The organism is Natronococcus occultus SP4 (genome assembly GCF_000328685.1).
Lineage (GTDB): Archaea > Halobacteriota > Halobacteria > Halobacteriales > Natrialbaceae > Natronococcus > Natronococcus occultus.
The window spans coordinates 1,651,533-2,540,617 of record NC_019974.1; the positions used below are offsets into that span (position 1 = coordinate 1,651,533).

The following is an 889,085-nucleotide window of genomic DNA, read 5'->3' on the forward strand; positions in this document are numbered from 1 at the left end:
GACCCGATACCGTAATACACGAAGAGAACAGTCGCAGCACGCCAAAATGGATGATCAACAGTTTGGAGGGGGCGACGTGCCCCGGATGGGGTAAGCAAAAGCTGGTATGAGTTCGTGTTTTGTAGCGCCGCAGGCTCGTTTTGGATTCGTTTGCCTTCGGATTTCGTATGACACTCCTTGCATAGCGTTACCAAATTGGAGAGTTCGTTCGATCCACCAACCGAGAGGGGGACGATATGGTGAACTTCTAGCCGCTGTTCCGAACTGCAGTTCATACACTGATGACCGTCTCGTTCTAGGACTTCCTCTCGAAGTGTTTCCAGGCTGACCAACTGAGTCGACTCGGTTTTGGGGAATATGGTTCTGCATCTGAACTCGTGGATTGCTGGTCCACAGGAGGATTTCGTTCCATGTTTTCGGTTGTTTTGAGACGCGTTCTAATCTATTCCAGTTAGAAATACCTGGTGGATATATACAATAGCTTGCTCGAACCGCATCAGATGAATCGAATAGCGCTATATCAATTTGAGTCGATATCTCGGTCAGAGAGCGCGGCGCTGCTGGTACCAGAATCCGAGGACGGAATCGGCCTATTGGTCGACGTCCTCCGAGTTACCGGGAGGAGTATCGGAGTTGGATTCGAGGGCGTACGCCGATTCGTCCTGATCACCGAACCACTCCCCGACCGTCCGCTCTCGTTTTCGGGCGCGAAGCCGTTCCTGCAGTCGCTCCTCGATCGTGTCTTGCATCTCGAGGCCCTCGGCGGCGTCGACGTCGTAGGCGGTCGCCGCCCGGCCCAGCAGCGACGCCGAGGACGCGGTGTCGGCCGTGACGTTCGCGAGTCGACGGCGACGCTGGAAGATCGACTGAGTGTGAACGACGGCCTGGACGCGATAGTAGGGGACGACCTTCGTCGTTCGCCTCCAGAAGCCGGTTCGGGCGAGGTAGTAGCGATCGCCGAGCTGGTGGCCCCGACTGCGCCATTTTAGATGGGCCGCGACGGGAACCAGGACGAGCAGGACGGCCGGGAGGTACCATCGCTCGAGGACGGTGGCCGTCGTGACAAGGTAGCCGGCGCCGACGAGGGCCCCGACGACCAGCAGGTACCGGACGCCGTACCGCTCTCGGGCTCGCTTGGGCGGGTCCTGGAGAGTGACCTCGCCGAAGGGCTCGATCGAACGGGCCAGTCCGAGGACGCGATCGAATCTCGCGAGCGGGATCGCCGACTCCGTTCCCCGAGAGCCCTGGCCGGGCGCGTAACCCGCGGTTTCGACCGCCAGCGCGCCGTAGCCGAACCATCGGAACGGCACTCGTTCGGTGATCGTCAGAGTCTGGACCTTCCCGAGCGGGATCGTCCCGCTGTAGCGCTGGACGAGGCCGCGCTCGTAGTAGAGTTCGTCGTCGACGCGGGTGAGTCGGAACCCGTAGTAGCGGTTGAACGTGAGGACGGCGCTGACGACCCAGGCTGCAAGCAGGAACAGGACGACGAGCCACGCGAGCGCGACGAGTCCGCCCTCGGCGCCGGGCAGCCCCTCGACGAGGTCGGCGGGGATCAGCGTCGTCGGGTCGAACCCGCTGAGAAACGACAGCGCGATTCCGCCCAGCAGGCTGGCCCCGGGGTCGATCGTGAACACGCTGAGGATCGCCAGCTCCCGTGGCTGGATCTCGAAGAGCAGCTCCTCCTCCCTCTCGTCCGACGCTCGTCGATCGGACGTTTCGGATCCCTCTTTTTGCCCGTCCTCGGCCTGGGCTCCGCGGCGGAGCTGCCGTCTGAGACGACGGGCTTCGTCCTCCTCGATGTACTGCAGGGAGACCTCGGTCTGGCCGCCGCCTGCGGTCTCGATGTGGACGGCTGCGAGCCCGAGGACTCTGGCGAGGACGGGCTGTCTGACGTCGACGTTCTGGATCCGGCGAAGCGGAACCTCGCGGTCGCGCCTGGCGAGGACGCCGGAGGCCACGTCGAAAGTGTCGCCCGTGAGTTCGTAGCGGAACCGCTCGTAGTAGGCGACCTCGTAGCCGATCGCGAGGACGATCCCCAACAGGAGCATCCCCCCGACGGAGACGAGCGTCCCCCCGGCGCCGCCCGGCGAGGCGAAGACCCCGGCGATAAAAAAGAGGAGGCCGACGTTGACGCTGCGCGAGATCGATCTGACCGCGATCGAGAGCGGGTGGAGTTTCCTCATACCGCGTCCTCACCCTCGCTCTCGATCGCGAGCCGGCGCAGGTCCTCGCGGAGCCGTTCGGCCCGCTCCGGGGTCAGCCCGGGGATCGCGACGTCGGCGCTTCGGGAGCCGGCCGTGTAGACGACGACGGTCGCCAACCCGGTCGTCCGCTCGATCGGCGATCGCCGCGAGTCGACGTGTTGGACGCGGACGTAGGGGACGACCGTCTTGATCCGAGTGAACACGCCCCGTTCGATGTAGAGCCCGTCGTCCTGTACCTCGAAGCGCCAGACGGCGTAGCGCCGCCAGGCGACGACGACCCGAACGAGCCCGAGGACGACCGCGAGACCGATCGCGCCCGGGACGAGCAGGTCGGGTGGGTTCGTCCACAGCCCGGTTTCGGAGAGTACCAGCGCGGCGCCGACGAGAAATCCGCCGACGATCCCGGCCCGGAACACCGCCAAGAGTAGCCAGACGACGCGGACCCGGGGAGTGAGTCGCTCCATGATGAGCTGAAGGGAGGGGGTACGAATAAAAAGCCGGATCGCGGAGTCGAACGACAGCGAGGAGACGAAATCAGAAGAGAACGGAACGGAACGGAACGCCGGAGCTCAGTGTGTCGCCGCCCGGACGTCGTCGATCTGGTAGAGGTCCTCGCGGAGCCCCTCACCGGCGCAGTCTTCGCTCGGACACTCGTAGTGCCATCCGTCCTCGGTTGCGTCCCGTTCTCGGAATCGGTCGCCGCATACCTGACAGAACAGTTGGGCTTTCTCGCAGGTATCCCGGTGGAGTTCGAGGGCGAGCTCGGTCTGGAACGACTGGTTGCAGTTACGACAGGTGTGCATATTTCGTCTGACGCGAGCATTCGTAAAAACTGCTTGGGTTCTTTTCTTACGGGAGAATCCCACTTGATACGGCTTCTTGCTGCCGATTTAGATTCGACCGACCCACAAGAAAGAACGATCAGCGACGGAGAGTACTCGACGCCGTGTCCTTCGGTTCGTGAGAGATCGCCGGTTTGTGACCACGGGAAGATATGTCGTGTTACTCCGTGACAGTGTTGTGATACGACGGCGAAAAACGAAATCGAACGGCGGCCGAGAGTTACTCTTCCTGGCCCAGGATCCCCCGTTCGGTCATCTTCCGGGGGTCAAGCACCTCGTCGGCTTCGTCCTCGTCGAGGTAGCCCTTCTCGAGGACGACCTCCCGGACCGTCTTCTCTTCCTTGAGCGCCGTTTTGGCGACCTCGCTGGCCTTGTCGTAGCCGATGTGGACGTTCAGCGAGGTGGCCATCGCCATCGACTGCTCGACCCGGTCCCGGCAGTACTCCTCGTTGGCCTCGAGCGGATCGACGAACCGCTCGGCGAAGATCTGGCTCGAGTTCGAGATCAATTCGGCGGACTGCAGGAAGTTGTGGGCCAGCACGGGCTTGTAGAGGTTGAGATCGATCTGACCCTCGGCAGCGCCCGCGGAGACGGCAGCATCGTTGCCGACGACCTGCTTGTGAACCTGGTTGACCGCCTCGGCGACGACGGGGTTGATCTTGCCCGGCATGATCGAGGAGCCGGGCTGGTTCTCTGGCTGTTCGATCTCGCCGAGGCCGTTGCGCGGACCGGAGGCCAGGAGTCGAAGATCGTTGGCGATCTTGTTCAGCGAGCCCGCCACCACTCGGAGAGCGCCGTGGGCCTCGCTCATGGCGTCGTGGGCGGCCTGGGCCTCGAAGTGGTTGTCGGCCTCGCGGAACTGGACGCCGGTCTCTTTCGTGATGTACTCGGCGGCGCGACCGGGGAACTCCTCGTGGGTGTTCAGCCCCGTTCCGGTAGCGGTGCCACCGAGCGCGAGCTCGGCGAGGTGGTTACGGACCTTGTCGACGCGGTCGAGGCCCTTTTCGACCTGGGTGCGGTAGCCGGAGAACTCCTGGCCCAGCGTGACGGGTGTCGCGTCCTGGAGATGGGTCCGACCCGTTTTGACGACGTCGTCGAACTCCGCTTCCTTCTCCTCGAGGGACTCCCGGAGCGTATCCAGTGCGGGAATGACGTCTTTCTCGACGGCCTCGAGGGAAGCGACGTGCATCGCGGTCGGGATCACGTCGTTGCTCGACTGGCCGTAGTTGACGTGGTCGTTGGGGTGGACGACGCGGTCGCCGATTTCGGCGCCCATGATCTCGGCGGCGCGGTTGGCGATGACCTCGTTGGCGTTCATGTTCGAGGACGTCCCCGACCCGGTCTGGAAGACGTCGACGGGGAACTGGTCGTCGTGCTCGCCGGCGATGACCTCGTCGGCGGCCTCGACGATCGCCTCGGCGACGTCGTCCTCGATGAGATCGAGGTCGCGGTTGGCCTGTGCGGCGGCCTTCTTGACGACGCCGAGCCCGCGGACGAACCGTCGTCCGAAGCTGATCCCCGAGATCGGGAAGTTCCCGATCGCACGCTGGGTCTGGGCGCCCCAGTAGGCGTCGGCCGGCACCTGCATCTCGCCGAGACTGTCCTCCTCGATGCGGAACTTGTCGTCGCGTGTCATACCCGACACCTCGAGAGCGGTTAGGTAAAATCCACCGAAAAGCCGGCGTCGTCGGTACGAGCCCGTTCTCGCAGGGCCGACTGGAGACGGGTCCGTCCGGTTCGGTGGACGCCACGGGCGTCCTCGAGGTCGACGTCGTAGATCGTCGGCGTGTCCCAGAACAGCGTCCGGGAGCTTGCGGTGTCGACGACGAGCGAGGCGATCCCGAGCCGGCGCTGGAAGATCGACCGTCGGGTGGAGACGGTCTGGATCCGGAAGTACGGAATGACGGTCGTCCGGCGGCGCCAGAACCCGCGCCGGATCACCAGGTGGTCCTCGCCGACGTAGTACCCCAGGTGGACGTACCGCAGGTGGGCCGCGGGCGGGACCGTCGCGAAGACGACCGCGGCGAAGTACCACCGCTCGATCGGCGTTACCTGTGCGAGCCCGAAGACGGCCGCGACGACGGCGGCGGCGATCAGCGAGTACCGAACGAGGTACCGACGGCGGGCGATCGGCGGCGGGCTCTCGAAGGCGGGCGTCTCGACGTGTGTGAGGTTCTCGGTGAACCGGTGGACGTGATCGGCGCGGGCCATGGGAACCGCCGACTGGCTGCCCCCGCTGCTGTCGGGGCCGTAGCCGGCCGTCTCGACCCACAGCCCGGCGTAGTCGATCAGCCGCTGGAGCGGGTTGTCCGTGACCGTGACCGACTGGACTTTCTCGGCGGGAATCGACCCGCTGTAGCGCTGGAGGAGCCCTCGTTCGTAGACGAAGTCCTCGTCGACCCGCCCCAGCCGGAAGTCGTAGTACGTCGCGAACGTGTAGGCGACGCTGACGAGGTAGGTGATGATAACACCGTTTATCACCGAGACGACGGTCAACACGCCGTAGCTCTGTGTGTCACCGTTCTGGAGATCTTCGGGGCCGCCGAGCGGCTGAGCGATGCTCACGAGCAGGTCGAGGATCGTATCGGTTGCGAACAGAAACAGGAACCCGATAGCGGCGATTGCGGCGGGCCGTACCGTCGTCAGCGAGTACAACAGGAGCTCGCGGGACTCGAGGGCGAACAGTCGCTGTCGGCTGGACTCGCGTCGGTCGGCGGTCGGTCGGGAGTCGGTCTCGACCGAGGACGGGCGCTCGTCGCTCCGGTCTGTCTCGTCCGGTCGGTCGGTCGCCGGGGCGTCCTCGGACGGATGTTCGGCCGACGGGTCGTCCTCGGCCGACTCCGCGCTGTCGTCTTGGTCGACGGCGGCAGTTCGACGGCGGATCTGATGCTGGAGACGGTCGGCCTCGGACTTGCTCACGACGTTCAACGCGGCCTCGCTGGTGCCACCGCCGGCGGTCTCGATAGTGACGATCGCGAGCCCGAGGACGCGCTGGAAGACCCCTTGCCGAACGTCGACGTTCTGGATCCGCCGGTAGGGGATCTCCCGGGAGCGACGGGCGATGACTCCCGATGCGACGTCGAACGTGTCGGGCGTGATCCCGTACTCGAACCGGTAGTAGTAGACGATCCCGTACCCGGCGCCGAAGAGGAAGCCGAGCGCGGTGACCACCGGGAGCCACGCGATACTGACAACCGCCACCGTTCCGGCCAGGAGGCTGACGAGGATGAACGGCAGCCACATCCACAGCAGGCCGTACCGGAGCGCGTAGACGACCGCGCTGAAGGGGTGGAGCCGGTTCATACTGCGTCGTCGGCCTCGCTCTCGACGGCGAGGTCACGGAGCGTGTCCTGTAGTTCCCGGGCGCGGTCGGGCGTCAGCCCGGGGATGCGGACGTCGGCGTTGCGCGAGCCGGCCGTGTAGACGACGACACTCGAGAGCCCGAGCAGCCGTTCAACGGGTCCAAACTGGGTGTCGACGTGCTGGACCCGGACGAACGGGACGGCGGTCTCGACGAACGTGATGACACCCCGTTCCAGATAGAGCGCGTCGTCTTGTAGTTCGAACTGCCAGATCTGGTAGAGCCGAACGGCGTAGGCGATACCGAGGACGGCTGCGACGGCGACGATCCCCGCCAGTGCGGCCGTCGGGACGGGGGTGATCCACCGGTCGACGGCGGCGAGGACGGCGCCGAACACGGCCGCCAGGATCGCCGTCTGTGCGATCCACAGCAGCCTGATCCGCGGGTGAAGTGACTCCATACTGACGTTCTCGCGAGCGAACAGGAGTATCCTGCGGTTCGATCCGCTCCGGAAGCGGTGCGGGCGGAACGGACAGCCACGAGTCCGGTCGCGGGAGGGCGCTCGAGCCCCGCGCGGACTACTCGTCGTACTCCTCGGGCGTGTACGTCGAGAGCTCGAGGGCGTGGATGTCGGTCGTCATGTGGTCGTCGAGCGCGTCGTACACCTGCTGGTGTTGCTGGACCAGCGACTGGCCCTCGAAGCTCGGCGAGACGACCGTCGCCGCGAGGTGGTCGTCGTCGTGTTTGTCTCGGGCGTGCGTGACCGTCGCCTCGGCGTCCTCGAGTTCGGATTCGATCACTGCCTCGACGTCCTCGGGTTTCATATCCGACTCGAGGAGCGCTCGCGGCAAAAACGCCGCGGTCGAGGGCTACCGGGACGGGATCACGAGGCTTATCCCTCCCCGGTTGTGTGTGACAGCTACAGCTATGTCGCTCGCGAGCGAAACGCGCCGAGCCGTCGACGAGAACCCGTTTCTCGTCGCCGCACTGCGGGCCGGAATCGTCAACTACACCGCGGCAGCTCGGTATCTCGACGTCGACGGCGAGACCGACGCGGTCGCAACGGCGATCCGCCGGTACGCCGAGGAGCTCCCCGCCTACGAGACCACCGACCGGGACGTCCGCGTCAGGATGGAACGGGGGATCACGCCGGCGCCGATCGACGGCACCAAGCACGAAACGGCGCTGCTGGCCGTCGGCGGGACGTCGTTCAGATCCGACGGAGGAGAGCTGACCGCCATCGCGGCCACAGGCGAGATCGACGCGACCGCCCTCGGAACCGCGCTCGGGCGACTCGGAAACGCGGAAATCGAGGTGATCGCGGCCGGCGTCGGCGAGGGGACCGCGATGGTGGTCGTCGACGACCGCGACGGCGTCGACGCCCTGCGAACCGTCGAAGCGGCCTTCGAGGCGGTTCCGGAGTAGCGCCGGCGGACTCCCGGCCAAAGACATATTTTAACTGCTGGCCGCGGATACACCCCTGTAATGACCCTGCACGTGACGAACACGTTGACGGGCGAGACCGAGCCGTTCGAGCCGCAGGATCCCGAGGACGTCCTTCTCTACTACTGCGGTCTGACGGTGTCGGATCCGCCCCACCTGGGCCACGCCCGCTCGTGGGTCCACGTCGACGTCATGCACCGCTGGCTCGAACAGCTCGGGTACGGCGTGCGCCACGTCGAAAACTTCACCGACGTCAACGAGAAGATCGTCGCCCGCGTCGGCGAGGACGGGACCGACGAGGCCGACGTCGCCGAGAACTACATCGAGCGCACTCTCGCGGACATGCGCTCGCTGAACCTCCTGCGGGCGGAGGTCTACCCGCGGGTCTCCGAGCACGTCCCCGAGATCGTCGACCTCGTCGAGACCCTGATCGAGAAGGGGTACGCCTACGAGTCCAACGGCTCGGTCTACTTCGACGTCACCAGCTTCGAGGAGTACGGCAAGCTCTCGAACCAGGCCCTCGAGGAGATCGAGTCCCAGGGCGACCCCGACGAGCGCTCGGAGAAGCGCCACCCCGCGGACTTCGCGCTCTGGAAGGCCGACGGCGTCGACGCCGACGCGATCGCGGAACACCGCCACGAGGACGCCGCACCGGCCGAGGAGGCCTGCGAGACCGCGCTGACCTGGGACTCGCCGTGGGGCGAGGGCCGACCGGGGTGGCACATCGAGTGCTCGGCGATGAGCACGACCCACCTCGGGGACACGCTCGACATCCACGTCGGCGGCCGCGACCTGGTCTTTCCCCACCACGAAAACGAGATCGCCCAGTCCGAAGCCGCGACCGACCAGCAGTTCGCGAACTACTGGCTCCACTGCGAGCTGTTCCAGATGGACGAGGAGAAGATGTCCTCGAGTCTGGGGAACTTCGTCACCGTCGACGAGGCCGTCGACCGCTGGGGGACCAACGTCGTGCGAACCTTCCTCACGGCGGGCTCGTACAACAGCCAACAGCTGTACTCCGACGAGACGATCGCGGAGGCCGAGGAACGGTGGGATCGTCTCGAGCGGGCCCACGAGGCGGCGACCGCGGCGATCGACTCCCCGAGCGCAGGCACCAAAGCCGAGGACGGTGAGCTTCGCGAGACGGTCGAGGCGGCTCGCGAGGCCTTTACCGAGGCGATGAACGACGACTTCAACACCCGCGAGGCCCAGTCGGCGCTGCTCGAGATCGCAGCGGCGATCAACCGCCACCTCGAAGCCGAGGACGACGCCGCGGACTACCGCGGGCTGCGCCGGGCCGTCGAGACCCTCGAGGAGCTGGGTGGCGTCCTCGGACTCTCCTTTACCGGCAAGACCAACGGGAGCGCGGAGCTGGCCGGCGACGTCGTCGAGCTGGTTCTCGGCGTGCGCGAGCGCGAGCGCGAGGACGGGAACTACGAGCGGGCCGACGAGCTGCGTGACGAGCTCGAGGCGATCGGCGTCGAGGTCCAGGACACTGACGAGGGACCGAGCTACCGGCTCCCCGGCGAGTAGAGCCGATTCGCGCTCTCGCCGACGGGCGATCACGAGTTTGTGGCGCCGTTCTGCGGGAACCCGATCCGTTCGGGAGCCGTCCGTGACGCGTCGTGTACACTGCGTTTCGATATACTAATAGCTCGCTCCCGACGGAGTCGCTCGACGAACCTGGCCGGCTTGAGCCGGCCGCGCCACTTATTGTCGCGAGGACGAACTATCGAGACAGGATGCATCGACGACAGTTCGTCGCCGCGGGCGCGGTCGGGGGAGTCGGTCTGTCGGCCGGCTGTCTCGACGACTTCCTCGACGACGCGACGACGTTTTCAGCCTCGCCGGCGATCGTCGCCGAGAGCGCGACCGACGAGACCGGCTACGAGTACGAGGGAACCGAGGAGATCATCTCTACCGAGTCGGTCGCCGGCCAGGAGGTCGAGGTGACCAGCTACGGCTCCGAGTACGTTCGAACGATCGATCTCCCGCTCGATATCTTCGGCGATGGCGTCGAAGCGGGGGTCTTCACCGTCATCACCACACCTCAGGTCAGTGTCGCCGGCGAGGAGTTCAACCCGATCGGCGAGATGGACAACGAAGAACTGCTCCGGGAGATGCAAGACCAGTACGAGGAGCTGACGATCGAGGACGCGGTCGGCGAGCGTTCGGTCGCCGCGCTCGAGGACACCCTCGTCCTCGAGACCTTCGAGGGTGAGGCCGAACTCCACGGCGAGTACGGGATCGACGTCCTGCTGGATATCGCCCAGCACGAGTCCGGCGACGACTATCTCGTGGTCGTCGGCGTCTACCCCGACCTCGAGGATCTGCCGATCGACTCCGAGCGCGATCGGATCGATCAGATGGTCCAGGGGCTCGAACACGGCGAGGACGTCGACGCGGAGATCGTCGAGAGCCGCGAGGACGACGACCCGCTGGCCGACTAAAGTCCGAGCGCGGTCGCGATCGGCACGCCGCTCGCGAGCGCGCCGAGCAGGTAGCCCCCGATCGCACCGCCGTTGAGCAGCGGCAGGCCAGCGTGGGGTCGTCCCTTCAGCACCATCCCCATCAGGACGACCAGCCCGGCGAGCGTGCCGACGATCGCGCCCAGCGCCGGCAGGTTCAGCGCGATCCAGGGGACCTCGAGGGTTCCGGCCTCGATGAAGTAGGCCGCGCTCGCGACCAGGATCGTCGGGATGATCGCGTCGCCGAGACCGATAAAGAGCGCGTCGCGGCTGCCGTCGGCGGGGGGCTCGTCCGCGTCCGCGGTCGGGCTCGCCCCGTCGTCGCCGTTCAGTTGCTCGGTCTCCGATTCGGGGGCCGCCTCCGACTCGGCGTCTACGTCGTCCTCGAGGTAGGAGTACGACAGCGTCGTCGGGACGACCAGCACGACGGGAATCTTGAGGTCCATCACCCCCGCGGCGAGATCGAGCATGTGTTCGGTCCGGTAGACGCTGATGGCGTCGTAGATCGCGAGCGCCGTCAACAGGAGCAACGCGGGCAGGAGCCCGAAGCTGATCCCGAACAGCGCCGCGGCGCCCGCGCCCATCAACACTCCCGTGAGATCGAGGACGTACCACTCGGGGTAGAGGACAAGCGCCGCGCCGATACCGAGGGCGGCGCCGACGGCGAGGACGTTGACCGAACCCGCCGTCAGAACCGGGGGCACGAACTCGGTGAAGACGAACCAGGCGAGCATCACGCTCACGCCGACGACCAGCGCCCTGATGATCCACTCGAGGTCGTACCGGAACGTCGCGAGCATGAGCCCGGTCGCGACGAGGATGACCGCGAAGTAGACGAGGCTGTTGGTCGGGTTCTCGGGATCCTCGACGGCCTGGCGGTCGGCGTCGTGGAACGGCTCGATCAGCGCCAGGGCGCCGAGCTGGACGGCAAGAAAGAGCAACGCCGTCGTTCCGACGGCCGCGAGCACCCGGGTCCGGTGGTCCATGCCGCGGCGTTTGCACCCGCTCCTCTTGGTGCTTTTCGTTGGGCGTCTCTCGGTTAGCGCGCGTACAGCGTCGTCCCGACCAGCGTCGGGAGGTGGACGTCGTCGTCGGGCGTCACTGCCAGGTAGGGGCCGTCGACGGGCCCGAAGACGTCGACGACGCGGCCGACGGACTCGAGGGAGTCGTCGAGCACCATGGTCCCGATCTCCTCGCGGAGGCGGTCGTCGTCGGTGTCCGGGTTCGCTCGCAGGATGGCGAGCCCCTGGGCAGTACGGACGACCTGGCCGACCCGGCGCATCACTCCCGCATCGCGACGACGTACGCCGCGACGGCCTGGACGAGGTCGTTCTTCGAGTCGTCGGACCCCCGAACGACGACCCGGCCCCGGTCGGCCCAGTGCTCCCGCGAGTAGGACTTCTCACGTTCGATCGTGGCGTCGTAGCCGATCTGCTGGACAGCTTTCGCGATCTCGTCGACCGTCGGCTCCTCGACCGCCAGCTCCTCGGCGACGCGTCGGCCCTCGGCCCGGGAGAGCTCCGCATCGAGATAGGCGGGCCAGATGACGTTCTCGACCATACCGTCGTCTCCGGAGGCCTCCCGGTAAACACTTTTCAAAAACGGTCGGTTCGCACTCGAGGACTCGCCGCGAGCGCGGACGGTTCGGTCGTCGGCGACGATCGGATCGACGTTACCGACGGCGAGCGAGGACGGCGAGGACGGCGACCAGCGCGGCGACCACGGCGGGAACGCCGAAGCCGGGGATCGAGTCGTCCTCGGCGTCGTCTGCGGGTTCGTTGGCGTCGTCGGCCGCCGTATCGTCAGCGTCCGCCTCGTCGGCATCGTCCGTCTCGTCCTCGGTCTCGTCGACTGCCTCGGCGTACGCCTCGGGGTGGACCTCGGCGACGATCTCCTCGATCGCCTCGACGACGAGCGGACCGGGCTGGCTCATGAACTGGTCGTTGACTGCGACGAACTGTTCGTTCTGGTAGGCGGTCGTCCCCATCACGGCCTCGCTAACCGGTGGTTCGTCGCCCCAGGACTCGCCGTAGATGATCCATTCGGGGTCCTCCTCGACGACGACCTCCTCGCTGATCTCGGCCCAGCCCTCGATGCCGGCCTCTGCGCCCAGGTTATCGACGCCGGCGGTGGTGATCAGTTCGTCCTGGAAGGTTCCCTCGCCGGCGGTGAAGCCGTCACCCATCTCGTAGTACGCGAGCGGCTGCTCCTCGTCCTCGACGGTCGCTTCGATGGTTTCGAGACGCTCCTCGAACTCCTCGAGGGCGTCCTCGGCGCCGTCGCACTCGCCGACGATCTCGCCAGTCAGGCGGACGTTCTCGGCGACGCCGTCGAGCGAGTCCTCGGTCGGGAAGACGTAGACGTCGAGTCCGGCGTCCCGGAGCTGGTCGATCAGGTCGTCGCCCTCGAGGGCGTTTGCCGCGAGGACGACGTCAGGATCACGGTCGATAACCTCCTCGGTGACGGGCGTGACGCCGTCGTCCTCGGTGATGTCGAGCTCCTCGTCGGCGCCGAGATAGTCGGTGTACTCGCCGACGGGCATCCCGTCGAGCTTCTCCTCGGCCCCGATCTCGTGCATTACTTGCGCGTCACTCGGCTGGAGGGCGACGACCGAGTCGGGTTCTTCCTCGACAGTCACCGTCTCCCCGGTCGCGTCCTCTCCCTCGAAGGGAAACTCGCAGGTCGGCTCCTCCTGTGTGACGTCCGCCATCCCCCCTCCCGCGGCGGCGGGAGCGAACGCGGCGAGCGCCGTAAACATCGCGACGAAAACGATCAGTGATTTTCGCATCGATCGAACCGTGGAACGCACTCCAACAAATATTTGTCTAATGCAAGCGAGATTTCAGGCGTGTTCCGTCCGGGCCGTCTCGTCTCGTGGTCGGTCGCGCTCTCGGCGCTGCTTGTCGGCGTCGTCGTCGCGAGCGCGGCGCTCGGCCCGGTGCGAATCGATCCCCTGACGGTTTCGCGGGTCATCGCCGATCTCGCGGGAATCGGCACCCACGAGGTGCCGGCGACCCATCGGACGATCGTCGCAGACGTCCGTCTGCCACGCATTCTGCTGGCCGCGACGGTCGGGTTCGCGCTGGCGGCCGCGGGAACGGTCATGCAGGGATTTTTCAGGAATCCGCTCGCGGATCCGTCGATCATCGGCGTCTCCTCGGGCGCCGCAGTCGGGGCCGTCGCGGCGATCGCGTTTCCGGCGCTGGTGCCGATCGGGAGCGTCCACCTGCCCGCCTTCGTCGGCGCCCTGGTCACCGCCTTCCTCGTCTACGCCATCGCGACCGAGGGCGGACGAACGCCGGTCGCAACCCTGCTGCTGGCGGGGGTCGCGATCCAGGCGTTTCTCGGCGCGGTGATCTCGTTTATGGTCGTCCACAGCGGCGAGAACCTCCGGGAGGCCGTCATCTGGATGATGGGCCACCTCCACCGCAGCAGCTGGGGTGACGTCGGGTTCGCGCTACCCGTCACCGTCGTCGGCGTCCTCGTGCTTGGCGCCTACACCCGCGAGATGAACGTCCTCTTGCTCGGCGAGGAGGACGCCCAGCATCTCGGCGTCGACGTCGAGCGAACCAAGCTCCTCCTGCTCGCGCTGGCGAGTCTCGTCACCGCCGCGGGGGTCGCCGTCGCCGGCATCATCGGCTTCGTCGGCCTCGTCGTCCCCCACATGATGCGCCTGGTCGTCGGCCCCGACCACCGGATCCTGCTGCCGACCAGCGCGCTCGCGGGGGCCTCCTTCCTCGTGATCGCGGACACCGTCGCCCGCGTCGGCGCCTTCGGCCTGCCGATCGTCCCCGTCGGGATCGTCACCGCGACCGTCGGGGCACCCTTCTTCCTCTACCTGCTGACAAACCGGGAGGTGCACGCGCTGTGACCGACGGCGACCAGCTGTCGAGGGTGAGAGAGGGCGCCCGGATCGACCTCGAGGACGTCGCGGTTTCGTTCGGCGAGACGGACGTCCTCGCGGACGTCTCCCTGGCGGTCGAGCCCGGTGAGTTCGTCGGGCTGGTCGGACCCAACGGCGCGGGCAAGACGACGCTGTTGCGGGCGATGAGCGGCGCCCTCGAGCCCGACCGTGGGCTCGTCGACGTCGACGGCGCCCCGCTACACGAGCGGTCCTCGAAGGCCGCGAGCCGGCTGGTCGCGGTCGTCCCCCAGAACACCCACCTCTCGTTTTCGTTCGACGTCCGAACCGTCGTGGAGATGGGACGATACCCCCACCGATCGCGCTTTTCGCCGCCCGACGAGGACGATCGGACGGCCGTCGATCGCGCCCTCGAGCGCACGCGAACCGCACGGTTCGCCGACCGACCGATCGACGAGATAAGCGGCGGGGAGCGCCAGCGGGTCGTCCTCGCGCGGGCGATCGCCCAGCAGACGCCCGCCCTCCTGCTCGACGAGCCGACGGCGAGTCTCGACGTCAACCACCAGATCGAGACCCTCGAACTCGTTCGCGAACTCGTCGAAGAGGGCCGTACCGCCGTCGCCGCGATCCACGACCTGGATCTGGCCGCGCGGTACTGCGATCGGCTCGTCGTCCTCTCCGATGGGACCGTCCTCGAGTCGGGACCGCCGGAGACGGTACTGGATCGGGACGTCCTCGCCGCGGCGTTCGACGCGAACGCCGTCGTGACCGAGAGCCCGGTGACGAGGACGCCGACGGTGACCGCCCTGCGGAACGATCCCGAACGGGGCGTTCCCGATCGAGTTCACGTCGTCGGAGGCGGGGCGACCGCCGCGGGCGTCCTCGCCGAGCTCGCCGCGGCCGACTGTACGTGTACGGTCGGCCCGGTCGCGAGCGGTGACGCGGCCGCGGAGCTGGCCCGCGGGCAGGGGTTCGAAGTGGTCACCGTCGAGCCGTTCGCCCCGCTTGCCGCCGACGAGCTGGAGCGAACACGGACCGCGATGGCGGACGCCGACGCGACGGTCGTCGCCGACCTCGAGGTCGGAGCCGGGAACCAGCTGCTGCTCGAGGCGCTCGCAGACCGGGCGTCGCTCGCGGTTCTCGAGGATCGCCCGTTCGCCGAGCGAAACCACGCGGGCGAGCGGGCGCGGGCGCTGTACGAACGGTGCCGGGAGCGGGGGGTCGTCGCGTCGCCGGCCGACGTCCTCGGGGCGGTCGCCGAGGCGGTGGCCCGCACGGAACCGACGGGACGAGCGCTCGAGGCCGACGACGACTGAGATCGCGAGGACGAACGGGCCGACGGAGACGAGCGGACGAACCGTTCCCGTCCGCGAGCCGGACTGAACGGTTTTTTACCCCCGCGCGCCCGAGTGGAGCGCAATGACCGAGTACGACTACGACGAGCTCGGACTCGTCGCCGGGCTGGAGATCCACCAGCAACTCGATACGGCGACGAAGCTGTTCTGCCAGTGTCCGACCGAACTGCGCGAGCCCGAGGAATCGACGCGGCGGTTCACCCGGTATCTCCACCCCACGCGGAGCGAACTGGGAGAGATCGACGACGCCGCCTTAGAGGAGAGCAAGGTCGACCGCGAGTTCGAGTATCTCGCGTACGACTCGACCTGTCTCGTCGAGGAGGACGACGAGCCGCCCCACGAGCTCGATCGGGAGGCCCTCGAGACGACCCTCGAGATCGCCCAGTTGATGAACATGAAGCCGGTCGATCAGGCCCACGTCATGCGAAAGATCGTCGTCGACGGCTCGAACACGTCGGGCTTCCAGCGCTCGTCGCTGATCGCCACCGACGGCGAGATCGAAACAAGCGAGGGTGCGGTCGGGATCGAGGACCTCCTGCTCGAGGAGGAAAGCGCCCAGCGCGTCGCAGAGACCGACGACGGGGTTCGATACAGCCTCGACCGGCTCGGCATCCCGCTGGTCGAGATCGGCACCAGTCCCGATATCTCGACACCCGAGCAGGCGCTGGAAGCCGCCGAGCGGATCGGCATGCTGCTTCGCTCGACGGGGAAGGTAAAGCGTGGCCTGGGGACGATCCGCCAGGACGTCAACGTCTCGATCGCCGAGGGGGCCCGCGTCGAGATCAAGGGCGTCCAGAGTCTCGACGACATCGACGACATCGTCCGCAACGAGGTCGCCCGCCAGGTCGAGCTCGTCGAGATCGCGGCCGAACTCGCCGAACGTGAGGCCGCCGTCGGCGACCGGCAGGACGTGACCGACGTCTTCGAGAACACCGACAGCGGCGTCATCGGCGGCGCCCTGAGCTCCGGGGGGTCCGTGATGGCCGTCCGCCTCGAGGGGTTCGACGGCCTCGTGGGCCGCGAGATCGCCCCCGACCGCCGTCTGGGGACGGAGCTGTCGGATCACGCCAAGCGCCACGGCGCGGGTGGGATCTTCCACACCGACGAGCTCCCCGCCTACGGCGTCACCGAGGAGGAAGTCGCGGACCTGCGGGAGGCCGTCGGCGCCGACCCCGAGGACGCCGTCGCCATCGTCGCCGACGACACCGACACCGCCGAGTCGGCGATCGAGGCGGTCGCCGAGCGGGCACGGACGGCCCTCGAGGGCGTCCCCGAAGAGACCCGCGGCGCGAACGACGACGGGACGACCCGCTACCTGCGCCCGCTGCCTGGCGCGGCGCGGATGTACCCCGAGACGGACGTCCCGCCGGTCGAACCGGATCCGAGCGAGGTGCCCGAACCCGAGCTCCTGACCGAGAAGGTCGAGCGCTACCAGGCCGAGTACGACCTCGGCGCCGGGCTGGCCGAGCAGGTCGCCTACGGGACCCACATGCCGCTGTTCGAGGACGTCGTCGCCGACGGCGTCGACCCGACGCTCGCGGCCTCGACCCTCGAGTCGACGCTGACCGAACTGCGACGGGACGACGTCCCCGTCGAGAGCCTCGAGCGCGAGCACCTCGAGGACGTCCTCGGGATGGTCGAGGACGGCGACCTTCCCAACGAGGGCGTGGGCGACCTGCTCGCGGTGCTCGCCGAGGAGCCCGATCGGACGGCCGAGGAAGCGGCCGAAGCGGAGGGGCTCGGCGGCGCCGACGAGAGCGAGGTTCGCGAGGCCGTCGTCGAGGTCGTCGAGCGAAACGAAGGGCAGGTCGAGGAGGAGGGGATGCAAGCCTTCTCCGGACTCATGGGCGAGTGTATGGGTGCACTTCGGGGCAAGGCCGACGGCGACCTCGTCAGCCGGCTGCTGCGCGAGGAGATCCAGAAGCGGGCCTGAGCCCGAGTTCGCGTTCGGGTTCACCGTCGAGATCGAGGCGACGTTCTCGAGCGATCGGCGTTACTGGTAGGCCTCGAACTCCTGACCGAAGATCGCGAAGTAGACGACGCCGATCATGCCGATGATCGTCGCGATCGTAAAGGAGAGTTCGGGATCGACGAACTGCCAGAGGAACCCGCCAAGCGCGCCGCTGGGGATCACGATCGCGCCGCGGATCAGGTAGTACGATCCCGTCACGCGGCCGCCAGCCCCCTTCTCAGCGGGGCCGACCACGAGCGCCTTGTGAGCGGGCAGGCCGGCGAATCGAAGTCCCGAAAAGGCAAAGAGCGCGATCAGGAGCCACGTTTCGTCGAGTCCACCGACGTACTGGGGGCCGAAGATCAGCAGTACCGGGAAGATCGCGTAGACGAAGAATCCGAGCCCGACGACCGGTTTGAGCCCAACGTACTCGGCGACCTTGGCCGTCGGGGCCATCGTCAACAGCGCGACCAGCATCTCGACACCCAGGAGGACGCCGAAGAAGGCCGCAGGCGAGAGATCGATCGTACCGACGACGGGAAGGGTCGTGGTCAGTCCGATCTCGAGCAGCTGGGTGATCACGAGGATAAAGAAGGCGTAGACCATCCCGTTGGCGAACCGGACGAACGTGTCGGCGACCAGCAGCGGTCGCAGCGGATCCGGGAGCGCCCGCAGGTCGTCGACGATCTGGCCGACGCCCTCGAACTCCTTGCCGACCGAGTCGGCGTCGGGGTCGTACAGCAGGTGCTGGACGATCGTCCCGAGGACGGCGAAGACGATCGCGATCACGAGCACCCAGAGAAAGCCGGGCATTAGCTCGTCGGCGACGAGGACGGCGACGATCAGCGGGGCGATCAGGAACGCCGTCCGCCGAAACGTCTCCGTGCTGGCGAACCCACGGGCCAGCCGGCTCGGTTCGGTGGCCTGCTTGACGATCGCGTAGTGACCGCCGATGCCGAACGATTTCCAGCACTGGGCCAGCAGGAGGCCGACGAACACCCACACCCACGGCTCGAGGACGACGACGCCGAGGTCGATCGCAGGGACGTAGGCGGACCCCAGCCAGACCGCGAAGCCGAACGTCGAGAGAAAGCCGAAGACGGTCAGGGCGTACCGCGACCCGACGCGGTCGGAGACGACCCCGCCGTAGTAGGGGTAGACCGCGCCGATCACGTTGCCCAGCGTGGCGAACAGCCCGACGACGAACCCGCCCGCGCCCAGGTAGACCAGATAATCCGGAAGGAACCGGTTTGTCATCTGGAACCCGAGACTGAACGTGAACATCGCCAGCGAGAGCACCAGGACGTCCCGCTGGAGCGAGAAGAACTGCCGAAACGCGTCGATCGGGCCGGCGACCTCGGCTTGTTCCTGTGCCATGGGAGAACTGCAGTCAGGCTCGACGTAAAAATTCCCGTGGAGCGGGCGGTTCAAGCGTCCGTCACGGCACGAGGAGCGGCGATTCGGGTCGACCGCGGCGCGGTTCTCAGCGCGGAGGGAGATCGTTCCAAGTGCGACCGGACGAACGGTGCCACTTGACGGCACCGGGTTCCGATTCGGCGGTCGGGTGGCTCGCGGGTCGAGGAGCAAACGACTCCGATTCCGGCGTTACTCGACGAGTTCCTCGAGCAGCGTCTCGAGTTCGTAGCTCTGCAGGGCCTCTCGCTCTTCGATCGCCGAGATGACGAACGTCGAGTCGGTGCGGTCGACGCCCTCGAGCTGTTCGAACTCGGCGATCAGCCGCTCGACCATCCCGCTCTCGCTGAGTCGGGCGACGACGATGAAGTCGGTCTCGCCCATCGTGAAGTAGACGTTCGTCACCCCCTCGACGGTTAACAGGCGGTCCGCGAACTCCTCGTAGGAGCCCTTGTAGTCGGCGTGAACCTCGATGATGACCGTGACGTCGAGGCCGAGCTCCTCGAGGTCGATCTCGTAGCGGTCGTTCGCGATGATCCCCTCCTCCCGGAGATTGTTCAGTCGGTAGTGGATCGTCGATACCGGGATCCCTGTGGCCTCGTGGAGCGCCTCGGGACTGCCGGTTTCCCGCTCGGCGATCGCCTTCAGCAGACGCACGTCGCGTTCGTCCATACCCCGAGTTCGGACGATAATGTGATCGGTGTTTCGACTCGTACCCACAGTGTTGGACCTTTCTTCAATAGCTACCCCTCTTTCCAGGGGCTTCTTCGGATCGAATTCATATGTGTGGTTCTGCATCCGATCTCGAGACTACTGTTGTAGAAGGGTCTAAGTACGACGACCGTTTTCGAACAGTTCATGATTCGACGCGCGCTCTTTCGGTCTAAGTACGGAGATCTGGTGTTGTTCTCGATCCTCGCGCTCTGCTGGGGGACCTCCTTCGTCGCGATCGAGATCGGCCTCGAGTATGTGCCGCCGCTGCTGTTCGCCGGCCTCCGGTACGGGGTTGCGGGCCTGATCGTTCTCGGTTACGCCGCCGTCGTGACCGATCGGTTCCGTCCGATCGATCGGGCCGAGTGGCTCTCGGTCGGCGTCGCCGGAATCTTCCTTATCGCCATCTACCACGCGCTGTTGTATCTCGGCGAGCTGTACGTCTCGGGTGCGATCGCGGCGACGGTCGCCAGCACCGCTCCGATCCTCACCGCTGCGTTCGCTGGCGCCGTCCTCCCACGGGAGCAACTCTCACTCGCGGGCGTCGTCGGGCTCGTCCTCGGGCTGCTCGGGGTCGTCGCCGTCGTCCGACCCTCGCCGACGGGACTCGAGACCGAGCTCCTGCTCGGCGCTGGGCTCGTCTTCGGCGCCGCGATCGCCTTCGCGGTCGGAACTGTTCTCACGCGACCGCTCGACGCCGGTCTCCCCCTCGAGACGCTGCAGGCCTGGGCGATGCTCATCGGCGCGGCAGTGTTGCTGGTCGGTGCCCCGCTTCGGGGCGAGCGACTCGCCGCAATCGACGTAACCTCGACTGCACTGCTATCGTTCACCTACCTGACGCTCGTCTCGAGCGTGTTCGCCTTCCTGCTGTACTTCCAGCTGCTCGACCGCGCCGGCCCGACCCAGGTCGCACTGGTGGGGTACGCCGAGCCCGCGGTCGCGATCGGCGTGAGCTGGGTCCTGCTAGGGTACGTCGTCGACTCTCTGACGATACTGGGGCTGTTGACGATCCTCGCCGGGTTCGCCGCGATCAAGCGACGTCACCTCGCTCGGGTCGTAGACACGCTGTTCGAGGAAGAGAGCGATCAACGACCGAGCGTCGGTTCTCGGCTCCCGCAGGAACCGAGCGAAGCCAGAACCGACGGCGGGACGCCCCAGGAAGCCGACGCAGTCGGAGCGGAACGGAGCGCCGACTAGGGGCCGTCGAAACGGCTACAACGTGGCGCGGCTCTTGGTAGCAAATCTCTCGTCAACAACTCTCACAAAGGTTTATACGAAATACCGTTGGCTAGCTCACACGACGGAGGGGGTTCAGTATGAATGCACAATCGCAGACACTGACGGTGGTTTGTCACGTGCGGGCGCCGTTGCTCCTTGAACCGGTCGACAGCCAGGTCGAGAGCCTACGCGCCTGCGAGGACGAAGGACGGATCGACGACCTGCTGGTGCGAAGCTGGCCGAAGGAGGTCAGCCGCTCCGGGGAGAGTCCCTACCAGGAGGTCCTCGAAACCCACGAGCGACTGCAGCGATGGGCCGACCGACACGAGGTGTCGCTCAGCCCGCCGTTCAGGACGCGCACGACGACATCACAGATCACCGACGAGACCGAGGACGTCCTCGTGACGCCGTTGCTGTGCCTCGAGTACTACCGCGGCGACGAGCTGGTCGGCGTCTACCCACACACGACCGGCGAGGAGACGATCACGACCGAGGACGTGATCGCCCGGATCCGCTGTGGCGACGACTCCGCCTCGGCGGCCGAAGCGCTCGCAAAGCTGACGCCCGATTCGGCCGGTTCGCCGGGAACGAATCAGACGGTCGTGACCGGGAACGGTGCTACCGAGGGCCTCGAGACGGAGTCCCCGACGCGGTCCGGGACGTGTCCCGACTGCGAGGGTGACGTGGTCGACGGCCAGGGACTGGTGGCCTGTATGGACTGTGGATGGATCGGAACGCTCGCCGAGAACGGCGGGTATGGGTCGACCATCCTGGAACGGACACAACACGGGACAACCGATACCGAGCCCGAGTCCGTTCGTTCGGTTCCGTCTCGGTAGCTCCGGCGGTGTGTCGTCGCTGAGTTGCCGGTTCGGTCCTCGCTGGCGGGCTAGCGTGTTCAGCCGTCGGCGGCGAACGGTCCGGTTCAGTCCTCGGCGGGGCGTTCGGTCGCCCGTCGGAGGATTCCCAGCAGTGTATTTGCTTCGCGCTCGGTCAGGTCGGCCCGCCCGAACACCCGACGGAGCATCCGCATCGTCTTGTCACGTTTCTCGTCGGGGTGGTTGAGTTCCGCAAGCAAGGCACCCCACTGATCGTAGAGCCGATCGAGCGTCGGCTCCGGCGCTCGGGTGCGCTCGAGTTCCGGCAGCTGGGTTTCCGTCAGTGTGAGCGTTCGGAGTTCGTACAGCGTCACCGTCGCGGCCTGTCCGAGGTTCAACACGGGGTACTCCGCGCTGGCGGGGATCGAACAGATCTCGTCGATCCGTGCCAGCTCCTCGTTGGTGAGTCCGACCCGCTCGCGGCCGAAGACCAGCGCCGTCGGCGCCTCGACGGTCGGCAGCCGTTCCGCGAGTTCGGCGGGCGTCGAATAGGGGTAACGCACGTGGCTGCGGTCGTCCTCGTTCGTGACCGCTGTGCAACCGATCGTGTGGTAGTTCTTCGCGAGCTCGTCGAAGGAGAGCTCGGTCGCGTCCGGGAGGACGTCCTCCCGGGCGTGACCCGCGTAGCCATAGGCTTCGCCGTCGGGATCGAGCTCCGGCGGATCGACGAGCAGCAAGTCCTCGAATCCGAAGTTCTTCATCGCGCGGGCGATAGTGCCGACGTTGCCGGGCGTTTCGGCGTCGACGACCGCGACCGCGGGCGGCGTTCGGTCGCTCGTCACACCCGAGTCGGGGTCGTCCGTGTCGTCGCGGTCCGACGTCTCACTCATGATTCGACGGCGTGTTCGGACGGCTTCTCGTGGGCGCTTCTCGAGGACGGACTGGCGAACCGAGAGTCACAAAGACGATTCGGTGCGTGCATACCGCTGCTAACGACCGTGATCGCAAAAGCCGACTGATACGGGGTCGAGTGGAGAGACGGCGGCGACGGTCGACAGACTGGGTGGAGTGAAGGAGCGACGGTCGGTGAGGACGTCCCCGTCCGCCGGGTCGTGTTGATCGAGGCGGACGTCCTCGGTCTGTCGTTGGGTCCGTGCTCGTCTCGATGGACCGGTTCGGAATCGAGATTCGACGGCGTGTTCGAGCGGATTTGTCGGGGACTATTACAGAGTCAGTTAGAGTGGGTAGAGAGAACTAGTAGTGTAGAATAGGTATAATATATAAAATAAATATGATAGGAAGAATAGGTACGATTAGTGCGATAGGTATGGTAGGCAAGCTAGTAGAGTTGGTAGGATAGCTAGAATAGTTGTTGCTAGAGTAGTCTCGGAGTAGCTTCGGTATCGGACGGCTGTTCGTTGCTTCTGCCGTCGCTTGCGGGTCGTCAGTCAGCCGTCTCGTTCTCATCGGTCTCGCGGATTCGAGGACACACACCCCCCTCGCGTTTGTAACGCCGTACACGTGTGGGGGGTCTGTTCGGCAACACACCTCCGTCGCGGTTGTAAACCAGGGGGTTCAGGGCAAATCGGGGGCGAATTTCGGCTCTCAGCTCGACCCCACCCACCCGTTCGCCGTTACATCCGCGAGGGGGGTGTGTGTCCCCCGACGGATCGTTTGACACGTTCGAAATTCCACGCTCTACTGCTTCCCGACCGCCTAATCCGCCGGTTTGGAATACGAGAGGTACTGCTCGATCACTACCCGATCGTCGATTCGGCGCAGTTCCCACGGTACGCGTCCTCGGCCGCCGTTACATCCGCGAGGGGGGTCCCCGTCGACAGTTCCCACGTTCGCGAACTCTGCTCACAAGCGCGAGGGCGGCGATAGTTCGCCTCTCGACTGACTGGTGGGAAGAGTGGCGCTTCGGGCCTCTCGGGCGGATCTTACATCCGCGACCGATCTCCATACATTTATTTCAGCTCGGTGGGAAGGGACGGGGTACTGCAATGTCCGCGAACGACGACCGTGATCCGCTCTTCCGATACGACGATCCGATCTTTGCCGACGAGCGGCTGCTCGAGATCACGCACCTGCCCGGTCCGGACCGGATCGTCGGCCGCGACGAGCAGATGCAGCGGGTAGCCGACGCGTTGAATCCGGCTATCTTCGGGAGCGAGCCCAACCACCTCTTTATTTTCGGTAAGACCGGAACCGGCAAATCGCTGATCTCCCGGTCGGTCACAAAGCGGGTGATCTCGGAGGCCAAGCGAGACGACGTCACGGTCAACTACGCGTTTATCGACTGTGGTGAACAGAACACCGAGGCCTCGATCGTCAAGACGATCGCCCAGCTGGTCAACGACCCGGAGCAAAGCGGGATCACCGTCCCCGACCGCGGACTGGGAACGGGCGACTACTACAAGCGACTCTGGCAGGCCGTCGATCGCTGTACCGACGTCACGATCGTTATTCTCGACGAGATCGACATGCTCGAGGACGACGAGGTGCTCCGAAAACTCTCGCGGGCGGGGGAGAACCGGCGAATCTCGGACTCGAGTATCGGCATTATCGGCATCTCGAACAAGATCGACTTCCCCGATCACCTCTCCGAACGGGTCAAGTCAAGTCTCTCCCGGGACGAACTCGTCTTCTCGCCGTACGACGCCAACCAGCTCGTCGAGATTCTCGAGAAGCGCCGGGACGCCTTCCACGACGAGGTGCTCTCGGGCGACGTTATCCCGCTGACGGCAGCACTGGCCGCCCAGGAACACGGCGACGCGCGCAAGGCGATCGACATCCTCCGGAACGCGGGCCGAATCGCGAAGAAACAGAACGCCGACCGCGTCACCGCCGACCACGTCCGGGACGCCAAGGAAAAGACCGAGGCCGACCGCTTCAACGAGCTGATCGAGGGCTCGCCCCAGCAGGCGAAGGCGATCCTTTACTCGCTGACGATCCTCACCGAGAACAGTTCGGAGAAGGAGTTCCCGACGAAGATCATCTACAACCAGTACAAGGAGGTCGCCCGGCGGCTCGACTTCGACGTCCTCTCGGAACGACGGGTGCAGGAGATCCTCCAGGAGCAGAACTTCCTGAACGTCATCCAGTCCGAGCGCGAGGGCCGAGGACGCGGGCGGGGCGCCCACGCGAAACACCGGCTGCTCGAGAACCCATCGATCGTCAAGAAAGTCCTGTTGCGGGATTCCCGGCTCGCACCGCTGGAAGCGGACGCGTAGCCGTCGCCCGTCTCCGGGCGGCGTTTCGGAACCGTCGACTCCCGCGTCCTCGTCGTTCGCCGGGATCGCGGTACCTTTCTACCTCGGTTCCTCAGGGGCGGTATGGACAGCGTCGACGCGGCCGGGCTCGGGATCGGCGACGGCTATCCGACCCGGATCATGGGCGTGCTGAACGTCAGCGAGGAGTCGCCGTACGATCCGAGCGTCTACGACGACCCCGGCGAGGCGGCCCGTTACGTGGACGAGGAGCTGATCGGCGAGGGTGCCGACATCGTCGACGTCGGCCTCGAGTCGGCGAACAAGCGCTTCGAGGTGCTGTCGGCCGAGGAGGAGCTCGAACGGCTCCACGTCGCCTGCGAGACGATCGACCGTGTCGAGGGCGAGGCGATCTTCTCGATCGAGACCCGATACCACGAGGTCGCCGACGCGGCCCTCGAGCAGGGGTTCGACATGGTCAACGATATCTGTGGGTTCGCTGATCCGCGGATGCCCGCGGTCTGTGAGTCCCACGCCGCCGCCGTCGTGAAGATGGCGAGTCCGTCGGATCTCGAACGCCCCGGCGCAGTCGAGGAAACCGACTGGGCCGCCCGGCGGTCGCCCGCCTGGGCCGAACGGGCCGACTACGTCGACCAGGTGTACGAGGCGCTGAAACAGAACGGGCTCACCGACAGGACGATCGTCGATCCCGCCTTCGGCGGGTGGAGCGAGACCCAGACCGTCGCGGACGATCGAGAGACGTTCCGCCGGCTCCAGGAGTTCCGGGACCTCGGACGGCCGATTCTGGTCTCGATCAACCGGAAGAACTTCCTCGGGGAACTCGTCGACCGGGAGACCGAGGACCGACTCCCCGCGAGCCTGGCAGCGACCGCGATGGCGATCGAGCGCGGCGCGGACGTCGTCCGGACCCACGACGTCGCGGAGACCAGGGACGCGGCCGTGATCGCGGATGCGTTCGGCGAGCGGAGCGGATAGCACGGAACCGATCGAACGCGCCACTACCGGGCCACGATATCGTCGATCGCGACTCAATCGTTTTCACCCGATTTCGGCGAGCAGACCGCCCGTTTATCGCCTCCAAACTCGTTATTCCCATCTGGTAAGTCAAGAGAAAGCTTATGTTGGAGGCTCCGAAAGGACGTGATGGACGCCGGGCGGTCTCCCGGGTAGGGGTACTTTGGAGGCGACGCCCGGCCCACAACACGGCATTATTGTGGCGTTGCATCGACCAGCTGCGGCGCCGTCAGAAGGACCGACACGCTTCCCGAACGTCAGCCGACGCTCTCACCTGTCGAGAGATCGCCGTATCGAACGCGCCGTCCCGGCCTCGGCGAACGCACAGACACATACCTCGTCGGTACGGAGAGGACGTATGGAGTTCGACGAGTGGGAACCGGTCTACGACGCGATCAGACGGGAGTTCGGCTACGATCGCCACGGCGACGAGCGCGCCCGGGACGTCCTCGCCGAACTTACGGACCCGTTCGACCTCCGGCGCCTCGACGCCGCCAGCGGTGCGACCGTCGCGGTCGTCGGCGCCGGCCCGACGCTGTCGGACGAGCTCGCCGTCGCTCGCGAGGCCGACGTCGTCTTCGCGGCCTCGACGGCCGCCGATACGCTCCTCGAAGCGGATATCGACGTCGACTGTATGGTCACGGACCTCGACAAGAACCCCGACACCGTCCGTCGACTAACCCGGCAGGAAACTCCGGTCGCCGTTCACGCCCACGGGGACAACATCTCACAGCTCCGGGCGGTCGTTCCCAACTGCCGCGACGACTGGCTCCTGCCGACAACGCAGGTCGCGCCTCGCGGTCCGGTTCGGAACGTCGGCGGCTTTACCGACGGCGACCGAGCGGCGTTTCTCGCGGACCGCCTCGGCGCCGGGGAACTCCGATTTGTCGGCTGGCTGTTCGACGACCCATCGGTCGATCCCACGAAAGCCCGGAAGCTCGTGTGGGCCGAGCGACTGTTGTACTGGCTCGAAACCCGTCGTGACGAGCGGTTCGACGTCCTCGACGGCCGTCGGTCGACGATCGAGACGGTCTCGCTGCCCGTCGACTGAGAGAGACCGTCGACGGCAGTTGTCCCTGCGAGGAACACGGTCCGGATCGGGATCACCTCCGCTGGTTTCGGTCCTCACGGGAACAGGTCCGTCGTCCGAGCGAACCCCGAATATCAGAAATTCTTATTATAACGCGTGAACAACGTTCGCCCGAAACACCGCTTTCGTGTCGAGACGGCCGACGCGAGACCTGGTGACGACGGATGGTTCCGTCAGATCGTTCGTCGCTTCCTCTTTCATTTTAACTACCGTTTTATCGACAAGAAAGCTTATGCCGGGATGCTCAACTTATGGAATTATGTCATCCGACACTTCGGTGCAGAACGACACCTCCGGTGGCCAGCCCGATCGGCTTCCGAATCTGGTGACGATCGTCGGCCGCGGAGTGCCGTCGAACTTCGAAATTGCGGTCGACGGCAAGATAGAAATGATCGCGGACGATCCCGTCGCGGAAGGAACGGTCGTCTCCGGCGGCGTTGCAGAAGGAGCGATCGAGGTCGGCGTTCAGCGGTTTCGGTTCTCCGGCCAGATGGCAAACGTCCACGTCGTCGACTGGAACGGCGTCGAGATGCCCGACTCCGCACACACACCCGAGGTGCACGTGGATTACGGTGTCTCAAACCGCTGATGGGAGCCACCGGCCGACGTTCGCTCTCGATCGCCTCTGCATCGAGGGGTTCAGTAGTTCGATTTCGACTTGCTATCCTTCTCAGACTCGTCTGTTCTCCGTTCGATCGGAGCGGCGACCCCAATCGGACTCATCGCTCCGGCGCGAGCGCCTCGATCGTCGCGTCGATCTCGTCACGGTCGGCACCGCGCGGGAATCCGATCGCGACGTCATCGACGCCGTCGATACGTTCGAACTTCCGCAGCTCCTTGCGGGCCCGCTCGGGCGTGCCAGCGGCGCCGAGATCGTCGAGCATCGCGTCCGGAATCCGCTCGACGGCGCGGTCGTGCTCGCCGTTTGCCCACGCGGCGGCGATCTCGGTTGCCGCCTCCTCGTAGCCCTGACGGGCGAGTGACTTTCGGTAGTAGGTCCCCATCGCGCCGACGTAAAACGCCAGATGCTGGCGAGCGAGCCGACGTGCACGAGCACCGTTCTCGAGGGCACACGCGGTCACCGAAAGCGTAACCCGAACGTCCTCGGGAGCGCGATCACCGAGCTCCGCACCGCGTCGGAGGTCCTCGAGACGGTTCTCGAGCCCCTCCGGAGTGAACACGATCGCGTGCCAGCCGTCGGCGAACCGGCCTGCGAGCTCGACCGACTTCGGTCCCATCCCTGCGGCGTCGATCGGGACCGGCTCCGACGGCGGGTCACACCGAAGACGGAACCCCGACAGCGAGAAGATATCCCCGTCGTAGTTGACCGTCTCGCCGCTCATTACTGCACGCATGATCTCGAGATACTCGCGCGTTCGTCGGAGTGGACGCTCGAACTCGACGCCGTGCCATCCCTCGATGACGGCGGGGCCGCTCGGCGCGATCCCCGCCCGGAGCCGTCCGTCGGCGACCTCCTGGAGGGTCGTCATCGTCTGTCCGAGCAGTGCTGGCGACCGAGAGTAGACGTTGACGATGCTAGATCCGAGGCCGATCTCGTCGGTTTCGCGAGCGATCGCCGTCAGGACGGTCACCGCGTCCCGACCCCAGGTTTCGGGTAGCCAGGCGTACTCGTAACCGTAGCGCTCCCCGAGCGCTGCGAGTTCGACGAACGAATCGACCGACGGCTGTGCTGCGACCGGAAGGTGTAGGCTTCTGACAGTCATCTGGATCACCGGGCGGCCTCGCGTGGCTAGGAGCTCCCGTCGACACCAGACCGCCTCGACCGCTCGGACGGTCCGAACCGGGAGAGACGTTCTATCGTACACGATCAACTGTTTTAATGTTTCTCCCCACGATCCTCACGAGACGATCACGGCAAAACCACCGGAAACCCGCCCGAAAACCGGTATTCGACCGCTCGGATCGGGAGTAAGTCCTATACGCGACGGCGCCGTACCGGGACGCATATGGACGACGTCGGTTCTCCGACGACGCGTCGGGGGATACTCGCGGGAACGGCTACCGGTATCGCCGGCTCGCTCGCCGGCTGTACGGAGCGACTCTGGTCCAGAGCCGAGAACCCGGGACCGGAACAGGTCTCGCTGACGATCAAGGCCGTTCCCGCGGACGACGATATCGTCGCCGCGAAGATTGCGAGCCAGCTTCGGGAAAACCTCGAGGCCGCCGGGATCGACGCGACGTTCGAGCCGATCGCCAAGGCCGAGCTGTACCGTGATATTCTTCTCGAGGACGAGTACGACGTCTTCGTCGCCAGACATTCCGGGCTCGACGAGTACGACGCGCTTCGTGGACTGTTGCACTCGCGGTACGCCAACGAACGGGGGTGGCAGAACCCGTTTCAGTTTTCGAACGTAACCGTCGACGACCTGCTCGAGACGCAACTCACCGCCACCGGCGAGGACCGCGAGCGAGCGCTCGCAGAGCTGTTCGAGCATCTCACCGAGACTGTTCCGTACACGACTGTCGCGTTCCCGTCGCGGATCGGTGCCGCCCGAGAGCCGCTCTCGGAGTCGATCTCCGGTCCCCCGTACCGGCCGCTCGACTACCTCGAGATCCTCTCGCAGGAGTCCGAGGACGGCCCGCGGGAGCGACCGCTCGAGGTCGGTGTCTTCGGCGAAGGACTCACCGACCGGCTGAACCCGCTCGTCGTCGACTCCAACCGGGTCCCCGCGTTGCTGGAGCTGCTCTACGAGCCGCTGGCGTACCGGACCGACGACGGACTGATCGGCTGGCTCGCCGAGGACGTCGAGTGGAGCGAGGGAGCGTTGCTCGAGGCGACGGTGACCCTGCGTGCCGATCACTCCTGGCACGACGGGCGCTCGCTGGACGCCGACGACGTCGCCTTCACGTATCGATTTCTCCGGGACACGTCCCTCGGTGAGGCCGAGGGTGGCGTGCCGGCGCCGCGATACCGGGGCCGACAGCGCCTCGTCGAGAGCGTCGAGGCAGTCGACTCCCGGACCGTCGAGTTCTCCTTTCGGACGACGAACCGGGAGACGGCACTCCGGGCGTTTCGAATTCCGGTGTTACCGGCCCACATCTGGGAGCCGCGTTCGGCCGTCGTCGGTGACCGCCAGACCGAGGCGCTCGTCGACGACAACGAGGAACCGATCGGATCGGGACTGTTCGAGCTCGCAGCCGTCACCGACGACACCGAGGTCGAACTCGAGCTCTTTACCGATCACGTCTTCTACGACGACGATCGACCCTCGCTTCTGGAGGGGTTTCCACAGTACGAGGGGATCAGGTTCGCCGTCGCACCGAACTCGGGAGCTGTCGTCGACCTGCTCGAGGACGAGGAGATCGATCTGACTGGCACTCCGCTACCGGCGGACGAGACGGCTCTGATCAGTGACCTCTCGGGTCGGACCGTGCTAACCGAACGGACCGACGAGTTCTACATGATCGGCTACAACAGTCACCACGAGCAGCTGGGTAACCCACACTTCCGGCGGCTCCTCTCGCGGCTCCTCGACCGGGAGCACGCCGTCGACGAGCTGTTCGCCGGCTTCGCGGAGCCGGCCCGAACGGTGAGTTCGCTGTTCGGACTCCGCGACAGCGAACTGGCCGTCGAGGAGTCCGAGATCACCGCGTTTCCCGGCTCCGACGGAGCGATCGATTCCGAACGGGTGCGATCGCTCTTCGAGGACGAGAACTACCGGTACGAGGACGGAGCCTTGCTCGAGTGACGCCGTCCAGATGGATGACCGGGCGCTATTAATGTCTCCCGTGTCGTACCGTCTTGCATGACGCTGCTCGAGGTCGTCCTCGAACTCGCGCTCGTCGTCGTGACGATGCTCGTGACGGCGACGCTTGTGTTCGTGGGCCCGCGGCGGATCGCGGCCGCGATCCGGGGGTACCGGTGGCGGCTCGAGGCCTGCCTGCTCCCGGTCGTCGCGCTTGCGGTCGTGCTCGCGTTGCGGTGGTCGACCCGGGATATCGTCCTGCGGATCGAGCGTCGCGTGATCGGGCTCAATATTACTCACGACCTGTTCGCGCTCGAGCAGCAGCTGTTCGGCGAGACGCCGGTGGTGCTTCTCCAGGCGATCCAGACCGAGTTCCTGACCGAATTTTTCGTCTTCGTCTACATCTACGGCTATGCGTTCCTGCTGTTGTTCCCGATCGTCGCCTACTTCGCGCTCGAAGAGATGGACGACCTCTCGACGCTGCTGCTCGCGTTTACGGCCAACTACGGGATCGGGCTGCTCTGTTATATCGTCTTTATCGCGTACGGACCGCGGAACTTCGATCCGCTCGTGTTCGAGCCGCTGTTGTACGACGCCTTCCCACAGTCCCGGACGCTGACAAACCAGGTCAACCAGAACACGAACGTCTTCCCCTCGCTGCATACGTCGCTGTCGATGACGGTGTTTTTCCTCGCATGGGTGACCCGAAAGCGGTACCCGCTGTGGCTCCCGCTGTCGGGCTTTCTGGCGATTAGCGTCGCGCTCTCGACGATGTATCTAGGAATCCACTGGTTCCTCGACGTCGTCGCGGGGACCGTGCTGGCCCTGATCAGCGTCTACATCGGCGTCAACTACACCGTCGAGGGACTCCTCGAGACCGGACGCCGGTACCTCGGACGACGGTTCGAGCGGTTCGGGAACCCGGGTGGCGAGTAGGGCGAGCAGCTTTTATCGCGGCGGCCGTCGGAACGGCCGTGATCCTTCACTGGCATCGCAGCGATCTGCGAGCGGTCGACAACCGGGGTCTCGCTCGCGCCGCTCGTGACGACCGGGTGCTTCCCCTGTACGTTCTCGATCCGACCGTCCTCGAGCACGCCTCACCCGTCCGGGTCGCCTGTCTCCTGGAGGCGCTCGGGGCGCTTCGATCGTGGTACCGGGATCGGGGTGGCGACGTCCTCGTCGTTCGCGGCGATGCGAGCGAGGTTCTCCCGGCCGTGGCGACCGACCGCGACGCCGCGCGGGTCGTCTGGAACGAGGACGTCGGCGGGCTCGCCCAGCGGCGCGACAGCGCAGTCCGGACGGCCCTCGAGGACGTGGGTGTCGACCACGAGTCGGTCGTCGACGGGCTCCATCACGAGCCCGGCTCGATCTCGCCGAACGAGGGCGAGCACTACTCGGTGTTTTCGTACTTCTGGAAGAAGTGGCGCGACAGGGAGAAAGCCGATCCGGCTGCGGCGCCGACCGGGGAGGACCTCGCGGGCTTCGAGGGCGAGCGCGGGTCGCTTCCGTCGGTCGCCGACCTCGGGTTCGAGGACCCTGAAGCGGATCCACAACCGGTGACTCGAACGGCGGCCCGGGAGCGCCTCGAGGCGTTCTGCTCGGGACCGATCTATCGGTACGCGGACGATCGAGACGTCCCCGCGGCGGCTGGGACATCGCGGCTCTCGGTACATTTCAAGTGGGGGACGATCGGCCCGCGGGAGGTGTACGCCGCGACCGAACGAGCCCGCGAGGACGCCGAAAGCGAGGCCGAACGGGAGAGCGTCACCGCGTTCCGACGGCAGCTTGCGTTCCGCGAGTTCTACGCCCACGTGCTGGCGTTCAATCCCGAGAGCGTCACGGAGAACCTCAAGACCGGCGAGAACGCAATCGAGTGGCGAAACGACCCCGACGAGCTCGCGGCCTGGACGACCGGAGAGACCGGGTATCCGATCGTCGACGCCGGGATGCGCCAGCTCCGGACGGACGGGTGGGTCCACAACCGCGTCCGGATGCTGGCTGCCTCGTTTCTCACGAAAGATCTGCTGATCGACTGGCGGAAGGGGTACGACTGGTACCGTCGCCACCTGGCCGACCACGAGACCGCGAGCGACGTCGCGGGCTGGCAGTGGGCGGCCTCGACGGGCGCGGACGCCCAGCCGTACTTCCGGGTGTTCAACCCGATGAAGCAGGGCCGGGAGTACGATCCCGACGCCGAGTACATCCGCGAGCACGTCCCGGAGCTCGCGGACGTCCCCGCCGAGCGGATCCACGAGTGGGATGAGCTCGTCCCCGCGGACCGGGCCGAGCTGGCGCCGGCGTACCCCGAACCGATCGTCGACCACTCGAGCAGGCGCTCGGCGGCGATCGAGGCGTTCGAACGAGCGTCCGGCGGGAAGTAGCCGACCCGTACGGCCGTTGTCAGAAACCGACACGGAACAGCATTCTTATCGACGGCTGGCTGGTAGCGTCCGTATGGCCGCCCCGAGCAAGAGGTCGCCGGATCCGGACGGGGACCGTCCGTCGAAGGCGATTATCGCGGCGATCGCCTGTCACGAGGGCGTCGACGTAACGGCAGTCGAGCCCCCGGCGTACGATCCCCTGTACAGCGTCGTGGACCCCGGCGCGCTCGACGAGATCTTTCGGGAACACGCCTCACCCACGACGCGGGTTACGCTCACGTACGCCGGCTACGAGGTTATCGTCTTCGGCGACGGCCGGGTCGAGGTCACCGATCCGCCCACCGGCGAGACGGTCGCACGCCGGTTTCGTGACTGAGACGCCTACTCCTCGCCGATCGTGACCGTGCCGCCGGTCTCGCTCGAACGGTAGATTCCGTCGATCACCCGCTGGACTGCCAGGGCCTGCTGGACGCTGTCGCTGACGTCGTCGTCGCCGCCCGCGATCGCGTCGAAGAACGCCCGCTGTTCCTCGGTGTGGGTGTCGTTCTGTCGAGTCTCGATCGAGGTGTCCTCGAGGTGATCCGGTCCGGCCGTGCTCGCCGAGTGAACCGAGAGATCGCCGTCGAGGAGGTCGAACACCGCGGCCGATTCGGTCCCGCGGACGACGAACTCGTTGTTCTCCGGGCGGTTGGTCGCCCAGGCGACCTCCAGTGAGATCGTGCGATCGTCCTCGGTCCGGATGAACGCGCTCGCGGAGTCGTCGACGTCGAAGCCGGCCGGCCCGGCGTCGTCGCCCCACATCTCGAGGTAGGCGTACTCCTCCTGGGTGCCGAACTCGCCGCGGGTGACGCCGTTTACCTCCGTGACCGTCGGATATCCGAGCAAGTACAGCGAGAGATCGATCGCGTGAACGCCCAGATCGATGAGCGCGCCGCCGCCGGCGATCTGGCGGCGGGTGAACCACGACCCTCGCCCGGGGATCCCCCGCCGACGGACGTAGTTCGCCTCGACGTGGGTAACGTCTCCGAGCTCGCCGCGGTCGATCCGGTTTCTGACGATCCGAACCGTGTTCGCGAACCGGTTGTTGAACCCGATCATCCCGAGCCCGTCGCTGTCGGCCGCGGCGGTCGCGATCCGATCGGCGCTTTCCAGGGAGTGAGCGAGCGGTTTCTCGAGAAGCACGTGGCGGTTCCGATCAAAGGCGTCGACCGCGTACTCCTCGTGGTACTTGTTCGGCGTCGTGATGATTACGGCGTCGACGTCGTCGTACAGCTCCTGGTGGTCGTCGTAGACGTCGACGTCGTATCGTCTGGCGAACCGGGTCCGAGCGTCTGCCGCAACGTCCATCCCGCCGACCAGGGGGACGTCGAGGTCGAGGAGCCGCTCGGCGTGGTAGCGGCCGATGTTCCCGAGGCCAACGATACCGGTTCTGATATCGCCTCGTGCTGTCGTCATGTCGTCGTCCGTCGTTGTGAGTGGTGGTTCGGCATGGTGGTTCGAGTTCGGGACACTCGTGCGGACGTTTGCAGTCAGTTTCCTTTGTTCCGTCGTTCGTTCACCGGTGCGATTCGTTACACGAGCGGTTTTGCTGTGTCTACTGATAGCTATTCTCAATGTAGGTGAAACTATCGGCCCACAGCCGTCGCCGGATCCCGAGCGGTCGTCTCGAGGACGGAACGTGATCGACGACGCCTCAGTCCTCGGCCTCGGTCGGGGTCGTTCCCGGCTCCGATCCCGAGCGGTCGGCGATTCCGTGGACGAGCGCCTCCCCGCTCGACGTATCGAAAAGATGAATTTTCGAACCGTCGAAGACGACTTCGACGGCTTCCCCCTCCCTGAGATCGGTGTCCGGCGAGACGCTCATCAACAGCTGATCGGACGACGTCATCGGATCCTCCTCCATCGACTGCTCCGCCCCTTCATCGAGCAGGAGGTAGACGAAGATCTCGTCGCCCATCGGCTCGAGGACGTCCGTCGTCACCTCGATCGCTCCCGTCGAGTGGGCCAAATCGTCGGCCCCGCGCACGAGATGAACGTCCTCGGGTCGAACGCCGAGCGTGACGTCGTCGCCGACGCCGACGTCGGAGACCGTCGCGGGATCGAACTCGAGATCGAAGTTCTCCGTCTCGAGGCCGTCGGCGACGACCGTTCCCTCGGCGAAGTTCATCGAAGGGGAGCCGATGAAGCCGGCGACGAACAGGTTGGCGGGCTGGTTGTAACAGACCAGCGGCGGGTCGATCTGCTGGAGCTGGCCCGCGTTGATGACGGCGATCCGATCGGACATCGTCATCGCCTCGGCCTGGTCGTGGGTGACGTAGATGATCGTCGTATCCAGCTGCTTGTGCAGGCGCTGGAGTTCGGTCCGCATGTGGACCCGGAGCTTCGCGTCCAGGTTCGCCAGCGGCTCGTCCATCAGGAAGACGTCCGGATTGCGCACGATCGCGCGGGCGATCGCGACGCGCTGGCGCTGGCCGCCGGACATCTCGTCGGGCATCCGATCGAGCATCCCCTCGAGCTGGACGATCTCGGCGGCCGTCTCGACGCGGCGTTCGATCTCTTCGTCCTCGAACGTCCGCAGCCGGAGGCCAAACGAGATGTTGTCGAAGACGTCCATGTGGGGAAACAGCGCGATGTTCTGGAAGACCATCGCGACGCCCCGGTCCTTCGGTGCGAGGTTCGTGACGTCCGTTTCGCCGATACGGACCGTCCCCTCGCTGGGCCGGGTCAATCCCGCGATGGTCTCCATCGTCGTCGACTTGCCACAGCCCGAGGGGCCGACGAGACAGACGAACTCTCCGTCTTTGATCTCGAGGTTCATGTCGTCGACCGCGACAACGTCCTCGTACCGTTTCGTAACGTGTTCGAGTTGTACTCGTGCCATAGTTTACTCCTTGAGTGCGCCCGCGGTGAGCCCGCTGACGATCTTCTCCTGGGCCACGATCACCAGGATCGCGACCGGGAGAACACCGATGATACTCGAGGCGGCCATCAGGTTGAACAGAATCTCGTACTGCCCCTGATAGCCCAGAATCCCCTCGAGGATCGGCGCCCAGTTCTCCGGCTGACCGTCGGTCATCAGGAACGAGAAGAAGAACTCGTTGTATACCGCGATGAACGTCAACACGCCGGCGGTCGCGACCCCGGGTGCTGACAGCGGGATGATGACCCGGAACAGCGCGCCCAGGCGGGTCGTCCCCTCGACCCGGGCCGCGTCCTCGAGGCCGTCGGGGATCTGTGCGTAGAAGGTTGTGAGGATGAAGATCGCCAGCGGCATGAAGATCGCCGAGATCGGCATCACCATCGCCCCCGGCGTGTTGTACAGCGTCCCGTCGCTCATGACCGGCTCGAGGACGGAGACCGGCGTGTTGAACAGATCGTTCAGCGGGATGAAAAACGCCGCCGGCGGGAAAAACGAGACGAGCAGGACGAGCAACATCATCGGCGTCTTCCCCGGAAACTCGAGGCGACCGAAGGCGTAGCCAGCGAGGCTGGCGACGACCAGCACCAGCACCGTGGAGGCCGTCGCGATGACGAAGCTGTTGAACATGTACCAGTGGAACGGCAGGGTCTGGAAGACCTCGACGAACGCGCCCGGGTTGAATCCGTTCGGCGTAAAGACGATGTCTTGGAGTTGGCCCTCGGGGGTCAATGCGACCATCAGCAACCAGTAGAAGGGAAACAGCGTCGTAAACAGGAAGAAAATCGCCGCGACGTAGAACATCGCCCTGTAGACGCGCTGGGGGTTCTGGATCGACCGGTCGACCCACCGGGAGAACGGCCCGCGTTCGATCTCGGCGTCCTCGGCGCGGCCAAGTGCCGTGCCGCCGTCCGCGAGTCGGCTTCGTGGACCGCCGTCCGGCCGGTAGCGACCGGATCCATCGCGGTCGGCTCCGTCGTCGGTCGGCTCGTGATCGTTCGGGCTCATCAGTAGAATCCCGCCTCCGTATCCCGGAACAGGACGATGTACACCGAGATGAACAGGCCGATGACCAGCGCCGTCAGGAAGGCCACGGCAGCGGCCGTCCCGAAGATGCGGGTACCGCCGAACATCGCCTCGACGACCATGCAGGTCAGCGACGGAACGGTCGTACAGCCGACGCTCGACTCGATCAGCCCGTACACGCGCATCGCGTCCATCGTTCGGAACAGCATCGCGACCAGCAGCGCCGGCAGGATCAACGGCAGCGTGATCAGTTTGAACCGCTTCCAGGGCGAGGCGCCCGCGACCTTGGCGACGTCGTAGAGGCTCCGATCGACGCTCTGGAGCCCGGCGAGGATCAACAGCGCCATGAACGCCGTCGACTTCCAGATGTCGGCGACCAGCACGATGACGAACGCGTCCTGGCTGTCCGCGAGCGGGTTCGGACCGAACAGGCCGAGCCACTGCATCAGGTCGGTCCCGAAGCCGACCTCCGGCTGGAACAGCAGGAAGAAGATCATCCCCTGGATGACGATCGGGACGGCCCACGGGAGGATGATCGCGACTCTGACCCAGCGCCGGCCGCGGAACTCCTGGTCGAGGATCAGCGCCTGTCCGAAGCCGAAGACCGTCTCGAAGAAGACGCTGATGACCGCGAAGCCGAGGGTGACGAACAGCGCCTGCTGGAGGAGTGGCACGCCGAACTCGACGAACGGGAACGCCCCCGACAGCGACACGTCCATGAACTGCTGGGCCAGCCTGACGTCGCCAGTGAGCACGTCGACGTAGTTCTCGACGCCGACGAAACCACCCAGCGTCTCCCCGCCCCGGGTCCGGTCCTCCTGGAGTGACATGACGAACGTCATGAGCAGCGGGTAGAAGGCGATGAAGGCGAGCAACAGGAACGAGGGGATCAACAGGAGGTAGGCGTAGGCCGCCTCGCTCAGTCCCTCCATCCAGTTGACGACGGCGTTCCCCGTGCGTTCGCGTTCGGGGGTCTCGCCGCCGATCGCCGCGTCGGTATCACTGGACATCCTGTTCACCTACGTCGGCCTCACTGGCCTCGAGTCGGTCCGCCAGGTCGGCCATCGCCTCCTCGGGCGACTTCACGCCCCGATAGGCTGCGTTCACCTCCTGATAGATGTGGGCCGACTGCTCCGGCCAGATGTCGGTTACGGGCCGCGGAACGGCGTTCTCGCCCGCGATCTCGATGGTCTCGGCGTACTCCGCGACGGGACCGATCTCCTCGGGGTCGACGTCCTCGAGCAGTTCGACGATCGGCGGGATCCAGCCCTGGACCTCGAATACCGTAAGCATCACCTCCTCGGTCGCGAACGCCTCCAACACCTGGGTCGCCTCCTCCTGGTTTTCGCTCGCGGGGTTCAGCGTCAGGTGCCAGCCGCCGAGCGCGGCGGCGGTCCCTCCGAGACCGTCGTAGGCGGCCTCGTCCTCCTCGACGCCGTAGGGCATCGGCATCATCCCGACCTGATCGCCCATTCCGTCGTCGTGAGCGATCGCGATCGAGTACGGCCAGTTGCGGTGCATCACGACGTTGCCGCCCGCGAAGGGACCGCGAGCGTCTTCCTCGGTGTACTGGACGATCGCGGTCGGAGCGATCTGTTCGTACCCCTCGAGGGCGTGCTCGTCGTCTTGACCCCGAACGAACGTCCGCATCATCCGGATGGCGTCGAGGACGGGTTCCTCGTCGACCGTGACCTCGCGGCCGCCCGCCTCGAACAGTTCGTCGAGACCGCCGAAGTACGCGCCGCCCCAGGTGCTTATCACCTCGTTGAACGTACAGCAGGCCAACCCCTCGTAGGCGGCCGCCTGCGTAGTGAATCCGAAGTCGACGCCGGAGTCGGCGCGGACGTCGGCCGCGACCTCCGAGAACTCCTGCCAGGACATCGGCTCGGTCCCCCAGTCCTCGGTGTCGTACCCCGCGTCCTCGGCGAGGTCTTCCCGGTACTGCATCGTCCCGAAGTCGGGAAACAGCGGGAGTGCGTGCAACTCGCCCGTCTCAGGGTGGCGAGCGGTTTCGACCGCCGCCTCGAGGTACTCGTTCTCGATCAGGCCGAGCGTCTCGTTCGAGAGCCGATCCTCGAGGTTGACCGTCTGCTCGCGCAGGATAAACGGGATCGTCCACCCGCTGTCCATCATGAAGAGATCCGGCTGGGACCGTTCCGCCTGGAGCGCGGACTGTGCGGCGGATCTGCGCTGTTCGGTCTCGTCCGGTCCGGTGCGGACCGACACGGTGATATCCTCGTCGAGGCCGGCGTCCCAGAGGGCCTGATGTAACTCACCCTCCGGATCCATGATGTCCTGAAAGTCCGTATCGCCGTAGGCGACGACCGCCCCTTCCTCGGCGCCACGACCGAGACACCCCGCTATCCCGCCGGCGCCGACCGCTGAGGCCGCCGCGACGAACGACCGGCGCGAGACCCCAAGGGATGTTGTCCGTTCACATCTGTCTGGCACCATCCCTGTTTGAGACCACTTTCAGAACCTTAATTGTTGGCGTATAAAGGTCACAATGCGGTGAAAATCTCTACAAATAGAGCGTATAATCCGACGATACCGTTACGATCGGAAGTTTTGGATCGCCGAGTGTGTCCCGCGAGGCCGCTACTCCTCCGGCTCGGGGGGTTTGTGCCGACCGATGTGGATCTCGTGGGCCTCGACGTCCTCGAGCGCGGCGACCCGGCCGCCGACGGTTACCTCCGCCCCGTCCTCGTTCTCGAGAGTGATCGCGGCGACCTCCTCGCTGACCTCGAAGGAGACGTCGATGATCTGCCCTCGAACGACCCGCTGGCCGCCGACCTCGACGTCCCGGCCGACGATCGTCGCGTAGAACTCCCCGCCCTCCTCGATAATGTCTTTCACGCAGCGCCGGATCGAGGCGTACTTTCGCGGGTAACTGCGCGGGTCCTCGTCCTCGCCCAGCGTCTCCTCGGCGGTCGTCCAGAGGACGGTGCCGAAAAAGCCCGAGACCAGAAAGCCAAGCGCCGATCGGTTGAAGATGACCCCGTACCGGTCCTTGTCATCCCGCAGCGCGTCCTGTGTCGCGTAAATCGAGTAGTTACCGTCGGCGACGGCGAGCACCGGCGTCGTGATCCCGCGGCGGGCGCGCGTCGTCGTCGCGATCGCGGTGTAGTCGAAGTCGCCCGGCGCGGGCGCCTCCGTGGCCGGCGTCACGATCAGGTCGATACTGACGCCGCGTTCGAGCGCGCCCGCGAGTTCGTCCTCGAAACGGGTGAGCAGATCCGGCGTCAGCGACAGCGAGAGTTCGTATTCGGCGTCGGTGATGATCTCCTCGAGGTATCGAAGGATCGTCGAACGGGATTTCACCAGCGAGACGGCCTCCGTGTCGCGGGCGGGTGCCGTGTAGCGGGCCTCGAGTTCGTCGATCATCTGCTCGAGGGAGTGTTGGACCTCGTCGAAGGCGTCGGCCGGATCGATCGCGACCACCTTCATCGGTCGGGACTCGCGCAGCTCGACCAGCCCCCGATCGCTCAGACTCCGGACGGTGTCGTAGACGCGGGGCTGGGGTATTTCGGTGCGGTCCGCGATTTCGCTCGCGGTCAGCTGTCCCTGCTCGAGGACGGTCAGGTAGGCGTCGATCTCGTACTCGCCGAGGTTAAACCGCTCTCCGACTCGCTCGACGGTCGAGCGAAGCTCGTCTGGTGCCATACTCGGTCGCAGGATTCGAACGGATAAATGATTTATTACAACGCGAGTACTACCGCGTTCGAAAATCGAGTCCACGATCGACGGCGACGCCGGTCAGAACCCTTAACCACGCCGGCCATGACTGTGTTGGCATGCTGGAGGTCGCGCCGATTCCGGAGGAAGAGGAGGTCCTCGAGCGGACCAACGAGGTGCTTCCCGAGACGGTCCCCGGAATCGTCGGTCAGCTCCTCCTCGCTGTGGCCGTCCTCGTCGTCGGCTGGTATCTCTCGAAGCTCGTCGTCCGACTGACGGGCCGGACCGTCGCCCGGCGGATCGAGCGACCCAGCGTCACGCGAACGGTCCTGCGGGGCGTCAGATCCTTCGTTCTCCTGGTGACGCTGATCGTTGTCGCCGGCATCCTCGGCGTCGGCGACACCCAGATCCTCCTCTCGGTGACCGTCATCTCCGCCATCGTCGCGGTCGTGCTCGCGCCGCTGGTCGGTAGCTTCGTCAACGGGCTGTTCGTCCTCGGCGATCGGCCGTACGAGATCGGCGACATGATCGAGATCGTCGACGAGGGCCACACCGGGTTCGTCGAGGACATCACGATCAGGTACACGAAGGTCTTCACCCTTCAGAACACGTTCATCGTGATCCCGAACTCCGAGATCCAGCAGCGGGACGTGATCAACTACTCGGCGGAGGACGAACGAACCCGACTCTCGCTGGAGTTCGAGATCACCTACGAGAGCGACCTCGAGGCTGCGCGCAACCTCGCCGAACGAGGGGCTCGATCCGTCGACGTCGTCATCACCGGCGGGCCGGATATTCGGATCGGAAGCGCGCGCTACGCGGCCGCCCCGCTTTGTAACGTCCGCGAGTACGCCGACAGCGGCATCGTGCTGGAGCTGTACTTCTGGGTGCAACACCCATACAAGCAGTCCGTCGCTCGGTCGGCGGTCCGAACGGCGATCCGTGAGCGGTTCGTCGACGCGGACGTCGAGTTCGCGTACCCACATCGACACCACGTCTTCGACGGCGACAGCGGCACCGCGAGGGTGGCCGTCGACGGCTCCCGGTCGGCGCGTCCGGACGCCGATCCGCCTATCGACGCGGACGGCAACGGCGTCGATCCCGATGGGTAGCCGTCACTTCGCCGGCGCGCCCTCGACGGTGATGACCTCGCAGTCGAGGTGTTCCCGAAGGTAGTCGTCGATGTCCGGATTGTTGGTAAACCGACGGAACAGTCGGCGCAGTCGGCTCGCCTGTTTGGTCCCGATGACGACGGCGTCGGCGTCCTCGGCAGCGACCTCGTCGAGAATGCTCTCCTCGACGAGAAACCCCGTCCGGACGACGTACCGTGCGTTCTCGATCCGGCCGAATGCCGACTCGACGGCCTCCTTGAGGTCGATACGGGTGACTTTCTTCCCGTTCTGGTAGAGATCGACGTGCAGGACCGTCAGCGCGGCGTCGCGCTCTCGGGCGACCTCGATCGCCCGCTCGAGGGTCCGCTTTGAGTGTTTCGTGAGGGGGTATCGGACGGGGACCACAACCAGCGTCATCAACGAGAGAAACGATATCCGCCCGGGTAAACCTTTCAGTTGGGACAGTTCCAATTGTGAACTAATCACGTGGCAGAAACACCCACTCACGGATCGGAGAGACAGTCCTTTACTCCGAGCGCTACTACCGACGAGTATGGAAACGAGGTCGACCGCCGACGGCGACACCGTCTACGTCTCGAAGACGGACGGCGACAGGGGCTCGAAGGGGCCGTTTCTGATCGCCTACGAGTCGCCCGAGGCACAGCGACGGTACGGCTGGTTCTGTACCAACTGCGAGAGCTTCGACAACGCGATGGATTCGATGGGACGGATCCAGTGTAACCGATGTGGGAACTTCCGCAAGCCCACAGAGTGGGACGCCGCTCACGAGTAACCCGAGACCGCCCCAATCACGGATTACTGTCACCGGTACCGACGGTTGGTTTGCACTCGTTGTCCGATCCCCGAAATCCGTTCAGGGTTGTTCTCTTTCGATACGGATGTGTATGCCAGACCAAGGTTTATGAGGGTAGATATCGTACTATGTGTTGAATGGGACCTGTTAACATGCGTCTCGTCGAACAGGCCAAGTCGATTTTCGCCGAGCTCGGGTACACAGTCGAAGGTACCGGCCCCGTGTTCCGCGCCGAACGAAAGTGGAAGGTCGTCCACGTCAACCCCGTCCTCGAACCCGAGGAGCTTCCGTCGGCCACCGGTCAGTTCCACTGTTTCGTCGCCCGTCCGGACGACGCCGACGTGCTCGAACGAGAACTCGAACGGACAAACCCGAACTACGAGTGGGCTATTATCGTCGTCGATGGCGACGACTATCAGGTCGAACGCGTCCCGCCGGGACCGCGCGCCTCCGCCTGACTCGCTCTCCTCACTCCAGTGTGTTCCGTGCCGCCGTCACGCCCGCACCGGGATCGACGTCGGCACCCATCGATTCGAGGACGTCCCCCAGTGCCGTCACCGTGTAGATGACGTTTTGCGGCCGCGCCGAGTACCCCATACAGCCGATCCGGAAGATCTCGCCGTCCAGATCGCCGAGCCCGCTTGCGACCTCGAGATCGTAGCGCTCGAGCAGCTCCGCACAGACCGCGCCGTCGTCGACGTCCTCGGGGACCCGGACGGCGTTCAGGCTCGGTAGCCAGTACTCTTCGGGGGCGTTCATCTCCAGTCCCATCCCCTCGACGCCGGCTTTCAACGCCCCGGCTAACCGCTCGTGGCGCTCCCAGCGTTGCTCGATCCCCTCCTCGGCGACGAGCCGCAGCGCTTCCCGGAGCGCGTAAACGTTCGTGACGGGTGCGGTGTGGTGGTACGCGCGCTCGTCGCCCCAGTACCCCTCCAGCAGGGAGAGATCGAGATACCAGGATCGGGGCTCGTCCTCGCGGCCGAGTACCTTCTCCATCGCGGTATCCGACAGCGTCAGCGGGCTCGCGCCGGGCGGACAGGAGAGACACTTCTGGGGCCCCGAGTAAGCGACGTCGATCCCCCATTCGTCGACCCGAAGCTCCACGCCGCCCAGCGAGGTGACGGTGTCGGCGATCACCAGGGCGTCGTGGTCGTGGGCCGCCGCGGTGAGTTCGGGGACGTCGGGCTGGAGGACGCCCGTGCTCGTCTCGGCGTGGACGAACCCGAAGACGTCCGGATCGTGCTCGGCGAGCGCGTCGGCGACGTCGTTGGGATCCAGCGGTTCGCCCCACGGCGCCGATACCTCGGCGACCTCGCCGCCGGCACGGCGGGCCATCGAGGCCATCCGTCCGCCGAAGTAGCCGTTGGTCGGCACCAACATCGTGTCGCCGGGCTCGACGACGTTGCCGATCGCAGCCTCCATCGCGGCCGATCCGGTACCCGAAACGGGGAGCGTCCACTGGTTGTCGGTCCGGAACGTGTACCGCAACAGCTCCTGGACCTCGTTCATGATCTCGACGAACGAGGGGTCGAGGTGACCGACCAGCGGCGTGCTCATCGCCCGCAGTACGCGAGAGTGGACGTCGCTGGGACCCGGCCCCATCAGCGTTCGATCCGGCGGCGTCAGTTCGCCGATCTCGGTGACGTCGATCGAATTGTCGGACTCACTCATATGTCGTACTGGCGTGGGGGGTCCCAAAAGCGTTGCCGGACCGATCGCACCCCGAATCTTGCTATTCCCGACCATACATTGAATATCCGAACCGACGTACCTCCACGGGCGATGGTATTCAAAAAGATCACGCTGATCGGCACGAGCACGGAGAGCTTCGACGACGCCGCTGACGAGGCGATCGACCGCGCGGAGAACACGCTCCAGAACGTCTACTGGGTCGAAGTCGACGAACTCGGCGTCGAGATCGCAAGCGCCGAAAACCGCGAGTATCAGGCCGAAGTAACCGTCGCGTTCGAACTCGAGGAGTAGCTACGTCCGGAACGACTCGCCACAGCCACACTCGCTGACGACGTTCGGGTTCTCGACGTGGAACCCTTCGGCCTGCAGCCCGGTCTCGTAGTCGAGGACGCTTCCCTCGATGTACTTCAGACTCGCCGGATCGACGAACACCCGTAGCTCGTGGTGTTCGTAGATCGTGTCGTCCTCGTCGGGTGCGTCGTCGAATCGCATTCCGTACGACAGCCCCGCACAGCCACCCTGCTGGACGAACAGCCGAAGCCCGGCCTCGTTGTCGTCGAGCCCCTCGCTCTCGAGCAGTGAGAGCGCCTGGTCTGCTGCCGACTCGGTCACTTCGATCTCGGGACGCGCGTCCGCGGTTGCGCCGTCCACGCTGTCGGTGCTCATACTCACTCTTTCCCGCGCGACGGTGTTAACATTGACGCTACAATCGGTCCCGGCCGCAGTCGAACCGCACGGCTCCTGGCTCCGTCGGCAGTCGTCGATACCCCGTCCCGCTATACGCGCGAGCGCTGCTGAACCGACCGATAGTACGTCCCGAACAGCCGTTCGTCGTTCGCCGAGAGCTCGACGTCGTTCTCCGCGAGTAGCTCGATCATCCGTTCGAGCTCACACTCGTACCACATCGAGAGTAGCCGAGCGTTCTTCTGTGCGTAGTCGTAGTTTCGTTCGAGGACGCGTGCATCGGTCGGATCGACCTGACACGGCTCCATCTCCTCTGGTACTGTGTCCCGCAGCTACGTAAAACCAATTATAGATTGGTGACGTGTAACGCGGCTCCCTACCGAGAGTAGGGACGGAATACAGTCGGCGACTCGCCGTTCAGTCCCGGTTCAGCCGCCGTCGAACGCTTTCGGCGTGGGCATCGAGCCCCTCCGCGTCGGCAAGGGTCGTAATCGTCTCCCCGAGGTCGGCCAACCCCTCCGAAGAGAGCCGCTGGACGGTCGTCGATCGCAGGAACGTCTCGACCGAGAGCCCGCCGGTGACACGCGCGCCACCGTTTGTCGGCAGGACGTGGTTCGTCCCGCTCGCGTAGTCGCCCGCCGCGACCGGCGTCTCCGGACCGAGGAAGACACTGCCGGCACTGTCGATCCGCTCGAGGAGCGACTCGTCGTCAGCGGCGAGAATCGAGAGGTGCTCGGGTGCGTACGACTCGGTAAAGAGGATCGCCTCGCTCATCGAGCGGGCGAGCAACACGCCGCTGGCGTCGTTCGCGAGCGCCTCGCGGATCACGTCCTCGCGCTCGCGAGCGCTCGCCTGCTCGTCGACGGCGTCGACGATGTCCGCTGCGGTCGTCGCGTCGTCGGTAACTGCCACCACCGAGGCGTTCGGATCGTGCTCGGCCTGGGCGACGAGCTCCGCCGCGACGAGCTCCGGCTCGGCGGTCTCGTCGGCAAGGACGACGACCTCGCTTGGCCCGGCGAGGAAGTCGATCTCAACGTCACCCCGAACCTCGGCCTTGGCCGCTGTCACCCACTTGTTCCCGGGACCGACGATCTTCTGGACCCTAGTGATCGTCTCGGTTCCGTACGCCAGTCCCGCGACCGCCTGGGCGCCGCCGACGCTGAACACCTCGTCCGCGCCCGCAACGTCGATCGCCGCCAGCGTCGCTGGATTCAGTTCCTCGGCGGGCGGTGTCACGACGGCGACGTGGTCGACCCCCGCGACGACCGCGGGCACGACGCCCATGATCGCACTCGAGGGATAGGCCGCCGAGCCGCCGGGCACGTAGACACCGACGCGCTCGAGGGGGCGAAAGCGTCGCCCGAGCTCCCGGCCGTCGCCGAACGACTCGCGCCAGTCTTCGGGCAGCTGGGCCTCGTGGAACTCCCGGACGTTCGCCACGGCGGCCTCGATGGCCTCGAGCAGGTCGTCGTCGACGTCCTCGACGGCCCGCTCGCAGTCGTCGGTGATTTCGAGGTTCCCGACCTCGACACCGTCGAACTCGCTCGTGAACTCTCGGACCGCGACGTCGCCCTCCTCGTGAACCCGGTCGACGATCTCCCGAACGTCTCCCCTGACCCCTTCGATACCGGCGTCGCGTTCGAAGTAGGCGACCCGGTCGTCCGGTCCGAGGTCGGCGAGCTCCCGCATCTCGACTGTCATACTCCGTTCTTGGCGTGGCGGTCGAAAAACCGTTTTCATCACGACTCCGCGTCCTCGATCCGCCAGAGTCCGACGGCGTCGAGGGTCGCCCTGACGAACAGATAAACCAACAGCGCGAACCCGACGACGGCCAGCGGCGCCTGAAGCAGGTCCGCGACGCCGCGGCCGAATAGCAGCTGGCTGAAGCCCCGAACAAAAAAGCTCGCCACAACGAGCCCGATCGCGACCAGCGCGAGTTTGACGAAGCCAGAGCGATCCATACGCGATCGTACTGCCTAGCTCCGCTAAATCGTATCGGTCGGCGCCGGTGCCGTCGGTTTCAGCAGCGGACCTCTTCGACACCGAACTGCCGTCCGTCTACCGAATCCGAGTCCTCGGGCGGCCCCTCCTTTGCCGTCGACTCGACCGTCCATCGATTCCTGTGATTCGCCCTCCCGAGACCCACTAACACGCCTCACGCTCCGACCGAGACGACGGCCTTATGTATGGACCGGGTCCTCGTCATTAATGCGAACGACGTGGCGCACTCGTCACGTCCCCTTCGGCCGATTTCGGCGCGAAGGCAGGTGCTCCATCCGACGTCCTCATCGGTCAACCGATCTCCGTACTCGTGGGCCGCGGTCGATCCGACGGCCTTAAGTACATACGAGGATTCGGATGGAACGCAATCGAGAACCCGACAGCGCCGTTCTGCGGCCCCGTCGGTTCGGGCGATTTGGCTTCGAAGGGGTTAAGTACCCCTCGACGCTTATGAATACGTCCGAAGGAAATGAGGATCCTACCCCTGCGGTCCGCCGTACAGATGGGATCTGATGTGAGCCTTGGTAGTTCGGTGACGCCCGATCGGTCTGCGATCGCGGCCGATCCGAACGTGGACCCATTCAAGTGAGTGTGATTCGATTCATACTCCGCCAACCTCCCCCACTTTGGGGGAAAGAGCACTCCGGTTGATCCTGCCGGAGGCCATTGCTATTGGAGTCCGATTTAGCCATGCTAGTTGCACGAGTTCAGACTCGTAGCAGATAGCTCAGTAACACGTGGCCAAACTACCCTCTGGAGGGGACCAACCTCGGGAAACTGAGGCTAATTCCCCATACCGCTCGACGCCTGGAACTGGCGCGAGCCCGAAACGCTCCGGCGCCAGAGGATGTGGCTGCGGCCGATTAGGTAGACGGTGGGGTAACGGCCCACCGTGCCAGTAATCGGTACGGGTTGTGAGAGCAAGAGCCCGGAGACGGTATCTGAGACAAGATACCGGGCCCTACGGGGCGCAGCAGGCGCGAACCTTTACACTGCACGCCAGTGCGATAAGGGGACTCCAAGTGCGAGGGCATAGAGCCCTCGCTTTTCTGCACCGTAAGGTGGTGCAGGAACAAGTGCTGGGCAAGACCGGTGCCAGCCGCCGCGGTAATACCGGCAGCACGAGTGATGGCCGCTCTTATTGGGCCTAAAGCGTCCGTAGCTGGCCAGGCAAGTCCATCGGGAAATCTCCCCGCCTAACGGGGAGGCGTCCGGTGGAAACTGCCTGGCTTGGGACCGGAAGATCCAGAGGGTACGTCCGGGGTAGGAGTGAAATCCCGTAATCCTGGACGGACCGCCGGTGGCGAAAGCGCTCTGGAAAGACGGATCCGACGGTGAGGGACGAAAGCTCGGGTCACGAACCGGATTAGATACCCGGGTAGTCCGAGCTGTAAACGATGTCTGCTAGGTGTGCCACAGGCTACGAGCCTGTGGTGTGCCGCAGGGAAGCCGTGAAGCAGACCGCCTGGGAAGTACGTCCGCAAGGATGAAACTTAAAGGAATTGGCGGGGGAGCACTACAACCGGAGGAGCCTGCGGTTTAATTGGACTCAACGCCGGACATCTCACCAGCATCGACAGTAGGAGTGACGGTCAGTGTGATGAGCTTACCAGACCTACTGAGAGGAGGTGCATGGCCGCCGTCAGCTCGTACCGTGAGGCGTCCTGTTAAGTCAGGCAACGAGCGAGACCCGCACTCCTAATTGCCAGCAACACCCTTGTGGTGGTTGGGTACATTAGGAGGACTGCCAGTGCCAAACTGGAGGAAGGAACGGGCAACGGTAGGTCAGTATGCCCCGAATGTGCTGGGCAACACGCGGGCTACAATGGTCGAGACAGTGGGATGCAACCCCGAAAGGGGGCGCTAATCTCCGAAACTCGATCGTAGTTCGGATTGCGGACTGAAACTCGTCCGCATGAAGCTGGATTCGGTAGTAATCGCCGTTCAGAAGACGGCGGTGAATACGTCCCTGCTCCTTGCACACACCGCCCGTCAAAGCACCCGAGTGAGGTCCGGATGAGGCCCCTTCTGGGGGTCGAATCTGGGCTTCGCAAGGGGGCTTAAGTCGTAACAAGGTAGCCGTAGGGGAATCTGCGGCTGGATCACCTCCACAGACCGGGACCACCCCGACGGGGTGGCCCACCAAACTCGTGGCGCGTTGCGCCACGCAGTCCACGTTCGGTTCGCGCCCATCACGGGCCGACCGGGCACCCTTGAACTACCGAGGCTCACACTATCTACGCTCTCTACGGGCCACATCCGGCCTGTAGAGAGTGGGCCCATAGCTCAGTGGGAGAGTGCCTCCTTTGCAAGGAGGATGCCCAGGGTTCGAATCCCTGTGGGTCCATGATTGCGGAAGCGATCGAAGATCGTGTCCCTTAAGTGGGGCAGGAACTTTCGATCAAATCCGCAGACGAAACCGATGCACCAGCCCGCGCAAGTGTGGCTGGGAAGGGTTAATGCAGGCCGGCCGTCTACCGGCGTGCAGATGAGACCGTGTGTACGTGTAGTCCAGGCGTCCACTGGACCCGTTCCCGGGTCACTACACGGTTGCTTTGCAACCCTGATCCGACGAACGTGGCTACTGTGCCAGCTGGTGGATCGCTCGGCTTGAGAGCTGAAGACGGACGTGCCAAGCTGCGATAAGCCCAAGGGACCCGCACGGAGGGGAAGAACTTGGGATCTCCGAATGGGAATCCCCTCGCAATTGCTTCGCGCAATGGGGAACGCCGGGAATTGAAACATCTTAGTACCGGCAGGAAAAGAAAACGCAACGTGATATCGTTAGTACTGGCGAAGGAACGCGACACCAGTCCAAACCGAAGCCCCTACGGGCAATGTGGTGTTCGGACTGACGATCACTTCCCGACACTCGACACGAAGTCTCCTGGAACGGAGCACGAAACAGGGTGACAGTCCCGTACTGTCGAGCAGTAAGGAACGAGTCAGCTCCAGAGTATCGGGGGTTGGATATCCCTCGAGAATCTCGCAGGCATCGACTGCGAAGACTAAACACTCCTCAAGACCGATAGCGAACAAGTAGCGTGAGCGAACGCTGAAAAGCACCCCGAGAAGGGAGGTGCAATAGGGCGTGAAATCAGTTGGCGATCGAGCGACGGGGCTTAGAAGGTCCTCTGCAAAACGAACGTAGCGCGAGCTACAAGTAGGACGCAGCGGAAGCCGAAGTTCCGTCGTACGTTTTGAAAAACGAACCAGGGAGTGTGCCTGTTTGACGAGTCTAACCTGATCATCAGGGAAGGCGTAGGGAAACCGACAGGGCCGCAGCGCTTTGCGTGAGGGCCGCCGTGTTCAAGCGCGGGGAGTCAAACGGGCACGACCCGAAACCGGATGATCTAGACGTGGGCAAGATGAAGCGTGCCGAAAGGCACGTGGAAGTCTGTTAGAGTTGGTGTCCTACAATACCCTCTCGTGACCTACGTCTAGGGGTGAAAGGCCCATCGAATCCGGACACAGCTGGTTCCGACCGAAAGATGTCGAAGCATCACCTCCGCCGAGATAGTTCGTGAGGTAGAGCGACGGATTGGGGGACCGCACTCCGAGAGGAGTGCGCCCCCCTGTCCAACTCCAAACTTACGAACGTCGTCGACGCGGGGAGATCGGTGCGCGGGGTAAGCCTGTGTACCGTAAGGGAGACAACCCAGCGCCGGGTTAAGGTCCCCAAGTGTGGATTAAGTGCGATCGAAGGTGGTCTCAAGCCCTAGACAGCCGGGAGGTGAGCTTAGAAGCAGCTACCCTCTAAGAAAAGCGTAACAGCTTACCGGCCGAGGTTTGAGGCGCCCAAAATGATCGGGGCTCAAATCCACCACCGAGACCTGGCCGCGCCCCCCACTAGGGGCGATCGCGTAGGTCGGCGTTCTGTTCGGGTGGAGGCACGGTCGAGAGATCGTGTGGACCGTTCAGTAACGATAATCCTGGTCATAGTAGCAGCGTTAGTCGGGTTGAACCCCCGACGGCCGAACGAGTAAGGGTTCCTCAGCAATGCTGATCAGCTGAGGGTTAGTCGGTCCTAAGTCTCACCGTAACTCGAACGAGACAACAGGGAAACAGGTTAATATTCCTGTACCAGTGTGAACTCAAAGCTGACGCTTTGGGGCCGCCGCTGCCGGGCCTTCGCCCGGTCGAACAGTCGAAATTCGTGGAAGCCGTAATGGCACGAAGCGAACGAATGACTGGATAGCGCAAGAGCGGTCAACCCAGAGCCCGTGAAAAGGCGATCACACTGTCCGTACCGAGATCCGACACAGGTACTCATGGCGGCGAAAGCCAAGGTCTGTCGGGAGTAACCGACGTTAGGGAATTCGGCAAGTTAGTCCCGTACCTTCGGAAGAAGGGATGCCTGCCCCGCAAGTGGGGCAGGTCGCAGTGACTCGGGCGCTCCGACTGTCTAGTAACAACATAGGTGACCGCAAATCCGCAAGGACTCGTACGGTCACTGAATCCTGCCCAGTGCGGGTATCTGAACACCCCTTACAAGGGGACGAAGGACCCGTTAACGGCGGGGGTAACTATGACCCTCTTAAGGTAGCGTAGTACCTTGCCGCTTCAGTAGCGGCTTGCATGAATGGATCAACGAGAGCGCCACTGTCCCAACGTTGGGCCCGGTGAACTGTACGTTCCAGTGCGGAGTCTGGAGACCCCCAAGGGGAAGCGAAGACCCTATAGAGCTTTACTGCAGGCTGTCACTGAGACGTGGTCGCCATTGTGCAGCATAGGTAGGAGGCGTTACACAGGTAGCCGCGCTAGCGGCCCACCGAGCCAGCATTGAAATACTACCCGATGGTGACTGCGACTCTCACTCCTGGCGGAGGACACTGGTAGCCGGGCAGTTTGACTGGGGCGGTACGCGCTTGAAAAGATATCGAGCGCGCCCCAAGGTTTCCTCACCCGCGTCGGAGACGCGGGAAAGAGCGCAAGAGCAAACGGAAGCCTGACAGTGTCCGGCACAACGACGGACGCTGACGCGAAAGCGTGGTCTAGCGAACCAATCATCCTGCTTGATGCGGGAGATTGCTGACAAAAAAGCTACCTTAGGGATAACAGAGTCGTCACTCGCAAGAGCACATATCGACCGAGTGGCTTGCTACCTCGATGTCGGTTCCCTCCATCCTGCCCGTGCAGAAGCGGGCAAGGGTGAGGTTGTTCGCCTATTAAAGGAGGTCGTGAGCTGGGTTTAGACCGTCGTGAGACAGGTCGGCTGCTATCTATTGGGGGTGTAATGGTTCCTGACGGGAACGTTCGTATAGTACGAGAGGAACTACGAATGGGTGCCACTGGTGTACCGGCTGTTCGAAAGAGCACGTGCCGGGCAGCCACGCACCACGGGGTAAGAGCTGAACGCATCTAAGCTCGAAACCCACCTGGAAAAGAGGAACCGTCGAGATCGCTCGTAGAAGACGAGTTCGATAGACTCGGGGTGTACGCGCCAAGGCAACGAGGCGTTGAGCCCGCGAGCACTAACTGATCGAGCCACACATTCATATTCGCATTCGGATCACAGTGCCCGGAAACGGGTCCGGACGCAAACTGGACTACACGTACATTACGGTCGTTGACCGATTAGGGTTTGACGACGGTTCGACTCCGTCGATCGGCATTACGGCGGCCACAGCGGCGAGGTGCCTCCCGTACCCATCCCGAACACGGAAGATAAGCTCGCCTGCGTTTCGGTCAGTACTGGAGTGGGAGACCCTCTGGGAAATCCGATTCGCCGCCACCACTCATATCGACGACCGACAGTGGTCTTGCGGCGGTTCGATTCCGCCGGTCGGCATTACAGCGGCCATAGCGGCGAGGTGCCTCCCGTACCCATCCCGAACACGGAAGATAAGCTCGCCTGCGTTTCGGTCAGTACTGGAGTGGGAGACCCTCTGGGAAATCCGATTCGCCGCTTCCACTCATACTTTCGTTCTTCGATAGTCACTACACCGCCGTCTGTGCAGTAACACGACTTCGAGGACGCGGTACCGCGATCGGAACGGCCGACACGCGCCGGGTTCGAATACTGCGAGCGAGCGCTTGCTCGATGGGTCGAACGAAACGTGGGTCAGCGGTGCCGCCGGCTACTCGCCTTCGAGGGGTGTTCCACGGCGGTCGATCCGTGTGGCCGGAAGCCCCGCCCGATCGGCGTGCTCCCGGATCGCCGCCGTATCCTCGGCCTGGTAGTGGCAGTACGTGCCGGTAATTTGTCCTTCGTCGTTCGTCAGTACCTCCGATTCGACCCAGCGGATGCCGACGCCCTCGTCGCGCAACGCCTCGAGGACGTCGCCCGACTGTTCGGCGGCGGCTTCGAGGTCGGCTTCGCTGATCGGATCGTCGAGCGCACGGAGGATGAGGTAGTCCTCCAGATCGTCGTTCGTCATGGTCCATGTTACCCCTCAACGTCATCTGGGATAAACGTTCGTCGTCGCCGACTGTCTCGAGCGCTGCCGGGTCACGCGGTGTTCGGAACGCCGCCGCGATCCAAACGTTCTTGCACTCGTGCGTGACACGGTACCAAAAGACGAGACTAGCAATGAAACTCACCGTCAAGCCGCTCGTTTCGAACCGGTCGGAACGGTCCGTCGCCGCCCTCGAGCGAGAGACGATAGCTGAGCTTGGTATCGAGTCCGGCGAGTACGTTTCTCTCGAGGGACCAACGGGCGAATCGGCCGTCGTCGAGGTGACGTCGCGACCGACCGAGGACGTCGACGACCGGACGATCCGTCTCGAGGACGCGCTCGCGGATCGCCTCGGCGTCGAGGTCGGGGGGACCGTCCGCGCGGAACCGGTCGACGTTCGGTCCGCCGAGCGAGTCGAGGTCGCGCTCCCCGAGGACGTCTCCTCGAAGGCAGCCCTCGAGTTCGCACAGCGGGACACATTGGTCGGCCGAGTGCTTTCGGACGCGGAGACGGTGACGGTGTCGCTGGCCGCCGAGTCGGGCGCCGGGAGCCGGAGTGTCCCGATCGAGGTCGTCGACCTCGAGCCGACGCCTCCGGTCGTCGTCGAGGACTGGACGTCGGTCGTGCTCTCGCCGGAGGCGGCGTCGATCGACGACACGGAGCGCGATCAACCGACGCCTGCCGTGACGTACGACGACGTCGGCGGTCTCGCCGAGGAACTCGACCGGGTGCGGGAGGTCGTCGAGCTGCCGATGCGGTATCCGGACGTCTTCGATCGGCTCGGGATCGAGCCGCCGAAGGGCGTCTTACTGTACGGTCCGCCGGGAACCGGGAAGACGCTCATCGCCCGCGCGATGGCCAACGAGGTCGGGGCACACTTTCAGACGCTTCGGGGACCGGAGATCGTCTCGAAGTACTACGGCGAGAGCGAGGAACGGCTCCGGGAGGTGTTCGCGGAGGCCGAGGAGAACGCGCCGGCAATCGTCTTCGTCGACGAGATCGACGCGATCGCGCCGAAACGAGAGGACGTCGGCGACGCCGAGCGTCGGATCGTCGCCCAGCTGTTGTCCCTGCTCGACGGCGGCGACAGCCGGGGCCAGGTCGTCGTGATGGGGACGACGAACCGGGTCGATTCGGTCGATCCGGCCCTGCGTCGTCCCGGACGGTTCGACCGGGAGATCGAGATCGGCGTGCCGGACGCGGACGAACGGGCGGAGATCCTCGACATCCACGCGGCCGACGTCTCCCTGAGCGAGGACGTCGACCTCGAGCGCTACGCCGAGCGAACCCACGGGTTCGTCGGGGCGGATCTCGAGAACCTGATCAGGGAGAGCGCGATGTGTGCGCTGCGACGGCTGCGCGAGGACTCGCCCGGTGGACGATCCGAGCTCTCGATCGACGGCCCGATCGAGATCGGCGAGCCGGACGTCGAAGCGGCGCTTCGCGAGATCGAACCCTCGGCGATGCGCGAGGTGTTCGTCGAGGTTCCGGACGCGGGCTGGACGGATATCGGCGGGCTCGAGGACGCGAAACGGACGCTCCGGGAGGCCATCCAGTGGCCCCTCGAGTACGCCGACGCTTTCGATCGGGTGTCGCTGCGGCCGGCGACGGGCGTCCTGCTGTACGGGCCCCCAGGGACCGGGAAGACGTTGCTGGCGCGGGCCGTCGCAAACGAGGCCCAGTCGAACTTCATCTCGATCAAGGGTCCCGAACTCGTCGACAAGTACGTCGGCGAGTCCGAACGCGGGATCCGGAACGTCTTCAGCAAGGCTCGAGAGAACGCACCGACCGTGCTCGTCTTCGACGAGATCGACGCCATCGCCGGCACTCGCAACGAGTCGGGCGAGACGGCCGTCGGGGAACGGGTCGTCTCGCAGCTGTTGACCGAACTCGACGGGCTCGAGGACCTCGAGGACGTCGTCGTCCTCGCGACGACGAACCGTCCTGACCGGATCGACGACGCGTTACTCCGGGCCGGGCGGTTCGAACGACACGTCCGCGTCGGAGAGCCAGACCGTGGGGCTAGACGGGAGATCTTCGAGGTCCACCTCCGCGATCGTCCGCTCGCTGACGACGTCGACCTCGAGACGCTCGCGGAACGGACCGAGGGCACAGTCGGCGCCGCCATCGAGGGGATCTGTCGAACGGCGGCGATGAACGCCGTCCGCGACTACGTCGAGGACGCGCCGAACGCGGGCTCGCCGCCAGATCTCGAGACGCTCGTCCTGACTGCCGAGCACTTCGAGCGGGCACTCGAACGGACGGACGGGGAGTCGGCCGACGAGTTCGGTCGGTCGGCGGACGGGTTCGACGCGCTCCTCGACGGCGAGTGAACCGCTCGAGCTGGTGACCACGGATGCTAAGTAGGAGCACGGCTAGTGGTTGTGTATGTCACCCAACCTTCCCCACGTCCGGCTCGGCGAGGACGCCGCGGAACGGGGCGACAGCGAGGCCGACGAGGGTCCCGTCCGAACCGTCGAGTACCTCGACTACGAGGTCCTGAGCGAGCGGGGGTGGGATATCGAGGACGACGACCTCTTCGAGAAAGCGGCCGAAGCCGACCTCGACGACACCGATCACGGTCGGATCGAGGTCACCGGCCGGCGGTACATCCTCGACGCCGCCGAGGATCAGGGGTTCGAGTGGCCCTACGAGTGTCGGGCCGCGTCGTGTGCCAACTGTGCCGGGATCGTCTACGAGGGCGACGTCGAGATGGATATGGATCTCATCCTCACCGAGGAGGAAGTCGAGGAACGACAGATTACTCTCACCTGCCAGTCGATCCCGAAAAGCGACGAGGTAAAACTCGTCTACAACGCGATGTATCTCGACTACCTGCAGGATCGCGTCATCGGCGTCCGAGAGGTGTAGCCCCTCCTGGCGGAATCAGGAGAGCGCCGTTCCGATCAGGACTCGAGGTTCTCGATGGCGTCCTCAAGTCGCTGGGAGGGCGACTGCTCGGTGACGATCTGTTCTTGCTGGTAGGCGCGGATCGGTTCGGTGTCGATGTCGACGTCGGCGTCGGCCAGCGCGTCCAGTGCCGTCGCGAGGACGACGGTCTGGAACTCGAGGCGGGATTCGAGGTTGTTGACCTGCTCGAGGGCCCGTTCGGAGAGTTCGGTCAGCGACTGGGAGAACTCCGAGAGGTTCGCCTCGGCCTGGTCGAGTCGTCGCTCGCCGAGACTGATCGTCGCGAAGTTCTCGAGTTCGTCGATGTCGTCGGACAACTGCTCGAGGTCGTCCTCGAGCGTCTCGAGTCGATCATCGACGACGCGCTCGACCTGCTGGTCGATCGTCCCTCCTGCCTCCGCTTCGGTTCCGGGGTTCGACTCGGACGCGCGCGCTCGCGGACCGCTCGCGCCTTCCGGGCCGCTTTGGGCGTCGCTCTCCTCGATCGGTTCGTCCGCCGGAACGGCGCCGTTTTCGTTCGCACACGTCAGTACGTGGCTCTTGTACGGGCCCGGTGCCGGATACTCCTCGCCGCAGTGGGCACACTCTGGCATACGGGCACAATCAACACAGTTGTGTAAATACCTTTAGCAAATGTTTCATCTATAGGCGGTTGAAAAGAATGCTAGCGGGAGACCGGCCTCGACCCGTCAGTCCGACCCGTCGGACTGGTCGGTCGCCTGCAGGATGAAGGCTCGCTCCGGCGGGGGCGCGGCGTACAGTTCGACGTCGTTAACGAGTCGGTAGTACTTCCGGTTCCCGCGCCGGTAGTGATCGACGAGCCCCGCCTCCTCGAGGACCGAGAGGTGATGCACCGCCGACTTTCCGTTCATTCCGACAGCTTCGGCGAGTTCGGACACGTACTTCGGCTCCCGAGAGAGCTCCCGGATGATCTTCAGCCGTCGAGCGTTTCCCAGCGCCTCGAGCAGCGTCATGAACTACCGTACACACACCTGATAGTTGAGTGTTACCGTCTACCCAACAGTTGTCACGCACATTTATGTATCGATGACGTGGTATTCGATACCATGACGAACAACGTCGAGTTTCCCGACGACGAGCGACCCGACCGCAGGGTCATCACGGATGGGTTCTTCGAGCAGGAGATCTACCTCTCGCGGACCGAAACGGCGAGTTTCCTCCGGGAGATCGCCGACGCCCTCGAGGACGACGCGTCGCTGACGATCTCGGGAAGTAGCTGGGAGATCCCCTTCGAGTACCGCGAACCCATCGAGGTCGAGATCGAGTTCTCCGGCCAGCGTACGTCGGAGCTCGAGATCGAACTCGAGTTCGAGCAGGCCAGAGACGGGAGTGACCTCCGCGTCGAGTGACCGACGCGTGATCGGACCGCGATACTACTTCGGGATCTACCACTGGCGGCGGCGGCTCCGTTCGATCGCGACCGCGGCGGTCGTGATCGTGGCTGCGGCCGTCGCCGGACGCCGAACGCGATCCCGCAGCCGTCGGCTCGTCGCGGCCGCGGTCGGGGTGGTCGCGGCCGTCCGTATCGGGCGGACGCTCCGCCGACTGGGATCGCCGCCCCCGTGGGCCCTCGAGCGCGCGAAGTACGACGCGCTCGCGAGCCGGCTCCCGTTCGATCGGGCACAGCGAGTTCTCGACGTCGGCTGCGGGACGGGTCGGTCGCTCGTGGGGCTGGCACCCCACGTTCCCGACGGCGTCGCGGTGCTCGGCCTCGACGTCTTCGACGACCGCGTCATCCACGGCAACGGACCGCAGCTGGCACGTCGAAACGCCGCCCGCGCCGGACTCGACGCCGAGCCGGTCGCTGCGGACGCGGCGACGCTCCCGCTCGAGACCGATTCGGTCGACGTCGCGACCGCGTGTCGGGTTCTCCACGATCTGCCGGCCGAGGACGCCGCGGCCGCGCTCGCCGAGCTCCGGCGGGTCTGTGGTCCCGAAGGGACCGTCGGCGTCCTCGAGTTACCGCTCGTCCCCGACGATGTCGAGGACGATCCGGACCCGGAGTCGTACTGGTCGGATCGGATCGTCGAGGCCGGGTTCGAGATCGAGGCGCTCGAGCGCCTCGAACTGGCTGGGCGAGCGGAGCCGTACATCGTCGTCGTGGCGCGGCCGAACACTGATCGCTAAGCGGTCGACAAACCGAAAAAACCGACTGCAGCGAGGTCGCTACTCAGACAGCGAGAAGACCGCCAGACGGGTGTCACGGCCGCCGGCGCCGCGCCGGAGCCAGCCGCTGCCGCCGACCTGGATCGCGACGTACTGCTTCTCGGTCTCGGGGTCGTACCAGCTCATCGGGCTGCCGGCGATCGACGCCTCGCCGAGGTCGTACTCCCAAAGCCGGTCGCCGCTCTCGCCGTCGTAGGCGATGAAGTCGCCGTTCTGGGTGCCGGTGAAGACGACGCCGGTCTCGGTCGTCACCATGCCGCCCCAGATGTAGGCGTCGCTCTCGATCCAGTCGCGCCAGACCCGCTCGCCCGTTTCGGGGTTGATCGCGACGATGGCGCTGATCTTCCCGTTGTACTCGTCGGGGACGGCTTCGGTCTCGTCCTCTAAGATTCCGCCCCAGTACTTCTTGCCTTCCTCGTACTCCTCGAAGCGCCACCAGGCTTCCTGGGGCGAGTTGTTCATCTTCGTGTACATGAGTCCGGTTTCGGGGTTGTAGGCTGGCGGCTGCCAGTCGTTGCCCCCCATCGCGCCGGGCATGAACGGCATCCGGCGTCCCTCGTCGATGTGCGGGATCATCCGGTACATGTTCAGCTGCTGGACGCCGGGCTCGCTGCGCTCGATGAGCTCGCCTGTCTCGGTGTCCATCGTGTAGAGCCAGGCAGTCTTGCCGGCGGAGACGACGACGTCTTTGGTCGTGTTTCGGTGTTCGATCTCCATGTCCCGGATGAGGACTCGCGGCGCAGCCGAGTCGTAGTCCCAGACGTCGTGAGCGACTTCCTGGTGAGTCCACAGTCGCTCGCCGGTGTCCATATCGAGCGCGAGCGTTCCGCAGCTGTTTCGGTTCGGTCCCGGTCGGACGGAGCCGTCGAAGTCCGGCCCGGGGTTGCCGATCGGGAGGTAGAGCCGGCGCTGTTCGACGTCGACCGTCGCGTTCATCCAGTTGGTTGCACAGGACTGGTTGATGCTGTCGCCGACCCACTCGGTCTCGGGTGAGGTCCAAGTGTGCCACAGCTCGTCGCCGGTTTCGGCGTCCAGCGCCTTGTGGAACCCGCGAACGCCGTACTCGCCGCCCGCGCTGCCGGTGAAGATCATCCCGTCGTACGCGATCGGCGCCCAGGTCGCCGAGTACCCTTCCTCGTGGTCCGCCGTCGAGGTGTGCCAGACTTCCTCGCCGGTGTACCGGTCGAGCGCGACGACCCCGGAGTCCAACGTCGTCATAAAGACCTTGTCGCCGTAGGCAGCGACGCCGCGGTTGTTGTCGTCACAACAGAGAACGACGTCCGAGGGCACGGCATACGTATAGCTCCAGAGGATATCGCCCTCGCGAGCGTCGATGGCCTTGACGTGGTTCGGCCCGTTGGACTGATACATGATCGGCGGGTCGCCCGGAACGATCAGCGGCGTCCCCTCCATGCTCGAGCCGGCACCGACGTCGAGGATGTACTCGACCTCGAGGTCGGCGACGTTGTCGGGCGTGATGACGTCGGCGGTCGTACGACGGTGTTGTTCGTAGTTCCCGCCGTAGGTGAGCCAGGCCTCCGGATTATCGCCGGACTCCTGGATCATCTCGTTGGTGACGTCGAACTCCTCGATCCGATCGACGTCGTGTTGGTGCGTGACCGATTTGTCGGGCGATCCCAGTACGCGGAACCCCTGGTCAGTCTCTCTAACAACCGTATCCTTTGCGGCCTGTACGGCCCTGTCTTCTTCGAGTGACATGTATGATTACCTCGCTTCTGATGGTGCGCGCATCTCTTCAGTGATCCAGAACACGTTCTTGCAGATCTCTTCCTGGTTGACGATCGTGATCGCTGCTCCGGCCGTGATTGCGGCGGTGAGCTGCGAGTCGGTCAGCCCCTCCTCGCGACCGATCTCGAGGGCTGCCTGCGCCAGCAGGTAGAACCCGCCCAGCAGCGCCTTGACGTCCCAGGAGGCGTCGTCGAGTATCTCGTCGGTGACGAGGACGCGGTTCTGCCAGAGGTGGACGTCCAGCGAGTCGATCCACAACAGTGTGCCGCCCGCGGCCCGCTGGTGGAGCGGCGGGACGTGTTCGACGCCGAACTCGACGTCGGCGGGAATCTCCTTCGTCGGAACCCACCGGGCGAGCCGATCGTTGTTGTTCGTGACGTCCATGACGAGCGCGATCCGCTCCTGCTCGTCGAATCCGAGCGCCTCGAGTTCGGCCGTCAGCTCGTCCGAGCCAATCAGTTCGTGGGCCGTCCCCTCGATGTGTTCGGGCGTGAACCGCGGCAGGTTCGCCTCCAGGCTCTCGAAGAAATCGATCTCGAGGAGGTGTTCGTAGATCTCCCAGCCGGGATCGGCGAGCTCGCGGTACAGCGACTCCGGTTCGCGATCGCCTTCCGGGATCCCCCGTTCTCGAACTTCCGGAAGGCGCTCGAACTGGTCCGAGAGCTCCTCGAGCTGTTCGTCGAGTAACTCAGTGTCTACCTTTCCGGAGAGATCGCTCCGGATCGCCTCACCCATCGAGGCGAACTCGGGGTCTTCCTCCCGCTTTACTTCCTCCCGGAGCCGTTCGATGGTCAGCCGGTCGCCATCCACAACCTGCTCGACGTCGAACGTTCGGGCGAGTTGCCGTTGTGCCTCGTCGGTGATCTGTGCCGTCGTCATACCTCGTACTCCCAGTGATACCTGTCGTGTCCCTTGGTTTCAACTACCATGCAGTGTGTGTAGCCAACCTACACGATCTTAGACCTTATTATAATAAATATATAATTAACGGGTGGAATTATGTGTCTTGGACTGTCGCTGTCGTCTTTTCGATAACACAGCTGGTTTCGATACCGTTACCCTCCTCGCTCCTGTCCCGTGGAACCCTTCGGCCATGATAGAAATCCGCCATTACCGGGCCGGCGCCAGCGTTCGAACGGGAGCCGGGACAGATGCGGACTCGGGATCGCTACCGATGCGGTCAGCATCTACTTAAACGTTAACCCAAATGATTTATTAGCTCCTTCGTCGACAGTCGGATACGGTAAGAGTGTGAATAACATGCAAAATACGCGACGCGGCGTCCTCGCGCTCGGCGGCGGGCTCGTCCTCTCAGGGTGTGCCGGCCGGCTCGGCGGGAGCGAGGACGGGGGGACGTCCTCGAACGACGGGGTCGACGTGGAGTCGGTCTCGCTGTTGTTGAACTGGAACCTGGGCGGTCTCCACGCGCCCTACGTCGCCGCCCGGGAGGAAGGGTTCTACGCGGACGAGGGGTTCGCCGACATCGAGATCGAGAGCGGGGACGGTTCGGACTTCGCGGCGAACCAGGCCGGGCTCGGCAACACGGAGTTCGCCGTCTCCAGCGGCGACCAGATCCTGACGGTCAACAGCAACGAGCTGTCGCCCCGCGCGGTCGGGATCGTCATGCAGCGGAACCCGAACGTCGTCTTCGCCGACCGCGAGGAGTTCGGGGAGCTCACCGATCCGGAACAGCTCGAGGACGTGACGGTCGGGAGCGGTCCGGGAATGGTTCGAACGATGACAGAGGCGTATCTCGATCACCACGGGCTCCTCGACACCGTCGAGTACGTCGATGCCGGCTTCGACACCGTCCAGCAGCTGCTGGCCGGCGAAATCGACGTCGCCGGCGGCGTCTTCAGCGACGTCGTCGACGCGCGCCACCAGGGCAGGGAGATCGACGTCCTCGAGACCGACGAGGCCGTCGCCTCCTACGGCCACCTGATCGCGACCGACGAGTCGTTCGCCGAGGACCACCCCGAGACCGTCGAGGCGTTCCTCCGGGCGACCGCCAGAGGAGCCGTCTGGGCGGCTCGAAACCCCGACGCGGCGATCGATCACCTCGTCGACGTCCAGCCCGAACTCGCTGAGACCCGGGAGAACCAGTACGACAAGTGGGAACAGATGTACACCGAGTACATGCTCTCGGAGACGGTCGAGCGCGAGGGATGGGGAGCGAGCGCACCCGACCCCTGGCGGGAAACCCACGAGGTGCTGGCCGACGGCGACGTCCTCGAGAACGAGGTCGATCCGGACGCCGTCTGGACCAACGACTACCTCGACGCCGAGGACGAATACGTCTCGGCATTCGCCGATCGAATCGATGGCTAACCGTCCCGGCCGCAGCCAGGACCGCAAGCGCACTCCGCGATGATCGACGGACGAACCGAGCGACGCGACGCTCGTCGGCTCGAGGACGTCCCGGAGCGCCGAGGTGGACTCGCAGCCGGACGGCGACTCGCCCGGAAAGCGGGTGCGCGGCTCCTCCCACCGGCGGTCGTCCTCGCGGCGCTGCTCGCCGCGTGGCACGTGGTCGTCGTCCACTACGACGTGCCTGCAGTCGTGCTCCCGTCTCCAATCGAGGTCGGAGCGACGCTCGCCGAGACGTATCCGACGCTGCTTTCCGACGCCGCCGTCACGGCGGCGACCGCCGGGATCGGGCTGTTCGCGGGTACCGTCGTCGGCGCCGGACTCGCCTTCGCGATGCTCGGCTCGCGGCGGGCCGCGAGTACGCTCCTGCCGTACGTCGTCGCGCTCCGGATCGCGCCGGTGATCGCGATCGCGCCGCTGCTGTTTCTCTGGTTCGGCCGCGGGATCCCCGCCCGCTCGCTGGTTGTCACGACGCTGACGGTGTTCCCGATCACGATCGCGACCCTCGACGGCCTCCGTGGCACTCCCGAGTCGTACCTCGATCTGGCCCGGACCGTCGACGCCTCCCCGACCGCGGCGTTCGTCCGCGTTCGGGTTCCCGCAGCCGCACCGAGCGTTTTCGCTGGGCTCAAGATCGCCGCGACGCTTTCGGTCATCGGCGCGATCGTCGCCGAGTTCGTTACGCTCAACGCCGGACTGGGCTACCGGGTGTTCGAGACGGCGGCCTATCTCCGGACGGCCGAGACGTACGCCGCCCTCGTCGTCCTCTCGACGCTCGGTATCGCCTTCTACCTCGTCCCGGTCGGCCTCGAGCGCGCGCTCTGGCACTGATTCAGGCGACGTCCTCGAGCCCGAGGCGGGCGTGGACACGCCGCTGGACGAGGACGACCAGCCCGTACAGCGCCAGCCCGACGACCAGCAGAACGGCGAGTGCCGCGAGCATGACGTCGGGCCGAACGTTCTCGGATCCCATTAAGATTAGAAACCCCAGACCGCTGTCGGCGACGACCCACTCCGCGACGACGGCGCCGACGACCGCGAGCGTGACCGACTGTTTCAGCCCGGCGAAGACGTCGGGAATCGCGTAGGGGACGTCGACGTACACCAGCCGCGCTATCGGGCCGGCTCGAACCGACCGCAGCAGGTCGTGGTGGGTCGACGGCGTGCGATCGAGCCCGGCGGCGGTGTTCAACACGAGCGGGAAGAACGTGATGAGCGCGACGAAGACGATCGCTGTCGCCGTTCCGGTCCCCAGGTAGATGAGCAACAGCGGCGCGATCGCGAGCTTCGGCAGGACCCGGACGGTCACGAGGTAGGGGTAGACGGCTCGCCGGAACCAGGGGACGGAGGCGACGAAGACCGCGAGGACGATCCCCGCGGCGATCCCGATCGCGCCGCCGTAGACGACCTTCTCGAGAGTGTGGAGGGCGTTGACCAGATACAGCTCCGGGTTCCCCGCCAGCCGGGCGAGGACGGCGTCCGGCGTCGGGAGGAGAAACGACGGGATCTCGGCGAGGACGGCGAGCCCCCACCAGAGCGCGACGCCGACACAGAGCGCGGCCGCCGGGTAGGCGACGTCTCCGCCCGCGAGCCGGAGGGTGCGTTCACTCATAGCTCTCGTGGAGGGTGCGCCGGACGGCTGCGACCTGTTCCTGGAACGCCCGCGAGCCAAGCGACTCCGTGTCCCGCGGACTCGGCAGGTCGATGTCGAACGTCGCCTCGATCCGCCCCGGCCGGTCGCGCATTACGACACACCGATCCCCGAGAAACACCGCCTCGGGAACGCTGTGGGTGACGAAGACGACCGTCTTTCGCTCGCGGCGCCAGAGCGACCGGATCTCGACGCCGAGCTCGTCGCGGGTGATCTCGTCGAGCTCCCCGAACGGCTCGTCCATCAACAGCACGTCGGCGCCGAGGTGCAGCGCCCGGGCGATGGCCACGCGCTGTTTCATCCCGCCCGAGAGCGCGTCGGGGCGGGCGTCCTCGAACCCCTCGAGCCCCATCGTCTCCAGCAGGGCGCGAGCGCCCTCGCGGTCGGGCGGTTCGTCGGCCATCGTCCGGAGGAAGACGACGTTTTCGAGCGCGCTCTTCCAGGGCAACAGGGTGTGTTGCTGGAAGACGAACCCGACGTCCCCCGCAGCCTGTGCCGCCGACGGCGGGCGGTTGTCGATGGCGACCGCGCCCTCGGTCGGCTCCTGGAGCCCGCCGATCGCACGCAACAGCGTCGTCTTCCCACAGCCCGAGGGGCCGACGACGGTGACGAACTCGCCGTCCTCGATCCGGAGGTCGACGTCCGCGACCGCGGTGAAGTCGTCGAACGTCACCGAGAGGCTCTCGACGTCGATCATGGGTCGGTCGCGAGCAACTCACCCTGTTCGAGCGCCGTCCGCAGCCGGTTCCAGGTTTGCTCGCGCTGCCAGCCCCAGCCCCGTTCGCGGCTATCGTCGCTATGGCCGAACTCCTCGACCGCTCGTTCGAACGTCTCCCGGACGCGATCGGGCTCGTCGTCCCCTCGGTCGGCGATCCGTTCCGCGGCTCGATCGGCGTCGTCAGTCGCCTCGATCCATCCGCCGACGGTGCCCGCCAGAAACGACGCGAGCGCCGACCGTCGCTCCCGTAACGCCGACTCCCGGGCGACGATCGTCGGGCCGTAGATCGGGAAATGGTCGGTGGGAAACAGCGTATCGACGGTCTCACCCTGTCGCTCGAGCTGTCGCGGATCGGTGATCGACCCGGTGACGACGTCGGCCTCGCCGGACAAAAGCGCCGCCCGCTCCTCACCGGCCGTCGCCGTGATCTCCAGGTCATCCCCGAGGGCGGCCTGGGAGACGAACAGGCGACCGAGGACGCCCGTTTCGGAACGGGCGGGCATCCCGATCCGTCGCCCCCGGAGCTGGTCGACGCTGCGAAGCTCCGTCCCGAAGGCCTCGCGGGTGGAGTACAACACCGCCATCGCGCGCTGGTAGAGGACTGCGATCGGAACGACGGGAACCCCCGCCGCCCTGGCCCGGAGCACGGTCGCGGCCCCGGCGACCCCGACGTCGGCGTCCCCGGCGTCGACCGCGTCGACGGCGCGTCGGGACCCCGCGCGGTGGTCGAGCTCGACCTCGATCCCGTACTCGTCGTACCAGCCCGTCTCGACGGCCGCGTAGAAGGGAACGTGGAGCCCGTTCGGGTGCCAGTTCAACGCGACCGCGAGCTCCGACCCGGATCGTTCGTCTCCCGTCGCGGAGTCGGTATCCGAGCAGCGCCCGAAGATCGCCTCCGCTCGCTCGAGCAACGTCTCCGCGTGGCAGTCGTAGACGCGACGACGACTCGTGTCGAGGTCCGTCGCCGGCGTCCACGCCGACGGAGGCCGTCCCGTCGCGTCGGTGTCGACGGTGGAGCGTTCGACCAGCTCGTCGTCTTCGAGCCGGGCGACCGCGTCGCTGATCGGCGATCGACTCAGCTCGGTTCCGACCTGCAGCTGGATCGTTCTCGCGGGATCGTCCTCACGCTCGGCCCGCAACAGCAGGTACGCGAGGACTCGCGCGGGCGTCCGCCCCAGCCCGACGGCGAGGTCGTCGACGACTGCTTCGTCCTCGTCGTCGAGCACCCAGAACGTTCGCGAGCGCATTCGTCGTAACAGATCATGTGGGACCGCATAAGGATACCCCCGGTTTCGGCGACTGCCGGGAGCGACGGATCCTGTCGGTCGGCGCGTCTCGTCGTTACTGGTGTTTCGTCGCCGTGTGGTCGACCCGCGAGGGGTTGACCTTGCCGTGTTGCTCGAGCTCGTGGGCGTTGAGCCGCCGCTGGAGGTCCGAGATCGACGTTACGGCGAAGTACGTTTCACACACTGGACATTTGTCGACGAGTAGATCGTTCGAACTCATAGTAGTAGTCGAGTAGGCTGTTCGTCGAAGCGTTCGACATCTGAACAAGGGACTTACGAGAGATGACGAACGTCGTTGCGTTCGCCGGTCCCTTTTCACCGGTCGCGAGTGTACAGAATGCCGCGATATGCGCACTCACGACGGATGTTAGCGGGAATATTGGTGTTTGCTACCTCTCCATAAATAGGGACGGCCGGTGCGAGGATTCTTTACTATGGCAGGCAATAACTAACGTATGGATCCCTACGCGGACGATCTGCGACTCCCGAGAGCCACTATCGAACCGACGGAGCGGGCGACCGTGCGCTGTCGCGACTGCCAGGCGAACTTCCGGCGGCGCGACGCCGAGATTCCGAAGAAGGGGACGCTTCGCTGTCCGAACTGCCAGTCGGCGGCGATCGGCGACGTCGACTGACCGCCGACTTCCGCTTCGGAGACCAACGTTTTTGCCACGGTGAGTGGTACCTCGGGGCAGACGAATGCGACTCATCACTGCGGCTTTCGATGCTGTCCGTCAGCCTGCGTACACCGGTGAGAACCGATGCCTGCCGTGTACTGTCGTGAACGTCGCGATCGCGATCGTTCTGGCCGTCGCTCTGGGGATCGCCGCAACCCCACCGATCGGGGCAGTTGCGCTCGCGGTCTCTCTCGCGACGATCGTCCTCCGTGGCTACCTCGTTCCCGGAACCCCCGAACTGACGAAGCGTTACCTCCCGGCCCCGGTTCTGGAACTGTTCGGAAAGGAACCGATCGAAACCTCCTCGCTCGAGGACGTCGACCCGGACGAGCCACGGGACGTCCTCGTCGCTGCCGGCGTCGCCGAGCGAACCGCCGACGGTGCGCTCTCACTGACCGACCGATTCCGGTCGGCGTTCCGCGACGCGGCCGAGTCGACGGCGCCGGACGCCACTGACGTCGCGATCCTCGTCGGCGCCGACGAGGCCGTCGAACGCGGGCCGCGGGCGTACTCGATCGACGGGAGTCGTCTCCTTCGGTGGGAGTCCGACGCCGCGCTGGTCGCCGACGTTGCGGCCGCGTCGGTCCTCCGGGCGACCGTCGACGACTGGGACTCTATCGACCGCGACCGGCGTCTGGACCTTCTTCGACGGCTCCGCCTGCTTCTCGAGCGGTGTCCGGACTGCGGAGGGTCGGTCGTCCGGCGCCGCGAGCGCGTCGATCCCTGCTGCCAGCCGCCCCACGTCTCGGTCTGGTCGACCTGTCGGGACTGCGAGGCCGTCCTCGGAGACGTCACCGTCCCCGAGGCCGACGGCGAGGACTGGCTCGACGCGCTCGAGACGGAAGACCCGCCGATCGCACCCGATTGACGGCAGACGCTCCGATCGATCCGCGACGCACGGGGACTCGTCAATCCACTTCGTCGATCCGACGTTCGCATCTTCTAACCAACCCACAGTTCGAACGAATTATAATTTAAACAGAAAGTATATATAAACTTACTTTATTGATAGTATGCATGAAGCGGCGTACGTTTCTCGCGCGGGCCGGAACCGTCGCCGGCGGAGCGATCGCACTCGACCAGGGGGTGCGTCGCGTTCGGGCGCCGAGGACGATCACCGTCGCCGTCTACCAGACCGACGAGCTCACTGACCGGTTCGCCGAGACCGGACAGCGTCGAGAGACCGGCCAGCGACTCGCCGAGGACGCGGTCAGAGAGATCCTCGAACCCCACTTCGCACACTCGTTCGAGCTGCACGCGGAGGTGGTGACCGTCCCACAGCAGGTGTCGTCGCTCCCGCCGACGCTGTCGACGTTCGGCGACGAGCTGCCGGCGGCACAGCGATCGCTGCTCGACTGGATCGACCACGATCGGTCGCGGTCCGACGTCGACAGTCACGTCCTCCTCGCACACCATCCCGAACTCGGCTCGGGAAACGGGGTCGCGTCCCCAGCCGTTCTCCCGACCTGTTGCGAGCCGATCGATCGGTACGGGATCGTCTGGATGGCCGCCGAGCGATCCGCCCGCTCGGAGGCGGGCGTCGCGGAGACGGTCGCCCACGAGATCGGCCACACGATCGGGCTCCAGCACTTCCACGGGACGAACGTCGGGGACGCGATCTCGGTGATGCTGACGAGTTCCTACGCGGAACGCGTCGGCCGAAACCGCTTCGGAGAGCGCGTTCGCCCGGCGGGACGTCGGGTCTCGGAGCTCAACGACGACATTACCGATCACCACCTTCGGGTGTGACATCCGCCGGTACAGCTACGGCTATCCGGAATCGAACCACGGATATGACGAGCGATTCCACGCGGACGGCCTCGATCGTTCGAACCCTCTGTACCGCCGAAGGACGCGACGTGGTCTTTCGGTTCGGCGATCCGATCAGTGCTCCCGTCGAAAAGTACGACGGACGGTCGTACCGGAGCGACACGCTCCCGAAAGCGACGCTGCACGCGACGATACAGCGCGCGGACATCGAACATCTCGAAGGGGTTCTCGTGTGTCTCGCGAAGATCGACGTGTGCGAACTCGAACGCGTCGGGATAGACCCCGCGGTCGTGTACACGGAGCCGACCGACGGACTGTCGGAGCATTGTATCGTCGACGTGCGGGCCTCGCGGGAGTGGGTCGAAACGGAGTCCGAACTCTCGAGGAAGGAGGGAGAGCGCGCGGTCGAAGCGGGCCGCGAGGACGACGTCCTACCACCGTGGGACGGTCTTCCGACGGTCGTCGTCGACGTTGAGCGAACCGAAGAGTGTCTCGAACGGGCGTATCACTCCGATTTCGATCTGCAGTACAGTCCGCCGACCCACGAGATAGGCGACGTGATCGACGTTCGGATCACGTAATCGACGGCTACGTTACGCCCCACTGTAGCGGGCTACCTCGACGGCAGAAAGTGGAGTGCTCCGACAGGGATTCGAACCACACGAAACGCTCGCTGCGCTCACGTCTCTCCTTCGAATCCCGTGATTGATTTCACGGCTCACGAGGTGACTCACACACGCTCTGCGGTGCTCGTCGTCGAGTGGTTCGCCGTAGAAGTGCTCCGACAGGGATTCGAACCCTGGTCATTGCCGTGAGAGGGCAATATGATTGGCCGGACTACACCATCGGAGCGGGCGTCGTCTTCTGCCTGCACTCTTTCGTAACGCGGTGTAATGTTTAAGGGTTCCGTTTCGATCCGCCTCTGGCGTACCGTAACACGGCTCTCGGTGCCGAACGCGTCTCTGTTCGTCGGATACTGATCTCGAAGCAACGATACCTTTCGAGCGGTCGTGGGACCTGAAGCCGAACGCGTTCTTACTCGTCGAACGGCGACTTCGCCGCCTCGGGTTCATACCCCTCGAGGCTGATGATGTTCTCACGACCGACGCGGAGCTTGCTGATGCTGCCCTCCCGTTCCATCTCCGAGAGGAGCATGCTCACCTTCGATTTCGACCAGCCGGTCTCCTCGACGATATTGACCTGTTTCATCCGGCCGCCGTTCTCCCGAATGAGTCGAATCACCCGGTCCTCGTCGGTCAGGAGTTCGTCCTCGGTGAGCGCTTCGGAGGGCGCGTCCGTTTCCGCCTCCGAGTCGGTCGAATCCGCGTCCTCGGACGCCGGCTGCGGGCCGATCGGTTCGCTCGCCTCCGTCGGCGCCGTCTCCGCCGAGGACGTCCCATCCTGCTCTCGGTACCAGACGAGGGCGATCGCTGCGCCGAGGACGACCACGGTCGCGCCGACCAACACGGGCCAGGAGAACAGCGCGTTTCCGGTCGACCAGCCGGTCGTTCCCGCGGTATCGCCGCTTCCGACGTCGTCGGCGTCCCGGAGCACGGCGCTCGGGTAGCCGTCGACGAACTCCCGTTCACCGCTCCAGGTCATCGAACTGGCGTTTTCCATCGTCGTCCCCGCGTACTCACCTGCGGGTTCGGCGGCGGTGAACACGAGATCGCCGCCGGGCTCGATCACGAGCGACTGATCGTCGCTCAGATAGAGATTCTGGAAGACGTCACCGACGACGAGTCGGTCCTCCTGGTGTTCAGCGAACCCCTCCCAGACGAACGACATCTCGATGACGCCGATCGCACCGGGGCGGTACTCGGTCGTCGCCGAGCGGTTGAACGCGGTCGCCTCCATCTCCCGGTCGGTCGCCTCGGCTCTGGTGTCGGTCAGCGCCTCGGCCTGCTCGGTAAACCGCTCGTAGAGCCCGGTCTCCTCGGCCTCGAACTCCTCGGCGAAAGCCTCGAAGTTCGTCTCGTCATCGTCGTCCTCGAGCCGCTGCTCGTGGCGGAACGTCCAGGTCGCGCTCCCGTTCTCGTGGACGGTGATCTCGAAGGTGGTGCTGTCGAAGTCCTGTGAATCGTACTCCTCGACGGCGTGGGCCGTCGACGCGTGTTCGTTGCCCGCGGGCGCCTGCTGGCTCCCGCCGACCGCGCCAGCCATCGCTACGGGGAGACTGATCCCGGCGAGCACGACAACAATGACGAGGATCCCGACCCCGACGGGGATCGACCGACTCATTCGTCTCCTACTACGTGCCGGAGCTAAAAATGGTTGTGAATATTCGAGCGCCGCGCTTTTGCGCGCTCGGCTCCTCGAAGTCAGGTCGACACGCACAAGCCCCCCGACCCTGTACGGTCCGCCATGGTCACGAATCTCGCCCAGGGCGTCCAGGCGTTTACGAGCAACGTCTACCTCGTTCCCGGCGAGCGGACGGTACTGATCGATCCCGGCGCGAACTTCGACGTCGTCGACCGCCTCGAGTCGCGGGTCGACGACCTCGACGCGGTCGTGCTCACCCACACCCACCCCGACCACGTCGGCAACCTCGAGGACGTCACGTCGGCGTTCGACGTCGAGGTCTGGGGGTACGATCCGTCGATCGACGGCGTCGACCACGGGATCGCCGACGGTGAGACGGTGCAGCTTGGCGACCACGAGTACGTCGCCGTCCACACGCCGGGCCACAAGGACGACCACCTCTGTTTCTACTCGGCCGACGCGGGGATCCTCTTTGCGGGCGATCTCGTCTTCCAGAACGGTAGCTTCGGCCGTACCGACCTCGAGGAGGGTGACCGGGAGACGCTGATCGAGAGCATCGATCGCGTCCTCGAACGGATCTCCCCGGAGCTCGCGGAACTACATACGGGCCACGGGCCGAGCGTGACGACGAACCCCTACGATCACGTCGAGCTCTCCTCGCAGATGGCCCGTCAGGCCTAGACGCGGCCAGCGGCCTCGAGCAAGGCGTCGTAGGCGTCGGCGTAGGCCGCGGCGACCCGTTTCGAGTCCTCGCGTTCCTCGCTTTCAAGCGGCGGTAGCCGAACCCGCTCGAGGGGATCGAGGTAGTCGAGGACGCTCCCCACCCGTTTCTCGAGGCTTCCGTCTTTCGGGCTCGAACTGGCGACCTCGCAGGCCCGGCAGTACCGATCGCCGGGATAGATTCGGGCCCGACCCGGCTCGACGGCCGCGACTGCGGCGATCGACGCGGGGTCGATGGCGGGTAGCGGTCGGGCGATGTCGCCGTAGGATTCGACGACCGCGACGTCGGTCGCCTCGAGATCTGTCGCCAGTGCCTCGAACGCCGGCACGTACCGCTCGGCCGTGACGTCGTTGAGTTCTGCGACGGAGTCGACGGGGACGGCGTCCTCGAGGGGCAGCGCCGTGGCGACCCGATCGGGGACGTCGACGGTGGCGTTGCGAACGTACGTCGGCTCGCCGGGCGCCTCCGGGTCGTTGATCCTATCGACGACGAACTCCCGGTTGCTCTGGCCGAGCAGTCCCGTTCCGCCACCGGGACTGGGCCGCCACAGGCGGTGGACGGGGTTGAGCCGTTCCGGCGCGCGGCCGCGGGCCTCCGCGGTCGCGAGCCGCGTCGCGTCCTTGCCGTACAGTCGACCGTCGGCGAGCGCGCGTCGACAGTCGTCGTGGTCGAACCAGTAGTCGTTGCCGGCCCGGGGTTTGGCGCCGACCGCGCCGGTTCGCTCGAGCAGACCCGTCGAGAACGTCGTCTTGCCGGCGTCGACGCGATCCGACCCGACCACGAGGAGTATCATTCGTCTTTCAGTCCGTAGAACCCGGGCTCCTCTTCGTCTCGCGGCTCCGCGACCACGAGCTCGTCGGCGTTTACCATCACCCACGGGATCGCCCAGTCGAGCAGGATATCCTCGGTCTGGCGGTCGATGTCCGCGTCGGGCTCGAGCCCCTGGAGCAGGCGCGCGATCTCGTAGACGGTGTACATCTGATCGTCCTCGAGCAGCTCCGCGGGCGTGTAGAAGTCACAGGGCGGGAGCTGATCGAACTCGTCTTTCGGGACTGGCATGGGCGTTGCTATCGTCGCGGCGCCACAAGACCGCACCGATCTCTCCCGTCGTAGACGCCGCTTTCGACGGTCGGTCGCGGTAAAAAACGTCGGGATGAACCTAGTCGTCGCTTACTCGAAGTGGTCGAGGCACTTCTCGTACTCTTCTGCGGCCTTGTCCCAGTTGACGACGTCGAAGAAGCCGTCGATGAACTCGCCGCGGTCCGGGCCGTAGTCGTAGTAGTACGAGTGCTCCCAGACGTCACAGGCGAGGATGGGGTGGGCACCCCACAGCGCGTGAAGGTCGTGACGGTCGACCTTCAGGTTGCGCAGCTGCTTGGCGACGGGATCGTAGACGAGCAGTGCCCAGCCACCGGCGCCGCTCGCGGCGGCCTCGAATTCGCCCTTCCAGGCCTCGTAGGAGCCGAAGTCCTCCTCGATGCGGTCGGCGAGGTCGCCCTCGGGTTCGCCGCCGCCGTCGGGGGACATGTTCTCCCAGAACAGCGTGTGGAGATAGTGGCCACTGCCGTTGTGGGTGACGTTTTCCATCGCAGCGCCGGACGAGCTGAAGTCGCCGCTCTCGCGGTTCTCCTCGAGGGTCTTCTCGGCGCTGTTCAGGCCGTCGACGTACCCCTGGTGGTGCGTGTCGTGATGCCAGGTGACGACCTGTTCGGAGATCGCCGGCTCGAGTGCGTCGTAGTCGTACGGAAGTTCCGGAAGTTCGTGATCAGTCATAAGGACACCTCTATGATTCGTATCGATAGCTCGCCTGTTAAGCTTTGAGGATGGGAATGCTACCACCCAACAGGGGATCGGACCGGGAGACGTCCTCGCCCCCAGGTCTGACCACCCCGAGTTCGGCTCCGGCGATGACGGGACGTCGCGAGCTACAGCTCCTTGTGTTTCGCATGCTCGAGCCACTCCTCGAGTGAGGGCTGGCTCCAGTAGCGGACGGTGTCGCTGCGCGGATCGTGTTCGAGGAGACTGGTGTCGGCGAGCTTTGGGAGATGCGAGTGTTGAAGCTCGGCCCGGACGGCTCGCCGGTGTTGGGCGGCGTCGGTCTCGCCGTGGCCCGTCTCGTTCTCGAGCCGAACGATCCCGTCGGCCAGTTCGTCGACGCCGGCGACGCCATCGGTCCGTTCGGAGAGATAGTACAGCGCGTACCGCCGCCGTCGGCTCGAGAGCAAGTCGAAGATCAGATCGAGCGACGGCGGCGTCGCCGTCGAGACCGGCTTCGATCCCTGTCCTCGCTTACGCATTCACGAACCACCTACCGTGAGTTACCATTCGAAACCACCGGTCTCGACTACTACAGCCGATACATTAGATGTTCCGTCTATGTAAGACGGCAATATGGATAATTCAACGTCTGTGTTTCTATAGAAATAGCTCGGAACGACGACTCCGAGTCGTTACTCGTAGAGCCAGGCGGCGTCGTGCTGATCGTAGTCGATCAGTTCGTCCTCATCGAAGTGCAGCGAGATCTCGCGTTCGTTGGCTCCCTCGTCCTCGTGGTCGGCGGCGTGGACGACGTTCCGACCGAGGTCGAGCGCGTAGTCGCCCCGGATCGTTCCGGGCTCGGCCTCGAGCGGGTCGGTCTCGCCGATCATCTGGCGGACCTGACGCGTCGCGTCCTGGCCCTCCCAGACCATCGGGACGACCGGACCCGAGGTGATGAACTCGACGAGATCGTCGTAGAACGGCTTGTCCTCGTGCTCGCCGTAGTGTTCCTCGGCTCGCTCGCGGGGCATGTTCTCGATCTTGATGCCGACGAGCTTCAGCCCGCGGTCCTCGAGTCGTGAGACGACCTCGCCGACCAGGCCGCGCGCGAAGGCGTCGGGCTTGATCATCACGAAGGTCCGCTCGGCCTCACTCATCAAGCCTCACTCTCCTCGAGATCCTCGGTCTCGTCGCCCGCGGGTTCGTCTTCGGTCTCGTCCTCGGCGGCTTCGGTCTCGGCCTCGAGGTCCTCGTCCTCGGCGGCTTCGGCGACCTCGTCCTGATCGGCGTCCTCGCTGGCGGCAGTCTCGGCCTCGGCCGGCCCCTTGCCGGCGCGGCCGGCCTCGGTCCACTCGAGATCGCGAGGTTCGCGACCGAGCTTGTAGTTTTTCTCCGCCTTCGAGTCGACGAAGTGAAGCACGGTGCCGTCGTTCTGGACGTACATGATTCCCGTCCCGGGCTCGATCTCTTCGCCCGTGTAGTCACAGGTTCGTTTCTCGACCATTATTGTCCTCCGATGGAGTCCGCCTCGCGGGCGGTCTCGCGAAGCTGGAGTACGTCTCCTTCGCGGACCGGCCCGAGGCAGTTTCGGGTGATGATTCGACCCTGGTTTTCGCCCTCCTGGATGCGGCACTTGACCTGCATGGCTTCGCCGTGCATGCCGGTCTTGCCGACGACCTCGATGACCTCGGCGGGCGTGGATCCGCTTTCGTTCTCTTCAGCACTCATCTCAGGTCACCTCAGTCGAGATCCTCGACCTTGTTGGCGATCTCTTCGACGTCGTCGGACGCCTCGCCGGCGTCGACGATCGCAGCGGCGGCCGAGCCGACCTCGAGGCCGGCAGCGTGGCCGACGTCGTCCTGGGTCTCGACGAAAACGACGGAGATGCCCTTCTCGTTGGCGAGCTCGGGCAGGTGCATGACGATCTCCTCGGGGGAGACGTCCTCGGCGACGTAGACGAGTTCGGCGTTGCCGCGCTCGATCGCTTTGGTGGTTTCGTTGGTTCCTTTCTTTACTCGTCCGGTGTCTCGTGCGACCTCGAGGGCCTCGAGGGCGTCCTCGGCGAGGTCGGCTGGGATGTCCGTTGTAACGTAGACTGACATTGGTTGTTCACCTCTCCTACGCGTGGGCTCGCGCTCCCCTGCCATCCGGGCTGGGTCCCGGGCCGGCACAATGCCGGCGGAAGTCCTGTGAGGCTAGGAGCATCATCAACCCCGCGTAGGGTGTACTACCGGATAGCGGTGCCCACCTTAAAAGCGTGTCCAAACGCTCGAAGGGGTGGGATCGGTCCGCACGGCCGGTAGCGTCGGTTTCGGATCGAAACTCGTCGCGGGGCGCGACCGCGAGACCGTGGCCTCTTACCCGCGAGTCGACGACTCGAGGACATGATCGCGGACGACGCCGTCGTCGACCTCGCCCGGTCGCTCCGGGCGGAGGCCGCGCGGACGAACGAGCGACGGGCGCTGGTGCTCGCCGGCGACCGGGAGCAAGGGTACGACGCGCTCGAGGACGTCCTCGACGCGCTCGCGGTTCCGATCACCCGGACGACGCTGGTCGGCCCCGAGGATCGGCTCCGCTGTGAGCAGCTCCCACAGAGTCACGCGGGAGAGCTGCTGGGGACGACCCGGGACGTTGTCGTCCTCGACGCCCATGGAGAGCTCCGGCCCGACGCCCTGGGAAAGCTGGTCGGAACGGTCGACGGCGGCGGACTCCTGCTCTTGCTGACGCCGTCCCTCGAGGACTGGCCCGATCGGCGAGACGGGTTCGACGACTCTCTGGCAGTGCCGCCGTTCTCGCTGTCGGACGTCACCGGACGGTTCAGACGGCGGCTCGCCGAGACCCTTCGTGACCACCGCGGGATCGGCATCGTCGACCTCGAGGACGGCGTCGTCGACGACGGGCTGACCGAGCCCGCTCCGAGACGCGACGCCGAGGACGAAGCGCCCGACCCGCCACCGAGTCGTCGGTTTCCGACCGTGGCCTACGAGGCCTGTCTCACCGCCGATCAGGCCGACGCCGTCGCCGCGTTCGAGGCGCTGTTCGACGCTCCGGCGGCCGTCGTCCTCGAGGCCGACCGCGGCCGCGGCAAGTCGAGTGCGGCGGGGTTGGCAGCCGGGGCGTTCGCCGCCGAGGGCGAGGACGTGCTGGTGACCGCGCCCGCCGCGCGCAACGCGCGGGAGGCGTTCGACCGGGCGGGGGAGCTCTGTGAAACGCTTGATTGCGCCGACGTCGTTGAGCCGCGCCGTATCGAGACGACTACTGGCGGGCGCATGCGCTACCGAGAGCCGACGGCCGCGATCGAGCGGCTTGCGGACGCCGACGTCGTGATCGTCGACGAGGCCGCCGCGCTCCCGGTGTCGGTACTGCAGGATCTGCTCGCGGCCGAGCGGATCGCCTTCGCCACGACGGTCCACGGCTACGAGGGTGCGGGACGCGGGTTCTCGGTTCGGTTCCGTGATCGCCTCGCCGAGAGCGACCACGCGGTGACCGAACGGGTGCTGGCGGAGCCGATCCGCTACGCGGCGGGCGACCCTCTCGAGGTCTGGGCCTTCCGCGCCCTGTTACTCGACGCCCGCCCGCCCGTCACGCAGCTGGTCGCCGACGCCGACCCCGACTCCGTCGCGTACCGACGGCTCGAGCCCGAGGCCCTGCTCGCCGACGAGCACCTCCTGCGGGAAGCGTTCGGCCTGCTCGTGCTCGCACACTACCGCACCGAGCCCAGCGACCTCGCCCGGCTGCTCGACGCGCCGAACCTCGAGGCCCGTGCGCTCACACACGGGGGACGGATCGTCAGCGTCGCCCTGCTGGCCCACGAGGGGGACCTCCCTCCGGCACAGCGGGCGATGATGTACGAGGGCGGTCGCATCCGCGGGAACATGCTCCCCGACGTTCTCACGAGCCAGCTGCGGGACGAACGGGCGGGCGAACCCGCGGGAATCCGCGTGGTCCGCATCGCGACCCACCACGCCGTTCGCTCGCGAGGACTCGGCTCGCGACTGCTCGAGGAAATCCGCGAGGAGTACGGCGACGACGTCGACTGGCTCGGCACCGGGTTCGGCGCGACCCCCGGTCTCCTGGAGTTCTGGCGGGCGAACGGCTACTCGGCGGTCCACGTCTCGACGACCAGAAACGACGCCAGCGGCGAGTACTCCTCGCTCCTGCTCTCGCCGACGAGCGAGGACGGCCGAGAGCTGCACGACCGCCACGCCGCCCGGCTCGTGCGCCGGTTCGCCGCACTCTGTACGGACGTCCTCGACGACCTCGAGCCCGACGTCGCCCGCGCGGTCATGCGAAGCGTTCCCGACGACGCCGCCCCCGTCCTCGGGCTGACCGACCACGAGTGGCGGATCGTCGCCGGCGCCGCGTACGGGCCGGGGCTGTTCGACGTCGACCCCGGCCCCTTCCGCGAGCTGGTCGTCCGCTCCCTCGTCGAGCACCCCGAGGACGTCGCGCTGACCGACCGGGAGGAGCGCCTGCTCGTCGCGCGGGTCCTCCAGGGCCACGACTGGGAGGCCGTCGCCGACCGGTTCGGGTATCCCTCCACCGGCCAGTGCATGCGGGCGCTGGGCGACGCGCTCGTCCCGCTGGTCGACCGCTACGGGAGCGAGACGGCCCGCAAGGATCGGGAGCGGTTCACGGACGACTGACCCGGAACGTCCCGGCTAGGAGAGAACCCGCCGCAGGATCGCGTTCGGCACGAGATCGAAGATCCACGCGACGAGGCGCCACCGACGGGTGACGTAGACGTGCGTTCGCTCCCTGTGGATCGCCCGCGCGATCTGTTCGGCTGCGGTCTCCGGCGAACACTTCCAGAACGAGCCGTAGGCCAGCTCGGTGTCGACGAACCCCGGCTCGACGGTCGTCACGGTCACGTCCAGGTCGCGCCCGCGAGCCCGGGTACGCAACCCCTCGAGGTAGGTCGTGACGAACGCCTTCGAGGCGTTGTACGCCGGGACGCCGCCGTTGGCGAAGTGGGCCGCCACCGAGGAGATCCCGACGAGGTGGCCGTCGACGTTCCGGTCCTCGAAGCGGGTGACGGCCGCGGTCGCGATCGCCGCGAACCCGCGGACGTTGACGTCGATCGTCTTCCGCTCGCGGTCCCACTCCAGCTCGCGGTTCAGGGCTGCGGTGCCGGCGCTGACGATGACGAGCTCGACGGTCGGCATCGCGTCGGCGAGCGCGTCGAACCGCTCGCGGGCGTCCTCGGCGTCGGTAACGTCCATCGTCGCGACGTACGATCGGGTCGGAAGCTCCTCGCCGACCTCCCGCAGTCGGTCGGTGCGTCTGGCCGCCAGTCCCACCTCGTAGCCGTCGGCGGCGAGTTCGCGAGCCAACGCCGCGCCGATCCCCGAGGACGCGCCGACGACGATCGCACCGCGCGTTCGATCCATGGCGGTCGGTTTCTCGTCTCGCTCCTAACCGGTTCCGGAGGCGGTACGTCTTTGCCGCCGTCCCGCCTGGTATCGGCTATGGTCGACGTGGTCGCACTCCTGGCGATCGCTCTGCTCGTCGGCGGCGTCATCGGAACGGTCGTTCCTCTCGTTCCCGGCGGGCTGCTCTCGGTGTCGGGACTCCTGTTGTACTGGTGGAACTCCGGGTTCGCCGAACCCGGAACGGTATCGCTCGTCGTGTTGACGTCCCTCGGCGTGCTCACCCTGCTCGTCGAGTTCTTCGGCGGCTCGATCGCGGCTCGGGCCGGCGGGGCCTCCTGGGCCACGACCGGCGCCGCGGCCGTCGTCGGCATCGCGCTGATGATTCTCACCGGCCCGATCGGGCTGGTGGTCGGCCTGTTCGGTACCGTCTTCGTCCTCGAGTACGCTCGCGGCGGCGACGTCGACGGCAGCACCCGCTCGGCGTTTTACGCCACGGTCGGCGTGCTGGCCTCGACGGCGGTCCAGGTCCTGCTGACGCTGTCGATCCTGCTCGGGTTCCTCGTCGCCGTCTTCGTACTGTGAGCCCGACCCGACTATTGAGGTTCCTGGCACCGTAGATGGCGTATGCCCTGCGCCGAGGACGGCTGTGACCGCCCCGCCTGCGTCGAACTCCACATCCCATGGGACGAGAACAGACGCGTCTGTGCGGCCCACGCTCGCGTCCTCGGGCGTCAGGATGGGATCGTCGCGGATCCCGATCCCGACGGGGCCGACGAGCTGCTCGATGACGGGTAGCGACGAGCTACTCGAGGACGGATACCCGAGTGGATAACCGAAGAGATTTTACTAGTTATCAACTAATATGTCCGGTGTGTTTTAGATTTTCACTACCATCGTAGATTTGGTTTAAATCCGTTGGGACGCATAGGTGTGCGTATGGGGGACAACGACCACACCACCAGGCGAAGCGTACTCAAGCTTACCGGAGCCGTCGGCGCGACGGCGTTCATCGCCGGCTGTAACGGAGAGGAAGAAGACGACGATCCGGCCGAGGAGCCGGACGACGAGGACGAACCGGACGACGACGAGGACGTAGAGAACGGCGAGGTGATCGAACCGGGTACCACGATCGAGTTCGACGCCCAGACCGCGGGCTGGATCGGTATCGAACCCGAGGAGATCGCCGACGAAGAGAACCCGACGCTCGTACTCGAGGAGGGCGAGGAGTACGAGATCGGCTGGGAGGAAGGCGACGGTTCGGCGCACAACATCGAACTCGTCGACGAGGACGACGAGATCGTCGACGACTACGAGACCGACGAGGAGAGCGAGGGCGGCGAGGATCAGTTCATCGAGTTCGAGGCGACCGACGAGATCGCCGAGTACGTCTGTCGACCCCACGAAACGACGATGCGCGGCGAGATCGAGATCGAAGCGAACGGGAACGACGAAGACGACGAAGAAGAGGTCGACGATGACGAAGACGACGAGGAAGTCGATGACGAGGAAGAAGATGATGAGGAGGTCGACGACGAAGAAGTCGATGACGAAGAGGAGGATGACGATGAGATGGATGACGACGAGGAAGAAGCCGACGACGACAACGAAGACGATTAACCAACCCGACCCGGATCGGTCGGACCGAGAACCAGCGCGCCGGCCCGTTCGATCGGTCCCAACTGGGGTTGCTGACTGCTTCACGAGCGGCGGGTCTGCACTTCCTCCGACCGGTCAGGGGTGAGCGTAGTAGGCGACCGTTTCGTCGCCGTCCGTGCCGTCGATCCGGACGAAGCCGACGCGCTCGAACTGCACCAGCTCGTCGGTCGCGAGGTCGGCGACGCCGGGCTCGGCATGGCCGGTGACGTCGCCGTCCATCGTCCGCATCCGAACGGGAACGCTCCCCTCGGCGGGCACCCAGTGGACGACGTCGACCTCGCCCTCGCGGACGACGTCGATATCCTCGCCCGTGTACTGGAGCGTATCGCGGGTATACTGGAAACAGCCCAGCCCCTTGAGCCAGATCCGTTCCTCGCGCTGCGGGAGGTCCGCTGGCTCGAGCAGGACGGCGTCGCCGGCGGGGATCTCGCGGACGCCGCGGTCTTCGTGGTTGGGGTGTAGCGGCGGGTTCGCCTCATCGGGCGGACTCCCGCCCAGCGGGACCTCGATGCCATCTCGAACGAGGAACCGACGATCGGTGTCCTCGTCGATCAGGTCGCGGTTGTTGGCGTAGATCGAACTCATCGCGAGGTCGACGTCGCTGGTCGACGTGCCGAGCCCGACCATCGCGTCGACGATGGCTTCGCCACGGATCCCCCGCCGCCGAAGGCTCTTCAGCGTCGGGACGCGGGGATCGTCCCAGCCGTCGAGTCTCCCCTCGTCGATCAGCTCGGCGATCGTCGAGGTGCTCATCTTCACGTCGTAGGCGTCGATCTGGACGTGACCCCAGTGGACGACCTCGGGGTACTCCCAGCCGAAGTAGTCGTACAGAAAGCCCTGGCGCTTCGCCGAATCCTGCAGGTCGATCCCGCGGATGATGTGAGTGATGCCGATCACGTGGTCGTCGATCGCGGACTGGAAATCGAGCATCGGCCAACACCGGTACTCCGCGGCCTCCTCGCGGGGGTGTGGCGTGTCGATCATCCGGAACCCGACCCAGTCTCGCAGCGCCGGGTTCTTGTGCTCGATGTCGGTTTTCACCCGCAACACCATCTCGCCGCTGTCGTAGACGCCCGCGATCATGTCCTCGAACTCCTCGAGGACGGTCTCGACGTCCTTCTCGCGGTGGGGGCAGGCCTCGCCGCTGTTTTTCAGCTCGGAGAACTCCTCGCCCGAACACGAGCAGGTGTAGGCCCCGCCCATATCGATCAGCTTCCGAGCGTGGTCGTAGTAGATATCGAGGCGGTCGCTGGCTTTGAACGTCGCGTCGGGATCGAAGCCCAGATAGTCCAGATCCTCGAGGATCGCGTCGTAGGCCTCGAGATCTGGCCGTTTGGTCTCGGGGTCGGTGTCGTCGAAGCGAACGCAGAACCAGCCGTCGTAGCGGTCCTTGTAGGTGCCGATCACCGCGGGCATCCGCGCGTGACCGACGTGCCACGGCCCGTTGGGGTTCGGTGCACACCGCATCCGGACCTCGTCGTACTCCTCAGCGCGGGGGAGGTCGGGCAGGTCGTGGTCGTCGCCCTCGTCCTCGGCCTCGATTTCGGCGAGCTCCTCCGGGGCCAGCTCCTCGAGGCGCTCCCGCTTCTCGGCGTACTCGAGGTCGTTGACCCGTCCGACGACGCCGCCGACGACCCCCGGGATCTCGTCGCCGTGCTCGCGGAACTCGGGGTTGTCGCCCATCAGCGGCCCCATGATCGCGCCGACGTCGGCGTCGCTCTCGTGTTTCACCGCGTTCAACAGCGCGTGTTTCTCCGCCTCGCGTTCGACCCGTTCGCGCAAGTCGTCGTCCATTACCGTGGGGTATTCGCCGCCCGCTCAAAACCGCAGCGGTGTAGAGCTGATCGCGGTGTCGGCCAAGGATGGACTCTTCTCGACGAGGTCGTACTCGAGTTCGGCCCGCCCGTTCCGTTACAGCGGTTCGAGGAGAAAGCCCACGACTGAACTCGTGGAAGTCAGTCTTCGCTCCAGTTTTCAGTGAACGCGCGGAGTGTCTCGTCTGCGATCCCTGTCCGGGAGAAGAGCGTGGCAACGTCTCCCGGTCGAATGACCGTGTTCCCGTCGGGAGTGACCGCTTGGTCCCTGTCTTCGCGGTCGATCGAAACGACCAGCAAATCCTCCGTGATGAACCCCTCGCCGGTGGCTGCCTGCAGCGTTTTTCCGGCGATCGGAGCGTCGTCGGCGACGGGAATCTCGACCACGTCCGCGTCGTCGCTGAGATCCGCGATACCGGTAACCAGCGGCGTCCGATCCGGTTCGTCGGGACCGAATGGCGTGTAGGGCTGGATCCGTTCCCGGTGGAACAACCCCTCGTCGTCGATGTCTATCCCGAGCGCTGCCATTTCCTGTGCGATGCGTCTGATATCGCCGGTGTTCGATCCGACTACCGTCACGTGGAGGTTCTGTCCACCCGTCATTACCTCCCGGACACCGACGACGCCCGTAATGTCGAGTATCCGTTGTGCGAATCGTTTGCGATCGGTTGCCACTGCCGTACAGAGAAACAGATTGGTCAACCGTCCGTCGAGCTTCTCGTAGTCGATCTGCGCGTGGTATCCCTCGATAACGCCCGCCTCCTCGAGACGACGAATTCGGTTTCGGACCGTCGGCGGCGAAACGTCGACCTCTTCGGCGATGTCCGGTGCTGACGTGTGGCGAGCGTCCTCCGTCAATCGGTAGATGATCCGTTCGTCTATCTCATCGATTCGGATTCCCATGTATATATTACTCGATTGAATCGTAAATACAGTCGGGTCAAATTTGGCTTCTGATTAGGATCGGGGACTGTTTCGGTGAGATAGCCATCGGCATCTTCAGCCGCCTCCCGGAATCTCCCGTCCTCTACCGCTCTACCAAACACCGAACGGTTGAAAAGTAAAACTGATACTGATTATCGATGACAAAGAAATACGCAATATTATTTTTCTTCCGGAAACAACGTGACGTATGAGCAACGGAAACCGGGAGTTGCTGGCACGGGTCCTTCTGCCGGTCGCCAACGAGGAGGACGCTCGCGCCACGGCTCGCACGCTCGAACCGTACCGCCCGGAGCGGGTAACGGTGCTGCACGTGATCGAAAAGGGAGAGGGCGTTCCGGACAAAACGCCCGTCGAACAATCAGAGGGAGTGGCCGCCGAGTCGTTCGCGGCTGTCAGAGAGGTGTTTCCCGACGCCGACGAGCGGAAAGCGTATGGGCGAAATATCGTCGATCGCGTTCTCGAGGTCGCCGACGACGTCGACGCGAGCGCGATCGCCGTTCGTCCGCGTGGGGGGAATCGACTCACGATGCTTCTCACGGGAGATCGTGCGCTCAAGCTGATGACGCAGGCTGATCGGCCGGTCATCGCACTACCTCGACGGGACGACACATGAGCGGTGACGACGAGGAACTCGCCAAGGACCTTGGGCTCGTCTCGGCGATGACGATCGGGATCGGGACGATGATCGGCGCGGGTATCTTCGTGCTCCCGGGTGTCGCAGCCCAGGAAGCCGGACCGATCGTCGTCCTCTCGTTTATCATCGGCGGCATGATCGCGATGGTGAACGCGTTGTCGGTGTCGGAACTGGGAACGGCGATGCCGAAAGCCGGCGGTGCGTACTACTACGTCAACCGCGCGCTCGGTCCGGTGTTCGGCTCGATATCCGGGCTCGGCGACTGGCTGGGGCTCGCGTTCGCTTCTGCGTTCTACACGATCGGTTTCGGACAGTACTTGGGTGAACTGCTTGAGCTGCCGTCGGTGCTCTTTCTCAACAGCGTTCAGGTCGGCGCGATCGTCGCCGGTGTGCTCTTCGTCGGGATCAACTATATCGGCGCGAAAGAGACCGGGAGCATTCAGACGGTGATCGTGACGATTCTGCTCGGGATTCTCGGCATCTTCGCAATCGTCGGCTGGTTCTCCTTCGATTGGACGACCGTGACGGGATCGGGCGGATGGACGCCGTTAGGAACGGCCGAGATTCTGCCCGCTACCGGTCTCGTGTTCGTCTCGTTTCTGGGATACGCGAAGATCGCGACCGTCGGCGAGGAGATGAAAAACCCCGGCCGAAACCTGCCGATCGCCATCGTCGGGAGCGTCGCTATCGTCACCGTTCTGTACGGGATCCTCGTGACGATCATGATCGGGATCGTCCCGTGGCCGGACCTCGATCTCGAAGCCCCCGTCGCCCAGGCGGCTGAACTGTCGTTCCCTGGCGGCCTTGCCGGTATTGCCGCGACGGTCATGACGCTTGGTGCACTGCTGGCGACGGCGTCGTCGGCGAACGCCTCGATTCTGGCGTCGGCCCGCATCAACTTCGCGATGGGGCGTGACAAGATCGTCACCGGCTGGCTCAACGAGATCCATCCCCGTTTTGCGACGCCGTACCGATCCATCGCCGTTACCGGCGTCTTGATCGTCGGCTTCGTCGTCCTGCTGGGGAGGGATATCGAGATCCTCGCGGAGGCCGCGAGCGTACTCCATCTCATCGTGTACGCGCTGCTGAACGCCGCGCTGATCGTCTTCCGCGAGACCGACCACCCCGGCTACGATCCCGACTTCCGAGTGCCGCTGTATCCGATCCTCCCGATTCTCGGGATCGTCCTCTCGCTGGGGCTCATTTACTTCATGAACCCGGGTGCACAGGCGCTCGCCGTGCTGTTCGTCGTCGTTGCCGTCGTGTGGTACGCTCTCTACGCACGACAGAAGACGCCGATCGAGGGTGCTCTGGGCAAGTACGTTCGCGAGCGATCCGACGAGATGCCCGACATTGCCGTCTCCGCTGCGGAAGCAGCTTCTCCCGACACGACGGCGTACAACGTCATGGTTCCCATCTCGAACCCCCGGACGGAGACCGAACTGATCGCCCTCGGGAGCACGATGGCGAAACAGAACGACGGCGTCGTTCACGCAGTTCACGTTGTCCAGGTTCCCGACCAGACCTCGCTCGAGCACGTCTCGGATCAGCTAGATCGGATCGATCCGAACTCGGAGCAACTGATGGCGAGCGCTCGAGAGACGGCCGAAGAATACGGCGCAGAGATCGAAACCCACACCGTCGTCTCTCACCGCTCCTTCGAGGAGATTTTCGACGCTGCCGACCGTCTGAACGCCGACAACGTAATCCTCGGCTGGGGTCCAGACCGGTCGTGGTCCAGCGGCCGAACCGGCGGTGCGTTGGACGAGTTGACGATGAACCTCCCCTGTGATTTCCTCGTCTTCAAGGATCGGGGCTTCGATCCCTCGCGCATCCTCCTTCCGACTGCCGGCGGTCCCGACTCGGACCTGAGCGCGGAAGTCGCCAAGGCGTTTCGCGACGTTCACGGGTCCGAAATATCCGTGCTTCACGTCGTCGACGAACAGACTCAGCGGGCGAAAGGGATGAGCTTCCTCGGTGAGTGGGCCGACGATCACGGCCTCGGCGACGCGAACCTGCTCGTCGGAACCGACGGCGATGTACAGGGGAATATCGCCGACGCGGCTGACGATCACACGCTCGTCCTGATCGGTGCAACCGGGCGCGGACTGCTCTCGCGGCTGCTCGGTGACTCGCTCGTTTTCGAGGTCGTCGACGAACTCGAATGTTCCGTGTTGCTGTCGGAGCGTCCCAGAAAGCGCTCCCTCCGTGAACGCCTGGTCGGCCGTACCGAGACCGACCGGGCCGACGAGCAGGTCGAACCTCCGGAACAGTAGCCGCCAGCGTCCGGGCGAATCGAACGGAGCGTTCCGTCGATTCATCGCCTCTCGGGTGACGATTCGATCCAAAATTCCACCCGGAGCGTGGTCGGTAGCCGCGTTCGATCAGGGAGTCCGTAACGGCAATCAGCATCCGTTCAAAACCGCAGCGGCGTCGGCTTACGGCCTCGTCAGGCCGGGGCGGGCGGCTGTTTCGCCGTGTCGATCCAGAACTGCTCGATCGCCTCCGCCATCGATGCGAACTCCGGCATCGCGTCGGGCTTCGTAAGGTAGGCGTTCGCGTCGGCAGCGTAGCTCTCGGCGATGTCCTCCTCGGCGGCCGAACTCGAGAGCACGAGTACCGGTGGTGGGTAGTCGAGTTCCTCCTCGAGCACCTCGAGGACGTCGAACCCGTCCTTCCGGGGGAGGTTCAGATCGAGCAACACCAGGTCCGGACAGGGGGTCGCGTCCTCGGGCTGTCGGAAGTATCTCGCCGCTTCCTCGCCGTCACGGAGGATCCGAAACGAGATCTCGCTGTCGGTCGCACGGAACGCTTCCTGCGTGAGGCGGACGTCGCCCGGATTGTCCTCGATCAGGAGCACGTCGACCGGTTCGTCGGGCGTGTAGTCGTTCATACACCCTGTTCGGGACTGCGGTGCCTAAGCGCGGTCCCTACACAATTGGTACTCGATCCCCCTCGAGAACGGGGAGTTTCAGGGGCCAACACGGCCTGTTCTTTCTCGCCGTTCGGGACCGATTTTCCGAGTGAGTGGTCGGAGGGATCATTTATGTATCTCTACCTGGTTCATCTACTATGGGTGGACCGAAGCATGTGGGAGAAATACTTTTAGCCGAGGACAACCCGGGGGACGTCCGACTCACGAAGGAGATGTTCGAGAACGCGGGGGTGGACGGGACCTACCACGTCGTCGGCGACGGCGTCGAGGCGCTCGATTTCCTCTACCGACGGGGCGGGTACGAGAACGCACCCAGACCGGACCTGATCCTGCTCGACTGGCACTTTCCGAAAAAGAGCGGCGCGGAGGTGCTGGCCGAGATCAAATCGGACGCCGAACTCCGGGACGTCCCGGTGGCCGTGTTGACCGGAACAGAGCCGGAACTCGAGAAGATCCGTTCGGAATCGCCAGCGGCGGATGCCTACGTCCTGAAACCGCCCGAACCGGCGGAGTGTTGTCGGCTCGTCGACGGGCTCTGTCCGGACTGAGGCGGGGCGCCGGTTCCGACCCGAAACCGATCACGATCGAGCGGTCAGTAGCCGCGCTCGATCAGGTAGTCACCGATGTCACACAGCAACTCGCGGGCCTCGTTGTCCGGAAGTACCTCGAGTCGATCCTTGCCCTGCTCAACGAGCTCGCGGGCGCGGTCGTTGGCGTACTCGATCGAGCCGACGCGCTCGAGTTCTGCGACGGCGTCGTCGATCTCGCTTTCGGTGACGCGTTCGACGTCCTCGGTGTCGACCAGGTCCTCGAGTTCGATCCCCTGATCGCGGGCGTGGACGGTGATCAGCGTCTGTTTCTCCTCGACGAGGTCGCTTCCCCGCTGCTTGCCCAGTTCCTCGCTTGGCACGGTCAGATCGAGGACGTCGTCGTGGATCTGGAAGGCACGCCCGATGTCGAGACCGTAGCCGTACAGCGCGTCGATGGTCTCCTGGTCCGCCCCCTGCAAGATCGCCGGAAGACACGCCGACGCGGCGTAGAGGACGGCGGTCTTCTGTTCGACCATGTCGAGATACTCCTCGGGGGAGACGTCCTCGCGTTGCTCGAAGTCGACGTCGAGCGCCTGTCCCTCGCAGATCTTCGTGCAGGTCGTCGCCAGCACGTCGAGGGCGTCGACCGCTCGGTCGGACGTCGTACCGGTCTCGAGCATGATCTCGAAGGCCTTCGAGTAGAGCGTGTCGCCGGCTAGAATGGCCGTCTCGAGGTCGTACTCGCGGTGGACGGCCGGAACCCCCCGTCGAAGGTCGTCGTCGTCCATGATGTCGTCGTGGATCAGCGTGAACGACTGAATGACCTCGACGCTGACGGCAGCGGCCATCGCGTCGATCGTCTCCGGCGTCTGGTCGGCCCCGTCGTCCGCGGCCGGTGAGTTCGAGCGTCCGTCGAGGGTGGGAAACTCCCGGTAGTCCGTCGACAGCGGCTCGACGTCGGCGAGTGCTTCCGCGGTTGTCAGCAACACCGTCGGTCGGAGCCGCTTGCCGCCTGCGTCCAGCAGGTACCGCGAGGCCTCGTAAAGCCGTTCTGGCCGCTGGATCGGAAGCGCTTCGGGGATCGCCTCGTTGACCAGCTTGCGGCGCTGGTTGACGGCCTCGAGCACCGCTTCCTCGCGTGCCTCGGGAGTCGTCATATCAGTCGACAAGCTGGATGAGGTTCCCGTTGCGCGTCACGTGCAGGTCTCGTCCCATCTGGTACCCCTCGCTCTCGCAGAGGTTAACGTAGCTGGAGAACCCGCTCAGATCCTGATGGGCCGGGATGATGTGCTGGGGCTGGAGGGCATCCAGCATCTCGTAGTGGCCCTCCTGATTGAGGTGCCCCGAGACGTGGATGTCGTCGTAGACACGAGCGCCCTGCATGCCCAGCAGCTTCTCGGCCTGGTAACGCTGGCCCTCGTTGGTCGGCTCCGGGATGACCCGTGCCGAGAAGACAACCTTGTCGCCGTCGTCCAGCTCGTAGGGGGTCTCGCCGCGAGCCATCCGGGTAAGCATCGCACGGGGCTCACCCTGGTGGCCGGTGACGACCGGCAGGAAGTTCTCCTTGCCCTCGTTCATGATCCGCTTGAACGTGCGGTCGACGGACTTGCGGTGGCCGAACATCCCCAGATCGTCGGGGAAGTCGACGAAGTCGAGTCGCTCGGCGGTGCCGGAGTACTTCTCCATCGAGCGCCCGAGCAGGACCGGCTGCCGACCGATATCCTTCGCGAACTCGACGAGGCTCGTCACCCGCGAGATGTGACTCGAGAACGTCGTCGCGACGATCCCGCCGTCGTAGTCCTCCATACTGTAGAGGACGTCCCGGAGGTGTTCGCGGGCGACGTTCTCGCTGGGGGTACGGCCCTTCTTGCTCGCGTTGGTACAGTCCTCGATGTAACACAGCACGCCGTTGCCCTCGCGGCCGATCTCGCGGAACCGCTCCATGTCGATCGGGTCGCCGATGACCGGCGTGTGATCCATCCGCTTGTCGAGCCCGTAGACGACCGCACCCTCGGGGGTGTGGAGCACGGGGTTGATCGCGTCGATGATCGAGTGGGTGACGTTGACGAATTCGAGATCGACCTTGCCGGAGTCGCCGATCGACATCGTCTCGCCGGCCTCCATCTTCACGAGGTCGTTCTCGACGCCGAACTTCTGTTCGCCCTCGATCTGCTGTTTGACCAGTTCGATCGTAAACGGTGTGGCAACGATCGGTGCGTCGTACCGGTGGGCCAGCTTCGAGATGGCACCGATGTGGTCGAGGTGACCGTGGGTCGGGACGATCGCCTGGACGTCGCCCTCGAGGTCGCTCATGATCCGATCGTCCGGAATCGCGCCCATGTCGATCAGATCGAGACTGTGCATCCGCTCGGTTTCGACGTTGTCGTGGATCAGAACCTGCGAGAGGTTCAGCCCCATGTCGAAGATGACGACGTCGTCGCCGGCGCGAACGGCAGTCATCTGCCGTCCGACTTCCTCGTAACCGCCAATCGTTGCAATTTCGATTTCCATAGTTGCTAGCACTGAAAGCCGCGTGTGGACTCTCACTGAAACGGTCCGCGGACTCCCGGTTATGCGGCCCCGGCGTCTTACAGCGCGTCGGCCATCCCGCTATGCGCTCGCGGCGGTGTACCCCGCCAACCGGACCACAGGAACGCTGTGGGCCGCGAACGCACTTGCCCGCGGGTACGTTGGCCCTACCTACACGCTCGGGTGTTAAAAACGCAGTGGGTTGGGTCCCGGCGAGCGCGCCGAGCCGCCGATCGGATCTCGAACCGCCCGATCGTTTGCTTTCGACTGCGGGTGATTGATGCGTATCGAACGTGGTGGCGGTGGCTGCGCAATCGGTTCCGAAACACCAACGTTTCTTATCGCTCGCGGAAAACCACCGTCCGATGACGAAGGATCTCGAGCGCGACCTGGGGCTGTTTGCCGTAATCGCGATCAGCATGGGCGCGATGATCGGCAGCGGAATCTTCATCCTGCCCGGGATCGCGATGGCCGAAGCTGGCCCCGCCGTGATTCTCGCGTTCGTGATCGCGGCGATCCTGGTCGTTCCCGCCGCGCTCAGCATCGCCGAACTGGGGACGGCGATGCCGGAAGCTGGTGGGGACTACGTCTTCATCGAGCGGGGGATGGGTCCCGCGATGGGGACGATCGCCGGGCTCGGGACCTGGCTCATGCTGATGTTGAAGGGCGCGCTCGCGCTCGTCGGCGGCATGTTCTACCTTGAGGCCGTGATGGCGCTGCCGAGCGTCGAGGCGGTGGCGGTGACGTTCGCAGTCGTTCTCATCGCTATCAACCTGATCGGGGTCAAACAGACCGGCGGACTGCAACTGATCATGGTCGTCGTCATGCTGGTGATTCTCTCGGTGTTCGTCGCCGGATCGATTATCCGGGTCGACGGCGCGAACTACGATCCGTTCTTCACCGAGGGAATGGGCGGCGTGTTCACCGCGACCGCGACCGTGCTCGTCTCCTACGCCGGCGTCACGAAGGTCGCGGCCGTCGCCGAGGAGATCGAGGACCCGGGCCGAAACCTCCCGCTTGGACTCCTCGTCTCGCTGGTCGCGACCTCGATCCTCTATGCCCTGTTAGTGTTCGTCCTCGTCGGCGTCATCGAGGGCGAAGCGCTGGCCGGGGAGGAGGCGCCGATGGCCGAAGCGGTCGACCTGCTGTTTGGCGAACTGTTTCTGTACGCGATCGTCCTCGCCGCACTGCTGGCCCTGATAAGTACCGCCAACGCGGGCATCCTGACGGCCTCACGGTACCCGCTCGCGTTGAGTCGCGACGATCTCTTTCTGGACGTCTTCGAGTATATCCACCCGCGGTTCGCGACCCCGGTCGTCGCGATCCTCTCTACCGGCGGGATCATGGTTCTCGCGATCCTCACGCTCGACGTCGAACAGATCGCCAAATCCGCCGGCGCCTTCCAGATCCTCGTCTACATCCTGGTCTGTGGCGCCCTCATCGCCTTTCGCGAACGCGATCTGGAGTGGTACGACCCCGAGTTCTCCACGCCCGGCTACCCGTGGGTCCAGCTGTTCGGCATCGCTTCCGGCGTGTTCATCATCTCGCGAATGGAGTTGCTCCCGATCGTCGGCTCGATCGCGATCGTCATCGGCGGGTTCGTCTGGTACAGGCTGTACGCCAAGGAGCGCGTCGAGCGCGAGGGCGTCGCGAAAGGCCTCGCACGCCGGGAAGCCGGACGACAGTTCGTCCGCGACACGGAGGCCCAGTTCGAACGATCCGACCAGTACGAAGTCCTCATCCCGATCCGGCGGGACGTCACCCGCGAGCAAGAGGACGCCCTGATCCAGATGGCGGCACCGATCGTTCGCCGCCGTGGCGGGCGGATCCGCGTCGTCCGGTTCGACGAGGTACCCGACCAGGTTCCCCTCGACACCGCCGCCGACGAGCTCACCTCCGAGGACGTCGAGTTCGAGACCCGGACCGACCACCTGGTTCGGTATCTCGAGGTGCCCGTCGAGGTCGGCGAGATCGTCAGCCACGACAGCCGCCACGCGGTCGTCAACTTCGCGGAGCGGACCGGGGCGGACCTCGTGTTGGCTCGCCAGCGGCCGACGAGCCGGCTCGAGACCCTGTTCGGCCGGGACGCCGACTGGATCATGGAACACGCCCCCTGCGACGTCGTCTTCGTCCAGCACGAGCAACGCGGCGAGATCGACGAGATCGCGGTCGTCACCGACCGCAGTCCGTTCAACGACCCGCTCAAGGTCGAGCTCGCGGACGCGATAGCCGACACGCTGGGGGCGTCGGTCAGGTTCCTCTTTCCGGTCTCGGCGGACGCACCGGAGGAACTGCTCGAGACGATCGAGGCGTACCACGACGATCTCGACGATCTCTGTACCGTCCCCGTCGAGTCGACGATCGTCCGCACCGACGACGAGGTTGAGGGGCTCTCCGAAGCGCTCGCAGCGGCCGATCTGGTGATGCTGAGTACTGTCACCCACCGTCGGCTACCGGACCTGTTCGTCGAACGGCGGTCGGATCGACTCGCCGCCGCGATCGAACAGCCCGTACTGTTGGTCCACTCGAAGAAGACACGCCGGGGATCGTTCCTGCGACCGATTCTGAACCGGGTGCTGTTCGACTGACAGCCCCAGCTCCGCCTGGGCCGAAGCTCGTGTTAGCTGTAATGGAGGGCGCTAAGCCCCCTTCCTCAACGCCGAGCAACGTGAGGGCGTAGGGAGGGGATACAGCGCCCGCCAGTCCGGCCAACACGTTTAACAGCTGTCACCTCGTGCCACGAATGTACGTCGCATGGACTTCAGCCCGCGCTTCCGCCTCTACCCGACCACGCCACAACGAGAGGCGTTGGGCTGGCAACTCGACACCGTGCGACAAGTATACAATGACGGCCTCAAACGATACAACGACCTTCCACCAGCGGAAGAAGACGACCGCACCGTGAAACAACGCGTGCGACACGTCCGCGACCAACTCCCGGTATTGAAAAACTGGTGGGAAGAGTTGAACCTCGTCTGGTCCACCGTGTTGCAAGAAGCCGTCGAACGCATCCAGACAAACATCACCAACCTCGGCAAATTGAAAGCCGCGGGGTACGATGTCGGCTCGCTGAACTGGAAATCTCCGCGAGAGTATCAATCGTTTACGTACCGCCAGTCCGGCTTCGAACTCGACAAGAAGAGTGGCCGCTCTGGCCGTGGACGATTGATCTTAAAGAAAGTCAACGGGGAGACGTTGGAAATCCCGATCCGCTTACACCGTGACATCGACCCCGACAACATCAAAAATGTCACGGTAAAACGCGAATCCTCGGGCGCATGGTACGCCTCGTTCGACATCGAAGCAGAAACGCCCGAGAAACCCGATGTCGAAGACATCGATCCTGAGGACACCGTGGGTCTCGACCTTGGGATTGTGAACTTCGTGTTCGACTCGGACGGACGTGCCATCAACCGCCTTGATCTCTCAGACGCCCGCGAACGACTCGAACGCGAACAACGTCCGTTGTCGCGGAAACACTACGAGTCACGGAACTGGGAGAAACAACGCGAGGCAGTCGCCGCGGTTCACGAGTCGATACGCGACAAGAAACGCGACTACCACCACAAACTCGCACACTTCTACACGACGCAGTACGACGCCGTGTTCGTCGAAGACTTCACCATCCGCGAGTTGTTCGAAGGCCCTGACAACGCGCGGAACAAGGTGGAAGTGGGCTGGGGCAACTTCAAGCAAATTCTCGACTCTCACGGTGAGAAACACGCGTGCCACGTGATGGAAGTCCCCGCGTACAACACGACAACGGAGTGCTACTCGTGCGGTGTCGAGGTGGAGAAGGAATTGTGGGTGCGTGAGCACGCGTGTCCCTCGTGTGGATTCGAAACGGATCGGGATTACAATGCGGCGTTGAACGTGAAACGCCGCGGTTTACGCTTCGATCTCTACGTCCTCGAACCGTTCGGGCTCGAGCGGGCGGGCCTCGCTCCTGTAGGTCGCGTAAACCGAGTCCGCCCACTCACGGGCCGCCGGGGCGTCCGTGTCGACTAACACGGTCACGCCCCCGCTGTCGGAATCGTAGCCGCTGACGACGACCCGGTCGTCGAGCCGGCTGATCCCGTAGGGCGGGAGCTCGTCGTGGACCATCGCGGTCAGGTTCCCGCTCTCGAGGAGCCTGGCACAGCGCTCGGGATAGGTCGAGAGCATGTACGCGGCGACGTCGGGCGAGTCGATCAGCTCCGCGTCCATCCCGTCGAGGACGCGTCGACCGAACACGTCCGTACAGGGATCGTAGAGCCCGACGTCGAACCCGACGAACCGGAACCGGTCGGCCTCGAGAAGCAGCGACCGGAACCGGTTCACCGGGCGGTACGGGGCGTCGTGTTCGGCGACGGTAACGGTCGTCGTTCCGGGCCGCTCGAGGGCCAGCTCGAGGGCTGCCTCCGGAAGCTCCTCCCAGACGCCCCGTAACGTTCGCTCGGTTTCGATCAGCACGAGCAGCGTCTCCATCCCGCTCGCGACGGCCGCTCCGAGCGCGGTCGCCTCGTACTGGTGCCCGTCGCGGCGAACCCAGCTGCGCTGCTCGAAGGCCCTGAGTGTTCGCCGAATCGTCGACGGCGACGCCCCCGTCAGCTCGCGGAGTTCGGCCCGGGTCCGCGGGCGAGCCGCCATCGCGACCAGCGCCGGAACGCGGTGTTCCGACCGGGAGAGGTAGGCAACGTCGTCGATCGCGGACTCCCGCGGCGTCGCTGGTGTGCCATTGATTGACATAGTACGAGTACAGCCCATCCCACGATAATCATTTTCTCACTGACAGGCGACCGTTCGACGCCGCCGAACGTTGCCTGCTACTCGATCGTCGTTCCCGCCGTCTCGCCCGCGAGAAAGTCCTCGAGCGCCGCGAGTCCGAATATCGAGGCGTTGGCCTCGAGCTCGAGCAACGCCCGTACCTTCGCGGCCATCCCTCCGGTGACGTCCGTCGACTCGCTTTCGCCCAGGACGTCCGCGACGGTCTCGTAGGAGTCGATCCGCTCGACGACCCGGTCGTCGGCGTCGAGGACGCCCGGGACGGTCGAGCAGAGCCCGACCCGGTCGGCCCCGAGGGTCCGCGCCAGTTCGGCGACGAGTTCGTCGCCGCTGACGATCGTCGCGCCGGTGCCCGCGTGGGCGATCACGTCGCCGTGGAGGACGGGGACGAACCCCTCCTCGAGCAGCGTCGCGATCTGTCCCGTCGGCAGGTGGAGCTCGCCGTCGGCGTCGCGATGGCCCGCCGAGAAGGGATGTACCGGAACCGCGGGGACGTCCCGTTCGAGCAGCCGCGAGCGAACGAACGCGTTCAGCGTCGTCATCGCGCCGTGGATCTCCTGGACCGCCGTCGGGTCGCGGGTCCCTGCGGTCGTGCTGACGCCGTGCTCGCTGGCGTTGTGGTGGCCGAAGCTCCCCCCGCCGTGGACGACGACGAGTCCCTCGGCGAGCGACCCCTCGGGATCCGCGAGCGCCTCGGCGACGGCGTCGGCCGCCCGGTCGAGCGCCTCGCCGTCGAGGGTCTCGGCGCGGTCCTTGTCGGTGATCACGCTGCCACCGAGTTTCAGGACGATCATTCGAGGCGCTTCACCCCCTCGTCGGCGAGTTCGGCGCGAAACGTCTCCTCGCAGCCGGGCGTATACGAGAGGGCGGTCTCGGTCTCGTCGGTGGGATCGAGCGCGACGATACACCCCCCGCCGCCGGCTCCGGTCAGCTTCGCGCCGTAGGCGCCGGCGTTGCGGGCCGCCCAGACCATCGAGTCCAGCGAGCGCGAGGACACCCCCAGCGCCGACAGCAGGCCGTGGTTGAAGTTCATCAGTCGACCGAGCTCCTCGAGGTCGCCCGCCTCGAGGACGTCCTCGCCGTTGCGGACGACGTCACCGATCGCCCCGACGGTGTCCGCAGCGAAGGGGTACTCCTCGCGGAGCCGCCGGACGCCCGCGACGAGCTCGCCCGTATCGCCCGCGCCGCCGTCGAACCCGATCACGAGCGGGAGATCGGGTGCCTCGATCGAGCCACAGTCCTCGCCCTCGACGCGGACCGCCCCGCCCGTCGCCGAGCAGAAGGTGTCCGCGCGGGAGGCCTGACCGTCCTGGACCTCGTACTCCGTCCGGAAGGCGCGGTCGGCGATCTCGGTCGGCTCGAGGGTGACGCCGAGCTCCCGGGTCGCGGCGTCGATGGCAGCGACGACGACCGCCGCGGAGGAGCCCAGTCCCGCGCCGAGCGGGATGTCGCTCTCGATCGTGACGTCGAAGCCGACCTCCTCCTCGCCGGTGACCTCCCGCACCTGTTCGATCGCGCCGTCGACGTACCCCATCGCCGCCGAGACGAGCGACTCGGCGACGTCGACGTCGGGCTGTCCGTCCGCGCCGCCGCCGTACTCGACGGTAAAGCCGTCCAAGCTGAGATCCTCGGCATGAACGCGGAGCTTCCCGTCCTCGCGCCGCTGTACGCCGACGCGAGCCCGCCGTTCGATCGCACACGGCACCGCGGGCTCGCCGTAGACGACCGCATGCTCCCCGAAGAGATAGACCTTGCCGGGGGCGCTCGAGCGTGTCATACCCGGCCGTTCGAACGACGGCGGTTAATAGTTGACTGTGTCCGGATGCGACACTCGTCCAGCCGATCGAACTACAGCACGAGAACCGAAACGAGCCGGTAGACGATACCGATCGCGAACATCGCGATCAGGCCGATCGTCGACAGGACGACGGGAAGGGGCATCTTCCGTTCCTCGAACCCGAAGATATGCTCGAGCATACCGTTCAGTTCAGGCGGACGGCTCCTAATACTATCGTTCCGAAACGGCGACCGTCGAGAAAAGCGAACGGTTCCCGATCAGACCATGCTCTCGAAGTCCTCGAGCGCGTAGGACGGCTCGGCGCCGCGGCGGTCGAGAACTTCGTTGGCGAGCAGCCAGTAGACCACGGAAAGGGCCTTGCGACCCTTGTTGTTGGTCGGGACGACCAGGTCGACGTTGCTGACCTGGTTGTTCGAGTCACACATCGCGATGACCGGGATCCCCACGGTGATCGCCTCCTTGACGGCCTGGGCGTCGCCGATCGGGTCCGTGACGACGACGACGTCGGGTTCGATGTAGCCGTCGTACTTGGGGTTGGTCAGCGTGCCGGGGATGAAGCGACCGGTGCGGGCGCGGGCGCCCACGGCCTCGGCGAACTTCTCGGCCGGGAACCGACCGTACTGGCGGCTCGAGGTGACCAGGATCTGCTCTGGGTCGTAGTTCGAGAGGAAGTCCGCGGCCGTGCGGATACGGCCGTCGGTCTTCGAGACGTCCAGCACGTAGAGCCCGTCGGTTCGGACGCGGTGGATGAACCGCTCCATGTCCTTGGTCTTCTGCTGGGTCCCGATGTGGACACCGGCGCCCAGGTAGTCCTCGACGGGGATCAGCAGGTCGGCCTCCTCGTCGCTCATGACGTCGTCGTCGAGCGAGGGACCCGCGTCCTCTTCTTCGGCCTCGGCCTCCTCGGCGTCGGCGGACTGTTCGGCTGCTGGCTCGACGTCCTCGTCGAGGTCGGCGGCGGGGCCGGGCCCTTCGGCCGGCTCCTCGTCGATCTCCTCGTCGGCGGCGTCGAGCCCTTCTTGGGTTGCGTTGTCGTCTGTCATGTCGCGTCGTCTGCGATTCTGATGAGCTCGTTGAGCTTCGCGGTTCGCTCGCCGCCGACGGCGCCCGTCTTGATAAACGGCGCGTCGGTCGCAACGGCGAGGTGTGTAATCGTCGCGTCCTCGGTCTCGCCCGACCGATGGGAGACGACCGAGTCGTAGCCGTGCTCGGTCGCGAGTTCGATCGCGTCGAAGGCGTCAGTTAGCGTCCCGATCTGGTTTGGCTTGATCAGGATGCTGTTTGCCGCGTCGCGATCGATACCCTCCTGCAGTCGGTCGGTGTTGGTGACGAACAGGTCGTCGCCACAGACCAGCGTCCGGTCGCCGACCTCGTCGGTGAGTTCGGCGAAGGCGTCGTAGTCGGTCTCGTCGAGGGGGTCCTCGACGTAGACGAGATCGTACTCCTCGACCAGCTCGGCGACGTACTCGATCTGTTCGTCGGTGTCGCGGCTGACGCCGGCCGACTCGTACTCGTAGCTGTCCGACTCGTCGTCGTACATCTCCGCGGCCGCGACGTCGAGTCCGAAGCGGATCTCGAAGCCGACCTCGTCTTCGACCGTCGAGACGGCCTCGTCGACGATCTCGAAGGCCTCCTCGTCGTCGATCGAGGGCGCCCACGCGCCCTCGTCGCCTTTCCCGGAGGGAACGTCGCGCTCCTCGAGCAGGTCGGCGACCGCGGCGTGGACGGCCGCGTTTGCGAAGACGGCGTCCGCAACGCTCGGCGCGCCGACGGGCGCGGCGAGGAACTCCTGGATATCGGTCGCGTCGGCGGCGTGTTCGCCCCCGCCCACGACGTTGCCAAGCGGGATCGGGAAGTTCTGCCCGCGGAAGGTGCCACCGAGGTGCTGGAACAGCGGCGCGCCCAGCACGTCGGCACCAGCCTTCGCGGCGGCCATCGAGATCGCGACCGCGCTGTTGGCGCCGATCTTCGAGAAGTCGTCGGTGCCGTCGGCGGCCCGCAGCGCCGCGTCGATCTCGCGCTGGTTGCCCGCGTAGGTCTCGCCGACGAGCCGCGGCACGGCGTGTTCGCGGGCCGCGGCGATCGCCTCGCTTGCGGGCAGCTCGATCGCCTCGTACTCGCCGGTGCTCGCGCCGCTCGGTGCCGCGGCGCGGCCGAAGCCGCCGCTCTCGGTGAGGACGTCGGCCTCGACCGTCGGGTTGCCCCGCGAATCGAGGACCCGGCGGAGCCGGATGTCGGTAACCAGCGTCACTGTTTGGCACCCCGTCGGACCGTAAACGGCAGGGCGCCGGCGTCGTACTCCTCGGCGGCGATCAGGATCGGCTCGCTCTGGTCGGTCTCGACCAGCACCGGCGCGCCGTAGGAGATCTGCAGCGCTCGTGCGCCCAGGATGCGTGCCTTCTCGTATCGGTTGTGGCGTTCCTGTTGCATGATTACTGGTAGGGTGAGACTACGTCGACGAGGTCAGTGTGACTGACGAGCATCCGCCGACAGCAGTAGCGGTCGACGCCCAGCTCGTCGAGGACCTCTTGGGGGTCCTCGTCGCCCTGGTTCGCTCGCTCGTCGAACTCCTCCCAGTGCTCGCCGACGACGTTGCCACAGGTGAAACACCGGACCGGTACCATCATACCTGAATCACCTCAGCGGTAGGACTTCTGGTAGCGAGCCCGAGCGCCCGGGCCGCCCCACTTCTTCGGTTCGGACTGGCGAACGTCGTTGACCAGTAGCGAGCGGTCGAACTCCATGTAGGCGTCGCGGAGCTCGGCGTCGTTCGTGTGCTGGACGATCCCGCGGGCGATGGCGGTGCGGACGGCGTCTGCCTGTCCGCTGATGCCGCCACCCTCGACGTGGACCTCGATGTCCATCTCGTCGCGGAGCTCGTCGCCGGCGATGCGGAACGGCTCGAGCATCTTGAGCCGCGACATCTCCGGCTCGACCAGTTCGACCGGTTTCGAGTTGATACGGACGCGGCCTTCGCCCTCGCGAACGGTCGCGCGAGCGACGGCGGTCTTTTTCTTTCCACTCGTGTTCGTTACCATGTGACGTTAGCACCTAACTGTTCGCTGACCTCGTGCAGGTGCACGAAGCGGATGTTCGAGAGTCGATCCAGCGACGTATCCTCGAGGATCTCGGCCTCGTGGTCGTCGTCGTCCTCGTAGGGGTTGCCGACGTAGACACGAACGTTGTCGAGCGCTTCGCGACCGCGTGGCTTCTTGTACGGCAGCATGCCACGGATCGAGCGCTTGAAGATCATGTCCGGTCGCTTCGGGTGGTACGGACCGCTGTCGGAGCCAAGCTCCAGTCGCTTGCGGTAGGTCCCGAAGACGTCTTCCTCGTCGCCGGTGATGACGGCGTCCTCGGCGTTGACGACGGCGACGCGCTCGCCATCGAGGGAACGCTGGGCGACCTGGCTGGCGACGCGACCGAGGATACAGTCGCGGGCGTCGACGACGACGTCCGCGTCGAACTCTGCTAGACTCATCGAATCACCCGTACGTTGGATCCATCGGGGTTGTCCTCGAGCACCTGCTCGAGGGGGACGGTGTCACCGACCTGTTCGATCTTCGTCTCCGCGGACGACGAGAAGTCGACGGCGGCGACGGTGACGTTTTTCTGTAGCGCGCCGGATCCCAGCACCTTGCCGGGAACGACGACGGTCTCTTCCTCGCGTGCGTATCGCTCGATACGGCCCAGGTTGACCTCGGCGTGAGTACGCCGGGGCTTCTCGAGTCGATCCGCAACGTCTTGCCAGACGTCGGCGTCCCGCTCACGGGACGTCGACTTCAGCTCGGCGATGAGATCGTTGAGCCTCGGATTCGTTTTACTACTCATTGGTTTCCTCCAAATACTGCGAGATCGACGGACTCGGAGGTGTCGTCGATCGTGAAATCGGTTGATGATACGGTCGGACAGAACCACTGTGAGAGTTCGCCACTCCAGTCCGGCGAACTCTCCTCAGTGATTTCTGTCCGACAGTATGAGAAGTGCTGCAGGGATCCGAACCGTCGGGAGACGATACTCGACTCCCGTAGCTCAGATCTGTCCGTTCCATTTTTGCGGCTCTTCCGTTCGGTCGAGCCGAAAAATGCAGGGAGCAGGATTTGAACCTGCGGACTCCTACGAGACAGCGCCCTGAACGCTGCGCCGTTGGCCTGACTTGGCTATCCCTGCTCGCACTTCCGTGTACCCGTCGCCCCTTCAAACCCCTTTCGATTCCGACTGCCGACGGCTCGCCAGTCTCGTTGGCAGCGGCGCTGGCGAGAGGTGTGTCGGCGACGTGGGGTCGGGGGCGTCGGATCATGCTCTATAGCTGTACTGCTTCTTCGAGTTCGGTTGCGCGCGCTTCCAGGCTGTCGGTGGCCCGCGTGACCAGCTCCTCGACGCTGAACGAGCCGTCCGTCTCCACGTGGAAGACGAAGGCGTTTGGAACGTCCTCGAGCCGGACCTCTTTGCCCGGATGTCGCGTCGAGAGATCGTGGTCGAACTCGCTTGTCGGCACGAGTTCGCCGTTCTCCTCGACGACGCCCCGGACGATCCGGGACTCCGGTTCCTGGAACTCCGGCAGATCGTCGACGACCTCGACGCGCTGGAGATGTCGGTAGCCGACCGCGACCCCGCCCTGGTGTTTGGCGTGGTCCTTCCCGCGCTCGAGACGGGCGTCGGCCTCGGCCTCGAGGCGCTGGCCCTCCTTGAGCTCGATGATCGGCACGTTCTCGTCTGCCGGCTCCACGAGGGAGTCACTGGAGACGAGATCGCCCGAGTAGGCGGTGGCTGGTCCTTCGACGTCGATCGAGAGCGTGACGGTGTCGTCCTCGACGAACTCGCCTTCCGGCGGGGTCGTCAACGGGACGAGCCCGAGTCGCAGGGCGAGCTGTTCGTCGAACATCACCGACGAGTTCTCGATGAACCGAACGGTGTCGATCGCCATCGTCGGCACGTCGGCGACCATCGCGCGACGGATTCCGTTGGCGAACCCGGGAGAGATCCCGCGGACGAGGAATCGTGCCTCTCGATCCCCGCGTTCGACGAACTCGACGTCGTACTCCTCACTCATGGTCTAGTAGCCGCCCTTTCCTTTCGGTGCGCGCGATCCGTCGTGCGGGATCGGCGTGACGTCCTCGATGCGCCCGATCTCGATGCCCGAGCGGGCCAGCGCGCGGATCGTCGCCTGCGCGCCGGGACCGGGGGATTTCTGGAGGTTGCCGCCGGGACCGCGCACGCGAACGTGCAGTCCCGTGATGCCGGCAGCCTTGATCTCCTCGGCGATCGACTCGGCCATCTGCATCGCCGCGTACGGCGAGGCCTCGTCGCGGTTCTGCTTGACCGCGGTCCCGCCCGAGGACTTGGCGATCGTCTCCGACCCGGTGAGGTCGGTGACGGTCATGATCGTGTTGTTGAACGATGCGTGCACGTGGGCTACGCCCCACTTCTCGTCGTCCTGGCTCATGTTATTGCTCCTCCGCGCGTTCGGGGTGCAGGTCGTCCGCGAGCGGACTGTTCTCCTCGAAGTCGACGAGATCCTCCTCGTCGACGTCGACGACGTAGGAGGGGACCCGGTGTCGCTGGCCGTCGACCACGATGTGGCCGTGCGTGATGAACTGTCGGGCCTGCTGGGTCGTGTTCGCCAGCCCCTTCCGGTAGACGACCGTCTGAAGGCGACGCTCGAGGACGTCCTCGACCTCGAGCGAGAGCACGTCACCCAGCTCGTCGGCCTCGTCGAGGACGCCGACGCGTTTGAGCCGTCCGAGGAACTCCTCGGAGCGGCGCATTACGGTCTCGTCGTCCTGGGCCTGGCCGAGCAGGTCTCGGGCCTCGCGGCGGTAGGAGCGAAGCTGGGACTGGGCCCGCCAGAGCTCCTCTTTGTTCGAGAGCCCGTAGCGTTCGACCAGCGAGTGTTCGTCGGCGATGCGCTCGCCCTGGTAAGGGTGGTTCGGCGTCTCGTACTGCTTGGTGTCGGTTCCGAGCGGCATTATTCGTCACCCTCCTCGGCGGCTTCCTCTTCCTGTTCCTCGCGGATCTCCTCGACGTTGACGCCGATGGTGCCCTCCGTACGACCGGTGGACTTGGTGCGCTGCCCGCGGACCTTCTGGCCGCGCTTGTGGCGCACGCCCTTGTAGGAGTCGATCATCTTCATCCGGTTGATGTCGTGCTGGCGGGTCAGCTGGAGATCGTTGCCGATCTCGTGGGTTGTCTCGCCGGTGTAGAAGTCGTGCTGGCGGTTGTTGAGCCAGTCCGGTACTTCCGCGGCGTAGTTCTCTACGAGTTCGACGACCTCGTCGATGACGTCTTCGTCGAGTCGGCCGAACGTCGCCGTTCGGTCGACGCCCGCTTTCTCGGCGATGAGTCGGGCGGTTCGACGACCGATCCCGTTCATCTCCGAGAGCGAGCGCTCGACGGATTTCGTCCCGTCGAGGTCGGTTTGACCGATGCGGACGAAGTACTGAAGGTCTTCGTCCTCTTGCTCTTGAGGTTCTTCCTCGCTCATGTGTGGTGAATGTGTGTCTGGTCTGCGCGCGTTGCAAAGCCGATCGACTGGGCGTCGATCGGGTAAGCCGACGTCGTGGCGGGGATTTGAACCCCGGAGGCTTGACGCCACATGGTTAGCAACCATGCGCCTTGGGCCGCTTGGCTACCACGACACGGTCTGTCTATCGTCGCCCGTACGGACTCGGGGACTGCGTCCCCTGCACGTATTGCACTCTCATCTATCGCCGATGGGTACTTAAGCGCAACGAATGTCGACGCTCAGGCCGTGAACGGTTACCAATCGAGAAGGACTCGTACTTATTATCGTCGCCTTCCTACCGCCACGAAACGAGTGTCACGAAACGAACTCCTCGTTCGACTCGTCGCGGCCGTCGCGGCGATCGTCGCGATCGGGCTCGCCGCGGCGACCGTTCGCTCACCGCTCGAGACCGGCGGCTCTGGCGGCGCTGGAACCGGGGAGGGCGAGGGGACCGGAGTCGGACAGCCTCCCGAGACACCCCCCGAATCGGGCGCCGATCTGCCGCCGTTTCTCGAGTACCTGCTGTACGCGGTCGTCCTCGTGGCCGCAGTCGCGCTGGTCTGGTATCTCCTCGCGAACCGTCGAGACGCGGTCCGACTGATCGCGATCGCGCTCGTGGCCGCTCTCCTCGCGATCGGCCTGGCCTACGCGCTGGCCGCGCTCGGAACGGTCCCGATCGGGGGCGAAGAGCCGACCGAGGACGTCCCCGACGAACCCGGCCTCGGCGAGGAGGGTGGGGAGCCGGGCGAGGGTGAGGGCGATCGATCGGTGCCAACTGGGCCGCTGGTGGGCGTCCTCGTCGTCCTCGCTGCGGTCTTCGTCGGCGGCGTGTTACTGACCCGAAACCGCGACGATCCGGCCCCGTCGGCCCCCGAAGCTGACGCGATCGGGGACGGACCGAGATCGACCGACGCCGCCGCGGTCGGCTCGGCTGCGGGCCGCGCCGCGGATCGGATCGACGAGGGGACGGCCGTCGACAACGAGGTGTACCGCGCCTGGCGGGAGATGACGGACCGCCTCGACGTTGATCGACCCGCCTCGAGCACGCCCCGGGAGTTCGCCGACGCCGCGGTCGCGGCCGGCCTCGAGCGTGACCACGTCGACGAGCTCACGCGGCTGTTCGAGGACGTCAGGTACGGCGATACCGAGACGACGCCGGCGATGGAGCGCCAGGCGGTGGCGACGCTCCGAAAGATCGAGGCCGCGTACGCGGACGGCGACTCGTCGCTCGAACGCGACGACGGAACCGACGGAGGCGAGCGGCGATGAACGGACGGCGTCTCGCGCTGGCGCTCGGACTAGCGGCGTTCGTCGCCGCGGTGGCGGTTCTGATCGGCGTCCTCGATGTCGGGTTCTCCCGGACGGCGCTGGTCGTCGTCGGTCTCGTCGCGATCGCGATCGGGCTCCGGGCGCTGTTCGCCCGCGAGCCGCCGCGGAGCGTCGACACCCCCGATCCCGAGCGCTCGACGGTCGTACCGACGCCCGGCGCGACGCTACACGGTGCGATCGACGCCTTTCGGACGTCTGAGACCCGCTACTCGGTGACTGGACGGCGAACCGTCGAGGGGCTTCGGGCGGCGACGATCGCGGTCCTCTCGCGGTTCGACGGGAACGACGAGGAGACCGCCCGACGGCGGCTCGAGACCGGGGAGTGGACCGACGACGAGGTCGCGGCCGCCTTCCTCTCGGAGTCGCTGGAGGTGCCGCGCTCGGCTCGGGACTGGGTCGCCGATACGGTCCGTGGCACCTCGCGGTTCCGAACTGGCGTTCGCCGCGCCGTCGCGGCCATCGAGGACATCGCCGATGGTGGCGACGGCGGCGACGGCTCGCTGCCGCGGTACGACCCCCGCGAGGGGGCGTCCGCTGTCGACGGCGACCGACGGCACCGGACCGCCACGAGCGCGGTCGAGGGTACCGAGCGACGATGCGAGCGCGCGACCGGCTACTGGCGCGGGGTCGGCGTCCTCGCGCTGGTCGCCGTCGGCGTCGGGGTCGTCGCCGAATCGCCCGCGGTCGTCCTCGCGGGCGTCGTCGGGGTCGGCTACGCCGGCTTCTCCCGGGCGTTCGATCCGCCAGAGCCCGAGCTCTCGATCGAGCGCGAGCTGAGCGACCCCGATCCCGCACCCGGCGACGAGATCGAGGTTTCGGTGACGATCGCAAACGAGTCCGACGGGTTCGTCCCCGATCTGCGGATCGTCGACGGCGTCCCCGCGGGGATGGCGGTCACCGAGGGGGCGAGCCGGCTCGGGACCGCCCTGCGTCCCGGCGAGGACGTCGTCCTCGAGTACACGGTCTCGGTCGGGCGGGGGAGCCACGAGTTCGATCCCGTCCTCGCGATCGTCGGCGACCTCTCGCGGTCGACCGAGCGGGAGTACCTGATCGGTGCGCCGACGACGGTCGTCTGCGAGCCCGAGCTGCGTCCGATCGCGGCGCCGGTTCCGCTGCGGACCGCGGGCACCAGCTTCTCGGGTCGGCTGCAGACCAGCGACGGCGGGGCGGGGACGACGTTTCACTCGGTCCGGGAGTACCGCAAGGGCGACGCCCTCTCGCGGGTCGACTGGAACCGACGGGCCAAGACCGGCGAGCTGACGACGCTGCAGTTCCACGAGGAGCGGGCGGCCCGGGTCGTCGTGTTGGTCGACGCCCGGCGGGACGCCTACCTGGCGCCCGACCCCGACGCCGTCCACGCCGTCGACCGGTCGGTCGTCGGGGCCGGACGGATCGCCGCTACGCTGCTCGCCGACGGCGACACGGTCGGGCTGGCAGGGATCGGCGCGATCCCGGGAGCCGAGGACGCGGAGCCGTGCTGGCTCCCCCCGGCCTCGGGTCGCCACCACGAGGTCCGGTTCGCGGAGCTGCTGGCGACCCACCCGCAGTTCTCGGCGAACCCACCCACGGGTGAGGGACGGTGGCTCTGGCAGCTCAGAGGACTCAGACGACGGCTCTCGACGGGCACCCAGATCGTGATGCTCACGCCGCTCTGTGACTACGTCTCGGCCGAGATCGCGCGACGGCTCGACGCCCGGGGCTACCCCGTCACCGTCGTCAGTCCGGATCCGACCGCCGACGAGACTGCCGGCCAGCGCCTGGCGCGGGTCGGTCGAGCGGTCAGGCGGTTCGACCTCCAGCGAGCGGGGATCCCGGTCGTCGACTGGCCGGCCGCGGAGGCGATCGACGCGGTCTTCGCCCGGCGAGCCGCGGGTGATCGACGGTGAGCGAGATCACACGACGGCCGACGATCGCCTCGAGCGTCGCCGCCGCCGTCGCCGTCCTGGTCGCCGTCCTCGCGGCCGGGAGCCAGGCGGCCAGCGCACTCGGGTTCGCCGCGGTCGGCGGGCTCGTCTTCGTGGTCGGGTTAGCGCTCGGCCGTCACCGGGCCGTCGACGTCGGCGCGCTCGTCGTCCTCTTCGGGGTCGTCGCGGGCGGGCTCGAGGCGACGGCGGTCGAGCCGACGATCGTCGCCGCGGTCGCGACCGTCGTCGCCTGGGACCTCGCCCACGGAGCGATCGCGCTCGGCGACCAGCTCGGACGGGGGGCCGAGACGCGCCGGCTCGAGGCGGTCCGTGTGTCCTCGAGCCTGCTTGTCGGGCTGGCGTCGGGAACGGTCGGCTACGCGGTGTACGTCTTCGGGGGAAGCGGCCAGCCGGTCGCCGCCGTCACCCTCCTGCTCGTCGCGGCGGTACTGATCGTCGTCGGATTCGGCGGCGGACGAACGGGATCGACCCGTCGGCGGCGAACCCGTCCCTGAGCCGGACGGCGGCGGAACATGTCGGCCAAAATAATTTTGTGTGCTAACAGAAACGATCGGTATGGAGCGACGCGCGTTCCTCGCGACGGCGGCGATCGGGGGGGTCGCCGCCACCGCGGGCTGTCTCGAACGGCTGCCGGGCGTTGGCTTCGACGCCTCGCTGGAGACGACCGATCCGGAGCTTCGACCCCAGGACCCGCCCGACGTGACCGTCGACGGCGAGGAGGTCACCGTTCGCGGCACGATCCGGTACGGCTCGAGCAGCTGTGGCGGGGTCGAGCTCGCACACGCCGACTACGAGGACTCCCAGGCTCGACTCGACGTCCTCGTCGTCGCGGCTGACGACTCGGGCTGGACGTCGGCGTGTACGGACGACCTCGTGGCGGAAGGCTACCGCGTCGAGGCGACCGTCAGTGAGAGGTTGCGGCGGGTCGCCGCGACCGAACACCACGTCTACGGGGAGACGTCTTCGACGACGGTCGACGGACTGAATTAAACCTCGGCGTAGTCCTCGATGTAGTCGTCGTTTATCTCCCACTCGTCGTCGTCGTTTTTGACCATGTACTCGCCGTAGTAGGGGACTCGGTTCGCGACGACCTCGCGGTAGGCCTCACGGATCTCGGGTTTGGTCATCTCGCCCATCGGTCGCAGGTCGTCGCTGCGGTTGAGACAGCCCTTCAGGTACCCTTCGTGGGTGACCCGCACGCGGTGACAGTTCGCACAGAAGGTCGGGTTCTCGACGGGGTCGACGATCTCGACCATGCCCAGGTCGGACTCGTCCAACGCGGACCGCGACTCGTCGTCCTCGCTCCCGCCTACCCAGTAGCGCTTGCGGTCGTGCATCTCCCGGTGTTCGATCTCGACGGCTCGCTCGGCGAGCCAGTCGTGGACCCGTTGGATGTCGATGTTCCACTCCGGTCGTCCCGTCAGCTCGGGCATGTACTCGATCAGCTGGAGCTGGAGCCCGTCGTTCTCGGCGACGTGATCGACCATCTCCGGAACGTATCCCGCAGTGTGTTCGAAAACGACCATGTTGAGTTTGACCGGGTCCAGCCCAGCGTCGACCGCCGCCTGCACGCCCTCGAGGACCTTCTCGTAGGCGCCGCTCTGCGTGACCGCCGCGAAGTCCTCGGGATCGAGCGCGTCCTGAGAGACGTTGACTCGCTCCAGACCCGCGTCGACGAGGTCCTCGGCTCGACCGGGGAGGAAGGTCCCGTTGGTCGTCAGCGAGACCTCCATCGAGTCGGGCGTCCGCTCGATGATCTCCTCGAGGTCCTGGCGGAGCATCGGCTCTCCGCCCGTGAACTTCACCGAATCGACGCCGAACTCCTCGACGACCTCGAGGAAGCGGACGACGTCGTCGGCGCTCATCTCGTCGTCCTGGGGATCCATCGGCCCCCGCGTGTCTCCCAGCCCCTCGTTGTGACAGTAGACACAGTCGAAGTTACACCGATCGGTGAGCGAGATCCGAACCCCCGTGACCTCGCGCCCGAAGTCGTCGGTTAGCATACCTTCCAGTTCCGGTCGAAACCGCTTAAATTCGCCGGAGAAGATTACCTCTCGTAACCGATTTCGGTTTCGTTTTCGGACGTCGCGACGCGTATACTCTTGCGGCCGGCCGTTGTGACCATCCGTATGAGTACGATCGCCGAGTTCGCCATCCCCGCCGAGTCGTTCGCGCTCGGACACACGCTCGATCGCGCGCCGGCGCTCGGAGTCGAGATCGAACCCGTCATCGCGGCCGATCCCGAGGCGGTGATGCCCTGCGTGCGCTTTTTCGGCGACGAGGATACCCTCGAGGACGCCGACGACGCCCTCGTTGCGGATCCGACCGTCGAGGCGGCGACTCCGATCCTCGATCTCGATGGGGAACGGTGGTACCGGGTGCGGTGGGGCGAGACGGTCGTCGACCTCGTCGAGTTGCTGACTCGGGAGGAGGCGACGGTGTTTGAGACCGAACTCGAGGACGATCGATGGCAGTTTCGCGTGGTCTTCCCGCGGCGGGAGGCGCTGGCCCGGAGCTACGAGTACGCCACCGACCGGGGCGTTCCGATCGACCTCCGGAAGATCAACCGCCTCGAGGAGACCCGCTACGAGCGGTTCGGGCTGACCGACGCCCAACACGAGACCCTCGTCGCGGCCCTCGAGTACGGCTACTACGACATCCCCCGCGGAATCGACATGGAGACGCTGTCGGACGAACTGGGGATCTCACACCAGGCGCTCTCCGAGCGGCTGCGGCGGGCCCACCTGACCCTCGTCGAGGAGGCCGTCGGCGCGGACGACGCGACGTGAGCGTGCCGGCGGAACGCCTACCACGGTCGGCACGCAAGGAGTCGGCATGGATCGAGAGATGCTCGCGGATCAGCAGCAACTCGCCGAACTCGTCGAGGCGGAAGGATGGGAGGTTACCGACCTCGAGCTCTCGGCCTACGACAGCCCGTGGGCCGACGAGGACGATCCGGAGGCGACGGTAACGATCACCGCCCGGAAACCCTACGAGAGCGAGGACGACGGCAACGGCGCGGACCGCGACGACGAGGACGACGAGAACCCGTTCCGACTGAAGTGACCGGCGCGGGCCAGCCCCGTCGCGCTCGTAGTCGGTGACGGTCCCGACGACGCCCTTCGACGATCGTCTCCCGAATCGTCCCATCACCCGCTGCGGAACACCTATTGTCGCTCCGATAACTAGTGTGTGCGTATATGTCCGACCATCGGTCCGAGCTGTCGGTCGCTCGCCGGCGCCTCGAGCCGGTACTGGCCGTCGTCGTTCTCGCGTGGACGGCCGTCTGGATCGTCGAACCCGCCGTCGTCGGAACGGCTGAGGCAGTCTCGAGTCTCGTGGTCCTCGTCGCGGTGCTCGCGCCCGGACTGCTCGCGCTCTCGGTGCTCGCGGGCGCGCTGGCTCGCGGCGCTCGGCTCGTCGCGACGCGTCTCGGCTCCGACGACCGGACTCGGGCGGGTGACGGCTCCCCCGTCGGCGTCCTCGCGTCGGTCGCCCTCGGCGCCGTCGCCGTCCTCACGCTGTGGTGGGCCGTCGGCGGATTGTACGTCGCCTTCCTCGCGGACGCGGGCGGCGTCGTTCTCGCGCCGCTTGCCGCGCTGGTCGCCGGGAGCGTCCTCGGCGTCCTCGTTCTGGCTCGGACCCTGCTGGATCGGCTGGGTTCCCCGATCCGTCCTCGCAAGCCGATCGTCGACTGAACCACTCACTCAACCCTTGATGTTACAGACGGGGAACGTCCGCGCAACCTTGTCGCCGATACCGAGTTCGTCGGAGACGCGAACGACCTCGTCGACGTCCTTGTAGACGCCCGGCGCCTCCTCGGCGACGGTCGCGCCCGACTGGGCCTTGACGTAGATCTGTTGCTGGTCTTCGAGTTCCTGCTGGACGTCCCCGCCCCAGTACTCGTTTTTCGCCTGGGTGCGGCTCATCAGCCGGCCGGCGCCGTGGGCGGTCGAGCCGAAGGTCAGATCCATCGAGTTCTCGCCACCCCGCAGGACGAAGTTCCCCGCACCCATGCTGCCGGGGATGATGACCGGCTGGCCAACGTCGCGATAGGCCTTCGGCACCTCCGGGTGGCCCGCGGGGAAGGCTCTGGTCGCGCCCTTGCGGTGGACGTAGAGCTCGCGTTCTTCGTCCCCGACCGTGTGCGTCTCTTTCTTTGCGATGTTGTGGGCGACGTCGTACAGCAGCTCCATCTCCATCTCCTCCCAGGTGCGGTCGAACACGCGCTCGAAGACCTGGCGAGTGCGGTGCATGATCAGCTGGCGGTTGACCCACGCGAAGTTGATCGCCGCGTTCATCGCCGCGTAGTAGTCCTCGGCGAGCTGCGATCCTGCAGGTGCCGCAGCCAGCTCCTTGTCTGGCAGCCGATCGAGCAGTCCCTTGTGCTGTTGCTCGATCTTGCGCAGGTAGTCGTTACAGGTCTGGTGGCCCAGGCCCCGGGAGCCGCAGTGAATGAGGACGACGATCCGGTCCTCCTCGAGGCCGAACGCCGCGCCGACCTCGTCGTCGAAGACGTCCGTGACCCGCTGGACCTCGAGGAAGTGGTTCCCCGAGCCCAGCGAGCCGATCTGGTTTTTCCCGCGGTCCTTTGCCTTCTGGCTCACCTTGTCGGGATCCGCGCCTTCGCGCATCCCCTCGTCCTCGCAGTGCAGGAGGTCGTCCTCGACGGCGTGGCCGTGCTCGAGGGCCCAGTCGACACCGCGAGCGAGGATCTCCTCGACGGTGTCGATGTCGGCCTCGACGATCCCTCCACCGCCGAGTCCCGAAGGGATGTTGGCAAAGAGGGAGTCGACGAGTTCCTCCTCGCGTCCCTGGAGCTCGTCGTACGTGAGGTTCGTCCGCATCATTCTCACACCGCAATTGATGTCGTAACCAACCGCCCCGGGCGAGATACAGCCGTTCTCGGCGTCGATCGCGCCAACTCCGCCGACGGGGAAACCGTAGCCCTGGTGGCCGTCGGGCATACAGATCGCGTTGGTCGTAATCCCCGGCAGGTGGGTCGTGTTCGTGAGCTGCTGGAGGGTCTTGTCCTCGCTGATCTCCTCGAGCAGGGCCTCGCTGGCCAGCACCCGCGCGGGAACGTTCATCTCGCCCTCCTGGGGGATCTCCCAGACGTAGTCGCGCACCTTCTCGAGCGTGATGCCGTCGGCATCGAACGTAGTCATACGCGACACTCCGACCGCGACGATGAAAGAACGTTCGCCTCGGGTGTGGAACTCGGCCGGTTGCGCCGCCTCCCTCAGACGTCGAAGACGACGTACGACTCCCAGCCGTCGCCGACGTCCTCGAGGCGCATCTCCGAGTAGGTGACGGCCTTGATCTCGCGGGCGTCGATCGCGTCGAGCGGGATCCCGCGGGCGCTGCCCTCGAGGCGCCACTCGTCGTCGGCTCGGTCGATCCGTTCGACACGGTGATCGACGGGGAGCTCTGCCCGGACGTCCCGCAGGTAGATCAGCTCGTCCAGGTAGTCGAACAGCAGCGCCTCCCGGCTCTCGGCCGCGACGGCGACCGAAAAGCGCTCGCCGTTCTCCGCCGGAATCGCGTCACAGGAGGCCGCCGCGAGGCCGTCGGCGACCGCAGCGAAGACGTCCTCGAGGTCGTCTCCGGTCGCCGCCACGCCGACGTCGGCGGTGTGGTCGCGAAGCTCGAAACTCATACTCGACGTTCACGAGCCGACGAGGTATGTCCGTCGCTTCGCGTCACGCCGGCTATCGTCGCGGTGGCGAGGACGTCGCCCCAGCGCACGACCGGATCGTGTCCGACGGATGGCCGCGCTGCCGGTGGAATTATATTGGCGAGTCTGCTATACCGTGGTAGTGAGCGTCAACATCGACAGTCGCGTCGTCGCTCCCGGCAGCGACGAGTTCGTCGAGGACGCCTGGCAGCTCAAGGAACGCATCAACAGCCAGGAAGGCGTCCTCAAACAGCGATACGAGTTCTTTACCGACGCCTATCGGCGCTCGACGGTTCACTGTTATCTGCAGGACGACGAGCTCGTCGGCTTCGCGGCCGTTCGCCGGGACGGCTACATTCTCTTTCTGGCGGTTTCGACGGAGTTTCGCGGCCAGGGGATCGGCAAGCGCCTCGTCGCGCGGGTCGCCGAAGACCACGACTCGGTCACCTGCCACGCCCGGACGAGCAACGAGAACGCCCTCGAGTTCTACGAGCATCTCGGCTTTGAGACCAAGCGCCGGATAAACGGCTACTACGAGGACGGCGGCGACGCCTACTACCTCAAACTCGGCGATGACTCCGGAATCGCGGATCGGATCTCGGAGTTCGTTCGCCGGTAGCGCTCGTCGCTTCCCACCCGCCACGCCGTCTGGAGCGACCGCTCGGCACGGTCCCCCACGGGCCCGGGCTTTCGGCAGGATTATACTACCCCGACGACGAGTACACGAGGCGCATGGAGGAGCGAACGAGGGCCTATCTTCGGGGTCGATTCCGCGATCACTACCGCCGCACGGAGCTGACGCTCCCGCCCGCGGCAAACGAACGCGAGTGGGGATTCATCCCCTGGACCGAAGGGCCCGACACGACGATGGTTCGTCACCGTTCGCTGCTCGAACTCGGCGACCTCGAGGAGTTTCTCGTCCGCAAACGGCCCCGCCACGTCTACTTTTCTGCGGGGCGGTTTCGCGACCCCGGTGCGAGTTCGATGCACGAGAAGGAGTGGCAGTCCGCGGATCTCGTCTTCGACCTCGACGCCGACCACCTCCCGAACGTGACTCTCGGCGAGGACTCCTACGCCGAGATGCTCGCGACGTGCAAGGACGCCCTGCTCCGTCTGCTCGATTTCCTCGAGAACGACTTCGCGTTCGAGGAGCTGGAGATCGTTTTCTCGGGCGGGCGGGGGTATCACGTCCACGTCCGCGACGAGTCGGTCCGCCACCTCGACCGGGAACATCGGCGCGAGATCGTCGACTACGTCCGCGGGATCGGCATGGAGTTCGAGGAGCTGATCGAAACCGAGACCGTCGCCGGACTCGGCCGGAAGACGCCGACCGAGCGCCACACCTTACGGACAGAGGGCGGCTGGGGCGCCCGGACTCACGACCGGTTCATGTCGTTTCTCGACGAGCTGCTCGCCCTCGAAGAGGACGCGGCCCTCGAGCGACTGCAGGCGTTCGACGGGATCGGCGAGGGGAAGGCGACGGCGACGTTAAACGCCGCCCGGAACAACCGCGACCAGCTCGAGGCCGGCAACGTCACCGTCCACACCGCCGTTTCCCAGCTGGCCGAGCGGTTCGCCCACCGGGCGGTCGAGGCCGACAACGCCCCGATCGACGAGCCCGTGACGACCGACACGAACCGACTCATTCGCCTTCCGGGCAGCCTCCACGGGGGCAGCGGGCTCGAGACCGTTCGCCTCGATCGCGACGAGATCGACGCCTTCGAGCCGCTTACCGACGCCGTCCCGGAGACGTTTACGGGCCACGAGATCCGGGTCGACGTCACCGACGGCGGCGAAGTCGAGCTGGGTGGAGATAGCTTTACAGTCACGGAGGGCGATCAGTCGCTGCCGGAGTACGTCGCCGTGTTCCTCATGGCCCGGGGCCGAGCCGAGAAGGAGAAAGAATGAACTTAGACGAGCTACGATCCGTCCAGAGCAAGGAGCGCCAGAAGGACAGTCTCCAGAACCTGCGCCCCTCGTTCTACCAGGAGGTCGGCGAGTACATCGCCGAACTCGAGGACGAACGCGACCGCGCGGCCGAGCAGGCCGACGACCCCTTCTCCTCGCCCGAGGTGAGCCGGCTCACTGACGAGATCGAAACCGCCAAGGACGTCGTCGAGGCGATCTACGAGCGCCGAATGGGCAAGCTCGTCAAGCAGGCCAGCCTCGCGGCCGCGGGGATGGCCGCCAACGACGACGGCCTCACCGCCGAGGAGGCCGACCTCTTCGACGACCTCGTCGACCGCATCGACGCGAACAAGACCCGCGTCCTCGACGTCCTCGAGGGCGTCGAGGCCGAAAGCGAAGGTGTGTCCGAGACCGACGACGCGCTCGGAGCCGACGCCGGGACGACGACAGAATCTGACCCGGCGCCCGACGCGCCGAACGAGGACTCGGACCCGGACTCGATCGCGAAAACCGGAACGCCCGACGCGCCGCCGATGGAGCCGGATCCGACCGCCGAGACCGCGGACCGAAGCGACGAGGCCGACGTCGATCCGACGACGCTCGAGCCCGACGACGATCCCCGAGCGTCGGACGCCAGTGAGGTCACGGCGGCCGACGTCATGGGCGGCGATCCACCCACCGACCCCGACGAGGACACACTGGACCCCGACGCGGCGACGTCCTCGCAGACGGACGGTCCAGAAAACGAGACCGAGTCGGCACCGGGCGAGGACGTCGATTCCGCGGTCGACGAGCCGGACGACGCCGAGGCTACTGCAGCGTCCGGGGACGACCTCGATCGGATCACGGTCCGGATGACCCGCGACGTCGGCTCGATCCTCGGCGTCGACGACCGCGAGTACACCCTCTCGGCCGACGACGTCATCACCCTGCCGGAGCAGAACGCCTCGCCCCTGCTCGAGCGCGACGCCGCGGAACGGCTCGACTGACTCCGGGCCGGCTCGCGCAACCGGAAGGCATACGACGACTCCCTCGAAGGGACGGTATGCTCGAAATCGGCGACGACGCACCCGAGTTCGTACTGCAAAATCAACACGGCGAGAGGGTTCGCCGCTCGGCGTTCGACGGTCACCTCGTCGTCTACTTCTACCCGCGGGCCGGCACCGACGGCTGTACGACCGAGGCCCGCGAGTTCGAGGACGCTCGCGAGGATTTCGAGGACCGCGGCGTCGGAATCGTCGGAATCAGCGACGACCCGGTTGCGGATCTCGAATCGTTCGCCGCCGACCACGAGCTGGGGTTCGATCTGCTCTCGGATCCCGAGGGTGAGGTCGCGACGCTGTACGACGCCTACGGCGAGAAGCGCATGTTCGGCAACACCTTCGACGGCGTCTTCCGGACCACGTACGTCGTCGGCCCCGACGGCACGATCGAGGCGGCCTACGACGACGTCTCGCTCGACGGCCACGCCGACGACGTCCTCGAGGACCTCGGCGAGGGACGGACCGGGAAAGCCGCTCCGGAGCGGTAGCGTTTCGCGGACCGATTTCGGGGCCAGCAACCGCGCACCGAAGCGAGTCGGTCGACGGACCCGCCCTGGAACCGATCCCGATACTCCGGCACAAGGAGTTTTACTTCGACGAGAGAACGTATCGGTATGGAGCTGCGACAGCTAGCTGACGTGCTCGAGGGCGGCGATCTGACCGGTCGGCAGGCTGCGACCATCGTCGCCCGCTGGATGGCGCTCACGGCTGCCTTCGGGATCGTCGTCTTCGTCGCCGTCTTCGTCTTCTAAAAAATTCGTCTTTCGACCTGTCCAGCGCCGAACCGCGCGAGCAAGGACGCTGCCGTTACTGGGACGCTCCCGTCACTGGAAGGTGCGGCCGAGCTGGTCCTCGCTTTCCGGTTCGGCGGTCTGGAACTCCTGTTCGATCTCCTCGTAGCGCTCGCGGGTCTCGGGAGTCACGCTCGGCTGGACCTCCTCGAGAGCGCGCTCGAAGTGTTCCTTGCTGATGCGGACGTTCTCGATGGTGTCGGGCATATCGTCGGGGTCGACCGAGTTGATGAACTCGCGGCTGGCGGCCATCGAGGCCTCGCGACAGACGGCCTCGATGTCGGCGCCGACGTAGCCCTCGGTCTCGCCCGCGAGCCAGTCGAGATCGACCGCGTCGGCCAGAGGCTTGTCGCGGGTGTGGACCTCGAAGATCTTCCTGCGGCCCTCCTCGTCGGGAACCGGCACGTGGACGTGGCGATCGAGCCGGCCCGGACGGAGCAGCGCCGAGTCGATCAGATCCGGGCGGTTGGTCGTCGCGATCACGACGACGTCCTCGAGTTCCTCGAGGCCGTCGAGCTCGGTCAGCAGCTGGCTGACGACGCGTTCACCGACGCCCGAATCGCCCTGTCGCTGCCCGCGTTCGCCCGCGATCGAGTCGATCTCGTCGAAGAAGATCACGGTCGGGGCGTTCGAGCGGGCCTTCTCGAAGACCTCCCGAACTCCCTTCTCGGACTCACCGACGTACTTGTTCAAGAGTTCGGGCCCCTTGATCGAGATGAAGTTCGACTGGGACTCGTTCGCGACGGCTTTGGCCAGCAGCGTCTTCCCGGTGCCGGGCGGGCCGTACATGAGGACGCCCTTGGCGGCCTGCATGTCCATCTGCTCGAAGACCTCGGGGTAGTCAAGCGGCCACTGGATCGTCTCGCGCAGGCGCTCTTTGGTGTCGCCAAGCCCGCCGACATCCTCCCAGGTGATGTCGGGAACCTCGACGAAGACCTCCCGCATCGCCGAGGGCTGGATCCCCTTGAGCGCCTCCTTGACGTCGCCCTCGGTCACCTCGAGGGACTCGAGGATCTCGGCGTCGATCTCGTCGGATTCCAGGTCGAGATCGGGACGGATCCGGCGCAGGGCGTTCATCGCGCCCTCGCGGGCGAGACTCTCGAGGTCGGCGCCGACGAAGCCGTGGGTGTTCTCGGCGTAGTGCTCGAGGTCGACGTCCTCGGACAGGGGCATCCCGCGGGTGTGGACCTGCAGGATCTCCTTGCGGCCGCCCTTGTCGGGGACGCCGATCTCGATCTCGCGGTCGAAGCGCCCGCCCCGTCGCAGCGCGGGGTCGATCGCGTCGACGCGGTTGGTCGCGGCGATGACGGTGACCCGGCCCCGTTCCTCGAGGCCGTCCATCAGGCTGAGCAGTTGCGCGACCACGCGGCGTTCGACGTCGCCGCCGGCCTCCTCGCGTTTGGCGGCGATGGAGTCGAGCTCGTCGATGAAGATGATCGCGGGCGCGTTCTCCTCGGCGTCCTCGAACACCTCGCGGAGCTGCTCTTCGCTCTCGCCGTAGTACTTCGACATGATCTCCGGGCCGGAGATCGTCTCGAAGTGGGCGTCGATCTCGTTGGCGACAGCCTTGGCCATCAGGGTCTTTCCGGTGCCCGGCGGGCCGTGCAGGAGCACGCCCTTGGGCGGTTCGATGCCGAGCTGCTGGAACAGCTCGGGGTGGCGCATCGGCAGCTCGATCATCTCGCGAACCTGATCGAGCTCGTCGTCCAGACCGCCGATGTCCTCGTAGGTGATGTTTGGCACGCCCTCGGGCGAGCCGTCGGCGTCGGTGCTAACCTGCTCGGCCGGCGTCTCGGAGATCTCGATGTTCGTCGAGTCCGTGATGACGACCGTTCCGGACGGATCGGCGCTCGCGATCTTCAGTGGCACCGACTGCCCCGAGCTTGCCATCGGACCGAACGAGAGCGAGAACGGCACCGTCTGCCCCTCGGTGACCGCCTGGCCGGACAGCTTGTCGCGCACAAGCGGGCCGATGTCGCCGCGAATGCGGAGGTTCTGCGGGAGCGCGACCGTAACCGAGTTCGCGGGCTGGACGTCGGCCGGCTCGATATCGACGCTGTCGTCGATCCCGACGTCGGCCTCCTGGCGCAGACGGCCGTCGATCCGAACGATGCCGCGGCCCTCGTCCTCCGGGTAGCCGGGCCAGACGCGCGCGACGGCCTGGCTATCGCCCTTGCCCTCGATGACGATGTAGTCGCCGTTCTCGAGGTCGAGCTCGCGCATCGAGACGCGGTCGATCGCGGCGAGCCCGCGGCCCGCGTCCTTCTGTTTCAGGGGTTTGACGGTGAGTTTCATTGGTTGCCCTCCAGTTCGACAGTGAGCACGCCGTTTCTGATAAACGTGTGCGCGTCAGCTGCACCGTCGGGCAGCTCGAACTCGTACTGGTCGTCGCCGTCGACGACGATGACCGTTCCGTCGACGACGTCCACGTCGGCGTCGGTACTCGCCGTACCGAAGTCGACGGCCAGCACCGATCCGTCCTCGTACTCGTAGCGACGAGCAATCTGCTCGTCTCCACGGGTGAATTGATCGAGTGTCATTTTGATACTAACCACGGGTAAGCGCTACTAGTATATAAGTATTACTCAGAGCGGGTACGTGACGGCGGCCGAATTCGAGAGAGAAGCTTGTTCGCAGTTCACCCTTCGTCTCCGATGAGTACAGTAGTAACGGATCCGTCCGTTCCTGCCGGTTGTGCCGACGGCGGCTCGTGTCTTTATCACGGTCCATCGCGTCGGGAAACGTATGGAAACGGTTCGACACCACGGCCGCGAGACGGCCTACGACGTTGCCGAACGAGGGGGGACGGGACCGACGATCTGTTTCGTTCACGGCAGCGGCGGCTCGCGGGCGGCCTGGAAGGCCCAACACCGACTCGCCGACCGATACCCGATCGTCGCCGTCGACCTCAGCGGACACGGCGACTCCGAGGACGTCGACGCCGACCCCGGCTACACGACGCTGTCGGCCTACGCCGACGACGTCGCGGCCGTCCTCGAGGCAACTGACGCCGACGTCCTCGCGGGTAACTCCCTGGGGGGCGCCGTCGTCATGCACCTCTTGCTCGAACGCGAACCCGACGTCGAGGCCGCCGTGCTGACCGGAACCGGGGCGAAGCTGGGCGTCCTGCAGGACCTGCTCGAGTGGCTCGCCGATGACTTCGATCGGGCCGTCGAGTTCCTGCACGTCGACGACCGGCTCTTCCACGATCCAAGCCCCGAGCTCCGCGAGGAGTCGATCGAGGAGATGTACGACTGCGGCCGCGCCGTCACCGAACGGGACTTCCTGACCTGTCACCGGTTCGACGTCCGCGACGACCTCTACGGGATCGACGTTCCGACGCTCGTGGTCTACGGCGAACACGACCAGTTAACGCCGCCCCAGTACCACGAGTACCTCGCTAACGAGATCGACGACGCCGAACTCGTCGAGCTCGCGGACGCGGCCCACCTGACGATGCTCGAGCAACCCGCGGCGTTCAACGACGCGGTCGCCGACTTCCTGGACGGGCTCGAGTAGCGCCGCCGGACGACTCCCTTCGGATAGCCCGGACAGCATCGGCTGTGGATTCAGGGAATCTTATGATAGTCCGGAAACAATAGTTCGAGCATGACCGAGTCCGGCGACCGATCGACCGACGAGGACGTCCTCGAGCCAGTTGGCAGCGACGCGTCCCCCGCAGTCTCCGGCGCCGTCAGGGACGCGCTGTTCGACACGGTCGGAACCCTCCTCCTGCTCGCGCTCGCGCTCCTGTGTCTGGCGGTCGGCGTCCAGCTACTGCTTACCGGCTCCGCCGGGGCCGCGTTCGTCCTCGCCGGGGGCGTCCTCGGAATCGGCTGCGTTCTCGTCGCTGCGGCGTTCGATCTCGTTCCCTCGTTTCACGAGCGGTTCGTCGACTGAGCCGGCGTCTACGGTCCAGTGAACGCCGAACGGACACCGCCGCGATACTGAGGGCGGCACGCCCGGTCACTCGAGCTCGACCCACTCGCCGCGCTCGTCGCTGTCCTCGATCGCCGCGAGGACGCGCTGGGCGGCCAGCCCGTCCTCGAAGCTGGGCTCGAACTCCTCGCCGCTTTCGACGGCGGAAAGCAGTTCGTAGTTCTCGTGGACGAACGTGTGCTCCCAGCCGATGACGTGGCCCGGCGGCCACCAGTGGTCGACGTAGGGGTCGTCCGCGTCGGTCACGAGGATCGTCTCGTAGCCGCGGTTCTCGCCCCGGCGCAGCACCTCGAGCTCGTTCAGGCGCTCGAGGGAGAACCGGAGACTGCCCTCGCTGCCCTGGATCTCGATCGTATGGTCGTTCTTGTGGCCCGTCGCGTACCGGGTAGCCTCGAGGGTCCCCATCGCGCCGTTGGCGAACTCGAGCTGGGCCGAGTAGGCGTCGTCGACGGTTACGGGACGCGTCTCGACGGCTTCGCCGTCTCCTCGAGACTCCTCCGGAGTCTCGCCGACGGGACGCTCGTCGACGAACGTCCGCAGGTGGCCGCTGAGCCGCTCGATATCGCCCGCGTGCTGGTCGTCGCCGACCAGGAATCGGACGAGGTCGACCGTGTGGGCGCCCAGATCGCCCAGCACGCCCGAGCCCGCCATCTCCTCGTCGAGACGCCAGGCCCACGGCGCCTCGGGATCGACCAGCCAGTCCTGGAGATATCGGCCCCGGACGTGGCGGATCTCGCCGATCTCGCCGTCGTCGATCAGTCGCTTGGCGTACCGGATCGCCGGCACGAACCGGTAGTTGAAGGCACAGCCGTTGGGAACGCCAGCGTCGCGTGCGGCGTCGGCCATCTTCTCGGCCTCTTCGAGGGTCGGCGCCAGCGGCTTCTCGCAGAAGACCGGCGTCCCGGCCTCGAGGGCGGCGATCGACGGCTCGGCGTGGACGTGGTTCGGCCCGAGATTGTAGAAGACGTCGACGTCGTCGACGACGTCGCGCCAGTCGGTCGCCGTCTCCGCGAACCCAAGCTGATCCGCGGCCTCCGAGAGCGCCTCCTCGTCGCGGCCGACGAGGACCTTGCGCTCGACGTCCGGGGCGTCCGGGAAGAACATCGGCAGCCGCGCCAGTGCGTTCGCGTGGGCTTTCCCCATGAACCGGTAGCCGAGTACGCCGACTTCGAGGGTCATGCGCGATCGTTCACCACAGATGTAGTTAGAAGTTTCCGTCTCGCAGCGGTTTTCCGGCGCTCGGCTCGCTCGCGCACCCGTTGCGAGCACAGGCCGCGCCCTTACCCGAACGGTCAGCATGACTGTGCCCGTAATGCAAGCACTCCGCTGGCACGGCGAACAGGACGTCCGTGTCGACGACGTCCCCAAGCCCGAGATCGAGGAACCGACGGACGCGATCGTCGAGATCACCGCGACGGCGATCTGTGGCTCCGATCTGCACCTCTACAACGACTTCATGCCGGGGATGCAGGAGGGAGACATCTTAGGCCACGAGCCGATGGGCGAGGTCGTCGAGGTCGGCGAGGAGGTCGACAACCTCCGCGAGGGCGACCGCGTCGTTATCCCGTTCACGATCAGCTGTGGCTCCTGTTGGTTCTGCGGGAACGACATGTACTCGCTGTGTGACGAGACCAACCCCAACGCCGAGATGGCCGCTGAGTCGATGGGGCACTCCCCGGCCGGCCTCTTCGGCTTCTCGCACACGCTGGGCGGCTACGACGGCGGACAGGCCGAGTATCTGCGAGTGCCCCACGCCGACGTCGGCCCGATCAAGATCGACTCGAACCTCTCGGACGAGGACGTCCTGTTCCTCTCCGACATCTACCCGACGGGGTACATGGCCGCCGAGAACGCCGAGATCGAGGAGAACGACACGGTCGCGGTCTGGGGCTGTGGCCCCGTCGGCCAGTTCGCCATCCAGAGCGCCTGGATGATGGGCGCCGACCAGGTGATCGCCATCGACCGGATTCCCGAGCGGCTGGACATGGCCCAGGGTCACGCCGACACCCAGGTGATCGACTACTCCGAGGAGGACGTCTACGATCGCCTGATGGACGCGACCGACGGCTACGGGCCCGACCGGTGTATCGACGCCGTCGGCTCGGAAGCCCACTCGACCTGCGTCGACACCGTTCCCGACGAGCCCGACCGTCCCTACGTGATCCAACAGGCCGCAAAGTCCTGTCGCAAGGGCGGCACACTCTCGATCCCGGGCGTCTACATCGACGGGATGGACGACGCGCCGATGGGTCCGATCATGAACAAGGCCCTGACGATAAACACCGGCCAGACCCACGTCCAGGCCTACCTCGACGAACTGCTCGAGACGATCGAGGACGGCCAGATCGACCCCGCCGAGATCATCACCCACACGGGCGATCTCGACGACGGTCCCGAGATGTACGAGAAATTCAACGGGAAGGAGGACGACTGCGTCAAGGTCGTCCTCGAGCCCTAGCGCGGGCGTCCGTCACGTCGCTACGCGTCGAACGGGCGATCGGCACCGTCCTTCTCCCCGTTCGATCGCCCTCGACTCGCCCGTAGCTGGGCGAGAACCGCGCCCGCGAAGGCGTAACCGGCGATCGGGAGCGCGACCCGTACCGTCAGGGAGACGACCTCGAGGACGCGCACGAAGACACTGGGATCGCCGAACGAACGGGCTCCCTACAGCAGCTGTGCTCCCGTCCCGACGAGGACGGCTCCCGCAGCACTGCCCACCGCAACCGCGACGACGAATCGACGGTACCCCCGAACCAGGTCGATCCGCCGACCGAGGACGTAGCCGACCCCGATCGCGATCGCGGCGAGGAGCAGCTGGCCGAGGATACCGACCGCCGCTCCGTACGCGGCGACCATCTCTTCGCGGGTGCCAAGCGTCGGCAGTACGCCCGGATCCTCGCCGCGCTGGACGAGGCCGCCGAGGATCTCGGTCGCCCGAGAGAGGAGGACGACCAGCGCGGCCACGAGGGCGGCGACGCGTCCCTGACTACTCGAGGTCGCTCTCGACGACCGCGACGTCCTCGAGCTCCCCCAGCGACTCGAGGACGCCCCGGAGGTGCTGCGGGCCGCTCCCCTCGAGCCCGACGGTCACGGGAACGCGGTTCGGATGATCGTCGGGCCCGCGACGGGTGCGCTCGAGGACCTCCAGCGCCGCGCCCTCGGACCCGACGGTCTCGACGAGGTCGCCGACGGTCGTCGGCCAGCCCGCGACCGCCAGCCGGGCCTCGGCGTAGCGGCCGAGCTCCCCGAGCCCGGTGCGGGTCAGCTCGGCGTGCTCGGAGAGGTTGACGTTGCCCCCGGAGACGACGACGGCGACGTGCTCGTCCCCGAGGTCGGTTTCTTCGGAGAGTGCGGCGGCCAGCGGGGCCGCGCCCGCGGTCTCGGCGACCGTCTTCGCCCGCTCGGCGAGCAGGGTGACCGCGGTCGCGAGCTCGCGGTCCGTGACGCCGACGACGCCGTCGACGACCTCGCGGGCGTTCGCAAAGGTGGTCTCGAGCATCCGCGTGTCGGCGATCCCCTCCGCGACGGTGTCGACGTCCGCGAGTTCGTGGATACGGTCGTTCTCGAGGGTGGGTTTGGCGTGGAGCGCCCCTTCGGGCTGGACGCCGATCACGCGAACGTCGGGGTCGGCGGCCTTCAGGACGGTGCCGATCCCCGAGATCAGCCCGCCCCCGCCGATAGCGACGAGGACGGTATCGAGCTCGGGGTACTGCTCGAGCAGCTCGAGGCCGACGGTTCCCTGGCCCGCGATGATCGCCTCGTCGTCGAAGGGGTGGACGAACGTCTTGCCCGTCTCCTCGGCCCGCTCGAGGGCGTACTCGTAGGACCGTTCGTAGATCTCGCCCTCGACGATCACCTCGGCGCCGTAGCCGCGGGTGGCCTCGATCTTCGCCGCGGGGGTGACCTCGGGGACGACGATGGTCGTCTCGATCCCCAGGAGGTCGCCCGCCAGCGCGACGCCCTGGGCGTGGTTGCCCGCGCTCGAGGCGATCACGCCCGCCTCTCGTTCGCGCTCGGAGAGCTGGGCCATCCGGTTGTACGCCCCCCGGATCTTGAACGAGCCCGTCCGCTGGACGTTCTCGAGCTTGAGCCCGACCGACGCGGCCCCGCTCAGCTCGGCGAACGTCCGCGAGGTGTCGAGCGGCGTGCGGTGGACGACGTCGCCGATCCGATCGCGGGCGGCCTCGACGTCATCACGGGAGATCCGGCGATCGCTCACCGCCTCCCCTCCGTCGCCGGTGACGACCGCGATCCCGCTCGAGGCCCTCGATCCTCGAGCGCTCGGATCGTCTCGACGAGGACGGCGGCGCCGTGCTCGAGGCTGCGCTCGTCGACGTCGAAGTGGGGCGTGTGGTGGCTATCGGGGTGATCGGTGCCGACGATCAGATAGGTTGCGAGTCCGCCGTCCTCCTGGACCCGCTCCATCAGGAAGGTCGCGTCCTCGCTCGCGCCGAAGTCGGCCTGCTCGACGACGCGGTCGATCCCGTCGACGCCGCGGGCGACGTCGGCGACCACGGCGGCGAGTTCGGGATCGCTGTCGGCCCGCGGGGACCTGCTGACGACGTCGACCTCGGCCTCGCAGTCGTGTAGTTTCGCCGCCGAGCGGACGACCCGCTCGAACCGCGATTCGACGTACTCCATCAGCTCGGTCGTCTCGCCGCGTGCCTCGGCCTCCATGCGGGCCTTCTCGGCGATAACGTTGCTCGCGCTGCCGGCCTCGGCGTAGCCGACGTTGACGCGGGTCATCCCGTCGCTGTGGCGCGGGATCGCGTAGGCGTTCTCGATCGCGGTCCCCATCGCGTGCATGGCGTTGGCCCCCTCCTCGGGCGCCTTGCCCGCGTGGGCCGACTCCCCCTCGATGTGGACGTCGAGGTGACACATCGCGAGCGGTTTCTCGATCCCGGCGACGACCTCGCCCGTCGGGTGATCGAGGCCGACGTGGGCCGCGATCAGGTAGTCCAGATCGTCGGCGAAGCGGCTCTTTGCCATCGGACACCCCCCGCCGCTGACCTCCTCGGCGGGCTGGAAGAAGACGACGAGTTTGCCCGAAAAGTCGCTCTCCGTGATCGCTTCCAGCGCCGCGAGCCCCCAGGTCATGTGGACGTCGTGGCCGCAGGCGTGCATCGCGCCGTCGATCCTCGAGCGAAAGCCCTCGGCGGCTGGACGGTGTGCACCGTCGTCCGCCTCTTCGATGAACAGCCCGTCGATGTCGACGCGCAGGCCGATCGACGGCCCCTCGCCGCGGTCGAGCACCGCGACGGCGCCGGTGTTCCCGTCGGCCATACACTCGAGGACGTCCTCGTCGGCGCCCCACTCGCGAGCGCGGGTGAGCCAGTCCTCGAGCCGCTCGTCGGCGGGAACGGCCATCCGGTCGGCCGGATCGTAGGCGTCGGCGCCGACGGCCAGCTCGTCGACGCCGATGCGCTCGAGCTCCTCGACGAGGCGGTACGTGGTGTAGAACTCCCGCCAGGCGGGCTCCGGGTGACGGTGGAAGTCCCGGCGAACGGCGGAGAGTCGGTTCCGGATCGGTTCGCTCATGGGAGTCGATGACGCCCCCCACGAACTTAATTGTACACAATTGTCGTTAACGTCGGCTACACAAAAAGGATAAGGTAGATGGTGACAATCGTACGCCAACGCGTCGCTCAGGCGTGAACTATCATGAGCAAGCCAGATATCGTCGTCCTCCGCGAGGGGACGGAAGGACTCTCGATGGAATCGTACGCCGAAACGCTGCGCGAGCGCCTCCCCGAGGCGACCGTCGAACTCGCCCGCACGCCGAAGGAAGAACGGGAGCTCGTCCCGCAGGCCCGGATCGTAACGGGGGTCACGATCGAGGAGGAGCTGCTCGAGGACGCGGATCGCCTCGAGCTGTTCGCGTGTACGTTCGCCGGCACCGACCACGTGCCGATGGACGCGCTGGCCGAACACGGCGTGGTCGTCACGAACGCGAGCGGAATCCACGCGCCGGGCATCGCCGAGCAGTCGATCGCGAACATGCTCGTCTTCGCGCGGAACCTCCACGAGGGGTGGCGGCGCAAATCGAACGGCGAGTGGCGCCACTTCCAGTCCCGCGAGTTCACCGACAGCACCGTCACCGTCGTCGGTCTCGGCTCGATCGGCCAGGAGATCGTCCAGCGACTCGAGGGCTTTTCCGTAGAGACGATCGGCATCCGCTACACCCCCGAGAAGGGCGGACCCACCGACGAGATCCTGAGTTTCGAGGAGGACGACGTCCACGAGGCGTTCTCGCGCAGCGAGTACGTCGTGCTCGCCTGCCCGCTGAACGACCTCACTCGCAACCTCGTCGACGAGGACGCGCTGGCGACGCTGCCGCCCGAGGCCGTGATCGTCAACGCGGCACGGGGCGGCATTATCGACACCGACGCGCTCGTCTCGGCGCTACAGTTCAACGGGATCCGGGGCGCCGCCCTCGACGTCACCGACCCCGAACCGCTCCCCAACGACCACGAGCTCTGGGGCCTCGAGAACTGCCTGATCACGCCCCACACGGGCGGCCACACGCCGAAACACTGGGATCGGCTGGCCGACATCGTCGCGACGAACGTCGACGCGCTCGAGGACGGGCGCGGATTCGAAAACGTCGTGTTCCGTCCGGACTCGAGTTGAGTTCATGGCCAGCGACGACACCCGGTCGGCAACCGACCACGGTGACCGGACGACGACCGATCACAGCGATCAGACCGCGGCCCCCGAGGACGTGCAGTTGGGGCCGCCCGACGATCCGCGAGCCGAGGATCCCGCCGCCGACTCGAGGGCCGACTACGACTACGTCGGCGGTGGGATCGACCGCCCGAAACTCGTCTCCGACCTCCGGCGACGGATCGACGGCGAGGTCCGCTTCGACGAGTACAGCCGCCAGCTGTACGCGACCGACGCCAGCGCCTACGAGATGACGCCGATCGGCGTCGTCCTCCCCCGATCGACCGAGGACGTCGCCAGCGTCGTCGCCTACTGCGCCGACCGGGAGATTCCGGTGTTGCCGCGGGGCGGGGGAACGAGCCTCGCGGGCCAGGCGGTCAACGAGGCCGTCGTCCTCGATTTTACCACGCATATGGGCGACCTCCTCGAGATCGATCCCGACGGACAGCGGGCGACCGCGCAGGCGGGGGCCGTTCTCGCCGAACTCAACGACGAGCTCGAGCCCCACGGGCTGAAGTTCGCGCCCGACCCCGCCGCGGGGAACCGCAGCGCGGTCGGCGGCGCCGTCGGCAACAACTCCACGGGCGCCCACTCGCTGCAGTACGGCAAAACCGACGCCTACGTCGAATCCTGCGAGGTCGTCCTCGCGGACGGCTCCGTCGAACGGTTCGGCGAGGTCACGGTTGCGACGCTGCGCGAGCGGGCCGGTCCCGATGGATCCCTGTTCGAGCGCATTCACGAGGCACTCAGACGGGTGATCGACGAGGAGAGCGAGGCGATCGCCGAGGCGTACCCGCAACTGAAACGCAACGTCTCGGGGTACAACCTCGATCGGCTCGTCGCGGAGGCCTACGGCCGTCCCGACGCCTTCGACGAGAACAGCGGCGACTCCGTCGACATCGACGGCGAACCCGACCCCGACGCGACGGTCAACCTCGCGCGGGTCTTCGCGGGCAGCGAGGGGACGCTGGGCGTGCTCACAGAGGTCGAGGTCTCCCTCGAGCCGATCCCCGAGACGACGTCGGTCGCACTGCTGACCTACGAGGACCTGCTCGAGGCGATGGCCGACGTCGACACCATCGTGCGGAACCACGACCCCGCGGCGATCGAGGCGATCGACGACGTGTTGATCGACCTCGCCGAGCGAACCGAGGAGTTCGCCGACGTCGTCGCGAAGCTGCCTGCGGGCACCGAGACCGCACTGCTCGTGGAGTTCTACGCCGAGGACGACGACCACGGCCGCGAGCAGGTCGCGGAGCTGCTGGCCGATCGGCTGCCCGACGATACCGTCCCGGATCCGACCGCGGACGAGGACGACACGGACGCCGCGGGGAACGCGACCGCCTCCGGCGACCCCGTCCGCGCTTTCGACGCGCTCGAGGCCCACGCGCCCGACGAGCGCGCCGAGCTCTGGAAGCTCCGCAAGAGCGCGGCGCCGATCCTCCTCTCGCGCACGTCGGACGCAAAACACATCTCCTTCATCGAGGACACCGCGGTCCCGACCGAGAACCTCGCGGACTACGTCGCCGACTTCAAGGAAGTGCTCGCCGATCACGACACGTTCGCGAGCTTCTACGCCCACGCGGGACCGGGCTGTATGCACATGCGACCGCTGGTCGACACGAAAAGCGAGGCCGGACTCGAGGAGTTCGAATCCCTCGCCGACGCGGTAACGGATCTGGTCGTCGAGTACGGCGGCTCGGTGTCGGGCGAGCACGGCGACGGCCACGCCCGCACCCAGTGGAACCGCAAGCTGTACGGCGAGGACGTCTGGGAGCGCTTCCGTGATCTGAAGTCGGCGTTCGACCCCGACTGGCTGCTGAACCCGGGCACGGTCTGTGGCGATCATCGGATGACCGAGCACCTGCGGTTCGACCCCGACTACGAGTTCGAGGCCGGCTTCGAGCCCGCCCTGCGCTGGGAGAACGAGAACGGCTTCCAGGGGATGGCCGAACTCTGTCACGGCTGCGGGGGCTGTCGCAGCGACCAGGAGACCACCGGCGGCGTCATGTGTCCGACCTACCGCGCGGCCGAGGAGGAGAGTCTCAGTACGCGGGGCCGAGCGAACATGCTCCGCCAGGCGATGAGCGGCGACCTCGAGGCCGAGGCCACCGACACGGAGTTCCTCGCCGAGATTATGGATCTCTGTATCGGCTGCAAGGGCTGTGCGCGGGACTGTCCGAGCGAGGTCGACATGGCCAAGCTCAAAGCCGAGGTCGAACACGCCGCCCACCAGGAAGGCGGCGTCGGGCTCCGCGAGCGCCTGTTCGCGAACGTCGATCGGCTCAACGCCGTCGGCTCCGCGCTGGCGCCTGTCTCGAACTGGGCCGCGTCGCTGCCCGGGTCCGGGCTCGTCGCCGAGACGGTCCTCGGGATCGCTCGCGAGCGGGACCTCCCGTCGTTCGCCGACGAGAGCCTGGCGGACTGGTTCGACGCTCGAGGGTCGCGAGTCGATCCCGCAGAAGCCGACCGCAAGGTCCTGCTCGTCCCCGACGCCTACACCAACTACAACCACCCGCGGGCCGGGAAGGCGACGGTACAGGTCCTCGAGACCGCAGGCGTCCACGTCCGGATCCCCGAGGACGTGACGGCGACCGGCCGTCCAGCCCACTCGAAGGGCTTTCTCGACGTCTCTCGCGAGCGCGCTCGGACGAACGTCGAGGCGCTCGCTCCCTCCGTCGAGGACGGCTGGGAGGTCGTCGTCGTCGAGCCCTCCGACGCCGTCATGCTCCAGTCGGACTACCTCGACCTGCTCGCGGGCCCCGACGTCGAGGCCGTCGCCGAGAGCACCTACGGTGTCATGGAGTATCTCGAGCGGTTCGATCTGGTCGATCGGCTCCCGACCGCAGCGCCCGGCGAGGCGCTGACCTACCACGGCCACTGCCACCAGAAGGCGACGAAGAAGGACGGCCACGCGGCGAGCGTCCTCGAGACCGTCGGCTACGAGGTCGACGCGCTCGACTCGGGCTGTTGTGGGATGGCCGGCTCCTTCGGCTACGAGGCCGAACACTACTCGCTCAGCCGGAAGATCGGCGACGTTCTCCTCGAACAGATCGACGGCAGCGACGGCGAGACGGTCGTCGCCCCCGGCGCGTCCTGCCGGAGCCAGATCGCGGGCTACGACAACCACGAGGAGCCACCCCACCCGATTGAGAAGGTCTCCGAGGCGCTGTCGCGTAATCCGGATCGCTAAACTCACCACAAGCAATTCTATTCTCTTGATCGTCACCGTGAACGGACAGCTGTCGCACGTCGAGTGGAATACACACATACAAGAATACATTTATACTCATGGTCCGGTTATCTCGGGTAGAGGGATCGACCGTGCCGATCAGCATCGACGAGTTCGACGAGTACGAATCACGAGACCAACACGACACGAACGCGCGACGAGTCGTTCGGTTCCTCGCCGAAAATCACGAGCAGGCGTTCAAAGCGACCGAGATCGCCGAGGCGACCGAAGTGAACGAAAACTCGATCCAACCCGTACTCAACCGCCTCCGTTCGCGTGGGCTGGTTCGTCACAAGCAGCCGTACTGGGCGATCGGTGACCTCGAGCGCGTTCGAAACGCGTTCGTCTTCCGCTCGACAACCGAGTTCCTCGACGAGAAACTCGGTACGGAGAGCCGCGAAGACTGGCTGACCGCCGCGAAAGCCGACGACGAATGACCGATCGGCAGCCGACGTTCGACGACCTCGAGCGTGGACACGTTGTTCTTGCGCCGGATCCGTTCACGGAGACGGAAGACGCAACGAGACCCTGGGTCGTTATCAACAACGAGACACACCCGTTCGACTCGGAGCAGTACGTCGTCATGGGACTGACCACGCGAACCTGGTACGACGCTCGTATCCCGCTCGAGGAGGACGATTATTGCCACCGGCGTGCACCTTGAAATAGCTCGATCGTTCCGCATGCGGTCGCGTCAGTCCAACCGACGTTGATCGCGGACTACGTCTGTCGAATCCGTTCTGATCCGCTCGATGTGGCGGTTGAAATGTTGCTCGCGTATCTCCGGTGATCACGTTTCTCGATCGAGCCCTGCGTACGGAGAATTAGTATGATCGGACCGAAGAGCTGTGTATGCATCAACTAGCCGTGGGCGATAGACTGTGAACCTCACCGGGATCGACCACGTCGTGCTCACCGTCGAGGACGTCGACCGAACCTGCGCGTTCTACGAGGCGCTCGGTGCCGAGGTGGTCACCTTCGACGACGGACGGACGGGCGAGCGGCGGGCGCTACGGTTCGGCGACCAGAAGATCAACCTCCACCCCGTCGACACGGACGTCGAGCACGTCGCCGCGGCGCCGACCCCCGGTGCGGGCGATTGCTGTCTGCTGACCGAGACGCCGATCGCCGAGGTCGAGGCACGCCTCCGCGAGTGCGACGTCGAGATCGTCGAGGGGCCGGTCGAACGAACCGGTGCCGTCGGCCGACTCGAGTCGGTGTACGTCAGGGATCCGGACGGCAATCTGGTCGAGATCGGGCGGTACGAGGACGACTGATCCGACGTTCGGGCGCACAGCGCCACTGTGCAACGCTTCCCACATCTATTTTCACAGAGATATCTGAGAAAGTATTTATGCAGCTCCACCGGAGCGCACGTATGAAACGCCGTGCGGTCCTCGGGATGATCGGCGTGGGCGTCGTCTCGTCCGGGGTGTTGGGCGATCCGGCCGAACACACCGACCGAGAGTCGCTGGCGGAGCGGTTCGAGTGTGAGGCGCCGTCGCGGCCAGCGTGCAACCCCGGGAGCACCGATGTCGACCGAACCGACGACGGTACCGGCCCGGAACCGTACCCCGACCCGCCAGCCGCCGTCGACGACGTCCTCGCGTTCGTCCGCGACCACGAGCGAGCGTACGCCAAAAACGAGGTTCGCTGTTCCCGGGAGCGACCCGAACGGCTTGGCGACTACCGGATCGAGTTCGACGACGTCGAACGGTTCGACTGGTACGACGGAATCCACGTCGTCCGCGTTCGGTACGCGGAGACAGTAGGCAGCGCGGACGACGGGGTGCCGTGGGCGACGACCGACGGCTACGGCGGCGCCGTCTACGGCGTCGACGAGACGGCTGCGGTCAGAACCGGCCTCTCGCTGGGACCGTCGGGAACCCTCCCGAGCGAGGCGGGAACTCCCGACCCCGTAGCGTCGGGGACGCTCGTCGACTGCTTCTGAGCGTCAGGGCCAGAGCCCGCGGGTTGCCTTCGCCTCTGCGATCCGTGAGAGCGCGACGACGTAGGCGGCGTCGCGCCAGCTCAGGTCCTTCTCCTCGACTTCCGTCCGGACGTCGTTCCAGGCGTCGAGCATCTTCGACTCGAGTTCCTCGTTGACCTCCTCTAAGCTCCACTTGCGGCGGTTGATGTCCTGGAGCCACTCGAAGTAACTCACCGTCACGCCGCCCGCGTTCGCGAGGATGTCCGGAACCACGGGGACGCCGCGCTCCTCGAGGATCGTGTCCGCGGCGAACGTCGTCGGTCCGTTCGCACCCTCGATGACGACGTCGGCAGCGATGTCGTCGGCGTTGTCAGCGGTGATGACGTTGCCGATCGCCGCGGGGATCAACACGTCGACGTCGAGTTCGAGGATCTCCTCGTTCGAAAGCGTCTCGGGAGCGTCCTGCTCGAGGACGGCCTCCGGCTCCTCCTCGTGGGTCGGGATCGACTCGATGTCGAGCCCGTCGGGGTCGTAGATCGCCCCGTTGACGTCGCTGACGGCGACGACGTCGGCACCCCACGACTCGAGCAGGCGTGCGGCGTTGGCGCCGACGCTGCCGAACCCCTGGACCGCGACCGTCACGTCCTCGAGCTCTTTCTCGTAGTAGTCGACGGCCTCGCGGGCGATGATCGCCGTCGAGCGACCGGGCGCCTCCTCGCGGCCGTAGCTGCCGCCGATAACCGGCGGTTTCCCCGTGACGACGCCGGGGATCGTCTCGCCCTGTTGCATCGAGTAGGCGTCCATGAACCAGGCCATCGTCTGGGCGTCGGTGCCCATGTCCGGCGCCGGCACGTCCGTCGTCGGGCCGATGACGTACCGCAGCTCCTCGGCGAACCGGCGGGTGAGCCGTTCCTTTTCGTCGTTGCTCAGGGACTTTGGATCGACGGAGATCCCACCCTTTCCGCCGCCGAAGGGGAGATCCATCACGGCACACTTCCAAGTCATCCACATCGAGAGGCCGGTACACTCGTCGGCGTTGACCTCGGGGTGGTACCGCAGTCCGCCCTTGTAGGGGCCGCGGACGTCGTCGTGCTGGGCGCGATACCCCGTGAAGACCTCCACCGAGCCGTCGTCGCGCTCGAGCGGGACCGACACCTGCTCGACGCGCGTGGGGTGTTTGAGACGTTCGATGACGCCGTCGTCGACGTCGATGTGTGTCGCGGCGCGTTCGAGCTGGCGGCGAGCCGTAACCAGCGCCGAGTCGAGCTGTTCCTCCGGTTCGGTGTCCTCCGGTTGCTGTGTACTCATCTTACGCTGTGAACAATTTTTGCGGGAACTCCGCAAGTGTTTCGACTCCGTTTTCCGTGACGACGAACGTCTCGCTGATCTCCATCCCGACCGCCTCGGTCCAGATGCCCGGGATCATGTGAAACGTCATCTTCTCCTCCAGGACGGTCTCGTCGCCCGGACGGATGCTCGCGGTGTGTTCGCCCCAGTCCGGCGGGTAGCCCAGTCCCATCGAGTAGCCGATCCGATCCTCCTTCTCGATGCCGTGCCGGGCGATCGTTTCGCGCCAGGCTTCCTCGACGGCCTCGCAGGTGACGCCGGGCTCGGCGACCTCGAGGGCGGCCTCGATCCCCTCGACGACGACGTCGGCCGCCTCCTCGAGTTCGGCTGGCGGGTCGCCGACGAACGTCGTCCGGGCCAGCGGCGAGTGATACCGATGGCGACAGCCCGAGAGCTCGATGATCACGGGGTCGCCGTCCTCGAACTCGCGGTCGGTCCAGGTGAGGTGAGGCGTGTCGGTGTGATCGCCTGCTGGCATCAGCGGGACGATCGAGGGGTAGTCCCCGCCGAACTCGTCGGTCCCACGAATGAGGGCGTCGTAGATTTCGGCAGCGACCTCGTACTCGGGCACGCCCTCGCCGATCGCGTCGATCCCCGCCTGCATCGCGTTCTCCGAAATTCGGGCGGCTTGACGCATGTACTCGAGTTCCTGCTCGGATTTCTTGATGCGGACCCAGCCCACGAGCAAGGTCGCGTCCTCGAACGTCGCCTCGGGGAGGTTCTCCTGGAGGCGCGTGTACGACTTCGCGGTGAAGTAGGCGGCGTCCATCTCGAGGCCGATCCGCCCGTCGGCGACGTCTAACTCCTCGAGGACGCCCGCGATGTAATCCATCGGGTGTAGGTCGTGGGGCGAGTGGACGTGGTCGTCGCTGTAGGATCGGATGTGCTCCTCCGAGAGCCACGTCGTCGCCCGCGCGCCGCCCGCGTCCATCTCGCGGCCGACCCAGACCGGTTCTTCGCGCTCGGTCGTCACGACAACGGCCTGGTGGACGTAAAACGACCAGCCGTCGTACCCTGCGAGATAGTTCATGTTCGCCGGGTCGGAGACGACGATCGCGTCGAGATCCTCCTCGCGGAGCCGTTCTTTGGTCCGTGACAGCCGTCGTTCGTACTCCGCTTCGTCGAAAATTGCCTGGGACATGTGGGCTCTACCGGGGAGGTCGTTCAGCGACGATAAAAAATTTGTGTATAATGATTACAGTAACTGTGTACGATTCGGCTCGTAGCCGAACAGCCGTGCCGATCAGTTACATGGGTCGGGAGCCCATAGGTCTGGGTATGACAGAGTCCCAACTCGCGGATAGGGAGTGTACCGCCTGCACCGGCGACGAGGACCCTCTCGAGGGCACGGAGCTGATCGAGTTCTTCGAGGAACTCGATCGAGACGTCTGGGAGGTCGTCGACGAACACCATCTCGAGGGCACCTACGCGTTCGAGGACTTCCGGGACGCACTGGAGTTCACGAAGGAGGTCGGCGAACTCGCAGAAGAGGAGTTTCACCACCCCGACATCCACCTCTCGTGGGGGGAAGTGGTGATTGAGCTGTGGACTCACAAGATCGACGGCCTCCGGGAGACGGATTTCGTTATGGCCGCCCGAATGGACCGGTTCTACGAGGAGTACGACGATCCGGAGTAGCGCGGTTGGGAGCGAGCGCGGTTGGGAGCGAGCGCGGTTGGGAGCGAGCGCGGTTGGGAGCGAGCGCGGTTGGGAGCGAGCGCGGTTCGGAGCGAACGAAGTGAGTGAGAACCGCGGCTGCGAGCGGGGAACGAACGTGACCCGCGAGCGAACGAAGTGAGTGAGAACCGCGGCTGCGAGCGGGGAACGAACGTGACCCGCGAGCGAACGAAGTGAGTGAGAACCGCGGCTGCGAGCGGGGAACGAACGTGACCCGCGAGCGAACGAAGTGAGTGAGAACCGCGGCTGCGAGCGGGCGCTTGACGCCCGTGAGCAGACGGGGAGTCCGGTGACCCGCCAGCGTGGAGCAGAGCGAACGAGGTCTCCCGCACCACCTGAGCAGGAGTGCGATCCGCAGCCTCCGCTCGAGCCGAGGACTCCCGGAAACGGTTAGGGAGCGCGCGTCGTGGTCCGAACATGGGCATCGATGACACGCTCTCAGCGCTCCCGGACCCCGGGGGCCACAGCTTCCCGGACTACTCGCTTCCCAAGGGGGATCCGGTGTTGCCGATCGCGGTCACCCGCGAGGAGCTACAGACCGTGCTCGAGCTGTACGACACCTTCGCCGCCGTCGATCCCACCGGGCTCGACTCGAACCCGTTTCTCAGATCGACCACCCGATTTCTCGAACAGACGTTCGGCACGCCGGTGTACCGTCCCGACGAACAGCTCGTCGACGACATCGCGGCGATGCTCAACGATTTCTCCGACGACCTCGCGGGCGAGGCCATCGGGGTCGTCGACGCGACGCCGAAACACCACAAGACGCTGTACTTCTTCCTGACGTCCTGTCGTGCCTACCACACCGCGCCACACATCCAGTTTCGGCCCGCCGAGGACGTGATCGACACCCTCTACGAGATCTACGAGCGCGTCCTCGACCAGGAGATGTACCTCAAGCGTCCCCAGACAGTCCTCGAGTAGTCAGAGCCACCCGTCCTCGACCGCACCGACGAGCGCCGAGTCGGCGTCCCGCCACGCGTCGCCGGCCCGATCGAACAGGTCGGTTGCGCGGTCGTTCGCCCTTTCGAGGATCGCCCCCTCGTCCGCAGTCTGCAGATCGCCGCCCTCGAGGACGCTCTCGCCCTCGACCAGCACGGTGTCGACGACGCCCCCGTTCGCCCCGTAGACGACGTTCGGAATCGCCGTGTGCAGCGGCTCGGTCACTGTCGGTGCCGTCGAGGGATGCTCGAGATCCAGCAACACGATATCGGCTCGTTTCCCCTCCTCGAGCGAGCCGACCCGGTCCTCGATCCCCAGCGCGCGAGCGCCCTCGATCGTCGCGACCCGAAGCGCTTCCCAGGCCGGAAACGCCGTCGGGTCCGTCCGTTTGGTCTTTGCAAGCAGCGCCGTCGTCCGTAACTCACGGAGGAAGTCGTGACCCCCGGGACCCGGCGCCTGGTCGGTGCCGATACCCGCGACGCCGCCGTGCTCGCGGTATTCGACGATCGGTGGCGTGATCCCGTCGATCGCCGCGATCGAACTCGGGTTCGCCGCCATTCGGACCCCCGCGTCGGCCAGGCGGGCGCGTTCCTCGGTGGTCGCGCCGTGGAGGTGAGCCGCGAGGACGCGATCGGAGACGAGCCCGAGCTCTTCGAGGACGCTCACGGTCGTCTCGCCGGCGCCGTACCGGGCCTCGATCTGGCGCTGCTCGCGCTCGCCCTGGGCGACGTGCATGTGGATCCCCCGATCTCGGGTCTCGGCGCGCTCGCGGAGCTCCTCGAGCAGTTCCCGGGGAACCATATCCAGCGCCTGCGGCCCGTACAGCGCCGAGACGCGCTCGCGGTCGGCGCAGGCGTCGAACAGGTCCTCGTTGCGCTCGAGCGCACTCCAGCCCTGCTCCTCGTCGAAGGGGTAGGGCTCGTCCGGTCCCAGATCGTCGGTCGGGCCGTCGACGGCGTTGATCGTCTCCGCCGCGACGACGCGGGCGCCCATCGGTTCGTGGGCCTCGCCGACGAGCCGTTCGACGTTCGCGGCGTACTCGCCGACGGTCGTGACGCCCGAGCGAAGCGCCTCGAGGACGCCCAGCCGGGCGCCCGCGACGCGATCCGCCGGTTCCATCGCAGCCGACAGCGGCCCGAGCGCGCGGTTCATCCACTCGATCTCGGGGACATCCTGCGCACCACCCCGAAGCAGCGTCAGGTCGGTGTGGGCGTGGACGTTCACCAGCCCGGGCATCGCGACGCGTCCGTCGCCGTCGATCGTGCGCTCTGCCCCGGCGTCGACCGCGTCGCTCGGGCCGACCGCGGCGATCCGTCCGCCGTCGATTCCGATCGTCGCGTCCTCGAGGATTCCCAGCCGATCGTCGCCCATCGTGATCGCGAGGACGTTCGTGATCGCGAGGTCCATACCTCGACGACGGATGGCACCGTCAAAAGTGGGATCGACGCGGAACTCCGCGTCGGGACCAGACCGTTTATTTCGGTGGGACGCGCCCCTTCTCGCAATGACCAACCAGGATCTCATCGACGCCCTGCGCGCGGCCGACGCCGTCCAGTTCGGCGAGTTCGAACTCTCCCACGGCGGCACGAGCGAGTACTACGTCGACAAGTACCTCTTCGAGACCGACCCCGACTGTCTGGAGGCCATCGCGGCGGCCTTCGCCGAGCGACTCGAGCCCGACGACAAGCTCGGCGGCGTCGCCCTCGGCGCGGTTCCCCTGGCCGCGGCCACGAGCGTCGCGGCGGACGCCCCCTACGTCATCGTTCGCAAGCAGCGCAAGGAGTACGGCACGTCCAACCTGGTCGAGGGCCGCCTCGAGGAGGGCGAGGAGGTCGTCGTCCTCGAGGACATCGTCACCACCGGGACGAGCCTCGTCGAGGCCGTCGAGGCGCTGCGCGAGGCGGGCGCGACCGTCGAGCGCGCGCTGGTCGTCGTCGATCGCCAGGAAGGAGGCCGCGAGACCGTCGAGGACGCGGGACTCGAGATGGAGGCACTGGTCACGGCCGAGGAACTACTGGCGGACGCGGAGCGGGACTAATCCCGTCTCCGTTCGGACTCGATTTCGAACACACTGTGACGACCGTCGACGTTCCGCCATCCGTTCCGCGAGAGCGACAGACGATCCGACTCCCGCCCGCGAAAGTGGACTCGTTCCGAGAGTGGATCGTCGAGGGAACCGGACTGACGGCCGCCGCCCGCGTTACCGACTCCGAGGGACGGATCGTCCTCGTCCGGAATCGCTGGTCCGACGGCTGGATCGTCCCCGGCGGCGCGGTCGAACCGGACGAAGCGCTCGCCGACGCCGCGCGACGCGAGGTGCGCGAGGAGACGGGACTCGAGGCGACAATCGACGACCCGTTGCTCGTCGTCGAGCAGACGTACGTCTCCAAAGTTGTATCCGACACGACTGTTCGACTTTCCGCGCAGTTCGTCGTCTTCGACGCCCGAGCAGACGGATCGATCCCCGATACCGAGCAGCTGGGCGCCGAACCCGGCGAGATCGAGGCGGCGCGGTGGTTCGAAACGCTTCCTCCTGAGCTCCACGAGGACGACCTGTTTCGACCGTACCTTCGAGGATAGCGACGGGCTGGTGCTGTTCCCCGTGCTCTTACTGGCCGTACGATTCGAACTTCTCGAGGACGGTCTCCAGCTGGTCGTCGGAGAGCCGTCGCGGCTCGAGGCCCGCCGACCGCGTCTCGAGGTACAGGCGAGCGAGGCTCTCGACGTGGTGGGTGTTCTCGAGGGCGGTCTCGAGGTCGGGCGCCGTCACTACGAGCCCGTGGTTCTCGATAAACGAGGCCGTCGAGCCCGCCTCGTCCATCGCCGCGACGATGTTCGCGGCCAGCTGATCGGAGCCGTAAGGGGCGTACTCGGCGACGGGAACCTCCTTGCCGACCGCGACGATCATGTAGTGGATCGGCGGCAGCGGCTGGTGGGCGACTGCAAGCGCCGTCGACCACGGCGAGTGGGTGTGGACGATGGCGCCGACGTCCTCGCGGCGGTAGATCGCGCTGTGCATCGGCACCTCGCTGCTGGGGGCCATCTCGCCCTCGCGCTGCTCGCCGTCGACGCCGACGACGGGCGTCTCGGCGACGTCGAAGCTGTCGTAGGGAACGCCGGTCGGCGTGATGGCGAACGCGTCTCCCTCGCGGACGCTCAGGTTCCCCGTCCGCGCGGGGGTCAGTTCGGCCAGCTCGGCGGCGTGTGCGACGACCTGTCGGCGCTCGGACTCGAGGATCACAGTACCAGCTCCGTTAGCTCCCCGAAGGCATCTATCCTGTGGTCGGGTCGTCGCCGTCCCTCGAGCGGCTCGTCGGGATCGGCGTTCCAGAGCACCGTCTCGAGCCCCACGGCGTTGGCCCCAACGACGTCGGCGCCGACGTTGTCCCCGACCATCACCGCCTCCGAGACGCGCCGATCCAGCCGCGCCAGCGGCAGGGTGAACATGACCGAGCCCGGCTTCTCCCGGCCCGTCTCCTCGGAAGTGACGAGGACGTCGATGTGGTCTTCGAGCCCGAGTTGCTCGACCTTCGCCAGCTGGATGCGGGTCGTCAGGTTGGTCGTGATCGCGACGGCGACGTCCTCGGCTCGCAGCGTCTCGAAGGTCTCCTCGACGTCCGGAAAGAGCTCCATCTCCTCGAGGTACCCCTCCCAGAACGCCTCGCCGAGCGCCAGGGCGTCGCCCGCTCTGGGCTCGCCGGTGTGTTCCTCTACGGCGCGCTTGAAGTAGATGAACCGTTCGTGGGTGGCTGCGGTGCCGGAGAGCTCGCGCTTGACCTCCCGGCGGCCGGTCTGGTAGAACTCGTCGAACGCGGTCGCGTCGAAGTCGTATCCCAGTTCGCGGGCGGTTTCGCGCGCGGCTTCGAGCGCCGCGTCCCGACACGGCGCGTACGGGTAGAGTGTGTCGTCCAGATCGAAGAGGACGGCGGTGGCTGCCATACGCTACCCGTTACGATCGACCGGGAAACGAGTACCGATCCGGACGGTCTCGAGGGGACTACCCCCGATCCTCGTCCGGAGCCGATTCGTAACACTCCTCGAAGAAGGCGACCTCGAGGTCGACGGTCCGGCGGAACAGCTCCTCGACTCGCCGCTGGCGTCGCGGCGAACAGTCGGCGCCGACCGCGTCCAGCTGGCCGCGGAGCTCGTCGACGAACGCGACGAACGACGGCACCGCATGGAGGTCGATCCACTCGGCGTAGTAGAAGGGAAGGTCGGCTCCGTCGCTCGGCGGCTCGGTATCCGGATTGCCGTACTCCGTCGCGACCGCGGTGGCCCACTCCCGGTAGATCCACTCCGCGGGAACGAGGACGGCCAGCGTCTCGGCGTACCCGCCCTCCCGAGCCGCGCGCCCCAGTAGGTCGACCAGCGCGGCCGCGGTCGGCGACCGGTCGGGGTCGTCCCGTCGCGATTCGGGGACGTCCAGCGCGTCGAACGACCGCCGGAAGTAGTCGTTCTCCTCGCCGGTGATCGTCCCGAGGAACTCGATCAGCGGGCGCTTCGCCTCGATCCCCGGCGCCTGGCCGACCGCGAACCCGAAGGCGCCGACCAGCGCCTCGAGGAAGGCATAATCCTGCACGAGGTAGGTCGCGTAGGCGTCCTCGTCGAGCGTGCCCGCACCCAGCTCCCGCGTGAAGCGGTGCGTGATCGCGTCGGTCCAGGCGGGCTCCGAGCGCTCGCGGAGCCAGTCGGTGAAGCGTGGGTCGGCGACGGTCTCCGCGTACTCGTCGTAGCTGGCGGGGACGTCGCTCACAGCTCCCACCCCTCCCGCGTGTAGGCCATCTCCCAGAACCGGTACTCGAGTTTGGCGCTCGTCAGGAACGCCTCGCGCATCGCCTCGTGCTCGCCGGGATAGCGTTCCCCGCAGCGGTCGACGAACTCCCGGCACCAGTCGGTCGCCTCCCGGAACTCGTCGCTCGTGTACATCTCGATGAACGGCGTGTAGCGGTGCTCTTCGGACGCGATTTCGTCCATATGCTCGGCGACGTCGAGGTAGCCCTGCATGCAGGGGTACAGCGCCCCGGCGATCTCGGCGATCGACCCCTCGTGGGCCGTTCGCACGAGGAAGCTCGTGTACGCGACGCAGGTCGGGGCCTTCTCGACGCGCTCGAGCTCCTCGACCGAGATCCCGTAGTCGGCGGCGAACTCCCGGTGAAGCTCCATCTCGTGGTCTAGCACCTGGTGGGCGACGCCCAGCAGGTGGGTCATCGTCGCCTCGTCGCGGGCCTTCCCGCCCGCGATCGAGAACAGCCGCGCGTAGTCCAGCAGGTACCGGTAGTCCTGTTTCACCCAGTGTTCGAACGCGTCCTCGTCGAGTGTTCCCTCGGCGAGTTCGACCACGAACGGGTGATCGAGCTGTGCCTCCCAGACGTGACTGCCGTGTTCGAGAAGGTCGTCGCTGAATGCCATCGCCGATACTTCGATCCGAGCGGAGATATAACTAGTGAATACTACCCGATAATACGAAGTGGATCACGCGCCCGAGGACTCCGGAACGGCATCCACTGCAGTTGCTGGCGCCAGCTGCGGGGGTCCACAGACCATCACAACGCTTTTATCCCGCTCGAGACAACTCGTAGCCACGATGGTAGGTGTCCGCTTTACAGGGGCTCTCGCCCGCTTCTAACCACCACCTACCGTTCGCTGTGTCGGACGCGATCCGCCAGCGAGCGGCGTGCGCGGACGCCCGTCCGAACTTCTCACCGAAGTTCCCAAACCGATTACAGCCATGTCAGAATCAGATTCACAGGAACGGATAGCGGTCGTACTGCCAGACGGATCGGAGCTCGAGGTCGAGTCCGACGCGACGGTCGAGGACTGCGCCTACGAGATCGGTCCCGGACTCGGAAGCGACACCGCCGCCGGCAAGCTCGATGGCGAACTCGTCGCCAAGGAAGCAGCCGTCTACGACGGTGCCGAACTCGAGATCGTCACGGACCAGTCCGAGGAGTACCTGCGCGTGATGCGCCACTCGGCCTCGCACTGTCTCGCTCAGGCCGTCGAGCGACTGTACGACCCCGAGAAGGTCAAGCTCGCGATCGGCCCGCCGACCGACGAGGGCTTCTATTATGACTTCGATAACCTCGACGTCGACGAGGACGACCTCGCGGAGCTCGAGCGCGAGATCGAGGAGATCGTCGCCGAAGACTACGAGATCGAGCGCGAGGACGTCTCGATCGAGGAGGCCGAACGGCGCCTCGAGGACGAGCCCTACAAGCTCGAGCTGCTCGAGGAGTTCGCCGACGAGAACGACCAGGTGTCGTTCTACAGGCAGGGTGAGTGGGAGGACCTCTGTGCGGGTCCCCACGTCGACTCGACGGGCGAGATCGGCGTCGTCAAGCTCCTCGAGATCGCGGGCGCCTACTGGCGCGGCGACGAGGAGAACCCGATGCAGACCCGGATCTACGGCACCGCCTTCGAGAGCGAGAGCGACCTCGAGGAGTTCCTCGAGCGCAAGGAGGAAGCCGAGAAACGGGACCACCGCCGGATCGGCTCGGAGATGAACCTCTTCTCGATCCAGGACGTCACCGGCCCCGGACTGCCGCTGTATCACCCCGCCGGGAAGACGGTTCTGAAGGAACTCGAGGACTTCGTCGAGCAGCTTAACCGGGACGCGGGCTACGACTACGTCGAGACGCCCCACGTGTTCAAGACGGATCTCTGGCACCGCTCGGGCCACTACGAGAACTACGCCGACGACATGTTCATCTTCGACGTCGGCGACGACGAGTTCGGGCTGAAGCCGATGAACTGTCCGGGCCACGCCGCCATCTTCCAGGACCAGTCCTGGTCGTACCGCGATCTGCCGATCCGCTACGCGGAGAACGGCAAAGTGTACCGCAAAGAACAGCGCGGCGAGCTGTCGGGACTGTCGCGAGTCTGGGCGTTTACGATCGACGACGGCCACCTCTTCATCCGCCCCGACCAGATCCGCAGCGAGGTCGAGGAGATCATGGACATGATCACGGAAGTCCTCGAGACGTTCGACCTCGACTACGAGATGGCGCTGGCGACGAAACCCGAGAAGTCCGTCGGCAGCGACGAGATCTGGGAGCGCGCCGAGAGCCAGCTCGAGGACGTCCTCGAGGCCCGCGCCCACGAGTACGAGATCGAGGAGGGTGACGGCGCCTTCTACGGGCCGAAGATCGACTTCGCGTTCGAGGACGCGATCGGGCGCTCCTGGGACGGCCCGACGGTCCAGCTCGATTTCAACATGCCCGAGCGGTTCGATCTGGACTACGTCGGCGAGGACAACGAACAGCACCAGCCGGTGATGATCCACCGGGCGCTGTACGGCAGCTACGAACGGTTCTTCATGATGCTCATCGAGCATTTCGAGGGCCGGTTCCCGCTGTGGCTCGCGCCCGAGCAGGTCCGCGTGCTGCCGATCTCCGACGACAACCTGGGGTACGCCCACCGAGTCGCAAACGAGTTCGACGGCTTCCGCGTCGAGGTCGACGACCGCGACTCCACCCTGGAGCGGAAGATCCGCGCGGCCCACGACGATCGGGTTCCGTACCAGATCATCGTCGGCGACGACGAGGAAGAAAACGAGAACATCTCGGTGCGGGATCGCTTCGAGGACCAGGAGTACGACGTCGAGATCGACGCCTTCCGCGACCACCTCGAGGCCGAGCGCGCGGAGAAGCGTTCCGAACCGGACTTCCTGCAGGGCTGAGCCGAGAGCCCGGTCAGTTCGACGCGAACGCTCGTACGGCTTCTACGCCGACGAACCCGGTCAGTTCGACGCGAACGCTCGTACGGCTTCTACGCCGACGAACCGGGGTACTCGCTCGGCGTCGCGGTCGTACTCCTCGAGTACGGCGTCGCGGCTACTGCAGAAGGCCCAGGCTCGAGTGATGCAGCAGCTGGGACAGTGATACGGCCGACTCGCGGCGCAGCTGGTGAACGATCATCTCCGTTCTCGAAACCCATGTTCGTGATGGACACACACGGCCGGAGAGATCGAAATACCCATACTTGCAGCATCGTGCATATCTGTATGAACCGCGCCGAGAAGGCCGCCCTGCAGCTCCGGGCGGTCGACGTTCTGCGGATGTTGAAGGAGACGCGAACCTACGACGAACTCGCCGCCGAGACGGGGCTTCCAGCCGGCGACCTCAATCGGTACGTCAACGGCCACGTCCTGCCCGGTACCGAACGCGCCCGCGAGGTCGTCGACGAACTCGGTCGCGAGGCGCTGGCCGACGAGCTCGACGCCCGAATCAGCGTCGACGACGAGGGGTACGTCGATAACACGGCGACGGTGTTCGACCAGCCGTTTCTCGATCTCGCCGCGCCCGTCGTTGCCAACGCCTTCGAGTTCGACCGTCCCGACGTCGTCCTGACCGCCGCGACCGACGGGATCACGCTCGCCAGCGCGCTGGCGAGCTACTACGGCACCCGCTGTGCCTACGCGAAAAAGACCAAAGAAACCGCCGTCGAGGAGTTCATCGAGGCCCGCGAGCGGCTCCAGTCGGGGATCGAGCTCACCTACTATCTGCCGGCCGCGGCGATCGACGAGGGCGAGTCGGTGCTGGTCGTCGACGACCTCATCCGGTCGGGCGAGACCCAGGAGCTGCTGCTCGATATCGTTGAAACCGCCGACGCCGACGTCGCCGGCGTCTTCGCGCTCATCGCGGCCGGCGACGACGGGATCGAGCGCGCCCGCGATCGGACCGATGCGCCGATCGGCTCGCTGGTTTCCGTCTAATACTCGTTTCGCTCGGCCTCCAACTCGTCGAACAGTGCCTCGACGCGTTCCCGGACGTTCTCGCGGATCTTGCGGACCCGCTCGAGCTCCTGCCCGTGTGGATCCTCGAGATTCCAGTCGCGAACGTCCGTGTCGGCGTCGAGTTCGAGGGTCGAACACCCCATCGTTGCGACGTAGTCACTGCCCTCGAGCTCCGAGTCGGAGATCGCTCTGGGCGTCCGGTCCGAGAGGTCGACCCCCTTCTCGGCCATTGCCTCCACGACGACGTTGTGAACCGAGGACGCGGGATGGGTCCCACCCGAGACGATCTCGACGGCGTCCTCGAGCTCGCGGGCCTCGCGTTCGCGCTCGGCGAAGGCCGTCGCCATCTGGCTCCGGCCGGCGTTTTGGACACAGACCATCGCGATGCGGGTCGGGTCGCGTTCCATACCTACGACCGGCGGTCGCGGCACCTAACGGTTCGTCCGTCGGCTCGTGTGAGAACTGTAGCCGTACGGCGTCGTGGTGGCTGGTCCCGAACACCGCGTGTCTCAGCGGACGATCGTCACCGGAACCGGGGAGCGTCTGGCGATGGTCTCGGCGACGCTGCCCAGAAGAATGCGACTGGCACCGGTCCGCCCGTGGCTTCCGACGACGATCTGGTCGAAGTCGTTGTCCTCGGCGTAGTCGACGATCGATCGGGAGATCCCGCCGACGATCTTGTCGGTTTCGATGGTGGCGCCGAGCTGGCTCGCGTGTTCGGCCGCGTCCTCGAGGATGTTCTCGGCTCGGGTCTCGTGGTGGTCCTGAATCTCGTCGTAGTTGGCCATCGCCCCGCCCTCGATCCCTGTCGCCGCGTAGAAGTCGCCCGGATCGAGGACGTGGAGTGCCGTCACCGACGCTTCGGGATGTTCCTCGAGTGCGAACTCGAGTGCCTGCGTCGAGCGGTCCGAGTCGTCGATCGGGACGAGAATTCGCTTCGCCATGCACCGGGATACGGTATCATCCCAGTTAAGTACACCCCACGAACGATCACGCCGGAGAGCGGTTTCGACCTCGAGCAGTCGGGCGATCTCGTCGCCCCCGGAGCTGCAGCTATCGGAGTTGCGAATCGAAGAAATCGGGATCGTGACGTCGTTACTTCGCGCGGCCCCGGCCGCCCGTGTTGGACGGTCGGACCTTCTCGGCGCCCTTGCCGCGGTTGTTCAGCCCGCGGTTGTCCTTGCCGGCGTTCGTGAGACCACGGAACGCACGGTTCGTGTGGGCGTCGTCACAGATCCAGTTGAGATCGTCGTCGTTCTCGATCGCGGGGTGGTTCGGATCCACGAGGATCACTTCGAACCACTTCTGGGAGCCGTCCTCGCCGACCCAGTAGCTGTTGAGCACCCGCAGGTTGGGGTACTTTCGGGAGACGCGCTCCTCGCCGATGCGCTGGATGTTTTTCCGCCGGCCGATCCGGTTGACACCCTGGCGCTTGGTACGGCGGCCAGCCTTGTGTCGCTGTTTTCGGGCCGTCCCCTTACGAACGGAGACGCGAGTAACGACAATGCCCTGCTTGGCCTTGTAACCGAGCTCTCGGGCCTTGTCGAGGCGGGTGGGGCGCTCGATCCGCTCGATCGCGCCCTGGTTGCGCCACTCCTGTTTGCGCTGCCACTGCAGTTCACCGAGCTTGCCGTCGTCGGGGTCTTTCCACGCGTCCTTGATGTGCGAGTAGAAACTCTTTGCCATCGTGATCACTGCGGGCGTTTCCTGGTTCAACCCAGCGGGTCGGTCCCGCGGATCACATCCCGACCTGTGGGCGTCGATGCCGTACAGGTGCCCGCCGGCGCCCGCGACCCAGCGAGTCGTCCCTATCTACCCAGCTACCGAGTATAAACGCTTCGAACCGCGACGACGCTGACGCTCGAGCGGTCGCTCTCGGTACCGCGGCGGCTCCGCGTGTGATCGTCGGCTCCCCGCGGTCTCGGGCCGTCAGGCCGGCTCGAGCAGCTCGTACTCCTGTGAGAGGTCGTCCCAGAGCCGATCGACCGACTGCATCGATTCGAGCGACTCGACCCGATTCCGCAGCTGCTCGGCCTCGTCCTCCGACGTCATCCCCTCGCTGACCGCCTCGTCGACGACGGTCTCGAGTACGTCCCGTTGATACTCGAGTGGTGTCTCGCTCATGCCAACTGGACACATACCTTCGATCCAGTTAGTTATGAGACCCACTATCACTGTTTCACTGTGGCAATGGTTGTCTATCGCGACGTTCGGTCGAAAGGGACTGCGCTTCCGGAGCACCGTGGACCGTTCGCCTCGGGTATCGCGTTCGTCCGGAGCGATCCGCAGATCGACGACCGGCGGCTGGTTTTTGTTGTGCAACGTTCCCTCTGGGCCGCGGCCCCGCTGTTCAGGCGTTGTCAGGAGGGGAGCCGGATCCCGGACAAACTGGACGGCCGTTCGGAAAAATAAACAGCTAGTAACTGATGAAAGGTTTCTACCGCGGAACGACCGCCCGAAGTGAATCGGGTGCTCGCCGCCGAAACGACGGGAACTCGACCAGCCCTGAGAAGGCGAAACGCGTCTCGGCCGCGGACCCGTCGAACGACGCCTACAGCTCCGCGAGGACGGCGGCTCCGCGTTCGAGCGAGGCGGCGGGATCGCTCGGATCGTCGTGTTCGTAGACGAGCCATTCCGTGCCGGCGTCCGCGGCGGCCTCGGCGCAGGCCCGCACGTCGACGTCGCCCTCGCCGATTTCGGCGAACTCGGGCTCGCCGTCGACGCGCATCCCCTTCAGGTGGACCGTCCGGATCCGCCCCTCGAGCCCGCGCAGGCGTTCGGCGGGATCGTCGCCGGCCGCGAGCACCCAGCCGACGTCGAGCTCGATCCCGACGTCGCTCTCCGCGAGGAGGCGCTCGAACGCCGTCTCCTCGCCGAGATCGGCGTACTCGTGGTCGTGGTTGTGGTAGTACAGCTCCCAGTCGTCCTCGGCGAGGACGTCGGCCAGCTCGTCGAGCCGCGCCGCGGTCTCGGCGACGGCCGTCGCGGATTCGAACTGGTCGGGATCGAGCCAGGGGACGACGACGCCGTCGATTCCGAGCGGCGCGTAGGCCTCGCGGACGGCGTCGCGGTCGCCCTCGAGACGTTCGATCCCGACGTGGGGCGGTGCGACCTCGAGACCGCGTCGCTCGAGGGTCTCGGCGATTGCGTCGGGGTCGTCGGACAGCGGTGAGTAGCCGCCGGCGAACTGGACGCCGTCGTAGCCGGCGTCGGCGACCCGATCGAGGACCTCCGTCGTCGAGTCCTCGAGGTCGCGAACGCTGTAGAGGTTGATCGCGGTCTTTGGCATGGGTTATCTCACTTGCTACCGAAATAATGAACTGTCGGTCCGGAACGAATTCGGCGCCGGGCTACCACTCGGCGACGCTGCCGTCGTCGTGGCGCCAGACCGGGTTGTGCCAGTCGACGTCGCCGGCCCGCTCGCGGACGACGTCCTTGTCGATCTCGATCCCCAGGCCCGGGCCGTCGGGGAGCTCGACGTAGCCGTCGCGGTACTCGAAAACCGATGGATCGGCCAGATAGTCCAGCACGTCTGCGGTCTCGTTGTAGTGGATGTCGAGGCTCTGTTCCTGGATCAGGGCGTTCGGCGAGCAGGCGTCGATCTGGAGACACGAGGCCAGCGCGATCGGTCCCAGCGGACAGTGCGGGGCCAGCGAGACGTCGTACGCTTCGGCCATCGACGCGATCTTGTTCACCTCGGTGATCCCGCCCGCATGGGAGAGGTCGGGCTGGATCACGTCGACCGCGTTCGACTCGAAGACCTCCTTGAAGTCCCACCGGGAGTACAGCCGCTCGCCCGTCGCGATCGGCGTCGTCGTCGCGGCGCGGATGTCCGGCAGTGCGTCGTTGTGTTCGGGCAACACGGGCTCCTCGATGAACATCGGATCGTACGGCTCCAGCGCCTTCGCGAGCCGACGGGCCATCGGCTTCGAGACCCGGCCGTGGAAGTCGACACCGATGTCGACCTCGCTGCCGACGGCCTCCCGGACCGCGGCGATCCGATCGACCGCGTCCTCGACGGCCCGCGGGTTGTCGACCGAGCGGAACTCGGCGGTGGCGTTCATCTTGAGCGCGGTGAACCCCGCCTCGGCCTTCTCGCGGGCCGCGTCGCCGACGTCCCGCGGGCGGTCGCCGCCGATCCACTGGTAGACCCGCACACGATCGCGAGCCTTCCCGCCGAGCAGTTCGTACACCGGAGCGTCGAACCGTTTGCCCTTGATGTCCCACAGCGCCTGGTCGACGCCCGCGATAGCCGACATGAGCACCGGCCCGCCCCGGTAGAACCCCCCGCGGTACATCGCCTGCCAGTGGTCCTCGATCGCGCTCGGGTCCTCGCCGAGCAGGTAGTTTTCGAGCAGTTCCTCGACCGCTGTTCGAACCGTCTTCGCGCGACCTTCGACGACCGGTTCCCCCCAGCCGACGGTGCCGTCGCTCGTCGTGAGCTTGAGAAAGAGCCACCGCGGCGGGACGTCGAACAGTTCGTAGTCGGTGATTCGCACGGTTGACTGACCGTTCCGGCTACAGTCACGTCAGTTTTCGTTCCGACGCGGGACGGACGGCGCGGCCGTCACCGCGCGGCCGATCGGATGCCGCGGTTCGACGATCAGACACCGTCGGTACGAGGGAGTCGGACGGGCTATCGGTCGGAGATTGGAACCCGCCCGCGGATCACGTCGGGGGCGATACCGTTGATCGTCGCGAAGACCGCCCCGAGGACGAGCCCGTAGACGAGGTGGCCGATCGCGAACAGTAACGCCGCGAACAGCTCCGCCGCCATCCCCGGCATCGGCAGAAACGGCAGGGGAAACGCGCCGATTCCGGCTCGCGTCATCGCGATCGGGAAGATGAGCCCGCCCGCGACGATTCCGAGCACCGTTCCGAAGACGATCCCCGCGATGAGGTACTCCCGGAACGTCTCGACGACGTCCTGGATCCGCGGCCTCGAAATAACCGCGGCGAAAGTCAGCCCGAACAGGACGCTGAGCAGCAGGTGCATCGTCCAGCCGGCACCGACGTCCGCGGCCGGAAGGGGTGCGAGTCCGCCGAGCAGTTCGATCTGGTTTCCGCCGAGGTGAAGCACCAGCCCCATCGCGATGCCGCCGGCCAGGCCGCCGGTGAACCCGCCACCCCAGCGGCCGACGCCGTCGATTATTTGTTTGTCATTCTCTCCCATGACAGTATACCACTACGCGCCTCCGACAAAATAAGGCTGTGATCGTGTCGCTCGCGTGAATTTCTGCAGCAACGCCAGGCGTCGGCTCCGGTCCGAAGGACGCTCGACCGAATCAGTATATCGAGATATGCTTTACGAGGGGGAGGGACACGTCTCCAGGTCGCTGTCGCTACTTCCCCGTAGGCGAGAACCGTTGCCTACGCGCGAATCGAATCGAAGGAGCCGTCGGCGATCGATTCGGCTAGCTCGTTGCTCGCAAGCTCGTCGGGGACCTGCTGGGGGTACTTGCGCCGGAAGTAGCCGATCAGGTTCTTGAGGTCACGCTCCAGGAACTCCTCGGCGTTCGCGTGGTCGGTCGGGACCGCCTGGGGCCAGTCGAAGATTTTCACGCCGTCCTCGTTGACGAAGACGTTGTACTCGCTCATGTCCGCGTGAACGTACCCCGCCTCGTAGGCGCCGGCGACCTCACCGACCAGCAGATCGAGGACGCCCACCACCTGTCCGGGCTCGAGTTTCGTCTGGGAGAGCTCGACACCGTCCATCTTCTCCATCACGATCGCGTGCCGGTTCTGATCGATCGGACGGGGGACGGCGACGTCCGGGTAGAGCTCCTCGAGGATCCCGTGTTCGCGCTCGGCGGCCTTTCGAGCGGTGTACATCCAGGAGACGTGGTCCTTGTCGGCGGTGTAGTCCCGTTCTTTGTGGACCGCTCGGAAGTTCGTGTACCCCTCGCGGTGGTACTTCAGCGCCAGGGGTTTGTAGGAGCGAACCTCGTAGACGTCGCTTTCCTTGCCGACTCCCAGCGGCGAGCCGAACTCGCTGATCGTCTCCCGCTCGACGAGCGCCCGCAACGCGAGCGCGTCGTACCCCTCGAACTGGAGGGTGTACCCCTCGTACTGGATCGTCTTCTTCTCGACGAGCCCGCGCTTGAGACAGCGCTCGAGGCGGTAGTCGACCTCCTCCTCGGTCAGATTGGCGAACTTCGGGAGCTTCTCGCGTTGAACCCACTCCGAGAAGCGCATTCCCTGCTCCACGCCCGAGAGGAGATAGAAGTCCTCTTCCTCGAGCTCCGGCAGTAACTCGGCGACGTTCCGCACCATGGCCCGGACTACCCGTTCGGCACGTAAAAACGTCGTGACAGCGGTTACGAGGGCCGATCCGGACACTATCCGTGCCGACAGGACGTTATCGTCGTTTCCAGTAAACCGCTGTGGACGATACGAAACCGCTGCTCCGTCGGAATCGCTTTCCGGCTTGCCGTCCTGCGTTCGTGCATGACTGCGCTTGCCGACCACGACTGGCGGCTGATCGACGACGAACCCCGCGCCGGGGCGACACAGATGGCTCTCGAGGAGATCGCCGGACGAACGGCGATCGAGGACGACCTCCGGACCGTTCGGGTCTACTCCTGGGAGCCGGGCACGCTCTCGCTGGGCTACCGGCAGGACGCCGATTCGGTAAACTGGGAGTACTGCGAACGCGCGGGGATCGACGTCACCCGCCGACAGACCGGCGGCGGCGGGATCTACCACGATCGCTATGCCGACATCTCTTATACGATCGTCGCGCCCGCCGAGGAGGTACCCGGGGATCTGATGGACTGTTACGCGCTGTTTTGCGAGCCGATCCTCGAGGCGTTCGACCGTATGGGGATCGACGCCGACTTCGCGGGCGCCGAACAGGCGTCGATCTACTACCCCTCCTGTTACCTGCGCGATATCAACCCGGCCCACGACGTGGTCGCGCCGGCCAGCGCGGGCGCGGACGCGAAAAAACTCAGCGGTAACGCCCAGTACCGCCAGCGCGACGTCGTGATCCAGCACGGGTCGCTGTCGTACGACCTCGAGCCCAACCACCACGTCGACGTCTTCGACAGCGACGTCACCGCCGATACGTTCGTCGATCGTGTGACCAGTATCCGCGAGCAGACGAGCCTCGACCGCGAGACCGCCGTCGAGACCGTCGCCGACTCGCTGCGGGAGTGGTGTGGAGCGACCGACGGCGAGTGGCGCGACGCGGAACTCGAGGCCGCCCGCGATCTCGCCGATCGGAAGTACGGCGCGGACGCCTGGGTTCGCGATCGGGACGTCCTCGAGGCCGACGGGCAGTAGGACGGTTCCATTCACAAACCGAAAGACCGGAATCTCCATTATTCTCTCTATCTGACTCTTCAGTATGCGTCTGACGTCGCCGGTCGGACTCGGGATACGGGCGCTTCTCAGCGCCGGCGTAACCGGTGCCGTGCTGGTGGCGAGCGCGGTCGTCGTAGCGGTCTCCGGGGCAGCGCCGTTGCTCGCCGTTCCGGTACTCGTCGCGCCGGACGGCTGGCTCGAGGGGCGGCTCCTGTGGGGTGTCGCCGTCAGCGCGGTTCTCGCGTTCCCAGCGTTCGCGATCGTCGTCGGGTACCTCGTTCGATACGAGCGGCGACTGTTACTCGAGGGGACGGCTCCCGTGACGGCGATCGACGCCGAAGAGACGCGGGCCCTGGATGGCGACGCCACGCGGCTCGCGCCCCAGTTCGGCGTTCCGAAACCCCAGGTCAGAGTACACCCGGCGTCGGCGCCGTTCGCGTACACGACCTCTCGACCGAGCGATCCGCTCGTCGGCGTTCGACGGACGGAATCTCCCGTCATCGTCGTCTCGAAGGGACTCGTCCGGACGCTGCCGCGAGACGAGGTCGTGGCCGTCCTGGCCCACGAGTTCGCCCACCTCGCCAACGACGATCTGCGACTGACCTCCTGGCTGCTCGTTCCGCTGGTCGCCGCCGAGTTCCTCCACGACGGCGGCGAAGCGCCGACGGACGGACGGGAGCCCCTCGAGTGGCTGCTCGCGACCGTCGCGCTGATCGGCGTCGGCGTCTTCTCGCGGGGTCGCGAGATCGCCGCCGACCGCGCGGCCGTCGCGGCGACCGGCGATCCGGGCTCGCTCGCGAGTGCACTCGAACGGCTGGGCGACCGCCGCAGTTCCCGACCGACGACCGACCTGCGCGCACACGCTCGATCGACGAACGCGATCAGCGTCCTCCCGACGTTCGGCGACGAGGACGTCGGCGGGCTCCGAGCGACGCATCCATCCCTCGAAACCCGACTCGAGGCGCTTCGCTCGCTGAGTCGCGAGCGCCGAACCCCGTAGCGTCGGTCCGTTACCCCTATCACGAACCGGGACCGACTGCCGAGCATGAAAGTCGGCGCACACGTCTCGATCTCCGGCTCGCGCGTCTCCTCCGACGACGAAACGCCCCCCTACGACGACGTCCGCAACGCGGTCCACCGCCAGCGCGCCTTCGGCGGCAACTGCGGGCAGATCTTCACGACCTCGCCGCAGGTCTGGGCCCAGCCCGAGATCAGCGACGAGGCCGCCACGGGCTTTCGCGAGGAGAGCGACGAACTGCTCGAGGGGCCGTGGGTGATCCACTCCTCGTACCTGGTCAACCTCTGTACGCCCAAGGAGGACCTGCGCCGGAAGTCCAAAGAGAGCATGCAGGCCGAACTCGACGCGGCAGAGAAGCTGGGTGTTCCGTACGTAAACGTCCATCTGGGCGCGCATACGGGAGCGGGCGTCGAGGGCGGGCTCGACAACGCCGCGGGCGTCATCGACGACCTCGACGTCCCCGAGGACGTCCAGATCCTCATCGAGTCCGACGCGGGTAGCGGGACGAAACTGGGCGGCGAGTTCGAACATCTCGCGGGGATCATCGATCGCACCGAGGCCGAGATCGGGATCTGTATCGACACCGCCCACACGCTGGTCGCGGGCAACGACCTCACCACCCCCGAGGCCGTCGACGAGACCGTCTCCCGGTTCGACGACGAGGTCGGCCTCGAACACCTCGAGTACATCCACCTCAACGACTCGAAACACGACGTCGGCACCCACAAGGACGAACACGCCCTCATCGGCGAGGGGTACATCGGCGAGGACGGCATCCGCGCAATCGTCAACCACCCCGACCTGCGGGAGCTCCCCTTCGCCCTCGAGACGCCCACCGAGGACGGGAAGGGGTTCGCCTGGAACATCGAGAAGACGAAGGAACTGCGCGACGAGGCGTAAACGCTCGACTCGACGCCGCTCGGAACCGACCTGCTTTTCCTTTCGCTGGCACTACGAGAGACCGTGCGCGAGTTCTCCGAAGCCTACCTCGAGCGGACCCGCGAGGGGATGTGGGACGACTCTCGGCAGGCGTTGGCCCCTCTCGCCCTCGACTCCCGCGAGCGCGTCCTCGACGTCGGCTGTGGCACCGGCGAGCTGAGCCGCGTCCTCGTGGCGGAGTCAGCCGGCGAGGTCGTCGGCTGTGACGCCGACCGCGAACTCCTCGAGTTCGCCGGCGAGCACGTTCCGGTCATCGCTGGCGACGCCCTCCGGCTTCCCTTCCCCGACGACAGCTTCGATCTCGTCGTCTGCCAGGCGCTGCTGATCAACCTCCCCGACCCCGCGGCCGCGCTCGCGGAGTTCGCCCGCGTCTCAACCGACCTCGTCGCCGCCGTCGAACCCGACAACGGTGCCGTCGAGGTCGACTCGAGCGTTCCGACGGAGGAGCGCCTCGAATCCCGGGCGCGGCGGGCCTACCTGGAGGGGATCGGAACGGACGTCACGCTCGGGGCCGACGCCCGCGAGGCGTTTTCCGAGGCGGGGCTTGACGTCCTCGAGACGCGCCGGTACGACCACGAGCGGACGATCGAGCCGCCCTACGGCGAGGCGGCGCTGACGATCGCCCAGCGGAAGGCGACGGGTGCGGGGCTGGCCGACGACCGGGAGACGATGCTCGAGGGCGCGATGGACGACGAGGAGTACGACGCCCTCCGCAGCGAGTGGCGAGCGATGGGCCGGGACGTGATCGAACAGATGGAGGACCGGCGCTACCGTCGGAGCGAGGAGATCCCGTTTTTCGTGACGGTCGGCCGGGTGAACGGACCGCAGTAGTCGACGGTGGAGAGGGAGCGTGTACACCGAGGACGAGGGAGTAACTGACTGTTGCGCCGAAATAGACATTTGCCGTGAAATTCAATTCGAAGAATTTAACCAAAATGGTTGGCTGTCATACAGTATGATCCCTCCAGGAACAGACACACATCCGTACGAACTACTCGTACTCGCACTTTCCACTGGAGGTGCCTTGTTCATGCTCGGATTTGAACTCGGTGTCGTATTCGCGCTGCTCGTCGTTCTATTCGTTTTGGCCCTACTGTACCGACTGGTCGTAGCCGTCGAACGAATCGCCGAGCGAGTCTGATCGGAGAGAGTAGCGCCGCTGCGAGAACGACGGGCTTCTGCCGTCTACTCCAATCAGATAGTCGCGCCTGTCGAACGGTTCACAGCGCCAGTTTCGACTCCGTTGGTTCGCGGCCCCTCGTCAGTCCGACTCCTCACCCCGGCCGAGCAGCGAGACGTAGATCCCGATCAGTCCGACACAGACCACGACGATCCCGGTCCAGAGGTCGAGAACGTTCACCAGTGCCAGCACCGATCCCGTAAGCACGAGCGCGACGTTCGCGAACACCGCGAGACGGGCGGTGTCGAGGCCGAAGGACGACGCGTTCATACCGAATCCCTCCGATGGAGGCGGCAAAAGCGTTTGTATGACGGCGTTCAGACGACGTCGCCCCGCACCGTCACGCCCTCCTGTTGCTCGCGCCAGGCGTGAACCTCCCGGGCGGCCTCGCTGGCCTCCGTTTCTTCCATTCCGAGCATCTCGAGAGCGGCCGACAGCGTCGGCAGGGCGAGGTCGCTCTCCCGGAGCTTGCGAAACGCCTCCTCGCTTTTCGTGCCGTCGACCCAGAGACACACTCCGCGGGGATCCAGCAGCTGGGTGTAGTCCTCCCGGAGTTTCGCGCCGCGGAGCCGCTGGGTGACGTTGTCCTCGAAGCCGGCGTTACAGACCTCGAGGTGGATCGGTTCGTCCTCGCCCAGCAGCTGGGCGGCCAGACACTTCTCGGGGGCGGCGTGGCCGTTCGCGTTTGCGCGCAGATACTCGGGATACTCGGCGGCCCAGTCGGCCCGGACCGACTGGCCGACCCCGTCGATCCCGTACTCCTCGTCGACGTCCGTCGACTGACTGTCGTCGCGCATCAACACGTCTTTCGTCAGGTAGACGTCGAGCCGTTCGACGGGATCGAGCCCGAGCGCGATGTCGCCGAACGCCCAGATCTCCCGGACCGGGACGGGCGTGCGCTCGCGCTCGACGGTCTCGACCAGCGTCTCCAGCCGGTCGACCGCGTCCTCGCGGGAAAACTCGCTCATAGCTCGCAGTGGGTTCTCGAGTCGCAAAACGGTTTCTCAGTTCGGGGCCGAAGCGGTCCCGGCTCCGATTCGGCGTCTCAGGCCGCCTTCGCCTCGTCGGTCGTCACGTACACCGTATTCCGAACCGTCGCGTGAACGATCCCCTCGCTGTCGACGAGGTCGACGGTGTAGTGGCGGTCGACCGACTTCGTCCCCTCGGTCGCCAGCTCGGCCTCGATCGCCGCGATCTCCTCGTCGGTGATCGCACACCGCGCGTACAGCGTCTCCCGTCCGGGTTTCTTGAACCGAATCTCGGCCTCCTTGTCCCAGACGACGTACTCGTCGCCGAGGTTTTTCAGCAGCATCATCATGTAGAACGGATCAACCGCGGCGTACATGCTACCGCCGAAGGTCGTCCCGACGTAGTTCCTCGTGCGCCAGGAAAGCGGCAGTTTCACGCGCACCTCCTGCCAGTCGGGGGCGATGTACGTGACTCGACCACCCGTCCGACGGTAGGCCGGAAAGAGGTTGAATCCGAGTCGGTAGAGTCGCGAGCGAAGCGCGTCGAGCATACCACCGCTTCGAGGACGCCGGGTGAAAACCGCTAGCAAACGCGCGTCCCGTGTTCGGTCGTTGTCGCCGCCACGCAACTGGTCGACCGGCGCTCGCGCTGGTCGAGGCCGGGGTCGTGTCAAGAGCGCAGATTTTTGTCGGTGTCCGACGAACGGATCCGTATGCGACACCGCGTCTTCAACGAGGACGGCGACGAGGAGCTCGTCTTCGTCATGGGCTGGGGCAACCGCTGGACCCACGAGAACGTCAGCTGGCTCATCGGGAAGCTGACCGACGCCGGCTACCGGGTCCACGCCTTCGAGCTGCCGACGAACATCGACGATTTCAAAGCTGACTGGCTCGAGCCGATCGCGGAGTACGTCCTCGATCTCGAGGAGTACCAGCTGCTCGGTCACAGCGCGGGCGCACTCATCGGCCAGGCTCTGGACGGCGCGGACAACCACGTCTACCTGAGCCCGTTCTGGGGGTACGGCGAGCGCTCCCCGGAGTCGCTACTGGAGGTCGCCGCCCAGGTGCCGACGACGTTCCCCTGTCTCCCTGCCGGCGAGTTCAACCGGAACTCCCTCGGCGAGAAGGCGACCGACCACCAGCTCGCGACGATCCCGCAGTGGGTCTCGCCCGCGTTCGTCCGCGAGATCCGTCACGCTCAGGACGAGCTGCTGACGATCGATCACGACGCCGTCGTCTTCTGTTCGCTGACCGACCCCGTCATCAGCCTCCGGCCGATCGGCGAGCGGGTCCCCGCCGAGCACGTCGTGCTGTACAACGGCGGCCACGAGCTGTTCTCCTCGCCGGGCCGCGAACGCTACGTCGAGCTGTTGCTCGAGGCCCTCGAGGACGGCGCCGCGGCGGTCGAAGCCAGGGAGACGGTCCCGGCCTGACGTGTCTCGGGCGGTGCGGACGACGCGGAGGCGAAACCGACATACGCCCGCGTCGGTAACTGCCGCCGATGGATTGTAACCGGTGTGACGAGGAGGCGATCATGCATGCCGCCTACTCGGGGGCACACCTCTGTCAACACCACTTCCGGGAGTCGGTCGAGAAGCGGGTGCGCCGACGAGTGCGCCGGGACGACCTCGTTCCGCAGGACGCGACGCCCGAGGACCCGCTGACCTGGGTGATCGGGCTCTCGGGCGGGAAAGACAGCGTCGTCCTCACGCGGATCCTCCACGACACGTTCGCCGAGGACCCTCGTATCGAGCTCGTCGGGCTGACGATCCACGAGGGGATCGAGGGCTACCGGGACGAGTCGGTTGAGGCCTGCGTCGAACTCGCCGACGAGCTCGGGATCCGCCACGAGCTGGTCAGCTACGAGGAGGAGTTCGGGATCCGGATGGACGACGTCGTCGAGGACGATCCCGAGAACATGGCCGCCTGTGCCTACTGTGGTGTCTTCCGGCGCGATCTGCTCTCGACGTACGCCGAGGAGCTCGATGCGGATCTGCTGCTAACGGGCCACAATCTCGACGACGAGGCCCAGACCGCGCTGATGAACTTCCTCGAGGGTGACGTCGCCCAGATGGCCAAACACTTCGACGCGAGCCTGGGGCCGCTGTCGGAACGGGGCGAGCAGGAGGAGTTCGTCCCGCGGGCGAAACCGCTGCGGGACGTCCCCGAGAAGGAGGTCGCGCTGTACGCCCACGTCGAGGACTTGCCCGCCCACATCACGGAGTGTCCCCACGCCAGCGAGGCCTACCGCGGCGAGATCCAGCAGCTGCTGTACGACCTGGAGGAGAACCACCCCGGAACCCGTCACTCGATCCTCTCGGGGTACGAAGAGCTGGCCGGCGTCGTCGCCGACGACCGCGAGGACGACGCCGAAGGCGGCCCCGAACTGCGGGAGTGTGCCGAGTGTGGTTCGACCACTACTCGCGAGGTCTGTCGGAAGTGTTCGCTGCTCGAGTCGCTGGCCTGAGGAGTCCGGCGGCTGACTCCCGTCCTGGGTAAGACGGTCCTCGATCGGGTTCCGAAAACGGACTCACCGCAGTCAGTTACGTCCTCGAACCGATTCCGTCGGGTCCACGATTGGTGTCGCCACTCGGGTTCTGTACTGTTCGGAAAACCGTACCCGGGACCGGCAGGTGTGGTGTGTCGGGCCGGCCCTGGGTTCGCGGTCGTGTCAATCGTCGCGGTGGTGTGTCGTCGCGGCCACCGCATCGCGTCGACCGTCCCTGCGACCGCACCGGGGTGTGTCAGACCGATGCGATCACGCGTCGCCGCGTCGTCCGGCTGTGGTGTGTCGGACTACCGGATGACGTCGACGCCGTTCTCGCGCTCGAGTTCGTTTCGGCCGCCGTCGCTTTTCGCGCCGTGTTTGACGTTGTTGCTCGCGTCGAAGTCGCCGTCGCTGGCGCCCTCGATGCTGGCGCGGGAACGATCGGCCTGCTTCTGTGTCGACGGGCCCAGCACCTGAGCGCTCTGAACTCCGGTCATGATCGCCATGACTCGGACCTTCCCCTTGTAGTTCTCCTGGATCCGGGCGCCCCAGATGACGTTCGCCGAGGCCTCGAGGCGCTCGGTGATGTTGTCGGCGATCCCCTCGGCCTCCTTCAGCGTGAGGTCGGGGCCGCCGGTGATGTGGACCAGCCCGCCGGAGGCGCCGCGGTAGTCGACGTCCAGCAGCGGGTGGTTCATCGCGTCCTTGACGACCTCGTCGGTCTTGTTCTTGTCCTGGGTCTCCCCGACGAGCATCACCGCGACGCCGCCCTGGTTCATGATCGTGGACATGTCCGCGTAGTCCAGATTGATCAGCGACGGCTGGGTGATTGTCTCCGAGATCCCTTTGACGGTTTCGGCGATGATCTGGTCCATTACCGAGAACGCCTTGCCGATCGGGAGGTTCGGGACGTAGTCGAGCAGGCGGTTGTTGTCCAGCACGATGATCGAGTCGGCCTCGTTGCGAAGCTTCTCGAGGCCCTCCTCGGCTTTCACCGTGCGGGCGCGCTCGACGTTAAACGGCGTCGAGACCATGCCGACGACGATCGCGCCCTGCTCTTTGGCGATCTTCGAGACGACGGGTGCGGCACCGGTCCCGGTCCCGCCGCCCATGCCGGCGGTCACGAACACGAGGTCCGCGTCGCCGAGCACTTCCTTGATCGTGCCCTGGGCCATCTCGGTCGCGCGTTCGCCCATCGACGGATCGCCACCGGCACCAAGCCCGTTGGTAAGCGACTTGCCTACCAGGATCTTGGTGTCAGCCTCGATCATCTTCAGGTGCTGTTTGTCCGTGTTGATCGCGACGGTCTCGGCGCCATCGACGCCGATGTTGTAGAGCCGGTTGATGGTGTTGTTACCGGCACCGCCACAGCCGACGATGACGATTCGGGGCTCCCCGAACTCGTCGCCGTCCATGTCGGCTTCCATCTCGCGGGCCTCCTCTTCGGCGTTGTCGAGGGCGTCCTGAACGATATCCTGCATCGTTACACCTTGGCCCAGTTGCGTTTGCTGTTCTGTTCGGTCCGGCCGTCGGACTGTTCGTTGACCATCTCACGGACGGCCGACCGAATCGCCTCGCTTCGGTTCGGGAACTCGCCCGAGTCGACCAGTCGTTCGACCTCCTCGATCTGCTGTTTCGGAATTCGCAGTGTCACACGCTCCATTGTTGTATTCCCCGTTGGGGGTAAGACGGTGTGCGCCCCTGTCAGACGCACGATGTCTTACACCAGAGCCGCCCGACATCGGGCGATTTCCGGCGTTCGCCGGCCGGTGTAAGACAACCGTCTTACGCGACTAATAGCGAGACTGTCGAACATATTAAAACTTTCGTCCGACACGAGCGTCTGTGTATTACACAAATCCTTATGACGATTCGAGGACGTCGGCCGCTGGCGTCCGACGGCCACAGCTCGGACAGAACGACCAGTCCGAGCGGAGTTCGTCCCCGCAGTCACAGAACAGCCGTCGAGCGGTCTTCTCGCCGCAGTTCGGGCAGTAGACGTGATCGGGATCGACGTCCTCGCCACACTGGGCACAGCTGTGATCGGACCCACGTTCCGCGGTCGGCTCGTTGTCGGACACCGGCGGTGTGTGCGTGTCGGTACCGCGCGGGGCGTCCTCGAGCGAGATCGTCACGTTGAGATCCTGCCCGCGCTCCGCGGGCGTCCGACGCTCGGCGAGCCGTTCCGTGAGGAGGTCGTCGACGCGCTCGCGAACGAGGTCGTCGATCGCCGTCTCGCCGGTCCGTTCCGGCGCGTTGGGACGAGCCTCGTCCTTGAGGTACGCCCGCAGGGCCTCGCGCATGACCTCGCTCTTCGAGGCCTCGAGCTCCTCGAGTCGGGCGACGAGGTCGTCGTCCGCACGGAACGTGATCTTGCTCATCCTCTCGGGTACTCCGTTGTTATCCCACCTATATCAATTATCTGGTGGAGGAACCGCCAACCGGCACCCCGATCGCTTCGAATGATAACCCTTATGTTGTCCTCGGGAACTACGTTGAGGTACGCCCGCCCTTAGCTCAGACTGGTAGAGCAGTCGACTGTAGATCGACTTGCCCCCCGTTCAAATCGGGGAGGGCGGATTTGTTTTACAAATCCGATCGACACGATTTGAGCTTGTGAGTCGCGCACAGCGCAGCGAGCACGTCTCACAGCGTTCAAATCGGGGAGGGCGGACTTTTACTGCGAACAACGTAAGCAGGCAAACGTTCAATCGAGCCGATTCGTAGTCGGCTGTAGAGCGACTTGTCCCCCGTCCTCGTCAGCGAAGCAGATCTGGACTCGAACGTCGGGACCGAAACGGTTCGTCCTCGCATGCGGGTGATCCGCTTCGCCGTTCGTCGCTGCTGGCGTTCGTCGTACTCGCTCGGCTGGCTAACTTCTCGGAGCAGTGATTGATAGACAGACTGATGGGTCGACGCCGAAGCGAGCGGGCAGCCGACCGACTGCAGGAGGCGACGGTGGGATTCCTGGAGCCGAACTGTTTATGTGGATCGCTTATCTGTCGAGCCGTCGGACTATCGTCGGGGTAGGTGGTGGTCACGGTCTCGCGACCGGAACGCCGATCTCGAACGGGGGTGGTGTCCACCCGTTCCGGACCCGCCCTCGCCGGCCGACCGCTTTTGGTCGGCCTCGTTCTACGGACGGCTATGAGCGAGGACGGACCGAGTCGCGACCGCGCACAGGACCGAGCTGAGCAACGAAAGTCCGAGCGGGCCGACGGCCCCGAGGCGATCCTCGAGGAGGTCGAGCGGGATCTGGGCTCGCTCGAGTACCCCGTTTCGAGCGAGGATCTGGCGACCGAGTACGCCACCGAGCCGATCGACATGCCGAACGAAACCGAATCGCTCGGGAGCGTCTTCGATCGGCTGGCCGGCGAGGAGTACGACTCGCCCGAAGAGGTCCGAGAGGCCGTCTACGGCGAAGTGACGGGCGAGGCCGGCGGTGTCGAGGAGGCAAATCCCGAGCGCGATCTGGAGGGGCTCGACGAGCAGGGTCAAGGGTCGGTCAGCGAAAGCGGCGGCGACGCGCTCTGAGGACGGCGTTTCTCGGCGCGCCCCCGAGAGCAGAACCGATTTACGTCAGCGTCGTCTGGACTCGAGTATGGATTACGAGTCGAGTCTCGACCGAGCGATGGACGAGGTCCCGGATATCGGCGGCGACGAGAGCCGTCTCGAGATCCCGGACCCGAACGCCCAGAAGGACGGCGCGTTTACGCGGTTTACGAACCTCGGCGATATCGCCGACGTCCTCTCGCGCGAGGACGAACACCTCCACCGATTCATCCAGCGCGAGCTGGGGACAAGCGGCAAGTTCGAGAGCGGCCGCGCCCGGTACAACGGGACCTTCTCCACGCAGGACTTCAGCGCGGCCGTCGACGCCTACGTCGACGAGTACGTGCTGTGTTCGGAGTGTGGCCTGCCCGACACCCGCCTGGTCCGGGAGAACCGCACCCCGATGTTGCGCTGTGACGCCTGCGGTGCGTTCCGTCCCGTGACCAAGCGCTCGGCCAGCAGCCAGCAACAACAGCAACAAGACGCCGTCGAGGAGGGCCAGACCTACACCGTCGAGATCACCGGAACGGGCCGGAAAGGCGACGGCGTCGCGGAGCGAGGCAACTACACGATCTTCGTCCCCGGGGCCGAGGAGGGCGACGTCGTCGACATCTACATCAAGAACATCTCCGGCAACCTGGCGTTCGCTCGACTCGACTGAGGCGGGCTGTCGTCCCCGATCCCGGTCACCCGTCCGGGACCGGGCCGACGTCTGGCAGTCGTCCGATACGTTTTGCCTGAACGTTTTTGTCGTCGCTCCCGCCTTGGTGTAGTATGCACGTTCCTCCCGAGGAGTTCGAGCGACGGCTGGCCGAGATCCGCACCCGGCTGTCGGAGACCGACGCCGACGCGGGCCTCTGGTTCGGCGCGACGAGTATCGAGTACCTGACCGGGTTCGACCACATCCAGACCGAACGCCCGGTCGCGCTCGCGGTGACCGACGAGCGGATCGCGATCACCGTCCCGCGACTCGAGGTCGAGCGCGTCGAGGAGAACCCGCGGATCGATCGGATCGCTCACTATCGGGACTACCCCGGCGGCCGCCCGATCAAGACCGTCGTTGAAACGCTCGAGGAGCTGGGGGTCGACCGGGTCGCGGCCGACGCCGACGGCGCGCCGGGGACGATGGGGTACCAGGGTCCCGCCTTGAGCGAGTTCTTCGAGGTCGACAGCCAGCACTGGGTGTCACGGCTACGCTGGGAGAAATCCGACGCGGAGATCGAGCTGATCCGGGAGTCCGCGCGGTGGGCGAACCTCGGCCATCGCTACCTCGCGGACTACACCGAGCCCGGCGCCCATCCCGCGACCGTGAGCCAGCGAGCAACGACAGACGCCTCACGGGCGATGCTCGATACGCTCGGTGACCGGTACGTCCCCCGAACCCGCGGCTCCGGCCCCGTTACGGCGGGCTACATCACCGGCGAGCAGAGCCGACTTCCACACGGCCACACGGCGAACCGACGGCTGGAGGACGGTGACGTCCTCGTGACGGGTGCGACGGCGAACGTCGACGGCTACCACGCCGAACTCGAGCGGACGATGTTCGTCGGCGAGCCAGGCGACGAACAGGTCCACTACTTCGAGCTCATGAAAGAGGCCCAGGAGATCGCAATCGACGCGCTCGGTCCCAGGGTTCCGATCGCCGACGTCGACCGCGCCGTCGAGGAGTACTTCCGGGAACAGGGAGTCGCCGACCTCGCACAGCACCACGTCGGCCACAACATCGGCCTCGCGGGCCACGAACCGCCCTACATCGACGAGGGGTGGGACGACCACTGCGAAAGCGAGCACACGAGCTACGACGACGAGGACGCGGTGATGCGACCGGGCCACGTCTGGACGATCGAGCCCGGGCTCTACACCGACACGTACGGCTACCGCCACTCGGACACGATCGCCGTCACTGACGAGGGAATCGAGTGGCTCACCTACTATCCGCGGGACCTCGAGTCGAACATCGTCGGACTCGAGTAGCCGTCCGCCGACCGCGAGAGTAAAGTCAGCTTGTGCTAGTTACGCGAACGTGGCAGTCTCGTTCGACCTCTTCGGCACGCTCGTCGACGTCGATCAGCCCGCGACGCCAGCGGAGGCCGTCGCCGACGAACTCGAGTCCCGCGGCGTCGACGTCCCCGCCGACTGGGCCGACGCCTACGCGAGCCCGCACGTCGATCCCCCCGAGCACGCGGAGGTACCGCTTCCGGCCCACGTCAGCCGCGCGCTCGCGAGCCGCGGCGTCGAGTTCGAGAACAACGTCGTCAGACGCGCGGTCGTCGCGGCGTTCGACCCCGCGGTCCAGACCCGCGAGGGAGCGCGCGAGGCCGTCGCGGCCGCACGCAACCGCGGTCCCGTGGCGATCTGCTCGAACTGTAGCGTGCCCGAGCTCGTCGCCCGGACGCTCATCCGGGCCGACCTCGACCGGGACGGGTTCGACGCGACTGTGACCAGTGTCGCCTGCGGCTGGCGCAAGCCCGCACCGGAGATCTTCGAACTAACGGCCGACGAGCTCGGGGTCTCGCCGACGGAGCTGGTCCACGTCGGCGACGACCCCCAAACCGACGGCGGGATCGAGGACGTCGGCGGCACCGCGATCCTGCTCGAGGACGTCGCCCTCCCCGATGTCCCCGAAAAGCTGGCGACCCTCGAGGGAGGTGCGGAGCCGTGACCGCGAACACGAACGTGAACGACAACGACGCACGAACGCCCCCGCCCGTATGACGCTGACGACGGCCGCGCTGGTCGGGCTCGCCCTCGGACTGGACCGCGTAGTCGGGGAGCCGCCGAACGCGGCCCACCCGGTCGCCTGGCTCGGTCGGCTCGTCGGCGCGCTCGATCGTCCCTGGAGCGACGACGACCGCGTCCAGCGGCTGCTGGGCGTCCCGATCGCGCTCGTCGTCCCGCTGGTTCCCGCCGTCGCCGCGGGCGGGGCCGTCCTCGCCGCGGCGGCCGTCCACCCCCTCGCGGGCGCGGGCGTCGCCGGACTCGTCCTCTACCTTTCGACCAGCCTGCGGATGCTGCTCGCGCTCACGAGCGAGGTCGTCGCGGCGACCGCGGACGACCCCGAGACGGCCCGCGACCGCATTCGGGGACTCGTCGGCCGCGACACCGAGCCCCTCTCGCCCGCCGAACTCCGCAGCGCGGCCGTCGAGAGCGCGGCCGAGAACCTCGCGGACGGGCTGGTGGCGGCCCTGCTGCCCTTCGTCGTCCTCGCCCCGTTCTCGCTGCCCGCCGCGGCAGCCGTGGCGGCCTGGATCAAAGGCGTCAACACGCTAGACTCGATGCTCGGCTACCCCTCGAAACCCCTCGGAACGGCGAGCGCGCGCCTCGACGATCTCGTGATGTGGCTCCCTGCTAGGCTGAGCGCCGTCGCGATCGCCGTCGCCGCGGCCGACCCCGGGGCGCTCGTCCGAGCCCGGGAGTGGGCCCGGACGCCCCCGTCGCCGAACTCGGGGTGGCCGATGGCGACACTCGCCTGCGCGCTCTCGGTTCGGCTCCACAAGCCGGACGGCTACGACCTGAACCCCGACGCCGCGCTCCCGACGCTCGCGGACGGCGAGCGGGCGGTCGCGCTCGTCTTTCGCGCGGCGCTGGTCGCGGCCGTCCTTGCGGTCGCGCTTGGCGCCGCGCTCGAGGCGCTCCTGTCGACCGCGGGGGTGGTCGCGTGAGGACGTGGCTCGGCGCCTGTCGGGGCGCGCTCGCGTTCCTCACCCGGCTCCCCGTCGGCCACCGCGAGGACGACTGGGACGCGTTCCGCTCGCGGCCGGCGACGCTCCCGTTCGTCGGGCTCGTCGCCGGCTCGCTGGCCGCGATCCCGCTGTTGGCTGCCGACGTCCTCGGGGCGCCGACGGTCGCGCTGGGGTACCTGCTCGCCGTCTACGCCGTCGTGGGGATCCACAACCTCGACGGCGTCGCGGACCTGGGCGACGCGCTGGTCGTCCACGGCGACCGCGATCGCCGACAGGAGGTGCTGAAGGACACGACCACCGGAGTGGGCGCGCTCCTGGCCGTTTCGCTGACCGTTGCGGGGCTCGCGCTCGGCGCCCTCGGCGTCGCCGAGCTCCCGCCAGCGACGGCCGTCGTCGTCGCGATCGCCGCGGAGGTCGGCGCCAGGCTCGGGCTGGCCGCGATGGCCTGCTTCGGGACCGCGAGCCACGAGGGGATGGGGAGCCAGCTGACCGAGGCGACGGCCCCGGGTCAATTCCTCGCGCCCGCAGGCGTCGTCCTCGGAGCCGCAGTCCTCCTCTGGCCCCACCCCGCAGCGGTCGCCGTCCCGGGAACCCTCGTCGGGGTCGCGCTCCCCTGGCACTGGGCACGGCGAAACCTCGGTGGGGTCAGTGGCGACGTCTTCGGCGCGGCAACCGAGATCGGTCGCGTCCTCGGACTACATGCGGGGGTGATCGCGTGGACGCTCTCCTGATGTGCGGCGGGAGGGGGACGCGCCTCGAGAGCGCCCGCGAGAAGCCCCTGTATCCGATCGCCGGGACGCCGATGGTCGACCGCGTGCTAGCAGGCCTCGAGGCGAGCCGGATCGAGACGGTGTTCGCGGTCGTCTCGCCGAACGCCCCCGAGACGGCCGCTCGACTCGAGCGAACCGAGGACGTCCGGACGATCGAAACCGAGGGAGAGGGGTACGTGACCGACCTGCTCACGGCCCTCGAGGATCCCGCGGTTGAGCCGCCCGTGCTGTCGGTCGCGGCCGACCTCCCGCTGCTCGAGGACGCGGCCGTCGATCGCGTTCTCGGGCTCTACGGGGAACGCGAGGCCTCGCGGACCGTCTGTGTCCCCGCAGCGCTGAAGCGCCGTCTGGGGGTCGGCGTCGACACCAGACTCGAGGACGCCCCCCACCTCGCGCCGACCGGGGTCAACGTCGTCGGCACGACGGAGGAATCCATGACACAGGTGAGCTACGACCCGCGACTGGCGGTGAACGTGAACCGACTCGAAGACGCCCGCATCGCGGAGGACCGATGCGAGTAGTCCTGGCTGCCGGGACGACCGAGACGGCGCTGATCGACGGGATCAGCGCTGCGGGCGCCGCGCCGGAGCTGATGGCCCACACCCCCGCGGCCGACGCCGAAATCCTCGCATACGGCGAGCCAACCGAGGCGCCCGTCGTCCCGGTGAGTCCGACGGGCTGCCCGACACCCGCAGCGGTGACCCGCGCGGTTCGGGAGGCCGTCGGCTTCGAGCTGGCGGTCGTCGACGCAGGCCTCGCCGAGCCGGCCGCGGTGCGGACGGTCGACCTCGAGGCCGAGCCCGGAGCCGACGTCCGCGAGCCCGTCGCCGTTTCCGGGGCCGAACGGCTCTTCGAACGCGCGCGGGAGTACGGCCGCGACCTCCCCGACGACGAACTCCTGCTCGGCGAGACGATCCCGGGTGGGACGACGACCGCCCTCGGCGCGCTGACCGCGCTTGGCGAGCCCGTCGAGGTGTCCTCGTCGCTGCCCGAGAACCCCCTCGAGCGAAAGCGCCGCGTCGTCGAGCACGGCCTCGAGGAGAGCGGGCTCGAACCGGGCGACTGCGAGGACGCTCCCCTGCAAGCGATCCGGGCCGTCGGCGACCCCGTCCAGGCTGTCGTCGCCGGGATCGCCGCGGGCGCACTCGAGGACGGCACCGACGTCGTCCTCGCCGGGGGGACCCAGATGGTCGCGGTCGCGGCCCTCCTCCGGCACGCGGGAGTCGACGAGTCGATCCGGATCGCGACGACCTCATTCGTCGCGGACGAGCGAGGCGAGACGCTCTCCGAAGCGTGCGCCCGCCTCGACTGTGAGCTGACCGTCACCGACCCCGGCTTCGACGGGCGCGACCACGTCGCGATGGCCCGTTACTGTGCGGGTGAGGCCAAGGAGGGCGTCGCGATGGGTGGTGCGCTCTCGCTCGTCCCCGACGACAGGATGGGGGCGGTCAGGGACCGCTTCGAGGACGTTTGCCAGCGGCTCGGGATCGACGACGAGCGCGACGGATCGACCGACGAGCGCGACGGATCGACCGACGAAGGGGTCGAACGCCCGGAGAGACGGCATGGATCCTGACGCGATCCGTACCGCCGAGCGGGTGCCCCACGGTGGCGAGCCCGACCGCGAGATCCTGGACTTCTCGGCGAACACGAACCCCGAGACGCCCGAGGGCGCGGAGGCGGTCTATCGGGACGCCTTCGAGGCGAGTCGCCGCTACCCCGACGACGCCTCCCCCGACTACCGGGCGGCCGCGGCGCGGTTCGTCGGCTGCGATCCCGAGCGCGTGATCCCGACCCCCGGCGGGCTGGCTGCGATCCGCCTGGCGATGGAGCGGGCGCTGGAACCGGGCGACAGTGCACTCGTCTCCTACCCCAGCTTCGGCGAGTACGCCCGCGAGGTTCGGCTGCAGGGCGCGACGCCCGTCTTCGTCCGCGTCGACGACATACTCGACATCGGGACCGACGCGCTCGCGGACTGCGCGCTGGCGGTCGTCTGTACGCCGAACAACCCCACGGGAGAGGCGGCCGACCCCGACGCGCTCGCGGCGTTCGCCACCCGTTGTGGCGAGGCTGGAACGACCCTGCTGGTCGACGAGGCGTTCCTCGGGTTTACCGACGTTCCCTCGGCCGCGGGGCTCGACCGCGAGAACGTCGTCGTCGCGCGCTCGCTCACGAAACTGTTCGGCCTTCCGGGGCTGCGGGCGGGATTCGCGGTCGCGAGCGGCGACCTGCGGGCGGATCTCGAGACGGCCCGCCGGACCTGGTCGCTGGGAACGCCCGCCGCGCGGGTCGGCGCCCACTGTCTGCGCCAGGACGAGTTCGTCCAGGAAACCCGGGCTCGGGTCGCCCGCGAGCGCGAGCGGATACGGGAGGCGCTTTCGGTCCGCTTCGAGGTCGCCCCCTCGGACGCACCCTACCTCCTGTGTGACGTCGGCGATCGGTGCGTGTCGGACGTCCTCGAGCGCGCCCGCGACAGCGGGGTCGCGATCCGGGACGCGACGACGTTCCGGGGGCTGGATTCCCACGTTCGGGTGGCGATCAAAGACCGGGCGGCGAACGACCGGCTTCTCGAGGCGCTGGGGCGTCCGCCGTGAGCCCCGAGATCCGCAGACGGGACGGCGTCATACGGCTCGCCCGTCCGGGCACGGAGTGGCTCTCGACGGGGTGGAACGGCGGCCGTCGGTCGGCCGACTCCGCGTACAACGTCTCGGTGCCCGAGGGGTGGGCCCGAACCGACCTGGCGGCGTACGCCGACGAGCGCCTCGAACGGGCCGGCTTCGAGGACGCTGGACCCGTCCTGTTCACCGGCGTCGACGCCGACCACGCCCGCGGCGCCCGCTGTGGCCCGGTGACGGCCTGCGCGACGGCGGGGATCTCGAACCCCGCGGCGCTGCCGATGTCGCCCGCGGGTGGGACGCTCCCGGAGCCGTCCTCCGTCGAGGACTCGCCCACGGGGACGGTCAACGTCCTCGTGACCGCGGATCGGCGCCTCGCCGACGGCGCGCTGGCGAACCTCGTCGCGGTCGCCGCCGAGGCGAAGGCGGCGACGCTGCTCGTCGAGACGGGGTTTCCCGGGACGACGACCGACGCGGTCGTCGTCGGCCACGACCCCGACGGCGAGCCCGCGGCGTTTTCGGGGAGCGCGACGCCCGTCGGCGCGGCGACCCGAGCCTGCGTCCGCGAGGCCGTACAGGCGTCGCTGCGGGCCCGCTACGAGGATGACACTGATCGTCCGGAGTCTCTCGCGGACGCGACCTACGGCGTCTCGACCGACGTGCAGGCGCGGGTGTTCGAGCCGAGTGACGGAAACGATCGGTGAACGACTGACGGCAACCGTCCGTTTCCCGCCCACCGTCGGCGTTCACTACTGGATCCAGAGGTTTTCGATCGTCTAATTTATAACCATAACCTGAAAAGCCATCCAAAATATATACGCCTATCTCGTCTTCTGTCCCCTTCAGATTCAATTATTTTCTTAGTACCAAGATTTTATCCGTGTCTTATTGATCAATGACGCTGTAGCTATGGATCAGGCAGACGGAAACGTGGGGGACGGGGAGCACTCTTCCCCTCGTGAATCGAGTCGACGAAACGTGTTACGTGCCGGCGGCGCGGTGCTCGGCGCGTCGATACTCGCGGGGTACGGTGCCGATTCCGTCAGCGGCGGTGACGAGGACTGCGAGTTCGATCCGATCGAGGCGTCCGCGCGTTCGCTGCGATCGGACTACGAACGCGGCAACATAACGGCCGAGTCGGTCGTCAAAACGTATCTGGACCGTATCGAGGCGTACGACGACGAGCTCGACTCGATCCTGGCGATCAACCCGAACGTCCTCGAGCGAGCGAAGGAACTCGACAGAAAAGTGACAGAGACCGGTGAGCTCGCCGGTCCCCTACACGGGATCCCCGTGACGGTGAAAGACAACATCGAAACCGACGACATGGCCACGACCGGGGGCGCCGTCGTGATGGACGACTACGTTCCGGACGAGGACGCGACGCTCGTCGAGCGAATTCGAGAGGCTGGCGGGATCGTCCTCGCGAAGACGAACCTCGACGAGTTCGCGTTCGGCTACGACGGGGTGAGTTCGATCGGGGGAGCGACGAAGAACCCGTACGATCGGGAGCGCTTCGCGGGCGGCTCCAGCGGCGGGTCGGGTGCCGCGACGGCCGCGAACCTGACCATGCTTTCGGTCGGAACGGACACCGGCGGCTCGGTGCGCGTTCCGGCGTCGGCTTGCAGTCTCGTCGGTCTCCGTCCAACGACCGGCCTCGTCAGCCGGGAGGGGATCATCCCGCTCGCGCTAAACGACGATACCGCAGGGCCGATGACTCGAACGGTCGAGGACGCCGCACTGTTGTTGGACGCGATGGTCGGCTACGACCCCGCCGACGATCGCACCGTCAAAAGCGACGGCGAGCTCCCGCACGACGGCGGGAAACGATACGTCGACTCCCTCGACGAAGACGGTTTGCACGGCGCGGGAATCGGCGTCTATCGGGCGTTCGTCGGGCCGGGCCCGCTGGGAGCGGAGGCCGACGAGCCGGACGACAAGGAACTCGCCGCGGACATGCAGGAGGTGACCGACCTGTTCGACGCGGCGCTCGAGGAGATGGCGGCGGCAGGCGCGACGGTCGTCGATCCCGTCGACCCGCCGTCGGCCGATCGTATCGGCGAGGTGAACACCGACACCGAATCGGAGTACAGCCGCGACAAGGGCGACTACCTCGACGGGATCGAAGCGGACGGTGCGCCGTCGGACATCGAGGAGATACTCGAGTCGGGGGAGTACTCGCCGGGGAACTGTCCGACGCTCGAACGCCGCGCGGAGGTGGACGGAGACGCCACCGACGAGGACCTCGAGTACCGATACGCGCTCAGCGAGGAACCCGCACTCCGGCGGGAAGTGCTGAAACCGATGGTCGAGAACGATCTCGACGCGCTCGTGTTCCCGACGCTCATCCAGAGCCCGCCGCGGATCGACGCCGAGGAGGGGTGGGGCGCGAACGCGCAGTTTACGCCACCGCTCGACTTCCCGTCGATGACGGTTCCGATCGGGTTTACGGACCGTACCGGGATGCCCGCCGGAATCGAAATCGTCGTGCCGCGGTTCGAGGAAGCGCGGCTGTTCGAGCTCGCCTACGCCTACGAGCAGGCGACGGAACACCGGTCGCCGCCGTCGGGTTACGGACCCGTCGACGACGCGGACACCGGCTGGTCGAGAGCGGCGATCGAAGCGTGGAACGAGGCCCAACCGGTCGAGGAAACGGTCGCCGTCTTGGGTTGTGACGCCCCGGCGGACCCGGACGGGCAGTAGTCCTGCTCGCGGACGCGAGCGTCGGCGCCTCGGCCGACGCCCGGGGCGCTGCGTTCCTCCACTGCGGTGGCGGCCAGCGAGACAGGTAGGCGACGATCGCTCAGTGCTGGCCCTGCAGCACGGGTCGACTCCGGGCGGGTTGTCGTGCGGGCGGCTCGATCGGGTCGAGCGCGGCGACGAGGGTCGCCAGCTGGTATCGCTGATGCGGGCGATGCCCGCTTCCGTCCCAGGCGATCCGCTGGAGCTCCTCCGCCGAGAAGTGGCGACCGAGCCCGTTGGCGTCGGCGATGGCCTCGGCGAGCAGCTGCCGGGAGTGGATTCCGCCCTCGCCGCTCTGTGACCCAAGCAGGGAGCGGACGCGTTCTTTTAACGCCGGGCGCGCGCCGAGCCAGCCGTAGGCGAACTTCTTGGCCCTGTACTCGACGGAGGTGATCGGGACGCCGAAGTCGACGTACTCGATTTCGGTGAGCTCCCTCGAGAGCAGGGAGAGAAACTCGCGGTACAGCTCGGTCCCCGCCTTCTGTTCGGGCGGGCAGGCCATCGCCGCTGCGAACAGGTCCGGCGCGTAGAACGGCGTCGTCGTCCAGAGGTGGTGGCGAGTCCGGTCCTCGCCGTGGTTGAGCATGTTGATGCCTCGTTCGCGAATCAGGAAGTGAGTGTGGGCGCCCTCGAGCGTCGCCTCGGGATAGGCGTCGATCCGCTCGGCGACGGAGTCGACGAGGCGATCCGCGTCGAGGCCGATCAGGTCCTCGATCTCCGCCGGTGTAAACTGCTGGTTCGTTCGGACGAGCGTCTCGACGAGCTCCGTCCTCGAATCGACCGCCGTCGGCGGGGTGAGGTCGGGGAAGATCTTGTCCCCACCGTCGCCGGTTACCAGGGTCGCCCCCGGGTGGTCGGCAGCGAGCTGCTCGGCGAAATCGAGACCCAGCGACATGCCGACGGTGTTCATCCCCTGGGTCATCTCCAAGAGGGCCTCCCGGTGGCGCTCGGTCCTGTCGACGAAGTACGACGACCACGGCACGCCGAGCGTGTGGGCGACCTCGCGGGCGACGTTCGCCTCGTCGGTGTTGGCGCCGTCCTCTCGTACCGACGTCGCGGCGAGCAGCGTCCCCTTGGACGTGTCGCCCAGTACCGCGTCGTAGCCGGCGATAGCCGCACGCGAGTCGAGCCCGCCGCTCAGCGAGACGATCGAGGTCTCGGTCGTTCCAGCGCGTCGGCGACACGCCTCGACGAAACGGTCCGTCAGCGCGCGAGCGTTCTCGGTGACGCTCCGATCGTCGTTCTCGTAGCGGTCGAACCGGAACTCGTGGAGCGACGTGACCTCGTTGCGCTCGACCTCGAGCAGCGAGCCCGGCGGCAGCTGTCGAACGCCGTCGAACGGCGTCCGGGTTCCGAGCGGGTAACCGAACAGCAGCATCTGTCCGAGACCGAGCCGGTCGACGCCGACGGGTCGTCCCTCGAGGACGGCCGCGAGTCGCCGGGCGACTTTGAGTTCGCGGGTGACGATCGTCGTGTCTCCGACCGTGGCCCGGTAGGTCGGGAGCCGTCCGAAAACGTCGTTGACGACCCAGGTACTCCCGCTCGTGCGGTCGACGACAGTGATGAGAAAGTCGCCGTCACGCGTCGCCACCCACTCCGCCAGGCGCTCGGCGTTCCCCCCGTCGATCCATGTCGCCACGTTCCGGAGCGCGGCTTCGGTATCACGGCGATCGTAGATCCGTCCCTCCAGCAGGATCGTCCACTCGTCGGTTTCGACGACCTCGGTCGGGTACGAGTCGTACCCGGTGGACGCGACCGTTCCCCCTGCGTTCCGGACCACCGTTTCGCGCTCGTAGGATTCGGTAAAGCAAACGGAATCGAGGACGCGATCGACTCTCCCCTGATCGTGAACGTTCCCCCCGCAACACCTGACAATAGTCGTTCCAGGCATCCGTTAGCTATCTTCGCCACCCCACCATCAATTCAATGGATTGTCAACTAATCCAGGTGATAGATTTTATTTACTATTATCAAATATTCTTATATTATTGACTGATTTTTCAGCTCCGTGTAACTCGAACGTTGCCGAACGGTCGTGTCACGAGGGGTCTCTACGTTCTCGCCGACTCGATCGGCTCGCGGATCCACGGCCCGCTCGACGGTATCCGACATCGACTCCGTCGGTTTCGACTCACCGTCGTACGACCGGGTCACGACGTCGGGGCGGTGCCCCCGCAGCCCTCGACGCCGACCCCCATCACTACGTGAGCCGGAGGAACCGACGGTCGTCCTCGCGCTCCTCGGTCGCGGGGTACATGATCACGAAGTTGCCCTCCGTGAGCCGGGAGACGCGCTTGGGAAGCGTCTGTAGCTCGGGGTGCCAGCCGGGGTCGTTCCGACGGGCACTCACACAGACGACGAGGTCTGGGCCCCGCACCTCGCGCAGCCGCGAGCGAAGCGCCGTCCAGTCGGCCACCGACTCGATCGTCTCGGGGACGTCCGGCTCGACGGTCGCGAAGGCGTCCTCGAGCCCTTCGGCGTCGCCCTCGACCGCGAGGACGCGGATCGGTGCACCGGTTCGCTCGGCGACCAGCTTCGCCGTGCGCAGCGCTTCGGGGAAGCCGTCGTTACGATCGATCCCCGGCGGGAGGACCAGGACGATTCGACGGGTCGTGTTGAGCGGTTCGCGGACGCGCCCGACCAGCGTCAGCTGTGTGGTTCGGCGCAGCACCTGATCGATGGTGTGGCCGAACACCCGTTGCTCCCGGGAGCGGGCGCCGTCCCAGCCGATGACGAGCGTCGAGATCCGGTTCTCGAGTGCTGAGCGGACGACCCCCGAGGCGACGTTGTGGTCGATCCGCGCGTGGCCCTCGATCGGTACCTCCGCGCCCGCGGCGTACTCCTCGAGGTCGGCGAGGGCGTCCTCGGCCGCGGCGACCCGGGAGCGGGTTCGTGTGACCGACTCCGGAGGGACGACCGAGACCGTATGCACCGGCTCTCCGACGCGCACGTCCCGGATCGCGAAGGCGAGGTCCAGCAGGGACTCGGCGTATCGCGACTCGCTGGAGACCGGGACGAGGATCCGCTGTGGCGTCTCGTCGGGGTCCGTAGGGTCGCTGCTCGCGGTTCCGGGCGAGGACGCCGCCGGAGCGTTCGACGACGGCGGGGCTGACGATGGCGACGACAAGGATCATCAGTACGACCGCGTTGAGCATCTCGAGTCCGAACCCGGGGACGCCGGCGTCGAAGCCGATCTGGACGATCGCGAGTGCGGCCGCGGCCTGGCCGACCGAGAGTCCGAACATGCTCCGGACCTCGTCGCGATCGTAGCCGTAGAGCTTCCCGGTCGCCCACGCCGCGGCGTACTTCGTCGTGAAGACCATGACGATCAGCGAGCCGGCGATGACCAGCGTGTCGGCGCCCGCCAGAAGGACGCGGACGTCGACGAGCATCCCGACGGACAGCAGGAAGAAGGGGATAAAGAGGGCGTTGCCGACGAACTCGATGCGGTTCATCAGTGGTCCGGTTTCGGGAATCAGCCGGTTGAGCGCGAGTCCGGCGAGGAAGGCGCCGATGATATGCTCGACGCCGGCGAGTTCGGCCAGGAACGCACAGAGAAAGAGGACGGCCATGACGAACAGAAACTCGAAGTAGCTCTCCTCGGCGCGGCCGCGGAAGAACCACCGTCCGAGCCGAGGGACGAGCAGCCAGACACCGACGAAAAAGACGGTCAGCCCGACCCCGAGCTGGAGCCAGAACGCGGCGTCGAGCGCCCCGTCGATGGAGGCGATCACGACCGCGAGCACGAGCAAGGCGAGAGTGTCGGTCAGGATCGTCCCGCCGATCGTCGCGGTCACCGCCTCGTTGGTCGCGATTCCCAGACGGTTGACGACGGGATACGCGAGCAGTGTATGTGAGGCGAAGATGGCGGCGAACAGCGACGCGGCCGCAACGGTCAGATCGAGAACGTAAACGCCAACGACGGTGCCGACCGCCTGCGGGACGAGAAAGGAGAGCAGCCCGAAGACGACGCTGCGATCCCTGTACTCGACGAACTGGCCGAGGTTGATCTCGAGGCCCGCGACGAACATCAGGTAGACGAGTCCGACCTCACCGAGCAGCTGGATCGTCGCGTCGCGCTCGAGCAGGTGAAGGCCGTTGGGGCCGATCGCGGCGCCGACGAGGATGATCCCGACGATTCCGGGAAGTCGGTACCGCTCGAGCGCCAGCGGTGCGACCAGAAAGATCACCATCGCGAGCCCGAAGATCAGGATCGGATCGTCGAACGGAACCGCGAGTGACTCCTCGATAGCACCAGCAGCGGTCGTGGCCGGCACGGTGGTACCCGACTGAGACGGCATCGTCCCGACTGTCGATCTCCTGACCCATCAAGGACTAGCTACTCTATTGCCGGGTCGGGATCGACGGAGCCGACGGCCAGTGCGTCGCCGACGTTAACACGGAGGCAGCCGTACGACGGCGCGATGACAGCCGATGGGGACCCGTCGTCGATCCGTTCGATCGCCGTCTCCGCGACGGACGTCGTTGACGCCTACGTCTACGGTCGGGAGAATCCCGGCACCGCCGTTCTTCGAGCGACGCCGCCGTTTCACGGCCGAATGCGGGCCAGAATTCACGTCTACCACGAGGACGACGCTCGCGTGACCGGTGCAGTTCACGTCTCGCCCGACGCGCTCCTCGAGGACGACGCGGTCGCGAACTACCCCACGCTCGAGGACAAACGCGCGGACGCGTCGGCCGAAGAGACCGATCGGATCCGGAAACGCCACGCCGAGGCGGTCGACGACTGGCGCGAGCGGGCCCGGGGTGCGATCGTCGACGCGACGACCCTGGAGACCGACGACGGACCGCACGCGGTCGACGTCAAGACGCTCGACATCGGATAGGCTCGGTGTCGCCGTTGTAGCCTGCACTTTCACTTTCACCCCGGACGGATCGGATTCACGGTCCGTCCGGTCGATTTCGAACTATGTCCCAGACCGTGGTGCGGATCGACGCCCGGAGCCAGCGAACCGAACTCGCCGACGCCGTCGCGGCGCGTCGACCGCCGCGGCGGCGGGTCGACGTCTCCTCGCTGCACCTCGAGGAGATCGAGACCTACGTCGAGGTGAACCTCGAGACAGACCGCGTCTCCCTCGAACGTCGGGGTGCCCGAACCTACCTCGTGGTCGAGCGCTGAACGGAGCCGCGGCTTCGAGACCGCGGCCAGTCTCGGAGAAACGCGGCCGACGGTGAAACGCGACGACGCCCCTCGAACCACGCGGGACGTCGAGCGGTCTATATCGGAAGCGGCACCCAGCCCGACGTCGGGAAGACGCCGACGAGCGCGAGGACGGCGATGACGAACGTCGTCGCGACGATGCTGGTCGCGGGCGGGTCCCAGTGGGTGTCGCCGTGCATGTAGAAGATCCGCTGGGAGAGTTCGCCGAACAGCGCGCCGAGAACGCCGAAGATCGCCCCGAGGACGATCGCCTCGGCCAGCAGGAGCTCCGCCTGGGCTGCGCTCGGCGTCGCGTCGGCCAGCGTCAACCCGGCGTAAGCCATCGGCGCCGTCGCCGCCGGGAGCGTGATGTGGTGTGTGACGGGCACCGGTACCTGAAAGGTGGCGAAGTCGTCGGTAATGCCGAGATTGAGAAAGATCAGGCTGGCCGCGCTGATCCCGAACGCGAGGTACGGACTGCCGGTCGCCCAGAACGTGAGTCCGCCGAGGACGCCGAACGCGAACCCGATGATGGTGACGCCGGACCACTGATAGTACCACGGCAGCCAGGGCTCGACGTCGAGTCGAGGATCCGGCTCGCCGGCTTCGCCCGCGGTCGCGTGGTCGTCCTCGCGTTCGAACGGCGAGACGTCAAGGAGGCCGTCGGCACGAACGTCGCCGATCGCGCCGTACCCCAGCGCGAGTCGGTGCGCGAGCGCCGAGATCACGACGCCCATCGCGATCGGATCCCACGGCAGGCCGAGGCCGTCGGAGACGAAAAACACTAGGAAGCCAAGGACGCCGAACGCACCGCCGACGAGCAACACGTCGTCGTGCTTGCCGGCGAACGCGATCAGGATGTTCTTCCCGTCGTGATACCCCCAGTTCCCGCCGAACCCGGGCTCCATGTACCCCTGCTTCGCGGCGTACGCGGTCGCGGCGGCACCCGCCGCGAAGGCGATATGCGGGCCGAAGAAGGCACCGAAGGCGATCTCGGCGGTGACGCCCCCCGCGGGATCTCCGAGCCCGAACCCGTCCTCGAGGGAGACCATTCCGGCGATTCGAGCCATCTCACCCGCGATCACCATGAACCCGGTAAACACGAACGCGGGAAGCGCCCCGAGCGCCGCGCCGAGGACGCCGCCGGCGAACGCGGCGACGAGCATCGCGAGCAACAGCTCGATCGGCCAGCCCAGCACCTGGAGAACAACGACGTCCGCCCCCAGCGTCTCAACCGACACGGGTGGTCACCTCCAGTTTCGACCGACGCTGTCTCGGAGCGGGAGTCCCGTGCTTCGAGCCGGATTGGCGTCCACCGTTCACACGTGCCCGTCTCGGACTGACTGCGTCGTGTATTCGTGCTGCGGATCGAGTGGCGGTACTGATCGAAGCATCACCCATCATGGTAACCACTCACCCCGGACGTTGGCCCGAGTTGAGTCGTGTGATGACATCACAACCAATCAGTAATAGTTTCCTCACGGATCGGGGAACGTTCCGAACGAGTGAATTATTACGGACAAGCGTCAGCTCGATCGAATCCACTCGATCAGGGCCGCCGGAAGCGCGTCGCGGGTCTCCGGTGTCACCGCGAAGATCGCGACGTCCTCGCGAGACCGAACCGACTCGAGAAACGGGTCCGACTCGCGGACGGCGATCGACGCGAGGACCGGTGTCCGTGAGTCGAGCACGCGCCGCGTGGCCGTAACGAACTGATCGCTCTCGAGTTGCATCGGCGCGAGTTCGTCGATAACGACGCAGTCGCAGTCGTCGACGGCCGTCGAAAGCGCCGACCGGGAGAGCCGACCGACCGCGGCGACGTCGACCCCGTACCTGCTAACGGCGGGACCGTCGACGTCGACGTGTGCCATCACCGCTCGTTCACCGGTCGCCAGATCGACGATCTCGAACCCGACGCGGTCGCCGTCCTCGCGGAGTTCGGGACAGACGAGCCCGCCCACGGCCTTCCCGTCGTCCCGAAGCACAGCAACGGTTCGCTCGAGTGCGGTCGTCTTCCCGCTTCGCGGCGGACCAGTGACGAGGGCGTTTCGTGGCATCGGTCGCGTCGTTCGTCTCGTGGCGGCGTAGCGGTACCGGCTCGAGGCCGACGCTCTCGAAAGAGTCCCCGCCACGACCCCCGAGCGTTTTCACGCCGCTCGTCGGACGACCCCCATGACGCCTGCTCGAGACGGCGATCGATCGACTTCCGACCGCGGATCCGCGCGGCGTCGCGTCCTCGAAGGAGCCGCCGGCGTCGTCGCTGCCGGGGCGATCGGAACGACGGGATCGGTCGGCGCAAGGACGAACGACCCGAACGGCGAAACGGACGAGCGAACCGCCGCTTCGCGGAACACCGACGAGTTACCGCTGTTCGACGGACACGTTCACCTGATTCCCGAGGAGACGCTCGGCAGGGTGCCACTCGGTGCGAATCAGCTGATCGCGTGGATGGACGAGAACGGGATCGACCGCGCCGTCGTGCTGGCGCTTGACTCCCCGGAGAGCTACCCGGTACCGGCCTCGAGTCCGTGGGTCCTCGATCAGGTCGACGCCTACCCCGAGCGCCTGCTCCCGTTCTGTACGATCGATCCGCGGACGCTCGTCTACGGCGAGGACGCCGCCGAGAATCTGCTCGAGCGATACGTCGAACGGGGCGCCCGCGGGTTCGGCGAGCTGAAGGCCGGCGTACCGATCGACGACCCCCGCGTCGAGCGGCTCTACGAGCTGTGTGCCGAGCACGAGCTCCCGATCCTCTTTCACACCGACGAGAAGGCGATGACCGACGACGTCGGCCTCCCGGGCCTCGAGGACGTTGTCGCCTCCTTTCCGGAGGTGGACTTCCTCGCGCACGCCCACGGCTGGTGGGCCCACGTCGCGGCCGACGTCGAGGAAGCCGACCTCGGAGAGTACCCCGACGGCGAGATCGACGAGCCCGGACGCGTCCCGGAGCTTCTCGGGCGGTACGACAACCTCTACGGCGACCTCTCGGGGATCTCGGGCTGGAACGCGCTCACCCGCGATCCCGCGTTCGGGCAAGCCTTCCTCGAGACCCACGCCGACCAGCTGGTGTTTGGCACCGACTTTCTCCACCCCGAACAGGCGATCCCGCAGCTCGAGCTGTTCGAGCGGTTCGACCTCGATCGCTCGGCGCGGGCCGCGATCCGCTACGAGAACCTGGCGTCCGTTCTCGCCTAGATCGCCGGCCTCGAGCCTGCCACTTCGCCGCCAACCTATATACGTCAGCCCGGTGCCAATACGCGTATGGCTGAAACGACGGACCACGAGGAGGACGTCTCGCGCGACGAAGCGGCCGACCTGTTGCAGGACCTCGCCCGGGAGATCCGCGGCGAAGGTCCGGTCGACGTCCACGTCGGCAACAAGACCCTGGCGCTGACGCCGTCCTCGACGCTCGAGTACGGGATCGAGGTCGAGGAACGATCGCCGATGCTTGGGGGCGACCGCGAGGAGATCACCGTCACGCTCGAATGGGAGATCGAGGACGAACCGACCGAGTAGCCACCGCTCTCCGCACTCGCCGACTCGCTGAGTCGCAGAAAGCGGTCTCACGGGCGTCCACAGCCCCGCCGTCCGTCAGTCGCAAGTAGCGGTTTCCGAGGACGGCGACGTCCTCGTTCGAATTCGGGAAAACGTTCTCACGTCGTCGACGCACGCGCTGTTCTTGGTAACAGACACGCAGCATTCAATTCGTATCATATTCGATGAATCGAACGTGAACTGTGATATCAAACTCCGTTTGCTCGTTGATGCGTTCGTTTAACGCTGCCGGCAACTCCGGATTCGAGTCACCAACTGGTTGTTCAACCGTGATAACGACACGTTCGGGTCGTTCGAGCCCGATCCCGCTTTCGAGCAACACCTCCGTTTCGAGGGGGATACCTTCTTCGAGGAACAGTTCAACGCCGAGTAGATGGACGTCCTCGTACTCTGATGACTCGAGGACGGCTTCCGATTCCGTCTCGATGGTGCTTTCGAGAGCATTCGTCTTTAGCTAAGACTGCTGGTTATACTCCGTGGCGGAATTATGCTTAACGGTATTAGTCGAACGAATCTAGCGGCTGAACCGCTGATGCGGCTGAGAGTCAACAGTACAGATAATGCAGAGACTGCTTTTTCGTCCCGCAGCGGTCGTATGCTGACGAAATCTACCTCCAAAACGGTGTTATTCGGTATTACTCTGAGTATTAGCTAAAGACGGATGCTTTCGAGAGTAGTATGTTCGTACGATGCCCAGGTGACCCCAATCAAGAACGTCGACAGAACAAGGATCGCAACCGAGAAGACGATGATATGTCGTCGAACTTGCTCCCGTGCGACTCCCGTTTCTCCCCAGACATGTGGTCGGTAGCCCATAACCCATAGCGTCAGGAGTCCGGTGATATTGATAGCGAGTAGATTGACAAAAACGAGGATGATCGATCCGACCGCAGCGTTAGGGGTCCCCCATGCAATCGCGATTCCAGCCGCTGCGGCAGGCGGAATTAACGCTGCAGCGATCATGACACCGACCAGTGCGGCCGAGATCCCAGTTGCGAGGCTCAGCACGCCCGCAATTCCTGCTCCGAGCGCAACGAACAGCGAGAGGAGATCCGGAAGGAGTCGTTCACTGACTTCGTCGATCTCGACGATATCGATGCCCGGTGGGACGAGAACCATCGATCTCGCGACCCATGCGAACGCCGCGGCACTGACGATTGCGACGATGACACCCAGTGCTTGATACTTGAGTCCGTTCCAGAAGAGGTCATTTTCGTTGAGAACGGTTCCAACGCTGGCTGCGAGCGCCGGCCCGATCAACGGTGCAATGACCATCGAACCGACCACGACAGCGGCCGAATCGAGTAACAGGCCGGCCGTAGCGACGACTGCACTGAGCAGCGTCATCGTCACGTAGATCGGTATCGTCGAAATGAGACTGTTCGACTCAACAGATAATTCGTGGCGACCAAGACGCTCATCGCCCAAGATCTCGCTTGCGTATCGCCGCTTGAGTGCACCGAACTGACGCGAGATGATCGTGTCTGCGGTGACGACGACCGTGTGATCCTCCTCATCAAGCCCTGCGTCCCGCAAGTCATCCAAGACGGTCTCGACTGCATTCGTCGGGAGTGTAAACGAGACGAGGACGGCGTACTCACCGTCGTCGGTCGGAACGACGGTATAGTCGATAGCTTTCGAGTCGAGTTCCTCCAGAACCGGTTCACGCGTCTGCGCTCGGAGTGAAATTTCAATGTGGCGCATAGGGAATCAGTCACCAGAAAACGTCATTAAGCACGGGTAGACATGATCTCTCGCTACAAGTTACGTACAGCTCGCTAAAGGCGGCGAGCCAAACCGAAACACCCTCCCTGGCCCGAGGACGCGGTCGCTTCGGTCAGCCGTCTTCGTCCTCGTCTTTCTCGCGGGTCACGTTCGTTCCCCGCTCGCTTTTTCGAGGACGCTTCCCTCACTCCGTTCAGTCGCGTCCTCGCCTTTCTCGCGGGTCACGTTCGTTCCCCGCTCGCTTTTTCGAGGGTTCGTTCGCTGCACTCACTCACCCTCGCCCTTCTCTATCGGCGCTCGAATCAAATTCCCCCACTCGGTCCAGGAACCGTCGTAGTTGTGGACGTCCTCGTAGTCCAGCAGCTCGTGGAGCGCGAACCAGGCGATCGCCGAGCGCTCGCCGACCCGGCAGTAGGTGACGACCGTTTCCTCGCCGTCGATCCCCTGGTCGCCGTACAGCTCCTCGAGTTCGTCGGGCCCCTTGAATCGGCCGTCCTCGCGCAGGTTCGTCTTCACCGGGACGTTCGAGGCACCGGGGATGTGACCGCCCCGCTGGGCGGTTTCGCGGAGCCCCTCCGGGGCGATGATTTCGCCCGTGAACTCCTCGGGCGAGCGGACGTCGACCATCGGGATGTCCGCCTCGCGGGCCTTGTCGACGTCGTCCTTGTAGGCACGGATGCTCTCGAAGGGCCCCTTCGCGGTGTACTCGACGGGATCGAACTCCGGCTCCTCGTCGGTCAGCGGGTAGTCCTCGTTAACCCAGTAGTCCTTCCCGCCATCCAAGACCCGGGCGTCCTCGTGGCCGTAGTATTTGAACTCCCAGTAGGCAAAGAGCGCGAACCAGTTGGGGATCCAGCCGTTCCCGTAAAAGACGACCGTCGAGTCCTCGCTGATCCCGTGCTCGCCGACGGTCTCCTCGAACTCCGCTTTCTTGAGGATGTCCCGCTGGTCCTGATCGGAGAGGTCCTCGTCCCACTGCAGTCCGATCGCGCCCGGAACGTGGCCCTCGTCGTACCGGGAGGGGAAGTCGCCCTCCTCGGGCGACTCGGGGCTGTTGACTTCCACGAGACGGTAGTCGGGCTCGTCCGCCTGGAACTCCTCAAGGTGGTCTTCGACCCAGTCGGCCGAGACCAGCACGTCGGTGTCGTACTCGGTCATGCGAAGCGTGCTCCGACGAGCAGCGGGAAAAGCGTAACACGGGCCGAGCCGACACGTCCGAAATCGGATCGGTACACATACGCCGCTGGACTGACGACCACCGCTAATGCGACTCGCGAGAATCGAAACGAGCGACGGACCGGTAACCGGACAGTACGAAGACGGCGTCGTCCACACGGACGGCGCCGAGTACGAGGTCGGCGTCGACGGCGACCTCCTTCCGCCCTGCGAGCCATCCGCGATGTACTGCGTCGGACGCAACTACGCCGAGACGCTCGACCAGATGGAGTACGAGCGCCCCGAGGAGCCCGATTTCTTCATCAAGCCGCCGGCGTCGCTGTTGGCCCACGAGGAGCCTGTCGAGTACCCCGCGTTCACCGAGGAGCTGACCTACGCCGGCGAGCTCGCGGCGGTGATCGACGAGCGCTGTCACGACGTTTCCGAGGACGAGGTGCCCGACGTCGTTCGCGGCTACACGATCATGAACGACGTCGACGCGCTCGACCAGCAGGGACGCACGGCACGGAAGGCCTTCGACGGCTCCGGCCCGCTCGGACCATGGCTCGAGACCGACCTCGATCCGCGAGGGATCGACATGCACACCGACATCGGCGACGAGCGCCGCCAGGACGCGAACACGGAGCTCATGCTGTTCGATCCCTACGAGATCGTCTCGTACCTCTCGAAGCGGTTCACGTTCCGTCCCGGCGACGTCGTCGCGTTCGGCAGCCCCGCGAACCCGGGGTTGGTCGAACCGGGCGACACCGTCGAGATCACCTACGAGGGCGTCGGCACGCTGCGTAACGAGATCGTCGAGACGGGCGAGTAGCTGCTCGCAGCTCCGTGGGAACCGCTTCTCGGCGACGTTAGTCGATGTCCTCGCCGTCGAGCAGCGCCGCGGAGATCAGGTTCCGCATCCCGCGACGGAGCCGACCGCTCATCGCGGTCGAGGAGAGTCCGATCTCGTCGGCGACGTCGCTCAGCGCCATCTCGCGGGGCTCGCTGAAGTAGCCACACTCGTAGGCGACCGTCAGCGCCTCCACCTGCTGTTCGGTCAGCCCGTAGGCGACGTTCGTCTCGTTTCGCGGGCGGCCGTACACCTCGACGATCTCGAAGCTCACGCCGTACTCCTCGGCGTACTCCCAGATCGTCGTCAGCGCCTCCCGGTCCGGAAGCTGGAGCTGCAGGAACCAGCCCCGGCGTTTCGTCTCGGCCCAGGACATGAACCCGTTTACCTGGGTGACGACCGGGCTCAGGAGCTTCGTCCGCTCGGCGTGCTCGATGTAGTAGATGTGGGTGTCCTCGCCCTCGTCGACGAGTTCGTAGTCGTCGACGGTCGGATCGTCCTCGAGGAACCGTTCGAGTTTGTCGACGTCCTCGTACTCGAACCAGAACGGAAAGAGGTGTGATCCGGGGTCGGTGTTGGCCTGCGTGAGAACCGTGATCTGAAGGTCGTCGGCGCGACGCAGCGTCGGAACCAGAGCGAGGCGCTCGTGTTCGGCGTAGGCTTTGACTGTGATCGCCATCTCTTACCGCTCGGCTCGGTCGTGGGGTCCTTGGCGATCAGCGGTCCGTCCGGCCTTCGATCTGCCGGTCTTGTTGGGTGATGTGGTCATGTATCACACTGGTCAGGGGAGTCCCATAAGCGTACTGTCGAGCGATCGGCCGCGGCGGAGTCCCCGGTCCGGACGGTTACCGATCGTTCGTCGCCCGAACCGTCCGAATCGCGGCGTCGTTCGCGCCGACGTCGTGGACCCGAACGACGTCGGCGCCGCGCGCGGCCGCGAGCGTCGTCACCGCGATCGTCGGCGGGAGGCGATCGCCGGGCTCGCAGCCGACGCGGTCGAACATCGATTTCCGGGAGTGGCCGACCATGAGCGGACAGCCAAGCGCCCGGAACTCCCCGAGCCGATCGAGCAGTGCGAAACAGTCCGCGGGTTCCTTGCCGAACCCGAACCCCGGATCGACGACGATCCGATCGCGATCGATCCCGGCGCGCTCGGCCCGGAGCACCGTCTCTTGGAGATCATAGAGGACGTCCTCGACGACGTCGTCGTAGGCGACGCTGCGGTCGGGGTCGACGGGCGTCTCCAAGCTGTGGGTAACCACGAGCGAGGCGTCGTGATCGGCGACGACGAACCGCATCTCGGGGTCCTCGAGCCCGGAGACGTCGTTGACGATGTCGGCGCCCGTCTCGAGGGCCGCGTCGGCGACCGCGGCCTTCCGGGTGTCGACCGAGATCGGCACCTCGAGATCCTCGAGCTGGCGGAGTACCGGAACGACGCGGTCGATCTCCTCGGCGGCCGAGACGGGATCGGCGCCGGGCCGCGTCGACTCGCCGCCGACGTCGACGACGTCGGCGCCGGCCTCGACCATCGCCTCCGCGCGGGCGACGGCGTCCTCGAGGACGTCGTACTCGCCGCCGTCGTGGAAGCTGTCGGGGGTGACGTTCAACACACCCATCACCGCCGTCTCCCGGTCCCAGGGGAGCCGGTCGGCGTCGGCTCCACCCTCGGCGTTCTCGAGGGCTGCCCGGAGCTGATTCGCGACGTGAGCCAGCCCGAGCTCGTCGGCTGCGAGCTCGTCGATCAGCTCGCGGAACTGGGCGTCGGTCCCCGAGAGCACCGTCGTCACCCGGCGGGTGGAGGTCTCTGTCCGCGAGAGCGTACAGCTCCCGCCGATCGCCGCGAACGCCGTCCGGATCCGGTCGGCCTGGGGTCCGCGCAGGTGGGTCTTTACCGTCCGTCCGACGCTTCGCTCGGCGGTCGTTTCGACGGTCGAGGACTCGAGTCCCAGCCCCTCGAGGACGTCGCGGGCCTCCCGCTCGGTCGCCGTCCGCTTGGGAATCTGGAGCCGCGACCAGCGGTCGCGGGCCTCCGCGACCGCGTACAGCGAGCCGGCGACGAGGACGCAGTCGTCCTGGTCGGCCCGCGAGAGGGCGCGTTCGGTCGCCTCGAGGACCGACCCCGAGCGATCGATCCGTCCCGCGCGATCGTCGAAGGCGTCGGCGAGGACGTCGAGGTCGGCGGCCCGCGGGACGTTCGGCTGACAGAGATACACCGCGTCAGGTGCGGGAAGCGCCGCGGCCATTCCCGCGTGGTCTTTCTCGGTCATCGCGCCGAAGACGAGGTGGAGCTCGTCGAACGCGTAGCGCTCGAGGAGATTGGCCAGCGTTCCGCAGGCACCTGGGTTGTGCGCGCCGTCTAACACCGCCAGCGGCGCCGTCGAGACGACCTCGAACCGACCGGGCCAGTGGGCCTTGCGGAGCCCGCGTGCGATCGCGTCGGGATCGACGCTCGCGAGCTGGTCGGCCAGGGCCGCCGCAACCCCGGCGTTGGTCGCCTGGTGGGGACCTGGGAGGGGGACGTTCGTCTCGATCGACCACTCCGGCGTCGCGATCGAGACGGCGCTCTCGATGGGCGACGCCAGTCCGTCCTCGGTCGCGATCACCTCGGCCTCGTCCGGGCCGACCGAGATCACGTCCGTCTCCGTTCGGATCGCCTCGAGGGCCGCTCCGGAGGCGCCTGTCACCAGCGGCGCGTCGGCGGGAGCGACCTGGGCCTTGTCCCGGGCGATCTCCTCGATCGTCTCGCCGAGCAGCCCCGTATGCTCCAGGCTGACGCTGGTTACCGCGCTCGCGACCGGATCGACCGCGCTCGTCGCGTCGTAGCGTCCGCCGATCCCGACCTCGAGGACGGCGACGTCGACCGACTCGGCCGCGAAGTGTGAGAGTGCAAGCGCGGTCAACACCTCGAAGTACGTCGGGGTGTCCCCGTCCTCGCGGAGGCGGTCGACGGCGTCCTCGAGTTCCGCGACGAGGTCACAGACCCGGGCCTTCGGGATCTTGCGACCGTCGACGCGGATCCGCTCGCGCACGTCGTCGAGGTCCGGCGAGGTGTAGAGGCCGACGTCGTACCCCGCCTCCCGGAGAACCCGCTCGAGCATCCGCGCCGTGCTCCCCTTTCCGTTCGAGCCCGCGATCTGAACGCAGGCGACGTCCTCGTGAGGACGGCCGAGCTCCGCGAGTAGCGCCGCGGTCGTCTCAGTCCCGAGTTTCGGTCGTCGGCGTTGTAACGACTCGAGGGAGGCGATCGCATCGTGGTATTCCATATCAATCGTGGTCTCGGCCCGAACATGAAAGTATTGACAGTACGTCCTGTCCCGGACGGTTTATATTGGTCACCGAGGCGAATACCCCGACCCACCGTGGTCGGGGATGAAGCCGACAACTCGTGACACAATCCATTAAGTAAACATATCTCTACCCAACAGACAGCGATGGAATACAGTCACCGCTACCGCGCCTACCCGACACAAGAGGTAGCGGAGCGACTGGAACACCATCTCGACGTTCATCGCCAACTCTACAACCACGTCCGCTGGGACTACCAGAACAGCCCAGAGGACGACAAACCGAGTGAATACGACCAGAACAACAAGCTTCCCGAGTGGAAGCAAAAGTGGTCACTATTCGGTGAACTACACTCGAAGGCCGCGCAAGCCACCGTCGCACGCTTCCACCACAACCTCACCGTCCTCAGCGAACTCAAAGAGAAGGGATACACCGTCAGTCGGCTCAAGCGGCAAGCACCCAGCGAGTACCGAAGCGTGACGTACAACCAGTCTGGTTTCGACCTCGATGAAAAGAGGGGCCACGACAACTACGCTTACGTCCGCTTCAGCAAAATCGGGTGGGTGAAAATCCGGTATTCCCGTCCGATTCCCGACCACGCCATCATCAAAGAAGTCTCGTTCAAAAAGGAGACGACCGGTGAGTGGTTCGTCTCGTTCGGGTTGGAAACCGACGAAGCTGGCCTACCGGAGAAACCCGACGGTGACTCGCTGGACGCGAGTAACAGCGTGGGCATCGACCTCGGCATCCAGAACTACATCCACACCAGTGATGGCAAGACCGTAGATTGGCTCGATCTTGAAGACGACTACGAACGATTGCGCCGCGAACAACGCAAGTTGTCTCGCAAGGAGAGGGGGTCAAACAACTACGAGAAGCACCGCCGGGAAGTGGCGAAGATCAAGCGCCACATCAAGCGGAAGGTGCTGGACTACCAGCACAAGAGTACGACGTGGCTCGTCAAAGAGTACGATGCCGTGTTCGTGGAAGACCTCAACGTCGCTGGAATGCTTCAAGAGGATGGGAACGCTCGGAACAAGCAGGACGCGGCGTGGCGACAGTTCATTACCCTCCTTGACTACAAGGCCGACCTGTACGGGACGCACGTCGTAGAGGTCGAAGCACGAGGCACCACCAAAGAATGTGCATCGTGCGGTGTGGAGACAGCGAAGCCCATCTGGGTACGGGAACACTCCTGTCCGAGTTGTGGATTCGAGACGGACAGGGACGCGAACGCGGCGATGAACGTCCTCAAGCGCGGCTTTGCTGAGTTAGGGTTGGGATGGCCCGAAGAAACGCCTGTGGAGACTGTGACCGCTACGGACGCCGATGACTTTCGAGAGGTCTCTGCAAGTCACGTCATCGAAACAGGAAGCCTGCCCTCGTGAGAGCAGGATTCCCCGCGCCACCGTGCGCGGAGTAACATTCAAACCGGACTGCCACCATACTGGTGACGATGACACCGGATGCCACGGGGAGCCGCGCGGCCGCGGAACCCACCGTGACCGAGTTCGAGACGCGGGTTCGGTCCGTCGACGGTACCGACGTCAGACTCGAGGATACCTACTTCTACCCCGAAGGGGGCGGTCAGCCCGCCGATCGGGGAACGATCGACGGGGTCGAGGTCGTCGACGTCCAGACGCGGGAGAGCGGGGTCGTCCACGAGCTAGCGTCGACCCCCGCGTTCGAGGCGGGCGAGACCGTCGGGGGCTCGATCGACGAGACGTTCCGTACCTACTGTATGCGCGCACACACCGCCAGTCACCTGCTGTACGGCGCCGGGAGACGGCTGCTCGAGGACCACGGCTACGGCGGGTTCGACATCGGAACCGAGAAGTGTCGGATCGATTTCGAGACGAGCGATCCCGACGCGCTCGACATCCTCTCGCTCGAGCGCCTGCTCGCGGAGGCCGTCTGGGACTCCCGGCAGGTCACCTGGCGGGAGATGGACATCGAGCGGGCCAGAGCCGACGACGAGATCGTCTTCAACCTCACCGAGGAGGCCCAGCGGGCCGACACCGTCCGAATCGTCGAAATCGACGGCTGGGACATTGCGGCCTGTGGCGGTACTCACGTCCGGAACACGATCGAGATCGGCCCGATCGCGGTACTGGATATCTCGAACCCCGGTGCCGACCTCGTCCGCGTCGAGTACGCGGTCGGTCCGACCGCGATCCGGACCCGAACCGATCGGGCACGGGCGACCAGACGGGCCGCGCGAGCCCTCGAGACTGGGCTCGAGGAGCTGCCCGAGCGGGCGAGCGCCGTCGCCGAGCGCAACGCCGAACTCGAGGACGAACTCGTCGGGCTCCGGAGCCGACTGCTCGAGAGCCGACTCGAGGCCCTGGACGAGGACGCGACGGAGCGAGACGGCCAGCGGTGGGTCGTCGGCGAACTCGACGTCGACGGCGTCGGCCCGAACGACGCGGCCGATCGAGCCCGGGAGCGCGCTGGCGAGCTCGGTGACGTCGTCGTGCTAACCGGCGTCGACGGGAGTGCGTTCGTAGTAGCGGCGACGACGGGTGAGACCGACGCGAGCGGGATCGTCGAGGACGTCACTGCGGAGTTCGGCGGCGGTGGCGGCGGCGGCGAGACGCTCGCCCAGGGCGGCGGCCTCGACGCCGAGCCCGCCGCGGTTGTCGACTACCTCCGCGGGGAGCAGTAGGGTCCTTCGCTCGTCGGCGTCCGTCGACTCGGACGTCGAAGGGGAGACGTAGCAACCACGACACGTCACTGAGTTTTTAGGTGTTGTTTCGTCGCCGCGAGCGGGGGCGCGCTTCGGGTCGTTCGCAGCCGTTGCTCTCGAACTCGTGACGGCATTCGGCGAGAAAAGCTTCGAGTCGTCGTTACTCGACCGTCGCGATCGCTTCGACCTCGAGGGCCGCACCCTTCGGTACCTCGCCGACTTCGAGGGCGCTCCGGGCCGGGGGCTCCTCGTCGAAGAACTCGCTGTAGGCCTCGTTGAACTCGTCGAAGTCGTCAATATCGTTCAGGAAGACGGTCATCTTGAGGACGTCCGCCATGGAGGCGTCCTCGGCCTCGAGGATGGCTTCGACGTTCTCGAGACACCGTCTGGTCTGGTCGGCGACGGACGCGTCGTCGAGCAGCTCTCCGTCGGCGGTCAGCGGGAGCTGTCCCGCCGTAAAGAGGACGTCTCCGTTCGTCGTCGCCTGGCTGTACGCGCCGACGGCTTCGGGCGCGTCGTCGGTATGGATCGTTCGTTTCACACCTCCGTATACCGCCGGGGTGGTCTTAAAGTTCGGTTCCGGGCCGCGACCAAAGCTACAAGCCGCGGGGCTGACTCCATCGGGTATGAAACACGAGCACGTCACCCACACGGTGACGGAGCGAACGCTCGCCCGGCTCCCGTCGGGGACCGACGTCTCGGTGACCACCCACCGGTACGAGGGCGGGGACGGGCCGACGGCGTACCTCCAGGCTGCACAGCACGGGATCGAGCTGAACGGCACCGCGGCGCTGCGCCGACTCCACGACTCCCTGCTCGGAGCCGAGCTTGCGGGGACCGTGATCGCCGTCCCGGTAGTCAACAGCCTCGCGTTCGATCACGGCTCCTACGTGACCCCGCAAGCTGTTGACGCGGTCAACCCGAACTTCAACAGGGTGTGGCCCGGCGACGAGGACGGCACCCTCCAGGAGCGGACGGTCGCGAGCCTCTGGGAGCTGATCGCGGCCGCCGACGTCGTCGTCGACCTCCACAGCGGCACCGCCGACATGCTCGAGCACGTCCGGTTTCAGGGCGGCGAGCGCGAATCGCGCCGACTCGCGTCGGTGTTCGGTGCCGACTACCTCATGACCGACCCCGAACCGGATCGCTCCCTCGAGGAGTACACGGGGACGCTGCGGGGGGCTGCACGGCTGGCCGGAACGACGGCGATCGTTCCGGAGCTCTCGAACAGCCGACAGGTCGACCGCGAGGCGGCCCGGCGGGGCGCCGACGGAATCCGGAACGTGCTCGGCGACCTCGGGATGCTTCGTACGGAGCCGCCCGATCCCCCCTCCCAGACAGTGCTGTACGACGACGGGGGCCGCGTCGGCGCCGACCACTCGGGGCTGTTCGAACCCGCAGCCGACGTGGCCGTCGGCGACCGCGTCGCCGAGGGCGACGAGCTGGGCACGCTGTACTGTCCCGCCACGTACGAACGTCGCCAGTCGGTCACCGCGACCACCTCGGGCGTGCTCTACTCGCTGACCCGCGAATCCGCGGTCACCGCCGGCGAGAAACTGGCCGGGATCGCCGCCCTCGAGTGAGGGCGACGTCCTCGGGGGAGATCGTTACGTAGGCGAGCGTATTGACCGCTGGGATTCCTAACAGTCAGCGCACCTATTCAAAAAGTCGTGACGTAATACACAGCGCGAACGTGGCACGAACTGAGTACCGACCTGTGAAGAAGAGTGGTCGGTCAGTACAGGTGGATAATGTAAAATCCGTGTACATCCATTATGGATATTTATATTATAATATATTTACCCACTCTCAGTAGCCGACATCATCGTCTTCAGCCTCCTCCTCTTCTACGTCTGGGCGTTCAATATCGCAGACAAGAATTGTGCCGATCATCTCTTCATCTTCGTGTGGTTCGCATACGTATTCGTACCAGCCTTCGATATCGAAGGTATGAGTATGCATGTGTCCAGCGTCTTGCACTTCCTCTTCGCCGTCCCAGTCTGCGTCGTCGGGCTGATAGGTGACAGCAAGATTATGACCGTCACCCTCCCACTCGAATTCGACTGTTTCCCCCGTCGAAAGGGGGAGCTGTGCGGGTTCAAACGCCAGTTCGTCGTCAGCACCAACCGCGACCACGACGTCTGGTTCATCCTCTACATCGTTATCTTCAGGATCGGTTTCGTCAGCACTGGCAACGCCTGCGAACATCCCCACTCCGGCTGCTCCTACGACTTGTAAGAATCGTCGCCGCCCATTGCTGTATGGTACCATACCTCAACTTTGCGTCCCGGTGGTATATAACTAACAGTTATGTCCTGTTAACGTAAGGATAGTCGTAATATACGTAGCTGTCTAGTTCACAGCTACTCAGTGGTAAGAAGGGGGTCACACAATATTTGCAGAACTACTGAAGAGCGGCCATCTAGCGGTGAATTGAGACAGATTATGAACGTACAAGAAGCAAGTTCTCTTCCGGGTGGTTCATTTCCGATAGGACGAAGTAAAGGAGGCCGTTAGCTTCCGTCAGTCCTCGTTCGCCTCGGCTTCCCTGCGGGCGCCGAGCTTGGCCTGTTCGCGGGCGCTGGGGTTGACCGACTCCTTGAACGGCACCTCGGCGACGGTCGCGAACACCGGTTCACCAGCTTCCTCGGCGTACTCGTCGGGCAGGTGCACTCGGAACTCCAGATCCAGGTCCTCGTTGTAGATCCGGTCGTCGAGCGGCGTGTCGGTCGCCTCCTGGAGCGTTTCGGCCGGCACGAACCCGAGGCCGATGTTCGTCTCGAGGTCGGGGTTGTACCACGGCGACGTGAGGTAGCCACAGAGCTCCTCGGTGTCGGGGTCCGAGACGAGCCAGAAGTCCGGCGCGTAATCCCGAACGGGCTCGCCGGCGAACTTCAGCCCCATCAGCTTGTACGCGAAGGGGTACTCGCCGTTCTCGATCCGCTCCCGCTGGCGCTCGAGTGCCTCCTTCCCGATGTAGTCACCTTCCTTGTCGTCGGGTACCTGGTAGCCGAGGTTGACCTGGAACGGCGACGTCTCGTGGTCCATGTCTTGCCCCCACGAGAGGATGCCCGCAGCGATCCGTCGGTGGTGTCCGGGGGCGATCTGGCGACCGCCGTGATCCTTGACCGTCTCGAGGACGGGATCCCAGACGGCCTCGGCGTTCTCGGTCGCGCCCCGGACGTAGATCTCGAACCCCTTCTCGCCGGAGAACCCCGTCTGGCTCACCAGCACGTTACAGCCGTTGATCTCGGCCTCCATCAGCCCGTAGTAGGGGATGTCACTGACCGACTCACCGACGACGTCGATCATCACGTCCTCGGAGCGTGGCCCCTGGATCTGCATCGGCGCGACGTCGATCTCGTCGATTTCGACGTCGAACTCCATTCCCACGTTGACCCCCTGGAGCCACTGCATCAGCGTCGAATCGGAGATCGAGAACCAGAACTCGTCCTCGGCGACGCGCAACAGGACGGGATCGTTCAGGATGCCGCCGTCCTCGTTACAGAGGATGACGTACTTGCCGTGCATCGGCTCGATCCCGGTCGCGTCCCGCGTGATAACGTAATCGGTCAGCGCCTCGGCGTCGGGCCCCTTCACGCGGATCTGTCGTTCCACCGCGACGTCCCAGAGGGTGACGGCCTCGGTCAGCGCCTCGTACTCGGCCATCGCGCCGCCGTCCTCGGGTTCGACGAGTCCTCGGGGGTGATAGATCCGATTGTACACCGTCGCGCGCCAGGCGCCCTCTTCGTTGAACGACTTGTGGAAGAACGGCGACTTCCGAACGCGCGTCGAGACCAGCATCTCGATACCGGGGTCGCCGGTCTGGCGGAGGTTCCGCGGAACCGTCCGATCGGGCTGATCGAGATCCGGAAATCCAGTTTGGTCATTGGTACCAGACATACTCCTAGAGGAGGCGAGATTACATCATAAAAGACGATGTTAATTACTCCCCGGATTTATACTGTGGCGTCTCTCGCTGCTTCACGTCCCCGGAAGTATCGACCGGTTCGAGGCCAGGGACGTCCGTCTCGCTCGCCGATCGATCACGGCGTCCTCGTAACAGACTCGTTGGGTGTTCGTCGTGAGTGCACAACCACCATAGGATCATCGAGAGGTCGGCCGTCACTGTCTACGTATGACGCTCAACCGATCCGAAACGATAGACAGACGGCGCGTGATCCGGGCGATCGGTGCGGGAGGAGTAGTCGCACTCGCCGGCTGTGCTGGAGACGAGGACGCTGACGACGATAGTGAGGAGATCGACGACGAGATGGACGACGCGGACGAGGAGCCAGAAGAAGAGCTCGCGAGTCTCGAGGAGACGCCGACGGGCGAGTCCCTCTCGGATGAGGACATCCAGGCGCTCGTCGACGCCTTCGACGACGACCCGATGAACGAGGCCCAACAGGAGGTCGAGGGCGACGAGCGCAGCTACACGCCCCGGCACGTCTGGAAGTGGGTCAGCGACGAGAACCTGATCGGCCTTCACTTCGACGAGCCGAACCCGGAGGAGGCAACGGAGCTCGACTACATCACGATCGGGCAGAAGGGACTGTTCACCGAGGAGAGCCAGCCCGACGAGGAGTTCACGCACTTCCATCAGCACACGGCGGACAGCTGGGAGGGCGGCCACGGCGGCGAAACCGGCGACGAGGGCTACTGGCTCACCCACATCGCGGTTCGGGAGATCGAGTACCCGTTCCACGACGAGCCCATCGAACCACAGGTCGACTACGGGTTCATGCCGACCCCGCCCGAGGAGGGCAGCGAGGGCCACGACGTCGACTGGGAGGCCCCCGACGGCGGCGAGGGCGACCTCGATGACGAGGATCGCAACGAACTCATCGAGATCTTCGACGACGAGTGGACCAACGAGGACCAGCAGGAGGCCGACGGTCGGACGCCCAGCCACGTCTGGAAGTGGGTCAGCGAGGATACGGGGCTGTTCCTCCACTGGGACGAGCCGAACGTCGAGGAAGCTGAGAACCTGATCTACTTCGGGATGGGCGAGCGCGGCCAGTTCACGTCCGACGATATCCCCGCCGGCCAGGCCGAGGACTTCACGCATTTCCACAAACACGAAGCTGACAGCTGGGAGGCCGGTCACGGCGCCCAGGACCCCGAGCAGTGGGGCTACTGGCTCATCCACCACGCGACCCGCGACCACGAGATGCCCTGGGGCGACGTCGAAGTCGGTATCGACCGCGAGTTCATGCCCACGCCCGTCGAGGAGTAGCGATCGATGGACGACCGAACACCGAGTCGTCGCCGGGTGTTGGTCGGCGCGGCGAGCGCCGGCACGGTCGGGCTCGCCTCCCTCGCCGGCTGCGTCGGTGACGAAGAGGAAGCCGACGATGTCGACGACGCGGATACCGATGATCCGGACGCCGATGACGACGAGGACGTCGTCGAGATCGAGACCCGCGAGGGCGAGGATGGCGAGCCCGAGTTCGTCTTCGATCCGGTAATCGCGGACGTCGAGCCTGGCGATACCGTCCGGTGGGTCAACACCGACGGCGTCTTCCATACGGTCACCGCGACGGACTCCCTCGAGGCCCGAATCGAGAGCGGCGAGTTCAACGGGGAACTCTCGGCAGAGGGAGACACCGTCGAGTGGACTCCGGAAGAGGAGGGGATCCAGCACTACTACTGCGAACCTCACGTCGGCTTCATGATCGGTACGCTGGCCGTCGGCGACGTCGACGGCGCGGAGCTCGAGGACGCCGAGGAGATCCACGAAGAGCCGGAAAGTATCGGCGAGGACGCTGACGACGCGGATGCCGACGACGAGGACGAAGCCGTCGACGAGGAGTTCGTCGACGTGACCGGCGAGGACGTCGTGACGGTCGAGACCCGTGCGGGCGAGGGCGACGAGCCCGAGTTCGTCTTCGACCCCGCCTTCGTCACGGTTGACGAGGGGACGACGATCGAGTGGCTCAACACCGACGGCGTCTTCCACACGGTCACGTCGACGAACGACATCGAGGTCCGAAGCGGCGGCGGCGACGAGTTCGACGCGATCCTCTCGAGCGAGGGGGCGACCGTCGAGTGGGGGGCCAACGCTCCGGGCACGCAGGCGTACTACTGCTCGCCCCACGCAGGCTTTATGTACGGCGCGATCGGGATCGAGTGAGGAAGACAACACACTTCCGCGCCCGACTCCTTCCCGCTGACGTGAGCGCCGACGCTCCCCCCCGCGTCGAGGTCTACCCCGGCCGCGAGGTCGTCGTCGAGTTCGACCCCGAGCTGACCTTCGAGTGCGTCGAGGACTGCACCTGGTGCTGTCAACACGGCGTCTTGCTGTACGGCGACGACCTCCTCGAGCTCGCCCAGCGAGCGAACCTCGCCGAGACGACCACGGACTTTCGGGGCGAGAAGTTCGTCACCCGCGAGGAGAAAGACCGCGAGGACCACGTCGCCGACGACGGCTGTGCCTGTGCCTTCCTCCGCGAGGACGGCCTCTGTTCGCTGCACCTCGAGGAGGACTGGAAGCCGACCCGGTGTTCGGTGTTCCCGCTCGGGGTCTGGCGGGAAAATGGCGACCTCCACGTCGACATCCGCGAGTCGGCCCACGACCACTGCGAGGGGCTGAACGTCAGCGATCGGGTCGTGATCGACAACCTCGATTCCTTTCTCCCGGAGCTGCTCTGGGAGCTCGAGAACCCCGACTCCGAGCGAGAGCTGTGAGACCGGGTGTCACGATACCACGTCTCTCCAATCATTTAAACGTGTAGACGTCGTAGTCTGACTGTGACAGAAAACTCCGGGCGACGGAACCTCCGTATGCCCAACAGCGATGAAGTATTCGCCGTCGTAACCGAACACCTCGGGGGCAACCACGTCCAGCTCCAGTGTGCGGACGGCGAGGAACGGCTCGGCCGCATTCCGGGACGGATGAAGTACCGGACCTGGATCGAGCAAGACGACGTCGTCGTCGCCGAGCCCTGGGACTGGCAGGACGAGAAGGCCACGATCGAGTGGCGCTACACCAGCCAGGACGCCGATCAGCTCCGCCGCGAAGGCCACATCGACTGAGTTTTACTGCGGGTCTCTCGACGCCGACCGACGAGCGGTTGCCAGTTCGTTTCCCGACTTGCCTGTGCAGTGAAAACTTTTGGCACGGCCGGCGAGAAACGGGAAGATATGTACATCAGAGACGGGAGCGCCCGGGCGAAGTTCGACGAGCACAGCGAGGACGACGTCGAGTACGTCGGCGCGACGAGCGAGGGGACGCCGATGTTTTTCAACACGGCGAGTCGCTCGATCTTCGAGGGCGAGTACGACGGCAAGGAGACCGTCGTCGACCGACCGGGAACCGAGCGCGAGCTCGAGGACCGGGCGAGCGTCGGCGAGATGATCGAGAACCTCGGCGACGAACTCGGCTGGGAGTCGCTGTCCGAGTTCGGGCGCGAGCACGCCGACGACGAGCGAGCGTAGCTCACCGCGTCGCCCGCTTCCACTCCCGAAGCCCGAGGACGGCCCCGTCGACGTCCTCGGCCGGCGCGTCGGTCACGGCCCAGACGAACATCGGTGCGACGTCGTCGGGCTCCCGACCGTCTCCACCCGAGAGCCGGGTCGCGACCTGGCCCGGGTCGAGACAGCCCACGACGTGCTCCGTATCGGTGGCGAACCCGCGCGCGACGGCCTCCGCGGTCGCCTTCGAGATCGCGTAGGAGCCGTAGCCGGGTTTCCCGTCCCGCGCGATCGGCCCGGTCGGCACGAGGACGCGGGCCTCCTCGTTTAGGTGCGGCAGCGCCTCCCGGATCGTCGCGAACACGCCCCGCCCGTTGATCCGCCAGTGGTCGTCGAACGCCGAGTACGACTCCCGGTCGGTCGGCGTCTCGCCGGCCGCGCCGTGGTAGACGCCGGCTGCGGCGACGATCGCGTCGATCCCGCTCTCCGGCCCCGTCCGGGAGGCCGTCTCGACCAGCCGCTCGACGTCGAACTCGTCGCGGACGTCCGTTCGGACGCCAGCGGCGGTCGCGCCCGCGTCCTCGAGTTCGTCGACCGTCTCTGCGACCGCGTCGGCGTCCCGAGCGCCGACGACGACGGTCGCTCCCTCCGTTGCGAACGCCCCGGCGACGGCGCGGCCGACCCCGCGAGTCCCGCCCGTCACGACGACTGTCAGTTCGTCCATAGATGGCGTACGGACCCGGACCACAGGAACCCATCGACGGCAGATGTCCGGAAATCCACGCGGGGAGAACGTACGTTTATCATCGCGCCGACGTTCAGGGAACGTATGCAATCGCTTGACGGAGAGTCGATCGTCGTGATCGGCGCCGGAGTCGGCGGGCTCTCGACGGCCTGCTATCTGGCCGACGCGGGCGCCGACGTGCGGGTCATCGAGAAAAACGAGCAGCTCGGTGGCCGCGCGAGCCGGCTCGAGCGCGACGGGTTCCGGTTCGACATGGGCCCCTCGTGGTACCTGATGCCCGACGTCTTCGAGCGGTTTTTCGACCACTTCGACCGGACGCCGAGCGATTACTACGGGCTGACCCATCTCGATCCCCACTACCGAATTTTCTTCAAGGACGGGGACGAGGTCGACGTCACGCCCGACCTCGAGCGCACCAAGCGGGTCTTCGAGAGCTACGAGGACGGCGCCGGCGAGGCTCTCGAGCGCTACCTCGAGAAGTCACGGGAGAACTACGAGGTCGGGATGGAGCACTTCGTCTACGAGGACCGCTCGAAGCTCCGGGACTACCTGGATCTCGACGTCGCCAGGCAGGCCCGGGGGCTCTCGCTTCTGGGGTCGATGCAGGGCCACGTCGAGGACTACTTCGACCACCCCAAGCTGCAACAGATCATGCAGTACACGCTGGTCTTTCTCGGCGGGTCGCCGAAGAACACGCCCGCGCTGTACAACCTGATGAGCCACGTCGATTTCAACCTCGGCGTCTGGTACCCCGAGGACGGGATCGGCGGCGTCATCGACGGGATCGCCGAGCTGGGCCGGGAGCTCGGCGTCGAGTACGAGACGAACCGTCCCGCGACCGGAGTCAAGGGCCGGGAGGGGGCGTTCCTCGTCGAGACCCCGGAAGGGCCGCTGCGGCCTGATCTGGTCGTCAGCAACGCCGACTACCATCACACCGACCAGGAGCTGCTGCCGGACGAGCGCCAGGGGTACGACGCCGACTACTGGGAGTCGCGCACGTACGCCCCCTCCGCGTTCCTGCTGTACCTGGGCGTCGAGGGCGACGTCGACGAGCTGGCCCACCACACCCTCGTCCTTCCGACCGACTGGGAGGAACACTTCGAACAGATCTTTGAGGACCCTGCCTGGCCCGAGGATCCCGCCTACTACTGTTGTGTCCCCTCCGAGACCGACGACGACGTCGCCCCCGACGGCCACAGCGCCCTGTTCGTGCTCGTTCCGATCGCGCCCGGACTCGAGGACACCCCCGAACGGCGGGAACAGTACCGCGACCTGGTCCTCGACGACCTCGCCGACCACGCCGACACTGACCTCCGGGACCGGATCGTCCTCGAGGAGCGCTTCTGTATCGAGGACTTCGCGGACCGGTACAACAGCTACGAGGGGACGGCCCTGGGGCTGGCCCACACGCTCCGCCAGACCGCCCTCTTTCGGCCGCCCCACCGCGCCAAGCGGGTCGAGGGACTCTATATGGTGGGCGGGGATACGACCCCGGGGATCGGCGTCCCGATGTGTCTCATCAGCGGCGAGCTGACCGCCGAGGCGGTACTCGAGGATCACGGGTGAGCCGAATGCGAGACGTCGACCGAGGGGCGCTTCAGTGATGACCGACGACTCGAACCCCGCCAGGAGCGAGCGTGCCGTCGACGAGCTATCGTACCTGCTCGTCCTCTCGCGACCCCGGTTCTGGCTCTACCTTGCCGGCCCCGTGCTGGTCGGGGTCGCCTACGGCGCGTCGTCGGTCGGGGAGCTGTTCGACCCGGGCGCGGTCGCGCTGTTCGCGTACTTCCTGCTCCCGGCGAACGTCTTCCTCTACGGCGTCAACGATATCTTCGACCGCGAGATCGACGCCGCGAACCCCAAGAAGGACGATCGGGAGGCCCGCTACCGGGGCCAGCGGACGGTCCCCCCGGCGGTTGTCGTCACTGGCGCCCTCGGGCTCGCGTTGTTCCCGTTCGTGCCGCGGGAAGCCTGGCCCTGGATCGCGGGCTTTCTCGTCCTCGGGGCGGCCTACAGCGCTCCGCCGCTGCGGTTCAAGACGACGCCGCTGCTAGACTCCGTTTCGAACGGGCTCTACATCATGCCCGGTGCGGCAGCGTACGCCGCCGTCGCCGGGACACAGCCGCCCGTCCTCGCCGTCGTCGGCGGCTGGCTGTGGGCGATGGGAATGCACACCTTTTCGGCGATCCCCGACATCGAGCCGGACCGGGAGACCGGGATTCGGACGACAGCGACGGTCCTCGGCGAGCGCCGTACCTACGCCTACTGCGGCGCGTGCTGGCTCGCGAGCGCGGTCGCCTTCGGCGCGCTCGATCCCCGCCTCGGCGCGGCGATGGCCGTCTACCCGTTGCTGGCCGTCGCGATCGCGTCCTCGAGCGTGGCCGTCGATCGGGCCTACTGGTGGTTCCCGGCGATCAACACGGTCGTCGGTGCAGCGCTGACGATGGGCGGACTCTGGGTGATCCTGTATGGATGAGCTAACGACGGGCCGACCGACCGAGTGGAACCGAGCCACCCTCCAGCAACGGCTTGAGGACGTCGTTCGCGAGAACCGGTTTACGATCGCGGTGGTGTTCCCGGCGATCGGCGCACTCACGCTGATCGCCAGTGCCGAGGGGCTGTTGCCCGAGCCGCTGGCGTACAACCCGCTGTTGATCCTCTTCGGGACGGCAGTGATGCGCTCGCCGCTGCTCGTCGGGCTCCTGCCGCGGATCGGCTGGTGGGCCGCGGGCTGTCTCGGCGTTCTGACGGCCTACACCTACGCGATCGAGATCGTCGGCGTGCGGACCGACTGGCCCTACGGCGCCTTCGAGTACACGATCCAGCTGGGGCCGATGCTGCTCGGCGAGGTGCCCCTGGCGCTGCCGCTGTTTTTCATCCCACTGGTGCTCAACGCCTATCTGCTGACGATGCTCGTACTCGGCGGGCGGGCCGACAGCGCCCTCGTCCGGATTCCCGCGGCAATCGCCGCCGTCGTCGCGATCGACCTCGTGCTCGATCCCGCGGCCGTCGCGATCGGCTTCTGGGCGTTCGAGTCGGGCGCGTACTACGGCGTCCCCGTCTCGAACTACGTCGGCTGGGTGATTTCGGGCACCGTCGCCGTCGTCCTCGTCGATCTGGCGTTCGATCGGGCGGCGCTGCTCGAGCGCGTTCGCTCCTGCGTGTTCATCCTCGACGATCTGGTCAGCTTCGTGTTGCTGTGGGGGACGATCAACCTCCTCTACGGCAACTGGATCGCCGCGGGGGTCGCGGGACTGTTCTGTCTGGGGCTGTTCCGAACCGACCGGTACGACCTCGAGATGGTCAAGACGGCGCTCCCGAGCGGGAGCTGAACGGATCGGCGCGAGAACGGCGTTCGGTTTCGGACCGGCTCAGACGAAGATGGCGCTGATCGCCGGTCCGAACAGGAGCAGTACGACGATCGCGAGGACCGTCAGGGCGAGCCAGACGGCCAGTCCGGTCGCGGCGAAGCGGGCGTTCTCCTGGTCGAACTCGAGTGGGTCGTGTTGCGTGCTCATGGCTTATCATTTGAGGTTGTGGACAACGAAATCGTAGCCCCGATATCGGGGGCGTTTAACTCTTCCAGGCTAAGTCCCCGTCCTCACGGAGCAACGCAGACCGAATGTCGAGTAGCGTGAACGAGAGCAAAGCTCTCGTTCGCACATCAGAACGCTTCGCGTTCTGAGGACGCAGTAGGGCGGGGATACAGCCGTCACCCAGCCGACTCAAAACGTTCAACTCTAGACACGACTAACCCGCTGGTAGTGGTCGAGGAAGCGTTCAAATACGCTGCCGAGCCCGAGGACACCACTACTGCCAAGAGTGCGTGGAGCGCGATTCAAACCTGTCGTGAAGTATACAACCACGCGCTCACACAAGAGTACAAACCCGCTCCAGACTACGACAAGCCATCGTACACCGCAATGCAGAACAAACTGCCACAGTGGAAGCGCGAGTGGTCTGAATGGAGCAGTGTGTACTCGAAATGCCTGCAAATGGCAGTGAGACGCATCAAGCACTCGGAGACCATCCTCGGCAAACTGAAGGAACGTGGATTCGACGTTGGTGAACTCAAGTGGAAAAGCCCGCGAGACTATCGTAGCATCACGTACAACCAGTTTGACTTTGACGTGGATAGTAACACGGGTCGGACTAACCACGCTACGGTCGAACTCTCCAAGATAGGCACGTTCCATTTGACGTTTCACCGACCACTCCCAGACGACGCCGACATCAAGGAAGTCATCCTGAAAAAGCAGAAAACAGGTGACTGGACGGTTAGCATCATGGTCGAATACGATGCTGACTATCCAGAGAACCCTACTGTCGAAGACATCGACGTTGAAGACACCGTGGGTATTGACCTCGGCATCACCACGTTCATTCACGACTCGGACGGACGAGCGTTCAAACCGTTAGACGAAGAAGATGACCGTGAACGCATCGAGAAACGTCACCAAGCCGTTTCTCGCAAAGAACACGAGTCGAACAACTGGAACAAGGCCCGCCAACGCTTAGCGCGAGCATACGAGCGGTTGTCGAACAAGCGCAAAGCGTACCGCGAGGCGCTCGCCAATGCGTATACGAAACGATACGACGCCGTGTTCCTCGAAGACCTGAACGTTGGCAGTATGATGCAGCAGAACGGGAACAGTCGGAACATCGCGTCGATGTCGTGGTATGAGACACTGCAAACGTTCCAACGGTTGGGTGAGAAGAACGGCTGTCACGTTGTACTTGTTCCACCAGAGGGAACGACGAAGCGGTGCGTGCAGTGTGGTTGTGAGTCGGGGAAACCGTTGTGGGTGCGAGAGCACTCGTGCCCGTCGTGCGGGTTCACGACTGACCGTGACCAGAACGCTGCGCTGGAGGTACAGCGTCTTGGATTGCTTGAACTGGGAGAGGTGGAAGATGAATCGGGAGTAGGTCAGGAACTGGCCGAATCAACGCCTGCTGAGACTGGCACCGCTGCGGGGTCACGCTCTAGCTCGTTTAGAGACGTGATTCCTGCAAGTGCCGTCGTTGACACAGGAAGCCCCACCCTCAAGGAACGAGCGGCGGTAGCCGCGAGTGAGTAGGGTGGGGTAGTTCACGGTATCGGTAACTGTTGAGACGGATTTCGGAGGAGGGCGTGGATTCCATATTCAGTACAGGCGGACCAGATATCATCGCCAACATCCGCGAGCAAAGCGAGGGGTTCTCCGCCGAAGCGGACGAAGCCCGCGGAGGCGGCTTTTTAGCGTAGATTTTTGGAGGAGTGGTGAGCGACCCTCGCGAACGAACCCGACGAGAAAAAGGTACGTGGGCATATGTAGTTATCATCCCGCTGATTTTCTGGAGCGGCTCTGAATGCTGAAACCCGACTGCTATCGCGTCGGAACGCCGTCGCCGTGCTCCGGACTGTGCCGGTCCGGTTCGATAGAGGGAACCGCCGACACACGATCGAACACCGCCTCGGGGTCGCGGTTCCAGTGCCAGTGCCAGCGGGTCTTCGCGAGACACGTGAGTTTGCGCGCCGTCGACAGCGACGGCTCCGCCGAGAGGACGTCGTACTCCTGTTTGCGGATGACCGCGTGGTGTTCGGCGTACAGCACCGCCGCGAGCAACACCGGAAGCTGGCAGTCTTCGGGCAGGTAGCGGATGCCGGCGACCCCCTCCCGGTAGAGGTTCTCGGTTCGGCGCATCTCCTCGGCCATCGCGTCCCGGAACGACTCCGAGTACTCGAGGGTCTCGATCTCGGCCTCCGAGACGTCGTGGGCCCGCAGCGTCTCCTGGGGGAGGTAGATCCGATCGCGCTCGAGGACGTCCTCGCGGACGTCACGCAGGAAGTTCGTCATCTGGAACGCCTCGCCGAGCGTGACGGCGTGGGGCAGGGCGGTCTCGGGGTTCTCGGGCTCCATGATCGCGGTCATCATCACGCCGACGGAGGCCGCGGAGCCCCGCATGTACGCCTCGAGGTCGGCGTAGGTCTCGTACCGGTCGGTGTCGATGTCGGACTCCATCGCGTCGAGGAAGGTGACGATCTCCTCGTCCGCGATCCCGTAGCGGTCACAAAGTTCGCGAAACGCCTCGAGCACCGGGTCCTCGGGTTCGGCCTGACCCAGCGCCTGCCGGCGAAGCGACGCGAGCTCTGCGCGCTGCTCGGACGGTGGCACGTCCGCGGCGTCGTCGACGACCTCGTCCGCGATCCGGAAGAACGCGTACAGGACGTGTGTCGCGTTGCGAACCCGCTTGGGGAGAAACCGCGTCGCGAGATAGAACGTCTTTCCGGTCCGTTTCTGGATCGCCTTGCCCGCATCGATATGGTCCTGTTGCATTTGCGACTCCGGCTGTCCGACGGTCACTGCCCCTGTGACGGCGTCTGACAGCGATCGGGAATAGCCTATACCACAGATACGTATAAAACAACTAGCCCTCACAACGACGGCTTTTCCACTGATACCCACCGAAACGGAACCGAAAGCAGGCAACGTTGCCGGATCGGGCGGGCTACTTCTCGTAGCTCTCCTCGAGGAGTTCGTCAGCAAGCATGGGGATGAACGCCCCGATGTCGGTGACCATCCCGATCGCCTGGGCGCTGCCCCGATCCAGCAGCTGGGTGACCGTCGCGGGGTTGATGTCGACGCAGACGGTCTTCGTCGTCGAGGGGAGGCAGTTGCCGACCGCCACGGAGTGAAGCAGCGTCGAGAGCATGAGCACGAGATCCGCCTCCTGGGCCTGCTCGCGGATCGCGTTCTGGGCCTCGATCGAGTCGGTGATCGTGTCGGGCAGCGGGCCGTCGTCCCGGATCGAGCCCGCCAGCACGTAGGGGACGTCGTTCTGAACGCACTCGTACATCACGCCCTCGTCGACGACGCCCTCCTCGACGGCCGCCTCGATCCCGCCGAGACGGGCGATTTCGCTGATCGTGTAGATGTGGTGTTTGTGGCCCTTCCGTGGGTGTTCGAGGCTCTCGGTGTCGACACCGAGCGAGGTGCCGTACAGGTCCCGCTCCAGGTCGTGGACGGCGAAGCCGTTGCCCGCGCTGATCGCGTCGACGTAGCCCGCCCGGACGATATCGGCCAGCGCGTCCCGCCCGCCGGCGTGGACGATCGCCGGTCCGCACACTGCGAGGACGGAACCGTCCTCGGCGTTGACCTGGCGCATCTCGTCGGCGATCTCCTCGATGAGCGACGCGGAGGGCCGTTCGCTCGAGACCCCGCCCTGCATGAACCCGAACGAGCCGCTGCCGCCGTTCCGAGGACGCTCGGGGGGATCGACCCGAATCCCGGTCTCGCCGGTGACGACGAGATCGCCCTCCTCGATCGCGTTCAACACCTTCGTGTAAACGTGGACCCCGTCCTCGCGCTCGACGACGAGCGCACAGTCCATCTCGACGTCCTCGACGTCGTGCCACTCGCCGTCGACGCGGACGGCCGTCGGATGGTTGGTCGTCGAGTAGAAATCGACCGGGACGACCCCGTCGTTGGGTGCGGCCTCGAGGGTCGCGTCCCGGGGGTCGGCCACGGTCGCACCCTGCTGGTTGAGTTCGTGGAGGATCGCCCGCAGCTCCTCCTCGGTGTCGGCCATCACCCGCATCCGACAGTAGGTCTCGGCGTGTTTGTGTCGGCCGACCTCGAACTCCTCGACCTCGAACTCGCCGCCCATATCCATCACGGCGCCAAAACAGGCCCCCATCGTCCCCGAGTCGATGATGTGTCCCTCCAGTTCAACGGTTCGCGCGACAGTCATTGTCGCCCAGTTGGCTGTCGGGGACCGTCAATCTGTGCGTCTTGGCTCGGAGCGGAGTCCGCGGACCAAGCTATATACTTCTCTATCACGTACGATACCGTATGGCATCCACACTCGGTAAATCGCGGTGTCGGAGCTGCGGGTTCGAGGCCCCAGGCGGTGACGACGCCTGGGTCCGACTCGACGTTCCGAAGCTCGGTCGGATGACCCAGTGTCCGGACTGTGGCAGCACGGACGTCATGACCCACCGGTAGGGAGACAGACTCTTGGTCGTCAGCCTCCTATCGGGCGCTATGAGCAACGAGTCCGAGTCGCCGACCGACGACCAGAAGCTCACCGACGAGCAGTACCGCATCCTTCGAGAGGCCGGTACCGAGGCGCCGTTCAGCGGCGAGTACGTCGACCACAAGGCCGACGGCAGCTACGCCTGCGTGGGCTGTGGCGCCACCCTCTTCGACTCGGAGACGAAGTTCGACTCCGGCTGTGGCTGGCCGAGCTTCTCGGACGTCGAGGACGACCGCGTCGAGACCCGTCCCGACAACAGCCACGGGATGCGCCGCACCGAGGTCCTGTGTGCCAACTGCGGGGGCCACCTCGGTCACGTCTTCGACGACGGCCCCGAGCCGACGGGCAAGCGCTACTGTATCAACTCCGCCGTCCTCGAGTTCGAGGACGGCTGATCCGACGGCGCTACAGCTCGGCCGACGGAGCGAGGCGCATGCAGGCACTACCCTTTTCGAACGCACGCACCCATCGTCGTCTATGTCGAGCGAACGACCGACCGCCGAGGAGCTGCGCCAGGGACTGACCGTCGAGATCGTACAGGAAGACCAGGACGTCCACTCCGAGGACACCGAGCCGCTGATCGGCGAGGTCGGCACCGTCTACGAGGACACCCCCGACGGACCGCGGGTCGAGCTGAAAAACGGCGTCGTCGGCCACGTTCAGTCGGTCGTCCACGACGAGTAGTTCCCGATGGGTTTTAGGGAGCCGATAGATGCTGCCTGAAGAGAAGATGAGAGAGTCACGTTGGTTCGAGGTCGCCCGTTGTGTCGCCGCCGTCGCCAGGCAGCGACAGATCAGCGTCAAGTCGGCGGGGCTGGCCTACCACGCGTTCAACACGCTGGTGCCGCTGGTGATCCTCGTCCTCGTCGGCGCGACGCTGGTCGACGCGCTCGAGCCGATCCTCGTCGGCGTCGCCGAAACGTTCGGTCTCGAGGACGTGCTGGCCGACGCCGAGATCGAGGAGATCGCCGGCGGGCGCGGCGACCGGATCCGGGCAGCACTGCTCGCGCTCGCGATCTTGTTGTGGAGCGCGGCCCGTTCGTTCCAGGCGATAAACAGCGCGTTTACCGGCATCTACGGCTCGCGAGAGCACCAGTCGTACGTGGGAAGCATCACGACCGTGACCGCCGTAACTGCGCTCAACACCCTGTTGGCGACGGTTACGATCGCACTTGGGGTCGTCCTCGTCGGGATCGTCGGGATCAGCCTCCCGATCCAGGCGGGCGGGCTGCTCGCGGCAGTCGCCAGCGCGGCCGGACTCCTCGTCGCGCTCCCGCTGGTCTTTCTCCCGATGTACTACCTCTTCCCCCAGACCGACGTCTCGGTTCGTGAGGTCGTCCCGGGAACGATGTTCGCCGCGCTCACCTGGGCGGCGCTCGCGGTCGGCTTCCGGATCTACATCGCGACCTCCGAGAGCGTTGTCCTGTTCGGGATCGCCGGCGCCGTCCTGTTGATCCTGACCTGGGTCTACCTCGGCGCGCTCTGTCTGCTCGTCGGTGCCGTCCTCAACGCGGTGCTGGCCGACCGCGTCGAGGTCGACGAGGACTGGCTGCCGCCAGCAGAGCTCGAGCTCCCCGATCGCTGAACCGGACCGCCGAGGTCGGCACAGCTCCGGTCGCGTCCTCACTCCCGTACCGAGAGCGTGCCGCACTCGCGACGGTCGCCGACGTCGACCGTCCACTCGTGGTCGCCCGCGCCGAGACTGTCGCCGGCGTAGCTCGCGTACGCGTCGGCGTCCTCGGAGGGGGCCAGCTCCAGGGGCTCGAACTCGTCGGTGACCCCGCCGATCTCGAGGGCGAGCGAGACCGATACCGCCTCGTCCCCGCAGTTTCGGACCGTCAGCAGGAACTCGGCGCGTCCGTCGGTCGCCGAAACCGACTCCGGGGCAGAGACAGACAGCTCGAGGGTCGACCTCGCGGCAGCGGAGTCGGCGCCGTCCTCGGCGTCGGACCGAACGGACGTCTCCTCCTCGCTGCCGATTCTCGTGGTGGTTCCGTCGTCTCTCTCCGCGGTCGTCGCCTCTGTCCCGTCGTCCTCGTTGGGACCGATTGCGGCGACTGAGCCGCCGCCCAGTAGCGTGAGGCCGCCCACGATCGCGGTCCGTCGGTGGAGGGCAGTCATGGTCGGTTCCTCTCGACGATGGTACGTCACTATCTACTTGATACAACTAGTTCGTAATGATGGAACAATTCACAGAGAGGTGTTACCAATGAGGGGAACGGTTTCGGCCCATCGAACCGAGTGAAACGTCGCGAACGGAATGAAACGTCGCGAATCGACCGTCCGGTTACCGATCGGCGGCGCGTATCGCCTCGTATACCGCCCGCGCTCGTCGCTCGCCGATTCCCTCGATCGCCTCGAGATCGGCGACGCTCGCCTCGAGCAACTCCGCCATCGACGGGTAGGCGTCGTACAGCGTCGCCGCGAGCTCGGGACCGATCCCCTCGATACAGCCGTACATCCGCTTTGTGGTCGGCTCGCTGCGGCTCGGCACCGACCCCACAGGGAGGGGACGGCTCGAGGGGGCTTCCGTGTGTTTTCGGCCGAGCCGAACCGCGAAGTCGACGAGCCGTCGGCGATCGGTACAGGGAATCACCGGCACCCCGTAGCGGGCCGTAATCGAGGCCATCGAACCCCGGATCGCCGTCGGGTCGACGCTCGTCCGCAGCGAGTCGAAGGCCGAGACGTCCCCCTCGAGGAGGACGTAGGCGTGATCGTAGCACTCGGCCAGGCGCTCGAGCTGGTCGTACAGATCCGGGCCCGAACGGCTCATGACGCCGTTGACGTAGTCTCGCGGAGTCTTCCGTTCGAGACCGACCGGACCGACGACGAGATCGCCCGCGGGAAGGCGTTCGACGGTCGTTTCGGTCACGTCGGTGTGGCCGCGAACGGTCTCGGCGACGCCGGCGGGCTCCCGGTCGTCGACGGTAACCGCGACGTGCATGGGCGTTCGTATGGGGTCGATCGATGAACGGGTGTCGGTTCGTCGCGACGACCGATACGTTCTCACGGGACGAGGACGAAGAGACAGCGAATGGCTCCCGCAGGAATCCGCAGCGATCGGCGACTGCTCGTCGTCGAGGGAGACGCCGCGAGCCGGCTCGCGAACCGCGTCGGCGAGCTCGAGACGGACGACGTTCGCACGGCCGCGAGCGTCGACGCTGCAGTCGAGGCGCTTTCCGGGGACGGGGTCGACTGCCTTGTCACCGCCCGCAGGCTCGAGGACGGAACCGGCCTCGAGCTGCTCGAGTGCGTTCGGGAGCACGAGCCGACGCTGCCGGTCGTGTTCGCCCCGGAGTCGGGCGACGAGGCGCTCGCGAGCGACGCGGTCGCCGCGGGCACGACCGAGTACCTCCCCGACGGGCGGCTGGACGAACTCGGCGAGGCGATCGAGCGCGCGCTCGCGACGGGGGACGCCGAACGAACCGAGCGGGAGCGCGCCCGACAGTTCGAGTCGATCTTCGCGGACCCCGACGCCTACTCGTGGATCCTCGAGCCCAACGGCCGGATCTGCCGATCCAACCCGGTCGCGCGCGAGGCGCTCGGGACGACCGCGGCCGAACTCGAGGGGCGCCCGTTCCCGACGCTTTCCTGGTGGGACGGGGCCGACGCCGAACCGATCCGCGAGGCGGTCGACCGGGCCGCGGCGGGAACGATCGCCCATCGGGAGCTCGAGGTGATCATCGACGCGGAGCGCGATTCGAAGCCGCGAACGCTCGACGTGACGGTCCGACCCGTCCGGGACGCCGACGGCGCCGTCGGCTCGCTGCTGGCCCGCGCGGTCGACGTCACCGAGCGGGTTCGCCTCGAGACCGAGCTCCGCGAGTCCGAGCAGCTCCACCGGGTGACGCTCAACCACATGACCGACACCGTCCTCATCACCGACGACGAGGGCGCGTTCACCTACGTCTGTCCGAACGTCCACTTCATCTTCGGCTACACCGACGCCGAGATCCGCGAGATGGGAACGATCGACGAGCTGTTGGGACCGGGGCTGTTCGACCGCGAGGAGCTCGCCGCCGAGGGCGTGCTGACCAACATCGAGTGTACGGCAACCGACAAGGCCGGACGGGAACACACCCTGCTGGTCAACGTCCGCGAGGTGTCGATCCAGGACGGGACCGTCCTCTACAGCTGCCGGGACGTCACCACGCGCAAGCGCCGCGAGGAGGCGCTGACGGCGCTGCACGGCACCGCCCGCGAGCTACTGTACGCCGAGACCGACCACGAGATCGCCGACCGCATCGTCACGGACGCGACCGACGTCCTCGATCTGGAGGCCAGCGCGGCCCTGCGGTTCGACACCGACGAGAACGTGTTGCGACCCGTTGCGTCCTCGCCCGGAATGGATCGACTGCACGGACCGCTTCCGGCCAGACGGGCAAACGACGACAGCATCTCCGGACAGGTCTTTCTCGAGGGGGAACCGCGCTTTTTCGCCGACGTTCGCGAGTCGCCGCTGCTGTCGGATCCGACCACGGAGCTGCGGACCGTCGGCTTCGTGCCGCTGGGCGATCACGGCGTCTTTCTCGTCGGCTCGCCCGAGGTCGACGCCGCCGACGAGGTGACCCGGGAGCTGACCGAGCTGCTCGGGGCGACCGCCGAGGCCGCGCTCGATCGGGTCGAGCGCGAACGGCGCCTGCGGGACCGCGACCGCGAACTCAAACGCCGGAACCGCCAGCTCACGCGTCTCAATCAGATGAACGAGATCATCCGCGAGATCGACGCCGCCCTGGTCCGGGCCGAGACCCGCGAAGAGATCGAGCGGGCGGTCTGTGAGCGACTCACCGCGGCCGAGCGGTTCGCGTTCGCCTGGATCGGCACCGTCGACGCCGCCGGCGACGTCCTCGAGTCGGTCGCCCACGACGGGAGCGCGCGAGGACGGGAGTACCTCGACAGCGTCTCGCTGTCGCTTGCGGACGCGGCCGAGCCCGCGGCGCGGACGGCGTCGACCCGCGAGGTGACGGTCGTCCCGAACGTCGTCGACGACCTTCACGACGAGCCCTGGCGGCGGGCCGCGCTCTCGCGGGACTACCAGTCGGTGGTCGCGGTGCCGCTGGCCTACGACGAGTTTACCTACGGCGTGTTGACCGTCTACGCCGACCGTCCCGACGCGTTCGACAACACGACCCGTGCGGTGCTTGCGGAGCTCGGCGAGACGATCGCCTCCGCGATCGCCGCGGTCGAGCGCAAGCGCGCGCTGCTGTCGGACTCGCGGAGCCGCCTCGAGTTCGACGTCGCCGACGAGGAGTTCGTCTTCGCGCGGCTCGCTCGCCGGCTCGACTGCGTGCTCTCGTTCGACGGCGGCGTCCGCCAGCACGAGGGGACGGTCGCGGTGTTCGTCACCGTCGACGGCGCTCCCGCAGCCGACGTCGTGGCTGCTGCGACCGAACTCGTCGCGGTCGAGAGCGCTCAACTCGTCGGCGACGAGGACGGTTCGACGGTGTTGCTCGAGTTCTCGCGACCGTTCCTGGCGCTGCGGCTCGCCGACCACGGGATGGTCCTGCACCGGCTCGAGGCCACCCCCGAAACCACCCGGCTGGTCGTCGACGTTCCCAGTAGCGTCGACCCTGCCGCAGGGACCGACGTCGTCTCGAGCGCCTTCGCGGACGTCGAACTGCGCTCGAAGCGCAGCGTCGAGCGGACGGCGCCCCGGGACCTGCGAGCCGGCCTGCTCGAGCGACTGACCGACCGCCAGCTCGAGGTCGTCCAGATGGCCTACTACAGCGGGTACTTCGAGTCACCCCGCGAGCGTTCCGGCGAGCAGATCGCCGACACGCTGGGAATCTCGCCGGCAGCGTTCTACCGCCACGTGCGACGCGTCCAGCGGACGGTCTTCGCGGTGATCCTCGACGAGGTCGGGCTCCCGTCGGCGCCGCGGGTTGAATAGTGAACCCTCCTTCGGAGGTGGGGCTAGGTATCTGACGGACACGTTGACCTAGTATCCCTAATATTGTTCATACACGGCGACAGCTCGACCGAACCGCTCGTCGTCCCCACCATGAAAGACGTCAAACTCGACCCGAGCGAGGAATCGACATACGAGTGTTTCGACTGCGGGACCGTCGTCGTCAGCGCGACGGCACCCGGACGCTGTCCCAGCTGCGGCGCGGACATGCGGAATCGCGCCACGCCTCTCGAGTAGGTCGATCGCGTTTTCGGTGCGCGTTCAGCCCGTAGCGGCTGCGCTTCCCATCGACCGTCCGGTTACGACGCGCCGTCCTCGAGATACGAGATCGCCTCCTCGTCGGTGACCTGTCCGAACTCCCGATAGAACTGTCCGACCGCCCGGAAGCTCTCGGGGGTGATCAGCGCGATCACCGTGTCGGCCTCGGACTCGAGGGCGGCGATCGTGTCCGGCGGACCGACCGGCACCGCGAGGACGACCCGTTCGGCGTCGGCCTCGCGAACCTGCCGGAGACAGGCGATCGCGGTCGCCCCGGTCGCGACCCCGTCGTCGACGACGACGACCCGTTCGTCCGCGAGTTCGGGCAGGGTGTCGGTTCCCCGGTACCGGTCGGCCTTCTGGCGGGCGTTCGCCGCTTCCCGCTCGCGGACGTCCTCGAGGTACGACTCCGAGACGCCAAGTCGATCGACGAGGTCGTCGTTCAGCCAGACGCTGCCGTCGCTGGCGACCGCGCCGATCGCCAGTTCGGGGTTCGACGGCGCGCCGAGCTTCCGGGCGACGACGACGTCCAGGTCTGTCCCGAGGACGTCCGCGACGGGCCGTGCCACAGGTAACGCGCCGCGGGGAATCCCGAGAACGACGTCGGCCTCGACGCCCCGGTCTTCGAGTTCAGCTGCGAGCCGGTCGCCTGCGTCGGATCGGTTCGCGAACATACGGATCGTACGCCGTCCACGTACTATGTCTTGTTGTCACACGGACTGACGGGACGACCGGAAAGCGCCTGCCGAACGGCTACCCCCTAGCCGGCCGAGGAGTGTGTATGGGACGACTCCAGCGAACGCTTTCGAACATCACCGAGGAAACTGGGGCGGACAACGGCTGCATCGGCGTCGTCGGCGGCAGCGTCGACTACCCGAACCAGCCCGCACTTACCGCCAGAGCTGCACTCCGTACGGGCTCCGATCACGTCAGGGCCGTCGTCAGCGAGGAGATCTACGACATCGTCGCGAGCCACGATCCGAACCTGCTCGCCAGCAAGTACGAGGGCGAACGGTTCGACGCGGTCGCCGTCGAGCGCGTCGTCGAGGTAAGCGAGTGGGCCGACGCGATGGTGATCGGCCCCGGATTCGCCGACGCCGAGCCCGACGCGGTACGGGAAGCGATCGATCGGATCGACGTTCCGATCGTCGTCGACGCGATCGCGATCGAACCCTCCCTCGACGCGGACCTCTCGAAGGCGATACTGACACCCAACGAGTCCGAGGAGGACGCGATCACCGAATCCTACAACTCTCTCGAGGCGTTCACCAGAGAAACCAACGCCGTTCTCACGTTCACCGGTGACACCGACGAAATCATCGCTCACGGCGAGCGAATGCAAAACGAAACGGGAACGTCGGCGCTGACCGTCGCCGGCACGGGCGACACGTTGGCGGGGATCACCGCCTCGCTACTGGGACAGGGCTCCGACCGCGAGGAGGCCGCCGAACTCGGCGCGTGGATCCTCGGGAAAAGCGGCGAGCTCGCGACCGCGGAGAAGGGTCCCGGCGTCCTCGCGACCGACGTCATCGGGAAGATTCCGGATACGATCCGCTGAACGGCGTCGTCCGGAACCAGGCTTTTGCCGTCCCGCGTTCGAGTCGGGGACGCTATGCTCGACCGGAGCCGTCCGCAGGAGTCCGAGGAGATCGCCCACCCGTTCGTCGCGGCCGTCTACGATACCGTCGTTCCCGACCGGCTACTGTTCAGGACCCACCGGGAGTATCTGACCGCGGAGCTTTCGGGTCGCGTCCTCGACATCGGGGCGGGTACCGGAGCGAACTTCCCGTACCTCGACGACGGGGTCGATTACCACGCGATCGAGCCCGACCCACACATGCGCCGCCAGGCCGCCGAGAAGGCCCGCGAGGTCGGCTGCGAGGTTACCCTGCGGGACGCGCGGGCCGAGTCGCTGCCCGACTCCGACGACAGCGCCGACGTCGTCCTCTCGAGTCTCGTCTTCTGTACGATCGCCGACCCCGACCGCGCCCTCGAGGAGGTCGCCCGCGTGCTGAAGCCGGGCGGCGAGTTGCGCTTCCTCGAGCACGTCCGGGCCGACGGCTGGCGGGCGACGGGCCAGGAGCTGCTGAACCCCCTCTGGAGCCGCGCCGCGGGCGGCTGCCAGCTCACCCGGGACACCGTCGAACGGTTCGTCTGTCACGACGCCTTCGCCGTCGAGGACGTCGAGCGCGCCGAGGTCGGGATCTTTCCCGCGACGCCGATCGTCCGTGGCACGCTTCGGCGGCGCCGCGGGAGCGCCCTCTCGTGATCCGCTCGGATCAGTTTTATTGCGACAGGACTCGGCCGTAAAGCCATGACCGACGACAGGCTGCGGATGACGCCGGGACCCACCGAGGTTCCCGAGTCCGTCCGGCAGGCGATGGGGAAGCCGACGCCGAACCCCGATCTCGAGCCCGAGTTCTTCGAGCGCTACCGGTCGCTGACCGACAAGCTCGAGCGGGTCTACCGGGCGGGCGACGAAACGGGGGGCGACGACCGGGACGTCGTCGTTCTCGGCGGCGAGGGGATCCTCGGGCTCGAGGCCGCCATCGCCTCGCTGGTCGGTCCCGGCGACCGCGTGCTCTGTCTCTCGAACGGGCTCTACGGCGACGGGTTCAGCGACTTCGTCGAGAACTACGGCGGCGAGGCCGAGATTAGCGAGGTCCCCTGGCGCGAGCCGCTGGACGGCAACGTCGTCGCAGACGTTCTCGACAGACACGGCGAGTTCGACGTCGCGACGATGGTCCACTGCGAGACGCCGACCGGGTCGCTCAACGAGCTGGAGGGGATCCTCGACGTTCTGGCGGACCACGACGTGCTCTCGATCGTCGACGCGGTGTCCTCGCTTGGCGGGACCCCGGTGCCGACCGGGAAGATCGACGTCTGCATCGGCGCGAGCCAGAAGTGTCTCAGCGCACCGCCGGGGCTGGCCACCTGCGCCGTCAGCGACCGGGCCTGGGAACGGATGGAAGCCGTCGACAACCCGTCGCTGTACGCCGACCTCGAGCCCTGGCGAACGGCCGCCGACGAGGAGTGGTTCCCTTACACGCACCTCTCCTCGAACCTGTACGGCCTCGACGCCGCGGTCGATCTGCTGCTCGAGGAGGGACTCGAGGACGTCTTCGCGCGCCACGAGGACGCCGCGAAGCGATGTCGCGAGCGTGCCACAGAGCTGGGTCTGGAGCCGTACCCGACCGACGAGACCGCCTGCTCGCCGACCGTCACCGCCCTCTCGGTCGAGGGCCGGGCGACGGAGCTCCAGCAGGCGGTTCTCGAGGACCACGACATCCTGCTGGCGACGGGACTCGGCGAACTCGAGGACGACATCCTCCGGATCGGCCACATGGGTCACAACGCCCGGGTCGAGCGCGTCGAACGGACGATGGACGCGATCGCGGACGTGCTGGGCTGACGGGGTCTCGAGTGGCAAATTTCCCGGGCGTCCTCGCCAGACCCGGAGCCTGCAGGTGGAACCGTTTCCTAGGAACCGCCGCTATACGTACGTATGGACGAACCCGACAAGGAGCCGACGGAGAAACCGACCGAGGACAGGGAAGAAGCCGAGCAGGAGGGACAGTGGATGGCCCGCAACTGGCTGGGGATCGCGGTCGTCTCGATTCTCTTCTTGCTCCTGCTTGCGCTCGGGATGATGCAGGCGACCGGACTCGTGGACGTCTTCGCCCCGATCGCCGACTCCGAAACCGGACAGTGGGCCGCCTTCGGCGTCCTCGCGCTCGCCGTCCTCGCGCTGGCCGGCTGGAGCTGGCGCGCGGTCGTGAGCTAACGGCGTCGGTTTTCGGCCCGGCCGCGGGCCGACTGTGACTGTTCGTGGCACGCTGGCGCCGGAAAGAAACCCGTTTAGGCGTCGCCGTGCCAGACCGCACAATGAGTTACCGGATCGGGCTGGTCGGCAAACCGTCGGTCGGCAAATCCAGTTTTTTCAACGCAGCGACGATGAACGACGTTCCCGAGGGCGCCTACCCGTTCACGACCATCGACCCCAGCGTCGGCGAGGCCTACGTCCGCGTCGAGTGTGCAGCCCCCGAGTTCGACGAGGAGTGTACGCCGTCGGTCGGCTACTGCGACGACGGAACCCGGTTCGTCCCGACGAAGCTCGTCGACGTCGCCGGACTGATCCCCGGTGCTCACGAGGGCAACGGGCTGGGCAACCAGTTTCTGACCGACCTCAACGAGACCGACGTGCTGGTCCACGTCGTCGACTTCTCCGGCGAGACCGACCTCGAGGGCGAACCCACCGAGGGCCACGACCCCCGCGACGACATCGACTTCCTCGAGGAGGAGCTCGACCAGTGGTATCTGGGAATCCTCGAGAAGGGTATCGAGCGCTACGAGTCGGGTTACACGACCGAGGACGACGCCATCGAAGAGGAGCTCGCCGAGCAGATGAGCGCGTTCAAAACGAACGAGGACGAGATCAAGCGACTGATCCGACGGGTCGGAATCGGCTTCGACCCCGCCGAGTGGGACGCCGACGACAGGCTCGAACTCGCCCGCGAGATCCGCACCGCGACCAAACCGATGCTGATCGCGGCGAACAAGATGGATACACCGGAAGCGCAGGCGAACTACGACGAGATTACGAGCGATCCCGACTACGACCACCTGACGATCGTCCCCTGTAGCGCCCACGCCGAGAAGGCCCTCAAATCAGCCGACAAGGCCGGCGTCGTCGACTACAGACCCGGCGACGACGAGTTCGAGATCGTCGGCGACGTCTCGAGCGAGCAGGAACAGGGCCTCGAGGAGATCCGCGACTTTCTCTCCGAGTACGGCGCGACGGGCGTCCAGGCCGCACTCGAGTCGGCGCTGTTCGACGTCCTCGGGGTCGTTCCGGTGTTCCCGGGTGGCGCCAACGGGCTCGGTAACGAGCGCGGCGAAGTCTTGCCCGACTGTTATCTGATCCCGCCCGAATCGACCGCCGAGGAGTTCGCCTACAGCCTGCACTCGGATATCGGCGACGGCTTCCTCCACGCGATCGACTGTCGGTCGAACCGCCAGCTCGGCAAGGAGTACACGGTCGAGCCCCGGGACGTCCTCGAGGTCATCACGACGAACTGACGCGATCAGCGGCTCTCGGACGTCGCCGAAGCAACCAGCTACCCGCCGTCATGGAGTTTTCACGCACAGAAGCCACATCTCCGCTGGCTGCAGTGAAACCGAATCGGCGTTCGAAGATCTCTTTGAGGACGTGAAGCGGAAAAAATGTCGATTGGACGTGCCCGAAACGCTCACACGTAGGCTCGACGTCCGAGCCGCTCCGTTAGCAGATCGTCAGCGTCCCAGTTGTTTTTTCATCTTCCGTAGTCGTCCAGACCTTCCAGCTGTGTGTCCCCGCAGAGAGCTCGCTGTGGGAGACACTGAACCGCTTGGTTTGGCAGCCTCCAGCACCGACCTGGATCGTCCCGGACCGCGTAACCCCTCCGACATCGAGACAGAGAGTGGGGTTTGCTGACTCGCCACCGTGGTTTCGCACAGTCACGCGGAACTTCGCGTCCCCGTCCCGGTCGCTGGGTGCGGAGACGGAGACATCGATGTCCAGGTCGGCTTTCTCCGGTTCCTCGTCGGTATCGTCCGTTTCCTCTTCGTCAGGATCCTCGTCGACGTCGTCCTCTTCTTCGTGTTCGTCTTCCGGCGTTTCCTCGTCGGCGTCTGCATCTTCGTCTTCGTCATCCTCGGGCTCATAGTCCTCCGGTTCCTCGTGGGGTTCGCCTACATATGGAGCCCATGCACGGATCGACGCGTGATCCGGATCGAAATCGTTGGGACACTCGATCACTTCCAAGTGGAGCTCACTCGTTTCTCCTGCTTCGATCGAAGTGGACGACTCGTACGTCGGTCTGTCGCCAAGACGTCCCGAAATATAATAATGGATGTCCTCGTCGTCGGTTAGGTTCTCAACCTCTCCTGTGATATAACAGTAGTTGTAGTCACGGTTGGGCATCTCACGGATGTAGGCCTCACCGTTGCGGAGTTCGAGGCGCTGTTCGAGATACTTGTCGTCCCACTGCTCGAGGTCATACTGGTACTCGAACTTGATGTCCAGACGTTCGTCTTCAGGTTCTTTCTCGTCCTCGTCGTCTGCTTCCTCGACCTCTTCGATACGAGTCACTGACGCATGGACGTGACCTTCGCCCCCATCTGCTTCGATACACTCGGGGAATCTTAGGCCTGCAGATAGGGTCTCTCCTGGCTCAGGAACGACGATATCTTCATACGAATACTCTGTCTCTCCATCCTCACTCGTCACGCTACCGGCGAGGTATACCGTCATCTCCTCAGTGTCGGTCAGATTCTCGAGGTCGAAGTCGATGTAGCAGGAGTCCTGGAACTCATCGCTCTCCTCGTAGTAAAACTCAGCCGACGATAGCTCGAGCCTGTCGTCGAGCTCGCTGTCATCTCCCCCTTCGTATGTATAGCGGTACTCGAATTCGACGTCCTGACGAACCGGTTCCTCATCGACATCGTCTTCGGGCTCCTCGTCGTACTCATTGGCGTCGTAGGCTGGGTCGTCAGCGACCGTGTCGTCGGTTTCGGCGACGATCTCCCCACCCGGTGTGCGAAGTCCCAGCGTGTTGGGTTCGTCCGCGTTGATTCGTCCCCAGTCGTGATCGCCGACCACGACGTCGGCCTCGATGGAGTCGACCCGTTCGGACTCGAAGCCCGTCCAGACCGATAGCTGCCCGCCGGCACCGATCGTCGTTCCATCCGGGATCGGATCCGTCTGATCCTCGTCGACGTCGATCCCCCAATCCATCTGGTAGCCGGAGAGGTCGACAGTCTCGTCGCCCGTGTTCTCGAGGATCACGACGTCCTCGACCGGATACACGTTCACGATCTCGACCGGAATCGAGTCATCTGCGCCTGCTGTTGAGCTCAGGCCAGCGACTGCTACTGTCGAGCCCGCCCCCACTACGAAGTTACGTCGATTCAGCTTCATGTCCGCTCCTAAGGCTATCGCCATTGGTTATATGATTTGTGGAGAGAATATACATTATGAGTGAATAATTAAGTAAGGAATACAACGTAGAAATTACATTCTTGCTTTTCTATCTGTAGATAATCAGTAGTGAGTTCTAATTCTAGACAAACTCCGATGGAGAATTCTAGTAGAACTGACGGGCAGTGGACACCGATCACCGGACGCTCTTCTGATCGAGATGTGAATCGTTCCAGTTGCGGCTAGCTCTCGAAATACTAGGATGGCGTAAAGTTCAATGGGGCAACCATACAAGTCTGATTCGGATTGCTTCACATATCCATCACTGCGGAGAAAATAGACCGTTTCTCACTCTATCGGCGACCCCAGGCGAGCCGATCGCCGAGCGCGCCGATCCGCTCGGCGACCCCCGAGAGCCAGGCGCCCGGTGAGAGGCGACGGAGTTCGTCCTCGTCGACTTCGATGCGCGCCTCGCCGTACGGGTCGTGCCCGGCCCGTTCCTCGTCGTCGCGGTCGGCGTCGGCGGCCTCGACCGCGACCGAGACCCCGCAGCGACCGCAGGACTCGCGTTCTTTCGCCATGCGTGAGAGACGTTCGCCAGCGACTAAAGCGTACTCGCCGCCGCGTGCCGACGAGTTTTTGGCTTCGCCGTGGTATCTCCAGCCATGGACGTCGACAGCCCGCCGGAGTCCGACCCCGAGGAGCCGTCGGGCGACGGCCCCGCGGACGTTCCCGACTGGGACGACGAGTACGTCGATCGGGTGAGCGATCGGCTGTTGCACAACTACGACCTCGAGAAGGAGTACCGGGTCGACGGCGAGCGCTTCGCGCTGTACGGCCGGATGGAGCTGCGGAGCCAGAAACACTTCCTCCACCCGTCGATCTCGATCGGGGAACACGGCTCGACCGAACACCTGTTCGTACAACGGGTCGACCGCGTCGACGAGCGAACGCTCGATCGGTTCGTCGAGGTAGGCGAAGGGCTCGCCGACGAGTGGATCGAGACCGGCGAGGATCACTTCTCGACGGACTTCACGTTCGTCGCCGTCGCCCCGTCGATCCCGGAGTCGGTCCGCGAGCGCGTCGCCAGCTTCGACGGGCGAACGCTGCTGAAGTACGGCTACAACGGACACTACGAGATCAACCTCGTCATCGTCACCCCCGACGAGGAGGAGCTGGTCGCCAGCGAGAACGCTGACGTCGCGACCGCCTTCCGGCTCTGGGAACCGATTGAGCGCGAGGAGCCGGGCGTCCTCGACCTGCTCGCGAGGCGGCTGCAGCTGTAGTCGTCGCCGTCAGTGCGGTCGATACTCTCACATCACCGTCTCCCGAGCGACGCCGCTGGTCGATCGCGAAACGAAAAAACGCGGCCCGTGCGATCAGTCGTCGTCGGCGCCGACGTCGGCCGCGACGCCGTCGTCGGCGTCCTCGATCGCCTGCAGGTTGTCGTAGCCGATCTTGAACAGTGACACCGCGAGCCAGATGAGGACGGCGATGATGACCAGCTGGGCGACGGCCGACACCTGGCCGAGTAGCTGGGTCTCCGCCTCAGCGGTGATGCCCAGCAGGCGTCCGGCGAGGATCTGGTAGAGGCCGACCCAGAGGAGGCCGATCGTCGTGATGACTCCCATCAGCGCCATCGGACCGCCCGTCGAGAGGAGCTGCTTGGAGCGGTCCCAGTTCGCGAGCCAGATGGTCCCGGTGAGCAGCGCCAGCGACGCCAGCAGCTGGTTCGCACCGCCAAACAGCGTCCAGAGGTCCTCCCACCGACCGCTACCGAGCAGGAAAAAGGCGACGACGGCGATGACCGTCGTATTGACATAGCGGTTCGCCGCGTAGGACTCGGCCTGCGTCTCGGGCGTTCCGACGAGCTCCTCGACCATATACCGGCCCAGCCGAACGGCCGTGTCCATGCTCGTCAGGAGGAAGCTCGCGAGGACGAGCGCCATAAAGGGCGCAGCGTACTCGAAGGGGATGCCGAAGGCGGTGAGGATCGCCCCGCCGCCGGTCGCGAAGTTCGGCAGAGCGAGGCCGATCCCGCCGTCCGCTGCCGGGATCGCGATGATCGTCACGGCACAGAGCGCGACCGCCGCCAGCAGTCCCTCCGCGAGCATGCCGCCGTAGCCGATGAGCTTGGCGTCGCTCTCCTTGTTCAGCTGCTTCGAGGTCGTTCCCGAGGAGACCAGCGAGTGGAAGCCGCTGATGGTTCCACACGCAATCGTCAGGAACAACAGCGGGAACAGCGGCATCAGTGGAATGAGCCCCTCCGCAGCAAGGGGGCCGCCCTCGCCGAAGAAGCCGTACCAGGCGCCGATCGCGATATCGAGGTCCAGTTGCGCGCCCGTCTCGGGATGGACCGCGTCGGTCCCCATTCCCGTCATGAGAGTGCCGACGATGACCGCCAGCAGCCCCCCGCCGACTCCCGTGTACAGCAGGAACGACGAGAGGTAGTCGCGGGGCTGGAGCAACATCCACACCGGAAGAATACTCGCGGCCGCGCCGTAGACGAGCATCACGAGCACCCAGGCGCCGATGTTAGTGCTTTCGAGCAACGCCGGGATAACCGCCGGCGCGGAGTCGAGCAGGACGATCGTCCCCTCGGGGTAGGCGCCGGCCTCCGCGGGCGGGACGAGCGCCAGCGGGTACTGGATACCGATCCAGACCGACGCGAAGACGCCCCCGACGAAGACGACCGTTCCAACCGAGAACGGCAGCCCGAGCTGGTAGAGCCAGACCCCGAACAGGAGCGCGAGCGTAATGTAGATGATGCTCGCGGTCGCAGCCTGCGGGTAGGCGTCCAGCACAACCCCGATGACGAGTGCGAACACCGCCACGACGAGGATCGTCAACAGGAACGCGAACCACAGCAGCATGTTCTTCCCGCGCTCGCCGACGTACTGGCCGATGATGTAGCCGATCGACTTCCCCTCGTGACGCAGACTGCTCGACAGCGAGACGAAGTCGTGAACTGCGCCCATCAGCGGGTTCCCGATTGCGACCCACAGCACGGCCGGAACCCAGCCCCAGATCAACGCGGCCGTGATCGGTCCGACCACGGGCGCACCGCCTGCAATACTCGAGTAGTGATGCCCCAACAGCACCGGCTTCTTCGCCGGCACGTACTCTTGCCCGTCTCGATACTTGTGTGCTGGCGTCTCCCGACTGTCGTCGAGCCCCACGAACTGCGACAGATACCGCCCGTACACGAGGTACGAGACGGTAAACGTCGCGAGCACCAGCGCCACGATCCAAATTACACCTACCATGGTATCCTTTCTCGAGCAGGTGGTTGCGCGGCGGCACTATAAATATAATTCATTGAGTTCGGATCGGGCAGCTCGGCGACAAGTTTCGACACGTTCGTCGAGTATTTTTGCCGAAGCAGGTGAGAAATCCGACAGGTTGGCGCCGAATCGGCCCCGCATCCTGGCTGTGACGAGGACTCAGTCGCCGCTCGCGCCCTCGCCCGCGCCTGCTGCGATTCCGAACCCGAGCTCGCCCGCGACGTCCTCGAGCAGACTCCCCCGAACCTCCTCGATCCGAGTCTCGATGGTCGCTACCACCGGCGCGTCGAGGTCGTCCTCGATTCGTTCGAGGCGGTCGCGCTCCGTCGCCACCCGCTGGCGCAGGTAGCGGGCGCCCCGTCCGTCCTCGTGGGAGTCGGGCTCGGGCGTCAGCCGATTGACCACGAGCCCGTGAACCGGAAGGGCGGCGTCCTCGAGGGTCTCGAGCGAGCGTTCGGTCTCTCTGATCGAGAGCTCGTCGGGGTTCATCACCAGATAAAAGGCGGCTTCGTCTCGCAACACCTCCCCTGCGAACTCGAAGCGCTCCTTGCGCTCCCGGAGTCGGGCGAGGATCGGATCGCCGTCCATCACTCGCCGGGGTTCCTGATTGCCGATCGCGGCCTTCTCGTAGAGGTCGATGCTGCGCTCGCGTTTGTCCATCAGTCGCTCGATCCAGTTCTCGAGCAGCTCCGGGAGGGCCAGCAGCCGCAGCGTCGATCCCGTCGGCGAGGTGTCGAAGACGACCCGGTCGTACGGTTCGGCCGACCGCATCACGTCGACGAACCGGTCGAACAGCGCGGCCTCGTAGGCGCCCGGCGTCTGGTGGGCCATCTCGAGTTGCACGTCAACCTCGTTGACCATCGTCGCCGACAGCTGTGCGTTCAGCTGGCGTTTTAGTCCCTGGAGGTGGTCCTGGACCTCCCGCTCGGGATCGATCTCGAGCGCCGAGAGCCCGTCGTACCCCTCGACGGGCTGGGGCTCGTCGCCGAACTCCTGATCGAAGACGTCGGCCGTGCTGTGGGCCGGATCCGTCGAAACCACGAGCGTCTCGAGCCCCGCGTCGACGCAGTTCAGCGCGTACGCACTCGAGACGGTCGTCTTGCCGACCCCGCCCTTCCCGCCGAAGAAGACGAACTCGGTCATCAGAAGTGGTACTGGTGGCCCTTCCGTTCGATCACCGACCCCCGGTCCCAGAGCCGTCGCTGCCAGGCCTCGTACTCGTCCTCGAGGTAGGGAAGCAGCTCGGCCGTATAGTACGACACCGGACTCGGGATCCCGAAGGCGTCGGGGAAACACGCCAGCATGAACGCGTCCTCCTGGTCCTCGGCCTCGGCCTCGATCTTCTCGTAGGCCGGATGAGTGATCATCCCGTGGTAGAGCCCGCGGAGCCACTCCTCGAGGGTTTCTCGGAACCGCGCGATTCGATCGGCGAGCGTCATTGTCGATGATCCTCGGGGCTCGAGGCTAAAAGGTGTCGTGCTCCCGTCCTCGAGCCGACGCGAGAACGGGATCGGTCGGAACAGGCTCGCGGCATGGTTTTCAGGAATCCGTTGACCCCGAACGGAACAGGACTACTCGAGGTCGCGCGGATCGATATGATCCACTTCGGCGATATTCGGGTAGAGCGTATCCGTCGAGACGATCGGTTCCTCGAGCACTCGCGCTGTTCCCAGGTGAACCGCATCGAAAACGTTGAGCGAATCGTACTGTCGACGTAGCTGACCCGCAGCATCCATCATCTCGACGGAGAGTGGAACGAGTTCGATCCCCTCGGCAGCGATCGTTCGATGAGCTTCCGAGAGTTCGTCTCGATTCCAACTGTCCTCCATCACGTACTGGACTTCGATCGCGGTCGCAACCGACGTTTTCGGCGTGTCGATCGCTTCGAGGTCGACTTCGCTCGAGAGCCAATCGTCATCTTTCAGCACCGCGAGGACTGGATCCGTATCAAGATACACGCTTTCGCTCCAGGCGCTCGCGGACGTCGTCTCGGGCTTCATCGTCGGTTCGCTCGTGGAGACGAATCTGGCGTTCCTCACGAACGATGAGACGAGCGCCGTATCGAAGCGCCTCGGATCTGGAGCTGAATACACCTTCGTCGACGAGCGCATCGAGTTCGTTCACAAGCTCCGGCGGCAACGACACCGGAACGGACTGTCTATCGGTCCCCATGTCTATACGAATACTATACAACCGTATAAAGAGTGCGGCGGGACGACACCGACGCGAACCGACCTCACAACGCTGAAACGGAAAGGCCAGCCCGACTCGGACCACAGTAGTTCAGTAGTTCGAGTCACGAGTAGAGCCGTATGTCAGCGATTCCCGTCACCGTCCTCTCGGGCGGCCTCGGCGCCGGCAAGACGACGCTGCTCAACCACCTGCTTCGCAACGCCGGCGACCGCGAGCTCGCGGTCCTGGTCAACGACATGGGTGAGGTCAACGTCGACGCCGAGCTCGTCGCCGACGGGTCGGATCTCGACGCCGGCGGCGTCGCCGAGCTCTCGAACGGCTGTATCTGCTGTGAGCTGCAGGACGACCTCGAGACGGCGGTCGTCCGTCTGGCCCGCGAACGCTCGTTCGGCCACCTGGTCGTCGAGTCCTCGGGAATCTCCGAGCCCGAGCCCGTCGCCCGGCTGTTTACGACCAGTTCGCGGGTCGCGGCCCGCTACGAGCTCGACGCGCTCGTGACGGTGCTCGACACTCGACGCTTCCTCGATACCTTCGCGGGCGAGGACGTCCCCGAACGGCGCACCGACGCCGACGAGGACGACCGACCGCTCTCGGACCTGCTGATCGAGCAGCTCGAGGTCGCGAACCTCGTCGTGCTCAACAAGGCCGATCTCTGCCAGCCCGCGGAGCTCGAGGAGGCCGAGTCGCTGGTCCGGGCGCTCCGGCCCGACGCCGAACTGCACAGAACGGAGTTCAGCGCCGTCGATCCCGACGAGCTCCTCGGCGTCGACCTGTTCGACCCCGGGCAGCTGGGGGAGGGAGCGGGGTGGCAGCGGGCGCTGGCGGAAGAGAGCGAGACGGCGGGCGTCGAAGCCGTCGACGGCCACGGTCACGACGACCACGACCACCGCCACCCCGACGAGGTCTACGGCGTCGACCCGATCACCGTCCGGGAGCGTCGCCCGGTTCATCCGGAACGTTTCGCCGCGTTCCTCCGGGAGCTCCCCCCGAACGTCGTCCGATCGAAGGGCGTCGCGTGGCTCCCCGGTCGGGACGCGAAGGTCGATATCTCCCAGGCTGGCCCGTCCGTTCGGGCGACGAGCGAGAGTCCCTGGATCGCCGCGCTCCCGGCGGTGCAACGCGATCTCTACCGGTCGAACCGTCCCGACCTCGAGTGGCACGACGAGTTCGGCGATCGTCGGACCGAACTCGTGTTCATCGGAACCGACCTCGAGGACGACTCGCTGCGCTCGCAGTTTCGAGACTGTCTGGTCACCGACGAGGAGTGGGAGCGATCTGCAGGGCTCGAGAACCCGTTCCCCGACGCGGACGACGAGGCCGTCGTCCTCCGGGAACCCTAGAAGGTGTCGGCCATCGCCTCGAGCGCCCGTTCGAGCTCTCCCTTTCGCTTCCAGGCGGCGATCCGATCGCCGAACGGCAGCGGGGCCGCGAGCGAGACCGACGACCGAAACCGGACCTCGGTGCCGTCCTCGCGCTCGTCGAACTCGAGCCACGTCTCCATCTGGTCGAACGGTCCCTGCTCGCCCTCCTGGGTGTAGTAGAGTGCGTCCTCGCGGTACTCGAACCGGAGCGGGAGTTGCATTCCGGGCCCGCTGGCGACGACGATCGTCGCGTCGCCCTCGTCCCGGACGTCCGCGACGGTGAAGCTCCCCTCCGCCTCGACGATCGCGGGCGGATCGAACCGCGAGGAGAGTTCGACCGCCGTCGCGTCGACCCGCCGAGAGACCGTGACTTCCCGCATATCCTGCCGTTCTCGGGCAGCAGGATAAATACCGGTGACGGCGGTCGACGGAAACGGCTAAGTGAGCCACGTTCGCGTACTCGGGTATGGCCGACCCCGACGCCGACCCGGAGGGGTTCCGCGAGGGACTCGAGTCCTCCCGGGGCGATCCGCGCGTGCTGCTCGTTCTCAACGCGGTGTTATCGCTGCTGTTCGGCTGGATGATCGTCGCGGGCGCGGCGGTCGTCGGGCTGGTCGAGGTCAGTTTCACGACCGTCGTCGCGGCCGCAGCCGTGCTGTTCGTCCTCGCGCTCGTGATGACGCGTCCGTAGGCGGGCCCGATCACGGCGGCGACGAGCCGACAGGTACTCACGAACCCGACGACACTGTGGGAACAACGAATGCGGAACGCCCTCCCCGATTACCGGCCCACGAAGCCCGAGCTCGCCGTCTTCGTCTCGGGGATCACCAGCATGGGCCTCGAGATCCTCGCGGTACGGATCGTCGCGCCGCAGTTCGGCAGCCACATCTACACCGTCGGCGGGATCCTGACGGTGTTGCTCGCCGCGCTGAGCCTCGGCTACTGGCAGGGCGGCAAACGGGCGTCGCTCGCGACGCTCCGCGAGATGTCCTGGCTCATGCTCGCGACGGCGGTGTACGTCGCGGTGGTGATCTACGCCAGCGACTTCCTGCTCGCGTACACGTCGACGCTGGCGATCCCACCCCGGTACGCCTCGCTACCGGCCGTCATCATCCTCTTCGGCCCGCCGACGTACCTGTTGGGGTTTATCAGCCCCTACGCCGCTGAGCTGTCCCGAAAACGCGGCATCGGCGAGGCCTCCGGCCACGTCTACGCGCTCGGCACGATCGGGAGCATCCTCGGCTCCGGCGCGACGACGTTCGTCCTCATCCCCTACCTGAGCATCGCCCAGATCGGACTGCTGTTCGGGATCGTGCTGGTCGCGACCGCGCTCGCGCTCGAGTTGCCCTCGCTCCCGCGGAATCCGACGATCGCGAGCGTCGTCGTCGTCCTGTTGCTCGTCACCGCCGCAGGCGGGGGTCCCGTCGACTTCGACCACCGCGGCGACGTCATCCACGAGAGCCAGACCCCCCACCAGCACCTCGAGGTCGTCGATGACGACGAGATCCGGACGATGTACCTGGACGGCGCTCGCCACAGCGCGATGGACCTCGAGGACCCCGACCGCCACGTCTTCGCCTACACGAAGTACTTCCACCTGCCGATGCTCACGGTTGATGACCACGAGGACGTCGACGACGTCCTCTTTATCGGCGGAGGCGGGTACACCGGGCCCCAGGACTTCGAGGAGCGGTACGACGTCGACGTCGACGTCGTCGAGATCGATCCCGAAGTCACCGAGGCCGCCGAGGAGTACTTCGGTCTCGAGCACGGCGAGGAGATGACCAGCTACGCCACGGACGGACGGCAGTTCCTCCAGAACGCCGACGAGGAGTACGACGTGATCGTCCTCGACGCCTACAAGCAAGACCAGGTGCCGTTTCATATGACGACCGCGGAGTTCATGGAGCTGACCGCCGACCGCTTGAGCGACGACGGCGTCTTGCTCGCGAACGTCGTCTCGGCGCCCAGCGGCTCGGCCTCGGAGTTCTACCGCGCGGAGTACGCGACGATGGAGGAGGCGTTCCCGGAGGTCTACAGCTTCCGCACGTCGGACGAGGACTCGGTCCAGAACATCCAGCTGGTCGCGACCACGGACAGCGAGACGCTCTCGCAGGGCGATCTCGAGCAACGAAACGAGGAGCGCGAGCTGGGGGTCGACCTGAGCGACGAGGTCGATCACTACATGGCCGACCCCGAGACCGACGACGTCCCCGTCCTGCGGGACGACCGGGCACCTGTCGACAGCCTGCTCGACCCGATGCTGGGCCAGCGCTACGTCATCGAGGAGACCGAGAGTTCGGAACCGACGACGGCGAACCCGGCTATTGCGCCGGTCTCCACGTAGGAGACCGATCCGAAGCTCCGGTCCGAGAGTGGTTCGATACCCAAAGTGTCTTGTAGTACTGATTGAAATATATGAAAGAATGAAGCGCCGACAGATCATCGCCGGAGCGGGGACGGTCGGGCTCGCGAGTCTCGCGGGCTGTCTCGGGACCGTCGGACTCGACAGCCACGAGGCGACGCCCGCCGGGATCGAGCCGGAGATTCGCGAGGACGCCGGCTACGAACGGACCGCCGTCGACGAGCTTCGCCTCGAGGAGACCGTCGACGTCTCGGTGCTGTCCGAGGAGATCGTGCTGGTCAACGCACTCACCGAGTACGAGAAGACGCTCGATCTGGGGCTGCTGGGCGAACACCAGGGTGCGGAGTTCGTCGCGTTCTCGAGCCCGCAGGTCGAGCTCCTCGGTCGGGGACTCAACCCGATCGGCGAGCGATCGACGGCCGAGCTCGTCGATCTGGTCGTCACGAACTACGGCGGGATCGGGGACGTCGACCACAAAACCGACGAGGACGTGACCGTCCTCGGGCAGTCGACGACGCTGTCGACGTTCACCGGCGAGGCGGAACTGGGCGGTCGGACCGTCGACGTCGACGTCCTCGTCACCGAGACCGTCGCGGCCGGCGACGATCTGGTCGCCACCCTCGGCGTCTATCCGACCACCTTCGAGAACGAGGGCGAACACGTCCGCTCGCTGATAGGCGGCGTCCTCGAGGAGCTGCCCGACTAACTAGCGTCCGGCACCCGTCGGGGCGTCGGGCAGGTCGTATTTCTCGCTGTCGATGCCCAGCTCCTCGAGGGCCGCCTCGAGGTGGCGCTCCTCGGCGAAGTCGGCGCCGTCCTCCACCCGGAGCCGCTGGGCGGTCGCCAGCACCTCGCCGCGGCGGTCGTCGGGCACGTCGAACTTGTCGGTCGCGAGCTCGATCGTCAGCCCGTTGTGATCGCGGGTGTACAGCGAGTGGAAGATCCCCCGATCGAACTCGTTGTACCCTCGACCTGCGTCCTCGAGGGCCCCCTTGGTCTCGACGAACCGCTCGGGCTCGACGGAAAAGGAGAGGTGGTGTACCGAACCGACCTGGTGGCGAAGCGGCTGTTCGTTCGACTGGCGGTCGTCGTTCACGAAGAAGGTGAGGATCCGCCCGTCTCCCGTGTCGAAAAAGAGGTGGGTCGACTCGGGGTCGTCGAGGTTGGGCTGTCTGAGCACCAGCGGCATCCCCAGCAGGTCCCGGTAGAACTCGATCGTGTCGTCCTCGTTGCTGCCGATAAGCGTGATGTGGTCGGTGCCGGCGAGGCGAATCGGGCTGTCGGGTCGGTCGGCCGTGATCTCAGGATCGTTCGTCATCAGCTTCCGATAGGGTCCCGAAGACCGTAAACGGTGCCCAGGATCGGGCGAGCGAAACGGACGTGATCGATCCGGGCGACGGCGGCTCCCGCCCCGACGCCGGGGCCCGAACGATTATAGGCGGGGTCGGGTACGTATACGCCATGCAAACGGCAGTCGTCGTCGACGCGGTTCGGACTCCGTTCGGCAAGCGAGGCGGCTCGTTCAGGGACACCCACCCCCAGGATCTCGCGGCCGCGCCGCTTGCGGCCCTCGAGGAGCGCAACGGGTTCGACCCGGAGACGATCGAGGACGTAATCTACGGCTGCGTCACTCCCGTCGACGAGCAGGGGCTCAACATCGGCCGCATCGCGCCGATGGTCGCGGGCTGGGGCGACGCCGTTCCGGGCGTCCAGCTCAACCGGATGTGCGGCTCGGGTCAGCAGGCGGTCAACTTCGCCGCGACGAACGTGATGGCGGGCCAACACGACGTGGTGGTCGCCGGCGGCGTCGAGCACATGACCCGCGTGCCGCTGGGCTCGGACGGCGTCGACGGCGTCGCCGGGGAGAGCGCCGTCACCGACACCTACTTCGAGCACTTCGACGAGCTGACCCACCAGGGCGAGGGCGCCGAGCGGATCGCCGAGAACTACGGCTTTACGCGCGAGGAACTCGACGAGCTCGCGGTCGACTCCCAGCGCCGCTGGGGCGAGGCCTGGGACGACGGTCGGTACGACGAGCAGATCGTTCCCGTGGAAACCGAACTCGACGGGGAAACGAACGACTCGAACGGTCGAGCGGGGGACGAAGCGAGCCGCGAGACCGTCGTCGTCGAGCGGGACGAACACCCCCGTCCCGAGACCGATCGCGAGACGCTCGCCGAGCTCCCGCTGTCCTTTCGCGAGGACGGCGCGGGCGTCCACCACCCGGGCAACTCCTCGGGGATCGTCGACGGCGCGTCGGCCCTGCTGATCGCGAGCGAGGACGCCGCCGACGCTCACGGCTGGGAGCCGATGGCCCGAATTCGACAGACGGCGGTCGTCGGCGTCGACCCCGTGACGATGCTGACGGGACCGATCCCGGCGACCGAGCGCGTCCTCGAGCAGTCGGCCTACGAGCTCTCCGATATCGACCGCTTCGAGGTCAACGAGGCGTTCGCGTCGGTCGTCGCCGCCTGGCTCGAGGAGACGGGCGCCCCCTGGGAGCGAACCAACGTCAACGGCGGGGCGATCGCCCACGGCCACCCGCTGGGAGCGACTGGCGCGGCCCTGCTGACGAAGCTGGTCCACGAACTCGAGCGGACGGGCGAGGACGTCGGGCTCTCGACGATGTGTATCGGGTTCGGCCAGGGGATCGCGACGATCGTCGAGCGGCTGTAAGCAGGGGACGGATCGACGACACGGCGGGGATCAAGGTAAAGTATCGCTGTCGCGACCGTTCGGGTATGCGACTCGACGGCGTTCGAATCCTCGATCTCTCGCGGCTGTTGCCGGGCCCGTACGCGACCCAGCTGTTGGCGGACTCCGGGGCCGAAGTGGTGAAAGTCGAAGACACTGACGCGGGCGACTACGCGCGCGCGATGGAGCCGCTCACCGATCGGGACACCGGCGCGATCTTCGAGATGGTGAATCGGGGGAAGCGAAGCGTCGCGCTCGACCTCAAAAGCGAGGACGGCCGGGCGGCGTTCTACCGGCTCGTCGAGGAGAGCGACGTCGTCCTCGAGAGTTTTCGTCCGGGCGTCGTCGACCGACTGGGGATCGACTACGAGACGCTACTCGAGCACAACGAGGAGCTGATCTACTGTTCGCTCACAGGGTACGGCCAGAACGGTCCCTGGGCCGATCGCGCGGGCCACGACCTCAACTACGTCTCGGTCGCGGGACTGCTCGACATGACCCGCGAGTCGCCCGACGCGAAACCCCAGACGCCGGGCTACCCCATCGGCGACATGGCCGGCGGGCTGTTCGCGGCGTTCGCGATCGTCGAGGCCGTCCTCGCACGGGAACTCGGCAACGCGGACGGCGAGTACGTCGATATCGCGCTGGCCGACGTCGTCGCCTCCTTCTCCCAGGCGGTCGCCTACCAGTCGCTCACCGGCGACCCTGCCGAGCCCAGACCGAGCGAGACGCCGCTGACGGGTGCGCTACCGTGGTACGACAGCTACGAGACCGCCGACGGGCGGTGGCTGGTCCTGGCGGCCCTCGAGCCGAAGTTCTGGCGAGCGTTCTGCGAGGCCGTCGGTCGGGAGGACCTCGTCGACGAGCACGGAACGGACGATCCGGACGTGCGGGCGGCCCTGCGGGCCGAACTCGAGGACGTCTTCCGCGAGCGAACCCGCGAGGAGTGGGAGACGGCGCTGGCGGACGTCGACGCCGCCGTCACCGGAGTCTACGCGCCTGCGGAGCTGGCTGCGCACCCGCAGTTCCGGGCCCGCGGGCTCGTCGAACGTTCCGAGAACGCACCCCCGAGGATCGGGTTTCCGGCTCGGCACCGCGAGACGTCGACGGAGACGACCGAGTCCGTGCCCGGCCACGGCGAGCACACCCGTCGGTACCTCGCCGAGGTCGGGTACGACGAGGCGGCGATCGACCGACTGCTCGAGTCGGACGCGGTTCGCTGAGACGACGGCAACGTGGCGCTACTCGAACAGGTCGCCGTGACGTCGGGCCAGATCCGTGTACGCTCCCGAGGAGAACTCCTCGAAGATCTCCTCGGGGTCGATCCCCGTCTCCGCGAGCGGCGTGACCTCGGCGGGGACGCCGCGGACGAACGACTCCGGTGGGATCTCGTACTCGTCGGGGATCACGGTCCCCGCGGCGACGATGCTGCCAGCCCCGACCGTCGCGTCGGTATTCAGTGTCGCGTTGAATCCGACCAGCGCGCCCGTCTCGACGACCGCCTCGTTGAGGACGGCGCCGTGTCCGACCATCACCCGCTCCTCGAGGGTCGCCGCGTGCAGCGTCGCGTTGTCGCCGACGTGGGTCCCTTGCCCGACCCGAACGGGACCGACGTCGCCCCGGAGGACGACCCCCGGCCAGACGCTCGCTTCGGCCGCGACTTCGACGTCGCCGACGAGGATCGCGTCCCCGCTCACGCTGGCTTCGTCGTCGATCGACGGGCTAGTACCCTCGAACTCGTAGGTTCGGCTGTCGACCATAATCGGTCGACCACGACCGGGATCTTAAGAGTCGTCGTCGGAGTGCCGACTATCACAGTTCCGTATGAATTGCGTGGCGAGCCCGCATATCCTCTCGGCCCCGTGCGAGTCCTCTCTGTGCAAGCTCGGTCTTTATTACGAGCGGTGGTGGAGCCAGGTGGGAAACGCATGAGCCAGTCAGATTCACCGATTCGAGCGATGTTCGATCTGCAGCGAGCCACGATCGAGGGAAGCCAGCAGCTCGTCGAGCGGAGCTTCGCGACCCGCGGGACCGTCAGTCGAATGATGCTCACCGGAGTCAAGAGTCAGGAGTCACTCCAGCGCCAGCAACTCGAGCTCGCACAGGCGATGACCCACGGGACGATCGGGACGATGACCGCGATGGTTCCGGGCGGGAACCAGGAGCCGATCCTGGGAGGGGTCGACGAGAGCTTCGACCAGTTGAAAACCACCCACGCGGAGTTCTACGACGCCCTCGAGCGGGAACTCGAGCGGGACGTCGAGAGCGTCGACGAGCTCTCCGCGGAGTTTACCGACGCGATGGAGACGAGCACCGAACGGCTGCTCGAGTCCTCACACGAGATCGAGGACCGGACCGTCGAGAACGTCGACGAGCTCTCCGCGCAGCTTCGCGAACAGCTCGAGCGGACCCGGGAGCTACAGGACGAACTCGAGAGCCAGCTCGAGGACCGGACCGAGGACGTCGAGAAGCTCCTCGAGACCCAGGCCGAGCAGATCGACGCCATCCAGGAGCAACTCGAGCAGCAAGCCGAACAGGCTCGAGAGGCCGGTGGAACGTCGATTCCGATCGGCTCCGACCGCACGATCGAGGAGATCGACGGTATCGGAACGATGACCAGCGACCGACTATCCGAAGCGGGGATCACGACCGTCGACGACCTGACGGGGTCCGATCCGGAGACAATCGCCGAGGCCGCGGAGGTCTCGACCGCACGGGCACGGGAGTGGATCGACCGGGCCGAAGCCTGATCACTCGAGTTCCGGAAGGACCTCCTCGCCGAAGTCCTCGACGAACCGCTCCTGCTCGCGGGTGACGTTGTGCAACAACAGTTTGTCGACATCGAGCGAGCGGTCCTCGCGGAGCCACTCGACGTGGTCCTCGGGGTCGGCCGAGATCCGAACGCTCTCTTCGACCTGCTCGCGGGTGACCTGCTCGCCCAGTGCGTCGAACTCCTCGGGGGTGCGCAGCTTCTGGGTGACCGAGCCGGGCGCGCAGTTGGTGCGCCACTGGTCGTAGGCGCCCTCGAGGGCCGCGTCGTCGTCCTCGGCGTAGGCGAGCTGGACCTTGAGGGCGATCGGTTTCTCCGGGGCGTTCTCGCGGAACGCCTCGATCCGACTCTCGAGCCCTTCGTGGTCGGGCGTCGCGATCGTGATCAGTCCCTCGACCCACTCGCAGGTGCCGAGCCAGCGGGCGGTCTCCTCGGAGAGCGCGGCGCCAAACAGCGGCGGCGGCGACTCGGGTCGGGTGTACAGCGTCGCCTGCTCGACGTCCACCCGCCCGTGGTGGGTCACTTCCTCGCCGTCCCACAGCCGGTGCATGATCTCGGCGCACTCCTCGAGGCGGGCGTTGCGCTCGTCCTTGAGCGGCCAGTCGACGCCCGCGATCCCCTCGTTCATCAGCTGTCCGCTGCCGACGGCGAACCAGAACCGCTCGGGGTACATCTCCCGGAGCGTCGCGGCCGCCTGCGCGATAACTGCGGGATGATAGCGGTAGCCCGGCGCGTTGACCGTGCCGAACGACAGGGAGGTCCGCTCCATCGCCGAACCGAGCCAGGACCAGACGAACCCCGACTCGTCCTGGCGCTCGCTCCAGGGGTGGAAATGATCGGAGGCCAACACCGCGTCGAAGCCGTACTCGTCGGCGAGTTCGGCATACTCGAGCAGGTCGCTGGGCGCGAACTGTTCGTGGGAGGCGTGAAAGCCGATTTCGACCACGGCTCACACCTCAGTTTCGCGGTCGTCGTCGGTTCGGTCCGCGAGGACGCCGGCCGACGGCGCCTGCGACGGACGGGTGGCGACGAGCCAGTTCCCGTCCGCGAGGCGACTCGTCCGCAGCTCGCCGTGCCGACGGTCCTCCCATCGCTCTCGGTCTCCGGGTGACTCGATCTCGCGTCGATCGGACTCGCTCATACCTACCGCTGCACCGTCGATCGCCTAAACCCCGCTCCCTGAATGTGCTTCCCGTCGCCGACCTTACTTCCGACTCCGGCACCTTCGGTCTGGCATGCTCGTCCTCGGCGACGCCCACACCTCCGACCCGGACCGACGGGAAGCCTTCCTCGATCACTACCGACGGCTCGAACCCGATGCCGTCTTGCAGGTCGGCGACCTCGAGTGCTACGAGCTGCCGGCCCCGACGTGGTTCATCGCCGGCAACAACGAGGACTTCGATACCGTCGAAGCCCTGCGGGCTGGCGAGACGGCGGGGACCCGGAACGTCCACCTGCTGGCGAGTACGCTGGCGACGGTCGACGGCGTCCGCGTGGCGGGGCTCTCGGGCAACTACGCGCCGACGAAGTACGACCTGCCCCGGGACGAGCTCTCCGGGGAGCGTCGGCGACATTTCACCCACGAGGACGTCGAGCAGGCGGCCGAGCTCCCGGACGTTGACGTGTTGCTCGTCCACGAGGCGCCCACCGGGGTGCTATCGTACGGCTACGATCCTGGCTGCGAGCGCGTCGACGAGCTGCTCGCGGCGCTCTCGCCGGAGCTCTGTCTTGTCGGCCACCACCACCGCCACCGGGAGGCCGAGATCGAGGGAACCCGCGTCGTGAGCCTCGCGCCGGCCTGGGAGCGCTACTACGCGCTCGACCCGGAGACGCTGGCGCTCGAGAGCCACGGGATCGACTCGACCGAGTGACTACTGCCGGGGCACGACGCGCTGGCGCACGAAGTTCCGGAGTCGCGCGTTGTACGCCTCCGGTCGGTGGAGGTTACAGATGTGGCCGACGTCCGCGAACACCTCGATGCGAGCGTCCTGTGCGGCCGCCGCGTGTTTCCGCTCGCCGCGGCGCATGATCTTGTCGTTCTCGCCGTTGATGATCACCGTCGGCCCGGGGTACGTCGAGAGCTTCTCCCGGAAGTTCACGCCCGCGATGTCCGGCCCGGCGTCGCCGAACTGCTTGGGGTAAAAGCCCGCCTCGATGATCGCCTGCTCGACGTCCGGCTCCAGATCGCGGTTCCGGACCCACCGCGTCGCCAGCCAGTCGACGGCGCGTTTGCCGAGGTCGGGACGGGTAGCCAGGCGGGCGAGGACGCCGTTGGCCCGGGTCACCAGCTCCATGCCGCGAACGGGGTTCGCACTGGATCCCGTCAGCACGAGCCCGTCGACGTCCTCGGGGTGGCGGGAGGCGTACTCGGTCGCCACGTAGCCGCCCAGCGAGAGCCCGACCAGCACCGCGCTGCCGTCGGTCGCGGTCTCGATCGTCTCCGCGAGGCGGTCGATCGCTGGCTCCATCCGGAAGCTCTCGTCGGCGTACGCCCCGTGACCGGGGAGATCGAACGCGGCGACCCGGTACTCGTCGGCCAGCGCCCGACGCTGGGGGAGCCACATCGTTCGGGTGAACATCGCACCGTGGACGAACACGATCGCCTGTGCGTCCGCCGGTCCGTCGACGTCGATACTCTCTCGCTCGTGCCCGTCGCCAGATAACAACATCGTCGACGCTCGTACGACGAGAAGCAACTTAGTTCGCGGCCCGGCAGCGGCTCTCGAACGTCGTCGGTCCGACCGGTCGCCGCAGCCACACCCCCCTTCGTAAATCAATTACTGCGATATAAAATCGGAGCGGGCCAGTGGCTACCGGACCGATCGGAAGGAACACCGCCCGTGAACGGTCGTCCGGCCTTCGACGGCGCGGCGTCGATCGTCAGGAGGTCTCGGGATCCTCCGGATCGACCCGCGGCTCCGGATCGCTGTCGGCGACCGCGGTCGGCTCCGCGTCGACGCCGCGGCACTGCGAGCCGACGTCCTCGAGGGTCTCGGCGGCGTCCTCGCTCGACGTCGCTCGACCGGGACCGTTGGCCGACGACGACTCGAACTCGATCGATCGACCGTCCTCGAGGACGAGCCGTTCGGCCGCGCGTTCGCGAACGGCCGACGGTTCGAGCGTCCGCGTCTCGTCGGGGCCGGTTGCCATCGCGGGGGTCGCGGAGTCGCGATGGTCGGTCGCCGGCACGGGGCTCACGCGGGCGACGCTACCGTCGACGACGGCGACGACGCCGACCGTCTCGCCGTCGGCGGTTTCGACACGGTTCCCGACGTCGGCCTCCGTGAACGTCTCGCACATACGGCGACGGTATCGACGACCGAGAGAAGTGGCTGGTGCTTGCGACGGCTGGCTGGCGAGTGGTGGGTCGGACCTCGGGAGGCGGTTCGAACCTCGAGCGACGAAAAGTAAGCGTCGAAGACGGGACCGAAGCTATCGACGGGGCGACGTCAGTCGACTCGCCGCCACGACGGCGCCGTCTCGAGGGTCGCCACGGCGGCCTCGAGATCCAGCTCCGCGGCGCCGTAGAACCGCTCTCTCCCGACGGGCGTCCGGACTTTGAGCACGACAGTCGCGTCCGTCGCGCGAAAGATCGACAGTTTCCAGGGCGTTTCGGTGTCCTCCCACGTGCTCTGGAGCCGCGCCGCCTCGTCCTCGAGGACTCGAGATCCGAGCTCCCAGCTCAGCCGCGTCAGTCGCGGCACGTCCAGCGGAATCGCGGGCGGAAGTTCGACGGCGGCGTCGTCGACACTCGGGGAGTTACGGGTTGCCATACCTCACGAATTGAAGCTATTGATTAAAAAAGTAGCTATTCGCCGCTCGGAGGCAGGCTCGTCACAGTCCGAAGGAGAAAGTGTGCCGGCTGGCGGGTTCGAAGGGAGCAGCGAAAACGGGCTCTCGATCCGAGACTTACTCGGTGGCGGCCGAGACGTCGTCGGCCTCGCCGTCGGTTTCGGGCGTCGGCTCGCCGGTCGGTCGGACGAACTCGCGCTCGAGGTGGACGCGTCGATCGTTGATCTCACGAACGTCGTCGGCCTCGACGACGAAGGGCTCGCCGACCTCCGCGCGGCCGAGTCGGACCAGAATCTGATCCAGCGCGTCCGGATTCGGTTCGACGCGAGCCCGATCGCCGCCGACCGACGCGACCGTGCCGATCACCTTTCCGTCGGCCCGCTCGACGAGTTTGCCCAGCTCGTCGTTCGTGAACGGCCCCTCCGCGACGTCGGCGCCGGAGACGTCGTCCGACGCGTCCGCAGCGTCAGCGGTATCCGCGGTGTCGGCAGCGCCCGCTGTGGCCGCTTCCGACGAGGACGCGGTCGCCTCGTCGGCCGACGCCGTCTCCTCACCCTCGACGACGGTCTCGGCTTCGGGCGTGTCGTCCGCTGACGCGTCGTCGGCCGCGTCCGCGTCGTCCTCGGGAACCGCCGGCGCGGCGACGTCCGATCCGAACTCCTCACCCCACTTCGAGGAGACGACCGGCGCGACGGCGAAAAAGACCATCGCGAGCATAAACAGCGCCAGCATGGCTGTCGCGGCGACCGTGACGCCGTAGGTAGCGTCGAACGGCAGGATGCTCGGAGCGATACTCGCTGCGATACCGCCGGTGGTGACGAGACTCATTGACGTTGGTCCAGATGTTTCGCCCCGGCTCCTATGAGGATTTCTCTTCGCGATCGCGAGTCACTCGATCGGGAACCGAAGGATCGCGCCGATCCCGTCGAAGGCGTCGGCGAACCGGTCGCCGTCCGGAAAGTCGTCGGGAACGAGCAGCGTCTCGCCGCCCTGGTTTTCGGCCCGCTCGCCCAGCTCCTGGAGTACCGTCCCCTCGAGGGTCGTCGAGAGCAACAGCGTGTCGACGGCCTCGTATTCGAGAGCCTCCTCGACGTCGCGTTCCCCGTAGGCGACCTCGTCGGAGCCGACCTCGTCGAGGAACTCGTCGAGGGCCTCCTGAACGTCCTCGCGATCGCGTTCCGCGATCGCCTCCTGGCCCTTCTCGGCGAGCTGTTCGAGGCCCTGCAGCGTGGCGTACTCGACGGCGAACTCGCCGGCGATCAGGTCCTCGAGCTCGTGATCGAGTTCGGCCTCCTCCCGAAACCGCTCGACAGTCCCCGTGGTACCGCCCAGCAACAGGCCGTCGATCGCGTCGTCCTCGAGGAACGTGACGGCGGCCCGGTCGGCGACCTCGTCGAAGAACTCGCGTTTCTGTCGCTCGCGGTCGCGCTCGAAGCGTTCGGCCGACTGGCCGCCGGCGCTCGATTTGTCGGGCACGTCGCTGTCGAGGACGTCGATCTCCTCGACGCCGTCGTCGTCGAGTCGGCCCAGCGCCGCGCCGTCCCGTTCGACGACGAGCAGGCCGTAGGTCGCCGAGGATTCGGTGACGGATTCGAACGGGGAGAGGTCGAACTCGGTGCCGTGCTCGTAGATCGAGTCCTCGATCTCGACGGGGAGGTCGTCGAACGTCGCCGTGAGCAGGTCGCCGTCGGGGACGCCGGCGTAGACGACGAGCCCGGTCTCGGGCACCTCGTCGTAGTCACTCAGCCGATCGCGGACCGCCTCGAGGGCGTCGACGAGTGGTTTCGGAGACGACTGCTCGTCGAGCTGATCGGCCTCGGCGTAGTCGGTCTCGATGGGCTGGCGGGCCTCGCCGATCGATTCGTCCGGAGGAACCGCCAGCGAGATCAGGATATCCCGGCCGGCGGAGACGTTCGAGAGTCGATCGAGTCGTTCGTGGAGGTCGTAGTTCGAGAGTGACATAGGCTCGAAGATCGTCCGAAGCGTCGTGGAGCGTCGGCCCCGAATCGGAACTACCGACCCCTACGCGTGGCGAGCGATTAGGAATCGGGCCGGCGCTCTCAAGCACGTCCGCTCAGTCCGACCGGGAGGGTCGGGAGTCGTTCGGTACCGACGACCGATCGGTCGATTCCACGCCGTTCGCCCGCGAGCGCTCGAATGGAAGCCGCGAGCGGACGTCGACCGACTCGCTGCCAAGCACCGCAAAGCCCGCGAAGATCGTCAGGAAGCCGACGACTGCGAGCGGTGCGATCTGTTCGCCCAGGATCGCCCATCCGCCCAGCGTCGAGACGACGGGGACGACGTAAAAGACCAGGTTCGCCCGGATCGCCCCCGTCTCGTCGAGCAGGGCGAAGTACGCGAGGTAGGCGAGGACGCCGGCAAAGACGCTGACGTACGCGAGCGCGGCGATCGACGCGGCGTTCCAGGTGATCGCCGCCGCCGACTCGCCGGCGGCAAGCGACAGCGCGTGCGAAAGCGCCGCGGCGAGGGGGAGTCCCCAGGCGATCCGGACCGAACTCGAGAGGGTCGCGTCGACCCGCCGGATGAGCACGGCCCCGAGGGCGGCGCTGGCCGCCCCGGCAAACAGGATCGCGCGCCCGAGGGCGTCACCGCCGACCAACATCGCGGGGTCGGGGCTGACGACGAGCGCGACGCCGACGAGCCCGAGCCCCATTCCGACCGTTCCGCGAGCCGAGAGGCGCTCGGTCGAGAGGAGCGCGGCGGCGAACACGGGCGTCAGGATCGGGTTGAGGCTGAAGACGATCGCGCCGACGGCGCTGGTCGCGTACTGCTGGCCGACGAACAAAAGCGAGTTCGCCAGCCCGATAACCAGCCCCCCGGTCGCGAGGATCCCGATGACGTCGCCGGCGGTCGTCGGCGTCAGCTCCGTCCGCGAGAACCGAAGCGTCGCGTACGCGACCATGATAACGGCCGCGATATCGAACCGCAGCGCCACGAACAACAGCGGCGGGAAGTACTCGAGGCCGGCCTTCGCGGCGACGAACGTGCCACCGAAAAAGAGGCTCGCGAGCGCGAACAGGACGATCGTTCGTCTGTCGGTCACCGAGTGGACACCTCCGCGGTATCGAGCGTAGATAGTGTAGGTTCGAGAACTTCCATCTTGTTCTCGAGTACGAACGCGACGCATATAGGTTCGCTCGTAAAAGATTTCATATCGGGAAAGGCGCGATTCCCGCGCGGGGATTTCATAGTGTGAAATGCTTTCATGGTACGAAAGTGATTTCCTCCCGGAGGACCCAGCGGGCGTATGGAATCGACGCTCGAGGAGATCGAGTTTCTCGCGCTGTCTGCCAATCGCGTCGACGTCCTCGGGCTGCTCGCCGACGGGCGTCGAACCCGGAGCGAACTGGCCGAGGCGACAGGCGCCTCCCAGGCGACGCTTGGACGCATCCTGAGCGACTTCGAGGACCGGTCCTGGATCAGACGCGACGAGGACGCCTACGTGGCGACCGCGACGGGACGGCTCGTCTCGGCGGGGTTTACCGACCTCCAGGAGATCCTCGAGGCGGAGCTACGGCTCCGGGAGGTCGTCGACTACCTCCCGACCCACGCGATGGACGTCGACCTGCGGCGACTGGCGGACGCGACGATCACCCAGCCCTCACAGATGCGGCCGAACGCACCGCTGTCCCGGCTACTCGACCTGCTGCGCGAGGCCGAGGAGGTCCGGACGTTCTCCCACGCGTTCAACGAACAGACCCTGACCGTCGTGCAGGAGCGAACGGCCGCGGGCGACCAGCGCTTCAAGGGTGTCTTCTCCCGGCGCGCGATCGAAGCGCTCGCCGACGAGTCGGGGCTGCGGAGCCGACTGCGGTCGCTCGTCGAGTCGGATCAGGCCGAACTCAGGGTCCGGGACGAGGGGGTCCCGATCGCGGCAATGCTCGTCGACGACGTCGTCTACCTGCTCCTTCGCGACGAGAACGGCGTCCTCAGAGCGTCAGTCGACACCGACGATCCGGCCGTCCGCTCGTGGGCCCAGGACACCTACGACCACTACTGGCGGACGGCGGACCCCCTCGAGGCCGACGCGCTGTCGCCCTGATCGACGCTGGCGTCGGCTCCGGGCCGAGCGAGTCGGTGTCCTCAGTTCGTCTCCTTCCAGTCGCCGACCTCCTGTTCCTGGACTCCCCTTTGGTCCGAGACGTCGCTTGCAGTCTCGTCGCCGAGAGCGTCCTCGGAGACTAGGTTGGTATCATCTGTCATGGTCTCTACGGGACGTTCGTCGCCGAGGACGAAGTACGCTTCCAGGAGTCGCTCGAGACGGGAGTGGCGTGGGATGGCGACGCGGCGAGCGGAGTTTCAGTCGTTGCTCGGATCGATCGTCGACGGGGTGACGGACTCGAGGGCCGCCTCGTCGAACAGCGGGCTCTGCTCGCCGGGGACGAAGGTGTTGAGCACGAGCGCCGAGAGGGCCGTCAGGATGACGGGCTCGCCGAAGAACGTCTGCGCTGCGGGGGGAAGGCCCTGGATCGCCTCCGGCGTCGTCGCGATGCCGAGCCCAAGCCCGAGCGAGACGGCGACGATTACCATGTTCCGCCGATCGAGCTCGGTGTGCAGGATGATCAGCCGAACGCCGCTGGCGGCGACCATCCCGACCATCAGCAGGACGGCACCGCCGAAGACGGCGCTGGGAATCGTCGTGACGACGGCACCGACCCGAGGACTCAGCCCGAGCGCGGCGAGGATGACCCCGCTGACGGCGACGACGTGACGGCTCATCACGCCCGTGAAGCTGACGATCCCGACGTTCTGGGAGAACGTCGTGACGGGAAAGGTCGCGAAGATTGAACCGATGGAGCTGACGATCCCGTCGGTAAAGAGTCCGCCCCGAACCTCGTCCTCGTCCGGGGATCGCCCCTCGACGGCCGTCACGCCGGACATGTCGCCGACGGTCTCCATCGCCGACACCAGAAAGAGGAAGGCGAAGGTGACGATCGCGATCGGCTCGAACTCGAAGCCGTACCGGGTCGGCGAGGGGACGGCGATCCAGGCCGCGTCGAAGATCGGCGAGAAGTCGACCATCCCGAGGGGGACGGCGACGGCGTAGCCGACGACGATCGCGGCGAGGATCGAGAGCAGTCGGGCCACGCCGCGGGTAAAGAGGTTCAACACGACCGCGATCGCGAGCACGAGCGCGGCCAGGCCGACGTTGTGCGTGGCACCGAAATCGTCGGCACCGGCGCCGCCCGCTGCGTACTCCATCCCCGTCGGGATCAGGTAGAGGCCGATGATGACGACGACCAGTCCGGTCACCAGCGGCGGGAAGAAGGGTTCGATGCGGTCGAACTGCCAGCCGATGAGGCCCTCGACGACGAACCCGGTGACGAGGACGGCACCGAACACCGCGGCCATCCCGAACTCGGCGCCGATCGTCGTGATCGCGCCGACGAACGTGAAGCTGGTCCCCATCACCAGCGGGAGCTTCGCGCCGACGGGGCCGATCGTGTAGGCCTGGATCACCGTCGCCAGCCCCGAGAACAGCAGGATCATCTGGACGATGTAAGCCGTCTCTCCCGCGCCGAGCCCGACGCCGTCGGCGACGATATACGCCACCGCGGTCGCCGGCACGATCATCACCGCGACGTGCTGGAGCCCGAGCAGGAGCGACTTCGGCCACGGTGGCCGGTCGTCGCGCTCGTACTCGAGGTCGAGCTCCCCGCCCCGTTCGGTCGACATCTGTGGGCGCCAGGTTACGAACCCCTATACAAAAACGTTCGCAATCGCGATTAAATCCACCCATCCATCGCCGCTATCTATCCACTATCGTGGACAGAATCGGGGATCGCGTCGGCTTCGACCGAGTCCGGCACGTCGTGGACGATCACCTCGCCGTCCTCGACGGTGATATCGAGGAGGCTGGTCGCCTCGTAGGGCGTGTCGTCGAGCGCGGAGTCGCCGACCTTCCGCATGACGACGACGACGTCGACGATCTCGGCGCCGATCCCGTCGAGGGACTCACAGATCGCGGCCAAGGTACCGCCCGTCGAGAGCATGTCGTCGAGGACGACCACGCGGTCGCCCTCGTCGACGTCGTTGATGTACATCTCCGACTCGGAGTAGCCCGTCTCCTGGTGGAGCGACACCTCCCCCTCGAGCCCGTAGGGACGCTTGCGGATCACCACCAGCGGAATGTCGGTCTGGAGAGAGACCGCGGTCGCAAGGTGGATCCCCATCGCCTCGGGCGCGACGATCTTGTCGACCTCGAGGTCGGCGGTCTGCATGACCTCGACGACGACCTCTCGCAGGAGGGCGGGCTCGAGCTGGGGGACGCCGTTGCTGATCGGGTGGACGAGGTACTCGTAGCCGTCCTTGTCGATAATCGGTGCGTCGTCGAGCGAGGCGAGCAACCGCTCCATAGCGTGGGTTCGGGCAATCCGAGTAAAAGCCGTTCGTTCTCGGAAGCCGACCGACGGCCGTTCACCGGCCGAAAATCCACCGGCCGTCGAGACGATCCGTTACGGCGTCGGTGACGTCGGTGAGGTAGGGTAGACCCCAGCGTGCGACCACGATCGCGCCGATCGTGTTGAACACGATGTCGGTCATCGTGTCGTCGAGGCCGTGCTGGGCGAGGGGCATCTCGAGCCCGGTGTAAGCGGCGACAACGTCGAACCCGAACTCGCCGATCTCCCAGAAGACGCCGAACGCGAGGACGAACACCACGATGGTTCCCGGGATGAGCGCCGGCGGCATGTGGACCTCGTCGCGGTGCTCGTCGAGGGTTCGAACGGCGGCGTAGCCGACCGCGCCGACGAGCGTCGCCGAGAGGGGGTGAGTGAGGTTGTGCCACCAGAACGATCGGTCGTAGATGTAGAACGAGCCGATCGCGTGCATGAACACCACCGTCGCGATCCAGAGGGTAAGCCCCGCGTCGAACGGGATATCGTACCGCCGGCGGAGCAGCGTCGGCACGAACGTCACCGCGAGCATCGCGGCCGCGTTGAAGGCCACCCCCGGATCGAACGTGACGAGCCCGTAGCCGAGGATCGCGGCGATCCCGAGCCGCAGCGCCTGGACGAGCCCGCGCTGGCTGCGTCCGGAAACGGGAAGCCGTTCCTCGAGGGGTGGATGGCCGTCGATGTCGGCTTTGCTCGCGAAGACGTCCTCTTCGATCCCGTCGACGGGCGCCGAGACGAGCTCTTCGCCGGGGAAACGACGGTAGTAGCGGTCGAAGCAGACGCCCGCGAGGAGTCCCGTGACGGTCGCGACGATCAGGAGCCACATCGCCTCCGTATTGCTCGCAAGGAGCTCGCTTCCCGCAACGAGATCGACCGTCCACGTGAGTACCGACCACGTCGCCCCGATCGCCGCCGACAGCATCGTGACGAACGCGATCGCGAGCCACCGCTCGAGGCGGATCTCGGTCAGCCCGTGGAGCTCGAGCGTGAGCGCGAGCGCGATCGTCGCGGCACCGGCGTAGAGAACCAGCTGTCGGCTCCAGAGATCCGGCGCGACGACGGCGGCGAGCAGGGGCGCGATCGCGACGGCTGTCACCTCCCAGGGGAGGGCGGCGCGCGTCGTTCCGAGCGCGACCACGGGGACGACCGCGACGGCGACGACCGTCGCGGCGAACAGCACCTCGTGGGCGAAGCCGTCGCGGAGGGCTCGTCCGCCAATAAGGACCACGACGACGATCGCCAGCCAGGAGATCGCGGCGTTCGATCGCTCGCCGTGAAACGCGCGGGTTGGGGTTCGTGACATCGTCGAAGGGGTCGTTCGTCTCGCGTCGCAGACGGATGCAGAGACGGCGACGGTGACGAGTTCGGATTCCGGTACGTTCGGTTCGGAGGAAAGAGACGGGCTTGCAGAATCCACCCCCGAAACCGTGTCACGGCTGCCGCTTCGAACGCGTCCCCCTCTCGCGAGCCTGCGCCCGACGGTGGGCGCTTGCTCGAGCACGCGACGGCCATATCCGACGGGCCGTCGAACGGACCGCAACCGATGATGGCGCCGACCCACGCGTTCGCGGGACTCGCGCTCGCCGCCGCGCTCACACTCGTCGCGCCGCAGTTCGCGGGCGTCCTCGCGGTCGCGGCGATTGCCGGCGGCGTCTTTCCCGACCTCGATCTGTACGCGGGCCACCGGCGGACGCTTCACTTTCCCGTCTACTACTGGCTGCTCGCGGTCCCGGCGTCGGTCGTCGCGGTGCTCGTCCCGACCGACGCGACCGTCACCGTCGCGGTCTTCCTCCTCGCGGCCGCACTGCACTCGTTCATGGACGTCTTCGGCGGCGGCCTCGAGCTCAAACCCTGGCGGGAGAGCTCCGATCGGGCGGTCTACAGTCACTACCACGGCCGCTGGCTCGCGCCGCGGCGCTGGGTTCGGTACGACGGGTCGCCGACCGATCTCGTGCTCGCCGCCGTTCTCGCCGTTCCCGGACTGGTAGTTTTCGACGGGATCGTCCGAACTGTCACGATCGCGCTGCTCGCGGTCGGAGTCGGATACGTGCTCGTCCGAAAACCCCTCGTCGTGGTCGCCGAGTGGCTGCTCGAACGGCTCCCCGAGCCCGTCCTCGAGTACCTTCCTGAACAGTTCCTGCCGATCGAGGACTCGGACCTCGAGCGGATCAGGGACTGAGAACGCCCGCTCGATTCCGAGGGCGGGAACGGTGGATCGTCTCGACCCGCACGCTCCGATCCCGCCGTTGTCTCCCGTCTCGATCGCCGGCGGTGATCCTGCGGGCCACGCGGGAGACTACGAGCGGTGTTGCGAACCGAGGACGTCGGCCGCGACGATCGCGTCGCGGACCTCCGCAGTGTCGACGTCGAAGGCGTTGTGGATCGTCTCCTCCTCGGCAACCGCCGCTCGTGCGACCCGCTCGAGGTCGTCCGTGGCGGGGTCGTCGACCCCGACCTCGGCGAGCGTGACGGGAAGCTCGAGTGCGGTCGAGAACTCGATCACGTCGTCGAGGAACGCGTCGTCCCGTCCCTCGAGGACGAGCTGGGTGACGATCCCGACGTTTACTTTCTCGCCGTGGGTCGCGCCGTGGGTGGCTTCGAGCTGGGTGAGCCCGTTGTGGACCGAGTGGGCGCCCGCGATCCCGCCGTTCTCGAACCCCAGCCCGCTCAGGAGGGTGTTGGCCTCGGTCACCGCCTCGACGCTCTCGGTGACGATCCCCCGCTCGACGGCCTGTACCGCCGAGCGGCCGTGCTCTCGTAGGATGTCGTAACAGAGCCGCGAGAGCGAGTGGGCGGCGCGAGTCGGCCCCTCGCCGAAGAAGTTCTCGCCGTCGGCCCGTCGGACGGCGTCGGCCTCGAACCAGGTCGCCATCGCGTCCGCGATCCCGGACCTGAAGAAGCGAACGGGCGCGCCCGCGATCACCGTCGTATCGACCAGTACCAGATCGGGGTGGTCCGTGTAGAACCAGTAGCGCTCGAACTCGCCGTCCTCGGAGTAGATCACCGAGAGCGCCGACGTCGGCGCGTCCGTCGAGGCGATCGTCGGCACCGAGACCATCGCCCCGCCCACGTTCTCCCGGACCGCCTTGGCCGTATCGAGGGCTTTCCCGCCGCCGGCGCCGACGATCGCGTCAGTGCCGGCCTCGCGGGCGACCTCGGTGAGGCGGTCGATCTCGGTCTCGGAGGACTCGCCGCCGAACTCCTCGAGAGTCGGTTCGACGCCGGCGTCCTCGAGGCTCGCCTCGGCACGGTCGCCGACGATCTCGAGGACGTCCGCGTCGGCGAGCACCAGCGCCGACGCCGCTGTGGACGCGAGTCGGTCGCCGAGCTGATCGAGGGCGTCGCGGCCCTGTACGTACGCCGCTGGAGATTTGAACGATCGAGTCACGTGGACTCCTCCCATCGCGAAGGGATAAATAGGGATTTCTCGGGAACTGATGCGTTCGTCGGGTGCTGACACCGCTGTTAGGCCCGCCCATTAGCTGTAATCGAGGGCGCTAAGCCCCCGTTCTCAAGGAGCGAGCAATCCGAGGGCGTAGGGCGGGGATACAGCGCCCGCACGAGTATCAACCACCCTCAACCTACATGTTTAACAAACCACAGAACGAAGATAGCGTACACGCGCATGGAGTACAGCCCACGTTTCAGGCTCTTGCCAACAACGAAACAGCGAGAGCTACTGGGCTGGCAGCGGAACACCGTGCGCCAAGTCTACAACCACGCACTCTACCGTCTCGACCAGTTACCCAAAGACCCAGACCAAACAGTCCGCCAACGCGTCTGGAAAGTCCGCGACGAACTCCCCGACTGGAAAATCAAGTGGGATGAGTGGGCCGACGTGTACTCCACCGTACTGCAAGCCGCCGTCGAACGCATCTACCACAGTATCACTGGCCTCGCCCAGAAACGCGATAACGGGCACAAAATCGGGAACTTGAACTGGAAGAAACCGAGAGAGTTCCAGAGTTTCACGTATCGCCAACGGGGCTTCGAACTCGACAAAAAGAGTGGTCCTGACGGCCGTGGACTCGTAACACTCAAGAAAGTACGTGGCGAGACGCTCGAAATCCCTATTCGACTCCACCGTAACATCGACCCGAACGACATCAAACACGTCACCGTCAAGCAAGAGGCAACGGGCGCGTGGTACGCCTCGTTCAGCGTCGAACGCGACGAACCAGAGAAACCAGATCCCGAAGACATCGACCCAGAAGACACAGTAGGCCTCGACCTCGGCGTCCTCAACTTCATCCACGATTCGGACGGGCGGTCAATCAACCGCCTCGACCTGTCCGACGACCGCGACCGGCTCGAACGCGAGCAACGCTCGCTCTCCCGGAAAGAGTACGAGTCGAACAACTGGTACAAACAACGCCAGCGAGTTGCCGAGGTCCACATGGACATGCGGAACAAGAAACGCGATTACAAGCACAAGCTCGCCCATGCATACACGACCGAGTACGACGCCGTGTTCGTCGAGGATTTGGACGTGAAGTCGATGCTGGAAGGTGATGGTAACGCCCGAAACAAGCACGAGGTCGGCTGGCGCGAGTTCATTCGCATCCTCAAGCATCACGGGCGGAAACACGGCTGTCACGTGGTGGAGGTCAAGCCTGAGGGGACGACGAAAGAGTGTGCCTCGTGTGGGGTGGAGACGGCGAAACCGGTGTGGGTACGCGAGCATTCGTGTCCAGCGTGTGGGTTCGAGTTGGACAGGGATTTCAATGCGTCGCTGAACGTTCTTTCTCGCGGTCTTGCCGAACTAGGAGTGGGTCACTCCGAAGGAACGTCCTCAGAATCGCCTTGCGATTCTGCTGTGCGGACGAGAGCCCCGCTCTCGTCAACGCCTGTGGAGACTGCGACCGCTGTGGATACGGTTTCCGTATCTGCAAGTCGCGTCGTCGAATCAGGAAGCCCCGCCCTCAAGGAGTCGCCGAAGGCGGCGAGTAGGGCGGGGTAGTTCACGTACGTCGCCGACCTAGGCGTCACGATGACCGACGTTGCCGTGATCGGCGGCGGAATCGGTGGCCTCACCGCGGCCCAGGAGCTTGCCGAGCGCGGGTTCGACGTGACCGTCTACGAGGCAAACGACCGGTTCGGCGGGAAGGCCCGTTCGATGCCGATCGACGATCCGAACGGACTGCACGGCGAGCACGGGTTCCGGTTCTTCCCGGCGTTCTACCGCCACGTGATCGATACGATGGAGCGGCTCCCCGACGGAACGGGCAGCGTTGCCGACAACCTCGTCGAGACCGAGGCGACGCTGATCGCGAGCACCCACCGGCCGGATCAGGTCGCGGAGACGCGGAGTCCGGACTCGCTGCGGGGCTGGCTCGAGGCGCTCCGGCCGGCGTTCGCCGAGGACCTGCCGCCCGAGGACGTCCGGTTCCTGCTCGAGCGGCTGGCGTACCTGTTGACCGCCTGCGAGCAGCGCCGCGAGGAGCTCGACGACGTCTCCTGGTGGGAGTTCATCGACGCCGAGAACCGATCGCGGGCGTTCCAGGATCGGCTCGCCTTCGCCACCCAGTCGCTGGTCGCGCTCCGGCCGGAGGTCGGCAGCGCCAGGACGATCGGGACGATTTACATGCAGTTGCTGTTCGGCCAGCTCGATCCGACCAGGCCGACCGAGCGGATCCTGAACGGGCCGACCAGCGAGGCCTGGATCGACCCCTGGGTCGAGTACCTCGAGGAACTCGGCGTCGAGCTCCACCCGGGGACGTCAGCCCGCGGACTCACCTTCGACGGACGGCGAATCGCGAGCCTTGAGCTGACCGACGGGAGTCGGGTTCGAAGCGACGAGTACGTCCTCGCGGTCCCCGTCGAGGTCGCTCCCGAGTTCGTCACGCCGGGAATGGCTCGCGTGGCACCCGAGCTCGGGCGGATCGAGCGCCTCGAGACGGCCTGGATGAACGGCATCCAGTTCTACCTCCGCGAGGACGTCGAGCTGACTCGCGGCCATCAGGTGTACGCCGACGCTCCCTGGGCGCTGACGTCGATCTCCCAGCGGCAGTTCTGGACGGGGTACGACCTCGACGAGCGCGGGCCCGACGAGGTCGCGGGCGTCCTCTCGGTGATCGCGTCGGACTGGGAGACCCCGGGAATCGTCTACAACAAGCCTGCGAGGCGGTGTTCCCGCGAGGAGATCGTCACGGAGATCTGGGAACAGCTCAAACGACACCTCGACGGCCCCGAGGCGCGGCTCGGCGACGACCTGCTGGTCGACTGGTTCCTCGATCCCGCGCTCGTCGAAGTCGGCGGTGGGTCGGAGACTCGCAGTGAGGGCGTCGAGAACCGCTCGCCGCTGTTGATCAACACGGTCGGCGCACTGCGGAACCGTCCCCCGGCCGACGTCGGGGTCGAGAATCTGACGCTCGCGAGCGACTACGTCCGGACCAACAGCGACCTGGCCTCGATGGAGTCGGCCAACGAGGCCGGTCGCCGGGCGGCCAACGCCGTCTGTCGGCGTCACGGCGTCGGTGACACGGCGCGGATCTGGAAGCTCGAGGAACCCGCCGCGCTCGAGCCGTTCAAGCGCCAGGATCGGATCCGATACCGGCTCGGACTGCCACATCCAGCTGCAGTCACCCAGTCACTGCGGACCGTCGTCGATCGGGTCGGGATCCGGCGCTGATCGGCGGGTTTCGGGCGTCCGTTCCCGGTTTCGGGAACCGCCCCCGCAGTACTTTGTCGCCTCTCGACGTTCGTCCTCGTATGGCGACCGACGACACGCTCATCAGAACGGTACTGCTGCTCGTCGCCGTCCTCTTGCTCCTGCCGATCCTGCTGATGGGGCTGGCCTGGCCGCTGATGGGGATGTGGGGTGGAGAACACATGTGGGGCTGGAGCGGATCGACCGGTGTCGGGGGCGCGATGATCGTCATGTGGCTCGTTCCGCTGGCGGTGCTCCTCGGACTGGGGTATCTGCTGTATAGAGGGCTGGTCGCGTCCTCGAGCGGACACTCCGACCGGGCACTCGAGGAGCTGCGGGTGGCTTACGCTCGCGGCGAACTCTCGGACGAGGAGTTCGAGCAGCGCCGGGAACGGCTTCGACGCGACGAACGGTGAGGTTCGTCCTCCCGGGTCTACAGAGATACAGCGAGAGTGCCTCGGGGCTTGACCCCGAGGGAGAATCGCGTAAGCTATATGACGCATCCCACCGTATTGACGAGAACAGTTGCGACGTGGATTAAAGACCGTAATCCGAAGCAACTGCGCGCAGTTGCGAGGAATGCGACACCTCTCAAAACCCGCGTCCTTGACGTGGTGAGACGGGTGTTGTCGGGTCGTGGTGGAGCGACCGACCCCCACGGACGCACCGAGCGTTCGGGTGTTAATTCCAACCGACCCATTTCGGGAAGGTCGAGGGGAATTAAATTCGCCTGCGCCCACCCGTCCGTTTCTGGACGGCATGGGCAAAACGGTGAAGCCTCGGGGCTTGTCCCCGAGGTACTTCACGGTCCTGTTCGGCACGGACTCTCGGTCGAACGCGATCGGGACGTCGGTCAGGGTGTGAGGACAAAACGGACTGGTCGCTACTCGGGCGGCGAGGTCACGCGAAGCTCGGTGTCGACCTCGTACAGATAGCCGCGCTCGAGCAGCCGCGCGAGTGCGTGGTCGGCGTCAGCGCGTTCGAGCGCCAGTTCCTCGTCGGTACACAGGATCCGCATCGCTCGCTCGCGGGCGATCGCGGGCGCCCCCTCGTCGTCGGCCGACTCGGTGATTCGTGCCGAAAGGACGCCGTATGCGTCCATGATCCAGTCCGGAAGCGGGGGGCGCGGATCGTGGGTCAGGGACATCTATCAGCTCACTCGTATCTATTCGTTTTGAGGTAGTATCAGTTAACTGTACTGCCCAGTGACACCAGCGGAAAACGGTCCCGCAATCGTCTCACGGACACCGTCTACGGCTGCTTGGAGTCGATCTCGGTGTCCTCGTGCTCGCTCTCGCCGTGATCCGCCAGCGCTTGCTGTGAGTCGAACGTCTCGTCACAGACCGGGCAGGCGAACGGATCGGATTCGTCGACGTTCTCCTCGTCGCGCGGGTCCATTGGCATGGTACACCAACACAGTACAAACCCTATTAATTGTGGGGGTTGCAGACGATGGGGGACCGAGGACGTGCGCCGAAATTCGACTCCGGGAACGGATTTCGGGTCGGCGATCCGGTGAGAGAGGGTACTCATTGCGCGGATTGCAGTATAGTACACGTGTGACTGGAAGGGACGGTCGTTCGGTCCCGACTTGACCGACTCGCTCGGGACGTGTCGTCCCGCTTCGGACCGCCGTCCGTCGGACCGTGCGCGCAGCGAACTTTTCCGTGCAGCCGGGCTACGGAGAGCGTGACTCGACTCTCCACTCTCGTCATCCTCGTGGGACTCGCGAGGGTCGTTCCGCTGCCGCCGCCGCTCGGCATCGTCCTCGGAGCCGTCCTGACGGCCGTCGGTGTCGGACTCAGGCAGTTCACGGAGAACTGACGTCTCCGGCGGAGCGGTCGGACCGTTCCGGCCGCAAAGCCAAGTAGCTCGTTCCCGAATTGTGCCGTAGAATGAGCGAGGGGCGAGACCTGCCCACGTTCTTCTTCGATCCCGAAGTGAACAGGGCGATCAACGAGGCGTTGCCCCAGGTCGTCGTCGAGTTCTTCGGGGTCGTCACCACCCTCGGCGACGGCGCGACGCTGGTCGCCGTGGCGGCCCTCTTGTACTGGTTCGGCGCCGCCGAAGACCGCCACGACCGGGCGATGGTGCTCGCCATCGCGGTCGCAACCCTCGCACTCGTCGCTGGTCTCAAGGGCATTCTCGAGGTCCAGCGACCGCTGTACGCCGCCGAGCCGCCCCTGGCTTTCGCCCCGGAGCAGTATCCGGGCTGGAGCACGCCGAGTGCCCACGCGATGGGCGCCGCGTCGGTCTACGGCGCGCTGGCCGCCGTGATGAACGTCGGGAAACGCTGGCAGCGGTACGCGGTCGCGGGCGCGCTCATCGTCGCGGTCCCGTTCTCCCGGGTCGTTCTCGGGGTTCACTACGTCGGTGACGTCGTCCTCGGAGCCGCGCTGGGGCTCGGCCTCGTCGCCGTCGCGCTCCGGATCACGAGCCGTTCGGTCACACCGATGTTCGCGCTCTCGCTCACGATCGCGGTCGGGGCCTTCCTGCTTGGCTCCGAGGAGTACACCACGATGGCGATCGGAGCGTCGCTTGGCGGGCTCGTGACGTGGCCCGTCCTCGAGAGCCGGAACGCCGAGCCGCTGGGCGCCTCGCTGCTCCTGCTGGGGCTGATCGTCCTCCCGCTGCTGGCGGTCGTCAGGCTGCTCGATCTGTTGATCGCCGTCGAGGGCGGGTTCGTGATCGCCGGCACGGTGACGGTGAGTCTGCTGGCGCTCCTCGAGACGATCGGGTTCGCGGTCGCCTTCGGCGGCGCGATCGCGGCGCCGTACGTTGCGGTCCGGTTCGACGACACGAGGACGGTCCGGCGGCTCCAGGCCGCGCTCCCGTTCAGCGGTCGGACCGTCGAAGCGGCCGCCACCCGCGAACGCCCGCCAGAGAACGGCGGGAACGGCTGAGAGTCGCCTTCGATCCGATCGACGGCTGCGGCAGATCTTTGCGTCCTCGCGACGAGTTCCGGTATGGCGATCGAGGCCTCGTTTACCGCGACGGAAGGGGAGTTCCCGCTGGCAGAAGTGTTCTCGAAGTTCCCCGCCGCACAGATCGAGCTCGATCGTGTGGTTCCGACGAACGGCGTGTTGATCCCGTACTTCTGGCTCAAACGAGACGACTCCGCGGAGATCTCCCTGGAGGGGGTCGACCACCCCGGGATCGACGACCTGCGGATCGTCGACGACGTCGACGGCGAGGTCTTCGTCCGCATCGACTGGGATTTCGAGTACGAGAGCGTGCTGACCGCGATCCTCGAGACCGACGTCGCGCTCGTCTCGGCGGTCGGCCGGGAGGGCAAGTGGACCTTCGAGGTCCGGGCCGAGCAACAGGAGGCGATCTCCGCGTTCCAGTCCTACTGTACGGACCACGAGATCCCGATCGAACTCACGCAGCTGCACGCGCTCTCGCCGCTTCAGTCGGGCCAGGAGTACGATCTCACCGAGGCCCAGCGGGAAGCGCTGACGCTTGCCTACGTCCGCGGGTTCTACGACTCGCCCCGGAAAGTCAGTCAGGCGGAGGTCGCCGACGAGCTCGATATCTCCCGGCAGGCGCTGGCCTCCCGCCTGCAGCGAGGCACCAGACGCCTGATCGCGAGTACGCTGATCGACCCCTCCGAGTAGACTTATAAAAGAGTTACGTACGTAAAAGTCAGTCTCACGTGCCGGCCGTTCTATACTCCAGACGTGATCCAGCGTAACGGACCTACGACAGCGTCGGCTCCCGGCGATACGCACCACGGATCCGAGGGGGGAGCGCTCGACGTCCTGACGTCGACGATCGCGGTCGATCGTCGCGAGGACGCGTACGAACTCGAGTACGATCCGGCTACGGACGCGCCAAGTCAGGCGGTCGTCGCCGCCGTCGGGGCGGTTACCGAGACTGATCCGATCGAGCTCGAGCCGCTGCACGCAGCCGTCGATGGGGACGCGCTCGACGCGCTGTTTCAGCCACCCACCGGGACCGATCGTCGGGTTGACTTTCGGTACAACGGACACGAGATCGTCCTCGAGACTCCGGGAACTGTGACGGTAACCGAGACGACGGCCGAGGCCGATGGGTGAGGACGACGAACTGCCAACCACCGGCGCCGACCGCGTGATCGAACGTGGTGACGAGTACAACCACCAGCGATACGGCACGGTCGAGGTGACGGGGATCTGGAAGGGCGTCGACGGCGTGGACACGACTCGCGAGGCCAAGGAGAAAGACGTCTACATCGTCCGTTACGCGGCCGACGAGGAGGGCGAGCGCGTCGACGAGCTCACCGATACGCTCGACGAGTTTCTGGACGCGATCGAGTGAGGGTTTTCGTGCCGATTCGGGGCGAGATGTTCACTCCGACCACCGGGTCACGGTCGAGTGCGATCGGCGCTCTCGGCGAGTAATCACCGGTTAGCTGGGCTGAGGTCGGTCACGAAACGGGGGTCGGTAGCGACGGTAGAAGATCCTGGAACGCTCGTTTCCTCCCCTCCAGAGTGCTCGTTCCCACGGCGGTGCTAGGGCTATTTGGCTCGGGACCGAAGGGAGTCGTATGAGCCCAGACACGATCCTGGTGACCGTCGGCGAGGAGGATCGGGATCGAACCGACGAGATCGCCAGCGCCGTGATCGACGTCGCAGCGCCGGCGGATGCGACGGTCGTGGTCGTACACGTCCTCACCGAGGAGACGTACCAGCAAGCGGTTTCACAGAGCGAACCGGTAAGCGACGACGACTCCCTCGAGTGGGTGAAACGGTGGTCGAGGACGGAGCCGGCGATCCAGCCGGGGATCGAGGGCGACGTTCCCGAGTGGGTCCGAGAGTGGTCCGAGAGCGGCGGCCCGAAGGACGCGACCGACCCGCCGTCCTCGGAGGGGATCGAAACGATTCTGGAACGAAAGGCGCTGATTCGAGAGCTCGTGGCGGCCTTCGAGGCGGCCGGCGTCGACTACGAGATCCGCGGTGACGTCGGCGATCCGACCGACCGCGTCCTCGCCGCGGTCGAGGACGTCGACCCTGACTTCGTCGTGGTCGGCGGCCGCGATCGCTCTCCCGCCCGGCAGGCGCTGTTCGGAAGCGTCTCCCAGGAGATCCTGCGATCGGTGGACCGTCCCGTGATCTCGGTTCGGGAGTCCGGTCGGTCGTAGCGGTGGTCACGGCCCCCGTGTGCTTCTCGGCTCGGCTGTCGAACGGTTCGGTGACGAGGGCAACAGGCCCGGAGAGCCGGTAGACTGCGGGCCCCGATCGCCGTCCTCGAGGGAGTGACTCGACGTCGAGACGGACGATCAGACAGTTACGGTGAGCGAACGTATATGGTACGTACCGTTGTACGTGAGACTGTTCCGTACCGGACATGCACCCGCTCCGTACGATCTCGACGCGCGCTCGAGATCACCTGCGCGAGGCCACGTACGTCGACCCAGGGGCGATTCGTATCGATACGCGGGCGCTCGCCGCGTTTCGCATCGCCGCCGGATTGCTCATCATCGCGGACGTCCTGCTTCGCTCCCGGAACTTCTCGTTCTTCTATACGGAGGGAGGCGTCGTCCCCCAATCCCTCGCCAGGGAGATGACGGCGGACAACGCGGTCTCGGTCTACTACCTCACGACGGATCCGACCGTGATCGCGGCGGTGTTCGTCCTGACGATACTGGTCGCAGTACAGCTGATCGTCGGCTACAAAACGAGGATCGCGGTCGTTCTCTCCTTTCTCCTGGTCGTCTCCCTGGACCACCACAACCCCCTGGTCCTCAGCTTCGCGGATACCCTGTTTCGAATGTTGCTGTTCTGGGCGATCTTCCTGCCGCTGGGCGAACGCTGGTCGGTCGACGCCCTTCAGGCCGATGCGCCGCCGAGGACCGGAATCACGAGCCTCGCGTCCGCGGCGATCCTGGCCCAGATCGTCTACATGTACGTCCTCAACGGCTACCACAAGCGCGAATCCGAGCTGTGGACCGGCGGAGAGGCGACCCCGCTCATCATGGGGCTGGACAACACGACGTTCCTCCTCGGCGATCTCATGCGGAGCGTCCCGACGCTCCTGCAGTACGGCGGACTAACCTGGTACTACATGCTGCTTTTCGCCTGGCTCCTCGTGTTCCTTCGTGGGCACGCACGCACGCTCTTCGTCGCCATGTTCATCGGGGGCCACGCCTCGTTCGCGATCACGGTCCGGATCGGCGCGTTCCCGTACGTCGCGATCGCCGGTCTCCTCCTGTTCCTGCAGGCGCCGGTCTGGGACAGACTGGAGGACCTCGTTCGCTCCGCACCTCTCGATCGGTCTCGCCTCGTCCCCTCACGTACCGAACTCGAACGAGTCGGCGCCCGGCTCCCCCAAGCTGGGCTCGACTCGGCGGTCCTTGGGCGTGTCAAAACGACCGTCTACACCGTCGTGCTGGTCCTTGCGGTGGTTTCGCTCCTCGTCGTCCCGACACTGTCGTACCTGCCCGTCGCCCAGTTCGTCGACGAGGAGGACGGGCCGAAGGACCGCATCGACGACAGGGCCGACGCGATCCGGGTCTCCCAGCCCGACTGGACCGTCTTCGCACCGCATCCACGAACCGTCGACCGATACTACGTCTTCCCGGCCGAAACCGAGAACGGAAACACGGTCGACGCGTACAGCGAGCGCCCGGTGACCTACGAGCGACCCCACGACGAGCTCCAGAAACAGTTTGGCACCTACCGAGAACGCTTCTACATGAACAGCGTCAGGCGTGGCGGTCCCGACGATGTCGTGTCCGAAACCCTCGCAGAGCACCTCTGTGAGACGTGGGCGGACGACCACGGCGAGGACCTCGCTCGCATCAACATGTACTACGTCGTCGAGGACGTCACCCTCGAGACGATCGACGAGCCGGCGGATCGGGACCGAGAGATACGACCGATCTACGCCCACGGCTGCGGTGACAACGAACCGAGAGAGATCGCCCCGCCCGAGTAACGACCGTTCTTGGAATCGAGTTGCACCGTCGGTGAGACCCCGCATGAGCTGCGAGCGTCCCGTTCGTGTTCCCAGGGTCGATTCCCTCGAGCGGACGAAGCGATACCCAGGGACGGATCCAGCCGAGGATCGACTGACGATAGTCACGGAGATGGCGAGAACGGACCAGGGTGTGGTGGAGTGGAGTATCTACCGCCGATTATTCGAGTAGTGGAATACTGCGAGAGTTTATAATTGAAGCGGTGAACAGTAGCTCACCGCGCGCTCTCTTCGGTCACTATCACCAATGAGCTCCAAATTTCCACACCTGTTCGACGGTGAACGCATCGGTCCTATCGAACTCCGAAACCGCCTCGTCATGGCGCCGATGGGGACGAACTACGCCACCGCCTCCGGAGAAGTCACCGACCGACTGCTCGACTACTACGCGGAACGCGCAGCCGGCGGGACCGGGCTCGTCACCGTCGGTACTGCCGCCGTCGAGTACCCGCGAGGACGCGCGATCGTCAACCAGCTTTCGATCGCCGACGACGGTCGCGTCCCGGGACTCTCGAAGCTCGCCCGGCGTATCAAACAACACGGGGCGAGTGCGTTCGTACAGCTCCACCACGCCGGCGGCGGGACGACGGTGAAAAAAACCGGCGGACCCCGACCGGTAGTCTGTTCGAGCGTCGAGAACGCGTACAACGCCCGGGATCCCCAGGTCCTCGAGACCGACGCAGTCGAATCGATAGTGGAACGCTTCGTCAACGCCGCGAAACGCGCACGGAAGGCCGGGTTCGACGGCGTGGAACTACACGGTTCACACGGCTACCTCATCCAGGAGTTCATGTCCCCGCGGAACAACCAGCGGGACGATCGGTACGGCGGCGATTTCGAAGCCCGCATGCGGTTTCCGACGGAGATCGTCGAGGGGGTTCGGGACGCGGTCGGCGACGACCTCGCGCTGTCGTTCCGGCTGAGCGCCGACGAGTTCGTCGACGACGGCTACGGCCTCGAGGACGCCACACGGATGGCCGAACTGCTCGCCGCGGCCGGCGTCGACGTCCTCAGCGTCACGGTTGGCGCCTACGGCGTGCCGACCCGCGTCCTCGAGCCGATGAGCTTCGAGGAGGCCTGGCGGTCGCAGTACGCCGCAGCGATCGGCGAGGCCGTCGACGTCCCGACCATCACCGTCGGTGTGATTCGCCAGCCGGAGACGGCCGAGGCGGTGCTCGCCGACGGCGACGCCGACTTCGTCGCCGTTGGCCGGGGTCACATCGCGGACCCACACTTCGCGCGCAAGGCCCGAGAGGGGCGCGTGGAAGAAATCAACCGGTGTATCGGCTGCAACATCGGCTGTATCGGCGAGGGAATCTTCACCGACAGGGAGCTGGGCTGTACGGTCAATCCGACCGTGGGCCGCGAGCGGGAGTTCGCCACCCTCGAACCCGCACCGGAGCGCCAGCGGGTGCTCGTCGTCGGCGCCGGCCCGGCGGGGATTCAGGCGGCCATCCGAAGCGCCGACCGGGGTCACGACGTCACGCTGTACGACGCGGCCGAGGACGTGGGTGGCCAGCTCCACCTCGCGGCCGCCCCGCCCGGAAAAGGGAAAAACGGGTGGTATCTCGACTATCTGGAACACCAGCTCGATCGCCGTCAGGTCGACGTCCGGCTCGGAGAGCGCGTCGATCGAGCGACGGTGGAGGCGGTCGACCCCGACGCCGTCGTCGTGGCGACCGGAGCCAGTCCTCGCGGCATCAGCGTTCCGGGAGCCGACGGCTCCCACGTCGTCCAGTCGTGGGACGTCGTCGACGGCTCCGTTTCGGTCGCTGACGAGTCAGTGGTCGTCGTCGGTGGCGGCGACGTGGGCTGTGATACAGCCAGGTTCCTGGCCGATCGGGGCTGTGAAGTCACCGTGGTCGAGCAGACCGATCGGATCGCGCCGGACAAAGAACGGATCAGTCGCATCGACGTGCTCCAGACTCTCGAGTCGAACGACGACGTCGCACTCGTCACGGGAGAGACGGTGCTCTCTATCGAGGCAGAGATCGTGACCACCGTTCGTTCCGACGGCTCGGAGGCCACCTACGAGGCCGACCGCGTGGTGCTTGCGGTAGGACACGAGCCCAACGACGGCCTCGCCGACGAACTCGAGGAGTACCCTGCGCCGATCTACGTCGTCGGCGACGCTCGGGAGTCCCGGGACGTCTATCGCGCGACCCTCGACGGCACCGAGGCCGGCATCTCGGTCGGCGATCCGTACCGAACCTTCAGCCCGCGGCCGTAGCCCAAGCGATCGAGTCACGTGGGCCCGGCTCCCGATTTCAGGATACTGGAACCCGGCCCAGCATACTATGATCGACGCCAGCCTACGTCTCTGTCCATGTCGTATCCGATCCGCGTCGTAGACGTCATGAGCACGCCGGTGGTCACGGCTGCACCGAACGAGACGGTTGCCGATGCCGCGGGGACCTTCCTCGCGGCGGATATCAACTCGGTCGTGGTCGTCGAGGACGACGAGGTCGTCGGCATCGCCACCGGAACGGATCTCATCCGGGCGCTCGACCGGAGCGAGTCCCCGCGCGAAAAGCTACTGGCGGACGTCATGTCCGCGCCGGTCGCGACGACCGATCCGGCTGCCGAACTCAAAGACGCCCTCGAGACCATGCACGACCACGGGGTAGCGCGGCTGGTCGTCGTCGAGGACGGCCGTCTCGTCGGCCTGGTGAGCACCGACGACGTGATCCGGTACGCGCCGCAGGTCTTTCATCGTCGGACGCTCGCCACCGACTCCGAGTCGACGCCCCAGTATCGCGCCAGACAGGAGACCGAGTACGAACACGCCGACTGGACGTTCGAGTGTTCGACGGTCTCCGCCGACGGACTGAGCGTCGGCGACCGGGCGGAGTTCTCGAAGCATCTCTCCGAGGCGGACGTGCGGTCGTTCGCGACGGCGTCGGGCGACACCAACCGCCTCCACCTCGACGAGCGCTACGCGGGCGAGACGCGATTCGGCCGGCGAATCGCCCACGGAACCCTCGTGAGCGGGCTCATCAGCGCCGCCCTCGCCAGGCTCCCGGGAGTCACCATCTACGTCTCCCAGGATCTGGCGTTCCTGGGGCCGGTCGACCTCGGCGAGCGCGTCACAGCGGTCTGTGAGATCGTCGGCGAGATCGGCGATCGGAAGTTCGAACTGACGACCGACGTCCTCGATTCGGACGGCGAACGAGTCATCGAGGGGGAAGCGACGGTGCTCGTCGATGACTCGCCCGAGACGGCGACTGTCGAGGTCGAAACGATCGCGTGAGCGATCGGTGTCAGCAGCGAGTGGCGCGCAGTTCGAGGCGCCCCCGAGGACGACGCGAGTTCGGAAACGGCCGCCCTCAGAACGCGAATACGGACTCTCCTGTGTTCCGGAACGCACGGATCCCGTAGTAGAGTCCGCCGACGACCGACGCGATCCCGTAACAGACGACGGTGAAGGGAACCCAGTAAACCCAGAGGGAGTACTGGGGAAACACCTCGCTTCCGACGACGGTCATCGCGAGCAAGAGTGTGTATCCCGGTGCCGCAAGCGGCGTCATCAGCCGGGTGTCGAGAACGCCGACGGCCAGGGGAACGAACAGCAGGCAGAAGGTGACGACCGTTGCCGGTCCGAACAGAACCTGAACCGCGAGCTCGCGATACTCGTTCATGCGATCCGCTCGAGGCCGTAGCGCTCCAGTAGTCGTTCGGTGATCGCTTCCGTCCAGCGCACCTGCGTCGCCGGGTCGAGCATGAAGTCCGTGAGTTCGACGAGGAAGCCAGGGCGATCGAGGTCGCCGCCGACCTTGTGGATCAACAACGGGTTCGAGCCGGTCAGCGTGTTCCCCATCGTGAATCGGTGGGGGAGCATGAACCGTGGGACGTGTTCGTCGTTCATCTGCTCGATTACAGCTCTGGCGTCGGCGGGGGCGTCGCCCGCTCCAGTCGGAAAGATCGCCTGCCCGACCCACTGGCCGTGGGTGTCGTAAATCCCCCGAGAGCGATGCAGGTCGAGGACGACGTCCGGGTCGTAGCGCTCGACCGCCGCCCACAGCGCCCGTGCGAGTTCGGTCGTCGGCTCCTCTCCGGCGGGGAACTTTCGATTCAGGTCACCCTCCGGGCCGTCGCGGGTGTTTCGCTCGACGGCGACGATCTCGGCCCAGGGAATCACGACCAGCGTTCCACGCTCGACACCCCAGCCGATGATCTCCTCTGCAGCCCGGTACCCGTTCGTCTCGCCGCCGTGGATCCCGCCGAAGACGATCGCCGTCGGGCCCGACTCCGGGGCCTCGAGTTCGAACAGCGGCGTCTCGCGGTCGGTTCCCTCCATGATCGGACGAGTCTCGAGGTCCATCGACGAATGCGGGGAGGCCGGCTCGCCCGGTCCCGCTGGCTCACCTCTCGACCGGAGGACGCTTGCGCCCGCGACCAGGCCGACGGTCGCAGCCCCGGCTCCGAGCACCGTCCGTCTGTTCACACTGTGTCCGTTCTCGAGCGCGTGAAGATAAATGATGTGCCGCCGGGAACCGATATCGAAGCGCAGCAGGCCCGCGGATCGATGGCTCCAGTGTTCGGCTCCCCAGACCGTTGATATAGACGTCCTATCGGGACGATCGGCGACGGGCGTGACCGCCCGATCGAACCGTGACGGACCCGGCCGGCCTTCGGATTCTACTTCGGTCGCGGACGCAGTCGTCTCACGTCGGTGGCGGCGTCACTGTCAGGTCACCACGATCAGGACGGTGGAGACGGCGACGAGAGCGACGTGGAACGCGGCGTGTGCGATCATCGCGGTCTCGAGCGAGCGGCGCCAGAACAGCCAGCCGAGGACGACCCCGACGATCGCGTTCAGCAGGACGGTGCGGACGATCAGCGGGGTCGTGAGTCCGATCGTCGAGGCGAGCGCGGGCAGGTGACCGATACCAAACACGACGGAACTCACCGCGATGGCGGCCCACACGATCGTCCCGGACGGTGCCTCGGTCGCGGTACCGGCCCTGTTTCGCCCCCACCAGAGGACGTACACGAGCGGTGCCATGAGTCCCCAGCGGAGGAGAAGTTCCTCCGTGATACCGCCGTAGAACAGTCGCATCGGAATCGACGCGACGAGATCGCGCAGTGCGTCTGCATCCGTCGGGGGTTCGTCGACGGGAAGCTGCGTGAACTGTGCGAACGCGGCGTCGAGGACGGCGACGACGACGAACAGGCCCGCCCCCAGCGCCGCCGCGAGCGGAAGCGAGTCGCGTATCTCGCCCCAGTCCGGCGTCCCGCCGGCTGCCCACGCGAACACGTGAGAGTCGAGATCGAGACGCGGGGCCGTAACCGTGCCGAGGACGACGGCCACCGCCAACAGAAGCGTCGAGTTCACCGACGCGAGCACCACTAGCGTCGGAGTCGAGACCGTCGACAGTTCGGGGAGTTCCCGCAGCATCGGGACGGAGTAAACGGCCAGGGCGATCACGCCGAGCATTCCGAGTGCGAACAGCGCGATCGCACCGCGAGCGGAGGAGTTCCAGTTCCGGATAGCAGTCATTGTTGAGCAACCGACTACACCCGCCAAAAAGATGCTGATGATACCGGCTTCAGTACCTGTCTACGCTCTTTTCTGTATCATAGGATCGCATAGTGCGCGATAGGATGCTGGTCTACTAACCCCGGTCTCTTCGAGCTGGGAGTCCTCGGCACTCATCGGCGGTAAGACTAAGGATGTTGTCATGACCATGGTGGTCGGACACAAATGTACTCAGTACTGGCTCCTGTGAACAGGTAATTTCAGATGGTGGCCAACATACTGTAGGGATCCACCGCTGATAGAGATTGGATTTGAACATATATTTGCTATCCAGGTTGTTTATCGTATGTTTGAGGGTGTGGGATGGGTGAGAAAAGTTGCCAACCGTGGTAGCGAGGTGATCGACGCAACTCCTGGTGCAGTAAACGAGGAGACAGTGGCAGTGCTTCTCGTCCGTCAAATCAGAGGTTCCCATCTGGTAACGATCATGATCCGTCAGACCCCTACTGACAGGAAATACGGTTTTTGAGCGGGATACGAATTGATTTTTGAAAATGTTATAGGGAGGTTCAGTGTGCTCGTTTATTGAACCTCAAGATAGGCTTCAGCTACATCGTGCTGTGTCCATGCGAAGACATGGTGTCTATCGAGGGTGCTGTCAAGATCGTTTGTATGAAGGCGCCACTCAAATGGACGGCATGCCCGGATCGTCATGTCTTCTCTGCGGTACCTCTCGTCCACTCCGTCTATTCCTATCGTGATATCAGCCTCTGGATTCGATCCAAACACGAAATCTCCCCAACTACCACTGGTGTCTTTGCAGACCTCTGCCGTAATAGTGAACCAGTTTCCTTCTACGACTGGATTTGGGTTGATTATGAGATCGACACTCGTCTCCTGCGCTTGTGCTGTTCCTGTGGCACCAGCTGTGAGAGCTACCGCCCCAGTGGCTGTTTTCAGGACCTTGCGTCTGGAGCCGGTTATTAGATCGTCCTTGTACTGTTCTTGATCAAACCGCTGGTGGTCGTTCTGGCCTTTCTCCATGGACCTCGTCCCCCAATATAATGCTAACACTTAGCATACCATATTTCTGGTGGGCGCTGGGGTTCTGGCCGACTAGCTATGTTTCTAAGAAGTAGTTCTTGGTGGTAGAAAGAAAGAGAACAGATCGCATAGAGTACTTTGAAAATAGCCCGACTGCCGTCTCATTTGCGGCTATGAGGGTGCAGAACAGACCCATCTGAGTGAACCAGCGGCCGAGTATGCCGATGATGGACTGGGAGGTTTTCTGGATCTCCACGCAATAATAGAATGTCTTGATGAGAGGACAGTTATGGGTGATCTGAGTGACTTCTTCCAGCCCATTCCCTCGGGAACTCGGTGGTAGCCATGCCGGTTTCTTCGAGTCAGTAGTTCTGGTTTCGACCGCTGTTGCGGTACGTGGGATGGGCCACCATGTCGGCTGGCCTTCTGTATGGAACACAGCCACGCGTACCGCTGGAGCAGGACGATCTGATGCTCAATAAGGGGTTTATCCGGTTCCGAAACCGGAAGGGAAGTACAACTACTGTTTTTCCGATTGATGAAGAGACGCGGGAGGCGCTTGAGCGATATATGTTCGTCCGGAATGACGGAGAAAACGACTCGGTATTTACGAGTATTCGGGGTGGACAACTTAGCCGAGAGTTGGTCCGACGTAGCGTTCGAGATGCAGCCGTGGATGCGGGTGTGATGTCCGAGGATGAAAACCGGTTTGAAAAGAAGTTCACGCCTCACACGTATCGGACCGTGTTTACGACTGAGATGCGGAATGCAGGGATGCCAGATCACATCCTACGGTATCTTCGGGGAGACAGCGACAGTGAGGCGATGGACGTCTATACGCGGGTGGATCGCGAAACAGCACGAAGAGCGTATCTCGACTGCATCAAGCCGCTTCATCTATAATATAAATCACCAACCTGTTGCATCATTTAATTAGTGCTATATTTCGGAGGTCAGCACTGTCTAGTTGACTTGCTTGAGAAGTGGGCAGGTCGCGAAGCTAAGTTGAATCAGTGTTCGTAGACTTGCTCAGCGAGAGTGATGTGTCAAATTTAAAGTTTATCGAGGAAATGAGCGGATGATGAGTTCTCGAGAGTTATGTTCTTGTGCATCCCCCTGCAGAACCAGATAGTGACTCTTTGAATACGGATTTTCACTCAACAACGAAATCGTGGCCTGGTTTGATGCATAATATTCACAAACGTATGTTGTTGCACCACCAATACAAACAATCTCTTTTCAAAAGTGTAAAATCCTCTTGGTCTGTATTTCTCATCATGTGGAATTCAGGAGTAGATAGAATGCTTTGACTGGCGTAGCTCCGGGTATGTCAACCGACGATTCTCTAGTTCGGACAGTTTTGATCCTCATCGCCGTGATCCTGTTGCTGCCGCTTTTTGTAATGATCCTGGCGATGCCAGTAATGGGTTTGTGGGGCTGGGGTCACATGTGGGATAGCGGTATGTGGAACGGAACCGGGGCGGCATGGATGTGGCTTCTCATGTCGATCATTCCAATAGCTATTGTTCTTGTAGTTGGGTACTTATTGTACCGTCTGATTCGACATCTTGCTACTCGACAGTCTGACCCAGCGCTCGAGGAATTGCGGACTGCCTATGCTCAAGGTGAAATTTCAGATGAAGAATTTGAAGAGCGTCGGAACCGTCTCGAACGTAAGGAATAGCCTGTCTCAAGTGCGGAATCAGCGTGTTCCTGTTTGAGTCTGGATATCAAACTCAAATAGTATCATCGTGCTTCTTGTTTGCTTTCCTCTGTCATCAACGGCAGATGAAGTTCATGTGTGGCTCGTCGATCGCAGCTACAATAATCGAGACCTCATCATTCTCCAGTATGCTATTCTCGAGGGACACAAGCCTATCGGAAAGAACTTGCTTCACAAGCGCTGAGAACGGTAACTGCTGCCAAAGACATGCCTCCAAATAATCTCGGAACCGTTGATGAGTCAGACCTTCGGGAATAGTACGCTGTCGAAGCCGTGCGAATGGCTGAGGAACACAGTCCCGATGAGTCGGTTTGATTGCCGCGCTTGACGGGTTATGGGACTGCAAAATAAGAAAGAAAAGTCAGCTACAGTTCGAGGTTCCGCAGACGGGCCGAGTTCGTAATTACTGAGAGACTCGACGTGAACATCGCAACAACGGCGATTACCGGATGAAGCAATCCAAAGAAGGCAACCGGAATTGCCACTGTGTTGTAGATAAACGCCCAGAAGAGGTTTTGTTTGATTTTTGAGAAGATCTTCTCCGAGAGGGTAAACGAGTTCACGAGTGCATCGAGCGACCCTCGAACGAGGCTGACGTCGCTGGACTGGATCGCGATATCGGTCCCGGTCCCGATGGCGACGCCGACGTTCGCCTGCTTCAGCGCCGGGGCGTCGTTGATGCCGTCGCCGACCATCGCAACCTCGTACCCTGCGTCCTGTAGCTCGCGGACTTTGTCGATCTTGTCCTCCGGGAGGACGCCGGCCATGACGCGATCGGGATCGATGTTGACCTCGTCGGCGATCGCGCGGGCCGTCCGCTCGTTGTCGCCGGTGATCATCCACGTCTCGAGCCCGCGGTCGTGGAGTTCCCGGATCGCGTCGTATGATTCTTCCTTGATCGTATCGGCCGTACTGACGACGCCGACGACCTCGTCCTCGACCCCGACGAGCACGGTCGTCTTGCCCTCCTCCTCGAGGGCGTTCAGCTCCGCCTCGAAGGCGAGCGGGATGCCGACCTCCTCAAAGAACGTCGTATTCCCGACGTAGACGGTTTGTCCGTCGATCGTCGCCGTAATCCCTTTTCCGGGGACGCTATCGAACTCGTCCGGTTCGGCCAGTTCGACATCCCGTTCCTCAGCGTAGTCGATAACCGCCTGTCCGATGGGGTGTTCGCTTCCCCGCTCGGCGGAGGCTGCGAGCCTCACGACGTCTCGCTCGTCGAATTCGGTCGCCGACTCATCAGCCACGGTGCTCCCTCCATCGCTGCGTGGCTGCCGGCTAGATTCCGTGACGACATCCGTAACGGAGTGGTTGCCCTCCGTGATCGTTCCCGTTTTGTCGAGCACCACGACATCCAGGTCTTTCATCGTCTGGATGGCCTCTCCATCGCGGAAGAGGATGCCGTTCTCCGCGGCTTTCCCGGTCCCGGCCATGAGGGCCGTCGGCGTCGCCAGTCCGAGCGCGCACGGACAGGAGATCACCAGGACCGCGACGGCCGCGAAGATTCCCAGCGTCAGGGGGTCCAGTGCGAGATCGACCCAGGGGAGCGACGCCTCGCCGAGACCTGCGACGACCGCCATTCCGTCGGGAAACAGGACCCACAGCACGAACGAGAGCGAGGCGAGGACCAGGACGGTCGGCACGAAGTAGTTGGTCACTCGATCCGTAAGCGCCTGAATCGGAACCTTCGTCCCCTGCGCTTCCTCGACCAGGTCGACGACCTGCGAGAGGAAGGTGTCGTCGCCGACCTTCTCCGCACGAACCTTGAGTAGCCCCGCCTGATTCACGGTCGCTCCGATCACCTCGTCACCCGCTTCCTTCGTGGCGGGATCGGACTCGCCCGTCACCATCGACTCGTCGACGTTGCTCCGTCCGTCGATGACCGTTCCGTCGACGGGAACCTTCTCGCCGGGGCGAACGATCATCACATCGCCGACTTCGACCTCGTCGATGGGGATCTCCACCTCTTCGCCGTCCCGTTCGACTGCCGCCGTTTCAGCCTGCATCGAGACCAGTCCCTCGATCGCTGCGCTCGCTCGGCCCTTCGCTCGGTGCTCGAGGTAGGTCCCCACCTTGTGCGAGGCCATGATCATCGCACCGACGCCGGCGTAGTTCTCCATCGGCATCGCGAAGACCATGACGCCGGTCGCCCACGCGACGAGGGTCCCGATCGAAATCAGCGAGTCCATGTTGAACGTCCCGTTTCGAATCCCCCTGTACGCGGATTCGTGGGTCGTCCGACCGTAGTAGAAGACGACGATCGTGGCAAAGACCAACATCGCAACGTCGATCTGGAAGCCGGTCAAGACCTCCAGCGGCGTCCACATGAAGACCATCAGGAGAACGATCGGCGACGTGACGATCCACGCTCGGATCGCTCTCCGGCGCATGTCCCGCAGCTCCGCCTCGTCTTCCATCTCCTGTTCGTCCTCGAGCAGCTCGTCGCGGACTCCGTAGCCGGCAGCGTCGACGGCGGCAACGAGCGCGTCGACATCGACGTCCGGATCGTGGTGGACGTTCGCTCGTTCGGTTGCGAAGTTTACGGACGCGTCAGCAACCCCCTCGACATCTTGCAGGCTCTCTTCGATGGTCGAGGCGCACGTCGTACACGACATCCCCGAAAGGGAGAGATCGGTACGTTCGAGATTCGATTGGTCGGTTTGCATGGGCTGTCCACCTCGTGCTAAACTACGAGATCCATTTTTAAGCGACTTGTCGTTAACAGTATTCGACTCTCGACGGGGGTCGATCTTCGAATCCAAAGAAAGCGCTCGAGGCCGATTCGCTTCCTACCGTAGTCGTTCGTATCGCCGTCCCTTCCGGGCGGGCGCGAGAGGAGGGGACCACCTCAAAAGCGCCTCGAACGAGAATATCTGAATGCGGTGGGATCGATCGTCTGTGGGGACTCTCGCCGGAACTCACTAGTTGTTCGGGCGTAGTTCGCACTCGAAACCCCCACCTCACTAGTTACTCGCGAGCGCCTCTACCGGCCGAAAACAGCTACTTACGATTTCGGAACTGGAACGATATTCACCATTGAAGCGGGACGTATCCGTGGATCCGCTTACAATGCGACGAGTAACACGACGCCGTATCCTGTACGCCACGGGAGCGACGGGCGCAATCGGTCTGACAGGCTTCGCGACCGCCAGCGAAGACGATGAAACCGATCACGGAGAGCACCACGACGACGACCACGATCACGACGAAGAACACGGAGAACACATCAACTTCGACGAAGACTCCGAGTTCAACGAAGCGGACGTGATGTTCATGCAGGGGATGATCCCCCACCACGAACAGGCGATCGAAATGGCCGAGCTCATTCCCGGCCGGTCGGACAGCCGAGAGCTGTGCGAACTCGGTCCGGAGATCATCGATGTCCAGCAAGCGGAGATCGAACAGCTACACGAGTGGCTGAGCGAAGCCGGAGTCGACGATCCCGAAGAGCACGAGATGGATCACGAGGAGATGGACGGCATGCTAACCGAGGAGGACTTCCAGGAGCTCCGCGAATCCGAGGGACGGGAGTTCGACTGCCTGTTCGCGGAACACATGATCGCTCATCACGAGGGCGCGATCATGATGTCCGAACACGTCCTCGAGGAGGGAGCGTCTGAGCGCGTCGCCGATCTCGCTGACGAAATCATCGACGTTCAGCAAGAAGAGATCGAGATGATGGAGTGCTGGAAAGACCGGTGGAACTGCTAAAACGGTAGGTTCCTTCTCGTCTCTTTGAGCGACCACGGACTTCGAAACGCCATTTTCACAGGTCGTCAAGGCGGCTGCCCCGACTCTTGAGACGGGGGTCGTTGACAAATGGAGTAGGAGGCGGGCTACGAAAGAGTCGGATTGAACTCCCCGGAGAGATACGCTTCACCGTTAGGTGTCATCCGGTATTTTCCTCGGTCGACCTTCTCGACCAGATCGGCCTCTTCGAGCTTTCGGAGGCGTCGATTTACCTCTTCTCGGCTGTGATCGATATTGTACGCGATAATTGCAGGTGTGAGGACCAACTCCGAAGAGTGAAACAAGCTGAGAATTGCATCGTCCATCGGGACCATCCACTCCATACTGGCCCGAATTTGAGAGGGTTCCGCTAGGAGAAGTTCCGTCCACTGATCCCTGCGAAGGTCGTTCTGCACGGGGCTGTAGAGTCCAAACAGGACGAGGCACGCGGCAAGCCCGTGTATCCAGTGCACGAGGTTCGGGTACACTACCTCGGATAGCGGGCCACCGATTATGAACAGGAAAAGACCGCTCATAGTGACAATGAAGAAGGGGTCGTATTCGACGGCATACTGCTCCGCATACAGTAGGTAGAGTAACCCGGAACCGGCGACGATTCCCATCAGGAGGATGTATCCGGTGAAAAAGTCTATCTCGATCATAGCTCTTCGTTCCGGCTCACTCTACTCTGGATGGTATTGTTTTGGAGGATTACTACCCAAATCGTGAGAGCCAAAATCGTATAGATCGCCGCTCGAAAGGCCCGCAACCCCGTCGATTCCGTCCCTACCGTAAGTAGAACCGTGTGATAGATCGTTGCTGCAGACATCACGATCACCAGCAGCCCGATGGTCATCCCAAACGGTGACTCTCGGAAGATTCGCCACGATAACAGTGCGAGCAATCCGGCTCCAGTGCCGGCAATGATAGCGAAAGGAATGCTCAAATAGAACAGCGCGTGGTCCATATCCTCCCTATCGAGGCAGGACCAATAAATTTAGCACACATCCTGGAAATCTGGCCTCCTCGCACCGATCGGGGACCTGCTGTCGCCCGCCGTCGGCGCCGTTCTCATGTCCGTGAGTACGGTTATCGTCACGATCAATGCTCAACTCTCCGCCGGGCAGATCTTACCGTCTGAACGGCTTATGAGAAGATCTCACGAGTACGTAACCTAAACGTACTGTAGGGGTGAGAATACAGACAGATGACATCGAAGTACAAGATCGAACTGCTACCGGATACGGAGACGTGCTACCGATACCTCCAGGTCGGGTTCAGCATCATTATTCTCACGTTCTTGGCCGGGCTTCTGGCGCTCGCGGTTCCGGACTTGCGTCCGACCTACGAGATACTCGTAATGCCCGCGTTGTTCGTTGGACTCGGTCTGCTTCTGTACGGCGTCGGCACACACCTCCACATTATGCACCTGAACGTGCTCGAGATGAGGAACGAAGACGGAAGCCACGAGTGAAGAACGTCGGATCGGGGACTATCTGGTGACGACTCGGGTTTCGTCACGCGTCATCGCTTCCACGTCTCGCGGGTTTCCTCATCTAGACGGACCGTCTCGACCGTTGTGCCACGAACTCGAGTGTCGCCTCTATTATCTCGGCTCGAATCTCAAAACGAGGTCAGTACAGCAGGTAGTATTTTGTGACATCTATATGAAACGTAGCACACTCGGGCGTGGTCACAGCCGATAATCGGCCGATAACGGTTAATCGACCAAAGCCGATCTTAGATCAGTGCCCTATGGTCGCCTAGGGTTCGACCCAGGCACTGATCAACTAAATCCAACCCTACCGGGGAGTAGTTGTTGTATGGATATTTAGAAGCGTACGCCACTGAGGCGAGGTTTCTGGATGTTTTCAACCAATGCCGCAAGATCAAACATTAGAAACGGGGCCTCGGCACTCATACCGTAGAATCAGGCGTCAGAAGTCGTGAGTGTACCGAATAGTTGTAGGTGTGCTTGATCGTCACGTATGTGGCGGATGGTCATAGGTGTGACTGATTAAGTTGCCTCCGTGACAAATGGTTGTAAAGTGTGTTCGCTGGTGGATGACTTGACTTTCTCATTGAGTCATATCATTATTTAGGACGCTCCTGCTTATCCATCTGTAAGAATGGACGAGGCTGATCTCAGGGAATACATCGAGCGGTCCCAGTCACTTCTCGAGGACTCGCCGCAGATGGGAGAGGAGAACACGAAGGTGAAAATCATTCAGCCTCTGATTGAGCTTCTTGGGTGGGAAGTGTACTCGTCTGAAGTTGATCTGGAGTATCCGATGCAGATCGGTCAGGGAAGTGCTCGGGCGGATTACGCGCTTCAAGTAGAAGGTGCCCCGGTCGTGTTCATAGAGGCGAAAGGCAGTGATTCCTCCCTGAGTGATACTGATCGAAGCCAGCTTTCGAGCTACATGCGGCAGAAGGGTGTTGACTGGGGGCTGCTCACTAACGGGAAACGGTTTGAGGTTTTGAAACGCCGGTCTGATAGCGATCGGCCAGAGGAGGTCTCGCTGGGCAAGTTTGATCTCGGTGAGTTGGATGAGAACTGGTCGGTGGTACGTCTCTTGTCGAAGGATCTCGTTCAGTCGGGGGAGGCAGATACGATCGCTCAGCGGATCGAGGCTAGGAAACAGGCGGTACGTGTTCTTCAGGGTGATAAGGAGGCGGTCTCTGAGCAGGTAGCTGAGGTTATCGTTGGTGAGGTCGGGGAAACATTGGCACAGGAGATCGATGCGGAGTCCAAGGAGTTCGTGGATAATCTGATTGACTCATTGGGAACGGATCGTGAAGCCGATGTCCATCTGACAGGGACGGCTACAGAAGAGCCTGTTCCGGAGCCAGAGAATCCCGCGAATGAGTCTGAAGAAGAAGAATACGTTATCACGCTCTATGAAGATAGGAATCTTGTACAGACCTTCACAGGGGAAAGTCAGGCGGATGTTATGGGGGATGTAGTTGATCTTCTCATTCAGGAGTTTGGTTTGCTTGATGAGTTCGAGTCGTTCCCGTATGTTCCTGGAGAGAAGAACGCGATTTTGAATTCGGAGCCGCGGCATCCGTCGGGTGAAGAGATGCGGCTGTATCGGGAACTCTCTGACGGGTACTATCTGTATGTGGCGCTCAATCAGGTTTCGAAGAAGCGGTATGTAGAGCGCTTCTCAGGTTGGTGCGGTCTGGATGTAGAGTTTGAGGGTGAATGGGTAGAGCCGAATTAGGCCACCAAATGGGTGAATATTGGTGAAAGCGCTCGAAGCGATGACCACAGCACAAAAATATATACGTTTCTGAATTTGAGTTTCTAAAAATGGATGTGCCCGAGCTGACTAACAACGCCTACCAATTCATCGATGGTCTGATCGAGATTTACAGAGAAGTGCCAAATGGGAAACACGGCCTTGTCGGTGAATTAGCTAATTTGGAAGGCGCTAAATACGGGGATGCTGGAATCGCGGAAATGCCAGTCAGCCATCCAAACTATGGTGAGCTTGTGACTGATACTTCTGAAGAATATTATCTAAAAGTCCGGTCCGCCGACTCTTGGCCGGACATCACGCAGAAAATGCCGAAAGGCTACAAAAGAGAGGAAAAACATGGCTGTCATTATTTGAACGAGTGCTTTGGTGAGGCACGGGTCTGGTTAGAAGCCAAGGAGCGCGGCAGAGAGCACATGGAGCTGTTCGCACCTGTCGTCGGGTATGATGGCGAGGACTTTCTGTGGACTGTGATGCTGAAATGCCAAAATATGCCATCTCGTAGACCAGGTGCACCGGATCCAGAAGAAACACACGACCCCAAATCACTAGGCTGGAAGCCACATGATACCGAGTCCGGATTATTAGATGGTCGAAAAGTAGCGTATGACTATGGGATGTGGCGAAGAGAACACGATGAGTGGATAGTGGCGGAAGAAGACGTTTTCAAACAGAACCCTGTGTACAGATCAGGATTTTAGAGCTGATTGGGTTGACCGAACAGGCTCTCGAAAAGAACAGGATTGCACTTTCATTCCAGGTCTAAAAAACTTTCAAACGTTCTGATAGCGTAAATTAATCCAAGATCAGGAGCGCCAGCTTCATTGAACATTTTGTTTACCAGATTTTTCTCCTTCTGTGATTGTGATGCAGGCCGTCTCTTGGTATAGGGTAGATGCGTCATAGTGGTGCAGTTAGGAAGATTTGGGGAGAGACTTGGAATTTGATAGGCAGGAGTTATAGGTAGCTCTTTAGCTATACCAGACTCTGTTTCTAAAGATATTGTTCTTTCTTCTCGCTGTCGAACTTCATCCGATCTCTCATACAAACTTCGAATGTAGGACTCATCACTGGAATCAAACATGATGATATCTTCCGCGTTATGGAACTGCAGCAAATTCAGTTGATCAACAACGCTAGGAGACTTGATTAGGATTTGTTTCTTTGAATTGGTGTCAAATCTGTATACTGCTGGATCGTAGAGAAGGAGGGTTCGATATTTATCGATAGGGCAGAATATCTGAAGTCCGCGGTTGGAGAGTCCTGCTACAGTTATCTCATGATTGTGTTTGTACTGTGGAATATCATGTACTGTGGGGGCATCAGATATTATGAAGTCTTGATCAGTCACATTGTATAGCATTACAGGCTTGAGGTCACTGATACTGATGTATCCGAATACCCCTAACGAGATGATGTATTGATGGGTTCCAAGCAGAGAAGCATCAACGAGTGTATCTTCTTTTTCCTCTTCCGTTAAATCTGAAGTCCATTCAATGGAATCATTATATTGATTCGAGTCTAAATCAGCTTTAACTGCCTCACGGAGGAATGGATCTCCACTTCTGATGGTTTCCTTTGTAGCCTTGGTTCTGGATCGCTGTGTAGTGACAAATGAATAAAGCAGTTTTAGGGTTTGACCTGTGAGATCTGTCAGATTATCACCTTCGCGTATACGGTTGATTGGACGGGCCTGGTATCCTTCCAGGCCAGCAAGTTCCGTTTCGACTATAGGCGGATTACCATAGAAGTAGTCTCGAGAACAGACTGCGCTAGTCCCTTCTGAGAATATTCCTTCAGAGTCAAGATGAAATACCTCAAGTTGTTCGTTGGTCGCCCAAGCACGAAGATAGTGTTGAGGTACGTAGTGCTGGTTCTTCCGCGCTGGCATTTTGGTACGCTATATGAATAGTTCCACATCTAAAGGAATTTTCAACTGTGCTTGGTGTCAGATTTGGAGTGACATCTGTTTCTGGACTTGAACAGATGTGCCAGATTCTAGCGGTATGTCTCCAGAGTTTTGACTATATCAGGGTATCGGGAAACCGCTACGGGCGTTTTCCCTCTACGGTAAGGAAGATCGCGGAGTGTTCGTTTGTCGTGTACGCCCGAACTTTCGGATGCTTAGTTATTTAAATGAATCTTACGAAATTATATGTATCGGTTGATAAAAGTGGTAAGACGACGACACGGTGGGAAAATCAAGAATTGGTCTAAAACAGGTAAACAGTCCTGGCAAAACGATAGAACTGGAACGCGAGTTGATTACGGGAGAACGCATGGTGGACACTACCGGATTGACGTGGAGAGGGACACGCTTCAAACAATCGGTACAGCAGACACAAAAGAAGAAGCACGCCGAAAAGCAGTAGATTGGATGCGCCGTAATCCACGAGGGTGAATGTTTTGGCAAGTCCAAAGAACTGATATATGGTGGGAGACACCCGGAAGCTATGGCGAAACCGCAAGGTAAGCGCGAACGTAAATATTCGTCCTGCACCTAAAAACGGGTGGGACGTTTGGACTGTCGTTAGAGGCGAGGAACGAGTCATCGGAGAAAACATGACTTTGCGCGAAGCTAGGAAGAGAGCAGTGGAGTGGATGAGACGCAATCCACGTCCGAGGTAGATCGGTCGAAAGAGTGGATCTCTGACCTTGAGAAGGATATCCCTGGAAAAGCGAATCGTGTTCCTGTAGGTCAGTCAGGTCGGCAGCCTACCCCTGTGTGACGAGCGACTATTCAGATGATGCTGGTTGTAAAGTTCGTTCAGGATTGACAACTGCGGCCGTGGGCGACGCTGGCACACAGCCACCGGGCCTCATATGCGCGGACACCCGATGGTTCGATTCCAACCGGCTGCACTACAGCCTATAACCGCTGGCGACTATATCGCCAAAACCTCTTTTCATATTTTCCCATCCTAGTACGACACTCTAAATGTGATTCCTCCGTCCCAACATTTATGCTATAGTTGCTCCTCTTCCCAGTATGTCAGATGTCACCACTATCGAGGATGATTACGAGTATCCTGGGTGGTTAGTGTTCAACGGTTTGTTCAAGACATCCGTACATAGCGAAGGGAGTGTATCTCCACAGGAGATTGTGGACCGTTTCGATAAATACAGTTCTGGATCGCCAAATGAACCGGATTCCGGCTTTGAGGTGAAGGAACTTCCTGACAAGCTCCAGCAGATGGGTGAGTTATCAGAAGCAACCGAGGAGTTTGCTCAGGGGCTTCATGCACTACGGTATGTGGACGAGGATTGGGTGGAGCAGTGGGGGTATGATGAGGATGGTAAAGAGGAGATGTATTTTCTACCCAACCACGACGAGATACGTATTTATTGGGACTATGTAAACGATGTTGTAGCTTTTAAAGGACAGAAGCAGCTTCTCAAACGAAAGCAAGATGATCTATTAGCAGCATTATCTGGAGATGTAAAACTGGAGGAAGTTAACTTTGACTTTGATTTCTTCCTCTGGATTTTGTATAAACAATACCAGGGGGAGCCTCTCTCGACAGATTTACGCGTCCGTAATATCACTCGTGGATCAACTGCTGCAGAGACGAAAGACAATATGGGTGCAGGAGACGTCAGGGAATCAAATAATGTTCTGCGGTCGGTCCTCATGATTGCGCCTATCCTCTCTGGCAAGAAAATCGACAAAATACAGGGCAACTTTATCATGGGCAATCACCAAGTGAAAGCTCAAATCGAGTTCGGTGGAAAAGTCCATGTGAAGGTTAGCGACAGTCCACTGAGTACTTTGAGCGATCTACGTCGAATGGGTGTCTCACTGCGACTCCTTTCCGAACTGGTAACTCTCTTTGAGGACTGGAAACAACTCGATCCAGAAGAACGGTATCCGCCAGCGTCCTTCTTCGATGATATGACCGACAACGCTGAAGAAGAAGGGTGGATTGCCCGGTTCGATCCGGAAGAGGTAAAGGAACGGTACAAGCGCAAACGCCAAGGAATCGGAGATGATACCTATGAAACAGCAGCCGTAGAAGACGCTTCATAACAACGGGAGATAAAAGACGAACATCAAGACACTATGTCCACAAGCAGGCTGGGTCAAGCCGAGGATCTTGAAAAATACTGGTCCAAACACCTTGGTGACCAGCCTGAGACCAACGTGGAAATCCAGTCAATTGAACGCAAACATATTACCGCGTTCCCAGAAATAGAAGACTATCCGTTCAACGGGCAGCTACGGCTCACAGGCACCTTTTCGTTCGAGATTCCCGGCCGAAAAGGAGACTCGTTTACACAGACCGGCGAATATCAGTACCGGGCTGGCTCTGGCTTGTTCCTGCTCGAAACACCGACCGATCTTGTTGACTCAGATGAAGTCTTTTCCGAGATCAATACGCAGCTTTCATCAACCGCTCGAATAGAGGAGGCACTTTCATTGCCGCGAGATTCATTCTGGCGGTTTATTGAGGCGGCAGACTCTGTTGAGACGCTACGACTCCGTGGACCAGAAGGCACATATGATGCTGTCCAACTCCTGCACCTCCTCCAATATGATGACCCCATTGAGACGCTACGGACAAATCCCGAATTTAGCGATCTCCGGAACATCGAAAACATCGAGAGCGCACTAGCTGCAGTAGATTCTTCATCCGAAATCGAAGGGATTCAAGATCTTGATATCGATATTTACAGTACGTTGATTGACGAGGTGGAAGCGACGTACTGGTTTAGAAGATGGACCGCGAATTTCTGGTACCGGCGCGGAGAACTAAAACTGGATGCCGAGACTGAAGACTCTCGAGAGTACCTTATCCAACTTTTTGAACGAGATGTTTTGAACTCCTGACTGCGAAGATATGTCCTCTACCCGTTCGTGTCTGGATTCTTTGCTTGGCTCTCAGATAATAGCGGTTCTGGAGCTTCTCTTCGTTTACGTTGCGTTAGTAGCTGTCATTTGTGGAATATCGTTTGTTGTGAGTCCTGTTTCAAGTGTAGAGGAACTGGATTATGAGCTGAGAGAGTTCGTCCACTACTACAAAGAGACGAGCTGGTGGTGGCTAACTACCTTTTTCACCTCTGTCATCGCGCTCACCGTGGGTGCTGGCCACGGTCTGTTTGTCAGTTTGATCTTCCTCAGCGTCTTCACCGGGCCTGCGATCCTCTACTACCACCGAAAATACCCGTTCTCTCTCAAATGCGGCTACCGGGCGAGAACATCATCTGGACGGACAGCGATCAATGAAGAGCAGGAGAACATCGCTACTCCGGATGATGGGCTGTATGTGCTGGAATTTCCGATTACTACTGGGTCGAATATCGAGGAGTTCACCATCGATCTCACGATACCAGATGGTGTCAAGGTCAGGAATCATTCTGGAATTCGGGGTGTTGGACTATCAGAGAACAAAACAGCTATTGAAGGGAAAGCACCACCAGGTCGAGATTCGTTCGTATTCGAGATCATACTCTCGGAAACAGCCGGTGTACAACAAGGCGCAAATCTGTTGATTCTCTCTGATGCAGAGAGTGGTCGAGAGTTAACCACTATCCGGCTGTTACCGCAGCAGTAAATCTATCAGACCGCTTGATTGGGGCTATTCGGTAGTATTTTTGTGCTGGCCGCGTGAGTGATTAGCACATAGGAACGGTCATTAATCAGATCATGATTTACGAGTGTGACTGCCGGCGAAAGACGGTGTCCTCGGGTGACCGAGGCCACTAACTGATATCAGCTATAGCAGAAAAATGCTACAATCACATAAATATCGACCCAAGTGGGATGAATATTTTCCACTTGTACAGTTATTTCTCAACCTACCATCAAAATTTATCTGGAAGTGGTTGAAATGAGGCCTCGGCACTCATAGGGCTCGTCACTACCGGGTGCCGAGTCCGGCTCGGAGCGAGTGGGTCGTCATCGGCCGTGCGAGGCTACGCTCGAGAGCCAAAAGACGGTTTGGATCTCCGCTAATACCGTGTTCACTCGGCGCTCGACCCGTCCGCCGCGAAGGCGGTGTTCCACTCGTCGATGAGATTCTGCAGGCGATCGTTCTGCGTCCTCGAGAACGTCGCCGGGGCGCGTTCGCTCGCCGTCGGTCGCGAGGACGTCGCGGCCTCGGCCTCAGTTGTCGCCGTCTCGGCTGTCGCGTGCGAGGACGGCGTCTCGGTCGTCAGCTGGTCGGAAGTCGGTTCGGGCTGGGCGTAGTGTGGGTGGGTGCTCATTGTCGGTCGTGAGGGACGGTCGTCGAAAGGCGGTACTGTCGTCGGAGAATCAGGCGAGCGTGCGTACGGGTACGACCGACATCTGTACGCCACCCTTCCAGCCGAACCATAATAAATGTTCATGACTAACCGAATATCGCCGCGGCCGTCGGCACCTGCACGCCGACCGGTTATATTTACGCACGGTGGACTCGAGAATACGAATGGGCGCCCCACCGGACGTGAGCTTCGTCGTCCCCGCGAGAAACGAGGCCGACTACCTCCCCGACTGTCTCGAGAGCATCGCGGCCCTCGAGACCGACTACGAGTACGAGACGATCGTCGTCGACGGCGCCTCGACCGACGCCACCGCCGATATCGCCCGGACACGCGGCGCGACCGTCCTCGAGGGAACCGGCTCGAGCATCGCCGCCGGGCGAAATCGCGGCGGACGGGACGCGACGGGCGAGTGGCTGGCATTCATCGACGCCGACACCCGCGTTCGCCCGAACTACCTGACCGAGCTGCTCGGGTTCGCCGAGCGCGAGGACGTCGCGGCCGCCAGCTCGGCCTGTCGGATGACCGGACCCCTGCGAGCGAAGCTGATGGAGGGGACGATCAACCACGTCTTCCCGCGGCTCGAACGGCCGATCCTGCCCGGATTCAACTTCTTCGTCCACGGGGAGGCCTTCCTCGAAACCGGGGGGTTCCCCGAGGTCCCCAACGAGGACACCGCCTTTAGCCGTCGACTCGGCCGACGGCTCCCGACGGACTACCACGACGCGGTGCTCGTCGAGAGCTCCGGCCGACGGATCGCCGACAGCGGGCTGGCGGGGACGCTGTTTCACTACGCCACCCTCGACGTGGGTCGGCTCCGGGCGTCGGTCTGAGTCCGGCAGCCGCGCGGCGGTCGCTTTTGCGGATCCACGTCCAACGTCGAGCCGTGACGACGGTTCCACCCGAAGCCGAACGACTGCTCGAGAACGAGCCGGTGATGGCCCACTTCGCCACCTCCGTCGACGGGCGCCCCCACGTCGCGCCCGTCTGGTTTCGCTACGAGGACGATCTCGTCGAGATCGTCACGACGGGACGGAAACTCGAGAACGTCAGGGAGAACCCGAAGGTGGCGCTGTCGATCCAGAACGACGACGACGGCGACACGCAGTGGATGGTGACGCTGCTTGGCACCGCGAGCGTGATCGAGGACGAGGCCGAGACCGAGGCGGCCAGACGCCGGATCAACGAGAAGTACGGCGCGCCCACCGACGCCTACGAGGAGAACCGGCTCGTTCGAGTCGACGTCGGAACGGCGAGCTATCGGACGTACTGACCCTCAGACTGCCGGGATCGACGCGCCCGCTACTCCAGACGTTCCCGGGTGGCAGCCACCACGAGCGGCAGCGTGATCGTCGCGTCGGCGTACACCGAGACGTTCTCGGCGTCCGTCTCGAGTTTGCCCCACGAGCGGGCCTCCTCGAGGGTCGCCCCCGAGAGCCCACCGGTCTGTTGGGGATCCATCGTCAGCTGGACCGCGTAGTCGTAGGCCCCGGGCGCGACCAGCATCGTCTGGAGCGTGAAGTTCTTCGGTACGCCGCCGCCGACGACGAAGGCGCCGGCCTCTTCGGCCTCGAACGCGAGGTCGGTCAGCGCGGTCATGTCCGCGAGGGCGTCCAGCGAGAACGACGAGGTCTGGGAGTACATCCAGGCCTGCAGTCCCAGCACGGAGTCCTGGACCGCCGGACAGTAGATCGGCACGTCGTGCTCGGAGGCCGCGGCGGCGATCCCCGGACCCTCCTCGATGTCCTCTCGTTCGTTGATCTCGGCGTTGGCCCGTCCCAGTTCGCGGGTCAGGCGTTCGATCGAGACGGGACCCGACTCCTCGGCTTCGGCCTCGAGGACGGGGAAGACCTCCTCGCGGAGGTGCGACTCGAACGTCGCGAAGTACTCCTGAGGGAGATAGACGTTGTAGATTCGGTCGACCCCCTCGTCGCGCAGCGTTTCGTCGTGTTCGCGCTCCGTTTTCCCCTCGGCCTCCACGCAGCCGTGGTGGTGCTTGCCGCCGATCGCCTCGATCGAGTCGTGGGTGAGGTTCGCTCCGGTCGTGATCAGCGCGTCGATGTACCCGTCCCGGATCAGGTCAGCGACGATCCGGCGCATTCCAGTCGGCACCATCGGACCCGCCAGGCCGAAGAAGACGGTCACGTCGTCGTCGAACATCGCCTCGGTGACGTCGACGGCCTCGTGGAGGTTCGCCGCGCCGACGCCCGCGTTACCGTACTCGTCGGCGAGTTCGCCGACGGTCATCCCCGCGCGAGCCTCGGCATGGCCGATGGGATCGTGTTCGAACGTCTCTCGCTCGGGCTCGTGGCCCGCGTCCTCGGCGCTGTCGTGGTCGTCGGTCATGTTCTCGAGTCGGCGGGCCAGCGCTTTCAACGCCGCGGTCTCGCGGACCGAGTCAACTCCGGACCGCGCCCGTCACTGCCGACGGTGCGGCGACACCCTTACTGCCGCTCGTCGAGAACCGTTGTCGGCGATTCGAGGACGCCGTCGTCGCCGGGCTCGATCGGACGCGGACACGCCACGTCGGAAGCGCTGGTGCGCTCGACGAGCAGCTCCCCGTCCCGGAACAGCTGGACGGCGACCGGGCCGTCGGGAGCGTCGACGGCGAAACAGGTCGTCGCCTCAGCCGGCACCGTCAGCGACGTGAGTTCGTCGGGGTCGGGCTCGACGTCCTCGTCGGCCGTCGGCTCCGGCTCGTCGTCCTCGTCCCCGACGAGTACCTCGCCGAAGAACGCCTCCTGGCAGGCGGCGAACTCGGGGTTCGAGGCCGTGAGATCGCCGGCGCCGGGGACGACGGGACCGTCCCGGAACGCCTGGACGGTGCCGGCGATCGCGTCGTCCGGGATCCCCTCGATCTCGCGGACGTCGAACGTCCGAACGCCGTCGACGGCGCCGACCGGTTCGATGACGTTGCCGATCTCGCCGTTCGAGAGAAACGTCGCCTCGATGATTACGTCCTCGAACTCGCCGACGACCCGTACCGTCTGACAGTCGACAAACTCGATGCGTTCCTCCGGCGGAGCGACGGCTCGCCACTCGAGGACGGTCTCCTGGGGGCCGTCGTTGGTGACACAGAAGACGGCCGTCCCGTCGTCGACACAGGCGGGGACGAGCCGAACGTCGACGGCGCCGGCATCGGGCTCCGGACACGCCGACCCCGTCTCGCCACCGTCGGGTATCGGTTCGTCCGTCCTCGTGTTGGCGGCGACCGAACTCGACGCGCCGCCGATCACCGCCGCGGTAACGGTAACCCGTCGCAACCACTCTCGTCGTGAGGGGATCTCTCGTGTCATAGGTTGTCTCCCCGGGAACGACCCCGAGAACGGACGCGGGTTCTCCTGCGACGACCATTGTTATCGGGAGGCTGCAGCGCGGTTCACGGGGGCCAACAGCCGCTCGGAACGGTTCCCTGTCGTCATAGCTGCCGAAGAACCGACAGACAGGCGGTCACGGCCGGAAACGACCTACACGACCCGACCGAACGCTCGCGGTCGCGCCTGTCGACGGGCTCCGGTCCCGTACGGGGCCGTTACGCGTGCCCGGGACGGTGTACGCAGCCCCATCCCTCGTCAACGACGGTCTACAGCCCGGTCGGCGCCTCGAGGAACGTCGTCTCGAGCCCCCACCCTTCGGCGAGTTCTTGGAGCGCACGGACACCGAACGTCTCCGTGGCGTAGTGGCCCGCCAGCACGACGTGGATCCCCGCCTCCCTGGCCTCGTGGTAGACCTGCTGTTTCCCCTCGCCCGTGACGAGGACGTCCGCGCCGAGCTCGACGGCCTCGTCGAGCCAGTCGACGCCGCTGCCCGTGACGATCGCGACGTCCTCGATCTCGTCGGGGCCGAACTCGAGGAGCCGAACGGGCTGCCCGTCGGTCACCAGCTCCGACTCGAGGCGGTCGACGAGCTCGTCGGGCGCCGTCGGCTCCGGAACGGTACCGCACTGACCGATGTGTTCGGGACCCAGCTCGCCGAACGGCGCCCGGTCCTCCAGCTCGAGGACGTCGCCGACGCCGGCGGCGTTGCCCAGCTCCTGGTGGCCGTCCAGCGGGAGGTGGGAGACGTACAGCGCGATGTCGTGCTCGAACAGCGGTTCGAGGCGATCGTAGGTCCGCCCGGTGACCCGGTCGAACCCGCCCCAGGAGAGCCCGTGGTGGACGACGACGGCGTCCGCGTCGGCCACGGCTGCGTCCTCGAAGGGTTCGACGGCGCCGTCGACGGCGAACGCGACCCGCTCGACGGTCCCTTCGTCGGGACCGACCTGGAGGCCGTTCGCGCTGGCGTCGATGTCGGCGTAGTCGTCGGTGCGAAGCCGCTCGTCGAGTCGATCGGCGAACGTCGAGAGATCGAGGGACATAGCCGATCGGTAGGACGCCGAGGGCTTGTAACCTTGCGATCGCGCTCGGTCAGGCGGGTTCGCGCTCGGGTTCGGCCCGATCGACGGCGTCGTCGGTCGCGTCGACGACCAGGACGGGGACGTCCGTATCGCGAGCGACCGCCTCGGTGACGCTCCCGAACAGCGCGCGCCTGACCCCGCCCCGCCCCTGCGAGGTCATCACGATGAGATCGACGCCCTGCTCCGCGGCGAACTCGGTAATCACCGTTCGGGGGTTCCCGGCCTCGATCACCGGGTCGACGTCGACGTCGCCCGGGGTGTACTCCCGAACCCCGTCGACCGCCGCCGCAGCCCGCTCATGGAGCTCGGTCATCTCCGCGAACTGACCGGCATTGATCCGATCGACCTGTTCTGGACCGAGCGCGTGGCTGATAGCCTCGGTGTCGACGACGTAGATCGGGTGTAGCGTCGCGTCGAAGCGCTCGGCCAACTCGACGGCGTACGGCGCCGCCCGCTCCGCCCGCTCGCTGCCGTCCGTCGGGAGGAGGATTCGTTCGAACATACGTTCGGAACTACGAGAGACGATACCAAACAACTATGGTAAGTGTTGGAACACGTACACCGATGAAGAAACGACGGTCGGGCGAGCACGATCGGACCGGGGCGAGAGCCCGCTTCGGGGCCCATCAGAGCAGGTAGAACAGCGGGAAGAGGATGACCCAGACGATGTCGACGAAGTGCCAGTAGAGACCGAAGAACTCCACCGGTCGGTGGTCCTCGAGGTAGGCGTCGATCGACCAGATCCGATAGATCATGAAGCCGGCGATCAGCAGGCCGAAGATCACGTGTAACGCGTGCATCCCGGTTGTCACGTAGTAGATCGAGTACTCGATTCCGTACCACCAGTACTCGCCGTCGGCGAACTTGACGCTGTACTCGTAGCCCTTCACGCCCATGAACGTGAGCCCGAGCGCGAGCGTCGCACCCAGCGCCGCGAGCAGCCCCCGTTTGTTCTCACGTTCGGCCATCACCAGCGCGAGGACGACGGTGAAACTCGAGGTCAGCAGGACGTACGTGTTCAACAGCCCGGGCCAAGAGGCAAACGGAACGGTCGTCCACTCGCCCCACCCGGCGTGGAGGCGCATGAAGATGTACGCGCCGATGATGGCGCCGAAGACGACGACGTCCGAGGCGAGAAATACCCAGACGCCGACCTTCGTGGTGCCGGCACCCTCGACGGGCCAGCGTTCGGCGATAGCCATCTCGGGGACGACGAACTGCTCGCGGCCGAACTCGAACAGGGTGTATCCCAGAATTGCCACGCCGAGAACGACCAGAATCGGATACACGACGCTCTGTTCGGCACCGGTACCGACGAGCGCGTCGGGCGGAACTCCGGTTCCCTCGGCGAACGAGATCGTGTACGGCGTTATGCCGGAGAGTCCGAGGAAGAAGACGAACATCCCGAATCCGATGCCGAGCGGCCAGACGCTGGCGTGGTCGGCGTGGGCCTCCTCCGCGGCCGCCGCGGAGGGAGGTCCCTCGTGGGTGACGCCGCCGTCCGTCTCGGCCGGCGAGTCCTCGACGAACTCGAGGGAACCGCTGGCGTAGCTGGGACGGCCGTCCCAGTTTTCGAGCGGCGGGGGCGAGGGGATCGCCCACTCGGCGGTCCGAGAGAACTCCCAGGGGTTCTCGGGCGCTCGCGGCCCCGCGACGAAGCTGTGAGCCAGCGTTCCGAACAGGATCAGAAACGACGCCCCGAAGACGAACGCGCCGACCGTCGAGAGCTGGTGGTAGATCTCGACGCCTTCGGTGTAGTGGAAGACGCGTCGGGGCGTCTCCCAGGCGATAAACTGCGGGAAATACAGCAGATTGAAGCCGACGAAGTAGACTGCGAAGTTGAGCTTGCCGAGCGTCTCGGAGTACATCCGCCCGGTGAGTTTCGGCCACCAGTAGTAGAGCCCGCCGACCAGCGCCGTTACGCCGGAGGCCATCACGTAGTGGAAGTGGGCGACGACCCAGTAGGTGCCCCGGAACTCGTAGTCCAGTACGACCGCGCCCAGGAACACCCCCGTAATGCCACCCAGAATAAAGAGGACGAGCGCGCCCAGCGCGAAGAGAAACGGCGTCGTCATCCGTACTCGGCCCTTGACCATCGTGTAGATCAGCGCGAAGACGATCAGGTCGAACGGTAACGAGATCCCGATGGTCGTCGCCATCATCAGGGTCTTGATCTCTAAGTTGATGGTCGTCAGAAACATGTGGTGCATCCAGACCAGGAACGACTGCACCGCGATCAGCACCATCGCGATGATGACCCACTTCCGGCCGACGAGTCGCCGCCCGGTGAAGGTCTGGAACGCCTCGAGCATGATCCCCAGCGCAGGGAAGAAGACGATATACACCTCCGGATGGCCGAAAAACCAGAACAGGTGAGCCCACAGCAAGCCCGACCCCTGGTCGGTCGCGAAGTACTGGGTCAGGAAGAGTCGATCCGAGGCCTGTAACAGCAACGCGGCGAGCAGCGCCGCGAACGCGAACAGCATCATCCAGACGGTCAACAGCCACGTCCAGGTGAACATCGGCATGTTCCACAGACCAAGCCCCTCCGCCCGGGAGCGGTGGATCGTCGTAATGAAGTTGACCGAGCCGAGGGTGATCGAGAGGACGAACAGGATCAGGGCGAGTACCACGCCGTTACCACCGGACGTGGCCTCGAGGGCCGGCGTGTACATCGGGACGTTCAGGGGCGCGTACATCGTCCACCCGCCCGAAAACGAGCCGCCCTGGAAGTACGTGATCCCGAACAGGATCCCCGAAAACAGGTAGAACCAGTAGCTCAGGGCGTTCAATCGCGGGAAGGCGAGGTCCTTCGCCCCGATCTGTAAGGGGACGAAGTAGTTCGCGAATCCGGAGGCGATCGGCGAGAGAAACCAGAACACCATCAGCAAGCCGTGAGTCGAGACCGCCTGGTTGAACTGGCTGTCGGTGAGCAGGCCGGTTCCGCCGCTCTCCCAGAGATGCGCCCGGAACAGTAGCGCCATCACGCCGCCCACGACCAGGAAGAACAGGGCGGTCACGATGTAGAGGATCCCGACGTCCTTGTGGTTGGTCGTCACTAACCACCGCTTGACGCTCGTTTTCGGCGGCAGATCGCTCACCGAACCCCACCTCCGAGCCAACCGTGCCGCCTGCCGATCGGCCACGGCCGTCGGAACTCGAACGGAACGTCGCTCGCCGGGCGGCGATGCCGGCGTTTCCGAGAGTGGGAAGCGAGAACCATGGGCAAGGGAACCCTCTCGACTGTCGGGGGAATGAAGATATCCAGTGCGCTTGCAAGGTCGTTTTTAAGCCAGCTGCGGCAATCGATTCCCGCTCGCGGTTCGGTCGCGGCGGAGTGGGATTCTCACTCCGCGGGCGGCCGGAAGGCCCTGAGCGTGTGGTAATCGAGAACAGTCGCGTCGTCCTCGAGTTCGATCCACCCCCGATCGGTAAAGGCCCGACTCCAGTCACGGACGTACAGAGGCATCCCGTCGGCCTCCCGGACCTCGGTCACGGTCGGGGAGCCGGCGACGTCCTCGGATGTGTCGTCCGCCGGTCCGTCGGCGTCGGTCTCGCCGGTGACGAGAAGCGAGGACGCCAGCCGAACCAGCTCGTCGAACACCCACTCGGCGTCGGGGTGGAGATGCTGGAGCGTCTCGACGGAGTAGACGACGTCGAACGCATCCGTCTCGCACCCCCGGACGAACTCCTCGAGGGTTGTGTGGTGGAACGTTCCCGCTGCGGCGAGGTCGGGGTAGGCTCGCTCCATCACTTCGAACGCCTCGGCGTTGATATCGACGCCGTGAAGGTCGTCGTACCCGTGCTCGTGGAGGTGGGCGAGGTGGCGACCGGAGCTACAGCCCAGCTCCAGGACGGTCGCGTCGGGACCGACGACGCGGCCGACGAGTTCACAGAGCAGTTCGCTCGTCTCGTTTGGCCCGTAGTGGGCGTAGTACGCCGGAGAGTAGGCACCCGTTCGGTCCGCCCATCGATCGTGGATCTCGTCGGTGTTCATAGAAAAACGGTAATTCGGCGGCCTCTCGTCGGCGCCGCTTGCTGAACGCGTCGCTGGCCGCCCGTCCTCGAGCGCCCGGTACGTCGTCGCGGATCGAAGTCCTCGAGGACTTCGATCAGAGGCGCGTGAGGTTCTTCGCGCGCGGACCCTTGTCCGCCTGTTCGATCTCGAACTCGACTTCCTGACCCTCCTCGAGGTCGGGACCGCCGACGTCTTCCATGTGGAAGAAGACGTCGTCGTCGCTCTCGTCGGTTTCGATGAAGCCGTAGCCGCCAGTGTCGTTGAAGAAGTCGACCGTTCCGGTTGGCATCGACTATACCTCCGGCGTCCGGCCATATATATCCGAGGGTGACGATCGCCGACACACGCACTGCATCGAGGGACCGTTTTAGGATCCCCCCGTTCGTAGCAGTGAGTGTATGGTACGTGAACAAGTGACGTACGAGGACGGCGTCGTCTACGAGTTTACCCCTGATCTCGAGGCGATCGCGACCGTCGAGCCCGGCACGAAGCTGACGATCGAGACACAGGACAGCCTGAACGGCACGATCCACACGGAGGCCGACGTGATCGAGTCGATTCCCTCGCAGGTCAACGCCGCGACGGGGCCGATCGCGGTCGAGGGTGCCGAGCCGGGCGACGTCCTGCGGGTCGAGATCGAGGAGATCCGACTCACCGAGGAGCAGGGACGAGTGGTCACGATCGGCGGATTCGGCCTGCTCGACGGCGACGGAGGGATCGAGGCGCCCCGAACGCGGTTGCTGTCGGTCGAGGACGACGCGCTCGCGTTCGGCGACCTCGATATCCCCGTCGAACCCGTTATCGGGACGATCGGGGTCGCGACCGAGGCCGACGCCTACACCACGCTGGTTCCCCACGATCACGGCGGCAACCTCGATACGACCGACATGACCGCCGGCTCGGTCGCGTACTTCCCGGTGTTTCAGGAGGGTGGGCTGCTCGCGATGGGCGACTGCAAGGCCGCGATGGCCGACGGGGAGATGTGTGGCACCGGCGCGGAGATCGCCACCGAGATCGACGTCACCCTCGAGGTCGTCTCGGCGCCCGAGCCGGGCCTCGAGCGGCCGCTGGTCGAGACGGCCGACGCCTGGAAGACGATTGCCAGCGCCGAGACCCTCCAGGAGGCCTGCCGGCTGGCCAACCGCGACGCGAGCGAACTGCTCGCGGCCGAGCACGGCTGGGATCTGACCGACGCCTACATGCTCTCGAGTCTGGTCGGCGGGCTCGAGATCAGCCAGGTCGTCGACCCGCTCGTGACCGCCCGCAATGCGGTTCCGAAGGCGTACCTCGAGGAACCGGTTTAACAGATCCAGCGCAGCGACGCCTCGAGCAGCCGACGCGTCTCGCGATCGGCAGTGAGGACGACCTGGTTCGTCGAGGGGTCGTACGCGACCACGCCCCAGTCGGCGAGTCGCGGCAGGTGGTTGTGGGCGAGGGCGATCTCGACCCGACGGCGGCGCGGCGGATCGACCGCTTCGACCGGCTCGCCGCGGTCCCGGGCGGCGATCTCGGCGGCTAGCGATGACAGCGTTACCGGCTCTCCCGGATGCAGACGCTCGAGCAGGTATCGTCGATGTGGATCCGCGAGCAATCGCCAGACGGTCCTCGGAGAACTCTCGGTTACGTCCCGACGCGACATACGTCGGCTTGGACGACGACTCGCACAACGGTAGCCCCTAACTGGTTGGGACCAGCGCCGCGCGAGGGACGGTCAGGCGCGCTCGGAGCGCGTGTAGACGAACTCCCTGACCAGCTTGCCGGCCAGCGACGCCGCCTGGCCGTCGTCGCGGTCGTTGACCTCGACGGCGTCGAACCCGGTTACGGCGGGTGCGATCGCGCGTACGACGTCGCGCATCTCACGGGGCTCGAGCCCGAACGGCTCGGTCGTCCCGGTTCCCGGCGCGTAGCCGGGGTCGGCCGCGTCGATGTCGACGCTACAGTACAGTTCCCGATCGAGCAGCGCCGGTTCCGGCTCCCAGTCGGCGACGTCCTCGGGCGGAACGATCGTCACGTCGGGCTCGCTCGCCCGTTCCCACTCCGCCTCGCTGCCGGTTCTGGCTCCGAGGACGACGACTTCCTCGACGGACGCGACGTCCTCGAGGATCCGTCGGGTGACACAGGCGTGGGAGCGGCGGTTCCCGTCGTACTCGTCGCGAAGGTCGAGGTGTGCGTCGAGGACGACCAGCGCCTCGGGCTCGACCGCCCGGGCGCCAGCGAGCGTGACGGTGTGTTCACCACCGAGTACGAGGGGGATGGCCTCGTCCCAGACGACGTCCCGGACCGTCCCCTCGAGCCATTCGAGATACTCGGAGACGTCGTCCCAGGGTCGAACGTCGCCGTGATCGACGACGCCAAGCTCCGAAAAGTACTGGTCCGTTCGGTGGTCGTAGTCGTCGAACGTCTCGGCAAAGTGGCGGATGCGCCGGGGGCCAAAGCGGGTCCCCGGCTGAAAGGTCGTCGAAGCGTCCAGGGGCGCGCCGACGACCACGAAGTTCGCGTCCGTACGGTCGGGTTGGCCCGTCCCGTCGGTTCGCTCGCGCTCGTCAGTCGCCCCGGGAAACATTATATGATCTTTCGCTGGTCTTCCATCTCGAGGAACTCGATGTTCTCATCGGGGGAGACGTCCTGGTCGTCGGGGACCTTCATCGTGATCGTCTCGTACGTTTCCAGGTCCATGACCTGCATGTCCGAGCCGTCGACGGAGACGACCTGACCCTGCTTGCGCTCGATGATCGGGACCCAGATCTTCGCGTCGACGGGCTGGGAGAGCGACCGCTTCTTGCCGTCGAAGACGCCCTCAGCCTCGATGCGGGCCTTGGCGCTGCCGTGCTTGCCCGGCTTCGCCGTCGAGTAGGAGTTGATCTTACACGCGGCGTCGTCGATGACGACGTAGCTTCCTTCCTGGAGGTCGCGAACTTCTTGCTGCTGTTTCGCCATGTCCCGGCGTAATCAACCGACGGCCATAAACCGTTTGGAATGGCCCCTCGCAGGGTGAAATCCGCTACCACGCCCCGATCCGGGTCTCGTGGGCGATCGAAAACCGAAATCCCCTCGACGCCACCTGCCGAACCCGTAGACGATGCGAACCGTGCTCGCGGCGGTGCTGTTCGTCGTCCTCGTCGGCGTCGGGCTGTCGCTCCACCGCCGCCGATCGCGACGGCGTCGCTCGCCGCTTCTCGAGGACGTCGACGACCAACTCGCCGAGTCGATGGGGCCGGGAACGGGGTCACACCTGGAACGTGCGCCGAGGGTTCGACGGCTCGACGTCCTCGAGGGGCACAACGGCGATCCGGTCTACGCACCGCGGATTCGAATCGTGCTCGGAACGACCGATGCGCCGGGGATGGGGCTCGTCTTCGAGTACGTCGCGAGTGCGCTCGAGGCAGCCCATCCCCGCTTCCGCGAGCGGGACGGGCGCGTCGAGTCCTACGACGTCGAGTTCACGTTCGGCCCCGACGGCCTGCTGGTTGAGGGAGCGTGTCGACGGGTGACGGTTCCGGCGGCGCTGGCCGACGAGCTGCTCGCGAACGATCGCTATCGGGCGTTCGACCTCCGGCGGGACGTCGAACGTGCCGACGGCGACGAGGACTCGGTCGCTGCGCTGTGGGAGCCGTGTCGGTCGTAGCCGAGATGGGATCCGGCCGAGTTCGTCCGCCGCTACTCGAGGACGCGCTCGATCCGTTCCAGTCCGTCCTCGAGTTCCGCGGTCGGGAGCCCGAACCCGATCCGGAACCGATCGGGGTGGCCGAAGAACTCCCCGGGCGCGAGGACGACACCCTCCTCGAGGACGGCCCGACAGAACGCCTTCCCGGTCTCAAAGCCCTCTGGGACGGTGACGAAGCCGTTGACGCCCACGGGGTCGTACCACTCGAGGTCGTGTTTCTCGAGGAACGACTGTACTCGATCGTGGTTCTCGGCGACGAGCGCGCGGTTCTCGGCGAGGATCTCCCGTTCCCGGTCGAGGGCCTGTTTCGCGACGTGCTGGCCGAATACGGAGGGCGAAATGGTGGTGTAATCCTTCCAGTTCCAGGCGGTCTCGAGGACGTCCTCGTCGCCGACGAGCCAGCCAAAGCGCAGTCCCGCGAGCCCGTAGGCCTTCGAGAGGCTCGCGGTCGAGAGACCACGCGGACCGAGGCTCGCGACGGGCGCCAGCGGGTCCTCGGCGAGCAGCCTGTAAACCTCGTCGCAGAGCAGGTAGGCGTCGTTGTCGGCCGCGAGGTCGTACAGCGCCTCGACTTTCCCGAGGGGGTGGTACCGACCCGTGGGGTTGTTCGGGTTGTTCAGCACGACGAGTCGCGTCTCGGGGCGGATCGCGTCGGCGACGGCGTCGACGTCGAGCTCCCAGGTCGGTGGCTCGAGAGGAACCCGGGTGACCTTGCCGACGGCGTCAGGGACGGCGTGGAGCGCCTGGTAGGTTGGAGTGACGACGACGGCGTGAGGACGCCCCGAGGCGGAGTCGGACGGCGAGTCACCGAGCGCCGAGAGGACGGCCAGGAAGTTCGCCTCCTGGGTCCCGCAGGTACACAGGACCTCGCTGGCAGTCCGGTCGTAGCGCTCGGCGATCCGCGCCCGGAGCTCGGGGTCGCCGTTCGTCGGGATCACGTACCCCAGCTCGCCGGGGTCGGTATCGAAGCGATCCGTCGAGAGGCTCCGCACACCGCTTTCCGCGAGCATGATCTCGGCCTCGTGTTCGTACTTGGCGAACCAGCGCTCGAGCCCGAAGGTGTCGATCTGCATGCTCGAGGGTTCGCGGGAGTCGGTAATACGGGTTGGTGGTTCGGTGTTGATCCACTGGACTCGAGAGCCGTGCCCGATTTCGGCGTTACTCGCCGTCGAGATCCGGATCGAAGAGATCGTCGACGCGACAGTCGAAGTACGCTGCCAGCTTGAAGGCCAGTTCCAGTGATGGATCGTACCGTTCGCGCTCGATCGAATTGATCGTCTGACGGGTTACGCCGACAGCTTCGGCAAGTTCACCCTGACTCAGCCCCCGTTCGTTCCGACGTTCCGTGACCTGATTTTCCATAGATCGTTAGTTGCGCCAGAGGACGATTCCGTAGCAGAGTCCGTAGAGGAGTGCGAGGGCCGACAGGACGTAGATCCCGCCCCACATCGTCGACGTGATGGTGAAGTAGCCGCCCGCATCGAGGACGTAGAGTACCGGGACGACGCTGATCGTTCCGATCGCCGCAATCGAGAACATGAGGCCGCTAGCGCGGTTGTGATAGGCTTCGTCGCGTTCGTCGGAGAGGTGGGTCTCGGTAACGCGCGGAAGCCCGAACACGATCCCCATCATGGCCCAGACTGCCACGAGGTAGATGATCGTGCCCGCGAGTTGTGCACCGAAATAGAGGCCCGACCAGAGGCCGAGACAGCCGAATCCGACCAGTATCCACGCGATTCGTTCGTACGTCCGCTTGGTGATGCCGACCGAATTGAGGGTGGTGTTCATGGTGTAAAACACCTTTTACAGTAAAGCGTACTTTACAGCCAGTATTAAAGCTACCGGCTGTTCGGAGATCGGCTATTTCAGCAAATCCAGTAGGAATTCGATGGAGAATAGCGAACCGACCTCCCGCCTCGTCGCCTCAGGACCAGCGAAAGCCCTTGGGATCCGCGGGCGGCTCCAGGGGACTCTCCGGGAGCTCGCCCGTCACCTCGGGATCATTGTACGCCCCCGGCGCGACGTCGTTCGGCGTGTCGGGGTAGAACAGCGACGCTACCGCCTGAAGCTGGCCCCGCCCGACGCCGAGCTCGAACTGGCCGCCGCCGTACAGCGTCATCCCGCGCTCGAGGCAGTAGTCGATCGTCTCGAGCAGCGACTCGAGCGAGCCGAACCGCGAGGGCTTGATGTTCAACCACTCGGGCTCCCACGGCAGGTTCCGGACGTCCTCGAGCCCGTGGATCGGCGCGTCCCAGGAGGTCCGCGAACGGACGTCCTCGTTCTCGAACAGCGCCTCGGTGTCGTCCTCAAGCGCCGGATCCTCGAGAACGGCCTCGGGAAACGCCTCGATCACCAGCTCGTACAGCTCGGGGTCGGCCTCGACGTCGACCTCGGTACCGTGGTACTGGCCCTTCAGATCGAGGACGCGGACGGCGTCGGTCGCCGCCAGCGCCTCGACCAGCGCGGCGTCCCACTCGGGGGTCGGATCGAGCTTGAGTTCGACGTCGGCCACTGCCTCGCGCAGCGCGTCGACCCGATCGGTCGAGGGCTCGTCGCCGAGTCGTGTGCTGGCGATAAACCGTACCGGCTCGTACTCGCGGTCGAATCGCGTTGCCAGATCGGTCCCGGCCTGGCGGAGCGCGAGATCCAGCGCGGCGGCCTCGAGCCCCCAGCGTCGGTAGTTCCGGAAGACCTCGCGGTCGGGCGCGCCGGCGGGAAACAGATCGAGATCGGCGAGCCGAGCCGAGACGTCGTCGATCGTGTACTCGCCCGCGAGGTCGGGCGGGCCGGCCTCGGCGAGCGCGTCGTGTTCCTCGGTCTCGTAGGTGACGTCCTCGCCCCTGCCGACGGCGCCGTCGGGCCCCTCGAGGACGAACTCGGTCGTCACGCGGGTGAACCCGCTCGAGGTCTCGCGCTCGAGGCGGTCCATCGAGACGTCCTCGATCGTCAGCGACAGGTCGGCGAGCTGATCGTAGCGCATACCGAAGCCTCGGGAGCCAGCGGAAAGAAGGTTGCAGTGGCGGCAGCCTCGGTCCGGCTACTCCTCGCGGCGGCGCTGACGGAGGTTCTGTCGGGTGAACTGCGGCTTCGCCTGCAGCGAGCCGCCCCTGTCGCGGAACGACCGGTAGAGCTGAACGAGCACGATCACCGAGAAGACCGCAGCGACGATCGACGCCTCCGGCGCCCCCAGCGCGTACAGCACACCCATCGAGAACAACGACATCGTCAGCAACATTCCGTAGACGAGTCGCTTCGCGAGCGTGTCGAAGACGCCTTCCGAGTCCTCGACGCCGACCCGGACGTAGAGGTTGTCCCGGTCGAGCCGATCCAGCGTGCGCTCGGTCTTGGGGGCGATTCGGGTCAGCGACTCGCCGGATTCGCGGATCTGGCGGCCCGTCTGCTCGGCGTACTGGCGGATCGACTCCTCGCGGTACCCCTGCTCGGTCAGGTAGTCGGTGGCCGTCGCGATGAAATCGAACTCCTCGTCGAGGGTGACACAGACCCCCTCGACGACGGTCGCGACCCGCAACACCAGCGCGAGGTTCTTCGGCAGCCGGAAGGGGAACTCGTAGATCGAGTCCTCGATCTGGCCGACGATCTGCTGGATGCGGTACTGCTCGATCTCCTGGCCGCGGGCGTCCTGAATGGCGAGTTCCATCACCTCGGCCATCACCGCCCGGTCGGCCTCGGGAGAGAGGGTTCCGACCTCGATCAGCGCGTCGAGGATTGCGTCGATGTCCTGGTTGGCGACTGCGATGTAGAACTCGACGATCTTTCCCTGGACGAACTCGTCGACCCGGCCGGACATCCCGAAGTCGTAGAAGATGATCGTTCCGTCGTCGGCCACCGCGAGGTTGCCGGGATGGGGGTCGGCGTGGAAGACCCCGTCGTCGATGATCATCTGGAGGTAGGCCCGCTGGAGGTTCTCCGCGACCTGGCTCCGGTCGATCCCCTTGCGGTCGAGCTCCTCGACGTCGTTGATCTTCGTCCCCGGAACGTACTCCATCGTGAGTACGCGCGGGCCGGAGTGGCTCTCGAGGACCTCGGGGACGAGGATCCGATCGTCGTCCGCGAAGTTCGCTCGGATCTCGGTGAGCATCGTCGCCTCCCGCTCGTAGTCCATCTCCTCGCGGATCGTCTTCGCGAACTCGTCGGCGAGGTTCTCCAGCGAGAACGATCGGGACTCGTCGACGAAGTACAGCAGTATCGGCAGCGACCAGCGGATGACCCGCAGGTCGGCCTCGACCAGCGACTCGATCTCGGGGCGGCGGATCTTCACGGCGACGGGGTCGCCGTCGATCCGGGCTCGGTAGACCTGGCCGAGGCTCGCCCCGCTTATCGCCTCGGTGTCGAACTCCTCGAAGCGGGCGTCGACCGGGCCGAGTTCGTCCTCGAGGACGCGCTTTGCCTCGGGCCAGTCGGCGGGTGGCACGTCGTCTTGCAGGGCCGCAAGCTCGTCGATGTACTCGGGTGGGAGGATGTCGGGACGCGTCGAGAGCAGCTGGCCGAGCTTGATGAAGGTCGGGCCGAGGGTCAACAGCGACTCGAGGAGGGTCTGTGCGCGACGGCGTCGCGTCTCCGGATCGACCCGTCGCCGCGAGCCAAACAGCAGGAACCGGCGGCGGTCGCGGGCGTACGCGAGCAACAGCGGGAGGAACTGCCAGGCGACGACGGCGAACCGGCGGTACGCACGGAGTCTCGCCAGCCTCAGTCACCCCGCGTTCTCGCGGTCGGCGACGTCGAGGGGCGTCTCGCCACCCGACGGACGCTTCGGAACGGTCAGTTCGAGGACGCCGCGCTCGACGGTGACCGCCGTCTCGCCTGCAGCGTCGTCGGGAAGCGGAAGCTCGAGGTCGACCAGGAGCGGCCGGTTCTCCTCGAGGTACCGGTACTCGCCGTCGTCGAGCTTCTGCCGCCGGGCCTCGACCACGACCGTCCCGTCCGCGACAGTGACCTCGACAGACTCCGCCGTGGCCCCGGGGACGTCCAGCACGAGGAGGTAGGCGTCGTCGCTCTCGAGGAGATCGAAGAAAACGTCCTCGGAGAGGTCCCGCAACGCGTCGCGCAGCGTTGACATGGGCGTGGGTTCGAACGCGGGTACGAAAAACCCCGCGGTAGCGGTCGGTTCCGGCCGAGCGGTGGGCAGGGTCCCGTACCCTTTTGGGTCCCGCCGACCCGAGTCAGCGTATGGAAGGAGCCGACCGCGAGCGCAAGGAGGCGGGGTTCAAGGAGCGAACGCCCGTCGACGAGGCGCGCCGGATTCTCAGTGAGGCGGCCGTCGGGGGCGAGTCCGACGAGCCGTCGACGGGTACCGAGACGGTCCCGCTCGAGCGGGCCGACGGCCGGGTGCTGGCAGCGCCGATCACGGCCGCGAGAAACGTTCCCCACTACCGACGGGCGGCGATGGACGGCTACGCCGTCCGAGCCACAGACACCTTCGGGGCGAGCGACCGCTCCCCGGAGGTGCTCCGGATCGGTGACCGGGACGGCGCCGTCGGCCCCGACAGGGCGGTTCGGGTCCACACGGGCAGCGCCCTGCCCGACGGGGCCGACGCCGTCGTGATGATCGAACACGTCGAGGAGCTCGAGGACGTCGGGGAGCTCGAGGTCGACGACGCCGTCGCCGAGGGAGAAAACGTCGCCCCGATCGGCGAGGACGTCGCGGAAGGGACCCAGCTCTACGACGCGGGCCACCGCCTGCGTCCCTCCGATATCGGACTGCTCCGGTCGGTCGGCTACGACCGCCTCGAGGTCGCACAGCGACCGACCGTCGGCGTGGTTCCGACCGGGGAGGAGCTGGTCGACACCGATCCCGGGCCCGGCGAGGTCATCGAGACGAACGGGCTCACCGTCTCGCGGATGGTCGAGCGCTGGGGAGCCGACGCGACCTACCGCGACGTTGTCACCGACGACGCCGAGTCGCTGCGGGTCGCGATCCAGCGCGATCTGACGAAAGACGTCGTCGTCACCACCGGTGGCTCCTCGGTCGGCGAGCGGGACCTGCTCCCGGAAGTGATCGACGACCTCGGCGAGGTACTCGTCCACGGCGTCGGGCTCAAACCCGGCCACCCCGTCTGTCTCGGGATCGTCGAGGAGACGCCCGTCCTCGCGCTGCCGGGGTACCCCGTCGCCTGTATCGTCAACGCCGTCCAGTTCCTCCGGCCGACGCTGCGCTGGCTCGAGGGGACGGCTCCCGACCCCCACCCGACCACGCCGGCCGTCCTCGAGCGCAAGATTCCCAGCGAACCCGGCACCCGGACGTTCGCGCGGGTTCGGCTAGAGGAACGCGAGGACGCCGCCGCAGACGAACCCGCGTTCGCGGCGACCCCGACCCGCGCTAGCGGCTCGGGCGTCCTCTCGAGCGTCGCGCTGGCCGACGGCTGGGTCGTCGTCGACGACGACCGCGAGGGGATCGCCGAGGGAGAGACGGTCGCGGTCCAGGACTGGGAGTCCCATCCCTGATCGTCGCTTCGATCGAGCGCTACAGCTGACCGCTTCGAACTCGAACCCCACTCATGGTCTCAGCCGAAACCCTCGAGGACGCGATCACGACCTATAACGAGTACCGGAGCCCGATGGCCACGGCGACGGCTGTCGACTCGACGGCCGACTCGTTCGAAGTACGGTTCGAGGGACCGTTCTGTCGGATGTGTTGTGACTACGACTACTTCGAGGACCTGCGCTACGAGCTGGCCGAGTACGGCGTGGCCGTCGACGCGATCGAGATCGTCGACATCGGCTACCGCGGCGACGAGACGTTTTTCGTCGAGTTCGCGGATCGGTCCTGACGGCGTGGTAGAGCGGGCGGCGAGCCGCGTTGGCGTCGGCGCCCGCGTCCTCGGGAGCACCACTCCGAGAGGCGACAGCTACCGGTTGCGCTCCGCCTCGCGCTCGAGTTTGGTCTCGGCGTTCGATCGATCGGACGAGGACCCGTCCGAGAAAACGTCCGCGAAGGCGTCATCGACGCCGACCAGCCGCTCGAGGCGGCGCTCGAACTCGTCGTCGTCGATCTCGCCCGCGGCGTAGCGGCGTTTGAGCTCCTCGAGGGCGCCGTCCGATTCGGATGTCGACGACGGGACCGTCTCACTCGCGGGCTCCGGCGTACGTTCCTCGAGGACGAGGTCGGCGATCTCCTCGCCCCAGAACAGGAACAACGGCACCAGCAGGAACCAGCCGACGATCGCGATCAGGACGCCGACGGTCTCGAGACCGATCAGGGAGACAATGCTGACGACGGCGAACGTGACGATCGCGAGCAGGAGCCAGAGGTCTTCGGCCACGAAATCCCGGAGATCGGTCACCATACCCGCGTTTTCGGTGGCGAACCACAAAGTCGCTCCGTCGCGACGGGACGTCCTCCTACTCGCCGCGACCGCGCCGCCACCGCCCGACGTACCGGGAGACGGTCGCCAGCGCGAGCGCGTTCGTCGAGAGGCTCGAGCACAGCAGGAACAGGTTCCGTCGTTCGGTCCACTCGATCCGTTCGCTCTCCGAGACCGTCGTCCAGGCGACGAGCTGGGAAAGCGCCGTCGCGGTCCAGGAAAGCGCCGCGAGGACGGCCAGGGCGCGTCTCGATCCGATCATACCGACCGTTCAATCCCGGGGAATAAGTCAGGTTCCCTCCCGGAGCGCGAGCCGCACCGCGTCCGCGAGGGCGTTCACCCGGGCCATGTGCTCGTAGGAGCCGTCACGGACACCGTTTGTCACGTACGAGAAGGCGACCCCCGTCTCGGGGTCGGCCCAGCCGACGCTGCTGCCCAGGCCCGCGTGGCCGAACGCCCGCTCGGGCGCCAGCGAGCCGAACGTGTTCGCGGCGGTGCCGCCCTTGTAGACCCCCAGCCCGTACCGGCGAGGACGCGAGAGGGTTCCGTCGTCCTCGGTCTCGGCCGCGAGCTCGGTCATCGCGTCGACCGTTTCGGCCGAGAGGATCCGGGTTCCCTCGAGTTCCCCGTCGTTCGCCAGACAGGCGTAGAAGCGGGCCATATCCCGGGCAGTGCCGATCCCGTTACCGGCGGGGACGACCGCCCGGTGGATCGCCTCGGTGTTGAACGGGGCGGCGACCGCGGCGTTGTCGCCCAGTCCCTCGTCGGGATCCCGACAGCGATCGAACGTGTCGAACCCGACGAGGGTGGCGACGTCGTCGGGCTCGTAGTCGCGGAGGCCGATCCCCGTCTCGTCCATCCCGAGCGGGTCGAACACGCGCTCGGCCGCAACCGTCTCGACGCGCCGTCCCGCGGTCCGGCGGACGAGCTCACCGACCAGCCAGCCGAACGTCAGCGCGTGGTAGGCGACCCGTTCGCCCGGCGGCGAGACGAGTTCGGCGTCCTCGAGTCCCTCGACGACCCGCTCCCAGTCGGGCCACAGGTCGGGGCGGTCGTCGAGCGCGCTCCGCTGGAGGCCGGCGGTGTGGCTGAGCACCTGCCGAACGGTGATCTCGGCCTTCTCGGATCCCTCGTCGGCGAACTCCGGCCAGTAGTCGACGACCCGATCGTCGTAGGCGAGGACGCCGTCCTCGACGAGCGCGTGGAGCGTGGCTGCAGCGTACGGCTTCGTACACGAAAACAGGACGTGACGCGTCTCGGGAGTCGTCCGCTCGCCGTCGGGACCGGTCGTCCCGCCCGCGAGATCGAGGACGCAGTCGCCGTCGACGAAGACGGCGAGCTGAGCGCCGTGGTGGAGACCGACCTCGAGGTGGCGGTCGAACAGCGCGGCGATGCGTTCGCGGTCGGTGGGATCGAGTCGCGACATACCCGTGCCAACCGGGGGCGCGCTTGTAACCGTTCCCCCGTACGCGATCGACCGACGTTTTTAGCCCCGGCCCGCTAACTGCGGGTATGGAACGCAAGGAGTTTCGCGATCTCGCCTCCCCCGAGGAGGCACGCGAGGCGATCCGCTCGCTCTCGCTGGAAGGCGGTATCAACCGCGTCCCGCTGTCCGAGGCCCGGGGCCGCGTCCTCGTCGCGCGACTGGACGCCGAGCTCGACGTCCCCGGGTTCGACCGGGCGAGCCTCGACGGCTACGCGCTTCGCGCGCGGGACACGTTCGGCGCCGACGAGGCCGACCCCGCCGACCTCGAGATCGTCGGCGAGGTCCATGCCGGCGAGGAGCCCGACGTCGCCGTCGGCGAGGGCGAGGCCGTCGAGATCTCGACAGGGGCGGTGATGCCTGCGGGCGCGGACGCGATGGTTCCAGTAGAACGAACCACCCCTGCGGGAGAGCGCGTTCAGATCCGCACCTCGGTCGCCCCCGGTGACAACGTCATGTTCGCGGGCGCCGACGTCGCCGCGGGCGAGCGGGCGCTGGGCCCGGGCACGCGGATCACGCCCCGCGACATCGGCCTGCTCTCGGCGCTCGGAATCGACGAGGTCCCCGTCAGGGCGAAGCCGACGGTCGGGATCGTCTCGACGGGCGACGAGCTCGTCCGCCCCGGCGAGGACGTCGCGAGCGAGCGCGGCGAGATCTACGACGTCAACAGCTATACGATCGCCGCGGGCGTCGAGGACGCGGGCGGCGAGGCCATCCTCTACCCTCACGCGGGCGACGACCAGGACGAGATGGAGCGGATCCTCCGGGAGGCCGCCGCGGAGTGTGACCTCGTGCTCTCCTCGGGGTCGACCAGCGCGAGCGCGGTCGACGTCATCTACCGGGTGATCGAAGAGCAGGGCGAGTTGTTGCTCCACGGCGTCGGCGTCAAGCCCGGGAAGCCGATGCTTGTCGGTCGACTCGAAGAGTCGGCGTACGTCGGGCTGCCGGGGTATCCCGTCTCGGCGATGATGGTCTTCAGGACCTTCGTCGCGCCCGCGATCCGCGAGGCCGCGGGACTCCCCGAGACCGAGACCGCGACGGTCGAGGGCCGGATGGCCGGACAGGAACGGTACGACGAGGGACGGCTGCGGCTCATGCCGGTGGGACTGGTCACCGACGGCGACGGCGAGACGCTGGTCTACCCCGTCGATAAGGGCAGTGGCGCGACGACCAGCCTCGCAGAGGCCGACGGCGTCGTCGAGGTCGCCCCCGAGACCGACTACCTCGAGACGGGCGAGTCAGTCACCGTCTCGCTGTTCTCGCCGGACGTCCGGCCCCCAACGCTGCTGGGCGTCGGCGAGGACGATCCGACGCTTTCCCGGCTGCTCGACGGCCTCGACAACCCGCGATATCTCTCGGAAGGCTCCCGACCCGGTCTGCGGCGGCTCCGGGAGGGGCTGCCGGACGTCGCCGTCCTCGCGGGGCCGACCGACAGGGACGTCGACGCCGAGGAGCTGGGGAGCTGGGAGCGCGAGTGGGGGCTGCTCGTCAAACCCGGCAACCCCGATCGGATCGAGGGAGTTGCCGATCTGGTCGACGAGGACGTCCAGTTCGTCAACCGGACGACCGACTCCGGCCTGCGCTCGAGTCTGGGCGCCGCGGTCGCCGACCTCGCCGAGAGGCGCGACGTCGAGCGCCACGATATCGTCGACGCGATCACGGGCTTCGATCTGGGGCTGCGCGCCCACGAGAGTCCCGCCAGAAAAGTCCTCGCAGACGAGGCCGGCGCCGGCCTCGGGCTCCGCGAGACCGCCGACCGGCTCGATCTTGGGTTCGTATCGCTTGGCAGCCAGCGGGTTCGGGTCCTCGTAAATTCCGACCGCCGCTCGAAACCCGGCGTCGCGGAGCTCGAGGACGCCCTCGAATCGATCGCGACCGACAGGTAGCCGGACGAGACGGTCAGTCGACGCTGAACAGCGATTTTTAGGTCGGGTGGTGTACGAAGCGTGATGTCGACCATCGCCGAGTTTCGGATTCCGGCCGCGGACACGGTCCTGGCCGATTCGTTCGATCGGCTCCCGACGCTGCGCGTCGAGCTCGAGGCGGCCGTCTCGCGGTCCCAGCCCTGCCTCTGGATCACCGACGTCGATCGTCGGGCGCTCGACGACGTCCTCGAGGCGGACCCGACCGTCGAGACCGTGACACTTCTGGTCGAGGCCGACGACCGGCTGCTGTACGACGTCACGTTCCGCGAGGAGCGGACGGTGTGCGACCAGTTGCTCGCCGACGGCGGATCGCTGCTCGAGGCCTGGGCGACGGACGGCTGGTGGCAGACTCGCGTCCGATTCCGGGACCGCGAGACGCTCTGTGTGGCCCACGATCGGCTCGTCGAGCGAGGCGTCAGCGTCGACCTCCGGCGAGTGACCGACGTCGAAGCGGGCTCGCACTCCAGGACGAGCCTGACGACCGAACAACGGGAGGCGCTCGAGGCTGCCCTCGAGCGTGGCTACTTCGAGATCCCCCGGGAGATCTCGATGGAGGAGCTGGCCGCCGAGCTGGGGATCTCCCACCAGGCGCTGTCCGAGCGGCTGCGCCGGGCCTACGAGACGCTCGTCGACGAGGAGATCCAGCCGGCTCGCGAGCGAGCGTGAGTCAGGGTCGTCCGGGAAGTTCGTCGAACGATTCGACGCGGTAGTCGCCAAGGACACACTGGCCGCGACGCTCGTGGCCGACCCGTTCGACGTGGATCGCGTCGAGGCCGGCGTTCCAGGCCGCGCCGACGTCGTTCGCGCCGTCGCCGGCGAGGACGCCCTCGTGACCGTTGTGCGCGACGCCGAGCTCACGCAGGACGGACTCGACGGGGGCGGGGTCGGGCTTCCAGCCGGTTTCTTCGGTACAACAGAGGCGGGCGTCGAACCAGTCGCGGATCCCGACGTTGTCCAGCACGGGCTCGCAGAGGAACTCCTGGCAGTGGGTCACGAGCCCGACGGGGACGTCGAGCTCGGCGACGAACGCAGCGTCGTCGTGCAGGTAGGTCTGTTCGGCACGGACCATCGGATCCTCCTCGGCGTGGAACGCCTCCCAGAACTCGTGGGGGTCAATCCCCCAGGCCTCGAGCTGGCGGTCGCGGGAGCCGGTGAGCCCGCTCCAGATGATGTCTGCCTCCTGGTCGGTGAACTCGCGGCCGAGGCGGTCGCCGACCCGGTCGAACACCTCCCGGGTGTAGGACCACTCGACGTCGATGAGCGTGCCGTCGAGGTCGAGCAGCCAGTAGTCGTATTCGGAGACCATTCGGACGACTCCCTACGCGATTCGTGAGTAAATGCGTGTCGCTCCAGCGGACCGCGCTACACCTGGTCGGTGACGTGGACGCTCGACCCCAGATACTTCGAGAGCACCTCGGAGACGTCGTCGGCGTTGAACGCCTCGAGGTCGGCCGCGATCGCGGTCTTCAGCGCGTCGAGGTACGCCTCGTCGGTCCGCAGCTCCCGGAAGGAGACGTCCTCGATCGCGCCGAGAGGTTCGCCGAGCCAGTCGGCGGCGAGCCGACGGGCGTGCTCCGCGTCGCCGACCTCGCCGCGCCAGAGCGTGTTTCGGAAGAACAGCCACCCCTCGGTGCCGGGCTCCGGAGCCTCCCGAGAGACCGTCACCGTCGTCTCGCCGTCGCCGTCGACCCGAACGCCGTCGGTGGCCGGCTCGAGTCGGAGCCGAACCCGAAAGACGTACGCGGCCTCCATCAGCCCCCGTACGCCTCGTCGCACAGCTCGGCCATCTCGATGTCCGCGTCAGTGATCCCACCCTCCTCGTGGGAGGTCAGCCGTACCTCGACCTCCTCGTAGCGGATGCGGATCTCGGGGTGGTGGAACTGCTCCTCGGCGACCTCGCCGACGTCCTGGGCGAAGCTTACGCCCTGCAGGTAGTCGTCGAACTCGTAGGTGCGGACGATCTCGTCGTCCTCGCGCTCCCAGCCGTCGGGCAGCTGTGCGTCGATCTCGTCGTCCGAAAGCAGGTCTGCCATAGCGGATGGACGGAAGCGACGAAAATAACGGTTGTGCCGTCTTTCTCGTGCCGTCAATCGTCGTCGGTGGCACCGATCGGGACGTCGGCTCGCTCGTCGTCGGAGACGCCGAACGACGGCGCGCGCCGAGCGTCGCCGAACTCGGGGTCGAACAGCTGCAACGCGGTGTTGATCGTGCTCCAGTCGTCCTCCGCGGCGGCCTCCCGCAGGCTCTTGGTCGGCGGAGCGAGCAGCTGGCTGACCATCGAGTCGGCCATCGCCTCGAGCACGTCCCGCTGTGAGGTTCCCTCCTTCTCGAGTTCCGTCAGCGCCCGCTCGAGTTCGCGTTCCTTGATGCGATCGGCCGACTCGTACATCGCCGCGATGACCTCGTCGGCCCGGGCGCGTTTGTACTGGTCACAGAGGAGCTCGAACTCCCGGTCGATCATCAGCTCGACCTCGCTTGCGGCGTCGGCGCGCTGCTCGCGGGTCTCGGCGGTAATCGACTCGAGGTCGTCGAGGTCGTACACCGTCACCGACTCGAGGGCACCGACCGCGGGCGCGACGTCGCGAGGCTGGCCGAGGTCGACGACGACCTGGTCGCCCCCGTCGAGGTGGTGGGGTTCGACAACCGGCTCGTCGCTGCCGGTCGCCGCGATCACGACGTCTGCGTCGTCGGCGATCGTGGCGAGCGCCTCGAGGGGTTCGCCGCGGGCCTCGACGTCGAGCTCGTCCGCGAGGTGGTCGGCGCGGTCGACGGTGCGGTTCGCGACGACCAGCTCCGAGACCCCGGCGTCGGCGAGGCTTCGGGCTGCCAGCCGTCCCATCTCACCGGCGCCGACGACCAGTCCCGTCGCCCCCTCGAGGACGACGTCGTCGGCGACGAGCCGGGTCGCAGCCGATCCGAGCGAGACGACGCCCTCGTTGATCGCGGTCTCGGTTCGGGCGCGCTCGCCGACGTGGATCGCCTTCGTGACGGCCGCGTCGAGCATCGGCCCGATCCCGCCGGCGCTGCGGGCGTCCTCGTAGGCGGTGCGGACCTGACCGATGATCTGGTCCTCGCCGAGCACGACCGATTCGAGTCCCGTCGCGACCCGCAGCAGGTGTCGCAGGCTCTCGTCGTGGCCGGTGACGACCAGCGCGTCGTCGTTGGCCGTCGCGAAAAACTCCTCGAGCGTCGCTCGTCCGATCGTGGCGTCGGTCGAGACGACGTAGGCCTCGACCCGGTTACACGTCGAGAGGACGTACGCCTCCTCGATCTCCGGAAGCTCGCGGAGAGTCGCGACGGCGGCCCGCTGGCTGTCGGGGCTCGCGGCCGCGAGATCGTCGACGCTGCCGCTGTCGTGTGTGACGCGTGCGGCCGTGATAACGCCGCTCACGGTCGATCACCGTTCGTCGACTGCTCCTCACTCAGCACGTCCTCGATCACTTGGGATGGCTTGGACGCACCCGTACGTAAATCTGTCCAAACGGCCGATGATTTGACGACGTCTCCGACGAGCTCACGCCGACGGGCGGGTGCGACGTCCCGCGATTTGAGCTCCGAACGGAGCGTCCCGCAGAGCCGCGCCATCTCGCCGGCGCCCGCCAGCCGGTCCTCGAACTCCTGACGGAGGTGTTTGCTCAGCGCGGGAGCGGTCCCGCCCGTCGAGACCGAGACGACGACGGGGTCCTCTCGGACGGTCGCGGGGACGACGACGCTTCCGGGCTCGCGTCCCCCGGCCCGGTCGGCGCGGTTGACGAGCGTGCCTCGCTCCCGGGCCGCCCGCTCGATCGCTCCGTTGAGCGCCTCGTCGTCGGTCGCGGCGACGACCAGCGCGGGCTCGGCACGGGCGAGCCAGCCGGGGACGGCCGCTGGATCGGGTGCGGCCCGCACTCGCTCTGCGTCGCCGAACCGCTCGTCTGTGAAGTCGGGACTGACGACCAGCACCCTCGCCTCGCGGGCGAACCGGCGAGCCTTCCGGGCTCCGACCGGGCCACCCCCGAAGACGAGCACCGTCGTCCCCGTGAAGTCGTGGAGTAGCGGAATCATTGTGGACTCAAACGATCTGTCGCCGCGTCGACGGCGACTCCTGTCTCCGATAACCGGGAGACGGCTACCGCGTACGTGACCGTCGGGACGCGGCCCTCATAAGCGACTCGGCGGAGCTAGAACGGGTACTCCCGGGAGTCGTGTTGCAGGGAGAGCCACTTCCGTTCGGTGATCTCCTCAAGGAACGCCTCGGCGTTGTAGCTGCCGATCCCGGAGGCGCCGGTGCCGCCGAAGGGGACGTGGGCCTCGTCGTTGATCGGCTGATCGTTGATGTGGACCATCCCGGTCTCGAGGCGGTCCGCGATCCGCCGTCCCGCGCCGACGTCGCCCGCGTGGACCGATCCCGAGAGGCCGTACTCGACGGCGTTGTGGAGCTCGACGGCCTCGTCGATATCCGAGAACGGGATCACGGGTGCGATCGGACCGAAGTGTTCGTTACAGGCCGCGGCCATCTCGTTCGTCACCCCCGAGAGGACCGTCGGCGCGACGATCAGCGAGTCGTCGACCCCGTCGATCTCGACCGTCTCGCCGCCGGTCTCGAGAGTCGCGCCCGCCTCGACGGTCTCCTCGACGTAGCCGAGCATCTCCTCGCGCTGGCTCTCGTCGATGATCGGCCCGACGACGGTGTCGTCGTCGTGGGCGCTGCCGGCTGGCAGCGACTCGGCGCGCTCGGTCAGCCGCTCGACGTACTCGTCGTAGACGTCCTCGTGGACCAGGTGGCGGTTGATCGAGATACAGACCTGTCCCTGGTGGACGAACGTGCCGAAGACGCCGGCGTCGACGGCGTCCTCGAGGTCGGCGTCTTCGGTGACGATGTGAGCGTTGTTCCCGCCCAGCTCCATCGCGGCCTCAGCGAGGTTCTCGCCGGCGGTGGCGGCGACCTGGCGGCCGATCGGCGTCGATCCGGTGAAGGCGACGACGTCGCTCTCGGGGTGGCCGGCGATCCGATCGCCGATCTCCGACCCCTTCCCGGTGACGACGTTGAGGACGCCGTCGGGAACCCCGGCGTCCTCGAACAGCTTTGCGAGCAACAGTCCGCCCGTGATCGGCGTATTGGAGGCGGGCTTGAGCACGACCGCGTTCCCGGCGGCGATCGCCGGCGCGACCGCTCGCATCGAGAGGTTTAGCGGGAAGTTCCACGGCGAGATCACCGTGACCACTCCCTCGGGGACACGCTCGACGACGTTTTCCTTCCCCGGAACGTTGGAGGCGGCGTGCTGGCCTTTCATCCGGCGGGGCAGCGTCGCCGCCTCGGCGGCCTGATCGGTCGCCAGCTGGAGCGACGTCTCGCCCATGATCTGCGAGCCGCCGGCCTCGCTTGTGAGCAGCTCGACGATCTCGTCGTGGCGCTCCTCAAGCCCATCGACGACGTCCTGCAACAGCTCCTCGCGCTCTGCGGGCGGGCGGTCTCCCCACGCTGACTGGGCGGCCGCGGCGGCCTCGTAGGCCGCGTCGACGTCGTCCTCGACGGCCGCGGGAACCGACGCGATCGACTCCCGCGTCGAGGGGTCCTCGACGGTCAGCTCCTCGCCGCTTTCGGACGGCGTCCACTCCCCGTCGACGTACAGCTCGCTCCAGTCGTCGGTGATTGGTAGAGTCATCAAGCGTTGTTCCTACGGGCGTACGGAGGAAAACGGTCACGGACGGAGAACCCGTGACCGCGACCGTAACCGATTCGGAGCCGAAGCCGCCCGCCTACTCGCCCTCGACGCCGCTTACGTCGAACCCGAGCTCTTCGATCTCTTCGAGGATCGCCTCGTGGTCGGCGCTGGCCTCGTAGTAGATGACGATGTCGAAGCTCCCCTCCCGGAGCAGCTGCTGGCACTCCCAGACGAATTCCTCGTCCTCGAGGGTCAGCCCCTGGTGTTGGTTCGAGGAGAAGTCGGGGTCGTCGTTGCCCGAGTAGACGTAGCAGTCTTTCGGATCGTACCCCGAGTGCTCGGCGATGATATCGCCGACGTCGATCGTCGTCTGCATCATCCGGACGTCCTCGCTGCCGTCGTACTCGGTGTGGACGATGGCACCGTTAAGGTCGACCTCGCCGGGCTCGAGTAACGCCTTCGTTCGCTGGTAGAGATCCTCGTCGAGTGTGTCGCTCATCGGCCGACACGAGGACCTCCGGCCTGATAGCGGTCACGATCGGTCGTCGCGTGCCGTGTTGGGACGTGTCGGCGTCGGCGAGTAACACACAAGACACATACTTCTGCCCTTCCTCACGTCGAACGATGAATCGGTGGCTCCGTGAGCGCGTGGACGCGGCCTACGAGCAGCTTCTCTCGCGGGAGATCGACGGTGTGCCAACCCACGTCGCCGTGATTCAGGATGGAAACCGTCGGTACGCGCGCCGACAGGGATCGGACGCGACCGACGGCCACCGCGAGGGCGCCGAGACGACCGAGGACGTCCTCGAGTGGTGCCAGGAGGTCGGCGTCGAGGAGCTGACCCTCTACGCGTTCTCGACGGAGAACTTCGAGCGGCCGGCCGAGGAGCGCGAGGCGCTGTACGATCTGCTCTGCGAGAAGCTCCGTGAGTTCGCCGACGCCGAACGGGTCCACGAGAACGGCGTCAAGATCCGCGCGCTCGGTGCGGTCGAGCGACTGCCCAAGCGGGTCCGAGAGGCCGTCGACTACGCGGAGGACCGGACCCGCGACTACGACCGCTTCGTGTTGAACATCGCGCTGGCCTACGGGGGCCGCTCGGAGCTCCTGGAGGCCGCCCGCGGCGTCGCTGAGGACGTCGAGTCCGGCGCGGTCGACCCCGAGGAGATCGACGTAGAGACGATCGAGCGCCGGCTGTACGACGAGCCGGTCCGTGACGTCGACCTGATTATCCGGACCGGAGGCGACGAGCGCACCTCGAACTTCCTGCCCTGGCACGCCAACGGCAACGAGGCCGCGGTCTTTTTCTGTACGCCTTACTGGCCCGAGTTCTCGAAGCCCGACTTCCTCCGTGGGATCCGCACGTACGAACACCGCCAGGAGTCCTGGCGGCGAACCCGCGCTCGACGGGCGCTTGCCCTGCTGGGCGCGATGAGCGACCGCGAACTCGCCGAGGCTCGCTCGATCGTCGACCGGTTCCGGGACTCGCTGCCGACCGCCGAACAGCCCGACGAGGACGAACTCGAGGGGGCCGACTCGAGCGGACCCGCCGCGGACTGAGCAGTGTCTCGAAACCTACAATCGGACGGCGTCCCGAGAGCCGGTATGGACCGCCAGCTCGCCGCCGGCCTCGCCGCGACGGCGACCGGAGTCGCCGCCGTTCTGGTGCTCGGAGCCGCCGGCGTGCTCCGTCACCCCCAGGCCGCCGCTGACCACACCCAGCCAGCCGAGTTTCTCGCGATCGGCGGGAGCCTCCTGTTGGTGACCGTCGGCGTCCTCGTGACACTGTTTGCCTACGTCGAGTTTCCGGAGCCCGACGTCGATCCGTAACCCGCCCGAAGCTGGCTGGCAGCCCGAACCGACCGCAGCGACTTTTGCTCGTCCGGAGCGAGCACCGGGACGATGGAAGCGAAGCTCGAGACCGAGTCGCTCACGAGAACGGTATCGGGCGAGACGATCGTCGAGGACGTCTCGCTCCGCGTCGGGGGGTCGACGGTCCTCGCGGTCGTCGGCTCCTCGGGGGCGGGGAAGTCCTCGTTCCTCCGGCTGCTCAACCGACTGGACGAACCGACCGACGGCACGGTGTTTCTCGACGGCGTCGACTACCGCGAGATCGATCCCCAGACACTGCGTCGTCGGATCGGGCTCGTTCCCCAGGAGTCGGCGCTCCGGCCGGGGACCGTCCGAGAGAACGTCGCCGCGAGCGATCGGATCCGGGGCGAACCGGTCGACGACGAGCGCGTCGCGGCGCTGCTCGACCGAGTCCAGTTGCCGAACGCGGCGGAACGGGACGTCGAGGACCTCTCCGGCGGCCAGCAACAGCGCGTCGCGGTCGCCCGGACCCTCTACGTCGATCCCGAGGTGCTCCTACTCGACGAGCCGACCTCCCACCTCGATTCGGAGACGGAAGCGCGGGTCGAGGAGCTCCTCGGCGACCTGATCCGAACCGAGGGGTTGACCTGCGTCCTCGTCACCCACGACACCGCCCAGGCCGAGCGCCTCGCCGACCGCGTCGCCGAGTTCGAGGACGGACGGGTCGTCGCCGAGGGACGGCCCGAGGAGGTTCTCGCGTGACCGATCCGGCCCTGGAGCGCGTCCTCGAGCACGCGGCCGACCCGGTCCTCGTCACGGGGTTCGTCCAGATCGCGATCGCGGCGGCGCTGACGGCGGTCGTCCTCGGAGTTGTCTACGTCCGCCAGCTCGGGTTCGAGCGGGAGGTCGTCACAATGTCCGTTCGCGGGCTGATCCAGGTGGTCGCCGCCGGTGCGGTGATCAGTCTTCTGCTGGCGGCCCACCTCGCCTGGGCGGCGGTCGCCCTCGCGGTCATGATCGTCGTCGGCGCCTACATCTCCTACAAGCGCGGGACCGCGCTACCGGGCGTGTTCAAGACGTCGCTGGCGTCGATCGGGTTCGGAGCCGGGCTGACGATCGTGGCGATGGCCGCCGCGGGCGCCATCGAGATGACGATGCGGGACTTGCTGGTCATCGGGAGCATGGTCATCGCCAACTCGATGCAGACGAACTCGCTCGCCCTCGACCGGTTTACCGGGGAGATCGCCTCGAACCGGGCGGAGATCGAGGCGCTGTTGAGCGTCGGCGCCTCGCCGGACGAAGCCATCACCGAGTACGTCTCGACGAGCGTCTACGCAGCGTTGATCCCGACGGTCGACGCGATCAAGAGTCTCGGCGTTGTCAAGATCCCGGGGCTAATGGCGGGGATGATCATCGCCGGCGAGAACCCGATCTACGCCGCCCAGTACCAGTTCGCGATCATGCTGATGCTCTTCGCTGCGGGCGGGCTCACCGTCGTCGCCAACACCGTCCTGCTCAGCCGACGGGTGTTCACCGACGCGAAACAGCTCGACGAGGAGGTCGTCGACGCGATCGACAACTGAGACGGTCCGCCGTACCGATCGAACTACCGACCGAACCGTCGCGAGCGATTGCAGTACTCCCGGACCGCACGCAGGAAGTCCCGCTCGCGGAAGTCCCGCCAGTTGACGTCGGTGAAGTAGAGTTCGGAGTAGACCGACTGCCAGATCATGAAATCGGAGAGGCGTTCGGCGCCCGTCTTGATCACCAGATCGGGCTCGGAGGGAAAGACGAGGTGGTTCTCGACGCGCTCGTCGTTGATCTCGTCGGGCTCGAGCTCGCCCGCGTCGACGCTCTCGGCCAGGGTGCGAACCGCGGCCGTGAACTCGTGTTTCCCGCCCAGACCGATCCCGATCTGGATCGGAGCGTCGGCCTGACTCGGATCGTCAGGGGTTCGGACGGCGATCTCCCGGGGGGCGTCGACGGTCTCGAGCTCGCGGCGCAGGGCCGGGATCGCGTCGGCGTCGAGGACGCTGACGTAGACGGTCACCCGTCGGGCGTACTCGAAGGCCCACTCGAAAAAATCCGCGAGCGTCTCGTAGGCACCGCGCTCGAGCAGGTCCCGTTCGGTGATCACGAGCGCGACGTGGTCGGGACTCTCGGCGTCGTGGCGGGCGATACGGACGGAGAGGTAGCGCTCGTACAGACCCACGCCCTCCCGTTTCCGGGCCGATGGCATACCGGTTACGGGTTCGATCGGTGACGGGCGGACAGGAGAGTTAGCCCCGCTACCCGCGGGAAACCGGCTCCGGAGCGGTTCACGAAGGTTGAAGTAATCCCCACAGAAAGGACCGATTACCGTGTCAGAACCCGTCCGGCGAGCCGGCGTCTTCGCGTTGCTGTGTACGCTTTCGCTCGCCGTTCCGCTCTTCGGCCCGGAGGTCGCGGCCGTCCTCGCCGGGATCGTCCTGCTCGGAGCGGTCGCCGTGACTGACGGGCCGATCTTCGATCTGCTGGCCTACCCCGACGACTACGAGGACGGCCGCCTCTACGGGCTCATCGCGTTCGTACTGGCGGGGGTCGCACTCGGACTGTTGGCCACGGAGGCCTCGATGCCGCTTGCCGTCTTCGTCGGCACCGTCTTCCTGATCGGCTACGGGAACTTCGGGGAGCGACTCGTCCGGACCTGGACCGAGGACGACGTCGTCCACGCCGCCGGATTCTGTCTCGCCGCGACCGTCGCGGCCGCGGTCGGACAGGCGGTAACCGTCGAGCTCGTCGGCGGATCGGTCGGAGCCGCGCTGCCGCTGATCCTGTTTCTCGCCGCCAGCGGCGCCCTGCTCGCAGCACTGTTGCGGGACGTCCTCTTGCTCTACGACGACCCCATCGTGATGCTGTCGGTCGGCCTGTTGCTGTGGCTGCTCGCGGAGCTCGAGCCCGCCATCGGGACCGTCGAGATCACGGTCGTGCTCGCGATCACCGTCGCGCTGGGGTACGCCTCGTATGCCCTCGAGACGGCCTCGATCGCGGGAATGCTCACCGGCGTGTTGCTGGGGCTGTTGACGATCGTCCTCGGCGGGTACGGCTGGTTCGTCGTGCTCATCTCGTTTTTCGCCATCGGCGGGCTCTCGACGAAGTTTCGCTACGACCGCAAGGAGGATCTGGGCGTCGCCGAGGAGAACAACGGCGCGCGCGGCACCGGGAACGTCCTCGGGAACGCCGCCGTCGGGCTCGTCGCCGTGCTTGGCTATGCCGCCAGCGAAGCCGACTTCCTTCCCGTCGCGCCCGAGCTGTTTCTGTTTGCCTTCGCCGGCTCGGTCGCGACCGCGATGAGCGACACGCTCTCGAGCGAGATCGGGAGCATCTTCGAGACGCCGCGGCTGATCACGACGCTCGAACCGGTCGAGCCGGGCACCGACGGCGGCGTCACCTGGCAGGGGGAGGTCGCCGGGATCACCGGAGCGACGATCGTCGCCGCTATCTCCTACACGCTGTTTCCCGAGGTCGGCGTCCTCGGGGCGGCGATCGTCGTCGCCGCCGGCTTCATCGGCATGACCGTCGACAGCCTCCTCGGGGCGACCCTCGAGGGAGCCCTGCTTGGCAACCAGGGCGTGAACTTCCTCGCGACGCTGTCGGGAGCGCTGGCGGCCGCGCTGCTCGTGGTCTCGGCCGCGCTCGTGGGCTAATCCCGCGGTCCCGAGCGATCCTCACCGTCCTCGAACCAGCTCGTCGCTCGGAGCTGGTCCTCGCCAGCGACGGCAGTGACGGCGAACATGAGTACGATCCAGACGCCAAGCAAGGCGACCGCGGCGGCGACTGATGGAGACATGATCGGCCGGGCTAGGAACCGCTCGCTCATCAACTCCTCGGACGGCGACGCCGCTGAGAGGGAGTCTCACGCAGCGAGGACGGCCTCACTCTGAGGGGGGCGTGTCGGCGATCTCGTCGACCGCGTGGACCCGAACGCTCGTCGGCCGCTTGGTGAACTGGCCGAGCGAGCGGGCGACGATCCGCTCGACGCCACGGTCGGCCGCGAGATCCAGCAGCCGCTGGTCCAGAATTCCATCGAGGACGACCGTCGTCGGCACCGTCCCGGCGTCCGCGAGCGCGTCGTCGACCTCCCCGGCCGGAGCCTCCTCGAGGACGTCGCCGTCGGCGTCGAGAAAGCGCGCGCGGTCCGTGTCGCCGGCGACGACGACCGCCGCGTGGCCGTAGACGGTTTCGGGCTCGGTCGGCGACTCGTCGGCGGGGAGCTCTGACGGAGAGTCCGCCCCGTCGTCGGCGTTGGCGTCGGTTTCCGGAGCCGCTGCACTGCGGTTCGAACCGGCCGACGGTCCGTCGGGGGACTCCTCGTCGATCGTCGGCGGGGACGAGGCTGGCGGCGACGGCGTCGCGCTTCCGTCGGTCGCGGCGACCGCCTCACGGGGCTCGTTGAGTTCCGAGACGCTGTCGTAGGGGACTTTGTTCCGGAGCGCGGCGAACAGCTGGTGGTGGTCGAGCTCTTCGACGGACTCGCCGGCAGGCGCGAACGCGACGTAGTCGATGTCGCCGACCTGGGAGAGCTCTTCGAAGATCAGGTCTCCGCCCCGATCGCCGTCGAGAAAGACGGTGACGGTTCGGTGGCGGGTCAGCTCGGCGACCGCGTCGGGGACGTTCGTCCCCTCGACGGCGATGGCGTTTTTGACGCCGTACTTCAGCAGCGTCAGCACGTCCGATCGGCCCTCGACGACGATGATCGCGTCGCTGTCGGTCACCCGCGGCCCCGCAGGGAGCCCCTCGTACTCGGTGATGTCCTCGACGCGGACGTGCTGGCGGACCTCCGCCAGGATCTCCTCGGAGCTCATCACCGAGTCGTCGAACCCGGTCTGGAGCAGCTCCTTCGCCCGGTCGACGACCGCCTTGCGTTTGGCCGCACGGACGTCCTCGATCTCGTCGATCTCGAGGGAGGCCCGACAGGGGCCGATCCGGGTGATCGTCTCTAGTGAGGCCGCAAGCGTCGCCGTCTCGACCTTGTCGAGGCTGGTCGCGATGGTGAGCCGACCGTGGGATTGGCCCTTCGTGCTGCTGATTTCGACGTCGATACGTCCGACCTTCTGTGACTGGCGGAGATCGCGGAGGTCGAGCTCGTCGCCCAGTAACCCCTCCGTCTGGCCGAAGATCGCACCGACGACGTCGCTTCGCTCGACCACCCCGTTAGCCGTCACGTTCGCGTGGATATGATATTTCGAGGTGTCTTCCATGGAGATCTGCCCCCGCGAGGCGGGGACGTGGCGAGACCGCACGCCCGGGAGTTGTACTAGAATAACGGCAGTGAGACGCAAATAGCTGTTGACCTGTCCTCGAACCGCCGCGGTCAGTACGCGGGACGGCTTCGGTACCAGTACCCCGTCACCGCAAGCAACACCGCCAGACCACCCAGAAAAAAGAGCAGCCCCGGCGGTGCGCTCGCGACCACCGTCCCGACGGTTTCGACGCTCTCGGGGACTCCGTCACTCCCCCGATCGCCCGTCGCCCCCTCCGTTCGAGCGACGTCCTCGCTCGCCAACCCCGGGCCGCCGGCCCCGCCGAACCAGCGGGAGACGGCGTACTGGACGACCAGGCTCCCCCCCGCGAGGACGGCGATCCCGCCGAGGACGCGCGCGAGCACCGTCCGGAGGCGAGCCCCCGTCGACTCGTCGCTGGTGACGATCAGCGGCCCGTCGGTCGTCGCATAGACGCTCATCTCGTTGCCCCGCGAGGAGTACCAGGTGTCGACGACCTCGACCAGCCCCGCCTCCTCCAAGTTCTCGAGGTGGTACCGGACGTTCTGGATCGAGGAGTCGACCGCCTCGGCGAGATCGCTGGGCGTGGCGGGCTCGTCGTCGAGGCGCGCGTAGATCCGGCGGGCCGTCGTCGACGAGAGGGCGCCGAACACCGCGTCGGCGTCCTCGCCTTCGAGGCCGACGATCCGCGGTTGCCCCTCCTCGGATCGCGGCTCCGAGCGGAAGGGGAACAGGCGAGCCATGCTCGGTACCCATTCGATTGCCGACACATATACCCCTTTTCCTCGCTGAAATACCGGTTTCGGCGAACGAACCGGTTCCGGGTATCGATGGAAAAATCTATTCAATCAGTTCGATCGAACAGTAATAGTTATCCACGTGGGGTCGAACGACGGGATATGGCACGGCTGGCGCTGTGGGGGTGGATCGCCGTCGCGATCGGACTGAGCGCGCTCACGATCCCGTGGTTCCTCTGGGGCGACGGGACGGTCGTCGCCGGAGTTCCGCTGTGGCTCTGGTGGCACGTCGGCTGGATGGGCGTGGCCTCGCTCGTCTTCTGGCTGTTCGCCCGACACGCGTGGGGTCTCGGGATCGAAACGGGCGAGGACGCAAGCGGCGGTGACACGAGCGGCGGGACGTCCTCGAGCGCGAGCGCCGACGCCGGGGGTGAGCGACGGTGAGCGTCGCGCTCCAGCTCGGGATCATCGTCGGCTACCTCCTGCTGGCGCTCGTGATCGGGCTGGTCGCCTACCGGCTGACCGACCGCACCGCCGAGGACTTCTACCTCGCGAGCCGGACGGTGGGTACGATCGTCCTGCTGTTTACGACCTTCGCGACGCTTTTGTCGGCGTTTACGTTCTTCGCGGGGCCGAACGTCGCCTACCAGCAGGGACCCGAGTGGGTCCTCGTGATGGGGTTGATGGACGGGATCATCTTCGCGATCCTCTGGTACGTCATCGGCTACAAGCAGTGGCTGCTGGGCCGGAAGTACGGGTACGTCACCCTCGGCGAGATGCTCGGCGAGCGGTTCGGTTCGCGTCGGCTCCGGGGGCTCGTCGCGGGAATCAGCCTGCTCTGGCTCTTTCCGTACGTCATGCTCCAGCAGGTCGGCGCCGGCACGGCGCTGCAGGCGCTGACCGACGGGACCGTCCCCTACGCAGTCGGCGCGGGGCTGATCACCGCGTTCATGATCCTCTACGTCGTCGTCGCCGGCTTCCGGGGGATCGCCTGGACCGACACCCTCCAGGGGGCGTTCATGCTCGTCGCGACCTGGATCGCCCTGCTCTGGGTGCTGGCGGCGGTCGGCGGCCCCGGAGCGGCGACCGCAGCGCTGGAGGCCGAGGCGGCCCACCACCTCGCGCTGGGCAGCGACTTCTACACCGTCCAGTGGATGCTCTCGACGGCGATCACGATCGGTTTCGGCGTCGCGATGTTCCCGCAGGTTAACCAGCGGTTTTTCGCCGCGGGCTCGAAGACGGTTCTGAAGCGGTCGTTCGCGCTCTGGCCGATCCTCTGTGTGTTGTTGTTCGTCCCCTCGTTCCTGCTGGGCGCCTGGGCGCGCGGGCTCGACGTGGCGATTCCTGCGGGTGAGAACGTCCTCCCCGTCGTCCTGGCGGAGTACACCCCCGTCTGGTTCGCCGCGCTGGTGATCGCCGGCGCGATGGCCGCGATGATGTCCTCGTCGGACTCGATGCTGCTGTCGGGCTCGTCGTACTTCACCCGTGATCTCTACCGCCCCTACGTCGACCGCGACGTCTCCGAGCGCCGTGAGGATCTCCTGGCCCGGGTCGGGGTCGTCGTGTTCGCGACGGCCGCGTTCCTCGGCAGCCTCCTCCAGCCCGCGACGCTGTTCGAACTGGGCGACGCCGCGTTCAGCGGATTCGCCCAGCTCGCGCTTCCCGTGCTGGTCGCGCTCTACTGGCGGAAGACGACGCGGACGGGGATCACCGCCGGGATCGTCGCGAGCCAGGCGTTTTACCTCTCGGCGCTCTTCACGGCCGTCCCGGGCACCTACGCGGGCTGGTCGGCCGGGCTCGTCGGCATGGGGCTGGGCCTGGTCGTCACCGTCGGTGTCTCCGTCGTGACGACGCCCGCAGCCGACGAGCGGCGCGCGATCTACTTCGACGGGCTCGGCGCCGACTAGGTCGGCTGCAAACAACACACCGAAACGTCGGCCTCGCGTACGACCCTGCGATGACCTCTGCGCTGCCGGAGTCAGTCGCCGGAACGTGGCAACGCGCTGGCACCCGCCAGGGAGAGACGAGCGTCCTGTTTACGTCGATCACCGCCGAGACGACGGTGTACGAACCGCTCGAGTCAGCCGCAACCCTCGCGGCGCTCGGCCCGGCCGAGATCCCCCTGCGGTCGCTGTTTACCGTCGATATGACGTTCTCGCCGTCGCTGTCGACGGTCGGTGTCTCGCCCGCGTCGATGCTCTCGAAGGCCGCCCCGAAGGCCAAAGCCCAGTTCGTCGAGACCGTCGAGGACGACGGCCTCGTCGTCGAGGATACCCGCGAGGAGCTCGCCTTCGAGCGACCCGACGGCACCGAGGGACGGTGGTACGTCCTCGACGTCGCGTACCCGCTGTCGACGACCGATCGCGACCGCCTCGAGGCCGAGACGAACGTCGCCATCTGGCCGACCGACGACGCCTACGGGATGGCTGGCGGGACCCTTCCGCTCGAGACCCCGCCCGGGGACGCCGTCCTCGAAGTCGATCCCGAGCGCGACCGCGAGACGATCGCGTCGTTGATCCGGACGGCCGACCCCGAGTAGCGACCGCTCGCCGGAGCCCGGCTAGTATCCGTTACCCACTTCTAAATTATAATATAGTACACTTATGTGGCTGAGCGACGCCGTAGTGCTATGGACGAGGACGGTCAGTCCGGGGAGGGCACGTCGCTCGTCGCACACGACGACCCCGACGCGGTGCAGACGATCCTCGACGGCCTGCCCGACGGCGTCTACGTCCTCGAGGAAGAGGGAGGTGGCCTGATAAACGAACGCGTCGTCGAGCTGCTCGGGACCGATCGCGCCGACGCCGAAGCGGTCGATCGCCTTCGCTCGCTGTTCGGGAGCGCACACGAACGAGCCCTCGAGCGCCAGGAGCCGGTCACCGCGGACGTATACGACCCCGTGACCGACGCCTGGCTCGAGACACACATCGAGCCAGCCGGGACCAGCGTCACGGGCTGTCTTCGGGACGTCGGCGAGCGGAAGGAGCACGATCGACGGGTCGATCAACAGCGCGAGCGGATGGAAGGGCTGCGCGGCGTCTACAGTGTCATGCGGGCGATCAACGGCGTGATCGTTACCGACGCCACCCGGGACGAGCTCGAGCGGATTACCTGCGAGACCCTCGCCGACGAACCGGGGTACGAGTTCGCGTTCGTGGCCGCGGTCGATTCGGGCTCCGGGAACATCGTCCGGCGAGCCGAGGCCGGCGTCGAAGGCTACGTCGATCGCATCCCGCTCTCGACCGACCCGGACGACCCTGCGGGGCGAGGGCCCGCCGGGCGTGCGATTCGATCCCAGCAGCTCCAGGTGTCAAACGACGTCCTCGCCGATCCCGACTTCGAACCCTGGCGCGAAGAGGCCCGCGAGCTGGGGTACCGATCGGCCGCCGCGATCCCGATCGTCCACGAGGGCGGGCTCTACGGCGTGCTCGGCGTGGCCGGCACCAACCGGAACGCGTTCACCGATCAGGTGGCCGAGGGGCTCGGACAGCTCGGCGACGTCCTCGGGCACGCGATCGCGGCCATCGAGCGCAAGCGCGCCCTGATGAGCGACCAGCTGATCGAGCTCGAGTACGAGATCGCCGACGGGGTTGGGGTGTTCGACGGCCCGTCGATGGACGGCCACCGCGTCGACTTCGAACGGGTCGTCCAGGTCGACGACGACCGGTTCCTCGAGTTCGGCGTGACAGCGGCCGAGACGTTTCCGAAGCTCGAGACGCTGGCCGACTGTATCCCCCACTGGAAGGGCGTCGAGCCGATCGACGAGTCGGCCGGCGAGGTGACCTTCGAGCTCGAGATCGCGTCGCCGCCGATGTTCTCTGTCGTCGCGTCCCACGGCGGCTACGTCGAGTCGGCCGCCCTCGAGGCGGGCGACTACCGCGTGACCGTCCACCTCCCCGAGAGCGCCGACGTGCGCGCGGTCACCGAGGCGATCCGGGAGGTCTACCCCGAAGCGACCAACGTCGCCCGCCGACAGGTAACCCCCTCCGAGGACTCGATCGCCCAGCTCCAGGACCACCTCTACGGCGTGTTGACCGATCGCCAGCGCACCGTCCTCGAGACGGCCTACTACGCGGGCTTTTTCGAGTGGCCCCGACACAGCTCGGGCGAGGAGATCGCCGAGACCCTCGGGATCACGCCAGCGACGTTCCACGAGCACCTCCGGTCGGCCCAGCACAAGATCGTCGCGGCGGTGTTCAACGAACCGAACACGACCCGGGCGGGGAGCGAGCGGGAGTGATCGCGACGGCCGAGGAGCGATCGAACAACCGATGGCGAACGGAACCGACCGTTCGTCGGGGCCGTCGCTCGCCGATCCGCGGCCGTTCGTCGCCCGAGACCGCAGGGGATTCATTACACTACCGACGAACTACCGGGTATGCAAACCCACATCGTCCCGGTCGGCTTCGACTACGACCGGCTGATCGCGCCGCTGGTGCGCGATCAGATCGACGTCGACCGCGTCATCCTGCTGGAGGGCGCCGTCGGCAGCGAGGCAAACGTCGAGTACTCCCGCCATCTCTCCGAGAAGCTCGAGACCGATTTTCGGAACCTGCTGGGCGCCGAGACCGATCGGTTCGTCCTCGAGGACGTCTACGACTACGACGAGGCGTTCGAACAGGCCTACGACCTCATCACGACCGAGCTCGACGCCGGTCACGAGGTCTGGGTTAACGTCGCCGCGATGCCCCGCACCGTCAGCTTCGCGTTCGCGACCGCGGCGAACTCGCTGATGGTCGAGCGCCAGGAGGATCGCGAGGCGATCCACACCTACTACACCGCCCCGGAGAAGTACCTGGAGACCGAACTGGCCGAGGAGCTTCGGGAGGGGATCGATCTGCTCGAGGACCTCGAGGACGAGGGGGTCGAGGACGACCGCGTCACCGAGCGCCTCGAGAGCGCCCGCTCGCTGCTCGCGGAGTTCGACGAGCGCGGGACGACGATCGGGGCCAAGGAGATCGACGGCCAGCACGTCGTCGAGCTCCCCGTCGCCTCCTTCTCGAACGTCAAACCGTTCGAGGAGCTCATCCTGTACAAGCTCGGCGAGGACGGCGAGTTCGACTCGGTCTCCGAGCTGGCGGAGGCGCTGGCTCGCGAGTTAAACGAGGAGTACACCGACAGCTTCCGCTCGAAGGTGATCTACAACGTCGACCGCCTGGGTCCGGGCGGAAAGGGGTACATCGAGCGCGAGGAACACGGGAAGTCCTACCGCACCCGGCTCTCGCGGATCGGCGAGCTGTGGGTGCGGGCCCACTCGAACTCGGACGGGGGGCCGTCGACCGACACCGGCAGGTAGCCGTCGCGGGACGAGGCGGACTCCGCGTCAGTCCTCGAGCGACGCGTCCCGGAGCTCGTCGCGATCGATCTTTCCGGCAGTCGTCCGCGGCAGCGCCTCGCGGAACTCGAGCTCCGCCGGCGCGGCGCGCTCGGGCAGTCGGTCGGTCGCGTCCTCGCGGATCGCCTTGGCGAGCTCGTCGTCCGGTGTCACACCCTCGGTGGGAACGACGACGGCGTTTACGACCTGTTCGAGTTCGGGATCGGCCGTCGGCACCGCGGCGGCCTCGGCGACCGACTCGTGGTCCACGAGGACGCGTTCGACCGCGTAGGGCCCGATGCGTGATCCCCCGCTGACGATCATCTCGTCGGCCCGTCCCTGGTACCAGAAGTAGCCGTCCTCGTCGATCCGTCCCAGATCACCCGTCAGGTACCAGTCGCCGACGAAGGCGTCCTCGGTACGGTCGGGGTCCTCCCAGTACCCAAGGAAGAACGAGGGAAACTCGCCGCTAACGGCGATCTCGCCCGTCTCGCCGGGCTCGAGCTCGTCGCCGGTGTCGGGATCGACCACCGCAGCCTCCACGCCGGGTAGCGGTTTCCCCATGCTGCCCGGCCTGGTCTCGATCGACGGGTAGGTGTTGATCAGCATGTTCCCCGTCTCGGCCTGGCCGTAGCTGTCGGCGATCGGCGTTCCGAGGACGTCCTCGCCCCACTCGATCAGCTCGGCCGCGAGGGGTTCCCCGGTGCTCATCGCCCGGTGGAGATCGAGGTCGGCGTCCGCGAGCCCGTCGGCGTCCTCGCGTAGCCGTCGGTAGTGGGCGGGGACCCCCGAGAGGACGGTGACGGGGAACTCGTCGAGCAGCCCCGTCCAGGTGTCGGGATCGAACGCGCCCGCGTAAGCGAGGATACTGTGACCCCAGAACCAGACGCCCAGCGCGTTGACCGGGGCCGTGAGCCACCCCCGGTCGCCGGTCCCCCAGTAGAGGTCGGTCTCGTGTTGCTGGAGGTCCGCGGCGTACAGCTGGGCGGCGGCGACGCCGACGATCCAGCGGTGGCCGTGGACGATCCCCTTCGCGGGGCCCGTGGTACCGCTCGTGTAGTACAGCAGGGCGGGATCGGAGCCCTCGGTCCGGACGGTCTCGTACTCGTGATCGGCCCGGTCCAGCGCCTCGTAGTAGCTGACGTCACCCTGACGCACGCCGACGCCGTCGTCGCTGACGACGATCACGTGTTCGACCGAGGGGACGTCCTCGAGGGCTTGCTCGACCGTTTCACGGTTCGCTGGCGTCGTGACGACGACGCTCGCCTCGGCGTCGGCGAGCCGGTAGGCGACCCCCTCGGGACCGAACTGCGGGTCGATCCCACCGAAGACACAGCCCGACTTGAGCGTCCCGAGCATCGCGACGTACTGCTCGGGAATTCGGGGAGTGTAACCGAAGACGCGGTCGCCGCGCTCGAGACCCAGCTCCTCGAGGACGTTCGCGAACCCGTTCGACCACTGTGCGAGCTCCCAGAACGTGATGCGCTCGCGCTCGCCATCGCGCCCGACGAAGTACAGCGCGACGGTGCCCCGATCGGTCCGGTAGCGGTCACAGACCTCGTGAGCGACGTTGATCTCGTCGGGCGCGTTCCAGTCGGCGTCGGCGTAGATGCTGTCCCACTCGAAGACCTCCGAGAGCCCCTCGTAGTCGGCGAGGTTCGGTGCCGTTTCCATGCGCAACTGTGACACGCGAACGGCCATAACTCATCGCCCGGAACCGCCGATCGGACGTCGACGCCGACCCCGGCGATCGGGGGCCTACGCCGATCCCGCCGTTCCGAACCGCTCGAGGACGCGTTCCCGGACCACGAGCAGACACGGCAGCACGGTGAGACAGGCGACGAAGGCGAAGATGATGCTCAGTCCCGTCACGAGCCCGAACCGCTGGAGCGGCGGCGCCAGCGCGAGCGCGAGGACGCCGAAGCCGGCCGCCGTGGTCAGCGCGCTACCGAGCAACGCCCCGCCGGTGCCGGTGATCGTCGCGCCGAGGGCGTCGCTGAGCGACGGCTGGCGCTCCGACTCGTCCTGGAACCGCTCCGCGACGTGGATGCTGTAGTCGACGCCCAGTCCGATCGCGAGGCTCGTGATGACGGCCGTCTCGCTGTTGAACGGCACGTCGAGGACGGCCATCGTCCCCAACAGCCACGCCAGCGCGGCGACCACGGGCGCGAGCGTGATCGCCCCCAGCGTGAGCGCCCGATGGCGGACCCAGTACAGCACCGTCAGGAAGACCAGAATCACGACGAGCGTCACGGCGAACGCCTGGACGAGCGTCTCGAGCAAGGCGTCCTGGACGACAGCGTTCGTCACGGGGCCGCCGGTGGCGATCGCCGACACCGAGGCGTCGGCCTCGATGGCGCTTGCGAGGGTGCGCGTATCGTCGGCGACCGCCTGCGCGGAGGCGTCGCCGCGGACGTCGACGAGCATGCGTGCGGTCTCGTACTCACCCTCGTCGGTCCGATGCAGTACGGTGGCGGCTGCGTCCTCGTCGGCCTCGTACAGTTCATCGTACAGTCCCGCGAGATCCTCGTCTGGCAGCCCGTCACCGTCCGTGTCGCGCTCCTCGAGGGCCGTGGCGACTGACTCGTTTTCGGCGGCGACCTCCTGGATGACCGAGACCGGACTCTCGACGGCGGGCTCGCCCCCGGGACCGACCGCGATCGTTCCGTCCTCGCCGTCGTCGATCCCCGCCGTCCCGTTCTCGATTGCGGCGAGCGTCGCGGGGTCGGTGACGTCCCCGCGTATCAGTAGCTGGGCCTGACTTCCCTCACCCTGCTCCTGGAAGTTGTCGCCGAGGTACTCGGCGTCGTCGCTGACCGTGTACGTGTCGGCCGCCAGCGGCCCCGGGAGCGACTGCGCCCACTCGGGGGCGTCTTCGGGCAGGAAGTCAGCCTGGTTGAACTCGGTGTCGATCCCCGTGGCGCCGTAGGCCCCGCCGATCGCGAGCAACAGCGCGACGGCGACGACGGCAAGCGGCGCGCGCTGGACGAGCGAGACGACTCCCGAGAGCGCGCGGTTGACGGGACCCGCGCTCCGTCCGAACGGCTCCTTCCGTCGATCGATCCCGAACCGTCCCTCGAGCAGTTCGTCGACCTCGACCTTCAGCGCGGGTACGAGGACGGCGAAGGCGACGAACGTCGCGAGGATCCCGCCCGCCGAGAGGATCGCAAAGTCCTGGATCGCCGGCAGGGGGCTGACGACGTTCGAGAGGAACCCGACCCCGGTCGAGAACGTCGCGGCCGCGAGCGCGAGGACGACCCCCGCCAGTCCGAAACGCATTCCGTTTCGCGGCGTTCGGTCGTCGCCCCCGTCAGTGGCAGGCTCGTCGACTGTCGTCGAATCGGCCTGCCTGCGGTCGTCGCGCTCGAGGATCCCCGCTCTCGCCTCCCGTGAACGCATGATGACATGCAGGGAGTAGTCGATGCTGAGCCCGATCAGCAGGAACGGAACCGCGATCAGCAGCTGGCTCGTGGGGATCTCGAGCCAGCCGAGGAGGCCCGCGAGCCAGGCCATTACGACGCCGATCCCGAACAGGCTGACCAGCACGTCGACGACGTCGCGGTAGGCGACCCCGAGCGCGACCAACACGAGCACGAACGCGACGGGCGTGATGATCGCGAAGCTGTCGCCGACCGCGCTGCTCGAGGCCTCGTCGGTGACGCCCTGTCCGAAGAGGAAGGCGTCGTCGAAGCGATCCTCGACGAGCCCGTCGATCTCGACCTGGGCCGCGTAGGCCGCTTCGGGATCGTCGTCCTCAGCACCGTCGTCGACCTGGAAGAGGAAGGCGATCCGGGCGTCAGCGCTCGTCGAGCCCGGATCGTAGTCGTTCGGGAGGAACTCGTAGGGATCCTCACCCTGGTTGTCCGCGTCGGGGTCCAGAACGTCGGCGAGCAGCTCCTCGACGTCCTCGTCGGAGCGGTCCTCGAGCGCTTCGATCTGCTCGTCGAGGGTCGGCTCGCTGGTGTCGGGCGGCCCCTCGGCCTCGGCTGCGCGGTCCTCGAAGACCGCCCCCGTTGCGACGACGTTCTCGAGAGCGACGAAGCCCTCGTCGGCGAGCGTCGCGTTCAGACTCTCGTTCTCGCGGATCTCTTGTTGGAGGGACAGTCCCTCGAGCAACGAGTCGCGGGTGAGGACGTCGCCGCCCTCGTCGCGAACGACGAGCTGGGCGACGACCTGATCGTCGGTCGCGTACGTCTCCTCGATCTCCTCGAGCGCTTCGGTCTCCTCGGAGTCGGTCTCGAACTGGCCGATCTCCCCGTCCTCGCTCTCGCCGATCGCGGCGCCGACGGCGACGATCCCCGTGAGAACGAGCACGAGCAGGACGATCAGCTTGCTATGGGAAACGATCAGGTCAGCGTAGCGATCGGCGATCGATCCGCCCATTCGTTATCGTCCCCTCAGGTTTATCGAGACGTTACGGGCCGGTTCCCTGACGGTTCGTCGGCAGCGAGACGAGGATTTCGAATCGCCGACGCTCCGCCGTTCGCTACTGTGCATGCCACTCCTTCGAGCCCAAGCGCTCATATCGGTTCGGGTAGAACCCCATGTTGTATAATCGGAATCCGATTATGAACACTGACACCGACCGCGACCGCGGAATCCTCACCCCGGCCGACCGCGCGTTCCTGCTCGGCGAACGCGAGCTGGGCCACGAACAGTCCCGACGAAACGCCGAGGCGCGCATCCGGCGGCGCGTGATCGACTCGATTCTTGACTTCGATCTGTTGTTACACACCCTCCCCGAAAAGGATCGACGGCAGGTGTTCGAGGAGGTAGCGACCGATCCCGACGCTCTCGACGGTCTCAGGGCAGCGCTCGCGTTCACCTACATCGGAACCAGCGAGCAGGGTCTCGACTTCGAGGACGTACTGGTTCCGGCCGTCCGTCACTCCGAGGAGGCCTGCGCGGCCTCGAGACGCGGCGCGAACGTCTCGGTCGAGGTCACCTTCGAGGTCGAGACCAGCGTCGAGACGACCCTCGAGGGCGTCGCCGAGCGCCTCGCGGACGGCGATCCCGTCAGCCCACAGGAGCTGTTCGCGCTGATCATGCAGGGCGAGCACGATCCCGCAACACACGAGCGGATCGCGCTCGTCACGAGCGACGGCGCCGACGATCAGTTCCTCGAGCGGCTGGCGACCTACCTCGAGGGGGAGCTCCGACGACCGACGTCCTCGCGGGCGGTGATCCGTCTCGAGAACGAGTAGGGCGACGCGAAACACCTAACAGGAATCGCGGGCAAAAGAGACGTATGGCGGACTCCGTGGAACTGACGGCGCGTCTCGACGCCGCCCGGGACGCCGTTTTCGTAGGGGCCCCGTAGCCCCGCCTTCCTACCCCGTATCGACGGATGTATTGTAGCCGACCAGCATGTATCGAGCAACGACCCGTATGGACGATCGAATCCTCCCAACGACGACGCACCGACGACGCCCACACCGGGCGGTGAGAGCATGAGTACGGACCCCGACGCGGCCGAGCGCGACGCGCCGAGCCTCGAGGGCGACTACGACCCCGAGGCCGTCGAGAACCGCTGGCAGGACCGCTGGGTCGACGCCGACGTCTACGCCTACGAGGGCGACCCCGGCCAGGATCCCAACACCACCTACGCGATCGACACGCCGCCGCCGACGGTCTCGGGTAGCCTCCATATGGGCCACCTCTACGGCCACACGGTCCAGGACTTCGCGGCCCGGTTCCAGCGGATGTCCAACGGCGACGTTCTCTTTCCGTTCGGCTACGACGACAACGGAATCGCCAGCGAGCGCCTGACCGAGAAGGAACTGGACATCCGACACCAGGACTACAAGCGCCGCGAGTTCCAGAAGCTCTGTCGCGAGGTCTGCCAGGAGTACGAAGCCGAGTTCACCGACAAGATGCAGGGGCTGGGCTGTTCGATCGACTGGAACCACACCTACAAGACGATCGAACCCCGCGTGCGGCGCATCTCCCAGCTTTCCTTCCTGGATCTCTACGAGAAGGGCCGGGAGTACCGCAAGAAGGCGCCCGCGATCTGGTGTCCCGACTGCGAGACGGCGATCTCCCAGGTCGAGATGGAAGACGAGGAACGGGCCTCGCACTTCAACGACATCGCCTTCGAACTCGCGGGGGAGAACGCCCCGCGCGACGAGTTCGTCATCTCCACGACCCGTCCGGAGCTGATCCCGGCCTGTGTCTCCGTGTTCGTCCACCCCGACGACGAGGAGAACCAGGATCTGGTCGGCGAGACCGCCCGCGTCCCGATCTTCGGCCACGAGGTGCCGATCATCGAGGACGACCGCGTCGACATGGAGAAGGGAAGCGGCGTCGTGATGTGTTGTACGTTCGGCGACCAGAACGACATCGAGTGGTATCAGGCCCACGACCTCCCGCTGCGGGTCGCCATCGACGAGTCCGCGACGATGACCGAGCTGGCCGGCGACTACGAGGGGCTGTCGACCGAGGAGGCTCGCAAGGCCATCGTCGAGGACCTCGAGGAGGCGGGCTACCTGCGCGATCGCTGGGAGATCACCCACGCCGTCCAGGTCCACGAGCGCTGTGACACCTCCGTCGAGTACCGCGTCTCCAAGCAGTGGTACGTCGAGATCCTCGATCACAAGGAGGAGTATCTCGAGGCCGGCCGCGAGATGGACTGGTACCCCGAGAAGATGTTCTCGCGGTACAAACACTGGATCGAAGGCCTCGAGTGGGACTGGCTGATCTCGCGCCAGCGCGACTCGGGGATCCCGTTCCCGGTCTGGTACTGCGCCGACTGTGATCACGAGGTGATGGCTCGGCGGAAGGATCTGCCCGTCGATCCGCTCTCGGACGATCCGCCGATCGACACCTGTCCGGAGTGTGGGGGCACGTCGTTCGAGCCCGAGGACGACGTCTTCGACACCTGGGCGACCTCGTCGCTGACGCCGCTGATCAACGCGGGCTGGGATTGGGACGAGGTGGCCCAGGAGTTCACCATGGAAAACCCCGAGCTCTACCCGTTCGACCTGCGTCCCCAGGGCCACGACATCATCTCGTTCTGGCTGTTCCACACGATCGTCAAGTGCTACGAGCACACCGGCGAGGTGCCGTTCGACGCGACGCTGATCAACGGCCATGTCCTAGACGAAAACCGCGAAAAGATGTCCAAATCTCGGGGCAACGTCGTCGCCCCCGACGAGGTGCTCGCGGAGTATCCCGTCGACGCGGTCCGGTTCTGGGCGGCGAGCGCCGCGGTCGGCGACGACTTCCCCTACCAGGAGAAGGACCTGACCGCGGGCGAGAAGCTGCTGCGGAAGCTCTGGAACGCCTCAAAGCTCGTCGACAACCTGGCGCCCGCCGATCCGGACGAGCCCGCCGAGCTCGAGGCGATCGATCGCTGGCTGCTGGCCGAACTCGACGACGCGATCGAGGAGCTGACGGCGTACCTCGAGGAGTACGAGTTCGCGAAGGCCCGCGACCGCCTGCGGACGTTCTTCTGGAACACGTTCTGTGACGACTACCTCGAGATCGCGAAGGAACGTGAGGACAACCCCTCGACGCAGTACGCGCTGCGGACCGCACACCGAACCTTCCTCGAGCTGTGGGCACCGTTCCTTCCCCACGTCACCGAGGAGATCTGGCAGGCCCGATATAGCAACGAGAACGCCGACCTCGCCGAGACGAGCATTCACGTCCGCGACTGGCCCACCTCGCAGGGGTACGAGGCCGATCTCGAGGCCGGTGAGACCGCGATGGAGGTCATCTCGGCGCTGCGCCGGTACAAGAGCCAGAACCAGCTCCCGCTGAACGAGCCCCTCGAGGCCGTCTCGGTGTACGGCCCGATCGAGGGCTTCGAGGACGCAATCCAGAACGTGATGCACGTCGAGGAGCTGACGGTACTGGATGAGCCCCCGGAGATCACGACCGAGGTCGCCGCGATCGACCTCGACTACTCGACGCTCGGCCCCCGCTACGGCTCGAAAGTCGGCGATATCGACGCCGGGATCGAGAGCGGAGAGTACGAGATTGACGACGACGAGGACGTCCTGCGAGTCGCCGGCGAGGAGCTCGAGGACGACGTCTTCGAGGTCGAACTCGAACGCACCTACTCCGGCGAGGGCGAGATGCTCGAGACCGAGTCGGCCGTCGTCGTCCTCGAGTAGCGCGACGGTCGGGTCGCGGCGGTGGTTCCGAAACGGAACGAACCGACGACCGTACCGGTCGGTTTCGGGTCGTCGGGCTCCCGGTGGCGTCTTCAGTGGAAAGAGCAATCCGCCGTCGGGTTGAGCAGTTGACTGTGGCCGATACGGACGGAGAAGACGACAGTCGCAGGCTGAGCGAATGGCTAGCTAACGTCACCGTCGCCCTGGCGCTCTGGATCGCCGTTTCGCCGATCGCGTTCGACGCCCCCGAGGCGGCGATGTGGAACAACGCGATCGTGGGTCTGGGGATCGTCATGATCTCCGCGTACAACGAAACGCAACGTGCGAAGGGCGAACGGCTCCACATCAAGGGGGCGACGGTCGTGGTAGCGCTCGGTCTGTGGGCGATCGTCTCGCCGTTCGTGAGCCTCCTTCTCGACGGTGGCGGCTGGCCCCTCTGGAGTAACGTCCTCGGGGGGCTCGGTATCGTCGGCTGTGCGGGCTACAACGTGTATATCAGTTATCAACTGGACGAGCTCGGCGACACGGTCGGCGGCTCCGACTGAGCGACAGTCCTCAGGAACCGGCGACACCGACCTCGCGTCTCGGGGTCGGCGCCACCGCGGGACGGATCGGCGACCGATTATCGAACTCGGGGGACCGTGACGGCCTCCTCGCGCCACGTCGCCGTCGCGGTCACCCGGTCGCCGTCGACCTCGACCGACTGGTTCTCGCCGGACGCACCCAGCAACGCCTCGAGCGCGGGCTCGTCCGGCTCGTCGACGACCGCCGCGAACTCGCCGGTGGAGGTCTCGGCGTCCTCGACGGTCAGCGAGGACACGATCGCCTCGGCGTCCTCGAGTTCCTCGAACTCGAAGTCGGCGAGTCCCTCGGTTCCAGCTTCGGGTCCGTACTGGCCGACGACGGCGTCGCCGTCGCCGGCGCTCTCGAGAACCCACGAGAACGGCTCGGAGTCTTCGATCGCCCGTTCGGTCTCACCGTCGGCGGCGTCGACGATCGTCTCGAGGGCGGCGATCGGATCCTCGCTCTCGGTTGCGACGACGAGCGCGTCCTCGTCGACGGCGATCGCGGCGTCGTCGGCGTCGACCGGGGTGTAGACGTCGTACGCACCGATCCCGTCGGTTCGCTCGAGTTGCGTGATGAACCCGGCCTCCGGCTCGGCCGTCAGCCGGGCGTCGATCTCCGCGGGATCGATCGCGCCGAGGGCGACGAACGCCGCGGGCGTCCGGAGCAGTTCCTCGACGGTCGACTCGAACGTCTCGCCGTCGTCGAGGAGTCTGCCGAGTCGGTACTGGGCGAGGTCCAGCCCGGCGTAGAGATAGGTCCCGAGCGCTCCCTCCGAAACGGGCGCGATCATCGGATCGGCCTCGTACTCCGCCGGGACCTCCTCGTCGGGCTCGGCGGCCTCGAGTTCGTCCGCCACGAACTCCTCGAGGGCGGCCCAGTCGAGGTAGGTGAACTCGAGGGCCCCGTCCTCGAGCGTGAGCCACCGGCCGTACGCGGGAAGTTCGTCGTCCTGTCTGGCGACTGTGGCGGCGCCAGTCGTTCCGACCGTCGCGATCGCTGTCGTCGTTCCCGCGAGCTTCAACACGTCCCGTCGGGTGGGTGTCATGCGGGAGTCCCACACCGGCGAGCTCGATATAGGTCGGGTCATCGTTCCCGACGGAGAGACAGTTCGATCGAGACGACCGCTCAGATGTCGCGGCGCGTGAAGATCAACACGGCGAGGACGAGCAGAACGAGAAACGCCGCCAGTAGAACCGCGGCGTCGGCGAACGCGTACTCCTCGCGAACGAGGATCGCCGTCTCGTCGTAGTACCGGCTCGGACCGACGGCACCGATCCACTCGTAGTCCTCGTCCAACCGGGAGACACCCTCGACCAGCCACAGGACGAAGACGACGGTCAGCGCGGTTGCCCGAGCAGTCCGGACGTGGTCGATCACGACGGAGATGAGCAACCCGATCGCGCCACAGACCAGCAGGTACGGGATCGAGAGCAGGTGGACCATCGCGACAGCAACCGGATCGAGCGGTTCGCCGATGCTGATCCCGCCGAGGAAGACGATCCCGCCGACGCCGACGTTCAGCACGATCAGTGGGAGCCAGAGGGCAGCAATCTTCTGGAGTATCACCGATTCACGCGAGACCGGATTGGAGAGCGTGAGGTCCATCTTCCGCTCGTCGACGTCGTTCGCGATCATGCCGGCGCCGACGTAGGCGAAGTAGATGCCGACGAGGACGATCCAGAAAAACGAGTAGATCTCCGCGGCGATGAACCCCTCGATTGTGTGCAGTGCCTCGATCCCGAACATGTCGAAGAAAACCGCCGGGAACGCGTCCTCGAGCAGTTCCGCCTCCTCCTGGATGCTCGGAAACATCGCGAAGTACATCGCGGCGAGCAGGGCGAAGACGACAACGAGCACGACCGAACTGCGGACGCGCTTGCCGGATTCGACGCGCAGGATCGCCGTCGCGGCGCCGTCGATCGCGGGTCGTGTGTCGGATTTCGCCGCCCGGCGTGCGTCCGAACCGTCGGAGTCCGGTTTTGGCCCCATCAGATATCCCTCCGTGCGAAGACGAAGAGTGCGATTCCGAGCAGTGCGAGAAACGTCATCAGCAGGACCGCGGCGTCTCCGATCGCATACTCCTCGTGGACGAGGATCGCGGACGGATCGTAGTACCGGCTCGGCGAGACGATACCGATCCAGTCGTACTCCGGCGCCGTCTCCGAGAGCCCCTCGACCAGCCAGAGAACGAACACGAGCCCGAGTGCGCCGGCTTGCGCGCTCTCGACGCGGTCGAGAGTGACGGAAAAGAGGAGGCCAATCCCGGCACAGACCAGCAAGTACGGGACCGTGAGGAGGTGCGCCACCCCGAGCGAGACGAGGTCGAGCGTCTCACCGATCGCCGCTGCCGCGGCGTATACGACGACGAACAGGCCGATATTCAGTGCGACCAGCGGCACCCAGAGCGCGGCGACTTTCTGGAGTACTACCGACTCGCGCGAGATCGGGTTCGAGAGCAACAGATCCATCCGACGCGCGCGAACGTCTCCGGCGATCAGTCCGCCGGCGGCGTAGGCGAAGTAGATCCCCGCAAAGAGGACCCAGATGACCGAGAAAATATAGCCGCCGACGAACCCCTCGATGGTGTGTAACTCCTCGATCCCGAGCAGGCCGGCGAGAAACGCCGGAAACGCCTCCTCGATGAGTTCCGCCTCCTCGGCGAAGGCCGGAAATACCACGAAGAAAAACGCCGAGAGGAGAGCGAACAGCCCGGTAAGGACGAGCGAGCTGCGAACCAGTTTCGTCGACTCGACACGCAGGATCGCCGTCATCCCGGACCCGCCGGGGAGTCGGCCCCGTAGTAGTGTTTGAAGATGTCGTCGAGCTCTGGGTCACTGATGTCGACGTCCTCGACCGCGAACTGGACGAGATGCTCCAGTAATTCGGCGGGCTTGTCGGTGTAGGTAAACCGGACCGTAGCATCGACGATCTCGACGTCGATCATTTCCGACGTAACGAACGCCGATTCGTTCACCGGCTCTGCCAGTTGCACCCGGACGCGTTTGCCGCTGCGTTTGAGCAGGTCGTCGACGTCCTCGAGCACGACCAGTCCTCCGTTCCGAATGATCCCGACGCGATCGCAGACGCGTTGGACTTCGCTGAGGACGTGCGAGGAGAAGAAAATCGTCTTGCCGGCGTCGCGTTCCTCCTCGAGGAACGCGTGCATCCGATCCTGTTTGAGCGGGTCGAGTCCGGACGTCGGCTCGTCGAGAATCGCGAGGTCCGGATCGTGCATGAACGCCTGGACGATACCGAGCATCCGCTTGTTTCCGTGGGAGTACGTCTCGACCGGTTTCTCGAGTGGTGGATGGAACAGGTCTAGGAGTTCGTCCCGTCGCTTGTCCCCGCGCATCCGGGCGAAGTAATCGAGGACCTGACGGCCGGTCAACCGCTCCTCGAAGCCGAGCGTGTCCGGCAGGTAGCCGATGGTAGCTTTCACCTCGGTGAGCGCTCGCCGGTCGTGGATATCCGCACCGAGCACTTCAGCAGTGCCAGCGGTCGGTTTGATAAGTCCGAGCAGCAGTCGAATGGTCGTGGTCTTGCCCGCGCCGTTCGGCCCGAGGTAGCCGAATATCTCGCCCGACTCGACGTCGAAGCTGATCCCGTCGTTGGCCGCGACGTCGCCGTACCGCTTGGTGAGACTGTCCAGTCTGATCGTGGGCTCGTCGTGGTTCGACTCGCCTTCGCTCGCGTCGACCTGGGTTTGCATGGATCACTACCTGTTTCGAGGACGTGTCGCCGGCCGCGATGGCCGCGACGCGCTACTCGACATCCCGGATCGGAATAAATCGTGTTCGTACCGTCGGGAACTGTCCGGACGAGACGACTGTGTTTCGTCCGGTACGATCGGGACGCCAGAACGGTCGAGCGGCGTCCGGCGGCGCGAGCGCTCGAGCGACACCTCGAGATCGTCGGCAACGACACACGGTAACGTCAGGCTTCGGGTCAGCGATCGACCGGCCGGTTTCGGGCCTTTTCACACTTTTTGACCCGCGTCGCGAGCGCGACAAACAGCGCCAGCAGCACGAACGTCGTCTCGCCGGCCGCGACGACGCCCAGCGCGTCAGCACCGAGGAACATCGGTTCGTCCTGGGCGACGGGGATCGTCGTGTGGTGGACGCCGTGGGGACCCTCGAGTATCGGGACGAAGTAGTCGACGATCAGATTGAACGTGTACCAGCCAAGCGCGACGGCGACTCCCCAGACCGGGAAGTCGGTGATTCGGTGGAGAACGAACGCCTGGACGACCATCGCGAGGTGGCTCCAGAACAGGAACTGGTACATCAGGAAGTCGGTCTGGGCCAGGTAGGTCTCGTGGAAGACGACGAGCGTGTACGGCGTCCAGAGCCCGAGGACGACGTTCCCGAAAAAGGCCAGCGCGGTCAGCCAGGGGAGTTCGTGGCCGAGCTTCCAGGCGGCGATCGCCAGCGCGATAAACAGCGTCGCCAGCGGGCTGTCGGGCACCCACGGCCACATCGGCGTCGGCGTCGCCGCGAGCTGGGCCGAGTAGTACCAGAAGCCGAAGGCGGTGCCCGCGAGGTTGATCGCGACGACGACCCACGCGAACCGCAGCCCGAGGTCCTCGATCGTCCTCGGGACGGGGGCGAGGGAGCTCGGCAGCGGATCGCGGTCGGGCAGCCCGGTCGGCGCGGTCATCGTTCGGCGCGACGAACGGAACCCGCAAAACGGTAGCGGTTGCGACCCGTCGGTGCTCGCCCACAGTCCTATCATCCCTGTCACCGTTCGCTCGGATATGGCACCCCACACCGACGACCGAGGACGTCGGGTACTCTCGACCGGACACGCGGTTTCGCTGCCGCTCGAGCTCTCGTGTACGCTCGGCGGCGTCGTCGTGCCGGCCCGTCGGGCGCGTCTGGAGGCGGTTCTCCCCGACGAGCTGTCGTCGCTCACGATCGCGCCTCGTCTCGGCTGTGTCGCGCTCGTCGGCATCGGATACCACCGCGTCGGCCGCGACCCGGGCCTCGAGCCCTACGACGAGTTCGCCGTTATCGTCCCCACCGTTCGCGGGAGTCGAACCGATCGGCCGCTCGCGCAGCTGTTCGACGGCGAGCCGGGTGGGTACGTCCACTGGCTCCCCGTGACGACCGACGCGTCGGTCGCGCTCGGCCGCGAGCTCTGGGGGTATCCGAAGGAACGCGCACCGATCACCGTCACCGACGGTCCGCAGGGGTTCCGCGTCGTCGTCGGCGATCGCGACGCGAGCGAGGACGCGGTCCGGCTCGAAGTGTCGCGTCCTCGAGCCACGGTCTCGCTTCGCGGGACGGAGCGCTCGAGTTTCACCCGTCGCGACGGCGAGCTGATCCGGGCGCGGATGCAGCTCCGCGGCGAGATCTCGGTCGGGCCGCCGATCGGAGCCGACGTCGAGATCGCGCCACGACTGGCCGCCCGGCTGGGACTGTGGCGTCGGCCGCTGGCTCGGCTGTATGGCTCCCGCGTCCGCGCGCGGCTGTTCGAGGGGGAGTCGATCGCGGCGAACAACGTCGACAAAGGACACGCGTAAGTGGGCCCGATCCTAACGGCGCGATATGCCAGCGAGTACCGATCTCGAGGAGCTTCGACGGGGGACGGACCTCGTGAAGCGCGGCTTCGCACAGATGCAGAAGGGGGGCGTCATCATGGACGTCGTCAACAAAGAACAGGCCCGCATCGCCGAGGACGCGGGCGCGGTCGCCGTGATGGCTCTCGAGGCCGTCCCGGCGGACATCCGCAAGCGCGGCGGCGTCGCCCGGATGGCCGACCCCGCCGACGTCGCCGAAATCGTCGAGGAGGTCTCGATCCCGGTGATGGGCAAGTCCCGAATCGGTCACACGAAGGAAGCCCAGATCCTCGAGGCCGTCGGCGTCGACATGATCGACGAGTCCGAGGTACTGACCCCGGCCGACGACGCCTACCACATCGACAAGCGCGAGTTTACGGCGCCGTTCGTCTGTGGCGCGCGCGACCTCGGCGAGGCGCTGCGCCGGATCCACGAGGGGGCAGCGATGATCCGCACGAAGGGCGAGGCCGGCACCGGCGACGTCAATCAGGCGGTCCACCACCAGCGGACGATCAAGGGCGCTATCCGCGAGCTCGAGGGGATGACCCACGAGGAGCGGGAGGCCTACGCTCGCGAGATCGAGGCGCCCGCCGAGCTGGTCCACGAGACCGCAGAGATGGGTCGGCTCCCGGTCGTGAACTTCGCCGCCGGCGGGATCGCGACCCCCGCCGACGCCGCCCTGATGATGCACCACGAGTGTGACGGCATCTTCGTCGGCAGCGGGATCTTCGGCGCCGAGAACCCGCGTGCGATGGGCGAGGCGATCGTCGAAGCGGTCAACAACTGGGACGATCCCGATCGGCTCGCCGACATCGCCTCGAACCTCGGCAAGGGGATGAAAGGCGACTCCAACGCCGACCTCGCCGAGGAGGAGCAGCTGCAGGGTCGGGGCGTCTGAGCGGGTAGCGATCGAGACTGTTCTCGTATCCTGCCGGTTTTCGTCCGAACGAATCGGTAAGCAGCCCCGTTTTCTCGGTGCCGAACGTACCGGTCCCATGAGTCAGTCGACATCTCTGGAGCAGCTGTTCGATCGCCTCGCGAACGCCCTCGAGGGGCTGCTTCGGGCCGTCGCCGAGGACGCGACCGACGACCGGGTGGCGTCGACAGCGGCCGAGCTGTGGGACGTCGTCGCGGAACTCGAGGACGTCCTCGAAACCGTCGACCTCGAGCGACTGCCCGAGGCCGTCGACGCGGCGGCGCTGCCCGACGTCCTCGAACTCGAGCGGCTATCCGAGGCGATTCGAGAGCGGGACCCCGACCTGGCGCTCGATCTCGACGCCCTGCGGCGGGCGATCGAGCTGCGGGAGCTCTGGAACGCCGTCGACCTCGCCGAGTTCGGACGGGAGTCCGAACAGCTCCGGAACGAGCTCGAGGACGTCCTCGGACCCGACGCGTTCGACTCGGGCGACTGCTCGGAGCCGTCGGAGCTCGAGGCGGTCGCCGAGGAGGTCAAGGGGGAGGCGACGAACGCGGCGTTCCAGCAGGAGGTCAGAGACCGGATCGAGCCGGCTCGGGAAGCGGTGATCGACGCCCACGCGACGGTCGAGGAGCTGTACGAGTCCCACCAGCGCGGCCCCGGCTCCGAGGGCCGACGACCGACGTCGAACAACCCGACGGCGGCGTCCTCGATGCCCGTCGGCCCGCTCCCGGCGAGCGCCTCGACACGGGTCTCGACCGTGCCGACCGACGTTCGCCACGCCAAAGTCGAGACCTTCCCCCACGTGTACGGACGGCGCTGGCGAAGCGCCCGACGCGGGTGAGACGGTTCGCTGTAGCTGTTTGCCGGAGTGAGCCGACGCTACCACCACGTCCGCGGCGGCGGGACGACGCCGACCCGGACGAGTCCCAGCAAGGCGAGGTAGGTTCCAGTCGCGCCACAGCACAGCGACAGTACCGGTCCCGGGGCAACGCGTGCCCCGACCGCTGCGAGTCCGACCGCCAGCGCGAGCGAGATCGTCTGGACGGCCCGCCGTTCCCAGTACCGACGGACGAGGACGTACTCGCGGGTCGCGACCAGTTCGAACAGGATCGTCCCGAGAGCGCCCCAGAGCAGGTAGAACGGAGAGAGTGTGGCGTCGACGAGGACGGCGAACCCGGCGAAGACGGCGAGCACGGCGAGCGCCAGCGCCGCGTCGGTTCGCGTACCCATCGGGTGCGGATCAGCCGTCCCGGTAGAGGCGTGCCCCCTCGCCGACGGCCGTCTGGTAGGCGCGACTCTCGATCCCGGCGGCGTCGAAGGCGTCCATCATCGCCCCGGCGATCTCGCGGCGAGCCCCCTCGCGACAGACCGCGAGGACGCCCGGGCCGGCACCGCTGACGGTGACGCCGGTCGCGCCCGCCTCGAGGGCCGCCTCTCGAACCGCGTTGTAGCCGTCGATGAGGGCGCTTCGCTCGGGCGTAACGATGGCGTCGGTCAGTCCGCGTCCGACGAGTTCGGGATCGTCGCGGGTCATGCCGACGGTCAGGGTCGCGGCGTGGCCGACGGTGTCGACGACGTCCTCGAGGGCGGCGGTCTTCGGGACGACGTCGCGGGCGTCCCGGGTCGAGACGCTCGTTTCCGGCAGGCAGGCCACGAGGGGGATCGAGGCGTCGACCTGGGTGACGCCGTCGTCGGTGGCGATCGTGAACCCGCCGAGTAGGGAGGGGGCGACGTTGTCGGCGTGGGCCTCGCCCGACACAAGCGCCTCGCCCTCGGCGGCGATCGGGACCAGCTCCTCCCGCGAGAGCCCGCGGTCGTAGAGGGCGTTGAGCGCGACCGCGGCCCCCGCCGCGCTGGCCGCCGAGGAGCCGAGCCCCGAGGAGGGCCGAACCCCCTTGTCGATCCGGATCGTCGCGGGCGCATCGAGCGCGTCGGCGACCGCGCCGACGGTGTTTTGCTCCGGATCGGTCGGGATGTAGTTGCTTCCGGCACCGGTGATCGTGATCGACGTCTCCGGGGCACGCTCGACCCGGATTACGTCGGCGGGCGCTCCGAGGGCGACGCCGAAGACGTCGAAGCCGCTCCCGAGATTCGCACTGGTCGCCGGAGCCCGCACGGTGAGCATGCCGAGTGATTTCCGGAGAGCGGCCAAAAAGGTAGCGAACGACGAGAGAATCGACGGCTACGTCGTGTCAGTCGTCGGGTGCGGTCTCCGGGGTCGGCTCGGCGTCGGCGAACCAGTCCAGCCCCGCGGCCAGCGCCACAGAGAGGACCATCCCCACGAGCGCGAACGCGGCGATCATGACGAAGAACCAGCCCAGCGAGACGTCAAGCACGAACCCGCCGAGCGCGATGCTGGCGGCCCCAAAGCCGAACTCGCCGAGGTAGGTGTAGCCGTAGGAGAGTCCCCGGGTGTCGGCGGGCGTGTAGACCGCGACGGCGTTCTGGTAGAACGGCTGGATCGCAAACAGGAAGAAGCCGAAGACGCCACAGAGCGCGACGATGGCGATCAGCCCCATCCCGGTCACGGGAACGAACGCTATCGCGAGCACGACGAGGACGGCGAAGATCGCGGCCATCCCCCGGGCGGGCGGGATCCGGTCCGTTAGCTTGCCGCCGACGTACTGGCCGGCCATCCCGACGACCAGCAGGCCGACGTAGATGTAGTCGGCCGGCTCGATCCCGTCGAGCCCCTCGGGCAGGGCGAGTGCGTCCATCGCGGGCAGCCCGTGGAGGATCTCGGGGAGGTAGGTGAGCATCCCGCGGTAGTACAGCCCCTCGAAGGTGACGATGACGAAGACGAGCGCGAACGTGCTCGCGAACAACACCTTCGAGTTCGCGAGAAACTCCGACAGCGACAGCGCATCGCTCGGGCCAGCGTCCGCGTCGTCGTCGACCGCGGCGGTCGCCTCGAAGTCAGCCGAGAGTCCGTACAGTACGGCCAGCGCGCCGGGCGCGGCCAGTATCGCGGCGACGTACTGCCACTCGAGGAAGATCAGCAGGGTCGCCGCGACGAACGGCCCGAGGGCGATCCCGGCGTTGCCGGCGATCCCGTGCCAGGCGAAGACGGTTCCCCGCTCCTCGACGCCCGTGCTGATGAGCGCAAGCCCCGCCGGGTGGTAGACGCTGGCGGCGAGTCCCCACAACAACAGTCCGACCGCGATCGCGTAGATGGAGTCGAGATACGACGCGCCCGCGATCACGAAAAACGCCGCGCTCATCCCGCCGAGACAGAGGATAATGAGCCGCTTCGCGCCGAACCGATCGACCAGCACGCCGGCCGGGAGGGCGCCGAATCCGAACAGTCCGTAGCTCGGCGCGAGGACGAGTCCGAGCAGGAGCAACGAGACGTCGAACTCCGCGAGCCAGACGACAAGCAGGATCGGGATCGCCGTCTCGAACCAGTGGACCAGCGCATGACCGGCCATCGTGAAGCCGGCGATCGACCGATCGTTTGCGTTCAGTGCCATTCGGTATCGAAACGGGAACGCGCCGACTATTTATCGGCTTGGATCCCGAGCGCGAGTCGGTGCCTAGGTGTCGTCTTCGTCGACGCCGACGGCTCGAGAGACGTCGACGTCCGCCGGTTCCTCCCGGCCGCCGACGACCAGTTCGCCGTCCTCGGTCTCGACGTAGACGTCGTCGGCGAACCCGCCCTCGGCGTAGGGGTGTTCGGGCTCCTCGAGACGCTCGGGGGTCGAGGGCGCCTCGGGAACGCCGTCGGCGGGCGCGAACTGGCCGAGCGGGTCGTCGATCGTGATGTCCCAGCGCTCGAAAAAGTCGCGGTAGCGGTCGTAGTGGTCGTCGAGCTCGTCGACGGGGAACTCCATCATCTCGGTCCAGCCGTGGTTGTAGAAATCGAAGTTCGCCTGGATGTGGGTGATCTCCCGGGCCTCGGCCTCCGAGTACCCCTCCTGGAGCGCGCGCAGGTACGTGTCCATCGTCGCGTCGAAGAAGCCGTCGAGGCGGTCAGTGCGTGTCTCGGCGTGGGCGGGATCGGCCTTCTCCGTGAAGATCTTCGTGTGCAGTCGGACGAGACTCGACTTGGCGACCGAGCGAACGACCGGCGTCTCGAGGGCCTTCCGTGAGGCGAAGTGACGCGCGTTCTGACGAAGCTTCATGGACCCCGCTAGCGGCCCGCCAGTAAAGAGCCGTTCGGAGGGGGCGAAGGCGACTGGGATCGAGTGGCGGGTCGCTCGAACCGTCGGCTCCCCCCTCGACGCGAGCGGGGCCGCGGTTGCCGTCTTGGCTCCAGCGGCCGGGTTCGGTGTACGACCGTGGAGACAGTCTGGCCGGACGAAGAAAATAGACGAGATAGCAATATCCATTAACCCGCATTACGAACGGTCAGGATATGACCGAGTACGTCATCATCGGTGACGGGATCTCGGGCAGTTCGGCTGCCGAGACGCTCCGGGAAGAGGACCCGGAGTCTTCGATTACCGTCATCACCGATGAGGGGGAGGCGCTGTACAACCGGATTCTGATCAAAGAGCACGCGAAGGGGAAGCTTCCGGAAGCGCCGATCTCGATCCACGACGAGGAGTGGTACGAGGAGCGCGATATCGAACTCTCGCTGAACACTCACGTCACCGGCGTCGACACCGACGAGAAGGTCGTCTACACCCACGAGGACGACGAGATTCCCTACGACAAGCTCCTGATCGCGACCGGGGGTACCCCGACCCAGCTCCCGGTCGAGGGCAGCGACGCCGAGGGAATTCATCACTTCTGGACGTTCCAGGACGCCCGCAAGATCCGCGAAAGCGCCGAGAACGCCGAGAAGGGCGTTATCGTCGGCGCCGGACTGCTCGGCATCGACTTCGCCGCGGTCTGTGGTGCCCAGGGCGTCGAGGGCAAGTACCTGATGCGGGGCGACCGCTGGTGGCGCTACGCGCTCTCGGGAGAGGGTGCGGAGATCATGCACGAGGGGATGCGCGAGGTCGGCGTCGACCCCGTCTTCGACAGCGGCGTCGACCGCTTCGAGACCGACGAGGACGGTCGCGTCACTGCGGCCGTCGATCCGAACGGCGACCGCTACGAGTGTGACTTCGCCGGCGTCGCCATCGGGCTGACGTTTAACACCGAGTACCTCGGCGACATCGGGCTTGAACAGGACAACGGGATCGTCGTCGACCAGTATATGCAGACGAACCTCGAGGACGTCTACGCGGCCGGGGACATCACCCGCTTTTACGACGTTCTGCTGGGCGAGCAGGCCCAGAACGGCTCCTGGGGCTCCGCGAAGGAGCAGGGCCGGATCGCCGGCGTCAACATGGCCGCCGACGGCGAGGCCGAGGAGTTCGAGTGGGTGTCCTCGTACTCGATCACGCACTTCGATTTCCCCTTCCTTTCGTTCGGTCACCCGACGCTGGGCGACGACTACGCCGAACGCAAGTACAGCGACACCGAGTGGCGCCGCATCGCGTTCAAGGACGGCAAGGTCGTCGGCGGCGTCCTCATCGGCGATCTCTCCCCGCAGAGCAAGCTCAAACAGCTGATGCGCGAACAGCGCGTCGTCGCCGACCAGAGGGAGGTCTTGCTCGAGGAGACCGTCGACCTCGACGACCTCGCGCCGCCACAGGAACAGTAGCGTCGTCGGGCTACCTTCTCCGAACCGACCAGCGGTTCACACCACGAACGGCGGACTCTCGATCGTTGCTCGCCGTCCGTTCCAATCCGTTCAGTGATAACAGTTAAGTGATATCGTGGGTATGGTAGTCACACACATGGCAACTACTACCAGTACAGGGCAGTCTCTCACGCTCAGGCGCGTCGACTCCGTCGCGCCGGACGCGACGGTTCGACACATCGATCAGTTCGACGAACGGACCCTCGAGCAGTTCTACGCTGCGCTCGAGGGGGGTCGTCAGCTGTCCGCTACTGGTACCGACCTCGACCCCGGCACCGTCGTTGTCGCGACGAGCTACTACCGCGTCGAGGCCGCGTAGTCTTCCGAGAACGTTGGAAGTATCGAAGCCGTTTTCCCCACTGCGCCGCTTCGATAGCGTATGAACGGCGGTAGCGACATGACCCTGGCGTTCGAGCTCGAGGCGCTGAAAGAGCTTGCCTCACCCGAAAGCGTCTTCGAGGACGCCAGAGGGTGGAGCGAGTACATCGGCGTAGTCTCGGAGCAGCCGACCTACGTCGTGACGAACTACACGCGCAAAAACCGCATCCGGCAGGACTTCTTCTCGGGTCCTCGCGGCAAAGAGGAGAGTCTCGAGGCCGTCAAAGACCAGTTCGACACCGACCGGTACGTCTTCATCGGCGCCGCCGAGGCCGACGAGAACCTCGCCGAGCGGGTCGACTGGGAGTACCTCCCCGTCGAGGACGCCGCCGAGGCCGCCGACTGGATCGTCGCGACCGACGCCGAGGAGGCCGAAGAGGACGCCGAGCCGGTCCGGGACGACTGGCCCTGAATCGGCTCCCGTTCCCGTCGCGCACCGAAACGGTACTATTTATCCTGCCGCTGCGTACGATCGCCCATGTACCCCGTCTCGCTCGGCAGTGTGATGGTGTTGCGGGAGGGCGAACGTGGCGGCGATTGAACTCGAGGGCCTGACGAAGCGGTTCGGCGACATCGTCGCCGTCGACGGACTCGACCTGACGGTCGAGGAGGGCGAAATCTTCGGCTTCCTGGGTCCGAACGGGGCGGGCAAGTCGACGACGATCGACGTCCTGCTGGATTTCATCCGTCCGACCGACGGAACGGCGACCGTGCTGGGCCACGACGCCCAGGCGGACGGCCGGACCGTCCGCAGCCGAACGGGCGTCCTTCCCGACGGCTACCACGTCTACGACCGACTGACTGGTCGCCAGCACGTCGCGTTCGCGCTCGAAATGAAAGACGTCGACGACGATCCCGACGCGCTGCTCGAGCGAGTCCGGATCGCCGACGCTGCCGACCGGAAGGCGGGCGGCTACTCGAAAGGGATGCGCCAGCGGCTCGTACTGGCGATGGCCCTGGTGGGCGATCCCGACCTGCTGGTTCTCGACGAACCCTCGACGGGGCTGGATCCCAACGGCGCCCGCGAGATGCGCGAGATCATCCGCGAGGAGAACGACCGCGGGACGACCGTCTTCTTCTCGAGTCACGTCATGGAACAGGTCGAGGCCGTCTGCGACCGCGTCGCGATCATCGACCGCGGCCAACTCGTCGCCGTCGACACGATCGACGGCCTCCGGGACTCGACCGAGACCGGCGAGACGCTGTACGTCTACGTTTCCGAACTGAACGAGGACGTCCTCGAGCGCATCCGAGGACTCGAGGGGGTTGCCAGCGCGTCGATCGACGACGGTCGGCTTCGCGTCGCGGCCGACGGCGTCTCGAAGTTCGCCACCCTGCACGCGATCGATCGCGTCGCGTCGGTACAGGACTTCTCGGTCGTCGAGTCCTCGCTCGAGGACCTGTTCGTCCGCTACACCAACGAGGACCAGGAGGTCGAGGCGTGACCTGGCTTACCGTCGCGAAGAAGGACTTCCGCGACGCCGTCCAGTCGCGGGCGCTGTGGGCGCTCGTCGTCGTCTTCGTCGCGCTCTCGCTCGTCTCCACGTACGCCTACGTGGAGGTCCCCGAGCTGTTCGGCTCGCCGGCGGGAGCGACGTTCGGCGGGCTGCTCTTCTTTACGGTCGGGCTCATCAGCCTGTTCGTCCCGATCGCCGCGATCGTCGTCTGCTACAAGTCCCTCGCGGGCGAGCGCGAGCTCGGCAGTATCAAGCTCCTGCTCTCCTTGCCGACCACCCGCGGGCAGGTCTTCGCCGGGAAGGTCCTCGGACGAGCCGGCGTCCTCGCGTTCGGGCTCGGCGTCGGCCTTGTGGTCGGGCTCGGCTTCGGCGCCGCGCTGCTCGGCGAGATCGAGGCCGGCGCAGTGGTGGTGTTCGTGCTGGCTACGCTGGCGTTCGCAGCGGTGTACGCGACGATCGTCGTCGGCATCTCGGCAACGACGGGGTCGACCTCGCGCGCGACGACGCTGGCGCTTGGCTTCTTCGTCGTCTTCGAGCTCCTGTGGGACGTCGTTCCGATGGCGGTGTTGTACGTCGTCGAGGGGTTCTCGTTCCCGGCGACGATTCCGGACTGGGTGTTTACCGTCACGCAGCTCTCGCCCTCCTCGGCGTACTTCTCGACGATCGCGGCGCTACTGCCCGACCTCGCCGACGCCGTCGGCGCAGAACCCGCCCAAACGGGCGCCAGCGTCGAGGTGAGCGCCGCCGACGCGGAGCCGTTCTACGCCAGTCCCGAGATCGGAATCGTCGTCCTCGGGCTGTGGCTGGTCGTTCCCCTCGCGATCGGCTACTACCGGTTCGGCGGATCGGACCTCTGAGGCGCCGACCTTTTACTGTCGCCGCGCCAATCGGGAGCAATGGCAGAGCCCCGCGTCCCGGGTCCCGACCCCGACGACCGCCTCGAGCTTCCCTGTGGGAACTCGCTCGACCCCCACGAGATCGACCTCGGCATGCGCGAGTACACCTGTTCCTGCGACGAGACCCACGCCGTCGTCACGGACGTCCACCCGCCCTCACGCTTTTTCCCCGAGTCGTTCGTGGTCGTCCTCCAGGAGCTGATCGAGACCGACGACGAGTTCGAGGAGTTCGGCACGCCGCACCTGCTCGGGGTCGTCATGGAGGAGTTCCCGGAGGACGTCGCCACCCACGACGCGAGCGACGACGGCGCGGTCGGCTACTCGATGCTGTGGGTCACTGACTTCGACGCCCGACGGCTACACGAGATCGTCGTCGAGCTCGTCGTCGAGCTGATGGAACACGCGATCAGCCACGCCGAGGACGACACCGCCGTCTCGGAGTTCGAACGACAGATGCTCGAGTTCGACGTCGGCGAATTCGTCGAACAGTACCGCCGCCAGCGGGAGTTCGAGAGCGAGCACGACCGGGCGCTGTGAGGACGGCCCGGAGAGGTAGTTTGTTGTGTGGGAGGCGTCCACAGCCGGTATGGGTACAGCGATCCTGCGGGGGATGAGCTGCCGGTGATGTCGATCGCGCTTCTCGAGCGGATCGGTCGGTTCACCAGCACGTACCTCGTCGTCTGGGTGCTGCTCGGCTCGGCCCTCGCGCTGTACGCGCCGTCGGCGTTCGTCCCGATCGGGGACTACATCTCGCCGCTGCTGGGGGTCGTCATGCTCGGGATGGGGCTGACCCTGACCCTCGAGGACTTCCGGCGGATCGCCGAGCGGCCGCGGGACGTGTTCGTCGGCGCGGCCGCCCAGTGGACAGTGATGCCCCTGCTTGCCTACGCGCTCGTCGCCGGGCTCGGCGTTCCCTGGGAGCTCGGGATCGGGCTGGTGCTAGTCGGTGCCGCGCCCGGCGGAACCGCCTCGAACGTGATGACCTACCTCGGCCGCGGCGACGTCGCGCTCTCGGTGACGATCACGTCGGTGACGAGCGTCGCGGCGCCGATCGTGATGCCCGCCTGGATCGTCGTCCTCGCCGGGGAGTCGATCACCGTCACGTTCGCCGCGATGGCCAGCGAGATCGTCCTGATCGTCCTGCTGCCCATCGTCGCCGGGCTGGGACTGCGGTATCTGCTCGAGCGGACGGCGCCGTCGGTCGCCCGGGTCGGCCTTTCGGTGTTTCCAGCGATCAGCGCGCTCACGATCGTCGTGATCGTCGCAGCGATCGTCGCGCTCAACGTCGGCGAGATCCGCGCCGCGAGCGCGATCGTCGTCCTCGCGGTCGTCGTCCACAACGGACTCGGGCTGGTCGGCGGCTACGGCGTCGGCTCCCTGGCCGGGATGCCTGCAGAGCGGTCCCGCGCCTGCGCGTTCGAGGTCGGCCTCCAGAACAGCGGGCTCGCGGCCGCGCTCGCGGTCGCGTTCTTCGACCCTCTCGCCGCGCTGATCCCGGCGCTGTTCAGCGTCTGGCACAACGTCTCCGGCTCCGTCCTCGCGACGCTGTTCACGCGGGTCGACGACACGGACGCCCGTCGGTACGAGCCGACGGTCGCGAACGACTGATCCTCAGTTCGAGAGCGCTCGCTCGACGGCCTCGGCGACGCCGAGGGCCTTCTCACCAAGCGGCGCCGCGACGAGCCCGTCGTCGATCGCGTCCTCGAGCTCCTCCCGGTCGACGATCTCGACTGCGCCGTCGGGAGTGCGGATCACGTCGACGTAGAGGTCGACGTACCGCACGCAGTCCGGAAACAGCTCGAGGGGCGTACAGACGTTGACGTAGGTCCCCTTCGCCGTTCCCTCCTCGCTTCTGTAGGTCGTCGGGTACCACCACCGGCCCTCTCGGAACTTCGTCACTGCGACGTCGCCCGATTCCTTGGGGACGCCGAGGGCGTCGTAGGTGCCGCCCCCGCGCATCGAGCGCTCGAGGGTGATCGTCCCTTCGGGATCCCGGTCGGTGACGTCGCCGTAACCCAGCGAGATCAGGCGCCCGTCGGGTTTGCCGTGCCCGATCTCGAGGCGGTCGCCCTCGAGAGGGCCGAACTGCCGGGAGACCGCGTCGAAGGGAAATTCGCCGTCGAATCCGTCCACACCGCAGACCGCCTCCGCGAAGTCGACGGCGGCGCTCGCGGCCCGGTCGGCGGCCTTGGTCCGGTGGTGTCCCGGCATCGTCGATTCGACGGTGCGACGGTGGTCGTCGAGCGCGAGCCGCGACTCCCGGCCGAACCAGAGCCAGACGGTCCGTTCGGGAACCGCCAGCCGACCCGGTTCGCCCGGCGTTTCCGGGGCGTCGGAAAGCGCCGCCTCGAGCTCGTGAGCCCGACCGACCGCGTCCTCGAGGGCTGTGCCCATCGCCTCGAGGTCCGCGTCGGCGGCCGGACGATGCCAGCGCACTCCCCATCCCTCGGGGACGTCGACCGAGAGGAGGTCGGTCATCCCGACCAGCTCCTCGGCCCGCTCGCCGGATAGGCTCGCAGAGACGCCACTGCGGGCCTGCGAGAGCGTACAGAGCCCGCCCTCGGCCTCGAGCGCCGGGGCGACCCGCGGATGGTCGTCGTCCCAGGGCGGGGTCGGCTCGCGAACCTGCACGCGGTAGCGGTCGCCCGCGTCAACGTAGTCGTCGGCGTCGTCGTACGCGAGGTAGCCCCGGCGGCCGTCGCCCAGATCGAGGACGGCGCCGCCCCCGCCGTCGGCCTCGCGGACCTCGGCGTCGAAGACCGCGCCGCGGGGGACGCTGTCGTCCCAGCGGAACGTATCGATCGCCAGCTCCGCGAGCCGTGGGGCAACGGACGCGACGGCGTCGGGGTCGCCCGACAGCTCGACGCCCTGTCGGTCGCGGGTGGTCTCCAGCGAGACATCCGCCGGCGCGGCCACAAAGGAGTCCTCGAAGCGCTCGCGGATCGGCTCGGAGGCCTGGACGACCTCGACCCCGTCGTCGTTCAGCAGTCGCGTCAGTGCCGTCGCGTAGATACCACGAACGCGCGCGGTCGTCATCGTCGGCCCTCCGTCGGTAGCGAGGAGCCCTCGAAACGCGCAAGCGGTGGAGCGATCGCGAACACGGCGATCACCGCAGCGTCTCGCGATCGGGCGCGAACCGGACCCGGTCGTGGACCGTCGGCCCGAGCGTCAGCTCCACCGAGCCGTCCGAGAGGACGCGGCCGTCCTCGACGTAGACGCCCCAGCTGTCGAACCGCAGCCAGCCACGCATCTCGTCGGCGTGGGTCGTCAGATCCAGCGCATCGACCGTGTGTTCGGGGTAGTCGGCGCTCGAGTGGGCCATCTCCATATCCGAGTACACCGTCTCGTGAGCGTCGAAGAACGATTCGAGAGCGTCGGCGTCCTCCTCGACGGCCGCGACGACGGCCTCGGAGGCGGCCTGCAGCTCGGCGGTCGCGAGGCCGACTTCGCGAAGCGCTCGCTGCGTTCGCTGATCGAAGTGCATGGCAAAGCGTTAGCAGGGCGGCCCTTTGTGCGTTCGGTTCGTCAGTCGTCGGCGGCGAGCCCGGTTTCGGCCGGACTCGCGGCGTCGGCGGCGCTCGCGGACGTCGACGACTCGGTTGCGTCCTCGTTCGACTCGTCGGCCTCGTCCTCGGGAGCCGGCGGGGCGGTGTAGAGGATACCGCGGCTTGCGTTGTACATCGTGACCTGTTCTCACTATCGTGTACACATAAGCTCGATCCTAATACCTAACATGAGAACTCATATCATACTAGGAAGAGGCGACGATCGATCGCGTGCCGAACTATTACCGGGAAGGGTGGAGTACGGTTCCGCATGAAACGACGGCGGGACCCGATCGAACGGGCCGACGACGAGTCGAGGGATTTGCACGATGTCTCGACCTGGGAGCCACGGAACGCGCTCGATCGGTTCTCGGTCGCGGCGTACAACGGGATCGCGTACGGATTCCAGGCGATCGTCATCGGGGTCGCGCTCGCGATCACGGCCTTCCTGCTCGTCCAGCCGGGCGTGCTCGTCATCGACGATCCGTGGCTCGCCTTCTTTTTCGGGCTCTCGGTGGTACCGGCGGCCCTGCTCGCGGCGTTCATCTGGTACTCGGACATCACGACGAACGAACCGCTCGGCTTACTCGTGGCGACGTTCATCCTGGCGATCCTGTTCGCGACGTTCGCGGCCGTCGTCAACTCCGTTACCAGACCCTACTTCCAGCTGTTCGGCGCGATCGGAACGGTCCTCTTTTTCTACCTGATCGTCGGCCCCGTCGAGGAGGCGGTGAAGCTCCTGGCGGTCCGGATCTTCGCGTTCCGGAGCGATACCTTCGACGCCGTCATCGACGGCGCCGTCTACGGGGCGATCGCCGGACTCGGCTTCGCCGCCATCGAGAACACGATCTACATCACGGGTACCGTCGCGGAGGCCCAGGTCGGTACGCTCACCGCCGCGACCGACATCGCGACCCAGCGGGCCCTGGTCGGCCCCGGTCACGTCATCTACTCGGCGATCGCGGGCTACTTCCTCGGACTGGCGAAGTTCAACCGCGAGCACGCCGGCCCGATCGTTCTGAAGGGGCTGCTGATCGCCGCGTTCGTCCACGGCACCTACAACGTGACGGTCAGTATCGTCCCCGACGTCGTCGCCTCGCTGTACCCGATCGGATTCGGACTCGCCTTCCTGGCGTACGTGATCGTCTTCGACCTCGCGGTGGGCTACTACCTCTACAGAAAGATCGCCCGCTACCGCCGGACCTACCGCAACGTTCGGGGCGATTCCGACGAAGTTCCCCCGGCCGAACTGACCGAGTTCGATCCCCCCAGTCGGTGACGACCTACTCGAAGCGCGCCTCGAGCAGCCGTTCCACGTACTTCGCGAGGACGTCGACCTCGAGGTGGACCGGATCCCCGGGTTCTTTCTCCGAGAGGGTCGTCAGTTCGTAGGTCGTCGGGATGATCGCGACTGTCACCCGGCCGTCGGCCGTCAACTCGGCGACGGTGAGGCTGATCCCGTCGAGCGTGATCGACCCCTTCTCGACGACGTAGCGCTCGTACCCTGCCGGCAGCTCGAACTCGAAGTACCAATCCTCATCGACGGCTTCGACGTCCCGAACCGTCGCCACCGCGTCGACGTGGCCCTGGACGACGTGACCGTCGAAGCGACCGTCCGCGGGCATCGCCCGCTCGACGTTGACCGCGTCACCCTCCTCGAGACCCCCCAGATACGTTCGCTCGACGGTCTCGGTCGCGAGGAAGACCTCGAACCACTCCCCGTTCTCGAACCGCTCGACCGTGAGACAGACCCCGCTGACGCTGATGCTCTGGCCGTGCTCGAGTCCGATCGCGACCTCGTCGGCGCCGATTCGGAGCCGGAGCCCGTCCTCGGTCCGGGTCCGGGAGACGATCGTTCCGGTCTCCTCGACGATTCCCGTGAACATATCCGAACGTCCGAGCCGACGGATAAAACCGCTCCGGATCGCGGATGCGTCTCGAATCCGTGACGGCACGGCAGCCGCCGCGTTTTTGAGGGGCCCCTTCGTAGGCGACCTCCATGGCCGGCGTCATCGACACGATCAAGCTGGCGGCCGTCCTCGTCCTCGCGCTCCCGGCCGCACTCGCTGGACTCGAGTTGCTTCTGGTGCGTGGCGAGACGGCCGTCGGTGCGATCCTGATCGGGCTGGCGGTCGCACTCGTCCTCGTCAAACGGTGGCTCACGCTTCCCTCCGACGTTCCCGCCGTCGTCGCGAAACGGATCGCCGGAGCGGTGCGAAGCGACGGCGAGGAGACGACCGAGAAGTAGTCCCACGAGACGGACGCGTCCGAAATCCGCGGTCCGGTCGAGTCGGAATCGATCGACGGCGCCTAGACCGCCGGTGCAGTCGGCAGTTTTGCGGTTCTCAGCCAGAACTCGTCGACGGCTTGCGCGAGCGAAACGAACCCGTCGGAGCTGTCCGGTTTGGTGAGATAGGCGTTCGCGCGGCGGTTGTAGCTCTCGGCGATGTCGGTTTCGTCGTCCGAGCAGGTGAGGACGATGACCGGAATCGCCGTCAGTTCGGGGCTCTTCTGGAGTGATTCGAGGAGTTCGAGACCGTGCATCCCCGGAACGTTGAGATCGAGCAGCAGGATGTCGGGAAGGGTACCCGTTTCCCGACGCTCCGAGAGCACGCGCATCGCCTCGTCACCGTCGGGCACGGTGTCGATGCGCACGTCATCGGCGACCTCGTCGAACGCCTCCCGAACGAGAGTGACGTCGCCGGGATTGTCCTCGACGAGAAGAATATTAGTTGATTCGGACGCCGTCACTGTTCCCATATGAGGGAGACGAACGACACGTCAATAAGAGCGATCACTACACACGTTGGGAGGGGATGAAAGTGCAGCCCCCAAACATATATACCAGGAGTCTAGTCCGCGACGGCCGCTTCCGGATCGAGCGATCGCGGGATCGATCCCAGGCGGTCGACGTCGTCGCCGACCGCAACCAGCTCCGTCAGTCGGATCCGTCCGTCTGCGAGATCGACGCCGACGTCGAGTCTGGCGACCGCGTCCGACTCGACCGTCGCCGAGCCGTGGCGCGGACGTTCGACGGGTTCGAGACCGACGCCCGCGACGCGGGTGTGGATCCCGTCCTCGAATCCGAACGCACGCACTTCCGCCTCGAGATCGGCCTCGACGGCAGTAACCGACTGTGCGTCGGCCGTCAGCATCGCCGCGGCCGAACGGAACGAGCGGGTGATACCGACGTGGGCGCGGCGTTCGCTCCCGCCCTCGCCGTCCCGAACGAAGGTCCGAGCGAGGACGCCGTGGTAGCCCGACGGCTCCCGTGGCGCGGCCTCGAGGACGACCGGCTCGCCCGGACGGACGGGGCCGTCGCCGGGGGTCGAGACCGTCGTGTTGCCGTCGGGGAACCCGCCCGCGGCGACGATCGCCTCGTCGATCGCGATCCGGAGTCGCTCGGCGGTCAGGGCCTCGTCCTCGAGGCCGAGTCGGCCGTCGACGACCTCGGCGGTCGCGAGCGCGGCGGCCCCCCGCCGGAGTCCGGCGCCCGCAGCCGCCTGTGCGTCCTCGATCCGCGCGCGCTCGGCGTCCGTCTTCGTCGCTCTCCCGCGGGCGACGACGTCGGTCGAGGAAAGCGAGAACCCGGCGTCCTCGAGGTAGAGCGCGGCGTCGTGGGGGATGCGAGCCGGCGTCAGCACTGTCCCCGAGAGCCCGTCGGTGGCGAGGACGTCGGCCAGCTCGCTGGCAGGAGCCGCGCCGGGGTCGGTCGCCGAGCGGACCCGCCACTCGCGGCCGTCGAAGGCGACGGCGTGACGGCCGTCGTCGAGTTCCGGCCGACAGTACCGCAGCGTCGGCTGGCGGGCCGAACCGACGGCGACGAACGCGGTCGCGTCCTCGCGTGCGAGGACGTCGGCGATGGCGGGCTCGAGGGGCGAGTCGCCGGTCACGGCGCTTCGGCTTCGAGCTCGTCGGGGTCGTCGACGGGCGCCTGGGCCTGCTCGAGCAGCTCCTCGAGGGACATCTCGGTCAGCTGATTGGTGAGCAGGACGTCGATCGGCAGCGTCGGGGCACCGTCGACGAGGTTCTCGAGGATGTACAGTCGCTCGCGGGCCCGGGACATCCCGACGTAGAAGACCCGGCGTTCGTTGTCGGTCAGCACGGGAACCGGCGAGGTCGTCTTGGTGAACTCCTCGCAGCCGGGGACGTCGGTCGGGTCGTCGACGGTCGCGACCATCTGCTCGACGACCTTCTCAGTGAGGTCGGTACCGATGAAGACGTGGTCGGCCTCGCGCCCCTTCGCGGAGTGGATGGTGCCGACGCGGACCCGGTCGGTGTCCATCCCCTGGTACTCGCCGATGTTGAAGTACGAGCGGATGCTCTTTTTCTGGAAGTTCGTCACCTTCCGGACCATATCACCCGCGGAGGCAGGACCGGGCATGAACGGCGCGTGGTCCTCGATGACCGCGGCGGGAACCGCAAGCTCCTCGAGGTCCTCGACGCCCGCCTCCTCCTGGCGCTCGTCGATCTCGTCGAAGAGGTCGTCGCGGTCGTTCGTGCCGAACGCAGACTCCTGGAGCATATCGGCGAGCCGGCGGGCCTGGAGCCCGGTGACGTCCTCGCCGTCGTCGATCGCCTCGACGGCCCGGACGTACTGGGTGAGCCGATCGGTCCACATCCGCTGGTCGGTCAGCGACCGGAACGGCACCCCCTCGGTGATGAACTCGTCGATGAACTGGAACATCTGGTACCGGGCACGGAACAACAGCATGATCGTCCCGTCGCCCTCGACGAGAGTGCGCCGGACCATCCGGACGACGTCGAGCATCGAGGCGTTCGCGCGGGCCTCGACCGAACCGCCCTCCTTGCGGGGTTTGAGGTCCTTATCCTGGCGCGTCTCGATGTGGCGGATCTCCTGGTTGACGGCGTTGAGGACGTTCGAGGGGAGCCGGTAGGAGTTCGGCAGGATGACGTCCTCGTCGACTTCCTCCTCGAGCAGCAAAGCAGGATCGGCGCCCTGCCAGGAGTAGACGACCTGGTCGTCGTCGCCGGCGATCAGCACCTGGTCCATGTGGGGTTTCCACTCGTCGTAGACGTCGTACTGCAGCGTGGTGATGTCCTGAAACTCGTCGATCACCAGGTAGTCGACGTCCGGTAGCAGCGAGCGCTGCTTGACGCGCTCGAGCATGTCGGCGAAGCCGATCTTTCCCTGCTCGCCCTTGTAGCTGCGCCAGGCGCGGATCGCCTCGGGGACGTCGATCCGGTCGTCGTCGGAGGGCCAGGTTGGCGTGTACTTGTTGCCCTCCTGGGCGCGGTCGTCGATCTCAGGGGGGAGGCGAACCTCCTCGTCGTCCCACTGGAAGGGGACGTCGTACCAGTCAGAAACCTCGCGGCTGGTCCGCTGGAGCCACTGGCTGGTGGCGATGACCTTGTTCCCGATCGTCGTCGATCGGGCGGTTCGACGGCCCGCACCCGAGTACTCGTCCTCGTACTCGATACCGTACTCGTCACAGAACTCCTCCTTGTCGGACTCGCCGATGACGTCGCTTCGAGAGAGGTCCAGTAGCTCATAGGCCTTCGCGTGCATCGTACAGACGTTACCCTGCAGCGCGCGCGGGCTCTCCCCGAGCCGCTCGGCCAGTCGCTCCCGAACCTCCTGTGCGGCCGCTCGCGTGTACGAAACGACGAGAATGTCCCGGAACGTCACCCCATCCTGCTCGAGGATCTCTTCGACGTGATCGAGCAGTGCGGTCGTCTTCCCGCTCCCCGGTCCACCGAACAACCGGGTGACCTTCGTCTCCGTAGTAGCCATTGTAGCTGTTCAGGGTCGCAATACCCATAAGTGACGTGGGTTAGCCCCAAAAACAGCGGTGAGCCGAAATCCGGTAGCTCCGACTCGAGCTACCGGGCCGGCGTCCACCCGCAGACGGTACAGGAGCTGGCCCCCTCCTCGTGGAGGCCGCCGCAGTCGGGACACTGCTTTTTGTTATACTCCTGCTCCCACCCCACTCGCTCTACCGTGTGACCGCGGTCCGTAAGGAATTCATCGAAGACATCGTCACCGGCATCATTGGGTGAGGTTGCCATACACATGGCATGGGCGGACGTGGTATTAAAGGCCATGGTTCCCGCAGTACTCTGCCGGCTCCGCCGAACCGGTTCCCGACCCGCGAACTTTTCTCGCTCTCGCCCGAACGACCGGTATGAGCGAGCTCCGCCTGGACGCGACGCAGCTCGATCGCTACTCGAGACACGTCATCATGGACGAGATCGGTCCCGAGGGCCAACAGCGACTGCTCGAAGGCAGCGTCCTCGTCGTCGGCGCCGGGGGGTTGGGATCGCCGGCGATCCAGTACCTCACGGCCGCCGGGATCGGCCGTCTGGGGATCGTCGACGACGACGTCGTCGAACGCTCGAACCTGCAGCGCCAGATCGTCCACGGCGACGGCGACGTCGATCGACCGAAAGTCGACAGCGCGGCCGACTACGTCGAAGCGCTGAACCCCGACGTCGACGTCGAGACCCACGAGACCCGCATCACCGCCGAGAACGTCGCCGAGCTAACGAGCGGGTACGACATCGTCCTCGACGCCAGCGACAACTTCGGCACCCGGTACCTGCTCAACGACCACTGCGTGCTCACCGAAACGCCGCTCTCCCACGGAGCGATCTACCGCTTCGAGGGGCAGGTGACGACGTTCACGAACGACCGCGGCGACGACGAGGACCCGCCCTGTTATCGCTGCATCTTCCCCGAGGCACCCGAGCCCGGCACCGTCCCCGACTGTGCGACCACCGGCGTCCTCGGCGTGCTCCCGGGGACCGTGGGCTGTATCCAGGCCACCGAGGTCGTCAAGTACCTCCTCGGGAAGGGCGACCTCCTCGAGGGACGGCTCCTGATGTACGACGCGATGGGGATGACCTTCGAGTCGGTCGACGTTCTCGCGAACCCCGAGTGTCCGGTCTGTAGCGACGATCCCGAGATCGACTCGGTCGAGGACGTCGCCTACGAGGGCAGCTGTTCGATCTCGGCGGACTGAGGCCTCAGTCGACGCGGTCCCACGCGAGCCCGTACTCCTCGGCGACGTCCTCGGCGATCGACTCGAACCGGTCGAACGCCATCGCCGGCGGGTGGGGGTGGCGGGCGTCGATCTCGTCGGGCAGGTCGTCGTGGTACCGGACCTGGGTCTCGACGTCGTAGGGGAACTCGTCCTCGTCGACACCGACGAACCCGTGCTCGTCGCGAGCGCGCGAGAGGACTCGCTTCCACTCCCCGATTGAGGCCAGCCCCGCCGACTCCATCCCGTGGGAGAACAGCGTCGAGCGGATCTCGTCGTAGGGGTCGCTGCGCTCGAGGTAGTCCTCGAGGTGTGCGACGTCCGAGCGGGTGTTGAAGGCGGTCCAGTAGGGGACCGACCCCGTCCGCAGCGTCCACCAGGGCTCGACCAGCGCGAACGACTGGACGAGCAGCCGCTCGACGGAACGGTCGCGGGCGGCGTAGCGATCCCGGTAGCGGTCGGCGACGAACGGGCTCAGCTCCCGCGGGTCGTCGAACGCGAGCCGCCGGAGTTCGTAGTCGCGTTCGTCAGCGGCGCGCTCGAGGTCCTCGCGTAAGGCCGGGTCGAACCCCCACTCAGCCTCCGGTGCCCGTCGATCGGGTTCGGGAACGTCCCACTCGCGTCGGTCCGTGCCCTGCAGGCGAAGGAACTCGGCGACCGTCTCGCTGCCCTCGTAGTACTCCTCGGGCGCCAGTCCGCCACAACCACCCAGCTGGAAGGTGTGGCGGTCGCCGACGTCTACCACCGGCCAGTCGTACTCACACTCCAGCGAGATGATCGTGCCGCCGGGCTCGAGGACGGTGTCGAGAAACTCCTCGTAGGCCTCGCCGAGCCGACGGGACTTGACCCGGAAGTACGCTAGCTTCCGGACCATCAGCCGGTCCTGGTTCGGGTCGTGCATCTGGGCCAGCGAGACGTCGGGGTTGTTCTCGAGGAAGTCGGGGGCGTGCTCGGCGCCCCACGCGACGTCCTCGCGGATCTCGTCAGCGCCCATCGACCGTCGGATCGGCAGGAGGAACGTCTGGGGGAGAAACGGCACTCCCAGCAGGGCCGCGAGATGTACCGCCGCGCCGTTGCTCGAGCCGACGATTACCGCGGGGTACCCCCGTTCGGGGTACTGATCGACGACCCACTCCCGGAAGCGCTCGACGTCGATCTCGCCGAGGTCGTCGGGGTCGATCCCCTCGTTGGCTCCGCCCGTCGTGTAGATCTTGGCGCGGGTCTCCCTGGAGAGACCGTTGACCCGCTTTGCGAGCGGCGCCAGTTTGGGGTGGATCATCCCCAGCCGCGGGAACTGCTCGCCCCGCAGGTAGCTGGCGGCCGCCCGGACGAAGGCGGTCGTCGAGTCGAAGTTCGGCAGCCCGTAGGGAGTCGACTCCTCGTCGGCGAACAGCCGTGAGAGTCTCATCGATCGCCCACCTCGACCCGTCGCACCAGTCCCGGCGTCCGTAGCGGGATCAATCGTCGGCCATCGTGGATCATCAGTTAGTCGGGATACGACGGAGCGGTGGATAGTACTGTGGCCGGCAGGATCGACCGCCGCGGGCCGGGGCGCTCCGAGCGAGAGACGCCGACCCTCGAGCGGGTAGTGATACCGGCCCCCAACCGGGCTACGTTTCCGCCAACTCAACCCTTAATCGGCGACCGGGAGAACGTCGACCGTGTTCGTCGTTCTGTTCTCCCTGTCGAACCGCCGGTTCTGGCGGGTCTGGAAGCGCGTGTTCGGCCTCTCCTGGCCCGTGATGGCCGAGCAGGTGTTGCGGACGCTGATGCGGACGACCGACCTGATCGTCGCGGGCTTTTTCTCCCCCGCGGCGGTCGCGGCGGTCGGCCTCGCGGACATCTACGCTCGCTTTCCGCTGCGGTTCGGGATCGGTATCGGCGACGGCGCGATCGCGCTCTCGAGCCAGGACACGAGCGCCGACGCCACCGCGAACCGCGACGAGGCGGTCTCGCAGGCGCTGCTGATCGGGATCCTCGGCGGGATCCCGTTTATGCTCTTCGGGCTGTTACTCAACGAGTACGCGATCTCGGTGCTGGGTGCGCTCACCGACGAGGGGACGATGGCGGCCGTCGTCGAGTACGGCAGCGTCTACCTCATGGTAATCATGCTCTCGGCGCCCGCGATCCACGTCAACTTCATCGCGGCTCGCTCGATCCAGGGCACCGGCGACACCAAGACGCCGATGTACGTCAACGGCGTCGTCAATGCGCTCAACATCCTCGCGACGATCGGGCTGGCGTTCGGGCTCGGCCCGCTGCCGGAGCTCGGGATAATCGGGATCGCCATCGCGACGGCGGTCGCGGACACGCTCGGCGCGACCGCGTTCCTCGCGATTCTCGCTACACCTCGGAGCGAGATCCGGTACGTGGTGCCCGAACAGCTGGTCATCACCAAGCAGCTGGTCCTGATCAGCTGGCCACGGATCGCCGAGGGCGTCACGGAGATGATCGCCGAGTTTCCGTTCAACGCAATCTTGCTCGCGTTCGGCACCGAGGTCAACGCCGCCTACCACGTCGGCCGTCGGATGTACCAGCAGATCGCCTCGCCGCTCGCGCGGGGGTACGGCGTCGCGGCGAACATCATGGTTGGCCAGTCGCTCGGCCGGGGCGAGGGGGCGACCGCCTACTACAACGGGCTGGCCGCGACGGCCCTGAGCACCCTCACTATCGGCGCTCTCTGTACGCTGTTGTTTTTCTTCGCCGAGGAGTTCGTCCTCGTGTTCACCCGGGATCCGGCGACGGTCGGCTACGCCAGCGGCTTCGCCCAGGCCTACGCCGTCGCCGCGTTGCTGATCGCCGCCTACCTCACGCTGTCGGGCTCGCTGCGGGGCGGCAGCGAGACGGTCGTCCCCTTTGTCTCCCGGGTCATCGGCACCTTCGTCTTCCTGCTTGGCTTCACCTACGTCGTCGGCGTCGTCCTCGGCTACGGCGTCGTCGCCGCCTACGTCGCCGTCGTCCTCGATTTCGCCTTCCGGGTCGCCTACCTCGGCGTCGTCTTCTACCGCCGCCGGTGGGTCAAACGGGGCACCTCGATGATGCGCGAGCGAGGCAGCTTCGGCGAGGGGTCCACGGACGCGGACGACTGACCACCAGGCCGCGGAACTTACTTTACCGTCACCGAGAAACGGTCGGTCATGTCCGACGGAGAGTTCGAGGGCTACGGGGGGAGACACGTTCCGGAACCGCTTCGCGACCCACTCGAGAAGCTCGCGACCGCCTACGACGAGGTCGGTTCGACCGCGGAGTTCCAGGCCGACCTGCGGGACCACCTCGAGGACTTCGCGGGGCGGCCGACCCCGCTGTACCACGCCCGGAGCCTGAGCGAGCGCTACGGCGCCGAGATCTACCTCAAGCGCGAGGACCTGCTCCACGGCGGCGCCCACAAGATCAACAACGTGCTAGGCCAGGCGCTGCTCGCGAAACGGTCGGGCCGTGAGCGACTGATCGCCGAAACCGGGGCGGGTCAACACGGCGTCGCGACGGCGATGGCGGGGGCCCTGCTGGACCTCGAGACGGAGATCTACATGGGCGAGAAGGACGTCGCCCGCCAGGAGATGAACGTGTTCCGAATGCGGCTGCTGGGCGCCGAGGTCAACGAAGTCACGCGCGGGGACGCGGGTCTCGCCGAGGCCGTCGACGTCGCCCTGGAGGACTTCGCCGAGAACGTCGCCGACACTCACTACCTGGTCGGCAGCGTCGTCGGGCCGGACCCGTTCCCGCGGATGGTCCGGGACTTCCAGAGCGTGATCGGCGAGGAGGCCCGCGAGCAGTTCCACGAGCGAACGGGGGAGCTGCCCGACGCCGCGGTCGCCTGCGTCGGCGGGGGGTCGAACGCCATCGGGCTCTTCCACGCCTTCCGTGAGGACGACGTCGCCTTCTACGGCGCCGAGGGCGGCGGCGAGGGCAGCGACTCGCCGCGCCACGCGGCGCCACTGACCAGCGGCACCGACGACACCCTCCACGGGATGCGGACCCGCGTCCTCGAGGACGACGTCGAGGTCCACTCCGTCTCGGCGGGGCTGGACTACCCCGGCGTCGGTCCCGAACACGCCATGTTCCGGGCCGTCGGCCGCTGTGAGTACACCGGCGTCACCGACGACGCGGCGCTGGCGGCGTTCCGGGAGCTGAGCGAGACCGAGGGGATCATTCCGGCGCTCGAGTCGAGCCACGCGGTCGCCCGCGCGATCGAGCTCGCCGAGGACGGCGCCCACGAGACGATCCTCGTGAACCTCTCGGGGCGGGGCGACAAGGACATGGAGACCGCGGCGCGGAAGTTCGACCTCTGAGGCGGAGTGCTGTAACGATTTACCGCCCGACATCGCGGGACCGACGAGCCCGCGAGGTCGCAGTTCGTAATCGTCATACCGACTCGCCGCCAACCGACGCGTATGCGGATGGAACTGCGGGTGTGCAAACACTGCTACACCGGGGAGCACGGGAACGAACAGAAGACCGCGATCACGAAGGACATGGTCGATTGTGCCGAGGCGATCCGCGAGTACAAGGATCTCATCTCGCTGGACGCGGTGTACATCACCAAGGTCGAGGCCGGCGACGTCGGCGGCTCCGAGGAGCTGCCGATCAACGTCGCAGGGATCGAGGACGACACGATCACGCTGCGGGACACCCAGCTCGTGATCGAGGACGAAGACGAGAGCGTCCTGGTCTACCCCGAGCCGGCGGACATCCTCGAGGTGTTGACCCGGAACCTCGATCAGATCAACGAGCGGACCCGCCAGGACGTCGTCGTCGACATCTCGGCCGACAGCGCGGAACTGATCACCTGATCGACGTCCGTCCTCGCGACGGAGCGTCGCGCCGCCCGTTCGCTCCTCGAGTCAGGGTCGGATCCGACCCTGACTGACGGCCCGAAACTGCCCGTTCGTCGGAGCTTTTCGTCGCGACAGTTTTACAACCGAGCCATTGCTACCTGCGTGCGATGAACGAGGGTGCGTTTGTCTGTTCCTGTGCTGGGACCTGCGATATCGATCTCGAGGAGGCGCGGGAGGGGATCGAGGACGTCGAGGTTGCTGCGAGCTCGCAGCTGCTCTGCCAGGACAAGCTCGAGGCGTTCGAACAGGTAATAGAGGAGTACGAACTCGACGAGATGGTCGTCACCTGTCCCGAGGCGAAAGCCCAGGAGAAAATCGAGGCCGCGGCCGAGCGACAGGGGCTCCGGGCCGACAACGTCGAGTTCGTCGATCAGCGCGAGGGAGCGGGGTGGGTCCACGAGCGCGAGGCCGCGACCGCCAAGACCTCGCGGCTGGTCAACGCGGCCACCGCCGGCCAGGAGGCCGACCGACGGCCGCGGTCGAGCATTCACCGGGCCGGTTACGAGGTGGTCGTCGTCGGCGATCCGAGCACGGCCGCGGCGATCGCCGACTCCGCGGACGTGACGCTGCTCGCGAACGGCGAGGAGCTGGCGACCGCCGACGCCGACCTCGAGGACGTCGACGTCGAGCGGGGCCGCGTCGTCGACGTCGACGGCAAGTACGGCGAGTTCGAGCTGACCGTCGAGGCGCTCGTGACCGACGACTGCATCTCCTGTATGAAATGCGTCCACGAGGGGCCCGACGGGATGGTGACCCGCTACCCGGTCGACATCGATCCCGAGGCCCCGGTCGGGGAGTGGGTGACGGTCTGTCCGACCGACGCCATCGAGATGGAGGGCGTCGAGCGGACGATCGAGTGCGATCAGGTGATCTACCCCGAGGGGGAGGGGCCGATCGGCGGCCAGCGGGGCTACCACACGGGCCCGGTCGACGCGGCGACGGTCAACGAGGTCGAACGGCTGCTCGGCGGGTTCGAGGGGATCGACTTCCTGGATCTGGAGATGGAGGTCTGTGCCGCCGGGACGTCCGGCGAGATGGGCTGTAACGAGTGCGTCGAGGCCTGTCCCCACGACGCGGTCGAGCGGGCCGCGATCGACGAGGTCGAGTTCCACCTCGACAGCTGCCAGAACTGCGGGGCCTGTACCAGCGCCTGTCCGACCGGTGCGACCCAGCTCCAGGAGCCGAGCAACGAGCGCCTCGCCCGCGAGGTCGAGGCGCTGCTGGCGCCGACGGGCGACGACGGCGGGTTCGTCAGCGGACTCCTCGGGGGTTCGAGCGCGAGCATCGAGACGCCGATGATCGCGTTCGTCTGTTCGGAGCGCGCCCAGAACGCGCTCCAGGAGTACGGCCGACTGGCGGCCGCGGGGCGGGCCGATCTCGAGTATCCCCCGATCCTGCCCGTCTCGGTCAACTGCACCGACACCGTCGGCGAGGCCCACGTCCTCCACGCGCTGGCGGCCGGCGCCGACGGCGTCGCGATCGTCGGCTGCGGCGGGAGCTGTCTCCACTCCGGCCCGGATCCGAAAGCCGAGCTCGTCGAGCGGGTCAACCGGGCGACGACCGATCTGGGACTGGGCGAGCGAGTCTCCTTCTTCGCGCCCAACCCCGACGAGCCCGAGGCGTTCGTCGAGGAGCTCTCCGAGTTCGCCGTCACGGAACTCGAGGCGTCGCCGATCCCCGCCGGCGAGCACGAGGCGACGGGCGAGATCGACGACCCCGGGCGGGAGAATCCACCGTTCGACAGCCACGGCTGGACCCTCGAGAGCGTCCGGGCGATCCTCGACCACGTCGAGCCCGAGCGGGAGGTGATCCGCGGGCTGAAGGACTTCGGGATCGTCGACGTCGCGGACGGCTGTACGCTGACCCCGACCTGTACGAGCTACTGTCCGACCGACGCGCTCCGGCGCACGGAGAACGGCCTCGATTTCAACCACGAGCGCTGTGTCAACTGCGGGCTCTGCGAGGACGTCTGCGTCGAGGGCGTCATCAGCGTCAAGGACGGGCTCGACCTGTCGCTGCTGCCGGAGAACAAGGCGACGGAGCCGGACCCCGCCTGGGAGCGGGTGTACGAGGGCTCGATGCTGTCGTGTGCCGGCTGCGGCCAGGAGTTCACCAGCGAGGCGACCGCCGACGCGATCGAGGACCAGATCGGCGACGTCGTCACCGACCTCGCTCCCGACACCGAGGAGAGCATCTTCCAGTACTGTCCGGAGTGTCGCGCGCGGCTGCTCCACGACGTGTAGCCGCTCTCGAGGACTCTCGAATCGCTGTTTTTGGACCGCGGCTCACTCGGGGTGTTCGATCGTCCAGTCGGCCTTCTCGGCGGCCGTCGCAAGCGGGACGAACTCCCAGCCGGCCTCGTCGGCGATCCACGCCTCGCTCTCGGCGCCGACGACGACCATCCGCTCGGCGTAGAACATCGAGTCGGGCGTGACGTCCGCGAGTCGCTCAGCCGGACCAGTCTCGGAACCGCCGAAGAAGTCGAGTTCGATCCGCTCGTCGCGCTGGAACTTCCGGATCGCCGGCGTCGAGACCGTCCCGACGATCCCGATCCAGTCGGCCCACCCCCTGGCGTCGCCGACGACGAACTGCGGGTCCTCGAGCCGGTTGATCGCCTGGTAGGTGAACGCGAGGGTCATGTCGTCGGCCGACGTCGCCTCGCCGTGATCGGTCGTCCGGGGCGTCGAGTCGGTCGACGCCGTCCCGTCCGTTTCCGTTTCGGCCTCCGACGCCGCGCTCGTACTCCCGCCGGCGCCGCCTCCGCCGCGATCCTCCGGGACGCCGACCGGCCCCTCCGTGGCTCCCGGGACCTGTGGCACGCGTCGTGGCGCCTCAGTGTCGTCGCCGTCGTCCTCGGCGTCGCTCCCGGGAGACGCTTCGGTCGTCGCCTCCGAGGACGTCTCCCCCCAAACGGGGTCGGCCTCGTTCTCCGGATCTCCCTCGCCCTGCCAGAGCCAGTCGCCGTAGGTGGCCGCCTCGTCGTCCTCGTCCTCGCCGACGTCCATCTCGTCGAGGTCGATACTGTCGGTCATCGGCGACGGACGCCCCCCTCGAGCGGTCGGCTACCGGTTCCGGATCGTCGCCCGTCTCTCGCGGTCGCGGCTGCCAGTTCCACCCCGACCGTGACGGACCGTCTCCCGGCGTCCTCGGCCGTTCGGACGCTCCGTGACCGGTCGATCGGCAGTGTTGTCGTGGCCATCGTCAGTAGTTCGCGGTGTAGAATTGGTAAATGCCACGGTGTCTGTGCTGCTGTTGGAACGTTGAACATATGGCTACCCAGAAGCGTAAACACTCAAGAGTATTTAATAACCGATTCAGGTTATTCCGATTCAAAGGATTAATAACTCGAGATTACTTTCACCGACCTATGTCTCGGTCATCACTCGACCTTGATCGGCGGGGGTTCCTGAAAGCCGGTGCTGCGGGGACCCTCGCAACGGCGGTCGGGGGGCGAACGCTTCTTCAGCAGCGAGCAGCCGCGGACGAAGACGACGTCGTCGACCCCGACGCAGCGGATGAGCTGGTGAAGACTGTCTGTACACACTGTTCGGTCGGCTGTGGGGTACAGATGGCCGTCGATGAGGGGGCTGTCGTCGGACAGGAAACCTGGGACGACAACCCGGTCAATCAGGGCGGGCTCTGCTCGAAAGGTGCCTCGTTGACCCAGTCGGTCAACTCCGACCGACGGCTGAAGAAGCCGCTGAAACTCGAGGACGGCGAATGGATCCAGATGGAGTGGGACGAGATCCTCGAGGAGATCACCGGTCGGCTCAACGAGATCCGCGAGGACGTCGGCCCCCACGGTACGTTCTGGGCGGGGTCGGCGAAACACAGCAACGAGGCCGCCTACCTGATCCGGAAACTCTCCGCGCTCTACGGCACGAACAACATCGACCACCAGGCGCGGATCTGTCACTCGACGACCGTCGAGGGGATCGCGAACACCTGGGGTGTCGGCGCCATGACGAACAACTCGAACGACATGGCGAACGTCGACGTCAACCTCATTATCGGCCACAACCCCCTCGAGAGCCATCCCGTCGCCTGGCAGTACTTCCAGGAGGCCCAGGAACGGGGCGGGAAACACATCGTCGCCGAACCGCGTTACACCAAGACCGCGGCCGCGGCCGACGACTACTACCAGTTCCGCTCGGGAACGGACGTCGCGCTCATCTACGGGCTGATCTATCACATCGTCTACAACCTCGAGGCCCACGACGAGGAGTTCATCGAGAGCCGCGTGATGGTCGACACCTGGGAGGAGTTCCGCGACGACGTCCTCCCCGAGTACGACCTCGAGACCGTCTCCGACATCTGTGGGATCTCCGAGGACGAACTGCGGGAGCTCGCCGAGGAGCTCGCCGACGCCGAGGTGAGCTGCGTCGAGTGGGCAATGGGCGGCACCCAGCACAACAACGCGACGGGCAACGTCCGGGCGTACGCGATGTTGAACCTGACGCTCGGCCACGCCGCCCAGTCCGGCGGCGGCACGCCGATCTTCCGGGGTCACGACAACGTCCAGGGCGCAACCGACCTCGGTGTCGACTCGGGCAACACCCCCGGCTACTACGGGCTCGGCCAGGACGCCTGGGAGCACTGGGCCAACGTCTGGACCGAGACCGAAAGCACCTCCGGGGAGATCAGCTACGACGAGCTCCACGACCGGTTCCACTCGACGGAGCTGATGGAGAAACGCGGGTTTGCGGTCTCGCGCTGGTACGAGGGCGTCCTCGACGAGGACTGGGAGATCTACCAGCCCGATCCGCTTCGGGCGGCGGTCTTCTGGGGCCACGGGCTCGCGTCGCTCACCGAGTACAAGAAGGTGCGACGCGCGGTCAACGAGCTGGATTTCATCGTCAACATCGACGTCTTCCCGAACCAGGTCGCCGAACTCACCGACAGCGACACCGACGTCTACATGCTGCCGGCCTCGACCAACATCGAGGAGGCCGGCAGCGTCGTCAACACCGGCCGTCAGATCCAGTGGCGGTCCAAAGCGATCGAGCCCCGCCACGACTCCAAGGAAGACTGGAAGCTGCTGTGTGAGTTCGCCGACCACCTCGGCTTCGGCGAGCACTTCGACTACGACGAGGTCGAGGACGTCACGCGGGAGATCAACCTCGGCGTCCGATCGGTCGGATACGTGGGGCACACGCCCGAACGGCTGAAGCTCCACCAGGAGAACACCGAGCTGTTCAGCGCGGAGGACCTGCAGGCGGATCTCGACGAGGACCACGAGCTGTACGACGAGCTCGACGGCGACTTCTACGGGCTGCCGTGGCCGTGCTGGCACGAGGACCACCCCGGGACGCCGATCCTCTACGACGCCTCGCTACACCCCTCCGAGGGCGGGATGGACTTCCGCGCCCGGTGGTGGGGCGAGGAGGACCCGGACGTCGATCCCGAGGATCAGCTTCGGGATCCGTTCGAGCCGGACTGGTGGGACGGCGAGATCGAGGGCGTCCCCCAGTACCCCATGTTCTCGACGGTGCTTCCGGACCCCGAGAACCCGGCCGCAGCGACGATCCCGATCGAGGGCGCGTTCGACGAGGGGACGTCGGTCGCCGACGTCGCCCAGGCACTGGCCGACGAGGGGTACGATATCGACCTCGAGGAGTACGCGGAGTTCGACAACCCACAGCCCGACGCCCCGTGGGGCCGCGGCCGGGCCCGGATGAAGGCCTGGAACCTCGAGGACGAGATCCCCGTCCACCGCGAGCCCGCGGTGACGCCCCGGCCCGACCTCGTCGACGACTACCCCTGTAACGAGCGCGTCGAGGATCACTGGCGGCTCGAACTCGACAACGCGGGCGTCCAGCAGGACAACATCGACGCGGTCGAGGAGCTCGCCGACGCCGGCGACGCCGACCCGCTGGTCCTCACTTCCGGACGACAGGTCGAACACAAGGGTGCCGGCGCGGTGACCCGCAGCACGCAGGGAACCGCATCGCGAGCGCCGATGATGTACCTCGAGATCCATCCCGACGTCGCCGAGAACGACCTCGGCGGCGTCGAGGAGGGCGACTGGATCGTCGTCACGACCCCGCACGCCGAGATGGTCATTCAGGCCAGACCGACGGGTCGGGTCCCCGAGGACCACGCGTTCGCCCCGTACCACTGGAGCGGAATCCTCGAGGGCGAATCGATGATGGACAGCGTCCCGGACGGGATGGAGCCGCTGGTGATCGGCGAAACGATCAACAGCGGGACCGCCCCCGCGTACGACCGCGAGACCCAGATGCAGGAGACGAAGACGACGCTGTGTAACGTCCGGGTAGCCGAGGACGACGAGATCCCCGAGCTGACGGACCAGCAGCTCCAGTGGCAGGAACAGCGCATCAACCGTCACAAGCGATAGGTGAGAGTACATGAGCACACAAGAATCTAACAGCGGACCGGCACGAGTAATTCCGAACTGGGAGTCCTGTATCGACTGTGGCGCCTGCGAGGTCGCCTGTCAGCGCACCTGGGATCTCCCGCCGGAGAGCGACCGAATCCAGGTCGTCGCGATCGGTCACGGGACCGACGAGGAGGCGAACAAACCGATGCAGTGTTACAACTGCGCCGAAGCACCCTGCGTCGAGGTCTGTCCGACCGAGGCGCTGCGCATCCGCGACAGCGGGAGCGTCCGCGTCGACGCGGACATGTGCATTGGCTGTCACTACTGCGGCGTCGGCTGTCCGTTCGGCGCGCCCCAGTATCCCGACGCGGAAGTGCCGGAGGCCGAGGAGACCGAGCCGATGGGATCCCGGAGCAACGGCCTGATGGACAAGTGTACGACCTGCGAGCCGCGCCAGGAGGAGGGTCTCGAGCCCGCCTGTTCCTCGGAGTGTCCGACCGACGCCTTGCTGTTTGGCACCCCCGAGCAGCTCTCGGAGAAGCTCGACGAGGACGGCGTCTCGACGCCGTTCTCGGAGGAGGGCGCCGAGATCGTCTTCGGCGAGGACGCGGACGAGATCATGGGGGACTGACCACCGATGCCAACCGAAGTCACGTTCGATCTTCCGTACAGTCAGTGGAACTGGCAGATCGGCGTCTACATCGCGCTGATCGGGATCGCCAGCGGCGCGTACCTGACGGGGTACGTCGCGGACCTGCTGGCCTCGCGGCGGGACGCCCGAGGCCACGGCGACGTCGCGAAGTACGGGTATCTCGCCGGACTGCTCGGACTGGCGATCGGGCCGCCGATCCTGCTGTCGCACCTCGCGACGCCGTTCCGGGCGATGCTGGTGCCGCTGACGATGACGAACTTCGACTCGTGGATGACCATCGGCGCGTACCTGCTCGGCGGGCTCGGGCTGGGAGCGTTTCTGATGTTCGCCTGGGTCGCGTTCGGCCGAAACCGACCGCACGCGCCCGATCGGACCGGCTCTGGTACCGTCGTGGCCGACGGCGGCACGGAGCGTGGCCCCGCCAGAGCCGCGACGAGCGACGCGAACGGTGGACTGCGCGGCGTCGCGGATCGGGTCGGCCTGCTCGACCTGGTCGACTCGATCGCGGACGCCACCCGTCCCTCGGAGACGGTCCGGCTCGCGATCGGGGGCGTGTTCTCGCTCGCCGCGGCCGGCGTGCTGATCTACTCGGCGATGGCGTACGGCTCCGGGATGACCGAGCGGGTCCCGCTCTGGGACAAGACGTTCCTGCTACCGCTCCAGATCTTCGGCGGGCTGGGCGTCGGACTGGCCGCTGCGGTCGGGCTGGCTGCGCTGGCTAACCGCAACCCCGGCCGCGCCGTCCAGCAGTACTCGCTGGCGGTCGCCGGGCTGCTGGCGGCAGCGCTGGCGATGGTCGTCGCGACGGTCACGCTGCTGCCCGAGCAGCTTCCCGCCGCGGAGCCGGCAGTCGAGAACCTGCTCACCACGTACGCCACGCTGTTCGTCGGCGTGGCCGTGATCGGCGGACTGGTCGTGCCGATCCTGCTGTCGGTCGGCGCGGTCGTCGGCCAGCGACGCGGCGCGCTCTCGCCGACGGCGGCGACGGCGTCGTACGTCACCGTCGCCCTCCTCGCGGTAGTCGGGAAGGTCGCGCTGGCGCTGACCTACCTGCTCGCCGCCGAGTTCGAGCCGCTCATCCTCCCGCTGTAGGCGGCCCCGAGTCAACTCTTTTAACCCGAACTAACCCGTGGTACCGGTATGGAACGGACGAACGATCCCACGACCGAGCTCGCGGATCTGTACGCGTTTCTCTCGGGCGTTCTGGCGGACCCGCCCGACGAGGCTGCCGTCGAACGGCTCGCCGACGAGCCGCTTCCGCGGCAGGCGTCGCCGCAGGCGCTCGACACCGGTTTCCAGCTGCTCGACAAGTGGCGGGCCAGGGTCGACGATCCCGAGGACGCGGCGACGGAGCTGAATCGGGTCCACACCCGACTGTTCGTCGGACCGCGACCGCGGATGCAGGTCCACGAGTCCTGGTACGCCGACGACTACCTCGGCGAGCCGCTCGCGGCCGTCAAAAGCTCCTACCGCGATCTCGGCATCCGGCCGTCGACGGAGCTCCGCGAGGAGGCCGACCACGCCGCCGTCGAGCTGGCAGCCCTCGAGATCCTGGCCCGCGAGAGTAACGACGAGTACCGACGCGCCTTCCTGCAGGCCCACGGCTGGTGGCTGCGGGAGCTGGCCCGGGACATCCAGGAGATGGCCGACGACCCCTTCTACGAGGGCGTCGGCTGGCTGCTCGAGGGCGTCTTTCAGGCCGACACCTACCTGCTCGGTCTCGACCCCGACGACCTCTCGCCGGGCTACGAGCAGCTCTCGACGAACGGCGAGTAGCTCGTTTTTCGTCGGCTCTCTCGGGCGATTGCGATCGCAGGGAACGAACGCTACAGCTCCTCGAGACCGAGCCGTTCGAGGGTTCGGCCGGTCGGGACGCCGTCGTCCCATCCCCGACGCTCGTAGTACCGCTCGAGGGTCTCCTCGAAGCCGGCCGCGTCGATCGCCGCGCCGTCGTTGGGGCCGCCCTCGAGCGGTTCCGTGAGTCGCTCGGGGAGCGTATCGTCCTCGCGGGAAAAGCCCTCGCGACAGTTGAAGAGTCGAATCAGCGTCCAGACGCGCTCGCCGACCCGGCGTAACTCCTCGGGATCGTAGTCGCGGCCGATCGCTGCGAGCCAGTCCGCGCCCAGCGTCCTCGAGAGCGCCTCCCCGAAGAAGTCGTCGGCGATCAGGCTCCAGAGGACGGCCCGGCGGTCCTGCTCGGCGATCACCGCGTCCACGCGGTCGACGGTGCTCCAGTCGGTCCCACCCAGCGCCTCGACCTCGACCGGGCGCGCGCGACGGTGGCAGGCGCCCCGATCGCTGGTCGCGTAGGCAAGCGCCATCGCGGACGCGCCGCGGGGATCGTAGGCGGGTAGCGCCATCCCCTTCACCGAGGGAATCAGGTCGTCACCGCCGAACTCGGCCGCGGCCGCGTCGACGCCGTCTGCCAGCGCGTCACCGAGCGGACTCGAGCGGCGAGCGATCTCCTCGATCAGCTCGCGGGCGCCGTCCTCGTCGCCGAACTCGAGCTCGCGGTCGATCAACCCCGTCTCGCTCGCGCGGATCGCCCAGGCGACGGCGTTGCCCCCAGAGATCACGTCAAGCGCCAGCCGATCGCAGACCGAGCCCAGCGTCGCAACGGCGTCAAAATCGTCGATTCCCAGGCCCGCACCCAGCGAGATCGGCGTCGACCCCCGCGGGACGCTCTCGCCGTCCTCGCTCTCGACCTGGAACCCGCCGGGAACCGGGTCGTCGGCGCGCTCGCGGTCGTGAGCGGCGTCGCGAACGGCCTCGATACCGATCCCCTCGGCGCCGTCGAACTGACCCTCCTGCCAGCCGCGGGTCGGGAGAACGCCGACCTCGTTGGCGAAATCGATCGTCTCGAGGGTCTCGCTGGCGGCCTGCCAGCGCCCGGTGTCGTCGTCGGCAAACGCCACCTCGTACCGACGGTGGAGCTTCCGGAGGTCATCGTCGAGCGTCGGCGGATCGTCGTGAGCGACCAGCGCCTTCAGCCGCTTCGCACCCATCACCGCGCCCGCGCCGCCGCGGCCGGCGTGGTGGTCGCCGCCCCCGGAGGCGATCGTCGCGTAGGAGACACCCTGTTCTCCGGCGGGACCGATGCAGGCGACCGCGGCCTCGTCCGCCCGCTCGGCGGTCTCGCGGGCGTCGAGCCCCCACCAGTCCTCGGCCGGCTCGATCGAGACCTCGCCGTCGGCAACCTCGAGCCTGACGGGGCGCTCGGCCCGTCCGGAGACGAGGACGCCGACGTTGTCGCCGAGCGAGCCCGCGAGCCGGCCGGCCATCTCCCCGCCCGCGTAGGAGTCGAGGAAGGCGCCGGTCAGGGGCGACTTGGTGACGACGACGTAGCGTTGCTCGCCGGGGAGGAACCCGGTCAGCGGCCCCGTGAGAAAGAGCAGGACGTTCTCGTCGCCAAGCGGGTCCGCGCCTGGCTCGAGCTCCTCGTAGAGGTAGCGAGCCCCCAGCCCCTTCCCGCCGACGAAGTCGTTGCGCCACGACTCGGGTACCGGTTCGTATGTGACCGACTCGGCCGCGAGGTCGACGCGGACGAGAGACTCCCCCGTTTCCATGCAGTCCACTGATCGTAACCGCCGAACGATAGTTAAAGCTCTCGGCTAGGGAGAGACGACGTCGACGACGGGGTCGTCCTCGAGCAGCCGCGTGAGGACGACCCTGGGAACCGTTCGTCGGTCGTGGATTGCGGTCGCGATCTCGCGGGCGGCGGTCTCGAGCTCGGGGGTGTCGACCATGTTCACCAGCGGGATCACGGTCGCGTCCTCGGGAACGTCCTTGCAGCCGCCCCGCTCGCTGGCGACAACCGTCGCGACGTCGGTCGCCGAGATTCGATCGCCGGGCTCGAGGTCGGTGATCGCCGCGACCCGCTCGGGGCGGTGGACGTGCTCCTCGTCGAGTCGTTCGCCGACGATCTTCGCGCTCGCGATCGGGACGACGACGTCGGTCGCGGCGGGAAGCTGGGGCTCGTCGTCGTCAGGCGCCTTGAACCAGCGGGTGCGGGCGCCGTCGGCTTTGACGACCACCGACGTCTCCGGGTCGAGTTCGTCGACGAACTCGTCGACGGTCGCGGGATCGTAGCCGAGGTAGCGGTCGGAGCCCTCGCGGCCGGCGACCAGCCCGAGCGGCCAGGACTCTGCCGATCGGATCGCCTCGAGCGGGGCGTCGCTGACGACCACGTCGGCGACCTGATCCTCGAACGGCGGGATCCGCACTGTCGCGGTGACGACCGCGCGCTCGAGGACGTCGCCGAGCGCGTACAGCGTCGACTTCTTCCCGCCCGCGCCGACGACACACGTTACGTTGCCCCTCGCGTTCAGCGCCTCCGAAAGCTCCATAGCGATAGCCGGAGGAAGGGCTCGGGACCACTTGTAGCTGCTCCTCTCGCCGACGTCGGTGACCGACGGGGTGGCCCGTGGCTCGCACAACGACAGATGCAGAATCGCCGGCGGAGAACGGCGGGACCGGAAGGACGGTCCCGAGAGGTGCTTCCCGCTCAGTTAGTCGTCTTCATCGTCGTCATCATCATCATCGTCATCGTCGTCATCATCATCATCATCATCGTCATCGTCGTCATCGTCATCGTCGTCGTCTTCATCATCATCCTCATCGCTCTCGTCCTCCTCGTCTTCCTCGTCACTGTCACCGTCGTCCTCGTCGTCGCTCTCATCGTCATCGTCACCCTCGTCGGCGTTGTCCTCGTCGTCCGATTCGTTTCCGTCCGTCTCGTTGCCGTCGGACTCGTTCCCGTCGTCGACTTCCTCGTCGGCGTCGTCATCTGATTCTGCCCACTCGATCGCCTCCGTTTCGCTCTCGTTCTCACCGTCCTCGTCGTCCGGCTCGTCGACGTCGACCGTCTCCGAGGGGTCCTCGTCGATCCCAACTGGTTCCTCGACGTCCTCGGTCTCGGTCTCGTTGCCCGCGTCGCCGGCGCCGAGGCCGAGGAAGACGCCGGCGACGGTCAGCCCGAAGGCGACGAGGACGACGACCGCCGTGACCACCACCGTCCTGGAGGAGGGACCCGGTTCCGGGTCGTGCCCGCGCGTTTCCGACATGCTCGGGAGTACGCGCACCGAACGGTATTGTTAAGCACTCCGAACCGTCAGTCCGTCGACGTCGCGGGCCGAGGACGCTCCCCCGGGTACAGTCCGTTCGGAATCGCCCGCAGTAGTCGCCGCCTACCCGCCGGGGACGCTGTGTTCCGGAACCGAAACGACTACCGACTCCCGTCCGTACCGCTGTGGCATGGGAGCCTACGACATCGAGCGGTATCTCAACGTCCGCAGCGCCTACGGCGCCTCCTTCGGTCCCGAGGGGGAGCGACTCTCCTTCCTGATGGACACCACCGGCGTCGCACAGGTCTGGACGCTCGAGGGGGCCCGCGAGTGGCCCGAGCAGCGTACGTTCTACGAGGAGCGAGTAACCTTCGCCTCCTGGTCGCCCGAACGGCCCGAACTGATATTCGGGATGGACGAGGGCGGCGACGAGCGCGCCCAGCTCTACCGGCTCGACGCCGACACCGGCGCGATCGAGAACCTGACCGCGATGCCCGACGCGAAACACCGCTGGGGCGGCTGGAGCCACGACGGCGAGCGGTTCGCGTTCGCCTCGAACCGACGCGACGAGTCCGTCTTCGACATCTACGTGCAGGATCGGGACGCAACGGGCGACGAGGCTCGGCTCGTCTACGAGGGCGACGGCTGGCTCTCCCTGTCGGGCTGGAGTCCCGACGACTCCCGGCTGCTGGTCTCGCAGGCCTACTCCAACTTCGATCAGGACCTGTACGTCCTCGATCTCGAGACCGAGGAGCTCGACCACCTCACACCCCACGAGGGCGACGTCCGCTACGGAAGCGCCAGCTGGGCGCCCGACGGAGAGGGAATCTACCTCGTGACCGACGAGGGAGCGGCTGACACGCTGTATCTGGCCTATCTGGACCTTGCAAGCGGCGAACTCGAGACGGTCGTCGACGACGAGTGGAACGTCGACGGTATCGCGCTGGACGACGAGACGGGACGGTTCGTCTACTCTCGGAACGTGGAGGGGTACACCGACCTCACCGTCGGCGAGTTCGACGCCGAGAACCCGACCGAGTTCGAGACCGTCGTCGAACCGGATCTGCCGGGCGGCGTCGCCGGTGGCGTGAGTTTCGGCCCCGACGCCGAGCGCTTCGCCGTCTCGACAAGCGGGGATACGGTCAACACGAACGTCTTCGTCGTCGATTTCGAGACCGGCGAGACCGAACGCTGGACGAGCGCGCCGACGGCAGGTATCCCCCGGGAGACGTTCGACGAGTCCGAGCTGGTTCACGTCGAGAGCTTCGACGGGCTCGAGGTGCCCGGCTTCCTCACGCTACCGGACGATTCCGATCGAAACGACGAAACCGGCGACGGCGTCCCCGTGATCGTCGATATCCACGGCGGGCCCGAGAGCCAGCGCCGACCCTCCTTCTCGAGTGTCAAGCAGTACTTCCTCGATCGGGGGTACGCCTACTTCGAGCCCAACGTTCGGGGGTCGGCGGGGTACGGCGCCGACTACGCCGCCCTCGACGACGTCGAGAAGCGGATGGACTCCGTAGCCGACATCGAGGCCTGCGTGGAGTGGCTCCAGGATCACGAGGCGGTCGACCCCGATCGGATCGTCGCCAAGGGCGGCTCCTACGGCGGGTTCATGGTCTTGGCCGCGATGACCGAGTACCCCGACCTGTGGGCAGCGGGGATCGACATCGTCGGCATCGCCAACTTCGTCACGTTCCTCGAGAACACCGGCGACTGGCGCCGCGAGCTACGGGAGGCCGAGTACGGCAGTCTCGAGGACGATCGGGAGTTCCTCGAGGAAATCTCGCCGACCAACAACATCGAGCATATCGCGGCGCCGCTGTTCGTCCTCCACGGCGAGAACGACCCCCGCGTTCCTGTCGGGGAAGCCGAACAGATCGCCGAGAAAGCCCGAGAGCAGGACGTTCCCGTGCGCAAGCTGCTCTTCGAGGACGAGGGCCACGGCTTCTCGAAGCTCGAGAACCGCATCGAGGCCTACTCGGCGATCGCCGACTTCCTCGACGAACACGTCTGAGGACGACCCACCTCCTCTCGATTCGGACGGTTTAGTCAGGAAGATTTACAGCTCGCTGACCGAACATTCGATCGTGCCCGCTATCGAAACGACAGCCCTGACCAAACGCTACGGCGAGGACGTCCTCGCCGTCGACGATCTCGACCTGACCGTCGAGAAAGGAGAGATCTTCGGCTTTCTGGGCCCGAACGGTGCCGGGAAGTCGACGACGATCAACATGCTGCTCGATTTCGTCCGGCCGACGTCGGGGTCCGCGACGGTGCTCGGTTACGACGCGCAGGACGATCCCGGCGCGATCCGCGATCGAATCGGCGTGTTACCGGAGGGAGCAACCCTCTACGAGCGACTGACGGCCCGCGAGCACGTCGAGTGGGTGGCCGATACGAAAGGGGTCGATCTCGACGTCGACGCGACCCTCGAGCGCGTCGGCATCCTCGCGGACGCCGACCGACCCGCCGGCGGCTTCTCGAAGGGGATGCGCCAGCGTCTCGGCCTCGGAATGGCGCTGGTCGGTGATCCGGACCTGCTCGTCCTCGACGAGCCGTCCTCGGGGCTGGACCCGACCGGGATCCAGGAGATGCGTGAACTGCTGCGCACGGAAGCCGACGACGGCACGACCGTCTTCTTCTCGAGTCACATCCTCTCTGAGGTCGAGGCGATCTGTGACCGCGTCGGTATCATGAACGCCGGCCGACTCGTTGCCCTGGACAGCATCGAGGCCCTTCGGGAGGAGGCTGCCGACGGGGCGACGATCGAACTCGAGCTGGCAACGGCTCTCGATCCCGACGGCCTCGATCTCGAGAGCGTCGACGGCGTCTCCCGATCGGCCGTCGACGGGAGAACGGTGACTGCCGTCTGCGAGGACCCGACGGTGAAAGTCGACGTGGTTCGACGTCTCGACGAGCGGGCGACGGTAACTGACATTCGCTCGACCGACACCTCCCTCGAGGAGCTGTTCAACCGCTACACCGACGGAACCGGAAGCTCCGGGCCGCGTCAGTCGGCCGACGAGTCCGGACCGATCGAGCGGGAGGTAACCGCATGAACGTCCTCTCGGTCGCCAGACGAGACTTTTTGAACGTTCGACGCGCCCGACTCGTCTGGGTACCCGTCGTGCTCTATGTCTTGTTCATGCTGCTTTTCTACTGGGGCCAGAGCAACACTGCGAACCCGGACTTCGACGTAATCATGTTCAGTCTCGCGACGGTCGGGGGCGTGTTGCTCGTTCCGCTGGTCGCGCTGGTCGCGGCCTACCTCTCTATCGCCGGCGAGCGTGGCTCGGGCAGTATTCGCTACCAGCTCAGCCTTCCGGTCTCACGGACCGACGTCGTCCTCGGCAAACTCCTCTCCCGAGCGGGCGTCGTCCTCGGCTCGTTGCTCGGCGCGTTTGCCCTCGGAATCGTCGTCGCCTGGACGTTCGTCCCGGAGATGACCGTCGAGTACGGCGACTATGCCGCTTTCGTCGGGCTCACGCTGCTGTACGCGCTCGCGTACGTCTCGGTCGCCGTCGCGATCTCGGCGGCTACCGCGAGCCGATCGCGGGCGATGGGCAGCGCGATCGGCTTTTTCTTCGTCTTCAACATCGGCTGGAATTTCCTCCCGGTTGGCCCCGCCTACATGGCCGAGTTCGTCTTCGAGGAGCTCGGTCTGGGATACGCCGACGAACACATCGAACTCATCTTCAGTCTCAGTCCGACTGGCGCCTATCTCAACGGGCTCGGGCTCGTCTTTCCTGACGCGGCGATGGGCGGAGCTGCAAGCGGGTTCGACGCCTTCTACGTCCAGGACTGGTTCATGCTCGTGATCCTTGCGGGGTGGATCGTCGTTCCGCTCGCGGCGGGCATCTGGCAGTTCCGACGCGCCGACCTCGGCTAGCCGTACAGGATCGAACTCCTAATCAGCGTCCACGTCGACGTTAGTCGTCGATGACGCCCGTCTTCGTCGCAACCTCGCGGGCCGCCCGCTCGTTCATCCCGTTGCCCAGAATCGTGTAGCGATCGCGGATCGCGTGGCAGGTCGTCAGTGCCTCGATCACCGTCCCGTCGTCGATCCCGAGCTCGGCCGCGGTCGTCGGCGCGTCGATGCTCGCCAGGGCGTCACGGATGTCGGTCCAGATTCCCCGCTCGCCGCCGTGGAGGTAGGCGGTCATGATCGAGCCGACCCCAACCTGGTGGCCGTGCAGGGCTGCCCCGGGCGCGAGCCGATCGAGCTGGTGGGAGAAGAGGTGTTCGGCCCCGCTTGCGGGACGCGAGGACCCGGCGATGCTCATCGCGACCCCGGATGACATCAGCGCCTTGGTGACGACCCAGGCCGACTCCTCGAGCCCGGGTCGAACGTGGTCGGCGTTGTCGACGAGGATCTCGGCGGTCATCTCCGAGAGCGCGGCGGCGTACTCGGAGTACTCGACGTTCTGGAGCCGGCGGGCGAGCCGCCAGTCCATCACGGCGGTGTAGTTCGAGATGATGTCGGCACAGCCCGCAGTCGTCAGCTCCCAGGGGGCCTCCGCGAGGACGCCGGTGTCGGCGATTACGGCAAGCGGTGGCTCGGCGGCGACGCTGTGGCGGCTGTCGCCATCGGGCACCGAGCCGCGGTTGCTGACGATCCCGTCGTGGCTGGCCGCGGTCGGCACCGAGAGAAACCCCATCCCGAGCTGTTCGCTGGCCATCTTCGCGATGTCGATCGCCTTCCCGCCGCCGATCCCGACGAGGTAGGAGACGTCCGCGGCCTCGGCGGTCTCGATGACGTCCTCGACGGCGTCGAACGACGCCGACTCGACGGTGACGACCGCGGGCTCGACGCCGACGGCCTCGAAGTCGGCCGCGATCGGTTCGGCCGCGAGGCGACACGGCGTCGGGCTGGTCACGAACAGCGGTCGCCCCTGGAGGTGGAGCTCGTCGACGGCGTCGACGACGCTCGAGAGCACGTCGTGGCCGACGATCACGTTCCGCGGGAGGCGAATCCACGTCGACTTCTCGAACATACGGTAGCTGAGTCACCACCGCAATATACGTGTTGTTGCTCGCGGCTTCGGGTCCGATCGGGAGACGGGCCACAGTCCCGGCTCAGAGCGTGTCGAGGATCCCCAGCACACGCTCCTCGCTCTCGCGGTCGGGCTCGTGTTCGCTCCCGTCGCGATCGCTCTCGAGGTGGTCGCCGACCGAGCGGGCCATCGCCTCGTCGATCGGCGTCGACTCCCAGCCCAGCCCCGCGAGCTTCCCGGTCGCGAGGACGTGGGGGTACTCCCGGTAGAGGACGTAGTCCGCGGGCTCGATGTCGCCGGCCGCGAGCTCGCGAGGGCCGGCGGTGACGACCTCGACCGTGGTGTCGAGCTGGTCGGCGATCAGCCCGAGGGTCTCCTCGAGCGTGGCAAGCCGTCGGTCGCCGACGTTGTAGGCCTCGCCGGCCTCGCCGCGCTCGGCGACGATCCGTAAGGCGCTGGCGACGTCCTCGACGTACGCGCGGTGCCAGACGTTGGTTCCGTCGCCGGGGACGACGACCCGATCGAAGCGGTTGACGCGGTCGATCCAGAAGTCGAGTCGCTCGGTGTAGTCGTGGGGCCCATAAACGATACAGGGTCTGACCGCCATGGACCTGACCCCGCGCTCCGCGGCGGCGAACACCGCCCGATCGCCCTCGGCCTTGCGGGGGCCGTAGGTCGCGCCGGAGTCGTCGACGGCCTGCTCCGGGCTGCAGTCCGCGAGTGGGGTCGCGTCCTCGCGTTTCGGAATCTCCTCGCGGCCGTAGGCCGCGCCGCTCGAGACGAAGACGTAGGCCTCGCAGTTCTCGAAGATCCGGGTCGCGGCCTGGACGTCCTTCGGGTAGTAGGCGACGCAGTCGAAGACCGCGTCGGGCTCGGCCTCGATCGCGGCCGCCTCGAGCGCCGAGTCGTTCGTTCGGTCGCCCTCGATCCGACGGACGCGGTCGTCGTCGGCGAAGGGGTTCTCGTGGCTCCCCCGGTTGAAGATCGTCACGTCGTAGCCGTGCTCGAGGAGTTCGTCGACGAGGTGGCGGCCGATAAAGCGCGTGCCGCCGATAACGAGTGCGTCGTCCATGGTCGACGGTCGTCGCTTCGGGGGAAAACGGTGACGGACGCCGTCGTTGACGGTACCGTGTGAACCTCCTGCAAGCGAGCGCGCGCCCTGCCCTTATCCGCGTCATCGGCCAACTCCCGCCGAAGAGCGACCTCAGCAAGCGTCTGCGAGCCCCCCTCATCCAATCATGACAGACCGAACCGACGACGAACGACGGGACCGTGATCGAGAGACCGAGGACTCGACCGACGCCGACGACGAGCTCGGCGAGCCCGAGCGACAGGAACGCACGGCCCAGCGTGACTCCGCGGGCGAGGAGCGGCCCGACGGCGATCCCGCCGAGGGCGACACGCACCGCCAGCGACCCGAGGGCAGCGAGGCGGGGCGCCAGCACCGATCCCAGCAGTCGGGGCCCCACGGCGAGGACGGCGGCACTCCCGACGCGACCGAGACGTCGGCGACTGCCGGCGCCGCGGGTGACGAAACCGGACAGGAGCCGACCCGCGAAGCCGAGGCGACCCCCGACGAGGACGAAGACGACGACGAGGACCCGGTCCCCGACGCCGAGACGGGGGACCGATCCGGAGGCGGACTCGAACACGACCAGGACCGTCTCCGCGACGAGTCGGGAAGCTGGACCGAGGATCAAGAAGACGAGGACGACGGCGACCGACAGTAAGACGCGACGCCGACGGCCAGGTTCCGGTCCGTTCTTTGCCGCCCGCGAACGAGGACGGGTATGAGCGGCACCTACGTCCTCGCGATCGACGTCGACGCGCCGACGAGCCTGACGGTCGGCGCGCTGGGCGAGCTGGCGTTCGAGGCAGAAACGTACGCCTACGTCGGCAGCGCGTTCGGTTCTGGCGGGTTCGCACGGCTGGATCGCCACCGCGAGCTGGCCCGCGGCGAGCGCGACGTGCGCCACTGGCACGTCGACTACCTGCTCGGAAGCGACGCGGCGACCCTCGAGGCGGCCGTCAGGTTCCCCGACGCCGACCGGGAGTGCGAGCTCGCCGCCTCGCTCCCCGGGGAGGCGGTTCCCGACTTCGGGTCCTCGGACTGTGACTGCGGGTCCCACCTGCTGGAGACGCCCGACCTCGAGACGTTGCTCGAGGCGGCGACGGACGCGGGCGGCGTCCGCGGGACTGACGGGTCGTCCAGCGCTCAGACCGCCTCGACGCGCTCGAAGAGGTAGGTGCCGACGGCGACCGTGATCGTCGCCGAGACGACGAGCGCCCCGAGATCGAGCGCGATCGGGTACTCCGAAGTGCCCACGAGCGCCGCGCGCAGCCCGTCGACGCCGTAGGTCAGCGGGTTGAGCATGGCCACTAGCTGCACCGGCTCGGGCAGGCTCGAGACGGGGTAGATCGCCCCCGAGAGGAAAAACAACGGGAAGATGACGAACTGGACGACGAGTCCGAACCCCTCGCTGTCGCTGAACTGGGAGGCCAGCGCGATCCCGAAGCCGACGAACGTGATCGCGATCAGGACCAGAAAGACCAGCGCGAGCGGCAGGGAGAGCGGGCTCGCGATCCGGAACCCGAGCGGGATCGACAGCAGGAGGATCAACAGCGCCTGCACCAGCGCCGTGGTCGAGCCGCCCGCGATCCGTCCGAGCACGATCGAGGTGCGACTGACCGGTGCGACGAGAATCTCCTTCAGGAAGCCGATGTCCCGGTCAGAGAGGATCGACATGCCGGCGAACGAGGCCCCGAACAGCATCGCGAACCCGACCATCCCCGGGACGAGAAACTGGAGGTAGTCGACGTCCTCGGGAAGGCCGGGAATCATCGCCCCGTCGAAGCCAAAGCCCAGAAAGACGAGAAAGAGCAGCGGCATCGCGATCGAGCCGGCGATCCGAGAGGGCGTCCGGAGGAACCGCTTGAGGTCCCGCAGCCAGAGCGCGTAGATCGCCGTCGGATCGACGAGCTTCATCGGTTCTCCCCCGACGCGTGGATAGACCGGGCCGCGTCGTCGGCTCGACCGGTCGACGGTTCGAGGACGGACTCCGAGTCGTCGGCTCGGCGACGGCCGTCCTCGATGGTCGCGTCCGTAAGCGAGAGAAACACCGTCTCCAGGGTCGGCCGACGGACGTCGACGGCGACGATCGACGCGCCGACGTCGTCGGCCAGCCGCACCAGCTCCGCGACCTGCGCGTCCCCGCGCTCGACCGTGACCTCGAGGACGTCCCCGGTAACCGCGTACTCCCGGACCCAGGCCCGCGCGTCGAGGCGATCGCCCAGCGACGCGGCGCCGTCCTCGAGCTCGATGCGGACGACATCGCCGCCGAGGGATTCCTTGAGCGCCGTCGGGGTATCGATCGCGGCGATCTCCCCGTCGTCGACGATCGCAACGCGGTCACAGAGCTGCTCTGCCTCCTCGATGTAGTGGGTCGTCAGGACGATCGACACCCCCTCGCGGTTCAGCCGGCGGATGTATTCCCAGGTGTCCCGTCGGGTCTGGGCGTCCAGACCGACGGTCGGCTCGTCGAGAAAGAGCACCGCGGGCTCGTGGAGGAGTCCGCGACCGATCTCGAGGCGGCGTTTCATCCCGCCGGAGTAGGTACCGACCGCCTGGTCGCGCTCGTCCTCGAGCCCGACGAGCTCGAGGACGTCGTCGATCCGCTCGGCGCGTCGCTCCCGTCCCATCCCGTACAGCCGCGCGTGAAAGGCGAGGTTCTCCGCCCCGGTCAGCTCCTCGTCGAGCGCGGGCTCCTGGAAGACGACGCCGATGCTGTTGCGGACCGCGGCGGTGTCCTCGCGAACGTCGTGGCCGTCGACCGTCGCGGTTCCGGCGGTCGGCCGGAGGAGGGTGACGAGAACGTTGATCAACGTCGACTTTCCGGCGCCGTTCGGGCCGAGCAGGCCGAACAGCTCGCCGTCCGCGACGGTAAACGAGAGGTCGTCAACCGCGGTCGTCTCCCCGAACGTTCTGGTCAGCCCGTCGACGCGTATCGCGGCCATGATCGTGATCGGATCTGACTAAACGGTCAGTACACAAGTAGGTGTGGACGACGGCACCGCGAACTATAGGGATCGCCCTCGAACGCCGGGGTATGTCCGACGCCGACGCTGATTCGGAACCCGTACTGCGAGAGGACGCGATGGAACGGTTCCCCGTCCCCGACTACGAGGACGTCCCCGAGGACCTCCGGGAGCGAATCGACGAGGAGACCGAGCGCGCCGGATTCACGCCGAACGTGTTCTCGGCACTGGCGTACAAACCCTCGCATTTCCGGGCCTTCGTCGCCTACCACGACGCCCTGGTCGAGGACACGGCCCTCGAGCGCGAGGAGATCGAAATGATCGTCGTCGCGGTCTCGGGGGTGAACCACTGCTACTACTGTAACGTCGCCCACGGCGCCCTGGTGCGGATCTACGCCGACGATCCGCTGCTTGCCGACCAGCTGGTCGCGAACTACCGCACTGCCGACATCAACGACGCCCACCGAACGATGTTGGACGTCGCCGTGAAGCTCACCGAGCACCCGGCCGCAGTCGAGAAAGAAGACCTCGAGACCCTTCGCGAGGCGGGATTCAGCGAGGAAGCCCTGTGGGACATCGCCTCGGTGACGGCATTTTACAACCTGAGCAATCGGCTGGCGACGTTCGCCGAGATGCGGCCGAACGAGGAGTTCCACACGCTGGGGCGGTAGCCGCGACCGCCCGTCAGTCGGCGACGGACGCTTCGCCGTCGTCCTCGGCGTCGCCGTCCTGCAACACCGTCTCCGGGCGCGCGTCGTCGCGTCCGCGGTCGAGGGCGACGCGGGCGGTGCCGCTGGTCTCGTCGAACACCAGGTGGGTGTGGGGGTAGGCGATCTCGACGTCGGCGTCCTCGAGGCGGTCCCAGACTTCCTCGTCGATCTCGAGCGCATCAGTCGGGACAGATAGGGGCGTTCGACCCAGAAGTTGAGCTGGAGTCGAACGCCGTGGTCCGCGAACGCCTCGATAAACGCCCGCGGCTGGACGGGGTACTTCGTTCCGCCCATCGCGATCCCTGGCCCGCCCTCGACGACGCCGTCGATCCCCGCGGCGGCGTCCTCGAGCAGCTCCCGGGCCGCCTCGAGATCCCCCTCGTAGGTGACGAGGAAGGGGATCGAGACCCGCGAGCGCGACGTCGTCGGCCGAGAGATTGACGACGTCGCGCTCGCGGATCGTCGAGTTGGGAACGACCAGGAAGGTGTTTTCGAGGGTCCGGATCTTCGTGTACCGGAGCGTGACGTCGATGACGTGGCCACTCTCCTCCCGGTCGGTCAACTCGATCATATCCCCGACCTCGTAGGGGCGGTTCGTGAGGATGAAGAAGCCGCCGACGACGTCGCTCGCGACCGGTGCCAGGATCACGCCGACGACGGCCGAGATGATCGTCGCCGAGAGCACGAGATCCGAGAGATCGACGCCGTAGATGCCAAGCACCGCGAAGCCGGCGAACAACAGCACGACGGCCCGAAACAGTCGCAACACGACTTCGGCGACCGACCGTCGTTGTATTCGCTTGCGGATCTGGGGCCGACTCGTTCGGGCGGTCAGCTTCGAACCGTACCAGGCGACGAGCAGGACGATCGTCGCGATCACCTAGTCGGGGACCGATCTCGGGCCGACGGAGAGGAGTTCGGCAACCGAGCTCTCGAGCGGTGCGAACGGCGTCGCGTTCGTCATCGGTGTCCGATCGGATCCCCCGGGAAAGTGCGTTCAGCCGGCATCGGTCCTCCAGCGGTAGCACGGGTCGGCGGCGGGTTCGTGGGCGGAATCGTCTTGTGGTATGACACGAAACCCGAGGACGACGTGGACCCCGTCCCCTCTCGATTCGAACGGCTCGCGGCGGTGGTTGCCGTCCTCGCCGCGCTACTGTTGGTGCCCGCCGCAGCGCTCGGCTCCGGGATCGCCGTCGTCGGGTTGCTGTTCGTCGCGTTCACCTGCGGAACGGTCGCGAAAGCACGTACCGATCTCGGCGGCCTGCTGACGTTCGGGCTCCGATCGGTTCCCGAGGACGATCCCAGCGCCGAACGGTACCGCGAGCACCGGGAGCGCGAGGACGACCGGATTCGGGAGGCGGTTTCGGTCGACGCCGATCCGCGGCTCGATCGGCTACTGGCGATCGGCCTGGCCGTCGTCGGCGTCGGCGCCCTGGCGGCCGTCGCCGCTGGCGTCGGGGAGGGCGGACGGCTAACGGTGTATCTGCTCGGTAGCGCACTGGTCGCGCTCAACTGCGCGCTGGTCGCCTACGCCACATCGCACATGAACGCCGACGACTGAAGGAAAGCGAGGAGCGGGTCGGGAGTCAGTCGTCGCTGGCCACGAAGCCGGACGCGTCGGCGTCGGCGCCCGTCTCGGGCGTCCCCGGGAGCTCGCTGCGGACGTCGTCGCTGCCCTGCTCGGTGATCGCCTCGTGGTAGGCCTCGGGCATCACCTTCACGAACGACTCGAGGGACTGCTCCCAGTTCGCGAGCAGCTCGCGGCCCCGTTCGGAACCGGTGTAGGCGACGTGGTTCTCGACGAGTCGGCGCAGCATCTCGACGTCTGCGTCCTCGAGTTCCTCGTGGAGCGTGACCATCCCGGTGTTTGCCCGCTCGGCGAGCTCCTCGTCGGGGTCGAAGACGTAGGCGACGCCACCGGACATCCCGGCCGCGAAGTTCGTTCCCGTCTCCCCGAGGACGGCGACGACGCCCCCAGTCATGTACTCGCAGCCGTGGTCGCCGACGCCCTCGACGACGGCCTTCGCACCGGAGTTACGCACCGCGAAGCGCTCGCCGGCGACGCCGTTGACGTACAGCTGGCCGTCGGTCGCGCCGTAGAGCGCGACGTTTCCGATCGCGACGTTCTCGGTCGGATCGTAGCTGGCGGTCTCGGGCGTCCGGACGGTGAGCTTCCCGCCCGAGAGGCCCTTGCCGACGTAGTCGTTCGCGCTTCCCTCGAGGTGCAAGGAGACGCCGCTCGCCAGGAACGCGCCGAAGCTCTGGCCGGCGGTCCCCCCGGCGTCGACCGTGATCGTGTCCTCGGGTAGCCCGGGTTCGCCGTAGCGGTCGGTGATCCGGTTCGAGAGCATCGCGCCGACCGCGCGGTCGACGTTGGTGACGTCGGTCGAGAGCGTTACCGGCTCCCGGTCCTCGATAGCGTCACCGGCGGCGTCGATCAGCTCGCGGTCGAGCTGATCGTCGAGCTCGTGGTCCTGCTCGCGGACCTTGTAGCGAGCATCGCCCGCGGGCTCGGCCAGCACCGCCGAGAGATCGACGTTGCGAGCCTTCGGGTGGTCGACGTCCGTGCGCTGCTCTAAGACCTCGACTCGGCCGATCATCTCCTCGACGGTCTCGAAGCCCAGTTCGGCCATGATCTCCCGGAGCTCCTGGGCGATGAAGGTCATGTAGTTGATGACGTGCTCGGGCTCGCCGGGGAACCGCTTGCGCAGGTCCTCGCGCTGGGTGGCGACGCCGACCGGGCAGGTGTTCTCGTGACACTGCCGGGCCATCACGCAGCCCGAGGTCACCAGCGAGGCGGTGCCAAAGACGTACTCCTCGGCGCCAAGCAGGGCAGCGACGGCGACGTCCCGGCCCGTCTTCATCCCGCCGTCGGCCGAGACCCGGATGCGGTCGCGCAGGCCCGTCTGGCGGAGCATCTGGTTGGCCTCGGCGAGACCGAGCTCCCAGGGCAGCCCCGCGTTCTTGATCGAGGTGCGGGGCGAGGCCCCGGTACCGCCGGAGTGTCCCGAGATGTGGACCACGTCGGCGTTTGCCTTTGCGACGCCAGCCGCGATGGTGCCGATCCCCGCCTCGGAGACGAGCTTGACGTTGATGTCGGCGTCCTCGTTGGCGGCTTTGAGATCGAAGATCAGCTGTTTGAGGTCCTCGATCGAGTAGATGTCGTGCAGCGGCGGGGGCGAGATCAGCCCGACGCCGGGCGTGGACTTGCGGACGTGGGCGATCATCTCGTTTACCTTCTCGCCGGGGAGGTGGCCACCCTCGCCGGGCTTGGAGCCCTGGGCCATCTTGATCTGGAGCTCGTCGGCCGAGGAGAGATACGTCGAGGTAACGCCGAACCGTCCCGAGGCGACCTGCTTGACGTTGCACTCCTTCTCCGTGCCGAACCGCTCGGGCGGCTCGCCGCCCTCGCCCGAATTGCTCTTGGCACCGATGCGGTTCATCGCGATCGAGTTGTTCTCGTGGGCCTCCGGCGACAGCGAGCCCAGGCTCATCGCGGCCGTCGAGAACCGCTCGACGATGTCGGCGACGGGTTCGACGTCCTCGATCGGAATCGACTCCCGATCGCTGTCGAACCCGAGCAGCCCCCGCAGGGTCTGGAGATTTTCGTTTTGGTCGTTGATCTGAGCGGCGAACTCCTGGTAGCGCTCGTAGTCGTTAGCCCGGACCGACTGCTGGAGCGCGCCGACGGTGTCGGGGTTCCACTGGTGGTGGACGCCGCTCGATCGATGCTCGAACTCGCCGTGGCGGTCGAGCTCCGAGTCGTCGTCACCGAACGCCGCCTCGTGGCGCTCGCGGACGTCGGCCTCGAGCTCGGCGAGCCCGATCCCCTCGGTGCGGTTCTCGGTCCCGGTGAAGTAGTCCGCGACGAGATCGGAGTCGAGCCCGACCGCCTCGAAGATCTGGGCGCCCTGGTAGCTCTCGACCGTCGAGATCCCCATCTTCGCCATGATCTTCAGCAGGCCGTCCTCGACGGCCTCGACGTAGGCGTCGATCGCGAGCTCGGTTTCGGCGCCGTCCGGACCCGCGGTGATGTCGGCGATCGTCTGGTAGGCCAGGTACGGGTTGACCGCGCCAGCGCCGTAGCCAACAAGCGTCGCGAAGTGGTGGACGGTGCGGGGGTCGGCCGACTCGACGACGAGTCCGGCGTGGTTACGCAGCCCGTTGCGCACGAGGTGGTGGTGGACCCCGCCGGTCGCGAGCAGGCTCGGAATCGCCGCGCGCTCCTCGTCGACGCCCCGATCGGAGAGAATCAGGATGTCGTGGCCGTCCTCGATCGCCGCGACGGCCTCGGCGCGGACGCGTTCGACGGCGTCCTCGAGCGTCTCGTTCTCGAGGTCGTAGGTGATGTCGATCGTCGCCGCCGTGATCCCGTTGGCCGAACAGTCCCGGATCGAGGCGAGCTCGGTGTCGGTGAGGATCGGCGAGTCAAGCACCAGCTGTCGGGCGTGGTCCGGCGACTCGGCGAGCAGGTTGCGCTGGTAGCCCAGCCGGCTCTCCATCGAGGTGACGAGCTCCTCGCGGATGTAATCGAGCGGCGGGTTGGTGACCTGCGCGAACAGCTGCTTGAAGTACGAAAAGAGCGGGCGGTTGAACTCGGTGAGCACCGACAGGGGCGTGTCGTCGCCCATCGAGCCGACGGGATCTTTCGCCTTCTGGGTCATCGGCTCGATCAGGTTCTCGAGCTCGTCGTGGGTGTAGCCGAACGCGGCCTGCTGGTCTCGTAGGGCCGCGACGGGCTCCTGGGGCGCCCTCTCGCCGGTCGTGACGATGTCGTCCAGTCGAACCTGCTCCTGTTCGACCCACGCGCCGTAGCGGTCGTCGGTCAGGTCCTCGAAGACCTCGTCGTCGGGAACGACCCGCCCCTCCTCGGGGTCGGCGAGGAACAGCTGTCCGGGCTGGAGGCGACCGCGCTCCTCGATCTCTGCGGGGTCGGTCTCGAGTGCACCGGCTTCGCTGGCCATGATCAGGCGGTTGTCGGTCGTGACGTCGTATCGACACGGCCGCAGGCCGTTGCGGTCGAGGACGGCGCCGACGCGCTCGCCGTCGGTGGCGGCGACCAGGGCGGGGCCGTCCCAGGGTTCGACCAGGGAGGCGTGGAAGTCGTACCAGTCCTTGCGGTCCTGGTCCATCGACTCGTCTCCCCGCCAGGCCTCGGGAACGAGCATCCGCAGGGCGTGTTCGAGGTCGCGCCCGTCCTGCATCAGCAGTTCGAGGGCGTTGTCGACGCTTGCCGTGTCGGACTGATCGGGGTCGTCGATGATCGGCGTGATGGCCTCGAGGTCTTCTAAGACCTCGCTCTCGAGATCCGTCTCCCGGGCGCGCATCCAGTTGATGTTCCCCCTGATCGTGTTGAACTCGCCGTTGTGGATGATGTTCCGGTACGGATGGGCGAGATGCCAGGCACCGAGCGTGTTCGTCGAGAACCGCTCGTGGACCATCGCGAACGTCGACTCCATCCGTTCGTCGGTCAGGTCGGGGTAGTAAGAGGCGACCTGCTCGCCTTTGAGCAGGCCCTTGTAGACGATCGTATCCGCGTCGAGCGAACAGACGTAGAAGCGCTCCTTCCCGTCGACGTCGGCGTTCTCGACGGCGTTCTCGAGGGCGCGTCGAGCAACGTACAGCCGTCGGTCGAACGCGTCCGCGGAGATATCGTCTGCAGGTGCGACGGCCACCTGCCGGACGGCGGGTTCGGAGTCGACCGCGGTCGCACCGAGATCGGCGTTGTCCGTCGGAACGTCGCGCCACTCGAGCACCTCGAGATCGTACTCCGTGAGGGCGTCCTCGACGATTTCGGCGAGTCGTTCGCGGGCCGCCTTGTCGGTCGGGAAAAAGAGCGAGCCGACCGCGTAGGTCTCGGGGAGATCGGCCTCGAGGACGTCCGCAAAGAAGCGATCGGGCGTCTGGAGCATGATGCCGGCGCCGTCGCCGGTGTCCGTTTCGGCCCCGGTCGTCCCGCGGTGCTCGAGGTTGACCAGCAGATCTAGTCCGTCGGCGACGACATCGTGACCGCCCGCTCCGTCGAGGTCCATGACGACGCCGACACCGCAGTTCGATCGTTCGTCCGTCGGGTCGGCGAGCCCCGGAACACGATCGGTGTTTGAAATGTGTGGCTGTGACATGCACCCTCCTTTGGAGATCTCCTATAAGAGGGTGACCCATAATGACTAAGTGTATTATAAACACATATAAGGTAATGTGGTCTATAATACAATAATTTATACTGCACGATCCGAGAGAGTAATATTCGTTAAATGACAGGTATCGGAACGGCGTCGATCGAGAGACTCAGCTTTCGGCCGATCACAGGACGGCCGCCCGATCGATGGAGATACCGGTTGCTATCCTCGAACGGGTAGCACGGAAAGGTGTCAGAGGCACGTAGTGTTCACCCACCAGAGTGAACACCACATTCGTACCTCGTTCCTGGACGGTAAGCACTATTTGGTTAAACAGTTAGGTATCTGGAAACGGGCGGGCGCTCGAACGGACCGAAAACCGCCCGAGGACGGCGGGCTCGTCAGTAGCTCTTCGCGAAGTAGGCGATCTCGTCGGCGGGCTCGCCGCAGACGCCACACTCGTCGCGGTCGGGCTCGGGGACCTCACCCGCGGACTGGCCACCCTCGTCCTCCAGCGGTTGCATGACGATCTCGGCGGCGATCTTCTCCTTGATGGCCTCCTCGCAGGCCTGGTCGCCACACCACGGCGTCTTCACGTAGCCGCCGTGCTGGCCGATCGTCCCGAGGATGTCCTCGGGGCTGTGGGCCTCGCGGACGTTCTCCGCGAGGTTCTCCTCGGCCGCCTCGTAGAGCTTCTCGAAGACGGTATCGAGGTGGTCGTCGACGGTGTCGACGATCCCCTCGCGATCGGCGACGGCCTTCTCGCTGTCCGGGCGGTGGACCAGCGTCACCTCGCCGTCGTCGGCCTCGTTGGGGCCGATCTCGAGCCGCAGCGGGACGCCGTTGAGCTCGTGTTCGTTGAACTTGAACCCGGGGTTGCGCTCGTCGCGGTCGTCGAGCTCGACGCGGACGCCGGCGTCCTCGAGCTCGTCGGCGATCTCCCGGGAGTACTCGAGGACGTCCTCCTTGGTGTCGGCCTGCCAGATCGGAACGATCGCGACCTGGGTCGGTGCGATCGTCGGCGGGAGCACGAGCCCCTGGTCGTCAGAATGAGTCATGATCAGGGCGCCGATCGCGCGCCAGGACAGCCCCCAGGAGGTCGTGTAGGCCGTCTGTTCGTCCTCGTCCTCGTCGGCGAACGTGATGTCGAACGCCTCCGCGAACGACTGGCCGAGGTTGTGGCTCGTCGCCCCCTGGACCGACTTCCCGTCAGGCATCAGCGCCTCGACGGTCGTCGTCGTATCGGCACCGGGGAACTTGTCGTGCTCGGGCTTTTTTCCCCGCAGGACCGGAATCGCCAGGACGTCCTCGTAGACCTCCTCGTACTGGTCGAGCCGGGTCCAGACCTCCTCCCAGGCGCCCTCGTCGTCGGCGTGGGCGGTGTGGCCCTCCTGCCACATGAACTCCTTCGTCCGGAAGAACGGCTTGGTCTCGGTGGCCTCCCACCGGACGACGGAACACCACTGGTTGATTCTCAGGGGTAAGTCGCGGTGGCTACGGGTCCAGTCGGCCATGAACGGGGCGATGATCGACTCGCTGGTGGGACGAACGGCGAGTCGCTCCTCGAGTTCCTCGTGGCCGCCCTGGGTGACCCAGGCAACCTCGGGGTCAAAGCCCTCCACGACGTCCTTCTCGCGCTCGAGGAAGCTCTCGGGAATAAACATCGGGAAGTAGACGTTGTCGACGCCGGTTTCCTTGAACCGAGTGTCGAGTGCGTCCTGGATTCCCTCCCAGATCGCGTACCCGCGCGGCTTCGTGACGATAAAGCCGCCCATCGGGGCGTAGTCCGCGAGATTCGCCTTCTGAACGACCTCGGCGTACCACTCGCCGGGCTTGTGCGATTTCGTCTCGGTGATCCCGAGCTCCTGACTCTCGTCGCTCATACCGCCACCTTCGTGACCGGAGCAATAAATGGGCCCCGTTTGGGACCGCCCGTCGCCGATCGCGGACTGCACGGTCGAGCTCACCGTTCCCGCCGAGGGATGAGTCATATACCGTCCCAGGAAGAGCGGTTCCACGGACCCTGACCCACCGGGCGAACCGAACCCGCCGTCTGAGCCGGAGCCGCTGGCCGACGACTGCTAGGGACGCGGGGTTCGAAGAAACGCTCGACGCTCGGTTTCCTGTTCTCGGAGGTTTATACGCGTTCGTTACGAGTGGTAACCTATGAAGGCCATCGAGGTAACGGAGTACGGCGACAGCGACGAACTCGCGGTCGTCGATCGGGACGTACCCGAGCCCGACGCCGGCGAGGTCCGGATCGAGATCGAGGCCGCGGGGATCAACTTCGCCGACGTCATGCAGCGACGCGGCGTCTACCCGGGCGGTCCCGAGGCGCCCTACGTTCCCGGGATGGAGGCTGCAGGGACAATCGACGCAACTGCCGAGGATGTCGATCTGGACGAGGGCGACCGCGTCGTCGCGATGCTCGACCGGGGCGGGTACGCGGAGTACACTACCGCAAACGCCCAGATGCTGTTTCCGATCCCCGACGAAATGAGCTTCGAGGAGGCTGCCGGCTTCCCCGTCCAGTTCCTCACGGCCCACTCCTGTCTGTTCGAGTGGGGCGAACTCGAGGACGGCGAGTCGGTGCTGATCCAGGCCGCAGCCGGCGGGGTCGGCACTGCGGCCGTTCAGCTGGCCTCGAACGCCGGTGCGGAGGTGTTCGGCACGGCGAGCAGCGAGGAGAAACTCGATCTCGCGACCGATCTGAGCTGTGACCACCCGATTAACTATACCGAGACCGACTTCCGCGAGACCGTCGAGGTCGAGACCGACGGCGAGGGCGTCGATCTGGTGCTGGAGTCGGTCGGCGGCGACGTCTTCGAACGCAGTCTCGACGCAATGGCACACTTCGGCCGCATGGTCACCTTCGGCGTGGCAAGCGGCGAGCCCGCGAGCGCGGAGAACCGGCGACTCCTCTTCGAAAACAAGAGCGTCCGGGGCTTTCACCTCGGCCAGGCCGCGATGCACGACCCGAGCCGGATCATGCAGGCCGTCCCCGAACTCACCGAGGAACTCACGAGCGGCGATCTCGAGGTGATCGTCGGCGAGTCGTTCCCGCTTGCGGACGCGGCCGAGGCCCACCAGTATATCGAGGATCGAAAGAGCTCCGGCAAAGTTCTGCTGAAGCCGTAGTCGCCGGCCGAGCCCGACCGCTCTCTTCGATTTCATCGTTGACCGCCACGTCGTTGCCGGTTTCGACGGGCTCGCCGCTCACGTCGCCGTCGACTTCGACGTCCGCCTCGAGGGCCACCGATCCGTCGGCGGTGCTCCTCGGAACGTGAACTGACGCTGGTATCGAACCGCTGGTCGGATCAGCGACCGCCAGCAGAGCAGCGGTCGGTTCAGCCTGCTCAGTCGTCGCCGAGTGCGTCGTCCGTCTCGTTCCCCTCTGTCTCGTCGTCGACTTCCTCTCCCCCGGCGGCGTCGCCGGCGTCGTCCATCTCGCCGTCGTCTTCGGTATCGGTCTCGTTGTCGTCGAGGCCGTCCTCGTCGTCGGTTTCGTTTCCGGCATCGGTTTCGTTCCCGTCGTCGGTTTCGTTCCCGTCGAGGTCGTCCTCGGTGTTGTCCGCTCCGTCGTCGGTGTCGTCGACACCGTCGTCATCCGCGTCGTCGTCGCCGTTCCCGTCGTCGCCGTTCTCGTCGTCGTCCGCACAACCTGCTACAGCTCCGATCATCCCGGTTGCTGCGATCGCTACCATCCGCCTGCGACTTATATCAATCATTGCGACGTTCTAACGTACTGACCAGTACTGGAAGGAGATTGACGTTGCGATAGAAAGCCATCTACCGAATTCCAGGGCAGATCGTTCGCTCGGTGCGGGCCTCGCAATTCGACCGATCGTCGGCGTCAGCGTCCCGGGCTCGCCTGAAAGACGACGAACTGGTCGCTGCGGACGGGATCGCTACTCGTCTTCGTTCTCGTCGTCGTCCCGCTCGTCGACGTCGTCGGCCGAGTCCGGGTCGTCTTCCTGCTCGGTTTCGTCCGGCGGTGCGTCGTCCAGGTCTTCGTCGCCCTCGCCTTCCTCCTCGTCTCCGTCCGCACAGCCGGCGATCGCACCGACCGCACCGGCGGCCGCGACCGCGAGGACTCGTCGGCGATTGCTGTCAACCATCGTGAGTACTACCCGTCGGCACCGAAAGTGGGTTGCCGTTGCGATAGAAGGCCGACGACGGGGAATCGAACCGACGCCACACCGTCGAACGACGACACGCATCGAGTTCCCCTCAGCGGCTGCTGGTCCGAGAGCGCCCGGCGTCGTCGAACGCGACGCTGCGCTCGAGGTCGTGCTCTTCGAAATCTGCCTCGTCGAGGGGTGTGCCACCGACGAACCGGAACTCCCCCGCGACGGTGTCGCCCTCGAGGACGGCGGGCAGCCAGAGCCGATCGTCCTCCCACATTCGGTCGTAGGGGACGTCCTCGACGGGAACCCACTCCGGCCGGGCCTCCTCGGAGGGGCGGAGTTCGCCCGCGAACGTCCGTGTCCGAAAGACATGACAGAACGTGTGGCACTCGCCGTCGAGGAGAAACGACAGCTCGCCGGCCTTCTCGAGCTCGTCGGGATCGATCTCGAGGCCGACCTCCTCGCGGGTCTCCCTGACTGCACACTCCCGGGGCGTCTCGCCGTCCTCGAGTTTGCCGCCCGGTCCGTTGTACCAGCCCTCGCCGAGCCCGCGGCGCTTCTCGATCAGGAGCACCTCGTCCGTACCGCCGTTCTCGCGACGGGGAAAACACAGCGTCGCCTCGATCATACCCCGAACTTGGGCCGACGGCGAATAAACGCGTTCGATCTCGGTCAGTGTCGCGTCGTCGGTTCGTCGCGTTCTGCGGCGAGGACGGTCACGTTCCGCGGGAACGAACACATCGACCGGTTGGCCAATCCTTATGGTCGAAAGCGAGTATCGATTCGTATGGACGATATTTTCGTCGCGCGGGTGATGTCGACCGAACTGGAGACGGTTCGACCGGAGACCCTCGTCGAGGACGCGGGACAGGTAATGCGCGACCGCGGCGTCGGCTCGGTGATCGTCATCGACGAGCAGAACCGACTCGAGGGGATTCTGACGACGACCGACTTCGTCGACATCGTCGCCGAGAGCCAGCCGAAGGCCGAAACATCGGTGTCGCGGTACATGAGCACCGACGTCGTCACGACCGACGCCCAGACGGGGATCCGCGACGCTGCGGACCTCATGGTCGAACACGGGTTTCATCACCTTCCCGTCGTCGACGACGAGGAGGGTGTCATCGGTATCGTAACGACGACGGATCTTACCGCCTACCTCTCGCGGGTCCAGTCGCCGAGCCCAGAGGCATAACGCAACACGGGCCGATCCACGATCGTCGCGTCGGCTCGAGGCGAAACACGTGTTCGAAAAACCGGCAACGTTTGGCAGACAACTGGCTTCTTATCATCTTCCACGAGAGAAAACAACACGGTCCCTCAGACAGAGGCGCGTAGTTGGAGCCTCCACCCACCAGCCGCGGGGATCCGTTCCCCGCCGTCTCGGGAGAGAGCCGCTGTCGTGTCAGAGTCGGCGCTACTTTCCCGTCCTCGAGCGCGTTCATCGTCGGTTTTGCCCGTGCCCGTGGATTGATTGCTGAGTGAGAAACCCGCGATGGTGAACGGAGGTCACCGAACGAACGAAACGGGGGGCATCGAGGTCGAAATCGAGCGTCGCGGGGTCGATGACACGACGGAGGAGACGGTGGTCAGAACGTTCGCGACGGTCGACGTGCTGGAGTCGGGTTGGATCCGGGGCACCGACCCGCTCGAGGACAGTCCGGAGGAGCGACCGACGATCAACTACCATCCGCCCGAGCGAGTGCTGGAGATTCGCTCGAGTGGGTTTGCAGGGTCCGAGTGAGCGAACGTCTGCAGCTCGGAGACGGCTAGATACTCCCGGGATACTCGCCGTGCGTTCGGTAGTGAGCGACGACTTTCAGGAAGGCGCCGACGTGCAGTGTCACGACGACGAGGACGGTAGCCGCGTACAGGAGGTGAAGCGGATCCTCTGGTACCGTTGTACCCGGGGCAAAGACCTGGTCGTAGATGTGAACCGTCAGCAGCCAGAACATGACGTACGTGCCGTGGCTCTGGTGCCACTTCCAGGCTTTCGGCCCCATGTACTGGTACGCGGCGTTGTTCGAGGTAAGCGCCAGAATCACGGCGAGGAGTACCCCGACCAGAGCGGCGAACGCCCAGGCGCTCATGCCGACGACGAAGCCGATCACGTCCCAGCCCATGGACTCGAAGACGACGAGGACGTGCACCAGCGACCAGATCACGAACCAGATCCCGAGCTCCGACCGCCAGTTCAGTGGGAAGTTCCCCGAGAACTGTCGCCTGATCGACGGCCGGAGTTTCGTCAGCGGGCCGATGACCATGACGAAAAACAGCAGGAACCAGGGGACGGCAGCGATGATCCGTGGCAGTGCGTAACCCAGCGCCCACAGCAGTGCTGCCATCGCGAGACTGGTCCCGACGACGGCGGCGTGGTGCTTCCCGCGGTTGAACGGATCAACTGTCATCGTTCGAGCGGAGTTCGGCGGTCAGCTGTCGGTGAGACGAACACGGTGTTATGCGTCATCGGGATGGGCCACCTCGAGTTCAGCATCGTCCCGCGGATACGCGACACAAGTCAACAGCCAGCCGTCGGCGATCTGGTCCTCGTCGAGATACTCGTTTCCGTCGTGGCTGACGACGTCGGTGGCGTCCCCATCGTACCGTGCGGTACACTCCCCGCAGCTTCCGACTTCACACGAATACGGGATCTCCACGTCCGCCTCGAGGGCCGGATACAGCAGCTCCTCGGTCTCCTCGATCGTCACCTCCGTCTCCGCTCCGTCCTCGAGGAAAGTGATATCGTAGGTCGCAGCCGCTTCGTCGTCATCGTCCGTGTCGTCGTCGAGACACCCACTGAGCGCGATGCTACCCGCAGTTCCCGCTGCGAGCAGGACGTGTCGCCGCTCGAGGCCGAACCGTGTTTTCGCCGGACAGGACGAAGCGTCCGACCCGGTCTCTGAGCGACCGGAACGGAGGGGTGATGAATCCGTCATACGTGTTCGTGCTCCAGCCAGAGCACGAAAAGAGCTCCCTCGAGTTCTACCCGAGAGGGAACGACCGCAGTTTTAATTTGGCTTGAAGAGCGCATGGCTCGGCTGTTCGGTCCCGTTCGAATCCGGCAGCCGTTGTTCTCGACCGAATCGACGGAGACGGCGGTAGCGACTCGCTCGGCACGAGAGCGGCCGACGTTCGCACGTCGGGTCGCCGTCGGCTCCCGACGCTCGAAAGCCGCCGTTCGAGAACGTATCGCGACGTCCTCGCGAGCAGCGCTTCTCGGAAACGAACGGTAGCTGGTGAAGTTCTCTTGCCCGAGACCTGTTCCCGGTTTATGAGAGGGGTTGAAGTTGCTGGGTCCGTTTTTAATTCCGGAGGTGATAGTCCTGGGCGACCATGATCGTACTGTGGCCGTCTGCGAGGACTGCGGGTCGGCATACGCAGCGAAAGTGGTTACGGATGGAGGGATCCGCCCGATCGGGAGCAACTCCTGTTCGTGCGGGTCCAAGCAGTTCCGGCCACTCGGTTGAGAAGCGTTGCACTCGACCACTCCTCACTTTTTCGCGCGGTGGATCGAGTGATTTCGTCACTGGCGCGACTAGCGGGATCGCTGTCGTTCAACGTCCGACTTCGACGACTCCGTACACCGCTCGTGAAGTTGCTCGCGGTACGAAATCGGGAACTCGCTGGGATCGAGCAAACGCTACGCTTCGGGTTTGCGATGTACAGCGGATCCACGACTGGACAAGCGAAGCGACGTGAAGAAGTGGACTCGCTGGGATATTGAACTACGCCAAGACGTTCCGGGTCGCTCGCTGCGCTCGCTTCCCGGGCTGCGACTGGTCTTGTTCAAATCCCGCTCGTATCACGAATTTGCGGCTCGCGAACTGCTCGCCGAAAAATTAGTGGACTCGCTGGGATTTGAACCCAGGGCCTCTTCCTTGCGAAGGAAGCGATCTACCACTGATCTACGAGCCCGCGACCGTTTCTACCGGCGAGATCTACTTGTAGCTTGCGTTTCGAGGACGTCGTGGCCCGCGAACACACGCGCCGAGCGCCCCGCGGTCGGCGTCCATTGCGTCCTCGGCCGACCGCTCACGCTGCCGATCCGCGTCCGGGCTTTTGCGAGCGAGTGTTCAACAGACCGGCCCGGCCCGCGAGCAGCCCGAGCAGGAACCCGGTGAAGTGTGCAATCAGGGCGACGCCGGGCGCACCCGTGGCGATCGTGATCACGGCCGCGAGGACGACGAAGACGACCACGGCAGCCCACCGCGGGATCTCGACGACCGACGCGAACGCGTCCGAGAGGCGGTTGCCGGCGATCAGGTAGCCAGCCAGCGCGAACACTGCGCCGCTGGCGCCCAGCACGGCGGTCGGATCGCCGACGCCGATCGAGGCGAAGAAGCTGCTCGTCACTACCTGTGTGATGCCGGCGAGCGCCCCCGTCACGAGGAAGAACGTATGAAAGCGCAGTCGCGTCGTCGCGCGGGCGATCGGCCAGCCGAACAACACGAGCCCGACGCTGTTCGAGAGCAGGTGACCGAGCCCGCTGTGGGCGTAGACGCTAGTGACGATCGTCCAGGGGTTCACGGTCAGGGGCGGCCCGAGGACGAACAGTCCAGTCATCAACCCCGCGCTGATGATCGCGGTGACGGTCTGGGCGAGCAGGACGACCACGAAGAGCACCAGCAACTCGAGGATCGGACTTCCGGAACGGGAGTCGGTGTCGGCGCCGGAACGCGAGCGGGTCGCCATACGTTCGGTATGGGACTGGACGACAAAAGTTCACGTGGCCGACAGTCGCCTGCAGTGACGGTGCAGCAGCTGGCGAGTGTGAAAAAACGGAAAATCCGTGGCGCCGAGATCAGTCCTCGAGGACGATCTCGATCGAAACGTCGTTTGGCACCTGGATGCGCATGAGCTGACGGAGTGCGCGTTCGTCGGCGTCCAGGTCGATCAGGCGCTTGTGGACGCGCATCTCCCAGTGCTCCCACGTCGCGGTGCCCTCGCCGTCAGGCGACTTCCGGGTCGGCACCTCGAGGGTCTTCGTCGGCAGCGGGATCGGCCCACTGAGGTTGACGCCGGTGTTGTTCGCGATCTCGCGGACGTCGTCGCAGATGTCGTCCAGATCGTCCGGACTGGTGCCCGCGAGTCGAACGCGTGCCTGCTGCATTTATTCGTTGACCTCGAGGACCTTGCCGGCCGCGATGGTCTGACCCATGTCGCGGATGGCGAAGCTCCCGAGCTCGGGGATCTCGCTGGACGGCTCGATGCTCAGCGGCTTCTGCGGTCGGATGGTGACGACAGCGGCGTCGCCCGACTGGATGAAGTCGGGGTCTTCCTCGGCGACCTCGCCGCTGGACGGGTCCATCTTCTTGTCGATGGACTCGATCGTACAGGCGACCTGGGCCGTGTGGGCGTGGAAGACCGGCGTGTAGCCAGCCGTGATGACCGAGGGGTGCTGCATGACGACGACCTGAGCCTGGAACGTCTCGGCGACGCTTGGCGGGTCCTCGGCGGGACCACAGACGTCACCACGGCGGATGTCGTCCTTGCCGATGCCGCGGACGTTGAATCCGACGTTGTCACCGGGCTCGGCCTTGGGGACCTCCTCGTGGTGCATCTCGATCGTCTTGACCTCGCCGCCCACGTCGCTGGGCTGGAACGAGACGTCGTCGCCGACGTTCATGATACCGGTCTCGATACGTCCGACGGGGACGGTACCGATACCCGAGATCGTGTAGACGTCCTGGATCGGGAGTCGGAGCGGCGCGTCCGTCGGCGGCTCCGATTCCGGCAGGTCGTTCAGAGTCTCGAGCAGGGTACGGCCGTCGTACCACGGCGTCTCGTCGGAGGCCTCGGCGATGTTGTCGCCCTCGAACGCCGAGATCGGGATGAACGAGTTGTCGTCGACCTCGAAGTTAACCTGATCGAGGAGCTTGTTGACTTCGCCGACGACCTCGTCGAAGGTGTCCTCCTTGTAGTCGACGACGTCCATCTTGTTGACCGCGATGATGAGCTTCTCGATGCCCAGGGTGCGCGACAGGAAGACGTGCTCCTGGGTCTGGGGCGCGACGCCGTCGTCCGCGGCGACGACCAGCACGGCGTGGTCGGCCTGGGACGCGCCGGTGATCATGTTCTTGACGAAGTCGCGGTGGCCAGGCGTGTCGACGATGGTGAAGTAGTACTGATCGGTGTCGAACTCCTGGTGGGCGATGTCGATGGTGACACCACGCTCTCGCTCCTCGGCGAGGTTGTCCATGACGTAGGCGAACTCGAAGCCGCCCTTGCCCTTCTCTTCGGCTTCCTCGCGGTGCTGCTCGATTACGTGCTCCGGGACGCTCCCCGTCTCGTAGAGGAGTCGGCCCACGAGCGTACTCTTCCCGTGGTCAACGTGACCGATGATGGCCAGGTTCTGGTGGGGTTTGTCTTCGCTCATTGTTGTAGCTCACGCGCAAAGGCGCTTATATTGGTCTCTTTTGCTCGTTGCGGTTAAAACCATTTCGAAAGCGTATTCGACCGAACCCGACGCCCGCTTGCGGTTTGTGTCACGTCCACACGATTTCGGATCCGGACGACGGCGGTCGAACGCCCGTCTGTGTGACTACAGTTCGGGGAGCCGCCCAACGTCGGACAACACCGCCGTCGCAGTCTCGGGACCGCCCGCGCCCCGGCCGCTGTTGTGGAGGCTGCCCGCGTGTTTGGTCTCGAGCTGGACGATGTTTCGGGTGCCCGTCACCGCGAGCGCGCCGTTTTCCGGAACCAGCCGCGGTCCGACCCGAACGCCCTCGCGGGAGGCTTCGCCGATGAGCCGGATCGTCCGGCCGTCCTCGGCCGCGAGTTCGAGCGCGCTGCCGGGGATCGACTGGATCCCCTCGACAGTCGCGTCCGAGAGCGAGAACCCGCCCTCCGAGAGGACGTTCGCGAGGATGACGAACTTCAGTGCAGCGTCGGTGCCGTCGACGTCGAAGGTCGGGTCTGCTTCCGCGACGCCGAGATCCTGTGCCTCCGCGAGGACGTGCTCGTAGTCGAGCCCCTCGGCGGCCATCCGGGTGAGGATGAAGTTCGCGGTGCCGTTGAGCACGCCACGAACGGCGGTGACGGCCTGGGGCGTACAGTCCTCGATCGTCGACAGCACCGGGATGGCGCCGCCGACGGTCGCCTCGAATCGGATCGAGCCCGCGCTGTCGTCCTCGAGTGTGCGCAACTCGTCGTAGCGCTCGGCGACGGGACCCTTGTTCGCTAGCACGACGTGGCGGTCGGCCTCGAGGGCCCGTTTCACGTGCGTGAAGCCGGGCTCGGCGTCGCCGAGCGTCGTCGGCGTCGCCTCGATCAGGACGTCGTATTCGGTTTCGAACGCGCGCGCAGGGTCGTCGGTGCCGATCGCCTCGCCCCCGGCCTTGCGCTCGAGGACGTCCTGGACGTCGATTCCGTCGGGATCGATCGCCGCACGCTCGGAGTCGGCGAGCGCGACGACCTCGTGGCCGTACTCGCCCGCGAGGTCGGCGACCGAGCGGCCGACGTCGCCGGCACCGAGGATCGCGAGCCGCATCAGGCCTCACCCCCGACCAGCGGTTCGACGACGGTCAGTTCCTTGTCGGTCCCGATCGAACGGATCGTCTCGAAGGCCTGCTCGGTGCGCCCGGAGTCGATCGCGAGCCGGAGGCGGGCGCTTGCGGTCTCGTCGGTGCCGTCGGGCGCTGCGAGCGAGAGGTCCTTCACGACCGCGTCGGCTTCGTCCTCGATCCGCGAGAGCGTCTCCGAGAGGTCGGTCTCGACGAGGTGGCCGACGAGGATCACGTTGAGCTCCTCGCCGTAGTGTTCCTCGCCGGCCTGGATCACGTTGACACCGGCGTCCCGGAGCGCGTCGACGATCCCGTCGAACCGCTCGGGCGGGCTCTCGAGGTCGACCTCGACGGGGATGTGGCCCCGCGGGGTAATGTTGCCCCGCTCGTGGTGGATACTCAGCAGGTTGCCGCCGTTGTCCGCGATCGGTGCGAGCGCGCGAAGCAACTCGCCGGGCTCGTCGACCAGTTCGAGCCGAACGGTGTAGGCGCGAACGCCGCCGTCGGTCTCGGCTTCCTCCTCGTCTGACTCGGGTTCGGGGACGTTACCCATCGTCGTCACCTCCGATGTGCGGGCGTTCAGGCGTCGTCATGCTCTGTGACTCCGTAATGGGCGGGTAAAAGGATATAGGAGTTCCCAAAACTATCCGGGCGTGTCAACAGCCGCCACGACCCAAGCGCTAGAGGTGGTCCTCACCGGGGTTCGAGGACCCCCAGTCGCCCCGTCCGCCCTCGGTGCGGTCGATCCCCATGATCGATTCGGCCTGGTCGGGGCCACCAAGGCTCTCGCGGGCGTCGGGAACCCGCACCGTCACCTCGGCGATCTCGGGCCACTGGATGAGTTCGGCTTCGATGTTGCCCGTCGTCACGTCGCTGACCGAACAGCCCTTGCAGCCTCCGCCGAGTTCGACGATGACCTCGCCGTCCTCGGGGTCGGCCTTCCGGACCGCGCTGGTCCCCCCGTGCATCTGGATGATCGGCATCTCGCGGGCAAGCCACGACTCGACGCGCTCTTTCAGCGGGTCGTCCTCGGAGTCAGTCATCGCCCGACCTAAGGACTCGAGGGCTGAATAGGTTTGGCCCGAAACCTTCACGATCGTTCGGTACAGCGCCGACGAAGCGCCTCGAGGGTAAGGACGCCGCCGGCACCGAGCGCACCGACGGCGGTGAATCCGGGGATCGACGACGCGTCGTCGGCGTCGCCGTCGGTCGCGTCGATCGGAAACGTGTACAGTGCCCCCTCGAGGTCCGCGTTCGGGAGCAGATCGGTGCTGCTGGCGACGAACGTCTCGCCGGGCTTGGCGACCCGGGCGGTCCAGAACGCGGTCTCGTCGCGGTCGCTCCAGGCGGCGATCTCGACCGGATCGGCGGGATCGCTCACGTCGTGGACCCGAACGCCGCCGCGGTACCACGAGGAGTAGAGCCGATCGTCGCGCAGTTCGAAGTTGTGGGCGGTCGTCCACCGCCCGGCACCGTAGGTTTCGTCGTCCGCTCGGGGCGGGTCGATCGACCCGAACTGCTCGGGCGCCGCCGGGTCGCTCGTCCCGTAGAGATCGATCCCGCCCGGCGCGTCGGGCTCACCCCCCTCGACGGCCCAGGCCTCCCGACCGACCGCCAGCAGGTCGCCCGTCTCGTCGACCGCGGCGTAGTGGTCGTTGCCCGGCAGTCCGAGCCGGGCGTCCTCGTCGCTTCGCTCGAGCTGGCGCTCCGGGTCGGTCTCGCGGACGTGGGAGACGAACGTCGGGTCGGTCGGGTCTTCGACGTCGATCAGGTACGTCCCGGGGTTCCAGTGGGCGAGGTAGGCGATCCCGTCCCGGACGGAGACATCGTGGGCGTAGCGGGCCAGCCAGTGAAGCTCCGCCCACTCCGGCTCGCGCTCGAGCAGCGACCAGCGGCCGAGCTCCTCGACGTCGTCGGCGATATCGAAGATCACGAGCGCGTGGTCGTCCTCCGCGTTGGCGACGACGAAGAGGCGGTCATCCTCGAGATAGCAGTTGTGAACGTGATAGCCGGTCTCGTAGGGGTCGGTCGCCCGCTCCGGCGCGGCGGGATCGCTCACGTCGTAGACGACGATCCCGTGGAAGACGTCCTCGGACTGGACGTTCGCGGGACCGACGACCGCCAGTCGATCGCCGTCGACCGCGACGTCGAGCACCTCGATCAGCCGCTGTCCGTCGGCCTCGAGACCGCGCTGCTCGGTCAACACCCTCGGCTCGGCGGGATCGGAGATGTCGACGGTCGCGAACCCGTCGGTCGCGGCCAGGTAGGCGGTGTCGCCGTCGTCGCCGACCACGGCCTCGGCGGCGCCGTCGACGGCGACCCGTCCGAGCGGGCCGAACGCGTCCTCCCGGTCAGTTGCCGTCCCCGTGGTCGTCGCGGCGATCGCGAGGGGACAGCTCGCACCTGCTCGGAGGAGGGCTCTACGATGCATATCCGAACGGACGGGGTCGAGTCGTAATAGCCTCCGGGTCGCTCTCCGGACGCGCTCAGCTTCGCATCCGCTCGCGGTCCCCGGTTCCTCGCGTGAGCGCGCTCGCGACCGCGCCCTCGAGGACGACGTCGTCGCCGTGGTCGGTGACCCGGATCTCGGGGACGTTGTTCAACAACATCGCGGAGACCCGCTCGCGGATCGGATCGACGACCAGCTCCTCGTTGTGTAAGGCGACGGCCCCGCCGAAGGAGACGACGATCGGCGCAAACGACTGGACGACGTTCGTGACGCCGATGGCGTTCCAGTGGGCGAGCTGCTCGATCGCGTAGTCGGCGAGCTCGTCCTCGCCGGCCAGCTCGAAGACGTCCTTCGCGGTGAAGTCGGGGCTCTCCAGGGGAAGCTCGGTATCGATCGTCGGATCGTCGTCGGCCAGCAGCCGGACGTAGTCCGGGATCGCGTTCCCCGAGCAGTACGCCTCCCAGTGGCCGTCGTGACCGCAGCCGCAGGTCAGTCGGCCGCGGGGGTCGACGACGCAGTGACCGACCTCGCCCGCGTTGCCGTCCCAGCCGGCGAGGATCTGGCCGTCACAGCAGATGCCGGCGCCGATCCCCGACGAGACCGTGATGTAGACCATGTCGTCGGGGTTGCGGTCGGCGTGAAACCGCTCGCCGATGACGCCCGCGGTCGTGTCGTTGTGCAGATAGACCTCGTCGCTGTCGATAAGTTCTGCAACGGGACCGGTGAGGGGAATGCGATCGATCGAGTCGGGAAGGTTCGCCGGGTCGATCACCGCCCCTTCGGCGAGGTCGAACGGCCCGATCGAGCCGATCCCCGCCGCGACGATCTCGCCCGGTGTGACGCCCGCCTCACCACACGCCTCGCGAAGCGTCCGGAGCACTCCCTCGGTGACGTCGATTCCCGTGGGACCTCGCGGCGTCCCGTTGCGGCTGACGCCGATCGTCGCTCCCTCCCCGTCCGCGACGGCCGCCCGGACGTTGGTCGCGCCGAGATCGACGCCCGCGTAGTAGACCATGCTATCCTAGCGAGTGCCGTCGGCGTACTTAACTACCCGTATCTTCACTCGAGTGCGAGTAGCGACCCGTGCGCCACACGTATGGAATGTGACCACGTAACTGCTGTATGGCCACCGACGAGCACGACCCCGACCCGCAGCCAGACGCCGCGCTCACCGACCGGGAGCTCGAGGCGCTCCACGAGGTCGAACTCGGTCTCGAGTGGCTCCAGCGCGCCCAGGGCTGTCTGCTCGAGTTCCACCACGCGACGGGCCACGGGATGGACCACCTCGCCGACGCGGAAATACTGCTCAGAGCCAGCGGACACGAAGCGCTCGCCGACGCGATCCGAACCGAGCTGCTCCCCCACGGCGTCGTCGACGGCGACCGCTGGTCGTACGACGTCCTCGAGGACTTTCAGGAAACGTTGCTGACCGAGACGGACGTCCTCGAGAGCCGCGTCCGCAGGGAGCTGGCCGACGGCAGGCGCCACGTCCCGGAGCGACGCCAGGAACGACGCTGGAAGGAGCGGGCCGAACGGGACTGAACGCCGTCAAAACGGGTACTCGGGCCCGGACTTCGGCCCGATCACTCCATCACGTCGAGATCCCGGTAGTAGGTGACCGGGCAGGGCGCAGCGAGAATGATCTCCTGGGAGACCGAGCCGAGCACCGCCTTCTCCGCCGGCGAACGGCGCCGACCGCCGACGACCAGCCGATCCGCGTCGACCGCCCTCGCCATCTCGACGACCTCGGTGGCCACGTCGCCGAGCGCACCCTGAACCTCGGTCTCGACCCCCGCTTCCGACAGTCGCTCCTCGAGGGTGGGAACCGGCGATCGGCGGGTCGCGACCGCGTCGGGGTCGACGTCCTCGGCGCGGTCCTCGAACCCCAAGTTGTCGCGGAACTCCTCGTACTCCGCGGCCGTGAAGGCGTGACCGATCACGACGGTCGCCTCCAGCGGCGCCGCGATCTCGAGGACGGTGTCAGCGAGGTCGTCGGCACGGACGGTGTCCATCGGCCCCACGGCAAGTAAAACGGTATCGATGCCCATGAGGGGTGGTATCTTCCCGCCCGGTTAAGTGTTCGCGATCACGCAGTTGTTCGGCCGGACGAGACCGCGTTCCGCTCAGTCCTCGGCGGCGTCCTCGGCGCTGCGGACGAAGGTTACCGGACACGGCGAGGAGAGCAACACTTCCTGGGCGGTCGAGCCGAAGACCGCCTTTCCGGTCGGTGACCGACGGCGTCCGCCGACGACGACCCGGTCCGCGGCGACGCCCGTCGCGAGCTCGACGATCGTCGACCCGTGGTCGCCGATGTCGCCCCGCACGTCGTAGTCGATGCCCGCCTCGTCGAGTCGTTGCTGAATCTTCCTGATCGTCGAGTGGCGGGAGGCGACCTCATCGGGGCGAACCTGGTCGCTCTCGGCGTCCATCTCGAGGTTCTCGAGGACTTCGTTGTACTCGTCCTGGGTGAAAACGTGGGCCAGGACGACCGTCGCGTCCGCGGGCGCTGCGACCTCGATCACGGTCTCGGCGAGCTCCTCGGTCCGATCGGCGTCACCCGGACCGACGGCAAGGAGGATCGTCTGTAGCGTCATGCCTCGACTATGTGGCGGTGTCGGCTTAAATTCAGGAGTTGCAACGCCACGCGGGCCGGCGCGTCGGTCGCCGATTTCGGGTCGCTTTTCCCGCCCGTCCCCGACGACACGGCGTATGAACGAGCCCGATCTCTCGGATCGCATCGTGCTGGTCACGGGCAGTGCCAGGGGCGTCGGCCGCGAACTGCTGCTCGCGACCGCCGACCGCGGCGCGAGCGTCGCCGTCCACTACCACACGAGCGCCGACGCCGCCCGCGAGGTCGCCGACGAGGCCCGCGAGCGCGGCGCCGCCGACGCGATGACCGTCCAGGGCGACGTCACCGACCCCGAGAGCGTCGACGGCCTGTTCGGTGCCGTCGAGGCCGAACTCGGCGCCGTCGACGTGCTCGTGAACAACGTCGGCGACTTCGCGCCCGCCCACTGGGAGGCACTCGAGTTCGACACCTGGAACCGCGTCCTCGAGACCAATCTCAACAGCACCTATCTCTGTACGAAGCGCGCGTTGCCGGCGATGCGCGAGGACGGGTACGCCCGGATCGTCAACGTCGGCTACGCCTCCAGCGAAAAGGGGCTCGTGAGCCCGGAGAACTTCCCGTACTTCGTCGCGAAGGCCGGCGTCTTGATGTTCACGCGGATGCTCGCCGCCGACACCCAGGACGACGGGATCACGGTCAACGCAATCTCGCCGTACGTCGTCGAGAACTCCGAGGAGTTCCCCGAGGAGCTCCCGCGGGATCGTCCCGCCTCCTTCGAGGACCTGATCGCTCCGCTGCTGTTTTTCCTCGATCCCGACAGCGGGTACGTCAGCGGCGAGAACGTCGAGGTCGACGGCGGCTGGCTCCCCGAGACCGTGTAGGCGTCATCGCACGACCCCTTTTTTGCGGCGTCTCCCGTACCCGCGGTATGGTACTTCCGGTTGCGATGGGGTGGCGCCACCTGCTGTTCGCGAACTGGCCAGTCGCTCCCGCACTCGTCGACGCACACCTCCCGGCAGGGCTCGAACCAGACACGTACGACGGCCGCGCGTGGCTCTCGATCGTCCCGTTTCGAAACGTCGTCGTCCGTCCTCGGGGTACTTCGGCAAGGCTGGGGTTCGGACTCCCCGAACTCAACCTTCGAACCTACGTCCGCTGTGACGGGACACCGGGGGTGTACTTCTTTAGCCTCGACGCCGACGGCGTTCTGGGCGTCCTCGCAGCCCGGCTCTTTCACCGCCTGCCGTACTACAACGCGCGAATCGAGATGGGGCTGGGAGCGAAACACGTCCGGTTCGAGAGCGAGCGCCGCCACCCGGGGGCTCCGTCCGCGAGCTTCGCGGGACGGTACGAACCCGTCGGCGAGGCGTTCGCTCCCGACCCCGACTCGCTCGCGGCCTTTCTCACCGAACGCTACCGCTACTACACGACGGGGCGTCGGGGCGAGTTGCGGTACGCCGATATCGTCCACGACCGCTGGTCGCTCCGGCCGGCCACGATGACGATCGATCGGAACACCCTCTTCGAGGCCAACGGGTTCGAACCGCCCGCGGCCGCCCCGGTCTGTTACTACAGCCCCGGCGTCGACGTCGTCACGTCCCGAAGTCGGCGCTGGTGACGGCCGGGGGATCCGCCCGTCTTCGGCGAGATCCGTGAGCGGGAGCCGTGCCGAACGGATTCGGCCGCTCGACGGCTCGACGGAGGGAAACGCACATTGGCGCCGACTCCAATACCCGAGTGATGAACGAGCCCGGCGTCCAATCGTTGCTGGATCAGGAGACGCTCGACGAACGGGTCCGAAACGGCGACACCCCCGACTGGGTCGCCGCTCACTGGCGCTCCTTTCGGGAGGGACTGCTCGGCGAGCGAAACGGAACCCCGTTTCCCTGTTTTTTCGGTGCAGAGTCGGTCCGGGACGGTGAGCCGCTCTACACGGCGGTGCCGTCGATGTCCGACGCCGACGCCCTGTTGACGCTTCGGGATCGGATCCTCGAGTACCTCGAGATCTACCGCGAGCGCGGGGGGCGGACCTCGCTGGTCACGTTCTTCAAACCGCCCGAGGACGCACTCTCCGAACGGGAGTACCACGACGCGCTGTGGCACATCCTGCAGACGCTACACTGCCACGATCCCGAGCCCTGGCCCGAGGACGTCCCCACGGATCCCGACGACCGCCACTGGGAGTTCTGTCTGGGCGGGGAGCCGATGTTTCCGACCTGTCGGGCGCCCTTCTACGACCAGCGGAAGAGCCGCTACTGCCCGATCGGCCTGGAGATCACGTTCCAGCCACGCGCGCTGTTCGAGAACCTCGGGGTGACCGCCGACACGCAGGCCGGCCAGCAGGCCCGCGACGTGATCCAGGACCGCCTTGAGGGGTACGACGGCGTCTGTCCGCACGCCGACCTGGGCGACTGGGGCGTCGAGGGCGACCGCGAGTGGCCCCAGTACCTGTTCTCGGCCGACGAGACGCAGGCGCCCGACAGCTGTCCGATCACCGTCACCCGGGAACACCCGAAGCCGGGGGCGCGGTTGTCGTGACGGACGCGACACTCGCGGACGCGGTGCTCGTGTTGGTCGACCTCCAGGAGGGGTTCGACGATCCGGCGTGGGGACGGCGCAACAACCCCGACGCGGAGCAACGGGCGGCCGAGTTGCTGTCGGCCTGGCGCGGGGCCGACCGCCCCGTCGTCCACGTCCGTCACGACTCGACGGAGCCCGACTCGCCGCTGCGCGGTGACGGCCCGGGCTTTGCGTTCAAACCCGAAACCGCCCCCCGCGAGGACGAACCGACCTTCGAGAAGTCGGTCAACAGCGCGTTCGTCGGGACGGGCCTCGAGTCCTGGCTCCGCGAACGCGGGCTCGAACGGCTCGTCGTCGCCGGGCTGACGACCGACCACTGCGTCTCGACGACGACCCGGATGGCCGAGAACCTCGGGTTCGACGTCACCGTGGTCGCCGACGCGACTGCGACGTTCGACCGCGAGTTCGACGGCGAGCGCTTCGACGCGGAGACGACCCACCGGACGGCGCTTGCCCACCTCGAGGGCGAGTTCGCGACGGTCGCGACGACGACGGCGCTGGTGGGCGACGGAAACTGACGGTGGTGGCGACGTCCTTGGGTCCCCGGATCAGACCGTTCCGATCCCCTCGACCGCCGCGATGATCGCCAGCGTCGCGACGAACCCGACGAGCGCGCCCGAAGCGAGTTCGACGCGACCGCGGTTCTCGAGATCGGCGCCCGCGGCCACGCCGGCGGGGAGGAACTCGACGACGATCAGGTAGAATAGGGCGCCGGCCGCGAAGCCGAAGCTCAGCGCCAGCAGCCCCTCGAAGACCGTGACGAAGTAGTAGGCGGCGACGGCGCCGATCGGCTGTGGCAGCCCCGAGAAGACGGCCCAGCCGACGACCTTCCACCGCGACATCCCGTAGGCGATCAGCGGGATCGCGATCGCCAACCCCTCGGGCACGTTCAGAATCGAGACCGCGATCGCCATGAACACCGCCAGCGAGGGGAGCGCGAGTCCGGCGACCTCGACGCTGCCGTCGGTTCCGAGATCGACGAACGAGACCCCGACCGCGATCCCCTCCGGGATGCTGTGGATCGTCAACACCGCGACGGTGAGGACGACCGTCCGGGGATCGACGTCGGAGACGTCACTTGGGGCGAGGTCGTAGCCGTCGATAGCGCGGTCCGCGAGGGCGACGAACCCGACCCCCGCGAGCGCGCCGAGCGCGACGGCGTCGACGCCGCCAGCGGCGACACCCTCGGCGAGCAGTCCGAACGTGGCGGCCGACAACAGGATGCCGACGGCGAGCCCCCAGAGGACGACGAGCCACCGGTCCCGGATCTCATCGAGGACGAAAAACGGGAGCACGCCGAGCCCGGTCGCGAGTCCGGTAACGAGCCCGACCGCAAAGACAAGCAGCAGTTCGCCGAACAGGTCCATCGAGCGTCTCTCGGCGCTACCGACCGCAGTCGGTTACCACGGTAGCTTGCCGGCGAGCTGTCGTTTCGCGAACTGTGCGAGCATCGGGACGTCCTCGGCGCCGAGCAGCTTCGCGATCCCCAACGGGTTACCGTCGTTGGCCTTCGCCAGCGTCTCCTCGTCCATCCGGCCGAGGTCGCGCATGAACTCGTCGTACCGTTCGTTGTCCGCGAGATAGAGCAGCTGGGTCATCAGCAGCCGCTTTGTGGCGTTCGGGGCCACCTGTTTGTGCCACAGCGAGTCGTACATCGAGAGGTTCTCGGCGGTGGGCTCGACGTTGGCGTGTTTGAGACAGCTGTCGGCGGCGGCAGCGGCCGCTCGCCCCGACTTCATGCAGGTGTGGATCCCCTCGCCCCAGACCGGATCGACCGTCGGGACGGTGTCGCCGATCGCCATGAATCGGTCCGTGTGCATCTGTCCCGGCGGCTGAATGTGGGCCGATCCACGGTGTTGTTTCCCCTCGAGTCGCTCGGCGTTGCGAAAGCGCGGGTCGGTGTCGAGCCAGTGAGAGAGGTAGTCGTCGACGGTGTAACTCTCCTTGGCGCGCTGGTCGTGGTACTCGTTTTGGATGTAACAGAGCCCGACCTTCGCGGTGTCCTCGCCGGTGTGGAAGATCCAGGAGTAGCCCCCCGGGGCGATGTTGTGATCCAGCCGGAGCATCATCGCGTCGTTGAGATCGGCGAATCCGGGACGGTCGACCTCGATCCCCTCGAGCTCGTACTCGATGCCGATGGCGTGGTTCTCGCGTTCGAGATCGGTGACGCCGAGTTTCTTCGCCAGCGGCGCGGCTGGCCCCGTCGCGTCGATCACGATGTCGGCGTACACCTCCTCGTCGCCGTTGTAAGTGACGCCGACGGGCTCTCCGCCCTCCGTGATCGGCGCGGTCGCTCGCGCGTCGAAGCGATACTCCACACCCTTCTCCCGCCCGTCTTCGACGAGGTAGCGCTTGAAATCCGCAAACTCGAGGACGGCGCCGGAGTGGTCCTTGACGTAGTGGTTGGTCGGAGACTCGAGGACGACCGTGTCGGTGTACTGCATCACGACGTCGTCGGGGATCCCGAACGCAGCCATCATGGAGTGGAACGTGCCCGCGGTGGACTTGTTGCTCTGGCGCGGGAACTCGTCCTCGGACTCGGTCTCGAGGACGACGACGTCGTGGCCGCGCCTCGCGAGATCGCGAGCACACTGGGCGCCGGCTGGTCCGGCCCCGGCGACTACTACATCGTAGCGCTCGTTCATACTGCTGAAACTATCTCGCCCCCTAATGAGTTTGTCCAAGCAGTTGCGTCCTCGGCCCGACGACGGAACCCGGGGACAGTGGTGCGATCGATGCCGGGTGAGCAACGGTTCCGGAACGAATCACTCGGTGTATCCTTCCTGCATAAACGTCCCCTCAGTCTCGTAGATCGAGACCAGCTCTTCGACGAGCTCCGCGGGGGACTGGCCCTCGTCGCAGTGGCTTTCGAGTCGGTCCATGAGGTCGTCGCTGATCTCGAGTGTCTGAGTCATGGGTATCGTCGGTCGAACACTCGGTCGCCGCGAGGAAATAGCTCGGGGGCGCGTATGCAGCCACCGGGGCAGGCACGAGACGGCACCGCGATTATTCCCCCGCCCGAGAAACAGGGGAGTATGGTAGCGACACTGTCCGACGACGAGGTCGGGAAGAAAGTGATCGACGCGGAAGGGAAGGAGCTCGGAATCGTCGCGAAAGCCGAGAACGGCGAGGCCGCCGTCGACCCGAACCCGAGCGTCGCCGAACACCTGCTCGCGAAGATCGGCGTCGAGGGCGAGGACGACGAGGACTACCTCGTCACCGAGAGCATGGTCGAGCGGATCGACGACGATACCATCGTCCTGCAGGGCGACATCTAGGGCCGCGGTCGGCTGCTCCGCGCTCGAGAGCCCGAGAGTGACCGCTGGCTCGAGCGACTCAGGACGGATGCTGGTGGCTGAGACGCTCGGCGACGACGTTCGGAATCGGTGTGTTACAGTCCTTGCACCGCCAGCTCCGGCGCACCCCGCTTCGGTCCTCGATCATGTCCTGTCTGAACCGCAGCGTCGCACCACAGGTGCAGCTGTGGGTCGTCGGCGACATACGGGAGCGTTCGGGCGCTCGGTTCATAAGCTCACTCCCCGTCGGCCTCCAGGGCGACCTCACACAGGGTCTCGCGCTCGTCGAAGTACGCCGGTGCGTCGGCCTCGGCCTCGAACTCGACGATCCGGGTCAGCGCTTCCTCGGCGTCCTCGACCTCCGTCTGGAGGTCTGCAGCCAGCTCGGTGTAGCCCGCCGAGAGCTCCTGAAACGCCTGTATCCGGGCCTGTTTGGCGTCGACTAGCGTCTGTTTCTCCTCGAGGTCGCGGCCCGTCGCCTCGAGGTCGTCGACGTCGGTTCCGCCGTCCGGTCCGGTCGCCGACGGCGGACGTTCGGTTCGTGGCGTGTCGCCCGATCGGTCCTCGAGCTCCGAGCGCAGTTCAGCCAGCTGCTCGTCGATCTCGTCGAGCAGCTCGTTTGCCTCCTCGGTCATCGTCTCGACGCGACCCGACAACAGGCCGGCCTGCGTCTGACAGTATTCGACGTACTCCGAGACCGCCGGGGCCGAACCGAAACCGGTGTCGTCGCTCATACCGCCTCCAAGGGGCTTCCGACCGAAGTCAGTTCGCCTCGAGGTGTGCGAAGCGGTACCGTTTCACTGCTGGTTGGGCTTTCAGACGGGTTAAGTTGCTCCGACACCTGACTCGGGTATAATGATTCGATCGTCCGCTCGATCACCGTGTCACGCCCGCTTCCGGAGGGATCTATGAGTCGAGACACGATCGAGGTTCGCGGCGCCGAAGAGCACAACCTCGAGGATCTCGACGTCTCGATCCCCCGCGAGGAGTTCACCGTCGTCACCGGTCTCTCGGGGTCAGGGAAGTCCTCGCTGGCGTTCGAGACCGTCTACGCTGAGGGGCAGCGACGCTACATCGAGAGTCTCTCGGCGTACGCCCGGAACTTCCTGGGACAGATGGACAAACCCCAGGTCGAGACCGTCGAGGGACTCTCCCCGGCGATCTCGATCGACCAGAAGAACGCGGCGAACAACCCCCGCTCGACGGTGGGGACCGTCACTGAGCTCCACGACTACCTCCGCCTGCTCTACGCTCGGGTCGGCACGCCCCACTGTCCCGAGTGCGGGCGGGAGGTTGGCGAACAGTCGGCCCAGAATATGGTCGAGCGCATCCTCGAGCTTCCCGAGGGGACGAAAGCGAAACTCGGGGCGCCCGTCGTCCGCGACCAGAAAGGCGCCTTCGAGGACCTCTTCGAGGAGCTCGTCTCCGAGGGGTACTCCCGCGTCGAGGTCGACGGCGAGGAGTACGACCTCACGCTCGACGATCCCGAACTCGACGAGAACTTCGATCACACGATCGACGTGATCGTCGACCGCGTGAAGGTCTCGACGGAGGCCCGTCCGCGGATCATCGACAGCGTCGAGACGGCCCTCGAGGAGGCCGAGGGCGTCCTGAAGGTGATCCTGCCCGACGCCCCCGAGGACGTCGCCGCCGACCTGGGCGCGGAGTCGCGCCAGACCGGAGCGCTCGGCGACGAGGGCGAGGACGACGACCGTTTTGTCGTCGAGTTCTCGAAGGACCTCGCCTGCACGCACTGCGGGATCGACGTCCCCGAGATCGAGACCCGCTCCTTTTCGTTTAACTCGCCCCACGGCGCCTGCCCCGAGTGTGAGGGGCTGGGCGAGACCAAGGAGGTCGACGAGGACCTGGTCGTCCAGGATCCCTCGAAACCGATCAAACACGTCTTCGAGGCCTGGAGCTACAACCGCTCGTACTACCGGACCCGGCTCGACGCGGTCGCCGACCACTTCGACGTTGCGCTGTCGACGCCGTTCGAGGAGCTCGACGAGGAGATCCAGCAGGCGTTCCTCTACGGCACGAGCGGACAGGTGCTGTTCAAGCGCCAGACCAAGAACGGTACTCGGCGAAAGAAGAAGCGCTTCGAGGGGGTCATCCCGAACCTCGAGCGCCGCTACCTCGAGACCGACTCGGACTCGACACGAGAGCACATCGAGGACTACATGTCGGCCACGGAGTGTCCCGCCTGCGACGGCACTCGCCTGAAAGCCGCCTCGCGGGCGGTGCTGGTCGACGGCACCGCGATCACGGAGATCAACGCGATGAGTATCGGCGACGCCCGGGATCACTTCGACGCGATGGAGGCCGACCTCACCGAGCGCGAGCGCGTGATCGCCGAGGAGATCCTCAAGGAAATCCGCGCCCGCCTCGGGTTCATGTGCGAGGTCGGGCTCGAGTACCTCACGCTCGACCGCGAGGCCGCCACGCTGTCGGGCGGCGAGAGCCAGCGCATTCGACTGGCGACCCAGATTGGCTCCGGACTGGTCGGCGTGCTGTACGTGCTGGACGAGCCCTCGATCGGGCTCCACCAGCGGGACAACGACCGGCTGCTCGACACCTTGGAGGAGCTGCGCGATCTCGGGAACACCCTGCTGGTCGTCGAGCACGACGAGGAGACGATGCGCCGCGCGGACAACGTCATCGACATGGGTCCCGGTCCCGGGAAGCGGGGCGGCGACGTCGTCGTCAACGGCTCCGTCGACGAGCTAAAAGCTTGCGAGGAGTCGATCACCGGCGACTACCTCTCGGGCCGCCGGCAGATCCCGGTGCCCGACGAGCGCCGCGACCCCGACGGCGCCCTGACGATCCGGGGGGCCCGCCAGCACAACCTCGCCGATCTGGACGTCGACCTTCCGCTGGGGAACTTCACCGCGATCACGGGCGTCTCCGGCTCCGGGAAGTCGACGCTGATGCACGACGTGCTGTACAAGGGGCTGGCCCGGGAGATGAACGACAACACTTCCGTCATCCCCGGCGAGTACGACGTTCTCGAGGGGATCGACGAGATCGAGACGGTGCGGCTGATCGACCAGTCGCCGATCGGCCGCACGCCCCGCTCGAACCCCGCGACCTACACCGGGGTCTTCGACTACGTCCGCGAGCTGTTCGCCCAGACGAAACTCGCCAAACAGCGCGGCTACGAGAAGGGACGGTTCTCGTTCAACGTCAAGGGCGGCCGCTGCGAGGAGTGTGGCGGACAGGGAACAGTAAAGATCGAGATGAACTTCCTCTCGGACGTGTACGTCCCCTGCGAGGAGTGCGACGGCGCCCGCTACAACGACGCCACGCTCGACGTCACCTACAAGGGGAAGACGATCGCCGACGTGCTGGAGATGGAGGTCGAGGAGGCCTACGACTTCTTCGAGTCCTCGAGCCAGATCCGCCGTCGGCTCCAGCTGCTGAAAGACGTCGGGCTGGGCTACATGACGCTCGGCCAGCCCTCGACGACGCTGTCGGGTGGTGAGGCCCAGCGGATCAAGCTCGCCGAGGAACTGGGCAAGAAAGACACCGGCGAGACGCTGTACCTGCTCGACGAGCCCACCACCGGGCTCCACAGCGAGGACGAGCGCAAGCTGATCGACGTCCTCCACCGGCTGACCGACGAGGGCAACACGGTCGTCGTCATCGAACACGAGCTCGATCTCGTCAAGAACGCCGACCACGTCGTCGACCTCGGTCCCGAGGGCGGCGAACACGGCGGCGAGATCGTCGCCACCGGCACCCCCGAGGACGTCGCCCGCCTCGAGGACTCCCACACGGGTCGGTACCTCCGGGATCTGCTCCCGAAAGTCGATCTCGACGGTCCTCGCGGCGAGCGCGTCGAGCCCGTGACCGCGCCGATGGACGACGACTGAGACGGACTGCTGTAACGATTTACCGTGCGACCGCAGAAGTGGTCACGGCCACACCGAAAATAACGTACAGTAGACCGTATGAGACAGCCTATCGTAACTGCGTCCACACCGGTACGCGCCCCGAGTGACTTCCGCTCGCCGACGAGGGGTGAGTCGTAAAAAACTGTAGCGACGATGTGTGGGATGTCTGGAAAGGCGTTATGAAAAAAGCGAGACGGACCGTCCTGTACGCACACGGTGGGCCCGTGTCCAAACCCACGAGACGGGCTATTCGATTCGGATACTGGTCGTCCACTCGATGTTCTCGAACACGTCGACATCTGGCGTCTCCGAAGAGAGGACCGTCGCCGTGGTCAGTGACAGTGGTACGCGGGACGTTTCGACCGCGACGCGGTATGAGCCGCCCCAGCCGAACGACGAATCTCCAACGTCGAGCGCGATATTCTCCTGAGAGTGTCGGTAGTGAATCTGAGGGGCTCCGTCGACGACCGTAGCTGCCTCAGGATTGTCGAAGCCGACGGGGATTCGGTCGTCACCGGACGTTCCTTTCGGTGAGTGATCGATCATCCGGAGTACCGAGGGAAGCTGGAGTTCGAATGCCAGCTCGGTCACCGTCTCGTCTGTGGGTGGATCAACGAGTCCCCACGTCCATAGCGAGTACTGCGTCTTTCCTTCGAAATCGTCCTCGGGAAACTCGTACAGAAGGGCAATATGCCGGGAGTTGATATCGTCATCGGCGAACAGGTCCTTGAACATCCAGCCGGCGGTTATTTCGAGTTCGTGCTCCGGCTGGGACTCAGCGAGACCCCAGAACCCGTTGTGGCCGTACTCGACAACCGACTCGTCAGTTGCTTCGACGACTTCCTCGGCCGACAGACGATCGTCCGGGGGGAGCGATACCGACAGGTCCGAGGACGTTTCGCCGCTGCTGTTCAGTGGAACGCTGTCGACACAGCCGGCGAGCGATACGGCGATTCCCGCACCCACTAGAACGTGCCGTCTGGAGTATAGTGACATGATCAACTTATACGACGGTTCCGCTATCCCAGTAGTTAGCACTCACTTGGTAGCCACTCTCACCTTCGAATAGCGTCAGGCCTTCCATTTGGATGGTCCGGGTGCTTCGTCCCTCCCATTCAAGCATAAACTTATCGGATATTGTACTGGTCTCGGACATGTTTGGCTGGACTTGGTCGGTGACGTACTCAAAGGTGGTTGAAGCCTTGCCACCGGCGTCAACGCCTTTGTGTTGTCCGGAGAGGGAGAGCGTAATGTCTACGTTGGAGCTACTCCGCTCGATCGTTCGATCCGGAGTAAAGTACAGGAGGTTTCCGTCATCTATAACAATCTGGTTTTCCATCGTGGTCAGTCGTGGGTCACGACCCCAGACACTGTTTCCGTCTTCCGATCCAACGCTCCAATGCCACGACACATACATTGCTTCGTCATTACGGGAGCGTTCGTTGAGTTTGTATATCTCCGTCACGTGATTAGCAGTCGCATAGGCAGAGTCTGTCTCTCCATCCATTCGTCCAACCTTTTCGCCGGTAATGTCGGGTCCTGGAGATTCTTGAGCGAAATTCGCACCGATCTTTCCGAGTTGCTCTGCAAGCTGATCATCGGGTTCGCTCACGTGATTGTCGGCAACTCGCCTAACAAAGTCTTCCTCGTTCTGATACATGAGGTCAGTCGGGTTTTCGGAGGAAATCCGTTTCGTCTCGGTATCGCTTGTCTCTCTGGCTGTCCGAACGCCGCCCGGTTCATCGGAATCCCCCGAGGCCGAAACCGTACCGATTCCAGTCAATGTAATACCCTCATCGCCAGAAACGATCTCCGATAGCTGTTGTCTACGGTAATATATTTCTGTACTAACTAATATATCTTCTGTTATACATGAAGTTAAGGTTAGAGTTCATCTATAAATTATAATACTATATATATATTCTATTATATGAGATTCTATTAACTATTTAGCCCTGCTCCCCCTACCTTCGAGGGACCGCGCGGCGAGTGCGTCGAGCGACGACTGAGACGGTCGGCGCGCGATCGGAACCGTTACCAGCGCGATCGCCCTACGTTCGCGGACGAATGACCGACCGAAAGGACCGCCTCCGACGGGGCTTTCTCGGCGCCGGGGTCGTCACGGTCGTCCTCGCGCTGGGGATCATCGTCCTCGCGGGAACGACGCCCGTGACGGCGGCGCTGTTCGGCTGGCTCGCGGTTGCCGGGAGTCTGCTGGTCGTCGCCAGCGTCCGCGAGCGGGTCGCGAGCGTCGGCTGGCCACGAATCGGCGCCGTCGGCCTGGCGGTGCTCGCGCTCGGAGCGACGACGCTTGGGTTCACCCAGCTGCTCGCCGGCGCCGGCGGCTGGACGCTGTTCAACGGCCTCGTCATGCTGGTCGTTGGGCTCGTGCTCGTGTTGCTCGCCCTCGAGTGCTGGCTGGGCGGCGTCGGCATCCCCGCCGAGACGTTCGCGGTCAAGTGAAACGGAACGGATTTGATCGCCGCGACTCGAGCGAGCGTATGGGGTCCGACGACTGCCAGATGCGCGGCTGTCCGCGCGAGGCCGAACGAACGATGACGTTCAGGCGCTACGAGGACGTCGCCGTCTGCGAGCGCCACTACAGGCGCAACGTCGCGATCAAGTACGGCGTATTGCTCGCGCTTTCTGTCGTCCTCGCCGGGCTTGGACTTGGCGCGTACTGGCTTATCGCGTAGTGCCGGCCGAACCTTTCTGCGTTCCGGGTCCCTTCGATCGCGTATGACGACCGTCTACGCCGCGTTGCGCGATCGTGTGCTGGTCTGTGAGGACGACGACGAGGAGTGGACGACGACGACCGCCCTCGAGGGGTACGACCTCGAGTCGCTGGCGGTCTCGCCCGCCGCACCCGAGCGGGTGTTCGTCGGCACCTTCGAAGGCGGGCTTCAACGATCGACCGACGGGGGCGATTCCTTCGAGTCGGTCGAGACCGAGTTCGTCCCCGAGCGCGAGTCGGGGTTCGGCGGCGCCGAGAACCTCGAGAGCGACGCCGTTACGGCGGTGACGGTCAGCCCCCACGATCCCGACGTGGTCTACGTCGGCACCGAACCGAGTCGGGTCTACCGTTCGACGGACGGCGGGGACTCCTGGGAGCACCGCGACGGACTGACCGATCTCCCGTCGGCCGACAGCTGGTTCTTCCCGCCCAGACCCCACACCCACCACGTCCGCTGGCTCGAGGTCGATCCCTTCGACCCGGAGCGGCTCTACGTCGGGATCGAGGCGGGAGCGTTCGTCCTGAGTCCCGACGGCGGCGAGAGCTGGCGGGAACGGCCCGAGGGCTCGCGCCGGGACAACCACAGTCTGGCGACCCACTCGGATCGGGAGGGGCTGGTCTATTCGGCCGCAGGCGACGGCTTCGCCCGGTCGACGGACGGGGGCGAGAGCTGGGACCACCCGCAGGAGGGCCTCGACCACCGGTACTGCTGGAGCGTCGCGCCCGATCCCGGCGACCCCGACGCGGTGCTGGTCTCGAGCGCCAGCGGCGCCGGCTCGGCTCACACGGCGAGTTCGGCGGAATCGTACGTGTATCGAACGTCTGGCGGGGAGCCGTGGGAACGACTCGAGGACGTCGGCCTTCCGACCGGCGAGGGCGTGGTCCGGGCGGAGCTCGCCGCCGGGACCGAGCCCGGCGTCGTCTACGCCGCGACCAACCGCGGGCTGTTCCGGACCGCGAGCTTCGGGGACGACTGGGAGCGCGTCCCCGTCAGCCGGCCCGGCGCGTTCGAGACGCAGGCGCCGCGTGGACTGGCCGTCCTCGGGGCGTAATCAGGGTTCGAACCGATCGCTGGTGCGGCGGTGCTCGCGTCCAGAGCGAGAAGACGATCGGTTCCGGGATCGATCGTGTACACCGTCCCGTCCGCGGCGACGGGCGACGGCTCCCGTGGCGTCGAACTCGACCAGCGCCGCGTTGCCGAACCCGGACTGTGCCAGCGTTCGGTGCCGATCGACAGTCCGAACAGTTCGTAGCCACCGTCGGCGCTCAGCCCGTGGACGCCCGCTCGGCCGCTGACGGCGAGCGCGTCGCTCCGGTAGGTCCGCGCTGTGGCACGTGTCGGGCTCGACCAGTACTGTTCGCCCCGCGTGAACCGAACCTCCCCGGTGTCGGAGTCGAGCGCGATCAGGTCGTGGCACCCGACCGCGTACAGCGTCCCGCCGACGAGGATCGGCGCCGAGAGAGGGGGCATCGCGGAGCCGATATCGCTGCGCCACGCGACCGCGACGCCGTCTTTCGGACCCACGGCGTCGGGGTCGTGCACCGTCCCGGCGGGGTCGTACCGAGCCATCGGCCAGCCGTCACCGGCGTCCTCGCGCTCGCGGGCGAGAGCCGTGGCGCTACCGACGAGCACCCCCGCCGTCGCGCACAGTCCAGCGAGAAGCTGCCGTCTGGATCGCATGTCGGCCCCAGACCACCTCAGTTGTATACTATGTCTTCTGATCGGGAACGTCGGGACCGAACGGATCACGTCCTCGGGTCCGGCGGTACGACGGCCGAGGACGGAGCTTGCGGGCTCGCCCGGCGATACCGGAGCGTCGACGGCGAGCATCGGGCGCTTCGAAATCCTTTTAGGCGCTACACGGGGATACTAGCGTAACTGAGTGATATCATGGACGTCGACATCATCTCCGAAGAGGAGAACCCCATGTTGCACCGAACGGACGTGACCTTCGAGCTGTCCCACGAGGACGCGACTCCCGAGCGACTGCAGGTTCGGGACAGTCTCGCGGCGAAGATGAACAAGGACGCCGACGAAGTCGTCGTTCGCAAGCTCGACACGAAGTTCGGGATGCGAAAGACCGTCGGCCAGGCGAAGGTCTACGAGACGGCCGACCACGCCCGCGACGTCGAGCAGGACCACATGCTCGAGCGCAACAAGATCGGCGCCGACGAGGCCGACGCCGAGGCCGAAGCGGAGGAGGCCTAAGATGGCACGACACGAGCTCTACGGCGACGACGGCACCACCGATCGAGAGCAGTGTCCCCGCTGTGGCGACAGCTTCCTTGCGGACCACGGTGACCGACTGCACTGCGGGAAGTGCAGTTACACCGAGTGGGAGTAGCGAGGGATCGAGCACAGCGAGATCCCTCGAAATATGCGAACGGGGAACGAAGTGACTCGTGAGCGAGACGCGGTGCACCGAGCGGAGCGAGGGGCATCGGAGTACGCGAACGGCCAGCGGCCGTGAGCGAACGCGGACCCGCACCGCCTCGCCCGCACCCGTACTGCGTTCCGAACTGACACCGATCATCCAGTCGTGAGTTCTCACACCCGCGTCCTCGGCATCGAGGGCACCGCCTGGGCCGCCAGCGCGGCCGTCTACGACGCAGCGACCGACGAGGTCGTCATCGAGAGCGACGCCTACCAGCCCGAAAGCGGCGGCATCCACCCCCGCGAGGCCGCCGAGCACATGCACGACGCGATCCCCCGCGTCGTCGAGACCGTCCTCGATCGCGCTCGGGAGAGCGACGATGGTCCCGCCGACGAACCGCCCGTCGACTGCGTCGCCTTCTCTCGAGGCCCCGGACTCGGTCCCTGCCTGCGGATCGTCGGCACCGCCGCGCGGGCGCTGGCCCAGTCGCTGGACGTGCCGCTGGTCGGGGTCAACCACATGGTCGCCCACCTCGAGATCGGGCGCCACACCTCGGGCTTTTCGTCGCCGGTCTGTCTGAACGCCAGCGGTGCGAACGCCCACCTGCTCGCGTATCGGAACGGCCGCTACCGCGTACTGGGCGAGACGATGGACACCGGCGTCGGCAACGCGATCGACAAGTTCACCCGCCACGTCGGCTGGTCACACCCGGGCGGCCCGAAGGTCGAGGACGCGGCCGAGGACGGCGAGTACGTCGACCTCCCCTACGTCGTCAAAGGGATGGACTTCTCGTTTTCGGGGATCATGAGCGCGGCCAAGCAGGCCTCCGACGAGGGTGGCGTGTCCGTCGAGGACGTCTGCTACTCGCTCCAGGAGAATATCTTCGGGATGCTCACGGAGGTCTCCGAGCGGGCGCTGTCGCTGACCGGCAGCGACGAACTCGTGCTGGGCGGTGGTGTCGGCCAGAACGCTCGCCTTCGGGAGATGCTCGCGGAGATGTGCGACCAGCGGGGCGCCAGCTTCCACGCGCCCGAGGCCCGGTTCCTGCGGGACAACGCGGGGATGATCGCCGTGCTGGGCGCGAAGATGTACAACGCCGGCGACACCCTGGCGATCGAGGACTCGCGGGTGAATCCGGACTTTCGGCCGGACCAGGTGCCAGTCTCCTGGAGAGCCGACGACGCCAACCTGACGCTCGGCCGCGAGGAGGGTCCCGTTCAGGGTGCCGAGGCGCTCGTCGACCTCGAGCCCGAGGCGGGTCGCGTGACCAAACGCCGCGAGCCCAAGAGCTACCGCCACCCCGAGCTCGACGAGCGGCTCCGCACGGAGCGGACCCGCAGCGAGGCCCGGCTGACGAGTCTCGCCCGACGGGAAGGGGTGCCGACACCGGTGCTCTCGGACGTCGACGGGCGCGAGGCCCGGCTCGAACTCGAGTACGTCGGCCACGAGGACCTCCGGACATCGCTGTCACCGTCTCGGGTCCGTGAGGTCGCGGGCCACCTCGCTCGGCTCCACCGGGCCGGGTTCGTCCACGGCGATCCGACGACCCGAAACGTCAGGCTCGGCGCGGACCGTACCTACCTCATCGACTTCGGGCTCGGCTACCACACCGACCACGTCGAGGACTACGCGATGGACCTGCACGTCTTCGACCAGAGCCTCGTCGGCACCGCCGCCGATCCCGAACCGCTGCGGAGGGCCCTGCGCGAGGGGTACCGCGAGGTCGGCGAGGGGCACGTCCTCGATCGTCTCGAGGACGTCGAGGGGCGCGGACGGTACGTCGAGTGACGGCCGCGGTCAGTTCCGGCCGTCGGAATCGGCCGTCGTATCGATTCCGAACAGGTAGTTCCCGCCACAGAAACACGTCACGGCGTTCTGGAGCAGGCCGAGCCCGGCGATGCCCGCGATCGCCGCGCGTTCGCGGGCGCCGTCCCGGTAGGCCGCGGCCGCGACGACGACCAGCCAGATGCCGAGCACGCCACGGACGATGCGGTCGAGACCGCCGACGTTCCGCTTCATACGGTAGTTGTTGGCACGAATTCAGTTAGCTGTGTCGCCACTGCTCGAGGTTGCGGTCGCGAAGCGGTCGGCGAGCGAGTCCGGGCCGTCGACCAGCGGAGACGATCCGAGGACCGCGCCGGCTCACGGTTTCATCGCAGGCTGCGCACACAATACTCTTAATCGTGGACGACGTTCGGTCGCGCATGGCAGACAAGCCAACCTCCGGAGAGGTTTTCGGCGTACCGTACAACTTCGACCGGCCGAGCATGGGTCGGATGCTCTCGGCGTACTGGCAGCCCGGCGAGGGGATGCTCGTCGAGAAGCCGTTCGGCGTCGGGTACACGCTGAACCTCGCGAACTGGCGTTCGTGGATCGTCGTGGCGGTCGCCGGACTGCTCCTCTGGCAGCAAGAGCAGGGCAAGACCGAGGGCGCCGACGGGACCGAGGAGGACGAGCCCGTCGAGGTCATCGTCGACGACGAGTAACGGCGTTCGGGTCCGGGCACTGTGCCCGCGGATCGGTTTTCGGGTCGTCGACCACGGAGTGGCAACGCGAACCCTTTTTCGGCGAATCCACGATATAGAAGTATGGCGACGGAACGGGGAACCGTCTGGGAGTACGAGACGGCGCGACCGCCCCGCGCAGCGACGATGGAGGAAGCGAGCGATCCCGAGGAGCTACTCAACGAGTACGGCCGGGAGGGCTGGGAGCTCGTCAGTACGATCGAGTACACCGGCGGCGGCACCAAGTACCTCGTGTTCAAACGACCGGCAGACAGGAGTAGCGATGAGTGAAAGCGACGACGATGTCAGCACCGGGGACACGATGCGCGAGCGGGCCGACGAAAGCAAGCTCAAGCTCTGGCTGATCGTCGGTGCGAACCGACAGCTCGTCACCGCCGTACTTGCGGTCGGATTTTTCGTGCTGTTCATGCTCGGGAGCCTGCTGGATCCGACGCTCTCTGACCTGCTTCAGGACCGGGGCGTGATCGAGTCGCTGTACGCACAGATGATCGGCGCGCTGATCACCGGCGTCACCCTCGTCGTCACCATCAGCCAGCTGATCATCTCCCAGGAAAACGGCCCGCTCGGCGAGCAACGAGCCCGGATGAGCGAGACGATGGACTTCCGGAGTTATGTCAAGGAGCTGACCGCCAAACCGGCGCCGGCCGATCCGTCGGCGTTTCTCCGAGAGATCGTTGACGCGACCCAGGAGCGCGCCGAAACCCTCGACGAGGTCATGGAGTCGACAGACAACGACGACCTCAGAGACGAGGTCTCCGAGTTCGTCGACAGTATCACGGGCAACGCCGAAACCGTTCGCGAGGAGCTCGACGGCGCCAAATTCGGTACGTTCGACGTCGTCTACGCCTCGATGGACTACAACTACTCCTGGAAGATCTTCCAGATCGAACGCTTGATCGCCGACTACGAGGACGACATCACCGAGGAACAGCGCGACGCCTTCGAGGATCTGCGGACTTCCTTCGCGATGTTCGGACCCGCCCGGGAACACATCAAGACGCTGTACTTCCAGTGGGAGCTGATCAACCTCTCGCGGTTCATCCTCTACGCGGCGATTCCGGCGCTGCTGGTCTCGGGGATGATGCTGACGTTCGTCGACGTGACGACGTTTACCGGGACGATTCTCGGGATCGAGACGCTGCTGTGGCTCGTCGCGATCACCTTTACGATCACGCTCGTGCCGTTTTTCCTGCTGACGTCCTACATCATGCGGGTCGCGACGGCCGCGAAGCGGACCCTCGCGATCGGACCGCTGATCCTGCGGGACTCACAGCGCTGATCGTTCGATGGGGTTCGAACGACCTCCGCTACTCGACTGACACCGACGTCCCCGCTTCGGCGGAGCGGTAGATCGCGTCGATCACGCGCTGGACCGTCAGCCCCTGTTCGACCCCGTTTAGCGCCGGCGGCTCCCCCGTTCGCACGGCCTCGAGGAACCGCTCGTCGCTGCCCTCCCAGCCCGTCCGATCGAGAGAGCCACTCGTCAGCGTAGAGTCGACCAGGTGATCGGTGCCCTGCTTGCCCGCCTGGTACAGCGTCAGCTCCTCGCCGCCGAGCTCGAGCGCCGCCCCCGCCTCGGTGCCGCGGACGACGAAGTCGTTCGTCTCAGCCTGGTTGGCCGCCCACGTGACCTCGAGCGAGATCGTCCGATCGTCCGCACACCGGAGCATCGCCGTCGCCGAGTCCTCGACGTCGAAGACGGCCTCCTCGGTCTCGTCGTACCAGTCGCCGGGGTCGACGTAGTCCTCGCGGTGGCCGAACTCCGTGCGCGTGACCGCGAAGACCTCCTCGACCTCGGGGTAGCCCATCAGGTACAGCGCGTAGTCGATCGCGTGGACGCCGATGTCGACGACGGCGCCGCCGCCGGAGAGCTCGCGGTTCGTGAACCAGGAGCCGACGCCGGGGATCCCCCGTCGCCGAACGTAGTTCGCGTCGACGTGGGTGACGTCGCCGAAGAAGCCCTCCGCCTGGCGGTCCTTGAACACCTCCGTTGCGGTCGAGACGCGGTTGTGGAAGTTGACCATACAGAACCCGTCCGACTGCGCGGCCGCGTCGGCGATGCGCTCGGCGCTCTCGAGGTCGCTTGCGAGCGGTTTCTCACAGAAGACGTCGTAGTCACGCTCGAGTGCGGCGACCACTGCGGGCTCGTGGAAGGCGTTGGGCGTCGAGACCGCGACCGCGTCGAGCTCCTCGCTCTCGTACATCTCCTCGAACGCCTCGTAGGTCGCGGCGTCGTAGGCGGCGGCAAACTCCTCGCGGGTCGAGGCGACGAGGTCGGCGCCCGCGACGACCTCGTGGCCGAGGGTTTCGGCGTTGGTCGCGTGGGTCTGTCCCATGAATCCGAGTCCGACTACGCCGAGCCGGACGATGTCAGTATTACTCACACTCCGAGTAAATCAGTACACCGACGAAAGTGTTGCTGTGGCGGCCGACCGTGCCGTGGGAGGGTCGCGGCCCCGCGAGGACGGCGGACGAAGCGCAACCGACGACGCTTTGACGCCGGTGGACGCGGGTTCGTGTATGACCGTTCGGTTCGTCACGAGCAACGAGGGGAAAGTCACGGAAGCACAGGACTACCTCGAGGGGATCGACACCGTCGAGCAGGTCGAGTACGACTATGCGGAGCTGCAAAGCGATTCGCTCGAGGAGATCGTCGTCACCGGGGCCGAGGAGGCATACGCGGCACTTGGCAACGAGGAGCCGGTACTGGTCGACGACACGGGGCTGTTCGTCGACGCGCTCGGGGGATTCCCGGGGCCGTACTCCGCCTACGTCGAAGACACCGTCGGGATCGAACGGCTCTGGCGACTCGCCAGCGAGGAAGAGAGCAAACGCGCCCGATTCCGGACGGTGCTGGCTTACGCTGACGGGGAGCGAACCGAGACCTTCGAGGGATCGGTCGCGGGTACGCTCGTCGCGCCGCGGGGCGACGGCGGGTTCGGCTACGACCCGATCTTCGAGTACAACGGCCGGACGTTCGCGGAGATGGACACCGACGAGAAAAACGCCATCTCCCACCGCGGCCGAGCGCTAGCTGCGTTCGCGGACTGGTACGCCGGCCGATAGCGACGGCGGGGCTCGCGACCCTCACGCTCACAGGCGACGGACGAACGTTCTCGAGGACGGCGCCGAGCGGAGTATTTTAACCCGCCCGGACGAACGCCAGGTATGACTGACGATGCGGTTCACGTCGTTGCCGTCGTCGGGAGTCTCCGCGAGGAGAGCTACACCCGGCCAGCGCCTCGCCACGCCCTGGACGCGGCCGAATCGAGCGGCGCGACCACCGAACTGATCGACCTCCGGGAGCTCGAGCTCCCGCTGTTCGACGCCGACGAGGACGAGGCCGGCGACGCCCCGGAACTCGCGCGCCGGATCCGGGAGGCCGATTCCGTCCTGCTGGGGACGCCGATGTACCACGGCTCGTACTCCTCCGTGCTGAAGACCGCGCTCGACTACTGCGGGTTCGACGAGTTCGAGAACAAGACCGTCGGCCTGCTGGCCGTCTCGGGCGGCAGCTTCCCGGTAGGCGCACTCGATCACCTGCGGGTCGTCTGTCGGGCCCTCGACGCGTGGGTGTTGCCCCACCAGGCCGCGGTGCCGAACGCCCACCGACGGTTCGAGGACCGCGAGCTGGCCGACGAGGACCTCCGCGAGCGCGTCGAGACGCTGGGGGTCCGGGCGGTTCAGTTCGCGAACATCGAGCCCGATCCCGCCTCCTTCGAGAGCCACGAAAACGTCGGTGCCGAGGAGAGCCCCGACTGACGCGGTTCGGCGCCCGCTATGCTCGCGGGTCCCGGTCCGGTCCCGGGTACTCGCCGCCGACGGTCGCCTCGTAGAGGCTCTCGGGGTCGAACAGGGTCGCGAACGCGTCCGGCGGACGGACGCTGACCGAGACCCGCGGCTGGAGCGAGAGCCCCGCCTTCGCGGAGTTCAGCCGATCGTCGTACGAGAGGAGGTGTGCGGCCTCCCCCTGGTACGCGGAGGCCAGCGCGGGGTGGTCGTCCTCGGGCTGGTCGACCGCGACGCGGTCGGCCTCGAGTCGCTCCCGGTGGGCCGCGGCGAGGTCTTCGTCCGCGAGCGCCGCGACGACGTCCTCGGTCGCCGCGAGCAGCTCGTCGCTCGCGACGAGCTCGACCCAGGAGTGGCGGCGGACGTGATCGAGCGCCTCGCTGGCGTCGCCCCCGACCAGCAGGTCGGCCGCGAGGACGGCCGGATCGGCGACGACGCGGCTCGGATCGGGTTCGTCGCGGCGCTCGCTCATTCCTCGCCCTCCGTCCGCGCGTCGTACGTCTTGCGGACGTCCTCGCCGTCGACGTCGTACTCGCTCGCGCGCTCGAACAGGTCCTCCCAGCTTGCGGTCATAGGGAAGCGTTCGACCGCCGAGCGGAAAGGTCGCCCGCATGCTGGCGGCAGACGGATTCGGTTCGATCACTCCTCGCGGGCGAGCAGCCAGAAGACGACGGTCCCGAGGACGAACGCGATGCCGACGTTGACCGCCAGGCCGACGATCCCGACGCCGACGACCAGCGCGAGCGCCCGTCCGTCCTCGACGGGAGCGAACGCCGCACGGCCGAGCTCGAGGGCGACGACGACCAGCAGGACTCCGAGCAGCGCCAGCGGGAACGCGGCGAGGACGGCGCCGGCGGCGACCAGCGCGAGCGCGAGGTAGCCGATCCCGAGCAGGACGTTCGCCCCGCCGGTTCGGGCGCCGAAGGCGTACTTGCCCGCGAGGCCGCCGCTGCCGTGACACATCGGGACGCCGCCGATCGGGACCGCGGCGAGGCAGGTGACGCCCATGCTCTGGGAGAGGTCGTCGGCACGGACGTCCCGATCGTAGAGGTCGCCACAGAGCAGGGCGGTCGCGATCGCCGCGTTGCCGATCGTCATCCCCAGCTGGGCGACGGTACCCTCGAGGGCCGCGGTCGTGAACGCGGGCTCACCGGCGGGAAAGAGCGCGAGCTCCGGGAAGCGCGGGGTCGGGACGCCAGCGGTCGCGACGGCCGCGACGGCGCCAAGCGCCAGGACGACGAGGACGCTGGACTGGCGGTAGCCGACGACGGCGAGGACGCCGACGACGGCGAGCCCGGCCGCGGCAACGGGGAGGCTCTCGAGCGAGAGGCCGACGGCCGACTCGAGCAACAGCAGGGCGACGGCGAACTGGATCCCTCGAATAACGGGTTCGCCAACGACCCGCTGGAGGTGGCCGACGAGCCCGAGCCGACCGACGACGAGCAACACGACCCCCGCGAGCAGCCCGGCTGCGGCGAGTTCGGGATACGAGAGGGAGCCGACGATCGCCAGCCCGATCAGGGCCTTCATCGGCTCGACCGAGAGCGGCATCCCGTAGTACACCCCCCAGACGATCTGGAAGACGCCGAAGCCGACGAGGACGTGGGGAAGCGAAACGCTGGTCGTCGCGGCCAGCGCGACGAGCAGCGGCAACACCGTAACCGAATCTCCTAGCGCACCCGTCAGTTCCGACGCGGAGAAGTCGAGCTCCCAGTCGGCACCGGATCCGATCGAGTACGCCATCTACCCGGGGTTACCCGGGGAGGAACTTGACGCTTGTCAGTAACTCTTCGTGGTTCACTCGGGCTTCGGATACAACTGCTCCCGGTTACTCCCCGAGGGTTCGCTCGAGGATCGACTCGAGGACGGCCTCGTCCTCGCGCTCGAGCGGGCGGAGCGGACGCCGCGGGCGGCCGACGGACTGGTCCCGCATCGCGAGGGCGGCCTTGACGCCCGGAACGCCGAACCGGGCGGTGACGGCGTGGTTGAGCTCGACGAACGCCGCGTTTCGCTCGCGGGCCGTGTCGGTGCGGCCCGCACTGGCGAGTCCGAAGACCGCACTCGCACGCTCGGGGACGACGTTCGCGACCGCCAGCACGCCGCCGTCGGCCCCCGCCGTGATCCCGGCCGCGTAGACGCTGCCGCTGCCGACCAGCACATCGAAGTCGTCGTCGGTGTGGTCGACCAGCCGCTGGACCGAACCGAGGCTCCCGCTGGAATCCTTGATGCCGGCGACGTCCTCGTGGCTCGCGAGCTCCGCGACGAACTCGGGCGCGAGGGCGCGTCCCGTGAACTTCGGGACGCTGTAGAGGTAGATCGGGAGCGGCGAGCGGTCCGCGAGCGCGCGGTAGTAGGCCGCGAGGTCCGCGTTGTCCGCGCCGTAGTAAGAGGGCGTCACGACCAGCGCCGCGTCGGCGCCCGCCTCCGCGGCGAGCGCGGTCGTCTCGACGGTCGGCTCGAGCGCTTCCCGACCGGTGCCCGCGAGCACCGGGAGCTCGGTCGCGTCGACGACGGTCTCGACGACCGTGGCGCGCTCGGCGGTCGTCAGCGACGGCCCCTCGCCCGTAGAGCCGCAGGGAACGAGGAAATCGACGCCCGAGCGCTCGAGCCACTCGACGAGCGAGCGGAGCCGTTCGTGATCGATCGCGCCGTCCGAGAAGGGCGTCACGAGGGGAACGCCGGTTCCGTGCATGCGTCGCGGTACGACGGTTGGGGTCAAGGAACGTCGGGTTGAGGCAGCGATAGTGAGACGGACCCTCATAGCACCCGAGCGACTTTGTCCACCGGCGGTGACAGCCTACGTATGGAACTGCGTCGCCTCGAGGACCGGTCTGCCGACGCGCGAGCGATCGTCCGGATCAACGCCACGGCGATGCGCGCGGCCTACGCGGACCTGCTTCCCGAGGACGTCCTCGCCGAGTTCGACGCGGAGCCCACGGAAGAGCAGCTGCGGGCGTTCGCCGACCGGCTGCGCGAGGACCGGGAGGGGATCTTTCTGGCGGACGTGGACGAGGCCGTCCGGGGCTACGGCTACGTCCGCTGGGGGGAGGGAACGAAGGCCTTCGTCGGCGAGGACGAGGCCGGGCTCAAGGAGCTGTACGTCGGACCCGACTACTGGGGCGAGGGGATTGGCACGGCGCTGCTCGAGCGAGGGATCGAGGCCCTGCCCGAGCACGTCGAGCGGCTGCGCCTCGAGACGCTGGCGGAAAACGAGATCGGCCGGCGGTTCTACGAGGCGCGGGGCTTCGAGCGGGACGGTAGCTCGACGTTCGAGATCGGGGGCGAGACGCACCCAACGGCGATCTACGTCCGCGAACTGTGACGACGAGAGCTGTCGCGAAACCGCTACACCCGTTCTTCGCCGCTGCTCAGGCCGTGCCTATCGCGACGCCGTCGATCAGCATCGCTAAGGGCTCGCAAGCGAATCCTCCGGCCGTGAGCGAGCTCGGCAAGATCGATCGGCAGTTCTTCGAGGAACGGATCGCCCCCAACCTCGGCGCCGAGCGCGAGGACGTCGCGCTCGGTCCCAGCCACGGCGTCGACTTCGGCGTCCTCGACGTCGGCGGGCGGGCGCTGGTGACCGCGACCGACCCCGTCTCGATCCCCCCGGCGCTGGGTCTCGAGCGCGCCGCCCGGTTCGCGCTCGATCTGATCCTGGCGGACGTCGCCGTCAGCGGCATCGCGCCCTCCCACCTCTCGATCTGTTTTACGCTTCCCGAGACGATGGACAACGAGGCGTTCGCGACCGTCTGGGAGACGATCCACGAGGAGTGTGCGGACTTAGGCGTCGCGGTCGTGACGGGCCACACCGCCCGCTACGCCGACCCCTCCCACCCGTGGGTCGGCGCGGCGACGGCGATGGGCGTCGGCGACCACGACGAGATCGTCCGCCCCGACGGCGCGCGACCGGGCGATCACCTCCTACTGACGACCGGTCCGGCCGTCGAATCCGTCGGACTGTTGAGCACCCTCTTCCCCGACCAGCTCGAGCTTCCCGAGGACGTGATCGCCGACGCCCAGCAGCGGCTCGAGGACGTCTACTGTGTTCGGGACGCGCTGACGGCGGCCGCGGCGGGCCCGGTGACGGCGATGCACGACGTCACCGAGGGCGGACTCGCGGGGGCCGCAAACGAGATGGCCGCGGGAGCGGGCGTCGGCTTCGAAATCGATCGCGACGCCGTCCCGCTGCGTCCTGGGGTCGCCGAGGTCTGTGCCCACCTCGGGATCGATCCCTGGGCGGCGACCAGCTGCGGCTCGCTGCTGCTTACCGTTGCCCCCGACGGCGTCGACGCGGTTCGGGAGGCCCTCACAGAGCGAGGTACCGTCGTCGCCGAGATCGGTCGCGTCGTCGAGGGAGCCGAGGCCGGTACCGTTCGGGTCGACGGCGACGTCCTCGAGCACCCGCGGGTCGATCCCTCCTGGGAGGCCCACGCGCGGCTGGCCGAGGACGCCACCCGCTGACGAGCGCTGTGCCGACCACCACCGCTTAGTACAACGGTCCGATAGCTTCGGGTATGAGAACCCCAGCACCCGAGACGCGGCCGGTCGCGCTGACGATCGCGGGCAGCGACTCCGGCGGCGGCGCCGGGATCCAGGCCGACCTCGCGACGATGACCGCCCACGGCGTCTTCGGGACGTCTGTGATCACCGCCGTCACCGCCCAGCACACCCGCGGGGTCGAGTCCTCGTTCGTCCTGCCCCGCGAGGAGGTCGCGGCCCAGCTCGACGCGGTCACCGGCGACTTCGCGGTCGGCGCGGCGAAGACGGGGATGCTCGCGACCACCGAGATCGTCCGCCTGGTCGCCGACCGTGCCCCCGAGTTCGACTTTCCACTGGTCGTCGACCCCGTGATGGTCGCGACCTCCGGGGATCGCCTGCTCGAACCCGAGGCCGAGCAGGCCTACGAGGACCTCCTCGGGGAGGCGACGCTCGCGACGCCCAACGCCGACGAGGCCGAGGTGCTGTCGGGCGTGGAGGTCGTCGACGCCGACAGCGCCCGGGAGGCCGGCGAGGCGATCCTCGAGACGGGCGTCGACGCCGTCCTCGTGAAGGGGGGCCACGTCCCCGGCGAGACGGTCCGGGATCGGCTCGTCACCGAAAGCGGGGTCGAGACGTTCGAGCACCCGCGGATCGGTACCCAGGCGACCCACGGCTCGGGCTGTACGCTGGCCGCGGCGATCGCCGCTCGCCTGGCCGGTGGCGAGCCCCTCGAGTCGGCCGTCGAGGACGCGACCGACGTCCTCGCGCGGGCGGTCCGGTACTACTCCGACGTCGGCGAGGGCCACGGCGCGGTCAACCACGCCGTCGAACTGCGAAACGCGGCGGCCCGCGAGCCGACCGCGGAGGCGGTCCGGACCGTCGTCGCCGACCTCGTCGATCGGGACGTCTCGCGGCTCGTCCCCGAGGTCGGGATGAACGTCGTCGGGGCGACCCCCTACGCCGAGTCGGTCGCCGAGACGGCCGCCGTCGAGGGTCGGATCACGCGCACGCTCGACGGCGTCCGGCCGAATCGCGGGGTTCAGTTCGGCGCCTCGACCCATCTCGCCGCCGTCCTGCTTGCAGCCCGCGAGTCCGCGCCGGAGCTGCGGTTCGCGGTGAACTGCCGGCTCGACGGGGCGATCGAGGACGCGCTCGCGGAACTGGACTGGACCGTCGCCGAGAACGGGTTGGACGAGGACGTCTTCGCCGACAGCGAGGCACCCCCCGTTGCGGTGATCGACCGCGCCGACGTCGGGCAGGAGGCGACGGTGAAGCTCGTCGCCGAAGACGCCGAGACGCTGGCCGAGCGAACCCTCGAGCTCTGCGACCGGCTCGAGTGAGTCGTCGTCGCGTCAGTCGCTCCCGTCGGCGGAAGACAGCGCGTGGAGGTCGCCGCTGCCGAATGGACCGCCGAACGCGACCGCGTGAACCCCCTCGGGGTCAAGCCCCGAGGCACTCGGCCTGCTCCGCCTGTAGACCCCGTCGGCGACGGCGACGGGCTGGTCGCTGTAGAAGTCCGTCTCGAGGGTCCACAGCGGCTCGCCCGACTCGAGGTCGAGACAGACCGTTCGCGATCGGGTGTCCCGCGGCAGATAGACCTGCCCGTGCGCGACGGTCGGCTGCGTGGTTCCCGTCGTCTCACGATCGTGGCTCCAGACGGTCGTCCCGTCCTCGCGGTCGAGCGCCGCGAGTCGGCCCTCCTTCGAACTGGCCAGGACGAGGTCGTCGGTGACGACGGGCGGTTCGAAGCAGTCGGTGACGTCCTCGCGGGTCCAGACGACCTCGCCGTCGACGACGGCTGCCGCCCCGCCGTCGTCGCTCGTGCTCGTCGTATACACCGTTCCGTCGGCGATCGCCAGCGCTCGCGGGTGTGGCGGATCGGCCTCCCACGCCGTCGCGCCGGTGTCGGGCTCGAGCGCGACGACGCTGCCATCGAGCGCGTAGAGGTACTCGTCGGTCAGGACCGACGACCCCCAGCGGACGAACGCGTCGGTCGTCCACAGTTCCTCGCCGTCCTCGCGGTCGAGCGCGTACGTCCCGTTGTCCGAAGAGACGTGAAGTACCTCGGGGTCAAGTGGTTCGAGGATCGTCGATTCTCGTCACTGAGCGGGATCGAAGATCCCGCGAGGTCCGCGAACTCAAGAGTTCGCATGATCACGAGAGAGCTTCGCTCTCTCGTACGACCCCGAGGCTTCGCCGTTTAGGCCCGCACTGCCACCGCAGGTAAACGTAATTCCCCCCGACCTTCCCCGAACGGGGTTGGCTGGAATTAACACCCGAACGCGCGGTGCGTCCGTGAGGGTCGGTCGATCCACCACGACCCGACAACTCCCGTCTCACCGCCAATGGCGGGTTTTGAGAGGAGCCGCATTTCCAAACATTCGAACGACCAGCAAAGGCATTGAGGTCTTCAACGCCCTATTTTGAGGGTTGTGTTCTGGTCGTTATCCCTTATAAGATCCTGTGGTTTGGTAACTGTTTCGACGGGCTTTACCCCGAGGTCAAGCCTCGGGGCACTCGCCCTGCTCCGCCTGTAGACCACGTCCCTCGCGAGCGACGGGATCGAGCGGACCCCCGCGGCGGTATCGGCCTCGTACGCCCAGCGGCGCCCGCCGGGTGTCTCGCAGACGACATCGCCGGTGGCGGTGCCGAAGTAACACCGCCCGTCGGCGACCGCGACCCCGCCGCCAAGCGAGGTCTCGATTCCGGAGCCGTCGCGGGTGACGGGAGTCGACGATGGGGGCGCCTCGAGTAGTTCAGCCTCGGGATTGGATCCCGTGTTCTCACCCTCGAACCCGGCCAAGCCGTCGTCCCGTCGGCAAGCGGCGTGGGATCGCGATCGTCGATCGAGCCCGGATCCGAGAGGGGGTTCTCGACCGAGGACGCGCAACCGGCGAGCGTCGCGGCGACCGAGGCGCCGGCGACCGAGCGGAGAAACGAGCGGCGGTCCATACGAGGCGTTTCGTAGCAACGATATTGAACGTTCGGACCGGAGACATTCGCCGTGCCGGCTGATACTGCTGTCGGCCCTAGAACTATGCGATCGCGAGTCGCGGTCGGGGTATGGTCGAACCTCCGTTCGACGTCGAGATTCGGGTCGGTGACATCCTCGCGGCCGAAGCGTTCCCGGAGGCGAACAAGCCGAAGATGACCAAGCTGTGGATCGACCTCGGCGACGAGGACGGCGAGATCCAGTCGGCTGCGCAGCTGGATCACCACTACGATCCCGACGAGCTCGAGGGACGACGGGTACTGTGTGCGACGAACCTGGGATCGGTCCGGATCGCCGGCTTCAAATCAGAGGCCCTGACCGTCGGCGTTCCCGACGAGGAGGGGTATCCCGTCCTCGTCGAACCCGACCGGGAGAAGGCGGTCCCGCTGGGCGGACTGCTGTTCTGAGGCCGGAGGACGGCCCGAACTGCAGCGATCGCCCGCAGCAGAAATATACGTCCCGCTAGAATAACGGTGCGCATGGACGAGCCGTCGCCTGAGGGGACCAACGTCGAAGGTGAGTCGCCACGGGTCGAGCCGACGGTCGAGACGGAGGAGGCGACGATCACCGACGACGCCGAGCTCGAGCGAACGCTCGGGCTCTCGGGCGGACTGGCGATCGGTATCGGGACGATGATCGGCGCGGGAATCTTCGTCTTCCCGGGGCTCGCGGCCGGACGGGCCGGGCCCGCCGCGGCGGCCTCGTTCGCCATCGGGGCGGTCGTCGCCCTGCTGGTCGCGCTACCGGCCTCGGAGCTCGCAACGGCGATGCCGAAAAGCGGCGGGGGGTACTACTTCATCTCCCGCGGACTCGGGACCCTTCCCGGGGCCGTCGTCGGGCTCTCGCTGTGGTTCGGACTGGTGTTCGCGACGGCGTTCTATCTCGTCGGCTTTGGCTACTACGCCGTCGACACGCTCGCGGAGCTCGGCGTCACGGTCGGCGGGGGGCTCGTCATTCCGCTAGCGCTGCTGTTCGGCGCGGGGTTTACCGTGTTGAACGTGACGGGAACGGAAAACGCGGCGAAGCTCCAGAACGGGATCGTCGCACTGCTGTTGTCGATCCTCGTCGTGTTTCTGGGCTACGGCGGGCTCGACGCGGCGGGACTCATCGGCGAACCGACCGCACCCGAACAGTTCGCGCCGTTCGGGGCCGTCCCCGTGATGACGACGGCCGCACTGGTCTTTACCTCGTATCTCGGCTTCGCCCAGGTGGCGACCGTCGCCGGAGAGATGAAGGATCCCGGACGAAACCTGCCGCTGGCGATGGTCGGCTCGGTGCTGATCGTCGGCGTGTTGTACGTGGCGACGATCTTCGTCGCGACGAGCGCGTTCGGGAGCGAACAGCTCTCACAGTTCGGCGAGACCGCGATGGTCGAGGTGGGTCGTCACTACCTCGGCGCCGCCGGCGCGTTCGCGATCGTCTTCGGCGGGCTGCTCGCGACGATGTCCAGCGCCAACGCGTCGATCCTGAGCACGTCGCGGGCCATCTACGCCGTCTCGCGGGACGCCCTGTTACCCCAGGGCGCGAGCCGGATCAACCTCCGGTACGGAACCCCACACGTCGCGCTGGGGATGGCCGGCGGGCCGATCCTGGTCCTGACCGCGACCGGACGCGTCGAACTGCTGGCGGAGGTCGCCTCGTTTCTCCATCTCATCATGTACGGGCTGATCTGCGTCGCGCTGATCGCGCTGCGCCGGAACGAGCCGGAGTGGTACGACCCCGACTTCCGCGTGCCGGGCTACCCCGTCGTGCCGGCGCTCGGCGCGATCGCCAGCTTCGCGCTGATCGGGTTCATGCAGCCCGCCTCGCAGCTCGTCGGCGTCGGAATCATGATCGCGACCGCGGGCTGGTACTACTACTACGCCCGCGACATCGACCTGAAAGGAAAGCTATGACACGCGTACTCGTTCCGCTGGCGATACTGAAGCGAGAATCGGTCTCGGCCGGGTTAACGGCGCTGCTCGAGCCGACGAACGTCACGGTGCTTGGCTACCACGAGCTTCCCGAACAGACGCCGGCCGACCAGGCCCGCGACCAGTACGGAGCGCGCGCGACCGACGCGCTCGAGGACCTCGCGGCGGAGTTCGGATCGGCCACGGGGACTGCCGACCACCGTCTCGTGTTCACGCACGACCGAAAGCAGACGTTCGATCGCGTCGCCAGGGAAACGAACGCGGACGCGTACGCGATCCCGGGCGCGACGGGACCGATCGATCGACTGCTCGTAGCGCTGACCGGCGACGTCGCCGTCGAGCGGATCGTCTCCGTTGTCGCCGAGCTGGTCGGCGACCGCGATATCGGCGTCACGCTCTTTCTGGCGACCGACGACGAGGACGCGGGTCGCGAGCTGCTCGCGGCCTCGAAGGTCCCGCTGGTCGACCGGGGGATCGACGTGGAGACCGAACTCGCCGTCGACGAACTCGCCCTCGAGGCGCTCGTCGACGCGGCGGTCGGCCACGACGCCGTCGTGATGGGCGAACGGGCGCCCTCGCTGCTGACGCTCGTCTTCGGCGAGGACGCCGAGCGCGTCGCGGCCGAGTCGGTCGGTCCGGTGCTCGTCGTCCGAAACGTCGAGAACGCGTCGGCAGACGAGGGGTGACCGAGCCCTGCGCGGCGACGCGACGGACGGGAGCGCCCACGGTCAGGAGTCGGTCGCGTCCGCGTCGTCCTCGAGGTACTCCCCGCGAATCACGAGCACCGGGTCGACGGTCCCTCTGGCCAGCTTCTTCGCCCGATCCCGGAAGATGTACCGGCGGAGCGACGGCCGACTCTCGCCGACGACGAGCAGGTCGTGGTCGGCCGCGGCTTCGAGGATCGCCTGCGTCGGCGAGCCGTCGACGACGATCGAAGTGTCGATCCGGTCGCGGTCGACGCCGGTGGCGACGAGTTCGTCGACGGCGGCCCCGAGGAGTTCCGTTCGGCGGTTCCGTTCGTCCTCGTCGGGGGCGACGTGGAACAGCGTCACCTCGAGGTCGGTGTCCGCGAGCACCGCGCCCAGAAACCGGGCGATGTACTCGAGGTTGACGTCGCCCCGAACCGCGACAAGCACCCGCTCGAGCACCGGGGCGGGGTTGAGCAACAGGATCGCGTCGCAGTCGGTCTCGACGGCGACGCGCTCGAAGGTCTTCAACCGATCGTGCGTGAAGACGACCCGGGACGAGACGTCGAGACAGCCGGCGTCCTCGAAGACGGTATGCAGCTCGTCGAGTTCGGCCCGGACGCGCGAGCCGTACTGGTCACGGGCCTGATCGGTACCGGTCTGTTCGGGTAGTTCGCGGTAGCCGAGCAGGACGACCGGCACCGACGCGAGCACGTCGATCACCGTCCGCGGAACGCTCTCACCGCCGAGGACGTCGATCGGAACGAGCACGCTGTTGTCGGGTGCAGGCATGGGGCTGTGATAGCATACGCCAGTGGCCCTCATAGACCTCCGTAACGACGGTCGTGACAGTCATCGGGACTCACACCGATCAGTTCCACCGCGGATCCCGCAGGGTTTTTGCGATGGAACGCCAGGCTCCGCCTATGACAGAGGCGACGGGGATCGTCGGGGAGTTTCTCTCGCTCAAGGAGGAAACGGACGCCGACCTGCTGACGATGCAGTGTGGGGACTTCTACGAGTTCTTCGCCGAGGACGCCGAGATCGTCGCCGACGAGTTAGAGCTGAAGGTGTCTCAGAAGTCTTCCCACGGCTCGTCGTACCCGATGGCGGGCGTTCCCGTCGACGACCTGACGCCCTACCTGAAGGCCCTGGTCGAGCGCGGCTACCGGGTCGCCGTCGCCGACCAGTACGAGACCGACTCCGGCCACGCCCGCGAGATCGTTCGCGTGGTCACCCCCGGGACCCTGCTCGAGACCAGCGACGCCGACGCCCAGTACCTGGCCGCGGTCGTCGCCGACTCGAGCGCTCGCGGCGACGATCCAGGGTACGGCCTCGCGTTCGCCGACGTGACTACCGGTCGATTCCTCGTCGCTGAAGCCGACGACGCCGACGAGGCGCTGACTGAGCTGTACCGGTTCGACCCCGTCGAGGTGTTGCCGGGCCCCGAGGTCCGAGCCGACGACGACCTGCTCGGGCAGGTTCGCGAGCGCCTCGAGGCGACGCTTACCCTCCACGAAACCGAGTCGTTCGCGCCCAGACGGGCGGACCACGCCGTCCGCGAGCAGTTCGGCGACGGCACCGTCGACCGCCTCGGCGTCGACGAGCCCGCCGTCGCCGCCGCGGGCGCCGTACTCGACTACGTCGAGGAGACCGGCGCCGGCGTGCTCGCCTCGATGACCCGCATCCAGGCCCACCGCGGCGACGACCACGTCACCCTGGACGCGACCACCCAGCGTAACCTCGAGCTCACCGAGACGATGCAGGGCGACCGCGAGGGCTCGCTGTTCGCGACGATCGACCACACCGCGACCAGCGCCGGTGGTCGGCTGCTCAAGGAGTGGCTCCAGCGTCCCCGGCGATCGCTCGCGGACCTCAAGCGCCGCCAGGAGAGCGTCGCCGCGCTGTCGACGGCCGCACTGGCCCGCGACGAGATTCAGGACGTCCTCGGCGAGGCCTACGACCTGGCCAGACTCGCCTCGAAGGCGAGCCACGGCAGCGCCGACGCGCGGGACCTGGTGGCGGTCCGGGAGACGCTTTCGGTACTACCCGCGGTCGCCGACGCCGTCACCTCGAACCCCGACCTGGCCGACTCGCCGCTGGCCGACGTCCTCGAGCGTCCGGACCGCGAGGACGCCCGCGAGCTGCGCGCCGAGCTCGAGGACGCGATCGCCGAGGACCCGCCGTCGACGGTGACCCAGGGCGAGCTGTTCCGGCAGGGGTACGACGACGAGCTCGACGAGGTAATCGAGCGCCACGAGAAAGTCCGGGAGTGGCTCGACACGCTCGCCGACCGGGAGAAACGCCAGCACGGCCTGAGTCACGTGACCGTCGACCGGAACAAGACCGACGGCTACTACATCCAGGTGGGGAAGTCCGCGGCCGACGGGGTTCCCGACCACTACGAGCAGATCAAGACGCTGAAGAACTCCAAACGGTTCACGACCGACGAGCTGGAGGAGAAGGAACGCGACGTGTTGCGCCTCGAGGAGCGCCGCGGCGAACTCGAGTATGAGCTGTTCGAGGAGCTCCGCGAGGACGTCGCCGAGAGGGCCGAACTCCTGCAGGACGTCGGCCGGGCGCTGGCGACCGTCGACGCGCTGGCGAGCCTGGCGACCCACGCCGCGGAGAACCGCTGGATCAAACCCGAGCTCCGCCGGGACGATCGCCTCGAGATCGAGCAGGGCCGCCACCCCGTCGTCGAGCAGACGACCGAGTTCGTCCCCAACGACGTCCGCCTGGACGGGGATCGGGACTTCCTCGTCGTCACCGGACCCAACATGTCCGGGAAGTCGACCTACATGCGCCAGGTCGCCGCGATCGTGCTGCTGGCCCAGATCGGGAGCTTCGTCCCCGCGAAAGACGCGGAGATCGGGCTGGTCGACGGCATCTTCACCCGCGTCGGGGCGCTCGACGAGCTCGCGCAGGGACGGTCGACCTTTATGGTCGAGATGAGCGAGCTCTCGAACATCCTCCACACCGCGACCGAGGAGTCGCTCGTGATCTTGGACGAGGTCGGCCGGGGGACCGCGACCTACGACGGGATCTCGATCGCCTGGGCCGCCACGGAGTACCTCCACAACGAAGTGCGGGCGAAGACGCTGTTTGCGACCCACTACCACGAGCTGACCGGGCTCGCCGAGAAGCTCCCGCGGGTAGCCAACGTCCATATCGCGGCCGACGAACGCGACGGCGAGGTCACCTTCCTGCGGACGGTTCGAGACGGGCCCACGGATCGTAGCTACGGGATCCACGTCGCCGATCTGGCGGGCGTTCCCGACCCCGTCGTCGGCCGCTCGCGGGAGGTCTTAGAGCGCCTGCGCGAGGAGAAGGCCATCGAGGCAAAGGGAGGGACGTCGAACGAGCCCGTCCAGACGGTGTTCGACGTCTCGAGCGGGCAGTTCCGCGGCCCCGCGAACGCGGACGGCGGCGCGCGACCGACGGACGCCGATCCGGAGCCGTCGCTCGACCCCGAAACCGAACGCGTCCTCGAGGATCTCGCGGACGTCGACGTCAACGAGACCCCGCCCGTCGAACTGCTCTCGAAGGTCCGGGAGTGGCAACGGCGCCTCGAGGAGTAGACGGCGGCGACCGCGTCCTCGCCGGTTCTCGAGTAGTTCATCGTCGGTTGTACTTATCTCCGATTTAACTAGTAGTATCACACCATAATCAGAGATATTGAAATACATTTATTAGCTACTATATCCACGATAATGGTAGGAGGTGGAACGGGTGTTACGAGATCTGCTGATAGTCGACGACAATCCGGCTGACGTCCGGTACACGGAGGAGATGCTGAAGGAAGCGGGGGTAAAGAGCGACCGACACGTCGTGGGTGATGGGGTCGAAGCGTTGCGGTTTCTCCGCCGGCGCGGCGAGTACGCCGACGCGCCGCGTCCGGATCTGGTCCTGCTCGACTGGTACCTGCCGCGGAAAGACGGCCGGGAGGTGCTGGCCGAACTGCGAGCCGACGAGCGACTCGCCGGCGTTCCCGTCGTCGTGATGACCGGCTCGCGGCTCGAGGTGGAATCGCTCCGGACCGAATCGGGCGGGGCGGACGCGTACACCGTCAAGCCGATCGAGCCCGACGAGTTACGGCGGTTCGCCGAACGGCTGGGTGGCGCCCGGCGGCTCGCGTAGCGGTGCGGACGACACGCGAACGGCCTCTGTTATGTCCGACTCATCGCCGTGGTCCCGGTTCGGGTCGTCGGCGTGGTGACCGCCGACCACGATGTTGATCGACGCGCCGACGAGCAAGACCAGGGCGTTTCCGGAGAGCCAGACGAGCAACAGCAGTATCGAAAGGAACGCGGCGCAGGCGATGCTGCCGGCCATGAGCGTCACGTTGTACTCGCGGATCACGCTCGCGACCGCTCGAACGGCAGTCGCGATTCGCCGCTTTTTATACCGGACGTACGATGGTCGAAAGGAAACGGACGAAGCCGGAAGCTGCGGCCGTGCGCTCGTCGCGTCCGCACCGTATCGGAGCGCTACAGCAACAACAAGAGTGCGGCGTAGCCGACGGAACCGACGGCGAACGCCCAGAAGCGACTCTCCTGGGTCCGGGGAAGTTCGTCCTTGATCGCGTTGAAAACGATCCCGCCGGTCAGCAGACCGAGCAGGATCGTAAACGCCGCGTCGCCGATCGTGTACGCCGCGCCGAGACCCGCGCCAAGCACTACCGCGGCCGCGAGGACCCACCGGCCGACCCGCTGATACGCTTCGCGGTGGTGGTACTCCATCGCTGCGTCGTTTCCGAACAGGTGCAGCGCCATCGCGACCGCAAACAGCGCGGTGCTCTCGGTCCCCGTCTCCCCCTGCACCAGCACGTAGCCGATAAACGCGTTGTGAAGTACCTCGGGGACAAGCCCCGAGGCACTCTCGCTGTATCTCTGTAGAACAGCGCCAGCCCGACGAACGCGAGCCCGTAGATGTGGTGGTCGGCGAGCGAACCGACGAGGACGTCGACGTCCTCGAGGCCCTCTCGTCGACCGTCGAGCTCCGGAAAGAGATGGAGGACGGCGTAACGATCGAAACCCCGCCAGCGGCCGAGAGGAGCTCCTGTCGGGAGCGACCGCTCGAGAGCGGCAACTCGTCGGGAAGGAGATGCACCGCCGCGACCGCGGCTACGAGCGCCGCGGCGAGAAACGCGTCGCCGTCGACGAGAGCGGGAGGGAGGGACATCCGTTCGACCGTTCGACGCGTGGCGTGCTCGTTCTTTCGCCGGCGTCCTCGGTGGGGGACGCGTAAGACCTAACCAGCCGCTCTGGCTACGAGGTATCGATGCCCGTCGAGAGCGAGCGGTCTTCCGAGCGCACCCACCCACCATGAGCGAGGACACGACAACCCCCAACGACACCGCGATTCGCCAGCTCGACGACGACACCGTCGCCCGGATCGCCGCCGGCGAGGTCGTCGAACGACCCGCCAGCGCCGTCAAGGAGCTCGTCGAGAACAGCCTCGACGCCGGCGCCGATAGCGTCGACGTCACCGTCGAGGACGGCGGGACCGAGCTGATCAGGGTCGCCGACGACGGCAGCGGGATGAGCGAGGCCGACCTCCGGGCCGCGGTTCGCCAGCACACCACGAGCAAGATCGCCGGACTCGAGGACCTCGAGTCCGGCGTCGCCACGCTTGGCTTCCGCGGCGAGGCCTTACACACCATCGGCTCAGTCGCGAAGCTGACCATCCGGAGCCGTCCGCAGGGGGGCGACGGTGTCGGCACCGAACTCGTCTACGAGGGCGGCGACGTCGTCTCGGTCGAGCCAACGGGCTGTCCCGCAGGAACCGTCGTCGAGGTCGCGGAGCTCTTCTACAACACCCCCGCGCGCCGGAAGTTCCTCAAGACGACCGCGACCGAGTTCGCCCACGTCAACCGGGTCGTGACCCGCTACGCGCTCGCGAACCCCGACGTCGCGGTCTCGCTGACCCACGACGGCCGCGAGGTGTTCGCGACGACCGGGCAGGGCGACCTGCAGGCGGCCGTCCTCTCGGTGTACGGCCGCGAGGTCGCCTCGGCGATGCTCCCCGTCGAGGCCGAGGACGACGAGCTTCCCGTGGGCCCCGTCGAGTCGATCACCGGGCTCGTCTCCCACCCCGAGACGAACCGCTCGAGCCGCGAGTACCTCGCGACCTACGTCAACGGACGGGCGGTCTCGGCCGACGCCGTCCGCGAGGGGATCATGGGTGCCTACGGCACCCAGCTCGGCGGGGATCGCTACCCGTTCGTCGCACTCTTCCTGGAGGTCCCGGGCGAGGCCGTCGACGTCAACGTCCACCCCCGCAAGCGGGAGGTGCGGTTCGACGACGACGACGCCGTACGCAGACAGGTCGACGCGGCCGTCGAGTCGGCGCTGCTCGAGCAGGGGCTGTTGCGCTCGGGTGCGCCCCGAGGACGGTCGGCGCCGGAGGAGGCGCGCCTCGATCCAGGTGGGAAGCAGGGATCGACTGGCCGACCCGGGGCCGCAGACTCGCCCACCGAGGCGGGAGCGTCGACGGACTCCCGAGGACGGACGACCGATCCGGGTTCCGAGACGGAGCGACCGGAGCCCGGCGACGCCGGAGCGGAACCGGGGTCGGAGTCCTCGGAACCGGACAGTGCCGGGCCGGAGCCCGAGCCAACACCGTCGAGCGACGAGTCGACCCCCCGAGCCGAGGAGCGCGACGCCGACGCCGTTTCGGAGTCGAGCGCGGACGCTTCCCGCGAGGATCGCGGCCTCGGAGGACAGGCCGTGTCCGACGACGGAGCGAGCCCCGGCTCGGCCGCGGACGCTCCCGGAACGGCTCCGGATCGAGGCAACGACACGGCGGGATCCGAGGACGACGACGCTCCAAGCGTCGCGTCCGAGGCACACGACGACCGCGACCGTCGGTTCTCGGGCCCCACCGAGCAGCGGACGCTGGCGGGCGAGGCCGCAAACGGCGACGCCACCGAGTTCGAGACGCTGCCCGCGTTGCGGGTGCTTGGCCAGTACACCGACACCTACCTCGTCTGTGAGGCGACCGACGGACTCGTTCTCATCGACCAGCACGCCGCCGACGAGCGGGTCAACTACGAGCGCCTGCGGGAGGCTTTCGCCGACGACCCCGCCGCCCAGTCGCTGGCCTCGGCCGTCGAGCTCGAGCTCACCGCCACGGAGGCCGAGGCCTTCGAGAGCTACCGCGAGGCCCTCGCTCGACTCGGCTTTCACGCGAACCGCGTCGACGACCGCACCGTCGCCGTGACGACCGTCCCTGCCGTCCTCGAGGAGACCCTCGAACCGGAGCGGTTGCGGGACGTCCTCACGTCGTTCGTCGAGGGCGACCGCGAGGCCGGGGCGGAGACGATCGACGCGCTGGCCGACGAGTTCCTCGGCGATCTGGCGTGTTACCCCTCGATCACCGGCAACACCTCGCTGACGGAGGGGTCGGTCGTCGACCTGCTCCGGGCGCTCGACGACTGCGAGAACCCCTACAGCTGCCCCCACGGCCGACCCGTGATCGTCCGCCTCGAGGACGGCGAAATCGAGGAGCGGTTCGAGCGGGACTACCCCGGCCACCACGGGTAACGGCGTTCGCTATCGTTCTCCGTCGCTCTGCGGAGATTCCCTTCGAACGGCTCGGTCTCTCGCGTATCGAGGACGGCGTCGTCCGTTCCGGGCAGAAAGCATTTATAGGATAGAAATAAAATCACTATTGTTGAAAGATGAGTGTGGTACTCATAGCCGTCGGGTGGCTGGTGGTGCTCTGCCTGTACCTCGGGTTCTTTATCGGTATGGGTGTCCCCGAACGCGATCGTCGGGAGTCCGACCTTGCGTCACAGCGCCGCGGCTCACGGTAGCGCTGGGACGCGTCTCGAACGCCCCAAAAGAGGGGGCGATCTCACGACACACCATTTCCAAAATTTAGCTCTCAACGTCGATAGTTTATCCCCTCTCGATCACCGGTTCCATAACGACTACATTACTAATCGTTATCGGCTTTAATGTAGATATGAGAGAGCATACCAAAACCCGGCGACGAGTACTGCAGGGAATCACCGCGGCGGGACTCTCGGCCGGAATGATCGGTTCGGGAAGCGCCGGTTCGACGACGACGTACGTCATTACGGGCGGATCGCGAGGACGGCTCGAGGACGCGGGCTTTGCGGTCACGCGTGAACTCGCGGGCGGGTCGGTCTCGATCGTCACCGGCCCGGCCGACGCCGAGGACGACCTCGAGGCGATCGACGAGGTCGACGGCGTAACGGAGAACTTCGAGGTCGATTTCGCCGACCCGGTCAGCAGCGCCGAACCGCAGACGACCGACGACGCCGAATTCACCGACCTGCAGTGGGACAAGGAGATCACCGACACCTTCGAGGCCCACGAGCACGCCACGGGCGAGGGCTCCCGGATCGTCATCGCCGACACGGGCGTCGACGGCACGCATCCGGACCTCGACGAGAACTTCAACAAGGAGCTGAGCGTCTCGGTCGTCGACGGCGGCCAAATTGATGAACACATCGGAGACAGCGGCGACCACGGCACCCACGTCGCTGGAACCGCGGCGGCGTCGGGAGCGGAGGGAGTTACTGGAACCGCCCCCGACGCGGAGATCGTCTCGGTTCGAGTCCTCGGGCCCGATAGCAGTTCGTTCGCGGATATCCTGGTCGGCGCGGAGTACGCCGCGGAGATCGGCGCCGACGCCGCGAACTTCAGCCTCGGCGCGGGGCCGTACCCGCCCCAGGCCAACAGCGACGGCCTTCGCGTGGCGGTCCAGACGGTCATGCAGGACGTCGCTCGCCGCGGCACCGTTCAGACGGTGTCGTCGGGGAACGCTGAGACGGACCTCCAGCGGGGCGGGACGTTCTATCTGCCGGGAACCGTCCAGGGCGTGATGACCGTCTCTGCGAGCGGACCGAACGACGAACTCGCCTTCTACTCGAACTACGGCACGAGCGAGATCGAGGTCGGGGCGCCCGGCGGTGGACGCGCGACCGAAGGGGAAACCGTGACCCCCGACGATCTCGTCTTCTCGACGGAACCCGACGGCACGTACGGCTGGAAGGCAGGCACCTCGATGGCCGCACCGCAGGTCGCCGGTCTGGTTGGGCTCGTTCGCGAGCTCGCTCCCGAGATGCACGTGAACCAGGTCGAGAACAACATCGCCCACGGTGCGGAGCTCGTCCCCGGCAGGAGCAGCCCCGAGTTCGGCGCCGGGCGCATCAACGCGTTGAACACGGCCCAGCGAATCTGAGCGCCGTCTCGCTGTGATCGTCGTTTTTGTCGTGACCCCGAGGACGGAGAGCTGGAGCGACGCACGACGACGATAACGGTAGGTCGCTCCAGCTCGTATCCCGTCCCATGCGCGAACTCGACGGCTCGAACGCGGGCGGGCAGTTCCTCCGGAGCGCCCTCACGCTGTCCGTCCTCGAGGACGTCCCGATCAGGATCGAGAACGTCCGCGGCGACCGTCCCACGCCCGGGCTCGCCCACCAGCACCTGGCCGTCCTCGAGACGATGGCCGAGGTCTGTGACGCCACGGTCTCGGGCGCCGAACTCGGCGCGGAGACGATCGAATTCGACCCCGACGGGGCGGGCGCGGACGGGCTCGCTGGCGGCTCCTACGCCGTCGACATCGGCACCGCCGGCAGCGTCACCCTGCTGTTCGACGCCCTCCTGCCGCTGGCGACCGTCCTCGAGGCGCCGCTGTCAGTCACCGCGACGGGCGGGACGGACGTCGAGTGGTCGCCCCCGCTCGATTACTTCCGACTCGTCAAGCTCCCCCTGCTTGCCCGGCACGGGCTCGTCGCGTCCTGTGAGGTCGATCGCCGTGGGTTCTACCCCGACGGGGGCGGTCGGGTAACGCTTCGGGTCGCTCCCTCGAGTCTCGAGCCCCTGGCGCTCGAACGGCGCGGCGAACTCGCGGGCGTGCGACTGTACTCGACCGAATCGGCGTCGCTCGCCGATCGGGACGTCGCCCACCGCCAGCTCGAGGGGGCGCTCGAGCGGCTCGACCTCGCGATGGACGACGGAGACGAGGACGCCGGCCTTCCGATACTCGAGCGCCAGGAACGATCCGCCGAGAGCCACTCGCCCGGTTCGGCGCTCGTGATCAGGATCGATCACGGCACGGGTGTCGCCGGGTTCGGTGCGCTGGGCGAGCGAGGCAAACCCGCCGAGCGGGTCGGCGAGGACGCCGCCGACGCCGCGAACCGGTTTCTCGAGGGACGGGGGTCGGTCGACACCCATATGGGTGATCAGCTGCTGGTCTTCCTCGCACTGGCCGGCGGCCGGGTGGGGATTCCCCGGGTAACCGACCACGTCGAGGGCAGCCGGAAGCTGCTGGCCGCGTTCGGGATCGAAACCGTCCTCGAGCGGACTGCCGAGGACGTCGTCGTCTCGCTTGCCGACGACCGGGGGAACGACACACCTTAACCGCAGCCGATCGATCACCCCCACATGATCGCACGCACCGACGGAGTCGAACGGAGGGGAAGGCGGTGAGCGAGATCGTCACCTTCGGCGAGACGATGCTGCGGCTCTCGCCGCCCGACCAGCGCCGCCTCGAGGAAACGCGGGAGCTCGAGGTCCGTGCGGCGGGCGCCGAGAGCAACGTCGCCGTCGCGGCCCAGCGGCTCGGATCCGCGCCGGCGACGTGGACCTCGAAGCTGCCCGACTCGCCGCTGGGACGGCGCGTCGTCGGCGAGCTCGAGGGGTACGGGATCGACGCCGATGTCGTCTGGAGCGACGAGGGCCGACAGGGTACCTACTACCTCGAGCACGGCGGCAAACCCCGCGGAACGAACGTGATCTACGACCGGAGCGACGCCGCGGTCACGACCGCCGAGACCGGGGAGCTCGATACCGGACTGATCGAGGACGCCGAGCTCTTCTTTACGACTGGGATCACGCCCGCACTGTCGGACCGGCTCCGGGAGACGACGGCCGAGCTGCTCGAGACGGCCGCAGAGAGCGGGACGAAGACCGCCTTCGACTTCAACTACCGCGGGAAGCTCTGGTCGCCCGACGAGGCCGCCGACTGCCTGCGCGGGCTGTTTCCCTCGATCGACGTCCTCGTCGTCGCCGCCCGGGACGCCCGGAACGTGCTGGGACTCGAGGGGGAGGCCGCCGAGCTGGGAACCGAGCTCGCCGACGAGTTCGGGTTCGAGACTGTCATCATCACTCGCGGCGCCGAGGGTGCCCTCGCCTGGAACGACGGCGAGATCGTCGAACAACCCAGCTACGAGACCGAGACGCTCGATCCGATCGGCACCGGGGACGCCTTTACCGGCGCCTTCCTCGCGCGCCGCCTCGAGGGCGAGGACGTGGCGACAGCCCTCGAGTACGCCGCGGCGACGGCGGCACTCAAACGGACGATTCCCGGCGACATCGCTCTGGTGACCCGCGAGGAGGTCGAGTCGGTCGTCGCCGAGGACGACGCCGAGATTTCGCGGTAGGGTCGGCCTGCAGAATCTCTTTTTGCCCGTCGTCCGTACTCCAGGTATGGTTCACGTCGCGATCGTCGGAGCGTACGGGAGTGCGGGCGTCGCCGTCGCCGACGGGTTGCTCGAACGGAGCGCGGAACTGTCCGAACTGGAACTGACGCTGATCGACGACGGCGATCCCGGCGGGGGGCTCTGTATCCTTCGTGGCTGTATGCCCTCGAAGGAGGTCCTCTCGGCGGCCGACCACCGGTTCCGGGCGCGCCACGACGACCGCCTCGAGGGCGTCCCCGAGGTCGATCCCGAGGCCGTCGTCGCCCGCAAGGACGACCATATCTCCGGGTTCGCCGAGCACCGCCGCGGGCACGTTCACGAGCTCGCCGACCGCGAGAACGTCGAGCTCATCCGGGAGCCCGCACGGTTCGTCGACGACCGTGTCCTCGAGGTCGACGGCCGACGGATCGAGCCCGACTACGTCGTCGTCGCAACGGGGTCGACGCTGGACGTCCCCGACCTCTCGGGGATCGACGAGGTCGACTTTTCGGGGAGCGCCGACGTCCTCGACGCGACGACGTTTCCGGACTCGGGAATCGTGATGGGGTTTGGCTACATCGGCCTCGAACTCGCCCCCTACCTCAGCGAGGTCGGCGGGGTCGATCTCACGGTGATCGAACACGACGACCACCCCCTCGACGAGTTTGAGCCCGAGTACGGCGAGACGATCCTCGAGCTCTACCGCGAGCAGTTCGGCATCGAGGTCCTGACCAACACCGACGAGAAGCGACTCGAGCGGACGAACGACGGTGGGGTCAGGCTGTACGCCGACCGGGAGGGCGAGCAGCGCGTCCTCGAGGCCAACCATCTCTACTGCTTTACCGGTCGGCGGCCGAGCCTCGACGGCCTCGCCCTCGAGAACACCCGTCTCGAGCCCGTCGAGGGGTGGGTCGAGCCGACGATGCAGGCAAGCGCCGACGATCGGGTCTTCGTCGTCGGCGACGCGAACGGTCGCGAGCCGATCCTCCACGTCGCCAAGGAGCAGGGCTTTGCAGCCGCCCAGAACGTGGTCAACCACGTTCGCAACGTGGAGTGCGAGCCGTACGCGAACGTTCCCCACCACGTGATCTTCTCGGGACTGGGAACGTACCCGTTCGCCCGCATCGGCCACACGCCCGAGACGGCAGCCGAGACGGAGATGGAGACGATCGTCGTCACCCGCGAGGCCAGCGACGACGGCGTGTTCAAGACGAAGGGCCACCCCGAAGGGCGAGCGACGCTGATCGTCGACGCCGACGGCGGGACGGTGTTGGGGTTCCAGGGACTGCATCTCCACGCCGACGTGATGGCCAAGACGATGCAGGTACTCGTCGAGATGAAAGTCGACGTCCGCGAGGTACCCAAACGGGCCTACCACCCAACGACGCCCGAGATTCTGGACGGACTGCTCCGGGAGGCCTGCGAGGAACTCGGCGAGGAGCAAGACTGCGTCGACGACACCGACGCCCGCGATCTGGCGCTGTAGCGGCGTATTACTCCCGTTCTCGAAGCCATCGTTACTAAGCGTTCCTTAGATATCTCGATCAGTTATGAGATCATTTGAGGAGATGAACCACACGTTTCGCGAGACGGACCGCATGTTCGACCAGTTTCCGCTCGAACTGGGACGGGGAGTTCCCGGTCGACGACCGCGGGTTCGGTCGACCGGCGCTCGAGGACGCCGACGCGACCCGGGCGCGTCGCTCTCGTCGAAGCGCCGTCCAACGGAAAAGGGAGTCGTGGAGCGTGTGACAGGGATCCCGACTCCAGGCGTACTTATATACTATCTAATAAGACAGCTTGTCATGTTCTCGGCGCCTGAATCTCGGCGATACAGATAAGACGAACCGCTGACAGCGTCCGGCACGTTGGTCGCGCAACGCGGCGCCGTCACGGCGTTCGTCGAATCGAACAGGACAGGAGTGGCGACTACGCGTCGTCGACGACCTCGATACCGCGGTTGTTGACGGCCGCGGGGTCGAGACCGACCTCCTGGAGGAACTGCTTGTACTCCCGTTCGCACTGCTCGGCGTCCTTCTGTTTGTCGCTGGCCCGATCGCAGAGCTCGATCAGGTTCTCCGGGACGTCGTTCTGGTAGACGATCCAGTGGTTGATCAGGTCGCTGAGTCGACGAATCGGACTGGTAAAGTGGCCGTAGATCTCGAAATTCAGCGCGTGATGGCCGCCGAAGGGATCGTTCATGTACTTCGCGCGGGGCATCACCTTCATCACGGCCCACTGGATCTTGTCGAGCTGGCGGCCAGGGGCGTCCTCGAGGGTGGCGTTGACCGCCTTCCGGGGGTCGTCCCACTTGTCGCCGGGGATCGAGACGCCCTCGAGGTCCTGGATCTCTCGCAGCGCCTCGGACCACTCGTCGGGGCTCGGCTGGGGATGAACCCGGTACATCGCCTCAACGCCACGAGACCACATGAGTTCGTGCGTGACGGCCTTGTTGGCCTTCAGCATACACTCCTCGATGATCGTGTGAGCGCGATCCCGCGCAGGATTGAGCACGAGCGAGCCGTCCTCCTTGCGCTGTTCGTGCATCCGATCGGCCAGTTCGTGGACGAGGACGTTCTCCTCGTGTAACGGCGCGTCGGGATCCTCGAGGCGGTTCTCGGCCTGGGTGTAGGTGAGCCGTTCGTCGGACTGGATGACCGACTTGTAGATCTCGATGTTCTCGTAGCCCAGGTTCTCCTTATCGAGGTGCATCTCGACGGTGTGGGCCAGCCGATCCTCGTTGGGGACGAGCGAACAGACCGTCTCGGCCAGCACCGGCGGAAGCATATGGATCGTGTAGCCGGGCAGGTAGACCGTGTTGGCGCGCTCGACGGCTTCCTCCCACATCGCCGACTCGGGGTGGACGTAGTGGGTGACGTCGGCGATGTGAACCCAGAGGACGTACTCGTCGTCGCGTTCCGCGACCGAGATGGCGTCGTCGAAGTCCTGGGCGTCGATGGGGTCGGTCGTCCAGGTCGTCAGCTCCCGGAGGTCCTCGCGGTCGTCGACCTCCTCGGAGATTTCGGCCTGGACCCCCTCCGTGCGTTCGCGGGCTTCCTCAAGGACGTCCTCGGGGAACTCGTCGCGGATCTCGAACTTCTCGAACAGCTCCTCGCGCTTGTTCTCGAGGTGGCGCGCGACCTCCTCGGAGATTTCGACCGGGCCCTGACCCTCGGCCGTGCCGGCCTGGGCCTGTGCGTCGTCGCTCATGAAGAGGGCTACGAACGTCGGAGTGAAAGTCGTGTCGGGACGGGAACGGTCAGGACTCCTCCTCGATCGGCTCGTCGCGCTCCGCGACGGTCCGCAGATATCGGGCGACGACTGACTCCCAGGGGTAAGGCTCGGCCTCGAGTTCGACGAGGACGTCCTCGAGCCCGTCCCGCGGATAGTGACAGAGCTCGCCGTAGCAGGGTTTGCAGAGGTACTCGAAGCGCTTGTCCGCCCGATTCCAGCGATCGCCGTACTTGTCGTACTCGCGGGCCCGCGACCGCGAGATCTCGGAGCCACAGGCGGGACAGACGACCGAGCGGTCGCGGTTCCGGGAGAACCACATAGGTCCGACGACCGCACGGATCCACTTAGCGGTTACCACGGCTCGCGTTCGACCGGGATCCGCGATCGGCCAGCCACGGGAACGGTCGTTTTATACTCCGACCAACCCTTCCTGCGGGTATGCAGGTCAAATCGCGACACCACCTCCGCAGCGACGCCATCTCCGAAATCGAGGAGATGCTGTCCGAGCAACTCGGCGTCTCGCCCGAGGGCGACACCTACGAGCGCGTCGAGTTCGAGGCAACCGACTGGGAGGTCGTCCTGATCGACGGCGAACCGCAGGTCGCCTTTTTCGACGAGGAACCGTTTCTGACGGTCCGGGGTGCGAACGCGTACGATCCCGAGAAGCACGTGGTCACCGTCGACAGCGGCGCGATCTCGTTCGTCAGCGACGGTGCCGACGTGATGCGACCCGGGATCACCGAGGCGACCGACGACATCTCGCCCGACGACCTCGTGTTGATCGCCGAGGAGTCCCACGGGAAGGTGCTGGCGGTCGGGCGGGCCCGCGTCGAGGGGTCGGAGATGGTCGGCGACGAGGGGAAGGTCGTCGACTCGCTGCACCACGTCGGTGACGAGCTCTACGAGTTCGCCGGCTAACCGTCGTCATCCTCCGGAGTCGGCGGTTCCGGGTACGACTGATCCCGCGTGACGACCGTCTCGGGCGTGAACTCGAGGATCCGGTACGCGTCGGGATCGAGGTCGACGAACGCCGCGGGCCAGTCCTCGCGCCGCGCACCCAGATATTTTGTCAGCAGCCGTCCAGCCAGCCCCTCGTCGTACGGCTCGAGCAACGCCGTTCCCCGCATGCCGACGTGTTCGACCCGACCGGTGGCGGGGTCGAAGTCGACGATCGCGAGTGCGGTCTCGGGGCTCCGTCGCGCCCGATCCGGATACGAGCGCCTCTCGAGCTGGGCGATGAACCACACCCGTTGGCCCGCCCACAGGAACCACAGCGGCGAGACACGGGCCCCTCGTCGGACCGCCGGGCCACAAAACAGAACAGCGGTCGAGCGAGAAACGCCCCGAGGTCGACCTCGAGGGAGTCCTCGAGTCGCTCCACGGATTACAGGGGTTCGAGGAGAAAGCCCACGACTTCAGTCGTGGGCGGAAGTCAGTCCGTAGCTTCCTCGAGGGAGTCTTCCTCGAAGGCGTCCGCGTACCGGCCCAGGGTGTCCTCGTAGCCCTCGAGAGCTAGCTCGTACGTCTCCCGCAAGTCCACGATCGGCGACTCCGAGGCGTCGATCCGCAGATCGTTGTACGGCGGGGTGAACTCGTAGTCCTCGGTCGTCTCGACGACGACGGCCGCGCTCTGGACCGGGAGCTCCTCGCGTTTGTCCCCACCCTCGCCGTGGCCTGCCTCGAGGACGTCGATCAGCCGCTTCGCGAGCGGGTCGGCGCCGACCCCTGCGCCTGCGGTCTCGTCTGTCGTCTCGTGGACCGCGCTCTCGGCGTAGGCGTCGGCCGCCGCCTCGAGAACCGACTCGCCGACCAGCATGTTGCCGGCGACCGTGTAGTGGTCGCCCTCCAGGTCGCCGAACCAGCCCTCGCAGTCCTCGCCGGAGAAGGTAACCGTCGAGTCGGCGTCGACGCCGTGGAGCTGGCGCTGGGACGCGCCGTCGTCGGCGTTGAGCAAGGCTTCGAGGGCGTCGTCGACGGCCAGCCCGTCATTGACGTAGCGGATCCCGTCCCGACCGAGGTCGACGTTGACCAGACTCTGGGTCGCGACGGCACCGTTCTCGCTGACGAACGGACAGAGCGTGCCGACCCCCGGCAGGCGAGTCGTAACGGCGACCCCGAACCGTTCGTGGACCTCTCCGTCGGGCGTCTCGTAGGTTTCGTGGACGCAGATGCTGAACGTCATATCGGGGAGCAGGCGCCGAGCCGGCAAAAAAGTCGGTATCGCGGACGATCGCGACGCGGGGCCGAGCTGCGGCTCGAGCGGCGGTCGCGGATCAGCGGTCGGTGGTCACGACGACTCGCGCTCGAGTTTCGACCGGGTGCGGGCGCCGGCGTGGCCGCCCGCGCCGACCGCAACGACAACCAGGTACAGCGTCGTGAGCACGGTCCCGAGCGCGGCGCTCGCGGCGCGCGAGTCGGTCTCGTCCTGGGTGTCCGAGAGGGTCCCACAGCGTTCGACGAGCCACCGCGTCGCTCGCGCGGTACGGCCGTCGGGGTGGTCGGCGAGCGTGTCGGCGATCGGGGGACTGATTCGGTAGTAGAACTCGACCAGGCCGCGACCAACCGGGGTTGTCGCCAGCGACTCGTCCCGGAAGCGACGCAGCGAGTTGAGGGTGTGTCCCTCGCCGGTCGTCGCCGTCGTGATGAAACAGCCGCCGGTAGTATCGGTCGTAAACGTCTGGACGAACCCGGCGTCCTCCTCGGTCGCGCTCTCGGCGACAGCGCGGAACTCGTAGTCCGTTCCCTCGGAGAGCCCAGAGACGTCGTGACTGAACGATCCCGTCGAGGTGAGCGTCCGTGCGTCCGTCTCGTTCGGGAGGACGCCACCGGCTTCGCCCCACTCGAAGCGAACGTCGGCGCTACTCGCGTCGCCGAGGTCCGAGAGCGACCCGTTCAACGTTACGGCCGTCTCGCCGACTCCAGTCGCCGAGTCCGTCGAGACCGAAAGCTCGGGTTCGGGCGGGTCGACGTCGTCCAGAATCGCCGCCTCGGCGTCGAGCAGTCCGTGACCCTGCTCGTTGCCGCTGAGCCCGACGTCCTCGGCCGTGTCGAACAGTTGGTCGCGCGCCTCGGTGTTTTCCATCCCGTCGCCCATCAGGTGCGCTGCGGCGCCGGCGACGTGGGGACACGCCATCGACGTCCCCGAGAGAGTGTCGTAGTCGCCGCCGGTGTACGTCGAGTAGATGTCGCTGCCGGGTGCGGCGATGTCGACCTCGAGGCCGCGCGAGGAGAAACTCGAGATATCGTCGCTCTGGTTCGTCGACGAGACGGCGACGACGGAGTCGTACGCCGCAGGGTAGCCGACGCTGTCACAGCAGCCGTCGTTACCGGCCGCGGCGACGACCAGCGACCCCTGGTCGACCGCGTACTGGCAGGCGTCCTCGAGCGCCTGTACCGGTATGGAACCGCCGAGCGACAGCGAGACGACGTCGATGCCCTGGTCCGCGGCCCACTCGACGCCGGCGGCAACGTCGCCGAAGTCGCCGCCTCCCTGGCTGTCGAGTACCTTCACGGCGTACAGCTCCGACTGGAGCGAGACGCCGACGACGCCGGTTTCGTTGTCCGGAGCGACCGCCGTTCCGGCGCAGTGAGTGCCGTGGCCGTTGTCGTCTCCGTACGGTTCCTGACAGGTAGTGCAGGTCGTTCCGAACGCTTCGCCACCCGCGACGTCTAGACTCTCGTGGTCGACCTGGACACCGGTGTCGACGATCGCGATCGACCCGCCGGAACCGGTTTCGCCCGCGTCGTGGACCAGATCGCCGCCGACGCGATCGACGCCCCACGGCGTCGTCTGGAGCGCCGTGGCCCTCTGGTCGTCCTCGACGTACCGGACGTTCGGGTTGTTCTCGAGGCCGTCGATCGCTTCCTCGGGAAAGTTGCCGACGATCGCCTTCCCGATCCGATCGAAGTCCAGCTCGTGGTGGATCTCCTCGGCACTCTGCCGGGCGAGACCCGGCGGGGCGTCGGCAGTCAGGCCAATGATCTTTCGCTCCGGCGGTCCCTGTGCGGCTGCCGTGTGTACGACACCCGTGGCCGTCGCACCCGCTGCGGTGCCACGAAGCAGACGACGGCGACTGACGTTGTGTTCTGACATGGTAGTGAATGCGCGGCGTCAGCGCTCGTAGACGGGACAGCGAGGACGTCCATCGTCTCACTCATGAATCGGTGTGACGTCGGCCCTTCGCCGGGACATCGCCGTCCTCGAGCCGCGACCGAAACCCGTGTTCCAGTCTGACGTGCCGCACACTTGTACCTACAATTAAGAGTATTATATATTAGTTTTTCGTAATTATCTATATTGCTATTTTATAAGACTATCACGGAGGGGACGTCGCACTCGGGCCGGTCACCGTTCGGAACGGTCGACTCCGTTCCCGGGGTTCGACCCCGACGGAAAACGCGTCCCACGGCCGTCGTCTCGAACGGTGGCGTCGTCTGACGTAAGAACTATACTAACGGGTGCGCAGGATACCGTCAATGGGATTTATGGATAAGCTCGTCGGCGGTGGCGGACAGCCATCAACCACGACCGACGACTACGTCGAACTGGATCTCGACGACGTCTCGACCGAGTCGGCCGAGGCCAGAACGCAGGTTCGCATCGCGGAGATCAGCGGCCAGGCCGACGCAGTCGCGATCAAAGACGCCGTCTACGACGGCGACATCGTGTTCGCGGACATCACCCGACTGCGAACCAACGACAGCACGGTCGAACACATCGTCGACGAGCTCCGGCAGGTCGCCCAGGAGGTCGACGGCGACATCGTCCGGAAGGGTGACGATCAGATCATCGTCACCCCGGCGGGTGTACGGATTAACCGAACGAAGCTTGGCCAGGACTCCTGATACCGCCGACCTCCCGAGCCACCGTCTGTCGACAGACGTCGATTTCCTTGTTCGACGAGTGTAATCACTGACACGGCCGAGAACCCCGTTCCCGCGGCCTGCAAACGATAATACTTTTCCATTACTATACGAAAGCCCGAGTATGGTTGACGATCTCGAGAAAGGGCTGGAGGGTGTTCTGGTCGCAGAGTCTTCGCTCAGCTCCGTCGACGGCGATGCCGGGCGATTGATCTACCGCGGCTATCCGATCGAAGACCTCGCTCGCGGCGCGAGCTACGAGGAGGTCGTCTATCTCCTCTGGCACGGCGAGCTCCCGACCGCCGAGGAGCTCGACTCGTTTACCGCGTCGCTCAACGAAGAGCGGGCGGTCGACGACGACGTCCTCGAGACGGTCGAACGGCTCGCAGACGCGGGCGAGCAGCCGATGGCGGCGCTACGGACGGCGGTGTCGATGCTCTCGGCGTACGAGCCGGAAACCGACACCGAACCCGAGGACCTCGAGGCGACGCTCCGGAAGGGGCGACGGATCACCGCCAAGCTGCCGACCGTCCTCGCGGCGTTCGAGCGCTACCGCCTGGGCGAGGAACCCGTCGATCCGGACCCCGATCTCGGCCTCGCCGCGAACTTCCTCTACATGCTCACCGGCGAGGAGCCCGACGAGCTGGCCGCCGAGACGTTCGATCAGGCGCTGACGCTACACGCCGATCACGGGTTGAACGCCTCGACGTTCACCTCGATGGTTATCGGCTCGACGATGGCCGACATCTACAGCGCGGTCACCGGCGGCATCGGCGCCCTCTCCGGACCGCTTCACGGCGGCGCGAACCAGGACGTCATGGAGGTGCTGATGGAGATCGACGAGAGCGACCTCGACCACCGCGAGTGGATCGAACAGGCCATCGAAGAGGGACGTCGCATCCCCGGCTACGGCCACCGCGTCTACAACGTCAAGGACCCCCGCGCGAAGATCCTCGAGGAACGCAGCGAGGAACTCGCCGAGCAGGGCGAGAGCAAGTGGTACGACTACACCACGACCATCGAGCAGTACCTCGTGGAGGAACAGGGCCTCGCCGAGAAGGGGATCGCGCCGAACGTCGACTTCTACTCCGGCTCGGTCTACTACCAGCTGGGGATCCCGATCGATCTGTACACACCCATCTTCGCGATGAGCCGCGTTAGCGGCTGGATCGCCCACGTCATCGAGTACCAGGAGGACAACCGTCTCATCCGCCCACGCGCCCGGTACACTGGCCCCGAGGACGAGGAGTTCGTCCCCCTCGAAGAGCGGTAGAACGGGCCAGCGAGCGGAACCGACCCGGAAACCGGCGCTACTTTTGGAGACGCGCGAGAGAGCGAGCGTATGGTGTCGACGCGTCCGACCGAAACGGTGTTCGTCTACGGAACGCTGACCGACCCCGACCGGGTCGAGGACGTCCTCCGGAGCGTCCCGAACGCGACCTTCGAGCTCGGTTCGACGGTCGTCCTGGAGGGACTGACCCGCGTCGAAGGGGAGTATCCGACGCTGGCGCCCGGCGACCGGACCGAGGGGCGACTCCTCTCGGTCGACGACCGCGGGCTCGAAGCGCTCGACCGATACGAGGGCGTCGACCGGGGGCTGTACGAGCGGATCGCGGTGCCTCGCGAGGACGGCGACGACTGCTGGCTCTACGTCGGCGACCCCGATCGGCTCGGCGTCGCCGAACCGGTCGAGTGGCCCGGGACGTCCTCGCTCGAAGAGCGGGTTCGATCCTACGTCTCCGATCGAGGTGTCGTCGTTTCGACACCCGAATGACGGGCGTCTGTCCCGCGTCTGACGGCCCCATAATCCCGTCGCCGTCTTGCGGTTTCACTTTCGCTACGGGTGCATGGGTTTTATGGTCGTTCCACCCCCGACTACAGTCGCAGGTCACGCGCCGTGCGATCCTGTATTCCCTGTCGTGTTGCCGTCGTCGGCAACACAGACTATCGGGTTGAGGGGGCAACGACACACCACACCGATTCCCGATAGTAAATCCTTACAGTACTCGCCCGATAGTCGAACGTATGCTTCAGTTATCGGATATTCTCGAGGCGAAAGAGCGGGTTCGCGACACCTCCAGGTGGACACCGTTGCAGTACTCTCATACCTACTCGTCGATGACCGGGGCCGAGGTACACCTGAAACTGGAGAACAGCCAGCGAACGGGGGCGTTCAAGATCCGCGGCGCGACGAACCGGATCGCGACGCTGTCGGCGGCCGAGCGGGAGGCCGGCGTCGTCACCGCAAGCGCGGGCAACCACGCCCAGGGGGTCGCCCTCGCCGCGAGCCGAGCTGGCGTCGAGGCGACGATCGTCATGCCCGAGCACGCCCCGATCTCGAAAGTGAAAGCGACCCGCAACTACGGCGCGGAGGTCGTCCTCGAGGGTACCGACTACAACGAGGCCGCCGAGCGTGCCCACGAGATCGAACGCGAGGAGGATCGGACCTACCTCCACGCTTTCGACGACGAGGACGTGATGGCCGGCCAGGGAACGATCGGTCTCGAGATCCTCGAGGACTGTCCCGAGCTCGACACCGTCGTCGTTCCTATCGGCGGCGGCGGACTCATCAGCGGGATCGCGACGGCGGTCAAAGAACGCAACCCCGACGCGCGCGTGATCGGCGTCCAGGCCGAGGGTGCCTCGAGCGCTGCACCCTCCCTCGAGAAGGGCGAGCGGGTCACTCTCGAGGGCGTCGAGACCATCGCCGACGGGATCGCGACTCGCAGCCTCGGCGAGCGAACCTTTCCGATCGTCCGGGAGTACGTCGACGAAATCGTCACCGTCACCGATCCCGAGATCGCGGTCGCGACGGTGAACCTGCTCGAGCGCTCGAAGACCGTCGTCGAGGGCGCCGGCGCGGTGCCGCTCGCGGCGTTGCTGTTCGACCGCTTCGAGTACGAGGACGGCGAGACGATCGTTCCGGTGCTCAGCGGCGGCAACATCGACCTCAACACGCTCAGCAACGTCATCGTCCGCGGGCTGGTCGAGACCGGCCGGTATCTGAAGATCCGGACGGTACTCAAGGATCGCCCGGGCTCGCTCGAAGAGCTGCTGGCGATCCTCACCGCCCACCAGGCGAACATCTACGCGATCCACCACGACCGGACCTCGCGGGACGTCGAGATGAGCGACACCGAAGTCGAGATCGAACTCGAGATGCGAGGGACCGATCACGTCGAACGGTTCCTCGCCGCGCTGCGCGAGGAAGGATACGAGGTCGACGTTCTCGCGTAGAGCGGTCGTACGGAACGGTGCCGTTAAGGACGAGCGAGCGGAGTCTCCAGTCAAAGCGATGTCCGAAACCCCGTCCTCACTCGGCCTCTCACGGCGGGCCAAATCCGCGCTGCTGTGGGGAGTCGTCGGCGCCCTCGCCTTTCTGGTCCTCGTCCAGGGCTATGCCCTGCTGGTCGAGCCGCTGGTGACGATCACCCAGGGAGCGCTCGTCGCCGTCCTCGTCGGGCTCGGCGCAGGCCTCGGGAGCTACCTGCTGGAACACCGGATCGCCGCCTGGGCGACCCGTCGCGCAGAGTGATGGGATCGCTTCACATCCCCAAAGAGCGGGGTTTTCTCCCGGCTCTTCGTAACAGTTAAACGACCGACGTGGCTAGGATAACCCGAGCCAGGATGGCCGAACGGTAAGGCGCACGCCTGGAAAGCGTGTTCCCTTTGGGATTCTGGGTTCAAATCCCAGTCCTGGCGTACTCTACCGCGAGCAAACTCACGAGCGGCAGCTACCCGATACCGGATTCGAATCAGGCCGAGGTTCTGCAAGCAACGCGAGCAGGCTCTCGGACGTGGTTCGAATCCCAGTCCTGACGTTTTTGCGTTTCACACCGGTAGCGGCGCGTAGTAACGCGTAGCCGCGCTACTGCTCGATCTCGACCGGCGTGTCGCAGGCGATCCAGCGGTCCGGATCCGAGCGCTCCCGAACTTCGAAGAACCCGTCCTCGCTGAACCGTGCCTCGTACTCCGACTGCTGGTTCGATTCCATACCCGACCCGATCACGGGGGCCACTATGAGTACGTGTGGCGTACCACGGATCGACGGAGGAGAAATCGGCCCTTGGGTGACCGTTTCGTCGACGAAACGGTCGGCGACGAGTGGAGCATATTTGCTCGTGGAGCGCCTACTCGACTACATGTGCGGTCGCTACACGCTGTTCGTCGACCAGGAGGAACTCGAGGACCGGTTCGACGCTCGCGTCGCCGACTCGGCGGCCCCGCTCGAGCCGCGGTACAACGCAGCACCGGGCCAGAAGCTCCCGGTGATCACGGACGAGGACGCCGACGAGATCCGACGCCTCGAGTGGGGACTGGTCCCGTCCTGGGCCGACGACGACAGCGGCGGGCTCATCAACGCGCGTGCAGAGACGATCGACGAGAAGCCGAGCTTCCGGGCGGCCTACGAGTCGCGGCGCTGTCTCGTCCCGGCCGACGGCTTCTACGAGTGGGTCGAGACCGACGGGGGTGAGCGAATCGGCGAGTCGCGCTCCTCCTCGGATCGGAGATCTGACGGTGGGAACCAGCCCTACCGGGTCGCCTTCGAGGACGACCGTCCGTTCGCGATGGCGGGACTGTGGGAGCGCTGGGAGCCCGAGACGACCCAGACGGGACTGGACGCGTTCGGCGGTGGGCTGGAGGACGGGTCCGACGACGGCCCGCTCGAGACGTTTACGATCGTCACGACCGAACCCAACGAGCTGGTCGCGGAGCTCCACCACCGGATGGCCGTCGTCCTCGAACCGGGTCGGGAGCGAGAGTGGCTGACGGCCGACGATCCCCGGGGGTGTCTGGAGCCCTACCCTGCCGACGAGCTGCGGGCGTATCCGGTTTCGACGGCGGTCAACGACCCCGGAACCGACGAGCCGTCGCTGGTCGAACCGCTCGGGGCGTAGCGAGCGCTCGGATCGGCGCCGCGAACGATCGGGCCGTTCCTACCAACACTTAAATATGACCGATGTCGCGATCCGTACTCGTATCGACTGCCATGACAGATGTTCGCATAATGGGCGGCTATCAGCTTTCAGTACTGCGGTTTTCGGAACGGTTCGGGAATACGGCTGCGAGCAGTACCGGACCGATAGCAATAGTTTTATATAGAAGGACAATCAATGAATGAGCTGACTATGAGCCAGCGAATGCAGCAGGGACAGCCGATGATCGTGATGAGCGAGGACTCCCAGCGCGTCAAGGACCAGGACGCGCAGGATTACAACATCCGCGCCGCACGGGCGGTCGCGGAGGCCGTTCGCTCCACGCTCGGTCCGAAGGGGATGGACAAGATGCTCGTCGACTCGATGGGATCGGTAACCATCACGAACGACGGCGTCACCATCCTCGAGGAGATGGATATCGACAACCCGACGGCCGAGATGATCATCGAGGTCGCCGAGACCCAGGAGGACGAGGCCGGGGACGGCACCACGACAGCCGTCGCGATCGCCGGCGAGCTGCTGAAGAACGCCGAGGACCTCCTCGAGCAGGACATCCACCCGACGGCGATCATCAAAGGGTTCCACCTCGCCAGCGAGCAGGCTCGCGAGGAGATCGACGACATCGCTACTGAGGTCGACACCAACGACGAGGAGCTCCTGCGCTCGGTCGCCGAGACGTCGATGACCGGCAAGGGAACCGAGGTCAACAAGGAACACCTCGCCGATCTGATCATCGAGGCGATCAGCCAGGTTACCGTTGAGAACGAGGACGGCGAGAACGTCGTCGACCTCGAGTTCCTCAACATCGAGACCCAGACCGGCCGCAGCGCCGGCGAGTCCGACCTGCTGGAGGGCGGCATCGTGGACAAAGACCCCGTCCACGACAACATGCCCACCGAGGCCGAAGACGCCGACATCCTGCTGTTGAACACGCCGATCGAGGTCGAGGAGACCGACATCGACACCGAGGTTTCGGTCACCGATCCCGACCAGCTCCAGCAGTTCCTCGACCGCGAGGAGAAACAGCTCAAGGAGAAGGTCGACCAGATCGCCGACCTGGGCGCCGACGTCGTCTTCTGCCAGAAGGGCATCGACGACCTCGCCCAGCACTACCTCGCCAAGGAGGGCATCCTCGCGATCCGTCGCGCCAAGAAGTCCGACCTAGAGTTCCTGAAGGAAGTCGTCGGCGCGAACATCGTCTCCGACCTGGCGAACGCGACGAGCGACGACCTCGGCCACGGCGACGTCACCCGTGACGAGGAAGACGAGCTGTTCTACGTCGAGGGCGAGGACGCCCACGGCGTCACGCTGTTGCTGCGTGGCTCGACCGACCACGTCGTCGACGAGCTCGAGCGCGGCGTCAACGACGCGCTCGACGTCGTCGCCCAGACCGTCTCCGACGGCCGCGTGCTGGCCGGCGGCGGCGCCATCGAGGTCGAACTCGCCTCGCGGCTCCGTGACTACGCCGACTCCGTCTCGGGTCGCGAGCAGCTGGCCGTCGAGGCCTTCGCCGACTCGCTGGAGCTCGTCCCCCGCGTCCTCGCCGAGAACGCCGGACTGGACTCGATCGACACGCTCGTCGACCTCCGTGCGGCCCACGACGAGGACGACGAGACCGCCGGTCTGAACGTCCTCACGGGCGACGTCGAGGACACCTTCGACGCCGGCGTCGTCGAACCGGCCCACGCCAAGGAACAGGCCGTGACCTCCGCTGCCGAGGCCGCGAACCTCGTCCTCAAGATCGACGACATCATCTCCGCCGGCGACCTCTCGACCGACAAGGGTGGCGACGAAGAGGGCGCCCCCGGCGCAGGCGGCATGGGCGGCGGTATGGGTGGCGGCATGGGCGGCATGATGTAAGCGCGGTTCGAACGAAGCCAAAACCGCGGCGTAGCGAACGGCGCATCGCGCCGTGGGCAACGTGCGGTTCGACGCTCACTGTGCTCGAACCGCCGATTTCCGCCCACGTCCAACCCGAACGCCCGCACCGTCCGTCGACCGATCGACATCTCGCGTTTTTTGACCGTCCGTATCGTTCCGGAGCCCCTGCCAAACGCTTTGAATCGACGCGTAGAAGCGATCGTATGGCACGCCCACTCGTCTTGCTGAAGACCGCCGTCTTCTCGGCGCTCGTTCCGGGAACCGTCGCCGGACTCGTCCCGTGGGTTCTGGCCCGGCGCGATCAGCTCACGCTGCCGGTCCCGTCGAGCGTCGCTCGGGTCGCGGGCGTCGGGTCGCTCCTCGGGGGCGTCCTGCTGTATCTCCACACCACGTGTCGGTTCGCCGAACACGAGGGAACGCCGTCGCCGACCGACGAACCGCCCGAGCTGGTGACCGACGGGGTGTACGGCTACGTTCGAAACCCGATGTACGTCGCGGTCCTGCTGTGTCTTCTCGGCCAGGCCTTGCTGTATCGGTCGGTGCTCGTCGCCTGGTGGGTCGCGGGCTGCTGGCTGGGCTTTCACAATCGGGTCCTCGAGTACGAGGAGCCCCACCTGGCGGCGAAACACGGCACCGAGTACGAGCGGTACCGGGAGCTGGTTCCGCGGTGGCTCCCTCGAGGACGTCGTCGGTGAGTCGGCAGGCCCGCAAATTATTGTGCTCGACGGCGTCGCTCGAGTATGGCGTATCAAACGACTCTCGGCTGGTCGCTGTTCTCCTCGGGTATCGTCACGCTCATCCTCAAGGTCATGCCGGGTGACTCGCTCTGGTGGGGGCTGTTGTTGCTCGCGCTCGGCGCTGCCATTCTCTACATCCGATAGCGAGCGGTAGAGTGCCGTAGTACCCGTCTCAGGTCGCTTCGAACCGGTGAACGTTTACGATTCGAAACGGTACCGCACCGTCAGTGAGTACCCACGACGATGAGACGCCGTTCGACGCCTACCGCGAGGACGTCGACCGTCCGCTCGCGCGACTCTTCCGTGAGTACGCGCCGGGCCGGCTCGGCTGGTTCGGAGCGGGGATGGTCGCCAACTTCGTCGCGCGGATGGCAACGCTCGTCCCGCCGCTGGTCCTCGGGGTCGCCATCGACGCGATCTTCCTCGACGCGGGGCCGTTCGAACTGCCGATCGTCCCCGACGCCTGGCTCCCCGCGGGCGAGACCGAGCAGTTCCAGTTCACGGTCGTCGCCATCGCCGTCTCGTTTCTCGTCGTCGCCGTCTTCACCTGGATCTACGGCGTCACCGCCAACCTGTTCGCCCACGACGTGATGCACGCCATCCGGGTCGAAAGCTTCGAGAAGCTACAACGGCTCGACACGGCCTTCTTCGACGAGAAACAGACCGGGGAGGTTATGGCCGTCCTGAACAACGACACGCAGAACCTAGAGCGGTTCCTCGACGACGCCCTGATGAACTCGGCGCGGCTGCTGGTGATGGTCGGCGGGATCGCCGCCGTCCTCGTCTACTTGAACTGGCAGCTGGCGGTCGTCACGCTGTTTGCGGTGCCGGCGATGGTCGCCTTTACGATCTGGTTCATGCGGGCTGCCGAACCGCGCTACGTCCGCCAGCGCTCGGCCGTCGGCCGACTGAACACCCGCCTCGAGAACGCCATCTCCGGGATGGGGCTGACGAAGGCCACCTCGAGCGAGACCCACGAGGTCGACCGCGTCCGGGCGTCCTCGCGGCACTTCTTCGATCGCACGATGGACGTGTTGAAGCTGAGTTACGTCTATCGGCCCGGAATGGAGCTGCTCGCCGGAGTCGCGTTCGCTGCGACCTTTCTCGTCGGCGGGCTCTGGCTCACTACGGGGACTGCGCCAGGACCGCTGACTGGAACCCTCTCGGTCGGGGACTTCGTCGTCTTCCTAATGTTGACCCAGCGGATCGTCGACCCGCTGGCCGAGGTGTCGAACATCGTCGACCAGTACGAGAACGCCAAAGCCTCGAGCGAGCGCGTCTTCGGGCTGATGGACATCCCGGTTTCCGTCGACGACCCCGACGACCCCGTCGATATCGAGCCCGTCGCGGGCCGGGTCACCTACGAGGACGTCTCCTTTAGCTACGACGAGACCGCACACGCCGACGGGGACACCCAAACGACGTTCGAGGAACCCGTCCTCGAGGACGTCTCCTTCGAGGCCGACCCGGGCGAGACGGTGGCGTTCGTCGGTCCGACCGGTGCCGGGAAGTCGACGCTGCTGAAGCTGTTGTTGCGCCTCTATGACGTCCAGTCGGGGGCGGTCCGGATCGACGGCCACGACGTCCGGGACGTCGCCCTCGCCGACCTGCGCTCGGCCGTTGGCTACGTCAGCCAGGACACGTTCCTCTTCGACGGGACGATCGCCGAGAATATCCGATACGGTCGCTTCGAGGCGTCCGACGAGGCAGTTCGGGACGCCGCGCGGGCGGCCCAGGCCCACGAGTTCATCACCGAGCTTCCCGAGGGGTACGACACCCGTGTCGGCGAGCGGGGTATCAAGCTCTCCGGCGGGCAGCGCCAGCGGATCGCGCTCGCCCGGGCGGTCCTGGCCGACCCCGAGATCATGATCCTGGACGAGGCGACCAGCGCGGTCGACACCAAGACCGAACTGCGGATCCAGCGCTCGATCGACCGGGTGACCGAGGATCGAACGACGCTCGCGATCGCCCACCGGCTGTCGACGATCAAGGACGCCGATCGGATCCTCGTCCTCGAGGACGGCCGGGTCGTCGAGCGAGGGTGCCACGAGGAGCTGCTCGCGGAAGACGGAACGTACGCCCGACTGTGGGCGGCACAGGCGGGCGACCGCGAGCGGGCGAGCGAGGCGTTGCTCGGAAACGACGACTGACAGCTCCGGCGAGACGGGCAACGAGGACGGCGGGCCGTCTCAGGCGTCGTCGACGTCGAGTTCGAACTGCTCGTTCTCCGAGACGGAGTTCAGGACGACGCTCGTGTTCGAGGCCTTGATGTCGGGATCGGTCAGCAGCTGTTTGATCTGGTCGTTCATCCCATCGGTATCTTTGAACTTCCCGATCGCGATCACGTCGTAGTCGCCGGTGACCTCGTAGACGCTCGTCATCTGGCTGTGATCTCGAAGCGTCTCCGTAATGTCGGGGAGGGCGTGTCCCTCGACCTGGAGCTGAATCACGGCGGTCACGTCGTAGCCGATCGCGTCGTAGTTCACCCGCGGGGTGTACCCCTCGATCACGCCCTCGGCCTCGAGATCGGAGAGGTGGTTCGAGACCGTCGTCACCGAGACGTCGAGCTCCTCGGCGAGGCTCCGCAGGCTGGCCCGCCCGTTGCCCAGCAGGGCGTTTACTAGCTTTGCGTCGAGATTTTCGTACGTCATCACGTCGTTCCACACACGCTGCCCTTTAGAAGTTTACGAACATCCAATTGCGTGTTCGAGAGCGGAGGTTTGATCGGGAGAGTAGAAGTTAGTGACGAGAATACTCGAGACAGCGACGGGAAAGCTAACAAGCGAACATATTCGAGACTCGTTGCTAACTCGCGCTCCGTCGCAACGTCCTCGTCGGCGAGTTCGCCGCGGTAAGCGCGGGGAGTCCAACGACGACGCCCCCGCCGACGAACCCGACGAGAAGCCACACGGGGAGCGCGTCGACGACGAGCAGGGCCAGCGCCACGACCCCGAGCAGTCCCAGTCCGAGGACGGCCGGCACCGCGCCACGAAGCGTGCGGTCCCAGGGATCACGGGGTGGCGTCGCATACTGCCAGACGAGCAGACCGCCGACCGAGCCGCCCAACAGCGCCGCGGTCTCGGGTCTGCCGTCGGTCGCCAGTGCCAGTGCCGACAGAACGACGCTGACCCCGAGGACGGCCGTCGTGGCGCCGCGGGTGGATCGCATCCGGCTGCGGACTCGGTCGCGAAGGGCCACCATTCCGGCCACGTAGCCGAGGCCGACTAGGGCGCCGACGACGACGTCGATCGGGAAGTGGACGCCGACGGCGATCCGGGAGAGCGAGACGAGCCCAACCATCGCCGCGCCGGTCGCGATCCGCCCCGAACGCGTGCCGACGTCGAGTTCGAGCGCGAGCATCGTCCAGATCACCACCGCGGCCATCGCGTGCCCGCTCGGAAAGCTCGAGGTACTGATCTCGACGGCCGGAGCGTAGACGACCGCGACGAGCAGGGGTAGTGACTCGACCGCGATCGCCGGATCGACGCCGGGACGCGGCGTCTCGAAGAACCCCTTGAGCCCGATCATGAGGGCGTAACACCCCATTACGATCCCCAGCCAGGAGGCGAACCGGTGGCGGTCGAGATACCAGAACGCGAGGACGACCGTCGGCGCGACGAACCAGACGCTGCCGAGGTGTGAGAGCAGTCCGACGAACACCGCCAGCCACTCCGGAACGGCGTCTCTGACGACCTCGACCCGTGCCGACTCGAACCACATCGGTCGTCGGTACGGCCGGAGCACCAATAAGTCAACGGGCTGTCCGCTCTAGGACCGCCACTCGCCGATCCGGTTCCGGAGGCGACCGGGAACGCCGAGGACGGTGAGTCCGGCGCCGAGCAACACCATCAGAACGTACAGTCCGAGCGTCGAGGTCCAGACGACCAGCATCGCCAGGATCGCCCACCCGCCTTCGAGGAAGTAAAACGCCGCGATCGACATCGCGGTCCCGTACAGCAAGACGAGATACGGGCCCCAGCCGTGGGCGTGGCCGCGTCGCACGCGGCGGCGAACGTATCGCTTGAGCTCCGACTGGAGCGACTCCTTCTCGACCGTTCGGCGCTCGACCGACGACTCGAACTCGTCGACGCGGTCGCGAAGCCGCTCGATCTCTTCGCGAAGCGCGTCGGCGTCGTCTGCTCGGTCCCGAGTCCGGGCACTCGGACTCGAGTCCGTCCTCGTGCGATCCGCATCGCCCGGCGTCGGGCGATCTCGCGCGGTCCCCTCGTCGGCACCCGTGGCGTCATCAGTCATCGCTTCTGTCGAAAGCTGTCGAGCGCGGGGACTTTGTAGCTGCCGGTCCGTTTCCCGGTCGGCCAGGACCGCGTTCACCGACGCGCCGAAGACGAGGATGATCGCGCCGGCGTACAGCCAGACCAAAACGAGAAAGACCGCCCCGAGCGCGCCGTAGATAGCGTACTGTCCGGCGACGGCGGCGTACAGAGAGAACGCGCGACTGAGCACGAACCAGCCCACCGCGGCGAGGACGGTTCCGGGAAGCGCCTCCCGAAGGTCGACGTTCGCGTCGGGAAAGATCAGGTACAGCGGCAGGAACGCGGCGACCAACCCCAGCAGGACGAACAGCGGGCCGATCACGAACTGGCCGGTAAACGGGACGAATCGGACCGCCACCTCGATTCCGGTGACGATCGAGAGTCCGATCACGATCGCGACGGCGGCGATCGTCGCGTCCCAGAAGGTATCGATCAGCGACTTCGAGGCGACGGTGCCGTACACCGACGAGAACGCGCGATCGAGCCCGCGGAAGACCCGACTCGACCCCCAGAGCAAGCCCAGGGCGCCGGCGACGGTCGCCCCCTGCTGGCCCGCCTCGTCGACGATCATCTCCATGAGCAGCGTCTGTGCCGAGGGCGTGAGGACGTCCTCGGTCGTCGCCGTCACCTCCGCGGCGAGTGGCTCCCCGCCGATCGAGGCCGCAAGCGCCAGCGAGAGCAACGCCAGCGGTGCCAGCGAGAGAAAGGCGTAAAACGCGACCCCGGCCGCGAGAAGCGTCAGCTGCTCACGCCGTGCCAGTCGAACGAGCTGTGTCGCGAGCTCGCGAGCGTGGCTGTAGTCGAGCACGGTTCGATGTTCGCGCCCCGGACAAATATGGGATCGTGTGGCACCGGCCTGCAGGTGGGCGCGGCGACGGCCGCGACGCGTTCGACTCGTCGGCTACGTCAGCGAATCCGCGGTCGCCTCGCGGATCTCACCGACCGAGGCCGTCGTCTTGAACGTCGTCCCGCCGTAGTGGGCCCGCGAGGCCTCGTGGCCGGCTCCGCGGAGGTCCGCCAGGAACTCGTCCATCGCGTTGGCGGGTAGCCCCCACTCGCGACAGAGCTTGTGCTGGTCGTAGTGGGTCGGCGCGTCGAGTTCCGCCTCGAGTGTGGTACAGAGCTCCCGGGCCGTCTCGGCGGTGCCGAACCCGTCGGGAACCCGCTCGCGGACGTCGGCGACGAACTCGCGGTCCCGAACTGGGCCGAGCCAGACCGGGCCGGCCACGAGGACGCGATCCCCGCCGCAGTGGGGACACGTCTCGAGCGGGTCGGCGATCAGACCCGGGCTCGCCTCCCGGTAGAGACAGTCCTCGCAATGAGAGAGATACCCCAGCTCCTCGAGGGCAGCGTCGGCCGCGGTCGGCTTGTGCTCGAGCTCGAGGTAGGTCCGGACGTAGTGGCTCGTCGCGTGGGTCAGGATCGGTTCCACGCCGACGTCGAACCGGGCTCCGCTTCGGGCCAGCGCCGACAGCAGGATCCGGACGCCCATCTCGGCGTGGTAGTCGGTGTTTCGCGGCACCGCAGAGTAGGAACGAACGCCGCTGTTGAAGTGGGCGCCACACAGCGGCGCCGTGTCCGTCGCGGTCACACAGACCAGATCCCGACAGTTCGCGAACGCGGCGTCGGTAAAGGGCATCGGCGTCCCGTAGGGGTCGAGATCGATCACGTCGAAGACCTCGTCGTGCATGAGGGCGTTGACGTCGCGGCGGACGACCCTGCCCTCCCGGTCGTTTCGCTCGAGGTTGCTGCGGGCGAGCGAGACGGCGTCCTCGTCGACGTCACAGCAGGTAACGTCCCAGCCGTCCGCTGCCGCCCGGACGCCGCGCACGCCGCTTGCGGTCATCGCGTCGAGGTACGACTCCGCCCGCGACTCGCGCTCGCGGTAGGCCCGCAACGTTGCGATCGTCAGATCCCGGTTCAGCTCCTGGCGGGGGTTGTAGAACACCGACTCCTCGATCCCCTCGGTCTGTTCGCCGGGGATCTCGAGTTCGATCCCGCCCTCGGTGACGCGCATACGTCCTCTCGTCGATCGGCCTCGAAAAGCGGCGTGGTCTCGTTCCGACTCGATCCGTGACTCCCGTTACCGTCCACCAAAACATAGGGAAAATGAACCCTTATAGGTTCGTGAGAGTTCCGGGTTTGTATGGAACGAACTCCGCTTACCCGACGACGGTTCGGGGCGGCCACCGTCGCTCTGGCGACGATCGGAACTGCAGGCTGTATCGACGGTGACGACGGCGACAGAGACGACGGAGACGACGAGACGTTCGATCTCGAGGATCCCGGGACGCTGACGATCCTGCTCGAGACCGAGGACGGAGAGCCCGTCTCGACCGATGTCGAGGTAACCCTCCGAAAGGAGGAGGAGGAGTTCACGGGCAACTACGACGACGTCGAGGACGGCCGTATCGTCGCCGACACGCTGCTCTACGAGGGTGAGTACGCGGTCGTCGCCGAGAGCACCGACGGCGAGTTCGACGAGGTGGAAGAGACGGTCACCGTCGAGGAAGACGAGGACGCGGAGGTCACGCTGGTACTGGAGGGGGCGACGCCGGACACCGAGGTCGACGACGAGGAGCTGGCGGCGGACGACGAAGCGGCGTAGCTGACTCGGGATCGAGAGCCCGCCGCTGGCCGGTCGACGGCCTTCGTCCATCGGATCACCGCGTCTCGATCGTCGCGCGGTGGAATCCGTCTGCGTCGGAAAACGGGGGTTAGCGGTTGGCTGCGACCTGTTCGTCGGTCACCGACTCCTCGTCGGGCTCGTCGTCGTAGTCGACCGCGGTGTGTCCCTTCACGAACTCCTGGGTGCGCTCGTGCTGGGGGTTCTCGAAGAACGACCGCGTGTCGTTGGCCTCGACGAGCTCGCCCAGATAGAGGAAGATAACGTCGTCGGCGAGCCGTTTCGCCTGGTCCATGCTGTGGGTGACCATGACGATCGTGTACTCCTCTTTGAGGTCCTCGAGGGTCTCCTCGACCTGCTCGGCCGAGATCGGGTCCAGCGCGGAGGTGACCTCGTCACAGAGCAGGACCTCGGGCTCGACGGCCAGCGAGCGGGCGAGACAGAGCCGCTGGATCTGCCCGGTCGAAAGCTCGGCACCCGGATCGTCGAGTCGATCCTTCACCTCGTCCCAGAGGTTGACCTTCCGCAGGTAGCTCTCGACGAGCTCGTCCAGCTCCGCCGACGAGTAGTCGCCGTGGATCTTCGCCCCGTAGGCAACGTTGTTGTAGATCGACAGCGGCAGCGCCGTCGGTGTCTGCGGGACGTAGCCGACTCGACGACGGATCTCCGGCAGCGGCTCGTCGGTGTCGTAGATCCCCTCATCACCCAGATACACCTCGCCGGTGATCTCGGCGTTGGGCTGGATCTCGTGGAGGCGGTTCAGCGCCTTCAGCATCGTCGACTTCCCGCAGCCCGACGGACCGATGATCGCCGTCAGCTTGTTCTCTGCGAACTCTGCGCTGACGCCGTCGAGGGCGGTCACTTCCCTGTTTCCGGTGTACGTTACTTCGAGGTCGTCGGTGCGGAGTGCGATGTCGTCTGTCATGAGTGTCTCCCTCCTGGTGCGAAGCGGGCGAACCGTCCCGCGAGGAGTTTCGAGGTCAGTATCAGCGCGAGGACGGCGACGATCAGGACGAACGACGCCGCGTAGGCGTGCGAGCGGACTTCGGCGTTGAACGACGCTGCCTGCTCGAAGATGAGGATCGGCAGTGTCGTCGCGGGATCGAACGGTCCGCCGGGCATCTGCGTGCTGCGGCCGGCCGTAAAGAGAACAGTGGCGGCGTCGCCGATCCCGCGGGCGAAGCCCATGATGATCCCGGCGATGACGCCCGGTAGCGCCGCCCGGACGGTCATCCGGGCGGTCTCGAACCGCGTCGCGCCGAGGCCGTAGGAAGCTTCCTTGACCGTGTCGGGAGCCGAGCGAAGCGCCTCGTCGGCGTACCGGGTCATGATCGGGTACTGGAAGATCGCGATCGCGATCGTCCCGAAGATCAGGCTCGTCTGGGCGCCGACGGCGATGATGATCGTCAGCACGAACACCCCGTAGACGATCGGGGGCGTCCCCCAGAGCACGTTCAGGAACATGTTGATCACGTCCGACGTGCGTTCGCTCGAGTAGTCGCTCTGGAGGAAGATCGCCGTCGAGATCGCCAGGATCGAGGCGACCACGGTGGCGGGGACGACGATGAAGATACTGCCAAGCACGGCGTGGAGGAACCCGCCGCCCCCGTCGAGCATGTACCGCGAGCCCGGCGGCGTCACCATGACGGCCGGGTCGGTGATGAAGACCTGTCCGCCCCGGTAGAGGGTGACGCCGACGACCATCGCCAGCACCGCAAGGATGAGCGCGGCGCTGGCGCGGGCCAGCAGGCCGAAGAGCCGCTGTTCGGTGTAGCGGTCCATCAGTACTGCCACCTCCGTTGCAGGCGGCGACGGATGAGCATCGCCCCGAAGTTGAAAATCCAAACAACGACGAGCAACGTCAGCCCAACGAGAATCAGCGCCGACTGGGTCAGCGGGATCGACATCAGTTCGCCGAAGTCGTTGACGATCAGCGTCGGCAGCGTCTCCCCCGCGTCGAACGGTCCTTCGGGGATCGCCGTCTGGCCGCCGATCAACATTGCTGGAACGATCGTCGCACCGAAGACCCGACCGAAGCCGAGCAGGATCGCAGAGAAGATTCCCGGCCCCGCGGCCCGCAGTAGAACCGTGCGTATCGTCTCCCACTTCGTCGCGCCGACGCCCAGCGAGGACTCGCGGAGTTCGTCGGGCAGCGCCTCGAGGGACTCGACGGACAGCGAGATCATGAAGGGAGTGACGATGATCGCCATCACCAGACTCACCGTCACGATGCCGAGCCCGATGCTGTGGGCGCCAAGCGCCGGCGCGAGGTAGTCGCCGACGAAGGGAACGACGACGATCAGGCCGACGAGCCCGAAGATCACGCTCGGGATCGCCGCGAGGACGTCGATGAACGACGAGACCAGCACCTTCGTCCGTCCCTCGGCGTACTCGGCGATGTAGATCGCCGCGAGGATCGCCAGCGGCGTCCCCATCGCCATCGAGAGGACGGTGACGTAGATCGTACCGACGATTGCCGGCAGGAACCCGAACTCGTTCTGGGCGGGGTCCCAGTTCGCCGAGGTCATCATCTGGAACAGCGAGTACTCGGAGACGATCGGGATCGACTGCTGGACGAGCGTCAGGACGATCAGCCCGAACAGCGCGATCGCGAACAGTCCCGCGCCGCCGATCCAGTAGGAGCTCAGTCGCTCGAGCAGGAGCCGTCGGTCGAGCCGACTCGAGTCATCCGGGCTGGTTTCGGTCGCCCCCATCTACGAGGCCTCCGCGAGGATCTCGCGTTGTTCTTCGAGCTTCTCGTCGTCGATCGGTGCGTAGCCGTTCTCGCGGACGTACTGCTGGCCCTCGGTGAGGACCCACTCGACGAAGTCGGCGGCCTCGGCGTCGAACTCCCCGTTTGCGGCCAGGTACATATCCCGGGCCGGCGGAGAGGGGTACCGTTCTTCCTCGACGGCGGTGAGGAACTCGTCGCGAGTGTCGTAGAAGTCCTCCCCGTCCGAGAGGGTGCCGCTCTCCGAGCGGTCCAGTGGAACGGGGCGGATGTTCATCTCGAGATCGCCCGTGTTGAAGTCGTAGACGTAGTTGATGTTGTTCAGCGAGATGCCGTGGGAGTCGTTGTTGATCGCCTGGGCGACCTGCTGGTCGCCGTCGAAGTTGCCGTCGGCCATGTCCTCGAGTTCGTTCTCGGTGTAGCCGCCGAGGAACTCGCCCCACTCCTGGTAGGCCGCCGAGGAGTCAGAACGCCCGTAGACGAAGATCGGCTCGTCGACGTCGCTCTCGACGACCTCCCCCCAGTTCGTGATCTCCTTGCTGAAGATCGCTGCGAGTTCGTCCTGGGTGAGTCCGTGCTCACGGATTTCGTCGTACACGGGGTTGTTGACGTTGATCGTCCCGACCACGGTGTCGATGAGCATCGCGGTGGCGACCAGTCCCCGCTCGAGTTCGGCCTCGTCGGGATCGCGCCCCATCATCGCGACGTCGACCTGATCGTTCATAACGTCGGAGACGCCGACGCCGGTTCCGCCACCCGAAACGTCGATGCTGACGTCGCGGTCGTCGGTGTAAATATCGGCCCAGACCTGTACCATCGGCAGCGGACCGACACCGCCGGAAATGCGTATCGTCGTCTCCGAGCCGGAGTCGGAGTCCGACCCGGCAAGACACCCCGAGAGCGCGACCGCAGAGCTAGCTCCGAGCGCGGTCAGCGCACGACGGCGTGAGTAACCCCGATCCATACGTACTCCGCCCTATCAACTAGACGCTTGTATCCCCTCGTTAGCCTGCAATTCTTTGGTTTTCAACCCGAAACCAGCAAAGCTCTCGATGGAACGCGAACGCGACCCACGGTTTGAGGGGACGTTCTCGCTCACGCCTGTTACCGACGTTTTCGAGGGAATCGGCAAATGACGGCCCGTCAGCGACAGCGGACGACGGACGGCCGAGTTCACTCTTCGAACTCGTTTCCGGCCGTTCGTAGCTGAAACACCCCGAGACGGTAGAAGAACAACCATGCGAATCCACTTGCAAGTATTGCCGTATCCTTCGACGGCCTCGTCACAACGATCGATGAAGCTTCGGGATCGCTACGTCCCGAACAACATCGTAAGGACGACGAGCGAGACCGTACTGGCGACGAGTAGCGCCAGCAGGACGACCACCGCCGGGGTCACGCCGGTGCTCCGGAGCTCGGCGAGCCGGATCTCCGTCCCCAGACCGACGAACGCGAGCACGAACAGCCAGTTGTAGGCGTTCTCGATAGAGGCCTGCTGGGCCGACGAGAAGACGCCGGCGCTCGCGAGGACGACCAGGGCGAGAAAGCCGAGCACGAACTTCGGGAACTCGTTCCAGAGGGTCCGCAGGGAGGGGCGGCCCGCGGAGCCCGAGCGGGCGTAGTAGCTCGCGTAGGCGATGACGACGGCGCCGATCAGGGCGTTCCGGGCGAGTTTCGTCATCGTCGCCCACTGGCCGGCAATCTCGGAGTAGGCGAACCCGACCGCGACGACCGGGCCCGTCGAGAACATGCTGACGCCGGCCCAGACGCCGAAGACGACATCCGAGAGACCGAGCAGGTCGCCGACGATCGGGTAGACGACGATCGTGACCGCATCGAACAGCAACACCGTCGCCGCGGCGTAGGCGATCTGTTCCTCCCGGGCACGGATCGCGCCGGCGACCGCGACGACCGCAGAGACACCACAGATCCCGGAGCCGGCCGCAAGCAGCGAGCCGAGCCGATCGGCGAGCCCGAAGACGTTGCGCGCGAGCAGTTCGACGACGAGGATCGTCAGCGCCGTCACGGCGACGACGACCAGCAGGACGACGCCACCGACCTCGAGGACGGTCTCGAGGGTCAGCGACGCGCCCATGAGAACGATTCCGGCGCCGAGCCAGAGCTTGTGGGTTCCGACCCCCGGCGCGAGCCGGTCGGGGACGCCGACGGCGTTTGCCAGCACGAACCCGAGCGCGATGGCGACGAGCAGGTGGTTGAATCCGACGGTCAGCTCGATCGCCCGCGCGAGGATGGCGCCGAGACCCAGCGCGGCCAGCCCCGGAAGAAACCGCGTGGCCGACATCTCGCTACCAGGGGATCTGCAGCTCGAGAGCGGCGATCGCCGTCACCGTCATCGCGCCGACAGCGACGCTCTGCCAGTCGCGCTCGAGGTCCGTCCAGCGGGATCGAACGGCCGCAGCATCCCGACGCAGTCGATCACTAACCATTCGTGTAAGTTCTTCGGATCTGCGTACTTAACCCTTATCGGTTCGTCGGAGACCGAGGTCATAATTGCTGGTAGCTACGACGAAAGTGTCGTAGGTTGAAGCTGATATTGCGATTGTCTGTGACACGAAGCCCTTGTTGCCGCCAGCTACGTCACCACTCGTCCGAAGCTGCCGCGTTCGCGAACATGATTCCGGGATACCGAGCACGTCCTCGAGGCCCGGCGGCAGTGTCGCGAGTCAGCGCGGTCGGTCGGCGAACTCCCGCCACAGCGCCGCGGCGACGGTGAACTCCTCGGCGCTCGCGTAGCCTCGCTTCACATACGGCTCGCCCTCGAGGGTGAGCACCTCGAGGAAGGTTCCGTACGGCGCCATGACGCGTTCGATCCGATCGACCTCGCGGCGGGCCCGCTCCGCGAGCCCGTATCGCGCGAGGCCGTTTGCGTACATGAGGCTGTTCCAGGGCCAGACGTGGTAGTGGTAGTCCCGATGGAGCAGGAAGAAGGGGTGAACCTCACCGTAGCCGAACGGTCGCTCGCGCATGCACAGCCCGGTCGGGGTCTCGAGGGTCGCGAGGACGTCGACGATCGATCGCGCGCGCTCGTCGTCGACGAGCCCGAGGTACAGCGGAACGACGTTCGCGTCGCAAGCGAGCGCCGCGTCGCCCCGGCGTTCGTCGAAGTAGCGACCGTTCCAGAGGGTATCGAGCCTCTCTCGTACCGTCGCCGCGTTCGCATCGCCCGTCTCCAGACCGCGGCGTTCGAGAGCCTCGAGCGCCGCCAGCCACATCGCGGTGTTGTACGCCTCCCGGGGCGCCGCGGCCGAATCCCACCAGGAACTCCCCGAGCCGGTGACGAGCCCGTCCTCGACGAACCGCTCGCGGTGGCGCGCGGCCAGCTCGGCGACGACGTCGGCGTGGTCGTCGAGCCGTCCGACCGCGTCCAGCGCGAGCACGAGTGCGGGAACGGTGTCGACGCCCTCGGCCGGCGTCGCGGCGTTGTAGCCGGGATGGAAGTCGGTGTAGAAGGCGTCGGCGTCCGAGAGCTCCGCGAGCAGTGTCGCCGCGGTGTCGGCGACGACGGCGTCGTACCCCGCCGCCGCCAGTCCTCGCGCGGCGAAACAGAGGTCCCGGGGCCAGACTCCCTGGAAGTGCCCGCCCGACTCGAGGCCCCGGTCGGCCCGCTTCGCGAGGACGCGGTCGGCGGCGTCCGCGAGCGATCCCGCTCGCCGGTAGCCGCGGCGACGCTTCTCGGCGTAGTGGGCGAGGCGTCGCCGGAGCTCTCGGGTATAGTATCGGAGGGAAGAACCCATCAAAACGAACTGCAGATCGCGCGTCAGTCCTCGTCGTCCTCGTCGTCGGGCTCGACCTTTTTGTCCGAGGCGTCCTCCTCGGGGGTTTCCTCGGGCTCGATCGCGTCGGTCTGGGCCGGCTGGGCCTGCTCGGGGTCAGGGCCGGTCGCCTCCGCCGTTTCCTCGGCCATCGCGGTGTCGGAGACGTCGACCTCGGTCGTCTCTCCGTCGGTGTCCCGACGAGGATCTTCGGTCCCCGTGTCGGCGTCCGGTTTCGTGCGGGGTTCCTCGTCCTCGGGGTCGTCGGTGAACTCGATCTCGCCCTCGTCGTCGTCGGCAGCCTCGCCGAGCTGTGCCTCCTCGTCGACGTCGCCGTCGGCGTCGATCTGGGACTCCTGACCGGCGTCGGGGCGTTCGGCCGCGGCCGCGGCCTGGTCGGACGTCTCCTTGCCGTCGGTTCCGTCCTCGACCTCCTCGAGATCGGGTTCGAACGTCGTCGGCTCCGCCGCCTGCCGCTGTCGAAGGCCGATCCCGACCAGTCCAGCACCGATCGCCGCCTTCGGGATCGCCCGCAGCTGTCCGCGGGCGACCGACCGCAGCGTCGACAGCAGCATCAGTCCGCCGCTGACGACGGCGAGTCGCCCGTCGCGGGCGCTCTCACCTGCGATCTCCCGGGCCGCGTCCATCGGGTCGTCGGCCAGTTCCTCCAGCTCCTCGGCCTGCAGATCGTGATCGTGTTCGTGTTCGCTTGTCATAGATGGTCCTCGAGCACGCTTCGCTCACACAGGAGTACTCCGGCCCGACAGTTGAAGCTTTGACCGGCAACTGCGCTCTCGCTCCAGCTTCCGGCTACCACTCGAAGCGATCGGGATCGCGCGCCGCGAGCGCCGTCCGGACCGCGGCGACGTTCTCGTCGACGTCGTGGACCCGAACGATATCGGCGCCGCGCTCGGTCGCGAGCGCGCTCGCCGCGACGGTGGGCTCGAGGCGCTCGCCGGCCTCGCGGCCGACGTGGGCGAACATCGACTTGTGGGAGTGACCGAACAGGATCGGACAGCCAAGCGCCCGGAACTCCCCGAGCCGGTCGAGCAGCGCGAAGCTCTCGCGGGCCGACTTCGCGAAGCCGATCCCGGGATCGACCACGATGTTCTCGCGGTCGAGACCTGCCTTCTCCGCCAGCAGGATCCGCTCCCGGAGCTGGTCGATCACGTCCTCGACGACGTCGTCGTACGCGATCTCCCGGTCGGGGACGACGGGCGCGTCGACGCTGTGCATTACCACCAGGGTCGCGTCGTGGTCGGCGACGACGAATCGCATCTCGGGGTCTTCGAGTCCGGAGACGTCGTTGATGATGTCGGCGCCCGCCTCGAGGGCTGCGTCGGCAACCGCGGCCTTTCGGGTGTCGATCGAGAGCATCGCGTCGAGGTCCGCGAGCGCCTCGACGACGGGGACGACGCGGTCGATCTCCGCCTCGACCGGAACGGGATCGGCGCCCGGACGGGTCGACTCGCCGCCGATATCGATCACGTCGGCGCCGGCCTCGACCATCGCCTCCGCGCGGGCGACGGCGTCCTCGAGGACGTCGTACTCCCCGCCGTCGTGGAAGCTGTCGGGGGTGACGTTGAGGATGCCCATGACGGCGGTTCGGTCGTTCCAGGGCGGTGACGATCCGTCATCCGGCTGCGGGGCCGATTCGCCGTTCCCGTCGCGAGCGCCGTCCTCGAGTTCGAGGGTCGACGACAGCTCCCGACCGATCGCGGCTAGCCCGTCCGAGCGAGCCGCGAGGCGATCGACGAGCCGCGAGAACTGCTCGAGAGTGCCCGTCAGGACGGCGTTGATCCGCTCATCGCTGCGACGAAGCCCCGAGAGGGTACACTCCCCGCCGATCCGGGACAGCTCCGTTTGCAGCGCCGTCGCCTGCTCGTCCCGGAGCGCGGTCTTGACGACCCGGTGGACGGCCGCGTCGGTCGCCTCGGCGACGTCGGCCTCGGTCGCGTGGGCTCCCGCGAGGACGTCCCGGGCGTCCTCGCGATCCCGGATCCGTTTGGGGATCTGCAGGCCGGTCCACCGCGAGCGGGCCTCGGCGACGGCGAACAGCGACCCGGTCACGAGGACGCAGTCGTCGGCGTCGCTGCTCGCGATCGCCGCCTCGAGGGCGTCTCGCACGTCGGGGACGACCCGCACGTCGGGGACGCCGGCTCGCTCGAACACCGTCGCGAGGACGTCGCCGTCCTCGGCGCGGTCGAGGGACGGCTCCGTGGCGATCGTCGCGTCGGGGGTCGGTAACGCGTCGGCGATCCCCGTAACGTCCTTGTCGTGCATCACGCCGGCAACCAGGGTGAGCTCGTCGTACTCGTAGCCCGCCAGTGTCTCGGCCAACCCCTCGCAGGCGCCCGGGTTGTGCGCGCCGTCGAGCACAACCAGCGGTTCGGTCTCGAGGACTTCGAACCGTCCCGGCCAGTGGGCGCCCCGCAGTCCGCGCCGAAGCTCCTCGTCCGAGACGGCCGCGACCTGTCGGGCGAGCGTCGCCGCGATCCCCGCGTTCGCCGCCTGGTGGCGCCCGAGAAGCGGGATCCGTGCCTCGATCGGATCGCCGTCGTCGATCGAGACCGCGGCCTCGGTGTGGTTCACCCGTCCCTCGTAGGTGACGCTGACGTCGGGCTCCGCTCCCTCCCGATTGCCGAACCCGACGGTGACGACCTCGTCGGCGATTTCGCGAACCCCTTCCAGGGCCTCGCCGGAGGCACCGGTGACGAGGGGTTCGTCCGCGGGGGCGACGTGGGCCTTGTCGCGGGCGATCTCGGCCTCGGTGTCGCCGAGGATCCCCGTGTGCTCCAGGGTGACGCTCGTGACCGCGCTGGCGACGGGGTCGACGACGCTGGTCGCGTCGTAGCGCCCGCCGATGCCGACCTCGAGGACGGCGACGTCGACGTCGGCGCGGTCGAACTCCCGGATCGCCATCGCGGTCAGCACCTCGAAGAACGTCGGCGACTCCCCGTCGGCGGCCCGCTCGGTGACGTGCTCGCGGATCTCCGCGACGAAGGCTGACACCGACGACTTCGGGATCTTTCGCCCGTCGACCCGGATGCGTTCGCGCAGATCCTCGAGGTGGGGGGAGGTGTAGAGCCCGACCGAGAGCCCCGCTTCCCGAAGCGTTCGCTCGACCATTCGCGCCGTGCTCCCCTTCCCGTTCGACCCCGCGATCTGGACGAAATCGACGCCCTCCTGAGGGTCCTCGAGGTGGGCAAGCAGCCGGGCGGTCGACTCCGTCCCCGGTTTCGGACGGAACCGCCGTAACCCGAACAGAAACTCCGCCGCCTCGTCATACTCCATACCCCCACCACGGCGGTCGTCGCGCTTAGGAATGTCGGAGTCGGGACTCGCGGTTGCAACCGACCTACTGCGGTCGTGTGTCGGTGAACCGTCCGCCCTCCCACCCGGAAGCCGAGATCAGAACGCCGCCTCGAGCGCGGCGGCGACTGCGAGGACGAATCGTGTCCGAAGCGTCGTTCTCACGGATGATATACCCACTCCAACACGTAGCGAACGGTCACGACAGCGTTCCGGCGTGGCGATACCTGTTCGCGAGGTAGCCGACTGCCGTCAGCCAGAGGACGGCCACGAAGGCAGCCATGGCCGGAGCCGAGGGACGCGGCGATCCCAGGAGGGACGCGGCGACGTAGCCGAGGGCGAACCCACAGACGGGGAGACTGACGTACGCCCACACGTTCGGGAACCACGCCGACTCGTGTCGAGGGACGGTCGCGTCGACGAACACGCCCAGGAGAGCGGGAACCGAGAGGAGGGCGGTGCCGACGAGCAGGGACACGACCACGACAACCCCAGCGCCGTCGGGACCGAGGACGCCTTCCGCGAGCGCGACCGTCGGCACCAGCAGGACGTACGCGAGGACGGGCAGCCACCACCGCGACTCGAAGGCACCTCGCCGTCGGTCGTCCTCGTGCTTTGTGACACGGCGGTCGGGGTCGGCCCGTCGACGGAGCCAGCCGACGAGTACGGCCGTCCCCGCGGTTACCAGAACGGTAAGCGCAACACCGACCGCGACGACGACTGGCGCCAGGGCGATCCCGACCGCCGTCATGGTCGTCGACGCAGCGCCGACCGTCGAAACCGCATTAGCGGCGTACAGCAACACCGTCGCGATCGAGGCAGCGAGACCGGCCCGAACGCCGGCGCGGCGAACCCGGGACGGGGAGTCACCGTAGCGGTAGCCGACGAGCGCGCCGGCGATCAGGAGCGGCAGCCCCGAGACGCTGCCGCCGACCCTGGTCGTCGCCTCCGGCGGGGGCTGCCAGGAGAGCGCGACCGTAAACGGCACCGTCGCGAGCCCGACGAGAAGCGCGAACCGCAGCGGATCGTCGCCGGAATCCTCACGGCGACTTCGAAGGAGGGCCATACCCCTACCGATCGTGTCCCTCGGTTGAATATATTTTGTTGGTAACTGGTCGTGAGCTGCAGCCGACTACTCCGGTCGGGGCTCGGTCGAGCGTTCGGCCTCGGGGGTCTCCCGGGTGACCTCGAGGAAGGCGTCCTCGAGGCTGCGGGTTTCACCGGTCTCGGCGCGTGATTTGAGCGTCTCGGGGTCGCCCTGGGCGACCAGTTCGCCGTCGTGGATCACGCCGATCTCGTCGGCCAGTTCGTCGACGACCGGGAGGATGTGCGTCGAGAGGACGATCGTCATCTCCCGGTCGGCGAGGTCGGCGATCGTCTCCCGCATCGTCCGGGCCGCGCGGGGATCGAGCCCGCTTGTCGGCTCATCGAGGAAGGCGACGACGGGCTCGTGGAGCACCGCCTGGATGACCCCGACCTTCTGGCGCATCCCCTTCGAGTAGCCCTCGATGCGTCTGTCGGCGTCCTCGCGGAGATCGAAGCGCTCGAGCAGCGACTCGATCCGCTCGACGGCCTCGCGCTCGGGAAGGTCCCGAAGGCCGGCAGCGTACTCGAGCTGCTCGCGACCGGTGAGCTCGTCGTAGATCGGCGGCTCCTCGGGCAGGTAGCCGATGTGGGGCGTGACGGCCTCGCGGTCGGCGATGGACTGGCCCGCGACCCTCGCGGTGCCCGACGTCGGCCGGGTGAGCGTCGTTAGCATCCGCATCGTCGTCGTCTTCCCCGCCCCGTTGGGGCCGAGAAAGCCATACACCGTGCCGCGCTCGACGGTCATCGTTAGCCCGGCGACGGCCGTCGTCTCCCCGTACCGTTTCGTCAGCTCGTCGGTCTCGATCGCGGGGCCGTCGGCACCGTTCATACGCTTCCGTTCGACGCCGACCACGTAAAACCGACAGATCGATCGGGGACGACAGCCGCCGTTTCGGGACGGACCCACGTCCTCGGACCGGTCGTTGCGCCGTCATACGGTTTGCTGTCCGTCAGTTCCGGCGCAACCGCCGCCCGGGTCGCGGCTGCGTCGGTATCTCGGTACAGCGATCCGTATCAGAACCCAAACCGTTTACGTAGTGGCGGAACACGGTATCAGGCATGTTCCTCCAGACGGCACGCCGTCGCCCGGTTTCCGGCGGTGGTCGGCGGTGACGCGCGTCGCCGCGCTGGTCGCCCGGACGGAGTTCCGGCGGACGGTCCGTGCGATGACGACCGATCGGACGAAGCTGCTGATGCTGGCCCTGCTCGCGGCGCTGGTCTTCGGTTCGGTGACCGTGGCCGGCGGCTACCTGTTACCGGCGCTTGGCGAGCGCTTCGCCGACGGCGCGGGAGCCGAGAGCGTCGCCCTCGCGACGGGGGCGGCGACGGGCGGCGTCGCGATCGGCTGGCTGTTCCTGGTCGGCATGAGCGCCATCCGGGCGTTTACCGCCGCGGCCGACCCCGACGAAGCGGCGTTCCTGCTCGTCTCGACGTCGACCCGCAACGCCACGCTCGGCGTTATCGGCGCCGAGATCCTGCTGTTTGGCGTCTGGGTGCTCCCCCCGGCGATCGTGCTCTCGAGTGCGTTCGCTGTCGGCGCCGGGACGGCACTGCCCGTCGTCGGCACCGTTCTCGTCGGCGTTCTCGCCCTTCTGACCGCGGTTCCGGTCGGGTTCGTGGTCGGCACCTGGTTTCGCCACCTCGTGACCGTTTACGAACCGATCGCCCGCTACCGGTGGTTCCTGTTCGTCGGCTTCTGGGTGGCGTACTTCGGCGCGATCGCGACCGGGCGGTTCGACCTAGTCGTCAGCGAACTCTTCGTCGCCCTGCAGGACGGGCCGCTGGGCTGGCCCGGCCATCTCCTGCTTGCAACCGTGCCGAACGTTCCGGCCTCGGGAACGACGATCCTCGGCGCGCTCGTCGGGACGGCGCTCGTCGCTCCGATCGCCCTCGCGATCGGCGTTTCCTCCGCGCGGGTCCACTGGTTCGCCGACCCGGCGCGGTTCGACGACCGAGAGCGCTCCGGGGCGTCCTCGAGCCGGCTGGCGGAAGCGCTCTCCCGCGTCGTCGATCGTCCGACCCGGACCGTGACGCTCACCGCGATCCGCCGAACCAGGCGAGCCCCGATCCGCCTGGCGTACGTCGGCTACCCGCTGTTCGGCGCCGTCGGATTCGTCCAGGCGATCGTCGAGGCCGGTACGATCCCCGCCTACGTCGCCGTCGTCCTCTCGGGGTATCTGGTCTGGGCCGCCGGAGCCCTGTTCACCCTCAATCCGCTCGGCGACCTCGGACGAGCGCTGCCCGCCGTCGTCACCTCGACGCTCTCGGGTCGGCAGGCGATCGCCGGGCTGGTGCTCGCCGGCGTCCTCGTCGCGGCGCCCGTCGGGCTCGTCGTCTCGCTGGCGCTCGGGCTCGTCAGCCCGCTCTCGATCGAGCGGACCCTGGCGCTCGTCGTCGCGACGACCGTCGGCACCGTCGCGACGCCGGCGCTGGCCACCGGGGTCGGAACGGCGCTGCCGCGGTTCGGCAGCGTCAACGTCACGAACAGCCGCGAGGCAGTGATGCCGAGCAAGGCGGCGTTCGTCGCCTACTCGCTGGCGGTCGTTCTGCCGACGGCCGCAGGGGCCGTGCTCTACGCCGACGCGGCAGCCCCGATCGCCGGCCTCCTCACGGCAACGGCGGCCTGGGCGCCGACTCCCGAGATCGCGGTCACCGGAGCCCAGATCAGCGTCGCCGCCTGGACCGTCCTCGTCGTCGGCGTTCTTGCGCCGCCGGTGTCGGCGCTGTACGCGATCGAGCGGTTCGATCGCTACGCGCTCGAGTAGCCGTTAAAAAACAACTCCGTCGACGTCGCCGCTACTTGCCCCACTCGGCGGTCCGCTTCGGGCGCTCGGTGATCGCCTGGACGTCGATCGGCTCGTCCTTCGCTTCCAGCGCCTCGAGGGCAGCCCGTGCGCTCGCGTGAGTCGAGAAGTACGTCACTTCCTCCTCGACGGCGACCTCGAGCAGGTTGCGGTCCCGCGAGACGATCAGGTCGACCTCGCCGCGCTTGACAGCTTCCACGAGGTCGACTTCCTCGCAGAGATCGAAGTGGTCCGTGTACCCCTCGACGAGCGCCTCACCGTCCTCGGTGTCCGGATCGGGGAACTCGTCGGCCGAGAGGTCGACGATCGCCGTCCCGGAGTCGGGGATCGGCTTACCCGTCGCGTCCTGGGCCTTGTCGTAGGCCTTGCCGAAGCTGTCGGCGCTGCCCATGACCTCACCCGTGGACTTCATCTCCGGCCCGAGGCGCGGATCCGAGCCCGGCAGGCGGTCGAACGGCAGCACAACCTCCTTGATCGAGGTCTGCTCGGGGATCTGTTCCTCGACCGCGAGGTCCTCGAGCGACTCGCCGGCCATCACCCTGGCCGCGAGCTTCGCGATCGGGACGCCCGTCGCCTTCGAGATGAAGGGGACGGTGCGCGAGGACCGGGGGTTCGCTTCCAGCACGTACACCTCACCGTCGCGCACTGCGAGTTGCACGTTCAACAGCCCCTCCGTCTCGAGGGCCGCGGCGATGTCCTCGGTGACCTCGCGGACGCGGGCCATCGTCTCGTCGTCGAGCGAGCGGGGCGGGATCATACACGCCGAGTCCCCGGAGTGGACCCCGGCGGTCTCGACGTGTTCCATCACGCCGCCGATCAGGACGTCCTCGCCGTCCGCGACGGCGTCGACGTCGAGCTCGGTGGCGTCGGCAAGGAAGTCGTCGACGAGGATCGGCTTGTCCGGGCTCACGCGGACCGCCTCCTCGATATACTCCTCGAGCTCCGCGTCGTCGTAGACGACGTCCATCGCGCGTCCGCCCAGCACGTAGGAGGGACGGACGAGGACGGGGTAGCCGATGTCGTGGGCGAGCTCCATCGCCTCGGGCTTGCTGTGGGCGGCACCGCCCTCGGGCTGGGCGATGCCCAGCTCGTCCATCAGGGCGTTGAACCGGTCGCGGTCCTCGGCGAGATCCATCGCCTCGACGCTTGTGCCCATGACCTCGCAGTCGAGCCCGCGGCGGTCGATCTCGTCCTGCAGCGGGTCGCCGATGTTGACCGACGTCTGGCCGCCAAACTGGACCATCACGCCGTCGGCGTCGGCCGCCTCGGCGACGTCGGCGACCTCCTCGGCGGTGATGGGTTCGAAGAACAGGCCGTCGGAGGTGTCGTAGTCGGTCGAGACCGTCTCGGGGTTGTTGTTGACGACGTGGGCGTCGATCCCCTGCTCGCGCAGCGCCTGGACGGCGTGGACCGAACAGTAGTCGAACTCGACGCCCTGGCCGATCCGGATCGGGCCGCCCCCGACGACGATCACGCTCTCGACGTCGCGGTCGACCTCGAGCTCGCCGGCCGCGGCCGCGCCCTCGAGCGGTCCGGAGTCGAACTCCGACTTGCGGGCGGAGTAGTAGTACGGCGTCTGGGCCTCGAACTCGCCGGCGCAGGTGTCGACCTGCTTGTAGGTGCGGCCCGGGACCTCCTGTTCGACCGTATCGACGTCGACGTCGCCACCCGCCGTCGCGGCGATCGTCGCGTTGGTGTGGCCGGCGATGGCGGCCTCGGTGAAGTCGCCCTCCTGGGCAGCCCGGGTCGACTCCGCGATGCGCTTGAACCGCTCGGTGTACCACTCGAAGATCCCGGTCAGCTCGACGATCTCGTCGACGTCGTACCCGCGCTCGAAGGCCTCGAACATCGCGTACGGACGATCGGGCGAGGGACGCTCGAGGTACTGCTCCTCGAGTTCCGCGTCGCTCACGTCGGCCCAGTCGACGTCGGGCTCGTACTCCGAGGACCGGAGCGCCTTCAGCAGCGACTCCTCGAAGGTCCGGCCGATGGCCATCGCCTCCCCGGTCGATTTCATCGCCGTCGTCAGCTCGAAGTCGACGTCGTCGAACTTGTCCTTGGGCCACCGGGGCACCTTGGTGACGACGTAGTCGATCGCGGGTTCGAAGGCCGCGGTCGTCTCGCCGGTGATCTCGTTAGTGATCTCGTGGAGCCGTTTGCCGAGTGCGACCTTCGCGGTGACGCGGGCGATCGGATACCCCGTTGCCTTGGAGGCGAGCGCCGAGGACCGCGAGACGCGCGGGTTGACCTCGACGACGCGGTACTCGCCGCCGGGCGTCCCGTCGTCGCGCCAGGCGAACTGGATGTTACAGCCGCCCTGAATGCCGAGTTCGCGGATGACGTCCAGCGCCGCGGTACGCATCTCCTGGTGGCCCTCGTCGGGGACGATCTGGGAAGGGGTAACGACCGTCGACTCCCCAGTGTGGATACCCATCGGGTCGATGTTCTCCATGTTGCAGATGATGATACAGGAGTCGTCGGCGTCGCGCATCACCTCGTACTCGTACTCGACCCAGCCCGCGATCGACTCCGTGATGAGGACTTCGCTGTTGCGCGAGAGACGCAGTCCCTTGCGGACGCGGCGAAGCAGTTCGTCGAACTCGTGGACGACGCCCGACCCCGAACCGCCCAGCGTGTAGGTCGTCCGGGCGATCACCGGCAGGCCGCCGACCTCGTCGACGGCGTCCTGAACCCGCTCCTCGAGGTCGTCCTCGGTCAGTTCGGCGACCGCCTCGTCCTCGTCGAGCGCGATCGTCGTCGAGGCGGGCACGGGCTGGCCAATCTTCTCCATGCGCTGGCGGAAGAGATCGCGGTCCTCCGTCGCGTAGATCGTGTCCAGCGGCGTCCCCATGATCTCGACGTCGTGTTCCTCGAGGACGCCCTCCTCGGCCAGTTCGGCGGTAACGTTGAGCCCGGTCTGGCCCCCCAGGCCGGCGATGACGCCGTCGGGCTGTTCTTTGCGGATGATCTCGGCGATGGCCTCGGTCGTGATCGGCTCGATGTAGACCTCGTCTGCCATCTCCGGATCCGTCATGATCGTCGCAGGGTTCGAGTTGACTAGCACGACCCGCGCGCCCTCCTCCTGGAGCGCTCGACAGGCCTGCGCGCCCGAATAGTCGAACTCGGCGGCCTGGCCGATCTGGATCGGCCCGCTACCGATCAGCAGGATCGTGCGTCCGTCCCCTGTGGCGACGTCCTCGTCGCCCTGGTGGTCCGTACTCATTGGTCCTGTCCGTCCGAAGTTCGTACATCGTAATAAGCCCCACGAAACGATACGATTCTCGTAACTCGATTTCGAATTTCGAATATTGCCGAGAATCGACCGACGGGAGGTGTGGGAAGTACGCTCGGCGACGGAACAGGGCGGTCGAGAGGACGCGAGCCGACAACCGAACGCATATCACCGCCCCAGGCAAAACGGAACAGTATGACAAAGCGGGACGTCTCGCTTCCCGACGAGGCGGAAGCGGGAATGCGCGAGTTCATCGACGAGGTCGATCGACGCCTTTCGAGCGAGGAGGACACCTGTTCGGTCGTCGAGGACGTACTGATCGATCTCTCGGGAGACCGCGAGGCCTACGAACGGTGGAAGGGTGGCGAGTCGATGACGCCGGCCGAGCAGGTTCGCCTGCAGAGCTACGACCCGTGTAACACGACCCTGGAGAGCGAGTACTACGCCGAGAAAGACGAAGAGCAGTTTCGCCACTCGAAACACATCCAGTGGCTCTGGCGGCAGTTCGACAGCCTGCCGATCGCAGACAACGTCGAGTTCGCGCTACGATTTCGACGGATGCTCGCCGACCACCTCTTCGAGGAGTGTGGCGAGAACTGTCGGTTCTTCAAGGGCGTGACGTTCACGTACGGCCACAACATCACGATCGGGGACAACACCGTCGTCCACGACGACGTCCACCTCGACGACCGCGGAAAGCTGACGATCGGCGACCGCGTCTCGATCTCCGACGGCGTCCACGTCTACAGCCACGACCACGACGTCGTCGACCAGACCGAGGTCCGCAACTACCACACGATCGTCGAGGACGACGTGCGCTTGACCTACGACTCGATGGTCCAGGCGGGCAACCGGGTCGGCGAGAACGCCATCGTCGGCGCCCGCGGCGTCGTTCAACACGACATCCCCGCCCACCACATCGCGGTCGGGATGCCCGCCAAGAGCGTCAAGATCAAGCCCGGCTGGGAGGACGTCGCGACGCCGATCGACGAGGCCGGCGTCAACCGTCAACAACAGCGCCACCTCGAGTACGACCTGCCCGACGATCTCGAGGTCTTCGACGAGTTCCAGCGGGATCTCCGCCCGCCCCGGTGACGGTTCGGTACGGCACCGTCGCCGACGTCCTCGCGGTCGTAAAAAGCGTCGTTCAGCGACGGGAAACTGTCACGGAGCGATGAGGTAGGGAATACCCAAGTGCGTTGAGACCGTACCGCACGGTGATGGAGCTCTGGGGCTGGCTCGCGGGCTACGTAGTGCTGTTTGCCCTCCTTCATCTGTTACTGTACTACGTCTACGTTCGCCGCGAGGACGACGGCGTGCAGTCGCCGTCGGTGGCCGACCCCGGCCGCAACCAGTCCCGATCCTCGCCGGGATCCGAGCAGTACTCCTCGGCCCCGGACGGCGTCGGCGACGACGACCCCGAGGCGAGCTCCGAGACCGACGGGGAGACGATCAGGTGTCCCCACTGCGGGGCCAGAAACGACGCCGATCAGACGTTCACGTACTGCTGGAACTGCGTCTCCTCACTCAGACAGTAGTTCGGTCCGTCCTCGATTGCGGTCAGCGTCTCGTCGCCAAACACTGCGCTCGATCCGCGACCGCGAAGTCTCGGGGCCGACGAGGAAGCGTCGCTCGACGTTACCGCCGACGGGTCCCGCCGGAGGAACCCGTGAGCCGATCGGAGATCGAGCCGACCCGCTCGAACAGCCGCTCCAGCCGCGATTCGGCGCGACGTTTGGCGATGAGGACGGGACAGTCCGACTCGCGGGCAACGGTGTCGGCGACCGAGCCGATCACCGGCGGGCGGACCAGCCCGGTTCCGGTCGCCCCGAGGACGACCAGGTCGTGATCGACGGCCACCTCGAGGATCCCCGCCGCCGAGTCGGGAGCGTTGACGACGCGTTGCTCGACGGGGACGTCCGGAAACTGCGCCGCAGTCCGGCGGACCTTCCGTCGTGCGGCGTCGGGATCGGCCATCGGGCCCTCCCCGGTCACGACCGAGAGGACGGTCACCGTCGCGCCGTTCATTGCGGCGACGGCCGCGGCGACGTCGCTCGCGAGACCGGCGTGAGGGCCGCCGACGGTCGGCACCAGCACGGTCTCGACGCCGTCGGCGACCGTCCCCATCCGCTCGACCAGCACGTCACACGGCGGTCGACGCAGGATCGGATCGACGGAGCTGCCAAGAATCGCGTCGGCGGTACTGGCACGCTCGCGCCACCCCATGAGCAAGACGTTGGCGTCGACCTGGTCGACGACGCCCCGGATCGCACTCGGAACGTTGCTGTCGACCCGAAGGTCGGTCGTGATCGGTACCTCCGAGACGTCCTCGGCCCGCTCGAGCAGCTGCGTGCTCTCCTCGGCGTACTCCGCGGAGATGTGCTCGTCGGAGAACATCAGGAACGGCGAGTTGACGGGTTTGTGCTCGATCGCGATCGCGTGAATCCGACCGTCGTGGCGGGTCGCCAGGTCCGAGGCGGACCGTAACAGCTGTTCGACGGCCGCAGGATTCGAGAGCGCGACGACGATCGTGTACTGCTCCCCCGCCGTACCATCCCCTTCCATACTGTATGTTCGCACGCGACATGCAAAAGGTTCACCCGCCGATACCTCGAACCGCGACGGTCCGTTCGGCCGCGTCGTCGGGGCTCTCGACCCGGATCGGGAAGACGTCGGTTTCGGCGACGGGGTAGGTCTCGTAGCCGAGGACGACCGTCTCGCTGGTCCCGAACGGCACCGTAACGGTGGTCGTATCGACCCGTTCGCGATCGGTTCCGACCAGCAGCTCGATCTCCTGGGTCGTGTCGCCGACGTTCATCATCCCGCCCTCGTTGGTGACCGCGACACGGACTGCGAGCCGATCGCCCCCCTCGAGGGGCTCGTTCGTCGCGACGATCTCGACCTCGAACGGCGGGCGGATCTCGGGGCCGTCGACGGTGACGAGCTCGCTCGTCCGGCCGTCCTCACAGACCACCCGGGCCATCGTCGGATACCCCGCGGCCACCCAGCCGGGTCCGGTGCGGGTGAACGTCGCCTCGGCGCGGTCGTCCTCGAGCTCGTCGATCCCGACCACCGTGTGGTTCTGGCCCTCGATCCAGACGACGCGGGCGAGCTCGCCCGCGTCGTCTCGCGCGACGAGGGTGGTCTCGACGGCGTCGTCGATTCCGACCGTCGCGTCCGCGCCGGGATCGCTCTCGAGCGATTCGATCGTCGGCCGTCTCTGGCCCCCGGGATCGACCGCGAGCGTCCACTCGTGGGTCGCTGACCCCGATTCGGTCGGGACGGTGACCCCGATCTCGTGAGTACCGACGTCCTCGGGCGCGGCGAGGGAGGCGCCCGTCCCGGTGAAGTACGTGTAGTCGGCCGCCAGCGCGAGATCCCCCGCGAGCTCGTCGTCGACCGACCACTCGAGGTCGCCGGGCTCGAGGCGACGTCCCGTCGCCACCTCGAAGAGCACCGCGGTGTCCGGCCGTACCTCGACGCGATCGCTCGCGGGCCTGAGCGGCGCGCTCGCTCCGTCGTCGGTTCCGAGGACGGTGACGAGGCGTTCGTCGCTCCCGTCGCCCGTCTCGAGTCGAACCGGGAACGTCTGGGTGCGCGCGACGCGGGGCGTCTCGTATCCGAGCGTGATCGACGTCCGTTCGTCGGTCTCGAGCTCGACGGGCCGTTCCTCGACGGTCTCGGGATCGCGCCCGACGACGAGGCTGACGTCGACGGTCGTCGCCGCGGCGCTCTCGATAGAACCCGTCACCTCGATCCGAGCGCCCGCCGCGACGGGCGCGGTCGTCTCCAGAATCCGGGGCTCGACGGCCGATTCCGAGCCGACCGCACCCGTCGTCGCGAGCGCCGTCCCGGCAGCGATCCCCGCGAGGACGCGCCGTCGTGGCTGTCTCCCCCACCACATAGTGGTCGATACCCGTTCCGCCGGAGCGATAAGCGATCGTGACCGTTTCGCGAGCAATCACGGGTTTACTCGGGTGTAAGCTCCGCCAAAAGAGAACGTCGATCGCGGAGGGTTCCCGGACCGCCAATCGCGGCTCTAGACGCCGGTGCTGTACCGGAGGATGCCGGCAAACCCGCCGAAGGCGTTGTACAGCTGTTCGCCCTTCTCGAAGTCCGTCGAGATGAACTTCGTCTCGGTGCCGCGTTGCTCGGCGATCTCGATGAGGTGGTCGATGGCGTCCTCGCGATCCTCCTCGGTGGCCTCGATCTCGGTGCCACAGTCGCTGCAGCTGTGGTCTGGCGTCGCCTTGCGACGGTCGATCACCTCGCGGTCGGTGTTGCCACACTCCCCGCAGTCGTAGATGACGACGTCCTTCCGGAGGTCCTCGCTGATCAGCAGCCGGTCGACCGCGCCCATCATGAGGTTACGGCGGGTCTGTGCGAACCCGTACGTGGCGAGGTCGCCCGCGTTGAGCTCCTCGAAGAACTCCTCCATCTGCTTTTTGTCCTTCATCACCTCGGCGTCGGCCAGCGCGTCCTCGGCGTTGTCGACGAGGTCCGACAGCCCGGACTCGTCGGTGTAGGCGACGTCGAACTTGCCGATCACGCTGTCCTGAAGCTCGTGGTGGAGGTAGTCGCCGTCGAGGAACTCGTCTTTGGTCGGCGAGGGACCGCCGACGAGGATCCCGTCGAGTTCGTGGCGTCTGGGCACGAACAGGTCGTTTGCCATCCCGGCGACCTCCTGGTAGAAGTTGTCGATCGCCTCGAGGCGAAGCCGGGCGAACCGCTGTGCGGACTGCCCCCCTTTCCGCTGTTTGCCCGGCACCAGCGACGAGGCGGATTTGACGGCCTCGATCCGTTTGCCCTTCAGCCAGCCGACGTTTGCCTCCCGGCGATCGAGGACGACCAGTCCGTAGAGACCCTTGTCGGCCAGCATCTCCTCGAGCGGCTCGGTAAGGAAATCGGAGTCGCAGTGGTAGCGGAAGGATTCGACGGGCTGGGGCGGACTCTCTAAGACCTTGGTGACCATCTCGGTCCGGCCGCCGCCGGAGTCGACCGCGCCCGAGAACAGCACCATCCCGTTTTCGGGCGGGTAGGTGTCGTAGTAGCGCAATCGATCCTTGATGCTCGTCAGCGCGTCCTGGACGGCCGTCCGGGTCTGTTTGGACTTGATGTTGGCCGCCTCGCTGTGTTCCTGCGTGACGTGCTGGACGACGTCGCTGACCTGGCGGTCGTCGGGAACGTAGATCGAGACGAGCTGCGTGCCGGAGCCGTCGAAGTCCTTGAGATCCTCGATGACCTTCCGGAACTCGTACTTTTTCCGGTCGGATTGCTCCTGTTCGGCCTCCTGGCTCATTGGGCGTACAAAACGGTGCTGTGGCTAAGTATCCTTTGACACGCGCTACGCGCCCGTCGGTCGTTCACGCACTCCGGACTCGACGAGAGATCGCGGGAGCCCGGCGTCTCCCCCTACATCGAGCGCGGGGCCGCGACGCCCAGGATCGAGAGGGCGTTCGCGACCGTGTGCTTCGAGGCCGCAACGAGGGCGAGTCGGGCCTCCCGGACCTCGGCGTCGACGTCGTCCGCGAGGACGGGACACTCCCGGTAGAAGGCGTTGAACCGGTCGGCGAACTCGCGGGTGTAGGTGGCGATCTGGTGGGGCTCTAAGTCGTCTGCCGCCTCGTCGACGACCGCCGGGAACCGGGCGATCGTCTCGAGCAGCTCCCGCTCCTCGGGCGCCCCGAGCAGGTCGGCGTCGGCCGCGTCCTCGAGGTCGAGCTCCTGGTCGGCAAGCGCCGTCTCGGGGTCGAGTCCTGCTTCTTCCAGAATACCACAGCAGCGCGCGTGGACGTACTGCACGTACGGGGCGGACTGGGCCTCGAAGTCGAGCGCCTGCTCCCACTCGAAGGTGATCGCCTTCGTGGGCTGTTTCGAGACGATGTCGTACCGGACCGCGCCGATGCCGACCTGGTGGGCGATGCGTTCGATATCGTCGTCGTCCAGGTCGTCGTCGCGGATGCGGTCGTCCAGCCGATCCTCGACCTCCTCGCGGGCGCGGTCGATCGCCTCGTCGAGCAGGTCGTCCAGATCGACGCCGGTTCCGCGTCGCGTCGACATCTTCCCCTCCGGGAGGTTGACGTAGGAGTACAGCACCTGCTGGAGGGGGTCGGTGTCGTTGCCCAGCAACTCGAGTGTCGTCCGGAGCTGGCGGGCCTGGAGCTTGTGGTCCTCACCTAACACCGTCACCGCGTTATCGTACTCCTCGAACTTCCACTCGTGGTGGGCCAGATCCCGCGTGGGGTACAGCGAGGTGTCGTCGGCCCGCAGGAAGACGAGGTTCTTCTCGATCCCGTGGGCGTCGAGCTCGAGCTGCCAGGCGTCGTCCTCGTAGACGGCTTCGTCGAGCTCCTTGAGCCGCGCGACGAGCTCGTCGGTGTCGCCGTTGCGCATGAACCGCGTCTCCTTGACGAACTCGTCGAACTCCGCGGGCAGGCGAGCCAGACACTCCTTCATCCCGCCCAGCACCTGGTCGACGACCTCGCTGACCCGCTCGTAGGCCTCGTCGTCGCCGTTCTCGAGCCCCTGCATGATCGACTCGATCTCGGCTTCGGCGTCGGCGACCTCGTCCTCGGGAGCGTTCTCGAGGACGGCGTTGCCCTTCCGGTAGTAGCGCACGAGGTCGTACTCCGGGCGATCCCGTTCGGGCTCGCTCTCCAAGTCCGACTCGTCGAACGTTTCGTAGGCCCAGGTGAAGACGGCCATCTGTCGGCCCGCGTCGTTGACGTAGTAGTGGCGGTCGACGTCGTAGCCGGCGTAGTCGAGCAGGTTCGCGACCGCGTCGCCGATGATCGGGTTCCGGGCGCGACCGACGTGGACCGGTCCCGTCGGGTTCGCGCTCGTGTGTTCGACGACGACGCTCTCCTCGCGGTCCTCGAGCGCGCCGTAGTCGGCGGCCGTCGCGCTCTCGAGAGTCGTCTCGAGGTAGGCCTCGCTGGGCAGGAAGTTGAGATACGGGCCCTGGGTCTCGATCGCCGCGACGTGGGTCAGCTCGTCGGCGTCGAGCTCCGCCGCGATCTCGTCGGCGACCTGCGGCGGCGGGGCCTCGGCCTCGCCGGCCAGCCGGAAGGCGACGCTCGAGGCGAGGACGCTGTCGACGTCGTCGGGGGGCTCTTCGAGCCCGAGGTCGTCGGTCGGATACCCAAGCGCCGAGAGCGCCGTCTCGAGGGCGCTCTCGACCTCCGCGCGTAGGGAGAGGAACATACCCGCCCGTATTCAGGGGGGAAGTAAAGGAATGTCGGGTTTCGTTCCGGCTCTGTTCGTCGGCCCACAGTCGGGCGATCTCCGCTCGAGCCCTGAAATCGACGGCCGCAGCGTCAACCGTGGCCGTGGCTTCCGGCGAGTGCATGACGACGCTAACCGAAGGCGACGAGGCCGAAACGGACGTATCGAACGCGATCGAGGACACCCCGATGTCGTCCGGGGATCCCGTGTCGGTGATGGCCGCGCTGTCGGTTGCGTACTCGTGGTACCTGTTCTACCTCAAAGAGGACAAGGTCGCCGGTCTGTTCGTCGGCCTCTGGGCGCCGACGCTGCTGGGCGCCGCGTCGTACTTCCAGCAGAAGGAGCTGTACGCGAAGCTCGAGGACGGACTCACCTTCGCGTAACGGTCGGCTCGAGACGCGAGAACAACCCCGGCAACTACGCAGTTCTCACTCGATTTTCAGCCCGCTCCCGGTCAGCGGGACGACGACGTCCGCACCAGCGTCCAGCACGCCCGCCTCGCGGTACCGCTCCAGGGCCGCCGGCGCGACCGCGCAGGTCGGCTCGATGTAGAATCCGTCGCGGTGGAGCCGCCCGAGGGCGTCCTCGATCCGATCGGGCTCGAGGGCGAGGACGTCGCCGTCGGTTTGTGTGATCGCTTCGCGGATCTCCTCGAAGCGGGCGGGCTCGGCGATCCGGATCCCGTCGGCGACGGACGTCCCGTCGTCCGGCTGGAGCGTAGACTCGTCGCCGACGGCGTCGGCGATCGGTGCACAGCCCGCCTCCTGGGCGCCAAGCAATCGCGGCGGCTCGTCGATAATGCCGGCCTCGGACAGCAGCGAGAACCCCCGGTAGGCGCCCAGAAACAGGGTGCCGTGGCCGACCGGGAGCACGACGGCGTCTGGCGCCGTCCACCCGCGCTGGGCCGCGATCTCGAAGGCGAAGGTCATCGTCCCCGCGTAGAAGGCGGGGTTCCAGGCGTGGCTGGCGTACCAGCCCTCGCCAGGCTGGCGGGTGGCGAGTTCCGCCTCAGCGCCCCCGTTCCCGCCCTCGACGGCCTCGATACAGGCGTCGGTGACGGCCTGCCGAGTGCCCTCGATCCGAACCGGTCGAGCCCCGGTTCGCTCGATTGCCCCCAGCTTCGCCGGCTTGACGTCCGCCGGAACGTAGATCTCTGCGTCGATCCCCGCCCGGGCTGCGTACGTTGCGATCGCGGCCCCGGCGTTGCCCGAGGAGTCCTCGAGGACGCGCTCGACGCCCAGCCTCGGCCGCCCGGGAGAGGGTCGTCGTCGCGCCCCGATCCTTGAACGATCCGGTCGGGAAGACGTACTCGAGTTTGAACGCGGCGTCCCAGCCGGGGGCCTCGACCAGCGGGGTAAAGCCCTCGCCGAGCGAGACCCGCTTCTCGAGGGGAAGCCACGGTGCGAACGTCCAGAGTCCGCGGCCGGGCTCGAGTTCCAGCGCGCCCGGATCGTCGGGGAGCGGACGGTCGGCGAACTCGAGGGGAGCGCCGCACGGACAGCGCCACGGCTCGTCGGGACCGGCAGCGTAGACGGCGCCGCAGTCGGGGCAGGCGAGATCGGCGGCCATCAGTACTCGTCGATGTCAGTCGCGACCGAGCAGACGTACTCCCCGGTCGCGACCTGCGGGAGCCGACGGCTCCGCCAGAGGATTCCGTCGCTGTCGGCGGTCACTGTCTGCTTGGGCTCGCCGAAGGGCGTCGTCACGGTAAACAGCGTCTCGCCTGCGCTCACCCGGTCGCCGAGGTCGGGCTTGAGGTCGACGAGCCCGCCGGCGGGCGCGCCGAACTGTTCGAACCCCTTCGCGCGGGTCTGGGGATCGGGATCGCGCTGGCCCTCGAGGAAGTCGTAGTAGCGAAGCACGTTGAACACGCCCTCGACGCCCTTCCGAACGCTCGTCTCGTCCCAGCCGACGGCGCCGCCGAGTTCGGGATCGACGGTCGGAATCCCCTCGTCGGGCGCCGCGCGGGCGAGCTGGCCGTCAGGACCCTTCTGGTCGAGGATGTAGCCACAGCCGAAGACCTTCGCCAGTTCGAGACACTCGCCGTGGAGGCGGTGGCGGGTGCCACAGCGAACCCGGACCTCGTCGATCATCCGGCTGGTCGACCCCTGGTGAAGATCGAGGATGAGGTCGGCGCGGGTGGCCGCCTCGAACGTTGCGGCCGCGATCCGCTCGCTCGAGGTTCCCGCCGCGTTGCCCGGGTACGCCCGGTTCATCTTCGTGTCGTCGATCGGATTGCGGTGTTCGGCAACCTGGAAGGCGTGGTAGTTGACGATGCCGACGATCAGGATCGTGCCGCTGAGTTCGGCCGGATCGAGCTGCGGGACGACGCGTCGAACGACGCCGACGCCGTTGAGCTCGTCGCCGTCGCTTACCGCCTGCATGTAGAGAGTTTTGCCCGACTTCGCACCGTTTACCACGGCGACGGGGAGGCCGAACGGGCTCCCGTCTCGAGTCTCGCCGACCTCGAGACGACCCGTATCGATCTCGCCGGGGTCCGCGCTCGCCGTTCCGAGCGTCGTTGTCATGTGTTCTGAGGTTGAACCCGTCAGCCTTTATTGATTCGGTTAGATCCCGCCGGGAGCGGGCCGATCGCCGGCCGAGGTGGCGACTCCGAGGACACCGAAGTCGGCAGTCGCCGTGGAAGCTTTTTCCCCGACGGCGTCGGAAACCCTCGCGTGAACCGACGTACGATCCTCGCCACCGCCGGCGGCGCGCTCTCGGCGACCGTCGCCGGCTGTGCCGGCGTGCTCGACGAGTCCGGCGACGACGACCTCGCGGTCGAGGAGGTCGCCGCCGGCTTCGAACACCCCTGGAGCCTCTCGGTCGTCCCGGACGACGGTCGGTTGCTCGTGACCGAACGGGAGGGCGCCCTCTCCGTCCTCGATCCGGACGACGGCGACGTCGAGGACGTCGACGGCGCCCCGGACGTACACGCGGAGGGACAGGGCGGACTGCTCGACGCCGCTTTCCACCCCGAGTTCCCGGACGAGCCGTGGCTCTATCTGACCTACGCGACGGCGAACGGCGACGGCGAGTCGACCACGGCGCTCGGCCGCGGCGAGCTCGATCCCGAGACCGGGAGTCTCGAGGAGTTCGAGGAGCTGTACGTCGTCGAGCCGCTCCTCGATGCGACCGACCACTACGGCTCCCGGATCGTCTTCGGCGAGGACGGGACGGCCTACGTCACCGTCGGCGACCGGGGCTCCAAGGAGTTCGGTCCCGACCACGTCTCCCAGGACACGACCACCGCCATCGGCTCGACGCTGCGCCTCGAGCCGGACGGGTCGATCCCCGACGACAATCCCTTTCTCGACGACGAGGACGTCCTCGACGAACTCTACAGCTACGGGCATCGCAACGCTCAGGGGATGACGGTCCACCCCGAGACGGGCGAGCTCTGGCAGTCCGAACACGGCGAGGAGGACGGCGACATGCTCCGGATCGTCGAGGAGGGCGCCGATCACGGCTGGCCGATCGCACACTACGGCTGCGAGTACGGAACCGACGAGCCGGTCGGCGACGAGTTCGACGATCGCGACGACGTCGTCGATCCGGTCTACTACTGGGAGTGCAACAGCGGCGGGTTCCCGCCCGCGGGGATGACGTTCTCCGAGGGCGACGCCGTCGAGGAGTGGGAGGGCGACCTGTTCGTCGGGAACCTCGCCGGGGAGTACCTGGGCCGGTTCAGCGTCGACGGCACCGACGTCGAGGAAGTCGACCCGCTGCTCGACGGCCGGGAATGGCGGATCCGGGACGTCGTGACCCACCCCGACTCGGGCGCACTGTACGTCGCCGTCGACGACGCGGACGCCCCGATCGTTCGGCTGACGCCCGAGTAGGTCCCGCCGTCCTCGGATCTCAGAGGAAGAGTTCGTAGTAGTACGGGCTGACGAACCCCTCGATGAACGCCGCGACGGCCAGGACGATCCCCAGGCCGATGACGACCCAGAACGCCCGCTCGAGAGCCTCGACGACGTCGCGTCGGCTCGCGCGTCCCCTGAACGCCCGCCAACCGACGACGCCGAGCCAGAGCCCCAGCGCGCTGGCGACGAAGATCGCAGGCACCTCGAGGATCCCGTGGGGGATGACGAACGCCGCGAGTTCAGCGATCTCGACCTCGAGTCGAGCGACGGCTCCGAGCACGACGCCGTTGAACGCCAGCGAGAACAGCGCCGGAATCGCGAGCGCGAGCCCGCCGAAGGCGGTCGTGTACGCGACCGTCCAGTTGTTCCCGAAGAACTCGAGGGCGGCCGTCGGCGGGACGTGGCCCTCGAGGCGCTCGTCGATCGAGGTCTCGACGGTGCCGGCCAGCGGCTCGGCTAGCTCCCAGCCGGCCCAGAACGTGCCGACGGCCGCGACGACGACGAACGCGTGCAGGAACGGCGTCGCCCGGACGAACGAGAACATCTCGGCCATGCCTCGTCGGAGCCCGTCAGCGAAGCGACTCCGGAACGGACGCTCCGGGGCCGACGGCGGAGAGAGCTTCCCCTTCGGGCCGCCGTACAGCGCCGTTTTCAGCAGGTCGAGAAACGGAAAGACGAGCAGCGTCGTGAGCAGCGTTCCGAGCGACGGCACCTCGAGAAACACGAACAGCCCCGTGAGAACCGACATCGCGACCGAGGCACCGATCGCGAGGACGTAGTAGAAGCCAGCCGCGACCGGGTGGCGCCGGAGGAAGCCAAGGGTCGCCGACAGCGAGCCGAACACGCCCGCGTCGTCGACGACGACGGCGACGGGCGCGAACGCGAACACGGCCCGGATCGCCGCGAACGCGACGATCGCCAGGAGCAGGGCTGGCAGGAGGACGAAAACGGCTGCGGCCCCGGCCGCGGGCGCGAGAGCGGCGCCGAGCAACGCGGTGCCGACGAAAACGAGCACGCCGACGGCGAGCCAGGCAGCGATCTCGAGAACGTAGAGCCCGATAAAGCGGAGCCAGAACCGGCCTGCACCGACGAGACCGATGACGAGTCCGCGGTCGTCCCGGAGCCGGCCGTAGCAGGACGAGAGCTGTGCGGCCGAGACGGCCGCGTAGAGGGCGACTGCGAGCACGATCGATCCGAGGACGACCGCGATCGCGAGCACCTGGAGTTCGAACGGGAACAGCTGTTCTGCCAGCGGGGCGACGTTCTCGGCCCAGGCCTCGAACGCCTCCGGATCGGTCTCGGGGTCGGGCGGTTCGGGGACGCCGGTCTCGAACTCGGTGAGCGCGGCGTCTAAGCGTCCGGACAGTTCGAGATAGACGAACGCGACCGCGATCCCCAGAAACGGAAGGACGCGGACGATCGCCGGTATCGCGGCGCCGAGCAGGTAGAACGGCAGGATGTCTGCCGGTCGACGCCGAAGGACGGCGATAGCAGCAGCAACGGATTCGGAGAGGGCCATACCGACGGTTCGGTCTTCCCCGGGTTAAAATCGATTGAATGTTCAGCCGAGAACGAACGCGACTCTCACTCGTCGGTCGGTTTTCCGCCGTCCGTGGCGACGTCTTCCGCGGACTGCATCGTCTCCATCGGTTCGGGGCTGTGACACTGGCGAACGAGACGTTTGACGTCCTCGGGTGGTTCCTCGGTGAACATCGAGACGACGATGATCGTGAGCATGACAGCCGGGACGCCGACGAGCGACGACGACGTCGCGGGAACGATCACCGCAAACGTCGGAAAGATCGCCTCCCCGGAGAGCGCGGCGACGTACTGCGGGAGGATCTCGTTGAGGATCGACCCGAAGCCGAAGAAGAGGCCGACGAACATGCCGGCGATCGCGCCCTCCCGAGTGGCGTCTTCCCACCAGAGTCCGAGGAAGAACACCGGGAACAGCACGGTCCCTGCGAGCGCGAAGGACATCCCGACGACCTCGGCGATGAGTGCGGGCGGGTTGAGCGCCAGGTACGTAACGACGACACCCAGCACGAGGATCGTCGACCGACCGACGAGCAGCTGTTCGCGCGCGGTCGCGTCCTCCTTGTAGAGATTCGTGTAGATGTCGTGTGCCGCGGCGGACGACGCGGAAATGAACAGGCCGGCGGTCGTCGCCAGTCCGGCCGCGATCGCGCCGGCAGCGACGATACCGACGAGCCACTCCGGAAGATCAGCGAGGTACGCGGTCAGTACAACGAGCGTGTCGGACTCCGTCCCGGTCATCTCGGTGTACTCGCCGACGTTGTCCTGGTACAGCAACGAGCCGAACGCGGCGTACGCCGTCGTTCCCAGGAACAACAGCAGGGTAAAGAGCAGCCCCCAGACGGTCGCCCAGCGGGCATTGCGCTCGTTGTCGGCGGTGTAGAACCGGACGAGCACGTGGGGCAGACCGCAGGTCCCTGCGATCAGGCTGACACAGAGCGCGATCCAGTGGTAGTACCCGGCGTCCTGGAACGGTTCGGTGTACTGGCGCTCGATCTCGGCCATCGCGGTCGCCTGTTCGCCGTACTCGACGAACGGCACGACCGTCGACCATCCCTGCGTCCAGCCGGTCGCGTACAGTCCGAGGAGGAACGCACCGATGAGGATGACGTACTGCAGTGCCATGTTCTTGGTCGCACCGAGCATCCCCGAGAGCGCGACGTACCCGATCGTGATCGCCATCAGCAGAATCACGCCGACCTCGTAGGAGACGCCGAAGATGTACTGGGCCATCAGGCCGAGCCCGTTTCCTTGCGCGATGATGTAGACGAACGCGATCAGCAGGGTCGTCGACGCCGCGATCGCACGGCCGAGATCGGAGTAGTACCGATCGCCGACGAAGTCGGGGGCGGTGAACTTCCCGAACCGGCGAAACTGCGCGGCCAGAAAGATAAGTAGGATGAAATAACCGGCCGTCCAGCCGACGACGTACGCCAGCCCGAAGTAGCCAAGCAGCGCGACCGTCGAGGCAACTCCGAGGTAGGCGGCGACGCTCATCCAGTTCGCCGCGATCGCCATCCCGTTCTCGATCGCCCCGATCGAACGGCCGGCGACCCACATATCGTCGACCGCCGCGACGCGGAAGAACCAGCCGACGCCGAGAAACAGCGCCAGCATCACCGTGAGCGTCAGCGCCGGGACGAGCTTGAAACCGCCGTCGAAGAGACCGGTGTTGATCTCGAGAACCGCCGCTTCGATCACGCGCGTTCACCACCGTCGGCAGCGACGTGCTGGCCGGCATCGCCGTCGGCTTCGGTCGACACCTCGTGGCTCACGCCGTACTGCGCGTCCAGCCGATCGCGCTGCCACGCGTAGGCCACACACAGGACGAACACGCCGATCGGAGAGCCGAGTGCGGTCAGGAAGTAGTGAAGCTGAAAGCCAAACACCTGCGTACTGGTCATGGTGTCCGTCGCGATCCAGGTCGCCGTCACCGGCCCGAACGTGACCAGTACCCAGACGGCGAACAGTCCCCAAATCACCTTCAGGTGATCCCGCATGAACGGCGTTGCAGGCTTGAACATGTGTATCCTGCTGTCGAGGTAGTCGGCGGTCTCACCGTTCGGCGTCTCGTCGTCGGTCATCGGTCTCCCCTCACGCTCGAACCGGCCATCGACGTTCCGCCCGACTGGAGCCGCTGTCGGAGCTTCCGTCTCTCGAGGTGAACGCAGTGGGGTTCGGTATCGCAGCTGTCTCGCATACGGGTCGGTGTTGAATTATAGTGATCGTTAAACCGCACATTGATCACAATAATTGCACGGAGTTTCCGCAGGAAAGTTCATAGGTAACACGTACCAGGGTCGAGACCGGTAGTTCGGATGTTGGGACGATCGAACCGGGTAGCAAGCGCCCAGGAAGTGACGCCGTCGTCGCTCGAACTCGAACGTGACACGCGGTACCCGTCTCGAGTCGACGACCGGCGTGTGAGGATGTGAAACCGCCACTACCGAGATAAACGATTAGGAACGTCGACGACGGGGTTGCGGTCGAATCGTCGTCGGCGTTTATCTCGCCGAACTCGGCGGCCGTCGGATACCGGAGCGGCGCCGCGAGCAGCGACGCGACCGAAACCGGTCGGAAGAGCCCGAGGACGGCGACGATCGCGATCGGGACTTTCAGCGAGCGGAAGCCGACCGCCCGCCAGGTCGAGGGAGCCTCGAGCCCCTCGAGCCGTGAACCGCGCGGCCGTCGCGAGGATCAGTTGTACGTCCGATCGTCGAACGTGGCGCCGTCGCTCGAGTCCTCGGACCCGGAGTTCGACAGCCGGGGCGTGAACCCACCCGTGAGGATGACGGCGACGACGACCAACGCCGCTGAGAGGACGACGAAGTCGGCGCTGGGTTCGTAGCCCGCCAGTCCCGCACCCGTCGAGACAACGAAGATCGCGACCGTGAACACGACCGTCGCCAGCAGGCCGACGACGACGATCCCGATCGCGCTCGCGAGCAGTCCGCGGAGAATGCTCCGTACTGAAGACATCGAGCGATCGTTTCGGGGCCGATGCCGTAGTGGTTGCGGCCACGGGCCCGTCGGGAGACTCTCACGAATCAGACGCCGACGCCGCAGCGGGCTCGCCCACAAGCGCCGCACAGATCCTTGCACAGACGTAGGCGACGCCGTTCGCGAGGTGAACGAAGACGATCAACCCCACCGCGCCGAGTACGCCCGCCAGCGCGGCTTCTGGCGCCGTCTCGATCGCCCACGTGACCGGTTCGCCGTTTATCTCGCCGAACTCGGCGGTCGTCGGATACCGGAGCGGCGCCGCGAGCAGCGACGCGATCGACGCCAGCAAGAAGAGCCCGAGAACGGCGACGATCGCGATCGGCACCTTCAGCGAGAGGAAGCCGACCGCCCGCCAGGTCGAGGGGGCGTCGAGGAACGCTCGGAGCCGCGACCGCGTGCCGTCGGTCGCCTCGAGGTCGTCGTACGCCCGGAGGTCGGTATCGAGCAAGACGTTGGCGAGCTGGCGTTCGAACCCCGCGACGACGCGGGCGGCGAGCAGCGTTCCGAAGAGGATCACCACACCGACGAGGACGACCGACAGCACGAGCCCCGCGATCAGCCCGACGCCGAACAGCATGTGGTAGAAAAACCCGAGCGGGATCGCCAGGAAGAGATAGAGGACGTTCTTGTAAGTCTGGGGATCGACGAGCGCGCCGAGACCGCCCGAGACCGCCCGTCGTCCGACGCCGGTAGAGCGCGTGGCCGAGCTCATGATCAGTTGATACGTTCGGACCGGTGACCAAAAGTTCCACCGGTTGTTCCCGTGGGATCCCGTCCGTAACCGCCCCTCAGCGGCTGTACGTCTCGAGGCGGACGATCGCTCCCGCTTCGATTCGGAAGAAGTCGGCGAACTCGAACAGGACTGTGTCGTCGGCGTCGTCACAGACGCGACCCCGGGCCGCGACGGCTCCGCCGTCCGCGAGGACGCCGTCGAGCTCGTGACGCGTCTCCGCGTTCGGGCGGTCCTCGCGCATGAACCGGACGAACGACTCCCGGTCCTCGAAGCGACGATCGGGGCGTTGCTGGACGAACTCGGGGGCGAGGACGTCCTCGAGGGCCGCGTACTCGTGGGCGTCGAGCGACTCGTAGTAGCGTTCGACGAGGGCGACGGCGTCCATACCCATAGCTCTCGGCGGCAGGGAGAAAAGTGCCGTCCTCGGCGTGCGAGGTTTGGCTCGCTTCTCCGGAACCGAACAGACGCAGGCGCAGACGTCGTCCCCGGGAACGCTTACGGCCGTGCCCCGCAATACCATACGCATGGCGACCGACGACTTCCGGACGGCCGTCTCGCTCGAGGAACTGCGTGAGCAGGGCCGCGCGCAGGTCGGCGTCGACGGGACGCCGCTGGCGCTGTTCTACCACGAAGGCGAGGTGCGGGCCGTCGACAACCGCTGTCCGCACATGGGATTTCCCCTCTCGGAGGGGACCGTCGACGACGGCGTCCTCACCTGCCACTGGCACCACGCGCGGTTCGAACTCGCCTGCGGAGACACGTTCGATCCCTGGGCCGACGACGTCCAGACCTACCCCGTCGAGGTTCGGGACGGCGACGTCCGCGTGAATCCGACACCCGATCGCGAGCGCCCGCCCGCCGAACGCTGGGCGAGCCGCCTCGAGGCCGGGCTCGAGGAGAACCTCGGGCTCGTCCTGGCGAAGGCGACGATCGGCCTGCTCGACGCCGGCGTCGACTACCGCGAGCCGACCGCGACCGTCCTCGACTTTGGCACCAGCTACCGCGAGGACGGCTGGGGGTCGGGGCTGACGATCCTGGGCTGTCTGGCGAATACGATCGACGTCCTCGAACCCGAGGACCGGAAGCGAGCGCTGTACACCGGGGCCCGCCGCGTCGCCGACGACTGCGTGGGGGAACCGCCGAGCTTCGACCAGCCCTCGTTCTCGACCCGCGAGGTCGCGTTCGACCGATTGAAGCGCTGGTTCCGCGACTGCGTCGAGGTCCGGGACGCCGACGGCGCGGAGCGGTGTCTGCGAACCGCCGTCGCCGCCGACCGATCCGCGGGCGAACTCGCCGAGCTGGTCTTCGCCGCGGCGACCGACCACCCCTACCTCTCGACCGGGCACGTGCTGGACTTCGCGAACAAGGCCTTCGAGAGCCTCGAGCACGCCGGTCGCGAGCACACCGACGACGTCCTCGCGAGTCTGGTCGAGCCGCTGGTCACCGCCGGGCGAAGCGACGAGCGCTCGGCGTGGCGCCAGCCCGTCGACCTCGTCGCCCTGCTCGAGGACGTCTACGGCGGCGACGTCACCGAAACGGAGGGGCTCGAGGACCTGGTCGCCGAGGCCGCGAGCGCGGACTGGGAGCCACCGGCCGACCTCCAGGAGACGCTGCTTTCGGACGACCCCGAGGCGATCGTTGCGGCGCTTGCGGACGCGATCCGGGAGGGTGCGGCGAGCGAGAACCTCGCGAGCGAGGTCGCACACGCGGCCGCGACGCGGGTCGCGCAGTTCGGGACGGGCAACGAGTTCGCCGACTGGAACACGGTCCATCACACGTTCACCTACGCCAACGCCGTCCACGGCGCGACCCGTCGGACCGACGCGGTCGAGCTCTACCGGGGCGTCTTCGACGCCGCGCTCAGCGTCTACCTCGATCGCTTCCTCAACACGCCGCCCGCGCCGATCCCGGAGCCGGGCGCCACCGACACCGACAGGGAGCCCGCGGACGTCCTCGCGGACCTGCTCACGACGTTCGACGTCGAGGGCGAGGTCGATGAGGCGGGACGGCTCGTCGGGGAGTTCCTCGACTGTGGGGGCGACCCCGAGGAGCTGAAACGAGTCCTCGGACGCGGGCTCTTGCGGGAAGACGCGGGCTTCCACACGATCCAGAACGTCGAGGCCGCGATCCGGCAGTTCGATCTCGCCGAGGGACGCTCGAGCGGCGAGCGCACCGGGAGCGTCGACCGCGAGCTCCGTCGGCGCGTTCCGCTGATCGCCACGGCCCGGTACATGGCCGCGCACTTCCCGACCCGTCGGGAGGCCGAACAGACATTTACGATCGCCGCGCGGCTGAACCGCGGCGAGGCGATCCACGAGGAGTGACGAGGACGACGTCCGCGATCGCGGTTCGGGCGCCGATACCGTTTTGACGGGTCCTCTCGTAGCTCCCTGATATGTCAGTTCGCGACGACGTGGTGGCTCTCTCCGCGGTCGGGCTTTCGGTCGTCATGCTCGCGTATCTCGCCGCGATGGGGTACGACCTCGCGGTCGGGACGCCGCCCTGGATCCTGTTTTTCGTCTCGGTGGGCGGGTTCGCTTTCGTCGCCGCGCTCGCGGTTCGTTCCGGAACGTGGACCGCCGTCCTCGTCTCGGTAGTCGTCCTCGCGCTCGTCCCTCATCTCGGCGACCTCGGGCTCGGGCCGTACTTTCTGACCTTCGGCGCCGTCACTCGCGCGCTCGCGTTCGCCTGCGTCGGCGGAACCGTCCTGATCGCGCTCGAGCACGCGGTCCGGAACCGGGAACGGGTGCTCGAGTCGGTCTCGAGAGGGACGATCATCGCGAGCCTCGGCGTCGGCGTCGGTCATCTGCTCACGGTCGTCCTCGTCGCCGAGGCGGCCGGCGACGGCGTCTCCGGTATCGTCAGCGAACCGTTCGCCGCACAGCCGGTCGAGTACGCCATGCTCGCACTCGTGGTGACCGGCCTCGTCGCGCTCGGCGCGGTTCCGACGCTGCTGTACGCCCGCTGGGGGCTGCGGTTGCCCGCGGTGGTCGTCGCGGTCGGTTTCGCGCTCGCCACCGTTCGCACGTGGCGCTACGTACACGACACCGTCCACCTGGGTGCCTCCCCGTCGCCGATGATCACCTACGCGGTGTTGTGGTTCGTTCCCTTCGCGCTCGCACTCGTCGTCGGCGGTCTCGAGTACCTCCGGATTCGAGGACGTTCGGGGCGGGCCGGGACGCCGAACTGAATCGGTGGGGTCGCATCGACTCGCTTTTTTCGTCGCCGGACCTACCGTCGGTTGACCGTGGAGTGTCACGTCTACTACGAGGGCGACGACGATCCCGAGAAGTGCACCGCGCGCCGGCTCGAGCAGTTCGACGAGGCGACGCTGTACCGGACGATGGGACAGGTGCCCTACGGCGTCGTTCTCAACCCCCACGCCGAGCGGGCGCTCTCGCCGGCCGACGCCGATGAGGCCCTGGGGACGCTGGTCGCGCTCGACTGCTCCTGGGAGTCCGCCGAGGAGGCCGCGTTCCGGATGAACGGGGTCCATCGGGCGCTGCCCTTCCTCGTGGCCGCGAACCCGGTCAACTACGGCCGTCCGTTCCGGCTGACGACCGTCGAGGCGCTGGCGGCCGCCTGCTGTATCCTCGGCGCCCGGGAGCGGGCCGAGGAGCTGCTCGAACCGTTCCGCTGGGGGGAGACGTTCCTGACGCTCAACGAGGAACCGCTACGTCGGTACAGCGAGTGTGCGGACTCGAGCGAGGTCGTCGCGGTCCAGGAGGAGTATCTGGCCGACGAGGACGCGGCCTGAGCTCAGCGCCGATCCGCGTCGGGACGCCCGCGACCGCTCGCGCTGGCCCGCTGGCGGCGTGCGAGCCACCACTCGTAGCAGGCGTAGCCGAACGTGACACCGCCGCCCAACAGCAACACCGGGACGACGGCCAGCACTCGACCGACGTCTCCGCCCGGTTCACTGGCAGCAAAATAGCCGACTGCCAGCCCGAGACCGGCAAACTTGACGGCGACGAGTCCGAGGACGATCCGCATCGGTCGGGTCGTGCTCGGCGTCCTCGGCGCCGCGGTCGGCGCCGCTTCGGTCCCGTCCTCGAGTGCGCGTTCGAACGTCGGGCGGTGACGGTCGGGGACGGAGACGATCGTCGGGCTCGCGCCGACGCGTCGGCAGACGTACAGGCTTACCGTTCCAAGCGAGAGCCGGTGAGCGGCCGTGACGTTCGCGAGATCGATCCGCTTCGTCCCACCGCTGTCGCGCCGGCGGTCGTTTCGCACCGTGACGCGGCGTTCTGACGGCGCGAACTCGACGGTTGCCTCCGCGGCGCTCGAGACGATCGCCAGGACCATCGTTCCGAGGAAGACCAGCAGGAACGTCGCTCTCGGCCAGAGAACGCCGACGACGCCGACCGCCGCGGCGCCGACGGCGATCGCGAGCGCCAGGCCCCGGAGGCTGAGTCGATCGGTCAGGTACAGCCTATCGAGCCACGTCGGGAGGCTGTCGTGGCGAACAACCAGCCAGCAGGCGACGATCGAGACGGGGCCGCCGACGAGCGCGACGACGAGTGCGAGCGCGACGGGTGAACCGATCAGCGCCTGGCCGATGACGAGGACGACGGCGGCCGCGACGATCCACGCGCCGAACCCCCCGTACAGGCCGTACGGGGCGTACACCAGAACCCGGCGGAACGGCGTCTCGGCCGGCAGCGCCGACCACTCGTGGACCGGTCCGGACATGGGCGACGGTTCGTGTCGGAAAACGATAACTATTGGGCTCGCTCTCGGCGGACCACAGCGGTTATATGCACTACGGGCCAACGGAGCGACATGCCAAGTTTCGACGCCGCCGAAAGCCGGACGCTCCAGAAGATGATCTGCATGCGCTGTAACGCTCGCAACCCGCGCGACGCCGACAGCTGCCGCAAGTGCGGCTACAAGAACCTCCGCCCGAAGGCGACCGAGCCACGAGCGGCGTAACGAGTCGTTCTCCGCGGGCCGTGTTTTGGCCCGCAGCGTTCTCTGCTCCCAGCACCGACAGTCTCGGGTCCGCGTCGAACCGGAGCGCTACTCGTCGGGGTACTTCGGCTCTCGCTTCTCCGCACGCTCGAGCGCCGTCTCCACGACGTCCCGGACGTCGCCGTGGAAGGCCCCACCGTGGCCCGCGTACATGTGTTCGACTCCCTCCGGCATTCGCTCGAGCAGGTCCTCAATGCTCTCGATGAGCCGTTCCCGGGACTGGCCGGCCATGTCGGTGCGGCCGAAGCTGCCGTAGTCGAAGGCGCCGTCGTCGTGGACGACCACGTCCCCCGAAAACAGCGTCGTCTCAGAGACGAACGAGACGTGGTCGTCGGCGTGACCGGGCGTGTAGACGACTTCGAACTCCTCGTCGCCGATCCGGACCGTGTCGCCGTCCTCGATCGAGGACGTCCGCGTCGGATGGTGGTCGTAGGCGTATACGTCGGGATCGAGGGCCTCGCAGACGGCCTCGAGCTGCTCGACGTGGTCGCCGTGCTGGTGGGTCATCGCGACCGCGTCGAGTTCGTCGGTGTGGCTACGGACCTCGTCGACGATACCGTCCCACGAGCCGGCGTCGACCAGCGTCGTTCGTTCGCCCGTGGCGAGGTAGGCGTTACAGGTGAACGTCTCCGCGTCCTCGGTGACGTGATGAACCTCCATACGGGATCGGTCGTGAGCCGACGGCAAAACGGTACTGCCGGAGTCGCGGTCCCTGGATGAGTTCTCGAAGGTCGTGTCGGAACGTTCCCGGCCCGGACCGGTTCGGTAGTTGATATTTAAGGTGGTTAAATGACGACCACCACGAAACTTTTCAGTCCTACTCTCCAACTATACACTGTATGGGATTCGGGAGCTACGATGAATCCGAGCAACAGGAGGTCGAGGCCGATTTCGACGAGGACGACGCTGTCCAGTCGGAACAGAACCAACACGAGGGCTCGATCGAGTTCGAGAACGGCGCCTCGAGCGACGAGCTGCTCGATCGCCTCAAGGATATCAAAGACGACCCCGAATGAAGGCCGGGACGCGGGCGCTCGGCGTCGCCGAGTCGTTCCGCGGTGAGTCGTCGACCACGGAACGCAGCACGGTCGCCGGGGCCGTCGTCCGTGCCGACCGCGTCGTCGACGGGCTCGGCTACCGACGGTGTACCGTGGGTGGCACCGACGCGACCGACGCCGTGTGCGAACTGATCGACGACCTCGGTCGACCAGACGTCAGATACGTGTTGCTCGGCGCAATCGCGCCCGCGTGGTTCAACGTTCTCGATCTTTCGGCGATCGAACGACGAGTCCAACAGCCGGTGGTGTCGGTAACGTTCGAGGACAGCGAGGGGCTCGAAGCCGGGCTCGAGGACGCCTTCTCCGGACCGGCGCTCGAAGCGCGGCTGGATCGGTATCGCCGACTGCCGGAGCGTCGACCGGTGTCGGTCGACGGCGAGACGGTCTACGTCCGCAGCGTCGGCCTCGAGCCCGAGGACGCTGCCGACGTCGTCCGCGCGTTCACGCCGGAAGGCGGTCGTCCGGAGCCGATCCGGGTCGCCCGTCAGGCCGCTCGGGCGGCCGATTCGTACGCGAACGCGCTTCTCGGCGAGTGATTCCGGTTCGGGGACGGCCGGCAGCCGCGACCCGAAAGACGTAGTAGGTCGCCGTCTGAGCCACCGCCATGGGAGCGATGGAAGATCTCCGCGTGACACAGTGTACGCGCTGTCCGAAGCTCGTCGAGTCGCGGAGTCGGATCGTCAACGGCACCGGCCCCGAGGACGCGGACGTGCTGTTCGTCGGCGAAGGCCCCGGGGCGAACGAAGACGAACAGGGCGAGCCGTTCGTCGGCCGGAGCGGCTCCGTCCTCGACGACCAGCTGCGGACGGTCGGTCTGGATCGGGAGACGGTTCGGATCACCAACTGCGTGCGCTGTCGGCCGCCGGAGAACCGGGATCCCACGACGGAGGAACTCGAGAACTGCCGGGGCTACCTCGAGACGGAGATCGATCGGCTCGATCCGGACGTGATCGTCACGCTCGGGAAGGTGCCGACCGAACACCTGCTGGATCGCTCGGTGTCGGTGACGAAAGAAGCCGGCTCCGTCGAAGAGATCCGCATCGAGGGGACGCCGCGCCGATTGCTGATCTGTGTCCACCCCGCGGCGACGCTGTACGACCGCAGTCAGGAGGAGACGTTCGCGGACGCGATCGAACGCGCCGCAGAGCTCGCGGACGTCGACGGATCGGAAGGAGGCCAGACGCGTCTCGACGGGTTCTGACGCTGTACACGTCGCAAGCGCCGACACCGCGGATCGGACGTCGGGTCCCTACACCTCGTCGCGATCCGTAAACGAGTAGCGCCGCGCGATCTTCCCGGCCTCGAACTCGTGGAAATCGGCGAAGGCGAAGCCGACGTCCTCGCCGTCCTGTCGGCCGGAGAACGTCCCCCGCACGGCGACCGTGTCGTCCTCGACGACGAGGTCGTCGACCTCGTGGCTGCCGTTCTCGAGCGGACGCCCCTCGAGGTAGAACTCCCGAAGCTCCTCGCGGCCCTCGATCGCACCCTGGCCCGGCCGTTCGTAGCGGACGTCCTCGGCGAACAGTTCGACGAGATCGTCGTACCGCTCGTCGTCGACGGCGTCGTAGTAGTCCTGTACTACGGTCTCCGGATCGGTTTCGACCATAGGAGTAGCTACGAACGGTGCGGGTAGTAACTCCTGGGTTCGCACTCGACGCTGGAGGGGTGGGTGGGGCCAGGAAGCTGCGGCAATGGTAATACACTTCCTTCCGCCCCACCGAGATCGGAGCATGAACACCGTCACGTCCGACCAGCAGCAGTCGCTCGCCGATGTCGTGGTCGTCGACTACGGTCTCGGCAACCTCCGCAGCGTCACCCGCGGACTCGAACGCGCGGGCGCCGACGTCGAGATCACCGACGATCCCGAGGCGTTCGCCGACGCCGACGGGGTCGTCCTCCCCGGCGTCGGCGCGTTCCGCGAGGGCGTCGAGAACGCCGACCCGCTCCGCGAGGACTTACTCGCGGTCGCCGACGCCGGCACGCCGCTGTTCGGGATCTGTCTCGGCATGCAGATGTTGCTGACGACCAGCGAGGAGGGAGCGAACGAGGGCGAGTCCGCGGTCCAGGGACTCGATCTGATTCCGGGAACGAACGTCCGCTTCGCCGAGGGCCAGAAAGTCCCCCACATGGGCTGGAACGAGCTGTCGGTCGAGCGCGACCACCCCCTCGTGGAAGGAGTCGACGGACGGTACGCCTACTTCGTCCACTCCTACTACGCGGTTCCCGAGGACGAGGACGCGACGGTGGCGACGACCGACTACGAGCGCGAGTTCCCCGCGATCGTCGCCAACGAGGACGGTACCGTCTTCGGCACGCAGTTCCACCCCGAGAAGAGCGGCGAGACGGGACTGCAGATCCTGCGGAACTTCGTCGAGATCTGTAGCGGAGAGTAGCGGTTCGGCCGTCGCGAGACGAGTAACGATCGGGCGGTCGTGGGACGAGTAACGCTCGCGATCGCGAGACGGGTAACGCTCAGGCGGTCGTGGGACGAGTAACCTTTTAAGGTCGTTCGCGCGGCACTGCGAGCCATGTACGCCATCCTCACCGACGACTGCGAGCTGGCGCGGTCGGGCGTCGGCGACCGCAGCTACTACTTCACCGAGTCCGTCGACGGGCGACGGCAGTCGCCGCTCCCCGAGACGGTCAGCTCCATTGCTTGCTGGGGCGATACGGAGACGGTTCGCGACGAACCGGAGCGGGCGGCCGTCGACGCCGACGGAACGCGCGCGACACCCGACGCCGAGGGCCACCACTGGGGGACCGTCTGTCCGACCGATCCCGACTACCGCGAGGGACTGCTCGAGCGGATCGGAGAGACTGCAGGCGACGTACGACTCACCACGCTTGGCTTTCCCGGCGAGGAGTTCTGCCGGTGCGAGCGCTGCGAGGGGCGGTTCGCGGCGAGCGAGCACGCCGACCGCGCCGCCTGGCGCACCGAAACGATCACCGCGTTCGTCGCGGCGGCCGCGAGCCGGGTCGACGGCGACCTGCTCGCGACGCTGTACCCCGATCCCTATCCGGGCGACCTCCGGGCGCGTGCGGGGCTCGATCCGGAGACGCTCGCGGCTCACGTCGACGGCGTCCTCGTACCGCTCTGTGGCCCCGGTTACGGGACGAGCTACTGGGTCGAGTCGCTGGCTCGCGGGTTCGCGCGTCGCCTCGCGGAACTCGAGGTCTCGCTTTCGATCCAGCTCTCGGGAGCCGAGATCGACCCCGAGCGACTCGCCGACGTCACCCGACGAGTCCAGCCCCACGCCGACGAGATCGTCTACGGCACCTACCCCGAGGACGTCGAGACGGTTCGGGAGACGATCGCTCGGCTTCGGGGCCGGGACCGGGACGTCCTCGATCCCGCCGACGGAGGGGACGCCGGCGTCGGGAAGGGGTAATCTGACGTTCGTTTCGGAATCGTCGTGATCGGACGACAGTTTCGAAGGCCCGTGCTGGAAAGTGAAGGCACGGAAGCCGGGAGAGACACACCCCGCGTTGCCGCTGTATAGCGTCCGGAGGGTGGGTGGGGTCTGGAGGGGAGGTGGAGTTCCGGGGAGCGGTCGGTGGGTTCGCGGTAGACCCCCAGTTCTCGGTAGGGGTGTGGCTCCCTCGATAGGACGATCTCGGATCCGAACCCGTTGGCCGACACCGGATGACCCCCCGGCGCACCTAGCGGATCCCGCAAACCTAACGGCTCACCAGACGCTCCTCGGTCCATCAGAGGATTCTCGGTCACCAGACGTCCTCGCGGAGATCACTACTACTAAATACTATTATTGAGTAAAAGTCCATTAGCTGAATCGAACAGAAGTTCGATTCCCGAGATCGAACGGCGATCGACTCCAGCCGAAACAGCAGTTTCGCGGCCGGTTCGGCCGCTCGATCGCGTTCTCTCGTCTTCGGCTTCATCGTCGTGGACCGGTCCGCTGCTTGTGTCCTCCCGCTGCTTGTGTCCTCCACTCGTCCACACCACCTCCGTTTCGACTCCCCCACCCCTTCGATCGCTTACAGCGGCAACGCGGGGTGTGTGTGTGTTCATACAGCGGCACCGAGGGGTAAGAATAGAGAGTTTGAGAGTCTCTCCGTGGAGATCATCTCGTATACAGAAGAACTCCGGTGTATCTCCCCCTCCTCAACGCCAGCGGAGACACCGCTATCCCTCCACCCTCCTCGCCGATACAGCGGCACCGAGGGGTGTTGCCCATCTCGCCTCGCACGGCGTCGACCCGCCGCGAGGGTTCCACCCATACAGCGGCACCGAGGGGTGTGTCCGCGAACGTCCTCCCGATCGGCCGACCGCGGGAGACACACTCATACAGCGGCACTCCGGAGTCCCCGGTCGACCTATACAGCGGCATCGAGGGGTGTGGTTCTCGTTTCTCAGGACGTAATGCTCCGAAACCGTGGGAGATACAGCGGCAGCCCGGTTCCGAACGTTTACAAGCCGGCTTCCCGACAATCGGAGTAGCTGAATGTCGGATTCGATGGATTACTTCGGCAGCGAAACCGAGATCTTCCGGAACAAGGAGCTGCTGCAGGTGTCACACCTCCCTGACGGCGACCGTATCATCGGCCGCGAGGACGAACTCACGAACCTCGCGAACGCGATCAAACCGGCCACGCGAGGGAACACGCCGAACAACGTCCTCGTCTACGGGAAGACGGGGACCGGGAAGTCGCTGTGCTCGAAGTTCATCACGAACCAGGCGATCGACCGCGCCAAGGACAACGGCGTCTCGATCGGGGTCGCGTACGTCGACTGTCTTCAGGAGTCGACCGAGACCCAGGCCGTTCAGTCGACGGCCCACCAGCTCAACGACCAGCCCGAGACGGGGATCTCGATCCCCCACTCGGGGCTGAGCACCTCCGAGTACTACCGTCGGCTCTGGCGGATCGTCGACACCCGGTACGACGTCGCCCTGATTATCTTGGACGAGGTCGACAAGATCGAGGACGACGACATCCTGATGCAGCTCTCGCGGGCGGTCGAATCCGGCAAGCTCACCGAGAGCACAGTCGGCGTCATCGGGATCTCGAACAAGGTTCGGTACAAGGACTCGCTGGACGAGCGGATCAAATCGAGCCTCTGTGAACGAGAGTACGTGTTCTCACCGTACGATGCGGCTCAGATCCGCGAGATCCTGCGTTCGCGATCCGACGCCTTCCACGACGACGTCCTCGAGGACGGCGTCGTTCCTCGCGTCGCCGCCCTGGCCGCGCGCGAACACGGCGACGCCCGGAAGGCGATCGACATCCTCCGGTTTGCCGGCGAGATCGCCGAGGAAGACGACATCGAGACGGTCACCGAGGCCTGCGTCGACCACGCACACGAACGCGAGGAGACCAGCCGGCTGGCCGAACTCATCTCGAAGAGTCCGAGTCACGCGAAGCTCGTCCTCGAGGCGATGGCGCTTTTGACCCAACAGAAGGAGGGCGAGGACGCCCCGGTGACGACCAACGAGGCCTACGACCTCTACAAACGGCTGTGCGATCGGGACCGCTCGGACCACCTGAAGCTCCGTCGGGTGCGGGACATCCTCTCGGAGCTCGAGTTCCTCTCGATCATCGAACAGGAGCGCAAGTGGGCGGGAAAAGGGAAGGGAAACTACATGGAAAACCGGCTGATCGACGATCCGGAGGTCATCATCGCGGCCTGTAACGAGTCCGACTAGCCGCGACGGCCGGAAGCCAATCGTTCGAAGACCTCAGAGCGGAGGGTTTTCGGCTCTCGGGTCCCTACGCTGAGGGATAGATCGTTCGCCTCCCACCGAATAGGAACCGTCTCCACCCGGTATTTGCGGGGGTTTCTTACGGGCGAATATGAGGCAACGACCTCCGGTGACCGAAACGGATCTCTCACGTCGGAAGGTGCTCCTGGCGATCGGTGCCACGGGACTTTCGGCGTTCGCGGGCTGCTCGGCGGACGGATCGCCGTCGGAGACTGAACCCGTCCCTTCAGAGCCGACCGTCGCGGCCCACTCGTCGCCCGATCTCGAGAAGTGGGTCGACGAGGTGCCACGTCCGGGCGTCGTAGAGCCCGACGGCACGAAGGAGGGACAGCCCTACTACGAGATCGAAATGCGCGAGGTCGAACAGCGGCTCCACAGCGATCTGCCGCCGACGACCGTCTGGGGGTACGACGGACAGTTCCCGGGGCCGACGATCGAAGCCGAACAGGGCGAGCCGATCTACGTGCGCTGGCAGAACCAGCTCCCCGACGACCATCTCCTTCCTGTAGACACGACGATCCATGGCGAGATGATCCCGTACGACATCCCCGGCGTCCGGACCGTGACTCACCTCCACGGCGGCAATATCGAAACTGAGAGCGACGGCAAGGCCAGGGGCTGGTTCACCCGCGAGTTCGAGGAGACCGGTCCCGCGTTCGAGAAGAAAGACTACTACTACGCGAACGACCAGCCGCCGGCGACCCTGTGGTACCACGACCACGCGGTCGGTATCACGCGGTTGAACGTCTACGCGGGTCTCGCCGGCTTCTACCTGCTGCGAAACGACCACGAGCGCGAGCTCGAGTTGCCCGACGGCGAGTACGAGATCCCGCTCGTCATCCAGGATCGGAGCCTCAACGAGGACGGCTCGCTGTTCTACCCGTCGGCCGTCTCCGAGGACCGTGGCGGCGACGACTCACACCCCGAGCCGAGCATCGTGCCGGAGTTTTACGGGGACGTGCCGGTGGTCAACGGGACGGCCTGGCCCCGCCTCTCGGTCGAACCCGAGCAGTATCGGCTTCGGCTACTCAACGGCTCCAACAGTCGGTACTACGACCTCGCGCTGCGCGAGTACGACGAGGAGTCAGGCGAGGTCGGAGACGACGGCCCGCAGTTCGTCCAGATCGGGAACGACGGGGGACTCCTCTCGGAACCCGTCCCGGTCGAGGGGCGCCTCGAGATCGGGTCGGGACAGCGCGCCGACGTCCTCGTCGACTTCTCGGCGTACGCCGGGGAGACGTTACTCCTCCACAACGCGGCGCCGTCGCTGTATCGGGGCACGCGCGAAGAGAGCGAGGAGACCAAGCCGCTCCCGGAGCTCGTGCTCGTCGACGTGGCCGACTCCGACGGCGTCGAGGACGTCGGGGAGCTCCCGGACGAGCTGACCGAGGTTCCAGAGATCCCCGTCGAGGCGGCGGACCGACACCGTCACCTCACGCTCGCCGGGGACACCGACGAGTACGGACGCATGATCCACCTCCTCGGCAGCGAAAAACAGCCGTCGGGACACAACCTGGACGATCCCGTGACCGAGGAGCCCGAGCTCGGCGACACGGAGATCTGGAGCATCGCCAACCATACCTCGATGTCCCACCCGATCCACCTCCATCTCGTCCACTTCCAGCTGCTCGGCCGACAGCCGCTGGCCGACTACGACACCTCCGAGGACGGCGTCGATCCGGCGACGCTCGAGGATCCTCAGCCGTACGAGCTGGGCTGGAACGACGTGATCTCGGTCGATCCCGCCGAGGTGATCCACATCATCGTCCACTTCGGGGAGTACGAGGGGGTGTTCAACGATCAGACGGGCGAGTACATGTGGCACTGCCACATGATCGAGCACGAGGACTACGACATGATGCGTCCGTTCAGAGTGGTCCCGAACGTGGAGGACGAGTCCGGCGACGGGTAGCGGTTCCTCGAACGCCGCGAGCCGCTTCCGGTTCTCAGAGCAGTTCGCGAACGTCGGAGTACCACATGTCGTGGTAGTCGACGTGCCCGACCCGGCGGGCGATCGCCACCGCCAGCGCGTGCCAGCAGAGCTCGGTCGGGTCCTCGTCGTCGAGGTTGTACTCGCTGTCCTTGCAGGTACAGCCGCCGTCCTCGACGATGTACTCGTCGCCGTAGCCGACGACGATCGTGAAATCCCGGTAGGACTTGACGCGGTGTTCGCCGACGGCTTCGATAGCGCGAACCCCCCGATCGCCGTGACACTGCGTGATCTGCTCGACCAGCTCCGGCGTCAGTTCGCCTGCCTCCTCGAGTCGGGCCTGCCAGCGCTCGACGGGGTTCGCTTCCGACACGTCCGGAACTGAGTGTCGGACTGTAAAATCGGTTCGGTTGTCGGTCGACGCGGATGTGACCTTCCCCGGGAACGCGACGCCCGTTCTCGTTGTGGATCCCGAGAGGGTCAACCGACGCTGACTGTGACAGCTACGCCGACTCGTCGCCCATCGTCGGGTGGATCTCCTCCCAGTCGCTGGGCCGAACGGGTCCGTCGAGCAGCGGATCGTCGGTCTCGAGCATCCACTCGATGAGATCGTCCCGCAGTCGCTCTCGGACCCCCTCGTAGTCGGGGTCGTCGGCGAGGTTCTCCCGCTCGTCGGGGTCGGTTTCGAGGTCGTAGAGTTCGACGTAGGGACGTTGCTCGCAGTAGTACTCCTCGCGAACCTCGCTGCCCGCGGCGCTCTCGTAGATGTCCCGCGTCAGGTAGATCCCGGGAAGGTGCCAGAAGTTCCGGACGTACTTGTACCGATCCGTCCGAACGGCCCGGATCGGATTGTACCGGTCGTGCCAGGTCATCCCCGCGAAGACGCGCTCACGGGGATCGTACTCGCCGTCGCCTCCGGCCGACTCGTCGACGAGACGGCCACGGAGGCTTCGCCCGACGACGCCGTCGGGCACCTCGACGCCGGCAAACTCGAGCAGCGTCGGGAAGACGTCGACGTTGCTGGCGAGGTCGTCGACGACGCCGGCGTCGACGACACCGGGGTATCGCAACAGGAGCGCAGCGCCGATCCCCGCGTCGTAACAACAGCCCTTCGCCCGCGGGAACGCCAGTCCGTGCTCGGTCGTGAAGACGACGAGGGTGTCCTCGGCGAGGCCGGCGTCCTCGAGCGCGTCGAGGACGGTGCCGACGCCGTCGTCGAGTGCCCGGACCATTCCCTGGAGTTCGGCGATGTCGCTGCGGATCCCCGGACGGTCCGGGAGGAACGGCAGCGGGTCGACGTCGTCGGGGTCGGGCGTCTCGTAGCGATCGGGATCGAAGCCGAACCCGTCCTCGTCCTCGACGCGGTGACACTCGAAGAAGCCGACCGAGGCGAAGAAGGGATCCTCGTGCTCGTCCGCCGCAACCACCGACGCGAACTCCTCGCCGACCTCGCGGGCGCGGGCAGTTTCGTGGACCGACGGCGGGGTGTTTACCCGGAGCGGCTCCTCGACGTGTTCGTGATCGTAGCCGAGCCGATCCGGATACTCGGTGACGTGCTGGAGACCAAAGCGGTGGGTCTCGTAGCCCGCCTCGCCGAGCAGCTGTGGCAGCAGCCGCTCATCGGGACCGAGCTCCCAGTCTCCGTGAGCCAGCCCGAGCATCCCGTTCTGGTGGGGGTGACGGCCGGTGACCAGACTCGACCGACTCGGCGAACACTGCGGAGCCGTCACGAAGTGGCGGTCGAACCGAACTCCCTCGTCGGCGAGACCGTCGAGCCGGGGTGTTTCGACGTCGGCTCCGTAACAGCCGAGGTACCGCCCCAGATCGTGGCAGTGGATCAAAACGATGTTTGGCGGCTCCATTGCTCCGGCGTACGGAACCCCGGCGAGTAAGCGTTGGGCCGGCTACAGCCTGATCGGTCGTCGACAGAGACGGTCACCCGACGCGATTCGAGTCCCTGAATTCCCTGCATTAGCCGGGCCTGGCGCCTTCCCGGCGAGCGCCGGAAGATAGATAACCATGCGAGATTCCAACGAGGGTGACAGGGAGTCACATACGAGTGTCCGGAACGTCGTTCTCGTCGTCTTCGACACCGCTCGAGCGAAAAGCGTCGGGCCGGAAACGACGCCGGCGCTGTCCTCGCTCGCCGCGGAGGGGACGACTTTCGAGAACGCGTTCGCGACGGCACCGTGGACGCTTCCCTCCCACGCCTCGATGTTCACCGGTCGCTACCCGTCCGAGCACGGCGCTCACGGCGGACACACCTACCTCGAGGAGGATCAGCGGACGCTCGCGGAAGCCTTCGCCGACGCCGGCTACGACACCGTCGGCGTCTCGAACAACACCTGGATCACCGAGGAGTTCGGCTTCGACCGCGGGTTCGACGAGCTCCGGAAGGGATGGCAGTACATCCAGTCCGACGCCGACATGGGCGCGGTCGTCCGCGGCGAGGACGTCCGCGAGAAACTTCAGGCGACTCGTGATCGGCTCTTCGAGGGGAACCCGCTGGTCAACGCGGCGAACATCCTCTACAGCGAGGTGTTCCAGCCCGCCGGCGACGACGGCGCGGCCCGATCGGTCGACTGGATCGGCGACTGGCTCGGCGACCGCGACGACGACGATCCGTTCTTCCTGTTCTGTAACCTCATCGAGCCCCACGTCGAGTACGATCCGCCCCGCGAGTACGCCGAGCAGTTCCTCCCCGAGGACGCGAGCTACGAGGAGGCGACCGCGATCCGGCAGGACCCCCGGGCCTACGACTGCGAGGACTACGAGCTCACCGAGCGGGAGTTCTCGCTGCTGCGGGGGCTCTACCGTGCCGAGCTCGCCTACACCGACGATCAGCTCGCGCGCCTCCGCGAGGCCCTCGAGGCGGCCGGCGAGTGGGAGGAGACCCTCTTCGTCGTCTGCGGCGATCACGGCGAGCAGGTCGGCGAGCACGGCTTCTTCGGCCACCAGTACAACCTCTACGACCACCTGATCAACGTCCCGCTCGTCTTCCACGGCGGCCCCTTCACGGGCGGCGGCCATCGACGGGAGCTGGTCCAGCTGCTCGACCTTCCCGCGACGCTGCTCGACTCCCTCGGAATCGACGACCCCGAGCTGCTCGAGCAGGGTCACGGGCGGTCGCTCCACCCCGCGACCCACGAGCGACGGGACGCGATCTTCGCCGAGTACGCCGCCCCCCAGCCCTCGATCGATCGGCTCGAGGCCCGCTTCGACGAGGTTCCCGACCGGGTACGGGCGTTCGATCGCCGGCTGCGGACGATTCGGACCCACGAGGAGAAGTACGTCCGCGGCGACGACGGCTTCGAACGGTACCACGTCCTCGAGGGCGACCCCAACGAGGAGACCGACCTCGCGGACGACGACCCCGATCGGGTCCGGGAGCTCCGGGAGCGCCTCGAGGAGCAGTTCGACTCGCTCGAGGACGCCGGCGCGAGCGGCGAGGTCGAGATGCAGGCCGGGACCAAGGATCGACTGGCGGATCTGGGGTATCTCTAGTAGTCCAAAATATTCCCGTAATCGCGGCAGAGTTCCCGTTCGCCTCGATTTTTCTCCCCCGTTAACTGCTCGACCTGTACGTGACGATCGACCGATCCAGACCAACAGTAATCGACATACAAACTGTGGGGTGTCGATGTCTCCGTCCCACGTCTGCGATCCGACCGGTTCCGCCACCGACTACTGTTATACCCCTCCGTCGTCTTACCGGGACACGTGTCCGATACCCGCGTGGAGTCCGACGGCTGTCGGCTCTGTGGCGCCGACGTCGGCAGCGAGGAGCGGTTCTGCTCGAGCGGTTGCCGGGCGATCCACGAGGACCTCGACGCCGCGTTCGATGATAGCGGGAGCGCCGCCGAGGGGTCGGCGATCGTCGACGAGGACGCGGGCCCGAGCGATGGCCTCGGCCCGGACGACGCTGCCGCGAGCGACGGCCTCGACTCCGACGACGCGGCCCGCGCGTTTTTCCGGATCGACGGGATGTACTCCGCGCTCTGTGAAACCTACCTCGAGCGGGTCGCCGAGCGACGGGCGGGTGTCAGCGAGGCGACGGCGAGCTACGTCACCGAAACGGTCCGGGTCGACTACGACCCTGCCCGAACCTCGGCCGACGAACTCCGGGTCACCCTGACCACGACCGGGTACACCGCCTACCGCCGCGATGGGGTCGACACAGGTGCCGACGCCGAGGAACTAGCGAACGGCCAGACGGGCGCTACCCAGCGCTCCCGCGAGATAACGGGGCTGCGCAAGCGCCGAACCGAGGACGTCCTCGAGATGCGCTACGTCGTCGGCGTCGTCTTCGGCTCCTTTCTGCTGGTACCGTACGTCGCGATCCTCTACCCCGTCTACCTCGCCGACTTCGTCGACTGGGGGTTCCTGGCTCCCTACGAGGGGGCGTTCGCGACGCTCGACGGACTGATGCTGCTCCCGCTGTTTCTCACCGTCACTGGCGCCGTTCTCTACCTGAGCGGGATGCCGCTCCTGCGTGGGGCCTACGTCAGCCTGAAGCTCCGCCGGCCGAACACGCAGCTGCTCGCCGCGGTTACCGTCGTCGCCGCGTTCGTCTACGGGACGGTCGCGCTCACGCTCGGGCACAACGACGTCTACTACGATCTGACGATCCTCGTCGCGGCGACGGTGATGGCGGCCGTGTTCTACGAGGCGACGGTCAAGCGGCGGGCCCTGGATCGACTCACCGAACTCACGGTCTCGGAGGTCGGCGAGGCGCGCCTGCTCGGGGCCGACGGCTCGACCCGAACGGTCCCCACGGAGTCCCTGGCAGCCGACGACCGCCTGCTCGTCCGGGAAGGTGAGCGGATCCCGGTCGACGGGCGGCTCGCGGAGGGACAGTGTACGGTCGACGAGGCGATCGTCACCGGGGAGTCGCTCCCGGTCTCGAAGCGGGCAGGCGAGGACGTCGTCGGCGGGTCGCTGGTCATCTCGGGTGCGGCCGTCGTCGATCCCGCCGACCGAACCGAGAGCAGCCTCGAACGGCTCACCGAGACGGTCTGGAACCTCCAGAGCGCGACCCACGGGGTCGGCCGCCGCGCGGATCGGCTCGCGGCCCGACTGACCCCCGCCGTCGCCGCGGCCGTCCTCGGGGTCGGCGCGGTCGCGATCGTCCTTGGCTGGTCCGCGATCGATACCGCCCTGGCCGTCCTCGCGGCCGCGATCGTCGCGAGCCCGTGGGCGCTCGGCCTCGCGGCGCCCGTCTCCGTCGCGACGAGCATCCGCGAGGCCCACGATCGCGGGATCGTCGTCTTCGACGAGACGGTGTTCGAACGGCTCCGCGAGCTCGATGTCGTTGTCTTCGACAAGACGGGAACGCTGACGACGGGGAAGATGCGCGTCCTCGAGGCCGACGCGGCCCCCGAACTGCTCCGGGCCGCGGGCGCGCTCGAGGATCGGGCGGCCCACCCCGCCGCGACGGCGATCCGCGACGCGTTCGCTCGCGGCGAGGGGCCCGAGGACGGGGCGGTCGGCGACGGCAGTGGCGAGCCGCCGACGGTCCGGGAGTTCGAAACCCACGAAACCGGCGTCGAGGGGGTTGTCGACGGTCGCCGAGTGGTGGTCGGCCACCCGGAGCTCTTCCGGGAGCGGGGCTGGGCCCTCACAGACGAGCTCGCGTCGCGGGCCGCCACTGCCAGGGAGCGAGGACGGCTTCCCGTCCTCGTCGGCGAGGACGGGCATGCGAGCGGGATCGTCGTCGTCGGCGACGAGCCCCGAACCGGGTGGCTCGAGAGCCTCGAGCGACTGCGAACGGCCGGCGTCGAGGTCGTCGTTCTGACGGGCGACGACGCGGCTGCAAGCGCGTTCCTCGAGCACCGGGCCGACCTCGAGGTCTTCGCCGACGTCCCGCCGGCGGGCAAGACCGCGGCCGTCGAGCGGCTGGCGGCCGACCGACGGGTGGCGATGGTCGGCGACGGGACAAACGACGCGCCCGCGCTGGCTGCGGCGGATCTGGGAATCTCGCTGGGCGGGGGTACCGCGCTCGCGGCTGACGCCGCCGACCTCGCGATCCTCGGAGACGACCTGGCGGGCGTCGAGCGGGCGATCTCGCTGGCCCGGGCTGCCGGCGACCGTGTGACCCAGAACCTCGCGCTGGCGCTTGCGTACAACGTCGTCGTGATCCCCGTCGCGCTGGCCGGGCTGTTGAGCCCGCTGGTGACGGCGGGGGCGCTCATCCTTACCGCGGCGCTGATCGTCGCCAACGCCTCGCGACCGCTGCTCGGGGAGCGCTGACCGCGGCCGACACGACCGCCGCGCTCGAGAGTCGTTCTCGTCGCGGACGACGAGGCGGCAACCCCTCCCGGCAAGGCTAACCTACTCGGGGGATCGCCCGCATCCCGGTGACGAATGGGGATCGCCGATCGCCCCGGCGCGTACGGGGTCGTCGCTGTCGCGACGCTCGCCTACACCTGCCTGATGTTCGTCTGGTTCTCGCTGCCGGCGTACCTCTCGACGATCATCGCGGAACTGGACCTCTCGAGCACCCAGGCCGGCGTCGTCGCGGGCGCGGTGCCGCTGACCTACATCCCGATCGCGCTGTTCTCGGGGCTCGCGGTGGATCGGATCGGGCCCGGACGGAGCCTCGCGGTCGGCGTCGTGCTCTACGGCGTCGCGCAGGTCGGCCGGAGCTTCGCCGACGGGTTCCCGTCGCTGCTGGCGCTGACCCTGCTGCTGGGGGTCGGCGCGACCGCGGTTACGTTCGGTCTGCCGAAGCTCGTCTCGACGCTGTTTCCGCCGAGCCGGACGGGGCTTCCGTCCTCGATCTACCTCGTCGGTGCCTCGGCGGGGACCGCGCTCGTCTTCGGCGTCGGCCGCCCGGTCCTCGGCCCGTGGCTCGGCGGCTGGCGTCCCCTCTTTCTCTGGAGCGGGCTCGTCGCGATCGGCTACGGGATCGGCTGGTACGTCCTGGCCAGGCGCCTCGGAATCGACGAGCGTGCCGCGGCCAAAGACGCGGACGAGACCGACCGTGACGAGGACGCGGCCCCGATCGCGTCGATCCGACGGGACCTCCGGCTGATCCTCACCCACCGGGAGCTCCAGCTCGTGGTCGTCGTCGGCACGATGTACCTGCTGGCGAGCCACGGGATTCAGGGTTGGCTCCCGACGATCCTCGAGTCCCGCGGCGTCTCGCCCGGGATCGCGGGTCAGACGACAAGCCTCTTCGTCGGTGCCTACGCCGTCGGGATCTTCGCCGTCCCAGCGCTGGCCGACCGCTACGAGGCGCGGCCGACGGCGCTGATCGGCTGCGGCGCGGTGTTCTGTGCCGGCACGGTCGGCGTCGTCCTCGCAGACGGGCTCGGGCCGGCGCTCCTGGCGAGCATCGTCGTCGCCGGGCTCGGCGTCGGCGGGCTCTCGCCGCTCGTCCGAGCGATCCCACCCGCGCTCGAGGGGATTGGCGCGCGCCTGACCGGGACCGCCGTCGGCTTCATCTTCGCGGTCGGCGAGATCGGCGGCTTCCTCGGGCCCGTCCTGATCGGGACGAGCCACGACCTGACCGGCTCGTACGTCCTCGGGCTCGGGCTGATCGCGACGGCGGGAGTCGTCGTGGTGACCGCGGGCGCGACGTTGCGTCGGCTCGCCGACTGAGAGGCGTATGCAGGAGATCGCCTGAAGAGGCTCCGGTCCCTAAGATGGGTATGGCCAGTGTCCGTATCGGCTCCGCGTTTGGCATTCCGATCAAGCTCGGCGCCTCGTTTCTGCTCGTCGTCCCGCTGTTGGCCTACATCATCGGCGTTCAGATAGAGCTCACCGTCGAGTTGCTCAACGACGCGTTCGCCGCGGGGATCGACCCCGAGCCGCTGGCCGACGGCGCGACCCCGTGGCTGCTGGGGCTGGCGGCCGCGCTGGGGCTGTTCGCCAGCGTCTTCTTCCACGAACTGGGCCACGCGTTGGCCGCCCGCCGCTACGACCTCGAGACCCAGTCGATCACGCTGTGGTTCCTCGGCGGACTCGCACAGTTCGCCGAGATGCCGGAGGACTGGCACAAGGAGTTCGTCATCGCGATCGCGGGCCCGATCGTCAGCGTCGCGGTCGGGGTCGTCTGTTATATCGGCTTCGTCCTGCTGCCAGCCGAGTTCCCGGCGGTGCTGTTCGTGCTCGGCTACCTGGCGATACTCAACGTCGTGTTGGCGTTCTTCAACATGCTTCCCGGATTCCCGATGGACGGCGGTCGGGTGCTCCGGGCGCTGCTCTCGCGGAACCGCTCCCGGCTGGAAGCGACCCAGACCGCCGCTGCAGTCGGAAAGGGGTTTGCGCTCCTGCTCGGGTTCTTCGGAATTCTTACGTTCAGCATCTTCGCGATCGCGATCGCCTTCTTCATCTACATCGCCGCCTCGAGCGAAACCCAGCAGATCTTCGTCGAGACCGCATTCGAGGGGATAACCGTCACGGAGCTGATGACTCCCGCAGTGCGGCTCGATACGGTCTCGCCGGAGCTCCCACTCGATCGGCTCCTCGAGCGGATGATGCGCGAGCGCCACACCGGCTACCCCGTTCTCGACGAGGGAGAGCTCGTCGGCATCGTCACCCTTGAGGACCTCCAGGAACGAGCCGACGCTGATGACACCGTCGTCGCGGACGTGATGTCCACCGAGCTCGCCACCGTTGGACCCAACGACGAGGCGACGAGCGCACTCCGGACGATCCAGCAGGAGAATATCGGTCGTCTCCTCGTCGTCGACGACGACGGCTCGCTTGCGGGGCTGCTCTCGCGGACGGATCTGATGAAAGCCCTGGAGATCGCACAGCAGAGTCGGTCGATCCCGGCCGAACCACAGTCGCTCGAACGGTAGGCGCTCACTGTGGTGATGGCCTCGGCTCCGTCGGTTACAGAGGAAGCAGCGCAATGCCACGGCCTCAATGTTCGGCTGCCGGGCGTAGATCTTTGAGCCGGGTGCTCGTGGTACGAGCGAGCGCGATACACGGTGAGCACCATGGACAGTCACAATCCAGCGACCGGCGAGCGACTCGAAACGTACGACGACCACGACGAGGGCGACATCGAGGACATCCTCGCGAGCGCGGACGACGCGTTCGAATCGTGGGCCGAAACTCCGATCACCGAGCGCCAGCAGCTGCTCGAGCGGGCCGGCGAACTCCTCCGGGAGCGCGAGGACGAGTACGCCGAACTGATCAGCGAGGAGATGGGGAAACCGATCGCCGAGTCCCGCGCGGAACTCGAGAAATGCGCGTGGGTCTGTGATTTCTACGCCGAGCGGGCCGACGAGTTCCTCGCCGACGAGGCGCTTGGCAGCGAACCCCACTCGCGGACGTTCGTCTCCTACGAACCGCTGGGGGCCGTCCTCGCGGTGATGCCCTGGAACTTCCCGTTCTGGCAGGTGTTTCGGTTCGCCGCGCCCCACCTGACCGCGGGCAACGTCGGCCTGCTCAAACACGCCTCGAACGTCCCCGGCTGCGCGCTGGCGATCGAGGAGATCTTCCGCGACGCCGGCTATCCGGAGGGCGTGTTCTCGACGCTTTTGGCCGGCTCTGACGCGATCGAGGACGTGATCGCCGACGACCGTCTCGACGCGGTGACCCTCACCGGCAGCGAGGGCGCCGGCCGCGCCGTCGCCGAGCAGGCGGGAAGCGAGCTGAAGAAACACGTCCTCGAGCTCGGGGGAAGCGACCCGTTCGTCGTCTGTGCGGACGCCGATCTCGAGGCGGCAGCCGAGACTGCAGCGACCGCCCGAACGATCAACTCCGGGCAGTCCTGTATCGCGGCCAAGCGATTCATCGTCGTCGACGAGGTCTACGACGACTTTCTCGACCGGTTCGTTTCGGAGATGGAGAGCCTCGAGGTCGGCGATCCGCTGGCGTCGGACACCGACGTCGGCCCCCAGGCCCGCGAGGACCTCATGACGGATCTCCACGAGCAGGTCGAGGAAAGCGTTGCAGCGGGCGCGACCCTCGAGTGTGGCGGCGAACCCCTCGATCGGGAGGGGTACTACTACCCGCCGACGGTGCTCTCGGAGCCCCCGCGGGATAGCCCCGCGGCCGACGAGGAGGTGTTCGGCCCGGCCGCGGCCGTCTTCCGGGTCGAAGACGATGACGAGGCGATCGAGCTCGCCAACGATACCCGCTACGGGCTCGGGGGGTCGGTCTGGACCGAGGACCTCGATCGCGGGGAGCGACTCGCCCGTGAGATCGAGGCCGGCTGCGTGTTCGTCAACGAGCTTGTCAAGTCCGACCCGCGCCTGCCGTTCGGCGGCGTAAAGGCGTCAGGACACGGCCGCGAGCTCGCCGAGGCGGGGATCCACGAGTTCGTCAACCGCAAGACCGTCTGGGTCCAGTCGGCCGGTGCTGACGACGACGTTCCCGACACCGAGTAGCGCCGGCCCTCCCGCGAAGGGACGTCGCGAGCGAGGAAATCGACGCCTCCCGCCCCGAGAGCTGGGACGAGATCGATCAGACCTCCCCCATCGGACGAGCTCTCGCTGCTCGAGATCCGACTCGAGGCGTAGCCGACCGAGCTCGATTGCGGTCGCGAGCGACGGTCCCGTCGTCGAACTTCCGGCCCGGATACAGTGTTTCTCCTGCAAACCCTAGCCATTACTACATCGAAACGCATGAGAAATTATGGCGATCGAGGCCGCTTTCGACGTGTCGGGGGAGCGGATTCCGCTGGCGTGTGTGTTCGAGGAACTCCCGAACGCGACGGTCGAACTCGATCGGATCGTCCCGACGAACGGGGAGCCGATCCCCTCCTTCTGGCTGTGCGATCCGAACGTCGACTCGTTCGACCCGAACGCGGTCTCGCACCCGGCGCTCCGGACGATCGACGTCGTCGAAACCATCGGCGAGGAGGCGCTGGTCCAAGTCGAGTGGGATCCCGACCGGGAAACCCTCCTGACGATCCTGCTGGAGTCTGCGATCGTGCTGGTCTCTGCGGTCGGAACGCGACGCCGCTGGTCGTTCGAGATCCGCGGTGACGACCACGAGGAAGTCGCCGCCTTCCAGTCGGCCTGTCTCGAGGCGTCGATCCCGATCGAGCTCACGCGGCTCCGCCCGCTCTCGCCGCCGTGGGCCGACGAGGACGACGTCCTCACGCCCGCCCAGCGCGAGGCGCTGCTTTTGGCCTACGAGCGTGGCTACTTCGACTCGCCGCGACGGGCCTCCCAGGCGGAGCTCGCCGCGGAACTCGATATCACTCGTCAGTCGCTGTCCTCGCGATTACAGCGCGGACTCCGGCGGCTCGTCGGGAGCACGATGCTGGAGTAGCGCGGTAATGGATATAAAAGGACCTTGCCTACGCAGCACCACCTTCAACCGTTCGAAACTCCGGATTCCGGTAATGGCAGACGGGTTCGATTTCGTTTTCTCCGTCCGTTCGAGGCGAGACGAAAGCGGGCGAGCGCAGTCGACGGTCGGTACGGGTTCCGGTGGGAAACGGGCCGACCAGGACGGGCGATCGTTCCGCCGAGGACGGCGATGATCCCCTCCCGGGAGGTTCTGCTGGTCGAGGACAACCCCGGCGACGTCCGGCTCGTTCGGGAGGCGTTCGCGGCGACCGACGGCGATCACGAGCTCCACGCGGTGATGACCGGTGAGGACGCCGTCCAGTTTCTCGAACGACGAGCCCGCGACGAGGCGATCCCGGATCTCGTCTTACTGGATCTGAACCTGCCCGGCATCGACGGTGGAGACGTCCTCGAGCGGATCAGAGAGTCGCCGGAGCTCCGGCGGCTTCCGGTGATCGTCCTCTCGAGCTCGGAGGCCAGCGAGGACGTCGAGGCGTGTTACCGCCGCGCGGCTAACGCCTACCTGGCGAAGCCGATCGCGCCCGAGGAGCTCGTCTCGATGATCAGAAGCGTCGAACGGTTCTGGTTCGATCACGCCCGCCTCCCACCCCAGTAGGCCGGCCGTTCCGGCGGCGTCCCGCCGAGCGCTCACACGTTCGGGGCTGCTCATGCTCCAGGGCGAGACGGCTCGCTTTTCTGACGGGGGTAGCGCTACCCGCCTCCGGCTCCCCTCGGTCCCGACCGCGTCCTCGGAGCCGGTTTCGGCGCCAGAGTCACAGATTAATGATATATTTGTTCGCGATAGCACGCCCAAAGGGGCCACACGGAGTACGAGCTGATCCGGTAACTACCGGCTAACGTCCGAAAATCACCACATAACAATTAGTGTGACTTCCATCGACGGAAACATGAGCGAGACGATCGTCGTCGGGCTGACTGACGGGCGGGAGATCGAGGTCGACGAGCTAACCGTGCTCGAGCGGACCAACGGGAGCTGGATCCGGTGCGTGCGGACGGAGCCGAGTCGTCGAATGGCGTTCGACGAGACGACGACGTACTACCACCTCGAGAACGACGTCGAGTACGTCGTCGAAGCCGGCCACGAGGACGCCGACCCCCACGAGACGGGTGACCAGCTGCCGGCCCTCACTGGGGTGACCGCGACGGAGGCCGGTGATGATTGAGCTGCCGGCTCCGAGCGTTCTGCTCGTCGGGACCGGTCTCTACCTGATGGCGGTGGCCACGACGCTTCGAGCGCTCCGCGGCGGTCGAAGCGAGGGGACGGGGGAGTCGGAGCCACCGGTCCCGGAAAACGACGTCTCGGCGGAGCGACCAGCGGGTCCGGAGTCCGCCTGAGACGCGGCGCCGGACCGAAGCCGTGGACCGGATCCAAGCGGGCGCGACGCTATTCCGATTCCTCTCGCCGAACTGGCGGCGTCTTCGAGACGAACTGTCCCCAGAAGTCGCGGTTTCCTGCCACCCGACTGTACCCCTGTTCGCGGACGCGCTCGTAGTCCTCGAAGTTCCGGAGGAACTCGACTACCTCCCGTACCGCGCCGACGTCGTCCATCCGGGCGAGCCCTTCCTCGATCGAGGCGCCACAGGAGTAGACCTCGTCGTCGGTCACGAAGTGTGAACAGTCCTCGTACTCCGCGGGCAGTCGCTCGCGTAGCTCGGGAGTCAGGTCGCTAAAGCCGATGATACGGACGTCCGTGCGGTCGTCGAACAGCTCTGCCCACCACGTACAGAACCCGCAGTCGTCGTCGAAGACGAGCGTCGGTTCGGTCATCGTATCGGAAATTTTCGACGTCAGCTCACTTAGCTCCTCGGCCGGGAACACGTCCCACGGGCGATCGGTCGCTCCGAGACGGGACGATTCGTCGGAGACGTCGTCGTCGGCAGGCTCGCTGTCCGCGCCCGTTTGCTGTCGTCATCGCTGACAGTCTTCCAGCCGGAACGCTCTTGACGGCGACGGCCGACTCGAGAGTATGAGCAGTGCGGCCGAATCGCTCGACGAACCCGAGGTGCTGGTCCGCGCGAAGGGACGACTCTTTCCGGACGAGGACGCCCCCGCCTACGCGGTCGCCGACACGCAGTTCGCCCGGGAGGAGTGGCGTCCCGGTCGCGCCGTCGACCCCGCGGTTCGCGAGCGCCTCGCCCCCTTCAACCACGTCCGGATCGGCGGCGGCTACCCCGATCTCGTCGGCGTCGGCCGGCTCGACCGAGAGCTGCTGGCCGTCGAACGGCTCAGCGACGAGCCGCCGCTGGTCGCCGTGGAGGCCAAGGGGGTGGCGAGCGACGGCGTCGACACTCGGCGGGGGATCGTCCAGGCCTACGACCGGCTCGGGGAGGCCAACGCGGCCTACCTCGCTGCCCCCGCACCCGCCGTCTCCGAGACCGATCGCACGCTGGCCCGGGAGCTGAACGTCGGCGTCCTCGGCGTCGAGCGGGACGGGTCGGTGGCGACGCTCGAGGTCCCGCGGGTCGTCGGCGGGCGGACGACGACGGAGGCGACGGCGATCCGGTTCCAGGCGAGCGCGCAGGGCGTCGCCGACAGATCGTTCGGCCTGAACCACCCGAAGAACTACCTGGGGTATCCGATCGCCCACTACGCCGACGGCGACACCGCGACCCTGCTCTCGCGGTACGACGTCGTCGGCGCCGTCGACGACGCCCGGAAGGGCGCCGCGTTCCTGGGCCTGATCGAGGACGCACCGGGCGGGATCGAGCTCACTCCCCTCGGGAAGGAGGTCGTCCGGTTCGCGAAGCGGACCGCTGGATCGGTCGAGGGGGCCCTTGCGACGTTTGCCGACTGGTACCGCTCACGGAAACGGTTCGTCGAGCTGGCGCCCGCGTGGGGGGAGCTCGCCCGTCGGGTCGTGTTCGCGTACCCGGCCACGGAGCTGCTCGTCACCGAACTGCAGGCGCTCCACCGGGACGGGCTCCGGGAGCCGTCGCTCGTCGAGTTCCTTGAGTACCTCCACGAGCTCCACCCCTCCTTCGCCGTGGAGCTGTTCGTCCGCGGCGACGAGGACGTCCGCGGGCGGGCGCTGACGAGCGACGGTGAGCTCCGGCGGACCCCTCTCGAGGACGGCGAGAGCTACCACTCGCCGACGGTGTTCCAGCTGAAGACGATGCTGTACCACGTCGGGATCCTCACCGAGCGGGGTCGCGAGCCCCATCGTCTCGACCCGACCGACGACGTCTGGGCGCTGCGGGAGTCGGTCTGAGCGCCAGGGTGTACGAGAAATCGTCGACTACGGGCGGTTCTGCGGTCCATACTTATTCCCTAGATCGTGACAGCGCTACCCATGTGCACGAACAGGGGCGCCGACGAACGCTGCGGGGGAACCGAATCGATCGATCCGAGGACCCGGAGCGGGACGGAAGCCGACGGAGCGCCCGGTCGATCGGGGGTGGCCCGATGACCGACGAGTATCCGATCGCGACGGGCGGCTCGTTCCCGGGCAAGGAGTGGATCCTGGCAGCGATAGAGCGGATGCTCGACGGCGACGCCGCGCTGACGATGGCAGAGCACTGCCGAGCGTTCGAGCGGGAGGTCGCCGACTCCGTCGGCCGCGAGCACGGGATCACGACCAACTCCTGTACCTCGGCTCTCGAGACGAGCCTGCGGGCCCTCGAGGACCGCGGCGAGGAGGTGATCGTCCCGATCCAGACGTTCGCCGCGAACGCCTCGTCGGTGCTGACCGCGGGCTACGAGCTCCGCTTCGCCGACATCGAGCCCGCGGACCACAACATTTCACTGGAGTCGGTCGCCGACAAGATTAGCGACGACACCGCGGCCGTCGTCGCCGTCCACTTCGCGGGTAACGTCTGCGAGCGAACCGCCGAGCTGCGAGAACTGTGCGAGGCCCACGACGCCGTCCTGATCGAGGACTGCTCGCACGCCCACGGCGCGACGATCGACGGCCGGCCCGCCGGGAGCATCGGCCACCTCGCTTGCTTCTCCTTCTATGCGACGAAAGTCCTGACGACCGGGGAGGGCGGCATGGTCCTGACCGACGACGACACCCTCGCCCGACGGGTGGCTGCCATCCGGAACCGCGGGCTCGATCCCGCGAGCGACGACGCCCGGTTTACGTTCCTCGGGAGCAACTACCGCCTCTCGGAGTTCGCGGCCGTCCTCGGGCGCAGCCAGCTCGAGCACGTCGACGAGTTCGTCGTCCACCGCAACGAGCTCGCCCGGAGCTACGACGATCGGCTCGCGGAACTCACAGCCGACGGGCTCGCCCGTCCGATTGCGCCGCCGTCGAACGTTCGCTCGAGCTACTGGCGCTACCCCGTCGCGCTCGCGAGCGGGCTGGACCGGGAGCGGATCCGGGACCGCCTCGCCGCAGACGGAATCACGATCGACTGGGCCTACGACCCGCCGCTGCACCGCCAGCCGTTCGTCACCGATCGGTACGACACCGACGGGGTCGCCCCAGAGGGGACCGCGGCGATGGGACGGCACATCTGTCTCCCGATCCACCGGGATCTCTCGCCCGAGGACGCGGCGTACGTCGGCGATCGGGTCGTCGAGACGATCCGGGAGGCAGCGCCGTCGGCGACGGTTGGCGCCAAGAGTCTCGACCGTCGGTAACCGCACCCGGGGATCGCGGGATTAGTCCTCGTTCTCCTCGTCGGGCTCCGCGTCGGTCTCGTCCTGGCGTGATTCGTCCTCAGGGATCTCCTCGGTCTTCTCCTCGTCGGTCGTCTCGTCAGTCATGGTATCGGTGCCACGCGACCGACGGTTCTGAACCTTCGCCCGGAGTGCGACGGGGCGTCCTCGAGGACGGATGGTTGGGGTTGCGTCCTCGAAAAGCGCCAGTGAACGGAAGAACGCGCTACGTCGCAGTCCCGGGACGAGGACGACGAGCTGAACGAGACCGGAACGTGTAAATACACTGTCTCAAGTTCCGCAACACCTGATTGATCGTTTTAATGGGAATTCGGTAGTAGGTGGCTCATGATCCGTGATTCCTCCTCGGGACGAATTCGGGCAGGATTGCGGGCCGTACTCCCTGCGGTTGTAACACTCGCGTTGATACTCGTCTGGCAACAGGGAGTCTCCCCGGTAGCGAGAATCGAGACGGATTCGTGGCTGGAGGCGATGAGCGTGATCAGTGTCGACAGTATCGGGTACGTAGTGGCGATTCTCGTTGCGCTGTGGGTGGCTAGTCGGCTTGATAGACGCCAGTATCGCGCCTTCGGCTTAGATGTCACTCGTCGCTGGCTCGGGAATTTTATTGTTGGGGTTGTGATTGGTCTCGGGGCGTTCCTGCTTTCGACATGGTATGCACAGTTCCGGGGAGTGATCGAGATAAGCTCGTTGCTGTCTGAAGTTTCGGTGGGTAGCCTCGAGGTGATGATTGTAACGGGCGTGATCGCATTCGGCGTGTCTTTTCTCATTCAGAACATCTTTGAAGAGATCGTTTACCGAGGGATTATGTTACAGAACTTTGCGGAGGGGCTCGTGGAGCGTGGCTTCTCACCGCTCTGGAGCATCCTGGTTGCAGCCCTCGGCAGTAGCGTGCTGTTCGGGGTGTTTCATATCCCGCTTCGAGGTATCGCTCCGTCGATCGATGCAGCCTTTGTTGGGCTTACGTTTGCGTTGGCGTACGTCCTCACGGGCAACTTGGGTCTCGCAATCGGGGTTCACTTCGGTCGCTTTCCGATCGAATTGCTGGTGGTTGGTGCTGCAGATCCCCTCGGGTTGTCTGCAGTGATTGAATTCACAGCCGCGGCACCAGATGTGGAACTTGTCCGTATGGGGCTTACTACGATAGCGATTCTCACGTGGGTGTACTTCGTCTACGGGGAGATTTCGATCGACAAAACTGTTTATCAGTAACCCGTTAGGCTCTGCCGTAGAATCCTTCCCACGGCCTTCAAAATGCAGCCCTTATACGAAAAGTATCATTTTGAGAGTTGCATAATACTGCTGTGCCACTGAATGTGCTAGTCAGTACCACAATAATGCTATCGGAATGTTTGGTTGTACGGAAGTATAAGACAGAGTCGACCTACAAGAGAGAACAGAACTGTCCCGCACCTAGTCCGTTATGGAACGGAATCAAATCATCAAAAGTGAGAACGCGTCCTATATACGCCGTCTGACGGATGTGGGTCGTTCCCTAACGGAACGAGCGCTCGGAAGGAGAATATCAAAAGAACGGTAAAAAGATTACCGTCATCTGTTGATTTTACCCGATGTACGCTTATAAAGCGGGCGCGACGGGAGTGAGCGAACGCACCGCGTTCGCGAGCTACGTCGCGCTCGCGAGACGAGTGAAACGAGCCGAGCGGGCGCGACGGGATTATGAACCACGGTTGGAGCAAAGCTCCTCCCTGATTCAAATCCCGTTTCCCGTCGCTGCCGCTCGCGAATTTGCTCGCGGCAGAACGACGGGCGCGACGGGATTTGAACCCGCGACATCAGGGTGAAAATAATACCGTGACGCCCTGTACCGTCGGAAAACGGGACACCAGACCCGTCCGATGCGGGTAACGGGAACCCCCTCTGCCGTGTCACGAGGAGCGATTCCAAAAATGGCACGAAACAGCGAACGTGAATACGAACACATCACACCCAGCGAAGCGTTAGAACTGTATCTCGAAGAGAAAGGACAGGAGTGTTCACCTGCAACGATCCGTAGCCATCGAAGCCGCCTGTCGCACTTCATTGACTGGTTCCAGCAGGAGACAGACTACACCCACGTTCACGAACTGGGTGGACTGGACATCCGACGATTCCGCAGTTGGCGGTTCACTGACCACAGTAACGACACGATCGCAACACAACTGGACACCCTACGCGTGTTCTGCAAATTCCTCAGGAACATCGACGCAATCGAACCAACGCTACCCGAGAAAGTAGAGTCACCAAACCGAGGAGGGCAGCGTAGCAACGAGATTACCGCAGAACGAGCGAAAAACATCCTCACCCACTTGGATCGATACCAGTACGCGTCCCTACAACATACCCTCACGCACTTGTTGTGGTGGTCTATGTGCAGGGTTGGGGCAGTTCACAGTATTGACCTCGATGATCTTGACCTCGAAGACGGCTACATCACGTTGGAACACCGACCGGAGACGGGTACTTCGTTGAAGAACCAGGGGGAGTCGGAGCGTACTATCAGTATCAACCGTGAAACGTGCCAAATCCTACGCGACTACATCGATCAGACACGCCCCGAAGTGACGGATGATTACGACCGCGAACCATTACTCGCCAGCAAGTACGGCAGATATCATAGGAATACTCTGCGCAATCACGTGTACGCAGTTACTCGGCCGTGTCTTGTTCGGAACTGTCCTCACGAGGAAGATCCAGAGACTTGCGAGGCTGCTCAGACCAACAATGATGCGTGTAAATGCGACTCCTCTGAAAGCACTCACGCAATCAGACGAGGGAGTATCAGTTGGCATCTTCGAGAGGAAACGGGGAAGCAAACAGTGTCGGATAGGGCGGATGTTTCCCCATCCGTGATTGACGAACACTACTCAACACTATCTGACACCGAGAAGGCTGACGTAAGGCGAGAGCAATTACCAGACTCGCTATAACTACTCTTTCGTGTTCCTTCTCGACAAGACACAGATATATTCCACGCCCTAGTTGTGGAATTAACCCCTTTATCCAGTGTTTTCTTGTCCTTCAAGGTCTGAAGTGCCGAAAATCGAAAAAAGCACAGAGTTTAAACATAATGTCCACACATCCTATCAATAGACGTCAACAGACGCGAAATGTCGACGTCCAAAGACAGGCAAAAAGCCATACACGGCCGAGACGAGCGATGAAATATCAGTAGTTAGGTATGAGACTGCGTAGATGAATCAACCGCCGAATAGCAGCCGCTATCGAAAACACAAAGAATGAACAACAAGACTGTGTGCGAATCGAATATCGAGTTGTACAGCCTAAAAATTAACGACCGAATCAAAACCGGGGTGGTCAGCGATGAGTGACGTAGACCCGCGACTCCGCGTCTTCGTCGACCTGTTCAACCTCGCCTACCCCGACTGGAACCCGCCGACAGGGTCTAACCTGAAACCCGAACACGTTGACTTCCACGACAATCTGACGTCCGTCAACGGAAGCCTCGGTGTGACGAGTAATGGAGAAGTGATTTACCGGGTGAACACTGGAAAGTGGAGGAGTTGGGACGTAAACCGACGTCTCAAGTTGGTTATCCACGAACTCGGGCACGTTAAGCATCAGAACCACTCGCCCGACTTCTGGAACCGAGTCGTCGAAATCTACCACACCTTCCACGAACACAAAGACGAGGTGGACGACATCATTGCCGGTGACATCGACTGGTCGGAAGTTCGCGAACACCTCGTAAACAACCCGACTAACCGTATGGTGGATAACCGGGTTGAAACTGCCTACGAGCGCCAGTTGAAATTGGCAGATGAACTTGGATATCCGGAAGACGATATTCCGCCGTTCGACGAGATGGAGATCCTTCGCGTTCGTCGTGATTCGCCGGATGAGACCTTCGTCGAACCGAAGAATCTTGTGTGGGAGAGACACGACATTGACGATCTTGTTACTTACTTCCGGTCGCCTAACCGCGAAGGGATCAGGTACAATAACGGTTCGTACCGTGTTGATCCGCCGAAAGGTGTGGAAGTTGAACCCGGGCACATTCAGGTCGTGGAGGGACACAAGCGGGCGGAGATTCTCTTCCACACGCACCTCAAGCAGAGTTTCCGGTCGAGGGTGTTGGTTCGGTTGGTTGATGATGAGGATGTGGGTGGTGATGCGGCTGTCGCTGACGACTAACTAACCCACTCCATCCCCGGCGTAACAACTATCACATTACTGGATAAACCAACACCAGTGATCGAAGCAGTGTTGGAGTGGCTAACCAGCGTTCCAGTGGCTATCTGGGGCAGCATCATCGCAGGCACAATGACACTGATTGGTGTTCTTCTTGGCCAATACCTGCTGGAACGTCGTCGGGAGCGTCAAAAAGAAGAGGAATTGGAAGCGTTCCGTGACGCGTTAATCGTTGAGCTGCGGGCGTACGACGATGTTCTGAAAGAGTTGTTGTACGCAAAGTACGATATGGATAAATTCAGAGAGGAAAAATACGCACTAACCGACGAGCAATACTCAGAAGTCTTTGAGTCAGATCCGCACGCCAGGCTGACAATGTACGTTTCTACAGGTAATAGTCGATCGTTTTCTGACGAAATATTCAGATCGAATGCAGACAAAATAGGTGAATTAGATACGAAGACTGCTCGGATCGTGTTGCAAGCATATGATCAGATGAGACAGCTGGATAGTGCATTGGAAAATCTCTCCGACTCCATTACCTTTGAAGAGTTGATGCTGATCGATTCAGACGTGGATTGGGAGTCTGGTGCTGGGCTAGATCCGGAGGTGATTCATCGTCGAGTAGAAGTTGAGGGGCAAATAACTCCTGCCATTCTTTCTCAAAAGTATGCGATTGGGGTCTTGGATGAGGATGAGATTACGAAAGATGATAGAGAGCTTGTCGTATTTGCGCATCAGCATAGTGATCCAAAGTCAGAGCAACAGGCAGAAACGAAGCAGTTCCTTGAATCGTATATGGATGAATACGATCTGTCTTCACCAGCAGAGACCGTTGAACACAATCACGGTGCGAAGGAAACTGAATCGCGGAGTGTTATAGAACGTTTCCGTTCAAAGTTTAGTTGGAGCGATTGATGCGATATCCTTCACGGTGATACTCTTCAACTCCACTGCCACCGTCGGGTAGTACAGGCTTCACGCCCTCGTATTCCCGGCGACTTAACTCGAACCGGAGTGTGTGGTCTGGCTTCACTACTTGCCGTCCACTACTATTGCAGGACTTGCATCGGTAGGTTTCCACGGCCGCGTATCCCTGGGGTGTGCGGGCGCGTGCAGTCCACCAGACTGGGCTGCTACACGACTTGCATCTCAGGAATTGGTGTTTCCGGGCGCCTCGGATGGGTTCGTTTAGTGCTTTCATTCCTGATCACCGGTCAGTTCAACCGAACCGTCACGGTGAACCAGAAGCTCGATGAATAGCTCATACTCGTCAGAGAAATCCTCTCTGAGTCTCCCTTCCTCAACCCCGGTTGTCTCAGATACCAGTCGTCGGATGTCGGGCCGTGGAGCGTAATGGACTCTGATCGGCCAGTCAACATCCTCCACAGTCTTCTCGTTCCATTCTTCGCCACAGCCAGGGCAGTAGAACGGTTGTCTGTAATCTCCGTAACCCCAACCGCAGTTAGCGCACTTCATTGCTGATCACCCTCGTCTTCGAGGCGGCGTGCTGCTGGTAGGATCCACGAAGGCGTTTCAACAGGCTCAGCATCTAATTCGACGTCGAACGTTTCGCGGAGTTCAGTGTGACCTTCGATGATTGTACTGTCAGGGCGTTCAACGACTTCTTTGACGCGATCAGTACCCCAGTCCACGCTAGTGACAAATCCAAAGTCGTCGTACCTTTCTGGCAGTCGTACTGCCATTATCACCTTACCTTCACGTGTGTAAACTTCAAAGTCAACATCGTCAGTGCCTTCCGGCGTGTCTATCCCAACCGTGATATCTGCGTCTAATTCACCCAGGAATACTGGCAGTGCAGTGTCCACTGGATTTCCTATTGTTGTGTGTAGTTCGTTTCGTAGTTCGTCGATTTCTCGTTTCATATTTCGTTCAATCTTGTCTTGTTGGTTTTGTGTCGTTTCTCTCGTCAATCACCTCGTTTTGGCTTCCTGTGTCGTCGAAGGGCGTGCCAAAGGGAGTCGAACCCTGCACCCCGCTATGGGGTGGCCAACACACGCTAACTGTTTTGACAAACGGTTCTCAGTGACAGTGCGTTCTATTCCGTTCAACGTCTCCCTCCGGGGTAGCGTAGTACGTCACGTGATCAATGTCGCACTCAGCTGCACTACCATCACACATCGTAGTTTCTGTCACGATCTCCAGCCGTTCACCCGTCTGCTCAGCCTGCTCGAACGCTTCCAACACTTCGTCTGCCGTTGCACCACCAACAGAGCGTACACCAGGGTACTGCTCGCACACTTCGCTCCAACGCTCTGCCTCCCGATCCTCAGCTTCCTTCTCCTCGACTCGTTCCGCGACTCGCTCTTCCAGTTCCTCAGCAGTGAACACATCACCTTCAGAGAACCCGTCTTCATCGCTTACGTCGGGATATCCATCTGCAGCTCCGTACTCATCAATCAATGAATCGATGAGTCGTTCTTCGCTATGCGTCAGGTACACGTCCATTTTGTTCGCCTTCAACACGGGGTTTTCGTGGTGGTATTTGGTACGCCATCCGGTAGTGTACTCGTGTTTTTCGACGCGCATACACAGTGGTTGGTTTTCTACCCATTCAGCTGCTGACTCTTTCCATTCGTCGTACTCGTCGGAAATAGACTGTACGCGTCTGTAAACGTCATCTGGGATTTTGATGCACGCTACTTGACGTTCACCGTCTATGGGGACTGTGTCGCACGTTTCGAGTATCTTCCCGTACTCGTCGTCGTCTTTGAGTTTTACCCTGTTAGCGAACTCGTGTTTTCCAGTAGACGTTACTCTGATCCTGTTTCCGTGGTGTTCGATGTCTACTGTGTACCCGTCTTTTTCGACTGTCAGTTCTACCGTTTCTGGTGGTTCTTCGGGGTAGTCGTCTGCAGTAACGCTCTCAAACTCGGGTTCTTCTCCTCCGTCAGTCATCACAACAGTTTCAGCAGATCCTGATTCAGCGTCCACAGATGGTACTTCGCTGATCTGCACAATACGGCCGTCGCACATCTTCACACTGTCACGCAGTTCTCCATCATCATCGAGGAGTTGGCTGGCGTAGACTGTGATGCCGTCTACTTCGTACGTTTCATCGTTTGCGACTGCTTCACGTGCTTCATTTTCGGAGACTTCGATTACTCGTGCGTTCTCTTCCCCACCATCTTCTTCTTCTTCGTCGAAGGAGACTTCGAGTTCCTCAACGAGTTCCCGTACTTCAATGGGAGATGCTGCGGGCGTTGTGATGTCGCCGTCACGGGTTACGTCGCACGTCCAGGTGTGGGTGTGTGTGATTTCGTGTTCTTCGTTGTTCCAGCTGTCGTATTCTCGTACGTTTTCTCGCACTTCGATGGTTACGGTGTTGTTCGCGATCGTCACTTCAGCGACTTCTAGGTCTTCAGTTAGGGCGGCAAGGTCGATGTCGTTATTGTTTGCTGACATCAATAATTAGTAAGATAGGGTTTTACTTAAACCCCTCGCTAAACAAGGTTGTTTGAGTGAGGGTGTGTTAATTCACACCAACTTCATCCAACAACCCATCCACAACATCATCCGCAACCTGCTCAAAATCACCCTCTGCAACCATCACATCGATCACATCCCTGGGGTCTCTATCATTTTCAGCCATCTCAAACTTCACGTACGGGATTAATTCGAATACGAGATTATCAACACTGATCTCCCCCGATTTATCAACGAACGTGAAATTATCGTGTTCGTAATTAGTACACCATACCACGTACTCTTCCCCGGAATCGTACACGATGAGGTATGGTCGGTAATGGGGTTGATGGAACCCTGGCCGATCTCCGACTGCTATCGTCAACAGGTTCGTTAGACCCGACTCGTCTCCTTGCATTATTTGTTTAGCTATTCTCGCTTGTCGTTCAGATTTTTCATCGTTGGTGTTTTCTGGCACCACAATTGGTTAGACCAGGGTAGAATAAAAACCCATTGACTGCCAAGGTTAACTATGTAATGTTTAGTTGAGAAGGGCTTAAGTCTCGTGCGTACGTACAATAAAATACAGTGATAGAGACAGAAATACACCTTACCCGAACTGACGAAAAAATAATCACCGAAATACGATCGAACGGCCGTGCAACAGTATCACTAATCGCAGATATCATCGACAGGCACGATCAACACGTACGCGAACGTGTGCAGCGGTTGGAAGAGCACGGTGTGCTGGTTAATGTTGCACCATATCTGTATGACACGCCAGAGCAAGCGCAAGAGTATCTGCCGGAGGAATAACACCAACACTACGTATGACAGACGAAACAGAATCAGAATCTGAATGGGTAGTGTCAATAGAGGATATGATCGCTGGCGACTACCACACGTTGGACGACGCTGATGAGGAACTAGAATCGCTGTAAGGGAAGTGGGGCCGCAAACTGCAACTGCACTGCACTGTGAACCGATGAGTCAATCGTGATGTGGTCTTTTTCCAGTGCGTGCCTTGTCACCTCACAATCACTAATAGTACGAGATGTTACTTGAATGCCGGCACGGAAGGCTGCACGGTTCAAACCGTTGGAAGACCTTCTCGTTAGTTTGTACTCGTCCCAGCTGCCTCCTCTTGCGGTTCTACAGATGCCTCATCCAGTTGTTGTTGTTCATCATCATTCGCTACAGCGTTTTGCTCAATGGTATCCCACGACATAAACCGGTAGCGAGACGTATCGACGTAGTCAGAATTGAATTCAAAAGCAAGCCATTTCCGTCCCATCTGCTGAGCTACCTGTCCTGTAGTGTTACTCCCGGAGAAAATATCAAGCACAACATCACCAGGTTCAGTTACGAAGTCGATGAAGAACTCTGGGAATTCTCTCGGGAAGCGAGCAGGATGGATATCATCCTCCCGGTCGTGTAGTTTACAAGCCTTCAAATACTTTGTATTCGATCGAGTGTTGGGTATTTCCCGCACCTCGTCCTCTAAGTAGGGATTGACGGCGACTTCAGCCAGCTCCTCAACGAGGTCATTTTCAATAGCAACTTTCATCAGTTCTCGTGGAACCTCTACGTTCTCTAGATTATAATACATATCTTCTGACATCCCGGCTTCTTTCAACACATCCCAGAAATTTGGCCTAATGGCGCCATCTTTCTTTTCCGGATCGTCGAACTTATCGCTGATATCGTGTTCACTCGGGCGTAGTCGAGATTTATACCCGTTTTCCATTAGACTCTTTTGCGAATCAGAGTAGGGCTTCAACACGTTTCGATTGTCTGGCTTCTCTCGGCCTTCGCCTTTCGTGAACCACCAAACGTGGTCTACCGCGTCTTTAAGTCGGATACGTTCAATGGTAACCCACTGTGCAGGAGTTGGGAGTTTGGCTGGGTTATACCAGTAGAGATCCTGTGCGAGGTTGAATTTGCTGTCCCACTTAGTGGCCATCTTTCCATCTTCGTCAGCAAGTTCGAGTAGAAGTTTGAAATGATAGAGCGATCGAACTGGCTTCCCTTTCTCCCATCCACCACCAATATCGACGACAAAGCTCCCCTCATCGTCAAGAACACGATAGACTTCTTTAGCGAACTCGAGGAACCATTCGTTATAGTCTTCAGGATCCTCGTTCCCGTACTGCTTCTTGTTTCGCAACCCGAACGGAGGGGACGTGACGACGAGATCAACACTTTCATCTGGGAGTTCATCAAGAAGTTCTCGACTATCACCACAGTAGGACGCCCCCTGGACGGGCCTGTTGGGTTCGGGATAGGCGGTATCTTCGCGAACAAGGTCTCCCTCTACACCAGCTACGGTGATGTATTCTGGATCGACCGACATCAGGTCAGTTACATCCCTTGGCTCTTTACCATCCAGGATTTTGTATATCGCGTCCATCGAAGCCCCATCGTTAGAGTTCATCTTAGATATGGAATCGATGCAGCTCTCGCTACTTAAATGATAAGCAATGAGTTTGCAGTGGCCAACTATGTGGGATTATCCGGAAGAAAAGTCAAGCGGTGGGTTTTGTCGGCCCATTAAGGAACTCGCCAGGTGGAATGGTAGGTATGTACACACCTCTCTTCGAGCCGCGGTCAAGAATTCCCAGTTCTACCATCCGGCTCAACACCCCCGCGATGTGTGAACGAACACGTTCCTCAGACGCATCTTCATCGAGTTCACCCTCTTCTTTAAGATACTCTCCGAACTCATCCAACCAGTTTGTATATGTCTTGTTTCCATCATCTGGCAGAGTGGAGTAGACGAATTCCATCAAACGGTACTCTGCGGGAAGTTCTGATTCGATATGAGTGACAAGGAACTCACGTTCTTCTCGGCTAAGTGAGGGTGAATCTGGGCCGTTTCCTAGTAGAGGATTTTCATACTGAAGCAGCTCCTTCCCCGCCGGCGTGAGTTGCATTAGACACTTCTCCTCGTCGATCGGTTCGTACGCGATGAATCCAAGCGAGTGAGGGAACGACTTCGGAGCCAAGTCCCGCTTGCGGATCTTCCCTACAAAATGATCGAGGTAGCGTTTCTCACTGTACTCTGGATTCTTAACGTCCTTCTTGGGAAGACCGGTTGATTTCCGGTTCTTCTTCTTTACGTTGTTAGTTTCTTCCCAGTCAACAATAGCGTCTCTAAGCGGTTCGATCTTTTCAACGATATGATCGCGGAATTCGTCGAGAACAGCAGGCTCACCCGTCTCGGCAGTTACCTCAGCGAGTTCGACCAAGACAGGGAACAGGGGAAAGAACCGGTAGTATTGCTGAAACAGTAGTTCGTTCTCCCTATTCATTTCGTGAGGTGAGCTAACTGGCGGATTATCCGGGATAGAGTATCCCCACGCGTATCCTCCGTCAGATTTTTTGTTGGTTTGTACATCTGGTGAAGGAGATGTTTGCTCCTCATCTGCTCTCTCAATATTGAGCTGGTTCTGTACGGCGACTCGGATGAACTGATCGACATCTCGGTATTTTCCGTCTCTGACTACCTCTTCGATGCGATCATACGTATCCGGGTCGATATCCGAGAATACTCTCATTACATTACCTCAGGGGTCATCCCGTCCACTATTTGCCTCATTAGTACTTTGGCGACGCGGTTCTGTTCTTGTTTCACGTATGTTTCGTCGATATCGGCATCCACTTCTTGAGCTTCGGTCTCTCGCATCACCTCATAGTACGCCATATAACCGGTGTACTCGCTTTTGCGTTGTCTGGCGGTGTCCTCAGTGGGGATATCTTCAAGAACCGGCTCAATGTTTTCGTTGAACATAGAGACGTATACTCGTCCTGTATCTCCTTCATCGGGATGGAACTCAACAACGTCTGTTTCGTCCCATCCGAGAGAATTGTTATTCTCTGTTACCTGTGTGATTTCCGGGGATTGGAGTTCACCAGCTCCGCCGGTTGACGTGGTTTTTGGTGGTTCAACGATCTCGAGATCTCGTTCGTCCTCGAACCGTCCGTCTTCCCATTCGACGACAGCAGTAATCACTCCAGACTCACCAATCTCTGCGTTTTCGTCTACCTTCGCGTAGATGTATTTCCGCCCGTCCTCTAACGTTGTTTCTCGGTTATAGGTGAGACCATCGACATCACTCAAATCGAGAGTGATTTCACCTCGTTCGAGTTCTTCGAACTTCCAGTCCGCATCAACTTCGATCTTTACTCGAACTGTACGACCTTGCTTGGCTGGGATCGGAGTCTGTTTATTGATGATTTTGACGTAGGTGGGATAATCGTGCAGCTCCTCGGGGCCTTCATCCTCTTCACCATCTCCACCCTCATAGACTGGTTCCTCTTCTTCCTCGTCACCTCCTTCTGCTGGTGCTTCTTCCTCGTCACCTTCCTTTGGATTTTGTAGCAGATCCGCGAGCAAATCTTTCGCTCGTTCCTCCTGCTCCGAGGAAGTCTCGCGGATGGCTTTATGCTTGTAGTTTTCGTTCAGGGCATCGAGTTGGTCGTCTTCTGCTAACGCCTCGATTACCTTCCGACGGATCACGCGCCCCTGATCACTGTCGGCCATACTCTCCCTGTCTGATGTGAACGCACGTTTTCCGGAGTGTGATAGATCTTCGCAGTTTACTTCGACAATGATCCTATCTTTGAGGAAGTTGAACCCAGTACCGTCCTTGAAGTATCGTTTAGTCTCCGTATGATGCCGCTGACCATCTAATGTGAACACAATGGGTTCAGTCGGATCAGCGAACTGCTCGACTGCACTTCGATCATTCAGCACCCAATATTTGATGCGAAGCGCACCATATTCACCGAGATCAACTCGACGGAAATCTCGAGATTTATCAACGTATTTAGAAGGTTTATCGAGTCGGTATCGACTCCCCACGACAGTTCGGCGTTTCGGCTTGTCATTATAGCCCTTGAAACGCTCGACTCGACGATCTTCAAGCATAAATGGGAAGATCGAACCGAACATCGTTCGGTGAAGCACTGTGTAGAGATTGCCAGCGCCAGCGGACAGACTGTTCTTAAAATTGGTTGCGTCGTACTCGATAAGACGAACGATTGAACCGCTCAAGTCGTCGACTTCAGATTCGGGAATGGAGGGGATATCTCCGTTGGGAAGGACGCAGTACTCATAAACACCTAAACTGTACTCCTCGTCGCCACTGGTTCGCTCATTGTACCGAACAATTGACCAGCCAACATCTCCTCCGTCACAATGCCGTGAGATGATAATGGCGTATTCGCAGAACGCGAAAGTCGATGATCCACCCTGTCCATATTTCCCGATCAAGTAGGGCTTCGTCAGTTTGGTGTTTCGGTCTAGGCTGAGGAAAGTGTCCTCGAAGTCTTGTGGTTGTTGACCAATCCCTTGGTCTGAAATCTCGATAACCGGCCTGTTTGGCTTACTGTTTTCCTCAATTGCGACGTTGATATTGGAATCTGCAGTGTCCTTTACCCAATGCGGGGACATATCATTGTAACCAGCCTTCGAGAGGCCGAATACCTCTGTGACTGCTTCCCGAGGGGACGAAGCAGAGTCCACTTTGTTTTCGTGGACGGCTCGTTCGAGACAGGCGTCGATGGCATTGGTGACCCGCTCATTTAGCGCGTTGGCGGGGTCTTTTACCATATGCACGGAGTTTTCGTTGGTATCCCGTCCTCCGAGGTGTTTCCATTCGAGATCGTGTTGCTCGAGAAAATCCTCGACTTGCTCTGAGGTCTTGAGTGACTTTAGCTCGTTAAGCAGACCGACGTTGAGTTTCGCCTGTCTCATTTGTCTTACGGAACCAATATAGTGTGGAGGGTACTTCAAACTTATGCTTATACAAGCGGTTTGCTTACCGAGGCAAACAAAGCAAAGGCACACAACCCCGTTCGCAGCATTAAGCTAATGCGGGAAATATTAAGGCAACGGGATAGTGGCTTGAGAAGTGCTGTACAGCTAATTATTCGACAAAAGAAATCCTCTATAACAGTGATTTTCACCAAGACTATACCCCGTCAAGCACAAGACCAACTGACGACTCTTCTACATTTCAACGGATCATTCTGAAAGTAAGCACGATGGCTGCTTAATCACCCCCTGATGATGAGCACATAAATCCGACCAGAAACAAGTAACATCTGTGATGGGTCAGAACCATACGGTTCTCGTCAGACTGGCGAAAACAGTTGCTCTTTAAATCCCCTCCGGGGGTGGTCACAATGACAACAGGAACAACCGCAATCTACGTACGCGTTTCCACACAGAAACAAGAACTCGAAATCCAAAAACAAAACTGCTGGGACTACTGCATCGAGGATCTCAACGTCGAACCTAGTGACATCGAAGTCTACGAAGACAAAGCCACAGGTGCCAACCTCAAACGAGATGGATACGATGAACTGATGCAAGACGCCGAGAACGGAGAAGTCTCCCGAGTCGTTGTACGAGAGGTTAGCCGCTTCGCCCGCAATATGCGAGACCTCAACCGAACCATCGGACGTTTGTGCGACGACAACAATGCAGCCGTTCACGTACTCGACAGTGGACTCCAGATCAACGAAGGAGAAGAACAAGACGGATTGTTCGACGACCGGCTCGTAATGCAAATCCTCGGTATCGCAGCCGAACTCGAACACAAGCTGACGAAGGAACGCACAAAAGCGGGACTGCAAGCAGCGAAAGAAGCAGGCAAGCACACCGGGCGTCCTCCTTATGGGTTCGAGACCGACAATGAGGGATATCTAGTTCCAGACGAAGACTACGATACGGCTCGTGCTGTTATCGATTTGGTTGAGGAAGATGGCGAAAGTATTCGAGCTGCCAGCAGGCATACTGGTGTCGCCAGATCGACTATCCGAAACATCATCAAGCGGAAGGATATGTACTTGGACGGGATTGACTTAGACTGAACCTGTCCCCGAAGTTCACAAGTGGTACAGTACTTCCAGTTTCTACAAGCAAAAATATGAGTGGTGATCGACGCGTGACGATGAATTCGCGCCTGTGTTCGGGGGGAACCAGGACACCCCTCACATCGAATTAACCCTTCGAAAAACGAAGCCAATACACTAACTCAATCATCCAATCCAAGAGAAGATTCAACGTCTTCCCTCATCTCGTGATTCGTCATTGGATCACCCTCCTCAACAGAGTTGGAGAGACCTATCAAGTTCCTTTTAGCCGTTTTAGCATCCTCTCTTGAAGGAACTATTCCGATATCAGCAAAGGAATCATACTTCGGGATATCATCCACAGCAGATTTCAAATCGGATGCATCATCACGAAGATCACTCTCCGCATCATCGATACGGCCTTGATCAGCTGAACCAGGGTTGGAGATCACATTCCCGTATTTCACGAGGTCTTTCGAGATGTTCTTTCGAACCGATCTAAATTCCTGAATTGGATCAATCACTATCTTCTTACAACCGTATAGGATTAATCCACCTGCAACTACCAGAAAAGATTCTATCAGCATAAGTAGTCTATTCTACTCGTCGAAGCAGTCTACTTGCTGGGTACTGCCACGCTACACTCCGCTCACTGATCTCCCATTTTCGGATTTTGCCGTTCTCATCTAGTTCTTCTAGCCGACGGTGAGCGGCTTGTCGAGTGCAACCGACGTACTCGGCAATTTCCTCAGTGCCCATCACAATAGCACTGTCCTCTGAGGATCGTTTCTCAAATGCTTCAATGAATTTCTCATCTGGGATTCGTTTCATAGTACGTACTATCACTCTTCGAACTTAAGTATTGTGCTAATCGGAACAGTGCTAACCGGAACAAAACCGTGTGCATCATTGTGGATCGTTTTGAGGATTCACTCAGCGAGAAAACTGGACGAGAACTCGGCTGCTACTCGTACCCCGTACAACCCATTGACGGGGATAACCCGCTCGGGGTGGGTTTCCGTCATTTTTCGATCTCATCCCTCACGAGTAGATCGGTCTATTTGTCCTCGAGTTGCTGGACAGCATCTCCGGGGTCAAGCCTGTGCCAGCGAGAAAGTTCGACGGCGAGCTGCCAAGCCCGAGACGCGTTCCCCGGTTCCGTTTCCTCAAACTCGTACGAGTATCGTGCGAGCGCGATTACGACGAGCAGGTCATCCTGCGCGTGTTCAGTTGGAAGCATACCGGGGGTTGGCCTCGCTTTCGTACTTAAACCTAACAGTAGTTGGTAGTACGATTTCGGTATTCAGCTCAAGTTGCGAATCTGAGTTGGCCGATTCGTTACCTACAGATGCGAACTGACTGCCTAGCTTTCTCTCAGGTTCATGTGATGTTCTGAACGCGAGTAATTTATTTAGGCATAGTATAGTATCCTGTAGTATGGTTAATAAGATGGAGATTGATGTAGAAAACGTAGAAGAGCTTCCAGACTACTGGAATGATGAGCGTATTGAAGCCTATGCAATTCTGGAACTGGTTGAACGTTCTCTTGACTTTCGGATGACCAAATTTCGCGTAGCAGATCAAATGTATAAAAAGTCCGAAAAACCATACGATGATCCATCATCAAACGGGGTAGAAGTACGTAATCAGCTCCTCGCGTTAAGCACACAGATGTTTAATGAGACTATTAGTATATTAGAAGGACTTGCCGCAGTGAGTAAATCACCGACAGACCCACCTGAGGAGAGAGCGAAGAGATACTACAAATATAGCAACCGTGAAGTACACGAATATTATGAATCGATTGGTGACTCGTTCTCCAAAGAAGAAGTAAAAAAGACACTCAATTTCCCAAGTGTTTCAAACATGAATATACACGCCGATGATCGAAATTATTATCGGCGCGCAATAGACTATGAATCTGAGAAATATTTTGAATTTTACAAACTGGCAAGAGATACGTGGGACGTATTAAAACAGCCTCGTGATAATATCACACACGGGTTTCGGCTACAACTAGAAAACCGACCTCGACCAGCAAAAATGGAGCGTGAACAACTACCAGAGGGAATAGATGATTTTCTTATAACGATAGATAAGAAACTCGAACCAACTGAAATTCCAATTGGTGAACGAGCACATGAGGCGTATTTTACTATAGCAGGTAATGCAGTTGAAATGCAAAAAACGATCATTAATGCACTAAAATTACAGATGCAGAATTGTGGAGATCCTCTTTTTCCAGGGTTTCGATTTGCCCCAGACAATCCCTCACTCGGTAAACGAAAAAGCTCACCTATACACGAAAATGAGCTATGGAAACCCCAATATACTATAGAACGTACTATAACTGACGAAACTATTAATGACCATATTGATTTATTCGAAAGTATCGATTCACATGTCTCAGAAACAACTAAAAAATAGTAGGCTAGAATACAATACTCTCTCCATGGGTTGTAAAACTCTGATATGAACACAATCTCAGTATTAGGTACGAATTGTATATGTTTCCAATGGCTGTGTTACATTTCTCACCTGTACGTAACATAGGTTTCACGCGAGATTCGGAATAAAGGTACCATGCTACTATCTATTTCCAACTACCCCTCACGTGGGATCGCAGCCCGTTCGAGCAAACACTTATCAGCCACCACTGGCACGCGTAGTGCGTGACAACACCCAAGCTAAACATACGAGACATCACACGCGACAACCCAGACGATCACTGCCTCATCCACATCAGCGACGAGGACGGCAAAGAAGCACAGGTCATCATCAGGACAGACCCAGCAACAGTCGCAATCACAGACAGTACTGGTGAAGAAATACACGCCTCACTCACCGAAGACTTGGAATTCGAGTGATTTAGAGCGGCGACGGGGGTGTGTCCCCCTGTCCTGAGAACGAAACGAAGGCTAAACGCTACTCTTCCGATAGTGTTAACAGCTACCACACTCCATCTAAACCTGCGGCACAGTGTCGCAAACGGATGGGCTACCACCACCTGCACCTATCACCAGCCCATCCAGCTCTTCACGACACTCGAAGAGTGATTTACAGCGGCGACACAGGTGTCCCTTTGTCCTAGTTTACATTCGGAATGCGGTGTGTCCCCGCTCTGTATTTTTCATTCGGAATTCGGTGTCTCTCCGCAGATTGGTTTTCATTCTGTATCCGGTGTGTCTCTACTCCTTCGCAGGTCGCTCGAGATCTCGAGAAACCCTCTTCTTAGAATTCAGAACCCCCACATTGCTGAAGGAGCATCGAGGACGGACGTCCTCTGAAAAGAAATTTTGAACCACACTCCTCTCGAGGGATCTCGAGAACCCTCCTTTACCGGCCTGACCAAGGGTCTATAGTTGACGCCACGCCATTCACTTGTGAATCACAACAGAAATTCACAACCAGGTTAGCAAGCAAGACACACTGACCAGTTCGCTATACAGACTTATCAAGAAGAAAACCATAAATACAACTATGGTTGAACTGCCAGAAAGAGACGTTGAGGTACTGTCGCTTGTCGCAGAGTACGAACCAGCACGAGCATCAACACTCGCAGAAGCAGTCCACTGGGCTGAATCGAATGGTGATATCAACTACCGTCTGTCGAAACTCGAAGGTGACGGGTTGATCCGGCGTGAAGAAGTCGAAGACCCACGCTACCCACTCAACCCAAAAGAAAGCTGGATCACACAGGAAGGCCACGACGAGTTAGCAGACCCATCGCAGAACCGGCCGCAGACATTAGAAGATCGTGTGGAATGGGTTGAGAAGCAGACCGGAACGATGCAGAAGACGTACGGTGAAGTCAAAGAACGCATCGTTGAGAGTGAAGACGACATAGACGACTTGAGAGAAGACATCGAAAAGTTAGATCGCGAAGTTGACGAGATATCATTGAAACTCGATCGACTCATCGACGCGGTCGAAAACACGTGAAACGCACAAATAACCCTTTCAGGGTTTAGGAAAATATCTGATATTGAACCTGGTTCTGATCAGACACAACCAAATTAGTAAACTGGATTTTCCTCAAGGGACGAATGAGTGATATCGTGTTGGAGATTACTAAACGATTCAGTAATAGTTTCAACTACTGATGCTTGCCACGAAGGCGTGTCAGGAGCGATGTAGATTTGATTAATAAGTTGATCAACGTTAACATCGATCGAAACCCCTGGAGGAAACTCTGTGTCGAAGTTCTCAATGTCAGATTCTAACATCTCAGCGTTTCCGTGGCACTCTGCAGCCTTCAAAAAATACGGCAGATCCTGTACTACCCCACGGAATTCGTTTTCATGTTCGAAACTTCTTCGTTTATGGAAAACGGGTGCCAAAGTATTGTACCTTGGAATATGATCTTCTTGGTAATCAATGTAATCTACTGCCCCCACGTAGACTTTAGATTGACACTCTGAGATCATTTCGACATATTGTTTGATTGTTGTAGTAATGGCAATTCCATAGCCACGTGTGGTGTACAAATCCCACATAGCCATTGATTCGCCGTCATTCAGATGCCAACAATCAGCATATGTGTATTTAGTCAATTCCTGGTTTAGGCTCTTTCTGTATTGTCCAATTGGCTCTTCGGCGGTATCTGATCCCTTTCGAAGATTTCTATATTTTAGATTTTCCTGAGTGAGTGAACCTTCAAACGGATCATCAAACCTATCAATACGAGAGAAATACAAGAACTCGTCCTCTACCAGGGATACAAATTGAGGGAGATCCATATATTTCCAAATAGTTGAGTCCTCTTCGGGGAAGTCTACAAATCCAACCTTTTCACTGGGCATACGTCTCTGATCTCTCTATTATGTATTAATTCTAAGGATCGTTCGTGATCAAGCAGATCCAAATCCCCTAAGGTCGAAGGAGACACCACCTTCACCGGTACAAAACCCACACAGGGTAGGCTACTCGAGCAGGTCAGGGTGAAACTATAAAAATAAAACCGAACACCCCCTTCAACCGTCGCCCCAACGATCAACAACCACTTCCAACTCATCAATTGCCGCTTTGCTGATGAACAAGTCTTCGCGAACGTCTTCAACAGTCGCCTCAGGATTCTCCTCAATGTACTGCTTCACTTGATCACGATGCGCAGTACCAATACGCTCCGGGATCTCGTACTCATCCTTTAAACTCGCATTCCTCACATCACCCTCATTCATTTCATCGTACTCCACCAGCTCGTGACCACGCTGATTCAACCTGATTCCAGTATAAGCAGGTTCACGATTCGGGCCATCACTCAAAGCCGTCGTACGCCGGCGTTCAACCGCGTAATCAGATAACGACTTAATCTTACTACCGAACCGCTCAGCACTAATATTAGGCAAATTCTCTTCAGACGCGTACAGACTGTAAGCCTTCCGAACGCGCTCAGTACGCTCCATAGCATCTGAAAGCTCATCAACATCCTCAGGGTTCACGCTATCCAGACAGTCAGAAGCGAACGCGTATACTGGGTCAGACGCCTTCAGCATCCTTTCACGCACCTCAGTTGGCGTATCCACGTTAGGGAAGAAGTCCCGTCCGGATTCCCACCACTCACCAATCTCCTCGACACAACGCGCCAACAAGCCCTCAAACTGATCGTCAGATGCAATACGCCTCATCAATTTCCGCCGCGGAACAGCCTCTTTGTCACCATCAGGCCCGAACTTATAAGGGAAGTTAATGTAAATCCACCTGCGCCACAGTGCCATATCGTTATCAGGCATCTCAGGCACACCATTCGATGCGAAGATCAAAGTCGCGTGATTCTCGAATTTAACAGGTTTCTCCCACTTGATATCACCCGTAATCCTGTCACCACCAGTGAGCTTCTTGAACGTACTCGTATTACGAACCTGCTGCTCACTCATATCACCATTTATATTCGCGAGTGCTCCTTGAAGGTCGCTGGCAGCGTACTGGTCACTAGTCAGATCCTGCAAACTACGTCCACTGACGTTATGCTCACCAATGAACATTTCAACCAATTCCAACAACCTCGACTTCCCGTTCTTACCTTCACCAACCAGAAGTAGTGCTTTCGCACTCACGTACTCTTTAAGAAGAGTATGAGCGATCGCACGGTACATCGTTGGCACATCATCATCCTCCATAACATCGTGCATAAACTCGTCAATCTCACCGCATTCAGCTGTCGGATGATAATTAACATCGATGCTCGCCCGGTGGTACTCATCCGCTGTGTAATCATCTAACTCACCAGTACGAAGATCTAGAACACCATTCCCAACTGCAATACGGAATGGGCCAGGTTCACGCTGCTCCAATTGGCGCACACGAACCAAGTTCCGACGTTTCAGCTTCTTCACAACCTCGTCAACCATTGCAGTCGTTGACTCAGACTGCATTAAATGCTCCATCAAGCCACGTACTTGTTCCTCACCACGTGGCTCGTAAATCCCACGCGCTTCGTTAAACACGTGCAATCGTGGTCTCCAATCCTTCACATCGCCAGCTGGCATCACGTAATCCCAATGATCCTCCAGCACGCCAACCATCATCTGAACCGCGTCACCCTTGTCAAGCGTAGGGCCGTCAACCTCTTCTGAACGCGCGTACTTGTTAGGCTTCCACTGCTCCAAGATATCCTTACGAACCCTCATCGATAACGTCATACCACGACGCTCAGTGAACTTCTCACCTGGGTCATCATCGTGTACAATGTAATCAGACGCGTTACGATCCAGTCTTTCAGCGGCATCATTAACAGTCGCGTTAATCGCTTCGACGCTTTCACACTCCGTAATCAAATCACCATAATTGCCGTCTTCAGCTTTCCTGTACGCCAAATGCACTCGTCGTTCTTCACTTTCAGTTAACGTGTCACCGTACTTCTGCGCGTCTATCATAGACAATGCAGCACTGACGTTAGCCCATTCCCAATGCATCCACGGCGCGATTAACTGCGCCACGAGAGCTGATGGGAACCACGTCGTGTTCATATTCTTCTCAGTGTAAAGGAACTCGTCGATTAGTTCAACTTCATTGCTGACTGCTTCAAGGATAGCTTCGATATCTTCGCGTGAATCTATACTGTTGTCGTCTGGATTGACGACGTCAACTGTGTCGTGCTCTGGGTAGGAGCCTTCCATCGTGCTATATTATAATTGTTATATGTTTAAATATTTTAGTCGAAATACACGAAATAACCCAAAATAGGTTTGTACGAAAGATATTTTACCGCTGATAACGTATGTTTAGACGGGTAGGAGCCGTTTTTCTTCGGCTCTTTTCGATTCTGTGTTAGTGGTAAGTACATACCCACTCGACTACACACGAAATACACGAAATACACGAAACGACATTTATCGTGGATATAAACATACCACTCCCCCAATATTTTCAACGAATATAACGCCCGTGTCCGCATTGTCCGCGTAAAAAATAATCGCAAGACGGCGGATTACTCCTGGGGTTCCTGGGGTGGAAGCTATTTCGCATTATAGATACACATACCATTAATACACGTGTTATACTAACGTATTTTTCATCTCACAGCTTCGAATGTAGGTTTACCCCAGGATACTCAGGAAACGATTACGGTAACAAAGACACTGGAACAAACGTTTGGATCAAACGACAACCATCAGCGTCCACTCACGAGCATTATAGACGACTTGAACGCAGACTGTGACTGATTCATTACGTTTAGTGATCGAATGCTGCTGAGCGTGTGCTGGCGGGTTGTGTGTGGCTGCGATTGTCAACGAGGGTTATGCGTGCGCGTACTGACCCAGCGGAGTGTGCGGGGGATATCACTCTGTGAAAAGTTAGGTGTGGTGGGTGTAGACGTGCGACCGGTACGCGTCTACCGTGTCTCTGATCGTTTCGGCGGTGATGGTGCGGCCGCAGAACTGGCACGTGACTTCGTGGGTGTCTTCCGTGGTGGTGATATCGTTCGTTTTCATTGTTGATCACCTTTTGATTCTGCGGCGTGGATGAGTTGACCCAGGAATGTCACGTAGAGCAGTGCGATTATCTGTATCGATGTGAGTTCGAAGATGGTGGTGTCGTTGTCGACGTTTTCGAGTATTTCGACTGCTCTGGTGGTGATGCTGTTCACCGCTGATCACCGCCTTCGAGCGAGCAGTCGAGTTCGTCTGGATGGTCTGTGTACTCGTACCCTCTGGTGTTCTCGTACACATACTCATCATAGCCGTCCATCACGACCGTGCCTTCGTAGATCGTTTCTTTCGTTATGTCTCCGTAGACGTGGATTTCACTGCCGGGTGTCACTGTTGTACTGGCAGTATCACCTTCGCGGTAGTGTTCTCCTTCGACGAGCACGATGGCGTTGGGTGCGAGCGCGCCATCTATCAGTAGTTCAGTGTCGTCGCCCCACGTGACATCATCGGTGTAGACTCCGCAGCCATAGACCCGATGTTCACCGAGCGGTGATTCTCTGGTTTGTACATCTGGTTTTAATTCTGCGGATGCGGGTTTGAGTTGTTCATTGTCTCCTTCTTCACCGTCGTCGTTGTCTCCATTCTTAAAATCAGTTTCGTCGATATCGTCCCCATTCTTAGAATCATCTTCGTCGCTGTCGTCAGTTTCAGAATCAGTTTCGTCGTCGTCGTCGTTGTTGGTTTCTGGGCGTTCTGCTTCGTACAGTCCCCCATCATCTGCCTCGATGACTACCTTGTCTGGTTTCGACGTACTTGCAACGGTAATTGACTTGCAGTCACCGTCGGTGATCGTGGCGGTGTACACACCGTCCTCCGTGGGTGATTCCTCGAGTGTACTCCACTTGGTTTCTTCTTCTGGTGGTGAGTCAAAGTTGCAAGTTACCTGAGATGGGGTGCCTGATTCTTGGTGGACGTGGATTTTGTTGATATCGTCAACTTTGTCGGGCGTGTGGTAGTCTACGACGACGGCATCGCTGAACGTGATATCGTCGTCACTACCACCAGCGAAGGCGAGTCCGGCGGTGATTAATCCGACTATGAAGATGAGTGTGATTGTGGTGTCGTGATTCATTGCTGATCACCGTCAGAAGATTTGTATCGTGTGTCTACCCCGCGGAAGTTGATTTCGAGGGCGTAGATGGCACCGCAGATAGGGCATACGACTTCTGATTCCCGTGGTAGATCTAGGTGTTCACCTTCGTGGGTTGTTATGCTATCGCATACGTGGCATTCTATGGTGAAGTCGATCAAGACTTTGTTTTTTAGCCTAGGCATCGTGATCACCCTCCGATTCACCGTCGGAGCAGTTTCTGATGTGATCAAGGAATAGTTCCCAATGTGGGTACGGGGCTGCTTCGCGGCCGCACACGGGGCATTCATCGGGGACGACGACTCCTTTCCCTTTGCATTCTGGGCAGGTGTTGTTCCCGTCGTGCATACATCTCCCCTTCGCGTGGCAGATGTCGTCGATGCAGGCGATGATTTCGCCCTTGCCGTGGCATCGTGGGCAGGTCATTGCTGATCACTCGCATTACGCGATCCACCTCTGTTCTGTCGTGGATTCGGTTCTGTCTGCCACTCGATCAAGTCTGAGTATGAGGACAGTCGTACGGCCTCGATCTCCGCAGAATCAGGGGTGTATTCGGGTAGGTCGTACTCCCAACTCCAGTCGCCAACACGTACCCACTCGTAACCCGAATGTAGGTTCTGTTCAATCCAGTTTTTGGCACTCTCGATGTCTGTGAAGGCGAGTTTTCCGCTGTTGTCGAAGTCTGGTTCTTCGTACCGTGCGACGTAGATCCAGACGCTTTCACTCATCGTGATCACCCACCGTGGTGGTGCAGTCTGGGCAGTGCTGGATTCCTTGCACGTTCACTGTCGCGGATCCGCAGTCACTGCACCTGTCCCCATCCTCGATTTCTCGAGCTATGCGGAGTTGTTGCAGATATCGTACCACGATTTCACCGGGACAGTCAGTCGTGACGCCGCCATACTCGGTGATCGCGTGAAGGAATTCTTGATCTTCTAGTGGTTCTCGTATTCCTGATCGTGCCTTGACGACTTGGCATTCGTAGCAGGTTAGCAGGTAGCGGTTGCTGGTGTCTACTTGTGTGCCTGGTAGTTCCGCGAGCTGGTTCGCGAATTCCTTTGGTTTGAGTGGTTCATTCATCCTCACCACCCGACTCGTCGGTGAGCCGATCGATGTCTTTTAGGCTGATTTTGGTGGTGTCTTCAACGCGAAGCACATCGGTGTATTCCATCAGTGCGTTAAAATCGCCGGCTGATGTTCTGGTGAAGGGGATTTGGATGCCGAAGCGTGTGTACCCACGGTGTTTTTCGCAGTGGGCGTGTAGTGATGCGACATCTGTCGTTGTGTGGTCGCATTCTGTGCAGCGGAAAAGTACGGTGTTACTATCATTCATCCTCACCACCCGACTCCCCGTCGTTGGTGAGTCGATCGATTGCGTTCTGCATTGCTTCCTCGTGGGCGTTATCGCCTAGATTACATTCTTCAATGCTTTCGTGTAGGATTGCTGCGAAGAAGTCATCATTTGCTTCGCGGACTTTTCGAAGTCCTTCGAGATCTTCTATTGAATCGTGTGTGTAGTACTCGTGTTCGTACAGACCACGTGATACGCGTCGTGCGCGACCGTCACGGATTAGTTCTTTAAGCAACTGCGTGGCTCTCGTCCCGCTGACTTCGAGTTCGGCGGCGATCATCAGGCGCGTTGCGCGTCCTTCTCTTGCGAGGATCTGTTCTGTTTCTCGTGCTTTTGGCGATACTTGGTTGTCTTTCATCACCTATGTATAGTTAGTACGTTTAGTTGATAAGTTGCTTGGTTGAAGGGGTTAGATAGTGCATTTTCACAGCTCTATACGTGTTAAAACGGTTTCGGCTGACACCCTTCTCAACCAACAGGTTATTAATCATAACCACCTTACCGTTAGATGCAGAGTTGATGAGAGCAAATGATTACAAACGCGATATCCGCGCGGTTCGCGACATCGATAGCGTTGCGAGGATCGGTGATCGTGACGCGTGGATTGTGAATGAGGAATATGTTGTAGACCGCATCGACCAGGATTCCTGGATCTGTGGTTGTGAAGACTATGAGTATCGTGATGTAGATTGTAAGCATATCTGTGCAGTGCAGCAGCGTCTTGGATTGCGTCTCCAACCGATGGAGGGTGATGAAGTATGACGCAGCTCGAACCTGGAGACTTGGCTGTTGACAGGGAGTCTGACTCATCGGATTTCCTCGTCTTCCTCTCACACACTGGTGTGCCAGCGAATGAGTATGTGATCTGGGAAACGCCGCCTGATGATGCTGACATCACCGTGTTCCGTAAGAACCGCGACTACGATCCAAGTGAGGCGGTTGTTGAAGCTGCATATTTGGAAGATATCAAGCGTTCAATCGCTGACTGGGATCTTGACGAGATCATCGAGGGGCACGAGGAAGGCGAGTTGGAGGATCACGGAGTCAAAGTGTATGGTTTCCCGTCGAGTCGGTTGTCTTCCGCGTCAGCGGGTGATGATCGATGAGCAAGGCGGCCGACAGCGACGCTGATGATCCGTACCTGTATTACCGTACTGCGTTGCGTGAAGAGGATGGTGCTGTGGTTGTGACGACCGAACCTCACCAACTGGATAATCCCCGCGAGTATCGTTTCCGCCGCCTTCCAAGCGGCCGGTTGTTAGCACCTAAGTCTGCTACGTGGCATACAATCGCGTACCTGCGGGATGAGTTGGAGTATGATGTACTGACGCCGGGTGTGTTTGATGATCAAGTGTTGTTGATTGACTACGAGGATTAATCCTCCGTCGGTTCTTCCTCGTGGATATCGTTCCGCATTTCCTCGAGTTCAGTTTCTGCCTGCTGTTTGCCTTTTCTGAGTTCGCCAGTTGCTTGGCCAATTGAGCGGGCGAGTTTTGGTAGTTTGTTCGCTCCGAAGAGGAGTACGACGACTGCTATGATTACGAGCAATTCAGGGCCTACTGGAAACATACCTATTGTTTTGTTGTCAGGAAGGTTAAGTAGCAGCCGAGAACGGTTTGTCAATCCTCTCGCGGAACCAACTCGTCTCCAAGTTCTTCCTCGATGTAGTCTAGTAAATCGTCAACAGAGTAAGAAACACGGTCGACATCAGCATACGGGATCGTCACCTCGACACAATTGTCCTCCGGACGGAGATGGCAATCCATCTCATACTTCTCGAATTCGAACTTGGTAATTAAACCGAAATCTGGGGGTGTTTCCGATATCATTGGAGAACGTGTTGACTCGATCGAAACTGTGACATCTCCATCGAAGCCATACAGGATCTTCTCCGTCAGGTACCTCCATCCACTCGCCTCCGTTACAAACACTTCGTCGACTTCGAAATTGAATTCCGGGTTATCGTCCTGAAAAATTTTCTCTGCTGACAACTCTATCCCAACCGATGAACTGGACTCTGGTTCCCTTTCGTACTCGATACATCGACTCCAATTACGTATCCTGTTCTCAATCTTCTTCTGACGGTCTAGCTCACCATCAGCGTAATTCAGTCGTCCGTAAACTGCCGTAATGAAAGCGAAGACTGCGGCCAATGCTGAGAGAGTTAGTTGTACGACAGTGATAGGCATACGACTTGATACACACATCCACGTGATAAATTACGTGACACTGGGACAACACGCCCTGATATATAGAAGCACTCTCACCGACACCTGTATGTGGGATTACTATTCATTCAGTGTATGATCGACCTCTTAGCGGATTACTGGAACGATGCACTAACCCTAGTACTTGGCTTGTCGACGCTCGTTATCGGATACTATCAAGTCCAGCACCTGCGATCACAACGACCGGATGTAGATGTCGGTAATTTAGACAATTTCACGTGGTATGAATACGCGGGTGATAAATTCAGCATTAGGCTTGATGCGGAAGTGCAGAACGGGGGTGGGAGAGCAACAACCATCAACGGTGCAGAAATCTATTTTGAACAACCCAAATGGCGTATACCACCGCGTTATTGGTACCGTTTTCGCAGTCCACGTCACACCCACACTCTTGACATTTCTCGCACCGAATTGGACGTGGGCGGAGTAACGGGATTGTATGGAGATGAATCCGGAGATATTCCGGAAGAGAGTGCCTTAGACCCTGGTTCGAATTGCGGCGCAGTATTACGGATTGATACGGTTGAGGGGCCGTGTTATTATCGGTTAGAGGCATCATATGTAGGTGATTCTGAAAGACCTAGTAATCAATATCAGGTGAGGTAGCCTTCTGATTTCGGGGTCAAGCCCCCCGGGCCACCCACCCCTGCCCGGGGTGGGGGCCACAACTTGACCCCGCAGTCGAGTATGGTTCTTACCGTTTGAGTGACTATTTCTTTGTATGCCATCTAAGGATTCAGCTCGAGTTGGAAGGATTGCAGAGGAAGCAGCCCGTCGTAAGTACAGTGCAAGAAGTGATCACAGTAGCTGGCACGACATCCGTTACCGGAACGGAACGCCGGCGGATGTGAAGGCAGCGCAGCACAATAGGAATGGGCGGTATGGACGGTTCAGGCTTTGGCGGGAAGCACACGAGAAATTGAAGGAGAATGGTGGTGGGTATGTTTTCGCCGTCGTATCCGAGGGACAGGTGTTGAAACTCAAGCGACTGAGTGCAAGGGAAGTCGAACACCAGCTTGGTGGGATATCTTGGTACGCATCTGGACACGAGGGTAAAGGCAGTCAGACGAAGATTCCGTGGCGGTACATCTTCGGTTAGTGGTATGGGGTGGGGTGTCCTACGTGAATGCGCGCGCACGCGAGACGCGGAAACCGACGCCGTTCAGCGGTTCTCTCACGCGCGCGTCCGCGAGAGCCAGTCAGATATCACTAGGCTTCAACGACCGGGTATCCAACCCCCAACCAAGCTGATTGAACACACCCTTCGCATCAACATCATCCGTGTAAACATTCGGAACATACGCGACTTCGTTATGGGAGAATCGAACCATAACACCAGCAACTCCCGACACATCATCACTCGCAAACACACCCTCATCACCCGGCCGTATAGCAGGATACGTTCGATCGAACCCACCCGGAATCGCACCGACTTCGGTCAAATAATTCTCCCACACACTGGTTGCGTCCTGAACTGCACTTGAGACTTCGACATCGTCCTCACTTGCATATCCGTACGGTTCACCGATCACTTTCTCAACCACTTCCTCAACAGAATGCACCGTTTCAATCTTCATATCGATGAAAACGATAAGCGGTCGTTCACCCCTCTGCTTCGCTGCTTTCTGCCGAACATTGCCCGGTATCTTCTCGTTTTCATCTGGCGTGATTCCAACGAGTCCTGACTGTATGATACCTCCCAGTTCCCCAGAATCAGGTTCCAACACCTCTACTTCAAAAGCATCAGTTTCAACCGTAACCGGTAGATCATTCACGCTGAGACTCCCAATCTCATCAATCACTTCATCAACCTGCCTCTCGTTCTCCGCCCAAGACTCACCGTTACTGGCATAGTTGTTGTACGCGTGTTTCTTCCGGATTACGGGCTTGTATTCGCAGTTCAACTCTTCTGCAAGATGAACACGAATCCGCTTCGTTTCCTGTGACTCCCTTATACAAGCCACTTCTACGTCCAGATCTTCACACCCATACTCCGGCAGTCCCGTAGTTCCCTTAACGTCCAATACGCCTGGATCGTCACACAACCACCGTTCCGTTGCAACATACCCAATCAGTTCACTGAAGAACGAGTCAAATCCTCTCATCGAGTACAGATCGTTCTCATACTCAGTTGCGATCTCCTCGGCAGGTGTTCGGCCAATCAACCGAGAATAATAGTCCAGTCCACGCCAATTGTCCATCACGACAGAAAAATACACTTGATGGTGCGTATCTGCCTTCGACCACCAATCATCTCCGAGAAGCGATGCGATCTCAGGATACTGTTCCTCGAACTCGTCTTGATCCATAGACACTACCTGTTCTACTACAAAATAAATTCAACCACCGGGGTCAGTCTTCGTCTTCTTCATCCGGTTCGTACTGATCCGTGTGATGCCGACAGTATCCGTTCTCGTCAAGTGCGGCAGGGTTGTCCTGCTGACACGCTTCACCATCCTGGCGAACTCCCTGGCAAGACTCCCACTCTGGTTCCTCGTCAGTGCCTTCGCCCCAGTCCAACTCGTCCACATCGTTATCAAGGTCAACGAGATCGTCGCCGTCGTAGTCCCACTTCCAGGTGCTGGTTTCGTCTGGATCGTACTTCCACTTCGACGTGACGTCCGGCAGTGCTTTCAGTTCGTACTTTTTGTCGACGTACTCTTTTTTCTCTGTGATGTTCTCGTAGATCGTGGCGCGTTTCTTGCTGGTCTTATGGATGACTTCCGCGAAACGACGGATCTCGGGAGAGATATCTCGACCGCCCTCTGCGTGGCCAATGATAGTCAGTCCAAGGTCATACTTCGCGGCGAAACGGATGAGTTGCCGCATCTGCTCTTTAACCTCGTAATCGTCGAGATCCCCACTCGCGTGTGCGGCTGCTTCGTCTAGGATCATCATCGTCGGTTCATCCTTGTGATCACGAGCGTACTCCACCAGGGTACTCATACGGCTACACGACTCAGTAGCTGGGCACGTACGGATGTTGGATAGGACGGTTCCTCGGGGGTGTTCGTCCTGCCACAACTTTCCGTAGATTTTGAGTGTCGTGCTGGATTTCCCCGTGTTCATATGCCCCGAAACGAGCGTGATGGGGGCGTCACGGGACACCCAGTCTCCTAACCAGTCCAGGGCGTCCATCGTGGACATATCGACCTTCGTGTCAGGCATCCCTGTCAGGTAGTCGATGACGTGCATCTGCCCTTCTTCGAGCGCGTACTGCGCGGTTTCCGTACCGTACTTCGCCAGGGCTTCCTTGGCGAACCGTGTTTCCCAGAACCTTGCTGGCATTTCGTCAGTGAGTGGTTGATATCGTTCCGCGACCCACGACAACCACTTCCTGATCTTCGGGTCTGGAACGAGTCCTGCGTGGACGTGGATGTTGTTGTCCTCGTCGCGGGTGTATTCGCGCAGGTATGACGCTCCGTCGAATCCGTCTCCGTCTTTCATTCGTCACCACCCCCCGTTTCGGGGTTGTAAACCGCGCTGTTGTCTGGGAGTTCACTTGGTTCTCGGTTGATATCGTCGAGTGCTTCGTTAGGATCTGGAAGTTCGTCAAGTCGGGTGTCGCCTGCTTCCCGGTTCATAATCTTGTTAATATGCAACTCCGGTGGCAGGGATACACGTTCGAACATCGCGATGAACGAGTTTACCCCGTCTTGAGCCCTGTCTTCTACTTCTAAGTCCATTTTAGCGTGCATCTCGCTGTAGGCTCTGGCGTGCGGCGAAATCTTCTCTTTAACAGCTTCGATGAGTTTTGGGAATCGCCGGATTTCTCTATTCGAGGTTTCACCCATATACGACGTACGGGCCGTATTGGTTTCCGGGTTGTACGCGTCTACTTCGACCGCCTTCCCGTACCTGCTAACATCGATACTAACCAACCGCTCCTTCCCAACCTCGTTGTCATTCCAGTCCAGCACTACCAAATCTTCCCACTGCGCCTGACTCAATTCGTGTCCTTCAGCATTCCCAGTTTCACCCTCCAAGACGTGCAGGAACACGTGCTGGGCTTCTGCCACTAATCCAACCACGATAGCTGCGATGAAGATTGCGTATGGGGCTGCTAGTATGACTACTGCGACAGCAACCCACGCCGTGTCAGGGATATCTCCAACTGAAAGGTCAAGCAGTACCCACGCTGACAGCGTTACGAATGCCGTGCCAAAGATCGTGGTTAGGACGATGTACCTTCTTCGCCAAATCAATCGCAAGAGTATGATTAGTCCCCTCATTTTAGAACACCTGTCTATGATCCGTATTCATCGCTTTATAAGTCAATACTCCAACCAATAGCACGATTCCGCCAGTAACAGCCAAGGCAGTACCAACACCAACCCACACCGTTGACCACGCTGGTGCGCCAGAGAAGGCACCAAACCTGCTGTCGAGAGTACCCCACATTCCGCCATCCGCCATCACGCTCACTGCTCGAGTACCGTGGTCACCTACCGTGAATTCGATGGTCTTCTCTTCACCGCTCGAGAGCGTGACTTGATCGAATGGGATTTCTTGATCGTCTCCTTCATCCATTTCCGTCCAAACGCCTGCATCGGTGAGGGTGAACGTGGTGCGGCTGTCGGCTTCAACTGTCAGGTGTAGTGTGCGTTCTTCCCATTCGTAGTCTGTGATGCGGGCGTCATCTGAAAATTGGTGTACTACCGATTCGTCCTCATCTTCTTCGTCGTCTTCGTCTTGCCACGGAGCCTCATCGCCGTCACCGTTGTCGTCTTCAGCAGCTGCGGGCGTGGCAACAACTCCGACACCAACAGTGGATATCAATACTGCAAATATGATGATTAACCTATACATCCATCTGAAAATCACAGTTCACGAGGGAAAAACTGAACGCGAAACAGGGGTTAGAACGGCATCAATGCCCAGAACAAGCTTTCAACAATCGTCCACACCACAAGGCCGATCTCGTACGCGAGATTGATCCCTGTCACGTACCAGAAACCGAACGCGACCGCCAACCCGCCAATCACTGGGAGGGTTGCGGCTACGACGCGGGCTGCGTCCCCAGTCAGACTGAGGTATCGCAGGAACTTGTTGAATATTAGTGCGTGTATCATCGTTCACCACCACCGTTGATGTTGACCTCATCCGGAAGGAAGCCGTTGAGGGAATTCACGGCTGACAGGAGGATCGTCACAATCAGACCCACCCCGAACAATCCAGCCAACCACACAATCCAATCATCGTCGTCATCGACGAATCCAGAACCACCGCCAGTGTCGTCGCTGATGGTTACTTGCAGCTCCTCCTGCGACTCCTGTTCCGCTTCGTAGGCTTGTTGCAGGCGTTCGATCATCTCCTCCTGCGATGCGTCAGGTTCGATCAATTCACGCTCTGGGAACGTCAATTCGTCCCCTCCACCATCCACTCCAGTGATCGTGAATGGTGCAGCGAGTTCGTTCGCGAGGATATCACCTTCGGTTTCATCCGCCGCCGAAATGTACTCTTCCTGTGTGAAGATTTCCATCGACTGCGAATCAGTTTCAACGACAACCTCAACTCCACCACTCAGATTCTGAGTTTCACTCGCCTCCTCTAAATCGCCTTCAGAGTCAGTCCACTGAACGACAAACTCACGATTACTACCCCCCTGAACGTCCAAGGATGCCTCGCCGTCCTCAGGATCCTCTTCATCAGCGAGTACGTCACCACTGTCGTCGTACACCCTGACAGTCGCATCTTCTACCGGATCATCGTCCCCGTCACGCACTGCGAACTCGACTGGATAGGCTAGATCCTCTGGTTCCGTCGCGTTGTTGACTTCAGCAGCCAAGTAAAAGCTTCCATCACGTTCACTGGGATCTATTTCTTCGCCAACAGTCAAGTATTCACCTCCTGGTTGCGTCCAGAACAACACCCCTTCATATTCCGAACCAGCGGATTCAATCACTGCCGACTGCTCTCCCTCCGGCATCCCAACTGAACGGTAGACGGCCGCGGCTTCGTTAGCGTCCTCCCACTCCTCGGTGTCGGCTACGTCAAGGATCGCACTCGCGCCACTGACTTCTTCAACAGTGATCTCCCCCTCCGAAGCGGGTTCATACAACGTTTCAGTGATGTCTTCAGCGTACGCGGGTTCCTCTTCCCGGAGCGTAATTATGTCTTCGTGGACTTCCATCCACTCCTCACAGTCAACTAATACACTGTTAGTCGCGCCATCACCAGTATCAACACGACTTTCAGCGTTAAACTGCTTCGTGATCGGGTTGCCCCTACCTGCCCCATCCCACGATCGAATGGTTGACAGTGGTTGTTCTATCGTTTCGTCGTCCCAATCACTGTCAAGACTTGGGGGGTCATTGTCTGGCCACGACGCCCAGGGGGCTACCCACGTTTCGTTACCATTGTGGTCTCCGCGATTCGTAACTGGGACTAGTACCGTTTCACCGTCAGCGAGTGGATATTCAACGACAGCGTTCGATGATCCGTCATCCTCTTCTAAACCACCTTCGGCGTTGAAATTATCTGTATACAGATCAGCTACATTACCCCACCAAAGACCGATTGAATTATCGCTACCTATTGTTTCCTGGAAAGCGTTACCGTCCTCGTCGTACCCTAGCGCCAAAATTAAATCTTCTGCGTCGATATCGTCGTTAACTTCTTCGACGACGTAAGCACGTTGTGATACCTGGTGCATCAATTCTGTCCACGTCTGCAAGAAGTTCTGCTCGATTTGCGATATGCTTTCTTCTGCTTCTTCAACTGCGGCGGCTTCGACTTCTTCGTGCGTCTTACCGTCCTGAGCTTCTGCAACTACTCTGTATTGGACGTTGTTCCTGATGAAGTCGCTCAGCATCACCAACTGATTCTCGATGCTGGTCAGGAATAGGTCAGTCCAATTCATCATCTCGGTGGCGCTACTGTAAATATCGTCTTGCAAATAGTCAGCAAGGGCGTCCTCCGCATCATCCTCATCCATAAATCCATCCGCCCATTCTGGTTCTTCACCGGTTAGGGCGGTTTGCCAGGCTGCGACGTCTTGCCTGATTTCACTGCCCATTACGTGAAGGGCTTCCTCCATATCCTCAGGGTCTTCCTCGTCGGCAGTGGCAGTGCTTACACCTGTGCCTGCGACTGCAGCGGCGGTGGCTGTGGCTGCCATCGCCTTCATCATTTGACGCCTTCGTAGTTCGTGCCGGTCTGGTGCTTGTACTGTGTCGTGTAATTCCCCGTCTATGTCGTCGTCACCTCCGTCAAATTCTCGTGTCGTGTTTTCATTTTCAGTTGTACTCATATTCCTAAATTGAATTTATTGTTTTAACGACCAATTCGCTGAACAGCGTAGTACATCACCAACGCACCCGCACCCGCGATAATCACTGCCGCAAGAGTTCCGGCCGGATCACTAGCCGAGTAAATGTTCGTAATGACTGATTCCTGGAAGAGCAACTGCGCGAAACCTTCAATAAAGGCGTAAAAGCCTAGCAACGCCTTGACAGGCATTTTCTTGATCTCATCTGTATCTACCATACACGTATATTTTATTTGTCAAATCGTAAAAACTACACGCGACAGGTGGGGTCAAGGGGTCAAGACATACAACTAACCGTCAACTGAAAAATTGAAAAATGAACGAGTTGGTTAGTCTTTGCCACCAACAGCACCCAAGAACAACGACCCAACGAACAGCACGCCAACAACTACAACACCAATACCAACAGTGGTCAGTCCACCATCGTCAGTGAGGGCGGTTCCAGCAGTAGCAGTCGTGTAATCGACTTCATCAGGTTCCTCGTCGTACTCGATGTGCAGTTCGTATTCGGTGTAGTCACCATCCACGTCAAGTTCGGCGGCTCCAGTGTCGTCTTCATCGTCCAGGTGGACGTGGATTAGCTGTTCTTCTTCGGTGATATCAACCCACTCCTCATCTTCCTCATCGTACGCCTCGACGGTTACGGCAACGTCAGTCATTTCGCCAAACTCGGCGTAGAGTTGGTCTGCGGTGTCGTCTTCATCTACTTCAACGTCGTATGTTTCTGCCTCATACACCAAGGTCATTGACTCTGGGTGTGTGTCGTCAACTTCAACATCAAACTCGTCTGCATCCTCGTCAGAAACGTCGATTGCTACGGTCTCGTGCTCATCAACGTCTTCAAACAGTTCACTGGCCACTTCGCTGTCAGCGTCGTCTTCAACGGTTACGTCAAGGTCACCATCCTCAGCGGCGGTGATTAGTATCTGTGTGTGATCTCTATCGTCGTCCACCACTAGGGTGTCTTCGACTGGCAGATCTTCGTCGTCGTAGGCCATTGCGGATCCTACACCACCCGTGAGAGCGAGCATAGTTACCAGCAAGGCCACGAACAGTTGATTAATTCGTGCCACACATCTAGCTAAAATGTCAACTCGTAAAAGCTACACGCGACTACAGGGGTAGCACTACCACTGCACGTCCGTCAATCCACTCTGACTTCACTGGCTCGTACTCTCCAGCTTGATCATACCTGTCCATCTCGTCACCAGCAGTGATCCATCCGTCGTGTGGTGCGGGGCAATTCCGCAGTTCCTCACAGTCTTCAGCACCGTCAACCAGTTCGGGATCCGTCTGTTGGTACCAGTTTTCGTCTTCCTCAACGTAGAAGTGGGCACGATGAACCGTTCCATTGTCGCTGGCGGGCGAGTCGAACACGATGATATCTTCTTCAGAAACTTCGCCATATCCGGTGTCGTGGATGATGGTTTCCCCGCCAGTGTATCCCATTGATCCTGTTCCGATTGCGTGTGCGACTGGTAGTGATGCGACGACTGGTTCTACGATCACCGCGATGACTGTATTCGTGGTGTCGATGACGAGTAGGCCAGTGTGCCAGATTCCGGCCGCAATGATATCATCAATGAAGAGTAGTGCGACGACGCCTACGAGACCGCCGAGTGAAATTGCGCCGAGGAGTTCGTAGACCTTCACACTGGACAATATGTTCTGTTGATATTTATCTAGCACGCACGTTCGGGTGATATCACCCCTTGTCGCATACATTATAAAAATGTCAGAAGTTAAATACCATTTGCAATGGTATTGCAAGAAACTAACATAGATGATGAACGCGCTGTTTCACCGGTTATCGGTGTGATTTTGATGGTAGCTATCACTGTGATACTCGCCGCTGTTATCGGTACTTTCGTACTCGGTCTAGGGGACGACGTTACCGAGTCAACTGCACCGACAGCAGACTTCGACTTCGATTATGAGGATGAACTAACGGTAACACACGCTGGCGGTGACGCAATTCCGTCCAGTGAACTCGAAGTGCAGGCACCAAGTGAAGGTGAACCAGTAGACTTTGACGTTGACAGTGACGCGGATGTGTCTGCGGGTGATACTGCTACAGTTACTGCTGGTGATGGTGATACTGTTCAGGTGGTTTGGGATGCTGACGGTGCTGACTCCAGTCAAGTACTCGCTGAGTACGAGGTTACCGAGTAACGCTTAAGATTAGTTACTTTTTTGACAGTACAACACTAAATACGAGTGAGGCTACGATGTTGCTCATTCGCGCCTCACTTTCTACTTTTTCTGTAAAGGTAGTCTGCCGGCAGAGCTTTAAGTACAATAATCTCGTTTGCAGTTACTATCGTGGCACGCAGAAGGGCCGTGACCCGCATCGGGATGGAATGAGGACACCCCGATCACACGCGACAGTTAAAAGGAACCCCGCACCCCTCCGCAGGCTAGTGGATTCCAAGTAAATCGCGACGCAGCGGGCGCGACGGGATTTGAACCCGCGACATCTTGGTCCGGAACCAAGAACTCTGTCCACTGAGCTACGCGCCCTCTATAACGAATTACTGAGACCGGCCGTATAACGGTTGCTTTTCGCGTCGAAACTCGCCCCTCGAACCCCGCCTACAGCGAGGACTCGGCGTCGGGGACGTCGACGGTCGCACCGTCCGGGGAGGCGGGCTCGGCGAGCTCGATCTCGATCCCGTTCTCGCGGGCGTCGACGGCCACAAGCCAGCCGGCATACCGGAAAGACAGGGACCGAAACCCGGAGTCGGGATCACAGATCGAATCCAGCGTTTCGGGGTCGATCGCGTCGTAAAGCGGCACGAGTTCGACGGGATCGACCTCGTCGACCCGAGCGACCAGCTGGACGACCGCAGTACTCGTTCGTCGATCCTCGGTTGCGGCCACGCTCGTCGTCGGTCGGTGAGAGGTCACTACTAGCGGTGAGCGGAGCAGGAGTAAAGAAAATGACTCAATTTTCCGGCGACAAGATGACAGAGAAGATCGATGTCCGGCGGCGCCGTCGTCCTTACTCCCGTCGGGGAACGTCGTGGCGACCGAACCCGTACCGCAGCCGGCTCGCCAGCCGTCGGGAGAAGCGGCCGTCGTCGGCCCGCGACCCGAACCGTTCGGAGAGCGCGGTGTAGATCAGCGGTAGCGGCACCTCCTGTGCGAGGGCCTCCTGAACCGTCCAGGTGCCCGTCGAGCCGCCCTCGACGCGGTCCGCGACGGTTCCCAGGTCGGAGCCCTCCTCGCGGAACGCCTCCTCGCAGAGCTCGAGCAGCCACGAGCGGATTACCGCGCCGTTGTTCCAGACCGAGGCCACGTCCTCGAGGTCCAGATCGTACCGCCCCTCGTGGAGCAGCTCGAACCCCTCACCGTAGGCCTGCATCAGCGCGTACTCGACGCCGTTGTGGACCATCTTGACGTAGTGGCCCGACCCCGCAGCCCCCATCCGCTCGTGGCCGTCGGGCCCGGTCGCGACGGCGTCGAAGACGGGCGTGAGTTCGTCGTAGGCCCACTCGGGGCCGCCGATCATCAGCGAGAAGCCGAGTTCGGCACCCGCAGGACCGCCCGAAGTACCGCAGTCGAGATACGCCGCCGAGCAGGCCTCCGCGCGGCGCACGGAGTCCTCGAAGTAGGAGTTGCCGCCGTCGACGACGACGTCCTCGCTCTCGAGGTGGGGGTCGAGATCCTCGAGGGTCGCGTCGACGGCCTCGCCTGCGGGAACCATCAGCCAGATCCGCTTTTCCTCGCCGAGCCGGTCCGCCAGATCCGACACCGAGTCGGCCGGCTCCGCGCCCGCGTCGGCTGCGGTGGCGACGGCTTCGGGGTCGAGGTCGAAGGCAACGACGTTGTGGCCCACCCCGAGCACCCGCTCGACGACGATCTGTCCCATCCGTCCGAGTCCGATAACGCCCAGTTGCACGAGTGGAGATGGGCGGGCGGAGGAAGTAGTGGTTGTGATTCGTCGCGGCTCCGCGGAAGTCGAAAGCGAGCACGACAGCTGTGGCCGCCGAAAACGCACTCGCGGTCGCGGCGATCAGTGGATCGGCTCTTCGAGGCGGGCCCAGCCGATCGCGTCGAGGACGACGATCCGGCCGTCGTGTTCGACGTAGACGCCGTTGTACTCGCCACGATCGGCCTCGTAGTACGGCAGCGAGTCCCGGATCGTGTCGACGACCGACCAGGCGCCGTCGCGCTCGAGGGTGACGTGTTCCCACTCCTCTCGGGCGTCGTTGCGAACTGCCCGTTCGAGGGCCCGTCGTGCACCCGGAATCTCGGCGAGCCGGCGCGCGGACGCGTCGATGACGGTCGCACCGTCGGGTACCTCGCCGACGATCTTGGCGCCGAGGTTCGCCTTCGAACGGCCCGTTTCAGTCCGCGAGCGGTCCGATTGGAGGACGTAGCCGGCGGCCGCCGCCGTTCCGACCGCGAGCAGCGACAGGGCCATCCCTTTACCCCTGAACATCATACTCATACCTCTCAGTAGCTAACTAAGTATCTTTCGTAACAATCTTCTTTCCAAATATATCTAGCAAGGAACTACCAGTCAGAGGACGGCGGCGACGTTGGTCGTGATCGCGGCGCCGACGACCAGCAGCAAGAGGGCGACGACCGCCCCGGCCCGAAACAGCGGCAGGGCGTCGGCAGCCGGCTCGCGAAGCTTCTTGCCGTTGAGCCCCGATTCGAACCGCTTCGCGCCGATCTCGACGAGGGCCGCGAGAACGAGCCAGAGAACGACCATCGCGAGCACGAGCTGGCCGTTGATCGTGTTGAACAGCCCCTCGGCGGTGTAGCCCGTCCCAGCCAGGTGGCCCCCCGAGAGCAACAGCGCGACCGCACTCACCCTAGAGAGCAGCGTTAGCTTCCCGGAGATCGACTCGAGCGGTTTCGTCGAGTTGAACGCCCCGTCTCGAGCCAGCGGCAGGACGACGAACGCGACGTAGAAGACGCTGCCGGCCCAGAGCGCGGCGAAGACGAGGTGGGTAGCCTGGGCGAGAAACGTGTCGACCATACCGAACGGTTAGCGAGCGATGGTATCAGCGTTCCGACTCGCCGCCGTCACTCGAGCCACTCCGGGAGCCGGGCAACCAGCCGACGACGGACCAGGACGTAGCCGATCGAGATCACAACGCCCGCCGCGACGACCGAGACGATCCACCCCTCGAAGACCACGAGGGCCGGTACCGCGAGCGCGACCGCGAGGACGCCGTCCTCGGGTGCGCCGTCGTACCGAACCCAGCGGCGGGGGCGGAGCCAGCGATCGTGGACGTGGTCGTAGACGGCGCGGTCGCCGTCGCCGGTCGCGGGATCGAACTCGGGACCGTCCCCGAGCGCGTCGCTCGCGGCGTGGAGCCAGGCCGCGACGAAGCAGGCGGCGACCGCCGCGGTAGCGTTCGAGGGAACCAGCAGCGCCGCGCCAATCGCGGCCACAGCGGCTGGAGCACCGATCACGGGGAAATGAAACGTTCGCCGGTGTTCGAAGACGAGGTCGATATCCGGCAGAAGTCCGCCGAGGACGGCCCCGACTGCAAGCGGCGTTGCCAGCTCGGGAACGGCGTAGGCGACGGGGGCGACGACCGCGAGCCCCGCGAAGACGTGGGTCGTCGCCATCATGGTCGTCCCGAGGGACGCCGTCGGCAAAACGGTACGCGAACGAGCGACCGTTGCCGGTGTGCGAGTGCTTGCTCACGGCTTTTCAATCGCAGCCCGCAACCTGTAGTATGGATCACACCACTCGACCGCGACGCCGCGTGCTCCGAACCGCGGCTGCGGCGGCAACGGCGTCGACGGCGCTGCTGGCCGGCTGTGCCGACGACGAGGAAGAGACCGACGAGGCCGAAGCCGAGGAGGGGACCGGCAACGGACAGGAGGCCGACGACGAGGAGAACGGGGACGACGATGACGTCGCCCACGACGACGATGGAGACCTCGGCGAAGACGAGGAGGGCGACGACGCGAGCGAGGACGACGAGCAGGAGGTGACCGAGGCCGACTCCTGGGAGGACGTCGAGGAGATCCTGCTCGCCACTGACGGGGACGTCTGGGTCGGCGAGGCGCCGTCGGTGATCGAGAACGAGGAGAATCCGACGCTCGAACTCACGGCCGGCGATGAGTACGACATCGGTTACGTGAACCGTGACGCCGACAGCCACGGCCTGGCGATCTGGGGCGACGGCGACGAGGAGCGTGAAGCCACGGACGTTACCGAAGAGGAGGACACCCAGCAGTGGCTGACGGTCGAGGCGGACGAGGAGCTGACGGAGTACCGCTGTCCGGTCCACCCCGAGACGATGACCGGGGAGTTCGAGATCGACGAATAGCGCCGCTCGGCGCTCACCGGAGCCCCTTCTCCTCGAGCTCCGCGATCGCCTCGTCGGTCTTCTCGAGTCCGTCCAGTCCCATCCCCGCGAGGACGTGGTCGGCTTTCGTGAACTGGATCTCCGCGTACTCGACGAGCTGGACTCGGTTCCCCCACGGGTCGTGGAACTCGAGGCCAGGAACGTCGAGTCGGTCGACGCCACACGCCTCGAGGCGTCGCTCGGCCGCGTCGGCGTCCTCGACGACGAGCCCGAAGTGGCGCTTGTCGTCGCGGGCGGTGTCACCGCTCTCTGCGAGCGCGACGAACTGATCGCCCATATCGAGGAAGGCCTTCGAGTCGGATCGGCTCCGGAGTTCGAACGCGAACAGGTCCTCGTAGAACTCGAGCGCGTCGTCGATATCGCCGACCACCAGCGCGACGTGGTTGATGCCGACGAGCGACGGTCGTTCGGGTTCGGATTCGGTCATGCGTCCCGAGACGTCACGGCCGGTCGCCGTCAATGTTCGGCGAGCAGTGTAGGACTCCCGCGGCAGAAGGGAGATATCGCTCGCTGGAGGATCTCGTCAGAATGATAGACTCGGTTTCATATATGTCGGCGTCTGCCGTGGCGTCCTCGACCTGCTGATCGGCTCGCTGGTCGGGCCGATTGGAACGTTTCTCGGCGCGATATTCGGGCCGGCCCTCGGCGGGCCGTTCTGGAAGCGCGTGGCGGAACCGTCCCGGGAGGTCAGGGAACTCGAGCGCCGCGTCAGCGAACTGGAGAACGATCGGAACCGAGAGCGCGAGAGTAGGGGCCGTCCTCGTCGCGTCGTCCGTCCGTCAGTCGAGATTCTCTCCCTGGTAGCTGCCGTCGTAGGCGTCCTCGTGGTCGGCCTCGGCGAGGACGAGCTGGGCGATGCGGGCGCCGCGGGCGATCTCGACGTCGTGGTGGACCTGCAGCAGTCCTTCGCCCCGTCCCTCGTAGCCGGCGTCCCAGACGGCGGTGTTTAACATACAGGAGTTGCGCATCAGCGACGAGCGCGGGTAGACGAACCCGACGTGGCCCTCAGGGATCTGGATGCGCTCGCCGTAGCGGGCGACGTAGGCACCCTCCGGCAGGTAGTAGGTGTCGGGAGCCTTCTGCTCTAACTCCTCGAGCGGGCGGGCGACGCGGTCGCCGATCTGTTTGCCGTCCCGGCCGATCCGGCCGGGCTCGAGCTGTTCGAAGACGACATCGAGCGTGAGATCGACGCCGTTGGGCTGGATCTGGTCGTCGGCCGTCGGGGAGACGTACTCCGCGACGAAGGCGCCGGAGCGGAACATAGCGTCGGTATGCGCCGGAGCTGAAAAAAGGGTATCCGTTCGGATCGGCCGTGGCAGGGCCTTACGGATCACACGCGCGGACCGTACGGCGATGCCCACGCCGCGTCCGCATGACGGCGCTCGCGGGCTGACGAACGTTCAGTGGCGTGGCAATACTTACGCAAAAGCCCGTCGAATGCCCGAAAATAACACGGTCGTTCCCGATAGAAACACGCTGGATTTATCAAGGCGGAAAGCCGAAATTCGCATGCTATGGGACAGACTCTCACCGAAAAGATTCTCGACGACCACCTCGTCGAAGGCGAGCTCGAGACCGGCGAGGAGATCGGGATCGAGATCGACCAGGTACTTACTCAGGACACGACCGGAACGATGGTCTGGCTGCAGTTCGAGGCGATGGGACTGGACGAAGTCCAGACCGAGATCGCCGCCCAGTACTGCGACCACCAGACCTACCAGTTTGACTTTAAGAACACCGACGACCACCGTTTCCTGCGCTCTGCGGCCGGCAAGTACGGGGCCCACTTCTCTCGTCCCGGTAACGGTATCTGCCACAACGTCCACCGCGAGAACTTCGCCGCGCCCGGCAAGACGCTGCTCGGCTCGGACTCCCACACGCCGACCCCCGGCGGTCTCGGCGAACTCGCCATCGGTGCCGGCGGGATCGACGTCACCGTCGCGATGGGCGGTGCTCCCTACTACATCGAGATGCCCGAGATCGTCAACGTCCGTCTCGAGGGCGAGCTCCCCGAGTGGGCCACCGCGAAAGACGTCATCCTCGAGCTGCTCCGTCGCCTGAGCGTCAAGGGCGGCGTCGGCAAGATTCTCGAGTACACCGGCCCCGGCGTCGAGACGCTCACCGCCCCCGAGCGGATGACGATCACCAACATGGGGACTGAACTCGGTGCGACGACGTCGATCTTCCCGACCGACGAGCAGACCGAGGACTACCTCGAGCGCGTCGGCCGCGGCGACGAGTACGTCGAGCTCCAGCCCGACGAGGACGCCGAGTACGACGACGAGATCGTCGTCGACCTCTCGGACCTCGAGCCGCTGATCGCCAAGCCCTCGATGCCGGACAACGTCGTTCCGGTCAGCGAGGTCGAAGGCGAGGACGTCGACCAGGTCATCGTCGGCTCCTGTACGAACGGCGGCTACGAGGACATCCTCCCCGTCGCGAAGATGCTCGAGGACCGCCAGACCTCCCTGGAGACCGAGACGATCGTTGCGCCCGGCTCCAAGCAGGCCTCCGAGATGCTCGCCCGCGAGGGGTGGGTCGCGGAGATGATGGCCGCCGGCGTCAACTTCTCCGAGGCGACCTGTGGGGCCTGTATCGGGATCGGCCACGTTCCGGCCTCCGATTCGGTCTCGCTGCGGACCTTCAACCGCAACTTCGAGGGTCGCTCGGGTATCGAGGACGACAACGTCTACCTCTGCTCGCCGGAGGTCGCCGCCGCCGCGGCGCTCGAGGGCGAGATCACCGACCCGCGCAACCTCGACGACGTCGAGGCGCCCGGCGTCGAGCTCCCCGACGAGTACGACGGCTCGAAGACGGACCTCATCGCCCCCGACGAGGCCGTCGACGACGAACTCATCAAGGGCCCCAACATCGGCGACGTCCCGATCCGCGACGAACTCGGCTCGGACATCGAGGGCGAGGCGCTGCTGAAGATGGAGGACAACATCACGACCGACCACATCATCCCCGCGACCCAGGACATCCTGATGTACCGGTCGAACGTCCCCAAGCTCAGCGAGTTCACGCTCTCGCGTGTCGACGACACCTTCGCCGACCGCGCGCTCGAGGCCGACGGCGGCTTCCTCGTCGCCGGCGAGAACTACGGCCAGGGTTCCTCGCGAGAACACGCCGCGCTCTGCCCGATGTACCTGGGCATCGAGGGCGTCCTCGCACAGAGCTTCGCCCGGATCCACCGTGCGAACCTCTTTAACTTCGGTATCGTCCCGCTGACGATCGACGAGGACACCTACGAGTCGATCGACCAGGGCGACGAGATCGAGATCGTCGACGACGTCTACGAGGCCGTCACGAGCGGTCAGGAAGAGTTCACCGTCCGCGTCAACGACGAGGAGTACACCGCGACGCTCGACGCCTCCGAGCGCGAGCGCTCGATCCTCGCGGCCGGCGGCAAGCTCTCCTGGACCCGCGACCAGGCCGAGGACGGCGGCGCCGCGACCGCTGACGACTGATCGCGACGCAGTAGTCTCGTTCTTTTTTGCACCGACCGAGAGTCCCACGTCCCGGTTCAGGCGACACCTACTCGCCAGCCTCCGGTCGCGTCCTCGGGGTACGGACGCCGTAACTACACGCCACGGACGGCTACGGCCGATCCATGTGGCCCTGGGGACATCTCGGCGTCGCCTACCTCCTGTACTCGCTGTACGCCCGCGGTCGGTTCGGACGGCCACCTCGGCCCGAACCGGCGCTTGCGGTTCTGGTCGGCTCACAGTTCGCCGACCTGATCGACAAGCCGCTGGCGTGGTGGGTCGGACTCCTTCCCAGCGGCCGCTCGCTCGCTCACTCGCTACTGTTTGCCGCAGTGTTGCTCGCCGTCGTCTACGCTGCTGGGTTCGCGCTCGGCCGCGTCGAGACCGCGACGGCGTTTATTATCGCACACCTCTCACACCTGCTGGCGGACGTCCCGCCGCGGGCGTTTCTGGGCTACCCCTTCGAGACCGAGTTCCTCCTCTGGCCGCTGCTCGAGCAGCCGACGTTCCGGTACGGCGAGCGGCTGTTCGAACCGCCCGCAGTCGTCGAGCTGGTCGTCGGCCCGTTCACGAACCCCGCGGTCTTTGTCCTGTTCGAGTGGGTCCTGTTCGGCGTGGCGATCGCGCTGTGGTACGTCGACGGCTGTCCCGGGCTCGAATACGTTCGCGATCGGATTCCGGCCTGACCTGGACCGGTCTCGAACCCGGTGAGCGCGGACGGGAACGAACACCGTCTTGTACGCGCGACCGGTAGCTCGAGCGAATGCCCTCCGATCACGCGAACGCGGGTTACCGACGGCTGTTCGACCGCGAGGGATTGACCTTCGGCGCGGGCTTTCCCCTGACCGGAACGAACCGGTCGACGCCCGATCCCACGACCGAAATCGAACTCGCGACCCTCGCTGAGGAGCTGGGATTCGACGGCCTCTGGGCACGGGACGTCCCCACGTTCTGGCCGAAGTTCGGCGACGCGGGCCAGACGTTCGACACCTGGCCGTGGCTCTCCCACGTCGCGGCCCACACCGACGAAATCGCGCTGGGTACCTCGAGCGTCGTCCTCCCGCTTCGCCACCCGCTGCACGTCGCGAAGTCGGCCGCGACGGTCGATCGCCTCTCGGACGGTCGGCTCGTGATGGGGGTCGCCTCCGGGGACCGGGATCCGGAGTACTCGGCCTTCGGGATCGACCGCGGGAGTCGAGGCGAACTGTTCCGCGAGGACGTCGACACCCTCCGAACCGTCTGGACAGAGGACTATCCCACCCTCGAGGGCCGGTGGGGTCGCCTCGATGGCGAGCTCGACGTCGTCCCGAAACCAGTCGCGGGGACGATCCCCCTGCTGCCGACCGGAAACTCCCGGCAGGCAGACGAGTGGATCGCCGAGCACGGCGACGGCTGGCTGTTCTATCATCTGCCGGAGTCGACCCTGGAGAGTTACATCGCACAGTGGTGCGAAACCGCAGGCGACAAACCGTTCGCGATCGCGGTCCGGGTCGAGCTCGCCGAGGACCCGACCGCCGAGCCCGAACCCCTGCATCTGGGCTACCGGGCCGGCGTCGAGTGGTACCGCGACTACTTCCGCCGGCTCGAGGAGTACGGCCTCGATCACGCGATTATCGGGCTGCAAAACGAGGACCGCGAGCGGGCGTTCGAGCGGTTCGCAGACGAGATCCTCGACGAGCTATGACATCCTCCCTGGCGTGAACGCCGGGGTTTCCTCCGTGGGAGTTTCAGTCGGTCTAAGAGCCTCTAGAGGCAACATTCCCGTCGAAGTGGACGGTACTCGGGTCTGTGCGCTGATTTTTGGGACGATGAGAGCGTGGTAACTCCGACCAGTCATGGTCGTCCCACTCGAACCGCACGGGCCGTGCCATCGGCCTGACTGCTTGATCTGTCTGCCGCTCCAAAAACGTCTCTGACGCCGTGAGGTCGGCGTGGCCCTCGAACCCACACGGACAGATGAGTGTGTCCTGGTGGCGCGTCGTTCGGTCTGTGGACCCACACTGCGGGCATTCTTGACTGGTCCATGCTTCCGACCGAACCTCAACCGAGATTCCATATTCCTCGGCTGTACACGCCAGTCGTTCGGTAAACTGCCTGAACGCCCAGAAGTTGTGTGTCTTGGCGTTGGTTTCAACCGACCAGTGTGTCTCCAGCACGTCGGTTAACCTGCCGATATACACGGTATCAACGCCTTCGGCGTACAGTCGGTCTAGCAGATCACGACACAACGCCTCTTGTGCGTGGTCGCGGCGACGGGTCCGTTTCCGATACCGTCGCCGAATACGTTCGCTACTGTATCGGCCATCTCCGAGTTTCGACTGCAACTCGGCAATGTGGCGTGTAGTGTCGCGGAATCGCTGGAACAGGTCGCGGCCCTCATACAGATATTGCTGACCGGTCGTGGTGGTACAGGCGACGAGATTGTTCGCACCGATGTCCAGAGCGGCTTTTTCGGAAGCCAGTGGAGTGTCCCATGCATCGTCAGAAACAGTCACGGGTTGCGAAGCTCTGAACGTGTCGTCAATCTCGTCGTACCACAAGTCCAACCGACCCTGTTTCTCGTAGTCAGGCCAGTTCGGGTCACCAGCGATTTCCAGCCGGAGACGCCCGGTGTGGTCGTATCTGTCTTTCAATTCACTTCCGACCAGTATCTCAAGCCGGGAACGGTCGCCCCACTCGACGGTGTACGAGGTGTTGCGAATGACGGTCTTGAGTTGCCGCCCGTCGTCTTCGTTGCCACGGAAGCCCGGCGGCTCGGGGTGTTCAGTGACCGACGTATCCGAATCATCGTAGTACTGCTCTTTGAGTCGGAAGAAGCCTCGCCACGCTTCTGAGTTCTTCCGAATCACCTGTTGGGCGGTAGACGCACCGAGAACGCCTTTGTACCTGCCTTCAAGTTGGCCTGTATCGGCGTCCCATACGTCCTCGCCGCCATACCCGTCCTCGTCGTTGTACCGCATGAGGCGTTCGTAGTTGGTTTGGTTCCAGAGAGCGGCAGAAGCGTCCAACAGGTCCCGGAGCAGCTGCTCTCCGCTATCGGAGAGCGGTCGCACGGTGAACATGTTGGTACGCTTCATTCCCATTTTGATGTTTGAACTGACTCGTGTTGAAGGCCAGCCATCCGGAGTGAAAGTGAACCTGATACCGACTGGTGGAGACCCAGGCCTGGCAGTCTGGTAGTGGTTTGCCACCGAAACTGATGCGATTCACGCCCTTCCTGTTCGCTCCTCGGTTCCGACAACGAATGTCGGAACACTCGTTACTCACAGGAAGGGCGGGACTCTCTCGCTATCAAAGGTAGGTCGCCGTCTCTGTCGCGGACGCTCACGCCGGATACCGATCGCGCCACGGCCGCCGTCGCTCGAGGGCGGCGCTGGCCGCGAGGACGTCGGCGTCGCCGAACCGCGCCCCGGCGAGCTGGAGCCCGACGGGGAGCCCGTCGACGAACCCTGCGGGGACCGAGGCTGCGGGGTGACCGGTGAGGTTGTACGGCTGGGTGAGCACCCAGCCCCGTCGCGGACTGACGTCGGCGCCGTCGATCGTCGCCGGTGGCTCGCCGTGGGGAAACGGGGTCGTGGCGAGCGTCGCCGACGCGATCAGGTCGTACTCCTCGAAGCAGTCCTGCAGGCCGTCGAAGATCCGCGAGCGGACGACGTCGGCTTGCGTGAGTTTCCGGACGGTCGGCGACGTCGCGTCCACGACCGTCTCGACGAACGCGTCGTGCAGTCGATCGCGATCCTCGCCACGCGGATCGTACCCGACCGCCTCGAGATCGTCGAGCATCGCCTGCCACCGAACGGTCGCCATCGCGTAAAACGCGTCGAGGATCTCCTCGCGGTCGTGACCCAGGTCAGGGTCGACCTCCTCGACCGTCGCGCCGGCTCGCTCGAGGGCGCGGACGGCGTCGTCGATCGTCTCCCGGACCGCGGGCTCGAGCGGGTAGACACCCAGGTCCGGGCTGTAGGCGATCCGCAGGTCGTCGATCGGTCGGTCGACGGCCGCGAGGTAGTCGTCGGTCGCGGGCACGGAGTGCGGGTCGTCGCGGTGGGGGCCGGCCATCGCCGAAAGCGAGCGCGCGGCGTCCTCGACGGTGCGGGTCATCGGGCCGACGTGGTAGAACGGTGTGTGGCTCGCGAAGGCGTTGGGACGATCGACGTTCGGCACCAGCCCGTACGTGGGTTTGTGTCCGTAGGCGCCACAGGCACTGGCCGGGATGCGAATCGAGCCGCCGGTGTCTGACCCCGGCGCGAGCGGGACGAGGCAGTCGGCCAGCGCCGCCCCGGCCCCGCCCGAGGAGCCGCCGGCGGTGCGCTCGAGATCAAACGGCGTGCTCGTCGGACCCGCGACGCGGTTGGTTGTCGTCGTCCCGACGCCGAACTCGGGGGTGTTGGTCTTGCCCACGACGATCGCACCTGCGGCCTTCAGACGGTCGACGTACGCCGCGTCGGCATCGGCGGGCCGATCTTCGAACAGCAGCGATCCGTACGTCGTTTCGACGCCCGCGACGCCGTCGATGTCCTTGACAGCGACGGGAACGCCGTGGAGCGGCCCCAGGGGCTCGCCGTCCTCGATCGCGCGCTCGGCCTCGCGGGCCGCTTCGCGTGCCGATTCCTCGGCGACGGTGACGAACGCGTTCGTCCGCCCGTTTCGCTTGCGGATGCGCTCGATGTGGTCCTCGACGACCGCGACGGGAGAGAGCTCGCCGTCCCTGACGCGTCTCGCGATCCCGGCCGCGGACAGTCGCGTGCTCGCTCCGCTCATGGACACCGTCACGCGAGCCGATAGGATAAACGTGGGTCCGGCGACTGCAACCGCGCCGTCGACGGCTGCGACGGTCCCGCCCGCCGTGCTGTCAGAACCTGTCGATCGCGAACGGCTCGATCGGCTGGTCGGTTCCGTCCTCAAGCGCGAGGTCGGCGAGGATCTCGCCGAGGACGCTGGCGAACTTGAAGCCGTGGCCGGAGAACCCGGCGCCGACGACGACCCGCGGGTCCTCGGAGAGCGTATCGAGAACGAAGTCGTCGTCGGGGGTGTTGGTAAAGAGGCAGGTCCGCAGTCCCATCGTCGGCCCCGCGCCGTCGGGGAAGTACCGCTCGGCGAACTCCCGGAGGAGCCGCTCGTCGGTCTGGGTCGGCTCGCGCTCGAAGGCGTCGGGATCGACGGCCTCCTCGCGGTGATTGTACCGTCCGAGCTTGAACCCCGGAACGTCGTGGACTGGGAACCCGTAGTAGCGCCCCTCCGGAACCTCGACGTTCCAGACGGGAAATCGCTCGCGCTCGAACCGTTCGGGTTCGGTCGGCTGGAACCACGCCAGCACCTGTCGCTCGGGGACCAGGGCCGGCTCGAGGACGTCGACGAACCGTCCGGTCCAGGCGCCCGCGGTGACGACGAGCCGGTCGGCCTCGTAGCCGTCGTGGTCGGTCTCGACGCGGACGCCGTCGTCGGTCGGCCGCCAGTCGACGACCCGCTCGCGGGCGCGGATCGTCGCCCCCTCGCGGTGGGCGCGCTCGACGTGGGCGACGGTACAGGCCTCGGGCTCGAGGAACCCTCCGTCGGGCTGGTAGATCGCCTCGTACCCCTCCGGGAGCCGGTAGCCGGGGTAGCGGTCGGTCAGCTCGGCGCTCGAGAGCGCCTCGTAGGCGAGCCCGTGTTCCTCGCAGGCCCGTCGCGACCCCGCCACGACGTCGCCGTCCGCAGGTCCGGCGTCGACCGACCCCGTGCGGTGAAACAGCTGACGACCGCTCTCGTCCTCGAGGTCGGCCCACAGCTCGGCGGCGCGTTTCGCGAGCGGGACGTAGGCCGGGTCCTCGGCGTAGGCGAGCCGAAATATCCTGGAGCGGCCGTGCGAGGAGCCCCGGCCATGGGGAACGTCGTAGCGTTCGAGACCCAGTACGTCGGCGCCGCGAGCCGCGAGGTGAGCGGTCGCGGCGCTACCAACTCCGCCGACCCCGAGAACGATCACGTCGTACCGTTCGCTCATGAGGCCGTCTACGGGGAGGGGTTCGAAAACAGTTGTCAGTCTCGGCGGGCGCGCTCGCGGATCCGCCGCTGCTGTCGGCGTTCGGTGACGTGCCCGACCCCGTCGGCCAGCTCGTCGCGGACCTCGTCCTCGAAGGCGTCGACGTCCTCGAGGAAGTCCGTCGAGAACTCCTCGACGAGTTCGTAGGTCCAGCGGTCGCTGATCGCGCCCGCGGGCAGGTGCTCGTCGCGCAGTCGGTCGGCCCGCTCCTCGTGGCCGGCCTCGCGCAGGGCGTCTTCGGCGTCACTGAGGCGGTCCATCGCGTGGCCCAGTTCGTGGTGAAATCGGAGGAGATCGCCGTACGCCCGATGGACGTATTCGATACCGAGCTGGAGGTCGTGCAGGGCGGCTTCCTCGCGGTCGCTCAGCTCGAGCTCGTCCGGATCGGAATCGGCGTCGGAAGTCATGCCGTCGTTCCGACGGCAACGAGCGGAAAAGTCGTTTCAGGAACGGCAACGGGTGCCGGTTTCGCGCGCCAGGTGCTACCGACCCGGGTCCGGCTCGATCGTCGCGTCCTCGGACTCGACGGCCGTCCGCGTCGCGGGCATCGCCAGCAGACTCACGAGCGCCGAGAGCTCTCCCGTGTGATTCTCGCCGCGGCGGTGGTCCCGACAGCGTCGCCGGACCGCCTCGTAGTCGATCCCGGGCAGAGCCCGGATCGTCGCCTCGCGATCCTCGAGGAACGTCGGCAGCCAGCCCTCGCGCAGCGTCTCGGCGTTCGCTCCGCCCGACGAGTCCTCGAGACGGTCGCGGTAGATCCGTGCGAGCCAGTGAACCGTCTCTGCCCGGTCGAGCGAGACACCGCTCTCGTTGTGCGGGATCGCGGCGAGGTCGGGCGCGAGCCGCGACACCGCCCGGTTGACGACGTTGTGCCGGACGGCGTCGGACCGGGGCAGCTCAAGCGAGAGCTCGATCAGTCGCCGATCGAGGAACGGATAGACCGTCGGAAGCACCTGCGCGTCGCCGTAGCGGTCGAAGGACGTCTCGTTGGTCAGCGGGTACCAGAACCCGGTTCGATCGAGCGCCGCCACCGACGGGTGGTCGATTCCGTGGTCACGGACGCCGTCAGCGGTCGTCTCCAGGGATCGTTTCAGCACCCGTCGAGCGTCGGGAATCTCGTCGGTATCGACGTACGACGGCGTCTCGGCCGCGCGGCTCTCCATATACCGGTGGAGGTCGTCGATCTGACGCTCGATCGGCAGCGAGAGCTCGCCGAACGGCGTGGGGACGCGGCGTCGGGACAGCGTCCACCCCTTGAAGAAGACGTCGGCGTACAGCCCCGAGACGAGCGCGTCGACGTCCGCCCGGAGCTCGTCGGCGACCGCGAGGGTTCGAGCCTCGTTGAACCAGCCGATACCGTTGCCGTGGCGGGCGTACCCCTCGAGGAGCGCGGGCGTTCGGTCCGGCCCCAGCTCGAACCGGGTGAAGTGAACGCCGATGGCGTCGGCGACCCGCGCCGCGACGGTCGACTCGCCGGCCGAGCCGGCCGCGAAGCCGTACGCCCGATCGGGCTCGAGGACGGCCGCGAGCAGTCGCGAGTCGCTCCCCCCGGAAAGCAACAGCCCGTGTCGACGGTCGGCCCGAATCCGATCGCCGATCGCGTCGGTGAACCGGTCGACGAATCGATCGACGAAGCGGTCGATCGGTCGGTCTCTCGGCTGTGGGGTCGGATACCAGTACCGCTCGCACTCGATTCGGTCCGGGCTCGCGGCGTTGACGGTCACGATCGACGCGGGCGGGAGCTGGGCGACGTCCTCGAAGGGGGTCTCGATCCCACGGACGGTCTTGTGAGCGAGGTACTCAACGAGGGACGCGGGATCGAACGCGGCCGGAACGTCGGGATGGCCGACCAGCGACTGCACGGACGACGAAAAGCGGAGGCGATCCGTGTTCGAGTGGTAGTAGACCGGTCGACTGCCGAGCAGATCCGTCACGAGTCGTAGCGTTCGTTCCTCCCGTTCGAGGACGCACGCGACGAACTCGCCGTTCAGTTCGGTCAGCGCCCCGAGCCCGTCGGCGGCGTAGGCGCGGGCGCAGTAAGCCGGCGTCGAGACGCCGATCGGCCGTCGCTCCCAGGAGCCGTTCCGCCGACGGCCGTAGACGGTGCCGATCACGACCAGCGTCGCCCCCCGTTCCGGAACGGAGATCGGCTGCGGTGACGGCTCGTGGGTCGCGGCGACGCAGGTCAGTCCCGCTTCGTCGGTGCGTGCGATCTCGCCGACGCTTCCGCGATCGATCCAGTCCAGCAGCGGATCGATCTCCGGACGGTGCTCCCCGAACGCGCCACAGACCCCGACCATCGTACCCGTCTCTGGGGAAACACCGGGAAAGTGGCTTCGGCCTATCTATCCAACTTGCGGTGCTTGCGCCTGCAGACGTCCGTCAGCTGTCGCTTCGGAGCAGCGTGGCGAACTCCCGGGCGAACGACTCGACGGCCTCCCAGTCGGTGTACTCGTAGTCCCGCGCGGTGTCGGTGTCCCCGCCGGATCGCCCGGCGATTCGGCGCATCACGAACCGCTTGAGCAGGCCGTACTCGCTGTACTTGAGCGCCCCCGCGACGGCGAGCGTGCCGTCAGGATCCCATCCCGTCTCCTCGAGGAACGCTTCGAGCAGCTCCGTCGCGGGCGCACGCTCCTCCGGATCGTCGTGAGCCGCCGTGAGACTGACCGAGAGAAAGGCCGAGGGACGCCGGTTCAGCGTCTCGAGGTGCTCCCGGACGAACGTCTCGACGGAGGACTGGTGGCTGCCGAGGTGGATCGAGGCGCCGACGACGATCCCGTCGTAGGCGTCAGGCTCGAGGACGTCGGGTGGGTGAGCGAGGTGGACCAGCGTCGGATCGTGGCCCTCGGCCTCGAGGACGTCGCCAATGCGCTCGGCGACGGTCGCCGTCTGGCCCTCGGTCGTTCCGTAGCAGAGTAGCACCGTCGCCATCAGTGGCCACCCCGGACTGTGTGAACGCGCATACGCGCCCTTCCACACCGATCCCCATCAAGCCCCAGCTGCGGTTCGCTCAGAGCGCGAGCCGATCCCCCAGCGCGGGAGCCGCGGCGTCGAACCCGTCCTCGCGGAGGTCCGCAGCGAACTCCTCGCAGCGGTCGCCGTGATTGACCAACACGTGTGCGTCCGCGTACTCCTCGAGGAAGGCGAGCAGTCCCTCTCGATCCGCGTGGGCCGAGAAATCGTACTGCTCGACCTGCGCGCTGACCCGCATCGAGCGGCCGTCGATGACCGCGCTGCCGGTCTCGTAGAGCTCGCGGCCGGGCGTCCCCTCGACCTGGTGACCCGTCAGGGCGATCTTGTTGGTCGGGTGCGAGCGGACGGCGGGAACGTAGGTCATCGCGGGGCCGCCGTGGAGCATTCCGCTCGTCGTGACGATCACCGTGTTCTGCTCGGCGATGCGTTTCCGCTGGCCGTCCCGGCCGTCGACGAAGCGGGCGTTGCCCTTCGCCCGCCGGAGCAGGTCGGGATCGCGCAGGAACTCCCGGTTGGGCTCGCGGAGGAACAGCTCCGTCACCCGTTTCCCCATCCCGTCGACGTAACACTCGAGATCGTGTTGCTCGCAGAGACAGAGCATCTCCTGGGTGCGCCCGATCGCGAACGCGGGGACGACGACGGTGCCGCCCTCCCAGAGGGTTCGCTCGAGGCTGTCGACGAACGCCTGCTCGATCTCCGCGCGTGGCGGGCGGGTGACGTCGGCGTAGGTGCTCTCGCAGATCACGGCGTCGGCCGGGGGTCGGGCGGTCGTCCCCGAGAGGAGCTGCTGGTCCTCGGTGTGGAAGTCGCCAGTGTACAGCAGCCGCGTGTCGCCGTCCGAGACCAACACGTGGGCGCTACCGGGGACGTGACCCGCGTCGAAGAACGTGATCTCGTAGCCTGCGGCCTCGAAGGGGTCGCCGTAGCCGTGGGTCTCCGACACCTGCGTGAGGCGGGCGAGTTCGGTCTCGGTGAACGGGCAGTTGTACGTCCCGCCGTGGAGCTCGAGCGTATCCCGCGCGAGCACCATCGCGAGCTCGGAGGTCGGCGACGTCCAGTGGATCGGCGGGCGGGCCTCCCCCGACAGCAGCGTCGGGATCGAGCCGACGTGATCGAGGTGGCCGTGGCTGACGACGACGGCGTCGGGGTCGACGTCCTCGATCGGAAACGACGGCGGGTTCCCCGAGTCCATCCCGAAATCGATCAGCAGGGAGTCGTCGACGAGAACCGCGCTCCGGCCGATCTCGCGAGCCCCGCCCAGCAACCGAACGTCCATGCAGGGGCGTTCTCACTCGACTCGCTTGCCTCCGTCGATCCGCCAGCTCAGCGGTCGTCGCCGAGCGACCGACCGACGAGAAAGAGCAATCCGATACACAGTACGACCATGACGGCCTGGGAGCCGGCCGCGATCGGGCTGTCGACGGAGCCACCGGTCGCGAGCGTCCAGACGTCGGTGAGTCCTCGGGTGCTGCCCGCAACGCCGACAAGTCCCAGCAGTCCGTAGCCGTACGCGACCGCTCGTCGACGACCCGTTGAGCGACCGATCCAGCCGAGGACGACGAGAGCGACGCCGAAGATCGCCGGGATGAGCGCCGTGATACTCGCGAACCCGGTCCCGACGTACGCGGCGATACCGAGCACGACGAGGACGGCGCCGATCGCGATCCCGCCACTGAACAGTCCCGTTTCGTCAGTTGCCATGAACGAAACGACTCCGGGAGGGGTAATACTGGTTACGCTCGCGTGGCGACGAACGGGACGTCGCGTGGCGGGCAGGCTCAGGACGGTCCGTTCGAGCGCGCCTCACCGGGGGGTGTCTCACTCGGGGACGCGGTCCGGCGCAGGAGCCCGATGAGGTAGACGTCGACCAGACAGACGATCAGGATCGCGAGCGGGACCGCGATGTCGGTGTAGCTAACCGACTCGACCTGGAGGGCAGTGACGACGAACGGGTCGCCGAGATCGAGCGCGCCCGAGACGGACCGCGCGCTCAGAAAGCCAAGCGCGAGGACGTAGAGCACGAACCAGATCGCGCCCCGTTTCCACCGGCCGAGATACCAGTGGCCGAGCCCGGCGACGAGGACCGTCAGGAGATACGCCGGCCAGATCGGTCGGCTAAGCCCGGTCATAGGTACCGGTTCGGTACGGAGACCAATCCCTGTTTTCCTTTCGCACGGAGATCAGTCGCCAGGACTCGGGTCCGGGGTCGGCGCCTCGTCGGCGACGACGCTGTCGGTCCAGGTTCCTCGCAGGAACCACGCGGCCGTGACGAGTGCCGAAACGACGTACGAGATCGCGACGGCGTACCAGACGCCGATGACGCCCATCTCGAGGACGACGATGGCGACGGCGGCGATCGGGATGCGGTAGAGCCACAGCTCCTGGATCGAAAGGAGCATCGCGGCGCGGGTCGAGCCACTGCCCCGGATCCCGCCGAGCATGATCTGGAAGGCGCCGAGGAAGAGGTAGGAGGGACCGACGATAGTGACGTAGGCGGCGCCGTAGGCGATCACCTGTGCGGACTCCTCGCCCTCGATGAAGATCGCCGTGATCGGTTGGGCGAACTGGTAGGCGACGCCGATCACGACGGCAAAGATCGAGAGAACGAGCGCCGTGCTGAGCGTGACCGCCTTCTTGGCCCGGTCGACCTGGCCAGCGCCCAGGTTCTGGCCGACGACGGTTTCGGTCCCGCGAGCGAGCCCGAGCGCGGGCAGGAACATCAGCGACGAGAGGCGGTTGACGATCCCGTAGGCCGCGACGGCCTCGGTGCCGGCGATCGCGATCAGCGCCGTCAGAACGGTGATCCCGAAGGCTCGAAACCCCTGCTCGGTCGCGATCGGTCCGCCGATCTCGAGGACCTTTCGGACGGTCTCGCTCTCGAGGCGGAGGTCGGACAGCGACGGCTTCAGCCCGACCCGGCCCGAAAAGAGCAGGTACAGGCCGACGACCGCCGCGATCCCCCGGGAGAACACGGTCGCGACGGCGGCGCCGGCGACGCCGTACCCCTCGAACCCGGTGGCCTCGTAGAGCGTCGCCTCGAGACCCGTCAGGCCGACCCAGGCGAACATCGGGTTGTCGGCGAACCCGAGGATGAGAAACGGATCGATGACGACGTTGATGGCGACGCTGATCACCATCAGGTACAGCGGGGTTCGGGTGTCGCCCCACCCCCGCGAGAGCGCGTCGAAGATGAAAAACCAGAACATGAACGCGACGCCGACGAAGACGATCCGCGTGTAGGTGACGGCGTAGGCGAAGGCGTCGCTGCCGGGTTCGGCGCCGACCAGTCGGATCAGCCACGGCGAGAGCAGATAGCCGAGCGCGCCGAAGGCGACGCCGACGATCGTGACGAACGACAGCGTCTGTCCGGCGACGTGGGAGGACCGAGTGAAGTTGCCCGCACCCTTGTGCTGGGAGATCAGCACCGTCCCCGCGACGGTCAGGCCGCCACCGACGCTGACCATCAGGAAGACGATCGCCCACGAGTACGACAGCGCGGCGACGGCGTCGCCGCCGAGCCGCCCGACCCAGTAGGTGTCAGCGAGGTTATACCCGACCTGCAGGAGCTGACTGGCGACGATCGGTGCCGAAAGAACGAGCAGCGGCTTGAACAGGCCGCCGTCGATGACGTTTACCGAACGATCCGTTCCCGTCCGCGACTCGCTCACTCCCGATCACGCTCGGCCGTCTCGTCGTCCGCCTCTCTCGTGTCGGCTCCCAGGTCGGCGGCGAGCCGATGCTGGTGGTCGTTCTCGGGGAGAGTCCGCGGGTCGCGATCGGCCGGGAACGACGCGTCCTCGGCGAGCAGGTCGTCGAACACCCACGTCGCGGTTCCCTCACGGACCTCCTCCAGATAGGCGTCCCGCCCGATCGTCAGCTGGCGGATCCGCGCGCCGTCGAAGGCCGCGATCAGCACCGCCGCGGTCGTCTCGGGGTCGTGGTCCCGGAACTCGCCGGCCTCGAGCCCGTCTCGGAGGATCTCCTCGAGGATCTCGCGAAGCTGGTCGTCGCTCTTGCGGAGCTTCTCGCGGAACCGGTCGTTGTACGGCCCCTGCGTGCGCAACTCGAGCATCGCGACGTGGAACGACTGGCGATCGTTCTCGCCGGGACCGTAGAGAAACCAGTCGACGAACGTCGCCAGTCGCTCGACCGGGGGAAGATCCCGGGTTTCGGCGACCCGATCGTCGAACCGCTCGAAGAGGAACTCGAGAAAGTCCGCCAGCAGGTCCTCCTTGGAGTCGTAGTGGTAGAACAGCAGCGACTTGCTCTTGTCGGTCCTGTCGGCGATATCCTGGGCCGTCAGCTCGGTGTAGCCGTGTTCACAGAGCGCCTCGTAGGCCGCGCGCATGATCGAGGTACGAACGTCAGGGTCAGTCACTAACTGACTAGTTAGTCAGCGACGATAAAGGGTATTTCGGTTCGAAGCCGCTACGGACGGTACCGTCGTACGCCGAACGGTTCGTAGCCCCCGAAGGCGACCTCCAGCGATCCGATCCACCAGTTCCAGCGCTCGGGCGGCCCGCCGTCGGGCGCGTCCGCGAGCTCGTCGAGGACGACGTCCTCGGTCAGCGGGATGTCGGTGTCGTCCTCGTAGCGACCGGCGTCGGCAAGGTCGACGGCCTGGCGGGCGACGACGCGGGCGCCGCCGCTCGTCCCGCCGAAGCGCTCACGCAGGCGGTCCTCGAGGCGGTCGCGGTCGATGCTCACGCGGGGGAGTACGCACTCGAGGTGGTAAACGTCGGCGGCCGCGGGCGGGGGCTCGTCGAGACCGTGTTTCGATGTGTTTTTGGGCACCCGCCGTTTTTCACCGGGCATGGCAAGTTTCACAGTCGTCGTTGGCGATCCGGACTCCGGGTCGACCTACCAGCTCGAAGCGGACGATCAGGACGCGAACCGGTTCATCGGCAAGTCGATCGGCGAGGAAGTCGACGGCACCGCCGTCGGACTCGACGGCTACACTCTCGAGATCACCGGTGGCTCCGACGAGGCCGGCCGACCGCTCAGCCCCGACGTCGCCGGACCGAATCTCGAGGAAGTGCTGATGAAGGGCCGCCAGGTCGGCTACCACCCCACCCGGGACGGCGAGCGACGCCGCGTCACGGTCCGTGGACGGGAGGTCTCCGACGCCGTCGCACAGATCAACGCCTCCGTGGTCGAATCCGGGAGCAGCGACATCGACGAGCTGCTGGGCGGCGACGACGAGTAACGACTCACGTTCTTATGGCAGATAGAGTTTCGAGCGATCATCCGTCAGTGCGGACCGTTCGCTCGACGCGTACCGAGACCGCGACGGGAAGCAAACTCGAGATTCCGGCCGAGGACCGCGACGCGTTCGTGCCCGACGAGGTCGTTCGGGTCGTCCTCGACGGAACCGAACGGTTCGCCCGTATCGAACGCGCACTGACGGGCGAGGAGCTCTCCGTTCCCGGCGTCTACGACACGCCGGAGCTGGCCCGGAACCCCGGCGAGGGAGCCGACCGACTCACGGAGTGGATCGACGACCACGACATCCGTTCGGGCGGGTCGGTGCTGATCGACGTCGTCGAATCCGAGTTTCTCTACGGACTCCGCGAACCCGGCGAGACGAACTTCTACGACGCCCGCGAGCCGCCAAACGACAGCCTGAGCGACATCGCGAGCGATCTGGAGTAAGCGGTCGCTACCGCTCGGGCGACGAAGACGCCGCGAGAAACCGTTCCAGCAACAGCCCGAAGGCCAGATGCTGGTGCATCGTCCGCTCGAGGGTCGCCTGGACGTACTCCTCGTCGACGACGGCGTACTCCTTGGTCCTGACCTTCGCGTGCATCTCGAGGACGTCCCGATCCTCGAGGGCGTGGAGACACGGATACACCGTCCCCGGGCTGAGCTGTGCGTCGAACAGGTCGGCCAGATCCGCGAGCAGCTCCTTTCCGTGGGTCGACCCGCGAGCCGAGACAAGCACGAGCAACAGCTCCTCGAGGTTTTCTTTGACCAGCGAGTCGTCGAACGCGACGTCCTCGGTCGCGAGCGCGTCGGGTACCTGATCGAGCAGTTCGTCGAGATCGTGTTCGGTCGCCGCCGCGTCGACGGTGTCGGGAGCGTGCCCGGACGCACGGGCGCTCGCGGCGGTTCGGTCGTCGAACGCGGCTGCGATGGAGGGGTCGTGTTTACTCATTGACAGTCACCGTGGTGTCGGAGCTGGGTCGGCGTCGATCTCACCGGCGCGCGCCGGTCGAACGACGGGCTTCGGTCGCCACAGCGGCGGGTTTCCGTCGGCTTCGATCGAGCGGTTCGTGACCCATCGACTACTCTCACCACGTATCGAAGCGTAATAAATACCAGGTTTCGTGAAAGTCAAAGAATAGTATATTGATTTCCGCCTGTGGGATAATCGACGTCTGAGGGCTCATTCGCGACGGTATCGCTATTCTCGACAGTTCTGCCGAAAGTGTATCTGCTGAACCATAATGTCTCGTGAACGATCTCCGTCCCGTTCGGCTCCCGGCCGTCGCGGCGTCGGTAGGTGCTACGTGTCGTCGACAACGCCGACGAGCCCGTCGGGACGCTCGTCGGCGTCGAGTTGCCGGTCGGTCCGCTGGTTGGCCATCCGTCCGACCAGCGCCTCGTCCGCCAGACTCTCGCCGTCGATCCGGGCGATGTAGGCGAGGCTTCTGGCGTGGGCGGCAAAGACCGTTCCCTCGAGGGAGTCGACCGATTCCTCGAGCGTCGGCGACGCGTCGGCCTCGCCCGGCTCCCGGGACATCCCCCGGACGTACGAGACGAGTCGCTCGCGGGCCCGTGGGCCGATCCAGCCCACGTCCTCGTAGTAGCGCAGACAGTTCAGCGCGCCCGTTGTCCCGAACCGATCGGTGAGAAACCGCATCCACCGGATCGTCGCGTCCGTTCGGTCGGCTGAGGGGTCGAGCGTCTCGAGGTATGGGGTCGAGTCTGCCATCGGTATCTATCGAACGATATATCTAACTGAGCATGAAGGTTCGTTCCGTTACGAGCGGTGAGTCGTCAGACGGTGACGACGAACTCGACGACGTACTGGGTCGTGGCTGCGACGACCGCCCCGAGCCAGGTCAACAGGACGAAGTGTACCAGTCCGCTGATGAGGTGACCGCGGTCGGTGAGCCGAATGATCACCGCCGACAGCGCCGCGTTCAGCAGGATCGTAAACGTCAGCAGGTACTCGATGGCGCCGATGTTGTACTGTTCGGTGTGAAGCAAGCCGTCGGTGAAGTCGCCGGGCGCGGGCCCACCCGCCACGTCGCTGCCCGCGTCGGCCGTGTCGCCGAGATCCATCTCGTCCGTGATGTCCATCATGATATCGACGACCTCGAGCCCGATGAAGAAGGCAAAGACGCTCGCGGCGGTGATGCCGTACAACACACCGATGAGCGTCATCGTCGCCTGCCGTCGTTGGTCGCGGACCTTCAGCACCTGGTTGTAGTTCGTGCTGATGATCTGGCCGAGCAGCTTCGGGTCGCCACCCATCCCTCGCCCGACGACGTACATGTCGCCGAACTTCTGGATGAGATACGACCCGGTCTCGGCAGCGAACAGCCGCCAGGATCGGATCCCGTCGATCCGCATGTTGAGGCGCTTGTAGAGCGCGTCGATGTTCTCGGTCAGCGCGCCGAAGTCCTTCCGTCGCAGACTCGCGAGGACGCTGCTGGTCGAGGACTGTTTGACACTCTCGACGGCCCCGAGCGTTCGCACGAAGCTGGGAAACTCCCCGTCGCGAGTCTTCACTTTCTGTTCTTCCTGGCGCATCTTCCAGCCGGGGTACAACAGCGGCGTCACCGGGACCGCAAGCAGGATCGACAGCGGGACGTCGACGTCCGGGACCGGGACGAGCCCGGACAGGACGACGACGACCGCAAGCGCCAGCAGGGCACTTCCGCCACAGCCGATCGCCAGCGCGGTCGGGATCCCGCTGGTCGGCCCCGGGCCCGCGGTGTCCTCGAGATACCAGACCGGATCCGCGGGGGCGATCAGGTGGATCGCGTAGACGAACCCCAGCTGGACGATCAGGAACATGACGATCGTGCCGGCGATCAGCAGCGTCGGGTTCGCCCCGATCAGGATCGGCAACACGATCGCGAACACGAGAACGAACGCGACCGACAGCATCATCGACATGTACAGCTCCTTCATCACGTCGAGTTTCGACAGGTCGGCCTCGTACCGGGTGACGAACTGCTGGATGATCGTATCCTGTTCGTCGATCAGGAACTCGCTGATCTGCTGGCCGCCGCCGACCGTGTAGGCGAGCCGTTCGAGGAAATCGGACAGCAGCGGGCTCGCGGTCTGTTTGGCCCGCATCCGGCAGGCGTCGTCGAGGCTCATGTTCCAGGTGTCGACCATCGCGACCAGATGTCCCATCTCGTCGGCCAGGGCGTCGTACTCCTCCTCCTCGGCCAGGATACGGAAGATCTCGACCCGGTTGACGTTCGTCATCGACAACACGGTGATGTGGGTCAGAAACAGGTGGAACCGCTGGCGGATCTGCTTTCGCTTGCGGTCCTCCAGTAGCTTCGGGTAACCCACCGCGACGGCGACCGCGAGCAGGCCGACCAGAAACAGCGGAACGGCGATCAGTAGCGGGAGACCCACCAGTATCGCCAGCAGCGGCAACGCCAGCGAGAGCCCGACAGCGGGAGCAACAACGAAGAGGAGATACCGATCGGTCGACATCTCCATGCGCTCGTAGGCCATCCCGAGCTCGCGAAGCGCCGATCGGGCGGCCAGCTCCGGCGACGAGTGAGTCTCCGAGGACATGCTACGCGAACTGATCGACCCCCCTGATCCGGATCGGCAGCCCCTGGAGGCCGTCGCGCTGGAAGTCCGCGATCGCGCGGTTGACCTCGTGGTAGCCGAGCACGTCGGCATCGATCAGCTGGCGGACGATCTCCGCCCGGCGGTCGAGCTCGTCGTAGATCCGTCGGGTGTCCTGGTAGCCAAGCAGCGTCGCGATCTGTTCCTCGAGGACGTAGGAGTTGTTCCGGCCCGTAAAGGAGACGACGTCGTCCCGGGGATCCCAGCGGAACGCCTGGCGGGTGACGACGCCGTCCTCGTAGTCGGAGTAGCCCTCGATCTCCTGGACGGAGGTGACCCGCCGGAGGACGTCGTCGCCTTGCTTGACCCGGTTCTGGAACAGGGCGACGTCGCAGTTGTCCATGAACGTCTCCGGGACGTTGATCGGGCTCCCGGTAAAGCGCTGGATCATCGAGACGATGTCGCTGGCGTGGAACGTCAGCATGACGGGGTGGCCGGTCTGGGCGGCCTGGAACGCCATCTGGCCCTCCTCGCCGCGGACCTCGCCGACGACGATGTAGTCGGGCCGCGAGCGCAGCGCGGCCGCGACGAGGTCAAACATGTCGACGTCGGCGCTCGCGTCGCCCGACCCCTCCCGAGTGAGCAGCTGCTGCCAGGTGTCGTGGGGCGGGACGACCTCCGCGGTGTCCTCGGCGGTGTAGATCTTCGCGTCCCGGGGAATAAAGGAGAGCGCGGCGTTCAGCGTCGTCGTCTTCCCCGAGGCAGTCTCGCCGACGACGAACACCGTCTGCTCGTTCTCGAGACAGAGCCAGAGGTACGCCGCCAGCTCGGGACTGAGCGTCCCCCACTTCGTGATCTGGAGGATCGACAGCGGGATCTCCTCGCCCTGGCGGATCGTCAGCGAGGGGCCCTGGACCGAGACGTCGTCGGAGTAGATGATGTTGATCCGCGAGCCGTCGGGCAGGGTCGCGTCGATCACCGGATCGGAGTCGCTGACGGGGTGGTCCATCCGCTCGCCCATGTTGCGCAGCCACTGTTCGAACTCCGCGGCCGTCCCGAAGTCGACGGTCGCCTCGATCATCCCGTAGGTGCCGTGATCGAGATAACACTGGTCGGGACCGATGACGTGGATGTCCTCGTTTGCCGTGTCGGTCATCACCGGCTCCAGGGGACCGAGCCCGACGATGTCCCGCTGGAGCTGGTAGCGAAGCCGGGAGAACTGCTGTTCGGTGACCCCGATCGAGCTGGTGCCGAAGGCGCCGAGCAGCCCCGTGGACTCCCCGGTCCGCTCCCCGCCGACCGTGACGACTTCCTCCAGCAGGGCGTCGATGTGTTCCTCGAACTCCTCGCTGTCGGTCGGAGCCGGCCGCGTGACGCTCTTGTCGAGAATCCGACGGCGGATCTCGTCGTACAGCTCGCCGTCGACGTCCTCGAGGACGGGCTCGACGCAGTAGTAGGTCGTCGAGATGCCGACGTCGCCGTGGACGTGACAGAAGATCGGCTCCTCGGGGGTGTAGATGACGTTCGGCCGGGGCGACTCCCACTCCACGTCGGGTTCGTCGATCAGGATCGGATACTCGTTGTACTCGGCGTAGAACGCCTCGAGATGCTCGCGCAGGTGGGGGTGGTCCTCAGTGAGAGCGGCGAGGTCGTCCTCGAGTCGCGGCGTCCCGAAGTCGGACATGTTAGGCGACCGTCCGGGTGATGATCGAGACGCCCCGACCCTGCTGGACGCTGAACCCGATCGTGTCGTCGACGGGCGCGTTCATGTTCTGGAACCGCCGGACGCGGATGCTGCGTCTGACCTCCTTGCCGACGGCGGTCGTCTCGATGTCGAAGTAGACGTCGGCGACGCTTCGCAGCGGGTGCAGGGCGTCCTCGTCGATCCCCGAGGGGTCGACGGTCAACACGATCGTCTTCCCGCCTCTGGTCATCTGCCGGAGGAAAGTGACCAGCCGCTGGAGCACCCGGTTCTCCTCGCCGGCCTCGCTGCCGGCCTCGTAGTTGGGGTCGTGGCGCAACAGCGCCGAGAGGGTGTCGACGTAGACGACGTCGGCCCGCCAGAGCTGCTCGGCGTCGACGAGCCGGGCAAGCAGCTGTCGGGTCGGCCCCGTATCGCGGGTGTCGACGTTCGCGTGCAAGAACAGCAGCCGTTCGGCCAGCAGGAGGTCGACGACGTCGTAGGACAGCGAGTGCATCTGGTCGACGAACTCGCCGGCCCCGAGCTCCGTCGAGACGTAGCTGACGTCGGTCCCCTCGGTCGCCATCCCGTAGGCGAACCGCTGGGAGAGGGCGCTTTTGCCCGCGCCGTCCTCGCCCTCGATCAGTACGATGCTTCCGGTCGGGATCCCGTCGCCGACGGCGTTGTTCACCCGATCTCGATCCGCCAGTCCGATTGAGTAGTGTTCGCTCATGGTTACGTTCGAAACTCGAAGACCGCGCTGGTCTCGTTGATCGTGACGACCGCCCGGTGTTCCCCGCCGGCGTCGAAGCCGTCCTCGAGGTCAGCAGCCGCGAGATCGATCTCGAGTTCGGCGACGGCGCCGGGCCGCCAGTGGTCGTCGCCGTGGAGCTCGATCTCCGAGCCGTCGTCGACGTAGGCCTCGCTCACGACGTACTCGCCGTCGAGGACGACGTCGAGCCCGGAGCCGTCGCTGGCGAGGGTGTTCTCGCCGGTGTTTTTGACGTACAGGGTGACGGTGTCGCCGTCGTAGACCGCGTCGCTGCCCGCGTCGCTGATGATCTCGATGTCGGTGTCGATCGTCTCCGCGGTGTTGCCCGTCTGGGTACTGACCGAGCCGCTGACGTCCGTGACCGCCGTGACGAGCGTCCCGGCGACGCCCGCGGCGACGATCATCGCGGCGATAAACAGGATCAGACTCGAGATCGACGTGCTCGACATCTCAGATCGACTCCGTGATCGCGACGCCGTGTTCGGTGACGAGCTTGATGCGCTCGGGGTCCTCGGGCAAGTCCTCGGTTTCGACGGTGACGGTCAGCTCCTCCTCGGGGAGCCACAGCTCGTGGTCGGACTCCCCGTCGATCGTCGTCTCCCGGTCTGCGGGAAGCGTTCCGTCGACGAGCACCGTCGTGTCGGCGGCCGACAGCGAGGACGCGCCGTCGTTTCGTGCGGTCACCGTCAGCTCACCGTCGGCGTGCTCGACCTCGACGTCGGCGACCGCCGCGTTCTGGGCCTCGAGGGCACGGTTGTCCCGATCCTCGATGGCATTCTGGCGTAAGTCTTGTGCCGACTGCAGGGCGGGGTAGGCCACGCTGACCGCGACGAGGACGCCGACGAGGATAACTGCTGTCGCACCGCTGGTGCTAAATCCCATCTTCGATCACCCGACCGTCAGGGGTCGACGGTTCGTCTGATCTCGCCGATCTCCCGCAGCTGGACCACGTAGGCGTAGCTGTCGGCGTGGTCGGCCGCGGTGAGCGATCCCGACGGGTCGGCGTCGACGTCCGCGAGCCCGGGCCCCGACAGGACGGTCTCGAGGTGGGCCCGGACGTCCTCGTCGATCCAGCCGAGTTCGACGTAGTACGACAGTGCCTCGAGGGTCGCCCGCGGGCCGCCCGACTCGAGCAGCGTCGCGAGCCACTCGAAGACGACGACGTCGGTCGCGTAGGTGTCTGGCAGCGTCCGGAGCGTCGGGGCGTCCGCGGGGGTGTCGATCGGCTGCGGATCGGGCTCGGGTTCGGGTTCTGGCTCGGGCGCTGGATCGTCCTCCTCGAGGTCGGCGACGGGTTCGACCTCGACGTCTTCCTTCAGGTCGTCGAACGAGACGGTCTCCCCGTCGTCGGCGCTCGCGCCGCCGAAGACCTCGAACCCGCTGTCGGCCTCGCCCTCGCCGGTGAAGGGGTTGATGTCGTCGGTCACCTGATCGTACAGTCCCAGCAGCCGTCGCACCCGGTCGTTGAGCTCGTCGACCTGTGAGACGACCTGCTCCTGGGAGTCCTGGATCGCGTCCAGGCGCATCTCGGTGTCCTCGATCGACTCCTCGAGGCTCTCGGTCCGGTAGCGCAGGTCGTCGACGACCTCCTCGTCGACGCCGCCGTCGGCCTGCTCCTCAGGGTCGTCGTTGGACTGGGTGAACGAGCTCGCCCAGCTGAGATCGAACCCGTCGTCGTCGGGCTCGTCAAGCGGCGCGGGCTCGAGGGCCGCGAACTCGTCGTCCTCCTCCGGGGGCGTCTCCTCACTGTCGATCGTCAGCTCCGGTTTCTTCTCGAGGGGGTCGTCGATAGGGTCGTCCTCGTCCGGGCTCTCCGTCGCGGTCTCGTCGTCCTCGTCTTCGGGGACGTCTTCGTCTTCCGGGGCGTCCGCCTCGGCGTCCTCGGGTGTCGTGTCGGTTTCCCAGTCGGCGGGCTCGAGCGAGTCCCGCTCGGCGGACTCCCTGCCGCGGCCGAACAGGCTCATGAGCCAGTTCCAAGCCATCCTACCGGTCCTCCGTCGTTCCGAGGACGTCTGCCCCGGACAGTATTTTTCGCGCGGTCTCGTGGTTAGACATACTCCTCTCTTGTGAGACCACCGCTAAAATTCTCGCCACGAGTTCAGTCCTCGTTTCGAGCGGTGAGTCGAGCCTCGAATCGAATCGTGAGCTGACAAACATCTTGATTATCAACCTGTTTGAGATTCTACCGGGGACGAACCCCTGCAACCGCGTCGCCGTCGACATCGCCCGGGCCGTCCTCGGGAGACGGTGCAGCCCTCGACTCGCTGTCACGCCGCGTGGCCGCGGGCCGAGCGCCCGAGGACGGCAGCCGCCAGCGTGGCGGCTCGGACGCCCGTTCGGACCCCGCCCGCGTTCGCGTGGGTGGGCGTTCGAACGTCACGTTCGGATCGGACGTCCTCGGGATCGCGTGGCACGCGGAGACACTAACACAACCAATGTTCGAACAAATTACAGACAACGACGAACGCGGTCAGGTGGGTATCGGCACGCTGATCGTGTTCATCGCGATGGTGCTGGTCGCGGCGATCGCGGCCGGCGTCCTGATCAATACGGCCGGCTCACTCCAGAGTCAGGCCTCCGATACGGGTACAGAGACCCAGCAGGCGGTGGCGAACCAGATCGAGGTGACCCATGCAGTTGGGTACGTCGGTCACGATGGCACTGTCGCTGATGACAACACTGACGCCGATGAAGATGAGATCGGGTACGCTGACCTAATCATCAAGCAGTCGGCCGGTTCTGACGTCATCGACCTCGAGTCGATGACCGTCCAGTACACGAGTTCGTCTGCTGATGCAACGCTCGAGTATGAAGACGACTTCGGCGATGAAAGTGGCGATTCTCTCGATGACTTCCTCACTGAGGATTCTGACGACACGTTCGCAACGATTGAGGCTGGTCAGAACTCTGACGAGGGAGAGGTTAACGTTGTTGAGGCAGGAAATGCTCTGACGGACACCAGCGATCGAGCGCTTCTCCGGCTCAACGTCGATGCGATCGAGGACGACTACGCACTCGAGTCCGGTGACAGTGCGACGGTCGCACTGACTGACCAGTCTGGTGCGCAGTTCACCTACGGCATCACGACGCCGCCGAGCTTCGTCGATAAGGACGTGGTGGAGGTCTAACCATGTTCGAGCGAATCCACTCCGAGGACGAGCGCGGTCAGGTCGGGATCGGTACGCTGATCGTGTTCATCGCGATGGTGCTAGTTGCGGCGATCGCAGCCGGCGTCCTGATCAACACGGCCGGCTCCCTCCAGAGTCAGGCCTCCGACACTGGTTCGGAAACGCAGCAGGCAGTGGCGAATCAAATCGAAGTGACTCACGCTGTTGCTGAAAACCAGTTCGAATGGGATGACGTAGACGATCCTCCAGGCGATCTATCTGATGATACTCAGGTTGAAGCCGTATCGATCCCTGGTGACGACGTAGATACCGGGGCAGAGTACCAGGTCAACGACGAAGAGACCTATAACGAGCTTCGGCTATCGGTCAAATCGTCGGCCGGCTCTGATGTTATCGATCTTTCGTCGATGACCGTTCAGTACACGAGCGGTGAGGACTCACACACACTCTCTCACGAGAGTCAGGTAGAGGGAATCGATAACCCAGATACTGAACTCGCCGAGGGAGAGAGCTTAGAACCGTTCTTCGTTACCACAGAATCTACCGATCGAGACTCCGAAGAGACGTCTCTCACTGAAACGGAAGATCGAGTTGACGTTATTATCCCACTGATTGGTGACGAAGGTGAGGCTGGTGGTGTATTGGAGAACGGTTGGACTGAAGACCAGAACCAGCCGTCCGCTCTCGAGCCTAGTGACAGCGTCTCGATTCAGCTCGTCGACCAGTCCGGTGCCGAATACACCTACGGTGTAACGATGCCCCAGACTGTCGACCATCCAGCAGAGCAACCGGTTGTAACGGTCTAACGTGATACAATGGTTAACACACAAAATTCAAACTCCGAAAATGATCGCGGTCAGGTCGGGATCGGAACGCTCATCGTGTTCATCGCGATGGTCCTGGTCGCAGCGATTGCGGCCGGCGTTCTGATCAACACGGCCGGCTCGCTCCAGAGCCAGGCTTCCGACACCGGTACAGAAACCCAACAGGCAGTGGCGAATCAGATCGAAGTCGTTCACGCGTATGGTGATACCGATGGAGAAGATACCGTTAACGACCTTCATCTTGTCGTGAAGAAATCCGCTGGATCAGATGTGATCGATATGGAGTCGATGACTCTCCAGTACACGAGTGAATCCACAGCTGAGACGCTCGAATACGGTGATGCAGATGGTGACGGAGAATTCGGGACGGCTGGACTAGCGGACACCGAAGAGGACGGTACGGCACTTACCGACACTAGCGATCGGATCGAGATATCCATCGGAATTACCGGGACGTTCGATGGTGATGAAGAATTGAACTCCGGAGATAGTGCGACTATCGAATTAGTCGACCAATCCGGAGCGAAGTTCTCGTACGGTGTAACGGTTCCGGCAACGTTCGGCGGTGACGTTGTGGAGGTCTAACTAATGTTCGAAACAGTCGCAAACGACGATGACCGAGGTCAGGTCGGAATCGGAACGCTCATCGTGTTCATCGCGATGGTCCTGGTCGCAGCGATCGCGGCCGGCGTTCTGATTAATACGGCCGGCTCGCTCCAGAGCCAGGCCTCCGACACCGGTACAGAAACCCAACAAGCAGTGGCGAACCAGATCGAAGTCGTTCACGCGTATGCGGAAGATACAGAGGAGGGTCCTGACGGATTCGACGAACTTAATCTGATCGTGAAGAAGTCTGCCGGTTCGGACGTAATCGATATGGAGTCGATGACCGTTCAGTATACGGACTCGGACGACTCGTTGACTCTTGCACACGATGAGGGCTTCGAAACTGAGGCTGGTACCGATGACAGTGACGACGACGCTCTCACTGCAACTAGCGATCGGATTCAGCTAACGATCGACTTGGATGATTCTGAGGACGAACCTAACGTTCTGAGCCCTGGTGACAGCGCAACGGTCGAGCTCATTGACCAGTCCGGTGCACAGTTCAGCTACGGTGTGACGATGCCGCAGACAGTCAGTGACGATCAGACCGTCGTCGACGTCTAATCGCCACTCCGACTACCACACCCATCGAATTTCGGAGCCGACTTGAGCACACACCCGAGTCTGCTCCTACAGCATTTTTAGACGTCAGGCTGGCTAACCGAGAGTGCTCTTCTCGAGCACCGATAACTGAAGGCTAGTTGAAAATTGACTTGAAGCAAGCATCCGTCGCTCACAACTCACCACTCGATATCGCCCAGAGATTTTTACAGGTATACTATTCACTAATAGTATGATCGACGACGGTACGTCCTCGAGACGGCGGTTTCTCGGGACGGCGATGGCCGCTGTGGCGACGGCCGGACTGGCCGGCTGTACCGGTTCGACCGGACAGATCCAGCCCGAAGAGCCCTCGGAGCCCCGCGAGGGGAGCCCCGAGGAGTTCTACTACTTCCTCGAGGACAACGACATCGCGGTCGAGGACTTGGCCCGCGAGGACGACGAACTCTTTCTGACCTACGACTCCGACGCGGCGGACGTCGAGGAGTCCGACGAAGAGATCATGGTGATCTACGAGGTGTACAAGCTGGCGCTGATCCACCGCGGCTCGGAGATCGAGTTTCTCTACACCGAGATCGCGGACCCCTTCGACGGCCAGGCCCACGGCTGGGGGATCGACACGGAGTGGGTCCATCGGTTCGACAGCGAGGACGACGCGGACGAGCCGGGCAACGAGTCGGTCACTGACGAGACGACCAACGCGAGCGCGGGCAACGACTCCGCGGGCAACGAAAGCGAGGGGCTTGATATGGACCAGGTCACCCTCTGGAGCAACATCATGAACACCAAAGTGTACGAGGACGACGTCGAGGCGGTCGGCAACGAAACGGACGCGAACGAGACCGCGGCCAACGCGACCGACGACGTCCTCGAGAACGAGAGCGACTGACCAGCCATGACCGAGGACGGCCCCCGCGACGAGGGCGTGCTCACCCCCGAGGAGCTCGCGCTCGAGCACGATTCCGTCGCCGAACTGGGCGAGAACCGGTTTCTGGTGCGCTCGGAGGGCGACGCGAGCCCGGAACGGGCGCTCCCCGACGGCCGCGGCGGACACGATCACGCGACCCCGCGGGTCGGCGACACCCCCGAACCCCACGCGGTCGACATCGCCCTGAAGGTCGACGGCGAGGTCGCACGGTATCGGACGTCCTCGAACGACGTCCGCGAGGTGTTCGCCGAACTGCTGACCTGGTATGCGACCCAGCTTGACGCGGATCTCTCGCCCGAAGAGACCCTGCGGCTGATGCTCGAACACGCCGACCTTGAGCGCTGACTCGGGACGCGACGGATGACGCGTCCTTTTTCCCCCTCGAGCGACGAGAACGGCCCATGAGCAATCCACGCGAGGAGTTTCTGGCAGGGGAGCGTCCCGACGACGTCGCCCTGTTTCTGGCCGATTCGTACGTCGAAGACGACCGCCTCGAGAAGTTCGGCGACCCCGTCGAGGACGGGACCGTGATGATCGTCGACGGCGAGAGCGGGCGCAACGCGTTCAAGGCCGCGACCGACACCGACGCGATGAGCTTCGCCAAGACCGCGATGCAGCGGGAAAGCGAGATCAACGACGACCTCACCAGCGGCGAGTGTCCCGACACCGACGAGGACGGCGCCCACGAGCCCCAGTTCGTCTTCGCGTTCGCCGAGGAACAGAACGAGGACGTCGGCGGAATCTACGCCGAGGGCGCGGTCGTCCACGCCTACGCGCAGTGTTCCTGCGGGACGGCCTACTCGGATCGCTGGAACGTCGACGACTGATCGACGCCCGTCGACTGGGACCCGTACGACGACGAGCACCGCCAAGGAGCAGCCTTTTCCTGCCGGCCCGGCTACTCGCCCGCAATGAGTTCCTTCGAGACGCCACACGAGACCGACCGCGGCTTCGGGCTGTCGCGTCGCGAGGTAACCGTCGTCGGCGGCGCGAGCAGCCTGATGGCGGTCACCATCGCATTGATGTACGCCTTCGCGATGACCCCGATCGCCGAGCTTAACCAGCTCGTGTTCTCGGTACCCATCGTCGGCGTCATCGTCTACGGCGCGGCGATCACGATCGGCGACCTGATCGCCGAGCGAGGCGTCAAAAACGACAACATGGGGTCAGCGTTTCTCGGGATGGTCATCCTCCAGGTCGCGTTCGCCGCCTTCGGCGCGGGCGTGATCGCGTTCGCGCCGCCGGATCTCCGGGTGACGATCCTCGGTATCACGGCGGTCATCACCGCGATCATGATGGCCGTGATCTCGGGGTACGTCTACGCCCGCTCGATCACCTTCGAACACTGGGGGCGGTTCTCGACGTACGCCTTCATCGGCGGCGTGATCGCGATCCTCGTCGGCAGCTTCGTCCTCCCGGAGCTGCTGCTGGCCGGCTTCGCGCTGTTCTTTCTCGGCTTCGTCCTCCGGCTCGGCTACGAGATCTGGCAGGTCCGGGACAACCACAACGCCTCGGTCGGCCTGCAGACGATCGGCGTCTACGTCGCCGTCGCCGGGGTGTTCGTCCACGTCCTGCAGCTCGTCCGGGCCTACGTCCTCTCCCAGGAGTAAGAACGGCTCGCCGAGGGCCTACGCCGACTCCTCGTCGACGTCGTCCGCGGTCTCCGACGCTTCGTCCGATTCCGCGACGTCGCGGAACGCGTCGAGTAACACCTGTTTTGCGACCGCGCCTCGCGAGGTCCAGTGCATCGCGTAGTCGAGCATGTCGTCGTAGATATCGGGCTTGCAGCCCGCAGCCTTCGGGTGGCCCCCGCCGTTGACCTGGCCCGCAACCTCGTGACAGCGCTCGAACGCGTCGGTCCCCCGGATCGAGGCCGAGCCGGCGGGTTTGACGACGATCGAGGCGTCGGCACCCCGCTCGCGCATCGCCTCGGCGACCTCGTTTTGCGAGCAGCGCCCGTAGGTGATCCCGACCGTGTACCCCTCGATCTCGCGGAACTCCGCGCGACCGACGGCCTGCTCGATCAGCGCCTCCTTCTCGACGCGGCGCTCGGTCAGAAAGTCCGCGACCCACTCGGGCAGATCGACGCCGTACTCACGGACGACCTCGACGTACTCGGCGGGGTCGGTCCAGTAGGCGTAATCCGCCAGATCGTCACTGCGGGGATCCTCGCGCAGCCAGAGGTCGTGATCCCGCGTCACCGCCGCCAGCTCCTCGTACATCGGGGAGAACTCGTACTCAAGCGAACGGTAGACGACGTCGGCCGAACACTCCTCGTCGGAGTCCCCGACGACGAGCTCGACCCCTGCGTCTCGAACCGCCGCGGCGACCTCGTCGTCCCACTGGTGGTGGTCGTACCACGAGACCCGGTCGGCGGTCTCGGTCGCCGCCGCGAGCTCGTCCTCGACGTACTCGTACTTGTCCGGACAGAGGTCACAGACGTAGAGGTCGATCCCGTCCTTGCCGTACTCGGCGACTCGCGCCAGCGCGTCCTCGACGTCGTGGGGACTCGCCGGGACGAGCGCGACCTCGTGGGGCGTGGGCTCGGGCTCCTCGAGGGGGTCTTCGGCTTCCCCCGCCGCGAGCGCGAGGTTCTCCTCGTGGGCGTCGTCGGCGGCGTCCGACTCGTCGGGATCGGGGACGTTCCGGACGTCGTCGTAGGCCTCGCGCAACAGGGCGACGCAGGCCAGTCCGTCGGCGTCCGGGTCCGCGACGACCGCAACCTCGGCGCCCTCCAGGGCCGCCCGAGTCTGTTCGTCCTCGAGGTCGTCCTCGAGATCGTCGGGGAGGAAGAATCCGGTACCGGGAAGCACCGACTTGCGGGCAGTCGGTAGATCGCCGCTGTCGATGAGTTCGTCGTACATGTCTTCCACTGGGCGGGCTGGCCGGAAGTAACCGCCGATCCACACCCCGTAGCCGCTTCAGGCCCCGGCTTCGGCCCCGCCGGTCTCGAGCTGGCGAACCGTCAACACCGGCGCTGGCGAGCGACGGACGACCCGTTCGGCGACGCTGCCGAGCAGGAGTCGGTTCTCGCCGTGTCGACCGCGCGTGCCCGTGGCGATGACGTCGGCGTCGACCTCCCGGACGTACTCGCAGATCTCGGCGGCTGGCCGTCCCTCCCTGACCGCGGTCGTCACGTCGTCGTCGGTTCGGTCCTTGACCGACGCGATAGCCGCGTCGGCGGTCGTCTCGAGAGCGGTGCGCAGCTCCTCCCGGAGCTGTTCGGGCGAGGCATCGACCTCGCTGGCGTCGATCACCGAGAGGACGTGGATCTCGGCGTCGAACTTCTCGGCGAGATCGAGCGCGACGTCGACCGCGCGGTTGACGCTGTCGGAGCCGTCCGTGGCGACGACGACCGTATCGAACATACCGGCACGTACGAGCGCCAGGGCTTAAACGCTCCCGTCACCGGCGGAGCACTCGTGTGACGCTTGCGAGCCCTCGAGCGAGAACGGTGGGGAGTCTTTTTGACGCCGGAACACACACTGCCGCTATGGACGCCAGCGAGTCGTTTACCGTCGACACGGTCCTCGCACCGGTCGACGGGAGCGAGGAATCCGCGACCGCCGTCGAGTACGCCGTCGCCGTCGCCGACCGCTACGACGCGTCGGTCCACGCACTGTTCGTGCTCGGCCGCGGCGTCGTACAGGGGATAGACGCCGGCACCGTCGAGGAAGAGGCCGTCGCCGACAGCACGCAGGGCTTTCTCGACGACATCAGTCACATCGCCGCCGACGAGGACGTCTCGCTGTCGACGTCGGTCGACAATGGGTTCTCGACGACCCGCAAGACCCGCCACCCGGGCAACGTCGTCCTCGACACCGCCGACGCCGTCGACGCCGACTTCATCGTGTTGCCACGAGAGCCGGTGACTGGGGCCTCCGCCGAGGTCCTCGAGAAGGCTGCGGAGTACGTCCTGTCCTACGCCAGCCAGCCCGTCCTCTCGGTGTAGCCGCTACGCCAGCAGGATCCCCATCTCCTGTTCGAAGTTCTCGGTGCCGGTTGGTTCGAACCCGACCCGCTCGTACAGTGCGATCGCCGGCGCGTTCCAGCGCTCGACGGTCAGCCAGACGTACTGGATCCCCAGCTCGCTTGCGTGACCTAGCAGATGTTTCAGCAGCTGGGTGCCGATGCCGGACTCCTGGTAGGCCTGGAGGACGAAGATCGCCAGCTCCCACTCGACGTCCTCGACGTCTTCGACCGACTCGGGGTCGTCGACGTCGGGGACGAGGACGGCGTGGCCGACGACGTCCTCGCCGTGGCGGGCGACGACGTTGACGCTGTTTTCGGCGATCGTCTCGAGCCAGTTGCGGATCCGCTCGGCGCCTGTCGGCGGGATCCCCTGGGCGCGGTCGGTCGGGTCGAACTCGACGTACATCTCGACGGTGTCGTCGAGCACCTCGCCGGCGAACTCCTCGACGGCGCGGTACTCGATCTCCCGGTCCGACTGGTCGGTGTCGGTCGTCGGCGGGGCGGGAAACGGTCCCGACGTCGTGTCGGGATACACGCGATCCGGCATCGTTATCGCACCAGCTTGACCGTCGTCGGGGCGTTCAACAGGACGAACTCGGTCAGCGATCCCAGCTGGATCTTCCCCATCGGGCTGATCGTCCCGCCGCCGATGACGAGCTGGTCGAACTCGCCCTGTTCGGCGTAGTTGACCAGCGAGCTGCCCGGCTCACCCTCGAGCCGCTCGATCTCGGCGTCGACGCCGGCCTCCGAGAGCAGCTTCTCGGCCTGCTGGTACATCTCCTCCTGGGAGCGTTCAGTCTCCTCTTTTTCGAGGACGACGATGGTGAGATCGTCGCCGATCTCGGTGGTTCGATCGATGGTTCGGCGCAACGCCGTGATCGATTCGTCGCTTCCGGCGAGACCCAGCAACACGTTCATGGCTACGTGTGTGAGCTAATGGACGAAAACGGTTGTGCCGCCCGCGGGAGCGACCGCGTGACGACGATGTTAAGGGCGCGTGGAGAATACGTTGACCGAATGAGTGACGCAGCGCTCGATGTCGTCGAGTTCGTGCTCACGACGAGCGTCTACTCCGACGACAGGACGCTGGACGAGAACGATCTCCCGCCGTCGTACCGTCGGGTGTTCTGGACGGGCGGGAGCGACGACGGCGACGACGAGGACGGCCGAACCCGCGGGGGGATCACCCGTCCCCTCTCGGCGACCAACAGCACCGCACGCGAGGCGACGGGCGTCGATCGGCCCTGGGAGGCCGTCTCCGGGCTGATGTTTACCGACCGGGACGAGTTCTCCGGGACGATCACGCTCACCGAGCAGGGGATGGCCGAGCAGTGGTATCTCGAACGGGTCGACGAGGAGCGCCTGCTCGAGAACCCCACCCTCGCGAAACATTTCGACGAGGCCGACGGGTACGACGTCGACGTCAGCCACGAGGACGCCCGCGAGCGAAACCGGCCGATCCAGGCCGACCGGGTCTGGATCGACGGGCTGCTCGAGGAGTACTTCGACGAGGAGGAAGACGAGGAGATGCTCGATCTCGTCGACGTCCGGGCCCCCGAGGAGGTCGACGTCACCCTCGACGACCTCGTGCTGACCGAGGGCCAGGAGGCCGAGATCGACAAGATCGCGAAGGCGATCGAACACCGCGACTACCTCGCGGAGATCGGCCTGCGCGAGATCGGGAAGCTGCTGTTCGTCGGTCCGCCGGGCACCGGGAAGACCTCCACCGCACAGGCGCTGGCCCAGGACATGGATCTGCCGTTCGTCGAGGTCAAACTCTCGATGATCACCTCCCAGTATCTGGGCGAGACGGCCAAAAACGTCGACAAGACCTTCGAGGTCGCAAAGCGGCTCTCGCCGTGTATTCTGTTTATCGACGAGTTCGACTTCGTCGCCAAGACACGGCGCAGCGACGAACACGCCGCCCTGAAGCGGGCCGTCAACACCCTGCTCAAGAGCATCGACAACATCTCGCTGATCCAGGACGACGTGCTCCTGATCGGGGCGACGAACCACCCCGACCAGTTAGACGCCGCGGCCTGGCGGCGCTTCGACGAGATCGTCAACTTCCCCAAACCCGATTACGACATGCGAGCCGACATCCTGCGGGTGATCACCCGACAGATGCGCATCGACGAGTTCGACCCCGAACTCGTCGCCGAGGCCACCGAGGGGATGACCGGGAGCGACCTCCGGATGGTGCTCCGGGAAGCCGTCCTCGAGGCGCTGACGGAGGATCGGACCGCGCTGACCCAGGAGGACCTGCTCAACGCCGTCGAGGAGTTCGAGGAGCGGGACAATCTCAAGAACATGGACATGATCGACGGCGACCACGACGCTCTCGTCGCGGGCGGGGACGTCGGAAGCAGCGGCGACGATCACGGTCACGACCACGACCACGATCACTGACCCCGTTCGGTGTCGAGAACGCAACGACCAACTGTTCGGCGTTCGTCGTGCCGGTATGTACGATTTCCACGCCCACACCAGCTACTCGGACGGCTCCTTTCTACCGGGGATGGTGCGAGCCGCCGAGGAGGCAGGACTCGAGGGAATTGGGCTGACCGACCACTGCTCGATCAGCTCGCGCGACCGGGCCAACGCCACCCGCAACCGCTACGGGTTCAACCTGGATCTCACCTACCAGCGGCGCCGCGACGCGATCGAGCAGGTCCGCGAACGGACCGGGATCGACGTCTACGACGCCGTCGAGATGGACTACGATCCTCGCGACGAAGCGGAGATCGAAGCCTTCCTCGCGGAAGCGGACTTCCAGTATGTGATCGGCAGCGTCCACGCCGTCGAGGGCGAGAACGTCCAGGTGGCCTCGAACTTCGAGGGGCTCTCCGAATCCGACCGGGACACCGTCGTCGACGACTACATCGATCGTCTCGTGGCGCTGATCGACTCGGAGCTGTTCGACGTCGCGGCCCACCTCGATCTTATCGAGCGCACGCCGCCGCTGCAGGGACGGACGACGACCGACCACTACGAGCGGGTCGCGCGGGCGTTTGCCGACTCCCGAACGGTCCCCGAGATTAACGCGGGGCGGGCGACCCGCGAGGACCCGATCGTCCACCCCTCCAGGGAGTTCCTCGAGGCGCTCCGAGAGTACGACGTTCCCGTGACACTGGGAACCGACTCACACGCACCCGAGGAGATCTGCGAGCGAACGACCTTCCTCGAGGAGTACCTGCGCGACCGAGAACTCGAGCCGGTGAGCCCGCCGGGGCTGGACGCACACCGCTAGCGCCGACGCCACGCTTTTCCGCGCGCCGTCCGTCGGTTCGGTATGACCTCCGATCGGAACGTGTTCGGCACCGAGCTCGAACCCTGTAGCACCGATCCGATGACCGGCTTCCTGCGGGACGGCTGCTGTCGGCGCGTCGAGGGCGACCGGGGTCGCCACGAGCTCTGTGCGGTGCTCACCGAGGAGTTCCTGCGGTTCAGCAAGGCCCAGGGCAACGACCTCACGACGCCCCGCCCCGAACTCGAGTTCCCCGGGCTCGAGCCCGGCGACCGCTGGTGTCTCTGTCTGGGACGGTGGCTCGAGGCCGAGGACGCAGACTGTGCGCCGCCGGTCGTCCTCGAGGCGACCCACGAGGCGGTCCTTCGTGACGTCGATCCGGACCTGCTCCGGGAACACGAGTACGATCCTCGAGAGCACGACGGGCCGATCGACGGCGACTCCGACTCCGCTCACGAGCGGTCGAAGTAAGCGAGCGATCGGGGAACACCCTTTATACGACGGCTTCGAATGGCCGGTAGATGATCGATGGATCGAACCGGACGGACGCCACCGACGCGTTCGCCCAGCGGGCACAGGCCGAGTACGGCGAGTCGATCCGTCACCTCGTCGCGTTCGGCAGCGCCGTCCGCGGCGGCGAGCGGGGCGTCCACGGCGAGGCGGAGCTGTTACTGGTCCTCGAGGACGTCGAGCCCGAGCGCGAACTCGAGGCGCTGGCTCGCGAGGTCGGCCTCGAGCACGGGACCGTCCTCGAACTGCACGTGTTGCCGGCCGAGCGGTACGAGGAACGCGAGGACCACGAGTTCGTCGAGCGGGCGTTCGCCGAAGGGGAGGTATATGTGTAGGCGACGCGGTTCCGTTCCGAGTGACGGCCACGATCGCACCGACGCCGCGACCGAGGGGGCGCAGTAGGGATGCGCGTCACCCTGCTCGGCACCGGTGACACGACCGGGACCCCGACGGTCGGCTGTGACTGCGAGACCTGCCGGCTCGCCCGGGAGCGAGGACTCGAACGGACTCGCTTCTCGGTCCACGTCGAGAACGAACGCACCGACGAGTCGCTGCTGATCGACTTCAGCCCCGACTTTCGCACCCAGTTTCTCCGCGAGGACGTCCCCCTGCCGGACGCCGGGATCGTCACCCACATTCACTTCGACCACCTCGACGGGCTGGGCAACGCCTTCCGGGTGTTCGACTCGCTGACCGTCTACGCGGCCGACGAGACCGATCCGCGGACCGGCAAGAGTGTCGCCGAGACCGTCGCCGACGACTACCACTACCTGAACACGATCACGGTTCGGCCGACGACGCCGCTGGAGCCGGTCCGGATCTGCGGGCTCGACGTGACGTTCGTCCCCGTCGACCACCCGCCGCTGGTCTGTTACGGCCTCGCGATCGAGGACCCCGAGACGGGCGCGAAGCTGTCGCTCACGGGCGATACGAACTACGCCGTTCCCGAGCGGTCACGGGACGTCCTCGCAGGTCCCGACCTCCTGCTTGCCGACGCGATCGTGCCGGCGCATCTCTGTGCGTCCCACCCCGCAGGCGGCCGCCACGAGGCACCGGACGGGACGCCCTACACCTTCGGCTCGAAACACATGACCCGCGAGGGGGCGCTGGCGCTGGCTGACGAACTCGAGGCGAGCCGAACCCGTCTCGTCCACGCCGCACACTACTATCCCGCCGACGAGGCGTTCGAAGAGCCGCTTGCCGTCGACGGCGAACGGTACGTCCTCGAGTAAGCGACGGAGTTAGAACCCGCCGCCGAACAACAACTCGAGGAAGTCCTGCACCGCGAAGACGGCCAGGACGAACGCCAGCAACACGAGGAAGGCGTTGACGACGTTCAGCGCGGTCGTGTTGCGGTACTCGCCCATCGTCTCGCGGTCGTTGACCGCCCAGAACAGCAACAGCGCGGCCAGAGGCAGTCCGAAGATCCCGTTGTACGTCGGGAAGAGGATGACCATGTCGACGACCGACAGGTCGAGGACGCTGCTGACGATCGGCGACGCGAACCCGCTCGCGGTCAGCCCGACGAAGACGAGCTTGAACAGGCGACTGCTCTGGTCGACGTCGATATCCATCGCCTGTGGGATGATGTAGGCGGGGGTCCACATGATCGGGATGATGCTGTTAAACGCCGCGGCGGTGACGCCGGCGATGAACAGCACCATCGCCCACGTCCCGAGCACTTCGACGAGGGCCTCGCCGGGCGTGATGAACGATTCGAGCTCGGTGAACCCCATCGGCTGTAACACCGCGGCCGAGACGACCAGGATCGCGACAGTGGTGATCCCGCCGACGGTGAAGCCGAGGACCAGATCCTGGCGCGCGTCGGAGACGTCGCCCTCGTCGGTCCAGCCTTTCTCCTCCACGAGAATCGACTCGAGGAAGAAGTTTGGCCACAGCGCGGTCGTCCCGAGCAGGCCGGCCGCGATCGCGAGCGCGCCAAGCGAGTCCGAGGTCGGAACGAACCCGAGCGCGACCCCGCCGAGGTCGGGGTTGCTCCAACCGGCGACGATGAGATACAGCACCATCACCGCCATCATCATCACGATCATCAGCTGTTCGATCTTCTGGTAGTTCAGTAAGCCGACGCCGATGGCAACCAGTGTCGTGACGACGGCGACGGGTTGCCAGGCGATGGCGCCACCGGTGACGAAGGAGACTCCGGCGCCGACGGCAGCGACGAGGCCGAGCGTCCAGGCGACACAGCCGATCGACAGAAACACCGCGATCGCCGTCGCGAGCCTCTTTCCGACCTTCTCACGGACGAATATCATGAGCGGCTTGCCGTGGATTCCGAGCCGCGCGCTCATGTCCTGGGCCATCACGCCGAGCAACACCGCTCCGACGACGGCCCACAGCAGCGTGTAGCCGTGCATGATCCCCGCCTGGCTCGCGATAAAGACCGAGCCAGAGCCGAAGTAGCTGGCGACCATGACGAACGCCAGCCCGTACTCCTGTACCGCCTCGGATAGTTCTCTAGCGATTCTTGCCGTGAAGTTTTCAGTAGTACCCATGAATTAAATTTGCGGTTGTTTCCGTCTGTCGCTCGTTCATCCTATAGAGATAGTACTGCGAAGTCAGCCAAATATAGCAGTTACGCACGGAAAAGCCCCCGCGTTTCAAGTTCCGGGCTACGGCCGAAACAGCGCCTGAATCGCCTGAACTGAGGTGTGTTGAAAGCCGCGCTATCGGTCAGCTGAACCGCTCCAGCCCCGTCTGTGTCCGCCGCCGTCCGCTCGGATCGGCGACCCAGTCGGTGCGGTGGTCTCGCTCGGTCTCGTGGTCGACTGCCGGAGCGGACCCCCGGACGTAGCCGGGACAGTCGACCCCACAGTCACCTTCCGCGTCGACGGCCCGACCCGCCCACTCGCAGTACGGCACCGTCGCCCCGTTCGAGTCGGCGGCCCGACAGCGCTCACAGGCCGGCAGCCCGTACGTGCGCCACCCCTTCCCGTAGGCCCGTTCTGCGAGCCGACGGCGGGTGCGTGCTTTCGCCGCGGGCGAAGCGATCGCGATATCGGTCCGACCGGGGTGGGACTCGAGCGGTTCGATCCCGGGTTCGGCGACCGACAGCGGCGTCGGCTCCCGGAGGACGTCGATCTCGCGGACCGCGCCGTCCTCGCGGTGAACGCGCCAGATCCCGACTTCGTCGGGGATCCGGTTGCGGTGGGCCCCGGTCACGTAGCTCTCGGTGGCCAGTACGACCTCGTCGACCACGCCGAGGCTGACGTCCGTACGCAGCTGGGCCTCGAGGTCGCCCGGTCGGCCGAGATCGGGCTTGTTCTCGATAGCGAGGACGCGGTCGTACCAGTCGGGGTACCGGGCGACCTGGCGGACGTACTCCCGTCCGTTCCGGCGTTCGCGTTCGAAGAAGCCGACTTCGATCGCGCGCTCGGTCGCGCGCCGGGCCCGGTTCGGATGGCAGTCGAAGGCGTCTTTCCAGTACCGCGTGCGGCCGGGGCCGACTCGCGACTCGATCGCCGCCGTCGGAATCGACTCGGCCGTGATCGCCGCTCGATCCGGGAACCCGGGGCCGGGTTCGATCCCGACGATATCGAGGACGCGACCGCCTGGGTTGGCGACGCCGGCCCCGAGCTGGCGGGCGAAGAGCCGATCGCTCCGGCCCTCGAGGAAGGCACACAGCTCGAGCTCGAACGCGAACTCGCTCACGAACGGACGAACGGCCGACGGAAAGAAAAGGGGTCGGATCCGTCGGTTCGCTCTCCGACAGTGTCTCTTCGAACAACAGGATTGATCACCCTGTGGTTCGAAGCCGGACGACGTATGGGGGTACTCGATGCGTTGGGCGTTCGAAACTGCGACGGAACGACGCGGTACGAGTGTCGAAACTGCGGGCGAGAGCTGACGGCAGACGACGAGAGCTGCTCCGGCTGTGGCTCCCGGGAGATCGCCCACTACGAGTTCTGACTCGGTTCGGCGTCCGTACACCCCGAGCAGCCGCAGTACGCGTCCCACCGCGAGCGAAACGCTGATTTACGATCGAGACTACCTCCCGGTGAGGAATGGCAAACCGGGACGACGTTTCCAGGGAACTCGCGGAGTGTACGGAGTGTGGTGCCGTCTACGCGGCCAGACAGTGGCCTGATGGGCGGATCAAGACGATCGGGAGCGAGAGCTGTCAGTGTGGCTCGACGGAGTTCTCGCTCGTCGAAACGGTCGCGGCCGACGACGAGGTCGAAGGGCGGACGCCGGACGAGGCGGAGTAGCGTCCGAACCGGAACGCGTTTGCTCTGCCGTACTCGTCTGTGCTCATGAGCGAAGATCCGTTGACGCGCCGACGAACGCTCGTCGGCGCAGGTTCGATCGCGATTCTCGGAACCGCCGGCTGTCTCGAGGACGACGAATCCGACGACGAGCCGGCCGATGGGGAGTCTGCGGACGCGTTCGACGACGATCTGGTCGACGATCCGGCCGACGACACGGATCACGAGGTCGATATCTCGGAGCTACTCGTTTACGAGCGTGACGGCGAGCAGCTCGCGAACTCCCACGCCGGCCACTGGCACTACGAGACCCGGACGGGCGGCCTGCCGGTGGTCGAGCCGGGGTCGACGCTCGACCTCGAGACCAGGTTCACGAAGGACGGCGAGGACGTCGCTGTCGGCGACGGCGAGCCCTACCAGCCCGGTCTCGAGATCGCCGACGGCGAGCCGGAGGGTGTCGTCGACATCGACGTCGGCCCCACGCTCCTCTCGCTATCGGGTGCGGAGACGGGGGAGACGGCGGTGGTCTTCCAGCTGCTCGAGGACGGCGAGGCCGTCTGGGAGGCGCCGCCGATCGACGCCTTCGTCGAGAGCTGACGGCGACCGAGACCACCGGACTGCTCGGGACTGGTCGGTACCGTGATACGCCCCGAGAACAGTAGGTTTATCAGTCGCACCGGGGAACTTCTACCTAAGATTACTCATCGTCTTATGGCAGGAACTCAACAACCGGAGGTGAACATCGGACTCGTCGGCCACGTCGATCACGGCAAGACGACGCTGGTGCAGGCACTCAGCGGATCGTGGACTGACCAGCACAGCGAGGAGATGAAACGCGGCATCTCCATCCGACTGGGCTACGCCGACGCGACGTTCCGGCACTGTCCCGATCTGGATGAACCCGAACGCTACACCGTCGAACAGGAGTGTCCGGACGGCTCGCCCAGCGAGCCGCTGCGGACCGTCTCGTTCGTCGACGCGCCGGGCCACGAGACCCTGATGGCGACGATGCTGTCGGGGGCCTCGCTGATGGATGGCGCCGTGTTGGTCGTCAGCGCCAACGAGCCCGTTCCCCAGCCCCAGACCGAGGAGCACCTGATGGCGCTGGATATCATCGGGATCGACAACATCGTCATCGCCCAGAACAAGGTCGACCTCGTCGACTCCCAGCAGGCCCGACAGAACTACCGGGAGATCCAGGAGTTCGTGGAGGGGACCGTCGCCGAGGACGCTCCCGTCGTCCCCGTCTCGGCGGGCCAGGAGGTCAATCTCGACCTGCTGATCCAGGCGATCGAGGAGGAGATCCCCACGCCCGAACGGGATCCCGGGACCGACCCCCGGATGCACGTCGCCCGGAGCTTCGACATCAACAAACCCGGGACGACCGCCAAGGACCTCGCCGGCGGCGTCCTCGGCGGGAGCCTCATCCGGGGCGAGCTCGAGGTCGGCGACGAACTCGAGATCCGTCCGGGACGGGAGGTCGAGGAGGGCGGCCAGACCGAGTACGTCCCGATCCAGACGACGGTCCGATCGCTGCAGGCTGGTGGCGCCGACGCGGAGTCGGTCACCCCCGGCGGGCTGCTGGGGGTCGGCACCGGACTCGACCCGTCGCTGACGAAAGGCGACGCGCTCGCTGGACGGATCGCGGGTCCGCCGGAATCGCTCCCGCCGACCTGGGAGCAGTTCACGATGGACGTCGACCTGCTCGATCGCGTCGTCGGCAACGTCGAGGACGCGAGCCAGGAGGGCGACGCCGCCGACATCGACGAGATCAACACTGGCGAACCCCTGATGATGACCATCGGAACGGCGACGACCGTCGGCGCAGTTACAAGCGCCCGCAGCGGGGAGTGTGAGGTCAAGCTCAAACGCCCCGTCTCGGCCGAGCCGGGCTCGAAGATCGCGATCAACCGTCGGATCGGCGCCCGCTGGCGACTGATCGGGCTTGGAACGCTTCGCGAGTAAGACGACAGCGAGCATGAGTACCCGGGTCGCCCTCGACACGAGCGCGTTGATGATGCCGGTCGAACTCGACGTCCGGCTGTTCGACGAGCTCGAGCGGCTGCTCGGCGCCGCCGAGCTGATCGTTCCCCAGCCCGTCATCGAGGAGCTCCGACGACTGTCGGAGAAAGGCGGCACCGAGGGAACTGCGGCGTCGGTCGGGTACGACCTGGCGACCGAACGCTGTCTCGTCGTCGACACGGAGGAATCGTACGCCGACGACGCCTTGGTCGAACTCGCCCGCGAGGGCAGCGTCGACTACGTCGTCACGAACGATCGCCCGCTGCGGGACCGGGTGCTCGAAGCGAGCATACCGGTACTTGCATTACGCGGGAGAAACAAGCTGGCAATCACTCAACCATAGATGTACAAACGGGTCAGACTAACGGATACGATCGAAGTACCGCCGAAAGCGCTCGGTGACGTCTCGCCGAAGCTGGTCAAACAACTGCTGCAGGACAAACTCGAGGGACGGATGGACGAGGAGGTCGGCAGCGTCGTCTCGATCACGGAGGTCCACGACATCGGCGAGGGTGCCGTCCTCCCGAACAAGCCCGGCGTCTACTACGAGGCCGAGTTCGACGCCGTCACCTTCGATCCGGACATGCAGGAGGTCGTCGACGGCACGATCGTCGAGGTCGTCGAGTTCGGCGCCTTCGTCGGAATCGGCCCCGTCGACGGGCTGCTCCACGTCTCCCAGATCAGCGACGAGTACCTCGCGTTCGACGGCGAGAACCAGCAGCTCGCCTCCAACGAGTCCAACCGAACGCTGGGCGTCGACGACGCCGTCCGGGCTCGTATCGTCACCAAGAGCATCGACGAACGCAACCCGCGCGACTCGAAGATCGGTCTCACCGCGAAACAGCCCGGGCTCGGCAAGCACGGCTGGCTCGAGGAGGACCACGAGAAGCGCGAAGCGACCACGGGTGAGTAACAATGGCATCCGATCGACTCGTCTGTCGCGAGTGCCACCGGGTCAACGACCCCGACAGCGACACCTGCGACTCCTGTAACTCATCGTCGCTGACCGAGGACTGGGCTGGCTACGTCGTCATCGCCCACCCCGAGGACAGCGAGATCGCCACGGAGATGCAGGTCACCGAACCAGGTGCGTACGCGCTGAAGGTCCGGTAACGTGACTCGCGACGACAGCGACCCCGACCGCGCGGACGAGCAGCTTCTGGTTTTGCCCGACGAGCTACGCCACGAGCTCAAGGAGCCGATGGGCCCGATCGAGACCGACGCCGACGTTCTCCTCGAGGACGTCTCGGGGCCGCTGATCGCCGTCGGCGACGTCGTCACCTACCACATCGTCCGCGCCGGCCGGGACCCCGACGTCGCGCTCGTCGACGAACGGACCAAACGCCAGCTCGTCGAGGCGGAGATCCGCGAGACCGTCACCGAGCGAGTCAACGTCGAGGCCCGGAACCCGCCCGCCGAACTCACCAGCGACGTCCTCGAGACGCTCCGAGAGAGCCTTGAGCGCGAGGAGCCGACGACGGTGCTTGTCGACGGCGAGGAGGACCTGGTCGTACTCCCGGCGATCATGGTCGCGCCCGACGGCGCCAGCGTCGTCTACGGCCAGCCTGACGAGGGGATGGTCCACGTCGTCGTCGACGACGAGGTACGCCGGGAGGTCCGTGCCCTGCTCGAGCGCTTCGAGGGCGATCAGGAACGGTTCTGGGAGCTGCTCGAGGAGTAGACGGAAGTCGGAGACCGATTCTCGGGAACGCCAGTTCGTCGCTGGACGCTGCGTATAAATGGTGGTACGTCTTCTCTACAGGCAGCCCCTCAAAAAACGTTCAGGCAGTCGAGGGCTCGGCGAGTTCGCGGAGTCGCTCGAGGTTGGTAATCGCCGATTCTTGGTACTCAGCGATCCGTTCGAGCGCGTCCTGCATGCGTGGGTCCTCGAGGTGTTCGTTCATTCCCCGCGTAATGTTGAGTCGACATCCTTGTCGCCAGTCCTCGATGTCGGGTTCCGCCTGCCACGCGACGAGGGTCCGTTGGATGACGAGGGTTTGGCGGACGAGCTTCTCCGCGTCGCCGAACCCGGGGTTGGGCGGGCACAACCGGTTTTTCTCCGCGTCGTCGTCGCGGTTCGCCTCGACGTAGGCGGTGATAGCAGCGCTAAACGGAATGACTCCGGGAGCGTGAATATACTGAAGGGTGATCCGGTCGGGGGCGAAGATCGGCCGAGTCGGGGGAGTATCGACACCGTGGGCGGTGCAGTCGACGTGCACATGCTGTGGGTTGGTGGGCACGGTCCCATCGTCGAGTACGATGCGGTCGGCCTCGAGACGCTGGACGTATCCTTTGCGGATGACGTTGCGAATCTGGCGCAGGTCGTCGCGTTCGTCCTGGCTGAGGATCGCCCCGCGATAGGTTTCGGGTTCGATCTCGGGATCGAGCGGGATCAGCACCTCGTTGGCTTCCAGCCGGCGGAACAGGTCGGGGACGTCCTCGGCCTCCGCGGCAGCTTTCGTCCACAGCGACCACATCTCCATGAATAACGGCACGCGCTCCAGGGGTTGGTATTTGCGCCGGGGGGTGGTCCAGGGGTCGCGTGGTCGAATCCACCGGATCTCCGCCGGTGGAACGCCCTGGTTGAGCAGCCAGCCGCAGGTGTCCATGGACGTCTTCCCCGCCCCGATGACAGTGAATCCGTCGGCTGGATCGGTGAGGTCGACGAGTTCGTTGGGGGTGACCAGCCGCACGTCCGGGTCGATGTCGAACGGTGGTGTGTGGGTCGCGGGGATGGACGATTCCACGTAGGTGGCGTCCACGACCCGGCGCCGGACCTCGACCTCGGTCGTCTCGCCGGTCAGCCGCGACTCGAACCGATGGCGACCACCACTGGAACCGATGTAGTTGGACATGCCGAAAAAGCGGACCTGCCCCGAGCCGAGCAGCTCTTCGTCGAGTACGCGGCGGTAGTAGTCGCAGATCTCCACACCGGTCGCCCGCTCGTAGAAGCCGGCGTTGGGGCCGTCCTCGTCGACCTCGTCGTTGCCGAGCCGCCGCGAGTCGACCCCATAAATCGCAGACGGCTGGTGGAGCCGCACGAACGGGTAGGCGTCGTTCCAGTGGCCACCCGGATTCGCCCGTCGGTCCACCATCACGACATCGGCGTCGGACTCCTCGATCAGCGTGTCCGTAAACGCCATCCCCGACGCCCCCGCACCCACCACCAGATAATCCGCCTCAGGCGCTTCCATGTCGAACCACCCCGGTCGTCAGACGCTCAGCGCGATTGCTCCCGAAAGAACCACCCTTGACCTGCTTCTCTCCGGCTTCGAACTGATCACTGGCGTCTGTCATCTGATGGACCAATCTGCGAGACGAAGTCACAAAGAGCTACTCTGTGATGGATCTGCAGGGGTTGAGCAATCTGCAGACGGTGACGGACGCGGCGCGAGTAAAAGAGTTTACTATACATAACGCGAGTTTCACTTCCTCCTTTGAATGAAGAAATCGTGCTGCCAACTACTACTGATGCTGAACCCCAATGCTTATTTCTAAATATAGGTATAAGAGATCCAATGGTTCTGGACCGGTGGTATCCGGAACGTGCTCCGACGTGGGCGGACGTGTTCGTCGTAGGTCTGGCGCTGGTAGTGCCGTCGCGGCACCTGATCAGGACAGACCCCATCCTCTGGAGATGGGTGGCTATCGGGTTTCTACTCGGACTCGGTTCCCTTGGGCCGCTGGCTAACTCGGCGATCGGTCTGCAGGCAGGAAGCTGGTTCCGGAAGATCGGTGGCGCCGGACGGATCGCGACGACTGCGTTGGCCGCACTCGTTGTGGCAGTTACGATGTATCAGTTCGATATTTTGACTGCGGTCGTGGCCAGCTTCGGGGTCGGAGTGATCGCATCCGTGCTCGTATACGCCACAATGTATGTAGCCAGAGCCGGTGAAATAGACGGCTGGTACTGAGGGTTGCTCCCAGTTCGTTCGGAGACGACGTGACGAATTGACCAGTTCGAACTACGCCATAGTTTTAATCGGACCACAGATTCGACCATCCTCCCTGACCGACGACAGGGAGTTTCCACACCCACCCCAACCGATTCGTTCGTTCGTATCCGCTCACTCACTCATCCACTGGCAGAGGTTGCTCTGCCAAGCCATTCGTTCGTGTTATCTGCTCACGGGCACGGAGTGCCCGTTCGCACGGTACGCGGGCCCGTCGGTCTCGCGTACTCGCGACGACCTCGCACGGCATCGGACTATCGCTCGCGGTAGTCCAGCGTGCGCCACCGCAGGCCGGTGGGGCTCGAGGATGCGTTTCCTCTGCCGGACCTCGAGTCGAAGAACGACTTCTGTTCGATTACTGTCGAATCGAGCCACCTCGAGCCCGCCAGCGCCAGCCGTAGTACAGCGTCGCTGCGGCGAAGCCGATCGCTCCGACGGTGTAGGTCGTCGCCGGGGTCAGGGCCGCGGCGGTCCCGGTGAGGACGGCCAATCCGCCCGAAAGCAGCAGCTGGAACTCGAGCGTGCGATGGCGGTCGACGAGGACGCCGGCGGCGACTGCCCCACAGGCGTAGAGCCCGATCAGGCCGGGAACGAGTCCGGCAACGCCGCGATTACCGAACCCCGCGTACAGTAGAACGACCTGGACGAGCAGGAGCGGACCGAGGACGAGGACGGCGAGTAGCTGCCGCTCGCGTTCCAGCATCCGCTCGTCGACCGCGTTCCCGGTCTGCATACTGCGATCTAGTGTCGACTGTCTACTAATTCTTTCCACCGGAAACGAGATGACGGGCTCGAACGTCGTCCTCGCCCGCGATCGATACTCGGGACCTTCTTACCGTCCGAGTGAGACGTACAGAATATGTATGATTTCGTCGTCGTGGGCGTCGGCCCCGCCGGCGCGCGTTTCGCGCGTCGAGCCGCCGAGCGCGGCCACGACGTCCTCGCCCTGGAGCAGGGGACGGTCGGCACGCCGCTTGCCTGCTCGGGCCACGTCAGTACGGACATCTGGAGCGTAGCGGGCGAGGACGCCCGCGAGGAGCTGCTCCAGAACGAGATCTACGGCGCGCGCTTTCACGTCGGCGGTCCCCGCAGCGACGCCTACCCCTTCTACAAGGAGGAGGTCGCCTCGAACGTCATCGACCGCGTCGGGCTGGATCGTCACCTTGCCGACCTCGCTCGCGAGGCCGGCGCCGACGTCCGGGAACACCATTCGGTCACGAGCGTCACCGAACACCACGACCGCGTCGAGGTCGTGGCGAGCGGACCCGACGGGCCCGTCACCCACGAGGCGAAGATGGTCGCGGGCTGTGACGGCCCGCGCTCGCGGGTCCGCCAGGAGCTCGGACTGCCCGAACCTGACGAGCTGCTCCACGGAGTGCTGGCGTTTTCCGAGGAGGACGATCACGAGGACTTCGTCGACGTCCACCTCACCCCGCCGACGTTTTTCGCTTGGCGGATCCCCCGTGGCGAGGCCGGCGTCGAGTACGGTCTCGCGGCTCCGCCGGGCGTCGAGGTGACCAAACACTTCGAGGAGCTGATCGACGGCTACGAGATCGACGTTTCCCACCGGTGTTCGGGGGCGATTCCGATCGGCCCTGCGGATCGAGTGACGAGCCGTCGGGGCTTTCTGATCGGTGACGCCGCAGCCCAGACCAAACCGTTCACCGGCGGCGGGATCCTCTACGGGACGACGGCCGCGGACCACGCGGCCCGCGAGATTGACCCCGATCGGCCGACATCCGTCGCGGCCTACGAGCGCGCCTGGCGCGAGGACCTGGAACGCGACCAGCGGCTGGGGCACTGGATCCGTCGGGCCTACTCGCTGCCCGAGCCGATCCAGCGGATCGGGCTGGGCGCGCTGTCGGGCGAGATCGGCGTCCACATGGATCGTCCGACGTCGCTGGTCTCGCCGACCCACCTGAAGGCGATGCTGTCGCGGCTTCGGCCGTGACTCCCGTGCGGCCGTACTCGGGTTCGGACGTGCCACCCCGGAACCGCAGGCGACGAATCGAAGCCCCTCGTCTCGAAACCGCCGACAGATGACCGAACGGCTGGCGGCCATCGCCGCGTTCGTGGCGAGCGTCCTCGAGCGGCTGGGGATCATCGACGCCGAGCGACTGCGCCCGACGGTCGAGCTGGCCTGGCCCCGGATCGTCACCGGGGTTGCGATCATGTCCAAACAGACGGCTGACCTCGCGATGGTCGGGATCGCCGTCGGCACCACCGGGACCGCGGGACTGGCCTTTGCGCTTGCCTACTGGGAGATCGTCGCGATGCTCGGACTCGGCCTGGCGGGCGGGACCGTCAGCCTCGTCTCCCAGAACTACGGCGGGGCAGAGAACGAACGGGCGTCGCTGGTCGTCACCCAGAGCGTGATACTCGCCGTCGTTCTCTCGATGCCGCTTGCGGCCGCGTTCCTGCTCGTCCCCGACACACTGATCGGCCTGTTCGACGGCGACGCGGAGTCGCTGGCTCACGGCCGCACCTACCTCGTCTACGTCGCGCCCGCCGTGCTCTTCGAGATCCTCAACCTGATCGCCAGTCGCACCTACACCGGTGTCGGCGACACCTTCACCGAGATGATGGCCCGCGCGGGCGGCGCGGTGCTGAACGTCGTGCTCAGCGCCCTCTTCATCTTCGGCCTCGAGATGGGCGTCGCGGGCGCCGCGCTCGGGACGACCCTCTCGACGGGGTTCGTCACGGCCGTCCTCGGGTGGGGGATGGTCGGACGCTCCTACGGTGCGCTCGGGATGGAGCCAAGCCCCGTCCCGATCACCCGCGAGGGGCCGTGGCTCGAAGCGGGCGTGATCCGCGAGCTCGTCGAGATCTCGGCCCCGGAGATCGGCCGCCGGCTCGCTCAGGGAATCGTCGTCTTCCCGCTGCTGTGGATCGCGGCTTCCTTCGGCCCGGTCGTCGTCACCGCCCTGGAGGTCGGTCGCCGCGTCCGCAGCCTGATCAACAGCGTCAACTGGGGGATGGGACTCGCCTCGAGCTCGCTGGTCGGCCAACATCTCGGCGCGAACGAGGTGGAGGAAGCCGGCGCCTACGGCGAGGGGATCGTCCGCCTCTCGACGGTCTGTTACGTCGGGATCGCCGCCGTCGTCCTCGCGTTCGCCGAGCCGATCGCGGGGCTGTTCGTGAGCGAGCCAGCCGAGGTCTCCCTGGCCGCGACGTTCGTCGCGGTCGGCGCCGTCAGCGCAATCGGGCTCGGCGTCGACGGCGCCGCGGCGGGCGCGTTGCTCGGCGCCGGCGACACCCGGCTGCCGCTCGTGGCCTCCCTGATCGGGCGGTACCTCTTTGCGTTACCCGCGGCGGCACTCGGGCTCGTCACCCCGCTCGGCGTCGGGGGACTCTATCTCGCCTTCCTGCTCGAAACGTACGTTCCGGGCGGAATCAACTACTGGCTGTTCCGGCGCGGGCGCTGGAAGGCCGTGAGCCGACGGTATCGGCCCGACGCCGAAGCGGAGTAAAAACGAGACCCGCTACGCGAAGTCCTCGTAGGTCGGACGTTCGCGGTCGCCGGGGAACTCCTCGACGGCGGTCTGGAGCTGGTCGCCCGACTCCATATCTTTGATCGTCACCTCGTCGTTCGCCAGGTCCTGCTCGCCGACGATGACGACCGTCTCGGCGTTGATCGAGTCCGCATAGTCGAGCTGGGCGCCGAAGGAGCGACCGGCGACGTCGGTCTCGACGACGTGGCCCCGGTCGCGCAGCTCGCGGGTGATCCGGGCGGCCTCGGCGCGGGTGTCGCCGACCTGGAGCACGTAGTAGTCGGTGGTCACTTCCTCCTCGGGCCAGACGCCCGCGCGCTGACACAGCAGCGCCAGCGTCGCGTGGCCGGGCGCGACCCCGACCGCGGGGGTCGGTTGGCCGCCGAAGCTCTCGATGAGGTCGTCGTAGCGCCCGCCGCCGAAGATCGACCGGGAGACCTCGCCCGTCGAGTCGAAACACTCGAAGACGACGCCGGTGTAGTAGTCGAGCCCCCGGGCCGTCTCCAGCGAGATCGTACAGTACTCGCGGGCACCGAAGTCCTCGGCCGCCCCGAGGACGTGCTGCAAGTTTTCGACGGCCGCCGTCACGCGCTCGGTGTCGGCGAACGACTCGACGTCCTCGAGGTCGCCGCTCGCGATCAGCTCGTCGAACTCGGCGGCCTGGTCGTAGGAGAGGCCGGCCTCGACCAGCAGGTCGTGGTACTCCGCGGTGGAGATTTTACCGGACTTGTCGACCGCCCGGATCGCCTCGGTCGTGTCGACGTCGGTCTCGTAGCTCTCGAGCACACCACCGAGAATGTCGCGGTGGGAGATCCGGAACTCGAAGTGGTCGCCGGTGAGCCCGAGATCGGTCAGGGCGTCGGCGGCCCACGCGAGGATCTCGGCGTCGGCCTCGGGCTCCGAGGAGCCGAAGATGTCGACGTTGGTCTGGTAGAACTCGCGCTGGCGGCCCTGCTGAACCTGCTCGTAGCGCCAGAACGGGCGCGTCGAGAACCACTTGATCGGTTTCGAGAGCTCCTGCTGTTTCGCGACGACCATCCGCGCGACCGTCGGCGTCAGCTCGGGGGTCAGCGTGACGTGGCGCCCGCCCTGGTCCTCGAAGGCGTACAGCTCCTCGACGATCTCGTCGCCGCTCTTGTCGGTCCACATCTCCGCGCGCTCGAGTGCGGGGGTGCCGATCTCGCGGAAGCCGTACCTGTGAGCGGCGTCCTCGATCGTGTCGATGGTCGCCCGCCTGGCGGCCATCTCGCCGGGGTAGAAGTCACGAAACCCCTTGATGCCGTCGTACATACCCCACCGTTCGGCGACGGCGACCTTCTAACCTTTCGTTTGGCCGGCGATCCCGCAAATTCGGACCGTCGGCCGCGACGAGCGCGGCTCGCCCGCCGAGAGGGCGGAGGAATTTATACGGCGTCGACGAAGGCGCCGTATGCCTCCGCGCATCGATCGGACCGCTCCCGAGACGTTCGGCGACGGTGAGTGGCGGGAGCTGGGCCTGGCCGTCGGCTTCTGCGAGCTCGCCGGTGTCGTCCCCGGTCTGTTGACCGCCAAGGACGTAGACGAGTGGTACCCGACCCTCGAGAAACCGCCGCGAACGCCGCCGGGCTGGGTGTTTCCGCCCGTCTGGACCGTCCTGTTCGCGACGATGGGGGTCGCGTGGCACCTGATCCGTCGGGACCGAACCGCGAGCCCGAGGCGAAAACGGCGGGCAGAGCGCACGTTCCTCCTGCAGCTCGCGTTGAACGCGCTCTGGTCGCTCGTGTTCTTCGGTCGGCGGTCGACCCTCGGTGGGCTCGTCGTCATCGCGTTGCTCGGACCGGCGATCGCCGTGACGATCGCGGCGTTCGCTCGCATCGATCGCCGGGCGGCGCTGTTGCTGGTGCCGTACCTGTGCTGGGTCGCGTTCGCGACGACGCTGAACTACGGACTCTGGAAACGCAACCGCGGTCGATAGGATACTACCGGACGTTCGTCACGTACGTCTGCTCGTGGTCGGGGAACAGCTCTTCGATGGCTTCGGGGCCGTCTTCCTGGGCGATGATCGCCCGCAGCTCCGCCTCGTAGTCCGCGCGGTCGATCGCCTCGCTCGGGCCGACGGTCACCTCGAGGTGGTCCTCGACGAGTCGGTCGACTGCCGTCCGACCGAACCCCGACAGCGGCGCGATGTAGTCGACGTCGTGGCGGTCCTCGAGGCTCTGGGCCTGGGCCCGCGAGACGGTCGGCACGCGGTCGTCCCGGCGGGTCCCGTCGGCGATCGCGTCGAACCGTCCCTCGGCGAGGCGCTCGAGGGCCTGCTGGTGGACGTGTTGAATCCCGTTGCGAGGGAAGCCGTCCTCGCGGATCCGATCGACGGCCTCGCGAGCTACCTCGGAGCCGAGTTCGAGTCGCTCGAAGTCGAATCCAGCGTTTTCCGCGCTCTCGCGGGCGTGTTTCCAGTCGTCGCTGACGCCGAAACAGGCAGTTACGAGCGTGACGTCGTAAAACTCCTCGAGGACGAGTGCCGCGAGCGTCGAATCCTTGCCCCCGCTGTAGAGCAGTCCGAGCTCCATCAGCGGCGCTTGATGTCGAAGCTCTTCGAGTCGGGTTTGAGCTCCTGGAGGAGCTGTTTCATCTTCTCGTCGTCGATCTTCCCCTGGATGCGCCCGCTGCGAGCCAGCGCGATCACCTGCTGTTCGACCTGTTCGCCGAACTGTTCCTTGCTCATCTTGACCGTGTTGAGCCGCTTCCGGGCGTCGTCGGTCAGGTGCTGGCGAAGCAGTGCCTTCTTCTGGGCTTCGGCCTGCTGCTGGGCGGCCTCCCGGCCGGCCTGGTCGGCCTCGCCGCCTTCGGCACGCTCCTGAAGCTGTTCCATCTTCTTTTGTCGGAGCTCCTCGAGTTTCTCCTCGTCGGGTGAGCCGCTCATAGTGGGACGTTGCTCGCCTGCGCAGAAAATGATTACGGACGATCACGGCAAGAGGCGCCGCTGATCGGGCGAGCGGTACGAAAGCGATTCGACGAAAACTCCCTTACGCGTAGCGCTCGAGCTCCGGACGGTCGAGCTCCTCGAGGACGTTGCCGGCGGTGTCGTCGAGCAGGCTTCGGCCGTCGGCGGTGATGCGCCGTCCCTCGCCCTCGGCGGTCTCGACGAGCCCTTCCTCCTCGAGCTGCTGGAGGATGGTGCGGATCACGTTCTTCGAGCCATCGGTGCGACGGTCGGGCGCGACGCGGTAGCGGTTCGTGCCGCCTTTCGCACCGCCGTACTCCGTCGAGAGTCGTTCGACGCCGACGGGGCCGCGGTCGGCGACCTTCCGCAGGAGGCTCGCGGCGCGGGTCGCCCAGAAGTCCTCCTGCTCGGGAGGTAGTTCGCGGTCGACGCCAGTTTTGGCGAACTGGCTCCAGTCGGGTTCGTCGAGTCGGTCCTCGAGGTCCTCGGCGAGCGCCTCGATGAGGTCGTCCGCCGGAACGTCGTACATCGTAGCCATTGGCGTTGGGTTCCCTGCCGCGGCATTTAAGGCCATCGTCTTTCCCCGAGCTCGACCCCGAGCGCCGTCCTCGCGGTCCGGACCGTTTTTCGTTCTGGCCCCGAAACGCTGGGTATGGACGAACGCGCCGCACTGGCGCTGTTGGAGGGGGAACTCGACCCGGTCGGGGACGACGCGGCCGTCGTCGACGACCTTGTCGTGACGACGGATATGCTCCACGAGCGGACGGACTTTCCGTCGGGAACGAGCCGCTACACGGCCGGCTGGCGGTCCGTCGGCGCCTCGCTGTCGGACATCGCCGCGATGGGAGCCACGGCGACGGCCGCGGTCGCCGCCTACGCGGCCCCCGAGTTCCTCGCGGACGAGCTGCTCGCGTTCGTTCGGGGCGCGCGAGACGTCTGCGAACGCGTCGACGGCGAGTACGTCGGCGGCGACCTCGACGGCCACGAGGAGTTTACCGTCGCGACGACCGCGATCGGGCGGACCGACGATCCGGTTCCGCGCAGCGGCGCCCGGCCCGGCGACGCGGTCTGTGTCACCGGCACGCTCGGACGGAGCGCGGCCGCTCTCGAGCTGTTTCGACGGGGCGAGCGCGAGGACGACGCCGACGCCCGCGAACGGGCGAACGAGCTGTTCCGGTTCGAGCCCCGGATCGCGGCTGGTCGGGCGCTCGCACCGCACGCGACGGCGATGATGGACTCCAGCGACGGCCTCGCGCGGTCGCTCCACCAGCTCGCCGAGGCCAGCGACTGTGGCTTCGCGATCGACGCAGCGGACGTGCCGATCGACGACGCCGTGCGATCGCTCTCGGAGAGCGAGGCGGAGGCGCTCGAGCGCGCGACGACGTTCGGCGAGGACTTCGAGCTCGTCGCGACGGTACCCGAGACGTCTCTCGAGGCGGTTCGCGAGGCCGTCGACGTCCCGCTCTCCCGGATCGGAACCGTCGTCGAGCCGGCGGACGGGATCACCCTGGACGGCGAGGCGCTCGCGGACCGGGGGTACACCCACGGCGAGGCCTGATCACTGGACGATCGCGATCGGAACCGGCATGAAACACAGCGCGCCGAGGACGAACGTGACGACTCCGAGCAGGAATCGCCCGGCGCCGAGCCGTTCGTCCTGCATCGGGCGGGCCGGGCCGACCGATGCGAGCACCGCGGTGAAGATCCCCCAGAACACCCAGATGAACACCGAGTTGCCGCTGTGGCCGCTCACGTAGTAGAGGTACGCCGCGAGCCCGAACAGCGCGCCCGGCACGAGCGCCGCGATCGTCTCCTGGAGCTGTCCCGCCATCGCCCGGAGAATGTGGCCGCCGTCGAGCTGGCCGACCGGGATCAGATTGAGGAAAGTGACGAACATCCCGACCCAGCCGCCGATGACGACGGGGTTGACGGCCATCGCCGGATCGTCCCGGTAGAGGGGCTGGTCGAAGGCGGCCGCGAGCCCCTCGAGCAACAGCGGGTAGCCGAGCTCGATCTGGATCGCGTTCGGATCCGCGACGACGTCCTCGGGAGCGGTGACGGGCGGCAGATGGAGCCCGACGATCGTGATGACGACCGTTGCGACCAGGCCCGCCAGCGGGCCGGCGACGCCGATGTCGAACAACGCCTTCCGGTCGGGCATCCGCCCTTTCATCTTGATCACGGCGCCCATCGTCCCGATCAGCGTCGGCACCGGAATGAAGTAGGGCAGGGAGGCGTCGACTCCGTGGTAGCGGCTCAGCACGTAGTGGCCCATCTCGTGGACCCCGAGGACGCCCAGGATCGCGACCATGAACGGCCAGGCCTCGACCATCGCCAGCGGATCGGCGAACGGATCGATGTGGTACCACATCGACCCGGCGAACAGCGTCGAGACGACCGTCGCGAGCAACAGGAGGACGTTCGTCCAGGGGATACCGTCGATCCCGATCGACCGGGGTTCGGCGACGAGGACGTACTCGCCGTGGCGCCGCGTCAGCTCGACGTCGTACCCGTCCTCGCGAAATACCGGCCATAGCTCCCGCATCAGCGGTTCGGGAGCGATCAGCGGATCGCCGTAGTAGACGAGCTGGCCGTCCTCCCGTCGGGTTTCGTAGACCGCAAACACCGACTCGATGCGCTCAAGCGGCGGCCCGTCGTCGAGGGAAACGGTCCGGCGGCCCGCGGTCCCGTCGCCGGACGGATCGACGTCGTCCATCGTACGGAGGCAGCGGCTGCTCGTATAAATCGGCTTCCTTCCCAAAAGTGAGTGACCCCGCGTCCCGAGACAGTCGGCGGCACGCGGGCGCAGTCGCAATCGTGTGATCAGGGGGTACCGCGCCGAACGACCCCAGTCGCGTCGGCGCGGGAGGTGTCAGTTCCGTCGAGAGCCGACAGCTCAGACGGCTTCCACGCGCCAGGTCGTCGCGCTCGTGTACGACCACTTCTCGACCTCAAGGTCGCTCGCGGAGTCGGAGAGTTTGACCATCAACGCGCCGATCTCCTTCGGGGACATGTCGACGTCGTCCGCGATGAACTTCCCCTTGAAGTATAGTTCCCCGTCTTCAGCCTGTTCGCGCAGGTAGTTCTTGAGCCGCCGTTCTTTGCTTTCCGTGGAGGGTTGGGCTGTCGTGCTCATCGACGATACCCTCTTGCAGCGAATACATGTTATAAAGGAAGGTTGATTAGCGAGAATTCAATTGCGTTCAGATCAGCGTGAAATAATATGTGCCTTGCCGGCTTTATTGAGACTATTCACGAGCGATTAAGAATCGTCTAGACGTTTTATTGGCTTCTCTAACGTATTATTTCCATACAATCTACAAGGAATAGAATAATTATAATATTAAGTGATTGCTTCAGTTTTGCCTGCGATGGCAGGCCGTTTCCCCCTCCCCCATTTCGGCGTCGTGCTCGGTTCGATCAGGCCTGCTCGTGGACCCAGAACTCGTCCTCGACGGTCACTTCCTTCTTGAACAGGGGAACCTCGTCCTTGAGACGGTTGATCCCGTCCTCGACCGTTCGGAACGCTTCCTCGCGGTGGCCCGCGAGGACGACGACGAAGACGATGTCCTCGCCGTCCGCGACGACACCAGTCCGGTGGTAGAGTTCGACGTCGAACACGCCCTCTCTGTCCTTGAGGTCGCTCTCCAGGGCAGCCATTCGCTGTTCGGCGACTCCCTCGTATTTCTCGAACTCGAGGTACTCGGTACGGGTGTCGTCGGGCTCGTCCTTCGCCCGCACCCGGCCGGTAAAGGTCGCGATCGCACCCGCGCGGTCGGCCCGCGGCGAGCGTTTGACCCGCGCGACGAGCGACTCGAGGGTCTCGTAGGGTTCCTCGTCCTCGAGAGCCTCGACGAGGGCTTGCTCCTCGAGATCGCCGGGACCGGAGACGGTCGCGAGGACGTTCCCGGCGTCGTCGGGCGAGTCGCCGACGACGAGCGTCGGATACCGGAGACGGGGGACGCCGACGACGACGGCGTACTCGCAGTCGGTTGCGAGCGATTCCAGGGCGCCGGCGACCGACAGTCCGGTTCCCGAGGCGGTCCAGTCGCCGTCGGCGCCGAGTCCGTACGTGACGTCGCCGCCGATCGTCAGCGACTCCTGGGTGCCGTCGGCGATCGTCGCGTCGTACCGGACGACGCCGACACGTCCCTCCCGAGAGAGCCGATCGACGACGCGGTCGACGACGCGGTCGAGCCGTTCGTCGCTCGCCCCGCGGTTCAGACAGCCGAGTACGTACATGGCGGAGGATTGGTCCGGTTCCGGTTTGTAGCTGTCGCCGTCGCGGGTGCGGTCTTTGTAGCCGGGACGCGAACGAACGGACATGACCATCCGAATCGGATTCACCGGCGACGTCATGCTCGGCCGGGTCGTCGATGACCGCCAGCAGCGCCGTCCCGTCGACGCGGTGTGGGGGAACGTCCTCGATCGGTTACGGGAGCTCGACGGCCTGGTGATCAATCTCGAATGCGTCCTCTCGAAACGCGGGACGAAATGGCGACGCACGCGCCGACCGTTTCATTTCCGTGCGGATCCCGACTGGGCCGTCCCGGCCCTCGAGCGCGCGGGCGTCGACTGCTGTACGCTGGCGAACAACCACGTACTCGACTACGAGGAGACCGCACTGTGCGATACCCTCGATCGTCTCGACGAGGCGCGGATCGCCCGGACAGGTGCGGGTGAAACGATCGAGGACGCCCTCGAGCCCGCGGTCGTCTCGACGGACGGGCTCGAGGTCGCGGTCGTCTCGTTGACCGACAACACCCCCGAGTACGCGGCCGAGGAGGACTCTCCCGGAACCGCCTGGATCGAGATCGACCACGAGGACGCGGCGACGAGACGGCGCGTCCGCGAGGCGCTTGAGGACGCCCGCAGGGTGGAGCCGGACCTGCTTGTCGCCTCGCTACACTGGGGGCCGAACATGGTCACGGAGCCGCCCGCGTCGTTCCGCGAGTTCGGTCGCTGGCTGATCGAGGCGGGCGTCGACGTCGTCCACGGCCACAGCGCCCACGTCTTCCAGGGGATCGAACTCCACGAGGGTCGTCCGATCCTCTACGACACGGGCGACTTCGTCGACGACTACGCGGTCGATCCGGAGCTTCGCAACGATCGGAGCTTCCTGTTCGTACTGGAGCTGGGTGACGACGGGGAGCTGCTCGAGCTTCGCCTCTACCCGACCGAAATCGAGGACTGTGCGGTCCACGAGGCGAGCCCCGAGGCCGCCGACTGGTCCCGCGATCGGATGCGGGAGCTGTCGGACCCGTTCGGAACCGCGTTCGAACGGGACGAGGCTGCGCTGGTCCTGTCGCTCGGGGACTGACCGACGTCATCGGTGCGCTCGAGTCCGCCTCACGGGAGTCCGTCACGGCCGCCGCGGAGTTGGCAATCCTTAAGATAGCGACTCCGTTACACCGGGTTAGGATGAAAGTGGTCGTTTCTATCGGCGGGAGTGTACTCGTCCCCGAGCCCGGGGCCGATCGGGTTGCCGAGCACGCCGCGGTTATCGATGACCTGGTCGGGGACGGCTGCCGGGTCGGGACCGTCGTCGGGGGTGGCGGCGTCGCCCGCGAGTACATCGGCGCCGCCCGCGAACTGGGAGCCAACGAGATCGAACTCGACAAGCTGGGGATCGACGTCACCCGGCTCAACGCGCGCTTGCTCATCGCCGCGCTCGGCGAGGACGCCGTCACCGCGCCGGCCGAGGACTACGAGGAGGCCGGCGAGGCGCTGCGACGGGGCGACGTCTCGGTGATGGGCGGGGTCGCCCCGGCCCAGACGACCGACGCCGTCGGCGCCGCCTTCGCGGAGTACGTCGACGCCGACCTGCTCGTCTACGCGACCAGCGTCCCCGGGGTCTACAGCGACGACCCCAACGAGGTCGACGACGCGACGAAGTACGACTCCCTCTCGGCGACGGAGCTGGTCGACGTCATCGCCGGCCTGGAGATGAACGCCGGCTCCTCGGCGCCCGTCGACCTGCTTGCGGCCAAGATCATCGAGCGCTCCGGGATGCGGACGATCGTCCTCGACGGCACCGACCCCGACCGGATCTCGCGGGCGGTCCGTCACGGCGACCACGAGGGAACCGACGTCGTCCCCGACGGCGTCGGCGAGGAACCGACCTACTGGGCGAACGGGGAACGATGAGCGCCGACGAGAACGACGCGAACGACGGGGACGAACCGGACACCGAGAGCCCCTACACCCTCCAGCGCGAGGACGACGCGCGTCACGTCTTCTGGGCCGACGCGGTCGCCGACCGGGTCGAAAGGAGAGATCCCGACGAACCGATCGTGATCAAGGGCGGCATCTCGCCGTCGGGCGTTCCTCACCTGGGCAACGTCAACGAGGTGATGCGGGGGTACTACGTCGCCGAGGTGCTCCGTGAGCGCGGCCACGAGGTCAGCCAGGTGTTTACCGCCGACGACCGTGACCCCCTCCGCAAGCTCCCTCGGACCCTCTGTGATCTCGACGGAGACCTCGTCGATCTGGGCGAGGTCGACGCGGGCGCGCTCGGCCGGAACCTCGGCTCGCCCTACACCGACATTCCGGACCCGTTCGGCTGCTGTGACTCCTACGGCGCGCACTTCTCGCAGATCATCCAGGACAGCGCCGACGCCGTCGACGTTCCGATCGAGATGGTCTCGACGACCGAGCTCTACACCGACGGCGAGTTCGACGACGTGACACAACACGTCCTCGCCAACCAGGATCGGGCCCGCGAGGTACTCTCGCAGTACCAGGACAAGGTCGACGAGGAGTACGTCCCGTTCAACCCGATCTGTGAGGAGTGTGGCAAGATCACCGAGACCGTCACCGACGTCGACTTAGCAACCGACCCTGCGACCGTCGACTACCGCTGTACCGACATGGACGCCGGCGACCGCACCATTGAGGGCTGTGGCCACGAGGGAACCGCCACCATCCGCGAGGGGAAGATGCCTTGGCGCTTCGAGTGGCCCGGCCAGTGGCAGGCCTTAGGCGTCGACTTCGAACCCTTCGGCAAGGACCACGCCGAGGGCTCCTGGCCAAGCGGCCAGGACGTCGCGCGCAACGTCCTCGAGACCGAGCCACCGGTGCCGATGGTCTACGAGTGGTTCACCCTCGACGGCGACCCCTTCTCCTCTTCCGAGGGCAACGTCATCCTCGTCTCGGACGTCCTCGAGCTGCTCGAACCCGAGGTGCTGCGGTACTTCTTCGCGAAGGACCCCTCGAAGGCGCGGGACTTCAGCGTCGAACGGCTCGACCAGCTCGTCGACGAGTTCGATCGCTTCGAGGCGACCTACTTCGGCGAGGTCGACGCCAGCGAGGACGAACGGGCCTTCGCGGAGCGGGTCTACCCCCTCGTCGTGGAGGAGCCCCGCGAGGACCGGATTCGGCTCCCCTACACGTTCGCCGCCGTGCTGGGGATGTTCGACGACCCCGAGCTGCGCGAGGAGGTCGCCCGCAAGGAAGGCCACATCCCCGAGGACGCCCCCGAGCGGGCCGTCGAGGACGCCCTGGCACGCGTCGAGCGGGCGCGCAACTGGGCGCGCCGAACCGGCAACGAGTTCGACTACGAGCTCAAGCGCAGCGCGATCCCCGACCACGAGTTCGACGCGACGACCGAGGACGCCCTCGACGAGCTCGCCGACTTCGTCGCGGCGGGCCACGAGCCCGACGAGATTCAGGGCGAGATCTACGAGACCGCAAAGCGCCACGACGTCGAGATCGGCGACTTCTTCGGGGCCGGCTACCGGCTCTTTTTCGACGAGGAGCAGGGGCCGAAGCTGGGCCCGTTCCTCGGCAAGCTCGACCGGGAGTTCGTCGTCGCGCGACTCCGGCGGGAGCGCTAACGGGTTCTCCACCGTCGCCCGACGAGCTCCGGGCAACACAAACCATTTGAGAACCCCTCCCCCAACTACGATAGATGCAATACGGCTCTCCCGCTTTCGTCTCGGTGCCGGAACTTTTCGGTTCGACGACGCTGACGTGGGTGCTGATCGGCCTTCTCGCCTACTGGTTCCTGATCCTCTCGCTTCGTAACGCCGGACTGCTGCCGAGCTACGTCGGAACACAGGGGCCGATCACGACGTTTCACACCACGCGTGGCCGAGCGTTTCTCGACTGGCTTTCCGGCCCGAAGCGGTTCTGGCGAGCGTGGGCTAACGCGGGGATCGGCATCGCGGTCGTCGTCATGGTCGCGATGTTCGGCTTTCTGCTGTTCGCGGCGATCGCCGCGCTGTCGGCGCCCCAGCCGACGTCCTCGGTCCAACAGCCACGGAACGTCCTGATCATCCCCGGTGTCAACGACTTTCTCCCGCTCTCCGCGACGCCGGGGATCGTCTTCGGGCTGCTCGTCGGGCTGGTCGTTCACGAGGGGGGCCACGGCCTGCTCTGTCGCGTCGAAGACATCGACATCGAGTCGATGGGTGTCGCGATGCTCGCGATCCTCCCGATCGGGGCCTTCGTCCAGCCCGACCAGGAGAGTAGCCAGGACGCCGATCGCGGAGCCCAGACGCGGATGTTCGCCGCCGGCGTCACCAACAACTTCGCGATCACGATCGTCGCGTTCGCCCTGCTTTTCGGTCCGATCGTCGGCTCGATCGCCGTCGCCCCCGGCGCCGCAGTCGGCGGGGTCGCCCCCGGTTCGCCCGCCGCCGACGCCGGCCTCGAGCCCAACGACCGCATTACCGCCCTTGAAGGAGAGGAGATCGAGGACAACGCCCACTTCCTCGAACTGCTCGAGGACGTCGACGGCGAGAGCGTCACCCTCGAGCGCAACGACGAGGAGACGGTGACCGTCCAGCGGTCGCTGGTCGTGACCGCAGCCGTCGACGGAAACCCGGCCGGCCTCGACACTGGGGAGTCGGTCTTTGCGGTCGACGGCGATCCGGTCGCGACCGAGGACGAACTGCTCGAGGCTGCCGGCGACGACGAGGTCGTCACGCTGACCGTCGGCGAGGATGGCGACACTGACGAACGCGAGGTCCCGATCGGCGCGGCCGTCGCGATCGCCGAGGACGGTCCGCTGGCCGACGCCGGCGCCCCCGCGGGAGACCGGATGGTTATCACCGAACTCGACGGCGAACGCACCCACTCGGCGTCGGTGCTCCAGGATCGACTCGGCGACACCGATCCCGGCGACGAGGTCACGGTTGCGGGCTACCTCGACGGCGAGCGCGTCGAGTACGAGATCACCCTCGGCGACCGAAGTCAGGTCACCGGTGGCGGAACGGCCGGCTACCAGCCGATCGAGGGGGTCTCGGGTGTCACCACCGAGGCACTCGGCGTCCAGCACTACCCCGCGGAGGCGTACCTCACCGTCCTCGGTGGCGACGGCGACACCGAAGTTAGCCCGCTCGTCGACTCGTTCCTCGGGAAGATCGGCTTCGCGCTGTTCTTGCCGCTGGCGGGCTTTCTCGACGTCCTGCCGTTTAACTTCGCGGGCTTCGTTGGCGGGATCGAGAACTTCTATCAGGTCGAGGGATCGCTCTCCGTGTTCGGCGACTGGGCAGTGTTTACGGCGGCCAACTTGCTGTTCTGGACCGGGTGGATCAACGTTCAGCTGGGCTTTTTTAACTGCATCCCGGCGTTCCCGCTCGACGGCGGCCACATCCTTCGGACCAGCACGGAGGCCGTCGTCTCGCGGCTGCCGATCGACGCCACTCGGGGGATGGTCCGAATGGTAACGACGACGGTCGGGCTGGCGATGCTCGCCAGCTTCCTGCTGATGCTGTTCGGACCGCAGCTACTGAACTGAACGGCCCCTCAGAACCGACGACGGCGGCTACTCCTCTTCGTCGATCCCGTGGCGCTCGTAGAACTCCTCGGGGGTGTCCTCGATGCGTTCGAAGTCGGTATCGAAGTAGTGTTCGTGATGCCGGACGACCTGCTCGACGATCCAGGCGCTGAACGTCTCGTCGAACCGCCACTCGTCGTCGGGTTCGGGAATCTCGAACCGTTCGTCCGTCGCAAACGCCGCGTAGACGTGGAAGAATCCGAGGATGACGTCGGCGAAATCCCGGGCGTTCTCGGTGCTCGACTCCCGGCGGTCGGTAAGTTCCGCGTGGCCGTCCTCGGTCAGCTCGAAGTACTTCCGGTCGGGTTCGTCCTCGCGTTCGATCCGTTCGGCCCACCCCTTCTCCTCGAACTTGTAGAGGATGGGGTACACCGAGCCGTAGGACGGTTCCCAGTGGCCGCCACTGATATCGCGGATCTCCTTGAGAATCTCGTAGCCGTAGCGGGGTTTCTCCTCGAGCAGTTCGAGGACGAGATACGCGATCACTCCCTTCGGCGGGCCACTCTTCCGCATGTGATCCGAGATTTTAACGGACGTACGTAAAGGGTTTCGGTCACCCCATTCGCGAGAGCCGAGGGGCGCGCGACCGATCGAGGGCTAACGGATCCGCCGATCGCCGTCGTCAGCGATTCGAACCGCCCGGTGGGTTCTAGCGACCGATGGGGGGACACTCTGTACCGAGTGTACTGTCGAGGCCGGCTTGGAAGACGTGTCGGATTCGCCCGCTGACCGACGGTCGAGAGGATAGTCGAAACGACTCGGCGTCGGTCGCCAAGAGCTACTCCTCGCGGAGTTCGACGGCACCGGCCATCTCCTCCGGGTGTGTCTCACAGAGATACTGTTCGACCTCCGTGGTCACCTCGGCCTCGAACGTCGTCGACGCTCCGTCGTCCTCGAGGAACGCCGTGGACGCGACGGGGTCGGAGCCATCCCACAGTGCGAAGTTGTGGACGTCTCCGTCCACGTTCGTGACCCGGAACTCGTACTCGCGACCCTCGTAGAGAACGATATCCGGATTCTCCACGTCCTCGATCGCCTCGGGCTCGACACCGATCCAGCCGTCGGTGTCGGCCTCGAATTCCAGCGTCGAAACGTCCTCCCACTCGTCTTCGGGAGGGTCCGGATCGTCCTCGTCGGCTTCCTCGGAGACGGTTTCGTCACTCTCGTTCTGGTCGGGTACCCCCTCGCCGTCGCCCGTCCCTTCGGTACAGCCGGCGGCGAGTGCGACTCCGGCAGTCGCACCGACCAGCCGGAGCGTCGATCGGCGCGAGCGTGGCTCGGTTCGGGTCATCAGTTCCGTTTCGTTCTCGAAACACCTGAAGGAGCGGCAGACATTCGCGGGGGTTCGATAATCGAACGGCAGCACGAAACCCCGTCCTTCTTGTCGACGCCGGCCTAACCCGCGCGTATGGAACGACGACGACCGCCACAGACCGAAGAGGGCTGGTACGTGCTCCACGATTTCCGGTCGATCGACTGGGACGCCTGGCGGGACGCTCCCGAACGGCACCGCTCGAGCGCGCTCGAGGACGGGATCGACTTCCTCGGGGCCGCCGAGGACGCCGTCGACGCCGAGGACGGCGAGTCGGCGACGTTCGCCGTCCTCGGGCACAAGGCCGACCTGCTGGTGCTCCATCTGCGGCCGACGCTTTCCGACATCGACGCCCTGGAGCGTGGGTTCGAGCAGACCGCGCTTGCGGAGTACACCGAACGGGCGGACTCGTATCTCTCGGTGACCGAGGTCTCGGGGTACATGTCCGAGGAGTTCTTCGAGGACGACGCGGAGGTCGAGGACACCGGGATGCGCCGGTACATCGAGACCCGACTCGAGCCGTCGATCCCCGACAGCGAGTTCGTCAGCTTCTACCCGATGGACAAACGCCGCGGCGACGAGGACAACTGGTACGACCTGCCGTTCGACGAGCGGGCCGACCACCTCTCGAGCCACGGCGAGATCGGCAAGGAGTACGCGGGCCGGGTCACCCAGATCATCTCCGGCAGCATCGGCCTGGACGACTTCGAGTGGGGCGTGACGCTGTTCGCCGACGACCCGACCGACGTCAAGGATCTGCTCTACGAGATGCGGTTCGACCCCTCGACCTCCCGGTTCGCCGAGTTCGGTCGGTTCCTCTCCGGGCGGCGGTTTCCGCCCGAGCAGCTCGGGGCCTTCCTTGCGGGTGAGCCGATTCCACAGGACGAATCCGATCCCCACGGCGGTCACCACCACGGCGAGTCGGGCGCCCACCACGACACCGACACCCATCACGGCGATTCCGACGGCCACCACGGTGGAGACGACGAGGACGAGGAGTCGGTCCGCAGCGAACTCGAGGAGATAGGCGTCTACGCGGGCCAGCCCCACGGCGAGGACGTCCACGCCGTCGTCCTCTACTCGGCGGCCAACCCCGAGGAGCTGTTCGAGGAAGTCGAGGGCCTGCGGACGAACTTCGACCACTACGACACCCACGTCAAGACCGCCGTCTACGAACCCAGCGAGCTCGCCGACGATGAGAGCGAAACCGCCGTTGTCAGCCTCTGGGAGACGGAACGTGCGGCGAACACCGCCGCCGGGTTCCTCGCCGACCTTCCCGAAATCGTTCGACAGGCGGGCGACGATAGGGCGCCTGCCGGCGCCGATGGCGAGCGGGGCGACGACCCCGCGAGCGACGACTCCTGGGGGACGATGGGGATGTTCTACGCGGTCAAGCCCGAGCACCGCGGGGACTTCGTCGACACCTTCGAGGACGCCGGCGCGCTGTTGGCGGACATGAAGGGCCACCGGAAGACCGACCTGCTGGTCAACCGCGAGGACGAGAACGACATGTTCATCGCCAGCCGCTGGGACTCCCGCGAGGACGCCATGCAGTTCTTCCGCAGCGACGCCTTCGCCGACGCCGTCGAGTTCGGCCGAGACGTCCTCGAGGAGCGTCCTCGACACGTCTTCCTGGCCTAGAGGGGGTCCGACGGACCGACTCCGTCGTAGAAGAAATACCCCGCAACTCCGGCCAGTCCGAGCACGAGCGTGATGTAGGGCCAGTTACCGGTGTCGTGGTCGGTCAGGTGGCCGTGGACAACGACGAAGGCCGCGAAGCCGGCGTTTCCCATTGCCATCGCGAGCAGAAACGGTGCGAGCTCCATCGTTCGTGTGATTCGGCGTCGGTCCAATAGCCGTTTCGAACCGCCGTGATCCGTTCGGCACTCGCCGCGATCCGTTCCTGTGGCGGCGTTTCGAACGTAGCGCTGACGATCGAAAGTCGACCGGCGTACAGAACGCGACGCTGCCCACAGAGGAGAAACTCGATCAGTCGAAGTCGTGGTCCGGGTCGTCCTCGACCTGGCGTTTCATCGATTCGCGGCGGGATTTGGCGTCCCGTCCGGTCGCCTCGAGCAGGAAGTCGTTTTTCGCGTCGACGGCCTCGCCTGCGGCCTCGAGCTCGTCGGGGCCGAGCTCGGTCGGATCGCGCTCGTGGAACTCGACGGCGAGTTTGTCCTTCTTCCCGGAGTATTCGACGGCGCCGACGACGATTCTCTCGAAGACGGGGTTGGTAGGCTCCTCGATGACGAACAGGTCGCTTCCCTTGTACTCCTCGGTGGCCGTAATCGGGCCGAAGTAGTCCTCGACGGTTCCTTCCATGTCGGGGATTCGCTCCTCGAGATACTCACCGCGGCGCATCTTGTACTCCTTCATGGATTGGAGATACACGGGGGAGTGTTTACCTCTTTTCATAGCCGCTGTCGGGTCTCCGGGCCGCCCCGGGCGAAACGCGATCGATTCGAGACGGTGAGAGGAAACCGAACCGCTCACCCGAGAGCGGCACCGATCCGATCAGCGGTCGGGCTGGACACCGAGATACCCTTTCCGGCAGTCGGGACAGATATCCCCGGTCCGGAGCGAGCTGCGGTCGCTGCCCGCGGTGAACCCACACCGCGGGCAGTGGAGCTGCGCCTGGCCGTCGCCACCGGGGATCCCGCCCTCGCTGCCGGGCGTCGGCGCCTCGCTGGCCCGTTCGATCCCGCTGCCCGGCTCGGCGACCGACTCCGCGTCGTTCGCCGTCTCCGGGTCGTCGGCTGCCGGCGGGCCGCCAGCGGCCGTCTCCGGGGCTGGCTCGGCTTCGCCACGATCCGAGGACGGCTCGGTCGTTCCGGTGTCGAGCAAGATCGCGTCGTCCTCGAGCGGCTCGGACTCCCTGTCGGGCCAGTCCTCGTCGTCGCTTTCGGGCGTAGTCTCGATCGGCGGTCCGACGTCACTGGAGTCCGGCCACTCGCCGTACTCACGCTCCCGGGCGGGCGTTCCGTCGTCCTCGAGGATCTCGCCGTCGTCGGTGACGGGATCGCCGTTTTCGTCGGTCGGGAGCTCGATCCCGGTGTCGGCGGTGTTGCCCCGATCCGACGGCTCTGGCCGGGTGTCGGCGGCACCCTGCGGGTCCGCTTCGGACGTGGCCTCTCGCGGCCCGATCCCGGCTTCGGTCGTCGGGGCGTCGGCTCCGTTCGCTCCGGGAAACTCGTACTCGGTCTCGGTTGGTTCCGATCGACGCTCGGGGTCGGCGTCGACCGCGCCGTCCTCGTCGGCGTCGATGAACGTCGCGTCAGTCTCACCCGTTTCGGCGGCAAACGCGCCAGTGTTGCCGGAGTCGGGGTCCGCTCCGGGTGGCTCTGCCGACCGGGGTGTGGATCGCGGCTCCGAGGCATCGGGTCGCGGGTCGACGTCGTCCGTCGAGATGCTCCGCACTTCGGTGTTCTCGCTGACGACGTGTCTGTCCCCACACTGCGTACACTCTTCGTACTCCCGGACGGTGAGGACGACCTCGCTCCCCCGCTCCTCGCGCTCGCGTTCGACGGCAACGTCTCCGTAGTCGTGACCGAGCAACGAACATCGCAGGCCCATGCTCTCACCGTATCAAGTCAGGCCATAAAAAACGTACTGCATGGTCGGTGCCGCCGTTCTGTCGGCTCCGGACCCGCTGGAGCCGAAGAACCGAGATCGAACGACAAACGTCAAATCCCGGGTCGACGAATAGGCGTACGGATGAGAGCAAAGCGGGAGTACCGGGATCGGGCGGAGACCGAGGTGGCGGTACTCGACGCGCTCGTCGACCGCGCCGAGGAGGGGATGACGATCTTCGAACTCCGCGCGGCGGCCGAGGTTGACATCGACGAGCTCGAGGCAGCGCTCGCAACGCTCAAGGAAGACGATCTGATCGACGTCGAGTCCAACACCAGCGAGACGGTCATCAAACCCGACGACCGCGTCGTTCCCGAGGTCCCGACCGACGACGAGGACGACCAGTCGGTCGGCGACTGGCTTCGCGACCGGCTTCCCTTTTGAATCGAAACGCCTGAAGGTGTCGGTCCCCTTTCGGCGTTCATGAGCGTTATCGAGTCCATTCACGCGGATCTCGGAGCCACGTTCGGCGACCGTGCCGGCCGAACGGTCGTCGAACACTACGGTCGACCCGAGCGGACCCACCGCGCGGTCAGAAACGGGGTCGGACTGTTCGAGGCCGCCTACGGCGTCGTCGTCGTCGAGGGCGAGGACCGACTCGAGTACGTCGACAACGTCGTCTCGAATCGGGTTCCGAGCGAGGACGGACAGGGCTGTTACGCGCTCGTCCTCGGTCCACAGGGCCGCATCGAGATCGAGCTCTACGTCTACAACGCCGGCGAGCGACTGCTGCTGTTTACCCCGCCCGCCCACGCCGACGAGCTCGCCGCAGAGTGGGCCGAGAAGGTCTTTATCCAGGACGTCGAGATCCGGGTCGGGACCGACGACTACGCCATCTTCGGCGTCCACGGCCCCCAGGCCACCGAGAAGATCGCGAGCGTGCTCAACGGCGCCGCCTCCCCTGACCAACGCTACTCGTTCGTCCGGGGCACGATGGGCGACGACGGCGTTACGGTCGTCCGCACCGACGCGCTTACCGGCGAGGAGAGCTACGAGGTCGTCTGTGCCGCCGACGCGGCCGAGGACGTCTACGACGTCCTGTTGAACCAGGGGCTCAACGCCGCTCCCTTCGGCTACCGAACGCGGGACACCCTCTCGCTCGAAGCGGGATCGCCGCTATTCGAAACCGAACTCGAGGGACAGATTCCGAACGTCCTCGGGCTCCGGAACGCCCTGGACTTCGAGAAGGGCTGTTACGTCGGCCAGGAGGTCGTCTCCCGGGTCGAGAACCGGGGCCAGCCCAGCAAGCGCCTCGTCGGACTCGAGCTCGAGGGCGAGGACGTCCCGGAGGCCGGCGCCGCGGTCTTCGACGGCGACTCGTCGGTCGGCGAGATCACCCGGGCCGACACCAGTCCGCTGCTCGAGGAGCCGATCGCGCTCGCGGTCGTCGAGTTCGGCCTCGAGGCCGAGACAGTGACGGTCCGGGTCGGCGGCGAGGAGGTCCCGGCCGCACGCACCGCGCTCCCGTTCGTCGAGGGGTCGGATCGCTCGGACAGGCTGCCGACCTACGAACCCGCGGAGTAACTTGATCGACACCCCGCGGCCGTCGGCCGACGTCGAGACCGCCACCGGAACTGGCCGGGCACAGCCTCAAGAACCTCGGTAGCGGAGTCGCCGCCATGGATTCGGCCACCGACTTCGAGGAACTGGTCGACCGCGTCCGCACCCAGTCCGAGGACGCCGCCGGCTCCGACACCGACCGGGTAACGATTCGCTCGTTCGGCGAGCTCGATGCCGACGCGCTCGCCGAACTGCTCGAGACCGTCGAGACCGACGCGAGCGAACCGGGCTCGCTGACGTTTCTCCTCTCACGGGAGAACGCCGACCGCGTCCTCGAGCGCGAGGACGACCTGGAGGACGTCGACGGTCTCGAGGACGAACTCGGCCGCGAGCTGCGAGTCGAGGAGGGGATGCCCGACGACGCCGTGTTGCTGTTAGATCCCGAGGCCGTCGACGGTGTGGAGCTGCGCGAGCCCGAGTCGATCGCCTGCGGGCTCGTCGGCGCTGACCGCTGACGGCTCCGGTCGGGTTCGTACCGCCGTCGGACGGAGCGCTAGGACTCGAGCTCCCGATCCGACTCCCGGAGCTCGCGTTGTTCGACCGAGTGACCGGTCTCGACGTGGTGGCAAATCATCACCCTGTTGAGCTCGCCGTCGGCGTCGTCCTCGACGCGGCGGCTCCAGTCGCACTCCTCACAGTACGCGATTGGCACAGACGGAGTTTCGAGTACGGGCTCTTGAATTATGTGATCCGGTCCCGGGAACCAGAGGCGCGATCCAGCGGCGATCGGGGACCACCGTTAACTGCGGGCCCGCCGTACGACGCCCGATGGCAGACGTCGACGGTCGTCCGAACGTGTTGTTCGTCCTCACCGACCAGGAGCGGTACGACTACTCCGCACCCGACGGTCCGCCCGTCGAGACGGAGACGATCGATCGGCTCTCGAGCGAGGGGATGCGGTTCGAGCGGGCCGTTACCCCGATCAGCATCTGTACGAGCGCCAGAGCCTCCCTGCTGACCGGGCTGTTCCCCCACGGCCACGGGATGTTGAACAACAGCCACGAGGCCGACGCGATCCGGGCGAACCTGCCGACGGAGCTGCCGACGTTCTCCGAGCTGCTCGCCGAGTCGGGCTACGAGCTGACCTACACGGGCAAGTGGCACGTCGGCGACGACCAGACCCCCGAGGACTTCGGCTTCTCGTACCTGGGCGGCAGCGACAAACACCACGACGACATTGACGAGGCGTTCCGCGAGTACCGCGAGGAGCGCGGGACGCCGCTCGGGGAGACCGAGCTCGAGGACGAGATCTACACCCGCGGCGGCGAGGAGTCGGGGACGTTCGTCGCGGCGAAAACGCCCGTCGACGTCGAGGACACGCGGGCGTACTTCCTCGCCGAGCGGACGATCGACGCGATCGAGGCCCATGCGGAGGGCAACCGCGAGGAGCCGTTCTTCCACCGGGCGGACTTCTACGGCCCCCACCACCCCTACGTCGTCCCCGAGCCGTACGCCTCGATGTACGACCCCGCGGCGATCGAACGGCCCGAAAGCTACGCCGAGACCTACGACGGGAAACCCCAGGTTCACGAGAACTTCCTGCATTACCGGGGCGTCGCCGACTTCGACTGGGAAACCTGGGCCGAAGCGATCGCGAAGTACCGCGGGTTCGTGACGATGATCGACGACCAGCTCGAGCGGATCCTCGACGTCCTCGAAGACCACGGTCTCGACGAGGAGACCGCGGTCGTCCACGCCGCCGACCACGGCGACTTCGTCGGCGGCCACCGCCAGTTCAACAAGGGGCCGCTGATGTACGACGACACCTACCGCGTCCCGCTGCAGGTGCGCTGGCCGGGGGTCGTCGAGCCCGGCTCCGTCTGCGAGGACCCGGTTCACCTCCACGATCTGGCCGCGACCTTCCTCGAGATGGGTGACGTCGCGGCGCCGGACTCCTTCGACGCGCGGAGTCTCGTTCCCCTGCTCGAGGGCGAGGACGGAACGGACCGTCCCGACGCCGTGTTCGCGCAGTACCACGGCGACGAGTTCGGGCTCTACACCCAGCGGATGGTCCGCACCGAGCGGTACAAGTACGTCTACAACGGCCCCGATATCGACGAGCTGTACGACCTGGAGACCGATCCCGCGGAGCTGCAGAACCTGATCGACCACCCTGGCTACGCCGACGTCCGCGGGGCGATGCGGGAGCGACTGGTCGACTGGATGGACCGGACCGACGACCCGAACCGGAAGTGGGTGCCGGACGTCCTGCGAGATCGGGAGCGGAACTGATCGGGAGGCGGGAAGCGTACGTTTACGGTTCCGAAGCGGGTAGCCACGCCTATGACCGACGGACCGATCGCGACGGAGGGGAACCGATGAGTCGATCCGGACGCGACGAACCGGACCCCGAGGAGCTCCGCGAACAGGCCGCCGAGGACGAGGCGATCGCCGACGCGCTCGAGGACCTGGTCGTCGAACTGCGGGACGAACCGATCAAGGAGAGCCGGCTCGAGGGGTTGTTCGACGAGGCAACGACCAGCGATCCGGGGATCTGGAACACCGTCACCGCCTTCATCGACGTCGAGGACGGGGCGGCGATCGTCACCGACGAGTCCAAGCTCGCCCAGGGAAAGTGGGCCCCCGAGATCGTCGACGACTGCGACACGATGGTGACGATCGACATCCAGCGCGGGCTGATGCCCGACGACTTCAAGTACCAGGTCGGCCGCGAGCTCCAGGATCGGATCACGGAGTTCCGCGAAGCGGCTGCGAAGAAACGCCAGGAGGCCGACGAGCTCGAGGCCGACGGCGACGGAGAGTAACGCCTCGGGGGCCGTTCGACGACCGAACGTGACGTCCTCGAGGCTGACGCCGACGAGTCGCGACAGAAATATGTCAGCTCGGCTGGACGGTGACGTATGTCCGAGTTCGTCACGCCGCCGCCGCTGGAACGGGGCGACCGCGTCGCCGTCCTCGCACCCTCGAGCGGCGGCGCGCGGGAAGCGCCCCACGTCTTCGAGCTGGGTCTCGAGCGACTGCGGAACCGATTCGGCCTCGAACCGGTCGTCTACCCGACGGCCCGACAGGGAAACGACTTCCTCGCTGCCAACCCCCGCGCCAGAGCTGCGGACGTCCACGCTGCCTTTCGCGATTCCGACATCGGTGGGATCGTCGCCACCATCGGCGGCAGCGACCAGTTACGGATCCTGAAACACCTCGACCCGGACGTCCTCCGGGCCAACCCGACCCGGTTCTACGGAATGAGCGACAATACCGCCCTCCAGCTGTTGCTGTGGAACGCTGGCATCGTCTCGTACAACGGCGCCCAGCTGATGAACGAGCTCGCCGTCCCGGGCGAGCTGCCCGGCTACACCGAGCGGTACTGTCGGCGCGCGTTTTTCGAGGACGTCCTCGGTCGGCTCGAGCCGGCCGCCGAATGGACCGACGAACCCTCGACGTGGTGGACCGATCCCTCGGCGATGGACTCGCCGCCGACCTACGAGCCGAACCCGGGCCGACGGTGGGCAGGTGGAAGCGACGCCGTCGACGGGCGAGCGTGGGGCGGGTGTCGCGCGATCGTCGAGTGGTTCCTGGCGAGCGATCGGTTCATGCCAGCGCGGAGTGACCTCGACGGGGCGATCCTGTGTCTCGAAACCGCCGAATCGATCCCCGAGCCCGACACCGTCGGTGGGACCCTCATGTGTCTCGGCGAGCGCGGACTGCTCGAGCGGTTCGACGGCGTCGCGATCGCGCGTCCGCCGACCCGGAGCTTCCTGGAGGAGGAGCCCCGCGAGCAGCGGGAGACCTACCGCGAGCGACTGTACGCGGAGATCGTCGAGCAGGTTCGGCGGTACAACTCGGAGGCGCCCGTCCTGTTAGGTCTCGACTGGGGACACACGACCCCGATCGCGCCGCTTCCGATCGGGGGGCGCCTCCGACTGGAGCCGGGGACGGAGACGGTACGGTGTTGCTGAACGAGGGCTCGACTCCCCGTTCGGTCGGCTCCGTCTCGAGTCCGTTCTGCCGGGGGTGCGAGGCCAGGACGAAAGCCACGGCGCTCGGCGTCGACGACCGTCAGGCGCCAAACTCCGGCGACTTACGTTCCGGCTCGAGGCGTCGGCGTGCCACGTCCGCGAGCGCGAACCCCCAGAGGAACGCGACCGCGAACTGCGGCAGCGTCGGCGCGTAGTCCGTCGGCACCAGGAGCCACAGCCCGACCGTTGCGACGACGATACCGAGGACGCTCCCGATCGTCGCTGCGATGTCGTCGACGTGGGAGAGATCGACCTCCTCGAGGGCAACCGACGCCGAGGCGCCGACTGTGACACCGACGCCGGCGGCGAGCAGCGTCGCCTCCGTCGAGACGATTTCGCGACCGGGACCCAGAAGCAAGAGCGGGGTCATCGCGATGGCGACCAGCAGCGGCCGACCGACGAACGACCGTCGGTCCGCCTCGTATCGGCGGCCGTCGCTCGGCGGGGGCTCACCCATGACGTTCGGTTACCCCTCGGACGCCATAATTGTTGCCAGCTAACCGGTATGCGACGGTACTCGACCCGATACCTGAACCGGGCACGGTCACTCGACGGCGACGTCCTCGCGCTCGAACTCGTCGTCCTCGCGCCAGCGCCAGGAGCCGATCTCGAAGGGATCGAGCGAGACGATGACGTACGAGCGGTCTGGCCAGGTTGCCTCGGCCGTGTCGGTCTCGCTGGGGTGGGGTGGGCCCTGCGGGTGGGAGTGATAGAAGCCGACGATCTCCTCACCGCGGGCCTCGAGGCGATCGAAGATCGCGAGCTGGTCCTCGGGATCGATCCGGTACCGGGTGCGAGGACGGTCGGCGACGTTTTCGGCGGGGTACTGGGACCGGACCTCGCTTCGACCGTTCGACTCGTACTCGCCCCCGAGGACGCCACAGATCTCCAGCGGGACGCCGTCGCGGGCCTGGTCGACGATCTCGTCTCGAACGGCTGCGGGCAGGACCAGCACGGCTACGGCGCCGGGTCCGCTCGCGACTCGGTCGTTGGGTCGCTCCTGTCGGTCTCGAGCCCCGCGAGCTCGTCGAACGGGACCGCGACCGAGTCGGCGGGCCCGTCGAACAGCTCGGGGCTGACGATCGGTGCCAGCGACTCGAGGGTGTCGACGAGCCGCGGGCCGGGGCGGTTGAGGTAGTGGTGGCCGTCCATCGCCCACACGCGACCATCACGGACCGCCGCGAGCTCGTCCCAGCCCTCGCGTTCGGTAAGGTCCGTTCGGTTCGCGGCCGTCTGGTCGAGGCCGAACCCGCAGGGGGCGACGATCAGGCGTTCGGGATCGTACTCGCGGATCGTCTCCCACTCTCGGGGCGTCGAACGCTGGCCGACGTCGGCCAGCCCATACTCCCCGCCGGCCCAGTCGACGAGTTCGGCGGTCCAGTGGCCCGCGACCATGGCTGGATCGGTCCAGTCGAGGACGGCGACCCGCGGTCGGCGCTCGCTCGCGACCCCCGCCGTTCGTTCCCGCACGGCGTCGATTCGCTCCTCGAGCTCTGCCCGAACCTCCCGGGCGCGGTCCTCGTGTCCGGTCGTGTGTCCGATCCGCTCGAGGTCGTCCAGGACGTCCGCGACGGTGTGGGGGTCGACGGTGAGCACGTCGGGGTCGGACTCGATCCGCGCGACCGCATCGGCGATCACGGCCTCGTCGACCGCACAGACGTCACACATCGCCTGGGTGACGATCAGGTCGGGGTCGAGCTCCTCGAGCAGGTCGACGTCGACCTCGTAGACGCCGTCGTCGGTCTCGCCGATCTCGAGGACCTGCTGGTCAATTTCGCCGCTCGAGGCACTGGCGTCGACCCGGGAGCGGGTAACCGAGGGCAGCGACTCGACGTCGGGCGGATAATCGCACTCGTGGGAGACGCCGACGGGCTCGAGCCCGAGCGCGGCGACGAGCTCGGTCGCCGAGGGAAGCGTCGTAACGATTCGCATACCGGCCGTAGGAACGGCAAGAACAAAAACAGCCGCCCCGACGGCGACCGACGTCAGTACTCGTCGAGATCCCGCTCGGAGTCGTCGCCGAGGTCGTGATCGGGTTCCTCCGAGTCGCCGGGCTGCTCGGTCGGGTCGTCCTCGATGTCGATGGTCGTCTCGGTGGCGTCCTCGTCGACGTCGAACTCGTCGGTCTCGAGCTCGCTTCCCTCGACGCCGACGCTGCCGTCGGTGATCTCGATGGTGACCCCGTCGTGGATCGCCTTCGGGTCGCGGCCGACCATTTTGCCGGTCGCGGACTCGAGTTCGTCGTTGACCGCCCAGACGAACCGGAGGACGGTCTCGAGCTCGGCGCCCGCCTGTCGGACCCCCCGTTCGGCGGGAAGCCTGCCGAGGCTCTGTGCGCCCTCGGGGTGGAGGTACTGGATCGGGTGCTCGTTGGGCACTTCGCGGAGGTCGACGTCGAACGACCAGAGGTACGGCAACAGCTGCACGGCGTACCCCTGTGGTTTCGGCGCGCGGCGACCGGCCGCGGTAAAGGCGAGTGTCAGGGCCGACGACTCCGCCTCGGTGTCGAAGTAGACGCCGTCGAAGCCGGGGATCGAAATTCGCATACGCGAACGTCGGTCCCGTCGGGGGTAAGGATAGAGCCGGCACTCCCAGCCTCTTTTATCCGCAGTGGATCGAGGGTCGCCTCAGAAGCGATCGGCGTACTTGTCTCGTCTGTTGATATCCAGCTCGCTCACGCTCGAGCGATCCTGGCTCGCGACGAACCGGATCGCCTCGGCGACCTCCTCGGGTTCGCTGGCCTCGCTCTCGTCGAAAGCCTCGGCGAACGTTTCGCCGCTCGTCGTCTCGAACTCCGAGCGAACCTCGGCGGGGTTGATGACGCTGACGCCGACGCCGTCGTCGCCGACCTGGGCCGCGACGCTCTTGGCGAACCCCCGGACCCACCACTTCGAAGCGGCGTAGATCGGGTTGAACGATCGCGGATACTGTCCGGCGAAGCTGCCAAGAAAGATCAGGTGCCCCTCCCGTTCACGGATGTGAGGGATCGCCGCACGGGTCGCGTAGAAGACGCCGTCGACGTTCGTCTCCTGTATCGTCTCGTACTCCTCTGTGCTCATCTCGGCAATCTCGCTGCCCCGGGAGAGCCCCGCGTTGTTCACCAAGATATCGAATCCGCCGAAGCGATCGACGGTTTCCCCGATCAGGGCGTCGACATCGTCTTCCTGGCGGACGTTCGTCGGAACCGCGAGCGTCTCGACCCCGTACCCGGCCTCGAGTTCGTCCGCGAGTTCCGCGAGGACGTCCTCGCTTCGGGCCGCGAGAACGACGTTCGCGCCCGCGTCCGCGAGCTCCCGACAGGTCGCCGCGCCGATTCCGGCGCTCGCTCCGGTGACGATCGCCGTCTGCTGCTCGAGTTGGTCAGTCATCGTACCGAGTCGGACGGCTGTTTCCCCCTAAGCGTTTCCGGAGGGCCCGAATGTGTCCGGTTCGGGTTCGTCAGTACCCCTCGAGCTCGTACAGTTCGCCGTACTTCGACTTGACGTACTCGAGGAAGTAGTCGGCCGTGAGCGGTTCCCCAGTCGCGACCTCGATCAGCTCCTCGGTGGGGTAGCGCTGGCCGTGGCGGTGGACGTGCTCGGTCATCCACTCCCAGGGCGGTTCGAACTCGCCCTCGCGGATCAGCCCGTCGACGTCGAGATCCTCGCGGATCGCGGCGTCGAGCTGGGCGGCCAGCACGCTGCCGACGGTGTAGCCCTGGAACGCCGCGAAGCCGTACGACCAGTGGGTGTCCTGCAGGCAGCCGTCGGTGTCGGTCTCGGGGACGACCCTGAGGTAGTCGTCCATCTTCTCGTTCCAGACCTCGGGAATCTCGGCGACATCGAGGTCCCCCTCGACGAACGCCCGATCGATCTCACAGCGGAAGATGATGTGAAGGTGGTAGGTGAGTTCGTCCGCCTCGACCCGAATCAGGTTCTCCGGGTGAAGTACCACGGGCACGGTAGCCCGTGGCGTCCGGGTTTGGGGTCGCACTGCACCGGCACCGGCCGTTAATTCCCTCCGCACTTGACTGAACGTCTCGTGCCCGGCACGGGTAAACACCCGAACACTCGCCTACAGCGAGTGTCCGTGGAGGGCGGTCGCTCCACCACGACCCGACAACACCCGTCTCATCACGCCAATGACGTGGGTTTTGAGAGGTGTCGCATTTTCAGTGCCGACCCTACTTTCAGGTTGTTAATTCTGACTTGTTACTACTATGTACGTGAGGTGATTTATTAAACACTTCGACGCGCTTCACCCCCGACCACGGTGGGTCGGGGTACTCGCGCTGTTTTCTTTATAGATCCGGTTGACCGCGGCGTAGGCCTCGTCGACGGTGACGTCCTCGAGATGGGGAAACTGCGCTTTCATCGTCGGAAGGAAGAACTCCCAGAACGCCCGCGTCCGGCCGACGTGGTTCTCCCAAAATCGCGACTGGGACTCGTGGACGCCCGAAGAGAGTGAGGCGCCGAGCGGGTTCCCGTACTCCTCTTTCGGGAGTCCGAGCTGGTAGCTCGCGTGACCGAACTCGTGGATCGTCGCCATCAGGGCGTCGATCGGATCGTGCTCCCGAAATCGAGTAGTGATCCGGGCGTCGAACTGGTTGCCCGACATGAACGGATGCGGTGCGGTGTCGAGGCGACCGTGTTCCTTGGGGTAGCCGAGCAGGTCGACGACCTCCCGAGAGAGCCATCTGATCGGCCTCGTCGTACGTGTACCCCGGATTCCGGAACGGCGATGGAAGCTCCCGGCCCTCGGCTTCGATCGTCTCGATCAGCGGGACGAGCCCCTCGCGAAGCTCGTCGAAGATTCCCTCGACGGTCTCGAGCGGGAGGTAGGACAGCTGTCCTCGTACAGCACTCTGTAAGGGTTCGCGTTGGGGTCGATCGCGGCCGCCCGCTCCCGATGGAGGACGATTAGTTCCTCGAGGTTCGGCGCGAAGCGCTCGAAGTCGTCGTCGGCTTTCGCCTCCTGCCAGACCTGCTGGGTCTCGGCCTGGTGGGCCGCGAGCCGTTCGACCAGCGCTGCGGGCACCTCGGCCGAACGGTCGTACTCCCGGCGCAGTTCGCGGACGACGGCAGCCTGCTCCTCGTTCAGGTCGACAGAATCGAGCTCCTCGAGCCACTTGCCGACCTCGTCGTCGACCAGCAGCTCGTGACCCAGTCCGGACAGTGTCGAGAGCTGGCCGGCTCGAGCGGGGGTTCCGCCCTCGGGCATCATCACGCGCTGGTCCCAGCCCAGCGCCATCGAAGCCATCTGGACGTCGGTGAGCTTCTCGGAACGCTCGAGGAGGGCGTGGTAGACATCGGGTGCGTCGGCGGTGTCGTGGGTTTCGTCGGCGGTCGCCATGTTTCGGTTCGAAATACATTGGAGAGCGTACTAAACGCTCGGGTCGAGGCGACGGCTGAGCGGATAGTGACTCGAGTCCGGTGGGCAGTGGGGGCGATACAGTACTCAAAAAGCGGGCCCGGAGTAAGTACACCAATCAGCTGCTAGAGCTGTTTCGGGACCTCTGTCGAATAGAGGGCGCAAACGTCGCACGAGGTTCAGCTTGGGTGTGACGGCGAACTCGTTGACAGCGTCCTAGGGCCGAACCGACGGCGTGTCGTCTGTGGACCCGCCGAGGGGCGTGTGAGTGTAGGATTCCAATTCGGTTAGCTGCTGTTCACGAAGTTCTGTGGCCGTCAGATCGCCATCGAGCAGTGACCGAATCTGCTCGATCAACTGCCGGCCGGCAAGCAACGCCGGGACGTTGACGTACAGCGCCCCTTCTTCGAGCAGGGAAACCGCCGTCTCCTGGTCGCGAGCGCGCAACACGACGTCGGGCTCGAGGTCAAGCTGCAGGATTCGCCGGGAGAGGGATTCAGTCTCGACCGTCGAGATCACGGCGCGCGCGTCCCCAACGTTGGCTTTCTCCCAGGTGTACGATTCCCATGCGTCGCCGATGACGACGGCGTCACACTCGGCTCGTACCTTGTCCCGGCGAGCTGGATCGTTCTCGACGACGACGTACGGCTGGTCACGTTCCTCACAGGCGTCGACCAGCTTCCGTCCGTGTCGACCGTAACCGAGGATGACGACGTGATCGGAGATGTCGTCGGGGACCTCGCTCCACGAATCGATCTTGTCGTGTCCGCTTTTGAGGACCCCGCGGTCGGATAGCACCCGGTAGATCCCGTCGCTGTAATAGTTGGTGAGACTCGAGGAAATCATCGTCACGGCTGCAGCGAGGATGATGGCGTCGAACACCGACTGGGTCAGCGCGCCGAGCAACAGCGCTTCGATCGCGATGATGAGCGCGAACTCGCTGACCTGGTCGGTGTTGAGGCCGGCCAGCGTCGCAGACCGGGCCTCGTAGCCACGGTAGAGCAGGATCGCCGTCGTGACCGCCGGTTTCACGACTGCCGTCAGGAACACGAGTACACCGGCGATGAGAACCTTGTCGACGGAGGCAGCCCAGCCGACCTCGACGAACGGCCAGACGACCAGTGCCCCGATCGTCACGAAGAAGATCGCGACGAAGAAGTCCCTGATCGACTGGAGGCCGTTGACCAAGCCGAGATGCTCGATGGGGTCGTGACGGATCGCGAGGCCGGCGGCGAAGGCGCCGACGACGATGGAGACGTCCGCGAACTCCGCCGCACCGATGAACAGTGCGAGCAGCGAGACGGTTCCGAGGATCATGAGTTCGGACGACTCTCCTGCGAGCCGTCCGATCGCGTCGAACAGGAACCGGTTGACGAGGACGGCGGCGATGAGTAACGCAAGTCCGTACCCCAACATCTCCGCGATCGGATCGGCGGCAAGCACTCCGGCACTCAGGACGAGCAGCAACAGGACGGCGAGCAGGTCCTGCAGGAACTGGATCGATTCGGCGACCCGTCCGTGGACGAGGTCCATGCTGATATCGGCTTGCAACAGGGCGGTTCCGACGATCGTCGACGAGAGTGCCGCGGCGATACCCAGGTAGAGCGCCTCGGAGAGCGGCATCCCGAACGCGACACCAGCCCCGATACCAAGCCCACCAACGACGAGGATCTGTCCGAGAGCGGCGGTCTCGCTGTCGACCAACACCGACCTGACCGACGAGAGCTCGATCCCGACGCCGAACGTGAACACGAGCAGCGCGATCCCGTACTGGGCGAGCTCGAGCGTGAGCGCCTCGTCGATCCCGAACCAGTCCATTCCGATCCCGGCGACGATCCCCGCGAGGATGAAGAACGGAACGGTCGGCAGATCGAACCGGTTTGCGACCAGGAGGAACGGCCCCATAACGATGAAGATGATCGAAACTGCGGTGAGCAGCTCACTCATCGGGCTCACCTCCGAGCAAGCGAATATCCGGAATCGATTTCTCGCTCCGTAACAGTTCGGCGTCGTCGTCGATCGCTGCCTCGAGTGCCTCCGTTTCGTCGAGATACGCCCGGAGGTACTCCGCGAGCTTGTTACCGGACAGGTAGGCCGTCATGAGCACACAGTGAGCACCGCTGTCGTAGAGATCGCGCGCGTCCTGAACCCGATCCGCCTCGAGGAAGACGGCCGTCTCGTCGCCGACCTCCCTGAGCAACGCCTTGTTCACCGCTAGGTCGGCCGACGACGAGAGGACCAAATCCGCACGTTTCAGCGCCGCGTCCTTTCGAATCGTCGCTTTACGCGCGTCGCCGTATACCACGTCGTATCCGTCCGCTTCGAGCGTGTCGATGTGGTCGACGCGTCGGTCGATGACGACGATATCCTCGTAGCGGTCCGCGAGGATCGGCAGGGCGTTTCGGGTCACGTCGTCGTAGCCGACGACGACCGCGTGGTCACGGTACTCCCGCGTGCTGGTTTCGAACGTTCCCTCGCTCGTCACCCGCGAGAGCGTCGGCTCGAAGCGATCGAACAGCGGATGTCTGAACTCGATGAAGTACACCGAGACGGCCATCGTGAAGATCGCGAGCAGCGTTACGAAGCCGAGCACCTCCGCATCGACGAAGCCGGCCGTCTGGGCGACGGCTATGACGATGATGCCGAATTCGCTGACCTGGATCATGTGGATGCTGCCGAGGAACGTCGTCTCGGTGTCGAAGCCCTGCCAGTCGAGTAGATACATGAAGACGAGGAACTTGATCGGGATCAGCACCAGTGCGGCGACGATCGCCTCCTGCCAGTAGGCGAGCAGTTGTGCGGCCTCGAGGTCGAGCGCCACCGAGACGAAAAACACCATTACGAACAGGTCGGTCAGCGGGTTGATTCTGTCCTGGAGTTCCTTGCTAAAGGACAGCTGTGCGATGGCGACGCCAGCCATGAACGCGCCCATCTCGATCGAGAGGTACGCCTCGATGCCGAGGGGTGCGAGAAAGAGGTTGATGTTGTCCGAGACGAAGACGAAGAGGAACGCCCACGAGAGGGCGACCAGGAAAAACACCTCCTTGTTGTCAGCGATCCGGCGGAAGAGACGCGGCAGAACGGTCCGCGAGGCGGCAAGCGCCGCGATCGTTACGAGCGCGACGAGGACGAGCACGACGCCGAGCGTCGTCGCGACCTCGGCGAGGTCGTCCGGCTGTCCGGCCGCAAGCACGGCCAGGATGATGACGACGACGATGTCCTGAACGAGCAACACACCGACGTCGACCTTGCCGTGGAGCGACGTCGCCTCGCCGTTGTCGTTTAACATCTTGATGACGACCGCCGTCGAGCTGTAGATTACTGCGAGCCCGATCAGGAACGACTCGACGGGGCCGAATCCGAGCGCGAACGCGACCCCTGCGCCCGCGAGAAAGATCGCGATCATCTGGGGGATCGCAATCTTGACGATCGGCGAGAGGACGTGCTGGATCTCGTCGATTCGCATCTTGATCCCGAGCAGGAAGAGCAGGAACGCCAGCCCGAGTTCGGAGAGCAACTCGGTGAGGTCGCCGACCTCGACGAGCCCGAGGGCCGCCGGCCCGATCACGATACCGACGAGGATGTAGGCGATGATCGTCGGCTGACCCGTCTGTTTGGCGACGAAGCCGGCGAGCGTCGCACTCAAGAGGATAATGGCGAGGTCAACAGTAAGCGCCGCCTCAGTGATCATGCTGTTCGAACGATGTGCACACCCTGGATTAACGGTGTCGAAAGTCCCGACACGTTCGCGTTGGTCTCACGGGAGTTCGGACAGCCCCACTATGTGGTGGGTTGGCGAGTCACTGATTTCGATATGATACAGACGAAATCGTCGTACTGCAATGAACTACCCTGCCCTACTGCGCTCGGGCTCATCCAGTCCTCGCCTGTCGGGGGGGTTCCTGGTTCTGCGTTAGAACGTGCAGGAACGATATCCACAGCGTCCGGAAAAACGCAGTTCTTCTGCGGCCCGTCAGAACCGGCGGCTCCGAGAACGGTTCCGGCTCCGCAGGCGACGTCCCCTCACGGGCGGTTTGGTGTGTCCAATTTCTGCCGAACGGACACTACCGACGGAATCGATTGCTATGTCGGCACCCGCATGTCCTGTCCAGCACACTCATCGCTTGCTCGAAAATGAAAGACGAGTGGCGTTGACGAGACGCGAAGCGTCTCGTTCGCACACCAGAAATCGAAGATTTCTGGGGACGCTGTATCCCCTCCCTGCTCGAGCCTTCGGCTCTCGCTGAGGAAGGGGTCTTAGCGCCTAAATTCAGATTAAAATCCCCACAACCGGTCTCAGTAGTCCTCGAGGTCGTACAGCTCGCCGTACTTCGATTTCGCGTACTCGAGGAAGTAGTCGGCGGTGAAGGACTCGCCGGTGGCCTCCTCGATCAACTCGGGCGTGGTGTAGCGCTTGCCGTGCTGGTGGACGTTCTCGCGGAGCCAGCCGTTGAGATCGTCGAACTCGCCAGCACGAATATCGTCGTTCAGATCGCCGAGGTCGTCCTCGGCGGCGGCGTACAGCTGGGCCGCGAGGACGGAGCCCAGCGAGTAGGTCGGGAAGTAGCCGAAGGAGCCGTGGGACCAGTGGATGTCCTGCAGACAGCCCTCCGCGTCGGTCTCGGGGCGCACCCCGAGATACTCCTCGTACTTGTCGTTCCAGACTTCGGGGACGTCCTCGACCTCGAGGTCCCCCGAGATGAGAGCGCGCTCGATCTCGAAGCGGATCACGATGTGGAGGTGGTAGGTGAGCTCGTCGGCCTCGACCCGAATGAGGTTGTCGTCGTACACCTGGTTGGCGGCCTCGTAGGCGTCCTCGGGCGTTGCGTCCTCGAGTTCGGGGAACCGGTCGGCGACGGTCGGCAGGAACTGTTCCCAGAACGGCCGCGAGCGACCGACGTGGTTCTCCCAGAGGCGGGACTGGGACTCGTGGACCGACAGGTCACGAGACTCGCCGAGCGGCGTGCCGTACTCCTCGTCCGGCAGGCCGAGGGTGTAGTTGGCGTGGCCGAACTCGTGGATCGTCGAGGTCAACGAGCCGAGCAGGTCGTCCTCCTCGAAGCGCGTGGTGACGCGAGCGTCGAACTGCGTCCCCGAGGAGAACGGGTGGGGTGCGGTGTCGAGACGGCCTCGCTCCCAGTCGTAGTTCAGCGCGTCGAGGACGTCGCGGGCCAGCGCCTCCTGGTCGTCGTCGTCGAACGTTCCGGCGAAGGTGTCGGTCGCCCGATCGACGTCGGCATCCTGGATCGCGTCGATCAAGGGGACGAGCTCTTCGCGCAGGCGCTCGAGGACGCGCTCGGCAGTCTCGAGGTCCAGGTAGGGTTCGTAGTCGGCAAACAGCACGGCGTAGGGGTCGGCGTCGGGGTCGATGTGCTCGGCGTACTCCCGTTTGAGCTCCACGAGCTTCTCGAGGGTGGGCGCGAACTGCTCGAAGTCGTCGTCCTCTTTGGCCTGCTTCCAGGTGGGGTGGGCGTTGGCGGTCGTCTCGGAGATCTCCTCGACCAGCTCCTGGGGAACGCTCGTCTCGCGGTCGTACTGTCGCCGCACTTCCCGAACCGCAGCCTGCTGTTCGTCCGCGAGCTCGTCCGATTCCAGCTTTTCGAGCAACTCGCCCGTCTCGTCGGCGGTCAGCAGCTCGTGACTGATCGAGGACAGCGTCGACAGCTGCTGTGCCCGAGCCGGGGTTCCGGCCTCGGGCATGACGACCTCCTGATCCCAGCGCAGGATTCCGGCCGCGTTCCCGACGTTCGAGATCCGCGTAATCCGCTCTTCGAACTGCTCGTACGTCTCGTCCCGTTGCTCGCTCTGGGCCTGATCGGTTGCCATTGGCTGGCAATACTTATGGGAGTGTCATCAACGTCGTGGTTCCGGAACGCCCGATCGAGTGTGAGTTCGGGTCAGTTTGCCTGAAACATCTCGAATGTGAGACAGCTGTGGAAACTGCAAGCCACGAACTGTTTTCCGATAGTGGTGAGTACCCTGATGCAATGGTAGTAGCATCACTCGTCGTGTTCATCGCGAGCCTGCTGATCGGTGGTCTCGGTATCTTCCTCGGCGCGAAGTTCGTCGTCGACGTCGAGGACTACACCTACGCGTTCATCACCGCCCTCATCGGCGCGATTATCTGGGCGGTCGTCGGGTTCTTCGTGGGGTGGATCCCGCTGCTGGGTCCGGTCCTGGTGTTCCTGGCGTACCTCGCGGTGATCAACTCCCGGTACCCCGGCGGCTGGTTCGAGGCGCTCACGATCACCGTGGTCGCCTGGCTGTCGGTGCTGGTCGTACTGTACATTCTGGCGTTCGTCGGCGTCACCGGGTTCGAGGCCGCGGGCGTCCCCGGCGCCTGATCTCACCGGCGTCGTTCGCACACGTTTTTGCGTCGTCGGCCGGCAGGTCGAACGACAGGACGGTGAAGAGTTATCCGCATCGGTCGACAACGTCCACCAAATGGGTTTCTTCGAGAAGCTCGGCCGAAAGGTCGGGGAGTTCACACACGAGGCGAAGGAGGCAGCCGCCGACGAGGCACCGTACGTCTGCGAGGCGTGTGGCAACCAGTTCTACACGGACCAGCCGTGCCCGGAGTGTGGCAGCGAACGCGTGACCGAACGTGAGACCGCTTCCGACGAGGCAGACACCGAGCCGGCCGAGCAGAACGAGGCGTCCTCGGCGACCGACGAGGACACAGAGCCGACCAGGGACGGAACGGCTCCCTCGACGGACCCCGCCGACGACCCAGAACGGGAGTGACGGCTCATCGGGGCCACGTCTCGGCCACCCGCCGGTAGATCGCAACGCAGCGCTCGAGGACGTCGGTCGAGACGCTCTCGGTGTCCGTGTGGGCCTCACCGGGCTCCGCGGCACCACAGATCACGCAGTCGGTACCCGCCTGGGAGAGCCAGCCGGCGTCGGTCGCGTGCGGTTTCGTCACGAGCTCCGGCGCCCCGGTCTGGGCGCCGTCGGCCGCCTCGAGGACAGTCTCGGCGAACGCCTCGTCGCCACACTCCATGGGCGGGAGGTCCTGATCGACCGTCCACTCGACGCCGTCGATGTCGGTTACGTCCTCGAGCGGGGCCCGTTCGCCGGGCACCGTCCGCTCGTCGACGGTCACCGTACAGCGATCGGGGACGACGTTCATCGCGGTCCCGCCCTCGATTTCGGTGACGACGACGCTGCCCGCGAGTCGTTCGCCGGCGACATCGACCGCTGGTGGCTCGAGCTCGCGGACGATATCGACGGCGTCGCTCGCCCGGTAGATCGCGTTCTCGCCCGCCTCCTGCTCGCTCGCGTGGGCGCGCTTCCCGCGGGCGGTGATCGTGCTTCCGCGCCGACCCTTGTGAGCGACGGCGACGTCGGTGACGCCGGATGCGGAGTACCCCGTCGACCCCTCGCCGACGACCGCGTAGTCGGGCGCGAACCCCTCGTCGATGGCGTGGCGCGCGCCGACGCCGCCGACCTCCTCGCCGACGAAGCTCGCGAAAACGAGCTCGGCGGACCGGGCCGGGCTCCCCGCGGTGTCGGGCACCTCGCTGTCCCGAAACGCGATCGCTGCCGCGGCGACTGCACCCTTCATGTCCGCCGTGCCGCGGCCGTAGAGGCGTCCGTCCCGCTCCTCGACGAGGTACTCCCCGTCGGGGCCGACCTGCGAGTCGGCGGGTGCGACGACGTCGTGGTGGCCCACGAGCGCGAGGGTCTCCTCGCCCGCACCCTTCCTGGCGAGGACGTTCCCGACCTCGTCTCGGGTCACCGTCGCGTCGGTTTCGCGACGGAGCCACTCCTCGAGCAGGTCGCCCGCGGCGGTCGCGTCCTCGTGGCTCGGCACTCTCGCGAGGTTACGGGTGAGATCGACGACTGACATGCGTAATCGATCGGGCGCGAGCGTGTTGAGACCACCGCAATCGGCGGCTCCGGTGACGTCGACCCTTCACATGCTTGAACACCCTTATTGGCGTTCGGAAACCAGTATAGCGTATGAATGTCGTGCCGGATACGAGCGTGGTCATCGACGGCCGCGTCTCGGCGACGATCGAAGACGGGCAGTTCGAGGGAGCGACGATTTCGGTGCCGGAAGCCGTCGTCGCGGAGCTCGAGGCGCAGGCCAACGACGGCCTCGACAGCGGCTGGGACGGGCTTTCCGAACTCCAGCGGCTCGCGGAGCTGGCCGACGAGGGGACGATCGTCCTCGAGTACATCGGCGAGCGGCCAAGCGCCATCGAGCGCGGCCACGCCTCCGAGGGCGAGATCGACGCGCTGATCCGCGATCTCGCCGAGGAGCTCGACGCGACCTTCCTCACCAGCGACATCGTCCAGGCCGAGGTCGCACAGGCCAAAGGCCTCGACGTCGAACACGTCTCTCCGGAGGTCCGGGAGGTCGGAACCCTGACCGTCGAGGAGTTCTTCGACGACCAGACGATGAGCGTCCACCTCCGGGCCGAGGCGGTACCGATGGCCAAACGGGGCGAGCTCGGCGAAATGCGCTACGAGGAGATCGCGGACGAACCCCTCGACGAGGCGACGATCGACGAGTACGCCCGCGAGGTCGTCGACGGCGCCAAGGAAGCACCCGACGGCTTCATCGAACTCTCGGAGCCGGGGATGAAGATCGTCCAGTTCCGGGACTACCGGATCGCGATCGGCCGCCCGCCGTTCTCGGACGGCATCGAGATCACCGCCGTCCGCCCGATCGCCCAGACCGACATCGAGGACTACGAGAACGCCGACGAGCTCAAAGAGCGGCTGCTCGAGCGCCAGCGGGGCGTCCTCATCTCGGGGGCGCCGGGCGCCGGGAAGTCGACGTTCGCCCAGGCGGTCGCCCGGTTTATCTCGAACAACGACTACGCAGTCAAGACGATGGAGAAACCGCGTGACCTGCAGGTCGGCCCCGATATCACCCAGTACACCGAGCTGGCCGGCGAGATGGAAAAGACCGCCGACGCCTTGCTGATGGTCCGCCCCGACTACACCATCTACGACGAGGTCCGCAAAACCGACGACTTCGAGGTCTTCGCGGACATGCGGCTGGCCGGCGTCGGGATGATCGGGGTCGTCCACGCGACCCGACCGATCGACGCGCTCCAGCGACTGGTCGGCCGGGTGGAGCTCGGGATGATCCCCCAGGTCGTCGACACCGTCGTCTACATCGAGGCTGGGGAGGTCGACACCGTCTACGACGTCCGAACCGAGGTCAAGGTCCCTGCGGGACTCACCGAGGAGGATCTCGCTCGGCCCGTCATCCAGGTCACCGACTTCGAGACGGGCGAACCCGACTACGAGATCTACACGTTCAACCGCCAGGTCGTCACCGTCCCGCTCAACGACGACGAGGACGGCCCCGGAAGCGAGTCGGGTGTCGATCGCATCGCCAAACAGGAGATCGAACGCGAGATCCGCTCGGTCGCCCGGGGGTACGTCGACGTCGATCTCAAGAGCCAGGACAAGGCGGTCGCCTACGTCGAGGACGACGACATCTCGAGCGTGATCGGCAAAGGTGGCGGTCGGATCACCGACATCGAGAACCGCCTGGGGATCGACATCGACGTCCGAACTCACGACGAGAACCCGAGCTACGGCGCCGGCGGCGGTGGCGGCGGTGGCGGCGGTTCCGGCGGAGCTGCGGGCTCCCAAACTGGCCAACTGGTCGAACCAGAGATCACCTCGCGCCACATCGTCATCCCCGTCGACGGCAGCCACGGCGAGACCGTCGAGGTCCAGGCCGGGGGCGACTACCTGTTTACCGCGACGGTGAGCCGCGGCGGCGAGATCCAGGTTTCCCGGGGTAGCGCGATCGCGGACGACCTGGAGCGAGCGATCGATCGGAAGGATCCGATCACGGTCGTCCCCTCCTGAGACCCCGGCGGGCGCAGTTCGCCGCTCGGATTGGGTTGTTTTTCGATTGTTCGGAAATATGCGGACGGGCGCCCAACTTTTCTCCGACTTGTTCGTGACACCGTCACCCATACCGAGCGTACTAGCTGTATAATCATAAAGCACTTATACGAGACAAATGTCTTGATATTCGTAGATCAACATCGAGTGATTCAACCATGGGTGCCAAAAGAAAGACGTTCGTCTATTCTGAGATCGATACCGATCCAGGTCCGTTCATCACCGATCGCGACGGCCTCGAGACGGTCCGAGAGCGGATCGTCGACGACCTTCGTCGAACCGTCTCCGGCGCCGACGCCGACGGCGTCGTCGTTGCGATGAGCGGCGGAATCGATTCGACAGTAACCGCCGCGCTGGCCGTCGAGGCGCTCGGCAGTGACCGAGTCCTCGGGCTTGGACTCCCCTGTCATAAGAGCGATCGCACGCAGGTCAACGAGGCCCGAACGATCGCCGACGGGCTCGGGATGGAGTTTCGGGAGATCCAGCTCCAGCCGCTGCTTGACGCGTTCGAGGAGACGGTCGCGGCCGAGTTCGAACCCGAGACGCCCGACCGGCCGAACGAGCGCAATTACGCGCTCGGAAACGTGGTCGCACGGCTGCGGATGGCCTGTGCGTACTACGCCGCGAACCGCGAGTCGCGGCTCGTCGTCGGAACGGCGAACCGCTCGGAGCTTCTGCTCGGCTACTTTACGAAGTACGGCGACGGCGCGGCCGACGTGTATCCGATCGGCGACCTCTACAAGACCGAGGTCCGAGCGCTGGCGAAACGGCTCGGTGTCCCCCGTCGGATCGTCACCAAGGCGCCGACCGCCGGCTTCTGGGCGACCCAGACCGACGCCGACGAGCTCGGCGCCGCCTACGACGTCATCGACCCCTTGCTGTGGCGGCTCGTCGACGAGGACGTCCCCCTCGAGGACGCGATCGACGTCCTCGGGATCGAGCCCGACCTCGCCCACGAGATCGTCGCGCGGTGTGTCCGGACGGCCCACAAGCGACAGACCCCCCGGACTCCGGGAATCGCGGACCGCGAGGGGTTCGGCGACGTCGATTCCTACTCGAGATAGATATCGGGGTTGCGCCACCAGAACAGCCCCCACGAGAGCATGAATCCGACGGCCATCGCAACGATGTCCTGGACGATCTGGGGGAGCCCGAAGTCGACGATCGCGACCAGCGCGATCGAGGAACCAAGCGCCGCGCCGGCGAGGACGAACGCCAGATCCGCGACCATCCGCTCCTGGGGTTGGTCCCAGTAGTGCTGGCGGTCCTCATCGTACCAGACGCCGACGTAGATCAACACCGGCGACATCAGCGTGATGACGGTAATCGACTGATACACCTCGGGGAGCCCGATCGGGAACAACACCAGCTGATTGAGCAGCTGTGCGACGATCGACATTGCGAACAGCCCGACCAGCAACCATCCCCAGCGCGGCAAGCGCTCCTTGTCCATACACCGAAACGACCGCTAGCGAAAAATAATCCTGCCGTTTCCGGTCTACTCCGCACAGCAGGCGTCTTTCTTCGGGGACTCCTCGACGCCGCTCCCGTCGGCCGCGACGGGTTCCTCGAGACGGTAGAGGCTCTGGCGCGCGTCGGCGAAGTAGATATCCTCGTCGACGATTCCGATCTCCTCGAGACGCTCGAGGGCGTACCGGACGGTTCGAGCCGAGAGCATCGACTCCTCGACGATCTGTTTCTGGGTCAAGGGACCGTCGTACTCGAGAACCTTGAAAACGAGTTTCGCGCTCGGTGGAAGATCCTCCAGGTCCTCGCCGTCAGTCGCGGTCATATTACGATTCGAAAGGTCCCAGTAGTATAAAAGTTGAGCCTTACTGGGACGGAAATCGAGAAAATATATCTATAACTTCCAACGAGAAAAAATTGGGTACGGGAGCTATACCGAAACTTCTCGGCTGTTTGACCGGTCGGTCAGCCGAACCACGGCTCGGCAAAAACGGTCGCCCGGCGGACGAACTCCGTCGGGGCTCAGATCCGTTCCCAGGCGTCGTCGTCGTCGGGGTCCGGAAGCTCGCCGAACGACTCCTCGGGGGGAAGCGCCGTTTCGTCGGCGGGAGCGGGAGTCTCGTCGCCGAGGTCGAGCTCCGGCCAGGCGGTTTTTTCCCACTGACCTCGCTCGGAGTGGTAGTAGACGACGTTGTCGTCGACGACCGCGAACAGCCCCCGCTGTCGGTCGTGGACGACCCGCGCGTTCGTATCGATCGCGACGTCGACGACGTCCTCGAGGGTGTCGAGCTCGAGGTGGTAGTCGCCGACCCACATCGGGATCGATCCCTCCGAGATCCACTCGGCATAGCGGTGTCTGTGGAGATCTCGTCGGGCGGACTCCCGATCGATCGGCTCGCGGCTGTAAACGAACCCGGCGCCGGCAAACGAGAGCAGGCCGATCGCCGCCAGTCCCGCGACGAGCGTGACGTTCGGCGAGTCTTGCACCGCAACCTGGACGGTGTCGCTGTGCTCGGTCGACGCCGCCAGCTCCTCGTCGTCTTCGAGCCAGTAGGCGCCCTCGGTCAGTTCGAGCGGACTCGAGACGACCTGTTCGTCGGCGTACGTTCCGGTGTCGTAGACCGCGACGACCTCGAGGACGGTCCGAACGGTTCCGACGCCGTCGAACTCCGCCTCGATCTCGGCGCGCTCCTCGTAGCGCCCCTCGATATCGACCGTCGTCTCGGATCGAGCGACGCCGTCCTCGACGGTCGCAGCGGTCCGTTCTTCGAGAACGCTCTCTTCCCAGAAGACCGCCTCGTCGCGGTCGGCCTCGTGGCGGAGCCGCACCTCGTGTTCGACCTCGGCCTCGTCGGACGGGACGTCGGTCTCTGCGGTGATCGTCAGCTCCGGGGTCTCGGGCAGCGTGTAGACCGGATTGTCCTCGAGTTCGGTTCCGACTTCCCAGGGACCGTCCTCGAGGACGGTCGCGCTGGTCGTCACCTCGGTCGCGACCGTCTCCCGGTCGACGTCCTCGGTCGTCGTCGACGTTCCCGGCGTCGCCGCAACCCAGCCGGCACTGGCCAGGGCGAGGACGCCGATCACCGCGAGGAGGATCGCGATCGTTCGGGCGCGGCCGGCGACGGCCAGGTTCACTCGCGGGTTATCGATCACGCGTCCCACCCGCCGACGGTCGCACCCGCCCGTCCGTCGCTTGAGGACGACCGTTGCCCGAGCGAACAGGTTCGGACAGAGAACTGTTCATACATGCGAGGTGTGGCGCGACCGCTATAACGGTAGCGGCCTAGCGCCATCGTCGGAGCCGACGCCGTAGCCGCGTCGAGAGCGGAACGTGATCGCCCGGGCTCCGGATCCGGAGATCGCCGCGTCCGAACAGGAGCACCACGAGTCCGATCGCCAGGCCGACGACGACCAGATCGACTGCGGCGACCGCGACCAGCGGATGGATCCCGTGCAGTGTGGTAAGCACCGCGGGCGGCAACACCGCGAGATAGCGGTACTCGCCGACATCGTAGCCGTACTCGCCGGTTTCCGCGGGTGCCGACACCGACAGTGTCGTCTCGGCGTCGCTCCGCGGGGCGAGGGTCTGTCGGGCGGGATCCGCCTCGAAACGATCGCTCTCGGCCTCGTGGACGACGACCACCGGCGCGTACCCCGCGTTCTCGACCGTCCGTGACAGCTCGGTCGTCTCGCCCGGCTCCAGCACCTGCGGGTCGTCGGTCGGCGACTCCGTGACGGCGATCTCGTACGCCGTCGTTCCGGTCGGCACGACCATCGCCGCCGTCGCCAGCGCGACGAGGACGACCACCACCAGCGCGACCGTCGCCCAGAGGGCATAGACGTCCTCGCGGGAGGTCGATCGGGCCGTCTCGCGCCGGCCGGCACCCAGTCGATCGAACAGGAGGCCGAGCCCGAACAGCGCGACGCCGAGGCCGACCAGCGCCGCACCGAGACTGTGGCTGTCGGCCGCCGGCGCGTCGACGACCGACGCGACCGCGCCGTACCCCGACTCGAGGGCGCCCTGAACGCCCATCACCGCGGTGCCGAGGTGGGGAATCGTCACGGGCTCGCCGTGTCCCTGCCAGGCGACGGCGACGATCTGATCGTCGCTTACGGGGGGCTCGTCGCCGTCCTGATCGGTAAACGGGTTCGCGTCTCCGGCAGTGACGTACCCCTCGGGGGTGTCCTCGACGATCCGGTGGGTCGTCAGCTCGCCCCCGTGGAGCTCCTCGGCGTCGAAGACGACGACGTCCCCCTCTTCCGGCGAGCCGGCGACGGCGCTTGGCACGGCGACGAACCCGTCGCCGGCGTCCATTGTCGGCTCCATGCTCCCCGTCGCGACGTATCCAAGCAGGATCGGCTGCCCGAGAAGCTGGCCGAGTACGAGTACGGCGACGGCGAGGACGACGACTCCGGCCGTAACACGGGCAGCGACGGATCGCATTCTTACTCGTTCCTCATCATATCTACCCCGTCTTGTAACCTGCACTCGGAGTCAGCTCTCCGCTCGGCGGGAGTCGGGCTCGTAGCGTGCGACGACGGCTATCGTCGTCAGCTCTCACCGATCGGATCGGTAACTGAAACGCCCATCGATCAGTGACGGTTGCGTTCGTTACTCGGTACTCTCGTCGCTCTCAGCGATGATGGTAATCTCCCCGGGAATGTCGCCCTCGTCGTTCTCCCGGAGATCGAAGACGACGTCGAGGGATATTTCGTCCTCCTCATCTGATCCTGTGACATCGAAGGGTCCGTCTCCCTCGAAATACATCGCACCTCCGTCCGTATTGAGAATATCTTCCTCAGTTTCTGCCATTTCGATCTCGATCGAGTACGTGACGTCGTCCTCGTCTCCGTTATATCCAATCACGAGCGCGTCGTTGAACCTCGTCGTTGCGTCCTCGTTGAGGTTATCGAGAGCGAATTCGATGACGTCGTTCTCGTTGTCTCCACTCAACGTCTCGCTCTCGATGCGTAACTCCAGAAGTGCGTCACCGTCGCCGTCCGTTTCGATGTCTACGTTTCGGTCGGCTTCGACGGTACTGAACGCGCCGGTACCGAGTGCCGCGCCGCCGCCGGCGACGATCGTTCCAAGTCCGATCAACGTGTTGCGTCGGTTGAGTCTCATAGTGTGGTCACCTCGTGCCGACCGTCGACCCAGAGCGTCGACGTGCCCGCAGCCGATTAGGTGTTCGATACGTCTCGTCCCGGACCCTTTGTATTGGCGTTCCAGAAAGTCGTATTGGTGAATAATACTGTTTTCAAGGTCGGCCAGAACGGTGCAGCGCCGGTCTTCTCTCCCGTTCTCGTTTCCGAACGAAAATTATGCGAACCGGTTGGCCAGTAGGCTTATCTATCGGTGGTCGGTACAGTACCCCGTACTGACGTTCTAATGGCGATGGACACGGCAGCGGGGGAGAGGGGAACCGACGCCGACGAACGGACCCCGGATCGCGGGGAGATCTTCGATCTGCTTGCGAACAGTCGGCGACGGTACGCGATCCACTACTGTAAACGCGAGGACGGTCCCGTCGAGCTCGGCGACCTCGCCGAACACGTCGCCGCCTGGGAGCTGGACAAGGAGGTTCCGGAGGTTACCTCGGCGGAGCGAAAGCGAGTCTACACGTCCCTCCAGCAAACCCACCTGCCGACCCTCGAGCAGGCCGAGATGGTCGTCTTTGACAACGGGACGATCGAACTCACCGACAGCGCGTCCGAGCTTGACGTCTACCTCGATATCGTCCCGAGCGACAGTATTCCGTGGGGACTGTACTACCTCGGATTATCGGTGCTTGCCGGAATCGTCATGCTCGGTCTGTGGCTCGGCGTCGTCCCGACCGGGACCATCCCGCCACTGGGGTGGACGACGCTCGTGGTCGCGTCGTTCGTCGTGTCGTCGACCGTCCACGTCGTCCAGAACCGACGAATGCGACTGGGAGCGATGGAGCGTCCACCCTGAGATGCGTGCGACGAACGCGATTGCGATCGTGTGTCTCGTCCTCGGCGTCGCGCTACTGGCCGGGCCGACGTTCGGATTCGTCTCCATCTCGGCGGATCGCGGCGTTTCGATCGGCACCGCCGACGACGGGTCGGGATACCTTGGTGTCGAGGCGGTCGATACCGTGGTCGACGATCGGAACGACGCCGAGGACGTCGTCGTGGTGACGAACAACGCCGACGAGACGCTGGCGATCGACGCCGACGCGACGATCGACGGTCCGGGTCTCGAGGCGGCGAGCGGGTTCGATCGGGAGCTCGGTCCGGGCGACACGACGGCGGTTGCGGTGACCTGTGAGCCGGGGACCGGAAGCGGTGAGACGGACCTCGAGGTCACGGTCGAGTCCGCCAGCGGGGACGGGATCTCGATCGAGGGGCTAGAGCGATCGTTCACGATCGAGCGCGACTGTCCCGGCCGCCCCGGTCCGGATCCGCCCGGCGAAGCCGATCCCGGAACCGGGTTCGACTCGGTTTCCGTCGACGACGTCTCCGGGTTCGTGAGTCCGAGCGAGGAACGCCAGCAGTTCCGGTTCACGCTCGCCGAGAACCGAGACCCCCACGAGGAGATCGAGATCGACCTGCGCGATCCACACGGGGAGGGCGTCGACTACACCGAGACGTTCTGGGACGACGACACACTCGAGATCGTCGACGGAGCGGGCGAGATCTGGGGAGACGACGGGACGATCGTCTACCAGGTCGCCCCGCAGGACGGTCACGACGATGAGATCGTCGTCGAGGCCGGCGGCTACGCGACCGACGGCGACGGCGGCCCATACGAGGTGTCGTTCACGCGGTCGGAAACCGGCGAGGTCGGGACGGCGCCGTTCGAGATCGACGGCACGGGCGCCGGATCGGACCCGTTCGTCGGAGTCGGCGCCGACGACGTCCGTTCCGGCGACGGCCGTCAGACGTTCAGTTTCACCCCCACCGACGGGCTCGAGCCGTGGGAAGACGAGGTCCGAATCGATCTGGGTGACGTGGACGGACTCGCATACGACTGGGACGTCGTCCTCGAGGAGGGGCCAGGGAACGATGGGAACGTCTGGCGAAACGAGGACGAACTCGTCTACCAGGTCAACGACAGGGGGACCGGCGGCGAGAAGATCGTCGTCTCGATCGGCGTCGAAGCGACGGCCCCCGGTCCCGGCGAGGTATCGTTCACACGGACTGACACGGGAGAGACGGCAGTAGAGTCGTTCGAAATCGAGTAGCGCGTTCGGTCGCTCCGCAATGCGAACCCCTTTTCACCACCGACAACAGAATTCGAGCCATGTCGACCGAATCGATTAGCGACCGACGCGAGCACATCCGCTCGGTCAGCGTGACGGCGCTGTCGGCGCTGCTCGGCGTCGGCGCGGCGTTCGCCACGCTGGCGCTGGCCGGCGACGTCTCGTCCGTCGAGGCCGCCGAGGCCGCCGCGACCGACACACGGGGGCTGTTGCTCGTCCTGGGGGCGGTTCTCGTCCAGTTCGTCCTCTATGACTTCACGGACATCTACGGCGAGGACGAGTTCGGCGTGAAACACTACCTGTTTATCACGTTCATGACGTTCTCGTTCTGGTTCGTCGTCCTCGGGATCCTCCTCACGACGGAGGCAATGGGTTGAGATGGCCGACGACAGCATCGCCGTCGTAGACCTGGATCGGTGCCAGCCCGACCGGTGTAGCTACGAGTGCAAGAACTACTGCCCGCCCAACCGAACCGGCAAGGAGTGTATTACGCTTCGGGGCGAGGAGGCCGACCAGGGCCAGCCCGACCAGATCCACATCTCCGAGGAAATCTGTCTGGGCGAAACCTGTGGCATCTGCGTCGAGAAGTGTCCGTTCGACGCAATCGAGATCATCAACCTGCCCCAGGAACTCCAGGACAACCCCGTCCACCGCTACGGCGAGAACGCCTTCTCGCTGTACGGCTTGCCGGCACCCCAGGAGGGGAAGGTGACGGGGATCCTCGGGCCGAACGGGATCGGGAAAACCACCGCCGTTCGCATCCTCGAGGGCGAACTCCAGCCCAATCTCGGCCGCGACGAGACCGTCGACTGGGACGACGTCCTCGAGGCCTACCGCGGGACCGAACTGCAGGACTACATCGCCGACGTCCGCGACGGCGAGGTTACCGTCGCCCGCAAACCCCAGTACGTCGACCAGATCCCCGAGAGCTTCGACGGCAACACCCGCGAGCTGCTCGAGCGGACCGACGAACGGGGGGCGCTGGATTCGCTGGTCGAGCGCCTCGAGATCGGGCCCGTGATGGACCAGGCGATCGAAGATCTCTCGGGTGGAGAGCTTCAGCGGGTCGCGCTCGCGGCGACGCTCGCACGGGATACGGATTTCTACTTCCTCGACGAGGTGACGCCCTATCTCGACATCGGCCAACGCGTCACCGCAGCGCGGCTGATCCGCGAACTCGCCGAGGAGGAGAACCGATCGATGCTGGTCGTCGAGCACGACCTGGCCATCCTGGACCTGCTCGCCGACACGCTCCACGTCGCATACGGTGAGCCCGGTGCCTACGGTGTCATCACCTCGCCGAAGTCGGTCCGAAACGGGATCAACGAGTATCTCTCGGGCTATCTCGACAACGAGAACATGCGGATCCGACAGGACCCCATCGAGTTCGAGGAACACGCCCCACGGACCGCGACCCACGGCGACGTGCTGGTCGACTACCCCGACCTCACGAAGAGCTACGGCGACGGCGAGTTCACCCTCGAGGTCAAGGGCGGGGAGATCCACCGCAACGAGGTGCTCGGTATCGTCGGTCCCAACGGGATCGGGAAGTCGACGTTCGCGAAGCTGCTGACGGGGAACCTCGGGCCGACCGCAGGCGACGCCGACCTCGATCTCGACATCTCCTACAAACCCCAGTACGTCACCATCGACCAGCACATGCGGGTCGACGCCTTCCTCTCTTCCATTACGGACCAGTTCGGGTCCTCGTACTGGAACACCGAGATCGCCCAGCCACTACAGTTAGAGCGCATCATGGAACAGAACCTCTCGGATCTCTCCGGCGGTGAGCGCCAGCGGGTCGCCATCGCGGCCTGTCTCTCCGATTCGGCGGATCTGTACCTGCTCGACGAACCCTCCGCTCACCTCGACGTCGAACAGCGGGTCCAGGCCACGAGCGCGATCCGGCGCTACGCCGAACAGCAGGACGCCACCGTGATGGTCATCGACCACGACATCTACACGATCGACCTGCTGGCAGATCGCCTGATGGTCTTCGAGGGCGAGCCCGCGGTAGCGGGCCACGCCAGCAAACCCCAGCCGATGCGGGAGGGGATGAACGAGTTCCTCTCGAACCTCGAGATCACGTTCCGGCGGGACGAGCGCACCTCGCGTCCACGGATTAACAAGCCGGAGTCGCAGCTGGACCGCGAGCAAAAACGGGAAGGAGAGTACTACTACTCGCCGTAGTTCGATTCGACGGCGCTACTCGGAGTCCGACTTCGAGAGCACGCCACCGAACTGTTCGTCCTTTCGCGTTCGCAGCTCGTCGAGTCGGGACTGGGCGCTCAGTCGGTTCTCGCCGACCGTCGCGCCGACGAGGGCACCGACCGCCGCACCGGAGCTCGCGACGTTTTTATTGACGAGTCCGCCGAGGCCGCCGCCGACGGCGGCGCCGATGGCTGCGTACCGTGCGCGACTGAGCGCGAGTTCGAGTTGCTGTTTTACCATACGGACATATCTACGCGGAACGGAAATAAACGTGTTCCCGGAGAATCGCAACCACGAACACGTACGGCAGCCTGAACGGCCATTCAGCGGTGCTTGGTATCGGTGGCCGAGGATCGCCGGACTCGACGATCGGTCCGGAACGTGAGGGTAAAACGAGCCGCTCGAGGACGTCGCCTCCCGACGATGGAGAATCGAAGTGTCAGTGGACGTGTCGCTGACAGCTCCCACAGAGGTTCTCCTCTTTGATGTCGACCTCCCGAACGGTCGGCGAGAAGTTCATCACACAGCGGTTGTTGTCGCAGTGCTCGAGCCCGTAGGTGTGGCCGATCTCGTGGACGATCTCCTTACGGACGCGGTTCTCGAAGATCTCGCTGGCGCTTTTGTTCGAGAAACCGCCGTCGCTGGAGGTCTGCAGGCGGTACGTGGAGACGACGCTACCGCTTCCGTCGAGGTAGGCAAGCCCGAAGACGTAGTTGCGACGCCGGTAGAACAGGTCGTGGGGGGTGATGGCGATGTTTTTCTCCCCGCGGCCGACCCGCTCGGCGAGCTGGATGAACGTCTCTGCGCAGTACTGGTTCCGGCCGGAGTCGTACGCGCCGGTCGGAACCGACTGCGAATCGTTAACCGTGACGTCGCAGTCGTAGACCGATCGCAACGCGGAGGAAGCCGCCCGCTTGACCTCCGCGGAGACGCTGCCGACCGGCACGATATCGACGAGCATGACAACTGCTATGGTCGCGGGTAGCATAAACGTCCCGCCGTGACCAGTTTCCGCGGGAATCCAGGGACGCTCGAGGACCATCTCACGACCTACGATCGGGTCGTCGAGGTCGGGATCGGCCGCCGCACCGAACTGTCGGGAGCCCTCGCCGAGGCAGGCGTCTCGGTAACCGCGACTGACGTCACGCCACGAGCGGTGCCCGACGCCGTCGAGTTCGTCGTCGACGACGTCGTCGACCCCGAGATCGGCATCTACGAGGACGCCGACGCGATCTACGCACGAAACCTGCCCCCGGAGCTCCACCGGCCGACCCTCGCGGTCGCCGAGCGGGTCGGCGCCGCGTTCCTGTTTACGACGCTGGGGGGCGACCAGCCCGCGGTGCCGGTCGAACGGAAAACGGTGCGCGAGGGGACGCTGTACGTTGCCCGCGACGAGGCCTCGCGAGCGGACGAAAGGAGTTACCCGGGTCCGCGAGAGTGAGGGCAACGATGGCCGTCGAGTCGCTCCCGTCCGGTTCCACTCTCCTCGCCGTCCTCGGGCTCGTCGTCGCGCTCGCTATCGTCCTGCGTGGACTGGGTGTCCTCCTCCGGATCGCGGTCCATCTCTTTGCCTTCCCGGGGGTCGTCGTCCACGAGTTCGCCCACGCGACGGCCTGTCGGCTCGTCGGCGTCAGGGTGATCGAGGCCGTCTACTTCAGGTTCGGGAACCCGCCGGGGTACGTCCGCCACGCCACGCCCGATCGGTACCGCCAGTCGGTGGTCATCAGCGTCGCCCCGTTCCTGCTGAACACGGTCGCCGCGGTCGCCGCGTTCGTCGGCGCCGTCCTCGTCGTCGCTGCGGCCGGCGGCGTTCGGACGGCTCCGCTCGAGTACGCGATCGCCAGCGGCGTCCTCGGCTGGATCGGGCTCTCGATCGGAATGGCCGCCTTCCCGAGCACGACCGACGCGCGGACGCTGTGGACCCGCTCCCGACGGGAGTGGCGCCGATCCCCGGTCGTGTTGCTCGGCCTCCCGATCGTCGCGCTGATCTACGTCGTCAACGTTCTCTCCTGGCTGTGGGCCCACGTCCTCTATGCCGTCGGTCTGTTCGTCCTCGCGCTCGTGACCGTCGGCGCGCTCGCGATCTGAACCGTCCAGCTTTATTCCCGGGGGCGCGTTCGTCCCCGTATGAACGCAGACGCAGTCGTCTTGGACATCGACGGCGTGCTCGTCGACGTCGCCGACTCCTACCGCCGGGCGATCGTCGAATCCGTCGAGCACGTCTACGACCGCACGATCCGCAAAGAAGACATCCAGGCGTTCAAGAACGCCGGGGGGTTCAACAACGACTGGGAACTGACCTACGCCGCGGCGCTGTACGTGCTCGCGACCGAAGAGGGCTATCGCGCGTCGATCGACGAGTTTACCGACGCGATCGCCGAGCGCGGTGGCGGGCTCGAGGCCGCCGAGGGCGTCGTCCGCGAGGCGATCGGCGCGCGGGCGACCCAGCGCGTGACCGATCGGTGGGACCGCCAGCAACTCCGGGACGTCTTCCAGCAGCTGTACCTCGGCAGCGAGCTCTACCGGGGCCTCGAGGACGCCGAGCCCGACCTCGAGACGCGGGGATTCATCCACGACGAGCCCGTCGTCCTCGAGCCCGAGGTACGGGATCGGCTCCTCGAGAACTACGACGTCGGCGTCCTGACCGGGCGTCCCGCCGCGGAGGCCGAGATCGCCCTCGAACGGGTCGGCCTCGACGAGGCGATCCCCGCCGACCGCCGTTTTACGATGGACGACTGGGAGGAGGGGAAACCCCACCCCCGGGCGCTGACCGTCCTCGCCGAGCGGTTCGACGCCGACGCGGTCGTCTTCGTCGGCGACACCTTAGACGACGTGCGGACGGCGAACAATGCGGCGGAAGCGGATCCCGACCGAACGTACCGCGGCGCCGGCGTGCTGACAGGCGGGCTCACTGGCGAGGACGGCCGTCGGGCCTACGAGCGCGAGGACGCCGCGGCCGTCCTCGAGTCGGTCAACGAGCTGCCAGACCTGCTCGAGTAGGGGGTGCCCGACTGAGCGTCCGAGACCGCGCGGCCTGCAGCTCCCCCCATCCGTTTTTTCCCCGCCTTCGCCGTACTACCCGCAGATTCCGATGTCCGACTTCGCAAGCGGCGACCTCCCCGGCGAGGCGACCTCAGTCTGGCTCGCGAACACCCGCGAGGACGATCCCGACCCCGATCCGCTCGAGGGGGCCCGCAGCGTCGACGTCGCCGTCGTCGGCGCCGGGATCGCCGGGCTCTCGACGGCGATCGAGCTGCGCGAGCGGGACCTGACCGTCGCCGTCCTCGAACGGGATCGCGTCGCGACGGGGATCACGGGGAAGACGACCGCGAAGCTGACCAGCCAGCACGGGGCAATCTACGATCACCTGCGCCGGGAGTTCGGCCAGGCACAGGCGAGTCGGTACGCCACCGTCCAGGAGGAGGCGATCGATCGGGTCGAGTGCCGGATCGAGGAGCTGGGGATCGACTGCGGGTTCGAGCGCCAGCCCTCCTACCTCTACAGCAACGAGCCCGACGAGATCGAACGGGAGGTCGACGCCGCCCGCGCGGCGGGACTCGAGGCCAGCTACGTCACCTCCGTCCCGCCGTTCGAGCGCGCGCAGGCCGCGGTCCGGTTCGAGGACCAGGCCTGGTTCCACCCCCGGAAGTACCTGCTCGCGATCGCCGACGAGCTCCGGGCCGACGACGGCGCCCACCTCCACGAGGAGACTCGCGTGACCGACCTCGAGGACGGAACGCCCTGCGTCGTTCGCACGGAATCGGGAACCGTCCGGGCCACACACGTCGTCCTCGCGACGGGGTTTCCGATCCGTGACCGGGCAGGCTACTTCGCCCGGATGCACCCCAAGCGGTCCTACGTCCTCGGGATCCGTCTGGACGGCGACCCTCCGGAAGGAATGTACTACCGCACCGGCGATCCCTACCGCTCCGTTCGCACCTACCGCGACGAGGGAGAGGAGCTGTTGCTGGTCGGGGGCGAGAACCACAAGACGGGCCAGGGCGGCTCGACCGCCGACCGCTACCGGCGGCTCGAGTCGTGGGCCCGCGAGCGGTTCCCTGTCGACGAGATCGCCTACCGGTGGTCGACCCAGGACTACAAGCCCGTCGACAAGATGCCCTTCATCGGCCGCGCCGGCGCCGGAACTGAGAACCTCTCCGTCGCGACGGGGTTCCGGGGCTGGGGGATGACCAACGGCACTGCCGCAGGACGACTGCTGGCGGCCGATATCGACGGCGAACCGGTGCCCGACCTAGATCTGTTCGACCCGCTCCGGCTGACGCCGAAGGCCTCGCTGGGCAAGACCCTCACCGAGAACGCCGACACGGCGAGCGAGTTCGTCACCGACTGGTTCCAGACGCTCGTCACCCCGGATCTGACGGCGCTCGGGCCCGGCGAGGCAAAGGTCGTCCGCAAGGGCGGGAAGCCCATCGCCTGCGCGCGCGACGACGACGGCGAGCTTCACGCCGTTTCGGCGGTCTGTACCCACATGTACTGTCTCGTCGAGTGGAACGACGCCGAGGAGAGCTGGGACTGTCCCTGCCACGGCTCGCGGTTCGATCCCGACGGCGAGGTCCTGGAGGGGCCGGCGACCGAGGACTTGCCGGCTCGGGAGGGGTAGCTACCGGGCGAGCCCCGTCCCCGCCCCTGCCTCGAGCCCGGGGTAGTCCGCGACGACCCCGTCGACGCCCGCCGCGGCGAGCTCGTCGAACTGGAGCCAGCTATCGACGGTCCAGACGTTGACCGCGCGGCCCTCATCGTGGGCGAGCTCGACGACGTCGAGTTCGGGCTCGCTCGTCGGGAGCCCATAGTAGGGCTCGCTCGCGAGCGCGGTCCCCGCGATCGCGTTCCGCGGCGGGTGGATTGCCTCGCAGTCGTACCGGCGCGCGATCTCGACGCCCGCCTCGAGGTCGTCCCACACGAGGGGTGCGGCCGCGTCGTCGGCGACCTCCCGAAGGGCGGCGAGCGCGCCCTCGCAGAACGAGGAAAAGAGGAGTTCGCCGCCGAAGTCCTCGCAGTCCTCGAGGACGCGCTCGACGAACGGCTGCCACAGCTCCCGGCGTTCCGCCCGCTCGTCCGCGGGCAGGGAGTCGCCGACGCGCAGGTCGGTCGTCCCCGGATTCTTCAGCTCGACGTTGAGCCCGACCGTCTCGGGGACGGCTTCGAGCAGCGCCGACAGCGTCGGGATCGACGCCTCGGACCCCAGTACCGACAGCGACGTGAGCCGCTCGAGGGGTGTCTCCCAGAGAAGCCCAGCGGCGTCGGTTACGGGTCGGCCGTCCCGCGTTCCCTCGAGGCGCTCGTCGTGGAAGACGACCGGGGTGCCGCAGGCGGCGGGCTGGACGTCGATCTCGACCATCGCGGTCGCGTCGCGCTCGGCGGCGGCAACGGCCGCGGCGATCGTGTTCTCGGGGGCGACACCGGCGTAGCCGCGGTGGGCGATGAGAGCGGGACTGTGCATACCGACGCCCACGGCTGGGACCCCTATCAGTGGTTGGCAGTGCGGTTCGGTCGGTCGCTGTGCAACCTGCGTTCAGTACAGGGCAAACAGGTAATGGAACGACAGTTGATTTCACTGATGACTGCCAGGAGCGGTGTGTTGGAGAGAAAATGGGTTCAGCAAATCAGTTCCGCTTGTTCAGGAAACTATGCTGGGCTGACCGATTGGTACGACTGCTTACGAAGTAGTGTGCAAGTCATAGAGGGTCGCAGCTCCAATGAGAGCGACAAAGATACCGACTACACCGGTAACCCAATCGTTCGATACGAAGAAGGAACCTGCCAAGAGTACACCAATAACAATTGAGGCAGCCCCACTGAATTTTCGAACCCGGATACTGTCCATATACTCATTTCCATTGACATTGTGTTAACTACTTTGATCAGAACGGATACTAGGGTCTCCCGTTGCTCGGGGAGATTCGGTTCAGAATAGCCATCGGTTCATGCTATATTCGAGTTCTGTATTCCGCTTTGCTCTATCCACACAATCGATAGCTAAGAGAAGTAGCGGTGTTAGGTTCGCGAGCGTGATCAGCGGATCCGCCTCCTTTGACACCGATCCACTGCGACGACAACGCTCCTCGCGTTCGCCTGCCGGGTTGCCTTTCAATACGCTACCGGTCGAACCGAGGACGTATGACGGACACGACGCTGGACGACGTCGAACGAAACCTGGGTCGGGTCGAGGAGCTCGAACAGGAGGAGGCGATCTCGGTGCTCCAGACCGCAAAGCAGGACCTCGAGGCGATGAGTACCGACGCCGACGTCGACGAGGAGCGCCGTCAGGCCCTCGAGGATCGCCTCGACCAGCGGCTGCGGGAGATCGAGGAGCGCGACGCTTACGACGGCAACGTCGGCGAGGCGATGAATCCAGAGGACCACGACGCGCCCTGAGTCGGACCGGGAGACGTCGGCTTCGCGCAACCGCGGTCGAGTCGCGGTTGCGACTGAAAAACGGTCGTCAGGACGCGCCCGGGAACCCGGCGAGATCGGCCGACCCCCCACCGTTTTATTCGGCTGCCGTCCTCAGAGACGCGTATGCGAATCGCACTACTGGGCGGTACCGGCGATATCGGCGAGGGGCTCGCGCTTCGGTTCGCGCGCGACACCGACCACGAGATCCTCATCGGCTCCCGGGACCCCGAGAAGGCTCGCGACGCGGTCGCCGAGTACGAGGACGTCCTCGAAGCGATCGGCGCCGAGGCGAACCTGAAGGGCTTTATCAACGAGATGGCCGCTGACCGGGCCGACGTCGTCGTGCTCTCGGTCCCGCCGTACTACGCCGGCGACACGGTCGAAGACGTCGCGGACGTCCTCGACTCCGATACCGTGCTGGTGACGCCCGCGGTCGGCATGCAGGGTGACGACGACGGGCTCCACTATCATCCCCCGAGCGCCGGCAGCGTCTCCGAACTCGTCGCGAAGCGCGCGCCCGACGGCGTTCCCGTGGTGGGTGCCTTCCACAACCTCGCCGCCGGCGCGCTCACTGACCTCGAACTGGAGCTCGATCTCGATACGCTGGTCGTCGGCGACGATACGGACGCGAAAGAACGGGTGATCGCGCTCGCGAACGAGATCAAGGGACTTCGGGCGCTCGACGTCGGTCCGCTTGCTAACGCGGCCGAGGTCGAGAGCGTCACGCCGCTTGTCATCAACGTCGCCCGGTACAACGACGAGCTCCACGACGTCGGCGTGAAGTTCAACTAGCTCGCCGGTTCCGAGCCCGAGTCGGCCTCGGGCCCCGGCTCGGCCTCGAGTTCGATTCCGGACCACGACGTCTCCAGCGAACGCAGCGTCTCGAGGAGCCCGTCGGCGTCGACGGGTTTCGTGAGTGCGTCGTCGACGGGTAGCTCATCGAGCCCGAGCACGCGGTCCTGTGCGGGGTGGCCCGTAAGCACGACCAGCGGGATTGCCTCGAGTTCGGTCCCCTCGATCTCGGTCGCGACCTCGTCGCCGTTCAGCCGCGGCAGTTTGAAATCGAGCAAGACGAGGTCCGGGCGGGGCGCGTCGACGAACTCCGCCCGTCGGTGGAGAAAGTCGAGCGCGTCGCTCCCGTCGTTGACGACGTGTAGCGTGTGATCGATCGGCGTCATCCGTAACGCCTCCTTAGTCAACCGCACGTCGCCGGGGTTGTCCTCGACGAGTAAGATCTCGAGCGACGCTGGAAGCCCACCGGCACCATCCGACATGTGCCTAGCTGGGACCGCCTCCCCCATGCAGTCGATGCCTGTTATTTCAGGCATTGAAATACCCCCTCCCGTGATCAGGCTCCGGAGACCGGTCGTCGCCGTGTCGCCGGCCGGACCGAGGGCCGACCTCGCGAGCCGGACGCTCGACGGCCAGCCGGCTTCCGGTGGCGACGAACGGCCGCGAACGCCGGCGGCACCGCTTTCGAGCGGTGGTCGGCGGCAAAAAGCGAAGGGATCGGGTTACGCGCCGGCGTCCTCGAGGGCGTCCTCGAGGTCATCGCGCTGGGTGACGCCGACGAAGCGTTCGACGACGCCGTCGTCGTTCTCGATGATCAGGGTCGGCAGGGATCGTACCTGATACTCGTTGGCGACGTCCTGCTGTTCGTCGACGTTTACCTTCTCGACCTCGAATCGGCCCTCCCAGTCGTCCTCGAGCTCCTCGAGGATCGGATCCTGGGTCTTGCAGGGGCCACACCAGTCTGCGTAAAAGTCCTTGAGCGTGACGGACATGTGATCACAGGTAGTTGCCACGCGCCGCGCATAAGGGTTTCCCACTCGGGGGTTCACGCCGGTGTCGAGGACGCCGCGGGTCGATCCCCGCCGTCGTCACGGGGTTCCGGTCGGCGAGCGATCCCTCGAGCAACGCTCTGCGCTGGCGATCGACGCAGCTCCGCCGGACGTCGGCGATCGCACTCGCCAGCCTGGCATCGCTCCGCGGGACACCCGATCGGCGAAAGCTTTAGTTCAACCCGACCCGATGGTGTACGTATGGATAGAGGACAGAACTCCGGTGGGTTGATGTCCAGTGCCGGACTCGTCCGGTACTTCGACGCAGAGGACTCGAACGCGATCCGTATCGATCCGAAGACGGTCATCGCGACCGGGATCATGCTGGGCGTGGTTATCCAGCTGCTGATCTTCGTCTCCTAAGTCCTCGACCCCCTTTCCGTTCACCGGCCGCCGAGAGCCGCGGCGCCGGTCGCGTCCGTGACGCGGCGTTTTTGATCGTCCGCTTCGTACCCGACAGCGATGACACTGACCGCCGGCGTCGTCGCCGTCCAGGGCAACGTCGACGCACACGCGACCGCGATCGAGCGCGCGGCCCGGAACCACGGCCGCGAGGTCACCGTCCGCGAGATCCGCACGTCGGGGATCGTCCCCGACTGCGACCTGCTGGCGATGCCCGGCGGGGAGTCGACGACGATCTCCCAGCTCGTTCACGAGGAGGGGATCGACGCCGAGATCCGCGACCACGTCGCGGCCGAGAAACCCCTGCTTGCGACCTGTGCCGGTCTGATCGTCGCCTCGCGCGATCCGAACGACGACCGCGTCGACGCGCTCGGACTGGTCGACGCAAGCGTCGAGCGCAACGCCTTCGGCCGCCAGAAGGACAGCTTCGAGGCGCCCCTGGAGATCGACGGGCTCGCCGAGCCGTTCCCGGCGGTGTTCATCCGCGCGCCCGCTATCGACGACGTCGGCGGTGTCGACGTCCTCGCACGCTGGGACGAGCGTCCGGTCGCCGTACGCGACGGTCCCGTGATCGCTACCGCCTTCCACCCCGAGCTGACCCCCGATAGCCGTCTCCACGGGCTCGCGTTCTTCGAAAACGCGGCGTCGACCGGTCCCCAGCTCGAGGAGTCCGCGTAGCGACGGTCGATCGCGACCGCAGCGCCGATCGACGCCGGCTGGTCGGTCCCGTTCGGGCAAGCATGTGCGACCGAACAGGTTTTTCCGCTGCCACACGTCGGTCGAGGTATGGACGCAGCTATCGACGCCGTCCGCGTCGCGGGAACGCCCCAGGGGCCGGTGCCCGTCGTCGTCCTCGAGGTCGAGGACGAGGACGACGTCGTCCCGATATTCATCGGGTTCAACGAGGCGGTAAGCATCGATCGCGGGCTCGAAGCCGAGGACATCGGTCGCCCCCTGACCCACGACCTGCTGCTCGACGTGATGGAGGAGCTGGGTAGCCGGATCGAGCGCGTCGTCGTCAGCGAAATCGAGACGGGGGACGACGGTCGTGGGGGAACCTACATCGCCGATCTCCACCTCCGGACCCCTCGCGGCGAGACGGTGATCGACGCCCGTCCGAGCGATTCGCTCGCGCTTGCGGCCCGGACCAACGCCCCGATCGAGATCACCGAGGACGTCTTCGAGGACGGCCGAGACGACAGGGAAAAGTTCGAGCACCTCGAATCCGTCCGCGAGGTTTCCGGTGAGCTCTGAATGGACGACACGCTCGAATCACTGTTTGCCGTCATCGAGGATCGTAAGGAAACGCTGCCCGAGGACTCCTACACCGCGTCGCTGTTTACCCACGAGAAGGGTGAGAACGCGGTGCTCGAGAAGCTCGGCGAGGAAAGCACCGAGCTCGTCCTCGCGGCCAAGGACGACGAGCGCGAGGAGATCGCCGCCGAGTCCGCCGACATCGTCTACCATCTACTGGTGTTGCTGTCGATGAAGGGGATGGACCTCGAAGATCTCGAGGACGAACTCGAGGCCCGGCGCTGAGGGCTGCCTGCAGTCGCCCGGGCCAGGTTGATGACACCGTCCGGTGTTAACGTGTCCGCATGGCAGTCAAACGGATCGAACACGCCGACGACCACATGCAGGAGTGTATCGACAACTGCCTCGAGGCCGCACAGGTCTGTGAGTGGTGTGCGGACGCCTGCGCCGACGAGGGCGAGGAGATGGCCCGCTGTATCCGGCTCTGCCGGGACGTAGCCGACATCGCGTCGCTGCACGCGCGGTTCATGGCCCGGAACTCGGCCTACCACGAGGAGCTGGGCGAGCTCTGTGCGGACATCTGCGAGGAGTGTGCCGAGGAGTGCGACGGTCACGACCACGACCACTGTCAGGCCTGCGCGGAGATCCTTCCCGACTGCGTCGAGAGCTGCCGCGAGATGGCTAGCTGAACGCGTAGAGTGCGTTTCGGCTTCGCTCGCGGTTTCCTCCCGATCGCTACACTCGGCGACCGGGACCGCGCGGCTCGCGCGAGCGATCGGGACCGAACAGACCGCCGATCGCGCCGGCGATCGCGCTCTCGAGAGCCATAATAAACGAGATCGCAAGCGCTACGAGGAAGATCCCGAACCCGGCGAGTCCACTGATCAGACCCCCGATCGGGCCGCCCGCCCAGCCGGCGAGGCCGACGAAGACGGCAACGAGCAGGCCGCCGACGAGACCGCCGAACGCCCCGGCGAGCAGTCCGTGCCAGAGGCCACGACCGAGCCCGCCACCCGCCAGGTAGCCCGCGACGAGCCCGCCGACCAGCCCCGCTGCCAGCTGGCCGACGCCCGGCAGCGTGAGCCCGACGATTCCGAGGACGGTGATGACGAGAAAGCCGATGATGACGGCGCGCCAGTCGGTCATACCGATTCGTCGGACGCGAGCGGACATAAGCCCTCGGCGTGGCCGCTGCCGGTCGCGGGCCGTCGGCGATCCGGCTCCGTCCGGCCGCGGGATAACGAACGACCTTTTACGGTCGCGGTTTCTAGCTGAACGCATGATTTTCGAAGACCTTCCGACCACGCCCACGTCGGAAGAGCTGATCGACAAGGCGTTCTCGCGGGCGGCGCGGGCCGGAAAGGCCAAGGGCGGCCTTGAGGCCCAGCAGTCGATGCTCCAGACGGCGGCGAACATCATCTCGGACAACCTGGAGAACGTCGTCACGGCCTGGCCCGACTTCGAGTACGACGCCCACCCGTTCTACTACGAGCTCGCAGACGCGATTCTCGAGATCCCCGACGCTGCGGACGCCGACTCCGGCGTCGACGCGCTCCGGAAGAGCCTCTCGGAGGTGATGTGGGCCAGCCGCAAGGCCCGCGAGATCCACGAGGAGTACCAGCCGAAGCTCCGCAAAACCGACATCGACACCGCGCGCAAACACCGCAAGCAGGCGTTTGCCCGCCTGGCCGACATCGTCGAGCAGGTCGAGGACGACCTGCTGTGGATCAACGAGGCGCGCAACGCCCTGCGGGACCTGCCCGAGATCAACCCCGACGAGCCGACGATCGTCGTCGCCGGCTACCCTAACGTCGGCAAGTCCTCGTTCGTCAACGACGTCACGAACGCCCGCGGCGAGACGGCCTCCTACCCGTTCACGACGAAAGGGATCGGGTTAGGCCACTTCGAGCGCGATCACATCCGCTACCAGATCGTCGACACGCCGGGGCTGCTCGACCGCAAACCCGAGGAGCGCAACCAGATCGAGTCCCAGGCGGTCAGCGCGATCGAACACCTCGCGGACTGCATGCTCGTCGTTCTCGATCCCAGCGGAGAGTGTGGCTACCCGCTCGCGTCCCAGCTCGAGCTTCGGGACGCCATCGCCGCACAGTTCGAGGACGTTCCCGTGTTCACGATCGCGAACAAGGCCGATCGGGCCGACCGCTGGGACGCGGCCGCCGAGGACGAGTACGATCACGCGATGAGCGTTGAGACCGGCGAGAACGTCGAGGGAGTCCTCGACGCGGCCGTCGAAGCGATCGGCTACGAACCCGAGCTACCGTTCGAGGAGTGAGATGAAAGGGCCCGGAATCCTCTGGATGGTACAGACCGCGGCCGGCTTCTCGCTTGCCGGACCGCTGTTTTACCTCGCGGGGAGCCACCTGCTGTCGGGACGGTACGTCTGGGGCGCGGGATTCCTGTTTTTCGCGCTGCTCGTCCTGTACTTCCCGACCTACATCGTCAACCGCATCGGCGGGCCCCGGGCCTGGCTCCGACGGCGGATCGGTCGCGGCACGGACGGATCGGACGCGGACACCGACGCGACGGAAGCCGGCGACGCGACCGACGAGAGCGAGACCGGAGTCCGGTCGCGACTCGAGAAGCTCCGCAGCCGTTGATCGGTCCTCGAGAAGCCAGGTAACTACTCCTCGAGGATGGTGACGTACTGAATCTCGATATCGACGTCGCCGTTGGCGTGTGACTCGACGCGCTCGCGGATTTCGGTCGTTAATCCCGACGCGGTCTCGCCGGGCGGGCCGCCGATCGTCACGACCACTCGCTCGGGGCTCTGGATCGGATAGTCCTCGTCCATGACCACCTCGATATCGAGCAGCTGGTACTGTTCGAACTCCTCGTCGTCGAGGACCATCGTGATCTCCTCGCGGGTGTTCTCCTCGAAGTTGCCGACCTGGTACGACGAGTAGGTAATCGCTCCCAGAAAGACCGAGAAGACGACCACGATCACGACGAGCCCGACGACTCGTTTGCGGACTCGCTGTTCGGTCTCCCCGAGTGCAAACAGGCTCTCCGGACGATACCCCAGATACCACAACGTCAGCAGGCCGGCGAGGTTCACCGAGAGGACGTTGACGAACACCAGCGCCGTCGACCCGATCGCCGCCGCGGGTTGGCCCCAGGCGATCGCGATCCCCGCGGCCGCAGCGGGCGGGATCAGCGCCGCGGCGATCATGACACCGACGAGCGCGACCGAGATGCCCGTCGCAATACTGACGATCCCGGCGACGCCGGCACCGAGCGCGACGGCAAGCGACAGCAGGTCGGGGGCGAGCCGTTCGGAGATCTCGTCGACCTCCGCGAGGTCGAGCCCGGGCGGAACGATGTTGATCGCCTGGACGGCCCACGCGAAGACGGCCGCGGCGCCGATCGCGAAGACGATCCCGATAATCTGGTAGGTGATGCTCTCGACGAACAGCTCCTCGTCGTCGATCACCGAGCCGACGCTCGCGCCAAGGGCCGGACCGATCAGTGGTGCGATCACCATCGAGCCGACGACGACGGCCGGCGAGTCGAGCAACAGTCCCGCCGTCGCGACGATCGCACTGATGACCGTCATCGTCGAGTAGACGCCGAACGTCGGCGTCAGCGATTCGGCCTCCGTCTGAAGCTCCTGGCGGGAGATCCGATCGGACTCGACGTCGCCCTCCTCGTACTCCTCGCGCAGCGCCTCGAAGCGCCGCGAGATCACCGTCTCGGCGTCGACGACGACTGTGTAGGCGTCCTCGCCGATTCCCACCTCCTGGAGCTCGTCGAGAACCGGCTCGACCGCCGGCGCCGGCAGCGGAAAGTAGACTACCGCCGTGTACTCCCGATCGCTCCCCTCGTCAGTCACGACGTAGTCGATCCCGCGGTCGTCGAGCGTCTCGAGGATCGTCTGTCGCTTTCCCGTCGGAACCGTCAACTGTACCAGCCGCACGTTCGGTAGATCGACCCCCCGGGACATAACTTCGGGCACTTTCGCCGGACGGTCGGTCGGTTTCGGTCGTCGACTCCCGGACGCGGACGTCGACTGGACCCGGTCTGTGCGTGAACTATACCCCGCTCGCGTTCGTCCGACCCGGTATGGCTCACCGAGTGACGGTCTCGCTCGACGACGACGCACACGCGGCCCTCGAGACGCTCGAGACGAAGGCCGAGATGGGACGAAGCGAACTCGTTCGCCGCGCGATCTCCTTCTATGCAGCCAACTTCGAGGCCGCAAGCGAACGACCCAGCGACAACTTAGAGCAGTACTACCAGATGCTCTCCTCGGGCGAGCACGTCCTGCTCGACGTCGACTTCCTGCACGCCTTCCTCGAGTACTGCTACGCGGACGGCGATCCCGACCCGGCGTTCATCGAGGCGGCCGACCGGGTCTCGGACTACCACGCCCGCGAGTACGAGACCCGGTTCGAGGACGTCGGCGAGCTCCTGGAGTGGCTCTCGTTCTGTGGCTTCCTCGAGGTGCGCGACGAGGCCGACGGCGTCTACCACGTCGTCTTTCCCTCGGAGGCGATCCAGTGGTTCATGACGCGGTTCATCGAGCGCAGTACGTCCTCGCTGCCGACGGAGATCGAGATCGAGCGGGGCGTCTCGAAGACGATCATCGCCGAACGGTCCGGCGACAGGTAAGTGGTCGTTCATACGAGTTCACACTCCCTCATACGGGAGTCGGATCGAACGGTGGCGCCGCCGAACGCGTGTGATCACGTCTCAACAACCCTTATCCGCCTCTCGGAGAGCGAAGAGTGTGTGCACTCACCATGGGTCTTGTAGACAGATTGAAAGCAATCGGACCGGGCGCGCTCGTGGCGGCGGCGTTCGTCGGTCCGGGGACTGTCACGACTGCGAGCGTCCTCGGCGCGGAGTACGCCTACGTGCTGGTGTGGACGATCGCGTTCTCAATCCTGGCGACGATGGTGCTCCAGGAGATGAGCGCGCGCCTCGGCCTGATCACCAGCGAGGGACTGGGCGAGGCGTTTCGAAGCGAGTTCGAAAACCCCCTCGCGAAGGGGGCGACGGTCGCGCTCGTCGTGAGCGCGATCGGGATCGGAACGGCGGCGTTCCAGACCGGCAACATCGTCGGCGGCGCCGCCGGCCTCGCGACGATCACCGGCGTCAGCGAGAACGTCTGGGGACCGCTGATGGGATTGGTCGCCGCCGCGTTGCTCTGGACGGGTAACTACAAGCTGATCGAGCGGGTGTTCGTCGGCCTCGTGGTGGTCATGGGGCTCGCGTTCGTTATCAACGCGATCATGGTCCGCCCGGACCTCGGGGCGCTCGGAAGCGGACTCGTCCCGACGATCCCCGACGGCTCGGCGTACCTGATCGCAGGCCTCATCGGGACCACCGTCGTCGGCTACAACCTGTTCCTGCATGCAAGCACCGTCCAGGAGCGCTGGGACGGGGCGGGCGATCTGGCCGAGTGTCGCACCGACACGATCGCGATGGTCGCCGTCGGCGGCGTCATCACGACCTCGATCGTCGTCACGGCAGCCGCGGTGTTTCCCGAGGGGACACAGATCGCCGACGTCGGCGAGATGGCCGACCAGCTCGAGCCCGTCTTCGGCGGCTACGCGCTGACGCTTTTCGCGATCGGGCTCTTTGCCGCCGGCTTCACGAGTTCGATGAGCGCGCCGCTGGCCGGCGCCTACGCGACCGCCGGCGCGCTGGGCTGGGAGCGGGACCTGCAGTCGACCCGGTTCCGGGCGATCTGGGGGACGATCCTCGGCGTCGGCATCGTCTTCTCGGCGCTCGACTACAACCCCGTCGAGGTGATCGTCTTCGCGCAGGTGGCCAACGGCCTGCTGCTCCCGATCCTCGCGGTCTTCCTCATCTACGCGATGAACAACGACGAACTGCTCGGCGAGTACACGAACAGCACGCTCCAGAACGTCCTCGGCGGACTCGTCACGCTCGTCGTGATCGGCATCGGGCTGCAGACGCTCTACGACGTCCTGATACTATGAACGACGCATCCGACACACCAGAGAAATCCATGGCATCGAACCACGCTCCGTCCACCCCGACGCTGACCGACGGGAGCGGAGAAACGACCACCGACCGGACTACCCGGATCGGCGTCGACGTCGGCGGCACCTTCACCGACGTCGCGCTGTCGGTCGACGACCGCCTCGTCACGGCGAAGGTCCCGACGACGACCGACCAGCAACACGTCGGCGTCCTCGAGGGGATCGCGAAGGCCTGCGACGAGGCGGGGATCGACCCGAGCGAGATCGACGCCTTCGCCCACGCGATGACCGTCTCGGTCAACGCCCTGCTCGAGCGGGGCGGCGCCCGAACGGCCCTCGTCACGACGGCGGGCTTTCGGGACGTCCTCGAGATCGGCCGCCAGGACCGACCCGACCTGTACGATCTGGAGGCCGAGAAACCCGACCCGCTCGTCCCGCGGCGACGGCGCTTCGAAGTCGACGAGCGCACGACCGCCGACGGTGTCGAGCGACCGGTCGATCCCGACGAGGTTCGAGAGCTCGCGGCGACGCTGCGGGAGCGGGACGTCGAAAGCGTCGCGGTCTGTCTGCTCCACGCCTACGCCGACGCCGAGAACGAACGACGCGTCGCCGCGATCCTCCGCGAGGAGCTCGACGTTCCGGTGTCGGCCTCCCACGACGTCCTCGCGGAGTTCCGCGAGTTCGAGCGCACCTCGACAACGGCCGTCGACGCCTACGTCCGGCCCGCGATCGACCGCTACGTGGGGCGGCTGGTCGAGGAGGCTGCCGACGCGGGGATTCCGGCCCCACAGATCATGCAGGCCAACGGCGGGATCGCCGACCCCGAGACGGTCCGCGAGCACGCGGTAACGACGACGCTGTCGGGGCCGGCCGCGGGCGTCGTCGGGGCCGCGGCGACCGTCGACGACGCCGACCTCGAGGGGCTCGTCACCTTCGACATGGGCGGGACCTCGAGTGACGTGAGCCTCGTCCGGGACGGCGAGGCCGAGCGGACGACCGACGCCGAGATCGACGGACTGCCGATCCGGACGCCGATGGTCGACGTCAACACCGTCGGCGCGGGCGGTGGTTCGATCGCCTGGGTCGACGCCGGCGGCGCGCTCCGGGTTGGGCCGCGATCCGCGGGCGCCGAACCCGGCCCCGCCTGCTACGGGAGAGGCGGAACCGAGCCGACCGTCACCGACGCCAACGTCGTTCTGGGCTACATCGGTCCCGAGACCGCGCTCGGCGGGGAGATGACCCTCGACGTCGACGCGGCCCGCGAGGCGCTCGCGGGACTCGCCGACGAGGCCGGCCTCGAGAGCGCGCTCGAGGCCGCACGCGGCGTCTACCGGGTCGCGAACGCGACGATGACCCGAACCATCCGCTCGGTGACCGTCGAGCGCGGCCACGACCCCCGCGAGTTCGCGCTCGTCGCCTTCGGCGGCGCGGGGCCGATGCACGCCGCCGCGCTGGCCGACTCGCTCGAGGTCGACCGCGTCGTCGTCCCCCGACCCGGGGGCGTCCTCTCGGCCTTCGGTCTACTGGCGGCCGACGAGGGGTACGACGCGGCTCGAACCGTCCGCACGCCGCTTGCCGCGGCCGAGCCGGACCGAATCGAGGACGTTTACGACGAACTGGTCGCGGACGTCCTCGACGACGCCACCGAGCCCGACGCCGCGAGGGTCGAGCGCGCGGCCGACTGCCGGTACGCGGGACAGAGCTTCGAGCTGACGGTACCCGTCGGCGAGTCGTTCGATCCGAACGCGGTCGGAGAGCGGTTCCACGCGGCTCACGAGCGGGCCTACGGCTACCGGATGGACGAGGACGTCGAGGTCGTCACGCTGCGGGCGTCGGCGACCGTCGCGGGCGCCTCGCCGACCGTCCGCCACGAGGGGGCCGGCGACGCCCGACTGGGCACACGGGAGGCTCACTTTCCTGACGGCGGCACGGCGGAGGCGACCGTCTACGACCGCGACGGGCTGGCGCCCGGCGCGACCGTTACGGGGCCCGCGGTGCTCGAACAGGCCGAAAGTACGACCGTCGTCCCGCCCGAATGGGAGGGCGACGTCCACGAGGACGGAACGCTCGCGATGACGCGCACGGAGGCAGACCGATGACCCGAAGCCACGACGAGACCGACGACGGGATCGACCCGGTGACCCTGGAAGTGCTGCGCAACCAGCTCGAGGGCGTCGCCGAGGAGATGGGCCAGACCCTCATTCGGGGAGCATACTCCCCGAACATCAAGGAACGACGGGACTGCTCGACGGCGCTGTTCGACGCCGACGGGCGGATGATCGCCCAGGCCGAGCACATCCCCGTCCACCTGGGCGCGATGCCCCAGGCGGTCGACGCCGTCCGCGAGCACGATCCCGAACTGGGCGACGTGTTCGTCCTCAACGACCCCTTCGCCGGCGGCACCCATCTGCCGGACGTGACGATGGTGTCGCCGATCGGGTCGGATGGCGAGATCGTCGGTTACGCCGTCTCCCGGGCCCACCACGCCGACGTCGGCGGGATGGCCCCCGGCAGCATGCCAGCTGGAGCCCGCGAGATCTACCAGGAGGGGCTCCGACTGCCGCCCACGCGGCTCGTCGCGGACGGCGAGATCCGCGAGGACGTCCGGGCGCTGGTGCTCGCGAACGTCCGCAACCCCAAGGAGCGACGGGCGGATCTGCGGGCCCAGCTCGCGGCCAACGACCGCGCGGCCGAGCGCGTAGCCGATCTGTTCGACGAGCACGGCCGCGAGACGGTCCTGGAGGGGTTCGACGCCGTGATCGACTACTCCGCCGACCGGATGCGCGACCAGGTGCGGGCGCTGCCCGACGGCACCTACGAGGCGACCGACGTCCTCGAGGGCGACGGGATCACCGACGAGGACGTCGAGATCAGCGTGGCGGTGACCGTCGACGGCGAGGCGATCGAAGTCGACTTCACGGGGACGGCGGCCCAGCTCGAGGGGAACCTCAACGCGCCCCTCGCCGTGGCGACGAGCGCGGTCTACTTCGTCGTTCGCTGCGTCACCGACCCCGAGATCCCGCCGAACGAGGGCTGTTACGAGCCCGTCTCGGTTCGAGCCCCCGAGGGGTCGCTGCTGAATCCCGAGGCGCCCGCGGCCGTCGTCGGGGGGAACGTCGAGACCAGCCAGCGGGTGACCGACGTCGTCTTCGCGGCCCTCGCGGAGGCGGCGCCCGATCGGGTTCCCGCGGGGAGCCAGGGGACGATGAACAACCTCACCGTCGGCGCCCGCGACGGCTCCTTTACGTACTACGAGACGATCGGCGGCGGGTTCGGCGCGCGAGCAGAGCGGGACGGGATGGATGGCGTCCAGGTCGGGATGACCAACACGCTCAACACGCCCGTCGAGTCGATCGAGACGGAGTACCCGCTCCGCGTGGAACGCTACGGTTTCCGGCCCGACAGCGGCGGTCGCGGCCGACAGCGGGGCGGGCTGGGACTCGAGCGAGCGCTCACCGTCGAGACCGAGGCGACCGTCTCCCTGCTGACCGAGCGCCGGCGCCACGCCCCGAGCGGCGTCGCGGGCGGCGAGGACGGCGCCCGCGGCGAGAATCTGATCGACGGCGAGTCGGTGCCCGCGAAGACGACCGTCGACGTCGAGGCCGGAACCACGGTAACGGTCCGGACGCCCGGCGGGGGCGGCCACGGCGACCCCGACGAGCGCGACGCGGCGGCCCTCGAGGCGGACCGCGCCGACGGAAAGATCGACGACGAGGACGGCGCCGATGAGTGAGCGGACGGGCGATCGAACGGTTCGGCTGGGGCTGATCGTCCCCTCGTCGAACACCACCGCGGAACCCGAGTTCCGCCGGTTCGGACCCGACGGGGCGACGGTCCACGCGGCGCGGATGCCCCTCGAATCGGTCACCGTCGACGAGCTCGACGCGATGAGCGACGACGCGGTTCGGGCGGCCGAACTGCTCGCCCACGCCGACGTCAACGCGGTCGCGTACGCCTGCACGACGGGGAGCCTGATCCACGGCCCGGGGTTCGACGCCGAACTCGAGGCCGACCTGGAGGCCGCGGCGGGCGTCCCCGCCGTCGCGACGGCCCGATCGGTGGTCCGGGCGCTCGAGGCGCTCTCGGCCGATCGGATCGCCGTCGCGACACCCTACACCGACGTCCTCGACGAGAAGGAGCGGTCGTTCCTCGAGGCGGCCGGTTTCGAGGTCGCGACGATCGACGGCCGCGGGATCGCGGCCAACACCGAGATCGGCGCGCTCGAGCCCGCGGACGCGCGCCGGCAGGTGCTCGCACTCGACGCCGACGGCGTCCTCGAGGACGTCGACGCCGTCTTCCTCTCGTGTACGAACTACCGGTCGCTGGCGGCGGTGCCGGAACTCGAGGCCGAACTCGGCGTTCCGGTCGTCACGAGCAACGGGGCGACGCTGTGGGACGTCTGCCGCGCGGCCGACGCGAGGGTCGAGGCTCCCGGACGGCTCTTCGAGCGGGCGTAGGTCGCGGCGTCGCGCTCGCGGTGCTTATATCCCGGGCCGCGACTACGGCTACACATGTTCGATACACGTCCCGACCGCGAGGCGGAGGTCGCCCTCGTCGGTCGCTCGAACGTGGGCAAATCCACGCTCATGCGCGAGATCACCGGCCACAGCTTCGACACCGGGGGCAAGCCCGGCGTCACCCGCGAACCGAACCACTTCGACTGGACCGCCGAGGACTTCGTCGTCACCGACCTCCCCGGCTTCGGCTTCATGAGCGGCGTCGACGAGGACCGTCGCGAGCAGATCAAGACGGACATCGTCCGCTACCTCGAGGAGTACGCCGACAACGTCCTCGTTGGGATCCTGGTCGTCGACGGGAAGAGCGTTATCGACATCATCGACCGCCACTCGGGGCCCGACGAGATTCCCTACGACGTCGAGATGTTTCACTTCCTGCGCGATCTGGATATTCCGACGGTCGTCGCGGTCAACAAGATGGACAAGGTCGACGACCGCGACGAGCGACTGAACGAGCTCTGCGATCGGCTGGGGCTGCTCCCGCCCTGGAAGCAGTGGCAGGAGACCATCGCACCGATCACGGCCAAGAAGGGCCGAATCGAGCCGCTGAACGAGGCCGTTCGTACCCACCTCCACGAGCAGAACCGGGACGACCTCTTCAAGTTCTTCTGACCGCGTCCTCGGCGTCGCTCCCCGGGCTTCGTGTGTCCGTCGTCTCCCGTCTCCACGGCGTCGTCTCTCGTGCCCGCGGCGGCGTCTCGTGCCAGAAGGCCGATGGCACGTGCTGGCTCTCGGCACGATTCTCGGCCGTTCCTGGCGCCTTCCCGACGGTTAACCGGACGATAATTATAGCCCGAACGGGACGTCCTCGAGTATGGACGACGATCGAGGGGCCGGAGCCGCGGCCCTGGAGACCCAGACCACGCGCCGCGGGCTCTTCGGGCTCGCCGCGGGCGGGCTGCTCGCGTTGACCGGAACCGGGGCGGGCGCCGCCAGCACCGCGGACGAGGAGACCAGCGGGAAAGTCGTGTTTATCTACGACGACAGCTGGCGCGAGGACTGGGACCAGACGTTCCCGGTTCACCAGGAGAAAGACGCACCGGCCTGCTGTGCCGCGGTAACGGAGTACGTCGACACGAGTTGGGGGCTGCTCCCGGAACACCTCCGGGAGATGGAGGAGTCGGGATGGGAGATCATGTCACACACTTCGGCTCACGACGTCGTCGGTAACCTCTATCTCACCGAACCCGCCGAGCCGGAGGACGATCGGCTCGCGGTAGACGGCAGCTTTCTGACCGATCACGACGGCGAACCGATCGTTATCGGGACCGACGGTGGAACCGTCGAGAACGTCATCGCCGGCGGCGGCGAGGACGACGACGGCTTTTTCCTCGACCTCGAGGAGCCGGTCGGCGAGGCGTTCGCGGCCGAGGAGACGTTCGTCCGCTTTACCGACGAGCGGATCCGCAAGGAGGTCGTCGGCTCGAAAGAAGAACTCGAGGAGATGGGCGTCGACGTCGACTACTTCGTCTCCCCGTTCGGTCGCAGCGAGGGTCTCGTCGAGGAGCTCGTCGGGGAACACTACGCCGGCTTCGCGAACCGCGAGGGCGACGGACTGAACGGGCTCGCGAACCTCGATCCCTACGATCTCGGGCGGACGAGCATCGACGGCCGATCCTCGAGCCGGGCCGACATCGAGACCTTCTACGATCAGGTCGCCGCCGGCGACTATCTCGGAATCGTCGTCGGTCACAGCCAGTTCGAGGAGACGACCGAGGAACGGGTCCGTTTCGCGATCCAGGAAGCACGGGAGCGCGACCTCGAGATCGTCACGCTCCGGGAGGCGCTTTCGGCACACGGGGTCGGTCCCGACGAGGTGCTCGGAGCCGACGACGAGGAGTCGACCGAGGACGCAAACGGTGACGACGGAGCCGAGTCCAACGGCGACAACGGGGATGACGAGGGCGAGGCGCGCACCGAGGAGGAAACTGTCGGCTCGGCGATCCGGGAGAACGGTCCCTCGATCGCCGCCGGAACGGGGCTGCTCGCGACGATCGGGCTGGTGGGACGGGCCGCCTACCGTCGACTCAACGGCTCGGACGGACCGAACTGAGCGGACGGCCGCACGTCGAGTCGACGTGAGAACGGGGTGGAAAACAGGTGTCACGGGCGACTCCCGCGAGCGTCGGCCGACGAGCGCCGGCGTCGCCTTCTTGAGTCGGGCCGTCGTCGGTGTCGACGATGGTCGAACTCGGACGGATTGTGGTCTGTCAGTACACTGGACGCGTCGTCGACGACGGGGAAGCGGGCGAGCCGTTCGACACCACCGACGCCGAACTCGCGCGGGAGGCGGGGATCTACCACGAGCACCGCAACTACGAACCCCTCGAGATCCGGGTCGGACAGGGCGAAGCCGTCCCCGGCGTCGAGCGCGCGTTACGGGAGTTCGAGGTCGATGACGAGGACGTCCCAGCAAAGACGACGATCCGTCTCGACCCCGAGGAGGCCTTCGGCGAGCACGATCCGGACTGGGTCGTCGAGCTACCGCTCGCGGAGATCGACGCCGACGAGACGGACGCGATCGAACCCGAGACGCCGGTCCGGGACGACGACGGGAAACGCGGCTGGATCACCGCGATCGACGACGGGACCGCCACCGTCGACTTCAATCACGAACTGGCCGGCGTCCCCGTCGAGATCGAACTCGACGTCCTCGAGATCCGCGACGGGAGCTCGGCGACTCCCGAGTGACGGCGTGGGCTTTCGTGCTGGTCACTGTCAACGGTACGATTGATCGGCAGCTCGCCGGTCGAACGACGGCTGCCGTGGCGTTCAGTCGAGTTCAGTCGGATCGACTTCCGGCAGCGTAATGAGGTTCTCCCGGCCGATACGGAGCTTCTCGATATCGCCGTCGTCGGCCATCTGGGAAAGCAGCTGCGAGACCTTCGCGTTCGACCAGCCGGTCTCGGAGACGATCGACCCCTGTTTCATCCGCCCGCCGTTTTGCCTGAGTAGTCTGAGGACCCGCTCCTCGTCGCTCAACAGCTCGAGATCGACCGCGTCGGCGTCGTCAGCGCTCGAGTCCTCGGCGTACGCGAACGTCTGCCCTGCCGGCTCGTCGGTCGATTCTCGGTAGGTGGTGTCGGTCACTGGCCCCCGTCGGGACGCGGAGTCGACCGGGCCGCGTCGTCGCTCGTCGCCTTTCGCCGATCGCTCGGCCGTCTCGTCGGCGCGGTCGCTCTCGTCGGAGGCGAGGACGGCGGCGGCAGTCGCCGACAGTCGGTTCGCTCCGACCCGCCGGATCAGCGCGTACCCCGCTACGCCGATCGCCGCGATGACGACGAGCGCGCCAACGAACAGTTCGGTGCTCGCGGGGAGCAACCCGCCGGTACTCCCGGTCGCTCCGTCACCGGCGCCACGGAGGAACGTCGTCTCGAGTTCGCCCTCGCTGAACTGGTACGGTCCGTCGACGACGAGCGCGCTATCCTGCGGGCTCACCGGGAGGTTGTAGTCGTGAAATCCGTAGTTCGCCGGCGACTGGATCACGAGCCGCTGATCGTCGGCGAGCGTCGATAGCCACGGACCGTCCGTGCCCTGAAACGCGTCGCCGACATGGACCCGGTTCCCGTCGACCGCCGCGAACCCGGTCCAGGTAAACGAGTACGTGAGGACGCCGACCATCGGCTCCGACTCGTCGCTCGCGGAGTCGCCGTCGTCGTACACCGCCGGCTCCTCCCAGCCGTCTTCCCGGAGTGTCATCTCTCGGTCCGTCGTCTCCTCGGCCGCCTCGACATGGGGCTCGAACAGCCCGCGGTCGTAGACATCCCCGCGTTCGCCGTCGCGGATCTCCTCGGCGTACTCGAGGAACGCGTCGGTCTCCTCGTCGTCGCTCAACAGGAACCGACTCTCGATCTGCCAGACGGCGTCCCCGCCTTCGGTGACGTTGATTCGGATCACCTGTGCGGGGTCGGTGGTCTCGAGGACGGAATCGTTCCCGACCGCGAACTGTGTCGATCGGTCCTGGGGCGAACTCGCCGATCCGTCGGCGGCCGCTACTGCCGGGACGACGGCGACCGAGCCGGCGAGGAGAACCACAAGGACGACTGACAAGACGGTCGAGATCCGCATGCATACCACCGTTATTCTCAGAGTAAAAAACACTTTCTATGAGAAATAAAACAGTACAGCACCGTTCGACCCGTCTCGGTCCCTCTCGGCCGATGCCGAGACCAGCAAGCCGGTCATATTTTATATCATGAGTTCTTACGGTGTATCGATGAAGCGTGCGATGGCCGTCCTTCTCGCGGGGCTGCTCGTCCTCTCGCTGCCGGCGGTCGCCGTCTCGGCGACCGATTCGAGTGAAACGGACGAGACTGCCCTCGAAACGGACGAGCCGAGCCAGCCGTTCGTCGAAACGAACGGAACGACGAACCGTCTCGATCCCGGCGCTGACCCGCGAAGCGAGCGCACCGAACACGGCGACGATCTCGGAACGACGCTGATGAGCGCCGACGACGAGCTCAGAGTCGACTACGAACAGGAGGCTATCGTCCGGAACGGGTTCGAGAACGCCTCGAGCGGGGATCGCGAGGAGATGGTCCAGCTGGGGTACGAACGACTGCAGGAACGGACCGACGTCCTCGAGGAGCGCGAACGAGCGGCAGTACGGGAACACGCGGCCGACGATCGGTCGACGACCAGACTGTTACAGACGTTCTCGCGGAACTATCACGAGTCGAGCGTGATCGCGAGCGCACTCGACGAACTGGTCGGGTACGCGGATCGGGTCCCGGAGTACTCGCTTTCGATCCGTGACGACAAGAGCGTCCTGGAGATGTATCGCACCGACGTCCGTTCACAGCTCGATGCGACGTCTGATCGAGGCGAGAGTGACCGAACGCACCTGGCCGTCAGAACCGCCGAAACCGGCTACTCCCTCTCCGTGCTCGATCGAAACTACGTTCGGGAGGCGACCCGGTTCGACAGCCGGAACGCGAGTCAGCCCGACCAGTTCAACGACATCACCGACGCACACGGAACGGCCCAGGAGCTGTACCCGTGGGTATTCGAGGCCGATCACGAAACCCACTCATCGATGGCCGAGAGCAGAACCGTCCAGCTGTACCGAATTCAGGCAATCCACGATCAGGGTCAGCTAACCGCGTATCTCGACGGCGGAACGGGTACGGTCCACCGAGAGCTGCAAACCCTCGATCACGAGCAGTTGCCGCCGATCGACGACGATCGGTGGACCGAGGACGGCCTCGAGCTCTCGATAACCGAAACCGCCGCGAACGGCCCGGCCGAAGTGTCGGTCGCGGACGCCGACACCGGCGACCCGGTGGCAGCGACGGTCTCAATCGAGGGAGCGTTCGCCGGCGAAACGGGGTCGAGCGGATCGCTGTGGGTGCTTCCGCCCGACGGCGAGTTCGACCTGCGGGCCGACGCAGACGGCGACAGCGTCGCAGGGACGGTTTCGGACACCGACTCGTAGTCGTCGGTCCGACGGTTTATCTCGGAAGACGAGGCCAGCGGACGCGTAATGGGACTCCCGTTCACTCGATCACTCCGCGAGCGCGGCGTCGCGCCGGTAGTCGGCGTCGTGCTGTTGGTCGGGGTCACCGTCGCACTGGCGACGGTCGTCGCGGTCGCTATCGGCGGGCTGAGTCCGGACTCCGTCCAGACGACGGCGGCGTTCGAACTCAGGGCCGACGGCGAGGACGGGACGATCACCGTCGAGCACGTCGCCGGCGACCCGATCGACGTCGAGGAGCTCTCGGTGACGGTCGCGGTAAACGGCGATCCGCTTGCTCACCAGCCTCCGGTCCCGTTCACGGGAGCGACGGGCTTCGATCAGGCGCCAAGCGGCCCGTTCAACTCGGCGAGCGGGTCGAGCTGGACCACCGGTGAACGATCCACGCTCTCGATAGCGGGAACCAACGGCCCCGCGATCGAGCCTGGTGACACGGTCTCCGTGACACTCGCCGTCGACGGCCAGCGGATCGCTGCGCTCGAGACGACCGCCGACTAACTACTCGGGGGCGCGGGCGACCGTCGTGATCGCGACCTCGGGCTCGTACTCCGGCCCCATGAAGGCATGGCGGACGTCCTCGAAGCCGGCCCGCTTGAACATCCGATCGGCCTCGTACTCGTCGTAAAACAGCATCATCGCGTCGGCCAGCCGCTGTGCGATCGGGCTGTCCGGGTAGTTCGGACCGACGACGAGGACTTGGCCGCCGGGTTTCAACACGCGGCGAAACTCCCGGAGCGCGAGGATCGGGTTCGGCCAGTACTCGATCGAGCCCGACGACCAGACGACGTCGAACGTGTCGGTCGCGAACGGGAGCCGCTCGGCGTCGCCGCGGTGGAAGTGGACCGGCGGAGATCGCTTCCCGAACTTCGCGTAGGCCTGCTCGAGCTGGTGCTCGCTCTGGTCGAGAGCGTACACTTCCTCGACGTGCTCGAGCAGCCCCTCGGTGGCGAACCCGGTTCCACAGCCGACGTCGAGCACCGTCGACTCGGGTTCGAGATCGAGCAGTTCGAGGGCGTCAGTTCGCATCTGCTCGTTCCAGATGAACGGGTTGATTCGATCGTACACCGTCGAGAGGTACTTATAGAACAGCCGCGCCCGGGCCTTGTTCTCGAGAACTCCCATTGGAAACGGATTACGATCGAACCGGCATATGTCTGCTGTTCCCCGACGACTGCAGGAGATTCGGGGTCGACTTCTCCCATTGTGGATGCCGTTCGGCTGGGATACTTTCGCAACTACCATATACGCGTTGCTTCAAACTTCGCTTGCTTAGAGTATGCCGAGGCCACAGGTTCTCGAACGAATACAGTCGGCGGAGGAAGAGGCCGACGAAATCGTCGCACAGGCAGAAGACGACCGCGACGAGCGAATCGCCGAGGCCCGGAAACGCGCCGAGGAGATTCGCACGGAAGCGGAACAGGAGGCGCAGGATCTCAAGGAGCGTCGCCTCGAAGAGGCGCGCGACGAGATCGATGAGGAGTGCGAGCGCGTCCTTCGCGAGGGCGAACAGGAGCGCGAGGCGCTCGCCGAGCGTGCCCAGAGCCGGGTCGACGAGGTGACCGACTACGTCGTCGAACTGTTCCAGGAGGACGTTCATGCTCAGACCTGAGCGGATGAGCAAGGTCTCGGTGGCCGGTTCCAAGGGCGTCATGCCCACGGTCATCGAGACGATTCACGATCTGAATCTGGTTCATCTCTCGGACTACGACGGCTCGTGGGAGGGCTTTGATAACGGGACGCCGATCGAGGGGGCCGACGACGCTTCCGAGAAACTGGTTACTGTCCGCGCCCTGGAGAGCACCCTCGAGCTGTCGGCCGACGAGACGACCATCGGGTCGGTCGACGACGACTGGGAACAGCGACTCGAGGAAACGCGGACACGGGTCAACGAACTCGACGACAACCGCAGCGAGATCCGCGAAGAGCTCCGACAGGTCGAGGAGCGGCTCGACCGCGTCGAGCCCTTCGCGGAACTCGGGGTGGATCTCGATCTGCTCTCGGGCTACGAGACGGTCGACGTCGTTGTCGGCGAAGGACCCGCCAACGAGATCGAAGCCGCTCTCGAGACGGCCGACGAGATTCGGGCGTTCGAGACGTTTACTGGCGGTGACGTCGTCGCCATCGTGGCTGCACCCGCCGAGGACGTCGCTGCCGACGACGGCCTGATCGACGACGCGCTCGTCGGCGTCGAGTTTACGCGCCACGAGGTGCCCGAGACCGCCCGCACTCCGGAAGCGTACGTCGCCGAGCTCGAGGAGGAAAAGCGGGAACTGGAGTCTCGCACCGACGAGCTCGACGCGGAGCTCGAACGGATCAAGGCCAACGAAGGGTCGTTCCTGCTCGCGCTCGAGGCGGAACTGACCATCGAGGTCCAGCGTGCCGAAGCGCCCCTGCAGTTTGCGACGACCGACCGGGCGTTTATCGCCGAGGGATGGATTCCCACCGAGCAGTACGACGAGCTCGTTACCGCGTTGCGCGATACGGTCGGTGAAAGCGTCGAAATCGAGGAACTCGAGCGAGCCGAGTACGACGAGCACGAACACGGTTCCGTCGAGCACACCGACGACACGGAGACGGACACCGACGCCGACGCCGACTCCGACGAAGCGTCCTCGCCCAAGCAGAAGGCGGCGACCGACGGCGGACAGCCCACACGCGCCGATGGCGGCGGACACGGCAACCGTGCCGTAACGATGGACAGCGAGCCGCCGGTCAGGCTCGACAACCTCACGCCGGCAAAGCCGTTCGAGCTGATGGTGAAGATGGTCAGCCAGCCCAAGTACAGCGAGCTGGACCCAACCTTCTTCATCTTCCTGACCTACCCGTTCGCGTTCGGCTTCATGATCGGTGACATCGGCTACGGGATCCTCTACATGCTGATGGGCTGGGGAGCCTGGAAGGTCTTCGACTCCGACGCCGGCAAGGCCCTCGGTACTATCGGCATCTGGGCCGGTGTCTTCACGATCATCTTCGGGTATCTGTACGACGACATCTTCGGCGTCTATATGAGCGACCTGGGAATCCACCTGCCGCTTGCCGGCTCGCTCACCAAGGGTCTGCAACATCCCGAGAGCTGGGCGATGCTGTGGATCATCCTGAGCGTCGTGTTCGGGATCGTCCACCTCAACATCGGCCTGGTGCTGGGCTTCGTCAACGAGCTCAAACACAGCCTGAAGGCGGCCGTCATGGAGAAGTTCTCCTGGATCCTCGCGATGAACGGCCTGTTCCTCTGGCTGTTCAGCACCCACCTGGAGGGCCAGAAGCCCGACTTCCTCGTCGGGACCGAGAGCGTCCTCTACGAGACGGAGCAGTTCGCGCTCGGATTCGAAGGACTTCCGGAGATCGTCGGCCTCGCGGGGCTCGCGATGTTGCTCGTCGGCGTCGTCATGGTCGGCAGCGCCGAGGGCGTCGCCGGCCTCCTCGAGACGCCGGCCTGGGCGTTCGGTCACGTCCTCTCGTATCTCCGGATGGTCGCCGTCCTGCTCGCGAAGGGTGGGATGGCGTTCGTCGTGAACCTCCTGGTCTTCGGTGCTGCGGCCGACGAGACCGGCTACATGGAGTTCGCGTACTTCGACGCGCCGATGGCTCCCGAGGCTGGTGAAGTCGTCTTCGAAGGCCTCGTCTGGATCGGGCTCGACGGCGGCCCCATCGTGATGGCGCTGGCGCTGCTCGGCGCCGTCGTGGTGTTCGTCCTCGGTCACATCGTGGTCCTGCTGCTGGGGATCACCGCAGCCGGGATCCAGATGCTCCGCCTGGAGTACGTGGAGTTCTTCCAGAAGTTCTACGACGGCGGCGGCGAGGAGTACGATCCGTTCGGCCACGACGGCCAGTCCGCTCCGCAGGCGGACTGATCGCGCTGCTGTCGGTCGTTCTCACCGTTTTTGTCTCTCAGTCCGAGACGAGCTGTCTCGATACGTTTCGGTGTCGAAGATCATCGGTGAACGTTACCTTGGTAATAGATACCAGCTCTGGCTGAATCGGTGGGATAGCACGGCTCCGTCGATTCGTTTCGAGAGTTTTATAGGGTGTGCAGAGACAGATACGCTTGTTCGGAGCAATCGACCCACAGAGAACATCTATAACCCATGATGGAAGAACTTGTACTCGCGACCGAGACCGTGCTACAGAATGGAGCCGTCGAAGAGTCCCCGTTCCTGACCGATGAAGGTGCAGCCGCCCTCGCCGTCGGTCTGTCGGCGCTCGCAGCCGGATACGCCGAGCGTGGTATCGGGGCCGCTGCAGTCGGCGCAATCGCGGAAGACGACGACCTCTTCGTGCCGGGCCTGATTATGACAGTCCTGCCGGAGACGCTCGTCATCTTCGCGCTCGTCGTCGTCTTCGTTATCTAAGCATACCCCCTTCTCCCACCAATGAGTTTGGACACAGTCGTCGAGGACATCAGAGAAGAGGCCCACGCGCGTGCGGAGGAACTGCGCGAAGAGGGCGAATCTCGCGCCGAGGAGATCATCTCGGAAGCCGAGGACGATGCCGACGAAATCCTCGAGGAGGCCGAGGGAAACGCCGAGCGCGAGATCGAGCAACTGCGTGAACAGCGACTCTCCAGTGCCAAACTGGAGGCGAAACAGAAACGCCTGGAGGCCAGACGCGACGTCCTCAGTGACGTCCGCGAGCACGTCGAAGCCGAACTCGCCAACCTCGAAGGCGAGACCCGCGAGGAGCTTACGCGAGCACTCGTCGAGACATCCAGCGCCGAGTTCGAGAACGCAGACACCGTTCGCGTCTACGGCCGTGCTGACGACGAGGAGCTGATCGAGTCGATTCTCGAGGATTACGACGGCTACGAGTACGCCGACGAATACGACTGTCTCGGCGGCGTCGTCGTCGAAAGCGACCAATCCCGCGTTCGAGTCAACAACACCTTCGACTCGGTGCTCGAGGACGTCTGGGAGGACAACCTCCAGGAGATCAGCAACCGGCTCTTCGAGCAATGAGCTTAGGCGCCTCGAACACGGAATACGTCAGCGCTCGTGTCCGTGCACGCAAAGCAGCGCTGTTCACGGACGAGGATTATCGCAAACTCGTCCGTATGGGGCCAAGCGGAATCGCACGCTTTATGGAGGAGTCGGAGTACGAACGCGAGATCAACGAACTCGGTGCGCGGTTTTCGGGTGTCGACCTGATCGAACACGCCCTCAACCGCAATCTCGCGAAACACTTCGGAGACCTGCTCGAGTGGTCCGAGGGTCGACTGTACGACCTCATCGCTCGGTATCTCCGAAAGTTCGACGTCTGGAACATCAAGACGATTATCCGTGGGATCTACACGGACACACCTGCCGAAGAGATCCGGACGGACCTGATTCGTGCTGGCGAACTCGAGGATGCGACGCTAGATCGGCTGCTCGAGGTCGAAGCGATCGAAGACGTCGTTGAACTGCTCGATGGGACGACCTACGCCGAGCCGCTCGAGGACGCCTCCGAGGAGTTCGAAGAAACGAACACGCTCGTTCCCCTCGAGAACGCTCTCGACCGGGAGTTCTACGAGCATCTGCTCGACGACCTCGGCCGCCCACAGGAAGGTCCGGAGGCCAAATACGTCGAGTTCCTCCAGGCCGAGATCGACTTCCGAAACGCACGAAACGCCCTGCGGCTTGCCCGCAGTGGCGCGGATCTGGATCCGGCCAGTTACTACATCGAAGGAGGTGTGCTGTTCGACGAGTCCGACCTCAACCAGCTTGTCGCCAACCCTGACGAGCTCGTCGATCACATCGCCGAGAGCAAGCGCTACGGCAACCGACTCTCGCAGGCGCTGTCACGGTTGCGCGATGCTGATAGCCTTATCCAGTTCGAGCACGCACTAGACGCTGCGTTGCTCGAGTACGCTGACATGCTCTCGAGTATCTACCCGACCTCCGTGTCGGCCGTCCTGTCGTACATCCTCGCGAAGGAACGCGAGGTCGAGAACATCCGTGCGATCGCACGCGGCCGCGAGGTCGGGCTTTCCGAAAGCGAGATCGAGGAGGAACTGGTGATCCAATGAGCCAGGAAATCGCAGTCGTCGGCAGTCCGGAGTTCACCACCGGATTCCGCCTCGCGGGCGTTCGCCGCTTCGAGAACGTTCCCGAGGACGAGAAGGAGGAATCGCTCGACGACGCCGCGACGGCTGCCCTTGAGGACGAGGGGGTCGGGATCGTCGTCATGCACGACGACGACCTCGAGTACCTCTCGCGGGGCGTCCGTCAGGACGTCGAGACGAGCGTCGAACCGGTCGTCGTCACGATCGGTAGCGGAACCGGTGGCGGCGGGCTGCGCGACCAGATCAAGCGCGCGATCGGTATCGACCTCATGGACGAGGACGAGCAAGAGGACACGTAACTATGAGCCAGGCAGAAGACATCGAATCCGTCGACGAAGACGGTGTAATCGAAAGCGTGAGCGGTCCGGTCGTGACCGCCACGGACCTCGACGCCCGGATGAACGACGTCGTCTACGTCGGCGACGAAGGACTGATGGGCGAGGTCATCGAGATCGAAGGGAACCTGACCACGATTCAGGTGTACGAGGAGACCTCCGGTGTTGGTCCGGGAGAACCCGTCGAGAACACGGGCGAGCCGCTCTCGGTCGACCTCGGACCTGGGATGCTAAACGCCATCTACGACGGCGTCCAGCGTCCCCTCGACGAGCTCGAGGAGAAGATGGGGTCGGCGTTTCTCGACCGTGGGGTCGACGCGCCCGGCATCGACTTCGAGAAGGAGTGGGAGTTCACTCCCTCCGTCGCCGAGGGCGAGATCGTCGAACCCGGCGACGTGATCGGCGAGGTCCCCGAGACGGAGAGTATCACCCACAAGGTGATGGTGCCGCCGAACTACGAGGGCGGGGAGATCACCTCGATCGAGCGCGGCGAGTTCACGGTCGACGAAGTGATCGCCGAACTCGACTCGGGCGAGGAGATCACGATGCACCAGGAGTGGCCCGTCCGCCGGGCCCGCCCGTCCGACGAGAAGGAGACGCCGACGGTGCCGCTGGTTTCGGGACAGCGGATCCTCGACGGCCTGTTCCCGATCGCGAAGGGCGGAACCGCGGCGATTCCCGGTCCCTTCGGCTCCGGAAAGACCGTCACCCAACACCAGCTCGCGAAGTGGGCCGACGCTGATATCGTCGTCTACGTCGGCTGTGGCGAGCGTGGCAACGAGATGACGGAAGTCATCGAGGACTTCCCCGAACTCGAGGACCCGAAGACGGGGAAGCCGCTGATGTCCCGGACGTGTCTCATCGCGAACACGTCCAACATGCCGGTGGCAGCCCGCGAGTCCTGTATCTACACGGGGATCACCATCGCAGAGTACTTCCGCGACATGGGCTATGACGTCGCGCTGATGGCAGACTCCACCTCCCGGTGGGCCGAGGCGATGCGAGAGATCTCGAGCCGACTCGAGGAGATGCCCGGCGAGGAGGGGTACCCCGCCTATCTCGCCGCGCGGCTCTCGGAGTTCTACGAGCGCGCCGGCAAGTTCCAGCTGATCAACGGCGACGAGGGATCGATTTCGGTCATCGGCGCCGTCTCCCCGCCCGGCGGGGACTTCTCGGAGCCGGTCACCCAGAACACGCTGCGTATCGTGAAGACGTTCTGGGCGCTCGACGCCGACCTCGCCGAGCGACGCCACTTCCCCTCGATCAACTGGAACGAGTCGTACTCGCTGTACCGCCAGCAGCTCGATCCGTGGTTCCGGGAGAACGTCGCCGACGACTGGCCCGAGCGACGCCAGTGGGCGATCGACGTCCTCGACGAGGAGGACGAGCTCCAGGAGATCGTTCAGCTCGTCGGGAAGGACGCCCTGCCGGAGGACCAGCAGCTGACCCTCGAGGTCGCTCGCTACCTGCGCGAGGCGTGGCTCCAGCAGAACGCGTTCCACGACGTCGACACCTACTGCGATCCGGAGAAGACCTACCGGATGCTCGGCGCGATCAAGACGTTCAACGACGAGGCGTTCGAGGCCCTCGAGGCCGGCGTTCCCGTCGAGGAGATCCAGGACGTCGACGCTGCACCCCAGCTCAACCGGATGGGCGTCGCCGACGACTGGAACGAGTTCATCGACGAGCTCGAATCGGATCTCAAAGAGCAGATCAGAGCACTGTACTAACATGAAAGAGTACCAGACAATCACGGAAGTCAGCGGTCCGCTGGTGTTCGCCGAGGTCGACGAACCCGTCGGGTACGACGAGATGGTCGAGATCGAAACGCCACAGGGCGAGACCCTTCGTGGGCAGGTCCTGGAGTCCAGCGACGGACTCGTCTCGATCCAGGTGTTCGAGGGAACGGGCGGTATCGACCGTAACGCCTCCGTTCGGTTCCTCGGTGAGACGATGAAGATGCCCGTCACCGAGGACCTGCTCGGGCGGGTGCTGGACGGCTCCGGAAACCCGATCGACGGCGGCCCGGAGATCGTTCCCGACGACCGCGTCGACATCGTCGGCGAAGCGATCAACCCCTACTCCCGGGAGTACCCGGAGGAGTTCATCCAGACCGGCGTCTCCGCCATCGACGGCATGAACACGCTGGTCCGGGGCCAGAAGCTGCCGATCTTCTCCGGCTCGGGGCTGCCTCACAACGAGCTCGCGCTCCAGATCGCCCGGCAGGCGACGGTGCCGGAAGAGGAGGAGGGCGACGACGAGGACGGCTCCGAGTTCGCAGTCATCTTCGGCGCGATGGGGATCACCCAGGAGGAGGCAAACGAGTTCATGCAGGACTTCGAGCGCACGGGTGCGCTCGAGCGATCGGTCGTCTTCATGAACCTCGCGGACGACCCGGCCGTCGAGCGCCAGGTCACGCCGCGGCTCGTGCTCACCACGGCCGAGTACCTCGCCTTCGAGAAGGATTACCACGTGCTGGTCATCCTGACCGACATCACCAACTACTGCGAGGCACTGCGCGAGATCGGTGCGGCCCGCGAGGAGGTTCCGGGCCGGCGTGGCTACCCCGGTTACATGTACACCGACCTGGCACAGCTCTACGAGCGTGCGGGCCGGATCGAGGGCAAGGAAGGATCGGTCACGCAGATTCCGATCCTGACGATGCCCGGCGACGACGACACCCACCCGATTCCGGACCTGACCGGCTACATCACGGAGGGGCAGATCGTGATGGACCGGGACCTGAACAGTCAGGGCGTCGAGCCGCCGGTAAACGTCCTGCCGAGCCTCTCGCGGCTGATGGACGACGGGATCGGCGAGGGCCTGACCCGTGAGGACCACGGCGACGTCTCCGACCAGATGTACGCCGCTTACGCGGAGGGTGAAGACCTTCGTGACCTGGTGAACATCGTCGGTCGCGAGGCGCTATCCGAGCGCGACAACAAGTTCCTCGACTTTGCCGACCGCTTCGAGGCGGAGTTCGTCCAGCAGGGGTACGACACCGACCGTTCGATCGAGGAAACACTCGATCTCGGCTGGGACCTGCTGTCGATGCTGCCCAAGGAGGCGCTCAACCGGATCGACGAGGACCTCATCGAGAAGTACTACCGCGACGAGGAAGCCGAGACCGCCGAAGTCGAGGCCTAGCGCGGCGAAACGCCGCAAACGCGTCCGCGGCCTGCAGGTTCGGTTTTTTCAGACGACCGTCGTACACGGCCCGATCACCGATGACTCCGTCCGCCGTCGGAATCAAAACGAACATAACGATCGTTGCTTGAGGTTGACTCGATGCAGAAACCACTGCTCGTCACGGAGTTTCTCGATCGGGCGCGAACCCACTACGGCGAGACGGAAGCCGTCGTCGGTACTGACGGCGAACGGTTCACCTACGACGAACTCGGCGAGCGTGCTGATCGGTTCGCCGCGGCGCTGCAGGAGCGCGGTATCGAGAAGGGTGACCGCGTGGCGGTGCTCGACCCGAACACCCACTACCACCTCGCGGCGGCCTACGGCTCGATGCAAATCGGCGCGGTTCACACGCCGCTGAACTACCGGCTCACGCCCGAGGACTTCGCGTACATCCTCGAGGACGCCGGCGTCGACGCCATCTATGCCGACTACGAGTACGCCGACCGGATCGAGGAGATCCGCGACGAGGTACCGACGGAGACGTTCATCACGAACGACGTCGACGCCATCGAAGGCGGGCGATCCTCGTCGGACTCGTCCGACGGTGACTGGGAGGACTTCGAGCAGGTCCTCGAGGACGCCACGCCCGAGTACGACCGTCCTGAAATGCACGAAGACGAGATCATCACGATCAACTACACCTCGGGGACGACGGGCGATCCGAAGGGCGTCTGCCGGACCCATCGTGGCGAGACGATCCACGCCTACCTGGTCGCGGTCCACCAGAACCTCACCGACGACGATATCTACCTCTGGACGCTGCCGATGTTCCACGTCAACGGCTGGGGACATATCTACGCCGTCACGGGGATGGGCGCGAAACACGTCTGTACCCGCGGGGTCGACGCCGAGTGGCTCTTCGAGACGATCCGCGAGGAGGACGTCTCCTACCTCTGTGGGGCGCCGACGGTGTTGAACATGCTGATCGACTACTACGGGGACAACGCAGTCGAGACGACGGGCGCGAACGACGTCCGGATCGCGACCGCGGGGTCGGCGCCGCCGGAGGCGACGCTGCGGACCGTCGAGGACGAGTTCGGCTGGTACCTGAAACACGTCTACGGCGCCACCGAGACCGGGCCGCTGATCACGACCTCGGACGCCCGGCGCCACTTCGACGACGGCAGCGACGGCCGGTTCGCGGTCAAGAAACGCCAGGGACTTGGCTTCATGGGTACCGAGGTTCGGGTCGTCGACGAGGACGGCGAGGACGTTTCCCGGGACGGCGAGACGCTCGGCGAGGTCGTCGTCCGCGGGAACCAGGTCATGGAGAGATACTGGAACAAACCCGAGGAGACCGAGGAGGCCTTCTCGGATCGCGTGGAGGGCTACTACCACACCGGTGACCTCGCGACGATCGACGAGAACGGGATGATCGCGATCCAGGACCGCAAGAAAGATATCATCATCTCCGGCGGGGAGAACATCTCGAGCATCGAACTCGAGGACACCCTCTTCGACCACCCGGAGGTCTCCGACGCTGCCGTCATCCCCTCACCCAGCGAGCAGTGGGGCGAGACGCCGAAGGCGTTCGTCGTTCCGGAGAGCGGCGATCCGGACCAGCCGGGCGTCAGCGAGGACGGCCTCGTCGCGTTCACCCGGGAACACCTCGCGAACTACAAGACCGTCCAGCGAATCGAGTTCGTCGCCGAACTCCCGACGACCGCGACCGGGAAAGTCCAGAAGTACGAACTTCGCGAGCAGGAGTGGGACGAGGAAGAGGGGATGGTCGGTCAGGGGTAGCCGCGCGTCGTCTCGCTTCGAGTCACGGCGCCGGATCGACGGCCAGTGACCGGACGGAGACGGTCGAGACGCCGTCTTCCGCACCAACGAAAACTGTAAACAGTTATCCGACTGGGAACGTAATCCATCCACAAGATGGCCAAGGACGTCAAACCGACCCGCAAGAATCTGATGGAGATCGAGGACCGAATCGAACTCTCCGAGCGCGGGCACGGGACCCTGGAGAAGAAACGGGACGGGCTGATCATGGAGTTCATGGACATCCTGGACAAGGCCCAGGACGTCCGTGGCGACCTCGCCGACGACTACGAGGACGCCCAGAAGAAGATCAACATGGCCCGGGCGATGGAGGGCGACGTCGCCGTTCGGGGCGCCGCCGCGGCCCTGCAGGAACACCCCGAGATCACCACCGAGTCGAAAAACATCATGGGCGTCGTCGTTCCGCAGATCGAGTCCTCGCGAGTCACGAAGAGCCTCGATCAGCGCGGCTACGGGATCATGGGCACCTCCGCGCGCATTGACGAGGCCGCCGAGGCCTACGAGGACCTCCTCGAGAGCATCATCCTCGCCGCCGAGGTCGAGACGGCGATGAAGAAGATGCTCCGGGAGATCGAGACCACCAAACGGCGCGTCAACGAGCTGGAGTTCAAGCTCCTGCCCGACCTCTACGACAGCCAGGAGTACATCGAGCAGAAACTCGAGGAGCAAGAGCGCGAGGAGACGTTCCGGATGAAGAAGATCAAACAGAAAAAAGAGGAAGAAGAGAAGGCTGAGCGCGAGGCCAAAGACGACGTCGAGGAAACCGAGGAGGCCGCGACCGGCGACACCGCTGGGACCGAATCCGAGGAGATGGGGCAGTCGACCGCGGGCGGCGTCCCCGGCGGCGACTGAGACCCGATGGCCTGTTCGGCGTGTGGTTCCGACGCGACGATCGCACTCTCCCTTTCTGCCGAGTACCGCGACCACGCGCCGTCGAACGCCGCGATAATTAGCGTCTGCACGCGCTGTCTCACTGTCGATCCAGTCGAGCCCGCCGCCGAGCCCGCCGACCCCGACTTCGGCCGGATCAGCGACGCCGTCCCGACCCGTCCCGAGCGGGCAGTTCCGCTGGTTCTCGCGATCGATCTGTGCTCGTCGCTTGCGACCAACCGCGCCGCGATCTAGTCGCTGCTCGAGGACGTCGAACGCGCCGGAGCGGACCCGTTGCTGGTGATCGATCGACTCGTCGCGGATCCCGACCTCGAGCCGGCCGTCGACCTCGAACGGCGACGCCACCAGCTCGAACAGTTGCTGTACTGACGGCGAGAGCCGCTAACCGCTACCGCTACTTCGCAGTCGGCGTCACGTTGTCGCTGACGGCCTGTTTGACCTGCAAGGCGGCGCTGGCTGCCAGTCCGCGGGCGACCTCGTCGCGCTCGTCGGCCGGGATGAGCTCCTCGGCCGCGTCCTCGAGGTCGGGACGGAAGCCGGCGCTGACGGGGTGACCGACCGGGGGCTGGACGGCGACGGTGACCTGGAAGCCGGCCTGACCAGTGGCGACGTCGGCGTCGACGACGTACTCGTCGGGCAGAAACTCCCGGGTTCGGGCGGCGATCCGCGAAACGTCGCGGCTGAGCGTTCGCTTCTGGGTCCGCGAGAGCTCGGGCACGTCCGCCGCGGCGCGCTGACCGGCACCAGTCTCGCCCGGCAGCCCTGCATACGGCGTATTTCCGTTCATGAGAAGTTGTATCCTGTGTATAGGGCTTCCGAGTGAAAAGCGTTCGCTTTGAGGCAGCTCAACAGATCGGCTCGCTTTCGCCGTAAACCGCAAGCGCCAGCGCCGTCGTGTACGTCCCCGCCTCGGCTCGGCTGCTTTCGACGATGACGCTTGGCTCGTCGAACGGCCAGTCTCGCAGCTCCTGGCCGGACTCGAGACCCTCCCGGACGCGACGTTCGACGTCCTCGCGGTCCATCTCGCCGGACGTCTCGTAGAACAGCCCCGGTCCGCCGTCGACGGACTGGTTCCAGGCCAGTGCCGCGCTCGCCCGGCCCGGCCCGGCGGTGGTCGCACGCGCTTCGACGACCGTCAGACGCTCGCCGACCGGGCCCAGATCGGGCGCGGTGCCGACGGCCTCGACGTCAGTGTTCGCCGGGATAACGGACGACACCGAGACGAGGTTGTAGTTCTCGACGCCGGCTGCGGCCAGCGCGGCGTCGTAAGAGGCCATCTTCGTGGGCGCCGAGCCGGTTCCCCAGACGACGCGAATCATGCTCATGGCTGCGGTTGGGGCCGCGCGGCGTAAGGCGTTGCGATCCGTCGCTACGGGAGGCCACTCCGCGTCTGTGAACGGCGAAGAGAGAACGACGTCCTACTGGTAGAAGTAGCCCGCAGAGGAGACGACGTCGCTCGAGTCGTCCTCCTCGATCTTCTCCAAGGCGTCCCGGAAGTCCTGCTGGCGGACCTCCTCGCGTTCGTTCCGGATCGCGAACATCCCGGCCTCGGTGGCGAGGCTCTCGATGTCCGCGCCGGAGTACCCCTCCGTATCGTCGGCCAGCGCCGAGAAGTCGACGTCGTCGGCGACGTTCATGCCGCGGGTGTGGATCGAGAGGATCTGCTCGCGACCCTCCCGGTTAGGCTCGGGAACCTCGATGAGACGATCGAACCGGCCCGGCCGGAGGATCGCGCGATCGAGCATGTCGAAGCGGTTGGTTGCAGCGATGATGCGGATCTCACCGCGGGCCTCGAAACCGTCCATCTCGCTGAGGAGTTGCATCATCGTCCGCTGGACCTCGGCGTCGCCGGAGGTCTTGGACTCGGTGCGGGTGGTGGCGACGGCGTCGATCTCGTCGATGAAGATGATAGCGGGCTCGCGCTCGCGGGCCATCTCGAAGAGGTCCCGGACGAGCCGGGAGCCCTCGCCGATGAACTTCCGGACGAGTTCGGAGCCGGCCATCTTGATGAAGGTGGCGTCGGTCTCGTGAGCGACCGCCTTCGCGAGCATCGTCTTCCCTGTCCCCGGCGGCCCGTGTAGGAGCACGCCGCTTGGCGGATCGATGCCGACCTCCTCGAACATCTCGGGGTTGGTCAGGGGCTGCTCGACGGCCTCTCGGACCTCCTGGATCTGCTCGTCGATCCCGCCGATATCCGTGTAATCGACCTCCGGTCGCTCGGTGATCTCCATCGCCTGGGCGCGGGCGTCGGTCTCGGCCTCGAGGATCGTCTGGATTCCAAAGGAGTCGTTGACGGCGACGCGGTCGCCGGCCTCGACGCGCTCGAGCAGCCGCGGGGAGACGTCCGTCAGCACCTCCTGGTTGTTGCCGTGCTGTTTGACGATGACTTCCTCGTCGATTACGTCCTCGACGGTCGCGATGTACAGCGAGGAACTCTTCAGCGTCTCGTTCTCGCGTTCGACCCGGTCTGCTTTCTCCTGCAGGCGCTGTCTGCGGCCCTCGGCTTCGTCGAGCTGCTCGGAGAGCTGCTCGTTGACGTCGGCGAGGTCCTCGAAGTGGTCGCGAAGCGCCTCGAGTCGCTCGTCGTCGGGGAGATCGGGATCGATCTCGCGGTGGGGTCGGTCGGGGATAGACGGGCTTCGAGACATCTGTTATAGGCGGTTAGTTTTCGACGATAAATGTGCCTTTGGGTCCCGGAGGAAGATCGTCGCCGAATTCCGTTGCTCGAGGACGGACGAATCCGTTCACGGGCTACTCGAGATCGAGCTGGGAGACGGGGTACTCGAAGAGCCGCTCGCCCGTCTCGCCACAGGAGACGGCGATGACCTCGTGGGAGCGACAGCACGACTCGACGGTCTCCTCGCCCATGACGACCTCGCCCCCGCTCGTCGGACAGGTCTCGAGGAACAGTCGCAGGCCGTTGAGCAACTCGCCTTTCGTCCGGGGCTCGTAGCTCGGCCAGTCGTCGTCCCGGGACTCGAGGACGCGGGCGGCGGTGACGTCGGCGACGAGGGCGGCCTGCGAGGGCCACTTGCCGAGCAGCCGTCCGTCCCGCCGAAGCGTCCGCGCGTCGTCGCCGTGGCTGTCGATCTCGAACTCGCCAGCGTCGACATCGAACCCCAGCGCCGCGGCGGCGTCCGCGGCCGCGAGGACGTCGGCGTCGACCCGGTCGATCGCCGCGCTCCAGTCGTCCTCGAACGACGCGGTCAGACAGAGGTCGTCGATCTCCGCGCATGGTTCGACGACGCCGGTTTCGAGGAAGTACGTCTCGGGGTCGGATGACTGCGGACGGTCGGTGTCGTCCTGGCGCCCGCGTTCGGAAGCAGCGCCGTCGACCCCCGGGGTCGCGCTCGAGAGCGCGGCGTCCTCGCGCTCGGGATCGGGGTCGGCCGCGTCCTCGCCCGCGCCGAGTCCGCTGTGCAGTTCCGGCTCGGGGTCCTTGCCGAACAGGCGCAGCACCGAGGACGGCAGGTAGCGCTTCGTCAGTTCGGGCGTTCCCGGGACGAGGTACCCCCGCAGCCAGATCGCGGCGGCGGAGACGCCGACGGCGACCAGGCCCGCGGCTCTGGATCGGCGAGCGAGGACGGCACCGATCGCGGCGGCGATCGCAGCGTTGAGTGCCGTACACGGCGTACACCGGTTCTCGCCCGTGTACTCCGGCTGTCGAAGGATGTCGACGATTCGCTCTCGCATTCTTTCGAAACGTCAACCGGTAATCGTATCGCTCTTTCGGTGGTTCCGTCGGATCCGACAGCCCGAGGACGAACGATATATCGGCCCCGCGTTCGTCCGGGCGAACGTGAACCGGGAACGTCGGCGGCCGCTGATCGTCGCCTCGCACGGGCTCGCCGGGATCGCGATGGTCGGCTACGGGCTGCTCGTCGAGGAACTCCTCGTCGCTGGCTTCGGCGCGGTACTGATCGCGGTCGGAGTCGCGTACCTTCGGCTCGACCGCTGACGGAAACGTAGCGTCGGCAGCGGTCTACGCGAGCAGTTCCTCGAGTTCGTCGAGGCGCTGGCCGTAGGTTTCGAGCGCGCGGCCGATCGGCTCCGCGCTCCCCATATCGACGCCGGCGATCCGTAGCAGCTCGAGGGGGTACTCGCGGGAGCCCCGTCGGAGAAAGTCGAGGTAGCTCTCGGCTGCCTCCTGGCCGTCGTCCTCGATGCCGTCGGCGATCGCCAGCGCGGCGGAGATCCCCGTCGAGTACTGATAGACATAGAAGGCCCGGTAGAAGTGGGGAATGCGCATCCACTCGCGGGCGATGCGGTCGTCGATCGCGGCCGGCTCGTAGTACCGTTCCTTGAGTCCGCCGTAGATCTCGTCGAGGCGGTCGGCGGTGAGCGGTTCGCCCTGCTCCTCGAGGCGGTGGGCCTCGTGTTCGAACTCCGCGAACAGCGTCTGGCGATACAGCGTCGAGCGAACCCGTTCGAGGAACTCGTTCAGGACGTGCTTGCGGAAGTGCGGGTCCTTGACGGTCTCGAGGAGGTGGCTCGTCAACAACGCCTCGTTGACCGTGCTGGCGACCTCGGCCACGAAGATCTCGTAGTCGGAGTAGACGTAGGGCTGTTCTTCCCTCGTGAGCTCGGAGTGCATGGAGTGACCCAGCTCGTGGGCCAGGGTGTACATCGAGGCGATGTCGTCCTGGTAGTTCATCAGGATAAAGGGCTGGGTGTCGTACGTCCCGCCAGAGTACGCGCCCGACTGTTTCCCCTCGCTCTCGTAGACGTCGACCCAGCGCGAATCGAGTCCCTCGTCGACGCGGGACCGGTACTCCTCGCCCAGGGGCTCGAGCGCGTCGACGACGTACTCGGTCGCCTGGTCGTACTCGACCGTCGGCCCCTCGTCTGCGGTCAGGGGCATGTACAGGTCCCACATCCGCAGCTCGTCGACCTCGAGCGCATCGCGTTTGAGCTCGGCGTGGCGGTGGAGCTTGTCGAGGTTGTCGTTGACGGTGTCGACGAGGTTGTCGTAGACTTCGACGGGGACGTTCGGCCCGTCGAGGGCCGCCTCGCGGGCGGTGTCGTAGTCACGCGCCCGGGCCATCTTGACGTCGGCCTTGACGCTGTTCTTGTAGGACGCCGCGACCGTGTTCCGGACGTCGCTCCACTCGTCGAAGTACGCCTCGTAGACTTCCTTGCGGAACTCGCGGTCGGGACGCTTGAGCAGGTTCGTGAAGTTGCTCTGGGTGATCTCGACGGGCTCGCCCGAGGGGTCCTCGACGGTCGGGAACGACATGTCCGCGTTCGAGAGCATGTTGTACACCTCTCCCGTCGCGCCCGTTACTTCGCTCAGGTCGGCCAACAGCGCCTCGACCTCCGACGATCGCGTGTGGGGTTTCATCCGCAACACGTCGTCGACGTAGTGGTCGTAGGTCTGGAGTTCGGGAACGTCGTCGACCATCGCCTCGAACTCCTCGCGGGTCAGCTCCTGGAGTTCGGGCTCGATGAACGACGCGGCCGACTGGGCGTCGGCCGCAAGCGACTGTGCCCGGGCGGTCATCGCCTGGGCCTCCTGGTCGGTCGTGTCCTCGTCGCGTCGCATCCGCGCGTAGGAAAACACCGTCGCCACCTCCCGCATGATCTCGTCGCGAAGCTCGAGGACGGCATACAGCGTCTCGGCGTCCTCGGTCGCCTCCCCCTCGTAGGCTTCGAGTTCGTCGACGCGCTCGGCGACCGCCTCGTAGGCCTCCTCCCAGTCGTCGTCGGTCGCGTAGATGCTCTCGAGATCCCACGTGTACTCCTCGTCGATCTCCGAGCGCTCCGGAACGGAACTCATGGACGGCAGTTCGGAACGAAGCTGGTAAAGGGTATCGAAGCCCCACATCGACCACCCGACGGCTTTTGATCGTCGACGCGAAACGCCAGGATATGGACGACGACGCCGGAGCGACGACTCGCGACCGCGACCCGACCCTCGAGCGAGCGCTCGGCCGCGCGTGGGCCGACGACCGACCCTGGGAGCTGCTGACCCGACTGACGGCACTTCCCCACCGGATGGGGGGATCCCCGAGCGAACGGCGAGCCGCAGCGATCGTCGGGGACGCTCTCGAGGACGCGGGCGTCTCGGGGCGCCGAACCGACGAGTTCCCGATGCAGTACTGGGAGCGGGGGGCGACCGAGTTCGCGATTACCGACGTCGACGACGGCGCGGCCGACGCCGTCGCGAGTGAGCGTTCCTTCGAGGCGACGGCGCTCCCGTACTGTCCGCCGGGCGACCTCGAGGGACCGCTGGTCGACGTCGGCTACGGCACCCCCGAAGAGATCGAGGACGTCGACCTCCAGGGTACGATCGCGGTCGCGAGCACGACGACGCCCCCGGAGCGGCGGTTCGTCCACCGGATGGAGAAGTTCGGCCACGCGGTCGCTGCGGGGGCCGAGGCCTTCGTCTTCGCTAACCACGTCCCCGGCCAGCTACCGCCGACGGGCGCCCTGAAGTTCGATGCCGAGGCCGCGATTCCCGGCGTCGGCGTCAGCGCCGAAACCCACGACTGGCTCGTCGAGTACGCCGACCGCGGCGCCCGGGCTCGGCTGCGCGTCGACGCCGCGACGACCGACGGCACGAGCCGGAACGTCCACGGGACGCTGGGCCCCGAGACCGACGAGGAAGTCCTCGTTCTGGCCCACTACGACGCCCACGACATCGCCGAGGGCGCGCTGGACAACGGCTGCGGGATCGCGACCGTCGCCGGCGCCGCGTCGATTCTGGCCGACATCGAGGACGTCCTCGACTGTCGGGTTCGGATCGCCGGGGTCGGCTGCGAGGAGATCGGGCTGCTGGGCGCCGAGGCGCTGGCCCTGGACGTCGACCCCGAGTCGGTACGGGCGGTCGTCAACGTCGACGGCGCCGGCCGTTTCCGGAATCTGAAGGCGCTCTCGCACGCCTCGGCGACGCTGGCGGACCTCGCGGCGGACGTCGCCGAGTCGGTCGGTCAGCCGATCGTTCACGACCGTGACCCGCACCCGTTCAGCGACCACTGGCCGTTCCTCCGGGCGGGTGTCCCCTCGCTACAGCTTCACAGCGAGCCGGCCGACGGCGGGGAGCGCGGGCGGGGCTGGGGCCACACCGCGGCCGACACCCGCGACAAGGTCGAGCCGCGCAACCTGCGGGAGCACGCTATGCTGACCGCGCTACTGGTCCGCGAGCTGACCCGGACCGAGGTCCCACGGGTGTCGGCCGACGAGCTTCGCGAGCGCTTCGAGGCCCAGAACTACGTCGCCGGGATGCGCGCGGCCGAGGTCTGGCCGTCGGAGTGGGACTGAGACCCGCCCCGACACCGTGGTGCGGTTGCGAGCACATGCAGGCTGTATCGGTTTGCCCGTTCTCGACGAGCATGAGAACATGACATTCGACCCACCAGTTTCGTGTCCGGTCTGCGAGGAGGTACTGGAGCTAGACCGGGATCTCGAGGAGCATCTGGTCGGCAAACACACCCAGCGGGAGGTCGTTCGGTACGTCGTCTCGCGGGAGGAGCGAGCCGAGATCGGGTCGGTCGGTGAGTCCGCGGCACCGAACTAGCCGTTTTCAGCGCATTTCCGCGTCGACGGCGGTTCTGACGACCCGGGCGATTCCGAGCATCGCGACGACACAGCCGACGAAGGTCACCGCTCCGAACAGGAACACTCCGACCGCGATCGGTCCGCCCTCGGACTGGGCGAACAGCGTCGAGATGACGAATCGATAACTCAGAACGACCAGCACGACGCCCGCGGCGACGTAGATCGAGGCGCGCCAGTAGGCGCCGTACTCCTCCGGCGAGAGCTCCATACCCGTCCGTCGAACGGGGGCGTGAAAAACGCTCTCCCCGAGTCACCGCAGCCCGTCCCCGAGTTCGCCCGCGACCCGGGCCCCCGTCCGTCGCTCGACCCGACGGGCGTCGAACACCGTCCGAGCGCTCGCTGCGGCCGTCTCGTCGACCGTAAACTCGAGGCCGGGGTAGTCGACGTCGGTAAGCACGAGCGGCTCGGGCGGGGCCGGTGCGATCCCCTCGTGGCCGGGCAACGGCTCGGGCGCGAGCGCGCGCTCGAGGTCCGCACGCGTACGCTCGCCGGCCCCGACCGCACGCGCGAGCGAGACGAGCCGACGGACGAGTTCGCGGGCGAAACCGTCGGCCGTCACGGTGACGACGAGGTAGTTGCCGTCCCGCGTCGCCTCGAGGGTCGGTGAGCGCTCGGTGTTGTGATTGTCGGGCGTGAGGTTGTGAAAGTCGTGGGCATCCGAGAGCGCGTCACAGGCCGCGTGGAACCGCTCGTCGTCGACCCGCGAGGACGTCGCCGTCGCCTCGGGGTCGTCGACGTCCTCGGCGGGGTGGGCCGGGGGAGCGTGGAGGTGGTAGGTGTACTCGCGCCGGCTCGCGTGGTGGGTCGCGTGGAAGTCGGCGGGCGCGTCGGCGACCGCCCAGGCCCGGACGTCGGCGGGGAGTTCGCCGTTAAACGCCCGCGGCGCGAGCCAGTCGGGCGCCTCGAACGCGATCGTCTGGGAGAGCGCCGAGACGCCCGCGTCGGTTCGGCCCGCCGCCGCGTACCCCGTCGGTTTGTCGGCGTCGGGCTCGAGGACGCCATGCGCCCGCAACGCGTCGAACAGGACGTCCTCGACGGTCGGGACGTCGGGCTGGGGCTGGCGCTGGAAGCCGCGGTAGTCGCTTCCGTCGTAGGCGATCCGGTACGCGCGCATCGGCATCGCGTAACCCTAGGGGAGCCGACGTGTTAGCTGTAATGGAGGGCGCTAAGCCCCCTTTCCTCAACGCCCGAGCAACGCGAGGGCGTAGGGAGGGGATACAGCGCCCGCCAGCTCGGCCAACACGTTTAATCCAGCACGACGATCCCGTTTGTTCCACCCAAAATCAGTGAACCCTGTGGCCAAAACAAGGTGAAGTACCTCGGGGACAAGCCCTGAGGCTTCACCGTTTTGCCCATGCCGTCCAGAAACGGACGGGTGGGCGCAGGCGAATTTAATTCCCCTCGACCTTCCCGAAATGGGTCGGTTGGAATTAACACCCGAACGCTCGGTGCGTCCGTGGGGGTCGGTCGCTCCACCACGACCCGACAACACCCGTCTCACCACGTCAAGGACGCGGGTTTTGAGAGGTGTCGCATTCCTCGCAACTGCGCGCAGTTGCTTCGGATTACGGTCTTTAATCCACGTCGCAACTGTACTCGTCAATACGGTGGGATGCGTCATATAGCTTACGCGATTCTCCCTCGGGGTCAAGCCCCGAGGCACTCTCGCTGTATCTCTGTAGAATTTTCTTTCCCGATAGTATGCCGCATTATCGATTGGCAAGCCTGAATAGATTGGAGAAACTGGGAATGGTATGTCATTCAATTCACCTAATGAACAGAAATGGGCAGAGCGGTGGGATCAGTTATTTGATGTTCTTTCGGCCGAGCCACGACGAGAGATCATTATTTCGTTGCGGGATGCGCCCCCGGATCAACGGGTTCCACTACCTGACGCTGCAGAGTCGCCCAACCAATCAATGGATTCCGAAACGTTAGCCATCAAGCTGCGACATCACCACCTTCCGAAGCTCGCCGACGTAGGATACGTTCATTGGGAGTCTGAACCGTTCTGTGCCCAGCGTGGACCCAATTTTGCCGAAGCGGAATTCATCGTTGAGAAGGTGTTCGAATCGATAGAGGAGATTCCCGATTCCTTGCTCAAAAACTGTCGGGTTTTAGGGGAACTAGGTGCAGATGACTGAGACTGACCTCGTCGTCAAAGTCGTCGAAGCGATAGCTAACGTGGATGGCGTAGATCAAGAAGAACTCGACCCGCTTTACACATACATCGACCCAGGAATGTTAGAGAATCTATCTGGACCAGAAAAGGGCGAATGGAGCTTTACGTTCCAATATGCTGCTCATCAAGTCACCATAACCCAGGACGAACAGATATTCGTTGACGGAGAACTGTATACCTCGAGCAAGGTGACGCGGTGAAGTACCTCGGGGTCAAGCCCCGAGGCACTCTCGCTGTATCTCTGTAGAAGATATGCGACCATACTTGATCCAATCACTTTGCTTTGGGCCGGAATTCTTGCCAGGTTAAAGTCTGACTCTAAATATTCATCAATTGTCCTACCAGTTAGGGGACAGATCGCAGCACGCGCCGTTAGATCCTTCGCCTGTACTGATCAATCGCCACTGTCTCAAATTAAGCCGGATCTCGTGCAACATTCGCGCGCTGTATTCAGCACGGTTCTATCAACACCACGGATAGCTGATAGAAGTAACAGCGTTACGTTCGCACGCTCTCCATAACGATCGACCGTTCTGGGTTCGACATCACGACCAGACAAAAAATCGGATTACCAACTACCGGTAACGGAAATCCGGTTTTACGCTTAGTCCGACGCTTCCGCCGCCGCAACCGGTTCGACGGCGATCTCCATCGTCACGCCCTCGACCTCCCACTCCTTGCGGTGGCCGTCCTCGACGGTCCGGAGCTCGTCGGCTCGGACGAACTCCGTTACGCCAGCGGCGTCCGCTCGACGACCTGCCCGTCGTATGTTGGATACCGCGTCGCGAACTTTTTCCGTTCGGGTGCGCCCTTGGCGCACCACTCACGCAAAAACTTCGATGAAAAAGACCGCTCGCTCACGCTGTTCGCTCGCGGTACAGAAGTCACGCCAGCGGCGTCCGCTCGACGACCTGCCCGTCGTATGTTGGATACTGCTCGACGATCTCGCCGTCCTCGAGATCCCCTTCCTCGATCATCTCCTCTAAGAGCCACCAGGCGACCTCGACGTGGTCGGATTTGACGGTGTAGAACTCCTCGGGGACGCCGAGCTCGACGAACTGCTGGGGATCGGCGTACGTCTTCCCGTAGACGAGCGTGCCGTCGTCGGTGACGTCGTCGAACTCCCGGCGGACGTTACGGGCGGCCCGCTTCAGTCGACGGCGGTGCTGGGCCGCGTCCTTGAAAACGGAGGTACAGAAGTAGACCCGTTCGTGGTCGCCCATCACTTCGAGGATCTCCTCGCGGGAGCCGTCGACGGCGCTCATGTGACCCTCCTTGAGCTCGTATCCCTCCTCTTGCATCCGGCGGTAGTTCCCGTCGGACATCTCGAACTCGTTGACGTTACAGAAGTCGGCGGCACCCTCGTCGAGAAACTCGAGGAACTCCTCCTCGGCGCGGATGCCGGGGATCTCGAAGGCCGGCGTTAGCCCCTCCTCGCGGGCGATGTAGAGAATCTCCTCCCACTCAGTGCCGTGCATGTCGCCCCACAGCTCGTAGGGCGGGTGGAAGCGGATCTCGTCTAAGCCGGCTTCCGAGAGTTTGCGCATGTTCTCGCGACCGCCCGTGATTCCGGTGTAGAGGTGGGTGTGGTGGTCCTCGCCGAACTCCTCCTTGAGCAGTTCGAGGTAGTGACAGGTGCGCTCTAAGGCCTCCTGGGGTTCGCCGCCGGTGATCGAGGTTCCCAGAGCGTCCATCCGGTGGGCCTCCTCGAGGACGTCCGCGTCGTCCTCGACCTGCCGTTCGTTCGCGTAGACGTCGGTGACGTTCTTGCGGTTCTCGCCGAGCGGGCAGTAAAAGCAGTCGCGCTGGTCGCAGTAACCGTAGACGAACAGCACCATCTTGCCGCCTTTCGCGCACTGCTCACAGCCCTTCGATATCATTCGATGGGACGTAACCGGCCAAGCCCCAAAAACTGTGCGGAACGGCCGCGTCCGATCCTGTCCGAGGTTCACACGGGCCGATCAGCGACGATGGCCCGGAGTTTCGTCGCTCCCAGAAGACCGAAATACCGTGGTATCCAACCACGACCCGATGCTGTTGGTCCTGTGTGTCGATCTCGACGACGACCTCGGCCGGAAGACCGAGTTCACGACGCCGGTGATCGGTCGGGACGCCGTCGAGGAGGCAGCCGTCGCGCTGGCGACCACGGACCCCGAGGACTCCGACGTCAACGTCGCCTTCCAGGGTGTCCACATCTACGACGACCTCGCCGCTCGCGGCGAGAGCGTCGAGGTCGCCATCGTCACGGGCAACGAGGACGGCGACGTCGACGCCAACCGCGAGGTCGGCGACGAGGTCGACACCGTCCTCGCGAGCCTCTCGACGGCCGAGGACGTCACCGCCCTGGTCGTCACCGACGGCGCACAGGACGAGTCGGTGATTCCGGTCATCCGCTCGCGGGTCCCCATCGACGGCGTGCGCCGTGTCGTCGTCAGGCAGGCCCAGAACCTCGAATCGATGTACTACACGTTCAAGCAGGTACTGAACGATCCCGAGACCCGCGGCACCGTCCTCATTCCGATCGGGATCCTCCTGTTGATCTACCCGCTCGCGCTGATCGGCACCGTCCTCGAGATGCCCGGCGTCGTGCTAGGCGTGACCTCGACGCTGCTTGGCTTCTACCTGATCTCCCGGGGGCTCGGGCTCGGCGAGCGCCTCGACGAGGCCGTCGAGGGCGCCAGGCGGTCGCTGTACGCCGGCCGAACGACACTGCTTGCGTACGTTGTCGCCGCCGCCCTGCTCGTTCTCGGCGGCGTCAGTGGAGCCAACGAGCTCGAACGGATCCAGGCCGAAGCTGCCGGCGAGGTCGGCGTTCCCGTCATGCTGTCGGCGCTGCTGTACGGCTCGGTCCAGTGGTTCGCCGCCGCCGGCGTCACGACGAGCCTCGGCCAGATCACCGACGAGTACATCGCGGGTCGCCTCGAGTGGCGCTACCTCAACGCACCGTTTTACGTCGTCTCGATCGCGATCGTCCTCTATGCGGTGAGCGCGTACTTCCTGGGTATCGTCGGGCTCACCGTCCTCGCGACCGCGCTGACCGCGGGGACGCTGCTCGGTATCGTGAGCACGCTCACCTTCGCGGTCGCCGAGTCACACTTCTCGGAGGACGATGGCGAGGAGCCACGCCGGACCGAAAGCGCCTGAAGCGGTACGAGCGGCGCTGAACTACTGTTCGCGTTCGACGACGAACTCCGCGAGCTCGCGCAGATACTCCCGTGCCTCCCGGTCGACGGCGTCGACCCGTTCGAGGGCATCGATCGCCCGATCGGCCTCCTCGCGGGCGCGGGCGTTTGCCTCCTCGGGACTGAGATCGGTTACCTGAACCACCGAGGGGCGCTCGAGGGCGGCGTCGTGACCCGTCGGCTTTCCTAGCTCGTCGGGATCGGCGACGGCGTCGAGGACGTCGTCGCGGATCTGGAAGGCGACGCCGACGCGTTCGGCGTACTCGCCGAGCGCCTCCACGGCGAACGGATCCGAGTCGGCCGCGATCGCGCCGAGCTCGGCTGCAGCCCGGAACAGGGCACCGGTCTTTCGCCTGGCGAGGGTCATGTACTCCGCCTCGTTGGTCGGCTGGGAGGCGAGCTCGGTCGCCTCGCCGACGCCGAGCTCGACCATCGCCTCGGCGACGACCTGGGTGGCCTGGGGATCAGCAGAAAAGAGGGCGAACGCCTCCCCGAGCAGTCCGTCGCTGGTGATAATCGCGGGACCGTGACCGAACTCCGCCCAGGCGCTTGTGGTGCCGCGGCGCAGGTCCGAGCGGTCGATAATGTCGTCGATCACCAGCGACGCGTTGTGGACGAGCTCGATCCCGACGCCGAAGTCGACGGCGTCCTCGGGGTCGCCGCCGACGGTCTCGCAGGCAAGCAGCGTCACCATCGGTCGGACGCGCTTGCCCCCCGAGAGCGCGACGTGGCGTACCTCTTCGTTGAGCGTCTCGGGATCGACCCCGTCGACGACGGCGACGAGACGCTCCTCGATCAGCGCCCGTCGGCGCTCCAGCCGTTCCATTACCCGCGCTTAGGAGAGGGCGAAAAAGTAGGTGACGGTTATCGACGGCGCCTCGCGTTCCGCGTTCGGACGTCCCTTGTCGAGCCGGACGGTCGGCTACTGGAACTCTTCGGTAAGTGCGGGGACGACGTCAGAACGACCTTTTTCCACTCGGGTCACTCACTTCGTTCGTGACCTCTCGTGCAAAAATCTCGACCAAAAAGACCGCACTCGCTCCCTCACGGACGCTTCACGTCCGTTCGGTTGTCGCGGTTCTCGTTCACGGGCTCACTTCGAACCGCGCACCGCTCGTGCGAAACAGTTACTGGAACTCTTCGGTAAGTGCGGGGACGACCTCGAAGAGGTCGTCGTGGATCGCGTAGTCGGCGATATCCATGATCGGGGCGTTGGGATCGGTGTTGATCGCGACGATCGTATCCGACCCCTTCATGCCGGCGACGTGCTGGACGGCACCCGAGATGCCGATCGCGATGTAGACGTCGGGCGTGACGACCTTCCCGGACTGGCCGACCTGGCGGTTCTTGGGCAGCCAGCCGTTGTCGACGATCGGACGCGACGAGGAGATCGTCGCGTCGAGTGCGTCCGCGAGCTCTTCGATGAGCTCCAGGTTCTCCTCCTCCTCGATCCCCCGACCGACGGAGACGAGGACGTCGGCCTCGCTGATGTCGACGTCGCCACCGCCGACCTCCTCGAAGCCGGTGACCGTCGAGCGGACGGCGTCCTCGTCGATCTCGGCGTGGAACTCCTCGATCGCGGCGTTACCGGTTCCCTCGGCGCCGGGCCACTCGGCTCCGCGGATCGTGACGACGGCGCTGCCGGTCAGCTCGGTGGTCGTCTCGACCTTGCCGCCGTACATCTCGCGGGTCGCAGTCAGGGTGTCGCCGTCGGTCTCGAGGGCGACCGTGTCGGTGACGATCGGCAGATCCAGCGCGTTCGCGACGGCGGGCGCGTAGTCGAGTCCGTTGACGCTGTTGGGCGCCAGCACGTACTGGGGTGCGAGGTCGTCGTAGAGCTGCGTAAGCGTCTGGGTGTAGACGTCGTGGTTGAACTCCTCGCCGTACTCGACGGTGTGGACGGCGTCGACGCCGTTTCGGTCGAGCTTCTCGGCGAACTCCTCGACGGGGCCGCTGATGACCGCGACGTGGAGCTCGCCGCCGGTCTCGTCGGCCAGCTGACGACCCGCCGTGATGACCTCGTAGCTGACGTCGCGCAGCTCGCCGCGGCGGTGGTCTGCTACGGCCAGTACATCAGTCATGGTGCCACCCCCTTCTCGCGGAGCAGTTCACCGAGCTCCGCGGCGGTCTCCTCGGCGCTGCCCTCCCAGACGGTGGCGTCGCTCTCGCTTTCGGGCTCGTACATCTCCGTTACCGTCACCGCACCCTCGACGGCACCCTCGTCGACGCCGAGGTCGCCGAGCGTCTGGACGTCGAGCTCCTTGCGCTGGGCCTGCCGGATCCCGCGCAGGCTGGCGTAGCGGGGCTCGTTGATCCCCGTCTGGATCGTCAGGGCGGCGGGAAGCTCGATCTCGGTCAGCTCCTCGACCCCACCCTCGAGCTCGCGTCGAACCGAGGCGACGCCGTCCTCGAGATCGTGCTCGAGGTGGTTGACGACGGCGCCCCACTCGAAGCCCAGCTCCTCGGCCAGGGAGACGCCGGTGCCGCCCCAGCTGTCGTCGCCCGACTGGACGCCCGTCAGGACGAGGTCCGGGTCCTCGGCCTCGACGACCGCCCGGAGGATCTCGGTTTTCGCGCCGACGTCGAGCAGGTCGACGTCCGCGAGAGCGTCGTCCCAGACGCGGATCGCCCGGTCGGCGCCCTTCGCGAGCGCCTGGCGGATCGTCTGCTCGCAGTCCTCGGGACCGATCGTCACCGTCACGACCTCGTCGGCGATCCCGTCTTCCTGGAGCTGGACGGCCTCCTCGACGGCGTAGTCGTCCCACTCGTTGAGATCGGCGCCGAGGTACTGGTCGGCGATGGTCGTTCCCTCGATCTCGAACTCGTCTTCGACGGTCGAGACCTCCTTGACCGTTACGAGGATCTTCATCATTTATCGATCGCACGCCCCACCCGTAAACGTTTTCGAAACACCGTGTCACGAAGTTCCAGTTGATTCGGTGTTCGTTCCAAGAACGGGACGCGTGTTCGGCACGCGTTGCGCGTCCTGGTGACGGATCAAGCGGCAGACGGGCCAGTCGGCAGTCTCGAGACGGAAACGGTTTAACGACGCCGCCGGTAGTACGCCGCATGGCAGACTGTCCACTCGCTGATGACTGCCCGAGCTTCTCCGAGCGTATCTCGGGGATGGGCTGTCAACACTACGGCGATCGGGGTGGGAAGGAGTGGTGTAACCACTACAACCAGCCGATCGAGGACCTGAAGACCCAGCCCGTCAAACCCAGCGAGGAGATCGTCATCGACGTCGTCGACATGCACGAGAGCGGCGCCGGCGTCGGACGAACCGAGGACGGATTCATCGTGCTGGTCGACGGCGTCCTCCCGGAAGCGCGCGCCCGCGTCGAGGTGACGCAGGTCCACAGCAACCACGCTCGCGCCGAAAAGCTCGAGCTGCTACCGATGGACGAGGACGACGCCGACGACGACGCCGAGGACGACGCCGACGACGCCGAAGCCGAGGCGGACGCGGCCGACGACGCGTCGACAGACACGACCGACGGATCGAACGCGAGGGCCAAGCGCGAACGGCTCGGAAGCCGCGAGAACTTCTGGGGATCGTAGCGCCTACCGAGTGGACAGCCACCTTGTAGCGCCGTCCAGATCGACCCGCGACCGTGGGAGCTTTCATCCCGCCGACGGCTACTGTTTCGTATGTCGACGCGAGCCCTACCGAGTGCGGCCGGAGGGGATCGCCGTGATCGATGACGTCGCGGCCGTCCTCGAGGAGATCGGTTTCGATCCAGACGACAGCGTGTTAACCTACCGACAGGCGCAGGTGCTCGCGTTGCGCGAACGGGACGTTTCTCAGGCCGACATCGCCGACGCGCTGGGGACCTCCCGCGCGAACGTCTCCTCGATCGAGGCCAGCGCCCGCGAGAACGTCGCGAAAGCGAGAGAGACCGTCGCGTTCGCCGAGGCGCTCCAGGCGCCAGTGCGAGTGCGCGTCCCCGAGGGGACCGACCTCTACGACGTCCCCCAGCTCGTCTACGAGGCCTGCGACGAGGCCGGCGTCAAGGTCGACCACACTGCCCCCGATCTGATGAAGGTCGTCAGCGACGCCGCGGGCAACGCGATCACGGGCCGGCAGGTCGCCGCCCCGCTGACCGTCAGCGTCAGCGCCGAGGGCGTCGTCCGAGTGCGCCACCAGGAGTGACTGCCGGAGTCCGGAGGGCTTTGTACGGGGCGTCCGTCAGTCGCGGTATGGAGCTCGAACTCGACGGAACGACCGCGCTGGTAACGGCGTCCTCGAGCGGCCTCGGGTTCGCGAGCGCCCGGGCGCTGGCCGAGGCGGGAGCGAACGTGACGATCTGTGGCCGCGACGCCGACCGACTCGCAGACGCACGCGAGGAACTCGAGGCGACCGCGGCGGGCGAGGTGCTGGCCCTCGAGGCCGATATCACCGATCCCGATCACGTCTCGCGGCTCGTCGACGAGACCGTCGAGACGTTCGGCGGCCTCGATCACCTCGTGACCTCCGCGGGCGGTCCCCCGAGCACGACCTTCCTCGAGACGAGCGAACAGGACTGGTACCAGGCCTACGACCTGCTAGTGATGAGTGTCGTCTGGACGATCGAGGAGGCCCACCCCCACCTGCTCGACTCCGAACACGGGACGATCACCTGTATCACCTCCCGGACTGTCCGAGAGGCCGCGGACGGCCTCCTGCTGTCGAACTCCGTACGCCGAGGCGTGATCGGGTTGGTCAAGACGGTCTCGCGGGAGTTCGCGCCCGAAATACGCGCCAACGCCGTCCTGCCGGGGACGATCGAGACGCCCCGCATCGAGGAGCTCGTCGAGGCCCGGGTCGACCGCGGCGACTACGCGGACTACGAGTCGGGACTGACTGAGATGGCCAGCGACATCCCGATGGATCGCATCGGCGACCCCGAGGAACTCGGCGAGGTCGTCGCCTTCCTCGCGAGCCCGCGGGCGAGCTTCGTCAACGGCGCCGAGGTGCCGATCGACGGCGGCCTGTTGCGAAGCTAGGTCGGCGGTCGCGTGGCGGTGGTCCACACCGCGATCGCTCGAACGAAGCGTGGCGCGAACGCCTCGAAAGCGCTTCCTCGGTTGCGTTCGCGCTCCGCCGTTTCGACGGTTCACCCCCTCGTAACCCCTATTCTATTTGTTTCATTCTTCCTATAACTTTTCGACCAGTTCTCGCTCAACCAACTGTTTCGAAAGTGTATAAATAGCCGGTAACAATACGGGCACCGTCTCGGCATTCGACTATGCGAGACGACAGCACAACGGCGTCGAGTCTCGGTCGACGAACGCTTCTGCGTCAAGGAACCGTCGCCACGGCGGGGTTGGTCGCGCTCGGCACGAGCGCCAGCGCCGACGAATCTGACGACCCGACCGTCATCACGGAGTGTACGACGATCACCGAACCGGGTGACTACGTCCTCGGCGATGATCTGACGGCGCCCGAGGACGAATCGGGTCTCACCATCCGAGCGAGCAACGTCACGCTCGACGGGCGCGGACACACGATCACTCGACCCGGCGACCGTCCGCTTCCAAATCCTGACCGTCCGAATCCGGAGACGGCCGGTGTAGGGACGGCATCGCCCGGTGCAGGAACGCTCTCGAACGTGACCGTGACGAACGTGACCGTCGAGAACTTCGAAGCGGGAGTTCACTTCGTTCGCGTACGAAACGGTCGGATCAGTACAACGACAACCCGCGAGAACAACGTCGGTCTCTGTCTCGAATCGTCGACTTCGAACGCGGTCGTCGACAACGAGGGGGTTCGAAACGGGTGGCGAGGAATCGCGCTGTTCGAGTCGGACGAGAATACGATCACGGAAAACACCAGCAGCGACGGGAGCCATCCCCTCAGTCGCGGAATCGAACTGCTCCACTCGAACCGGAACGCGATCGAGGAAAACACGTTCGACGACAATCAGATCGGCGTCGAACTCGACAGTTCGGACGACAACGAAATCGAGCGAAACACCGTCCGCGATAACTTCCGGAACATCGTCCTTCGAGAGGACGACGAGAACACGCTCCGTGACAACACCGTTACGGGAGCCGACATGGTCGGCGTCGAGGTGTCAGGAACGGGGAACGAACTCGTCGGCAACGAGGTGCGCGACACGCGAGGATTCGGTTGCAGGATCTCCGGCGCCGAGAACCTGCTCCGGGAGAACGAGGTCACCGACAGCGCCGCGTTCGGGATCACCGTCGAGGGCGAAGAGGGTCGTCTCGAGGCGAACACGGCCTCGGCGAACGAACTGTCCGGAATCCGGGTCAGCGGCCGTGCGTACGCACTCGAGGACAACGTCGCGACCGACAACGGCCAGGCGGGGCTGTTGCTCGACGAGGAATCGGCCGACAACACGGGGGACGGAAACGTCCTCGCTGACAACGAGGACGCGGAGTTCATCGACGAGGGGACGAACAACAGCGTCGGGTACACCACCGAGTAGTCGCTCCGACCTCGGCGAGGACGCCGCGTCGGCGTCGAAAGACTCCTCGAAGGGGCTCGTCGCGCTCGAACCCGGAGTTACACAACCCGGTTCGTCGCCGCCTCGCCCTCGGCGAACCGTTCGACGTTCTCCCGAACGAGGTCCCCGATAGCCCGGTAGTAGTCCTCGGTGAACGCCGCGCAGTGGGGCGTGACGATCACCTCGTCCATCTCCCACAGCGGCGACTCCGCGGGGAGCGGTTCGGTCTCGAAGACGTCCAGCGCCGCACCCGCGAGGCCGTCCGCCTCGAGGGCGTCGATCAGGGCGTCCTCGTCGACCACCGGACCGCGGCCGACGTTGACGAGGTAGGCGTCGTCGGCCATTGCCCCGAAGACGTCGGCGTCGAACAGGTGGCGGGTGGCCTCGGTCAGCGGGAGCGTGACGATCACGAAGTCGGCGTCGGCAACGGCGTCCTCGAGGTCCTCGCTCGCGTAGACCTCCGCGAACCCTTCGACGGGGTCGCCCGAGCGGCGAACGCCCGTGATCCGAACGCCCAGCGAGCCAAGCACCTCGGCGACGCCGCTGCCCAGTGTTCCGGTACCGACGACGCAGGCGGTCGTCCCCGGGAGGGTGAAGCCGTCGTCCCACGCGGGCTGTTCCCAGCGGCGCTCCTGCTGGTTCGCGACGTGCTCGTGGAGCCGTCTGGCGAAGGCAAGGAGGTAGCTCGCGACGGTCTCGCCGACCCACCGGTCGTGGATTCCGGTGCTGTTGGTCAACAGGACGCCGCGTTCTTCGAGGTCGTCGAACGGGAAGCGGTCGACGCCGGCCTGGATCGAGTGGATCCACGCCAGCTCGAGGAAGGCGTCGCGATGTTCGAGGGTGACGACGGCGTCACAGGAGTCGATCTCGTCGTCGCCGATAACGGCGACCTCGACGGGGAGGTCCGAGAGGGAGTCCGCGAGCTCCGACGGCGGAAACACCGATTCAACGGAGTCGTGGACGCCGAGTCGCTCGATGTCGGGTTGCATGGCCGACCGGTACGAACGACTCGAGGATCAAGCTTTGCACGAAGATGTGGGCGGCTCGGAGAAAATCCCTCGTCACAAGGGGCTCGGTGGGGGTAACACTTCGTCACGGCCGCCACGGCCGGGAGTACGCCGGTCGCACGCAAAAACCCCACGCAACGGACTGCCGAACGAGTTCGACGGGTCGGTGGTCGCCGTCTTCCGAGCCCGTTACGACCGCCAGTCCTCGAGCTCGCGCAGCTCCTCGACGACGTCCTCGAGTCCTTCCGGATCGAGGCGCCCACGTTCGGTCGCGACCTCGGTCACGCAGTCCGGCGGGGTTACGTCGAAGGTTGGGTTCGCCACGTCGAGGTCGGCATCGCCGTCGTACACCGCCGAGCGGTCGCCGGACTCGAGGTTCAGCTCCGCGCGGGTCGAGAGCTTGTCCGTGGCCGCGACGACCGTCACCGGGACGTCCTCGCGGACGGCAGCGACCGAAAGCGCTCGTGTCCCGGTCTTGTTCACGACGGCACCGTCGGCCCGGATCGTGTCGGCGCCGACGAGGACGCGGTCGACGTCCTCGGTCGCGAGCAGGTGGGCCGCGGCCGCGTCGGTGTGGAGCGTGACGGGGACGTCCTCGGCCAGCGTCTCGGCGACGGCGACGCCCTCCCGGGCGGGGCGGGATTCGGCGACGAGGACGCGTCTGGGGTCGCCCGCCCGGATCGCCTCGAGGACGGTACCCGACCGGGAAACGGTCATGACGCTGCCCTCGAGGACGTCGGCCGCGGTCGCCGCGGCCTCGGTGTCGGCCTCGAGGGCGCGGTCGATGCCCGCAAGCGCCGCGGCAAGCACCTCGGGGGCGCCGGCCTGTGTCCCGTTGGCTGCGGCCTCGGCGTCGGCCATCGTCCGGTTCACGCGGTTCCGGAGGACGGCCATCGACGGGCGGGCCTCGAGCAGCCGACGGGCGAGTTCTGCGAGCTCGTCCCACTCCTCGTCGGCCTCGGCGCCGTCGGTCGCGCGCTCGGCGACGAGTAGCCCGGCGCGGTCACGAACCACCTCGAGGGCACGGATCGACAGCGCGGCCGCGCCGTGTTCGTCGTCGGCCGCGATCGAGCGTCCCGTCGGCGCGACCCGCTCGTAGGCCGTCCAGAGCTGCGGGACCGTCTCGTAGCCCGAGTCGGGGACCACGATGTCGGTCGGGGGAACCCACTCGGCGGCGTCGTGTTCCTCGCTCAGTTCGACCTCGCGGTCCTCGCAGTCGAAGAGATAGGGGTGGACGACCCACTCCCGATCGAGCTCCGGGTCGGCGAACTCGACGGGTCTGCCCGAACGGACCAGCGAGGCGGCGTCCTCGAGGCTCGTTTCCTCGCGGATCTCCGTTCTGACCTGTTCGTCGGGGTCACCCTCCGCGAAGCCGGAGACGCCGCCCCACCGGCCCGTGTAGGTTCCAACGGCGTCACTGCGGCACAACAGGAGCACGTCACCGTCGTGTCGGAGGAAGGCGGTGACGACGTGGGTACGGTCGCGATCGTTGGTGGTCCCGGTCATACTCGGGTGGACGATCGGCCCCCTGGAGTCGCTTTCGGAGCGCCGCGCTCGACGGGGGCGGTCGAAAGCTCCGGTGACGGTGCGCTTTTGGCGGCGCTTCCCCACCCTCCGGTATGGAACTGACAGCGGTCACGGATCTGCCCGAGGTCCGCCCCGGCGACGACCTCGCCGAACTCGTCACCGATCGGGCCGTCCTCGAACCGGGCGACGTGCTCACCGTCGCGAGCACGGTCGTCTCGAAGGCAGAGGGACGGACGGCGGACCTCGAGGAGTTCCCCGTCAGCGGTCGTGCGAAGGAGCTCGCCGAGCGCATCGGAGCGGCCGCGGGCGAGCAGAAAGATCCCCGGTTCGCCCAGGCCGTCCTCGAGGAGAGCACCGAACTCCTGATCGAGTGTCCGTTCATGCTGACCGAGACGCGGTTCGGACACATCTGTGTCAACGCGGGGATCGATCGCTCGAACGTCCCGGAGCACGATCTCCTCTTGCTCCCGCGCAAACCGGCCGAGAGCGCCGAGCGCATCCGGGCGGGACTCGCGGACCGAGGCCACGAGGACGTCGCCGTGATCGTCACCGACACCTGCGGGCGACCGTTCCGTCACGGCCAGCGCGGCGTCGCGCTCGGCTGGGCCGGGATGTCCGCGAGCCGCGACTGGCGCGGCGAGCCCGACCGCGACGGCCGCGAGCTGGGCGTCACCGTCCAGTCGGTGGTCGACGAGCTGGCAAGCGCCGCGAACCTCGTCACCGGCGAGGGTGCGGGCGGTACCCCCGCGGTCGTCGTCAGCGACTGGGAGTTCGGCGAGCTCGAGGGGAGCGACGAGCTGTTTCGGGACGTCGAGGACGACCTGGTTCGCCAGGCCCTGCGGAACTGGAGGTTCGACCCATGACCGACGAAACAACGACCAACGAGCCGACCAGCGGTATCGAACTCACGCCGGAACACTCGCCCGATCGGATGGGCGAACTCGCCGCGACGGCCGAACGCGAGGGGTTCGACGTCGCGTTCGCGAGCAGCCACTACTTCAACCGCGACCCGTTCGTCGCGCTCTCGCGGATGGCCGAGGCGACCGAGACGATCGAACTGGGGCCGGGAATCGTCAACCCCTACGACACCCACCCGGTAAAGCTTGCAAGCCAGGCCGCGACGATCGACGAGATCAGCGACGGCCGCGGCGTCTTCGGGATCGGCGCGGGCGATCGCTCCGCGCTCTCGAATCTCGGCTACGACCACGAGCGACCGCTCCGGCGCGTCCTCGAATCGTTCGATGTGGCCCGGGATCTCTGGGCCGGCGAGACGATTACCCACGAGGGGACGTTCACCGCACGGGACGCCTCGCTCAACTTCGATCGCCGCGAGCTGCCCGTCTACGTCGGCGCGCAGGGGCCGCACATGCTCCGGATGAGCGCGAAACACGCCGACGGCGTGCTGATCAACGCGGCCCACCCCGACGACCTCGAGTGGGCTGCCGAACGGATCGGGGAGGGGCTCGACGATCGTCCCGAGGAGAGCGAGGCGCAAAGCGCCTCGGGACAGTCGAGCGGGGAGCGAAGCGACCCGCGAGAGAGCGCCTTCGAATCGCTCGCGTTCGCCAGCACCAGCGTCGCCGCCGACGAGGACGTGGCCCGCGAGGCGGCCCGACCGCCCGTGGCCTTCATCGTCGGCGGGGCGGCTGACCCCGTCATCGATCGCCACGACATCGACCGCGAGGCCGCGGCTGCCGTCGGCGACGCCGTCGAGCGCGGCGAGCTGGGCGAGGCGTTCGAGCACGTGACTCCGCGGATGATCGATCGCTTCTGTATCGCCGGCACGACCGATACCGTCGCCGACCGCTTCGCGGACGTCCTCGAGCACGTCGACGGGATCGTGGTCGGCTCGCCACTGGGGCCGGAGATCGAGGACGCGATCGAGCGGGCGAGCGCGGCGCTCGAGGACGTCGCGTAGCCCGAAAACGGAGTGCGGTCAGTTCGAGGTGAAGACGTTGCCGACGGCGCCGAGCGTCAACGCGCCGAAGACGCCCACCGAGAAGACGATCAGCAGCGTTCCTACGAACACGAGCAGGGGGGCGAGTCCGTCGCCCATCGCGACGTCGGTGAAGTACTCGTTCATCTCCTGGACGTTGTCGATGATGACGTTCATCACTACGGCGGCGTTCATAGGTGGGTGTTGTCAGGGGTGGTACTTGGCGGTGCCGATCCGATCGGGGGAGGGCCGAACTTAACCCGTTCCCGATCGTCGGTCGAACCGATGACCGAGGACGAGACGCTGTCGGCGTTTACGGGGTCGACCGAGCACGGAGACAGGAGCGAAGACGGAAGGAGCGTCGACGAGCCGGAACCGGATCGGGGGACAGAGACGGAGGCCGGAACCGGGCTATCGACCTACGCGTGGGGGTCGTACAGCTGTCGGCGCTGCGATCGCGAGGTCGAGCGCGTCTGGCGCGACGACGGCGCGTTCGTCTGTCCGGACTGCAAGTCCTGGTGAAGTACCTCGGGGACAAGCCCCGAGGCACTCTCGCTGTATCTCTGTAGATGTCCCTCGGAGCGGCCGCACGCTCCCGAACATTTATATCTCTGTCGCGGCTTTATAGACCTGCAATGGCGAAAGGTACGGTCGCATTCTTCAACGACACTGGCGGTTACGGATTCATCGAAACCGAGGACGCGGACGAGGACGTGTTCTTCCACATGGAAGACATCGGCGGCCCTGATCTGGAGGAGGGCCAGGAGGTCGAGTTTGAGATCGTGGAAGCCGAGAAGGGTCCGCGAGCGAACGACCTCGAACGGCTCTGAGGCGACACAGCGGGGGTATCGTTCTCTGAGTGTTCGATCCCCGAGTGACAACGCCAACCCGAACGTCGTCGGAAGGACTCGAGCACGAGGAGCGCGACCCTCACCCCGACCGACACAAAACCTATAGTCGCAACTCTCCGAAGACGTACCCATGAGTCACTCGGCCGGGTGTCGTACGGAGCTGGTCCCGACCCATGACTGAGCCGACCCCCTCCTCCACGGCCGACCGCGAGCCGTCCGCACCGGAGTCCCTCTCTCTTTCGACGCTCGAATCGCTCTGTGCGGATATCGAGGCGAACGTCTCCCGGGTTATCGTCGGCCACGACGACGCGATCGAGCACGTGATCACGGCCGTGCTCGGTCGCGGACACGTCCTGCTCGACGACGTCCCCGGCGTCGGCAAGACGATGCTCGCCCGATCGATCGCGCGCTCGGTCGACTGTACGTTCCGTCGCATCCAGTTTACCCCTGACCTGTTGCCGGCCGACGTCACCGGCGTCAACGTATTCAACGAGAAGACCCGCGAGTTCGAGTTCAACGCGGGGCCGGTGTTCGCGAACGTCGTGTTGGGCGACGAGATCAACCGCGCGCCCCCGAAGACCCAGTCGGCCCTGCTCGAGGCGATGGCCGAGGAGCAGGTCACTGTCGACGGCGAGACCCGCGAGCTGCCCGACCCGTTTACCGTGATCGCGACCCAGAACGCCGTCGAACCCAACCAGACCTACGAGCTGCCGTTCGCCGAGATCGACCGGTTCATGAAAAAGCTCAGCCTGGGGTATCCCGACGCCGACGAGGAGACAGAGCTGCTCGGACGCGCGGTCGGCCACCACCCGATCGACTCTCTCGAACCGGTGACCGACCTCGAGACGATCGTTCGCGCCCGCGAGACCGTCGCCAGGATCCGCGTCGAGGAGCCGGTCCGGGCCTACGCGACGCGGCTGGCGCGGTACACCCGCGAGCACGCCCACATCGGCGTCAGTCCGCGGGCGACGATCTCGCTGCTGCGGGCCGCCCAGGCACGGGCCGCCCTCGACGGGCGGGACTACGTCGTTCCGGACGACGTCCAGGCGGAGGCCCCCGTCGTCCTGAGCCACCGGATCAGAACCGAGGGACGCGACCGGGACGGCGAATCGGTCGTCGCACACGCCCTCGAACGCACCAGCGTCGAATGAGACCCACGAGCCGCGGCTGGGGCGTCCTCGCGGTCGTCGCGTTCGGCACCGCGATGAGCTGGCAGTACGGACCGCGGTCGCTCGACGCCGTCGTCATCCCGCTTGCGGTCGTGCTGGTCGCCGGCGCGCTCACGACGATCCGTACCGATCGACCCGAGAGCCGACGGGAACCGGTTCCGGACGGGTTCCCCGGCGAGAGCCGAACCGTCGCCGTCGAGATCGAGAGCGACTCGAGCGCGGCCGCGACCGTCACCGACACGCTCGACGACGGGCTCGCGGCGGCGGACACGACCGTGGAAACGACCCTTGCCGATCCCGCGGCCGAGTACGAACTGACCCTCGAGGACCGGGGCGAGCACCGAATCGGACCGCTCTCGATCGCGGTCCGGGACGTCTTCGGGCTCTGGGAACGGCGCTTCGCGGACGAGGAGACGACGACCGTCGTCGTCTACCCGCGGATCGACGACCTCCACCGAACGGGTGGGCGTGGCCTCGACGTCCTCGCGGATCTCGCGCGCCGGGCGAACCGCGAGGAGTTTACCCACCTCCGGGAGTACCGCCGTGGCGACCCGCTCCGGGACGTCTCCTGGAAGGCCGCCGCCAAACGCCCTGACGACGAGCTCGTCGTCAGGGAGTTCGACGACGACGGAACCGTCGGCGCGGCCACGATCGCGGCCGAGTGTATCCCCGGCCGCGAGGACGAGCTGGCCGTCGCCGTCGCCAGCGTCGCGACCTACCTGCTCGAGTGTGAGGTGCGGGTCGGACTCACCGTCGGCGCCGACCACCACCCCCCGGACGACGGCCGTCGACACCACCGCTCGCTGCTTCGGTCGCTGGCCCGCTTCGAGACTCGCGAGCTCGAGGACGGGGACCGTGCCGAGGCCGACGTCTTGATCCAGTCGGACGCGACCGGGACGCGAGTCGTCGTCGACGACCGCGAGGTCGCGTTCGATCGGCTTCGTGGCGCCGACGAATCGACGGAAGTCGACGGCCGAGGCGTCGAGGACGGCTCGACGGACGACGAGTCCGCGGACGGCTCGTGGGAGGTGGTCGCGTGAGCACCGACGCTCGCGGGCGAACCGTCTCGCTCGATCTAGAGCGGGCGGTCGGAACCGGCCCGTTCCGGCTGCTCGCGCTCGCGTGCGTGGCGGCGCTGATCGGCTCGTACGTCTGGGTGTTGCGCGACGTTACCCAGGTCGTCGGCGGGACCGACGCGTTGCTGGTGCTCGTCGGCTCGATGCTCGTCGCGGCGACGATCCTCGCGCGGGCGATCCGGCCCCGAACCGCGACGGCCGCGGCGGTCGTGCTGGTCGTCCTCGGGTTTACTTACTACCTCGAGGCCAGCGGGGCCGGCGTCGGCACCGCGCTCGGGGCTACCGAGACGATCCTCACCGACACCGCCGCGCTCGCGACCGGGCTCCCGCTGTTGCGGATGGTCGAGGCGGGGCTCTGGACGCTCGGGTTCGCTCCGGGGCCCGCCTTCCTCTCGTGGTATCTGGCTGTTCGCGGCCGGTACGCGCTGAGCGCCGTGCCCGCGGGCCTCGCGTTGCTGTTTCTCGTCCTGACCGGCGACGCCGGAACGACGGTCACCCTGATCGGCACCGTCGGCGCGATCGGTGCCGTCGGCTTCGGCGAGCTCGAGCGCCGCGGCGGCTCGATCGCCCAGGCCGACCTGCTCGCGGTGGTGTTCGCGGCGATCGTCGTCCTCTCGCTGTCGGTCACGATCCTTCCCGGCGAGGACGCTGGACCGACGTTCACCGGCGGCGGAGACGGCACCCTCGAGGGAACGATCGACACCGCGGGCGAGCGGTCCGGAATCAGCGGGCAGGTCGATCTCTCGCCGGAGGTTCGGTTCACCGTCGAGTCCGACGAGCGGTCGTACTGGCGCACCGGGGTCTACGACCGGTTCGCCGGCGACGAGTGGGTTCGGTCGGGTCCGCTCTCGGAGTACGACGGCTCGATCGACGGTCCGCCCGGCGAGGGCGAGACCGTCACCCAGCGGGTGACCGCCGAGACGGAACTGGGCGTGCTACCCGGTGCGGCCCAGCAGGTCGAACTCGAGGGACCGCCGACCAGACACGCCGAAGTCTCGAGTCACGGCCAGCCCCAGCCGGCCGACACGCTCGTCGCGGGCGACGAGTACGCCGTCGAGAGCGTGGTGGTCGATCCCGATCCCGACGAGCTCCGCGCGGCGGGGACCGACGACCCCGAGCACGTGACCGAGGATCACGACTACCTGCAGCTGCCCGAGGACACCTCCGACGAGTTCGAGGCACGCGCCGCCGAGCTGACCGCGGACGCCGATACGCGCTACGACGCCGCCGTCGCGATCGAAGACTACCTCCGCTCGTCGAAGTCGTACTCGCTCGACGTCGAGCAGCCCCCGGGTAACGTCGCCGAGGAGTTCCTCTTCGAGATGGACGAGGGGTACTGTGTCTACTTCGCGACGTCGATGGTCCAGCTGCTTCGCGCCGAGGAGATCCCCGCCCGGTACGCCACTGGCTACACCGAGGGCCAGGAGATCGACGACGGCGAGTACGTCGTCCGCGGACTCGACGCCCACGCCTGGGTCGAGGTCTACTTCCCCGACCACGGCTGGGTTGCGTTCGAGCCGACCCCGGGCGACGCCCGCGAGGACGTCCACAACGACCGCCTCGAGGACGCCCGGGAGGACGGCCACGACGACGTCGACACCGAGGACAGCGAGGACGTCCCGGTCTCGGACGACGAAGCTGAGAACGAGTCCGAGGCCGAATCCGACGACGAGCCCGACGGAACCGACGACGCACCCGACGGAACCGACGACGCACCCGACGGAACCGACGACGGCGAAACCGACGAAACGTCCGACGACGGAACCGACGACGCACCCGACGAAAGCGTCGGTGCCGACGACGGCATCGACCCGAGCGAGCTCGTGACGATCAGCCGCGAGCAACTCGCGCTTGCGCTCGTCGGACTCGTCGGCCTGGCGGCGGCGGTTCGACACACCGGCGCGACCGCGCGGGCCCGCCGGGAGCTTCGGCTCTACTGGCACGGCCGCCGCGGCGAGCCCGACGAGGACGCCCGACGAGCCTACCGTCGGCTCGAGGAGCTGCTGGCCCGCGAGTACCGGCCGCGCCGTCGCGGCGAGTCGAGCCGGCAGTATCTGGCGGCGCTGTCGGCCGAACACGATATCGACGAGCGCGCGAAACGGGTCGCTCGACACTACGAGCGGGCGACCTACGGCGGGGGCGTCGATCGGGAGGAGGCCGACGAGGCGGTCGACATCGTCGACGAGCTCGCGCGGGAGCGACTGTCGCTCCGTCGACGACTACATTAAAAAGATCGCCGGACGGGACGCAGGTCCCGATAGTGTTTAATATGCGCATTCCCTACTTTCGATCGTAATGTCGGAAGTCTGCTCGACGTGCGGGCTGCCCGAGGAGCTCTGCGTCTGCGAGGACGTAGCCAAGGGACAACAGCAACTCAACATCCGCATTGACGAGCGCAGATACGGAAAAGAGGTAACGATCGTCGAAGGATTCGATCCGAAGGACGTCGATCTGGACAGTCTCTCGTCGGATCTCAAGTCCAAGTTCGCCTGCGGCGGCACCGTCGAAGACGGCCAGATCGAACTCCAGGGCAACCACACCGGTCGCATCGAGGAGTTCCTTCGGGACCGCGGCTTCAACGTCGCCTGATCCAGCCCGCGATGCTCTGAGACGACTTCCGAACCCGCGACCGACTCGCGCATCGCTTCCGTACTACCGCTTTTCACGACCCCGACCGCCGGCGAGCCGTCGGCTCGTCACGAAGTAAAACCGTGAGCCGGCAGTCCGTCGATCGCAGTCAGAACGGTGACTCCGTCGGCTCGGCGTCCCCCGAGGACCGGTCGTCCTCGCTGCGAACGAGACCGTACTTCATCCCGTACTCCTCGAGCCCGCCGGCCATACTCTCGACGCGGGCGTCGGCGGTCCCCTCGTAGGAGCCGATGAGCTGGGCCGCCTGGACGCTTGCTTTCCCGTGGGGACAGACCGTGACGATACGGTCGGCGTCCTCGAGTTCCTCGACTCGACTGGAGAGCTCCTGAAACGGAAGGTTCTCGCTGCCCGGAATCCGACTGTGTCCGAAGCTGCGTTGGTCGCGGATGTCGACGACGCGAACGTCGGCGTCTTCGTCCAACAGCTGCTTTACCTCTTCCGTCGAAATTTCGCCGTCCATCGGGCCGGGGTTGGGACGGCACGCGAATAAGCACCACGGCTGAGGTCGCTACTCGGGGTTCGCGTTCTCGGTCGCGGCCGCGGCCACTGAGGCGCGTTCGGGTGCGGACGGCTCCTGCCACGCGTCTCCGTCCTCGGAACGCGGGTCGAGCAGGTCACGCTCGAGCCACCGATCGACGACCGCGGCGAACCCCTCACGGACGGACGGATACCGCGGACTCCAGTCGACCGCGCGGCCGAAGCGATCGTTCGTCGTGGGGAACCCCTGCGTGAGGAACCGAACGGCGTCGGGACCGATCAGCGGGCGGACGAGCCAGCCGGGGATCCGCAAGGGGGTGTCGGCTCCGAGCGCGTCGGCGAACGTCTCGAAGAACGTTCGCGTCGTAACGGGGTGATCATCGACGACGTGGTACGTTCCGGTCGCGCCGTCCTCGAGGGCGGCGACTATCGCCCGCGCGGCGTCTGCCGCATGGATCGGCGAGACGAACGCCTCCTGCCGGCCGAGGACCCGCCGCCGACGATCGGGAGCCGACCCCCGAGCAGCCGCCGACCGAACGAGCGGGTCTGTGCCGACGTCGGGCCGTAGACCCAGCCGTACCGGAGGATCGTCGCCTCGAGAGCACCGTCGGCCGCGGCGCGTCGAAGCAGTCGCTCGGTTGCGACCGCGGATCGGGTCGTCCGGTCGGGGTTCGGCGGACCGTCGACGGCGACTGCACCGCAGTCCGGGTGCCGGTAGGCCCAGACGACGCTCGGGAACGCGAACCGGTCGATCCCGACGGAGTCGGCGATCGCGAGAAGCGAGCGGGCGCCGTCCAGGCGGACCCGATCGTTGCGCCGCCAGTCCGCGGCGGTCGGCCTGGGACCGGTGGGGAGCCGCGTCGCGGCGTGAACGATCGCGTCGACGCTGTCGACTCCCGCATGAAGCGAGGCGGGATCGAGGACGTCCCCGCGGTGTGGCGTTCCGCCGGCCCGGGCGACCCGTCGCTCGCCCGCTTCGTCCCGCGCGAGCCCGACGACGTCGTGGCCGCCGTCGGCGAGGGTGCGAACGAGGTGGCGTCCGAAGACGCCAGTCGCACCGGCGACGAAGACGCGCATGCGATCCGGGAGGGGCCGAACCGGGTTGGCGCTACGGCCGCAACGATGAGGCCCAGCACGGCCGCGCCGATCAGAGCAGACCGTCTTCCTTCGCGAGCAACAGCGCGGTCAGCGTCGAGTCGTTGGCCGGCTGCTCGCGGGCGCGCTCCAGGGCCTCGGCGACAGGAACCGTCCGCACCTCGAGGAACTCGTTGTTGTCGAGCTCCCGCTCGCCGGGTTCCAGTCCCTCGGCGTAGACGACCGCACGGTCGTGACGGAGCACGCCGGTCGCAACGGCGTACTCCTGGAGGAGCGCGGTGCTCGAGGGACGGAACCCCGTCTCCTCCTCGAGTTCGCGGGCGGCGGCCGTCGTGTACGACTCGTCGTCCTCGACGATCCCCGCCGGAAGCTCGAGGTGGGTCTCCCGGATCGTCGGTCGGTACTGCTCGACGAACAGCAGGCGATCGCCGTCGCCGTCACCGTCCTCAAGGACGTCGGCGTCGATCCGGGCGACCACGACGACCGCGGGCGGGAGGTCGGCCCAGTAGTACCGTTTCTCGGAGCCGTCGGGTTGGCGGAGCCGATCGTAGCCGCCCTCGTACCAGGGGGTGTCGTACTCGGTCGCTTCCTCCAGAAGTTCCCACTCGTCGTCGGGCATGGGAAACGCCTGCGTGCTCGAGGACGGAATAGATGTCGCCTCGGCTCGAGAGGGTTACTGTACCTCATTCCGACGCAACCCCGATCCGGCGGCGGTTGCGCCGGGAACTCGGTACAGCAACCCGTATCAGTCCTCGAGGACGTCCCGGTAGAGCCGGCCGAACGCCTGGCGGCGAAGCGTCGCGACGGCGGCGTCCGCCTCGTCCTGGAAGGTCGCGGCGACGGCCTTGCCGGTGGGGGCGGCGTGCCAGACGACCCGATCGACCCGCTCGTGACCGACCTCGGTCACCTCGCCATCGTAGGACTCGCGCCACTCCTCGTACTCCTCGCGGGAGCCGACCTGCACCGCCAGCAGGCTCGCGAACAGGGCGTCGCGGGCGGTTTCGACGACGTCGTCGGTGACCCGCTCGTCGTACTCCTCGCGGTCGAAGGCCATCGCCTTCGCGACCTCGCGGACGACCGTCTGGGCCGCGGGGCCAACCGACTCGTACTGCTCGCGCGCTTCCTCGACCGACTCGAACGTGAACGTCCCCGCCGTTTGCATGCGCGGTTCATCGGCCGACTGCCAGTTACGCGTTTTCGTTTTCGTCGGCGTCGTCGGCCATTCGCTCGGTCAGCTCACGGGCCTCCCGGAGCACCTGCTCGGCCTCGGCGGTTAGCGACCCGCGCCCGCGCTGGCGGGTCTGGTGGGCGAGTTCGTCCTCGAACCCCGACGGGCGGCCCCGTTCGTGATCGTGGTCGTCGAACTCCGGCGTCTCGACCTCGGTCGCGTGGTCGGCGACGATCTCGCCGAGCTCCTCGGGGCCACAGTCGGCCCACCCGGGGGCGTGTTCTTCGAGCCAGGTCGCGTGGTCCTCGCGCCCGAGCGAGGCGGTCACCGCGAGATGGTTCGCGAGGTGTTCCGCGTCGGCCTCCTCGACGTCACAGACCGGACAGCGATATCCCATGCTCGCGGGTACGGTCGGCGAGCGGAAAACGTCCCCGACCGCGGCTCACTCGAGTTTCCGAACCATCACGATCGCGTCCTCGTCGTCGTAGTAGCCCGGAACCCGACGGAGCGGTTCGAAGCCGAACTGTCGGTAGAGCCGTTTTGCCGGGTCGTTCGACTCCCGGACCTCGAGTTTGACCGAGTCGGCGCCGTGAGAGAGCAACACGGCGACGATCCGGGACAGCAGTGCGGAGCCGACGCCGTCGCCCCGGCTGTCGGGGCGGACGGCGATGTCCTTGACGTGACCGCGGTTGCGGCCGTACTGGCGGTTGACGTCGGCGACGACGTACCCCGCCACCGCACCCGTCGGCTCGGTCGCGACGAGAAACCCCGGCTCGCCGAGAAAGCGCTCGAACGCGTCGTAGGGCCAGGGCTGGGAGAACGACGCCTGCTCTATGCGGACGACCGCGAGCAGGTCAGCGCGCTCGGCGGGCCGGATCGTGATCTCGTCGTCCCCGGGCGAAACCGACGTCGTCACACTCGCCCTACCGCCTCGAGCGATAAAAGAGCTACCGCTCAGACCCGCTCGAGACGGTCGATCTCCTCGTCTGACCAGTCATAGAATCGGTCGTCGGTCCCTCTGAGCGTCTCGACGCACTCGTTGTGGCGCCGTCGCGCGTCGTCGACGAGCGGATCGTCGGGGTTGTCCTCGATCCACTCCCGCAGCTCCGCCAGCGCCGTCGGCGAGTAGGTGTCGATCCGGTCCTGACGCTCGAGCAGTTCGACCTTTCGACTCTCCTGGCGCATCGTCCGCACGAGCGCCCAGGTTGCCACACCCCAGAACGCCGTTAGCGTGAACACGAGCATCGCGACGACTTCGATCGTGAGCACCATCAGTCGTCACCTCCGGTTACGTCGGTCGTTTCTGGACCGCCGCCCCTGCCCTCGAGGACCGACATCAGGCCGTAGCCGATGATCGGGAACAGGACGATGACGAGCATCCCGCCGACCATCTCTGCCGACCCGAAATCCTCCCAGGCGTAGTAGGCCATGATGAAGATCATGACCAGCGGAATGACGTACTTGATCACGGGATCCCACCACTTGCCGACGTGGATCCCGGCGTTGCGGTTGACCGCGAGCAGCCGAAGCCGTTCGGGACCGAGGACCCAGCCGATGATCCCGATGATCGCGAGCGTCGCGAGGGGGAGCCCCCAGTTACCGAAGACGAAATCGAGGTAGTCGAGAATGTCGACGGAATAGGCGCTCGGAATTCCGAGCAGCCAGATCCCGCCGCAGACGCCGAGGACGGTCTGGGACCGGCTGAATCGGGTCTCCTCGGCCAGCGTCGTGACGCTGACTTCGGTGATGACCACTCCCGAGGTGAACGTCGCCAGGAAAAAGCCGACGAAAAACAGGATCGCGACGAGCCCGCCGAGGGGAATCTCCGGGAAGACCTGCACGAGTGAGACGAACGCGAGCCCCGCCCCGGCGTCGGGTTCGACGCCGACCGCGAAGACGACGGGGAAGATCGCCAGCGCCGCGAGAATCCCGATGCTCGATTCGCCGATCGCGGTGAAGACGCCCCCACCGAGGGGGACGTCGTCGTACTCACGAAGGTAGCTCCCGACCGTCAGCGCGATCCCCCAGCCCAGCCCCGTCGAGAACAGGGCCTGTCCGAGTGCGGCGATCCAGGTCGACCCCTCGAACAGGTACCCCCACTGGACGCCGAACGTAAAGGCGATCCCCTCGTTCGCACCCGGAAGGGTGAGGCCTCGGATCGTCATGATCGCGAGCGCGATCACCAGCGCCGGCACGGCATAGACGACGAGCCGTTCGACGCCACGTCGAATGCCAAGCAGGAGCACCGCTGCGACCGTACCCATCACGACGGTGTGGAGTCCGATCATCAGGGCCGAATTCGCGAAGAACGCCTCCATGAACGGCTCGGCCTCGAACCCGGTTGCAGTAAACGTAAACAGCAGTGAGTGAACCGCGTAGTACAGGGTCCATCCGATCAGCGGCGAGTAGTACGACATCAGCGCGATGTTGACCAGCAGGACGATCACCCCGAGCCCGACCATCCCGCCACGACCGAGGACGTCCCGGAACGCGCCGATGACGCCCTTGTTCGTGTAGCGGCCGAGCGCGACCTCGGCCATCAGTCCCGGTACTGCAAGCAAGAACAGCAGGACCAGGAAGGCAAGAACGAACGCGCCGCCACCGTTCTCGCCCATTACGTACGGAAACCGCCAGATGTTCCCGGCGCCGACCATCGCGCCGATCATCGCCATCAGGAAGCCGAATCTCGTTCCCCACTCCGCTCGAGCGGTCTTGGCGTCTGCCATCTTGTATCCCTCCGCGGGATCTACCCCGACCAGGATTATATGTGTTATGTGCCAGCACGAACCTCGGGAACGGCGAATCGAACCCGGCGACGCCACCTGGTAGCCGCGGTCGATATGGCGGAGTTCGCCCGTGACGTTCCCGTACCGTCACACGTCAGAAAGAGCGCGGCGTCGTCCGCCGGCGTTTCGGGTCGGTTACTCCTCGTCGTCTTCGTCGTCTTCGCCGTCTTCGTCGATCGACGTTTCAGGCTGTTCGTCCTCGGTACCGCCGTACTGGGTCTGCTCGTCGTCGGTCTCGTCGGTCATGGAATCATTCCGCGGGGATCGCGTCCATCTCGAAGGATTCGGTCAGCTCCGTCAGTTCGTCGAGGGCCTCCTGCTCCTCTCGAAGGTTCTCCTCGAGGAGGTCGGCCGCCTCGTCCATCCCGAGCTGATCCGCGAGCGGGATGAGGTTTCCGTATGCCGCGATCTCGTAGTGTTCGGTCTTCTCCGCGGCGGCCATGCTGTGATAGTCGAGGACTTCCTGAGAGGGATCCTCGTCGACGAACTCCTCGTACTCCCGAATCAGGCCCTTGATCCCCTCACACTCCTCTTTCTCCGGCGGCTCACCGAAGATCTCGAACACCTCCTCGAGGCGGTCGATGTGGGCCTCGGTTTCCTCGCGGTGTTCGGCGAACGCCGACGAGATCTCCTCCCGTTCGGTGTTTTCCTCGAGATCCGCGAGCGCCTCGAGCAGTTCGTGCTCGGCGTGGTAGACGTCCTCGAGACCGTGCTCGAACAGCTCCTGGATGGTTTCGACTGTCATCGTTTCGCCACCGTCTCCGCCGGCGGAGAGAAAAAGTCGACTCCCTGCGAGGACAAGCGGCAGTGGAGCGACGGTACACTCGAACGAGAATCCCCAACACGCCGGAGCCTCCGCGGTCTGCACCGCAGGAGCCATCCCGGTTCGCGCTACTCCACTCGTCCCCATGCGTACCGGTAAAATTTTCCTGCTCTTGTTCTGCCTACGAAAGCCGGGAGACCAGTCCTCGTGTCGTCTCCGGCGAGATCGGACCTGGAGTTGACGTCGATCGGGAACACCGAGCGTTCGAACGTCGGTTTCGGCCCGAAAACTCCGTTCGATCGGCGCTGACAGACCGTCGCCAGCGCTGGCCCGTCGAACGACCGGTCGGTAGATGCTCCGAGATAGCGGCACCATTGTCCGAGACGGGTGAGCACGGGTATCCTTTGCGGCTGAAGCGTCACTTATTCCCTCAGCCTTCCAACGGATGTCCATGGCACACTCCCCGGACTGCAAACCGGAACCGACCGAAGACGACGATTCCGACGATTCACACCTCGACGGACTGGAAGAGGGTGCCGGTTGCACAGAGATCTGGGAACACCTCGCCGAAAAGCGAGACGAATGAGAGTTGAGCGCCGCAAAAAACCTCGTTCTTTTTGGCTTCACGGCCCATCCATTACGTCATGACTGACGATCGCTCTCGGAAGCACACCGGGGACGACGCCGACGGGGCTCCCGACCCCATCCCCACCGACCGGGAGTCGCCGGTCGGCGCACCCGTTATTCGAGGTGACGAGTCGGTCGCCGGGCCACACGCCCGCGAGGCCGTCCAGTTCGACCCCGACGACCCGGACCGCCTCGCCGACGCCGCCGACACCGTCCGCCAGTTTGCGAGCGGTGATACCAACGACGATCATCTCTACATGCTTCGTGGCGCTGCCGCCTGTGCCGCACTCGTCCGCGGCGAGGGATCCTACAAGGCTGCGGCCGAACGCGCCGGCGGGAACGCGACCGTCTCGTTCATTCGCAAGTGGGCTCGGGTCCACGACCTCCCCCGATCGGTTCGGAAACAGGTCGCGCTCGGCCGTATCGCGCCGACGGCTGCCAAACACATCGCCCGCGTCGGCGGCGAAGCGCGTCTCCTGCTTGCCTGGGCGACCCTCGACGGCGGCCTCACCGTCCGAGAGGTTCGGAGCGTCGCGAGCGCGGTCAACGACGACGTTCCGATAGCACGGGCGTTAGCGGAGTACGACGTCGAACTCGGCCGGATCGAGCTCACGCTCGCCCCGGAGAGGTACCGCGACCTCCGCCGCCGTGCGTCTATCAACGACGTCGATCCCGGCGAACTCGTCACTGATGCACTCGATGAGTACTTCGACTAATATCCTCGCTGTCACAAGCTCAGAGAGAAACGTTTAACCGATACTCCCCGAAAGTAGAAATCGAGGGCCGGTAGCTCAGTCTGGCAGAGCGTCTGGCTTTTAACCAGACGGTCGCGTGTTCAAATCGCGCCCGGCCCGCTTTGCTGTCGCGAACAAATCCGTGAGCGACAGGTAACGGAACCGGCGCGATTTGAAGGTGACGAGTCACAGCCCGGGAAGCGAGCGTAGCGAGCAACCCGGAATGTCTCGGCGTAGTTCACAATCGCGCCCGGCCCGCTTCTGTGAAGAACGGTTCGTGATGAGCGGAGTGGCCCGTGTTCCCGTCACTCGACGACGTGTTCGGTATCGTACGATCCCAGCCGACGAACCCAACCGTTCGTTGCCAGTTCCTCGATCTCCTCGAGGGCCTCCGTCGTCCGGGACTCGTACAGCCCCGCCTCGATGTCGATGTGGAAGACGTAGTCGCCGAGTCGCTGGCCGCTCGGGCGCGATTCGACGCGAGTAAGGTTGATATCTCGGTCCGCAAACGGCTCGAGTAGCTCGAGCAGGAGGCCGGGGTAGTTCGCGTTCGGGTAGACGACGAGCGTCGTCTTCCCGCCGCCCTTCGAGCGCTCCTCGGCGGGCGCGAGCGCGAAAAACCGCGTCGCGTTCGAGTCCTGGTCCTGGATGTCCTCGGCGAGGACCTCAAGCCCGTTCTCGAGGTCGGCGTTCGCGGGGTGGCCGATTCCCGCGACCGAGGGGTCGTCGCGAGCGAACTCGACGCCCTGGGCGGTGCTGGCGACGGCTTCCAGCGTCGCGTCGGGGTGCTCGCGCTCGAGGTAGGACCGACACTGCGCCAGCGCCTGGGAGTGGCTGGCGATCGTGTCGAACGCCGGCCCCTGGGCCAGCAGCGCGTGACGGATCGGAGTGACGATCTCGCGGACGATCGCGACGTCGTACTCGGCGACGGCGTCGAGACTCTCCGTAACGCTGCCCTCGATACTGTTCTCGATGGGGACGATCCCGCGGTCGTAGTCGCCGGTCGCGACGGCCTCGACGATCGAGGTGACCGACTGTCGGAAACCGATCTCGTCGTCGTCGGCGATCGCACTCGCTGCCCGATGCGAGTAGGTCCCTTCCGGACCGAGCGTGACTGTGCGCATCGGCTCACTCTTTGCCGGACCACGCCAAAAGAGCGTCGGAGCGGTCCGTCTCACAGACGGAAACCGGGCCGTCGATCGGTCGACCTACGGGCCGGGCGGCGATCCCCCCACAAAACAGTCGCCGTTCGGGACGCTACTCCTCGAGGTGTTCGATCCCCTTCTTTGCGACGTTGGCCTCCGTGATCTCCTCGGGCATCCAGTCGGGCTTGTCGTCGGGAGCGGTCTCCTCCCACGCCCAGCCGTCGTAGATGTGGACCTTGTCGGTACCCTTCTCGCGGAGCCGGAGCTCGATGCGATCCGCCGCGTCCTCGCTCGAGCCCGGCTCGAGGCGCCGAGCCGCCTTGAGCGCCGCCTGTCGGGGAGTGTTTCCCGAGAAGACGCTGGTCTCGTCGCCGCCCGATTCTCGCAGTGCGAAGTTTCGCTTTCCGTCTTCACGTACCATAGTTTCGGCCTCCATGTCAGTTCTGCACACGATCCGACATAAAGATATCCCCCAAAATCGACGGACTGCGCCCGCCCATTTAAGTACGGTCGGCGGATCGAAGACGCCGTCCGGCCCGTTCGAACCGAGCCGGCCGAGGGCACGAACCGGAGTCATTTGCTGTGTCGTAGAAAACACTTAAGTATATCCTACGGCGAAGTGCGACCTAGAATCCCGCGATGGTCCGGAAAAAGAAGTTGAGTCCAAGCGGTGCGAAAGACGAAGACGGCAACTACCACAACGTCCATCTGAACCTCCACGAGGACGAACTCGCAGTCGCGGGTATGGATATCGGCGACGAGGTTTTCGTTCGCGTTCGGGACGGGAAGATCATCATCCAGAAAGCCAATGAGGAAGAAGTAGAACACGAGTTTTAGGCGTTCTTCCGGGACGAAGCTCCGTTTTGCTAGCGGTTGCGTTCGTTTCGGCCGACCGGTCCTGTTCTCGCGCGTCGTGGGACCATCACGCCGTCACGTCCGCTTGCGTTCGAACCGACCGTCGTTCGGCCAGCTACCGGAGCGCCTTGAGATCAAACTCGAACGCGGCGACGGGGACCTCGAGATCGTGTTCGACGAGGACCTTCGGATGAATCTCGCCGACGACGCCGACGACCTCGCCGTCGAGGACGACGTCGGCCGCCCGACCCGGGATGAAGGTCGGATGCTCGGTCGCGGGCGTCTCGAGGGTGGCGTCGAAGTCGCGAGCGATCGCCTGGAGACGCGCCTTGGCGTCCTCGTAGCCGGCCTCGTGGTCGGCGAGGACGGCGCCGACGTGACGTCCCTCGGCGACGCCGGTGTTCTCGGTTTCGTCGAGTTTGGCGGCGAAGCCGACCTCCGAGAGATGTTGGGGATACGCGCGGTGGGTGTTGTTCTCGAGGACCTGCAACAGCGAGGGCAGCGTCCAGGTTCGTAGCATCGTGAAGTCCTCGCTGTAGGGTTCTTTGATCGTCGCGGGCTCGCCCGTGCCGTAGGCGTCCGTTCCCGGTTCCACGTCGAGGCGCTCGTAGTTCTGTTCCTCGTCGATCATGTGGAAGTTCAGCAGGTCCTCGAAGCCCAGTCCGACGAGCTGCGTTCGGACCGCGCGCTCGAGCCGGGATCGGTCGTGGCGGCCGCCGACGGTGCCGACCTCGGGATACCGGGGCTCGAGGTCGTTGAACCCGTAGGCCCGCCCGAGGTCGTCGATCACGTCCAGCGGGTGGAGGACGTCGACGCGATAGGGCGGGATCGTAACCTCGTAGACGAGGTCGTCCGTCGACGCGGCGTCGTCGGCTTCCGACTCGCTCGAACCCTCCGTGCCACCCCGTTCCTCGAGCCCGTCTCGGTCTTCCAGGGGTGTGATGGTGCTCTCGTCGTCATCCGTCGCTCCGTCCTCGCTTCTCGCGGCGTCGAGCCCCGAGCGTTCGGCCAGGTCGATCACTTCGTCAGGGTCGAGGCCGATCCCGAGGATGCTCTCGATGCGGTCGTGGGGGATTCGCTTCGTCTTCGTCGAGAGGTCGGGACGCACTAACTCGCCGTCGTGGTACTCAACCCGAACGTCTTCGAGGGTCGCACCTCGTGCCGCGAGCGCGTAGCAGACGATGTTGAGCATCTTGTCGATCGTCCACTGATCGGTGCCGGTCATCTCGACGAACAGATCGCGCGAATCGGTCGAGACCTCGGTCCGACGACCGTTGATCACCGGCGGAAACGAGAACAGCCCGAGATCGTCGTAGATCGCGGGGTAGCGCTCGTACTCGCTGACCAGCTCGGCGTACTCGCGGCCCGTCTGGTGCTCCTCGAGGACCTCCCCGGGCGTCATCTCGGTGTCGGCATCGAGGGGCACGAACCGGTCCTCGTCGGGCTCGACGCCGACGTACCGGATCGTCGGATTACCTTCGGTGGCCGGACTGCCCCGCAGCATCGTCAGATCGTGAATCCCGATCGCGCCCTTCGCGCGCTTGCGGCCCATCGTCGCGTGGAGCTTCTCCTGGAGCTGGATGAGCGAGTCCAGACCGTCCTCGTCGAGATCGACGTCGCGGATCACCGCGCCCGTGACGTACGGTCGCTCGTCGGGTACCGACTCCTCGACCTCGATGGTCCAGTCGGCGCTGTTCGTCGAGGGAACGTGAACGCCTTGGGCGTCGCCGTACTGGTACCGCATCGAGCGCGCGACGCCCTCGACCGAGAGCCGGTCCAGACGGTCGGGTGCGAACTCGAGTTCGAACTCGTCGTCCTCGGTCCAGCCCTCGAACTCGAGGCCGAGCCCGAACAGATCCTCCTGCAGTTCCTCGTCGCTTTTCTCCTCGTGGCCGGTCAGCTCGCGCAGCTCGTCGGGGTCGATGTCGACGGTTGGCATCAGTAGGTCACCTCCGCGTTCCGCAGGAACTCGAGGTCGGCAAGCGTCCCGTGGAGGTCGCGGATGTCCTCCGCACCGGTCGTGAGCATGGCGAGCCGTTCGAGGGCCAGCCCCCAGGCCATGACGTCACAGTCGACTCCGAGCGGTTCTAACATCTCCTCGCGGAAGATCCCGGAGTTGCCGATCTCGATCAGTTCGCCCGTCGTGGGGTGAGTACCGAACAGCTCGAAGCTCGGTTCGGTGTAGGGGTTGTAGTGGGGTTTAAATCGGATGTCCTCGATCCCGAACTGGGCGTAGAACTCCTCGAAGGTGCCCATCAGATCTCGAACGGAGAGATCCTCGGCCATCACCCAGCCCTCGATCTGGTAGAATTCGAGCAGGTGGGTCGCGTCCAGGGTGTCGTTGCGGTAGGCCTTCTCGACGCTGAAAAAGCGGGCGGGCGGTTCGATCTCGCCGATCTCTTCGCCCGAGAGGTACCGCGTGGACAGCGAGGTCGTGTGTCCGCGCAGCGCGAGCGCGCGGGCGAACTCTTCGTCCCACGGGGAGTGGTAACCCTCGCCATCTTCGCCGACGCCCTCGCGGTGGGCACGCTCGACGGCGTCGACGAGGTCCTCGGGGAGGTCGTCGATGTGAGTCGGCTGTTCCAGGGCGAATCGATCCCAGTGCGTGCGGGCGGGGTGGTCCTGGGGCATAAACAGGCAGTCGTTGATCCAGAAGTCCGCGTCGACGTGGGGGCCGTCCATCTCCTCGAACCCCATCCCGACGAGGACGTCCTTGACCCGTTCAGACATCTCCCGAAGGACGTGTACCCGACCGCCCTCGACGGTTTCGGCGTCGGCCTCGACGTTGTACTCGGCGAACTCGACCTCGTCCCACTCGCCGCTGGTGAGTAGCTCGGGCGTTACCTGGCCGACCGTCTCTGCGGTCTCGACACCAGCCATCAGCTCCGTGACGCCTTGCTCGGTGAGTTCGACCTCGCGGACCGTCGATTCTGTGACCTCGGCGAGCCCGCGGCGCTCGAGCTGTTCGAGGACGTCCTCGCTCCCCTCGAGTGTTCCCTCGTCGACGAGCGATTCGAGGGCGGTGGCCTCCGGATCCGCGGCGGGGTCGGCGTCGGGATCGGCCGTGAGCTCGCCGCTGTCGATCGAGCCGTACCCCTTCCGAGCGTAGTTCGAGAGCGCGATGTCGACCTCGTCGCCCTCGAGTCCGGAGGTGCCGATGACCTGCCCCATCTGGGCGGGGTCGGCGTCGGCACTGGCCTCGAGGGCGGCCTCGTAGAGCCGAACCTCGGGCAGGCCGTCCTCGACGTACGTGCGTCCCTCGTTGGTGAGCGAGATCGTTTCGTCGACGCGCTCCGTGACGGCGACCAGTTCCTGCTCCTCGAGCTCGAAGGCCGCCCCGGTGACGGTTTCGGGCGGCAGGTCGGTCGCCGCGGCGAGGGCGTCGACGGGCGTCGCCTCGTCGGCGTTCGCGGCCTCCAAGACCGCGACCTGTGATTCTGGTAGTTGCATTCGCTTGTCTGAATGGCTGTCGGTCGGTCAGTTAGCGGTTCCGACTCCGTTCGGCGCGCGCTCCTCGATCGGACTGCCCGACTCGGGCGCTGCTCGAGGGCGCGACGGTCGCGGACGGTTTCGCTGAGGACGATCGGTGTGGTCGTCCTCGGCTCTACCGGCCCGGTTACCGGGCGAAAAAGAAGCCGAACCCCTGAGCCGTAGCTGACTGGCGGACGACGCACCGATCGCCGGGTTCGGATGCCATATGCGAACGATTGCAACTGTGGTGCAAAAGCGTTACGCAACGTTCACTAGTCGGGATTCATCCTTCGGCCGGTAGTGTTCCACGCGACAGCACTACTCCGAAAGTCCCACCCAGCGGCGGCTGACGAGGGGCCGTCACGGAGAAACAATACGGGTAGCTGGAGGAAAGCGTGTCATAGAGTTATTCTCGTGGAGCTGCTCTCATCCTTATTCCAGTGTACCAACCGCTACGTACAGATATGTACGTACCGTCTGTCGAGTGGTTGAAAAGAGGTATAGGAACCGGTCTATGACTCCCTCGGAGGAGTTAATCAGGCCGTCCGCGGCGACTCGAGCTCGATGTCGGCGTCCTCGAGCAACCCTTCGACCTCGTCGCGTTTCTCCTGGTGTTCCTCGAGGAACTCCTTCATGAGCTGGGCGGCCTGTTCCTTGCAGTCGCCACAGAGCCGTTCGCCGCCGACGCACTCGTCGTACACTCGCTTTGCGAACTCGTCGTCGTCGCTCGCCAGTAGGTAGGCGTACAGCTCGTAGACGGGACACTCGTCGGCCTTCCCACCTTTTTCGCGTTGTTCCTCCGCGGTCTCGCGACCGCCCGTCGTGGCGGCCTTGACCTTGTCGTAGCCGTCCTCGGGATCGTCCAGCAGGGAGATGTGACTCGCCGGCACCGAGGAGGACATCTTCCCGCCGGTCAACCCAGTCATGAAGCGGTGGTAGATCGAGGACGGCGGGCGGAACCCGTAGCCGCCGTTCTCGACCTCGACCTCGCGGGCCAGCTCCTCGGCCGCGCCGACCTCGAGCTCGAAGGCGTCGACGTGGTTCTCGTAAACGCGTTTCTCGCCGTCGATCGCGTCGATCAGCGCGTCGAACGCCTCGTCGGTCGCCCGGCGGTCGAAAAAGCGCGTCCGCGGGCGGACGGGCTCCATACCGGCTTCCTCGAGTTTCGTCAGGACCGAACTGAGCGTGTCGGCGGGGACGGCGAGCTCCTCGAGGGGGGTCTCCTCGATCGCCTCGGCGACGTGGACACAGCGCAGCTGGTCGTCGTCGAAGGCTTCCGGGTCGAGTTTCTCGTGAAAGTCGGCGACGAGGTCGCGCTCTTCGGGCTCGAGCTCGAAGCTCGCGTAGGCCTTCGAGACCTTGAAAAAGCGGGTGCGCTCGGCCAGATCGCGGGCCAGGCGAACGTGGGGGTCCTGATCGGGACCGACCGGGATGACGGTCGGTTTGGGCTCCTCGAGCTGGGGGTAGAGGATGTCGGCCATCTGGGTGACGACCGACTGCATGTGCGAGACGTCGGTCTCGCCGTCGAAGCCGTAGATCGACTCCAGCTCCGAGAAGTTGGCGTCGGCGCCGAGCTCGAAGGCCAGATCCTGCAGCTCGCGGTTCGTCGACTGGCGGTACAGCGTTCCCTCGTCGGGGTCGAACCCGAGCGCGAGCAAAGAGAGGAGGTAGTCCCGAGCGTGCTCGTCGATCTCGTCCCAGCTCATCCCGCGGGCCGAGTTCGCCTCGAGGTCGGCGATTAGCCCGTAGGCGTCGGCACCCTGCTGCTGGTGCCAGATGATCTCGTCGAAGACCAGCTTGTGGCCGATGTGGGGGTCGCCGGTGGGCATAAAGCCCGAGAGGACGGCGGCGTCCTCGCCCTCCCGCAGCGCTTCGGCGACGGGTCGGTAGTCCCGGTGGCCGAAGATGACCCCGCGACGCATCAGGTAGTGGGGGTTCGGCACCTCCTCGAGGACGTCGTCGAACTTCTCGATGCCGAACTCCTCGAACAGCTTCCGGTAGTCGGAGACGGCCGAGGAGCCCCACGGATCCAGCGCGACGTCATCCGCGCCTGCTGCTCCACCATCCGCGAGCGGTTCCCCTGACTCGGACTCCTCGACTGACTCGTCTCCGGTCATTAGCTGCGTTTTGGCGCGCCAGCGCGCAAAAGGCTTCGGCTTCGCGACTCGAGGTCGATCCGTCGAGAGTCGGCTCGTGAAACGGTTGTCGCCATCTCCACGAATCGTACCCTCGATCGCCGTCGAACGACGCGTCGACCCTCGTTCGACGCAGGTTTTTGTCGGATTATGAGAGTATGCACGTACTGAACTGATCCCGAATATCGAACACTCTCCGGACCATATCGCTCACAAACTGGTTACAAACACCGACTCTCCCGCCAGAATCCACTTAACGGACGAGACGCTCACGGTACCCACGAAACCGTATCGAAGCGGAACGCCGCCGACCATCGAACTGTCCGTTTCGCACCTCGATGCCGTGATCGAGCGTGCTGACGTAGTCGATGGTGGGCGCAACGTCGCAGGTTCGGCGGCCTCCACATACCGGCGTCGGAGTGGGAGCGAACCGGACTCGGATGACACTGGAACGCGGACGGCGCCGCCGTCGGCGAACCGTTTTCGAACACCGCCCGACGGCTCGAGGTGTGGGCCAGTCGGGAGGATGCGCTCTACGAAAGCGAGCGCGACGATTGGTCGTTCGACCACCTCGAGCCGATTCCGGAGGCGTCACCGCTGATCCAGGAGTGGGAACCCCCCGCTGATGACGGACCCGATCGGCCGCCGGTTCCGCTATCGACCCCGGAGCTCGTTCTCTCCGTTCTGCACGCCGAGGACGCAGCGTCGCGAACCAACGGCTTCGACCGGCTCGAGGTCGGCCGAATCAGCGGTGTCGAAATCCTCGATGAGCTAGAAGAGTGGCCGACCGAGCCCGAGGTCGAGACGGTGGATATCGACCCGTCGCCTCGACACCCGCGCGTCGACTACGAGGCGCTCGACCCGTTGCCACAGACCGACGACGTCCTCGCGGCGGTTCACGCGATCAATCGCCACGCGAAACGGTTCGACACCGAAGCCGATCGAGCGTACCGGATCGGCGACGGTGCCCGGGCTCGCGTCTACTCGCTCAGGAAGAAGGCCCTGTACAGAACGAAGACGGTCGCGGTTCACCGGCTCGTCAAGGCGGATCCGGAGCGAACGCGGGTGGTCCGTCACGATCTCAACGGCGTCGACGAGATGTACTGCTTCTATTTCGGGGACGAGTATTCGTTCCATCAGCCGATCCCTGCGGTCGCTGACGAGCTACTGGATGGTATCGCCGCCGACGATTTGGAGACGACGGCGATTGATTTCGAGCCGTCGGCGGAGACGCAGGATCTCGAGTACTCGCTCGGCGAAACGTTGCGTTTCCTCGCGAGTCACCGGCTCGACGCTACCGACTACCTGGACGCGACGACCGTCGAAGACTACGACTGGGGAGTCGAGCTCTCGACGACGTTCGACTGCCTCGAGACGGACGCCCCGAGTGAGTCAAGCCACGGCGATCGGTAGCGTGAACCGTCAGCGAACCCAACCGGGACCGAATGTGGAGTCACGTGTTCGACCACGGGATCGAAATCGACGACTCGAGAATCGAGGCGTCCTCGGAGACGATTCGCGACCAGCTCCGTGAGTACGAGGACGGTGCCCGCGAGACGTTCGTCCTCGAGATAGCGTACCCCGACGATTTCACGGGAGCCGTTATGCGACCGATCGCGGCGATTCCGTTCGGCGAGACCCGCACCTACGGCGACCTCGCGGCCGACCTCGAGACGGCACCGATCGCCGTCGGGCAGGCCTGCGGCCGGAACCCGGTCCCCGTCGTCGTCCCCTGTCACCGCGTCGTGGGTCACGACTCGCTCGGCGGGTACGCCGGCGGCCTGGCGCTGAAACGGCGCCTGCTCGAGCACGAAGGGGGTTCGATTCCGGGACTCGAACACCAGTAGCCGGGATTCGAACCTGAACTCTCTCGTGGTACTTGGAACGGTAATTATCTCGCCTGTAGGCAACGGTCGTGGAATTCCTCAGGGCGTCAGCCGCTCGACCGACCACCACTCGATGTCGTCCTCGGCGACCAGCGCGAACACCATCGTCTTGCGGACCCCGTGGGCCAGCCGAACGTCGAGGGCGATGTCGCGAGGCTCGAAGACGTGATCGGCGGGATGGACCCGCACCAGCAGTTCGGAGTGACCGAGATCCTCGACGCTCTCGACGTCGGCGTAGGTCCGGAAGTCCGCGCCGAACTTGTATCCGGTCTTGGGGACGATATTGCGCTCGCGGAGTTCGGCGTAGACCCGCAGTCGGCGATCGAACCGCTCGCCCTCGACCTCGCGGCCCCGCTCCCGGACCGCCGCGGGATCGAGGCCGAGCGCGCCCCGCTCGGCGAGGTAGGTCGCCTCGAGCAGGGAACACTGCAGCGTCGGCTCGTCGTACTCCCGACCCTCGAGGGGCTGGCCGTAGAACGTCCGTTCGTACAGCTCCAGGGGCGGCTCCCAGACGACGACCCGGTCGGCGAGCAGATCCGCGCTACAGCCGTCAGGGAGTCCCGTCGCGGAGGATCCCGACGGGTCCCGTCGGCTCACCTCGAAGTACGTGATCTCGCTTTCCTCGTCGACGACCGCGAGGACGCCGTCCTCGAGGTCCCGTCCGGCGACGTCGGTTCGCTCTCCGAGAACCTGCAGGGCGTAGGCGATCTCGCCGTCGTCGGGTCCTTTTCCGCGGGGAAAGACGGCGAACTCCGTCTCCGGTGGATCCTCGATCCACGGCTCGGCGGCCGGCGAAAGGTAGAAGCCTCGCTCACGGAGGTCGGCATAGACCAGAAAGCGAACCCCGAAGTCGGGGCCGGGCTCGCGGGCCAACAACGATCGGAAGTCGAGTCGCTCGTCGCCGTCGACGACGGCCGCGAGATCGCCCCGGTAGAGTAGATGTGCCGCCTCGACCGGCGCGAGGGCGATCTCGTTGCCCGCAAGCGGGTAGCCGTAGCCCCGCGAGTCGTGATAGCGCTGGCGGGCGTCGCCACCGACGCGGACGACGCCGTCCTCGAACCGCCCCTCGAGTGACATACGCGATTCTTTGCCGGACATCACTAAGTGGCTGTGGATCGCGCCCGGACACGAGCTGTCCGTGGCGATCCGGCCGGATCAGTCGTCGACGCCGGCCTCGACCCGGTACTCGCCGACCCGCCCGCAGGTCGCGTCGAGACAGCGCGCGCCGGTTCCGGTCTCGAAGGTCGGTAGCCCGCAACCGCAGTCGCCGTCGAGGACGCCGGCGGGGATCGCGAACCCGGTGTCGCAGTCGGGGTAGTGCTCGCAGCCGGCGATCAGCCCGCCCCGGCGGAGGATCCGCAGGTCGCCGTCGCAGTTCGGCTCCGGACAGTTCCACTCGCGGTCGAACGCCTCGCGGACGGCCTCGTCCAGCGACTCGCAGCCCCGGTCGAGACAGACGTCGAACGCGAGCCCGCGCTCGACGCGCATTCGCGGGAGGCCACAGCCACAGCGTTCCTCGCGGATCGTCGCGTCGGAGGGGATCCCGTACCGGTCGCCGCAGTCGACGCAGTGGACCCCCGAGGAGCGAACGAGTGCACCGCCACAGTCCGGACAGGAACCGACGGGCGTCCCCGCCGCCGAGGACGGGTAGTGGGCGAACCCGTCCTGATCGTGGGCGGCGATCCGCAGGGTCTGGGTGTCTTTCTTCGCGACGAGCGTGAAGTCGTTCGCCCGGTCGCTCGAGACGCTGTCGGCCCGGGTGAGCCAGGCGACTGGCTGGTAGCCGTCGACGTCGTGGACGAGGACGGTGTTGTCGGGCTTGACGAGAGTCGTCACTCGGCCGCGGTACTCCGATTGATCGCTGTCCTCCGCGATGACGGTACAGTCGCCCGCGAGGACGCGGATGGCGTCGTCGATCACGGACGGTGTTGGCCGCGCTTCGGTACTTAAATTCGAATCCGGAGTCGACACCGTAGCTACAACGCCACACCTTTCTCTCTGCTCGCGGATCGGCCACTGTATGGCGGATTCGAACGAGGACGTCGATGTGGTAGACGCCGACGGACTCGAAGAGGAGGTCACGGCCCTGATAGGGGCGCTACGAACGGCCGAGGAGCCCGACGACGAGCTTCGGCGTCGAGCGGAGTCGGTCGTCGGGGAGCTGCAGGATCTCCTCGCGGCGGCCGACGGCGGACACGCACCGATCGACACCCGGACTGGCGGGACGATCACGCCGCTCTCGCCGACGCCAGAGCGGATCGACCTCGTCGACGTGGCCCACGCGCTCTCGAATCTCAGTCGGTTCACTGGACAGGGGAAGTACTTCTACAGCGTCGCTCGCCACTCGGTCCACGTCAGCCGCGAGGTCGAGGCCCGCGGCGGGGATCGGTCGGCACAGCAGTGGGGACTGCTCCACGACGCCAGCGAGGCCTACCTCTCGGACGTCCCCGCGCCGGTCAAGCGGAGCCTCCCCGGATACACGCGCGCCGAGCGACGGCTCCAGACGGCCGTCCGCGACGCCGTCGGGCTCGAGCTGACGGCCAACGCGGAACGGCTCGTCGACACGGTCGACGCCGACGTCGGCCGCTACGAGCTCGCGGTTCACTTTCCGAACGAGATCCGCGAGAAGCCCGCCCTCAAGTACGTCCCCGACGATATCGATCCCGCTACGGACGCGAAGACGCTGTTTCTCGAACGAGCGCGATCGCTCGGAATCGAGATCGACTGAAAAGAGCGCCGGCGAGCGGTTCTACTTGACGGCCGATTCCGCCATCCGCTGTGGGAAGCCGACGATGAGCGCGATCAGTCCGTCGGCCTCCTCGTCGTCCCGGAGGTACGAACGGATCCGCTGGCTGATCATCTCGACGACGACGATCAGCACGAAGACGACCAGAATGCCGGCCATCATGTTGTCGTAGGCCCGCATCCCCTGCTGGACCTCGATGACGACGCCGATCCCGCCGCCGCCCAGCAGTCCGAGCGTGACGGCCTGTCGGACGTTGACTTCGAAGATGTACAGCGTCCAGGCGATAAAGGAGGTCTTGACCTGGCTCAACATCCCGAAGGTGACCGTCTGGGATTTCGACGCGCCGGTGGTCTCCATCGCCTCGATGGGGCCTTCCTTGACCTCCTCGAGTTCGTCGGTAAAGAGACGACCGAGGTTACCGATCGTGCTGACGAAGATCGCGATCGTCGAGGTGATCGCCCCCAGCCCGCTCAGCGGGATGAAGATGAAGAACCACACCAGCGCGGGGATCGCACGGGAGACGGCCATGATCGAGCGGAAGATGAAGTTAAACGGGAAAGGAGTTACCCGACCGCTCCCCAGAACGCCGAGTGCGAGCGCGAACGGGATGCCAAAGACGGTCCCGACGAATCCCATCGCGAGCGTGATCCCGGCCTCGAGCGGCAGGTTCTCCTCGATGAGGAACTCGAGATCCGGAACGTAGTTGACGACCTGATCGGTGAAGTACGGCCACTGCTGGTAAAGATAGCTAAACGAGAAATCCATCAGCCGGATCGAGCCGTACAGCGCGGCGACGAACACCACCGAGAAGAGCGCGTACATGATCCAGCGCACCCGACGGGTCAGCCGGATCTCCTCTAACCGTTGTTCGATCGCCGTATCCGCACTCATTGCTGTGCCTCCGCCGTGTCGTTGCCGGTCGACAGGAACTCCTCCATATCGATACCGCCGTACAGTTCGTCGATGACGTCAAGCGTCAGCTCGTCGCCGTAGCCGTCGAAGACCAACTCTCCGTCGGCGAGTCCGATGAACCGCTGTCCGAACTGCCGGGCGAGGTTAACCTGGTGGAGGCTGATCATCGCGGTCAGGCCGCGCTGTTCCGCCGCGGTACGGAGATACCCCATCACGGTCTGTGCGCTCCCGGGATCGAGGCTCGCGACCGGTTCGTCGGCGAGAAGGATATCCGAATCCTGGACGAGCGCTCTCGCGATACCGACCCGCTGTTGTTGGCCGCCGCTCATGCGACTGGCCCGCTGTTCGGCCTCGTCGAGCAGCCCGACGGTCTCGAGCGCCTCGAGCGCTTTGATCTTGTCCTCTCGATCGTTGAACCGGAGGAGACTCTCCATGTAGTCGGCCCGACTCAACGCCCCGGTGAGGGCGTTGGAGTACGCGCTCATCCCCTCGATAACGTTGTGCTGCTGGAAGACCATCGAGACGTCCTGTCGATGGGACGTGACCGGTTCATCCTGCACGTACACCGCACCCTCCGTCGGCGCGGTAAGCCCGTTGATACACCGCAGGAGCGTCGATTTCCCCGATCCCGAGATACCGAGCACGATCACGAACTCCCCCTCGGCGATCTCGAACGAGACGTCGTTCAGTGCGACGGTCTCTCCGTACCGTTTTGTAAGGTTTTCAACCCGGATTGCGGACATAATAATTCGATTGCCCTATGTAGTCTCTCTGCCGGCTACTCCTCCTCAAAGTCTTCGAATTCGAGCCCCAGCTCGTCGAGGACCTCGTTGACCGGTTCGTAGTCGTCTCTGTCGGCTTCCTCGATTCCGGTGAACCAGAGTTCGTAGTCGTCGTCGACGTCCTCGGGGATGAGATCCTCCTCTTCGGCCGCGAGCAACGCCTCGACGATGTCTTCGCGGACGGGGTCGTCCCACTCGCTTCGAGCCATGATCGGCGCTCGGGGAAGCGGCTCCGAGACGTCGAGCAGCTGCAGTTCGTCCGCGCCGTCCTCGAGTGCGCTCCCCGCGTCGTCGTACTCCGCGGAGTGTTCGACGAACTCCTCGTACTCGTCGAACGCCTCCTGGGGAATCTGCGGTGCGGACGCGAACGCACCCGTCGTCGCGGCCGCGACTGTGTCGTCGTTGACCATCTGCTCGCGGGCCGTGTCGTGGTCGCCTGCGGTCTGGATCTCCAGATCCTCGGCGTCTCCTTGCGGGAAGGTGCCGATATCCAGTCCCGCGTCGCTTAGCATCGTCGCCGGCGCCAGCGTCCCGCTGAACGACATCAGCGCGCCGGCTGCCACCGACTCACCCTCGAGGTCCTCGACGCTCTCGATGTCGCTGTCCGGCGTGGTGATGATCGTCGAGAAGTACAGCGGCCCGCCGAAGGCTGTTCGCATTCCGAGGACGTCGGCGAACCCTTCGCCACCGGGCACTGCCGTCGGCGACGTGTCGGCCATCTCGGCCTGGTTCGCGTCGAGGGCTTCGAGGGTCTCGACGTAGCTGCCGGCACGAATGAGCTCGATGTCGGCACCGGTTTCGTCCTCGAGGTACTCCTTCATCGGGGTGTACTCCTCGATGATGTCGGTCTGTTCCTCTGCCGGATTGAGAATGAATCGAACGGCGTCGCCGCCGTTGTCGTCTCCGTCACCGGTTTCTCCGAGACAACCAGCCAGCCCTGCGAGCGCGGCTCCCCCGGAGGCCGCCAGGAACGTTCGTCGGGTGCTGTCGCCACGGCGTGGTGTCTGCGCCATATCTAGTAGGTGAACCGAGCCGGGATAAAAACAATGATAATTTCACGCGTTATTTTGCTCTTTTCATATTTATCGGTACGTGTCCGATAAAATACGACTGGAAGCGTGCTGGGTCGGAAGAATTCGGTCGGATTTAATACCAGTACGACAGACCACATCCTGTGGCCCGCCCAACGCTGATCGTCTACTGTGGCTTGCCCGGTGTCGGCAAATCGGTCGCCTCCGCCTACACTGCCGAACAGCTCGGGGCCGAGCGCTACCGAAGCGACCGGGTCCGCAAACGGCTCTTCCCCGACCCCGACTACACGAGCGAGGAGACCGACGCGACCTACACCGAGCTGCTCGGGCTCGCTCGCGAGGACCTCTCGGCTGGTACCGACGTCGTCCTCGACGCGACGTTCCAGTCGAAACCGTACCGCGATCGGGCCGGCGAGATCGCAGACGCCGTCGGCGCCGACTGCACGTTCGTCCACGTCGACTGTGACCTCTCGGTCGTCAAGGACCGCATCGAAAGTCGAACTGATTCCGTCAGCGACGCCCGGTTCGAACAGTACCTTCAGCTGCGTGAGACGTTCGACCCCCTCGACTGCGACCACCTTACGATCGACAACTCGGGCTCGCTCGAGGATACCTACACACAGATCGACCGTGCGCTGCTCGCACCGGTCGCCACACAGTAGGTCTGAGATCGGTTCCCAGTCGACACCGAGACCATCGCGGCTAAGAGTCCGGTCCGCCGACTGTCGGTCGTGACGACGATCAAGGACAGCGTTCACGACTACATCGAACTCCATCCGACAGCGGAGGCGCTGCTCGATACCGAGCCGATGCAACGGCTCCGGTACGTCCGGCAGCTGAGCACCGTCCAGCTCGTCTATCCTGCCGCGAACCACACCCGCTTCGAGCACAGCCTCGGCGTCTATCATCTCGCCTCGCGGGCCGTCGACCAGCTCGACCTCGAAGACGCCCTCGCCGACCGCCTGCGGGCCGCCGCGCTGGTCCACGACGTCGGCCACGGCCCGTTCGGTCACCAGACCGAGCGCGCGATCGAACGCCACCTCGGGCGCCACCACGACGAGATCGGGTGGCTCCTCGCGGAGACGGAACTCGGGACGGTCCTCGAGGAACAGGGGATCGATCTCGACGCCGTCGCGGCGACCGTCGACGGTCGCGGGCCGCTGGGCGAGCTCGTCTCGGGCCCGCTCGACGTCGATCGGATGGACTACCTCGTCCGGGACGCCCACCACACCGGCGTCCCCTACGGAACGATCGACCACGCGCGGCTAATCCGGGCGTTCCGGCTCGTCGACGGCGAGCTGGTCATCGCCGACGACAGCGTCGCCAGCGCCGAAAGCGCCCTGATCGCCCGAACGCTGATGAACGCGACCGTCTACCGCCACCACGTCTCCCGGATCGCCGGCGCGATGCTCGATCGCGCCAGCGAGCGCGTCCTCGCCGACGGGGTCGCCGATCCCGACGCGTTCGCCCGCCTGACCGACGAGGAGCTGCTAGGCGTCCTCGCCGACTACGAGCCGACCGCCGAGTTCGCGAGCCGTCTGCGTAACCGACGGCTCTACAAGCGCGCGGCCTGGGCCAGACGCGAGGACGTCCCCGAGACGTTCGTCGATCTTTCGTACGACCGCACCCGCGCCCTCGAGCGTGAGATCGCGGACGTCGCCGGCGCCGATCCGTCGGCCGTGATCCTCGACAGTCCCGGCACGTCCTCGTCGCCGGAGTCCCGAGCTCGGATTCTCGTCGACGGCGAACCCCAGCGGCTCGGCGACCGCTCGCCGTTGGTCGCCGGTCTCGACGCCTGCGCGCGCGAGATCTGGCGGCTCGGTGTCTACGCCCCGCCGGACGTCCTCGAGTCGGTTCGCGAGGCGACCGTCGACGTCCTCGAGCTCGCGGGCGATCCGGCCCCGTAGTCGGTGCCGACGCTACTCGCCGGAGCCCGGTGATCCGTCCATCGAGAGCCGGCGGTCGTACTTCGCGAGTGCCTCGTCGAGGGCCGTGTCGGCGTCGATTTCGAGGGCGTCGGCGACCGCAAGCGTCGCGAAGAGCACGTCCCCGAGCTCGTCGGCGCTGATCTCGAGCTCGTCGGGGTCGTCACCGTACTCCGTCGACTCGTTGGCGTCTTTCGCGAGTTCGCCGACCTCTGAGACGAGATCGAGCAGTCGGTACGCGGGCGGCGTCTCGAGGTCGTGTTCGGCGACGAACGCCGCGACCTCTCGTTGTCGATCCTCCATACGTCACGGGCACGGGAGCGCGAGCAAAACTCCGGCGGTTCGGGCGACGAGGTGACCCGGAACGGATCAGCGCCGACACGAGCGCGGTACCGACGCGAGAACGTGCGGTGGCCGATCACTCTTCAACGGTCTTCGCCGGTTCCGTGTTACGCCGTCGCGTTCGAGTCTGTCGATCAGCTGCAGCCGACAGCGTAACACTTATATAGAATAGCAATCAATCCTTCGTCTGACTATGGCACAACAGCAGATGGGCAACCAGCCCCTTATCGTTCTCTCGGAGGACAGCCAGCGAACGTCCGGTAAGGACGCTCAGTCGATGAACGTCCAGGCCGGCAAGGCGGTCGCCGAGTCGGTACGGACCACACTCGGTCCCAAGGGGATGGACAAGATGCTCGTCGACTCCTCGGGCAACGTCATCGTCACCAACGACGGCGTGACGCTGCTCTCGGAGATGGAGATCGACCACCCCGCAGCGGACATGATCGTCGAAGTCGCCGAGACCCAGGAGGACGAGGTTGGCGACGGTACCACGAGCGCCGTCGTCGTCGCCGGTGAACTCCTCAGTCAGGCCGAGGACCTCCTCGACCAGGACATCCACGCGACCACCCTCGCCCAGGGGTACCGCCAGGCCGCCGAGGAGGCCACGGAGGCCCTCGAGGAGATCGCCGTCGACGTCGACGAGGACGACGACGAGATCCTCCACCAGATCGCCGCGACGGCGATGACCGGCAAGGGCGCCGAGAGCGCCCGCGACCTGCTCGCCGGACTCGTCGTCGACGCCGTCCAGTCGGTCGCCGACGACGACGAGATCGACACGGACAACATCAAAGTCGAGAAGGTCGTCGGCGGCTCGATCGAGAACTCCGAGCTCGTCGAGGGCGTCATCGTCGACAAGGAACGGGTCTCCGAGAACATGCCGTACTTCGCCGAGGACGCCAACGTCGCGATCGTCGACGGCGACCTCGAGATTCAGGAGACCGAGATCGACGCCGAGGTCAACGTCACCGATCCCGACCAGCTCGAGCAGTTCCTCGAGCAGGAAGAACAGCAGCTCCAGGAGATGGCCCAGAAGGTCGCCGACGCTGGCGCCGACGTCGTCTTCGTCGACGGCGGCATCGACGACATGGCCCAGCACTACCTCGCACAGGAGGGCATCATCGCCGTTCGTCGCGTCAAGTCCAGCGACCAGAGCCAGCTGGCCCGCGCGACCGGCGCCTCCCCCGTCACCAGCGTCGACGACCTGACCGAGGACGACCTCGGCTTCGCCGGCAGCGTCGCCCAGAAGGAGATCGCCGGCGACCAGCGCATCTTCGTCGAGGACGTCGACGACGCCAAGGCCGTCACCCTCATCCTGCGCGGTGGCACCGAGCACGTCATCGACGAGGTCGACCGTGCCATCGAGGACTCGCTGGGCGTGGTCCGGACGACCCTCGAAGACGGCAAAGTCCTCGCGGGCGGCGGCGCCCCCGAGGTCGAGCTCTCGCTTGCCCTGCGGGATTACGCCGACTCCGTCGGCGGGCGCGAGCAGCTGGCCGTCGAGGCGTTCGCGGACGCCCTCGAGGTCATCCCGCGCACGCTCGCGGAGAACGCCGGTCTCGACCCCATCGACTCGCTGGTCGAGCTGCGCGCCGACCACGACGGCGGCAACGAGGCTGCCGGACTGGACGCCTTCACGGGCGACACGATCGACATGGGCGAGGAAGGCGTCTACGAGCCGCTGCGAGTGAAGACCCAGGCGATCGAGTCCGCCACCGAGGCTGCCGTCATGCTGCTGCGCATCGACGACGTCATCGCCGCGGGCGACCTCGCGGTCGCCGACGACGATGATGACGAGGAGATGCCGCCAGGCGGCGGTATGGGCGGCGGCATGGGCGGCATGGGTGGCGGTATGGGCGGCATGATGTAAGCGAGGTTCGAAGAACCTCAACTATTCGAGCGGGGAGTGTGCGACCCGCGAGGGTCGGATCGGCCCGCTCGGCCACCCACCCATCCGTTCGCGTATCGTCTTCGACCGATCGTCGGCCCACACGTCGATTTCTTTCGCCGCTTGTCCCGACAGCCGCGGGTACGCTCGACAGTTAGCACGACTTAAGTACCAGCCCGCAATATTCGCCGATATGCAGACGCTTCTCCTGGACAGCGACGACGTCGACGAGCACGCGCGGATGGCGGACGTCATCGGTGCGGTCGAGGACGCCTTCGGCGCCTACGAGCGCGGCGACGCCCAGATGCCGGCCAAATCCTACATCGACCTCCCCAAGTACAACGGCGACTTCCGATCGATGCCCGCCTATCTGGACGCGGGCGAGTGGGACGCGGCGGGCGTCAAGTGGGTCAACGTCCACCCCGACAACCCCGAGGACCACGATCTGCCGACCGTGCTGGGGACGATGATCTACTCCGACCCCGAGACCGCTTCGCCGCTGGCGATCATGGACGGAACCGCGCTGACGATGAAACGAACGGGGGCGGCGGCGGCCGTCGCCACCGACTACCTCGCCGTCGAAGACGCCACGTCGATGGGACTCATCGGGGCGGGCGTCCAGTCTTACACCCAGCTCGACGCGATCAGCGCGATCCGTCCGATCGAGGAGGTCGTCGTCAGCGACCTCGACGACGACCGCGTCCAGCGGTTCATCGACGCCTACGACGACGAGTTCGACGTCCGCACGGGCTCGATCTCCGAGGCGGGACACTGCGACGTCCTCTCGACGGTGACGCCGGTCCGAGATCCCGTCGTCGGCCTCGAGGACGTCGGTGACCACACCCACATTAACGCTATCGGCGCCGACGCCGAGGGGAAACACGAGCTGTCCGACGAGCTGCTGCTCGAATCGACCGTCGTTATCGACGATCACAAACAGTGTACCCACTCCGGCGAGGTCAACGTCCCCTACAACGAGGGGACGCTTACGGACGACGATATCTACGGCGAGATCGGCGAACTCGTCGTCGGCGAGAAGGCGGCCCGCGAGGACGACACCGGCGTCACGGTCTTCGACTCCACCGGGCTCGCGATCCAGGACGTCGCGGCGGCCCGCGTCGTCTACGAGGACGCCCGCGAGCACGAGGCCGGTTTCGACTTCGGACTGATTCACACCGACCGGTAGTCGCTGGCTGCAGTCGACCGACCGAACTTCGCTTCTCTCCCGAAACAGAAACGGCGCTCAGTCGTCGCTCCCGACGGCGTCGGGGCGATCGTCCGGTCCGACGAGGGTCTTCTCGCGCAGATCGGCCTCGATTTCCTCGAGCGTCCGCCCCTTCGTCTCCGGAACGAGCTTGTAGCAAAAGACCAGCGCGGCCAGACAGCAGGCGCCGAAGAGCCAGAACGTGCTGGCCTGGCCGACGGCGTCGACCAGCCCGAGGAAGGTAAGCGAGACCAGCAGGTTCGCCGCCCAGTTAACGACCGTCGCGGCGCCCATCGCGGTACCCCGAATCTGTGTGGGGTAGATCTCGGAGATCAACAGCCAGAAGACCGGGCCGAGCCCGATCGCGAAGAAGGCGACGTACAGCATTAGACCGATCGTCGCGAGCCAGCCGACGATCCCCGAGAGCCCGGGCAGGAAGAAAGCGAGCCCGAGCAGGCCGAGCATGACGGTCATCCCGACGAGCCCCGTGAGCAACAGCGGGCGCCGACCGGTTCGATCGATCAGGAGCACTGCGACGACGGTCATCACGACGTTGACGACGCCGATCCCGACCGTCGCCAGAATCGAGGCCGTGTCCTGGAACCCGGTGGACTCGAGGATCACCGGCGCGTAGTACATGACGACGTTGATCCCGGTTACCTGCTGGAAGGCGGCCAGTCCGACGCCGACGACGAGCATCGGCCTGACCCACGGTTTGAACAGGTCGCCGACGGTGCCGGACTCAGTTTTGACCGTCTCCTTGATCTCGCGGAGCTCCGCGGCGACGCGGCCCTCCGTGCGAGTACGAGAGAGCACGTCGCGGGCGTCCTCGACCCGCCCCTGTTCGTATAGCCAGCGGGGACTCTCGGGCATGAACAACATCCCGGCGAACAGTACGACCGCAGGAACCATCCCGAGACCGAGCATCCAGCGCCAGTCGCCGCCCCCGGAGAACGCGTAGTTCACGAGGTAGGCGACGAGGATCCCGCTCGTGATCGTCAGCTGATTGAGCGAGACCAGCGACCCGCGGATCTTCGGCGGCGCGAGCTCGGAGATGTACAGCGGTCCGACGACGGAGGCGAAGCCGATCCCGACGCCGTTGATCAGTCGACCGAAGATCAACACCTCGACGTTCGGCGCGATCGCCATGACGAGCGAGCCGACGAAGAAGATTACGGCACCGACGAGGATGAGTCGCCGTCGGCCGAGTCGGTCCGCGAGACGGCCTCCGAACGCCGCCCCGACGATCGCACCACCCATCGCTCCGCTGACGATGAGCCCCTCGACGAACGAGGCACTCATCGGGTAACCAAACAGCGCGGTCAGATCGAAGCTGTTCTGGATGTACAGCATCGCGCCGGCGATGACGCCGGTGTCGAAGCCGAACAACAGTCCGTTGAGCGCCGCCAGCGCGGCGACGACGTAGACGAAGGAGTTTCGTCCGGTCCCCTCTGGAGTCGCGTCTTTCGTTGCCATGCGGTTAGAACTCGAGCGTTCTTTCTAACCCGAGTAAACTAATCTGTCGCTTTCATATAACAGATGAGAATAATAGTAGAATATAACGAACGATCGTCGGCACCGATCGTTCCCCGCCGCTCGAAGCTACTCCGAGTGACGTCCTCCCACGACTTCAGTCGTGGGCTTCCGCTATATTTGTGTCAGGAAGCCAGCGAGGGATCGACCCCCAGATCGGGAGCCGATCGCAGTAGTGGACGACGGGGTCGGCCGTCGGTGACGGCAACCCGTTGGCAGCGAACATCGTATTCGCCTGAATCGTGGCCTCGGCCGGCTGAAGCGGCCACGGGTCGTGAGCGATCTCGGCGCCCATCACGCCCCGTCCGGAGGGTGCGTAGAACCGCCGTCGCTCGGTGAGCCAGTAGGCCAGCGAACCCGTTTCGGGCGGGGAGACGTCACCGTCCGGACGGTACGACGCCGCGAACCGGGCCGGATTGCCCGTCTCTGACCGCCGCCGCTCGCTCGAGAACTCGATCCAGTCGCCGTCGTCCTTGAGGGACATCCGGGCAGTGTAGACCGGGAGCCGGGTCGCCCGACCGATCGATTCGCCGACCACTGGGTTGTCGACGTCGACGCTGAAGAAGTAGAGGGCAGGGTCACCGCGGTGTTCGACGTACGTCCGGACGTTGAGCTCGGTAATGCTAACCCTCGTAAACGCGGGCGTCCCTCGCACTCCGGCGTCCGCGAGGACGAACGGTAACACGCTCAGCCAGGCCTGCCCGTCCCGAGTCTCGAGGGTGAGCTGATCGGGAACGTGGGGGCGGAGCGCCTCGGGGTCGATCGGCCAGTGGACGAATAGCCCCTTCCGCCAGGTCATCGCGCCGACGTACGGCGCCTTCGGGCTCGCTTCGTCGGCGACCGGCCACCGGGCGGGATCCGACTGCGTTCTGCCGTCGTTTCTCATTCGGTGTCTCCACTACCCACAGGAGTGAAAATAAAAGAACAGCCTGCCCGTTCCACGCTCGTCGGCGAGGGTGCCGTCAGTTCGCGGAGCCGTCCTCGATCTCGATCGCCGGCCGTCCGGGCTCGGCGTTTTTCAGGACGCTGTCGTCGGCCTCCTCGGCGCGGCGAACGGTGACCGGCGCCTCGAACTCGCGTTCGAGCAGCCACGCGGCCGCCTCAAGGGCCTCGTACTCGGCCCCGGGATCGAGCGTCGCCGACAGCGCCTCGCGCTCGGCCTGCAGGTCCTGGCCGTAGTCGGCCGCGGCGTCGCCCTGCTCGCGGATGTGTGGCTCCTGCATCAGCTCGCCGATCAGGTTGTCGGCGTCGCTCTGGACGGCGATCTCTAAGGCGTCGTACTTCCAGTCGGGTGCGATGACGACCTCGATCTCCTGGGGGTTTTCGATGCCGGCGACGTCGACGATATCGCGGACGTCCTCGCGTGTGTTCTCGACTAACTGGCGTCGTTTCTGGACGTACTCGCGGTCGATCTCGGCGGTGGGCCACTCGGCCTCGGCCGCGAACCCGTCGTAGCCGAGCGCCTCGTGCAGCTCCTCGGCGATGTGGGGCGCAACGGGCGCCAGCAGCCGGACGACCGTCGACAGTCCTCGCTCGTAGGTGTCGGCGTGGGGGTCGGCGTAGTCAGCGTACTGCCGGAGCGTCCGCACCAGGTCCTGGGTCTGTCGCAGCGCCCGGTTGAACGTCAGCTCGTCGTACTTCTCGGTCGCGATGGCGACCGTCGCGTCGATCTCGCTCTCGACGTAGCTCGCGATCGCGTCGTCGTCGCCGTCGGGATCGTTCTCGACGAAGTCCTCGACCATCCGCTGCAGGCGCGTCAGGAAGGCATACGTCGAGCGCACGCCCTCCTCGCTCCAGTCGAAGTCCCGCTCGGGCTGGGCGGCCTGCATCATGAAGAGACGGGCCGTGTCGGCGCCGTACTCCTCGACGATCCGCTGAGGCGAGACGACGTTGCCCTTCGACTTAGACATCTTCTCGCCCTCCAGCTGGACCATCCCCTGGGCAAGCAGGTTCGTGAAAGGCTCGCGGTGCTCGAGGTCCTCGTGGTCGGCCAGCACCTTCGTAAAGAACCGCGAGTACAGCAGGTGCATCACGGCGTGTTCGATCCCGCCGACGTACTGGTCGACGGGCATCCAGTCGTTTGCCCGCTCGCGATCGAAGGGAGCCTCGTCGAGGTCGGGCGAGACGTACCGCAGGAAGTACCACGAGGAGTCGACGAACGTGTCCATCGTGTCGGTCTCGCGGGTCGCGTCGCTGCCACAATCGGGACAGGTCGTCTCTTTCCACTCCTCGGCGGCGTCGAGGGGGTTGCCGGTGGTGTTGATGAACTCCGGCAGCTCGACGGGCAGGTTCTCCTCGGGGACGAGGACGGGCCCACAGTCCTCGCAGTTAACGACCGGGATCGGCGTCCCCCAGTAGCGCTGGCGGGAGATCCCCCAGTCCCGCAGCTGGTACTGGGTCGTCCACTCGGCGGTGTCGATCCCCTTGGTCAGCCGCTCGCGGGCCCGCTCGCTCGAGAGCCCGGAGTACTCCCCGGAGTTGACCAGCACGCCGTCCTCGGTGAACGCCGCCTCGCTGACGTCGGGCGCCTCGGGAACGGTCTCGCCGTCCCAGTCGTCCGGTTCGGGGGCGACGACGGGGACGATCTCCTCGTCCATCTTCGTCGCGAAGGCGTGGTCGCGCTCGTCGTGGCCCGGCACCGCCATCAGCGCGCCCGTCCCGACGTCCGAGAGGACGAAGTCGGCGACGTAGACGGGGATCTCCTCGCCCGTCACTGGGTTCGTCGCCGTCAGATCGGTTTCGACGCCGTTTGGCTCGTCGCCCTCCGGGTCGGCCTCCTTCTCGATGAAGTGTCGGACGTCCTCGTCGTCCTCGGCGACGTCCTCGCTGATGGGATGGTCCGGCGCGAGCGCGAAAAACGTCGCGCCGTGGATAGTGTCGACGCGGGTCGTAAAGGCCGTTACCGGCCCGTACTCCCGCGGCTCGCTTTCCTCGCCGCGTCCGTCCGAGGCGTGTAGCGCCTCGCCGACCTCGAACTCGAGTTCGGTCCCTTCCTGGCGGCCGATCCAGTTGCGTTGCATCTGGCGCACCGAGTTGGGCCACCCCTCCAGCTCGTCGATGTCCTCGAGCAGTTCGTCGGCGTACTCCGTAATCCGCAGGAACCACTGCTCGAGTTCGCGCTGCTCGACGGGGGTATCGCAGCGCCAGCAGAGTTCGGCCTCACCCTCGACCTGCTCGTCGGCCAGGACGGTCTCGCAGTGGGGACACCAGTTGACCTCGGCGTCACGCCGATCGACGAGCCCCTCTTCGTGGAACCGGGCGAAGAGCCACTGGTTCCACTTGTAGTAGTCGGGGGTGCAGGTGGCGATCTCCCGTTCCCAGTCGTATCCGAACCCCATCGACTCCATCTGGTCGCGCATCGTCTCGATGCAGTCGACGGTCCAGTCCCGGGGGTTGGTGTCTCGTTCCTTCGCGGCGTTTTCGGCGGGGAGGCCGAAGGCGTCCCACCCCATCGGATGCAAGACGTCGTCGCCGCGAAGCCGTCGGTAGCGGGCGTAGGCGTCCGTGATCGTGTAGTTCCGAACGTGACCCATGTGGAGTTTCCCCGACGGGTACGGGTACATCCCGAGGACGTACGTCGGATCCTCAACGTTGTCGGGGGTCCGGTAGACGTCCGCCTCGTCCCACGCCTCCTGCCAGCGTCGTTCGACCGCCGCGTGGTCGTATTCCGCGTCGCTCATCTGTTTATATACGTGTAGGAGCCGTCGCCGACCTATACCTTTCTATACAGCTTACTGAACGTTCTTCCAATGGCTACCCGGGTAGAAGGTCGTTCGGCCTTCGGGGCCATCGATACCACGGTGGGGTCGACGGCACGTCGAGTGCGCTTATTCGATATCGATCGCCTTCGTGTCGTCGCCGCCCTCGAGTTTCGGCAACCGTACCGTCAGCACGCCGTTCTCGTAGCTTGCCGACACCGACTCCTCCTCGACGGGTTCGGGTAGTCGGATTCGACGGTTGACTGACTTGCGGGTCCGCTCGCGACGGAGGTACCGCTCTGATGCCTGCTCGATCTCGTCGGTCCGTTCGGCCTCGAGTCGCAGCGTTCCCTCGGCGAGAGTGAGTTCGACGTCGTCGGTGTCGTAACCGGGCAGATCCGCCGTGACGACGTACTCCTCGGCCCGATCGGCGACGTCGACCGGAACCGAACCCGGTACCTGGAGGCCGCCGCCTGTCATCCCGCCCTCGACCTGTTCGCTGACGCGGTCGAGCATCTCCTCGATCTCCTCGAACGGATTGCGGCGCATACGCTACCGTAGGTGCTCGATCGGGATAAGTTCTGCTCGAAACGAACCAGTCTCTCCGGAAGGGCCACGCGAACAGGTGGCTCGGCTCCTCCGTGCTCTCGTCCCCGAGGAGGCGTGGCCCGTATCGTCGTGGTTTTCACACGCGATACATCGTCCAGCCGATCACCGGACTTGCTATCGTCCAGCGACAGCTATCCGTTTGTTCCCTGCTCTCATAAAACATGTGCTTGGGATACTCATGCATGCCATGGCGCCGATCGCTCTCCTGACGTCCAGTCGTGTAGTCGACGGTCGATTACTCCGGCAGTGAGACGCGACCGTCCTCGAGCGCGTCGAGTAACACCTGGCGAGCGTGGCCGTCGGGATCGACGTCCTCGTAGGCGGCCTTGACCTCGCCGTCGCCGATGAAAAACGTCGTCCGGGCCGTCGCTCCGTTTCGAACCTCGACGTCGAACGCCTTGGCCAGTTCTGCGTCGGGGTCGGCAAGCAGGTCGAACTCCAACCCCTCCGACTCGCAGAAAGACTGGTGGGAGTCGACGTCGTCGGTCGAGACGCCGTAGACGTCGACGCCGGCCTCGTGGTAGGTCTCGAGTTCGCGCTGAAACTGGGTCGCCTCGGTCGTACAGCCGGGCGTCTCGTCTCGCGGGTAGAAGTACAGCACCGTCGGCCGCTCGAACTCGAGGGTGACGTCCTCGCCGTCCTGGTTGCGCGCGGTGACGGTTGGCGCGTCGTCGCCTGCAGTGAGTGCCATACTCGCACTACGGTGGGCGGGTGAAAAACGATTTGGACAGCGGCTCGGCTAGGAGAGATCGGCGCTACGGAATCGGAGGTAGCCGACCGCGAGCGGGACAACCGTCCACAGGACGAGTACCGCTGCCAGAAACGCCGGTTCATGAACGAGGGCATCCGTCGCTCCGGACGGTGTCTGTTCGGCCTGCGTCGCGGACGCTCCGTCCTCGGTCACCGTGATCGCGATCTGACTCGCTTCGGGGAGCAACACGTCGGCGCTCGTTCCCAGCACGGTCAGTGGGTTGAGGTGGTCAACGACGGCGAGCCACGTCGGAGGGTCCGCACCGGGAAACTCCCGGGTGACCACGTAGTGGATCCCGTCGATGACGTACGACCAGAGAACCGTCGCAAGGAGAAACCCACCGACGGCGACGCTAATCGCCCGGGTCCGCGTGTCGACAATGGCCGAAATCGCGATCGCGATCGCAACGATCGCCGCCGCCGACAGCAACACGAATAGGACGTACGCCGCGATCGGAACGAGTGGCGGAACACCAACCGTTGCGACGATAAGACCGACGGCGGTCAGGAACCCGCCGAGGATCGCAACCGAGAGCACCGCTGTCCGCCCGAGGAACTTGCCGAGGATAACGTCCCGTCGCGAGTGTGGCAGTCCGAGCAGGAATCTAAGGTTCCCCGACTCACGCTCTCCTACGATCGCCTGATAGCCGAGGAGGAGTCCAAGCATCGGAAGAACGATCTCCGTCGCCGGCCCCTCGAGAAAGCGCGCCGCGAGTTTTGGGTCCGGGTCCTCGACGACCGTGACGACGATGGCCTGCGTGAGGGCAATCATTCCGAGAAAGATCACGGTGGCGACCCACAGCGCCCGCGAACGCACGGCGTCGGCGAACTCCTTGCGTGCGACGTCAGCAACTGTCATCGATTCGCCTCCGTGACACAGTCCTCGAACAGCGACTCGAGCGACGGCTCCTCGGTTGTGAAGTCCTTAATTGTCGTGTATGCTTCAACCGTCTGTATGACCTCCGCCTTCGAGGTATCCGTTGAGAGCGATACTTCCAATCGGCCGTTGAGAACTGTACACGCCGTAACTCCCTCGAGCGATTCGACGTCCGCTACGAGCTGCGACGATGTGGCGTCGACGGAGATTGCTAATTCGACTGCAGGTCCGATCTCGGATTTCAGCTCATCGAGCTTACCGCTCGTTAGTAACTTGCCGTCAACGAGAATACCGACCCGATCGCATACGGCTTCGACCTGCTCAAGAAGGTGACTTGAGAAAAAGACGGTTGTGCCTCGATCCCGCTCCTCGAGGACGAGTCGTCTGAGCAGCTGAATTCCTGCCGGATCGAGTCCACTGGAAGGTTCGTCGAGTACGAGCAGTTCGGGCTCACCGACCAATGCTAGTGCCAGTCGTAATCGCTGTTTCATTCCCGTCGAGTACTCGCCGACTGGCTGTCGTACTGCGGTCGTTTCGAGGCCAACCCGATCGGCCAATTCATCGGGATCGTCGTCCGATCCCGTCGAGTCGATTGCGAAACTGAGGTGCTTCCGACCCGAGAGTCGGTCGTACAGCCGACACGCCTCCGGTAGTACCCCAACCCGGTGTTTGAGTTCGACTCCGTCCTCGCGGACGTCTTTGCCGAAGATCCGGGCAGCTCCTGCTGTCGGATGTACGTACGAAAGCAGCATCGCAATCGTCGTCGATTTGCCGGCCCCGTTCGGTCCCAAAAATCCGTATACCTCTCCTCTATCTACCGCAAGGTCGATCTCCGAAACGACCGTCTGTGGTCCGTACCGCTTCGTCAACTCGTTCGTCCGAATTGCACTCATCAGATTATCAGTAGTTAGCCTATAGTACTTATTTGTGAAAATTATTACTATCGAGAAATTAGTGTAGGAATTTTCCCTCATATCCAACTAACACGGCGACTGATGCGACTATTAAGACGACTAGTACGAACGGAGAGGCAGTAACGGCTGCCAGGTCACCACCGAAAAGGAACGGCGACTCTGTGTACTGATAATCAACTATTGCTTCGTCCGGTTGTCGTTCGGCTGACTCGATCGAAACGACCCGGGTGTGAAACGCTGTGTTCCAGATTGCGTGGAGCGCGACTGCGTTCCAGATGTTTTTCGTGTAGTACGTAACAAGTGCGTACAGCAATCCCGCCGCGGTTGCGACCAACACGTAAAGTTCCGATGCACCGACATCTGCTACCTTTCCGTTGTGGAGAAGACCGAACAACACCGATGTCAGTACGATCGCTTCTTTCCAGCCCCAGTGATGGCCGACGAACGAGAGCAGATATCCACGAAATACGAGTTCTTCTGTTATCGCGGCGAGTAATCCTAACAGCACCGCGCTAAGTAATACAGTCAATAGAACGTGAGGCTCTCCAACGTCTATTGAGAGTGCTCCCGGTAGCATTCCGACGGCACTGACGACGACAAACCCGACGAGAACGGCTCCGAACCCTACCCAGCGAAGGATCGATCGACCCGGAATCGTCACAAAGATTGCCTCGTGTGGAATTCCAACGGCTCTCGAAGCGAGTAAGTAAATGACTAGTGCAGCCGGAATTCCGATCACTGCGCCCTCTGCTTCCGAAAGAAGCCAGGGTATCGATAAGTAACTGTTCGCGACAATATGGGATCCCACCAGTATCACGAACATGGCCGCGAGCAGGGCCATTGACATCGTTGCGACTTTCCACTCCTCGATAGATTCAATACTCTTGTCGTATTCTGAACTCATACGCTCGGTGTCATTGTACTCGATCTCTGCCGATCGGTGGTCACTTTTCCGACAACAGCTTGTCACCACCAAAACGGGTTACTGATGTGGCTGTTCCTCCAGGGTCGTCGCTCTAGAAGGATCCGATATCGATACTGAAGTTGGCACTCAGCGTGTCGCCATCGTATCCTGCTTCGACGTATTGTAGCATGGGTATCAACACCCGAGTCGAAATGGACGCGTTATAACTTATAAATCTAAAATAGGTGAGATGCCCGGAACGACACGCTTCATACGAAGCGATTCAACTCGATCAAGCCTACCAGTAGGTGGTTCGGTACAAATCGATCAAAGTGAGCGAGAATATATGTAGGATCACGAGGCACACGCTCAGCTGTATGCCCAAGAACGTGGATTCGGGGACGCGCCAGATTATCTCCGCCGAGAATCTGGTCGCAACGTACGATCGAAGTGAAGGAACGGTCCGTGCGATCGACGATATCGATCTAGAGATTCAGTCGGGAAGTATCGTCGGACTGATTGGCCCAAACGGTGCCGGGAAGACGACGTTACTCGAGACGATGCTCGGGTTGGTTTCTCCGACAAGAGGCCGAGTTCAGATCAACGGTATCGACGTATCGAAACACCCTCATCGCGCTCACACGACTGTGGCCGCGGTGCTGGAAGGAGCTCGAAGTACGTACTGGCGGCTCACGGTTCGTGAAAACCTCGAGTTTTTCAGCCGACTGAACGCCGCCGAGCACGACGACGAACACGAGCGAATTCGGAGGACGCTCGATCAGTTGGCTCTCACTGATCTCTCGGGGACCGTCGTGAACGACCTCTCCCGAGGACAGAAACAACGCGTCTCACTTGCCGCTGCACTGATACAGGATGTCGACGTGTTGATTCTTGACGAACCACTGCTCGGGCTCGATACCGAGACGTCACTCGAATTCCAGGCATCGCTGGTCGAACTCGCGGAACGCCGAGAGCTAACGATCGTGCTTTCGAGCCACAATCTCGACGCAGTCGAATCGATCTGTGATCGAGGCGTCATCCTCGAGAACGGACGCATCGTGGCTGACGACGCCATCGAGAATTTACTCGAAGTCTTCCAAACGGAGGTCTACGAACTGGTTATCGAAGGACAGCTCCCTGCGGCCACACGAAACGAAATCGAGCGGACCTACGACCTCGTCTCCACCACCGAGCTTCGAGATCGAACGACGCTCGAAGTCGCGGTTCCGGACACCAACCGTATCCACGATCTGACCGGAACAGTGGTCGCTCAGGGCTCGCAAATCGAATCGGTTCGGATCCGCGAAGGAAGCCTCGAGACAGTTCTCGAATCACTCGCGTTCGATCAGTCGCGACTCGACGCTCAACGTAGACCGCGGAGCGTATCATGAACGGCGCCAGCTCAAGGACACCAGCGATGCTCGGATCGGCGCTGTATGCACTTGTGCGGCGAGATATCCTTATCATGTGGCGGTACCCGTTGAACACTCTTGGTGCAATACTGGGGCTGTACGCGCTGTTTCTGCTCGTCTACGTAGGCGGACGGTCGCTCGTCGGTCCGGGATTCGGTGAGACGCTCGGCGCACTTATCGTCGGTTTCTTCCTGTTCATCATGGGCAACGCCTCCTACCAGTCGCTCGCCGGACTGTTCGCGACGGAGGCGAAGTGGGGCACGCTGGAGCAGCTATATCTCTCACCGATCGGGTTCGGCTCCGTCGCGGTGCTAGTGTCGATCAGCTCGCTGCTCGTGACGTTCGCGATCGGATTCGTGATGCTGGGCTTGATGCTCCTGACGACTGGAGAGTCGATCTCACTCGATCTCCTCAGTATCGTTCCAGTCGTCGTCCTCGCGCTGCTGTCGACGCTCGGAATCGGACTACTACTCGGCGGTGCTACCGTCCGCTACAAGAACGTGAGTTCGATCTTCGGGCTCGTCAAGTTCGTCCTCGTCGCCTGTATCGCACTTGGTCCTGCTTCGGCGGAGGTCTTCGCACTGAAAGCACTTCCACTCACTCAGGGGAGCTACCTGCTCCAGCGCGTTATGAACGAAAACGTTCGCCTCTGGGAGATCGAGCCCACTCAGATCGCGGTGCTGGCGATCGTGGGTGTCGTGTACTTTCTCGTCGGCTACGTCCTCTTTCAGTACTGCACCGATCGTGCCCGTTCGAGAGGTGTAATGGGCCACTATTGAACACCGTACTATTCGTTTGTACATGCCTCTGCGCCGGTGAGTGCTACCTCGGGGCCGATGCTATGTGAACGGAGTGGGAAGTCATAGTCAACAGGGTTCTTACACCGGCGTACGGACTGCTCAACACCGATGAAGACATTTCTGCTCTATACGAAAACAGTCTCGACACTACCCGCTCCGGGATCTCAAATAACGTATGGAAGCCAAGGGCCCGAGTTAAGGCGGCGTTTTATATAGTACGAGGGTTGAGACGAGGTTAATTTCGGAAGATAGCCGAACTCAATTCCTGATACGGCCAATCCAAGAGTGCGGAACTACTGACACGGGGACGGCGGTCGACGGTGGAGGCCGACACGACGAGGGAACAAAACGACCGCAGGTCCATAGTACTCCTCGGCAGATGAACATCGACGAAAAGACCATCCGAAATCTGTGTACTGATCCCGCGTTCGAACGGGGACAGAAGTACCGCAACGAGGGACGCATCCAGCGAATCGAACGATTCGACGTCGTCGCCACCGCCATCGTGCAAGGGTCGTCCCAGTACGACGTGACCGTCGAACGAGGAGAAGGGACCATCGACGCCCGGTGTACGTGTCCCTACGATGGCGCTGGCGAATGCAAACACGTTGTCGCGGTATTGCTGGACGTCGCCGCCGACACACCCCGAGACGAGAGCGAACGTGTGGAGTCAGCACTCCAAAACGTCTCGGCCGACGGTCTCCGGACATTCCTACGCGACGTACTCGCCGAACATCCAGATCTCCGTGATCGGTTCCTCGCGCGCTTTGGCGACACCTGCAAATCTGTCGAAGAATATCGCGTCGAAATCGAGCAACTGTTCGACCGGCACGCACAGGACTATCCGGTCGTCACCGACGCCATCGACTTCTCGCATTTCTTCGAGTTGGCTGAGCGGTACCACGAGCGCGAGCGCTACCTAAAAGCCGCGACCGTCTATCGCGCGCTGTTCGAGGGGATCGACAATAACGGAGTCCGTATCGATGCCGCGTACGACCACTACGCTAAAGCCTTGCAGTCCGCCCTCGATGGATACGTCAAGTGCGTGCTCGCGGCTGATCCTGACCAAGGCGAGTTCGAGAAATACATCAGTGTGCTAGAAGACCAAGCGGCATCGGAACATTCAGCTAACACCGAGCAGTTCTACCGAGCGATCGACGATCTCGAAGAGCGACGATGACGGCCGAGTCCCCCGCTCGGGAAATGATTCGGCCACTCTGTACCGAAAGATCTCTGGAGCAGGGGACCAACCACTGGAATCAAAGTCTGATTTGAGAGTTGACCACCGACTCCTGGTGAGGCCACTTCTTCACGTCGCTACGCTCGTTCAGTCGTCGCCTCGTCGTACATAGCAAACACGAAGGGATTGTTCAGTCCCGACGATTTATGCGCCCACCTGCAAACGAACCTCTATAGGCGGTATCGAGCTACGAAACGGAACACTCGTCGTCGAACGTGAACCGAATCAGCTCGACGAGCTGACGATTGGGTTCTCCGAGATTCTCGGTCAGTTCGGCATCAAGCACGTCTACATCGCAGGGTACGTCTCCATACTCGCTGGTCGGGCACGCTCTACCGAAGACGTCGACGTCCTCATCGAACAGATCGACGAGGAGACTGCAGACGAACTCGCAGAGACGCTTGCCGAGAACGGGTCCTGGGGACCGACAATGCCACTCACATCGATGCACGAGATGCTCGACAACGGGGACAACATTTGGGTCGCACCAACAGATCAGGTCACGCCGTACCTCGAAGTCAAGTTCGCGCGCAACGAGTTCGACCGCGGGTCCCTCAAAAACGCACTCACAGCCCGAATCGGTGGCAAGACGATTCCGATAGGTCCCCTAGAGCTCCAGATCGCGTACAAACTCTACCTCGGTGCGCAAAAGACGTCGAGGATGCAGTCCACCTCTACACGCTCTTCGAGGAAAGTCTTAGTGTGCCCCGCCTCGAAGAGTGGGTAACGCGACTCGACGTCGAAGACGAATATGAGCGACTCAAACGCGCATGAGGATCTGGATGCGAAGCACGAACGCAACCGTGAGCAGCGCTTCGAAGGCATCAAGCGCTGGGTCGAATACATCAAGTCCGAATCCCCCGAGACGTGGGGACCACAACAGAACGCGGTCGTCAACGACCAGCTTGATGCGGCCCAAAGCGTACAGACGTCGGCGGCCCACCAGCAGCACGTGGAAGACGTAGCGGCGGAGATCATCGAAGCGGGCGACAAGTCCGACACTGATTCGAAGTAGACGATCTCCACGCGGGAGATTCATCTCGGGAGACATACATAGCCTCTCGAAATAAGAGGTATTGCCAAAATGTAGTTGTCCTGGGCTTTAGGGTAACGTATGAGAGCCAAGGGCCGGATTTGAACCGGCGGTAGGCGGCTCTGCAGGCCGCTGCGTTCGGCCGGACTCTGCCACCTTGGCGCGGTTCTCCCTTATCACTGCGCTCGTTTAAATATAGCGGTACGGAGCGGCTGTGACTTCCGTTATGGTTCGATCTGTCTGTAACTATCGTACAGTGCAGGAGACTACGGACATGTTCTCAGTAAATACGGAACGCCCACACAGCGGGCGCTGTGCGGGCGTGAATCAGTATGAGTGGTGGCGGCGAATCGGATTTCCCAGAGGGTCTCCCACTCCAGTACTGACCGAAACGCAGGCGAGCTTATCTTCCGTGTTCGGGATGGGTACGGGAGGCACCTCGCCGCTGTGGCCGCCGTAATGCCGATCGACGGAGTCGAACCGTCGTCAAACCCTAATCGGTCAACGACCGTAATGTACGTGTAGTCCAGTTTGCGTCCGGACCCGTTTCCGGGCACTGTGATCCGAATGCGAATATGAATGTGTGGCTCGATCAGTTAGTGCTCGCGGGCTCAACGCCTCGTTGCCTTGGCGCGTACACCCCGAGTCTATCGAACTCGTCTTCTACGAGCGATCTCGACGGTTCCTCTTTTCCAGGTGGGTTTCGAGCTTAGATGCGTTCAGCTCTTACCCCGTGGTGCGTGGCTGCCCGGCACGTGCTCTTTCGAACAGCCGGTACACCAGTGGGCACCCATTCGTAGTTCCTCTCGTACTATACGAACGTTCCCGTCAGGAACCATTACACCCCCAATAGATAGCAGCCGACCTGTCTCACGACGGTCTAAACCCAGCTCACGACCTCCTTTAATAGGCGAACAACCTCACCCTTGCCCGCTTCTGCACGGGCAGGATGGAGGGAACCGACATCGAGGTAGCAAGCCACTCGGTCGATATGTGCTCTTGCGAGTGACGACTCTGTTATCCCTAAGGTAGCTTTTTTGTCAGCAATCTCCCGCATCAAGCAGGATGATTGGTTCGCTAGACCACGCTTTCGCGTCAGCGTCCGTCGTTGTGCCGGACACTGTCAGGCTTCCGTTTGCTCTTGCGCTCTTTCCCGCGTCTCCGACGCGGGTGAGGAAACCTTGGGGCGCGCTCGATATCTTTTCAAGCGCGTACCGCCCCAGTCAAACTGCCCGGCTACCAGTGTCCTCCGCCAGGAGTGAGAGTCGCAGTCACCATCGGGTAGTATTTCAATGCTGGCTCGGTGGGCCGCTAGCGCGGCTACCTGTGTAGCGCCTCCTACCTATGCTGCACAATGGCGACCACGTCTCAGTGACAGCCTGCAGTAAAGCTCTATAGGGTCTTCGCTTCCCCTTGGGGGTCTCCAGACTCCGCACTGGAACGTACAGTTCACCGGGCCCAACGTTGGGACAGTGGCGCTCTCGTTGATCCATTCATGCAAGCCGCTACTGAAGCGGCAAGGTACTACGCTACCTTAAGAGGGTCATAGTTACCCCCGCCGTTAACGGGTCCTTCGTCCCCTTGTAAGGGGTGTTCAGATACCCGCACTGGGCAGGATTCAGTGACCGTACGAGTCCTTGCGGATTTGCGGTCACCTATGTTGTTACTAGACAGTCGGAGCGCCCGAGTCACTGCGACCTGCCCCATTGCGGGGCAGGCATCCCTTCTTCCGAAGGTACGGGACTAACTTGCCGAATTCCCTAACGTCGGTTACTCCCGACAGACCTTGGCTTTCGCCGCCATGAGTACCTGTGTCGGATCTCGGTACGGACAGTGTGATCGCCTTTTCACGGGCTCTGGGTTGACCGCTCTTGCGCTATCCAGTCATTCGTTCGCTTCGTGCCATTACGGCTTCCACGAATTTCGACTGTTCGACCGGGCGAAGGCCCGGCAGCGGCGGCCCCAAAGCGTCAGCTTTGAGTTCACACTGGTACAGGAATATTAACCTGTTTCCCTGTTGTCTCATTCGAGTTACGGTGAGACTTAGGACCGACTAACCCTCAGCTGATCAGCATTGCTGAGGAACCCTTACTCGTTCGGCCGTCGGGGGTTCAACCCGACTAACGCTGCTACTATGACCAGGATTATCGTTACTGAACGGTCCACACGATCTCTCGACCGTGCTTCCACCCGAACAGAACGCCGACCTACGCGATCGCCCCTATGGGGGGCGCGGCCAGGTCTCGGTGGTGGATTTGAGCCCCGATCATTTTGGGCGCCTCAAACCTCGGCCGGTAAGCTGTTACGCTTTTCTTAGAGGGTAGCTGCTTCTAAGCTCACCTCCCGGCTGTCTAGGGCTTGAGACCACCTTCGATCGCACTTAATCCACACTTGGGGACCTTAACCCGGCGCTGGGTTGTCTCCCTTACGGTACACAGGCTTACCCCGCGCACCGATCTCCCCGCGTCGACGGCGTTCGTAAGTTTGGAGTTGGACAGGGGGGCGCACTCCTCTCGGAGTGCGGTCCCCCAATCCGTCGCTCTACCTCACGAACTACCTCGGCGGAGGTGATGCTTCGACATCTTTCGGTCGGAACCAGCTGTGTCCGGATTCGATGGGCCTTTCACCCCTAGACGTAGGTCACGAGAGGGTATTGTAGGACACCAACTCTAACAGACTTCCACGTGCCTTTCGGCACGCTTCATCTTGCCCACGTCTAGATCATCCGGTTTCGGGTCGTGCCCGTTTGACTCCCCGCGCTTGAACACGGCGGCCCTCACGCAAAGCGCTGCGGCCCTGTCGGTTTCCCTACGCCTTCCCTGATGATCAGGTTAGACTCGTCAAACAGGCACACTCCCTGGTTCGTTTTTCAAAACGTACGACGGAACTTCGGCTTCCGCTGCGTCCTACTTGTAGCTCGCGCTACGTTCGTTTTGCAGAGGACCTTCTAAGCCCCGTCGCTCGATCGCCAACTGATTTCACGCCCTATTGCACCTCCCTTCTCGGGGTGCTTTTCAGCGTTCGCTCACGCTACTTGTTCGCTATCGGTCTTGAGGAGTGTTTAGTCTTCGCAGTCGATGCCTGCGAGATTCTCGAGGGATATCCAACCCCCGATACTCTGGAGCTGACTCGTTCCTTACTGCTCGACAGTACGGGACTGTCACCCTGTTTCGTGCTCCGTTCCAGGAGACTTCGTGTCGAGTGTCGGGAAGTGATCGTCAGTCCGAACACCACATTGCCCGTAGGGGCTTCGGTTTGGACTGATGTCGCGTTCCTTCGCCAGTACTAACGATATCACGTTGCGTTTTCTTTTCCTGCCGGTACTAAGATGTTTCAATTCCCGGCGTTCCCCATTGCGCGAAGCAATTGCGAGGGGATTCCCATTCGGAGATCCCAAGTTCTTCCCCTCCGTGCGGGTCCCTTGGGCTTATCGCAGCTTGGCACGTCCGTCTTCAGCTCTCAAGCCGAGCGATCCACCAGCTGGCACAGTAGCCACGTTCGTCGGATCAGGGTTGCAAAGCAACCGTGTAGTGACCCGGGAACGGGTCCAGTGGACGCCTGGACTACACGTACACACGGTCTCATCTGCACGCCGGTAGACGGCCGGCCTGCATTAACCCTTCCCAGCCACACTTGCGCGGGCTGGTGCATCGGTTTGCGTCTGCGGATTTGATCGAAAGTTCCTGCCCCACTTAAGGGACACGATCTTCGATCGCTTCCGCAATCATGGACCCACAGGGATTCGAACCCTGGGCATCCTCCTTGCAAAGGAGGCACTCTCCCACTGAGCTATGGGCCCACTCTCTACAGGCCGGATGTGGCCCGTAGAGAGCGTAGATGGTGTGAGCCTCGGTAGTTCAAGGGTGCCCGGTCGGCCCGTGATGGGCGCGAACCGAACGTGGACTGCGTGGCGCAACGCGCCACGAGTTTGGTGGGCCACCCCGTCGGGGTGGTCCCGGTCTGTGGAGGTGATCCAGCCGCAGATCCCCTACGGCTACCTGTTACGACTTAAGCCCCCTTGCGAAGCCCAGATTCGACCCCCAGAAGGGGCCTCATCCGGACCTCACTCGGGTGCTTTGACGGGCGGTGTGTGCAAGGAGCAGGGACGTATTCACCGCCGTCTTCTGAACGGCGATTACTACCGAATCCAGCTTCATGCGGACGAGTTTCAGTCCGCAATCCGAACTACGATCGAGTTTCGGAGATTAGCGCCCCCTTTCGGGGTTGCATCCCACTGTCTCGACCATTGTAGCCCGCGTGTTGCCCAGCACATTCGGGGCATACTGACCTACCGTTGCCCGTTCCTTCCTCCAGTTTGGCACTGGCAGTCCTCCTAATGTACCCAACCACCACAAGGGTGTTGCTGGCAATTAGGAGTGCGGGTCTCGCTCGTTGCCTGACTTAACAGGACGCCTCACGGTACGAGCTGACGGCGGCCATGCACCTCCTCTCAGTAGGTCTGGTAAGCTCATCACACTGACCGTCACTCCTACTGTCGATGCTGGTGAGATGTCCGGCGTTGAGTCCAATTAAACCGCAGGCTCCTCCGGTTGTAGTGCTCCCCCGCCAATTCCTTTAAGTTCATCCTTGCGGACGTACTTCCCAGGCGGTCTGCTTCACGGCTTCCCTGCGGCACACCACAGGCTCGTAGCCTGTGGCACACCTAGCAGACATCGTTTACAGCTCGGACTACCCGGGTATCTAATCCGGTTCGTGACCCGAGCTTTCGTCCCTCACCGTCGGATCCGTCTTTCCAGAGCGCTTTCGCCACCGGCGGTCCGTCCAGGATTACGGGATTTCACTCCTACCCCGGACGTACCCTCTGGATCTTCCGGTCCCAAGCCAGGCAGTTTCCACCGGACGCCTCCCCGTTAGGCGGGGAGATTTCCCGATGGACTTGCCTGGCCAGCTACGGACGCTTTAGGCCCAATAAGAGCGGCCATCACTCGTGCTGCCGGTATTACCGCGGCGGCTGGCACCGGTCTTGCCCAGCACTTGTTCCTGCACCACCTTACGGTGCAGAAAAGCGAGGGCTCTATGCCCTCGCACTTGGAGTCCCCTTATCGCACTGGCGTGCAGTGTAAAGGTTTCGCGCCTGCTGCGCCCCGTAGGGCCCGGTATCTTGTCTCAGATACCGTCTCCGGGCTCTTGCTCTCACAACCCGTACCGATTACTGGCACGGTGGGCCGTTACCCCACCGTCTACCTAATCGGCCGCAGCCACATCCTCTGGCGCCGGAGCGTTTCGAGCTCGCGCCAGTTCCAGGCGTCGAGCGGTATGGGGAATTAGCCTCAGTTTCCCGAGGTTGGTCCCCTCCAGAGGGTAGTTTGGCCACGTGTTACTGAGCTATCTGCTACGAGTCTGAACTCGTGCAACTAGCATGGCTAAATCGGACTCCAATAGCAATGGCCTCCGGCAGGATCAACCGGAGTGCTCTTTCCCCCAAAGTGGGGGAGGTTGGCGGAGTATGAATCGAATCACACTCACTTGAATGGGTCCACGTTCGGATCGGCCGCGATCGCAGACCGATCGGGCGTCACCGAACTACCAAGGCTCACATCAGACCTCATCTTGCGGCGGACCGCAGGGGTGAAGTCCTCATCTTCTTCGTACTAAATCAGAGTACCCGGTTACTACATAAGGCCTTCGAACCCAACCCTCGCCGTCAGGCACTCACAAACACGTCGCCGTCGTGCGGTCTTCCTGTGAACTGAGTGGTAGTTTCTGAGTGGCCGTCGAACTTAATGGTGTGTCCGCGCACCCGAAATGAGGACGAATCGAATTCGAATCAAACTGAGAAACCGTCTCCTCGTTATACGAACCGCGCCTATCTATTCGAGTTACGTCCCGACTCAGCCGGCTGGGGATCGACGTGAGGACTCGCGACGAGATCCGAAAACGGCTGGTCGTCGAGCCATTCGAGCAGGGCGACGAGCTGTTCGGTCGCGGCCTCGAACAGTCGCTCACCGATTTCGGGCGTCGCGTCCGTCTGATCGCCGAACACGCCGTTCGGGCTGTTCTCGATCGCATCGTAGAAGATGCGGGCGCCGTGGACGAGTTCGGCCTCGTAGTCGAAGATCGCGCCGCCGTCGCGGGCGTCCTCGAGTCGATCGTCGTGGACGAGTTCCTCGGCGATGTGCATGATCATCGCCGTCTCCTTGGGGCCGCCGTGAGGACCCGGCGTCTCGAAGACGTCCTCGATAAGCCCGGGGATCGATTCGTCCCACATCCACTCGATAGCGAAGGCAGTCTCGTCCTCATGGAGTCGGCGGCCGACCTCACGAAGGTGCTGGACGTTCCCGCCGTGAGCATTAACGTAGACGATGCGATCGATCCCATGGTACGTGAGGTTTCGCGAGAGATTCTCCACGTAGTCCCGAAAGACCGGCGGATCGACCCACATAGTGCCGTGGAACTGTCGGTGGTGGGAGCTCACGCCGACCGGAATCGGCGGGGTACAGAGATAGCCGGTCCGATCGGTCGCCGCCCGAGCGAGCGCCTCCGCGATCAGGTAGTCGGTTCCCTCCGGAAGGTGAGGACCGTGTTGTTCGGTCGAGCCCAGGGGGACGACCGCGAGCGACTCGTCGGCGACGTAGTCGGCCAGATCTGGCCACGACTGGTGTGGAAGGAACATACTGTACTCTTACACCGAGCCGTCAAAACGTTGTGTTACTCCGTTCGGTTCTGCAGCTGCGGGAACGGGTGCCGGTAGCGGAGCGATAGTAAGCCTTAATAGTAAACGGCCGCCGATTTAATATATGGCAGTCGTCAGCGTCTCGATGCCGGACGAGCTTCTCGAGCGACTCGACGAGTTCGCAGACGAGCACGGGTACACCGGCCGGAGCGAGGTCGTCAGGGAGGCCTCCCGCAACCTTCTCGGAGAGTTCGAGGACACCCGCCTCGAGGACCGGGATCTGATGGGAATCGTCACCGTTCTGTTCGACTACGAGACGACGACCGTCGAGGAACGGATGATGCAGCTCCGCCACGAACACGAGGACCTCGTCGCCTCGAACTTCCACAGCCACGTCGGCGACCACTACTGTATGGAGCTGTTCGTCCTCGAGGGACAGCTCGAGGATATCTCGACGTTCGTCGGGAAGATCCGCGCGACGAAAGACGCGCTGACCGTCGACTACTCGGTGACCCCCGTCGACAGTTTCGATCCGATCTCGCAGGACGGCCACGGCCAGTAGCGAACGCGTAGTTTTACTGGGATCCCCTCGTACTGACAGCCATGTCTTACCGCAAGGTCAACTACGAGGACGTCGATCAGGTCTCGAGCGCGATGCACTTTCTGAGCGACCCGCTCGAGACCGAGCAGGTCGGCGTCACGGTCGCGCGCTGTGATCCGGGCTGGAAGAGTCAGCCACACGACCACGCCGACAACGAACACGAGGAAGTGTACGTCCTCATCGAGGGGGAGGCGACGGTCGTCGTCGACGACGATCCCGTGCGGATGGAAACCGGCGACGCGCTGTGGATCCCGCCGGAGTCGACCCGCCAGATCCGCAACGGCGACGAGGAGAGCGCGTTCGTCCTCGTCAGCGCACCCGGGATCGCCGACGAGGACGACGTGGACGGCGAGTGGCTCCTCTCGGGGTTCGCAGGGTAGCTGCGGGACCGAACGTACGGAAGCGGGTGGCGACGGCTGGGTGGCTACACCCGATCCGCACTGGTCGCGGGCGCGTCGGTGTCGAGGGCCGTCGCCGTCGCGAGTCGGATCGCGTGGGGCCAGCCAAGCGGCGTCGCGCTGTCGGGGGTTCCGTCGTCGAAGAACTGTTCGGGGAGGAAGTCGCCGTCGCCGCGAAGCGGGCCGCCGGGGGCGACCAGCTCCAGGAGCGCCCGTGCGCGGGCGTCGAAGGTCGGGGCCGCGTCGTGGCCCGCCTCGGCGAGCAGCGTCCGCAGCTCTGTCGACGCGTGGGCGCCCCACGCGGTCGTCACCGTCCAGATCTTCGGCTCGTCCTGGTCGCTGCGCCGCCACGGATCGTCCTCGAACCGGGCGAGCCCCTCGACTGGACCCTCGGGATCGCGGTAGAGTCCCTCGATCGTCGTCTCGAAGTGTGAGACGAGTCGTTCGAGGCGGTCGGCGTCGACGCCGTCGATCGCGGCGTACTCCCGGTGGGCACCAGCGAGCGCGAGCGTGCTCCCGTCGAGGCGCTCGTCGTGCTCGCCCGCGTCGAGCCGGAGCGCGTAACAGCCTCGGTCAGGGACCCACAGCGCGTCGAGTCCTTCGAACACCGCTTGCGCGCTCTCGCGCGCCCGCGCCGTAACGTCGTCCTCGAGGGGCGCCCGGGCGATCGCGGCGTAGGCTTCGAGGAAGGTCGCGGCGGTGTGGGTGAACCGACCGGTCATGTTCTCCCAGGCGTTCTGGACCTGTCCGGGGAGGCCGTCGTCCGCCAGGGAGGCGTCCAGCCCCTCGAGGGCGGCGAGGACGGCCTCCCGGACGCGCTCGTCGTCGCTGTCGATCTCTCGGAGGTAGGTCGCGAGGAAGGCCGCGACGCTTGCGGTCTGGTCGGCCTGGTAGTCGACCGAATCGCCCTCCTCGAGTCGGCCGTGGGCCCAGCCGGGTGCGAGGCTGCCGTCGTCGGGCCAGACCCGGTGGGGCCAGGTGCCGTCCTCGAGCTGGGTCTCGGCGTAGAAGTGCGCGCTCGCGGCGTGCCACTCGTCGAGGCCGAGCCCCGCCCGTCGGTCGGCCGCGAGCAGGAAGCCGGCGATCTCGGCGTCGTCGCGGAACCAGGTGTAGCCGTATCCGCCGGAGTGGCGGTAGAACGGGTCGAACTCGGGGCCGGCGATCCGGGCCCCCGACGGCGCCCGCAGCAACGAGAGCGCGCGCAGGTCGGCGACGGCGCCGTCGACGGACGTCTCTGCGGGGAACCGGTCCCGGGCCTGTCGTCGCCCGGCCTCGAGCAGCGCCTCGGGGTCGGCAAAGTCGGCGACGTCCCGGCGAGCGCGCTCGAGGACGTCCTCGCGATCCCCGGTCGAGAGCACCGTCGCAATCGTCGCGGTCGGCTCGGACCCCGAGAGCTCGACGTCGGCGACGACGATCGGACTCAGGCGGTCCTCCTCGTAGCGGTCGTCGCCCTCGTCCCGGGGGAAGGGCGCGGGCTCGTCGGCGAGGACGTCCTCGAATCGCACCGACGGGTGGCCCCGTATCGAGAGGTCGCCCGAGGCCGCGAGGACGTCCCGTTCGCTCCGATGGTAGACCTCGACGGCGTCGCCGTGCCGGAGCTGGCCGATCCTGTTTTCCTGGCCGTCGGGAGCGAACTCGACGCAGGCGCGGAGCCGTGCGTCGGTCGCGGTCGGCTCCTCGAGAACGAACTGCGTGAGATGCGTTCGGCCGAGGGTCAGATCGTACTGTCGGCAGGCGTAGTCGTCGTCCTCGTGGCGGGTTTCGACGACCGCAGTGTCGTCGACGTACGATTGGGCAGCGTCGCCGAACCAGACGACCTCGTCGTCGAGTTCGAGTCCGAACCGGGAGCGGTCGATCCCCGAGAGTCCCGAGAGCGGCGCGGAGTAGTCCCGGAGCGAGCCGTCCGGGGCGACGTGGACGAGGCGATCGTCGAGCCCTGAGAACAGTCCCGACGTCGAGCGGCGCTCGCCGGGAAACAGGCGCGGGTCGTCCCGGGAGCGCTTGACGTCGTCGAGAGCCGTAGCGAGGTTCATCGATCCATCGTTCGTCGCCCGCCGGATAAAGAGTGCTGAAGAAAGTGCTCTCACTTTCAACCCTCGAGTGCGGCGAGTCGAAAGCGAGCGTGATCGCCGACACGGGCTGCTCGCGCCGAGCGAGCTGGTGCCTGACTCGACCAGCGAGTCGCGGGCGATCTCGCTGCCCCGGGAGCAGCTCGCGCCCGTCCTGGCGGCTTGTTCCTGGCGAACGGCTGGCCGACCGCCTCGGCAACTTTCTTGGCCGGGGGCGGCGAACCCGACCGTGATGAACGCTCTTTCGGCACCGGGTGAACGTTCGACGGAAGCGACGCAGTCGACGACCGCGCGGAGAGACGCCGACGGAGGGCGCCGATGAGTTCGTCCCACGACGTCAGGGATCGGATCATCGAAAGCGGCGTCCTCGCCGTCCTCCGGGGGATCGACGAGGACGACGTCGTCCCGGTCGCGCGCGCAATCTCCGAGGCCGGCGTGGGCGCCCTCGAGGTGACCGCGGACGGAACCCGCACCTACGAGAAGATCGCCGCGATCGACCGCGAGCTCGCGGACACCGACACCGTCGTCGGCGCGGGGACGGTCCTCGACGCCGCGAGCGCCCAGTCGGTCATCGACGCCGGCGCCGAGTTCCTCGTCTCGCCACACGTCGATCCCGAGGTCGTGGAAGTCTGTAACCGCCACGGCGTGCTCTCGGCGCCGGGCGTGATGACCCCGACGGAGGCCGTCACCGCGATCGACGCCGGCGCCGACGTCCTCAAGATGTTCCCCGCCTCGACGGTCGGGCCGGGCCACATCGGCGCGTTGCAGGGACCGCTCGGCGACGTGGACGTGATCCCCACCGGCGGCGTCGATCGGGACAACGTCGCCGACTACCTCGAGGCCGGCGCGGTCGCCGTCGGCGCGGGGAGTGCGCTCGTCGACTACGAGGCGATCGCCGAAGGTGATATGGACCAGGTACGGGAGAGCGCAGCCGCGTTCGTCGAGGCCGTCGAGAACGCCCGCGCGGAGTAACTGCGAGCGTCGACTCTGCGAGTTCGTTTTTCGAGCGTCGATGACGACCAGTTGCGACGCTCCCCTCGACGTCAGCCTTCGTGTCCGCGGGGGTTCTCGCGTCTCGTTCCGGATCGATACCGCCGCTGCCCGACCGCTGTTCAAATATTTACTACAGATAGCGTAATCTTTTATTCGCCGAGCGCGTAGGGCGGACCATGAAGGCGATCGCAGTCGAACCGGGCGCCGGCGAGCCGACCCTCGTCGAGCGGCCCCGGCCGGAACCGAACGAGGGGGAGGCGCTCGTGCGGACACTTCGCGTCGGCGTCGACGGCACGGACCACGAGGTCATCGCGGGCCACCACGGCGAGGTTCCCCCCGGCGAGGACCGACTCGTGCTGGGCCACGAGGCCGTCGGCGTCGTCGAGGACCCGAACGGGACCGACCTCGAGGAGGGAGAGTACGTTGTCCCGACGGTACGCAGACCACCCAACGGGACGAACGAGTACTTCGAGCGCGGCGAGCCCGACATGGCCCCCGAGGGGGAGTACCTCGAGCGCGGGATCGTCGGCGCCCACGGGTTCATGGCCGAGTACTTCACCAGTCCCGCCGAGACCCTCGTCGGAATTTCCGAGCGGCTCGCTCACCTGGGCTTTCTGGTCGAGCCGATCAGCGTCTCCGAGAAGGCGATCGAGCACGCCGTCGCCGCCCGCTCGGCGTTCGAGTGGGAACCCGAGTCGGCGCTCGTGCTCGGCAACGGCTCGCTCGGGCTGGTGACGCTGGCGATGCTCGAGGACGTCCTCGGCTTCGATCGAACGTACTGTCTCGGACGGCGGGACCGCCCCGATCCGACGATCGACATCATCGACGAGCTCGGCGCAACCTACGTCGACTCGCGAGAGACGCCCGTCCCCGAGATCCCCGACGCGTACGAGTCGGTCGACTTCGTCTACGAGGCGACGGGCTACGCGAAACACGCCTTCGAGCCGATCGAGGCACTCGCGCCCAACGGCGTCGCCGCACTCGTCGGCGTCCCCGAACCCTGGTCGTTCGAGATCGACGGCGGGCGGCTCCACCGGGAGTTCGTCCTGCACAACAAGGCGCTCGTGGGGTCGGTCAACTCCCACCGGGGCCACTTCGAGGCCGCGACGGACACGCTCGCAGGGCTGCCCGAGTGGCTGTTCGACGAGCTCGTCACCGGCGTCTACGATCTCTCGGAGTACGAGCGGGCGTTCGAGACTGGCGAGGACGTCGTGAAAACCGCCGTCGAATTCGCGCCCGTCCAATAGGGGCCACGGAGTCTCGGTCGAACGCGGGGCGACGTCCTCGGCCAACCGCGACGGCTGACGGTCGGCGTCCTCGATCAGTGGCGACGCTCGTGTCGGTATGAGAGAGACTGTGTCCCAAAATAGAAACTATTACCCGATCACGAGTGAGAACTGCCCTCTATGGGAGTCGATTACTCGAAGCTCCACGACCCGAACGCGGAGTACACGATGCGGGAACTCTCCGCGGAGACGATGGGCGTCACCGGCGAGCGCGGCGAGGGCCGCGACGTCAAGATAACCGACGTCCAGACGACGATGATCGACGGCAACTTCCCGTGGACGCTCGTGCGCGTCTACACGGACGCCGGGATCGTCGGTACCGGGGAAGCGTACTGGGGTGCCGGCGCGCCGGAGCTCATCGAGCGGATGACACCGTTCCTGCAGGGAGAGAACCCGCTCGACATCGACCGTCTCACCGAACACCTCGTCCAGAAGATGTCCGGCGAGGGATCGCTCGGCGGCGTCACCGTCACCGCGATCTCGGGGATCGAAGTCGCGCTGCACGACCTCGCGGGCAAGATCCTTGATGTCCCGGCCTACCAGCTGCTGGGCGGCAAGTACCGCGACGAGGTCCGTGTCTACTGTGACTGTCACACCGAGGAGGAGGCCGACCCCGCCGCCTGCGCCGACGAGGCCGAGCGCGTCGTCGAGGAGCTGGGCTACGACGCCCTGAAGTTCGACCTCGACGTCCCCTCGGGCCACGAGAAGGACCGCGCCAACCGCCACCTGCGCGGCGTCGAGGTCGAGCACAAGGCCAGCATCGTCGAGGCGATCACCGAGCGCGTCGGCCACCGCGCCGACGTCGCCTTCGACTGCCACTGGACGTTCTCGGGCGGCAGCGGCAAGCGCCTGGCCCAGCGTCTCGAGGAGTACGACGTCTGGTGGCTCGAGGACCCCGTCCCGCCGGAGAACCACGACGTCCAGCGGGAGGTCACCCAGTCGACGTCGACGCCGATCACGGTCGGCGAGAACGTCTACCGCAAGCACGGTCAGCGCAGCCTCATCGAGAACCAGGCCGTCGACATCATCGCGCCCGACATGCCCAAAGTGGGCGGTATGCGCGAGACCCGGAAGATCGCCGACCTCGCGGACATGTACTACATCCCGGTCGCGATGCACAACGTCTCCTCGCCGGTCGCGACGATGGCCAGCGCCCATGTCGGCGCCGCCATCTCGAACTCGCTTGCCGTCGAGTACCACTCCTACGAGCTCGACTGGTGGGAGGATCTCGTCGAGGAAGACGTCATCGAGGACGGCTACATCGAGATCCCCGAAGAACCCGGCCTCGGCGTGACCCTCGACATGGACGTCGTTGAGGAGCAGATGGTCGAGGGCGAGGAACTCTTCGACGAAGAGTAGGGTCATCGAGCCATCGAATCGCTGATTTGTGCTATTCGGCGAGGAACAATAGCAGATCGGAGTGCAGTTTGTTTATTCAGATAGTTGTGAAAGAGTCACGTTACGTATCGGTGCTGTAGTACGCGATGTTATGTGTAGTGTTTTTTGCCATCAGGAAATAACCCAGACCCATTGGGACGGCAAAGATGGCAGTAACGACCCAGAAGCCGGTGTCAGAGAGTATGGTGGCAAATGAACGGCTAGGTTCGAGTATCCGTAGCCAGACTGTGTGACCAGCAATTATCAGTAACAGAAACGCCACTGTGCCCAAAGCTGGACGTTCCTTCAGGTATTGATTACCTGCATTTGTCGTTCTGGAGACTCAAGTAGTGGTATGGGTGATGTTGTGATCAGCACTCACCTTCTTGAACTGATCAATAAGCATAACGAAATAGCACTCTCGACTCACAGTACGATTCCTCAGACTCGAGGAGTCCCACCCGCCTCGTTCGACGAAACCACGCTTCCTCGTGTCGCCGATTATCGCGAACGATACCCCCACCTCACCGAGACCATATATCGGCTATCGGGGCTCGAGCTCGAGACCGGCGCCTGGACCGATGTGCTCGTCGAGCGGATCGCGTGGATGCGGGAGCTGGCCTCGAGCGATCGGTTCGACCACCACTTCGATGCAGTCGTTGGGGCCGTCGAGGACAGCCGCGGGCGACTCGACGAGGCACCGGCGATCCTCATCGGGTCGGGGTTCACGGCGACCCCGCCCGGCCGAACTGCGTTCGCGGCGCGGCGGGAACGGGGTTCGTCGACTGGGAGCTCGTCCACGTCGGCGATCCGGCCCGCGAGCTTCACCGGGCGGAGGACCAGCTACTTCCGGAGACGGCGACGAACGCGAGCGAGCTTCGAGACGCGCTCACCGACGAGCCGGAAGCGACGGTCGCAAAACGTGTCGGATCGGAGATGCAGCGGCGTCTCGACGCGATCCGATAGCTGCGGGCTCTCCGTCCGGGCTACGAACCGGACCGGAACAACGTCTCGATCCCATCGGGGTGGAAGTCCTCCGGCGAGACCTCGCCGTCGGTCTCGAGGGCCCGCGTGAGGTAAGAGGCGCTGTTGAGCAGGCCGAGGTGACTGAACGCCTGCGGGAAGTTCCCCAGCAGCCGGCCGGTCTCGGGATCGATCTTCTCGGAGTAAAGTCCGAGCGGACTGGCGTACTCGACGAGCGACTCGAAGTACTGCTCGGCGAGCTCAAGGCGGTTCGAGAGGACCAGGGCGTCGATCAGCCAGAACGAACAGAGGACGAACGCCTCTTTTTCGTCCTCGCGGACGTCGCTGCCGACGAAGCGAACGACGAGCCCGTCGTCGGTCGTCAGCTCCTCGAGGACGGTGTCGATCGTGTTCTGGACCCGTTCGTCCTCGGGTGGCAGGAACTCGTAGATCGGGAGCAACAGGGCGGTAGCGTCGATCGCCTCGTCGGTCTCGAAGTGCTGGACGAAGCTGCCGGCGTCCTCGCTGTAGCCGCGTTGCTCGATCGCCTCGCGGATCGCCTCGCGCTCTTCACGCCAGTGCTCGAGGGGCGCTTCGAACCCGTTCTGCTCGGCGATCGCGATGCCGCGGTCGAGCGCGACCCAGCACAGCAGCTTCGAGTGCAGGAAGTGGCGGTGTTCCTCGCGGAACTCCCAGATACCGGGGTCGCGCTCGGACCAGTGGGTACAGACGTAGTCGACCAGATCGCAGATCGCGTCACACTGCTCGCCGGTCAACGAGATGTCCTCGTCGTACTGGATCGTCTCGTAGATCGCCTGGACGATCGTCCCGTAGGCGTCGAGCTGGCGCTGGGGGGCCGCGCCGTTACCGATCCTGACGGGACGGGTGTCCCGGTATCCAGAGAGGTGCTCGAGAACCTCCTCCCCGATGTCGGTCTCGCCGTGGAGTCCGTACAGCGGCTGGATCTCGTCGGGATCGTTCTGCATGATCTCGACGAACCAGTCGAAGTACTCCCGGGCCTCCTGACGGTGGCCGGTGTCGTGTAAGGCCTGAACGGTGAACTTCGCGTCCCGGATCCAGTTGTATCGGTAGTCCCAGGTGCGATCCGAGCCGATCTGTTCGGGGATCGAGGCCGTCGCCGCGGCGGGAATCGCGCCCGTTTCGTGATGGATCAGGAGCTTGAGGACGAGCTCCGAGCGGATCACCATCTCGTACCATCGCTCGGGCATCGAGTCGGGGGTCTCCTCGCGGGCGTTGAGCCACGACCGCCAGTATCGCTTCGTCTCGTCGAGCGTCGTCTCCGGATCGAGCGAGGCCATCGGTTCGGTGCCGCCGTACTGCACGCCGATCCAGCACGTCTCGTCTTCCTCGAGCGAGACCGTTCCGGTGGCTGCCGGTTCCGAGTCGGCCAGCTCGAGTTCGGACGCGAGCCGATCGTCCGCGACGAGGTGCAGCTCCTCGTCGTCGCTTCGCGCCGCCACGCCGTCGTCGATCCGCTCGAGGACGGGATCGACGCGGGCGTAGTCGAACCGCGGTTTGAACTCGACGGCGAACTCTACCTCGCCGCGGTCACACTCGAGCCGGCGGTAGATCGCCTGCTGGAAGTCCTCGTTTTGCTCCTGCTCATCTGTGATCGGCATGAAGTCGGTGACCGTCGCCTGACCGTCGGTCGTCTCGAACACCGTCTCGAGGACGTTCGTTCGATCGGCGTACCGGTGGTGGGATTCGTAGTTCGCCTCCGGGTGGACGGCGAAGTGACCGCCCCGGTCGAGGTCGAGGACGCGAGCGAAGACGCTTGCGTCCTCGAGGTGAGGGAAACAACACCAGTCGATCGAGCCGCGGCGACTGACGAGCGCACAGCGGTCGTCGTTGCCGATGACGCCGTAGTCGCGAAGTGGGAGGTGTTCCATGGTAAACACTGAGATCGTCGTTCGAATTCCGTTTCGCCGACGGGTTCGGATTCGAATACGATCGGCCGGGAGCAAAAGCGTACGCCGGCATGCGCCGGGGCGTGCCGACTGTGACGCTTCGGGTGAGAGTTTTATCGGCCTGCTCGAAGTGGGACGGGGCATGAGACCAGATATCACTCGCAGACGGCTCCTGGGCGTCGTCGGCGCCGCCACCGGTTTCGGCAGCGTGGGGACCGTCGCGAGCGCACAAGAGCAGACGGAACGCTACGCAGAGATCTACGACGAGGCGATCGACGCGGTCGTTCTGGTCAACGTCTCCGACGACGAGGGACCGGAGGGGCTGGGCTCGGGGTTCGTCGTCGACGACTACGCCGTGACCAACGACCACGTCGTCGGCGAGGCCAGCGAGGTCGAACTCCAGTTTCGCGACGAGCAGTGGCGGACGGCGTCGGTCGTCGGCTCGGACGTCCACAGCGACCTGGCCGTCCTCGAGCTCGAGGACGTCCCCGACGTCGTCTCCCCGCTCTCGTTTACCGAGTCGGAGCCGACCGTCGGCCAGGAGGCGCTCGCGCTGGGCAACCCGCTGGGGCTCGACGCCTCGATCTCGCAAGGGCTGGTCAGCGGGATCGACCGCTCGCTACCGAGCCCGACCGGGTTCTCGATCCCCGCCGCGATCCAGACCGACGCGCCGGTCAACCCCGGCAACAGCGGCGGGCCACTGGTCGACCTCGACGGCGACGTCCTCGGGGTCGTTTTTGCCGGCGCCGGCCAGACGATCGGGTTCGCGATCTCGGCGGCGCTCGCCGACCGGGTCGTTCCCGCTCTCGCCGAGGACGGCGAGTACGACCACGCCTACCTGGGCGTCAACGTGATCCCCGTCAGCCCACCGCTGGCCGAGGCCAACGAGCTCGAGGATCCCCGCGGCGTCCTCGTCGCGGAGGTCGTCCCGGACTCGCCGGCCGAGGACGTCCTCGAGCCCGTCGACGACGTCGCGACCGTCAATGGCGAGCCGGTTCCGGTCGGCGGCGACGCGATCATCGCGATCGACGGTGAGGAAATCCCCAACCAGGAGCAGCTGGCCGCGACGATCGCGCTCGAGACCTCGCCCGGCGAGACCGTCGCGGTCGAGGTCATCCGCGACGGCGAGCGCGAGACCGTCGAACTCGAACTCGAACCACGGCCCGACGTGGACGTCCCCTGACCGTGACCGCTCGCTCCGCAGGCGAACGCAGGTGCATCGATTAGGGACGGGAGCGTGCTGGAGTGTGGTATGACCGAAATCGGTCACAAGCTCATCTGCGAGGAACACGGGCCGAACGATCTCGCCGACTACGCCGAACTCGCCGACCGATCGGCGTTCGACTTCGCGATGATCTCCGATCACTTCCACCCCTGGACCTCGAGCCAGGGCGAGAGCCCGCTGGTCTGGAACGTGATCGGCGCCGTTTCGCAGGCGACCGACGACCTCACCCTGGGGACCAGCATCACCTGTCCGATCCTGCGGTACCATCCCGCGATCATCGCGCAGGCAGCCGCGACCGCAGGAGTCCAGCTCCCCGGTCGATTCTTCCTCGGGGTCGGCACCGGCGAGAACCTGAGCGAGCACGTGCTGGGCGATCGGTGGCCCGAACACCAGGTTCGCCTCGAGATGCTCGAGGAGGCGGTCGACCTCATCCGAACCCTGTGGGAGGGCGAGACGACGAGCTACCGGGGCGAGTACTACACCGTCGAAAACGCCAAGATCTACACGCTACCCGAGGAGCGGCCGCCGATTCCGATCGCCGCTGACGGCCCGAAGACGGCGCGCAAAGCGGGGGAGATCGGCGACGGGCTCGTCGCGGTCGCGCCCGATCCCGATCTGATCGAGGCCTTCGAGGACGGCGGCGGCGAGGACAAACCCCGGTACGCCGAGATCGACGTCTGTTACGCCGAGGACGAGCAGGAGGCGATCGAAACCGCCCACGAGATCTGGCCGCAAGCGGCGCTGCCGGGGGAGCTGCTCTGGGAGCTGCGGACGCCCGCCCACTTCGAGCAGGCGACCGCGGCGGTCTCGAAGGAAGACGTCGCGGAGGTCGTCGTCTGTGGTTCCGATCCCGAAGCCCACATCGAGGGGATCAGGGAGTACGTCGACGCCGGCTTCGATCACGTCGCGGTCCACAACGTCGGCTCGAACCAGGCCGAGTTCGTCGAGTTCTACGAGGAGGAGGTGCTACCGGCGGTGCAGTAGTCGCCCGGCTGCGGGGACGTCAGGACGACTCCTCGGTCTCGCCTTCCGCCTCCTCGAGGTCGTCGGGCTGTTCTCCGTCCGATCGCGGCGCGTTCTGGGTGCCCAGGTCGTCGTCGCCGTCGTCGGCCGCGTCGTCCTTGCGGTCGACGCGCTCGAGTTCCTCCTCGACCTCGGCTTCCCGTTCGGCCTCGTACTCGTCGGCGCGGTCGGTGTCGTCTTCGGCCATATCGACTGCTGTTTTGGGACCGAGCGGTTTGGTCCTCGGGCCGTCGACTGCAACGTCGACCGCGAGGACGCTTCGTTTCAATAACAGGGTGGCTGACACGAAAGACAGATAAAAGAGCCCGCACTGTGAACGAATAGATATGGACGTTCCGTACGACCTCACCTCGTACGTTCGGGTGTTGAAGATGGCGACGACGCCCACGAGCGAGGAGTTCTTTCAGGTATCGAAGATCGCCGGTGCGGGGATCCTGCTCGTCGGGTTCCTCGGGTTCATCATCGGCGGGATTATGCTGCTGTTGACCGGCGACGCCGGTGGTGCCTTCTAATGGGCATCTACGCAGTCAAGACGACGGCCAGCCAGGAGCGCACCGTCGCCGAGATGATTATCAACCGCGAGGAGCCCGAGATTCACGCCGCGCTCGCGCCCGACTCGCTGACCTCCTACGTGATGGTCGAAGCCGACGGCGACGCCGTGATCAACCGCGTGCTCGAGGACATCCCCCACGCGCGCAGCATGGTGCCCGGCAAGTCCGACATCTCGGAGGTCGAGCACTTCCTCTCGCCGAAGCCGGACGTCGAGGGGATCGCCGAGGGCGACATCGTCGAGCTCATCGCCGGCCCGTTCAAAGGCGAGAAGGCCCAGGTCCAGCGCATCGACGAAGGCAAGGATCAGGTGACGGTCGAACTGTACGAGGCGACGGTTCCGATCCCGGTGACGGTACGGGGCGACCAGATTCGCGTGCTCGACAGTGACGAACGGTAGTTCGTCAGTCAGTACGAACGGGCACACCGTGCCCGTAGGTGTCTCCAACGATCGGTAGCGAGTCGGTTCGCTCGGGGCGAACGACGTGAGCACCGAGGACGTTTTCTACTCCGTTCTGCAAGCTGAGGTGTCGACGCGAAGCGAGGCACCTGACGACGCGTTCCCCGGATCGCCGTCGTTGGGGAGTGTCTCACTGTGCGTCGTGACCTGCTGAATGCGGACGTCGACCGGTTCGTCCACGTGCGGCTCGATCGCCGCGACGAGTCGGTCCGACAGTGGCGGATCGAGATCCCGCTCGCCCGGTAACCGTGACGACGATCGCATCGATCGACCGTATCGGGTAGTCGTCGAGTTCGACCGTTACCGTCCGGGCGTCGATGACGACGACGCTCGCGTCCTCGCTGATTCCGGCGTCAGTCAGTCGATCGAACACCCGCTCGACGGCGTCGCTCGGGAGTGGAAACCGAACGACCGTGACGTGTTCCCCTGCCAACAGTATCCGTTCGCTACCGGCGTGCGTGCCGAATCAGAATGCATAACCCGACGCTCGCGAAAGGGCTCACGTACTCGTGAGCGACGGAGAGGAAGTTCGGGTCGACTGTCACGTGAAGGTGCTCAACGACGATGTCGTCGAGCGCGCGACGCGTGCCGGCCTCGACGCAATCGTCTACGCACCGCACTTTACCCGCCTGCCGGAGATCCGCGAGCGTGCAGCGGCCTACTCGAACGAGGACTTACTGGTCGTCCCGGCCCGAGAGGTCTTTACCGGCACCTGGCGGGATCGCAAACACGTCCTCGCGATCGGGCTCGAGGAGCCGGTGCCGGACTTCATTCCCCTGGAGGTCGCGATGGCCGAGTTCGACCGCCAGGAGGCCGCGGTGCTGGCACCCCACCCCGAGTTCGCGACCGTCAGCCTCGGCGAGCCCGAGCTGCGCACGTACGCGAAGACGATCGACGCGGTCGAGATCTTCAACCCGAAACACCTCCCGTCGCACAACCGCCGTGCCCGCGAACTGGCCGACATGCTCTCCTATCCGCCGTTTACCTCCTCGTACGCCCACCTACCGAGCTCGGTCGGCGTCGCCTACACCGCCTTCGACGCGACGATCGAGGACGAGGACGACCTGGTCGCGGCCCTCGAGAACCCTGCTGCCCGGCGGATCGTCCACGACAACGGGCCGAGGCGGCTGCGGACGTCGGTCCGGGAGCTCGCACACCTTTGCTACGAGAACACCTGGAAGAAGGCCGACCGCTGTTTCCTCTCGGGGATCGAGCCGACCCATCCCGACCACATCGCCTACGACGGTCGGTTCGACGACGTCGCGCTCTACTGATCCTCGGTGTCGTCTTCGAGTGCGTCCGCGATACGCTCGAGCTGCAGCCCGACGTAACACAGCGCCTGCGTCTGCATGATCGCCGGATCGGTCGTCCACTCGTCGGTGATGTAGGCCGCCTGCTTGCCTGCCCGGTCGAGTTCTGTGGTATCGTTTGCCATCAGTATCGGGTTCGTCACCGATCCCTGAAATCGTTTGGCCGGCTGGCGCTTTCGAACCCCCCGACGGTCGGTCACTCTCGGCGCGAGGCGTCCCGGACCCGTTCGAGCGTGTGCTCGACCCGCTCCCAGTGGCTCCCGCGCCAGAAGTACTGGCCGCAGTCCCGACAGCGCCAGACCGCACGCTCAGCTGGGTCGGGGGCGTACTCGGGCGTCGACGTCTCGAGCTCGACGTCCTCGAGCGGGCCGTTACAGCGGCCACAGTAGGAGGGGACGTCCTCGAGGACGAGCTTGACTCCCACGGACGCGAGTTCGACGAGCTGGGCCTCGACCTCGCGGGACTCGAGGAGGATCGCGTCGTCGGCGCGGGTCGCGAGCTGGACGTCCCGCGTGAGGAGCGTTCGGGCCTCGTCCTCCGCGACAGCGAGCAGAGCGTCGTCGGCCTCGATATCACGGTCTCCGGCGTAGACGGTGTCGTGGCCGCACATCCGCAGGTAGGCGACGAGCCCACCGCACATGACGTCGAGAAGGAGTTTCACGGGATCAGTGCAGGAACGCCCGCAAGTCCTCGATTTCTCGGGTGTTGATCACGTCTGCAGGTTCGGCCCATCCCCGTCGGGCGGTGTGGACGCCCCAGCGCATATACTCGAGCGTCGCGGGCTGGTGGGCGTCGGTGTTGACCGCGATCGGCGCGCCCGCCGCGATCGCGGCCTGGACGGCGCTCCCCCAGAGGTCGAGCCGCTTCGGGTTGGAGTTGATCTCGAGGGCGGTGCCGTGCTCGGCGGCGGCCTCGCCCAGCGCGGTCGCGTCGAAGTCGAGCCCGGAACGCTCGTTCAGCAGCCGGCCGCTGGGGTGGCCCAGCACGTCCACCGCGGGGTTTTCGATCGCCGTCACGAGTCGGTCGGTCGCCGTCTCGGCGTCCTGTCCCAGGCCGCTGTGGGGCGAGGCGACGATCACGTCGAGGGCGTCGATGACGTCCTCGACGAGGCCGATCTCCCCGTCGGCGTCGACGTTAGCCTCGATGCCTGCGAAGACTTCGAGGTCGGCTGCGGCCGCGACCTCGCGGATCGCTTCGATCTGCTCGACGATCTCCGTATCGCTGAGTCCCATATCGGCGACGACGCCCGGCCCCTCGGCGTGGTCGGCAATGGCGAGGTAGTCGTACCCCCGCTGCTCGGCCGCCTCGACCATCGCGTCGATCGACGTGTTGCCGTCGGACCACTCGGTGTGACAGTGCAGATCGCCCCGGATATCGTCGCGGGTAAGAAGCTCCGGGAGCTCGCCGTTCGCCGCGGCGTCGATCTCGCCGCGGTCCTCGCGCAGCTCGGGCGGAATCCACTCGAGACCGAGCGCCTCGTACATCCCCGCCTCGTCCTCGCCGGCGACGCGCTCGCCGACCCGCTGGCCGGAATCGGGGTCGTCGATCTCGGAGACGTCGAAGGCGCCGTACTCGTTTAGCTTCATCCCACGGTCGATCGCGTAGTTGCGCAGCGTGACGTTGTGGTCCTTGCTCCCCGTGAAGTACTGCAGCGCGGAGCCAAACTCCTCGGGCGCGACGGTCCGCAGGTCGACCCGGATCTCGCCGACGCGGACGCTGGCCTTCGCGGGGCCGGACTCGATCTCGCTGTCGACGGAGTCCCAGCCGACGAACGCTTCGACGACGTCCTCGGACGTCTCGGTCGCGACGAGGACGTCGACGTCGCCGATCGTCTCGCGCCACCGGCGGATGGAGCCGGCGACCTCGCAGCGCCGGACGTCTTCGAGGCTCTCGAGGAAGGCCAGCACGTCGTCGGCCAGCGGGCGGGCCTCTCCGAGCAGCTGGCGCTGGCCGATCGTGCGGGCGAACTCGAGGTTTTCGCGGATGTTCTGTTCGGTCTTGGGACCGAACCCCTTGACCGCCTGGATCTCGCCGGCCTCGGCGGCGTCCTCGAGGTCATCGAGGGTCTGGATCCCCAGCTCGCGGTAGAGTTTCCCCGCGGTCTTCGGGCCGACGCCCTCGATTCGGGTGAGGTCGGCGATATCGATCGGGAGCTCCGCGCGCAGCTCCTCGAGTTCCTCGATCGACCCGGTCTCGACGTACTCGACGATCTTCGAGGCGATGGCGTCGCCGACGTGGTCGATCGTCTCGATCGACTCGCGGTCGTCGGCGGCGACGTAGTCGGCGATCGGCGTCGGGTGGGCGCGAACGCTCTCGGCCGCCCGCCTGTAGGCACGGGGTTTGTACTCGACGTCGTCGGCCTCGAGCAGGTCGGCGAACTCCTCGAGCCGCCCTGCGAGTTCGGCGTTGGTCGTCATCGGCCCCGCCCCTGAGTGTTGTCGTCCTCGTGGCCCAGTGCCTTCTTTAGGAACGACATCCAGCGCTTCTTGTCGGCGGCCTGCTGGGCCTTCTGTTCCTGTTCGAGGTTCGTCGGGCCGAGGTTCTCGAGGACGTTCAGCGCCCGGTCGATCCCGATGATGCTCCGGGCGAGCTCCTCGCCCTCCTCGCGGGAGACCGCACCCTCTTCGATGGCCTCGAGGCGTTCGAGGCGCTCGCGGCGCAGGTTCCGTTTGGCCTGCTCGACGCGGTCGCGCTCGCCGGGCGGCACCGTGTCGCGACGTTTGATCTCGAAGACGAAGGTCCGGAGGTCGATCTCCTCGCCCTGGACGGTGATCGTCTCCGGGATGTCCGCACCGACAGTGGCGCCCTCGCGCTCGACGCGCTCGAGCAGCTGCTTGCGCTCGTACTCTTGCACGCTTCGTCGTTGGGGGCTGAACGGCAAAAATGTACGTTCCGACGGTGATCGATCATCCCGAGGACGTCGGGGCTACCGTCGGCGTCGGTAAACCGGCAGCCGAAGCCATGAGAATTCCCCGCCAGCGCCGGAACTGAACCCCAAATCCCTTGAGAGTGCCACCCTTATCCCCGGCTAATGGCCACGTGCGACGTGTGTGGGAACGAAGAGAGCATGCCCTACAACTGCCGGCACTGTGGGGGGACCTACTGCTCCGAACACCGCCTGCCGGAGAACCACGACTGTTCGCGGCTCAATAACTGGAACGATCCGCAGGGAGTCTTCGACAGCGGGTTCGACGAGAGCGTCGACAACGGAGGGACGGCGAAGAGTCGAAGCCTGACCGACAAACTCCCGATCGACACCGGTCCCGGCGGCCCGCTGGCGTACTTCCGCGGGAACATGACCTACACGGTGCTGGCGCTGATGTGGATCACGTTCGCGCTCCAGGGGATCGTCGAGCTGACGCTCGGCTCGGGAGTCCATCGATCGCTGTTCGTCCTCGCTCCCGAGAGCCCGGAGTACGTCTGGACGTGGGTTACCTCCATCTTCGCCCACGGCGGGTTCCTGCACATCGTCTTCAACAGCATCGTGATCTTCTTCTTCGGCCCGCTGGTCGAGCGCTACGTCGGCTCGCGGGACTTCCTGGGGCTGTTCCTGATAAGCGGCGCCGTCGCCGGCCTCAGCCAGATCGGGATCCAGATTCTGCAGGGCGTGCCGCCGGGTTTCGGCGGCGTGGTCGGTGCCAGCGGCGCTGCACTGGCAATCCTGGGTGTGCTCACGATCCTGAACCCCAATCTCACCGTCTACCTCTACTTCATCCTGCCAGTCCCGCTCTGGATCCTCGCGGCGGGGACGGCGCTGATCAGCGTCATCTTCATCGGCACCGGCGGCGGCGGGAACATCGCCCACGCGGCCCACCTCGTCGGACTTGTGGTCGGACTGGGATACGGTGAGTACATCAAACGGACCAGGAACGTGCGAACGCCCGACCAGTTCCAGCTCGGCGGCGGCGGACCGGGCGGCCCCGGTGGCCCGGGCGGTCCCGGTGGCCCCGGTGGACCAGGCGGTCGCCGTCGCTTCTGAGCGCGCAGCCGAAAGCCCACCCACTGATTTTCCCGCGCCGTCAATCCCGCGGTACCGATGCACGTCTCCCGCCCCGACCTCGTTCCCGACGCCTCGCTCGAGCGCTCGGAGATGGAAACCCTCCAGCGCGAGATCGCCGACGCCGCCGTCTTCGAGGACGCCCTCGAGTTCGATCCCGCCGTCCTCGGCGACCCGCTGGTGGCGTCGACGAGCGAGGACGACCCCCCGATCGTCGCGGGCGTCGACCAGTCGTTTCTCACGAACGACGCGGGCGACCAGGACCGGGCGCTGTCGGCCGTCGTCGCCGTACAGGGCGACGAAGTGATCGAACGGGTCCACGCGGTGACGCCGCTTTCGATCCCCTACATCCCCGGTCTGCTCTCCTTCCGGGAGGGCGCGCCGATCATCGACGCCCTCGAGGAGCTGTCGGTCGAGCCCGACCTCCTCCTGTTCGACGGCAGCGGGCGCATCCACTTCCGGCAGGCCGGGATCGCGACCCACATGGGCGTCGTGCTGGACGTCCCGAGTATCGGGATCGCCAAGAGCCTCCTCTGTGGCAGCCCGCGCGAGGACGTCGAGAATCTCCCCGAGGGGACGCGAGTGCCGATCGAGGCCAACTCGCGGGTCGACGCCGCCGAGGGTACCCTGCTCGGCTACGCGGTCCAGACCCGCCAGTACGACTCGCCGGATCGGCACATCAACCCGCTGTACGTCAGCCCGGGCCACCGCGTCGGCCCCGAGACGGCAGCCGACGTCGCGCTGGCGACGTCCTCGTCGTACAAGCTGCCCGATCCCGTCCGGCTGGCCGACAGCTACGCCGACGAGGCGAAGCGCGGACTCGGGGAGTAAGGGTCGGAATCCGGGTTCGCGACTGGCGGACGATCGATCGGTCACGTTTCCTGAGTGCCGTTTCGACCGGCACGATAAACCGTCGATACTTAGGTATCCTCACTCGAAACGGTCACGCATGGCCATCGCTGAGGAAGCCGACGATGATGCGGGGGACGACGCGACCGTCGCGGACGACACTCGACGGGAACCGACGGACGAAACCGAAACGACCGACGCGACCGAGGATCGCTACACGCGCAAGCAGTGCGTGCTGATCACCGGCTGTTCGTCGGGAGTCGGCCACGCGACCGCGCGGGCGTTCCTCGAGAAAGACTGGCAGGTGATCGCGACGGCCCGAAACGTCGAGGACGTCGCGGACCTCGAGGAGGCCGGCTGTACGACCCTCGAACTGGACGTCACCGACCCCGACCAGGTCGCCGACGTCGTCGAGCGCACCGTCGAGATCGGCGGCGCGATCGATTGTCTGGTCAACAACGCCGGCTACGCCCAGATGGGACCGATCGAGGACGTCTCGACGGTCGATCTCCACCGCCAGTTCGACGTCAACGTCTATGGCCCCCACCGTCTCGCGCGGGCCGCGCTCCCGCATATGCGCGCCCAGGGCGAGGGCCGGATCATCAACGTCTCGAGCGTGGCCGGCCGGGTATCCTTCCCCGGCTACGGCGCCTACTCGGGGTCGAAACACGCCCTCGAGGCGATGACCGACGCGTTGCGCGGCGAGGTCGAGGAGTTCGGTATCGAGGTCGTGTTGATCGAGCCCGGCCCGATCGAAAGCGAGTTCTCCGACCGGGTCGACGAGGAGCTGCCCGGCTCGGAGCGCACTCCGGCCTACGAGTCGCTGTACGAGATCTACGACGAGGCCCAGCTGATCGGGGGCGGACAGGGCGGTCCCTTCGCCTCCACCCCCGCGGAGGTCGCGACGGCGATCGTCGAGTCGGCGATCCGCTCGGAGCCGCCCGCCCGGTACCCCGTCGGGCCGATCGGCCAGCTCGGCGTCTACGCCCGCTTCCTCCCGGATCGGCTCCAGGACGCACTCTACGGCGTCGTCCGAAAGCTCGTCTGACGCCACGGCCCGTCGTTACAGAACTCTTATACTTCGGCGCGGAGAGGTGTCACACAACGATGTCGGACGCTCCCGCCGGGGCCGTCGAGCTCGCCGACAGGATCTCCGCGCTGCTGTACGGGATCGCTGGCTGGCTGACCGTCGGATTCGGACTGTTACTGACCGTCGCCGCGGGCCGGTTCGGCTACAGCGTCGCGACCGGCACTGCCCGGGTCGACGCCGCGATCGCCGCCGGCCTGTTCGCACTGGTTTTGCTTCTGACGGGGCTCGTGACCGTCGCGCTCGGGCTCTTCGTCAACCCTCGCTTTCGCCGTCGGCTGGATCGGCGCCATGGGCCCTCCACGTTCGGTCGCGTGCGCTCGGTCGATCGACGGGTCGTCCGTCCCGAAGAACGCTGTCTCGAGCGCTGTGTCGACTGCGACGACCGGGTCGAGAAGGGGCTGGTCCGACGCTACCGCGAGGAGTACGCGCTCGCGGGCGTTCCCGTATACACGTGCTCGGAAGGGTACAACCACTACTGTCTCGAGTGTACGACGGTCGGACTCCGTGCCGAGGACGTCGCCGGCTCGAGCGCCGAGCCCGAGCCCGACCGTCGCGTCCTCGAGCGCGCGAAGTGAGAAGCGCAAGCGTCAGTCGCCGACCGCCCGCGCGTCGTCACCGGAGTCGTCGATAGCGAACGCGCCACCGGGGCACCGACGGACTCGTCCCGCCCGCTGGAGGTCGCGACACTGGCGTTCAATCGTTACGGGGTGGGCAGCGAGGGTCGCGGCCAGTCGGGAGACCGTCATCGGGCCGTCGGCTGCCAGTATCTCGAGGATCTCGCGTTCGGTCCGGTCGGCTGACGGGTCGTCCGTCGGCATGGGAGTTACTTCCACATTGGCGAACGGACGGATGAATGGCGCTCCAGTTCCCAGTCGATGAGAACGGTCTCGAGGGGTGATCTCGATCCCGATACCCGAGCGAACGATGTCGGTCGACCCGCGGCTCGAGGTCGTCTGTGCCGATCGCACGCCGACGGAAAAGAACGTGCGCGGACTATCCGCTGAACGCCTCGGCGAAGTCGGCCGGCAGCGTTCCGATGTCGATCCCCCAGGCTATCGGGAGCCACAGCAGCGCGACGGCCGTGATCAGGATGATTCCGATGACGTTGAGCCCGACGCCGACGCGGGCCATCTGTGGCAGGGAGATGTAGCCGCTGCCGAAGACGATGGCGTTTGGCGGCGTCGCAACGGGAAGCATGAACGCGAACGAGGCCGCGGTCGCACCGGCGATCATCAGCCCGTAGGGGTGGACGCCGATGCCGACCGCGACGCCGGCCAGGATCGGCATGAGCATCGCCGTGGTCGCCGTGTTCGAGGTCACTTCCGTCAGGAAGACCGTCATCGAGACCACGGCCAGCAGGATGAAGACCATCGAGACGCCCTCGAGGGCGGCGAGCTGTTCGCCGATCCAGGCCGCGAGCCCGGTGTCGCCGAACCCGGAGGCGATCGCGAGCCCCCCGCCGAACAGGAGAATAACGCCCCACGGAATGTCGACGCCGTTGGTCCAGTCGAGCAGGAACGTGTGGTCGCCGTCCTCGGTCTTCGTCGGCAGGGTGAAGAGAACGAGCGCACCGCCGATCGCGACGATAGTGTCAACGTCGTCCGGCGGCACGATCCCGACCAGCGGTTCGAGCAGGCTGGCGGTGATCCAGGACAGCGCCATCCCGACGAAGACGACCAGCACCAGCCGCTCCTGGCTGCTCATCGATCCGAGTCGCTCGAGCTCGCGGTCGATCGTGTCGGCGCCGATCGGCAACTCGTCGAACTGCGGGGAAATCGCGACCCGCGTCACGTAGACGTAGACCGTCGCGAGCCCGACGATCGAGATCGGGACGCCGTACAGCATCCACTCCGCAAAGCCGATCGTCGTTCCGAACAGCTCGCCCGCCTGGCCCGCAAAGAGGATGTTCGGCGGAGTGCCGATCAGCGTCGCGACGCCGCCGACCGAGGCGCCGTAGGCGATACACAGCATCAAAGCGACGCCGAAGGAGAAGTTCCCCTCGCTCGTGTCAATCTCGAGCTCGGTCTCGTCGACCAGGTCCGCGGTCTGATAGATGACGGCCAGCGCGATCGGAACCATCATCATCACCGTCGCGCTGTTCGACACCCACATCGAGAGAAACGCCGTCGAGAGCATGAACCCGAGGATGAGCCGCGAGGGAGCGGTGCCGACGGCCTTGATCGTCCGCAGGGCGATGCGCCGGTGCAGCCCCCACCGTTGCATCGCCATCGCGAGGAAGAACCCACCCATAAAGAGGAAGATCAGGGGGTCGGCGTAGGAGGGGGTCGTGTCGGCGGCCGGCACGGCTCCGGTCAGCGGGAAGAGGACGATCGGGAGCAGCGACGTCGCCGGAATCGGAATCGCCTCGGACATCCACCAGACCGCGATCCACGCGGTTGCGGCGGCGACGGCCTGCCCCTCGGGCGTGAGCCCCTCGGGCGTCGGCGAGAGGAAGATCATCGCGAACAGGATCGGCCCGAGGACGAAGCCGATCTTCTGTCGGAGCTCGTACTCCCCGCCGACGTCGAACGGCGACCGATCGTCGTCGGAACCGCCGTCGTCCCCACCCCCGAAACCGGTAGCTTCGGAATCGCCGTTCGGATCGCGTCCGCCGTCGGACAACGCCCGTTTCGCGACGCGGCGCTCCTCGTCCGAGACGCCGTCCAGATCCGCGGCGATCGCGTGTCCGTCGAGTCTGAGGTAGGCCTTCGTTCGTTCGTTCAGGAACCAGAGATACGCCCAGAGCCGCTGTATAGCCAGCTCACACCTGTCGAAAGCGTTCGATACCATCTGCTCGACGTTCCGAACCGGGGATTAAAAAACGCCAAGATTCCCTCGCGAGAGGATGTCAACGACGTTCGACGTTCCCGCGAGAGGAGTTCCCAGTGAGCGGAACGCACATCCCGTCGCCCGCACAATTCGGGCCATGCCGCTGTTACAGTTCGACACGACTCGATCGCTGTCGGCCGACGAGCGGACGGCGCTGGCCGATCGAGTGACGGCGCTGTACGCTGAAGAGATGGCAACGACCACGGGCCACGTCGCGGTGACGATCCGCGAACGAGCGTCCTCGGCGATGCACCTCGGACGCGAGGTCGAGGGGCCGTTGCTCTTTCTCGACGCCGAGATCCGTCGCGGACGGCCGTTCGAGCGCAAGCGGGCGTTCGCGCTGGCGACGATGGAGTACGCCGGCGAGGCGCTGGGGATCCCCGACCCGAACATGAAGGTCGTGTTCACCGAACACGAGGGCGAGGCGATGATGGGCGTCGATCGGGTCGGCGGCGAGTGGAACGGATCGGAGTGAAACCCCGCGCCGGCAGCCGGTTCCGTCACGGTAAAGCGGCCCCGTCGGAAAGGCGCGAGCGATGGATCGATCCTACTGGCGGACGGTCTCGCTGATCGCGCTCTGGCAGGTCGCCGCGAGTATCTGTTACTACACCGTCTTCGCGGCGACGCCGTTTTTCCGCGCGGAGTTCGGGCTCTCCCGGTTCCAGGTCGGGTTCGTCGTTACCGCCCTGACGCTGGGTTACGCCGTTTTCCTGCTCCCGGTCGGGGCGCTGATCGATCGGTTCGGCGAGTACCGCTCGCTCCTGGTCGGCCTCGTCGGACTCGCCGCCGGCGCGACGTTCGTCGCGGGTGCGCCGTCGGTCGCGACGCTGCTCGCTGCCGCCTTCTTCCTGGGCTCGGCGTACGCGAGCGCGATCCCAGGGACGAACAAGGCCGTCTATGACAACGTCGCCGCGGGTCGCCAGAACCTCGCGGTCGGGATCAAGCAGGTCGGGGTCACCGCCGGCAGCGGGATCAGCGCCCTGCTGGTGACCGGGCTCGCCGGTGTCCTCTTCTGGCAGGCCGGATTCCTCGTCGCCGCCGTCGCCGCCATCGTCGTCGCCGCACTCTTTGCGGTGCTGTACGACGGCTCCGGCGGCGGCGGCACCGCCGAGTACCCCGATTTCCGGTCGCTGTCGAAGAACCGTCCGTACCGCTGGCTGGTCGCGGCTGGCTTCTTTCTCGGCGCCGCGCTGTTCACGACGACCGGTTACACCGTCCTGTTCGTCCAGGAGGAGATCGGCGCCTCGGTTGCCTTCGGCGGGGTCGTCCTCGCGGTCGTCCAGCTGTTCGGCAGCGGGGGCCGGCTCGCGACGGGCTGGCTAAGCGACGCGCTGCCCGGCGATCCACAGGTCCGGATCGGGTCGATCCTGATCGTCCAGGCGCTCGCCAGCGCCGCCCTGTTCGCGGTCGTCGCCGCGACCTCGAGCCCGATCGGGGCCACGGTCGCGTTCGCGGCGCTCGGCTTTTTCGTCCTCGGGAACACGGGCGTCTACTACTCCTGTATGTCGACGCTTGTCGGCAGCGAGGAGATGGGCGGCGCGACCGCGGGCGGGCAGCTCTCGCTGGTCGCCGGCTCGATCGTCGCCCCACCGGCCTTCGGCTACCTCGCCGACGTCGTCGGCTACCGCGCCTCGTGGGGACTGCTCGGCGCCGGCTGCGTCCTCGCCGCGGGGCTGCTTGTCGTCGCGGTTCGCAGCGAACCCCCGATCGACGACCCCGCGCTGGCCGACTGATCGATCCGAAGAACGAACCACTATGGCCTCCGAGGACGAACTCCCGCTCATGTACCGCGTTTTGCTCCCCGTCGACGACAGCGAGGCCCGCGGTCGCGCCCAGGCCGCGGCCGTCCTCGAGTTGCCCAGTGCCAGCGACGAGATTACGGTCGACGTCCTCCACGTCCACGAGGGGGTGTCGGGTCCCGACGCCGAGTGGGCCGCGGGCGGGTTCTCCGAGGAGTACGCCGAGCAGATGGACGAGAACCTGCGCGAGCGGGCGAACCTGCCAAGCGCCGTCGATACCGCGACCGAACTGCTCGAGGAGAGCGGAGTCGACTACGAGGTCCACGAATCGGTCGGCGATCCCGCCGAGACGATTCTCACGGCTGCAAGCGAACGGGACAGCGACGCGATCGTCATCGGGATCCAGAAGCGCTCGCCCGTCGGGAAGGTGCTGTTCGGCAGCGTCGCCCAGGGCGTGATCCTCGACAGCGATCGGCCAGTGACGACCGTTCCCGCGGCCGAAGGGGAAGAGCGGTAGCTACCGCAGGCAGGCCGCGACGACCTCGAGCATCCCCTCGCCCTGGACCTCGTCGGCGAACAGCGGCACCCGGCGAACGTCGGTCCCCCGGAACAGCTCCTGGGCCTCCGCGAGCGCCGACTGCTGGACGTCCCAGCGGCGCTGGCAGAACTCGCAGCTCTCGAGGTCGGGCTGTAAGAACTCACCCTCGACGTCGTCGGTGACGTCCGACAGCGGCTCCATGACGCGGTTGACGACGACGGTTCCGACGGGAATCCCGAACTCCCCGAGCTGTTCGCGCAGTCGTTTGGACTCGAGGACGCTCATCTCCTCGGGGACCAGTACGATCCGGAAGTCGGTTCGGGCGGGGTCCCGTAGGGCGGCCCGGAGTTGCTCGATACGCTCGCGCAGCTCCTCTAGGTTCTGCAGGTCGGGCTCCTGGTCGGGCATCTCCTCGCCGCCGAACATCCCCTTCATCCCGTCGAGCATCCCGCCGATCCGCTGGCGGAACGTCATGAGACGGCCCATCATTGTGTCCATGAGCTCGGGCAGCTGGAGCAGGCGCAGCGTGTGGCCCGTCGGTGCCGTATCGACGACGACCCGCTCGAACCGCTCGTCGTCCAGATACTCGAGCAGCAACTGCATCGCCGCGGCCTCGTCGGAGCCCGGCATCGGCCCGCCCAGCAGCGACTCCATCGGGGAGTCCTCGCCGAACATTCCCTCGAGCCCGCCGAACATTCCGGCGCCCTCGCCCTGTGCCTGCGCCTGGGCGGCGAAGCCGGCGTCGTCGACGGCCGCCTCGGGATCGATCTCGGCGGCGTACAGCGGGACGTCCTCGCGGATCCGGCCCGGCTCCGAGGGGACGTCGGTCTCGAACGTATCGGAAAGCGAGTGGGCCGGATCCGTCGAGACGACCAGCGTCGAGACCCCCGCGCGGGCGCTGTCCAGCGCGGTCGCGGCCGCCATCGTCGTTTTTCCGACTCCGCCCTTCCCGCCGTAGAGGACGTAGTCGGGGCCGTCGACGTCCTCGTCGGACGGCTCGACGCTGATCGTCTCGCGCTCCTCGGCCACCGACTCCGTTGGCGTCACTTCGATCGTGTGGTCCCCGTCGTCGGTACCCCCTTCGTCCGTCTCGGCCTCGTCGACGGGCTCGACGTCGATTCCGCTCATGCGGTCCGGTTTCCGGCGGGCACACGAGTATTCGTCGGTCTCGGAGAGGGACGATCCGACGTCGCCGAGCCACGCATGATACTAGTACTACAGCTCGAATTTAAGGCATAGGGAGTCTCCTTATCCATATATTCATATCCGGAGGTAGATTTAATTACGATGCCGTCGACGATACGCCCACACCGAAGCGGTGGTGGCGCTTCGAACCCTTCACTCATGACCGCACAACTCACCGAACCCCGAACCGACGAACCGACGACCGACGACCGCACGTTCCCGTACGACGGGGGCGAGCCCGGACTGGCGCTTCCGGTGGCGAACGCACGCGGCGTGCTTCGACCCGAGGACCCGACCGCAGCCGTCGGCGCCGCCGGTTCGACGGCCTGTCCGGACTGTGCTGCAGAAACCGTCAACGGCGCGGGGCTGTACGTCTGTCCCGACTGTTCCTGGAGCGGAACCTTGCGGTAGTCAGCCGCGTTGTCGATGGCTCACGCGTCTCCCGAGTAGCCGATCGCTTCGAACTGCGGAACTTTTGGGATGTGTAGAATAGGTGATTGAGGTGAGAGAGCTGGCTATCGATCGAAGTACGCCGCGAGCCGCTCCGCGGCCGCCGAGACGCGGGGCGTGACCAGCGCGAAGCGAAGCCAGTCGGCTCGCGAGTCGCCGAACGCCTCGCCGGGCATCCCGGCCACGCCGGCCTCGTCGATCAGTCGCTCGACGTTCTCGAGGGTCCCCGGGTAGTCCTCGAAGCGAGCCATCACGTAGAACGATCCCTGCGGCGTGGTGTAGTCGGCGCCCGCGTCCTCGAGGGCGTCGGTGAACGTCTCGACGCGCTCGGCCAGCAGCTCCCGGTTTCGCTCGTAGTAGTCGGGCTCGGTCTCCCGGAGTCCCCGGAGAACCGCGTACTGGGCGGGACGGCTGCCCGCGACGTTGACCAGCATGTGGCGGCTCTTGGCGTTCTCGACGAGGTGTGGCGGGAAGATCGCGTACCCGACTCGGAACCCGGTGATCGCCATCGACTTCGAGAAGGCGTTGGTGACGATGCGGTGGTCGGAGTCGACTCCGAGCGCGGAGGCGAACCGTCCCGAGAGGTCGAAGTGGTCGTACACCTCGTCGCTGACGAGGACGGCGTCGTACTCCTCGGCGATCGCGACGAGTTCGCGGATCGTCTCCTCGGGGTAGACGGCTCCCGTCGGGTTGTTCGGCGAGTTGACGACGATCGCGGCCGTCTCCTCGCCGACGACCTCGCGAACGGCCGCGGGATCGAGCTGGCCCTCGGCGTCGGCGGCGACGAACCGCTGACGGCCGCCGAGCATCGTCGTCTTCCCCGGGTAGTAGGGGTAGACGGGATCGGTCAGTACGACCTCGTCGCCGCGGTCGCGCTCGAGCGCCCGCGCCATCGCGAGGTAGTTCGCCTCTCCCGCGCCGTTGGTGACGACGACCTGCTCGACGTCAACGTTCCGTCGGGCGGCGATCTCCTCGCGAAGCTCGACGAGGCCCTCGCTGGGCGGATACTGGAACCGGTCGGGCTCGAAGTCGGCGTAGTCGCCCAGCCCCTCCCGCAGCGCCTCCGGTGGCTCCCAGTCGGGGTTCCCACTGACCATGTCGATCACGTCCCGGTCGGCCCGGTCGGCGTACTGCATCACGCGAAAGAACAGCGGCGTCTCGTACTCCATGCGAGCTACTGGGTGCTCGCCCATCGTCGTTCTTTCGTCGCGGGCCCAGAGGGAGACGGCGCACCGATGCAACCCTGGCCTTCAAACCGCCCCCGCTCCTGGACACGCGTATGAACGACGACATCGACCGCGAACTGCCGATGGACGTCGCCGACGTGATGCGGGAGACCGGAGACACGCTCGCGGTCGCCGAGTCCTGTACGGGCGGGCTGATCGGCGCCGCGATCACAGCGGTGCCGGGAGCCAGCGACTACTTCGATTCGGGGCTGACGACCTACGCCTACGACGCCAAACGGCGCCACCTCGGGGTCAGCCGCGAGGCCCTGGACGAGTACGGCGCCGTCTCGGAACCGGTCGCCCGCGAGATGGCCCAGGGGGTCCGCGACGCGACGGATACGACCTGGGGGATCGCGACGACCGGCGTTGCCGGCCCGACGGGCGGTACCGAGGACGACCCCGTCGGCACGGTCTACATCGGAATCGCCTACGCCGGCCCGTGGGGCAGCGAGTCCTCGTTCGCGACGGTCTCTCGATACGAGTTCGACGGCGACCGCGCGACGGTACGAGCCAAGACCGTCGATCGGGCGCTCGAGGACCTGCTTGCCGCCGTCGAGGACGTTCGGGGGTAGCGATCGCGCGGCGCCGAGGCGCGACGAACCGGGACGATTCCTCACCGTCGCTGACCGTCCGCGAGAGAAAACTATTCGAGGCTCCCCCGTCGACTCCGGCGTATGAACAAACGGGGGCACGTCCTCAACGCCGTCCTGTTGAGCGTCGGGCTCGGCATCCTGCTCGAGCCGACGGCGGATCTGGGGACGCTCGAGTCCGTCGTCGCTATCACGGTTCCGGTGACGCTGGGGGCGCTCTTTCCCGACGTCGACACCGCCTTCGGTCGCCACCGCAAGACGCTACACAACCTCCCCGTGCTCGGGCTGTTCGTCGCCTTCCCGTTCGTCTTCGGCAACCTCCACTACGTCTGGATCGGCGTCCTGACCCACTACGTCCTCGACGTCACGGGCAGCAGGCGCGGCATCGCGCTGTTTTACCCGCTCTCGAGCAGGGAGTTCGATCTGCCGACGGGGGTCCCGGTCAGCAGCGGGCGGGCCGATCTCGTGACGGTGCTCGTGACCGGGTTCGAGCTCGCGGTCGCGGTCCTCCTGCTGTACGAGCTCCCGCGTCGAGGGATCGACGTCGCGGAGCTCGGGCTCTGGTTCTGAGCGGCTACCGGCGGTTCGGCGTCCAGTCCTCGCAGGCGTCCATCCCGGTCATCGCCTCCTCGTGGCGGGTGCAGTACGGAATCAGCTCGTCCGATCCGCGCTCGCGAGCGTACGCGAACTGCTCGCAGTTTCCGCAGTAGCGATCCCTCGGTAGCGTCGGCTCGGATTCGGTTTCGAGCAGCTCGGCGTCCTCGCGGTCCGGGGCGGGCTCGGCCGTCCCGGCGGGGCCACCGTCTCGGCGGGCGCTCGGTTCGGGTTCGATCTCGCCGTCGGGTTCGGCGCCGAGGACGCCGATCCCGCCGAGTCCCCCGGCGGGTCCCTCGTCGTCTCGCTCGACGATCGTCCGGTTCTGTCGCGTGACGTGCATCTCGAGGGTGCCGCCGGGGTCGTTGCGGGTCTTGAAGTTGACGACGCCGACGAACAGACACCAGATCGCGGCGAACAGACCGAGGAGGTAGACCGCGGCGACCTCGAGGGTCAGATCCGCGCCGACCCCGCGCCAGTGGTAGGGGTAGGCGACCCAGAAGAGCGCGACCCCGAGCAGGCAGAGCCCGGCGCCGACCGCGCCGGCTGCGCGGAGCCGACGGCTCGCGGGCAAGACGAGAAAGAGACCGACGAGGGCGGCCGGAACCCCGACTCCGGCCACGATCCCGGCGAGCCGGACGGTCGCGTAGTGGGCCGCCATCTCCCAGCCAGTCGCCGAGGCGACGATCCCGTCGAACAGTTCGGTCGTCGCCAGCACGACCCCCAGCACTGCGAGGACGGCGCCGGACGCGACGAGGCCCGTCCCGACGTACAGCCGCCGTCGGCTCGGCCCCGACCGTGCGTCGCCCTGGTACACCTCCGTCAGACTCGTCATGCACATATATTTGAATTACAACTACAAAACAATAACGTCAGACACAGGTCAGGTATTAGAGGTTCCCGGAAGCGAAAGGTTGAATCGCCGGGCTCGAAAACGCTCTCTCATGAGCGACGACGACGAGGAGGACGCGCCCGCAGTCGAGCTCGGCGAGCGAACCCCCGTCGAGGGGGCTCCACTGGCCCGCATCAGCTCGCGGCTCTTCTGGCCAAAGGAGAAAAGCGAGATCGACCGCCTCGAGGGCGACAGCGTCATCCGGACGCCCGACGGCCCGCGGGAGCTCTCGGCGGTGCTCGAGGAGATCGACGAGACCTACTTCCAGCGCCACCAGGAGTTCGAGCGCCACGTCCGGGACGTCGTCGGCACGGGGCCGGTTCCGACCGCCGACGAGTAATCAGCCGTGTCGGCCGAGGAAGAGCAACGCGGGGTCGACTGGCTCCCCGGCCCGCTGGACGGACTCAGCTGGTTCCAGAAGTCGCTCCTTACGGGAGCCGTCCTCACGGTCCTGTGGATGCAGCTGGTCCCCGGCGAGCTCGAGCGTCGCGTCGTCGTCGACTCGGTACTGCTGATCGGCGGCCCGCTCGTGTTGGGGCTGACCCACGGCAACCACATCGGCTGGAACGTCAACCGAACCGCCGTCCGCAACGCCGTCCTGCTCTCGCTTTTCGTCCTCCCGTTCTATCTGGTCGGCTCGACGCTTCCGACGATCCGGGCGTTCTACCCGATGTGGGAGACCTCGGCCGCACCCGGCGAGTTCATCCCCCACGCGATCCAGCTGTTCGCGCTCGCTTTGGCCGCTGAGACCTACTACCGCGGGCTGCTCTGTGTCGGCGTCCGGGAGATCGGGTTCAAGGCCGTTCTGATCAGCCCCGTCGTCTACATGATCCACCACATGTCGAAACCGCCCCTGGAGTTCCTGCTGTCGGGACCGACCGACGTGCTGTTCGGCGCGGTCGACTACAAGTCCAACTCGATCCTCCCCTCGGTGATCGCCCACGGCGCCGGGCTCGTTCTGCTGGACTGGCTAGTCCTGCACGACCCGCTGTTCGATCCTACCGGGTTCCTGGAGTACCTCGAGTGGCTCCCGATCCCGATCTGAGAGCCGTGGCAGCCGCGACGGTGGGGCTTTAGTGGCTCCCGACCGACGATCCGGATATGAGTCTCCCAATCGACCCGGCCGAGATCGATCCCGAGGACGTCGGCGAGAAACAGGCCGTCCTCGAGATGGAACACGAGGAGGCGATCGAACACGTCCGCGAGGTCTGCGAGGAGGTCGGCTTCGGCATCCCCGCGGAGTTCTCTCCGTCCGAACTGCTCAACGAGAAGGTCGACGCCGACCGCGATCCCTACTACGTGCTGGGCGCCTGCAACCCCGAGATCGCCGACCGGGCGTTGGACGAGACGCTGCGGATCGGCGGGTTCTTCCCGTGTAACATGATCGTCTGGGAGGAGGAGCCGGGCCGTCAGCGTGTGTACCACCTCTCGATCATGAAGATGGCCCGGCTGCTCGGACTGGCTCCGGACAGCGAGGAGTGGGCAGACATTGTCGACGAGACGGGTGAACTCACCGAGGAGGCGTTCGCGAAGTTCGACTCCGTCGACGCCGAGACGAGCCACTGAGACGGTCACCGACGGGCGGTTTCGACACACTCTTCCGCCGGTCCGTCTCGACACCGGGACGACCGATCCGTTCGACGCAACCGCGGGTCCGACGGTCGGCCGACGTGTGTCGGACGTTACGTTAGTTTATTTGAATGTCAAGGTTTACATACATTCAGAACTATGTTGACGTATGGACGTCAGAACCACGTTCTTCGCCCTCCTCCTTCTGTCCCTCGCGGCGGTCACGACGCTTATCCTCGCGCCGCTGTTGCAGTACGTGCTCGCCGCCGCGTTGCTCGCGTTCGTGCTCTTCCCGGCCCACGAGCGCCTCGAGCGACGGATCGGCTCCCGGCCGTCGGCGCTCGTCCTCACCGGCGTCGCCATCGTCGCCGCGGTCATTCCGCTTCTCTATCTCTCGATCGTCACCGTCCAGACGGTGTTTACCTTCCTGAATCGGTTCGACGAGGCTGCAGCCATCGAGACGGCGAGCGAGTGGGCGGTCGAACTCGGAATCGATCCCGAACTTGTCGCGACGATGCGCGCACAGCTGCTCACCGAAGTGAACGGACTGTTCGACGGCGCCGTCGACGTCGCGCTGGGGGAGCTGGTCGGGTTGCTCGACGCGAGCGTCCGAATGGGGTTAGGGATGCTGGTGCTCGTCTTTCTGCTGTACTACCTGCTCGCCGACGGTCGGACGTTCGTCGGCTGGCTGGCGGAGGTGTCGCCACTCGAGAACGAGGTGCGCGACGAGCTGTTCACCGAGGTCGACGTCGTCACCTGGGCGGTGATCAAGAGCCACGTCTTCGTCGCCGTCGTCGAGGGGCTGCTCGGCGGACTCGGGTTCTACCTGCTGGGCGTCCCCAACGTCGCCTTCTGGACGATCGTTATGGTCGTCGTCTCCTTCCTGCCGGCGATCGGCGTCTGGCTCGTCTGGGGGCCTGCGGTTGCCTACCTCCTGATGACCGCCGGACCGCTCCCGGCGATCGCGCTGTTGCTGTACGGGATCGCCGTCCTCTCAGTCGTCGACAACTACCTGCGGGCGATCTTCGTCGACCGGCGAACCGGACTCCACCCCGCGGTCGTCCTGATCGGCGTCATCGGCGGGATCTACCTGCTGGGGATCATGGGACTGTTCCTCGGCCCGGTGTTGCTCGCGGTGTTCAAGGCCGGCCTGAACGTCTTCAACGAGACCGCGCTCACGACGGACGATCTCCACCTGGAGTCGTCAGCCACGGAGCGTCCGAACACCGATCCCGGGACCGCCGACGATTGACGTCAGTCGGAGCCGTCGGCGTTGTAGCAGCTTCAATGGCCACGAAAAGCAAGCCGAAGGTGGAAGACTGGTTACCGGTCCTCGTCGGCGGGGACCGAAGGCTGCTCGTCCTCGAGTTCCGCTAGCCGTTGCTTGGCGTCGTAGCGGATGTATCCCGAGAGGACCGCAAGCACAACCACGACAAAGGCGGGGACGCCGAACAGCAGGGTTACCATTGCCAGAACCGACAGCAGCTCCGTACTGACGAGCGCGATCCACATGGGTCCCCGAACGGGCCCGACGGATTTAGTTTCGCGGGTCAGACGACCCGCCGGAGAACGCCCCTAGACTCGACTGGACGCCGGCCGCCAGCTCCGACTTGCGCCGCAGGCGCTCGAACGATATTGGCAGCTGTGGCGCGATCGAGGCGATCGCACCGTGGAACGTCTCGGCCTCGCCGTACTCGCCGGCGAGCGTCTCCCTGCTCTCGGGGGCTAACCCGCTTGCCTTCCCAGGGACGCCGTCGAAGGCGTTGCGGACGCTCTCGCGGACCTGCCAGACGCCGACCGGTGCCCAGTAGTCGTCGCTGACTTCCCGGAGGACCAGACACTTCGCCTGGCGGCCGATCGACTCGAGGTGCTCCAAGACGCCCAGGCGGGCGGCGTAGTAGGCGCCCGCGGTCTCCTCGACGTAGCTGGTCCGGCCCTCGTACCCCTCGCTTGCGCTCTGGAGCCAGATCTCGTCGTCGGGGTTGGGGTTCCAGATGCTGCCCGGCGCCTTCATCTCGACGAGCTCGAACTCCCAGCTTCCGGGCGCCAGGACGATCCAGTAGCGGTTGCCCATGTACTCGTTGACCCGGACCTGGACCTCGTCGATGCTGGGCTCGTTGCGGATGCGTCCTCGCAGGAACTGCCCGACAGTGTCGTCGACGGCCGTGATCGACCACCGCGTGGGGACGAGCCGGCGCTGGTCGCGTTCCCCCAGGGCGCCCGCCGAGAGGATCGAGTTGATCTCGTAGACGTCGAACCCGCGCCGGTAGAGGTAGGTCATCGCGCCCTGTGCCTGCCAGTCGTCGTCCTCGAGGGTCTTCTTCACCGGCCGCGGAACGTGGGGGTTCTCCCGGAGCTCGGCGTTCCGGGCGTTCGCGCGGGGTCCCCGCGGGGTGGCGACGTCAGTGCCCGGATCGAGGCCGAGATCGGGTTTGTCGTCCAGCCCGATTTCGAGGTCGACGGGTCGGTCCGCGATGGCGACCTCCCGCTGGACGCCGACGAATCCGTCCCAGCTGTCGTGAACCGACGGCGTCAGACGACTCGCGATGCTCGGGGAGTCGACGTTGGCTCGCTTGTTCGAGTTCAGCAAGCCGGTGCGGCGCTGGAGAACGTCGTCGATCCCGTACCCCTGTCGGTACCATTCCCCGTCGGTGACGTAGGACTCGGCCGCGTCCTCGTCGCCGACCGGCGAGAGCACCCCGATCGGGATGTCGGGGTAGTTCGACCGCCCGACGAAGATCGAGGGCGCCGTCGACCCGACGAGGCTGTCGCCCGACAGCGCCCGCTCGAAGTTGCGCTCGAACTCCTCGAGGTGGTCCGTGATCGCGTAGGACTTCTCCTTCGCGAGCCGGCGTCGCTCGGCCTCCTCGTCGGGTTCGAGGCTCTCGATGTAGTCGTCGAGGCGCATTCGACGACGGTTGGAGCCGAGCGAAGTTGAATGTTGAGTTCGCCGTGGGCGGCGGGGTCGAGACGGCGCCTCCCGGCCGGAGCAACCTCGCAAGGGTTAAAAACGACGGGCAAAAAGGGAGGGGTATGAGTACGACGGACGAGCAGGATCGACGCTCCTGTGTCTCCTGTGGGATCAACATTGCGGGCACGAACGCCGCGGCGTTCAGCTGCCCCGACTGCGGAACGCGGATCTTCCGCTGTGCCAAGTGTCGCAAGCAGAGCAACCTCTACAAATGTCCCGACTGCGGATTCACCGGACCCTGATACTACCATGGGAAAAGTCGCTGCCAAGATCAAGGTCATGCCGGACAGCCCCGAGATGGACCTGGACGCACTCCAGGAGCGCCTCGAGAGCTCCCTCCCCGAGGGCGCGAAGATCAACGGCGTCGAACGCGAGGAGGTCGCGTTCGGTCTCGTCGCGCTCATCCCGACCGTCATCGTCCCCGACGGCGCAGGCGGCACCGAGGCCGTCGAGGAGAACTTCACTGAGGTCGAGGGCGTCGAAAGCGTCGACGTCGAGAACGTCGGCCGTATCTGAACGCGAACGCGTCTTTTCGTCGCGCCGCTCGCCGTAACCCGCGAGCCCCGCGTCCTTGCGGCAACCGTCTCGTTCTTCCAACGCTTTACGTACGTCCTCGAGAAACCGCTCCGGCGTGAACGCGCTGTCGGACCCGACGAAACGGCGGTGGCTCGCGTGGGGAGCGCTGGCGACGGTCTTCCTGCTCGTCAACCTCCACCGGCTCTCGACGGCTGTCATCTCCGAGGAGCTGACCGTCGACTTCGAGACGACCGCGGCCCAGCTGGGGACGCTTCACGCCTCTTTCTTCCTGATCTACGCGGCGATCCAGATCCCGACCGGCGTCCTCGCCGATCGGGTCGGCCCCCGCTACGTCGGCTCGATCGGCGGCGTCGTTCTCAGCCTGGGCGCGGTCGGGTTCGCGTTAAGCGGGAGCTACCTCACGGCGTTCGCCGCCCGAGCGCTCATCGGCCTCGGCAGCGGCGTCATCTTCGTCTCGATCCTGCGCTTCTGTGCCAACTGGTATCGCCCGGACGAGTTCGCGACGATGGCCGGACTCACCGGCAGTATCGCCGGACTCGGCGCGATCCTCGCGACGACGCCGCTCGCGGTCACCGTCGGCCAGTTCGGCTGGCGAGCGACGATCCTCTCGCTTGGTGGCGTCGGAATCGTCGCCGCGGGTGCCGTCTTCGTTCTGGCGCGTCAGTCCCCGTCCGCCGCGGGCCTCGAGCCGATCGAGGACGTCCCCGAACAGCCCGAGATCACGCTCGCGGAGCTGGGGGGCCACCTGCGGACGCTCGCGCGGGACCTCGACCAGTGGCTGCTGTCGATCGTCTTCTTCGCGGGCAACGGTGCGATGCTGACGCTCGTCGGGATGTGGGGCGTTCCCTACATCGTCGTCGTCTACGAACTCGACGTGACGACGGCCTCTTACTTCACCCTGCTCGCCTCGGTCGGCGTCCTGCTCGGGCCGACGACGATCGGCTGGTTCTCCGATCGGATCGAGCAACGACTGGTGCCGATGGCGGCCGGAACGGGGCTGTTCGCGGTCGCGCTGACCGCTATCCCCGTCTTCGGTCGCCCGCCCCTCGCCGTCGTCGCCGTCTCCTATCTGGCCTGCGGATTCCTGTTTGGCGCCGCAATGCTGTCGCTGTCGGTCGTCAAGGAGCGGTATCCGGCGGGCGCGAGCGGGGTCGCGACCGCGACGGTAAACACCGCGGGGTTCGTCGGCGGCACGGTCCTGCCGGCGGCGATGGGGGTCGCGCTCGACGCCTACCAAACCGGCGAGACCGTCGAGGGGACCGTCGCCTACACCGAGTTCGGCTACCGGATCGCCTTCGGGATCCTCGCGGCGACGGTGCTCGTTGGCTTCTGCTGTGCGTGCTGGCTGCTGGTTCGGGACCGATAACGGCACAAAACGCGCGAGCGACGGCCGACGACCGCGATCCGAACCGTTACTCGTCGTCCTCGATCTGCTGTTGGAACTCCTCGAAGTCGATGTTCGCCTCGAGCTCCTCGACAGCTCCCTCCATATCCTCGGCGGCCGCGTCCATGTCACCGAACTCGAGGATGTTGCCCGTCTCCTCGGCCCACTCCTCGGCGTCCTCGTGGGTCGCGGCGTGTTCGGTCGCGGCCTCGAGCTCCGCACGAACGTCCTCGGGGGTCCCCGGCGGCGCGATCTGGGTCAGGCGGAACTCGGTGAGGTAGGACATGCTATCGCCGTAGTCGGTGATCTGGTCGATCTCGGGGAAGGCGTCGATCTCGGTGTCCATCAGGTTGACGACCGTCGAGACGTTACCCGACTCCTCGGCCGTGATCGCGGAGGTGTTCGTCGCGATTCCCGCGGGCGCCTCGCCCGAGATGACCGCCTCGTTGACCTCGCCGCCGCCGTCGTAGGGGACGACGTTGTCCCACGCGAGGTCGTAGTCGTCCCGGAGCAGGTAGGCCGCGACGTGGCTGTCGTGGCCGACCCCCTGGACGGCGAAGTTCTCGATCTCGCCGTCGGCGTAGGCGTCCTGCAGGTCGGCGTAGTCCTCGATGCCGTAGTCGTCGTTGACGATGATCGTGTAGCCGAAGACGGCGAAGTACGCGATCGGCTCGAACTCCGTTGGCTCCCAGCCGTCGGTGCCCTCCATCCGCCAGGCGAACTGCCAGCTCGGGGTGTTGGCCGTCCCGAACGTGTAGCCATCGTCGTCCTGCCCGTGGAGCCACTCGATTCCAAGCAGGCTCGCCGCACCGGCCCTGTTGTCGATCTCGATCGGCTCGCCCAGCTCCTCGCTCATCAGCGGCTCGAGCTGGCGGGCGTAGGTGTCCGTCCCGCCCCCCTCAGACCAGGGAACCATCCAGGTCAGCGAGTCGGAGGGGAACTCCCCGCCGTCCGACTCGTCGTCGAGACACCCCGCGAGTCCGGTAAGCGAGATCGCAGACGTTGCACCGATCCCCTTCAGAAGATTGCGTCGGTTCACGACCCACCGTAGCCGCCGAAGCGGTGATAAGTATGACCGCACCTGCAAGAGTTACAGCTACTTAGTACACGAACGTCCGTAGAACCGTGTCGAAGATAAACAATTGTATGGGAATATCGGACAAGGTAATTCGTTCCACGGGTGTGTATCACTACCGCTGATCGAACCGCTCCCGCGATCAGTCGATCGTCCGTTTCGAGTCGGAGTCGACTGCGGTGAGGTACTGTTCGAGCAGATCCGGGAACTCCCGCCCGCGGATGTACCGCAGCCCGAAGTCCTCCGTCCAGTCGATGATCCCCCGGTCCTCCGTGACGACGCCGGCCTCGAGCTCGCGGGCCAGGATAAGGAGGTCGAAGTCCTCGCGGGAGTCTAACACCCCGGTGCGCATCGCGTCGCGGTACTTCTCCCGGAGCTCCGAGATCACCGCGTCGACCTCGGTCTTGTGGTCATGATCCTCGAGGAGTTCGTCGGTGCTATCCTCGGCGCGACGAACCGCCCGCTCGGAGACCCGGAGCCCGCGGTCGACCCGTCCGCTCATCTCGTCGACGAAACTGTAGACGACGTTTGCAGGAATCGAGACCGCGTACCGGTCGGGGTGTTTGCGGATCACCCAGGTATTGAGCTTCGAGTAGACCTCGTCGTCGACATCGCGGGCCTCGAGCATCGTCGTCAGCTCGTTGTGAATCGTCGGCGGAACGTAACAGGAGATCCCGAGGTTGAGGCGGGCGTTGGCGATCAGCTCGAGCAGCCGGAGCACCGCGTCTTCGAGCGACTCGCCGTCCCGGCGGATCTCCTCGGTGAAAAACAGCGACGTGTCGAGGACGAACCGCTGTTTGAACGCGTCGACAGACATGAACGGAGGTACGTCCTCGAGGAGGAAATAGCTGGGTTCGAGATCAGGGTTCGTCGGCGTTCGGTCCCCGCGCCCCGAGGTCAGCCTCCGAGATCATCTCCGCGCTGGTCGATGAGAGGTCGACGGTGACGTCCTCGTGGACGGCCTTGCTGATCTCGTCGACGTTGCCCGCGAGGACGGTCATGATGTCCTGGGGTTGGATGTAGATGAGCATGTTCCCGTCGGGCCCTTCCGTGACGAGCTGGAGGTCGTTAAGCACGATCTGGTCGTCCTGGATCGTCGCCGAGACGACCGGCAGCGCCTCGGGTTTCCCCTGGTCGGTTTCGGTCACTCTGCGGATGACGACCTCGTCGAGGTCGATGACGTCCTTGTGCTCGCGGATCCGCTCCGCGCAGTCGACCATGTCGTTGATGACCGCGGTGCGCTGGTCGTTGCCGTGGTCGCCCTCGAGACAGTGCTGGCAGACGCGGAGTTCGATTCGCATGGCCGCGAGTTGTCGCCGCGCACCGATGAGAATTCCGCTTCGACCACACCCGAGGCGGATCGGAGCGCCGGTCGAGAATCCGCCCCGGCAGTTATCCCCTTCGCCGTGGTAGCCTCTCACAATGGATGATACCGAGTACCACAGGGCGCTCGGCATCGGGGCGTCGGCGTTCGAGGCCCTCGAGGATCATCTCGAGCGCCACACCCACGAGGACGTCGAGTACCGCCACGTCCCCGACTACCGTCGCGGGATCGAGCGGGGGACTGCCCTGATCGAAGGCGAGGTCGTCCGCGGGTTCCCGAAGGTCCCTCGCACCCTCGTCCTCGAGACGGGGATCCCGACCCAGTTCGACGGCCCGGTCGCCGTCGAGGAGAAGCTCAACGGCTACAACGTCCGGATCGTCCGGCTCGAGGGCGAACAGCTGGCGTTTACCCGCAGCGGGATGGTCTGCCCGTTCACCACGCGCATCCTCGGGCGGCTGGTCGACCTCGAGGCGCTGTTCGACGACCACCCGGAGGCGATGGTCTGTGGCGAGATGATCGGTCCGGAGAACCCCTACACGGCCCACGACTACCCGGACGTCGACTCCCTCGCCTTTCGAGCGTTCGACTGGCGGGATCGACAGACGGGCGACCCCCTCGACGTTGCGGATCGCCGCGAGCGATACGAGCGCTACGGCGTCCCGCAGACGCGACTGTTCGGCGAGTACACGCTCGAGAACGCGGCAAGCGAGGTCGAGCGAATTATCGAGACGCTCGACGCCGACGGTCGCGAGGGCGTCGTGATGCGCTCGTCCGACGCGACGACGCTGCTGAAGTACACGACGCCGTCCTCGACCCGGGACGACCTCGCCTACGCGTTCTCGCTGCCGTTCGACTACGGACAGGCGTTCATGTTTCGACGGCTGCTCAGGGAGGGGTTTCGCACCGTCGAGTGTGACGAGGACGACGCCGCCCGCGAGCGCGCCCACGAGCTCGGCGAGGCGATCCTGCTGTCGATGCGCGAGGCCATCCAGACTGTCGACGAAGGTGGATCTGTCGGCGAGCGCCACACCGTTCGGGCCAGTTACGAGACCGTCGAGGTCCTGCTCGAGCACCTCCGCGATCAGGGGCTGACCCTCGAGGTCGAGGCCGATCGCCGCGAGGACGGCGACCGCGTCCTCACCTTCCGCAAGCGGGTCCAGTCGAGCAACGACAAGATCGAAAACTACCTCGAGGGCCACATCGTCACGGAGTGAACCGCGGCTCGCTGCGGGCAGAGGTGCGGGACGAGAACGCCGCCGCACACAGCAGGACGCCGCCGGTGACCCAGACGGGATCCCAGAGAAGCAGGTGTCCCCAGAACCCCTGCGGGTCGATTCCGTCGGGAGCGATGACGCCGACCAGAACGAGCAGCTTCGTCGCGATCCCGATCCCGCCGTACAGCGCCGAGAGGACGCCCAGCCCGCCGACAGCGGCGAGACGCCATCGGAGCGAGACGCGATCCCCCCACGGGCGAACCAGCGAGAGCGCGAGCGCTGCGGGGACGAGTTTCAGGACGCCCGTCGCCGCTACCGTCGCCACGAACCAGGAATCGCGCTCCGCGGCGAGCGAACGGATCCCCTCGCCGAGCGTGGCGAGCCCGACCGTTCCGCCGGCAGCCCAGTAGAAGCTGAGCGCCGCGAACGCGACCCACCAGACAGTCGCCGCGTACGCGATCCGTACTGACGCCCGATCGGGTGACATGCCGAGTCGTCCCTACTCGGGCGGACAGCATAGTCGTAGTCGCACCGAACGCGACCGCCGACCTACTCGTGCAGTTCGGCGTGGATCTCCGCGATCCGCTCGTCGTCGGCCTCGGCGTGGCCGCCGTGGAAACAGACGACCTGCTCGACGTCGAGGTCGGCGAGCCGACCGACCGACTCGGCGGCGCGCTCCATCTCGGGCGTGAACTCCGGTTTCGGGCCCGACAGCGGCGCCGATCCATCGGCGACCAGCGCGTCCCCGGCCAGCAGCAAGTCGTGGTCCGAAAAGTGGACGGAGACGTGTCCCGGCGAGTGGCCGGGTGTCTCGACGATCTCCATGGGTCCCGCGACCGTCGACAGTCGGGCACCGTCGACGAGCTCGAGATCGACCCCGACCGGGCGGTAGTCGTCGGCGTCGCCCTTGATCGGTTCCTGCTCGCCGCGAACGTACGGCGCCTCGGCGGGGTGGGTCGCGACGACCGCGTCGGTGTGCTCGAGCAGTTCCGCGAGCCCGCCGACGTGGTCGCCGTCGTGGTGGGTCACCAGGACGCACCAGACGTCTGCGAGCCCGAAGCCGAGCTGGCGGAGGTGGGTTCGGAGCCCGTCGACGGCGCCGGGCGGGCCGACGTCGATCAACACCAGTCCGCGGTCGGTCTCGACGGCTGTCGGGGTGATCGTCAGCTCGCGGCCGCCGTAGTCGACGGTGATCGGGAGCACGTAGACGCCGGGGTCCTCGTCTGTCATAACTCGCGGTTCGGCGAGGCAGGAGGAAAGCGTTGCGTCCGGGCTCAGTGCAGCGCCGACTCGATGGCCGTCTCGAGGTCGGCGATCAGGTCCTCGGCGTGCTCGATGCCGACGCTGACACGGACGAGCCCGTCGGTGAGGCCGGCCTCGAGCCGTTCCTCGCGGGGGATGGCGGCGTGGGTCATCGGCGCGGGCTGTTCGATCAGGCTCTCGACGCCGCCGAGGCTCTCTGCGAGGGTAAAGACCTCGGTGTTCGAGACGACCTCGCTCGTGTCCTCGAGGCTCGCGTCGAGTTCGAAGCTCAGCATGCCGCCGAAGTCGTCCATCTGCTCGCGGGCGATCTCGTGGCCGGGGTGAGAGTCGAGCCCGGGGTAGTAGACCCGATCGACGTCCGGGTGGTCCGCGAGCCAGTCGGCGATCTGCCGGGCGTTCTCGCAGTGACGATCCATCCGAACGGGAAGGGTCTTCGTGCCCCGGAGGACGAGGAAGCTCTCGAAGGGACCCGGCGTCGCGCCCACGGCGTTCTGGTAGAAGCCAAAGCGTTCGTCGAGCTCCTCGTCGTTGGTCAGCAGGGCGCCCCCGACGACGTCGGAGTGGCCGCCGAGGTACTTCGTCAGCGAGTGCGAAACGATGTCCGCACCCAGCTCGAGGGGCCGCTGGAGGTACGGCGTCGCGAACGTGTTGTCGATCGCACAGAGCGCGCCGTGAGCGTGGGCGATCTCGGCGGCGCCCTCGATGTCGACGATCGACATGAGCGGATTGGTAGGTGTCTCGAGCCACAGTAGCTCGGTCTCCTCGCGAAACGCCGCCTCGATGGCGTCGAGATCGGTCATGTCGACGAACGTAAAGTCGATGTCGTAGTCCTCGTACACCTGCGTGAAGATCCGGTGAGTCCCGCCGTAGACGTCGTTGCCCGTCACGACGTGGTCGCCGGAGTCGAGGAGGTTGAGGACGGTGTTGATCGAGGCCATCCCGCTGGCGAAGGCCCGACCGTACTCGGCGTCCTCGAGGGAGGCGAGGTTCGCCTCGAGGTCCGTTCGCGTGGGGTTGCCGGTCCGGGAGTACTCGTAGCCGCGGTGTTCGCCGGGGGCGTCCTGTTCGTAGGTCGAGTTGGCGTGGATCGGCGTCATCAGCGCGCCGGTGTCCGCGTCGGGCTCCTGGCCGGCGTGGATCGATCGGGTCTCGAACCGGAAGCGCTCGTGCTCGTCGCTTGCGGGGTCGTCGTCCATATCCGGGCCAACGAGACCGGGAAGGGTTACTCTTGCCGTTCGTTCTCGGTCGGCGACGGGCGCGCTCGAGGAACAAACGTGCGTTTTATAACTGTCACGAGGTAAGGGAGCCGTACGACTATGCCGAACTCTAATGGACCTCGCCAAGGAACCAGGGACAAGCTTTCGAACAATCCGCGAGATCGTGGCGCTTCGCCGCCCCAGCGCGCGATCCAGCAGTACGACGAGGGACAGAAAGTCCACCTGAAAATCGACCCCAGCGTCCAGGACGGACGCTTCCACCCGCGCTTCGACGGCCTCACCGGCGAAGTCCTCGGGAAACAGGGCAACGCCTTCAAGGTGCAGATCAACGACGGCGGGAAAGAGAAAACCGTAATCGTCACCGCCGCCCACCTCCGCGCACAGGACCAGGACGAAGTCAGCGTCTGAAACGCATGACGATCTTCAAAGAGATCGTCGACGAGGAGTACCTGACCGTCTCGGAGACGAAGGAGCTCCTCGCCGACATCGAGACCGAGCGGGCGATGGACGAGGAACGGGAGCTGCGCTACGAGCTCGCGCGAGCCATCGAGCACGCCAACCGCTTCGCCGTCCTCGAGCCCGAGGAGTCCCGGCAGCTCGTCGAGGACCTACAGGAACTCGAATACGTCGACGAACCGACCGCGTACAAGATCACCGACCTCCTCCCGCGCAACCGGGACGAGCTCCGATCGGTGTACGCCCAGCAGCGCTACTCGCTGTCGGGCGACGAGCTCGACGAGATTCTCGACATCGTCGCGCAGTACGCCTGACGGCGAGCCGATTCTTTAAGTGCAACGTCGCCGTACCAACATCCAATGAGCGAAGCCGATAGCGACGAGACGGACGTACGCCGCGCAGTCGTGTTGGATTACCTCGCACACGGGCTCTCGGACGACGGCCGACCGCAGTACGCGAAGTCACCCGCGGGGTACGCCCTCGACGTCGAGGACTTCGAGCTCTACCAGGTCGCGTTCGACGAGGACACCCGGCTTACCATCGGTAGCGAGGTCGCAATCGAGCCGACGGGGGAGCGCGACGCCGTCGTGGAGTGCCAGGCGGTCGAGTACGAGGAGCTCTCCTCGGGCGCCCAGACCGAACTCGAGTACGTCGTCGAGGACCTCGTCGAGGAACACGAGGAGCGGTTCGTCGACTTCTACAACGACGCCCAGCCGATCACGCTGCGGCTCCACCAGTTGAACCTGCTGCCGGGGATCGGCAAGAAGCTTCGCAACGGCATCCTCGAGGAGCGAAAACGCAAACCCTTCGAGAGCTTCGAGGAGCTCTCCGAGCGGGTCTCGGGGCTACACGACCCCAGCGACATCCTGGTCGAGCGTATCCTCGAGGAGCTTCGCGACGACGACCTGAAATACCGAACGTTCGTCGGCCGCCAGCAAGCGGAGGAGTGAACCCGGTCGGTGGCGGCGCGTGCGAGAGCCGCCGTCCATCACATTTAAGAGACGATCGCGTCAATCAGTACCAATGCTCTCGACGATTCTGCTCCCGGTGGGTACGGGTGACAACGAACGGGTCGACGACCTCGTCTCACACACGATCGACGTCGCCGAACCGGCCGACGCCACGGTTGTCGTAGCCCACGTCGTCGGCTCCGACGAGTACGATGACGACGTACAGAGCTACCCCGACGCGGTCGCACAGATCGGATTCGACATCCAGAGCCGAGACCTCCCGGCCGAGAAGGTCGCCCGGGAGACGGATCCGATCGGCGAGATCGTCGATCGACTGGAGGAGGCCGGCATCGACGTCGAGGTCAGGGCTTCGGTCGGCAACCGACAGTCGGAGATCCTCCGAATCGCCGAGGAGACCGGTGCGGACAACATCATCGTCGGCGGACGAAAGCGCTCGCCCGCGGGGAAGGCAGTGTTCGGCAGCACCGCCCAGCAGATCATGCTCAACGCGCCCTGTCCGGTAACCTACGTTCGCGACCAGTCGTAGCCGGCCGTCCGCCACAGCCACAGCGGTCCGCACTCGAGTCGAAACGGCATCGGAGTCGAGACGGTGCGTTTACACCGTCCCCGTCGCTAGCACGGGCGATGAGAGATCCCGACGACCTGATCGCCCGCGCCGGCGTTCGCGGCGATCCGGACCACGACCAGCACTTCCTGGTCGACGACCGCGTCCTCGACCGGCTGCCGACCTACCTGGAAAGCGAGGCACAACGCGCCTCGAGAGACGCGAGCGGGAGTGACCCGCTCGACGAGATCGACGCGGAGACGAGCCACGTCCTCGAGATCGGGGGCGGAACGGGCGCATTGACCGACCGACTGCTTGCGGTCGCCGACGAGGTGACCGTCGTCGAGCGCGACCGCGTCCTCGCGGCCTTCCTCCGCGAGGAGTTCCGCGAGGAGATCGACGCCGGACGACTGACCGTAATCGAGGGCGACGCCCTCGAGGTGGAGCTCCCCGACTTTTCGGCGTCGGTATCGAACCTCCCCTACGGCGTCTCGAGCGAGATCACGTTCCGGCTGCTGCCCGAGAAGCGCCCGCTCGTACTGATGTTCCAGCAGGAGTTCGCTGAGCGGATGGTCGCCGAACCCGGCACCAGCGAGTACGGCCGGCTCTCGGTCTCGACCCAGCACTACGCCGAGCCGGAGCTGGTCGAGACGATCCCGAAGGAAGCGTTCTCACCACCGCCCGCGGTCCAAAGCGCCGTCGTCCGGCTCGAACCCCGCGATCCCGACTACGCGGTCGACGACGAGGACTTCTTCCTTCGGTTCGTGAAGGCGATGTTCACCCAGCGACGGAAGACGATCCGGAACGCGATCCGGAACACGACCCACATCACGAACCTCGGAGCGCCCGACGCGGTCGTCGAAGCGGCCGACGACGAGCTCCTGCAGAAACGCGCCGACGCGATGACCCCGTCGGAGTTCGCCGAACTGGCGACGCTGGCGCTCGCGGTCGGCGAGCCGGAGGGCGACTAATACAACCGAAACCAGCCGTGAAACGATCTGACCGACGGATACAGGTGGCTGGACCGTCGACTCGAGCGGGAACGGAACGATGACCGACACAGTGGCCCTCGACTGGCTATCCGACGTCTTCCAGACGACGCCACCCCGAATCGCGGTGACGCTTCTCGCCGCGGCCGCGCTGGTTGCCGTCTTCCTCTCCTTTCGGCGCCTCCAGGAGCGGCTCAACGAGCGGCTGCGGCCGCTGTACAGCGACATCGTCGCGACGACGCTGCTGGTCGGTACCTGCGTGCTCAGCCTGGCTGTGATCGTCGGCGTCTGGGGCCAGACGAACAATCTCCAGTACCTCTACACGGAGTACGACGTCGGCGGCGACGCCGTCGCCCGCGGCGTCTTCACGTTCGTCCTCGCGCTCGCGGCGCTGATTATCATGCGGGTCGTCCAGCGAGTGATCGACGAGCTGCTGGGCTCGGCCTCGGCGGTCACCGACCACCAGCGCGAGGTCACCCACCGGCTCTCGCAGGTGATCATCCTGACGGTGACCGTGATCGTCATCCTCGCGCTGTGGGTCGACGACCTCGGCGGACTGCTCGTCGGAGCCGGCTTCCTGGGGATCATCATCGGGATGGCCGCCCAGCAGGTTCTGGGCACCGTCCTCGCGGGGTTCGTATTGATGTTCGCCCGCCCGTTCGAGATCGGCGACTGGGTCGAGGTCGAGGACGACCAGGGGATCGTCACCGACATCTCGATCATCAACACGCGCATCCGCTCGTTCGACGGCGAGTACATCATGATCCCCAACGACGTCGTCGCCTCCGAGGTCGTCACCAACCGCTCGAAGCGGGGCCGCATCAGGGTCGAGGTCGACGTCGGCGTCGACTACGCGGCCGACGTCGACCGGGCCAGCGAGCTCGCGGAGTCGGCGGTCGCGGAGCTCGAGGACTCCCTCGGGGCCCCCTCTCCGCAGGTCGTCACGAAGTCCCTCGACGACTCGGCGGTACTTCTGGGGGTGCGGTTCTGGATCGACAAACCGAGCGCCAGGCGGGAGGCCGAGGCCCGGACCGCGGCGATCCACGCGATCAAGGCCGCGTTCGACGACGCCGGGATCAAGATCCCCTACCCCCAGCGGGAGCTCACCGGTCGCGAGGAGGCCGGCGGGTTCCGGATCGGCGGCGGACGGACGGGACGGGCGGAGGCGGAACGGGAACCGAAGGACCGACGTCAGTACACACCACCGGAGGACGAATAATGGAGCTTCAGGACCGACGCGGTATCGAAACGGACGTCTACCAGCCCGCCGAGGACTCGCAGCTGCTCGCGGACGCGGTCTGTGAACGGCTCGGACGGGACGCGGGCGACACAGCCGAGAAACGACGCACCGTCCTCGAGGTCGGGACGGGATCGGGGTACGTCGCCGACCGCATCGCCGAGGCGACCGACGCCCGCGTGATCGCCTCTGATCTCAACCCCCACGCCGTTCGACAGGCCCGAGAGCGGGGACTCGAGACGGTTCGGGCCGACCTGGTCTCGCCGTTCGTCGACGGCGCGTTCGACGCCGTCGCCTTCAACCCGCCGTACCTGCCGACCGAGCCCGACACCGAGTGGGACGACTGGATGGAGCGGGCGCTGTCGGGTGGCGAGGACGGACGCGAAATCATCGACCCCTTTCTCGAAAGCGTCGGCCGCGTCCTGGCTCCCGACGGGGTCGTCTACCTGCTTGTCAGCAGCCTCACCGACGTCGACGCGGTCGCCGAACGCGCCGGCGAGGCGGGCTTTAGCGCCGCCGCAGTCGCCGACCACTCGTTTCCCTTCGAGACGCTGACCGTCCTCGAACTGTTTCGCTGACCGGCTCGGACGGGCAGAAAATACTTGCACGCCACGGCAGCAGGGAGAGACGATGACTCCCTCGCGACGTGCGTTTCTCGCGGTCGTTGGGTCCGGTAGCGCGCTGCTCGCCGGCTGCTCGCAGTTTCCGGGCGACGACTCCGGAGCGTCACTCGAACCCAGCGAGCCGCCCGAGTCGGGCGTCGACGAGGCGCCCGATCCGAGAAACGATGTCCACGGCGCCGACGGCTCGTGGTCGAGTTTCGGCTGCAACGCGGCCAACACGCGCGCCGTGGGGGACGGCGAGGCGCCCGTCGACGGCGTTTCCGAGCGCTGGCGCGTCCCGGTTGCCGAGGTCGGCTTCACCGAACCGATCGTCGCCGACGAGCGTGTCTACTTCGTCGAGAACAGGGGACTGCGCGTCTTCGATGCCGACGACGGGAGCGAGCTGTGGACGGTCGAGGACGTGGAGAAACCGCCGCTACTCCTCGAGGGAACGGTCTACGTCGCGACGTACGAGGGCGTCTCCGCTCTCGATATCGACACCGGTAACGAAATCTGGAGCCGAGAGCTGGACGCGCCGGGTAGCGTTACGGCGCCGGCAGCGATCGGAACGCACACCGTGAGCTGCGGAATCGGCGAGCGCGTCGTCGCGCTCGATCCCGAGGACGGCACGGAGCGCTGGCACCGCGACGCGTTCGGACAGCTCCTCGATCACCCGGCCGCGCTCGGCGTTCGCGGCGTCGCCGTCGCGACGGAGGCCGGGATGGTCGATGCGGTCGGCGAGCGCGGCGTCGCGCACGACCGCTGGGAGCTGCCGGCTCGTCCGAGCGGTCCCCTGACAGCAGACACGGACACCGTCTACGTCCCATGTGACGACGGCGAGACGTACGCGCTGGCGGTCGGCGACGGCGGCGATACCGTCTCGAAGACGGCCTGGTCCGCGGAAACGGGACACGTCTCGACGGGCCTCGCCGTTGCGGACGACGTCGTCCTGGCTGTCGCCGGGAATACGTTGCGCGCGATCGACGCCGACTCCGGGCAGCGCCGCTGGGAGTTCGGCGTCGGCGACTCGAGCCGGACGGCGCCGATCGTCAGCCGCGAGACGGTATTCGTCGGCGGCGATCGCCTCTGGGCGCTCGACCCCGCACCGACCGGCGATCCGAGCGACGGGCCGGCAGTCAGGTTCGAACGCGAGTTCGAGGGCTCCGTCGGTCGCGGCCCGGTACTCGACGACGGCGTGCTCTACGTCGTCGCGGAGGTCGACGACGGTGAGGCCGCGTTGCTGGCGCTCGAGTAAGCCGACCCGAATTCGGTCGCCGTTCTCAGACCCGTTCGAGGACGCCCAGCCGTCGGCCGAGCGCCTTGGAGTCGAAAAAGGCGACCCGGCCGTCGGGCCACTCGACGGGTTCGCCCAGCGGGTGTGTCTCCCGTGCGGCCGCGAGGTCGTCGGTCGCGAGGAGGCAGCTACAGGGGCCGTCGGGGAACCGCTCGAGGCGGTCGGCGATCCAGCCGTCCTCGGTCGTAGCGAACGCGACCGGCTGGCCGGGCACCGACGCGACCGTTCCGAAGGCAGGGACCTCACTTCGGACTGGCGTCGGGAAACGGTACGCAGCCTCGAACGACTCGATCGCGTCCTCGAGGTCCGACACCCCGAGGACGACCTGGCCGATCCCCGCGAGCGGACCGTCGGCGACGCTCGGACTGGGTTCGACTCGATACGAGAGCGGGGTCCGATCCGCGATGGCGAACGGGAACAGCAGTCGCTCGGCTTCGGCGCCGAACTCCGCACGATCCCACTCGACGAGGACGCCGTCCTCGCGCTCGCGGGCACCGGGGATCGGGCCGCGAACCGGGACACCGCGCTCGAGCAACCGCTTGCACTCGTCGACGATATCGGGGACGCGAACGCACCACGCCGCCGGCCCCGCGTCCGCGCGGATGTGCGCGGGGCCAGAACCCGTGGTCGCCGTCGCCGCGTTCGGCGATCAGTTCGACGTACGATTGGTCGTCGAAACCGAGGACAGCCATGTGGGTAACCCCGTTGTCGTGGACGCCGCCGTACTCGGGGGCGAGCCCGAGCCGGGCGAACTCGTCGCTGATCGCCTCGAGGTCCGCGAACGCGAACGGAACGTGGTCGACGGTGAGCGCCATACCGGGCGTCCGGAGGCCAACGAGATAACTCCTCGTCCGCCGCGGGCGCGATCGAACGTCGTTACGAGAACGCGAAATAATTACTGCTGTGTATTCGGCCGTATGGAAAATATTAAGCGTCGGTATAGCCTAGCCGAGATCACGAATGACCGACTACGTCTCGACCACGCCGGGGCTGTTTCCGCTCCCGGACTGGGCGAAAGAGGACCTCTCGGACCTGAAGGGCCACCAGAAAGGCGACCTCATCAGCGGCGACGAGGACGCGGAGATCGCTGCGGCCTACGAGGACGCTCGCGAGGAAGTGACCGGCGTCCAGCAGGAGGCCGAGCTCGACCGCGTCTCGGAGGGCCAGCTGCGCTGGGACGACATGCTCGCACATCCCCTGGCGGTCCACGACGCCGTCGACACCCAGGGGATCGTCCGCTACTACGACAACAACAACTTCTACCGCGACCCGGTCGTTCAGGGTGAACTGGAGTTCTCGGGCGACGTCGCCGAGGAGCTCGAGGCTGCAAGCGAGTTCGTCGAGGACGACGAGCTCCAGGCAGTGCTGCCGGGGCCGTACTCGCTGGCCGACCTCGCGACCGACGAACAGTACGGCGACGAGGCCGAGTTCCTGGCGGCCGTCGCGGAGTTCCTCGAGGGCGAGGTAGACGCCTTCCCGGCTCACGAGACGCTGTTCCTGCTCGAGCCGTCGCTGGTCGAGTCGACCCCCGAGGACGGCCTCGACGAGCGCGCCAGCGAGGCGATCGACCGGGTCGCCGGCGCCACGGACGCCGACGTCGTCGTCCAGCCCTACTGGGGCGCCTTAGAGGAGAAGGTGTACGCCCACCTGCTCGACGCCGACATCGACGCGGTCGGCTTCGACTTCGTCGCGAACCAGGAGGACAACCTCTACAACATCCAGGAGTACGGCGCGACCGACGACGTCTCGCTGGGACTTGCCGACGGCCAGAACACGCTCGTCGAGGACCCCGAGGCGATTCGGGACCGCGTTGACTGGGTCTACGAGCAGATTCCGGTCACCAACTTCGACACCGTCTACCTGACGACGAACACGGAGACGTTCTACCTCCCCTACGCCAAGTTCGAGGAGAAACTCGCCGTCCTTGCGGAAGCCGCGGATCTCGCGGAGGTGAAAGCAGCATGACAAACGAAAACAAGGACCAGTTCCGACCCGAAGACCACGAGAACGATCACTTCCTGCTAACGACCGTCGTCGGCTCCTACCCGAAGCCCAAGTGGCTCAACCGCGCGAAGGAGCTCTACCAGGACCCCGACCACGGGTTCGACGACGACGACTGGCAGGAGGCGAAAGACGACGCCGCCCGACTCATCACGGACGAACACGAGCGCGCCGGACTGGACGCCGTCGTCGACGGCGAGATGCGGCGCAACGAGATGGTCGAGTTCTTCGCCCACCGCATCGAGGGCTACGAGTTCAACGGCCCCGTCAAGGTCTGGGGACACAACTACTTCGACAAACCCTCCGTCGTGAGCGAGGTCGAGTACGACGAGAGCTGGCTCGTCGACGAGTACGAGTTCACCGCGAGCGCGACCGACCGTCCCGTCAAGGTCCCGATCACGGGTCCCTACACCCTGGCGAACTGGTCGTTTAACGAGGCCTACGACGACGACGACGAGCTCACCCTCGATCTTGCCGACCTCGTCAACGAGGAGATCGAGAAGCTCGTCGACGCCGGCGCCCGCTACATCCAGATCGACGAGCCCGCGCTGGCGACGACGCCGGACGACCACGCGATCGTCGGCGAGGCCCTAGAGCACATCGTCGCCGACATCCCCGAGGAGGTCCGCATCGGCCTCCACGTCTGTTACGGCGACTACTCTCGGATCTACCCCGAGATCCTCGAGTTCCCCGTCGACGAGTTCGATCTCGAGCTCGCCAACGGCGACTACGACCAGCTCGACGTCTTCAAAGATCCCGACTTCACGAAGGACCTCGCGCTGGGCGTCACCGACGTCCACGTCGGCGAGGTCGAGTCCGTCGAGCAGATCGAGGAGAACATTTTGAAGGGACTCGAGGTCGTCCCGCCGGAGCAGCTGGTCGTCTCGCCGGATTGCGGCGTGAAGCTGCTGCCCCGCGAGGTCGCCTACGGCAAGATGGCGAACATGGTCGAGGCGGCCCGGAACGTCGAGGCGAAACTCGACGCGGGCGAGATCGACGTCGAGCGCGGTGAGCCGGCGCCCGCCGACGACTGACGACGCGACCTGTTCGGATCCGGCTCTTTCGTCGACCGAATCGATCCGTCTCGGCTCCCGAGGAGTTCCGCTTTCAGGCTCAACCACTTTTCGTCCGAGGGATGAACGGCAGATATGGAGAACCCGCTGTCGACGGACACGCTCAGGGGGCGAACCGGCGAGAGTCGGATCGCACACTGGATCCTCCTCGACACGAGCCGGTGGCTGCTCGCGGGAGTGCTGGCCGTCGCAACCTTCGCTGCGCTCGTCGGACTCGGAGCGGTCGCCCTCCCGCTTCGGGAGATGATGGAGAACGGATCCCCCGTGGATACGGCGTTCCAGGCGCTGATCGCCGCAACTCTCACGGGAGTGACGCTCGTCGTCTCGATCAACCAGCTGGTGCTCTCACAGGAGCTCGGTCGGCTGGGCGACCAGCAGGCGTGGATGAACGAAGCGATGGAGTACCGCCGCAGCGTCGAGGAGCTGTTCGGAACGGTCGGTCCGCCTGACCCTTCCCAGTTCTTGCAGGCACTCGTCCAGACGAGCAGCGAACGGGCCGAGGCGCTCCAGGAGGCCGTCGCCGACAACGCCGACGAGACGCTTTGCAGCCGGACCGATCGCCTGGTCGAGAACGTTTGCCGAAACTCCGAGGAGATCGACTCCCAGCTCGAGACGTCCGAGTTCGGCGAGTTCGGCGTTCTCCGGTCGGGGTTGAACTACAACTACTCCTGGAAGATATACGCGGTGCGGCGACTTCGACACGAACACGAGGACAGTCTCGCGGACGACGAACTGGAGACCTTCGACGAACTGATCGACGTGCTGCGGCTGTTCGGTCCGGCACTCGAGCACTTCAACTTTGTCGAGTGGAGTTCCCGTTCTTAAGGAGCAACGCAGCGACCGAAAGGGAGCGAGTAGCGTTAACGAGAGCAAAGCTCTCGTTCGCACATCAGAACGCTTCGCGTTCTGAGGACGCAGTAGGGCGGGGAGGAAGCGACAACCCCACTATTAACTAACTTCGCTACTACATTGAGCATAGTGTCGGGCGACGACTACCACCGCCGAACCGCCATCACACGGCTCGCTGTATCCTCCACCGACGAGTCACTCCTCCGAGATACCATCGAGGAGTGGAAACAAGGATGTCAGATTGCCGTGGACAAAGCGTGGATGTGGTGTCACTCCAAGTCCGACGTGCAACAACTCGCCTACGACGGCGTACGCGAGAACACGAATCTCGGCAGCCAGCACGCCATCCTCGCGTGCCACCAAGCTGCTGAAAACATCAAATCCTGCATCTCTCGCCGTCAAGACGGGAAGAAAGCCAGTAAACCCACATACACGAGTCCGACAATCACCTACGACAGTCGGACGATGACCGTCTTCCCCGAGAAAGAGCAGGTATCGCTCACCACACACGGCGACCACTCGCGCGTTCGAGCCGACCTCGTGCTGCCCGACGACAAAGACGGGTACCAGCACCAGTATCTTGACAGTGACGAATGGGAGCCGACGGAATCCACGCTTCACTATCGAAACGGAGACTGGTACTTGCATCTCGGCTTCCGCAAGCCCAAGCAAGACGCTGAGGAAGCGACCGAGAACGGAACGGTTCTCGGCGTTGACCTCGGCGTGAACGAAATCGCTGTCACCAGCACGGCCCGCTTTTTCTCGGCTGGTGAACTCAACCACAAACGACGGGAGTTCGAGCGCGTGCGTGGCGACCTACAGAAGTGCGGAACGCGGAACGCACACCGCACGATGGAAGCCGTGAGCGGTCGGGAAGACAGGTATGTGAAACATGTCCTCCATAGCGTGGCGAACGGTATCGTCGAAGAAGCCCTTGAACACGATTGTGACGGTATCGTGTTCGAGGAGTTAGACGGTATCCGTGAGCGACTTCCCGAAGCTGCGTGGCACTCTGAGTGGGCGTTCGACCGTTTGTACGAGTACGTCGAGTACAAGGCCGAAGCGGAAGGGTTGTTCGTGGAGACGACCAATCCGAAGAACACGAGCAAGCGGTGCGCTGAGTGTGGATTCATCCACGATGCCAATCGTCCGTCACGCGATACGTTCGAGTGCCAGCAGTGTGGAAATCGGAATCACGCCGACTACAACGCTGCGAAGAACGTGGCAGATGTGTCTCTCCGACGCGAGCAACAGTCCTCGCGTGGGAGGGGCGTCAGTCAATACGCCCTCAAGTCTGGGACAGTGACGCCGAATCGGGGATACACCCCGTACTCTACCGAGTCAGAGGCCGAGTCCACGGACAAGTCCCACCCTCAACGAGCGAGCCCGTCAGGGCGAGCGAAGTAGGGTGGGGTAGTTGACATCGCTGTACTTCCAGTGGGAGCTCGTCCACCTCACGCGGTCGATACTGTACGCCGGCCTCCCGGGCGTGGTCGTCGCGACGGCGACGGTGTTGTATCTCGAGCCGGACTCCGTCCCGGGACGATCCTCGGCGTGGATAACATGGTGTGGATCGTCAGCGCCAGCACGACGATCACGCTCGTCCCCTTCTTCCTCCTCGCGGCCTACGTTCTGCGAATCGCAACGATCTCGAAACGAACCGGTTCGCTCGGACCGTTCATCCTTCGTCAGGCGGAGCGGACTGACGCGATCGACTGGGAGAAATGACGGTGTCGTGGCACGTACGTCGTCCAGCCGGCGACCGCCGACCATGATCGTGCGCCTGTAGTTTCTTTCCGCTCGAGGACGTGCGTTCGTCAATGGCTCGCCGAACGCGGCAGTGGCGTCCCTGTCGGCTCGATACCGGTAGTACGCGACCGCGGTGGAGCGCATGGTAGTCGATTCCGTTATCGGCCTGTTCGGCTCCGATCCCGTAGTTCACGGCCTCGGCGGCGGGCTCGTCATCGCCGCACTGAACCTGCTGGGCGCGTCGCTGCTCTTCGTCCGGCAGAACCCCTCCGAACGGGCGATGAACGCCGCGCTCGGGTTCGCGTCGGGGATCATGCTCGCGGCGGGTTTCACGAGCCGCATCGTTCTCAGCGTCGAGACCGCGATCGAACCGAGGAGAGCACCGATCGGAAGAGCGACGCGAGCGCCACGAGGACGACAGCGACACGAACCGACCCGCGGACAGGAGTGAGCCGTGTGAACGCGAGTCGACGACGCGACCGTTACCGGGTGACTCGGCCGTCCGGGAACAGTGATAGGTCGCGAGACCCTCCAAACAGCTATGCAAGAGTCCGCCGAGAAACGCGAGATCCGAGACGAGGTCGCCGACCACCGCGAGCCGGACCACGACGTCGACCCCCTGTTCGTCAACCGCTGGTCGCCACGCGCGATGACGGGCGAACCCCTCGACGAGGAGGAGTACCTGCCGCTGTTCGAGGCCGCCCGATGGGCGCCCTCGGCGTACAACAACCAGCACTGGCGATTCCTTTACGCCGACCGCGAGGACGAGGAGTGGGACACCTTCGCCGACCTGTTGCTGGGTGGCAACGAGGAGTGGGCGACCGACGCGGCCGTCCTCGTCGTGATCGTCTCGAAGACAACCTTCGACCACAACGACGAGCCCGCACCGGTCCACTCCTTCGACACGGGCGCTGCCTGGCAGAACCTCGCGCTCGAGGGGGCCCGCCGCGGCCTGGCCGTTCACGGGATGGCCGGCTTCGACTACGAGCGTGCGGCCGAGGAGCTCGATGTCCCCGAGGAGTTCGAGGTCGAGGCGATGGCCGCGATCGGCGAGCGCGCACCGCCCGAGAGCCTCCCCGAGGAGCTGCGCGACCGAGAGGAGCCAAGCGACCGCAAACCCCTCGCGGAGATCGTCCACCGGGGCGGCTTCGAGTAGCGGGCGGAGAGCCGTCGTTCGTCGAGCCGAAAGCCGGCAAGACTTCCAATCAGGCTGCATCTTTTTCCGAGTCCGTAATCCGGTAGCCGGTAGATGACAGTGTCGAATCACGATCGGGGAGACGTTCCAAAACGACGAGGACGGTCGCCGACGCCCGCCCGGAGCGAACGATGAGTACGATCGGCTCGGGGGAGAAGGTCGGTCGCTTTTTCACGCAGCTGGGCGACGTCGCGAGCAGGCTAATCAAGCGGTACCTGCCCGACGCCTTCATTTTCGCGTTGCTGTTGACGCTACTGACGATGGTCATCGCGGTGGTCGTCACCGACGAGGGGCCGGTCGGCGTCGCGACCCACTGGGGAGAGGGGTTCTGGGAGGTCATCACGTTCTCGACGCAGGCCTCGCTGGCCCTGCTGACCGGGTGGGCGCTGGCCGACTCGCCGCCGATCAAACGCGGGCTCCGGCGGATCGCCTCGATCCCGAGCAGTCAGACCCAGGCGATCTTCGTCGTCGCACTCTGTGGCCAGCTGTTCGGGCTCTTTCACTGGGGCGTCGTCCTGGTCGCCGGTGCGATCCTGGCCCGGGAGGTCGGGATCGCGATGGCCGAGAAGGGAATCGACGTCCACTACCCGCTGCTCGTCGCGGCCGCCTACGCGGGGCTGTTGCCCTGGCACCAGGGTCTCTCCGGCGCTGCGCTGTTGCTCGTCGCGACCGACGGTCACTTCGCCGAGGAGACGATGGGCGTCATCCCGGTCTCGGAGACGATCTTCCACCCGATCAACCTCGTGATGATCGCCGCTATCGTCGCGGTCGTCGTCGTCCTCATGCCGCTGATGGCGCCCGATCGGGAGAACGTCACGACCGTTCCCGAGGAGAAGCTGCGGGCCGCCCGCGGCGAAGGTGCGCGGGACAGCGACGTCGGCGAGCGCCCCCACAGGCTGCGGGACTCACGGCTCAAGGCGGCCGTACTCGATAGCACGCTAGTGTGTGTCGGCGTCGGCGCCGCCATCTGGGCCTACCTCATCTACCTGTTCTCGACTCAGCCGTTCATGGACGTCCTCGACATCAACGTCCTCATCACGGCGATGTTCGGCCTGGGCTTTCTGGCGCACATGTCGCTGCGAAGCTACATCGACGTCTTCCACGAGGCGATCCGCGGTGCCAGCCAGATCATCATCCAGTTTCAGTTCTACGGCGGGATCATGGGGATCATGGTGTTCTCGGGACTGGTCGAGCTGATCGCGACCACGGCCGCCCAGTACGCCACCGATACCACCTGGTACGCGCTCGTGTTCGTCTCCGGCGGGATCGTCAACTTCTTCGTCCCCTCTGGCGGCGGGCAGTGGGTCGTGATGGGCGAGATCTACGCCTCCGCGACCCAGTCGATCGAGGGCACGCAGATGAACTACATGATGATCGCGTTCGCCATGGGCGACCAGTGGACGAACATGATCCAGCCGTTCTGGGCGATCCCGGTGCTCGGTATCGCCGGACTAACGATCCGTGATATGATGGGGTACGTCGCCGTGTTGTTCGTCTTCGCCGGAATCGTGATGGGAACTGGTGCGATCATGATCGGAGTGCTCGGGTGATCACGATGGCGGAAGATCCTACCACGGCCGAGGACGAACGAGCCGTCAACGCCGACGGCGAGGCCGAGGACGCCCTCCGAACCGCGTTCGTCCCGACCTTCGGGAAGTACTTCCCCGAGTCGCTGGTCGGTGCGCTCGGGCTGGTCGTCCTCGCACTCGTCGCTACCGTCCCCGAGCTCGAGCCGACGACCCAGCTCGAGCTGCTCGGCGGGGGGTTCTACGTCTACGACCTGTTCGCGTTGCACATGCTGTTGCTCCTCTACTGGATTCTCAGCGCTGCAGCCGTCGAGTCCCCACGGGTCGGCGCCGCCTTCGATCGTCTCGCGACCCTGCTGCCGACGAGCCAGGCCGGCGTGATCTACGCGACCGCAGTGGTCTCGCTCGCGCTCGGGTGGCTCAACTGGGCGTTCGGCCTGATCGGCGGCATTCTGCTTGGCCAGCGGCTCTGCCAGCGCGCCCACGAGGACGGCGTCGCGGTTCACTACCCGTCCGTGCTGACGGGCGGGCTGCTGGCGCTGGTCGTGGCCAACCAGGGCCCGTCGAGCCTCGGCGCGCTGATCGCGGCCGACGACACCGGGCTGGCGAACTTCATGGTCGACGACGTCGGGACGGTCGGGATGAGCGAGTTCCTCAGCCATCCCGCGAACGTCGCCCCGACGCTGCTGTTCGTGCTGACGCTACCGCTCTTGTTGGTCTGGCTGGCGCCCGACGACGAGGACGCGATCGACTCGCTCGAGGATCGGGACCGCGTCCTCGAGGGCTCGATCGCCGAGACCCTCGACCACTACGCGCCCGTTCGCGACCCCGTCGACTGGGAACCCGGGGATCGCCTTGAGAACGCCGAGTCGCTCACCTGGATCATCGTCGCGATCGGGATCGCCTCGCTGGGGTGGCACTTCGGGACCGGCGGGGCGTTGACCCTGCCCTGGCTGGCGTTCGGGCTGGTCGTCGTCGGGCTCGCGGTGCAGGGGCCGCCGATGGCGTTCCGCGAGAAGACCGAGGACGCGACCCGGTGGGCCAACCACATGGCGATCCCGTTCCTGCTGTACGCGGCGACGTTCGCGCTGTTGATGGAGGCGGAGCTGTACGCGCCGCTGGGTGAGGCGCTGGCGGCGACCGGGCTGCCGTCCGTCGGCGCCTACGTCGTCGCGTTCGCGCTCGGCCTGCTGGTGCCCGATCCCGGCTCCCTCTGGCTGCTCCAGGGGCCCGCGGTGGCGGCCGCGGGCATCGAGGAGGTCCCCGCACTGGTGGCGACGATGTACGGCGCCGGCGTCTCGAACCTCTGGCTCGCGTTCCTCTTCGCCAGCGTGCTCTCGATCTACGGCTTCGACTGGCGGGAGTTCGCGACCTACGCCGCCGCCGTCACGGCGTACGTCTCGGTCGTCGTGGTGGGGCTCCTGCTCGTCTTCTGACCGGGAGCCGTCCGTAACGCCTTATCACCGAGAGGCACAACGGGAGCGCATGACACGCGATATCCTGGTCGCCGGCGAGACGCTGATCGACTTCCTGCCCGAGCGACCGGGTCCGATCTCGACCGTCGAGGGGTTCGAGCGACGCGCCGGCGGCGCGCCCGCGAACGTCGCCGTCGCGCTCGCGCGCCTCGAGCGGACGCCACTGTTCTGGACCCGTGTCGGCGAGGACCCGTTCGGTCGCTATCTCGTTGAGACCCTCGCTGACCACGGACTGCCCGAGCGGTTCATCGATCGCGACCCCGACGCGAAGACGACACTCGCCTTCGTCACCCACGACGAGACGGGCGACCGCGAGTTCTCCTTCTACCGCGACGACACCGCCGATACCCGCCTCGAGCCGGGTCGGATCGACGACGCCGTGCTGGCGGACCTCGAGTGGGTCCACGCGGGCGGAGTCGCGCTCTCGACGGGGTCCTCGCGGGAGGCGACGCTGGACCTGCTCGAGCGGGCCGACGCTGCCGGCTGTACCGTCTCGTTCGACCCGAACGCCAGGCCCGAGCTGTGGCCCGACGACGACGTCTTCCGTGCGGTCGTTCGGCGGGCGCTCGACCACGTCGACGTGCTGAAAGCCGCCGAGGAGGAGCTCGCGGCACTCGGGTTCGCGGGCGAGGACGTCGAGGCGACGGCCAGGGACGTCCTCGCGATCGAGGGGGGGCCGTCGACCGTGCTGGCGACGCGGGGCGGGGAGGGAGCCCTCGCAGTCGCCGGCGACGACGCGCCGTGGTCGGGGACCGCCAGCCACCCCGGCTACGAGGCCGACGTCGTCGACACGACGGGGGCGGGCGACGCGTTCCTCGCCGGAGCGATCGCGGCGCTGTCGGAGGGACGGGCGCTTGAAGACGTCCTGGCGTTCGCCAACGCCGTCGGCGCGGCGGCGACGACGGCTCCGGGCGCGATGACGGCGCTGCCGGACCGGGAGGCGGTCGGGGAGTTCGGAGGCGAGTGATTAGGGATCCCGGTCGAACGTGAACAGACGGACGTTACAGTCCGGGCAGAACAGCTTCTCGGCGGGCAGTGACCCGATCGGCGTCACCTCGCCACAGCAGGTCGACTGCGTGATCTCGAGGGGGCCGTCACAGAGCGGACACGCCTCGAGCAGCGAGCGCAGCGGTTTCCCTGCCGCACGGCGGATCGCGGGGTCGTCGACCCGCGACTCGAGGGCGCGTGCGGCGCCGAGTTCGGCGACCGCGATCTCCCGGCGGAGGGTGACGATCCCGCCGTCCTCGCCTTGCAAGACGAGGTAGGACCGGCCGAAGCTGCTGCCGACCCGGGCCTTGGTCTCCGGAGCCGTATGGCGGTCCGCGATCGCGGCCAGCGCCTCGAGATCGCGGTCGCGAAGCGCCCGGATCTCCTCGCGCCAGTCGGCCCTGAACCCGTCCCCGAGGCGGAGCTCCTCGCCGTCGGGAACGACGACGTCGGCCTCGATCAGCGCCGCGAGGACATCCTCGCCTGAAACCGCCTCGTCGGCGTCCGGGGCGTCCTCGGCTGCCGGCACGCCCGAGAGCGAGCCGGGCTCGTCGTCGTCGTGAGGATCGAGTGAGAGCGCCGCGGTCAGCCGCGGGGCGAAGCGCGGGGTGTAGGGGACGACGTAGCCGCGGGCGCCGATGGAGGCGAGGCCGACGACGCCGACCGCGACGGCAAGCAGCCGGCGCCGGGCGAGCGCGAGCGCGGCGACGGCGACCGCGACCAGCGCGCCGTTGGTGATCGTACAGGGCCAACACCGGTTCGGTCCGGTGTACTCCGGGCGACGAATCCGCTCGAGAAGGCGACTCATACGGTCGCGTTTCCACCCGACCGCCTTCAGTGTAGCGCCAAAAGGAGTCTTTTTTACAATTCCTGTAGTACCTCGGTGCTATGCGACGACGCGTCACAGGTTCCGGAGCGTTCGGTCGATCGGTGATCGGTGGATGAACCCGGACGAGCTCGCGGCGACGCTCGAGGAGGCGGGGCTCTCGCCGTACCAGGCCGACGCCTTCGTCACGTTGCTCGAGCGCGGCTCGGCCTCCGCGACCGACGTCGCACAGGCGAGCTCGGTCCCCGACCCGCGGATCTACGACGTCCTGCGGGGGCTCGAGGAGCGAGGGTACGTCGAGACCTACGAGCAGGGGAGTCTCCAGGCCAGAGCCCGAGACCCGGCGGAGGTCCTCGAGGATCTCCGCTCGCGGGCGGACCGGCTCGAGGACGCGGCCGACGAGATCGAGGCGCGCTGGACCCGCCCCGACATCGAGGACCACGCCGTCAGCATCGTCAAGCGGTTCGACACCGTCCTCGCCAGGGCCGACGAGCTCGTCAGGTCGGCCGACCACCAGGTCCAGATCGGGCTCACGCCCGCGCAGTTCGACGCGCTCGAGGACGCCCTCGGGGTCGCTCGCGAGGGCGGCGCCGACGTGAAGCTGTGTCTGTTTCCCGAGACGGCCACCGAGCCGTCGCTGCCGTCGACCGATCGTCTCGCCGCGGCCTGTACCGAAGCCCGGTACCGTCACATCCCCGCCCCGTTCGTGGCGCTGGTCGATCGCGCCTGGAGCTGTTTCGCGCCGAACGAACACTCCGCGAACGAGTACGGCGTCCTTGTCAACGATCGGACCCACGCGTACGTCTTCTACTGGTACTTCAGCACCTGTCTGTGGGACGTCTACGAACCGGTCTACTCGGCCCGCGACGAACGGCTCCCGAGGACGTACGTCGACATCCGGGAGGCGCTTCGCCGGATCGAGCCGCTTCTGGCGGAAGGAAAACAGGTCGAAGTCACCGTCGAGGGGTTCGAGACCGACTCCGGCCGTGAGACGACAGTCTCCGGAACGGTGACCGACGTCGGCTACACCGGTCAGTCGAACACAGAGGGGGAGTCGGTCCCGATCGCACAGTTCGCGGGTAAGGCCGCGGTCACGCTCGAGAGCGACGGCCGTACACGGACGGTCGGAGGATGGGGTGCGATCGTTGAGGACGTCGAGGCAGTTCGGATCACGCTCGAGGCGGCCGTCTGAAGGCTCGTCTCTCCTCGGGTACACGCCCAGAACCGTCCGTTCGAAGAGCGACGGCGGCTTGTTGTCCGGCCGGGGTGAAAGAAGTTAACTACATCCGTTGTACCCAACCCAGCAATTATAAATAGATACAATTCAATATCCCAGTTCATGAGTGACAGATATTCACGGGGGCGTACCAACGACGAATCCAGCGTCTCGCGGCGTACCTTCGTCGCCGCAGCCGGAGCGACCGGCGCGACGGCCAGCCTGGCCGGCTGTATCTACGGCGACGGCGACGACGGCGACGGCGACGTCGTCATCGCGATGGGGTCGACTACCATCGACGACGTCGAGGACGGGATGCCGGACCTGCTCTACGAGAACGGGCTCGACGAGGACATCGAGATCAGCTTCAGTTCCCAGTCCGACGACACCGGCGACCAGCGCGACACCTACTCGCAGCTGATCGAGGCCGGCGAGTCCGAGCCGGACCTCATGATGTGTGACACCGGCTGGACGAACGTCCTCATCGAGAACGGCTACCTCGCGAACCTCTCGGAGGAGCTCGACGACGAGACCCTGGAGCTCATCGACGAGGAGTACTTCGAGGCGTTCGTCGACACCGCCCGCGATCCCGAGAGCGGCGATCTGATGGCGCTGCCGCTGTTCCCGGACTACGGCTGCCTGTACTACAACAAGAACTACGCCCGCGAGGCCGGCTACGACGATGACGACTTCGAGGAGTGGGCGACCGAGCCGATGAGCTGGGAGGAGTGGGCCGAGCTGACCGAGGAGATGCTCGAGGCCTCCGACGCCGAGGCCGGACTCGCGACCCAGTTCGACATCTACGAGGGGACCTCCTGCTGTAGCTTCAACGAGGTCATGACCTCCTGGGGCGGCGCGTACTTCGGCGGCGAGGAGAACCTCGGCGGCCCCGTCGGCGACCGACCCGTCACCGTCGACGAGGAGGAGTTCATCGACTCCCTTGCGATGATGCGGACGTTCGTCGCCGACGAACACGACGACGACACTCTCGACGAGTTCCCGACGGGGATCGCCCCGACGGACATCACCTCCTGGGACGAGGAGGGGGCCCGCGAGCCGTTCTCCTCGGGCCAGACCGCAATGTTACGCAACTGGCCATACATCGTTCCCGGAACGCTCGACGACGACGACTACCCGTTCGACGACGAGAACGACCTCGGTGCGATGCCGATCCCGTACGCGGTCGAGGAAGACGAGGCCGCCCAGCCCGGCGCGGGCGGTACCACGTCCGCACAGGGCGGCTGGCACATCGGCCTCAACCCCAACTCCGAGCGCACGGAGGAAGCGGTGCAGGTCATGCAGGCAATGACCGAGGACGACTTCAACCTCGGCATGCTCGAGGTCGTCGCCTGGCTGCCGCCAAAGCCCGACCTGTTCGACGACGAAGAGGCGACCGATCCCGACGACGTCGGGCCGATCGGTCACTACATGGAGACGCTGCGGGTCGCCGGCGAGAACGCGATGCCACGTCCCGTTACCGAGCAGTGGCCGTCGCAGGCCGAGATCATCGCCGAGCAGGTCAACCAGGCAGTCGCCGGCGACCAGAGTCCAGAAGACACCGCGGCTGATCTCCAGGACGCGCTCGAAGACAGCGAATCGTAAGGATGAGCACTGAACAAGATTCGGACACCGCAGCCCGAGAGTCGAGGCGCTCGGGGCCGCTGGTGACGGTCACGCGGTGGCTGGAAAACCTCGGCGAAACCGCCTTCGCCTACCTGCTGTTGACTCCCGTCTTCGTCATCCTGGGAGCGATCGCGCTCTACCCGCTGTTGCGAACGTTCGAGCTATCGATGTACATCAACGTCCTCGGCACCGGCGATCCGGAGTTCGTCGGTCTCCAGAACTACGTCGACATGTTCACCGGCGAGCGCGATCCGGACTTCCCCGGCTCGACGACGTTCCTGCCGGACGTGAGCACGAGTTCGAGCTTCCCGTTCGTCCACGTCAGCGGCTGGTTCCGTAGCGCGCTGATCGTAACGCTCGTCTTTACCGTCGTGAGCGTCTTCTTCGAGACGATCATCGGGTTCGGTCAGGCGCTGATCCTCGACCAGGAGTTCCGCGGCCGGCGGCTCGTCCGCGTCGCGATCATCATCCCGTGGGCCGTGCCGCTTGTCATCCAGGGGATGATCTTCTACCTGATGTTCCATCCGAGCACCGGGTTCCTCACGGAGTACCTGGCGAACATCGGAATCCTCGAACCGACGAATACGCTCAACGATCCGTTGAGCGCCCTGATCATCGTTACCGTCGCCGACATCTGGAAGACGACCGCGTTTATGGCCCTGCTGATACTTGCGGGGCTCCAGAGCGTCGACCGCAGTCTCTACGACGTCGCGAAGGTCGCCGGCGCGAGCCGCTGGCAGCAGTTCAAGCTGATCACGCTGCCGCTTGTCCTGCCGGCCGTCGCTATCGCCGTGCTGTTCCGGACGATCGACGCAATGCGGGTCTACGGCCTGATCGACATCGCCTCGAGCTGTACGGTCGTCCCGTCGCTGTCGTGTATGGTCGTCGAAACGTTCAACACGAACCGCGGACTCGCCTCCGCGATCGCGTTCGTGACGGCGGGGATCATCGGGATCCTCGCGATGATCGTCATCTACAGGCAGTACAAGGAGGGATTCTAACATGGCTACGACAACCGACCAATCGTCCGACTCCTCGGACTCCGACAAGGGCGTCCTCGCACAGTGGACCCAGGGCGTCATCGGAGACGACGAGAAACGCAGCCGCCTCTACCGGGCGCTGTTTTACGTCGCGTGTGGCTTTTTCCTCGTGACGACACTGTTCCCGTTCTACTGGCTCCTGGTGCTTGCGCTGACGCCGAACAGCCAGATCCTGACCGGTGACTGGTCGCTTCCGGTTATCGGACTCGAGTTCCCACACCCACAGGGGTTCAACCCCCAGGCGTTCGTCGAGGTGTTCCAGCAGATCCCGTTCCACCTCTACGTGTTCAACAGCTTCGTCCTCGCGACGATCACGACCATCATCGTGTTGCTAGTCGCGAGTCTCGCGGGCTACGTCTTCGGGCGACTCGAGTTCCCCGGGAAAGGACCGCTCATGCTCGCCGTGTTGATGGTGTCGTACTTCCCGCCGGCAGCGTTTCTGATCCCGCTGTTCGACGCGTTCCTCGGGAACGCCGTCGTGATCCCGTTCCTCGGGATCGAGCTGTTCCAGCCGCCGCGGTTGGTGAACACACCGGGATCGATGATCCTTCCCTTTAGCGCGCTGTTCATGCCGCTGGCGATCTTCATCCTCACCACCTTCTACGCACAGATCCCCGACGGGCTAGAGGACGCGGCCCGGGTCGAGGGGACGACTCGGCTGGGCGCGCTGTTCCGGGTCATCATGCCCCTGTCGGCACCCGGCGTCGCGACGGCGGCCGTCCTGACGTTCATCGCGGTCTACAACGAGTACTTCTTCAGCTCGATCATGGCCCTGGAGAACGTCCCAGAGAACTGGTCGCCGCTGGTGGGCGGGATCCTGAGCTACCAGGACCAGTATACGACCGACTTCAACCTCATGGCGGCAGCGAGCATCGTCGGGGTTATCCCGATCCTGATCCTCGTGGTCGTCGCACAGGAACGTATCGTGAGCGGACTAACTGCGGGAGGACTCAAGGAATAACATGGCACGCGTATCACTCAGCAACGTCACGAAACGCTACGAGGACGTCGTCGCGGTCGACGACATGAACCTCGAAATCGAGGACGGAGAGTTCGTCTGTTTCGTCGGGCCCTCGGGCTGTGGCAAGTCGACGACGATGGAGACGATCGCCGGCCTGACGAAACCGACGGAGGGGACGATCCGGATCGGCGACGCCGACGTCACGACGCTGCCGCCGAAAGACCGGGGCGTGTCGATGGTCTTCCAGAACATCGCCCTCTTTCCCCACATGGACGTCTACGAGAATATCTCGTTCGGGCTGCGGCTGCGGAAGTACGACCAGGACGAGATCGATCGTCGGGTCGACAACGCCGCCGAGATCGTCCAGCTCGAGGGGATGCTCGACCGCGAACCCAACGAGCTCTCGGGCGGCCAGCAACAGCGGGTGGCGATCGCCCGCGCGATCGTCCGCGATCCGGACGTCTTCCTGATGGACGAGCCGCTGGCGAACCTGGACGCGAAGCTGCGGGTTCACATGCGGACCGAGCTCCAGCGTCTGCACAAGCAGCTGGATACGACGATTATCTACGTCACTCACGACCAGGCCGAGGCGATGACGATGTCCGACCGGATCGCTGTCCTCAACGCGGGCCAGCTCCAACAGATCGATCCGCCGCTTGTCTGTTACAACGAGCCCGCGAACCTCTTTGTCGCCGGCTTCATCGGCTCGCCCTCGATGAACTTCACCGAGGGCGAGCTCGTCGACGGCGGGCTCACCACCGAACACTACGATCTCGAGTTCGACACGACCGAGCTCGGCGTCAGTCCCGGCGAGGAGATCACGGCCGGGATCCGTCCGGAGGACATCCATCTCACCAGAAACTCCGAGGCCGTCGACCACCCCTCCGAGGTGATCGAGGCGACGACGGACGTCCTCGAGCCAATGGGCGACGAGATTTTCGTCTACCTCTCGCTCGACGGCTCGAGCGGGTCCTCGATGACCAGCGACGAGGCCGCCGGCGCCGCCAACCAGCTGCTGATGAGCGTCGATCCCGACACCGATATCGAGGCCGACGAATCCGTCTCGATCGTCCTCGATCGCTCGAAGATCCACCTCTTCGACACCGGGTCGGGCGACGCGCTCGCACACGGCGTCGTCGACCTCTCCGAGTCCGAACGAACGAGAGCGGCGGCCGAATCGAGGGGACAGCATGAGTAGCCTCGTTCCCGTGGTCTACTACGGGGGGTTTCTCGTGTTGTTCTTCTTCTGGATCTACGGGATCGTCTCGTTCGGTCTGGACGTAAAGAACAAGATCGTTCCCGGAATCAAACAGTACCGCCGCGGACGCAAGCGCCAGAAGGCAAAGCAAGAACGCGACGAGGAGCAAGACGAGCGAGAACAGCAGCTGTACTGAGCGGGTGGCGACCCGTCGTGGACGGCCGACCGCTTTCGATCGCCCGTCCCGAGCGTCGCTGTTTTCGGCGAACTTCGTCTATAGGCCGTCTACCTGCAGTAGACGGGAGATGCTCCACCTGGATTTATGGAGTCTCGTGACGACCGTTCGGTCGTATGGATATCGGCGTTCACACCCCACCGCTCGCTGACGAATCGCTCGAGGGCGCCCTGGCGTACCTCTCTGATATCGGCGTCGACGCGATCGAACCCGGGGTCGGCGGCTTCCCCGGTGACGACCACCTCGTTCGGGAGGAGTATCTCGACGACGAGGACGCCCAGCTCGAACTCGAGGAACTGCTCTCGGAGTTCGAGATGCACGTGAGCGCGCTCGCGATCCACAACAATCCGCTCCATCCCGACGAAAAGCGGGCCGAGGAGGCCGACACCGAACTCCGCGAGGCGATCGAGCTCGCCGACCAGCTCGACGTCAACACGGTGACCTGTTTCTCCGGACTGCCGGCGGGCGGCCCCGACGACGAGGTGCCGAACTGGATCACGGCCCCCTGGCCGACCGAGCACGCCGACGCCCACGACTACCAGTGGGAGGTGGCCGTCGACTACTGGTCGGACCTCGCGGCGTACGCCGACGACCACGGCGTCGACCTCGCGATCGAGATGCACCCGAACATGCTCGTCTACGAGCCACACGGGATGGCGAAGCTCCGTGAGGAGACCGGCGAGCGCGTCGGCGCGAACTTCGACCCCTCCCACCTGTACTGGCAGGACATCTCAATCACTGACGCGATTCGGTATCTCGGCGAGCGCGACGCGATCCATCACTTCCACGCCAAGGACACGAAGGTCTACGAGGAGCAGGCCCGCGAGAAGGGCGTCCTCGACACGACGGCGTACGACGACGAACCCAACCGCTCGTGGCTGTTCCGCTCGGTGGGGTACGGTCACGGCGAGGAACACTGGAAGGACGTCGTCTCGACGCTACGGATGGTCGGCTACGACGGCACCCTGAGCATCGAACACGAGGACTCGCTGACCAGCTCCCGCGAAGGGTTAGAGAAAGCCGTCGAAATTCTCGAACGGGCGATCTTCCGCGAACAGCCCGGCGAGGCGTACTGGGCCGAGTAGCCCCCGTTGCTGCGGAACGACGGGAGAGCCGTCCGGGCGACGACGCCGTCTCCGCGGATCCACCCATTGTCGTTCGCGCACAGGCCTTATCCGCCGTGCAGATGTTGTGTGGATATGAGTGAGCGGAGCGCGTCCGAGATGGCGTTCTGGGACGATGCGGCCGAAGACGAGGCCCATCAGCGGTATCGAACGCTTCTCCACACGATCGGCGACGGGATCTTTCAGCTCGACGTCGAGGGTCGCTTCGTCGCGGTGAACGACGTTCTCAGCGAGTTGACGGGGTACGAGTACGACGAACTTCTGGGCGAACGGATCGCCGACGTCCTCGAGACCGACGGCTCGGCGGTCGAGCGCGAAATAGCGCGACTCCGGACGAACCCAGCCCAACAGAGCGAGCTTCTCGAGGTCCCCGTCCGGACCGCCGGCGAGAACCTGGTACTCTGTGAGATCCGAGTAAACCCGTTCGCCGAAGACGAGTCCCTTCGGGGCGCCGTCGGAACAGTCCGTGAGATTGCCGGCCGGAACCGAACGGAGCTGGATTGGCGCCGGCAACACCGCGAGTTCGAGTACGAAGGAGAGGGTTACGAGATAACGCGCGACCTGCAGGAGAGCGAGGAACGATTGCGTCTCGCGCTTCAGGCCGGGGATCTGGGCATGTGGGAGCTCGATCTCCAGACTCGGGATTCGCCCGTCCGTTCCCCCCAGCACGATCGGATCTTCGGCTACGAAGAGCCCCGCGAGGAGTGGAGCTTCGAAACCTTTCTCGAGCACGTCCACCCGGACGATCGCGAGTTCGTCGAGCGCAGTTTCGAGGACGCCTTCGAGACGGGGACGTGGGAGTTCGACTGTCGGATCGTCCGAACCGACGGCGAGCAGCGGTGGATTGCGGCCCAGGGCGAGTTCTACTACAACACCGACGGCGAGCCGGTTCGTGCGATCGGAGTCGTAGAGGACGTCACCGAGCAAAAGGAGAACGCGAAGTACCTCGAAGACGCGAAGTCACAGCTCGAGGCCGCGACCGAAGCCGGCGCCGTCGGCACGTGGGAGTGGGACGTTCCCGAGGATCGGATGGTCGTCGGCGCGTCGTTCGCCGATCAGTTCGGAGTCGACCCCGACGCCGCCCGCGAGGGCGTTTCGCTCGAGAATTTCATCTCCTCGATCCACGAGGACGATCGCGACCGCGTCAGGGAGAAAATCGATGCCGCGGTCGAGACGTGCGGGGAGTACGAGGCGGAGTACCGCGTTCGAAACGCGGACGGCGAACTCCGATGGGTGGTCGCTCGGGGACACGTCGAGTGCGACGAGGACGGGAACCCGCTGACGTTTCCCGGAGCGCTCACCGACATCACCGAACGAAAGCGAGCCGAGCTCGAGGCCGAAAACCAGTCACGGCAGCTCGAGACGCTGTTTCAGGTGCTGCCCGTCGGCGCCGTCGTCGCCGACGGAGACGGTTCGTTGCTCAAGGCCAACGACGTCGCCAAGGAGATCTGGGGCGGCGACGTGTTCGACGCGCAGTCAGTCGACGACTACGAAAAGTACTCCGCGACGTGGGCCGAGTCGGGCGAGCCCGTCGACCCCGAGGAGTGGACGATGGCCCAGGTGCTTCGCGGCGAATCCGTCGCGGAACCGAACGTGTACGAGATCGATCCCTTCGACGGCGACCGTCGGATAATCATGGAGCACGGCGAACCGGTGAGAGACGGCGACGGCGACGTGATTCGGGCGATCGTGACGCTCACCGACATCACCGAGCGGAAAGCGTACGAGCAGAAGCTCGAGGAGTCGAACGAGCGGCTCGAACAGTTCGCCTACGCGGCCTCTCACGACCTCCAGGAACCCCTGCGGATGATCACGAGCTACCTCGAGTTACTCGAGCGTCGGTACGGCGACCGCCTAGACGAGAACGGCGAGGAGTTCCTCGCGTACGCGGTCGACGGCGCCGAGCGGATGCGGGAGATGATCGACGGGCTGCTCGAGTTCGCGCGCGTCGACACGAGAGGTGAGCCGTTCGAACCGGTCGAACTGGACGTTGTACTCGAGGAGACGCTCGATACGCTCCGGATAAAAATCGACGAGAGCGGAGCCGAAATCGAGTTGGAGTCGCTTCCCCGGGTGCGGGGCGACGAAGCCCAGCTTCGACAGCTCTTCCAGAACCTCCTGAGCAACGCGATCGAGTACTCCGGCGACGAACCGCCGCGAGTCCGCGTCGAGGCCGATCGCGCCGGCGAAACCTGGACGGTGGCGGTCCGCGACGAGGGGGTCGGAATCGACGCCGACGAGCAGGATCGCATCTTCGACGTGTTCGAACGGCTCCACAGTCAGGAGGAACACCCCGGAACCGGGATCGGACTCGCTCTCTGTGAGCGGATCGTCGAGCGCCACGGCGGCGAGATCCGGGTCGACTCCGAACCCGGCGAGGGAACGACGGTTACGTTCACGCTTCCCGCAGCGTGACGTGCTCCCACAACTTTCGTCGTGGGCTTCCCGAGGTTCCTATGTTACTCCCGTCAATTCGGATAGTTGGAAATCTAGGCTTTGCGGGCCGACAAACACTGGCAGCGCCACGCTACCACTACTCGTTCCCTCATGGGGGAGCGAGTCATCTGAGTTATTTACTGTCGGCTGGCGTGGACGGCTTACTTGTTTGATTTCGGCTCTCGCCGTGGCAAACGCCGAGTCAACTGCCAGTTTCCACGCACAACCGGTAGTACTGTAGCAAGCGCATTCAACCTTACAGCGCGTATCCCACGACTGAAGTCGTGGATTTTGCGCCTGTACTTCGATAAAGAACCGCGAGCATCACCTCCGGAACGGCGCCGCCGATCGGACGATAGGAACCGATCGACTCCGTTACGCGACCGTCGCGCTCCGCCCCGCGGCCTCGATTGCCTCGAGGAAGAGCCCGATCCCGAGCTCGATCTCGCGTGTGCTAGAGTCGAGCGGCGGGAGCAGCCGGATCGTCTTTTTCCCGCAGCCAAGCGTCAACAGCCCGCGGCGCAGCGACTCCTCGACGACGGCGCTGCGGCGTTCGGCGGTGTCGAACTCGACGGCGAGCATCAGCCCCTTCCCCCGGACGTCGACGACGTGGTCGGGCGCGTCGTCCCGGAGTAACTCCTGGGCCTGCCGTCCTCGCTCGGTGGCGTTCTCGAGCAGCTCGTACTCGTCGATCGCTTCGAGGGTGAACGCGCCCATCATCGAGCCCAACAGGTCGCCGCCGCCGAACGTCGACCCCAGTCGGTTCTTCTCGCTCGGGAAGATCTCCTCGCGCGAAATGGTCGCGCCGACTCGCAGCGCCTTCGCCGCCGAGATGACGTCGGGTTCGATCGGGTAGTGATCGGCGGCCCAGAGCTCACCGGTCCGGCCGATACCGGACTGGATCTCGTCGACGACCAGCGGGATGTCGTACTCGTCGGTGACGTCCGCGACCTCCTGCATGAACGCCTCGCTGGGGAAGCGGTAGCCGCCGACGCCCTGGATCGGCTCGAGGGTCAGAAACGCGATCTCGTCGGGGTTGATGTGACCGCCCTCGGGCGCGAGCATCCCGCGGAGCTGCGAGTCGCTGCCGGCGAAGAAGCCACAGTCGCAGCTGTCGGCGTCACAGCCCCGATCCGCGCAAAACGGCACCGTCTCGATCCCGTCGATCTGGGGGTAGTGGCGCGTGTAGACCTCCTTCGATTTGGTGATCGAGAGCGTCCCGAAGGTGCGTCCGTGGAAGCTGCCGGCGAAGGCGACGCCGTACTTCGCGGGCGCCCGGTAGTCGTGGGTGATCTTCATCGCGTTCTCCATCGCCTCCGCGCCGGAGTTCGAGAGGAAGACGGTGTCCATGCCGTACTGGCTCGAGACGTCAACCAGCGTCTCCATCAGGTGGCTCGATCCCGGAACGTCGGATTCCTCCGGGGTTGGACCCGCACCGAAGTACATGTCCTGACCGGCGATCTTCATCGGCTCGACGAGATCGAACTCCCGTAGTTTGTCGGTGATCTTCTCGTTGTTGTAGCCAAGCGGCGCGGCGCCGATGTGACACGTGAAATCGAGTAAGACGTTGCCGTCGACGTCGGTGACGAACGGACCGTTGGCCTCGCGGGTGACGTCCCAGACGAATTCGTGAGAGTACTCGCTGGGGGCCGCGTTCTCCCCGTGGAACTCGACCCACTCGCGGGCGTTGGGGCCGGGGAACGCATCCACGTTCGGTTCGGCAGTGTCCCTATCCATACACAGATAATGTGTACGTCGTACATTAAATGTTGTTATAGATGGGCACGGAGTCGGGCGGGTCGAGCGACAACGAACGAAAAAACGGCGAAAGACGATCGTCAGTCGTCGTCGCCCGGCTCCGCGGTCGTGGTCGGATCGTCGGAGCGCCGTTCCGTCGAGCCGATGATCACCGTCTCCTCCTGGAGCAACACGCGGCCGTTAGTGCCGCTGAGGTTCTTGATCAGCGACACCATCGCGAGGAAACAGACGATCGCGAACGGCGCGCCGGTGATGACGACGGCCTGCTCGAGCGCGCCGGCACCGCCCTCGCCGCCGAGGATCATCAGGATCGCGGCGGTCAGCCCGAGGACGATCCCCCAGAAGACCCGGTTGATCGTCGACGGCGACTCCTTGCCGCCGGTGGTCATCATCGAGACGGCGAGCGTCGAGGAGTCGGCGGAAGTGACGAAAAACGTCGTCACGAGCACGAGGAACGCGACCATGAAGATCGCACCGAACGGCAGGGCGTCGAACAGGATGAACCCGGAGATCTCCGCACCGACCTCCCCCGCGATGACCTCGCCGAAGTCGGCACCGCCCGTATCCTGCAGGAAGACGGCGGTCCCACCGACGAACGTGAACCAGGGGATGGTCGCAGCGGAGGTCGCGACGATCCCGGTGAAGGCGATTTCGCGGATGGTTCGGCCCTTCGAGATCCGGGCGATAAAGAGCCCGGCGAACGGCGACCACGAGAGCGCCCACGCCCAGTAGAAGACCGTCCAGCTCTCGACCCAGCCGGTGCCGCCGTCGCCGGCACCCGTGTAGAGACTCATCGCCACGAAGTCGCTGATCATCCCGCCGATCGCCTGCGAGCCAAGCAACAGCAGGAACATCGTGGGGCCGAGGATAAACGTCGCGAGCATGATCAGGACGAACAGTCCCATGTTGAAGTTCGAGAGCCGGCGAATCCCCTTATCGATCCCGAGCACCATCGAGATCGTAAACAGGATCGTCATGGTCGTCACGATCAGCAGGATACCGGTGTCACCGAAGTTCATCCCCCACTGGTACTCGAGGCCGCTGACGAACTGGCTCCCGATGAACCCAAGCGAGGTCGCGACGCCGCCGATCGTCGCAAAGACCGCGAGGATGTCGACGATCTTGGCGACGGGACCGTCCAGATTGTCCTTCCCGATGATCGGCGTCAGCGCCGAGGAAGCCCGCAGGGGGACCTTCTCGTAGTTGTACGCGAAGTAGCCGATCGCGATCCCCATGATCGTAAACACCGCAAGCTGGGGTAAGGCCCAGTGGAACAGCGTCTGCTGGATCGCGAGCGGGATGGCCTCGCTGGACCCCCCTTCGGCGCCGAACAGCGGGTTCGGATCGGCGTAGTAGAACAGTCCCTCGGTCGGTCCCCAGAACACGACGCCCGCGGCGAAACCGGCCGAGTACAGCATCGCGAAAAAGGAGAGGAAGCTGTACTCCGGGTCCTCGTCGCCGAGCTTGAGCTTCCCCCAGGGACCGATGATCAGGTACAGCAGGAAGACCACGACCAGGAACACGATCACCAGCAATGCCCAGCTCATGTAGCTGAGCATCTCCCCATGGACGGTCTCGATTCCCCCGGCGACGAAGCTCCGATCGATAAAGAAGGCGACGATGACGCCGACAGTGAGGAGGGCGCCGAACACGAACACGACCGGGTCGAGTTCGTCGAGGAACCGACCGACCATCCCCGGTTCGTCGTTGCTCACGCGAACTCACCCCCCGCTTTCGAGCCGAGCGGTCGCTTCGATCCGCGTCGGTGCTCCCGTCCGCTTGCCGTGCGCTGCGATGGCATACCGAACCCATTGCCAGTATCTCGCATAAATATTTCCTTTTCGTATCTCACATACACAGATTACGTTTATTGTACGGATCAGTACGGACGTCTCTCAACAGAACCTATAATCGAACACACGGCCATAGTATATAGATATATCTTCAGAATGTATTGCTGTGACGTCCGATACTCGAACCAGAGGGTCGAAGTCCGATATCGATGCACTAACTGGCGGACGTGTCAAAAGACGTCGTAATCAGGTACTGTATTCGTCTCGACCGAGCCGATCAGTTCGTCAGCTCCTCGGCGTTTCGCTCGCGAGCCGCCGCGCTCTCGGCGACGCGCTCGGCGAACTCGTCGACGCGATCCTTGATCTCCTCGCGAGTCGCCTCGGGGGAGAAGGAGTCGGACATCGTCAACAGTCGGACGAACGCACGCAGCTCCTCGTCGGTGAGCTGAGCGAACTCCTCGTTTTCGAGCTTCTCGACGACCTCGTCGACGTCGATCTGACCGACCGGTTCGACGTTGAACTCGACGTTGACCATCCGGTAGTTCGACCCCGCGAGGCGCTGTTCGGCCTTGCCGACGCCCTGCGAGAGCATGTCCTTGAACGGGGTGTGGTACCCCATCGTTCCGAGATGGAGAAAGGCGAGCATGTCGGTGATCCCCTGGGTGTAGGCGTCCCGATCCTCGTCGTCGGGGTCGAACACCGTCTCCCGGTCGCGTTCCTCCATGTACTCGAAGAGGATACTGAAATCGAGGACGGCGTTACGGACCCGACGCCGGATCCGGTTGCGCTTCTGTTTCTTCGAGTGGTCGGTGTAGTCGGTCTTGCGACCGAGAAGGAAATCACGGTCGGAGGGTGTGAGGATCCCGCGGGGGCGATCCGAGTCGGCCGCGGTCCGAAGCGACTGCGGAACGTCATCCTGGCTCATAGGGAACACTGGCGGAGCGCGCGAATTAACGTTTCTGATCCGAGCAACGTGATACGGATCGAACAGGTCCCGCGCGTCGCGAGAGGGTCACACCGGTCGCCGGGAAAGCTCGAGGATCGTCGCCGAGAGCACCCCCGTACCGATCTCGAGACTCCGCTCGTCGATATCGAACGTCGGCGTGTGGTGGTTGGTCGGATGATCGGTCCCCACGAGCAGGTAGGAGGTGAGTCCGCCGTTGTCCTGAACGCGGTTCATCAGGTAGGTGACGTCCTCGCTGACGCCGAACTCCGTCGAGGGAATCACCCGGTCGACGCCGTCGACGTCCCGGGCGACACTCCCGACGAGCTCCCGCAGGGCCGGGTGGCTGTCGGCCCGAGGGGACTCGCTGACGACCCGCGGCGTGACGTCACAGTCGTGCATCTCCGCGGCGGCATAACAGACACGCTCGAGTTCGGTCCGCATGTACTCCATCAGCCCCGTCGTCTCGCCGCGGACCTCAGCGTCGATCGTGATCTCCTCGGCGATGACGTTGCTGGCAGTGCCGCCTTCGATCCGTCCGACGTTGACGCGAGTCTGGCCGTCGCTGTGGCGGGGGATCGCGTAGGCGTTCTGGATCGCCGTCGCCGCGGCCTGCATCGCGTTCCCGCCCTCGTTGGGCGCCTTCCCCGCGTGGGCGCTTGCCCCCTCGAACGTCGCCGTCAGGTGAGCCATCGCCAGCGGCTTCTCGACGCCGGCGACGATCTCGCCCGTCGGGTGGTCGAGCCCGATATGGAGCGCCAGCAGGTGGTCGACGTCCTCGAGGTAGCCGCCCTCGGCCATCGCCTTCCCCCCGCCAGAGATCTCCTCGGCGGGTTGGAAGAAGACCTTCAGCGTCCCCTCGAAATCACTCTCTTCGATCGCCTCGATCGTCCCCAGCGCGATCGCGATGTGGGCGTCGTGGCCGCAGGCGTGCATGTATCCCTCGTGTTCCGAGCGAAACCCCTCTGCAGCGGGCCGGTGCTCGGCCAGATCGGACTCGGTCATCGAGATCGCGTCCATGTCGACCCGGAGCCCGATCGTCGGCCCGTCGCCGCGCTCGAGGACGCCGACCACGCCGGTGTGGCCGTTCACGGTCCGCTCGAGGACGTTCTCGCGAACCCCCGCCTCGCGGGCGCGCTCCAGCCAGGGCTCGAGTTCGTCGGAGTCGGGGACGGCCATCCGCTGGGCGGTCGAGAGCGCCTCCCGGCCGACGGCGATCTCGTCGACGCCGATGCGCTCGAGCTCCTCGACGATCCGGGCCGTCGTCTGGAACTCCCGCCAGCCAGGTTCGGGGTGGCGATGAAACGCTCGTCGAAGGTCGCGCAACCGGGTCCGCACGTCGTAGGCCATTCTTGGCGCTCCTAGGTGTGGGGGATACTTAATCATGATCAACGTCGCCATTCGGGCGTCGGACGAACGGGGCGTGGTTCGCCCCACGCTTCATGGCGGGCGACGACTCTTCAGCGGCAGCCTGAACCGACAGTGAGGGCCCGAATTCGTGTTGGAGCCCGCCAAACTCGCCCGGGGTTATCTCGTGCGCGTCGACGATCCTCACATCGATGCCATCCCCCGTATGCTCGAGTCCGAGCGGAGAGTAACGGAGAACGACGAACTCTCGACGACTCAGCCGAGGTAGGCGGTCGCGTCCATCTCGACGCGGACGTCCTCGGGCAGCCGCGAGACCTCGACGCAGACTCTGGCGGGCGGCTCGTCGCCGAACCGCTCGCCGTAGGCCTCGTTGACCCGCTCGTAGTCCTCGAGATCGGTGAGATAGACGGTGACCTTCACGACGTCTGCGAGGCCGTCCCCGCCGGCCGCGTCGACGACCGCGGCGATGTTCTCGAGGACGCGGTCGGTCTGGGTCCCGATGTCGCCGTCGACGGCCTCGCCTGTCTCGGGATCGACGGGGCCGTAGCCGGAGACGTGGAGCGTGTCCCCGGCGCGGACGCCCTGGGAGTAGGGGTTGTCGTTGCTCGGTGCGCCGTCGGTACTGATGGGTTCGGTGTCGGACATCGGTCGCGTCCTCAGGCTGTCCGTTTGGCCGCGGCGGTCGCGTGTTCGATCGCGTCGGCGATAACGTCCATCGCCGTCTCCGCGAGCTCGTGGGTGAGCACAAGCGGCGGTAGCAGCCGGAGGACGTTGCTGTGTCGTCCGGCCGTCCAGACGAGGACGCCGTGTTCGAAGCAGTACTGCTGGATCTCGTCGACGAGGTCGTCGGCGGGCTCGCCGTCACTATCGACGAACTCGGCGCCGATGAACAGCCCCTGGCCGCGGACGTCGCCGAGGTGGTCGTTCCCGTCGGCGACCTCCCGGAGTCGGTCGCGGAGGGACGTTCCGAGTTCGCGACCGTGGGCTAACAGGTCGTGGTCCTGGATGTACTCGATGGCGCGGCTGCCGGCCCGCATCGCGACAACGTGGCCGCGGTAGGTGCCGGCGTGGTCGCCCGAGCCCCAGGTATCGAGGTCCTCGTGGTACATCGTCGCCGACAGCGGGAAGCCCACGCCGCCGAGCGCCTTCGCCGAGGTCATGACGTCGGGCGTGACGTCGGCCCAGTCGCTGGCCCACCACTCGCCGGTGCGGCCGAAGCCGCTCTGGATCTCGTCGAAGACGAGCGTGACGTCGTTGTCGTCGGCGAGGTCGCGCAGCCCCTGCAGGAACCCTTCCGGCGGGGTGACGACGCCGCCCTCGCCCTGGATCGGCTCGACGAAGATGCCCGCGGGGTTCGCGAGCCCGCCGTAGGGGTCCTCGAGGATCGCCTGGACCTCCTCGAGGGCGTGGTCGACGGCCTCCTGAGGCGTCTTGTCCTGGTCGAACGGGTTGGGGTAGGGCGCGTGGACGACGTCCGAAAGCAGCGGCGAGTAGTGCTCCTTGAGCTTCGTGTTCGAGGTCAGACTCATCGCGCCGGTGGTCGCGCCGTGGTAGGATCCGCGAAACGCGATCAGCCCGTCACCGTCGCTGTTGTACTTCGAGAGCTTGATCGAGGCCTCGATGGCGTCGCTGCCGGTCGGGCCGCCGAAGACGACCTTCTGGTTCCCCGCCAGTCCCGCGGGTGCGATCTCGTCGAGTTTCTCGATCAGTTCGAGGCGGGCTTCGGTCGGGAAGTCGACCGTGTGGACCAGCTTGTCGGCCTGCTCGTGGACGGCCTCGAGGACGTAGGGATTCGCATGGCCGACGTTGAGCACGCCGATCCCGGCGAACATGTCGATGTAGGTGTTGCCGTCGACGTCCCGAACCGTCGCGCCCGATCCCTCTTCGAACGCGACCGGGATGTCCTCGGGGTAGGCGACCGCGCTGCTGTCGATCTCGCGTTGCTTCTCGAGTAGCTCCCGCGATCGTGGGCCGGGGACGCTGTCGACGGTCGGTGCCTCGTCGTAGTGGAGTTCGTCGATCGGTGGACTGCTCGTCATACGTAGGGCCAGGTGGAACAGTGATAAATAATTTGTCCACAGTATCCATAGAGGACGTACACAGAAATCGGTTCGATAGCCGTCGGTCGGCCGTGAGAACGTCTGTCGCTCGATAGTCAATCACTATCGATGAGGAGCACCGATATAAGCGGGGCGAAAGACGTCGGCGAGCGGCCGTGGAATCGGAATCGACGGACGTCGTTCCGTCGACTCGGGCGACTACCAGGGTTCGTCCTTCAGCCCGAGCTGGTAGGCGATCATGTTCGTCGTGACGTGCAGGATCGGGGTGAGCACGACGACGACGGCGACCACGCTCCACGTGAACACCTCGAAGAACCACTCGGTCGCCAAAAGCGCCGTCAGGGGAAGCGAGACGACGACGAAATCGAGCTGGTCCAGTCCGGGAAACATGGCGCCGCGCTGGCGTCCGGTTCGGCGCTTGAGAAACGAGGCCATGATGTCGCCGAGCATCGCTCCCGCGGCGAGGCCGACCGCCGCAAGCGGCGTAAACGCCGGGACGTCGATCCCGGTCGCCGCGCTCACGTCGTCGGCGACGAGGGTCAGTGCGCCCGCGAGGACGACTCCCGCGAGGATTCCCGCGGCGGTTCCCCGCCAGGTCTTCCCGTCGCCGAGCACGCGTTTGTCGTCCCACGTCCGTCCGCCGTCGATCGGCCGACCGCCACCGGCCAGCACCGCGGCGTTGTTTGGAACGTAGGCCGGCAACATCGCCCAGAAGGCGACGACGATCGTCTCGAGTACTGCCATGTTCGGCGGGAGGCACCCGCAGGTCTTAGTCTGGGGTGGTTCGTCCTCGACTCGTCGGGCGAGACGTAGCACTAGTTCCATATACGGACGGTCACCTAGATCGAGTATGATCCCGCCAATCGCGAGCCGGTTCGTCGCCGGGGAGGCGCCTGCCGAGGCCCTCGACCACGTTCGCCAGCTGAACGATCGGAACGTAAAGGCGATCGTGAACCTGCTGGGGGAACACTACGACGACCGCGAGGACGCGGACGCCGACGCCCGCGAGTACCGGGAGCTGGTCGAGGACATCGCCCGCTCGGATCTGGGGGCGACGGTCTCTGTCAAACCCTCCCAGATCGGCCTCGACTTCGGCGAGGACGTCTTTCGGGAGAACCTCGAGGAGATCGTCGAGACGGCGGCCGACCGCGGCGTCTTCGTCTGGATCGACATGGAGGATCACACGACGACCGACGCGACCCTCGACGCCTACGAGGAGCTGGCCAGAGAACACGACGGTGGGGTAGGCGTCTGCGTTCAGGCAAACCTCAGACGGACCCGGGAGGACGTGAGGCGGCTCGCCGACGTCCCCGGGAAGATCCGGTTCGTCAAGGGTGCCTACGACGAGCCGGCCGAGATCGCCTACAAGAATCGGGAGACGGTCAACCGGGAGTACAAGGCCCTGCTCGAGTACGCCTTCGAGAACTTCGAGGACGGGATCGCGATCGGCAGCCACGATCCCGCGATGATCGATCGCGCGATCGAGCTCCACGAGGAACACGGCACTGACTTCGAGATCCAGATGCTGATGGGTGTCCGGAACGACGCCCAGTTCAACCTCGCCGAGGAGTACGAGGTCTACCAGTACGTCCCCTACGGCGGTCGCTGGAAGTCCTACTTCTACCGGCGCGCGATGGAGCGCAAGGAGAACCTCTGGTTCGCGGTGCGAGCGATCGTCGGCCGCTAAAGGAAAGGGCTCATTAGCCCCTGGTGAGAGGAACGTGACAATGGCTTCGTGGAAGCGTGACTTCGCGAGCGGGCTGATCGTCCTCGGCCCGATCCTCGTGACGCTCTATGTCAGCTACTGGCTCTACGGCTTTATCGCGGGGCTGACGCCAGGGATGATCCTCGACGAAGCCGCGCTTCGACCGCTGATTCCCGGCGACGGGGGCCAGGCCCAGCAGACCCGCGAGGAGCTCGCCCAGTTCCTCCGCGTGATCGTCGCGCTGACGGTGCTCGTCATCCTCACGTTCTCGGTCGGCTACCTCATGCGAACGACCGTCGGCGGACTGGTCGAACGGCTCCTCGACAACGTCGCCAACCGGGTGCCCGTGATCCGGGTCGTCTACAACGCCTCGAAGATGGCCGCCGAAACCGCCTTCGGCGAGCAGGACTCCCTGCAGAAACCCGTCAAGCTCGAGACCTGGGACGGGCTCCGGATGACCGCGTTCAAAACCGGAAAGGTGACCGAGGACGGCCGCGAGGTGCTCTTCTTACCCACGTCGCCGAACATCACGACCGGGTTCGTCATCGAGGTCGAGCCCGGCCGGATCACCGAGCTCGACGAGGACGTCGAGGACGCCCTCACCCGCGTGCTGAGCGCCGGCTTCGGCGACTCGAACCGCAACCGCGACATGGAGGCGGGAGTCTCGATCGACGTCGTCGACGAGGCGACGACCGACGGCGGCGAGGGCGGAACCGACGCCGACCGACGACGCCTCGAGGACTGAGAGCAACGTTTTCGACGGGGAAACCAGAAGGCTTTGAGTCGATCCATCCCTCCGGACGAGTATGCAACGACGAGCGGTACTCGCGGGGGCCTCAAGTCTCGCCGTCCTCGCGGGCTGTCTCTCCGACGACGAGGTCGACGACCGCGGCGACATCGAGATCGTGATCGACGGCGAGCCGGTCGATCTCTCCGCGGACCGGTACCAGGCCGAACACGCCGCCAACCACTCGATCGACTTCCACCTCCACGAAACCAGCGACCAGTGGTATATGGAAGGCGAAGAGCGGGTGACGTTCGCAGAGGGGATCGACCTGCTGCCGTACTTCTCGTTCGAGACCGTCGACGGTGACCACGTCCTCGAGTACGACGGCGACACGTACAGCGAGGCCGACGACGGTACCGAGATGACTGCGCTGGTCGACGACGAGGCGGTCGATCCGACGGAGTACACGCTCGAAGACGGCGACGAGATGATCCTCGAAGTGTCGACGAACGAGTAACAGCGGTCTCACGAAGGGGCTGTCTTCTACCTGCGAGGACGGTCGCCCCTGCGGTGACGACTGTCATCGACGACGACAGCCCGAACGGGTCGTCCTCGGATCGCCACCCGTCCAGCGGATCGCGTCGCTCGCGCAGTAGCTCGAACGCAGACCTAGACGTACGTGAACCACTCGTCGTACTCGTCGGTGCGACGCTCGACGACCTCGAAGAACCGCGACTGAATCTCCTCTGTGACCGGACCTCGCGAGCCGTCGCCGATGACGACGTTGTCGACCTTCCGGATGGGCGTGACCTCGGCCGCCGAGCCGGTGAAGAACAGTTCGTCGGCGGTGTTGAGCTCGCCCCGCGAGATCGACGCCGTGTCGTGGACGGTGTAGCCCAGATCCTCCGCGAGCTCGATCACGGTGTTGCGCGTGATCCCCTCGAGGATCGACTCCGAGAGCCCGGGCGTATAGATCTCGTCGTCGCGAACGAGGAAGATGTTCTCGCCGGGGCCCTCGGCGACGTCGCCTTCCTTGTTCAGGACGATCGCCTCCGCGTAGCCGTTCCTGCGGGCCTCCTCGCCCGCGAGCATGCTGTTGACGTACAGTCCCGTGGTCTTGGCGTTCGTCGGCACCTGGCTCGAGGCGTGTTTCCGCCAGGACGAGACCATCACGTCGATCCCGTTCTCGAGGGCGTCCTCGCCGAGGTAGGTGCCCCACGGCCAGGCGGCGATCGCGATCCGGGTCGGACAGTCGCCGGGACTCACGCCGAGGCTGTCGTAGCCGTAGAAGGCGACGGGGCGGATGTAACAGGAGGCCAGCTCCTGGCTCTGAACGAGCTCGAGGGTCGCCTCGGTCAGCTCCTCGGCGTCGTAGCCGATCTCCATCTCGTAGGGCTTGGCCGACTGGTAGAGCCGTTCGAGGTGGGCGTCCCAGCGGAAGATCGCGGGGCCCTCCTCGGTGTCGTAACAGCGCGCCCCCTCGAAGATCCCCGTCCCGTAGTGAAGCCCGTGGGTGAGCACGTGGATCTGTGCGTCGTCCCAGTCCACGAACTCGCCGTCCATCCAGATCGTGTCGACGTCCATCTCGTCGAATCCCATAGACGGTGGGACGAATCCCTGCATAATGAACGTTCGCGATTGTCTGGCGTGGACAGGGATCGGGAGCGTCCCGGGGCGGACTGTGAGTCCGTTACGGATCGCGGTCGCGCACCCGAATCCCCTCGAGGACGACGGCGACGGTGCCGACGATCGCGACGGCGGCGGCGCCGAACTGTAGGAGGACCGTCAGCGGGGACTCCTCGTCGCCGTGATCGTGCTCGCCGTCCTCGTGGGAGGCGTGCTCCTCGCCGTGGTCGTGCTCGCCGTCCTCGTGGCCGGTACCGTCGTCGTGATCGTGCGTCTCGTCGCCGACGACGGTCGCATCGATCCACTCGCTGACGTAGGCGCCGTCGGGAGCCCCGGTCACGCGAAGCTCCCAGTGGCCGTCCTCGGGGAGCGGCTGGACCGTCGCGTAGCTGCCGTCGTCGGTCGCCTCGAGTTCGACCTCCAGTTCGGTACCGTCCTCGCCGCTCGCGAGCAGCCGAACGGGCTGTTCGGACTCGGCGGGATCGCCGTCGGCGAGGAAGGTTACCTCGAAAACGACCGGCTCGTCAGCCTCGAGCGGCAGGGGCTCATCCTCGTCGCTCTCGTCGGCGGCCGGAACCGCGGCGATCTCGAGGACGCCGTCGTCGTACTCGCGTTCGATCGTCGCCTCGACGGGCCCGTCGTCGGCTCCGGCGACGGCTGCGGTCGGCGCCGACGTCAGGAGTCCGGAGAGCAACAGAACCGCGACGAGGACGGCCAGCTCGAGTCGAACCGTCCGGACGATCGACCGGAGGCTCCCGTCGTCGACCTCGCCGCCGTCGGTGGCGGTCGGCCGCGAGGACGTCCCGGCGTCCCCGGCGGACGGCGCGAGCCGTCCCAGGAGGACGAAGCGGGTGCGGCCGGCAAGCGCGAGCGCGAGCGCGATCAGCGCCAGCTTCGCGACGAGGACCAGCCCGTACGTCGTCTCGGTGAGGCCGTCGGCCGTCGGCACGTGCCAGGAGGCCAGGACGAACCCCGTCGCCGCGACGAGCGTGACGCCGGCGATCGCCAGCACCGAGAACCGCCGGATCGTCGCGGCGACGAGCCACGAGCGGTCGGCCGATGGAGCGGCCCTGGCCGCGGGGACGACGGCGAGAGCGAGCACCGCAAGTCCGCCGACCCAGAGCCCGGCACCGACGATGTGGACGACGTCGACGACGGTTCCCTGGAGGCGGTCGATCGCCGTCGCCGAGTGGCTCGTCCAGGCGACCGCACCCGCGAGGCCAAGACCGCCGACGAACGCGCCCGCAAGCGACGGGCGGCGCCCGAGTCCTCGGGTCGCCCAGGCGGCGATCCCGACGACGACCGCGGCGACGAGGAGCTGGACGATCCAGGCTTGCCCGAGCGGCGTCTCGATGAACTCCCCGAGCGTCCCGATCGACAGCGGTCCGAGGCTCGTGCTCCGAGCGAGCCCGAGGACGACGGCGCCGACGACCGCGAGTGTGGCGGCGACGATCAGCAGCCGCGTCACGCGCCGCTGGAGACGCTCCCGCGGCGACGCGTCAGTCCGGGCGAAGACGGGACCGGCGGCGACGGCAGCGGCTGCTGGGACCCCGAGCAGGCCGGCGATCCCGACGAGCAACAGTCCCTTCGCTCCCGCCTCGATCGGCGGGATCGATTCGTCGGTCTCGTCGCCGTCCTGAGCCTCGAGGACGGCGTCGCGATCGAGCGGTTCGTCGCCGACCGCGAAGAAGAACGAGCCCGACGTGGTGTGGCCGTCGTCGGCCAGCACCTCCCAGTCGACGGTGTACATGCCGTCGCCGTCGGCGTCCTCGATCGGCACGCGGACGATCTGGCTATCGTCGGGATCGATCTCGGGCTCGCCGGCGACGTCCTCACCCTCGGGCCCCTCGACAGAGATATCGGCGGTGACGACCCCGTCGCCCGAGAAGGTAAGCGTCACTTCCTCCGGGAGCGTCTCGAGCTGTTCGCCGTTCGCTGGATCCGACTCGCTGAGGTAAGCGTGGGCCGCGACCGGGGTCGCGACGAGAGCGATCGCGATGCCGACGACGACGAGACACGCCAGTATCGCCGCGACGAGCGATCGCCGCGTGTGCGAGTCGCGTCGGGCGAACGGCGAGTTCGACGGCATCAGTTAGCGGAGGGAGCCGGTGTAGCCGGTGCCCGAGTCGCCGACGTACTGGACCGTATCGACCCCCTCCCCGACCTCGACCTGGTCGACGGCCTCCTGGGCCTCCATGTCGACGACGGCGACGGTGCCGTCGGCGTCGGCGGGGCTGACGAAGTAGCCGCCACCGGCGACGGCGGTTCGGTGGAGGTGGTCGGCGCCCTCGGGACGCTCGATGTCGCCGATCTCGACGGTCTCGACGACTTCGCCGGCCTCGACGTCGATGACCGACGCCTCGTCGGCCTGGGTGTGAGCCGTGTAGGCGTACAGCGTCCCGTCCTCGCTCTCGTGGTACCGAAGCGCGTCGGGGCCCTCGTCGACCTCGACGACCGCGAGCTCCTCGCTGTCCTCGCTGGTCGCGTCGAGAAACCGGATCTCGTTGCCGTCGAGGACGCCCATGACGTCCTCGTCCGGAGAGAGATACATCCCGCCCGCGAAATCGAGCGTATCGACGACCTCGTCGCTCTCGGTGTCGACGACGACGGTCTCGTCTCCGAACTCGAAGTACGCGAGTTCCGTTTCGGGAGCGTAGGCCTTGTAGTGGGTCCCTTCGTCTTCGTTCTCGAACTCGATGAAGTCGCTTCGCTCGTAGTTCTCGAGGTCGATCACCGGCGCGCCGGGATCGTTGACGTTCGTGGCGTAGCCCATCGAACCGAAGTCCTCGTGGTAGAGGAGCTTGCCGTGACCCTCCGTCTCGAGGCCCGACTCGACGATCTCGGTGACCTCGTGGGAGTCGGTGTCGATGACGTAGAAGGTCCCCTCCTCGTCGCTGTGGGCCCACATCTCGTCGTCGTTGGGGTGGTACATGTGGGTCCCGTCCGGTCCGATGTCGATCTCGTCGACGATCTCGCGGGCCGCGGTGTCGATGACGAGCACCTGGGAGGGCGACTCCCTGATGACGTAGATCTCGTCATAGTCGGCCGTGATCCGCGGATCACCCCATCCCTCGTCGTCGAGTCCCTCGGTGATCTCGTCGACGACCTCGCCGTCCTCGGGATCGATCACCGCGATCGTCTCCGGCGCGAACGCGTAGATCAGTCCCTCCTCGACATCCTCGGACGCCTCGTCGCCGTCGTCCTCGTGATCGTCTCCCGCATCGTCGTCACCGGTATCGTCGTCCTCGCCGTTGTCGCCGGCACAGCCCGCGAGTCCGACTGCGAGTCCGGTTCCAGCAACCTGTACGAAACGCCGTCGCTTCACCGATCGGTCCATATGTACCCTCTATTTTTCGGCTACCACTATCCTTCTGGTACAGTAGACGAAAGCCCGCTCCGGCCGTCTACCGTCGGTAAAAGAAAGCGGCTCCGCGTTCGGGACGTCGTGACTCCAGTTGCTATCTCGAGGCCGGCTCGCGCTCGAGCAGCCCGTCGACGAGGCGGGTAAACCGGTCGAGCAGCCGGTCGGGAACTGTCGGTTCGACCGTCGACAGCAACTCCCCGGTTAGCTCGGGATCTGCCAGCCCGAGTTCGACGCGGTTGCGCCGATCGTACGCCTTCTCGACGACGTCTTGCTCGACCAGTCGATCGAGGTGGTACTCGAGCGTGCTCCGGGCGATCCCCAGTTCGTCGGCGACCGTTCCCGGCGCCGCGGGCTCGTGCTCGATCAGGTAGACGACGATCTCGCGTGCGGTTTCACGCCGGAACAGCGCCAGTACGGCCTGTTCGTGCTCGTCGTACTCTGGGGTGTAGTAGTGGGTTCGACCGTAGAACTCGTTGCGGACGACCTCGTCGTCGTCGACCAGTCGGCGAACGTGGTACTGGACCTGTCCCGGCGCGAACGACGACTCTCTGACGAGCTCATTGAAGTGAATTCCAGCGTTCGTGCGGACGTGGGCTCTGATCTCTCGTTTCGTATCTGTCATTGCAATCGGTCCCGTCGGCGAGCGAGCGTTGTTAGCCGGTAGTTGCTCGGGCCGGTAACGGGTTTCGATCCCTCCCGGTCGACGGGAACGGTGGCACGTCCCGCGGTTCGGGTCCGGCGGGACCGGTTCGTTCTTCGACGCCGACACCGCCAGTTCGACCGAAGCACATAGGTGACTCACACGCCGACGTACGATAACGGAGATGCACCACACGAGCCCGTTCAACCTCGAATGGGTCGACCCCCAGCTGACGCCCGTTCTGCTCGCCGTCATCGTGCTCGCGGTCGTCGGAACGACCACGCTGTTCTGTATCGGGCTCGTGGCTTACCTCCGCCGGCGATCGACGCGGTACCTGCTGATCACGGTCGTGCTCGGACTGCTCGTGACCCGTTCGCTCGTCGGGCTGGGGACGCTGTTCGGGCTCGTTCCGATGACGTTCCATCACCTCCTCGAACACGGGGTGGACTTCTCGATCGCCGTCCTGGTTCTCTACGCGGTGTATCGCAGCGGGCCCGGAGACGAGCGGACGCCGACCGAGAGCAACGGCGACTGACGCCCCTTAGCCCAGCCGCTCGAGGACGTCCCGGCCCTCGAGGTAGACGTAGTCGTGGCGGTCAGCGTAACCGCGGGCGTCGGCGGGGGTCAGCGCCGCGCCGGTCTGGTCGTCCAACATCTCACAGACCACGACGGCCGGCGGGAGGTCGGCGGCGTCGGCGAGGGCGAGCCCGAGTTCGGTGTGGCCCTCGCGCTGGGCGAGCAGGTCGGGGGCGGCCTTCAGCAGGTGGACGTGGCCGGGAACCCGAAACTCCGTCGCAAAGTCGGTCGCGGCGGGATCGGCAGCGGCCTCGCCGAGCGCCTGGATCGTCCGCGAGCGGTCGGCGTCGGTGATCCCGGTGTAGGTGTCGCGGTGGTTGACCGTCAGCGAGAACGACGAGCGCTCGTCGTAACCGAGTTCGTGGTCGGCCGCGGCGGGGTGGTCGATCTCCTCGGTGTAGAAGGGGAGGTCGAACGCCTCCGCGATCTCGTTGGCCAGCGCCACACAGACCAGTCCGCCGGCATCGTTTCGCATGTGAGCGACGGCGTCGGACGTGACAGCGTCGGCGTGGTAGATGACGTCGGTCTCGCCCTCCCGGTCGGCCGCGTCGTGGACCAGTACCGGCTCGCCGGCCCGCAGCGACTCGAGGGCGCGTTCGAACGCTGCCGGGGTCTGTCCGCCCGTCCCGGCGTTCGCGCTGGCGTGGTGACCGGTCATCGGCGATCACCCACAGTGACCGTCACGTGATCCGCGTCCTCGAGATCGAGTGCCTCGCGGAGTTTCTTGGGTGCGATGACCTCGAGCTGATCCTCGTCGTGGTGGGTCCGCTCGGGAGCGATGATGTGAGCCTCGTCGTAGCTCTCACCGTCTGCGGTTTCGACGGTCGCCGGATGACAGACCGCGGGCCCGTAGGTTCGGTCCTCGTCCTCCCAGCCGTCGATCGGTACCGGCTCGAGGGAAGCCAGGGCGCTCCGGCGACGGACGCTGTCCTCGCGGAGGTCGACGTTCAGCGTCCCGGGGAACGGCTCGTACCCGAGCCGGTCCTCGAACTGGCGCTGGTACCCCGGCAGGGAGATGTAGTGGCGTCCCTCGCCCATCCCGCTGGTGACGGTCCCCTCGAGGGCGACCTCGGCGTCGGTCTCGAAGATCCGTCGGTAGTCCTCGTACTCGGCGTGGAGGGCACGTTCGCCCGCGTCGGTCACCGCGACCCACTGGCCGTCGCTGACGGTGTCCCGATCGAGCAGATCGGCGCTCTCGAGGCGCTGAAGCCGCCGCGAGGCGGTCTGGTTCGAGGCGTCGAGTCGTTCCGCGAGGCGAGAACAGGAGATCTTCACGTCACCCTCGAGCCCGCCCTCGAGCGCGAGGAGTTTGAGAACGGCGAGCTCGTCGTGGCCGACGGCAGACTCGGCTGTCACTGACATACCTAAGCGTTCTGTCGGGGTACCCAAAAGCGTATCGGATATGGAATGCGTAACAAAACTGTGATGGAGTTGACGGCAGTTTATTCGGTTCCTACGGAACGTCCACCCGACGAAGAGAAAAGTCCTCCGGCGAACACCTTCGCGCAGCCGAGTGTGTCACGGACCGACCGTGCGGTCCGGCGATCGGCTCAATCGCCGGTCATCGGGTCCCGTTCCCAGAACTCGCTGTCTTTTTTGAGCTTCGGGACCCAGGTGTCGGTCGTCTTCGAGAGCAGGACGACCCGCGAGGACGGAACCCCCTTCACCTCGGTGAACTCGGGCATGTATTCTCCGACGCGCTCGGCGAACGCGACGACGTCCTCGTGGTCGGGCATCGAGGATCGGTCGAGCCGCCCCTGGGAGTGGCCGACGTGCATGTACGCCTTCAGCTCGACGAAATCGGGATCGGCCTGCTGGTAGAAGCCGGCGTACCAGTCGGGGTGGTGCATGTTCTCCCCGTCGACGAGCGTCGTCCGCAGGACCGTACGGGTCTCCTCTTTCTCGCTGAGGACGTGCATCGTCTCGAGCAGGCGGTCCCAGGCGTCGTCCTCGACGGCCTTGACCACCTGGTCGAAGGTGTGGCGTTCTGCGGCGTCGACGCTGACGTACAGCTGTGTCGGATCGCAGTTCCGGAGCATCTCCGGCCGGGTGCCGTTCGAGACGAGGAAGGTGGTGATATCCCGATCGTGAAAGGCCTCGATGAGCTCCGGCAGGTAGGGGTACAGCGTCGGCTCGCCGTCAAGCGAGATGGCGACGTGGCGGGGCTCCATCGCCTCCTCGAAGACCTCGCGGGGGACCTCGTCGTTCCCGCCGAACCCCGACAGCAGCTTCTTCTGGAGGCGGATCGAGGCGTCGACGACCGCCTCGGGGTCGTCCCACTCGACGTCGCCCAGCTCGTAGGCGTGGCCCTGGTGGTCCCGCCAGCAGAAGACACAACGCTCGTTGCACTTGACGACGGGCGTCATCTGGATACAGCGGTGTGACTCGATCCCGTAGTAGACCTTCTTGTAACAACAGCCCTCGCCGCGCAGGGCGTTTGCCGTCCAGCCGCAGGTCTGGGCCGCAGTGTGGTTCTCGCTGTGGTAGTCCGGACTCGAGACCTGTGCCGGCGCGCCGTCCCCGTCGGCGTTGGTCGGGGTCCCGGAATCCGCGGAGTCGCTCATGTTGGCCTCCCTTTACACGGCGCGGGCAAAAGCCGTGCGGTGTCGGGAGCTACTCGAGCGAGTCCGTCCAACGACGTCACTTCTGTCCGGGTAGCGTCCCGGGTTCGACCGACTCGTCGCCGTCCTCGTCGCTCTCGTTTGCGATCTCGCGTTCGAACGTGTACAGCACGATTCCCGTGTTGGCGGTCATAATAACGCCCGTCATCGGCGCCGGCGCGAACAGGTAGAGGCCGATACCGAGCAGGAACGGGATCGCCGCGACCGCGGCCCAGAGCTGCGGTCGGGAGATCTCCTGTCGGATCGCGTCCCGGTGGGTAAGCACGAAGATCGCGGCCGTTCCGCTGAGGCCGAACGCTCCGACCGCGACGTCGAATCCGTCCATATCCGAACGTTGGGCGGTTCGTAGAAAAGGGTTCTGTGACCCGCCCGGCGGACATCGACGACCGGGGAACCCGGTTCCCGGCGACCGGAGTTCGGCAGAAGTATCTTGGTGATCCGAACAGACGCTTCGCACACAGATGGCCGATCAGATAGACGATCCCGACGAACTGCCGTCGACAGCGGGCGAGTTCGCCGACGACTACCCCGAGGTCTGGGAGGCGTACTCGGATCTCGGCGAGGCCACCTCGGAGGCGGGTCCGATCGACGACGAGACGAAACGTCTCGTGAAACTCGCGCTCTCGATCGGCGCACAGTCGGAGGGCGCCGTCCACTCCCACGTCCGGCGTGGACTCGACGAGGACGTCGACCCCGAGGCGTTGAAACAGGTCGCGGCGCTCTCGATCCCGACGCTTGGCTTCCCGCAGGCGATGGCCGCGATCAGCTGGATCGAGGACCTGACCGACGAGGACGAGGGCGAGGCCTAACGGGCCGGCACGACCCGACGTTTTTCCGCGCCCTGCTTTTCCGACCCCGAAGCTGTATACAAAGAGATATGTGTGCCGCGTTTGCACGTTCGGACGACCGAATGGCTAGAGACCGTCTCGACGGCGGAGTTCGGATCGCCCGAACCGAGTGGCGACGCCACCGCCGCGAGTTCGGCGGTTCCCGAGGACGCCGAGTCGCAGCGGCGCTCGGCTACTGTGCGGTCGCCGTCGCGCTCGGGGCGCTCGCGACTGCGGTCGGTCGCGACCTGGCCACGGGAACGCCCCTCGCCCTCTCGCTCGCTGCGGCGGTCGCGTTCGCCTGGATCGTCGCGCGAAGCGCCTCGCTGACCGGGTCACGGTTCGAACAGCTCGCACCCGACGCCCTGCTGACCGCGGTTCCCGTTCGGACGGCGGCGATGGGACTGCTGGTGTTCGTGGCCGCTCGCGTCGGCGCCGTCCTCGCGGTACCGACCGTCGGCGTCGCCGTCGGGCTCGCACTCGGCGCGAGGACGCCGCTTGTCGCGCTCACAGCGATCATCGCGATCGGGGCGCTCGCGGCCCTCGCCGTCGGGGTCGGCGTCGCGAGCCGGCTCGGGAGCGCGCTCGTCGGGCGGCGACTCTCCCGGGGTGGGCTCTACCGGGACCTGCTCGTCGTGTTCGGCTGGCTGCCGCTGGTGGCGCTGTGGCTCCTCCTGCAGGAGCTGTCGGTATCGCTCGAGACGCTGTCGGTGTGGTTCGAGTGGCTCCCCCTCGCCGCGCTCGCCGACCTCGCCGTTCTGGGTGCGGGTGGGGACGTCGAACCCCTCCGGGCGGTGGTCACGGTCGCCGGCGTCGCCGTTACTGTCCCGCTCCTGGCGGGGCTGACGACCGCGTTCGCTCGTCGGCTCTGGGTGACCGAACCCGCCGACTCGACCGACGCGTCCCGTTCCGGCTCGCACTCGCTGCTCGACGACGGCCGACTCGAGGCGTTGCTCGGCGATCGGGTCTCGCGGCCGACCGTCACCGTCGCCAGGCAACTGCTGCTCGCGGAGCGACGTACCCCGCGCGGACTGTTGAACGCTGGCTACGCCCTCGCGTTCGTCGGTCTGGTCGGACTGCCGCTGTTCGGCGTCCTGCTCGGCGCGCCCGGATTCTTGCTCGTCGTCTTCGCCCTCGGGGTAGCCCCCGGCATCGTCTTCGGTTCCGAACCGATCGGGCGGAACTACCGCGTCCTCCCGCTGTTGCTCACGGCGGTCCACGGACGGGCCTTCGTCGGCGGCCACGTCCTCGCGAGCCTCGTCCTCGGGGTTCCCCTCGTCGCGATCGTCGTCGTCCCCCTCGGGATCGCGAGCGCTGCGACCCTCGCAGAGACGGTCGCACTCGTCGCCACCGGCGTCGCGCTCTGTTGCTGTACCGCGACGGCGCTGCTCGCGTTCGAACTGACCGTCGACCGCGAGGACCTCGCGCCGGTTCCCGCCTTCTTCTCGAGCGTTCCGGCGTACGCGGAGGAGGGATGGTCGGCCTTCGTCGGACTGGCGAAGACGTTCGCGGTCGTCTCGCTGGTCTTCCTCCCGGCAGCTCTCGGTAACGCCACAGCGGTGTACGAGCGGGTGGCCGAACTCGGCCTCCCCGTGACGGCCGTCCGCCTCGGCGCCCTGGGCGTGACCTGCGTCCTCGCGCTCGGCGTCTCGAGGGTCGCCGCTCGAGTCGCCGTCCGACGGTACCGCGATTACCACCTGAACTGAGCTATGACACGACCGACGAGCGACGACGCCGAGGACCCGGGCGAGAACCCGAGCGACGGTACCGAGATCGATCCGACGGAATCGGCAGACGACTCCGCGGACTCGAACGGCGAGCCGGCGATCGTCGCGACCGACCTCACGAGGGTCTACGGCGAGACGACCGCCGTCTCGGGACTGGATCTCGAGGTCGACGTCGGATCCGTCTACGGGTTGCTCGGTCCGAACGGGGCCGGGAAGACGACCACGATCCGAATGTTGACCGCGCTGACGCCACCGACGCGCGGCTCGGGGACCGTCGCGGGCGTCCCGATCACGGATCGCGAGTCGCTGGTCGACCGCGTCGGCTACCTTCCGGAGTCACCACCGATCTACGAGCAGCTCACGGCCCGCGAGCAACTCGAGTACTACGGCGGCCTCTGCGGGATGGACGCCTCGGCGATCGAGGCCCGGATGGAGCCCCTGCTGGAGCGACTCGACCTCGCCGCGGACGCCGACGACCGGATCGTCACCTACTCGAAGGGAATGCGACGGAAGACGGGGCTCGTCCAGGCGATCCTTCCGGCTCCCGACGTGGTATTTCTGGACGAGCCAACCGCCGGACTCGATCCACGCGCCGCGAGGACGGTCCGGGAGCTCGTCACCGAACTCGCCGACGCGGGGACGACCGTCGTCCTCTCGACACATATCCTGTCCGTCGTCGAGACGGTCGCGACCGAGGTCGGGATCCTGCGGGCGGGCGAACTGGTCGCGGAAGGCGCGCCGAAGGATCTCCGCGAACGGCTCGAGGAGCGGACGGACCCGACGCTCGAGGACGTCGTCCTCGAGGTGACGACCGACGCGGAATGAGCGCAGGCAGAGCAACGAGCGAAAGAGCGGACGACTGGGTGCAGCTGTTCGATCATGTTTCGTGTCGCGACGCTGTGGGATCGTGTGCTGTCAGTGCAGTTCGTGACCTTCGAACCGACGTACTGCCCCACGATAGGCGAACAGGGCGACCAGTAGCCCACCGGAAACTAGCAGCATGGCGAACCCGCTCCGGAAGGCGCCAAGCGGGAGTCCCTGAATCGTTTCGCCAGCGTCAATCAGTGACGATGCGAGGGTGGTGAGCACTCCGCCGTCGGCGACCAGCCCGAAAACGACTCCCGGAACGTAACCGATCCCGGAGAGCGCCGTCCGCACCAACTCCGGTGTGGCTACCAGTCCAGCCAGCGCCGCGCCGGGAAGCCACACCAGTACACCGTGAAGCGCGCCCGCGAGCAACCGGGGTGGTCGTACTCCGTCGCTGTTGCCGATTCGGATGGCGCTATAGCGCGGGAGCCACATCCCGATCAAGGGTGCGAGTGCGGCCCCAACGACGGTGAGAACGCATCCGATCAACGTCAGTGCTATCGCCGACGGGAGTCCGTATCCACCCACAAGTGCCGCCACGAGCGTGACGACGGCGACGACAGGTGCAAACAGCAGGCTCGGAACGATGTGTCCACGGACGAACGCTCGACTCGAGACGGCAGTCAGGGTTGCCGGCAGGACAGCGCCCTCGTCACCGAACGGGTTGAGACCGAACGCCGCACCGGCAACCCACCCCAGCAGTACGGCGCTGGCTGGTCCCAGTATCGCGAGCGACCCGGACCCCAGTAGCAGCATGTTCAGTAGCGCTGCACCGCCACCGAACACCGGGATCAGCAACACGTTCAACCGCTGAGGTTCTCGCCGAGTCCGCAAAAGGGACCACTCGGCAATATGCCGGGTCGGACCGGTGGTGAACGGGACACCGAGAGGACTGATGGCCCGCTCGAGGGCACGCTGGTCGTCCGCTATGCGGGTGGGGACAGCGGCGTCGGTATCCGAAACGGTGATCGGCTCGTCGAACCAGAACGAGGCGGAGATCCGCTCGGCCAGCCAGCACCCACCGATGAGGAGCACGCCAACCGTAGCCACCCCACCAAGAGCGTGTGTCGACGACCAGCCGATGGGTGTGCCGATCGCCAGCAGATCCGCGAGCCATCCAGTCGGAATCACCCCGAGCGTCGCCTGGCTGATCGAAAACGGCAGCTGGGGCGTCTGGAACAGGAAGTAGATCCCGAAGAACAGCATCACGACCGTCCCACCCAACACGCCCTTGTGGCGAGCGACGAACGGGACGGTGGCCACGAGCCATGCAGCACTGTACCCCAGCACGCGCCCGGTCGTGACCGCGCTGGCGACGTAGAGACCACCCACCAGTGGGACGGTCAGCAGAGGCACCGGCGAACCGAAGGTGTACGCTTCGATGCTGGCAATGAGGAGGCCGAACGGGAGCGCATACGTCATCGTCCGCAAGGTCTCGGCGATAATGCCTCCAACGACGGCGGTTCTGGGTGAGACCGTCGTCAGCACGAACGCGTCGGCAACCGGTTTGCTGTGGGCTGCCGTCGTTCGCTGTGCGAGCATGAACACCGCGAACACCCAGAGCATGGCGAACGTGCCTCTGACGACCTGGTTCATCGAGAACTTCGGGTCCGTTCCACGGAGTTCTGGCGCGGCCACGACGGCGAGTGCCGCGATGACGAGCGTCGGGAACGCCACACCGGCAGCCATCAAGAGTAGCCGACCGGTATCGTCCCGAATCGCCCGGACAGAACGCCGGTAGTCGAACCAGCCCATCCGAACGGCATGTCCGAGCCAGCCCGATTCAGCCATCGGTGTTCTCCTCGGCGATGCTCTGGGTGGCGCTGTCGGCGGGGCTGGTCTCATCGTCGGTCTCGTCTCCGATACTGCGTTCGTCGGTCGTAAGCTCGAGGAACGCATCCTCCAGCGAGCGCGTCTCTCCGGTCTCTGCACGGTGTTCGAGAGCAGCGGGCGGACCTTCTGCGACCAACTCTCCATCGTAGAGGATTCCGACCGTGTCGGCGACTTCTTCGACAACGGGGAGGATGTGCGTCGAGAGGAAAACGGTCGTCCCCGCGTCGGCGAGATCCGTAATCATCCCTCGGAGCGTCCGCGCAGCGCGTGGGTCCAGTCCGGACGTGGGTTCGTCGAGGAAAACGACGGTGGGTTCGTGGAGGACGGCCTGTATATAGGCGGTTTTCTGTCGCATCCCCTTCGAATACTCCGCGATCCGGGTGTCGGCATCTGCTGTGAGATCCAGTTCGTCGAGAAGCGTCTCGATTCGATCGCGTATCGCCTTCCCAGAGAGATCGCGGAGCCCGGCAGCGTATTCGAGCTGTTCGTACGCCGTCGCCTGATCGTACAGTGGTGGTTCTTCGGGCAAGTATCCGATCTGTGTCCGGAGGTCATCCCGATCCGTGATCGAGACGCCAGCGACGGAACCGGTCCCCCTGGTCGGTCGTGTCAGTCCAGTCAACAGCCGCATCGTCGTGGTTTTTCCCGCACCGTTTGGGCCGAGAAACCCGTAGACTGTTCCGCTCGGGATCGCGAGATCTAACTCGGCAATAGCGGTAGTGTCTCCATATCGTTTTGTTAATCCTTCAGCGAAGATAGCAGACCGATCAGTCATGAATGAGTGTCTCTATACACACATCATAATTCTTGTCACCACAATATGTATTACAATCGTTACGACAGCGTACGATCCAGTTTCGCGTTTCACTGCGGCTGACCGCTACGTCCTCGATATGACAACAGTCGAGACTTCGTTTCCGCTCTGGATCTCACTGCACGCCCCGAAAACGGACGCTCTCCCGCCAGTTATCGACTCCCGCGAACGCGCTCGAGGACGGACAGCGTTCCGTCGGCGTGGGCGTCTTCGAGGACTTCGTCGGCGGCCTCGGTCGCGGCCCGGTCGGCGTTTGCCACCGCGAAACTCCGGTCGACGACTTCGAACGTCGAGACGTCGTTGATCGAGTCGCCGACGGCGACGCTCTCGGCGAGGTCGAAGCCGACGCGGTCGGCGATGGTCTCGACGCCGTCGCCCTTGTTCGGGTCGGCGTCCTTGACGTGGTAGGCGTAGCCCGTGTCGACGACCTCGAGGCCGTACTCCGCGGCGATCTCCCGCAGCGGCTCGACGGGCTGGTCAAGGTTGATCGCAACCTCGGTCTCGCGCCAGCGGTTGACGGTGTCCTCGGCGCCCCAGCCGAGCTCGTACCCCGCACCCCGGTAGCGCTCGGCGACGGCCTGGGCTGCCTCCCGATCGGCGGTGAAGAAGACGTCCTCGCCGGTGTAGACGACGCCGCCGTTCTCGGCGACGACGAGTTCGGGAATCCCGGCGAAGTGACAGAGCGCGACAGGATAGGGGAAGGCCTTCCCGGTGGCGATCACGACCGGGGCCTCCCAGTCGCGGATGGGATCGAGGACACGCGGGTCAAGACCCCAGCTTTCGGGGCGGGTCAGCGTGCCGTCGATGTCGAGCACGAGCGGCGGGTCGGCGGTCATACCCGGATATCGGAGGTCGGGACGGTAAAGCGAACGGATTCGTCCGGGAAGTCGCGGCTCAGGTTCGCGCCGAAAACGGAGACGGGGTCAGCGAGCGATCAGAACCACGGGACCCAGACCGTCGTCGGGAAGACCCCGAGGACGTACAGGATCGCGACGAGGAAGGTTCCGAAGACGATCCCCGCGGCGGGCGGGTCGACGTGGGTGTCGCCGTGAGCGAAGAACACCCGCTGGAAGAGTTCGCCGAACAGCGCGGCGAGCACCCCGATAACGAGACCGACGATCAGGGCGACCTCGGTACCGGTTCCCGCAAGCAACGCGCCGCTGTCGTAAGCGACCGGAGCGCCTTCCGCGATCCCGCCGTCGGCGGGAACGTACACCGCAAGCGCGGCGGTCGCCGCCGGCAGCGTGATGTGGTGGGTTACCGGGATCTTCTCGACGCCGCAGTTGAGGAAGACCAGCGAGGCCGCGCTGATCCCGAATCCGAGGAAGGCGCTGCCGGTAACGACTCCGACGTAGGCGCCGAGGATCCCTGCGGCGAGCCCGAGCATGGCGACGTGACCCCACTTGTACTGGTGGGGGAGCCACGGCTCGACCTTGAGCCGTTCCTTCTGGGTCGCGGCGGCTTTCGCCTGCACCTCGCCACCGTCGGTCTCGATCCCGCCGTCGGTCGCGGATTCGCCGATGACGCGCATTTCTTCGCGTTCGAAGGGGCCCATATCCAGAATGTTCGCCCCCCGGACCTTGCCGATGATACTGTAGCCCAGGATCAGCCGGTGAGCAAACGCCGAGAGGACGACCCCCATCGCGATGGGGTCGTAGGGCATTCCGAGGCTCTCCGAGAGGACGACGAGCCAGTAGCCCAGGATGCCGAAGGCGCCACCGACCGCCAGCACGTCGGGTTTCGTCCCGAGCGCGTAGGAAATGTTTTTGGCCTCGTGGTAGTCGAAACCAGTGTCCATATACCCTCGGCGAGCGGCGTAAGCCGTCGCCGCGACGCCGCCGGCGAAGCTAATAGCCGGCGAGAACGGCGGTCCGAACGCGACCTGATCGGTGATCGCAGCCGCGTCGGGATCGACCAGCGTCGCAGCCTCGCCCGCGATCACCATGAAGCCGGTGAAGATAAATGCCGGCAGCGGGCCGAGCGCGGCGCCGAACGCACCCCCGCCGAACGCGGCGATGATCTCGGCGAGGTCGAGGAGTGCGTCGAGCATCCTCAGTCACCGTCCCGGGCCCAGTCCCGTGCCCGATCGAGCGCGTCACCCCACCGGTCGTACTTCCGGTCCGCTTCCGCGCGGGCCATCTCCGGCTCGAACTCACGGTCGATCTGCCAGTTGTCGCGCAGACCCTCGATGTCCTCCCAGTAGCCGACGGCCAGTCCGGCGGCGTAGGCCGAGCCCAACGCCGTCGTCTCGTCGACCTCCGGGCGGACGATCTTCGAGCCGATGATGTCGGACTGGAGCTGACAGAGGTAGTTGTTCTTGACCGCGCCGCCGTCGACCCGGAGGTTCGTCATCTCGATCCCCGAGTCGGCTTCCATCGCCTCGGCGACGTCGCGGGTCTGGTAGGCGATCGACTCCAGAGTCGCCCGGACGACGTGTTCCTTGCGGGTGCCCCGCGTCATTCCGACGATGGTGCCGCGGGCGCGCTGGTCCCAGTGGGGTGCGCCGAGGCCGGTGAAGGCGGGGACGACGTAGACGCCGTCGGTCGAGTCGACGCTACGGGCCAGTTCGGCGGTCTGGGCGGGGTTGTCGATCAGCGTCAGATCCTCGAGCCACTCGATGGCCGCACCGGTGACGAAGATCGATCCCTCGAGGGCATACTGGACCGACTCACCCGAGCGCTGGAAGCCGATCGTCGTCAGCAGGCCGTGGTCGCTCTCGACGGCCTCGTCGCCGGTGTTCATCAGGAAAAAAGAACCCGTCCCGTAGGTGTTCTTGGCCTCACCGGCGTTGAAACAGGTCTGGCCGAACAGCGCAGCCTGCTGGTCGCCAAGCGCCCCGGCGACGGGGATCTCGGCCTCGAGGAACCCGTCGGGATCAGTCGAGCCGTAGGTCGCGTCGTCGCTCGAGGGGCGGACCTCGGGGAGCATCTCTCGTGGAATGTTGAACTCCTCGAGGAGCTCGTCGTCCCACTCGAGGTCGTGGATGTTGTACAGCATCGTCCGCGAGGCGTTCGTGACCTCGGTCACGTGCTCGCCGGTGAGGTTGTAGATCAGCCAGCTGTCGATCGTCCCGAACAGGACGTCGCCCTCGGCCGCCCTGTCGTGGATGTCCGCGGGACGGGCCCGCTCCATCTTGATCGGATCGGCGTTCTCGAGGAGCCACTCGGCTTTCGTGGCCGAGAAGTAGGCGTCGGCCTCGAGTCCCGTCTTCTCGCGGACGGTGTCAACCAGCCCGTCGTCCTCGAGCTGTTCGACGCGGTCGGTCGTCCGTCGGTCCTGCCAGACGATGGCGTTGTGGACCGGGCGCCCCGAATCCGCGTCCCACAGCAGCGTCGTCTCGCGCTGGTTCGTGACGCCGATCGCCTCGAGTTGGTCGGGGCTGATCCCCGCCTGGCCCAGCGCCGTCGTGATGACGTGTTTCGTGTTCTTCCAGATCTCCATCGGGTCGTGCTCGACCCAGCCCGGCTCCGGATAGATCTGCTCGTGTTTCTCGTAGGCGTTGGCGACGACCTCTCCGCCGTGGTCGAACACCATAAACCGCGTTCCTGTCGTTCCCTGATCGACTGCGCCGACGTACGTCTGTCCTGTCATTGGTGGTCACCCCATCTCGTCCCGAGCGATGTCTTTACTGACGATCGCATTCTACTGGTAAACATTTCCTACGATCATTATAAACGTTGCCAAAATTATAATATTATTGCCAGTTAGTCGACGAACAATATTTCCGGTGTGATCCGAATGGGCGAATTATTCGTTCAAACGTCGATATATTTCCCCTCTCGGCAGTAAGACGAACACCGGTCGATATCGTTCCGCTCGGCGAACTATCCCGGCCTTACTGGTGGTTCGAGGCCGTCGATAAAATAAAGGGAGAGGAGAGCGAGGTACGGACGAAGGGATGGCACACGACACCGAGGTTCTCGTACTCGGGGGCGGCTCGACCGGCTGTGGTATCGCCAGAGATCTGGCGATGCGCGGCCTCGAGGTCACGCTCGTCGAGCGAGGCAATCTGACCGACGGAACGACCGGCCGAATGCACGGCCTGCTCCACAGCGGGGGACGGTACGCGGTTTCGGATCAGGCCAGCGCGGTCGAGTGTATCGAGGAGAACGAGATCCTTCGGGATATCGCCGGCCACTGCGTGGAGCTGACCGGCGGGCTGTTCGTCCAGCGACCCGAGGACCCGGACGACTACTTCCGGGAGAAACTCGAGGGCTGTCGCGACTGCGACATTCCCGCGAAAGTGCTCTCGGGACGGGAGGCTCGCGAGGTCGAGCCCTACCTCGCGACGGACGTCAAACGCGCGATCCAGGTGCCTGACGGGGCGATCGATCCGTTCCGTCTCTGCGTCGCGAACGCGCTCGACGCTGAGCGACACGGCGCCCGAGTCGAGACCCACGCCGAGGTGATCGACCTGCTGCGGGAGGGCGACGACATCTACGGCGTGACGGTGCGCCACGACTCCGGACCGGGCAAGCGCACGCACAAGGCGCCGGGGACGACCGAGGACATCACCGCCGACTACGTCGTCAACGCCACCGGTGCCTGGGCCGGCCAGATCGGCGCGATGGCCGACTTAGACGTCGAAGTCCGTCCCTCGAAGGGTGTGATGACGATCATGAACGTCCGCCAGGTCGACACCGTCATCAACCGCTGTCGACCGAAGGGCGACGCCGACATCATCGTCCCCCACGAGACGACGGCGATTCTGGGCACCACGGACGAGGAGGTCGAGGACCCGGACGACTACCCCGAGGAGAAGTGGGAGGTCGACATGATGATCGACACGCTCTCGGAGCTCGTGCCGATCCTCGAGGAGTCCCGAACCATTCGCTCGTTCTGGGGCGTGCGGCCGCTGTACGAGCCCCCGGGCCGGGGCACCAAGGACCCCACCGACATCACGCGCGATTTCTTCCTGCTCGATCACGAGGACCGGGACGGCGTCTCCGGGATGTCCAGCATCGTCGGCGGGAAGTTCACCACCTACCGGGCGATGGCCGAGGAGATCTCGAACCACGTCTGCGACCAGCTCGGAGTGCGGGCCTCCTGTCGGACCGCCGAGGAGGCCCTGCCGGGCAGCGAGAACCTCGCCGTCCTCGAGGACGGGATGGACGACTTCGGGCTGCGCTCGCCGATCGCTCGCCGGAGCAAGCAACGGTTGGGCAGCCGCTCGTCGGAGGTGCTCGAGACGGACGACCCAAACCCCGTCGTCTGTCAGTGCGAGGGTGTCACCCGAGCCGAAGTGCAGGACGCGATCGACCAATCCGGCTCGGACCTGAACGCCGTTCGCATCCGCACACGGGCCTCGATGGGCAACTGTCAGGGCGGCTTCTGCTGTGCGAACATGGCCAACGAGCTCCACCCCGAGTACGACGAGGAGACGACCCGAGAGGCCCTGGACGAACTCTTCCAGGAGCGCTGGAAGGGCGAACGCCACGCCCTCTGGGGCGAGCAGCTCTCTCAGGCGATGCTCAACTACGCCCTGCACGCGACGACGATGAACCGGGACAACGACCCCGCGAGCCGTCCCGACGGCGTCGACTACGCCGCGTTCGATTCGGGCGACTCGAGCGCGCGGACCCCACAGCGGCGCCGATCCGGAGGTGACTGAGATGGCGATCAGCGACGACGTCCTCGTGATCGGCGGCGGGATCGCCGGTGCGACCGCAGCTCTCGCCGCGGCCGAGGAGGGCGCCGACGTCCGGCTGGTCACCCA

At 65.5% G+C, this 889,085-nt stretch carries 929 protein-coding genes, 12 tRNA genes, 7 rRNA genes and 8 pseudogenes (2 of these 956 cut by a window edge); 473 read left to right on the top strand and 483 right to left on the bottom strand.

Annotated elements, in window-relative coordinates; translation table 11 throughout:
• The 8 genes from NATOC_RS23275 to NATOC_RS08160 form a co-directional block, all read right to left on the bottom strand.
• Window positions 1-275: the 5' end (the start) of an HNH endonuclease gene (locus NATOC_RS23275; RefSeq protein ID WP_083866574.1), read on the bottom strand. 361 nt of this gene lie to the left of the window's left edge; 275 of the gene's 636 nt are visible here — the first part of the coding sequence; it begins with the start codon at window positions 273-275; the stop codon falls past the left edge of the window.
• A 315-nt stretch (window positions 276-590) separates the two neighbouring features.
• A complete protein-coding gene (locus NATOC_RS08130; RefSeq protein ID WP_015320952.1) occupies window positions 591-2,183 on the bottom strand; it encodes a PH domain-containing protein in 1,593 nt (530 codons plus the stop codon).
• Window positions 2,180-2,668 carry a PH domain-containing protein gene (locus NATOC_RS08135; RefSeq protein ID WP_015320953.1) on the bottom strand — a complete coding sequence of 163 codons (489 nt, stop codon included), beginning with the start codon at window positions 2,666-2,668 and terminating at the stop codon, window positions 2,180-2,182. The genes NATOC_RS08130 and NATOC_RS08135 overlap by 4 nt, the downstream gene beginning before the upstream one ends.
• A gap of 105 nt (window positions 2,669-2,773) precedes the next feature.
• The gene (locus NATOC_RS08140) at window positions 2,774-3,007 is read right to left on the bottom strand and encodes a hypothetical protein (protein ID WP_015320954.1); all 234 of its coding nucleotides are present in this window, start codon (window positions 3,005-3,007) and stop codon (window positions 2,774-2,776) included.
• Window positions 3,008-3,266: 259 nt separating this feature from the next.
• Window positions 3,267-4,682: a class II fumarate hydratase gene (locus NATOC_RS08145; protein ID WP_015320955.1), complete on the bottom strand. Its 1,416-nt coding sequence runs from the start codon at window positions 4,680-4,682 to the stop codon at window positions 3,267-3,269.
• Between the two features lie 20 nt (window positions 4,683-4,702).
• Window positions 4,703-6,349: a PH domain-containing protein gene (locus NATOC_RS08150; protein ID WP_015320956.1), complete on the bottom strand. Its 1,647-nt coding sequence runs from the start codon at window positions 6,347-6,349 to the stop codon at window positions 4,703-4,705.
• Entirely contained in the window at window positions 6,346-6,807 is a 462-nt protein-coding gene (locus NATOC_RS08155; protein ID WP_015320957.1) for a PH domain-containing protein, read from the bottom strand. The genes NATOC_RS08150 and NATOC_RS08155 overlap by 4 nt, the downstream gene beginning before the upstream one ends.
• A 118-nt stretch (window positions 6,808-6,925) precedes the next feature.
• Entirely contained in the window at window positions 6,926-7,171 is a 246-nt protein-coding gene (locus NATOC_RS08160) for a BolA family protein (protein ID WP_015320958.1), read from the bottom strand.
• A gap of 103 nt (window positions 7,172-7,274) precedes the next feature.
• On the opposite strand from NATOC_RS08160, the gene NATOC_RS08165 reads away from it, so the two are divergent.
• The 3 genes from NATOC_RS08165 to NATOC_RS08175 all read left to right on the top strand — a co-directional run bounded on the left by NATOC_RS08165 (window position 7,275) and on the right by NATOC_RS08175 (window position 10,240).
• Window positions 7,275-7,772 carry a DUF7523 family protein gene (locus tag NATOC_RS08165; RefSeq protein ID WP_015320959.1) on the top strand — a complete coding sequence of 166 codons (498 nt, stop codon included), beginning with the start codon at window positions 7,275-7,277 and terminating at the stop codon, window positions 7,770-7,772.
• Between the two features lie 60 nt (window positions 7,773-7,832).
• Window positions 7,833-9,323 (top strand): cysteine--tRNA ligase, encoded by a 1,491-nt coding sequence (gene cysS / locus NATOC_RS08170; RefSeq protein WP_015320960.1) that lies wholly within the window; start codon window positions 7,833-7,835, stop codon window positions 9,321-9,323.
• A 209-nt stretch (window positions 9,324-9,532) separates the two neighbouring features.
• Window positions 9,533-10,240: a DUF6517 family protein gene (locus NATOC_RS08175; protein WP_015320961.1), complete on the top strand. Its 708-nt coding sequence runs from the start codon at window positions 9,533-9,535 to the stop codon at window positions 10,238-10,240.
• Here the strand turns inward: NATOC_RS08175 and NATOC_RS08180 are convergent.
• The 4 genes from NATOC_RS08180 to NATOC_RS08195 all read right to left on the bottom strand — a co-directional run bounded on the left by NATOC_RS08180 (window position 10,237) and on the right by NATOC_RS08195 (window position 13,046).
• Window positions 10,237-11,244, bottom strand: coding sequence for a presenilin family intramembrane aspartyl protease PSH (locus tag NATOC_RS08180; RefSeq protein WP_015320962.1), 1,008 nt, complete (start codon window positions 11,242-11,244; stop codon window positions 10,237-10,239). The genes NATOC_RS08175 and NATOC_RS08180 overlap by 4 nt on opposite strands.
• 53 nt (window positions 11,245-11,297) lie before the next feature.
• Complete coding sequence (locus NATOC_RS08185) at window positions 11,298-11,540, bottom strand: H/ACA ribonucleoprotein complex subunit GAR1 (protein WP_015320963.1); 243 nt, start codon at window positions 11,538-11,540, stop codon at window positions 11,298-11,300.
• Window positions 11,540-11,818 (bottom strand): signal recognition particle subunit SRP19, encoded by a 279-nt coding sequence (srp19, locus tag NATOC_RS08190; RefSeq protein ID WP_015320964.1) that lies wholly within the window; start codon window positions 11,816-11,818, stop codon window positions 11,540-11,542. Before srp19 ends, NATOC_RS08185 begins: the two co-directional genes overlap by 1 nt.
• Window positions 11,819-11,930: 112 nt before the next feature.
• The gene (locus NATOC_RS08195) at window positions 11,931-13,046 is read right to left on the bottom strand and encodes a PGF-CTERM-anchored ABC transporter substrate-binding protein (protein ID WP_015320965.1); all 1,116 of its coding nucleotides are present in this window, start codon (window positions 13,044-13,046) and stop codon (window positions 11,931-11,933) included.
• 60 nt (window positions 13,047-13,106) lie between these two features.
• Here NATOC_RS08195 and btuC point away from each other — a divergent pair, with 60 nt between their 5' ends.
• From btuC to gatE, 3 genes are all read left to right on the top strand, one after another.
• Entirely contained in the window at window positions 13,107-14,129 is a 1,023-nt protein-coding gene (btuC, locus tag NATOC_RS08200) for a vitamin B12 ABC transporter permease BtuC (RefSeq protein ID WP_015320966.1), read from the top strand.
• Window positions 14,130-14,152: 23 nt separating this feature from the next.
• Window positions 14,153-15,436 (top strand): heme ABC transporter ATP-binding protein, encoded by a 1,284-nt coding sequence (locus NATOC_RS08205; RefSeq protein WP_449289546.1) that lies wholly within the window; start codon window positions 14,153-14,155, stop codon window positions 15,434-15,436.
• A gap of 103 nt (window positions 15,437-15,539) precedes the next feature.
• Window positions 15,540-17,408, top strand: coding sequence for a Glu-tRNA(Gln) amidotransferase subunit GatE (gene gatE, locus NATOC_RS08210; protein ID WP_015320968.1), 1,869 nt, complete (start codon window positions 15,540-15,542; stop codon window positions 17,406-17,408).
• A gap of 60 nt (window positions 17,409-17,468) precedes the next feature.
• On the opposite strand, the gene NATOC_RS08215 is transcribed toward gatE, so the two are convergent.
• Together NATOC_RS08215 and NATOC_RS08220 are read right to left on the bottom strand one after the other, a co-directional pair.
• Window positions 17,469-18,803, bottom strand: coding sequence for an MFS transporter (locus NATOC_RS08215; RefSeq protein WP_015320969.1), 1,335 nt, complete (start codon window positions 18,801-18,803; stop codon window positions 17,469-17,471).
• Window positions 18,804-19,031: 228 nt separating this feature from the next.
• On the bottom strand, window positions 19,032-19,511 hold the full coding sequence (locus NATOC_RS08220; RefSeq protein ID WP_015320970.1) for an Lrp/AsnC family transcriptional regulator: 480 nt from the start codon (window positions 19,509-19,511) through the stop codon (window positions 19,032-19,034).
• A 186-nt stretch (window positions 19,512-19,697) separates the two neighbouring features.
• Here NATOC_RS08220 and NATOC_RS08225 point away from each other — a divergent pair, with 186 nt between their 5' ends.
• Both NATOC_RS08225 and NATOC_RS08230 read left to right on the top strand, forming a co-directional pair.
• Window positions 19,698-20,747: a DMT family transporter gene (locus NATOC_RS08225; protein WP_015320971.1), complete on the top strand. Its 1,050-nt coding sequence runs from the start codon at window positions 19,698-19,700 to the stop codon at window positions 20,745-20,747.
• Between the two features lie 119 nt (window positions 20,748-20,866).
• Window positions 20,867-21,607 (top strand): HTH domain-containing protein, encoded by a 741-nt coding sequence (locus NATOC_RS08230; RefSeq protein ID WP_015320972.1) that lies wholly within the window; start codon window positions 20,867-20,869, stop codon window positions 21,605-21,607.
• Between the two features lie 86 nt (window positions 21,608-21,693).
• Here NATOC_RS08230 and NATOC_RS08235 read toward each other — a convergent pair whose 3' ends face one another.
• On the bottom strand, window positions 21,694-22,476 hold the full coding sequence (locus NATOC_RS08235) for an RNA methyltransferase (RefSeq protein ID WP_015320973.1): 783 nt from the start codon (window positions 22,474-22,476) through the stop codon (window positions 21,694-21,696).
• Window positions 22,477-23,592: 1,116 nt separating this feature from the next.
• Here NATOC_RS08235 and NATOC_RS08240 point away from each other — a divergent pair.
• The 4 genes and pseudogenes from NATOC_RS08240 to NATOC_RS08255 all read left to right on the top strand — a co-directional run bounded on the left by NATOC_RS08240 (window position 23,593) and on the right by NATOC_RS08255 (window position 27,512).
• A complete protein-coding gene (locus NATOC_RS08240) occupies window positions 23,593-24,822 on the top strand; it encodes a Cdc6/Cdc18 family protein (protein WP_015320974.1) in 1,230 nt (409 codons plus the stop codon).
• Window positions 24,823-24,924: 102 nt separating this feature from the next.
• Window positions 24,925-25,788: pseudogene (folP, locus tag NATOC_RS08245) on the top strand (dihydropteroate synthase); the annotation flags it as partial.
• Window positions 25,789-26,191: 403 nt separating this feature from the next.
• Entirely contained in the window at window positions 26,192-26,884 is a 693-nt protein-coding gene (locus NATOC_RS08250; protein WP_015320976.1) for a 6-hydroxymethylpterin diphosphokinase MptE-like protein, read from the top strand.
• A gap of 298 nt (window positions 26,885-27,182) precedes the next feature.
• The gene (locus NATOC_RS08255) at window positions 27,183-27,512 is read left to right on the top strand and encodes a hypothetical protein (protein ID WP_015320978.1); all 330 of its coding nucleotides are present in this window, start codon (window positions 27,183-27,185) and stop codon (window positions 27,510-27,512) included.
• Between the two features lie 130 nt (window positions 27,513-27,642).
• On the opposite strand, the gene NATOC_RS08260 is transcribed toward NATOC_RS08255, so the two are convergent.
• Complete coding sequence (locus NATOC_RS08260) at window positions 27,643-28,647, bottom strand: TIGR04024 family LLM class F420-dependent oxidoreductase (protein WP_015320979.1); 1,005 nt, start codon at window positions 28,645-28,647, stop codon at window positions 27,643-27,645.
• A 243-nt stretch (window positions 28,648-28,890) separates the two neighbouring features.
• Here NATOC_RS08260 and NATOC_RS08265 point away from each other — a divergent pair, with 243 nt between their 5' ends.
• The 4 genes from NATOC_RS08265 (at window position 28,891) to NATOC_RS08280 (ending at window position 33,387) form a co-directional block, all read left to right on the top strand.
• Window positions 28,891-30,633 (top strand): ABC transporter substrate-binding protein, encoded by a 1,743-nt coding sequence (locus tag NATOC_RS08265; protein ID WP_015320980.1) that lies wholly within the window; start codon window positions 28,891-28,893, stop codon window positions 30,631-30,633.
• Window positions 30,634-30,690: 57 nt separating this feature from the next.
• Complete coding sequence (locus NATOC_RS08270; RefSeq protein WP_015320981.1) at window positions 30,691-31,566, top strand: phosphatase PAP2 family protein; 876 nt, start codon at window positions 30,691-30,693, stop codon at window positions 31,564-31,566.
• Between the two features lie 38 nt (window positions 31,567-31,604).
• Entirely contained in the window at window positions 31,605-33,011 is a 1,407-nt protein-coding gene (locus NATOC_RS08275) for a cryptochrome/photolyase family protein (protein WP_015320982.1), read from the top strand.
• Window positions 33,012-33,084: 73 nt separating this feature from the next.
• The gene (locus NATOC_RS08280; RefSeq protein WP_015320983.1) at window positions 33,085-33,387 is read left to right on the top strand and encodes a HalOD1 output domain-containing protein; all 303 of its coding nucleotides are present in this window, start codon (window positions 33,085-33,087) and stop codon (window positions 33,385-33,387) included.
• Window positions 33,388-33,392: 5 nt separating this feature from the next.
• On the opposite strand, the gene NATOC_RS08285 is transcribed toward NATOC_RS08280, so the two are convergent.
• The 6 genes from NATOC_RS08285 to trmB all read right to left on the bottom strand — a co-directional run bounded on the left by NATOC_RS08285 (window position 33,393) and on the right by trmB (window position 40,617).
• Entirely contained in the window at window positions 33,393-34,466 is a 1,074-nt protein-coding gene (locus NATOC_RS08285; RefSeq protein WP_015320984.1) for a Gfo/Idh/MocA family protein, read from the bottom strand.
• Between the two features lie 238 nt (window positions 34,467-34,704).
• Window positions 34,705-35,892, bottom strand: coding sequence for an ABC transporter ATP-binding protein (locus NATOC_RS08290; protein WP_015320985.1), 1,188 nt, complete (start codon window positions 35,890-35,892; stop codon window positions 34,705-34,707).
• A gap of 3 nt (window positions 35,893-35,895) precedes the next feature.
• Complete coding sequence (locus NATOC_RS08295) at window positions 35,896-36,936, bottom strand: carbohydrate ABC transporter permease (protein ID WP_015320986.1); 1,041 nt, start codon at window positions 36,934-36,936, stop codon at window positions 35,896-35,898.
• Window positions 36,936-37,964 carry a carbohydrate ABC transporter permease gene (locus tag NATOC_RS08300; RefSeq protein WP_015320987.1) on the bottom strand — a complete coding sequence of 343 codons (1,029 nt, stop codon included), beginning with the start codon at window positions 37,962-37,964 and terminating at the stop codon, window positions 36,936-36,938. Before NATOC_RS08300 ends, NATOC_RS08295 begins: the two co-directional genes overlap by 1 nt.
• Window positions 37,954-39,408 (bottom strand): extracellular solute-binding protein, encoded by a 1,455-nt coding sequence (locus NATOC_RS08305; RefSeq protein ID WP_015320988.1) that lies wholly within the window; start codon window positions 39,406-39,408, stop codon window positions 37,954-37,956. The genes NATOC_RS08300 and NATOC_RS08305 overlap by 11 nt, the downstream gene beginning before the upstream one ends.
• A gap of 144 nt (window positions 39,409-39,552) precedes the next feature.
• Entirely contained in the window at window positions 39,553-40,617 is a 1,065-nt protein-coding gene (trmB, locus tag NATOC_RS08310; protein WP_015320989.1) for an HTH-type sugar sensing transcriptional regulator TrmB, read from the bottom strand.
• A gap of 131 nt (window positions 40,618-40,748) precedes the next feature.
• Here trmB and NATOC_RS08315 point away from each other — a divergent pair, with 131 nt between their 5' ends.
• Window positions 40,749-41,741 carry a mechanosensitive ion channel family protein gene (locus NATOC_RS08315; protein ID WP_015320990.1) on the top strand — a complete coding sequence of 331 codons (993 nt, stop codon included), beginning with the start codon at window positions 40,749-40,751 and terminating at the stop codon, window positions 41,739-41,741.
• A gap of 3 nt (window positions 41,742-41,744) precedes the next feature.
• Here the strand turns inward: NATOC_RS08315 and NATOC_RS08320 are convergent, their stop codons facing one another.
• Window positions 41,745-42,158 carry a universal stress protein gene (locus tag NATOC_RS08320; protein ID WP_015320991.1) on the bottom strand — a complete coding sequence of 138 codons (414 nt, stop codon included), beginning with the start codon at window positions 42,156-42,158 and terminating at the stop codon, window positions 41,745-41,747.
• A gap of 136 nt (window positions 42,159-42,294) precedes the next feature.
• On the opposite strand from NATOC_RS08320, the gene NATOC_RS08325 reads away from it, so the two are divergent.
• A complete protein-coding gene (locus NATOC_RS08325) occupies window positions 42,295-42,534 on the top strand; it encodes a DUF5816 domain-containing protein (protein WP_015320992.1) in 240 nt (79 codons plus the stop codon).
• Between the two features lie 173 nt (window positions 42,535-42,707).
• Entirely contained in the window at window positions 42,708-43,013 is a 306-nt protein-coding gene (locus tag NATOC_RS08330) for a DUF7116 family protein (protein WP_015320993.1), read from the top strand.
• Window positions 43,014-43,023: 10 nt separating this feature from the next.
• Here the strand turns inward: NATOC_RS08330 and NATOC_RS08335 are convergent, their stop codons facing one another.
• On the bottom strand, window positions 43,024-44,226 hold the full coding sequence (locus NATOC_RS08335; RefSeq protein ID WP_015320994.1) for a pyridoxal-phosphate-dependent aminotransferase family protein: 1,203 nt from the start codon (window positions 44,224-44,226) through the stop codon (window positions 43,024-43,026).
• Between the two features lie 111 nt (window positions 44,227-44,337).
• On the opposite strand from NATOC_RS08335, the gene NATOC_RS08340 reads away from it, so the two are divergent.
• The gene (locus NATOC_RS08340; protein ID WP_015320995.1) at window positions 44,338-44,538 is read left to right on the top strand and encodes a dodecin; all 201 of its coding nucleotides are present in this window, start codon (window positions 44,338-44,340) and stop codon (window positions 44,536-44,538) included.
• Here NATOC_RS08340 and NATOC_RS08345 read toward each other — a convergent pair whose 3' ends face one another.
• The 4 genes from NATOC_RS08345 to NATOC_RS08360 all read right to left on the bottom strand — a co-directional run bounded on the left by NATOC_RS08345 (window position 44,539) and on the right by NATOC_RS08360 (window position 46,892).
• On the bottom strand, window positions 44,539-44,913 hold the full coding sequence (locus NATOC_RS08345; RefSeq protein ID WP_015320996.1) for a HesB/IscA family protein: 375 nt from the start codon (window positions 44,911-44,913) through the stop codon (window positions 44,539-44,541).
• Window positions 44,914-45,023: 110 nt separating this feature from the next.
• Window positions 45,024-45,239 (bottom strand): hypothetical protein, encoded by a 216-nt coding sequence (locus tag NATOC_RS08350; RefSeq protein ID WP_015320997.1) that lies wholly within the window; start codon window positions 45,237-45,239, stop codon window positions 45,024-45,026.
• A gap of 109 nt (window positions 45,240-45,348) precedes the next feature.
• Window positions 45,349-46,632 (bottom strand): histidinol dehydrogenase, encoded by a 1,284-nt coding sequence (hisD, locus tag NATOC_RS08355; protein WP_015320998.1) that lies wholly within the window; start codon window positions 46,630-46,632, stop codon window positions 45,349-45,351.
• Between the two features lie 38 nt (window positions 46,633-46,670).
• On the bottom strand, window positions 46,671-46,892 hold the full coding sequence (locus tag NATOC_RS08360) for a hypothetical protein (protein WP_015320999.1): 222 nt from the start codon (window positions 46,890-46,892) through the stop codon (window positions 46,671-46,673).
• Between the two features lie 680 nt (window positions 46,893-47,572).
• Here NATOC_RS08360 and NATOC_RS08365 point away from each other — a divergent pair.
• The 5 genes from NATOC_RS08365 to rrf (NATOC_RS08385) all read left to right on the top strand — a co-directional run bounded on the left by NATOC_RS08365 (window position 47,573) and on the right by rrf (NATOC_RS08385) (window position 52,846).
• Window positions 47,573-49,043: ribosomal RNA gene (locus NATOC_RS08365) — 16S ribosomal RNA — on the top strand.
• A 164-nt stretch (window positions 49,044-49,207) separates the two neighbouring features.
• A tRNA-Ala gene (locus NATOC_RS08370) sits at window positions 49,208-49,279 on the top strand.
• A gap of 225 nt (window positions 49,280-49,504) precedes the next feature.
• Window positions 49,505-52,428: ribosomal RNA gene (locus tag NATOC_RS08375) — 23S ribosomal RNA — on the top strand.
• 119 nt (window positions 52,429-52,547) lie between these two features.
• Window positions 52,548-52,669, top strand: a 5S ribosomal RNA gene (gene rrf, locus NATOC_RS08380).
• 55 nt (window positions 52,670-52,724) lie between these two features.
• Window positions 52,725-52,846 (top strand): 5S ribosomal RNA (gene rrf, locus NATOC_RS08385).
• 166 nt (window positions 52,847-53,012) lie between these two features.
• On the opposite strand, the gene NATOC_RS08390 is transcribed toward rrf (NATOC_RS08385), so the two are convergent.
• Complete coding sequence (locus tag NATOC_RS08390; protein WP_015321000.1) at window positions 53,013-53,312, bottom strand: DUF4242 domain-containing protein; 300 nt, start codon at window positions 53,310-53,312, stop codon at window positions 53,013-53,015.
• A 152-nt stretch (window positions 53,313-53,464) separates the two neighbouring features.
• Here NATOC_RS08390 and NATOC_RS08395 point away from each other — a divergent pair, with 152 nt between their 5' ends.
• Together NATOC_RS08395 and fer are read left to right on the top strand one after the other, a co-directional pair.
• A complete protein-coding gene (locus NATOC_RS08395) occupies window positions 53,465-55,663 on the top strand; it encodes a CDC48 family AAA ATPase (protein ID WP_015321001.1) in 2,199 nt (732 codons plus the stop codon).
• A 55-nt stretch (window positions 55,664-55,718) separates the two neighbouring features.
• A complete protein-coding gene (gene fer / locus NATOC_RS08400; RefSeq protein WP_015321002.1) occupies window positions 55,719-56,201 on the top strand; it encodes a ferredoxin Fer in 483 nt (160 codons plus the stop codon).
• 35 nt (window positions 56,202-56,236) lie between these two features.
• On the opposite strand, the gene NATOC_RS08405 is transcribed toward fer, so the two are convergent.
• Both NATOC_RS08405 and NATOC_RS08410 read right to left on the bottom strand, forming a co-directional pair.
• The gene (locus NATOC_RS08405; RefSeq protein WP_015321003.1) at window positions 56,237-56,833 is read right to left on the bottom strand and encodes a hypothetical protein; all 597 of its coding nucleotides are present in this window, start codon (window positions 56,831-56,833) and stop codon (window positions 56,237-56,239) included.
• A 96-nt stretch (window positions 56,834-56,929) separates the two neighbouring features.
• Window positions 56,930-57,214, bottom strand: coding sequence for an ArsR/SmtB family transcription factor (locus NATOC_RS08410; protein ID WP_015321004.1), 285 nt, complete (start codon window positions 57,212-57,214; stop codon window positions 56,930-56,932).
• Between the two features lie 93 nt (window positions 57,215-57,307).
• Here NATOC_RS08410 and NATOC_RS08415 point away from each other — a divergent pair, with 93 nt between their 5' ends.
• Both NATOC_RS08415 and NATOC_RS08420 read left to right on the top strand, forming a co-directional pair.
• On the top strand, window positions 57,308-57,610 hold the full coding sequence (locus NATOC_RS08415) for an amphi-Trp domain-containing protein (protein WP_015321005.1): 303 nt from the start codon (window positions 57,308-57,310) through the stop codon (window positions 57,608-57,610).
• A gap of 7 nt (window positions 57,611-57,617) precedes the next feature.
• Window positions 57,618-58,388, top strand: a complete 771-nt coding sequence (locus tag NATOC_RS08420; RefSeq protein ID WP_015321006.1) for a class I SAM-dependent methyltransferase — start codon at window positions 57,618-57,620, stop codon at window positions 58,386-58,388.
• Between the two features lie 39 nt (window positions 58,389-58,427).
• Here NATOC_RS08420 and NATOC_RS08425 read toward each other — a convergent pair whose 3' ends face one another.
• The gene (locus tag NATOC_RS08425; RefSeq protein WP_015321007.1) at window positions 58,428-60,146 is read right to left on the bottom strand and encodes a pyrroloquinoline quinone-dependent dehydrogenase; all 1,719 of its coding nucleotides are present in this window, start codon (window positions 60,144-60,146) and stop codon (window positions 58,428-58,430) included.
• Between the two features lie 6 nt (window positions 60,147-60,152).
• Window positions 60,153-61,055, bottom strand: a complete 903-nt coding sequence (locus tag NATOC_RS08430; protein ID WP_015321008.1) for a hypothetical protein — start codon at window positions 61,053-61,055, stop codon at window positions 60,153-60,155.
• Between the two features lie 381 nt (window positions 61,056-61,436).
• Between NATOC_RS08430 and NATOC_RS08435 the strand changes: the two genes are divergently transcribed.
• Together NATOC_RS08435 and NATOC_RS08440 are read left to right on the top strand one after the other, a co-directional pair.
• Window positions 61,437-62,504 (top strand): ABC transporter substrate-binding protein, encoded by a 1,068-nt coding sequence (locus tag NATOC_RS08435; protein WP_015321009.1) that lies wholly within the window; start codon window positions 61,437-61,439, stop codon window positions 62,502-62,504.
• Between the two features lie 39 nt (window positions 62,505-62,543).
• Window positions 62,544-63,374, top strand: coding sequence for an ABC transporter permease (locus NATOC_RS08440; protein WP_015321010.1), 831 nt, complete (start codon window positions 62,544-62,546; stop codon window positions 63,372-63,374).
• Between the two features lies 1 nt (window position 63,375).
• Here the strand turns inward: NATOC_RS08440 and NATOC_RS08445 are convergent, their stop codons facing one another.
• The 4 genes from NATOC_RS08445 to NATOC_RS22300 form a co-directional block, all read right to left on the bottom strand.
• Window positions 63,376-64,155 (bottom strand): ABC transporter permease, encoded by a 780-nt coding sequence (locus NATOC_RS08445; RefSeq protein WP_015321011.1) that lies wholly within the window; start codon window positions 64,153-64,155, stop codon window positions 63,376-63,378.
• Complete coding sequence (locus NATOC_RS08450; protein WP_015321012.1) at window positions 64,148-64,891, bottom strand: ABC transporter ATP-binding protein; 744 nt, start codon at window positions 64,889-64,891, stop codon at window positions 64,148-64,150. Before NATOC_RS08450 ends, NATOC_RS08445 begins: the two co-directional genes overlap by 8 nt.
• Complete coding sequence (locus NATOC_RS08455; protein ID WP_015321013.1) at window positions 64,888-66,159, bottom strand: ABC transporter substrate-binding protein; 1,272 nt, start codon at window positions 66,157-66,159, stop codon at window positions 64,888-64,890. Before NATOC_RS08455 ends, NATOC_RS08450 begins: the two co-directional genes overlap by 4 nt.
• Window positions 66,160-66,253: 94 nt before the next feature.
• Window positions 66,254-66,418, bottom strand: coding sequence for a hypothetical protein (locus NATOC_RS22300; RefSeq protein ID WP_015321014.1), 165 nt, complete (start codon window positions 66,416-66,418; stop codon window positions 66,254-66,256).
• A gap of 235 nt (window positions 66,419-66,653) precedes the next feature.
• On the opposite strand from NATOC_RS22300, the gene NATOC_RS08460 reads away from it, so the two are divergent.
• The 4 genes from NATOC_RS08460 to NATOC_RS08475 all read left to right on the top strand — a co-directional run bounded on the left by NATOC_RS08460 (window position 66,654) and on the right by NATOC_RS08475 (window position 69,226).
• Entirely contained in the window at window positions 66,654-66,833 is a 180-nt protein-coding gene (locus tag NATOC_RS08460; RefSeq protein ID WP_015321015.1) for a zinc ribbon domain-containing protein, read from the top strand.
• Between the two features lie 64 nt (window positions 66,834-66,897).
• Window positions 66,898-67,743: a hypothetical protein gene (locus NATOC_RS08465; protein WP_015321016.1), complete on the top strand. Its 846-nt coding sequence runs from the start codon at window positions 66,898-66,900 to the stop codon at window positions 67,741-67,743.
• 149 nt (window positions 67,744-67,892) lie between these two features.
• Window positions 67,893-68,624 (top strand): zinc-dependent metalloprotease family protein, encoded by a 732-nt coding sequence (locus NATOC_RS08470; protein WP_015321017.1) that lies wholly within the window; start codon window positions 67,893-67,895, stop codon window positions 68,622-68,624.
• Window positions 68,625-68,668: 44 nt separating this feature from the next.
• Complete coding sequence (locus tag NATOC_RS08475; protein ID WP_015321018.1) at window positions 68,669-69,226, top strand: hypothetical protein; 558 nt, start codon at window positions 68,669-68,671, stop codon at window positions 69,224-69,226.
• A gap of 196 nt (window positions 69,227-69,422) precedes the next feature.
• On the opposite strand, the gene NATOC_RS08480 is transcribed toward NATOC_RS08475, so the two are convergent.
• Window positions 69,423-69,497, bottom strand: a tRNA-Glu gene (locus NATOC_RS08480).
• Between the two features lie 183 nt (window positions 69,498-69,680).
• Window positions 69,681-70,886 (bottom strand): helix-turn-helix transcriptional regulator, encoded by a 1,206-nt coding sequence (locus NATOC_RS08485; protein ID WP_015321019.1) that lies wholly within the window; start codon window positions 70,884-70,886, stop codon window positions 69,681-69,683.
• Window positions 70,887-71,009: 123 nt separating this feature from the next.
• On the opposite strand from NATOC_RS08485, the gene NATOC_RS08490 reads away from it, so the two are divergent.
• Entirely contained in the window at window positions 71,010-71,588 is a 579-nt protein-coding gene (locus tag NATOC_RS08490) for an MBL fold metallo-hydrolase (protein ID WP_015321020.1), read from the top strand.
• On the opposite strand, the gene NATOC_RS08495 is transcribed toward NATOC_RS08490, so the two are convergent.
• The 8 genes from NATOC_RS08495 to rpl7ae all read right to left on the bottom strand — a co-directional run bounded on the left by NATOC_RS08495 (window position 71,585) and on the right by rpl7ae (window position 75,488).
• On the bottom strand, window positions 71,585-72,421 hold the full coding sequence (locus NATOC_RS08495) for a P-loop ATPase/GTPase (RefSeq protein WP_015321021.1): 837 nt from the start codon (window positions 72,419-72,421) through the stop codon (window positions 71,585-71,587). The genes NATOC_RS08490 and NATOC_RS08495 overlap by 4 nt on opposite strands.
• A complete protein-coding gene (locus tag NATOC_RS08500; protein WP_015321022.1) occupies window positions 72,418-72,687 on the bottom strand; it encodes a DUF5827 family protein in 270 nt (89 codons plus the stop codon). The genes NATOC_RS08495 and NATOC_RS08500 overlap by 4 nt, the downstream gene beginning before the upstream one ends.
• Window positions 72,688-72,798: 111 nt before the next feature.
• Window positions 72,799-73,401: a superoxide dismutase gene (gene sod, locus NATOC_RS08505; RefSeq protein WP_015321023.1), complete on the bottom strand. Its 603-nt coding sequence runs from the start codon at window positions 73,399-73,401 to the stop codon at window positions 72,799-72,801.
• Between the two features lie 152 nt (window positions 73,402-73,553).
• A complete protein-coding gene (locus tag NATOC_RS08510) occupies window positions 73,554-73,925 on the bottom strand; it encodes a DUF7344 domain-containing protein (protein ID WP_015321024.1) in 372 nt (123 codons plus the stop codon).
• A gap of 153 nt (window positions 73,926-74,078) precedes the next feature.
• Window positions 74,079-74,543, bottom strand: coding sequence for a nucleoside-diphosphate kinase (gene ndk / locus NATOC_RS08515; RefSeq protein WP_015321025.1), 465 nt, complete (start codon window positions 74,541-74,543; stop codon window positions 74,079-74,081).
• The gene (locus tag NATOC_RS08520; RefSeq protein WP_015321026.1) at window positions 74,543-74,890 is read right to left on the bottom strand and encodes a 50S ribosomal protein L24e; all 348 of its coding nucleotides are present in this window, start codon (window positions 74,888-74,890) and stop codon (window positions 74,543-74,545) included. Before NATOC_RS08520 ends, ndk begins: the two co-directional genes overlap by 1 nt.
• The gene (locus tag NATOC_RS08525; protein WP_005557920.1) at window positions 74,890-75,114 is read right to left on the bottom strand and encodes a 30S ribosomal protein S28e; all 225 of its coding nucleotides are present in this window, start codon (window positions 75,112-75,114) and stop codon (window positions 74,890-74,892) included. The genes NATOC_RS08520 and NATOC_RS08525 overlap by 1 nt, the downstream gene beginning before the upstream one ends.
• Before the next feature lie 11 nt (window positions 75,115-75,125).
• Window positions 75,126-75,488 (bottom strand): 50S ribosomal protein L7Ae, encoded by a 363-nt coding sequence (gene rpl7ae, locus NATOC_RS08530; RefSeq protein WP_015321027.1) that lies wholly within the window; start codon window positions 75,486-75,488, stop codon window positions 75,126-75,128.
• A 282-nt stretch (window positions 75,489-75,770) separates the two neighbouring features.
• Here rpl7ae and tmcA point away from each other — a divergent pair, with 282 nt between their 5' ends.
• The gene (gene tmcA, locus NATOC_RS08535; RefSeq protein ID WP_015321028.1) at window positions 75,771-78,032 is read left to right on the top strand and encodes a tRNA(Met) cytidine acetyltransferase TmcA; all 2,262 of its coding nucleotides are present in this window, start codon (window positions 75,771-75,773) and stop codon (window positions 78,030-78,032) included.
• A gap of 15 nt (window positions 78,033-78,047) precedes the next feature.
• On the opposite strand, the gene NATOC_RS08540 is transcribed toward tmcA, so the two are convergent.
• Entirely contained in the window at window positions 78,048-78,776 is a 729-nt protein-coding gene (locus NATOC_RS08540) for an SDR family NAD(P)-dependent oxidoreductase (RefSeq protein ID WP_015321029.1), read from the bottom strand.
• A 78-nt stretch (window positions 78,777-78,854) separates the two neighbouring features.
• Here NATOC_RS08540 and NATOC_RS08545 point away from each other — a divergent pair, with 78 nt between their 5' ends.
• The 3 genes from NATOC_RS08545 (at window position 78,855) to NATOC_RS08550 (ending at window position 80,375) form a co-directional block, all read left to right on the top strand.
• Window positions 78,855-79,340: a DUF456 domain-containing protein gene (locus tag NATOC_RS08545; protein WP_015321030.1), complete on the top strand. Its 486-nt coding sequence runs from the start codon at window positions 78,855-78,857 to the stop codon at window positions 79,338-79,340.
• Between the two features lie 42 nt (window positions 79,341-79,382).
• Window positions 79,383-79,553: a hypothetical protein gene (locus NATOC_RS22305; protein WP_015321031.1), complete on the top strand. Its 171-nt coding sequence runs from the start codon at window positions 79,383-79,385 to the stop codon at window positions 79,551-79,553.
• 141 nt (window positions 79,554-79,694) lie between these two features.
• Window positions 79,695-80,375: a twin-arginine translocation signal domain-containing protein gene (locus tag NATOC_RS08550; protein WP_015321032.1), complete on the top strand. Its 681-nt coding sequence runs from the start codon at window positions 79,695-79,697 to the stop codon at window positions 80,373-80,375.
• Window positions 80,376-80,489: 114 nt separating this feature from the next.
• Here the strand turns inward: NATOC_RS08550 and NATOC_RS08555 are convergent, their stop codons facing one another.
• Complete coding sequence (locus NATOC_RS08555) at window positions 80,490-82,208, bottom strand: glutamate--tRNA ligase (RefSeq protein ID WP_015321033.1); 1,719 nt, start codon at window positions 82,206-82,208, stop codon at window positions 80,490-80,492.
• 161 nt (window positions 82,209-82,369) lie between these two features.
• Window positions 82,370-83,131 (bottom strand): Lrp/AsnC family transcriptional regulator, encoded by a 762-nt coding sequence (locus NATOC_RS08560; protein WP_015321034.1) that lies wholly within the window; start codon window positions 83,129-83,131, stop codon window positions 82,370-82,372.
• 229 nt (window positions 83,132-83,360) lie between these two features.
• Between NATOC_RS08560 and NATOC_RS08565 the strand changes: the two genes are divergently transcribed.
• Window positions 83,361-83,786: a universal stress protein gene (locus tag NATOC_RS08565; RefSeq protein ID WP_015321035.1), complete on the top strand. Its 426-nt coding sequence runs from the start codon at window positions 83,361-83,363 to the stop codon at window positions 83,784-83,786.
• Window positions 83,783-86,083, top strand: a complete 2,301-nt coding sequence (locus NATOC_RS08570; RefSeq protein WP_015321036.1) for an amino acid permease — start codon at window positions 83,783-83,785, stop codon at window positions 86,081-86,083. The genes NATOC_RS08565 and NATOC_RS08570 overlap by 4 nt, the downstream gene beginning before the upstream one ends.
• Window positions 86,084-86,256: 173 nt before the next feature.
• On the opposite strand, the gene NATOC_RS08575 is transcribed toward NATOC_RS08570, so the two are convergent.
• A complete protein-coding gene (locus NATOC_RS08575) occupies window positions 86,257-86,700 on the bottom strand; it encodes a response regulator (RefSeq protein WP_015321037.1) in 444 nt (147 codons plus the stop codon).
• A gap of 197 nt (window positions 86,701-86,897) precedes the next feature.
• Here NATOC_RS08575 and NATOC_RS08580 point away from each other — a divergent pair, with 197 nt between their 5' ends.
• Window positions 86,898-87,290, top strand: a complete 393-nt coding sequence (locus NATOC_RS08580; RefSeq protein ID WP_281170486.1) for a response regulator — start codon at window positions 86,898-86,900, stop codon at window positions 87,288-87,290.
• A gap of 44 nt (window positions 87,291-87,334) precedes the next feature.
• On the opposite strand, the gene idsA3 is transcribed toward NATOC_RS08580, so the two are convergent.
• The gene (gene idsA3, locus NATOC_RS08585) at window positions 87,335-88,429 is read right to left on the bottom strand and encodes a geranylfarnesyl diphosphate synthase (protein WP_015321039.1); all 1,095 of its coding nucleotides are present in this window, start codon (window positions 88,427-88,429) and stop codon (window positions 87,335-87,337) included.
• 1 nt (window position 88,430) lies between these two features.
• Window positions 88,431-89,783, bottom strand: a complete 1,353-nt coding sequence (locus NATOC_RS08590; protein ID WP_015321040.1) for a ribonuclease J — start codon at window positions 89,781-89,783, stop codon at window positions 88,431-88,433.
• Window positions 89,784-90,166: 383 nt separating this feature from the next.
• On the opposite strand from NATOC_RS08590, the gene NATOC_RS08595 reads away from it, so the two are divergent.
• Both NATOC_RS08595 and NATOC_RS21080 read left to right on the top strand, forming a co-directional pair.
• Entirely contained in the window at window positions 90,167-92,389 is a 2,223-nt protein-coding gene (locus tag NATOC_RS08595; RefSeq protein WP_015321041.1) for an amino acid permease, read from the top strand.
• A 166-nt stretch (window positions 92,390-92,555) separates the two neighbouring features.
• On the top strand, window positions 92,556-93,809 hold the full coding sequence (locus NATOC_RS21080) for an RNA-guided endonuclease InsQ/TnpB family protein (RefSeq protein ID WP_245549698.1): 1,254 nt from the start codon (window positions 92,556-92,558) through the stop codon (window positions 93,807-93,809).
• Here the strand turns inward: NATOC_RS21080 and NATOC_RS08600 are convergent.
• The 17 genes from NATOC_RS08600 to NATOC_RS08675 form a co-directional block, all read right to left on the bottom strand.
• On the bottom strand, window positions 93,690-94,529 hold the full coding sequence (locus NATOC_RS08600) for a helix-turn-helix transcriptional regulator (protein ID WP_015321042.1): 840 nt from the start codon (window positions 94,527-94,529) through the stop codon (window positions 93,690-93,692). The two genes, NATOC_RS21080 and NATOC_RS08600, sit on opposite strands and share 120 nt — an antisense overlap.
• A 77-nt stretch (window positions 94,530-94,606) precedes the next feature.
• Window positions 94,607-95,359 carry an isopentenyl phosphate kinase gene (locus NATOC_RS08605; RefSeq protein ID WP_015321043.1) on the bottom strand — a complete coding sequence of 251 codons (753 nt, stop codon included), beginning with the start codon at window positions 95,357-95,359 and terminating at the stop codon, window positions 94,607-94,609.
• On the bottom strand, window positions 95,356-96,342 hold the full coding sequence (gene mvk, locus NATOC_RS08610; protein WP_015321044.1) for a mevalonate kinase: 987 nt from the start codon (window positions 96,340-96,342) through the stop codon (window positions 95,356-95,358). Before mvk ends, NATOC_RS08605 begins: the two co-directional genes overlap by 4 nt.
• A gap of 71 nt (window positions 96,343-96,413) precedes the next feature.
• The gene (locus NATOC_RS23055) at window positions 96,414-96,542 is read right to left on the bottom strand and encodes a hypothetical protein (RefSeq protein ID WP_015321045.1); all 129 of its coding nucleotides are present in this window, start codon (window positions 96,540-96,542) and stop codon (window positions 96,414-96,416) included.
• Between the two features lie 78 nt (window positions 96,543-96,620).
• A complete protein-coding gene (gene rpsB, locus NATOC_RS08615) occupies window positions 96,621-97,406 on the bottom strand; it encodes a 30S ribosomal protein S2 (protein WP_015321046.1) in 786 nt (261 codons plus the stop codon).
• A complete protein-coding gene (gene eno, locus NATOC_RS08620) occupies window positions 97,403-98,614 on the bottom strand; it encodes a phosphopyruvate hydratase (protein ID WP_015321047.1) in 1,212 nt (403 codons plus the stop codon). Before eno ends, rpsB begins: the two co-directional genes overlap by 4 nt.
• Complete coding sequence (locus NATOC_RS08625; RefSeq protein WP_015321048.1) at window positions 98,611-98,793, bottom strand: DNA-directed RNA polymerase subunit K; 183 nt, start codon at window positions 98,791-98,793, stop codon at window positions 98,611-98,613. Before NATOC_RS08625 ends, eno begins: the two co-directional genes overlap by 4 nt.
• A gap of 2 nt (window positions 98,794-98,795) precedes the next feature.
• A complete protein-coding gene (locus NATOC_RS08630; RefSeq protein ID WP_015321049.1) occupies window positions 98,796-98,990 on the bottom strand; it encodes a DNA-directed RNA polymerase subunit N in 195 nt (64 codons plus the stop codon).
• Between the two features lie 12 nt (window positions 98,991-99,002).
• Window positions 99,003-99,401, bottom strand: coding sequence for a 30S ribosomal protein S9 (locus tag NATOC_RS08635; protein WP_015321050.1), 399 nt, complete (start codon window positions 99,399-99,401; stop codon window positions 99,003-99,005).
• The gene (locus NATOC_RS08640) at window positions 99,395-99,844 is read right to left on the bottom strand and encodes a 50S ribosomal protein L13 (RefSeq protein WP_015321051.1); all 450 of its coding nucleotides are present in this window, start codon (window positions 99,842-99,844) and stop codon (window positions 99,395-99,397) included. The genes NATOC_RS08635 and NATOC_RS08640 overlap by 7 nt, the downstream gene beginning before the upstream one ends.
• The gene (locus tag NATOC_RS08645; RefSeq protein WP_015321052.1) at window positions 99,841-100,194 is read right to left on the bottom strand and encodes a 50S ribosomal protein L18e; all 354 of its coding nucleotides are present in this window, start codon (window positions 100,192-100,194) and stop codon (window positions 99,841-99,843) included. The genes NATOC_RS08640 and NATOC_RS08645 overlap by 4 nt, the downstream gene beginning before the upstream one ends.
• Before the next feature lie 254 nt (window positions 100,195-100,448).
• Window positions 100,449-100,533: transfer RNA gene (locus tag NATOC_RS08650), tRNA-Leu, on the bottom strand.
• Between the two features lie 133 nt (window positions 100,534-100,666).
• Entirely contained in the window at window positions 100,667-101,416 is a 750-nt protein-coding gene (locus tag NATOC_RS08655; RefSeq protein ID WP_015321053.1) for a DNA-directed RNA polymerase subunit D, read from the bottom strand.
• A gap of 3 nt (window positions 101,417-101,419) precedes the next feature.
• The gene (locus NATOC_RS08660) at window positions 101,420-101,809 is read right to left on the bottom strand and encodes a 30S ribosomal protein S11 (RefSeq protein ID WP_015321054.1); all 390 of its coding nucleotides are present in this window, start codon (window positions 101,807-101,809) and stop codon (window positions 101,420-101,422) included.
• 1 nt (window position 101,810) lies between these two features.
• On the bottom strand, window positions 101,811-102,332 hold the full coding sequence (locus tag NATOC_RS08665; RefSeq protein WP_015321055.1) for a 30S ribosomal protein S4: 522 nt from the start codon (window positions 102,330-102,332) through the stop codon (window positions 101,811-101,813).
• On the bottom strand, window positions 102,332-102,847 hold the full coding sequence (locus tag NATOC_RS08670) for a 30S ribosomal protein S13 (protein ID WP_015321056.1): 516 nt from the start codon (window positions 102,845-102,847) through the stop codon (window positions 102,332-102,334). The genes NATOC_RS08665 and NATOC_RS08670 overlap by 1 nt, the downstream gene beginning before the upstream one ends.
• 71 nt (window positions 102,848-102,918) lie before the next feature.
• Window positions 102,919-103,001: transfer RNA gene (locus NATOC_RS08675), tRNA-Ser, on the bottom strand.
• Window positions 103,002-103,180: 179 nt separating this feature from the next.
• Here NATOC_RS08675 and NATOC_RS08680 point away from each other — a divergent pair.
• The 4 genes from NATOC_RS08680 (at window position 103,181) to NATOC_RS08695 (ending at window position 107,112) form a co-directional block, all read left to right on the top strand.
• The gene (locus tag NATOC_RS08680) at window positions 103,181-104,137 is read left to right on the top strand and encodes a DUF4129 domain-containing protein (protein WP_015321057.1); all 957 of its coding nucleotides are present in this window, start codon (window positions 103,181-103,183) and stop codon (window positions 104,135-104,137) included.
• Window positions 104,134-106,083 (top strand): DUF58 domain-containing protein, encoded by a 1,950-nt coding sequence (locus tag NATOC_RS08685; RefSeq protein WP_015321058.1) that lies wholly within the window; start codon window positions 104,134-104,136, stop codon window positions 106,081-106,083. Before NATOC_RS08680 ends, NATOC_RS08685 begins: the two co-directional genes overlap by 4 nt.
• Window positions 106,080-106,616 carry a DUF7519 family protein gene (locus NATOC_RS08690; RefSeq protein WP_015321059.1) on the top strand — a complete coding sequence of 179 codons (537 nt, stop codon included), beginning with the start codon at window positions 106,080-106,082 and terminating at the stop codon, window positions 106,614-106,616. Before NATOC_RS08685 ends, NATOC_RS08690 begins: the two co-directional genes overlap by 4 nt.
• Before the next feature lie 61 nt (window positions 106,617-106,677).
• Window positions 106,678-107,112, top strand: coding sequence for a twin-arginine translocation signal domain-containing protein (locus NATOC_RS08695; protein WP_015321060.1), 435 nt, complete (start codon window positions 106,678-106,680; stop codon window positions 107,110-107,112).
• Here NATOC_RS08695 and moaA read toward each other — a convergent pair.
• Complete coding sequence (moaA, locus tag NATOC_RS08700) at window positions 107,109-108,125, bottom strand: GTP 3',8-cyclase MoaA (RefSeq protein WP_015321061.1); 1,017 nt, start codon at window positions 108,123-108,125, stop codon at window positions 107,109-107,111. The genes NATOC_RS08695 and moaA overlap by 4 nt on opposite strands.
• 126 nt (window positions 108,126-108,251) lie before the next feature.
• On the opposite strand from moaA, the gene NATOC_RS08705 reads away from it, so the two are divergent.
• From NATOC_RS08705 to NATOC_RS08715, 3 genes are all read left to right on the top strand, one after another.
• The gene (locus NATOC_RS08705) at window positions 108,252-108,911 is read left to right on the top strand and encodes a helix-turn-helix domain-containing protein (RefSeq protein WP_015321062.1); all 660 of its coding nucleotides are present in this window, start codon (window positions 108,252-108,254) and stop codon (window positions 108,909-108,911) included.
• 46 nt (window positions 108,912-108,957) lie between these two features.
• Window positions 108,958-109,188 (top strand): hypothetical protein, encoded by a 231-nt coding sequence (locus NATOC_RS08710; protein WP_015321063.1) that lies wholly within the window; start codon window positions 108,958-108,960, stop codon window positions 109,186-109,188.
• Between the two features lie 134 nt (window positions 109,189-109,322).
• Window positions 109,323-109,820, top strand: a complete 498-nt coding sequence (locus NATOC_RS08715; RefSeq protein ID WP_015321064.1) for a hypothetical protein — start codon at window positions 109,323-109,325, stop codon at window positions 109,818-109,820.
• A gap of 9 nt (window positions 109,821-109,829) precedes the next feature.
• Here NATOC_RS08715 and NATOC_RS08720 read toward each other — a convergent pair whose 3' ends face one another.
• The gene (locus NATOC_RS08720) at window positions 109,830-111,290 is read right to left on the bottom strand and encodes an RtcB family protein (RefSeq protein ID WP_015321065.1); all 1,461 of its coding nucleotides are present in this window, start codon (window positions 111,288-111,290) and stop codon (window positions 109,830-109,832) included.
• Between the two features lie 74 nt (window positions 111,291-111,364).
• Window positions 111,365-111,781 (bottom strand): archease, encoded by a 417-nt coding sequence (locus NATOC_RS08725; RefSeq protein ID WP_015321066.1) that lies wholly within the window; start codon window positions 111,779-111,781, stop codon window positions 111,365-111,367.
• Between the two features lie 160 nt (window positions 111,782-111,941).
• Between NATOC_RS08725 and NATOC_RS08730 the strand changes: the two genes are divergently transcribed.
• From NATOC_RS08730 to NATOC_RS22310, 5 genes are all read left to right on the top strand, one after another.
• Window positions 111,942-112,418 (top strand): GNAT family N-acetyltransferase, encoded by a 477-nt coding sequence (locus tag NATOC_RS08730; RefSeq protein ID WP_049888708.1) that lies wholly within the window; start codon window positions 111,942-111,944, stop codon window positions 112,416-112,418.
• A gap of 113 nt (window positions 112,419-112,531) precedes the next feature.
• Window positions 112,532-113,707, top strand: coding sequence for a DNA primase small subunit PriS (priS, locus tag NATOC_RS08735; RefSeq protein ID WP_015321068.1), 1,176 nt, complete (start codon window positions 112,532-112,534; stop codon window positions 113,705-113,707).
• Complete coding sequence (locus NATOC_RS08740; RefSeq protein WP_015321069.1) at window positions 113,704-114,696, top strand: DNA replication complex subunit Gins51; 993 nt, start codon at window positions 113,704-113,706, stop codon at window positions 114,694-114,696. Before priS ends, NATOC_RS08740 begins: the two co-directional genes overlap by 4 nt.
• A 56-nt stretch (window positions 114,697-114,752) precedes the next feature.
• The gene (locus NATOC_RS08745; protein WP_015321070.1) at window positions 114,753-115,238 is read left to right on the top strand and encodes a peroxiredoxin; all 486 of its coding nucleotides are present in this window, start codon (window positions 114,753-114,755) and stop codon (window positions 115,236-115,238) included.
• Window positions 115,239-115,364: 126 nt separating this feature from the next.
• Window positions 115,365-115,502, top strand: coding sequence for a hypothetical protein (locus NATOC_RS22310; RefSeq protein WP_015321071.1), 138 nt, complete (start codon window positions 115,365-115,367; stop codon window positions 115,500-115,502).
• Window positions 115,503-115,574: 72 nt separating this feature from the next.
• On the opposite strand, the gene NATOC_RS08750 is transcribed toward NATOC_RS22310, so the two are convergent.
• Both NATOC_RS08750 and NATOC_RS08755 read right to left on the bottom strand, forming a co-directional pair.
• Window positions 115,575-117,836, bottom strand: a complete 2,262-nt coding sequence (locus tag NATOC_RS08750; RefSeq protein WP_015321072.1) for a CDC48 family AAA ATPase — start codon at window positions 117,834-117,836, stop codon at window positions 115,575-115,577.
• Window positions 117,833-118,081, bottom strand: a complete 249-nt coding sequence (locus tag NATOC_RS08755; RefSeq protein WP_015321073.1) for a DUF7127 family protein — start codon at window positions 118,079-118,081, stop codon at window positions 117,833-117,835. Before NATOC_RS08755 ends, NATOC_RS08750 begins: the two co-directional genes overlap by 4 nt.
• A gap of 205 nt (window positions 118,082-118,286) precedes the next feature.
• On the opposite strand from NATOC_RS08755, the gene NATOC_RS08760 reads away from it, so the two are divergent.
• Window positions 118,287-119,060 (top strand): alpha/beta fold hydrolase, encoded by a 774-nt coding sequence (locus NATOC_RS08760; protein ID WP_015321074.1) that lies wholly within the window; start codon window positions 118,287-118,289, stop codon window positions 119,058-119,060.
• A gap of 90 nt (window positions 119,061-119,150) precedes the next feature.
• Complete coding sequence (locus tag NATOC_RS08765; protein ID WP_015321075.1) at window positions 119,151-119,441, top strand: hypothetical protein; 291 nt, start codon at window positions 119,151-119,153, stop codon at window positions 119,439-119,441.
• A gap of 66 nt (window positions 119,442-119,507) precedes the next feature.
• Here NATOC_RS08765 and NATOC_RS08770 read toward each other — a convergent pair whose 3' ends face one another.
• Window positions 119,508-120,659 (bottom strand): Gfo/Idh/MocA family protein, encoded by a 1,152-nt coding sequence (locus NATOC_RS08770; protein WP_015321076.1) that lies wholly within the window; start codon window positions 120,657-120,659, stop codon window positions 119,508-119,510.
• Window positions 120,660-120,792: 133 nt separating this feature from the next.
• On the opposite strand from NATOC_RS08770, the gene NATOC_RS08775 reads away from it, so the two are divergent.
• A complete protein-coding gene (locus tag NATOC_RS08775; protein ID WP_049888709.1) occupies window positions 120,793-121,938 on the top strand; it encodes a zinc-dependent alcohol dehydrogenase in 1,146 nt (381 codons plus the stop codon).
• Between the two features lie 20 nt (window positions 121,939-121,958).
• Here NATOC_RS08775 and NATOC_RS21805 read toward each other — a convergent pair whose 3' ends face one another.
• Genes NATOC_RS21805 through NATOC_RS08790 form a run of 4 tightly spaced genes read right to left on the bottom strand, consistent with a single transcriptional unit; the run spans window position 121,959 to window position 125,018 of the window.
• Window positions 121,959-122,111, bottom strand: coding sequence for a hypothetical protein (locus NATOC_RS21805; protein WP_157224605.1), 153 nt, complete (start codon window positions 122,109-122,111; stop codon window positions 121,959-121,961).
• A 33-nt stretch (window positions 122,112-122,144) separates the two neighbouring features.
• On the bottom strand, window positions 122,145-122,444 hold the full coding sequence (locus NATOC_RS08780; protein WP_015321078.1) for a hypothetical protein: 300 nt from the start codon (window positions 122,442-122,444) through the stop codon (window positions 122,145-122,147).
• Between the two features lie 22 nt (window positions 122,445-122,466).
• A complete protein-coding gene (gene ilvA, locus NATOC_RS08785; protein ID WP_015321079.1) occupies window positions 122,467-123,699 on the bottom strand; it encodes a threonine ammonia-lyase in 1,233 nt (410 codons plus the stop codon).
• Entirely contained in the window at window positions 123,696-125,018 is a 1,323-nt protein-coding gene (locus tag NATOC_RS08790; RefSeq protein WP_015321080.1) for an amidohydrolase, read from the bottom strand. The genes ilvA (NATOC_RS08785) and NATOC_RS08790 overlap by 4 nt, the downstream gene beginning before the upstream one ends.
• A 123-nt stretch (window positions 125,019-125,141) precedes the next feature.
• On the opposite strand from NATOC_RS08790, the gene NATOC_RS08795 reads away from it, so the two are divergent.
• From NATOC_RS08795 to NATOC_RS08820, 6 genes are all read left to right on the top strand, one after another.
• Window positions 125,142-126,110, top strand: coding sequence for an NAD(P)-dependent oxidoreductase (locus tag NATOC_RS08795; RefSeq protein ID WP_015321081.1), 969 nt, complete (start codon window positions 125,142-125,144; stop codon window positions 126,108-126,110).
• A 4-nt stretch (window positions 126,111-126,114) separates the two neighbouring features.
• The gene (locus NATOC_RS08800; protein ID WP_015321082.1) at window positions 126,115-129,336 is read left to right on the top strand and encodes an FAD-binding and (Fe-S)-binding domain-containing protein; all 3,222 of its coding nucleotides are present in this window, start codon (window positions 126,115-126,117) and stop codon (window positions 129,334-129,336) included.
• Window positions 129,337-129,467: 131 nt separating this feature from the next.
• The gene (locus NATOC_RS08805) at window positions 129,468-129,812 is read left to right on the top strand and encodes a helix-turn-helix domain-containing protein (protein ID WP_245549699.1); all 345 of its coding nucleotides are present in this window, start codon (window positions 129,468-129,470) and stop codon (window positions 129,810-129,812) included.
• Window positions 129,809-130,039 (top strand): hypothetical protein, encoded by a 231-nt coding sequence (locus tag NATOC_RS22805; protein ID WP_245549700.1) that lies wholly within the window; start codon window positions 129,809-129,811, stop codon window positions 130,037-130,039. The genes NATOC_RS08805 and NATOC_RS22805 overlap by 4 nt, the downstream gene beginning before the upstream one ends.
• 217 nt (window positions 130,040-130,256) lie before the next feature.
• Window positions 130,257-130,652 carry a VOC family protein gene (locus NATOC_RS08815; RefSeq protein WP_015321084.1) on the top strand — a complete coding sequence of 132 codons (396 nt, stop codon included), beginning with the start codon at window positions 130,257-130,259 and terminating at the stop codon, window positions 130,650-130,652.
• A gap of 101 nt (window positions 130,653-130,753) precedes the next feature.
• Window positions 130,754-131,326, top strand: coding sequence for a hypothetical protein (locus NATOC_RS08820; RefSeq protein WP_015321085.1), 573 nt, complete (start codon window positions 130,754-130,756; stop codon window positions 131,324-131,326).
• 3 nt (window positions 131,327-131,329) lie between these two features.
• Here NATOC_RS08820 and gdhB read toward each other — a convergent pair whose 3' ends face one another.
• Both gdhB and NATOC_RS08830 read right to left on the bottom strand, forming a co-directional pair.
• Window positions 131,330-132,613, bottom strand: a complete 1,284-nt coding sequence (gene gdhB, locus NATOC_RS08825) for a glutamate dehydrogenase GdhB (protein WP_015321086.1) — start codon at window positions 132,611-132,613, stop codon at window positions 131,330-131,332.
• 1 nt (window position 132,614) lies between these two features.
• Entirely contained in the window at window positions 132,615-133,793 is a 1,179-nt protein-coding gene (locus NATOC_RS08830; protein WP_015321087.1) for a M24 family metallopeptidase, read from the bottom strand.
• A gap of 137 nt (window positions 133,794-133,930) precedes the next feature.
• Here NATOC_RS08830 and NATOC_RS08835 point away from each other — a divergent pair, with 137 nt between their 5' ends.
• Together NATOC_RS08835 and NATOC_RS08840 are read left to right on the top strand one after the other, a co-directional pair.
• Window positions 133,931-134,290 (top strand): 4a-hydroxytetrahydrobiopterin dehydratase, encoded by a 360-nt coding sequence (locus tag NATOC_RS08835; protein WP_015321088.1) that lies wholly within the window; start codon window positions 133,931-133,933, stop codon window positions 134,288-134,290.
• A gap of 456 nt (window positions 134,291-134,746) precedes the next feature.
• The gene (locus tag NATOC_RS08840; protein WP_015321089.1) at window positions 134,747-135,253 is read left to right on the top strand and encodes a hypothetical protein; all 507 of its coding nucleotides are present in this window, start codon (window positions 134,747-134,749) and stop codon (window positions 135,251-135,253) included.
• On the opposite strand, the gene NATOC_RS08845 is transcribed toward NATOC_RS08840, so the two are convergent.
• On the bottom strand, window positions 135,254-136,678 hold the full coding sequence (locus tag NATOC_RS08845; RefSeq protein WP_015321090.1) for an amidohydrolase family protein: 1,425 nt from the start codon (window positions 136,676-136,678) through the stop codon (window positions 135,254-135,256). It lies immediately after the preceding gene.
• Between the two features lie 97 nt (window positions 136,679-136,775).
• Between NATOC_RS08845 and pyrE the strand changes: the two genes are divergently transcribed.
• Complete coding sequence (gene pyrE / locus NATOC_RS08850) at window positions 136,776-137,309, top strand: orotate phosphoribosyltransferase (RefSeq protein WP_015321091.1); 534 nt, start codon at window positions 136,776-136,778, stop codon at window positions 137,307-137,309.
• Window positions 137,310-137,344: 35 nt separating this feature from the next.
• Entirely contained in the window at window positions 137,345-137,851 is a 507-nt protein-coding gene (locus NATOC_RS08855) for an NUDIX hydrolase (protein WP_015321092.1), read from the top strand.
• 28 nt (window positions 137,852-137,879) lie between these two features.
• Here NATOC_RS08855 and NATOC_RS08860 read toward each other — a convergent pair whose 3' ends face one another.
• Genes NATOC_RS08860 through tenA form a run of 4 tightly spaced genes read right to left on the bottom strand, consistent with a single transcriptional unit; the run spans window position 137,880 to window position 140,680 of the window.
• The gene (locus NATOC_RS08860) at window positions 137,880-138,512 is read right to left on the bottom strand and encodes a class II aldolase/adducin family protein (protein WP_015321093.1); all 633 of its coding nucleotides are present in this window, start codon (window positions 138,510-138,512) and stop codon (window positions 137,880-137,882) included.
• On the bottom strand, window positions 138,509-139,210 hold the full coding sequence (locus NATOC_RS08865) for an HAD family hydrolase (RefSeq protein WP_015321094.1): 702 nt from the start codon (window positions 139,208-139,210) through the stop codon (window positions 138,509-138,511). The genes NATOC_RS08860 and NATOC_RS08865 overlap by 4 nt, the downstream gene beginning before the upstream one ends.
• Before the next feature lie 58 nt (window positions 139,211-139,268).
• Window positions 139,269-140,024: a TenA family protein gene (locus NATOC_RS08870; protein ID WP_015321095.1), complete on the bottom strand. Its 756-nt coding sequence runs from the start codon at window positions 140,022-140,024 to the stop codon at window positions 139,269-139,271.
• Window positions 140,021-140,680 carry a thiaminase II gene (gene tenA, locus NATOC_RS08875; protein ID WP_015321096.1) on the bottom strand — a complete coding sequence of 220 codons (660 nt, stop codon included), beginning with the start codon at window positions 140,678-140,680 and terminating at the stop codon, window positions 140,021-140,023. The genes NATOC_RS08870 and tenA overlap by 4 nt, the downstream gene beginning before the upstream one ends.
• A 319-nt stretch (window positions 140,681-140,999) precedes the next feature.
• On the opposite strand from tenA, the gene thrS reads away from it, so the two are divergent.
• A complete protein-coding gene (thrS, locus tag NATOC_RS08880) occupies window positions 141,000-142,949 on the top strand; it encodes a threonine--tRNA ligase (protein ID WP_015321097.1) in 1,950 nt (649 codons plus the stop codon).
• Window positions 142,950-143,273: 324 nt separating this feature from the next.
• The gene (locus NATOC_RS08885; protein WP_015321098.1) at window positions 143,274-143,984 is read left to right on the top strand and encodes a phosphoribosyltransferase family protein; all 711 of its coding nucleotides are present in this window, start codon (window positions 143,274-143,276) and stop codon (window positions 143,982-143,984) included.
• Here NATOC_RS08885 and NATOC_RS08890 read toward each other — a convergent pair.
• The 8 genes from NATOC_RS08890 to NATOC_RS08930 form a co-directional block, all read right to left on the bottom strand.
• Entirely contained in the window at window positions 143,981-144,412 is a 432-nt protein-coding gene (locus NATOC_RS08890; RefSeq protein ID WP_015321099.1) for an arsenate-mycothiol transferase ArsC, read from the bottom strand. The two genes, NATOC_RS08885 and NATOC_RS08890, sit on opposite strands and share 4 nt — an antisense overlap.
• 102 nt (window positions 144,413-144,514) lie before the next feature.
• A complete protein-coding gene (locus NATOC_RS08895; RefSeq protein WP_015321100.1) occupies window positions 144,515-144,949 on the bottom strand; it encodes a universal stress protein in 435 nt (144 codons plus the stop codon).
• Window positions 144,950-145,100: 151 nt separating this feature from the next.
• On the bottom strand, window positions 145,101-145,691 hold the full coding sequence (locus tag NATOC_RS08900) for a 50S ribosomal protein L15e (RefSeq protein ID WP_015321101.1): 591 nt from the start codon (window positions 145,689-145,691) through the stop codon (window positions 145,101-145,103).
• Between the two features lie 243 nt (window positions 145,692-145,934).
• Window positions 145,935-146,129, bottom strand: coding sequence for a hypothetical protein (locus NATOC_RS08905; protein ID WP_049888711.1), 195 nt, complete (start codon window positions 146,127-146,129; stop codon window positions 145,935-145,937).
• Window positions 146,130-146,556: 427 nt separating this feature from the next.
• Window positions 146,557-147,294: a sugar phosphate isomerase/epimerase family protein gene (locus NATOC_RS08915; protein WP_015321103.1), complete on the bottom strand. Its 738-nt coding sequence runs from the start codon at window positions 147,292-147,294 to the stop codon at window positions 146,557-146,559.
• 61 nt (window positions 147,295-147,355) lie between these two features.
• Window positions 147,356-148,504 carry a galactonate dehydratase gene (gene dgoD / locus NATOC_RS08920; RefSeq protein ID WP_015321104.1) on the bottom strand — a complete coding sequence of 383 codons (1,149 nt, stop codon included), beginning with the start codon at window positions 148,502-148,504 and terminating at the stop codon, window positions 147,356-147,358.
• Window positions 148,505-148,641: 137 nt separating this feature from the next.
• Window positions 148,642-149,178 (bottom strand): hypothetical protein, encoded by a 537-nt coding sequence (locus tag NATOC_RS08925; protein ID WP_015321105.1) that lies wholly within the window; start codon window positions 149,176-149,178, stop codon window positions 148,642-148,644.
• A 197-nt stretch (window positions 149,179-149,375) separates the two neighbouring features.
• Window positions 149,376-150,278: a serine/threonine-protein kinase RIO2 gene (locus NATOC_RS08930; RefSeq protein WP_015321106.1), complete on the bottom strand. Its 903-nt coding sequence runs from the start codon at window positions 150,276-150,278 to the stop codon at window positions 149,376-149,378.
• A 174-nt stretch (window positions 150,279-150,452) separates the two neighbouring features.
• On the opposite strand from NATOC_RS08930, the gene NATOC_RS08935 reads away from it, so the two are divergent.
• The 4 genes from NATOC_RS08935 to NATOC_RS08950 all read left to right on the top strand — a co-directional run bounded on the left by NATOC_RS08935 (window position 150,453) and on the right by NATOC_RS08950 (window position 154,098).
• Entirely contained in the window at window positions 150,453-151,289 is an 837-nt protein-coding gene (locus NATOC_RS08935) for a lipoate--protein ligase family protein (protein ID WP_015321107.1), read from the top strand.
• A 64-nt stretch (window positions 151,290-151,353) separates the two neighbouring features.
• The gene (locus NATOC_RS08940) at window positions 151,354-152,310 is read left to right on the top strand and encodes a M48 family metallopeptidase (protein ID WP_015321108.1); all 957 of its coding nucleotides are present in this window, start codon (window positions 151,354-151,356) and stop codon (window positions 152,308-152,310) included.
• 45 nt (window positions 152,311-152,355) lie between these two features.
• Window positions 152,356-153,228 carry a deoxyribonuclease IV gene (locus NATOC_RS08945; protein WP_015321109.1) on the top strand — a complete coding sequence of 291 codons (873 nt, stop codon included), beginning with the start codon at window positions 152,356-152,358 and terminating at the stop codon, window positions 153,226-153,228.
• Between the two features lie 63 nt (window positions 153,229-153,291).
• Window positions 153,292-154,098 (top strand): class I SAM-dependent methyltransferase, encoded by an 807-nt coding sequence (locus NATOC_RS08950; protein WP_015321110.1) that lies wholly within the window; start codon window positions 153,292-153,294, stop codon window positions 154,096-154,098.
• Between the two features lie 430 nt (window positions 154,099-154,528).
• On the opposite strand, the gene NATOC_RS08955 is transcribed toward NATOC_RS08950, so the two are convergent.
• From NATOC_RS08955 to NATOC_RS08965, 3 genes are all read right to left on the bottom strand, one after another.
• Window positions 154,529-154,717: a hypothetical protein gene (locus NATOC_RS08955; protein ID WP_015321111.1), complete on the bottom strand. Its 189-nt coding sequence runs from the start codon at window positions 154,715-154,717 to the stop codon at window positions 154,529-154,531.
• A 47-nt stretch (window positions 154,718-154,764) separates the two neighbouring features.
• A complete protein-coding gene (locus NATOC_RS08960; protein ID WP_015321112.1) occupies window positions 154,765-155,415 on the bottom strand; it encodes a DUF7095 family protein in 651 nt (216 codons plus the stop codon).
• A 77-nt stretch (window positions 155,416-155,492) separates the two neighbouring features.
• On the bottom strand, window positions 155,493-155,966 hold the full coding sequence (locus NATOC_RS08965) for a DUF4442 domain-containing protein (protein WP_015321113.1): 474 nt from the start codon (window positions 155,964-155,966) through the stop codon (window positions 155,493-155,495).
• Window positions 155,967-156,128: 162 nt separating this feature from the next.
• Here NATOC_RS08965 and NATOC_RS08970 point away from each other — a divergent pair, with 162 nt between their 5' ends.
• Entirely contained in the window at window positions 156,129-156,848 is a 720-nt protein-coding gene (locus NATOC_RS08970) for an alpha/beta hydrolase (RefSeq protein WP_015321114.1), read from the top strand.
• 68 nt (window positions 156,849-156,916) lie between these two features.
• Entirely contained in the window at window positions 156,917-157,882 is a 966-nt protein-coding gene (ncsA, locus tag NATOC_RS08975) for a tRNA 2-thiolation protein NcsA (protein ID WP_015321115.1), read from the top strand.
• Between the two features lie 329 nt (window positions 157,883-158,211).
• Here the strand turns inward: ncsA and ftsZ are convergent, their stop codons facing one another.
• The 3 genes from ftsZ to NATOC_RS08990 form a co-directional block, all read right to left on the bottom strand.
• On the bottom strand, window positions 158,212-159,384 hold the full coding sequence (ftsZ, locus tag NATOC_RS08980; RefSeq protein ID WP_015321116.1) for a cell division protein FtsZ: 1,173 nt from the start codon (window positions 159,382-159,384) through the stop codon (window positions 158,212-158,214).
• A 2-nt stretch (window positions 159,385-159,386) separates the two neighbouring features.
• Entirely contained in the window at window positions 159,387-159,566 is a 180-nt protein-coding gene (locus tag NATOC_RS08985) for a ribbon-helix-helix domain-containing protein (protein WP_015321117.1), read from the bottom strand.
• A gap of 199 nt (window positions 159,567-159,765) precedes the next feature.
• Complete coding sequence (locus tag NATOC_RS08990; protein ID WP_015321118.1) at window positions 159,766-160,284, bottom strand: double zinc ribbon domain-containing protein; 519 nt, start codon at window positions 160,282-160,284, stop codon at window positions 159,766-159,768.
• A 125-nt stretch (window positions 160,285-160,409) separates the two neighbouring features.
• Between NATOC_RS08990 and NATOC_RS08995 the strand changes: the two genes are divergently transcribed.
• From NATOC_RS08995 to NATOC_RS09050, 12 genes are all read left to right on the top strand, one after another.
• A tRNA-Tyr gene (locus tag NATOC_RS08995) sits at window positions 160,410-160,483 on the top strand.
• Window positions 160,484-161,050: 567 nt separating this feature from the next.
• Window positions 161,051-161,437 (top strand): DUF5789 family protein, encoded by a 387-nt coding sequence (locus NATOC_RS09000; protein ID WP_015321119.1) that lies wholly within the window; start codon window positions 161,051-161,053, stop codon window positions 161,435-161,437.
• 67 nt (window positions 161,438-161,504) lie between these two features.
• Entirely contained in the window at window positions 161,505-162,116 is a 612-nt protein-coding gene (locus NATOC_RS09005) for a translation initiation factor IF-2 subunit beta (protein WP_015321120.1), read from the top strand.
• 113 nt (window positions 162,117-162,229) lie between these two features.
• Window positions 162,230-163,429 carry a M24 family metallopeptidase gene (locus NATOC_RS09010; RefSeq protein ID WP_015321121.1) on the top strand — a complete coding sequence of 400 codons (1,200 nt, stop codon included), beginning with the start codon at window positions 162,230-162,232 and terminating at the stop codon, window positions 163,427-163,429.
• A gap of 49 nt (window positions 163,430-163,478) precedes the next feature.
• Window positions 163,479-164,117, top strand: a complete 639-nt coding sequence (locus NATOC_RS09015) for an HAD family hydrolase (protein ID WP_015321122.1) — start codon at window positions 163,479-163,481, stop codon at window positions 164,115-164,117.
• 49 nt (window positions 164,118-164,166) lie between these two features.
• Window positions 164,167-165,117, top strand: coding sequence for an adenosylcobinamide-phosphate synthase CbiB (gene cbiB / locus NATOC_RS09020; protein WP_015321123.1), 951 nt, complete (start codon window positions 164,167-164,169; stop codon window positions 165,115-165,117).
• Window positions 165,114-165,869: an adenosylcobinamide-GDP ribazoletransferase gene (gene cobS, locus NATOC_RS09025; protein ID WP_015321124.1), complete on the top strand. Its 756-nt coding sequence runs from the start codon at window positions 165,114-165,116 to the stop codon at window positions 165,867-165,869. Before cbiB ends, cobS begins: the two co-directional genes overlap by 4 nt.
• On the top strand, window positions 165,869-166,429 hold the full coding sequence (locus tag NATOC_RS09030; protein ID WP_015321125.1) for a GTP--adenosylcobinamide-phosphate guanylyltransferase: 561 nt from the start codon (window positions 165,869-165,871) through the stop codon (window positions 166,427-166,429). The genes cobS and NATOC_RS09030 overlap by 1 nt, the downstream gene beginning before the upstream one ends.
• Window positions 166,420-167,484: a nicotinate mononucleotide-dependent phosphoribosyltransferase CobT gene (gene cobT / locus NATOC_RS09035; RefSeq protein ID WP_015321126.1), complete on the top strand. Its 1,065-nt coding sequence runs from the start codon at window positions 166,420-166,422 to the stop codon at window positions 167,482-167,484. The genes NATOC_RS09030 and cobT overlap by 10 nt, the downstream gene beginning before the upstream one ends.
• Window positions 167,474-168,502 (top strand): threonine-phosphate decarboxylase CobD, encoded by a 1,029-nt coding sequence (gene cobD, locus NATOC_RS09040; protein ID WP_015321127.1) that lies wholly within the window; start codon window positions 167,474-167,476, stop codon window positions 168,500-168,502. The genes cobT and cobD overlap by 11 nt, the downstream gene beginning before the upstream one ends.
• Window positions 168,499-169,227, top strand: coding sequence for an adenosylcobinamide amidohydrolase (locus NATOC_RS09045; protein WP_015321128.1), 729 nt, complete (start codon window positions 168,499-168,501; stop codon window positions 169,225-169,227). The genes cobD and NATOC_RS09045 overlap by 4 nt, the downstream gene beginning before the upstream one ends.
• A gap of 274 nt (window positions 169,228-169,501) precedes the next feature.
• Entirely contained in the window at window positions 169,502-171,226 is a 1,725-nt protein-coding gene (locus NATOC_RS09050) for an amidase (RefSeq protein WP_157224606.1), read from the top strand.
• A 100-nt stretch (window positions 171,227-171,326) separates the two neighbouring features.
• Here the strand turns inward: NATOC_RS09050 and NATOC_RS09055 are convergent, their stop codons facing one another.
• Both NATOC_RS09055 and NATOC_RS09065 read right to left on the bottom strand, forming a co-directional pair.
• Window positions 171,327-173,156: an asparagine synthase-related protein gene (locus NATOC_RS09055; RefSeq protein ID WP_015321130.1), complete on the bottom strand. Its 1,830-nt coding sequence runs from the start codon at window positions 173,154-173,156 to the stop codon at window positions 171,327-171,329.
• A gap of 309 nt (window positions 173,157-173,465) precedes the next feature.
• Window positions 173,466-175,566, bottom strand: a pseudogene (locus NATOC_RS09065) (cation:proton antiporter domain-containing protein).
• Window positions 175,567-175,689: 123 nt separating this feature from the next.
• On the opposite strand from NATOC_RS09065, the gene NATOC_RS09070 reads away from it, so the two are divergent.
• Together NATOC_RS09070 and NATOC_RS09075 are read left to right on the top strand one after the other, a co-directional pair.
• Window positions 175,690-176,112 carry a hypothetical protein gene (locus NATOC_RS09070; protein ID WP_015321131.1) on the top strand — a complete coding sequence of 141 codons (423 nt, stop codon included), beginning with the start codon at window positions 175,690-175,692 and terminating at the stop codon, window positions 176,110-176,112.
• 83 nt (window positions 176,113-176,195) lie between these two features.
• Window positions 176,196-176,405 carry a hypothetical protein gene (locus NATOC_RS09075; RefSeq protein WP_015321132.1) on the top strand — a complete coding sequence of 70 codons (210 nt, stop codon included), beginning with the start codon at window positions 176,196-176,198 and terminating at the stop codon, window positions 176,403-176,405.
• 98 nt (window positions 176,406-176,503) lie between these two features.
• On the opposite strand, the gene NATOC_RS09080 is transcribed toward NATOC_RS09075, so the two are convergent.
• Both NATOC_RS09080 and NATOC_RS09085 read right to left on the bottom strand, forming a co-directional pair.
• On the bottom strand, window positions 176,504-177,667 hold the full coding sequence (locus NATOC_RS09080) for a hypothetical protein (protein WP_015321133.1): 1,164 nt from the start codon (window positions 177,665-177,667) through the stop codon (window positions 176,504-176,506).
• 285 nt (window positions 177,668-177,952) lie between these two features.
• On the bottom strand, window positions 177,953-178,483 hold the full coding sequence (locus tag NATOC_RS09085) for a nucleoside-triphosphatase (protein WP_015321134.1): 531 nt from the start codon (window positions 178,481-178,483) through the stop codon (window positions 177,953-177,955).
• Between the two features lie 115 nt (window positions 178,484-178,598).
• Between NATOC_RS09085 and NATOC_RS09090 the strand changes: the two genes are divergently transcribed.
• Both NATOC_RS09090 and NATOC_RS09095 read left to right on the top strand, forming a co-directional pair.
• Window positions 178,599-179,621 (top strand): amidohydrolase family protein, encoded by a 1,023-nt coding sequence (locus tag NATOC_RS09090; RefSeq protein ID WP_015321135.1) that lies wholly within the window; start codon window positions 178,599-178,601, stop codon window positions 179,619-179,621.
• A gap of 66 nt (window positions 179,622-179,687) precedes the next feature.
• Complete coding sequence (locus NATOC_RS09095; RefSeq protein WP_015321136.1) at window positions 179,688-179,942, top strand: amphi-Trp domain-containing protein; 255 nt, start codon at window positions 179,688-179,690, stop codon at window positions 179,940-179,942.
• Between the two features lie 690 nt (window positions 179,943-180,632).
• On the opposite strand, the gene NATOC_RS09100 is transcribed toward NATOC_RS09095, so the two are convergent.
• Both NATOC_RS09100 and NATOC_RS09105 read right to left on the bottom strand, forming a co-directional pair.
• Complete coding sequence (locus NATOC_RS09100) at window positions 180,633-181,685, bottom strand: TIGR00341 family protein (RefSeq protein ID WP_083866575.1); 1,053 nt, start codon at window positions 181,683-181,685, stop codon at window positions 180,633-180,635.
• 288 nt (window positions 181,686-181,973) lie between these two features.
• Window positions 181,974-182,864 (bottom strand): sulfurtransferase, encoded by an 891-nt coding sequence (locus tag NATOC_RS09105; protein ID WP_015321137.1) that lies wholly within the window; start codon window positions 182,862-182,864, stop codon window positions 181,974-181,976.
• A 106-nt stretch (window positions 182,865-182,970) separates the two neighbouring features.
• Between NATOC_RS09105 and NATOC_RS09110 the strand changes: the two genes are divergently transcribed.
• Window positions 182,971-183,693, top strand: coding sequence for a fumarylacetoacetate hydrolase family protein (locus NATOC_RS09110; RefSeq protein ID WP_015321138.1), 723 nt, complete (start codon window positions 182,971-182,973; stop codon window positions 183,691-183,693).
• A 37-nt stretch (window positions 183,694-183,730) separates the two neighbouring features.
• Here the strand turns inward: NATOC_RS09110 and NATOC_RS09115 are convergent, their stop codons facing one another.
• Complete coding sequence (locus NATOC_RS09115; protein ID WP_015321139.1) at window positions 183,731-184,390, bottom strand: helix-turn-helix domain-containing protein; 660 nt, start codon at window positions 184,388-184,390, stop codon at window positions 183,731-183,733.
• A 166-nt stretch (window positions 184,391-184,556) separates the two neighbouring features.
• Entirely contained in the window at window positions 184,557-186,974 is a 2,418-nt protein-coding gene (gene folP / locus NATOC_RS09120) for a dihydropteroate synthase (RefSeq protein ID WP_015321140.1), read from the bottom strand.
• Between the two features lie 168 nt (window positions 186,975-187,142).
• On the opposite strand from folP (NATOC_RS09120), the gene NATOC_RS09125 reads away from it, so the two are divergent.
• Window positions 187,143-188,384 (top strand): RNA-guided endonuclease InsQ/TnpB family protein, encoded by a 1,242-nt coding sequence (locus NATOC_RS09125; protein ID WP_015321141.1) that lies wholly within the window; start codon window positions 187,143-187,145, stop codon window positions 188,382-188,384.
• 68 nt (window positions 188,385-188,452) lie between these two features.
• The gene (locus NATOC_RS09130) at window positions 188,453-189,661 is read left to right on the top strand and encodes an alanyl-tRNA editing protein (RefSeq protein ID WP_015321142.1); all 1,209 of its coding nucleotides are present in this window, start codon (window positions 188,453-188,455) and stop codon (window positions 189,659-189,661) included.
• Between the two features lie 181 nt (window positions 189,662-189,842).
• Here NATOC_RS09130 and NATOC_RS09135 read toward each other — a convergent pair whose 3' ends face one another.
• Window positions 189,843-190,223: a Rid family detoxifying hydrolase gene (locus NATOC_RS09135; protein WP_015321143.1), complete on the bottom strand. Its 381-nt coding sequence runs from the start codon at window positions 190,221-190,223 to the stop codon at window positions 189,843-189,845.
• A gap of 85 nt (window positions 190,224-190,308) precedes the next feature.
• Here NATOC_RS09135 and NATOC_RS09140 point away from each other — a divergent pair, with 85 nt between their 5' ends.
• Window positions 190,309-191,265 (top strand): succinylglutamate desuccinylase/aspartoacylase family protein, encoded by a 957-nt coding sequence (locus tag NATOC_RS09140; protein WP_015321144.1) that lies wholly within the window; start codon window positions 190,309-190,311, stop codon window positions 191,263-191,265.
• Window positions 191,266-191,491: 226 nt separating this feature from the next.
• On the opposite strand, the gene NATOC_RS21085 is transcribed toward NATOC_RS09140, so the two are convergent.
• Both NATOC_RS21085 and NATOC_RS09150 read right to left on the bottom strand, forming a co-directional pair.
• Entirely contained in the window at window positions 191,492-191,953 is a 462-nt protein-coding gene (locus NATOC_RS21085; protein WP_083866576.1) for a plastocyanin/azurin family copper-binding protein, read from the bottom strand.
• A 252-nt stretch (window positions 191,954-192,205) separates the two neighbouring features.
• A complete protein-coding gene (locus NATOC_RS09150; protein ID WP_015321145.1) occupies window positions 192,206-193,585 on the bottom strand; it encodes an aminomethyltransferase family protein in 1,380 nt (459 codons plus the stop codon).
• A gap of 235 nt (window positions 193,586-193,820) precedes the next feature.
• On the opposite strand from NATOC_RS09150, the gene NATOC_RS09155 reads away from it, so the two are divergent.
• The 5 genes from NATOC_RS09155 to NATOC_RS09175 all read left to right on the top strand — a co-directional run bounded on the left by NATOC_RS09155 (window position 193,821) and on the right by NATOC_RS09175 (window position 197,122).
• On the top strand, window positions 193,821-194,921 hold the full coding sequence (locus NATOC_RS09155; protein WP_015321146.1) for a hypothetical protein: 1,101 nt from the start codon (window positions 193,821-193,823) through the stop codon (window positions 194,919-194,921).
• Window positions 194,922-194,927: 6 nt separating this feature from the next.
• Window positions 194,928-195,818, top strand: a complete 891-nt coding sequence (locus NATOC_RS09160) for a cupredoxin domain-containing protein (protein WP_015321147.1) — start codon at window positions 194,928-194,930, stop codon at window positions 195,816-195,818.
• Window positions 195,819-195,859: 41 nt separating this feature from the next.
• Window positions 195,860-196,372, top strand: a complete 513-nt coding sequence (locus NATOC_RS09165) for a hypothetical protein (RefSeq protein ID WP_015321148.1) — start codon at window positions 195,860-195,862, stop codon at window positions 196,370-196,372.
• Window positions 196,373-196,435: 63 nt separating this feature from the next.
• On the top strand, window positions 196,436-196,720 hold the full coding sequence (locus NATOC_RS09170; RefSeq protein WP_083866577.1) for a translation initiation factor eIF-1A: 285 nt from the start codon (window positions 196,436-196,438) through the stop codon (window positions 196,718-196,720).
• Window positions 196,721-196,828: 108 nt separating this feature from the next.
• Window positions 196,829-197,122, top strand: a complete 294-nt coding sequence (locus tag NATOC_RS09175) for a hypothetical protein (protein WP_015321149.1) — start codon at window positions 196,829-196,831, stop codon at window positions 197,120-197,122.
• 1 nt (window position 197,123) lies between these two features.
• Here NATOC_RS09175 and NATOC_RS09180 read toward each other — a convergent pair whose 3' ends face one another.
• Window positions 197,124-197,822 carry an SDR family NAD(P)-dependent oxidoreductase gene (locus NATOC_RS09180; protein ID WP_015321150.1) on the bottom strand — a complete coding sequence of 233 codons (699 nt, stop codon included), beginning with the start codon at window positions 197,820-197,822 and terminating at the stop codon, window positions 197,124-197,126.
• A 105-nt stretch (window positions 197,823-197,927) separates the two neighbouring features.
• Between NATOC_RS09180 and NATOC_RS09185 the strand changes: the two genes are divergently transcribed.
• The 3 genes from NATOC_RS09185 to cruF are packed head-to-tail and all read left to right on the top strand — an operon-like array spanning window position 197,928 to window position 201,175.
• Window positions 197,928-199,409, top strand: coding sequence for a phytoene desaturase family protein (locus NATOC_RS09185; protein ID WP_015321151.1), 1,482 nt, complete (start codon window positions 197,928-197,930; stop codon window positions 199,407-199,409).
• A gap of 37 nt (window positions 199,410-199,446) precedes the next feature.
• Window positions 199,447-200,319, top strand: coding sequence for a prenyltransferase (locus NATOC_RS09190; RefSeq protein WP_015321152.1), 873 nt, complete (start codon window positions 199,447-199,449; stop codon window positions 200,317-200,319).
• A complete protein-coding gene (gene cruF, locus NATOC_RS09195) occupies window positions 200,312-201,175 on the top strand; it encodes a bisanhydrobacterioruberin hydratase (RefSeq protein ID WP_015321153.1) in 864 nt (287 codons plus the stop codon). The genes NATOC_RS09190 and cruF overlap by 8 nt, the downstream gene beginning before the upstream one ends.
• Window positions 201,176-201,214: 39 nt before the next feature.
• On the opposite strand, the gene NATOC_RS22315 is transcribed toward cruF, so the two are convergent.
• Window positions 201,215-201,361 carry a hypothetical protein gene (locus tag NATOC_RS22315; RefSeq protein WP_015321154.1) on the bottom strand — a complete coding sequence of 49 codons (147 nt, stop codon included), beginning with the start codon at window positions 201,359-201,361 and terminating at the stop codon, window positions 201,215-201,217.
• Window positions 201,362-201,607: 246 nt separating this feature from the next.
• Between NATOC_RS22315 and NATOC_RS09200 the strand changes: the two genes are divergently transcribed.
• Window positions 201,608-202,921, top strand: a complete 1,314-nt coding sequence (locus NATOC_RS09200; RefSeq protein WP_015321155.1) for an RNA-guided endonuclease InsQ/TnpB family protein — start codon at window positions 201,608-201,610, stop codon at window positions 202,919-202,921.
• A gap of 288 nt (window positions 202,922-203,209) precedes the next feature.
• Here NATOC_RS09200 and NATOC_RS09205 read toward each other — a convergent pair whose 3' ends face one another.
• Complete coding sequence (locus NATOC_RS09205; protein WP_015321156.1) at window positions 203,210-204,160, bottom strand: phytoene/squalene synthase family protein; 951 nt, start codon at window positions 204,158-204,160, stop codon at window positions 203,210-203,212.
• Window positions 204,161-204,332: 172 nt separating this feature from the next.
• Window positions 204,333-205,574: an ornithine cyclodeaminase gene (locus NATOC_RS09210; protein WP_015321157.1), complete on the bottom strand. Its 1,242-nt coding sequence runs from the start codon at window positions 205,572-205,574 to the stop codon at window positions 204,333-204,335.
• A gap of 101 nt (window positions 205,575-205,675) precedes the next feature.
• On the opposite strand from NATOC_RS09210, the gene NATOC_RS22320 reads away from it, so the two are divergent.
• From NATOC_RS22320 to NATOC_RS09225, 4 genes are all read left to right on the top strand, one after another.
• Window positions 205,676-205,828 (top strand): hypothetical protein, encoded by a 153-nt coding sequence (locus NATOC_RS22320; protein WP_015321158.1) that lies wholly within the window; start codon window positions 205,676-205,678, stop codon window positions 205,826-205,828.
• A gap of 39 nt (window positions 205,829-205,867) precedes the next feature.
• Complete coding sequence (gene msrB, locus NATOC_RS09215) at window positions 205,868-206,254, top strand: peptide-methionine (R)-S-oxide reductase MsrB (protein WP_015321159.1); 387 nt, start codon at window positions 205,868-205,870, stop codon at window positions 206,252-206,254.
• Window positions 206,255-206,336: 82 nt separating this feature from the next.
• Window positions 206,337-206,543 carry a YwbE family protein gene (locus NATOC_RS09220; protein ID WP_015321160.1) on the top strand — a complete coding sequence of 69 codons (207 nt, stop codon included), beginning with the start codon at window positions 206,337-206,339 and terminating at the stop codon, window positions 206,541-206,543.
• 46 nt (window positions 206,544-206,589) lie between these two features.
• Window positions 206,590-207,444 carry a YihY/virulence factor BrkB family protein gene (locus NATOC_RS09225; RefSeq protein WP_049888909.1) on the top strand — a complete coding sequence of 285 codons (855 nt, stop codon included), beginning with the start codon at window positions 206,590-206,592 and terminating at the stop codon, window positions 207,442-207,444.
• A gap of 38 nt (window positions 207,445-207,482) precedes the next feature.
• Here NATOC_RS09225 and NATOC_RS09230 read toward each other — a convergent pair whose 3' ends face one another.
• Together NATOC_RS09230 and NATOC_RS09235 are read right to left on the bottom strand one after the other, a co-directional pair.
• Window positions 207,483-207,980, bottom strand: a complete 498-nt coding sequence (locus NATOC_RS09230) for a hypothetical protein (RefSeq protein WP_015321162.1) — start codon at window positions 207,978-207,980, stop codon at window positions 207,483-207,485.
• A gap of 166 nt (window positions 207,981-208,146) precedes the next feature.
• A complete protein-coding gene (locus NATOC_RS09235) occupies window positions 208,147-208,803 on the bottom strand; it encodes an ERCC4 domain-containing protein (RefSeq protein ID WP_015321163.1) in 657 nt (218 codons plus the stop codon).
• Window positions 208,804-208,893: 90 nt separating this feature from the next.
• Between NATOC_RS09235 and NATOC_RS09240 the strand changes: the two genes are divergently transcribed.
• Together NATOC_RS09240 and NATOC_RS09245 are read left to right on the top strand one after the other, a co-directional pair.
• Window positions 208,894-211,749 carry a bacterio-opsin activator domain-containing protein gene (locus NATOC_RS09240; protein WP_015321164.1) on the top strand — a complete coding sequence of 952 codons (2,856 nt, stop codon included), beginning with the start codon at window positions 208,894-208,896 and terminating at the stop codon, window positions 211,747-211,749.
• Between the two features lie 111 nt (window positions 211,750-211,860).
• Window positions 211,861-212,004 (top strand): rubrerythrin-like domain-containing protein, encoded by a 144-nt coding sequence (locus NATOC_RS09245; protein ID WP_015321165.1) that lies wholly within the window; start codon window positions 211,861-211,863, stop codon window positions 212,002-212,004.
• A 62-nt stretch (window positions 212,005-212,066) separates the two neighbouring features.
• On the opposite strand, the gene NATOC_RS09250 is transcribed toward NATOC_RS09245, so the two are convergent.
• The gene (locus NATOC_RS09250; RefSeq protein ID WP_015321166.1) at window positions 212,067-212,699 is read right to left on the bottom strand and encodes a phosphoribosyltransferase; all 633 of its coding nucleotides are present in this window, start codon (window positions 212,697-212,699) and stop codon (window positions 212,067-212,069) included.
• Window positions 212,700-212,806: 107 nt separating this feature from the next.
• On the opposite strand from NATOC_RS09250, the gene NATOC_RS09255 reads away from it, so the two are divergent.
• The 5 genes from NATOC_RS09255 (at window position 212,807) to NATOC_RS09275 (ending at window position 217,104) form a co-directional block, all read left to right on the top strand.
• Window positions 212,807-213,583 (top strand): NAD(P)H-hydrate dehydratase, encoded by a 777-nt coding sequence (locus NATOC_RS09255; RefSeq protein ID WP_015321167.1) that lies wholly within the window; start codon window positions 212,807-212,809, stop codon window positions 213,581-213,583.
• Window positions 213,584-213,637: 54 nt separating this feature from the next.
• On the top strand, window positions 213,638-214,294 hold the full coding sequence (locus NATOC_RS09260) for a class I SAM-dependent methyltransferase (RefSeq protein ID WP_015321168.1): 657 nt from the start codon (window positions 213,638-213,640) through the stop codon (window positions 214,292-214,294).
• 45 nt (window positions 214,295-214,339) lie between these two features.
• Window positions 214,340-215,437, top strand: a complete 1,098-nt coding sequence (locus NATOC_RS09265; RefSeq protein ID WP_015321169.1) for a pyridoxal-phosphate-dependent aminotransferase family protein — start codon at window positions 214,340-214,342, stop codon at window positions 215,435-215,437.
• A gap of 93 nt (window positions 215,438-215,530) precedes the next feature.
• Window positions 215,531-215,809, top strand: a complete 279-nt coding sequence (locus tag NATOC_RS09270) for a hypothetical protein (protein ID WP_015321170.1) — start codon at window positions 215,531-215,533, stop codon at window positions 215,807-215,809.
• Between the two features lie 101 nt (window positions 215,810-215,910).
• Window positions 215,911-217,104 carry a redox-regulated ATPase YchF gene (locus NATOC_RS09275; RefSeq protein ID WP_015321171.1) on the top strand — a complete coding sequence of 398 codons (1,194 nt, stop codon included), beginning with the start codon at window positions 215,911-215,913 and terminating at the stop codon, window positions 217,102-217,104.
• 202 nt (window positions 217,105-217,306) lie between these two features.
• Here NATOC_RS09275 and NATOC_RS09280 read toward each other — a convergent pair whose 3' ends face one another.
• Both NATOC_RS09280 and NATOC_RS09285 read right to left on the bottom strand, forming a co-directional pair.
• The gene (locus tag NATOC_RS09280) at window positions 217,307-219,007 is read right to left on the bottom strand and encodes a lamin tail domain-containing protein (RefSeq protein ID WP_015321172.1); all 1,701 of its coding nucleotides are present in this window, start codon (window positions 219,005-219,007) and stop codon (window positions 217,307-217,309) included.
• 329 nt (window positions 219,008-219,336) lie between these two features.
• A complete protein-coding gene (locus NATOC_RS09285; RefSeq protein WP_015321173.1) occupies window positions 219,337-219,564 on the bottom strand; it encodes a hypothetical protein in 228 nt (75 codons plus the stop codon).
• 84 nt (window positions 219,565-219,648) lie between these two features.
• On the opposite strand from NATOC_RS09285, the gene NATOC_RS09290 reads away from it, so the two are divergent.
• Complete coding sequence (locus NATOC_RS09290; protein WP_015321174.1) at window positions 219,649-220,269, top strand: hypothetical protein; 621 nt, start codon at window positions 219,649-219,651, stop codon at window positions 220,267-220,269.
• Window positions 220,270-220,362: 93 nt separating this feature from the next.
• Here the strand turns inward: NATOC_RS09290 and NATOC_RS09295 are convergent, their stop codons facing one another.
• The 5 genes from NATOC_RS09295 to NATOC_RS21090 all read right to left on the bottom strand — a co-directional run bounded on the left by NATOC_RS09295 (window position 220,363) and on the right by NATOC_RS21090 (window position 224,439).
• Entirely contained in the window at window positions 220,363-222,249 is a 1,887-nt protein-coding gene (locus tag NATOC_RS09295; protein ID WP_015321175.1) for a carbon starvation CstA family protein, read from the bottom strand.
• 177 nt (window positions 222,250-222,426) lie between these two features.
• A complete protein-coding gene (locus tag NATOC_RS09300) occupies window positions 222,427-223,410 on the bottom strand; it encodes an ArsA family ATPase (protein WP_015321176.1) in 984 nt (327 codons plus the stop codon).
• Window positions 223,410-223,706 (bottom strand): hypothetical protein, encoded by a 297-nt coding sequence (locus NATOC_RS09305; RefSeq protein ID WP_015321177.1) that lies wholly within the window; start codon window positions 223,704-223,706, stop codon window positions 223,410-223,412. Before NATOC_RS09305 ends, NATOC_RS09300 begins: the two co-directional genes overlap by 1 nt.
• Window positions 223,707-223,838: 132 nt before the next feature.
• Complete coding sequence (locus NATOC_RS09310; RefSeq protein WP_049888910.1) at window positions 223,839-224,225, bottom strand: type II toxin-antitoxin system VapC family toxin; 387 nt, start codon at window positions 224,223-224,225, stop codon at window positions 223,839-223,841.
• On the bottom strand, window positions 224,215-224,439 hold the full coding sequence (locus tag NATOC_RS21090; RefSeq protein ID WP_015321179.1) for a ribbon-helix-helix domain-containing protein: 225 nt from the start codon (window positions 224,437-224,439) through the stop codon (window positions 224,215-224,217). The genes NATOC_RS09310 and NATOC_RS21090 overlap by 11 nt, the downstream gene beginning before the upstream one ends.
• Before the next feature lie 140 nt (window positions 224,440-224,579).
• Between NATOC_RS21090 and NATOC_RS09315 the strand changes: the two genes are divergently transcribed.
• On the top strand, window positions 224,580-225,800 hold the full coding sequence (locus tag NATOC_RS09315) for a CobW family GTP-binding protein (protein WP_015321180.1): 1,221 nt from the start codon (window positions 224,580-224,582) through the stop codon (window positions 225,798-225,800).
• Here NATOC_RS09315 and NATOC_RS09320 read toward each other — a convergent pair.
• On the bottom strand, window positions 225,797-226,201 hold the full coding sequence (locus NATOC_RS09320; RefSeq protein WP_015321181.1) for an SRPBCC family protein: 405 nt from the start codon (window positions 226,199-226,201) through the stop codon (window positions 225,797-225,799). The two genes, NATOC_RS09315 and NATOC_RS09320, sit on opposite strands and share 4 nt — an antisense overlap.
• Window positions 226,202-226,287: 86 nt before the next feature.
• On the opposite strand from NATOC_RS09320, the gene NATOC_RS09325 reads away from it, so the two are divergent.
• From NATOC_RS09325 to NATOC_RS09335, 3 genes are all read left to right on the top strand, one after another.
• Entirely contained in the window at window positions 226,288-226,512 is a 225-nt protein-coding gene (locus NATOC_RS09325) for a hypothetical protein (protein WP_015321182.1), read from the top strand.
• Window positions 226,513-226,581: 69 nt separating this feature from the next.
• On the top strand, window positions 226,582-228,168 hold the full coding sequence (locus NATOC_RS09330) for a spermidine synthase (RefSeq protein ID WP_015321183.1): 1,587 nt from the start codon (window positions 226,582-226,584) through the stop codon (window positions 228,166-228,168).
• A 79-nt stretch (window positions 228,169-228,247) separates the two neighbouring features.
• Entirely contained in the window at window positions 228,248-228,892 is a 645-nt protein-coding gene (locus tag NATOC_RS09335) for a DUF6517 family protein (RefSeq protein WP_015321184.1), read from the top strand.
• Here NATOC_RS09335 and NATOC_RS09340 read toward each other — a convergent pair whose 3' ends face one another.
• Complete coding sequence (locus tag NATOC_RS09340; protein WP_015321185.1) at window positions 228,893-229,504, bottom strand: VOC family protein; 612 nt, start codon at window positions 229,502-229,504, stop codon at window positions 228,893-228,895.
• 143 nt (window positions 229,505-229,647) lie between these two features.
• On the opposite strand from NATOC_RS09340, the gene NATOC_RS09345 reads away from it, so the two are divergent.
• Both NATOC_RS09345 and NATOC_RS09350 read left to right on the top strand, forming a co-directional pair.
• On the top strand, window positions 229,648-230,862 hold the full coding sequence (locus tag NATOC_RS09345; RefSeq protein ID WP_049888718.1) for a thiolase family protein: 1,215 nt from the start codon (window positions 229,648-229,650) through the stop codon (window positions 230,860-230,862).
• Between the two features lie 65 nt (window positions 230,863-230,927).
• Complete coding sequence (locus NATOC_RS09350) at window positions 230,928-232,103, top strand: CaiB/BaiF CoA transferase family protein (RefSeq protein ID WP_015321187.1); 1,176 nt, start codon at window positions 230,928-230,930, stop codon at window positions 232,101-232,103.
• An 18-nt stretch (window positions 232,104-232,121) separates the two neighbouring features.
• Here NATOC_RS09350 and NATOC_RS09355 read toward each other — a convergent pair whose 3' ends face one another.
• Window positions 232,122-232,640: a gamma carbonic anhydrase family protein gene (locus tag NATOC_RS09355; RefSeq protein ID WP_015321188.1), complete on the bottom strand. Its 519-nt coding sequence runs from the start codon at window positions 232,638-232,640 to the stop codon at window positions 232,122-232,124.
• A 198-nt stretch (window positions 232,641-232,838) separates the two neighbouring features.
• Between NATOC_RS09355 and NATOC_RS09360 the strand changes: the two genes are divergently transcribed.
• Window positions 232,839-233,630: a helix-hairpin-helix domain-containing protein gene (locus NATOC_RS09360; RefSeq protein WP_015321189.1), complete on the top strand. Its 792-nt coding sequence runs from the start codon at window positions 232,839-232,841 to the stop codon at window positions 233,628-233,630.
• On the opposite strand, the gene NATOC_RS09365 is transcribed toward NATOC_RS09360, so the two are convergent.
• The gene (locus NATOC_RS09365; protein ID WP_015321190.1) at window positions 233,631-234,596 is read right to left on the bottom strand and encodes a TIGR03885 family FMN-dependent LLM class oxidoreductase; all 966 of its coding nucleotides are present in this window, start codon (window positions 234,594-234,596) and stop codon (window positions 233,631-233,633) included.
• 3 nt (window positions 234,597-234,599) lie between these two features.
• Entirely contained in the window at window positions 234,600-234,791 is a 192-nt protein-coding gene (locus NATOC_RS09370; protein ID WP_015321191.1) for a hypothetical protein, read from the bottom strand.
• Between the two features lie 94 nt (window positions 234,792-234,885).
• Here NATOC_RS09370 and NATOC_RS09375 point away from each other — a divergent pair, with 94 nt between their 5' ends.
• Window positions 234,886-235,521: a metallophosphoesterase family protein gene (locus tag NATOC_RS09375; RefSeq protein WP_015321192.1), complete on the top strand. Its 636-nt coding sequence runs from the start codon at window positions 234,886-234,888 to the stop codon at window positions 235,519-235,521.
• On the opposite strand, the gene NATOC_RS09380 is transcribed toward NATOC_RS09375, so the two are convergent.
• From NATOC_RS09380 to NATOC_RS09405, 6 genes are all read right to left on the bottom strand, one after another.
• Complete coding sequence (locus NATOC_RS09380) at window positions 235,522-236,319, bottom strand: alpha/beta fold hydrolase (protein ID WP_015321193.1); 798 nt, start codon at window positions 236,317-236,319, stop codon at window positions 235,522-235,524.
• 211 nt (window positions 236,320-236,530) lie between these two features.
• Window positions 236,531-236,950: a hypothetical protein gene (locus NATOC_RS09385; protein ID WP_015321194.1), complete on the bottom strand. Its 420-nt coding sequence runs from the start codon at window positions 236,948-236,950 to the stop codon at window positions 236,531-236,533.
• Window positions 236,951-237,099: 149 nt separating this feature from the next.
• Window positions 237,100-237,423, bottom strand: a complete 324-nt coding sequence (locus tag NATOC_RS09390) for a hypothetical protein (RefSeq protein ID WP_015321195.1) — start codon at window positions 237,421-237,423, stop codon at window positions 237,100-237,102.
• A gap of 136 nt (window positions 237,424-237,559) precedes the next feature.
• Complete coding sequence (locus NATOC_RS09395) at window positions 237,560-238,270, bottom strand: hypothetical protein (RefSeq protein WP_015321196.1); 711 nt, start codon at window positions 238,268-238,270, stop codon at window positions 237,560-237,562.
• A gap of 60 nt (window positions 238,271-238,330) precedes the next feature.
• A complete protein-coding gene (locus NATOC_RS09400) occupies window positions 238,331-239,404 on the bottom strand; it encodes a Vms1/Ankzf1 family peptidyl-tRNA hydrolase (protein ID WP_015321197.1) in 1,074 nt (357 codons plus the stop codon).
• Between the two features lie 112 nt (window positions 239,405-239,516).
• On the bottom strand, window positions 239,517-240,506 hold the full coding sequence (locus NATOC_RS09405; protein WP_015321198.1) for a DMT family transporter: 990 nt from the start codon (window positions 240,504-240,506) through the stop codon (window positions 239,517-239,519).
• A 204-nt stretch (window positions 240,507-240,710) separates the two neighbouring features.
• On the opposite strand from NATOC_RS09405, the gene NATOC_RS09410 reads away from it, so the two are divergent.
• The gene (locus NATOC_RS09410; RefSeq protein WP_015321199.1) at window positions 240,711-241,505 is read left to right on the top strand and encodes a helix-turn-helix transcriptional regulator; all 795 of its coding nucleotides are present in this window, start codon (window positions 240,711-240,713) and stop codon (window positions 241,503-241,505) included.
• 257 nt (window positions 241,506-241,762) lie between these two features.
• Here the strand turns inward: NATOC_RS09410 and NATOC_RS09415 are convergent, their stop codons facing one another.
• The 3 genes from NATOC_RS09415 to NATOC_RS09425 all read right to left on the bottom strand — a co-directional run bounded on the left by NATOC_RS09415 (window position 241,763) and on the right by NATOC_RS09425 (window position 245,161).
• A complete protein-coding gene (locus tag NATOC_RS09415) occupies window positions 241,763-243,139 on the bottom strand; it encodes a uracil-xanthine permease family protein (RefSeq protein ID WP_015321201.1) in 1,377 nt (458 codons plus the stop codon).
• Window positions 243,140-243,216: 77 nt separating this feature from the next.
• Window positions 243,217-243,819, bottom strand: coding sequence for a hypoxanthine/guanine phosphoribosyltransferase (hpt, locus tag NATOC_RS09420; protein ID WP_015321202.1), 603 nt, complete (start codon window positions 243,817-243,819; stop codon window positions 243,217-243,219).
• A gap of 61 nt (window positions 243,820-243,880) precedes the next feature.
• The gene (locus tag NATOC_RS09425) at window positions 243,881-245,161 is read right to left on the bottom strand and encodes a hypothetical protein (RefSeq protein WP_015321203.1); all 1,281 of its coding nucleotides are present in this window, start codon (window positions 245,159-245,161) and stop codon (window positions 243,881-243,883) included.
• A 240-nt stretch (window positions 245,162-245,401) separates the two neighbouring features.
• Here NATOC_RS09425 and NATOC_RS09430 point away from each other — a divergent pair, with 240 nt between their 5' ends.
• On the top strand, window positions 245,402-246,037 hold the full coding sequence (locus tag NATOC_RS09430) for a hypothetical protein (RefSeq protein WP_015321204.1): 636 nt from the start codon (window positions 245,402-245,404) through the stop codon (window positions 246,035-246,037).
• A 117-nt stretch (window positions 246,038-246,154) separates the two neighbouring features.
• Here NATOC_RS09430 and NATOC_RS09435 read toward each other — a convergent pair whose 3' ends face one another.
• Window positions 246,155-247,246 (bottom strand): glycerol dehydrogenase, encoded by a 1,092-nt coding sequence (locus NATOC_RS09435; protein WP_086009773.1) that lies wholly within the window; start codon window positions 247,244-247,246, stop codon window positions 246,155-246,157.
• Window positions 247,247-247,483: 237 nt separating this feature from the next.
• Between NATOC_RS09435 and NATOC_RS09440 the strand changes: the two genes are divergently transcribed.
• The 3 genes from NATOC_RS09440 (at window position 247,484) to NATOC_RS09450 (ending at window position 250,923) form a co-directional block, all read left to right on the top strand.
• The gene (locus NATOC_RS09440) at window positions 247,484-248,818 is read left to right on the top strand and encodes an RNA-guided endonuclease InsQ/TnpB family protein (protein ID WP_015321206.1); all 1,335 of its coding nucleotides are present in this window, start codon (window positions 247,484-247,486) and stop codon (window positions 248,816-248,818) included.
• 30 nt (window positions 248,819-248,848) lie between these two features.
• Window positions 248,849-250,489, top strand: a complete 1,641-nt coding sequence (locus NATOC_RS09445) for a hydroxysqualene dehydroxylase (RefSeq protein WP_015321207.1) — start codon at window positions 248,849-248,851, stop codon at window positions 250,487-250,489.
• Window positions 250,490-250,569: 80 nt separating this feature from the next.
• Window positions 250,570-250,923, top strand: coding sequence for an SHOCT domain-containing protein (locus NATOC_RS09450; protein ID WP_015321208.1), 354 nt, complete (start codon window positions 250,570-250,572; stop codon window positions 250,921-250,923).
• A gap of 467 nt (window positions 250,924-251,390) precedes the next feature.
• On the opposite strand, the gene NATOC_RS09455 is transcribed toward NATOC_RS09450, so the two are convergent.
• Both NATOC_RS09455 and NATOC_RS21810 read right to left on the bottom strand, forming a co-directional pair.
• A complete protein-coding gene (locus NATOC_RS09455; protein ID WP_015321209.1) occupies window positions 251,391-251,654 on the bottom strand; it encodes a hypothetical protein in 264 nt (87 codons plus the stop codon).
• A gap of 104 nt (window positions 251,655-251,758) precedes the next feature.
• The gene (locus NATOC_RS21810; RefSeq protein ID WP_015321210.1) at window positions 251,759-251,911 is read right to left on the bottom strand and encodes a hypothetical protein; all 153 of its coding nucleotides are present in this window, start codon (window positions 251,909-251,911) and stop codon (window positions 251,759-251,761) included.
• Between the two features lie 285 nt (window positions 251,912-252,196).
• On the opposite strand from NATOC_RS21810, the gene NATOC_RS22695 reads away from it, so the two are divergent.
• The 9 genes from NATOC_RS22695 to NATOC_RS09495 all read left to right on the top strand — a co-directional run bounded on the left by NATOC_RS22695 (window position 252,197) and on the right by NATOC_RS09495 (window position 260,714).
• A complete protein-coding gene (locus tag NATOC_RS22695) occupies window positions 252,197-252,331 on the top strand; it encodes a transporter (RefSeq protein WP_217255557.1) in 135 nt (44 codons plus the stop codon).
• A gap of 71 nt (window positions 252,332-252,402) precedes the next feature.
• Window positions 252,403-253,410 carry a phosphatase PAP2 family protein gene (locus tag NATOC_RS09460; RefSeq protein ID WP_015321211.1) on the top strand — a complete coding sequence of 336 codons (1,008 nt, stop codon included), beginning with the start codon at window positions 252,403-252,405 and terminating at the stop codon, window positions 253,408-253,410.
• A gap of 63 nt (window positions 253,411-253,473) precedes the next feature.
• Window positions 253,474-254,124, top strand: coding sequence for a helix-turn-helix domain-containing protein (locus tag NATOC_RS09465; RefSeq protein ID WP_015321212.1), 651 nt, complete (start codon window positions 253,474-253,476; stop codon window positions 254,122-254,124).
• 63 nt (window positions 254,125-254,187) lie between these two features.
• A complete protein-coding gene (locus NATOC_RS09470) occupies window positions 254,188-254,565 on the top strand; it encodes a HalOD1 output domain-containing protein (RefSeq protein ID WP_015321213.1) in 378 nt (125 codons plus the stop codon).
• On the top strand, window positions 254,558-254,806 hold the full coding sequence (locus NATOC_RS09475) for a hypothetical protein (RefSeq protein ID WP_015321214.1): 249 nt from the start codon (window positions 254,558-254,560) through the stop codon (window positions 254,804-254,806). The genes NATOC_RS09470 and NATOC_RS09475 overlap by 8 nt, the downstream gene beginning before the upstream one ends.
• Window positions 254,807-255,035: 229 nt before the next feature.
• Window positions 255,036-255,629, top strand: coding sequence for a universal stress protein (locus NATOC_RS09480; protein ID WP_015321215.1), 594 nt, complete (start codon window positions 255,036-255,038; stop codon window positions 255,627-255,629).
• A 206-nt stretch (window positions 255,630-255,835) separates the two neighbouring features.
• The gene (locus NATOC_RS09485; protein WP_015321216.1) at window positions 255,836-257,425 is read left to right on the top strand and encodes an HTTM domain-containing protein; all 1,590 of its coding nucleotides are present in this window, start codon (window positions 255,836-255,838) and stop codon (window positions 257,423-257,425) included.
• 286 nt (window positions 257,426-257,711) lie between these two features.
• A complete protein-coding gene (locus NATOC_RS09490) occupies window positions 257,712-259,694 on the top strand; it encodes an oxidoreductase (RefSeq protein WP_015321217.1) in 1,983 nt (660 codons plus the stop codon).
• A gap of 96 nt (window positions 259,695-259,790) precedes the next feature.
• Window positions 259,791-260,714 carry a CBS domain-containing protein gene (locus tag NATOC_RS09495; RefSeq protein ID WP_015321218.1) on the top strand — a complete coding sequence of 308 codons (924 nt, stop codon included), beginning with the start codon at window positions 259,791-259,793 and terminating at the stop codon, window positions 260,712-260,714.
• 76 nt (window positions 260,715-260,790) lie between these two features.
• On the opposite strand, the gene NATOC_RS09500 is transcribed toward NATOC_RS09495, so the two are convergent.
• The 4 genes from NATOC_RS09500 to NATOC_RS21820 all read right to left on the bottom strand — a co-directional run bounded on the left by NATOC_RS09500 (window position 260,791) and on the right by NATOC_RS21820 (window position 263,987).
• Window positions 260,791-261,102, bottom strand: a complete 312-nt coding sequence (locus NATOC_RS09500) for a hypothetical protein (protein ID WP_015321219.1) — start codon at window positions 261,100-261,102, stop codon at window positions 260,791-260,793.
• Window positions 261,099-261,908, bottom strand: coding sequence for a succinylglutamate desuccinylase/aspartoacylase domain-containing protein (locus NATOC_RS09505; protein WP_157224607.1), 810 nt, complete (start codon window positions 261,906-261,908; stop codon window positions 261,099-261,101). Before NATOC_RS09505 ends, NATOC_RS09500 begins: the two co-directional genes overlap by 4 nt.
• A 243-nt stretch (window positions 261,909-262,151) precedes the next feature.
• Window positions 262,152-262,964 (bottom strand): CPBP family intramembrane glutamic endopeptidase, encoded by an 813-nt coding sequence (locus tag NATOC_RS09510; RefSeq protein WP_015321221.1) that lies wholly within the window; start codon window positions 262,962-262,964, stop codon window positions 262,152-262,154.
• A gap of 561 nt (window positions 262,965-263,525) precedes the next feature.
• Complete coding sequence (locus NATOC_RS21820; protein WP_157224609.1) at window positions 263,526-263,987, bottom strand: hypothetical protein; 462 nt, start codon at window positions 263,985-263,987, stop codon at window positions 263,526-263,528.
• Between the two features lie 411 nt (window positions 263,988-264,398).
• Between NATOC_RS21820 and NATOC_RS23280 the strand changes: the two genes are divergently transcribed.
• From NATOC_RS23280 to NATOC_RS23285, 3 genes and pseudogenes are all read left to right on the top strand, one after another.
• Window positions 264,399-264,890, top strand: a complete 492-nt coding sequence (locus NATOC_RS23280) for a tyrosine-type recombinase/integrase (RefSeq protein ID WP_049888719.1) — start codon at window positions 264,399-264,401, stop codon at window positions 264,888-264,890.
• 424 nt (window positions 264,891-265,314) lie between these two features.
• A complete protein-coding gene (locus tag NATOC_RS09520) occupies window positions 265,315-265,671 on the top strand; it encodes an SHOCT domain-containing protein (protein WP_049888720.1) in 357 nt (118 codons plus the stop codon).
• Between the two features lie 88 nt (window positions 265,672-265,759).
• A pseudogene (locus NATOC_RS23285) lies at window positions 265,760-265,968 on the top strand (hypothetical protein).
• Window positions 265,969-266,075: 107 nt separating this feature from the next.
• Here NATOC_RS23285 and NATOC_RS09525 read toward each other — a convergent pair.
• Entirely contained in the window at window positions 266,076-268,376 is a 2,301-nt protein-coding gene (locus NATOC_RS09525) for a heavy metal translocating P-type ATPase (RefSeq protein ID WP_015321222.1), read from the bottom strand.
• A gap of 403 nt (window positions 268,377-268,779) precedes the next feature.
• On the opposite strand from NATOC_RS09525, the gene NATOC_RS09530 reads away from it, so the two are divergent.
• Entirely contained in the window at window positions 268,780-269,421 is a 642-nt protein-coding gene (locus NATOC_RS09530) for a DUF305 domain-containing protein (protein ID WP_015321223.1), read from the top strand.
• Window positions 269,422-269,546: 125 nt separating this feature from the next.
• Here NATOC_RS09530 and NATOC_RS22625 read toward each other — a convergent pair whose 3' ends face one another.
• Window positions 269,547-270,101 carry a winged helix-turn-helix domain-containing protein gene (locus tag NATOC_RS22625; protein ID WP_015321224.1) on the bottom strand — a complete coding sequence of 185 codons (555 nt, stop codon included), beginning with the start codon at window positions 270,099-270,101 and terminating at the stop codon, window positions 269,547-269,549.
• On the bottom strand, window positions 270,098-270,406 hold the full coding sequence (locus NATOC_RS09540) for a hypothetical protein (RefSeq protein WP_015321225.1): 309 nt from the start codon (window positions 270,404-270,406) through the stop codon (window positions 270,098-270,100). Before NATOC_RS09540 ends, NATOC_RS22625 begins: the two co-directional genes overlap by 4 nt.
• Before the next feature lie 240 nt (window positions 270,407-270,646).
• On the opposite strand from NATOC_RS09540, the gene NATOC_RS09545 reads away from it, so the two are divergent.
• From NATOC_RS09545 to NATOC_RS21825, 3 genes are all read left to right on the top strand, one after another.
• Entirely contained in the window at window positions 270,647-270,913 is a 267-nt protein-coding gene (locus tag NATOC_RS09545; protein WP_015321226.1) for a hypothetical protein, read from the top strand.
• A gap of 655 nt (window positions 270,914-271,568) precedes the next feature.
• A complete protein-coding gene (locus NATOC_RS09550) occupies window positions 271,569-272,666 on the top strand; it encodes a type I restriction enzyme HsdR N-terminal domain-containing protein (protein WP_015321227.1) in 1,098 nt (365 codons plus the stop codon).
• 89 nt (window positions 272,667-272,755) lie between these two features.
• The gene (locus tag NATOC_RS21825; RefSeq protein ID WP_015321228.1) at window positions 272,756-273,403 is read left to right on the top strand and encodes a hypothetical protein; all 648 of its coding nucleotides are present in this window, start codon (window positions 272,756-272,758) and stop codon (window positions 273,401-273,403) included.
• Window positions 273,404-273,453: 50 nt separating this feature from the next.
• Here NATOC_RS21825 and NATOC_RS21100 read toward each other — a convergent pair whose 3' ends face one another.
• Window positions 273,454-274,593 carry a DUF4238 domain-containing protein gene (locus tag NATOC_RS21100; RefSeq protein ID WP_015321229.1) on the bottom strand — a complete coding sequence of 380 codons (1,140 nt, stop codon included), beginning with the start codon at window positions 274,591-274,593 and terminating at the stop codon, window positions 273,454-273,456.
• 891 nt (window positions 274,594-275,484) lie between these two features.
• On the opposite strand from NATOC_RS21100, the gene NATOC_RS09555 reads away from it, so the two are divergent.
• The 4 genes from NATOC_RS09555 (at window position 275,485) to NATOC_RS09570 (ending at window position 278,254) form a co-directional block, all read left to right on the top strand.
• A tRNA-Met gene (locus NATOC_RS09555) sits at window positions 275,485-275,564 on the top strand.
• A 127-nt stretch (window positions 275,565-275,691) separates the two neighbouring features.
• Complete coding sequence (locus NATOC_RS09560; RefSeq protein ID WP_015321230.1) at window positions 275,692-276,729, top strand: hypothetical protein; 1,038 nt, start codon at window positions 275,692-275,694, stop codon at window positions 276,727-276,729.
• 33 nt (window positions 276,730-276,762) lie between these two features.
• Window positions 276,763-277,530 carry a hypothetical protein gene (locus NATOC_RS09565; protein WP_015321231.1) on the top strand — a complete coding sequence of 256 codons (768 nt, stop codon included), beginning with the start codon at window positions 276,763-276,765 and terminating at the stop codon, window positions 277,528-277,530.
• Window positions 277,531-277,570: 40 nt separating this feature from the next.
• A complete protein-coding gene (locus NATOC_RS09570) occupies window positions 277,571-278,254 on the top strand; it encodes a hypothetical protein (protein WP_157224610.1) in 684 nt (227 codons plus the stop codon).
• Between the two features lie 409 nt (window positions 278,255-278,663).
• Here the strand turns inward: NATOC_RS09570 and NATOC_RS09575 are convergent, their stop codons facing one another.
• Entirely contained in the window at window positions 278,664-278,906 is a 243-nt protein-coding gene (locus NATOC_RS09575; protein WP_015321233.1) for a hypothetical protein, read from the bottom strand.
• A 203-nt stretch (window positions 278,907-279,109) separates the two neighbouring features.
• On the opposite strand from NATOC_RS09575, the gene NATOC_RS09580 reads away from it, so the two are divergent.
• Together NATOC_RS09580 and NATOC_RS09585 are read left to right on the top strand one after the other, a co-directional pair.
• On the top strand, window positions 279,110-279,775 hold the full coding sequence (locus tag NATOC_RS09580) for a glycosyltransferase (protein WP_015321234.1): 666 nt from the start codon (window positions 279,110-279,112) through the stop codon (window positions 279,773-279,775).
• Window positions 279,776-279,828: 53 nt separating this feature from the next.
• Entirely contained in the window at window positions 279,829-280,215 is a 387-nt protein-coding gene (locus tag NATOC_RS09585; protein ID WP_015321235.1) for a pyridoxamine 5'-phosphate oxidase family protein, read from the top strand.
• A gap of 29 nt (window positions 280,216-280,244) precedes the next feature.
• Here NATOC_RS09585 and NATOC_RS09590 read toward each other — a convergent pair whose 3' ends face one another.
• The 7 genes from NATOC_RS09590 to NATOC_RS09620 form a co-directional block, all read right to left on the bottom strand.
• Window positions 280,245-281,288 carry a deoxyhypusine synthase gene (locus tag NATOC_RS09590; RefSeq protein WP_015321236.1) on the bottom strand — a complete coding sequence of 348 codons (1,044 nt, stop codon included), beginning with the start codon at window positions 281,286-281,288 and terminating at the stop codon, window positions 280,245-280,247.
• Window positions 281,289-281,386: 98 nt separating this feature from the next.
• Window positions 281,387-282,238, bottom strand: a complete 852-nt coding sequence (locus NATOC_RS09595; RefSeq protein ID WP_015321237.1) for a hypothetical protein — start codon at window positions 282,236-282,238, stop codon at window positions 281,387-281,389.
• 287 nt (window positions 282,239-282,525) lie between these two features.
• On the bottom strand, window positions 282,526-283,299 hold the full coding sequence (locus tag NATOC_RS09600; protein WP_015321238.1) for a Nif3-like dinuclear metal center hexameric protein: 774 nt from the start codon (window positions 283,297-283,299) through the stop codon (window positions 282,526-282,528).
• 49 nt (window positions 283,300-283,348) lie between these two features.
• On the bottom strand, window positions 283,349-283,840 hold the full coding sequence (locus NATOC_RS09605; RefSeq protein WP_015321239.1) for a universal stress protein: 492 nt from the start codon (window positions 283,838-283,840) through the stop codon (window positions 283,349-283,351).
• A 124-nt stretch (window positions 283,841-283,964) separates the two neighbouring features.
• Entirely contained in the window at window positions 283,965-286,439 is a 2,475-nt protein-coding gene (locus NATOC_RS09610) for a cbb3-type cytochrome c oxidase subunit I (protein WP_015321240.1), read from the bottom strand.
• Between the two features lie 245 nt (window positions 286,440-286,684).
• The gene (locus tag NATOC_RS09615) at window positions 286,685-287,335 is read right to left on the bottom strand and encodes a class I SAM-dependent methyltransferase (RefSeq protein WP_015321241.1); all 651 of its coding nucleotides are present in this window, start codon (window positions 287,333-287,335) and stop codon (window positions 286,685-286,687) included.
• 115 nt (window positions 287,336-287,450) lie between these two features.
• Window positions 287,451-287,645, bottom strand: a complete 195-nt coding sequence (locus NATOC_RS09620) for a cold-shock protein (RefSeq protein ID WP_015321242.1) — start codon at window positions 287,643-287,645, stop codon at window positions 287,451-287,453.
• Window positions 287,646-287,754: 109 nt separating this feature from the next.
• Between NATOC_RS09620 and NATOC_RS09625 the strand changes: the two genes are divergently transcribed.
• Window positions 287,755-288,660, top strand: coding sequence for an acetamidase/formamidase family protein (locus tag NATOC_RS09625; RefSeq protein WP_015321243.1), 906 nt, complete (start codon window positions 287,755-287,757; stop codon window positions 288,658-288,660).
• Here NATOC_RS09625 and NATOC_RS09630 read toward each other — a convergent pair.
• The 3 genes from NATOC_RS09630 to NATOC_RS09640 all read right to left on the bottom strand — a co-directional run bounded on the left by NATOC_RS09630 (window position 288,657) and on the right by NATOC_RS09640 (window position 290,293).
• Window positions 288,657-288,995, bottom strand: a complete 339-nt coding sequence (locus NATOC_RS09630; protein ID WP_015321244.1) for a DUF7344 domain-containing protein — start codon at window positions 288,993-288,995, stop codon at window positions 288,657-288,659. The genes NATOC_RS09625 and NATOC_RS09630 overlap by 4 nt on opposite strands.
• A gap of 72 nt (window positions 288,996-289,067) precedes the next feature.
• On the bottom strand, window positions 289,068-289,919 hold the full coding sequence (gene speB / locus NATOC_RS09635; protein WP_015321245.1) for an agmatinase: 852 nt from the start codon (window positions 289,917-289,919) through the stop codon (window positions 289,068-289,070).
• Window positions 289,919-290,293 (bottom strand): translation initiation factor IF-5A, encoded by a 375-nt coding sequence (locus tag NATOC_RS09640; protein ID WP_015321246.1) that lies wholly within the window; start codon window positions 290,291-290,293, stop codon window positions 289,919-289,921. Before NATOC_RS09640 ends, speB begins: the two co-directional genes overlap by 1 nt.
• Window positions 290,294-290,435: 142 nt before the next feature.
• Between NATOC_RS09640 and NATOC_RS09645 the strand changes: the two genes are divergently transcribed.
• A complete protein-coding gene (locus tag NATOC_RS09645) occupies window positions 290,436-290,981 on the top strand; it encodes a hypothetical protein (protein ID WP_015321247.1) in 546 nt (181 codons plus the stop codon).
• A gap of 32 nt (window positions 290,982-291,013) precedes the next feature.
• Here the strand turns inward: NATOC_RS09645 and NATOC_RS09650 are convergent, their stop codons facing one another.
• The 6 genes from NATOC_RS09650 to NATOC_RS09675 all read right to left on the bottom strand — a co-directional run bounded on the left by NATOC_RS09650 (window position 291,014) and on the right by NATOC_RS09675 (window position 296,097).
• Window positions 291,014-292,093 carry an aminotransferase class I/II-fold pyridoxal phosphate-dependent enzyme gene (locus tag NATOC_RS09650; RefSeq protein WP_015321248.1) on the bottom strand — a complete coding sequence of 360 codons (1,080 nt, stop codon included), beginning with the start codon at window positions 292,091-292,093 and terminating at the stop codon, window positions 291,014-291,016.
• Between the two features lie 85 nt (window positions 292,094-292,178).
• Window positions 292,179-292,382 (bottom strand): helix-turn-helix transcriptional regulator, encoded by a 204-nt coding sequence (locus tag NATOC_RS09655; protein WP_015321249.1) that lies wholly within the window; start codon window positions 292,380-292,382, stop codon window positions 292,179-292,181.
• Between the two features lie 6 nt (window positions 292,383-292,388).
• The gene (locus NATOC_RS09660) at window positions 292,389-292,808 is read right to left on the bottom strand and encodes a hypothetical protein (RefSeq protein WP_015321250.1); all 420 of its coding nucleotides are present in this window, start codon (window positions 292,806-292,808) and stop codon (window positions 292,389-292,391) included.
• Window positions 292,809-292,944: 136 nt separating this feature from the next.
• Window positions 292,945-294,000, bottom strand: coding sequence for an enolase-like domain-containing protein (locus NATOC_RS09665; protein WP_015321251.1), 1,056 nt, complete (start codon window positions 293,998-294,000; stop codon window positions 292,945-292,947).
• Window positions 294,001-294,057: 57 nt separating this feature from the next.
• Window positions 294,058-295,665, bottom strand: a complete 1,608-nt coding sequence (locus NATOC_RS09670; RefSeq protein ID WP_015321252.1) for an ABC1 kinase family protein — start codon at window positions 295,663-295,665, stop codon at window positions 294,058-294,060.
• A 66-nt stretch (window positions 295,666-295,731) separates the two neighbouring features.
• Window positions 295,732-296,097: an Hsp20/alpha crystallin family protein gene (locus tag NATOC_RS09675; RefSeq protein WP_015321253.1), complete on the bottom strand. Its 366-nt coding sequence runs from the start codon at window positions 296,095-296,097 to the stop codon at window positions 295,732-295,734.
• A 110-nt stretch (window positions 296,098-296,207) separates the two neighbouring features.
• Here NATOC_RS09675 and NATOC_RS09680 point away from each other — a divergent pair, with 110 nt between their 5' ends.
• Together NATOC_RS09680 and NATOC_RS09685 are read left to right on the top strand one after the other, a co-directional pair.
• Entirely contained in the window at window positions 296,208-297,482 is a 1,275-nt protein-coding gene (locus NATOC_RS09680; protein WP_015321254.1) for a molybdopterin molybdotransferase MoeA, read from the top strand.
• A 53-nt stretch (window positions 297,483-297,535) separates the two neighbouring features.
• Window positions 297,536-297,808, top strand: coding sequence for a hypothetical protein (locus NATOC_RS09685; RefSeq protein WP_015321255.1), 273 nt, complete (start codon window positions 297,536-297,538; stop codon window positions 297,806-297,808).
• Window positions 297,809-297,886: 78 nt separating this feature from the next.
• Here NATOC_RS09685 and NATOC_RS09690 read toward each other — a convergent pair whose 3' ends face one another.
• The 3 genes from NATOC_RS09690 to NATOC_RS09700 are packed head-to-tail and all read right to left on the bottom strand — an operon-like array spanning window position 297,887 to window position 299,768.
• A complete protein-coding gene (locus NATOC_RS09690; RefSeq protein WP_015321256.1) occupies window positions 297,887-298,324 on the bottom strand; it encodes an SHOCT domain-containing protein in 438 nt (145 codons plus the stop codon).
• Between the two features lie 55 nt (window positions 298,325-298,379).
• A complete protein-coding gene (locus NATOC_RS09695) occupies window positions 298,380-298,604 on the bottom strand; it encodes a hypothetical protein (RefSeq protein ID WP_015321257.1) in 225 nt (74 codons plus the stop codon).
• Window positions 298,605-298,631: 27 nt separating this feature from the next.
• Entirely contained in the window at window positions 298,632-299,768 is a 1,137-nt protein-coding gene (locus tag NATOC_RS09700; RefSeq protein WP_015321258.1) for a serine hydrolase domain-containing protein, read from the bottom strand.
• Between the two features lie 86 nt (window positions 299,769-299,854).
• On the opposite strand from NATOC_RS09700, the gene NATOC_RS09705 reads away from it, so the two are divergent.
• Window positions 299,855-301,711: a molybdopterin biosynthesis protein gene (locus tag NATOC_RS09705; RefSeq protein ID WP_015321259.1), complete on the top strand. Its 1,857-nt coding sequence runs from the start codon at window positions 299,855-299,857 to the stop codon at window positions 301,709-301,711.
• A gap of 63 nt (window positions 301,712-301,774) precedes the next feature.
• A complete protein-coding gene (locus NATOC_RS09710; protein ID WP_015321260.1) occupies window positions 301,775-302,416 on the top strand; it encodes a helix-turn-helix domain-containing protein in 642 nt (213 codons plus the stop codon).
• Between the two features lies 1 nt (window position 302,417).
• On the opposite strand, the gene NATOC_RS09715 is transcribed toward NATOC_RS09710, so the two are convergent.
• From NATOC_RS09715 to NATOC_RS09745, 7 genes are all read right to left on the bottom strand, one after another.
• Window positions 302,418-303,056 carry an HAD family hydrolase gene (locus NATOC_RS09715; RefSeq protein ID WP_015321261.1) on the bottom strand — a complete coding sequence of 213 codons (639 nt, stop codon included), beginning with the start codon at window positions 303,054-303,056 and terminating at the stop codon, window positions 302,418-302,420.
• A 56-nt stretch (window positions 303,057-303,112) separates the two neighbouring features.
• On the bottom strand, window positions 303,113-303,502 hold the full coding sequence (gene lwrS / locus NATOC_RS09720; RefSeq protein WP_015321262.1) for an LWR-salt protein: 390 nt from the start codon (window positions 303,500-303,502) through the stop codon (window positions 303,113-303,115).
• Complete coding sequence (locus tag NATOC_RS09725; protein ID WP_015321263.1) at window positions 303,502-303,783, bottom strand: 4a-hydroxytetrahydrobiopterin dehydratase; 282 nt, start codon at window positions 303,781-303,783, stop codon at window positions 303,502-303,504. The genes lwrS and NATOC_RS09725 overlap by 1 nt, the downstream gene beginning before the upstream one ends.
• A gap of 53 nt (window positions 303,784-303,836) precedes the next feature.
• The gene (hemA, locus tag NATOC_RS09730) at window positions 303,837-305,141 is read right to left on the bottom strand and encodes a glutamyl-tRNA reductase (protein ID WP_015321264.1); all 1,305 of its coding nucleotides are present in this window, start codon (window positions 305,139-305,141) and stop codon (window positions 303,837-303,839) included.
• The gene (locus NATOC_RS09735; RefSeq protein WP_015321265.1) at window positions 305,138-305,794 is read right to left on the bottom strand and encodes a precorrin-2 dehydrogenase/sirohydrochlorin ferrochelatase family protein; all 657 of its coding nucleotides are present in this window, start codon (window positions 305,792-305,794) and stop codon (window positions 305,138-305,140) included. The genes hemA and NATOC_RS09735 overlap by 4 nt, the downstream gene beginning before the upstream one ends.
• Window positions 305,795-305,910: 116 nt before the next feature.
• The gene (locus tag NATOC_RS09740) at window positions 305,911-307,395 is read right to left on the bottom strand and encodes an aldehyde dehydrogenase family protein (RefSeq protein WP_015321266.1); all 1,485 of its coding nucleotides are present in this window, start codon (window positions 307,393-307,395) and stop codon (window positions 305,911-305,913) included.
• A gap of 94 nt (window positions 307,396-307,489) precedes the next feature.
• The gene (locus NATOC_RS09745) at window positions 307,490-307,894 is read right to left on the bottom strand and encodes a DUF5778 family protein (RefSeq protein ID WP_015321267.1); all 405 of its coding nucleotides are present in this window, start codon (window positions 307,892-307,894) and stop codon (window positions 307,490-307,492) included.
• A gap of 125 nt (window positions 307,895-308,019) precedes the next feature.
• Between NATOC_RS09745 and uppS the strand changes: the two genes are divergently transcribed.
• The 4 genes from uppS to NATOC_RS09765 all read left to right on the top strand — a co-directional run bounded on the left by uppS (window position 308,020) and on the right by NATOC_RS09765 (window position 310,787).
• On the top strand, window positions 308,020-308,952 hold the full coding sequence (uppS, locus tag NATOC_RS09750) for a polyprenyl diphosphate synthase (protein ID WP_015321268.1): 933 nt from the start codon (window positions 308,020-308,022) through the stop codon (window positions 308,950-308,952).
• 45 nt (window positions 308,953-308,997) lie between these two features.
• Window positions 308,998-309,222 (top strand): hypothetical protein, encoded by a 225-nt coding sequence (locus NATOC_RS09755; RefSeq protein WP_015321269.1) that lies wholly within the window; start codon window positions 308,998-309,000, stop codon window positions 309,220-309,222.
• Between the two features lie 72 nt (window positions 309,223-309,294).
• On the top strand, window positions 309,295-309,966 hold the full coding sequence (locus tag NATOC_RS09760; protein ID WP_015321270.1) for an ABC transporter ATP-binding protein: 672 nt from the start codon (window positions 309,295-309,297) through the stop codon (window positions 309,964-309,966).
• On the top strand, window positions 309,963-310,787 hold the full coding sequence (locus NATOC_RS09765) for an ABC transporter permease (protein WP_015321271.1): 825 nt from the start codon (window positions 309,963-309,965) through the stop codon (window positions 310,785-310,787). The genes NATOC_RS09760 and NATOC_RS09765 overlap by 4 nt, the downstream gene beginning before the upstream one ends.
• Window positions 310,788-310,810: 23 nt before the next feature.
• Here NATOC_RS09765 and NATOC_RS09770 read toward each other — a convergent pair whose 3' ends face one another.
• Complete coding sequence (locus NATOC_RS09770) at window positions 310,811-311,416, bottom strand: undecaprenyl diphosphate synthase family protein (protein ID WP_049888911.1); 606 nt, start codon at window positions 311,414-311,416, stop codon at window positions 310,811-310,813.
• 148 nt (window positions 311,417-311,564) lie between these two features.
• Between NATOC_RS09770 and NATOC_RS09775 the strand changes: the two genes are divergently transcribed.
• Window positions 311,565-312,890, top strand: coding sequence for a DUF92 domain-containing protein (locus NATOC_RS09775; RefSeq protein ID WP_015321273.1), 1,326 nt, complete (start codon window positions 311,565-311,567; stop codon window positions 312,888-312,890).
• On the opposite strand, the gene NATOC_RS21830 is transcribed toward NATOC_RS09775, so the two are convergent.
• The 3 genes from NATOC_RS21830 to NATOC_RS09785 all read right to left on the bottom strand — a co-directional run bounded on the left by NATOC_RS21830 (window position 312,887) and on the right by NATOC_RS09785 (window position 315,208).
• On the bottom strand, window positions 312,887-313,033 hold the full coding sequence (locus NATOC_RS21830; RefSeq protein WP_157224611.1) for a hypothetical protein: 147 nt from the start codon (window positions 313,031-313,033) through the stop codon (window positions 312,887-312,889). The genes NATOC_RS09775 and NATOC_RS21830 overlap by 4 nt on opposite strands.
• 85 nt (window positions 313,034-313,118) lie before the next feature.
• Window positions 313,119-314,444: a DNA primase DnaG gene (gene dnaG / locus NATOC_RS09780; RefSeq protein WP_015321275.1), complete on the bottom strand. Its 1,326-nt coding sequence runs from the start codon at window positions 314,442-314,444 to the stop codon at window positions 313,119-313,121.
• Window positions 314,445-314,557: 113 nt separating this feature from the next.
• Complete coding sequence (locus tag NATOC_RS09785; protein ID WP_015321276.1) at window positions 314,558-315,208, bottom strand: ArsR/SmtB family transcription factor; 651 nt, start codon at window positions 315,206-315,208, stop codon at window positions 314,558-314,560.
• 156 nt (window positions 315,209-315,364) lie between these two features.
• Here NATOC_RS09785 and NATOC_RS09790 point away from each other — a divergent pair, with 156 nt between their 5' ends.
• The 5 genes from NATOC_RS09790 (at window position 315,365) to NATOC_RS09810 (ending at window position 320,498) form a co-directional block, all read left to right on the top strand.
• A complete protein-coding gene (locus NATOC_RS09790) occupies window positions 315,365-315,646 on the top strand; it encodes a DUF3311 domain-containing protein (protein WP_015321277.1) in 282 nt (93 codons plus the stop codon).
• Entirely contained in the window at window positions 315,643-317,109 is a 1,467-nt protein-coding gene (locus NATOC_RS09795) for a sodium:solute symporter family protein (RefSeq protein WP_015321278.1), read from the top strand. The genes NATOC_RS09790 and NATOC_RS09795 overlap by 4 nt, the downstream gene beginning before the upstream one ends.
• A gap of 50 nt (window positions 317,110-317,159) precedes the next feature.
• A complete protein-coding gene (locus NATOC_RS09800) occupies window positions 317,160-317,741 on the top strand; it encodes a hypothetical protein (protein WP_015321279.1) in 582 nt (193 codons plus the stop codon).
• A gap of 90 nt (window positions 317,742-317,831) precedes the next feature.
• A complete protein-coding gene (locus tag NATOC_RS09805; protein WP_015321280.1) occupies window positions 317,832-319,442 on the top strand; it encodes a bacterio-opsin activator domain-containing protein in 1,611 nt (536 codons plus the stop codon).
• Window positions 319,443-319,580: 138 nt separating this feature from the next.
• Window positions 319,581-320,498, top strand: a complete 918-nt coding sequence (locus tag NATOC_RS09810) for an HFX_2341 family transcriptional regulator (protein WP_015321281.1) — start codon at window positions 319,581-319,583, stop codon at window positions 320,496-320,498.
• Between the two features lie 27 nt (window positions 320,499-320,525).
• On the opposite strand, the gene NATOC_RS09815 is transcribed toward NATOC_RS09810, so the two are convergent.
• Both NATOC_RS09815 and NATOC_RS09820 read right to left on the bottom strand, forming a co-directional pair.
• A complete protein-coding gene (locus tag NATOC_RS09815) occupies window positions 320,526-322,190 on the bottom strand; it encodes an acyl-CoA synthetase (protein ID WP_015321282.1) in 1,665 nt (554 codons plus the stop codon).
• 84 nt (window positions 322,191-322,274) lie between these two features.
• On the bottom strand, window positions 322,275-324,899 hold the full coding sequence (locus tag NATOC_RS09820; protein ID WP_015321283.1) for an efflux RND transporter permease subunit: 2,625 nt from the start codon (window positions 324,897-324,899) through the stop codon (window positions 322,275-322,277).
• A 185-nt stretch (window positions 324,900-325,084) separates the two neighbouring features.
• Between NATOC_RS09820 and NATOC_RS09825 the strand changes: the two genes are divergently transcribed.
• The 3 genes from NATOC_RS09825 to NATOC_RS09835 all read left to right on the top strand — a co-directional run bounded on the left by NATOC_RS09825 (window position 325,085) and on the right by NATOC_RS09835 (window position 329,178).
• The gene (locus NATOC_RS09825) at window positions 325,085-325,720 is read left to right on the top strand and encodes a hypothetical protein (protein ID WP_049888723.1); all 636 of its coding nucleotides are present in this window, start codon (window positions 325,085-325,087) and stop codon (window positions 325,718-325,720) included.
• Window positions 325,721-325,966: 246 nt separating this feature from the next.
• Complete coding sequence (locus NATOC_RS09830; protein WP_015321285.1) at window positions 325,967-328,633, top strand: valine--tRNA ligase; 2,667 nt, start codon at window positions 325,967-325,969, stop codon at window positions 328,631-328,633.
• Window positions 328,634-328,767: 134 nt separating this feature from the next.
• Window positions 328,768-329,178 carry an SPW repeat domain-containing protein gene (locus NATOC_RS09835; RefSeq protein ID WP_015321286.1) on the top strand — a complete coding sequence of 137 codons (411 nt, stop codon included), beginning with the start codon at window positions 328,768-328,770 and terminating at the stop codon, window positions 329,176-329,178.
• A gap of 77 nt (window positions 329,179-329,255) precedes the next feature.
• On the opposite strand, the gene NATOC_RS09840 is transcribed toward NATOC_RS09835, so the two are convergent.
• From NATOC_RS09840 to NATOC_RS09860, 5 genes are all read right to left on the bottom strand, one after another.
• On the bottom strand, window positions 329,256-330,245 hold the full coding sequence (locus NATOC_RS09840; RefSeq protein WP_015321287.1) for a hypothetical protein: 990 nt from the start codon (window positions 330,243-330,245) through the stop codon (window positions 329,256-329,258).
• An 80-nt stretch (window positions 330,246-330,325) separates the two neighbouring features.
• The gene (locus tag NATOC_RS09845) at window positions 330,326-331,189 is read right to left on the bottom strand and encodes an ABC transporter permease (protein WP_015321288.1); all 864 of its coding nucleotides are present in this window, start codon (window positions 331,187-331,189) and stop codon (window positions 330,326-330,328) included.
• The gene (locus NATOC_RS09850) at window positions 331,189-331,971 is read right to left on the bottom strand and encodes an ABC transporter permease subunit (RefSeq protein ID WP_015321289.1); all 783 of its coding nucleotides are present in this window, start codon (window positions 331,969-331,971) and stop codon (window positions 331,189-331,191) included. Before NATOC_RS09850 ends, NATOC_RS09845 begins: the two co-directional genes overlap by 1 nt.
• Complete coding sequence (locus NATOC_RS09855) at window positions 331,968-332,909, bottom strand: ABC transporter ATP-binding protein (RefSeq protein ID WP_015321290.1); 942 nt, start codon at window positions 332,907-332,909, stop codon at window positions 331,968-331,970. Before NATOC_RS09855 ends, NATOC_RS09850 begins: the two co-directional genes overlap by 4 nt.
• 236 nt (window positions 332,910-333,145) lie before the next feature.
• Entirely contained in the window at window positions 333,146-333,856 is a 711-nt protein-coding gene (locus NATOC_RS09860; RefSeq protein ID WP_015321291.1) for a DUF1405 domain-containing protein, read from the bottom strand.
• Between the two features lie 97 nt (window positions 333,857-333,953).
• On the opposite strand from NATOC_RS09860, the gene NATOC_RS09865 reads away from it, so the two are divergent.
• The 3 genes from NATOC_RS09865 to NATOC_RS09875 all read left to right on the top strand — a co-directional run bounded on the left by NATOC_RS09865 (window position 333,954) and on the right by NATOC_RS09875 (window position 336,517).
• Window positions 333,954-334,721: an acetoacetate decarboxylase family protein gene (locus NATOC_RS09865; protein ID WP_015321292.1), complete on the top strand. Its 768-nt coding sequence runs from the start codon at window positions 333,954-333,956 to the stop codon at window positions 334,719-334,721.
• Window positions 334,722-334,746: 25 nt separating this feature from the next.
• On the top strand, window positions 334,747-335,655 hold the full coding sequence (gene pdxS / locus NATOC_RS09870) for a pyridoxal 5'-phosphate synthase lyase subunit PdxS (RefSeq protein ID WP_015321293.1): 909 nt from the start codon (window positions 334,747-334,749) through the stop codon (window positions 335,653-335,655).
• Between the two features lie 97 nt (window positions 335,656-335,752).
• Window positions 335,753-336,517 (top strand): hypothetical protein, encoded by a 765-nt coding sequence (locus NATOC_RS09875; protein WP_015321294.1) that lies wholly within the window; start codon window positions 335,753-335,755, stop codon window positions 336,515-336,517.
• Between the two features lie 38 nt (window positions 336,518-336,555).
• Here NATOC_RS09875 and NATOC_RS09880 read toward each other — a convergent pair whose 3' ends face one another.
• From NATOC_RS09880 to NATOC_RS09895, 4 genes are all read right to left on the bottom strand, one after another.
• Window positions 336,556-336,906 carry a hypothetical protein gene (locus NATOC_RS09880; protein WP_015321295.1) on the bottom strand — a complete coding sequence of 117 codons (351 nt, stop codon included), beginning with the start codon at window positions 336,904-336,906 and terminating at the stop codon, window positions 336,556-336,558.
• Window positions 336,907-336,916: 10 nt separating this feature from the next.
• Window positions 336,917-337,801, bottom strand: a complete 885-nt coding sequence (locus tag NATOC_RS09885) for a homoserine kinase (RefSeq protein ID WP_015321296.1) — start codon at window positions 337,799-337,801, stop codon at window positions 336,917-336,919.
• A 67-nt stretch (window positions 337,802-337,868) separates the two neighbouring features.
• Window positions 337,869-339,146: an MFS transporter gene (locus NATOC_RS09890; RefSeq protein WP_015321297.1), complete on the bottom strand. Its 1,278-nt coding sequence runs from the start codon at window positions 339,144-339,146 to the stop codon at window positions 337,869-337,871.
• 63 nt (window positions 339,147-339,209) lie between these two features.
• Window positions 339,210-339,797: a DUF6149 family protein gene (locus tag NATOC_RS09895; protein WP_015321298.1), complete on the bottom strand. Its 588-nt coding sequence runs from the start codon at window positions 339,795-339,797 to the stop codon at window positions 339,210-339,212.
• Between the two features lie 233 nt (window positions 339,798-340,030).
• Between NATOC_RS09895 and NATOC_RS09900 the strand changes: the two genes are divergently transcribed.
• The 7 genes from NATOC_RS09900 to NATOC_RS09930 all read left to right on the top strand — a co-directional run bounded on the left by NATOC_RS09900 (window position 340,031) and on the right by NATOC_RS09930 (window position 345,647).
• Window positions 340,031-341,269, top strand: a complete 1,239-nt coding sequence (locus NATOC_RS09900; RefSeq protein WP_015321299.1) for an NAD(P)/FAD-dependent oxidoreductase — start codon at window positions 340,031-340,033, stop codon at window positions 341,267-341,269.
• 136 nt (window positions 341,270-341,405) lie between these two features.
• Entirely contained in the window at window positions 341,406-341,627 is a 222-nt protein-coding gene (locus NATOC_RS09905) for a hypothetical protein (protein WP_049888724.1), read from the top strand.
• Window positions 341,628-341,687: 60 nt separating this feature from the next.
• Window positions 341,688-342,098: a DUF7124 domain-containing protein gene (locus tag NATOC_RS09910; RefSeq protein ID WP_015321301.1), complete on the top strand. Its 411-nt coding sequence runs from the start codon at window positions 341,688-341,690 to the stop codon at window positions 342,096-342,098.
• 115 nt (window positions 342,099-342,213) lie between these two features.
• Window positions 342,214-343,131 carry an ABC transporter ATP-binding protein gene (locus NATOC_RS09915; RefSeq protein ID WP_015321302.1) on the top strand — a complete coding sequence of 306 codons (918 nt, stop codon included), beginning with the start codon at window positions 342,214-342,216 and terminating at the stop codon, window positions 343,129-343,131.
• Window positions 343,128-344,000, top strand: coding sequence for an ABC transporter permease subunit (locus NATOC_RS09920; RefSeq protein ID WP_015321303.1), 873 nt, complete (start codon window positions 343,128-343,130; stop codon window positions 343,998-344,000). The genes NATOC_RS09915 and NATOC_RS09920 overlap by 4 nt, the downstream gene beginning before the upstream one ends.
• A gap of 39 nt (window positions 344,001-344,039) precedes the next feature.
• Window positions 344,040-344,576: a DUF5815 family protein gene (locus NATOC_RS09925; RefSeq protein ID WP_015321304.1), complete on the top strand. Its 537-nt coding sequence runs from the start codon at window positions 344,040-344,042 to the stop codon at window positions 344,574-344,576.
• Window positions 344,577-344,663: 87 nt separating this feature from the next.
• The gene (locus NATOC_RS09930) at window positions 344,664-345,647 is read left to right on the top strand and encodes a bile acid:sodium symporter family protein (protein ID WP_015321305.1); all 984 of its coding nucleotides are present in this window, start codon (window positions 344,664-344,666) and stop codon (window positions 345,645-345,647) included.
• Between the two features lie 3 nt (window positions 345,648-345,650).
• Here NATOC_RS09930 and NATOC_RS09935 read toward each other — a convergent pair whose 3' ends face one another.
• The 3 genes from NATOC_RS09935 to NATOC_RS21835 all read right to left on the bottom strand — a co-directional run bounded on the left by NATOC_RS09935 (window position 345,651) and on the right by NATOC_RS21835 (window position 347,720).
• Window positions 345,651-347,075 carry a DUF402 domain-containing protein gene (locus NATOC_RS09935; protein ID WP_015321306.1) on the bottom strand — a complete coding sequence of 475 codons (1,425 nt, stop codon included), beginning with the start codon at window positions 347,073-347,075 and terminating at the stop codon, window positions 345,651-345,653.
• A gap of 70 nt (window positions 347,076-347,145) precedes the next feature.
• A complete protein-coding gene (locus tag NATOC_RS09940; protein WP_015321307.1) occupies window positions 347,146-347,523 on the bottom strand; it encodes a DUF7532 family protein in 378 nt (125 codons plus the stop codon).
• A gap of 41 nt (window positions 347,524-347,564) precedes the next feature.
• Window positions 347,565-347,720: a hypothetical protein gene (locus NATOC_RS21835; protein ID WP_015321308.1), complete on the bottom strand. Its 156-nt coding sequence runs from the start codon at window positions 347,718-347,720 to the stop codon at window positions 347,565-347,567.
• Between the two features lie 135 nt (window positions 347,721-347,855).
• Between NATOC_RS21835 and NATOC_RS09945 the strand changes: the two genes are divergently transcribed.
• Window positions 347,856-348,863, top strand: coding sequence for a PrsW family intramembrane metalloprotease (locus NATOC_RS09945; protein WP_015321309.1), 1,008 nt, complete (start codon window positions 347,856-347,858; stop codon window positions 348,861-348,863).
• Window positions 348,864-348,867: 4 nt separating this feature from the next.
• Here the strand turns inward: NATOC_RS09945 and NATOC_RS09950 are convergent, their stop codons facing one another.
• Complete coding sequence (locus NATOC_RS09950) at window positions 348,868-349,470, bottom strand: riboflavin synthase (RefSeq protein WP_015321310.1); 603 nt, start codon at window positions 349,468-349,470, stop codon at window positions 348,868-348,870.
• A gap of 113 nt (window positions 349,471-349,583) precedes the next feature.
• On the opposite strand from NATOC_RS09950, the gene NATOC_RS09955 reads away from it, so the two are divergent.
• On the top strand, window positions 349,584-349,832 hold the full coding sequence (locus NATOC_RS09955) for a DUF7533 family protein (protein ID WP_015321311.1): 249 nt from the start codon (window positions 349,584-349,586) through the stop codon (window positions 349,830-349,832).
• A 62-nt stretch (window positions 349,833-349,894) separates the two neighbouring features.
• Here NATOC_RS09955 and NATOC_RS09960 read toward each other — a convergent pair whose 3' ends face one another.
• The 4 genes from NATOC_RS09960 to NATOC_RS09975 all read right to left on the bottom strand — a co-directional run bounded on the left by NATOC_RS09960 (window position 349,895) and on the right by NATOC_RS09975 (window position 353,614).
• Window positions 349,895-350,344, bottom strand: coding sequence for a response regulator (locus NATOC_RS09960; protein WP_015321312.1), 450 nt, complete (start codon window positions 350,342-350,344; stop codon window positions 349,895-349,897).
• A 92-nt stretch (window positions 350,345-350,436) separates the two neighbouring features.
• Window positions 350,437-351,477, bottom strand: a complete 1,041-nt coding sequence (locus tag NATOC_RS09965; RefSeq protein ID WP_015321313.1) for a M24 family metallopeptidase — start codon at window positions 351,475-351,477, stop codon at window positions 350,437-350,439.
• Window positions 351,474-353,339 (bottom strand): UvrD-helicase domain-containing protein, encoded by a 1,866-nt coding sequence (locus tag NATOC_RS09970; protein WP_015321314.1) that lies wholly within the window; start codon window positions 353,337-353,339, stop codon window positions 351,474-351,476. The genes NATOC_RS09965 and NATOC_RS09970 overlap by 4 nt, the downstream gene beginning before the upstream one ends.
• An 89-nt stretch (window positions 353,340-353,428) precedes the next feature.
• Window positions 353,429-353,614, bottom strand: coding sequence for an HVO_0416 family zinc finger protein (locus NATOC_RS09975; RefSeq protein WP_049888913.1), 186 nt, complete (start codon window positions 353,612-353,614; stop codon window positions 353,429-353,431).
• A 116-nt stretch (window positions 353,615-353,730) separates the two neighbouring features.
• Here NATOC_RS09975 and ubaA point away from each other — a divergent pair, with 116 nt between their 5' ends.
• On the top strand, window positions 353,731-354,567 hold the full coding sequence (gene ubaA, locus NATOC_RS09980) for an SAMP-activating enzyme E1 (RefSeq protein ID WP_015321316.1): 837 nt from the start codon (window positions 353,731-353,733) through the stop codon (window positions 354,565-354,567).
• A gap of 4 nt (window positions 354,568-354,571) precedes the next feature.
• Here ubaA and NATOC_RS09985 read toward each other — a convergent pair whose 3' ends face one another.
• A complete protein-coding gene (locus tag NATOC_RS09985) occupies window positions 354,572-355,993 on the bottom strand; it encodes a hypothetical protein (RefSeq protein WP_015321317.1) in 1,422 nt (473 codons plus the stop codon).
• A gap of 253 nt (window positions 355,994-356,246) precedes the next feature.
• Here NATOC_RS09985 and NATOC_RS09990 point away from each other — a divergent pair, with 253 nt between their 5' ends.
• The 4 genes from NATOC_RS09990 (at window position 356,247) to NATOC_RS10005 (ending at window position 361,663) form a co-directional block, all read left to right on the top strand.
• Window positions 356,247-357,674 (top strand): MATE family efflux transporter, encoded by a 1,428-nt coding sequence (locus tag NATOC_RS09990; RefSeq protein WP_015321318.1) that lies wholly within the window; start codon window positions 356,247-356,249, stop codon window positions 357,672-357,674.
• Between the two features lie 48 nt (window positions 357,675-357,722).
• Window positions 357,723-358,874 (top strand): tryptophan synthase subunit beta, encoded by a 1,152-nt coding sequence (gene trpB, locus NATOC_RS09995; RefSeq protein ID WP_015321319.1) that lies wholly within the window; start codon window positions 357,723-357,725, stop codon window positions 358,872-358,874.
• 102 nt (window positions 358,875-358,976) lie between these two features.
• On the top strand, window positions 358,977-359,375 hold the full coding sequence (locus NATOC_RS10000; protein ID WP_015321320.1) for a hypothetical protein: 399 nt from the start codon (window positions 358,977-358,979) through the stop codon (window positions 359,373-359,375).
• Between the two features lie 152 nt (window positions 359,376-359,527).
• A complete protein-coding gene (locus tag NATOC_RS10005) occupies window positions 359,528-361,663 on the top strand; it encodes a hydrogenase iron-sulfur subunit (RefSeq protein WP_015321321.1) in 2,136 nt (711 codons plus the stop codon).
• Between the two features lie 42 nt (window positions 361,664-361,705).
• Here the strand turns inward: NATOC_RS10005 and NATOC_RS10010 are convergent, their stop codons facing one another.
• Window positions 361,706-362,452, bottom strand: coding sequence for a DUF7124 domain-containing protein (locus NATOC_RS10010; RefSeq protein WP_015321322.1), 747 nt, complete (start codon window positions 362,450-362,452; stop codon window positions 361,706-361,708).
• Window positions 362,449-362,619: a hypothetical protein gene (locus NATOC_RS22335; protein ID WP_169330926.1), complete on the bottom strand. Its 171-nt coding sequence runs from the start codon at window positions 362,617-362,619 to the stop codon at window positions 362,449-362,451. The genes NATOC_RS10010 and NATOC_RS22335 overlap by 4 nt, the downstream gene beginning before the upstream one ends.
• Window positions 362,620-362,787: 168 nt before the next feature.
• Here NATOC_RS22335 and NATOC_RS10015 point away from each other — a divergent pair, with 168 nt between their 5' ends.
• Genes NATOC_RS10015 through NATOC_RS10030 form a run of 4 tightly spaced genes read left to right on the top strand, consistent with a single transcriptional unit; the run spans window position 362,788 to window position 368,188 of the window.
• A complete protein-coding gene (locus tag NATOC_RS10015) occupies window positions 362,788-365,778 on the top strand; it encodes a molybdopterin-dependent oxidoreductase (RefSeq protein ID WP_015321323.1) in 2,991 nt (996 codons plus the stop codon).
• Between the two features lie 10 nt (window positions 365,779-365,788).
• A complete protein-coding gene (locus tag NATOC_RS10020; protein WP_015321324.1) occupies window positions 365,789-366,391 on the top strand; it encodes a 4Fe-4S dicluster domain-containing protein in 603 nt (200 codons plus the stop codon).
• A gap of 6 nt (window positions 366,392-366,397) precedes the next feature.
• Window positions 366,398-367,504: a hypothetical protein gene (locus NATOC_RS10025; RefSeq protein WP_015321325.1), complete on the top strand. Its 1,107-nt coding sequence runs from the start codon at window positions 366,398-366,400 to the stop codon at window positions 367,502-367,504.
• A gap of 48 nt (window positions 367,505-367,552) precedes the next feature.
• Window positions 367,553-368,188 (top strand): TorD/DmsD family molecular chaperone, encoded by a 636-nt coding sequence (locus NATOC_RS10030; RefSeq protein WP_015321326.1) that lies wholly within the window; start codon window positions 367,553-367,555, stop codon window positions 368,186-368,188.
• A gap of 50 nt (window positions 368,189-368,238) precedes the next feature.
• On the opposite strand, the gene NATOC_RS10035 is transcribed toward NATOC_RS10030, so the two are convergent.
• The 3 genes from NATOC_RS10035 to NATOC_RS10045 form a co-directional block, all read right to left on the bottom strand.
• Window positions 368,239-369,978, bottom strand: coding sequence for an aldehyde ferredoxin oxidoreductase family protein (locus NATOC_RS10035; protein WP_015321327.1), 1,740 nt, complete (start codon window positions 369,976-369,978; stop codon window positions 368,239-368,241).
• Window positions 369,979-370,023: 45 nt separating this feature from the next.
• On the bottom strand, window positions 370,024-370,758 hold the full coding sequence (gene yqeC, locus NATOC_RS10040) for a selenium cofactor biosynthesis protein YqeC (protein ID WP_015321328.1): 735 nt from the start codon (window positions 370,756-370,758) through the stop codon (window positions 370,024-370,026).
• Window positions 370,759-370,920: 162 nt separating this feature from the next.
• Window positions 370,921-371,475, bottom strand: a complete 555-nt coding sequence (locus tag NATOC_RS10045) for a hypothetical protein (protein WP_015321329.1) — start codon at window positions 371,473-371,475, stop codon at window positions 370,921-370,923.
• Between the two features lie 190 nt (window positions 371,476-371,665).
• On the opposite strand from NATOC_RS10045, the gene NATOC_RS10050 reads away from it, so the two are divergent.
• The 3 genes from NATOC_RS10050 to NATOC_RS10060 all read left to right on the top strand — a co-directional run bounded on the left by NATOC_RS10050 (window position 371,666) and on the right by NATOC_RS10060 (window position 375,367).
• Window positions 371,666-373,492, top strand: coding sequence for a S9 family peptidase (locus tag NATOC_RS10050; protein ID WP_015321330.1), 1,827 nt, complete (start codon window positions 371,666-371,668; stop codon window positions 373,490-373,492).
• A 73-nt stretch (window positions 373,493-373,565) separates the two neighbouring features.
• Window positions 373,566-374,537 carry an ABC transporter ATP-binding protein gene (locus tag NATOC_RS10055; protein ID WP_015321331.1) on the top strand — a complete coding sequence of 324 codons (972 nt, stop codon included), beginning with the start codon at window positions 373,566-373,568 and terminating at the stop codon, window positions 374,535-374,537.
• The gene (locus NATOC_RS10060; protein ID WP_015321332.1) at window positions 374,534-375,367 is read left to right on the top strand and encodes an ABC transporter permease subunit; all 834 of its coding nucleotides are present in this window, start codon (window positions 374,534-374,536) and stop codon (window positions 375,365-375,367) included. Before NATOC_RS10055 ends, NATOC_RS10060 begins: the two co-directional genes overlap by 4 nt.
• 40 nt (window positions 375,368-375,407) lie before the next feature.
• On the opposite strand, the gene NATOC_RS10065 is transcribed toward NATOC_RS10060, so the two are convergent.
• Both NATOC_RS10065 and NATOC_RS10070 read right to left on the bottom strand, forming a co-directional pair.
• Window positions 375,408-376,472 (bottom strand): NAD(P)-dependent glycerol-1-phosphate dehydrogenase, encoded by a 1,065-nt coding sequence (locus NATOC_RS10065; RefSeq protein ID WP_015321333.1) that lies wholly within the window; start codon window positions 376,470-376,472, stop codon window positions 375,408-375,410.
• An 82-nt stretch (window positions 376,473-376,554) separates the two neighbouring features.
• Window positions 376,555-377,544 (bottom strand): NAD-dependent epimerase/dehydratase family protein, encoded by a 990-nt coding sequence (locus tag NATOC_RS10070; protein WP_015321334.1) that lies wholly within the window; start codon window positions 377,542-377,544, stop codon window positions 376,555-376,557.
• Window positions 377,545-377,710: 166 nt separating this feature from the next.
• Between NATOC_RS10070 and NATOC_RS10075 the strand changes: the two genes are divergently transcribed.
• Entirely contained in the window at window positions 377,711-378,202 is a 492-nt protein-coding gene (locus tag NATOC_RS10075; protein ID WP_015321335.1) for a hypothetical protein, read from the top strand.
• A 60-nt stretch (window positions 378,203-378,262) separates the two neighbouring features.
• The gene (locus tag NATOC_RS10080) at window positions 378,263-378,718 is read left to right on the top strand and encodes a GIY-YIG nuclease family protein (protein ID WP_015321336.1); all 456 of its coding nucleotides are present in this window, start codon (window positions 378,263-378,265) and stop codon (window positions 378,716-378,718) included.
• On the opposite strand, the gene NATOC_RS10085 is transcribed toward NATOC_RS10080, so the two are convergent.
• Window positions 378,688-379,458: an ABC transporter permease gene (locus NATOC_RS10085; protein WP_015321337.1), complete on the bottom strand. Its 771-nt coding sequence runs from the start codon at window positions 379,456-379,458 to the stop codon at window positions 378,688-378,690. The genes NATOC_RS10080 and NATOC_RS10085 overlap by 31 nt on opposite strands.
• Window positions 379,455-380,486, bottom strand: a complete 1,032-nt coding sequence (locus tag NATOC_RS10090) for a daunorubicin resistance protein DrrA family ABC transporter ATP-binding protein (RefSeq protein WP_015321338.1) — start codon at window positions 380,484-380,486, stop codon at window positions 379,455-379,457. Before NATOC_RS10090 ends, NATOC_RS10085 begins: the two co-directional genes overlap by 4 nt.
• A 92-nt stretch (window positions 380,487-380,578) precedes the next feature.
• On the opposite strand from NATOC_RS10090, the gene NATOC_RS10095 reads away from it, so the two are divergent.
• Entirely contained in the window at window positions 380,579-381,178 is a 600-nt protein-coding gene (locus tag NATOC_RS10095) for a peroxidase-related enzyme (RefSeq protein WP_015321339.1), read from the top strand.
• Between the two features lie 13 nt (window positions 381,179-381,191).
• Here NATOC_RS10095 and NATOC_RS10100 read toward each other — a convergent pair whose 3' ends face one another.
• Complete coding sequence (locus NATOC_RS10100; protein ID WP_049888725.1) at window positions 381,192-382,097, bottom strand: mechanosensitive ion channel family protein; 906 nt, start codon at window positions 382,095-382,097, stop codon at window positions 381,192-381,194.
• 180 nt (window positions 382,098-382,277) lie between these two features.
• On the opposite strand from NATOC_RS10100, the gene NATOC_RS10105 reads away from it, so the two are divergent.
• Entirely contained in the window at window positions 382,278-382,778 is a 501-nt protein-coding gene (locus NATOC_RS10105; protein WP_015321340.1) for a hypothetical protein, read from the top strand.
• Between the two features lie 25 nt (window positions 382,779-382,803).
• On the opposite strand, the gene gltB is transcribed toward NATOC_RS10105, so the two are convergent.
• Together gltB and proS are read right to left on the bottom strand one after the other, a co-directional pair.
• Window positions 382,804-387,339 carry a glutamate synthase large subunit gene (gene gltB, locus NATOC_RS10110; RefSeq protein WP_015321341.1) on the bottom strand — a complete coding sequence of 1,512 codons (4,536 nt, stop codon included), beginning with the start codon at window positions 387,337-387,339 and terminating at the stop codon, window positions 382,804-382,806.
• 398 nt (window positions 387,340-387,737) lie between these two features.
• A complete protein-coding gene (gene proS, locus NATOC_RS10115; RefSeq protein ID WP_015321342.1) occupies window positions 387,738-389,219 on the bottom strand; it encodes a proline--tRNA ligase in 1,482 nt (493 codons plus the stop codon).
• 283 nt (window positions 389,220-389,502) lie between these two features.
• Here proS and NATOC_RS10120 point away from each other — a divergent pair, with 283 nt between their 5' ends.
• Window positions 389,503-390,474, top strand: coding sequence for a quinone oxidoreductase family protein (locus NATOC_RS10120; RefSeq protein ID WP_015321343.1), 972 nt, complete (start codon window positions 389,503-389,505; stop codon window positions 390,472-390,474).
• 218 nt (window positions 390,475-390,692) lie between these two features.
• Here NATOC_RS10120 and NATOC_RS10125 read toward each other — a convergent pair whose 3' ends face one another.
• From NATOC_RS10125 to NATOC_RS10135, 3 genes are all read right to left on the bottom strand, one after another.
• Window positions 390,693-391,040, bottom strand: a complete 348-nt coding sequence (locus tag NATOC_RS10125; protein WP_015321344.1) for a hypothetical protein — start codon at window positions 391,038-391,040, stop codon at window positions 390,693-390,695.
• 204 nt (window positions 391,041-391,244) lie between these two features.
• A complete protein-coding gene (locus NATOC_RS10130; RefSeq protein WP_015321345.1) occupies window positions 391,245-391,454 on the bottom strand; it encodes a hypothetical protein in 210 nt (69 codons plus the stop codon).
• A gap of 112 nt (window positions 391,455-391,566) precedes the next feature.
• Window positions 391,567-392,091 carry an 8-oxo-dGTP diphosphatase gene (locus tag NATOC_RS10135; RefSeq protein ID WP_015321346.1) on the bottom strand — a complete coding sequence of 175 codons (525 nt, stop codon included), beginning with the start codon at window positions 392,089-392,091 and terminating at the stop codon, window positions 391,567-391,569.
• 159 nt (window positions 392,092-392,250) lie between these two features.
• Between NATOC_RS10135 and NATOC_RS10140 the strand changes: the two genes are divergently transcribed.
• Together NATOC_RS10140 and NATOC_RS10145 are read left to right on the top strand one after the other, a co-directional pair.
• A complete protein-coding gene (locus tag NATOC_RS10140; protein WP_015321347.1) occupies window positions 392,251-392,658 on the top strand; it encodes a CBS domain-containing protein in 408 nt (135 codons plus the stop codon).
• Between the two features lie 300 nt (window positions 392,659-392,958).
• Window positions 392,959-393,207, top strand: coding sequence for a hypothetical protein (locus NATOC_RS10145; RefSeq protein WP_015321348.1), 249 nt, complete (start codon window positions 392,959-392,961; stop codon window positions 393,205-393,207).
• Between the two features lie 25 nt (window positions 393,208-393,232).
• Here the strand turns inward: NATOC_RS10145 and NATOC_RS10150 are convergent, their stop codons facing one another.
• The 11 genes from NATOC_RS10150 to NATOC_RS10205 form a co-directional block, all read right to left on the bottom strand.
• Window positions 393,233-393,871, bottom strand: coding sequence for a hypothetical protein (locus tag NATOC_RS10150; protein WP_015321349.1), 639 nt, complete (start codon window positions 393,869-393,871; stop codon window positions 393,233-393,235).
• 48 nt (window positions 393,872-393,919) lie between these two features.
• Window positions 393,920-394,399: a 2Fe-2S iron-sulfur cluster-binding protein gene (locus tag NATOC_RS10155; RefSeq protein WP_015321350.1), complete on the bottom strand. Its 480-nt coding sequence runs from the start codon at window positions 394,397-394,399 to the stop codon at window positions 393,920-393,922.
• 907 nt (window positions 394,400-395,306) lie between these two features.
• Window positions 395,307-395,378 (bottom strand) — tRNA-Ala (locus NATOC_RS10165).
• Window positions 395,379-395,495: 117 nt separating this feature from the next.
• Window positions 395,496-396,155 carry a rhomboid family intramembrane serine protease gene (locus NATOC_RS10170; RefSeq protein ID WP_015321351.1) on the bottom strand — a complete coding sequence of 220 codons (660 nt, stop codon included), beginning with the start codon at window positions 396,153-396,155 and terminating at the stop codon, window positions 395,496-395,498.
• 109 nt (window positions 396,156-396,264) lie between these two features.
• Window positions 396,265-396,573 carry a 30S ribosomal protein S10 gene (rpsJ, locus tag NATOC_RS10175; RefSeq protein WP_004215311.1) on the bottom strand — a complete coding sequence of 103 codons (309 nt, stop codon included), beginning with the start codon at window positions 396,571-396,573 and terminating at the stop codon, window positions 396,265-396,267.
• Window positions 396,574-397,839: a translation elongation factor EF-1 subunit alpha gene (tuf, locus tag NATOC_RS10180; protein ID WP_015321352.1), complete on the bottom strand. Its 1,266-nt coding sequence runs from the start codon at window positions 397,837-397,839 to the stop codon at window positions 396,574-396,576.
• A gap of 165 nt (window positions 397,840-398,004) precedes the next feature.
• Window positions 398,005-398,952 (bottom strand): homoserine dehydrogenase, encoded by a 948-nt coding sequence (locus tag NATOC_RS10185; RefSeq protein ID WP_015321353.1) that lies wholly within the window; start codon window positions 398,950-398,952, stop codon window positions 398,005-398,007.
• Window positions 398,952-399,518: an allosteric regulator of homoserine dehydrogenase gene (locus NATOC_RS10190; protein WP_015321354.1), complete on the bottom strand. Its 567-nt coding sequence runs from the start codon at window positions 399,516-399,518 to the stop codon at window positions 398,952-398,954. The genes NATOC_RS10185 and NATOC_RS10190 overlap by 1 nt, the downstream gene beginning before the upstream one ends.
• Window positions 399,519-399,645: 127 nt before the next feature.
• Window positions 399,646-400,008 (bottom strand): NifU family protein, encoded by a 363-nt coding sequence (locus tag NATOC_RS10195; protein WP_015321355.1) that lies wholly within the window; start codon window positions 400,006-400,008, stop codon window positions 399,646-399,648.
• A 47-nt stretch (window positions 400,009-400,055) separates the two neighbouring features.
• Window positions 400,056-401,396, bottom strand: coding sequence for an LVIVD repeat-containing protein (locus tag NATOC_RS10200; protein WP_015321356.1), 1,341 nt, complete (start codon window positions 401,394-401,396; stop codon window positions 400,056-400,058).
• A 55-nt stretch (window positions 401,397-401,451) separates the two neighbouring features.
• Window positions 401,452-402,429 carry an ROK family protein gene (locus tag NATOC_RS10205; protein ID WP_015321357.1) on the bottom strand — a complete coding sequence of 326 codons (978 nt, stop codon included), beginning with the start codon at window positions 402,427-402,429 and terminating at the stop codon, window positions 401,452-401,454.
• A gap of 107 nt (window positions 402,430-402,536) precedes the next feature.
• Between NATOC_RS10205 and NATOC_RS10210 the strand changes: the two genes are divergently transcribed.
• Window positions 402,537-402,956: a hypothetical protein gene (locus NATOC_RS10210; protein WP_015321358.1), complete on the top strand. Its 420-nt coding sequence runs from the start codon at window positions 402,537-402,539 to the stop codon at window positions 402,954-402,956.
• Window positions 402,957-402,997: 41 nt separating this feature from the next.
• Here NATOC_RS10210 and NATOC_RS10215 read toward each other — a convergent pair whose 3' ends face one another.
• Both NATOC_RS10215 and NATOC_RS10220 read right to left on the bottom strand, forming a co-directional pair.
• Entirely contained in the window at window positions 402,998-403,462 is a 465-nt protein-coding gene (locus NATOC_RS10215; RefSeq protein ID WP_015321359.1) for a universal stress protein, read from the bottom strand.
• 75 nt (window positions 403,463-403,537) lie between these two features.
• On the bottom strand, window positions 403,538-404,008 hold the full coding sequence (locus NATOC_RS10220; protein ID WP_015321360.1) for a universal stress protein: 471 nt from the start codon (window positions 404,006-404,008) through the stop codon (window positions 403,538-403,540).
• A 115-nt stretch (window positions 404,009-404,123) separates the two neighbouring features.
• Between NATOC_RS10220 and NATOC_RS10225 the strand changes: the two genes are divergently transcribed.
• The 4 genes from NATOC_RS10225 to NATOC_RS10240 all read left to right on the top strand — a co-directional run bounded on the left by NATOC_RS10225 (window position 404,124) and on the right by NATOC_RS10240 (window position 407,081).
• Window positions 404,124-404,864 (top strand): SDR family NAD(P)-dependent oxidoreductase, encoded by a 741-nt coding sequence (locus tag NATOC_RS10225; protein WP_015321361.1) that lies wholly within the window; start codon window positions 404,124-404,126, stop codon window positions 404,862-404,864.
• A gap of 47 nt (window positions 404,865-404,911) precedes the next feature.
• Window positions 404,912-405,601, top strand: coding sequence for a YqjF family protein (locus tag NATOC_RS10230; RefSeq protein ID WP_015321362.1), 690 nt, complete (start codon window positions 404,912-404,914; stop codon window positions 405,599-405,601).
• A 122-nt stretch (window positions 405,602-405,723) separates the two neighbouring features.
• Window positions 405,724-406,521, top strand: coding sequence for a YqcI/YcgG family protein (locus NATOC_RS10235; RefSeq protein WP_015321363.1), 798 nt, complete (start codon window positions 405,724-405,726; stop codon window positions 406,519-406,521).
• Complete coding sequence (locus NATOC_RS10240; RefSeq protein ID WP_015321364.1) at window positions 406,518-407,081, top strand: cysteine hydrolase family protein; 564 nt, start codon at window positions 406,518-406,520, stop codon at window positions 407,079-407,081. Before NATOC_RS10235 ends, NATOC_RS10240 begins: the two co-directional genes overlap by 4 nt.
• A gap of 30 nt (window positions 407,082-407,111) precedes the next feature.
• Here the strand turns inward: NATOC_RS10240 and NATOC_RS10245 are convergent, their stop codons facing one another.
• From NATOC_RS10245 to NATOC_RS22340, 3 genes are all read right to left on the bottom strand, one after another.
• Window positions 407,112-407,930 (bottom strand): ZIP family metal transporter, encoded by an 819-nt coding sequence (locus NATOC_RS10245; protein ID WP_015321365.1) that lies wholly within the window; start codon window positions 407,928-407,930, stop codon window positions 407,112-407,114.
• 33 nt (window positions 407,931-407,963) lie between these two features.
• The gene (locus tag NATOC_RS10250; protein WP_015321366.1) at window positions 407,964-409,208 is read right to left on the bottom strand and encodes a digeranylgeranylglycerophospholipid reductase; all 1,245 of its coding nucleotides are present in this window, start codon (window positions 409,206-409,208) and stop codon (window positions 407,964-407,966) included.
• 120 nt (window positions 409,209-409,328) lie between these two features.
• Window positions 409,329-409,478, bottom strand: coding sequence for a DUF7557 family protein (locus NATOC_RS22340; protein WP_015321367.1), 150 nt, complete (start codon window positions 409,476-409,478; stop codon window positions 409,329-409,331).
• A gap of 120 nt (window positions 409,479-409,598) precedes the next feature.
• Between NATOC_RS22340 and NATOC_RS10255 the strand changes: the two genes are divergently transcribed.
• Window positions 409,599-409,841, top strand: a complete 243-nt coding sequence (locus NATOC_RS10255; protein WP_049888728.1) for a hypothetical protein — start codon at window positions 409,599-409,601, stop codon at window positions 409,839-409,841.
• A 58-nt stretch (window positions 409,842-409,899) separates the two neighbouring features.
• Here NATOC_RS10255 and NATOC_RS22345 read toward each other — a convergent pair whose 3' ends face one another.
• A complete protein-coding gene (locus tag NATOC_RS22345) occupies window positions 409,900-410,064 on the bottom strand; it encodes a hypothetical protein (protein ID WP_015321369.1) in 165 nt (54 codons plus the stop codon).
• 31 nt (window positions 410,065-410,095) lie between these two features.
• The gene (locus NATOC_RS10260) at window positions 410,096-410,593 is read right to left on the bottom strand and encodes a hypothetical protein (RefSeq protein ID WP_015321370.1); all 498 of its coding nucleotides are present in this window, start codon (window positions 410,591-410,593) and stop codon (window positions 410,096-410,098) included.
• A gap of 174 nt (window positions 410,594-410,767) precedes the next feature.
• Here NATOC_RS10260 and uvrA point away from each other — a divergent pair, with 174 nt between their 5' ends.
• A complete protein-coding gene (gene uvrA / locus NATOC_RS10265; protein WP_015321371.1) occupies window positions 410,768-413,731 on the top strand; it encodes an excinuclease ABC subunit UvrA in 2,964 nt (987 codons plus the stop codon).
• A gap of 267 nt (window positions 413,732-413,998) precedes the next feature.
• Here the strand turns inward: uvrA and NATOC_RS10270 are convergent, their stop codons facing one another.
• Together NATOC_RS10270 and NATOC_RS10275 are read right to left on the bottom strand one after the other, a co-directional pair.
• Window positions 413,999-414,748, bottom strand: coding sequence for a hypothetical protein (locus tag NATOC_RS10270; protein WP_015321372.1), 750 nt, complete (start codon window positions 414,746-414,748; stop codon window positions 413,999-414,001).
• Window positions 414,749-414,755: 7 nt separating this feature from the next.
• Window positions 414,756-415,535 (bottom strand): hypothetical protein, encoded by a 780-nt coding sequence (locus tag NATOC_RS10275; protein WP_157224612.1) that lies wholly within the window; start codon window positions 415,533-415,535, stop codon window positions 414,756-414,758.
• Window positions 415,536-415,819: 284 nt separating this feature from the next.
• On the opposite strand from NATOC_RS10275, the gene NATOC_RS10280 reads away from it, so the two are divergent.
• The 6 genes from NATOC_RS10280 to NATOC_RS10305 all read left to right on the top strand — a co-directional run bounded on the left by NATOC_RS10280 (window position 415,820) and on the right by NATOC_RS10305 (window position 420,649).
• Window positions 415,820-416,215, top strand: coding sequence for a hypothetical protein (locus NATOC_RS10280; protein WP_015321374.1), 396 nt, complete (start codon window positions 415,820-415,822; stop codon window positions 416,213-416,215).
• A gap of 38 nt (window positions 416,216-416,253) precedes the next feature.
• Window positions 416,254-416,448: a hypothetical protein gene (locus NATOC_RS10285; protein ID WP_015321375.1), complete on the top strand. Its 195-nt coding sequence runs from the start codon at window positions 416,254-416,256 to the stop codon at window positions 416,446-416,448.
• Between the two features lie 43 nt (window positions 416,449-416,491).
• Entirely contained in the window at window positions 416,492-417,538 is a 1,047-nt protein-coding gene (locus tag NATOC_RS10290) for a WD40/YVTN/BNR-like repeat-containing protein (protein ID WP_015321376.1), read from the top strand.
• A gap of 839 nt (window positions 417,539-418,377) precedes the next feature.
• Window positions 418,378-418,695: a 30S ribosomal protein S24e gene (locus NATOC_RS10295; protein WP_015321377.1), complete on the top strand. Its 318-nt coding sequence runs from the start codon at window positions 418,378-418,380 to the stop codon at window positions 418,693-418,695.
• A gap of 1 nt (window position 418,696) precedes the next feature.
• Window positions 418,697-418,831: a 30S ribosomal protein S27ae gene (locus tag NATOC_RS10300; protein ID WP_015321378.1), complete on the top strand. Its 135-nt coding sequence runs from the start codon at window positions 418,697-418,699 to the stop codon at window positions 418,829-418,831.
• Window positions 418,832-419,026: 195 nt separating this feature from the next.
• Window positions 419,027-420,649, top strand: coding sequence for a bifunctional N(6)-L-threonylcarbamoyladenine synthase/serine/threonine protein kinase (locus NATOC_RS10305; RefSeq protein WP_015321379.1), 1,623 nt, complete (start codon window positions 419,027-419,029; stop codon window positions 420,647-420,649).
• A 9-nt stretch (window positions 420,650-420,658) separates the two neighbouring features.
• On the opposite strand, the gene NATOC_RS10310 is transcribed toward NATOC_RS10305, so the two are convergent.
• Window positions 420,659-420,880, bottom strand: coding sequence for a YgaP family membrane protein (locus NATOC_RS10310; RefSeq protein WP_015321380.1), 222 nt, complete (start codon window positions 420,878-420,880; stop codon window positions 420,659-420,661).
• Between the two features lie 185 nt (window positions 420,881-421,065).
• On the opposite strand from NATOC_RS10310, the gene NATOC_RS10315 reads away from it, so the two are divergent.
• The 3 genes from NATOC_RS10315 to NATOC_RS10325 all read left to right on the top strand — a co-directional run bounded on the left by NATOC_RS10315 (window position 421,066) and on the right by NATOC_RS10325 (window position 422,665).
• The gene (locus NATOC_RS10315) at window positions 421,066-421,347 is read left to right on the top strand and encodes a DUF5808 domain-containing protein (RefSeq protein ID WP_015321381.1); all 282 of its coding nucleotides are present in this window, start codon (window positions 421,066-421,068) and stop codon (window positions 421,345-421,347) included.
• A gap of 102 nt (window positions 421,348-421,449) precedes the next feature.
• A complete protein-coding gene (locus NATOC_RS10320; RefSeq protein WP_015321382.1) occupies window positions 421,450-421,656 on the top strand; it encodes a DUF4177 domain-containing protein in 207 nt (68 codons plus the stop codon).
• A complete protein-coding gene (locus NATOC_RS10325) occupies window positions 421,649-422,665 on the top strand; it encodes a hypothetical protein (protein WP_015321383.1) in 1,017 nt (338 codons plus the stop codon). The genes NATOC_RS10320 and NATOC_RS10325 overlap by 8 nt, the downstream gene beginning before the upstream one ends.
• Before the next feature lie 28 nt (window positions 422,666-422,693).
• On the opposite strand, the gene NATOC_RS10330 is transcribed toward NATOC_RS10325, so the two are convergent.
• Window positions 422,694-423,770 (bottom strand): Gfo/Idh/MocA family protein, encoded by a 1,077-nt coding sequence (locus NATOC_RS10330; protein WP_015321384.1) that lies wholly within the window; start codon window positions 423,768-423,770, stop codon window positions 422,694-422,696.
• A gap of 136 nt (window positions 423,771-423,906) precedes the next feature.
• Between NATOC_RS10330 and NATOC_RS10335 the strand changes: the two genes are divergently transcribed.
• Together NATOC_RS10335 and NATOC_RS10340 are read left to right on the top strand one after the other, a co-directional pair.
• Complete coding sequence (locus tag NATOC_RS10335; protein ID WP_015321385.1) at window positions 423,907-424,452, top strand: XTP/dITP diphosphatase; 546 nt, start codon at window positions 423,907-423,909, stop codon at window positions 424,450-424,452.
• A 102-nt stretch (window positions 424,453-424,554) separates the two neighbouring features.
• The gene (locus NATOC_RS10340; protein ID WP_015321386.1) at window positions 424,555-425,148 is read left to right on the top strand and encodes an NADPH-dependent FMN reductase; all 594 of its coding nucleotides are present in this window, start codon (window positions 424,555-424,557) and stop codon (window positions 425,146-425,148) included.
• Window positions 425,149-425,164: 16 nt separating this feature from the next.
• On the opposite strand, the gene NATOC_RS10345 is transcribed toward NATOC_RS10340, so the two are convergent.
• The 3 genes from NATOC_RS10345 to NATOC_RS10355 form a co-directional block, all read right to left on the bottom strand.
• A complete protein-coding gene (locus NATOC_RS10345) occupies window positions 425,165-425,647 on the bottom strand; it encodes a DUF7384 family protein (protein WP_015321387.1) in 483 nt (160 codons plus the stop codon).
• A gap of 167 nt (window positions 425,648-425,814) precedes the next feature.
• Complete coding sequence (locus NATOC_RS10350) at window positions 425,815-426,918, bottom strand: putative sulfate/molybdate transporter (RefSeq protein WP_015321389.1); 1,104 nt, start codon at window positions 426,916-426,918, stop codon at window positions 425,815-425,817.
• An 85-nt stretch (window positions 426,919-427,003) separates the two neighbouring features.
• Window positions 427,004-427,867, bottom strand: coding sequence for a dihydrodipicolinate synthase family protein (locus NATOC_RS10355; RefSeq protein WP_015321390.1), 864 nt, complete (start codon window positions 427,865-427,867; stop codon window positions 427,004-427,006).
• A gap of 111 nt (window positions 427,868-427,978) precedes the next feature.
• Here NATOC_RS10355 and NATOC_RS10360 point away from each other — a divergent pair, with 111 nt between their 5' ends.
• The 3 genes from NATOC_RS10360 (at window position 427,979) to thiD (ending at window position 430,994) form a co-directional block, all read left to right on the top strand.
• Entirely contained in the window at window positions 427,979-428,497 is a 519-nt protein-coding gene (locus NATOC_RS10360) for a GNAT family N-acetyltransferase (RefSeq protein ID WP_015321391.1), read from the top strand.
• Window positions 428,498-428,610: 113 nt separating this feature from the next.
• The gene (locus tag NATOC_RS10365) at window positions 428,611-429,636 is read left to right on the top strand and encodes a HypE family hydrogenase expression/formation protein (RefSeq protein WP_015321392.1); all 1,026 of its coding nucleotides are present in this window, start codon (window positions 428,611-428,613) and stop codon (window positions 429,634-429,636) included.
• A 53-nt stretch (window positions 429,637-429,689) separates the two neighbouring features.
• The gene (thiD, locus tag NATOC_RS10370) at window positions 429,690-430,994 is read left to right on the top strand and encodes a bifunctional hydroxymethylpyrimidine kinase/phosphomethylpyrimidine kinase (protein ID WP_015321393.1); all 1,305 of its coding nucleotides are present in this window, start codon (window positions 429,690-429,692) and stop codon (window positions 430,992-430,994) included.
• Between the two features lie 12 nt (window positions 430,995-431,006).
• Here thiD and NATOC_RS10375 read toward each other — a convergent pair whose 3' ends face one another.
• The gene (locus NATOC_RS10375) at window positions 431,007-431,741 is read right to left on the bottom strand and encodes an outer membrane protein assembly factor BamB family protein (protein ID WP_083866578.1); all 735 of its coding nucleotides are present in this window, start codon (window positions 431,739-431,741) and stop codon (window positions 431,007-431,009) included.
• 323 nt (window positions 431,742-432,064) lie between these two features.
• Window positions 432,065-432,457 carry a PQQ-binding-like beta-propeller repeat protein gene (locus NATOC_RS10385; RefSeq protein WP_049888734.1) on the bottom strand — a complete coding sequence of 131 codons (393 nt, stop codon included), beginning with the start codon at window positions 432,455-432,457 and terminating at the stop codon, window positions 432,065-432,067.
• Between the two features lie 260 nt (window positions 432,458-432,717).
• Between NATOC_RS10385 and NATOC_RS10390 the strand changes: the two genes are divergently transcribed.
• The 3 genes from NATOC_RS10390 (at window position 432,718) to NATOC_RS10400 (ending at window position 435,245) form a co-directional block, all read left to right on the top strand.
• Window positions 432,718-433,053, top strand: coding sequence for an EMAP domain-containing protein (locus NATOC_RS10390; protein WP_015321394.1), 336 nt, complete (start codon window positions 432,718-432,720; stop codon window positions 433,051-433,053).
• 72 nt (window positions 433,054-433,125) lie between these two features.
• The gene (locus NATOC_RS10395) at window positions 433,126-434,541 is read left to right on the top strand and encodes an APC family permease (RefSeq protein WP_015321395.1); all 1,416 of its coding nucleotides are present in this window, start codon (window positions 433,126-433,128) and stop codon (window positions 434,539-434,541) included.
• On the top strand, window positions 434,538-435,245 hold the full coding sequence (locus NATOC_RS10400) for a universal stress protein (protein ID WP_015321396.1): 708 nt from the start codon (window positions 434,538-434,540) through the stop codon (window positions 435,243-435,245). Before NATOC_RS10395 ends, NATOC_RS10400 begins: the two co-directional genes overlap by 4 nt.
• A 42-nt stretch (window positions 435,246-435,287) precedes the next feature.
• Here NATOC_RS10400 and NATOC_RS10405 read toward each other — a convergent pair whose 3' ends face one another.
• Window positions 435,288-436,037 (bottom strand): universal stress protein, encoded by a 750-nt coding sequence (locus NATOC_RS10405; protein ID WP_049888735.1) that lies wholly within the window; start codon window positions 436,035-436,037, stop codon window positions 435,288-435,290.
• 134 nt (window positions 436,038-436,171) lie between these two features.
• On the opposite strand from NATOC_RS10405, the gene mutS reads away from it, so the two are divergent.
• The gene (mutS, locus tag NATOC_RS10410; protein ID WP_015321398.1) at window positions 436,172-438,826 is read left to right on the top strand and encodes a DNA mismatch repair protein MutS; all 2,655 of its coding nucleotides are present in this window, start codon (window positions 436,172-436,174) and stop codon (window positions 438,824-438,826) included.
• Window positions 438,827-438,968: 142 nt separating this feature from the next.
• The gene (locus tag NATOC_RS10415) at window positions 438,969-439,385 is read left to right on the top strand and encodes a response regulator (protein WP_015321399.1); all 417 of its coding nucleotides are present in this window, start codon (window positions 438,969-438,971) and stop codon (window positions 439,383-439,385) included.
• Here NATOC_RS10415 and NATOC_RS10420 read toward each other — a convergent pair.
• Window positions 439,338-439,607 (bottom strand): hypothetical protein, encoded by a 270-nt coding sequence (locus tag NATOC_RS10420; RefSeq protein ID WP_015321400.1) that lies wholly within the window; start codon window positions 439,605-439,607, stop codon window positions 439,338-439,340. The genes NATOC_RS10415 and NATOC_RS10420 overlap by 48 nt on opposite strands.
• A 128-nt stretch (window positions 439,608-439,735) precedes the next feature.
• Window positions 439,736-440,068, bottom strand: a complete 333-nt coding sequence (locus NATOC_RS23195) for a hypothetical protein (RefSeq protein ID WP_342664382.1) — start codon at window positions 440,066-440,068, stop codon at window positions 439,736-439,738.
• 283 nt (window positions 440,069-440,351) lie between these two features.
• Here NATOC_RS23195 and NATOC_RS23200 point away from each other — a divergent pair, with 283 nt between their 5' ends.
• From NATOC_RS23200 to NATOC_RS10450, 6 genes are all read left to right on the top strand, one after another.
• The gene (locus NATOC_RS23200) at window positions 440,352-440,495 is read left to right on the top strand and encodes a hypothetical protein (RefSeq protein ID WP_342664383.1); all 144 of its coding nucleotides are present in this window, start codon (window positions 440,352-440,354) and stop codon (window positions 440,493-440,495) included.
• A gap of 77 nt (window positions 440,496-440,572) precedes the next feature.
• Window positions 440,573-442,792 (top strand): DNA mismatch repair endonuclease MutL, encoded by a 2,220-nt coding sequence (gene mutL, locus NATOC_RS10430; protein ID WP_015321401.1) that lies wholly within the window; start codon window positions 440,573-440,575, stop codon window positions 442,790-442,792.
• A gap of 424 nt (window positions 442,793-443,216) precedes the next feature.
• Complete coding sequence (locus NATOC_RS10435; RefSeq protein WP_015321403.1) at window positions 443,217-444,461, top strand: S8 family peptidase; 1,245 nt, start codon at window positions 443,217-443,219, stop codon at window positions 444,459-444,461.
• A gap of 107 nt (window positions 444,462-444,568) precedes the next feature.
• On the top strand, window positions 444,569-445,642 hold the full coding sequence (gene rtcA, locus NATOC_RS10440; protein WP_015321404.1) for an RNA 3'-terminal phosphate cyclase: 1,074 nt from the start codon (window positions 444,569-444,571) through the stop codon (window positions 445,640-445,642).
• A 65-nt stretch (window positions 445,643-445,707) separates the two neighbouring features.
• Window positions 445,708-446,664 carry a bifunctional 2-dehydro-3-deoxygluconokinase/2-dehydro-3-deoxygalactonokinase gene (gene kdgK1, locus NATOC_RS10445; protein WP_015321405.1) on the top strand — a complete coding sequence of 319 codons (957 nt, stop codon included), beginning with the start codon at window positions 445,708-445,710 and terminating at the stop codon, window positions 446,662-446,664.
• A 46-nt stretch (window positions 446,665-446,710) separates the two neighbouring features.
• Window positions 446,711-448,168 (top strand): dihydrolipoyl dehydrogenase family protein, encoded by a 1,458-nt coding sequence (locus NATOC_RS10450; protein ID WP_015321406.1) that lies wholly within the window; start codon window positions 446,711-446,713, stop codon window positions 448,166-448,168.
• A 443-nt stretch (window positions 448,169-448,611) separates the two neighbouring features.
• On the opposite strand, the gene NATOC_RS10455 is transcribed toward NATOC_RS10450, so the two are convergent.
• Together NATOC_RS10455 and NATOC_RS10460 are read right to left on the bottom strand one after the other, a co-directional pair.
• Window positions 448,612-449,892: an RNB domain-containing ribonuclease gene (locus NATOC_RS10455; protein ID WP_015321407.1), complete on the bottom strand. Its 1,281-nt coding sequence runs from the start codon at window positions 449,890-449,892 to the stop codon at window positions 448,612-448,614.
• Between the two features lie 49 nt (window positions 449,893-449,941).
• Window positions 449,942-450,235 (bottom strand): DUF7562 family protein, encoded by a 294-nt coding sequence (locus tag NATOC_RS10460; protein ID WP_015321408.1) that lies wholly within the window; start codon window positions 450,233-450,235, stop codon window positions 449,942-449,944.
• Window positions 450,236-450,354: 119 nt separating this feature from the next.
• On the opposite strand from NATOC_RS10460, the gene NATOC_RS10465 reads away from it, so the two are divergent.
• A complete protein-coding gene (locus NATOC_RS10465; RefSeq protein WP_015321409.1) occupies window positions 450,355-450,834 on the top strand; it encodes an RNA-binding protein in 480 nt (159 codons plus the stop codon).
• On the opposite strand, the gene NATOC_RS10470 is transcribed toward NATOC_RS10465, so the two are convergent.
• The 3 genes from NATOC_RS10470 to NATOC_RS10480 form a co-directional block, all read right to left on the bottom strand.
• Complete coding sequence (locus NATOC_RS10470; RefSeq protein ID WP_245549634.1) at window positions 450,831-451,163, bottom strand: hypothetical protein; 333 nt, start codon at window positions 451,161-451,163, stop codon at window positions 450,831-450,833. The two genes, NATOC_RS10465 and NATOC_RS10470, sit on opposite strands and share 4 nt — an antisense overlap.
• Before the next feature lie 185 nt (window positions 451,164-451,348).
• Window positions 451,349-452,098, bottom strand: coding sequence for a DUF1028 domain-containing protein (locus NATOC_RS10475; protein WP_015321410.1), 750 nt, complete (start codon window positions 452,096-452,098; stop codon window positions 451,349-451,351).
• 105 nt (window positions 452,099-452,203) lie between these two features.
• Window positions 452,204-454,009 (bottom strand): S8 family peptidase, encoded by a 1,806-nt coding sequence (locus NATOC_RS10480; RefSeq protein ID WP_015321411.1) that lies wholly within the window; start codon window positions 454,007-454,009, stop codon window positions 452,204-452,206.
• Window positions 454,010-454,392: 383 nt separating this feature from the next.
• On the opposite strand from NATOC_RS10480, the gene NATOC_RS10485 reads away from it, so the two are divergent.
• The 6 genes from NATOC_RS10485 (at window position 454,393) to NATOC_RS10510 (ending at window position 458,481) form a co-directional block, all read left to right on the top strand.
• A complete protein-coding gene (locus NATOC_RS10485; RefSeq protein ID WP_015321412.1) occupies window positions 454,393-454,761 on the top strand; it encodes a cell division protein SepF in 369 nt (122 codons plus the stop codon).
• A 142-nt stretch (window positions 454,762-454,903) separates the two neighbouring features.
• Window positions 454,904-456,052, top strand: coding sequence for a citrate synthase (citZ, locus tag NATOC_RS10490; protein ID WP_015321413.1), 1,149 nt, complete (start codon window positions 454,904-454,906; stop codon window positions 456,050-456,052).
• A 69-nt stretch (window positions 456,053-456,121) separates the two neighbouring features.
• Window positions 456,122-456,553: a gamma-glutamylcyclotransferase family protein gene (locus tag NATOC_RS10495; RefSeq protein ID WP_015321414.1), complete on the top strand. Its 432-nt coding sequence runs from the start codon at window positions 456,122-456,124 to the stop codon at window positions 456,551-456,553.
• A gap of 251 nt (window positions 456,554-456,804) precedes the next feature.
• A complete protein-coding gene (gene ilvA / locus NATOC_RS10500; RefSeq protein WP_015321415.1) occupies window positions 456,805-458,016 on the top strand; it encodes a threonine ammonia-lyase in 1,212 nt (403 codons plus the stop codon).
• A gap of 58 nt (window positions 458,017-458,074) precedes the next feature.
• The gene (locus NATOC_RS10505; protein WP_015321416.1) at window positions 458,075-458,314 is read left to right on the top strand and encodes a hypothetical protein; all 240 of its coding nucleotides are present in this window, start codon (window positions 458,075-458,077) and stop codon (window positions 458,312-458,314) included.
• An 86-nt stretch (window positions 458,315-458,400) separates the two neighbouring features.
• A tRNA-Ser gene (locus tag NATOC_RS10510) sits at window positions 458,401-458,481 on the top strand.
• A 166-nt stretch (window positions 458,482-458,647) separates the two neighbouring features.
• Here the strand turns inward: NATOC_RS10510 and NATOC_RS23060 are convergent.
• The gene (locus NATOC_RS23060; RefSeq protein ID WP_015321417.1) at window positions 458,648-458,773 is read right to left on the bottom strand and encodes a hypothetical protein; all 126 of its coding nucleotides are present in this window, start codon (window positions 458,771-458,773) and stop codon (window positions 458,648-458,650) included.
• 148 nt (window positions 458,774-458,921) lie between these two features.
• Between NATOC_RS23060 and NATOC_RS10515 the strand changes: the two genes are divergently transcribed.
• The 5 genes from NATOC_RS10515 to NATOC_RS10530 all read left to right on the top strand — a co-directional run bounded on the left by NATOC_RS10515 (window position 458,922) and on the right by NATOC_RS10530 (window position 464,484).
• Window positions 458,922-459,677 carry an SOS response-associated peptidase gene (locus NATOC_RS10515; protein WP_015321418.1) on the top strand — a complete coding sequence of 252 codons (756 nt, stop codon included), beginning with the start codon at window positions 458,922-458,924 and terminating at the stop codon, window positions 459,675-459,677.
• Between the two features lie 243 nt (window positions 459,678-459,920).
• Window positions 459,921-461,576: a thermosome subunit beta gene (gene thsB / locus NATOC_RS10520; protein WP_049888736.1), complete on the top strand. Its 1,656-nt coding sequence runs from the start codon at window positions 459,921-459,923 to the stop codon at window positions 461,574-461,576.
• A 224-nt stretch (window positions 461,577-461,800) separates the two neighbouring features.
• Window positions 461,801-462,292 (top strand): methyltransferase family protein, encoded by a 492-nt coding sequence (locus NATOC_RS10525; RefSeq protein WP_015321420.1) that lies wholly within the window; start codon window positions 461,801-461,803, stop codon window positions 462,290-462,292.
• 45 nt (window positions 462,293-462,337) lie between these two features.
• Window positions 462,338-462,478 (top strand): hypothetical protein, encoded by a 141-nt coding sequence (locus tag NATOC_RS22350; RefSeq protein WP_015321421.1) that lies wholly within the window; start codon window positions 462,338-462,340, stop codon window positions 462,476-462,478.
• Window positions 462,479-462,561: 83 nt separating this feature from the next.
• Window positions 462,562-464,484: an ABC transporter ATP-binding protein gene (locus NATOC_RS10530; protein ID WP_015321422.1), complete on the top strand. Its 1,923-nt coding sequence runs from the start codon at window positions 462,562-462,564 to the stop codon at window positions 464,482-464,484.
• A gap of 39 nt (window positions 464,485-464,523) precedes the next feature.
• Here NATOC_RS10530 and lrp read toward each other — a convergent pair whose 3' ends face one another.
• The 4 genes from lrp to NATOC_RS10550 form a co-directional block, all read right to left on the bottom strand.
• On the bottom strand, window positions 464,524-464,985 hold the full coding sequence (gene lrp, locus NATOC_RS10535) for an HTH-type transcriptional regulator Lrp (protein WP_015321423.1): 462 nt from the start codon (window positions 464,983-464,985) through the stop codon (window positions 464,524-464,526).
• A 154-nt stretch (window positions 464,986-465,139) separates the two neighbouring features.
• Complete coding sequence (locus NATOC_RS10540; protein ID WP_015321424.1) at window positions 465,140-466,054, bottom strand: phosphatase PAP2 family protein; 915 nt, start codon at window positions 466,052-466,054, stop codon at window positions 465,140-465,142.
• Between the two features lie 48 nt (window positions 466,055-466,102).
• Window positions 466,103-467,416 carry a YihY/virulence factor BrkB family protein gene (locus NATOC_RS10545; RefSeq protein ID WP_015321425.1) on the bottom strand — a complete coding sequence of 438 codons (1,314 nt, stop codon included), beginning with the start codon at window positions 467,414-467,416 and terminating at the stop codon, window positions 466,103-466,105.
• Between the two features lie 93 nt (window positions 467,417-467,509).
• Entirely contained in the window at window positions 467,510-468,625 is a 1,116-nt protein-coding gene (locus tag NATOC_RS10550) for a tRNA (guanine(26)-N(2))-dimethyltransferase (protein ID WP_015321426.1), read from the bottom strand.
• Window positions 468,626-468,754: 129 nt separating this feature from the next.
• Between NATOC_RS10550 and NATOC_RS10555 the strand changes: the two genes are divergently transcribed.
• The gene (locus tag NATOC_RS10555; RefSeq protein WP_015321427.1) at window positions 468,755-469,216 is read left to right on the top strand and encodes a hypothetical protein; all 462 of its coding nucleotides are present in this window, start codon (window positions 468,755-468,757) and stop codon (window positions 469,214-469,216) included.
• A 109-nt stretch (window positions 469,217-469,325) separates the two neighbouring features.
• Here NATOC_RS10555 and NATOC_RS10560 read toward each other — a convergent pair whose 3' ends face one another.
• The 11 genes from NATOC_RS10560 to NATOC_RS10605 all read right to left on the bottom strand — a co-directional run bounded on the left by NATOC_RS10560 (window position 469,326) and on the right by NATOC_RS10605 (window position 480,965).
• Window positions 469,326-470,159, bottom strand: a complete 834-nt coding sequence (locus tag NATOC_RS10560) for a phosphate ABC transporter ATP-binding protein (protein WP_015321428.1) — start codon at window positions 470,157-470,159, stop codon at window positions 469,326-469,328.
• Window positions 470,156-471,016 carry a PstA family ABC transporter permease gene (locus tag NATOC_RS10565; protein WP_015321429.1) on the bottom strand — a complete coding sequence of 287 codons (861 nt, stop codon included), beginning with the start codon at window positions 471,014-471,016 and terminating at the stop codon, window positions 470,156-470,158. The genes NATOC_RS10560 and NATOC_RS10565 overlap by 4 nt, the downstream gene beginning before the upstream one ends.
• Entirely contained in the window at window positions 471,016-471,948 is a 933-nt protein-coding gene (gene pstC, locus NATOC_RS10570) for a phosphate ABC transporter permease subunit PstC (protein WP_015321430.1), read from the bottom strand. The genes NATOC_RS10565 and pstC overlap by 1 nt, the downstream gene beginning before the upstream one ends.
• Window positions 471,949-472,929: a PstS family phosphate ABC transporter substrate-binding protein gene (locus tag NATOC_RS10575; RefSeq protein ID WP_083866579.1), complete on the bottom strand. Its 981-nt coding sequence runs from the start codon at window positions 472,927-472,929 to the stop codon at window positions 471,949-471,951.
• Between the two features lie 348 nt (window positions 472,930-473,277).
• Window positions 473,278-474,267 (bottom strand): YeiH family protein, encoded by a 990-nt coding sequence (locus NATOC_RS10580; RefSeq protein WP_015321432.1) that lies wholly within the window; start codon window positions 474,265-474,267, stop codon window positions 473,278-473,280.
• 4 nt (window positions 474,268-474,271) lie between these two features.
• Complete coding sequence (locus NATOC_RS22355) at window positions 474,272-474,412, bottom strand: hypothetical protein (protein WP_015321433.1); 141 nt, start codon at window positions 474,410-474,412, stop codon at window positions 474,272-474,274.
• A 237-nt stretch (window positions 474,413-474,649) separates the two neighbouring features.
• Window positions 474,650-475,720 (bottom strand): glucosidase family protein, encoded by a 1,071-nt coding sequence (locus NATOC_RS10585; RefSeq protein WP_015321434.1) that lies wholly within the window; start codon window positions 475,718-475,720, stop codon window positions 474,650-474,652.
• A gap of 23 nt (window positions 475,721-475,743) precedes the next feature.
• Window positions 475,744-476,454 (bottom strand): hypothetical protein, encoded by a 711-nt coding sequence (locus tag NATOC_RS10590; protein ID WP_015321435.1) that lies wholly within the window; start codon window positions 476,452-476,454, stop codon window positions 475,744-475,746.
• Window positions 476,455-476,548: 94 nt separating this feature from the next.
• A complete protein-coding gene (gene folP, locus NATOC_RS10595) occupies window positions 476,549-479,032 on the bottom strand; it encodes a dihydropteroate synthase (protein ID WP_015321436.1) in 2,484 nt (827 codons plus the stop codon).
• Window positions 479,033-479,249: 217 nt separating this feature from the next.
• A complete protein-coding gene (locus tag NATOC_RS10600) occupies window positions 479,250-480,116 on the bottom strand; it encodes a DUF5518 domain-containing protein (protein WP_015321437.1) in 867 nt (288 codons plus the stop codon).
• 66 nt (window positions 480,117-480,182) lie between these two features.
• On the bottom strand, window positions 480,183-480,965 hold the full coding sequence (locus NATOC_RS10605; RefSeq protein WP_015321438.1) for an ABC transporter ATP-binding protein: 783 nt from the start codon (window positions 480,963-480,965) through the stop codon (window positions 480,183-480,185).
• Between the two features lie 280 nt (window positions 480,966-481,245).
• Here NATOC_RS10605 and NATOC_RS10610 point away from each other — a divergent pair, with 280 nt between their 5' ends.
• Window positions 481,246-482,901: a hypothetical protein gene (locus NATOC_RS10610; RefSeq protein WP_015321439.1), complete on the top strand. Its 1,656-nt coding sequence runs from the start codon at window positions 481,246-481,248 to the stop codon at window positions 482,899-482,901.
• Between the two features lie 31 nt (window positions 482,902-482,932).
• Here NATOC_RS10610 and carB read toward each other — a convergent pair whose 3' ends face one another.
• Complete coding sequence (carB, locus tag NATOC_RS10615) at window positions 482,933-486,163, bottom strand: carbamoyl-phosphate synthase large subunit (protein WP_015321440.1); 3,231 nt, start codon at window positions 486,161-486,163, stop codon at window positions 482,933-482,935.
• A 204-nt stretch (window positions 486,164-486,367) separates the two neighbouring features.
• Here carB and NATOC_RS10620 point away from each other — a divergent pair, with 204 nt between their 5' ends.
• Both NATOC_RS10620 and NATOC_RS10625 read left to right on the top strand, forming a co-directional pair.
• Window positions 486,368-487,267: an acyltransferase gene (locus NATOC_RS10620; protein ID WP_015321441.1), complete on the top strand. Its 900-nt coding sequence runs from the start codon at window positions 486,368-486,370 to the stop codon at window positions 487,265-487,267.
• A 125-nt stretch (window positions 487,268-487,392) separates the two neighbouring features.
• Complete coding sequence (locus NATOC_RS10625; protein WP_015321442.1) at window positions 487,393-487,710, top strand: DUF7577 domain-containing protein; 318 nt, start codon at window positions 487,393-487,395, stop codon at window positions 487,708-487,710.
• 100 nt (window positions 487,711-487,810) lie between these two features.
• Here NATOC_RS10625 and NATOC_RS10630 read toward each other — a convergent pair whose 3' ends face one another.
• The 4 genes from NATOC_RS10630 to argS form a co-directional block, all read right to left on the bottom strand.
• Window positions 487,811-488,737: a universal stress protein gene (locus tag NATOC_RS10630; RefSeq protein ID WP_015321443.1), complete on the bottom strand. Its 927-nt coding sequence runs from the start codon at window positions 488,735-488,737 to the stop codon at window positions 487,811-487,813.
• Between the two features lie 31 nt (window positions 488,738-488,768).
• Entirely contained in the window at window positions 488,769-490,076 is a 1,308-nt protein-coding gene (locus NATOC_RS10635; RefSeq protein WP_015321444.1) for a hypothetical protein, read from the bottom strand.
• A gap of 135 nt (window positions 490,077-490,211) precedes the next feature.
• Window positions 490,212-491,471 (bottom strand): peptide chain release factor aRF-1, encoded by a 1,260-nt coding sequence (gene prf1, locus NATOC_RS10640; RefSeq protein ID WP_015321445.1) that lies wholly within the window; start codon window positions 491,469-491,471, stop codon window positions 490,212-490,214.
• A gap of 113 nt (window positions 491,472-491,584) precedes the next feature.
• Window positions 491,585-493,375 (bottom strand): arginine--tRNA ligase, encoded by a 1,791-nt coding sequence (gene argS, locus NATOC_RS10645; RefSeq protein ID WP_015321446.1) that lies wholly within the window; start codon window positions 493,373-493,375, stop codon window positions 491,585-491,587.
• Between the two features lie 143 nt (window positions 493,376-493,518).
• Here argS and NATOC_RS10650 point away from each other — a divergent pair, with 143 nt between their 5' ends.
• Window positions 493,519-493,779, top strand: coding sequence for a hypothetical protein (locus NATOC_RS10650; RefSeq protein WP_015321447.1), 261 nt, complete (start codon window positions 493,519-493,521; stop codon window positions 493,777-493,779).
• 45 nt (window positions 493,780-493,824) lie between these two features.
• On the opposite strand, the pseudogene NATOC_RS10655 reads toward NATOC_RS10650, so the two are convergent.
• Both NATOC_RS10655 and NATOC_RS10660 read right to left on the bottom strand, forming a co-directional pair.
• Window positions 493,825-494,965: pseudogene (locus NATOC_RS10655) on the bottom strand (pyridoxal-phosphate dependent enzyme).
• Entirely contained in the window at window positions 494,965-495,924 is a 960-nt protein-coding gene (locus tag NATOC_RS10660) for a succinylglutamate desuccinylase/aspartoacylase family protein (protein WP_015321448.1), read from the bottom strand. The pseudogene NATOC_RS10655 and the gene NATOC_RS10660 overlap by 1 nt, the downstream one beginning before the upstream one ends.
• A gap of 150 nt (window positions 495,925-496,074) precedes the next feature.
• On the opposite strand from NATOC_RS10660, the gene NATOC_RS10665 reads away from it, so the two are divergent.
• A complete protein-coding gene (locus NATOC_RS10665; protein ID WP_015321449.1) occupies window positions 496,075-497,238 on the top strand; it encodes a PQQ-dependent sugar dehydrogenase in 1,164 nt (387 codons plus the stop codon).
• Between the two features lie 19 nt (window positions 497,239-497,257).
• On the opposite strand, the gene NATOC_RS10670 is transcribed toward NATOC_RS10665, so the two are convergent.
• From NATOC_RS10670 to NATOC_RS10695, 6 genes are all read right to left on the bottom strand, one after another.
• On the bottom strand, window positions 497,258-498,781 hold the full coding sequence (locus NATOC_RS10670; RefSeq protein ID WP_015321450.1) for a stage II sporulation protein M: 1,524 nt from the start codon (window positions 498,779-498,781) through the stop codon (window positions 497,258-497,260).
• Between the two features lie 65 nt (window positions 498,782-498,846).
• The gene (locus NATOC_RS10675) at window positions 498,847-500,499 is read right to left on the bottom strand and encodes a sodium:solute symporter family transporter (RefSeq protein WP_015321451.1); all 1,653 of its coding nucleotides are present in this window, start codon (window positions 500,497-500,499) and stop codon (window positions 498,847-498,849) included.
• On the bottom strand, window positions 500,496-500,882 hold the full coding sequence (locus tag NATOC_RS10680; protein ID WP_015321452.1) for a DUF4212 domain-containing protein: 387 nt from the start codon (window positions 500,880-500,882) through the stop codon (window positions 500,496-500,498). Before NATOC_RS10680 ends, NATOC_RS10675 begins: the two co-directional genes overlap by 4 nt.
• A 613-nt stretch (window positions 500,883-501,495) precedes the next feature.
• Entirely contained in the window at window positions 501,496-501,777 is a 282-nt protein-coding gene (locus tag NATOC_RS10685; protein WP_015321453.1) for a hypothetical protein, read from the bottom strand.
• Between the two features lie 61 nt (window positions 501,778-501,838).
• Entirely contained in the window at window positions 501,839-502,513 is a 675-nt protein-coding gene (locus tag NATOC_RS10690; RefSeq protein WP_015321454.1) for a sensor domain-containing protein, read from the bottom strand.
• A gap of 76 nt (window positions 502,514-502,589) precedes the next feature.
• Window positions 502,590-502,919: a nuclear transport factor 2 family protein gene (locus tag NATOC_RS10695; protein ID WP_015321455.1), complete on the bottom strand. Its 330-nt coding sequence runs from the start codon at window positions 502,917-502,919 to the stop codon at window positions 502,590-502,592.
• A 139-nt stretch (window positions 502,920-503,058) separates the two neighbouring features.
• Here NATOC_RS10695 and NATOC_RS10700 point away from each other — a divergent pair, with 139 nt between their 5' ends.
• The 3 genes from NATOC_RS10700 (at window position 503,059) to NATOC_RS10710 (ending at window position 506,291) form a co-directional block, all read left to right on the top strand.
• On the top strand, window positions 503,059-504,858 hold the full coding sequence (locus NATOC_RS10700) for a Rieske 2Fe-2S domain-containing protein (RefSeq protein ID WP_015321456.1): 1,800 nt from the start codon (window positions 503,059-503,061) through the stop codon (window positions 504,856-504,858).
• 71 nt (window positions 504,859-504,929) lie between these two features.
• The gene (locus tag NATOC_RS10705) at window positions 504,930-505,724 is read left to right on the top strand and encodes a hypothetical protein (RefSeq protein ID WP_015321457.1); all 795 of its coding nucleotides are present in this window, start codon (window positions 504,930-504,932) and stop codon (window positions 505,722-505,724) included.
• 57 nt (window positions 505,725-505,781) lie between these two features.
• Window positions 505,782-506,291, top strand: a complete 510-nt coding sequence (locus NATOC_RS10710) for a DUF367 family protein (protein ID WP_015321458.1) — start codon at window positions 505,782-505,784, stop codon at window positions 506,289-506,291.
• A gap of 2 nt (window positions 506,292-506,293) precedes the next feature.
• On the opposite strand, the gene NATOC_RS10715 is transcribed toward NATOC_RS10710, so the two are convergent.
• Window positions 506,294-507,226 carry a hypothetical protein gene (locus NATOC_RS10715; RefSeq protein ID WP_015321459.1) on the bottom strand — a complete coding sequence of 311 codons (933 nt, stop codon included), beginning with the start codon at window positions 507,224-507,226 and terminating at the stop codon, window positions 506,294-506,296.
• 90 nt (window positions 507,227-507,316) lie between these two features.
• Between NATOC_RS10715 and NATOC_RS10720 the strand changes: the two genes are divergently transcribed.
• Window positions 507,317-507,466: a 50S ribosomal protein L40e gene (locus tag NATOC_RS10720; RefSeq protein ID WP_015321460.1), complete on the top strand. Its 150-nt coding sequence runs from the start codon at window positions 507,317-507,319 to the stop codon at window positions 507,464-507,466.
• Window positions 507,467-507,553: 87 nt separating this feature from the next.
• Here the strand turns inward: NATOC_RS10720 and NATOC_RS10725 are convergent, their stop codons facing one another.
• Window positions 507,554-508,165 (bottom strand): MBL fold metallo-hydrolase, encoded by a 612-nt coding sequence (locus NATOC_RS10725; RefSeq protein WP_015321461.1) that lies wholly within the window; start codon window positions 508,163-508,165, stop codon window positions 507,554-507,556.
• 179 nt (window positions 508,166-508,344) lie between these two features.
• Here NATOC_RS10725 and NATOC_RS10730 point away from each other — a divergent pair, with 179 nt between their 5' ends.
• The 3 genes from NATOC_RS10730 (at window position 508,345) to NATOC_RS10740 (ending at window position 509,764) form a co-directional block, all read left to right on the top strand.
• Entirely contained in the window at window positions 508,345-508,521 is a 177-nt protein-coding gene (locus NATOC_RS10730) for a DUF5786 family protein (RefSeq protein ID WP_015321462.1), read from the top strand.
• Window positions 508,518-509,099 carry an endonuclease dU gene (locus NATOC_RS10735; RefSeq protein WP_015321463.1) on the top strand — a complete coding sequence of 194 codons (582 nt, stop codon included), beginning with the start codon at window positions 508,518-508,520 and terminating at the stop codon, window positions 509,097-509,099. Before NATOC_RS10730 ends, NATOC_RS10735 begins: the two co-directional genes overlap by 4 nt.
• Window positions 509,100-509,167: 68 nt before the next feature.
• On the top strand, window positions 509,168-509,764 hold the full coding sequence (locus NATOC_RS10740) for a uracil-DNA glycosylase (RefSeq protein WP_015321464.1): 597 nt from the start codon (window positions 509,168-509,170) through the stop codon (window positions 509,762-509,764).
• 48 nt (window positions 509,765-509,812) lie between these two features.
• On the opposite strand, the gene NATOC_RS10745 is transcribed toward NATOC_RS10740, so the two are convergent.
• Window positions 509,813-510,169: a nuclear transport factor 2 family protein gene (locus NATOC_RS10745; protein WP_015321465.1), complete on the bottom strand. Its 357-nt coding sequence runs from the start codon at window positions 510,167-510,169 to the stop codon at window positions 509,813-509,815.
• A 124-nt stretch (window positions 510,170-510,293) separates the two neighbouring features.
• Between NATOC_RS10745 and hisH the strand changes: the two genes are divergently transcribed.
• The 4 genes from hisH to NATOC_RS10765 all read left to right on the top strand — a co-directional run bounded on the left by hisH (window position 510,294) and on the right by NATOC_RS10765 (window position 516,195).
• On the top strand, window positions 510,294-510,956 hold the full coding sequence (gene hisH, locus NATOC_RS10750) for an imidazole glycerol phosphate synthase subunit HisH (protein WP_015321466.1): 663 nt from the start codon (window positions 510,294-510,296) through the stop codon (window positions 510,954-510,956).
• A gap of 135 nt (window positions 510,957-511,091) precedes the next feature.
• On the top strand, window positions 511,092-511,952 hold the full coding sequence (locus NATOC_RS10755; protein ID WP_015321467.1) for a hypothetical protein: 861 nt from the start codon (window positions 511,092-511,094) through the stop codon (window positions 511,950-511,952).
• Between the two features lie 1,074 nt (window positions 511,953-513,026).
• Window positions 513,027-514,226 (top strand): Cdc6/Cdc18 family protein, encoded by a 1,200-nt coding sequence (locus tag NATOC_RS10760; RefSeq protein WP_049888737.1) that lies wholly within the window; start codon window positions 513,027-513,029, stop codon window positions 514,224-514,226.
• A 148-nt stretch (window positions 514,227-514,374) separates the two neighbouring features.
• Window positions 514,375-516,195, top strand: a complete 1,821-nt coding sequence (locus tag NATOC_RS10765) for a multicopper oxidase family protein (protein ID WP_015321469.1) — start codon at window positions 514,375-514,377, stop codon at window positions 516,193-516,195.
• Window positions 516,196-516,229: 34 nt separating this feature from the next.
• Here NATOC_RS10765 and NATOC_RS10770 read toward each other — a convergent pair whose 3' ends face one another.
• Together NATOC_RS10770 and NATOC_RS10775 are read right to left on the bottom strand one after the other, a co-directional pair.
• Window positions 516,230-516,586, bottom strand: a complete 357-nt coding sequence (locus tag NATOC_RS10770) for a metal-binding protein (RefSeq protein WP_015321470.1) — start codon at window positions 516,584-516,586, stop codon at window positions 516,230-516,232.
• 130 nt (window positions 516,587-516,716) lie between these two features.
• A complete protein-coding gene (locus NATOC_RS10775; protein ID WP_015321471.1) occupies window positions 516,717-518,075 on the bottom strand; it encodes a sulfatase family protein in 1,359 nt (452 codons plus the stop codon).
• Window positions 518,076-518,232: 157 nt separating this feature from the next.
• Here NATOC_RS10775 and NATOC_RS10780 point away from each other — a divergent pair, with 157 nt between their 5' ends.
• The 9 genes from NATOC_RS10780 (at window position 518,233) to NATOC_RS10820 (ending at window position 528,824) form a co-directional block, all read left to right on the top strand.
• Complete coding sequence (locus NATOC_RS10780; protein ID WP_015321472.1) at window positions 518,233-519,717, top strand: sulfatase; 1,485 nt, start codon at window positions 518,233-518,235, stop codon at window positions 519,715-519,717.
• A 216-nt stretch (window positions 519,718-519,933) separates the two neighbouring features.
• The gene (locus NATOC_RS10785) at window positions 519,934-522,462 is read left to right on the top strand and encodes a heavy metal translocating P-type ATPase (RefSeq protein ID WP_015321473.1); all 2,529 of its coding nucleotides are present in this window, start codon (window positions 519,934-519,936) and stop codon (window positions 522,460-522,462) included.
• 114 nt (window positions 522,463-522,576) lie between these two features.
• Entirely contained in the window at window positions 522,577-523,815 is a 1,239-nt protein-coding gene (locus tag NATOC_RS10790) for an MFS transporter (RefSeq protein ID WP_015321474.1), read from the top strand.
• Window positions 523,816-523,865: 50 nt separating this feature from the next.
• Window positions 523,866-525,020 carry a CBS domain-containing protein gene (locus tag NATOC_RS10795; protein WP_015321475.1) on the top strand — a complete coding sequence of 385 codons (1,155 nt, stop codon included), beginning with the start codon at window positions 523,866-523,868 and terminating at the stop codon, window positions 525,018-525,020.
• A gap of 141 nt (window positions 525,021-525,161) precedes the next feature.
• Window positions 525,162-526,559: an NAD-dependent succinate-semialdehyde dehydrogenase gene (locus NATOC_RS10800; RefSeq protein WP_015321476.1), complete on the top strand. Its 1,398-nt coding sequence runs from the start codon at window positions 525,162-525,164 to the stop codon at window positions 526,557-526,559.
• Window positions 526,560-526,806: 247 nt separating this feature from the next.
• On the top strand, window positions 526,807-527,448 hold the full coding sequence (locus tag NATOC_RS10805) for a helix-turn-helix domain-containing protein (RefSeq protein WP_015321477.1): 642 nt from the start codon (window positions 526,807-526,809) through the stop codon (window positions 527,446-527,448).
• A gap of 210 nt (window positions 527,449-527,658) precedes the next feature.
• A complete protein-coding gene (locus tag NATOC_RS10810; protein WP_015321478.1) occupies window positions 527,659-528,084 on the top strand; it encodes a response regulator in 426 nt (141 codons plus the stop codon).
• A gap of 292 nt (window positions 528,085-528,376) precedes the next feature.
• Window positions 528,377-528,652 (top strand): hypothetical protein, encoded by a 276-nt coding sequence (locus tag NATOC_RS10815; RefSeq protein WP_015321479.1) that lies wholly within the window; start codon window positions 528,377-528,379, stop codon window positions 528,650-528,652.
• Entirely contained in the window at window positions 528,645-528,824 is a 180-nt protein-coding gene (locus NATOC_RS10820; protein ID WP_015321480.1) for a hypothetical protein, read from the top strand. Before NATOC_RS10815 ends, NATOC_RS10820 begins: the two co-directional genes overlap by 8 nt.
• Before the next feature lie 49 nt (window positions 528,825-528,873).
• Here NATOC_RS10820 and NATOC_RS10825 read toward each other — a convergent pair whose 3' ends face one another.
• Window positions 528,874-529,257, bottom strand: coding sequence for a DCC1-like thiol-disulfide oxidoreductase family protein (locus tag NATOC_RS10825; protein WP_049888916.1), 384 nt, complete (start codon window positions 529,255-529,257; stop codon window positions 528,874-528,876).
• Between the two features lie 199 nt (window positions 529,258-529,456).
• On the opposite strand from NATOC_RS10825, the gene NATOC_RS10830 reads away from it, so the two are divergent.
• The 6 genes from NATOC_RS10830 (at window position 529,457) to NATOC_RS10850 (ending at window position 537,180) form a co-directional block, all read left to right on the top strand.
• The gene (locus NATOC_RS10830) at window positions 529,457-530,698 is read left to right on the top strand and encodes a hypothetical protein (protein ID WP_015321482.1); all 1,242 of its coding nucleotides are present in this window, start codon (window positions 529,457-529,459) and stop codon (window positions 530,696-530,698) included.
• A gap of 83 nt (window positions 530,699-530,781) precedes the next feature.
• On the top strand, window positions 530,782-532,071 hold the full coding sequence (locus NATOC_RS10835; protein ID WP_245549635.1) for a DegT/DnrJ/EryC1/StrS family aminotransferase: 1,290 nt from the start codon (window positions 530,782-530,784) through the stop codon (window positions 532,069-532,071).
• Window positions 532,072-532,437: 366 nt separating this feature from the next.
• A complete protein-coding gene (locus tag NATOC_RS10840; RefSeq protein ID WP_015321485.1) occupies window positions 532,438-533,322 on the top strand; it encodes a CPBP family intramembrane glutamic endopeptidase in 885 nt (294 codons plus the stop codon).
• 698 nt (window positions 533,323-534,020) lie between these two features.
• Entirely contained in the window at window positions 534,021-535,040 is a 1,020-nt protein-coding gene (locus NATOC_RS23290; RefSeq protein WP_157224613.1) for a tyrosine-type recombinase/integrase, read from the top strand.
• Window positions 535,041-535,434: 394 nt separating this feature from the next.
• Window positions 535,435-536,265 carry a YgjP-like metallopeptidase domain-containing protein gene (locus NATOC_RS10845; protein ID WP_015321488.1) on the top strand — a complete coding sequence of 277 codons (831 nt, stop codon included), beginning with the start codon at window positions 535,435-535,437 and terminating at the stop codon, window positions 536,263-536,265.
• A gap of 57 nt (window positions 536,266-536,322) precedes the next feature.
• Window positions 536,323-537,180, top strand: a complete 858-nt coding sequence (locus NATOC_RS10850; RefSeq protein ID WP_157224614.1) for a hypothetical protein — start codon at window positions 536,323-536,325, stop codon at window positions 537,178-537,180.
• Between the two features lie 282 nt (window positions 537,181-537,462).
• Here NATOC_RS10850 and NATOC_RS21850 read toward each other — a convergent pair whose 3' ends face one another.
• The 4 genes from NATOC_RS21850 to NATOC_RS10865 all read right to left on the bottom strand — a co-directional run bounded on the left by NATOC_RS21850 (window position 537,463) and on the right by NATOC_RS10865 (window position 540,166).
• Window positions 537,463-537,741 (bottom strand): hypothetical protein, encoded by a 279-nt coding sequence (locus NATOC_RS21850; protein WP_157224615.1) that lies wholly within the window; start codon window positions 537,739-537,741, stop codon window positions 537,463-537,465.
• Window positions 537,738-538,148, bottom strand: coding sequence for a hypothetical protein (locus tag NATOC_RS21855; protein ID WP_157224616.1), 411 nt, complete (start codon window positions 538,146-538,148; stop codon window positions 537,738-537,740). Before NATOC_RS21855 ends, NATOC_RS21850 begins: the two co-directional genes overlap by 4 nt.
• 157 nt (window positions 538,149-538,305) lie before the next feature.
• Window positions 538,306-539,688, bottom strand: a complete 1,383-nt coding sequence (locus NATOC_RS21860) for a hypothetical protein (RefSeq protein ID WP_015321490.1) — start codon at window positions 539,686-539,688, stop codon at window positions 538,306-538,308.
• 67 nt (window positions 539,689-539,755) lie between these two features.
• A complete protein-coding gene (locus tag NATOC_RS10865; RefSeq protein ID WP_157224617.1) occupies window positions 539,756-540,166 on the bottom strand; it encodes a hypothetical protein in 411 nt (136 codons plus the stop codon).
• Window positions 540,167-540,276: 110 nt separating this feature from the next.
• Here NATOC_RS10865 and NATOC_RS23295 point away from each other — a divergent pair, with 110 nt between their 5' ends.
• On the top strand, window positions 540,277-540,504 hold the full coding sequence (locus NATOC_RS23295; protein ID WP_083866580.1) for a winged helix-turn-helix transcriptional regulator: 228 nt from the start codon (window positions 540,277-540,279) through the stop codon (window positions 540,502-540,504).
• 298 nt (window positions 540,505-540,802) lie between these two features.
• Here NATOC_RS23295 and NATOC_RS10870 read toward each other — a convergent pair whose 3' ends face one another.
• From NATOC_RS10870 to NATOC_RS10880, 3 genes are all read right to left on the bottom strand, one after another.
• Window positions 540,803-542,098 (bottom strand): DNA-methyltransferase, encoded by a 1,296-nt coding sequence (locus NATOC_RS10870; protein ID WP_015321492.1) that lies wholly within the window; start codon window positions 542,096-542,098, stop codon window positions 540,803-540,805.
• 115 nt (window positions 542,099-542,213) lie between these two features.
• Window positions 542,214-543,245: a hypothetical protein gene (locus NATOC_RS10875; RefSeq protein ID WP_015321493.1), complete on the bottom strand. Its 1,032-nt coding sequence runs from the start codon at window positions 543,243-543,245 to the stop codon at window positions 542,214-542,216.
• Window positions 543,245-545,446: an ATP-binding protein gene (locus NATOC_RS10880; protein ID WP_015321494.1), complete on the bottom strand. Its 2,202-nt coding sequence runs from the start codon at window positions 545,444-545,446 to the stop codon at window positions 543,245-543,247. The genes NATOC_RS10875 and NATOC_RS10880 overlap by 1 nt, the downstream gene beginning before the upstream one ends.
• A 431-nt stretch (window positions 545,447-545,877) precedes the next feature.
• Here NATOC_RS10880 and NATOC_RS21120 point away from each other — a divergent pair, with 431 nt between their 5' ends.
• Window positions 545,878-546,567, top strand: coding sequence for a recombinase family protein (locus NATOC_RS21120; protein WP_015321495.1), 690 nt, complete (start codon window positions 545,878-545,880; stop codon window positions 546,565-546,567).
• Between the two features lie 164 nt (window positions 546,568-546,731).
• Here NATOC_RS21120 and NATOC_RS21865 read toward each other — a convergent pair whose 3' ends face one another.
• The 3 genes from NATOC_RS21865 to NATOC_RS10890 all read right to left on the bottom strand — a co-directional run bounded on the left by NATOC_RS21865 (window position 546,732) and on the right by NATOC_RS10890 (window position 547,789).
• Window positions 546,732-547,136 carry a hypothetical protein gene (locus NATOC_RS21865; protein WP_157224618.1) on the bottom strand — a complete coding sequence of 135 codons (405 nt, stop codon included), beginning with the start codon at window positions 547,134-547,136 and terminating at the stop codon, window positions 546,732-546,734.
• Window positions 547,137-547,143: 7 nt separating this feature from the next.
• Complete coding sequence (locus NATOC_RS21870; protein WP_157224619.1) at window positions 547,144-547,380, bottom strand: hypothetical protein; 237 nt, start codon at window positions 547,378-547,380, stop codon at window positions 547,144-547,146.
• A 226-nt stretch (window positions 547,381-547,606) separates the two neighbouring features.
• Entirely contained in the window at window positions 547,607-547,789 is a 183-nt protein-coding gene (locus NATOC_RS10890; RefSeq protein WP_049888743.1) for a hypothetical protein, read from the bottom strand.
• A 197-nt stretch (window positions 547,790-547,986) separates the two neighbouring features.
• Between NATOC_RS10890 and NATOC_RS21875 the strand changes: the two genes are divergently transcribed.
• The 3 genes from NATOC_RS21875 (at window position 547,987) to NATOC_RS21885 (ending at window position 550,491) form a co-directional block, all read left to right on the top strand.
• Window positions 547,987-548,976 (top strand): hypothetical protein, encoded by a 990-nt coding sequence (locus tag NATOC_RS21875; protein ID WP_015321496.1) that lies wholly within the window; start codon window positions 547,987-547,989, stop codon window positions 548,974-548,976.
• A 245-nt stretch (window positions 548,977-549,221) separates the two neighbouring features.
• Window positions 549,222-549,416 (top strand): hypothetical protein, encoded by a 195-nt coding sequence (locus NATOC_RS21880; protein WP_157224620.1) that lies wholly within the window; start codon window positions 549,222-549,224, stop codon window positions 549,414-549,416.
• Window positions 549,417-550,029: 613 nt separating this feature from the next.
• On the top strand, window positions 550,030-550,491 hold the full coding sequence (locus tag NATOC_RS21885) for a coiled-coil domain-containing protein (RefSeq protein ID WP_015321497.1): 462 nt from the start codon (window positions 550,030-550,032) through the stop codon (window positions 550,489-550,491).
• 74 nt (window positions 550,492-550,565) lie between these two features.
• On the opposite strand, the gene NATOC_RS21890 is transcribed toward NATOC_RS21885, so the two are convergent.
• The 8 genes from NATOC_RS21890 to NATOC_RS21910 all read right to left on the bottom strand — a co-directional run bounded on the left by NATOC_RS21890 (window position 550,566) and on the right by NATOC_RS21910 (window position 557,279).
• Window positions 550,566-551,351, bottom strand: a complete 786-nt coding sequence (locus NATOC_RS21890; RefSeq protein WP_015321498.1) for a DUF2971 domain-containing protein — start codon at window positions 551,349-551,351, stop codon at window positions 550,566-550,568.
• A 171-nt stretch (window positions 551,352-551,522) separates the two neighbouring features.
• Complete coding sequence (locus tag NATOC_RS10900; protein ID WP_015321499.1) at window positions 551,523-553,667, bottom strand: DNA primase family protein; 2,145 nt, start codon at window positions 553,665-553,667, stop codon at window positions 551,523-551,525.
• Window positions 553,668-554,345: 678 nt separating this feature from the next.
• The gene (locus NATOC_RS21895; protein ID WP_015321500.1) at window positions 554,346-554,483 is read right to left on the bottom strand and encodes a hypothetical protein; all 138 of its coding nucleotides are present in this window, start codon (window positions 554,481-554,483) and stop codon (window positions 554,346-554,348) included.
• On the bottom strand, window positions 554,480-554,638 hold the full coding sequence (locus tag NATOC_RS21900) for a hypothetical protein (RefSeq protein WP_015321501.1): 159 nt from the start codon (window positions 554,636-554,638) through the stop codon (window positions 554,480-554,482). The genes NATOC_RS21895 and NATOC_RS21900 overlap by 4 nt, the downstream gene beginning before the upstream one ends.
• The gene (locus NATOC_RS10905) at window positions 554,635-555,552 is read right to left on the bottom strand and encodes a hypothetical protein (RefSeq protein ID WP_015321502.1); all 918 of its coding nucleotides are present in this window, start codon (window positions 555,550-555,552) and stop codon (window positions 554,635-554,637) included. The genes NATOC_RS21900 and NATOC_RS10905 overlap by 4 nt, the downstream gene beginning before the upstream one ends.
• A gap of 440 nt (window positions 555,553-555,992) precedes the next feature.
• On the bottom strand, window positions 555,993-556,298 hold the full coding sequence (locus NATOC_RS21905; RefSeq protein WP_015321504.1) for a hypothetical protein: 306 nt from the start codon (window positions 556,296-556,298) through the stop codon (window positions 555,993-555,995).
• A 344-nt stretch (window positions 556,299-556,642) separates the two neighbouring features.
• Complete coding sequence (locus tag NATOC_RS22360) at window positions 556,643-556,903, bottom strand: hypothetical protein (RefSeq protein ID WP_015321505.1); 261 nt, start codon at window positions 556,901-556,903, stop codon at window positions 556,643-556,645.
• Window positions 556,896-557,279: a hypothetical protein gene (locus NATOC_RS21910; RefSeq protein ID WP_015321506.1), complete on the bottom strand. Its 384-nt coding sequence runs from the start codon at window positions 557,277-557,279 to the stop codon at window positions 556,896-556,898. The genes NATOC_RS22360 and NATOC_RS21910 overlap by 8 nt, the downstream gene beginning before the upstream one ends.
• Window positions 557,280-557,679: 400 nt before the next feature.
• Between NATOC_RS21910 and NATOC_RS10920 the strand changes: the two genes are divergently transcribed.
• Both NATOC_RS10920 and NATOC_RS10925 read left to right on the top strand, forming a co-directional pair.
• Window positions 557,680-558,027, top strand: coding sequence for a hypothetical protein (locus tag NATOC_RS10920; RefSeq protein WP_049888746.1), 348 nt, complete (start codon window positions 557,680-557,682; stop codon window positions 558,025-558,027).
• Window positions 558,024-558,299 (top strand): hypothetical protein, encoded by a 276-nt coding sequence (locus NATOC_RS10925; protein WP_049888747.1) that lies wholly within the window; start codon window positions 558,024-558,026, stop codon window positions 558,297-558,299. The genes NATOC_RS10920 and NATOC_RS10925 overlap by 4 nt, the downstream gene beginning before the upstream one ends.
• Here NATOC_RS10925 and NATOC_RS21125 read toward each other — a convergent pair.
• On the bottom strand, window positions 558,296-558,490 hold the full coding sequence (locus tag NATOC_RS21125) for a Sec-independent protein translocase subunit TatA/TatB (RefSeq protein WP_015321508.1): 195 nt from the start codon (window positions 558,488-558,490) through the stop codon (window positions 558,296-558,298). The genes NATOC_RS10925 and NATOC_RS21125 overlap by 4 nt on opposite strands.
• A gap of 50 nt (window positions 558,491-558,540) precedes the next feature.
• Window positions 558,541-559,110 carry a hypothetical protein gene (locus NATOC_RS10930; RefSeq protein ID WP_049888748.1) on the bottom strand — a complete coding sequence of 190 codons (570 nt, stop codon included), beginning with the start codon at window positions 559,108-559,110 and terminating at the stop codon, window positions 558,541-558,543.
• Window positions 559,111-559,224: 114 nt separating this feature from the next.
• Between NATOC_RS10930 and NATOC_RS21920 the strand changes: the two genes are divergently transcribed.
• Window positions 559,225-559,755 carry a hypothetical protein gene (locus tag NATOC_RS21920; protein ID WP_157224622.1) on the top strand — a complete coding sequence of 177 codons (531 nt, stop codon included), beginning with the start codon at window positions 559,225-559,227 and terminating at the stop codon, window positions 559,753-559,755.
• A 593-nt stretch (window positions 559,756-560,348) separates the two neighbouring features.
• On the opposite strand, the gene NATOC_RS10935 is transcribed toward NATOC_RS21920, so the two are convergent.
• The 8 genes from NATOC_RS10935 to NATOC_RS10975 all read right to left on the bottom strand — a co-directional run bounded on the left by NATOC_RS10935 (window position 560,349) and on the right by NATOC_RS10975 (window position 568,072).
• Window positions 560,349-561,458, bottom strand: a complete 1,110-nt coding sequence (locus tag NATOC_RS10935; protein ID WP_015321510.1) for a hypothetical protein — start codon at window positions 561,456-561,458, stop codon at window positions 560,349-560,351.
• A 43-nt stretch (window positions 561,459-561,501) separates the two neighbouring features.
• Window positions 561,502-562,596: a hypothetical protein gene (locus tag NATOC_RS10940; protein ID WP_015321511.1), complete on the bottom strand. Its 1,095-nt coding sequence runs from the start codon at window positions 562,594-562,596 to the stop codon at window positions 561,502-561,504.
• Complete coding sequence (locus tag NATOC_RS10945) at window positions 562,593-563,381, bottom strand: hypothetical protein (protein ID WP_015321512.1); 789 nt, start codon at window positions 563,379-563,381, stop codon at window positions 562,593-562,595. Before NATOC_RS10945 ends, NATOC_RS10940 begins: the two co-directional genes overlap by 4 nt.
• Window position 563,382: 1 nt before the next feature.
• On the bottom strand, window positions 563,383-563,958 hold the full coding sequence (locus NATOC_RS10950; RefSeq protein ID WP_049888749.1) for a hypothetical protein: 576 nt from the start codon (window positions 563,956-563,958) through the stop codon (window positions 563,383-563,385).
• A gap of 259 nt (window positions 563,959-564,217) precedes the next feature.
• Complete coding sequence (locus NATOC_RS10960; RefSeq protein WP_157224623.1) at window positions 564,218-566,401, bottom strand: hypothetical protein; 2,184 nt, start codon at window positions 566,399-566,401, stop codon at window positions 564,218-564,220.
• A 23-nt stretch (window positions 566,402-566,424) separates the two neighbouring features.
• Window positions 566,425-566,637, bottom strand: a complete 213-nt coding sequence (locus NATOC_RS10965) for a hypothetical protein (RefSeq protein WP_015321515.1) — start codon at window positions 566,635-566,637, stop codon at window positions 566,425-566,427.
• A 111-nt stretch (window positions 566,638-566,748) separates the two neighbouring features.
• Window positions 566,749-567,417 carry a hypothetical protein gene (locus NATOC_RS10970; RefSeq protein WP_157224624.1) on the bottom strand — a complete coding sequence of 223 codons (669 nt, stop codon included), beginning with the start codon at window positions 567,415-567,417 and terminating at the stop codon, window positions 566,749-566,751.
• 115 nt (window positions 567,418-567,532) lie between these two features.
• A complete protein-coding gene (locus NATOC_RS10975; protein WP_157224625.1) occupies window positions 567,533-568,072 on the bottom strand; it encodes a S26 family signal peptidase in 540 nt (179 codons plus the stop codon).
• A 105-nt stretch (window positions 568,073-568,177) separates the two neighbouring features.
• Here NATOC_RS10975 and NATOC_RS21130 point away from each other — a divergent pair, with 105 nt between their 5' ends.
• The gene (locus NATOC_RS21130; RefSeq protein ID WP_083866582.1) at window positions 568,178-568,591 is read left to right on the top strand and encodes a type IV pilin; all 414 of its coding nucleotides are present in this window, start codon (window positions 568,178-568,180) and stop codon (window positions 568,589-568,591) included.
• Between the two features lie 275 nt (window positions 568,592-568,866).
• Here NATOC_RS21130 and NATOC_RS10980 read toward each other — a convergent pair.
• The 6 genes from NATOC_RS10980 to NATOC_RS11005 all read right to left on the bottom strand — a co-directional run bounded on the left by NATOC_RS10980 (window position 568,867) and on the right by NATOC_RS11005 (window position 572,011).
• Window positions 568,867-568,939: transfer RNA gene (locus NATOC_RS10980), tRNA-Arg, on the bottom strand.
• 72 nt (window positions 568,940-569,011) lie between these two features.
• Window positions 569,012-569,299, bottom strand: a complete 288-nt coding sequence (locus NATOC_RS10985) for a HalOD1 output domain-containing protein (RefSeq protein WP_049888750.1) — start codon at window positions 569,297-569,299, stop codon at window positions 569,012-569,014.
• Window positions 569,300-569,420: 121 nt separating this feature from the next.
• Window positions 569,421-570,320 (bottom strand): phosphogluconate dehydrogenase (NAD(+)-dependent, decarboxylating), encoded by a 900-nt coding sequence (gene gnd, locus NATOC_RS10990; RefSeq protein ID WP_015321520.1) that lies wholly within the window; start codon window positions 570,318-570,320, stop codon window positions 569,421-569,423.
• Between the two features lie 114 nt (window positions 570,321-570,434).
• On the bottom strand, window positions 570,435-570,866 hold the full coding sequence (locus tag NATOC_RS10995; RefSeq protein WP_015321521.1) for a hypothetical protein: 432 nt from the start codon (window positions 570,864-570,866) through the stop codon (window positions 570,435-570,437).
• A 78-nt stretch (window positions 570,867-570,944) separates the two neighbouring features.
• A complete protein-coding gene (locus tag NATOC_RS11000; protein ID WP_015321522.1) occupies window positions 570,945-571,409 on the bottom strand; it encodes a hypothetical protein in 465 nt (154 codons plus the stop codon).
• Window positions 571,410-571,456: 47 nt separating this feature from the next.
• On the bottom strand, window positions 571,457-572,011 hold the full coding sequence (locus tag NATOC_RS11005) for a hypothetical protein (protein ID WP_015321523.1): 555 nt from the start codon (window positions 572,009-572,011) through the stop codon (window positions 571,457-571,459).
• 107 nt (window positions 572,012-572,118) lie between these two features.
• Here NATOC_RS11005 and NATOC_RS11010 point away from each other — a divergent pair, with 107 nt between their 5' ends.
• A complete protein-coding gene (locus tag NATOC_RS11010; RefSeq protein ID WP_015321524.1) occupies window positions 572,119-572,718 on the top strand; it encodes a hypothetical protein in 600 nt (199 codons plus the stop codon).
• 13 nt (window positions 572,719-572,731) lie between these two features.
• On the opposite strand, the gene NATOC_RS11015 is transcribed toward NATOC_RS11010, so the two are convergent.
• The gene (locus tag NATOC_RS11015; protein WP_015321525.1) at window positions 572,732-573,184 is read right to left on the bottom strand and encodes a VOC family protein; all 453 of its coding nucleotides are present in this window, start codon (window positions 573,182-573,184) and stop codon (window positions 572,732-572,734) included.
• 352 nt (window positions 573,185-573,536) lie between these two features.
• A complete protein-coding gene (locus NATOC_RS11020; RefSeq protein WP_015321526.1) occupies window positions 573,537-574,019 on the bottom strand; it encodes a deoxyuridine 5'-triphosphate nucleotidohydrolase in 483 nt (160 codons plus the stop codon).
• A 252-nt stretch (window positions 574,020-574,271) separates the two neighbouring features.
• Between NATOC_RS11020 and NATOC_RS11025 the strand changes: the two genes are divergently transcribed.
• The 3 genes from NATOC_RS11025 to NATOC_RS11035 all read left to right on the top strand — a co-directional run bounded on the left by NATOC_RS11025 (window position 574,272) and on the right by NATOC_RS11035 (window position 577,929).
• Window positions 574,272-576,227, top strand: coding sequence for an aconitate hydratase (locus NATOC_RS11025; RefSeq protein WP_015321527.1), 1,956 nt, complete (start codon window positions 574,272-574,274; stop codon window positions 576,225-576,227).
• 143 nt (window positions 576,228-576,370) lie between these two features.
• Window positions 576,371-576,931 carry a metal-dependent hydrolase gene (locus tag NATOC_RS11030; RefSeq protein ID WP_015321528.1) on the top strand — a complete coding sequence of 187 codons (561 nt, stop codon included), beginning with the start codon at window positions 576,371-576,373 and terminating at the stop codon, window positions 576,929-576,931.
• A gap of 77 nt (window positions 576,932-577,008) precedes the next feature.
• Window positions 577,009-577,929, top strand: coding sequence for an LLM class oxidoreductase (locus tag NATOC_RS11035; protein ID WP_015321529.1), 921 nt, complete (start codon window positions 577,009-577,011; stop codon window positions 577,927-577,929).
• Window positions 577,930-577,981: 52 nt separating this feature from the next.
• Here the strand turns inward: NATOC_RS11035 and NATOC_RS11040 are convergent, their stop codons facing one another.
• The 12 genes from NATOC_RS11040 to NATOC_RS11095 form a co-directional block, all read right to left on the bottom strand.
• Complete coding sequence (locus tag NATOC_RS11040) at window positions 577,982-579,322, bottom strand: IS200/IS605 family transposase (protein WP_049888918.1); 1,341 nt, start codon at window positions 579,320-579,322, stop codon at window positions 577,982-577,984.
• Between the two features lie 247 nt (window positions 579,323-579,569).
• Window positions 579,570-581,006 carry an amidase gene (locus tag NATOC_RS11045; protein WP_015321531.1) on the bottom strand — a complete coding sequence of 479 codons (1,437 nt, stop codon included), beginning with the start codon at window positions 581,004-581,006 and terminating at the stop codon, window positions 579,570-579,572.
• Between the two features lie 91 nt (window positions 581,007-581,097).
• Window positions 581,098-582,225, bottom strand: coding sequence for an N-methyl-L-tryptophan oxidase (gene solA / locus NATOC_RS11050; RefSeq protein WP_015321532.1), 1,128 nt, complete (start codon window positions 582,223-582,225; stop codon window positions 581,098-581,100).
• A gap of 35 nt (window positions 582,226-582,260) precedes the next feature.
• Complete coding sequence (locus NATOC_RS11055; RefSeq protein ID WP_015321533.1) at window positions 582,261-582,671, bottom strand: hypothetical protein; 411 nt, start codon at window positions 582,669-582,671, stop codon at window positions 582,261-582,263.
• 75 nt (window positions 582,672-582,746) lie between these two features.
• Complete coding sequence (locus NATOC_RS11060; RefSeq protein WP_015321534.1) at window positions 582,747-584,564, bottom strand: asparagine synthase-related protein; 1,818 nt, start codon at window positions 584,562-584,564, stop codon at window positions 582,747-582,749.
• Between the two features lie 82 nt (window positions 584,565-584,646).
• On the bottom strand, window positions 584,647-585,195 hold the full coding sequence (locus tag NATOC_RS11065; RefSeq protein WP_015321535.1) for a flavodoxin domain-containing protein: 549 nt from the start codon (window positions 585,193-585,195) through the stop codon (window positions 584,647-584,649).
• 79 nt (window positions 585,196-585,274) lie between these two features.
• Window positions 585,275-586,513, bottom strand: a complete 1,239-nt coding sequence (locus tag NATOC_RS11070) for an MBL fold metallo-hydrolase (RefSeq protein ID WP_015321536.1) — start codon at window positions 586,511-586,513, stop codon at window positions 585,275-585,277.
• 47 nt (window positions 586,514-586,560) lie between these two features.
• Window positions 586,561-586,938: a hypothetical protein gene (locus NATOC_RS11075; RefSeq protein ID WP_015321537.1), complete on the bottom strand. Its 378-nt coding sequence runs from the start codon at window positions 586,936-586,938 to the stop codon at window positions 586,561-586,563.
• A gap of 77 nt (window positions 586,939-587,015) precedes the next feature.
• Window positions 587,016-587,366 (bottom strand): TM2 domain protein, encoded by a 351-nt coding sequence (locus tag NATOC_RS11080; protein WP_015321538.1) that lies wholly within the window; start codon window positions 587,364-587,366, stop codon window positions 587,016-587,018.
• Between the two features lie 51 nt (window positions 587,367-587,417).
• Complete coding sequence (locus tag NATOC_RS11085) at window positions 587,418-588,905, bottom strand: MATE family efflux transporter (RefSeq protein WP_015321539.1); 1,488 nt, start codon at window positions 588,903-588,905, stop codon at window positions 587,418-587,420.
• Complete coding sequence (locus NATOC_RS11090) at window positions 588,902-589,615, bottom strand: TetR/AcrR family transcriptional regulator (protein ID WP_015321540.1); 714 nt, start codon at window positions 589,613-589,615, stop codon at window positions 588,902-588,904. Before NATOC_RS11090 ends, NATOC_RS11085 begins: the two co-directional genes overlap by 4 nt.
• Before the next feature lie 50 nt (window positions 589,616-589,665).
• Window positions 589,666-589,944 (bottom strand): hypothetical protein, encoded by a 279-nt coding sequence (locus NATOC_RS11095; RefSeq protein WP_049888919.1) that lies wholly within the window; start codon window positions 589,942-589,944, stop codon window positions 589,666-589,668.
• A gap of 106 nt (window positions 589,945-590,050) precedes the next feature.
• On the opposite strand from NATOC_RS11095, the gene NATOC_RS11100 reads away from it, so the two are divergent.
• Window positions 590,051-590,443, top strand: a complete 393-nt coding sequence (locus NATOC_RS11100) for a 30S ribosomal protein S6e (RefSeq protein WP_015321542.1) — start codon at window positions 590,051-590,053, stop codon at window positions 590,441-590,443.
• A 14-nt stretch (window positions 590,444-590,457) separates the two neighbouring features.
• Window positions 590,458-590,889, top strand: a complete 432-nt coding sequence (locus NATOC_RS11105; protein WP_015321543.1) for a DUF7112 family protein — start codon at window positions 590,458-590,460, stop codon at window positions 590,887-590,889.
• Window positions 590,890-590,896: 7 nt separating this feature from the next.
• Here NATOC_RS11105 and NATOC_RS11110 read toward each other — a convergent pair whose 3' ends face one another.
• From NATOC_RS11110 to NATOC_RS21925, 9 genes are all read right to left on the bottom strand, one after another.
• Complete coding sequence (locus NATOC_RS11110; protein WP_015321544.1) at window positions 590,897-591,391, bottom strand: helix-turn-helix transcriptional regulator; 495 nt, start codon at window positions 591,389-591,391, stop codon at window positions 590,897-590,899.
• A 351-nt stretch (window positions 591,392-591,742) separates the two neighbouring features.
• Window positions 591,743-592,171: a FlaD/FlaE family flagellar protein gene (locus NATOC_RS11115; protein ID WP_015321545.1), complete on the bottom strand. Its 429-nt coding sequence runs from the start codon at window positions 592,169-592,171 to the stop codon at window positions 591,743-591,745.
• 65 nt (window positions 592,172-592,236) lie between these two features.
• A complete protein-coding gene (gene flaJ, locus NATOC_RS11120) occupies window positions 592,237-594,003 on the bottom strand; it encodes an archaellar assembly protein FlaJ (RefSeq protein WP_015321546.1) in 1,767 nt (588 codons plus the stop codon).
• A 1-nt stretch (window position 594,004) separates the two neighbouring features.
• On the bottom strand, window positions 594,005-595,684 hold the full coding sequence (locus NATOC_RS11125; protein ID WP_015321547.1) for a type II/IV secretion system ATPase subunit: 1,680 nt from the start codon (window positions 595,682-595,684) through the stop codon (window positions 594,005-594,007).
• A 1-nt stretch (window position 595,685) separates the two neighbouring features.
• On the bottom strand, window positions 595,686-596,414 hold the full coding sequence (locus tag NATOC_RS11130; RefSeq protein ID WP_015321548.1) for an ATPase domain-containing protein: 729 nt from the start codon (window positions 596,412-596,414) through the stop codon (window positions 595,686-595,688).
• A gap of 2 nt (window positions 596,415-596,416) precedes the next feature.
• Entirely contained in the window at window positions 596,417-596,902 is a 486-nt protein-coding gene (locus NATOC_RS11135; RefSeq protein ID WP_015321549.1) for a flagellar protein G, read from the bottom strand.
• A 1-nt stretch (window position 596,903) separates the two neighbouring features.
• The gene (locus NATOC_RS11140) at window positions 596,904-597,335 is read right to left on the bottom strand and encodes a flagellar protein F (RefSeq protein ID WP_015321550.1); all 432 of its coding nucleotides are present in this window, start codon (window positions 597,333-597,335) and stop codon (window positions 596,904-596,906) included.
• 17 nt (window positions 597,336-597,352) lie between these two features.
• Window positions 597,353-598,435: a FlaD/FlaE family flagellar protein gene (locus NATOC_RS11145; protein WP_015321551.1), complete on the bottom strand. Its 1,083-nt coding sequence runs from the start codon at window positions 598,433-598,435 to the stop codon at window positions 597,353-597,355.
• A gap of 285 nt (window positions 598,436-598,720) precedes the next feature.
• Window positions 598,721-598,867, bottom strand: coding sequence for a hypothetical protein (locus NATOC_RS21925; protein WP_157224626.1), 147 nt, complete (start codon window positions 598,865-598,867; stop codon window positions 598,721-598,723).
• Between the two features lie 21 nt (window positions 598,868-598,888).
• Between NATOC_RS21925 and NATOC_RS11155 the strand changes: the two genes are divergently transcribed.
• The 8 genes from NATOC_RS11155 (at window position 598,889) to NATOC_RS11190 (ending at window position 604,110) form a co-directional block, all read left to right on the top strand.
• Window positions 598,889-599,581: an archaellin/type IV pilin N-terminal domain-containing protein gene (locus NATOC_RS11155; RefSeq protein WP_049888753.1), complete on the top strand. Its 693-nt coding sequence runs from the start codon at window positions 598,889-598,891 to the stop codon at window positions 599,579-599,581.
• A 2-nt stretch (window positions 599,582-599,583) separates the two neighbouring features.
• Window positions 599,584-600,387 carry an archaellin/type IV pilin N-terminal domain-containing protein gene (locus tag NATOC_RS11160; protein ID WP_015321553.1) on the top strand — a complete coding sequence of 268 codons (804 nt, stop codon included), beginning with the start codon at window positions 599,584-599,586 and terminating at the stop codon, window positions 600,385-600,387.
• Between the two features lie 9 nt (window positions 600,388-600,396).
• Complete coding sequence (locus NATOC_RS11165; RefSeq protein WP_015321554.1) at window positions 600,397-600,990, top strand: archaellin/type IV pilin N-terminal domain-containing protein; 594 nt, start codon at window positions 600,397-600,399, stop codon at window positions 600,988-600,990.
• Window positions 600,991-600,993: 3 nt separating this feature from the next.
• Window positions 600,994-601,575, top strand: coding sequence for an archaellin/type IV pilin N-terminal domain-containing protein (locus tag NATOC_RS11170; RefSeq protein ID WP_015321555.1), 582 nt, complete (start codon window positions 600,994-600,996; stop codon window positions 601,573-601,575).
• 229 nt (window positions 601,576-601,804) lie between these two features.
• On the top strand, window positions 601,805-602,461 hold the full coding sequence (locus NATOC_RS11175) for a twin-arginine translocation signal domain-containing protein (RefSeq protein ID WP_015321556.1): 657 nt from the start codon (window positions 601,805-601,807) through the stop codon (window positions 602,459-602,461).
• A 6-nt stretch (window positions 602,462-602,467) separates the two neighbouring features.
• Entirely contained in the window at window positions 602,468-602,845 is a 378-nt protein-coding gene (locus tag NATOC_RS11180) for a DUF7500 family protein (protein ID WP_015321557.1), read from the top strand.
• A 56-nt stretch (window positions 602,846-602,901) separates the two neighbouring features.
• Window positions 602,902-603,327 (top strand): DUF5807 family protein, encoded by a 426-nt coding sequence (locus NATOC_RS11185; protein WP_015321558.1) that lies wholly within the window; start codon window positions 602,902-602,904, stop codon window positions 603,325-603,327.
• An 84-nt stretch (window positions 603,328-603,411) separates the two neighbouring features.
• On the top strand, window positions 603,412-604,110 hold the full coding sequence (locus tag NATOC_RS11190) for a Bax inhibitor 1 family protein (protein WP_015321559.1): 699 nt from the start codon (window positions 603,412-603,414) through the stop codon (window positions 604,108-604,110).
• An 18-nt stretch (window positions 604,111-604,128) separates the two neighbouring features.
• Here NATOC_RS11190 and NATOC_RS11195 read toward each other — a convergent pair whose 3' ends face one another.
• Window positions 604,129-605,364, bottom strand: a complete 1,236-nt coding sequence (locus NATOC_RS11195) for a DHH family phosphoesterase (protein ID WP_015321560.1) — start codon at window positions 605,362-605,364, stop codon at window positions 604,129-604,131.
• A gap of 57 nt (window positions 605,365-605,421) precedes the next feature.
• The gene (locus NATOC_RS11200) at window positions 605,422-605,868 is read right to left on the bottom strand and encodes a universal stress protein (protein WP_015321561.1); all 447 of its coding nucleotides are present in this window, start codon (window positions 605,866-605,868) and stop codon (window positions 605,422-605,424) included.
• A 125-nt stretch (window positions 605,869-605,993) separates the two neighbouring features.
• On the opposite strand from NATOC_RS11200, the gene NATOC_RS11205 reads away from it, so the two are divergent.
• A complete protein-coding gene (locus NATOC_RS11205; protein ID WP_015321562.1) occupies window positions 605,994-606,452 on the top strand; it encodes a universal stress protein in 459 nt (152 codons plus the stop codon).
• Window positions 606,453-606,455: 3 nt separating this feature from the next.
• On the opposite strand, the gene NATOC_RS11210 is transcribed toward NATOC_RS11205, so the two are convergent.
• Together NATOC_RS11210 and NATOC_RS11215 are read right to left on the bottom strand one after the other, a co-directional pair.
• Window positions 606,456-607,019 (bottom strand): GNAT family N-acetyltransferase, encoded by a 564-nt coding sequence (locus NATOC_RS11210; protein ID WP_015321563.1) that lies wholly within the window; start codon window positions 607,017-607,019, stop codon window positions 606,456-606,458.
• Window positions 607,020-607,021: 2 nt separating this feature from the next.
• The gene (locus NATOC_RS11215) at window positions 607,022-607,390 is read right to left on the bottom strand and encodes a universal stress protein (protein ID WP_015321564.1); all 369 of its coding nucleotides are present in this window, start codon (window positions 607,388-607,390) and stop codon (window positions 607,022-607,024) included.
• A gap of 99 nt (window positions 607,391-607,489) precedes the next feature.
• Here NATOC_RS11215 and NATOC_RS11220 point away from each other — a divergent pair, with 99 nt between their 5' ends.
• The 5 genes from NATOC_RS11220 to NATOC_RS11240 all read left to right on the top strand — a co-directional run bounded on the left by NATOC_RS11220 (window position 607,490) and on the right by NATOC_RS11240 (window position 611,461).
• The gene (locus NATOC_RS11220; RefSeq protein WP_015321565.1) at window positions 607,490-608,881 is read left to right on the top strand and encodes an ATP-binding protein; all 1,392 of its coding nucleotides are present in this window, start codon (window positions 607,490-607,492) and stop codon (window positions 608,879-608,881) included.
• 55 nt (window positions 608,882-608,936) lie between these two features.
• Window positions 608,937-609,722 (top strand): PHP domain-containing protein, encoded by a 786-nt coding sequence (locus NATOC_RS11225; protein ID WP_015321566.1) that lies wholly within the window; start codon window positions 608,937-608,939, stop codon window positions 609,720-609,722.
• A gap of 42 nt (window positions 609,723-609,764) precedes the next feature.
• Window positions 609,765-610,190, top strand: a complete 426-nt coding sequence (locus NATOC_RS11230) for a DUF2237 family protein (protein WP_015321567.1) — start codon at window positions 609,765-609,767, stop codon at window positions 610,188-610,190.
• Window positions 610,191-610,240: 50 nt separating this feature from the next.
• The gene (locus NATOC_RS11235) at window positions 610,241-610,564 is read left to right on the top strand and encodes a hypothetical protein (protein WP_015321568.1); all 324 of its coding nucleotides are present in this window, start codon (window positions 610,241-610,243) and stop codon (window positions 610,562-610,564) included.
• Between the two features lie 69 nt (window positions 610,565-610,633).
• Complete coding sequence (locus NATOC_RS11240) at window positions 610,634-611,461, top strand: MBL fold metallo-hydrolase (protein ID WP_015321569.1); 828 nt, start codon at window positions 610,634-610,636, stop codon at window positions 611,459-611,461.
• Window positions 611,462-611,470: 9 nt separating this feature from the next.
• Here NATOC_RS11240 and NATOC_RS11245 read toward each other — a convergent pair whose 3' ends face one another.
• Window positions 611,471-612,742 (bottom strand): NRAMP family divalent metal transporter, encoded by a 1,272-nt coding sequence (locus NATOC_RS11245; RefSeq protein WP_015321570.1) that lies wholly within the window; start codon window positions 612,740-612,742, stop codon window positions 611,471-611,473.
• Window positions 612,743-612,920: 178 nt separating this feature from the next.
• Window positions 612,921-613,898, bottom strand: coding sequence for a DUF5787 family protein (locus tag NATOC_RS11250; protein WP_015321571.1), 978 nt, complete (start codon window positions 613,896-613,898; stop codon window positions 612,921-612,923).
• A 114-nt stretch (window positions 613,899-614,012) separates the two neighbouring features.
• Here NATOC_RS11250 and NATOC_RS22365 point away from each other — a divergent pair, with 114 nt between their 5' ends.
• The 8 genes from NATOC_RS22365 to NATOC_RS11285 all read left to right on the top strand — a co-directional run bounded on the left by NATOC_RS22365 (window position 614,013) and on the right by NATOC_RS11285 (window position 618,155).
• Entirely contained in the window at window positions 614,013-614,156 is a 144-nt protein-coding gene (locus NATOC_RS22365) for a hypothetical protein (protein ID WP_169330928.1), read from the top strand.
• A 95-nt stretch (window positions 614,157-614,251) separates the two neighbouring features.
• Window positions 614,252-614,455 (top strand): hypothetical protein, encoded by a 204-nt coding sequence (locus NATOC_RS11255; RefSeq protein ID WP_015321572.1) that lies wholly within the window; start codon window positions 614,252-614,254, stop codon window positions 614,453-614,455.
• Between the two features lie 45 nt (window positions 614,456-614,500).
• Window positions 614,501-615,049, top strand: a complete 549-nt coding sequence (locus tag NATOC_RS11260) for a hypothetical protein (protein ID WP_015321573.1) — start codon at window positions 614,501-614,503, stop codon at window positions 615,047-615,049.
• A gap of 114 nt (window positions 615,050-615,163) precedes the next feature.
• The gene (locus NATOC_RS11265; RefSeq protein ID WP_015321574.1) at window positions 615,164-616,417 is read left to right on the top strand and encodes a translation initiation factor IF-2 subunit gamma; all 1,254 of its coding nucleotides are present in this window, start codon (window positions 615,164-615,166) and stop codon (window positions 616,415-616,417) included.
• Between the two features lie 13 nt (window positions 616,418-616,430).
• Window positions 616,431-616,817, top strand: a complete 387-nt coding sequence (locus tag NATOC_RS11270) for a PIN domain-containing protein (RefSeq protein ID WP_015321575.1) — start codon at window positions 616,431-616,433, stop codon at window positions 616,815-616,817.
• Window positions 616,818-617,387 (top strand): DNA-directed RNA polymerase, encoded by a 570-nt coding sequence (locus NATOC_RS11275; protein WP_015321576.1) that lies wholly within the window; start codon window positions 616,818-616,820, stop codon window positions 617,385-617,387.
• A 2-nt stretch (window positions 617,388-617,389) separates the two neighbouring features.
• Entirely contained in the window at window positions 617,390-617,587 is a 198-nt protein-coding gene (gene spt4 / locus NATOC_RS11280; protein ID WP_008420521.1) for a transcription elongation factor subunit Spt4, read from the top strand.
• Window position 617,588: 1 nt separating this feature from the next.
• Entirely contained in the window at window positions 617,589-618,155 is a 567-nt protein-coding gene (locus NATOC_RS11285; protein ID WP_015321577.1) for a GTP-dependent dephospho-CoA kinase family protein, read from the top strand.
• Window positions 618,156-618,255: 100 nt separating this feature from the next.
• On the opposite strand, the gene NATOC_RS11290 is transcribed toward NATOC_RS11285, so the two are convergent.
• Window positions 618,256-619,668: an NAD(P)-binding protein gene (locus tag NATOC_RS11290; protein WP_015321578.1), complete on the bottom strand. Its 1,413-nt coding sequence runs from the start codon at window positions 619,666-619,668 to the stop codon at window positions 618,256-618,258.
• 324 nt (window positions 619,669-619,992) lie between these two features.
• Between NATOC_RS11290 and NATOC_RS11295 the strand changes: the two genes are divergently transcribed.
• A complete protein-coding gene (locus NATOC_RS11295) occupies window positions 619,993-620,388 on the top strand; it encodes a hypothetical protein (RefSeq protein ID WP_015321579.1) in 396 nt (131 codons plus the stop codon).
• Between the two features lie 394 nt (window positions 620,389-620,782).
• On the opposite strand, the gene NATOC_RS11300 is transcribed toward NATOC_RS11295, so the two are convergent.
• On the bottom strand, window positions 620,783-621,160 hold the full coding sequence (locus NATOC_RS11300) for a hypothetical protein (protein ID WP_015321580.1): 378 nt from the start codon (window positions 621,158-621,160) through the stop codon (window positions 620,783-620,785).
• 126 nt (window positions 621,161-621,286) lie between these two features.
• On the opposite strand from NATOC_RS11300, the gene NATOC_RS11305 reads away from it, so the two are divergent.
• On the top strand, window positions 621,287-622,378 hold the full coding sequence (locus NATOC_RS11305; protein ID WP_015321581.1) for a geranylgeranyl reductase family protein: 1,092 nt from the start codon (window positions 621,287-621,289) through the stop codon (window positions 622,376-622,378).
• Between the two features lie 88 nt (window positions 622,379-622,466).
• Window positions 622,467-623,897, top strand: coding sequence for an MATE family efflux transporter (locus NATOC_RS11310; protein ID WP_015321582.1), 1,431 nt, complete (start codon window positions 622,467-622,469; stop codon window positions 623,895-623,897).
• A gap of 12 nt (window positions 623,898-623,909) precedes the next feature.
• Here the strand turns inward: NATOC_RS11310 and hisS are convergent, their stop codons facing one another.
• Window positions 623,910-625,208: a histidine--tRNA ligase gene (hisS, locus tag NATOC_RS11315; protein WP_015321583.1), complete on the bottom strand. Its 1,299-nt coding sequence runs from the start codon at window positions 625,206-625,208 to the stop codon at window positions 623,910-623,912.
• A 139-nt stretch (window positions 625,209-625,347) separates the two neighbouring features.
• On the opposite strand from hisS, the gene NATOC_RS11320 reads away from it, so the two are divergent.
• Entirely contained in the window at window positions 625,348-625,872 is a 525-nt protein-coding gene (locus tag NATOC_RS11320; RefSeq protein WP_015321584.1) for a TspO/MBR family protein, read from the top strand.
• Between the two features lie 4 nt (window positions 625,873-625,876).
• Here the strand turns inward: NATOC_RS11320 and NATOC_RS11325 are convergent, their stop codons facing one another.
• From NATOC_RS11325 to NATOC_RS11335, 3 genes are all read right to left on the bottom strand, one after another.
• On the bottom strand, window positions 625,877-626,467 hold the full coding sequence (locus NATOC_RS11325) for an alpha hydrolase (protein ID WP_015321585.1): 591 nt from the start codon (window positions 626,465-626,467) through the stop codon (window positions 625,877-625,879).
• Window positions 626,467-626,820 (bottom strand): DNA-binding protein, encoded by a 354-nt coding sequence (locus NATOC_RS11330; RefSeq protein ID WP_015321586.1) that lies wholly within the window; start codon window positions 626,818-626,820, stop codon window positions 626,467-626,469. Before NATOC_RS11330 ends, NATOC_RS11325 begins: the two co-directional genes overlap by 1 nt.
• Before the next feature lie 103 nt (window positions 626,821-626,923).
• Window positions 626,924-627,379 (bottom strand): 30S ribosomal protein S19e, encoded by a 456-nt coding sequence (locus NATOC_RS11335; RefSeq protein ID WP_015321587.1) that lies wholly within the window; start codon window positions 627,377-627,379, stop codon window positions 626,924-626,926.
• Window positions 627,380-627,493: 114 nt separating this feature from the next.
• Here NATOC_RS11335 and thiL point away from each other — a divergent pair, with 114 nt between their 5' ends.
• Window positions 627,494-628,399 carry a thiamine-phosphate kinase gene (gene thiL, locus NATOC_RS11340; protein ID WP_015321588.1) on the top strand — a complete coding sequence of 302 codons (906 nt, stop codon included), beginning with the start codon at window positions 627,494-627,496 and terminating at the stop codon, window positions 628,397-628,399.
• Here the strand turns inward: thiL and NATOC_RS11345 are convergent, their stop codons facing one another.
• The 3 genes from NATOC_RS11345 to NATOC_RS11355 all read right to left on the bottom strand — a co-directional run bounded on the left by NATOC_RS11345 (window position 628,400) and on the right by NATOC_RS11355 (window position 631,083).
• The gene (locus NATOC_RS11345; protein WP_015321589.1) at window positions 628,400-629,557 is read right to left on the bottom strand and encodes a site-2 protease family protein; all 1,158 of its coding nucleotides are present in this window, start codon (window positions 629,555-629,557) and stop codon (window positions 628,400-628,402) included.
• A 180-nt stretch (window positions 629,558-629,737) separates the two neighbouring features.
• On the bottom strand, window positions 629,738-629,977 hold the full coding sequence (locus tag NATOC_RS11350; RefSeq protein WP_015321590.1) for a DUF7123 family protein: 240 nt from the start codon (window positions 629,975-629,977) through the stop codon (window positions 629,738-629,740).
• A 284-nt stretch (window positions 629,978-630,261) separates the two neighbouring features.
• Window positions 630,262-631,083, bottom strand: a complete 822-nt coding sequence (locus NATOC_RS11355; RefSeq protein ID WP_015321591.1) for a molybdopterin synthase — start codon at window positions 631,081-631,083, stop codon at window positions 630,262-630,264.
• Between the two features lie 82 nt (window positions 631,084-631,165).
• On the opposite strand from NATOC_RS11355, the gene NATOC_RS11360 reads away from it, so the two are divergent.
• From NATOC_RS11360 to NATOC_RS11375, 4 genes are all read left to right on the top strand, one after another.
• On the top strand, window positions 631,166-632,161 hold the full coding sequence (locus tag NATOC_RS11360; RefSeq protein WP_015321592.1) for a CapA family protein: 996 nt from the start codon (window positions 631,166-631,168) through the stop codon (window positions 632,159-632,161).
• A 101-nt stretch (window positions 632,162-632,262) separates the two neighbouring features.
• Window positions 632,263-632,988, top strand: a complete 726-nt coding sequence (gene pyrH, locus NATOC_RS11365; protein WP_015321593.1) for a UMP kinase — start codon at window positions 632,263-632,265, stop codon at window positions 632,986-632,988.
• On the top strand, window positions 632,985-634,676 hold the full coding sequence (gene lysS / locus NATOC_RS11370; protein ID WP_015321594.1) for a lysine--tRNA ligase: 1,692 nt from the start codon (window positions 632,985-632,987) through the stop codon (window positions 634,674-634,676). The genes pyrH and lysS overlap by 4 nt, the downstream gene beginning before the upstream one ends.
• A gap of 74 nt (window positions 634,677-634,750) precedes the next feature.
• The gene (locus NATOC_RS11375; protein WP_015321595.1) at window positions 634,751-636,583 is read left to right on the top strand and encodes a site-2 protease family protein; all 1,833 of its coding nucleotides are present in this window, start codon (window positions 634,751-634,753) and stop codon (window positions 636,581-636,583) included.
• Window positions 636,584-636,610: 27 nt separating this feature from the next.
• Here the strand turns inward: NATOC_RS11375 and NATOC_RS11380 are convergent, their stop codons facing one another.
• Together NATOC_RS11380 and NATOC_RS11385 are read right to left on the bottom strand one after the other, a co-directional pair.
• The gene (locus NATOC_RS11380) at window positions 636,611-637,135 is read right to left on the bottom strand and encodes a PadR family transcriptional regulator (RefSeq protein WP_015321596.1); all 525 of its coding nucleotides are present in this window, start codon (window positions 637,133-637,135) and stop codon (window positions 636,611-636,613) included.
• 265 nt (window positions 637,136-637,400) lie between these two features.
• Window positions 637,401-637,913 carry a hypothetical protein gene (locus NATOC_RS11385; protein WP_015321597.1) on the bottom strand — a complete coding sequence of 171 codons (513 nt, stop codon included), beginning with the start codon at window positions 637,911-637,913 and terminating at the stop codon, window positions 637,401-637,403.
• A 117-nt stretch (window positions 637,914-638,030) separates the two neighbouring features.
• Between NATOC_RS11385 and NATOC_RS11390 the strand changes: the two genes are divergently transcribed.
• A complete protein-coding gene (locus tag NATOC_RS11390; RefSeq protein WP_015321598.1) occupies window positions 638,031-639,575 on the top strand; it encodes a heme-binding protein in 1,545 nt (514 codons plus the stop codon).
• Here NATOC_RS11390 and NATOC_RS11395 read toward each other — a convergent pair.
• The 3 genes from NATOC_RS11395 to NATOC_RS11405 all read right to left on the bottom strand — a co-directional run bounded on the left by NATOC_RS11395 (window position 639,572) and on the right by NATOC_RS11405 (window position 641,507).
• Complete coding sequence (locus NATOC_RS11395) at window positions 639,572-639,760, bottom strand: hypothetical protein (RefSeq protein ID WP_015321599.1); 189 nt, start codon at window positions 639,758-639,760, stop codon at window positions 639,572-639,574. The genes NATOC_RS11390 and NATOC_RS11395 overlap by 4 nt on opposite strands.
• Before the next feature lie 163 nt (window positions 639,761-639,923).
• Entirely contained in the window at window positions 639,924-640,310 is a 387-nt protein-coding gene (locus NATOC_RS11400) for a DUF5611 family protein (protein ID WP_015321600.1), read from the bottom strand.
• Window positions 640,311-640,448: 138 nt separating this feature from the next.
• Window positions 640,449-641,507 carry a DUF7093 family protein gene (locus NATOC_RS11405; RefSeq protein ID WP_015321601.1) on the bottom strand — a complete coding sequence of 353 codons (1,059 nt, stop codon included), beginning with the start codon at window positions 641,505-641,507 and terminating at the stop codon, window positions 640,449-640,451.
• 141 nt (window positions 641,508-641,648) lie between these two features.
• Here NATOC_RS11405 and NATOC_RS11410 point away from each other — a divergent pair, with 141 nt between their 5' ends.
• The 3 genes from NATOC_RS11410 (at window position 641,649) to NATOC_RS11420 (ending at window position 643,579) form a co-directional block, all read left to right on the top strand.
• Window positions 641,649-641,948: a DUF6432 family protein gene (locus NATOC_RS11410; RefSeq protein WP_015321602.1), complete on the top strand. Its 300-nt coding sequence runs from the start codon at window positions 641,649-641,651 to the stop codon at window positions 641,946-641,948.
• Between the two features lie 39 nt (window positions 641,949-641,987).
• Complete coding sequence (gene ygfZ, locus NATOC_RS11415; RefSeq protein ID WP_015321603.1) at window positions 641,988-643,088, top strand: CAF17-like 4Fe-4S cluster assembly/insertion protein YgfZ; 1,101 nt, start codon at window positions 641,988-641,990, stop codon at window positions 643,086-643,088.
• Window positions 643,089-643,183: 95 nt separating this feature from the next.
• Entirely contained in the window at window positions 643,184-643,579 is a 396-nt protein-coding gene (locus NATOC_RS11420) for a hypothetical protein (protein WP_015321604.1), read from the top strand.
• Window positions 643,580-643,617: 38 nt separating this feature from the next.
• Here the strand turns inward: NATOC_RS11420 and NATOC_RS21930 are convergent, their stop codons facing one another.
• Window positions 643,618-643,776 (bottom strand): hypothetical protein, encoded by a 159-nt coding sequence (locus tag NATOC_RS21930; protein ID WP_015321605.1) that lies wholly within the window; start codon window positions 643,774-643,776, stop codon window positions 643,618-643,620.
• A 116-nt stretch (window positions 643,777-643,892) separates the two neighbouring features.
• Between NATOC_RS21930 and NATOC_RS11425 the strand changes: the two genes are divergently transcribed.
• From NATOC_RS11425 to NATOC_RS11435, 3 genes are all read left to right on the top strand, one after another.
• On the top strand, window positions 643,893-645,356 hold the full coding sequence (locus NATOC_RS11425; RefSeq protein ID WP_015321606.1) for a sulfatase-like hydrolase/transferase: 1,464 nt from the start codon (window positions 643,893-643,895) through the stop codon (window positions 645,354-645,356).
• A gap of 86 nt (window positions 645,357-645,442) precedes the next feature.
• A complete protein-coding gene (locus NATOC_RS11430) occupies window positions 645,443-645,889 on the top strand; it encodes a hypothetical protein (RefSeq protein ID WP_015321607.1) in 447 nt (148 codons plus the stop codon).
• 96 nt (window positions 645,890-645,985) lie between these two features.
• Entirely contained in the window at window positions 645,986-647,041 is a 1,056-nt protein-coding gene (locus NATOC_RS11435; protein WP_015321608.1) for a S66 family peptidase, read from the top strand.
• A 100-nt stretch (window positions 647,042-647,141) separates the two neighbouring features.
• On the opposite strand, the gene NATOC_RS11440 is transcribed toward NATOC_RS11435, so the two are convergent.
• From NATOC_RS11440 to NATOC_RS11485, 10 genes and pseudogenes are all read right to left on the bottom strand, one after another.
• Entirely contained in the window at window positions 647,142-647,558 is a 417-nt protein-coding gene (locus NATOC_RS11440; protein ID WP_015321609.1) for a hypothetical protein, read from the bottom strand.
• Between the two features lie 87 nt (window positions 647,559-647,645).
• The gene (locus NATOC_RS11445; protein ID WP_015321610.1) at window positions 647,646-648,056 is read right to left on the bottom strand and encodes a desampylase; all 411 of its coding nucleotides are present in this window, start codon (window positions 648,054-648,056) and stop codon (window positions 647,646-647,648) included.
• 2 nt (window positions 648,057-648,058) lie between these two features.
• Window positions 648,059-649,033: a cobalamin-binding protein gene (locus tag NATOC_RS11450; RefSeq protein ID WP_015321611.1), complete on the bottom strand. Its 975-nt coding sequence runs from the start codon at window positions 649,031-649,033 to the stop codon at window positions 648,059-648,061.
• 53 nt (window positions 649,034-649,086) lie between these two features.
• On the bottom strand, window positions 649,087-649,647 hold the full coding sequence (locus NATOC_RS11455) for a hypothetical protein (protein WP_015321612.1): 561 nt from the start codon (window positions 649,645-649,647) through the stop codon (window positions 649,087-649,089).
• Window positions 649,648-649,728: 81 nt separating this feature from the next.
• The gene (locus tag NATOC_RS11460; protein ID WP_015321613.1) at window positions 649,729-650,469 is read right to left on the bottom strand and encodes an SDR family oxidoreductase; all 741 of its coding nucleotides are present in this window, start codon (window positions 650,467-650,469) and stop codon (window positions 649,729-649,731) included.
• Window positions 650,470-650,539: 70 nt separating this feature from the next.
• Window positions 650,540-651,028, bottom strand: a pseudogene (locus tag NATOC_RS11465) (carboxypeptidase M32); the annotation flags it as partial.
• Window positions 651,029-651,373: 345 nt separating this feature from the next.
• Window positions 651,374-652,432: pseudogene (locus NATOC_RS23350) on the bottom strand (carboxypeptidase M32); the annotation flags it as partial.
• A gap of 234 nt (window positions 652,433-652,666) precedes the next feature.
• Window positions 652,667-654,397 carry a cation:proton antiporter gene (locus NATOC_RS11475; RefSeq protein WP_015321614.1) on the bottom strand — a complete coding sequence of 577 codons (1,731 nt, stop codon included), beginning with the start codon at window positions 654,395-654,397 and terminating at the stop codon, window positions 652,667-652,669.
• A complete protein-coding gene (locus NATOC_RS11480) occupies window positions 654,390-656,141 on the bottom strand; it encodes a cation:proton antiporter (protein ID WP_015321615.1) in 1,752 nt (583 codons plus the stop codon). Before NATOC_RS11480 ends, NATOC_RS11475 begins: the two co-directional genes overlap by 8 nt.
• A 605-nt stretch (window positions 656,142-656,746) precedes the next feature.
• Window positions 656,747-658,276, bottom strand: coding sequence for a carboxypeptidase M32 (locus NATOC_RS11485; RefSeq protein ID WP_015321616.1), 1,530 nt, complete (start codon window positions 658,274-658,276; stop codon window positions 656,747-656,749).
• Window positions 658,277-658,437: 161 nt separating this feature from the next.
• Between NATOC_RS11485 and NATOC_RS11490 the strand changes: the two genes are divergently transcribed.
• Window positions 658,438-658,794, top strand: coding sequence for a hypothetical protein (locus NATOC_RS11490; protein ID WP_015321617.1), 357 nt, complete (start codon window positions 658,438-658,440; stop codon window positions 658,792-658,794).
• Window positions 658,795-658,894: 100 nt separating this feature from the next.
• A complete protein-coding gene (locus NATOC_RS11495; RefSeq protein WP_015321618.1) occupies window positions 658,895-659,194 on the top strand; it encodes a toprim domain-containing protein in 300 nt (99 codons plus the stop codon).
• Between the two features lie 4 nt (window positions 659,195-659,198).
• Here the strand turns inward: NATOC_RS11495 and NATOC_RS11500 are convergent, their stop codons facing one another.
• A complete protein-coding gene (locus NATOC_RS11500; protein ID WP_015321619.1) occupies window positions 659,199-660,302 on the bottom strand; it encodes a M20 family metallopeptidase in 1,104 nt (367 codons plus the stop codon).
• 113 nt (window positions 660,303-660,415) lie between these two features.
• Here NATOC_RS11500 and NATOC_RS11505 point away from each other — a divergent pair, with 113 nt between their 5' ends.
• Both NATOC_RS11505 and NATOC_RS11510 read left to right on the top strand, forming a co-directional pair.
• Complete coding sequence (locus NATOC_RS11505) at window positions 660,416-662,290, top strand: PINc/VapC family ATPase (protein WP_015321620.1); 1,875 nt, start codon at window positions 660,416-660,418, stop codon at window positions 662,288-662,290.
• Between the two features lie 197 nt (window positions 662,291-662,487).
• Complete coding sequence (locus NATOC_RS11510) at window positions 662,488-663,393, top strand: NAD+ synthase (protein ID WP_015321621.1); 906 nt, start codon at window positions 662,488-662,490, stop codon at window positions 663,391-663,393.
• Here NATOC_RS11510 and NATOC_RS11515 read toward each other — a convergent pair.
• The 5 genes from NATOC_RS11515 to NATOC_RS11535 form a co-directional block, all read right to left on the bottom strand.
• Complete coding sequence (locus NATOC_RS11515; protein ID WP_015321622.1) at window positions 663,381-663,782, bottom strand: hypothetical protein; 402 nt, start codon at window positions 663,780-663,782, stop codon at window positions 663,381-663,383. The two genes, NATOC_RS11510 and NATOC_RS11515, sit on opposite strands and share 13 nt — an antisense overlap.
• A 45-nt stretch (window positions 663,783-663,827) precedes the next feature.
• Window positions 663,828-664,121 carry a winged helix-turn-helix domain-containing protein gene (locus tag NATOC_RS11520; protein ID WP_015321623.1) on the bottom strand — a complete coding sequence of 98 codons (294 nt, stop codon included), beginning with the start codon at window positions 664,119-664,121 and terminating at the stop codon, window positions 663,828-663,830.
• Window positions 664,122-664,318: 197 nt separating this feature from the next.
• The gene (locus tag NATOC_RS11525; protein ID WP_015321624.1) at window positions 664,319-665,449 is read right to left on the bottom strand and encodes a DUF5305 domain-containing protein; all 1,131 of its coding nucleotides are present in this window, start codon (window positions 665,447-665,449) and stop codon (window positions 664,319-664,321) included.
• Window positions 665,450-665,579: 130 nt separating this feature from the next.
• Window positions 665,580-666,740, bottom strand: coding sequence for a signal peptidase I (locus NATOC_RS11530; RefSeq protein ID WP_015321625.1), 1,161 nt, complete (start codon window positions 666,738-666,740; stop codon window positions 665,580-665,582).
• 168 nt (window positions 666,741-666,908) lie between these two features.
• Window positions 666,909-667,421: a hypothetical protein gene (locus NATOC_RS11535; protein WP_015321626.1), complete on the bottom strand. Its 513-nt coding sequence runs from the start codon at window positions 667,419-667,421 to the stop codon at window positions 666,909-666,911.
• Between the two features lie 264 nt (window positions 667,422-667,685).
• Between NATOC_RS11535 and NATOC_RS11540 the strand changes: the two genes are divergently transcribed.
• From NATOC_RS11540 to NATOC_RS11555, 4 genes are read left to right on the top strand one after another with little or no spacing between them, the layout of a single operon-like run.
• Entirely contained in the window at window positions 667,686-668,252 is a 567-nt protein-coding gene (locus NATOC_RS11540; RefSeq protein WP_015321627.1) for a DUF7344 domain-containing protein, read from the top strand.
• A 1-nt stretch (window position 668,253) separates the two neighbouring features.
• Window positions 668,254-669,504, top strand: coding sequence for a hypothetical protein (locus tag NATOC_RS11545; RefSeq protein ID WP_015321628.1), 1,251 nt, complete (start codon window positions 668,254-668,256; stop codon window positions 669,502-669,504).
• Between the two features lie 59 nt (window positions 669,505-669,563).
• On the top strand, window positions 669,564-669,899 hold the full coding sequence (locus NATOC_RS11550) for an EMC6-like membrane protein (RefSeq protein ID WP_015321629.1): 336 nt from the start codon (window positions 669,564-669,566) through the stop codon (window positions 669,897-669,899).
• A gap of 1 nt (window position 669,900) precedes the next feature.
• Window positions 669,901-671,712 carry a ribosome biogenesis/translation initiation ATPase RLI gene (locus NATOC_RS11555; protein ID WP_015321630.1) on the top strand — a complete coding sequence of 604 codons (1,812 nt, stop codon included), beginning with the start codon at window positions 669,901-669,903 and terminating at the stop codon, window positions 671,710-671,712.
• A gap of 15 nt (window positions 671,713-671,727) precedes the next feature.
• On the opposite strand, the gene NATOC_RS11560 is transcribed toward NATOC_RS11555, so the two are convergent.
• Together NATOC_RS11560 and NATOC_RS11565 are read right to left on the bottom strand one after the other, a co-directional pair.
• On the bottom strand, window positions 671,728-671,973 hold the full coding sequence (locus NATOC_RS11560; protein ID WP_015321631.1) for a YMGG-like glycine zipper-containing protein: 246 nt from the start codon (window positions 671,971-671,973) through the stop codon (window positions 671,728-671,730).
• A gap of 199 nt (window positions 671,974-672,172) precedes the next feature.
• Window positions 672,173-672,694: an archaemetzincin family Zn-dependent metalloprotease gene (locus tag NATOC_RS11565; RefSeq protein WP_015321632.1), complete on the bottom strand. Its 522-nt coding sequence runs from the start codon at window positions 672,692-672,694 to the stop codon at window positions 672,173-672,175.
• A gap of 39 nt (window positions 672,695-672,733) precedes the next feature.
• Here NATOC_RS11565 and NATOC_RS11570 point away from each other — a divergent pair, with 39 nt between their 5' ends.
• The 4 genes from NATOC_RS11570 to NATOC_RS11585 all read left to right on the top strand — a co-directional run bounded on the left by NATOC_RS11570 (window position 672,734) and on the right by NATOC_RS11585 (window position 676,354).
• Window positions 672,734-673,174 carry a UPF0146 family protein gene (locus NATOC_RS11570; protein WP_015321633.1) on the top strand — a complete coding sequence of 147 codons (441 nt, stop codon included), beginning with the start codon at window positions 672,734-672,736 and terminating at the stop codon, window positions 673,172-673,174.
• Between the two features lie 8 nt (window positions 673,175-673,182).
• Window positions 673,183-673,821 (top strand): DUF3267 domain-containing protein, encoded by a 639-nt coding sequence (locus NATOC_RS11575; protein WP_015321634.1) that lies wholly within the window; start codon window positions 673,183-673,185, stop codon window positions 673,819-673,821.
• A 39-nt stretch (window positions 673,822-673,860) separates the two neighbouring features.
• The gene (locus tag NATOC_RS11580) at window positions 673,861-674,733 is read left to right on the top strand and encodes a TIGR01548 family HAD-type hydrolase (protein ID WP_015321635.1); all 873 of its coding nucleotides are present in this window, start codon (window positions 673,861-673,863) and stop codon (window positions 674,731-674,733) included.
• Window positions 674,734-674,824: 91 nt separating this feature from the next.
• Window positions 674,825-676,354 (top strand): FAD-dependent oxidoreductase, encoded by a 1,530-nt coding sequence (locus tag NATOC_RS11585; RefSeq protein WP_015321636.1) that lies wholly within the window; start codon window positions 674,825-674,827, stop codon window positions 676,352-676,354.
• Here NATOC_RS11585 and NATOC_RS11590 read toward each other — a convergent pair whose 3' ends face one another.
• Window positions 676,355-677,194 carry a glycerophosphodiester phosphodiesterase gene (locus NATOC_RS11590; RefSeq protein WP_015321637.1) on the bottom strand — a complete coding sequence of 280 codons (840 nt, stop codon included), beginning with the start codon at window positions 677,192-677,194 and terminating at the stop codon, window positions 676,355-676,357. It lies immediately after the preceding gene.
• 677 nt (window positions 677,195-677,871) lie between these two features.
• Here NATOC_RS11590 and NATOC_RS11595 point away from each other — a divergent pair.
• Window positions 677,872-678,129, top strand: a complete 258-nt coding sequence (locus NATOC_RS11595; protein ID WP_015321638.1) for a hypothetical protein — start codon at window positions 677,872-677,874, stop codon at window positions 678,127-678,129.
• 144 nt (window positions 678,130-678,273) lie between these two features.
• A complete protein-coding gene (gene npdG, locus NATOC_RS11600) occupies window positions 678,274-678,942 on the top strand; it encodes an NADPH-dependent F420 reductase (protein WP_015321639.1) in 669 nt (222 codons plus the stop codon).
• On the opposite strand, the gene NATOC_RS11605 is transcribed toward npdG, so the two are convergent.
• Window positions 678,939-679,424, bottom strand: coding sequence for a response regulator (locus NATOC_RS11605; RefSeq protein WP_049888755.1), 486 nt, complete (start codon window positions 679,422-679,424; stop codon window positions 678,939-678,941). The two genes, npdG and NATOC_RS11605, sit on opposite strands and share 4 nt — an antisense overlap.
• Before the next feature lie 240 nt (window positions 679,425-679,664).
• Window positions 679,665-679,934 carry a thioredoxin family protein gene (locus NATOC_RS11610; RefSeq protein ID WP_015321641.1) on the bottom strand — a complete coding sequence of 90 codons (270 nt, stop codon included), beginning with the start codon at window positions 679,932-679,934 and terminating at the stop codon, window positions 679,665-679,667.
• A gap of 258 nt (window positions 679,935-680,192) precedes the next feature.
• On the opposite strand from NATOC_RS11610, the gene NATOC_RS11615 reads away from it, so the two are divergent.
• The 5 genes from NATOC_RS11615 to NATOC_RS11635 all read left to right on the top strand — a co-directional run bounded on the left by NATOC_RS11615 (window position 680,193) and on the right by NATOC_RS11635 (window position 682,336).
• Entirely contained in the window at window positions 680,193-680,354 is a 162-nt protein-coding gene (locus NATOC_RS11615; RefSeq protein ID WP_015321642.1) for a preprotein translocase subunit Sec61beta, read from the top strand.
• Window positions 680,355-680,453: 99 nt separating this feature from the next.
• Window positions 680,454-681,071 (top strand): pyridoxal 5'-phosphate synthase glutaminase subunit PdxT, encoded by a 618-nt coding sequence (gene pdxT / locus NATOC_RS11620; protein ID WP_015321643.1) that lies wholly within the window; start codon window positions 680,454-680,456, stop codon window positions 681,069-681,071.
• 108 nt (window positions 681,072-681,179) lie between these two features.
• The gene (locus NATOC_RS11625; RefSeq protein ID WP_015321644.1) at window positions 681,180-681,647 is read left to right on the top strand and encodes a bifunctional nuclease family protein; all 468 of its coding nucleotides are present in this window, start codon (window positions 681,180-681,182) and stop codon (window positions 681,645-681,647) included.
• Complete coding sequence (gene hisE, locus NATOC_RS11630) at window positions 681,648-681,932, top strand: phosphoribosyl-ATP diphosphatase (RefSeq protein ID WP_015321645.1); 285 nt, start codon at window positions 681,648-681,650, stop codon at window positions 681,930-681,932.
• Window positions 681,933-681,991: 59 nt separating this feature from the next.
• Window positions 681,992-682,336, top strand: coding sequence for a four-helix bundle copper-binding protein (locus tag NATOC_RS11635; protein WP_015321646.1), 345 nt, complete (start codon window positions 681,992-681,994; stop codon window positions 682,334-682,336).
• Window positions 682,337-682,382: 46 nt separating this feature from the next.
• On the opposite strand, the gene NATOC_RS11640 is transcribed toward NATOC_RS11635, so the two are convergent.
• Window positions 682,383-682,793: a DUF5518 domain-containing protein gene (locus tag NATOC_RS11640; protein ID WP_015321647.1), complete on the bottom strand. Its 411-nt coding sequence runs from the start codon at window positions 682,791-682,793 to the stop codon at window positions 682,383-682,385.
• Window positions 682,794-682,926: 133 nt separating this feature from the next.
• Between NATOC_RS11640 and NATOC_RS11645 the strand changes: the two genes are divergently transcribed.
• The gene (locus NATOC_RS11645; protein WP_015321648.1) at window positions 682,927-683,940 is read left to right on the top strand and encodes an NOG1 family protein; all 1,014 of its coding nucleotides are present in this window, start codon (window positions 682,927-682,929) and stop codon (window positions 683,938-683,940) included.
• Between the two features lies 1 nt (window position 683,941).
• The gene (locus tag NATOC_RS11650) at window positions 683,942-684,265 is read left to right on the top strand and encodes a hypothetical protein (RefSeq protein ID WP_015321649.1); all 324 of its coding nucleotides are present in this window, start codon (window positions 683,942-683,944) and stop codon (window positions 684,263-684,265) included.
• Between the two features lie 23 nt (window positions 684,266-684,288).
• Here NATOC_RS11650 and NATOC_RS11655 read toward each other — a convergent pair whose 3' ends face one another.
• The gene (locus tag NATOC_RS11655) at window positions 684,289-685,581 is read right to left on the bottom strand and encodes a TIGR00341 family protein (RefSeq protein ID WP_049888921.1); all 1,293 of its coding nucleotides are present in this window, start codon (window positions 685,579-685,581) and stop codon (window positions 684,289-684,291) included.
• Between the two features lie 146 nt (window positions 685,582-685,727).
• On the opposite strand from NATOC_RS11655, the gene NATOC_RS11660 reads away from it, so the two are divergent.
• The 8 genes from NATOC_RS11660 to NATOC_RS11695 all read left to right on the top strand — a co-directional run bounded on the left by NATOC_RS11660 (window position 685,728) and on the right by NATOC_RS11695 (window position 694,824).
• A complete protein-coding gene (locus NATOC_RS11660; protein ID WP_015321651.1) occupies window positions 685,728-686,276 on the top strand; it encodes a ribbon-helix-helix protein, CopG family in 549 nt (182 codons plus the stop codon).
• Window positions 686,277-686,407: 131 nt separating this feature from the next.
• A complete protein-coding gene (locus NATOC_RS11665; RefSeq protein WP_015321652.1) occupies window positions 686,408-687,613 on the top strand; it encodes an Nramp family divalent metal transporter in 1,206 nt (401 codons plus the stop codon).
• Window positions 687,610-689,715, top strand: a complete 2,106-nt coding sequence (locus tag NATOC_RS11670; protein WP_015321653.1) for a hydantoinase/oxoprolinase family protein — start codon at window positions 687,610-687,612, stop codon at window positions 689,713-689,715. The genes NATOC_RS11665 and NATOC_RS11670 overlap by 4 nt, the downstream gene beginning before the upstream one ends.
• Window positions 689,712-691,349, top strand: a complete 1,638-nt coding sequence (locus tag NATOC_RS11675; protein WP_015321654.1) for a hydantoinase B/oxoprolinase family protein — start codon at window positions 689,712-689,714, stop codon at window positions 691,347-691,349. The genes NATOC_RS11670 and NATOC_RS11675 overlap by 4 nt, the downstream gene beginning before the upstream one ends.
• Window positions 691,342-692,073 carry a maleate cis-trans isomerase family protein gene (locus NATOC_RS11680; RefSeq protein WP_015321655.1) on the top strand — a complete coding sequence of 244 codons (732 nt, stop codon included), beginning with the start codon at window positions 691,342-691,344 and terminating at the stop codon, window positions 692,071-692,073. Before NATOC_RS11675 ends, NATOC_RS11680 begins: the two co-directional genes overlap by 8 nt.
• Before the next feature lie 54 nt (window positions 692,074-692,127).
• Window positions 692,128-692,745 (top strand): GTP-binding protein EngB, encoded by a 618-nt coding sequence (gene engB, locus NATOC_RS11685; RefSeq protein ID WP_015321656.1) that lies wholly within the window; start codon window positions 692,128-692,130, stop codon window positions 692,743-692,745.
• Between the two features lie 202 nt (window positions 692,746-692,947).
• Window positions 692,948-694,186 (top strand): polysaccharide deacetylase family protein, encoded by a 1,239-nt coding sequence (locus NATOC_RS11690; protein WP_015321657.1) that lies wholly within the window; start codon window positions 692,948-692,950, stop codon window positions 694,184-694,186.
• Window positions 694,187-694,314: 128 nt separating this feature from the next.
• Window positions 694,315-694,824, top strand: coding sequence for an FKBP-type peptidyl-prolyl cis-trans isomerase (locus NATOC_RS11695; protein ID WP_015321658.1), 510 nt, complete (start codon window positions 694,315-694,317; stop codon window positions 694,822-694,824).
• Window positions 694,825-694,905: 81 nt separating this feature from the next.
• On the opposite strand, the gene NATOC_RS11700 is transcribed toward NATOC_RS11695, so the two are convergent.
• Window positions 694,906-696,201 carry a helix-turn-helix transcriptional regulator gene (locus NATOC_RS11700; RefSeq protein WP_015321659.1) on the bottom strand — a complete coding sequence of 432 codons (1,296 nt, stop codon included), beginning with the start codon at window positions 696,199-696,201 and terminating at the stop codon, window positions 694,906-694,908.
• 148 nt (window positions 696,202-696,349) lie between these two features.
• Here NATOC_RS11700 and NATOC_RS11705 point away from each other — a divergent pair, with 148 nt between their 5' ends.
• Together NATOC_RS11705 and NATOC_RS11710 are read left to right on the top strand one after the other, a co-directional pair.
• Window positions 696,350-697,567 (top strand): DUF7096 domain-containing protein, encoded by a 1,218-nt coding sequence (locus NATOC_RS11705; RefSeq protein ID WP_015321660.1) that lies wholly within the window; start codon window positions 696,350-696,352, stop codon window positions 697,565-697,567.
• Between the two features lie 48 nt (window positions 697,568-697,615).
• The gene (locus NATOC_RS11710) at window positions 697,616-698,104 is read left to right on the top strand and encodes a type IV pilin (protein ID WP_015321661.1); all 489 of its coding nucleotides are present in this window, start codon (window positions 697,616-697,618) and stop codon (window positions 698,102-698,104) included.
• Here NATOC_RS11710 and NATOC_RS11715 read toward each other — a convergent pair whose 3' ends face one another.
• Window positions 698,105-698,728 (bottom strand): methyltransferase domain-containing protein, encoded by a 624-nt coding sequence (locus NATOC_RS11715; RefSeq protein WP_015321662.1) that lies wholly within the window; start codon window positions 698,726-698,728, stop codon window positions 698,105-698,107. It lies immediately after the preceding gene.
• Between the two features lie 154 nt (window positions 698,729-698,882).
• Here NATOC_RS11715 and ahaH point away from each other — a divergent pair, with 154 nt between their 5' ends.
• The 11 genes and pseudogenes from ahaH to NATOC_RS11770 all read left to right on the top strand — a co-directional run bounded on the left by ahaH (window position 698,883) and on the right by NATOC_RS11770 (window position 710,209).
• Window positions 698,883-699,215, top strand: a complete 333-nt coding sequence (gene ahaH, locus NATOC_RS11720) for an ATP synthase archaeal subunit H (RefSeq protein WP_015321663.1) — start codon at window positions 698,883-698,885, stop codon at window positions 699,213-699,215.
• Window positions 699,202-701,457 (top strand): V-type ATP synthase subunit I, encoded by a 2,256-nt coding sequence (locus tag NATOC_RS11725; RefSeq protein WP_015321664.1) that lies wholly within the window; start codon window positions 699,202-699,204, stop codon window positions 701,455-701,457. Before ahaH ends, NATOC_RS11725 begins: the two co-directional genes overlap by 14 nt.
• 234 nt (window positions 701,458-701,691) lie before the next feature.
• Complete coding sequence (locus NATOC_RS11730; RefSeq protein ID WP_015321665.1) at window positions 701,692-701,955, top strand: hypothetical protein; 264 nt, start codon at window positions 701,692-701,694, stop codon at window positions 701,953-701,955.
• Window positions 701,956-701,976: 21 nt separating this feature from the next.
• Window positions 701,977-702,558, top strand: a complete 582-nt coding sequence (locus NATOC_RS11735) for a V-type ATP synthase subunit E (protein WP_015321666.1) — start codon at window positions 701,977-701,979, stop codon at window positions 702,556-702,558.
• Window positions 702,555-703,607, top strand: a complete 1,053-nt coding sequence (locus NATOC_RS11740; RefSeq protein WP_015321667.1) for a V-type ATP synthase subunit C — start codon at window positions 702,555-702,557, stop codon at window positions 703,605-703,607. The genes NATOC_RS11735 and NATOC_RS11740 overlap by 4 nt, the downstream gene beginning before the upstream one ends.
• A complete protein-coding gene (locus NATOC_RS11745) occupies window positions 703,604-703,942 on the top strand; it encodes a V-type ATP synthase subunit F (protein ID WP_015321668.1) in 339 nt (112 codons plus the stop codon). Before NATOC_RS11740 ends, NATOC_RS11745 begins: the two co-directional genes overlap by 4 nt.
• A 2-nt stretch (window positions 703,943-703,944) precedes the next feature.
• A complete protein-coding gene (locus NATOC_RS11750) occupies window positions 703,945-705,708 on the top strand; it encodes an ATP synthase subunit A (RefSeq protein ID WP_015321669.1) in 1,764 nt (587 codons plus the stop codon).
• Between the two features lies 1 nt (window position 705,709).
• Window positions 705,710-707,125 (top strand): ATP synthase subunit B, encoded by a 1,416-nt coding sequence (locus NATOC_RS11755; protein ID WP_015321670.1) that lies wholly within the window; start codon window positions 705,710-705,712, stop codon window positions 707,123-707,125.
• Window positions 707,126-707,266: 141 nt separating this feature from the next.
• Entirely contained in the window at window positions 707,267-708,910 is a 1,644-nt protein-coding gene (locus NATOC_RS11760) for a long-chain-fatty-acid--CoA ligase (protein WP_015321671.1), read from the top strand.
• Between the two features lie 135 nt (window positions 708,911-709,045).
• Complete coding sequence (locus tag NATOC_RS11765; protein ID WP_015321672.1) at window positions 709,046-709,801, top strand: V-type ATP synthase subunit D; 756 nt, start codon at window positions 709,046-709,048, stop codon at window positions 709,799-709,801.
• Window positions 709,802-709,807: 6 nt separating this feature from the next.
• Window positions 709,808-710,209: pseudogene (locus tag NATOC_RS11770) on the top strand (DUF6276 family protein).
• Between the two features lie 25 nt (window positions 710,210-710,234).
• Here NATOC_RS11770 and NATOC_RS11775 read toward each other — a convergent pair.
• The 4 genes from NATOC_RS11775 to NATOC_RS11790 all read right to left on the bottom strand — a co-directional run bounded on the left by NATOC_RS11775 (window position 710,235) and on the right by NATOC_RS11790 (window position 713,533).
• Entirely contained in the window at window positions 710,235-710,627 is a 393-nt protein-coding gene (locus NATOC_RS11775; RefSeq protein WP_015321673.1) for a DUF5811 family protein, read from the bottom strand.
• Between the two features lie 58 nt (window positions 710,628-710,685).
• A complete protein-coding gene (locus NATOC_RS11780) occupies window positions 710,686-711,165 on the bottom strand; it encodes a pyruvoyl-dependent arginine decarboxylase (protein WP_015321674.1) in 480 nt (159 codons plus the stop codon).
• 93 nt (window positions 711,166-711,258) lie between these two features.
• Window positions 711,259-712,488 (bottom strand): proteasome-activating nucleotidase Pan2, encoded by a 1,230-nt coding sequence (gene pan2 / locus NATOC_RS11785; RefSeq protein WP_015321675.1) that lies wholly within the window; start codon window positions 712,486-712,488, stop codon window positions 711,259-711,261.
• Between the two features lie 103 nt (window positions 712,489-712,591).
• Window positions 712,592-713,533, bottom strand: coding sequence for a hypothetical protein (locus NATOC_RS11790; protein ID WP_015321676.1), 942 nt, complete (start codon window positions 713,531-713,533; stop codon window positions 712,592-712,594).
• A 106-nt stretch (window positions 713,534-713,639) separates the two neighbouring features.
• On the opposite strand from NATOC_RS11790, the gene NATOC_RS21935 reads away from it, so the two are divergent.
• Window positions 713,640-713,798, top strand: a complete 159-nt coding sequence (locus NATOC_RS21935; RefSeq protein ID WP_015321677.1) for a hypothetical protein — start codon at window positions 713,640-713,642, stop codon at window positions 713,796-713,798.
• 24 nt (window positions 713,799-713,822) lie between these two features.
• On the opposite strand, the gene pepF is transcribed toward NATOC_RS21935, so the two are convergent.
• Window positions 713,823-715,616 carry an oligoendopeptidase F gene (pepF, locus tag NATOC_RS11795; protein WP_015321678.1) on the bottom strand — a complete coding sequence of 598 codons (1,794 nt, stop codon included), beginning with the start codon at window positions 715,614-715,616 and terminating at the stop codon, window positions 713,823-713,825.
• A gap of 92 nt (window positions 715,617-715,708) precedes the next feature.
• Here pepF and NATOC_RS11800 point away from each other — a divergent pair, with 92 nt between their 5' ends.
• Both NATOC_RS11800 and NATOC_RS22370 read left to right on the top strand, forming a co-directional pair.
• A complete protein-coding gene (locus tag NATOC_RS11800) occupies window positions 715,709-717,100 on the top strand; it encodes a M28 family metallopeptidase (protein ID WP_015321679.1) in 1,392 nt (463 codons plus the stop codon).
• A 79-nt stretch (window positions 717,101-717,179) separates the two neighbouring features.
• On the top strand, window positions 717,180-717,356 hold the full coding sequence (locus NATOC_RS22370) for a hypothetical protein (protein WP_015321680.1): 177 nt from the start codon (window positions 717,180-717,182) through the stop codon (window positions 717,354-717,356).
• Between the two features lie 6 nt (window positions 717,357-717,362).
• Here the strand turns inward: NATOC_RS22370 and NATOC_RS11805 are convergent, their stop codons facing one another.
• Both NATOC_RS11805 and truA read right to left on the bottom strand, forming a co-directional pair.
• Window positions 717,363-717,605, bottom strand: a complete 243-nt coding sequence (locus tag NATOC_RS11805) for a hypothetical protein (protein ID WP_015321681.1) — start codon at window positions 717,603-717,605, stop codon at window positions 717,363-717,365.
• Window positions 717,606-717,647: 42 nt separating this feature from the next.
• The gene (gene truA / locus NATOC_RS11810) at window positions 717,648-718,517 is read right to left on the bottom strand and encodes a tRNA pseudouridine(38-40) synthase TruA (protein ID WP_015321682.1); all 870 of its coding nucleotides are present in this window, start codon (window positions 718,515-718,517) and stop codon (window positions 717,648-717,650) included.
• A gap of 634 nt (window positions 718,518-719,151) precedes the next feature.
• Between truA and NATOC_RS21140 the strand changes: the two genes are divergently transcribed.
• Window positions 719,152-719,541 carry a DUF7344 domain-containing protein gene (locus tag NATOC_RS21140; protein WP_015321683.1) on the top strand — a complete coding sequence of 130 codons (390 nt, stop codon included), beginning with the start codon at window positions 719,152-719,154 and terminating at the stop codon, window positions 719,539-719,541.
• Window positions 719,534-719,779 carry a HalOD1 output domain-containing protein gene (locus NATOC_RS11815; protein ID WP_015321684.1) on the top strand — a complete coding sequence of 82 codons (246 nt, stop codon included), beginning with the start codon at window positions 719,534-719,536 and terminating at the stop codon, window positions 719,777-719,779. The genes NATOC_RS21140 and NATOC_RS11815 overlap by 8 nt, the downstream gene beginning before the upstream one ends.
• Before the next feature lie 404 nt (window positions 719,780-720,183).
• On the opposite strand, the gene NATOC_RS11820 is transcribed toward NATOC_RS11815, so the two are convergent.
• Both NATOC_RS11820 and NATOC_RS11825 read right to left on the bottom strand, forming a co-directional pair.
• Window positions 720,184-720,399 carry a hypothetical protein gene (locus NATOC_RS11820; RefSeq protein ID WP_049888758.1) on the bottom strand — a complete coding sequence of 72 codons (216 nt, stop codon included), beginning with the start codon at window positions 720,397-720,399 and terminating at the stop codon, window positions 720,184-720,186.
• Window positions 720,400-720,463: 64 nt separating this feature from the next.
• Window positions 720,464-721,459, bottom strand: a complete 996-nt coding sequence (locus tag NATOC_RS11825; RefSeq protein ID WP_015321685.1) for a radical SAM protein — start codon at window positions 721,457-721,459, stop codon at window positions 720,464-720,466.
• Window positions 721,460-721,610: 151 nt separating this feature from the next.
• Between NATOC_RS11825 and NATOC_RS11830 the strand changes: the two genes are divergently transcribed.
• Complete coding sequence (locus tag NATOC_RS11830) at window positions 721,611-722,723, top strand: DUF373 family protein (RefSeq protein WP_015321686.1); 1,113 nt, start codon at window positions 721,611-721,613, stop codon at window positions 722,721-722,723.
• 21 nt (window positions 722,724-722,744) lie between these two features.
• Here the strand turns inward: NATOC_RS11830 and NATOC_RS11835 are convergent, their stop codons facing one another.
• The 3 genes from NATOC_RS11835 to NATOC_RS11845 form a co-directional block, all read right to left on the bottom strand.
• Window positions 722,745-723,587 (bottom strand): polyprenyl synthetase family protein, encoded by an 843-nt coding sequence (locus NATOC_RS11835; RefSeq protein WP_015321687.1) that lies wholly within the window; start codon window positions 723,585-723,587, stop codon window positions 722,745-722,747.
• Window positions 723,588-723,888: 301 nt separating this feature from the next.
• Entirely contained in the window at window positions 723,889-724,842 is a 954-nt protein-coding gene (locus NATOC_RS11840) for an electron transfer flavoprotein subunit alpha/FixB family protein (RefSeq protein ID WP_015321688.1), read from the bottom strand.
• On the bottom strand, window positions 724,839-725,630 hold the full coding sequence (locus tag NATOC_RS11845; protein ID WP_015321689.1) for an electron transfer flavoprotein subunit beta/FixA family protein: 792 nt from the start codon (window positions 725,628-725,630) through the stop codon (window positions 724,839-724,841). Before NATOC_RS11845 ends, NATOC_RS11840 begins: the two co-directional genes overlap by 4 nt.
• A 200-nt stretch (window positions 725,631-725,830) precedes the next feature.
• Here NATOC_RS11845 and NATOC_RS11850 point away from each other — a divergent pair, with 200 nt between their 5' ends.
• The 4 genes from NATOC_RS11850 to NATOC_RS11865 all read left to right on the top strand — a co-directional run bounded on the left by NATOC_RS11850 (window position 725,831) and on the right by NATOC_RS11865 (window position 729,192).
• Complete coding sequence (locus NATOC_RS11850) at window positions 725,831-726,322, top strand: TRAM domain-containing protein (protein ID WP_015321690.1); 492 nt, start codon at window positions 725,831-725,833, stop codon at window positions 726,320-726,322.
• Window positions 726,323-726,455: 133 nt separating this feature from the next.
• Complete coding sequence (locus tag NATOC_RS11855; protein ID WP_049888922.1) at window positions 726,456-726,914, top strand: Tfx family DNA-binding protein; 459 nt, start codon at window positions 726,456-726,458, stop codon at window positions 726,912-726,914.
• A gap of 47 nt (window positions 726,915-726,961) precedes the next feature.
• Entirely contained in the window at window positions 726,962-727,747 is a 786-nt protein-coding gene (locus NATOC_RS11860) for an SDR family oxidoreductase (RefSeq protein WP_015321692.1), read from the top strand.
• A gap of 242 nt (window positions 727,748-727,989) precedes the next feature.
• Window positions 727,990-729,192 carry a right-handed parallel beta-helix repeat-containing protein gene (locus NATOC_RS11865; RefSeq protein ID WP_015321693.1) on the top strand — a complete coding sequence of 401 codons (1,203 nt, stop codon included), beginning with the start codon at window positions 727,990-727,992 and terminating at the stop codon, window positions 729,190-729,192.
• A 77-nt stretch (window positions 729,193-729,269) separates the two neighbouring features.
• Here NATOC_RS11865 and ddh read toward each other — a convergent pair whose 3' ends face one another.
• Both ddh and NATOC_RS11875 read right to left on the bottom strand, forming a co-directional pair.
• Window positions 729,270-730,199, bottom strand: a complete 930-nt coding sequence (ddh, locus tag NATOC_RS11870; RefSeq protein ID WP_015321694.1) for a D-2-hydroxyacid dehydrogenase — start codon at window positions 730,197-730,199, stop codon at window positions 729,270-729,272.
• A gap of 207 nt (window positions 730,200-730,406) precedes the next feature.
• A complete protein-coding gene (locus tag NATOC_RS11875; protein ID WP_015321695.1) occupies window positions 730,407-731,723 on the bottom strand; it encodes an NUDIX domain-containing protein in 1,317 nt (438 codons plus the stop codon).
• A 113-nt stretch (window positions 731,724-731,836) separates the two neighbouring features.
• On the opposite strand from NATOC_RS11875, the gene NATOC_RS11880 reads away from it, so the two are divergent.
• The gene (locus NATOC_RS11880) at window positions 731,837-732,607 is read left to right on the top strand and encodes a coenzyme F420-0:L-glutamate ligase (RefSeq protein ID WP_015321696.1); all 771 of its coding nucleotides are present in this window, start codon (window positions 731,837-731,839) and stop codon (window positions 732,605-732,607) included.
• Window positions 732,604-733,662: a 5,10-methylenetetrahydromethanopterin reductase gene (locus tag NATOC_RS11885; protein WP_015321697.1), complete on the top strand. Its 1,059-nt coding sequence runs from the start codon at window positions 732,604-732,606 to the stop codon at window positions 733,660-733,662. Before NATOC_RS11880 ends, NATOC_RS11885 begins: the two co-directional genes overlap by 4 nt.
• A gap of 18 nt (window positions 733,663-733,680) precedes the next feature.
• Here NATOC_RS11885 and NATOC_RS11890 read toward each other — a convergent pair whose 3' ends face one another.
• Entirely contained in the window at window positions 733,681-733,875 is a 195-nt protein-coding gene (locus NATOC_RS11890) for a hypothetical protein (protein ID WP_015321698.1), read from the bottom strand.
• A gap of 90 nt (window positions 733,876-733,965) precedes the next feature.
• Here NATOC_RS11890 and NATOC_RS11895 point away from each other — a divergent pair, with 90 nt between their 5' ends.
• The 6 genes from NATOC_RS11895 (at window position 733,966) to yciH (ending at window position 739,365) form a co-directional block, all read left to right on the top strand.
• Window positions 733,966-734,202: a DUF7573 domain-containing protein gene (locus NATOC_RS11895; protein WP_015321699.1), complete on the top strand. Its 237-nt coding sequence runs from the start codon at window positions 733,966-733,968 to the stop codon at window positions 734,200-734,202.
• 113 nt (window positions 734,203-734,315) lie between these two features.
• A complete protein-coding gene (locus NATOC_RS11900; RefSeq protein ID WP_015321700.1) occupies window positions 734,316-734,510 on the top strand; it encodes a cold-shock protein in 195 nt (64 codons plus the stop codon).
• A gap of 194 nt (window positions 734,511-734,704) precedes the next feature.
• The gene (locus tag NATOC_RS11905) at window positions 734,705-735,682 is read left to right on the top strand and encodes an AAA family ATPase (protein WP_015321701.1); all 978 of its coding nucleotides are present in this window, start codon (window positions 734,705-734,707) and stop codon (window positions 735,680-735,682) included.
• Window positions 735,679-736,740 (top strand): DUF58 domain-containing protein, encoded by a 1,062-nt coding sequence (locus tag NATOC_RS11910; protein WP_015321702.1) that lies wholly within the window; start codon window positions 735,679-735,681, stop codon window positions 736,738-736,740. The genes NATOC_RS11905 and NATOC_RS11910 overlap by 4 nt, the downstream gene beginning before the upstream one ends.
• Window positions 736,737-739,004, top strand: coding sequence for a transglutaminase TgpA family protein (locus NATOC_RS11915; RefSeq protein ID WP_015321703.1), 2,268 nt, complete (start codon window positions 736,737-736,739; stop codon window positions 739,002-739,004). The genes NATOC_RS11910 and NATOC_RS11915 overlap by 4 nt, the downstream gene beginning before the upstream one ends.
• A 67-nt stretch (window positions 739,005-739,071) precedes the next feature.
• On the top strand, window positions 739,072-739,365 hold the full coding sequence (yciH, locus tag NATOC_RS11920; protein ID WP_004217450.1) for a stress response translation initiation inhibitor YciH: 294 nt from the start codon (window positions 739,072-739,074) through the stop codon (window positions 739,363-739,365).
• Between the two features lie 148 nt (window positions 739,366-739,513).
• Here yciH and NATOC_RS11925 read toward each other — a convergent pair whose 3' ends face one another.
• The 10 genes from NATOC_RS11925 to NATOC_RS11970 all read right to left on the bottom strand — a co-directional run bounded on the left by NATOC_RS11925 (window position 739,514) and on the right by NATOC_RS11970 (window position 745,696).
• Window positions 739,514-739,885: a rhodanese-like domain-containing protein gene (locus tag NATOC_RS11925; RefSeq protein WP_015321704.1), complete on the bottom strand. Its 372-nt coding sequence runs from the start codon at window positions 739,883-739,885 to the stop codon at window positions 739,514-739,516.
• A 48-nt stretch (window positions 739,886-739,933) separates the two neighbouring features.
• Window positions 739,934-740,215: a hypothetical protein gene (locus tag NATOC_RS22835; RefSeq protein WP_049888759.1), complete on the bottom strand. Its 282-nt coding sequence runs from the start codon at window positions 740,213-740,215 to the stop codon at window positions 739,934-739,936.
• Between the two features lie 113 nt (window positions 740,216-740,328).
• A complete protein-coding gene (locus NATOC_RS22840) occupies window positions 740,329-740,979 on the bottom strand; it encodes an NAD-dependent epimerase/dehydratase family protein (protein ID WP_049888760.1) in 651 nt (216 codons plus the stop codon).
• 70 nt (window positions 740,980-741,049) lie between these two features.
• Entirely contained in the window at window positions 741,050-741,616 is a 567-nt protein-coding gene (locus NATOC_RS11940; protein ID WP_015321705.1) for an NUDIX hydrolase, read from the bottom strand.
• A gap of 126 nt (window positions 741,617-741,742) precedes the next feature.
• Window positions 741,743-742,159 (bottom strand): DUF5809 family protein, encoded by a 417-nt coding sequence (locus tag NATOC_RS11945; RefSeq protein WP_015321706.1) that lies wholly within the window; start codon window positions 742,157-742,159, stop codon window positions 741,743-741,745.
• A 25-nt stretch (window positions 742,160-742,184) separates the two neighbouring features.
• Window positions 742,185-742,562 carry a DUF5810 domain-containing protein gene (locus tag NATOC_RS11950; RefSeq protein ID WP_015321707.1) on the bottom strand — a complete coding sequence of 126 codons (378 nt, stop codon included), beginning with the start codon at window positions 742,560-742,562 and terminating at the stop codon, window positions 742,185-742,187.
• 45 nt (window positions 742,563-742,607) lie between these two features.
• Window positions 742,608-743,081 (bottom strand): ribosomal protein S18-alanine N-acetyltransferase, encoded by a 474-nt coding sequence (gene rimI, locus NATOC_RS11955; RefSeq protein WP_015321708.1) that lies wholly within the window; start codon window positions 743,079-743,081, stop codon window positions 742,608-742,610.
• 38 nt (window positions 743,082-743,119) lie between these two features.
• Complete coding sequence (locus tag NATOC_RS11960; protein ID WP_015321709.1) at window positions 743,120-743,437, bottom strand: hypothetical protein; 318 nt, start codon at window positions 743,435-743,437, stop codon at window positions 743,120-743,122.
• Window positions 743,437-744,891, bottom strand: a complete 1,455-nt coding sequence (locus tag NATOC_RS11965) for a sodium-dependent transporter (protein ID WP_015321710.1) — start codon at window positions 744,889-744,891, stop codon at window positions 743,437-743,439. The genes NATOC_RS11960 and NATOC_RS11965 overlap by 1 nt, the downstream gene beginning before the upstream one ends.
• Before the next feature lie 310 nt (window positions 744,892-745,201).
• Window positions 745,202-745,696, bottom strand: a complete 495-nt coding sequence (locus NATOC_RS11970; protein ID WP_015321712.1) for a ferritin-like domain-containing protein — start codon at window positions 745,694-745,696, stop codon at window positions 745,202-745,204.
• A gap of 469 nt (window positions 745,697-746,165) precedes the next feature.
• Here NATOC_RS11970 and NATOC_RS23065 point away from each other — a divergent pair, with 469 nt between their 5' ends.
• The 3 genes from NATOC_RS23065 to NATOC_RS11980 all read left to right on the top strand — a co-directional run bounded on the left by NATOC_RS23065 (window position 746,166) and on the right by NATOC_RS11980 (window position 747,195).
• Complete coding sequence (locus NATOC_RS23065) at window positions 746,166-746,300, top strand: hypothetical protein (protein WP_281170458.1); 135 nt, start codon at window positions 746,166-746,168, stop codon at window positions 746,298-746,300.
• A gap of 58 nt (window positions 746,301-746,358) precedes the next feature.
• Window positions 746,359-747,057 (top strand): DUF7119 family protein, encoded by a 699-nt coding sequence (locus NATOC_RS11975; protein WP_015321714.1) that lies wholly within the window; start codon window positions 746,359-746,361, stop codon window positions 747,055-747,057.
• 64 nt (window positions 747,058-747,121) lie between these two features.
• Window positions 747,122-747,195: transfer RNA gene (locus NATOC_RS11980), tRNA-Lys, on the top strand.
• 185 nt (window positions 747,196-747,380) lie between these two features.
• On the opposite strand, the gene pheA is transcribed toward NATOC_RS11980, so the two are convergent.
• Window positions 747,381-748,199: a prephenate dehydratase gene (gene pheA / locus NATOC_RS11985; protein ID WP_015321715.1), complete on the bottom strand. Its 819-nt coding sequence runs from the start codon at window positions 748,197-748,199 to the stop codon at window positions 747,381-747,383.
• Window positions 748,200-748,332: 133 nt separating this feature from the next.
• The gene (locus NATOC_RS11990; protein WP_049888923.1) at window positions 748,333-748,641 is read right to left on the bottom strand and encodes a non-histone chromosomal MC1 family protein; all 309 of its coding nucleotides are present in this window, start codon (window positions 748,639-748,641) and stop codon (window positions 748,333-748,335) included.
• Window positions 748,642-748,859: 218 nt separating this feature from the next.
• On the opposite strand from NATOC_RS11990, the gene NATOC_RS11995 reads away from it, so the two are divergent.
• Window positions 748,860-749,057, top strand: coding sequence for a hypothetical protein (locus NATOC_RS11995; RefSeq protein ID WP_005555160.1), 198 nt, complete (start codon window positions 748,860-748,862; stop codon window positions 749,055-749,057).
• Between the two features lie 133 nt (window positions 749,058-749,190).
• On the opposite strand, the gene NATOC_RS12000 is transcribed toward NATOC_RS11995, so the two are convergent.
• The 3 genes from NATOC_RS12000 to NATOC_RS12010 all read right to left on the bottom strand — a co-directional run bounded on the left by NATOC_RS12000 (window position 749,191) and on the right by NATOC_RS12010 (window position 754,663).
• Complete coding sequence (locus NATOC_RS12000) at window positions 749,191-751,014, bottom strand: tRNA ligase subunit PheS family protein (RefSeq protein ID WP_015321717.1); 1,824 nt, start codon at window positions 751,012-751,014, stop codon at window positions 749,191-749,193.
• Complete coding sequence (pheS, locus tag NATOC_RS12005; RefSeq protein ID WP_015321718.1) at window positions 751,014-752,525, bottom strand: phenylalanine--tRNA ligase subunit alpha; 1,512 nt, start codon at window positions 752,523-752,525, stop codon at window positions 751,014-751,016. The genes NATOC_RS12000 and pheS overlap by 1 nt, the downstream gene beginning before the upstream one ends.
• Window positions 752,526-753,082: 557 nt before the next feature.
• Window positions 753,083-754,663 carry a tryptophan--tRNA ligase gene (locus tag NATOC_RS12010; RefSeq protein ID WP_015321719.1) on the bottom strand — a complete coding sequence of 527 codons (1,581 nt, stop codon included), beginning with the start codon at window positions 754,661-754,663 and terminating at the stop codon, window positions 753,083-753,085.
• Window positions 754,664-755,188: 525 nt separating this feature from the next.
• On the opposite strand from NATOC_RS12010, the gene NATOC_RS12015 reads away from it, so the two are divergent.
• Window positions 755,189-756,094, top strand: a complete 906-nt coding sequence (locus tag NATOC_RS12015) for a hypothetical protein (protein WP_015321720.1) — start codon at window positions 755,189-755,191, stop codon at window positions 756,092-756,094.
• Window positions 756,095-756,126: 32 nt separating this feature from the next.
• Window positions 756,127-756,528: a methylated-DNA--[protein]-cysteine S-methyltransferase gene (locus NATOC_RS12020; RefSeq protein WP_015321721.1), complete on the top strand. Its 402-nt coding sequence runs from the start codon at window positions 756,127-756,129 to the stop codon at window positions 756,526-756,528.
• 78 nt (window positions 756,529-756,606) lie between these two features.
• On the opposite strand, the gene endA is transcribed toward NATOC_RS12020, so the two are convergent.
• Both endA and NATOC_RS12030 read right to left on the bottom strand, forming a co-directional pair.
• A complete protein-coding gene (endA, locus tag NATOC_RS12025) occupies window positions 756,607-757,644 on the bottom strand; it encodes a tRNA-intron lyase (RefSeq protein ID WP_015321722.1) in 1,038 nt (345 codons plus the stop codon).
• Window positions 757,645-757,722: 78 nt separating this feature from the next.
• Window positions 757,723-758,487 (bottom strand): hypothetical protein, encoded by a 765-nt coding sequence (locus NATOC_RS12030; protein ID WP_015321723.1) that lies wholly within the window; start codon window positions 758,485-758,487, stop codon window positions 757,723-757,725.
• A 100-nt stretch (window positions 758,488-758,587) separates the two neighbouring features.
• On the opposite strand from NATOC_RS12030, the gene NATOC_RS12035 reads away from it, so the two are divergent.
• Window positions 758,588-759,295 carry a hypothetical protein gene (locus NATOC_RS12035; RefSeq protein ID WP_015321724.1) on the top strand — a complete coding sequence of 236 codons (708 nt, stop codon included), beginning with the start codon at window positions 758,588-758,590 and terminating at the stop codon, window positions 759,293-759,295.
• A gap of 21 nt (window positions 759,296-759,316) precedes the next feature.
• Here the strand turns inward: NATOC_RS12035 and phnE are convergent, their stop codons facing one another.
• Genes phnE through NATOC_RS12050 form a run of 3 tightly spaced genes read right to left on the bottom strand, consistent with a single transcriptional unit; the run spans window position 759,317 to window position 762,020 of the window.
• Window positions 759,317-760,204, bottom strand: a complete 888-nt coding sequence (gene phnE, locus NATOC_RS12040; RefSeq protein WP_015321725.1) for a phosphonate ABC transporter, permease protein PhnE — start codon at window positions 760,202-760,204, stop codon at window positions 759,317-759,319.
• A complete protein-coding gene (gene phnC / locus NATOC_RS12045; RefSeq protein WP_015321726.1) occupies window positions 760,201-760,968 on the bottom strand; it encodes a phosphonate ABC transporter ATP-binding protein in 768 nt (255 codons plus the stop codon). Before phnC ends, phnE begins: the two co-directional genes overlap by 4 nt.
• Window positions 760,969-761,003: 35 nt before the next feature.
• The gene (locus tag NATOC_RS12050; protein WP_015321727.1) at window positions 761,004-762,020 is read right to left on the bottom strand and encodes a PhnD/SsuA/transferrin family substrate-binding protein; all 1,017 of its coding nucleotides are present in this window, start codon (window positions 762,018-762,020) and stop codon (window positions 761,004-761,006) included.
• Between the two features lie 161 nt (window positions 762,021-762,181).
• Between NATOC_RS12050 and NATOC_RS12055 the strand changes: the two genes are divergently transcribed.
• Complete coding sequence (locus tag NATOC_RS12055; protein ID WP_015321728.1) at window positions 762,182-762,700, top strand: AAA family ATPase; 519 nt, start codon at window positions 762,182-762,184, stop codon at window positions 762,698-762,700.
• Between the two features lie 69 nt (window positions 762,701-762,769).
• A complete protein-coding gene (locus NATOC_RS12060; RefSeq protein ID WP_015321729.1) occupies window positions 762,770-763,945 on the top strand; it encodes an HD domain-containing protein in 1,176 nt (391 codons plus the stop codon).
• Between the two features lie 12 nt (window positions 763,946-763,957).
• On the opposite strand, the gene NATOC_RS12065 is transcribed toward NATOC_RS12060, so the two are convergent.
• Window positions 763,958-764,266, bottom strand: a complete 309-nt coding sequence (locus NATOC_RS12065; RefSeq protein WP_015321730.1) for a MazG nucleotide pyrophosphohydrolase domain-containing protein — start codon at window positions 764,264-764,266, stop codon at window positions 763,958-763,960.
• 247 nt (window positions 764,267-764,513) lie between these two features.
• Here NATOC_RS12065 and thsA point away from each other — a divergent pair, with 247 nt between their 5' ends.
• Both thsA and NATOC_RS12075 read left to right on the top strand, forming a co-directional pair.
• On the top strand, window positions 764,514-766,172 hold the full coding sequence (gene thsA / locus NATOC_RS12070) for a thermosome subunit alpha (RefSeq protein ID WP_049888762.1): 1,659 nt from the start codon (window positions 764,514-764,516) through the stop codon (window positions 766,170-766,172).
• A gap of 211 nt (window positions 766,173-766,383) precedes the next feature.
• Window positions 766,384-767,376 (top strand): alanine dehydrogenase, encoded by a 993-nt coding sequence (locus NATOC_RS12075; RefSeq protein WP_015321732.1) that lies wholly within the window; start codon window positions 766,384-766,386, stop codon window positions 767,374-767,376.
• 57 nt (window positions 767,377-767,433) lie between these two features.
• Here the strand turns inward: NATOC_RS12075 and NATOC_RS12080 are convergent, their stop codons facing one another.
• The 8 genes from NATOC_RS12080 to NATOC_RS12115 form a co-directional block, all read right to left on the bottom strand.
• Entirely contained in the window at window positions 767,434-768,870 is a 1,437-nt protein-coding gene (locus NATOC_RS12080) for a sugar porter family MFS transporter (RefSeq protein WP_015321733.1), read from the bottom strand.
• 154 nt (window positions 768,871-769,024) lie between these two features.
• Window positions 769,025-769,813 (bottom strand): YqjF family protein, encoded by a 789-nt coding sequence (locus NATOC_RS12085; protein ID WP_015321734.1) that lies wholly within the window; start codon window positions 769,811-769,813, stop codon window positions 769,025-769,027.
• A 76-nt stretch (window positions 769,814-769,889) separates the two neighbouring features.
• Complete coding sequence (leuS, locus tag NATOC_RS12090) at window positions 769,890-772,607, bottom strand: leucine--tRNA ligase (RefSeq protein ID WP_015321735.1); 2,718 nt, start codon at window positions 772,605-772,607, stop codon at window positions 769,890-769,892.
• A gap of 147 nt (window positions 772,608-772,754) precedes the next feature.
• Complete coding sequence (locus NATOC_RS12095; protein ID WP_015321736.1) at window positions 772,755-773,174, bottom strand: Hsp20/alpha crystallin family protein; 420 nt, start codon at window positions 773,172-773,174, stop codon at window positions 772,755-772,757.
• 295 nt (window positions 773,175-773,469) lie between these two features.
• Window positions 773,470-773,925, bottom strand: coding sequence for a peroxiredoxin (locus NATOC_RS12100; RefSeq protein WP_015321737.1), 456 nt, complete (start codon window positions 773,923-773,925; stop codon window positions 773,470-773,472).
• A 48-nt stretch (window positions 773,926-773,973) separates the two neighbouring features.
• Entirely contained in the window at window positions 773,974-774,843 is an 870-nt protein-coding gene (locus tag NATOC_RS12105) for an ABC transporter permease subunit (RefSeq protein WP_015321738.1), read from the bottom strand.
• Complete coding sequence (locus NATOC_RS12110) at window positions 774,840-775,754, bottom strand: ABC transporter ATP-binding protein (RefSeq protein WP_157224627.1); 915 nt, start codon at window positions 775,752-775,754, stop codon at window positions 774,840-774,842. Before NATOC_RS12110 ends, NATOC_RS12105 begins: the two co-directional genes overlap by 4 nt.
• A gap of 58 nt (window positions 775,755-775,812) precedes the next feature.
• The gene (locus tag NATOC_RS12115; protein WP_015321740.1) at window positions 775,813-776,679 is read right to left on the bottom strand and encodes a CPBP family intramembrane glutamic endopeptidase; all 867 of its coding nucleotides are present in this window, start codon (window positions 776,677-776,679) and stop codon (window positions 775,813-775,815) included.
• A 308-nt stretch (window positions 776,680-776,987) separates the two neighbouring features.
• Between NATOC_RS12115 and NATOC_RS12120 the strand changes: the two genes are divergently transcribed.
• From NATOC_RS12120 to NATOC_RS12140, 5 genes are all read left to right on the top strand, one after another.
• Window positions 776,988-778,070, top strand: a complete 1,083-nt coding sequence (locus NATOC_RS12120; RefSeq protein ID WP_245549637.1) for an ABC transporter ATP-binding protein — start codon at window positions 776,988-776,990, stop codon at window positions 778,068-778,070.
• Between the two features lie 74 nt (window positions 778,071-778,144).
• Window positions 778,145-778,870, top strand: coding sequence for an ABC transporter (locus NATOC_RS12125; RefSeq protein ID WP_245549638.1), 726 nt, complete (start codon window positions 778,145-778,147; stop codon window positions 778,868-778,870).
• 400 nt (window positions 778,871-779,270) lie between these two features.
• Entirely contained in the window at window positions 779,271-780,071 is an 801-nt protein-coding gene (locus NATOC_RS12130; RefSeq protein WP_015321743.1) for an SWIM zinc finger family protein, read from the top strand.
• A gap of 490 nt (window positions 780,072-780,561) precedes the next feature.
• Window positions 780,562-780,858: a hypothetical protein gene (locus NATOC_RS22845; RefSeq protein ID WP_245549639.1), complete on the top strand. Its 297-nt coding sequence runs from the start codon at window positions 780,562-780,564 to the stop codon at window positions 780,856-780,858.
• A gap of 24 nt (window positions 780,859-780,882) precedes the next feature.
• Window positions 780,883-781,146, top strand: a complete 264-nt coding sequence (locus NATOC_RS12140) for a hypothetical protein (RefSeq protein WP_015321744.1) — start codon at window positions 780,883-780,885, stop codon at window positions 781,144-781,146.
• Between the two features lie 104 nt (window positions 781,147-781,250).
• Here NATOC_RS12140 and NATOC_RS12145 read toward each other — a convergent pair.
• The 6 genes from NATOC_RS12145 to NATOC_RS12170 all read right to left on the bottom strand — a co-directional run bounded on the left by NATOC_RS12145 (window position 781,251) and on the right by NATOC_RS12170 (window position 787,798).
• Window positions 781,251-781,326: transfer RNA gene (locus NATOC_RS12145), tRNA-Cys, on the bottom strand.
• Window positions 781,327-781,501: 175 nt separating this feature from the next.
• A 5S ribosomal RNA gene (gene rrf, locus NATOC_RS12150) occupies window positions 781,502-781,623 on the bottom strand.
• A 119-nt stretch (window positions 781,624-781,742) separates the two neighbouring features.
• Window positions 781,743-784,665 (bottom strand): 23S ribosomal RNA (locus NATOC_RS12155).
• A 226-nt stretch (window positions 784,666-784,891) separates the two neighbouring features.
• Window positions 784,892-784,963 (bottom strand) — tRNA-Ala (locus NATOC_RS12160).
• 164 nt (window positions 784,964-785,127) lie between these two features.
• Window positions 785,128-786,596 (bottom strand): 16S ribosomal RNA (locus tag NATOC_RS12165).
• 395 nt (window positions 786,597-786,991) lie between these two features.
• Window positions 786,992-787,798 (bottom strand): creatininase family protein, encoded by an 807-nt coding sequence (locus NATOC_RS12170; protein WP_015321745.1) that lies wholly within the window; start codon window positions 787,796-787,798, stop codon window positions 786,992-786,994.
• A 124-nt stretch (window positions 787,799-787,922) separates the two neighbouring features.
• On the opposite strand from NATOC_RS12170, the gene nikR reads away from it, so the two are divergent.
• Both nikR and NATOC_RS12180 read left to right on the top strand, forming a co-directional pair.
• A complete protein-coding gene (gene nikR, locus NATOC_RS12175; protein WP_015321746.1) occupies window positions 787,923-788,360 on the top strand; it encodes a nickel-responsive transcriptional regulator NikR in 438 nt (145 codons plus the stop codon).
• Window positions 788,361-788,401: 41 nt separating this feature from the next.
• Window positions 788,402-788,779, top strand: coding sequence for a cupin domain-containing protein (locus tag NATOC_RS12180; protein ID WP_015321747.1), 378 nt, complete (start codon window positions 788,402-788,404; stop codon window positions 788,777-788,779).
• A 44-nt stretch (window positions 788,780-788,823) separates the two neighbouring features.
• On the opposite strand, the gene NATOC_RS12185 is transcribed toward NATOC_RS12180, so the two are convergent.
• Window positions 788,824-790,830: a glycoside hydrolase family 15 protein gene (locus NATOC_RS12185; protein ID WP_015321748.1), complete on the bottom strand. Its 2,007-nt coding sequence runs from the start codon at window positions 790,828-790,830 to the stop codon at window positions 788,824-788,826.
• 354 nt (window positions 790,831-791,184) lie between these two features.
• On the opposite strand from NATOC_RS12185, the gene NATOC_RS12190 reads away from it, so the two are divergent.
• From NATOC_RS12190 to NATOC_RS22850, 4 genes are all read left to right on the top strand, one after another.
• A complete protein-coding gene (locus NATOC_RS12190) occupies window positions 791,185-791,838 on the top strand; it encodes a bifunctional 4-hydroxy-2-oxoglutarate aldolase/2-dehydro-3-deoxy-phosphogluconate aldolase (RefSeq protein ID WP_015321749.1) in 654 nt (217 codons plus the stop codon).
• 197 nt (window positions 791,839-792,035) lie between these two features.
• Entirely contained in the window at window positions 792,036-793,106 is a 1,071-nt protein-coding gene (locus NATOC_RS12195; RefSeq protein WP_015321750.1) for a glucose 1-dehydrogenase, read from the top strand.
• Between the two features lie 159 nt (window positions 793,107-793,265).
• Window positions 793,266-794,504, top strand: coding sequence for a mandelate racemase/muconate lactonizing enzyme family protein (locus tag NATOC_RS12200; protein WP_015321751.1), 1,239 nt, complete (start codon window positions 793,266-793,268; stop codon window positions 794,502-794,504).
• 621 nt (window positions 794,505-795,125) lie between these two features.
• Entirely contained in the window at window positions 795,126-795,488 is a 363-nt protein-coding gene (locus NATOC_RS22850; RefSeq protein ID WP_049888764.1) for a phosphotransferase, read from the top strand.
• 20 nt (window positions 795,489-795,508) lie between these two features.
• Here NATOC_RS22850 and NATOC_RS12210 read toward each other — a convergent pair whose 3' ends face one another.
• Window positions 795,509-797,395 (bottom strand): glycoside hydrolase family 15 protein, encoded by a 1,887-nt coding sequence (locus NATOC_RS12210; RefSeq protein ID WP_015321753.1) that lies wholly within the window; start codon window positions 797,393-797,395, stop codon window positions 795,509-795,511.
• Window positions 797,396-797,555: 160 nt separating this feature from the next.
• Here NATOC_RS12210 and NATOC_RS12215 point away from each other — a divergent pair, with 160 nt between their 5' ends.
• On the top strand, window positions 797,556-798,596 hold the full coding sequence (locus tag NATOC_RS12215) for a S1C family serine protease (RefSeq protein WP_015321754.1): 1,041 nt from the start codon (window positions 797,556-797,558) through the stop codon (window positions 798,594-798,596).
• A gap of 69 nt (window positions 798,597-798,665) precedes the next feature.
• Window positions 798,666-799,622: a TIGR03557 family F420-dependent LLM class oxidoreductase gene (locus tag NATOC_RS12220; protein WP_015321755.1), complete on the top strand. Its 957-nt coding sequence runs from the start codon at window positions 798,666-798,668 to the stop codon at window positions 799,620-799,622.
• Between the two features lie 19 nt (window positions 799,623-799,641).
• Here NATOC_RS12220 and NATOC_RS12225 read toward each other — a convergent pair whose 3' ends face one another.
• The gene (locus NATOC_RS12225) at window positions 799,642-799,848 is read right to left on the bottom strand and encodes a hypothetical protein (protein WP_015321756.1); all 207 of its coding nucleotides are present in this window, start codon (window positions 799,846-799,848) and stop codon (window positions 799,642-799,644) included.
• 139 nt (window positions 799,849-799,987) lie between these two features.
• On the opposite strand from NATOC_RS12225, the gene NATOC_RS12230 reads away from it, so the two are divergent.
• From NATOC_RS12230 to NATOC_RS12245, 3 genes are all read left to right on the top strand, one after another.
• Window positions 799,988-800,173 (top strand): protein translocase SEC61 complex subunit gamma, encoded by a 186-nt coding sequence (locus NATOC_RS12230; RefSeq protein WP_015321757.1) that lies wholly within the window; start codon window positions 799,988-799,990, stop codon window positions 800,171-800,173.
• Window positions 800,173-800,610: a transcription elongation factor Spt5 gene (locus NATOC_RS12235; RefSeq protein ID WP_015321758.1), complete on the top strand. Its 438-nt coding sequence runs from the start codon at window positions 800,173-800,175 to the stop codon at window positions 800,608-800,610. Before NATOC_RS12230 ends, NATOC_RS12235 begins: the two co-directional genes overlap by 1 nt.
• A gap of 569 nt (window positions 800,611-801,179) precedes the next feature.
• Window positions 801,180-801,944 (top strand): PHP-associated domain-containing protein, encoded by a 765-nt coding sequence (locus NATOC_RS12245; RefSeq protein ID WP_015321759.1) that lies wholly within the window; start codon window positions 801,180-801,182, stop codon window positions 801,942-801,944.
• On the opposite strand, the gene NATOC_RS22375 is transcribed toward NATOC_RS12245, so the two are convergent.
• From NATOC_RS22375 to NATOC_RS12260, 4 genes are all read right to left on the bottom strand, one after another.
• A complete protein-coding gene (locus NATOC_RS22375; protein ID WP_015321760.1) occupies window positions 801,938-802,105 on the bottom strand; it encodes a hypothetical protein in 168 nt (55 codons plus the stop codon). The two genes, NATOC_RS12245 and NATOC_RS22375, sit on opposite strands and share 7 nt — an antisense overlap.
• Window positions 802,106-802,176: 71 nt before the next feature.
• Complete coding sequence (locus NATOC_RS12250) at window positions 802,177-802,641, bottom strand: Mut7-C RNAse domain-containing protein (protein ID WP_015321761.1); 465 nt, start codon at window positions 802,639-802,641, stop codon at window positions 802,177-802,179.
• Between the two features lie 4 nt (window positions 802,642-802,645).
• On the bottom strand, window positions 802,646-804,397 hold the full coding sequence (polX, locus tag NATOC_RS12255; RefSeq protein ID WP_015321762.1) for a DNA polymerase/3'-5' exonuclease PolX: 1,752 nt from the start codon (window positions 804,395-804,397) through the stop codon (window positions 802,646-802,648).
• Window positions 804,394-804,834 carry a DUF5788 family protein gene (locus NATOC_RS12260; RefSeq protein WP_015321763.1) on the bottom strand — a complete coding sequence of 147 codons (441 nt, stop codon included), beginning with the start codon at window positions 804,832-804,834 and terminating at the stop codon, window positions 804,394-804,396. Before NATOC_RS12260 ends, polX begins: the two co-directional genes overlap by 4 nt.
• 177 nt (window positions 804,835-805,011) lie before the next feature.
• Between NATOC_RS12260 and NATOC_RS12265 the strand changes: the two genes are divergently transcribed.
• From NATOC_RS12265 to NATOC_RS12280, 4 genes are all read left to right on the top strand, one after another.
• Window positions 805,012-805,959 (top strand): rhomboid family intramembrane serine protease, encoded by a 948-nt coding sequence (locus NATOC_RS12265; protein WP_015321764.1) that lies wholly within the window; start codon window positions 805,012-805,014, stop codon window positions 805,957-805,959.
• 57 nt (window positions 805,960-806,016) lie between these two features.
• On the top strand, window positions 806,017-806,808 hold the full coding sequence (locus NATOC_RS12270; RefSeq protein WP_015321765.1) for an endonuclease V: 792 nt from the start codon (window positions 806,017-806,019) through the stop codon (window positions 806,806-806,808).
• A gap of 118 nt (window positions 806,809-806,926) precedes the next feature.
• Window positions 806,927-807,874, top strand: coding sequence for an SDR family oxidoreductase (locus NATOC_RS12275; RefSeq protein ID WP_015321766.1), 948 nt, complete (start codon window positions 806,927-806,929; stop codon window positions 807,872-807,874).
• A gap of 59 nt (window positions 807,875-807,933) precedes the next feature.
• On the top strand, window positions 807,934-808,491 hold the full coding sequence (locus NATOC_RS12280; RefSeq protein ID WP_015321767.1) for a hypothetical protein: 558 nt from the start codon (window positions 807,934-807,936) through the stop codon (window positions 808,489-808,491).
• A gap of 12 nt (window positions 808,492-808,503) precedes the next feature.
• Here NATOC_RS12280 and NATOC_RS12285 read toward each other — a convergent pair whose 3' ends face one another.
• A complete protein-coding gene (locus NATOC_RS12285) occupies window positions 808,504-808,734 on the bottom strand; it encodes a winged helix-turn-helix transcriptional regulator (protein WP_015321768.1) in 231 nt (76 codons plus the stop codon).
• Window positions 808,735-808,909: 175 nt separating this feature from the next.
• Entirely contained in the window at window positions 808,910-810,706 is a 1,797-nt protein-coding gene (locus tag NATOC_RS12290; protein ID WP_015321769.1) for an SLC13 family permease, read from the bottom strand.
• Between the two features lie 136 nt (window positions 810,707-810,842).
• Between NATOC_RS12290 and NATOC_RS12295 the strand changes: the two genes are divergently transcribed.
• The 3 genes from NATOC_RS12295 (at window position 810,843) to NATOC_RS12305 (ending at window position 813,001) form a co-directional block, all read left to right on the top strand.
• Window positions 810,843-811,220, top strand: coding sequence for a Tautomerase enzyme (locus NATOC_RS12295; protein ID WP_015321770.1), 378 nt, complete (start codon window positions 810,843-810,845; stop codon window positions 811,218-811,220).
• A gap of 61 nt (window positions 811,221-811,281) precedes the next feature.
• On the top strand, window positions 811,282-812,478 hold the full coding sequence (locus NATOC_RS12300; protein WP_015321771.1) for an MFS transporter: 1,197 nt from the start codon (window positions 811,282-811,284) through the stop codon (window positions 812,476-812,478).
• Window positions 812,479-812,527: 49 nt separating this feature from the next.
• Complete coding sequence (locus NATOC_RS12305) at window positions 812,528-813,001, top strand: universal stress protein (protein ID WP_049888925.1); 474 nt, start codon at window positions 812,528-812,530, stop codon at window positions 812,999-813,001.
• Here NATOC_RS12305 and NATOC_RS12310 read toward each other — a convergent pair whose 3' ends face one another.
• Window positions 813,002-814,150 carry an ArsA family ATPase gene (locus NATOC_RS12310; RefSeq protein ID WP_015321773.1) on the bottom strand — a complete coding sequence of 383 codons (1,149 nt, stop codon included), beginning with the start codon at window positions 814,148-814,150 and terminating at the stop codon, window positions 813,002-813,004.
• 216 nt (window positions 814,151-814,366) lie between these two features.
• Between NATOC_RS12310 and NATOC_RS12315 the strand changes: the two genes are divergently transcribed.
• On the top strand, window positions 814,367-814,618 hold the full coding sequence (locus NATOC_RS12315) for a hypothetical protein (protein WP_015321774.1): 252 nt from the start codon (window positions 814,367-814,369) through the stop codon (window positions 814,616-814,618).
• A 104-nt stretch (window positions 814,619-814,722) separates the two neighbouring features.
• On the opposite strand, the gene NATOC_RS12320 is transcribed toward NATOC_RS12315, so the two are convergent.
• Window positions 814,723-815,826: a pyridoxal phosphate-dependent aminotransferase gene (locus NATOC_RS12320; protein ID WP_015321775.1), complete on the bottom strand. Its 1,104-nt coding sequence runs from the start codon at window positions 815,824-815,826 to the stop codon at window positions 814,723-814,725.
• Window positions 815,827-815,936: 110 nt separating this feature from the next.
• Between NATOC_RS12320 and NATOC_RS12325 the strand changes: the two genes are divergently transcribed.
• Both NATOC_RS12325 and NATOC_RS12330 read left to right on the top strand, forming a co-directional pair.
• Window positions 815,937-816,455, top strand: coding sequence for a CinA family protein (locus NATOC_RS12325; RefSeq protein WP_015321776.1), 519 nt, complete (start codon window positions 815,937-815,939; stop codon window positions 816,453-816,455).
• Window positions 816,456-816,557: 102 nt separating this feature from the next.
• Entirely contained in the window at window positions 816,558-817,043 is a 486-nt protein-coding gene (locus NATOC_RS12330) for a metal-dependent hydrolase (RefSeq protein ID WP_015321777.1), read from the top strand.
• Window positions 817,044-817,047: 4 nt separating this feature from the next.
• Here the strand turns inward: NATOC_RS12330 and NATOC_RS12335 are convergent, their stop codons facing one another.
• Entirely contained in the window at window positions 817,048-817,902 is an 855-nt protein-coding gene (locus tag NATOC_RS12335; RefSeq protein ID WP_015321778.1) for a DUF7139 domain-containing protein, read from the bottom strand.
• 109 nt (window positions 817,903-818,011) lie between these two features.
• Here NATOC_RS12335 and NATOC_RS12340 point away from each other — a divergent pair, with 109 nt between their 5' ends.
• From NATOC_RS12340 to NATOC_RS12355, 4 genes are all read left to right on the top strand, one after another.
• On the top strand, window positions 818,012-818,299 hold the full coding sequence (locus NATOC_RS12340) for a DUF5789 family protein (protein ID WP_015321779.1): 288 nt from the start codon (window positions 818,012-818,014) through the stop codon (window positions 818,297-818,299).
• A gap of 6 nt (window positions 818,300-818,305) precedes the next feature.
• Window positions 818,306-819,004: a CPBP family glutamic-type intramembrane protease gene (locus tag NATOC_RS12345; RefSeq protein ID WP_015321780.1), complete on the top strand. Its 699-nt coding sequence runs from the start codon at window positions 818,306-818,308 to the stop codon at window positions 819,002-819,004.
• A 56-nt stretch (window positions 819,005-819,060) separates the two neighbouring features.
• Window positions 819,061-819,525, top strand: a complete 465-nt coding sequence (locus NATOC_RS12350) for a DUF302 domain-containing protein (RefSeq protein ID WP_015321781.1) — start codon at window positions 819,061-819,063, stop codon at window positions 819,523-819,525.
• Between the two features lie 172 nt (window positions 819,526-819,697).
• The gene (locus NATOC_RS12355) at window positions 819,698-820,780 is read left to right on the top strand and encodes an AI-2E family transporter (protein ID WP_015321782.1); all 1,083 of its coding nucleotides are present in this window, start codon (window positions 819,698-819,700) and stop codon (window positions 820,778-820,780) included.
• 71 nt (window positions 820,781-820,851) lie between these two features.
• On the opposite strand, the gene NATOC_RS12360 is transcribed toward NATOC_RS12355, so the two are convergent.
• Entirely contained in the window at window positions 820,852-821,040 is a 189-nt protein-coding gene (locus NATOC_RS12360) for a hypothetical protein (protein WP_015321783.1), read from the bottom strand.
• 25 nt (window positions 821,041-821,065) lie between these two features.
• Window positions 821,066-822,436, bottom strand: coding sequence for an Nre family DNA repair protein (locus NATOC_RS12365; protein WP_015321784.1), 1,371 nt, complete (start codon window positions 822,434-822,436; stop codon window positions 821,066-821,068).
• Between the two features lie 125 nt (window positions 822,437-822,561).
• Between NATOC_RS12365 and NATOC_RS12370 the strand changes: the two genes are divergently transcribed.
• From NATOC_RS12370 to NATOC_RS12380, 3 genes are all read left to right on the top strand, one after another.
• Window positions 822,562-822,741, top strand: a complete 180-nt coding sequence (locus NATOC_RS12370; protein ID WP_015321785.1) for an HVO_2753 family zinc finger protein — start codon at window positions 822,562-822,564, stop codon at window positions 822,739-822,741.
• Window positions 822,742-822,748: 7 nt separating this feature from the next.
• Window positions 822,749-823,015, top strand: a complete 267-nt coding sequence (locus NATOC_RS12375; RefSeq protein WP_015321786.1) for an elongation factor 1-beta — start codon at window positions 822,749-822,751, stop codon at window positions 823,013-823,015.
• A gap of 115 nt (window positions 823,016-823,130) precedes the next feature.
• Window positions 823,131-824,402: an MFS transporter gene (locus NATOC_RS12380; RefSeq protein ID WP_015321787.1), complete on the top strand. Its 1,272-nt coding sequence runs from the start codon at window positions 823,131-823,133 to the stop codon at window positions 824,400-824,402.
• Window positions 824,403-824,448: 46 nt separating this feature from the next.
• On the opposite strand, the gene NATOC_RS12385 is transcribed toward NATOC_RS12380, so the two are convergent.
• The 3 genes from NATOC_RS12385 to NATOC_RS12395 all read right to left on the bottom strand — a co-directional run bounded on the left by NATOC_RS12385 (window position 824,449) and on the right by NATOC_RS12395 (window position 826,796).
• Complete coding sequence (locus NATOC_RS12385; RefSeq protein WP_015321788.1) at window positions 824,449-825,459, bottom strand: Bug family tripartite tricarboxylate transporter substrate binding protein; 1,011 nt, start codon at window positions 825,457-825,459, stop codon at window positions 824,449-824,451.
• Window positions 825,460-825,637: 178 nt separating this feature from the next.
• Window positions 825,638-826,312, bottom strand: coding sequence for an RNA ligase partner protein (locus NATOC_RS12390; RefSeq protein ID WP_015321789.1), 675 nt, complete (start codon window positions 826,310-826,312; stop codon window positions 825,638-825,640).
• A gap of 43 nt (window positions 826,313-826,355) precedes the next feature.
• Window positions 826,356-826,796 (bottom strand): hypothetical protein, encoded by a 441-nt coding sequence (locus tag NATOC_RS12395; RefSeq protein WP_015321790.1) that lies wholly within the window; start codon window positions 826,794-826,796, stop codon window positions 826,356-826,358.
• A gap of 121 nt (window positions 826,797-826,917) precedes the next feature.
• Between NATOC_RS12395 and NATOC_RS12400 the strand changes: the two genes are divergently transcribed.
• Complete coding sequence (locus NATOC_RS12400; RefSeq protein WP_015321791.1) at window positions 826,918-828,033, top strand: RNA ligase; 1,116 nt, start codon at window positions 826,918-826,920, stop codon at window positions 828,031-828,033.
• Here NATOC_RS12400 and NATOC_RS12405 read toward each other — a convergent pair.
• The 3 genes from NATOC_RS12405 to NATOC_RS12415 form a co-directional block, all read right to left on the bottom strand.
• Window positions 828,023-828,520 (bottom strand): DUF3995 domain-containing protein, encoded by a 498-nt coding sequence (locus tag NATOC_RS12405; RefSeq protein WP_015321792.1) that lies wholly within the window; start codon window positions 828,518-828,520, stop codon window positions 828,023-828,025. The genes NATOC_RS12400 and NATOC_RS12405 overlap by 11 nt on opposite strands.
• Before the next feature lie 62 nt (window positions 828,521-828,582).
• On the bottom strand, window positions 828,583-829,263 hold the full coding sequence (locus NATOC_RS12410) for an MBL fold metallo-hydrolase (RefSeq protein ID WP_015321793.1): 681 nt from the start codon (window positions 829,261-829,263) through the stop codon (window positions 828,583-828,585).
• A gap of 44 nt (window positions 829,264-829,307) precedes the next feature.
• On the bottom strand, window positions 829,308-830,492 hold the full coding sequence (locus NATOC_RS12415; protein ID WP_015321794.1) for a cystathionine gamma-synthase: 1,185 nt from the start codon (window positions 830,490-830,492) through the stop codon (window positions 829,308-829,310).
• Window positions 830,493-830,612: 120 nt separating this feature from the next.
• Here NATOC_RS12415 and NATOC_RS12420 point away from each other — a divergent pair, with 120 nt between their 5' ends.
• The 8 genes from NATOC_RS12420 (at window position 830,613) to NATOC_RS12455 (ending at window position 836,567) form a co-directional block, all read left to right on the top strand.
• Window positions 830,613-830,921 carry a 50S ribosomal protein L21e gene (locus tag NATOC_RS12420; RefSeq protein WP_015321795.1) on the top strand — a complete coding sequence of 103 codons (309 nt, stop codon included), beginning with the start codon at window positions 830,613-830,615 and terminating at the stop codon, window positions 830,919-830,921.
• 5 nt (window positions 830,922-830,926) lie between these two features.
• Window positions 830,927-831,283: an RNA polymerase Rpb4 family protein gene (locus NATOC_RS12425; protein ID WP_015321796.1), complete on the top strand. Its 357-nt coding sequence runs from the start codon at window positions 830,927-830,929 to the stop codon at window positions 831,281-831,283.
• A 45-nt stretch (window positions 831,284-831,328) separates the two neighbouring features.
• A complete protein-coding gene (locus tag NATOC_RS12430) occupies window positions 831,329-831,919 on the top strand; it encodes a DUF655 domain-containing protein (RefSeq protein ID WP_015321797.1) in 591 nt (196 codons plus the stop codon).
• A 73-nt stretch (window positions 831,920-831,992) separates the two neighbouring features.
• A complete protein-coding gene (locus NATOC_RS12435) occupies window positions 831,993-832,466 on the top strand; it encodes a universal stress protein (RefSeq protein ID WP_015321798.1) in 474 nt (157 codons plus the stop codon).
• Between the two features lie 98 nt (window positions 832,467-832,564).
• On the top strand, window positions 832,565-833,455 hold the full coding sequence (locus NATOC_RS12440; RefSeq protein ID WP_015321799.1) for a 16S ribosomal RNA methyltransferase A: 891 nt from the start codon (window positions 832,565-832,567) through the stop codon (window positions 833,453-833,455).
• Between the two features lie 79 nt (window positions 833,456-833,534).
• Complete coding sequence (locus NATOC_RS12445) at window positions 833,535-834,692, top strand: mechanosensitive ion channel family protein (RefSeq protein ID WP_015321800.1); 1,158 nt, start codon at window positions 833,535-833,537, stop codon at window positions 834,690-834,692.
• Window positions 834,692-835,288: a HemK2/MTQ2 family protein methyltransferase gene (locus NATOC_RS12450; protein WP_015321801.1), complete on the top strand. Its 597-nt coding sequence runs from the start codon at window positions 834,692-834,694 to the stop codon at window positions 835,286-835,288. The genes NATOC_RS12445 and NATOC_RS12450 overlap by 1 nt, the downstream gene beginning before the upstream one ends.
• A 52-nt stretch (window positions 835,289-835,340) precedes the next feature.
• On the top strand, window positions 835,341-836,567 hold the full coding sequence (locus NATOC_RS12455) for an outer membrane protein assembly factor BamB family protein (RefSeq protein ID WP_015321802.1): 1,227 nt from the start codon (window positions 835,341-835,343) through the stop codon (window positions 836,565-836,567).
• A 25-nt stretch (window positions 836,568-836,592) separates the two neighbouring features.
• On the opposite strand, the gene NATOC_RS12460 is transcribed toward NATOC_RS12455, so the two are convergent.
• Together NATOC_RS12460 and NATOC_RS22855 are read right to left on the bottom strand one after the other, a co-directional pair.
• On the bottom strand, window positions 836,593-837,141 hold the full coding sequence (locus NATOC_RS12460; protein ID WP_245549716.1) for a hypothetical protein: 549 nt from the start codon (window positions 837,139-837,141) through the stop codon (window positions 836,593-836,595).
• Between the two features lie 157 nt (window positions 837,142-837,298).
• Window positions 837,299-837,421 (bottom strand): annotated as a pseudogene (locus NATOC_RS22855) (VOC family protein); the annotation flags it as partial.
• Between the two features lie 145 nt (window positions 837,422-837,566).
• On the opposite strand from NATOC_RS22855, the gene NATOC_RS12465 reads away from it, so the two are divergent.
• The 10 genes from NATOC_RS12465 (at window position 837,567) to NATOC_RS12510 (ending at window position 847,441) form a co-directional block, all read left to right on the top strand.
• Complete coding sequence (locus NATOC_RS12465) at window positions 837,567-838,571, top strand: methionine synthase II (cobalamin-independent) (RefSeq protein WP_015321803.1); 1,005 nt, start codon at window positions 837,567-837,569, stop codon at window positions 838,569-838,571.
• Window positions 838,568-839,641 carry a methionine synthase gene (locus NATOC_RS12470; protein WP_015321804.1) on the top strand — a complete coding sequence of 358 codons (1,074 nt, stop codon included), beginning with the start codon at window positions 838,568-838,570 and terminating at the stop codon, window positions 839,639-839,641. Before NATOC_RS12465 ends, NATOC_RS12470 begins: the two co-directional genes overlap by 4 nt.
• Before the next feature lie 114 nt (window positions 839,642-839,755).
• Complete coding sequence (locus NATOC_RS12475) at window positions 839,756-840,505, top strand: hypothetical protein (RefSeq protein WP_245549640.1); 750 nt, start codon at window positions 839,756-839,758, stop codon at window positions 840,503-840,505.
• A 153-nt stretch (window positions 840,506-840,658) separates the two neighbouring features.
• Window positions 840,659-841,936, top strand: coding sequence for an RNA-guided endonuclease InsQ/TnpB family protein (locus NATOC_RS12480; RefSeq protein ID WP_015321805.1), 1,278 nt, complete (start codon window positions 840,659-840,661; stop codon window positions 841,934-841,936).
• Between the two features lie 156 nt (window positions 841,937-842,092).
• Window positions 842,093-842,257 (top strand): hypothetical protein, encoded by a 165-nt coding sequence (locus tag NATOC_RS12485; protein WP_245549641.1) that lies wholly within the window; start codon window positions 842,093-842,095, stop codon window positions 842,255-842,257.
• A 163-nt stretch (window positions 842,258-842,420) separates the two neighbouring features.
• Window positions 842,421-842,729 (top strand): ZIP family metal transporter, encoded by a 309-nt coding sequence (locus NATOC_RS12490; RefSeq protein ID WP_015321806.1) that lies wholly within the window; start codon window positions 842,421-842,423, stop codon window positions 842,727-842,729.
• Between the two features lie 90 nt (window positions 842,730-842,819).
• Window positions 842,820-843,434, top strand: coding sequence for a nitroreductase family protein (locus NATOC_RS12495; protein WP_015321807.1), 615 nt, complete (start codon window positions 842,820-842,822; stop codon window positions 843,432-843,434).
• Window positions 843,435-843,604: 170 nt separating this feature from the next.
• Window positions 843,605-845,023, top strand: a complete 1,419-nt coding sequence (locus NATOC_RS12500) for a short-chain fatty acid transporter (RefSeq protein ID WP_015321808.1) — start codon at window positions 843,605-843,607, stop codon at window positions 845,021-845,023.
• 5 nt (window positions 845,024-845,028) lie between these two features.
• A complete protein-coding gene (locus NATOC_RS12505) occupies window positions 845,029-846,435 on the top strand; it encodes a TIGR00366 family protein (protein WP_015321809.1) in 1,407 nt (468 codons plus the stop codon).
• A 49-nt stretch (window positions 846,436-846,484) separates the two neighbouring features.
• On the top strand, window positions 846,485-847,441 hold the full coding sequence (locus NATOC_RS12510; protein ID WP_015321810.1) for a carbohydrate kinase family protein: 957 nt from the start codon (window positions 846,485-846,487) through the stop codon (window positions 847,439-847,441).
• On the opposite strand, the gene NATOC_RS12515 is transcribed toward NATOC_RS12510, so the two are convergent.
• On the bottom strand, window positions 847,442-848,269 hold the full coding sequence (locus NATOC_RS12515; protein ID WP_015321811.1) for a hypothetical protein: 828 nt from the start codon (window positions 848,267-848,269) through the stop codon (window positions 847,442-847,444).
• 133 nt (window positions 848,270-848,402) lie between these two features.
• Here NATOC_RS12515 and NATOC_RS12520 point away from each other — a divergent pair, with 133 nt between their 5' ends.
• The 8 genes from NATOC_RS12520 (at window position 848,403) to NATOC_RS12555 (ending at window position 858,099) form a co-directional block, all read left to right on the top strand.
• Window positions 848,403-849,479, top strand: a complete 1,077-nt coding sequence (locus NATOC_RS12520) for a TrmB family transcriptional regulator (protein ID WP_015321812.1) — start codon at window positions 848,403-848,405, stop codon at window positions 849,477-849,479.
• Window positions 849,480-849,626: 147 nt separating this feature from the next.
• Window positions 849,627-851,105 (top strand): extracellular solute-binding protein, encoded by a 1,479-nt coding sequence (locus tag NATOC_RS12525; protein ID WP_015321813.1) that lies wholly within the window; start codon window positions 849,627-849,629, stop codon window positions 851,103-851,105.
• Between the two features lie 2 nt (window positions 851,106-851,107).
• On the top strand, window positions 851,108-852,127 hold the full coding sequence (locus NATOC_RS12530; RefSeq protein ID WP_015321814.1) for a carbohydrate ABC transporter permease: 1,020 nt from the start codon (window positions 851,108-851,110) through the stop codon (window positions 852,125-852,127).
• Between the two features lies 1 nt (window position 852,128).
• On the top strand, window positions 852,129-853,127 hold the full coding sequence (locus tag NATOC_RS12535; RefSeq protein WP_015321815.1) for a carbohydrate ABC transporter permease: 999 nt from the start codon (window positions 852,129-852,131) through the stop codon (window positions 853,125-853,127).
• A gap of 1 nt (window position 853,128) precedes the next feature.
• Window positions 853,129-854,325: an ABC transporter ATP-binding protein gene (locus NATOC_RS12540; protein WP_015321816.1), complete on the top strand. Its 1,197-nt coding sequence runs from the start codon at window positions 853,129-853,131 to the stop codon at window positions 854,323-854,325.
• Window positions 854,318-854,521 carry a hypothetical protein gene (locus tag NATOC_RS12545; RefSeq protein ID WP_015321817.1) on the top strand — a complete coding sequence of 68 codons (204 nt, stop codon included), beginning with the start codon at window positions 854,318-854,320 and terminating at the stop codon, window positions 854,519-854,521. Before NATOC_RS12540 ends, NATOC_RS12545 begins: the two co-directional genes overlap by 8 nt.
• A 155-nt stretch (window positions 854,522-854,676) precedes the next feature.
• Window positions 854,677-855,645: a sugar phosphate isomerase/epimerase family protein gene (locus NATOC_RS12550; RefSeq protein ID WP_015321818.1), complete on the top strand. Its 969-nt coding sequence runs from the start codon at window positions 854,677-854,679 to the stop codon at window positions 855,643-855,645.
• 114 nt (window positions 855,646-855,759) lie between these two features.
• On the top strand, window positions 855,760-858,099 hold the full coding sequence (locus NATOC_RS12555) for a PAS domain S-box protein (protein WP_015321819.1): 2,340 nt from the start codon (window positions 855,760-855,762) through the stop codon (window positions 858,097-858,099).
• Window positions 858,100-858,495: 396 nt separating this feature from the next.
• Here NATOC_RS12555 and NATOC_RS12560 read toward each other — a convergent pair whose 3' ends face one another.
• The 7 genes from NATOC_RS12560 to NATOC_RS12590 form a co-directional block, all read right to left on the bottom strand.
• Window positions 858,496-859,857 (bottom strand): class-III pyridoxal-phosphate-dependent aminotransferase, encoded by a 1,362-nt coding sequence (locus NATOC_RS12560; RefSeq protein ID WP_015321820.1) that lies wholly within the window; start codon window positions 859,855-859,857, stop codon window positions 858,496-858,498.
• A gap of 101 nt (window positions 859,858-859,958) precedes the next feature.
• Window positions 859,959-861,572 (bottom strand): BCCT family transporter, encoded by a 1,614-nt coding sequence (locus NATOC_RS12565; protein WP_015321821.1) that lies wholly within the window; start codon window positions 861,570-861,572, stop codon window positions 859,959-859,961.
• Between the two features lie 376 nt (window positions 861,573-861,948).
• Window positions 861,949-862,596, bottom strand: a complete 648-nt coding sequence (locus NATOC_RS12570) for a hypothetical protein (protein ID WP_015321822.1) — start codon at window positions 862,594-862,596, stop codon at window positions 861,949-861,951.
• 87 nt (window positions 862,597-862,683) lie between these two features.
• Window positions 862,684-863,964 carry an amidohydrolase gene (locus tag NATOC_RS12575; protein ID WP_015321823.1) on the bottom strand — a complete coding sequence of 427 codons (1,281 nt, stop codon included), beginning with the start codon at window positions 863,962-863,964 and terminating at the stop codon, window positions 862,684-862,686.
• Window positions 863,965-864,237: 273 nt separating this feature from the next.
• Window positions 864,238-864,627: a Rid family detoxifying hydrolase gene (locus NATOC_RS12580; RefSeq protein ID WP_015321824.1), complete on the bottom strand. Its 390-nt coding sequence runs from the start codon at window positions 864,625-864,627 to the stop codon at window positions 864,238-864,240.
• Window positions 864,628-864,638: 11 nt separating this feature from the next.
• Complete coding sequence (locus tag NATOC_RS12585; protein ID WP_015321825.1) at window positions 864,639-866,021, bottom strand: aspartate aminotransferase family protein; 1,383 nt, start codon at window positions 866,019-866,021, stop codon at window positions 864,639-864,641.
• A 219-nt stretch (window positions 866,022-866,240) separates the two neighbouring features.
• Window positions 866,241-866,786: a CDP-2,3-bis-(O-geranylgeranyl)-sn-glycerol synthase gene (locus NATOC_RS12590; RefSeq protein WP_015321826.1), complete on the bottom strand. Its 546-nt coding sequence runs from the start codon at window positions 866,784-866,786 to the stop codon at window positions 866,241-866,243.
• 106 nt (window positions 866,787-866,892) lie between these two features.
• On the opposite strand from NATOC_RS12590, the gene NATOC_RS12595 reads away from it, so the two are divergent.
• The 3 genes from NATOC_RS12595 (at window position 866,893) to NATOC_RS12605 (ending at window position 868,991) form a co-directional block, all read left to right on the top strand.
• Window positions 866,893-867,729: a proline dehydrogenase family protein gene (locus tag NATOC_RS12595; protein WP_015321827.1), complete on the top strand. Its 837-nt coding sequence runs from the start codon at window positions 866,893-866,895 to the stop codon at window positions 867,727-867,729.
• 40 nt (window positions 867,730-867,769) lie between these two features.
• The gene (locus tag NATOC_RS12600; RefSeq protein ID WP_015321828.1) at window positions 867,770-868,492 is read left to right on the top strand and encodes a DUF502 domain-containing protein; all 723 of its coding nucleotides are present in this window, start codon (window positions 867,770-867,772) and stop codon (window positions 868,490-868,492) included.
• A gap of 61 nt (window positions 868,493-868,553) precedes the next feature.
• Complete coding sequence (locus NATOC_RS12605) at window positions 868,554-868,991, top strand: hypothetical protein (protein ID WP_015321829.1); 438 nt, start codon at window positions 868,554-868,556, stop codon at window positions 868,989-868,991.
• 152 nt (window positions 868,992-869,143) lie between these two features.
• Here the strand turns inward: NATOC_RS12605 and NATOC_RS12610 are convergent, their stop codons facing one another.
• From NATOC_RS12610 to NATOC_RS12625, 4 genes are all read right to left on the bottom strand, one after another.
• Window positions 869,144-870,073: a branched-chain amino acid transaminase gene (locus tag NATOC_RS12610; RefSeq protein WP_015321830.1), complete on the bottom strand. Its 930-nt coding sequence runs from the start codon at window positions 870,071-870,073 to the stop codon at window positions 869,144-869,146.
• Window positions 870,074-870,164: 91 nt separating this feature from the next.
• The gene (locus NATOC_RS12615) at window positions 870,165-872,189 is read right to left on the bottom strand and encodes a copper resistance protein CopC (RefSeq protein ID WP_015321831.1); all 2,025 of its coding nucleotides are present in this window, start codon (window positions 872,187-872,189) and stop codon (window positions 870,165-870,167) included.
• Between the two features lie 3 nt (window positions 872,190-872,192).
• Window positions 872,193-873,437 (bottom strand): beta-propeller fold lactonase family protein, encoded by a 1,245-nt coding sequence (locus NATOC_RS12620; protein WP_015321832.1) that lies wholly within the window; start codon window positions 873,435-873,437, stop codon window positions 872,193-872,195.
• Between the two features lie 121 nt (window positions 873,438-873,558).
• Window positions 873,559-874,086 carry a winged helix-turn-helix transcriptional regulator gene (locus NATOC_RS12625; RefSeq protein ID WP_015321833.1) on the bottom strand — a complete coding sequence of 176 codons (528 nt, stop codon included), beginning with the start codon at window positions 874,084-874,086 and terminating at the stop codon, window positions 873,559-873,561.
• Between the two features lie 202 nt (window positions 874,087-874,288).
• Here NATOC_RS12625 and NATOC_RS12630 point away from each other — a divergent pair, with 202 nt between their 5' ends.
• Complete coding sequence (locus NATOC_RS12630; RefSeq protein WP_015321834.1) at window positions 874,289-874,639, top strand: DUF7471 family protein; 351 nt, start codon at window positions 874,289-874,291, stop codon at window positions 874,637-874,639.
• Window positions 874,640-874,645: 6 nt separating this feature from the next.
• Here the strand turns inward: NATOC_RS12630 and ribB are convergent, their stop codons facing one another.
• From ribB to NATOC_RS12650, 4 genes are all read right to left on the bottom strand, one after another.
• Complete coding sequence (gene ribB / locus NATOC_RS12635; protein WP_015321835.1) at window positions 874,646-875,338, bottom strand: 3,4-dihydroxy-2-butanone-4-phosphate synthase; 693 nt, start codon at window positions 875,336-875,338, stop codon at window positions 874,646-874,648.
• Window positions 875,335-876,042 carry a DUF120 domain-containing protein gene (locus NATOC_RS12640; RefSeq protein WP_015321836.1) on the bottom strand — a complete coding sequence of 236 codons (708 nt, stop codon included), beginning with the start codon at window positions 876,040-876,042 and terminating at the stop codon, window positions 875,335-875,337. Before NATOC_RS12640 ends, ribB begins: the two co-directional genes overlap by 4 nt.
• Before the next feature lie 188 nt (window positions 876,043-876,230).
• Window positions 876,231-877,244 (bottom strand): 4-demethylwyosine synthase TYW1, encoded by a 1,014-nt coding sequence (gene twy1, locus NATOC_RS12645; RefSeq protein ID WP_015321837.1) that lies wholly within the window; start codon window positions 877,242-877,244, stop codon window positions 876,231-876,233.
• Window positions 877,245-877,320: 76 nt separating this feature from the next.
• Window positions 877,321-877,626, bottom strand: coding sequence for a hypothetical protein (locus tag NATOC_RS12650; RefSeq protein ID WP_015321838.1), 306 nt, complete (start codon window positions 877,624-877,626; stop codon window positions 877,321-877,323).
• Window positions 877,627-877,762: 136 nt separating this feature from the next.
• On the opposite strand from NATOC_RS12650, the gene NATOC_RS12655 reads away from it, so the two are divergent.
• From NATOC_RS12655 to NATOC_RS12665, 3 genes are all read left to right on the top strand, one after another.
• The gene (locus NATOC_RS12655) at window positions 877,763-878,110 is read left to right on the top strand and encodes a carboxymuconolactone decarboxylase family protein (protein WP_015321839.1); all 348 of its coding nucleotides are present in this window, start codon (window positions 877,763-877,765) and stop codon (window positions 878,108-878,110) included.
• A gap of 101 nt (window positions 878,111-878,211) precedes the next feature.
• Window positions 878,212-879,834: a hypothetical protein gene (locus NATOC_RS12660; protein WP_015321840.1), complete on the top strand. Its 1,623-nt coding sequence runs from the start codon at window positions 878,212-878,214 to the stop codon at window positions 879,832-879,834.
• A 3-nt stretch (window positions 879,835-879,837) separates the two neighbouring features.
• Window positions 879,838-880,680, top strand: a complete 843-nt coding sequence (locus tag NATOC_RS12665) for an ABC transporter ATP-binding protein (protein ID WP_015321841.1) — start codon at window positions 879,838-879,840, stop codon at window positions 880,678-880,680.
• A 90-nt stretch (window positions 880,681-880,770) separates the two neighbouring features.
• Here the strand turns inward: NATOC_RS12665 and NATOC_RS12670 are convergent, their stop codons facing one another.
• The 5 genes from NATOC_RS12670 to glpK form a co-directional block, all read right to left on the bottom strand.
• Entirely contained in the window at window positions 880,771-882,477 is a 1,707-nt protein-coding gene (locus NATOC_RS12670; RefSeq protein WP_015321842.1) for a hypothetical protein, read from the bottom strand.
• A 28-nt stretch (window positions 882,478-882,505) separates the two neighbouring features.
• The gene (locus NATOC_RS12675) at window positions 882,506-883,330 is read right to left on the bottom strand and encodes an ABC transporter ATP-binding protein (protein ID WP_015321843.1); all 825 of its coding nucleotides are present in this window, start codon (window positions 883,328-883,330) and stop codon (window positions 882,506-882,508) included.
• A 191-nt stretch (window positions 883,331-883,521) separates the two neighbouring features.
• Window positions 883,522-884,205: a phosphoglycolate phosphatase gene (locus NATOC_RS12680; RefSeq protein ID WP_015321844.1), complete on the bottom strand. Its 684-nt coding sequence runs from the start codon at window positions 884,203-884,205 to the stop codon at window positions 883,522-883,524.
• A 98-nt stretch (window positions 884,206-884,303) separates the two neighbouring features.
• On the bottom strand, window positions 884,304-885,419 hold the full coding sequence (locus tag NATOC_RS12685) for a glutathione S-transferase family protein (RefSeq protein WP_015321845.1): 1,116 nt from the start codon (window positions 885,417-885,419) through the stop codon (window positions 884,304-884,306).
• Between the two features lie 2 nt (window positions 885,420-885,421).
• Window positions 885,422-886,960 (bottom strand): glycerol kinase GlpK, encoded by a 1,539-nt coding sequence (glpK, locus tag NATOC_RS12690; protein ID WP_015321846.1) that lies wholly within the window; start codon window positions 886,958-886,960, stop codon window positions 885,422-885,424.
• A 307-nt stretch (window positions 886,961-887,267) separates the two neighbouring features.
• On the opposite strand from glpK, the gene glpA reads away from it, so the two are divergent.
• Entirely contained in the window at window positions 887,268-888,980 is a 1,713-nt protein-coding gene (gene glpA / locus NATOC_RS12695) for an anaerobic glycerol-3-phosphate dehydrogenase subunit GlpA (protein ID WP_015321847.1), read from the top strand.
• A 1-nt stretch (window position 888,981) separates the two neighbouring features.
• Window positions 888,982-889,085: the 5' end (the start) of a glycerol-3-phosphate dehydrogenase subunit GlpB gene (gene glpB / locus NATOC_RS12700; RefSeq protein WP_015321848.1), read on the top strand. It continues 1,180 nt past the right edge of the window; the window shows 104 of its 1,284 coding nt (coding positions 1-104); its start codon is at window positions 888,982-888,984; the stop codon falls past the right edge of the window.

Bases quoted from the DNA above. Each gene is read 5' to 3' on its own strand.
- NATOC_RS08130 (WP_015320952.1), bottom strand. From the start codon at position 2,183: ATGAGGAAACTCCACCCGCTCTCGATCGCGGTCAGATCGATCTCGCGC.
- NATOC_RS08135 (WP_015320953.1), bottom strand. From the start codon at position 2,668: ATGGAGCGACTCACTCCCCGGGTCCGCGTCGTCTGGCTACTCTTGGCG.
- NATOC_RS08140 (WP_015320954.1), bottom strand. From the start codon at position 3,007: ATGCACACCTGTCGTAACTGCAACCAGTCGTTCCAGACCGAGCTCGCC.
- NATOC_RS08145 (WP_015320955.1), bottom strand. From the start codon at position 4,682: ATGACACGCGACGACAAGTTCCGCATCGAGGAGGACAGTCTCGGCGAG.
- NATOC_RS08150 (WP_015320956.1), bottom strand. From the start codon at position 6,349: ATGAACCGGCTCCACCCCTTCAGCGCGGTCGTCTACGCGCTCCGGTAC.
- NATOC_RS08155 (WP_015320957.1), bottom strand. From the start codon at position 6,807: ATGGAGTCACTTCACCCGCGGATCAGGCTGCTGTGGATCGCACAGACG.
- NATOC_RS08160 (WP_015320958.1), bottom strand. From the start codon at position 7,171: ATGAAACCCGAGGACGTCGAGGCAGTGATCGAATCCGAACTCGAGGAC.
- NATOC_RS08165 (WP_015320959.1), top strand. From the start codon at position 7,275: ATGTCGCTCGCGAGCGAAACGCGCCGAGCCGTCGACGAGAACCCGTTT.
- cysS (WP_015320960.1), top strand. From the start codon at position 7,833: ATGACCCTGCACGTGACGAACACGTTGACGGGCGAGACCGAGCCGTTC.
- NATOC_RS08175 (WP_015320961.1), top strand. From the start codon at position 9,533: ATGCATCGACGACAGTTCGTCGCCGCGGGCGCGGTCGGGGGAGTCGGT.
- NATOC_RS08180 (WP_015320962.1), bottom strand. From the start codon at position 11,244: ATGGACCACCGGACCCGGGTGCTCGCGGCCGTCGGAACGACGGCGTTG.
- NATOC_RS08185 (WP_015320963.1), bottom strand. From the start codon at position 11,540: ATGCGCCGGGTCGGCCAGGTCGTCCGTACTGCCCAGGGGCTCGCCATC.
- srp19 (WP_015320964.1), bottom strand. From the start codon at position 11,818: ATGGTCGAGAACGTCATCTGGCCCGCCTATCTCGATGCGGAGCTCTCC.
- NATOC_RS08195 (WP_015320965.1), bottom strand. From the start codon at position 13,046: ATGCGAAAATCACTGATCGTTTTCGTCGCGATGTTTACGGCGCTCGCC.
- gatE (WP_015320968.1), top strand. From the start codon at position 15,540: ATGACCGAGTACGACTACGACGAGCTCGGACTCGTCGCCGGGCTGGAG.
- NATOC_RS08215 (WP_015320969.1), bottom strand. From the start codon at position 18,803: ATGGCACAGGAACAAGCCGAGGTCGCCGGCCCGATCGACGCGTTTCGG.
- NATOC_RS08220 (WP_015320970.1), bottom strand. From the start codon at position 19,511: ATGGACGAACGCGACGTGCGTCTGCTGAAGGCGATCGCCGAGCGGGAA.
- NATOC_RS08225 (WP_015320971.1), top strand. From the start codon at position 19,698: ATGATTCGACGCGCGCTCTTTCGGTCTAAGTACGGAGATCTGGTGTTG.
- NATOC_RS08230 (WP_015320972.1), top strand. From the start codon at position 20,867: ATGAATGCACAATCGCAGACACTGACGGTGGTTTGTCACGTGCGGGCG.
- NATOC_RS08235 (WP_015320973.1), bottom strand. From the start codon at position 22,476: ATGAGTGAGACGTCGGACCGCGACGACACGGACGACCCCGACTCGGGT.
- NATOC_RS08240 (WP_015320974.1), top strand. From the start codon at position 23,593: ATGTCCGCGAACGACGACCGTGATCCGCTCTTCCGATACGACGATCCG.
- NATOC_RS08250 (WP_015320976.1), top strand. From the start codon at position 26,192: ATGGAGTTCGACGAGTGGGAACCGGTCTACGACGCGATCAGACGGGAG.
- NATOC_RS08255 (WP_015320978.1), top strand. From the start codon at position 27,183: ATGTCATCCGACACTTCGGTGCAGAACGACACCTCCGGTGGCCAGCCC.
- NATOC_RS08260 (WP_015320979.1), bottom strand. From the start codon at position 28,647: ATGACTGTCAGAAGCCTACACCTTCCGGTCGCAGCACAGCCGTCGGTC.
- NATOC_RS08265 (WP_015320980.1), top strand. From the start codon at position 28,891: ATGGACGACGTCGGTTCTCCGACGACGCGTCGGGGGATACTCGCGGGA.
- NATOC_RS08270 (WP_015320981.1), top strand. From the start codon at position 30,691: ATGACGCTGCTCGAGGTCGTCCTCGAACTCGCGCTCGTCGTCGTGACG.
- NATOC_RS08280 (WP_015320983.1), top strand. From the start codon at position 33,085: ATGGCCGCCCCGAGCAAGAGGTCGCCGGATCCGGACGGGGACCGTCCG.
- NATOC_RS08285 (WP_015320984.1), bottom strand. From the start codon at position 34,466: ATGACGACAGCACGAGGCGATATCAGAACCGGTATCGTTGGCCTCGGG.
- NATOC_RS08290 (WP_015320985.1), bottom strand. From the start codon at position 35,892: ATGGCACGAGTACAACTCGAACACGTTACGAAACGGTACGAGGACGTT.
- NATOC_RS08295 (WP_015320986.1), bottom strand. From the start codon at position 36,936: ATGAGCCCGAACGATCACGAGCCGACCGACGACGGAGCCGACCGCGAT.
- NATOC_RS08300 (WP_015320987.1), bottom strand. From the start codon at position 37,964: ATGTCCAGTGATACCGACGCGGCGATCGGCGGCGAGACCCCCGAACGC.
- NATOC_RS08305 (WP_015320988.1), bottom strand. From the start codon at position 39,408: ATGGTGCCAGACAGATGTGAACGGACAACATCCCTTGGGGTCTCGCGC.
- trmB (WP_015320989.1), bottom strand. From the start codon at position 40,617: ATGGCACCAGACGAGCTTCGCTCGACCGTCGAGCGAGTCGGAGAGCGG.
- NATOC_RS08315 (WP_015320990.1), top strand. From the start codon at position 40,749: ATGCTGGAGGTCGCGCCGATTCCGGAGGAAGAGGAGGTCCTCGAGCGG.
- NATOC_RS08320 (WP_015320991.1), bottom strand. From the start codon at position 42,158: ATGACGCTGGTTGTGGTCCCCGTCCGATACCCCCTCACGAAACACTCA.
- NATOC_RS08325 (WP_015320992.1), top strand. From the start codon at position 42,295: ATGGAAACGAGGTCGACCGCCGACGGCGACACCGTCTACGTCTCGAAG.
- NATOC_RS08330 (WP_015320993.1), top strand. From the start codon at position 42,708: ATGCGTCTCGTCGAACAGGCCAAGTCGATTTTCGCCGAGCTCGGGTAC.
- NATOC_RS08335 (WP_015320994.1), bottom strand. From the start codon at position 44,226: ATGAGTGAGTCCGACAATTCGATCGACGTCACCGAGATCGGCGAACTG.
- NATOC_RS08340 (WP_015320995.1), top strand. From the start codon at position 44,338: ATGGTATTCAAAAAGATCACGCTGATCGGCACGAGCACGGAGAGCTTC.
- NATOC_RS08345 (WP_015320996.1), bottom strand. From the start codon at position 44,913: ATGAGCACCGACAGCGTGGACGGCGCAACCGCGGACGCGCGTCCCGAG.
- NATOC_RS08350 (WP_015320997.1), bottom strand. From the start codon at position 45,239: ATGGAGCCGTGTCAGGTCGATCCGACCGATGCACGCGTCCTCGAACGA.
- hisD (WP_015320998.1), bottom strand. From the start codon at position 46,632: ATGACAGTCGAGATGCGGGAGCTCGCCGACCTCGGACCGGACGACCGG.
- NATOC_RS08360 (WP_015320999.1), bottom strand. From the start codon at position 46,892: ATGGATCGCTCTGGCTTCGTCAAACTCGCGCTGGTCGCGATCGGGCTC.
- NATOC_RS08390 (WP_015321000.1), bottom strand. From the start codon at position 53,312: ATGACGAACGACGATCTGGAGGACTACCTCATCCTCCGTGCGCTCGAC.
- NATOC_RS08395 (WP_015321001.1), top strand. From the start codon at position 53,465: ATGAAACTCACCGTCAAGCCGCTCGTTTCGAACCGGTCGGAACGGTCC.
- fer (WP_015321002.1), top strand. From the start codon at position 55,719: ATGTCACCCAACCTTCCCCACGTCCGGCTCGGCGAGGACGCCGCGGAA.
- NATOC_RS08405 (WP_015321003.1), bottom strand. From the start codon at position 56,833: ATGCCAGAGTGTGCCCACTGCGGCGAGGAGTATCCGGCACCGGGCCCG.
- NATOC_RS08410 (WP_015321004.1), bottom strand. From the start codon at position 57,214: ATGACGCTGCTCGAGGCGCTGGGAAACGCTCGACGGCTGAAGATCATC.
- NATOC_RS08415 (WP_015321005.1), top strand. From the start codon at position 57,308: ATGACGAACAACGTCGAGTTTCCCGACGACGAGCGACCCGACCGCAGG.
- NATOC_RS08425 (WP_015321007.1), bottom strand. From the start codon at position 60,146: ATGTCACTCGAAGAAGACAGGGCCGTACAGGCCGCAAAGGATACGGTT.
- NATOC_RS08430 (WP_015321008.1), bottom strand. From the start codon at position 61,055: ATGACGACGGCACAGATCACCGACGAGGCACAACGGCAACTCGCCCGA.
- NATOC_RS08435 (WP_015321009.1), top strand. From the start codon at position 61,437: ATGCAAAATACGCGACGCGGCGTCCTCGCGCTCGGCGGCGGGCTCGTC.
- NATOC_RS08440 (WP_015321010.1), top strand. From the start codon at position 62,544: ATGATCGACGGACGAACCGAGCGACGCGACGCTCGTCGGCTCGAGGAC.
- NATOC_RS08445 (WP_015321011.1), bottom strand. From the start codon at position 64,155: ATGAGTGAACGCACCCTCCGGCTCGCGGGCGGAGACGTCGCCTACCCG.
- NATOC_RS08450 (WP_015321012.1), bottom strand. From the start codon at position 64,891: ATGATCGACGTCGAGAGCCTCTCGGTGACGTTCGACGACTTCACCGCG.
- NATOC_RS08455 (WP_015321013.1), bottom strand. From the start codon at position 66,159: ATGCGCTCGCGAACGTTCTGGGTGCTCGACGACGAGGACGAAGCAGTC.
- NATOC_RS22300 (WP_015321014.1), bottom strand. From the start codon at position 66,418: ATGAGTTCGAACGATCTACTCGTCGACAAATGTCCAGTGTGTGAAACG.
- NATOC_RS08460 (WP_015321015.1), top strand. From the start codon at position 66,654: ATGGATCCCTACGCGGACGATCTGCGACTCCCGAGAGCCACTATCGAA.
- NATOC_RS08465 (WP_015321016.1), top strand. From the start codon at position 66,898: ATGCGACTCATCACTGCGGCTTTCGATGCTGTCCGTCAGCCTGCGTAC.
- NATOC_RS08470 (WP_015321017.1), top strand. From the start codon at position 67,893: ATGAAGCGGCGTACGTTTCTCGCGCGGGCCGGAACCGTCGCCGGCGGA.
- NATOC_RS08475 (WP_015321018.1), top strand. From the start codon at position 68,669: ATGACGAGCGATTCCACGCGGACGGCCTCGATCGTTCGAACCCTCTGT.
- NATOC_RS08485 (WP_015321019.1), bottom strand. From the start codon at position 70,886: ATGAGTCGGTCGATCCCCGTCGGGGTCGGGATCCTCGTCATTGTTGTC.
- NATOC_RS08490 (WP_015321020.1), top strand. From the start codon at position 71,010: ATGGTCACGAATCTCGCCCAGGGCGTCCAGGCGTTTACGAGCAACGTC.
- NATOC_RS08495 (WP_015321021.1), bottom strand. From the start codon at position 72,421: ATGATACTCCTCGTGGTCGGGTCGGATCGCGTCGACGCCGGCAAGACG.
- NATOC_RS08500 (WP_015321022.1), bottom strand. From the start codon at position 72,687: ATGCCAGTCCCGAAAGACGAGTTCGATCAGCTCCCGCCCTGTGACTTC.
- sod (WP_015321023.1), bottom strand. From the start codon at position 73,401: ATGACTGATCACGAACTTCCGGAACTTCCGTACGACTACGACGCACTC.
- NATOC_RS08510 (WP_015321024.1), bottom strand. From the start codon at position 73,925: ATGCGTAAGCGAGGACAGGGATCGAAGCCGGTCTCGACGGCGACGCCG.
- ndk (WP_015321025.1), bottom strand. From the start codon at position 74,543: ATGAGTGAGGCCGAGCGGACCTTCGTGATGATCAAGCCCGACGCCTTC.
- NATOC_RS08520 (WP_015321026.1), bottom strand. From the start codon at position 74,890: ATGGTCGAGAAACGAACCTGTGACTACACGGGCGAAGAGATCGAGCCC.
- NATOC_RS08525 (WP_005557920.1), bottom strand. From the start codon at position 75,114: ATGAGTGCTGAAGAGAACGAAAGCGGATCCACGCCCGCCGAGGTCATC.
- rpl7ae (WP_015321027.1), bottom strand. From the start codon at position 75,488: ATGTCAGTCTACGTTACAACGGACATCCCAGCCGACCTCGCCGAGGAC.
- tmcA (WP_015321028.1), top strand. From the start codon at position 75,771: ATGATCGCGGACGACGCCGTCGTCGACCTCGCCCGGTCGCTCCGGGCG.
- NATOC_RS08540 (WP_015321029.1), bottom strand. From the start codon at position 78,776: ATGGATCGAACGCGCGGTGCGATCGTCGTCGGCGCGTCCTCGGGGATC.
- NATOC_RS08545 (WP_015321030.1), top strand. From the start codon at position 78,855: ATGGTCGACGTGGTCGCACTCCTGGCGATCGCTCTGCTCGTCGGCGGC.
- NATOC_RS22305 (WP_015321031.1), top strand. From the start codon at position 79,383: ATGCCCTGCGCCGAGGACGGCTGTGACCGCCCCGCCTGCGTCGAACTC.
- NATOC_RS08550 (WP_015321032.1), top strand. From the start codon at position 79,695: ATGGGGGACAACGACCACACCACCAGGCGAAGCGTACTCAAGCTTACC.
- NATOC_RS08555 (WP_015321033.1), bottom strand. From the start codon at position 82,208: ATGGACGACGACTTGCGCGAACGGGTCGAACGCGAGGCGGAGAAACAC.
- NATOC_RS08560 (WP_015321034.1), bottom strand. From the start codon at position 83,131: ATGGGAATCCGAATCGATGAGATAGACGAACGGATCATCTACCGATTG.
- NATOC_RS08565 (WP_015321035.1), top strand. From the start codon at position 83,361: ATGAGCAACGGAAACCGGGAGTTGCTGGCACGGGTCCTTCTGCCGGTC.
- NATOC_RS08570 (WP_015321036.1), top strand. From the start codon at position 83,783: ATGAGCGGTGACGACGAGGAACTCGCCAAGGACCTTGGGCTCGTCTCG.
- NATOC_RS08575 (WP_015321037.1), bottom strand. From the start codon at position 86,700: ATGAACGACTACACGCCCGACGAACCGGTCGACGTGCTCCTGATCGAG.
- idsA3 (WP_015321039.1), bottom strand. From the start codon at position 88,429: ATGACGACTCCCGAGGCACGCGAGGAAGCGGTGCTCGAGGCCGTCAAC.
- NATOC_RS08590 (WP_015321040.1), bottom strand. From the start codon at position 89,783: ATGGAAATCGAAATTGCAACGATTGGCGGTTACGAGGAAGTCGGACGG.
- NATOC_RS08595 (WP_015321041.1), top strand. From the start codon at position 90,167: ATGACGAAGGATCTCGAGCGCGACCTGGGGCTGTTTGCCGTAATCGCG.
- NATOC_RS21080 (WP_245549698.1), top strand. From the start codon at position 92,556: ATGGACTTCAGCCCGCGCTTCCGCCTCTACCCGACCACGCCACAACGA.
- NATOC_RS08600 (WP_015321042.1), bottom strand. From the start codon at position 94,529: ATGTCAATCAATGGCACACCAGCGACGCCGCGGGAGTCCGCGATCGAC.
- NATOC_RS08605 (WP_015321043.1), bottom strand. From the start codon at position 95,359: ATGATCGTCCTGAAACTCGGTGGCAGCGTGATCACCGACAAGGACCGC.
- mvk (WP_015321044.1), bottom strand. From the start codon at position 96,342: ATGACACGCTCGAGCGCCCCCGGCAAGGTCTATCTCTTCGGGGAGCAT.
- NATOC_RS23055 (WP_015321045.1), bottom strand. From the start codon at position 96,542: ATGCTCGAGCATATCTTCGGGTTCGAGGAACGGAAGATGCCCCTTCCC.
- rpsB (WP_015321046.1), bottom strand. From the start codon at position 97,406: ATGACAGACGACAACGCAACCCAAGAAGGGCTCGACGCCGCCGACGAG.
- NATOC_RS08625 (WP_015321048.1), bottom strand. From the start codon at position 98,793: ATGCAACAGGAACGCCACAACCGATACGAGAAGGCACGCATCCTGGGC.
- NATOC_RS08630 (WP_015321049.1), bottom strand. From the start codon at position 98,990: ATGATGGTACCGGTCCGGTGTTTCACCTGTGGCAACGTCGTCGGCGAG.
- NATOC_RS08635 (WP_015321050.1), bottom strand. From the start codon at position 99,401: ATGGTAACGAACACGAGTGGAAAGAAAAAGACCGCCGTCGCTCGCGCG.
- NATOC_RS08640 (WP_015321051.1), bottom strand. From the start codon at position 99,844: ATGAGTCTAGCAGAGTTCGACGCGGACGTCGTCGTCGACGCCCGCGAC.
- NATOC_RS08645 (WP_015321052.1), bottom strand. From the start codon at position 100,194: ATGAGTAGTAAAACGAATCCGAGGCTCAACGATCTCATCGCCGAGCTG.
- NATOC_RS08655 (WP_015321053.1), bottom strand. From the start codon at position 101,416: ATGAGTGAGGAGTACGACGTCGAGTTCGTCGAACGCGGGGATCGAGAG.
- NATOC_RS08660 (WP_015321054.1), bottom strand. From the start codon at position 101,809: ATGAGCCAGGACGACGAGAAGTGGGGCGTAGCCCACGTGCACGCATCG.
- NATOC_RS08665 (WP_015321055.1), bottom strand. From the start codon at position 102,332: ATGCCGCTCGGAACCGACACCAAGCAGTACGAGACGCCGAACCACCCT.
- NATOC_RS08670 (WP_015321056.1), bottom strand. From the start codon at position 102,847: ATGAGCGAGGAAGAACCTCAAGAGCAAGAGGACGAAGACCTTCAGTAC.
- NATOC_RS08685 (WP_015321058.1), top strand. From the start codon at position 104,134: ATGAACGGACGGCGTCTCGCGCTGGCGCTCGGACTAGCGGCGTTCGTC.
- NATOC_RS08695 (WP_015321060.1), top strand. From the start codon at position 106,678: ATGGAGCGACGCGCGTTCCTCGCGACGGCGGCGATCGGGGGGGTCGCC.
- moaA (WP_015321061.1), bottom strand. From the start codon at position 108,125: ATGCTAACCGACGACTTCGGGCGCGAGGTCACGGGGGTTCGGATCTCG.
- NATOC_RS08705 (WP_015321062.1), top strand. From the start codon at position 108,252: ATGAGTACGATCGCCGAGTTCGCCATCCCCGCCGAGTCGTTCGCGCTC.
- NATOC_RS08710 (WP_015321063.1), top strand. From the start codon at position 108,958: ATGGATCGAGAGATGCTCGCGGATCAGCAGCAACTCGCCGAACTCGTC.
- NATOC_RS08715 (WP_015321064.1), top strand. From the start codon at position 109,323: ATGTCCGACCATCGGTCCGAGCTGTCGGTCGCTCGCCGGCGCCTCGAG.
- NATOC_RS08720 (WP_015321065.1), bottom strand. From the start codon at position 111,290: ATGACTACGTTCGATGCCGACGGCATCACGCTCGAGAAGGTGCGCGAC.
- NATOC_RS08725 (WP_015321066.1), bottom strand. From the start codon at position 111,781: ATGAGTTTCGAGCTTCGCGACCACACCGCCGACGTCGGCGTGGCGGCG.
- priS (WP_015321068.1), top strand. From the start codon at position 112,532: ATGGAGGAGCGAACGAGGGCCTATCTTCGGGGTCGATTCCGCGATCAC.
- NATOC_RS08740 (WP_015321069.1), top strand. From the start codon at position 113,704: ATGAACTTAGACGAGCTACGATCCGTCCAGAGCAAGGAGCGCCAGAAG.
- NATOC_RS08745 (WP_015321070.1), top strand. From the start codon at position 114,753: ATGCTCGAAATCGGCGACGACGCACCCGAGTTCGTACTGCAAAATCAA.
- NATOC_RS22310 (WP_015321071.1), top strand. From the start codon at position 115,365: ATGGAGCTGCGACAGCTAGCTGACGTGCTCGAGGGCGGCGATCTGACC.
- NATOC_RS08750 (WP_015321072.1), bottom strand. From the start codon at position 117,836: ATGAAACTCACCGTCAAACCCCTGAAACAGAAGGACGCGGGCCGCGGG.
- NATOC_RS08755 (WP_015321073.1), bottom strand. From the start codon at position 118,081: ATGACACTCGATCAATTCACCCGTGGAGACGAGCAGATTGCTCGTCGC.
- NATOC_RS08760 (WP_015321074.1), top strand. From the start codon at position 118,287: ATGGAAACGGTTCGACACCACGGCCGCGAGACGGCCTACGACGTTGCC.
- NATOC_RS08765 (WP_015321075.1), top strand. From the start codon at position 119,151: ATGACCGAGTCCGGCGACCGATCGACCGACGAGGACGTCCTCGAGCCA.
- NATOC_RS08770 (WP_015321076.1), bottom strand. From the start codon at position 120,659: ATGACCCTCGAAGTCGGCGTACTCGGCTACCGGTTCATGGGGAAAGCC.
- NATOC_RS08775 (WP_049888709.1), top strand. From the start codon at position 120,793: ATGCAAGCACTCCGCTGGCACGGCGAACAGGACGTCCGTGTCGACGAC.
- NATOC_RS08790 (WP_015321080.1), bottom strand. From the start codon at position 125,018: ATGAGCGAACCGATCCGGAACCGACTCTCCGCCGTTCGCCGGGACTTC.
- NATOC_RS08795 (WP_015321081.1), top strand. From the start codon at position 125,142: ATGAGCAAGCCAGATATCGTCGTCCTCCGCGAGGGGACGGAAGGACTC.
- NATOC_RS08800 (WP_015321082.1), top strand. From the start codon at position 126,115: ATGGCCAGCGACGACACCCGGTCGGCAACCGACCACGGTGACCGGACG.
- NATOC_RS22805 (WP_245549700.1), top strand. From the start codon at position 129,809: ATGACCGATCGGCAGCCGACGTTCGACGACCTCGAGCGTGGACACGTT.
- NATOC_RS08820 (WP_015321085.1), top strand. From the start codon at position 130,754: ATGAAACGCCGTGCGGTCCTCGGGATGATCGGCGTGGGCGTCGTCTCG.
- gdhB (WP_015321086.1), bottom strand. From the start codon at position 132,613: ATGAGTACACAGCAACCGGAGGACACCGAACCGGAGGAACAGCTCGAC.
- NATOC_RS08830 (WP_015321087.1), bottom strand. From the start codon at position 133,793: ATGTCCCAGGCAATTTTCGACGAAGCGGAGTACGAACGACGGCTGTCA.
- NATOC_RS08835 (WP_015321088.1), top strand. From the start codon at position 133,931: ATGACAGAGTCCCAACTCGCGGATAGGGAGTGTACCGCCTGCACCGGC.
- NATOC_RS08840 (WP_015321089.1), top strand. From the start codon at position 134,747: ATGGGCATCGATGACACGCTCTCAGCGCTCCCGGACCCCGGGGGCCAC.
- NATOC_RS08845 (WP_015321090.1), bottom strand. From the start codon at position 136,678: ATGGACCTCGCGATCACGAACGTCCTCGCGATCACGATGGGCGACGAT.
- pyrE (WP_015321091.1), top strand. From the start codon at position 136,776: ATGACCAACCAGGATCTCATCGACGCCCTGCGCGCGGCCGACGCCGTC.
- NATOC_RS08865 (WP_015321094.1), bottom strand. From the start codon at position 139,210: ATGGCAGCCACCGCCGTCCTCTTCGATCTGGACGACACACTCTACCCG.
- tenA (WP_015321096.1), bottom strand. From the start codon at position 140,680: ATGGCATTCAGCGACGACCTTCTCGAACACGGCAGTCACGTCTGGGAG.
- thrS (WP_015321097.1), top strand. From the start codon at position 141,000: ATGTCAGAATCAGATTCACAGGAACGGATAGCGGTCGTACTGCCAGAC.
- NATOC_RS08885 (WP_015321098.1), top strand. From the start codon at position 143,274: ATGAACCGCGCCGAGAAGGCCGCCCTGCAGCTCCGGGCGGTCGACGTT.
- NATOC_RS08890 (WP_015321099.1), bottom strand. From the start codon at position 144,412: ATGGAACGCGACCCGACCCGCATCGCGATGGTCTGTGTCCAAAACGCC.
- NATOC_RS08895 (WP_015321100.1), bottom strand. From the start codon at position 144,949: ATGGCGAAGCGAATTCTCGTCCCGATCGACGACTCGGACCGCTCGACG.
- NATOC_RS08900 (WP_015321101.1), bottom strand. From the start codon at position 145,691: ATGGCAAAGAGTTTCTACTCGCACATCAAGGACGCGTGGAAAGACCCC.
- NATOC_RS08905 (WP_049888711.1), bottom strand. From the start codon at position 146,129: ATGAGCGAGACACCACTCGAGTATCAACGGGACGTACTCGAGACCGTC.
- NATOC_RS08915 (WP_015321103.1), bottom strand. From the start codon at position 147,294: ATGCCAAAGACCGCGATCAACCTCTACAGCGTTCGCGACCTCGAGGAC.
- NATOC_RS08925 (WP_015321105.1), bottom strand. From the start codon at position 149,178: ATGGGAGAGAATGACAAACAAATAATCGACGGCGTCGGCCGCTGGGGT.
- NATOC_RS08930 (WP_015321106.1), bottom strand. From the start codon at position 150,278: ATGGTGCGGAACGTCGCCGAGTTACTGCCGGAGCTCGAGGAAGAGGAC.
- NATOC_RS08935 (WP_015321107.1), top strand. From the start codon at position 150,453: ATGACTGCGCTTGCCGACCACGACTGGCGGCTGATCGACGACGAACCC.
- NATOC_RS08940 (WP_015321108.1), top strand. From the start codon at position 151,354: ATGCGTCTGACGTCGCCGGTCGGACTCGGGATACGGGCGCTTCTCAGC.
- NATOC_RS08945 (WP_015321109.1), top strand. From the start codon at position 152,356: ATGAAAGTCGGCGCACACGTCTCGATCTCCGGCTCGCGCGTCTCCTCC.
- NATOC_RS08955 (WP_015321111.1), bottom strand. From the start codon at position 154,717: ATGAACGCGTCGTCCTTCGGCCTCGACACCGCCCGTCTCGCGGTGTTC.
- NATOC_RS08960 (WP_015321112.1), bottom strand. From the start codon at position 155,415: ATGAGCGAGTTTTCCCGCGAGGACGCGGTCGACCGGCTGGAGACGCTG.
- NATOC_RS08965 (WP_015321113.1), bottom strand. From the start codon at position 155,966: ATGCTCGACGCGCTTCGCTCGCGACTCTACCGACTCGGATTCAACCTC.
- NATOC_RS08970 (WP_015321114.1), top strand. From the start codon at position 156,129: ATGCGACACCGCGTCTTCAACGAGGACGGCGACGAGGAGCTCGTCTTC.
- ncsA (WP_015321115.1), top strand. From the start codon at position 156,917: ATGGATTGTAACCGGTGTGACGAGGAGGCGATCATGCATGCCGCCTAC.
- ftsZ (WP_015321116.1), bottom strand. From the start codon at position 159,384: ATGCAGGATATCGTTCAGGACGCCCTCGACAACGCCGAAGAGGAGGCC.
- NATOC_RS08985 (WP_015321117.1), bottom strand. From the start codon at position 159,566: ATGGAGCGTGTGACACTGCGAATTCCGAAACAGCAGATCGAGGAGGTC.
- NATOC_RS08990 (WP_015321118.1), bottom strand. From the start codon at position 160,284: ATGAGCAAGATCACGTTCCGTGCGGACGACGACCTCGTCGCCCGACTC.
- NATOC_RS09000 (WP_015321119.1), top strand. From the start codon at position 161,051: ATGAGCGAGGACGGACCGAGTCGCGACCGCGCACAGGACCGAGCTGAG.
- NATOC_RS09005 (WP_015321120.1), top strand. From the start codon at position 161,505: ATGGATTACGAGTCGAGTCTCGACCGAGCGATGGACGAGGTCCCGGAT.
- NATOC_RS09010 (WP_015321121.1), top strand. From the start codon at position 162,230: ATGCACGTTCCTCCCGAGGAGTTCGAGCGACGGCTGGCCGAGATCCGC.
- cbiB (WP_015321123.1), top strand. From the start codon at position 164,167: ATGACGCTGACGACGGCCGCGCTGGTCGGGCTCGCCCTCGGACTGGAC.
- NATOC_RS09030 (WP_015321125.1), top strand. From the start codon at position 165,869: ATGTGCGGCGGGAGGGGGACGCGCCTCGAGAGCGCCCGCGAGAAGCCC.
- cobT (WP_015321126.1), top strand. From the start codon at position 166,420: ATGCGAGTAGTCCTGGCTGCCGGGACGACCGAGACGGCGCTGATCGAC.
- cobD (WP_015321127.1), top strand. From the start codon at position 167,474: ATGGATCCTGACGCGATCCGTACCGCCGAGCGGGTGCCCCACGGTGGC.
- NATOC_RS09055 (WP_015321130.1), bottom strand. From the start codon at position 173,156: ATGCCTGGAACGACTATTGTCAGGTGTTGCGGGGGGAACGTTCACGAT.
- NATOC_RS09070 (WP_015321131.1), top strand. From the start codon at position 175,690: ATGACAGCCGATGGGGACCCGTCGTCGATCCGTTCGATCGCCGTCTCC.
- NATOC_RS09075 (WP_015321132.1), top strand. From the start codon at position 176,196: ATGTCCCAGACCGTGGTGCGGATCGACGCCCGGAGCCAGCGAACCGAA.
- NATOC_RS09085 (WP_015321134.1), bottom strand. From the start codon at position 178,483: ATGCCACGAAACGCCCTCGTCACTGGTCCGCCGCGAAGCGGGAAGACG.
- NATOC_RS09090 (WP_015321135.1), top strand. From the start codon at position 178,599: ATGACGCCTGCTCGAGACGGCGATCGATCGACTTCCGACCGCGGATCC.
- NATOC_RS09095 (WP_015321136.1), top strand. From the start codon at position 179,688: ATGGCTGAAACGACGGACCACGAGGAGGACGTCTCGCGCGACGAAGCG.
- NATOC_RS09100 (WP_083866575.1), bottom strand. From the start codon at position 181,685: ATGCGCCACATTGAAATTTCACTCCGAGCGCAGACGCGTGAACCGGTT.
- NATOC_RS09105 (WP_015321137.1), bottom strand. From the start codon at position 182,864: ATGACCGAGTACGACACCGACGTGCTGGTCTCGGCCGACTGGGTCGAA.
- NATOC_RS09110 (WP_015321138.1), top strand. From the start codon at position 182,971: ATGCGACTCGCGAGAATCGAAACGAGCGACGGACCGGTAACCGGACAG.
- NATOC_RS09115 (WP_015321139.1), bottom strand. From the start codon at position 184,390: ATGGCGATCACAGTCAAAGCCTACGCCGAACACGAGCGCCTCGCTCTG.
- folP (WP_015321140.1), bottom strand. From the start codon at position 186,974: ATGGAATACCACGATGCGATCGCCTCCCTCGAGTCGTTACAACGCCGA.
- NATOC_RS09125 (WP_015321141.1), top strand. From the start codon at position 187,143: ATGGAATACAGTCACCGCTACCGCGCCTACCCGACACAAGAGGTAGCG.
- NATOC_RS09130 (WP_015321142.1), top strand. From the start codon at position 188,453: ATGACACCGGATGCCACGGGGAGCCGCGCGGCCGCGGAACCCACCGTG.
- NATOC_RS09140 (WP_015321144.1), top strand. From the start codon at position 190,309: ATGAAACACGAGCACGTCACCCACACGGTGACGGAGCGAACGCTCGCC.
- NATOC_RS21085 (WP_083866576.1), bottom strand. From the start codon at position 191,953: ATGGTACCATACAGCAATGGGCGGCGACGATTCTTACAAGTCGTAGGA.
- NATOC_RS09150 (WP_015321145.1), bottom strand. From the start codon at position 193,585: ATGTCTGGTACCAATGACCAAACTGGATTTCCGGATCTCGATCAGCCC.
- NATOC_RS09155 (WP_015321146.1), top strand. From the start codon at position 193,821: ATGACGCTCAACCGATCCGAAACGATAGACAGACGGCGCGTGATCCGG.
- NATOC_RS09160 (WP_015321147.1), top strand. From the start codon at position 194,928: ATGGACGACCGAACACCGAGTCGTCGCCGGGTGTTGGTCGGCGCGGCG.
- NATOC_RS09175 (WP_015321149.1), top strand. From the start codon at position 196,829: ATGTACATCAGAGACGGGAGCGCCCGGGCGAAGTTCGACGAGCACAGC.
- NATOC_RS09180 (WP_015321150.1), bottom strand. From the start codon at position 197,822: ATGGACGAACTGACAGTCGTCGTGACGGGCGGGACTCGCGGGGTCGGC.
- NATOC_RS09185 (WP_015321151.1), top strand. From the start codon at position 197,928: ATGCAATCGCTTGACGGAGAGTCGATCGTCGTGATCGGCGCCGGAGTC.
- NATOC_RS09190 (WP_015321152.1), top strand. From the start codon at position 199,447: ATGACCGACGACTCGAACCCCGCCAGGAGCGAGCGTGCCGTCGACGAG.
- cruF (WP_015321153.1), top strand. From the start codon at position 200,312: ATGGATGAGCTAACGACGGGCCGACCGACCGAGTGGAACCGAGCCACC.
- NATOC_RS22315 (WP_015321154.1), bottom strand. From the start codon at position 201,361: ATGAGCACGCAACACGACCCACTCGAGTTCGACCAGGAGAACGCCCGC.
- NATOC_RS09205 (WP_015321156.1), bottom strand. From the start codon at position 204,160: ATGCAACAGGACCATATCGATGCGGGCAAGGCGATCCAGAAACGGACC.
- NATOC_RS09210 (WP_015321157.1), bottom strand. From the start codon at position 205,574: ATGACTGTCGCGCGAACCGTTGAACTGGAGGGACACATCATCGACTCG.
- NATOC_RS22320 (WP_015321158.1), top strand. From the start codon at position 205,676: ATGGCATCCACACTCGGTAAATCGCGGTGTCGGAGCTGCGGGTTCGAG.
- msrB (WP_015321159.1), top strand. From the start codon at position 205,868: ATGAGCAACGAGTCCGAGTCGCCGACCGACGACCAGAAGCTCACCGAC.
- NATOC_RS09220 (WP_015321160.1), top strand. From the start codon at position 206,337: ATGTCGAGCGAACGACCGACCGCCGAGGAGCTGCGCCAGGGACTGACC.
- NATOC_RS09225 (WP_049888909.1), top strand. From the start codon at position 206,590: ATGAGAGAGTCACGTTGGTTCGAGGTCGCCCGTTGTGTCGCCGCCGTC.
- NATOC_RS09230 (WP_015321162.1), bottom strand. From the start codon at position 207,980: ATGACTGCCCTCCACCGACGGACCGCGATCGTGGGCGGCCTCACGCTA.
- NATOC_RS09235 (WP_015321163.1), bottom strand. From the start codon at position 208,803: ATGCACGTCGCGGTTACCGTCGACGACCGGGAGCCCGCCGGCGTCGCC.
- NATOC_RS09240 (WP_015321164.1), top strand. From the start codon at position 208,894: ATGGCTCCCGCAGGAATCCGCAGCGATCGGCGACTGCTCGTCGTCGAG.
- NATOC_RS09245 (WP_015321165.1), top strand. From the start codon at position 211,861: ATGAAAGACGTCAAACTCGACCCGAGCGAGGAATCGACATACGAGTGT.
- NATOC_RS09250 (WP_015321166.1), bottom strand. From the start codon at position 212,699: ATGTTCGCGAACCGATCCGACGCAGGCGACCGGCTCGCAGCTGAACTC.
- NATOC_RS09255 (WP_015321167.1), top strand. From the start codon at position 212,807: ATGGGACGACTCCAGCGAACGCTTTCGAACATCACCGAGGAAACTGGG.
- NATOC_RS09260 (WP_015321168.1), top strand. From the start codon at position 213,638: ATGCTCGACCGGAGCCGTCCGCAGGAGTCCGAGGAGATCGCCCACCCG.
- NATOC_RS09265 (WP_015321169.1), top strand. From the start codon at position 214,340: ATGACCGACGACAGGCTGCGGATGACGCCGGGACCCACCGAGGTTCCC.
- NATOC_RS09270 (WP_015321170.1), top strand. From the start codon at position 215,531: ATGGACGAACCCGACAAGGAGCCGACGGAGAAACCGACCGAGGACAGG.
- NATOC_RS09275 (WP_015321171.1), top strand. From the start codon at position 215,911: ATGAGTTACCGGATCGGGCTGGTCGGCAAACCGTCGGTCGGCAAATCC.
- NATOC_RS09280 (WP_015321172.1), bottom strand. From the start codon at position 219,007: ATGGCGATAGCCTTAGGAGCGGACATGAAGCTGAATCGACGTAACTTC.
- NATOC_RS09285 (WP_015321173.1), bottom strand. From the start codon at position 219,564: ATGGCGAAAGAACGCGAGTCCTGCGGTCGCTGCGGGGTCTCGGTCGCG.
- NATOC_RS09290 (WP_015321174.1), top strand. From the start codon at position 219,649: ATGGACGTCGACAGCCCGCCGGAGTCCGACCCCGAGGAGCCGTCGGGC.
- NATOC_RS09295 (WP_015321175.1), bottom strand. From the start codon at position 222,249: ATGGTAGGTGTAATTTGGATCGTGGCGCTGGTGCTCGCGACGTTTACC.
- NATOC_RS09300 (WP_015321176.1), bottom strand. From the start codon at position 223,410: ATGACCGAGTTCGTCTTCTTCGGCGGGAAGGGCGGGGTCGGCAAGACG.
- NATOC_RS09305 (WP_015321177.1), bottom strand. From the start codon at position 223,706: ATGACGCTCGCCGATCGAATCGCGCGGTTCCGAGAAACCCTCGAGGAG.
- NATOC_RS21090 (WP_015321179.1), bottom strand. From the start codon at position 224,439: ATGGGGACCGATAGACAGTCCGTTCCGGTGTCGTTGCCGCCGGAGCTT.
- NATOC_RS09315 (WP_015321180.1), top strand. From the start codon at position 224,580: ATGTCAGCGATTCCCGTCACCGTCCTCTCGGGCGGCCTCGGCGCCGGC.
- NATOC_RS09320 (WP_015321181.1), bottom strand. From the start codon at position 226,201: ATGCGGGAAGTCACGGTCTCTCGGCGGGTCGACGCGACGGCGGTCGAA.
- NATOC_RS09325 (WP_015321182.1), top strand. From the start codon at position 226,288: ATGGCCGACCCCGACGCCGACCCGGAGGGGTTCCGCGAGGGACTCGAG.
- NATOC_RS09330 (WP_015321183.1), top strand. From the start codon at position 226,582: ATGCGGAACGCCCTCCCCGATTACCGGCCCACGAAGCCCGAGCTCGCC.
- NATOC_RS09335 (WP_015321184.1), top strand. From the start codon at position 228,248: ATGAAGCGCCGACAGATCATCGCCGGAGCGGGGACGGTCGGGCTCGCG.
- NATOC_RS09340 (WP_015321185.1), bottom strand. From the start codon at position 229,504: ATGACGAACGATCCTGAGATCACGGCCGACCGACCCGACAGCCCGATT.
- NATOC_RS09345 (WP_049888718.1), top strand. From the start codon at position 229,648: ATGCAAACGGCAGTCGTCGTCGACGCGGTTCGGACTCCGTTCGGCAAG.
- NATOC_RS09350 (WP_015321187.1), top strand. From the start codon at position 230,928: ATGCGACTCGACGGCGTTCGAATCCTCGATCTCTCGCGGCTGTTGCCG.
- NATOC_RS09355 (WP_015321188.1), bottom strand. From the start codon at position 232,640: ATGGTCGACAGCCGAACCTACGAGTTCGAGGGTACTAGCCCGTCGATC.
- NATOC_RS09360 (WP_015321189.1), top strand. From the start codon at position 232,839: ATGTTCGATCTGCAGCGAGCCACGATCGAGGGAAGCCAGCAGCTCGTC.
- NATOC_RS09370 (WP_015321191.1), bottom strand. From the start codon at position 234,791: ATGAGCGAGTCCGATCGACGCGAGATCGAGTCACCCGGAGACCGAGAG.
- NATOC_RS09375 (WP_015321192.1), top strand. From the start codon at position 234,886: ATGCTCGTCCTCGGCGACGCCCACACCTCCGACCCGGACCGACGGGAA.
- NATOC_RS09380 (WP_015321193.1), bottom strand. From the start codon at position 236,319: ATGTTGTTATCTGGCGACGGGCACGAGCGAGAGAGTATCGACGTCGAC.
- NATOC_RS09385 (WP_015321194.1), bottom strand. From the start codon at position 236,950: ATGTGCGAGACGTTCACGGAGGCCGACGTCGGGAACCGTGTCGAAACC.
- NATOC_RS09390 (WP_015321195.1), bottom strand. From the start codon at position 237,423: ATGGCAACCCGTAACTCCCCGAGTGTCGACGACGCCGCCGTCGAACTT.
- NATOC_RS09395 (WP_015321196.1), bottom strand. From the start codon at position 238,270: ATGAGTCTCGTCACCACCGGCGGTATCGCAGCGAGTATCGCTCCGAGC.
- NATOC_RS09400 (WP_015321197.1), bottom strand. From the start codon at position 239,404: ATGTCACTCTCGAACTACGACCTCCACGAACGACTCGATCGACTCTCG.
- NATOC_RS09410 (WP_015321199.1), top strand. From the start codon at position 240,711: ATGGAATCGACGCTCGAGGAGATCGAGTTTCTCGCGCTGTCTGCCAAT.
- NATOC_RS09415 (WP_015321201.1), bottom strand. From the start codon at position 243,139: ATGTCGACCGAACGGGGCGGGGAGCTCGACCTCGAGTACGAGCGCGAC.
- hpt (WP_015321202.1), bottom strand. From the start codon at position 243,819: ATGGAGCGGTTGCTCGCCTCGCTCGACGACGCACCGATTATCGACAAG.
- NATOC_RS09425 (WP_015321203.1), bottom strand. From the start codon at position 245,161: ATGTCACGAACCCCAACCCGCGCGTTTCACGGCGAGCGATCGAACGCC.
- NATOC_RS09430 (WP_015321204.1), top strand. From the start codon at position 245,402: ATGATGGCGCCGACCCACGCGTTCGCGGGACTCGCGCTCGCCGCCGCG.
- NATOC_RS09440 (WP_015321206.1), top strand. From the start codon at position 247,484: ATGGAGTACAGCCCACGTTTCAGGCTCTTGCCAACAACGAAACAGCGA.
- NATOC_RS09445 (WP_015321207.1), top strand. From the start codon at position 248,849: ATGACCGACGTTGCCGTGATCGGCGGCGGAATCGGTGGCCTCACCGCG.
- NATOC_RS09450 (WP_015321208.1), top strand. From the start codon at position 250,570: ATGGCGACCGACGACACGCTCATCAGAACGGTACTGCTGCTCGTCGCC.
- NATOC_RS09455 (WP_015321209.1), bottom strand. From the start codon at position 251,654: ATGTCCCTGACCCACGATCCGCGCCCCCCGCTTCCGGACTGGATCATG.
- NATOC_RS21810 (WP_015321210.1), bottom strand. From the start codon at position 251,911: ATGCCAATGGACCCGCGCGACGAGGAGAACGTCGACGAATCCGATCCG.
- NATOC_RS09460 (WP_015321211.1), top strand. From the start codon at position 252,403: ATGAGCGAGGGGCGAGACCTGCCCACGTTCTTCTTCGATCCCGAAGTG.
- NATOC_RS09465 (WP_015321212.1), top strand. From the start codon at position 253,474: ATGGCGATCGAGGCCTCGTTTACCGCGACGGAAGGGGAGTTCCCGCTG.
- NATOC_RS09475 (WP_015321214.1), top strand. From the start codon at position 254,558: ATGGGTGAGGACGACGAACTGCCAACCACCGGCGCCGACCGCGTGATC.
- NATOC_RS09480 (WP_015321215.1), top strand. From the start codon at position 255,036: ATGAGCCCAGACACGATCCTGGTGACCGTCGGCGAGGAGGATCGGGAT.
- NATOC_RS09485 (WP_015321216.1), top strand. From the start codon at position 255,836: ATGCACCCGCTCCGTACGATCTCGACGCGCGCTCGAGATCACCTGCGC.
- NATOC_RS09490 (WP_015321217.1), top strand. From the start codon at position 257,712: ATGAGCTCCAAATTTCCACACCTGTTCGACGGTGAACGCATCGGTCCT.
- NATOC_RS09495 (WP_015321218.1), top strand. From the start codon at position 259,791: ATGTCGTATCCGATCCGCGTCGTAGACGTCATGAGCACGCCGGTGGTC.
- NATOC_RS09500 (WP_015321219.1), bottom strand. From the start codon at position 261,102: ATGAACGAGTATCGCGAGCTCGCGGTTCAGGTTCTGTTCGGACCGGCA.
- NATOC_RS09510 (WP_015321221.1), bottom strand. From the start codon at position 262,964: ATGACTGCTATCCGGAACTGGAACTCCTCCGCTCGCGGTGCGATCGCG.
- NATOC_RS21820 (WP_157224609.1), bottom strand. From the start codon at position 263,987: ATGGAGAAAGGCCAGAACGACCACCAGCGGTTTGATCAAGAACAGTAC.
- NATOC_RS23280 (WP_049888719.1), top strand. From the start codon at position 264,399: ATGTCGGCTGGCCTTCTGTATGGAACACAGCCACGCGTACCGCTGGAG.
- NATOC_RS09520 (WP_049888720.1), top strand. From the start codon at position 265,315: ATGTCAACCGACGATTCTCTAGTTCGGACAGTTTTGATCCTCATCGCC.
- NATOC_RS09525 (WP_015321222.1), bottom strand. From the start codon at position 268,376: ATGCAAACCGACCAATCGAATCTCGAACGTACCGATCTCTCCCTTTCG.
- NATOC_RS09530 (WP_015321223.1), top strand. From the start codon at position 268,780: ATGCGACGAGTAACACGACGCCGTATCCTGTACGCCACGGGAGCGACG.
- NATOC_RS22625 (WP_015321224.1), bottom strand. From the start codon at position 270,101: ATGATCGAGATAGACTTTTTCACCGGATACATCCTCCTGATGGGAATC.
- NATOC_RS09540 (WP_015321225.1), bottom strand. From the start codon at position 270,406: ATGGACCACGCGCTGTTCTATTTGAGCATTCCTTTCGCTATCATTGCC.
- NATOC_RS09545 (WP_015321226.1), top strand. From the start codon at position 270,647: ATGACATCGAAGTACAAGATCGAACTGCTACCGGATACGGAGACGTGC.
- NATOC_RS09550 (WP_015321227.1), top strand. From the start codon at position 271,569: ATGGACGAGGCTGATCTCAGGGAATACATCGAGCGGTCCCAGTCACTT.
- NATOC_RS21825 (WP_015321228.1), top strand. From the start codon at position 272,756: ATGGATGTGCCCGAGCTGACTAACAACGCCTACCAATTCATCGATGGT.
- NATOC_RS21100 (WP_015321229.1), bottom strand. From the start codon at position 274,593: ATGCCAGCGCGGAAGAACCAGCACTACGTACCTCAACACTATCTTCGT.
- NATOC_RS09560 (WP_015321230.1), top strand. From the start codon at position 275,692: ATGTCAGATGTCACCACTATCGAGGATGATTACGAGTATCCTGGGTGG.
- NATOC_RS09565 (WP_015321231.1), top strand. From the start codon at position 276,763: ATGTCCACAAGCAGGCTGGGTCAAGCCGAGGATCTTGAAAAATACTGG.
- NATOC_RS09575 (WP_015321233.1), bottom strand. From the start codon at position 278,906: ATGAGCACCCACCCACACTACGCCCAGCCCGAACCGACTTCCGACCAG.
- NATOC_RS09580 (WP_015321234.1), top strand. From the start codon at position 279,110: ATGGGCGCCCCACCGGACGTGAGCTTCGTCGTCCCCGCGAGAAACGAG.
- NATOC_RS09590 (WP_015321236.1), bottom strand. From the start codon at position 281,288: ATGACCGACGACCACGACAGCGCCGAGGACGCGGGCCACGAGCCCGAG.
- NATOC_RS09595 (WP_015321237.1), bottom strand. From the start codon at position 282,238: ATGACACGAGAGATCCCCTCACGACGAGAGTGGTTGCGACGGGTTACC.
- NATOC_RS09600 (WP_015321238.1), bottom strand. From the start codon at position 283,299: ATGTCCCTCGATCTCTCGACGTTCGCCGATCGACTCGACGAGCGGCTT.
- NATOC_RS09605 (WP_015321239.1), bottom strand. From the start codon at position 283,840: ATGTTCGAACGAATCCTCCTCCCGACGGACGGCAGCGAGCGGGCGGAG.
- NATOC_RS09615 (WP_015321241.1), bottom strand. From the start codon at position 287,335: ATGAACACCGACGAGATCCACGATCGATGGGCGGACCGAACGGGTGCC.
- NATOC_RS09620 (WP_015321242.1), bottom strand. From the start codon at position 287,645: ATGCCAACCGGAACGGTCGACTTCTTCAACGACACTGGCGGCTACGGC.
- NATOC_RS09625 (WP_015321243.1), top strand. From the start codon at position 287,755: ATGGTACGTGAACAAGTGACGTACGAGGACGGCGTCGTCTACGAGTTT.
- NATOC_RS09630 (WP_015321244.1), bottom strand. From the start codon at position 288,995: ATGTCGCGTCGGGACGTAACCGAGAGTTCTCCGAGGACCGTCTGGCGA.
- speB (WP_015321245.1), bottom strand. From the start codon at position 289,919: ATGTTTCCCGGGGCGACTGACGAGCGCGAGCGAACCGACGGGACGGGC.
- NATOC_RS09640 (WP_015321246.1), bottom strand. From the start codon at position 290,293: ATGGCGAAACAGCAGCAAGAAGTTCGCGACCTCCAGGAAGGAAGCTAC.
- NATOC_RS09645 (WP_015321247.1), top strand. From the start codon at position 290,436: ATGCGAACCGTGCTCGCGGCGGTGCTGTTCGTCGTCCTCGTCGGCGTC.
- NATOC_RS09650 (WP_015321248.1), bottom strand. From the start codon at position 292,093: ATGCAGATCGACACCTTCGGGCTCGAGCGCTGGTTCGCCAAGTACGAA.
- NATOC_RS09655 (WP_015321249.1), bottom strand. From the start codon at position 292,382: ATGGAAAATCAGGTCACGGAACGTCGGAACGAACGGGGGCTGAGTCAG.
- NATOC_RS09660 (WP_015321250.1), bottom strand. From the start codon at position 292,808: ATGAACACCACCCTCAATTCGGTCGGCATCACCAAGCGGACGTACGAA.
- NATOC_RS09665 (WP_015321251.1), bottom strand. From the start codon at position 294,000: ATGCGCTACGATCAGCTCGCCGACCTGTCGCTGACGATCGAGGACGTC.
- NATOC_RS09675 (WP_015321253.1), bottom strand. From the start codon at position 296,097: ATGTCAACGCTGCGCGACGCGTTGCGGGACCTCTCCGAGGACGTTTTC.
- NATOC_RS09680 (WP_015321254.1), top strand. From the start codon at position 296,208: ATGGAAGGAGCCGACCGCGAGCGCAAGGAGGCGGGGTTCAAGGAGCGA.
- NATOC_RS09685 (WP_015321255.1), top strand. From the start codon at position 297,536: ATGGTCTCAGCCGAAACCCTCGAGGACGCGATCACGACCTATAACGAG.
- NATOC_RS09690 (WP_015321256.1), bottom strand. From the start codon at position 298,324: ATGGTGACCGATCTCCGGGATTTCGTGGCCGAAGACCTCTGGCTCCTG.
- NATOC_RS09695 (WP_015321257.1), bottom strand. From the start codon at position 298,604: ATGATCGGATCGAGACGCGCCCTGGCCGTCCTCGCGGCGCTTTCCTGG.
- NATOC_RS09700 (WP_015321258.1), bottom strand. From the start codon at position 299,768: ATGTCGCGACTCGATCCCACCGACCGCGAACGCATCGCCGCGCTGTTC.
- NATOC_RS09705 (WP_015321259.1), top strand. From the start codon at position 299,855: ATGGAACGCAAGGAGTTTCGCGATCTCGCCTCCCCCGAGGAGGCACGC.
- NATOC_RS09710 (WP_015321260.1), top strand. From the start codon at position 301,775: ATGTCGACCATCGCCGAGTTTCGGATTCCGGCCGCGGACACGGTCCTG.
- NATOC_RS09715 (WP_015321261.1), bottom strand. From the start codon at position 303,056: ATGGTCTCCGAATACGACTACTGGCTGCTCGACCTCGACGGCACGCTC.
- lwrS (WP_015321262.1), bottom strand. From the start codon at position 303,502: ATGGAGGCCGCGTACGTCTTTCGGGTTCGGCTCCGACTCGAGCCGGCC.
- NATOC_RS09725 (WP_015321263.1), bottom strand. From the start codon at position 303,783: ATGGCAGACCTGCTTTCGGACGACGAGATCGACGCACAGCTGCCCGAC.
- NATOC_RS09735 (WP_015321265.1), bottom strand. From the start codon at position 305,794: ATGATTCCGCTACTCCACGACTTCACGGGGACGACGGTGCTCGTCTTC.
- NATOC_RS09740 (WP_015321266.1), bottom strand. From the start codon at position 307,395: ATGACTCTACCAATCACCGACGACTGGAGCGAGCTGTACGTCGACGGG.
- NATOC_RS09745 (WP_015321267.1), bottom strand. From the start codon at position 307,894: ATGAGCGACACACTCGACGAGGATCTCTACCAGCGAACGAAGGCGTTA.
- uppS (WP_015321268.1), top strand. From the start codon at position 308,020: ATGAATCGGTGGCTCCGTGAGCGCGTGGACGCGGCCTACGAGCAGCTT.
- NATOC_RS09755 (WP_015321269.1), top strand. From the start codon at position 308,998: ATGGACCGCCAGCTCGCCGCCGGCCTCGCCGCGACGGCGACCGGAGTC.
- NATOC_RS09760 (WP_015321270.1), top strand. From the start codon at position 309,295: ATGGAAGCGAAGCTCGAGACCGAGTCGCTCACGAGAACGGTATCGGGC.
- NATOC_RS21830 (WP_157224611.1), bottom strand. From the start codon at position 313,033: ATGTCTCCATCAGTCGCCGCCGCGGTCGCCTTGCTTGGCGTCTGGATC.
- dnaG (WP_015321275.1), bottom strand. From the start codon at position 314,444: ATGGAAGACACCTCGAAATATCATATCCACGCGAACGTGACGGCTAAC.
- NATOC_RS09785 (WP_015321276.1), bottom strand. From the start codon at position 315,208: ATGGCTCGCCTGTTCCCCTTCCGCTCGGAGCCGCGATCCGAGGAGGGG.
- NATOC_RS09790 (WP_015321277.1), top strand. From the start codon at position 315,365: ATGGCACGGCTGGCGCTGTGGGGGTGGATCGCCGTCGCGATCGGACTG.
- NATOC_RS09800 (WP_015321279.1), top strand. From the start codon at position 317,160: ATGACCTCTGCGCTGCCGGAGTCAGTCGCCGGAACGTGGCAACGCGCT.
- NATOC_RS09805 (WP_015321280.1), top strand. From the start codon at position 317,832: ATGGACGAGGACGGTCAGTCCGGGGAGGGCACGTCGCTCGTCGCACAC.
- NATOC_RS09810 (WP_015321281.1), top strand. From the start codon at position 319,581: ATGCAAACCCACATCGTCCCGGTCGGCTTCGACTACGACCGGCTGATC.
- NATOC_RS09815 (WP_015321282.1), bottom strand. From the start codon at position 322,190: ATGGAAACGGCACCGAACCTCGCCGACTACGAGGGGCTCTCGGAGGTC.
- NATOC_RS09820 (WP_015321283.1), bottom strand. From the start codon at position 324,899: ATGGGCGGATCGATCGCCGATCGCTACGCTGACCTGATCGTTTCCCAT.
- NATOC_RS09825 (WP_049888723.1), top strand. From the start codon at position 325,085: ATGAACACTGACACCGACCGCGACCGCGGAATCCTCACCCCGGCCGAC.
- NATOC_RS09830 (WP_015321285.1), top strand. From the start codon at position 325,967: ATGAGTACGGACCCCGACGCGGCCGAGCGCGACGCGCCGAGCCTCGAG.
- NATOC_RS09840 (WP_015321287.1), bottom strand. From the start codon at position 330,245: ATGACACCCACCCGACGGGACGTGTTGAAGCTCGCGGGAACGACGACA.
- NATOC_RS09845 (WP_015321288.1), bottom strand. From the start codon at position 331,189: ATGGGGCCAAAACCGGACTCCGACGGTTCGGACGCACGCCGGGCGGCG.
- NATOC_RS09850 (WP_015321289.1), bottom strand. From the start codon at position 331,971: ATGACGGCGATCCTGCGTGTCGAGTCGACGAAACTGGTTCGCAGCTCG.
- NATOC_RS09855 (WP_015321290.1), bottom strand. From the start codon at position 332,909: ATGCAAACCCAGGTCGACGCGAGCGAAGGCGAGTCGAACCACGACGAG.
- NATOC_RS09860 (WP_015321291.1), bottom strand. From the start codon at position 333,856: ATGACCGCGCCGACCGGGCTGCCCGACCGCGATCCGCTGCCGAGCTCC.
- NATOC_RS09865 (WP_015321292.1), top strand. From the start codon at position 333,954: ATGGCACCCCACACCGACGACCGAGGACGTCGGGTACTCTCGACCGGA.
- pdxS (WP_015321293.1), top strand. From the start codon at position 334,747: ATGCCAGCGAGTACCGATCTCGAGGAGCTTCGACGGGGGACGGACCTC.
- NATOC_RS09875 (WP_015321294.1), top strand. From the start codon at position 335,753: ATGAGTCAGTCGACATCTCTGGAGCAGCTGTTCGATCGCCTCGCGAAC.
- NATOC_RS09880 (WP_015321295.1), bottom strand. From the start codon at position 336,906: ATGGGTACGCGAACCGACGCGGCGCTGGCGCTCGCCGTGCTCGCCGTC.
- NATOC_RS09885 (WP_015321296.1), bottom strand. From the start codon at position 337,801: ATGCTCACCGTGCGGGCTCCGGCGACCAGTGCGAATCTCGGGAGCGGC.
- NATOC_RS09890 (WP_015321297.1), bottom strand. From the start codon at position 339,146: ATGGCACTGAACGCAAACGATCGGTCGATCGCCGGCTTCACGATGGCC.
- NATOC_RS09895 (WP_015321298.1), bottom strand. From the start codon at position 339,797: ATGAAGCTTCGTCAGAACGCGCGTCACTTCGCCTCACGGAAGGCCCTC.
- NATOC_RS09900 (WP_015321299.1), top strand. From the start codon at position 340,031: ATGACCGAGTACGTCATCATCGGTGACGGGATCTCGGGCAGTTCGGCT.
- NATOC_RS09905 (WP_049888724.1), top strand. From the start codon at position 341,406: ATGGCAACTACTACCAGTACAGGGCAGTCTCTCACGCTCAGGCGCGTC.
- NATOC_RS09910 (WP_015321301.1), top strand. From the start codon at position 341,688: ATGAACGGCGGTAGCGACATGACCCTGGCGTTCGAGCTCGAGGCGCTG.
- NATOC_RS09925 (WP_015321304.1), top strand. From the start codon at position 344,040: ATGGCAGAGCCCCGCGTCCCGGGTCCCGACCCCGACGACCGCCTCGAG.
- NATOC_RS09930 (WP_015321305.1), top strand. From the start codon at position 344,664: ATGTCGATCGCGCTTCTCGAGCGGATCGGTCGGTTCACCAGCACGTAC.
- NATOC_RS09935 (WP_015321306.1), bottom strand. From the start codon at position 347,075: ATGACGACCGCGCGCGTTCGTGGTATCTACGCGACGGCACTGACGCGA.
- NATOC_RS09940 (WP_015321307.1), bottom strand. From the start codon at position 347,523: ATGCACTTCGATCAGCGAACGCAGCGAGCGCTTCGCGAAGTCGGCCTC.
- NATOC_RS21835 (WP_015321308.1), bottom strand. From the start codon at position 347,720: ATGTACAACGCAAGCCGCGGTATCCTCTACACCGCCCCGCCGGCTCCC.
- NATOC_RS09945 (WP_015321309.1), top strand. From the start codon at position 347,856: ATGAAACGACGGCGGGACCCGATCGAACGGGCCGACGACGAGTCGAGG.
- NATOC_RS09950 (WP_015321310.1), bottom strand. From the start codon at position 349,470: ATGTTCACGGGAATCGTCGAGGAGACCGGAACGATCGTCTCCCGGACC.
- NATOC_RS09955 (WP_015321311.1), top strand. From the start codon at position 349,584: ATGGCCGGCGTCATCGACACGATCAAGCTGGCGGCCGTCCTCGTCCTC.
- NATOC_RS09960 (WP_015321312.1), bottom strand. From the start codon at position 350,344: ATGGGAACAGTGACGGCGTCCGAATCAACTAATATTCTTCTCGTCGAG.
- NATOC_RS09970 (WP_015321314.1), bottom strand. From the start codon at position 353,339: ATGGCTACTACGGAGACGAAGGTCACCCGGTTGTTCGGTGGACCGGGG.
- NATOC_RS09975 (WP_049888913.1), bottom strand. From the start codon at position 353,614: ATGGCAACCTCACCCAATGATGCCGGTGACGATGTCTTCGATGAATTC.
- ubaA (WP_015321316.1), top strand. From the start codon at position 353,731: ATGAGCGAGCTCCGCCTGGACGCGACGCAGCTCGATCGCTACTCGAGA.
- NATOC_RS09985 (WP_015321317.1), bottom strand. From the start codon at position 355,993: ATGAGACTCTCACGGCTGTTCGCCGACGAGGAGTCGACTCCCTACGGG.
- trpB (WP_015321319.1), top strand. From the start codon at position 357,723: ATGTCCGACGGAGAGTTCGAGGGCTACGGGGGGAGACACGTTCCGGAA.
- NATOC_RS10000 (WP_015321320.1), top strand. From the start codon at position 358,977: ATGCGGATGGAACTGCGGGTGTGCAAACACTGCTACACCGGGGAGCAC.
- NATOC_RS10005 (WP_015321321.1), top strand. From the start codon at position 359,528: ATGAACGAGGGTGCGTTTGTCTGTTCCTGTGCTGGGACCTGCGATATC.
- NATOC_RS10010 (WP_015321322.1), bottom strand. From the start codon at position 362,452: ATGACCGACAGTATCGACCTCGACGAGATGGACGTCGGCGAGGACGAG.
- NATOC_RS22335 (WP_169330926.1), bottom strand. From the start codon at position 362,619: ATGGCCACGACAACACTGCCGATCGACCGGTCACGGAGCGTCCGAACG.
- NATOC_RS10015 (WP_015321323.1), top strand. From the start codon at position 362,788: ATGTCTCGGTCATCACTCGACCTTGATCGGCGGGGGTTCCTGAAAGCC.
- NATOC_RS10020 (WP_015321324.1), top strand. From the start codon at position 365,789: ATGAGCACACAAGAATCTAACAGCGGACCGGCACGAGTAATTCCGAAC.
- NATOC_RS10025 (WP_015321325.1), top strand. From the start codon at position 366,398: ATGCCAACCGAAGTCACGTTCGATCTTCCGTACAGTCAGTGGAACTGG.
- NATOC_RS10030 (WP_015321326.1), top strand. From the start codon at position 367,553: ATGGAACGGACGAACGATCCCACGACCGAGCTCGCGGATCTGTACGCG.
- NATOC_RS10035 (WP_015321327.1), bottom strand. From the start codon at position 369,978: ATGGAAACGGGGGAGTCTCTCGTCCGCGTCGACCTCGCGGCCGAGTCG.
- yqeC (WP_015321328.1), bottom strand. From the start codon at position 370,758: ATGGAGCTTTCGGAGGCGCTGAACGCGAGGGGCAACGTAACGTGTGTC.
- NATOC_RS10045 (WP_015321329.1), bottom strand. From the start codon at position 371,475: ATGTCGGAAACGCGCGGGCACGACCCGGAACCGGGTCCCTCCTCCAGG.
- NATOC_RS10050 (WP_015321330.1), top strand. From the start codon at position 371,666: ATGGGAGCCTACGACATCGAGCGGTATCTCAACGTCCGCAGCGCCTAC.
- NATOC_RS10060 (WP_015321332.1), top strand. From the start codon at position 374,534: ATGAACGTCCTCTCGGTCGCCAGACGAGACTTTTTGAACGTTCGACGC.
- NATOC_RS10065 (WP_015321333.1), bottom strand. From the start codon at position 376,472: ATGTTCGAGAAGTCGACGTGGATTCGCCTCCCGCGGAACGTGATCGTC.
- NATOC_RS10070 (WP_015321334.1), bottom strand. From the start codon at position 377,544: ATGGACGACGCACTCGTTATCGGCGGCACGCGCTTTATCGGCCGCCAC.
- NATOC_RS10075 (WP_015321335.1), top strand. From the start codon at position 377,711: ATGACAGACCGAACCGACGACGAACGACGGGACCGTGATCGAGAGACC.
- NATOC_RS10080 (WP_015321336.1), top strand. From the start codon at position 378,263: ATGAGCGGCACCTACGTCCTCGCGATCGACGTCGACGCGCCGACGAGC.
- NATOC_RS10085 (WP_015321337.1), bottom strand. From the start codon at position 379,458: ATGAAGCTCGTCGATCCGACGGCGATCTACGCGCTCTGGCTGCGGGAC.
- NATOC_RS10090 (WP_015321338.1), bottom strand. From the start codon at position 380,486: ATGGCCGCGATACGCGTCGACGGGCTGACCAGAACGTTCGGGGAGACG.
- NATOC_RS10095 (WP_015321339.1), top strand. From the start codon at position 380,579: ATGTCCGACGCCGACGCTGATTCGGAACCCGTACTGCGAGAGGACGCG.
- gltB (WP_015321341.1), bottom strand. From the start codon at position 387,339: ATGTCACAGCCACACATTTCAAACACCGATCGTGTTCCGGGGCTCGCC.
- proS (WP_015321342.1), bottom strand. From the start codon at position 389,219: ATGAGCGACGAGAGTCAGGAGCTCGGGATCACCGAGACGAAATCGCAC.
- NATOC_RS10120 (WP_015321343.1), top strand. From the start codon at position 389,503: ATGAAGGCCATCGAGGTAACGGAGTACGGCGACAGCGACGAACTCGCG.
- NATOC_RS10125 (WP_015321344.1), bottom strand. From the start codon at position 391,040: ATGGTAGCGATCGCAGCAACCGGGATGATCGGAGCTGTAGCAGGTTGT.
- NATOC_RS10130 (WP_015321345.1), bottom strand. From the start codon at position 391,454: ATGGTTGACAGCAATCGCCGACGAGTCCTCGCGGTCGCGGCCGCCGGT.
- NATOC_RS10135 (WP_015321346.1), bottom strand. From the start codon at position 392,091: ATGATCGAGGCGACGCTGTGTTTTCCCCGTCGCGAGAACGGCGGTACG.
- NATOC_RS10140 (WP_015321347.1), top strand. From the start codon at position 392,251: ATGGACGATATTTTCGTCGCGCGGGTGATGTCGACCGAACTGGAGACG.
- NATOC_RS10145 (WP_015321348.1), top strand. From the start codon at position 392,959: ATGGTGAACGGAGGTCACCGAACGAACGAAACGGGGGGCATCGAGGTC.
- NATOC_RS10150 (WP_015321349.1), bottom strand. From the start codon at position 393,871: ATGACAGTTGATCCGTTCAACCGCGGGAAGCACCACGCCGCCGTCGTC.
- NATOC_RS10155 (WP_015321350.1), bottom strand. From the start codon at position 394,399: ATGACGGATTCATCACCCCTCCGTTCCGGTCGCTCAGAGACCGGGTCG.
- NATOC_RS10170 (WP_015321351.1), bottom strand. From the start codon at position 396,155: ATGGCGACCCGCTCGCGTTCCGGCGCCGACACCGACTCCCGTTCCGGA.
- rpsJ (WP_004215311.1), bottom strand. From the start codon at position 396,573: ATGCAGCAGGCACGCGTTCGACTCGCGGGCACCAGTCCGGACGATCTG.
- tuf (WP_015321352.1), bottom strand. From the start codon at position 397,839: ATGAGCGAAGACAAACCCCACCAGAACCTGGCCATCATCGGTCACGTT.
- NATOC_RS10185 (WP_015321353.1), bottom strand. From the start codon at position 398,952: ATGCGGCTCGCGATCCTCGGTGCCGGCGACGTCGGCCGCTCGGTCGCC.
- NATOC_RS10190 (WP_015321354.1), bottom strand. From the start codon at position 399,518: ATGGGTAACGTCCCCGAACCCGAGTCAGACGAGGAGGAAGCCGAGACC.
- NATOC_RS10195 (WP_015321355.1), bottom strand. From the start codon at position 400,008: ATGACTGACTCCGAGGACGACCCGCTGAAAGAGCGCGTCGAGTCGTGG.
- NATOC_RS10200 (WP_015321356.1), bottom strand. From the start codon at position 401,396: ATGCATCGTAGAGCCCTCCTCCGAGCAGGTGCGAGCTGTCCCCTCGCG.
- NATOC_RS10205 (WP_015321357.1), bottom strand. From the start codon at position 402,429: ATGGTCTACTACGCGGGCGTCGATCTCGGCGCGACCAACGTCCGGGCG.
- NATOC_RS10210 (WP_015321358.1), top strand. From the start codon at position 402,537: ATGGCCACCGACGAGCACGACCCCGACCCGCAGCCAGACGCCGCGCTC.
- NATOC_RS10215 (WP_015321359.1), bottom strand. From the start codon at position 403,462: ATGGGCATCGATACCGTTTTACTTGCCGTGGGGCCGATGGACACCGTC.
- NATOC_RS10220 (WP_015321360.1), bottom strand. From the start codon at position 404,008: ATGACGCTACAGACGATCCTCCTTGCCGTCGGTCCGGGTGACGCCGAT.
- NATOC_RS10225 (WP_015321361.1), top strand. From the start codon at position 404,124: ATGAACGAGCCCGATCTCTCGGATCGCATCGTGCTGGTCACGGGCAGT.
- NATOC_RS10230 (WP_015321362.1), top strand. From the start codon at position 404,912: ATGGTACTTCCGGTTGCGATGGGGTGGCGCCACCTGCTGTTCGCGAAC.
- NATOC_RS10235 (WP_015321363.1), top strand. From the start codon at position 405,724: ATGAACGAGCCCGGCGTCCAATCGTTGCTGGATCAGGAGACGCTCGAC.
- NATOC_RS10245 (WP_015321365.1), bottom strand. From the start codon at position 407,930: ATGGACCTGTTCGGCGAACTGCTGCTTGTCTTTGCGGTCGGGCTCGTT.
- NATOC_RS10250 (WP_015321366.1), bottom strand. From the start codon at position 409,208: ATGAACGAGCGCTACGATGTAGTAGTCGCCGGGGCCGGACCAGCCGGC.
- NATOC_RS22340 (WP_015321367.1), bottom strand. From the start codon at position 409,478: ATGACTCAGACACTCGAGATCAGCGACGACCTCATGGACCGACTCGAA.
- NATOC_RS10255 (WP_049888728.1), top strand. From the start codon at position 409,599: ATGGTAGCGACACTGTCCGACGACGAGGTCGGGAAGAAAGTGATCGAC.
- NATOC_RS22345 (WP_015321369.1), bottom strand. From the start codon at position 410,064: ATGTCGCCGACGACCCACAGCTGCACCTGTGGTGCGACGCTGCGGTTC.
- NATOC_RS10260 (WP_015321370.1), bottom strand. From the start codon at position 410,593: ATGAGCGACGACACCGGTTTCGGTTCGGCCCCGGCGGTCTCGGAGTAC.
- uvrA (WP_015321371.1), top strand. From the start codon at position 410,768: ATGAGTCGAGACACGATCGAGGTTCGCGGCGCCGAAGAGCACAACCTC.
- NATOC_RS10270 (WP_015321372.1), bottom strand. From the start codon at position 414,748: ATGTCACTATACTCCAGACGGCACGTTCTAGTGGGTGCGGGAATCGCC.
- NATOC_RS10280 (WP_015321374.1), top strand. From the start codon at position 415,820: ATGACCGACCGAAAGGACCGCCTCCGACGGGGCTTTCTCGGCGCCGGG.
- NATOC_RS10285 (WP_015321375.1), top strand. From the start codon at position 416,254: ATGGGGTCCGACGACTGCCAGATGCGCGGCTGTCCGCGCGAGGCCGAA.
- NATOC_RS10290 (WP_015321376.1), top strand. From the start codon at position 416,492: ATGACGACCGTCTACGCCGCGTTGCGCGATCGTGTGCTGGTCTGTGAG.
- NATOC_RS10295 (WP_015321377.1), top strand. From the start codon at position 418,378: ATGGACGTCGACATCATCTCCGAAGAGGAGAACCCCATGTTGCACCGA.
- NATOC_RS10300 (WP_015321378.1), top strand. From the start codon at position 418,697: ATGGCACGACACGAGCTCTACGGCGACGACGGCACCACCGATCGAGAG.
- NATOC_RS10310 (WP_015321380.1), bottom strand. From the start codon at position 420,880: ATGAAGCGGAACGTCGGCGGTCTCGACCGCATCGTCCGTGGCGTGCTC.
- NATOC_RS10315 (WP_015321381.1), top strand. From the start codon at position 421,066: ATGGCAGACAAGCCAACCTCCGGAGAGGTTTTCGGCGTACCGTACAAC.
- NATOC_RS10320 (WP_015321382.1), top strand. From the start codon at position 421,450: ATGGCGACGGAACGGGGAACCGTCTGGGAGTACGAGACGGCGCGACCG.
- NATOC_RS10325 (WP_015321383.1), top strand. From the start codon at position 421,649: ATGAGTGAAAGCGACGACGATGTCAGCACCGGGGACACGATGCGCGAG.
- NATOC_RS10335 (WP_015321385.1), top strand. From the start codon at position 423,907: ATGACCGTTCGGTTCGTCACGAGCAACGAGGGGAAAGTCACGGAAGCA.
- NATOC_RS10340 (WP_015321386.1), top strand. From the start codon at position 424,555: ATGACTGACGATGCGGTTCACGTCGTTGCCGTCGTCGGGAGTCTCCGC.
- NATOC_RS10345 (WP_015321387.1), bottom strand. From the start codon at position 425,647: ATGAGCGAGCGCCGCGACGAACCCGATCCGAGCCGCGTCGTCGCCGAT.
- NATOC_RS10350 (WP_015321389.1), bottom strand. From the start codon at position 426,918: ATGGCGTACTCGATCGGATCCGGTGCCGACTGGGAGCTCGACTTCTCC.
- NATOC_RS10355 (WP_015321390.1), bottom strand. From the start codon at position 427,867: ATGCACGGAACCGGCGTTCCCCTCGTGACGCCCTTCTCGGACGGCGCG.
- NATOC_RS10360 (WP_015321391.1), top strand. From the start codon at position 427,979: ATGGAACTGCGTCGCCTCGAGGACCGGTCTGCCGACGCGCGAGCGATC.
- thiD (WP_015321393.1), top strand. From the start codon at position 429,690: ATGAGAACCCCAGCACCCGAGACGCGGCCGGTCGCGCTGACGATCGCG.
- NATOC_RS10390 (WP_015321394.1), top strand. From the start codon at position 432,718: ATGGTCGAACCTCCGTTCGACGTCGAGATTCGGGTCGGTGACATCCTC.
- NATOC_RS10395 (WP_015321395.1), top strand. From the start codon at position 433,126: ATGGACGAGCCGTCGCCTGAGGGGACCAACGTCGAAGGTGAGTCGCCA.
- NATOC_RS10400 (WP_015321396.1), top strand. From the start codon at position 434,538: ATGACACGCGTACTCGTTCCGCTGGCGATACTGAAGCGAGAATCGGTC.
- NATOC_RS10405 (WP_049888735.1), bottom strand. From the start codon at position 436,037: ATGCCTGCACCCGACAACAGCGTGCTCGTTCCGATCGACGTCCTCGGC.
- mutS (WP_015321398.1), top strand. From the start codon at position 436,172: ATGACAGAGGCGACGGGGATCGTCGGGGAGTTTCTCTCGCTCAAGGAG.
- NATOC_RS23200 (WP_342664383.1), top strand. From the start codon at position 440,352: ATGCACCGCCGCGACCGCGGCTACGAGCGCCGCGGCGAGAAACGCGTC.
- mutL (WP_015321401.1), top strand. From the start codon at position 440,573: ATGAGCGAGGACACGACAACCCCCAACGACACCGCGATTCGCCAGCTC.
- NATOC_RS10435 (WP_015321403.1), top strand. From the start codon at position 443,217: ATGAGAGAGCATACCAAAACCCGGCGACGAGTACTGCAGGGAATCACC.
- rtcA (WP_015321404.1), top strand. From the start codon at position 444,569: ATGCGCGAACTCGACGGCTCGAACGCGGGCGGGCAGTTCCTCCGGAGC.
- NATOC_RS10450 (WP_015321406.1), top strand. From the start codon at position 446,711: ATGGTTCACGTCGCGATCGTCGGAGCGTACGGGAGTGCGGGCGTCGCC.
- NATOC_RS10455 (WP_015321407.1), bottom strand. From the start codon at position 449,892: ATGAGCGACGACGCACAGGCCCAGGCCGGCACGGCCGAGGGTCAGGGC.
- NATOC_RS10460 (WP_015321408.1), bottom strand. From the start codon at position 450,235: ATGTGGTTCTCCCGGAACCGCGACCGCTCGGTCGTCTGTCCCGCCTGT.
- NATOC_RS10465 (WP_015321409.1), top strand. From the start codon at position 450,355: ATGCAGGTCAAATCGCGACACCACCTCCGCAGCGACGCCATCTCCGAA.
- NATOC_RS10475 (WP_015321410.1), bottom strand. From the start codon at position 452,098: ATGACGTTCAGCATCTGCGTCCACGAAACCTACGAGACGCCCGACGGA.
- NATOC_RS10480 (WP_015321411.1), bottom strand. From the start codon at position 454,009: ATGTCAGAACACAACGTCAGTCGCCGTCGTCTGCTTCGTGGCACCGCA.
- NATOC_RS10485 (WP_015321412.1), top strand. From the start codon at position 454,393: ATGGGATTTATGGATAAGCTCGTCGGCGGTGGCGGACAGCCATCAACC.
- citZ (WP_015321413.1), top strand. From the start codon at position 454,904: ATGGTTGACGATCTCGAGAAAGGGCTGGAGGGTGTTCTGGTCGCAGAG.
- NATOC_RS10495 (WP_015321414.1), top strand. From the start codon at position 456,122: ATGGTGTCGACGCGTCCGACCGAAACGGTGTTCGTCTACGGAACGCTG.
- ilvA (WP_015321415.1), top strand. From the start codon at position 456,805: ATGCTTCAGTTATCGGATATTCTCGAGGCGAAAGAGCGGGTTCGCGAC.
- NATOC_RS10505 (WP_015321416.1), top strand. From the start codon at position 458,075: ATGTCCGAAACCCCGTCCTCACTCGGCCTCTCACGGCGGGCCAAATCC.
- NATOC_RS23060 (WP_015321417.1), bottom strand. From the start codon at position 458,773: ATGGAATCGAACCAGCAGTCGGAGTACGAGGCACGGTTCAGCGAGGAC.
- NATOC_RS10515 (WP_015321418.1), top strand. From the start codon at position 458,922: ATGTGCGGTCGCTACACGCTGTTCGTCGACCAGGAGGAACTCGAGGAC.
- thsB (WP_049888736.1), top strand. From the start codon at position 459,921: ATGCAGCAGGGACAGCCGATGATCGTGATGAGCGAGGACTCCCAGCGC.
- NATOC_RS10525 (WP_015321420.1), top strand. From the start codon at position 461,801: ATGGCACGCCCACTCGTCTTGCTGAAGACCGCCGTCTTCTCGGCGCTC.
- NATOC_RS22350 (WP_015321421.1), top strand. From the start codon at position 462,338: ATGGCGTATCAAACGACTCTCGGCTGGTCGCTGTTCTCCTCGGGTATC.
- lrp (WP_015321423.1), bottom strand. From the start codon at position 464,985: ATGACGTACGAAAATCTCGACGCAAAGCTAGTAAACGCCCTGCTGGGC.
- NATOC_RS10540 (WP_015321424.1), bottom strand. From the start codon at position 466,054: ATGTGGTTCGAGTCGGCACGGGTCGAGGTCGTCAGAGACGCCGTTCCG.
- NATOC_RS10550 (WP_015321426.1), bottom strand. From the start codon at position 468,625: ATGCGCGTCACCGAGGGCGGGATCGAACTCGAGATCCCCGGCGAACAG.
- NATOC_RS10555 (WP_015321427.1), top strand. From the start codon at position 468,755: ATGGAACGAACTCCGCTTACCCGACGACGGTTCGGGGCGGCCACCGTC.
- NATOC_RS10560 (WP_015321428.1), bottom strand. From the start codon at position 470,159: ATGACAGACGACATCGCACTCCGCACCGACGACCTCGAAGTAACGTAC.
- NATOC_RS10565 (WP_015321429.1), bottom strand. From the start codon at position 471,016: ATGGACCGCTACACCGAACAGCGGCTCTTCGGCCTGCTGGCCCGCGCC.
- pstC (WP_015321430.1), bottom strand. From the start codon at position 471,948: ATGGGGGCGACCGAAACCAGCCCGGATGACTCGAGTCGGCTCGACCGA.
- NATOC_RS10575 (WP_083866579.1), bottom strand. From the start codon at position 472,929: ATGGATCGGGGTTACTCACGCCGTCGTGCGCTGACCGCGCTCGGAGCT.
- NATOC_RS10580 (WP_015321432.1), bottom strand. From the start codon at position 474,267: ATGTCGGCCACGCGGTTTCTTCCGGGGCTGGCCGCGCTGGGTCTCGGC.
- NATOC_RS22355 (WP_015321433.1), bottom strand. From the start codon at position 474,412: ATGGTTAGTGATCGACTGCGTCGGGATGCTGCGGCCGTTCGATCCCGC.
- NATOC_RS10585 (WP_015321434.1), bottom strand. From the start codon at position 475,720: ATGGGTTCTTCCCTCCGATACTATACCCGAGAGCTCCGGCGACGCCTC.
- NATOC_RS10590 (WP_015321435.1), bottom strand. From the start codon at position 476,454: ATGACAAGCGAACACGAACACGATCACGATCTGCAGGCCGAGGAGCTG.
- folP (WP_015321436.1), bottom strand. From the start codon at position 479,032: ATGGAGTATGACGAGGCGGCGGAGTTTCTGTTCGGGTTACGGCGGTTC.
- NATOC_RS10600 (WP_015321437.1), bottom strand. From the start codon at position 480,116: ATGGCCCTCCTTCGAAGTCGCCGTGAGGATTCCGGCGACGATCCGCTG.
- NATOC_RS10605 (WP_015321438.1), bottom strand. From the start codon at position 480,965: ATGAACGGTGCCGACGGCCCCGCGATCGAGACCGACGAGCTGACGAAA.
- carB (WP_015321440.1), bottom strand. From the start codon at position 486,163: ATGAGTACGGACCACCAGGGCGACGAGGACGTCGCCACAGGGGACGGA.
- NATOC_RS10620 (WP_015321441.1), top strand. From the start codon at position 486,368: ATGACAAAGCGGGACGTCTCGCTTCCCGACGAGGCGGAAGCGGGAATG.
- NATOC_RS10625 (WP_015321442.1), top strand. From the start codon at position 487,393: ATGGAGCTCTGGGGCTGGCTCGCGGGCTACGTAGTGCTGTTTGCCCTC.
- NATOC_RS10630 (WP_015321443.1), bottom strand. From the start codon at position 488,737: ATGGAAGGGGATGGTACGGCGGGGGAGCAGTACACGATCGTCGTCGCG.
- NATOC_RS10635 (WP_015321444.1), bottom strand. From the start codon at position 490,076: ATGTGGTGGGGGAGACAGCCACGACGGCGCGTCCTCGCGGGGATCGCT.
- prf1 (WP_015321445.1), bottom strand. From the start codon at position 491,471: ATGAGCCAGGAGGCCGAACAGGAGCAATCCGACCGGAAAAAGTACGAG.
- argS (WP_015321446.1), bottom strand. From the start codon at position 493,375: ATGTTCCTCTCCCTACGCGCGGAGGTCGAGAGCGCCCTCGAGACGGCG.
- NATOC_RS10650 (WP_015321447.1), top strand. From the start codon at position 493,519: ATGACGACGCTAACCGAAGGCGACGAGGCCGAAACGGACGTATCGAAC.
- NATOC_RS10660 (WP_015321448.1), bottom strand. From the start codon at position 495,924: ATGACAACGACGCTCGGAACGGCGAGCGCGGACCCCGGCGAGATCGAT.
- NATOC_RS10670 (WP_015321450.1), bottom strand. From the start codon at position 498,781: ATGGCCCTCTCCGAATCCGTTGCTGCTGCTATCGCCGTCCTTCGGCGT.
- NATOC_RS10680 (WP_015321452.1), bottom strand. From the start codon at position 500,882: ATGACCGACGACGAGACGCCGAACGGTGAGACCGCCGACTACCTCGAC.
- NATOC_RS10685 (WP_015321453.1), bottom strand. From the start codon at position 501,777: ATGTCTTCAGTACGGAGCATTCTCCGCGGACTGCTCGCGAGCGCGATC.
- NATOC_RS10690 (WP_015321454.1), bottom strand. From the start codon at position 502,513: ATGAGCTCGGCCACGCGCTCTACCGGCGTCGGACGACGGGCGGTCTCG.
- NATOC_RS10695 (WP_015321455.1), bottom strand. From the start codon at position 502,919: ATGGACGCCGTCGCCCTCGTCGAACGCTACTACGAGTCGCTCGACGCC.
- NATOC_RS10700 (WP_015321456.1), top strand. From the start codon at position 503,059: ATGGCGACCGACGACTTCCGGACGGCCGTCTCGCTCGAGGAACTGCGT.
- NATOC_RS10705 (WP_015321457.1), top strand. From the start codon at position 504,930: ATGTCAGTTCGCGACGACGTGGTGGCTCTCTCCGCGGTCGGGCTTTCG.
- NATOC_RS10715 (WP_015321459.1), bottom strand. From the start codon at position 507,226: ATGTCCGGACCGGTCCACGAGTGGTCGGCGCTGCCGGCCGAGACGCCG.
- NATOC_RS10720 (WP_015321460.1), top strand. From the start codon at position 507,317: ATGCCAAGTTTCGACGCCGCCGAAAGCCGGACGCTCCAGAAGATGATC.
- NATOC_RS10725 (WP_015321461.1), bottom strand. From the start codon at position 508,165: ATGGAGGTTCATCACGTCACCGAGGACGCGGAGACGTTCACCTGTAAC.
- NATOC_RS10730 (WP_015321462.1), top strand. From the start codon at position 508,345: ATGGGATTCGGGAGCTACGATGAATCCGAGCAACAGGAGGTCGAGGCC.
- NATOC_RS10735 (WP_015321463.1), top strand. From the start codon at position 508,518: ATGAAGGCCGGGACGCGGGCGCTCGGCGTCGCCGAGTCGTTCCGCGGT.
- NATOC_RS10740 (WP_015321464.1), top strand. From the start codon at position 509,168: ATGGGAGCGATGGAAGATCTCCGCGTGACACAGTGTACGCGCTGTCCG.
- NATOC_RS10745 (WP_015321465.1), bottom strand. From the start codon at position 510,169: ATGGTCGAAACCGATCCGGAGACCGTAGTACAGGACTACTACGACGCC.
- hisH (WP_015321466.1), top strand. From the start codon at position 510,294: ATGAACACCGTCACGTCCGACCAGCAGCAGTCGCTCGCCGATGTCGTG.
- NATOC_RS10755 (WP_015321467.1), top strand. From the start codon at position 511,092: ATGTACGCCATCCTCACCGACGACTGCGAGCTGGCGCGGTCGGGCGTC.
- NATOC_RS10760 (WP_049888737.1), top strand. From the start codon at position 513,027: ATGTCGGATTCGATGGATTACTTCGGCAGCGAAACCGAGATCTTCCGG.
- NATOC_RS10765 (WP_015321469.1), top strand. From the start codon at position 514,375: ATGAGGCAACGACCTCCGGTGACCGAAACGGATCTCTCACGTCGGAAG.
- NATOC_RS10775 (WP_015321471.1), bottom strand. From the start codon at position 518,075: ATGGAGCCGCCAAACATCGTTTTGATCCACTGCCACGATCTGGGGCGG.
- NATOC_RS10780 (WP_015321472.1), top strand. From the start codon at position 518,233: ATGCGAGATTCCAACGAGGGTGACAGGGAGTCACATACGAGTGTCCGG.
- NATOC_RS10790 (WP_015321474.1), top strand. From the start codon at position 522,577: ATGGGGATCGCCGATCGCCCCGGCGCGTACGGGGTCGTCGCTGTCGCG.
- NATOC_RS10795 (WP_015321475.1), top strand. From the start codon at position 523,866: ATGGCCAGTGTCCGTATCGGCTCCGCGTTTGGCATTCCGATCAAGCTC.
- NATOC_RS10800 (WP_015321476.1), top strand. From the start codon at position 525,162: ATGGACAGTCACAATCCAGCGACCGGCGAGCGACTCGAAACGTACGAC.
- NATOC_RS10805 (WP_015321477.1), top strand. From the start codon at position 526,807: ATGGCGATCGAGGCCGCTTTCGACGTGTCGGGGGAGCGGATTCCGCTG.
- NATOC_RS10810 (WP_015321478.1), top strand. From the start codon at position 527,659: ATGATCCCCTCCCGGGAGGTTCTGCTGGTCGAGGACAACCCCGGCGAC.
- NATOC_RS10815 (WP_015321479.1), top strand. From the start codon at position 528,377: ATGAGCGAGACGATCGTCGTCGGGCTGACTGACGGGCGGGAGATCGAG.
- NATOC_RS10820 (WP_015321480.1), top strand. From the start codon at position 528,645: ATGATTGAGCTGCCGGCTCCGAGCGTTCTGCTCGTCGGGACCGGTCTC.
- NATOC_RS10825 (WP_049888916.1), bottom strand. From the start codon at position 529,257: ATGACCGAACCGACGCTCGTCTTCGACGACGACTGCGGGTTCTGTACG.
- NATOC_RS10830 (WP_015321482.1), top strand. From the start codon at position 529,457: ATGAGCAGTGCGGCCGAATCGCTCGACGAACCCGAGGTGCTGGTCCGC.
- NATOC_RS10840 (WP_015321485.1), top strand. From the start codon at position 532,438: ATGATCCGTGATTCCTCCTCGGGACGAATTCGGGCAGGATTGCGGGCC.
- NATOC_RS23290 (WP_157224613.1), top strand. From the start codon at position 534,021: ATGGCACGAAACAGCGAACGTGAATACGAACACATCACACCCAGCGAA.
- NATOC_RS10845 (WP_015321488.1), top strand. From the start codon at position 535,435: ATGAGTGACGTAGACCCGCGACTCCGCGTCTTCGTCGACCTGTTCAAC.
- NATOC_RS21850 (WP_157224615.1), bottom strand. From the start codon at position 537,741: ATGAAGTGCGCTAACTGCGGTTGGGGTTACGGAGATTACAGACAACCG.
- NATOC_RS21855 (WP_157224616.1), bottom strand. From the start codon at position 538,148: ATGAAACGAGAAATCGACGAACTACGAAACGAACTACACACAACAATA.
- NATOC_RS21860 (WP_015321490.1), bottom strand. From the start codon at position 539,688: ATGTCAGCAAACAATAACGACATCGACCTTGCCGCCCTAACTGAAGAC.
- NATOC_RS10870 (WP_015321492.1), bottom strand. From the start codon at position 542,098: ATGGACGCGATATACAAAATCCTGGATGGTAAAGAGCCAAGGGATGTA.
- NATOC_RS10875 (WP_015321493.1), bottom strand. From the start codon at position 543,245: ATGAGAGTATTCTCGGATATCGACCCGGATACGTATGATCGCATCGAA.
- NATOC_RS10880 (WP_015321494.1), bottom strand. From the start codon at position 545,446: ATGAGACAGGCGAAACTCAACGTCGGTCTGCTTAACGAGCTAAAGTCA.
- NATOC_RS21120 (WP_015321495.1), top strand. From the start codon at position 545,878: ATGACAACAGGAACAACCGCAATCTACGTACGCGTTTCCACACAGAAA.
- NATOC_RS21865 (WP_157224618.1), bottom strand. From the start codon at position 547,136: ATGCTGATAGAATCTTTTCTGGTAGTTGCAGGTGGATTAATCCTATAC.
- NATOC_RS21870 (WP_157224619.1), bottom strand. From the start codon at position 547,380: ATGAAACGAATCCCAGATGAGAAATTCATTGAAGCATTTGAGAAACGA.
- NATOC_RS10890 (WP_049888743.1), bottom strand. From the start codon at position 547,789: ATGCTTCCAACTGAACACGCGCAGGATGACCTGCTCGTCGTAATCGCG.
- NATOC_RS21875 (WP_015321496.1), top strand. From the start codon at position 547,987: ATGGTTAATAAGATGGAGATTGATGTAGAAAACGTAGAAGAGCTTCCA.
- NATOC_RS21885 (WP_015321497.1), top strand. From the start codon at position 550,030: ATGGTTGAACTGCCAGAAAGAGACGTTGAGGTACTGTCGCTTGTCGCA.
- NATOC_RS21890 (WP_015321498.1), bottom strand. From the start codon at position 551,351: ATGCCCAGTGAAAAGGTTGGATTTGTAGACTTCCCCGAAGAGGACTCA.
- NATOC_RS10900 (WP_015321499.1), bottom strand. From the start codon at position 553,667: ATGGAAGGCTCCTACCCAGAGCACGACACAGTTGACGTCGTCAATCCA.
- NATOC_RS21895 (WP_015321500.1), bottom strand. From the start codon at position 554,483: ATGAAAACGAACGATATCACCACCACGGAAGACACCCACGAAGTCACG.
- NATOC_RS10905 (WP_015321502.1), bottom strand. From the start codon at position 555,552: ATGAATCACGACACCACAATCACACTCATCTTCATAGTCGGATTAATC.
- NATOC_RS21905 (WP_015321504.1), bottom strand. From the start codon at position 556,298: ATGAGTGAAAGCGTCTGGATCTACGTCGCACGGTACGAAGAACCAGAC.
- NATOC_RS22360 (WP_015321505.1), bottom strand. From the start codon at position 556,903: ATGAATGATAGTAACACCGTACTTTTCCGCTGCACAGAATGCGACCAC.
- NATOC_RS21910 (WP_015321506.1), bottom strand. From the start codon at position 557,279: ATGAAAGACAACCAAGTATCGCCAAAAGCACGAGAAACAGAACAGATC.
- NATOC_RS10920 (WP_049888746.1), top strand. From the start codon at position 557,680: ATGACGCAGCTCGAACCTGGAGACTTGGCTGTTGACAGGGAGTCTGAC.
- NATOC_RS10925 (WP_049888747.1), top strand. From the start codon at position 558,024: ATGAGCAAGGCGGCCGACAGCGACGCTGATGATCCGTACCTGTATTAC.
- NATOC_RS21125 (WP_015321508.1), bottom strand. From the start codon at position 558,490: ATGTTTCCAGTAGGCCCTGAATTGCTCGTAATCATAGCAGTCGTCGTA.
- NATOC_RS10930 (WP_049888748.1), bottom strand. From the start codon at position 559,110: ATGCCTATCACTGTCGTACAACTAACTCTCTCAGCATTGGCCGCAGTC.
- NATOC_RS21920 (WP_157224622.1), top strand. From the start codon at position 559,225: ATGATCGACCTCTTAGCGGATTACTGGAACGATGCACTAACCCTAGTA.
- NATOC_RS10935 (WP_015321510.1), bottom strand. From the start codon at position 561,458: ATGGATCAAGACGAGTTCGAGGAACAGTATCCTGAGATCGCATCGCTT.
- NATOC_RS10940 (WP_015321511.1), bottom strand. From the start codon at position 562,596: ATGAAAGACGGAGACGGATTCGACGGAGCGTCATACCTGCGCGAATAC.
- NATOC_RS10945 (WP_015321512.1), bottom strand. From the start codon at position 563,381: ATGAGGGGACTAATCATACTCTTGCGATTGATTTGGCGAAGAAGGTAC.
- NATOC_RS10950 (WP_049888749.1), bottom strand. From the start codon at position 563,958: ATGTATAGGTTAATCATCATATTTGCAGTATTGATATCCACTGTTGGT.
- NATOC_RS10960 (WP_157224623.1), bottom strand. From the start codon at position 566,401: ATGAGTACAACTGAAAATGAAAACACGACACGAGAATTTGACGGAGGT.
- NATOC_RS10965 (WP_015321515.1), bottom strand. From the start codon at position 566,637: ATGGTAGATACAGATGAGATCAAGAAAATGCCTGTCAAGGCGTTGCTA.
- NATOC_RS10970 (WP_157224624.1), bottom strand. From the start codon at position 567,417: ATGGCCTACGACGACGAAGATCTGCCAGTCGAAGACACCCTAGTGGTG.
- NATOC_RS21130 (WP_083866582.1), top strand. From the start codon at position 568,178: ATGGTATTGCAAGAAACTAACATAGATGATGAACGCGCTGTTTCACCG.
- NATOC_RS10995 (WP_015321521.1), bottom strand. From the start codon at position 570,866: ATGATGTTCAGGGGTAAAGGGATGGCCCTGTCGCTGCTCGCGGTCGGA.
- NATOC_RS11000 (WP_015321522.1), bottom strand. From the start codon at position 571,409: ATGGTCGACACGTTTCTCGCCCAGGCTACCCACCTCGTCTTCGCCGCG.
- NATOC_RS11005 (WP_015321523.1), bottom strand. From the start codon at position 572,011: ATGATGGCGACGACCCACGTCTTCGCGGGGCTCGCGGTCGTCGCCCCC.
- NATOC_RS11010 (WP_015321524.1), top strand. From the start codon at position 572,119: ATGGATCACACCACTCGACCGCGACGCCGCGTGCTCCGAACCGCGGCT.
- NATOC_RS11015 (WP_015321525.1), bottom strand. From the start codon at position 573,184: ATGACCGAATCCGAACCCGAACGACCGTCGCTCGTCGGCATCAACCAC.
- NATOC_RS11020 (WP_015321526.1), bottom strand. From the start codon at position 574,019: ATGTTCCGCTCCGGCGCCTTCGTCGCGGAGTACGTCTCCCCGACGGCC.
- NATOC_RS11025 (WP_015321527.1), top strand. From the start codon at position 574,272: ATGGGACAGACTCTCACCGAAAAGATTCTCGACGACCACCTCGTCGAA.
- NATOC_RS11030 (WP_015321528.1), top strand. From the start codon at position 576,371: ATGTGGCCCTGGGGACATCTCGGCGTCGCCTACCTCCTGTACTCGCTG.
- NATOC_RS11035 (WP_015321529.1), top strand. From the start codon at position 577,009: ATGCCCTCCGATCACGCGAACGCGGGTTACCGACGGCTGTTCGACCGC.
- NATOC_RS11040 (WP_049888918.1), bottom strand. From the start codon at position 579,322: ATGAAGCGTACCAACATGTTCACCGTGCGACCGCTCTCCGATAGCGGA.
- NATOC_RS11045 (WP_015321531.1), bottom strand. From the start codon at position 581,006: ATGAGCGGAGCGAGCACGCGACTGTCCGCGGCCGGGATCGCGAGACGC.
- solA (WP_015321532.1), bottom strand. From the start codon at position 582,225: ATGAGCGAACGGTACGACGTGATCGTTCTCGGGGTCGGCGGAGTTGGT.
- NATOC_RS11055 (WP_015321533.1), bottom strand. From the start codon at position 582,671: ATGACTTCCGACGCCGATTCCGATCCGGACGAGCTCGAGCTGAGCGAC.
- NATOC_RS11060 (WP_015321534.1), bottom strand. From the start codon at position 584,564: ATGGTCGGGGTCTGTGGCGCGTTCGGGGAGCACCGTCCGGAGATCGAT.
- NATOC_RS11065 (WP_015321535.1), bottom strand. From the start codon at position 585,195: ATGGCGACGGTGCTACTCTGCTACGGAACGACCGAGGGCCAGACGGCG.
- NATOC_RS11070 (WP_015321536.1), bottom strand. From the start codon at position 586,513: ATGGACGTTCGGTTGCTGGGCGGGGCTCGCGAGATCGGCCGGAGCGCG.
- NATOC_RS11075 (WP_015321537.1), bottom strand. From the start codon at position 586,938: ATGGCAACTGACGAAACGGGACTGTTCAGTGGCGGGATCGCGATCGGC.
- NATOC_RS11080 (WP_015321538.1), bottom strand. From the start codon at position 587,366: ATGACCGGGCTTAGCCGACCGATCTGGCCGGCGTATCTCCTGACGGTC.
- NATOC_RS11100 (WP_015321542.1), top strand. From the start codon at position 590,051: ATGGCAAGTTTCACAGTCGTCGTTGGCGATCCGGACTCCGGGTCGACC.
- NATOC_RS11105 (WP_015321543.1), top strand. From the start codon at position 590,458: ATGGCAGATAGAGTTTCGAGCGATCATCCGTCAGTGCGGACCGTTCGC.
- NATOC_RS11110 (WP_015321544.1), bottom strand. From the start codon at position 591,391: ATGAGTAAACACGACCCCTCCATCGCAGCCGCGTTCGACGACCGAACC.
- NATOC_RS11115 (WP_015321545.1), bottom strand. From the start codon at position 592,171: ATGGCAGACTCGACCCCATACCTCGAGACGCTCGACCCCTCAGCCGAC.
- flaJ (WP_015321546.1), bottom strand. From the start codon at position 594,003: ATGTCCTCGGAGACTCACTCGTCGCCGGAGCTGGCCGCCCGATCGGCG.
- NATOC_RS11125 (WP_015321547.1), bottom strand. From the start codon at position 595,684: ATGTCCGACTTCGGGACGCCGCGACTCGAGGACGACCTCGCCGCTCTC.
- NATOC_RS11130 (WP_015321548.1), bottom strand. From the start codon at position 596,414: ATGAGCGAACACTACTCAATCGGACTGGCGGATCGAGATCGGGTGAAC.
- NATOC_RS11135 (WP_015321549.1), bottom strand. From the start codon at position 596,902: ATGTCGAGCACGTCGATCTCGAGTCTGATCCTGTTTATCGCCGCGATG.
- NATOC_RS11140 (WP_015321550.1), bottom strand. From the start codon at position 597,335: ATGGGATTTAGCACCAGCGGTGCGACAGCAGTTATCCTCGTCGGCGTC.
- NATOC_RS11145 (WP_015321551.1), bottom strand. From the start codon at position 598,435: ATGGCTTGGAACTGGCTCATGAGCCTGTTCGGCCGCGGCAGGGAGTCC.
- NATOC_RS11155 (WP_049888753.1), top strand. From the start codon at position 598,889: ATGTTCGAACAAATTACAGACAACGACGAACGCGGTCAGGTGGGTATC.
- NATOC_RS11160 (WP_015321553.1), top strand. From the start codon at position 599,584: ATGTTCGAGCGAATCCACTCCGAGGACGAGCGCGGTCAGGTCGGGATC.
- NATOC_RS11165 (WP_015321554.1), top strand. From the start codon at position 600,397: ATGGTTAACACACAAAATTCAAACTCCGAAAATGATCGCGGTCAGGTC.
- NATOC_RS11170 (WP_015321555.1), top strand. From the start codon at position 600,994: ATGTTCGAAACAGTCGCAAACGACGATGACCGAGGTCAGGTCGGAATC.
- NATOC_RS11175 (WP_015321556.1), top strand. From the start codon at position 601,805: ATGATCGACGACGGTACGTCCTCGAGACGGCGGTTTCTCGGGACGGCG.
- NATOC_RS11180 (WP_015321557.1), top strand. From the start codon at position 602,468: ATGACCGAGGACGGCCCCCGCGACGAGGGCGTGCTCACCCCCGAGGAG.
- NATOC_RS11185 (WP_015321558.1), top strand. From the start codon at position 602,902: ATGAGCAATCCACGCGAGGAGTTTCTGGCAGGGGAGCGTCCCGACGAC.
- NATOC_RS11190 (WP_015321559.1), top strand. From the start codon at position 603,412: ATGAGTTCCTTCGAGACGCCACACGAGACCGACCGCGGCTTCGGGCTG.
- NATOC_RS11195 (WP_015321560.1), bottom strand. From the start codon at position 605,364: ATGTACGACGAACTCATCGACAGCGGCGATCTACCGACTGCCCGCAAG.
- NATOC_RS11200 (WP_015321561.1), bottom strand. From the start codon at position 605,868: ATGTTCGATACGGTCGTCGTCGCCACGGACGGCTCCGACAGCGTCAAC.
- NATOC_RS11205 (WP_015321562.1), top strand. From the start codon at position 605,994: ATGGACGCCAGCGAGTCGTTTACCGTCGACACGGTCCTCGCACCGGTC.
- NATOC_RS11210 (WP_015321563.1), bottom strand. From the start codon at position 607,019: ATGCCGGATCGCGTGTATCCCGACACGACGTCGGGACCGTTTCCCGCC.
- NATOC_RS11215 (WP_015321564.1), bottom strand. From the start codon at position 607,390: ATGAACGTGTTGCTGGGTCTCGCCGGAAGCGACGAATCGATCACGGCG.
- NATOC_RS11220 (WP_015321565.1), top strand. From the start codon at position 607,490: ATGAGTGACGCAGCGCTCGATGTCGTCGAGTTCGTGCTCACGACGAGC.
- NATOC_RS11225 (WP_015321566.1), top strand. From the start codon at position 608,937: ATGTACGATTTCCACGCCCACACCAGCTACTCGGACGGCTCCTTTCTA.
- NATOC_RS11230 (WP_015321567.1), top strand. From the start codon at position 609,765: ATGACCTCCGATCGGAACGTGTTCGGCACCGAGCTCGAACCCTGTAGC.
- NATOC_RS11235 (WP_015321568.1), top strand. From the start codon at position 610,241: ATGATCGATGGATCGAACCGGACGGACGCCACCGACGCGTTCGCCCAG.
- NATOC_RS11240 (WP_015321569.1), top strand. From the start codon at position 610,634: ATGCGCGTCACCCTGCTCGGCACCGGTGACACGACCGGGACCCCGACG.
- NATOC_RS11245 (WP_015321570.1), bottom strand. From the start codon at position 612,742: ATGGGTACTACTGAAAACTTCACGGCAAGAATCGCTAGAGAACTATCC.
- NATOC_RS22365 (WP_169330928.1), top strand. From the start codon at position 614,013: ATGGGGGTACTCGATGCGTTGGGCGTTCGAAACTGCGACGGAACGACG.
- NATOC_RS11255 (WP_015321572.1), top strand. From the start codon at position 614,252: ATGGCAAACCGGGACGACGTTTCCAGGGAACTCGCGGAGTGTACGGAG.
- NATOC_RS11260 (WP_015321573.1), top strand. From the start codon at position 614,501: ATGAGCGAAGATCCGTTGACGCGCCGACGAACGCTCGTCGGCGCAGGT.
- NATOC_RS11265 (WP_015321574.1), top strand. From the start codon at position 615,164: ATGGCAGGAACTCAACAACCGGAGGTGAACATCGGACTCGTCGGCCAC.
- NATOC_RS11270 (WP_015321575.1), top strand. From the start codon at position 616,431: ATGAGTACCCGGGTCGCCCTCGACACGAGCGCGTTGATGATGCCGGTC.
- NATOC_RS11275 (WP_015321576.1), top strand. From the start codon at position 616,818: ATGTACAAACGGGTCAGACTAACGGATACGATCGAAGTACCGCCGAAA.
- spt4 (WP_008420521.1), top strand. From the start codon at position 617,390: ATGGCATCCGATCGACTCGTCTGTCGCGAGTGCCACCGGGTCAACGAC.
- NATOC_RS11290 (WP_015321578.1), bottom strand. From the start codon at position 619,668: ATGGAAGCGCCTGAGGCGGATTATCTGGTGGTGGGTGCGGGGGCGTCG.
- NATOC_RS11295 (WP_015321579.1), top strand. From the start codon at position 619,993: ATGGTTCTGGACCGGTGGTATCCGGAACGTGCTCCGACGTGGGCGGAC.
- NATOC_RS11300 (WP_015321580.1), bottom strand. From the start codon at position 621,160: ATGCAGACCGGGAACGCGGTCGACGAGCGGATGCTGGAACGCGAGCGG.
- NATOC_RS11305 (WP_015321581.1), top strand. From the start codon at position 621,287: ATGTATGATTTCGTCGTCGTGGGCGTCGGCCCCGCCGGCGCGCGTTTC.
- NATOC_RS11310 (WP_015321582.1), top strand. From the start codon at position 622,467: ATGACCGAACGGCTGGCGGCCATCGCCGCGTTCGTGGCGAGCGTCCTC.
- hisS (WP_015321583.1), bottom strand. From the start codon at position 625,208: ATGTACGACGGCATCAAGGGGTTTCGTGACTTCTACCCCGGCGAGATG.
- NATOC_RS11320 (WP_015321584.1), top strand. From the start codon at position 625,348: ATGCCTCCGCGCATCGATCGGACCGCTCCCGAGACGTTCGGCGACGGT.
- NATOC_RS11325 (WP_015321585.1), bottom strand. From the start codon at position 626,467: ATGGAGCTCGGACTGCTCTACAGCGGGGGCAAGGATTCGACGCTCGCG.
- NATOC_RS11330 (WP_015321586.1), bottom strand. From the start codon at position 626,820: ATGAGCGGCTCACCCGACGAGGAGAAACTCGAGGAGCTCCGACAAAAG.
- NATOC_RS11335 (WP_015321587.1), bottom strand. From the start codon at position 627,379: ATGGCTACGATGTACGACGTTCCGGCGGACGACCTCATCGAGGCGCTC.
- thiL (WP_015321588.1), top strand. From the start codon at position 627,494: ATGGACGAACGCGCCGCACTGGCGCTGTTGGAGGGGGAACTCGACCCG.
- NATOC_RS11345 (WP_015321589.1), bottom strand. From the start codon at position 629,557: ATGGACGACGTCGATCCGTCCGGCGACGGGACCGCGGGCCGCCGGACC.
- NATOC_RS11350 (WP_015321590.1), bottom strand. From the start codon at position 629,977: ATGAGCACGACAGCCCAACCCTCCACGGAAAGCAAAGAACGGCGGCTC.
- NATOC_RS11355 (WP_015321591.1), bottom strand. From the start codon at position 631,083: ATGTACGTACTCGGCTGTCTGAACCGCGGGGCGAGCGACGAACGGCTC.
- NATOC_RS11360 (WP_015321592.1), top strand. From the start codon at position 631,166: ATGACCATCCGAATCGGATTCACCGGCGACGTCATGCTCGGCCGGGTC.
- pyrH (WP_015321593.1), top strand. From the start codon at position 632,263: ATGAAAGTGGTCGTTTCTATCGGCGGGAGTGTACTCGTCCCCGAGCCC.
- lysS (WP_015321594.1), top strand. From the start codon at position 632,985: ATGAGCGCCGACGAGAACGACGCGAACGACGGGGACGAACCGGACACC.
- NATOC_RS11375 (WP_015321595.1), top strand. From the start codon at position 634,751: ATGCAATACGGCTCTCCCGCTTTCGTCTCGGTGCCGGAACTTTTCGGT.
- NATOC_RS11380 (WP_015321596.1), bottom strand. From the start codon at position 637,135: ATGCGGAAGAGTGGCCCGCCGAAGGGAGTGATCGCGTATCTCGTCCTC.
- NATOC_RS11385 (WP_015321597.1), bottom strand. From the start codon at position 637,913: ATGACCCGAACCGAGCCACGCTCGCGCCGATCGACGCTCCGGCTGGTC.
- NATOC_RS11390 (WP_015321598.1), top strand. From the start codon at position 638,031: ATGGAACGACGACGACCGCCACAGACCGAAGAGGGCTGGTACGTGCTC.
- NATOC_RS11395 (WP_015321599.1), bottom strand. From the start codon at position 639,760: ATGGAGCTCGCACCGTTTCTGCTCGCGATGGCAATGGGAAACGCCGGC.
- NATOC_RS11400 (WP_015321600.1), bottom strand. From the start codon at position 640,310: ATGAAGGAGTACAAGATGCGCCGCGGTGAGTATCTCGAGGAGCGAATC.
- NATOC_RS11405 (WP_015321601.1), bottom strand. From the start codon at position 641,507: ATGGGCCTGCGATGTTCGTTGCTCGGTCACGACTACGGAGACGTTGCC.
- NATOC_RS11410 (WP_015321602.1), top strand. From the start codon at position 641,649: ATGAGAGCAAAGCGGGAGTACCGGGATCGGGCGGAGACCGAGGTGGCG.
- ygfZ (WP_015321603.1), top strand. From the start codon at position 641,988: ATGAGCGTTATCGAGTCCATTCACGCGGATCTCGGAGCCACGTTCGGC.
- NATOC_RS11420 (WP_015321604.1), top strand. From the start codon at position 643,184: ATGGATTCGGCCACCGACTTCGAGGAACTGGTCGACCGCGTCCGCACC.
- NATOC_RS11425 (WP_015321606.1), top strand. From the start codon at position 643,893: ATGGCAGACGTCGACGGTCGTCCGAACGTGTTGTTCGTCCTCACCGAC.
- NATOC_RS11430 (WP_015321607.1), top strand. From the start codon at position 645,443: ATGAGTCGATCCGGACGCGACGAACCGGACCCCGAGGAGCTCCGCGAA.
- NATOC_RS11435 (WP_015321608.1), top strand. From the start codon at position 645,986: ATGTCCGAGTTCGTCACGCCGCCGCCGCTGGAACGGGGCGACCGCGTC.
- NATOC_RS11440 (WP_015321609.1), bottom strand. From the start codon at position 647,558: ATGGGTGAGCCCCCGCCGAGCGACGGCCGCCGATACGAGGCGGACCGA.
- NATOC_RS11450 (WP_015321611.1), bottom strand. From the start codon at position 649,033: ATGCGAATCGTTACGACGCTTCCCTCGGCGACCGAGCTCGTCGCCGCG.
- NATOC_RS11455 (WP_015321612.1), bottom strand. From the start codon at position 649,647: ATGCGAATTTCGATCCCCGGCTTCGACGGCGTCTACTTCGACACCGAG.
- NATOC_RS11460 (WP_015321613.1), bottom strand. From the start codon at position 650,469: ATGACTGACCAACTCGAGCAGCAGACGGCGATCGTCACCGGAGCGAGC.
- NATOC_RS11475 (WP_015321614.1), bottom strand. From the start codon at position 654,397: ATGAGTGAGCTGCTCACCGCAGTTTCGATCATCTTCATCGTTATGGGG.
- NATOC_RS11480 (WP_015321615.1), bottom strand. From the start codon at position 656,141: ATGATCACTGAGGCGGCGCTTACTGTTGACCTCGCCATTATCCTCTTG.
- NATOC_RS11485 (WP_015321616.1), bottom strand. From the start codon at position 658,276: ATGGCAACCGATCAGGCCCAGAGCGAGCAACGGGACGAGACGTACGAG.
- NATOC_RS11490 (WP_015321617.1), top strand. From the start codon at position 658,438: ATGGTAGTAGCATCACTCGTCGTGTTCATCGCGAGCCTGCTGATCGGT.
- NATOC_RS11495 (WP_015321618.1), top strand. From the start codon at position 658,895: ATGGGTTTCTTCGAGAAGCTCGGCCGAAAGGTCGGGGAGTTCACACAC.
- NATOC_RS11500 (WP_015321619.1), bottom strand. From the start codon at position 660,302: ATGTCAGTCGTCGATCTCACCCGTAACCTCGCGAGAGTGCCGAGCCAC.
- NATOC_RS11505 (WP_015321620.1), top strand. From the start codon at position 660,416: ATGAATGTCGTGCCGGATACGAGCGTGGTCATCGACGGCCGCGTCTCG.
- NATOC_RS11510 (WP_015321621.1), top strand. From the start codon at position 662,488: ATGGGTGCCAAAAGAAAGACGTTCGTCTATTCTGAGATCGATACCGAT.
- NATOC_RS11515 (WP_015321622.1), bottom strand. From the start codon at position 663,782: ATGGACAAGGAGCGCTTGCCGCGCTGGGGATGGTTGCTGGTCGGGCTG.
- NATOC_RS11520 (WP_015321623.1), bottom strand. From the start codon at position 664,121: ATGACCGCGACTGACGGCGAGGACCTGGAGGATCTTCCACCGAGCGCG.
- NATOC_RS11530 (WP_015321625.1), bottom strand. From the start codon at position 666,740: ATGCGATCCGTCGCTGCCCGTGTTACGGCCGGAGTCGTCGTCCTCGCC.
- NATOC_RS11535 (WP_015321626.1), bottom strand. From the start codon at position 667,421: ATGAGACTCAACCGACGCAACACGTTGATCGGACTTGGAACGATCGTC.
- NATOC_RS11540 (WP_015321627.1), top strand. From the start codon at position 667,686: ATGGCGATGGACACGGCAGCGGGGGAGAGGGGAACCGACGCCGACGAA.
- NATOC_RS11545 (WP_015321628.1), top strand. From the start codon at position 668,254: ATGCGTGCGACGAACGCGATTGCGATCGTGTGTCTCGTCCTCGGCGTC.
- NATOC_RS11550 (WP_015321629.1), top strand. From the start codon at position 669,564: ATGTCGACCGAATCGATTAGCGACCGACGCGAGCACATCCGCTCGGTC.
- NATOC_RS11555 (WP_015321630.1), top strand. From the start codon at position 669,901: ATGGCCGACGACAGCATCGCCGTCGTAGACCTGGATCGGTGCCAGCCC.
- NATOC_RS11560 (WP_015321631.1), bottom strand. From the start codon at position 671,973: ATGGTAAAACAGCAACTCGAACTCGCGCTCAGTCGCGCACGGTACGCA.
- NATOC_RS11565 (WP_015321632.1), bottom strand. From the start codon at position 672,694: ATGCTCGTCGATATCGTGCCGGTCGGCAGCGTCTCCGCGGAGGTCAAG.
- NATOC_RS11575 (WP_015321634.1), top strand. From the start codon at position 673,183: ATGGCCGTCGAGTCGCTCCCGTCCGGTTCCACTCTCCTCGCCGTCCTC.
- NATOC_RS11580 (WP_015321635.1), top strand. From the start codon at position 673,861: ATGAACGCAGACGCAGTCGTCTTGGACATCGACGGCGTGCTCGTCGAC.
- NATOC_RS11585 (WP_015321636.1), top strand. From the start codon at position 674,825: ATGTCCGACTTCGCAAGCGGCGACCTCCCCGGCGAGGCGACCTCAGTC.
- NATOC_RS11590 (WP_015321637.1), bottom strand. From the start codon at position 677,194: ATGCACAGTCCCGCTCTCATCGCCCACCGCGGCTACGCCGGTGTCGCC.
- NATOC_RS11595 (WP_015321638.1), top strand. From the start codon at position 677,872: ATGACGGACACGACGCTGGACGACGTCGAACGAAACCTGGGTCGGGTC.
- npdG (WP_015321639.1), top strand. From the start codon at position 678,274: ATGCGAATCGCACTACTGGGCGGTACCGGCGATATCGGCGAGGGGCTC.
- NATOC_RS11605 (WP_049888755.1), bottom strand. From the start codon at position 679,424: ATGTCGGATGGTGCCGGTGGGCTTCCAGCGTCGCTCGAGATCTTACTC.
- NATOC_RS11610 (WP_015321641.1), bottom strand. From the start codon at position 679,934: ATGTCCGTCACGCTCAAGGACTTTTACGCAGACTGGTGTGGCCCCTGC.
- NATOC_RS11615 (WP_015321642.1), top strand. From the start codon at position 680,193: ATGGATAGAGGACAGAACTCCGGTGGGTTGATGTCCAGTGCCGGACTC.
- pdxT (WP_015321643.1), top strand. From the start codon at position 680,454: ATGACACTGACCGCCGGCGTCGTCGCCGTCCAGGGCAACGTCGACGCA.
- NATOC_RS11625 (WP_015321644.1), top strand. From the start codon at position 681,180: ATGGACGCAGCTATCGACGCCGTCCGCGTCGCGGGAACGCCCCAGGGG.
- hisE (WP_015321645.1), top strand. From the start codon at position 681,648: ATGGACGACACGCTCGAATCACTGTTTGCCGTCATCGAGGATCGTAAG.
- NATOC_RS11635 (WP_015321646.1), top strand. From the start codon at position 681,992: ATGGCAGTCAAACGGATCGAACACGCCGACGACCACATGCAGGAGTGT.
- NATOC_RS11640 (WP_015321647.1), bottom strand. From the start codon at position 682,793: ATGACCGACTGGCGCGCCGTCATCATCGGCTTTCTCGTCATCACCGTC.
- NATOC_RS11645 (WP_015321648.1), top strand. From the start codon at position 682,927: ATGATTTTCGAAGACCTTCCGACCACGCCCACGTCGGAAGAGCTGATC.
- NATOC_RS11650 (WP_015321649.1), top strand. From the start codon at position 683,942: ATGAAAGGGCCCGGAATCCTCTGGATGGTACAGACCGCGGCCGGCTTC.
- NATOC_RS11660 (WP_015321651.1), top strand. From the start codon at position 685,728: ATGGCTCACCGAGTGACGGTCTCGCTCGACGACGACGCACACGCGGCC.
- NATOC_RS11665 (WP_015321652.1), top strand. From the start codon at position 686,408: ATGGGTCTTGTAGACAGATTGAAAGCAATCGGACCGGGCGCGCTCGTG.
- NATOC_RS11670 (WP_015321653.1), top strand. From the start codon at position 687,610: ATGAACGACGCATCCGACACACCAGAGAAATCCATGGCATCGAACCAC.
- NATOC_RS11675 (WP_015321654.1), top strand. From the start codon at position 689,712: ATGACCCGAAGCCACGACGAGACCGACGACGGGATCGACCCGGTGACC.
- NATOC_RS11680 (WP_015321655.1), top strand. From the start codon at position 691,342: ATGAGTGAGCGGACGGGCGATCGAACGGTTCGGCTGGGGCTGATCGTC.
- engB (WP_015321656.1), top strand. From the start codon at position 692,128: ATGTTCGATACACGTCCCGACCGCGAGGCGGAGGTCGCCCTCGTCGGT.
- NATOC_RS11690 (WP_015321657.1), top strand. From the start codon at position 692,948: ATGGACGACGATCGAGGGGCCGGAGCCGCGGCCCTGGAGACCCAGACC.
- NATOC_RS11695 (WP_015321658.1), top strand. From the start codon at position 694,315: ATGGTCGAACTCGGACGGATTGTGGTCTGTCAGTACACTGGACGCGTC.
- NATOC_RS11700 (WP_015321659.1), bottom strand. From the start codon at position 696,201: ATGCGGATCTCGACCGTCTTGTCAGTCGTCCTTGTGGTTCTCCTCGCC.
- NATOC_RS11705 (WP_015321660.1), top strand. From the start codon at position 696,350: ATGAAGCGTGCGATGGCCGTCCTTCTCGCGGGGCTGCTCGTCCTCTCG.
- NATOC_RS11710 (WP_015321661.1), top strand. From the start codon at position 697,616: ATGGGACTCCCGTTCACTCGATCACTCCGCGAGCGCGGCGTCGCGCCG.
- NATOC_RS11715 (WP_015321662.1), bottom strand. From the start codon at position 698,728: ATGGGAGTTCTCGAGAACAAGGCCCGGGCGCGGCTGTTCTATAAGTAC.
- ahaH (WP_015321663.1), top strand. From the start codon at position 698,883: ATGCCGAGGCCACAGGTTCTCGAACGAATACAGTCGGCGGAGGAAGAG.
- NATOC_RS11725 (WP_015321664.1), top strand. From the start codon at position 699,202: ATGCTCAGACCTGAGCGGATGAGCAAGGTCTCGGTGGCCGGTTCCAAG.
- NATOC_RS11730 (WP_015321665.1), top strand. From the start codon at position 701,692: ATGATGGAAGAACTTGTACTCGCGACCGAGACCGTGCTACAGAATGGA.
- NATOC_RS11735 (WP_015321666.1), top strand. From the start codon at position 701,977: ATGAGTTTGGACACAGTCGTCGAGGACATCAGAGAAGAGGCCCACGCG.
- NATOC_RS11740 (WP_015321667.1), top strand. From the start codon at position 702,555: ATGAGCTTAGGCGCCTCGAACACGGAATACGTCAGCGCTCGTGTCCGT.
- NATOC_RS11745 (WP_015321668.1), top strand. From the start codon at position 703,604: ATGAGCCAGGAAATCGCAGTCGTCGGCAGTCCGGAGTTCACCACCGGA.
- NATOC_RS11750 (WP_015321669.1), top strand. From the start codon at position 703,945: ATGAGCCAGGCAGAAGACATCGAATCCGTCGACGAAGACGGTGTAATC.
- NATOC_RS11755 (WP_015321670.1), top strand. From the start codon at position 705,710: ATGAAAGAGTACCAGACAATCACGGAAGTCAGCGGTCCGCTGGTGTTC.
- NATOC_RS11760 (WP_015321671.1), top strand. From the start codon at position 707,267: ATGCAGAAACCACTGCTCGTCACGGAGTTTCTCGATCGGGCGCGAACC.
- NATOC_RS11765 (WP_015321672.1), top strand. From the start codon at position 709,046: ATGGCCAAGGACGTCAAACCGACCCGCAAGAATCTGATGGAGATCGAG.
- NATOC_RS11775 (WP_015321673.1), bottom strand. From the start codon at position 710,627: ATGAACGGAAATACGCCGTATGCAGGGCTGCCGGGCGAGACTGGTGCC.
- NATOC_RS11780 (WP_015321674.1), bottom strand. From the start codon at position 711,165: ATGAGCATGATTCGCGTCGTCTGGGGAACCGGCTCGGCGCCCACGAAG.
- pan2 (WP_015321675.1), bottom strand. From the start codon at position 712,488: ATGTCTCGAAGCCCGTCTATCCCCGACCGACCCCACCGCGAGATCGAT.
- NATOC_RS11790 (WP_015321676.1), bottom strand. From the start codon at position 713,533: ATGCGAGAGCGAATCGTCGACATCCTTCGACAGCCGGAGTACACGGGC.
- pepF (WP_015321678.1), bottom strand. From the start codon at position 715,616: ATGAGTTCCGTTCCGGAGCGCTCGGAGATCGACGAGGAGTACACGTGG.
- NATOC_RS11800 (WP_015321679.1), top strand. From the start codon at position 715,709: ATGGACGACGACGCCGGAGCGACGACTCGCGACCGCGACCCGACCCTC.
- NATOC_RS22370 (WP_015321680.1), top strand. From the start codon at position 717,180: ATGACATTCGACCCACCAGTTTCGTGTCCGGTCTGCGAGGAGGTACTG.
- NATOC_RS11805 (WP_015321681.1), bottom strand. From the start codon at position 717,605: ATGGAGCTCTCGCCGGAGGAGTACGGCGCCTACTGGCGCGCCTCGATC.
- truA (WP_015321682.1), bottom strand. From the start codon at position 718,517: ATGCCGATGCGCGCGTACCGGATCGCCTACGACGGAAGCGACTACCGC.
- NATOC_RS21140 (WP_015321683.1), top strand. From the start codon at position 719,152: ATGTCATTCAATTCACCTAATGAACAGAAATGGGCAGAGCGGTGGGAT.
- NATOC_RS11815 (WP_015321684.1), top strand. From the start codon at position 719,534: ATGACTGAGACTGACCTCGTCGTCAAAGTCGTCGAAGCGATAGCTAAC.
- NATOC_RS11825 (WP_015321685.1), bottom strand. From the start codon at position 721,459: ATGATATCGAAGGGCTGTGAGCAGTGCGCGAAAGGCGGCAAGATGGTG.
- NATOC_RS11830 (WP_015321686.1), top strand. From the start codon at position 721,611: ATGCTGTTGGTCCTGTGTGTCGATCTCGACGACGACCTCGGCCGGAAG.
- NATOC_RS11835 (WP_015321687.1), bottom strand. From the start codon at position 723,587: ATGGAACGGCTGGAGCGCCGACGGGCGCTGATCGAGGAGCGTCTCGTC.
- NATOC_RS11840 (WP_015321688.1), bottom strand. From the start codon at position 724,842: ATGACTGATGTACTGGCCGTAGCAGACCACCGCCGCGGCGAGCTGCGC.
- NATOC_RS11845 (WP_015321689.1), bottom strand. From the start codon at position 725,630: ATGAAGATCCTCGTAACGGTCAAGGAGGTCTCGACCGTCGAAGACGAG.
- NATOC_RS11850 (WP_015321690.1), top strand. From the start codon at position 725,831: ATGGCAGACTGTCCACTCGCTGATGACTGCCCGAGCTTCTCCGAGCGT.
- NATOC_RS11860 (WP_015321692.1), top strand. From the start codon at position 726,962: ATGGAGCTCGAACTCGACGGAACGACCGCGCTGGTAACGGCGTCCTCG.
- NATOC_RS11865 (WP_015321693.1), top strand. From the start codon at position 727,990: ATGCGAGACGACAGCACAACGGCGTCGAGTCTCGGTCGACGAACGCTT.
- ddh (WP_015321694.1), bottom strand. From the start codon at position 730,199: ATGCAACCCGACATCGAGCGACTCGGCGTCCACGACTCCGTTGAATCG.
- NATOC_RS11875 (WP_015321695.1), bottom strand. From the start codon at position 731,723: ATGACCGGGACCACCAACGATCGCGACCGTACCCACGTCGTCACCGCC.
- NATOC_RS11880 (WP_015321696.1), top strand. From the start codon at position 731,837: ATGGAACTGACAGCGGTCACGGATCTGCCCGAGGTCCGCCCCGGCGAC.
- NATOC_RS11885 (WP_015321697.1), top strand. From the start codon at position 732,604: ATGACCGACGAAACAACGACCAACGAGCCGACCAGCGGTATCGAACTC.
- NATOC_RS11890 (WP_015321698.1), bottom strand. From the start codon at position 733,875: ATGAACGCCGCCGTAGTGATGAACGTCATCATCGACAACGTCCAGGAG.
- NATOC_RS11895 (WP_015321699.1), top strand. From the start codon at position 733,966: ATGACCGAGGACGAGACGCTGTCGGCGTTTACGGGGTCGACCGAGCAC.
- NATOC_RS11900 (WP_015321700.1), top strand. From the start codon at position 734,316: ATGGCGAAAGGTACGGTCGCATTCTTCAACGACACTGGCGGTTACGGA.
- NATOC_RS11905 (WP_015321701.1), top strand. From the start codon at position 734,705: ATGACTGAGCCGACCCCCTCCTCCACGGCCGACCGCGAGCCGTCCGCA.
- NATOC_RS11910 (WP_015321702.1), top strand. From the start codon at position 735,679: ATGAGACCCACGAGCCGCGGCTGGGGCGTCCTCGCGGTCGTCGCGTTC.
- yciH (WP_004217450.1), top strand. From the start codon at position 739,072: ATGTCGGAAGTCTGCTCGACGTGCGGGCTGCCCGAGGAGCTCTGCGTC.
- NATOC_RS11925 (WP_015321704.1), bottom strand. From the start codon at position 739,885: ATGGACGGCGAAATTTCGACGGAAGAGGTAAAGCAGCTGTTGGACGAA.
- NATOC_RS22840 (WP_049888760.1), bottom strand. From the start codon at position 740,979: ATGCGCGTCTTCGTCGCCGGTGCGACTGGCGTCTTCGGACGCCACCTC.
- NATOC_RS11940 (WP_015321705.1), bottom strand. From the start codon at position 741,616: ATGCCCGACGACGAGTGGGAACTTCTGGAGGAAGCGACCGAGTACGAC.
- NATOC_RS11945 (WP_015321706.1), bottom strand. From the start codon at position 742,159: ATGCAAACGGCGGGGACGTTCACGTTCGAGTCGGTCGAGGAAGCGCGC.
- NATOC_RS11950 (WP_015321707.1), bottom strand. From the start codon at position 742,562: ATGGGATATCGCTGTCCGGTCTGTGACGTCGAGGAGGCCGACGCGGAA.
- NATOC_RS11960 (WP_015321709.1), bottom strand. From the start codon at position 743,437: ATGGTGCTCACGATCGAAGTCGTCGCGATGCTCGTGTTCACGCTAACG.
- NATOC_RS11965 (WP_015321710.1), bottom strand. From the start codon at position 744,891: ATGGCAGACGCCAAGACCGCTCGAGCGGAGTGGGGAACGAGATTCGGC.
- NATOC_RS11970 (WP_015321712.1), bottom strand. From the start codon at position 745,696: ATGACAGTCGAAACCATCCAGGAGCTGTTCGAGCACGGTCTCGAGGAC.
- NATOC_RS23065 (WP_281170458.1), top strand. From the start codon at position 746,166: ATGGCACACTCCCCGGACTGCAAACCGGAACCGACCGAAGACGACGAT.
- NATOC_RS11975 (WP_015321714.1), top strand. From the start codon at position 746,359: ATGACTGACGATCGCTCTCGGAAGCACACCGGGGACGACGCCGACGGG.
- pheA (WP_015321715.1), bottom strand. From the start codon at position 748,199: ATGCGCACAGTCACGCTCGGTCCGGAAGGGACCTACTCGCATCGGGCA.
- NATOC_RS11990 (WP_049888923.1), bottom strand. From the start codon at position 748,641: ATGGTACGTGAAGACGGAAAGCGAAACTTCGCACTGCGAGAATCGGGC.
- NATOC_RS11995 (WP_005555160.1), top strand. From the start codon at position 748,860: ATGGTCCGGAAAAAGAAGTTGAGTCCAAGCGGTGCGAAAGACGAAGAC.
- NATOC_RS12000 (WP_015321717.1), bottom strand. From the start codon at position 751,014: ATGCCAACCGTCGACATCGACCCCGACGAGCTGCGCGAGCTGACCGGC.
- pheS (WP_015321718.1), bottom strand. From the start codon at position 752,525: ATGCAACTACCAGAATCACAGGTCGCGGTCTTGGAGGCCGCGAACGCC.
- NATOC_RS12010 (WP_015321719.1), bottom strand. From the start codon at position 754,663: ATGACCGGAGACGAGTCAGTCGAGGAGTCCGAGTCAGGGGAACCGCTC.
- NATOC_RS12020 (WP_015321721.1), top strand. From the start codon at position 756,127: ATGTGGAGTCACGTGTTCGACCACGGGATCGAAATCGACGACTCGAGA.
- endA (WP_015321722.1), bottom strand. From the start codon at position 757,644: ATGTCACTCGAGGGGCGGTTCGAGGACGGCGTCGTCCGCGTCGGTGGC.
- NATOC_RS12035 (WP_015321724.1), top strand. From the start codon at position 758,588: ATGGCGGATTCGAACGAGGACGTCGATGTGGTAGACGCCGACGGACTC.
- phnE (WP_015321725.1), bottom strand. From the start codon at position 760,204: ATGAGTGCGGATACGGCGATCGAACAACGGTTAGAGGAGATCCGGCTG.
- phnC (WP_015321726.1), bottom strand. From the start codon at position 760,968: ATGTCCGCAATCCGGGTTGAAAACCTTACAAAACGGTACGGAGAGACC.
- NATOC_RS12050 (WP_015321727.1), bottom strand. From the start codon at position 762,020: ATGGCGCAGACACCACGCCGTGGCGACAGCACCCGACGAACGTTCCTG.
- NATOC_RS12065 (WP_015321730.1), bottom strand. From the start codon at position 764,266: ATGGAGGATCGACAACGAGAGGTCGCGGCGTTCGTCGCCGAACACGAC.
- thsA (WP_049888762.1), top strand. From the start codon at position 764,514: ATGGGCAACCAGCCCCTTATCGTTCTCTCGGAGGACAGCCAGCGAACG.
- NATOC_RS12075 (WP_015321732.1), top strand. From the start codon at position 766,384: ATGCAGACGCTTCTCCTGGACAGCGACGACGTCGACGAGCACGCGCGG.
- NATOC_RS12080 (WP_015321733.1), bottom strand. From the start codon at position 768,870: ATGGCAACGAAAGACGCGACTCCAGAGGGGACCGGACGAAACTCCTTC.
- NATOC_RS12085 (WP_015321734.1), bottom strand. From the start codon at position 769,813: ATGAGAAACGACGGCAGAACGCAGTCGGATCCCGCCCGGTGGCCGGTC.
- leuS (WP_015321735.1), bottom strand. From the start codon at position 772,607: ATGAGCGACGCGGAATACGACCACGCGGCGGTCGAACGACGCTGGCAG.
- NATOC_RS12095 (WP_015321736.1), bottom strand. From the start codon at position 773,174: ATGCGCCGCAATCCGTTCGAGGAGATCGAGGAGATGCTCGACCGCGTC.
- NATOC_RS12100 (WP_015321737.1), bottom strand. From the start codon at position 773,925: ATGGCACTCACTGCAGGCGACGACGCGCCAACCGTCACCGCGCGCAAC.
- NATOC_RS12105 (WP_015321738.1), bottom strand. From the start codon at position 774,843: ATGACAGTTGCTGACGTCGCACGCAAGGAGTTCGCCGACGCCGTGCGT.
- NATOC_RS12110 (WP_157224627.1), bottom strand. From the start codon at position 775,754: ATGAGTGCAATTCGGACGAACGAGTTGACGAAGCGGTACGGACCACAG.
- NATOC_RS12115 (WP_015321740.1), bottom strand. From the start codon at position 776,679: ATGAGTTCAGAATACGACAAGAGTATTGAATCTATCGAGGAGTGGAAA.
- NATOC_RS12125 (WP_245549638.1), top strand. From the start codon at position 778,145: ATGTGGCGGTACCCGTTGAACACTCTTGGTGCAATACTGGGGCTGTAC.
- NATOC_RS12130 (WP_015321743.1), top strand. From the start codon at position 779,271: ATGAACATCGACGAAAAGACCATCCGAAATCTGTGTACTGATCCCGCG.
- NATOC_RS22845 (WP_245549639.1), top strand. From the start codon at position 780,562: ATGCCACTCACATCGATGCACGAGATGCTCGACAACGGGGACAACATT.
- NATOC_RS12140 (WP_015321744.1), top strand. From the start codon at position 780,883: ATGAGCGACTCAAACGCGCATGAGGATCTGGATGCGAAGCACGAACGC.
- NATOC_RS12170 (WP_015321745.1), bottom strand. From the start codon at position 787,798: ATGTTCCTTCCACACCAGTCGTGGCCAGATCTGGCCGACTACGTCGCC.
- nikR (WP_015321746.1), top strand. From the start codon at position 787,923: ATGGCAGTCGTCAGCGTCTCGATGCCGGACGAGCTTCTCGAGCGACTC.
- NATOC_RS12180 (WP_015321747.1), top strand. From the start codon at position 788,402: ATGTCTTACCGCAAGGTCAACTACGAGGACGTCGATCAGGTCTCGAGC.
- NATOC_RS12185 (WP_015321748.1), bottom strand. From the start codon at position 790,830: ATGAACCTCGCTACGGCTCTCGACGACGTCAAGCGCTCCCGGGACGAC.
- NATOC_RS12190 (WP_015321749.1), top strand. From the start codon at position 791,185: ATGAGTTCGTCCCACGACGTCAGGGATCGGATCATCGAAAGCGGCGTC.
- NATOC_RS12195 (WP_015321750.1), top strand. From the start codon at position 792,036: ATGAAGGCGATCGCAGTCGAACCGGGCGCCGGCGAGCCGACCCTCGTC.
- NATOC_RS12200 (WP_015321751.1), top strand. From the start codon at position 793,266: ATGGGAGTCGATTACTCGAAGCTCCACGACCCGAACGCGGAGTACACG.
- NATOC_RS12210 (WP_015321753.1), bottom strand. From the start codon at position 797,395: ATGGAACACCTCCCACTTCGCGACTACGGCGTCATCGGCAACGACGAC.
- NATOC_RS12215 (WP_015321754.1), top strand. From the start codon at position 797,556: ATGAGACCAGATATCACTCGCAGACGGCTCCTGGGCGTCGTCGGCGCC.
- NATOC_RS12220 (WP_015321755.1), top strand. From the start codon at position 798,666: ATGACCGAAATCGGTCACAAGCTCATCTGCGAGGAACACGGGCCGAAC.
- NATOC_RS12225 (WP_015321756.1), bottom strand. From the start codon at position 799,848: ATGGCCGAAGACGACACCGACCGCGCCGACGAGTACGAGGCCGAACGG.
- NATOC_RS12230 (WP_015321757.1), top strand. From the start codon at position 799,988: ATGGACGTTCCGTACGACCTCACCTCGTACGTTCGGGTGTTGAAGATG.
- NATOC_RS12235 (WP_015321758.1), top strand. From the start codon at position 800,173: ATGGGCATCTACGCAGTCAAGACGACGGCCAGCCAGGAGCGCACCGTC.
- NATOC_RS22375 (WP_015321760.1), bottom strand. From the start codon at position 802,105: ATGGCAAACGATACCACAGAACTCGACCGGGCAGGCAAGCAGGCGGCC.
- polX (WP_015321762.1), bottom strand. From the start codon at position 804,397: ATGACGACCAACGCCGAACTCGCAGGGCGGCTCGAGGAGTTCGCCGAC.
- NATOC_RS12265 (WP_015321764.1), top strand. From the start codon at position 805,012: ATGGCCACGTGCGACGTGTGTGGGAACGAAGAGAGCATGCCCTACAAC.
- NATOC_RS12270 (WP_015321765.1), top strand. From the start codon at position 806,017: ATGCACGTCTCCCGCCCCGACCTCGTTCCCGACGCCTCGCTCGAGCGC.
- NATOC_RS12275 (WP_015321766.1), top strand. From the start codon at position 806,927: ATGGCCATCGCTGAGGAAGCCGACGATGATGCGGGGGACGACGCGACC.
- NATOC_RS12280 (WP_015321767.1), top strand. From the start codon at position 807,934: ATGTCGGACGCTCCCGCCGGGGCCGTCGAGCTCGCCGACAGGATCTCC.
- NATOC_RS12285 (WP_015321768.1), bottom strand. From the start codon at position 808,734: ATGCCGACGGACGACCCGTCAGCCGACCGGACCGAACGCGAGATCCTC.
- NATOC_RS12290 (WP_015321769.1), bottom strand. From the start codon at position 810,706: ATGGTATCGAACGCTTTCGACAGGTGTGAGCTGGCTATACAGCGGCTC.
- NATOC_RS12295 (WP_015321770.1), top strand. From the start codon at position 810,843: ATGCCGCTGTTACAGTTCGACACGACTCGATCGCTGTCGGCCGACGAG.
- NATOC_RS12300 (WP_015321771.1), top strand. From the start codon at position 811,282: ATGGATCGATCCTACTGGCGGACGGTCTCGCTGATCGCGCTCTGGCAG.
- NATOC_RS12305 (WP_049888925.1), top strand. From the start codon at position 812,528: ATGTACCGCGTTTTGCTCCCCGTCGACGACAGCGAGGCCCGCGGTCGC.
- NATOC_RS12310 (WP_015321773.1), bottom strand. From the start codon at position 814,150: ATGAGCGGAATCGACGTCGAGCCCGTCGACGAGGCCGAGACGGACGAA.
- NATOC_RS12315 (WP_015321774.1), top strand. From the start codon at position 814,367: ATGACCGCACAACTCACCGAACCCCGAACCGACGAACCGACGACCGAC.
- NATOC_RS12320 (WP_015321775.1), bottom strand. From the start codon at position 815,826: ATGGAGTACGAGACGCCGCTGTTCTTTCGCGTGATGCAGTACGCCGAC.
- NATOC_RS12325 (WP_015321776.1), top strand. From the start codon at position 815,937: ATGAACGACGACATCGACCGCGAACTGCCGATGGACGTCGCCGACGTG.
- NATOC_RS12330 (WP_015321777.1), top strand. From the start codon at position 816,558: ATGAACAAACGGGGGCACGTCCTCAACGCCGTCCTGTTGAGCGTCGGG.
- NATOC_RS12335 (WP_015321778.1), bottom strand. From the start codon at position 817,902: ATGACGAGTCTGACGGAGGTGTACCAGGGCGACGCACGGTCGGGGCCG.
- NATOC_RS12340 (WP_015321779.1), top strand. From the start codon at position 818,012: ATGAGCGACGACGACGAGGAGGACGCGCCCGCAGTCGAGCTCGGCGAG.
- NATOC_RS12350 (WP_015321781.1), top strand. From the start codon at position 819,061: ATGAGTCTCCCAATCGACCCGGCCGAGATCGATCCCGAGGACGTCGGC.
- NATOC_RS12355 (WP_015321782.1), top strand. From the start codon at position 819,698: ATGGACGTCAGAACCACGTTCTTCGCCCTCCTCCTTCTGTCCCTCGCG.
- NATOC_RS12360 (WP_015321783.1), bottom strand. From the start codon at position 821,040: ATGTGGATCGCGCTCGTCAGTACGGAGCTGCTGTCGGTTCTGGCAATG.
- NATOC_RS12365 (WP_015321784.1), bottom strand. From the start codon at position 822,436: ATGCGCCTCGACGACTACATCGAGAGCCTCGAACCCGACGAGGAGGCC.
- NATOC_RS12370 (WP_015321785.1), top strand. From the start codon at position 822,562: ATGAGTACGACGGACGAGCAGGATCGACGCTCCTGTGTCTCCTGTGGG.
- NATOC_RS12375 (WP_015321786.1), top strand. From the start codon at position 822,749: ATGGGAAAAGTCGCTGCCAAGATCAAGGTCATGCCGGACAGCCCCGAG.
- NATOC_RS12390 (WP_015321789.1), bottom strand. From the start codon at position 826,312: ATGTCTGTCGACGCGTTCAAACAGCGGTTCGTCCTCGACACGTCGCTG.
- NATOC_RS12395 (WP_015321790.1), bottom strand. From the start codon at position 826,796: ATGCGAATCGAACTCCGCGTCTGCCAGCACTGTCTCGAGGGCGACCAC.
- NATOC_RS12400 (WP_015321791.1), top strand. From the start codon at position 826,918: ATGGATGATACCGAGTACCACAGGGCGCTCGGCATCGGGGCGTCGGCG.
- NATOC_RS12405 (WP_015321792.1), bottom strand. From the start codon at position 828,520: ATGTCACCCGATCGGGCGTCAGTACGGATCGCGTACGCGGCGACTGTC.
- NATOC_RS12410 (WP_015321793.1), bottom strand. From the start codon at position 829,263: ATGACAGACGAGGACCCCGGCGTCTACGTGCTCCCGATCACCGTCGAC.
- NATOC_RS12415 (WP_015321794.1), bottom strand. From the start codon at position 830,492: ATGGACGACGACCCCGCAAGCGACGAGCACGAGCGCTTCCGGTTCGAG.
- NATOC_RS12420 (WP_015321795.1), top strand. From the start codon at position 830,613: ATGCCGAACTCTAATGGACCTCGCCAAGGAACCAGGGACAAGCTTTCG.
- NATOC_RS12425 (WP_015321796.1), top strand. From the start codon at position 830,927: ATGACGATCTTCAAAGAGATCGTCGACGAGGAGTACCTGACCGTCTCG.
- NATOC_RS12430 (WP_015321797.1), top strand. From the start codon at position 831,329: ATGAGCGAAGCCGATAGCGACGAGACGGACGTACGCCGCGCAGTCGTG.
- NATOC_RS12435 (WP_015321798.1), top strand. From the start codon at position 831,993: ATGCTCTCGACGATTCTGCTCCCGGTGGGTACGGGTGACAACGAACGG.
- NATOC_RS12440 (WP_015321799.1), top strand. From the start codon at position 832,565: ATGAGAGATCCCGACGACCTGATCGCCCGCGCCGGCGTTCGCGGCGAT.
- NATOC_RS12445 (WP_015321800.1), top strand. From the start codon at position 833,535: ATGACCGACACAGTGGCCCTCGACTGGCTATCCGACGTCTTCCAGACG.
- NATOC_RS12450 (WP_015321801.1), top strand. From the start codon at position 834,692: ATGGAGCTTCAGGACCGACGCGGTATCGAAACGGACGTCTACCAGCCC.
- NATOC_RS12455 (WP_015321802.1), top strand. From the start codon at position 835,341: ATGACTCCCTCGCGACGTGCGTTTCTCGCGGTCGTTGGGTCCGGTAGC.
- NATOC_RS12465 (WP_015321803.1), top strand. From the start codon at position 837,567: ATGACCGACTACGTCTCGACCACGCCGGGGCTGTTTCCGCTCCCGGAC.
- NATOC_RS12470 (WP_015321804.1), top strand. From the start codon at position 838,568: ATGACAAACGAAAACAAGGACCAGTTCCGACCCGAAGACCACGAGAAC.
- NATOC_RS12475 (WP_245549640.1), top strand. From the start codon at position 839,756: ATGGAGAACCCGCTGTCGACGGACACGCTCAGGGGGCGAACCGGCGAG.
- NATOC_RS12485 (WP_245549641.1), top strand. From the start codon at position 842,093: ATGGTGTGGATCGTCAGCGCCAGCACGACGATCACGCTCGTCCCCTTC.
- NATOC_RS12490 (WP_015321806.1), top strand. From the start codon at position 842,421: ATGGTAGTCGATTCCGTTATCGGCCTGTTCGGCTCCGATCCCGTAGTT.
- NATOC_RS12495 (WP_015321807.1), top strand. From the start codon at position 842,820: ATGCAAGAGTCCGCCGAGAAACGCGAGATCCGAGACGAGGTCGCCGAC.
- NATOC_RS12500 (WP_015321808.1), top strand. From the start codon at position 843,605: ATGAGTACGATCGGCTCGGGGGAGAAGGTCGGTCGCTTTTTCACGCAG.
- NATOC_RS12505 (WP_015321809.1), top strand. From the start codon at position 845,029: ATGGCGGAAGATCCTACCACGGCCGAGGACGAACGAGCCGTCAACGCC.
- NATOC_RS12510 (WP_015321810.1), top strand. From the start codon at position 846,485: ATGACACGCGATATCCTGGTCGCCGGCGAGACGCTGATCGACTTCCTG.
- NATOC_RS12515 (WP_015321811.1), bottom strand. From the start codon at position 848,269: ATGAGTCGCCTTCTCGAGCGGATTCGTCGCCCGGAGTACACCGGACCG.
- NATOC_RS12520 (WP_015321812.1), top strand. From the start codon at position 848,403: ATGAACCCGGACGAGCTCGCGGCGACGCTCGAGGAGGCGGGGCTCTCG.
- NATOC_RS12525 (WP_015321813.1), top strand. From the start codon at position 849,627: ATGAGTGACAGATATTCACGGGGGCGTACCAACGACGAATCCAGCGTC.
- NATOC_RS12530 (WP_015321814.1), top strand. From the start codon at position 851,108: ATGAGCACTGAACAAGATTCGGACACCGCAGCCCGAGAGTCGAGGCGC.
- NATOC_RS12535 (WP_015321815.1), top strand. From the start codon at position 852,129: ATGGCTACGACAACCGACCAATCGTCCGACTCCTCGGACTCCGACAAG.
- NATOC_RS12540 (WP_015321816.1), top strand. From the start codon at position 853,129: ATGGCACGCGTATCACTCAGCAACGTCACGAAACGCTACGAGGACGTC.
- NATOC_RS12545 (WP_015321817.1), top strand. From the start codon at position 854,318: ATGAGTAGCCTCGTTCCCGTGGTCTACTACGGGGGGTTTCTCGTGTTG.
- NATOC_RS12550 (WP_015321818.1), top strand. From the start codon at position 854,677: ATGGATATCGGCGTTCACACCCCACCGCTCGCTGACGAATCGCTCGAG.
- NATOC_RS12555 (WP_015321819.1), top strand. From the start codon at position 855,760: ATGAGTGAGCGGAGCGCGTCCGAGATGGCGTTCTGGGACGATGCGGCC.
- NATOC_RS12560 (WP_015321820.1), bottom strand. From the start codon at position 859,857: ATGGATAGGGACACTGCCGAACCGAACGTGGATGCGTTCCCCGGCCCC.
- NATOC_RS12565 (WP_015321821.1), bottom strand. From the start codon at position 861,572: ATGGTCGGTCGGTTCCTCGACGAACTCGACCCGGTCGTGTTCGTGTTC.
- NATOC_RS12570 (WP_015321822.1), bottom strand. From the start codon at position 862,596: ATGAGCCAGGATGACGTTCCGCAGTCGCTTCGGACCGCGGCCGACTCG.
- NATOC_RS12575 (WP_015321823.1), bottom strand. From the start codon at position 863,964: ATGGCCTACGACGTGCGGACCCGGTTGCGCGACCTTCGACGAGCGTTT.
- NATOC_RS12580 (WP_015321824.1), bottom strand. From the start codon at position 864,627: ATGTCCGACACCGAACCCATCAGTACCGACGGCGCACCGAGCAACGAC.
- NATOC_RS12585 (WP_015321825.1), bottom strand. From the start codon at position 866,021: ATGACGAGCAGTCCACCGATCGACGAACTCCACTACGACGAGGCACCG.
- NATOC_RS12590 (WP_015321826.1), bottom strand. From the start codon at position 866,786: ATGGCAGTACTCGAGACGATCGTCGTCGCCTTCTGGGCGATGTTGCCG.
- NATOC_RS12595 (WP_015321827.1), top strand. From the start codon at position 866,893: ATGATCCCGCCAATCGCGAGCCGGTTCGTCGCCGGGGAGGCGCCTGCC.
- NATOC_RS12600 (WP_015321828.1), top strand. From the start codon at position 867,770: ATGGCTTCGTGGAAGCGTGACTTCGCGAGCGGGCTGATCGTCCTCGGC.
- NATOC_RS12605 (WP_015321829.1), top strand. From the start codon at position 868,554: ATGCAACGACGAGCGGTACTCGCGGGGGCCTCAAGTCTCGCCGTCCTC.
- NATOC_RS12610 (WP_015321830.1), bottom strand. From the start codon at position 870,073: ATGGGATTCGACGAGATGGACGTCGACACGATCTGGATGGACGGCGAG.
- NATOC_RS12615 (WP_015321831.1), bottom strand. From the start codon at position 872,189: ATGCCGTCGAACTCGCCGTTCGCCCGACGCGACTCGCACACGCGGCGA.
- NATOC_RS12620 (WP_015321832.1), bottom strand. From the start codon at position 873,437: ATGGACCGATCGGTGAAGCGACGGCGTTTCGTACAGGTTGCTGGAACC.
- NATOC_RS12625 (WP_015321833.1), bottom strand. From the start codon at position 874,086: ATGACAGATACGAAACGAGAGATCAGAGCCCACGTCCGCACGAACGCT.
- NATOC_RS12630 (WP_015321834.1), top strand. From the start codon at position 874,289: ATGCACCACACGAGCCCGTTCAACCTCGAATGGGTCGACCCCCAGCTG.
- ribB (WP_015321835.1), bottom strand. From the start codon at position 875,338: ATGACCGGTCACCACGCCAGCGCGAACGCCGGGACGGGCGGACAGACC.
- NATOC_RS12640 (WP_015321836.1), bottom strand. From the start codon at position 876,042: ATGTCAGTGACAGCCGAGTCTGCCGTCGGCCACGACGAGCTCGCCGTT.
- twy1 (WP_015321837.1), bottom strand. From the start codon at position 877,244: ATGAGCGACTCCGCGGATTCCGGGACCCCGACCAACGCCGACGGGGAC.
- NATOC_RS12650 (WP_015321838.1), bottom strand. From the start codon at position 877,626: ATGGACGGATTCGACGTCGCGGTCGGAGCGTTCGGCCTCAGCGGAACG.
- NATOC_RS12655 (WP_015321839.1), top strand. From the start codon at position 877,763: ATGGCCGATCAGATAGACGATCCCGACGAACTGCCGTCGACAGCGGGC.
- NATOC_RS12660 (WP_015321840.1), top strand. From the start codon at position 878,212: ATGGCTAGAGACCGTCTCGACGGCGGAGTTCGGATCGCCCGAACCGAG.
- NATOC_RS12665 (WP_015321841.1), top strand. From the start codon at position 879,838: ATGACACGACCGACGAGCGACGACGCCGAGGACCCGGGCGAGAACCCG.
- NATOC_RS12670 (WP_015321842.1), bottom strand. From the start codon at position 882,477: ATGGGCTGGTTCGACTACCGGCGTTCTGTCCGGGCGATTCGGGACGAT.
- NATOC_RS12675 (WP_015321843.1), bottom strand. From the start codon at position 883,330: ATGACTGATCGGTCTGCTATCTTCGCTGAAGGATTAACAAAACGATAT.
- NATOC_RS12680 (WP_015321844.1), bottom strand. From the start codon at position 884,205: ATGACCGCCGACCCGCCGCTCGTGCTCGACATCGACGGCACGCTGACC.
- NATOC_RS12685 (WP_015321845.1), bottom strand. From the start codon at position 885,419: ATGCTCGACGCACTCCTCGACCTCGCCGAGATCATCGCCGCGTTCGGC.
- glpK (WP_015321846.1), bottom strand. From the start codon at position 886,960: ATGACAGGACAGACGTACGTCGGCGCAGTCGATCAGGGAACGACAGGA.
- glpA (WP_015321847.1), top strand. From the start codon at position 887,268: ATGGCACACGACACCGAGGTTCTCGTACTCGGGGGCGGCTCGACCGGC.